We start from the raw sequence: 922,746 nt of genomic DNA, 5'->3' as shown, positions 1-922,746 counted from the left end.
CAGTACCTGTTCCAGAGGACCGGGATAGCTGTCCATCTGTATATCACCCTCGATCCGAATGTCAATTTGATGCAATAGACGACTGAGCGTCGGATGCATCATCACCATCACCTCATCGACAATCTCGTTCAGCATAAACCGTCGCCGCTGTGAGCTGGCTCTGTCAACAGCGACCTGTTTGAAATTCGTTACCAATGCCACAGACCTGGACAGGTTACGTGAGATGATGGCCGCTGACTGCTCCATATCCTCAACAAAGCGATCCAGAGATGAACGCTTCAACCCCTCCTCCATATCCTTGCGAAACGTTCTGACGGCAGCCTCCATGGTTGAAGCCGCCATCATGCCGTTGCCAATGGGGGTGTTCAACTCATGCGCCACCCCCGCCACCAACTCGCCCAGAGCGGCCAGTTTGGCTGACTGTATCAACTCCTCCTGAGCCCGTTCGAGAGTTTCCAGTGCTCCAGAGAGCGCGTTATTGGATTCTGCCAATTCGGCGGTTCTGGCCTCGACTCGCTGCTCCAGGCGCTGATTAAGCTCGCTTAACTCCTGCTCACGCTGGTGAATCTTATCAGCCATCAGATGAAGATCCTGACTCAGACGATTAAGCTCGTCGACAGGGCCGGAGGGCCAGTCCTGCTGATAGTAACCATTGGCAACCAGAGTTGAGCTGTTGATCAAGGCCACCACAGGGCGCTGCAACAATCGAGCCCAGAGCGGCGCAATCAACATCCCGATGATACAGGCACCCAGAAAGCCACCCGCCATCAGATAGACAATTGCGGCAAATGCAGGGTTATGCATACCCGAAGGCACTGCCGCCACTACAATCCAACCCATATCATCCATCGGCAGCACCGAAGGATGTACACGGATATCCTGCCAGGACATGGTCTCGGGCAAGGGCTCACGCCTCAGCGCTGCCGACAGGAGTGCCTGGAACTCATCAGTGGCGACCAGAGACTGATCTCCGGCAAAGTTGCCGACCAGAAAATTTCCCTGATAATCTGCCACAGCAATCGGTACGGGAATGAGATAGATATAGCGGCTGACTCGTGACTGAAGTACCACCTCAGGCTCCTGCAGGAACTGCCGATAGAGTTGCAGATCCTGGGCAATATCCGCTACCACATCACGCAGTAGTTCCGCCGTCTCGGATGCCATCAGATCAGAGTAGGTGAAAGACTCCTGCTCTATCGCCGGGATACGGTAAACCAGCAGAGCACCCCCAACCAGAGTAAAAGTCAGAACTGCTGTCGTGACCAGCGCTGCTGTCACGATACCGCGAAAACTCCAGGCGCGCTTGCGTCGGGCATGAGTCACAGATCAATCCCGTATTATCTGGCCGGTAAGATCCCAGCTATTATTATCAGCCACCTCCTTTAGCCAACTCTGCAGCTGCTCAAGTGGCATGGGTCTGGCTATCAGATACCCTTGCCCCTGATGGCAACCGAGGCGTTTGAGCTCATCAAGTTGCATCAAGTCCTCAATGCCTTCAGCCAATACCTGCAGACGCAACTGACGCCCAAGATTAACTATTGCCTCTGCAATACGGCGCCCTGAAGGGGAGGAAAGTTTGGCAACAAAATTACGATCTATTTTCAAACGATCAGCACTGAGCTGCTCAAGATAGGAGAGAGAGGAGAACCCTGTTCCGAAATCATCAATGGAGATGATGACACCCAGTTTTTTCAGCTCCTGCAGTTTGGATTCAACCGCATCAGAGCCCAGAATACCGGCCGATTCCGTAATCTCAAGATCCAGTATATTGCCATCCAGCTCCGCATCGCGTAGCGCCTCGGAAACAACTTTTTCAAAATCAGCCTGATTGAACTGAACAGCAGAGACATTCACCGCCACACGCAGATCAGGCAGCAGCGCTTTGACTGATTTGAGATCCTGTAATGCCTGACGAAGCACCCAGGCGCCCAGCGTCAGTATCAGCCCTGATCGCTCTGCCAGTGGGATAAACACTTCAGGTGAGATCATATCACCCTGCTGGGTCTGCCAGCGCAACAGCGCCTCAAACCCCAGCACTTGCCCCGTTTCAAGCTCAACCTGCGGCTGATAGACCAGATGTAATCGCTCCTGTTGCAGATCTTTCTTCAACTCTGCCAGAAGCGTTGCACGCGCTCTGAGTTCCTGCCCCATCTCGTTGCTGAAAGCCAGATGCTGACTCTGACCTTCCAGTTTGGCACGTTTCAGGGCGATGATGGCATTACCCAGCAGATCACTGGCACTGACGCTCTGATCAACAACCACCTCACTTGTGCAGACCGTCAGCAGATGCTGGGTGTCATTAACCTCCACGGGCTTCGCAAATAGCTGACGTACACTGATATCAACTCCCGGAACTTTTTCCAGAAGCAGGGCAAACTGGTCAGATCCCAGACGAGCCATGCTTTGCAGCCCAGTCAGGCTGGATAACATCTCAGATACACGCTGCAGTAGCAGATCACCATGACGATGCCCGAAGGTGTCATTCACAACTGAAAACTGGTCGATATCGATCAACATCAACTGCAGAGATTCAGCACAGCGCTCAGGCAGGGTTTCCAGCAACTTCAACAACCCATTGCGATTACATAAACCGGTCAGTGTATCTTGATAAGCGAGGGTCTGAAGCTGCTCGACAAGCCCGATATTCTGCGCACAGAGAGAGATATTATGTGCAAACATCTTGATCAGCTCTTCATCCATCTGCGACAGAGAGATCACAGCATCCACATAAACGACATAGCGCTGCGTCGGCAGGGGCTCAAAATACAAACAGGTGGAATCGTCATGTACGATGTTTGCCGAGGCTTCAAAAGACTCCTGAACCCGCGACCAGACCTTATGATCTTCACTGAAATGAGGCTCCTCCATCCACCGAACATAGCGCCCGGCGCTGGCAATCACCCGAACAGATCCAGGGTTGAGTACTTCATTCAATGCCTGAAAGCAGACCAGCCCGTCCGGTTCAATGCCGATAAACGCGGACAACTGATTAATCACCCCTTCTGAGAAAGCTCTCAACCCTTGCTGTTGCATCAAACTGTTGGTAGCCGTGATGATACGAGACAGGCCGATACGGTTTTTGTCGATTTTCTGCAACTGATCGTAGCTGCGTATCGCTGTCATAAGCGAGCTATAGAGTCTGGATCTCGTCAGCTCGCCCTTGGTCTTGTAATCATTGATGTCATACTGCTCAATGGTTTCTATTTCTGGCGCATAACCCGGCTGACCGGTACGTAGAATAATCCTCAGAGCATCCAGTTTCAGCTCTTCTCGAACCCGATGAACTAACTGGAGACCTGCGCTATCAGACTCCATCACCACATCAAGCAACATGACGGCAATATCGGGGTTGTCGGATAAGGTCTGGAAGGCTTCGTGGGAGGAGTAAGCGTGAAGAAAGATCAGGGAGCGGCCAAGAAACAGCAAGGACTTGAGTGAAAACTCAGTGGAAATATGAACATCTTCGTCGTCATCAACGATCAGTACTTTCCAATGGCTACGAGGCAGTGATACCCAGGATGGCTCCTCCGGCAGTACTGCTTCATCTGCGAATATGACTACATCATCATCTGAGCCGACCACTTATCCCCCTAACCACTCATCAGCGCCGCAAGGATTCAACCCACCCCATCGTCGAGGTGGGTTTTCAGGCATCAGTTAATATGTATATACCATCTGATAATATTTGGCTATCCTATCAGCCAGTTAATCGCAGCCAGTTATTCTCAATCGGTTAACCGACCATCCCGATAGTCTCTCAATGCCTGCTCTATCTCTTCAACAGTGTTCATCACGAATGGCCCATACTGCGACACCGGCTCACCAATAGGCTTTGCAGCCACCAAAAGCAATCTGGCGGGTTCGTCGCCACTGCTGAAGGTCACCTGATCGCCCCGGCTCAATTCAGACGCAGCATTCAGCTTCAAATACTGACCTGCAACCTCTGCTTTACCTTCGAAAAGATAGGCAAAACCGGCAAGATCCTTCTCAAGCGGCAGTGAGATCTGAGTCTTCGGTGGCAAAGCGATATCCACAAACAAAGGATTTGTCGTCACCCCCTTAACCGGTCCAAGCAGATTTTTTCCTGCGAAGGACAGTGCCCCTGCCACCAAACGCAGCTTGACGCCCTCTGGCGAGGTATATTCCACCACTTCTTCCGGCTCGATATTCTGATACGCCGCCGGTTTCATCTTGTCAGCCGCAGGCAGATTGACCCAGAGTTGAAAGCCCCGCATCAGGCCATCTTCCTGTTGTGGGCGCTCCTCGTGAATCACGCCCCGCCCCGCCGTCATCCACTGCACACCACCGGAGCGCAACAGACCTTCACTGCCCAGATGATCCCGATGCAACATCAACCCATCCAGCATGTAGGTCACCGTCTCAAACCCTCTGTGCGGGTGAGGTGGAAAACCTGCAATGTAGTCATCCGGATTGTCTGAAGAGAACATATCCAGCATCAGAAACGGATCGATACGCATATTCTGACGCTGCCCGATACTGCGTTTGAGCTTTACACCAGCGCCATCCTCACTGTCGATCCCTGCTATCACACGGCTGATGACACGATCAACCAAACCTGTAGAACCTGACATATCAAAGCTCCTTACGATTATGTGCCGCCATCAGATCAACACGTGGACCGACCGGGATCACACCACTGGGATTGATTGAAGGATGGCTGCAGTAATAGTGATGCCGAATATGATCAAGATTGACCGTTTCGGCCACGCCCGGATGCTGATAGATATCACGCAGATAGGCTGACAGCACCGGATAATCCGCAATTCTGTTTCGATCACACTTGAAATGGCTGACATAGACCGGATCGAACCGGATCAATGTCGTGAACAGACGGATATCCGCCTCTGTCAGCTCACCACCCACCAGATAGCGCTGGGTAGACAAGCGCCCCTCAAGCCAATCCAGCTCGGAGAACAGATCGGTGACGGCCTCCTCATACGCTTCCTGAGAGGTCGCAAAGCCTGAACGATACACACCATTGTTGACGCGATCATAGACCCGCTGATTCACCTCATCGATCTCTTCACGCAAGGCTTCAGGGTAATAGTTGCCTGCTTTCGCGCCCAGCGTATCAAACGTCGTGTTCAACATTCTGATGATGTCGGAAGATTCGTTGTTAACGATGCAGTTGTGTTTTTTATCCCACAACACAGGCACCGTGACACGACCTGAATAGTCAGCCTTATCACGGGTATACACCTGGTGCATGAAAGACAAACCATGCAAGGTATCACCCGTCGCATCCACAAAATCGGAATCAAATGTCCAGCCGTTTTCCAGCATCAGCGGATGCACGACAGACACACTGATCAGATCCTCAAGCCCTTTGAGTGACCGCAGAATCAGCGTGCGATGAGCCCAGGGACAAGCCAGCGACACATAGAGATGATAACGGTCTGCTTCCGCCTCGAACCTTGCGCCAGTCCCTGGTGCATCGATCCAGTCACGGTACTGGGACTCGCTCCTGACGAAGCGCCCACCCGTTGATTCGGTGTCATACCATTTATCGTACCAATTGCCATCGACCAGCAGTCCCATGACGTATCCTCCGTTGTTCGTTAAAAGCTTCGTGCACCCTCTGAAAAGTGATCTGCTCAGGATGCCAGCTGAGTAACCTGCTCCTGTGCGGCTGTCAGTGCCTGCTCTTTGACACCATCACCCATGTTCAGGCCCTCAGCATAGACCACCTCGACAGATTTGAAGCCGACAAAACCAAGGATCTGTTTCAGGAACGGAATCTGATGATCCATACCCGATTCTTTGTACAGACCTCCACGGGTCGCCAGCAGCACAACAGGTTTATCCTGAAGTAAGCCAACCGGACCTGTTTCAGTGTAGCGGAAGGTCACACCGGATCTGGCCAGCAGGTCCAGCCAGGATTTCATCTGTGAAGGCACACCGAAGTTGTACATCGGCACCCCGATCAATACCTGATCAGCCTGTTTCAGCTCATCAATCAAACTGTCGGAAAGATCAACGACTGCCTGCTGCTGCTCAGTGCGCTGAGCCGGATCGCTCATCAGCGCAGCGACGAGTTCTGCATCAAGGTGCGGTAACTGATCCTTCACCAGATCACGCGTAACTACCTGACCATCCGGGTTACTCTCAAGCCACTGGGCGATGAACTTATCAGCCAACTGGGTGGACTGGCCATGACCGGCAAAGAGACTGCTTTTAACGTGAAGTAATGTTTTCATCTGCTTAATTCCTGACTGATTGAATATGCAGCCATTATGAGATTTAATAATCAGATGTAAAACAGCAAAAATATGCATGATTTAATCGAAAAAACTGATAGATAATCCAAAGTAAGCAATCTGAGACAGGTAGCCAATGAATATTACACTTGAGCAATGGCAGGCACTGGTTGCCGTAGTTGATCATGGCGGGTACGCCCAGGCAGCAGAAGCACTGGGTAAAAGCCAGTCAGCAATCAGCTATGCTGTGCAAAAACTGGAAACGTCGCTCGAAGCGCGTGTATTCAAACTGAAAGGGCGTCGCTCAGTACTGACCGATACCGGACAGGCACTGGTACGCCAGGCCAGGAAACTGCTGGAAGATGCCGACCGGATCGAAAAGCTTGCAAGGCAATATGGAGCAGGTGCTGAAGCGGAGATTCGCATCGCAATGGATGCGATCTTCCCGTCCGACATACTGATGTGTGTACTGGTTGAGTTCGCAGGTCTTCAACCCTTCACACGCATCAACCTACTGGAAAGCACATTGAGCGGAACGGATGAAGCACTACTAAAAGGACAGGCACAACTGGCGTTGGGTGGGCGCGTGCCACCTGGCTTTCTCGGCACACCACTGTTGACGGTGCGCTTCATACCAGTTGCTCACCCAGATCACCCGTTGCACCAGATGAATGCGCCACTGTCGCTGGATGATCTGCGTCAGCATCGGCAATTAGTCGTCAGCGATTCAGGGAGCCGCAATCTTGATGCCGGATGGCTGGGTGCAGAGCAACGCTGGACTCTCTCAAGCCTGAAAACCTCAATAGAATGCGCCTGTCAAGGAATCGGCTTTGCCTGGTACCCCGAGCCCAGAATACGCAGGCAACTGGAACAAGGGTTACTGAAACCGCTGCGCATGCAGATATCAGCAGAGCGCAAGGTGGAACTATATCTGATACTGGCAGATGGAGAGTTTGCAACTCCTGGTGTCCGCAAGCTGGCCGAGCTACTCCAAAAACGAGTCACCGAACACCCGGAGCTCAATGAAAGAACCTGCCCTGAACCACAGATCTGAAAAGCCGGGCTGAGCACCGGTTATACAGCCGTTGAGCCACCTCAATGGCAATCAAAGATAAGGCGGAGTACAGGCACTGATAATCACACAATCTACCTTACCGACATTACGAAATCGATGCGGCTGTCGGCTGTCGAACAGATACGCATCGCCCGCTTTCAGTATCGACTTGCGATCGCCGACTGTCAGCTCGATTGCACCTTCAATTACTATTCCACCCTCTTCCGACTCATGTTTGAGCATGGCCCTGCCGGTATCTGCACCAGGCGCATAGCGCTCATGCAGTAACTGCAGATTATGATGGCGCATATCGCCCACCTGCCGAAAGCTGACAGCACCACTGGCGATCGGCACCAGTTCGCTGGCATTGAAAAACACTCGGCTCTCTTCGGGGGTTTCCAGTGCAAAGAAGTCTGTCAACGACATCGGAATACCATCCAGCACTTTTTTCAATGAAGAGACGGAGGGACTGCTCTGATTGTTTTCTATCAGTGAAATCGCGGCATTAGTTACTCCGGCACGCTTGGCAAGTTCGCGCTGCGACAGGCCAGCATTTTGCCTGACATAGCGCAACCTCACACCCAGATCGAAGTTATCTTTACCGCTACTGAGATCGCTCATGAACTGTTTTCCTGTTCAATGCACCATTTTCAAACTGAACCTTAAATATTGCACACTAATAAGGCATCAAAACCCTCTTGCCATAACCCTGCAAAACGTGCGATAAATAAATTTAACACATGTGAGCGGCAAACTCGCTGTGATAATTGGAATTGGCCCGTTTAATGCTTGTGATTTGAGTGATAGCGGGCATTTCAACTGAATACCCGGGAATAATAACTCTAATACCCACCTTCATCGAATGTGGAATGTTATTTTTCGCCCTTGCTGTCAATTTTAATTAACACATCAGCATTCGCTGCTGCAGGAGGAGAAGAATATGCAACCAGGCGCGGAAATGGAACCTCTGGTTCGTTTCTCAGGAGTACAGAAAACCTACGACGGCGAAAACCTGGTCGTCAAAGATTTGAATCTCACCATCAATAAAGGCGAATTCGTCACGCTGCTGGGCCCTTCCGGATCAGGCAAAACCACTTGTCTGATGATGCTGGCAGGATTCGAAGTCCCTACCAGTGGCGACATACTCCTGGGTCAGCAGCGCCTGAACACAGTTCCTCCGCACAAGCGCAATATTGGCATGGTATTTCAGAACTATGCACTGTTTCCACACATGACGGTCGAGGAAAACCTGCTTTACCCGCTGAAAACAAGAAAAATGCCGAAGCAACTCGCGCGTGAGAAGGTCGACCGCATTCTCAGCATTATCAAGCTGGATGAGTTTGCCAGACGTCGCCCCACACAACTCTCCGGCGGCCAGCAACAACGTGTCGCACTGGCACGAGCACTGGTGTTTGAACCGCAGCTGGTACTGATGGATGAGCCGCTGGGAGCGTTAGATAAACAACTGCGTGAACATATGCAGTTGGAGATCAAGCATCTGCATCAGCAACTGGGGCTGACAGTAGTATTTGTGACCCATGATCAGACAGAGGCGCTGACCATGTCGGACCGCGTGGCTGTTTTCAACGATGGTGTCATTCAGCAGATCGACTCACCTCAAAAGCTTTATGAGTATCCAGCCAACGCATTTGTGGCGCAGTTCATCGGTGAGAACAACACCCTGATGGGTCGAGTGCATGCGACTGATGGTGAGTTCTGCCAGGTTCATTTTGGCGAGGGTCTGGGGACACGGGCCAGCAAGAGCCAGACACTGAATGCCGGCGATCCAACACAACTGTCGATCCGACCCGAGCGTGTTCGCTTGAATGGGTCCAGTCAATCACTGCCCAACCGATTTCGCGCCACTTTGCACGAGTTTGTCTACCTGGGAGACCACTTGCGCCTGCGTTGTGAGCTGGCAGGCAATGAGCAGTTTTTTGTCAAAGTACCTGTCAGTGAACTCTGTCCCTCTCTATCCGTTGGCGATCAGATCGACATCGGCTGGCGAGATGAGGATGTCCGGGCACTGAATGCCGTTTGAAAAACACCTGAACACCCTATGAGCACTACACACAACCAACAATAATGACGCACGCACTATCGGAGATAACCATGAAACAGACCACGCACACAAAACAACCTAAAACAGCCAGAAAAATGCTCAACACAGCACTGCTGACAACAGGCCTTGCACTGTCAGCCAGCGCCAATGCCTTCACTATCATCTCATTCGGCGGCGCATCTGGTGATGCGATGCAGGAGGCATTCTTTACGCCTTTCGCTGATAAAAATGACGTCAGTGTCACTGCAGGCGATTACAACGGCGAATTTGCACGCATCCGTGCCATGGTGGAAACCGGCAATATCAGTTGGGATGTCGTTGAGGTGGAATCGCCAGAGCTTGCTCGAGGCTGCTTTGAAGGTCTGTTCGTTCCAATCGACTGGGATCGACTGGGTATTCAGGATCAGGTCATTCCCGAGGCGGTCACTGAGTGCGGTGTTGGCATCATGGTGTGGTCTACCGTACTGGCGTATGACGCAGATCGCTTGCCTCGTGCACCAGAAAACTGGGTGGATTTCTGGAACGTAGCAGAGTTTCCTGGTATGCGCGGTCTTCGCCGTGGTGCCAAATATACGCTGGAAGCGGCTCTGATGGCTGACGGAGTTCCCGCCGATGAAGTCTATGATGTGTTGGCCACTTCAGAAGGTGTTGACCGCGCCTTCGCCAAACTGGATGAACTGCAGGCCCATATTCAGTGGTGGGAAGCGGGTGCTCAGCCTCCTCAGTGGCTGGTAGCTGGTGATGTTGTGATGTCCAGTGCCTACAACGGCCGTATCGCAGCCGCTCAGGAGGAGGGTCGTAACCTGCAGATCACTTGGAATGGCAGCGTCTATGACCTGGACTACTGGACAATTGTTGAAGGCAGTAAGCATGTCGATACCGCTTACGACTTCATCAAAATGGCCAGCCAGGCAGACACCCAATCCGTTTACTCCAGCAACATCCCCTATGGACCGGTCAACCCTGATGCTATTGCCCTGCTGAGCGACAAGCAGGCCGCTCAGATGCCGACTCATGCCAACAACCTTGAGGGTGCGCTGGCGATGAACACTGAGTTCTGGGTTGATCATGGCGAAGAGCTTGAGCAGCGCTTCAATGCCTGGGCATCTCAGTAATAGAACTTGATCTGAACAGCCGCCGACGCCAGCTTATCGGCAGTTCGGCGGCGCTTAACCCAATATCCAAATCCAAGGCTGGCTTGCCAGTCCCGGAGGAATGATGACAGCAGCGATGGCTACTCTTGAACAGAGTCCTTCCGGAAACAGATCCGGGCTTAAGGCGCAGCTGCGTCGCGCCGAGCGTTTGCGTAAAATAAAGGCGGTCGCGCTGATAGCTCCCCTGGCGATTTTTCTGATTTTTATATTCGTGATACCTATCGGAAGCATGCTGTGGCGCAGTATCGACAATACGGAGTTGCAGCAGGTGATGCCTGTAACCTCCGCACTGATTCAGGAGTGGGATGGTTCAGACCTGCCGAACGAAGCAGTTTTTGCCAGCTTTGCGCATGAGATCCGTGATTCACGTACCGGTGGGGGTCTTGGACGCATCGGCAGACGCCTGAATTATGAAGACCCCACTTTCAGAACACTTCTGACCAACACCATCCGCCATTTGCCAACCGAAGCTGACAGCTGGACATCCGCATTGCAGGAGATAAGTCCGCGCTGGAGTGATACAAGCACCTGGCTTGCCCTGCAGCGAGCTGCACCCGCCACCACAGATCGCTATCTGCTGGCGTCCGTTGACCTGCAGCGAAATGATGCCGGAAAAATCGAAGCGGTGGAGCAGAATCAACGCATCTATCAAAGTGTATTCAAGCGCACCATGATTATTGCCGGAGGCGTGACGCTGATATGTCTGTTTCTTGGTTTCCCACTCGCCTATCTGCTGGCCACTTTGCCAACCGGAACCAGTAACCTGCTGCTGATCTTCGTATTGCTGCCCTTCTGGACCTCATTGCTGGTCAGAACGGCTGCATGGATCGTGATGCTGCAATCAGGTGGCCTGGTCAATACCGGTCTGATCATGAGCGGTATCATCGATACCCCGCTGCAACTGGTGTTTAACCGTGTCGGTGTTTTCTTCGCCATGGTGCATATTCTGCTGCCGTTCATGGTATTGCCGCTTTACAGTGTCATGAAGGGTGTTTCACCCACCTATCAACGCGCAGCTGTCTCACTGGGCGCACACCCTTTTGCAGCCTTCTGGCAAGTGTATGTTCCCCAGACGATATCAGGCATCGCTGCAGGTACGATCCTGGTCTTTATCATGGCGATCGGCTACTACATCACACCGGCACTCGTTGGGGGGCCTTCCGATCAGATGGTCAGCTACTATGTCGCTTATTACACCAACACCACTAATAACTGGGGCATGGCTGCGGCACTGGGCTCTTTACTGCTGCTGGCTACTTTGCTGCTCTATCTGATCTACCACAAGCTGGTCAATCAGAAACAACTGGTCAGGAGCTGAAATCATGGCATTACAACCCTATGCTTCCCCCATAGAGCACATCTGGTTCTGGACCTTTCGCATCTTCTGCGCGCTGGTACTGATCTTCCTGATGCTGCCGGTATTAGTGATCATCCCGCTGTCATTCAGCAGCGGCAGCTTTCTGACCTATCCGTTACCTGGCTTTTCGCTGCAGTGGTATCAGGCGATATTCAGCTCTGGACCATGGATGGATGCCCTGAAAAACAGCATGATCGTAGCGCCACTGGCAACACTTCTGGCCATGATATTCGGTACCATGGCTGCAGTGGGTCTGAACCGCGCCGACTTTCCCGGCAAGGGGGTGCTGCTGGCTCTGTTGATCTCACCCATGGTAGTTCCGCTGGTCATTGTCGCCGTGGGCATGTATTTTTTCTTTGCCAGCGTCGGCCTGCTGAACTCCTATGCCGGTCTGGTGCTCGCACACGCCGTGCTGGGAGTACCTTTTGTGGTGATTACAGTGAACGCCACTCTGCAAGGATTTGACTATAACCAGATGCGGGCAGGTGCCAGCCTCGGAGCTAGCCCTTTGCGTGTTTTCTTTACTGTAGTATTACCGCAGATAATCCCCGGAGTTGCCTCGGGAGGACTGTTTGCCTTTGCCACCTCCTTCGATGAGGTCGTCGTGGCGCTGTTTATCGCCAGCCCGACTGAGCGCACGCTGCCGATGCAGATGTTCTCGGGAATACGCGAAAACATCAGCCCCGCAATCGCGGCGATGGCAACTATAATGATTTTACTATCCGTTCTGCTCCTGCTGGTAATGGAGTTGCTGAGAAGACGCAGCGAGAATCTGCGCGGAGCACAATGAACAAAATCGATGCTCAACTCGATACCCGTACCACGCACTAATGAAGGCAAGAGCAGCGCTAACCTGACAACAACACATGGAGTTAATAATGCCCCTGAACAACCCGACCCTGTTTAAACAACAGGCTTATATAAACGGCCAGTGGGTCGATGCCGCAGACAAACGCGACTACGCCATATTCAATCCGGCAAACGGTGAGAAACTCGGATCTGTACCCACCATGGGCAAGTCAGAAACCGATCTGGCAATTGCCGCTGCAGAAGCCGCACTGCCCGCCTGGAGCGCACTGACTGCCAAAGAGCGCAGCGCAAAACTGCGCCGCTGGTTCGAGTTGATGATGCAGAATCAGGAGGATCTAGGCCGTCTGATGACGCTGGAACAAGGTAAGCCTCTGGCCGAAGCCAAGGGCGAGATCGCCTATGCAGCCTCCTTTATTGAATGGTTTGCCGAAGAAGCCAAGCGTGTTTATGGCGAAACCATTCCCGGGCATCAGGGCGACAAACGCCTGGTTGTGATTCGTCAGCCAATCGGTGTTGCTGCAGCGATCACGCCCTGGAACTTCCCTTCTGCCATGATTACGCGCAAAGCCGCACCGGCACTGGCCGCAGGCTGCACCATGGTGCTCAAACCAGCACCCCAGACCCCCTTCTCTGCACTGGCACTGGCCGAACTGGCAGAGCAGGCGGGCATTCCCGCTGGCGTATTCAATGTTGTGACTTCTGATGTGGAAAGCTCGCTGGCCGTCGGTCAGGCGCTGTGCCAGAGCCCTGTTGTTCGCAAGCTCTCCTTCACTGGTTCAACCGGGGTCGGCATCAAGTTGATGGAACAGTGCGCACCAACACTGAAGAAGCTCTCATTGGAGCTTGGCGGCAATGCCCCCTTCATTGTATTTGACGATGCGGATCTGGATGCTGCAGTCGAGGGTGCAATGATCTCCAAATACCGCAATGCCGGGCAAACCTGTGTTTGTGCCAACCGTATCTATGTTCAGGCAGGCGTCTATGATGCCTTTGCTGAAAAACTGACCGCTGCCGTGACAAAACTCAATGTCGGCAATGGCCTGAATGAAGGCGTCACCACTGGCCCACTGATCGATGAAAAAGCAGCCCAGAAGGTCGAGCAACATCTGGCAGATGCACTCAGCAAAGGTGCAAAAATCCTCACTGGTGGTCAGCGCCATGAGTTGGGTGGCACCTTTTTCACCCCAACTGTGATAAGTGGCGCAACGCCCGAAATGCTGATCTCACGTGAGGAGACCTTTGGCCCACTCGCACCACTGTTCCGTTTCGAAGACGACGCCGATGTGATCCGCCTGTCCAACGATACCGAATTCGGTCTGGCAGCCTATTTTTATACCCGTGATATGGGTCGTGTCTGGCGCGTCGCTGAGGCGCTGGAATACGGCATGGTAGGTATCAACACCGGCCTGATCTCGACCGAAGTGGCACCTTTTGGTGGTGTGAAATCATCGGGTCTTGGGCGTGAAGGATCGAAGCATGGCATCGAAGAATATCTGGAAATGAAATACCTCTGCATCAATATCTGACATGCATGGCATGTCGAATTGCAGAGTTGTACTGAGTTGCAGAGTTGTACTGAATTGCACATATATGATGGCTCACGAATAGCCCGGAGAGAAAAATGAGTAAAACCAATGCTGAACTGATCAACCGTAAAAGCCAGGCAGTCGCCCGCGGCGTCGGGTTGGCACACCCTCACTTTATCGAGTCAGCGCAGAACGCCACCCTGACAGATGTAGAGGGTCGGGAATTTATCGATTTTGCCGGTGGCATCGCCGTATTGAATACCGGACACCTGCACCCCACCGTCAAGGCTGCAGTTGCAGAACAGTTGGAGAAACTGACTCACACCTGCTTTATGGTGCTGGGCTATGAGCCCTATGTAGAGGTGTGTGAACGCATTAATGCCCTGACTCCTGGCAACTACACCAAGAAGAGTGCACTGTTCACCACCGGCGCTGAAGCGGTTGAGAACGCCATCAAGGTGGCACGTGCCCATACTGGCCGCACTGGCGTTATCGCCTTCGGGGCTGGCTATCATGGCCGCACCCTGGCGACTTTGGCACTGACCGGTAAAGTGGCGCCCTACAGCAGCGGCATGGGAATTATGTCCGGGGATGTATTCCGCGCCCTCTACCCTTGTGAGATGCATGGCATTTCAACCGAAGATGCGATCGCCTCCATCGAACGTATTTTCAAGTTTGATGCCGAGCCAAGCGATATCGCAGCGATCATTCTGGAGCCTGTTCAAGGTGAAGGTGGATTCTATGTCGCGCCGAAACCCTTTATGGCTGCCCTACGCGAGTTGTGTGATAAACATGGCATCGTACTGATCGCTGATGAAGTGCAGACAGGCGCAGGCCGTACCGGCACCTTTTTTGCGATGGAGCAGATGGGTGTCAGCGCCGATATCACTACCTTCGCCAAGTCGATTGCCGGTGGCTTCCCGCTGTCCGGTATCGTCGGCAAAGCCGAGATCCTGGATGCGATAGCACCGGGTGGTCTGGGCGGCACCTATGGCGGCAGTCCGATCGCCTGTGCCGCAGCGCTGGGCGTTCTCCAGGCATTCAAGGAGGAGGATCTGCTGACCCGTGCCAATACAGTCGGTGAGACTCTGACCAGCAACCTTAATCAGTTGTCGGTTGATTTCCCGGTGATTGCCGAGGTGCGCGGCCTGGGTGCAATGATCGCAATGGAGCTATTACAGGATGGCAAACCAGCACCCGAACTGACCGCTGCAGTGGTTGCCAAGGCGCGTGATAAGGGTCTGATTCTGCTTTCATGCGGCCTGTACGGCAACGTGATCCGTATTCTGGTGCCGCTGACCGTACCTGATCAGCAGTTGCAGCAGGGTCTGGATATCATCCGCGACTGCTTCAGCGAACTGGCTGGTTGATCCAGTCCCTCAGCTACATGCCGGACTATTAAGTTAGTCCGGCATCTCTTTTCTCTGCCTCTACCCGAACAGACAGACTCTGACAGCACCACCCATCTGAACTAGACTGAACATCCAGACAACTAAAACTATTCATGTTGCCACTGTTACCCACAGCATGACGCGGCCATAGAGCCGACGTAGGGAACAATGAGGTCATTACTGCTACTCGCATTGATTTTTACCCTTGAGCCCAGCCGGGCATCCACCTTTCAGACAGCTGGAGAGCGCTGGCTGACCCAAGAGTTTACTGCATCTACACTGAGCCGCGAGGAGCAGCAGGCCGAGCTGGAGTGGTTTATTGAAGCAGCGCGCCCCTTTCGCGGCATGACAATTCGCGTGGTCTCGGAGCGTATCGACACCCACTGGTATGAGTCGAATGTACTGGCCAAGGCTTTTACCGAGATCACCGGCATCCATGTGATTCATGAAGTCACGGGAGAGGATGATCTGGTGCGCAAGATTCAGGTACAGATGGACACTGGTCTGAATATCTATGATGCCTACGTCAATGATACCGACTTCATCGGCACACACTATCGTCGTGGTCTGACCGTGCCTATTTCGGATTATATAGATCACCAGTGGTCCGATATCACCCTGCCAACCCTGGATCTGGATGATTTCATCGGTCTTGCATTTGGTACTGCACCCGATGACAAGCTGTACCAGTTACCGACACAGCAGTTTGCCAATCTTTACTGGTATCGGCATGACTGGTTCAGCCGACCTGATCTGCAGGCAGATTTTCTTGAGCGTTATAACTACCCACTTGGCGTGCCTCAGAACTGGGCAGCGTATGAGGATATCGCCGACTTTTTCACCAACCATATACAAGCCATTGATGGCAAGCGTGTCTGGGGGCATATGGATTATGCCAGCACCGACCCCTCTCTGGGCTGGCGCATTTCAGATTCCTGGCTCAGTCTGGCCGGGGCCGGTGATAAAGGGTTGCCCAATGGTATACCGGTGGATGACTGGGGGATCCGTGTCGATGGCTGCCATCCTGTCGGTGCCTCTGTGTCCAGAGGTGGTGCTATTGACTCACCTGCCTCCATCCACGCTATTGAGAAATACCTGCAGTGGCTAAACGATTTTGCGCCTCCGGAAGCCCGAGAGTTGACGTTCACCTCATCCGGAGAGTTCGTTGCCGGTGGTAACATCGCTCAACAGATTTTCTGGTACACCGCGTTCCTGCCCGCTGTTACCAATCCGGACTCCAGCGTAGTTGATGAGGATGGTATGCCACTGTGGAGAGTCGCTCCTTCACCACGCGGCCCTTACTGGGAGACAGGTATGAAGTCTGGGTATCAGGATGCCGGTGGATGGACATTCTTGCTCAGCACGCCACAAGACAACCTGGCAGCCGCCTGGCTGTATGCTCAGTTTACGGTCTCAAAAAGTGTCTCTCTGCAAAAACTGCTCACTGGTTTAACACCGATTCGGCGGTCCGACATAGAATCTGACGTGATGACCGAAAACGCAACCAGGCTGGGCGGTCTGGTCGAGTTCTATCGCAGCAATGGTCGCAATATCTGGACCCCTACCGGAAGTAATGTACCTGACTATGCCTACCTCTCCAGTGCTTGGTGGCAGCATGTGTCAAAAGCGGTTATGGGTATCCAAAGCGCTGATCAGGCGATGAAGTCACTGGCACTTGATATGGATCAGAGGTTGCAGGAGATAGGCAACCTGACTGATCGACAATGCAAGCCGATCCTGAATGAAGCGATTGACCCCGAAGTCTGGCTACAGAGGCCAGGCTCACCCAAACCTCAGCTCGATAGCTGGCCGGCAGCAAAGACCCTGCCGCATGAGGAGGCCATTGAACAATGGAAATAATGCCCTTTGCTCTCAGCCTGCTATTGATGTCCAGTGCTCAGGCGCAGCAACCGCCACCCGTTCAGCTAATCACTTTTCAATTACCCCCTTTGGTGGAGGCAAGCGAGGAAGGTAACATACAGGGGATCGCCATAGATCTGGTGCAGCGTCTTTTTGATGTCGCAGATGTACCTTATGAACTCTCCATCCAACCAAGCAGACGCGCATTGGAAAGTACACTTAACACTCCTGGAGTCTGTGCATTTCCGGTTGAGCGATCGCAAGAAAGAGAAGCGCTGTTTGAATGGGTAGGCCCCGTCACTATCAGTCGTCACGGTTTCTACAGCCATCCTGATCACCCAAAACCCTTGCTGACAATGGAAGATGCTCGCGGTTATCAGATCGGCAGTTTCATCGGCAGCGGCGTGGGTGAATATCTTGCCGATCTGGGCTTCAGCGTATATCAGACGCCCGAACCATCTCAAGGATTGCTGATGCTGTCTCATCAACGCATAGACCTGTGGGTATCGGACACGCGCGCAGCTCCCGCTATTGCAGAAAAGATGAATGTTGACCTGAAGCACTCAGAACTGGAATTCTTCACCACCCTTCGCTCCATGGCTTGCCACCCGGATACCGACCCGGAAACGCTTGCTCACTTGAGTCAGACGCTTCTCAAACTTTTCCTCAGTGGTGAGGCTGAATCCTTGTTGCGCTTGAATTTGTGATACAAATCTTGGCAAAACACACTTGACCGAGTATCAAGAAATAGGGATCATTCCGTCCCGCTGGTGACTCGTTCGTGATCCGAGAGAGTCACCAAGCGATTAACCCGAATGCTCGGCCTACCCTGCCGGACATTACTCAAAAATAAATACAAAGGTACAACCTTCATGTCCCAAAGCTATTCTTCAGCCGGGTCTGCTGCGTCTGGCTCCTCATTGTCTTCGCCTGCCCGTGCTCAATGGTCCACCCGCATGGCTTTTATCCTGGCTGCGGCCGGATCCGCCGTTGGTCTGGGTAATATCTGGAAATTCCCTTACATCACCGGAGAGCATGGTGGTGGTGCATTCGTACTGGTTTATCTGGGCTGTATCCTGTTGATCGGTATTCCCGTGATGATGGCCGAGATCGCCCTCGGCCGCCGTGGCCGTCACAATCCTGCACAGGGAATCGCCGCATTGGTCCGCGAGGCCGGCGCTCATCCTTTCTGGAAAATCATCGGCATCATGGCGCTGCTGTCCGGCTTCACGATCCTGATGTTCTATACCGTTGTTGCCGGCTGGGCGTTTGCTTATGCTCCCAAAGCGGCAACAGGTAGTTTTGTCGGTGAGAATGGCGATGCAATCGGTGCCATGTTCGGCGGCATGCTCGCTGACCCTGTTGGACTGACCATCTGGATGACCGTTGTTCTGGGCCTGACCATGGCGATTGTCGTCAGGGGCCTGCAGGGCGGTCTGGAAAAAGCAATTAATCTGCTGATGCCGGGGTTGCTGGTATTGCTGCTGGTTCTGGTAGGCTATGCCATGGGCTCTGGACACTTTGCCGAAGGTGTCAGCTTCCTGTTCAAAGCCGATTTCAGCAAGATGACAGGTACCGCCTTCCTCGTTGCACTTGGCCATGCGTTCTTCACGCTGAGCCTGGCGTCAGGTGCCATCATGACCTACGGCTCTTATCTGCCGGATAATGTCTCCATCGGTAAAACAACACTGTTGATCGCTATAATGGATACGGTTGTCGCGCTTGCGGCTGGCCTTGCCATTTTCCCACTGGTCTTTGCCAACGGCCTGGAACCGGGAGCAGGCCCTGGCCTGATCTTTGTCACCCTGCCGATCGCCTTTGGTCAAATGCCATTCGGCAGCGCCTTCGGTACGCTGTTCTTCCTGCTGCTGGCGATTGCTGCCCTGACCTCCGCCATCTCACTACTTGAGCCAACCATCTCCTGGCTGACCGAGAAGTTCCAGATGACACGCATCAAGGCCTGCATGCTGGCCGGAGGTCTGCTCTGGCTGGGTGGTCTCGGGGTAGTCACATCGCTCAACGTCGGTGCCGAGTGGACGCTGTTCGGTAAGACCTTCTTCGATATGCTGGATTACTTGACCTCAAGCTGGCTGATGCCGCTGGGCGGCCTGCTGATGGCAATCTTCAGTGGCTGGGTATTGAAGAAAACCGTAATGCAGGATGAACTGGGAATGGGCAAGGGCCTGCTGTATCAGCTCTGGTCTTTCACCATGCGCTATGTCACGCCGCTGGCGATTATCATCGTGTTCCTGAACGCACTTGGCATCATCAGTCTTTAACTTCTTCCCCGCCCTGAAAAGGGCGGTTACTTACAGCACTTGCAAGAACACAGAACTGAGACCCTATAGCATCTGCGTGGCAAGTGCGAAGACCAACAGGCTGATCGTCACAGTTAGAAGCATATGTCGTGTCACCAGGCTCAAGCCTATAGCCAGCAGGCCAACCAACAGGTAAGGATTCAGCATTGTCGAGATCAATTCGCCGCCCGGCATGAAGACAATAGGGGTCGCCATGGCCGTGAGCACACAGGGTGCCGAAAAACCCAGAAAGCGTTGCTGCCGCGGGCTTATCTCCAGGCGCAGGTAGCCAGAAAACAAGATATACCGGAAAGCGAAGGTGATCAGTGCCATCAATGCCAGAATCAGCCACATCATGATCTCATGCCTCCTTGTTCTTGCTGAGAAGATATCCGACAGTCATACCGATAAGACTGGCCCACAGCAGTCCTTGCGGCACCTGCAGCATCTGGCACACCACTGACAGCAACGCGCTGACCAACACCGCTGCCAGCCTCGGTCGAGTGTCGATGGCAGGTACCACCATCGCGATAAAAGTAACCGCAATTGCAAAATCAAAGCCCAGATGTTCAATACCAGTGAACAGCGAGCCCAGCACGATTCCAGTAAGCGTGGAGAGATTCCATACCAGATAGAAGACCAGACCAGAGATCAGTGCATAGAGAGGCGAAAAATACCCTGTGCGGTGTTTGTGAGCTGCAGTGACAGCAAACATCTCATCCGTTAGCAAGAAGGCCAGTGATAAGCGCCAACGTAATGGCAAAGCCAGCACGTCTGGGCGAAACACTGCCGAATACAACAGGTGGCGTGAGCTGACCACAGCGGTACTACCAAGGATCGCCACGGGGTTACCACCCCCTCCACTGATCAACCCCAACGCCGCCAGTTGGGCTGCTCCAGCAAACACCACCAGCGACATGAACTGAGCCTGAAGTGAAGTCAGCCCAGACTGTAACGCAAGTGAACCGCACAGTATCCCCCAAGGAACGACAGCCAGCGCCAGCGGTAAGATATCCAATATGGCCGAACGAAGAGTAGAGCCGGAGGAGCGTGTTTCAAAAGTGCCTGATATTTTATCCATTGTGCGCCATTCCCAGTTGATTCTGCTGGCAGTGTGGCAACAAAACGAAGGTCAGGCTTGTAGCATATTGCGCTGTCGGGCGTATTGGCCCGGCGGTACACCCATGGCGCGTTTGAAATGAGTGGTGAGATGGCTTTGGTCATGAAAACCGCAGTCTACTGCAACAGCAGCGGGAGTTTCACCGCCCTGCAGTAACTTGCAAGCGTGCCGCAGGCGAGCCTGCACCTGGTAAGCATGAGGCGGTAGCCCAAAATAACGCTTGAACTGGCGTACCAGATAATAGGGGCTGAGGTTCGCCAGATGCGCCAGGTCTACCAGTGATACATCTGCGGCCGGATAGTCATCCAGATACTCCCTGACCAGGTTAAGCGCCCGACTGGGTATACTGTCCTGGCGGAACTGATGTCGCGAACGTGAATGACGCAGCACCAGCCTTGTCATCACCGAGTACAGGAGGGTCTCATTGAGTAACCGGTCCTGGCCGTTGCTAAGCAAGCCAAATACCAGGCGCATCTGAACCGCCAGTTCCGGATCATGAACCACAGCCTGAGGAAAGTACGGAACACCATCGCGCCCCTGAAACAGGTCAGCACACACCGATTGAAACTGTTCAGGCGTCGGATACATGGCACGATATGCCCAGCCGTAGTCGGTGGCCGACTGACCAGTATGAACATCGTCAGCATTGACCAGAATGATACTGTCCTGATTGGCCAGATGCTGGCCACCAGTGCGATAGAAGCGCTGAGCACCATGCTCGATCACCGCTACGGTATACCCTTCATGGGTGTGTCGGGAAAAATTCTGACGATAATACTGCGCACTGAGCAGCTCCAGACCTCCCAGTACGCTCGCGGTAGAGTAGTCAGCGTTGTCTTTCATGTTGCCTTCTGTTTCGACCACTGTATCGCCCACTGTGTCGCCTTTTTGCATCCAATCTCAGTTGAAGTGTTCATCAACATGGGTGTGCATGTCTTGTAGAAAATTGCTTATTTGCGCAACAGTATCAGACGCACATCCACCGTCATCTTCTCAAACACCTGGTTGCGCACCTGCTCCTGAACCGGTGGTGGTGCCCGCCAGAAATGGGGTGTCATCTGCAATAACTGCCACAGCGCATCGCCCTGCAGATTTTCCAGCTCGTGATGCAGCTTCTGATCGCTCAGCAATGTGAAGTGCTCCAGTGCCAGATTCAGTGCCTTGTCGCCATCGTGCTCCTTGACCTCAGGATAGATCGCCTGCCGCAGCTCCAGCAGATGATCAGGCCCGGCGACCAACAGCAGAAAGCGCCCCTGCGGCTTGAGCACGCGCAACAGCTCCTCGGCCTGATAGTAGGCAAAAACACAGGTCGCGGCATCCACACTGGCATCTTCCAGCGGTATCGCGCGCATGCTGGCAACCGACCAGTGAATCTCACGGCTTTGCCTAGCTGCGGCCAGTATCGCTGGTTTGGAGATATCCAGACCATAGACAGCGCCCCAACCGAGGGTGTGCATCTGCCGGGTGTAATAGCCTTCGCCACAGCCCAGATCCAGCAGTACGTTCTGCTCTCCGGCACTGGGTTGCAACAGCTCACAGAGCGTCGATGCCAGAAGCTGATAATATCCGGCATTTAAAAAGTCAGATCGCGCCTGCACCATCTCCGCTGTATCACCCGGTGCCCGGCTATTGCGTTGCTGCGCCAACAGCAGGTTAAGATAGCCCTGCCGTGCCTGATCAAAACTGTGCCCATTGATACAGCGCCAGGTCTTGTCACCAGCCTCCACGGGAGCCGACAGGAGTTCATGACAAACGGGACAGAGGTAGCGAGCAGTCTGGTGCACAGGAGTATCCGTAAAAGCAGTGATGTCGGGAAAAGTCAGTACTGCATGATAGCAGTAACGCCGGATGAAAGGGATAATCGGGGCAGGAAGGCTGACGTATTCACGGCGTCTCACCCAAGGTTTTCGGGATCTGCCGGCACAGACAAGCAGTTACCAGCCTCATCACTGATCCAGTAGATCCCGAACAGGTTTACACAGACTCAGATCACGCCCTTGTCACGCAGCGCCGCACGGCGCTCCGGGCTGAGCTGCAACAGCTGCTCCAGCACCTGATCTGTGTGTTGCCCCAGTAAAGGTGGCGCTGACTGCGCATTCAATGCCTGACCATCAAACCGAATCGGATTACTGACCAGCTTGACCTCCCCTGCTTCAGGGTGCGGCAGACTAATCTCGACCGAACGATGCTTCACCTGCGGATCTTCAAACACCTGATCCAGTGTATTGATCGGCCCACAAGGGACACCCACCGCTTCAAGCGAAGACAGCCAATCGGCAGTCGTGCGCAAGCGCACCCGTTCCACCAGCAGCGGGATCAGCAACTGGCGATTCCCCACCCGTTTGCCATTGCTGACAAAGCGCGGATCATCAGCCAGTTCCGGGCAGCCTGCCACTTCACAGAAGCGGCGGAACTGTCCATCATTACCCACCGCCAGAATCATATATCCATCAGATGTTGCAAACGCCTGATAGGGTACGATATTGGGGTGCGCATTACCCAGCCGTTGCGGCACCTGCCCTGAGGTCAGATAGTTGAGCGCCTGATTAGCCAACACACCCACCTGAACATCCAGCAGCGCCAGATCGATATGCGTGCCCTCTCCTGTGCGTGCTTTCTGCAGCAGTGCGGCCATGATCGCATTCGCCGCATACATGCCGGTAAAGATATCGGCAAAGGCGACACCAACCTTGACCGGGCCTCCGCCAGGTTCACTGTCCGGCTGTCCGGTCAGGCTCATCAACCCGCCCATCCCCTGAATCATGAAGTCATAACCGGCACGATGCGCATAGGGCCCATCCTGTCCAAACCCGGTGATGGAGCAGTAGATCAGATCCGGCTTGATCGCCTTCAGGCTGTCATAGTCCAGATGGTATTTCTTCAGCCCGCCAACCTTGAAGTTCTCCAGCACCACATCACAGGTTTTCACCAGTTCATGTAGCAGTGCCTGCCCCTCCGGCTGAGCCATATCAATGGTCACCGACTGTTTACCACGGTTGGCACCCAGATAGTAGGCCGCCTCCTGTGACCCAGACAGCCAGGGCGGTCCCCAGCGACGGGTATCATCCCCTTCGCCGGGCCGCTCTATCTTGATCACCTCGGCACCCAGATCAGCCAGTTGCTGGCTGCACCAGGGGCCTGCAAGAATGCGCGACAGATCGAGAATCCGAACGCCTAGCAAGGGTTGTGCGGGCATTATTCAACTCCCCTTCTGGATCAGAAAAATGCCTGGATGCCGGTCTGGGTACGACCCAGAATCAGCGCATGGATATCGTGGGTACCTTCGTAGGTGTTGACCGACTCCAGGTTCACCATATGACGAATCACACCAAACTCATCAGAGATACCGTTACCACCATGCATATCACGCGCGATGCGGGCGATATCCAGCGACTTGCCGCAGTTGTTGCGCTTGATCAGCGATATCATTTCCGGAGCCCAGTTACCGCTATCCATCAGACGACCCACCTGAAGCGCTGCCTGCAGCCCCAGCGTGATCTCGGTCTGCATGTTCGCCAGTTTCAACTGCACCAACTGAGTGGCAGCCAGCGGACGACCGAACTGTTTGCGATCCAGCGTGTATTGTCGTGCAGCGTGCCAGCAGAACTCAGCGGCACCCAGCGCGCCCCAGGCGATACCGAAACGTGCTTTATTCAGGCAGCCAAACGGACCACCCAGCCCGGATGCACCCGGCAGCAGATTTTCTTCAGGCACAAACGCATTATCCAACACGATCTCACCCGTGACGGATGCTCGCAGGGAGAATTTGCCTTCGATCTTGGGTGTGCTGAAACCAGGTGTGCCGCGGTCAACGATAAAGCCCTTGATCTTGCCATCGTGCGCATCGGACTTGGCCCAGACCACAGCCACATCAGCGATCGGGCTATTGGTGATCCACATTTTCTGACCCGTCAGCAGATAACCGCCATCGGTTTTGCGCGCACGCGTGATCATTGAGCCGGGATCAGAACCGTGATCGGGTTCGGTCAGACCAAAACAGCCAACCATTTCACCGCTGGCGAGCTTTGGCAGATACTTGTGCTTCTGCTCCTCTGTGCCATAGGCCTCGATCGGATACATCACCAGCGAGGACTGCACACTCATGGCTGAACGATAGCCGGAATCGACACGTTCCACTTCACGGGCAATCAGGCCGTAAGAAACATGATTGATACCCGAGCCACCATAAACCTCCGCGACAGTCGCGCCCAGCAGACCCATCTCACCCATCTCGCTCATGATCTCACGATCAAAACGCTCTTCACGGGCAGCGGTCAGTACACGTGGCTGAAGTTTTTCCTGGCAGTAGGCACGTGCGGCATCACGGATCTGACGCTCATCTTCGGTCAACTGCTGTTCAATCAAAAGGGGATCGTCCCACTGGAAGGATGTCATGAATTTTTGCCTCCGGTTAAGTGAGTGGTCAGTACGCCAGACTCTAATTATCATATTTATTATAATAAATAGGAAAAATCAAGTTTTATTAGTTCAGATATTAAGTATTATCCATAAACCAACAGAACACGAATCGATCCGCCAGATACACACAAGTGCGATGGCCTGCTCAATCCGAGATCATCTAATAGTAGGTGATGTCTGTCTGTCAGGTACGGGTGGACATCCCTTGAAAGGGGGATATACTCAAATGACACGATAATAAAAGTGCTTTCAATTCAGTATTTAACTGCCACCCAGACTAAGCGAAGCCGAAAACCGTGAAGCAATACCTGGCACCAATAGCCCTCTCTGCCCTGCTGCTTGGCACGGCCACCGCAGCAGCGGATTGTGCAACTCAACATCTGGAGGCAAGGCGCTCCGACCAGAGCATGCTGGCACATGTGCCCCTACCGGATAAGCGCTGGTGCATGTACTGGCATCACTCCGTTGCTGGCTTTCTGGTGCAGGATTGCTATAAAACAGACAAAGGGGAGCTGTTGCTGTACAGCAGCCACCAGCCAGACTTTGCCGCTGGACTCGGTCACTTCCCGGGTCGCGGTGTACAGCGCAGTGATCCCCGTGGTGGATATTTGATAGAAGAGATCAACGAGCCGGTTCCGGACAATAATTACTGGATCAGAATCGGCTCCAACAAAGTAAATCATAGAATCGTGACAGCCGATGCTGATTTTAACCTCAGTGCCGTGGCTGCTGGTGAGCTGGTCAATATCCGACTCGTTACATCTCAGACTCAAGGCACTTGCGCGGAATCAAAGCTGTAGTAATAAGCAATAGCAGCAAGCAGTACCAATCTGATGAATCATCGCCTGTCGCCAGGCACAGGAGTGAATCGCAACGCGTTTGGAGAAACAGCACATGACACATGAACCGATCAAGATCAAAGTGCCTGAAATAAAAATAGATCCTGGCCACTCAGGCCCCAAGTCTGTCCTTTGGATCATTACACTGGTTGCACTTGCTCTATCGCTGTTTCAACTCTATAGCGCCGGTATTCAGCAACTTGGGCTTTTCTATCAGCGCGGCACCCACCTTGCTCTGGTACTGATGCTGGCTTTTCTGATATTCCCACCCATGCATGGGCGCAGGCGAGGGTTATTAACCTGGCCGATCGATATCCTTTTCTTCGCCGCTGCTGCCTACTCAGGTTTCTACCTCGTGTTCTATCTGGATGAGATTATCGGGCGCGCCGGCTTCTGGAACCAAACCGATATTGTCGTTGCCTGCATGACAACCGTGGTGGTACTGGAGGCGAGTCGACGCGCCGTCGGGCTCGGGCTGACAATCATCGGCATCATCGCCATTCTCTATGCGCTGGCAGGGCCACGAGGCACTCTCCCATGGATCGGTGAATGGCTACCAGGAATTCTGAATCACCGTGGTTACACGCTGGAGCGTGTCGCGGCGCAGCTGTATCTGGGACAAGAGGGGATCTTCGGCTTGCCTCTTGGTGTGGCCGCAACCTTCGTATTTATCTTCGTTTTGTTCGGAGCGTTTCTGGAAGTGACCGGTGCCGGTAAATTCTTTATCGATCTGGCCTTTGCCGCCACCGGCAGGCAGCGCGGTGGACCTGCCAAAGCGGCTGTGCTGGCATCGGCCACCATGGGTTCCATCTCCGGCAGTTCAATTGCCAATGTCGTCACTACTGGCGCTTTCACGATTCCCCTGATGAAACGACTTGGCTACAAGCCAGCACAGGCCGGTGGGATCGAGGCGGCGGCCAGCACTGGCGGGCAGATCATGCCACCACTGATGGGGGCTGGTGCCTTCCTGATTGCGGAGTATACCCGCGTTCCCTATATCGAGATTATCAAAGTCAGCGTGTTCCCGGCTATTCTGTACTTCTCCACTGTGTATCTGTTTGTGCATATCATCGCGATCAAACAGGGAATGGAGGGATTGGCCAAGAGTGAACTGCCAGTCATGCGAGAAGTGATGGCTCAGGGCTGGTTTTTCCTGATTCCATTGATCATGCTGGTGTATCTGCTCGTGATTGGGATCTCACCCATGCGTGTCGGCTTCTACGCAGTAATGGGCATTATCATCATCGCTGCTATCAACGGGGCCTATCACGCCATCAAACGCGGCCTTCGTGGCAGTAATATGATGCATGAGCTCTGGCAAACGGCACTGGTGGGCTTTCACAAGCTGCTGCTCGGGCTCGAACTCGGTGCACGCAACGCTATCGCCGTCAGCATCGCCTGTGCTGTGGCGGGGATTGTTGTGGCTGTGGTAGGGCTGACAGGACTTGGTCTGAAATTCTCCTCCATGATGATCGCCTTCTCGGGCGGCAATATCCTGCTCGCCCTGCTGTTGGTTATCATTGCCAGCCTGATACTGGGTCTTGGCCTGCCGGTTACCGCGAGCTATATCGTGCTGATCGTACTGGTGGGCCCGGCACTGACCAATGAGTTCGGCATTCCGTTGCTGATCGCACATCTGCTGGTGTTCTGGTACTCACAGGATTCGAATGTCACACCGCCGGTGGCACTGGCCGCCTTTGCGGCGGCCGCCATCGCAGGAAGCAAGACGATGGAAACCAGTGTGCAGTCCTGGAAGTTTGCCAAGGGACTCTATCTGATTCCGCTGTTCATGGTATTCAACCCCGAGATCATCACAGGCGGCCCATTGCCGGTACTGCTCTGGAACGGAGCAATCATCATCGCAGCATTGCTGGCCTTTGCCTCTTCGCTTGAAGGCTATCTGTTCACCTGGATGAGCTGGTGGATGAGGGTGATACTGATCGGTGCAACCATCGCAATTTTCGTCCCCCATCTGGCAGCAGAGGTAGTCGGAGGAGTTCTGATAGTGCTGATGCTCGCAATCAATTTCATTCAGGGGCGCTCAGCGAACGCAAAACAGGCATAATACCGCCTTGTGAGGCAAACGCCCCTGCCGGGGCAACCCAGTAAGCCGCTGTCAGGTTTTGGGCTGCCCTTTTGTAAACGTATTATCTACAGAGTGTGTGAATGGATAAGGGCTTCAGTGGAATAGACTCCCCGAAACGTATGAAGCGTGCCGACCAGATAGTGGAGTCGGTTAAGCGCTGGGTTGTGCTTAAGGATGTTCAGCCGGGAGATAAGCTCCCTAATGAGAAAGCCTTGATGGAACTGTTCGAGTGTTCCAAAGGCACCGTGCGCGAAGCCTTGAAGTCACTGGAGGTGCAGGGGCTGATCACCGTCAAGACTGGTCCTAATGGTGGTGCGATCCTTGCTCAGGTCCCCTACCCTCTGGCCTCACAGATGCTGCGCAACTATCTGCATTTTCAACACCCGACCGGGCCGGATATTTATAGCATGCGTAAGCTGGTGGAGCCTCAGATCGCCACTATCGCGGTTGATAAACTGACGCCTGAAGATCTGGCTGAACTGGAAAGGCTGACCGAGCTCTGCGCCAGTCCGGCACAGGATATTGAGCAGCGCGTAACGCAACGCATTGCCGAGCTGGATTTTCATAACTTGCTGGCAGACCGCTGCGGCAACCCGATACTCGGGTTTTTCGGTCGTTTTCTGAATGATCTGATCAAGGATCTGGTGATTTACAAGAAGGTGCAACTGCCGGAGCAGCAGGAGTTTTCCAAATCCAACCTGCACTATCACCGCGAATTACTGACGGCCTTCAAGGCCAGAGATCATCAGGCTGTTCACCGCCTGATGGGAGAGCATATGCAGTGCGCTCAGGATTTTAACGTGGAGTTGGAAGCACAACTGGCCAATCGTCTACTGGTAAAGTCCGAGTGATCGCTTCAGTAGATCACTCCAGTAAATAACTACAATAGATCACTCCAGCAAGCCGTTATCCGCATAGGGGAAGTCTGCAGATTCCAGATTTTCCTGATAACTTTCAAGGCGTTCCACAGCCAGATCGGTGCGATAGAATTGCGCAATATGATAAAGCGCGTCCCCCTCGTTCACCAGTGGCAGGTTCATCTGACCGATCACCAAACCACTGCAGGGTGACCAGATCTCGGTTTCTGATTCGCCAAAGGGGTCAGAGACAATACCCAGTAATGTCTGATCGCGCACAACCCTGTCACCAAGGTTGACGAAAGCACGGAAAATGCCGCTCTGCGGGGCACGCATCCACATGCTGGAACGCGCCATCATCGGCTCAAGGCCCGGTGCTCTGCGACTCTTTGGCAGCATCTCCAGCGCACGCATCACCCGTATGATTCCTTCAACGCCACCACGAATGGCAAACTCATCAAAGCGCAGTGCTTCCCCGGCTTCATAGAGCAGAATCGGGATATTTTTCTGCCTGGCTGCGGCGCGCAGTGAGCCATCACGCAGTGCCGAATTCAGGATCACTGGCGTACCGAAGGCTCTTGCCAGAGATAGCGTTTCGGCATCATCCAGATCGGCTCGTATCTGAGGTAGATTACTGCGATTGATCGCTCCGGTATGCAGATCGATACCATGAGTCGCCTGATTGACAATCTCGGTCATGAAGATGCGTGCAATACGCGCGGCAAGCGAGCCTTTCTGCGAACCCGGAAAACACCTGTTCAGGTCGCGCCTGTCCGGCAGATAGCGGCTGTGGTTGATAAAACCATATAGATTCACGATGGGAACAGCGATCAACGTCCCTTTCAGGCGCCTCAGCGCTGGCACCTGCAGCAGGCGACGAATCACCTCAACACCATTGATCTCATCACCATGGATCGCTGCACTGACAAACAGCACAGGCCCATCCTGACGCCCGCAGATCACTTGAACCGGCATGGTGGTGGGAGTGTGGGTGTAGAGCTTACCCAGTTGCAACTCAATCGTTTTACGCTCGCCGGGTTGAATCTCCACCCCGCCGATGGTGATTGGCTGATTCTTTTTTCGCCGCACTGACTATCGCCTGTCTATTGTTTAACCTGTACCTGCCGTTTGGCCAATATCTGATGCTTAACCGGTACCTTTGGTCTGTGTCCGGTTGGGTTTGGCATTGCGCTCTATGAAATCAATGACCATACCAGCTACGTCTTTGCCGGATGCTTTCTCGATACCTTCAAGACCCGGTGAGGAGTTCACCTCCATCACCACAGCACCATGATTGGAACGCAACAGATCAACACCACAGACATTCAGCCCCATCACCTTGGCCGCACGTATCGCGGTGGCCCGCTCTTCCGGTGTAATACGACACAGCGTTGCAGTACCGCCACGATGCAGGTTGGATCTGAATTCGCCCTCTTTGGCCTGGCGCTTCATCGCCGCTACAACCTTGCCGCCGATAACAAAGGCACGAATATCGGCACCTTTTGCTTCCTTGATGAACTCCTGCACCAGAATGTGGTGCTTCAGCCCCATGAATGCCTGAATAACGCTCTCTGCCGCCTGATTGGTTTCGGCCAATACCACACCGATCCCCTGCGTGCCTTCCAGCAGTTTGATGACGGCCGGTGCGCCGCCCACAGTGCTGAGAAGGTCATCAATATCATCCGGTGAGTGGGCAAAACCGGTTACAGGCAAGCCAATACCACGACGCGAAAGAAGCTGCAGACTGCGCAATTTATCGCGCGAGCGGCTGATCGCAACAGATTCATTCAACGGATAAACATTCAGCATCTCAAACTGGCGCAGTACAGCCGTGCCATAAAAAGTAATCGAGGCGCCGATACGAGGAATCACGGCATCAAAGCCATCCAGTATCTCGCCCTTGTAGTGGATCTGCGGATTATGGGAGGTGATGTTCATGTAGCAACGCAAAGCGTCAATGACCCGAACTTCATGCCCTCTGCTCTCTGCTGCCTCAATCAGGCGACGCGTCGAGTAGAGCTTTGCATTTCTGGACAGTATTGCAATTTTCATTTATTTCTCCCATGCCTGCCGGACTGTAGATAGGAGGCACCCGAATCCACAATTAAGCGTTTCTGTTTCAAAGCCTGTCGCCCAAGCAACATACGAAACATCATGGTGTCTCGACAGGTCAAAGATAATTCAATGGCAAACCGCTCATTCCCGATCTGCACATCTGTCTCAATAAAATACCGCTCGGTGATATTCCCACCCGAGTCAGTCACCTTGCGGACATCCTTGACCGGTGCTTCACACCATACTTCCGTATCGGCGTCGTGCTGTATGGGATGCAGACCGAATCGCACCCATTCCACACCGTCACGTGTGAAACTCTCGACAGCAAAGGCATGCAACGCCGAGGTGCGGGCACCCGTGTCGACCTTGCACTTGACGCTATCAATTCCAAGACCGGGAAGACCAACCCACTCTCGCCACCCCACGGTACACTTCTCTATTTGATCAGTCATGTGGCTCTGCCGTTCGTTAAACTCAACATCAGAATAGCACCGCACGACGATACTGAAAGTAGACCGTGCAGAAATATCCATTTAAATCAGACTAGTAAGCACCCGGAACAGGAAGTTCTGCGGGTCGGAAAATCAGATATGAGGAACAGAGTATTGAAAGAGCGCTAGTAGAACAGAAGCGCTGGAATCTGACAAGCATTGAGTAACAGGTGCCACACGATTACTCACCTTCAAGACTGTTCGGGTGGTCCCTGTTGCAGAGATGGGCCAGACAGAAGTCAGGCTCGAATGATGAATTTACTCGTTGCCTAGCAGTATCTTTTTCATCAGACCGGCCAATTGCGCCTTTTCATCGCCATCAAGACGGTTGAGCATCACATCCATATTGGCCAGATGCGCTTCCAGAGCGGCATCCACTGTGACCACGCCCTGCGCGGTCAGCGCTACCTTACAGCTACGGCGATCCTCTTCACTGGCCATCCTCTCTATTAAACCCCGCTGTACCAATGCCTCTAACCGAGTGCTCATGGCGCCAGATGACAGCATTACTGTTTGATAAAGCTCTGTCGGAGTCAGCGGTACCTGGCCACGCCGCAGTGTCGCCAGAATATCGAACTCCACACGGCTCAACCCCAGTGGTTCGAAGACAGCCTCCAACTGCTTCTGCCAGAGCAAACTGACCCGGCCAAGACGCCCTACGATGCCCATCGCAGAGCAGTCCAGGTCCGGCCTGGCATCACTCCACTGCTGCAAAATATGATCTACCGAATCCTTCATTGATAACGCCTCTTAAAATATCATTTTGAAAAGATACTTGAACATAAGGGTAAATTCCATTACTTTACGAATATGACTTTTTGGAAAGATACTTTTATATGAGGGACTAAACCACCCCTCTCAACGAATACACTAACACTCAAAAGGAACTCACATGAATCTGATCGTTATTGCAGGTAGTCAACGTGCACAGTCACAAAGCCTGAATGTTGCCCGTTACATCGACAGAATTGCCGGTGTGGATTTTGAGCAAACACAGATTCTCGACCTGCATGAGCTGAATTTACCCCTGTGGAATGAAGGAGTATGGAATAACACTGAGGAATGGGCTCCCTGGCGCTCAATAGCAGAAAAACTCAGATCTGCTGACGCATTTGTGTTTATCACACCAGAATGGCACGGGATGGCAACACCAGCACTGAAGAACTTTCTGATGCTTGCTACAGACGAAGAGCTGGGCCATAAACCAGCGTTGGTAGTCAGCGTTTCAGCTGGTCCAAATGGGGTTTATCCCATCAGTGAACTGCGTATGACAGGCAGCAAAAACAATCACGTGTGCTTCCTTCCGGATCATCTTATCTTTCGCGATATAGCCACCTTATTTGATGCTGAACTCAAATGCACCGATGAGCGCATGGATGGAAGGACTCAATACACCATGCAACTGCTTGCTGCCTACGCACACGCACTTAAGCCGATACACCGGGATATGGTTACAGCCGGAAAGGCCTATCGTTATGGTATGTAGGTGAATGGTGTATACAGCGCCCTTTACGTATTGGTAGTGGTCAAACAATCTGAATACTGCTCTGACGCAAACCCATTTCGCAAAAAACGGAATCCCCGTTCGCATATCGGTTTAAACCTCCGCTATGCGAACAGTTCTGAAAGCTCCAACTCAAGCACTGATTGGATTATTCAAATGATCAAACCGTCCGTTAGTAAGTGTTGACGCTACCGTAATTAAGCAATATACCACCGCTCCCACCGCCAGGATCCTGAAAAGCGTCAGCATATCAGCATCAAAATACGTGACGGATATCCATCCAATAAAGGCTGCTATGATCATCCGTGCGGTTCCTGCCAGCACTGGCCAGAGCACTCGTTTCATACCGATAGCCGCAAAATAGAGAGCCATGCCTGCACCGATGAATCCATAAAACGGCGCAACGCTCTGCAAGTAACTGGCCCCGACAGTGAGTATTTGCTGTTCTTCACTGAAAATAGTGAGCCAGATCTGTGGAAATGCAGCAACACCAATCCCAAGCAGCGTAGTAAAAGCAAAAGCGATTGCCGCGCCAATCCATGTAATACGCTGTGCACGATGCATTTGGCCCGCTCCGACGTTAACTCCAACCATTGTCATGATCGCCGTACCAAGGCCAAACAGCAGGGGGATTTGTATATATTCCAGCCTCGAAGCAATACCATACCCGGCAACAGCTTCAGGCCCGAACCTACCTACCGCAGCAGTAACAATTGCAACGGTCAAGTTGAGCTGAACTGTACCAATAGAGGCTAACAAGCCAACACCAAGAATGTCCTTGAATAATCGGGATCTGAGCGGGGCTGTTGATAGCCTGATCACACTCTTAACTGATCGCATATGCCTTATCAAGAATAACGTCGCCAAGAGGTAATAGACCACAATCGCCATACCAGCTCCGGCGACACCAAACGATGGTATGGGTCCCCAACCAAAGATAAGGGCGGGTGATAAAGGCAGAAGAATTGCAGCGCCCCCCAACGTTATACGTGCTGGAGTACGGGTGTCGCCCGCTCCGCGCAGGGATGCCGATAACAGAGCAACCATCCATATCAGCGGCGAACTGACGAACACGATGTTCGAATACATAAGGGCGGCAGAAAGTGCTGGCCCGGAAACGCCCATCACTTGATACAGGGCATAACCACCCATAATGATGACTGCGGAAAATGCCAGTCCCGCCACTCCTGCGATAACAACTCCATGCCAGACCAACGCTTGTGCATCTTCCCATCGGCCTGCTCCGGATGCACGCGCTATAGCGGCAGCCAATCCACTGCCAATTCCGCCATTCGCCATCATTTGCATCAGCATAAGTACTGGGAAAACGACCGAGACCCCTGCCAGAACACTGGCTCCGAGTGAACTGACAAAGTAAGTCTCTATCACGCCAACCAAGGTCTGAACCACCAGAACTGCAATAGTCGGCAAGGCCAATCTAAGCATGACAGGAACTATCGGCCCCGCCAATATTTCAGCAGTCGCTTTGGGCAATGGCTGTGCCTGATCTTGCTTTGCAATTGATGAAAGGCCAGTCATCACCTCAGCTCCGAATCGGGTTGCCAGCCACCACCAAGTGCTTTAAAGGCTGCCACTGCAGCTTGAGCAGATGTGGTCTGTGCCTGGACTTGCAAGTCTGAGGCTCTCAACAAATTTTCGTCAGCTTGAAGGACTTCTATCAAACTGACAACGCCTGTCCGGTAGGCCGTAAATGAAACTTCACGCGCACGGCTAAGCGATTTTACTCCCCCAGCGAGTATGTCCGCTTGCTCCTCCCGGTTGATCAGGACTGAAAAGGCATTTTCGACATCTTCGGCTGCTCGTAGCACAGCCAGACGATAGGCTGCCAGCATCTCAGCTTCCTGACCCTTGAGCTGGTCAATTTGTGCATCGATACGACCGAAATCGAATAAACGCCATCTAAGACCCAACACACCGGCAGCCTGGCTGGCACCACTACTGAACAGGTTGCCACTGGACACCGATGACGCACTGCCGATCAACCCACTCAGCGAGAGCTTGGGATAATACTCCCCGATAGCAGCACCAATACGCGCATTAGATGCTGCAAGGCGCCGCTCGGCCATAATCAGGTCAGGTCGTCGCCTGAGTAGATCACCTGGAGCCCCCATCCCAACAATCTTTGAAGCAACTGGAATAGCACGGGGCTCTGTCAGTTCCGCCCGATGTGTACCGGGTGGTGTGCCGAGCATGACGTCCAGCGAGTTCATGGCCGCGTCCAAACCCATTTCCAGGAGTGGTACAGACGTACGAACCTGGGCAAGTGCACCCTCAACCTGCCTCACTTGAAGCTCTGCTGCCAATCCATTGTCATATAGCAGATTGATGGTTGAAAGCAGCTCCTGCTGCGTTTGCACTTGCCGACGAATGACATCAAGCCGGGCCTGCAAGCCACGGATACTGATGTATATTTCAGCGGTCTGCGCCGCCACCGACAGTCGTGTTGCGGCCACTCCAGCCTCGGAAGCCTGAAATTCAGCAAAAGCGGCCTCTCGCCCACGTCGAAGCCCGCCAAAGATATCAAGTTCCCAGATTGTGCCGACATTAGTCTCGTATGAGTTGCCATAACGATCGAAATTGGGCATTGAGCTCAGGACTTGCCCCAGTGGGGTCTCCGCCGACTGGTAAGCTCTGGCAGCCTGGCCACTGATATTGCCGGCAGGCAGCAACGCAGCATTCGCCGCCCCGAGACCTGCACGGGCCTGATCAACGCGAGCAGATGCCTGTGCAAGATCGAGGTTTTTCTCCAATGCCGAGGTTATGAATCGAGTCAGTTGCGGATCGCCGAAACCCTCCCACCAGTTTATGATATCGGCGTTTGCAGCGGCATGCCGTTGCTCAACAGCTTCCTGACCCAGGTAGCTTTCCATTACAGGCATGGTGGGCCTCACATAATCAGGACCTACAGCACAGCCTGCTGAAAGGCTGGCAACAATGAGCATGACAAGTGGGTGTTTAGGCTGCATAGGTTTCTTCTGCCACATATGATAGATTACAATTAAGTGACCATATTACGATATAGTCACTCGTTGTCAATCTTTTATGTGACGCGTAGACTACAATCCATCAGTCGACCAACTACTGGATATCATGAAAACAATGAACAAAGAAACTACTTATCCCGTCTCAAGCCGAGGGCCCATCGACCATGATGTTCGAGATCAGATCCTTCATGCGGCCACCGAGCATTTCAGCCAGTATGGCTACGAGAAGACCACGGTCTCCGATCTTGCAAAAGCCATTGGTTTTTCAAAAGCTTATATCTACAAATTCTTCGCTTCCAAGCAAGCAATTGGTGAGGCGATATGCGCGAACTGCCTGCTCGAAATCGAAACCGAGGTCCGCGCTGCCATAGACGAGGCAGACCGGCCGCCAGAAAAACTGAGACGCCTGTTCAAAGCTATCGTCGAAGCCAGCGTTCGCTTATTTTTCCGCGACCAGAAGCTATATGAGATCGCCGCTTCAGCAGCTTCCGAGCGCTGGCAGGCAGCGTTGGCCTATGAAGAACGTATGCAGCAGATACTGCAGGATGTGTTGCAACAAGGCCGGCTAACCGGCGATTTTGAGCGCAAAACCCCGCTGGATGAAACTGTCATGGCGATCTATCTGGTTATAAGGCCCTACCTCAATCCTCTGCTGCTGCAACATAGTTTTGATCATGCCAGTGATGCTTCCGCTCACCTGTCCAGCTTGGTGCTCCGTAGCCTTTCGCCATAAAATTATTTAGTGACTATTGACTAAATTGGTCACTTGAATGAAAATACTCCCCTGATCTATTCGTCCAGGGGATTTATATATGTTTCGGCGCAGCCTCGTTTCGCTTGCTGTTTTATCTGTGATACCACTGGCTCTGGTTGGCTGCGGTGAACAACCACCGGCCGATCCGCGCACAGAAGTGCCACTGGTGCGTACTGTTGTCGTTGCACAAGCAGCGCCCGGAGCCCGCTCGTTCAGCGGCGTAGTCGCTGCACGAGTGCAGAGCGATCTCGGCTTTCGGGTATCTGGTAAAGTGTTAGAACGGCTGGTCAATACAGGACAGACCGTAAACCGCGGTCAGCCGCTTCTGCGCATTGACCCCATCGATCTGAAACTCGCAGCGCTTGCACAGCAAGAAGCGGTCGCTGCCGCTCGAGCACGCGCGCAACAGGCGGCGGCTGAAGAGGCTCGCTATCGCGAACTTCGTGGAACCGGCGCGATATCTGCATCGGTCTACGATCAGGTTAAGAGTGCGTCCGATACTGCCAAGGCACAACTCAGTGCCGCCGAAGCTCAGGCTAAAGTATCCCTTAACGCGATTGAATATACCGAACTGGTGGCTGATGCCGACGGCGTTGTCATGGAAACACTGGTCGAGCCGGGTCATGTTGTTAATGCCGGGCAAACTGTTGTACGTCTGGCCCATGCAGGATATCGCGAGGCTATCATCCAGTTACCGGAAACCCTGCGCCCTGCACTGGGCTCCACCGGACAAGCCACGCTGTTCGGCAATGGCGGTCAAACTGCTTCGGCCAAACTCCGACAACTTTCTGATGTCGCGGACCCACTTACGCGCACCTTCGAGGCCCGTTATGTAATGGAGGGAGCGCTGTCTGATATACCACTGGGTACCACAGTCAGTATCCAGATTGATGATGGTTACACGTCTATCCCCAATGGTTTGCAGGTGCCAATCAGTGCTCTTTTTGACGCTGGCAAGGGATCTGGCGTATGGACCATCAGTAGTGAGCCGACAAAAGTCTCCTGGCGGCCGGTTGTCGTCCAACGTCTGGGTGACGACAGCGCGCACATCACCGGCCCTCTGGAGCCTGGCGATCTGATAGTTGCGCTCGGTGCGCACTTACTGCGTGAAGGCGATCAGGTCAGAGTGGATAGCCAGACTGTGGCAACTGTGACCAAAGGAGCTCAGCCATGAGTAATGGCCGTTTTAATCTCTCCGCAATCGCTGTACGTGAGCGCTCCATCACTTTATTCCTGATCTGCCTGATCTCACTGGCAGGCCTCATTGCCTTCTCTAAATTGGGGCGTGCAGAAGATCCCGCCTTCACGGTCAAAGTAATGACCATTATCACTGCCTGGCCAGGGGCTACAGCGCAGGAGATGCAGGACCAGGTCGCCGAGAAGCTTGAAAAGCGCATGCAGGAGCTGCGTTGGTATGAACGCACCGAAACCTATACCAGACCTGGTTTGGCTTTCACGACTTTGACTTTGCTCGATAGCACACCGCCTTCCGCAGTACAGGATGAGTTCTATCAGGCCCGTAAAAAGATCAGCGACGAGGCCAGCAGCCTCCCGCCTGGTGTGATTGGACCGATGGTCAACGACGAATACGCCGACGTTACCTTTGCGCTATTTGCGCTCAAAGCCAAAGGTGAGCCGCAGCGCTTACTGGTGCGCGAAGCAGAAACGTTACGCCAGCGGATGCTGCACGTGCCGGGCGTCAAAAAAGTCAACATCGTCGGCGAACAGTCCGAGCGCATCTATATTGAATTCTCACATGAGCGTCTGGCAACGCTGGGCGTCAGCCCGCATGAAGTGTTCGCCGCACTCAATAGCCAGAATGCCCTGACACCGGCCGGCTCTGTGGAGACTAAGGGACCCGAGGTATTTATTCGCCTGGATGGCGCCTTCGACGAATTGCAGAAAATACGCGACACGCCGGTGATGGCGCAGGGCCGCTCCCTGAAGCTGTCAGACATCGCCACGGTCAAACGCGGCTATGAAGACCCCGCAACTTTCCTGGTACGCAATGGTGGCGAGCCGACGCTGCTGTTAGGCATTGTCATGCGCGACGGTTGGAACGGACTTGATCTGGGTAAAGCGCTGAGCAGTGAGGTGGATGCTATTAACAGCGAACTGCCGCTGGGGATGAGCCTGAGCAAGGTCACTGACCAGGCTGTCAATATCAGCTCGGCGGTCGATGAGTTTATGATCAAGTTCTTTGTTGCCTTGCTGGTAGTGATGCTGGTGTGCTTCGTCAGCATGGGCTGGCGCGTTGGCGTTGTGGTTGCCGCCGCTGTGCCACTCACGCTGGCGATGGTTTTTGTAGTGATGCTGGCGTCCGGCAAGAACTTTGACCGCATCACCTTGGGATCCCTGATCCTGGCGCTGGGCTTGCTGGTAGATGACGCCATTATCGCCATTGAAATGATGGTGGTAAAAATGGAAGAAGGTTACGACCGCATCGCCGCTTCCGCCTATGCCTGGAGCCATACCGCAGCACCGATGCTGTCGGGCACGCTGGTTACGGCCGTCGGCTTTATGCCCAACGGCTTCGCCCGCTCCAGCGCCGGTGAATATACCAGTAATATGTTCTGGATAGTGGGTATCGCACTGATGGCATCATGGCTGGTGGCCGTCGTGTTCACACCCTACCTGGGTGTCAAAATGTTGCCTGACATCAAGAAGGTAGAAGGTGGTCATAGTGCGATATATGACACGCCGCACTATAATCGCTTCCGCAAACTGCTGGAGCTTGTCATCTCCGGTAAATGGCTTGTCGCCGCCTCAGTTGTGAGCCTGTTCGTGCTGGCGATACTCGGCATGGCTGTCGTCAAGAAGCAATTTTTCCCGATATCCGATCGACCTGAAGTCCTGATCGAAGTGCAAATGCCCTATGGCACCTCGATCATGCAAACCAGCGCCGCAACAGAGAAGGTAGAAGCTTGGCTGGAACAGCAGGAAGAGGCAAGGATAGTCACGTCGTATATTGGTCAAGGAGCACCACGCTTCTACTTTTCAATGGGGCCAGAGCTACCCGATCCCTCCTTTGCCAAAATCGTGGTGCGCACGGACAACCAAAACGAGCGTGAGGTATTGAAACTCCGGCTGCGACAAGCCATATCCGACGGACTTGCTGCTGAGGCTAGTGTGCGTGTCACTCAACTGGTATTCGGCCCTTATTCGCCGTATCCGGTTGCTTACAGGGTTTCCGGCCCTGATCCTGATATGTTGCGCAGCATCGCGGCTGACGTGGAGCAGGTCATGGCTGCCAGCCCTCTGATGCGCACGGTCAACACCGACTGGGGCACCCGCACCCCCACGCTGCACTTCACTTTGCAGCAAGACCGATTACAGGCCGTGGGACTCACCTCCAGCGCTGTGGCACAGCAACTGCAATTCCTTTTAAGTGGAGTTCCGGTCACTGCGGTACGGGAGGATATTCGTACCGTACAAGTTGTTGCGCGCTCAGCTGGCGACATCCGACTTGATCCAGCCAGGATTAGCGATTTCACGCTGGGCGGTGCCAATGGGCAGCGCATTCCGCTGTCGCAGGTAGGTGAAGTTGATGTACGCATGGAAGAACCAATCATGCGCCGGCGCGACCGGATGCCGACCATCACCGTTCGCGGCGACATCTCCGATGAGTTACAGCCACCGGATGTGTCTGTCGCTATCACTGCGCAGCTTCAGCCCATTATGGACACACTGCCGGAAGGCTATCGCATTGAAGTGGCTGGCTCCATTGAAGAGTCAGGCAAGGCAATGGTAGCGATGCTGCCGATCTTTCCCATCATGCTGGCCAGCATCTTGCTGATTATCATCCTGCAGGTCCGCTCGATCTCCGCGATGGTCATGGTTTTCCTGACGAGTCCTTTAGGGCTGATCGGTGTAGTGCCTACGCTGCTACTGTTCCAGCAACCATTTGGCATCAATGCACTGGTTGGCTTGATTGCACTGTCTGGCATCCTGATGCGGAATACGCTGATTCTGGTCGGGCAGATCCACCACAATGAACAGTCCGGGTTAGCACCGTACCAAGCAGTTGTCGAGGCTACCGTGCAGCGGACCCGCCCTGTGATCTTAACCGCACTGGCCGCTATTCTGGCCTTTATCCCTCTGACCTATTCGGTGTTCTGGGGCACTCTCGCTTACACCCTGATAGGTGGCACCCTCGCAGGGACAGTGTTAACGCTGGTATTCCTGCCGGCCATGTATTCCATCTGGTTCAAAATAAAGCCTGATTATGGCACTGATCCCAACTTAACCCCCGTCAAACTTTGAGAGAAATCCATATGTCAGAATCAAAAGTTGTCTTAATCACCGGCGTCTCTTCAGGTATCGGACGTGTCGCTGCAGAAAAATTTGCCAAACGAGGTTGCACGGTGTTCGGTACCGTCCGTAACCTTGCAACAGCAAGCTCATTACCCGGCGTCAAGCTTATTGAGATGGATGTCCGAGATGAGGCTTCTGTTCAACGAGGTATCCAATCCATCATCACTTCTGCCAAACGCATCGACATACTGGTCAATAATGCAGGTATGACCCTGATCGGTGCGGTGGAAGAAACAAGCACTGCCGAGGCTGTATCGCTGTTCGATACTAATGTCCTCAGTATTCTGCGGACAATACAAGCAGCACTACCGCATATGCGTGCGCAACGCAGTGGCAGAATTGTCAATGTCAGCTCGGTGCTGGGCTTTCTTCCGGCACCTTATATGGGGCTTTATTCCGCTTCCAAACATGCTGTAGAAGGGTTATCGGAAACCCTGGATCATGAGGTCCGCCAGTTCGGCATACGCGTGACTCTGGTAGAGCCGTCTTTTACCAAGACCAATCTGGATCTCAATGCGCCGAAAACGGGTGCAGTGATCGCCGACTATGCCAACGAAAACAGCCTGGTATCAGGCGCATTTCTTAATACTATCAAAACGGCGCCTGAACCTGAGACAGTGGCTAACACGATTGTCAACGCGGCATTGGGTAAGTGGCGTATGCGTCACACGCCAGCTGGACAGGCGTCATTATTGAGTAAGCTGCGTCGCTTTATGCCAGCGGGACCCGTCGATTCAGGCATACGAAAAACCTTTGGACTGAGCTGAACCCTCTTTTTGTTCCAACTTTGTAAACATTTTTGAGGAACAGTGTATGGCGATGAATAGAGAAAATACTGTACGAATCGTAGTGACCGGGACAGGTGTCGTCGGGCCATTAGGCTGTGGCACTGAAACGGTTTGGTCCCGCCTGTTGGCAGGAAAATCGGGCATTCGCACCCTGCCTGTAGAGCTGACAGATGGCACTGGCACCTCTATCGGCGGGCAGGTACCCAGTTTAGAGGAAGATCCGCAAGCTGGCTACGATCCAGAGCGTGTTATTGCCCCCAAAGAGCGTAAGAAAATAGATCGCTTCATTGAGTTTGCGCTTATTGCAGCACAAGAGGCCCTTACTCAGGCGGGCTGGCACCCAAGTGAAGAGGCACAGCAACAGCGAACAGCCACTATTATCGCATCTGGCGTTGGTGGGTTCGGTGCCATCGCAGAGGCTGTGCGCACAACCGATGCGCGAGGACCACGCCGACTCTCACCGTTTACTGCCCCCTCCTTTCTCGCCAATATGGCGGCTGGCCATATTTCCATCACACATGGTTTCAAAGGACCGATCGGAGCGCCAGTGACCGCCTGCGCAGCCGGAGTACAAGCCATTGGCGATGCGGCGCGGCTGATTCGAAGCGGAGAAGCCGACATCGCCGTATGCGGTGGAACTGAGGCTGCCATTCACCGCGTCACGCTCGGAAGTTTTGCAGCTGCGCGAGCTTTGTCCACTGGATTCAACGATCGCCCTGAAGAAGCATCACGTCCATTTGATCGTGATCGGGACGGTTTTGTGATGGCCGAAGGGGCTGGTCTACTGGTCATCGAGTCCCTTGAACATGCGCTGGCTCGCGGTGCACAGCCTCTGGCGGAATTGGTAGGTTACGGCACCAGTGCCGATGCCTATCACCTGACTGCGGGCCCGGAGGATGGCAGCGGCGCCCAACGCGCCATGCAGCAGGCTTTACGGCAAGCCGATATTACTGCTGGTGATGTACAGCACATTAATGCACATGCGACATCAACACCGGTTGGCGATAAGGGGGAGCTGACGGCAATTCGGGCGGTGTTCGGAGCAAACTCGGGGGTTGCGATCACTTCAACCAAATCCAGTACCGGTCATTTACTGGGCGCGGCTGGTGGGATCGAGGCTATTTTCACCCTTCTGGCGTTACGCGATCAGACCATTCCACCGACTCTTAACCTCATCAATCCTGACAAAGCAGCTGATGGCCTCAATCTGGTTGGCCTGTCTGCACGGAAAATGCCAATTAAATACGCCCTGTCAAATGGGTTTGGATTTGGAGGAGTGAACGCCAGTGTACTGTTTCGTCGTTGGGAGCCTCATTGACCCATGGGTTTGGCCATGGATCCTGAAGCCACAACAGATGATAGTGACCGGCGCCCGATCCCATTTCAAGGTGTTGAGAAGGCCTGCCAATCGGCAGGCTAAATGATCAGCGAGTAGCAACCGGCATGGCGGAACCCTGTTCCTCTGCATCGATATCGGTGCTCATTGCCACAGCCTCGCCCTGCTCCACCCACATGCGACGCTCTTCGTCGGTCGCCCGTGGAGAAAACCATCCGAGCTGAGCATAGAGGATCCCGATCACAGGAGACAACCAGCACGCAAACGCCAGTGGAATATAAAGCAGGTTTTCAACCTGACCGTTAGCAATACCCAGCCCCAGTGCGCTGATGACAAAAGCCCCACCAGCATTCCAGGGAATGAGCGGTGATAGCAGCGTACCGCCCTCTTCGATCGCACGGGACAGGTTCAGTGTAGAATAGCCCATGCCACGGTAGATCGGAGCGTACATACGGCCAGGCAAGGCGATGGACAAGTAAGGATCACCCGCTACCAGGTTAGTGGACATGGAAGTAAAGACTGCTACTGTCTGCACACCCCGGAAACTATGCACCTTGGTCATGATCGCTTTGATGATAGCTTCCAGACAGCCGGTTTTCTCCAACGCACCACCAAAACCCAATGCAATCAGCACTAGCGAGATGGTCCACATCATGGACTGGACGCCGCCCCGGTTGAGGAGGCTGTCGATCGCTGCGACACCAGTCTCAATTGAGTAACCGGAATTCGCATAGGTCAACAGCTCATGCACACTGGCACCTTGTGTGATCATGGCAACAACTGCGCCAGCCAGAACACCCGCGAAGAGTGATGGAATCGGAGGCATACGTTTGACAGCCAAGGCAATAACCAGCACAGCGGGTAAGAGTAACCAGGCAGAAATAGTGAAGTTCGCATCCAGTGTTGAGGTGATGGCACTGATTCGCTCGAAGGAGGCGTCACCGCCCTCGATTAATGTAAAGCCAGCCACCAGATAGATCGCCAGAGCAATCAACATCGCCGGAATCGTAGTCGGCATCATGTTCTTGATATGCGAGAACACATCCGTTCCAGTCACTGCTGGTGCCAGATTGGTGGTATCGGACAGGGGCGATACCTTGTCGCCAAAAAAGGCGCCAGATACCACGGCCCCGGCCGTCCAATACATTGGGATATCGAAACCCGCACCAATCCCCATCAGCGCCAGACCCACGGTACCGACCGTGCCCCAGGATGTACCCAACGACAGCGACACTACGGCACACAACACCATGGCGGCGGCCAGAAAAATGCTCGGCGAGAGGATCGTCAACCCATAGTAGATCAAGGTCGGTACCGTACCACTGGCAATCCAGACCCCGATAATCATCCCCACACAGATCAATACCGAAACAGAAGGCAACGATACGTGAATGACATGGAAAATACCTTCTTCGATGTGCTTCCATTTATAACCCAGTGTTATTCCCACCAGGCCAGTAATAGCCAGCCCAATAGCAAGCGGAATGTGTGGTGTAAAATCACCAAAGTAGAAGAGTTGAATGCCCAGCACCACCAAGGTCAGCACCACAGGTGTGAGCGCCAGAGCCAGCCCCGGCTTCTTGCAGTCAATTAACTCAGTCGGATCAGTCATAGCAATATCCTTTTATTTTAGTACGTGTTCGTCATTCGTTGACCGGAAACCGCAAGGCACCCGAGGGCCAGGCTGAGCGATTCCGGCAATATTCTTTCTTAGCCCTCATAACTGAAGTATCAGCCATTATGGCTAGGAAGTGGCTCTGAATAATGCTAATTTAGTCACCAATAGACCTAAAAATTACTAATATGTAGGAATAAAGGCTAGTGAAGATTGACCGAATAGACCGTGAAATTTTGCGCCAGCTTCAGGAGCACGGACGGCTTCCTATTGTTGAGTTGGCCAACAGGGTCAATCTCACTAAAACACCTTGTGCTCAGCGTGTTCGCCGACTGGAAGAATCAGGCGTAATTCGGGGCTATCGTGCCGACCTGGATCCGGATCACCTCAATGCTGGCCATGTTCTGGTGGTTCAGGTGACGATGGATAAAACCAGCGAGGATGCACTTGAACGCTTCAACGAAGCGGTAAGAAAAATTCCTGAAGTACAGAGCTGTTATATGGTGGCAGGGAATTTCGATTATCTGCTTAAGGTAAGAACCCACGATATCCATCAATATCGTGAAGTATTGGGGGCCCAGATTGGGCAGCTACCCCACGTACACCAGACTCACTCCTTTGTGGCGATGGAAATAGTAAAAGACGAAATCACCGTTCCGGTGCCCAACGAAACCCTATGGACCAAGTAAACAGGGGTAACTGACAAGTCATTTGGCGACCTGCGTGTAGCAAAATCGCACATGGACCGGTTGCTTCTCTTAGACGGCGTACACTACTCGCGACTCAAGCGCAGGTATTATCTGCTTTCATGATTTTCCACTGGCTCACCTCGGTTGCTTAAGCACTGGCCTGGTCAAATCACTCAAACGGCACCGTTGCTGCCCATTCTCATCAAAGTTGTTCGGGTCCAACCATTCAGAAAATGCCCGGTGCAATGCTGGCCATTCCGAGTCAATGATCGCGTACCAGGCGGTGTCACGATTACGTCCTTTGTACACGGTAGCTTGACGGAAAATACCTTCGTACGAAAAGCCCAGCCGCTGCGCAGCATCTCGGGAAGGACCATTCAAGGCATCGCACTTCCACTCGTAACGCCGGTACCCGAGTTCAAACACTCGCTTCATCATAAGAAACATCGATTCAGTGGCAACAGGGCTTCTTTTGAGGTGATCCGAGTAATGGATGTGACCGACCTCAATTGACCCACTTGCAGGTGTGATCCTGAGATAACTCGCAACGCCAACCAGCTTATTGTCCGATTTCCGACGTATAGCGAAGAACATCGGATCGGTACTCTGGCAGGATGAAACCATCCAGTCTTTATAGGCCTTCACAGACTCAAACGGGCCGTAAGGAAGATACGTCCAGCTGCGGCCGTCAACGTCCGACAGATTTGCTTCATGTAACGATTCAGCGTGCACCTCCGGATCAAGCGGCTCCAACTGACAATAATGGCCTTCCATCGGTTCGCCAGGTGGCAAATCCGGACGTGTCCACTCTGCGAGCGACTCCCCGATCGGTTGGTTGAGATGGTTAAAAACGTGGTTCATTCTATATCCCTTCATCATTGTCAGCAGCGCGATGCTCAGTACCCTCGATTGACGGCGAAACGGCAACTGTCTCTACCAAGAGATTCGGCTTCAAGACTGCGAATACTTCCGCAAGCTTAAGTGCTGTATTGCTCATTATCATTCTCCTTCGGGTCGTGGGCGCAACGCAGGAGTAACGAGCACCACGACGCTGGTAAACTTGGAACTATCGATGCTATGCACTGCTCATTCAAGGTTCCAACAAAAACCATCAGACTTCATCGAGACTCAGATGCCGTACCCATTAAGTCACTGGGGGGTGGGAAAGCTTTCTTGAATGTGAAAGCTTCTCTGGTGGGGCCCAGCTCTCTCAACATGTTTAGCTTGTTGGATGCCTCTTCAACGGATGGAATGTGTCCAGCGGGCACCCACCAAAGCACCATATGGGCCTCACCGAGTTTGTGAAACCACTCGTTTTTCCGGCGCATGATCTCAACGTGGGCAGACCGATAAACGTAATTATGTAAAGCTTCAACTGAATCCCACAGCGACAGGTTCACGATCTGATCAGAGCCAAAGAAGTCGATCCCGGTGGCATCACCATCCTCGCCCTGGAGCCGCCATAAAAACCCGGGCGACGCTTCAGCCAATGCATTGATCCTGTCCAGGTTTGCCACAAACTCTGAAAGCTGCGGTGAATCCAGTGGAGCCATCAGTTTGGCAATATTGAGTTGGGCGATATGGTACTTATTCACACTTGCCTCCCTGAGAACACTGTTTATACCCATACATAGTACGAGTTAGGTGCTATTTCGTTGGCCTTGTCAGGCATCATTTTGAGCATTCTGATGCGCTTGAATAATATATTCGCGTGCATGCTTGATTTCAATTTCAGCCACTGTCAGAAATTTTATGTGTCGTCTTGTCTTTCCAGAACCCTCGAGAACACCAAATTCGTCATTCAAACCAGCACCATTACTCAACTCAAGAGTAACATGCTGTTTATAGGAAAAAACGCCACAAAATGGTGTTGGATCAGAAAACAGTATTCCACCGTATTTGATCTCCTCGGAAACAGTTCGAGACGTGGACAGAGCCATTTCACGTAGTGACTCAACAATGTCTGCCTGCTCAGAGCTGATCAGTCGGATGTCACTCAGGAAGCTATCGATGCGTGTCTTGGACATGTTTAAAAGCCTGTTAAATGAAAAGCTGTTCGAACTCAGAAATGAGTGTTATATCTCTATATGAGCACACTACGCTTAATCGTCCCAATGCAGATGCAGAGATATATTTAAGCACACTATGCAACTACTCCAAAAAGTAAACCAACAGCTGCGGTTAACGCCATTGCGAGAGATCCCCAGAATGCTACCCTGATGGCACCGATAGCCATAGAAGCACCACCTGCCCGTGCTGCAATGGTGCCAAGCAGTGCAAGAAAAATAAGAGAAAACAATGCAACAAGAATAATCAGTAAATTAAGTGGTGCCATCCATGCAACCAGCAATGGAAGTGATGCGCCAATTGTGAAAGTACTCGCCGACGATAGCGCAGCCTGAGTCGGCCGTGCATTAACACTCTCTGAAATACCAATATCATCTCTGGCATGCGCTCCAAGCGCATCATGCTCCATAAGCTGCTCAGCAACCTGGCGTGCTAACAATGGCTCTACACCTCTTCCCTCATATATCTGAGCAAGCTCATTTTTTTCAAATTCAATATCTTCTTCCAATGATCTTTTTTCAATAGCAAGATCAGTCTTTTCAGTATCGGATTGGGAGCTGACGGATACGTACTCACCAGCAGCCATAGACATAGCTCCTGCGACTACGCCAGCCACTCCTGCCAAAATAATACTTTCATGAGTCGTGCTGGAGTTATTGTCAAATCTGGTGTTCAGCAGCCTGATCAAGCGGCGCTCCTCTGGTCGGATGTTGGCACCTCTTCTCCATCCCTGAACTTTACTCCGGTAATGACTTTGGCAAGATAGTCAAAGCCCCGTAGTTTTCTCCATTTTCCTTCAGCACACATGCCCAGCTTGAACATCATATGCAGCATGCCCGCTCTCGACAGGCAACCTTTTGAGCGCTTGGTCCGGTGGCGTATCGTACCGAACGTTGACTCAATCGGGTTCGTCGTCCTTATGCTTTGCCAGTGCGGGGCCGGGAAGTCGAAGAAGCTCAACAGCTCTTCATGATCCTTTAGCAGACACTCAGCCACCTTAGGGTACTTTGCCTGATACGTTCTGATGAAGGTATCGAACGCCTTTTCAGCATCGGCTCGTGTCTCAGCCTGCCAGATATCATGCAGCGCCTGCTTGGCTTTAGGCTGACTTGACTTCGGCAGTCGATTCAAGACATTGGCCGTTTTGTGCACCCAGCAGCGCTGCTGACGTGTCGATGGGTACACGTCCTCCAGCGCTGCCCAGAACCCCATCGCGCCATCGCCTACGGCCAACTCGGGTGCATTCATCCCGCGTCCCTTGAGACTTTCCAGCACGGCTTTCCAGCTTAGTGTCGACTCGCGTGCACCATCCTCAATGGCCAGGAAGTGCTTCTCGCCACGCTCATTGACGCCCATCACTACCAGCGCGCATAGCTTACTCTCCTCTGATCGCAGACCACTGTAGATGCCATCAGCCCAGATGTAGACCCAGCGGTCCTTATCCAGCGATCGCTTGCGCCACGCCTCATACTCATCGGCCCACTGGCGCTTCAGTCGTGACACCGTGTTGGCAGATAGCCCCTTTGCTTCAGGCCCTACCAGAGCTGACAGCGCCTCCTCCATCTCACCAGTCGATATTCCTTTCAGGTACAACCAAGGCAGGGCAGCCTCCAGACTCCGGGTCTTGCGAACATACGGCGGCACCAGTGCAGACCGAAAGGTCACCGCTTCACCATCCTTGCTGCGAACCTTGGGCACTTTCACTGTAACCGGGCCAATGCCGGTTTGGATCTCGCGCTCAGGCAAGTAGCCATTACGGACGATGGAGGCTCTACCATCATCCAATCGGCGATCCTGGTACGCCTCCATGAAGACAGCTAGCTCTGCCTCAATCGCTTGATGGATCAGATCCCGCGCTCCTTGGCGCAACAGATCAGATAACGGATCTCTTGTCTGATCTCGACGGGCAAACTCAACAAGGGTATTCTTGTTCATGGCGGTGTATCTCTTCTGTTGATTCGTTTTTTGGCGATTACAAATCAACCAGATACGCCGCTTTTTTTCAACTCTTCCGAACACCAGATTCAGTTATAACTCGTCGTGCTGGCTGATGCGACACCAATAATAAGACTTGCCGTAGAAACAATGCCGTCATTTGCCCCGAGTACAGCAGCACGCAACCACCCCACTCGATGTGATCTATGTATTTCTTTATGGCCCATATGATTTCCTTCAATCACTTATCCATAATTAATTAGCTCAAAGATCATATGTCAATGAGCGTACATATCCATATCCGTTGACAGGTGTACCCGCCCCGGCAGTAGTCAGCGGGGCAATAATATCAGCTGGGTTATCACGCATATCCTCCACTGCAGAGTCCACGCGCACCTGGTAACCACTATCGATCAGTGAGTCATCCATATCTACAGTTATTTGCAAAATTTGACCACGAGAAATGCTTGCACCCGTCAGCCCATCATATTCAGATAGACTCCTGTTACTGACGCGATCCCAATCACTCAGATGTTTGTAATGCTTGCTCTTTTTGCCCGCAATCCAAAGTGTTTGCTGATATCCACCGCCTGAGTCCGTAAGGTAGATTGCAAGGTAAGCACCATCGCCAGGGTAATTATTCAATTGCGTGGTGATGGTTACCTCCCTGGCCTGTGCGAGAGCAGGAAGGGCTATTGCCCCTGCAAGTCCTGCAACGATCAGATGTTTATTCATAGTGTCCATCTGGTTAGTTAGTCGTTTAAATTCGTCATGTTTCCTTACCTGAACTCAAAGCGTTCTTGGTGAAAGCGTAATGAAATAGACATGTCTGCAAGGCCATTACGAAGAGTTGTTGCCAGGCCCTGTGGGCCGCAGAACCAGACATCGACCTTGGTGTGATGGATCTGTAATTGATCTGCAGTCAGCCACTGCCCCTGTTGGCTTTGGTGAATCTGCAAGGTTATATCTGGCAACTGCTCAACTAAGGTTTGCAGGCGCGCCGCATTGGGATCATCGGTTGCGAGTTGGGTAGCGTAATGTAAGGTCACGGCTGGGTAGGTCTTGTCTGTATTGATCAGACGACTTTCCAGTGCAGCCAGAAACGGGGTGACACCAATGCCACCAGCCACCCAAATCTGTTGAGCTTTGGTTCTGCCTTTCTCTGGATTAAAACAGCCATAAGGGCCTTCAACGGTAACCTTGCTTCCACTGTAAAGCCGATGTGGCAGGGTGCGGGTATAATCACCTAGTGCCTTTATTTGAAAACTGAGCAGGCCATCCTTCTGATCTGTAGAGGCCAGGGTGAAAGGATGTGCGCCTTCACTCCAGTCGAAAGTCACGAGTGCAAATTGCCCCGCTTTGTGTCCTGGCCAGTTCTTTCCCATCTCACAGACTACTTCAGTGGTTGTGTGGGATGCTTGCCGAACGGCACGAACCAGACCCTTCCAGCGGCGAGTCTTGCCGATCTGTCCAGTCAGTGATTGTAAGGACGCCACACAGCCTCCGAATATAAACACAGCCATCAGCCAGCCGGTGGGCTGTTGCCACCAGCTTAGCGGGGCCAGCAATACGGCATGGGAGGCCAGTGCCAGATAAATGAGAGGCATGATCCGGTGCAGATAGCGCCAAAAGCGGTAGGGGACCCAACGGATCAGGGTTAGGACAACCAGCGCCAGCAATAGATAAAGCCCCGGCTCACCCAGATCCTCGGCCAAGTCTTGTAGACTGTCCAGTAGACCAGAAAAATGGGCTTCCCTCAGGCTACGCTCCTTTCCAAACAGATCCTGGATGTGGTCATCTGCCATTTCAATTAGCCAGTGCGCCGTGGCAAAAACGGCGCCTAGAATACCGGTCCATTTATGTAGATGATACATTTTATCCAGGCCACCCAATGGGAATTCCAACCATTTAGGGCGCATTGCCAGTAGCATAGTGAGAGACATAAAATTGATGGCAAGAAAGCCGCTGAGTGTGAGTAAATGCTCATAGCTGAGCCCCCACTGCCAGACACTTAACTGTAAAGTCAGTAGTGCCAGCAGGCTCAGGGGTAAACGTAGATTTGACATGAGTACACTCCTTTAGGTTTAGAATCCATTCTGCGCTGCCATCCTGACAGCAACCTTAAAGAGTGAATTGTGGTGCTTAAGAATCAGGTATTCGCTTTAACGAGTGATTGCACTTCTATCCAGGTAATCTTCGGCTGAGCCCTGATTATTGAATTTTATCTCCAGCTCACGTATTTCCAGTGATGCGGGTGAATATACTGCCTCGAAGCGGTTCCCAAGCGTGTCAACGCCCTTAACTTCATAGCAGCCATCGTCGATCTTGATACGATCAACTTGCCAGCCGTTGCTCTCTAAATTCTGTTGCAGGTTTTCTTCTGGTTGCCAGCTATCAACAGGATCATCACAATCATCACTGGCAAACGCCGCTCCGGTTGTAAGTGAAGTAGCGATAAGCAGGGGTAGTAATACTTTTTTCATGGTGGCTCTCCAATTTTTGCGTTGTTTGTTAGTGTTGGGTGACTTTACTTCACTTTCCTGACAGTGACCTGAACAGCTAACCTTACCCAGGGTGAAAAAATAATAACGATTCAGGCTCTTGTCAGAAAAGCGGGTTAAGATAGTTTTTTTGGGAAGATATTATGCGAATACTCCTGGTGGAAGATACAGCAGGTCTTGGCGAAGCGATCCGTGATCAATTACAGGATGAGGGCTATGCCGTTGACTGGGTGATGCGTATAGAGGCCGCTACAAGCTGTTTGCGCAGCACAGACTATGATCTGTTACTGCTGGACTTGATGCTCCCTGATGGTTCCGGGCTGAATTTTCTGCAGCAATTAAGAAAAACGAGTAGCGTTCTACCAGTGATTATTATGACCGCCAAAGACCAGATTGCTGACCGTATCAGTGGACTCAATGCCGGTGCCGATGATTATTTGGTTAAACCCTTTAATCTTGATGAAATGATGGCGCGTGTGGCGGCAGTGGCACGGCGCTATAGCGGTAACCCCAACCCGAATATTGTGTTGGCAGACTTGCAGGTCAATTTGGCAGATCGAACCGTTTACCATTCGGGGCAGCCAGTTGAGTTGACCTCGCGTGAATGGGCCATTTTCGAAACCTTTTTGCAGCACCCAGGGCAACTCTTAACCCGCTCACGCCTGGAAGATGCCCTGTATGCCTTTGGTGCTGAAATCGAAAGCAATACCATTGAGGTCTATATCAGCCGTTTGCGTAAAAAGTTAGGTAAAAGTTGCATCGAAACCCTGCGTGGTATGGGCTACAGGATGCCACGTGGATGAAATCGATCAGCCTGCAAAAACAACTCATTTTACGTCTGCTGATTCTGGTGACCTGTGTATGGCTGCTAGGGTTATGTCTGGCTGGTATCCAATTAAATAAAGAGCTGAATAAAACCTTCGATAGTGCCTTGCAGGAAACGGCTGAGCGCATCTTGCCCTTGGCGTTAGTTGAAATTTTTAACCGGGAAGACGCGAAATTGCTGCAGCAGTTACCTGCACTGAGCGCTCATGAAGAACGCCTGACCTATCAAGTGCGCAATGTTGAGGGTCAGGTGTTATTGCAGTCGCATACGGCCCGGCAAAAATCCTTCAGTATCCCTCTGAGAGATGGCTTTGATAGTCAGGAGGGTTATCGGATTTTTACTGTATCAGCCGTCCAGGGGCGCTACTTCATACAAGTGGCTGAGCCACTCGACAAGCGTCGTGAGGCGGTTATGCACACGTTACTGAACCTGGCCATGCCCTTACTGCTGTTACTGCCCCTGTGCTTGCTGATGGCCATCTTTCTGGTGCGCCAAGTGATCAGGCCCGTCAGGCAATATGGTACGCAATTAGCCCAGCGAGGCGCCGGCGATCTGACCCCAGTCACGCCCGGGAATCTGCCGCATGAGCTGGAACCCATGAGGCAGGCGGTTAATCAGCTCATGCGGCGCCTGCAAACCGCCCTGGAGTCTGAGCGTCATTTTACCGCCAATGCGGCACATGAGTTACGTACACCATTGGCTACTCTGATGGCTCAGGCTCAACGCTTAGAAAAAACACTGGGCGATGAAGTTTCGCGGTTAAAAGCGGGTCAGTTAGTCACGACGCTCAATCATCTTGTAAACCTGTCAGATAAACTGTTACAACTCGCTAAAGCTGATAGCAGTGCACTGTTGACTGATAAACCTCAGGATCTAAGTCTGTTATTGTCCCTGATTGCCGATGAGTATCAACGGTCAGGGGTACAAAACCTGCAACTGCAGCTTCCTGAGCAAGCGATCAAAGCGTGTATCGATGCCGATGCCTTCTCCATTTTGGTCAAAAATCTGATTGAAAATGCCATAAAGCATGGGGAAGCGAATAGTAGGATTACAGTGCAGTTGAGCGTGAAGGGTGAACTACGGGTTGTGAATGCCTGTGAACCATTAAATACAGACCAACTGTCGCGCCTGCACGAGCGTTTCTTTCGTGCTTCTGACAGCCTTCCAGGCTCTGGCTTGGGGTTAGCTATTGTAGACGCTCTGGTAAAGGGGATGGGTGGACAAATACAGTTATTGTCGCCAGCGAGTAATTCCGACAGAGGGTTTGAAGCAGTGATTCAGCTACCTATTCAGTTTGTAACTATTCAGCCATTATAGACCCAGCAGGTTTATTTATTATCATCGGCAGCATTCATAAAAGGTAACAGCTCTCCTTTAAAAAGTGATGCCATAGCCTGCGAGCCGCTGACTCCTTGCTTGCGTGCAGTCGATAAATAACTCCGGACACGACAGAAGATATGAGCACCTTCCAGCGACCGGAAGCACCCTGATATTTTCTGCTGCACCTTGAGCATCCGGATATCCCGTTCACCTTGGTTGTTGGTAAAGGGCACATGGGGATCCTCTAAAAATCTAAGCACATCGGCTTCGAAGTTCCTCAGCCTCTCAAGTAGATTTCGTGCCGTTGAGCGCTTAAGGCGACCGCGTTTGCCGTCTCGTTGTACTTCATCGGGTGGCGGACATTCAATATCCGCTTTCTTTAAACAGTCTCTATAAGCTTTACGCCAACCTTCCGCTTGATCGGCAGGTACTGACCCGCCAGCATTGATGACGGCATCATTCATGGTGCACAGTAATGTCTGCATGCGCTGTGCCCAGGCTTGTTTGTCCTGCTCCCAGACGCGTTCAAGTTCACGCAAATGGTGAGCATTACACAGTGCATGCTGGCAATCGGTATAGCGGTAATAGGGTTTCCAGTGATCATGACACAGCGTACCGGTAAAGCGCGGTAAGATGCCGATCTGATCCATGGCTTCACTGCCTCGTTTTGAGTGAGGTGCTAACCACGTGAGTGACTCATTGGATGCACAATGCAGCCAATGACGCTTTCCACCAATATTGATACCGGTTTCATCGGCATGGATCACCTGCGCCTGAGTCAGACGCTGTTTGACCCATGACTCAAACGGCGCGGCTTTATCGAAGGCTTCTTTATTGAAGTTAAATAACGAACCGACACTTAACGGAATACTGAGCTGATCTTCAAAGTACTCACGTACGCGGTCATACGGCAGTAACTGATACAGGGATAAGTAAACCGCATGAGCCTTTAATACAGGGCCATATTGAACTGACGATTTCACACCCTCTGGAAAGGGCGCGGTGACACGATTACCCTGTTCATCTTCAAGGATTTCAGCACGGTACTCTGTGACGAGACGACTGATATCGATATCAAAGACCTGCCGAGTCTCATAGCCAGCGAACGTGTAAGTGCTCCCCTTGGGCAAGGTGCGACGATCGATTTTAACAACGTTGATCTCATCTGGATCATCCACGGGTTGTAATGTTTTCCCGATACGCCCCTGTTGGCCGCCGGGTTTACGATCACTTTTAGCGCGTTCTTTTTTAACGCGATCAGGATCCTGAGACGGGGGTTTGCTGCTATTGCGACTGTTGGTGTTGACGCGTCCTAGCAGGATTGGAATGATTAACAGGAGTATCTCAAACGTTGATCGTAACGATGGAGAAATAGATGCATCATCTTTAAGTTGCTGCCTTGCATTCGCTATGATCGCGTCGACATCAATATCACTGATCTTCATGAGATAGACCTGAATCCTGCTGTTTGATGGCTTATTATCGCACGCTTTTTTCAGATCGGATTTTTCGCTCTGTGATGCGTTCTAAGCGGTTTTAAGCATTCATCCTCGCAGGGAGTGATATCGTCTGATCTGTAACGACTGCGGGGCTAAATGGTGCGCTTGGTAAGTACATATGATGGAAGCCAGGGCGGCGATGAGATCTGGACGTTTTTAGCCAAAAACACTGTCAAGTACTTTTTTAGTTATTTTGGGCTGAATAGATACTTCAGTTTTAAGTTGAATAGCTGTAGCACGTCACTATTACACAGATTCTGATCATTAAAACGGATCATGTCCGGCAATATCAACGCGACCATAAGTGCTTAATTCTCCCTGTCGATTGTTTCAATTTGCTTTTGTTCGTCTTCAGTTAGAGCTTTATAGCCTCTTGGAAATGGTCAGCCATACCCCCACCGAAACCTGAAGGGAAAAAAAGGTGTGCCACCTACTCGAACACCAGCCAGCATAATTAGCCCGAATATTGCAGCATAAACAAGAATGGCGACCCGGTTTTTTGCTATAATTCAGGTACTTAAGCTAAATATAACAACCGGATCGCCCATGACACATTGTACTGTTACCCGGGACCTATTTCCACGTTGCAAAGGCCGTAAAATCGAGATCAATTTTGACGGTGGTGACATCACTGCCGATGCAGGTGTGATCCTGCTCCGACAACTCGACCGGGAGCTGAACCTGACCCGTTCAATTGCCCGTAAAATCACTGATCCGCGTAACCCATCTCTTTGCCGACATCAGGCGCAGACCATGATTCGACAGCGCGTTTACGGACTGGCGATGGGGTATGAAGACCTCAACGATCACACAACGCTGCGGCATGATCTGGCGCTTCAGACCGCTGTCGATAGCGATACTGCATTGGCCAGTCAGTCCACCCTGTGCCGGTTCGAACTCAACGCCAATCGAGCCTGGGCCGTGGCCATGCATGAAGAACTGGTTGAGCAATTCATTCGCTCGTACAGGAAGCCACCAAAACGGCTGATTCTCGACTTTGACGCCACTGACGATACGGTGCATGGAGAGCAGGTAGGCCGCCACTTCAATGGTTATTACAACAGTTACTGCTTCTTACCACTATTCGTGTTCTGCGGGCAGAAACTGTTGGTGAGCTATCTGCGCCCCGCGTCTGTTGACGCAGCCAAGCATGCCTGGGCCATTCTGGCCCTACTGGTCAGGCGGCTTCGCGCCGAGTGGCCGCAGGCGCAGATCATTTTTCGAGGCGACAGCGGTTTCTGTCGGCCACGACTACTGAGCTGGTGTGAACGCCACGGTGTCGATTATGTCGTTGGTATCGGCAAGAACTCCAGATTGGATCAACTGGCATTGGATACCCGTTACCGCGCGGCTATCGCGTGCGAGGCCACACAGGAAAAACAGCGCTGCTTTGCGACGCTCTGGTACTCGGCACGCAGTTGGAAGAAGCGCGTACGAAAAGTGATCGTCAAAGCCGAGTTCACTGCACTGGGCGACAACAACCGTTATATTGTCACCAGTCTGTCAGGCTCTGCCAAGTGGCTATATGACCGGCGTTACTGCCTGCGGGGTGATATGGAGAACCGGATCAAGGAACAGCAATGGCTGTTCTCTGACAGAACCAGCTGCCATGACTGGTGGCCTAATCAGTACCGTTTACTGCTATCCGGCCTGGCTTACGTGCTACTGGAAAGGTTGCGCAGTGGTTATCTGCGTGGCACTCGCTATGCCAGAGCTCAGGTGACTACGCTGCGTACCCGACTACTGAAAATCGGTGCCGTCATCACCCGCAACACCCGCCGGATCCGTATCATGATGAATAGCACTTATCCGGATCAGGAGCTGTTCCAGAAAATCACCGCCAAAATGGCATCAGGATAACGTCAGTTGTGCTGCTCCCGGCACGGAATAAACAATGGGGTAAGGGGAAGTTGTGCTCTGATCATGCTGATTGATCAATAAACAAACAGCGCGCCGGGGTGCGCTCAGCAAATCGGACAGAATTGGGCTGTCTGGCCCTCCACTTAAGAGCCGGATGAAATATTCGGGTTAGAGCGATTTCTGGCCCTCCTACTGTTGATACGCAAGCCTCTAGTGCCCTATCTGCTGCCACACGATCCTGGTATGTACCGCCTTTCCAGTAAGTGTAATCGTGGGCCATACAGCACGATAGCCATAATTCGCTCTGCTGAACTGTTCCATCTGGAAACATGCTACACCCATCAGACTCGAACGGCCGGATTTCGCTTGCCAGTGAACATAATGGTAAAAATACTAATATGAAAAGGAAATTTCTCATGGCTATAGGCAATTATTACCGGATAAACGTGGGTGACTCCTGAAGAGAGTTCAATCGAAAAAACCTGTAATGGTGCCAAGTCTTTTGCTTACAGCCAAACCAACCCTTGATATGGATGGGTTTTTAGTGGCTCCAGCCGAGCTTGAAGGTAACCACTGTGGATTTCAAGCGTATGACCGTCAAGATCTAAAAGATACAGTGACCAATCAAGATCACTGACGGCAATGGGGAGTAACCTCCCCACTGCCAATCGAGAAGTGTAATGGCAAGAGTTACAACAGAGCCAGGTCGAGCTCCAGTGAGGCGCAATAGTTAATCTAGATTGTTGTCAGAGCATTCTCACAACCAAAGGCTTCTTCAGAGGCTGATGCTGATATTGTGACGGGAAAAAAATGTTTGTAAGTTCGGAACACGACGGTGGTCAATATTCTTATCAGTACGTGACAGTCCCCATATTCTTTTTGAGGGATAGGCAGAAAAATTCTCAGCCATATCTTCATGAACCAATACCTGCAGATCGGTACCTATTGCACGATATGCCCGAATAATAACATCGGTACAAACGCCATAGTTCTCGGGTACGTCGCCATTCGGATAGTCAATGGCAAAATATGCTCCATTGTAGGTGATATTGTGCTTTGTTCGATCGATAGCAGCAGCCACAAGATCTTGCTCAAAATTCGCTCCGAAGCAATTTTGGGCTATCAGTACGATTGCAATAGTGATGAATCTAGACATCAATAATCTCTATATTAAGTGTAAACGAAGTCAGGCACTGGCACCTCTTCAACTTCTGCCAGAAGGTAACTGTAGTGACACCCATGGCCCTATCCCCAAGGTTAGCAACCAGGTTGCATTACAGCATAGTTGATGAAGTATTCGGCAGAAAAATTAACATTCAGTGAAGGCATCCAGCGGCCATCATGGGCAAACACGACAGACTCAGTGCGCTAGGGCACAGATCAGCACTATCTTCGAGGTCTACCATAGAACTTCTTTATGATCGAATGATGAGTAATGGAGAAGTATATGAAAAATAATCTTAAAAGACTGCTACTGGCATCCAGCGTTTCCCTTGCGCTCGCAGGTATAAGCGCAACTGCACTTGGCACAGAGGATTCAGATGGCTTGAACAGTGCCCGTCAGCAATCGCAGATCGAAACAACTTACGCTTTGAGTCCCTACCTGCGGGCTCATGACATTGAGATAGAAGTTGTTGATGGTAAGGCAACGCTGACAGGTATAGTCGATGAAGATGTATATAAAGAGCTGGCAGAGCAGATAGCACTGGGTGTGCAAGGCATAGAGTCTGTAGACAACGAAATTGAAGTTCAAGCCGACTATGTGATGGAAGCAAGCACTGACAATGAGCGCAGTTTCGGAGAAGTGGTTGACGATGCCTCAATCACAGCCGCAGTTAAATCAAAACTGCTGTGGAGCAGCTTCGCTGACGGCTTGGATAGTGACATTGAAACTCACAAGGGTGTAGTCACGATTGCGGGCACGACAGACAGCGATGAAACGAAATCCAAGATTGATAAGCTGGCACTCGGAACCCGAGGCGTCCGGTCAGTAGACAATCAGATGACAGTTGATCCAGACGCCAAGACTGCTGCAACCGGTAGTGATGAGGACATCAGTTCAGGACAGGCTATCTCCGATACATGGATCACCACTAAAGTGATGTCTACCTTTCTAATGTCCAGGAACATCCACAGTTCTGATATCAATGTTTCAACCGAAGATGGGATTGTTACCCTGAATGGAACGACACAAAGCAGTACAGAAAATGCGCTGGCTGTTGAGCTTGCTCAGAATATCAAAGGGGTAAAAAGTGTCATTGCTACGGATCTGGGCTCTTTACTTTGAATGAGGCCTGATACAAAAGCGCATGATCAGAGTCAAAAAAACCTGGAGCCGGATTAACCGGCCCCAGGTAAACTTGTTAACAGACTCAGCTGTTCACTGAGCCTGTGTCTGAAGACAATCGCCTGACTAGCGAAGCGTTTCTGAATAGTGCTTGGTACCATAGTAGGAATGGATCTGATGACCCCAGTCCGAGGGTGTAAATAATTCTGTGTAACCGCCGGGGTTATACGTAGTCGCTAATGCGATCCTCGAACTCGATCATAAACCGGTTCAGTGCGGCCTTCCAGTTTCTGATTGGCATCGTCCACTTTTTCGACGCATCCATGATCGCGAGATAGACCACTTTTCGCGCGGAGTCGTCTGTCGGGAATAGCTTCCGCTTCTTGATTGCCTTGCGGATAACACTGTTCAGGGACTCGATGGCGTTGGTCGTGTAGATAGCCTTCCGGATGTCCTGCGGGTAGCGGAACAGCGTGTTCAGATTGGGCCAGTGGTTGCGCCAGGAGCGGCTGATATGAGGGTATTTTTCGTCCCAGCGCTCCGCGAACTCGTCCAACGCCTGCAGCGCCTCTTCTTCCGTGGCCGACTGGTAAATGCGCTTCAGGTCGGCGGTCACTGCCTTGTAGTCTTTCCAGGGCACGTACTTCATTGAATTGCGAACCATGTGAACAATGCAGAGCTGAACCTGGGCCTGCGGGTACGCCGCATTGATGGCGTCAGGGAAGCCCTTGAGTCCATCCACGCAGGCGATGAGAATGTCCTTCACGCCGCGATTCTGGAGCTCTGTGAGGACGCCGAGCCAGAACTTGGCACCCTCGTTCTCCGAGAGCCACATGCCCAGCAGCTCCTTGTGGCCTTCGAGATTCACGCCCAGGGCCAAGTAGATGGCTTTGTTGATTACCTGCTTGTCTTGTCGGATTTTGACAACGATGCAGTCCAGGTAGACGATAGGATATACGGGGTCCAGTGGCCGCGACTGCCATTCGACTACGCGCTCAATGACGGCCTCGGTTACCTTGGAAATCAGGGTGGGTGAGATGTCGGCATCGTACATCTCCTTGAACGTGGCGACGATCTCCCGGGTGGTCATACCCTTCGCGTAAAGGCTGAGGATCTTGTCGTCCATCGAGGTGAAGCGGGTCTGGCCCTTCTTCACTAGCTGCGGCTCGAAGCTACCATCGCGATCACGAGGCGTGTTCAGCTCAAACTGGCCGTCTTCGGTCTTCAGGGTCTTGCTGGTGTGACCGTTGCGGCTGTTCGTATTGTCAGAGGGCTGATGGCGCTCGTAGCCCAGATGCTCATTGAGTTCGGCATTCAGCGCCGCCTCAACGGTGATCTTGGTCAGCATCTGGCTGAACTCGTTCAGATCCTTCTCAGTTTTGAGGCCCTTCGCAGCCTCGCGTGCGAAGGCTTCCAGCTCTTTCCTGTTCATCTTGTCTATCCTTACCCTGTCAGGGTTCTATGATAGACGGTTTACACAGTTTTATTTACAGGCTCCCCAGTCCATATCAGCCATATCTGGCCAGTTATCTTTGTCGAAGCCTGGCGCATTTTTCAGCTTTTCTTTATCTGCATTCAACGTGAAACGATGTTGATCAGCATCCAGCGTCAATGCATTCCAAGGCACCGCGAACAGCTTTTCACCCAAGCCAAAGAAGCCTCCGAATGAAAGTACGACGTACGCCACATGTCCGGTAGAGATATCCAGCATTATATTCTTGATGTCTCCGAGATCATCTCCCTGAAGATTATGAATATTGCTGCCGTCAAGTGAATCAAAGCTAATCAATTGTGGGCTACCGATATTAAGGTGTTTATTTAAAACGCTGCCGGCACCATTAGTTTCATTGATCATGAGTATCTCCTTATATTAATGACTTAACCACAAATCGTCGGCCAAAAATGTGAATGCCTACGACTCCATTAAGTCTATGGGAGCAGCTTTAAGACGTATGTGCGGTGGCCCTCATAATCGAAACTATTTCACAGCAGACTTTATGTCTGATGGTCAGAACACTCACCAACCGAATCCTGCATCACCCTTCTCGCTGTCGCCGCTTCCTGCTCATTCAGGGTTTCAACCACCAGCACGACATGGCCTTGGGAAATGGCATCGCTGACCAAATCGGAAAGCCACCCCTCTTTCTTATCCACACCTTCCGTGGCGCCAGCCGCAGCCCCGATCAAACCACCGATACTCGCCCCCCAACCGAGAAGCATCAACGGAGCGACTACCGGGCTGGCGACGAACAACGTCACACTTGTCGCCGCTAGCGCCACACTGCCTAGCGCGCCGATGCCAGTACCCACAGCGGTACCAACGGCACCATCAACCATGATATTTTTCAGCACGTTGTCGCTCTTTGCTTCCTTTGCAGACGGAGGCGACATAGCGTCGGTATAGATACTCATCCTTTCGCGTGGCAAGCCCTGATCAATCAGTATGGAGAGAGTTCTCTCTGCATCATCGTGGTAGGCAAAAAAACCGGATACATAATGGCGATTTTCATTCATGGTCCTTCTCCTGAGGATAGCCCGTTAGAAACGGATAAATCATTAGTATCCTCATAAGGAGCATGCAGGTCTGTACGACATCGCACACAGCCAATCAGCACTGCCACCATCATTCGTTACAGCAACGTCGGCAGAATTTTTTCCTGAATCGCTGCATCTAGTCGTTGAATAATCGCATCGCTGACTTGCTGGCTACACAAAATATACCGATATTCCCCTTGAGGCATATCGGAAAAGGTCACATATTGAAAATCCTCTTTCGAAAAGTTCGATAAGGCGAGCAATCCATCGGCTTCTTCAGGAGCAATAAAAAAATAATCACTACGTCCAACCTGAACTTTCATCAACATCTGGATGTTTTCTACAATCGCTTTCTCGATGTTGGGCTTATGTTGTGCGATCTTTTCATCAAGAAATTTGCCATATGAATACCCATCCTTCGCCTCCATGAACAGTTTTGGATGCGACAAAAGCTCGTCCACGCTCATCCCACTACGCAGCTCGGAATTATCCGCGCGCGCGATAGCAATCTGCGGTTGGTCCTGGTATATCGGCAGGGTATATTTTGCAAATTTTTCCCGCTCCGGATTTTTGAACCATCCCACCAGACAATCGTACCCTTCGTTCTCTTGCACCACTTGCATTTGACGCTTGGAGGGTGTGAGCTCCCACACAAATGGTATCCCAGCAAGCTCAAATGCCTGCTGGGCAGGAGTCGCTGTCAAACCTGTAGCTTCTCCTTGAGGAGTCGTGACCAGATACGGGACACGTTCGTTATAATGGAGAGTGATTGAGGGAGTTTCAGCCAAGATGGGTGTGGGCAGTAGTGCCCCTATCATGAAAAACAGTGTGACGATCATGCCATTGATAACATGATGTTTCATATAGCGGCTCTCTTTCTCTGTGGCATGCAGATGAAACAATACTTTTGACCCTGGAATGCATATATCAGCTGCATGCCCACAACTCGGATGCATTCTTCTTTAGAGATCAGGTTTCAGTGTAGCATCCGCTCACAATCGTGCCGAACACTTGCCACAACAGTATGTGCCCTCCTATGCTCATTCGTTTGACTATCTTAATATGTCTCTGCTTTGAGAGCGCTTGCCGGGAACTTCCATTCCTGTCCTTCTGTCTCGTCCTGCTGCAGATAGGGTAAAAGCCTGTTGGTTTCTTTCTGAACTACAAAATAGCACTCGCAGCAACGCTCCTCCAGAGCAGCTCGATCCAGTACAGTGATATGACCACGCTGGCACTCGATAATGCCAAGCTTCTGCAGCTGACCAGCGGCTATAGTGACGCCTTCACGCCGCACTCCGAGCATATTGGCGATCATTTCTTGAGTCATTGTCAGTTGGTTGCCCTCAAGTCTGTCCAACAGTAGCAACAACCAGGTGCAAAGCCGGTGGTCCAGATTGCAATGGCGATTGCACACGGCCGTTTGTGCCACTTGCGTAATCAGCGCCTGCGCGTAGCGCAGAATCAGCTCCCATGATTCTGCGTAGCGATTGAATTCAGTCTTCAATTGTTGACTTGGCAGCCGATGGGCATAACCGCCGCTCAGTACAATCGAGCGACTCGTGGTGCTTTCGCCACCCAAGAGTGAGGAAAGCCCTATCAAACCTTCACTGCCAACCATGGAGATTTCGCTGGAAGCACCACTTTGTGTCATGTATGTCTGTGCGATAATGCAATTGATCGGGAAAAAGACGAAGTTTTCCTTTTCGTTGGCGTCAAAAAGTATCTTGCCAGCAGGCAACTCGACCAACTTGAGGTGTGGTAAAAGGCGGTTCTTGACTTCGTCCGGGAAGGCGTCGTTCAAGTGATTCGTGAATGGATAGTGTAAGTGAGAATGTGGATGTGAGTTTGAATGTGAGTGTAAAAAGCTCATGCAAGTTGCCTCCTTGCGATAGTTCGATTGACGGCCCTATGTACATATGGACACCTCGAAAAACCATGCTTCGCGACTCTATAGACTCCTTGCGCGGTGCCACTGAAATGAATTTAAAATATAGGACTCATAAATGGAGCAGGTGCTGATCCTGCAGATGGATCTTCAGGCTACTCACGGCCTCTTGTACCTGAGGCAGTAAAGCGAGCATGAGTAGCCTGATTGAGATCAACGCGCCAGGTGATCTGTATACTCTTCCAGGGTAATGGCGCCATTACCGTCGGCATCGATTTCGTCGAAACGAGTCATCAGCTCTGGATCAGCCTGAACTTCATCAGGTGTAATAGCACCATCGCCGTTGGCATCCAGAGCCGAAAAGGCAGCCTGAGCCTCGGCATTTACTTCACCCTTAGCTCCCATTCCTTCTTCATTTGCAAAAGCAGTCATGGACATCAGTAAAACAGATGCAGCAATCAGTGATTTATTCATATCAAAATACTCCTTGTAGTTGATAAGTACTGAGGCAAGTTAAAAGTGTTAATGCATGTGTCGCCTCGGTAGTGGATAGAGCAGGATACATGCCAGCATATTTGAATTACTTTAAAAACAACCTCTTATATAAATTTGTGGTGTAAGAGACAGAGTAATCAGTGGCGTCGATGTCGCAACTGAGCGACATGATTGTGGTGATATTTAAAAAATCATTAAAAAACAACATATTAAGATGTCTCTTTCTGGCGACAGATAATTGGCGACCAGTAACCCTTACCAATGACCAAAAAGTCATTTGTTTTTCTTTGCCACCCTGTCTAAATTTAAGTTTTCCATTCGACTAGTAGTCAAGGAGCCTATCGAGCCTGGATTGAACCGGCTCCCAAAGGGCGCACTGTTCGACAGAGAATGCGCAGAAAACAAGAACAGATTGAGGGCCAAACCATGTCTGATACCCTGATACTAGGCACCCGCAAGGGCACTGTCATCCTCGACCGAACAGCCTCTGGCTGGCAAGCGCGACCGATACTCCATGCCGGCATTCCCGTCTGCTATGCCACCCGTGACCCTCGCGATGGTACTCTTTGGGCATCTTTGGACCACGGCCACTGGGGGCCGAAATTATCCCGCTCACGCGATGACGGCAAGACCTGGGAAGATCTGAGCACGTTGAAATATCCGGAAGGTGCGCGCCACATATTACAATACTTGCCTACACCTGATTTCGAAGCGGAAGCTCCGACGGGTGAGCCGGACTATGCCAACGCGACGGTATATAAGATATGGTATCTGACCTTCGGTGGCCCGAACCAGCCCGGGCGCGTCTACGCAGGCACCATTCCCGGTGGCCTCTTTATCAGCGATGACGGTGGCGACAGCTGGACGCTCAATCGCCCCTTGTGGAACCATGAAAGCCGAGGTGGCGACCTGTTCGCAGGTGATGCCACCAGCGAGAACCAATGGGGCGGCACACCGGCCAGTATCGATTACGGTGTATTCGAACCCGGCATCCATTCCATTCTGGTCGACCCACGCGACCCGAATCACCTTCATGTGGCCGTGTCTTCCGCAGGCGTGCTTGAATCGACCGATGGCGGCGAAACCTGGTCCGGACGCAACCAGGGCATGCTGATGGATTACCTGCCCAACCCCGCCGCCGACTGGGGCCACGACCCGCACTACATCACCCAATGCCCAGGCCAGCCGGAGCATCTCTGGCAGCAAAACCACTGTGGTGTGTTTTACAGCAACGATGGCGCCAAGCAGTGGAAAAAAGTCAGTGTGCCGGAAGCTGGCGTGCACTTCGGCTTCCCGATCGCTGTCGATGAACAGGATGGCCGTACCGCCTGGGTAGTACCCGCGCGAGCGGATATGGCGCGAATGACCCTGAACGGTGGCCTTTTCGTTGCCCGTACCACCGATGGCGGCGAAAGCTGGCAGGAGTTGCGTCAGGGCCTGCCGCAGGAACATGCGCACGACATCGTGTTCCGTCACGCACTGGATGTTTCCGGCGACCGTCTCTGCTTTGGCAGCACTACCGGTAATGCCTACGTTTCGGAAGATCGCGGTGACACCTGGCAATGCCTCGGTAATAACTTCCCGCCGATCTACTCCGTTCGCTTCGGGTGATGTTATGCCGACGGTTAAAATGACTTCGCACCTCTACCGCTTCTTTCCGCAATTGGAAGATCAGGTCATCACGTTGCCATCAGGTTCGGTAGCCGAAGTCCTGCACGGCATCAATGAGCTGGCACCCGGCTTCACCGACTATATTCTGGATGAGCGCGGCGCCATGCGCCGCCATGTAAAGCTGTGCATCAACGACACCATTGTCATCGATCGCAAAGCGCTCAGCGACCGCGTGCAGGAAGAGGACACCCTGTTCATCTTTCAGGCCCTGAGTGGCGGTTAGTGCAAATAATTTTCTCTTTTTGCAACTCCGTGCGCCAGCGAACAGACCTGCCCAAACCGATACCCTATTCTGGGCTTAGATGAGGCGAAGGAGTTGCCTGAACAGGGAGTTACATTGCGCGCCACACGGAAGACGGCGCCACCAATTTCGTACATGTGAACAGAAGGAGTTACTCATGAACAGTATCGTCTATATCGTAGGTGCAGTAGTTATCGTTTTGGTGGTTCTTTCCTTTCTTGGTTTACGTTAGGATTTCACCCTTACATTTTCGTTTTTATTGGTGTCTGTCCATACGGGCTGCCCCTCTATCCCATTGAGTAGTCGTCAGCATCTAGACAACGAGTAACAACCCACCACAGGAATAATTAATGTTACTATGCTTGCCTCTTGGCCCAACGCTGGCCAATCAACACCAGCTTTAACCGCAGGACACACCCTCCATGATATCCCTTCGCCCCGCCATGCTGGGTCATGCCACTCGCTTGGTCGACTTTGCAAAAAGACACCCGGGCTTGATTGCTATTTTTGGTTTTCTGTCGGGCTTGGCGAGTTTTTTCCTGGTGGAGCGCAAGGAGTCGCTGGCCCAGGTCATTGCCCTTATTATGCTGGCGGGCTGGGCGTGGCTGCTGCTTGAAAACTGGCTGCGAACAGGGATCATGAAGCGCTTTGGGGTTGAGATGCCACCTGCGGTGATGCGTTATGTGACCCAACTGGTGCATCAGGAAAGTCTGTTCTTTACTCTACCCTTTTTCCTTGCAGTGACTACCTGGGACCATGGGCAGGTGGGGTTCACTCTGCTTTTAGTAGGCTGCGCACTGGTATCGTTGGTGGACCCGATATACTACAAATGGTTGGCACCGCGCCGCTCGCTGTTTCTCGCCTATCATGCCTTGACGCTGTTTGCAGTGCTCCTGGTGGTCATTCCGCTGATATTCCATCTGAGCACTGGCCAAAGCCTGTGGTTAGCGCTCGCCCTGGCGCTACTGTTCAGCTTGCCTAGCCTTCGCGGGCTTTTGCCCAACGGCTATTGGTGGCGCATTCCCGTGTTGGTGCTTATGTTGATCACCATGGCGGTAGGAACCTGGATGGCACGAGAGTGGATTCCACCGGCAGCGCTGCGTCTGACGGGGATCACCCTCTCTCAGCATGTGGATCGAGAGAAACGAGAACCCGGCAATAGCATCGAACAGATTACTGCCAGCCGCCTCCATCAGGAGGGTTTGTACGCCTGGACATCAGTTCGCGCCCCACGCGGCCTGCGCGAAAAAATTCACCATGTGTGGTTAATGGATGGCAAAGAAAAAGACCGCATTACGCTGGATATCAGTGGTGGCCGGGATAAGGGGTACCGAGCCTGGACACACAAGAGCAACTTCCCTGCCGATCCGGTAGGCCAGTGGCAGGTACGCGTAATTACCGATTCAGGCCAATTAGTGGGTCTCACTCGATTTACGGTCACCGAATCGTCGCCGCAGCCAGCCTCCCTTACCGAGCCACAGATTACGCCGGAGAAAATCATGGTGCCCGAGCAGACTGAAGAGACGTCGTTAGAAGAGAGCCTATGAACACTACCGCGCGACAGTCGCTTGGTTCAACGTCTGTTATATTCCGTTATCAATTTCATTTTGCAGCTTCTCAAGGTCATCCAGTATACGCATGAACTTAGTGCCGAACTCAGTAACCTTATACTCAACTCTGGGTGGCACTTCGTTATAGGAAAAGCGCTCTAGAATTCCAAATTGAGTATTTTTCCGTAAGCATTCATTGAGCACCTTAGTGGTTAAGCCGTCTACATTGCGTACCATTTCGCCGGGTCTATTGATACCATTTGCCAGGAGTTGGTAGATCGTGAGAGACCACTTACAACCGTATACAGTTTCTATCATTCGAAAGCTTTTATCTGGCGCCGCTTTTCTTTGGATTATTTTTTCTTTATTTTTCATCAACATATACCAAAAAGTACCTACCTTACCAAAATGTACTTACTGTCGAATAAATTTATTCTTAGCTAAATTAGCCCCTAACATTAACACATTCAGGGGATAACTCATGAGTAATTCAACAGTTGCACTAATCATTGGTGGTTCAAGTGGCATGGGGCTAGCCACCGCAAAACAGTTGGCAGCCCAGGGCATCGACACCATCATTCTCGGAAACAATTTGCCCAAGCTGGAAAAAGCGTAAGCGCCCATAAACCAGCACCTGTATTCCATGATCCTGCCACGTCACACTGATTCCATCGCAATAGTATCTAGGAATCAAGTGATGACCACTCACGAACGTCAGCAATATTGGCAGCAACAGATGGCAGACTGGCAGGCATCGAATCTGTCCGGTGCCGCATTCTGCAAACAGCACGCACTCTCGTATCACCAGTTTGTCTACTGGCGCCAAAAGCTGACACATGATGATCATGCACAACCCGACGTGGTGGCAGGGTTTGCCAAAGTCACACCGCTCCAAAGCTCTCACTCCCCGGCGGAGTTGACACTATCACTACCCGGTGGTGTGTCGATTACTGGCCTGCATGCCGGGAATATTAATCTGCTGGGCTCGATTCTGAGGCAGCTGTGATGCGTAGCCGCTACCTGCGTCCGGCACACGATATACCGGAGATCTATCTCTACCGTGCGCCGATCGACTTCCGCAAACAGGCCAACAGTCTGGCATTGTTGATTGAGCAGGAGCTGGGGCGCAGCCCCTTTACCGGCGCGCTCTACGCCTTCACCAATCGCCAGCGTAACAAGATCAAATGCCTGATGTGGGAGGACAACGGCTTCGTGCTCTATTACAAGGCGCTGGCTGAGGAGAAGTTCAAGTGGCCACGCGCCTCGGAGGAACTGATGCCACTGACCGGTGAGCAGATCAACTGGCTGCTGGATGGCTACGACATCACCTTGCTGAAGGGACATAAAACCCTGCAATATGACGCGGTTGGATAGCTTTTTTACGTGCTCCAACCAGCTGTTTTTGCTACAATTTGCACATGAAATTACCATCTGAAAAGCCTGCCACCACACCTGATCTCAGCGGCCTGTCTGCCGCTGAACTGCTATCGGTTGTGGCAGGACTTCAGCAGCAGTTAGCGGCTAAAGATGCTGTTGTCCAACAGCGCGACCAGTATATCCAGATCCTCGAAGAGCTCCTGCGTCTGAAGAACATTCAGAAGTTCGCCGCCAGCAGTGAGAAGTCCGCTCACCAGATCCATCTCTTCGACGAACCTGAACTGGAAGCCGAAATCGACCTTCTGCGCGATCAGCTACCCGAGGACGTGGTAGAAGCCGATGCCCCCAAGCCTGCACGCAAGTGCCGTCAGCGTGGCTTCTCCGATACGCTGCTGCGTGAGCGCATTGAACTGACTCTCTCTGATGAAGAGAAAGCCGGTGCCAGCAAGGTGTTCTTCACCAAGGTGAAGGAAGAACTGCAGTTCATTCCGGCACAACTGAAGGTGCTGGAGTACTGGCAGGAGAAAGCCGTGTTCGAGCAGGAAGGTGACGAGCGCATCATCGCCGCTCAGCGTCCGGTTCATCCACTGGGTAAGTGCATCGCCACCACGTCACTGCTGTCTTACATCATCACTTCCAAGTATGCCGATGGTCTGCCGCTGTACCGGCTGGAACAGATGCTCAGGCGCCTGGGTCATGAGGTCAGCCGTACCAACATGGCGCAGTGGATCATCCGCCTGGATGAGGTGTTCAAACCACTGATCAACCTGATGCGGGAGGTACAGAACAGCAGTGACTACCTGCAGGCTGATGAAACCCGTATCCAGGTCTTGAAGGAGGATGGTAAAACGGCTCAGTCCGACAAGTGGATGTGGGTGACACGGGGTGGTCCACCCGACCACCCCTCAGTGCTGTTCGACTACGATCCATCACGAGCTGGCAGTGTGGCGGTGCGCTTGCTGGATGACTTCACCGGTATCCTGCAGGCGGATGGTTACTCCGGCTATGGGCAGGTGTGTACGGCTAATGGTCTTACCCGCATCGGCTGCTGGGATCATGCGCGTCGCAAGTTCGTTGAAGCCTCCAAAGCGGCACAGGCAAAGGGTAAAAGCAAAAAGGCCGTTGTCTCCAAGGCTGATATGGCATTAAGTCATATCAGCAAGCTCTATGCGATTGAACGTCAGATCAAGGATCTGAGTGTAACCGAGCGTTATCGCATCCGTCAGGAACTGAGCTTGCCGACACTCGCCGTGTTCAAAACCTGGCTGGAGAATAACGTCAATAAAGTGATGAAAGGCTCGCTGACCCGCAAGGCGATGGAGTACACGCTAAACCAGTGGCCCTATCTGATCGGCTACTGTGAACGGGGTGATCTGCACATCAGTAACGTGCTGGCCGAGAATGCGATCCGCCCGTTCGCACTGGGTCGCAAGGCCTGGCTGTTCGCAGACACACCGCAGGGCGCTCGTGCCAGTGCGACCTGCTACTCCCTGATCGAAACGGCCAAGGCCAACGATCTGGAGCCGTCAGCGTATATCCAGTATGTGTTGGAGCGCATCGCACAAGCTGACACACTGGAGAAGCTGGAACAGTTGTTGCCCTGGAATACTGAGCTGGAGCGTACTTCAAAAAAGGTGGCGCAGCTCGACTGAAGGCAAGAGTGTCGATTTAGAGGCGCTTACGAAAAAGCTAAAGCCGAGTTGGGTAGTAATACATTGATTGAAACCATACAAGCGAATCTTTATAACGCGAATGATGTTGAGCGCGTGATAGAAAAAATCACACAACAGCAGCGTCATATTAAATATCTTGTGAATGCAGCTGGATATTTTAATCCAAAACCGTTTCTCGAACATAAAATAGAAGACTACGACACCTATCAGGATTTGAATAAATCTACGTTCTTCATTTCCCAAGCTGTCGCAAAAAACATGATCAAACATGGAGGCGGATCAATTGTCAATATTGGATCAATGTGGGCAAAACAGGCAATTAAAGCCACGCCGTCCTCGGCCTACTCCATGGCCAAGGCTGGATTACATGCTTTGACACAACACATGGCAATGGAATTAGCGGATCATAATATTCGTGTGAATGCTGTTTCACCTGCTGTTGTCAAAACCCCGATTTATGAAGCCTTTATAGATCCAGCTGACGTAGATGAAGCACTGGCTGGCTTCAATGCCTTTCATCCGATAGGCCGAATCGGCGCACCCGAGGATGTAGCAAACACTATCACTTTTCTACTGCAAGATAGTGCCAGCTGGGTCACTGGTGCCATCTGGGATGTCGATGGTGGCGTAATAGCCGGCAGAAACTAAACATGTCAGGAGTGGAAGACGTTTAATCCAGAACACCATCCACTCCTTTGCATTACTCTATACAATGACGGTTACTTCTCTGTGAGACTTGTAAATGACTACGTACATTAATGCTGATTTCGAGCAGCGTATCGTTATTCGACCAGCAAACTATCAATGGGTCGACTCCCCCATGCCCGGCGTAGAACGCATGATGCTCGATAGAATCGGGGATGAAGTCGCTAGAGCAACATCAATTGTCAGATATGCTCCATTCAGCGAGTTTTCACCACACACTCATTCAGGTGGTGAAGAATTTTTGGTACTGGAAGGTGTTTTTTCTGATGAGCATCAGGATTATCTGAAAGGCAGCTATGTGCGTAACCCAATCGGCACGTCACACAAGCCAAAAATTGGTCAAGAGGGAGCAACCATTTTCGTCAAGTTGCACCAATTCAGCAAAGCTGACAAAGAGCAGAAGGTTATTGATACTCACACTCAGCCCTGGTATCAAGGCCTTGTCGACGGACTGACAGTCATGCCATTACACGAATTTGAGGGTGAACACGTCGCATTAGTAAAGTGGGCACCAAATACACAATTCAGCAGCCATCAACATTGGGGAGGCGAGGAGATTTTCGTTATAGAAGGCACCTTTTACGACGAACACGGTACTTACCCAAAAGGCACATGGATGCGTAGTCCCCATCTGAGTCGGCATGAGCCCTTTACAAAAGAAGATGGCGCACTAATTTATGTAAAGACTGGGCATTTGAATAACATCGCGAATAGCCTTTCCTTAAGCTAGGGAGTTAAGCTAGGGAGTCAGAGTGGCTGGTCTCTAGGCTCCAAGGCGGCGCCGCTTTCGTGGCTTCGTCTTGTGCCCATCGATCGCGCCCGATGCTGCCAATCCCAGTAAACGTCGGAAAGTGGGACACTCCATATGACTCGGTGCAGAGCAGACTGCGGCATGCCGGAGACCATCGCGCATCGCGATCAGCTTCCGAATGGAACTATCCAGCTCATCAGCCTTATTCAGCAAGAGTTGCCGGTCTATCTGTGGGCGTCCATCTGCGCCCATCATCTGAGCAATTTCATCCAGCTTAAAACCTGCCGAGCGCCCCAGCGCAATGAGTGCCAACTGTTCCAGCACACTGGCACCAAACTGTCTTCGTATTCCCTGCCTGCCGACAGAATGGATCAATCCTTTTTCTTCATAATAGCGAAGTGTGGACGCTGGAACGCCCGAGCGATTAACCACTTCAGAAATATCCATACTCCCCCTTGACTTAAAGTCGACTTGAAGTTGTACGCTATCGCCATCACCAAATCAAAGCAAGTAGAAGAGGAAATCATGAACAGTCTACTCACCATAATATTGATAGGGATTGGCGCTACAGCCGTGATGGACTTGTGGGGTTTTGTGCGTGTACCACTGTTCGGCACACCTCCTCCGAATTACGGGTTGGTCGGTCGCTGGATAGCGCATATGACACACGGGCAGTTTCGCCACGATTCAATTGCCGCCTCAGCCCCCATACGCGCTGAACAGATAATTGGATGGGCAGTCCACTACCTGACAGGCATCTTGTTTGCAGCTCTTTTGATCGGCATCTGGGGCGCATCATGGATTCAGAACCCAACGATTGGCCCAGCATTTGCTGTGGGCTTGGGCACCATAGTGTTGCCATTTCTGATAATGCAACCGGGTATGGGTGCCGGAATTGCTGCCTCACGAACAAAAAATCCGACCTCTGCTCGGCTGCAGAGCCTTCTTACGCATGCCGCTTTTGGCTTAGGCTTGTATGTATCCGGTTACGCAGTCCACTTTCTTCAATGATGCTTATGTGTTGCTGCTTGACCTTATGCACATTCATCAGGCAGCAACTGTGGATTCCAGGCCACTTCCCATAGATGGCCATCAAGGTCTTGAAAATACCCGGTATACCCACCCCAAAAAGTGTCTTGTGCAGGCTTTACTATCACTGCGCCAGCACTTTCGGCTTGTGCCATCACCTCGTCTTCATAGCTCCGACAGACGCGCCAGTACATTATCGGTAGTAAATCGAATACACAGGGATTAGCGTAAAGAGCAGTACTCTACCGTATGGTTTTCCAAAAATAATAGTGACCACAATCACAGAGGAAAGACATAAACATAGCCATACGCACTATTCAGAACAAGAGAATCACGACCTTTATCATCCATTTTTTTGCAAACTCCAACTTGCCCAATGTTCGCCAAAACTGGTAACCCCCCCTTTCGTAGCGGGACCCGCTCACAAAGCTTCTTCTTTCTTTTCACCACTCAGTGCGCCAACGAACAGATCAGAAGATGCCGATAGCCTATTCTGGTCTTAGATGAGGTGAAGGAGCAGCCTGTACAGGAAGTTACATCGCGCGCCACACGGATGGCGGCGCCACCCTAATTCAAGATCACGCGTGCAATCGTATTGTCGATTGTCATTAACTATCTTGCATTTGAGTTCGGATGAAAGACAATGATGGCAAGAGGTTTCATGATATTTCTCTGCTTGGTAGCGCTTATCAGTCTTACACTGGCAATCGATATGCAGGTGGTCAGTGAACCACCGAGCCTGGGGGATTCGACTGAAGCCACCTATCAGGCCACACCACTCAAAATCGGCGATACGCTTTATCTGTGTACACCGCAGGTGGCATTGGACGCCGACCACAGCACAAGCGCTGGGTATATGATGCTCAGATGCCACAGGACATCCAACGTCAGCACCAGACCTGCCGTGGAGCTTCCTATCTACCACCAACATCCGGTAAAGCATCCTCAACTGAGAAGCTGGATGTAGCTACCGAAACATTGAAAACCTGGATCTGTTTATATCTCGTGTAGCACTTCAACCCAAACCGGAGCAGTTGTACCGTGATGATTGAGGGTGCTGCTTGACCTTATGCACTTTCTTCGGGCAACAGCGCTGGATTCCAGACCACCTCCCATAGATGGCCATCAAGGTCTTGAAAATACCCGGCATACCCACCCCAAAAAGTGTCTTGTGCAGGCTTTACTATCACTGCGCCAGCACTTTCGGCTTGTGCCATCACCTCGTCAACCTCCAGCTGCGACATGACGTTGTGGCCAATGGAAAACTCCGTTGCACTGGGAGCTGCCAACTTTAGCCCCGTATCATGTGCCAGGCTTTTTCTCGGCCAAAGTGCTAATTTCAGCCCAGCACTTAAATCAAAAAATGCCACGGCACCATACTCAAACTCTTCGCCGATAATCCCATCCGTAGGAAGTCCCAGTCCGTCCTGATAGAAGCGAACGGCTCTTTCAAGATCATCGACGCAAAGAGTGATCACAGAAATTCGAGGCTTCATTGTTTTCGACTCCTTCATATTTTAATGTCGCGTACCACGTACTGAGACTATAGTTTGCGAGCGTACAGCCATTGCTCCCAGACAAAACCTATCGCTATGATACACAAAGCACCTTCTTTCTTTTCACCACTCAGTGTGCCATCGAACAGACCAGAAGAAGCCGATAGCCTATTCTGGTCTTAGATGAGGCGAAGGAGCAGCCTGTACAGGTAGTTACATCGCGCGCCACACGGATGGCGGCGCCACCCAATTCAAGACTTGTGAAAAGGAAGAGCTATTAATGAACAGTATCGTCTATCTCGTCGGAGCGGTAGTTATCGTTTTAGTGGCTCTTTCCTTTCTGGGTTTACTTTAAAAATCACCCTTACAGATTCCTTTTATATCGCTGCCTGTCCATGCGACAGTCATCAATTCATCCGGATTTGGTATTCTGAGCGACTATCGCGTAAAGCCATACTTGCGCTCAAATCCACACGTCATTAGTAGCTGTGCGCTCACTTATTTCACCGTCTCCTGTATTCAAGACACCTTTGGGCTCTATCAGCATAACCTCGACTTCTTTTTCGGCATAAGGTTTGTGCTCGACACCCTTCGGTACAACATACATTTCACCCTCAGACAGGTTCACGTAGCCATCTCTAAAGTCAATGCGAAGGGAGCCCTTCAAGACGATGAAGGTTTCATCAGTGTCCTGATGATCATGCCAGACGAACTCCCCTTCCAGTTTCACCAGCTTGAACTGATAGTCGTTCATCTCTGCCACCACTTTAGGTGACCATTGCTCAGAAAACAAACTGAGCTTATCTGCGAAATTTATCGATTTATGCTGCATAGTTAATTTCTCCATTCAGATGCCAAAATGGCAGCCCGAAAATGACGCCCGTGGACGCGAAAACAATTCACAGACCACCATCATCGACCAGTGATACAGTCTGTTCTTTGTAGTATTCCTGAAAAGTACCAGTCACGTTTGAATCAAGGGATGTCATTAGGTGCCCTGCTTAAGTGACTGGTTACGAAGCTTATAAGCCTTGCGAGTAGCCAAAGCAAAAGGAGCCAAAATGAGATGATAAATAACCATCCGAATATTGTTGGAGCACACCACCCCCAGCCACAAGCGCCATTGTGCTGAAGGAGACCAGGAATGCCAACATTATGAAATACGTATACAGATAAAAATGGGATAACTGAAATAATGCCAAGGGGGGTATCAAGATACCCTGGCCAGAAAATAGAAGGCACCCAAAGCAAGAAATAGCCCATTAAGAGGAATAGCATGATTTTGAGTGTTCTTGAATGCAACATCCTTTTACCTAACATACTTGCCGACAACGGCGTAAGAAACGATCACCCGGTGACCTCAAGGAACAAGATTCAGTGCTTTGTCAGGCCGTTGTTAATCTCGGCTCACACCATAAGTGCGAAGCGCAGACTGAATTTGCGACTCTTCTGCTGTATCCAAAGGGTGTATTCAATCGACTATGCTCCCAGCAGAGGCAAGTGCTTAAGACTATGATACTTCAGAGCCAAACCAATACAGTGCCTAAGTGTCAATAACAGTGGCTCTTGCCCTAAGTCGGCGTTTAAAGGAATCACTATAGCTCTATTGCCCTCATACTCAAGTTCGTTGCGATATATCTCTTTGAAAGTGTCCACCAAGCACGTTTGGCAATGGAAAAACACCTTGATAACGCCTGGATCTTTTGGCTTCCAGTCAATTCGTACCGGACTACCTCCCTTGACATGGTAGCTTGCCTCGCCCCACTTGAGTGATTCATCAACCTGACCCAGCTCATTCTCTGCAGCAATCGTCAGAATGAGTTTTTACACAATCTCAAGTTGACGACAAGCAGCTATCGGGTAGCTATTAAACTTAGCCTGTATATCTGGATGCATGGAACCTGCCCCAGTGACAGCGGAAATTGATCCGGTGCACTTATTGTACACGCTTTACAGCAACCACTGAAAAAATGTGCCAATGCTTCATTTTACCCAATGACGTCTTTGCATGTTCGTTACGCTCAGCAAACCTTATAACCTCAAATTTTTCGAACAATGACCTCACTTGTGACTCCGTTAATGGAGCCGTATGACTGCGGTAATTTGATGCCCAGCTGTCCTCCACACCCATAAAATCACCGGCAAATACCCCACCAATTTCAATGCATGATTCTATGCTGACCCAGGTCTTTTGAAACTTAGATGGGTCAGCAAAAAACAGGCTTGAGTTAGCGAGTACAATACCCGCATTTGGATAGTCATAATATTCAAATGAGGAGTGAGATATTTCAACTAGCGTTTTTGAACCAAAACGATCTCGGCAAATAGCTACAGAATCAGGATTAATATCAAAGCCATGAACCTGATAACCTTTTTGCTCCAGGTAGTCAATATCACTGCCTGTACCACAACCACAATCAACTGCAACCTGAGTACTGGACTCGTTTAATCTGACCGCTAACTCGGTGCGTTGAGAATGAGGTTTAGATAAAGCTTTTTCGTAGAACTCACGCCAAATCTCTGCATTTTCTTCCATAGATTGATATTCCCTACAACCAGTAACGCTGGTCAAGCTGAACATAGCGCTTCTCGAAGTGCCTGGGGGAGAGGAATGGGCCGTTTGCTCTCCGGTGATATTGAGACTTGCGTGAAGGTAGATCGAAACGTCATTTCATTCGAGTCATTACGGGCTTCAACTAAGAAGGTGAAGGACGTAGTAGTGAGCTCCTTAGTGGATATCTCTATATTTATGACCTCATCCCAAGACATTGGCGCTAAAAACTCAATTGAAAGCGCTCGTGCAGGGGGAAGAATACCCATAGCGAAAATCTCACTAATAGCCGGCGCACCTAGTCTGTGAGTTAGATAATCGTGTACCGCCTCAATGATGAAGTACGTTATGCGCGGTGTGTAAACAATGCCAGCAGGGTCACAGTCACCGAATAAAATTGTTCGTCTTACTATAAAACTCATGAAGTTAGCCTTTTACGGTGTAATAATATCGCAACTCTACAAAGGCACTATACATTCTTGACCTCGATGAACCACTTGGGCTGCATTGCATTAAAATCCGTTCGAATATTTGATGGCAGATAACTCGCTGAATCCAGGACAAATTCCTGACCACCTATACGCTTGAAAACCACCCAATGCCAGAAATTTTTGCCATCCTCCTGATGATGCTTGATAGACAGTAATGCCAAATCGGGCAGTGCACTCCATGATTCAAACGGAATCTCATCCGCAGACGTCTCGACGCCAGCATGAGACAGCATTTGCCTTACGTACTGGGTATCGGACCAAAGTGATTTATCTTCAGCATGGATGCCCATACCATTTGCTGTGTCCTTCATTTCCAAGTAGGTCCTGCCCAGAATGTTGGCAACAGACGCAATCCCACATCCTGTAGTTTCTTCCTGTATTACGGGCTTCAGCACCGTCTACTCCTTAATGCATAACGAACACCATCACCGGCAGCGAAGCTGAGACGCAGCCAGAACGAAAAAGTCATCGCCATAATTGACATGGTCATAGGCCGTGGCGACTTTTTTTGTAAATCTCGAACCTGGTCAAATGCAGGAGGCGACGCTTTGACTGGCTTGGCTATAAAGCATGTATCTCCCACTGACGTCTGCTTATTTTGTACAAAACATGCTCGCGAAGTGGGTCAGACGATTCCAGGTCCGGATGCTCAGAGTTGCTGGCGAAGGATTTCCACAGCCCAAAACCCCAGCCACGTTCCGCAATGAGTGACTTGATCCTTTCCCCCATGCAATAGCTTTCCTCCTCAGTCAAAAGCTTCGGGAAGAATTCCATAACCTCCTTATCACCACACATCGTTGAAAAAGGTTGGAGGTCTTCGTCATTCCATTGCCGAAGTATTAATCTATCCGTCCTGATCATGATCCAGATACTGCCTTATATCGTTGACCGCAGCCCCACCACTTTTTGGCGTCACTCTGGCTGGCTTTGTGAAACTCTGCACGCCTGAATCCCTTCACAGAAAGTCCGCAGATGTAGCTTAAGCAGTGCATGAAGCTCTGCATTATTCAGTATTCCGGTAGCATCTAAACTACTACCCAGCAGCGGTATGGAAAAGCAAGCGCGCTCAACAATGATGCCAGACATAGTGACAACAACCTCTCGCAGCGCTTCCTGTGCATGCGTTGCACGAGGAGACGTGTTTATCAACATAATTGGCATGCCGACAAACTCTTCCCCACTCACCAGCCAGTCCAACGCATTTTTCAAGACACCACTGATCCCATGGGCGTATTCAGGGCTTGCAATGACAAGCCCGTCAGCAACCCCGAGAGCGTCCTTCAGAATTGCTACTGGTAGAACCCGTTCGTCCTCTAAATCCGGATTGAAGAGCGGCAAATCGCGTATTCCATCGAAGACAGATACATCAACGCCCTCTGGCGCGACTAACGATAAAGCCTCAAGTGCGGCTTTGTTGTAAGACTTTTCCCGTAGACTTCCCGAAAGCGCAAGAATCTTCATTTTTCCCTTATATGTGTTCAAGTGTGGCTTGCTACCTGCGCCCAAAGTGAGCGCATTTGTTGGTTTCGTTATGCATGTCTAAACCAAAAACGACAAACACCAGCCAGTAATTAATAACAAAGGTGGCATACCTATAGCAGCCTGAGCCAGGCTAGACCCAATACTGTTTAGTTAACGATTTTGTGTCAAAATGTCCGCTATGTTTCCAAGAAAGGGGATGAGCATGGCGAGAACGAAAGCAGAGTTGTCGACGGGCGCCAGGTTGGCCGATTACCTGACAGTAGGCTTTCTGGCGATGAACTGTCCGGTAGAGAGGGTTCGGGAAGCTCTGTCGGCACACGGTGTTCACAGCCAGCGCCGGCGCGGCTTGCCGCACGAAGTGCTGGTGTACTTTGTGATGGCGATGGTGCTGTACGGCAACGTCGCTTACGAGGAAGTGCTTCGCCTGGTCATCGAGGGGTTGCGCCAGTTGCTCGGTGATGACTCACTGGCGAAGGCGACGGTCACTAAAGGCGCTATTTCCCAAGCGCGAGGAAAAGTCGGTGTCGCGCCGTTGCGCGATCTGTATTACGAGCAGGTCCAGCCCCATGGGCCAGCGGATATGCCGGGTGTGTGTTACCGGGGGCTGCGGGTCATGGCACTGGACGGTTCCACGCTCGACATGCCCGATGAGAAAGGCAATGCTGCCTACTTTGGTTACCCGGGAGCTTCCCGGGGCAGCAGCGCCTTTCCGAAGCTGCGCTTTGTCGCCATGGCCGAATGTGGCACCCACATGCTGTGTTACGCCAATCCCGGCCCTTACGGCAGTGACGAGCGCAGTTTGGCAGGAGCGGTTATCGATCAAGCGAACCCCTCCATGTTAGTGACGGCGGACAGAAATTTTTATAGCTACGCTTTCTGGCAACGCGGATGCGCCACCGGGGCCAAGCTGCTATTCCGCGTTAAGAGCAGCCTGCTTCTGCCGCGTGAACAGGAACTACCTGATGGTTCTTACCTGACGACCCTGTATCCGGGTGATAAAGCGCGACGGCGCAAGACGGAGGGCGTTCAGGTGCGGGTTATCGAATACGCCCTGGAAGGTATTCCCGATCCGGAACCGTTGTACCGATTGATTACTAACTGGCACGATAGCGAGGAGGCGCCAGCGCTGGCGCTGGCCGCCTTGTACCACCGCCGTTGGACCATCGAGCAGGCCTTTGACGAATTCAAAGTGCATCTCGCAGAGCGTGCGGTCATATTGCGCAGCAAGCGACCGGATTTGGTTGAGCAAGAGTTCTATGCGCTACTGATTGCGCATGCGGCGGTGCGGCGGTTGATGACGCAGGCCGCGACGACCACAGCCCAAGCCGCGGAGGATTTATCGTTTATCCACGCGGTGCGGGTGTTGAGGCGCCGCCTGCCGGCTTCCGGCTCCATTCCCCCCTAAGCAGCGCCAGGCATGGCTCAACAGCTTGCTGAAGGAGATATCTAGCGGGCGAGCAGTGACCAGCCGTGGCCGACGGAACCCGCGCGGAGTAAAGCGGAAGATGGGTAATTTCCCTATCCGCAAACGGGGAGATCCACTGCACCAGCCTTGTGATCCGGTGCCAGCGGTGATATTTAACTAAACAGTATTGAGGCTAGACCGGAACTTAGCGCTGACAACTGAAAAAGCGATTGTTGCCAGCCAAACACCAGTTAAGCCATAGAAGGCTGCTCCGGAGAGCACGCTCAAACGATGCCATTCGAAAGCATCTCCCATGCCAGACTTGTCCATTGCTTGGTCCGCTTGCCATCCGAATCCTAAAAAGGCGATGGCTAGAAGCAATTGCAACACAAGCGAGCCCTTAAAAATCATCGTCATGTGCTCCAGATGGCACGGTTAATCTCGATATCCCTTTGCAACGAGACCGCCGTAGATCAGAAAGGGAATATTCCGATCTCTCAATAACCCCTCAATCCATTGGACTTCTAACCGATACATATATCCTCCTTTTGCGCATAAGGCCGGCCCGCTTATGTTGATTGCCGTAAGGCAAGCCTCACCACCTGCTTTACATAGTCGTATACTGCAGGACAACTGCTTGATCTCGGGCCTGCCACATTCAATACACTTACGTTGAATTCGTGGACAAACTCATTAAGAAGCTCTGCTGCTCGCAGAGGGTCAACCAGTGCGATATCGATGAGTTTGTACGGCTTGCCTTGCCTAATGCAAAAAAGAATAGTTGCTTCCGTTCCTCCACGCACATAAGACTCATAAAAAATGGCGGTACCGTCTGAATCTATGACATTTTTCTTCGTTCGTTGCCGATAGCCACCACCGATTTCAGTCAGAGAGTATACGTCATTGATTGGTCCATCTTCCGCCATTCGTCCAACAGGGCAGCTCCCGCCAATTGGAAAAGCTGACTCAAGAGCAGCATCTAGTGCAGCCCGGTCAGCACCGGTTTGTCCACCACTTATGATCTTTGAAAGCATGACCAGTCCCGATCAACATAACGATCCTGTTGGATTAGACATTTTGAAATAAAAATCTCCAGCATCAACAGCTCATCCTTTATTCTGATAATTATTCACCGCTCGAGTAGATGGCCTTAACCTACTAATGGCAAACATGTAGCGCCCGCAGTTTCGATCAAAATGGGTGCACAGATAAAGTTTCGACAAAGCAGCTGCGCTTGATAAAGCCTTATCTGTGCCTGCCTTCATGATCCCATAATATAAACGATTGATTTGAAGTAGATGACATTGCTTGAATTAAGCACTCATTATTGAAAGTTGGAATCTCTTGGAGCCGTTGTAGTAGCTCACCAGCGCCTGTCGCCTCACTTGGGTAGGTCACAACCTCTTTTTTTGTTGCCAAGTGCCACCAAACATCTTCCACAAAAGGCCCTTGATCGGTTGTTTCCACTGCCACACCAATCAATTCACTCCACGCTATAGATTGAGGTTCTTTATCTGGCCAATGTGCCCAAACCTTATCTTCATCAAACCAAACCTTAACAGCAGCATAAGGGCTGTCAGAAACTGGAGTATCCTGAACTGCGATCGGTCTATCTTTATTGAATAGTGATTTTATCCATTTAATCATTCGTATCGTCCTTTGAAAAATAATGAGCCTATTCCACCGAAATATCAAAATGAAGAACATTTTCCTTGGCACCCAGCTTGGTGTACAAAGCGATGGCTGCTTCGTCTTCTTCTCCGGTATCAGCCTGAACAAAAATCACATAGGCTCGCCGTACAGCTGCTACCTTCTTGAGTTCCTGAATCAACGCGGTCGCGATTCCTTGGAGTCGGTGCTCTTCCAAAACAGCCAAGTCGTAGATATAAATCTCGCTTCGCTCCTGCTCGAATTTCTTCAATTCGTAAGCGGCCAGGCCACCAACAACCATGCCATCCTTCACGGCCACTATTGCGATAAAGTAGTCACTGCCAAGCAGACTACGCATGTAATCAGGACCAGGGCACTTTCTACTGTAGGTTTCAGGTTCATTGAAGGCCACACCGCAAGTGTGCAAGAACCCATCCATCAATTCCAAGTCATCTGCGGCAATCTGCTGCACTCTGTAACCATTTGGCATAAACGTGTTACCTCCTGAACATCAACGTTCAACCCAGGGGCAATAACATGCAGGCTAAATCGGTGCGAAGCAGCAGGTGCCTGCATGTTATTACTAGCTTTTATTTGTACCCGGCTATCTTGCTGCGAGCTGCATCTATCAGCTCATTATCAATATTGTCGTCGAAAGAAAAGGAGTAAATGATCCACTTTTCTTCAGGTCGATAAAATACGAACTCCATCCGAATAGGTTGACGCTCATATAGAGCAAGGTAGGAGACGTAGATTAGCCGATCTTCGATATCGCTGACTCCTAGCTTCGTTTTACCATAGTATTCACCAACTAAATTATTGATATTACTCAATTGAGATTTTACTTTTTCGACATCGTCACTTTTTCGGTCAAGCCATTTATTCGTTGAGTAAATAGAGTCCACAGCCTCAGTGACTTTACCTGACTCATACAGACTAAAGAACTTATCTATTTCGCCCTGATAGGCAATGGCCTGTGAGCAAAATAGAATTAGTGTGAGAGGAAGTGTTTTTATTAAATTCATAGAATACCCTACCTATTTGATGAACATTACGCCGCCTGCGACGGTGAACTGGCACGCCTGGTTGAATTTATTCAGTCCGAGTACAAGCCTGTTCTGGTTCTCTTAGGCCGTGGCCCTACACACGAACTAATTGAACACATTATGTACCTTCCCGTTCTACAATTTCTACATTGAATCCTTCTGAGTCTGCGGGTGGCTCAAAGTGGCCAGTCACCATTCTGAAAACCTCCTCAGTGTCAAACTGTGCTCGTTCAGGTTGTTTCTTTTGACGCCGTTTCAGTTGCTTTAGACAAGTCTCGTCATCTGCAACCACATAGTACAGCTCATGGGGTAGCCCGAGTGGTGAGTATATATCCTTGAACCATGCCCGTTGCCTCCTGGTGTTTCCAGGAAAATCCAGAACAACCGTAGTGCCAGCCGCGAGTATTTTCTCAACGTGTGTTCTGAGCACTGGTTTAAGACGTGACGAGTAACTGATGTAGTCATTGAAATCGTTGATCTCGCCGGGGAAAAGCGCGGCTAGCCATTCATCCTCTGAAACCAGCACCGCTCCACGCTCACGAGCGACTTTAGCAGACAAAGTGCTTTTCCCGGCTCCCATCTTTCCACAGAAGAATATCAGCGTTCCGTAACTACTCATTGATTGCTTCCTATGCATAACGCTCCTGATTCGCGAAGCGCGTTGACTAAAAACTGCTCAGTATGATCAGTGTGGTACCTTGCTAGCTACTCGGTGCATGGTTTAGTTATGCGTTCACACGGATCGCACGGATATCTTCGATATCTACCGGTCGTGAGAGCGCCAACTTATACCGAACCAGATCTTTCTTCAACATGAGTGGCAACTCCAGACCCAACAAACGCACTGTTTTATAGCGAGAAAAATCAATTTTGAGCGGAATCCAGGTCTGACTGATCACATCAAAGATTCGTGGGCTATCAGCACTGCCCACCTCCACTTTGATGCCTTCATACTTGAACTGAACGTAGGTCAAATCCCAGCCTTCCTCTCGATAGTGAGTGGCGGGCTTGGATATAAACTCCTGGCCGGCTTGAACCACTGACGAAAAATGTTCGCCAGGGACAAAAAGATCAATATCGTTCAGATCACGCTCAGAGCCATACCCCTTTGCTGCGAGTCCACCACAGATCAGAAAAGGAATATTTCTATCTTTCAGTAAGCCCACAATCCATTGGACTGCTACTTGATGCATGCGTCCTCCTTTTTACTATCACCCAGTGTAGAGCTGGCATGGCGGCCATCCGGCTGGTTTTCTCACCGCAGGCAGATGCTTCAGTGAGCAATCTCGGTAGTGCAGGCGATAGCCCTGAAAGCTGATCGTATCCTGCTCGGCAAGCTGCCCCTTGAAGCGCTTCCACATCGGCTTGCCCGTGGGGGAACTACAGTTTCTGATGCAACCCGATATTAGAGCTGCTTTTCATATAGGAGCAGCTTCTTACCATCCAGAACGCTCTCGCCAAATTGGTGATACCCGAGCTTTTCATAAATATGCCGGCCCCTACAATTGTGCCAGAAAACGTCCAACCAAATACGCGTCATTTGCAGGAGGTCTCGGCAATAGACCTCCATTGCTTCAATAGCTCTCTGTCCAATCCCCAGACCTTTGTTCGCCACAACAACTCTCCGAAACTCTATGCTCCGAGCGTCTTGATCCATAGCTAATATGAAGTACCCGGCCAATTCCTCATCGGCCACAATCCTGAGATAGATAATTCTCGGATCAGAGTAACTTGAAACATGATCCTCCAGCCTATACGGGATAATGAATTTACTCGTTCCGGCTTCCTGCTCCATCTCCGTAAATAGAGCTAGATCGGCTTCTTCTGCCTTTCTCAATTGCACTTTCATAGGACAAATCCCACTGCTCTAGACATAATGATTCTCCACAAGGTGCATATCTCCATTTTCGCGGTTAGCTAGGCAAAATACGTATAGCCGGAAGCCTATCGCTATCCTCGATCCGTCGAGTATGCCCAACACATACATTAAGATTATAATCACGGATTAAGCCAGACCCACACTACCATTGAACCCCGAGCCTCAGGCCTATTACTGTGAAAGCCCTCCATCAAAGTGAAAAAAGCCAAGCCAAGCCTGTTCGCAAAGGTCTGCACCCGAGGAATCTACACAACCAAGGCTATGACTTTCCAGCGCTCGTAAAAAGTCACCCATCGCTAGCCCCCCATGTGAAACCGAACGCTCATGGCGAACTTTCCATCGATTTCGCAGACCCATTGGCAGTCAAAACGCTCAACGCCGCGTTATTAGACCGATACTACAACATTGTCGATTGGGATATTCCAGAGGGCGCGCTTTGCCCTCCAATCCCGGGCAGAGCCGACTATATCCATTACATGGCTGACTTGCCTGGGCTTGAACAGCGCAGTATAAAGCTGCTCGATATCGGGACTGGAGCAAATGGAATCTACCCGCTACTGGCCTGCCAGATGTACGGCTGGCAGTGTGTCGGTAGTGATATTAACACTCAGTCGCTTGAGAACGTAGCCACGATTATCGCCAACAACCCCACACTCAAAGATCGCTTCACGCTGCGCACGCAGCACGATAAAAACCACATTTTTGAAGGGATCATCCAAGCTGGAGAGTTCTTTGACGTCAGCGTATGCAACCCACCCTTCCATGCCTCGCTCGATGAAGCACTGAAAGGTAACCAGCTTAAACTCAATAACCTTGCGCGTAGTCGCGGTGGAGAAAAAGCAAACACCCCTGCTCTGAATTTTGGCGGGCAAGGGGCTGAGCTATGGTGTAAGGGAGGCGAACAGTTGTTTCTTAAAAAGCTGATAAAAGAAAGCCAGGTGTATTCAACTCAATGCCGCTGGTTTACCAGCCTGGTTTCAAAAGCCGACAATGTTAAGCCTGCTAACCCGGATATTTCATCCGGCTCTTAAGTGGAGGGCCAGGCAGCCCAATTCTGTCCGATTTGCTGAGCGCCCCCCCGGCGCACTGTTTGTTTATTGATCAATCAGCATGATCAGAGCACAACTTCCCCTTACCCCATTGTTTATTCCGTGCCGGGAGCAGCACAACTGACGTTATCCTGATGCCATTTTGGCGGTGATTTTCTGGAACAGTTCCTGATCCGGATAAGTGCTATTCATCATGATACGGATCCGGCGGGTGTTGCGGGTGATGACGGCACCGATTTTCAGTAGTCGGGTACGCAGCGTAGTCACCTGAGCTCTGGCATAGCGAGTGCCACGCAGATAACCACTGCGCAACCTTTCCAGTAGCACGTAGGCCAGGCCGGATAGCAGTAAACGGTACTGATTAGGCCACCAGTCATGGCAACTGGTTCTGTCAGAGAACAGCCATTGCTGCTCCTTGATCCGATTCTCCATATCACCCCGCAGGCAGTAACGCCGGTCATAGAGCCACTTGGCCGAGCCTGACAGACTGGTGACAATATAACGGTTGTTGTCGCCCAGTGTAGTGAACTCGGCCTTGACGATCACTTTTCGCACGCGCTTCTTCCAACTGTGTGCCGAGTACCAGAGCGTCGCAAAGCAGCGCTGTTTTTCCTGTGTGGCCTCGCACGCGATAGCGGCGCGGTAACGGGTATCCAATGCCAGTTGATCCAGTCTGGAGTTCTTGCCGATGCCAACGACATAATCGACCCCGTGGCGTTCACACCAGCTCAGCAGCCGAGGGCGACAGAAACCGCTGTCGCCTCGAAAGATGATCTGCGCCTGCGGCCACTCGGCGCGAAGCCGCCTGACCAGTAGGGCCAGAATGGCCCAGGCATGCTTGGCTGCGTCAACAGACGCGGGGCGCAGATAGCTCACCAACAGTTTCTGCCCGCAGAACACGAACAGGGGTAAGAAGCAGTAACTGTTGTAATAACCATTGAAGTGGCGGCCTACCTGCTCTCCATGCACCGCATCGTCAGTGGCGTCAAAGTCGAGAATCAGCCGTTTGGGTGGCTTCCGGTACGAGCGAATGAATTGCTCAACCAGTTCCTCATGCATGGCCACGGCCCAACTCCGATTGGCGTTGAGCTCGAACCGGCACAGAGTTGACTGACTGGCCAATGTGGCATCGCTATCGACAGCGGTCTGAAGGGCCAGATCATGCCGCAGCGTTGTATGATCGTTGAGGTCTTCATACCCCAGCGCCAGTCCGTAAACGCGCTGTCGAATCATGGTCTGAGCCTGATGCCGGCAAAGGAATGGGTTACGCGGATCAGTGATTTTACGGGCAATCGAGCGGGTCAGGTTCAGTTCCCGGTCGATCTGTCGGAGTAGAATTGCTCCAGCATCGGACGTGATGTCACCACCGTCAAAATTGGTTTCGATTTTACGGCCTTTGCAGCGTGGAAATAGGTCCCGGGTAACAGTACAATGTGTCATGGGCGATCCGGTTGTTATATTTAGCTTAAGTACCTGAATTATAGCAAAAAACCGGGTCGCCCTTCTTGTTTATGCTGCAATATTCGGGCTAAGAAGTTGATTCGTAAGCTCGGTGCAGTTGATATTCGGGAAATAGAGATGAAGCAGGGAAATAAGATTACAAGGGTATTGGCCTGGACCTTCATCTGAACAGTTCCCGAGGTGGGGCATAGTTATGCGGAACCTGCACGATGCTCACGGTAGATGTGGATTGGCATCCAGCGGGCCATATGCCTATCTGCTGATGTCAATATGACCAGCATCTAAAGACGCTAGATCTTTCATGGTAGTCTCGTCAAGAAAAAACCGAACCTTTTCCTTGCGTGATGCCCCCAGTCGATCATAGAAGTGCATGGCTCGTGTATTAAAGGTGGGCGTCTGCCATTGTACTTCCATGCAGTCGAACGAAAGTGCATCCCGCACAACATGCGCAACCAAGTGTTTCCCTATACCATGACTCCTGACCTCCGGGTCGAGGTATAGGCAATCCAGGTGTACATAGAAAGCAGCTTTCCAAGTCGACACCTCCTTGGACCACGTCGCATATCCGATAAGCTTGCTACCCCTTTGAGCGACAACGCAAAACAATGATGGCGTTTCTCCAAAGAGCAACTGTTTCAGACGCGACGATATCCCATCAGGCTCATAGCTTGCCTTTTCATACTCCGCATGTGCGGCGCAGAGACGAACCAAGCCATCCAAGTCATCAGGTCGTGCTGCACGAATCTGTGTATCACCCATATTTTCCACCTACGGATTACACGTCTGCCGAAAACGTCGACGCGAGGTACTGTTCAGTGTCGGGCCCATTCGGATTGTTTAGGATCGCGTCAATCCAAGCTCGGCGCTCGAATGCAAGAATCGCCAGTTCCCATACGCAGGCCACGATGCCGGACGGTGCCAGGCTGACAAAGTCGTGCGGCTCATTTCCTGGCGACAAAAAGACATGATGCCGAAGCATATTCTCCCCGACCCACCAACTAATGAGCAAAAACACGCCTTCTCGGGCTTCGTGGATAATAATCACACCAATGCCATAGCGAGATTCTGCGCAGACTTCCTTGTCGTCGGTTATTGCTGCTTGGACTGCGGGTGTTGGAAGTTGAGCCGCTGCAAAACTCACGGCCCTGGCGACATTTGCCGACAGAGGACGATCTCGGTGAATCGAGATGCCATAGGTCTTCATTCTCCAACCATGAATATCAGCAAGATGCAAAAACCGGATGGGGCGCTTGACGTACGTTCCGATAGTTTCCAAGGTCATGATTCCTCCTTCCTTAACGCGGGTGTCTCAAGAACTTCAGGCTTTCCAGAATGGCTTAGTGACTTCCTGGCGCAGCGTCCTGGTTGTCAAGCCCGTATCCTTTTCAACCTGTAATTGCTATTAGACTGCTCTAAAATGAAAGAATCCATCAGTCATTTATGAAGGCGGCGTTCGTAAACCATGAACATAAAACTAGATAAACTACGCTCTTTCGTACTGGTGGCCGACGAAGGTAACCTGACCCGGGCCGCCAAGCGGCGGCACACTACCCCCTCGGCCGTCAGCGAACACCTGCGACAGCTCGAAGACCAGTTCGGCCTACCTCTGTTCGAACGCTCCAGTCGGGGGATGGAGCTCACACCGGAAGGCCGCAAGCTGCTGCCGCCAGCCCGCCAGGCATTGATGCAAATTGCCGAGCTGGACGAGATTGCCCGCTCACTGCGCTGCGAAACGCCAGCCATTCTGGTGTTGGGCCTGAATGCGCCGCCAGAATACCTGAAGGTCGATCAGTTACTGCGTCGGGCGGCACGGGAACTGCCCGAGGTTCAGTTGGAATTGGTCACCAGCAGCTCCTATCTCATTGCCGACCAAGTGCGAGAAAGCAAATTGGACCTGGGCTTTATGTATGGCGACCCGACCCATGAGACCATACAAGCCATTAGCCTGGCGGACATCGAATTCTGTGTGGTTAGCCCGCCCGACAGTAAGTTGAACCGTCTGCCACCCGACCCGGAAGAGCGCAAAGCCCTACCGTGGATCTGGGCCTCCAGTAACTGCCCCGTTTCGCGCATAATGCCTGACATCGTCGGCTTTGAGCGCGACCAAACCAAGGTGGTTTCCTCTTCAGAAGACGAGCACGTAACCCTGTCGATGATACGGGCCGGATTGGGTTATGGTGTGGTGGAGAAAGAACTGGCACAGCATTGGGCCAACCGGGGCAGTGTGCGCATTCTGGCGGATACACCTATCAAAGCCAACCTCAATCTGGTGGTGCGTCGTGAGCGTTTGGAGCGCAAGCCTATAGCGGCCGTTATCGGAATGATCCGGGGGCTCTGGCAAGAGAGCATCGCCCTTGCGACAGAGGCGGAAGCTATCGATTGATGATATATCCAGCGGTTTCGGTTTCCCACTTGATTCACCATCAACGAGCCTGTCGGAGTGAAGCGTTTCGCCACCTGACCGCCACGCTCTTTACCGAATTGGGCTTTGGCCTTTTTAAACGTGACCGACTCTACAAACTGGAGTAAGTCCACGATCAAGCGACTTTAAGCTTCATTGCTAGCGTAACCAAATTTTGATGGTTGTTTCGAGGCGTTGCTAAAGCAGTTGGTGTGCCCAGCAACCAGCATGCATCACACCAAAAATAGGCTATATAAACGGCCGGGAGCAGACAAGCCCCCGGCCAGATGGATCAGGCGCTGCCCCAGGTGTCCTGGCAGATAGCGCGATACCAACCGACTGCATACTCGGCTTCACGTGCGCGCACACTGGCAGGTGCACCCGTTGGGCTGACGCCGCCGGAGTCAGGCACGCTGATGATCGCTCCATCCTGAACGCGATAAACGCCTGCGACAGAGATGCCGTAATCGGGAGAGATCAGGCTGTAGCAGGTATTGATCCAGTAGGGATCTGGTGATTCGCGGCCTTCGAAGGATGCGGCGATAGCGGCGGCAGCCACTTTTGCCTGGGCACTGGCGCAGAAGCCTGATTTAGGCATCGGGCTGGCAATGGTGGCATCACCGACCACATAGATATCTTTCACCAGTTGCGACTCGAAGGTATCCGGTTTGACTGGCACCCAGCCTGAGGCATCGGTCACGCCTGCGCGATCTGCAATCCAGCCTGCTTTCTGTGGTGGCACCACGTTGAGTACGTCGGGGCGGTGGATCTCACCGAACTCGGTTTCCACTTCGCGGGTTGCGGCATCCACACGTATCACTTTGCCGTCGTTCGAAAGACTGACCCATTCGATCATGTCACCATATACGGCCTGCCACCCTTCCTGGAACAAGCCCTGTTTAGAGAAGCTGTCTTTGGCGTCCAGTATGATCACTTTGGAGCGGGGTTTATGCTGCTTCAGGTAGTGTGCGACCATACTGACCCGTTCATAGGGCCCTGGTGGGCAACGGAAGGGGTTCGCAGGTGCCGTGAGCATGAATACCCCGCCATCATCCATCGATTCGATCTGGCTCTTGAGCAGTTCGGTTTGCGCGCCTGCTTTCCAGGCGTGAGGGACTTCCTCTGCGGCTTCTTCGTCGTAGCCTTCTATCCCATCCCAGCGGATATCGATACCGGGAGACAGAATCAGGCGGTCATAATCCAACACGGTGCCGTCGTTCAGGGTCACGCGATGATGTTCGGAATCCACTTCGCTTGCCATCGCATGTAATACCACCACGCCATAACGATTGCGCAGCTCATCATAGCCGTGGCTGATGGAGTCGAAGGTTCTCAGCCCACCCAGAAACAGGTTGCTGAAGGGGCAGGTATAGAAGCGCAGCGCCGGTTCGACCAGTGTGACATCGATTGCTGGGTTGGCCAGCTTGAGGTATTTGGCTGCGGTTGCTCCACCAAAACCACCACCGACCACAACGACACGACCAATCGACTGTGTGGCGGACAGAACGGAGGGTGCAAATCCACCCAGTACCGGCAACGCTGCAGCAGCACTCAGGGTTTGCAGGGCGCGGCGGCGCGACAGGGATACAGCTTGCTTGCTTGTTTTGATGCTCATCTCACGCTCCTCAATTCGGGTTGATCGCGGCAAAGTGCGCAGCCAGCGCAGACAGCTCTTCATCGGAGAAGCCTTTGGCGATGCGGTTCATCACCGTCGCCTGGGTATTCTCGTCGTGCTTGAAGGAGAGCAGTTGCGCTTCCATCGCGGCCTGGGAGCGCCCAGCCAGCGGCGGCACAGCACCCGCCATCTGGCCATCGGTGCCATGGCAGTTGGCACAGCTGCCGGCCATCACTGCCATCTGAGCGTCGTCGTACGTCTCACTGGCATGAGCTTGCACAGCGAGCACCAGCAGAACCGTAGAAAAAACAAATCGAAGCCTGTTCATGATGCCTACCTGTTATTATCGTTTGATCCTGGGAACACGATGACGGGATTTGCCCCGCCAACGACGTGAAAGGATTGTAAATTCAAACACTAACCAGCGCTTAATACTGATTACTGGTAATAATATAGTTCAATCGAATAAGATTGCCCAATTTTCAACCAGAACCGATATAACCTGAATATTAGTAGGAGGATAAAACAGATCAGGCCTCCCTGCCTGGATCTGTCGGATAGCGGGCCATCAGTGCCGGATCCGGCATGCCGACGAAGTAACCCTGGGCATAATCGATTCCCAGATCACGCACTGCGGCCATCACTTCGGCATCTTCTACAAACTCGGCAATGGTTTTCATACCCAGGTTCTGAGCCAGGGTCACGATACTTTTGACGAATGCCATGTATTTGGCATCCTGCAGCATGTTGCGGATGAACTCCCCTTCGATCTTGATCACATCAATCGGGAACTGTTTGATGTAGTGGAAGGATGAGAAGCCCGAACCGAAGTCATCAATGGCAAAGTTGAACCCTTCCAGTTTCAGATCCAGCACGAAGCGCTCAAGTAGTGCGAGGTTACTGACGGTTTCGCGCTCGGTGATCTCAAACACGATCCGGCGCGGCTCAATGTTGTACTCGATCGCCAGTTGCCGTACACGAGCAATAAACTCGCCGATGATCAGCGATTTTGGCGACAGGTTGATAAACAGCATGCCATCGTAGTTCTGCTCATGCATCTGCGCGAATGCTCTTTCGATCAGCAGATAGTCCATTTTATGGACCACCCCGATCGATTCGGCCACGTCGATAAACTCACCGGCGGGTACTATCTGATCACCAAGCTGAATGCGCATCAGCAGCTCATGAATGATCACTTCGCCATTGTTCAGGTCTATGATCGGCTGGAAGTAAGGGATAATCCGTTTCTCTTCCAGCGCATTGAGCACCATCTGGTTCTTTTCGCCCACCTGCCGGAACACTTCGGCCATCTCGTGTTCGTCCGGCACGGCGATCGAGTTCTTACCGCTGCGCTTGGCCTTGTACATCATGTTATCGGCCACCAGGAACAGGTCGCGCGGGTCCTGGGCATGATGCGGATATACGGCAATACCGATGGAGGTGGTCGCTCGCACCGGGCTGCCATCCGGCGCCGGCAGCATCAGTTTGCCCAGCGAATCAGCAATTCGATTAGCGACGGTATAGGCCTGCTCTTCGCTCGCTTCCGGCAGGATAATGGTGAACTCATCGCCACCGTAGCGCGACAGAAAATCACCTGGGCGGATCGCGTGTTCCAGCACACTGGCGAACGCCTGCAGGAACTGATCCCCGAAGGCATGGCCATAGCGGTCGTTCACCGTCTTGAAGTTGTCCAGATCCAGCATCAGCAGCGCGAAGGTTTCATCATGGCGCGACGCACGGCCGACTTCATAACCGAGCAGTTCACGGAACATGCGCTGATTATGCAGGCTGGTAAGTGGATCGCGAGTGGCGTAGTACTCCAGATCCTTGGTGTATTTATAGATCGCCTTGACCGATCCCACCAAGTTCAGCAGTGTGGTGAGAATACTGTCGATCACGATATGGCGGATCGGGTCGCGAGCCATCTCCGACTGCACACCGATCCCCACCACACCACCAATTTTGGGGGTTTCCAGCAGTAGGGATTTGGTCTGCAACTCAATATCTTCAGAGGTCAGCTGCAGCAGGTTGCCATTGTTATCATGCTCGGTATGGGCAATATGGTGCAGAATATTCAGAATCGGCACGCCTTTGTGGAAGTGCTCGCTGGATGCCATCTGAATCTTCACGATACGCTCGAACTCGGCGCGTGTTTCATCCGATACATCGATATACCAGAACACCTCCAGCTCGTACCCCTCCTCCTCCACCTGGAAGATAGTGACAAGCGTATGCGCCTTGATGATGGTGTTGATATCGATCAGCAGATCCTTGATGAACTCACGCCAATCCCGCACCACTTCCGAGGTGATGATGAACTTGCTCAGCAGGCGGATCTCGAACTCGAGGATATCTTTATCGACAGCAACATCCTTGAGGCGCTCGACCAGTTCGTTGATATGGCCGAAGGATTGGTTGAACTCATCAAAATAGAAATCCACATCGCTGACATCCATCTCCTTCAGATCTTTGACTGAGTTGACCTCTTCAACCCGGGAGCCGAACTGATGGATAGCGCGATTGATGCGGGACACGGCAAACGCCGACAATGCGGTGGCAATCAGAAACACGATGACGCCACAGAGCAGGAACAGCACCACATAGTTGCGGCGCATCTCGGTACTGATCGGCTGCAGGTCCTGACGCAGGTCGATCACACCGAGCACTTCGCCGGGGGTGGCATTGCTGTGGCAGGCCAGACATTCGGTCCGCGTCACCAGCGGAAAAATGCGCCGGACAATATCATCCTGCTGAATCACTCTTTCACCCTGCCCGGCAAAGGCAGCAGCCACCTCCTGATCAGCTTGAGGTTGATCTATGGCACCGTAGATCGCTTCAACCAGTTCACCGCGATAGATCTCTATCTCGAAAGGGGTGTCAACAAACGCCGCTTTGGTGGATGCCATGAAATCTTCCAGTTCATAGCGTGTCCAGCCCTGACGCATCACCTGAAACATCGAGTTGAAGGTCTGATTGGCAATGGTGCTTGAGGTCTGCTCAGCCTGACGGGCGATGATGTTTTCATACAGCAAAGACGCTGCCAGGGTCACGCCCAGGAAAACTGCCAGCGTCACTGCCATGATGGTGGCAAACACAAATCCCCGCAGGGTGCGGAAAAATTCAACAACATTTCGGACCACAGTCATTCCCTAATCACTGCATGGTTTTGGGCCGTTCAAATTATGCTGCCACGGCTAGTTGTGTCAATGGACCCTTAGTCCATATATAGACACAGATCAATCAATCAGGTTTCTCAGCACAAAATGTAATATGCCGCCATGCTGGAAATAGGACAACTCGTTGCCGGTATCAATGCGGCAGAGAGTCTTGATTCTTTCTTGGCTGCCATCAGCGCGCTGTATCAACACCTCCACCTGCTGCTTCGGTTGCAGATTATTGAGCCCCTGAATACTGATCCGTTCATCACCCTTGAGCTGCAAAGTTTTGCGGGACTGACCTGACTCGAACTGCAGGGGCAACACACCCATACCAACCAGATTTGATCTGTGTATGCGCTCGTAGGACTCTGCGATCACGGCCCGAACACCTAGCAGGCGTGTTCCCTTGGCTGCCCAATCGCGTGATGATCCGGTGCCATACTCCTTGCCGGCGATCAGCACCAGCGGCACGGATTCGGCCGCATAAGCCATCGCGGCATCGTAGATATCCATCTGTTCCGCATCAGGATAGTGGCGAGTTACGCCGCCCTCCACTTCCGGCGTCATCTCGTTTCGGATGCGGATATTGGCAAAGGTGCCTCGCATCATCACCTCATGATTGCCACGGCGCGAACCATAGGAGTTGAAATCATGTGGCGCCACGCCCAAAGACTGCAGATATCGCCCAGCCGGGCTATCTGTCTTGATTGAACCCGCGGGTGAGATATGGTCGGTGGTGACTGAATCGCCCAGCAAGGCGAGCACGGCTGCATTCTCGACATCACCTATCGCATCAGGGGTGCGCTGCATCCCTTCGAAGAAAGGCGGTTGGCGGATATAGGTGGAATCCGGCCAGGCGTAGGTTTTCTGCTTTGGCACGTCGATAGACTGCCAGTGCTCATCTCCGGTGAACACTTCCGCATACTCCTTGCGGAACATCTGGGTTTTAACCTCTTCAACCGCTCGGGCTATCTCGGCATTATCTGGCCAGATATCTTTCAGATAGACAGGCTGGCCCTGATTATCAACCCCTAAAGGTTCACTTGTCAGATCGATCCTGACCGTGCCCGCCAATGCATAGGCCACCACCAGAGGCGGTGAAGCCAGCCAGTTGGTTTTCACGAGCGGATGGACACGTCCTTCGAAATTTCGGTTGCCCGACAACACTGAAGCGACCACCAGATCCTTCTGATCTATGACCTTTTCAATCTCCTCGGCCAAGGGGCCTGAGTTGCCGATACAGGTGGTGCAGCCATAGCCGACCAGTTGGAAGCCCAGTTGATCCAGATACTGATTCAGCCCTGCGGCCTCCAGATACTCCGTGACCACTTTGGAACCCGGCGCGAGAGAGCTTTTTACCCAAGGCTTGCGCTGCAGCCCTTTGGCCAGCGCATTTTTCGCCAGCAATCCTGCGGCCATCAGCACACTGGGGTTGGATGTATTGGTACAGGAGGTGATGGCGGCAATCACCACAGCGCCGTGGGGCAACTTCTGCACCCACTCATCCGGCAGGTGTTCCGCCTCATCAGAGTCATGCCCCTCCTCCCTGCCACCACCTTCATCCAACAGGCGCGCATCCTCTTTGTCCGTGACCGGTGCTCCATGGAGATCCATGAAGTCATAAAAGGCGCGCTGCACTTCAGACAACGACACACGATCCTGTGGCCGTTTCGGACCGGCAAGACTGGCCTCAACTGAAGACATATCCAGGCTCAGCGTTTCGGTGAAGATCGGCTCATGGCCAGGTTCTCGCCACATGCCCTGTGCCTTGCAATAGGCTTCTACCCGCTCCACCACCTCATCATCACGACCGGTCAGGCGCATATATTCCAGCGTGACATCATCTACCGGGAAGAAGCCACAGGTCGCGCCATATTCCGGTGCCATATTGGCAATCGTGGCGCGATCTGCCAGTGGCAGGTCAGCCAGGCCATCACCATAGAACTCGACAAACTTACCAACCACACCATGCCTGCGCAGCATCTGTGTCACCGTTAATACCAGATCGGTCGCGGTGATCCCTTCCGGCAGTTTTCCATTCAGCTTGAAACCCACCACTTCCGGAATCAGCATCGATACCGGCTGCCCGAGCATGGCAGCCTCTGCCTCAATTCCGCCGACACCCCAACCGAGCACGGCCAGGCCGTTGATCATGGTGGTGTGTGAGTCTGTACCCACCAGCGTGTCTGGATAGGCGAGCCAGCCATCCTCCTCCTGACGCGCCCAGACAGTCTGCCCCAGATATTCAAGGTTGACCTGATGACAGATACCGGTTCCCGGCGGCACGACACGAAAATTACTGAAGGCCGTCTGCCCCCAGCGCAGGAAGATATAGCGCTCTGCATTGCGCTGCATCTCAATATCTACGTTTTCTCGGAAGGCATCGGCCGTCGCAAAATGATCCACCATAACGGAATGGTCAATCACCAGATCTACGGGAGACAACGGGTTGATCTTATCCGGGTTATCGCCCAGCGCGACCACTGCCTCACGCATCGCCGCCAGATCCACAACCGCCGGCACGCCGGTGAAGTCCTGCATCAGCACCCTCGCAGGGCGAAAGGCGATCTCATGATCGGAACGACCGCTTTTCTGCCAGTCGACCAGCGCCTGAATATCCTGCTGCGTGACGGTCGTGCCATCAATATTGCGCAACAGGTTCTCCAGCAGAACCTTGAGTGAAAAAGGCAGGCGACTGATATCACCATACTCTGCAGCCGCCTTTGCCAGGCTGAAATAGCGATAGGATCTGTTTCCTGCCTGCAGTTGGTCATCCATTGGTGTCTGATGTGACATCTCGATCCTCCTGTCTGGTCTTATGTGAATGGAGCAGTGATTGAAGTAGTAGTTGAAGTGTTTAACGACTTAGTAAAGATAGCAGCCAGACACACAAACTGCCTGAACCTGACTTGAGACAATAAATACACCCTCCAATTCAACTAGAATGTCGCGCATCAATTCTTCCACCACGGAAATCGAAACATTCACTGACAGAATAGATCTGCAGTGATCATCTTTTGTGAAACGCTTTGAAGCGATTTTCAAGAGTTAAAAAGAGGGTCGGCATATGGATTTCAAATATCAGGTACAGAAAAAGGGTTTGCGCTTTCGCGTCGGCAAAATTCTGGAGTCTATGCTCAGCATGGTTGGGCTGCGCTCACTGGATTCGCAGTTCCTTTTTTCCTACATCGCGATGTTTGCCGTCACACTACTGACCGCCTTTACGATCTATGTTTCCACCGGTGCGGATGCCACCAATATCAACGTGGCCGGTGCACAACGCATGTTGAGCCAGAAGCTGGCGAAGGAGACACTGCTGGTCGCCGGTGGCAACCTGGATAAAAGTGTTCAGGAAAACACCATCAGTACCTTTGAGCGGAACCACCGAGCATTGCTGCAAGGGGATGACAGCCGCAATATCACTGCCGTGACTGCCAGCGATGCAAAACGACAGTTGGAGCTTGTCGGGCGTGAATGGGAAACCTATCGCCAGCACATCAACGCTTTTCTGAGTAGCCCTGAAAGCAGCAACGCTCAGGCGTTGGAAAGCAGTGCCGTGCGTGTGCTGGAGGCGATGCATGCCGCTGTGAACATGATGGAGCAGCAGGCCAACCGCGAAACACGCCAACAGCAGATGGTGGCCATGTTTGCCTGCGTCGTGGTGTTGTTGCTGGTGGTGATGGGTCGCGTGTTTGGCCTGACGGTGATGATGCGGCAGGTGAAAAACCTGCGCGATCATCTGCGCATTCTCAGCAGCGGTAATTTCTCGCGCCCGATTGAGGTGGATAACGACAAGAACGAGATAGGCCAGAACTATATTGCTTACAACGGTATTATCCTGCGCATCGGCAAGCTGCTGCACAAGGTGACGCAGACCTCCAGCCGTGTCAGTACAGGTGTCGATCAGGTGGTTACATCCGCTGATGATACGACCCGTGGTGCTTTGGCACAGCAAGCCGCCATTGATCAGGTGGCAACTGCAATCACTGAGATGGCAGCCACCATACAAGAGGTGTCGCAGAACGCCGCTCAAGCAGCAGATGCTGCAGAAGGTGCCAATGAGGCCGCAGGATTCGGGCACAAACAGATCATGACAACGGTGGAGCGCATTAATAACGTTGCTGAACAGGTTGATCAGTCTGGCCATGTGATCAGCGAACTGGCGCAGGATAGCCTGGAGGTGAGCAAGATTCTGGAGGTAATCACCGGGATCGCTGAGCAGACCAACCTGCTGGCCTTGAACGCAGCGATAGAAGCCGCCAGAGCCGGCGATCAGGGACGAGGATTCGCGGTGGTTGCCGATGAAGTCAGAACTCTGGCGCAGCGGACTCAGCAGTCAACCGAGAGTATTCGGGAGATTATTGATCGCCTGCAAACTCAGTCCACCCAGGCAGTTGATGCAATCGGCAAGAGTCAGGCCAGCGCCCGCGAAACTGTTGTTGTCGCCAACGAGGCACGCGAAGCGCTGGATGAGATCGTCGGCGCTGTAAGTGTTATCAGTGATATGAACACTCAGATCGCGACTGCAGCAGAAGAACAGAGCCAGGTGGCTCAGGATATGGACCGCCATGTAAACAGTATCTCGGAACTGGCACGGCAAACTACCCGCTACTCAGAGCAGACCGTCAGCGCCAGCGCAGGTATCAGTCATAATATTCAAAGCCTGATGACCGAGCTGGCACAGTTTGAAACCAATGTTCAGGACACTGATCAGATCGTGGCGGGCGAGTTGCAGGGAAGCCACTGACCCGCCTTTCAAGTGAGGTCCGACGATTGCGATGATCTGAGTGACCTCACTATTATCACAACAACCATCACAACAATCATCACTATCATCACTACCTATGCAGCAGTGATCGACCCGTCATCTCTGCTGGTTGCGGCAACGCCATCAGATCCAGCAGAGTCGGTGCCAGATCGCACAGTGCGCCATCTTCCAGCCCGATACCGTCCACATCTTGACCAACCAGCAACAGCGGTACCGGAAAAGTGGTGTGTGCCGTATTCGGCTGATCATTGATATCATCGCGCATCTGTTCAACATTGCCATGATCCGCCGTGATCAGACAGATAGCATGATTGCGCTGCACCGCATCCACCACCTCACCCACACAGCGATCCACTGCTTCAACCGCTTTGACGGCGGCAGCGAAGTTACCGGTATGGCCGACCATATCACCGTTGGCATAGTTGCAGACAATCAGATCATATTCGCCGCTGTCGATCGCTTCCACCAGATGTTGCGTTACCTCGGGAGCACTCATTTCAGGCTGCAGGTCGTAGGTGGCCACCTGTGGTGATGGCACCAGAATACGTGATTCGCCCTTGAACACCTCTTCCCTGCCGCCATTGAAGAAGAAGGTCACATGCGCGTATTTCTCTGTTTCGGCCAGCCTCAGTTGCTTCCTGCCAAGACCGGATAGGTATTCACCCAGACCCATATGCAGCGTCTCGGGTGGATAAGCACAGCTGGCGTTGATATCCGCCGCATACTGCGTCAGCGTCACCAGACGATCAGCAGAAGGATGCCCCTGATTGTCAAACGCCGTGAAGTCATCCTCAATCAACGCACGCGTCAACTCTCTGGCTCTGTCGGGGCGAAAATTCATGAAGATAACGCTATCTTCGGGCTCAATACAGACCGTCGAGCCAGCATCATCGCTGATACGGGTCGGTGGGCAGAACTCATCATCCACACCCTCGGCATAAGCGGCTTCGATCGCCTCACGCACACTGCCTGACTGATGAGACGACTGACCTTTCACCAGCAGTTGCCAGGCTTTTTCCACCCTATCCCAGCGGTTGTCTCTGTCCATGGCGTAGTAGCGCCCCACTACCGAGACGATCCTGCCACAGCCTATCTCCTGCAGTGTGTTTTCCAACGCCTGCAAGGGTTCCAGCGCGCTGCGTGGCGGTGTATCACGCCCATCCAGAAACGCATGTATCCAGAGTTTTGTAATCCCCTTATCAGCAGCCATGCGACTGGCCGCCTTGAAATGCTCAAGATGACTGTGCACACCACCGGTCGAGAGCAGGCCGATCAGATGCACGGCCCGACCACTATCCCGCGCTTGATCCATGACTCTTTCAAGTTCGGGATTATGGAAAAAACTGCCCTCTTCGATCGCCTTGTTGATGCGAGTGAAATTCTGATACACAGGCCTGCCGGCACCGATATTCATATGCCCGACTTCTGAATTGCCCATCTGCCCTTCTGGCAGACCAACGGCCAGACCGGAAGTCTGGATGCGGCTCCAGGCGTGGGTGCGAGTCAGCCTGTCCCACACGGGGGTATGGGCGGCATGTATGGCGTTGTCATCTGCCGCCTCATTGATGCCCCAACCATCCAGGATCATCAGTACATGAGTGCGCTTGCGTTCTGTCATCTTTTCATTCCTGTCTATGAGTGTTTTACACGGCGACTTTTTCGACCTCTTCAGCCACCCGGCAGATCTGAGCAAATATGGCCGGATCCAGCGACGCGCCACCGATCAGGCCGCCATCGACATCCGGCTGAGAAAAGATAGACCGCGCATTCTGCGCATTGACGCTACCACCATAGAGAATCTGCAACGTGTCGGCCAGTACAGACGCCTGAGCAGCCACCCACTGGCGAATCTTCTCATGCACAGCCTGAGCTTGCTCCGGCGATGCACTCAGTCCGGTACCGATCGCCCAGACAGGCTCATAGGCGATCACTGCCTTACTCAGAACATCCACACCCAGAGTCTCGGTAACAGCCCGCAACTGACCGATGATCACAGAATCTGTTTCGCCCCGCTCTCTTTGCTCCAGTGTTTCACCCACACAGATCACAGGCGTTAAACCTGCATGCTGCGCCAGCTCTACCTTGCGCGTCACATCGACATCAGTCTCGCCAAACAGCGTTCTGCGCTCAGAATGACCGATCAGAACATATCGACAACCTGAATCCACCAGCATATGAGCACTGACCTCACCGGTGTAAGCACCGGATGAAAAGGCACAGAGATTCTGCGCACCGATATGCACATGACTACCGAACAACAAACCCGACAGTTGGGCCAGATAGGGAAAAGGTGGGCAGACGGCAACGCCGACAGAGGACAATGAGGCGGTGAGTGAAATCAGATGAGAGGCGCGCTCAGAGTTGAGGGAACGCTGACCATTCATCTTCCAGTTACCAATAACGAGTTTTTTGCGCATGAGGGGTCTCCTGGCACTTTTTGAGTGCTAGGATGACACATTGAAAAATATCAATCAATAACGAATATAAACGAAAATACAAATGAACTCATACGAACTCATTCAGGTGGCAGATACTTGTAAACCGTATTGCGGCTGACACCGGCTGCCCGGGCGGTTTTCGATACGTTGCCACCAAACTTGATGTAAAGCTGCGGAATCAGTTGAGCAAGCTCGGCACTCGCTTCTGGAATCTGTGAGGCCTGTCTTGTCTCTGACGGGCTCTCCTGCGCGTAAACAGATTCCTCATCACCTGCCCCCTCAAAATCCAGCCCCTCAAACTCTTCAATGAAATCCAGCGGCAGATGCTCCTGTTGCAGCACTTCGTCATCCGACATCGCCAGCGCGACCTTCAGCACACTGACCAGTTGGCGGATATTGCCCGGCCAGTGATGTGCATAGAGCTGCTGCCGGACAGACGCATCCATACCCGGTGACTGATACTCCTGTTGCAACTGTTCGAAAATGTAATCGATCAGTGGGCGCTTGTCCTGACGGTCGCGCAGGGCCGGAAGCTCCACACTCAAGCCAGCGATACGGTAGTAAAGATCCTGCCGGAAGTTACCTCGCTCTATCTCCTGTTTGAGATTGCGGTTGGTTGCTGAGACCAGACGGATATCCACGGCAAAGCTCTCGGTCGAACCCAGTGGCGTGACCACCCTCTCCTGCAACACTCGCAGCAAGCGCGACTGCACATGCATCGGCATCTCGCCTATCTCATCCAGAAAGAGCGTGCCCTTGTGGGCCCTGCGAATCAGGCCGATATAACCCTTGGTATGTGCGCCGGTGAAGGCACCTTTTTCATAACCGAATAGCTCCGACTCCACCAGATCGACCGGAATCGACGCACAGTTAACCGCAATAAAATTCTCACGGCAGCGCTGGCTGTGGTAGTGCAGCGAGCGCACCAGCACCTCTTTACCTGCACCGGTTTCACCGCGAATCAGAATCGGAATATCCTTCTCGATAATTTTGCGAGTCTGCTTCAGCAACTGCTGCATCTGCCTGTCGCCATGCTCCAGTTCAGCAAAGGGGATCACACCTTCAGGCAGTCTGGGCAGACCGGTTTTGGGGCCAGGCTCAGAGTCTGTTGGCGGCACTGATTTAACGACTACTGCGGGAATCTCTATCGGCTGGCTCCTTTCTTTATCTGGGGCTTTGTATTCAGGATGCGAGCGAAAATCCGGCAAACTGACGGTCGGCACCAGAGGCGTCTGCACCCGTACCCAGACCCGGTACCGATCGCGTACCAGCAGCGACAACGGAATACTGGCCGGTTGCAGTTTAAGATCCTGCATTCGACAACCGAACAGGGTTTCAACATTCATCAATGCCAGATCACAGGAGAGCATAATGGATGCGCGCCTGTTGGCCGATACGATAGTGCCGCTCTCATCCAGTACAATCAAACCGGACCAGTGGCTTTCGAGGCTGCGCGTGTTGGTATTGAAGGTCAGAATGTAGTGGTCACGCTGAAAGGCGGCATAGATAAGCTGGTTCTCGACACTCAAGGACATCAGTTTGACCAGACCCAGCGTATGGTCCTGCGGCAAGTAGGCATCGGTGGAGATATCCAGCACACCAATCAGTGATTTGCTGGTGTCATAAATGGGCGAAGCCGAGCCAGCCATAAAGCGGTTGGCGCGCAGAAAGTGTTCATCACGGCTGACTTGCACGGCCTGTCCTGATTGCAGCGCCGTTCCTATCGCATTGGTTCCCACACCCTCTTCACGCCATACATGCCCAGGCAGCAGACCGTGTTCAGTTCTTCCCAGCGAGCGTGATGCACCCCAGGTGTTAAGGACATGCCCACGGTTATCAGCCAGAACAATCAGGCAGGAGGAGTTGGAAAGAATATTTTCATAGTAGGGCAGCACTTCGTTTTCGGTGGTGCTGACCAGATCATTATGCTGCTCGATCAGCGATGAAACATCGCCCTGTCTGATATCGCCAAAATCCGGCATGCTGCCATGCGACAGCCCATAGGACTCACAACGGTACCATGAGGCTTCAATAATCTCTTTGTGGGAAGTGGGAGTTCCCTCGGGGGCATTCTGTTCTGTCATCAATCGATTCTTCTTATGTTTCCCGAAACAATATCCGTACCGGTCAGATATAACTAATAAGGACTATCGGGCCGAACTAGCAGACCGGACTATCGGGCAGGATTCAAGTCTGTTCTTTTCTGAGCAAAAAGTAAACAGCCTACTGTTGAAAATTGTTCAACACTCAACACAAATGAACATAACTGAACACATAAAAGTGTTAACAGTCAGTTTTTCATCCTTACAATGGTAATTATATAATTTATTTAAAATCAACCATATAAATTATTTTTATCATAATTTTCGCATTGTGGCACAGAAATTGGATATTAAAACCCCAACACAGTAAATGTTCGTTTTCGATCATTTGCTCAGATTTCGCATAACAATAAGAAACGGGTGTTAACAATGTCTCTGATTCTGGAAAATGTCAGCAAATCTGTTGATGGCCAGCCCTGGATTACCGACGTCAACATGACGCTGGAACCCGGCTCCTTCAACGTCCTGCTGGGCAGAACACTGGCGGGGAAAACCACCATCATGCGTTTGATGGCAGGTCTTGATAAACCCACCACAGGTCGAATCCTGATGAACGGGGTGGATGTCACAGGTGTAGCAGTACGTCAGCGCAACCTGTCGATGGTTTACCAGCAGTTCATCAACTATCCCAACCTCACCGTCTACGAAAATATCGCATCACCTCTGCGGCTGGCCAAAATGCCAAAGAAGGTGATCGATGAGCGTGTGCACGCGACAGCCGACATGCTGCGCATCACTCCGCTGCTGAAGCGCTTTCCGGCAGAGCTGTCGGGTGGCCAGCAGCAGCGCACAGCGATGGCTCGCGCACTGGTCAAGGATGCCGAGCTGATTCTGTTCGACGAGCCACTGGTCAACCTGGACTACAAGCTCCGTGAAGAGTTGCGCGCTGAACTGCGCGAGCTGTTCCGCCAGCGCAACTGTATCGGTGTCTATGCCACTACCGAGCCGAATGAAGCACTGGCACTGGGTGGTCATACGGCGGTCATTCATGAAGGTCGGCTGCTGCAGCATGGCAGGACGCCCGAGGTTTACCATCGTCCGAACACCATTGAAACAGCCGAGATGTTCTCCGAGCCACCGATGAATATCGTCAAAGCCAAAGTCACCGAAAGTGAAGTCACCTTCGATGAAACCGTGCACTTTCAGCTCAATGCTGATCTGCGCATGTTGGAACCTGGGCAATATAACTTCGGCGTCCGGCCCTCGCATATCGGTCTGGTCCCGCACGCTGATGATGATCTTGAACTGCCTGTTATTGTGGACCTGGCAGAGATCAGTGGGTCCGAAACATTTCTGCATGTGCGCAACGATCATATGAATCTGGTGCTGCACCTGTCAGGTGTTCATGAGTACTCGGTGGATCAGAAAATCACCGTTTACTTCCCGACTCACAAACTCTATGCCTTCGATCTGGCCGGTCAGATCATTCACGCACCTCATCGGCTGACGGGAGTCTGACATGGCCCAGATAACACTCAACGCACTCGCTCACAGCTACGAGCGCAACCCGCAATCCAATGGCGATTATGCGATTCGCCGCATGGATCATGTCTGGGAACAGGGTGGCGCCTATGCCCTGCTCGGCCCCTCCGGTTGCGGTAAATCAACCCTGCTCAACATTATCTCCGGCCTGCTGGAGCCATCCGATGGTGAAGTGCTTTTTGATGGTGTGAAGGTCAACTCACTGCCACCGGAAGAGCGCAATATCGCACAGGTTTTCCAGTTCCCGGTGATTTACGACACCATGACTGTGTTCGATAACCTGGCGTTTCCGCTGCGCAACATGAAAGTTCCGGAGCACAAGATTCAGTCCAAGGTTCATGAAGTGGCCGACATTCTGGAGCTGACACCACTGCTCAAGCGCAAGGCCAAGAACCTGACGGCGGATGAGAAACAGAAAGTGTCCATGGGCCGAGGCCTGGTGCGAGATGATGTTTCGGCGATTCTGTTCGACGAACCGCTGACCGTGATCGATCCGCAGCTGAAATGGAAGCTGCGACGCAAACTGAAACAGATCCATGAGCAGTTCAATCTGACCATGATCTATGTCACACACGATCAGCTTGAGGCAGCCACTTTTGCCGACAAGATCGCCGTGATGTACGAAGGCCAGGTGGTGCAGTTCGGTTCACCGCATGAGCTGTTCGAGAATCCAAGCCACACTTTTGTCGGCTACTTCATCGGCAGCCCCGGCATGAACTTCATTGAAGTCAGCACCACTGCTACCAGCTTTCGTTTTCATGATATCGACTTCCCGGCATCGAAGCAGATGCTGCAACAGATTGATGATATCGGGACCGACAATATCAAGCTCGGCATCCGTCCTGAGTTTGTGCACGTCTGGGACAACAAGAACAGCGAGGCTTTCGAGGTCGATGTGATCGATATCGAAGATCTTGGTACTTATCACATCATGGCCTTTCGCTTCAAAGACACGGTGATGAAAGCGCGCTTGCACGAAGACCAGAAGATCCCGACCTCCAAAGCCTGGATCAGCTTTCCTGAGCAGTGGCTCAAGGTCTATGTCAACGAATTCCTAGTGGAGGTGGAAGGTGATTAAAACAGAAAATAACAAAGCCTGGTTTCTGGTGCTGCCGGTATTCGCACTGGTCGCCTTCTCCGCCATCATCCCGTTGATGACGGTCGTTAACTACTCGGTTCAGGATGTGTTTGACGCGCACACCCGCTACTTTGTCGGCACCGAATGGTTCACCAAGATGCTGAACGATCCGGCGCTGCAAAGTGCACTGCTCAAGCAGTTCGGCTTCTCTTTCACCATTTTGCTGATTGAGGTACCACTGGGAATAGGTATTGCCTTGCTGATGCCCAAGCGCGGCTGGGCAGCTTCGCTGTGTCTGGTACTGGTGTCGCTGCCACTGCTGATTCCACTCAACGTGGTGGGTACCATCTGGCAGATTTTCACCCGTGGTGATATCGGCCTGATGGGTTGGAGCCTTCGCGAGATGGGTGTCTCTTATAATATCTCACGCAGTGCGGCAGACGCCTGGGGCACCATTATTCTGATGGATGTCTGGCATTGGACACCATTGATCGCCCTGCTTTGCTACAGCGGTCTGCGCGCAATACCCGAGGCCTATTATCAGGCGGCACGTATCGATCGCGCATCCCGCTGGGCGGTATTCCGTCACATTCAGCTGCCAAAGCTCACCAACGTGCTGATCATCGGTGTGCTGCTGCGCTTTATGGACTCGTTCATGATCTATGCAGAACCGTTTGTCCTCACCGGGGGCGGCCCCGGCAGCTCCACCACCTTCCTCAGCCAGTGGCTGACGACCATGGCGGTGGGACAATTTGATCTGGGACCGGCTGCTGCGTTCTCACTCATCTACTTCCTGATCATTCTGGCCGTGAGCTGGGTGTTCTACACCGCAATCATGAACTCGCAGAAAGAAAAGTGAGGATGAACCGATGAAATCACGCATAGCCTTAATCGTATACATACTGTTCATCCTGCTGCCGATCTACTGGTTGCTGAACATGTCCTTCAAGACCAACGAGGAAATTCTCGGCACCCTGACTTTCTGGCCGCAGAACTTCACGTTTGATAACTACTACAAGATCCTGACTGATCCTAGCTGGTACAAGGGTTATATCAACTCCATGATCTACGTGTCACTGAACATGGTGATCAGTCTATGTGTTGCTCTACCGGCAGCCTATGCCTTCAGCCGCTACAAGTTCCTGGGCGACAAGCACATGTTCTTCTGGCTGCTGAGCAACAAGATGGCACCACCAGCTGTATTCGTACTGCCCTTCTTCCAGCTCTACTCATCGGTAGGTCTGTTTGATACCCACCTGGGTGTAGCTCTGGCGCACTGTCTGTTCAATGTGCCACTGGCGGTCTGGATTCTGGAAGGCTTCATGAGCAGCGTACCAAAAGAGATCGATGAAACCGCTTATATTGACGGTTACAGCTTTCCACGCTTCTTCACCAAGATCTTCATCCCGCTGATCGGATCAGGTATCGGTGTCACAGCCTTCTTCCTGTTCATGTTCTCCTGGATCGAGCTGCTGCTGGCCCGCACCCTGACGGCGACCAATGCGCAGCCCATACAGGCGATCATGACCCGTACCGTCGGCGCCTCCGGTATCGACTGGGGGGTACTGGCAGCCGCCGGTGTGCTGACTATCGTACCCGGTATCTTCGTGATCTATTTCGTCCGTAACCATGTTGCCAAGGGCTTTGCCCTGGGCCGCACCTGAGGAGGTACAGAAAATGAGCTGGATGGTTTGGACCTTACCCACTGCAGGCTTTTTCTCTGGAATCGCACTGATTCTGGCTGGCATGACGATCTGGCAACGCTTCTCGCCATCGATCGAGCGCAAGGGATTTCTGCCCCTGAGCACCACACGAGGAGATCGCCTGTTTATCGGATTGCTGACAAGCGCCTATATCCACCTGGGGTTTGTCGGATTTACAGAGTTTCACGTTTTGGTAGCTACCGGCATATCAGCGATCTGGATGGTCGTACTGATGCGCTGGGGGTAAACCGAAAGAAACCATGGACCGCACTGATGTGCAGGGATGCAAACATAAAATAGGAAAGAGGTTGACATGAAAAAGAATAAGATGATGCGCCTTTCAGTACTGGCAGCCGGTATTATGCTGGCAACCGTCCAGGTACAAGCCGATCAGTACCGTGATGCAGCTGAACGCTGGCTGGACTCAAACTTTCAGCGCTCCACGCTGTCTCGCGAAGAGCAGCTGGCTGAACTTGAGTGGTTTATCAAAGCGGCTGAGCCTTTCCGTGGTATGGAGATCCGTACTGTCGCAGAAGGTCTGACGACTCACGAATATGAGGCCAATGTACTGGCCAAGGCTTTTGCTGAAATCACAGGCATCCAGGTCACTCACAATATTATCGGTGAAGGTGACGTTGTTGATACCATGCAGACACAGATGCAGTCTGACCGAAACATCTATGATGCCTTCATCAACGATTCGGATGCCATCGGTACCCACCTGCGCTACGGCAAAACCATCGCCATCTCTGATGCAATTCAGAACGAGTGGAGCAACTACACCCTGCCGACTCTGGATCTGGAAGACTTTATCGGCCTCCAGTACACCACCGGCCCTGATGGCAAAATCTATCAGTTACCTGCACAGCAGTTTGCCAACCTCTACTGGTTCCGTGCCGACTGGTTTGATCGCGACGATCTGAAAAGTCAGTTCAGTGAGATCTATGGCTATGATCTGGGCGTGCCGCTCAACTGGTCTGCCTATGAAGATATCGCCGAGTTCTTTAGCGTGCACGTAAAAGAGATTGACGGCACCCGCGTCTATGGCCACATGGACTATGGTCGTCGTGACCCCTCTCTGGGATGGCGCTTCCATGACTCATGGCTCTCCATGGCCGGTATGGGTGACAAGGGTGTGCCTTTCGGTAATCCTGTCGATGACTGGGGTATCCGTGTCAATGAAAGCGGCAACCCAGTCGGTGCCAGCGTGACACGTGGTGGTGCCACCAATGGACCTGCGTCTGAGTACGCACTGCGTAAAATGGTCGAATGGTTGCGTGATTATGCGCCACCTGAAGCTCAGGGTATGACCTTCGGCGAAGCTGGGCCGGTTCCTGCGCAGGGCAATATTGCTCAGCAGATCTTCTGGTACACAGCCTTTACAGCGGATATGACTGGACCAGGTCTGGCCGTGACCGATGAAGAGGGCAATCCAAAATGGCGCATGGCACCATCACCCGTTGGCCCTTACTGGGAAGATGGCATGAAAGTCGGTTATCAGGACGTAGGCTCCTGGACCTTCTTCAGCTCAACGCCAGAAGATCGCCGCACAGCTGCATGGCTCTGGGCACAGTTTACTGTGGCTAAAACCACATCTCTGGAAAAAACCATTGCTGGTCTGACGCCGATCCGTCGTTCAGACATCAATTCCGATGAGATGACAGAACTGGGGCCAAAGCTGGGTGGTCTGGTTGAGTTCTATCGTAGTTCTAATGAGAGCATGTGGACACCAACCGGTACCAACGTACCTGACTACCCACGCCTGGCTCCACTGTGGTGGCAGAACCTGGCTCCAGCTGTCAGCGGTGAAATCACACCACAGCAGGCTCTGGATAACCTGGCCGATGCGATGGATAACACCATGATGCGTCTGGCTCGTGCCAATGTCTTCTCCCAGTATGCGCCTATACTTAACGAGCCACGCGATCCTGAGTACTGGTACAGCCAGCCAGGTGCGCCAAAAGCCCGTCTGGAAAACGAGAAGGAACAGGGCCGTACCATGCCTTACGATGAGATGATGGCCGACTGGATGGCAGCCGGTACACGTTAAGAGAAAGCAGTGTCGGGTATCCTCAGACCCGACACTCACCTGCGTGATCCGTCATGTGCAACTTGCCGGATCACGTGTTTCTCCTGCTTAGACACTCTTTAGCCCTTTGGCAGTGGCCGCCTGCCGTCGGCCACTTTTTTTCTCCTTCCTTTGTAAGGGTAGAAAACTGACCTTTGCCAACGGGTATATAACAACAAGAATCAAGACCCTCGAGGTGCCCCATGACGTTACGCCAACGCATTAGTGTTCGCTTCAATCTGGTGACCGGCGCAGTACTGCTGATCCTGCTCACCATCTTCTCTGCTTACAACTATCGCGAAACGGAAAGCGCCTTGTCGGAGCAGTTCAACCGCCAGATAGATGCCGTTGCACAGAGATTGCAGCAGAGCATCCCACCCGCCATATGGAACTTTACACCCAGCCAGGCGCTGCTGATTGTTGAATCAGAACTGGCAGCTCAGGTGGTTCAGGCGATCTTTGTATTTGATGATGTCGGCGACCTGATCGTCGGCATGAGCCGCGATGACGCGGGCGAGATAACCATTCTTGAGGCCAACACCCTCAGCATGGAACCCGACCTCGCATTCGACCTGACATGGGGCGAAACGGTCGTGGGTAGCGCTCAGATTTACACCGATTCAACCCAGATTCAACAGGCTTTGCAAGACTCTCTGATCCGGGTGATTCTGCAGAACCTGCTGCTGATTGCCGTCGTGATGGGCGCCGTTGTAATCCTGCTCAACCGACTGGTCACTGGGCCCATCCACACCCTGTCAGAAGCTTTGAGCGATATCGCCCAGGGTGATGGCGATCTGACCCGCCGTATCGATATCAGACGCAAGAACGAGATAGGACAGCTGGCTGAAAGTTTCAACACCTTTGTCGCCAAGATCCATGATCTGGTCAAGGAGGTGATCGTCGCTGTTGATGACATGGACGGTGCCATAACCGATACGCAACAGGCTGCAGCACGCACTAATCGGGGCGTTCAGACTCAGCGTGACGAAACGGATCAGGTCGCGGTAGCCATGCAGGAGATGGCCAGTACTGCTGAAAGCGTCTCTCGCAATGCATCAGAAGCCGCCGATGGTGCCAACAGTGCCGACTCAGAAGGACAGCGTGCACGCGCTATCGTACAGACGGCCATCAGTGGCATTGGTAATCTGGCCATTGAGATCGATCAAGGCGCCAATGTTATCAATGCACTCGAAAAAGATGTGATGCAGATTTCTACAGTGCTGGATGTGATCCGTGGTATCGCCGAACAGACCAATCTGCTGGCCCTGAATGCAGCCATAGAAGCGGCCCGTGCCGGTGAGCAGGGTAGAGGTTTTGCGGTTGTGGCAGATGAAGTGCGCACGCTCGCGAGCCGAACACAAAGCAGCACCGAAGAGATACACAGAATGATTGAGCGCCTGGAAGCTGGTACTCAGCAGGCCGTCAGTGCCATGCAGAAGAGCTGCAGCAAGGGTCGTGAGACGGTTGATCAGGCCAATGGTGCAGAGGTAGCACTGGATGCTGTCGCAGAGGCCGTTGCCAATATCAATCGCATGAATATGCAGATATCTACGGCCGCCAATGAGCAAACCATCGTCGCCAGCGATATCAGTCAGCGCCTGACCCGTATCGCGGATATCTCAATCACTGCCGAGCAGGATACCCAGGAGGTGGATAGTTTGACAAGAGGATTACTTGAGCGCGCCCAGCAGTTGCATGGGCTGGTGAGTAATTTCAGGGTTTAAAGCAGTGTTAGTTTAAGAAAATCTCCCTTCGGCGGGCGCCAGGCCCGCCATTTTTCTTTCGACCTATCAGCCAATCTAAGCCTTATCCTGACGCACCCTTGCCACAGCATCCAACCAGCGGCTGTAGTAGGTCTCACGATTAGCCTTCGGTAATGAGGGGGTGTAGTTTTCAGCAATCTTCCAGACACTGCCCAGTTCCTGCAGATCGCGGAAGCGCCCTATCTGCAACCCTGCCAACAGCGCCGCACCCTTCGCAGTTGTTTCAGCCGTATGGCTGGTCACGGTCGGAATACCGGTCAAATCGGCCAGCACCTGCAGGAACCAGCGATTCTTCACCATGCCACCATCCACACGCAGCGATTTGACCTCGATACCATCCTGTACCATCGCCTGCAGCAGATCTTCTGTCTGAAAGGCAACACTGCGGATCGCGGCTGCCACCAGCTGAGCCGCTCCGGTATCACGTGTCATACCGAAAATGGCAGCACGGGCATCCGGGTCCCAGTAAGGGGCTCCCAGGCCGGTAAAGGCCGGAACCATGATTTCGGACTGTTCATGCGTGACTGAGCGTGCCAGTGCTTCAGAATCAGCGGCATCCTTCAAAATACCCACGCCATCACGCAGCCACTGAATGATCGCACCTGCCATAAAGATACTGCCCTCTATCGCATAGGTGGTCTGACCGCCAATGCGGTAGGCAACGGTTGTCAGCAAACGATGCTGGCTGATGATCGCCTGATCGCCCGTATTCACCATCGCAAAGCAGCCCGTGCCGTAGGTGCTCTTCAACATCCCCGGCTCCAGACACGCCTGACCCACCAAAGCACTTTGCTGATCACCGATCATGCTGCACACAGGTATCTCGGCACCCAGCCACTTGGCATCGCAAACGCCATAGTCATCAGCGCTGTCGCGGACATCCGGCATCATCGACAGAGGAATCTCCAGCAACTCCATCAGCTCGCTGTCCCAGCACTGATCGTGAATATTGAACAACAAGGTGCGTGATGCGTTAGAGGCATCGGTAGCATGCACCTTACCACCACTCAGACGCCACAGCAGATAGCTATCGACGGTTCCGAAGCACAGCTCTCCTCTTTCGGCCCGTTCACGCGCATTCTTGACGTTGTTGAGTATCCAGTTGAGTTTGGTACCGGAAAAATAGGGATCCAGCAGCAGTCCGGTTTTGTCCTGAAAGCGCTGCTCCAGACCATCTTCCTTCAACTGATGGCAGAACGCAGATGAGCGCCGATCCTGCCAGACGATAGCGTTATAAACCGGCTCTCCAGTGCGCCTATCCCACACCAGCGTGGTTTCACGCTGATTAGTGATACCGATCGCCTTGACGGAGTTCGCCGCAACATTGGAGCGCGCCAATACAGAGCGGCAGGTTCTGAGTACCGTCTGCCAGATATCGTCGGGGTCATGCTCGACCCAGCCATTTTTCGGGAAGTGTTGTTGAAACTCCTCCTGGGCTGAGGTCACCACTTCCATATCAGTGGTATAGAGGATGGCACGGCTGGAGGTTGTGCCCTGATCAATCGCGAGTATATAGTCAGACATAATAATTTTCTTATTTTTTCGTTTTTATTCACATTAGTGCATTTATAGCCTGCATCCGAACATTTTTCAACCACCAATCGGGTTTGTATCCTTTATTATCGCACTCTTTCAGGCCATGCCTTTGTTTACTAGGACAATTACTGATATTCAGCCGGTTTTACATGCTACTATTGCACACTAAACGATCATCAGCTGACGAAAGTTAAAACTCATGAGCCAGACACTCCGCCAATCAAAAATAATTGATCTGATCAAGCAGAAAGGCTACCTGACGATTGATGAACTGGTCGCCGAACTGGATGTAACGCCTCAGACCATTCGCCGCGATCTGAACCAGATGGCCAAGCGTGGCGAAATCGAGCGCCATCATGGTGGTGCTGGCCCTGCATCCAGCACCGAAAACACCGAGTATCAGACACGCAAGATCCAGTATCACACCGAGAAACACAGGATTGCACAGCAGGTCGCGGCACATATTCCGGATCATTCATCGCTGTTTATCAATATCGGCACCACCAACGAAACCATCGCTCAGGCATTGTTGGAGCGCAAGGGATTGAAGGTCGTTACCAACAATCTGATTGTAGCGTCGATTCTCAGTGCTAAGCCGGACTTCACCGTAATCATCGCCGGGGGAGAAGTACGCAGTCGTGATGGTGGTATCGTGGGTGAAGCCACACGCGATTTTGTGCATCAGTTCAAGCTGGATTACGGCATTATCGGTATCAGTGGTATTGATGATGAAGGCAGCCTGCTCGACTTCGATTATCAGGAGGTCCGTATCGCTCAGGCGATCATCGCCAACTCTCGCTATGTGTATCTCGCGGCGGATCATTCCAAGTTCGGTCGCAGCGCCATGGTCAGGCTCGGCAACCTTGAGCAATGCTCTGCCCTGTTCACTGATCAGAAACCCTCAGACAAGCTGACCGCATTGATGGAGCAGGCACAGGTACAACTATACCTGTGCTGACCCTTTTCTCCTCATTACAGATCCTCATTGCAAGACGGCACTGTTCATGTGCCGTTTTTTTTCGCCATAATCTCTTCGTGGCGACTCAAAAACCTCGATAATCGAAAAATAACGAACATTTATTCTTGCCAAACAGTTTTACCACGCCTATATTTACACAATATCGAACATAAACGCTCAAACCATTGAGTGCATCGAAAGATGTAACAGAGGCAAAGATGAAGGACACAATTTACGATCTGGTCGTTATCGGAGGTGGCATCAATGGCGTCGGTGTGGCTGCCGATGCGGCAGGTCGTGGCCTGTCTGTTGCCCTGTTTGAAGCATCCGATCTGGCCAGTGCCACCTCTTCATGGAGCTCCAAACTGATTCACGGCGGTCTGCGCTACCTCGAACACTACGAATTCAGGCTGGTCAAGGAAGCACTGGCAGAACGTGAAGTACTGCTGCGCATGGCGCCACATCTGGTCACTCCTCTGCGTTTTCGCATGCCACACCACAAGGGTCTGCGCCCCGGCTGGATGATCCGCATCGGTCTTTTCATGTACGACCACCTGAGCAAGCGCGTCAGCCTGCCCGCCTCCAAAGGGATCGCCTTCGCACCCGATGGACCAGTACGCAACGAATACAGCAAAGGATTTGAGTACAGTGATTGCCGTGTGGACGATGCGCGTCTGGTCGTCATGAATGCCAAGCTGGCCGAAAACCTCGGTGCCCGGATCGAGACCCGCCACAGTGTCACCCATGCCCGGCGTGATCAGGATATGTGGGAAGTCACGGTGACGCCCGAAAATGGCCAATCCTTTACCGTCTGGACCCGCAGTATCGTCAACGCCGCTGGCCCCTGGGTGCGCAGCGTGCTGGATCAGATGGATGATATCCGGATCGACAAAACCATACGTCTGGTCAAGGGTAGCCATATCATTGTGCCGCGCATCCATGATGAGCAGGAGGCCTATATCCTGCAGAACAGTGATGGCCGTATCGTGTTCGTTATCCCCTATCTGGATGAGTTTTCGCTGATCGGCACCACCGATGTCGATTACTCGGCTGATCCGCGCAAACCCGAGATAGATGATCAGGAGATCGACTACCTGATCGGTATCACACGTCAGTACTTCAAATCTGATCTGGCTCGCTCCGATATCGTCTGGACCTATTCCGGTGTGCGCCCGCTGATGCAGGGTGAGCGCGAAGAAGGTAAAGAAGCCGCCAAGGTCACACGCGACTACCACTTTGAAGTGGAAGATCGTGCCGGGCGTGCGCCATTGCTGTCGATCTTCGGCGGCAAGCTGACTACCTACCGCAAACTGGCGCAGGCTGCCGTGGGCGCATTGAAACCCTATTTTCCAAACGCCAAAGGTGACTGGACTGCATCGGCCACTTTGCCGGGAGGTGAGAGAATCACATCTCCGGAATCTTATACTCACGAGTTGCAGTCCCGTTACAATTGGCTGGATCCCTTCTCTGCACGCCGTATCGCCTTCACTTATGGGCGTCTGGCAGAGCAATGGCTCGACAAGGCGGGCTCAATGGAAGGATTGGGTGAGCGCTTCGGGCAACTCTTTGCGCTGGAGGTCGAGTATCTTGTCCTGCATGAGTGGGCTAAAAGCGTTGATGACATCATCTGGCGTCGCACCAAAACCGGTATTCGTATGACCGATGAGGAGAAACAGCGTCTGGAGCAGTATCTGAATTCGGTTCTCAATAAACCGCTCTCCGACGATCACAACTCGCCGTTAGCGTCAGTTGCGGGCCTTCGCTGAACGACTGTTCTGCATAGCCTTCTTACATATCAGCCTCATCGCGAAGCCCTGGCCACAGGGTTTTCGTGATGGGTAATTCTTCATTATATTTTCTGCAAATTCCCACTCATTCACAGCGCAAAAGTTTAATTCTGAACTACACTCCTGATACATGGAGATGACGGAGTCGGTCTGTTATTTCATCTCAGGAAGATTTTGCTTGAGTTTTCCGCCTGAAGTCATTTTAATTAGGGTTGTACCTAATAAAATTTTAGTGCCTGATAAAAATTTTGCACAGAAGTAAAAATTTGTTCAGAATGCAGCACTAGTAAATAACAATAAAGATCCACTACCAGTCGCTCCTCGCATCCTTTGCCAATGATCGACTTTACACGGAGTTTTCAGAATGAAAATGACTCGTCTCGCCGCCGCAATTGCTCTCGCCTCATCTGCTCTGATCGCGACCACCGCTTCTGCCGAAACCTTCCGCTGGTCAAGCGCTGGTGACGGTTTGACACTGGATCCTCATGCACAGAACGAGGGCCCTACTCACAACATGAACCACCAGATCTTTGACACGCTGGTTTACCGTGATCAAGAGATGAAACTGGCTGAACGCCTGGCGACTGAGTGGTATGTGACAGATGACCCCACTGTATGGGAGTTCAAACTGCGCCAGGGTGTGAAATATCATAACGGCAACCCTTTCAATGCTGATGACGTGGTGTTCTCCATCATGCGCGCCAAGCATGAAAACGCCGATATGAAAGGCCTGCTGACATCAGTTGTTGAAGCGATCAAGGTTGACGACTACACGGTTCACCTGAGAACTGATGGCCCTAACCCACTGTTGCCAAACAACCTGACCAACCTGTTCATGATGGACAAAGAGTGGGCAGAAGAGCACAACGTGACCGTGCCACAGAATTACTCCACCGGCGAAGAAACCTTTGCCGTACGTAATGCCAACGGTACAGGTCCCTTCCGTGTCGTTCACCGTGAGCCGGATATCCGTACCGAACTGGTTCGTAACGACGAATACTGGGGAATCGGCCAGTATCCGATGGAAATCAGCCGCATCATCTACACCCCGATCGCCTCTACCGCAACACGTGCCGCTGCACTGCTGTCCGGTGAGATCGACTTCCTGCTGGATCCACCTGTGCAGGATCTGGAGCGTCTGAACAATGCACCAGGCCTGACCGTTCGTTCCGGCCCGGAAAACCGTACTATCTTCCTCGGCATGCAGCAGTCCTGGCCTGAGCTGAAAACCTCAGACGTTAAGGGTGCCAACCCCTTTGCTGATGTCCGCGTCCGTGAAGCGATGAATATCGCCATCAACCGTGATGCCATCAACCGTGTCGTCATGCGTGGTCAGTCGGTCTCTGCCGGTATGATCGCACCACCGTTCGTGGATGGTTATGACGCGCAGCTGGACGAAGTACCGGCTGTTGATCTCGATCGCGCCAAAGCACTGCTGGCTGAAGCTGGCTATGCGGACGGTTTCAGCGTGACCCTGCACTGCACCAACGACCGCTACATTAACGATGAAGCGATCTGCCAGGCTGTCACAGGCATGCTGGGACAGATCGGTGTGCGTGTCCGTCTGGATGCTCGTACCCGCAGCATTCACTTTGCAGAACTGCCACGTGGAGAGCTGGACTTCTATCTGCTGGGCTGGGGCGTACCACCACTGGATTCACATTACGTGTTCCATTACCTGTACGAAACCAAGTCTGATGTCGGTGGTGCGTGGAACGCAACCGGCTACTCCAACCCACATATCGATGCATTGATTCAGGGTCTTACCAGTGAAACCGATCTGGAGAAACGCTCAGGTATGATGTCTGAGATCTGGAACGAAGTTCACGAACAGGTCGTGTATCTGCCACTGCATCATCAGATGTTGAACTGGGCGATGAAAGATAACATCGAATTCCCGGTACAGTCTGAAAACACCCCGTACTTCATGCATCTGAAGTACAAAAAGTAAGACAGGATGATCTTCATCCATTCAAGCAGCAGCCGCCCAGTGCGGCTGCTGCTGTATGCATCTCTCTGTAACAGGTTCTTTCACACATGATCGCCTTCATTATTCGACGTCTGCTCCAGTCTGTACTGGTTATGCTTGCCGTTGCGCTGGTCGCTTTCGGGCTGTTCCGATTTATCGGTGACCCGATCAACAACATGGTCGGGCAAGAAGCCACCATGATCGAGCGTGAACAACTGCGCGAGCAGCTGGGTCTTAATGATCCAATTTTCATTCAGTATTTTCGTTTTGTCGGGAATGCCGCACGTGGAGAGTTTGGCATCTCCTACCGCATGGCACGCCCAGTAGCAGATATCATTGCCGAGCGGCTGCCAGCCACACTGGAGCTTGCCATTATTTCAGGCACTGCAGCACTGGTGTTCGGTATAGGCCTGGGGGTTTACACGGCACTCAGGCGAGATGGATGGCTCAGCCACTTCATCATGAGTTCGTCACTGATCGGGGTCTCGTTGCCCACCTTCCTGATCGGTATTTTGTTGATCTATCTGTTTTCCGTATACCTGCAGATACTGCCCGCATTCGGGCGAGGGGAAGTGGTCCAGTTAGGCTGGTGGAGTACCGGGCTTTTGACCAGTTCGGGGCTGAAATCGTTGATCATGCCATCCATCACGCTGGGGCTTTATCAGCTGACTCTGATCATGCGACTGGTCCGCGCCGAAATGCTGGAAGTGCTGCGCACCGATTACATCAAATTTGCCCGTGCCCGTGGTCTGAGTAATCGCGCTATCCACTTCAGCCATGCATTGAAAAACACCCTGCTCCCGGTCATCACCATCGCCGGTCTGCAGATAGGTTCAATTGTTGCGTTTGCCATCATCACCGAGACCGTATTCCAGTGGCCCGGGGTCGGCCTGCTGTTCATCACAGCGATCCAGTTTGTGGATATTCCAATCATGTCCGCTTATCTGGTACTGATCTCATTGATCTTCGTCGTTATCAACCTGGTCGTTGACCTTCTGTATTTCGCCGTTGATCCACGCTTGCGCGCCAAAGGCTCAGGAAAAGGACACTAACAGATCATGTCAAATATGCAGAGTACTACCAATAGTACTACCAAAAGTACTACCAAAGCACCGTCACTGCTGGCACGCATTCTGGACAGTGATATTTTCTACAGCTTCAGCCGATCCCCGATCACGATCATATCGGCAATCGTTGCATTTGTGATGATCACGGCAGCACTCTGTGCACCCTTGATCTCACCCCAAAACCCCTTCGATCCCAGTACGCTGAATCTGATGGAAGGTTTCACCGCGCCGATGACACCGAATGAGTTTACCGGCAACAGCTTTTTGCTGGGTACGGATGCGCAGGGTCGCGATCTTTTCTCTGCCATTCTTTATGGTTCACGCGTATCCCTGATGGTCGGCTTTGCCGCTGTGGGTTTCGCTGCGATTCTCGGCATCACTCTCGGTCTGTTGTCCGGCTATCTCGGCGGCTGGGTCGACAGCGCTGTAATGCGCGTTGCTGACGTACAGCTCTCCTTCCCTGCCATTCTGATCGCACTGCTGATCTTTGGTGTGTTCAAGGGGGTCGTGCCGGTGCAGGTACAGGACAAGATGGCGATCTATGTATTGATCATCGCCATCGGCCTGTCGGACTGGGTGCAATATGCCCGAACGGTTCGCAGCTCCACCATGGCTGAAAAGAACAAAGAGTATGTTCAGGCAGCCAGGCTGATCGGGGTTCCGGCACCGATGATTCTGCTGCGTCATATTCTGCCCAACGTTATGGGCCCGGTTCTGGTTATTGCCACTATCGGCCTGGCGCTGGCGATCATTCTTGAGGCGACCCTGTCGTTCCTGGGTGTGGGCGTACCGCCGACTCAGCCCAGTCTGGGCACCCTGATCCGTGTGGGTCAGGACTTCATGTTCTCAGGGGAATGGTGGATTATCCTCTTCCCGAGTATCGCTCTGCTGCTGTTGGCGCTATCGGTCAACCTGCTGGGCGACTGGCTGCGTGATGCACTGAATCCGAGGTTGCGCTGATGACAAACGATACTCAAGCTCCCATTCTGTCTGTCCGCAATCTGCGCATCGAGTTTCCGACACGCCGTGGCGTACTGGTTGCCATCGATGATGTCTCTTTCGATATCGCCAAGGGTGAAGTACTCGGCGTTGTCGGTGAATCCGGTGCAGGTAAATCTCTGACTGGCGCGGCCATTATCGGCCTGCTGGAACCGCCTGGCCATGTCGCTGGCGGCGAGGTTCTGCTGCATGGAGAACCGATCCATAACCTGCCACCTGCTCAGATGCGCAAGATTCGCGGGCGCAAGATTGCGATGATTTTTCAGGACCCTCTGACCAGCCTTAACCCGCTGTTCACCGTGGGCCAGCAGATCATCGAAACAATCCTGACTCATAAGGATATCAGCGAGAAAGAAGCCCGGCAGCGTGCGATCGACCTGCTGACCGAAGTCGGTATCCCCGGCCCAGAGCAGCGTGTTGATCACTACCCGCATCAGTTCTCTGGCGGTATGCGCCAGCGTGTGGTTATTGCCCTCGCACTGTGCGCCGATCCTGAACTGATCATCGCCGATGAGCCAACCACCGCGCTCGACGTGTCCGTTCAGGCGCAGATCATCGCCCTGCTGAAAAATCTGTGTAAAGAGCATCAGACTGCCGTCATGCTGGTCACCCACGATATGGGTGTCATAGCCGAAGTGGCAGATCGCGTGGCCGTGATGTACGCCGGACGCCTGGCAGAGATCGGGCCGGTCAAGGAGCTGGTCCAGAACCCTCAGCACCCCTATACCAAGGGTCTGATGGGCTCCATCCCAGTCCTTGGCGCAGAAATAGAGCGGCTGGTACAGATCGATGGCTCAATGCCACGCCTGACAGCCATACCCAAGGGTTGCGCCTTTAATCCGCGTTGTACTCAGGTCTTTGATCGCTGCCGCGAGGAGCGCCCAAACCTGATCCCAACCGGTAAAACCCATGCCGCCTGCTGGCTTTACGACAATCAAAACAAGAATCAAGACAATCAAGACAACAATCAAGGCAACGACCAGGATAGCCAGGACAAGAGGGAGCAGACAGCATGACAGCAAGCACAGCAGAAACACTGTTGTCGGTCGAAGACCTCAAGTGTCAGTTCGATGTATCCAAACCCTTTCTCAACCGTGTGTTGGAGCGTGAGCCCAAGCGCTGGCTGAAAGCGGTCGACGGTGTATCCTTCAGCATCAAACCGGGAGAGACCTTTGCACTGGTGGGCGAGTCCGGTTGCGGCAAGTCCACCGTTGCCCGACTGGTTGTCGGTCTCTATGACCCGACAGATGGCCATATCTACTTTGATGGTCAGGATGTTCACAACATCAAGTCCAACGCTGATATTCAGACGCTACGCAAACGTTTCCAGATGATATTCCAGGATCCATTTGCCAGCCTCAATCCGCGCTGGCGGGTGGATCGTATCATCGCTGAGCCGATCAAAGTGTTCGGCCTGATGAGCGATGAGAAAAAGATCAAGGAGCGTGTCGGCGAACTGCTGACACAGGTGGGCCTCTCCCCTGCTGATGGCAGCAAATGGCCACATGAATTTTCCGGCGGTCAGCGCCAGCGCATCTGTATCGCGCGCGCACTGGCCAATAACCCGGAATTTCTGGTGTGCGACGAGCCAACCTCGGCGCTGGACGTATCGGTGCAGGCACAAATCCTGAACCTGATGAAAGATCTGCAGGACACCCTGGGCCTGACCTATCTGTTCATCAGCCACGATCTGGCCGTGGTGCGCCATATGGCCAACCGAGTCGGCGTTATGTATCTGGGTCGTATCGTGGAGATCGCCGACAGCAAAACGCTGTTCGAAGAACCAAAGCACCCCTACACCCGGATGCTGCTCGCCACCATCCCCGACATCACCATGTCGGGCAAGGAGAAGGTGATCATGAAGGGCGAAGTGCCCAACCCGATCACCCCACCGCCCGGCTGCACCTTCCACCCTCGTTGCCCACTGGCAAACGAACGCTGCAAACGTGAAGCACCAGCACTGATCGCCGTATCAGGCGGCCAGTCTGTTTCCTGCCACGCTATTGAGGAAGGGCGTACAGCCTGATCGATAGCCTTCCGTACCGGGCCCTTTCTTAAAGGGGTCCGGTACATTTTTCTTTCAACCACTCGTTAATGGCATATTGGGTCAGATTTTTAGCCCAGCACCGCTAATTCTTAAAGGGGTCCGGTACATTTTTCTAAGCCTTGATTCACTCATTGCCAGAGAAACACCGTAAAGCGATACTGTGTAACGCTCGCAGGGGTACATATGACCGCCAGGGAAAGCGCTGGGCTGATGCGCGTATTGCGGCTGAGGTGGAAATGACGGTGGATCAGTTGCGGTACTATCGGAAGATGGGTATGCAGGTGCTTCAGAACCGACTGGTTCGGAGGAGGGGGCGGCTTGAACAAGTAGCAGGATATTGGTGATTTAATGATCTGGGAAGGGCTGCTAAACTGTTGGAGCCAATAAATTATGATGAGGGACAAGGAAGATGAAAACCATCATGAGGAAAGCGCTGGTTCCGATGGTTGTTGCATCCGGTATGTTAAGCTTGAGTGCATACTCGGAAAATCGACATTCATTGTATTACGATGGCGGTATTGAGGCAGTTTTGGCAGCTAAAGATAATTTTTATATTGAAATTGAAGATCAAGTGACAGGTGGCTGCCTTCCACAGCCATTACGGCTTAAGGATCAATTTGAGTTATCACTTCGACAGAATAATTTCAAGATTGCAAAAGAAGACAGATCATTCAAGACGGATGTCTTTGTGGTTGCTCAAGGATATGCAATTGGTAGCGATCATTGTGTTGTTGATCTTTATGCGGAGCTCAGATTTCCTTTAACGGTACTCGTGGATAATGCGAATCATCCAGACTCATTTACGACTGTTTTTTTTCAATATCCGATTACTAAAGCCCTGTTATTTGGCAGTAAAAGCACCATGCAAAATCGACTTGAGATACAAATGAGAAGTATTGGTGATGAGCTCTATCTGCGTTTATCGAGAGCAAAAGATGACTTCGGCAGCAAGTTCCCAGAAATACTTCAGCGACAGTTGGAAGCAAGCCAGTAGGTCGGATCAGAGGTTACAGTAGTTACGGCGTAAGAAATGGATGGCTATTTCAGGGGGGCGAAGTTTTGATTCCCAGAGGAAAACCATCGCACCCAGTTATATCCCATCAGATGAATTTTCAATCATCTCTTTTATGACCTCGATCATGGGAGGGAATACTGCAGCAAATTTATGGTTAAACCAATCAACCCCATCGTATGATAATTTAAGATTTTCGTCAGAAACCAAATAGCCCTCGACCGATCTAGGATGCATCAAACCATCTCTAGTTTCAAAAGTGTTCATAAGCGCTTGTGCTCCTGTCTCTCCCATTAGGTTAGGTGAAATTTCTAAACCTGCTACTTTCCCGATTCCTGTTAGGGTTTTCTTAACGGTATCCTTTGCGCTCGATTTATTATGGATGGGCAGGATTGTTTCAGCGAAAAGAATTTTCACATCATCAGGCACCCGGTCCAAGAGTGGAGGGTACAAGTAGGGCGTAACTCTCAAAAAGCTCAAATTACCCTCAACCCATGGTGGTATGGTGCGAATCCACAAACGACGTGCCTCTGGCGAGTCCTGGAGCTCCAGTTGCTTTCTGGCATAGCTTAAGTCTGAATCGCACATATCAAGAAACTCATGTGCGCGCTTCATATTTCTTGTGAGATTCTGTGTAAATTCTTCTCTAGTATTGCCAATGTAATCCCCAACAAAATTCTCAACGAAGCGCGGTGTTTTTTTACTCATCATTTATCCCTAAGACTCGTTACTATTTATATTTAGTATATAGCTCTATCTTTTAATTTTAAAAAAATTCAATAGATCAATGAAAGATTAAATTAATATATGGCTATGAAAGAGAGAAAATAAAATCAACTGCATCAAAATAATCTTTATGAGATTTCGTACAGCTTGATTCAATTAAAGATTTGACAAGCTTCAAATTATCACCTTGAGGTGGGTTGCTCATTGTATTTCTTAAGGATGCATCAATCTCAGCATCTGATTTATCAAAGCAATTATGAATTAACCAACCAAAAACTCCTGTAAAGTATCTCAATGACTTGTATCTTTCATCGTGGTGTATGACTGCAAATCCTCTGCAGCTTATTATTTCAATTTCACTAAAGCTGAGAGTTCTTCCAAAGCCTGTTGTTCCACTGGATGTTGTTGTGGATGGGAAGTAATCAACCATCATTTCTTTCTTCTTAATATTGTAAGCATCTGGAAAGAATTCTCTATATATTAATAATGAAACAATTATTTCAATAAAATAATCTTTATTTTCATTGAAGGCCATGAATAGCAAATACCTTGAGATAAGTATTTTTAGTTTTCTTGGGTTTTTAATTTTAGTTTCTGATAACGCATCTGAAAAGATATTTACATCGTTTTCTATTTCATTGAACCAGTTTTGATCTATTTGATCTTTTAATTTGTTTCTTATGTAATTCTTGCTCATGGTGTTATTTTTAGTTGGGACATTGAATGCTATGTTTATGATCTTCTCTAAGTAATCGTCTCCTGTAATTACTTCAGTTCCGTATCTAGCTTTAATTGCTGACGTAAGTGCTGTTTTGTCAATTCCTAAGATAAATACGCAGTTGCAGCCAGCGACGCTTAAAAAGTGCTTTATATTCTCAATTAGTTTTATGATATTTTCTGGCAAGCAGCGATCTAGATCGTCAATAAATATATAAAAAGTAGATTCGCCTTTAGTGATATCATGGATGAGATCTTTGAAGCTGCTTTTTAAACTATCGATATCGGATACCCAGCGCTCATAGCTTTCACCTACTTGCTCCTCATATAACTTGATGTTCGCACCTATATCATTAATGCTGGTGGTATTTAATGTCACAACTTTTGTTATGATATCAGCTCCTGTTAATACCACAGATGCAGCTATTTTTTTTATTTTATCAAATGTTTCATCTTGAGTTTTGAAATCCTTCGATAGCTTTGATAATAAGGGGAGCATAAGAGAGGTATCGTTTTCGTATTCCCAAGCGTTGAACCAAAAAGTATTCTTGCAATCATTGTTTTCTAATGATGCAGATAGCAGCCTCATGAAAGATGTTTTTCCAGACCCCCAATCCCCATAAATACCTACAGTAAAAGGTGTTGATAAATGAGGTAATATTGATGATAGTTTCTTAATTGCGCTCTCGAACTCAAGTAAATCATTTGAAAATGGATTGACTTTATCGACATCTATTGGCGAATCTGCTTTGAAATTGATAATTTTTTCTTTTTTTGACATTATATATATCCCAAGCCTTTATCAAATCATAATATCTATGATATAAGATATGTTGAAATAGAAATGTTCGACTTAAATGGTTAAGCTTTGATCTTTATAATCATTCATTGATTGGGATTTTCGTAGCAATATTTCTGGTTTAGAAGGGCTTATATTAAATTAATTTTCATTAGTCGAAAAATATATAAAAATTATGAGTTATTATCTTCTTTTTTAAGTTGTCTCAAGTCTGAAGATAAACGAAAAGCAATAAGATATGGAAGAGTTACCATCCAGCCAAATACAAATGACTTCCAGTCGCTAAAGCCAAACATAGCATCTGATAGGCTTGCTCCTACCGTAAATATAAATCCGTATAGAGCACTGTCAGCAAGAATGCCAATCATAAATAAGCTTGGAATATGAAGAAGTCGGAATGCCAAATTTTTATCTGTAACTAACTCCCAGTTATCTAAGGCCTTACTAATTCCATAGGAGCATGCTATACCGCATGCAAAAAATAAAATAAGAAGAGAAATTGAAAAGTAATTAAGAGATGCCACCTCTATCTCAATAAGTGGTATCAAATAGGATTCTTTTTTTTCTCCAGTTATTGCAACTAAATATGCAACCGCAGCTACTGTCAGGCCAGCTAATAAAGCCTTTTGCGCAAGAGCGAGAGATGCATGATAATACTTCATCGCTAACTCATTTAGGTCCATACTTACTCCATGCTGCGATAACATATTTAGATACTCCTCGTTGCGCAAAAAAATCGATAGAGCTGCGATGTGGTGCAGTCATCACTTATCTGTCAACTTCGTGCCGACGACTCAGGATGCGAAGATAGTTAGGAGGAGGTGGCAGTTTTCAGCGCTACACACGCTACCGCCCAGCCGGTGCTCCATCACAGCAAGTGCGTACTTCAAGATTGTCCTTTTGAACATAGACCATATCGATGGTGGGTGCAATGGGTGAGCGTTTCATAAGATATGGTAGATTATGTTGGGCTTGTATCTTGATCTTTGAGCAGGGATCATCAATCCAGTTGGTAGGGCTTTGAAGAGATGGGGAAAGAGTATGAGCGGATCGAAGACGAAAGTTACCATACAGGATTGGTTGCTTGATCCAGATAAAGGTCTGTTTCAACACAAATTTTTCTGGATCATGACCTTGAGCCCCGTGCTTGCAGGGCTCATACTTGGTTGGTTTGCTTGGCGTGGGTATAGTGTTGATCTCTCAGCTACAGGTTATGCAGTCTTCTTAGAAATAAGTAAACTGCCGTTGGGTATTATGGCGCTGGGGATACCATTTGGGGCAGTAGTTGCTGGGTTTCATCGAGCAGTACAGACTGCGAAGCAGATTAAGATTGCCGAGAGCAATAATTTATTTAAAAACTATATCGATCATAAAAAATACTTCATCGAAGATTCTATTGATAATCTATATAAAGGTAATCATGCATTAAGGGCTTATGCACTAAGAGCATATGATTTTTTCTTTTTTAATGCAATGGCTGGTGATTTTCGGTTATATTATAGCCCTCTTGTTTGTCGTATCGAGTACAATATTGATACTATGATGTTTGATTTTGAACAGATTGGTATATTTTTTGAGAGTGGATCTGATAGTTATTTTTTTGATAGTCATGATTATAGGGACGTGGTTAAAGGTAGATTTATAGACTTGATTTTTCATCGACTAACATCTTTCGAAATGTTTATTGATGAGGCCGAATCTATTGCTAACAAATTGAAGCTTGATAAAAACTTCAGGAATGAAATGGGTTACAGAGGAGCTATTTGTGGCTTGTTTGATTATTTTTATGATGTTTACAATTTCGCGTCATTGCATGAAATAGGTGGAAGTTCAAGCTATCAATACATGTATATTACCAATAACATATTTTTTGAAGTTGTAGCATATGGCCCGCATGGATTTTTTTTGAAGGAGACAGATTTAAATAAAGGAGAAAAATTATGGAGTACTATTGTTGACATACTGAACAATGACTATTCTGAAATTTTTGAAGCTGTCAGAAGCGAAAGCTCTTTTGTTAATGAGAATAACTTCAAACTTATCATTCACGTGATGCTGATTGCTTCTTTTCCTAGAGAATAAATGATTAATTTTTTTAAAAATTTCAAAATACACCTACTCTTATTACTAGTTCTTGCTATGTTGTTATCAGTGACTGAGCAGACAACCCGCTACTGAGCGGTTTTTTTTGTACCTGCGCTTTACCCACTTTCCAGATCTTCCTTATGACTTATACCAGTGGCTGATACGTCATCATTATCGTATCTGTTGCAATGGTCTATATGCCTTCCGCGATCTGGACAGGAGCGGTGAGCGAAAGTTAGAACTAGTTGGTGCGATACGTCATGCGCGAGCAATCGTGAAAATGAAGAGGGTTGAATGGCGATGATGGCGATAAGCAAGCAGAAAGCAGAAAGCAGAACGTGCAGTGCAGTGCAGTGCAGTGCAGTGCAGTATCAAGAATCCTTGCAAAGCAGATAGCATGCATCCGGTACCGTTGCCCTCAATGACACTGACTACTGTATCCATGGCATCGGTGACTGCTGCAAACTGGTCGAGGCAGGACGTGCAGCCTGATCGATAGATTTCCGTACCGGACCCTTTCAAAAGGGCTCCGGTACATTTTTACTTAACTGCTAGCTTTCCTGACTCTGTAAGGCAGCCTGTTGATCTGCTAACACCTGGTCACGCTCTTCTGTTCTGATAAAGGCTGGGCGTGATGTGATGCGTTCTATGTAGGCGTCAACTGCCGGGTTGCTATCAAACAGCCCAAACATCCGGCACCATTTCAAGCTCATACCCCACAATAAGTCGACGGCATAAGGCTTATCGCCCAGCAAATATGGGCCTTTAGAGATTTGATCGAAGAGCGTTTTCAACATTGTATCGTAGCTGCCATAAGGTAAGCGTTCATTTCAGGACGTCATAGACTTACTTCACATCCCTTAGCTGCCGAAGCAAGCCTGGTGACACCTTGTATTGCTTCATGCCCTCACCCAGCACAATGACGCTTTTACGGTTGATCTTGGTGACGATTCCAGCCACGGGTCCACTATGACCGTCGAACATGACTGTCATCCCAACTCGCAATTGGCTCAACACCTGTAGTGTTTCCTGATTCTGAAGCTCATCTATGCGTTTACAGATGTACTGATTCAGTTCCAGTAATTGATCAATGCTCATGTCTTCAATGCGCATAGACGATGGTCTCCGGCTGTTTATTCAGTCGATCAGGGTGGCATGGGCTGATCAGGGAAGGTAGCGGGGTGTCGGCGAATCGGGTTTTCCAGAGTCGAGGGGTCAAGTCTGCTACTTTATTTGCTGGATGCCGACTGATCCGTTGCAGCACATCCACCAGATAGGTGTAGGGGTTGATGCCATGCAGTTTACAGGTAGTGATCAAGCTCTGAATGATGCCTAAGTGTTCAGCCCCGAGCTCAGTCCAGCAGAACATCCAGTTTTTCTTGCCCATTGGAATGGGCCGCAAGGCCCGTTCCAGATGGTTGGTATCTGGCTGAACATCTGGATCTTCCAGGAATACCTTCAGGCTCGCTTCGCGACTGAGTACATAGTTCAGCGCTTTGGTCAGTGGATCACTGGGCAGTAAGCCACCGCTTTTCAACAGATCCCTGCACCACTGGAAGAAGTCATTGACGACCGGCTTTGAGTGTTCAAGTCGGTACTGGCGTTTCTTCTCGCTCGTCAGCCCTTGGGTTTTGATGGCCTCTTCATGCTGGTATAGCAGCGCTATCTGTTGCAAGGCTTCTGTGGCCTTCTCTGGATGATCCTTTTGGGCTTCGATAAAGTAACGGCGACTATGTACCCAGCACTGAGCGTGAGTCATGCCTTTTTGGGACTCAGCATAGTGAGCATAAGCTGCATAACCATCACTGATCAGGATACCGGTGAACAGCTTGTTCAGAACCTGCTCAATATGCAATCGACCTCGACTGTTCGAATAGGTAAACACCACTTCGTCAGCATCACCATACAGCGGCCAGAACCAACCCGTTTTCATCTTGCCTTTTTGCAGACCTGGACGGCTCTGATGGCCAGCCTTGATCGGTGTTTCATCCATCGCTAACACCCGGCTGCGCAATACATTATCAGTCTGGGCATCGACAATGGGTCTCAGCAAGTCGATGGATCGTTTAACTAAGTTGGTCAGGGTTCCACGGCTCAGGGTAACGCCAGCTTGTTGGATACGCTGATGCTGTCGATACAGCGGCAGATGGAACTGGAACTTGTCCACCAGTAGCCCTGCCAACAGGCTGACATCGGCCAGGCTATTATCCAACACGTTGAAGGGAGCTGGTGTCGTCACCGGCTTCTCAGTCCCTTTGCGCCGGTACACTGGACGCTGCAGTTTAAGCACCACATAGCTGGAGACACGCTGAGCCAATCTGTAGGTCGTTTTGTTGCCGATGACTTCATACTGATTGGCGTCCGGCCCAGTCAGTTCAGGCGGTAACTGTTCGATCACTTCCACCGGTACATCGGCGGTAAAACGCAGGCCCGTGTCGTTCAGGCAGTCGTCGCCCCGTTGTTTCTTACCGGTGCCACGCTGATAGGCCTGAATCGTACGTTGCTCACCCTCGACAGGCGGCTTAGGTAGTCGCACTTCGGCTGATTGGAACAGGCTGTCCTGTTCAGGCAAGTCGTACACCTGCTTCTCGGATTTGGGACCGAACAGTTGCTTCTTAAACCAGTCCAACTGCCGCTGCATGATCTGAAGTTGTTCGCGTAATAACACATTCTCCTCAGCCAGAGCCGAGCAAGAAGGCGTGTTGGAATGGGGAGTAGAAGCTATTGAATTCATGGCCAATATTATACCGCAAGCCCTCCCTCTATGCGCCCCGGAAACGCTTGAACTGACGGTATTTCTGTACCTCAATGCCATCAATCAGCAGCTGTAGATCCGTCAGTGTCAGAGTCCGCTGACCCGAGGCGGTTGGGGATATCCGGAATTGCCCCTGCTCTAAGCGCTTGGCCCATAAACAGTAGCCAGTGGGCGTGAAGTACAGCATTTTCATCTGGGTCTTGCGACGATTAATGAACACAAAGTACTGGCCGTTCAGTGGATCCAGCTTCAACAGGTTCCGGACCAGTGCACTCAGCCCCCGAAAGGATTTGCGCATGTCTGTGGGCTCAGTGCATAGCCAGATTTTGGCCTGACTGTCGAGCCCGATCATCCGTTCTGGCTCAGCCGCAATTCGACGCCATTGCCGAGACTCAAGACGATGTTCCAGTCCGATCCAGATGACGGCGACTTGCTCATCAACGACGACAGATCCAGGAAGCCTGTTTCGTCGGAATTGATAGCGTCATCAACCGGACTCTCCGATAAACGCTTCCGCCAGTTGCAGAAACTGGCATAGCCGATATTCTGCTGTTTACAGAATTGGGTGGCTGACAGACCGCTGTCACGCTGCTGGTCTATAAGGGCTTGCCATTGTTCTGGGGTGCGATGCTTTTTCATAAGCGTAACCTCGTGTTGGAAAATATAAGGTTACTGTAGGGTCAAATTCACCAGGGCGACAGAACGCCTTGGAATGAACGCTTACGCCATAAGGCAGTTGAACGGGATCAATAGGTTCACGTTCGAATGCACGGTCGATCATAGCGGGCTCAAAACTGCTGCCTTGGTACGCCATCCAGCGTAAATAGGCGCCTCGTTTCAGATCGTTCAGGCCTGGGGCCCAACCTTTCTCAAGAAAAAGGTCGGCCAAGTAGATATAGCAGGCGACTTGCTCGGTTATCACGGTGTCGTTGTGGACTATCGTCGGGAACTTACCCAGTGGGTTCAAGGCTAAAAACTCCGGGCTGCGGTTTTCGCCTTTACTTCTGTCCAGAACTTTCAATTCATAAGGAACGCCTAACTCCTCCAACAAGTACATGACACCGGTACCGCGGGTTTGTGGAGAGTGGTAGAGAACGATCTCGTGGTTGCTCATGGTAGAACTCCTTGTAGTGGATTTGTACTTGTGATGATAGGCGCGATACCTGACACCTTCTGTCAGGTATATTCGCTATACTTCAAAAAATTAAAATCGCCCACTACCCGAGAGAGCGACACCATGCGCGCCAGTCGGCTGCTGAAACTTCTGATGACGTTGCAAACCCACGGCAAGGTCACCGCACGAGAACTGGCGGACACCTGCGAGACATCGATTCGCACGGTATATCGAGATATCGATTCACTCAGTGAAATGGGCGTTCCCGTCTATAGCGAGCAAGGCGTTCATGGTGGATACCGGCTACTGCATGGCTACCGTACGCGTTTGAATGGACTCTCGGCGAAAGAAGCGGAAACCCTTTTTATGGCGGGCTTATCTGGCCCGGCAGAAAAAATGGGCCTGCAGTCCACGCTGGCTGGCGCGCAACTGAAACTGATGACGGCGCTGCCAGAAGATATGAGGCACGAAGCAGACCGGTTGCAGAGTCGCTTTCTGTTGGACGCACCGAGTTGGTTTTCCGACGACGAGCCAGCCGACCACCTACCGGAATTGATGACGGCCGTGCTCGAACAGCAGCTTATCAAAATGACCTATCAGAGCTGGAAAGGAGTTCGGCATCGTGAGGCCCAACCATTGGGTGTCGTTTTGAAAGGCGGCCAGTGGTATCTGGTGGCAAAGGTAGAGGCTGATATCAGAACCTACCGTGTGTCACGCATCGAGTCACTTGAACTGAAAGAGGAGCGGTTTGAGCGTCCGGACGATTTCAATCTGACGGAGTTCTGGCTAGCCAGTCTACGCCGAATGGAAACCCTCCAGTTTCCGCTGATGGCAGAAGTCCGGTTAACGGGCCTGGGGGTGAAAATCATGGAATTTGTCTGCACGAGCTACGTGATCGCCAACGCGACCATCGATGCGGCGGATGAAACAGGCTGGCACCCTGCCCGTTTCCCAGTGGGTAATCCCCCTCACGGCTGTGCGGAACTGCTACGCTTTGGGACAGAGCTGGAAGTGGTTGGGCCTGTGGAACTTCGGCTGGCAATGGAAGAACTGGTGTTGCAGTTGGCTCAACGCTATCAGTGAAGCACTTCTATACTGGCAACCGCGTTGATGCTTTCAGCTCCCGCAAGGAGATATTCGATGCAATCGCGGATACGCCGGGCAGTTTTCTGAGCACCTGATCAACAAAGCGGCTGTAATCGTCCAGATCTTTAGCAACAACCTGCAGCAGAAAATCTGCAGCGCCGGTTGTGTTATGGCACGACAACACATTTTCACAACGCTGAATCACCTGCTCGAAGCGCTGTGTCGTCTCTTCATCGTGTTGGTTGCAGGTCAGCTGCACAAAAGCCATCACACCAAAACCCAGTTTTCGACGATCAAGATTCGCCTGATAGTCGGTAATTATGCCCTCCTCTTCCAACCGCTTCAGTCGGCGCCAGCACGGCGTTTCACTCAACGACAACTCAGTCGCCAACTTCGCATTCGTTAATCGGCCATCCTGCTGCATACGTCGAACAATATCAGCATCCACCTTATCCAAAGCCTTCACTGAAAGACTCCTCTCTAAATTACTGTGTATATGAAATAGTATTTCTTATATCCGTCGATTTACAAGAAAAAGAGCAAGGTAATTTCTGGCGTATTCTGTAGTCTGTCAGCTAAAGGTATACGTGTAGGTATAAGTGTAGGTATAGGTCATTTGAGGGGTTAAACATGAAAGCCGTTGTCTATGAGCATTTTTCCGCGCCACCAAAGATTATGAATGTGGAAGACCCCACGCCTGAGAATCATGGTGTCGTGATCAAGGTAGAAGCAACAGGTGTGTGCCGAAGCGATTGGCATGGCTGGATGGGGCATGATCCCGATATTGAACTGCCTCACGTCCCTGGTCATGAATTTGCCGGGATCATTGAGGCGGTCGGCAAAGATGTTCAACGTTTTAAGGTGGGTGATCGAGTGACAGTGCCGTTTGTCAGTGCATGCGGCGCTTGTCCGGAGTGCCATGGCGGCAATCATCAGGTCTGCGGTAATCAGACCCAACCCGGATTTACGCACTGGGGTTCTTTTGCGGAATATGTCGCTATCCACCATGCGGATGTTAATCTGGTGACGCTACCTGAAACCATGGACTTCACCACGGCGGCCAGTCTGGGTTGTCGCTTTGTGACATCGTTCAGGGCTGTGGTTGATCAAGGCAAGGTCAGCGCAGGGCAATGGGTTGCCGTGCACGGCTGCGGCGGTGTCGGGCTTTCTGCCATCATGATTGCCAACAGCATTGGGGCGAATGTTATTGCGGTTGATGTGACAGACGACAAGTTAGCGCTGGCTAAATCCCTGGGTGCTTACGCGACCATTAATGCCACCAGTGTGCCGGATGTTGCACAGGTCATTAAAGAGATTACGTGTGGCGGCGCGCATGTCTCGCTCGATGCGTTAGGCCACCCGACAACCTGCATCAACTCGATCAAAAGTTTGAAAAAGCTGGGCAAACATATTCAGGTGGGTCTGTTATTAGCCGAACAAGCCACACCACCGATCCCAATGAATCTGGTCATCGCCCATGAACTGGAAATCATCGGCAGTCACGGTATGCAGGCGTTCCGTTATGACGCCATGCTCGCCATGATCAAGTCGGGGAAGCTCAGCCCGGATAAACTCCTTGGCCGCACCATCAGTTTGGAAGAGTCCATTACGGCTCTGACCACTATGGACAAGCATAATCCACCTGGCGTTACTGTGGTTACCCGTTTTTAACGCACTGCCAACTGATAGCCCCGTCGGCTCATGTAATGGCCGTTCAATAAATGGAGTCAGGTGTTTCTCAGAGCAGACTCAAGCCCCAGGTGGTCAACAAAGGGGATGAAATCACGATCAAGGAAAAGCAGAGGGTGGCGATTTTCTATGCAGAACGTCGCGATAATGACATCAGCGGTTTTTCTGATCGTGATGCCCTTTTTACGGAGCGCCCGATAATTGTCCGCGCACTTCTCTGCCATATCCTTGCCAAACATTTCATACTGCTCCAGAGCCATCAGGCTTTTTTTGGTCTGAAGATACTCTTTATCGTTGCGAATTCCCTGAAGTATTTCCAGGAATATCAGATCACCGATAGCCACTGATCCCTCAATAATCGAGGAATCCAGCAGGTTTGTCTGTGGGTTATGGACTCCGTTGAAATAGTCGATCCAGACGCTGGTATCCACCAGTATCATCTGCCACCTCGCATCTCATCCAGATCACCTTCCCACTTGATCTTGCCTCGCAGTTTGCGGATCTCCTGCTGTTTGCTCAAGCGAACCAGAAGTTTCAAGCCTTGCTCGACAGCCTCTTTTTTGGTTTCGCAGCCAGAGACTCTGAGGGCTTCGTCCATTAACTGGTCGTCAATAACAATGTTTGTTCTCATACTTCACCTATGTGTATATTCTTGCATCTCTATACACAATCTAGCACTGCAGTGAGAGCATGACAATTAATAACTATGTAGTGAACGTCCTCCAGTAGCTTCAATTAAAACAGATTCATATGCTGCAAAATGACGTTGTCAGCAACAGTGCTAAAAATCCGTAAAGGAGGTGCGGACGTTATTTTGGACTACAACGTATTATCCATTCAGGAAAAGTCATCAGAGGGCTGTCCAATGAGCCTGCAAGTAGCATTTTGTCGGAGCGACTAATACTACACGGCTCTTACTGGACTTAATCAAATCCTCGCCCCTACGGGGTTGCTCCGTCCCCTTCACTTGGCTTCATTAATACTGGGAGAGATAATGGTTGTTGATCATCGCGCTTCTTTCAATTGAATCCACTCATCAAACGCCCCGTAGTTGGCTGCCCATACGACCATAGCTGGAATACTTCCATGGTTACCAATGATTGCCATCAGATAGCAAGACCTCTCACCTCGGAACGAATCGAGATATTCGCTGGTTGTTTTTCGATCAAGTCCAGAGGGGGACGGTGATCTTTCAGGATGGGTATGCCACAAACCAACAGCATGTTTATTTTGCGTATATTCAAACTGCCTATTCTCATATGAGGCATGTATGTCTGGATTCCAGGAATACCTGCTTCTATAGTCTGACGGGTTGGGACCAGTCGCCGCACTTACGATCAGGCCACAGGAATCAGGCTCGGAGCTAAAAATCTCGCCACCGGCTTCCTTCTGCCAAAATCGTCGCTGGGCATAGGCATACATATGCTGCAATGCACGCTCAGTGAACAAAACATAACCAGCATTATCGGGATAAAAAAAGATCCTATTCATAAAATGGTCTGTTCAGGACCACTCCATCATACGGAGAAGCAATCAGTGCCCAATCCTTGAGTTTTAATCCAGGCCAGTGCTTATCTAGATATCGCTGACCTCGCACCCAACTCTTTATCAGTGGAGAGTTAAACTCAGAAGCACTATCGATAATATCCAATGCATTATCGGCAATCAAGGCGACCGCATGTGCTGCAGCAGCAGCTGTGTAGCTTTGGAATCGGCTACTGCAACCAGGCTCACGCCGGATAACTTCTTCGGGCCAATCCACTGCCTCTAGTTCATTCAGTATATCCCTCCTCTTATAGAACCAAAGATAGCCTGCTGGCAGAATACAAGCATGGGCGGCAGCTACATAGGGCTCCATCCAACCAACCAGTAATGGACAAGAATGTGCCTGTCTGGCTTGTTCAACTTGTACACGCACATCTGGCTCGCCCGTAAGATCAAGCACGACATCTATACCTACAAGTGAATTATTCTTGAGCCAATCATCGGCTGTCATATTGTATGGAACAACCACTGTGGCCGGATAACCGCTATTAACTCTCTGAGCTACTGCAACCGCTTTCTTCTGGCCGATTGATTCAGCACCCAGAAGATGTCGTCCAATGTTCGCTGAAGAAATGCTGTCTGCATCAACCACTGAAATACGACCTAGCCCAGCCTTGGCGAGATGGTCAATTATCGAACTGCCTAGTGCCCCAGCTCCAAAGATCAGCACGTGCTTGCTCTGACGACACTCAACCTCTGGATGTTGATCTCGACCTACCGTCCAGCCTGGGTCTAACCGAGTGGTAATGAGTGGTAACGGCGTACGCAAAGTGGGGAACGTTTTCTTCTGTTCACCTAGGTCGATTACAGTCGGAGGCCCACCGGGAAGCAGGTAGGAAAATGCTACGTCGGCGCTTCTTAGAAGAAGTACCCGGTGTATGCTGCGGCCACGTCGACTGCGACATGACTGAAACCACTCGTACTGCGCAGGCGTAAGCCTACCGCTCAATATGCGATCTATATCCTGGGTGGTACGCGGCCAAGTGCTTGGAGTAAGCACATGCGCAATCGGGATGTCGGCCACCAAAACATTGACGCGTTGCTGTACACAAGCGCCCATAGACTGGATTAACCGATTGGTTATCGGTAATTGCTCATCAGCGGCGATAATGATCCGATTAGGAATCAAGAGCAACCCGTTACGAACCCTGGCTATACTAGGACAGGAATCTACAGTCCAGACGCCTCGAACGGGATCGACACTCGAACGGACTCTCCTCACCTCAATATCCCAGTAATTGAGTACTTCGTCCTCGAAGTCAACGTCAATAGTGCCGGTTAGCCACGGTCTCAAGAACTTCTCTTGGTATGCATACAGGGTGATAATAATCCGCTCTTCAGGGGAGTAGCCCAAACCGGGTCCAGGGTCGCCCTCCGTACAAAGAACCCCGTTTTTATCCAAGTGAGGAACACGCAACACTGCATCAGGCGATAGTTGAATTACTGCTTTAGCACGATCAGGAAACCCTTTCGGTAACCGCAGTTCTGCCCACTTGAACCCTCGTGCTGATTGAAAGATGGGTAGTTGTAGCTTGTAGGCAGTTACCCCACCTTCCCGGCTTAGCGCGGTGGGTAGTAAGCCCGGGAAGCGGCTTTGTAGGAAAGATAAGTCTAGGTTCACTCAATTCCCCCCCTAAGATCACGCGAGTCCACGGCCTGCCGGAGGTACTTTGAGTGTTGGGGGTTTCATTGTATGCAAGCCGACATCACCTGATGTAGGAACCGGTATCCCGAACACTTCGTGGACGCGTTTAGATATTGCCTGAGGGTCGGTCAAAGCTAGAATTGTTTTGAGATCAGCGGATAGCACCTTGCACCAAGTTATAAATGATCTGTATCGCTCGCCCCCGTCATGGTTCCACTTCTCAGCGAAGTTTTCACCTTCTACAGTCGGGTTATCAATATGATACTCGTTGCCTATTTTTAACAGAAGGTGTGGCATAAGAGCCGCTAGTTCATCCATCAACTCTACTGGATGTTCAAACGTCCTGTTCAAATCGGCAAGGCCTTCATAGCAAGCAGTTAGCAAGGTAACAATTATAATTGAGATAGGCTTGGTCTCGGGCGAAATAACGCTCCGTCTCACACACATGTCCCGATGACGCTTAAATAGACGGATGGCAACCCGCAAGGTATCGGTTATTTCTACTGTCTGTTCGGGAACCGGTGCAATGTCAGCACGAGCCCGACCAACTGCAAATGACTCCACTGCCACCGTTTGGATGAGAGACCTCTTGGCCGTGTCGTCAACCCACTTGGTCATTCCTGCCGGGTTTGATGTTTTCCAGCTTTTCGTAGGTGTATCCACGACAGCTAGCGCTGTCTTGTCATATTGCTGAGCTGCACGATAACGCGGTGCCATCACGCCCTGGGTCTGTATAGAGACGCTTTCCATTGGCACTGATGGGGTAAATTCAAGGTAGAACGGCTGTTTGGTAAACGGAATATTCCAGCAACGTTTTTTGGCTTCAGCTTCAAGCTCTTGTAGCGCAAATCCGACAGACTGAAAGAATCCCATTGGATCTGCTGCTTCAACATGGGAAATGTCCACTTGACATACTGCATCGATATCGAATTTTTCGTTGCCATTGGGAGACCGAATTAAGGTCTGTGTACTGACTGAGCCCTGTGGTTGGATCAAAATAGAATCACGTGGCCAACTGAGATTGGCCGCTAGATGCTCACCCACTTCCTTGTAAGCATCTGTGGCAGCCGAGATTTCTTCAGGACGCACAGTAATGTGCACATTCGCTGCGTTCAATGCTTGAGCCCAAGGCCTATAGTAGCGAAACCTATCCTGAGAGTCAGTATTGAACCCGTCTCTCAGTGCTGCAAACGATTCTAGACTCTTCGTTAATCGAGCAGGTCGTACTAGCTCAGCCTGTGCCACTAGAGCGGCGCTTTTCGTTTGACTCATGATATCAAGCTCCTTCAAGCCGGTTTATCGGAGAGAGATAGAAAAGGGATGCTGTGTGTCAGCAGCAGATACTTGGTGTCCAGTAATGGACATTGCAGGCGTGAATTTGTAGTCACGTCCAGCTCTGTCATAAACGAGGTACTCGGGGTGGTGGCCTGCTTGAAGCATTTGGCCAAAACGGAACACTGTACTGGCTGGACTAATAGCGATTAGGTGCACTTTTTGAACCCGCATTACGTCTTGGACATGAACGATCGCACGTCGAGTCTCCCGCGTATACTGGTCTAGGTCTTCGGGATGGGTAATACAGTCGAATCCTGTATTTTTGCTTCTTATGCGAATCCATGGCAGGCGGCCTGCTGCCACGTCAGCTTGTAGGTTAGGAGGTATAGCGTCATCATCCACTAGGGCTGTAAGTTCGATAGTTATGAGAACCTCGGATGCTCGGTCCTGTGGTAAAGGGTCAGCACTGAAAGTATCAGGGGGATGAGGTGTAGCTTGCCGATCCCAAGCCCAAGTACTTCTGACTTTGTCGTATTGAAAAATCTGAATGGACTGTGCCTCACCCATGATCCGTCCAGCCAATATTAACGTGGGGATGTGGTGAAGTGGGAAAATAGCCAAGTTTTCAGTAATAGCGCCACTTGACGAATTGAATCCAGAGACTAACTGCCGGATATCCCCCTCATGTTCCCGCAGATATTGGCACCAGAATCCAGATAAATGACGGTCATCACGTTGAGATTTACGACGTATGTAATGAATAACTCCTGGCACCATAGCCCGTTTGACTGCCAGAATGGCATCTATCAACTCAGAATCATGAAAATAAGTCGGTACATTCGCCAGATTGGCATGTAGTGTAACTGCCCTTGTGCGAGGATAAGACAATGAGTTTAGGTAATTGCGCACGATGTCCCGATGAGCTTGGCGCATTTCATTCAGAATAGCCGCTGAGTAGTGTTCGGAGGCGAAGGAATCGATCAAGCGATGGTGTGCATCACACATCAACATGATGTTTTCTGAATTATCTGCTAAACGATGTGAGTCCATTTGTGTCCCACGGGGACCTTCTGGATCCGATGCGATGATATGAGCCATGTAGCCGACTCTGGCAGCCTTAGTCCAAAGAGGGATCTCCGACAAATCCTCACCACAGCCTTCGAACATGCAACGGCCACCCGCGTCAGCCCATACCTTCTGTGCGGTCTTCTCAGAAATCTCCGGCCCTCTGCCGCGAGCTCTGCCGAGAAGCCCATCTCGGGTGGCAACAAGAACATCCACTTCTGGCTTTGTCCGCACCGGCACCCACTTCCAATTGGCGCTGGCTACCTGGGCTTTTTGTAGAGCATCGAGTGGCATTTCGAAGCTGAAGAGTAGGTGTTTAGGAACCAACTTTTTCAGGCTTGCCTTAGAGGCTATTTGTGGATCAGCAGGATGTAGAGAAAGGCTAGGATCGTCGAGATCAACAACCTTGCACAAGTAATCGCTGTGGAGATATGCAACACGGTGCTTTTGAGCAAAACGATTATCTAGCCAACTGGCTAGCTCTTGATCGTCAAGATTATCAACTCGAATGGTGCCAGTGACGTGAGCGCGATTTACTTTGGACATGTTTTCGTTCTCACCAGCATCTGACGTGAATATCAATATTATGTAGGGGCACGAAATCATATTTCAATGACAAAGTGCCGGTTTCTTTACTCTAGAGTTGAAAACCTCCCATCTCGTCCTACCTTCCTCTTGAATGACCCACTTACCACTGTGTAACCACTTCCTTAAATGTCCACTTGGAAATCATCGATATGATTTAAGTGGACAGGCTGTTGAAAATAACCCAACAAGTCAAAATCAATGAACATGATGCTCCCCTCAACCGCTACGCCAACCGCTTCACCGCACTGATCATGCTGCCATTCCAGATCATTTCATAGTGGGTGGTTTGCCGTATGCTCAAAACGGAGCGTGGGGTAAACAGGGCCCAGCAGAGTCGGTTACCAAGCTGCACCTCTGAGGCTGTCTATCCGGCGAGTACCGGTACATTTTTCTGTCAGCATTGCCCTTGAAATCCCGGTGCCTGTATACTGATTTGGTCATGAGACTGGCACTGAACCCGATGTGCCGGAACCATAAAGCCAACACACAACCTCGGTTGTGACCATGTCAGGGAGAATGCATCCATGTCTTTACGCATTAACGACACAGCCCCAAATTTCAAGGCCACCACTACTCAGGGAGAACTCGATTTTCATGAGTGGATTGGTGACAGCTGGGCCATTTTGTTTTCCCACCCGAAAGACTTCACCCCGGTCTGCACCACCGAACTGGGCTACATGGCCTCTCTGCAACCGGAATTCGACAAGCGCAACACCAAGATCATCGGCCTGAGTGTCGACCCGGTGGACAACCACGAAAAGTGGGTGAAGGACATCGAGGAAACCCAGGGCCACCTTCCGAAATACCCGATGATCGGCGATACCGATCTGAACGTCGCCAAACTGTATGACATGCTGCCGGCTTCTGAAGGCGATAGCTCCGAAGGTCGAACCCCTGCGGACAACGCTACCGTGCGCTCGGTCTTCATTATCGGACCGGACAAGAAGATCAAACTGACCATGACCTATCCGATGACCACTGGCCGCAACTTCGATGAAGTGCTGCGCGTGTTGGATTCCATTCAACTGACCAGCACCCATGTAGTGGCCACCCCGGTGAACTGGCGCAATGGTGACGACGTGATCATTCCTCCGTCGGTTTCCGACGAGGAAGCCAGGCAGAAGTACCCCCAGGGCTATCGTACGCTGAAGCCTTATCTGCGTATTGTTGAACAGCCCAAGTAAGCCTCCCATTGCCACCACTTTGGCTATATTAGGTACATCCATGGCGCAAGGACGCGGTTATGGTGCCGCCTTGGCATCGATCCATCGTGGGTATTTAAATCTGCGCCAAGTATTTGAAGCCGCTTTGGCGTTTTTGTTTGGTATGGCCGCTGTGAACGTTTTTCTGAGATCAACGCTTGCTGTAGACCTTCCCCTCAACCACTCACCAATCTATTCACCCCACTGATCATGCTGCCATTCCAGATCATTTCATAGTGGGTGGTTTGCCGTATGCTCAAAACGGAGCGTGGGGTAAACAGGGCCCAGCAGATCGAGCCAGGTTGGCGGACCGAGTGGTATTGCAGCGCGGCAGATTTTTGACGCCTCAGTTCTGCAGCCAGTTGCCGGGCCGCCTGATAGTCATCCGGGTTGTAGATGGGATGCTGGCTGTCCAGCACAGTTGCATCATGCAGCGGGCTGGCATCAAAGCGGCACGAGAGAGTGCGGAACACCAGCCGATCAAACTTCAGGCCTTGCACCCTTTCCCAATAGCGCTGTTGATGGTAGCGCACCTCGGCCAGAGCGGTTTCTATCTGATCTGCTATATACAGCACGCCCGACTGTCCATCACTGAAGCGACTGCCGTCCGGATTGACATGGGTGAAGGGAGCCACTGCGTAGGAGCAGCCGGTAATGCCGAACGGGATCTGGTCGGCTGGCAACAGGTTGAGGTTTCCGACCTCATTTTGTTGCCTTGGATTGGTCAGCGCCTGAAGCTCAAAGAGGAGTTCGAACTCATCCTGATCCGCAACATCATCAAACAATGAGATTGGAGGAAACTTCGAGTTAACCAGACGATATCCCGATCGGATTGCCCGATCGAGTAGCTGTAACCTGGCAGCGTCTGTTACCAAGCGGCACCTCTGAGGCTGTCTATGCGGCGGAAGGTTTCATAAAGCGCAGAAAACTGCCCTGTTCCGATCAACTCAAGAGGAGATTTGCCATTGAAATAGGGATTGTCGTTCGGCATCGCCATAAAGCCGTAAACATTCTCGGGGTTGTCAAACAAGGTGCGCAAGGCAGCGTGGATATTCAGCAGATAGCTGACCCGCTCCAGTTGATCTGGATTCAGGCTCGCCGCTTCGGGCGACTTCAGATAATTGTAATAGCTCGCCTTGGAGATACGCAGAATCGACTGAACCTGCTCAGGTGAAGCTCCCCAGTGATGCAGAATTTTCAGCGCCACTTTCAGGCCTACGCCCGAGGCTTGTTTACCTGTTTCTGTTGCCAGCAATGCTGATGCCATGATTGCTCCTCCGGTCGGCAACTCATAGCCAGACCACAAGGACAATGATAGACAAATATCCATAAATTGTCTATTGAAAGATTCATGATCCAGACGACCAGCGCACGACCGTCTGTTCAGGACATCTCATAGGCTTATCACGCTAATTCGGATAAAGACCCTTCGTTACCCGCCTGGCTCAGTGCGGCATTGCACCCGGCTGCCAAAGCATCCAGCGCTGTGCGGACGATATCACTGCCCGTTGCACAGCCCCAGAAGGTGTCTTTGCCCATGGTCAGCGCCACAAATGCTACAGCATTGGCGTCTTTATCGTGCCCCAGGCTATGTTCTGCGTAGTCGTCCACTTCCAGGTTCAAACCGCAATGGCTGTTAACAGCATTGACCCAGGCAGCCAATGGCCCCTGCCCTTTACCTACCCAGGTTTGTACCTGTCCATTAAAACGTACTTCCACGGCCAGTTGATCTTTACCATCACGCGCTGCATTCAAGCGATAGCTCTCAATAGCCAAGGGTGCCTTGCGGCAATACTGGGCGTTGAACGAGGCTTCTATCCAGTCAGTCCGGATCTCTTTCGATGAGCGCTCAGATTCCTGCTGTACCACCTGACTGAACGCTACCTGTAATGCACGCGGCAGACGGAATCCGGTTTGCTGTTCCAGCAAGTACGCCACACCGCCTTTGCCAGACTGCGAGTTTACGCGAATGACCGCCTCGTAGTTGCGACCTAAATCCGCAGGATCAATCGGCAGATAGGCCACTTCCCACGGGTCATTGGTTTGGCGTGCATCCAGACATTTCTTGATCGCGTCCTGATGGCTGCCCGAGAAGGCCGTGTATACCAACTCGCCGATATAAGGATGACGTGGATGCACGGGTAAGTTGTTGCACTCGGTATAGACTTGCTCAATGCGGTCAACATCAGCCAAATAGAGTTCGGGATCGACTCCGCGCGAATACAGATTCATCGCCATAGTGAAGATATCCATATTACCGGTGCGCTCGCCATTGCCCAGCAAGGTTCCCTCGACGCGGTCCGCGCCTGCCATCACTGCCAGTTCCGACGCCGCAATACCGGTGCCGCGGTCATTATGGGTATGCACGCTCAACACGACGGCATCGCGGCAGGCCAGTGCTCGATGCACGCGCTCAACCTGGTCAGCAAACACGTTAGGTGTGCTCATTTCGACAGTAGCAGGCAGATTGATAATGGCTTTGGCATCAGCAGTGGGTTGCCACACATCCAACACCGCATTGCATACCGATATGGCGTATTCCAACTCGGTACCGGTGAAACTCTCGGGCGAATACTGAAAGCGCCAATGCGTCTCTGGGTATTGCATCGCGTAGTCTTTAACCCAACGAGCGCCCTGTCGTGCCAGGTTACGAATCTCTTTCATATCCTGTTGAAAGACTTGCTCACGCTGCACCCGCGAGGTGGAGTTGTACACATGAACGATGGCCTTTTTTGCCCCTTTCAGCGCTTCGTACGTTCGCGCTATTAACAGCTCACGCGCCTGAACCAACACCTGAATGGTGACGTCGTCAGGAATGCGGTTCTCTTCGATCAGCTTGCGACAGAAATCGAACTCCGTTTGCGACGCCGATGGGAAGCCGATCTCGATCTCTTTGAAACCCATGTCCACCAGCAACTCAAACATCGTGACTTTCTGCGGAACGGTCATGGGGTCAACCAGCGCCTGGTTGCCATCGCGCAGGTCAACGCTGCACCAGATGGGCGCTTGCGTGATCACTTGATCCGGCCAGGTACGGTCGGGTAAAGCCGGTGCATCGTAGGCAACATATTTGCGATGATCAAACGAGGATCGGGCGTTTGCTGATGGGGCGGTGGTGGTTCTTGTGGATGCGCTGGTGAATTTGCTCATGGCTCAGTCTACTCTCTTCAATTTTTGGTCATTCAGGTGTTTGGCGGCAAGAGATGAGGTGACTGAGCACCGCCAAAACACGCGGCTCAGCCCCCGGGGAGCAGTCGTAGTAGGCCGAGTAGTAGAACGTTGAACTGACTGAAGATGAATGACAACATTTTTGGTCTCTGATGTTTCTGTTACTTGAGTGTTTCGATTGCTTGAGTGTTTCTGTTTTGCGAGTGTCAGGCAGCGCCCAACAGACCATCAGAGTAGTCGTAGGAGGGGTAGCAGATGTACGATCGAGTAAGTTGTCTTCATGCCTTAACCTTAACTAGTTCATCGCGGGAAGACAACCCCTAATTTATCACCCCTTATTCTTCCCCCCAGTTCATCAATAGCTACAACGGCAACCGGGTGGATGCTTTCAACTCTCGCAGGGAGATATTCGAGGCGCGTCCATCCTGCTGGATACGTCGAAGGATGCAAGCCATGCGGACATTCAGTGTAGTCTTCAAGGAATCTGTTATAATGCAGTCAGGCAACTGCTAAAAAGGAGGTGCCCCATGGCAACAACATCGTTTGATAAGAGTTTTGTGGTGGCCGATCAGGAATCTATTGACCGGATTCACCGTGACTTGGCGAACCCCCGCATGATCAAGGTCGCCAAACGCGACTACAAGGCTGAGAGCGCGAAGGGAATCAAGCTATTAAAACAACGATTGTCCAACTCGGAGACCTGCTGAAGGGGCTTGGTAAAGACAACTCTACCCAGCTCCTCAGCACCTTCACCTGTCCCCGCAATTTCGATGTCGAAAACTTCCTGACCGACCCCGGCAAAGCGATTCGCTTTGAAGAAACGGGGAATGCTCGTACCTACCTGATTCTGGATGAAACAACTGGCGACCTTCTTGCCTACTTCTCAGTGTCGTTCAAAGAACTCGTCCTTGAAAATACAGGGCTCAGCAAGTCTAAAATACTTAAACTGGATGGTATCAGCAAAAATGCCGAGCGTATCAGGTCATTTCTGATCGGCCAATTGGGTAAAAATGCAAGCGTAGGTGGCAACGCAATCACGCTCGCCGACATACTGAACGAAGCCTATGCCGTATTTGCTGCTGCAAAAGAACTTATTGGTGGTCGAGTCATCATTCTGGAGTGTGAGAATATTCCAGCGCTAATCTCATATTACGAACGCCATGGTTTTTCACTGATTGAAACGATTAATGGCGAGTCCAATCTAATGACGCTGTATATCCATATCGCAGAGTAATCCAGAGCAGTGCCGACCGAAAAGCTGTGATAGCGTGGAAACACACGCTTGAACTTAACCCAATGCCATTCGGGCCAGGTACCTTTACACGACCTTGATGATCCACAGCGCGATGAACTATGCCTTCAGCTCAAATCGCTGTGATATAACAGCGAAATAACCGGCCATTCCCCGGCGACAACACCCTCGAACTGCTCGAATCCTGCTGCAGGTTGTAACATACTGGGCGTGACAAAATAAGACTATGAGCTTCAGACCATCTGAATAAAAGGAACAGCGCCCGTCATGGTAGATTTCTCAAGCCGCTTTTCGGCACAGCGCCCTTACTCCAGTGCCGGTAGCGATGATAACCTCGACGCCCAGCTGGAAAGCGACCGCGGCAGGATCATAAATTCGGCTGCCGTGCGCCGTCTGCAGCAGAAAACTCAGGTGTTTCCGCTGGAGCATAATGCCGCTGTGCGCTCTCGTCTGACCCATTCGCTGGAGGTGCAGCAGACAGGTCGATTTATCACCCGCACCATTTTTGACAAGCTGGGAGATGATGCGGAGAAGTACGGCCTGGCCGGACGGGAGCGTGCCACCGAGAGTCTGGTGGAGATGGCCTGCCTGATGCACGATATCGGCAATCCGCCTTTTGGTCATTTCGGCGAAGCCGCCATCTCGCGCTGGTTCCGTGACCAGTTGGATCAGTTGCCGATATTGAACCCCTCCTCTCTGACAGAGGAGGAGGCATTTTTTACCGTTCAACTGAAGCGTGAACTGCAGAGTTTTGAGGGCAATGCTCAGGCAATACGTCTGATCAGCCAATTGCAGAAGCTCAATCTTACCTATCTGCAATCGGCCTGCATTCTCAAATACACGCGCTGCGCCACCGACCCCCGCCCGGATACCGGCCACCCGCTCAGTTATTTGATGAAAAAGCCGGGTTACTACTTTTCGGAACGCGAGTTTGTGGCACAGATGCAGCAGGCGCTGAAAATGCAGCCGGGGCACCGTTTTGCACTGAGCTATCTGATGGAGGCGGCAGACGATATCTCCTACTGTCTGGCAGATCTTGAAGATGCCGTAGATAAGAAAATTCTGAGCACGCAGCGCTTAAAGCAGTTATTGATTGAACAGTTTGCTGCGCTGCGACCACAGGATGCTGATGAGAAGCACTTTACTGATCCTCGCAAGACCAGCCGCTCCTTTGCCCAGATCATCGAGTATGCGCTACAGCGCTCGGAGCAGGAATCGATCAACAAGGATCATGAGTTTTTTGTCTGGCTCAGAGTTGGACTGATCCACCCACTGGTACAGCACGCCGCGGATGCGTTTATTGAACATCTGGAGAACATCTTCGCGGGTGATCTGAACCGTGCGCTGCTGGAAGATGACTCCCCCTGTCATGCGGTGATCGAGACACTGAAAAAGGTCGCGATCAAGCATGTCTTTTCGGTAGATGAGGTCAAGACCCTGGAGCTGCAGGGATACCGGATTCTGAGCGGATTGCTGGATCACTATCGTCCATTACTGATGCTGTCGCAGGCTCAGTTTGATGAGCTGCTGGCAGGCAGCAGTAAAGAACTGCTGATAGAAAGCCTGCTGTTCCGACGCCTGCCGAACAAACATATCAAGGCTTATCTGCAGATGCGCGATCAGCCTGTTGGCAACGCAACCCTGTGGGAGGGTTACTGCCGCTGCCGTCTGTTGCAGGATATGGTCAGTGGCATGACCGATCAGTACGCGCTGGATGAGTATCGCACCCTGTCGGTGATCGGATAATCCCTGGGCATCACTGGCAACCGCTCCTGCGTTGCCAGCATATTGCCCATCCCTGGACATAAAAAAAAGCCACAGCCCTGTTTGTGGGTTGTGGCTAAAAGGCATGCAGGTTTTCAATCACACAACCAAGGGAAAATGATTAACTCTTCGCCAGCCAGGTAGTGAACTCCTCGGTCAGCTCATCGGCATAATCAGACCACCAGGCATCATCAAACAGAAATGCGTTCTGGAAATTCTCCGGTGCGGTCGGCATGTCGCGCAGAATATTGGCAGGCAGCAGAGCAGCAGAGGATTTGCGGGTAGGACCATAAGCGATGTACTCCGCCTGCTTAGCCAACTGTTCGGTTTCTGCCGCAAACACCTTGAACTCCAGCGCCCGCTCCAGCTTAGGGCTGCCTTTTGGAATCGCCCAGCCGTTCATATAACCGATCTGATGATCCCAGATGATCTCGAAGGGCTGCCCCTCCTGACGCTGAGCTGCCTGAATACGGCCATTGAAGGCAGAGGTCATGATCACCTCACCATCAGCCAACAACTGCGGTGGCTGAGCACCGGCAGACCACCAGATCACGTGATCCTTGATGCTTTCGAGCTTACTGTAAGCACGCTCACGACCCTCTTTGGTCTCCAGCAACGGGTAGACATGTTCCGAGTCCACACCATCGGCCAGCAGTGCCCACTCCAGATTGCCCTGTGGCTGACGCTGCAGTGCACGACGACCCGGATATTTCTCAATATCAAACAGGTCGGTCAGATACTTGGGGGCATTGCCATCAGGGAACTGCGTAGTGTTATAGGCCAACACGTTGGATACAACAATCGAGGAAACCGCACAGTCATGAATCGCGCCCATGATGAAATCATCCTGCGCCGGTGTGCCGTCCGACCCGGGATTCAGCAACGCCGGATCAAACCGCTCCAACAACCCCTCTTCGCAGCCGCGCACAATATCAGGACGATCCAGAGACACCAGATCCCACACTACATTGCCGGTCTCCACCTGCGTTTTGATCTCAGCCAGACCGCCGCTGAAATCCACCATGCGTATCTCAACACCTGTCTTCTCGGAAAAGGGTTTGTAGTAGGCCTCCTGCTGACTGTGCGCAAACGCGCCGCCCCAGGAAACAATGGTCAGGGTTTCACTGGCGTTGGCCAGCCCTGATCCGAAAAGGCCCAGGGCCAGTGTAGAGATGATGCGTTTAGAACCTTTCATGACTGCAACTCCCACGTTCATCGTTTTTGTTGTTTGCCGGGACAGAGCTGTTTGCACCAGTTGCACATCAGCCTGGCACCCGATCAGTACACCTTTAATAAAAACATCTGTTCATTACAGAAAACAGAATAGTATATTTTATACAATATACAAATAACTTTTTGATTAAAATTTTACCTTCTGATTTTTCTGAATCGATTCAATGAGTAAGCGCTTATCTCCAGCGGAGCGGAACGCATGCAGGCAAAGGATTCAATGATTTCCGCAGTGATGGCCGCCTGAGTCAGCCCCAGATGTTGATGGCCAAACGCCAGCATCACCCTGCCCTGCGGGCCGCAGCGGTCAATGATGGGAAGCGAGTCGGGCAAGGAGGGCCGGTGCCCCATCCAGCGCTGCCCAGGCTGCAGATCCACCTGCGGCAAAAGTCCGGCAGCATGTTGCCTGAGCATATCGGCGCGACGCATATCCGGGCCCAGCTTCAGTCCTCCAAACTCGACAGTACCGGCACAGCGCAAGCCTTCGCTCATCGGAGTCATGATGAATTTGCGCTCGGCAGAGCTGACAGGAATAGACAACGCACTGCGCAACTGAGGAAACATCAGATGATAACCACGCTCCGTATCCAACGGGACTCGTGTACCAGTTAGCTGTTCAAGCCACTGCCCGGACCAGGCACCGGTTGCCAGCACAAGCCGAGGAACATGATGCCGCCCTTGCAGGGTGACAAGCTCACAGCCTTGATCCGACACACCAAGCTGTGTCACCTCCGCCTTGAGCACCTGACCACCCGCCTGTACAAACGCCTGCACCATGCACTGAGTCAGCGCCAGCGGATCGGGTGTATGTCCGGTTTCGGGAAATAACACGGCCTGACGAACCTGATGCGACAGCTGAGGTTCCAGATCCCTCGCCTGATCGCCGCTCAAGTGTTCGGTAACGACCTTCTGATCCTGCAATTGTTGCAGTGTGGTGCGGTAAGCCTTGAAAGCCTGCTCTGTCTCGAACACCAGCAATGAGCCCTTCTTGATCAGATGGTGTTCGCCCGATATCTGCCCCAGCAAACGATGCCATGCACCCAACGACGCATGGTTCAACTGACTGATTGCCTGTGTGCCATGAGCCACAGCAGAAGGCCGTGCCTGCCACAGAAACCGCAGCAACCAGGGGGTGATCCGCGGTAGGTAAGCAGGCCTGATCGCTACAGGGCCCAAGGGGTCCAGCAGCATGCGCGGTATCTTCGGGATCAGTTGTAATGAAGCCAGCGGAAACACCTGTTCGGTGGCAAAATGCCCGGCATTACCCAGCGAGCAGCCATGCCCCGGCTCATCCCTATCCAGCAGCAGGACCTTGAAACCCGCCAGTTGTAGCCGCGTTGCACACGCGACACCTATCACACCTGCACCTACCACAGCGATATCGATCGATGGCTCCATTTAAGCTCCAGAATATTGCTGACTAAAATTTCATATTTCGCACCCAGATAAATGTCAGGTGCCGGACACGGACCGGTAGCACTATTCATCATCAAAACGGTAAAATACCGATATTGTATAAAATATACAATGACGATATAGTGATTCGATTCCGATAGTATTCCGATAAAAAGTGAAGGCGGAACATCATGAGAGAAGGCACTTTTTTTTGCATCGATGCCCATACCTGCGGCAACCCTGTACGGCTGGTCGCGGGTGGTTATCCGGCACTGAATGGCAGCACCATGAGCGAGAAGCGGCAGGACTTTCTGAAACAGCATGACTGGATACGCCAGGCACTGATGTTTGAGCCACGCGGGCACTCCATGATGTCTGGATCGATTGTATATCCCCCCTGCTCACCGCAAGCAGATGCCTCGGTACTGTTTATCGAAACCAGTGGCTGTCTGCCGATGTGTGGTCATGGCACTATCGGTACGGTCACGATTGCCATCGAAAACGGCATCATCAAGCCAAAACGTCCCGGGCACTTGATTCTGGATGTACCGGCAGGTCAGATTCGCATCGAGTACACCCAGAACGGACCCAAAGTGGAGAGTGTCAGGATTTTCAATGTCGCCGCCTATCTGGCCCACCGCGACATCACGATTCAGGTACCAGACCTGGGTGAGCTGGTCGTGGATGTTTCCTATGGCGGCAATTACTACGCCATCGTTGATCCACAGAAAAACTTTCAGGGTCTTGAGTCCTTTTCTGCTGATCAGATACTGCACTACAGCCCGATTATCCGTCGCCTGATGAATGAGGCCGTCACTTGCGTACACCCGGATGACCCCACAGTAGCCGGCGTATCTCATGTGCTCTGGACAGGCGAACCGACACAGCCCGAAGCCACTGCCCGCAATGCCGTGTTCTATGGTGATCGTGCTATAGATCGCTCCCCCTGCGGCACAGGCACCAGTGCCCGCATGGCGCAATGGGTGGCACGTGATCGGCTGCAGGTCGGGCAGGAGTTTGTGCACGAGAGCATTATCGGCAGTCTGTTTCACGGCCGTGTGGAGAGCCTGTGTAAAGTCGGCGAGCATGACGCCATTATGCCCAGCATCCAGGGCTGGGCCAGAGTCACCGGCCACAACACCATCTGGGTAGACAGCGAAGATCCTTACGCCTATGGCTTCGAGGTCAAATAAGAGCCAAGTAGGAGCCAAATAAGAACCAAATAAGAGCCAAATAAAAGCCAAGTAAACCAGGCGCTGAAAAGTACAGAATAAGGAGCAAATATGACACACCCACTCAACAACACCGACTGGAATACCGAATGGAACACCCTGTTCCAGGCTGATGCTGGCTTTCAGGCGATCAATCCTGCCAGCGGTGAAAAACTGCCTGGCCACTTTCCTGAACATACTGACGCTGAGATCAGTCAAGCCATTGAAGAGGCGGCGCATCAGTTTATTCAGTTCGCCACCAGTTCATCCAGAACCCGTGCGGAGCTGCTTCGCCAGATTGCACTGGAGCTGGAAAATGACAGATCGCGTATTGTTGCGCGAGCTGCGCTGGAAACAGCCCTCCCTGAAGCCAGATTAAACGGTGAACTGGGGCGCACAACCGGACAGCTGAACTTCTTTGCCACTATTCTGGATCAGGGAAGCTGGCAGCGCAGTGTCATAGATCCGGCCAACCCGAAGCGTGAGCCACTGCCCAAGCCGGATCTACGCCTGCACTATCTGTCGCTTGGACCTGTTGCTGTCTTCGGGGCATCCAATTTCCCTCTCGCCTTTTCGGTGGCTGGTGGTGATACCGCATCAGCTCTTGCGGCGGGATGCCCGGTGATCGTCAAGGCACACCCTGCTCATCCCGGCACATCGGAGCTGGCAGCCGCTGCGATCAGGCGCGCGCTGAAAAACTGCCACCTGCCCGATGGCCTCTTCGCGTTGATTCAGGGCTCAGGCCATCAACAGGGACAGGCACTGGTGAAGCACCCACAGATCAAAGCGGTCGGCTTCACCGGCTCGCTGCGTGGCGGTCGCGCTCTGTATGATCTGGCTGTATCACGCCCTGAACCTATCCCCTTTTTTGGTGAGCTCGGCTCTGTGAATCCAGTATTCCTGCTGCCGGATGTACTGGATTCAGCCCCACAAAGACTGGCAAACGAGTTTATCGCTTCACTGACACTGGGCGCTGGTCAGTTCTGCACCAATCCCGGTTTGGTGCTGGCCGTACAAAGCCCCGCTCTTGAGCTGTTCATCGATCAAGCCTCCAGAACGTTGCATCACCAACCGGCAGGCACACTGCTGACACCAGCCATCAGCGCCGGTTATCGACAGCAGATACAGCAGTTGCAGCAGACACCCGCCATGAAGCTTGAAGCTCAGGCAACCCAGAGCCCAGGAGAGCATCAGGTTCAGCCTGTGCTGTTCAGTATCAAAGCGGAGCAATGGCTGGCGCTGAATACGCGCGAGGAAGAGGTGTTTGGCCCGGCTGCAACACTGGTGATCTGTCGCGATATTAGCCAGATGAAAGCGATAGCCTCACAGTTGCAGGGACAACTGACCTGCACACTGCACTGCTCAGATACCGATCTTGATCTTGCTCACCAGTTGCTGCAGACGTTGCAGTTCAAGGCTGGCCGTATACTGTTCAATGGCTGGCCAACCGGTGTTGAGGTTTCGACCGCCATGATTCACGGTGGCCCTTATCCGGCATCCACCGCCAGCCAAAGCACATCGGTCGGTGGCACAGCGATTGAGCGTTTTCTGCGCCCGATCTGTCTGCAGAATGCACCTCAAGCCCTGCTTCCTGACTCACTGCTGGACCCTTCCTGAATCTAGAACTATCACAAACCTTCATGCAAGCGCGTACCGACAGAGTTGGTTCTGGGTGCGCGCTTCACGCTTTTGATCCATAACTGATATACTGCGCAGATCTACTATCCCTGAGTCATTGCCTCTAATCGATCATGACGATACCGACACAACACGTTTATAAGACCCGCACCCAGATGGTGGTGGATATCCTGCGCGAAAAGATCCTGTCTGGCGATATCAAGGCGGGTGATCCTCTGCGTCAGGATTCACTGGCCAAAGAGTTCAATGTCAGCCGTATTCCGGTGCGTGAAGCGCTGTTACAGCTTGAGGCTCAGGGGCTGGTTCATTTCGAAGCGCACAAGGGGGCAACGGCGACAGAACTTTCGCCCGACAAGATCATAGAACTGTTCGAGCTACGGGCGCTGCTGGAATGCCATGTGCTTGAAAAAGCGATAGATCACATGCAAGACAGCGATTGCGAACATGCCGAAGAGGTGTTGCATGAATTCGAGGAAGCAGTGGAGTCTGGTACTCGAGTCGAGCGCTGGAGTGATCTGAACTACGCCTATCACGAGTCGCTTTATCGCCCTTCCGGGATGCCACAAGCGCTGGAAATGATCAGCAGCCTGAACACCAAATGTGATCGTTACATCCGCATGCAACTGCTCTTTACCACAGGGATAGAGAAAGCCGAGCGTGAGCATGCCGAGTTGCTGAACCTGTGCAAAGCCCGGGATAAGGCTGGTGCCAGTCGCTTGCTGAGAAACCACATTATGGAAGCTGGTACGGCCATACGTGATCTGCTGATCAAGCAGCAGTCTCAGAGCAAAGGGTAAGCGTACTCAAACTGGTACACTCACCCTCATACCCACTGTTAATGTATCAGATCAAGCAATACGAAAACGTATTACCAGCGCCTGTAACTGCTCGGCCAGTTGAGCCAACTCCGTACTGGCTCCCGCCGTCTGCTCTGCACCCGTACTGGTTTGCATCGCAATATCATTGATTTCATTGACATTGCGATTGATCTCCTCCGTCACCGCATTCTGCTCCTCGGCTGCAGAGGCGATCTGTGCATTCATATCATTGATACTCGCAATCCCTTCCAGAATCGATGACAACAACTCACCCGTACTGGACACCCGCTCGGCCCCGGTATTGGCCTGATTCAGACTGCTTTCCATCGCACTCACTGCATCGCTGGATCCTGTCTGCAGGCGCTCAATCATGGCATGAATATCACCAGTGGACTGCTGCGTGCGCTGTGCCAGGGAGCGCACCTCATCAGCAACCACCGCAAAGCCACGCCCATATTCACCAGCACGGGCGGCCTCGATAGCCGCATTCAGCGCCAGCAGATTGGTTTGTTCGGCAATACCACGAATGACATCCAGCACAGTGTTGATCTCCTTACTCTCCTGCCTGAGAGTTTCGATCACAGCCGATGTTGTCTGCACCTGAGACGAGAGGCCCTGAATCAGCTTAATGGTGTCTCCCAACTCCGCTTGCCCCGACTTGGCATCACGATCCACCTGATGTGCCAGTTCGGCCGCTTCGGAGGCGCTGCTGGCGATATCCCGCACGGTCGCACTCATCTCATTGATCGCAGTGGCCACCTGCTCGGTTTCGAGCTGCTGCTGACGTATCCCCTGGCTGGTCTGCAGCGATACAGCGGAGGACTCCTCTGCGGCAGCCGCAAGCTGAGTCGTGGCACTGGCGATATCACCCACCATATGCTGCAACTCTTCTCCCAGCTTATTCAGGGAGGTGGCAATACGACCGAACTCATCACGCCCTTCATAATGGGCGCGCACCGTCAGATCTCCTTCAGAGAGGCGAATGATCGCTGGCTCCACCTCGGACACGGCATGGCGGATATTGCGAATAATCAACTGAGCCAGCACCAGCACCAACATCAATCCAAGCAGGCAAATGGCCAGCAGCCAGACCATACGACTCAAGGATGTATCATACAGATCCTCTGCCATCGCCCGAATATCGTTGGCAATCTGACTTTCAATATCCCTCATCATCCCAATCCGTTGAGTCGATTGATCAAACCAGTGGGAAGATAGCACACCCAACGGCTCACCCAGTGGCACCTCCATCACCAATTGCTGTAATCGTCGGACCTCATCAATAGCAGGGCCCCGCAGTTGCTTATTCAGCACAGCAGCCAGATCGTCACTGGCTCCACGCTGAAAACTCATGCTATAGGCTTCATACTCCCCGCGATTGCGGCTGTACCGCCCCAGCCACTCCTGATCCAGCCTATCACGCGCGAACACTCCCCCCAGTGTCGCGCGCTCAAGCCCCGCGCGCTCCTTCATCTCAATAAAATTGGTAAGTGTGTCCAGAGCACGCGCCACCGACAGATCTTCTACACCATGACCGACGGCGTAAGTGAAGTCGATCATGCGACGAATCATTGCCGTATAACGCTGACCTGACTCAACGCCACTGATGGCCAGTTGATCCACCTGCTGGCGTAACTGATTGAGTTCGTTAAGATGTGATCTCAATTCACGGGTTGAGGCAGTCTGTTCCTGGTTTTGCAGTCTTTCAAATAACTGGGCAAGACGTTGGTCCGTTTCTGCTCGGGCAGCAGATACTCTGTCGCCGAACTGCGTCCCCTGACTGCCCAGAAAGACACCACTGGAACCGCGTTCAACCTGCATATAATGAATTGCCTCGCTGATCGCAGCAGAGGTATCAGCCGAGATGATCAGACTCTTCATGGCCGATACCTGACGCCAGTCATCCACAACTCTGGCACCGCTCAGCAATATAAGTCCAAAGAGTGGCACGATCAGAAGAAGCAGAAGCTTGCGTGTCATAGAAAGATTACGGATGACGCCTGACATAATGATATCTCGCTTATTGTCCTTAACAACAGCGCGGTCGACTGCTCGATCTGCAACCACACCATTCGATTTGATAATAAAAATCATACACACGTATGAAAGCTAACAGACGCAGGAAAAACCGCCTATTAGACAAAAGAATTGTCAGTAAATAACTACAGGATTGTCAGGAAATGACTACAAATTGAGATGAAATTCTGGTTTTTAGCTCAGCCAAAGGCAAAGGTCTGCTATACAGATATCCCTGATAAAGATCGCACCCGCTGGCTGCAAGAATTGACTGCTGCTCGACCGTTTCGACCCCCTCTGCAATCACTTCCAAACCAAGTGCCTGGCCCATCGCAATGATCGCATTCACAATCACCCGATCATCAGGATCTTCAGCCAGATCCCGCACAAACGACTGATCTATCTTGAGCTGATCCAGTGGCAAACGCTTGAGGTATTGCAAAGATGAGTATCCCGTACCAAAGTCATCCAGCGCAAAGCGCACGCCCAGAGCCTTGAGTTGACGCATTTTCTTTACGGTACTTTCAATATTTTCCAGCACGATCGATTCTGTCAGCTCCAGCTTAAGCCTGCTCGGCTCCGCATGAGTCGCGAGGAGGATCTCCTCCAACTGCAGGACAAATTTATCCTGGCGGAACTGGCTACCACTGACATTCACGGCAATCGTGAGCGCGGACTCGAAGGGCTTTTCCTGCCAGGTCTCCAACTGACGACACGCGGTCTCTATAACCCATAAACCCATCGGCAGTATCAATCCTGTTTCTTCAGCCAAGGGAATAAAATCAGCGGGCGACACCAGCCCATGATCCGGATGTCGCCAGCGAATCAGAGCCTCCACACCTATGACAGCGCCCAACGCATTGACTTGCGGCTGGTAAAACAGCTCCAGTTGCTGTTGTTCCATGGCTTTTCTGAGCTCACTTTCAAGTACTGCCCGCGCCTCCACCTGAGCCTGCATCCCCGGATCATAAAAACTGATCGCATTGCGTCCTGCATCTTTGGCTTGATACATAGCGGTCTCGGCATGCATTAATAACCTTTCAACCGATTCATCATCACCGGAGAAAAGTACCACCCCAATACTGGGGGTGGAAAAGTGTGAACTGCCTCCTACTTCATAGGGCAGCGACAACACCTCTTTAATCTGGCCTACCCTCTCATCAACGTCCTGAAGCACCTCATTCACACTGCCTTCAAGCGATTCCAGCACTACGACAAACTCATCACCACCAACCCTGGCAACGGTTTCACCTCTGTATAGTAGTCGCTGCAGTCGTGCAGATACCTCTCGCAGCAGACTATCACCAGTTGCATGACCACGACTGTCGTTGATCACCTTGAAGCGATCCAGATCCAGCCACAGAACCGCACCAAAATCACCATTTCGGGCGCTCACCGAACAGGCGTGATCAAGACGATCCCCCAGCAAACGACGATTGGGCAGGGATGTGAGTGGATCATAATAAGCCAGTTGATGTGCCTGAGCTTCTGCGAGCTTACGCTGTGCAATCGTCTCCCGAAACTGCAGCAGGGCACCGGCAATATCTCTGAACTCCCCCGTTCCCTGCTGTTTCATATGTTCGATTTCAGGCAATGGAACTCTTTCTACCTGCTCATGAGCCAGCATTTTCAGCGCATCTGCAATCAGGCGCATTCGCCTTGAAAGCAGCTGCCCTCCTCCATAGGCCAGTAAAATTACGATAAAAGCACTGGCCAACCCAAAAACCACCAGTTGATTGAAAAATCGTTTCAAGGAACTGAGGGATTCACTATTGCGAAGCAATGCCCTTTCTGTAAGCAATCCGGCAATACGGTTGGCAAAGACGGTGAACTCAGTAAAGTTTCTCTGGGCTATATCAAAATGCTGACGGGCGGTTGTCGGGTCAATAGCAGCAATTTCCGTTGCCATGATCACCATACTGCGATAGCTGGCGTACTGCTCCTCCATTCCTTTGGCCGAGTTATGGTTCACATCCAGAAGCAGCTCTGATGTGGCGAGCAGTTGTACCAGGTTCGTCACGGGCTGCAGTTCATTGACGATCGAGGAATGAATGCGATATAGACTCAACTCATCCAGCTCACCAGAGCGTGCCTGATCCAGAGCCTGGCTGGCGCGGGCATGAATCAAACCCACCTGGCGATTAAAGTCGGCTGCCATACGCAGCGTTTCCAGATCCTGTGCCTGACTGTTTACCTGTACTACATAACGTGACTGCAAACTATGTAGAAACCAGCCACTGAGCAGCAAACCCACCACCAGTACCAGCATGGCCGGCAGCAGTATCAGCAGTGATATCCTATGCCCGATATTCATCCCTTGCCCTTATTCATTCAATCGAAGGACTCACCAGCGCAGGCCAATCCTGCGGTGTGATACTGGCTATATACTCATAAGCCTTTCCAGCCAGAGGACGAAAGATCACGATACTTCCTTCCTGCGGAAAGTATTCAATCAGCTCTGCCATATTCGGCCCATGGGCAACCAATACCCTGTTCTGACCTGCTGCAACCGGCAGTGACAGGAGCCGATCAGTTTCACGCAGAATCGGCGCTTTTTCATCATCGGTAAGAGCAGCGACATACATCAGCAATGGGTTCACTTCAAACTCATCACCAAACAGGATTCTGGAGGTTTCCACCGCACGGCAAAGTGGGCTGCTGAACACCTCGGAGACGGGAATGGTCAGCGCATGCATGGCTGAAGCAATCATCACCAACTCTTCACGCCCCTCATCAGACAGTTGACGCTGAGTATCGCAGTCTTCAAGATCAATCGGTACCTGATCCGGCCTGCTGGTGTCCGTGGCACCATGACGTATGAACAGGACAAAACCACCCTGCAGCAACTGATCAACATTATCTGAAGTCGCGGTCACAGGCGTAAACGTGGTGCCCATCGCCAGCGCGGGCTGATATATCAGCACTAATACAAGCAACCGCAAGACATAACGTGTCATGATTCATCCTTGGAACTGGCAGCGGCTAATTGCCTGCTGGAAAGCCGCTGAGCTCATATTATTAGAGCTTCATATTAGAGTTTAACGATTAGAGTGTACTGCAAAACATTAGCCTTACAAAACATAATAGAATACTGTTGTCGATCCTGGAGGCCAGATCATGTATTTATCCGTAGAGTTAAGCTATTACCCGCTCAAAGAGTCCTATAAGGATCCGATCAGGAATCTGATCAAAAAGCTGGCATCGAGTACTCTGGAGGTTCACTCCAACCGCATGAGCACACAGATATTCGGTGAATATGACGAAGTGATGAAGGTGCTCGGCGATGCTATGAAGTGGTCGTTTGAAACCTATGGCAAAGCGGTGTTTGTTGCAAAGTTCATGGAAGGCGACCGCCGACCGAAATAGCTTTTTAAGGGAGAAGTATGCAGCTTACCGGTGTCAGTGAGTCGGCAGAGGTAGCCAATTCGGCAAATACGCCTATAGAGAGAGGCAGTAGTGTCTTTCAGAAAGAGGGATGCATAGGGATAGTGCCGGTTTTCAGCATTCTGGTTGCCGGGCACCGGCAGGCCAGACTCGACAGGCACTGGCTGGCCGCCGATGACAGAGACCAGCGTGCAATTGCCTTACAGGCTCTTTTGAGTCAACAGGTCAGGCTGATTCGAGACCAGGCGGAAGCCTGCTTTGAGTCAACCGATCAGATCTACGCACATGTGGCACCTGATTACAGGATCATCACCGGACTGGCCAGCGGAGTTGATCAACTGGCAAGAGAGTGTGCGCAATCATCTGATTTATCGTTACATCTGCTGGCTCCTCAGATAGTTAATGAGTCGGACCTGCCGCCTCATACGATCGACCGCGGTGTTGCCATAGGCATGCAACCCTGGCACCACACGGATGAGTTGAGCGACACTGAATTTGAACTGCGCGATCACCTTGCGCTGAGTTTTTCCGATCTATTGCTGGCCGTCTGGGATGATGCCGAAGGCGATCAGATTCAAAGTGGCACCGCCAGAATGGTCAAGGATGCGCTCCTCAGACGCAAACCGGTGATCCTGCTGCGGCTGGAAGCGAGTCGTTCCAAGCCTGTCTTGATGATTGCAGACCCACAACGCCTGACCGATACCTGGATCGCGCAGATGCGTGTCATGGGAGCTGATACCAACACACTTCTGCAAGTGTTCTGCGAAGAGGAGCCCGGTTCCGACCCAGCCAACAACCGACTGCAGGAGTGGATCTCGAACATCCTCCTGCCATTCGAGGCCGGTCTTGATCAGGACAATCGCGAAAGACAGCTGATCAGTCGTATAGAGAAGCAGAAGCCGCTGCTGCAATATGTCGGCCAGTGGCTCTTCTGGTGTCTGTCATTGACCAGACTGTTCAGCCAGCCGAGAAGACGCCCCATATCATTATATGAGTGGATTCAGGGTAGCTGGCTCTGGTTTGGCATGATGTTCAATCCCCCGACCAAAAGTCAGCCGTTCAGAATAGTTGAATGCCTGAGTACAGAAACAAGAACCTTTTCACGCCGTGAAGAGTTTGTCAGCCGAGCCCATGGGTTTTTCTCCAATCTGGCCAGGCTTGATATCAAACAGGCAATCGATTCACTGCGCTACCCTCCCTGCAGCAGAGGGTATCAATCCATAAAACCCGGCACGACAATAAGCGACCAGCACCCGATACAGGAACCAGATCTGGAGGAGGTGTTCAACTGGAGCGACACGATGGCGCGTTTGTTTGCCACTCGCTACCGAGATGACACCTGGATGATCTACTATGCGGCTGCCTTCGCAGTGTTCTGCGCTGTCGCAGGCGCTATCCATCTCTGGCCGGCCAGCGATACGGGCCTGCCCTATATCTGGGTGTTCCTGGAGTTCTTTCTACTGCACTTTATTGTCAGGCGGGTGCTGAAGGCTCGCTACCGGGATTATCACGGACGTTGGATGGGCTTTCGCTTTCTGGCCGAGCAGCTGCGCTATCTGAGGCTGGGGTATCCGCTGCTGGTACTGCCCAGGAGTTTTGTTGATCCTATCTGGGCACCAGCAAAAACCTCTGAACAGAAAGCAGGCATGCAGTTGATCAGTGCTGAAAGCTGGATACTGCAACGCGTGCTGATCGCCGAGGGTTTACCGCGAGACGCCCAGGGTAAAAAGATCTATACACTGACGCAACATAACAGCAGTGTGCTGTCCTATGTGCGAGAGGTGCTGGAGGAGCATCGCCAGTATTTCTATCGCAGCTATCATCACCTGCATCGCAACCATGCCTCTTTGCATCGACTGGCATTTGTCCTGTTCAGCCTGACATTTATCGCTGTCACCATCCATTTTTTCGTGTCACTGCCGGGTATTCTGATCTTTACGGCGTTCTTTCCTGCCTGGGGTGCTGCCATTCACGGCATCCTGACACAGAATGAGGTATCACGCGTATCCTCCATGGCCACTTCTGTCTGGCAACAGCTGACCACCCTCCTCGAAGCACTGGATATTCATGAGCAGAAAATGGAGGCGGATATGCAAACTTCAGCCACCTCAGATTGGGCTGAGACACACACCCTGAGAGAGATGGTGTCTGTTGCATCAGAAGTTCTCTGTGATGAAAACCGTTACTGGCATCAGCTGTTCCAGCCTAAGACACCTGAGTTACCGGGGTGATGTCTACATTTATTCCTGTTAATGTAATCCAATCCGAAAAGCCCGGCGTAAATCCCTGTACCTTTGCAAAGGCCTTGGATATCACTACACATACCAGTTCACAGCCCATTTCAGAGTTGAGTCTTATGCTATAATCCCGCCCAACAGGAATCATCGCAAAGGTCGGATCATGGCAGGTTCACTCAAGGATCAACTACTCAAAGCTGGCATCGCGTCCAAGAAGCAGGCCAAGCAGGTCGAGCTGGAAAAGCGCAAACACTCCAAACAGAAAACAACTGCCCAACCAGCAGAAAGCTCAGCCTCCCTCGAAGCCAAACGGAAGGAAAAGGTTGAAAAGGACCGTCTGCTAAACGAGCAACGCAAGCAGGAGCAGGCACAGCGTGCCGCACAGGCCGAGATCAAACAACTGGTTCAGCAGCATCGTATCACCCTGCCGGGCAATGGCGAGCAGCGCTATAACTTCATCTACGACAATCTGGTCAAATCGATCTGGATCAATGCTGAGTTACAGGCACAGCTGGCCAGAAAGCAGCTGGCGGTTGTTGCTGTGAATAATAAATTCGAGCTGGTACCAACCGAGATCGCTCAGCGCATCATTTTGCGAGACCCCTCTGCCGTGGTGACGGACGAAGAGGAGCGCAAGCAGCAGATCGCCGCCGAAGAGGCGGAGTATGCCGAGTATCAGATTCCGGATGATCTGGACTGGTAGAACTCATACCCTCAAGACTCTCCCCTCAAGACTCTCCCCACAAGGTCATCCCCACAAGGCCATACAGCAGGTTTCCTACCTCTTATGGCCTACCCCGAAAAAGTACATGCAATTTGATCAGTAGGTGCTAACCTTTTCTCAGCGGCCAGATAATAACAGGAGCTGGGTAGGAATCGGAGAATACCCAAAGGTCCGCTGAAGCTCCGCCTGAGGATGCTTGACCGAGCTGATGCCCTTAGCACTGATCATTCTGACTCCATTGCTCTTTGCCATCCTGCCGGCAATCGGGCGACACTTGTCTATTTCACGCCTGGCGGTACTGGCAGCGCTGCCAACTCTGTTCAGCCTTGCCCTGCTGCTGATGCTGGCTCCCCGGATGCTGGCAGGCGATATCCTGATTCATGACTACAGCTGGATCCCTCACCTTGGCTTATCTATCTCGCTGAGACTGGATGGACTTTCCTGGCTGTTTGCGCTGCTGATCACCGGGATTGGCTGTCTCATCATTCTTTACGCACGTTGTTATTTTGAAGGTCATCCATCGGCTGGCCGTTTCTACTGCCTGATACTACTGTTCATGTCTGCCATGTTGGGTATCGTCATGTCAGAAAACCTGCTGTTCATGCTGGTGTTCTGGGAGATGACCAGTCTGGTCTCGTTTCTGTTGATCGGTTTCGGCTGGCATAAGCGCACGGCCCGGCGGGGCGCCCGCATGTCATTGGTCATCACAGGCGGCGGTGGTATCGCACTGTTAGCCGGAGTACTGCTGCTGGGACAGAGCGCCGGTAGTTATCAACTGACTGATATTCTGGCCGCCGGTGATCAGATCAAAGCAGATCCTCGCTATCCGCTGATTCTGGTGTTGATCCTGTTGGGTGCCTTTACCAAATCCGCCCAATTTCCCTTTCATCTGTGGCTACCCCATGCGATGTCGGCCCCCACACCTGTGTCGGCTTACCTGCATTCTGCAACAATGGTCAAGGCCGGTCTGTATCTGCTGGCAAGACTGCACCCGGCGTTGGCCGATACCGATCTGTGGTTCCTGCTGGTTGTGATGAGCGGGATGATGACCCTGATGATCGGCGCCTTTGTCGCGATGTTCATGCATGATATCAAGGGATTACTGGCTTACTCGACCCTATCTCATCTGGGTCTGATCACCCTGTTGATGGGTATTGGCACCAGCACGGCGATGGCAGCAGCATTATTCCACCTGATCAACCATGCCGTGATCAAGGCGCCACTGTTCATGATGGCCGGTGTGGTCGATCAGGCAACGGGCAGTCGTGATATGCGCCAGATCAATGGTCTCTACCGCTATCTGCCAGGATTGATGCTACTCACGGCAATACCGGCTGCCGCCATGGCTGGTTTGCCTTGGCTGAACGGTTATCTGAGCAAGAAGATGCTGTTTGCCGAGAGCCTGCAACTGGTCACAGCGCCCGACTGGGCCGTGATGATTATCCCGGTCTGGGTCACGCTGGCAGGCCTGTTCTCAGTCGCCTACTCCATCCGTATTTTCCATAATGTTTTCTTCAACGGTCACCCGATCGATCTGCCTATCTATCCACCCAAACCACCGGCGCGGCTGGTTCTCCTGCCAATTCTGATACTCAGTACCGGTTGTGTTCTGGCTGGTGCCTTTCCTCAGTATGTCTATGCCCTGCTGATTCAGCCAGCCGTGGAGGCCGCCACCGGTCTGTCTCATCCTACCTATGATTTCGATCAACTCGCCGATCTGCGCCTGCCGCTGCAGATGAGTCTGCTGGCACTGCTGGGCGGATTGATCTTCTACATGGCCAGAACACCCCTGTTTGCGATCCACAACCGCTTACCTGATGTGGACGCCAAGGAGATTTTCGAATGGCTTATGCAGCGCGTGATCCGCTTCTCGCAGAATCGAGTTTATCAGCTGGAAAATGGCTCTCTGCAGCGCTATCTGATGTTCCTGCTGGCCACTGCTCTGACCCTCTGTGCGGTGGCACTGATCGGCTTCAGTGGCTGGCGCGGCGAGCTTGCCATCACCCGCCCCGACGCCATGACACTGATGGGCGCCTGCATTCTGTCGCTGGCTGCTCTCGGAGTTGCCGTGTTTCATCGCCACCGCCTGCCAGCCCTGCTGCTGCTCGGCGTGACCGGCCTGTTTGTCACCCTCGCCTTTGCGCGCTTTTCGGCCCCGGATCTGGCCTTGACGCAACTATCGGTGGAGGTGATGGCGGTTGTGATCATGATGCTGGCCCTCTCATTTTTGCCACAGCAGTCGCCCAAGGAGTCTCAGCCCTATCGTAAGTTCAGGGATATCGTCATCGCCTGCATCGCAGGTCTCGGTGTCAGTCTGTTCAGCTTTGCCGTGATGACACGCCCCTTCAGCAGCATCTCGGACTATTTTCTTGCCAACAGTGTGCCCGGCGGAGGCGGTACCAATGTCGTCAATGTGATACTGGTGGATTTCCGTGGCTTTGACACACTCGGCGAGATCACCGTCCTGGGCATTGCCGCACTGGCCGTTTTCGCCTTCACACGGGAGCTGCATCTGAAGGAGCGCGTGGTGCCGATTGCTGATGAGCATTGGGTGGCTGAACCACATCCGGTGATTCTCAGCCGTGTCGCCCGGTTGGTGCTGCCAATCGCGCTGCTGGTATCAGCCTATATATTCCTGCGCGGCCACAATATGCCGGGCGGAGGTTTCATCGCCGGATTGATCACGGCTGTGGCGCTGACATTGCAGTATATGGCCGGTGGTCTGGTCTGGGCTCAGGAGCGGATGCTGACCCATTTCAGACCGCTGATCGGTGCTGGCATTCTCCTGGCCATCGGCACCGGGCTCGCCAGTCTGATATTCGGATATCCTTTCCTGACCACAACCTTCAACCATTTCGACTGGCCAGTGATAGGTGAGTTCGAGCTGGCCAGCGCCCTGCTGTTTGATCTGGGCGTATACATCACCGTGGTCGGCGCCACCCTGCTGATACTGGCCAATCTCGGCAAGCTGATGACGGTTGCCGGACCCGGCAAGGAGGTGGGCTGATGGAGATCCTGTTTGCACTCACACTGGGCGCACTGACCACCAGTGGTGTCTATCTGCTGCTGCGGGCGAGAACCTTTTCCGTGATACTCGGCCTGACGTTGCTCTCCCATGCCGTCAACCTCTACCTGTTCGGTATGGGCCGCCTGAAAACCGAATCCCCGGCTGTGATTGGACTGGTAAAGGACTATGCCGATCCCTTACCTCAGGCGCTTGTGCTGACGGCAATCGTGATCGGCTTTGCCATGACCAGTTTTGTCGTGGTGCTGGCACTCAAGGCAGCCGTGGAACTGCGCAACGATCATGTCGATGGCGAAGACCCGAATGAGGATCGACCATGACGAATCTCATGGTTATGCCTATTCTTATCCCACTGATGGCAGGCGCTGGTCTGCTGCTGGGGTTCAAGGCTTCGTTAACGATACAGCGCCTGACCAGCCTGGGCAGTTGTGGTCTGCTCGTGCTGCTGGGTGTATGGGCTGTCCTTCAGGCCGGTCGCGGGGAACACCTCCTCTACAACCTGGGCAACTGGATCGCACCCTATGGCATCGTGCTGGTGCTGGATCGACTGAGCGCGATCATGCTGTTGTTAACCGCCTGTCTGAGCCTGATTGCGGCACTCTATGCCTGCCGGGGAGCAGATCAAGAAGGTTCTCACTTTCATGCCCTGTTTCAGTTGCAACTGACCGGTATCAACGGTGCCTTTCTGACAGGTGATCTGTTCAATCTGTTTGTATTTTTCGAGATTCTTCTGATCGCCTCCTATGCGCTTCTGCTCCACGGTGGTGGTCGGGCCCGCAGCCGAGCCGGACTGCACTATGTGATCATCAATCTGGTCGGCTCTGCGCTGTTCCTGCTGGCAGTCGGCACTCTGTATGGTCTGACCGGCACACTCAACATGGCCGATCTGGCAGTGAAAATTGCCCGCATGCCCGTGGCTGATCAGCCCCTGCTGACCAGTGCAGCGCTTTTGCTGCTGGTGGTCTTCGGCGTCAAGGCAGCGTTGCTGCCACTGCTGTTCTGGCTACCCCGCGCCTATTCTGCGGCCAGTGCGCCGGTGGCAGCGCTGTTTGCGATCATGACCAAGGTCGGCATCTATTCGATGCTGAGGGTATTTCATCTGGTCTTCGGCCAGGGAGATCAACCGCTCAACCTGACCCTGTGGGCGTGGCTCTGGCCATTGGCACTGGCGACCTTGCTGCTCGGCGCCATCGGAGTGCTGGGCTCGGCGAGTCTACGCACCCTGACGGCCTATCTTGTGATCGTCTCCGTCGGCACACTGCTTGGCGCCATCTCGCTGCCGGGGCAAGAGATGCTGAGCTCAGCACTCTATTACCTGCTGCACAGCACCTGTCTGACCGCTACCTTTTTCCTGCTGGCCGACCTGATCGGTAAGCAGCGCTACCGTGGTTATGATCGTTTTCTGCAGGTATCACCACTGAATCATCGATGGTTGCTGGGCAGTGTGTTTTTTATCGGTGCCATCAGTATCACCGGCCTGCCACCTTTCAGCGGGTTCATCAGCAAGCTATGGCTGATCCAGTCCGCGATGAAAAATCCATCCGGTGGTCTACTCTGGGGGCTGATGCTACTGGCAGGTTTGCTGACCTTGATTGCGCTGAGCCGAGCCGGTAGTCGCTGGTTCTGGCGCCCCACCACCTCAGTCTCCTCACCACAGCGGCTTGATAAACCCAGTTTTGCACTGATCTGTCTGATGCTCAGCATCAGCCTGTTGCTTTCTCTGCTGGCAGAACCGGTCATCCACTATCTGGAACTGACAGCGCAGCAGATCCTGTCGCCGCAGCGCTATATCGATGCAGTACTGAATCAGGCATGGCTGACCGAACTGGAGGTTCAGAGATGAATCGTTTTACCTTCTGGCTGCCCCGACCAATCTTTACACTCTTTCTGGCAGTACTCTGGCTGTTCCTTGTGAACAGCTTCAGCGTTGCTCAGGTGTTGCTGGGGCTGGGATTAGGCATTCTGATCCCCTTTTCGACCCGTCGTTTCTGGCCGGAACCAGCACTCATGCATCACCCATTGTTATTGCTGCGCTACTTTCTTGTGCTGCTCTGGGACATCATCTGCTCCAACCTTATCGTGGCCCGGCGCATTATCGGGCGGGTCGATCAGTTGTCACCCGGCTTCATCACCTACCCCGTGGAGCTGGTGGATGAGTTTGCCATCACCCTGCTGGCCAGCACCATTTCGCTGACACCCGGCACAGTGACATCACACTACGATACACAGCAAGGGACACTGCTGATCCATGTTTTGCATATCGACGACGAGCGGGCGCTGATTGAGCAGATAAGGACACGCTACGAGAAACCGCTGAAGGAGATCTTCCAATGATTGCACTGGTCATCCCAATTGCGCTGACGCTCTTTTCGCTTGGCATACTGCTGAATCTGTACCGATTATTGATTGGTCCGGACATCACTGATCGCATTCTTGCGCTGGATACGCTGATGATCAACAGCATTGCGGTGATTGTGCTGGCCGATATCCAGATGCAACTGGGTATACTGTTCGAAGCCGCGATGTTGATCGCGTTAATGGGCTTTGTCGGCACCATAGCAATGACCAAGTATCTGCTGCGGGGGGATGTGATCGAATGAATACTCTCCCCTGGCTGCTGGAACTGATCATCGCCCTGTTTATTCTGATCGGCGCCCTTGTCGCACTGCTCGGTTCAATCGGTCTGGCACGGCTACCGGATTTCTACATGCGCCTGCATGGCCCGACCAAGGCCAGCACCCTCGGCGTGGGCTGCACGCTGATCGGTTCATTGCTCTATTTCAGCTTCCTGACCGACGGCATATCGGTGCAGGAAGCGATCATTACGCTGTTTCTGTTTGTCACGGCACCGGCAAGCGCGCATATGATGGCCAAGGCCGCACTGCATCGGCGGGTAAAATGTGTCGATAAGACCCTTAATATTCCCTGGCGGGATCAGTAGTCTGGCACATTCATTCCCTTGCCAATCATGAGAAACGTCTACGACCATTTGCCCGTTGCTTTATATTAGTGCATTGTGATGAAATTGAGCGCTTTGCGTGAAGCACATGATCTCTGCCAACTCAGTTCACGCCACTTTTATCGCACCACTTTTATCGCACCACTTTTATCGCACCACTTTTATCGCACCACTTTTATCGCAACACTTTTTGCTGTTCACTTTCTTGGAGTCACAACTATGTCGGTAATTCTCGACGAAAAGCTTGAGCTGATCTATCAGGATGTCCTGCGCCGCAACGCGGGTGAAACGGAGTTTCATCAGGCGGTACATGAGGTTCTGGAAACACTGGGTCCTGTTCTGGTCAAATACCCCGAGTATGCTGATCGCAAAATCATTCAGCGTATCTGTGAGCCTGAGCGTCAGATTATCTTCCGTGTCCCCTGGCAGGACGATAAGGGCGAGTTTCAGATCAACCGTGCGTTTCGTGTTGAGTTTAACAGTGCACTTGGCCCCTACAAGGGCGGCATGCGTTTTCACCCATCTGTTTATCTGGGCATCATCAAGTTTCTCGGTTTTGAACAGATTTTCAAAAATGCCCTGACCGGCATGCCGATCGGCGGCGGCAAGGGGGGCAGCGATTTTGATCCCAAAGGCAAATCTGATGATGAGATCATGCGCTTCTGCCAGAGCCTGATGACCGAGCTGTTCCGTCATATCGGCGAATACACCGATGTTCCGGCAGGTGATATCGGCGTCGGTGCCCGTGAGATCGGTTATCTGTTTGGCCAATACAAGCGCATCACCAACCGCTATGAATCCGGCGTGTTCACCGGCAAGGGGATCAACTGGGGTGGAAGTTGTGCGCGCACCGAAGCCACTGGCTACGGCACCGTGTTCTTCGTTCAGGAGATGCTCAAGGCACGTAACGATTCTCTGGATGGCAAGACCTGCATCGTATCGGGCTCCGGCAACGTGGCCATCTATGCGATCGACAAGGCCACCCAACTGGGTGCCAAAGTGATCGCCTGCTCCGACTCCAACGGTGTCATCATAGATGAGCAGGGAATCGACCTGAATCTGGTCAAACGGTTGAAGGAGGTTGAGCGCCGCCGCTTGAGCGCTTATGCCGAAGAGCGCAGCCATGCCAAATACCTGCCCGGTGGTAATATCTGGCAGATTCCGTGCGATGTCGCGCTACCCTGCGCCACACAGAATGAATTGAACGGTAAGGACGCCAAATCGCTGGTCGAAAACGGCTGTATCGCAGTGGCAGAAGGCGCCAACATGCCCACTACGCCGGAAGGAATCGCTATCTTCCAGCAGGCGGGCATCGCTTATGGCCCCGGCAAGGCAGCCAATGCTGGCGGAGTTGCCACCAGTGCACTGGAGATGCAGCAGAACGCCAGTCGTGACTACTGGACCTTCGAACATACCGAAGCGCGTCTGCAGGAGATCATGGTGAATATTCACCGTAACTGCTTTGAAACCGCAGAAGAGTTCGGCGCACCCGGTAACTACGTGGTCGGTGCCAATATCGCTGGTTTCCTGAGAGTCGCCCGGGCCATGGACGCGATGGGTCTGATCTGATCCTCGCCCAACCCGTCAGGCGAGGTGCTGCTCATGCACCTCGCCTTTTCATATCACCTTATTCATCACTGCGCTTTTAAATCACTCAGACCAGAAGATCGTTCAGATCTGACGATCAACCACCATCCGCCTGGTAACAGAGCAGACGCTGACTCACCACATCAGCCACCAGCCGTAAGGGTTGAGCGCTCAGATCATAAATCCGTACCACTGCACTTACCGCATCATCGAACTCATCTTCATCCGTGCACAACTCCTGCGCCGAAAGTGATACCACATTGGACGAACTCAACCACTGCGGGTGATAGTGTGTGCTGCTTTCATTCGGGAAGAGTGCTACATAGGCAATCGATGACTCCACCAGATCCTGAAAGAAGTGCGATCCGAACGAGAGATCCGGCACCATGCCCGCTCCCATTTCGGCCACCTCAACCAGCACGGCGATCCGGCTGATATCGGCAAAACGCACCGGCACACCCAGCTCTGGGCTGCTAGTGCCCCAGCGACCAGGCCCTATCAACACAGTTGATCGCTCTTCATCTGCGCGACAGATCTGCCCGATGAGTTTCGCCACTTCGTACTTCTGAGAGATGCTCAAGCCTGCATACTGCCTGGCATCGACCTGCACGACACGATCCAGACGGATATCCATATTACCACCCATGAAGTGGCCCTCTGTCCTGAAGTACAGTGTCTCTTCATCGATCTGCTCGGGCAGCGTGACCTGCTGGCTCGGCCCAAGCACTGCCAACGGGCGGCACTGCACCAGATTGAACGTCGGCTCGCCATCGGGTCCGAGATGAACGGTAAACTCCACATCCACTGGATGTTCATATGCCTGCTCCAGCGTCGTCAGCATATTTCTCAGAAGCGGCACAAACTCGGTTCTGCGTAGCAGGGGATCAAACGTCAGACGCCACACAGGGGCAGGATCAGGCAGTTGGCGTGCGCGCTCTGTTGCTTCTCTGTCCAGCTCACCCAGAGCTGACAGCGGCAGGTGCGGGCACTCCTGACTCAACCGCATCAGGGAGCGTGACTGCAGTTGGTTGTCGGCCACATTGAGCAGATCCACCAGCGATTGAGAAAAGCGATAGGCCTCATCACGGTTACGAAAGGGTCGTTTGTGTGGGTAATCCAGTGCCACCACACAGGCATGATCCCCCTCGATACGGTCCACCGCCCGTGTGCCAAGTCCCATCACCAGCCTTACCATCCCTGCTGCCGGATCCATATCCGCATCCCAGGCAAAGGTGTTACGAGACACGCCAACACCGGCTGCATCCGGGAGATAGTACTGGCCCTGATACCGACCGTTCACTCGCTGCAGCAACAGCGCCATCGGCTCCTCAAGGTCTGCCAGTCCCCGCTGCTGACGATACACCAATGCATCTTCGCTGAAGGAGGAGGCATAGACCTGTCGAATCGCCTGTTCAAGTTGTGTCAGACGTTGTTCAGGACTGCCCTGGTTGACCAGAAACACACTCTCATATTTACCCGCAAACGCATTACCGAATCCATCTTCCAGCAGGCTACTCGACCTGACCAGAATCGGATACTGACCAAAATGATCCAGCATCCGCTCCAGTTCCTGTCTGATCTCCTGTGGGATCTCACCTTCGAGCACCGCCTGACGTAATAGAGGCGCTTGCTCGAAATAACCTGATGCAGTCCTTTGCAGCATTACATTAGCCCAGAGGCGGTTATGCACCAGAAACGCGTAATACACATCCGATCCGAGGTAGTAGGAATCATGTGGTTCCAGACGCTGCTGCCAGCAAGCGCCGTCCTCTCGGAGTAGAATCGCTCGTGCCAGCAGCATCCCTGCTGCTTTTCCGCCAATATAACCACTACCGATCATGCGGCTGCGAATGGCCAGCAGATCCTCCAGCGACAGATACTTTTGTGCCAGTGTCAGCATGCGTGAATCACGGCTGATCAATATCGGCAGGATCTGATCCAGACAGGCTTGCTGCGCAGCGTCATCCTCCAGCATCCGTGGATCTGATACATTCAGAAACAGCTGGTCCCAATGATCAAGCAGCTGTTGGCCCTGCCCATGCCTGAGCTCAATCAGCGCCTGCAACCGCGTTGCATCACTGCTGTCGGTAACCGGTATGAACTGATCCTGTGCCTGGCGATGCGGCAGGAACATGGTCGGTGATTGTCGCTCCCACACTTTGACCGGCTGTATCTGGGACTCATTGCCAGCCCGATGCACATCGATCAGTACCTGCGTGGTGTCACGGATACGAGCCAGCGTGACCTGAGAGTGAGCACGTGGATAGAGTGCAAAGTAAGCCACTGTGTCCAGCTCATAGAGAAAGGGGCAGATCACTCGGAAGAAGTTACCCACCATATGATCCGTGGCCCAGGCATCCTGCAGATCGGTCAGACAGTCACAGACATAGAAGGCTCCTCGTCCATACTCCGCCACGAGTTGCCAGACATGACGCGTGAAGGCTTCGAACCCGCGCAAAGCATCAACACGCACGACACGAACACCCTGCCCTTCCTCAACCAAGGGGGAATGATGCCCGAAACGCAGATAGATAATGGATCGACCCTGAGCCACTGCAGCGGCGACAAACGGCGTGACAAACCGGCGATAATCATCAATGTCTTCGACCCGCCAGACCACATTATCACCGATGCGCAGGCCGCTCAGAATCTGGTCCAGCCCGCTGATTCCGGTGGAAACAACTTGTTCTGATTCGTTGCCTGTCAGCATCTGTGATCGCCTGTCTGAATTAAGATGACAGCCATTACGACAGAATCAGACAGGTCGCGTCAATGCCAGTCCTTCTTTTCCCGCGCCAGTATCTGCGTGGCATCAAGAGAGGCGATCGGTACTCGGACATCGGCAGGAATATCATGACTCAGTTGCAATGACAGATATCGCAGGGCGCAAACACGTAGAAATGAGGTGAAATTACCCAGATCATGCCCGGCATCAATCGACTCGTGATAAAGCTTTGTCAGCATCTGCGGCAGATGCATGCCATCGCGCTGAGCGATCTCTTCCAGCAGCGTCCAGAAGCCGTTTTCCAGCCGGATACTGGTCACCATACCGTCGATACGAAGGGAACGTGAGGAACTGACCCAGAGGGTAGGATCAGCGCCGATAAACAATCTGCACATGGGAAGGCTCCACAAGTGTCTGTATAAGGCTCAATTAGAAGCTTATGTCTGTAGAAGATTATGCTTCCAGAAGCGCCTGCCCCTATAATTTTTTGTATTTAGAGACATCAGTATAGACGACGAATCGGTGCCGAGCAGAAGGGATCTACCCAGCACCGGGCTCTCATCACTTATTGAGCAGAACCATAAACTGAGCCAGCCAGTCTGGATGTGCAGGCCAGGCCGGTGCGGTGACCAGATTGCCATCGGTGACTGCCTTATCCACGGCAATGTTGGCGTAACGTCCACCTGCAAGCTCCACCTCGGGTTGGCAGGCTGGGTAGGCCGAGCAGTGCCGCTCCTTCAGTACACCAGCTGCAGCCAGCAACTGCGCACCATGACAGATCGCTGCCACCGGTTTATCTGCAGTGAAGAAATACTGCACCATTTTCAATACATTCACATTCAGACGCAGGTACTCAGGGGCACGTCCGCCGGGAATCACCAGCGCATCGTAATCTTCCACCCGAATCTCATCAAAGCTGGCATTCAGTGCAAACCGATGCCCGGGTTTCTCGGTATAGGTCTGATCACCTTCAAAATCGTGGATCGCGGTCGCAACTGTATCCCCCGCTTTCTTGTCGGGACAAATGGCATGCACGACATGACCAACCGCCTGAAGTGCCTGAAAAGGCACCATGGTTTCATAATCCTCGGTGAAGTCACCAGTGATCATCAGAATCTTCTTATTCATTGCTGTACTCCTGATGGTAGTTTGAACCCTCTTTGTAGCAATGAAATGAGAACAAGGGGTAGTAGCGGATTACTACATGGCAAAACAGTATGGTAAACCAGACAAACAAAAAAACCCCGCCAGAGCGAACTGGCGGGGTTTTTTTAAAGCGCGCTGACTATATAGCTGTATTAACTACATAGCGGTATTAACTACATAGCTGTATTAACTACTTAGCCTTTAGCAGCGGCTGCTTTCTTTTCTTTCTCTTTGGCGATTACAGTCTCAGCTACGTTAGCCGGGCACGGTGAGTAGTGCGCGAACTCCATAGAGAACTGACCACGGCCTGAAGTCATGGTACGCAGAGTACTGATGTAACCGAACATTTCTGACAGAGGTACGTCAGCTTTAACTCGTACGCCAGTAACACCTGCTTCCTGACCCAGGATCATGCCACGACGACGGTTTATGTCACCGATAACATCACCCACGTGATCTTCAGGAGTGAACACGTCAACTTTCATGATCGGTTCAAGCAGCTGCGGGCCAGCTTTTGGCATTGACTGTCTGAAGGCGCCTTTAGCGGCGATTTCAAACGCGATAGCTGATGAGTCAACGGCGTGGTAAGCACCATCGAACACTTCAATCTCAACGTCCAGTACCGGGAAGCCTGCCAGGGTACCAGTAGACATCATGCCCGCAAAGCTTTTCTCAATCGCTGGGATAAACTCTTTTGGTACGTTACCACCAACGACTGATGATTTGAACGTAAAGCCAGAGTTCTGCTCGCCAGGACGGATGCGGTAATCAATTTTACCGTACTGACCTGAACCACCAGATTGTTTCTTGTGGGTATAGCTGTCTTCGATTGCGCTGGTAATGGTTTCGCGGTAAGCAACCTGTGGCTGACCTACGACCAATTCTACGCCATAGGTACGCTTCAGAATGTCTACTTTGATATCCAGGTGCAATTCACCCATGCCTTTCAGGATGGTTTCACCTGAGTCAACGTCGGTTTCAACCCGGAACGTTGGATCTTCAGCAACCATCTTGCCGATAGCGATACCCATTTTTTCTGTAGAACCCTTGTCTTTAGGTGCAACAGAAATAGAGATTACTGGCTCTGGGAATACCATTGGCTCAAGCGTACAAGGGAACTTGGGATCACACAGGGTGTGGCCAGTCTGGGTGTTGTTCTTCATACCCACCAGCGCAACGATGTCGCCAGCCTGAGCTGTGGTCAGCTCAATACGGTCATTGGCGTACATTTCAACCATTCGACCGATACGCTCGGTTTTACCGGTGAAAGAGTTCAGGATGGTATCACCCTTGTTCAGTACACCTGAGTAAATACGAATGAAGGTCAGTGCGCCGAAACGGTCATCCATGATTTTGAATGCCAGGGCACGGAATGGCTCATCAGCAGAAACAATAGCGTGCTCGCCAATTTCGTTACCTTCTTCGTCAGTCAGTGGCTGAGGAATAACTTCAGTTGGTGATGGCAGATAATCAACAACAGCGTCCAGCAGCAGCTGCATACCTTTGTTTTTAAAGGCAGAACCACAGAAAGTCGGGAAGAAGACCAGATCACGGCAACCTTTACGGATGCAGCGTTTGAGGTCTTCAATAGATGGCTCTTCGCCTTCCATGTAAGCCATCAGCAGATCGTCGTCCTGTTCCAGCGCAGTTTCGACCAACTGGGTACGGTACATTTCAACGTCATCAGCCATATCAGCTGGTACATCAGTAATCGTGTAGTTTTCTGGCTGTCCAGTCTCATCCCAGATGTAAGCTTTCTGGGTTAACAGATCAACCACGCCAGTGAAGGTATCTTCACGGCCGATAGGCAACACCATGATCAGAGGGTTTGCACCCAGCACTTTCTTGACCTGCTCGGTTACGCGGATAAAGTCAGCACCGATACGGTCCAGTTTGTTAACGAAGATCAGACGCGATACTTCAGCATCGTTCGCATAACGCCAGTTGGTTTCTGACTGGGGTTCAACACCACCAGAACCACAGAATACGCCGACACCGCCATCCAATACTTTCAGTGAACGGTAAACTTCAACGGTGAAGTCAACGTGGCCCGGAGTATCGATAACGTTGAAACGGTAGCCTTTCCAGAAACAGCTTACGGCTGCTGACTGGATAGTGATTCCGCGCTCGGCTTCCTGTTCCATAAAGTCAGTAGTCGATTCACCTTCGTGAACTTCACCTAACTTATGAATTTTGCCGGTCAGTTTCAGAATTCGCTCGGTAGTAGTGGTTTTGCCAGCATCTACGTGGGCGAAGATACCAATGTTTCTGTATAAGGATAAATCTGCTGACATAGTCATCTCAATAAGCTAGGGTTTTAAAATAGTGCGAGATTATACAGGATTTTAAATTACTTTGCAGAGAAAAATATTGCTTGTCACTAAATTTTTATCTATCTCCGTGACCCTGACGTTCAAGAGCTTAGTTCCAAGGCTTAGCTCTAGGGCAGTCATGCAGATAACTACTCTTTCAGAACTCAGCAAACCTTGCATCAAGGTGCTTTCAGTGCTGTTGGCCTTTGTGATATCGGCCGCCCACTCCCACACTGCGCAAGCTGACGAATATCATTTTTATACCGAAGGAGAATTGCGGCTCAGATGGATATACCTCTTCGCCCGTGCGACAGACTGAGGAAATCGTGAGCCGTTACCAGTAATCAGTTTTCAGCTGCAGTATCGACCTGAAAACGCATTAGCAGCTCTCCGCTGTCACTGAACAACTCCAACAGATCGTCTTTGATTTCATAGCTCCGTACCAACGCGATCAGATAATTGAAGCTATCTGCCACTTCCATCCCATCAACGCAAGCCATTCGTGTCGAGGCCATCTGCGTAAAACTCAGTTGCCGACCTTGTTCTTGATAGCCACCCATCAGCCTATTACAGCCATCTGAACCAGCGACACGGCCATCGGGCAGAAACGCCAGAACTGGATGGCGCATCATATTTTCCTGTTCAGGAACGGCCTCATCACGCAGCTGCAACAACTTCCACTGAGTATCTTCAAGTGTCATCCACTGCACTCCAGATTCAGTACCTGCGGTGGTGCAGGCAGGCAGCGCTATTAGCAACATCAGCACCAACGCCGTCATTGGCAACCATCGGTTGAACTTCTTGTCCATCATATATCATCTCGCTTATCCTTTAGTTATCCATCCAGTGTAGTTTAACTGTCTGAATCCGCGATGAATAAATCACGAAGTACTGATTTAACAGGTGCTTATACTCCTTCATCACAAAGGTATTGAACCTCAGTACAGGTTGACATGAGTATTGAATAAGGAAACACTGATCCCGTACACCTCAACACCAAGCATGGACGTCCTGTTTGCATAACTTCTTGCTCTCATTCTATACAGTCTCATTCAGACGGTTACTCCAGATGTTGCTGTCGCTCATCGTGCTGTCTGTTGCTGGCAATATCACAGCACAGGAGCAGTCTGAGCCACTGATGCCGCAGCGCACAGCAGCAGTGACTGATGTGGTACTCGGCATCCTCGGCTATACGCGATGGAAAAGTGAGCCCGGTCCGATCGATTTTTGTGTCACCGCACCTACTGAGTATGCCGATACACTTCTTCACGCCAACCTGGAAGTGCTCGGCCAACCTCTGATACCTCAACGTATCGAATGGGATGCCGAAGATATCGCGCTTCGCTGCCAAGTGATCTATATCGGTGTAATGGAAGAAACAGATTACATGAGCTTGTCTCATCGTATCAGTGGATCCCCTATTCTCACTATCAGCGAGCAAGACGAGCGCTGTAGTGTCGGCAGCATGTTCTGTCTGCTGGTAAACAATCTTGAAGTGCGTTTTCTGGTCAATCTTGATTCCATCGCACGTAGCGGAGTACGCGTTCACCCACACGTTCTGAAACTCGGCAACCGAACGGTGGTTCAGGAATGAATACTCACTTTACCGCGAAACCACTTCTGCCATCACTCAGGGCAACGTTGAACAAAGCTCACCTGTCTGTTGCCCTGATAGCCGTGGGTCTTGCCAGTCTTTTATTGACCCTGATTGCTCTGCTGGCGCTACGTGTCTATGCCGAACATAACTTGCAACTGATCGCCCGGTCCGTCAGTTACACGGTTGAAGCAGCAGTCATATTCCATGATGAGGAAGCGGCATACGAAGCCCTGACGCTGATAGTTGCCACAGAGGAGGTTGCTAACGCACACGTAACCGATCGCGAAGGAAAACTGTTGGCACGCTGGGAAAAGCCATCCCAAGGGCTATTTGATCAGGCAGGAAGGTTAATGGCGAACCTGATGCAGCCTCCCGTACAGGTCCCCATCGCTCAAGGCAGACGCATTCTCGGTCAGGTATATGTCACTGGCAGTGGCGGCAGCCTGCTTTCTTTTCTGGTCAGCGGTTTACTTGGCATGATCATCTGCATGACGATCAGTATTATGAGCGCCTATCATCTGTCACGGCGGATGCAGGGCAATATCACGCGCCCTCTTCGGAAACTGGTCAGTGTGGCACATGCCGTGCGTTACGACCGTGATTTTTCGCAACGCGTACCGAGGGCCAGCATTGCCGAGCTGAACGAGTTGGGTGATGATTTCAATGAGCTGCTGGATGAGCTTGAGCAGTGGCAGAAGCACCTGAAAAGAGAGAATGAGCATCTGACCCGCAAAGCTACACACGACAGCCTGACCGGTCTGCCTAATCGCCTCTACTTTGAAGGACGGCTCAAGCAGGCTGTACGTGATGCCATTGAACACGATCAACAACTGGCTGTGTTCTATCTCGACAGCAATGGCTTTAAAAAGATCAATGATACCCTGGGACATGCGGCAGGTGACGCTGTGCTGACCACTGTGGCGGCTCGCGTCAAAGCGCAGCTCCGATCAGAGGATGTTGTTGCCAGGCTTGGCGGCGACGAGTTTGCGGTAGTGATCAACCCGCTGAATGACACTGCAGATGCCTTCATCATTGCCGAAAACATCCTGGCAAGCATGAATGACCCCATCAGAATACCCGATGGACGCATCATCCCGACCTCCCTCAGCCTGGGTGTTGCCATCTACCCAACACATGGCAGAACCGCCAATGCATTACTACACAGCGCCGACAAAGCGATGTACACTGCCAAGCGCAATAAACAGGGAGGCTGGCAACTAGCTGATCCAGTAGCCACAGAAAACAGTTATCAGGAGACTTTAAGTGCTGAACAAAAACATACACAAACGTTTATTTGAAACCACCATTTGTATATTCATGCTGTTATTGCTGGTCGGTTGTCAGACAGTACCATCTGGACTGAATGCCAGACAGGTGGAGGTACTCAAGAAAAATGGCTTCGAGTTGACCGATCAGGGATGGCTACTCAATCTGTCAGGGAAAGTACTCTTCGGCTTTGATGATGTCACAACGGGTCCCGAAGAAAAAGCGATTATCACCAGGATTGCTGACTCACTGTTAGAGGTGGATATCAGCCAGCTCAGACTTGAAGGCCATACCGACTCCATCGGCGCGCAGAGCTATAACGACACACTGTCACTTAATCGTGCCAAAAGAGTTTCGGAGCTGTTTGTCGAGGCTGGTTTCAATCCCGATAATATCAGTGCACAGGGACTGGGCAGTCGTTATCCCGTCGCCAGCAATGATACGTTAAAGGGTCGACAAGAGAACCGGCGCGTCAGCATTATCGTTCAACCCTGATAACGCTGAACAGACGAGACCGGATAAACCTCCGGACTCGTCTTACTGCAAACATCTGAACAATCAACCCAGCACTTTCAACCCAACACCTTCTGCAACCACTTCCCAATCTCTCGGATCTGCGGCAAGGATACTGAGTGCTCCATCGGATAGCTCTGATACTCCACTGCATAACCTCGGTTCTGCAGCGTCTCAAACGCCTTTTTACCCAGCGCTTCAGGTACCACAGGATCAAACGTGCCATGCTGAATCATGACTGGGATCTGACTGTTGGCGGCATTGAACTCCACGAGGTTATCGGTCGCAAAGTAGGTGGATAACGCCAGCAGCCCCGCCAGACCCTTGTCGTAACTCAGCGCCGCATGATAAGCCACCGCACCACCTTGTGAGAAACCTGCCAGTACGATCCGCTCTGGTGCAATACCGCGCTCGATCTCACGCTCGATCAGGCGTACCACAGCTTCGGCAGAGGCGATCAGCTGCACCGAATCCACCTTGCGATCAATATTCATCTCCAGAATGTCATACCAAGCTGGCATCACCATGCCACCATTGATCGTGACAGGCATGCTCGGTGCATGCGGAAAGATAAACCGTGTCGCCATACTCTCGGGTAACTGCAACTCAGGCACTATCGGCTCGAAATCGTGTCCATCCGCACCCAGGCCATGCAGCCAGATTACTGCACTATCAGCAGGTTTTGCCGGTTCAATCTCAACACAGGGTAAAAACATAGAGCTCTCCGGCTAAATTAAATGACCATAATTGATGATGGGGGGCAGTTTAGCATTGAGCTGGTTGTCATTGAACAAGTTACCATTGAACCAGTTACCATTGAACCAGTTACCAGCGAACCAATTACCAGCAAACCAATAACAGCAACCAAGTCATCACGCTTCAGAAGCGTCGGTTTGTGTGCGCAAAGCTTCAAGCCTGGCATACAGATGCTCGGTGAAGAAGCCATGCATCAGGAAGCGCTGGCTCAGATTCCACGGCCCGACCAGATAGTGGGGAAATTTGTTATAGGCCATCTCAGCCAGTGAGTCATCGCCGATCAACTGTCCAATACGGATCGCAATCGATTGATCCAGATTGAAGCCGTTGATCGCATCCCGATATTCCTCACGCGTCAGCAGCAGGCAGAACAGACACATGAACAGCGAATGCGAGGTTTCAAAATCGAACACCTGAGTACGCCGTTTCTTAATCCTGAACGCCTCCATATCGATCGATTTCCAGTTGCTCCAGTTGATCTCATCCGCTTTAAGAGGTTGCCGATTCTGCCAAGGGCCCATCTCTCGGAACAGACGAAACAGCTCCTGATCATGCTCTACGAAGCTATCCACCAACATACCTCTGATCGAGTCAGGGTAAAGCTGAACCGGAGCCGCCTCCCCGGCCCGATCGGCGCGCGTATTATTCGCCAGAAAATTCAGAATATTCGACTCGGTGGCAAAGTGACGCAGAATCAGTTGGTTCGCCTCGACACTGACAAAGTGCTCGCAGAACCAGCAGATCAGCCTCTGCAGCAGTTTATGGGCACTGAACTGCGGCAGAGGCAGGCGCTTGAAGAACCAGACCAGATGCAGCAGGATCGCGAACAGGAACTGCAACAACGGGCGCGCCGACCAGCGCATCGGATTATCCAGATCCTTGAGCCAGAGCTGCACAGCCGCTGGCTCAATCGGCAGGGAGTTATCAAACTCCACCGCACGGATAAAGGCGCTGCGCAACTTAGCCATGATGATCCACCTCCTCCAGTTGCAAGGCATACAGGCGTGCCACCACGCGTGCTGTACGGATGATTGACTGCTGCGCCTCGGCACTCTGACAGACGCGATCGATCAAACCATAGAGTTTATCCAGATGATCGTCGTCATTCTCGCCATGATAGCGCATGAATCGGGTATAGCTGCCATCGCCATCCGTCGCCTGATCGACCCGCTCCGCCCAGTCAGAAGCCATCTTCTGCCCCAGCCCTTCGATGATCCACATCGCACCGATCAGATCCACTGGGTTGGGCTGGCTGGCACGGTACATCAGAAACGCATGCAACGCTTCGGTCCCGGCATTACGCTGCCCCTGTTGTATCTCGGCCAGATCACCACCGGCAGCTACATAATCCTGCTCCAGTATCTCGTAATCACGATGCTCATCATTGGCATGGCCGATCACTTCGGAGCGCACATCGGCAAAGTCTCGGTCAAAGCTCGATGCACAGCGGGTAATCCATCGTGCGCCCTCTATCACCTGCTGACGCAGATTCAGCAGCAAACGCCGATAATCCTCACGTGTGAACAGGCCGCGCTCCAGACGCTGTATCACCGGCACTCTGCCCAGTTGACGTTCAAACTCAAACCAGGTCCGCATCAATCCCTGCAGGCAGGCCTGACCGGTTTCGGTGGTGACTTTCTGCTCCATTCTTATCTCCTCAGCCCTGTTCGCTGACCACTGTCAGTTGCATATACACATTATTGAACCGGCCACTCTCCGGCACCATGCACAGGATCGTCTGTCCCGCCTGCCAGTCCTGAGTGCGCCGGAACTCATCCAGCATGATAAAGATCGAGGCGCAGCCGGTGTTCCCACGCGTATACAGATTGGTGTACCACTTTTCTTCCGGTATTGCGGCTCCTGCCTGCTGCAGCATGTCGAAGATACGACTGCGGAAGTAGTGCGACGAGTAATGACACAGCAGATGATCCACTGCTGGGATATCGATCAGACCCTCATCGATCAAACGCAGGCAGCCATCTACTCCCAGCTTAACGATATTCTCCAGCAGGCGCACATCCTGTCGGATCAGCAGCGCACCAGCGGCCTCTGCCTCGGCATAGGTAGGAAAATCCTGCCAGCTCTGCAGGCGGTTGGCAGAGGTCGGCAATCCAACACTCATGCAGACCGGATAGGCATCAGCATGTGAGAAGCTTCTGATCCAGTCGATACGGAAACACTGTCCCCGTGGCCGAGCCTCCAGCAGCATGGCGCCGGCACCGTCTGACAGCATCCAGCGCAGAAACTCAGCATTGAAATCGACTTCATCGCCGGCTGCCTCATAACGTGTCGCTTTGAACAGGCGCGACGCCAGTTCACTCGCAATCACCAGTGCATTGGGCTGCTCACCTGCCTTAAGACTGGTATAAGCTGCTTTCAATGCCATCATGCCACTGGAGCAGATACCGTGACTGGTATGCAGCTCTATATCCGACAACCCCAGCTCCGCCTGCACCATACTGCCAAACCCCGGCAGCACCAGATCGCCTTGGCTGGTCGCAGCACTGAGCATCTTCACCTGACGCGCACTGAGATAGCTCTGATCCAGGCACTCCTGCCCGGCTCTGGCCGCCATCTCGCTGTTGCTGATAAGAGTGTTGTGATCCTGATCGATCGCATAGTGGCGGGTCTGAATGCCATTGGATTGCAGAATCCGGCGTTTCAGGCGACTGGGTTTACCATTTATCTGCCCCAACACCTCTTCAATCTGGTCATTATCGATCGGCTCACCGGGCAGATAATGGCCGGTACTGGTGATATAGACACTCATGCTGCACGCCCCCGCTGTCTCAGCGCTTGACGCAAGCAGCGCAGGTTCTCCTCCAGATAGGGCAATCCACAGAGTATTGCCATAAAGGTCAGATAAAATGCCAGATACCCTTCACCACCATGTGGATTATCCACCCGTGTCAGGCTCATCTGTCCGGCCCAGTTGAACTGCACCAGATCCAGCACCACCGGCCAGTTAATGATAAAGATCATTGCCAACATGTAAAAAGGCAGAGTGGCCAGATAGCTGTGCGCATGCATCTCCCAGATACTGATGAAACGTCTGGGTGCGGCGTAATGAACATCCCAGTGCGCTACCGCCTCGTGCAACAACCAGGCACCCAGACACACCAGCAGCACCAGCACATTCACTTGGAACAACAGACACATCAGGATCGGAATCCCCACCTGTATCCCCATGACCGAGTGCATCAGCGACTCTTTCAGGCCAGATGTGGACTCAATCTGCGTGGCACGATGACAGCACCAGTCAAAAAAACCCACGACGCCCCACAAAGGCAAAAATACGAACAACAATGCGTTGATCAGTAACTGACTGGTATCCACACTCACTCCTTGTCGGTGGGCGGTAATTTCAGTTTATGCAGGATCTCTCCCAGCAACGTTATCTCATCAGAGGACAAACGTAACTCAAACTGTTCATGGATGACTGCCGAATACACCGGCCACATTTTTTTCAGCAGCTCATTGCCTGCAGAGGTGATACGCACCAGATTCCCGCGACCATCTTCAGCACAGGTGTGACGCTCAACCAGCGCTTCAGACTCAAGCTTATCGATCAGCCTCGAAAGGTTGTACTTCGGCAACAAGACCTGCTCACCAATCTCATACTGGCGCAGCCCCTCATCGCCAGCACGATTCAGCTCCAGCAATACATCATACCAATTCAAGGGAGGCAGCCCAGCAAGCTTGAGCGCGGCATGAACCTGCCCCAATAACTGAGCTTGCAGGCGCAGCAGTCGGGCCCAGGCATTAACGGTTGTTGAGTTCGGTTGTGTATTCATGGGCAATAGTTTAGCGATTTATAGTTGCAATCGCTACCAGTTCAAACTATTGTATCGATGTAGTTGCAATTGCAACCACATAATCAAGCGGAGAAACATCATGTACCAGACACTGACAGGAAAAGAACTCAAATCACGCATGGAAGCCGGTGAAGATATGATCCTGGTTGAAACCCTGCCACCACGTTACTTCGACGCCGAGCACCTGCCAGGTGCCATCAATATTCCGCATGATGAGATGCGCAAGCGTGCACCTGTAGAATTGCCGGATAAACAGGCGATGATTGTGGTGTACTGCGCCAGCACTGAGTGCCAGAACTCAAAAATTGCCGCCCAGATTCTGGATGCAGACGGCTACAGCAATGTCTTTGAATATGTGGATGGGAAGCGGGACTGGCTGGAAGCGGGCTTTCCTCTGGAGGGGCAGAATCAGAACCGGGAAGCGTCTTGACAGGCGTTGGTTGAGTCTTGCTCAGGGGCAGTACTGACTGCCCCTTGATTCCAGACCTATCTGTTGTAAATGCTTACTCCCGTTGATACAGATCAACACCAATGTGCTGCAAATTGACTATGCTGTATCTATGAACAACTGAAGAGCCACAGTCAATGTACTCACGTGCGATCAGTAGCAAACAACCCTTCCACTCGGCCTTACTGGCCGCAGGGGCTGTATTGTTTCTGATTGCTTTCTCCATACTGAATATCTGCACGACTGCCAATGCACAAGCGGCAACATCCAGTATGGAGCATCAGTGGTCTGCCGTAGAGCAGCCCCACAACGAACAACAATGCCATCATGAAAACACCTCTCGGGAGGTGATAGCCCAATCAAGGCCTGCCAAGCCAGATCTGAAACCTGACTTTTTCCTGTTACAGCTGTCTGGCTTATCCGGTTTGGCAAACTATCAGACAACAAGCATCCAGACTGCCACCTATCACCTCTCCCCATCTGCACCAATATTTTTACTGACGCAACGCCTGCGTTTATGAGTGATCGCACGCAGCGATAGCCGTTGATGTAAAAGCAATCCAGATCTTTTTCAGTGCAATAGGTGCAGGCTTTGCCTGCCAGGAGAATAGTCATGAATATTTCAAAAAACAGTCTGTTACAAGGCTTATCCATACTTTTGTTAACCGCTATGTCCAGTCAGGTCATTGCTCAGGGTATGGGTTCGGGCATGGATTCGGGCATGATGGACTCTGACAAGATGGAAAGCGTGCCCAGTGGGCAGTCCGGCATGAAGTCAGGAGCTGATTCACCCATGAGTAAAGGTGGCATGGGCATGATGGGTGGCATGATGAGCGGCGGCATGCAGGGCGGCATGATGTCTGGCATGGGAAGTGGGATGATGGATTCCTGCCCTATGATGGAAGGCGGCATGGGCATGATGGGGGCTGGCATGCATGCTCAACTGACACCCGAGCAACGGTTGGAGGTTCGCAAGCTCAGACATGCCCACCGACCCGTTCAGTTTGAACAGATGGGCCAACTGATGAATCTGCGCGAAGATCTGATGGAGAAAATGTCATCAGATCGTCCGAATCCGGATGAGATAAAGGTACTGCATAGTCAAATTGCCGAGATGCATGGTGAAATGCTGGTCGCACGCATCAAACTGAATAACGCCATTCAGGACCTGCTGACAGATGAGCAGCGTCAGACATTGCTAGAGTCGCCGGCGGTCGACAGTGATGAGACTGACCACGCTGCTCACCACTGATAAGTCACGACACTGGCTCAAGGCCATCGCAGACGGAAACTCAGCGATGGCCAGATATCTAATACCAGATATCAAGCGCCAGATTTCTAAGGGAGACAGATCATGTCAGCAGATGTTCAGAACACACTATTCAAACTGACCGTACCCGGCATGGGCAGCGACCACTGTGCCGGTATTGTCCGCCAGACACTCACTCGCCTTGATGGCGTCGGCGAGATCCATACCAATATCGCCAACCACCGGGTGGAGGTTACTGTTCAGCCGGGTGGGCCAGATGGTGAGCAACTGCGCCTTGCTGTCGAAGGGGCTGGCTATGACGTGGCTGATGTGCGCAATGATGCACTGGATGATCAGGGTCCAGCAGATGCAGAGATCGACGAAGCCTATCTGGACACGGCAAAAAAGCGCCTATGGATCGCCGGCATCCCCACCACGCTGATCATGTTACTGATGATACCGCACATGTTCTGGCAACCGCTGCCGGGCTATCTGCTGATCGTGGTGTTACTGGCGTTCCCGGTGGTGTTTCTGTACGGCGGTGCGGCCACTCATAAAGCCTCGTGGCGATCACTGACCAACCGCACGTTCAATATGGATGTACTGATCTCGCTGGGCAGTTTGCCACCTTACATAATCGGTCTGATTGGGTTTATCTACCCCATGACCTCTTTTGTCGAGATGGCGGCCACCATCATGACCTTCCACCTCCTCGGTCGCTATCTTGAAGCGCGCGCCAAGGGACGTGCATCACAGGCGATCCGCAGTTTGCTGACACTGGGGGCAAAAACAGCCCGTGTTGAACGTGACGGGCAGGAGACCGACATCTCCATCGACGAGTTGCAGGTCGGCGATATCATGGTGTTACGACCCGGAGATAAGGTACCGACCGACGGCGAGGTGGTCAGCGGTGAAAGCCATCTGGACGAATCGATCGCCACTGGCGAATCTGTTCCGGTCTACAAAAGCACCAGCGACACCGTGATCGGTGCCACGATCAACAAGGAAGGTCGCCTGCATGTGCGGGCAACGCGCATCGGCAAGGATACGTTCCTGTCTCAGGTGGTTCGATTGATCGATGAAGCGCAGGGATCACGCGTGCCGATTCAGGAGTTCGCTGACCGCATGACCGGCCGCTTTGTCCCTGTGGTGATCCTGATATCACTGGGTAGCCTACTGGCCTGGTTTCTGGCCGCTGACAGCCTGAGGCCGGTATTGGAATGGGGTGCACTGTTCCTGCCTTGGGTCAATCCAGAAGCCAGCTCAGTGGTATTGGCAATGCTCGCCGCTATTGCCGTACTGGTTATCGCCTGCCCCTGCGCGCTGGGCCTGGCCACACCGACCGCTCTGATGGTGGGCTCGGGGATTGGCGCGGAACGCGGCATCCTGATCCGTTCCGGTGAGGCGATTCAAACCTTCAAGGATGTCAAAGTCATGGTGCTGGACAAGACCGGTACCATCACCCGAGGCGAACCCAAACTGACCGATACCTACGCTGCCCCCGGTATTGAGGTGTCGCAACTGTTACAGATTGCCGCCAGTGTCGAAAATGCCTCAGAACACCCGATAGCCCAAGCGATCGTGGCCGGTGCCCGTGAACAGGGCATAGAACCTGAGCAGGTCACCGACTTCCATTCCACCGGCGCACGAGGCGTTGCCGGAAAGATCGCCGGTGAAGCGGTTCTGATAGGCAACCGCCGCCTTCTGGAAGAGGATGGCGTCAAAGGGCTGGATGCTCTGGATGAGGAGCTGTCCCGACTCGAATCACTGGGCCGGACTGTTGTCACAGTGGCACTGAACGGTCAGGCTCTGGGCCTGCTCGCCGTCGCCGACACCATCAAAGCGGATTCAGTCGCTGCGATTCGTGGCATGCACGCATTAGGCCTGCATGTGGTCATGATTACTGGCGACAATGAACGCGCCGCACGTGCCGTTGCCAACGAAGTGGGCATTGATGAAGTTCAGGCAGGCGTGCTACCGGAAGGCAAGGTGGATGCCATACGCAGGCTGCAGGAGCAATACGGTAATAAAGTCGCCATGGTCGGCGATGGCATCAATGATGCGCCCGCCCTGAAACAAGCCAATGTGGGCATTGCCATCGGCGCCGGGGCAGATGTCGCCATCGAAGCGGCCGATGTCACCCTGGTACGTGGTGAACTGAGTGCCGTGGTCGAAGCGATGCACCTGTCTCGCGCCACCTTCGCCAAAATCGTACAGAACCTGATCTGGGCCAGTGCCTACAACGCCGCCGCTATCCCGTTGGCCGCTCTGGGTCTGTTACACCCGATGATAGGCGTAATAGCCATGACGGCCAGCTCATTGTCGGTAATCGGCAACTCCCTGCTGCTCAAGCGGGTGAAATTGAGTGTGGATAAATGAGCAGACATCAATGTGACAGCACCGCCTGACGGGCGGCACAGGAGAAACCCTATGGCTAACAAACCCGGATATTGGACCAGCCTTCACGGCCTGGCGACACTTATAATGATTGGCGCAGCGCTCTACTTTCTCTTTGTGGAGCATGGCGCCCACCTACTTCCGTATCTCCCCTTTCTGATTATTCTGTTGTGCCCACTGATGCACATTTTCATGCACAAAGGCCACGGTGGACACGGTCGTGAAGAGCATAATCATCAGGATGCGGAAGCGGCCTATCGCCGTGGCCTGCAGGAAGGTCTGGAAGAAGGCCGAAAAGAAGATCGAAAAGACGGAGACAGACAATGAGCCATATTGAACATCGTTTAGGTGTTTCAGAAGTCAACCTGGTGACTCGTCATCTCGGGCTCTTGAGACCGATAGATAGCACAAAACTGAACGCAGCCATTGAAGAAATCGACCAACTATACGGTTTGGATAAAGTCACTTTCGACGAAAAATCTGACAGGCTCGATTTTTCCTATGACGCATCCCGACTCTGCATCGACTGCGTGGAGGAGATTCTGACAAAACACGACATCCAACCCAGACAAGGTTTGTGGACTCATTTCAAGGAAGAGTATTACCGATTCGTCGATCAGAACGTCAAGGACAATGCCCGGCATGAGCCCTGGAGTTGTCACCGTACGACCAGCCATACCCGGAAATAGCGGGCATTTACATGTACGTACGCCTTGCCAAAAACGAGGAGAAAACAGCCGATGCCGAATTTGGGGTACAGTGGCGTCAATATGCGCAGAAGACTCCCAGATTTATTCCCGACTGGCGCAAAACAACAGGCCCAAACGACTAGAAGAATTAGAAACTGAAGTTATTCAATCATGACAGCGCCATATCAGGCGCTGTCAGTCTGCATCACGTATAGTATCATCCTAAGCTTCGTATTTGATGCTTGTCATCATCCCCGCTGCCATGTGATACAGGTGATGGCAATGGAACACCCACTCACCTGGATTTATAGCATCAAAGGCTATCGTGACCTCTCCCCCTGAAGGCACGAGTACCGTGTCACGCATAGCGCCAGAAATCCGTTTGCCATTAATGGCCACGACCTGAAAATGATGACCATGTAAATGCATCGGATGCGCCATACTGGTCTGATCGGTGATGGTAATTTCCACGCGCTCACCCTGTCGAACCCACATTGGCTGATGATCCCCATGTGCTTTCCCGTTCAACAACCATCCATACCCAGCAGCTTCTGTAATAACGACATGGTGTTGTCTATCTACTGGACGTTGCGATAAAGGCGTCGTCGCACGCAGTGCCTGCTCGAGATTGAGCCCTATTGCAGGCACCTTTTGGGGTGCCAGATTAGATACTTTAGTAATTGTTGCCGCCGGTGTGGCTAACAAAATCCCGGTGCGCTCACGCTCGCCTTCACGTAGCGCAAAGATCGGCCAGACCCCCTCTTCACCGGCTGGCAGGTCGACTAGAATATCCAGTCTCTGGCCCATGGCAAATTCAAACTTACTCGCCCTCAGCGGCTCAACAGGCATACCATCAACCGCAATCAACTGACCTTGCAGGCGATCAAGATCTATCCAGAAGGCCGTTGCCGTGGCGCCATTGATCAAGCGTAAGCGAACACGTCCACCCCGCTCAACTCTATAGACTTCAGGATCATCCAACGTCCGATCATTAGCCAGGAAGGCGTCATACTCAACATCATGCAAATGCGCCATAGGCATAGCAGCCTGATTCTGAGCAGCGGCATGTTGCATATTTCCATGACCTGCATGAGGATCTGCAGACGATGCACCATGCCCACCTTCTGACTGTAAAACAGACAGAATTTCCATGGGATCACGGAATGTAAAGTCATGGAACAGAACAACCACTTCTTGAACATCATCTGCGGCCTCAAGCGGATCACGAACAATCAATGGCGCCGCCATCAACATCTGCTCTTGCAAACCGTGATGCGAGTGCATCCAGTTAGTGCCGGGTTTATCGAGGAGAAAGTCATACTCATGATGGCCGCCAGCGGGAATAGGCAGTTGTGTGAGTCCCGGCACCCCATCCTGTTCCCAGGGTGGGGTCAGCCCATGCCAGTGTAACAGCGTAGACTCATCAAGCTGGTTCTCCACGCGTACACGAAAGCGCTTACCTGCATCCAGTATTAAACCCGGTGTACCATCTGGTTGTGTCAAACCGAATACACGAGCAGACTTACCATTGACCTCAATGACGCGCGTGCCCACTCTGATAACCTGCGTATCCTGCTGCATGTCAGTGGCAGCAAAAGCTGAACCTTTTCCTGTAAAAAGTGTTGGTATGGCGGTTAGTGCACCCGCTGCGGCGGTCGTTGCCAGAAACTGGCGACGTGTTATTAAACGCATCTTAAAATCTCCATTCATCAGGCTTGCAGTACTTACTGACTTCAGCATCTGCACCTCCATCACTGATGGATAGAAACCGATACTGCAGACATACCCACATACTAGCCAGGCTACTCAGTCAGCAAGATGATGCGGAGATTACATTTATGTAATCAAGTGGATTCTGCCGGCTACGCGGTTACAAACATAAAAACACAATCGCATTGAGAGCCGGATCATGAAGATTTCAAACGATCAAGGGCATGGACACCATCACCATAACAAGCATGACGATGACCAGCCTTGAGTAGATCAGATCTCTACGATCGGCACAAAACCAGCGTATATCAACCGTTTACCATCAAAAGGCATGGGGTTATTTTCCGGACTCATACGGGCGTCCTCCATGACTTTTTTCATACCAGCATCCCTGATCTCGCGTGATGGCCAGGTGATCCAGGAAAAAACCACCGTTTCATCGGCCTGGCATTTAACTGCCATCGGGAAGGACGTGACTTTCCCTTCAGGGACATCGTCACCCCAGCACTCCACAAAACTCACTGCACCATGCTCTTTGAACACCATGCCCGCCTCTGCAGCGTGCTTACGATACTGTTCTTTGTTCTGAGTTGGCACAGCCGCCACAAAACCATCGACATAAGACATCTTGCTTCTCCCTCTGTCATCACTGTTTGATTACACCAGAACCCAACTGACCAAGTGATGCCTGCATCCTGTACAGCCATTTTGTGTTTGAGTTCATAGTTAAGTCGTGTGGGAAGAAGCAGGATCGACAGGTGGGAATAAATAATTTCCCACCTGTGATTTAAGCGTTGAAGAAGGTGTCTACTCGCAGCTACAGTAACTTGACCCAGTTACCGCCTTGGTCATCGCTGACATAGACCTGATTACCGGTTGTCGCCAGATAGACTCTGTCAGGTAATTGAGGGTGGAAGACAAAGGCAAACACCACATCATTTGCCTCCAGTTGCAGGCCCGTATTGCGGGTTTCCCAGCTCTGTCCACCATCTGCAGAGCGGGCAACGCCATAGGCTTCAGTGTGTGCAAACAACACACCGGGTTGGTGCATACTGCTGCCCACTCCCGCCACAGCACCCGTCTGGCCGGTCACAGCCACCCAACTTTCACCCAGATTTTCAGACATCCATATTCCCTGTGGAGTACCGGCATAGACCGTATCACGTCCTGTGCCATCGGCCGCCAGACAGGGGGCACCCCAGCAAAAACCCTGCGCCGGGAGCCCTTCTGCGACAGCAAAGCTCCAACTGACAGCCGCATCCACGCTGCGATACAAACGCCCGGCAAAACTGCCATAAAGCACTTCAGGATCGGCAGCACTGATCGTCATGGTGTGAAAATCGACTGTTTCACCATCCATCCCAGGGAAAAGTCGGGTGAAGCTGCGCCCACCATCTTCCGATTTAATCACCCCCATATTGCCGCCACGGGCAGGATGGCCACTGGCGTAAATGATATCTGGATCATGCGGATGCTGCGAGAAGCCCATAAAGTCATCCCGGTTATCCCCCAACTGGAACAGCTCACCATCTACCAGCGCAAACAGACCATGATGCGTTGCCAGCAAAATACGGTCATTGACAGCATCCACGCCCAGTCCATGCAGATGAGAAATTGATTTGGCCGGCTGCATGAAATCAGTATTCGATGAAGCCGGCATAAACCGCAGACCAACCAGAATCAGTGGTATGGTTAACAGAAGCAGCAACCCATATCGGCTCCAGTGTGGTAATCGATAAAACATATAAATTCCTCTTGATCTCGGTATTACTGAATACTATACACCTGTCGACAATCAGGCAGCCATGATCTCTACTGATCTGCTTTCAATCCAGCGTCTGCTGCAGCCATCGGCCTCGCTACCAGCAGCGCAGCCAGTACCGTAAACAGCAGTGAGCCAAATCCCCATACCCAGGCATAACCGATCATGTCCCCCCAGGGAGCCAGAGCATAGGCCAGCGCAAGCAGAGCCCAGACAGCAACAATCGGGACGATGAGCCAGAAATCTTCATTCATTGTCATATACTCCTGTCAATGGCCACCGCCACCGGAGGTGGTAGCGGGTAATGCTTGCATTATTTCAAAACCGATGATGGTAAAACCATACATGGCCAACACAATCACCAGCACTGATAAAGGCCCTGTCACGGCGCGTAGCCCTGGGCTCACCACATGGTGGCTCCAGTCCACGGTTAAGCCAGCCTGCTCTGACAGTGGCTGACGGCGCGGCAACAGCGAGACCGCAACACCCACTGCAAATAAGATCAGGGCAAGTGCCATAATGCTACCGCCAATTGCTACTGTAGCCATCAAGATCTGCCACATCTCCGGGGCCTGGCCCTGATAAGCCATATCCATCACTCTGCGTGGTACACCCAGATAGCCCGCTGCGACACCTGCACCACCAAACAGCAACAGACCGATAAACGCCAACCAGGGCAGTAATCGCATCAGTTCCGGACGCCAGGCCGCTCTGCCCCCCAGCCCCGGCAGCATCACCTGCAACGCAGCCAGCAAGGTCAGGCTGACGGTGCCAACCGTGAAGAAGTGAAAGTAGCCTGGTACAAAAAAGGTATCAGACAGCAGAGGTGCTAACTGCTCCTGTATCAGAACGAACGCAAAGGTGATTCCCAACCCCATGCTGAGCACCGCCACGGCAATCGCAGACATCGATGGATTACGCCAGGGTAGCAAACGTATCCAGCCAAACAGTCCTCGCCCGCCCTGACTGCGCGCATACACCTCCAGTGAGGCGACAATAATCAAAAAGGCGGTCAGGGTCGGGACACTGACAAACAGGGACAGTAGCGAACCGACCACACGCACGATTTCAGGAAGGTCCGGCTCAAGAAACATATGATAGAGCGATGTCGGGGGCACGAAAACCAGATACAGTGCAAACACGATTTTGGAAAAACGCTCACCAAACACCGATTTCACACCTGTCAGCGCATGGATCAGGATATACCAGAGAATCACCGTTGCCATCAGTGGCAGGTAATGCATATTGTGGAAAACAATATGCCAGTTGGTACCATGATTAACTGGAAAATCACCCAGACCCAAGGCCCAGAGCGTGCCCGGCAAAAACGTGTAGATAGCGGCAAAACCGCTGACTATCAGAAAACCTGCCCAGGTGAACAGTGCAAAACCGACGGCTGACAGTTGCTCCTGACGCCCGGCGCGACGCGGTTCGATCAGTGTGGCAATGGCTGAAAGAGGCAATACCATCAAGCCCAGCCCCAGCAACAGATAGCCCAGATTGAATACCAGCAAGTCTCGCGGTGCATGTCTGGCCAACTGCGGTGCGCCGTCATAAAGAAGCGGCATTCCTTGCTGAATTCCGACCATACTCAAGCCAAAACCCACCAGAATCGTGACAAAACCAAACCAGGCGAGCGCTTTAAGAACCAGTCCTCTGCCCCGCTCAATGGCTGCGAAGCCCAGCAGCAGAGCAGCCTGCGCGATGAATAACCAGTAAAAGAAGATACTGACACCATGCAGTGTCAGCCAACGATAGCCCGTGGTGTTCAGGATATCGATAAAGCCTCCTCGGGCCAGCGCCGTCATTAGCCCACCCATAATTCCGAGCACCAATATAACCAGAGAGGCAGCGCTCATGAGGGCAAGTAAACGCCGGTCAGACATCGCCAGTGCAGCAAATCGATCGGTATATCGATCTGTATATCGATCTATACAGGTATTATTCATACAACCTCCAGAGTAGCCTGCATCACATCGTGCGCAGCCCCACAAAAGACAGTGCAATACACCAGATATTTACCCGGTTCATTAAACGTGATCGCCATTTCGGTTAAACGACCTGGACGCAGACGCACAATCCGACCACCCTGGCCGAACTGAATTGACGCACCATGGGAGACATCCACTGCCATCATTCTGAATCGATAGGGTTGCCCGACATCCAGACGTAACTTGTTCGGCTGGTAATACCACATGCCAGCGGCCAGATAGACATCCAGCACCTCCTGCTGCGGAGCAGTTGATTCCTGCTCAATGGCATTGTGAGCCATACTGCCATGAGCCATCGTGCTGTGATCCATAGCACCTTGATCCATAGCACCTTGATCCATAGCACCGTGATCGATCACGCCCTCAGCAGCTCCAGGCATCAGCGCCATTTGGCGCGGATGAACCGTGCCGTCCGGCAGACGATAGTGCTCCATGAAGGTTGCGTTCAGGCGATTGAACTCCTCCACACCCGGTCCACTTGCTGCACCATGCCCTTTATGAGCTGCGTGACCTGCCTCCCCTTCTACATGATTCCCATGCTGTCCCATTCCAAGCAGTGCGAGTGGACCAGGTGCTGCGCCATAGGCAGCCCACAAACCATAAAGGCTGACGCCGCCAAACCCCATCGCCGCTATAAATCCACGACGCGTTGTAAAGTGTTTATCTGAAGCCATGCTGTATCCCCTGCGCTCTGTAGAGGCTCTTTATAAGAGCTTTGTGTAAGAGCGCCCTTGTCAGTGCATTTCGTTAACAGTCTCACTACCTGACCGAGTATAGGGGGCAGATACCGACTGAACTTTTACCGCTGCATTACAACTTTGTAATCTTTCACTTAACTGCTTGCGTGTCTTGCGCTGGCCCCTGAGAATACAAGGCATGCGTATACTGATCGTTGAAGACGAACCCAAAACCGGCGACTACCTCCTGCAAGGCATGATCGAAGCGGGCTTTATCACAGATCTTGCCCGAAATGGACCCGATGGCCTGCACATGGCACTGGAGGGGGAGTATGACCTGGTGATACTGGATGTCATGCTGCCCGGCATGAACGGCTGGAAAGTGCTGGAAACAATACGTCGAGCTGGTCACGACATGCCGGTTCTGTTCCTGACTGCACGTGATCAGGTAGAGGATCGCGTGCAGGGGCTGGAGCTGGGTGCTGATGACTACCTGATCAAGCCCTTCGCTTTCTCTGAATTGCTCGCTCGTGTACGGGCATTGTCTCGTCGCAGCAAGGCACCTGTGGTCGAAATATTGAAAGCAGGTGATCTTGAAATGGACCTGTTGCGCCGCCGCGTTCATCGCGCCGGGCAGCGTATTACTCTCACACCAAAAGAGTTTGCTCTGCTTGAACTGCTGCTGCGTCGACAGGAGGAGATTCTGCCACGATCACTGATCGCCTCACTGGTCTGGGATATGAACTTCGATAGTGACACTAATGTCGTTGAGGTCGCCGTGCGACGTCTGCGTGCCAAGGTGGATGACCCTTTTTCTCCCAGACTGATCCGCAATGTCCGTGGCATGGGTTATGTGCTGGAAGACCCTGACGCGAATCAATAGCATGATAAAACCGATATCTCTCACCGTTCGCCTGGTATTACTCTTTACCACCGCCGCTACTCTGGTATTGCTGCTGTCGGGTTGGCTGCTGTCACTGGCCATTGATCGACACTTTATCGAACAGGACACGACCGAGTTAAATAGCCGTCTGGGGTTTATCAAGCAACAACTGGCAACCGCTCAGACCCCGGATGCGTTGGATCACCTGCTGACCCAGCTCAACACCCTGCAGACTCATCATGTGATGGTCTCTGCCATCCGTTCAAGCTCACAGACAGACACACCCGATAGATCCACCGCGCCGGAGCTGACAACCTGGCAGCAAGACGGGCACAGTTTCAGACGACTCAGTGGCATATTTCCTACGGCGCAGATTCCAGCTACATTGCCGGATAGCCACATCGCTCTCACCATCGATCTGAATATCACCCACCATGATGAGTTCCTGAACTATTTCAATCGTTTGGTATGGAGCTTCGTCGTTTTCTTTTTCCTGATCATGACTGTACTGGCATGGTTTGCCGCCCGACAGGGACTCGCGCCACTGCGTAAAGTGACGGCACTGGCAACCAAGGTATCCGCGGTCAGACTGGATGAGCGCCTGCCATTAGAGCAAGTTCCGGCAGAGCTGTTACCCCTGACACAATCGCTCAATGCGATGCTTGAGAGACTGGAAAACTCCTTTCAGCGCCTGTCCAATTTTTCATCCGATATTGCGCATGAGCTGCGCACACCGGTGAATAATCTGATGATACAGACCGAGGTTGCCCTGTCTCGCGCACGCACACCGGAAGAGTACCGCGATCTGCTGGGTTCCAATCTGGAGGAGTATGAGAAACTGGCGCGCATGATTTCAGACATGCTGTTTATTGCCAAGGCGGACAATGGTCTGATCATTCCCTTGCGCGAGACAATCAACCTCTCAACTGAAATCAGGCGCATAATTGAATTCTTCGAACCACTGGCGGCAGAGTCATCAGTAGAGATCAGCGTTGAAGGCACAGCAGAGGTAGCAGGAGATCGAGTCATGCTGACTCGCGCTCTGTCCAATCTCTTATCCAATGCCATACGCCATGCAACACCCGATTCTGACATTAAGCTGATTATAACTACCCATAGAGATAGCGTTCGGGTTGCTGTCGAGAATCAGGGTGAAGAGATACCCGAAGAACACCTTCCCTATCTTTTTGATCGCTTTTATCGTGCCCATCCAGCCCGAGATACTGCAACAGAACATTCAGGGCTGGGGCTGGCCATCACGCGCGCCATCATCACTGCGCATGGCGGCCAGATAAGCGTGACTTCGACAAGCGGTGTTACGCGCTTTTTGATTGAAATGTCGGCTCCTCTTCCATGATCATGGAGATCTGATGCGGTTCCAGCCACTCAACCACCTGATCCCACAAGGGCCTCGCTACTGTGCGCCGGAAAAAACCGAAATGGCCTATTGCTGACATCTCAAACTCCTCAGGCGTCATCAGGCGCACCTGCGTCGGTGCATTCGCATAATATCTGGCCAGCGCATGTACAGCCGGTTCCGGTGCAAACCTGAGATCATCCGAGAAGGCCCAGAGCTCCATCGGCGTTTTCACTTCCGCGAATTTATGTTGGAAAACATTACCCTCCTGATCATGAATAAACTGCGGATGGCGACACCAGCGGCTCCACTCCCGAGCTACTGAGCCGGACAGCCCGTCTCCACCGATCAGAAAGCTGGGTAAGCGACCATAAATTCGCAAAGTCAGCGGCACGAGCAGATACCAGTCCAGCCAACGACGCCAGCGGTTGATTGTCGGCCAGTTTTTCCAGTAGCCATTTTGCGAGGCCACCATCAGGGCACCACTGACCTTATGATGATTATCGGTCAACCCCAGTAACTGCCCACCTATCGAATGCCCGAGATAAAGCAAAGAGGTCTGTGGCCATGCATCACTGACCCAATCAATCAGTGATGCCAGATCCAGACTTCCCCAGTCCAGCATCGTGGGATCATCCCCTGCCCACTCGGTATGATGGCTGGCGGCAATCGTTCTGTAGTCAAACGTCACCACTCTGATCTTCTGACGCGCCAGGAAGGTTGCAAAGTGATCATAGTAGGTCTGTGGAGCAGCAGTTGCCGAGCCGATCAGAAGTGTAATCTTCGCATCCGACTCGGCAGGTTCAAACCAACGCACAGCCAATGGATAACCGTCTCGCGCCATCAATGTTCTGGAACTGATTTTAACCATCACGCCCTCTCCTGTCTGATACTGCAGCACTCAACCAATAACTGTGTCTAACGGTTATCCTGAATGCTCTCTTCATGGCAGATTACGTAATAGCAGAGCCCTGTGACAAACGAGCTATTCAAGATATCAGATGAGTAAAATTCACCTGATACAGTAACCATAGTTTTTAAGGCAACATAGTTTTGAAGGGCTGAAGGTTCTTACAAGGTTTTCATATAGGCTTCGTAGCGGCTTTCGTATTCAGCCAACAGTCCCTTGAGCCAACTTACCAGTTGCTGAACCTCTGGGTATCCGGCAACAGAGGGCCGAACCACCGCATAGATGGTCCCGAACAGAATACGACGGTCAGGAAAAGGAGCGACCAGCGTCCCACGCTCAAGCCAGTCCACGACCAGTGGCAAATAGCCCATACAGACACCGTCGCCCTGCCTGACCGCATTCAATGCGCTGCGATTGGCATTAAATTGCGTTGAGGATTCCGACTCCGGTGCCTGCCATCCCTGCTGAGCAAACCATTGTGACCAACACAGATCATCACCGATAGAGCGGTAGCTGGGTTGTTCAAGAAGCGTTTCAGGAGACAGGCGGATCTGCTCAGCCAGCGCTGGCCGACAGACAGGTGTGGCATACAGATCCATCAGCCTCATATCCGAGGCGACTACCGGATCGCGCTTGAAGCGAATGGCCACATCCACTTGAGCCGCCTCCATATCCAGCACTCGCGCTTCACCTATCACCTTGATGCCGATGCCCGGAATCAAGTTCTGCAACTGATGCAGACGCGGTGCAATCACATCCGAATCCAATGAGGGGATACTGCTGATCCGTAATGACTTGAGCCGGGCAGGACGCAGATCCCGGGTCGCGACTGACAGGATCTGCAGTGCCCGAGATACCTCTTGCAGATAACTCTCCCCTTTCGCAGTCAGCTCCAGTCCACGATTCAGCCGAACAAAGAGCCGGACATCCAGATGCTCCTCAAGCTCCTTGACCTGATGGCTGATCGCGGAAGGTGTGACATGCAACTCCTCACTCGCTTTTTTGAAGCTGAGTAACCGCCCGGCCGCTTCGAAGGAGCGCAGCAGATTGAGTGAAGGCAGATGTCGGTACATGCAGCTGGTAATCCTTATTCGAGTCGGAACCCGATTTTAACCACCACCTGAAAATGTGCCACTTTTCCATCCACGATATGACCACGATTTTCAATCACCTCATACCAATCCATATGTTTGACGCTTTCCGCAGCCTTGGCAATGGCGCAACGGATCGCATCATCCGTACCGACTGTCGAAGAACCGGCCACTTCGATAAGTTTATAAACATGTGCAGACATAATGATCTCCTTTTTAGTCTTGTGATGACTGACAGTATCAGAAAATTATCTGGGATAAGCCAGTTTCAGCCAAGACTCCTGGCAATCGAGGGAGATCGGGCAGTCAGTCAACCACGCTCGTTGATCTGCCAATCATTGTCTGTGATGGCTACTCCACCCTTGGCTGTAACCTGCACAGTGTCACTGAGGCCGACACCCCATACCCCAGGCAGGCGCAGGCACAGAGGGAGGTGGAATACCATGTTTTCCTCGAAGCGGTGTTTGAGGCCACGGGCAATATAGCCAGTGCCTTCCACCCAGCTGGGTGGAAATTGTGCGCCCACCGAGTAGCCGAACACGCCTGAGAAAAACACGCGATCCGCATACGGCGCCAGCGCTGCTTCGGCAGCCTGTGCCGCATCATCAAAGGTGTTACCCGGATGCATCGTTTCTTTCAGGGCTGCATAGATGGTGCGACACGCTTCTGCGATTTCATGCATTTCCGCCGTGGCTCTGCCCGCTACTGCGGTACGCATCATCGGTGCCGTATAGCGGTGATAGGCTGAGCCAAATTCAAGAAAGACCGGGTCTCCAGCCTCAATATGAGTGCGTTTATGATTAACGTGGATCACGCTGATGCGCTGACCACTGGTGACAATCGGCTGCAGGCTCATGAACTCGCTGCCAGCGGCAAGCATGGCCCGGGCGCCCTCTGCAGCCACAGCGTTGTCGGTGACACCGGGTTCAATGATGGCCTCGGCAGCTCGTAGCCCGATCGAAGTGATACGTGCACTCTCGCGCAGGTAGCTCAGCTCAGCTTCGCTCTTGACCAGACGCTGACTATCCAGCAATACACCACCATCATCATGAAAACGTGCTTTACCCAGACGATTTAACAGAGGTTGAATGATGGCGTTCCGCAAACCGGCAGAACACACATCCAGGCCTATATACTGGTAGGGTGACAGCAAGGCCAACAGTGGTTCGATGACTTCGTTGAGATCTTCCCAGCGGTAGCCGATTATTTCGTCTACCCTTGCTGTAACAACGGCCGGGCCGGTCTCTATCGACGGTACCTGCAGAACTATCCGCTCAGCGGTAACCACCAGCGCGGTATGCACAGACACCTCAAAAGTGTGATAGCCAGTCAGGTAAAAAATATCGGCAGGGTCGGTCAGCAGCAGGGCATCGCGTCCATTTTCTATCATCAGAGATCGGGTACGTACCAATCGGTGATATAACTCATCGGTGGGAAAAGGCAGTTCACTGCCCTCTAAATGATGGGCCAAGGCGTGACGGTAAGCGTGGTAATCCATGACTGTCTCCAGAGTAAGTAACGGTGTGCATAACAGTGTAGGTCTAAAGTTATCTGACTGTTCGAAATAGCCAGGACGAGCGCAATCCTGATTTTTTCTCATCCCGGATATTCGGGAATCACCTATCGAATAAAAAATCTTCAGGTGTCGTTCAATTTAGACTGGCGCAGTTATTCGGTTTATGGCAACTTACCACCAACTGCTCCCAAGCAGTTCCCCTTTAAGACTCACTCTGCCACGGAACGGCGGGATCACCGTTATTGCCTCCTGTTCCCAGCAGCTTGAATGGAATAAAACCCTTTAGTGGTTCAAGGAGCGATATATGAGTGAAAGCATTACCCGCCGCGTTGCACGCCTGGTCAGTGGCAGTCTGAATGCCCTGGTCGACGGCGTTGAAAACAGTATCCCTGCCAGCACCATGGAACAGGCGATCCGCGAAATAGACTCTGCGATCGATGATACCCGCACAGAGCTGGGCCAGCAGATTGCACAGAAGCATCTGGCCAGCAAAAAGCTGATGCAGGAAAACAGCCGCCATGACACCCTCGCACAACAGATTGAAATAGCCGTCTCGAGTGGTCGCGACGACCTGGCCGAAGCAGGTATCGCCGAACAGATCGATATCGAAGCCCGCATTCCGATTCTGGAAAACAGCCTGGCTGATTGTACTGCGCGCGAAAAGGAGCTGGAGAGTTTCATTCAAGCTCTGCAGGCCAAAAAACGCGATATGAAAGCCGAACTGTCTGCCTTTGAACAGGCACAGAAAGCACAGGTCGCCAGTGGCAGCCCGGGCGCTGAACTACATGACAAGAGCACCGAGCGCCGGGTTGAAAAAGCGTCTGATACGTTCGATCGCATTTTGGAAAAGGCGACCAGTGTTCCTGGCGCAGGCCAGAGCGGGCGCTCGTCCAGCCAGTTGGCTGAGCTGGAAGAACTGAGTCGACATAACCGCATTGCTGAGCGGCTGGCCGCGCTGAAAACAGGCAAGTCATAATGTCGCAGCTACTGGCTGCAGAGAACAGCCTGTTTACCGGCGCCCTGCTGCTGATGCTGATGATTGCCGTACTGGAAGTCGCTGCACTCTTGCTGGGGCAGGGCCTGTCATCTGCCCTGGAAGCTCTGATTCCAGATAGCTGGCTGGGCGGAGCGGAAGGACTCGATGGCAGCGAAGCAACCGGACCTCTGAGCAAGCTGCTGGGCTGGTTGCGTCTGGGACGAGTGCCTCTCATGATGCTCCTGATCGTGTTTCTGCTCTGCTTCGGACTGCTCGGCTTGTTCATCCAGGCTCGCTGGCTTGACCTGTCCGGCAGCCTGCTACCAGCCTGGATTGCTGCGCCTTTAGTGCTTGTCCTCTGCCTGCCTCTGGTGCGCGGGATCAGCGGCCTGATTGAGCGCATCTTGCCGCGAGATGAAACAACAGCCATCAGTGCCGACAGTCTGGTCGGTCGTATCGCGACTATCACCCTCGGCACCGCACGTGCCGGCATGCCAGCCCAGGCACGAGTACGAGACCAGCATGGCTATAGCCATTATGTTCAGATAGAACCGGATGACCCCTCCACAGAACTACCACAAGGCACTGAAGTGCTGATCCTGTCACGCCAGGAATGGCTGTACAGGGGAATAACTAATCCCAACCAACACCTTACTGATTAGCTGATTGTTATATTCATGGAGAAAACAAGGAAATGTTAGACTTTACCGATCTTCTTACCGGTACTGGTACCGTACTGGTTGCACTGATAGCACTGGGTTTGATTCTGGCTCGGTTGTATAAGCGCGCCACCAAAGAGGTCTCTTTCGTTCGCACCGGATTCCAGGGTGAAAAAGTGATCATGAACGGTGGTGCGATCGTGCTGCCGATACTACATGAGATCATCCCGGTCAATATGAACACCCTGAGACTAGAGGTACGCCGGGCCAACGAACAGGCACTGATCACCCGTGATCGCATGCGTGCCGATGTCACTGCCGAGTTCTATGTGCGTGTTAAACCCACTTCTGACTCCATCGCCAATGCCGCCCAGACCCTCGGCCTCAAGACTACCAATCCCAACGAGCTGAAAGAGCTGGTCGAAGGTAAATTTGTTGATGCCTTGCGTTCGGTCGCGGCCGAAATGGCAATGGAGGAGCTGCACGAGAAGCGTGTTGATTTCGTGCAGAAGGTACAGCTTGTTGTATCGGAGGATCTGCTGAAAAATGGTCTGGAGCTGGAATCTGTCTCCCTAACCGGACTGGATCAGACCGCTTTCGAGCACTTCAATCCACAAAACGCTTTTGATGCGGAAGGTTTGACCAAACTGACCCAGGCAATTGAGTCGCGCCGCAAGATTCGCAACGATATCGAGCAGGAAACAGATCTGGCCATTCGCAGCAAGAACCTGGAAGCGGAGCGTGCACGACTGGAAATCTCGCGTGAAGAGGAGTACGCCAAGCTACAGCAGGAGCGCGAGATCTCTGTACGCCGAGCTGCTCAGTCAGCTGAGATAGCCCGTGAACAAGCTGAAAAGAAGCGAGAGGCAGAAGAAGCCCAGATTGCTTCACAGCGTGAAATTGACTTGAAAAGGATCGCTTCCGAACGCGATATCGAGAACGAAAATATCGTCAAGGAACGCGCTGTACGCGAGATGGATATCGCCAAGCAGCGTGCAGTGGAAGAGGCCGAGATTGGTCGTCAGAAAGCTGTCGAGCTGGCCTCTCAGGAAAAGTCCATTGCCATCGCCGAAAAATCACGTGCCGAATCGGAAGCCAAGGCCGAAGCAGATAAAGCACGCGCACTGGCTGTCAGAGAGGAAGAAGGTGTTATGACGGTGCGCGAAACCGAGCGCGCTGAACGAGCCAAAGCGGTCGAGCTGGTCAATGCGCGCCAGCAAGCCGAAAAGGAAGCGATTCAGATTCTTGTGTCAGCCGAAGCCGAGAAGAAGGCAGCCGAGGATCAGTCCGATGCGATACTTGTGGCCGCCCAGGCACGCGCCGAAGAACATCGCCTGACAGCCAAAGGCCAATCCGAGGCCGAACTGTTGATGGCTGAAGCCAAAGCCCGCAGCTATGAGGTTGAAGCTGAGGGGCAGCGCGCCATCAACGAAGCCGCCAACCTGTTGGCACCGGATCAGATCGCCATGCAGGTACGCCTGGAACTGATCAAACAACTGCCCGATATCATTGCCCAGAGCGTCAAACCGATGGAACAGATCAGTGATATCAAGATCCTGCATGTCAACGGTATGGGCCAGAGTGCTACCCCATACGGCGAAAAACCGGAATCCGGTTCTCTCGCTGATCAGGTCGTGAACAGTGCCCTGCGCTACCGTGCCCAGGCGCCTCTGATGGACTCCCTGCTGGCAGAAATCGGCCTGAAACCCGGAGACATCAACGGTATGGTTTCTGCGGCTGAAACACCGCAGTAAGGTCCGACCAGTGCGGGAAATCCAGATACAGAAGAACTTTCCAGTTTGATCTTTTTTTGCCAGGAGTTGCAACCTTTCGTTTTGCAACTCCTGGCATCCTCATTCAAGATCAGCTACATCAGCGTAATCAGCCTACAAATCCTCAATCAAGCCACCAATGCACTTATCAAACAAAGCGCTCATAGCTCTGTAATCACAGCTGACGGAATCAATATTTGCCTGAATCCATTCAGTGTGACCAACTTGCCACCAGTCAATTTCATACCCTGCATTCACAATGATATGCTCGAACAGAACTCGTTGTGCCCGCCCATTCCCCTCGCGAAATGGATGAATCATATTCAGGTCACCAAAATATGAAGCTACACTCAGGACAAGCTCAGACCTTTTCAGCCCCTCAAGCCAGTGATCGCGCGCAAGTGATAAGAATAGTTTTTCTGCTTCAGGAGCTATTCTGTGGAGTGTGCAGAAACGGGTGCTCTGCTTCGAGATATCAACAGTCCGAATTTCACCAGCCCATTCATAGAGGTCACAGAATAAGTACCGGTGAATTGTTTTCAGATAGTCAAAGTCGTACGGTGGAGGTTGAAAATCAATTTTATCTGCCGCAATGCTGCTGAGAGTTTGCTCGGCTTGATTGAGCTGGTCTTCATCAAGGATACCAAGTCGGTTTCGAAGAACGACCGTACCAGGATAGCAATAACTGTCCTGGCCCACTCCATACTTATCCAGCATCAACGCCGCCGTTGCATATAGGATGCCAACACCGCCTCTCTGGAAGGTAGCTCATTGAACACATCAGTCGGCTTCGTATCAAAGCCTTCCAGCCGGAGACTGGCAAAATAGTTTGAACGACGTTTTTTTGCACAATAGGCTTTCTTTGCCTGCAGTTCTGTCTCTTTCATGATGACACTCTCTGCAATTGAAACTATTACACTCATTATAACTGATGGGTCCTTAGACCGCATCCGGAAGACTTAAACTTACTCAATTTCACAACGCCGTATCCAGCATCAGCATCATCACGAAGCCCAGTATAAGCCCATTGGTCGCGAAAAACTCATGCCCCTTGCGGTGTGATTCTGGGATAATCTCATGACTGATCACGAACAGCATCGCACCGGCTGCACCAGCCAGCCCCCAGGGCAACAGGCCACTGTTGGCATCCAGCAGAGTTGCGCCAACAATAGCCATGGCAGGCTCAGCCAGCCCTGACAATACGCCGACTGTGATCGCAAAAGCCCGTGAATAACCGGCAGCAATCAGTGCCATCGCAACAACGAATCCCTCAGGCATATCCTGAATGGCGATACCCGCTGCCAGTGCATGCCCCTCCCCTGCAGCATAAGATGCACCGATAGCCAAACCTTCCGGGAAGTTATGCAGCACGATTGCCAGTACAAACAACCAACTCCGACGCAGCCTTGTATTGGTGGCACCGTCATTGCCCTTGATAAAGTGCTCATGCGGCACCAGCTTCTCTATCACCAGCATCAGCATCGCCCCGAGCAGTATCGCCAGTGCGACCTGTCCTGAAGCAATCCAGGCAATGTCACTTTGCTCTGCCATGATATCTACAGATGGCAGAATCAACGAGAAGATACAGGCTGCCAACATCACTCCGGCGCCAAACCCCATCAGGCTATCCAGAATGCGGTCCGATATTTTGTGCGCCAGGATCGCTGGCAAGGTTCCCAATGCCGTGGCAACTGCAGCTACCATACCTGCATAGAAGGCGTAACGTACCAACTCACGCTCCTGCAGCAGAACTATCAACTGGTAAACCAGTAACGTAGCACCGGCTATCAGAACCAACAGGCCCAGCATTTTTCTGGGCTGAAATAACACCCTGAATCCACTCGTTGCTGCGATCATGATTATCTGACTCCCGACATTACCCGTTAAGCGTACTTTTCTGAATTGAGTGCCTCAACATAAAGCTCTGCTACTTTCTGCCAGTTGACGACATTGAAAAAGGCGGCAATATATTCAGGGCGCTTGTTCTGGTATTTGAGATAGTAGGCATGCTCCCAGACATCCAGACCCAGAATCGGAACCTGTCCATCCATCAGCGGGCTGTCCTGATTGGCACTGCTCGTCACACTCAATGAGTGATCAGCATTCAACACCAGCCAGGCCCAACCACTGCCAAAGCGCTTGATGGCCGCTTCAATGAACAACTCTTTGAACGCGTCATAGTCCCCGAAAGCAGTCACGATCGCAGACAACAGCTCACCCTTCGGAAGTCCACCTCCCTGAGGTGACATCACCTCCCAGAACAGGCTGTGATTAGCATGGCCACCACCATGATTTCTGACGGCTGCTCTGATGCTTTCCGGTAGATCATGACACTGCCTGAGCAGATCCGGCAGTTTGACATCTGCATAGGACGTTCCATCAACTGCAGCATTCAGTCCATTCACATAGGCCTGATGATGACGAGTGTGATGTATTTCCATGGTCATGGCATCGATATGGGGCTCCAGATCGGCATAGGCATAAGGCAAGGCAGGTAATGTGTAAGTCATGACTCAATACTCCGTATATTTAATACAAATCATTATTGTTTGCATTATGATAAAAAACAACTAGTATTGATCAATGAGTTCACTAAATTTTAACTATGACCTTGGTAGCCTCATGACAAGCCTGACCTTCTGGAAGCATCTGACTAAACAAGCCAATAGCGCGTTTGAACGTGAACACTACCCGCTGGCGGAAACCCTTTATCGGCAATCAATAGCATTGATGAAAATAGCACTGGCAGAAAAGCCGGAGAAAAGGAAAACGGAGGATCCTGAGATGATGCAAATTATCTGCCTATCGGTCAGTATTCAGAACCTGGCGGATCTTTATGCCCGACAAGGTCGCTGGCAGCGCTGTTTCACAACACTTGAGAGTTATCTAAGTCTTTATGAACGAGCAGCAGCAGATACTCTAAGCCCCCCACATGTGTCGCTGACGTTCATGCAGGAAGGCTGTCGGCTCCGACGAGAACTGCTCCGCCACAGAGCCAGCTGCAAATGCCCACACAGTATCGACACCCACACCAGTGCAGCGATCAGCCCCATGCCGGAACTTGTGCATTGATACGTACAGTGCCCCTTACAGCTTGGCACTGGCAAGGCAACTCAGAACATCAGCATGGAAGGCATGCAAACCACCGAAGCAGCCATGGCTGACCAGATAACTCGGTGAGGAAAATAAGACATCAGCAGTGCCAGCACGAATACAGCAAGTGACAGTACCCCGAACCAGGCAACCAACCCGATACCCACCCCCCAGAGGTGGATAGAGCGCCAAAGGGAAAGCAACAGTAACGACCATCCCAATACTCGAATAGCATGCGTAATACGAGGCGGCCATCCATTGGCAGACGGCAATAGCTGTCGGCGATGACGATCCATCACCAGCGACAACAGCGCAAAGCCGACATATGCCAGCAGTGCAGGACTCAGGTCTGCCAGCAACATCATGTTGATACCTCCACTGATTGGTTCTGAGTGCTGGATCGCTCAGTCCGAACCACTCCTTTCGCAATATCGACTCCAACCAAGCGGGATCTAAGGTACCAACCTGTCAGCGCAAACCCTGCACCGATGCTCAGCATCGTAAGGTCAAACCCTGCAAATACCCAGTCTCCTGTCAGCAGACTCTGCCCAAGGTGACGCTCGGTCGTCAGTGCATTCAGAAGCGGCAGCAATGCAAACGCCAAAGCGGCCATAGCGCATTGCTCCACCCATGCTCGCGCAGTCGGTCTCAGCGCTGCATGTATCAACATCACTGCCCAGGCCAGAAACATCACATGAACTTCCCACTCGGCACGAGCGGCAAACTCAGATGGCAGCACACGATTAGCCCAGAAATAAGCTGCAATGCCGATTGGCAGCCCGGTAATCGTACCGATATTCAGTCGCTCCACCAGACGCAAACCAAAGTGAGCTCGCCCTCCCTGCTTCTCTGCCCGTTGGCGGCGCTTCACTGCCCAGAGAATCAGACCGGATGCCACCATCACCGTGCCCAGCAATCCTGAGAAGAAATAGAGCCAACGCAGCACAGGACCGGAAAACAGCCCTTCATGCAGGCCATACATCACATCTCTCGACGCTTTTGCACTTGATCCTACTGCTGGAACAGTTGATATCAGTTGCCCGGATACGCCATCAAAAATCAGCTGTGCTGAGCTACGCAGCGGGCCCGCAGCAATATTACTGCCAAGAATGACCCGTGCTTCCGCATCACCGGGATGATGAATATCAATAAACCTGACCTGTCCTTCTCCCCAATATTGCTCAGCCTGCTCGATCAAACCCTTCAGCGGAACCAATGGCGCAGCTATCCCTGCCGCCGCCTCAACCTGACGAGAGGGGAACGCCTCCTTCAAAAACTGCTGACGCGCCTCAGCATCGGTTCCATAATAAGCGGCAGCCACCAACGGCATGTAGATGAACATCATCAGCACCAGACCCGAGTAGGTGATCATCAACTGAAACGGCAGCGAAATCACACTGACAACATTGTGTGCATCCAGCCATGAGCGCTGTCCCTTTCCCGGGCGGAAGGTGAAAAAATCTACAAAGATTTTCTTGTGCACAATGGTCCCGGTGATCAACCCGAGTAACATCAGAAACGTGCCGACTCCCACTAGCCAGTAGGCTGTCTGGGTTGGCAGATAGTGAAGACGCCAGTGCATCTGGTACAGCAACTGTCCTCCTCCAGTATCACGCGACACTAATGGTTCCGCCGAGACGGCATCAACCTGCTCACGCCTTCTGGCCTGATTTGATTCATCTTGCCCTCCCTGCCAGGAAATCCCTGGATAGGGGTTGTTTCGATCCAACGGAATATTGATCTGCCAACGAGTGGCATCTGGCGCAACCTTTTCAAGTCGCTCCAGAGCAGTAGCGATAAAAGCGGTGGCGTCCACCGGCTGCACAACCGGCAACTCCGGTTTCATCCAGCGATCAATTTCAGTATCAAAATACCCTGCCGTACCCGTCACAAACATGAAAAAGAGTAACCAGCCGAACAGTAGCCCTGTCCAGGTGTGCAACCAGGCCATGGATTGACGAAAGAAGGTTTTCACAGAGAAACCTCCCTTGTCAGCCATCCTGCCAGAAAGCCCAACACGAGGGTCGGTAACAGAATACCGACCCAGGCCCGAAACGCAGTGCGGGTTGAAAAAACCCAGATCACGGCACAGGCATAGATAACAAAGCTAAGCTGCGTCCCCCAAAGCACGCCATCAGACCGACTGCTGGGAAGAAAGTGTGCCAGAACGATAGAGGCTACCAATGCCAGGGCATATCCTCCCAGTGCTGCAGCCGCCACGCGTGACAACACTGATAGCCTGAACACCCACTCAGACTTTTTAGTCTGAGTGGGTGATGCTGATAAAAGTGTTTTTGCTTTGATGTACAGATTCACATCCCGTCCCTGTCAATTATCACTCTAGAAATCATATTTCAGTGTCAGCATCGCATTACGCGGAGCACCATAGGCAAACTGATTAGAGAAACCTATCTGGCTGTAGTAGGTTTTATCAAATACGTTGTTGATATTGAGTTGTAAGCTCATAGCCGGATTTATCTGATATTTTGCCATCAGGTTTACCAATGAATAAGAAGCCTGCTTCAGCTTCTCACGCTGACCCAACGGGTTATTGGCAAAGGTATAGTTGGAGCCTTCCCAGTTGATACCTCCGCCCAAGGTCAGATCATCCATGCGATAAGTCGTGAACAGGGTAGCCGTCTGACGCGGGAAGCGTGTGTTTACGGCAGCGCCTCTGGCATCTTCAGCCTTGAACTGTGACCAACCCACCATCATGTTCCAGTTTTCCGTCAGTGCACCGGACAGCTCAATTTCAAAGCCATTGCTGGTGGTTCCCTGCGCTCCAAAGTAAGCCTGATTGATGGTACCCGGAATAAGGTTGTCTCCATCCGGCTGCGCCAGATTATCCTGCTCGATCCGGTAGAGCGCCAGGCTCGCATTAATGCGTCCATTCAGATAGTCCGCCTTGATGCCTGCCTCATAGTTACTGCCCTCAAGCGGATCAAGATGGTTTCCGTTGCGATCCTGATAGTCCTGAGGATTAAAGATATCGGTGTAGCTGACATAGGTTGAATAAGTATCGTTGATATCATAGGTCAAACCGGCATAAGGGCTGACTACCTGCTTATGCTCATAGCCATACAAATCGCCGTTCCACTTCATACCATTAGTGGTCCAGTTGCTGACACGAGCTCCCAGAATCAACTTCAGTGGATCATCTAGCGTCAATCGTGTCACTGCATAAACACCAGTCTGTTTTGTACTCTGCGTGGTGTAGCGTGACTGTGCACCCCACTCTGGCTCGGCATATGAACCATCCCAGGTAAAGAAGTTACCGGGCGCAACCGGGTCAGGGCGCTGACGATTATCTGATTTGAAATCCTGCTCGCTGTGCAAAACACCCAATGTCAGATCATGCGATTGCCCTGCTGCATCAAACGGCATCGACATATAAAGATCAAGATTCTCCTGCTCCCGTTTGACTTCATACCACGCAGGACTGGCCCTCAACCCCTCGCCTGTCTGCTTGTCGGGTGCACCGGAAAGAAAAAGCAGCGCCAGATCGGCATCGTTAATACTTTTGCTGTAGGCTCCGTACACTCTAAGACCGGAGTCAAACAGATGTTCTATATTGGCAAAGTAGTTCGTTTGAGCCGTTGCCCAGCGAGACCAGTCAGCCGCAGTAGTTTTTGATCGATCCCAATCTGTCCGAGTGCCATCGCTGAACCAGATGGGTAAGCCACCCCAGGTTGATCCGCTCGGATTATTGTCCTGATAACTCGCACCCACATTCAACAGAGTGTCAGCCGTCAAATCCACCGCCAATGTGCCATACAGCACGCTTTTCTCATTCTTCAACAAGTCAGTATATGAGTGCTGATTCAGATAACTGCCAACAACACGGCCTCTGACCGTACCACTCTCATTCAAGGGCGATGACAGATCCAGCGCCCCCTGATATCGATCCCAACTGCCACCGCTGAGCGTCACCTGCCCCGTAAACACGTCACTATCAGCACGTTTTCGGATCAGATTGATCGCCGCTGATGGGTTCCCGGCACCCGCAATTAATCCAGTCGCCCCCCGCACCACCTCAACTCGGTCATACAGCAATGTATCGGTTTGTGACTCACCGGCAGACCACCCTGTTGCCCAGGTGGTTGGCACACCGTCTATCTGAAGGTTATCGATGGCAAAACCACGTGCAGAGAAACCACTGCGCGAGCTGTCAAAACTCTTTGCATTCACCCCATTGGTGGCATTAACCACCTCTGTAATTGATTCAAGCCCCATATCATCGATCACCTGGCGCGTGACGACCGTGACAGACTGAGGCGTTTCACGAACTGACAGCCCCAGGCGTGTAGCAGTATTCATTGGGCCAGGCACATTGTAGCTACCGGTTCCTTCAGACGGGCTATTCAACTGTGCCGCATATCCTTGTGCCGTCACACTCAAAGGATCCAGCGTCATTTTGCCCGATTCAGGCAACTGAGTGATCAGAATAACCGTGCCATCAATCTGCCCGGTCAGGCCTGTTCCGCTGAGCAATGCATTCAGTGCCTGCTGCGCGGTCAGTTGCCCACTCACTGCAGTTACCCGTTTACCTGCAACCAACGATGAATCGACCGACACCGTCAGGCCAGCCTGACGAGCCAGGCTGTTCAGACCACCTGCCAGCGTACCAGCAGCCAGATTAAACTGATGCTGCTGACTACTCTGCACAGATGGCATAGCGCTCTGCTGGCCCATGGCAGGCAAAGCGCCAAACAGTGCAAGACTGACACAAACCGGCAACAGCCTGCGGTGAATGGATAGACTCAGAGGTTTTGCATTCAGCATAGTGGTGATGGTCCCGTTAATATTTGAGATTGCTTTACCACTGTGCCGAATGAGTCGAACAAAACCCGTAAAGGTTATTTAAAAATTAATCAGTGAAAACTTGAGCCACTGTCTGCATCGATGCATCCTGACTCATCAGAGAATAGTGGTACGACCAACCCAGACAAGTACTGCCAACAGCATGATGAGGCTGGAAATGAGCGCCCAGGCGATCTGGTTATTACGTCGTTTGTGAATAAGATCAACCAGCGGGTGGTTGGCATGCAGCGGGCTGGAGTGGTCAGAGAATAAGCGCGAAACGTCAGGTGTTTTCATTCGGACAAACCCATTGCGACTTGAAGCCGGTTGATTGAAAAAACCCGCGACGCCGCCTGATGGCTTTGCCGCGGAATATGGTTCAGTTCGTGATGATGAAGGGAATCACGATTTCGATTTGCCAATCGAACTACACCTTAATGCAAACTATTAGCATTTGCAAACTCAAAAACCCTTTTGTCACAATTATTCCGCATGAAACCTGACACGCATCCATATACCTGCCCGACGCTCAACCGACACTGGTAAGGATTTCTCAATTGCGCGCAGGGCTCCATCGGTGTCATCCAGCCTGAATAAGCCTGTCACCCGCAACTCAGCAGCAGAGTCGTCATAACTTAGCCACCCCCGATAATGCTGACCCAACAGATCCAACAGATCCCCCAGACGTGCATTATCCGCCTCGGCAAAACCATCCATCCATGCACCTGTCGTCAGGGCTGGTTCGGGTAAGGGTAACGCTTGCCCGTCATGTACGTTCCAATGCTCACCGGCATTAACATGAAACCCAGACGCCGAACCAGGATTCAGCATGACCGCTCCACTGATCACAGAAAGCCGAGTACCGTCTGAACCATGGCCCACAACAAAACGTGTCCCTATCGGGATAAACTCGCCCTCAGGTGTGTGTACTCGCGGCTTTGAATGATCCGGCGCCGCACTGGAATCCACTTGTATTTCGCCTTGATGCAACAACAAAACGGCTCCCGATTCACGCTGCTCGATATCCAATGATGTGCTCCCATTCAAGTGCACCAGCCCGCCACCAGGCAGCTCCAGATACCTGAACTCACCAGCCGTGGTGATGTACTGCGCTTGCCAGGGCAACTGCACCGGCGCAATATGCAACAGCCCAATCAAGACTAAAACCGACACCACGCCGCTGAGCGACAGCTTGCAGCGCCGTTTGACCTCCACCTTCTTTAAGACCTGATGTCCATCAGGGCCCAATGCCCTGGCCGAAACAAACTCCTGCTCTATCACCTGAATCCTTCTCCAGGCGACATAATGCATGGGGGACTCATCAAGCCAGGCATCAAACGCTTTATGGACAGACTGCCCAGCCACGCCAGATCCCAATACCACCGCCCAGTGAAACGCCTGATCCAACACTCCGTCCGGCAGATCCTGATTCATACCACCTCCCAGTTGCAAGACCGTACTCACCCCATCAACACCTGATAGCAATGACGCAACGCCTGAGCCATATCCTTCTCGACTGTGCTGAGAGAGACCCCAAGCGCCCGCGCAATAATTGGATAAGGCTTGCCATCCAGTCGGGAGAGCAGAAATACCTCTTTCACTCTTGGCTTTAAACCGCTGAGAAGCGCATCAATTCTGGCCAGAGCATCAATAATAAGTACCTGTTCCTCCGGCGAAGGCACATCATCTTCAGATAAGGCCGACAGAGATTCCAGCCAGGCGCTCTCCAGCGCCTGTCGGCGGCGGTGATCAATCAACAAACCATGTGCAAGTGTTGCCAGATAGGCGCGGGGCTCATTCATCGCGGGCAGATACTGCCGTCCCAACAATCGAACGAAGACATCCTGCGCCAGATCCGCCGCTGTTTCAGAGCAGCCGACTCGGCGACGCAGAACATTGCGCAGCCAGACATTGTGATCCGTATAGAGGGTATGAATGGTGTTATCAGCAATCAGCGGGATCATGTTGGGGCTCAGGCTTGAATGAGAAAGCGTAGCCACAAACATTAATATATATGATAACGATTCGCAATATTGATTGAGAGTTGACGCAATTTTCTTCTAGCGTTGAACTCCCATCCAGCGATCAATAAATGCTGCCACCCCACCTGTATACAAATCCCCCGACCGCACAAAGCCACGATTATGATCACCCCGAATCTGCAGAAACTGCTTTGGCTCAGCTGCAGCATCGAAAAGTGCTTGCCCATGATGAAACGGCACGATCTCATCCTCTGAGCTGTGAACCACCAAAACCGGTACGCGGATACGCGACAGTTTTTCACGGGTGTCATACTGAAAGCGGGAGAGCAGCCGAACGGGCAGAAAGGGATAGATCTCGGCGCCCAGATCGGGCACCGATGTAAACCCGGATTCCAGAATCAACGCGCCCACTGGTTTCTCCGCCGCCACCTGCGCAGCGACCGCTGCACCCAACGAGCGGCCGAATACCACTATCGATTCAGGGTCTACGAGGCGTTCATCCACCAACCATTGATATGCCGCCTCTGCATCTGTGTACAGTCCTTGCTCACTCGGATTACCACTGCTATTGCCGTAGCCGCGATAGTCCACAATCAGAACATTGAGACCCATACGATGAAACTGGCTGATAGAGGTCAGCCGATGCGAGATATTACCGGCATTGCCATGCATGAAGAGCAGATCCCCGCGTGCGGCGGGGGCTGGTATGTACCAGGCGTGGAGCGTCTCATTGTCCGCTGTGATCAGTGTGAGATCTTCATATCCCAGACCTGCATCGGCAGGCGTTGTCACCAGATGTTTGCTGGGCACATGCACCATGCATCCCTGCATAGACCAGACCAGCACGACCAGCAACAGATAGCCGGTTGTGAGGGTAAACAGGATGCTTTTTATGGAACGAAAGGCTGCCATCGGTACGCACTCACTCCTGGCGTAAGCAAAGCTGGACCAATGCATCGCGCATACTCTGACGGGTATTCAGAAAAAGCATGCCAAGGATTGTTTCAGCCGACGGATCGAAACGATAGATGATTCGAACCTGAAGTGTTGTATCGACATAATCATGGTAGTCAGTGAGGCCAAGATCTGCTGCCTCTTCACAAACCGGTGCACTGACAGGATGATCTCTGACTCGTGCTTCGAACTGGTCAAGAACCTCTAGCAGCTGGCGTTCTGCTGCAGCCGCACCAACATATTTTGCCAGCCAGGAAAGGTGTTGATGAAGTTGATTTTCAAATGTATGGGTGTACTCAATCCTTTGAATAGCCACGTCCTCACATATCCCCTGCCAGTTTTTTCAAACCCTTCCGCAAGGCGTCAGATGAGTTCACACGGCCATTTTTAACATCCTTCTCAGCCAGTGCCAGCATTCGAAGTAACGCCATCTGCTCCTGCTGCATCTCATACTGAACAGGATCTTGAACCACGTACAGTGGCTCGCCATTCTGCGTCACCAGAACAGGACCAGTCACATCTAACGAAGCCAGCTCTTTCTTGAAAGCCGATATCGTTGTCATTTTCATTCCTGGTGCTCTATGCATACCCTTAACCTCCAGTCACTGACTCCAGTATACATACCTATCACGAAAGGCCAAAATTAAGGCCATATTCGGACCGAACTCCATTCAAAGCCTTCAGACAACCTGATAGGCAGACTGATAAAGTACCTTATGTCGATTCAGCAGATTCTGCGGGTCCATCGCCTGTTTCAGCGTGCGCATCAGCGTGATCTCCTCCGGTGTGCGGCACAAGTGCAGATAATCACGCTTCTCCAGCCCGATACCATGCTCGGCCGAAATCGATCCGCCCAGCTCCGTCAAAGGCTCATATACCAGTCGCTCAACCTCGTGTCGACTCTCCTCATCTGAGCTTCCGATACTCAGCATCAGGTGCAGATTGCCATCACCCAAGTGCCCGAATACCGTGACTCGTCCGGTGTCGGGCCAACGCTCCATTAATTGCGCTTCCAGCGTTTCGACATACTGCTGCATTGCCGGGATCGGCAGGCTGATATCAAATGCCAGAATCGGTTTCAGCTCCTGAATCAAACCTTCGATATCTTCACGGATCGCCCAGATCCCTTCACGCTGTTTATCGGACTGCGCCAGCACCGCATCACAGATCAAACCATCCTCAAATGCCTGCTCCAGCGCACGATTGAACAGCTCTCGGTCGGTTTCATCATTCACACCCAGAGATTCAATAATGGCATAGAAAGGATAATCCGGCGCAATGGGTGGTGTGTGCCGACCACTCTGGCGCCCCATCAGGTCATAGTGGTTGTGCCACATCACTTCGAATGCGCTCAGGCTACCCGCCAGTTGCTGCCCCATCTGCTGCAACAGACGCGTCAGCGAATCGAAGCCAGGCACTGCCACCAGCGCCGTCTGCTCACACGGCAGTTGTGGCTGCAGGCGCAACACGGCTCGGGTCACAATACCCAAAGTACCTTCACTGCCGATGAACAACTGCTTGAGGTCATACCCGGCATTGTTCTTGAGCATCTGATTCATCGAACTGATGATAGTGCCATTTGCCAGTACCGCCTCCAGCCCCAACACCTGCTGACGCATCATGCCAAAGCGGATCACTCTCACCCCGCCGGCATTGGTTGCGATATTACCGCCGATGGTGCAGGAACCACGTGCCCCGAGATCCAGAGGAAAATGTAATCCCACCTCCTCTGCACTCTCCTGAACTGCCTGCAAAGGCACCCCGGCCTGCACTATCATCAAACCACCGACCGGATCGAGGCTCTCAATCTGATTCATTCGCTCCAGCGAAATCACCAGTTCGTCCGTCGATGCCAGTGCACCCTGCACGACACCCGTCACCCCACCATGCGTCACCACCGGCTGACCAGCGGCATGGCACAGCTTCATCACAGCCGACAACTCCTGCGTACTCGCGGGCCGGATAATCGCCGCCGCTTCGCAACGAGCATCACCAAACCAGTCCGCCGAACGCTGGCTGACATCTGAGCCGGTCAGCAGACCATTGGGGCCTACCACTTCTTGGATGTTTTGCAGGAGCGTGTCCATCATGTCCTCATCTGGTTAATTGCGCCAATGGGGACTATGTACCAGATTCCATTAGACAATCAAGAAGTACGAACGCTTTGTGGAACCAGGAGGCGTCTGTAATGAAACCAGATAGCCAAGGCACACGTGCTATATTGTCCTTTGCACATGATGCACACACTGGCATCACCATCAATAATGGATATGAACAGGGAGTTGTTACCATGCACAGGACCGAGAGCGAGCAACCACCAACACTTAACGAAGACCCACTGCACAAGCGCCACCAACCCACCGGATTGTCTGATCGCGTCGCATTTGGATTGACCAAATTTCTGCGTTTTTTTGCTGACAGCTTTTTTGCCAAGCGCTATGGACATCGTGCCGTTGTACTGGAAACCGTAGCAGGCGTTCCCGGCATGGTAGGCGGTATGGTGCGGCATATGCGTTCATTACGACGTTTGGAAGATGATCGCGAGTGGATTCACACGCTGTTGTCCGAAGCTGAAAACGAGCGTATGCATTTGATGGTCTTTATTAAGATTGCTCAGCCCAGCTGGCTGGAACGCATGGTGATTCTGCTGGCACAGAGTATATTTTTCACCAGTTTTTTCATCCTCTATATCATCTCGGGACGCACGGCACATCGGTTGGTGGGCTATTTTGAAGAGGAAGCAGTGTATAGCTACACCGAATATCTGGCCGAAGTAGACAACGGCAATATTCCCAACATTGAGGCACCTCAAATTGCCATCGACTACTGGCAGCTTCCAGCCGATGCGAAACTTCGTGAGGTGATCATTGCGGTAAGAAACGATGAGGCCGGGCATCGCGATGTCAATCACGGCTTTGCAGACAGTTTTGACAGGCCTGACAAGTAAATGGCTGATAGCTAGTAAAGGCTGATAACAATCAGCCACCTGCCTGAAAAATCTCGGCTTTTCGAATTACACCGCAAGAAGCAGAGTGTTCATCCGCTTACCAAGGCCTAGAGTAGGTGTATTCCAACTCAATTCGAGAATACACATGAACGCCATCAATCATTCAATGGGCCCTGTCGAGTGGATACTGCTGATTACCCTGTCGATCCTCTGGGGAGGGTCATTCTTCTTTGTGGGGGTCGCAGTTGATGCTCTGGGGCCGCTGACCATCGTGGCGCTTCGTGTCGGGCTGGCAGCGATAGCGCTCAATCTGGTGGTTGTGCTGATGGGGTTGAGAATGCCTGCAGAAAAGCCGATGTGGAAAGCATTCTTTGGCATGGGTTTACTCAATAATATGATCCCTTTCACGCTGATCGTCTGGGGACAGGCTTATATAGCCAGCGGGCTGGCATCGATCCTCAATGCTTCAACCATCTTTTTCACCGTGATCGCAGCGCACTACCTGACCCAGGATGAACGGCTGACCGGCGGGCGTTTTGCTGGGGTAGTACTGGGGATTGCAGGGGTTGTGTTCATGATCGGAACCGAGGCTTTGTCGGGGCTGGGTACGCAGTTGCTGGCGCAGCTTGCTGTACTCGGTGGAGCACTATCCTATGCCTTTGCCGGCATTTATGGTCGGCGTTTTCGCACACTGAACAGCCCCCCCCTGGTTACGGCTACCGGTCAGGTCACTGCATCGGCACTGGTGCTGATACCCCTGGCACTCCTGCTGGAGCATCCATGGCTGTTGCCCATGCCGAGCGCCACGGTGTGGGCTGCAATTCTGGGGCTGGCCTTGCTTTCTACAGCCCTTGCCTACATTCTCTACTTCCGCGTGCTGTCGACTGCTGGTGCGACCAATATACTGTTGGTGGCCTTTCTTATCCCGGTCAGTGCGATACTGCTCGGCACGGTTTTTCTTGGCGAACAACTTGAACTGAAGCACTTCACCGGCATGGCGTTCATCGCTATTGGCCTGGCAGCAATAGATGGCAGGCCGCTCAAGGCTGTTCGCCTCTGGCTGTCTGGCAGCCCACCCTGCGCCCCGGCCATGCCGGAGCAGGTGACTGATCGTGACATCTGAAACAGGAGGCTGACCAATGGTAACCGTATCCAGATTCGCTACCGAAGAGAGTCGATGGCAGGCACTCTTGGCACGTGATCAACATGCAAAGGGAGTGTTTGTCTATGCGGTCAGAACAACCGGTATCTATTGTCACCCCGGCTGTGCCTCACGCCTGCCAAAACGAGAGAACACTCTGTTCTTTGATACGGTCACAGAGGCTGTGCAGGCAGGCTATCGCCCCTGTAAACGTTGCAAACCTGATACCGTTTCATCACAGACACGCGTGCAGGAACTGATCACTCAGGCCTGTCGCCAGATCGATGAGTCTGAAACACCCCCAACTCTTGCCAGCCTGGCAGCACAGGCAGGCTTAAGCCAGTGGCACTTCCAGCGAGTATTCAAGACAGCAGTTGGTATGACACCCAAGCAATACGCAAAAGCCCGACAGGTCGAGCGTTTTCGTAACAGCCTGAAGGAGAGTGAATCTGTGACAAATGCTATCTATGAAGCGGGCTTCGGCTCCAGCAGTCGCGCCTACGAAAATACCCGCGAGCGCCTGGCCATGTCACCTTCACAATATCGTAAAGGGAGCTCTGGAGTGACGATCCATTACGCAATCACCCCCTGCTTTCTAGGATTGATCACGGTAGCCGCAACCGATAAAGGGATCTGCGCCATCGAGTTTGGAGATGATCCGGCCACCCTTCTCACTCAATTGCAGGATCGTTTTCCAAAAGCGCTATTGAGTGAGGCAGACAAGACGTTTTCTGAGCGGGTGCAGCAAGTGATCGCCTTTATCGAGACGCCGTCAAAAGGGATCGAACTGCCTCTTGATATCCAGGGTACAGCCTTTCAGGAGAAGGTCTGGCAGACACTGCGCGAAGTGCCGCCCGGCAGTACTGTCAGCTATACGGACATCGCGCAGCGCATCGGCTCCCCCAAGGCCGTCCGTGCGGTTGCACAGGCTTGCGCAGCCAACAAGCTGGCCGTCATAGTGCCCTGCCATCGAGTGGTGCGCAGCGATGGCGCCTTCAGTGGGTATCGTTGGGGAATTGAGCGTAAACGAGAGTTGCTGAAGCGGGAGAAGGATTCTTCCAAGTCGTAAGGGACTGCATATTCTGATCGCCGAAAGCGATATATGACGGTACTGAATTGTTTGAGACAAGCCCCGAGAAGTGGAGCTTGTCTCAGTGGGTCAGTCAAGTGACTGAACACTATTGCGGTAAGTAGTAGGGCCTGCGCAGAATAGACTCCTGATGGAAGTCGAACATCGCCACATAGTACTCCGTCCATCCCCCCATTCTGACCCGCACCAGATCATATGGCTCCGGTTGCTGCATTGCCTGACGGAAGGTGTCTGGATCAGCACAGGTGATGGTGATCATGTTTGAACCCAGCTCACCCTGTGCAAAGCGCTTGATCAGCTCTGTCAGATCCGCTTCAGGGAAGTTCTCTGGAATATTGAGATCAACAGGAGCCGCATTGGCAATGCCGTGGTTGATCGGTGGTATATTCCAGCGTTTGAGCGACTCGAAAGGATCGGTCTGCTGTGTATTCAGCGGCAGGTCATCCGGCCAGGGTGCGGCACAGAAATCATCGGCAATCGGCTGCCCTTCCAGACGTCCATCGGCCGAAGCGCCCATTGTTGCCCCCAGGCCGACATTGTCCTCAAAGGTACCGACACCCGGCGTCACGGTGAAGGCAAAGGGACGCTCAGATGTGCCATAGGTGGTTTTGATTCGCTCATACCCCTCACGAATCACATCCGGCGGGTTATTGAAAACCTCATGAATGGTCGCCACGGCCTGTGCGACAATCCGTTCGGCAAAGAGATTCAGCTCCTCATCCTTACTGATGCCGAACTTGGGTACTGCCAGCGCATACTGTCGCAGATCACGGAAGTGTTCGGCATCCTGCTGACGGCGTGCCTCACCTTCCAGCGTAGTATAAAAGGGCGGCTTCATATCCTCACCCCAATTACACTGCAGGCAACGTCGCAACTCAGCCAGAGAGCAGCGAGCACTCCCCTCGTCAAACACCAGTTGCCTGACCACATACAACGCGTTAATGGCGTTGGCAATACCGCACATCATCGGTGCAATGATATGGTAACGGGCACCACCATTGCTGAGATCGCGTCCGCTCTCCAGAGAGTCATCCAGCATCGCCGAGAACAAGGGGCTGGGGCAATAACCCGCCAGGCTGCCATAACTGTTCATCAACGTATTGAAGAAACCACTGATCGCCCAGCGCCAGTGAGTGAAGAAGATCTCCTCGAACTGCTCGTAACTGTGGATCTGCTCTGGAGGTGGTGAGTTCCACGAGGATTTCATGCCGTTCAGATGAATGGGGCCGGCCCCCGCAATAGTGGCGCCCTGATTCATTGCAACACCTACCAAGGGCAGTATCGGCACATAGGAGAAAGCCCACTCGGTTTTTCCGGGGATGATCGGCTCGTAACAGCCATCACAGGTATAGTCGCGCGCATCGGCCATGCTCAGTGGACCGCAGGCTTTCAGTGCCGGCACCAGCTTGTCATCATTCAGCAGAATCGGATGTGCACCGCCACTGAGCAGCGCTTTGGCTGCCTCGGCAAACAGCTCGTCACTCATCTTGTGATGAACCCGCAATGACAGGCAGGGAGCATTCAGGGGCAAACGTCGGGCAGAGCGCAGGCACATCAGCGTGATCGCATTGGAGGCATCCTCCGGTTCATCATGATCATTCGCTTTATAACCACCCACAGTGAGCTGCTGCACCCATTGGTTGATCGCGGCCCCCTGAGGGAAATTGCCTGCCGAATAGAACACAGCACCGGTGCCATAGTTCAGATAGTCGTTGAGGTGCTGATAGTTGTAGAGCACCGTTTCATCCATCTTCAACCAGAAAGCATCAAGCACCTCCTGCGCCGCTTCCTGGGTTATCCGGCCTGCGCTCAGATCCTGCTCATACAGTCCGATCAGCAGCTGATCAAGACGCCCGATCGACATGGGCTCGCCCGTTTGATGATAGGCACAGTTGCAGATGAAGATCAGTTGTAAACCTTCAAGGAAGGATTGTGGCGGCTGCTCGGCCAGTTTTTCCATCCGCTGTGCCACCGCCTTGCAGTTTTCTCGCTGACCCGGGCTCAGTGAACTCGTCTGACTGGCCTCGCGGGCAGCCATCCGGGCATAGGCACGGATAAAGTCAGATAACCCCTGCAAGGACCAGATCACCGCCTGATAGAAGTCCGCAGCATCCCCGCTCGCCTGTTGCAGTTGTTGTTCAAAACGCGCCTGCAGCCCTTTGATACCGAGCGCAAGAATTTTTTCGTAACCCGGTGCATTATGACCTGTCGCAGAATATTCGTTGAGCATGGAGAAGAATCCGGTCAGGCGTTCATCCTCCTTAATATATTCCATCACCTGAGAGCCGATACCCAGCGAGAGCTGCGGCATGTTGCCGATAATCAGTTCGTCCGGATCCATAAACAGCAGATTGGCGCGGCTGGCATACGCTTCGCTGACCAGCACTCTGGACAGGCTCAATTGCGTCGCTTTGCCCTTGCGCAACATCACGGATGCATCAAGAATCCAACGCTCGCTGTCGTCGATATGCTCATTCAAATGACCAAGAGGCGGTGTTTCACGAGGTTTGTACCAGGTGTCGTGCCAGCGCGAGAACTGGTGATCCAGCAGCGTCAGGATGCGCTCGCTGATCGGACAGTCCGCCACCAGTCGGGAATCGCGCACTTTGTGCAGGTAATCGCGGCTGTTGTAGAACATCAGCCCATTGTCACTACGGCAATCAAAATAGGCATTCAGCGTCACCTCCTGATTGCCCGGTCCATCTGCCAGACCACACTGATGTCGAGACGGGATATACCAGTAGTTGCCTTGCTCACTGCGCGTGACACTGAACAGGCTGTCCTGAACAAACCCTTCCTGCGCACCCACAATGCCCTGAATCACGCGGTCAAACACCTCGGTTGATTGCGCATACCCAGCAAAGAAAACACCGATTTCGTGCGATTTGTTATCCTCATGGTTGCCATATGGCAGAGCCTGACGGATAAGACGTTGATTCATGTGCTCGCCATTGAGTTGTCGCACGCGTTTGATGTGGCTGGTTTCATGATTCATCGGCACCAGTCGATTGGTTCTATCGCGGCCAATCATATTCTCCTTTTCCAGCTCGCTCATGGCATCCAGTTTGCTCCAGTCATGCACAAACTTCTGTGCGATCACAAAGCTGCCACCTTGATTGTCGGGATCGTAATCACCGATCAGTATCCGGCTGGTGATATCCTCATCAGAAGGTGGGTTGACCAGACCATCGGTAAAGCGCCCGCCAATCACCTTGCCGTCATAGCGCTTCTGCGCCGGAACAATCAGTGGGTCAGCGGTACACAAGGGTTCAAGAGCGGCTTGAATGATCGCCAGTGCCGCCTGAGCATTATCCTCGGTGTCTGATTTGATGTGGAACCACAGATCACCTTCCGTTGCGGCAAACACCTGCGGATTCTCACGCAATATATCGCGGTTACCCATGCCAACAGGCACAGTCCAGCCATGCTCCCTGCTCCAGTCCCGCCAGAGTGCAAAGCCAACACCGAGCAACACCGCTGTGCGGTGGTCGGTGCCAAGGCAAAACTCATCCAACTGCCGAGCAAGCGACTGCCAACGCTGAAAGCTGTCTATTGATCTGTCCTGAAGGGTGAAGATTGAGTAGATCGCTTGATCTGGAAAGTAACCGAGGGATTTCTGAGCGTGTGCTATCGTTGTTATAGTGGTCATATCAGCATCCTTGATTATCCTCGTGTGCAGCAGTATCGCCACACAACAATTGACCCTCCTCTCAGGCAACACTGATGGTTGTCTGAAGGCATCCCTCTCATCCGAGAGTTCACAAATAGTTAAGTCCACAAAAACTGAGTGTGCAAGGTGAGTTGTCATCTCCTCTATCAGTCAGCGGGACTGATATCGCTCATCACGCAGCGTATCCCTTCAGCTATGGTTTCCATAAACGCACGGATTCTTGCTACACGTCGCAGGTCCGGGTGTGTCAGTAGCCACAACTCCGTGGCCAACTCCGGCACCGGCTCAGTCAGGCGCACCAGTTGTTCGTCGGCATCTCCCAGATAGCATGGCAATAAAGCAACACCTACTCCCTGACGAGCCGCTATCTGCATACCCAGAATAGTGTCGACTCTGAAATGGCAGTGATCACTGCGCCCGTCCGAGGCCATCCAGGCTTCCAGAGCAGAATCTCCCAGATGAATATCCGGGCCTATCCATTGTGTGTCCGTCAGTTCCGTTACGTTGAATGGCCGAGGGTGATCTTGCCAGCGTGTTGCCTGTCCATAAACCGCTTGAGTGATCTCGGCAACACGTCGACCGATCAGCGTTTCCGGAGGATGTCGTGTCGGTCGAATAGCGATATCGGCCTCGCGCCGAGCCAGACTGTAAAGCTGATTGGATATGACCACTTCGAGCTCGATATGGGGATATTCCTCACGGAATCGGGCAAAGAGCGGAGATAACAGTCCGCTGAAAAGCGTATCAGTTGTGGTCACGCGGATCGTGCCGGATAGTTTCAGATCCTGACCGAGCAGGCGCAGCTCTGCTGCCATCACATCGGCTTGAATTTTCTCAGCAACACCGGCCAGATCCTCCCCTGCCAGAGACTGGGTATAACCACTTCGGGTACGGGTAAAGAGGCTGACACCCAGCCGTTGCTCCATATCAGTCAATCGACGGAACACAGTGGCATGACTCATTCGCAAGTATCGGCCTGCACCCGACAACGAGCCAGTTTTAGCGATGGCCAGCACAATCTGCAGATCATCCCAGCGGATAGACTGTTCATTCATGCAAACAAAACTCTCATTTTTTTGGAATGTATGTTTCTAAATGAACAGATTAGTCTGTTGCCATAAAGATGCAAAGTGGAGTTGAGAAATGAATGTGCTGTTGGTTTTATGTCACCCGGAGCGATCCTCATTTAATGGAGGCTTGGCAGACATTGCTATTGAAACCCTGCGCGCTGCCGGTCACTCGGTTGAACTGGATGACCTGTATGCTGAAGAGTTCGACCCGGTTGAACGACCCTCTCATTACTCAAAACGGGTAGATGAGCACTCTTTTGCCCCCTTGACTGAGCAACGGGCGCATTATGACCAGCGTGCACTTCCGGCGGATGTCCGTCGTGAGATAGCCCGGCTGGAATGGGCAGATCTGGTTATCTTCCAGTTTCCACTCTGGTGGCATGCCCAACCTGCCATGCTGAAAGGATGGTTTGACAGGGTAATGGTGTACGGCGGGATCTATTCTGGCAGCAAGCGCTATGATCGTGGCTACTTCCGTGGCAAACGAGCCATCTGCTCAGTCACTACCGGTTCACCTGAAGCGGCCTTCATGCCGTTCGGTCGTGCGGGAAATATGGTCGAGTGGTTGTGGCCCATTCACTCATCTCTCTATTACATCGGCTATGATGTACTGGCGCCCCAGGTAAACTATGGTATTCAGGGAGGAGGCATCCGCTATCAGGATGAAAACGCGTTCCGTAACTATCTGGAGTCCAGCAAGGACCACTGGGCATCACGTATTCCGGGACTGGGTTTGGAGCCGACCATTCCATTCACCGGCTGGAACGACTGGGACGAAACGGGCGTACTGAAGCCATCCCACCCCATGAGATGGCGGATCTGAGCCATAATTGACTTTGAACGACAGAAAAAGGGTCTGGTTCATTTTTTCGAGTCAGCAACGGTACTGGTTGATGAGCGACTACATTGAGTTTCTGCAAGAGGTGTTTGACCAGTTCGGACCGATCACGGCGCGCAAGATGTTTGGCGGCTATGGTATCTATCATCAGGGGTTGATGTTTGCGCTGGTGGCAGATGACACCTTGTTTCTGAAAGCGGATGCTGAAACCATTCCCCTGTTTGAGGTGGAAGGTTCAGGGCCATTTGAGTATGAAAAGAACGGAAAGGTCACGAAGATGTCTTACTATCTGGCGCCCGAAGAGATAATGGATGATCGTGAATTCGCGGCGATCTGGGGGCAGCGCGCATTCCAGGCGGCGTTGCGAGCAAAAGCAGGCAGCAAACCAGTTCGGCGAAAAAAGAAGCTCTGATGTGAGAGCACTATTATGAATAGCACACAGATGGAGAGCAGCATGTTAAACAACGCCAGACAGCCAGTCCTTTTTCTCTCTCATGGCGGCGGGCCTCTGCCACTGCTCAACGATCCCGGCCATGCCGGCCTGATTGATGCCTATGCGCAGATCAGAAACAAACTCAAGGCGCTTGAAGAAAAGCCATCCGCACTGTTGTTTATCAGTGCTCACTGGGAGGCCGATGAATTCACGATTACAGCAGCGTCACAGACATCTCTTTACTATGACTACTACGGCTTTCCTGATGCGGCCTATCAGGTGACCTACCCGGTTCCTGGCGCTGTTGCACTTGCCAGCCGAATCAGAGACAAGCTGAACGACCAAGAAGTGCCAGCTCATCTTGATGAAACACGCGGTCTGGATCATGGTGTATTTGTACCTGGCATCATGCTCTTTCCTGAAGCGGAGATTCCCTGCCTCCAGTTATCTTTGTTGAAAACACTGGACCCCGCCGCTCACCTGAAACTGGGACAACTTCTGCAAGAGCTCCGTCAGGAAAATGTGATGATCATCGGGTCCGGATTTTCATTTCATAACATGCGTGCTTTTTTTCAACCCGGCACTCAGGCAGAGGTTGATCTGAATCTCGCGTTTGAGGGCTGGCTGTCTGAAACACTGCTGGACTGCAATGATGCCGAGCGTGAGCAACGACTTCTCAACTGGGAGACTGCACCCGGTGCCCGCTTCTGCCATCCACGCGAGGAGCATCTACTGCCGATCCATGTCTGTGCTGGCGCCTCTGGCAGCAAAGCAAGCCAGCAGTGGCGATTTACCACACTGGGTAGAGAGGGTAGTTGTTATTGGTGGGATTGATATCTGATAATTCAATATAATTGGATGATACGGTATGCAGATTTACATAAATAACAAGCTATTCAATAGGGATAAAGCCACCAATGAATTATTGCAACTGGAATGCCCACACCACAAAGAGCAAACATTCCTCTAGTTAAAAATCTATCAATCGGTTTTATATAGGGCACAACAACCGCTGTACAGATCAAACCAAATCGATGTTTGGTAACTCCGGCATCCCGCTCAGTCTTTATCATTTTTTCGATCTTCCTACGCGAAACTAAAAAAATACTCATATATCCTGCAATATTTAACCAGTGTAGCGGAGGGGGTTCTATACCATCACGCTTCATATCTCTAGTGATGCGTAAAACGGAGTAAAAAAATGATGCTAGTTGGAAGATAAAGCCCAGCATCAGTAGGAAACTAAATACTGGTATAAGAAGGTCCTCAGGTAAGTATGTGCGCGCAAAATCAGGAAAATTCACAAAATAATCACTCATATATAATTTAATTAGTGCATATATTAAATGCCTGAAAATATTTCCGAATAAGCAATTTTGTCATATATCCATTCACCCGAATTTTCACCAACTTTTCCTCCTTTCGTGGCTCCGATATAGCCTGCTGCCGCTACAACAACCACAATACAGCCAATGATTGCCCAGCTTATAGGACCTCCAACTGCCGCTAAGGCCATCATTTTTCCCGCACCACCAAAAGCTGTAAGTGCTGCAATAGTTGAACCACTACCCACTATGGCACCTACTATAAATCCTCCTACTTGCTTTACACTTTCACGATGCCAGTTTCCATCAGCATTACTCACGCTTCTTATCTTTCCAGCTCTGATAGAAGCATCAGCAGCCAAAGACAAAGGAGTGGCTGCTTTCGACATAAACTGCGAGAATTTTTTCAGCAGGTTAGCCTGGAACAAGTCGGATACAAAAATGCGTGAGTCAGGTTTAAGGCGACCACGACTGCGACTGGCCAGAGTGATGCCTCGATTGGCATTATTGATTGCTCCGCCACGGTTCTTAGTGCGCATGACAACTGGTGATAGTTGTGTCATTGCCGTTCTGTGTTCGCTGATCAATACATCGTAGGCTTGAATCGCATTACGTCGTGCGATGGCATCCCTGGCGCCAGCGCCCGGCATACCGGCCGCGGCAGGCTTTTGAACAGCGATGAGAGCGTTTTCATAGTTCACCAAGGCTTTGTGGAACTTAGAAAGATTTTGATATTTAGCCTGGAAGGCAGGGCCTGATGCACCTATCAGGCTGAGTACTCCGTTGAGTTCCTCTTCAGTCAGGTACTTTTCCCAGAACTCAGCTTCTCGGTGTAATGCTTCACCTTCAGCTGACACGGCTTGCATAAGCCAACCACGTTCATGAATGGCCTGTTGATTAAGCGTACGAATAATCGACGGTGCATAAGGCTCAGCTATATCCAGTGTAAAAGCTTGGCCTTCATAGACGCGGCCATTTGCCCCTATGCTATTCACTCGGGAAAACTCTGTGAGCAGCTCTTCGTCAGCTTCTATCAGATCAGAAATGTGGCAGGAATGGGAATTGAAATAGACGGTTGGCATGTCAATATCCTTATTAAAAATCATCCTTTAGGGCAATCCAGCCCCTGTTTGCGCAAAGACTACTGCCTTTTATTGATAGGATCAAGGGCGTTAGATCAGCCCTCAAGGTTCAGCATAAATCCATCCATGGATCTTCTATAGACACTACATGCTTTCGAGTGAGGGCATACCCTACTTCATTGAATTAAGCCGCTTGGCAATGGCATCAATCTCTTCACTCATGCGGCTCAAGTGATTCGAATCATCAGCATTACTGCTGGTCAACGCCTGCAGGCGTGCAACAAACTGGCTCAGGTCATGCGAAACCTTTTGCTGTTCGCGGGCAGCCACTGATATCTGTGTTGCCTGATCCGTGATCTGCGAAAAGGCATCAACTACCTGTTGCAGATGTTCTGCTGTTGTTTCTGTTGAGCTGACTGCACGCTCTGTCTCATTCTGCCCTAACTCCATGGCTGCAACAGAGTCTTTCGACCCGACCTGCAAACGACCCAGCACCTGCTCAATCTCAACCGCTGAGCTTTCACTCTTGGCAGCCAGGTTACGCACCTCGTCAGCAACAACTGCAAAGCCTCGGCCACTGTCACCAGCACGAGCTGCTTCGATGGCCGCATTCAATGCGAGTAGGTTGGTCTGCTCCGCTATGGCACGGATCACACTCAGCATGCCATTTGCCTGACGGCTGTCTTCATCCAGTTTGATAATATTTTTCTGCGCATGGGTGATCGCTTCAGCCAGGGTCCGCATGGTGGCGATGACCTGAGTCATCTCTTTTCCACTGGTGAGCACATCCTGATGAATACGTTCAACCGTAGTCCTGGTTTCATTGGCATACATGGCCACATCTTGAGATGTTGCACCAAGTTCCTCTGTAGCTGCTGCAAGCGTGTGGTTTTCGTCACTCAGGCTATTGGCTTTTTTCAGGAACTCATTACTGAAGCTGTTGAGTCGATCCGCATCTCTGACAAGATTGTTCGATTCATCATGAATCTTTTCAAGCAGTGTTTTAAGCTTCCCACCATATGCATTCACAGCCTGTCGCAACTCGCCCATCTCGTTCATGGTGCCGGTTTCAAGCGCCTGAGCAGTACCCCCGTCAACAAGTTCCTGAATCTGGGACGTGGTTTGCTGGATTTTAGCCAGCAGATTACGAAAGAAGAGCGCAGCAATGATGCCGACCACCAGCAATAGCGCACCTATTGCCAGCATCAAAAATAGCCCCATGCTCTGAGCAACTTCTGTCATCTTGCCTTTGGGTACAATCAGGCCTATTGTCCAACCCGTTTGAGGATGCTTGATCAGATCAACATAAGCCGCTTCACCAAGTATGGCATCATCTTTGAGTTCGAGTAGTTGGGTATCCTGCAGATTGCCGGCGGCATTCAGTGCCTCACTGAGCCATGTTGTCTGGCGTGCCAGTTCATCGGCTGTCATCAGGGAATCATCTGACTTCACTATCTGTGCCGCCGATTGTGGAAAGCTGATCATCTGCCCTGTTGAGTCGATCGCAAACACATAACCACCATTCTCACGACCATGTCGCTCCAATACCTCAGTGATGCCATCGAGCATCATATCTACTGTGGCAACTCCCGCAAACCGGCCGCTTTCACGGATGGGGATAGTACAGGTCACCATTGGAATCTTGGTGAAAGGATCAATATAAGCTTCTGACCAACTGCAGCGATCTACGGATGCATTACGACCGACTTGATACCAGCCTTCATTGTGATAACCAGAACCACTTGGGTCATTATAGTCATCTAGATACTCGATACCGCTGCTTGAGCGTCCCCAGAAGAAACTTCGGCGCTCTACCCCTTGGGTAAAAGCATTCGGCTCCGGCCAGATACCGCCCCCTGCAATAGCAGAGTCTCCATGATTATCGATAATTGAGGGAAAAATCTGCTTGAACAGCTCTTCCTCTTTCGGGAGCTGTGTCGTGGCAAGCGCAAGGGTACTGGTAAGAAGCTCGATCTGATCCAGATTGGCGCTCAACAGGTCGGAGAGCCCCGCCTGATTGACCGTGATCTGCTGTTGCCGCTCGATGATAAGATCAGGTTTGACCTTCATCTCCACAACCGCAAGGATAACGAGTAGAGCCAATACCAGTATGATGGCCAACCCTAGCGTGATTTGCTGACGGATCATTAAGACGGGCTTCATAAAACGTTATCCTGTATCTACGAGATGGTTTATAAGCTCATAAAACTTTTAACACACCCTATCTGGCATTCACAGTTAAATGCCCATATAACTTCGAATCAGCACTTGGCTTGCAGGTAGCTGCGAAAAAATGCCATAAACGCTCGAACCTTGCTCGGCACATGGCGCCCCGGTGGATAGACCGCATGTACCCCACCCTCCGGTAGCGACCAGTCTTTGAGAATGCGCACCAGCCGCCCAGTGCGCATATCTTCTTCAGCGGTGATATCGGCCATCACCGAAATCCCGGCTCCGGCTTCAAGCAATGCACGCAGACTGGCAGTGGAGTTTGATTTGAAGCGCGCCTGCATCTGCACTTTGCACAGTTCATCCCCTCTTTTGAATGTCCAGGTCAGTGGCGATGTGAGGGGGGTGAATATCACCCAGGCATGTTCGGCAAGCTCTGCAGGATGCTCCGGTGTGCCGTGCATTTTGAGGTACTCGGGTGATGCCATCAGAAACTGCTCAAAGCTCGCCAGCTTTGCTGAACGCAGTGTGGAGTCCTTCAGCCAGCCCAGCCTGAACGCGAGATCAATCCCCTCCTGCACCATATCACTGACACGATCACCACTGCGCAGCTCTATTCTCAATTCCGGATGACGCTTGCCGAACTCGACCAGCGCTTGGCCGAGCACCTGAGCCGCATAATCCTCCGGTGCCGTTAGGCGCAACTCCCCTTGAAGCTGATGATCGTCTGCTTCGACAGCTGACAAGGCGCCCTGAATACCATCCAACAGCGGCTGACACTCGCGATAAAATACTTCTCCCGCCTCTGTCAGATGCACCTTGCGCGTTGTGCGATGAAACAACGCGACACCCAGATGAGTTTCGAGCTTACGAATCTGCAGGCTGACCCGGGTTTTGGTGCAGCCCAGACGATCCGCGGCAGCTGTAAAACCTCCCGCCTCTACCAGAGCCAGAAAGACCGGCAGTGTGTTGAGATCAAGCCCTTCCTTAACCGCCATGGCACGCCCCCATTGTTATCATTTAAATAACAGTAAATTATCAATAGGTGTATTTTTAAAATCAATAGAGTGGATGACAATAGCGCCATCGCAAACACACATGAGGAAAGAAATATGAATATTGCACTGATCGGCGCCAGCGGTTTTATCGGCTCATCCCTGCTGGAAGAAGCACTGACACGTGGTCATCAGGTGAAAGCTCTGGTCACACGTCCAGAGCGGGTAGCCAGCCGCGATAATCTGACAGTTGAAAAATCTGACGTGATGAATACCGCAGCGCTGGCTGAACAGTTGAAAGGGGTCGACGTTGTACTGAGCGCCTTCAGTGGCCATGCCCAGGAGGATGTGTATGACTACTACCTGAAAGGTTTTGAATCTACCTTGTCTGCAACGCAATCCGCTGGCGTACCGCGTCTGTTGATTGTCGGCGGCGCAGGTTCTCTGGAGATTGCTCCTGGACAATTGCTGATCGATACAGCCGAGTTTCCGGCCATGTATAAGCCAACGGCCGAGGGCGCCAGAACTGCACTGAAGCAACTTCGTGCTCAGACAGCTCAGACCTGGACCATGCTGTCACCCGCTGCCGAGATTTTTCCGGGCGAGCGCACCGCACAGTTCCGCCTCAGCACCGACACACTGTTGACCGATGCCGAAGGTAACAGCCGCATCTCCGTACAGGATTATGCCATCGCCATGCTGGATGAACTGGAGAATCCTCAGCACGCCAACAGCCGCTTCGCTGTAGCTTACTGAGGCAAACAGCAGAGTAGCCACTCGGCACAGGTCGGTTCACATGCGCGACGTTCTCACCAGTAACGCATCGCGCCTGCGAACAGCTGTGCCAGGTGCTGCTCTTCCACTGCCTTGGGTGCATTCTTAATCAAGCGCTGCTGTGCCCAGGCACCGGCAGCGAGGGTGTCGATATCACCTTCGTGATAACCGACACCACCCACTCCATTGGGAATCTCACAGAACTGCATCAGCTCGATCAACCGGCTCGCAACACGCTCACCGGCATCGTCCAACACTGCACCCTGAATATCCGCTCCCAGCCATCCGGCTGCATGCAGATGGCGTTCAGGACAGGCATCAGCAGTAAAGCGGAACACGGCCGGCGCATTGACGATCACCGACATTCCATGCGGTACCATCGGTTCATCCTGAGGATAACCTGGTGCTCGGAAGTCACGCACGCCACCCGCCACTGCGTAAGACATGCCATGTGGAAGATGCACGCCTGCATTACCAAAGGCAATTCCAGCCAGCGTCGCAGCCCACATCATGCCATCACGCGCTTCATGATCACTGGCATCCATGACTGCACGCTTCAGATACTGCCCCGTCAATTGCAGCGCCTTTTCACAACCGAAATCGCTCCAGGGGTTGGCGCCCTGGCTCATCGGCCGCAGGGTCGGGCGGTCGGCTCTTGCACGCTGCGTGTGCGGGAGCGCCGTATAACTTTCCAACGCATGCGACAACACATCAAAACCTGATGCCGCAACAACTGCCCGGGGCAGTGTATAGGTGGTCGTCGGATCGATCAGTGCAAGGGTTGGGCGAAGATAGCGTGATGCAATACCGGTTTTAACGCCCTTCTCCACCCAGTCAAAAACCGAGATACCGGTACACTCTGCTCCGGTTCCACTGGTGGTAGGACAAGCGATATGCGGCTTGAGCGGACCAGGCACAGGCCTGCCTTCACCGAGCGGTGCATTAACATAAGCAGCCAGTTCAGCCGGATAGGTCGCATAGAGGTTGGCTGCCTTGGCGGTATCGATAACAGAACCGCCACCAATCGAGAGATAACCGTCAAACTGCCCTTCACGGGCAAACTGAGCTGCCTTCAGGAAGGAGGCATCAGAAGGCTCCACTGCCACTTCATCATAGATCACCACATCCAGCCCTGCCGCCAACAGCGAACGATGCACGATAGAGACATGTTCGAGCTTAGCCAGACGCTGATCTGTGAACAAAGCAATACGCTTGAGGCCAAGCTGGCGAGCATGGTCACCGGCTTCTGCAAGTGCTCCGGGGCCAAAGGTTATTGCAGAGATATCAACCGAGAAGACAGCATCGCCGCCCTCAGTATGAGCATAATGATGACAACAAGCCATGTAACAACTCCTGGTGGACTGAACAGGCAGCCCTTACCAAGCCCAGCAACGTGGCCAAATGCAGGTCCACGCTGTACGAATTGATCTAGTGCCTACCCAGAAACTGGTTAATGAGTCGTACCAGTATAGTATGGAAATACTCTTCCACATCCTCGATTTCACGTTCAAAAAATGCCAGATAACGTGATGCCTGCTCGTGGGTCAGGACCTTCCCCCGAACGGAATACTGCATCTCGTCCTGCGATTTATCGTGACGGGGTACCAGTTGCCAGTTCACCAGACCTGATTCGTAGAAGGCAATTTCCTTCTGAGCATAGACACAAAAACCCTCGACGTGATCAATTCCATCAGGCCCAAGACAACCCGGTTCTACTCGGCATACAACGGTCAGTTTTTTATCTTCCGGCAAGGGTAACTTGGTGCTCATCTGTTTATTCTCATGCCTTGCTCTGAAAGATCGGAGCGGTATCAGGGATGCCTATCTGGAATACATTAGCCCCTCCTGTCTTTAAAAAAATCCACAAGAACGGGGCCGCTTGCAAATTCTACTCACTGCCTCGCCTTGAGGCCAACAAAAACAGCAGTTGATAATATAATAAGCGCTTAAAAAAGCTTGGATTTAGCCCTGCATTGAGTAGACTGGATCGATCAAATCTTACATCAGGAACACCTCATGTTGACCCTGTTACCTCGCGCCAGATTTTTACGCGGAGCGGTGGCGCTCCTCTACTTCAGCAACTGGTTAAACTCATGAACAACAACCAGCCAATCACGAGCCTACCTGCTCAGCAGATTGCTATCAGCACTGAGCTGCGACTCGGTATCCTGCTGGTGTTCGGCGCAGCCTTTGTCTGGAGTTTTGGCGGTACCTTCGGGCGCCTGCTGAGTGTTGCGGATAGCTGGACAGTGGTGTTCTGGCGCTCCGTCTGGGCAGGCCTGTTTCTGATCACCTTCATGCTGCTGCGCAATGGCCTGCGTGAAACGTTGGTCATGTTCCGTTCTATGGGATGGCCTGGGATCGGGGTCGGTCTTTGCTTTGCAACAGCATCCACCTCCTTTGTAGTGGCACTGAACCATACCACCGTCGCCAATATTCTGTTGATTCAGGCAGGCGTGCCGTTGATTGCGGCATTGATCGCCTGGATACTTTTTCGAGAACGGGTCAGTGGCCCAACCTGGCTGGCAATCGCCGTGGTGATTCTGGGTGTCGGGGTGATGGTGTCTGAGTCTTTTACCGGCAAGGTATCGCCCATCGGGGACTCACTCGCGTTGGTGATCGCCTTCTGCTTTGCCATAGCCACAGTGATCACACGCCGTTATTCGCATGTACGCATGGCGCCAGCCGTGTGTCTCGGCACAGTGATAGCGGCAGTATTGGCAGCGCTGATGACCTCGGGCTTTGCCACCAGCACGCTGGATATGGGTATTCTGTTTGCGTTCGGGGCGCTTAATCTTGGGCTCGGACTGGCGCTGTTCGTGACCGGCGCCCGTCTGGTACCCTCTCCTGTTGCGGCATTGATCGGCACTGCCGAACCGATGCTCGGGCCACTCTGGGTGTGGTTGTTCCTGAATGAGATCCCCGGCATCTCAACGCTGATCGGGGGTGGTATCATACTCACTGCTCTGCTGGCTCACCTGACCTGGCAGATGTTGCATCATCGCCGTGTCATGGTGGGGCCAACGCCCAACTGACACAGCTCTGATCGGTAGCTACTGATCCGCAACTACTGATCTGCAAAGCACTGAATCTGATCGAGGAAAGGTACCAATGGAAATGAAACAGCAAGACGATATCACCGTACCGCTGATTGTGTATGTGCTCTATCTCACTGGGCTGTTTGTCGGTGTGACGGTCATTATTGGGCTGGTGGTGGCCTATATGCAGCAGAAGACAGCCCCCGAGTGGATGAAAAGCCACTACCGATATCTGATCCGTACCTTCTGGGCGGGGCTGGTACTGTCTATCATCGGCTTTGCCACCATGTGGCTACTGGTAGGCTATCTGATTCTGATGATCACCATGTTCTGGTTTATTTTCCGTTGCGTGATGGGGCTGATTCGCCTGCAGAAGCGCGAAGCGGTCAAGCACCCTGATTCCTGGCTGTATGGCTGATGGGTTTATCGTAAAACCTGCCGTTTTATTGATACAAGAGGGCCGTGATGGACAGTCAGATCGAAAATGGATTTATGGTGATTCAGGGCAATCGTCTTGAAGCACTGCGCGAACTGGCTGTGCAGTGGCTGCGTCGCTATCCGCTGAAGCCGCTGGAGAATGAAACGATACTGGTGCAGAGCAATGGTATTGCTCAGTGGCTGAAGCTCGCTCTGGCTGAAGATGAAGATGCCGCCAATGGCGGTGGTTGCGGTATTGCCGCCGCTCTGAATATCAGCCTGCCCGCGCGTTATATCTGGCAGGCCTACCGCGCCGTGCTGGGCGATCTGCCCGACTCCTCCCCTTATGATAAACATCTGCTGACCTGGCGCCTGTTGCGCATGCTGCCGGAGCTGCTGGATGATCCGGTGTTTGCCCCCCTGCAACGATTTCTGCGTGATGATCAGGATCTGCGCAAGCAGTTTCAGCTGGCACAGCGTCTGGCAGATCTGTTCGATCAGTATCAGGTTTACCGTGCCGATTGGCTCGATGCCTGGGCGGCTGGAGATGACTCGATGTTTACCGAGGGTGGCATGGCCTCAAGCGAGCAGGTGTGGCAGGCTGCACTCTGGCGCCGGATCATCGCTCAGATGCCAGAGGATCAGAACAACACCAGCCGTGCTCAGGTGCATCAACGTTTTCTGAGTGCCGCCAAAGCGCTGACTCCCGAGACTCGCCCTGCCACTTTGCCACGGCGGGTTGTGGTGTTCGGTATATCCTCTTTACCGCAGCAGGCGGTTGAAGTGCTCAGCGCTGTCGCCAACTGCTCGCAGGTGTTGCTCTGTGTGCATAACCCCTGCCAGCACTACTGGGGCGACATCGTCGAGGATCGGCACCTGTTCAAACAAGCGTTTGCACGCCACGCCAGCAAGTGGAGTGGTGAGCTGACCGATGATGACCTGCACCTGCATGCACACCCCCTGCTCGCTTCCTGGGGTAAACAGGGGCGCGACTATATCCGCCTGCTGGATGAACATGATCAACGCCATCAGTATGAGCCCCTGTTCCAGGGCAATCAGCTCAGTATCGACCTGTTTGAAGAACCAAGCGCCACAAGCCTGCTGGCCCAGATGCAGAGCGACATACTGAATCTGCGCAACCCTGCCGAGATCAAATCACTGGGCAGAACACCCGATCCACAGCAGGATCGCAGCCTGAGTTTTCATATCGCGCACAGTGCTCAACGCGAAGTGGAGATATTGCAGGACCATCTGCTCGCTGCTTTTGCCGCACAGCCGGATCTCCGCCCGCGCGATGTGCTGGTGATGGTGCCCGATATCAACCTCTATGCACCGCATATCCGCGCCGTGTTTGCCCAGATCGATCAGGCTGATCCGCGTTTTATCCCCTACACCCTGTCGGATCAGGGGCAGCGCCAGCAGGCACCTTTGCTGATCGCGCTGGAGATGCTGTTGAATCTGCCACGCTCACGTTTCAGCGTCAGTGAGTTGCTGGATCTGCTCGAAGTGCCGGCCGTGCGTGAAACCTTCAGTATCCGTGAAGAGGATAAACCCCTGCTGCACCGCTGGGTGGAGGGCGCAAATATCCGCTGGGGACTGCATGCCCGCCAGCGCGAACAGTTTGATCTGCCGCCCGGCAGTGAACAGAACACCTGGCAGTTCGGCCTGAAACGGATGCTGCTGGGCTATGCCGTCGGTCAGGGGGATGCCTGGCAGGCGATCGAGCCCTATGCCGAGATCGGCGGGCTGGATGCGGCGCTGGCGGGCTCGCTCGTGCGTCTGCTCAATGCGCTGGAGGAGTACTGGCAGTGCCTGCAGGAGCAGATGACGCCGCAAGACTGGGTCGCCTGCCTGCGCCAGCTCTGCCAGCGTTTTTTCAGCGCCACCGACAGCCGCGATGAACTGCTGCTGACCCGGATAGAGCTGAGCCTGCAAAACTGGTTGGAGGAGTGCGAAGCCGCTGAGTTTGATCAGCCACTGCCACTGGGTATCGTACGTGAGGTGCTGTTGGGCCAGATCGATCAGAGCGACCTGAGCCAGCGCTTCATGGCCGGCGCCGTTAACTTCGCCACCTTGATGCCGATGCGGGCGATCCCCTTCCAACATATCTGCCTGCTCGGCATGAACGAGAGCGACTATCCGCGCCAGGTACCTGCCGTGGATTTTGATCTGATGCGACATGACTACCGGCCCGGTGACCGTTCCCGACGCGAAGATGACCGTTATCTGTTCATGGAGGCGCTGTTGTCGTCCCGTGATCAGCTCTATATCAGTTGGGTCGGACGCAGCATCCGCGACAACACAGAGCGTCCCCCCTCGGTGCTGGTGGGCCAGCTGCGTGATTATCTGAGTGATCTTCACGGCAAGCCGCTGCTTGAGGGGCTGACAAGCGAATACCCCTTGCAGCCGTTCAGTCGCCGCTACTTCACCGCAGGTTCCGGTTTCACCACCTATGCGCGTGAATGGCAGGCGGTGCATGAAGCACAGGACACAGATCTGGCAACACCTCTGCCCCAATATCAACCTGAACAGCATCTGACCCTGGCACAACTGGGCGCCCTGCTGCGCGATCCCGCCACGCAGTTTTTCAAAGAACGTCTGGGGGTTCAGTTTACACAAAGCGATGTCACCGGCGAGGATCAGGAACCCTTCAATGTAGATGGTCTGTCACGCTGGCAGCATCAGGACCAATTGCTCGGTCAGATCCGTCAGGCACTCGATCTGCAACAGCAACTGGAGCCTCAGGCAGCACTGGAGGCATTGGTGCAGCGCCAGCAAGCCAGAGGTGCACTACCCTTGCCACCTTTTGGCCCCTGTGTGGCTGAACAACTGATCGCTCCGCTCGCGGCACCGCTGCTGCAGTACCAATTGTTGTTGTCGCTCTGGCACAAACTCCCACCGGAGGAGATTACCCTCAGCCATAAAAGTCTGACGCTGCAGGACTGGCTGAGTGATATCCGCCGTAATGAGGCCGGTGAGCGACTGCGTCTGATTCTGCAAACCAGCAATATCCATGAGGGCAAAACCTGGAAATGGCACAATCTGGTGCGTCAATGGCCACTGCATCTGGCGGCTCAGTTGAACGGCCTGACCAGCACCCGCATTCTGGGCCCACAAACCGATCTGCTGCTGCCCCCTCTACCGCAGGAAGAGGCGAAACATCTGCTGACAGAACTGATGGCACACTGGCTGATCAATTTGAATGAGCCACTGCCGATCGCCTGCAAAACCGCCTGCATCTGGCTGACCGACAACAAAGATCGCGAAAAAGCTGCGCGCGATGCCTATGAGGGCGGCTTTCAGCGTTTTGGCGAGGTCAGCAACAGCCAGGCTCTGGCCAGACTCTGGCCCGATTTTGATGCCCTGTTCAACAGCGGCGACTTTGATGAGCTGAGCCGGGCACTTTACGAACCGATGATCCAGCAATGTGGCAAGCAGACCGTAGCGGAGGATGAGGCATGAGCGGTATTGATCTGCATATCCCTACCTTTCCGCTACGTGGCAGCAGTCTGATCGAGGCCAGCGCCGGCACCGGCAAGACCTTCACCATCGCCCTGCTCTATACGCGACTGATCCTGCAACATGGCACAGAGCAGGCGTTCAGCCGTGCGTTGAGTCCTGCTGATATTCTGGTGGTAACCTTTACCGACGCCGCCACACAGGAGTTGAAGGACCGTATCCGCCAGCGCCTGGTCGAGGCCGCTGCGTGTTTCATGCAGGATCCGGCGAGTGCCGTTCATCATCCTGAAGATCCGCTGCACCAGATACGTGCCGATTACGCGCCCGAGCAGTGGCTGACCTGTGCCCGCCTGCTGCAACTGGCTGCACAATCGATGGATGAGTCGGCGATCTCGACCATCCACAGCTGGTGTTACCGCATGCTGCGCGAACATGCCTTCGACAGCGGCAGCCTCTTCACACAAAATCTGATCACCGATCAGGCAGAGCTGCTGGCGGAGTTGATACGCGATTATTGGCGCATCCACTTCTATTCTCTAGGAACCGCTGCTGCGAGCCTGATTCTGAGCGAATTCGCCTCGCCGGAGATGCTGCTGAAGGCGATCCAGCCCCTGCTGCGCCGGATCGAAAGTCAGCTAACCTATGCAGGCCAACCGCTGGCAGCCGACACGGATATTCGTCTCATACTTGAAAGCTTCACGGCCAAAGCAATAGAGCGAGCGCGACTTGAGCAACAGGCAAGAGATCTCTGGCATGCTGACCTGAAGACCCTTAACGCCCTGTTACAAGCGTTGCGCCCGAGCCTGAATGGCAGTCGTTTCCGACGCAAGAAAGAGGATGCCGACTTCGACCAGATGCTGGAAGATCTGGCGAGCTGGTCACAGGGCGCTCCGGCACCGAATGAGCTGAAGTATCTGGCCGAGGGTGAGATCCCACTGAGTGGCGGCAAGAAAGCCCCACCACAACCCCAGCATCCCGCACTGGCAGCGATCGGTGAGCTGCTGAATATTGATGCTGATGATGAATCGAGCACCGCCCCGACACTGCGCGCCCATCTGCTGAGCCACGCCAGCCGCTGGATGCAACTGCGCCTCAAAGCTGCACTGCTGGAGCGAGCTGAGCTCGGTTTTGATGACCTGCTGCAGCAGCTCGATAAGGCACTTGGCAGTGATCAGGGCGAGCATCTGGCCGCCACGCTGCGACGCCAGTACCCGGTGGCGATGATTGATGAGTTTCAGGACACCGACCCACTGCAGTATCGCATCTTCAACCGCATCTATGAGGTTGAGCAGAATCAGCAAGACACTGCACTGATCATGATCGGCGATCCCAAGCAGGCGATCTACTCCTTCCGTGGCGCGGATATTCACACCTACCTTAAAGCACGCGAGGCCACCGAGGGGCGGCACTTCAATCTTAAAACCAACTACCGCTCCACTCAGGCAGTAGTCAAAGCGGTGAACACCCTGTTCCAACAGGCGGAAAGCTTCGCCGAAGGCGCATTTCACTTCAAGGTCGAGGATGATAACCCCGTGCCTTTTGTCGAGGTGGATGCCAAGGGGCGCGACGAGCAGCTGATACTGGATGATCAGCCTGCCAATGCCCTGACCTGGTGGATGCTGACAGATGATGACCCGCTTATATCCGTCTCGGACTACCGCAATAGAATGGCACAAAGCTGCGCCAGTCAGTTGGTACAGTGGCTGAATCAGGCAGGCAACCACAAAAGCGGATTCAGACAAGATGATCAACTGACCCCACTGCAACCGGCAGATATCGCGATACTGGTGCGAGGCCGGAGCGAAGCCGACGCGATCCGCAAGGCACTCAGTGCACGTGCGCTGGCCAGCGTTTATCTATCGGATAGGGAATCGGTTTTCAGCACACAGGAAGCACGCGATATGCTGGTCTGGCTGCGCGCCTGTGCCGAGCCCGGCGATGATCGCAAGCTGCGGGCCGCCCTCGCCACCCCATCACTGGAACTCCCGTTGACGCGACTCGATCAGTTGAATCGTGATGAGCTGATCTGGGAGAGTGAAACGGAGCATTTCCGCACCTTCAGCCGCCTCTGGTACAGCCAGGGCGTGCTGCCGATGTTACGCCGCCTGATGCAGGTGTATGAACTGCCACAACGACTGCTGAGCAAACCGGAAGGGGAACGCAGCCTGACCAACCTGCTGCATCTGGCCGAATGGCTGCAACAATCCAGCGTACAGCAAGAGGGGGAACAAGGGCTGATCCGTCATCTGGCCGAACAACTGGAAGAGACCAGCGAGGAGCAGATACTGCGTCTGGAGAGTGATGCCGATCTGATCAAGGTGGTCACGATTCATAAATCCAAAGGGTTGGAATACCCGCTGGTGATGCTGCCCTTTATCAGCAGTTGGCGCGAGGTGGATGGCAAGACCACCGAAGTGGCAATTCAGGAACCGAACGTTCAGAGGCTGGAGATAGCCGGAAGTAAGCTAGCCGCCGATGCCTGGCGGAGTGCCGACCGGGAGCGTCAGGCTGAGGATATGCGCCTGCTTTATGTCGCCCTGACCCGCGCACGCCATGCGCTCTGGTTAGGCATTGCGCCATTGAAAGTTGGCAACAGCAAGAGCTGTGATCTGCACAAGAGCGCCATCGGCTACCTGCTGCAGGGGCGTGAAAAGATCGAGCCGGACAGCTTGAACAACCGACTGAATGAACTATGCCAACTAAGTGAGCATATTCAGTTGACCTGTGCACCGGATATTAGGGACCAAACCTTTACGCCACCTGCACTGCAAGCCCTGCAACCGGCACAGACCGCGACGCGCAGCCCGCGTGAGTTCTGGTGGATCGCCAGCTACTCTGCCCTTCAGTACTCATCTCTCCAACACTCTGCCCTTCAATACTCTGCTCATCAGACAGGTGCACAGCATGAAGCCGTTGATCCGGCTGATGGCACAATACCGGATGAACCGGAAAACGCCATCCAGGCCACACAGGACGAGGAGCATGAGGTCAGCAAGGCAGATCGTGTGCTGAACCAGCCAGACACAGGCGAACAGCAACTGCACCGTTTCCATCGCGGCCCCAATCCTGGTACCTTCCTGCACGGCCTGCTGGAGTGGGCGGTGGCCGAAGGGCTCGAGCAGGCTGCGAATGATGACAGCGCGCGGCGCGACATGCTCGCCAGGCGTTGTCAGATCCGCGGCTGGGATGGCTGGATCGACCCGCTGGATAGCTGGCTGAAGCGTTTTCTGAACACCGAGTTCCGGCTGGAATCCGCCGATAATCCGGTCGTCTTCCGCCTGACCGATCTGACTCAGTGCCAGGCCGAAATGGAGTTCATGTTCGCTAGCCACCAAGTCTCGACTCATGCACTGGATAACCTCTGCCGACAACACCTGCTGCCCAGCCAAGCGCGCCCAGCCCTGCTGCCCAATACCATCAACGGCATGCTGAAAGGCTTTATCGATCTGGTGTTTGAGCATCAGGGGCGCTACTACGTCGCCGACTGGAAATCCAACCACCTTGGCCCGGATGATCAGGCCTACATACGCGAAGCGATCCACAACGCCGTGCTGGAAAAACGCTACGATGTGCAATACGCCCTCTACCTGCTGGCCCTGCACCGCCTGCTGAAAACACGCCTGACCGATTACAACTACGAACGCGATATGGGCGGCGCCCTCTACTTCTTCCTGCGCGGCAGCGATGCCCCGAGCCAGGGCCTGCTGTTCGACAAGCCACCGGCTGAGTTCATCAACGCAATCGATCAACTCTTTCGCATTAGCTGAACTGGAAAAACTGCCCGACAATCAGTATTGACGTCGGGCAAGGGGGATCATTTATCAGCTGTCAGCGTCATGTAGCTGGTGATCAGATTCCGATAATCAGGAATATGGTTGGAGAAGAGTGCTCCCAACCCCTCGACATCATTACGCCAGTCGCGATGCAGCTCACAGGCGGCACCGAACCAGGTCATCAGTTGAGCACCGGCAGCAGACATGCGATCCCAGGCTGCATCACGAGTCAGCTCGTTGAAGGTACCGGAGGCATCAGTGATGACAAACACCTCGTAACCCTCTTCCAGTGCCGACAGCACCGGGAAGGCCACGCAGACCTCTGTCACGACACCTGCCACAATCAACTGCTTCTTGCCGGTCGCCTTCACAGCCTTGACGAAATCATCGTTATCCCAGGCATTGATCTGACCGGGACGAGCAATATAAGGAGCATCCGGGAAAGTTTCCTTCAACTCAGGTACCAACGGGCCATTCGGGCCATTTTCGAAACTGGTGGTCAGGATGGTGGGTAAGCCAAAGTACTTGGTCAGATCCGCCAGAGCCAGAACGTTATTCTTGAAACGATCTGGATCCATGTCACGCACCAGAGACAAAAGACCTGCCTGGTGATCAACCAGGAGTACCGCAGCATTGTCTTTATCAAGACGGGTATAAGATGTGCTCATGAGATTTTCCTCCAAATGGGTGCGGCATTCGGCGCCACACCGACTCCATCTGCAGCCTGCTTCGGTCATGAACCAGGGACTACAGATGCATGGGTACAGAATACATTTCGATACAATCAGCCTGTAGACTGCTAAATTGATACTGAGCGTTCCCTTATTAGAACAGTGGAGATGGCTGATGCTGAATCTTAACGATCTTTTCTACTACGCCCAGGTGGTGGAGCATGGTGGATTTGCTCCAGCCGGAAGAGCACTGGGCATACCCAAGTCCAAGTTGAGTCGCCGGATCTCAGCACTGGAGGAGCGTCTGGATGTCCGCCTGATTCACCGCACCACTCGCCAGTTCACGGTCACCGAGGTCGGGCGCACCTATTACGAACATTGCAGAGCCATGCTGATTGAGGCTGAAGCGGCACAGGAGTCGATCGATACACTGCGAGCAGCACCACGGGGCATCATCAAGCTGACATGCCCTGTCGGACTGCTTCATTTCCATGTCGGTGCCATGCTGGCTGATTTCATGGCACAGTGCCCTCATGTCACCGTGCATCTGGAAGCCACCAACCGCCGCGTGGATGTGATTAATGAAGGGGTGGATATCGCCATTCGCGTTCGCCCACTACCACTGGAAGACAGTGATCTGGTGATGCGTGTGCTGTCTGATCGAGGCCAGTGTCTGGTAGCGAGCCCATCACTGGTAGAGCACCTGGGCATGCCTGACTGCCCCGAAGACCTGAGCCAGTGGCCCAGCCTCAGCCGCAGTACACCGCATGAAGCACACGAATGGATTTTGCAACACGTCGATGGCCAGTCCGTGGTTGTAAGACACCAGCCCCGCTACGTAACAACCGATATGGTAGCGCTGATGAAAGCGGCATTAACCGGCGTCGGCATCGTACAGCTGCCGATCCTGATGGTTACTGAGGAACTGAACAAAGGCACCCTGATCAGGCTGCTGCCGGACTGGCCACCACGCCGGGAGATGATTCATCTGGTCTTCCCATCAAGACGAGGCCTCCTGCCCTCGGTCAGGGCACTGATCGACTTCCTGGTCGTACGCTATACTGAGTTTGACGAGGATTAAGCCAGTCGCGGCACAACAGTGATTCGGAAAAAACCGACCAAAAGGAGATTGTGAACAGTGATAAAACGATGGCTTAAGCCCGGTGATATCTTGCTGATCGCAGTGGTTGTGGTGCCGGTTCTGCTGATTATGCCCAGCCTGATGCAGGAGGCCTGGAACCAGCCTTCAGGTTTTTTCCGTGGTCTGGCTCGCCTGGCCGGTGTGATTGGCCTGTCGCTGATGTTGCTGGCAGCGATGATGAGTATTCGATTGCCATATCTGGATCGACTTTTCGGTGGGCTGCCACGCTTATGGTCGCAGCACCGTTGGGTTGGCTTTCTGAGCTTCATGCTGGTGATGTTGCACGCCTGGGGGCTGAGTTTTTCGGTCATCACCCGAGGAATGGAACCCGCCATGACTGTGCTCTTCCCACCACTGAGTTACTGGCCAGTCTGGATGGGCTGGCTCGCTTTGGCGCTAATGGTGGCCTTCCTGGGCCCCACCTTTCGATTTGCCGGCCGCCTTAACTATCAGCAATGGAAGCGACTGCATCTCCTATCAGCACCGGCAACCGTCGCAGCGCTGGCACACACCCTACCGCTGGCAACCTACCCCCTGGTATGGTGGTTTCTGGGTGCTCTTGCCATCGGCGCCATTATCTGGCGTAAGGTGTTGTCACCCTCTCTGGGTCAGTTTGAATACGAAGTGGTGGAGGTGAATACGCTGGTGCGCGGAGTGGTCGAGATCAGTCTGAAACCCAGAGGCAAACCCATACAGTATGAAGCGGGGCAATTCGTCTATCTCACCCCTTTTGACGACAGCCTCAGTAATGGAGTCGGTGAAGAGCACCCCTATACTATTTCTTCCGCGCCCACTGATGAGTATCTGAAAGTCGGCATCAAGGATCTGGGAGATGCCAGCCGCGCCATTCAAACTATCAGAAAGGGCAGCAGGGTTCAGATAGAGGGACCTTATGGCGATTTCTACGAACGGCATTACCCGCAGAAGCAACAGCTCTGGCTTGGTGGAGGAATTGGTATAACACCTTTTGTCAGTGGTGCGCGGGATATGGCCGGCCAGGAAAAGCCGGCTGCACAGGTACACCTTTTTTACCTGGCCAATGATCCTTCCAGGGCCTATTTTACAGATGAACTGAAAGAGATAGCAGTTAAACAGCCAACCTTCGATCTGACCCTGCACCTGTTCCGGGAACAGAGAGCAATGACAGCGGCATTTCTGCAGGAGCACTGCCCAGACTATCGTGAGCGTGAGATCTATATGTGTGGCCCGGCACCCATGATCAACCATTTGAGAACACTCCTCATGCATGAGGGTGTCCCTGCCTCGGCTATTCACTTTGAGGTCTTTGATTTCCTATGAACAAATTAGCCTATACAACACTCATCGCATTTATCAGCAGTATTCTCACCCTGGTCGGCGCTTACTGGCTGGTACCCAGCCATGCTCAGTCTGATTCTCAAGGTCGGATAATCAGCCTGGAGGAGCTGGCACAACACAATCATGCCGCGAGTTGCTGGAAAGTGATCGATGGTCGTGTTTATGACATCACCGACTATATCGACGAGCACCCCACTCCGGAATCCGTGCTGACCGACTGGTGTGGCATGGAGTCGACCGAAGCCTGGTACGATAAGGGTAATGGCCGCCCCCACAGCCCGGGTGCTCTAGTCCTTCTGGCACAATTCGACATAGGTGTGCTGGCGGGTCATGAAGCAGCAGCCCCTGCTGTAACAGACATAGAACCACAAGCTGACAACCTGGTGCCCGAAACATCTGCACCCGCCGATGAGGTGTCAACTCAGGTAACCCGGCTATCCATCCCTGCCATGCAACTTGCCGATGGCAGCTATTACGCTGAATCCGAGCCCAGCAGTCGCGGGCTCAATGCCATTCTCGAAATGACAGTAAAAAATGGACAGATTATCGGCATCTATTTTGATGAGATTCGTCGCAATGAGTCCAGCAGTGTCGAGTATCGTAAGTCTGCAGACCTGGAGTATGCCGACCGCTGGCGCCAGGTCAGCGGTGTCAGCCAATTGTCCGCCTTTCCGGCACTGGAGGCTCAATTGATGCAGTCAGGTAGCCTGGCTGAGGTCGATGCAATCACCGGAGCAACCAGTGCTTATAATGCCTTTTCGGCACTTGCTTCTGAGCTGATGGGAGAGCAGCAAGCCGTGGCAATTGCTCGGGTTGATAATCAAGGTTATCGGGATGGTAGCTACTATGCCGAGTCAGAGCCGGACAGCAGAGGCTGGCGTGCTCTGGTGGAGATTACTATCGTCAATGGACGTATTGCCTCGGTATACTACGACGAGATTCAGCGTGACGACGAGGGAGTGTTTCAGGCGCGTAAATCCGATGATCTTAACTATGCCGACAGATGGCGCCGCGTCAGCCAAATTAGTCACCTGTCTGCATTTGAAGGCTATGAGAACCAACTGATGCTGACCGGCTCCATTGATAATGTGGATGCACTGACAGGTGCGACCTCGGCTTTCGAATCTTTCAGGCGCTTGGTACATAAGGCCCTCGCTGAGGCACACTAGGTACCTCAAACTTTACACAGTAAAGGTCTTGTGGCTTGCAACGGCCCAAGTAAAGTTTCTTGTATTTATTGAAAACTGCTACAATTTCCGTTATTTACACCTGCATCAACAGGCTGTTTAATCATGCCTGAGATCAGCTATTCTATGATCTGCATTTGTTAAACCCTTGACCATGAATACACGTATATGTCCGCTCACCACTCTCTGCTCAAGGATATGATATATGGCTGAACAACCACTGTTCGATATCGAAGAGATTGTCAGGGAGAGCTTTGACGAAGAGGGGCAGGAGCAGCTGACCGAAAAGCTCAGCCAGCGCGAGCCCGAAGAGGTCGCACTGGCGCTGGAAGCGATGCCGGTTGAGCAGCGTGTCGCCACCTGGCAAACCCTGCCACCTGAAAATCAGATCGAAGCCCTGACCTTCATGCGCGTGGATGCGCGTGAAAACATATTCAAGCAGATAGACGACGACCAGCTATTCCAGCTGGTTGAGAATATCGACGTTGATGACCTGCTGGAACTGCTGGACGAGCTGCCTCCCGCCGTTTATCACTATGCCGCCTCACGCCTGGATGAAAGTCAGCGTCGCTGGCTGGATACGGCACTGACCTATGATGACGAACAGTGTGGTCGCTATGCCGATCATGACCTGCTGATCATCAATCGAAATGCCAAGGTGCGTGATGCAATCCGCCTGTTCCGCAAACTGACGGATGAAGCTGAATATCAGGACAGCCTGTTTGTCGTTGACCGCACCGGCCGTTATGTCGGCTTGATTCAGGCCAGCCAGTTACTGGGTGTGGGTAGTCACACCGCCATAGACTCTTTTATAGACAGTGACGCTCCGGTAGTCGAAGGCAACATGGATCTGGATGATGGGTCTGATATGGTCTATCGCTCCGGCTATACCGCGCTGGCCGTAGTAGATACCGATGGCAAGCTGCTGGGCCGAATGTCGATCGGTGAAGCGATGGAGAATATGCGCCGCAGCATGGAGAGCCAGTTCATGCACACCGCCGGTCTTGATGAGGACGAGGATCTGTTCGCTCCCGTCGTTGACAGCGCCAAACGACGTGCGGTCTGGCTGGGTATCAACCTGCTGACCGCCTTTCTCGCAGCCTGGACCATCGGGCTGTTTGAGGCCACACTGGAGCAAGTGGTGGCTCTCGCCGTACTGATGCCTATTGTCGCCAGTATGGGCGGTATTGCTGGCAGTCAGACACTCACGCTGATGATCCGGGGCTTGGCGCTGGATCAGATTGGCCCGAAAACCTACTTCACGCTGCTGTACAAAGAACTGGGCGTTGCAGCCATCAATGGTCTGATCTGGGCTGTTGTGATAGCGATCATCACCTACCTCTGGTTCGGTGACATGATTATCGGAATCGTGATCGGTGTTGCGATCATTGTTAACATCCTGATTGCCGCCGTTTCTGGCGTATTTATTCCGATAGTGCTCGATAAACTGAAAATCGACCCGGCGCTGTCCGGCCCGGTTATCCTGACAACTGTCACCGATGTGATCGGTTTCTTCGCTTTCCTCGGCCTCGGTACAGTGATGCTGTTGCACTGATCTTTTAACTGGAGTGACAGCATGACCCCGCAGATAGCCTCAACGATCAATCTCAGCGTACTGCAGCAGGACAGCGAAGCACTGCTGGCGGTGCTGGAGCGTTGGGCTGAGGCGGGCTGGTTGCGTTGGCTGGATGTTGAACTGGCCCGTTTTCTGAGCAAGGAAGCGGTTGATGCGCCTCCGCTACTGTTACTGGCAGCGGCGTTGACCAGCCATCAGAATGGCCGTGGGCATGTATGCCTGGACCTGCAACACTGTCTGGATGAGCCTGAGAGGGCACTGTCTCTGCCTCCAGAAGGGGATCAGAGTGAACTGGCCGTGCTGCCGGGACAGCTACTGAGCAGTATTCAACTCGACCAGTGGCTGCAGGCACTCAGCCACCCACTGTTGATCACGCACACTGACACGAGCGACGGCACAACCGAGAGCAATACATCACTCAATACACCTCTCAATACACCACTGGTACTGTCAGGCTCTGCAGAGCGCCCACTGCTCTACCTTCGGCGCTTCTGGCGTTATGAACAGCAGATCAGCCAAGTGATTCTGAGCCGTCTGGAGCAGCCCTTCGACCTGCCAGAGAATCTGCTGAAGCAGAGCCTTAACCTGCTTTTTGAGAGCAAGGATACCGATCCCAACTGGCAGATGATCGCCTGTGCACTGGCAGCCCGCAGTGCCTTTGCCGTGATCACCGGTGGCCCCGGCACGGGCAAGACCACCACCGTCGTCAAACTGCTCGCCCTGCTGCAGCATCTGGCACTGTCACAACAGGGTGGTGCACTGCGCATCCGTCTGGCAGCACCGACCGGTAAAGCAGCCGCACGCCTGAACGAGTCGATTGCCGGGCAGGTGCAGGGACTGAACCTGTCACAACTGCCTGATGCCGAGCGGATCAGAGATGAGATTCCCACGGAGGTTACGACCCTGCACCGTCTGCTGGGTCCGATACCCGGCAGTCGTTTCTTCCGTCATCATGCAGGTAACCCACTGCCGGTGGATCTGGTGGTGGTGGATGAAGCATCGATGGTAGATGTTGAGATGATGGCCAACCTGCTGTCGGCACTCGCTCCGGGTGCCCGTCTGATTCTGCTCGGTGACAAGGATCAGCTGGCATCCGTCGAAGCCGGTGCCGTGCTGGGCAGTCTGTGTCAGCGTGCTGATGCCGCCCACTACTCACCAGTAACCGCTCAGTGGCTGCAAGGCATCTGCCAACAGAGCATCCCAACAGAATATATTGATCCGCAGGGCACCCCGCGTGATCAGGTGATCACCATGTTGCGTCACAGCTATCGTTTCGGCAGCCAGTCCGGAATCGGGACGCTGGCCCGACGGGTCAACACTGCCGCTAACACCACTGAACTGCAGACCGTTTTCAACGGTCAGTTTGCTGATCTGCAGCACCTGCGCCTGAACAGTGCAACGGATCAACGCTTCGAGCAACTGATCACAGACCCTCAGGAGGGCTACGGCACCTACCTGACCTGTCTGCAGCAACAGCGCCCTGCCGATACGGATCCAACGGAGAGTTGGGATAACTGGGCCAGAGCCGTACTCAAAGCTCATGGACAATTCCAGTTGCTCGCCGCCCTGCGAATGGGGCCCTGGGGTGTGGAGCAGTTGAATGAACGAATTGCGAGCGCTCTGCAGTCTCGCGGGCTGATCGATCCTACAGGGATCTGGTACACCGGCCGTCCGGTAATGATCACCCGCAATGACTACAGCCTGGGGTTGATGAACGGCGATATCGGCATGACTCTGGAGTATCCGCGCCAGCATGAGGATGGTCGTATCAGCCGGGTATTGCGCGTTGCCTTTCCTGCCGGTGATGGCACGGATCGCATCCGCTGGATTCTGCCGGGGCGCCTTCAGGCTGCTGAAACGGTTTTTGCCATGACCGTGCACAAATCACAGGGCTCGGAGTTCCGCCACACAGCTCTGCTGCTGCCGGATCACGATAGCCCAATTCTGACCCGCGAACTGATTTACACCGGCATCACCCGAGCCAGAGAGAAGTTCACCCTGATCGACAGCCACTCTCGCGTACTGGCAAACGCTGTAGCAAGCAGCGTTTATCGTGTGAGTGGCCTGTTTTAACTCTGCCGAAAGCTCTAGCTCTTCCGAAAGTTCTAGCTCTGCCGAAAACGCTCAGCAAAACGCCGACTCACCGCCAGGCTTTTTCGGCTCCCTTTCAGCTTGACGTTCAACTGCCCTGTCAGTGTGCGGCTGATCTTTTCAATCATCCGCACCTGCACGATGCTGCTGCGATGAATGCGCCAGAAACGCTCAGGATCCAGCTGATTTTCCAGCTGTTTGAGAGGAGTACGGATCAAGTATTCGCCGCCTTCGGTGATTAGCGTGGTGTACTTGTCTTCAGCCCGAAAGGCTAAAACCTCATCCACACTGATCATCAGTATCTCTTCACCCTGCTGGACATTGAACCAGTTCAGCCAGCGTGGTGCCACCTCCCTGGATGACTGCTGCAACAATTCACGTAATTGGCCAAGATCCGCAAGTCCCGGCTCAGACTGACGCTGTTTGATGCGCTCTATTGTCTGTTGCAGACGCTGGTCATCCACCGGCTTGAGTAAGTAATCGATCGCTTCTCGCTCAAATGCCTGCACGGCAAACTCATCATAGGCCGTCAGAAAAACCAGTGCGCAGTCGCGAGTCAGCCCCGACTGCTGCATGTTCAACGCCACTTCAAGGCCGGTCATCACTGGCATATTGATATCGAGAAACACCACCGACGGCCTGATCGCCTGAATCTTGGTCCAGGCTTCGGCCCCGTCACTGGCCAGATGGATCTGATCCAGCTCAGGCCAGAGGCTTTCCAGACGCTGGTGCAGATTGAAGCGTAGCACCGGCTCATCATCGGCCAGCAGACAGGTCAGCTGCATCTCGCCTCCTTCTCCGTTCGCAACGGCAGTGTCAGCACCACCCGCGTCCCGCCCTCATCCGGCTGAACGATTCTCAGCTTCGCACGATCATCATATAGCAGTGCCAGACGCTCACGCAGATTGTTCAGCGCCACGCCCTGCCCCTCTGTTGTGCTGACCTGCTGCATACCTATGCCATTATCCTCTATTCGTATCTCACATCCCTGCAAGGTTGACTCAGCCAAGATGGTCAACGTCCCGCCCTGCGATAAAGGCTCCAGCCCATGCCGGATCGCATTCTCCACCAATGGCTGCAACACCAGTGGAGGAAGCTCGAACGATCGCAGCTCATCATCCAGATTGATCTGCCACTGCAACCGTTCTCCCATGCGGATCTGTTGGATTTCAAGATAGGCACTGACCAGCGCAAGTTCCTCATTCAGAGTGCTCCAGTCGGACCGAACCTGATGCAGATTGCGTCGCAAGAGCGTCGTCAGAGCCTGTATCATCGACTTGGCCTGCTCAGGTTGCTGATCAATCAAACCCTGAATATTGGCCAGCGTATTGAATAGAAAATGGGGCTCCATCTGACTTTGCAGCACTCTGAGCTCTGCCAGCGCAGAAGCATGTTGCTGCTGCGTCTCGCGTGCCTTGTGCGCTTCGATATCCGCCTGCAGAGCACGTGACAGTGCATAGGTGTAGAAAAAATAGCACACACTAAGCGTAAAGATGCCACCTATCACCAGTTGAGTGAGTACACGCTGCGGCTGCTCCATCAGTAATCGTGGTGCCAACTCCCCCGTCACCACCCAGAAGTGATTACTGACACCCAGTAACAGGCCCAGAAACAGCGCCAACCCCGCCGTCAGCCAAGTCGGGAGTGAGCGAATCCAGTAAAGTGCGGTGTTCAGCAGTAACACCGACGTGACCCCATAACCCAGCGACACGCTGGCACTGCGCAACAGGTCCAGATCGGTCAGCAACCAGACCAGTATCGTGATCACACCACAGGCCAGCAACGTGACCAGTAGATAGCGGCTCAGTAACCTGATGAAGGTACTGAGCCCGGTTTCCGATTGAGAAAATGAAAATACCGACATGATGATAGATCCGTTTCACGGCACGAGAAGAAAAGCCTACCACATCACATGCCCCTGACATGCACACCAGACAGCAAACGTTGCTTCCACCAGATGATAAGTGGCGTGATCAATACGGTCGGTGCCAGCCAGAGGATAAATGCGGGCTCCAGGCTGACATTCACAACCAACACTGCCGTAATCGTCGCGATGGTCCCCCCGAGCATCATCCCGGCATGGTTGGCGATTCGCTCACCACCTCTGAACCCACCTTCACGCAGTGTTTTCAAACCCGACAGACTGAACCAGAGACTCAACCCGGCAAATACCAGCAAAGTAACCCCCTGCCCCATCCCATTGAATAGTTGTAAAGCGCCGAGCCCAAGCATCATCAATGCCGACAAGAGCATGGCACCCTGCAGCAACCAGTCGACCACCCCGGGATCACCTCTCCGGTTGCGCGCCATTCTCCAGCCAGTCAATGCCAAATAGACGCTGAAGATCGCAATAAGAAGGAGAAACAGATTGGGCTTGAGCATCGTCATCACCACCGCGGTCACGAACACCAGCAGCATACCGGCAACAAACACCAGTCCACTGATTCGATGCCAGTGATGGGATAAATTGGCAGTTTTCAGCCCTGCTGCGATGATTGCAGCAATCAGTGCCGCCGATCCGGCCAGAATATGGATCGACAATAGGATGGAATAGAACATTCTCACACCTCCGCTGTTAACAGGGTTGTTAATCATGCGGGCAGTGTAGAGAAGGGCTAGCCCCTCTCTCAACGCGATCTGACCAGTGACTATTACATGCGATAAGTGGTCGTCAGCGGGCGCGACTGATGAGGAGCAGCCCCTGTCACACTACTCCACCTCGGCAAACAGCTGTGCAGATGTGGCGAAAATCTGAGTCATCGCAGCGCCTATCTCACGAAAGGCTGAGTGGTCAGCAGCATACTGCTCCATCTCTACTCTGACCCGGTCCAGCGCAAGCGCTACCTGATGGAAAGCTCCGACCACCTCTTTTTCTGACAGACCACAGGCCGTACGGCCAAAGGTTTTCAGATAGCGAGGATCCCACCAGGTTTTTTTACCTGCCAGCGTCAAAGCCGGCACATCCTTATTCAGATAGGGAAGAGTCGATACTATGTCATAGGCGGGTGCTAATCTGCGCTGAGCAAAAGGAGAGGAGTACAGAATGCCGAAGTTTTTCAGGTGCGCATCGCCATTCCCCACCGCACGTGACACCAGCAAAGAGAGGAATAGTGAAGTCAGGTCCTGCATGCGATGATCCGGTGATACAAATGCGGATATACTTCTGGCCAGTCGTTCATAACTGCCACTGTACTTGTCCAGTGGCGGCAGCCCCTGCAAGACACAGGCATCCTCAAAGCCGAGCCAGTTGCCCTCGCCATCGCGATCAAAACGCTTCATCACAAACAGGCGGGCATCCGCTGAAAGATCAAAGTCCGGAACCGCCAACCCCACACTGCGGGCAACCCGCATGCAGAAGTACTCATTGGCCGCCAGTTGTGGATAGTCATCACCCCAGGACTTGACGATGAACCCTTCTGTTTTCAGCGTCCCTCGCTCCTCCACCCTTGCGGGTACCAACACTTTTGGCTGCACGCCTGAAATACCTGACCTGAGCGCATACTTGCTGACCAACTCTTCGAACAGCGCACTGTTGCCTGACTCCAGCAGCCCGCTCATCGACTCACCAGCGGACGCGGCAGATTCATCAACCATCTGGTCAGGAGACGTAACGATCACTCTACCAACCTGATAACGCCCCAATGCAGTCAGCATCACCAGATCACCCGCCCCCTGAAGCTTGGAAATCGTCTTGCGCAAGATATCCGCCAGATATCCCTCCGGAAGGTTCTGAGCAAAAATTGGATGGATACCGGGATAGGTGACTGCCTCCGAATCGACCGGCATCGTCACAGATACTGCCTGAGAGGGCTTCAGTTTATCTCGATAGGTAAATACTGCAGGATCAGGCATACCGGGCACAAAAAGCTCCCCGACTGGTAACTGATCCACCTGCACGTTCGCTCGCTTAAGAGACATATCACTTACTCCTTGTTCATATCACGCAGCAGCTCAGGTAGTGTCGGTAGAGGTGATGCTGGCCGCACAACCAATTCCAGCTCCAGTACGGCCAACAGCCTGACAACCTTACCATATCCCAACTCCGGCAGGCGTTGGTTTTCCAGTTTCGACAAGGTACTCCTGTCGACACCTGCCATATCAGCCAACGCCTGCATGGAGTAGCCTTTGCGCCGACGCGTCTGACGGACGCAGACTCCAAGATCAAACAAATCCATGTGAATATACTCTACGTTTACTAGATAATTTTATAAAATGTGGCGTATATTCACAAAATAGCAGGCTTGAGAAGATTGAACAAGGAGGTGATCAGCCCCTGCCATCTGAGATGATCATGCACTATGCTGTAACCATCTGTATCTTCTGAGGAAATCATCATGATCCTTGCGGTTCTGTTACTGCTGATCTGTCAATTGATCGGCGAGGTGATCGCGCGTGCGCTGGGTTTACCCCTGCCAGGTCCGGTGCTGGGGTTGGCACTGCTGCTGATCCTGTTTATGGTGCACAAACCGATATTTGCTCGCGTCCAACCCACCGCGCAGGGGTTATTGCAGCACCTGTCATTGCTGTTTGTACCCGCAGGTGTAGGGATTGTCGGCCATGTGGACAGGCTGGGAACAGAGGGGTTCGGCATTCTGATGGCACTGATTCTGAGCACACTGCTGGCGATTGCCATCGGAGCGCTGGTATTTGCCGGTGTTTCAAAGCTCTGCGGTGAGAGTGAAGAAAAAAGTGAAAAAAATCTGGAAAATGGAGTGAATAATGAGTGATTTTCTGGAAATCTGGAGTTATCTGGCGGAAAACCAGTTACTTTGGCTCAGTGGCACGCTGGCCGCTTATGTTCTGGCTGACAAACTCTTCCGCGCAGCAGGACGCACTCCCTACCTGAACCCGGTACTGATCAGTGTGCTGATACTGGCCTGCCTGCTCTGGCTGACCGATACCAGCTTTCCGGTCTATTTTGAGGGTGCGCAGTTCATCCACTTCATGCTCGGCCCGGCCACCGTTGCGCTCGCTGTGCCGCTGTTTATCAACTTTGCGCGGGTACGTAAAAGCCTGCTGCCCATACTGGCGGCGCTGTTTGCCGGATCTCTGACGGCCATCATCAGCGCCGTCGGCATCGCCTGGGCACTCGGGATCAGTGGTGAAAGCCTGCTGTCGCTGGCACCCAAATCCGCTACCGCGCCGGTTGCCATGGGGATCTCCGACAGCATCGGTGGGTCGCCCACGCTCACTGCCGTACTGGTGTTGCTGACCGGTGTAATCGGCGCAGTAGCCGCAACACCACTGTTGAATCTATTACGTATCAAGGACTGGCGAGCCCGCGGCTTTGCTACAGGCGTGGCGGCACATGGCATCGGTACCGCTCGCGCCTTTCAGGTGAACGACACGGCCGGAGCATTTGCTGCGGTCGGTATGGGGTTGAATGCGTTACTGACAGCCTTGCTGGTGCCATTACTGATCGCTTTGATGCTGTGACAGCGTACTGATAAAGATAAACGACATTTCTGACAACCTGCTGTCCAATTGGTCAGTCAGATAGCGCACTGAGCTGCTGATCCGAATAACTTGATGGTTGGATTAAGATACTGGATAGTAGATAGATAGAAGAATACTGATATAGATCGGCAACCCGGAACCGGCGATAATGCCGGGCACTGGATGGATCACTCCGGATTGAGCAATTGATGGATAAGGACACACAGACACCCCCCGCTATCCATCAGGATGATGCGGGAACCCTGCTGGCAGGCGATTGGGATACACGCTATCTGAAAGAGCTGGTACGCCTGATAAATGATGTGCGGCTGGACAAGTCACACACGATCAGTGCCAGTCTCGGCCAGATGGATACCAACGGCGCACTGCAGCTTCTCAAGCTGATCGGCCCATCCCCGGACGCCTGGCCCAAGGGGCTGACACCAGATCAGACACGCCTGTTGGAACTGGTTGCCGCGCGCAGTGGAGACACTCCGGAACCTGAGCCCTCACTCAACTGGCTGGCTGACCTCGGAAAGCGAACAATTGAGTCTGCTGGCCATGGTCTGGAACTGCTGAATTTTTTTGGTCGTTTGAGCGCTCTTGTGCTCAGGCTGTTCCGCCACCCTGGCGAGCTCAAGATCAAAATGGTGCTGGATGTTTTACAGAAAGATGGCCTGCATGCGGTGCCGATCATCGCTCTGCTGGCATTTCTACTCGGTGCTGTTATCGCCTATCAGGGTGGCCTGCAGTTGGCTACTTACGGCGCCAATATCTTTATTGTTGAACTGGTATCCCTGACACTGTTGCGCGAGCTGTCTCCGCTGATCTGCGCCATTATCGTGGCTGGTCGCTCCGGCTCTGCCTATGCCGCGCAACTGGCGACCATGCAGATGAATCAGGAGATACTGGCGCTGAAAAGTCTGGGCCAGGACCCCTACGCCTGGCTGATTCTGCCCAAACTTATCGGGCTGATGCTGGTGATGCCACTGCTGACAATTCTGTCGATGGCGGCCGGTATCGGTGGCGGCATGCTAGTGGCATCTCTGCAGTTGGAGCTGAGCCCAATCGAGTTTATTCAGCGCTTCGGCTCCAGTGTCGACGTGATTCATTTCTGGGTCGGCCTGATCAAGGCTCCGGTGTTTGCGATTCTGATCGTCAATGTCGGCTGCATGCAGGGGTTGCTGGCCAACGGTGGCGCCGAAGAGGTCGGTCGTCGTACAACCCGCAGCGTGGTGCAGAGTATTTTTCTGGTGATCATCGCGGACGCCATATTCTCCATTCTGTTTGCACAACTGGGCTGGTGAGACGATGACACAGACAACACTGGTTGACATCAAAGGGCTTGCAACCCGCTTCGGCAGCCACGAGGTCCACAAGAATCTGGATCTGACCATTATACGCGGTGAGCGGCTTGCTCTGGTTGGTGGCAGTGGCTGTGGCAAATCGGTGCTGCTGAGCGAGATTGCACTGTTGCAGGAGGCCGATGAGGGTGAAATCAAGCTTTTCGGTTTCCCCGTCACCGAGCTGACGACCGACCAGATGGCAGGCCTGAGGAAAAAGATCGGCATGATGTTTCAGCAGGGCGCTCTCTTCTCCAGCCTCACGGTGCTGGAAAACATCATGCTGTCGATTCGCGAACATCAATCTTTGCCCGACAGTCTGCTGGAAGAGCTGGCGATGCTCAAGCTGCGTCTGACCGGTCTGCCCGATCTGGCCGCATGGAAATATCCGCAAGAGCTCAGCGGTGGTATGCTGAAGCGAGCTGCCGTGGCCCGTGCACTCGCCCTTGACCCTGTCCTGCTGTTACTGGATGAGCCCACAGCAGGCCTTGACCCCGCCGGAGCCAGTGCCTTTGACGAGATGCTGCTGGAGCTGCATGCCACGCTGGACCTGACGCTGATTCTGGTTACGCACGATCTCGACTCGCTGTGGCGTGTGACTGATCAGGTGGCGTTTCTGGGTGAGAAGCGCGTACTGGCCAAACTGCCGATGGATGACTTGTCGACACATGAACATCCCGACATTCAACACTACTTTGCCAACACCCGTGCACGACGTGCGGCGATCAAAATGGAGCCCGAAGCATGAATCCACGCATCAACTACACGCTAGTCGGTGCTTTTGTTGTACTGCTGCTACTGATGGGGCTGGGCATGATCGCCTGGATGACCCAGGATAAGCGCCAGCAGGAACGCCAGCTTTACCTCACCTACTTTACTGAATCGGTGGCGGGGCTGAATGAGCGTGCCAGCGTGCGCTATCTGGGCGTACCAGTCGGGATCGTTGAGCGTATATCACTGGATACCGACGTGGAGGGGCGTGTACGCCTGGATCTTCGCATTGATCCAGAAACGCCCATCCGCGAAAACTCAGTGGCTTCTCTGCAGAACCAAGGCATTACCGGCTTGCTGTTTGTCGAGATCAATGGTGGCGACGGCCAAAGCCCCTATCTGGAAACATCTGATGAGGATCCAGCCGTCATTGGTAGTAAAGCTTCACGCCTATTACAGATCACCGATGCACTGAGTGATTCGCTCGAACGATTCAACGATCTGGCCGAAAATCTGAATGAACTGACCCGTCAGATCAGCCAGTTGACCGACGCCGAGATGAAGCAGCAGTTGAGCGATATGCTGGCTGCCGTAGAGTCACTGGCATCAACAGCCGATCAACAGGTTGCCCAACTGGATCTGAAGCCCTATGAAGAGATGGCGCAGGCCCTGACTGACTTCACACGCCAGCTACAGACCCAGAGCGAAGACTGGCCACTGGCGATCGAACAGATGGGGCAGAACCTGGCCGACAGCCTGTCGCAAAGCATGGACAAGGCGACCCGCCAGATAGAACTGTTCTCGCGCGATGGTCAGGCCACCACCCGACAGTTGCCCGCAATGTTGGAAGAGCTCGAAACACTGTTAGAACAGTTCAAACGCGAAAGTAACAGTCTGATAACCGGCCCGGCCACACTGCCGCCCGGCCCTGGAGAAAACCCATGAGACAAGGACGCACCCTGCTCCTGATCTGCCTTAGCCTGCTGCTGATCAGCGGTTGTACCCTGCTGCCTGAAGCGGGTCCTGCTCCCTTGCAGCTTCAGCTTGAACCGCTGGGCAAATCACAGGAAAGCCGTGCCAAACACTATGGTGCAGACACCCCGACCCTGGTAGTCGAGCGCCCACAATCCACACCGGCCCTGAACAGCCGCAACATCTGGTATCAACCCGCTCCCAACCAGTTGATGCCCTTTCGCGACCATATCTGGAGCGAGCCCCTGCCTCAGCAATTGCAGCGCATCAGCGTTGACTATCTGGCTGATCAACTCTCGCAGATCAGCGTCCATCAGGATAGGCCAGGCATTGATGCCACCTACCGCCTGAGTATCACCCTGCACACCTGGCACCTTGATCAACTAGCCGGCACACTGGCCATCGCACTGCACGCCGACCTACTGACCGCCGAAGGCAAACCACTTGCACACTGGCAATGGGAACAGACAGAAACACTGAGTGAGATCAGCGCTACCGGTATGGCGGCAAGCAGCCAGCGCTGGATGGAGCGCTGGTTGGAAAGCTTGTCGGAAAGGTTGGCACAGGTGGTGGCAGGGAACTGAACTTGTTGATTCAATTGACTATCAACCACTGGCTAAAGCAGTGTTTATTGTGTCCTGCGCAGTACGTAATCGCTCAACGATAACATCGAATGAAGCAGGTTTGACGAAGAACATACCACTATCAACAGCAAACTGATGATCCTCAGCAATTGACTCCAAACGCTCATCTTTTGGTATCAGCATCAGTCTGCCGTCATGAATAGCCATGTAATCAACGCCCTTCTCCGAGTAGCGGAGTCTTTTCATCTCTATGACATCACTCATGGCCTGCTTTTGCCCCAAAGGGTCTGTAAACTCCTCTGCCCGGAGCAAGCAGTCAACATCATACCAATGACGTGCAAGACGATTAAAAGATGAAGGCGCTCTATCTTGAGTTGAATACTGGTGCAATGCTGTCAGTTTTTCCCACAAGATATAACCAGGGTCATATGCAGCCACAGTTCCAGTTGGTAACACAAGTGCTCCAGCAATCTCAGGCACTTCAGACAGGTATGTCTGAACGGCGTGAGGTTCCGTTGGCCGCCCCCGGTTACGGCCGCCAAACTCCAACAGAATATGGTCAAGCTGATAGGTGTTCTGGTTCGCTGTTACGCGAGGGAAGTGAATATCAACCTTTTCTCCATTGGAGTCCGGCTCCAATTCAGCCTGCAGATCCTTGATCCCATATCCTGCAAAACGAGCATTCAGCCTATCAACAAGTCCAGCGCTCCACGCAGTCAATAACTTAGCCTGCGCTTTTCGGAAACGATCGCATTGACTTCTAGTTGCTGTGGTTTTATGCCAAGCAGCATTTTCGTCATCTTCCAGTGCCAGATCTGCCCAATGGATTGACAGATCTATATCTTCAGAAAAGCGCTCAATAGTACGCCAGCACTTGCTCAAGGCTGTCCCACCCTTGAAAGCAATATCCCAGTCCCCCAAGAGCTGCTCGTCATAGAGCAGTCTCAGGATCTCTGTGACCCAGATATCTTTTTCAAGAAAGCTCGCATTAAGGCCAGAAGGGTGCAGCTGGGCGCCCAACTCGATCAACTCACTCAATTCGCCATGCTTACCGGTATCCGCATAGAGTTCAAAAATATTCATTCAGATGGCCATCCTTGTTTCCAGCTCTGATAGTTTCTCCTGCCATGCCTTTGGCAAAGAAGATGCTTTAAGTCGCTCAACGACTGCCTGACTTTCCTGCTTCGTCAGCCCCAAACGCCTGAAGGCTTTGAGTAATGCCTGTAATCCACCTCCTGATGGAGGTGTAACGCTCAACCCCCGAAACAACTCACCCTCAGGCCGGCCACTCCAGCGTAGCTTCTGCCTGGCTATATGCCTCACTTCAACTACTTCATTACCAACCGCAAAAGTACGACTTGGCCCATCGCTCCAGAAAATTGTTTTCACCGGCGCCTGGGTTTGCAAACCAAGTCGATATGCTGCTTCCTGGCCTTGCGACACCAGAATATAGCGGTGTTCTCTGGCCCATAGACGAGCGACGCTCACTGCACTCGTCTTGACTTTAATGGCCGGGAGGCTAGGCAAAGGTTTTGGTCGAACATAGATCCCTTTGGCCACACGTTCGATTACACCCTCTTCGCTCAGCCTGCTAAGAGCCTTCTGCACGGCGGTTTGACTACCTAACTCATAGAATCGGCTGATCGAGAAAGGCACCCCCCGTTTCATCCGTTGTATGCGTTGAGACACTTTAGATGAGACTGACACGATATAAAATTTCCTGACAATTCTACCTTTATGTGTTTTAATTATACGCCAGTATTTACAAGGCGCATAGCTCGATTAATGTCAGGATTAAGATAGAACAACAGGTGATTGAAGCTCTGCAGGTGTATGCTTTACCCCCTCACTCCACCCGCTCAATCCCCTGCTCATTCTGGCGGATCAGCCCCTGTTTCAGCAGATTGCCGAGGGCCATTTTGAACGCTTTCTTGCTGACGGCAAACAACTCCTTGATCTCTTCAGGTGAGCTTTTATCGTTCAGTTGGCACTGACCGCCTTTGATCTCAAGATACTGCAGTATCTGTTGCGCCAGCGGGTCAACGCGAGAATAGCCAGGCTTTTCCAGCATCACATCGATTTTGCCATCTTCGCGCACCTGTTTGATAAAGCCGTGCACAGTCTGACCACTGCGTATCTCGCGGAACAGATCCTGATTGTGCAGCATGCCCAGGTAACGGTGATCCACAATCGCCAGATAACCCAGATCAGTGCGGCGCCAGAACAACAGCTCTGCTGTCTGACCCGGTGTGTAGTCGCAGGGAGTTTTATCAAGAAACTTTTCCAGCTTGGCGGAAGCTGCAATACGGCCGGAGTTGTCGATATAGAGATAAACGATACAGCGCTGGCCAGGTTCTACCGGTTTTGCCTGCTGGGCAAAGGGCAGGAACAGCTGTTTGGGTAGCCCCCAATCGAGAAACGCACCAACCTGATTGGTATCAGCCACCACCAGCGAGGCAAACTCACCCACCTGCGCTCTGGGTCTTTTCATTGTGGCAACCGGCATATCATCGCTGTCGAGGTAGACAAACACCCGAAGCTGATCACCGATCTGACACTCTTCAGGCACTTCTTTCTGCGGCAGCAGGATACCGCCCTTGTCGCCACCATCCAGATAGACACCAAACTCGACCATCCGCATGACCGGCAGCGTGTTTATTCGGCCCAGTTCGATCACTGCTCTTCTCCTTCAAACCACAATATGAATTTTGACAGGTGAGTAGAGTAACAGAAATTCGCTCGATCAGTTATGGCGATCAACTGTGAAATAAGGCCCCCCCTCTATATAATGGCCCGCTCCAGTTCAAGGCCCGATTCACCACATGATCAATCCATCTGCAGCCCCCCATGGCATCTCCTTTCTCAACGTCTCTCTGAGTCGTGACGGACAGCCTGTGCTGAAGGATCTGTCACTGGATCTGTACGAACAACGCATCGGGCTGATCGGGCACAATGGTTCCGGTAAAAGCTCACTGGTGCGGCTGATCAACGGTCTGTTGCAGGCGGATGCCGGTGATATCACCGCTTGTGGCCAGAGCCCTGTCGTGGGGCCGGAACAGATGTCGGCGCATGTCGGATTTATCTTTCAGAACCCGGATCATCAGATCATCTTCCCAACGGTGGAAGAGGAACTGACCTTCGGCCTGCTCAACCAGGGACAAACACAGAAGCAGGCTCGACAGTCCGCACATGCGCTATTGGCAGAACATAACCGCAGCGATTGGGCGGATCGACCGGTACACAGTCTGTCGGATGGGCAAAAGCAACTGGTGTGTATTCTGTCGGTGTTACTGATGCAGCCGCATGTACTGATTCTGGATGAACCCTTTTCTGCACTGGATCTGCCGACGCGCTATCAACTGCTCGCTCTGCTCGAAGCCTTGCCCCAGCAGATACTGATGATCAGCCACGAACTGGAAACACTGCAACGCTTTGATCGTATCATCTGGTTGCACAGGGGGCGGGTATATCGGGATGGACCACCGGATCTGGTGCTGCCCGAATATCAGCAGCAGGCACGCGACGGAGCCGGTCTGTGATCAGCCTCTATCTGGGACAGCAAAGCTGGCTGCACCGCCAGCCTGCCGGTTTCAAGCTACTTATTCTGGCTGCAATCAGCATTGCCCTCTATCCTGTGATCAATCTCTGGTTGCTGGCGACGATGCTGCTCGGGACCCTGCTGCTGTACTGGTCGCTGGGCAGACAAGCCCTGCGGCAACTCAAACTGCTGCGGCCACTACTGCCGCTGTTCGCACTGATGTTTCTGCTGCAGTGGTGGAGCGTTGGCTGGCAAGAGGGGCTGGGCCTGATCCTGCGCATGAGCACACTGATTCTGCTGGCCAACCTGATCACCATGACCACACGCATGGAAGCGATGATGGATGCCGTGATGCCTCTGTTTGCGCCACTGCGCTGGTTGGGTGTGGATACCCGCCGGATCGCCTTTGCCGTGACACTGCTGATCCGGTTCATCCCGGTGTTGATGGCGGTGCTCGACAGTTTGCTGGAGGCCTGGCGCGCCCGAGGCGGTGGCAAACAGGTCTGGCGACTGGCGATTCCGATGACAATCCAGGCGATCCGTCTGTCGGATACTGTATCCGAAGCGCTGGCGGCCCGTGGTGGCATCAGCCGAAAAGCTCCATAAAAAAAATGCTCCTTGAAAACAATTGACTCCACTGACACCAAAAAGAAAAAGAGATAACTCAACATGAAAGATAAAACGCTGGTCCAGATCGCTCTCTACGCGGCACTGATCGCTGCACTGGGCTTTATTCCCCCTGTTCCCTTCGTGACCGGCATCCCGATCACGGCCCAGACGCTGGGTGTGATGCTGGCCGGTATCATGCTCGGCCCCTGGCGTGGCGCGCTATCGATGGCGCTGTTTATCTTTGTGGTCGCGCTCGGTGCACCGCTGCTGGCGGGTGGCCGGGGTGGGTTGGGCGTATTTGTCGGCCCGACCGCCGGCTTTGCCATCGGCTTCCCCTTTGCCGCTTTTGCCACTGGCTATATGGCGTTGTGGCTGCGTCGTTTGCCGGTATTCCCGGCAACGCTTCTGGCGGCGGTGTTTGGCGGCATCGTGATTCTGTATATTTTTGGCATCACCGGATTCAAACTGGTCACCGGGCGCGGCTGGCAAGACTCGATTACCATCATGGCGGTATTTATTCCGGGTGATCTGGTCAAGGCGGTGATTACGGCGGTGGTGGCTCAGGCAGTGATGCGAGGTTTGCCGGGCGCTGTTGCAACCCGTCACTGAGCCTCTTCATCCCAGAACCAGCGACAGACAACAGCCTTATCATCCCTGGCCCTCATCCTCGCCCATTAACACTCATCCGCAGGAATACGGTCGGCCCCAATGCGGTGCTGACCTGTTATCCCTCTGCGGCCACCTCTTCAATCCCGATCGGCCGCTATATAGTTGACAAGGTGAAAGCGCAACTGGATGCTTGAGGGCTGAACTTAAGGACTGGTCGTATGGCAACCACCCTCAATCGCCCACACAATTTCAGCAGCGCATCGCTGGACAATCCACTCTACTATCTCAGCAACATGAAGAGTGTGCTGTGCTGGGTGCTGGAGCGTCATGCCGATCTACTGCTCTCTGATGAACTGGGCAGACTGACAGGCTTTTTGAGCCTGCCACAGCCCAGTCAGGCGTTGCTGGTGCGGATGGTGATGCGCAAGGGAGAACTGTTCCGCAGCAACAAGCTGATCTATGCCGAGATAGGGGATATTACAAACACCCTGCCCGCGCTGATTGATGCCGGGTTGATCGACCCAGATCCTGAAGTGGACCTGGCCCAACTGTTCAAACTGCTGACTCGCGCCGAGTTGATGAGCTGTTTTCAGGACCAGCTAGCCTCCCTCGGCCTTGCCCGCTCAACCACCAAACCCCAATTGCTGGAGGCGCTGACCTCCCTGCCGGAGCTGGCCGAGAAGAGAAGCACCCTGCATTACTGGTGGCCAGAGGCTCAGGATCGGTTGATCCGACTCATGCAGATGCCACTGTTTGATCGCGTCAGATTGATGTTTTTCGGTAATCTGCGCCAGGACTGGTCGGAGTTCGTGTTGACCGAATTGGGACATCAGACCTACGAGCCTATCCCCTTCAGCCCTGACTCACGGGCATTCAGCCAGCGGGATGAGGTGAACAGCTATCTGAAGATGCACCATTGCCGGGAGCAACTGGATGAAGGTATTGCACCAGAGAGACTGATAGCATCCGTACCACCCGAACCGCTGGACAACCCTTGGCTGGAAGCACGTCGGGCACGGTTGCTATTCACGCTGGCACAGACGGCCGAACGACAGGGGCTGACCGAGCTGGCGCTGGACACCTATAGAATCAGCCGCCATCGTGAAGCGCGTGTACGACGACTGCGCGTACTGGAGCGTCAGGGCCAGATCGAGCAAGCCTGGCCGATCCTCTGCGAAGCACTTGTGCAGCCGGTCAATGAAGCGGAAGCCCTGAGCCTGCAACGTCTCTACACCCGTATCCGCAAGCGATTGCAGACGGTATTATCTGATCCACAACATCCTTTGAATGACCCTGACTACCCCCCTGTGTGTCAACCTAAGCCTGAGCCGTCTGTTTCAGGCAGGCAGTCGATCCCGACACATACATTGTTGTTGCCTCCACACCCTTCAGTTGAGCTGGCAGTGGCCGAGCATCTGTCCGAACCCGATGCACCGGCCTGCTATGTCGAGAACACCCTGTTCAACGCCCTCTTCGCCCTGCTCTGCTGGGAAGCACTGTACGCCCCGTTGCCGGGTGCCTTCTTTCATCCGTTTCATGCGGCCCCGACGGATCTCTACCGAGAGGATTTTGTCGCGCGGCGCCAGACACTGTTCAATCAGTGCCTGAGCCAACTTGAAGATGGCAGCTACGCGGAGCAGATCCTGCATAACTGGCAAGCCAAACAGGGGATCACTACCCCGTTCATTTACTGGCCGCTACTGCCACGGGAGACACTCGAGCTGGCACTGACCTGTATCCCGGCGGCTGATCTGAGGCAGATTTTTGAACGTTTTCTACGCGATCTGCGTGAGCATCGTGCCGGTCTGCCAGATCTGATCCAGTTCTGGCCCGAACAAAAGCGCTACCGTCTGATTGAGGTGAAGGGACCTGGCGATCGGTTGCAGGATCATCAGACCCGTTGGCTGCATTACCTGCTGCAGCGGAAGGTAGATCTCTGCGTATGCCATGTCCGTTGGGATGGCGCTGAATGAGAGGGTACTTTCTCATAATGAGATACCTGACAGGGCTACCTACCCCTGTGTTTGAGGTCTTGCTCCAGTTGCTCAATTTCCTTCAGGTCAGCCGCATCGGCTGCCACGGCCTCCGCAATACGCCGCTGCTGGTCGAAAACCTCATAACGTTCATGAGCGACCTTTTCCATGCTCTCTCGGCTGACCGAGCCAGCGCCCTCAAGAATGAGCTGGTCATTGAAGGCCAGCATCTTGTCGACGTTGTTGCGCCAGAAGTCCAGGGTCAGCTCCTTCTGTTGCTTCACCCGCAGCTCTGCCTGCTCCAGGAAGATCACCACCAGACGGTTGAGGGTGTCGATCTCATCCGCGGTCAGATAGTTTTTGGCAACGATTACGTCTTGCTTGCGTACCCGTGAGCCGCTCCAGTTGGTCAATGCCATATTAGGCTGACTGGGATCTGACCTCTTCAGGATCAACTCTGCGGCAGTGTGGCCAGTGGTAGCGTAGAGCAGCTTATTCTGTACCTCAGCAAAGAACTGAGCGGTCTCTCGCTCTCGGGCCTGGTAGTCGGAACTGAGGGTGAACAGATCGCGGACCTTCTGGTAGAAACGTTTTTCCGAAGCTCGTATGTCCCGGATGCGCTCCAGCAGCTCATCGAAGTAGTCCCAGCCACCGGGGTTTTTCAGGCGCTCGTCATCCATCACGAAGCCCTTGAGAAGAAACTCCTTTAGATGGGTACTGGCCCACTGACGGAACTGGATCCCCCTGGGTGAACGGACACGGTAGCCGATGGCCAGGACCAGGTCGAGGTTGTAGAGCTTGGTCCGGTAGTTCTTGCCATCTGCGGCAGTTGTCAAGGATTCCTTGACAACTGAATCCTGAAGTAACTCCCCGTCTTCAAATATGTTTTTGGCATGCAAGGAGACATTCTGCTTTGTGCTCTGAAACAGCTCGGCAATCTCTAGCTGGCTCAGCCAGATGCTGTCGGCTTCCACTCGAAGGTGAAGCTTAGTCCGGCCGTCATCTGTGGTATAGAGGATCAATTCGCTCATGCATTTGCCTTCCTTGCCTTGTTTTGCTTAGTCGTTATTCTGGTATACAGCTCGAACAGCTTTTTCAGCCGCTCAGTATCGTTCTTGAAGCGCCGCCCGATGAATTTTGCTTATCCGGAAGCGATTGAGCAAGCCCTGTTGCAGCTGGCAAAGCCCGTCCTGCAACCATACATTAGCTCAGGGGTCATTGAAGGTGCAGGTTTTCCTGCTCTGTTTTTCCTGCTCGATAGAGACTAATCAGTTAACAATCCATAAATCTTTAACTCGAACATATCCTTGTATTTCAGGATCACGATAGAGTCGGACCAAATACCAGTCCGCGTTGTAAGTGGAAATTTTCTCCACTATTGGTTCTGGGTCAGAAGCTTGCATGCGCGGCGCCATCACCACCTCAGACTTTTCGCTGGGTTGTGCATGTATTGAGGCCGCTGAGTCTAGTCTAAAGGTTTGCTGCCAAGGTACCCCAAGAAAAACCGCATCGGAGAGGTCATAAATCTCTGAATAAAAAGCATCGCCCTCTGGCCAAGGCTGAATGTCATCAACCTGGCCATACAAGAAAGTAGAGGCGGCGTCATGAAAGCTCACCACATCGATCAGTTTTACTCTGACAGGTATAGCCGCATAACCTTCACGATCTTGCATAAGCCCATCGCCCAGAGTTCCAAAGGGTTTGAGTAAGGCTTCAATTTTGGCTCTATCTCCCTCCTCCACGCCTCCATCAAGAAACAACGGCTCATCTTCAGGAAGTGAGTCGTAAATAAAGAATCGAACGGCTCGCCGGCTATCCTCCGCCAAAGTAATCAAGTCTTCGAGCATCGCGGCCGTGTTGGTATCTTGCGATCCTTGGGGATAAAAACGCAGATACAAAATCTTTTCTGGCTGAGCATCGATCAATCTGGTTTCCCAAGGGTCGTAGTACTGAATATCCCAATAGGCAAGTAGATGACCGTTCAGGGTAAATGGCTGCTCTACTAAATTGGTTGGCGACCGATCTAAACTCTCGACCCAGGCACGGTAAGTCAATTGCCCCAAATGCCTTGGCGCATTCCAACCCAAGTGCATGTTCAATACACTTGCCGTGGCCCAATCATCCATTGAGCGAAGACTACGCTCTTCCTCGCCTTGTTTTAGTCCTGCTTCTTGCGATAATCGATCAGTGCAGGCAGTCAGCATCAACAAAAGCCCTGCAAATAAAATTCGCTGAACGATGGAAATAACACCGGAACCTTTATAATATTTCATAATCATTGATACTCCGATCTCAGGATCAGACGCACATTTTCAATTCCGACGCGATTTAAATATTTTTTAAGCGCGATCAGAGCATTTCTACTATTGATTACCCTATCTTCCCCGTATGAATAACCGATTAGTAAACATCCATCCGAATTCCTGGGTTCGTTACCAACATGTATATAAATCCCTCTGCGCTCTGGAACTTGTGAATTATATAAATGAGGCAAAGGCAGATCTCTTCTCAGTCTTGTATTACCTGTTACGACTGCCCATTTCAGATTGAAATTTCCTTCTACAATTCGCTTTCGCTGTCCTTCTTCAATAGTATCAGGACCTTCAAGCTCCAAAAAATAACCATGATGTATTTCCCCTTCAAGGTGTAAAGCATCGGGGATGAAGAATTCGCTGATAGTAGATTGTTCGGTTTCCCATTTGCGGGTAACCAAAATCAAGTGATCCTTTGGCATATAGCGTCCTTGTAGCCTAATCCATGTTTGCAGTGGGCATGATGATATTCACGAAGGAAGGAAAAATCAAATTTCCCTCACTAGCCGATATGCGATACCAGACAGAGCTACTCGCCCTTGTGTTTGAGGTCATGTTCCAGTTGTTCGATTGTCTTCTAGTCAGCGGCGTCGGCGGCCTTGGCCTCCGCCCGAAGGTGGAGTTGAGTCCGAGCGTCATCTGTGGCTAGTGGATCAATGGTTTAAGCTTGCTCATCTTGATCAATCTGATCAACATAAATCTCAGCTTCAAATTCAGCGAGTTCCAGTATATCTTCAAGCCAAAAGCTGGAACTGGTAACAAAAAATTCACGAGACAAACTATCCTTCGACAACTCTTCCATTAGCCATATAATACCTTCCGCTTCAGGGAATTCTTCACCGGCAATTTGATCAGAGTACAAACGATTTAGAGTGACATTTTCACCCATTCCCTTTGCCAATAGTCGAACCATCGATGCTTTAGCGGCATGATCAAAAAGAGTTAAATCTTCACTATCTTTTGCTATCACCTTCAGTGTTAATTGTACGCCAGTAGGTTGCGGAAAAATGCCATTGTAAGCTGATCTCAATAGGCTGTATGCGTTAAAAAGACGATGATGACAAAGCAAATCTGAAAACTGCTCCCACATTTTATCCTCTGGTAAATCATGAGCTAACTGCTCAATTTTACCTTCAGTGAGCTCTTCATCGGAAAACAGATAACTGAGGACGACCTTCGCAGCCTCAGAAGGTTCAAGCTCATTTAAGGACATGTAGCACATATCTTTTATGTCTTTTTCATTCAAATCTTCTAAACCTTCGTCCAAACCTATTTCACCCAGCAGAGCTTTGTAATCAGCTGTAGTCCAAGTATTAGGGATTTCATTAATAGTTTTGCAATCAACGATTTGAACAATAAAATTTTTAGTCATTTTGTCTCCATACTCAGCTTAATATCATGCACAGCGATCGGAACGAGATACTGAAATGAACTAACCGACTCCTTTATCAGCAGAACAGAGTTTAGCTTCAAAATATTCACAAACTGAGAGGTATCATTTTCAGAGTAACATGTTTTTTTAAGCAATACTTACTGCAAAATATAATAGGCATTTATACAGGCAGGTAGTTTTCCTGCCGAAAAGGGTATAGGTTGACGTCTACTTCGCAGTCGGTAAGGAGCCTTATATGTATGCATTTACCAACCCAGTGGGTTCCGGGACTCTCTGGTTTCACAATCTTACAACCGCTGAAGGTACTCCCGTCGCTTATGATCCTCAGGCACGAGCGTTCATTCCTGTACCACCCTTCTGCGCCAACCGCGAGATCATTGGTTGCAACTGGATTGCACCCGAGGAAGGTGCCTTTTGCCGCTCCTGCGCCATGACTCGACTTGCTCCCGACCCAGGGCTTCCCAACGCGATATCGAATTGGGCAGACACCGAAGCCGCAAAACGCTGGGCGCTCGATAACTTAGGTCGCTGGCATTGGTTCAGACCTGAAGACTCAGGAACACGCCCGATTTTTCATATGCTGGCTGATGGGCTTACACCTGCCGGAATGGGCCATGGCGATGGTGTTATCACGATTAGTGTTTCCGAAGCAGATCCTGTAGTTCGAGTCACTCGCAGAGAGGCACTAGATGAACCCTATCGGACTATGATAGGCCACATGCGTCATGAAATTGCTCATATGTTATGGTGGCGATTGAGCTTACGAGAAGACTTTTTGAATGCGTTTCGAGAAATATTTGGCGACGAACGAACCGACTATACGGCCGCACTGCAAAAGCACTATCATCAAGGTCCTCCCAAAGACTGGGAACTGTTTTATTTGACCAGCTATGCATCGGCTCATCCTCATGAAGACTGGGCTGAAACGGCTGCGCATCTTTTACACTTAACGGACATTGCCGATAGCTTTGTTTCCACAGGATTAAAATCTCCTGAGCTTCCTATACATAACTGGGATCCATATTCTGAGCCTGATTGTGGTTTACTAGTTCACGTAGCGGTAACACTGGCAATTCGTATCAATCATATTAACCGATCAATGGGTTTATCAGATATATATCCATTCGTTTTATCTGAAGTTGCTCATCGAAAACTAGCCTTTGTGCACAATTGGTTACGTCGCGGGACATTCGGTTATTGATGAGTAAAATAGTGCATAAATTTGATTTATCAAACTTTTGAACTATGCTTAATGGTTCTATTGGCTAAATTTAATATAAAATATTTTAGCCAATGTAATACGCGTAAAAGAAAATCGACTGGAGAACGCTTAATGTCAAATATGAGTAAAGCTGAATTACCTCAAGAAATACTGACTTGGCGTGACCCCACTCTTGATTCAGTGAAAGGAACTGAAACCACGAAGGATCCAGAAAAAGGCTACATTGCTTTGCTTGGCTGGAGTGTTAATGCGATTAAAGCAGCACAAAAATTTGATCGCCGATATATCGTCGTTGCACCCGAATGGGCAGCCGATTTCTGTGCAGCTAATAACATTCCGTTCATTCCATGGAATTTTATTAAGTTGAATGATAGATCTATGGAGATTGCTGAAAGACTCAAAGCGGAAGGTGTCGATATTGCGATACCGCTATTTGAAGAAACCGTTGAGTGGTCTGGCGCAATTAACTCAGTGCTTCTTGACAATCCTCGCATGTATGGTCAATCAATTTTATTCCGTGATAAAGCCTTGATGAAGCGTCGTGCTCAGCTTGGTGGCATTCGTGTTGGCATCTTTGAAGAAGCGCATGAAAAAGAGGATATTGTTCGCTTTATGAAGCGTGTTAATCAAACCCTTCTTAAGCTCGATGGCGACCCAGATGACCCTATTCATGTCAAAGCTTTCGATAAAGCTGGCTGCCTTGGTCATCGGATGATTCGTAAAATAGAAGAAATTGACAGCATTCCGCTAGAAGAATATCCACTGTTGATGGAAAGTCATCTTGACGGCTGGGAATTTGCTGTTGAAGCCTGGATCCACAATGGCAAAATAAAATTCCTTAATATTTCGGAATACGTCACGCTAGGTTACTCAGTATTCGTACCAGCCACGGAGGAACTTGAAAGCTGGCGCAATGCGATTACCAAGCAAATTGAACTGTTGATTAAAACATTCGATATTCAATTTGGTTTGATTCACCCAGAGTACTTTGTGACTGCCGACGGTGAAATGTACTTTGGCGAAGTGGCTTATCGCCCACCTGGTTTTAAAGCATTTGAGTTGATCGAAAGAGCTTACGGTTTTAATGCGTACCAAGCTTCAATGCTGGTTTTTGATCCCAAAAGCACTCCAGAAGAAGTTGATAACTTCTTCCCACGGGAGGTGGTCGATGCAAAGGGTTATGCCGGCTGCTTTGGTGTGTACCCAAGACGTCGCGTTGTTAGCAAACTGGAAATTCCTCCAGAAACCACTGAGCATCCCTATTTCGAATCTCACGAGTTAGTAGCACCAGCAGAAGAAACTGTACCTGATCGCTCAGCCTTTGGTACTCATTGGGGCTTGGTGTTCTTCTTTGGTGAAGACCCCATCAAAATGCGAGATCTATTAAAAGCTCAAGAAGAATTAGACTTCTACGTTTAAGATTTTTTCTAGCAATCCCCTTTTAATAGCGCTTAATTCAGGGCTTTGAGAATTTTCAAAGCCCACTCTTTACTTGGTCGCGATATGATGCAGATGAAATGAAGCGTTTACTCAAGCATCAAAAGGATCTTGATTTTATGTATAATAACGCACCGCCAGTTATTAAAGGATGAGCATGTGAGTCATGGTATTGAAAAACTTGAGGCTTTATTGCAAAAGCTAGACGCTGATACTGAACGTCTGATGCAAGCACCTGAATGTGCTAAGTATGACAAACTACCAGCGATGTTAGATCTTGTCAGAAGAGTCCTGTTACAACCCAATGGCTGCGCAGTACTGGAGGATAGAGCCGAAAAGATAGAAGCAGCAGGTATCTTTGCTGGTTCAGACTGGCAAACGCCTCAAATTTTAGTACCTTCCTTAACAACTCATTCACTACAAAGTGCTGATGCCAATTTGCTTACGATAGAAGCACTGAGTGAAATTCGTCTTTTAGCGGTGGCGATGGGCAGGTATAAGCATGCCTTGATATCAGCTGAGCAGGCTCATCATTTCCTGACACAGGTCATGGCCATTAATTTGGTATTACTCTTTACGCCACCGAGCGAAGCCGAACGAGAAACACAAGGAAGTCTCGCGCAGATCCCAAGATTATTGTTTGAGTACCTGGCCAACCGCATCGGCTATGAACATGTCATTGACCAATTAATTGATGAAATCTGGCGTATCTTACAACAGCGTCCAATTCAAGTTGATGCGATCAAGCACATGATTACCCAGATTGCGATCTGCCAACATAACCCAGACATAGATTTAGGTTCGAGCGGTCAAGGCGCTGCTCGACTAGTCAGCAGTCTGTATGGCACAACTCAAGCCTGTCGGGAAGATCCAGGTGTAGCTGTCTACCAAGACAGACTGTTGAGTATGGACAATCAAGCTCTGCAATCAGAAGCCACTGGGTTTGCCAGAGCGATGCATGACACCGGTCTGGTATCTCCCTATCATGCTATCCTGTTGCGTCACTTACTAACGGTTGATGACTACTTGTTGATTGAGGCACTGGGATTGTCCTCAACTGGTCGTGACTGCTTCATGTGCTTCCGCCAGTTGATACAGGCCTTAATTCGCCAAGTCATTATGCCTGCAACCGCTCAAGGCATTTACGGCCTTGCTTTAATGCTGGAACGGGGAATCCTATATCAATCCCCTGTTCCACCTGCACTTTGGCGGCAATTGGGACTTACACTCTGTGATGAGGCCCAAAATCGCTTAAATTTAGCCTTCGGCGCTCAAGTGTCCGCTAATGCACGCTTGCTAGAGGGTGTGCTTTGTATTCTTGGCCAGCCCTTAGGCGTTGGCCAAGGAAACAACCCCACCTGCCAGTCTGCACGCGCCTTGTCTATGTGGGCATATAATGATCCTGATTATTTATTGCAAATGCTGGTTTGGGCGGCCAGGGATAACGAAGTGATAATGCATTTTGAAGGCCAATCGATCTCTTCACGAGAATGCCAGACAGGTGTTGCACATGATTTACCCATCGATCTGGATCCGGTTTCGCTATTACTGGTGCCTCATTTAGACCGCATCTATGCCGAAATGGGACGTCGTTGTATTGGTCGAGAAGGCGATCCACACCGCTGGGTTAACCCTGAGTTCCATGGCTGGTGGTCTGGTCGCGGCTTCAGCATCAATCTAGACATCACAACGGGACTATTTCATGATCTAGACCAATTTATCCGATCTTTCTATGCCTGTTACCATCCCTACTTCAATGGCAACCAACCGTTGATTCATCCGCAGCCTGTCGGTATCGCGATTACAAACTCAGCTGCGCGTTTCATTGGCTGGCATGCTATCACCCTTTTACGAATCGGACTCGACCCTGAAGATGTCATGCGGGTATATTTTTATAATCCTAATAATGACAGTGGCCAGAACTGGGGGGATGGAGTTGTCGTCAGCACATCAGGTAAAGGGGAGCGCTTTGGAGAATCATCCTTGCCCTTTGCACAATTCACTTCGCGTTTATATATCTTTCATTATGATCCACTCGAGGGTGGAGTGTTGGCGAAAGTGCCTCAAGATGAGTTGGACGAAGTGCAGGGATATATTCAACGCAGTTGGGGAATCAATAGATACGCGCCTTGAGATAAGGCGCGTTTCTTTAATCCTGAAGATTCACCACCACTCGTCCCTGTACCTGACCTTTCAGTATCTGAGCAGCCTTTTCCGGCACGCCCTCCAATACCACCTCTTCGATCATCCCCTCCAACACCTGGGCTGGCAGATCACGACCCAACCTTTGCCAGGCCACCTGACGTTGAGCCAGCGGGCACATCACCGAATCCACGCCCTGCAGCCGAACATTACGCAGGATAAAAGGCATCACCGAGGTCGGCAATTGATAGCCACCGGCCAGGCCACACGCAGCGATCGTGGCGCCATAATGTGCCTCCGCCAGTACCCGCGCCAGTATCGGGCCACCCACGGTATCCACTGCACCTGCCCAACGTTGCTTCTCCAGCGGCCGGCTTGGCTGCTGCATTTCATCACGGGAGATGATCTCGCTGGCACCCAACTCACGCAGATAAGCATGTGTCGACTCGCGCCCGGTTACTGCCGTCACCTGATAGCCAGCCCGTGCTAACAGAGCCACCGCAACGCTGCCTACACCACCGGCAGCTCCGGTTACAACCACCGGCCCCTGATCAGGAGTGACACCGCCAGCCTCGAGCGCCATCACACAAAGCATCGCTGTAAAACCCGCCGTGCCGATCGCCATCGCCTGTCGTGCAGTCATCCCGTCGGGCAGCGGCACCAGCCATTCGGGCTTCACACGTTGCAGTTGTGCATAGCCACCCCAGAAGCGCTCCCCCACTCCCCAGCCGGTCAGCACCACGGCATCGCCGGGCTTGAACGCATCACTGCGCGATTCCACCACACGGCCGGCCAGATCGATCCCCGGCACCAGCGGCCAGCTCAACACAACCTTGCCGGTACCTGTCACTGCCAGGCCATCCTTGTAGTTGAGGCTGGAGTAATCCACAGCGACCAGCACCTCCTCATCCGGCAGATCACTCTGGGTCAGCTGTTTGATGTTGGCCAGTGTTTTGCCCTCGGCATTCTGCTCCAGCAGTAGAGCCTTGAAAGTATCGTTACTCATGCTTACCTCTTATTCTGAATCGCATAAAAGAGCGAAGGGTGGTCGCTGACATTCCAGTAGTGAGAAATTGCCGACTACAACCCTGTGTTGTAGGATCGAATCGGACGAGCCGCTCATAACATTTTTTGATGTATCCAATTGTTGCTCAACAGCTCATCAATATGAACTGTTTCATCCATAAAAACAAAAAACACCATATCTCACATATGTGCGAAAACAGGAACAGAGTATGAACGTCCCTCACTCCCGCGACCTTCCCTTGAAAGATCTCAAGGTGCTCGAACTCGGCCAACTGATCGCCGGTCCCTTTTCCACCAAGCTGCTGGGCGAGTTCGGTGCCGATGTGATCAAGATCGAGCCGCCCGGAACGGGTGACCCTTTGCGCAAATGGCGCATTCTGGAGGAAGGAACCTCGCTCTGGTGGCATGTCCAATCGCGCAACAAGCGCTCCGTATCACTGGATCTTCGCACCCCCGAAGGTCAGGAACTGGTGCGCAAACTGGCCAGCGAGGCGGATATTCTGGTTGAGAACTTCCGCCCCGGTACTCTGGAGGAGTGGGGACTGGGCTGGGATGTTCTTTCCGAAGCCAACCCTGGGCTGATCATGGCGCGCATCTCCGGCTACGGCCAGACCGGCCCCTATCGGGACAAACCCGGCTTCGGCGTGATTGGTGAGGCAATGGGCGGGCTGCGTTACCTGACCGGCTACCCGGACCAGCCATCGGTCAGAGTCGGTGTCAGCATCGGGGACTCCCTGTCGGCTCTCTATGCCGTCATCGGCATTCTGCTGGCTTTGCAGGAGCGCCAGCGCAGCGGACTGGGTCAGGTGATCGATGTTGCTCTGTATGAGTCAGTCTTTGCAATGATGGAAAGTCTGCTGCCCGAATATGATGCCCAACAGGTGATTCGTGAGCCAGGAGGCAGCGCCTTGCCGGGTATCACTCCGTCCAATGCCTATCGTTGTCAGGATGGCGATTATGTTCTGATCGCCGGTAATGGCGACAGCATCTTCAAACGCCTGATGCAGGTGATCGGTCGCTCGGATCTGGCCGAGGATGAACGCTTCGCACATAACGACGGGCGCACCCAACATGCTCAACTGATTGATGATGCCATCGAGTCCTGGACGCTGGAGCGTCCGCGGCAGGAGATTCTGGATACTTTAGATGGTGTCAGAGTGCCGGTCGGGTTTCCTTACACCGCTGCCGATATCGCGAAGGATGTGCACTTCTTAGCGCGTGAGATGATCCAGACTATCACCCGACCCAATGGCAAGCCGCTCAAGGTACCCGGCGTGCTGCCCAAACTCAGCGCCACCCCGGGCAGGATAGGCAATGCAGGCCCGGCACTCGGACAGCATACCGATGAGGTTCTGGATGAGCTTGGCATTGATCAGGCAACACGCGATAAGTTGCGCAAGGCTGGAATTATCTAAGCGATACACTCCATGACAGGAAGATCACCAGATATTGGAATTACAACAAAAATGTTAGCGCTAACATTTTTTTCATCAAACCGTTGACATCTTATCTCTATGGAACTACTTTTAGCCTAACGAATTAGCTGACAGATACTTTTATGTATAAATGTTAGCGCTATCAATAAAAATAAGAGAACCACAATGACTGACACCTCTCATCAGAAGCCCCCCGCGTCTCTGATACGTCGCGCCGCCGAAGCGATGCTGGCACTGAGCATGTTCGGCATGGTCTGCGCTGTTTTCCTTAATGTTGTCCTGCGCTATCTATTCAACTCTGGCCTGTCCGGTTATGAAGAGATCGCCCGCCTGCTGTTTGTCTGGCTGGTCTGTGTTGGTTCGATTCTGGCCAGTGCCGACAAAGAGCATCTGGTGTTTGATCTGCTGGTCACCCGCCTGCCCCGCAAGGCACAGATCATCTGTCTGTGGACAGGGCGTGTGTTGGTCCTGGCCGTTCTCTGTCTGCTGATCAGCGGTGCCTGGGATCAGGTGATGGTCGGCATCAACAGCCGCAGCCCGGTGCTGGGCTATCCGCTCGGGCTGGCCGCCGGTGCCATCCTGCTGATGGCCGCCTGCATGCTGCTGCTTCTGCTGCGTGAAAGCTGGCAGACCCTGCGTGGCGCAGAGCTGACCACCACATCATCTGCAACCGATTCTGCACGGCATTGAGGAACTGATCATGGCTATCGCAATTTTTCTGGTCGTACTCTTCAGCGCCATGAGCATCGGCATCCCCATCGCTTTCGCGTTGATGATGACGGCTGTTGCGCTGATGTATCACCTCGACTTTTTCAATGCACAACTGCTGGCACAGAATGTTCAGGCAGGTTTTGACAACTTCCCGCTGCTGGCAGTGCCCTTTTTCGTACTGGCCGGTGAGTTGATGACCGCTGGTGGGCTGTCACAGCGTATCGTCGATCTGGCACGTGCTTTCTTCGGCCATGTCAAAGGCGGGCTGGGTTATGTCGCGATAGGCGCATCAGTGCTGCTGGCATCAATGAGTGGTTCGGCGATTGCCGATTCTGCCGCTCTGGCAACGCTTTTGCTGCCGATGATGCGGCGCCAGAACTATCCTGCAGGCAGCAGCGCCGGCCTGATCGCGTCCGGCGGTATCATCGGCCCGATCATTCCACCCTCCATGCCCTTTATTATCTATGGTGTCACGACCAATACGTCGATCAGTCAGCTGTTTCTGGCCGGTATCGTACCCGGAATCCTGATGGCTGCTGCAATAGCAGTGGCCTGGGGCTGGATCGTGCGCGACAAGAATCTGCCGGTGGCAGAGAAACAGAGCTGGCATGACCGTCGGCTGGTGCTGCGCCGCAGTATCTGGGCCCTGCTGCTGCCGATCATCATTATCGGCGGACTGCGCGGCGGCATCTTCACACCGACGGAAGCCGCCGTGGTTGCAGCCGTTTATGCCCTGATCATCACCACGCTGGTGTACCGCGAGCTGAATCTGGCTGGTGTCTATCAGGTGCTGGTACGCGCCTCCAAGACCACCTCTGTGGTGATGTTTCTGGCCGGGGCGGCGATGGCCTCCTCCTACATGATCACGCTGGCGGATCTTCCCAATCAGTTGATTGAGCTGTTCGGCCCGATCCTGGATAAGCCCATGCTGTTCATGCTGGCTGTCGTGCTCTTCCTGCTGGTGATCGGCATGGTGATGGATCTGACGCCATCCATCCTGATTCTGGCTCCGGTTCTGGCACCGATGGCTGCCGCAGCCGGTGTCGATCCGGTCTATTTCGGGCTGATGTTCATCATGGCTGGCTGTGTCGGATTGATCACACCGCCGGTGGGCACCGTGCTGAATGTGGTGTCCGGCGTTGGCAAGATGCCTATGGAATCGGTGGTGCGCGGCGTGCTGCCGTTCATCACCGCTTATATCGTGCTGCTGGGACTGCTGATCCTGTTCCCGCAGATCGTTATCTGGCCACTGCAGTGGCTGTCATGATCCACAAACCGAAAACTGACAACACATCTGAATAAAATGAGGAATCAATAATGAAAATAAAAACTCTGTTCATCGCCTGCCTGGCTGGCCTCTGTGTAGCAACCACTGTCAGCGCGGATATCCAGTCGCGTCAGATACGTTTCGGCTATGGTCTGAATGAAAACTCCAACCAGGGCCGCGCCACCAAACTGTTTGCTGAAGAGGTGGGACGTCTGTCGGATGGCAAGCTGCGCATCCGCCCCTTCGGTGGTGCCACACTGGGCTCCGATGTGCAGATGCAGCAGGCGCTGCTCGGTGGCGCGCAGGAGATGATGGTCGGATCCACCGCAACGCTGGTCGGTATCGTGCCCGAGATGGCGATCTGGGATACCCCTTTTCTGTTCAACAGTGCCGAAGAGGCAGACGTGATTCTGGATGGCCCTGTCGGACAACAGGTCATGGATAAACTGGAAGAGAAAGGGTTGATCGGTCTGGTCTACTGGGAAAACGGTTTTCGCAACCTGACCAACAGCCGCCGTCCGGTGGAGACGCTGGAAGATCTGGATGGCATACGTCTGCGTGTGATGCAGAACAATGTCTTCCTCGACAGCTTTAAAACACTGGGGGCCAACGCTGTCCCAATGGCCTTTTCAGAACTCTTCACTGCGCTGGAAACCCGCACCGTCGATGGTCAGGAAAATCCTTACAACACCATTCTCTCCAGTAAGTTCTATGAGGTTCAGGAGTATCTGACCGTTACCAACCATGTCTACAGCCCCTGGATTGTACTGGTGAGCCAGCGATTCTGGGATCGTCTGTCTCAGGTAGAGCGCGACATTCTGCTCGAAGCGGCCATCACGGCACGTGACTTTGAGCGTCAGGACACCCGTGAAGAAGCAGCCCGCGCACTGAGCGAACTTCAGGAAAAAGGCATGAAGGTGAATGAGTTGGGCAGTGATGAGGTCGAGCGTATGCGTGCCCAGTTGACTGACGTCAATCAGAGTATCGCCGAAGCTGTTGGCATGGATCTGTGGAACAGCCTGCAGCAGGCACTGGCAGAAGCCAGAGCAGGCAATAGCATGAGCAGCAACTGATATCTGACTGAGCAAACAGTACACAGTCAGAGCACCGGTTAACTCTGTAGCTCTATTAACTCTGTAAGCCATGTCACCATGGATTGGCCCTGAAGCACTGCCGCTTCAGGGTCCTTTTTCCGAGCTGAACTGAAGATGATAAAAACGAATATCGTTGTAATGGGCGTGTGCGGTTCGGGCAAAAGCACCCTTGCCGAGCATCTGGCAACCCGTCTTGGTGGCGTGTTTCTGGAAGGTGATCGATATCACTCGCCGGAGAATGTGCGCAAGATGACCGCTGGCACGCCTCTGAATGATCAGGATCGAATCCCCTGGCTGCAAACGCTTGCCGAACAGATCCAGCGACATACACAAGCGGATCAACAGTGTATTCTGGCCTGTTCAAGCCTGAAACGTATCTATCGGGACCAGTTGCGCCAACAGGCTGGTGATCTACTGTTCATCTATCTACAAGGTGATGAGGCCACCCTCAGAAACCGAATGCAGTCCCGTCAGGGGCACTATATGAACATTGCACTGCTGCAGACTCAGCTCAATGACCTTGAAGAACCAGGTCCTGAAGAGCACTGCCTGACCTTGTCGATCAATCAATCAATTGATGAGATGCTTACCGGTATTCTGCAATGGCTGCAGAATCAACACACTACACTCACACCCGGGATGTCGGTAGAATCATTCACCGAGCGCTCTGGCGCTGATCAGCATAAAGGCAAGCCATGACGGCTGGCTAAACAGGACTATCGCGGATGAGGGCAGCGCGGATGAAGACAGCGGGGAAAATTGGCCATCGTGGTAAGGGCCGCGCCAGACTTGAAGATGTCGCCCAGCGCGTAGGCGTCAGCGCCATCACGGTTTCACGCGCACTTAACGACCCCGACAAAGTCTCCCCCGCCCTGCGCGAACGCATCCGTGCTGCGATTCTTGAAACCGGCTATGTCCCCAATCGTGCCGCCCGCTCACTGGCCAGCAATGCCACTCAGACACTGGCGGTGATCATCCCGTCAGTCTCCAACGCCGTATTCAGCAATGTGATCAAGGGGATCTATGATGTCTGTACTCCCCGCAACTACGACATGCTGATCGGCAACACCTACTACTCGCTGCAGCAGGAAGAGAGTCTGATCGAGAAGTTTCTGACGCATATGCCCGATGGTTTTATCATCACCGGGCTTGAGATGACGGAGGAAACGGAGCAGCGCCTGAGAATGAGCGGCCTGCCGATCGTACAGATGATGGAAACCGATACCCGACCGCCGCTGGATATGTGCGTCGGCATCTCGCACTTTGATGCCGGTGCCGCCATGGCAGACTATCTGATTGATCAGGGGTATCAGCAGATCAGCGTTATCGCCTCACAGTTGGATGAGCGTACCCAGCATCGTATTCAAGGCTTCAGTCATCGATTGCGCGAGCGCCGCCCCGACGCACCGGAACAGATCATCGCCAACCCGAAACCCTCCTCTGTTCAGCTAGGTGGACAGCTACTGGCTGAACTGCTGGTGCGTTACCCGGATACCGACGCCGTTTTCTGCTGTAACGATGACCTTGCCTATGGCGCCATCTATGAGTGCCAGCGCCGCCATCTGCGCATGCCACAGCAAATCGCCATCAGCGGTTTCAACGATCTGGAGCAGTCGGCCTGTATCAACCCCTCGCTCACTTCCATATCCATTCCACTTTATGAGATGGGCAAGACGGCCGCCGAGATGATGTTGAAGCGACTTAAAGGGGAGCAACCGGAACCGGCAATTGTGGATCTGGGGTTCAAACTGATGCGAAGAGAGAGTGCCTAACTGGCAACCGCTCCTGTGTTGCCAGCATACCGTCCATCTCTGGACATAAAAAAACCGGGTTGAGTCGCCTCAACCCGGAAAAGGGAGCTTATGAGTCCAAGTCCGAGTGCGGCGGCACTTTATTCATAAGCTTTGGGTAGCTTGAAGGTAAACACCATGCCACCCTGATTGAAGTGACTCACACGCTGAGCCACCTCGCCCCCCCACAGAGGAACTGCTCCACCCCAGCCGGATACGATGGAGACATACTGCTCATCATCCATCTCCCAGGTGATGGGCGTACCGACAATGCCGGAGCCGGTATTGAATCGATACAGCATCTCACCACTGAGGGCATCAAACGCCATCAGATAACCTTCCGGGTTGCCGGTAAAGACCAGGTTAGACTTGGTTGTCATGACACCACCCCACAGTGGCGCGTAGTTGTTATAGCGCCACACCTCTTCACCGGTGCGGGGATCAACGGCGCGCAGCACGCCGATATAGTCTTCATTGATCGGACGGATGGTGAAGCCAGCCCCAAGATAAGCCGCCCCTTTACGATAGGAGACATCTTCGTTCCAGATATCCATCTCCCACTCATTGGAGGGGATATAGAATAAGCCGGTTTCCTGACTGTAGGCCATTGGCATCCAGTTTTTACCCCCCAGGAATGCTGGTGCAGTGGTCACAGTCTTACCCTGGCTTTCACCGGTTTCAGCAGGATTACCGGGGCGGTTTTCCGGAACATAGACAGGGCGACCATTTTCATCCAGCCCACTTGCCCAGGTGATCTTGTCAACAAACGGGAAGCCGCGGATAAACTTGCCATCCTCACGATTCAGCACATAGAAGAAGCCGTTTCGATCCGCTGTAGCAACAGCCTTGATCAACTGACCATTATCTTCATACTCGAAGGGGATCACCTCGTTCACACCATCATAATCCCAGCCATCATTTGGTGTGGTCTGGAAGGACCAGACGATCTCACCGGTATCCGGATTGAGTGCCAACCGAGAGGAGGAGTAGAGGTTATCACCCGGGCGCATATGTGAGTTCCAGGGAGCAGGGTTACCAGCACCAAAGAACAGCAGATTGGTATCCGGATCATAGGTACCGCCCAGCCAGGTGGCCGCACCGCCTGTTTTCCACAGATCGCCTGGCCAGGTCTGACCTGCCTCACCTCCGCTGATACCCATCTCAACCTTCTCGCCATCCTTCCAGATATAGCCCATATGGCCTTCAAGGGTAGGACGGGTCCAGACCAGATTGCCGGTCATGGCATCATATGCCTCAACCTTGCCGATTACCCCGAACTCGCCGCCGGCCACACCGGTGATCACCTTGCCATTCACTACCAGAGGCGCTGCCGTGATTGAATAGCCCTCCTGATAATCGGCAACGGTTTTACGCCAGACAACACGTCCGGTATCCTTATCCAGTGCCACCAACCGCGCATCCAGCGTGCCGAAGATCACCAGGTTGTCATAAACGGCCACACCACGATTGATCACATCACAACAGGGCATGATGCCATCCGGCAGGCGAGCATTGTATTCCCAGAGTTCATCACCGGTACGGGCGTCAACTGCAAAAACGCGCGAATAAGAGGCCGAGACATACATCACACCATCCACTACAACTGGCTGTGATTCCTGACCACGCTGTTTTTCGCCACCAAAGGACAGGGTCCAGACAGGTCTCAGATCCTCAATATTATCTGCATTGAGACGAGTCAGTGGGCTGAATCGCTGTTTTTGCATTCCCATGCCATCCGTGACAACACGATCGGTGGTCATATGATCATTGAGCAGGTCTTCATCCGTGACAGCCTGCGCCTGCAGACTGAACGTCATCGCTGTCACCAGCGCGGTCAGTGCAAAATATTTAACATGGCATCGTTTCATTTTAATCACCTTTAACGAACGCTATTATTATTTTTCCGGATAGACGCAGAAGTTGTCCCATTCTTGATCAGTGACCCGTCAGGAAACATTCATCACTTGTGCCGGATTTCTAGTGCATTGGTAGTAAGACTGCTCAGCACAGCCTCTTCATAATCGCGATAGAGATGGGACACACTGCGCGCCAACTCTTCGCGAACCAGATCCATGCCGATAAAGCGCTCCGGCACAGGCAGGTTCATCACCTCGGTACTGGTCAGTCCCAAGGCAGCGGATTCCATAAGCGTCTGATGCAGCCAGCTCAGATAGTCGGCCGTCTGATCCAGCGCGCGGGCATCATCCGCGACGTCGCCATGCCCCGGTACCAACAGACTGAACTGCATGGCCATGAGCTGCCTGATATCTTCAAGCCAGACCTCAAGATCAGGGGTGTCGGGTGTGGTAGGGGCGCGACCGTAAAACGCCAGATCGAACGCAAAAAGAACGCCGGTGGTCTCATCCAGAATCACCAGATCAGCGGCATCACCGCTGTGACCTGAAAAAGCCATCAACCTCAAACGATGACCGCCGATCTCCATCATGCCGGGTGTCAGGATCTGATCCGGCACTCTTACCTCAGTGCCGCGCATCCAGTCACCGACCATGCGATACAGATTCTCAGCATAGCCATCCCCACGCGCTGCAATCAGCTGCTGCGTGGCAGGCAAAGCCAGGATCGGCAGCTCATCAAATGCCTGATTACCAAAAAAATGATCCGGATGGTGATGACTGTTGAATACCTTGATGACTGGCTGATCCGTGACCTTTGCAATCACCTCTCGCAGCGCTTCGCCATAGCGTTTCGACGACCCTGTATCCAGCACCAGCACCCCGGCATCAGTCGTGATAAAAGCCACATTCACGATATCGCCACCATTACTGCGGCTGAAATCCTCGGTAGTGCCGGTGATCAGCCAGGTGTTCGGCGCAATCTGTCGAGGCTCAAACTGATACTCCAACGCCGGTACAAACGTGGAATAGAGCGCCAGCAAGAGCAGCAGAAAGAACGTGAGTGAATTTCGCATCATGCCTCCTCAGAACACCTGTCTGAACTCATTGCCATCGTTATCACGCAGCCAGAGGGTATAGGCTCCGCCACTGAGGTGGCTGTCGAAGGTGATCAGAGGGTTTTCAGAAACAGCCGGTGACAGCGACATGCGGATCAGCACCTCGTTCTCATCTCCTCGCAATTCAAGCTGTTCCAGGTAAAAACTGGGGATATTCGCGACCAGACCGGAGTCCATGGGATGCATCACTCTGAAGCGATAACGCTCTATAGACGCTTGTGTTGGCTCTTGTGTTGGCTCTTGTGTATGCAGCGATGGCCGTTCGAAACGCCCCGCACTGATATCGCCAAGTCGGCTCAACCAGTCATCCTCCATACGGGTCATGCTGGGTAGTGTGCACCCGCCCCCGGCTGCATCAACAAAACCGGTTCCCACCCGCCACTCCCCGGATGCAAGCTGGACCGCCGCACGGACCGGAGTGCTCTGCTGTACTTTGAACGGCAAGGCCACCAGCGGCACAATGCCGGGCTCCGGGTGATAGGTGAAAATATGCTGGATCGGATTGTAGTCGGCCCAGGCGATGATCTGCACCACCTCCTGCCCCAGCGCACTGGCGTCCACCAGCAACGGGACCTGCATGGAATCTTCAGCAAAGATTGGCAACTCAACTCTGATGCGATCATCAAACTGATAGGCGGCATCACCCAGAAACAGCTTGCGGGTGTAATCCCACATCACACTGTTTGTGCTGTCGTCTGCACTGCTGATGGTCGACAGACTCATCAGCATCAGAAATGCCAGACACAGACATAGACGACGGCGGATACTGAAGTGAATCGCCATGGCACACCTCATCAGATTGATTACGTCAGAAATCATGGAAGGCTGGCTTCTGATAGGTCAGCCCATAGCGGCTGTAAATCTCAGCCAGCTCACCACTGAGCACCATCGGCTCCAGAATGCCTTCAACCAGATACCCCAACTGTCGATCCGCTTCTCGCACAGCGATACCGATATCCCAGTGAAGTTTGCCCATGGCCGGGAAGGTGGTCTCAGCCAATTGATAACGATCATCTCCGTGCTGTTGCAACAGCCATTCCATCTCAGCGCGCATCCCCAGCATCGCTGCCACTTCACCCGTGGTCATCGCCTCAAATGTCTGACCAGGCGTTCGGAAATGTTTAACCTGATGGCGCAGGTTGCCGTTAAAGGCCGAGGTCAGCATGAACGCAGGCACTGTCTCCATCTCCACCCCCACCGGGTGATACTGAAAGACTGCCAGCGTGCGTACCTGCTCAAGACGCTCACGATCATGCGCCAGCTTCCAGGTCTCCTGCTGGTAAGGTGCCATCATCACGATCAGGTCGTTCTGGTAGGCATAGACACCATCTCCGATATAGCCACGGGCGTAGTTGAAATCCCGGTCGTAGGGTACCCGTAGCATCAGGTCTGCCACCTTCTTGCCAGACAAACGCTCATGCTTGTGCTCATGATCCAAGACATGCCCACGCCACAGATAATTGCGCAGATCATCACCGAGATCCTCATCCGGTATCATCCAGAAGAGCTCAAGCTCCAGATCCATCTGATCCGCAATATGCTGCGCGATATCGACATCCACACCGGATGCTTCACCCGACTCATTGATGAACGAATAAGGAGGAAAATCCTGATACACCGCCACGCGCAGATACCCTGATGCCATCAGATCATCAAAAGGGCGAGCAGATATCTGAGCTGACAGCAGCAGGCACAGCCCCGACAGCAGTGCCATATAGCGAATGAGCTGGCGTTTAATAACCATGGCTCACAGTCTCCAGCCAGGTACGAATCGCCCAGACCGCTTCCTGATCCATATAATCGGCCATACGCGGCATATACACCCGGCCATCACGCACCGCACCTTCGCGTACGCGATAGATGAACCAGTCGTCCCCCTCTATGCCACTTTCCAACTCACGCAGATCCGGCGCGATACCACCCGAAATCGCTTCCAGGCCGTGACAACGTGCACAGTTCTGGTTATAGGCAGAAGCACCCACTTTGACCGCAGCCTCATGCTCGGGATGTTCGGGTTTATACGGGTTCTCTTCCAGCCAGTCATCACCCAGCGGCGTCAGACCCTTGGTTTCGACCGCCTGTGGTGTGACATCGCCATGCGCCAACACAAGCCCTGACACAAGCGCCGCAACAGCAGTTGCCGCCATTAATCCGGAGTTTTTAATCAGTAGACTCATCACTATCACCCATTTTTAGATTTATTAACTCAATAGAGTCGAGACACACATGCATCGCATGTTCATATTAAAATAATGGTCAAATAACATCCGGACTGTAATTAACCATTTGATCGATTATTCCTGTACTTAAGTACTAGAGTTATGGCATTAATTATTCAGCACATAACTCTGTCTAAAAAATCATGAGCAGATCACTCAACGATAAACATACCGGTCATACCGCGCTCTTCATGGCCTTTTACATAAAAAGGAAATTCTCCGCTGCGTATCGGTACAAAAAAGATCTCAGCCTCACCCGCTTCCTCAAACTCCAACTCGCTCAGACCCAATCCCTTGATCTCCACACCACCGGCCTCAACCTTGCGGATATAGATGCTACTGAAGAACCCAGGCGCCTGCAGGGCGTACTCTTTAAGGCCTGATGCCTGCACTTTCAGACGATAAGACTTACCGGTTTCGAGGCGGTATTCGGTTGGCTCCATGAAGTAATCGAGCAACTCCGTTTCAGTCAGCTTACCCAAAGTCAGCTCGGGCAGACGATCCGGACGCTGAGTCAGATCACCTGCAGACTGGGCAGGAGCAGACAACATGATAGACAGAGTTAAAACCGACAGAGATAACGCTGCCTTTCCTGAACAGGATGAGGGAAATGACATGAGATAATCCTCTTTATATTATTTTTAAATAATCACCCCTTCAGATTAATAGAATCGATTTATGCAGATAATGGGACTTAAGAACTAAATAATTACTACTTTATTAACATTCAATATGGATCCATCACTGGATAGCATGGAGGTGGAAGATAAGATCACCTCAAAAGATCAGATGAAAGATAGGTCAGGTGAAATAATGAACACAATAATAAAATATCTGCATAAGACCACACTGTTAACCTGCTTGCTGGCTGCTACCTGCATATCCCCACAGCTAGTGGCTGACGAACTGGAGGTGCGCATTGCCTATCTCGGCTTTCTGCCTGACACAGGCCCACTGCTGTCCAACAGTTTTCCCGAGCCGGAGGACAGGGGATTGCGCGGTGCTGAAGTCGCCATTAAGGATAACAATGCAACCGGACGCTTTCTGAAGCACCGCTACCAGCTTGACGCACTGCAAAGCGATGACGCCACTGAGATTCTTGAAACGGCAACACGCCTGCATGAGGAGGGCGTCCGCTTCTTTGTCGCTAACCTGCCAACAGATCAGTTGCGCAGTCTGCAGGCGGCTCTGAGCCCCGAGACCCTGATTTTCAACTCAGGCAGCAAAGACGATGCATTGCGCGTGGATCAGTGCATTCCCGGCATGCTGCATACCCTGCCCTCCCGCGCCATGCTGACCGACGCCTTGGCACAGTGGCTGGTCAGTCGCCGCTGGAACAAGTGGTTACTGGTAACAGGTCAGCAGCCTGAGGATCAGGCCTATGCCGCGGCCGTTAAACGGGCTGCCGATCGTTTCGGGGGCAGAATCGTTGATGAAAAAGCCTGGAGCTTTGATACCGATCTACGCCGTACCGCACAACAGGAGTTACCGATGTTCACCCGTGCGGGTGATTATGACGTGGTCATCGTGGCAGATGAACAAGGCCACTTCGGCGAATATCTGCTGTATAACACCTGGCTTCCCCGCCCGATTGCCGGCACTCAGGGGATGATGCCGGTCGCCTGGCACAAAGCCGTAGAGGCCTGGGGCGCCGCGCAGTTGCATAGCCGCTTTGAAGCACATGCCGATCGCTGGATGAACGAGTTGGATTACGCCAGTTGGGCCGGTGTGCGCAGCGTTGGTGAAGCAATCACCAATCTGCGCAGCACTGACCCGGTCGAGGTTCGTGCCTTTATTCTGTCCGATAAATTTCAACTGGCTGGCTTCAAGGGTCGTCGACTTGAATTCCGGGGCTGGAGCGGCCAGTTGAAACAGCCCATCCCGCTGGTACATCCGAGAGCACTGGTTTCTCAATCCCCTCAGGAGGGATTCCTGCACCCGATCACCGATCTGGACACTCTGGGCTATGACGCGCCAGAGAGCCAATGCGCGGTCAATTAAATGCTAACCCAAGCCACAAACCGACAATAAAAAACGGGAGAAGAACATGTTCAAAAAGAAACTACTGCCTGGAATCGTATCCAGTGCATTGCTGTTCAGCAGCTCACTTTTCGCCGGTACTGCGTTCATATCCAATGAGCGCGACAATACCATTTCGGTCATCGATACGAATAAATGGGAAGTAACCAACACCTTCGAAGTTGGCATGCGCCCTCGCGGCATTCTGATGAGCAGCGATTACAGCAAGCTGTATGTGTGCGCCAGTGACTCAGACCGCGTTGAGGTTTACGATGCCAAGACATTCGCACTCATCAAGGATCTGCCCTCAGGAGACGATCCGGAACAGTTTGCGCTGCATCCGAATGATCGCTTGCTGTTTATCGCTAATGAGGATGACGATATTGTCTCGGTGATCGATGTTGAATCCAACCAGGTACTGGCACAGGTCGAGGTCGGGATTGAGCCGGAAGGAATGGGTGTCAGCCCGGATGGTCGCTGGGCGGTCAACACCAGCGAAACAACCAATATGCTGCACTGGATCGATACCGAGACCCTTGAGTTGGTGGATAACACGCTGATTGATCAGCGCCCTCGGCATGTTGAGTTCTCCCACGATTCCAAGTTCCTCTGGGCCTCCGCAGAGATAGGTGGCACCGTCACCCTCTATGATGTGGAAACACGCTCAGAAGTGCACAAAATAAACTTCGAAATCAAGGGAGTGCACCCCGATCGCATTCAGCCGGTCGGCATCCAACTGACACAGGATGGTCGCTATGCCTTTGTCGCGCTGGGCCCGGCCAACCACGTAGCCGTCGTCAATGCACAAACCTACGAGGTGATTGATTATCTGCTGGTAGGCCGACGCGTCTGGGGGGTAGGATTAACACCAGATGATAAGTTCGTCATCTCCACTAACGGCGTCAGTGGGGATGTGTCCATCATTGATGTGGAAAAGCTTGAGGTGATCAAAACACTGCAGGTGGGTCGCTACCCCTGGGGTGTAGTTGCAGCACCCTGACAGGACGACACCATGAGCATCGCGATCAAAGGGTTGAGCTTCAGTTATGGTAAGCGTCAGGCATTGAAGGATCTTGACTTCAGCCTGCCGGATGGCAGCTTCACGGCGCTGCTGGGCCCCAATGGTGCCGGAAAGACCACTCTGCTGTCTTTGCTGACACGCCTGTTGGGATTGCAGCAAGGAGAGGTCAGGATCAATCAGGTGGATCTGAAACGCCAACCTCGCCTGCTGATGCAGCAACTGGGCGTGGTCTTTCAGCAGAGTACGCTGGATCTTGATCTGACGGTGCTGCAAAACCTGCAGTACCATGCCGCCCTGCATGGTATCCCCCCGAAGGAAGCCAGGCAGCGTGCCGAAGCCGAGATGGCGCGCTGGCAACTGAGTGAGCGTTTGCATGATCGTGTCAGGCAGCTCAATGGTGGCCACCGCCGACGGGTTGAGATAGCACGAGCGCTGTTGCACCGCCCTTCGGTTCTGTTGCTGGATGAAGCAACAAGCGGGCTGGACACGCGTGCGCGCATCGATCTGAACCGACATGTCCGTCATCTGTGTCATGAGCAGCAACTGACAGTCCTCTGGACCACTCATCTGATTGAGGAGATATCTGCAAATGATCAGGTGCTGATTCTGCATCAGGGATCTCTGCTGGCCAACGCTTCGGCTGAAAAAATCTGCCAGCAGACCGGCACGTCTGAACTGAACAGTGCATTTGAAAAGATCACCGGTTTGCAGCAGGAGACAACATGAATACTCGCGCCTGGTTTATCTCCTTCAATGGTATTCTGCGCCGTGAGTTTCAGCGCTTTATTCAACAGCGCTCACGTTTTCTCAGTGCTCTGGTGCGCCCGCTGCTGTGGCTGGTGGTCTTTGCGGCCGGATTTCGTGCGGCACTGGGACTGTCGATCATCCCGCCCTATCAGACCTACATCACCTATGAGACCTACATCCTTCCTGGCCTGATGTGCATGATTCTGCTGTTCAATGGCATGCAGAGTGCGTTGTCGATGGTGTATGACCGGGAGATGGGCAGTATGCGGGTGCTGCTGATGAGCCCGCTGCCACGCAGTTGGCTGCTGCTGTGCAAGTTGATTTCAATCGCCCTGATCTCGCTGCTGCAGGTTTATGCATTTCTGGCGATCGCCCTGATGATGAATATTCGCCTGCCTTACACCGGCTTGCTCACAGTGATGCCAACACTGCTGCTGACCTCCATACTGCTGGGTGCAATCGGCCTGTTTCTCTCCTCCCGGATACGCTATCTGGAAAACTTTGCCGGCGTGATGAATTTTGTCATTTTCCCGATGTTTTTCATCTCCTCGGCCCTCTATCCGCTGTGGCGGATGCGTGAAAGCAGCGAGTGGCTGTACTGGGTATGTCTGTTCAACCCCTTCACCCATGCCGTAGAACTGGTGCGCCATGCACTCTACCTGCAACTGAACGTACAGGCGCTGATCATCACCCTGCTGACCACCCTTTTCTTCTGTGTGCTTGCCGTGCTCGGCTTTCGCCCAGAGAAGGTCGTCGCGTCATCCCCCGTAAAGCCCCCACCCGACTGACCCGGTGGATATACGACTTTGGTGCTTGTTTTTTTCGTCGATGGTCCTATTTCACCAGCGACAGATCTCGCGTGTAATAGCGGAACAGGCAATAAGAGGAGTCGTGGACCATGTCACATCATCCAGACACCTGTTTGCTCACGTTTGCATATCAGACTATGTATCAAGCTATGTATCAAGCTATGTATGGCGTGAGATGCTGGGGAGCTGGAGCAATGACGCTCCTGTTGCTGATAGCAGCCCCGTGCCTGGCCGACGACAATCTGCCGCGTTTTTCTGCCGAGGGCTACCGCATCAGTCTCTATCGCAGCCCGACACCTGAAGCGGCTGAGGGTGGTGCACGCATCAGCACCGAGCAACTTCATCTGCTGTTGCAGACCCAGCCCAGTACCCTGCTGATTGATGTACAGCCGACCACCTGGCGTGATGGCACTTTCATCTACACGGCGCCCCGCCAGACGCTTCCGGGCAGTCTCTGGCTACCGAATGTCGGCTGGGGATTCACGGAAGATCACTGGATAGAATACTTTGCCGGACACCTGTATCAGTCGACCCAGGCCAACCGTGAACACCCTGTAGTGATCTACTGCACGGCTGATTGTTGGATGTCCTGGAATGCGGTCAAACGGGCCGCTGAATGGGGTTACACGCAACTCTACTGGTACAGAGAAGGAAGCGATGGATGGCTTGAAGCAGGATTACCCCTGCAGGCGGTTCACCCCGAACCTTTATCTGCAGATGTCTTATTAACCGCAACCGGAGAGATACCCTGACGCGCCTGCCTGCAATAATGAAGCACCGTCCGTCGTGGTGATCTTGATTCCCTGATAATAATGATAAGAGGGATAAATGATGTACAAAATACTGATAGCCGATGATCATCCTCTGTTTCGTGATGCCATCACCCATGTGATCCGCAGCCATTTTGTTGGCTCCGATATCATCGAAACGGAGAATCTTGAATCCACCCTCGAACTGGCCCGTTCGGATGAAGAGCTGGATCTGATCCTGCTGGATCTGAACATGCCCGGTATGCAGGGATTGAATGGCCTGATCTCATTACGCAATGAAGCGCCCACCACGCCGGTTGTCATCGTATCTGCGGAAGATGAGAAGCAGGTGGTGCTTCAGGCGATCACCTGTGGTGCGATCGGATTTATTTCCAAATCCTCTCCCCGTGCTCAGATGACCGAAGCACTGCAGCAGATACTCAACGGGAATATCTATCTGCCACCCGATATTATCCGCCAGCCGGACAGCGAGCCAGGACGACGTCGGCGTAACATGCATGAGATGCCCGCTGAGCAGTTGTTATCTCTGACCCGTCGCCAGTTACTGGTGCTGGAAAGAATGGTGAAGGGTGATTCCAACAAACTGATCGCCTACAACCTGAACATTGCTGAGACCACGGTCAAGGCTCATGTTTCTGCCATTCTATCGAAGCTGGGGGTACACAACCGGGTGCAGGCCATACTCACGGCCAGCGATATTGATTTCACGCACTATCTTCGTCGTTAAGGTGCATCGTTGAGCTGTGTCGTTGAGTTATGTCGCTAAAGTGCGCAATGGTCAGGCAGCGGCGCTGTTCAGCAGATGACTGATCAGCGCCCGCAGCTTGCCCGGTTTGACCGGTTTGTTCAGCGCGGGAATATCAGCATCGCGAAAGGCCTGACGGGTATCCAGTGTTCTGTCAGCCGTGATGATCAATGCCTGCCCCTGCCACCCTTCGTGTCGCAGGGTTTGTAACACCTCCAATCCATTCCAACCCTCATCCAGATGGTAATCGATCAGGATCAGCTCAGGTTCTGTCTGCTCAATACAGTCGCGCGCCGTGGCCAGGTCAGACGCGATATCCACCTCGCACCCCCAGCCATTGAGCAGGGAACGCATACTGGTCTGGATACTGGGTTCATTATCGATCACCAGTAATCTCACCCCTTGCAGGCTATCGGTCTGCTGCGGATAGACTATTCTGTCCACGGCATAGGTGACTCGCTCATCCGGATGCGCCAGCGGCACCCGAATGCTGAAGCAGGAACCTCGACCGGGACGGGAATTCAGGCGCAAGGGATGATCGAGCATTTTCGCCATCCGCTCCACAATCGCCAGCCCCAGTCCGACGCCACCACGATTACGGCTGCGCGACTGCAACTGGTGAAACTCCCGAAACACCTCCTGCTGTTGATCTTCAGGGATGCCGCAGCCGGTATCGTACACCTGTATATCGAGTGACTGGCCGCGCCGACGAAAGCCCAGCAACACCCCTCCCTCATCGGTATAGCGCAGCGCATTGCTGAGCAGATTGCGCAGAATGCGACTGAGCAGGCGCAGATCACTGCGAATGACATGACGGCCAACGTTACCCGCAATCCGAAAACTCAGCCCTCGCTCGTTCGCAACAGAGCTGAATTCCGCCTGCATACTGGTGATCAGTCGAGACAAGGGAAACACCTGAATATCGGCTTTGACCGCCTGCTGATCCAGCTTGGATATATCCAGTAGATCCGCAAGCAGTTGCTCGGCGCCATCCAGCGACAGATGCAGCCCCTCTACCAAATGCCGTTCAAGATCCGGTAAGGGCCGCTCACGCAGAGCCGACACCAGCAAACGTGCAGCATTGAGTGGCTGCAGCAGATCATGGCTGGCAGCCGCCAGATAACGATCCTTGCTGCGATTAGCCTCCTCAGCCTGCTCCTTTGCTTCGCTCATCGCGATTTCGGCAGCGGTGCGCGTGGCCACCTCCTGTGACAGCAGCGCATTCAGCTCCGTCAGTTCACGGGTACGCTCCATCACTCGCTGCTCCAGTTGTTCGTTCAACTCCAGCAATTCGCGATAGTAACTTTTGCGAGCCGATTGATCACCCAGACCAATCAGCTCCTCAAAACGTGAGCCCGAATCGGGCAGATCAAAGTGCTTCTTCATAGAGACTGGCCAGATCACGGTGATTGGATTTACGAGGGTTAGTCAGGATACAGGGATCCTTGATAGCATTATCGGTCAGATACGGAATATCGGTCATGTGCACCCCCTGAGTGCCAAGTGTCTGCTGCAGGCCTACCTGACGTTTAAGACAACACACATGACTCAGCAAGCGCTTTTTGATCTGCACCCGGCTCAGCCCGCGTGTATCAATACCCAGTGTCTGGGCCACAACACCAAAGCGATCCTCCGCACTGGTGTAGTTGTAGTCGATCACATGCTCCAGCAACATCGCGTTGCACAGGCCGTGCGGCAGGTCCAGATATCCGCCCAGGCTGTGTGACATCGCATGCACCGCACCCAGAATCGCATTTGAGAACGCCAGTCCTGCCTTCATCGACCCCAGCATCACCTGCTCTCTCAGATAATCATCATCCGGCTGCTCAACCAGCAGAACCAGATGGTTATTGATCAGGCGGATCGCATCCAGCGCGTGCATATCCGTCATCGGCCCACTGCCGGTCGATACAAAGGCTTCAATCGCGTGTACCAACGCATCAACACCGGTACAGGCGGTCAGAAATGAGCCCATAGTACGCGTCGTATCGGGATCAATCAGAGCGACATCCGGTACCACCGACTTACTCACAATCGAGAACTTGACCCGTTTTTCCTGATCGGAAATGATCGCAAACTGCGACACATCTGCCGAGGTACCTGCCGTCGTGGGGATAAATATCAGAGGGGGAATCGCCACCTGAATCTTATCTATCCCTTCAAATTCCAGAATGCTGCGCCCATGCGCAACAACAATACCGATCCCCTTGGCACAATCCATCGGGCTGCCGCCGCCAATGGCGATAATCACATTACAGTTCTGCTCGCGATAAAGCTCGGCACCGGCCATCACCTCTTCAACGCGAGGGTTGGAAGACACGGCGGTATAGCTGACAAAGTCCAGATCCGCCTCATGCAACAGTGCCTGTACTTCGTCCAGCCAGCCTGCCGCCACCACGCCGGGATCAGACACCAGCAAAACCCGCCGGGCACCGAAAGTGATCGCATAGTTGGCAACCATCTTGCGCGCACCACTGCCGAAAATAATCTCCGGAGCAACAAACTTGCGTAGACGAGACACGTCATGACTCATATGGGGGCTCGCTATTTTTTCTTATTAGAATCCCGATTATCAGCTGTGTCTGACATAGCCGCCAGTCAACTTCAGTCGACTGCAGCCTGTACTTTGGTATCGTTTTTATCTGACGACTGACCTTCTGATCTGCCCTTGGCAACCTCCAGACTACCCAGGTAGAACGCCATCTCCTGCTCCAGCACCTGCTGCTGATTACGCGCCAGTCTGAAGCCATGCCCCTCGTCATCAAACAGACAGGCTTCGACTCTCACACCTGCCTGCTGCAACCGTTCCTGCAAGCGCAGCGTCTGCTCAGGGGGCACGACACGGTCTTTCCCGCCCTGAAAGAAGATCACGGGAGTTTTCCAACCATCGGCCAGATAATAGGGTGAGCGTTGCCGAAACAGTTCCTGATTATCAAGCCCCTGATTATCAGGGTCGCCGATCAGCCAATTGAGATAGCGGGACTCGAACTTATGCGTCGTCTGCGCCAGGCGCTGCAGATCACTGATGCCATAGAGGCTCGCTCCGGCACACCAGCGCTGGCTGCTCAACAACGCCATCAGTACCGTATAGCCACCGGCACTCTGCCCACGGATAAACAGCGCCTTGGCATCCGCCAATCCCTGACTCACCAGCCAGTCGGCCACACGCTCGGCATCCTCAACATCCGCAATTCCCCAGTTGCTCTCCAGCATCATCCGGTAGCGCCGACCATAACCGCAACTGCCACGATAGTTCAGATCAGCCACGGCAAACCCACGCTGAGTCCAGTACTGGATACGCGGATTGAGCACCGGCACCGTGGATGAGGTGGGACCGCCGTGAATTAACATGATCAAGGGAGGAGCATTATCTGAGGTCAATCGGCTAGTTTGTGGTGGATAGTAGAAGAACGGCAACTCATCACCATTATCCAGCGGACAGCTGCGCGCCTGCGGCAGAGATAGATAACAGTTTGGCTCAGCCCCACCACACAGGTAGCGCCACTGGTTATTGCTCAGATCCAGCATGATGATGCCTGATGAACGTTCAGGGCACTCCGCCACCATATAAGCATGATCGCCTGCCAACGCCAGACTGTGCAAACGAGTGAAGGGCAAGGGCACTGTTAGCCAGCGCTTGTGATCTGCCTGATAACGCCGCAGCGTCGAGTAACCCTCGGCCTGAGCAATCGCCAGCAGCTCTCCCTGATGGCTCCAGCCATAGCTGCACAGTCCAAGCTGCCACGGCGCCTGGGTAAACTCAGCCTGTACCGTATCTGCCAGGGGCTCTGGCGCTGAGTCCCTGGAGAGCTTGAACAGATTCCACCAGTTATCAACATCCCCGACGGCGAGCAGCTCAGCATCGGGAGAGAAGCGTGGTTGCAGCCAGGCCACCTGATCATCGGTCGGACTCCTTCCTGTCGATCTCCCTTCTATTGATGAGCTTTCTGTCGATGCCCTTCCCATCGACCCCATCACGGCCGCCTCAAGCTCAGGATGATCAAGATCACACAGCCGTATACGGGTATTCAGCCAGGGCTGTGCCGGATGATGCCACTCCACCCATGCCAACCAGCGTCCGTCGGGACTCAGGGCAGGTGCTGCATAGAAATCTGCGCCCCTTGCCACAGCAGACACCTTGCCGCTTTCAAGGCAGATGGCAACCAGAAGATTGCATACCTCCTCGCCCTGTGCAGATTCACCTTCTTGATGAATCTCTGCCACTGCCAGCAACCGGTGGCGGATAGGGTCATAGGTCAGATCGGCAAAGCGCATGTTTGCTTGTGAGGTCAGTCGATAACTGCTTGGCGCAGCCAGCGGCTGAATCCGGTTATCTGATGAAGAGCTCAATCTGGTCAGCCAGATCTGCTGATCCCGATCATTAACCCAGGCAACCCTTTCAACATTGGAAACCACGTCAGATCTGCTGCCTCCGTCCAGGAGAGAAGTCGTCATACCGGCGATCGACCAGGCGCCACCACCATACTCGTGGACTCTGCTGCGTACACTCATCCCTTCGGGGGTCAGGCATGTCATGGACTCACGTAGGACATCCAGACAATGGAGACGATTACAGCCAGAGCCTGGGTCATAGGCTATCCAGAAAACGAGCCCCGCATGTGCCTGTACGGATCCATACTCGACTGTCGAGGCTACGGCTTCTGCGGCTGTCAGGGATGTTGTCTTCATACAACTCTCAACCCTTGCAAATCAGTCTGGAGTTGCGCTCATTACGGAATATCATCTCTGGCTGATTTATCACGGTTTCCGCATGGGCGCGTGCCTGGAGGATGACATCATGATGGGGCGACTTGCTGCAGACCGGATCGGCACCATGCATATCGCCCGTCAACAGATACGCCTGGCAGCGACAGCCGCCAAGATCATCCTCCTTCTCATCGCAACTGCGACAGGGCTCGCTCATCCAGTCGTTACCACGGAAGTAGTTAAAGCCGGAGGAGTGGTGCCAGATATCCCGAAGCGCATGCTCTTTGACATTAGGGAAAGTCAAAGGCAGCATGCGTGCACTGTGACAGGGTAAGGCGGTGCCGTCGGGAGTCACTGTCAGAAACAGTTCACCCCAGCCATTCATGCACTTCTTCGGTCGCTCTTCATAGTAATCGGGCGTTACAAAAATCAGCTTGATCCGCTTACCTTCGGCCTCCAGGCGCTGACGATACTCATTGGTGATCCTTTCCGCCCTGATCAGTTGCTCACGACTTGGCAAGAGTGCCGCCCGGTTTTCCAATGCCCAGCCATAATACTGACAGGTTGCCAGTTCAACATAGTCGGCCTCCAACTCGACACACAGCTCGATAATGCGGTCTATGTTATCGATATTATGACGATGCGTAACAAAATTGAGCACCATCGGATATCCCTGAGCCTTGACCTCACGCGCCATCTTCAGCTTCTGCTGAAACGCTTTGGCCGAACCGGCCAGCATATTATTCACCTGCTCGTCCGACGCCTGAAAACTGACCTGAATATGGTCCAGCCCAGCGCGACGAAAGCCTGCAATTCTGTCAGCAGTCAGTCCAATGCCAGAGGTAATCAGATTGGTATAAAAGCCCAGGTCACGCGCACCCTTGATCAACACCTCCAGATCCTGGCGTACCAGCGGCTCGCCACCGGAAAATCCCAGCTGTGCCGCCCCTAACTCACGCGCCTGAGCAAACAGATCCAGCCACTGCTCGGTACTCAACTCCTCGCCGGCAGCCGAGAAATCCAGCGGATTGCTGCAATAGGGGCACTGCAACGGACATTTATAGGTCAGTTCGGCCAGTAGCCACAGTGGTTGTCGCTGACGCAGGGAGGCTGATTCAGTCATAGATCACCCAATTATTTGCATGAGCCTCTTGCATAAAGGCGGCGACATCATCGATCAGCCCTTCTGCCTGAGGGTAGTCATTCTGCAGCGCCTGTACGATACCGGCCAGGGAGCGCTTGCCATCAACATGATTGAGTATTGCCGCGGCAGTGGCGTTCAGCTTGACCATCCCTTCCGGGTAGAGCAGTACCCAGGCATCCTGCGCAGCCTCCCACTGAAGACGAAACATGGGGTTCAATCTGATGGCTCTTGCATCAATTGCTCTGGCATCTACTGTTTGTGAGGCGCTCACCGGAACAATCCTCTGTGATACACCGCTTCCTGTGTCACGGTGTGGTATGGCGGGCGCTGCAGCTCATAGGCCAGACTCATCGCATCCAGCATGGTCCAGAGAACATCCAGCTTGAACTGCAGTATATCCAGCATACGCTGTTGTTCTGCCAGTGTCCGGTAATGATCCAGCGTGATTTGCAAACCATGCACCACATCCCGACGTGCTTCGCTCAATCGATTACGGAAGTAGAGATACCCCTTCGGATCAATCCAGGGATAATGTTCCGGCCAGCGATCCAACCTGGACTGATGGATCTCGGGTGCAAACAGCTCCGTCAAAGATGAGCTGGCCGCCTCCTCCCAGGTGGCACGGCGGGCGAAGTTGACATAGGCATCCACCGCAAAGCGCACACCCGGAAGGACATGCTCCTGCGAAATGATCTCTTCACGCGTCAAACCGACCGCCTCACCCAACTGTAGCCAGGCTTCAATACCGCCCTCTGAATCTTCAAAGCCATCATGATCCAGAATGCGCTGTACCCAGTGCCGACGGACTTCACGATCAGGACAGTTCGCCATAATGGCAGCATCCTTCAGCGGAATATTGATCTGGTAGTAATACCGATTGGCCACCCAACCACGTACCTGCTCGGGCGTCGCACGCCCTTCATACATCGCTTTATGGTACGGATGGTGGATATGGTAAAGCGCCCCTTTGGCACGCAACGCCTGCTCGAAGTCTTCCGGGGTCATCGGGGTACCGGGTTGTGTGTTCATGCTGAATACTCCTCAGAGAACCAGGCTCATGCCGTCATGCGACACCTCAATACCGTGGCGGGTCAGTTCAGCGCGCTCGGCAGAGTCCTCACGTAATATCGGGTTGGTGTTATTGATGTGAATCAGAATCTTGCGCGCTTTCGGGAAACCATCCAGCAGTGCCATCATGCCGTTCGGGCCTGACTGCGGCAGATGCCCCATATGCACACCCAGCTTATCGCCCACGCCACTGATGAGTAACTCGTCCTCACGCCACAGGGTGCCATCCACCAGCAGACAGTCTGCGCTGGACATCACTTCAACCAAGGCCTTGTCCTGCTGCCCCAGACCCGGCGCATAAAACAGCGAACGCCCGCTCGGAGTATCCCGTATCAGGATGCCAATGTTATCTCCGGCATGTGGGTCATGACGATGAGGTGAATAAGGTGGAGCACTTGACTGCAACGCGACAGCAAAAAACTCCAGAGTCGGCGCGGCCGGAATAGTGAAACGGTTGACCGGAGCGTCAGTCGGAATCGCGTGATGCTCCAACCCACCATTCCAGTGACTGAGCATGTTGAAAACCGGAAAACCACTCGTAAGATCGTCATGCACCTGTGTCGTACACCAGACCTGATGCGGGCAACCTTCACGCAGCATCAGCAACCCGGTGGTATGATCTATCTGGCTGTCCATCAACACGATCGCCGCGATGCCGGTATCGCGCTTGCCACGCGAGGGCTGCAAAGGGGGGAAGCTTTCAAGTTGTGCCCGGATATCCGGCGAGGCATTAAACAGTATCCACTGTTTACCATCACCACTGACAGCAATCGAGGATTGTGTTCGAGGGTGGGCATTAATCAGCCCTTTACGTACACCGGAGCAGTTGTCACAGTTACAATTCCATTGCGGAAAACCACCACCGGCAGCTGAGCCCAGTATCTGTATCTGCATTGTTTATTCTTCTCGTCAGCAGTCATCGGGATGCCAGAGGATGCCGACTGACAGCCGGCATCCGTCAGCGCTTAGCGGTTTGCGAAGTACATGGTGACTTCAAAACCGATACGCAGGTCCGTATAGGAAGGTTTTATCCACATGGGAGACTCCTTTTTTGTTGGCGATGCCAAGATTAGCACCCCTTTGATAGTAGGAGTCGGTTGCACTCAGCGACATGGTACTTTGGAAGTAAATCCGTGGGTATTTTGTGGTGATAAGATAAGAGTACCTCGAAAAACCGTCAGGAAGCGCTAAAACTCTCCACCGCCGCAGCCAGCTCTTCTTCAACCCAGACTGGAAGACGATCAGCAGGCATAGGACGGGCAATACCATAACCCTGAGCCAACTCACAGCCTAGCGTGAGCAGTTGCTGACCATGTGCAGGCGTCTCCACTCCTTCAGCAATAGCTTTCAATCCAAAGGCCCAGGCCAGCCCCATCACACCCTGAATAATAGACAGATCATCCTGATCTTCCAGCATACCACGCACAAAGCTCTGATCGATCTTCAGGCAATCGATCGGCAGGCGCTTGAGGTAGGAGAGCGATGAGTACCCTGTACCGAAATCGTCCAGAGAGAAGGTCACACCAAGGGCATGACACTCTTCCATCACTTGGGTCACCAACTGAATATCCTCCAGTGCACTGGTTTCCAGTATTTCCAGATCCAGATCGGACGCGCTCAGCTCAGGATAGCGTTGCAAAGCGCTGGCCAGTTGGCTGGTAAAATCACGCTGTTGTATATGCCGCGCACTGATATTGATACTGACCGGGCAGTTGAAGCCCTGGCTGCGCCAGGTATGCATCTGAGACAGCGCCTGATTCAATACCCATTTACCCAGATCGATACCGATCTGCTGATCTTCTGTCACCGGCATGAAAGCAGCTGGCGACAGCAAGCCCTTCTCTGGATGTTGCCAACGGATCAGCGCTTCGGCACCGATAAACTCACCACTGCGCATGTTGATCTTAGGCTGGTAGTAAAGCACGAACTCACCTCGGCTCAGCGCTCTGTTGATCTCCCATATCAGAGACTGTTTCTCTCGTATCTCCTCTTCAAGCCGGACATCAAACAACTGATAGCGGTTCTTGCCCGCCTGCTTGGCCTGATACATCGCCTGATCGGCATGACGAACCAGTTGATCAGCCTCGACCGGATCCAATGGGTAAAAGGTGACTCCTATACTCGCCGACACATTGAGGTATTGACCATTGATCACATAGGTATCCGCAGCGGTTGCCAACAAGCGTTGTAAAATGGGCTCACACTCCTGAATCTGTGATAACCCACCAATAACAGCGACAAACTCGTCACCACCGATACGGGCCAGCGTGTCCTGCTCACGCAGCGCACCCTCCATCTGTACCGACACCTGCCGCAGCAGCTCGTCTCCCAACTCATGCCCGAAACTGTCGTTGACCTGCTTGAATCCATCCAGATCCAGGTATGCCACTGCCACGAGCTCCTCACTACGTTTTGAATGGCTCATCATCTGCCTGAGGCGATCAGACAGAAGTATACGGTTGGGCAGACCAGTCAAGGGATCGAAGTGGGCCAGCTTCTCGAGCTGTTTCTCGCGCTCTGCAACGATCGACATAGCCTGTTTAAGCTCGGTCAGATCAACATCGACACAGTACATCTCATGATCACCTGCCAGAGTACGGTTCATGACATGGCTGGAAAACACATTAACCCTCGATCCATCCTTGCGCAGCAGGTGCTCTTCTCCCGCCGGGATAGGCTGTCCGTCCTGCACCCACTTCCGATGCGCGTCAACAACCAGCTCACGCGCCTCATGTGGAATGATCAGTTCCTCAAGGCAACGCCCTTGTGCTTCTTCTGCACTATATCCATACAGGAGCTCGCTGGCCTTGTTCCACATGAACACACGTCGCTGGCTGTCATAGCCCTGCACTGCAACCGAAGGGATCTGCTCAAACAGGTATCGAAAGCGCGACTCACGCTCCTGCAGCATCTCCTGAGCACGCTTTCTTTCAAGCGTGTGGGTAATGATTTCACCCGTAATTCTAAGCAGAGAGATATCATCTCCGCTCCAATTGCGCTTTTCCCAGACAGAATCGATACCGATAAATCCGACCAGACGCGCATCCGAGAGCATCGGCACCGCCAGCATGGATTGAATGCTCTGGGAACTGAGCAGTTCTTTATCTGCCGCCCACTCGGCCGGCAACTGATCTACGTCTTCTATAAACACGGTCTTATGCTGACGGATCAGCCCGGCAATCCTGAAGTCATCCGTAAAGGGGATATTCTGCAGATTCGCTTTCTGGGACGCGATTCGATCAGCACACCACTCATGTGTATTATCGGCAAATGGAGGGACATCGCGGATCTGGAACAGATAAGTGCGATCGGTATGAGTAAATTCTGCGATCTGGGCAAGTACGTGCGTAATCCCATCATCCAGATCATGAGGCGAACAAAGTACCAGCGAGGAGGAGATGCGACTGATCAGCTTCTCCATTGCGATGCGCTGATTCAGGAGTTTTATGGCTGTGTTTTGATCCATAAACCAGATAGCCAGCTACTGAATTGATCGTCATGACAGCGTTATTCGCGTCGGCTTCCTTTCCACCATGCAGGGCGAAAGTGTCAGTTCAGTATAGACTAATACGCCAGCATAATGTCGAGATGCCTTTCTATTCACAACTCAGCATTTATCTGCAAGTCAGACAGACGCCTGGCGCACTTTCAACCTGGCTGTGGGGTTGGGCAGATCCGTAATCGTTCCACTGGCAAGCTCTGCCGCCAGACCGACCGTTTCATGCAGCGTAGGGTGGGCATGAATTGTCATCGCCAGATCTTCAACACTAGCCTTGAACTCAATCGCAAGACTCAGCTCACCCAACAGTTCACCCGCATTAATCCCGACGATACCTGCTCCAAGCAAGGTACCTGTCTCGGCATGATAGATCAGTTTGGTTTTACCTTCGGTTCGTGCCTCACCGATTGCCCTGCCGCTGGCACTCCAGGGAAAGACCGAGGTTGCATAGGGGATATCCTGAGCTTTAGCCTGCTTTTCGGTCAACCCTGTCCAGGCAATTTCAGGATTGGTATAAGCGATCGAGGGTATCACCAATGGCTGGAATGACGCCTTATGCCCGGCAATCACCTCAGCCGCGACATGCCCTTCATGAGTGGCCTTATGAGCCAGCATCGGATCACCGTTAATATCACCGACTGCAAAAATATGCGGTACATTGGTACGCAACTGACGATCTACTGGAATGAATCCTCGTTCATCCACAACCACACCCGCTGCCACAGCTTCAATCTCGTGCCCTCTGGGAGTTCGGCCCACTGCGACTAAAATCGCATCAAAGGACTCAACACTCTCCTCTCCACTCTCCTCACCACTATTCGGACAAAGAGTAACCTGAAGATTATCCGACCCTGCCAGCACCTGGGTCACACGGGTTTCAAGTCGAATATCAAACAAGTGCTGATTGTGACGCTGGTACACCCTGACCAGATCCTTATCAGCCGCCGGAATCAACTGATCAGCAAACTCCACTACAGTAACCTGGCTGCCCAAGGCCTGATAGACGGTTGCCATCTCCATGCCGATGATGCCGCCACCGATTACCAGCAAACGCTCTGGAATCGATTTGAGCTCCAGTGCGGCGGTAGAGTCCCATATTCGTGGGTCATTCTGCGGAATAAACGGCAACTGCACAGGGCGCGAACCCGCTGCAATGATTGCATGACTGAACCGTACGTGGGTTTTTACCCCATCACGCGTCACTTCCAACTCATGATCGCTGGTAAAGCGCCCCACGCCCTGCATTGTGCGCACTGCACGCTGCCGCGCCATGCTGCCGACACCTTTGACCAGCTTTGATACCGCTGCATCCTTAAAAGCTCTGACAGCATCTATATCAACTTCCGGTTCACCAACGCTGATGCCGATGGCTGCTAACTCCCCAACTTCCGTAATCGACCGGGCAATATGCAACAAAGCTTTCGATGGGATACAACCGACATTCAGACAGACACCACCTAACGAGCCATACCGCTCGACCATCAAGACATCCAACCCCAGATCAGCGGCTCTGAACGCCGCAGAATAACCACCGGGACCCGATCCAAGAACCAGAACCTCTGTATCGACAATGGCTGACATAATTACTCCTGCAATGGCCGTTTAACTATCTACTGATAGGTAAGTATGCCATCAACACTTCCGTTACAACAAGACTCTTCCCTATAATCAAACTCTAAGTTCTCAAAACCCTCAAACCCTCAAACCCTCAAACCCTCAAACCTCCATAGACGAAATGCGCAACCATGACGAACACAGCAGACAAGATCCTGGACATTGCAGAAGCCCTGATCCGAAACCGTGGCTATCAAGGGTTTGCCTTTCGCGAGATCGCTGCAGAAATAGGCATCAAGAGTGCCAGTGTGCACTACCACTTCCCAACCAAGGTCGATCTGGTCACAGCAGTGATGTGCCGCTATTTCCAGCGTTTCAAAGCCGCACTCGATGCTATTGACGGGCAATGCAATACCTCTGATGCCCGCCTGAAAAGCTATATAGACATGTATCGTCGAGAGATGACTCAGCACAAAACCATTCCACTGTGCATGATGCTTGGCTCGGATCTACAGGTACTCCCCGAAGCCGTTATTAACTCATTAAGAGCCTTCTATGAACTGAATATCTCGTGGCTGAGTAAAATTGCGTTGTCGTCATCACCCAACCTGAGCCAAGAGGATGCCAAACGCAGAGCTTCGCTGCAGTTTTCAGCTCTCAATGGTGCTCTGATGGGAGCACGTGCACTGGATACATCGGTCTATTTTGAAGATGTCGTCAGCACCATGCTCCAGACGATAAAATAGAGGTAATGTCATTTATATCTGGAAAACTTCAGTCTATCCTTTATGATCAAGGTAATTGTTCGGCTTGTGATTCCAGATGATGGAAGGCAAGCTCAACCCGGTTTTCAGGACAGTTGTAAACTATTTGAAAGAAGGATGTACTGATGAGTCGTTTAAGCCTGCTTCTGCTGCCTGCGGTTTTCGCTTCGCTGATCCTTCCCGCTGTTGCTGACGAGGCAGAGATCTCGGCGCCTTTCATTCCACATAGCCATGTCCCTGATAGCCAAGCCACTGATAGCCAGATGCTGGATCAGCGTGTGACGAAAAGCCTCGCTTTCACACCACCCTCAGCACGCATCACGCTGGAACTGACTCCCTCACAACACACAGATGACATTGAGACAAACCGCACATTCAAAGCTGAAGAGATGTATGGTGAGTCCGATAGAGGCATGGCACTGAAAGTCGGTGATGGATTTGAGTTAGCACAACAACCCGACTACCTGCTTGGTGATCTGAACTGGCAAGCCGATGGTGATAGCTTCCGTGCAACCATGGATATCAGTCTTTCAGAACACTCCATGGCTTTTCGTCTGGGGTTTGATCCCTTGGGTATTCCAGACAATCTGACCTTCTATCTGCACAGTCCAAGCCACCCACAGTTTCACTATGGCCCTTTCACGGCAGACAGCGTGCAAGAGCAGATGGCACAGTTTGAAGAAGGTGCCGCCTTCTGGTCGCCGGTTATTGAGGGCGGCATTGCCCGAGTGGAGCTCTCTACCGACTCTCCACTATCTCTCACTTCAGCAGACCTTGGCATACGCAGTGTATCCGTCCTGCATGACTCGATTTTCTCCAAGGGTTTAAAGCGGCAGGAGGATGCTGGAAGCTCTGGCAGCTGTAACGTCAATATTGCTTGCGACTCAAGCAGCTTGCCGATTGCTGACACCACTGCCAAGTATCTGTTCACCACGACTCGTGGTGTCACCGGTTTGTGCACCGGTGCACTGCTCAACGACACACTGAACAGCCAGGAGCCTTGGTTCATCACCGCTGATCACTGTGTAAATAGCCACTACGAAATAGGCAACATGCAGCTCTACTGGTTTTTCCGCAGTAGAACCTGCGGCAGCTCCCTGCCCGGCACTGAAGTACAAACTACTATCGGTGGTGGTACTCGCCTGTATAACAGCTACCTGCAGGACACCACCCTGATGCGCCTGAACCAAATGCCACCGACCACGGCTCGTGCTGGGTGGAATACTGCTCCGGTAAGCACCGGCACACCGGTTCGGGGCATACATCACCCACTTGGCGACTATCAAAAAATCAGCAAGGGGCACGTTATCACGGCCTCGGACTGGCCTCTGGAATTCCGAAGTGATACTCACTGGCAGGTTCTGTGGAGTAGTGGAGCCGTTGAACCTGGTTCCAGTGGTTCCGGCCTGTTCAACAATAACAACGAACTGGTAGGTGTTTTGACCGGAGCCGTCCCCTACTGCGAAAACGTTGAATTTCCAGCTTTCTACGGCCGCTTCGACAAAATGTACCCGGAACTCAAACGCTGGCTGGACCCCTCACCGCTTCAGGCTGACGCAACGATCAGGGTCAGTGGCAAGGTCACCACTCAGCTGCTGGTCCCTACACCTGTCTGTGGCCTGATGCTGATCAACGGACAGCATATGTTCACCTGTAATGGTGCAGGCGAGTACGAACTGAATGTACCCACTGATCAGAATCAGGAGATCCATCTCCTGTTTTTTGCCGATGGATTTACCCCTGTCAGTAAAACCATCAAAGCAACGACCAATCTGATCAAGCAGAACTTTACGCTGGAGTCTGAATCGCGTCCAGCGCCTGTCGTTATAGTCGAGGATCTGACCCTGACTGATGACAATCGCGTGGTCCTTTCAGGTAGTCTCAGAGGGGCTGAAAATGCTCCGCTGTGTGGTCTGGTACTGGCCAATGGTGAACACAGTTTCACCTGCGATGGCCAAGGACGTTTTGAGCTGACAGCCCCTCTCGCATCAGATGGTACTGTCTCTCTATTCGGTTTTGTCGACGGGATGTCGCCCTTTCAGACAACACTGAATCCCCTTTGAACAACCAGATTGAGCAGCTACCTGTGGGATGGCTGCTCAATCTGGCCGAGGACATAAACTTCACATGCCACTGATCCGGGCACTGAGCTATGCAGGCCTGATTCCGTTTGTCGGTATTGCCATCGCCACACATACAACCAATTTTATGGCTTACAGCGAAAGCCACAGGCTGTTCACACTATACAGCTGCCTGATACTTGGCTTTATGTCTGGTGTGCTCTGGCCCGTGCTGTTTAATGCAAAGAAGCCCTCCTGGATGGCGATTCTGGCTATCAGCTTTCCTGTTATCAGCTTCCTCAGCCTGGCGTTGCTGGAACATCTAGCCTTATTGATTCAAGCAGGCCTCTTTCTCGCCCTGAGGCTTTTCGAGTGGGCCTGTGGAATAGATAAACGCTATCCCAGGGGCTATCCTGCTCTGCGTTGGAAGCTGACTGCAGTCGTGTGTCTGACCCATATTGTTATGCTGATCTGACCGGTTTTTCTTACTACCACACCCTACTCGCCTGTCTCCCACCATTTTTACCTTAAATAAATCATCATATTAGTGTCATGGGGCCGTAATACCCGCTGCCTACACTCTCGTTCGAAACTTAAATTCGCCTCTAAAACAAAAGCGAAATCAAATTCAGGTTCGTTCGAAGGTGTCAGATGGTGTTATCTGAGCGTCAAACCAAAATTCTTGCCTGGCTTAAGCAGGCTGGGGGACATCTTTCCAGCCAAGAGCTGACAGACTCCTTCAATGTGTCGGTGCAAACGATTCGCAAGGATCTGAATGAGCTGAGCGATCAGGGGCTGGTACAAAGGGTGCATGGTGGTATCAGGCTCCCCTTCCACAATCGCAACTTGTCGTTTCAGAGTCGTCAGGTGATCAATCTGAATGCCAAGCGTGCCATCGGACAGAAAGTTGCAGATCTGCTACCTGAAGGTGCGACCATTTTCCTTGGAATCGGAACCACACCACAACAGGTCGCGCTGGCATTAGTGGACCACCCGGGGTTGCAGGTGATCACCAACAACCTGAATGCCGCAATGACACTGTGCCATAACCCCAATATTGAAACCTTGCTGACAGGCGGTCGAATCCGACCATCTGACCAGGATCTGATGGGTGAGGATGCGACCCACTTCTTGCGCCGCTTTCAGGTCAACTTCGGTATTTTCGGTATTGGGGGTATGAGTCCTCAGGGGGATCTGATGGATTTCTCTCCAGAGGAGTCTCACCTCTCCCGCGCCATTATCGAAAACAGTGATCAGCGCATCCTCGTAGCTGATAACAGCAAATATCTGCGTAAAGCACCCGTACGAACCGGCACCCTGGCGGATGTTGACCTGTTTGTCACTGACCAGATTACAACTCCGATTGCCACACTGTGCGAAGCAGCCAATGTTGAGTTACGTTATTGAGGAGTCACCGATGAGTCAGTTGGAAGTACACCAGCTTCGCAAGCAATGGGATGAAACCATTGCAGTGAAGGATATCAGTTTTGAAATAGCGCAGGGTGAGTTTGTTGCTCTGCTGGGCCCATCAGGATGCGGCAAATCGACCACGCTTAAAATGATTGCCGGTCTGGAGACTCCCTCATCCGGAACGATAATGCTGAATGGCCGTGACATCACCCACCTGCCACCCGGCAAACGCGGGCTTGCAATGGTGTTTCAATCCTACGCGCTTTTTCCACACCTCAGCGTGGCTGAGAATATCGTGTTTGGCCTCAAGGCACGTGGCATGGGTGCGCTTGAGCGAGATCAACGCTTAAAGCAGGTCACGACACTGGTCAACCTCAGGGATCAACTGGATAAGAAACCCTCCCAACTTTCCGGCGGACAGTGTCAGCGCGTTGCCTTGGCACGTGCCATCGTTGCTGAAGCGCCGCTTTGTCTGATGGATGAACCCCTGTCCAACCTGGATGCAAAGCTACGCAATGAGATGCGTGCAGAGTTGCGAGCCCTGCAACAGCGCCTGGAAATGACCGTGCTTTATGTTACGCATGATCAAGTGGAAGCTATGAGCATGGCGGATCGAATCATTCTGCTCAATCAGGGCGAAGTTGCACAGTGTGGTAACCCAAACCAACTGTATCAAACGCCGGAAACGACTTTCGCTGCCCGCTTCATCGGTAATCCACCGATGAACCTGCTGAATCAGACGGATCAGATTATCGGTGTCCGACCAGAACATATTCAACTGACTGACCAGGGCATCGCTGCTGACGTGATCCGCTGTGATTACCATGGTGCTGACACCATTATTGATGCGGCATTACCAGCAAGCGCAATGCAGACCATCAAACTGCGACTTCCCGGTCATCAGATTCTCCCCTCACAACAGCGCCTTCATCTGCAATGGGCTGTCGAGCATCAACACAGCTTCAGTCCAGCAGATGGTCGGCGGCTTCCGGGTACTACTCAAGCTGCACTATCAGAGCTCAAGCACAACAAAAGCAACATCGAAAAAACGTCGAATCAAACACTCTAATGCATAAGGAGTTACAACATGTTAAGCAGCACTAAACGTATGCTGGCCACGGGGCTGACCTCGCTGGCCATCGCGACTGCCGCTCAGGCTCAGACTGAGTTGACCATGTACTACCCCGTTTCAGTGGGCGGTCCCTTGACCGATGTGGTTGATGGCATGATCAGCAATTTTGAACAGCAACACCCGGATATCAAGGTCAATGCCATCTATGCAGGCAACTACAATGATACTCGCGTAAAGGCTCTTGCAGCGCTGAACAGTGGACAGCCGGCTCAGCTGTCTGTTCTCTTCTCTATTGATGTTCATGAGTTGATGGGAATCGATGCCATAGTGCCCTTTGATGATGTGGTCGAATCAGATGAGGAGCGCGAGTGGCTGAACAGTTTCTATCCGGCATTGATGGAAAATGGTGTCGTGGATGAGCAGGTCTGGGGCATCCCCTTCCAGCGCTCCACCATTGTGATGTATTACAACAAAGACGCGTTCCGTGATGCTGGTCTGGATCCTGAACAGCCACCACAAAGCTGGGATCAACTCGCTGAAATGGGGCAGAAACTGGTGAAAACAAGCTCCAATGGCGAGGTTGAGCGCTGGGGTGCGATGATCCCCTCTACCGGCTATCCCTACTGGATGTTCGGCGCTATAGCGATGCAGAACGATCAAGTACTGATGAACAGCGAAGGTAATGAAACCTATTTCAACAATCCCGGCGTAATTGAAGCACTGACTTACTGGCAGGATCTCAGTGGTAAATATGCTGTAATGCCACAAGGAATGATCGACTGGGGCACGCTGCGCCAGAACTTTCTGGAGCAGAAAACTGCCATTATGTGGCACTCAACCGGCAATCTGACTGCGGTAAAAGACAGCGCCGACTTTGATTTCGGCGTAGCCATGCTTCCAGCCAACAAGCGTTTCGGCTCACCTACTGGCGGTGGCAACTTCTACCTGTTCAAGGACGCCACAGATGAAGAGCGGCGAGCTGCACTGAAACTGGTACGCTTCATGACTGCGCCCGATCAGGCAGCGCATTGGAGTATCGCCACCGGCTACATGGGCGTCAGCCAGGCATCTTATGAAACCGAAGCGCTGCAAGAGTATGTGAAGACATTCCCACCTGCAGCAGTCGCACGTGATCAGTTGGCCTATGCCACTGCTGAGCTGTCAACACATGAGTCAGGGCGCATCCGCAAGCTTCTGGATGACGCTATCCAGTCTGTCCTGACAGGCCAGCAAAGCGCGCAAGACGCGCTGGATGCTGCTCAGAGTCAGGCTCAGCGCATACTGGCTCGCTATTGATCTCACGATTGTTCTCACTATAGATATCACGATTGTCTAAACTGGGTGGCCCTCTGAGGAGCCACCCGCTCTGCACCGTCTGAACAAGGTTGTAAAATGATCCGTCTCAATCAACTGTATGCTTGGCTGATGCTGCTTCCTGCACTACTGATGCTGCTGGCATTCACCCATATACCGGCTCTGACGACCCTGTGGCACTCATTGTTTTTTCCCGCGCGTGGCAAACATTCTTCCGAGTTTGCCGGGCTGGAAAACTACCGGATGCTGCTGGACGACGCCGTATTCTGGAAAACGTTATCCAACAATCTCTGGTACGCCATCGGTACCGTACCGACATCCATCGCTCTGGCGCTAGCCATGGCTCTCTGGGTGAACAGCAAGATCAAAGGCCGTGCTGCATTACGCTTGGCCTATTTTACGCCCACCATGCTACCGATGATTGCCGTCGCCAATATCTGGTTATTTTTCTATACCCCTGAGATCGGGCTGTTCAACAAGATGCTCGGTGGCATCGGGCTTTCAGGCATCAATTGGCTGGGTGATCCGAACTGGGCACTGTTTAGTCTGATGTTGATGACTATCTGGAAAGAAGCCGGTTTCTTCATGATATTTTATCTGGCTGCACTGCAAAGTCTTAACAAGGATATTTACGCAGCTGCCGCCATTGAAAACGCCAGTCCCTGGCATATCTTCCGGCGGATCACACTGCCACTGTTGATGCCAACCACGCTCTTTGTACTGGTCAATGCTGTGCTGAATGCCTTCAAGCTGGTGGATCATCTGTTCATCCTGACCAAAGGCGGGCCCAACAACGCCACCAACCTGATGCTCTACTACATCTATGAAAACGCTTTCGGTTTCTTCGACAGTAACTACGCTGCTGCATTGACCCTGGTACTGCTTCTGCTGCTGACCCTGTTGGCATTAGTGCAGTTTTTATTGATCGAACGACGTGTTCACTACCGTTGAGACACTTTATATGCAAAGGCTGACTCGAATCCTGTCATTCACCGCTGCCTGGACTCTCGGAATCCTGTGGATCTTTCCCCTGCTCTACGCTTTCTGGGCCGCGTTCCATCCGGCTGAATATGCCACCCGGTTTGATCTGCTTGCGCCTTTGACACTTGAACACTTTGTCACGGCCTGGCAGCAGGCTCCATTTATGCGCTACATGCTCAATACACTGATCATCACCGGGCTGATTCTGACCTTTCAGCTGATCCTCTGCACTCTGGCCGGTTATACGCTGGCCAGAATGCCATTCAAAGGGCGTAGTCTGGTGTTTGCACTGGTGCTGCTGCAGCTGATGATCGTGCCGGAAATACTAATCGTTGAGAACTACCGCACTCTGGCACGACTTGATCTGATCGATACCTGGATCGGGGTTGGCTTACCCTACATGGCCAGTGCTTTTGGTATTTTTCTGTTGCGTCAGATCTTTCGAACCGTGCCACAAGAACTTGAGGACGCAGCAAGGCTAGAAGGCTGCAGTTGGCTCGGTGTACTCTGGAAGGTTTATGTGCCACTGGCCAAACCCACCTATCTAGCCTATGGACTGGTCTCTGTCAGCCATCACTGGAACAACTTCCTCTGGCCTCTGGTAGTAACGAATACCACTAACAGTCGCCCTTTGACGGTAGGCATGGCAATTTTCGGCGCACCTGAATCCGGGGTAGACTGGCCGGTTATCTGCGCCGGAACCCTGATTGCTGTCGGCCCCTTGCTGATCGTGTTTCTGATCTTCCAGAGACGCTTCTTGCAATCATTCATGCATGCAGGACTCAAGTAATTATGAACTCACAATTACGCCTGTTAACCTGGAATATTCAGAGTGGTCGGGGCTGTGATGGCAAAATCTCACTGGATCGAACCATCGCCCATATTCAAGCTGGCGAACAACCAGATGTAATCTGCCTGCAAGAAGTAGCACGATACTTCAATGAGTATGTCTGCCCGACACAGCCCGACCAACTGGCTCTAATCTGTGCTGCCTTCAGTGATTACACCCCAATCTGGGGCCCTGCGCTCAGTTGGCCCGGAGCCGCACCCGATCAAAGATGTGAGTTCGGCAATCTCACACTGGTAAGACTGCCACTGCTGGATCAACGGATACACGTATTGCCGATACAAGGTGAGCTCACTTCGGCAAAGGACCTGCAGACACCACGCTCTGCAATCGAAACTGTCGTTGAATGGCATGGACCAATCCGTATTCTTAACACCCATCTGGCTTACCATGATGCGAATGAGCGTTTTGCCCAGTTGAACTACCTGCAGCACTACTGCCAAGCAAAGGAACAGCAGGCTACTCACACTGCACCCGTCGGACAGGGTATCTACAGTCAGCCGTTTGCAACCCGCGCCACACTCCTGTGTGGTGACCTGAATCTCGACAGTCGTAGCGAGCAATATCACTGGCTGGAGCATCATGGATGGCAGGACGCCTTTCGTCAATGCCACCCAAATCAGCCACATACCGCCACCTGCGGCATTCATGATCATGTTCAATGGCCTCAGGGTCCTCACTGTCGTGACTACATCTGGCTGCGTCAACTTGGTGCCACTCACCTGACGGTGGATACCCATACCGACCTGTCAGACCATCAACCTCTGCTTGTTACGCTGGAGCCATCCATCCATGAACCGGTTTGAAGCCGCACACTCTTTCACCAGTATGCCATCAGACTTGCCTGAACGACTGGAACAAAAAGTTCGATATCTATTTACCGATGTGGACGACACCCTGACCTGGCAAGGAAAACTGCCAAGCCAGACCTTGCAGGCACTTGAACAGCTGCAGGAGGCTAGTATTCAGGTGATACCGGTGACAGGGGCCTGCGCAGGCTGGTGCGACTGTATGGTGCGTACCTGGCCTGTAGCTGCTGTGATAGGTGAAAATGGCGCTTTCTGGATGCAAAAAAACGCACAGGGACACGTAGATACACACTACATGTTGGAAGAGTCGATACGCCGACAGCAGTATCAGAATCTGCTCGCGATTCAGCAGCAACTGCTAGAGCGGTATCCTTTTGCCCGAGCAACCGCTGACCAAGCCTATCGTGAAACCGATATCGCTCTGGATATACACCAGCAGCACCACAATACACCTGAAGAAGTTGAAATACTGCGAGGCGATCTGGTCGAAGCAGGGCTAAATGCACGCGTCAGTTCCATCCACATCAATGCCTGGCGAGGGGGTTATGACAAAGCCTCAACCACCTTCGCCTGGCTACGCACTCAGGGCATAGAGCACGAGCAATATTTGCAACAGAGCGCCTTTATCGGCGACTCCGCCAATGATGCCGCCATGTTTGACCAACTGACATTAACATTTGGTGTCGCGAACATCCGACACTGCCTGAATAAGCTATCCACACCGCCGCGTTATATCACACAGCACGAAGGTGGATTTGGCTTTGTCGAGGTTGCCTCTTTGCTGTTAAGTAGGAGCGGGTAGATAACAGATTAAAAGCGGTCAGCTCTGTAAGGCGTCATATCCACATCGGGCGCCTCACCATCGATCATCTGGCCGAGCAACTTACCGGTGATCGGTCCCATGGTGAAGCCTTGGTGGCCATGCCCGAATCCTAACCACAAGCCTGGTTGCCCTGGTGCAGGCCCTATTACCGGTTTCATATCCGGTGTGCAGGGACGGCCACCTTTCCAGGGCTCGGCATCAAGCCGCTCCCCCAGTGGAAACAGCTGACGAGCCACAGCTTCAGCAGCAGCCAGTTGCTGATAACGGGGTGAAGACTCCTGCCCGGATAACTCTGCACCAGTCGTCAGACGGATTCCTGCACGCATCGGTGCCAGCAGATAACCCACCTCTGCGTCCATGACCCAGTGATTCAGCTTCGCTGCGTCACTGGTGCTGTAATGCATGTGATAACCGCGTTTGACAAACAGTGGCACGGAGAGCCTCTGTGTCGCCAGCCAGTGAGCAGACCAGGGCCCCATCGCCAGTACAACCAGCTCAGCCGACAGAGACTCACTATCAGTGTTCACCTGCCACTGCTGTCCCTGACGTGATAACCCCTTTAGTGTGGCTTGCACAAAACGTCCACCGCGCGCGACAAAGCCCTCAGCGTAGGTAGCTACCAGCGCGCCCGGATCAACCACAGTCCAAGGCTGCGTCCAGTGGATAGCCCCGGCAAGCCCGTGTGTGAAGTTTGGCTCGGCTGCAGCCAGCTCGGTGCTATTGAGCACACGGTACTCCACCCCATAGTGATCGCGATCGCCCTCTGCCCGTCGGCACTCGGCATCCATCGCCTTGGCCGTTCTGAATATCTCGAAATAGCCCTCCTTACGAATCAGATCCTCCGCCTGAGCCTGCTGGATCATCGATGCATGCTCATCCAGCGAACGGGCGATCAGTGCCGCATATTCAGGTACAATCCGCGCATAACGCGACGGCGATGAGTTCATCCAGTAACGAAAAAGCGGCCCGGCTGCTTGAAGCATACCACCTGGCCGGTATCGGATATCCACCTGACGATTAGGCAACACCCTCAATAACGTGGCAAGATCACGCGGAAAAGGATAGGGACGAACCGCTTCACGCTGGATGATCCCGGCATTACCGAAAGAGGTCTCACGCCCAGGCATCTGACGATCCACCAGCGTGACACTATAGCCTCTCTCCTGCAGATGCCATGCCGCTGATACGCCAACCATACCGGCACCTAGAACAATCACTTCACGCGACATTTACTTTACTCCGTTTATCAAAAAAACCGCCGCAAGGGACATTGCTACAACACTTGGCCATTGCATTTTATTGATGATGAATCCGTTGCCAGTAGGATAGCAGTCGAACTGTCAGAAAGTCAGGGCGCATGGTCAAGCGGTGAAGAAGTTCTGGTGAAAAATCGGAGAAACAGATGGACCATTCCGTCAGGTGTTGCTGACCAACTATGCCATGTGGATACATGGATGGGTCCGGACTTCCTCAAAATTAAGGATGAGGTGCCGAAGAGATACGATCAGATCCCAGCCAGGCACTGGGGCCTATACATTCAGTGGTATCAATTGAGCAAAGAGGATCGTGAAAAATACAGAGTTGGATAAATCAGGCGAAAATACAGAGTCACTATTTTAAGCTATTGAAAGATATGATAAAAATTGGTCGGGACGGCAGGATTTGAACCTGCGACCCCTTGCACCCCATGCAAGTGCGCTACCAGGCTGCGCTACGCCCCGACTGTCTCCGAGAAGATTGCTTTCTCAAGAGAGCCGAAATATTACATTAACTGATTGAGTCTGTGAAGCTTTCTGTGATGTTTTTTGAAAATACTCTGCCTGATCAACTTCATGACTCAGAACAGACATGGCAAGAGGAGTGATTTCATTCAGCCAAGCCAATGAAGACAAAGCTCTGAAACACAAAACCCCGGCTAGCCGGGGTTTGTCATATTATTTTGCTGCCTTGAGCACTTTGAGAAGATCTTCTAGCTCATTGATGGTCTGACGAATCAACTGACGGTAGCGAGCTGAATCATCACCGGCATTATCACCACTGAGCCATTGTCTTGCTCCTGTGATGGTAAAGCCCTGTTCATAGAGCAAGCCTCTGATCTGCCTGATCAGCAACAGATCATTGCGCTGATAATAGCGACGGTTGTTGCGCTTCACAGGCTTGATCTGATCAAACTCCTGCTCCCAGTACCGCAATACATGCGGCTTCAGGTCACAGAGTTTGGACGCTTCACCGATCGTGAAGTAGCGTTTACCGGGGATCGGCTCCAGATCAGGACTCTTCACTCCGGTTTCCGACATAGCTATCGACTCGCTCCTTCAATTTCTGCCCTGGCCTGAACGTAACCACCCGTCGTGCAGAGATCGGCACCTCTTCGCCGGTTTTGGGATTCCGACCCGGACGCTGACGCTTGTCACGCAGGTCAAAATTCCCAAACCCCGAGAGTTTGACTTGCTCGTTTGACGCCAGACAGTGGCGAATCTCATCAAAGAAAGATTCCACCATTTCTTTTGCTTCACGCTTATTCAGACCAAGTTCTTCAAACAAACGCTCGGCCATTTCCGCTTTAGTCAAAGAGCTCATGACAATCACCCTGTCTTTATTCTCTTAACGATGCACCACAATGAGTCGTCAGTGCCGAAACAACCTCACTGACAGCGTTGTTTATTTCTTCATCATTAAGAGTGCGTGAAGGATGCTGCCAGGTCAAGCCCAAAGCAAGACTTTTTCTACCCTGTTCAATACCTTGGCCCTGATATAAGTCAAATAACGTGACCTGGGTCAGGTATTCCCCTGCCGATTCCAGCACCACTTCACGAATCGCATCGAAGCTGATTTTCTGATCAACCAGCAACGACAGATCACGACGTGACTCAGGAAAACGTGACAAAGGTGCGAAACGGGGCAGCTTACCACCTGCCACAGCTGCCAATGACAATTCAAACAGATACACTGGCCCGTTGAGCTCCAGCTTGCTCAACAACTGCGGATGGATCGCACCGAGATAACCAATAACCTGACCATCGCGTTCGATACGCGCCGTCTGACCCGGATGGAGTGCAGGATGCTGACCCGCCACAAAGGTGAAGGACTCAGCACTGCCACCCAGTTTCAGCAGGCTCTCAACATCGCCTTTGGCATCAAAGAAGTCGATCTTGTCCTTGCTACCCGTCCAACCTTCAGGATCACGCAGCCCGGTCACAACACCGGCAATCACATCTTCCTGCAACAGACCATCTGCCAACTGAAGGAAACGCTGCCCACTTTCGAACATGCGCACACGTGACTGCTGACGATTCTGGTTGTAGGCAACTGCCTTGACCAGACCCGGCCAGAGCGTTGTGCGCATCACGGCCATTTCAGCAGAGATAGGGTTAGCCAGAGCCAGGGGTTTATGCACAGGATCAAACAGCTCAGACAAACCCGGCTCAATAAAGCTGTAAGTGATCGCTTCCTGATAGCCACGGCTGATCAAATGGCGACGCAGTGTCTTGATATTGACCCGTGCTTCCTCTATCGGAGGCAACGGTAACTGTGCAATCGGTGTACGTACCGGCAGGTTGTCATAACCGTAGACGCGTGCGATCTCTTCGATCAGATCCACCTCAAGGGTGATATCGAAACGATAGCTGGGCACCTTCACGGTCCACTCGCGCTCACCAGTCAGCGCCAGCTGCATGCCCAAGCGCGTCAGGATGCCCTCAATCTCTGAGGTTGGCAGCTCAATCGCCAGCAGTGACGTGATACGATCATGACGCAGGCGCACCTGTGGCACTGCGGGTAGATCCGCTTCGCTGACGGCCTCGATCACAGGGCCCGGCTCACCACCAACGATATCCAGCAGCAGTGCCGTGGCACGCTCAATCGCCCTGCGCTGCTGCTGCCAGTCGACACCACGCTCAAAGCGATGGGAGGAGTCGGTATGCAAACCATAATGACGTGCCCTGCCGACAATCGACAACTGCTGGAAGAAGGCACTCTCCAGGAAAATATCCACCGTGGAGTCAGTCACGCTGGTCGGTTCTCCACCCATGATACCGGCCATTGCCACCGCACCGTTGCCATCCGCAATCACCAGCGTTTCGGCAGTCAGTTTAACTTCCTGACCGTCGAGCAGCCGCAGTGATTCACCTTCCCCAGCCAAGCGTACTCGAATCCCACCTTCAAGCTTGCCCAGATCAAAGGCATGCATCGGCTGACCCAGCTCCAGCAGGACGTAGTTGGTAACATCTACAACCGGATCGATACTGCGAACACCTGAACGACGCAGCTTTTCCTGCATCCACAGAGGTGTGCTGACGCCCTGACGGATATTGCGGATCACGCGACCAATATAGCGCGGGCAAGCTTGTGGTGCCTGAAGTTCGATCGAAAAGCGATCATCAATCATCGGTGCCACGGCGGGTACTTCAACATCCTTGACCGGAACGCGGTTCAGCACACCCACTTCGCGTGCCATACCGGTGATGCTCAGGCAGTCGCCACGGTTCGGTGTCAGATCTACGTCGATCAGATGATCATTCAGATCCAGGTACTCACGCAGATCCTTACCGACAGGTGCAGTGTCCGGCAGCTCCATGATACCGCCATGATCATCCGACAGGCCCAGCTCATCCTCGGCACAGAGCATGCCGAAAGACTCAACCTGACGCAGCTTGGCGCGTTTGATTCTGAAATCACCCGGCAGCTCTGCCCCGACTCGCGCATAAGCAGTTTTCAGACCGGCACGGGCATTCGGAGCCCCACATACCACCTGATGTTCGGCTTCACCATCACTGACGGTACACACCTGCAGTTTATCGGCATTGGGGTGAGGTTCCGCCGTGAGAATTTCGGCGACCACAACACCACTGAATTTTCCGGCGACCGCTTCAACATCGTCTACTTCGAGTCCGGCCAGACTGAGCTGATCGGCCAGCGCCTGGGTGCCTATTTCAGGCTGAACCAGTTCACGTAACCACTGTTCACTGAATTTCATGCTGTTGTCCTAAAAACTTGATTGATCGGCAAATGGCTGATGTTGGTCGGCTTAACGAAACTGCCCGAGAAAACGCAGATCGTTTTCAAAGAACAGACGCAGATCGTTAACGCCATAGCGGAGCATCGCCAGACGCTCAACGCCCATGCCAAAAGCAAAGCCGGTGTACTCTTCGGGATCGATACCCGAGTATTCAAATACTTTCGGATGCACCATGCCGCACCCCAGGACTTCCAGCCAGCGGCCATCACCACGATCGATATCGACTTCGATCGATGGCTCCGTGAAGGGGAAGTAAGAGGGACGAAAACGCACCTTCACATCCTCTTCAAAAAACTCACGCAAAAACTCTTCCAGCGTGCCTTTAAGATCGGCAAAACTGATATTCTTGTCGACCAGCAGCCCTTCTACCTGATGAAACATGGGCGAGTGAGTCTGGTCATAGTCGCAGCGATAAACACGGCCCGGACAGATGATCCGGATCGGAGGCTGCTTGGTTTCCATCGTGCGCACCTGAACCGGTGAGGTATGGGTACGCAGCAGTGTGTGGGCATCAAAATAAAAGGTGTCGTGCATCGCACGTGCCGGATGATGGGCCGGAATATTCAGCGCTTCGAAGTTGTGGTAATCATCCTCCACCTCGGGCCCTTCAGCGATGCTGAAGCCGATGCTGGAGAAGAACTCCTCAATACGCTCCAGGGTGCGCGTGACGGGGTGCAGTCCACCCAGTTGCTGCCCACGACCCGGTAAAGTGACATCTACCTGCTCTGATGCAAGCTTGCTCGACAGTGCGTCTGCCTCAAGTTGTTCACGGCGGGCATTAAGCTCCAGCTGCAGCGCATCTTTCGCTTCATTGATTCTGGCACCGGCAGCGGGCCGCTCTTCGGCCGAGAGTTGTCCGAGCCCTTTGAGCAGCTGTGTCAGCTCCCCCTTCTTGCCCAGGTACTGAACGCGTACATCATCCAGTGCTTTTACACTGTCTGTATTTGCAACCGCCTGCTTGCCCTGTCTCAGGAGGTTTTCAAGATTTTCCATCTCCGGCTCCAAACAAAAAAATAGGGGAAGAGCTTGCACCCTTCCCCTATCTGATTCAATCAATTACCTACCAATAGGCGGGTGTGACTCAAGCAAGTGCAGCTTTGGCTTTTTCTACCACTGCTGCAAACGTAGCCTGCTGATGAACAGCCAGGTCAGCCAGTACTTTACGGTCGATTTCAATGTTGGCTTTTTTCAGGCCAGCAATGAAACGGCTGTAAGACAAGCCATTGATACGGGCTGCAGCGTTGATACGTGCAATCCAGAGCGCGCGGAACTGACGTTTACGTTGGCGACGGTCGCGATACGCATACTGACCAGCTTTGATAACCGCTTGCTTGGCTACACGGAATACACGACTGCGTGCACCATAATAACCTTTGGCCTGTTTCAGAATCTTCTTATGGCGACGACGCGCCACAACACCACGTTTTACGCGAGGCATAGCATTACCTTCCTAAATTAATCTCAATTCTTGAACAACATGTCTTACAGAGTTGGCAGCATACGCTTGACCAGTTTCACATCAGAATCGTGAACCTGCATCATTGGGCGCAGTTGACGCTTACGCTTAGTAGACTTCTTGGTCAGAATGTGACTCTTAAAGGACTGCTTGTGCTTGATGCCATTGGCAGTTTTCTTGAAACGCTTTGCCGCACCGCGGACACTTTTAATCTTAGGCATAACTTTCTCCACGCATTCGTTTAGTTGTAAGCCACACGAAGCATAAAAAGACCCTTGTGCCAGAAACCAAAGTTTCAGGCGCGAGAGTCTTTCATGTCTGCATGACTATTTCTTTTTCGGGGCGATCACCATGATCATCTGACGACCTTCCATCTTCGGATGCTGTTCTACAGTGCCAAAATCAACGAGATCTGCTTCGATCCGTTTGAGCAACTGCATACCCAGCTCCTGATGTGCCATCTCGCGACCACGGAACCTCAAGGTTATTTTGGCCTTGTCCCCGCTTTCCAGGAAACGTATCAGGTTGCGCAGTTTCACCTGATAATCCCCATCTTCCGTCCCGGGACGGAATTTCACTTCCTTGACCTGCATCTGAGTCTGTTTTTTCTTAGCCTCATTTGCTTTCTTCTTCAGTTCATACTGATGCTTACCATAATCCATCACTTTACAAACGATGGGATCGGCATCAGAGATCTGAACCAGATCAAGTTCGGCCGCCTGAGCTATCTCAAGCGCCTCTTCAATCGTTACTACACCAACCTGTGCACCATCGGCGCCAATCAATCGGCATTCGGTTGCACGGATATTCTCGTTGATTGGCGGTAGTGCTGCACGACCACCGCGTTTAGTTTCACGCCTGATAGTTGTATCTCCTGAGAGTTTTTATTCGCTGCGTCCTTTGCGTTCGACATCTGCCTTGAGTCTGGCTATCAGTTCGTCAACCTTAAGGACACCGAGATCTTCGCCTGTGCGAGTGCGCACAGCAACAGATCCAGATTCTACTTCTTTGTCACCCACTACCAGCAGGTAGGGGACTTTCTGTAAAGTGTGCTCGCGGATTTTAAAGCCGATCTTCTCGTTTCTCAAGTCCAGATGAGCACGGAAACCGACTTCTTCCAGTTTTTCTGCCACTTTTTCACAGAAACCGGCCTGCTTATCGGTAATATTCAGAACAGCAACCTGTACAGGTGCCAACCAGGTCGGCAATGCGCCGGCATAGTTTTCAATCAGAATACCGATGAAGCGCTCGAAGGAGCCCAGAATGGCACGATGCAGCATGACGGGAACTTCACGATCACCTGCTTCATTGACAAACTGCGCACCCAGACGACCGGGCATCGAAAAATCGACCTGTATAGTACCACACTGCCACACACGACCGAGACAATCTTTTAAAGAAAATTCGATCTTGGGCCCGTAAAAAGCACCTTCACCCGGCAACAGCTCCCATTCCAGCTTTGCTGCATCCAGCGCTTCGCTCAGCGCTGCCTCAGCTTTATCCCAGCTTTCATCCGAGCCGACACGCTTTTCTGGACGCGTGGAGAGTTTGTACAGTATTTCGGTAAAACCGAAATCGGCATACACTTCATGCAGGAAGTTGATAAACGACGCGACCTCAGCCTGAATATCTTTTTCTGAACAGAAGATATGCGCATCATCCTGCACAAAGCCACGCACACGCATCAGACCATGCAACGCACCGGATGGCTCATTGCGATGACAGGAACCGAATTCAGCCAGACGCAACGGCAGATCGCGATAAGAGCGCAAACCCTGATTGAACACCTGCACATGGCAAGGGCAGTTCATCGGTTTGATCGCATAATCGCGGTGTTCGGAGTGAGTGGTAAACATCTCCTCATGGAACTTGTCCCAATGACCGGACTTCTCCCACAGAGCACGCTCAACCACCTGCGGTGTCTTGATCTCCTGATAGTCATGGCGGCGCAGTTTGGTACGCATGTACTGCTCGATCTGCTGATACAGAATCCAACCGTTGGGATGCCAGAACACCATGCCCGGTGCTTCTTCCTGCATATGGAACAGGTGCAGTGTCTTGCCCAGCTTACGGTGATCGCGCTTCTCGGCCTCTTCCAGACGGAACAGGTACTCTTTGAGATCTTTTTTATCGCCCCAGGCAGTGCCATAGATACGCTGCAGCATCTCGTTTTTGGAGTCGCCACGCCAGTATGCACCCGCCACCTTCATCAGTTTGAAGGCTTTGATATGGCCGGTTGCCGGCACATGTGGGCCACGGCACAGATCGATGAAATCCCCCTGACGGTAGAAGGACAGATCCTCATTACCGGGAATATCATTGATGATCTCAACCTTGTAATTCTCACCCATATCCTCGAACAGCGCGATCGCTTCATCGCGGCTCATCACAGATCGGGACACTGCCAGATTCTGCTTTGACAGCTCATTCATCTTCGCTTCGATCTTACTCAGATCTTCGGGCGTGAATGGGCGTTCGTAGGCAAAATCATAAAAAAAGCCATTTTCGATAACAGGACCGATCGTCACCTGCGCGCCGGGGAAAAGCTCCTGAACGGCCATCGCCATCAAGTGTGCGCAGGAGTGACGGATAACATCCACCCCCTCTTCATCCCGAGCGGTGATGATGGACAGCTGCACATCCTCGGTGATGGTGTAACTGGTGTCCACCAGCGTGCCATTGACCTTACCGGCCAGAGCGGCTTTAGCCAACCCGGTGCCAATATCAGCAGCAACATCATGAACAGTCACGGAATTTTCGAAGCTGCGAGAGCTTCCGTCGGGCAGAGTAATAACGGGCATATCGAGTCCTTATCTTAGTGGTGGCCCCTACGTCAGGCCACATAAGCAAATAAATGCTGGAAATAAAAAAGCCGTACAAACCAGGTACGGCATGAGCGGAATAATACCCAATCAACGCTGCAAATACCAGCCGAAGCCAGCCATTACCGACTACAAAACATTCATGAATAGACTCATTTTCAGCAGATTATTATCGCTGATCAGCTCTACCTCAATTTTGTTCAATACCGCGATTCATCGCTGCTGCACACTTGGGCCACATCCAACAAACAATGAGAATCCACATGTCCCTTTCGTTGATTTTACCCATGTCGGCCTTTGCCCTTGCCGCATCCATCTCCCCCGGCCCTGTTAATCTGGTGTGCCTGAGCAGCGGCACGCGATACCCGCTCTCGCAAGGGCTGATCTTTGTGACTGGTGCGACCCTGGGGTTTATCGCCCTGTTCATAACCATCGGCCTGGGGCTTTACTCAGTGCTGACTGTCGTGCCGGGATTCAATGAGATTCTGCGTTGGGGCGGGGTCATATTTCTGCTCTATCTGAGTGTTCAGCTGTTCCGTGATGACGGCCGCCTGCCAGAGGGAGAAACCCGCAATCCACCGGGCTTTATGACCGGCGCCATCATGCAGTGGCTCAACCCCAAGGCCTGGCTCGCCTCTGCCTCAGGCATCGGAGCTTACACCAGCGCTGACAATCTGGAGCAGATCATCATCTTTGCTGCGCTGTATCTACCAATCTGCTGGTTGTCGCTGAGCTGCTGGGTATACGCTGGTGCTTTCCTGCGTCGGTTTATTCACCAACCGATCGTGCTGGTTTCCATTAACAGAGTCCTGGCGGTGTTACTTGCTGCCAGTTGTGTGTATCTGCTGATTGATTAAAGAATGTCGGTACTGATTCGGTGTGGCGGCCAGCAGTCGTTTGAAGGTGCGCTGGAAGTGGGGCTGATCGGCAAAACCGGCATCCAGCGCCGCTTCGGCGATCGGTTTGCCGCCTTTCAGCTCCTGCTGCCCCAACTGAATGCGACAGTTGATCAAATACGCATGTGGCGTGATGCCGAAATACTGTTTGAAAGCGCGGATCAGATGACCGGGGCTGTACCCGGATCGCTCACAAAGCGCGTCCAAGGATAACTCCTCGGTGGCATGATTTTTCAGATAGGCTGCCAGTGCCTGCAGTTTATCCGCAGTTTTTGGAAGCGGCTCCGCCGGCTGATCTGCCAACTCACACATCAAGGCAGTCAGATATTCAACTACAACCGACTGCTTATCCAACAACTCCCGCTCCGGATCCATCAGGCACGCTGCCATCCGACAATAACCTTCGTACCACTTAGGATCAAAGATGGTTGCCGTCGCAATATCCTGCCAGCATCGCGCATCCAGCAAGCCCACCTCATAGCGCAAATCAGTCAACCATGTGGTATCGACATACAGCATCAGATAGGCCCAGCGCTTGTTATCGATAGGGTTGCAGGCATGAATCCAGTGAGGGTTCATCATCACCAGCGTCCCGGTACAGATCTTGAACTGATCATTACGGTAGAGAAAGGTGCTGACCCCCTCTGTGATGGCACCCAAAGACCACTGAGTATGGCTGTGCGGTGCATAACGAACCTTACGCCCGTCCTCAACCAGCCGCAGCTCCACATGGGGCATGCGATCATCGCGCCAGAACATTGGTTTACCGAGGTTACTCATGATCCGCTGCCGTTAGTCAGTTGCTTTTATAAATACTTGAACGATGCCCGACTTTGATGACGCTCACTACAAGTTCAGCATCTCTGATCTCATAGACAACTCGATACAAACCTTGCCGGACTCTATACTTATCATCGCCCGTTAACTTGATGCAACCATCTGCTCTTGGATCATCAGCTAAGGCCTCAATCCTTGAAAGAATCTTTTTCACATCATGGTTCGGTATGCTTCGAAGATCCTTGGCAACCGACTTTTTGAAAATGATCTTATATTTTGCCATGAGCCTTCAAATCATTGATCAAGGCTTCATAGCTCATTTCGGGTTCACCTCTTCGCTCAGCGATAGCTTCGAGATCTTGCTGATCTTCGGAAATCAGTAACCTGACCGCTTCATCAATGATTTCAGATACTGAAACATGCGAAGATGCCGCCTTCATCTTTAAAGCCTGATGAATAGCTGGTTCGAAATAAACCGTCGATCTTTTGGACAAGGTTGCCATGTCACTACTCCACTACCAAATACATACCATCATTATAGCGTTATAACGCCTTAACGCTATAACATTGTATCTGAAGGGTAGCGCTCAATCTCAAAACCCCTTGGTGTAGTGGCTTACCAACAAACGACCACCAAAGCTCTGATTTAACTCTTCGAACAATGATTTCAACAACCATGAACTATGAATCTTGGCCTAAAATTTGAAAAGCAACAAATGCGGCTGCTGATCTGGCGTCATGACTAAATAAAGGATGACTGCGAGGATCGTCGATAAAATGAGTCACCCCTTTGGCCAGAAGTACTCGCGTCTCTCGATACGGCATATTGTTGGTCCAATTTACAACAGCAGTTAACCATGCATCCTCAGCTGAAATTGGCGAAATTTTCATCAAATTTGATGCGTATGCTGCAACTTGGCCATTATCACCAGTATCTATATTGGTTATATCAAACCAAATCCCAGCCACATGAGCGAACTTTGCCCTTTCCTTAAACCATCCAAACATTTTGAGCACCTCGCTCACATTGATTGATTCTTCCTTCACGGTTAGACCTGCTTAGCAGATACTAGAAACTCAACGCTTAGCCCACCAGAAATTGGCTTGCCCGGTGAATAGTTTTCCGGTTCAGCTATCATATGCTGAGCCCACACTATTTCTGGATCAAGTGAGATTCACCCACATAGTCGTTTTAAGTATTCATGCTACTACTCAGCGTAGCTCAAACTCCTTTTTCGTGAGACACCGTTAACTAATGAATAACGCTCCATCATAGCAAAAGGGGAACACCCTTTTACCAAATTAAAGTTAGCCAACCCGACCCCGCAGCGCAACTGATTCACAACTTTAACTGGTAGCGCCATGTGGTTCCCTTCCAACACCACATGGGTTATGCCCTGCCAGCAGATGCGCTAAACTGTGCGTTATCTAATCACAACAATAACATGCCACATCATGCCTCAACTCAAGATCAGCACTCGCCTTATTCTGTTCATCTCCCTTCTGGTTCTGCTGCAGACGCTGGTCACCGGCGGTTTTGCCACGCGCTATCTGAATGATTCGCTGCAGGAGCAGATGGGGATTCGGGCCCTGCATCTGGCGACAACGATTGCACAGATCCCGATGGTGCGTGAGGCAGTGGCCAATCGTGACAGCGCCCCACTGAATCAATTTGTGGCTGAGCTGATGCAGATCAGCGATGTCGCTTTTGTGTCGATCGGGGATCATCAGGGGATACGTCTGGCGCACCCTGTGCCTGATCGAATCGGTAAGCCGATGCAGGGAGATGATAACGAAATGGCGCTGGTGTATGGCCAGCGCTATGTGTCTGAAGCCGTGGGTAGTCTGGGACCGTCAATCCGGGGCAAGACACCTGTATTCGGGGATGAGGGTGAGATCATCGGTGTGGTGTCGGTCGGCTATCTGACTGACAGTGTCCGCGATACGGTGGCCAGTTATCGCAATGTGCTGCTGAGTGTATCCACGCTGATCCTGTTGATCTCAATCCTCGCAGCCATCTGGATCGCCCGGCGCTTCAAAGCTGCGATCTATGGTCTGGAGCCACATCAGATTGCACGCCTGTTTGAGGAGCGCAATGCCACACTGGAATCGGTCCGTGAGGGGATCATCGCCGTGAATGCCGATGGAGTGATCACCATCATGAACCGGGCTGCTCTTGTCATCCTTGGCTTACCACCCGACCAGTCTCAGATTGGCCGCCAGGTGCGTGATGTGTTGCCCGAGAGCCGCCTGGTGGAGTTGCTGGTATCGGGTGAACCGGAGTATGACCGTCCGATTATCCGCAACGGGGAGGAACTGGTCGCCAACCGTATTCCGATCCGCAATGGCGATCAAATCATCGGAGCGGTATCCAGTTTCAGGCGCAAGAATGAGATCGACCTGATCAGCCAACAACTGACGCAGGTGCGCCAATATGCTGAAACACTGCGCAGTCAGACGCATGAGTATATGAACAAACTGCACACTATTTCTGGCCTGATCCAGATAGGCGCCAGTGATAAAGCACTGGAGATGATCGGCCAGGAGACACAGGAGCAACAGAGCCTGATTCAGTTCCTGACCCGCAGCGTTGCCGAGCCGGTATTGCTCGGTTGCATTCTGGGCAAGTATAACCGCGCTCAGGAGCTTGGGTTGCACCTCGAGATCGATCCCGAGAGTCATATGGAAGCCCTGCCGGGACATATCGTGCCGGAGCAACTGGTGACAATCATAGGCAATCTGCTCGATAACGCCTTTGATGCCAATCTGGAGAGCGGCCACAAGCAGGTTTCGCTGTCGATGACAGATCTCGGGCAGGATCTGGTGTTCGAGGTGGAGGACCAGGGCCCCGGCATTGCGGTCAGTGATCGCAGCCGGATCTTTGAGCGAGGCTACAGCAGCAAGGCTGAGCACAACCGCGGCATCGGACTGCAACTGGTCAGCGACACTGTCACTCGTCTCCGGGGGGAGATCACCGTCAGTGCTGGTGATGACTGCGGCACCCGTTTTACTGTTTATCTACCGAGGGAGTTAGGTTAAAGATGACACAGATACGTATCGTGATTGCGGAGGACGACCCGCAGATTGCCGAGATCCAGCACCGTTTCGTTAGCCGAATTCCCTTCTGCGAGGTGGTTGGTATCGCGCACTCCACACAGGATGCCGAGGAGATGGTCGAAGTGCTCAAGCCTCAGCTTCTGCTGCTGGATATCCAGTTCCCGCTCGGCAACGGTCTGGAACTGCTGCGTGCGCTGCGCAGCCAGCAAAGCGCGGTGGATGTCATCCTGATCACCGCAGCCAAAGAGGTGGATACGCTGACCGAAGCGCTGCGTTATGGCGTGTTCGATTACATTCTTAAGCCATTGGTGTTTGATCGTCTGGAAAAAACTCTGGAGGCCTACCGCCAGCATCTGGACAAGTTGCAACGCTTGCAATCACTGGATCAGCGTACGGTAGACGGGTTGATGCCCCGCAGCCATGGCGGTGGCAGTGATTCAACCCCTACCCTGCCGAAAGGGATCGATGGGCTGACGCTGGATAAGACCCGACACGTATTTCAGGCAGAACCGGGTAGTTCATTGAGTGCAGAACAGGCAGGTGAACAGGTCGGTACCAGCCGCACGACGGCACGGCGCTATCTGGAGTATCTGGTTACGATCGGTGAGCTGGAGGCGGATGTGGCCTATGGATCGGTAGGACGCCCGGAACGGCGCTATCGCCTGAAAAAAAGTTAGCTGGCAACTGCTCCTGCGTTGCCAGCATACAGCCCATCCCTGGGCATAAAAAAAAGCCTGCAGCAAGGCGCCACAGGCTATCAAAAAAGATAAAGATGATCTTGAGCTGAAAGCCGATTATGCGGTGGCAGTCCGTGCTTTCAGATAGAGCTTTTTCAGGCTCGGCGCGGTCAGCGACAACAAGGCAATAACCAACAACCACAGGGAGATGGGTTTATCGGTAAAGATAGACCAGTCACCACCCGAGATCTGCAGCGCACGGCGCATGGATTCTTCCATCAATGCGCCCAGTATCAGACCCAGAATCATCGGTGCAGCCGGGAAGCCATACAGACGCATCGCCAGACCGATCAGACCGAATACCAGCAACATCACCAGATCAAAGATGTTGAAGTTCATGCCATAGACACCCACCATACAGAAGATCAGGATCATCGACAGCAGCAACGGCCGTGGGGCATCCAGAATCTTCGCGATCAGCGGAATAAACGGCAGGTTCAGCGCCAGCAGGAAGATGTTGCCGATATACATACTGGCGATCACTCCCCAGAACACATCCGGGCGCGTCTCCATCATCATCGGGCCAGGCGTGACGCCCATCACCAGCAGTGCACCCAGCAGTACCGCCGTGGTGCCGGAGCCAGGTACACCCAGGGTCAGCAGCGGTACGAAGGAGCCGCCGCAGGCAGCATTATTGGCAGCCTCAGGGGCAGCAACACCCTTGATATTACCTTTACCAAAGGTGTCACCATCTTTGGCGAGACGCTTTTCCATACTGTAGCCGAGGAAGGAGCCGATTGTTGCGCCAGCCCCTGGCAACACACCGATAAAGAAACCCAGCACTGAGCTACGCCCGATCGGCCCGGCAATCTCTTTCACTTCTGATCTGCTGAGCTTGAGTGAGCCGATCGCCTTGCGCTTCTTGCCTTTATTGTCATCGCCACGCAACAGCATCACGAACACTTCGGCCAGTGCGAACACACCCAGCGCCACCACCAGGAAGTCGATACCATCCAGCATATTGAGTGAGTTGAAAGTGTAACGCTCGGTACCTGTCTGCAGGTCGATACCGACAATCGATACCATCATGCCAAACACCGCCGCAATCAGCCCCTTGGCCAATGATTTATCAGACAGGCTGACCACGGCGGTCAAGCCGAGAATCATCAGGGCAAAATACTCCGGCGGGCCAAAGCTGACCGCCACCATCGACAGCAGCGGCGCAATCAGCATCAAGCCGATAACCGAGATCGTGCCACCGACAAAGGACGCATAGGCCGCAATCGCCAGCGCTTTACCCGCCTTCCCTTGGCGCGCCATAGGATAGCCATCAAACGAGGTGGCGACCGTACCGGCAACGCCCGGAGCATTGAGCAGTATGGACGATGTCGAGCCGCCAAAGATAGCACCATAGTATACACCCGCCATCAGGATCAGGCCGGAGGCCGGGTCCATGCTGAAGGTGATCGGAATCATCAGTGCCAGGGCAGAGATCGGCCCCAGACCCGGCAGCATGCCGATGATGGTGCCGGCAAACACGCCGATGAATACGTAGAAGAGATTTGTCGGATCCAGCGCAATGCTGAAGCCATACATGAGACTGCTGAATGATTCAAACACAACTGACTCTCCGCATTAAATCAGAACGGCAGGATACCGGGAGGAAGATGTACACCCACGGCCCGCGTCATTACAAAATAGAGCGAGAGTACGATACCCAGAGTCGTGGCCAGATTAACCAGCCAGGCTCGGTAACCGTAATAGGTCGCCAGTAGAAACATCAACAAAGACGATGCAAGAACAAAACCCAGAGGCTCGATTAAAAAGGCATACGCCAGAACCCCTACGGATGTCACCACGACTTGCATATATGGACTGGTAAAACTGAAACCAATATGACTGGTTTCTTCCACCTCAACACCCTTTTCTCCGGTTTTTTCCAGAAAAAGAAAGACTGACAGAATCAGAATGGCGGCACCAAGCGCTTTGGGGAACGCATCTGAATCAACCGGGCGCGGAATTGGGAAAGTCGGAATCTGGAAGGCCATCCATAAATAGACTATTGAGAAGAGTCCAAGAATGATTGCCAGCACTTGATTATGATTTATACGAGTCATAGTACCACCAGATGAGTAAGCTTAATGAAAACCAGGACCGACAGACAGACGAATGACCTGCCGACCCTGACTCCATAACCTCTGACTCTATAACTTTAGTTAGCGAGCAGACCGAGGTCTTTCAGTACCGTACTGAACAGCGTGTACTGCTCATCCAGGAACTTGCCAAACTCTTCGCTGTTCTGATAAGCGTCGTACCAGCCCAGGCGATCACGTGACTGTTTCCAGTTATCAGTTTCCTGCATGCGGGCAAGGAGATCCTGATAATAGGTCACTGCTTCAGCCGACATGTCTTTAGGGCCCATCACACCACGCCAGATATCGAAGGTGTAATCAACGCCTTGCTCAACAAACGTTGGTACATCAGCAACAGGACCTGGAATACGCTCAGAAGAAGAAACAGCCAGCGCACGCAACATACCGTCTTCCAGTTGAGCAGAGGACTCACCTGCACCTGAAATACCGGCAGCGATATGTCCACCACGCAGGTTGGTCATCACCTCACCACCGCCAGAGAAGGCGATGTAGTTAACACTTGAGGCATCAAGACCGGCTGCACCGGCTGCACCGGCAATTGCGATGTGATCCATGGAGCCAGCAGCAGAACCACCACCGATACTCATGGATGGATCCTTTTTCATGGCATCAAACAGATCATTGATATTCTGATAAGGTGAATCAGCTCGCACCAGTACGATAGAGTAATCGGTGATCAGTCGTGCAATGGGCGTGAAATCATTGTGATCAAAGCGTGAACGGCCAGACAGCGGTACCAGGATGATTGGTGGACTGGTGGCAAACAATTTGTGATCATTCTTCTCATCACGGCCGATCTGGGCCCAGGCAACCGATCCGCCACCACCGGGAATATTAATAGCAGCAAAATTGACCGGCGCCAGCTCTTCAGCACGGATAGAGTTGGAAACGGTACGCACAAGCGTATCCCAACCACCACCTGGATTAGCAGGAGCAATAAATTCAACTGGCTTAGAAGGTTCCCAATCCGCGAGGACGGCTGAGGAGAAGCCGACAGCGGCAATGGAAAGAGTGAGAGCTGCCGCAGCGGAACGCAGCGACCAGGTTTTTCTTGGCAACATTGAGGTGTTCTCCGTTTATTCACTTTATTATAGGAACACCTGTACTATAGTCAGCTGCTTGGGTACATGAGAAGTTTAAGCGCATAATGGGTTAAAAAGAGTATTTAATTCATTAAGTTCATATTGTTCACGGACAGGTTTCAGTGCGTTCAAGTAGCTGACGGGTATAGAGAATATGCGTTCTTGCGGCGTCTCTTGCCACCTCTGGCTGACGTTGCTGGATCGCTTTATGAATCCGTGCATGCTGTTGCGCTATCCCTTCCGGATAGCGTCCATAGCGTCTGAGTGTCTGCGATAGCACTCCGTAAATGGCGTTGAAATAACGGTTATAGAACAACTGACTGAAGGAAATAATCAGTAGATGATGACTCGCCTCGGCAATCATCATATGAAACATCAGATCCGCTTTAGCTTTGGCCAGCGTCGATTCGCCCGCATTACGCTCCTGCATCCGGGCATACTCACTCGACAGCGCCCGTAACTGCTCATCCGTTGCACGGGTAGCTGCATAAAAGGCAGCTTCTGCCTCCAGAGTGGCACGTGCCTCAAGTACCTGCAGTTGGAGTTCCCTATTCCCGCCAGAAGTCTCCAACGGCAGATTCAGGTAGGGCTCCATCAGATTAACACAGCGACTGCGCCCGCCATGCTGTGTCTGGATCAACCCTTCGAGCTCCAGCATCAGGACTGCTTCACGCACTGTGGCGCGCGATACTTGCCATTGCTCGGCCAGCGCTCTCTGAGACGGGATCGCCTGGCCGGGAATATAGACCCCCTCGGCAATCGCCTCCCTCAGATCGGCCGCTACCCTTTCAACACTGGATTCTGCATTATCCAATCCGTTATTACCCACACTTGCCCTCCCTTGGTCAGACCAGTTATCAGTGTAGCATTTATTTTAGCCTTACCCTTGCCTATGCTGATACCACTTCAACCTGACCAATGAATCACTCCGGGAAACCAGACAGTGAATGAAACCATAATAAATCAAACGACAGCAAAAGCGCCTGTCGTCGGCCTGTTCGTGACCTGCCTGGCCGATCTGTACAGACCTGAAATCGCCTTTGCTACTGTAAAACTGCTGGAACTTGCCGGCTGTAAAGTCGAGGTTCCCGAGCGGCAGACCTGCTGTGGCCAGCCCGCATTCAACAGCGGTGACCGCCAGACAACTGCCGATATAGCGCACCAGACCATCGAAGCCTTCGACGGCTTTGAATATGTCGTGGCACCTTCAGGCTCCTGTATCGGCATGCTGCACCACTACCCCGAACTCTTTGAGCGCAACGATCCCTGGTTTGAACGGGCCATGTCGCTCAAATCCCGCGCTTTCGAAATCACCCAGTTTCTGGTGGATGTGGTCGATTTCACGGCTATTGAAAGCACTTTCAGCGGACATGTGACCTATCATGATTCCTGCGCGGGGCTGCGCGAGCTCGGAGTCAAACAGCAACCGCGCAAACTGCTGCAACAGTTGCCGGGGGTCAAACTGACCGAACTGGTAGACTCAGAAGTCTGTTGTGGTTTTGGTGGCACCTTCTGCGTCAAGTACCCTGATATTTCCAACCGCATGGTGTCTGACAAATCCACCAATGTCGCCAATACGGGGGCTGACACCCTGCTCGGCGGAGATCTGGGCTGCCTGCTGAATATGGCAGGCAAACTCAAGCGCGAAGGCGTCAGAGTCGATGTGCGCCATGTGGTCGAACTGCTGGCCGATATGACCTCACAGCCGCCGCTTGCCTCATCATCCTATGATCTGGCCACCAAGGTATAAGGAGCAGCAAGATGCAGATCCGTACCCCGGAATTCAAGGAAAGCGCCCGTATAGCCCTGCATGATGTCGGGCTGCAGAAGGCGCTCGGTAACGTCAAGAACGGTTTTCCCGGCAAGCGCGCAGCCGCCATGGCACGCCTGCCTGAGTTTGATGCCCTGCGTGATCAGGCCAGAGACGTCAAGAACCATGTGATTGCCCATCTCGACCTGTATCTGGAGCAGTTTGAAGCCAAGGTGCTGGAAAACGGCGGCCATGTTCACTGGTGTCGCACCTCGGAAGATGCCCGTCAGACAATTCTGAAAATCTGTCGCGAGCAGAATGCCAGAACCGTGACCAAGGGCAAATCGATGGTCACGGAGGAGATCAACCTGAATGAGTTTCTGGAACAGAACGGTATCCAGCCGATCGAGACCGATCTCGGCGAATACATCATTCAGCTGCGCGGCGAGCATCCGAGCCATATCATCGCCCCTGCCATCCACCTCAACCTGGAAGATGTCGCCGATACCTTCCACACCCATCATCACACACCACGTTCCGTAGATCCCAAGGTGTTGATGCAGGAGGCGCGTGAGCGTCTGCGTGAGAAGTTTGCCGCAGCAGATGTCGGTATCACCGGCGCCAACTTTCTGGTGGCAGAGACCGGCTCCTCGATCATCGTGACCAACGAAGGCAACGGCGACCTGACCCAGATTCTGCCCAACACCCATATCGTCGTGACTTCGATCGAGAAGGTGGTACCTACCCTTGAGGATATGACGCTGTTCCTGCGCCTGCTGGCCCGCTCCGCGACCGGTCAGGAGTGCTCGGTTTACAACACCCTCTCAACCGGTGGTCGCCGCCCCGGTGATCAGGATGGGCCGGAGCATTTCCATGTTGTGCTGGTCGATAACGGTCGCAGTGATATGGTCGGCAATGAGTTCCAGGATATGTTGCGCTGCATCCGCTGCGCGGCCTGTATGAACCACTGCCCTGTCTATGGAGCTGTCGGTGGGCACAGCTACGGCTGGGTCTATCCTGGCCCAATGGGATCGGTACTCACACCACAGATGATCGGGATCGAGAAAGGCGCACTGCTGCCGAACGCCTCCACCTTCTGCGGCAAGTGCGAGTCGGTCTGCCCGGTGCATATTCCACTGCCCAAACTGATGCGCCACTGGCGTGAGAAGGAGTTTGAAAAGCACCTGACGCCCAGAACCGCCCGCTGGGGACTCGGTGGCTGGGCCTTTATGGCCAGACGCCCGGCGCTGTACCGAAAGTTCAGCGCACTATCTAATGCTGCCCTGCGCCTGATGGCTGGCAAGAAGGGTTATATTCGCAAGATACCCATGGTTGGTGCCTGGACCGATTGGCGCGATATGCCGGCACCCAGCGGCAAAACCTTCATGCAGCAGTGGCAAGAGAAGCAACGGAGCGGACACTAATGAGCAAAGCAGAGATACTGGGCAATATCCGTCGCGGACTGGGTGGCAAGATCACAGACGAAGCACGCGCCACCGTGAAGAACCGCATTCAGGCGCACGCCCCTAACCTGATTCCAGCCCGTGGTCAGTTGCCAGCGGCAGAGCGCCAAGAACTGTTCATCAATATGGCGCGCGAGTCTGCCGCCGAGTTGATTGAACTGAACGATCTGGCAGACCTGCCTGCCGCGCTGGATCAGCATATGCAATCACTTGGCATCACAGAACTGATCATGGCACAGGATAAGTGCCTGACCTCGCTGGACTGGTCGCCGCTGCAGAACAAGCAGACCACGCAACGCGTATCCCAAGTCGGTGATCTTGCCAGCCTGACCACGGCGTTTCTCGGCATCGCCGAAACCGGCACCCTGATGCTCTACTCCCGTGCCGAAAGCCCGACAACGCTGAACTTTCTGCCGGATACGCACTATGCTGTCCTGCGCCGTGAAGATATTGTCGGTGTGTATGAAGACGCCTGGAACCGGCTACGCGAGGAAACCGGCGGTCAGATGCCGCGCACGGTCAACCTGATCACCGGCCCATCGCGCAGTGCCGATATCGAGCAGACCCTGCAGATGGGGGCACATGGCCCCCGGCAGTTGGTGATTTATCTGATCTGATCTGTTCTGAACTGCTCTTAACTGAACTGCTCTGAACTGCTCTTAACTGAACAATAGCGAGGTTAATTGACCTCGTAGTGCGGCATGGTCCAGGACTCATCCTGAGCACTGACATACCATGCCTGCATCTCGGGCAGTTCAAACATCGCCTGCGCCCAGCGATCAAACGCAGGCGATACCTTCAAGCCATAACCGCGCACCCGCCACATCACCGGTGCATACATTGCATCGACGATACTGAAGTGCCCGCACAGGAAGGGTCCTTCAGGCTTTTTCGCCCGCTCAAAATGTGCCCAGATCTGAGCTAACCGATCCAGATTCGCCCGTACCTCCACGCTGGCTGCTATCTGCTTTTGTACTCGGCAGTTCATCGGAAAACTGCTGCGCAAGGCCATGAATCCACTGTGCATCTCTGCTGCTGCGCTACGTGCCAGTGAGCGAAGCGCCTTATCCTCTGGCCAGAGTTTGCGATCAGGGAAGGTTTCGGCCAGATACTCCATGATCGCCAGACTGTCCCAGATCACCAGTTGCTCAGCCTCCCCCTCATTCACCACCAGCACCGGCACCTGCGCAGGGATCTGATAGCGCTCGCTGAGTTGCTTCAGCGCATCACTGTGAGCAAACGGCAAAAGCGTTTCATCAAACGGAATACCGGCAACTTTCATGGCGATCCAAGGGCGTAAAGACCAGGATGAATAGTTCTTATAAGCGATGTAAAGCTGCATGATGTGCTCCTTCTGCCATCTGTTGGGTTAGTTCATGAAGCATAAAACAGATGACAAAAACAAAAAAAGCGAATATTTTTAACCAAACCATTCGGAGAAATTGCACAATGACACCTCGCCAGATCCGCAGTCTGTTGAAAGTGATGGAGGTTGGCAGTGTGCAACGGGCAGCTCGAGAGCTGTATCTTGCGCCCTCCAGCATCTCGGCGCAGATACGTGAGTTGTCTGCGGAGCTGGGTGTCACACTACTGGAGCCTGCCGGTCGCGGTATCATTCCCAGTGCCGCAGCTCAGCAGTTGCAGCCCAGCTTTCGCTCATTTCTGGCACTGTCGGAAGAGATCAGCCAACAGGCAAGCTCCATTGCCCACGAACCTGGTGGCACGCTGAAGCTATTTGCACCCAGCTCCATGTGCATCTATCGCCTGCCGGCGCTGATCAATGCTCTTCAGGCTTCAGCCCCCCAAGTAGAGGTGATGCTGGAGCATGAGCCCTTTGATCATCTCGAAGCTTTTCGTTGCGGCGAACTGGATGCGGCTATTCTGGTGAGCCAGGTGGAGAGCGATGAGTGGATTAACAATCGACTGCATGCGGAGGATGTAATTTTTGTCTGCCACCCCAGCCGTTATCAGGCGGACGCCATCACATTGGAGCAGCTAAACCAGCAGCCATTGATCACGACGGAAGCAGGCTGCAGTTATCGTGTCGCCGCCGAAGTACATTTCCGCTCTCAGGGACTGACACTGAAACCCCGCCAATCATTCTCCAATGTCGAGGTGATCCGCCGCTGTCTGTTGGCCAACATGGGTATCGGCCTGCTGCCACGCTGCGCCGTTGAGGATGATCTGGCCAAAGGGACTCTGAAACATCAGGCAGTGGCTGGTACGCCCTACCCCTTCTTCTCGACACTGGTCTATCCACGCGGACGCTCCTGCCCACCCAAGCTACAGGCACTGATTGAGGTGTGTCGGACTGGTTGCACCACCTGATCATATGGGCTAAGTTCAACCTGAACCCGTGATTTCACTGGCAATTGCTTGTATGTGCGGGATATTCAGAACGCCTTGGATGAGACGCCGTGTATACATCCGTGTAGGCTTGAATGCCGCGTCCCTGCGGCATACACTCACCCAAGGCCTCCAGAATATGCGCGAAGTCGCGGATTGAGGAATCATTCGCCCTTATCAAATAAGGCGACTGCCTAACCAACAGAACCCGAGAGGCAGACTGTGAATCTGTTGCTTAATCACTTGAAAAATGAATATGGTTTTTGACAGCAGGTCAAAACTGATAATTAAATTCGCTGACACCCACACATAAGGAAGGAGCCCTATGTCTAAACATTTAAGCCTGCAAGACCAAACCTCGCAATTTTTACTCTATACCGCGCCCAACGGAGCAATAAAAGTGGAGGTACTGCTCAGCGATGAGACTATCTGGCTGACACAGGAGCGTATGGCTGAACTGTTTGGTGTGCAACGCCCGGCGATTACAAAGCATCTAAAAAAAGTATTTGAAAGTAAAGAGTTAAAAGAAGAAGTGGTATGTTCCATTTTGGAACATACCACTGAGCACGGCGCAATTGCCGGAAAAACCCAAACCAGCAAGATCAAGTATTACAACCTGGATGCGGTGATCTCTGTCGGCTACCGGGTAAACTCGGCGCAGGCAACTCAATTCCGTATCTGGGCAACCCAACTGATTAAAGAGTACATCATCAAGGGCTTTACCATGGATGATGAGCGTCTGAAAAATGGGCGCTATTTTGGCAAGGACTATTTTCGCGAATTACTGGAGCGGGTGCGATCCATTCGCGCCAGTGAGCGACGCATCTATCAGCAGATTACCGATATTTTTGCCGAGTGCAGCATCAATTACGATCCGAAATCGGAAACCACCCGTTTGTTTTACGCTCATGTGCAAGATAAATTTCATTTTGCGATTACCGGCCATACCGCAGCTGAGATCATTTCACTGAAGGCGGATGCCAGCAAACCGATGATGGGAATGAGCACCTATAAAAATGCGCCGGATGGTCGAGTGCTTAAGTCTGACTCAATTGTGGCAAAGAATTATTTGAGCGAGGCCGAAATCAAAAAACTTGAACGGGCCGTATCGACTTTTTTTGACTATATCGAGGGGATTATTGAGCGGCGCAACACTTTTACAATGGAAAGCTTTGCTGAAAGCGTCAACCGATTCCTTGCCTTCAATGAGTACCGGATTCTGGAAGGCTACGGCACCATCAGTAGAAAGCAGGCCGAGCAGAAAGCCTTTGCAGAGTATGAAAAATTCAACAAGCAGCAACACATCGAATCAGACTTTGACCGTGAAGTGAAAAAGCTGCTACAGAAAAGGGACACAGAGGAATGATTGACTACAAGCCCATTACCGAAGCCAATCACCTGAATCCGTGACTTCGCGGCATATTCCGAAGACTGAGCCTGTAAATAATTCGGTGTCTCACTCAAAACCTTCGGGATATGCCTGAACATACAAACAGCTGCCAGTGACATCACTGATCCAGATCTATTTGAATCTCGGCGACCATGAAATCCACCGCTTTGCCCGAGAGCAACACACGATCCCCTTTGATTTCACAGCCGATGCTGCCACCGCGGTTGGACAACTGGCGAGCTTGTAGCTCTCTGCGCCCAAGGCGCATCTGCCAGTACGGAGCAAGTTCGCAATGTGCAGAGCCCGTGACAGGATCTTCGTTCACCTGAAATTTGGGAAAAAAGCAGCGGCTGACAAAATCCACATCTTTTCCTGGAGCAGTAACCACCACACCACGCAATCCAAGGGTCTGGAGCTTTGCAAAATCCGGTGTCAGCGCTTGAATCTCTTCCTCGGTGTCATAAACCGCTATGTAGTCAAAGGCGGCCAGCACCTCTTCAGGTGCTTTACCCAACCCTTCCAGAAGGGCTTCGGGCGATTCAGTCATTACCGGCTGGGCAGCTGGAAAATCCATACGCAAGCCCTGATCACCACGCGTCACGGTAAGTGGGCCACTGCGCGTCAGAAACCTCACCTCGGGCTTGGTGTAAGCCAAGTGGGTATAGAGCACATGAGCACTAGCAAGTGTCGCATGCCCGCACAGGTCTACCTCCTCCACTGGCGTAAACCAGCGCAGCTCAAAGGCATCCCCTGCCGGAACAAAGTATGCGGTCTCGGAGAGGTTATTCTCTGCCGCAATGGCTTGTAGCAGCGTGTCATCAAGCCAGGTTTCAAGGGGACAAATCGCAGCAGGGTTACCCTCAAATTGCCTCTCGGCAAAAGCATCGATCTGGAACATTCTCAACTTCATTACTACCTTCCTGGTTATGTTTTTATTGGACATGGATCCGTGATTTCACTAACAACTGATTGTATTTGCAGGCATATTCCGAAGGACTTGGGTGAGGCGCCGTATATACATCCATGTAGACAGACAGTACTTGAATGCCGCGTCCCAGCGGCATACACTCACCCAAGGCCTCCGGGATATACTTTGAAGTCACAGATTCAGGTTGGAATCTCAATACCGCATTCAGCCGCTATTTAGCCTGGCATTACAGTAATGCCCTTAAGTTAAGATTTTCTCAAGTAATATCATATAATTACACAATCGCCAACAGGTGGCGGCACGCAAAAAGCTTAAACCCTCCGCCTATCAGGAGTTGAACCAACTCGCCTGCAACACCTTCTACGACCACGCCACCTTCCAGCGCTGGCACGGCAGGCGGCTGTTTGCCGTCGACGGCTCCACCGTCGAGTTGCCCAATACCGATCTGCTCAGGGAGACTTAGGCGCAGTCAATAGTCAGGCCATGCATCCCGGTGCCCGGCTCTCCGCCTTGTATGATCCGCTCAACCGCTTCATCCACGACCTGCAAATCGCCCCGTGCTCTACAGGGGAGCGCGAACTGGCGGCGGCGCACCTGCAGGCCGCCAGCCCTGGCGACCTGATTCTCTATGATCGTGGCTATCCCGCCGACGACTTCGCTGACCTGTACCTTTTGCGCTGGTTTACCGAAGAAACCTATGCCACCTGCAAGTCCCGACTCGAAACCGAAAACCTGACCGGCTATTCACCCCGCACGAAGGATATCCGCGAACCATGAACGCGCTTTCCGAAGCGCTACAAGCGGACCTGATCGCCCGGCCAGACGGCCCGGCCCAGATCAGCTCATTTTTTATGCGTCGATTGTGACGTATTAGTGCGGCACGGCAGAGTTGGGCACACTAGCAGGCATCATGCTGGCCTACTAAAGCAGGCCGGTTTCCGCAATAGCGGCAGCTTCGCGGTATCGGCCCCATAGTGTAGCTAGGACACCTTGAACTGCCCCACCAACCTTTTCAGGTTTTCCGACAGTTGCGCCAATTCTTCCGCCGCTACGGACACCTGCTGTGCCCCGGTGCTGATTTCCGCACCCGCACCATGGATTTGGATGACAGAGGCGCTGACCTGCTCGGTAACCGCGCTCTGCTGCTCCGCCGTGCTGGCAATCTGAACATTCATAGCGGAAATCGTGTCGGTCGCACCTGTGATTTCCAGCAGGACAGATTCAGCCTGCTGGGCATGCTTAACGGTTACTCCCGCCTTGCTGTACCCCTCGTTCATGGCATCGACACACATCCGGGCTTCGCTTTTCAGGGTGCCGACCATTTCCTGAATAGTGATGATCGATTGCTGTGTTTTAGATGCCAGGCTTCGTACCTCGTCAGCAACAACGGCAAAGCCACGTCCGGCCGTACCGGCACGAGCCGCTTCTATCGCCGCGTTCAGTGCCAACAGGTTGGTCTGCTCTGCAATCGCAGTTATCACCGCAAGTATTCTGTCGACATTATTAGTTTCGGCGTCGAGACGTGTGATAGAGGCTTGGGCATGTTCGATCTGACTAGCCAGCTCCTGAATGGATATATTGACCTGACTGACGATCTCTCTCCCATTTTTGGCTTGTTGATCGGCGCTTGCCGTCGAGGTGGCGGCTTCCGATGCATGCTCTGATACAAGCTTTACTGTGGATAACATCTGGTTCAACGCCACCGACGCCTGGTCAAGCTGCTCCGTTTGACTCTCGATGCTACGAGCGGTCTGAGTAGTAACAGCTGCCACCTCATTGGTGGCACCGGACAGTTGTTCGGTTGCCGCCGCTATGTGGGACACCATATCCAGCAAGCGCTCGCTCATCGCGTGCATGGCATTCAGCAGCTGTCCGGTTTCATCAGCGGAGTTCGCTTCGAGTTTGACTGTCAGGTCACCAGAGGCGAGGCGCTGACTAGCCTCTACGGCTCGCGCCAGCGGTCTGGTGATACCACGGGTGATCAACACGCCGAGCAATGCGCCGATCATGATGGAGAAGGCGCTAAGCCAGAACATTCCCTTTAGTGCGATTTCCTCGTCGTGATCGACTTTTTCTATGGTGTGCTCGGTCATTTTTTCAACGCTGACCAGTATCTCTTCCATGTGAATTTCGATCGACCGTTGCTGCTGTTCAAGCATCACAACGTCGGATTCCGATACCTCGGCACCCTGTTCGAGCCGGTCCATCATGCGCTCAACGACGCCCTCCAAACTGTGGATATCTTGTTCCACGGAGAGCATGGCCCGCTCTATCGCTTCGATTTCGCCTTTCAACTTCTGACCGAGCGCTCGGCCCTTGGCTGCCATAAGAATATCCTCGGCATCTTGGATTTCATCATCAATAATACGGGTAAGCTCGGTGACTCTACGATGCAACTCAGGGACAGTTTGTTCTGAGCTGGTGACACCGGCAACCCGCATGGCTCTCTCAATCAGAACGGCTTTCTCAAGCTGCTTCTCCGTTATATGCGCGACCAATTCTATCAGCGGCAAGTTATCAGTCTGAATAATCTTGAGTTCCTGCCCTATGACGTTCATTTTATAAATGCCAAAAGCAGCCGTAAGCATCAGCAGGAAGATCAGGGAGGTGATTAAAACGGTAATTTTTTTGCTGATCGAAAGATCTTTGAAGAGTTTCATGTTCCTGAGCCCATAGTCCTTAGGCGCCAACCAATAAGTCCATACTCCCCTCAGTGGCGCCTGTTAATAAATAGTGGCGCCTGTTAATAAATAGTGGCGCCTGTTAATAAATAGTGGCGCCTGTTAATAAATAGTGGCGCCTGTTAATAAATAGTGGCGCCTGTTAATAAATAGTGGCGCCTGTTAATAAATAGTGGCGCCTGTTAATAAATAGTGGCGCCTGTTAAATAGTGGCGCCTGTTAAATAGTGGCGCCTGTTAAATAGTGGCGCCTGTTAAATAGTGGCGCCTGTTAAATAGTGGCGCCTGTTAAATAGTGGCGCCTGTTAAATAGTGGCGCCTGTTAAATAGTGGCGCCTGTTAAATAGTGGCGCCTGTTAAATAGTGGCGCCTGTTAAATAGTGGCGCCTGTTAAATAGTGGCGCCTGTTAAATAGTGGCGCCTGTTAAATAGTGGCGCCTGTTAAATAGTGGCGCCTGTTAAATAGTGGCGCCTGTTAAATAGTGGCGCCTGTTAAATAGTGGCAAATTATACCATTTATAAATCTGTAAAAAAACTGTACTTTAGTGCTATTTATTGTCAATTACCTTATTCAATGACTTAACACTAACCTCCTGCATAACCGGTAGAGGCTCACTGTCAGCTCAAAAACTTCGGTGCAGCTCAACGTTTCTCAAAATAAGGTGTGTCATCTGGTCAAATGAGTATGGAAGAAGTGTTGATATATTTATATCGGCAAATGATGACACCTCCCGTCAGCATTTATTTATATTGGGTTGTCATCACAGTATACCCACCACCGATATTGGTCTGCGCACCGGCAAACCAGATCTATTTCAGATCAATCTCCGGCTTTTTGCCCCATAGGGCAGGTTCGCAATCCTCTCGATTCTCATCAATCGATACAGCATGGCGCGCATGTCGGATAATGCTGCTGGGTTCAATATCATGAAAGAGATAGCGCGTGGTGCCCAGTGTTCCTAAGAAAGGGACTGGTATACCGAGAGCCTCGACTGAGTCCCAGACACCGATAAGCTCAATATCTGTATGATCGGCGACTGAAAAACTCCTGCGGAATTCGGTTGATTTTTGTTTGTATGGAACCGAGTCTGCCGAGCGCTGGCGATATAGGTCATAAGCTGCTGGAATCCGGCGTGAATGCTCTCTTCTGAGTATCCCACAATTACGGATCAACCTACCAGTGAGCGCACTGTGTAGGTCCCCCGACTGAAACTGAAGAAGCTGGTCACCGTCATCATAGTCGTGCACGATAAAACGATAAAAATCCATAATGTTCTTATCTATACCTGCTCCGGTCGCGCCACCTTTGACATTGTCACCCTCGGTACCAACATCCCAATCATAAATGATAACCTGCTTGTTGCCCTGTTGATCTACTGGTGCAATAGCGCGAGCCATACGCATTACATATGTTGGATAATCATCTTGGAATACTGTTTTCTAACTGAAGCTTCGGAGTTAGCACCCAGATAAGTGTGGGGTGCCGGGGGTGACTATCCGGGGGAGTCCGCAACAGGGATGTTGCGGTCCAGGCCCCATGGACGGGTTTACGCCGACCCCGGATAGGCACACCCGACACGGGCCAGTGGCACGGTCCTTCATCAATACGGCCAGTGCGAACTCCGAAACTAGAGTTCTAAAAAGCGATCAAGGAATACGCAAAGTCAGCGTATCTCCGCTTTGCACCAGCTCCAGATGCTGCATGAAGCTCATCCCGAGCAGTACGATTTCGCTCGGCATATGAGGGTTAATGTGGGCACGCACACCCTGCTGCTCGATACCGCCGAGACTGACCGACTGCAGTTGAGTCTGGTATACCGTGATCACACCATTGGCGGTATTCACCTTGCCAGGAGCTCCCCGTTGCAACCCTATCCTCTGCGCTACTGTTTCGGGGATACTCACGGTTGTGGCACCGGTATCCAGCAGAAAGACCACCGGTTCGCCATTGATCAGGCCAGGCGCTGTGTAGTGGCCTGAACGGCTGCGCTTGAGCACCACTTCTGAAGCCAGACCAGGATTACCGATCAACAATTGCTGGTTGGGATTATCACGCTTATTGGTGTACTGATTGAAGAACATCGACAGCACAACCAGCAGTGCTATCCAGGAAAGATAGGTCATCAGGCGCGCGGTGGTGCGTCGTGTACTGTCTGGATCTTGCATCGTCATTTCCCTGCTCAGTTATTGACTCAACCCTGATCAAAAAGATCTCTCTGCGGGGCCACCGTTTCCGTGAAAGTCTCCCCCAGAAAAGGCAGTATCGTATCAGCCACCGGCATCAGTTGCCGATCCAGATAGTGTTGATAATCGATCGGCGACTGTCTCAGTTCCTGCGGTTCCGGGCCGTTCACGGTGATCAGATAGCTGACACTGTCACCCTGTCGCAGCGCCTCAGGCAAACCCTCGGCACGACATCTTTCATTCAGCATCCGTGCAGCACGGACATGCGGCGGTACATTGCGCTGATAGTCCTGCAAAGGCCTGCGCAGACGCCGATGGTATATCAGCTCGTGATCTCGCTTGCCATCCAGCAGCTCTGCAACCGTGCTACGCACCAGCGGCTGCCATGGCTCACCGGCAAAAATACGCCCATAAAGCTGATGCTGGAAGTCTCGCGCCAAGCGGGTCCAGTCACTGCGCACCTGCTCCAGCCCCTTGAACACCAGCTCGGTCTTACCCTCGCCCAGCCGCTTGACTCCGGCGTAGCGTTTTTTGCTGCCCTGTTCTGAATGGCGCATGCGCGGCATCAGAAAATGTTCATAGTGGGTCTCAAACTGCAGTTCCAGCGCGGTATCCAGCCCGAATCGCTGTTGAATCTGCTGCCGCCACCAGTCATTCAGTCGAGTAACCAACTGCTCACCGTAGGCTGCCGTGTCCTGATCCGACCAGTTGTCACCCAGCCAGACAAACACCGAATCAGTATCGCCGTAGATCACACGGTGCCCCAGCTGCGTCTCGATATATTCGGCAGTCTGGGTGAGTATCTGGTGCCCGCGCAGGGTGATGGACGCGGACAGGCGCTGATCGTAAAAGCGACACTGATTGGAGCCCAACACCCCGTAGCAGGCATTCATGAGAATTTTGATCGCCTGAGACAGGGCAGAGTTCCCCTGCTGTTTGGCTTTATCCCGTGCCTGCCACAAATGTTCGATGATGCCAGGCAGAATATTGTACCGTTTCGAGAAGATCGCACCATGAAAACCCGGCACCAGATCGGTCTCGGCCACGTCGGGTTTCAGCCCTTCTGCCAGCCCCATTGGGTCGATTTGAAAAGTGCGGATGATGCTCGGATACAGGCTCTTGAAATCCAGCACCAACACATGCTGATAAAGACCGGGACGGGACTCCATCACAAAGCCACCCGGCACTTTAAGTCCTGTCTGACCGGAGGCATACTCAGGTGCCACATAGCCTCTGCGATGCAAAGTGGGCAGGTAAAGATTATCGAACGCCTGCGCCGAACCGCCGACCTTGTCCAGCGACAATCCTGTTAACCGGCTGCGCTCAATCAAGTAGGGGATCAGCCCGGTCTTGTCGAAAATTTCAGTGACCAGACGGCAGTCCTCGATATTGTAGTGCGCCAGCGCCGGCTTATCTTCGGCATAGAGGCGCTGAATCTCGGCACCGCGATCATCCACATGATCAATCGCCTTGCCCTTACCCAGCAGGGTTCGCGAAACAAACTCCAGGCTGTAACGCTCAAACTGCCATGTCGCCCCTTTCAGGGTATCGATCCCATCCAGCACCACCCGCCCGCCGATACGGGCATACCATTTGCCAAGTCCCGACTGTTCCACCCGAATCGGCTGCTGGTCACGGCCGATCAGCAGAGACACGCCACACACCTTTGCTCTGGCCTGCAGCACACGCAGGTCGAAACCGATCACACTCCAGCCGATCAGGATATCAGGATCGATCTCGCGCACCCGATGTACAAAGCACTGCAATAATAGTCGCTCATTCGGCAAGTAGCGGATCAGATCCGTATCCTCCCCCCTACCCAGCATCAGCACCTGTTCGACGCCCTCTGACTCCAGAGCGATGGAGAGAATACGATCCGCCTTCATGGTGGTTTCGATATCCAGCGACAGGAGTCGAAAGCGGGGTTGATAGTCGGCAGCCCTAAGACTATATCGGCCCTGCTGCTGATAAACAGTGGCACCGGAAAAGATGAATCGCTCCATCAGATAGCGATCAACCGGACGGATATCCTCCTCCATCAGAGTCAGATGCACCGCCTGCAAACACTCGATAGATTGATGCAACAGAGAGAGGGTTGGGGTGTACACTGCCGCGACGGGCCTTTGCTGAAAATCGCACAGGTCCAGATCGCGCCATTCCCAGGCAGAGAGTTCCTTTAACGCCTGCTCAACCGCCTCACGCTGCTCCTGCAGCACGAAAAAAACTGCCCGCTCGCCGTGAATCACCACTCGTTCAGCACCCGACGGTGTCTGCAACCAGTAGATCAGTTCCAACCCCTGCGCAGTATCGCGCTGCTGACGAGAGAGTGGAAATCCGGTCAGCATCTGTGCCTCAATTGCTGATTCAAGCACGGGTTCAGGTACGGGGGCAGACACCGCTTCAGACTCTGTATCAGGCTCTGTTTCACGCGCAGAAAGGCTGTACGATCTCCATCCCAGGGAACTGCTCCAGCAGGGCCTCCCTGGCTGAGACTTCAAACAGCAGTTTCAGGTTGGGGCCTGCATCCATCGTGAAGTAGACAGGCAGCCCCTCTTGTCGGAGCTGCCACACCTGGCGCATCGCGGTGATGGAGTCCGGCTGCCAATAGAGCAGTGGCGGCCAGGAGGCGATCATGGTGGCGTGCATGGACAGCGCATTCTGTTCGGCGCACTCACCCAGCAGAGCAAAATCCTGTGTTTCTATCGCCTGCTGCAGACGGGACAGATCGGTCGCGGCCTGCAACGGCCAGCTCTGATACAGGTGTGCGGTTTCGAGCGTGCGCTGCATGCCGGCGCGCGAATCCACCGCTTTGGTAGACGCATCCACCTTGATCAAGCCGATACAAAGATCCGGCCACTGCTGATCCAGAGGGATACCATGACTGTCCATGCCATCTTCACGCTGGCCCATACGCCACTCCACAAAACCATCGAAAACGGAGCGACAGGCACTGCCACTTCCCAAGCGCGCTACCACTGACAGCTGTTGTCGATTCAACTGCAGCTCCAGGCACTCATTCAATGCCAGCGCCAGTGCGGCAAAACCGGAAGCAGAGGACGCCAGCCCTGCCGCGGTGGGAATATTGTTGTGCGTCTCCACCTTAAGGGAGAAGCTACTGTGCTGACGAAACAGATCGATAAACGCAGACACGCGGCTGGCAAACATGGTTTCAGGGCGTTGCCGCTCGCCATTGAGCCATACTTCATCGGCCAGTCCATCTATCGGGCTCAGGCGTGTACGACTACCCAGTGATTTGAGCGACACAGACAGGGAGGCATTCACCGGCAGATTCAGCTCACGATCCCGCTTACCCCAGTATTTGCACAGTGCAATATTACTCGGCGCGAACTGCTCCTCCACTGCCCGGGGTTGCACCGGATGCGGTACCAGCAGATTGATCACATCAAGCTTGTTCATAACTGACCTCAGTTCCTGTCGGTGAGATACCCACGGGTATCGCCTGATAAGGGATATCGACACTTGCTCTGCCCAGGGTGATGACACAGTCGCCAAGACCCGAGCCTGAAATCTTTGCGCCCAATACCTGCTTATCCGCACGCAGACGATAGATCATATCCGACAGGGTCGCATCATTCACGCCCAGCGCATCGAGCAAGCCCTGATAGATATTCATCAGATGTCCCAACTGGGGCCAGGCCTCGCAGCGGATCGCCTGTTCAGCGGCTTCGGCGGTCTGGTTCATCAACGTATAGAGCGCCTGATAGAGGGCAGGCTGCTGCTCCGAACGCGTCTCTACATAGGCCAGCACATCAGGAGTTTTCATCTTGTAGCCGGCATACCAGAGTGCGATGGGCGGCACACCGGGCAGTGCGGTGATCTGTCGCGGTTCGGTACGATAGGCGATCAGACCACCCTGAAGGCTCGCTGCCAGATCGGTTCCCGAGCCTCTTCCCTGCTGCACCTGATGCACCACGGCCAGCGCAGCATCGAAGCGCTCCTCCAGTGAGAGGCGCTGCTGCGAAAACTCAGACAGCGCGACGGTCAGCGCAGCGGTCACCGCTGCAGAGGAGCCCAGCCCGACCTGATGGGAGAATTCCGATACGATCGTCAGCTCAAAGCCACTCGGCAGATCGGTCGCCCAGTGGCGAACAACCGCCAGCACAAAACTCAGGCGCTGCTCCTCTGATGAGGTCGATGACTCTACCGGCGACATAAGCCTGGATAGAGAGCCACTGTAACTGCCCAGCGCAGTATCGATCACTACCTGATCATCCGTGCGTGGCGTCAGTTGCAGATGAATGTATTTGTTCACCGCGCAGGCGATCGCCAGATGGCCGTGCAGCACCGCATGCTCGCCCATCAGCATCACACTGCCGGGCGCCGAGACTCTAATCACCGATGTAACTGACACCCTGTGTTTCCTCTTCCAGTTTACCCCAGCGCCAGTGCTGTGGCATCGCCAGCTCACCCGGGTCACCCTGTGGCAACCAGGCCAGCAGCAAACCGCCAGCTTCTCCGCGTACACTGCCTGCACCACTGATCTTACCCGCTCCGCCACGCGCTTCAAGCTGTTCAACAAAGGCACTGACGACAGACGGCACCACACCGATATTCTGTAACAGACGATGATTTTCCTGCACCAGAGCGGCTCTTTGTGGATCGGTATCGGCCTGAATCAGCGCCTCAGTTATCACTGAAAACTGATCCCAGAGTGGCTGATCATCAGCAAAACGCGTGCGCACCGCTTCAACACAAATACCTGTACTGACATCGGGACTGCCGGTATTGATCCAGAACCAGCCATCACCCAAACCCGCCCCAGCGACCGGCGTGATCACAGACTCTTTCAGCCTGACCCGCCCACCACAGCACACCGCCGCGGCATCGATCAGGCTGCCACGACCATGCTGCAGCCGTTCGCAGTGGCGCACCGCGTGGGCCAGTTCGATCCGCTGCTCATGGGTCATATCCCGGTGTTGGCCAAAGAGTACCAGCGCAGCGGCCACCAGCGCGGCAGAAGAGCCCATACCAGCACCTAAAGGCAGGGTTGAATCGATGATCATTTCAGAGCGGATCAGCAATTCTGAATCAAGGACTGAATCAAGGACTGGGTCAGCAGTGGAGAGTCTGCTCGCCTGTGCAATCGCATAGAAAAGCAGTTGCTCCGGACTCGACATGATCGATTCAACGGCGCGATTGCCTTCAAGAAATTGCTGATGATGCTGATCAAGACGCGCTGCCAGTGCCTGCAGGGACGCAGCATCATGACTGACAAGTCGCCCTTTCGGGCTGCGCCAGCTGATACCGACCACTGCGCCGGGAAGCAGATCGATACGGATATGCTGTCGGACGGCTACCGCCAGCGCGGGTGCCCCGTAAACAACCGAGTGTTCACCACTGAGGATGATCTTCCCGGGGGCAACCGCAGCAGGCATCAGCAGGGCACGTATTCACGCTTGTGATGGGATATCGCCGCCAGACGGAAGCGACCGGTGGTTGAATGAGGCAACACCAGACTCTCGCCACCTTGCGGATCGGGATAGTGATAGAGCTTCAGATACTCATCGTAGTTTACTTCCTGGCGTGCACTCAGCATGCTGGCATGCGCCGCCGTGTGCAGCTGATCCTGATAGCCATCGACCACTGTGCCGGAGAAAAACTCCGCCACACAACCTGAGCCATAACTGAAAAAACCGATACGCTTGCCCGACAGACTCTCCTTGGTATTATCCAACAAAGAACACAGCCCGATATACATGGATGCGGTATAGCTGTTACCGATCATCTGATTGTAATGCAGGGTGTCGGCGATCTGTTGCTCAATCTCGGCAGCATCCAGGGTGCAACGGCACAGCTTGGCCAGATGCTGATGGGCTTTCTGGGCCATACGACTGAACGGGAGGTGATAGCAGAAATAGTTGAAATCGCGAAACGAGCTGCGACTCTCTTCACAGAAATATTCCCAAGCCTTTTTCAGCGCCTTGAGATAGATTTTGGTGGAGTATTTGCCATCAACCAGCGCATTGGAGCGATAGTTCGGGCGCCAGAAATCCATCACATCTTCGGTGTAACTGCCCACTTCGGGATCAATCACCACAATGCGTGGATCGGCGCTGATCAACATCGCCACGGCACCACAGCCCTGAGTCGCTTCGCCCGGCGTGTTGAGATCATAACGCGCAATATCGGACGCGATCACCAGCACTTTACTGTCAGGTTTGCGCGCCACCAGCGCACAGGCCATCTGTACGGCAGCTGTCGCACTGTAACAGGCCTGCTTGAGCTCCACGACTCGGCAACGAGAACCCAGCCCAAGCAAACGGTGCACATAAACGCCCGCCGCCTTGGACTGATCAATACCGGTTTCCGTCGCAAAAAGCAGCGTGGTCACGGCATCGGGGCCAATACGTTCTACAATAGGCAACGCCGCATTGGCTGCCATCGTCACGATATCTTCATCTGGCGCGGCCATGGCCATTTTTTCCTGGCCAATACCGGTATAGTACTTCTCAGGATCCGTTTGCTGCATTTCAGCCAACGTCCTCAGGTCCAGAAAATAGTTGGACGTATAAAAGCTGATTTCGTCAATACCAACAGACATATCCGGATTCTTTCCTCAACGCTCTTCGACGATAAGCGCTTTGTTCCTGTACAGGGTTGCCAGATCTGGGGTACCGAGTAGAAACATCGCTGTAATAAATTCACGGTGTAGTCTTTCTATCACAGCCACAACCGCATCTGCTGATTCCATGGCAGGTTGCAGCAACGGTGCTGCGACCCCGCAAAGCGTGGCGCCGAGTATAACAGATTTCGCCATATCAATCCCATCTCTGATACCACCACTGGCGATCAGAGTTGCACGATCCAGAAATGGCTCTGCCAGCTTCAATGCCAACGGAGTCGGCAAGCCCCAGTCCTGAAAACGGATACCCAGACCTGTGCTTTGATCGGAGCCTTGATCGGAGCCTTGATCGAAGATCTGATCAGCACTCTTATCAGTGCGTCGATGATGCTCGATACGGCTCCAAGAGGTCCCGCCGGAACCGGCGATATCAAAGTAGCGGATCCCTTGATCCAACCCCAGTTGAATATCTGCCGGAGACAAGCCCGCTCCTACTTCTTTCAATATAATCGGTTTATCCAGTGCCAGCCTCAGCTGCCCTATCGCATCAGCAATACCAGCAAAATTGGTATCCCCTTCCGGCTGTATCGCCTCCTGCAAGGGGTTAAGATGCAGAAACAGAGCATCGGCACCCAAAACATCCATCACGTCGCGACAACGTTGTGCATCAAAACCATAGTTAAGCTGAACAGCTCCGACATTGGCAATCAACACAGTAGTCGGCGCCACTCCACGCAGATCAAAACTTGCCCGCGCAGCCGGTTGCGTGAACATGACACGCTGCGAACCGACCCCCATCGCCACCTGGCAACGCTCGGCTGCCGTCGCCAGATTCAGATTAATGGTTCTGACCAGATCATGATCCCCACCGGTCATGGAGGAGATCAGCAGTGGAAAACGCAACTTCTTGCCAAGAAACTCGACGGAGGGGTCGATACGGCTCAGATCCAGTTCCGGCAACGCACGATGCGTCAGATGTATGCGATCGAAATAAGCTTTGGAGCGATCAGTGGCCGGATCATCTCGAATCACCTGAATGTGCTCGATCTTGCGATCATTGGTCTGATCGGTCATGAACGCTCCAGTTTAAGGTGAGCTTCCATCAGCTCACCCGGATTGGTCTGAGCCGCCAGTAATGACAGCTCTCCACACAGCACAGTTGCGGCACATATAGCAGCCAGACGCCGCGCATTGGCTCCTGGTTCCCGCTCTTCACGACAACCGAGCAGGCGCAGATTCTCTTCCACGAATTCTATACCCTTGCCGTTGCCTACACTGCCTACAATCAGGTTTGGCAGCGTGCAGGAAAAATAAAGATCTTCACCTCTGAGCTCGGCATGCACCATACCCTGCGATCCCTCTATGATATTGGCGGCATCCTGCCCTGTCGCAAGATAAAAACCCAACAGCATATTGGCAAAGTGCGCATTAGCGCTGCGCAAGCCACCGGCAATCATCGTACCAATCAGGTTTTTCTTGATATTCAGATCCACCACCTTTTCCGGCGTGGTCTTGAGTCTACGCTCACACAGGCTGCGCGGGATCACTATTTCACTGACGACATATTTACCACGCCCCAGTATTCCGTTCACGGCACTGGCTTTCTTGTCAGTACAGTAGTTAGCGGAGATGGAGCTGTATCTGAGATTGGGATACTGCTGCAAGATCCAGGGAATCAGCCTGTCGGCAGCATTGGTCACCATATTGTGGCCTGAAGCATCGCCGGTGGTAAACTCAAGACGCAGATAGAGCAGATTACCGACGATCTGGCTGTGCATATCAATCAGGCGCGCAAAACGACTGCTCTGACTGACCACCGCATCCAGCTCTGCCTGTCGCAGCTTAATTGAAGTCACTGCCTGATGGGCTGCCATGGCATCGTCTGCTTCCAGCAGAATCGAGCGGGTCATACGCTCGTCGATCACACTGGTATTGATCCCTTCCGTCAGCACCGATACTCGCGCACCTCTGCCGACCGAATGCCACAAAGGCGTTTCATAGGTGGCCAAGGGAACACTGATGCTTTCATTCAGCGTCTGCCCCGTGATTTTCAAAGGCCCGACCCAGCGCATGGGTACAGGTGCCTGAAGTATTTTATGCGACTTCATAAGGTTTTGAGTTACCACCCCTTCGATGCACGCCTGTGCACGGGGTACAGCGTCATCCTGACATAAACAAAAAAAGGGCTACAAGCCCTGCAACCCTCAGGTGAAAATTTTATCTACCCCTACCGCGTTATGCAATCTCTGCCGGTCGCAACTGTAACGCAAAACGCTCAGCGAGAGTCTGATATCGCTGCAACTGCCGCGCGCTCAGCGCTCCGAAGTTAATCCCCGTCACAACACGGGCACAGTTGGCCAACACATCAGTATCGGTATCCGAGTTGGATTTCAACAACTCAAGCCCAGCATGCAGCAGGTTCAGCGCTACTGCAATATTATCCGGCGCCAAACTGTAGGCATACTTGAACTGCTTGAACGCCTCAGCCAGATCACGACTGCGAAACCCCATCAGCCCGCGCATATTGGCGCGCCCCCACTCCATGGTGGTCAACTGGCGCGCGACATCCTGCTTATGCTGCTTACAGACGATATCCTGCGTCGTTTTCTCCAATCCATCCACCAGCAGATCCATACACTCCGCCTGCATGGACAGATCCAAGCGCTCGAAAAGCCGTACTGCCTCAGAGGCGACCAGATCCGAGCTTTTGTGCTCGCCTTTGCTACGATATATTTCAGACGCCAACAAACGGGTCTTGAAACGAATCGCCAGATTATCCACAAAGTCATGTCGCGCCAACTCCAGCATCCTGACCGCATCCGCCACCAGAGTCGAATTATCGACTTTGGACTCCTCCACCTGCTTCATCAGCACACGCACATAGCCCATATAGTACTCTGCACACTGGAATGGAGAGTAGCGTGCATACTCAATTGCTGCACGATATCCATCCGCCGCCATGCGCCACTCTGATGAGAAGGCCGCCATACTCGCCAACTCCGACTGCAGCAAGGGCACAGTTGGCTGCAGCATCACTGCCTTACGCAGAAGAGTCAGAGCCTGGTTACGCTCGCCCATCAGCCAATGCAGACGAGCCATCCAGGTAAACGCCTCAACACACACCTGCTGCTGATCGATCACCCCCTGCATCTCGTCGCGACAGCGTTGATAATTACCTGTATGAAAACTGCAGATACCTATCGCCACCCTGACCCAAGGCTTATCATGAACACGTACCATCTCCTCAAACAGACTCAGTGCCGCTGCATAATCCTTTTTCTCCAGCAGAATCATTCCCTTCAAGCGTTGTAACTGCCCCTGCAACCCCGGAAACTGCTTTGCTATTCTGTCACAGCACTCATAGCTTTCCTGCAGTTTACCGGTATCCAGAAGCTGCTCGGCGGGTTTTAGATAAGACTTTGCACGCAGCAGTTTTTCGATCCGTGTGCGGATCCTCACGGAATCATAGGGTTTGGAGATATAGCCATCGGGGGAGTTTTCGGGCGAACCGAAGAGCAGCTCAGAGCGCTCAGGATCAATGACAAGAACGAAACAGGTAGAGAACTGGCGCCGTTCGGCAGCATGAAGCTCCTGCAGCACCTGCAGGCCATTTTTTTCGCGCGAACCCAGATCGTAAGCGATGAAACAGAGATCAATAACGGTAGAGGTCAGAACACTGACAGCCATATTGACAGACGATGCAACCTGAATATCCACAAAGCCGTAACCACTCAGCATCACCCTGAGTTCTTCCAACTGCTCCAGATTCTTCTCGACTATCAGTACCGACTGCTCGGCAAAGGTATTGGTCATAACTCCAACCTGAACGTGACTGCAACGCCCCCTGATCTCAGGTTGTTCAAAAGTAGCATGAAAATCAGAGCACTAGCCAGTTTATACCGGCATCGGACTGAAATAACAAACCCCGCATAGAGCGGGGCTTGTTTCAGAACAGGCAGCGCCTGATCAATCATCCAGCAGATTACGCCCTTTGCTGGCCGCAATACGCATGCGCAGTGCATTCAGCTTGATGAAACCCTCGGCATCCTTCTGATTGTAGGAGCCTGCATCATCTTCAAAGGTAGCAATGCTTTCATCAAACAGACTGTCATCGGAACGACGACCCACTGCAGACACTCCACCTTTATAAAGCTTAACGCGCACTTCGCCATTCACATGACGCTGGCTGAAGTCGATCATCTGCTGCATCATCTTGCGCTCTTCAGACCACCAGAAGCCGTTATAAATCATTTCAGCATAACGTGGCATCAGAGAGTCTTTGAGATGCGCTACTTCGCGATCCAGAGTCAGGGACTCAATCGCACGATGCGCCTTCATCATGATGGTGCCGCCCGGCGTTTCATAGCAGCCGCGTGACTTCATGCCGACAAAACGGTTTTCGACGATATCCAGACGGCCAACACCATTGGCACCACCAATGCGGTTCAATGTTTCCAGCACGGTAGCCGGGCTCATCTGCTCGCCATCGATCGCAACGATATCACCCTTGCTGTAAGTCAGTACCAGATAGGTCGGCTCATCAGGCGCTGCTTCAGGGCTGACGCTCCAGCGCCACATCTCTTCTTCAGCTTCTGCCCAGGGATCTTCCAGAATGCCGCCTTCGTAAGAGATATGCAGCAGGTTGGCATCCATGGAGTAAGGTGATTTCTTTTTCTTGCCAGCGAAATCAACCGGAATATTGCGCTCTTCGCAATATTGCATCAGTTTTTCACGCGAGGTCAGATCCCATTCACGCCAGGGCGCAATCACCTTGACACCAGGCTTGAGTGCATAAGCACCCAGCTCGAAACGAACCTGATCATTCCCCTTGCCGGTAGCACCATGAGAGATGGCATCTGCGCCGGTCTCGTTGGCGATCTCGATCAGACGCTTGGCGATCAGAGGGCGCGCAATTGATGTACCCAGCAGATACTCGCCTTCATAGATGGTGTTGGCACGGAACATCGGGAACACATAATCGCGCACGAACTCTTCGCGCAGATCCTCGATGTAGATCTCCTTGACACCCAGCGCCTGAGCTTTGGTACGCGCAGGCTCAACCTCTTCACCCTGACCTATGTCAGCCGTAAAGGTTACCACTTCGCAATTATAGGTATCCTGCAACCAACGCACGATTACAGAAGTATCCAGGCCGCCGGAATACGCCAACACGACCTTTTTAATTTCGGACATAGAATGCTCCAGATCACTGAAACCGGCTAACCTGTCCGGGAGCCGGTCGTCTGAGTTACTAAACTCTGATTGTTTAATACTGATTGTTTAATACTGATTGCTAATACTGATTGCTAATACTGATTTACGACAAACAAGTCGGGAATTTTAACAGAAAGCACGCAAACACGCTTCTATTCACGCTCAAGGCGTATGGTAACACGTCGATTTCTGGTCCTGTTGTCCGGCGTATTATTTGCCACGACCGGATAACGCTCACCATGATAACGGGTAATGATCATAGATTCATCAATACCCTGCTGCAACAGGTAATTGGTGACCTCTTCTGCACGTCGTTTGGACAGATCGCGGTTCAGCAGGCGCCTGCCGACATTATCACTATGACCATCCACATAGATGGTAGTGACCGTATCATCATGCTGAACATACTGCACAATCAGATCCAGACGATCTCTGGTGGCATCTGACAACATGATCTGAGCAGATGGAAACAGCACGGCGGTCCGGGCAATCTGTCGATAGTTGACCGGCAACAGCTGAGCCACACAGTCCATATAGTCACTGTAGGCCGATTTGAAGTTGACTGATGAGATACCCACACTGACCGGCTGGGCCGACTGATACCAGTTCTGACCACTGAAAGTTGGGCTCATCCCCCGGTAAAGCGCCGACATCATCTGTGTTGCACCAGCACCATTGATCCGAACACGGCCCGACTGCACAGACATCTCGCCAAGCATTTCCGGTGCAATTCCAGGCTGCCAGGCAGGCGCCTCGGCGATCAGTCTCACGGTACCTTCAATCTGTTGCTGCTGGGTGGGTACCAGATTGAAATTCAGCGTTTCACCCGCTTCGTGCTCAAATATGGCATAACCGAATGCGGGAATCTGATGCATCATCCGGCACTCGAAGTGAGACACTTCTATCTCCCAGCGGGTATCATCAATGGGCGCACGGAAAGTGGCAGCACCCGCCGCCTGAAAAGACAGAAGAGTCGCACCAGCCATTAACCGGAAGAACCACAGTTTCGTCATAGTATGCGCACTTATACTCACAGCCTTGGCAATCACAGCCCTGGAAACTCTTGAGCCATCCATTGAACTATCCACGAACTATCGGCCGAACCGCCAAATCCTTTAGATCCGGTTTTGAATGCCGCCCGGCAACTGTTACAATATTGGCCACTCTTTCACCTGCTTTTTAAGGATTACGTTTGACTCCCACAGACGGATTTAGCCTGATGGCCGACCGCTTTCGCGGTTATCTCCCTGTCGTTGTTGATGTCGAAACCGCCGGTTTCAACGCCACTACCGATGCTCTGCTTGAAATTGCCGCCGTCACCCTGACCATGGATGAGACAGGCTATCTTCTGGTCGACCAGAGCTACAGCGCCAATATCAAACCATTTCCCGGTGCTAACCTGGAACCATCAGCACTCGCATTCACCGGCATCAATCCTGATGACCCTGCGCGCAATGCGATCGACGAAGCCACCGCACTGGAGTCCATTTTCAAGCCGATCCGCAAAGCAATCAAGTCCAACGGCTGCAAGCGCGCCGTACTGGTCGGCCATAACGCCTCATTCGATCATGGCTTTGTCAATCGGGCAACCGAGCGCTGCCAGATCAAACGCAACCCCTTTCATCCCTTCTCCACCTTTGACACCGCCACGCTGGCTGGTCTGGCATTCGGACAGACCGTTTTGGCCAAGGCCTGCGACGTCGCTGGTATCGAATTCGACAACAAACTGGCCCATTCAGCACTCTATGATACACTGAAAACAGCTGAACTCTTCTGCCTGATTGTTAATCGCTGGAAAGACCTGGGCGGGTGGGATCTGGTCTTGCAAACGCGAGACTGATCAAGACAACGGCGAGCAGCTGCGGCTTGTGCACTTCGGGGCTATAAACCAACTGCCTCCTCATTCGGGTATCAGTATCAGAGCCCCTGAAGTCTTGCGAGACTCAAGGTCCATGTGGGCCTGCGCTGCTTCTTTGAGTGAGTAGCGACTGATATTATCGGTCCTGATTATGCCTTTCTCAATCTTGTCAAATACCGCAGCAGCACCGGCTTCCAGCTCCTTTCGTACGGCAGTGTAGTGAGCAATGGATGGCCGTGTAAGGAAAATGGAGCCTTTGGCGCCCAGCAAAGATACATCAAGCGCGGGGGCGGGTCCCGATGCTGCACCGAAACTCACCAATGTCCCCCTTACTTTCACGCAGTCAAGAGAGCCCATAAAAGTATCCTGCCCCACAGAGTCATAGACAACGTCTGCACCTTTGCCACCCGTGATTTCACGAACCCGTTCGACAAAGCTTTCTTGACTGTAGTTGATGACATGATGGCAGCCATTTTCCTTCGCTATTCTGGCTTTATCTTCAGTACTGACAGTACCGATTACATTGGCACCGATATGGCTCAACCACTGGCAAGCAATTTGACCCACACCTCCAGCAACAGCATGAAACAACACAGTATCTCCGGCCTTTACCGAATAGCACCGAGTGATCAGATATTCTGCCGTCAAACCCTTAAAAATCAGCGCTGCCGCAATATCACTTCGAACTGCATCAGGAATTTTCACAACGCGTGCGGCGGGAAGTAACCGTGAAGTCGAGTAAGCACCAGGAGGGCCTCCCACATAAGCGACGCGATCACCTACCGAGAGACCTGACACATCAGCACCGACAGCCTCAATTATACCCGCCCCCTCTATACCCAGCCCACTGGGTAGTGACAGCGGCGCAGCGAATGTACCTGTTCTGTGATAAATATCGATGTAGTTTACCCCGATCGCTTCGTGGCGTAGCAGAACCTGTCCGTTACCCGGTTCTGGCAGCTCAACCTCTTTCCACTGAAGAACATCCGGGCCCCCGAACCTCTCAAACATGTATGCGCACGACTTGACTGACATAATAAATTCCCAGATATTGGCTGTTAGACATCAATTCACTCTATCGAGTGACAATCGAACTGAAAACAGACAAATTTCAAAAACAGGATTTCAAATCTGGAAAGATATGAAATGGGATGATCTTAGATATTTCTTATCCGTCGCACGAACCGGAAGCCTGACCGAATCGGCGAAAGTTCTACGTGTGAGCCCTTCGACAGTTTCCAGACGAGTCAGCGAGCTCGAACAAGATATTGGATCCGAGCTATTCATACACTCCAAAGAAGGATATGAACTGAATGAGTCCGGCCTGAGCCTGTTGCCTTTAGCAGAACAGGCAGAAGCACACTTAATGCGACTGGAGAGAAATGCAACACTCAAGAAAGATGAAATATCCGGTGTCGTGCGTATAGCATTGCCGGAGCTGTTAGGTCAGTACCTGATAATACCTCGCCTGAAGCACCTTGCTCAAAAGTACCCAAATATACAGCTGGAGATATTAGCCGATGTCCGATCATCCAGGCTAACACGAGGGGATGCTGATCTGTTGGTACGCCTCAGCCGTCCGTCACATGGTGATTATACCGTTCAAAAGTTAGGCCACATATCTCAGGGGCTTTACGCTGCAACGGATTATATAAAGGAAATGGGTATGCCCACTCAGACAGCTGGCCTGGCAGGTCATCGGATCATTTCCTGGGATACCGAGCTGTCCTATTTACCCTTGGCTCAATTCATGGAAGATCGCCCGAAAAATCCTAAACCCTATATACGCGCAGGCAACTTCAACACTCAACTGCAAGCAGTAAAATCTGGAATCGGCATATCAGCTTTACCAAAATTCATTGCAGAGTCTTCGGGACTGAGACGAGTGTTTGAAGAGGAAGACTTTTTAGACTCAGAGATATGGCTCATTAAAAATGCCACATCACGAAAATTACCCCATGTGAATATTGTTGCCGAATGGATAAGTGACGTTATGCATGAAAACGCCCATCTTTTGCACTGCACGCAAAAGTAAACAAAGAAAGTGGTTTGGTGACCTTATTCCTGAATATGGCCACCTGTAGCTTTACTTAAGCAGCTTCTGCTGCTTTCGTAAACCGCGTACCCCTTCAAGGATCAACACCAGCACAGCCAACCAGATGGCGATATAGGTCGGCCATTCGGCAGGCGTTATAGCTTCGCCTAACAAAAAAGCCACCAACAACAGCAACACAGGCTCGACATATATCAACAACCCAAACAGGCTCAGATTTAAATGCGGGGCCGACAGCGCCTGAAAAGCCAGCGCCAGTGCACTGATCAAACCCAACCCCAACACCAGCCACAGCAGATGCAGGCTGCTGTCCAGCTCAGAGACCACCTGACCGCCCTGGATGATAAAAAACAGACTCACCGGCAGGCTCAGCGCCATATCGACCCACAGGCCACCAATATTGTTCGTGTCTGTTTTACGCCGTAGCCAGAAGTATCCCGGGTAACCCAGACACACGACCAGCGTCGGCCAGGTCAGAGTTTGAGAGAGCGCCAGCTGATTCAGAATACCCAACACCGCAAAAAAGCAGGCCAGTTGCTGAAAGCGTGACATGCGATCATTGAAGGCGATGCGCCCGATGATCACCATGGTGATGGGCAGAATAAAATAACCGAGCGAGACCGCCAAGCCATAGCCATTAACCGGTGCCCACATGAATAGCCACAACTGCACACCCAACAAAAATGAGGATACCAACCGGGTGGCCCAGAAATAACGCTCGCGATACAGGCGTTGATAAATACTGACTACCTGCGGCCAGTAGCCTCTGAGCAGAATAAACAGCGTCAGACAGGGGAAGGTCAGAAATATACGCCAGCCATAGATCTCCTCACCTCCCAGCGCCGTGAGCAGGGCGGTATAGGCAAACATCAACGCGAAGAACACTGACGCAATCACATTCAATGCGACGCCAAGCGCAGTATTAGGAGCTGTGTACATAATAGGTTACTGGTGAAATTATCCGGAAGCCGTATTTTATTACGTCAGCCTTGATAAAGATGCCACATTTCCATCAGAGGCATGAGAATTTTTCTCACATATTTATCCTGACTGGGATGCTATGTAGCGCGTGGTTGATAAAAGTATAAGTTCCGGACAAAAAAAACCGCTGTCTTGCAGCGGTTTTTTTTGTTCAGTCGACAGGCTGTTACAGCTTGTCAGCAGACTCAGACAGGTACTTGGCAACACCTACAGGTGATGCGTCCATGCCCTGGTCGCCTTTATTCCAGCCAGCTGGGCAGACTTCGCCGTGCTCTTCATGGAACTGCAGCGCATCAACCAGACGCACCAGCTCGTCAATGTTACGACCCAGTGGCAGGTCGTTGACGATCTGTGCACGCACAACGCCTTTGTCGTCGATCAGGAAGGCGCCACGGAAAGCAACACCGGCTTCTGCTTCAACATCATATGCTTTGCAGATTTCATGTTTGACGTCGGCAACCAGTGTGTATTTGACTGGACCGATACCACCCTGGTTAACAGGGGTGTTACGCCATGCGTTGTGAGTGAACTGCGAATCGATAGAGACCCCGATCACTTCCACACCACGCTCTTTGAATGCATCCATACGGTGATCCAGTGCGATCAGCTCGGACGGGCAAACAAAGGTGAAATCCAGTGGGTAGAAAAACACCAGAGAATAACGACCTTCAGTTTCCTGTTTCAGATTGAAGGTATCAACAATGGAACCATCGCCCAGAACCGCCGCAGCAGTAAAATCTGGTGCTTGCTTACCAACAAGTACTCCCATTTTCATTTCTCCATAATTAATGATTTTCAGGGTTTAGAAAGTTTTGCCAAAAAACTTCAGCAAAATAAGAACACCCAGCCCTGCATGCATATGCCTGGCTGGGTGTTGAAGTATCAGATCACTCTGCTGGCTTATCAGCTGTTGCCTGAACGGCAGCCTTGATCAGAGTTTCCAGCTCACCGCTTTCGCTCATTTCGCTGATGATGTCGCATCCGCCTACCAACTCACCGTTTACCCAGAGTTGCGGGAAGGTGGGCCAATTGGCATATTTTGGCAGCTCGGCACGAATGTCCGGATGCTCCAGAATATTCACAAACGCAAAACGCTCGCCACAAGCCATGATCGCTTCAGTCGCACGAGCAGAAAAACCACACTGCGGGAAGCGAGGCGTACCTTTCATGTAAAGCAGTATCGGGTTCTCGCCAATCTGCTCCTTGATAGTATCAACAACACTCATTTAAGCACCTTTCATCAGTCATGTTAGCCTCGGCTCCCGGCCGGGGAACCTATGAAGTATACCATATCCGACAGTTTTGCTCAGGTAACTGTTTTGCTCAGATTGCTGTTAAACATAGTTAGCATTATTAATCTGGCAACTGCCCTGTGACAGGCTCACCTCAGAACATCTCGAATAGATCCTTAGACATACTATGGCGCCAGAAATTTACATTTCAACCATGTCCGGTTTAATCTTATGGTTATAATTGATTAAAAACAGTCCAGACAATAGAATGTTCCTCTGTCTGGCAGCCTTGGCTGCCTTTTTGCGTTTGCAGGGAGAGTAAAAACATGGCCATGCAGCCACTGATGAATACTTATAACCGGCTCTCGGTCGCATTCGATCACGGTAAGGGTGTCTGGATCCACGATACGGATGGACACAAATATCTGGATGCGCTGAGCGGTATTGCTGTCACTGGGCTTGGTCACGCTCACCCTGCCGTCACGCAAGCGATCTGCGACCAGGCTGGTAAGCTGATTCACTGCTCCAACATCTATACTATCCCTCTGCAGCAGCAACTGGCCGAAAAGCTGACTAACGTGTCTGGCATGGACAATGTCTTTTTCTGCAACTCCGGTGCCGAAGCCAATGAAGCGGCGATCAAACTGGCACGCAAGCATGGCCACACCAAAGGGATCGACAAACCGGCCATCATTGTCATGGAGAACTCTTTCCACGGCCGCACTCTGGCTACCTTGAGCGCTACAGGCAACAGATCTATTCAGGCTGGCTTTGAGCCTCTGGTCAGTGGCTTTGTTCGGGCACCCTTCAATGATCTGGACGCCATTGAACAGATAGCACGTCATAACAACGACGTAGCTGCGATTCTGGTTGAGCCGATCCAGGGCGAAGGTGGCATTCATATGTCAGCTCCCGGTTATCTGGAAGCACTGCGCAAGATCTGTGATGACAAAGGCTGGCTGCTGATGCTGGATGAGGTCCAGACAGGTAATGGTCGTACCGGGCAGTATTTTGCTTACCAGCATACATCGATCATGCCGGACGTTGTCACCACAGCAAAAGGCCTCGGCAACGGCATGCCCATTGGTGCCTGCCTTGCTAAAGGCGCTGCGGCCAGTCTGTTCGGCCCCGGCAATCATGGCTCCACCTACGGCGGCAACCCGCTTGCATGTGCTGCGGCCCTGGCTGTGATCGATACAATTGAAAAGGATTCGCTGCTGACCCATGCAGCTTCTCTCGGGCAGTATATTCTGGATGGCTTCCACATTGAGCTGGCCAACACACCTTATGTCCGTGAAATTCGCGGTAAAGGGCTGATGATCGGCATAGAACTGACCGAAGCCGGCACCGAACTTGCCGTACTGGCTAAGGTGAAAGGCATATTGCTTAACATCACAGGTGGTGGCAAGGTTATCCGTCTTCTGCCACCACTGATCATGACGCAGGCAGAAGCCGATCTGATGATCCACACGATTTCGCAGCTGATCCGCGTTTATGCCGGTGATGAGCGCGACAGTTGATCAAGAACAACTGAAGCAGAGCAGTATTTCAAAAACCTGACTGTTGGAGCCGACAGCCAAGCTGTCGGCAGAGTTTATGACTATAAGACATTTTCTGACCCTGAAGGATCTGACATCCGATGAGCTGAGCACCCTGATCGCTCGCGCCATTGAACTCAAGCAGATGCGCAATCGTGGCGAACTTTATGAGCCGCTGAAAAACCGTGTCATGGCGATGATATTTGAGAAAGCGTCCACCCGAACCCGTGTATCCTTTGAGGCCGGTATGGCTCAGTTCGGTGGCCATGCCATGTTCCTCTCTTCGCGTGACACTCAGCTAGGGCGCGGTGAACCGGTCGAAGATACGGCACGCGTGATCTCCAGCATGGTCGACATTGTCATGATTCGAACCTTCAGCCATGAGTCTGTCGAGACCTTTGCCAACAACTCCCGCGTACCGGTGATCAACGCGCTGACCGACAGTTTCCACCCCTGTCAATTGCTGGCGGATATGCAGACCTGGCACGAGAAGCGCGGCAGCATTCAGGGCAAGACCGTTGTCTGGATCGGCGATGGCAATAATATGTGCAACTCTTACATCAATGCCGCAGAACAGTTCGATTTCAAACTGCGCGTGGCCTGTCCGAAAGGTTTTGAGCCGGATGCCGACATTGTTGCGGCCAGCGACGGTAGAGTCACCGTACTCGAAAACCCACAGGAAGCAGTCACCGGCAGTGATCTGGTGGTTACGGATGTCTGGGCATCAATGGGGCAGGAGGAGGAGCAGCGGGAACGCCTGCGCGCGTTTACCGGCTACCAGGTGACACCCGAACTGATGGATCTGGCTAATAGCGATGCACTGTTCATGCACTGCCTGCCGGCACATCGTGGCGAAGAGGTCAGCGCCTCCATGATGGATGATCCCCGCTGCGTGGCTTTTGATGAAGCGGAAAACCGCCTGCATGCACAAAAAGCTCTGATCGAGTTTCTGCTGGTTCCGTAACTTAAGCCCGTGACTTAAGCTCCGTAATTTAAGCCCCGTGACTTCGCAGCAGATTCCGGAGGTCTTGGGTGAGTGTATGCCGCAGGGACGCGGCATTCAAGCCTGCAGGGACGCATTCACGGCGTCTCACCCAAGGCCTTCGGGATAGGCCTGCACATACAGGCAGTTGCCAGTGAGATCACGGATCCAGATAACAGTCCTCACTCTGCCAGCGCCAAAGCGACCGCCGTATCCAGCATGCGATTGGAAAACCCCCACTCATTGTCATACCAGCTGCACACCTTAACCAGCCTGCCCATCACCCGGGTCAACGTGGAATCATAGATACTGGAAGCGCAGGTATGGTTGAAATCGATACTGACCAAAGGCAGCGTCGAATACTCCAACACCCCTTTCAATACCCCTTCACTGGCCTCTCTCAATAAGCTGTTAACCTCCTCGACCGATGTATCCCGACTGGCGACAAAGGAAAGATCCACCATCGAAACATTAATGGTAGGCACCCTGATCGCATAACCATCGAGCTTGCCATCCAGCTCGGGTAACACCAGACCTACCGCAGCGGCAGCACCTGTCTTGGTCGGAATCATGCTCATGGTTGCACTGCGCGCACGCCGGATATCTTTGTGATATACGTCGGTCAGATTCTGATCATTGGTATAGGCATGCACCGTGGTCATCAGGCCGCTCTCCACCCCTATGCCGTCATGCAGAGGTTTGATCAGCGGGGCAAGGCAGTTGGTGGTGCAGCTTGCATTGGAGATGATGCGGTCACTGGCTTTCAGGATATGATGATTAATACCGTAAACAACCGTTGCATCCATCCCCTTGCCGCCCGGCGCCGACAGAATCACCTTGCCGGCACCCGCCTCCAGATGCTTGGCTGCACCCTCTCGACTGTTGAATCGTCCGGTGCACTCCAGCACGATATCCACCCCCAACTCTTTCCAGGGCAGCCTGGCAGGATCAGATTCCGCCAGCACCCGGATCGGATCACCATTGACCAGCAGGCCTGTATCAGTTGTCGTGACACTCGCCGGGAAGCGCCCATGCACAGTATCGTACTGAGTCAGCAGGGCATTGATCTCAATATCCCCGAGATCATTTACCGCCACTATATCGATATCGTGATGTTTGTTGCCTTCGTAGTGAGCCCTCAGAATATTACGCCCTATTCGACCATACCCATTGATTGCGACTCTGATAGCCATGATGCTTTCCTTCTTGTTACTACAGCAGGCAGAAACCATTCTGCCATTTATGAAGCTCTTGATACTTCAGTATAGACAAGATAACTGAGCTAAATGTTCGTCCAGATCAAGTTCCTGATCTCGAGCATACTGAATGAGTTTCAGGCAGACGTGCTTTAAATCAAAATTTACACATACTCGCGTTATCCCAATCCCCTCGCTATACTTGGTAAACATTGTCACCGGAACCCCGATATTCATCTTTGGCACAACCAGTGGCGCAACCTGTCTCGTGACAAGTCTCATCGCCTGTCTCATACAAGCAGCGCAACGCATTCACCGGAGTGAGCATGGTAGAACTACGTCATCTGAAAACCCTGACGGCTCTGCGTGATGCCGGAAGCCTGGTCGAAGCTGCAGAGCGGATTCACCTGACTCAATCAGCACTGTCTCATCAGATCAAAGATCTGGAAGAGCGTCTGAACTGCTCCCTCTTCATTCGTAAAACCAAACCCATCTCTTTCACCAGCGCCGGGCAGCGATTACTGGCACTGGCAGATGATGTATTACCAATGATCAGAAGTGCTGAGCGTGATATTGCCAGACTTGCCGGCGGCGAAACCGGTCGGCTGAATATCTGTATTGAATGCCACAGCTGTTTCGACTGGTTGATGCCGACCATTGATCACTTTCGTCAGAACTGGCCGGAGGTTGAGCTGGATCTGTCGACCGGATTCAGCTTCCAACCACTACCGGCACTGATCAGAGGCGACCTGGATCTGGTGATCACATCCGATCCGGAGCCAAGATCCGGTATCAATTATGTACCGCTGTTCAGCTATGAATCGGTATTGGCGCTGAGCAGACATCACCGCCTTGCCCCTCGCAAAACCATACTGCCTGAAGATCTACAGCAGGAAATTCTGATCACTTATCCGATAGATCAATCGCGTCTTGACGTTTTCACACGTTTTCTGGATCCGGCCGGTGTTGAACCGATGCAAGTACGCACAGCCGAACTGACGGTTATGATCATGCAATTGGTGGCCAGTGGTCGCGGTGTTGCTGCACTTCCAAGCTGGGCTTTGCACGAGTACCTGGAGCGCGACTATATTGCAGCTCGTCAGTTGGGCGAACGCGGTCTTTGGTGCACACTTTATGCAGCGATGCGTGAGGAGCATACGAATGCTGAGTTCATGGCCGACTTTATCAATACGGCCAAAGAGATCACCTTCCGTAACCTGACAGGCATCAAATCTGCATGAGCTGAGGCCAATCAGGGAAATCCTGCCTTGTTTCTTTGCCATAAAGCCTTAAACTATCTGCCTTTGACTATTTTTTTCACACTTTTTAAACAACGCAGACGAGTCTAATGGAACACTGGAGTTCAAGCAGCTGGAGAAGTAAACCTATCGTCCAGCAACCGGCTTATCCCCAACTGGATGAGCTGATTCAGGTTGAGCAAACCCTGAGCCAACTACCCCCTCTGGTCTTTGCCGGTGAGATACGCTCACTGACGCAGGATCTTGCTTCGGTTGCCGCCGGAAAATCCTTTCTGCTACAAGGTGGTGATTGCGCCGAGAGCTTTGCCGAATTTAATGCCAACAAAATTCGCAATACCTTTCAGGTGCTGCTCCAGATGGCCGTTGTACTGACCTTTGCCGGCAGTTGCCCGGTGGTCAAGATCGGTCGCATTGCCGGTCAGTTCGCCAAGCCACGCACAACCGATACCGAGATCATCAATGGTGTCGAGCTGCCAAGCTACCGTGGCGATATCATCAACGACATAGGCTTCACTGCCGAATCGCGCACACCCGACCCTAAACGTCTGCTGGCGGCTTACCATCAGTCAGCCTCCACTCTGAACCTGTTACGCGCCTTTGCCACCGGTGGCCTGGCAGATCTGCACAAGGTGCATCAGTGGAACCTCGGCTTTGTGCGTAAGAGCCCACAGGGCGAGAAGTACCAGCATCTGGCTCAGCAGATCGATCAGGCACTCGCGTTTATGGAGTCCTGTGGTATCAATTCAGCCAGCGCACCCCAACTGCGTGAAACGGTTCTGTATACCTCGCATGAAGCCCTGCTATTGCATTACGAACAGGCCCTGACCCGTCAGGACAGCCTGACCGGCGACTGGTATGACTGCTCGGCACATATGCTGTGGATCGGTGATCGTACGCGGCAGCCGGATCATGCCCATGTCGAATTTCTGCGCGGCGTGCACAACCCGATCGGTATCAAAATCGGTCCCAGCACCAAAATTGATGACCTGCGACGCCTGCTGAACATTCTGAATCCAGACAACAAACCCGGTCGCATCACATTGATCGCGCGCATGGGTGCCGAGAAGATCACTGAGTTGTTGCCACCGATCGTGCGTGCTGTAAAAGCAGAAGGGCACTCAGTGGTGTGGAGCTCTGATCCGATGCATGGCAACATCATCAAAGCCTCCAGTGGTTATAAAACGCGTAGTGTCGATGCCATCCTGAATGAGATGAAAGGGTTCTTCGAAGTACACCGTGCCGAGGGAACTCATGCTGGGGGTGTACATTTCGAGATGACTGGTGAAGATGTAACCGAGTGTATCGGTGGTGCGTTCCAGATCACTGAAGATCGATTGGGTGATCGCTATCATACGCATTGTGATCCGCGTCTGAATGCTGACCAGTCGCTGGAACTGGCATTCCTGATCGCAGACACTCTGAAGAAAGCCAGAGGTTGAGCGAAGAGGCTCTGTGCCTGCGCCAGAAACGCTATGCACCATGAAGCCCTGATCCATCATGAATTGGATCAGGGCTTAGCTTCACCACTGATTAAGCTGATTGGCTTAAATTGATTGGCTTAAATTGATAAATAAAGGCCAGCATGACAGATTCCTCCCCCTCACTGACCCGTTTATTGCAGCACGCTGATAACCGCCTCCGCCTGTTTGATATGGGCAGAAGAGTCAGTAAACTCAGCGTGGATACCTTTGCTCGCATTGAGCAGAACGAGATCCCTTACCCTACCCCTTTTCTGCACCATGCCTGGATCGGTTTTCTGATCTGGAGTCCGGCACAAAAGGAACAGTGCCTGATCTGGTTCCTGAAGTTTCCATTGGATGAGCAAGGCTATCTGATTCAGGCAGCGCGTGATGATATGGTCAATCGCCTGTTGCAAAACGCGCTGAGCAATCAGGGTGAGCAACCTGTCGGCGATGCGCTGAAGGACAACCCCTTCGCCTTCACGCCGGATCAGGAGAAAATGGCCACGTTTCATGCTTTGGCCACCCGAACCACTGGCTCTGCGGCTTCGCAATACTATGAAGAGGTACAGCAGTATATCAGCGGCCAACGGCCCGATGACTACTGGCAGAATCTGGGTTTTCAGGGGATCGCAGATTTCACGGCAAGATTGGACAAGAGCGATAACGAAGCCAGCCTGTGCCGTGCGATAACTCGCTTACCCGAACCGCCGCTGCAGATCATTGCACGTTTGCTGGAACATGCGCAGCCGAGCCATGAGCTGGGTCGTGCACTGGCACACAGGCTGAACGTCCTGTTGAGTCAGGAGCAGCCCATACCTGAACTGGTTGCAGCGTTGATTCGTGGGCTATCCAACTGTCGCAGCCAGACTCTAACGCGTGAGGAAGTACAGAAAGTGCTGCAACACCCCTGCGCCAAAGAGCCTGAGGTGATCGCCGCAATAAGTTCACGTTGTACTGAGTGTCTACAGTATCCGGATATTCTGATGCTGTTTCTGGAACAACTGGCCAGTGGTAAAGCAGGTCAGACAGGATTCAGCAGGATCATCACAGATCTGATGTTCAGCCCTGTAATGCGGGCGCTGATCATGCAGGCGTTTCGCCATCCAGAGCGTAGTGAAGCACTGAGCCAGGCCATCGGGGAGATGTTTGGCTCAACGTTCTCAACGCCTGGTTCAGGCGTCGCTCACTGATGCCTCACCCGGCAAGGTGATACCCAGACCAAGGCTATCAGCTTTGGCCTGGCTCTGCTGGCGCAGCCGTTCGCGAATGCGAGTACCGCGGGGTTTGCTCATGTAATAAAGCAGACTGCAGGCCAGCTCATCTTCAAGGTCGTGATCCTTTGCAAACTGCTGAATAAAGAGCGCTGTGGTGCTGTCTTCTTTGTTTTCGAGTGCAACAGGAGCCGGTGGACGCAGATCCTCACCATGGCGCACCCGTCTGCACATGATCTCATAATGGTAGGTGAACAGTGGCAGCGTCTGTGATTCCTCTTCAGAGCGCAGCTGAAACCAACCTGTCTCGCGCCCGGCACAGTATACAGCCGGATGGCTCCAACGATGTTGTGCAGGGTGGTCAGCATGAAGGCAGGCCTCCTGATAAGCACGCCGCAGCCCCGGCAGCCCGAAGTCGCCATTCAGATCGCGAATAATCGCCAGAAACTCAGAAATGGTCGGCATCCAGGCAAGGGTTTCCTTGCAGCGATTCACCGCCAACACCAGTTCCGATTCACTGAAGCCAGCAAGGCTCAATGCCCATTCGCGCTTGGCAATGCGTATCTCGCTCTCGGTTTCAAAACAGCTTTTGAACTTATGCCCGTAGATCGCCATGAAGCGGGCAAATATCATATTCACATGCGCTTTGGTTTCAACTGAGATATTACCCTGTCGCGACTGCTGCTCAGCCGACTCACCAGTCGGTGTCCTTGAGGTCCATGATGGCTGCAGTAACCCGTTTTCGCTTGTCGCGAGTATCTCGCTGGGTGTTTTCATTGTTGATACCTGTTGAATTGCGTTCCTGCTCATAGCGCTGCTCTCTGGCATCACGTGTCTGTTTCTTCACCCATTCACGTTTAACCCATGCCAGGTATTTCTGATCCCAGTTGCTTTCACGACGATCTTTATCCAGCCAGTAGAGAACAAACTCATCCAGACAGTCCGCGGCAAAGGCTGCCGAGATCGCATGCCGTGGCAAGAGCTCATGAAAAGCTTCAGACGGCTGCCAGCCCAGATGCATCGATTGCAAACGCTGGTTGCGCTCTTCGTGCTGTTCGAAAATGTCCTGCAACTCATCTTTCTGACGCCGCCAGCCAAGACTGCCACCAAAGGTCGGTGCAGGCCCCTTTTGTCGCGCCAGGTTCGCCTGAGGCTGGGGCTGCTGTCGTGGTGGGGGGCGTTCAAACACCGGCAGCGTCTGCAAACCGGGATCGGCGACTGTTGTTGAAGCAGGTGCTGTTGAAGAAGACGTTGTTGAAGAAGACGTTGTTGAAGCAGCCCCGGCATCAGGACGTTCATTCATCCTATCCTGTCGGCTCGTCTGCATTGCCGGAGGCACCGAAACCGGACGAGATGGCTGAAAATCAGAGTCGGTCGGGGTTTGAACTGATTCAACCACGGGTTTCAACCGTATGGTCACAGTACCGGCCTGACCTGTTTGTATCTCCAACACACCCTGTCTGGCAAGGCTGTTCGCTGCAGCCATCTGACGCTGAGCATCCCAGAAATCGGCCAAAGATCGCCACTGCGGCTGAGACAGGGTCATGCTGGTTACAGAAAACTTATCCTGAATGCCGCCAATACTGGCCTGCTCTGTCAACTGGAACAACAACAGAGCTTCGTCACTTCCCAGCTTTCTCGCCAGCGAAGGATAGAAAAGCAGAGGCTTCTCCGGTAACAGGTTATTCATGGCAAGCCACTTCCAACATTACTGGGTATACGGGGGTGAAAAAAACCTCAACCATCTTTGGCAAAATCCTCGACTGCACGCAGCACGTCAGATCGACTGATCAAACCGACAAGTTTATCTCCCCTCACCACAGGTACACAGCGTCGGCCTCGATCGATCAGCATCTTGGAGACTGCGATGATGTCGGCATCATCCGGAACTGTATCGACATTCACCGTCATGTAATCACGGACATGACCGCCACTCCCCATCTCCTGCTCATGGTAGGTCTGTGACAGAATCGCACGCAGGCAGTCAACTTCCGACAACATTCCAACCAGATTGCCATTTGCGTCCACAACGGGTGAGCCGGAGAGCTTATACTCTCTGAGGCTTCTGATCGCACTGAAAAGATCAGTGTCGGGTTTGAAGGTAACCAATCTGGTAGCCATGTAATCCTGTGCTTTTACAGATCTGAGCATAATGTGCTCTCCTTCCGGCTGGTTTCTTTACAGTAAGTCTCTGGTTATCAGATCTCATCACCGCTGTATGTAAATATAGACCAAGCGTCGCCTCAGACCAGCAAAGATCATGCAAAAACAACGGTCTTGTTGCCATGCACCAACACTCGGTCCTCCAGGTGCCAGCGCAGCCCTCTGGCCAGTGCTGTTTTCTCAATATCGCGCCCGAGGCGAACCATCTCTTCAGGATGGTCACGATGACTGACCCGCGTCACATCCTGATCGATGATCGGTCCTGCATCAAGTTCTTCAGTGACATAATGACAGGTCGCACCGATCAATTTAACCCCACGTTCGTGCGCCTGATGATAGGGCTTGCCACCGGCAAATGAAGGCAAAAAACTGTGATGAATATTGATGATGCGGTGCGGATAGTGCTTACACAGATTCTGCGGCAGTATCTGCATGTAGCGCGCCAGTACCACAACATCGGCTTGATGCTCGGCGATCAATCGCTCCACCTGGTCAAAATGCGGCTGCTTGTCGGCAGGATCAACTGGCACATGAAAGAAGGGCACCCCATGCCACTCCACCATACTGCGCAATTTGTCATGATTGGATATGACACAGGGAATCTCACAGAACAGCTCGTCGCTATGGTATCGATACAGCAGATCTGCCAGGCAGTGAGCCTCACGGCTTGCCATCAGCACCACCCGTTTGGGCTTGCTGGAGTCGGAAATATTCCACTCCATACTGAAGGAACGAGCGATCGGATCAAACGCCTCCTTCAACGCCTCAAATGAAAACGGAATAGATGATGCACTGATCTCCACTCGCATGAAAAAGTGGTTAGTAGTTGGGTCCGAGTGCTGATTGGCATCGGCAATCGAGCCGCCATGACTGGAGATGAAGTTACTCACCATTGAGACAATACCCACCCGATCAGGGCAGGAGAGGACTAGCCGATATCTGCGTTCCATGGTTTCAATCTGATCCAGAGGCTGACAAAGACCGGAATTCTACCAGCATGTGAGTCAGGTCTACAGCTCCGATTCAGTCAAACCGGCATAGCGCTTTTCGGTTTCCGCCGCACAGATGAAGTCGCCCTGCTGCAGACCGCCTATCTTGTGCGTATACCAGATCACCTCAAGCCGCCCCCAGGCGGTCAGCAGATCGGGATGGTGGCCGACTGATTCGGCAAAGGTACCGATACGATTGGTGAAATCCAGTGCCCGGACAAAGTTTTTGAAGCGATAGACTCTATGCAGTTTCAACACCTCACCCTCCTGCTGCAACGCCCATTCAGGCAACTGTTGCAACTCGCGTTCGGCCTCCTCAATACTCAGGCGTGGCGCATCATCACGGCACAGATTACAGGCTTGCTTATTCATACTCACCTCAATAAAAAGGGTTCTCCGAGTTTTCCAAGTAAAGATCGATCAGATGAATTTTTCCTAACTCAATTTTTTAACTCAGCTTTCCATAATTCAACTTTCCATAACATTACTTACCATGACTCAAATCAATCATAGCAGTTGGCAAAAATTTCACCCGTCAACTACCCTACTTTCAAGTCAATAATAAAAATGTGTGTTTAAGCACATATAACATTGCCCAGGTGGATTTATGGAAGAACCCGATACCCTCCAACAGGAAGACAGAAAACGCCATGAGCTGCGACTTTTCCTCTTTCTGATAGTGTTTCTTTTCCCTCTGCTGACCTTTGCAGCCGTCGGTGGTTACGGTTTTCTGGTCTGGATGTCTCAACTGATCATGGGCCCTCCGGGACCACCGGTCTAAACACGGTACATACTCATGACTGTTTCCATCAGCAGACGCCAGCTTCTGAGGGGTGGACGCATGGCTCGTCCGGTCAGACGCCCTCCCTGGACCTCGAATGATCTTACCGATCAATGTACACGCTGTGACAAGTGCATCGCCGCCTGCCCTGAAAATGTTCTGTATCGGGGAGATGGCGGGTTTCCCGAGATAAGCTTCACCGATCGCGGCTGCACGTTATGCAGTGAGTGCGCCAGCGCTTGCCCTGAACCTATCTTCGATCTCAAGCGGATTGCGTTCAACTGGCAGGCCAGCATCAGTGACGGCTGTCTGGCCAATCAGAATGTGCACTGTCAGATCTGCCAGGATCAGTGTGAGGTTCGAGCGATCCGATTCACACCTCGTCTGCGCTCAGCGCCCTTGCCACTGATTGATACTGATGCTTGCACCGGATGTGGCAATTGTCTGCCGAACTGCCCATCGGGTGCCATTTCTCTGGAGGTTGAGAATGAGCACTGACACCCTTACAGAACTACACATTACAGAACTACACATTGCCAGCTTCGTGGCCCACGTCAGGCCCGAGTCATTGAAGGATTTTCTGAGCTGGACTCACGCACAGCCCGAACTTGAGGTACCTGCTCAGAACGAGCAGGGCAAGGTGATACTCGTTACCGAATGCACCAGCCAGCAAACCGTGCTGGCGACTATCGACAACATTGAGCAGCGGCCAGGGGTACTTGGCTGCACGCTGGTCTATCACGAGGTGATGGATCAGCAGGATGCGGACAAGATGGAGACCTCCCTATGAAAATGACTCGTCGACAATTTGCCAAGGCTAATGCTGGTCTGGCAGCAGCTGCCGCAGCCGGTCTTTCCATGCCAGCCAGCGCCAGCAACCTGATCACCAACATCGAGCTCACCTCTCTGAACTGGAACAAGGCCCCCTGCCGCTTTTGCGGGGTGGGCTGCAGCGTCATGGTTGCGACTCGGGACAATCAGATAGTCGCCACGCATGGGGATGTTAAATCAGAGGTCAACCGTGGCCTGAACTGCGTCAAGGGCTATTTTCTGTCCAAGATACTCTATGGCAGGGATCGTCTGACCAAGCCCCTGCTGCGCAAGCGCAATGGCATGTACGACAAGCAGGGTGATTTTGAAGAGGTCAGTTGGGATGAAGCGCTGGATATCATGGCCGAAAAATTCATCTCGGCGATCCAGACTCACGGCCCCGAAAGCGTCGCCATGTTCGGTTCCGGTCAGTGGACCATCTGGGAAGGCTATGCAGCCAACAAGCTTTTCAAGGCGGGCTTTCGCAGCAACAATATCGATCCCAATGCGCGCCATTGCATGGCATCGGCGGTCATGGGGTTCATGCGCACGTTCGGTTCGGATGAGCCGATGGGTGTCTATGATGATATCGAACATGCCGACGCCTTCGTGCTCTGGGGTTCGAATATGGCCGAAATGCATCCGATCCTCTGGACGCGCGTGACGGACCGTCGCCTCTCCTATCCGAACACCGAAGTCGCGGTGCTCTCGACCTATGAACACCGCTCTTTCGATCTTGCCGATATCGGCATGGTGATGAAGCCCAACGCTGATATCGTGATTCTCAACTATATCGCCAACCACATCATTCAATCGGGCAATGTGAACCAGGCGTTCGTCGAGCGGCATACCAACTTCTTCAGGGGTACGGATGATATCGGCTATGGCTTGCGTCCCGAGCATCCACTGCAGCAGGCCGCGCAGAATGCCGACAAAGCCAATAGTTGGACCGACATGACGTTTGATGAGTTTGCCGAGTTTGTCAGTGCCTACACACTGGAACGCGCCTCGTCTGAGTCCGGTGTGTCACAAACCAGTTTGCAACGACTTGCAGAGATCTATGCCGATCCTGATAAAAAAGTGATGTCCTTCTGGACTATGGGGGTCAATCAGCACACCCGTGGAGTATGGGTTAACAACCTGATCTATAACCTGCACCTGCTAACCGGCAAAATCTCCACGCCCGGCAACAGCCCCTTCTCGCTGACCGGTCAGCCATCGGCCTGTGGTACTGCCCGCGAGGTTGGCACCTTCGCTCACCGTCTGCCGGCCGACATGGTGGTGATGAATCCGGAACACCGTGCTAAAGCTGAAGCTATCTGGCGCGTGCCACCTGGCACCATTCAGGAAAAACCCGGTTTTCATGCGGTTCTGCAAAGCCGCAAACTGAAGGACGGCGATATCAAGGTCTACTGGACACAGGTCACCAACAATGTTCAGGCTGGCCCCAATGTGATGGAGGAGATACTGCCGGGATGGCGCAACCCTGAAGCCTTCGTCATCGTCTCGGATATCTATCCGACCGTGTCGGCCCAGGCAGCCGATCTGATTCTGCCGGCTGCAGGCTGGGTGGAAAAAGAGGGTGCCTACGGTAATGCCGAGCGCAGAACCCAGTTCTGGCATCAATTGGTCAATGCCCCCGGTGACGCCCGCTCCGACCTCTGGCAGACAGTGGCACTGTCGCAGCGGATTCGCACGGATGATGTCTGGTCTGAAGAGTTTCTCAACAGCGCCCCCGAGTTCAGAGGCAAAACCCTGTTCGAAGTGCTGTTCCAGAACGGCAATGTGGATCGTTATCCACTGGAGGATATGCGTGAGGGCTATCCGAATCAGGAGTCTACCGATTTTGGCTTCTACATACAGAAAGGGATGTTTCAGGAGTATCGTGAATTCGGCAAAGGTAAAGGCAAGGATCTGGCCGACTTCGATGTTTACCACAGCAACCGAGGACTGCGCTGGCCAGTGGTGGATGGTAAGGAAACACTCTGGCGCTATAAAGAGGGACTTGATCCTTATGTTGAAGCGGGCACCGACTTTCAGTTCTACGGTATTCCCGACAAGCGTGCCCGCATCTTTGCGGTGCCAGACGAGCCCCCTGCCGAATCACCGGATTCAGAATATCCCTTCTGGCTCTGCACCGGACGCGTGCTGGAGCACTGGCATACTGGCAGCATGACGCGCCGGGTCAGTGAGCTGCATAAGGCCGTACCTGAGGCTCTGGTATACATGCATCCTGACGATGCCGCTGCCAATGGCTGGCGACGGGGCAGTGAGATCAAGATCATCAGCCGTCGTGGCGAGATACAGGCAAGGATTGAAACACGCGGTCGCGTTCGCACCCCACAGGGTTTGATCTATGTGCCGTTCTTTGATGCCACCAAGCTGATCAACAAGGTCGTGCTGGATGCAACCGACCCCATCTCATTGCAGACGGATTTCAAGAAATGTGCGGTTCGCCTGGAACTGGTCAGTCTGGCATAAAGGAGTTCTGACGATGAAACTATCACTACTGCTGACACTGCTGTTTTTCAGCCTGAGCCTGCACGCAGAGGCACCGGATCTCAACGCCAGTGCTCCTGATGGCCTGCGCAAGGGCGGCACACTGGGCCAGACGCTGAGTGCCCCACCCATTTCCGGAGACCCCAGAGACACTGGCAGAGAGGTGCGCAACTATCCCGAACAGCCACCTGTGATTCCGCACAGTATCCGTGACTATCAGATCGACAAGCGCTTCAACCGCTGCCTTGACTGCCACAGCACCAGTGCTGCCCCGGCAGCCGGTGCGCCGATGGTGAGCATCACTCACTTCATGGATCGTGACTATCAGGTGCGTGCTGCTGTCACGCCTAATCGGTACTTCTGCACCCAGTGCCATGTACCACAAACCGACGCACAACCACTGGTGGAATCTCGCTTTCTGAACATGGATAAAGTACTGCAGCAAGAGGCTGCCAGGAGGCAGCAACAGGGAGGTACACAGTGAAAAGATGGCTGATCTATTACTGGACACTGCTGCGTCGACCCAGCGTTCACTTCAGTCTCGGTTTTCTGACGTTGAGTGGATTTCTGGCCGGGATCATCTTCTGGGGTGGTTTCAATACCGCCATGGAGGTGACCAACACCGAAAAGTTCTGCATCGCTTGTCATGAGATGCGTGACAATGTATTTGAGGAGCTGAAAACAACCATCCATTACTCCAACCGCTCCGGTGTTCGCGCCACCTGTTCCGACTGCCATGTCCCTCACAACTGGACGCATAAAGTCGGGCGCAAGATGGAAGCCTCCAAGGAGGTCTGGGGCTGGATCTTCGGCACCATCAACACGCCGGAAAAGTTTGAAGCAAAACGCAGGGAGTTGGCAGAGCGTGAATGGCATCGCCTGAAAGCCAATGATTCGCTGGAATGTCGCAACTGTCATGAGTTCAACTCAATGGACTTTACACGCCAGAACCCAAGAGCCAGCCGCGAGCACTCCACGGCGCTGGCCAGTGGTGAAAGCACCTGTATCGACTGTCATAAAGGGATCGCACACCAGTTGCCTGACATGTCGGGGGTTGTTTTCCGGCAATAAGCAGTCATTGCAGAGTCTTTGAATAGTCATTGAAGAGCCACTTGCGTCGGATCAACATCCTGTTACACGCTTTACGGCTACACTGTAGCTGTAAAGCGCTCTTTTTCCGACTTCGCCAGCTCTCTGCCAAAGAAGCTCTGCCAAGGATTACCGCTGCATGATCTATTCACCCGAAAAGCTTGCTCCTCTGCGTGCCACGCGCCTCGGTATTGATACCCATCACGAACCCACTCTGTATCTTCGGGCCGACAGTCCGGTGTGCCGTTCGGAAGGCTTTGATTCGCTGCCCCGTGTCAAAGCCACCAGCGCAGACCGACGGCTTATCATCGCCTCTCTGAACATGATCACCAGCGAACTGCTGGATGACGATCAGGTCGGTTTTTCCGAAAGTGCCTGGCAAATGCTGCAGGTTGAGGAAAATGACTCCATCTGGCTGTCACACCCACGCCCGGTTCACTCCCTGTCGCATGTTCGTGCCAAGGTCTATGGGCATAGGCTGGATCAGGAGCAGTTGCAGGCGATCATCGATGATATCGTCGGCGGCTATTATGCTGATGTGCAACTGGCGGCTTTCATCACCGCCTGTGGCGATGACAAGCTGGATGATGAGGAGATCACCTCACTGACCCGCGCCATGGTCAACGCTGGCAGCCGTATCGACTGGAAACTGCCGCTGGTGCTGGACAAACACTGTGTCGGGGGCTTGCCGGGCAACCGCACAACACCGATCGTGATCCCGATTCTGACCGCCTGCGGCATCACCATCCCCAAAACATCATCTCGTGCCATCACCTCACCCGCCGGTACCGCCGACACTATGGAGACGTTGACCAACGTCAGCCTCTCTCTGGATGAGATGCGAGAAGTGGTCAGCAAGGTTGGAGGCTGCCTGGCCTGGGGTGGATCAGTCAAACTCAGCCCGGCTGATGATCTGCTGATACAGGTGGAGCGCGCGCTGGATATCGACAGTGAAGGCCAGTTGATCGCATCGGTGCTGTCGAAAAAAATCGCAGCCGGTGCCACTCATGTACTGATCGACATTCCAGTCGGCCCGACCGCCAAGGTCAGAACCCAGGAAGCCGCGAATAATCTGGCCCGCAGCTTCAAGGCTGTCGCTGAAAACCTGGGACTGGTGATCAGTGTACTCTACACCGACGGCACTGAGCCGGTCGGCCGCGGCATAGGTCCGGCGCTGGAGGCTCATGATATTCTGGCAGTTCTGCAGAACCTGCCCGGCGCCCCGGTCGATCTGAAAGAGCGCGCCACATTAATCGCCGGCGCGATGCTGGAGATGGTGCAACCACTGGAGCCTGGCGAAGGGCAGAAAATCGCGCTGTCGCAGCTGGAGTCCGGTGCTGCCTGGAACAAGTTCATGGCGATCTGCGCAGCTCAGGGCGGTATGAAGATCCCCCCGATTGCTCCCTACCGATTCGCTTTGATTACAGAGCAGCCCTGCACGGTCACAGGTATCGATAACCGCCAACTGGCCAAGGTCGCCAAGCTGGCAGGTGCCCCGGCTGACCCTGCGGCAGGGGTTGAGCTGCATGTAAAAGTCGGTGATCGGGTCGAGGCCAATACCGCCCTGATGACCATACATGCCGAGAGTGTCGGCGAGCTCAACTACGCGGTTGACTATCTGAACGACCACCCACGGGTTATCATCTTCACCGATGAAGACAATGGATTTCAGGACGACCCATCATGACACGACTACTGTTCAACCTTGATTCCGATCCCGCACTGGGTGCCCTGCTCTGCCAGCAACTGGGTGCCAAAGCCGGTGAGCTGGAGCAGCGACGTTTTCCGGATGGGGAGAGCTATCTGCGTGTTCACGATGACTGTGCCGACAAGGATATCGTGGTGTTCTGCAACCTTTTCCATCCGGATGACAAGCTGCTCAGGCTGCTGTTTCTGGCGGATACCCTGCGTGAACTGGGTGCACGGCGCCTCTGTCTGATCACCCCCTACCTGGCCTATATGCGACAGGACAAACGCTTTCATGCCGGAGAGTGCGTCAGCTCCCGTCCCTTCGCCGCACTGCTGTCACGGGCGTTCGACTGCCTGGTAACCATGGACCCGCATCTGCATCGTTATCATGATCTGTCTGAGCTTTACTCACTCTCTGCCAGAGCGATCACGGCAGCGCCACTGATCGCCAACTGGATCAAAAACCGTATCCCTCAGCCCCTGCTGATCGGACCGGACAGTGAGAGTGAACAGTGGGTCAGTGAAGTGGCAAGGCTGGCGGATGCCCCTTTTCAGATTCTGGAAAAAGAGCGGCGTGGTGATTACGATGTCACGGTTTCCAGCCCTGAGCTGGAGCCCTACCTGAAGCACACACCTGTTCTGGTCGACGATATCATCTCCAGCGGCAAAACCATGCTGAACACCCTGCAACATCTTCGACTGGCTGGCATGCCCAGAGCAACCGTGATCGGCGTGCACGGCATCTTTGCCGGTGATGCCTATCAGAATCTGAGCGCTCAGGCGGATGTCATCACTACCGACTGCATACCGCATGTCAGTAACGCCATCGATACCGCCACCGCGCTGGCCGAAGCGACGCTGGATCTGCTGGCGCTGCCATGAGTCAATCTGCATGAGCCTACCTATATGAGCCTACCTACATGAACCAATCTGCATGAGTCGATCTGCATGAGTCATGTTCAGGCGCCCGACGCCGAGCTGTGTTACTTCCCCGGTTTTATTCCAGCCGATGAAGCCAACCACTTGCAGCAACATCTGATCGAGCAGCTTACCTGGCGACAGGACAGCATCCATCTGTTTGGACAACAGCGACTGATCCCCAGATTGCAGTGCTTTCAAGGTGATGCTGGCCTGACCTACCGCTACTCACGCCTGACATTGAATGCAGAACCCTGGAATCCGGATGTCGCAACTCTGCGTAAACGTCTGCTGGATCTTGGCCATGATTTCAACTGCGTATTGATCAATCTCTATCGTGATGGTAATGACAGTATGGGATGGCACAGCGATGATGAACCAGAACTGGGAACCAACCCGGTGATCGCCTCTCTAAGCCTCGGCCAGACACGTCAATTCAAGATGAGACACAAACAGACAGGCGAGAAGCTGGATATCGCACTGGAACATGGGTCCTTGCTGCTGATGAGCGGCCCCACCCAGCACCACTGGCAGCATGCTATCATGCGCAGCAAGCGCCCCATGTCGGAACGCATCAATCTGACTTTTCGCAGCATCCCAGCTTTGTCCCAGGAAGCTTGCTTCTATAAAAATCAGCCCTGATAAACACGGGCAAGCCATTCACCCAGATTCGGAGACCTGTTATACAGATGAACGACGTTATCAAACTCCTCAATGCACACCGCTCCATTCGAAAATTTACCGATGAAGCAATCGATCAGGCAACAGTGGAAGCGCTGGTTCAGGCGGGTCAATGTGCTGCTACATCAAGCTTTATTCAGGCCTGCACCGTGATTCAGGTCAGTCAGGGTGAGGTACGCGACCGGCTGGCAGTCTGCGCAGGCAATCAGGCGTATGTGGCCAGCGCACCTGTTTTTCTGGTGTTCTGTGCCGATATGAAGCGCCTGAAACTGGCCTGTGATATGCATGATGCCGAAATGCTCAGCGGCTACACCGAACAGTTCATTACCACCTCACTCGACTGTGCGCTGTTTGCCCAGAACGTTGTGATCGCTGCAGAATCGCTGGAGCTCGGTTGCACCTATATCGGCGGCATACGCAATCAGATAGCAGAAGTGGCAGATCTGTTGGAACTGCCGGAGCTGGTTTATCCGGTGTTTGGATTGTGTATCGGATACCCGGCACAGGACCCGGAAGCCAAGCCTCGCCTGCCACTGTCAGTGATCCTGAAACATGAACGTTACAACGATTCGGAGGATCAAAGCAGGATTACCGAGTATGACCAGCATGTCCGGGAATACTACGCCACCCGTACCGGCGGTCAGAAATCGATGACCTGGAGCGAACAGATGTCCGGCATGCTGGTGAAGGAATCGCGTCCACACATGCTGCCTTTTCTGCAGTCACGCGGGTTTATCAAGCACTGAATGACAGAGAGCCGAACTCAGATCCGAACTCTGATCCGAACTCAGATCAGAGTTTTCCAGCTCTGCAGCCAGGTGATCGCCTCACCTTCCGGGTCGGCCGTCTCGCAGGCATCTATAAACAGGGCTTCGCCCAGCCTTTCAGCCTGCAACTCCTGCAGCAACTCATCAAACTGTTTACCGGCATCGGCAAAGGTCTCATAGGAGCTATCACCCAGCGCAATCAAGCCATAGCGCCGGCCCGGCATCAACGGGAAACGATCCTTCAATTCGCTGAACAGCGGTACCAGATTATCCGGGATATCCCCCTGCCCCGTAGTAGAGGTACAGACCAACAGCACCGAATCAGGCTTTGCCATCACCTCGTCAACAGTCGGCAATGTCAGCACCTCGACCTGATGACCATCACCGCGCAACATCTCGGCGCACTCCTCAGCAACCGATGAACTGTTGCCATATACCGAACCCACGAGAATTGTCACCTCAGCCGCCACTGTTTTTCCCCTTAATCTGAATAGATGGCATTTTCAAAGCTGATGATGATAAATGAAATGACGTCCGGATAACACGGACAGCCTGAGCGGGCATCTATCGAGATGCTGAATTTACTCACCACGCCCTGCAACCGGGGCGATTATCTTCTATGCTTAACAGGTAAGCTTATAGCTCTGCCAAGCATCCTTAACCGAGAGTTGAATTATGTCCGACGATTATTTCAGTACGCTACTGCGAAACCTGGAAGACAATGCCAAACATCGATCAGGAAGAGAGCCCTTTCCCACGCAAATAGACCATGAGGATCTGATCCGCCTGAAAGCCTTGGCTGAGGTGTATGATATTGATATTCATGATCTGTGTGCAGCGCTTTTTCATACCATGCTGCAGGAGCTTGAAGCGCGCATGCCCTATCGTCCAGGTACCGAAATTATCCGCATGGAGGATGGTGATCCTGTCTATGAAGACGTCGGACCCATGCCACGGTACCTGTCTATCATTCGACGCCTGGAGGCGGAAGGAGCAGGCGGCGACACAAAACATTGAGTTGCACGCACCAGCTCAACCGAGTCCAAACGATGCTTGATTTACAACAGCAGACACATGACAATTGTTACTTTATAACACAAGCAAGGCTATACAGTGTCTGACGCATCCGCATCATATAGACCGATGCCTGAAAAGGTACCCACCAATATCATCACCGGTTTTCTGGGAACAGGCAAAACCACAGCGATCAATCACCTGCTGCAAACCAAACCGGAGAATGAGCGCTGGGCGATACTGGTCAATGAGTTCGGGCAGGTAGGTCTGGATGAAGCACTGATTCCCGATCAGGACGGCTTGTTCATCAAGGAGTTGGCAGGTGGCTGTGTCTGCTGCGCACTAGGGCCTGCGCTGACTATCAATCTGGCAATGCTATTGCGCCGCGCCAAACCACACCGCCTGCTGATCGAACCGACAGGATTAGGTCATCCCAGTGGGATAGTGGACACCCTGAAAGGGATCTCCTTCTGCGACGTGATAGATCTGCGCAGTATCATCTGTCTGCTGGATCCCGGTGTGCTGGAGCATCCGCAGATCATGGCTCATGAGACTTTTTCGGATCAGCTGTCTTTAGCGGATGTGATCGTGCTGAACAAGTGTGATCTGCGCCCAGCCGAACTTGTTCAGGAAGCCGAAAGACGTTCACGTGCTCTCTTCCCGCCCAAGCAGACGGTTGTCCGTACTGAATACGGCGTGTTTCCGGCTGCGTTGCTGGATCTGGTCTGTAATGAGCAACTGGAGCAGGTGTTTCCCGGCCAGCAGCCTGCGCAACAGCAAAAACAGGCGCACCAAAAAGATGAGCACAAGCTACACGCTCACTCTCATTCGCACAACCATTCTCAATCACACGATCACAGCGATGCTCATGGCCAAACCGCTCAGATACAACCCCAGCCAGGGCAACCGGTTAATCTGACCGGGCATAACGATGGTTATTACAGCAGTGGTTGGGTATTTCATGTTAATGATCAATTTGACCTGAAGCGCGTGACGCAGTGGCTGGAACAGGTCCCCGGGGCAGTCAGGATCAAGGCAGCCCTGCAAGGCAGCGAGCGCTGGATCAGTTACAACCGTGTTGGCAGCGACAGCTCAACACAATCACTGGCTTGGCGTCGTGATTCACGCATCGAGATCATCTCCACCACTGAGCCTCAGCTTGATGAGCAGCGCAGCGCTCTGCTGGCATGTCTTAACTCTGTTTTCTGAACCGGCTTCCTGAACCTGTTCCTGCACTTATTGAGCACCAGCCCCTGCACTGTAATACAGGGGCTGACCACATTAGAGTGAATTACATGCATCATAATCTGAATTAATATCAATTTTATTCACTTTGAATTCACTTCATACTACTCCTGTGTTTTACGTATCCATTATTATCACCAGGAGGACAGGATGACCTGTTTACATACGCTCGGATTTCCGCGCATCGGACCAAAACGTGAGCTAAAACTGGCTCTGGAAGGTTACTGGAAGGGCACACTCTGTGCTGAACAACTTCAGGCGCAGGCTAAAAACTTGCGCGAACAGAACTGGAAGATCCAGCATGAGACCGGGCTTGATCTGGTAACCGTGAATGACTTTTCACTCTACGATCAGGTGCTGGATCACTCTCTACTGTTTGGTATTGTGCCATCACGCTTCCATCACCAGAGTGCCAACAACGAACTGGACAACTACTTCCGCATGGCCCGCGGTCGGGCACCCAGTGGAGGCGATACTCGTGCCTGCGAGATGACCAAGTGGTTCGATACTAACTATCACTATCTGGTGCCCGAACTGTCGAGCAGCCAGCAGTTCACCCTCAACCCTGCCAAACTGCTGACAGAGATCGCTGAAGCACGTGCCCTGGGTTATCAGCCCAAGCCAGTATTGATAGGTCCACTGACACTGCTGTGGTTGTCAAAGTGCGAACAGGATGGTTTCGATAAACTCTCGCTACTGCCAGCTTTGTTGCAGCAATACAAAGCCCTGCTCAGCCAGTTGGCGGATGTCGGCATTGAGTGGGTACAGATAGATGAACCGGCACTGGTACTGGAGCTGACCTCCGACTGGCAGGACGCCTATCGTCTTGCTTATGCCGAGCTCAACCGAATCCCTCCCCGGATACTACTGACCACCTATTTTGGCACCTTGCAGGACAATCTGGACCTTGCACTGTCGTTGCCGGTCGCCGGGTTACATCTGGATGCGGTGCGCGGTGGCGACGAATTTCTGAAAGCGGCTGCAACGCTCAGATCGGATCAGGTTCTCTCAATCGGCGTGGTCGATGGGCGCAATATCTGGATCAGCGACCTGAACCCGATTCTGGAAAAACTCAAGCCGCTGGCTGTGAAGCTGGGCAACAGGCTCTGGATAGCGCCCTCCTGCTCTCTGTTACACAGCCCGGTTGATCTGGCATCAGAAACAAAACTGGATACCGAACTGAAACAGTGGCTGGCCTTTGCCGTTCAGCGTCTTGATGAGATCAAGACTCTGCGTCTGGGCCTGCAGGGCAAGGGGCAGGATCGGCTGCTGCAAAATGCTGAAGCGATCACTGCACGCCGTCAGTCAGAGCGCGTCAATAACCCAGCAGTACAGCTGCGTGTTGCCTGCCTGAATCAGGACGACAGTGAGCGCGAATCCGTTTACCCATTGCGAGCGGCTCAGCAACAAAAGCGCCTGCAACTGCCTGCTCTGCCCACCACAACTATTGGCTCCTTCCCACAGACACAAGGGATCCGCAGTGTTCGTGCCAGTTTCAAAAGCGGCAAGCTGGATGAAACAAAGTACACGGCAGCCATCAAGGATGAGATAAAGCTGTGTATAAGGCGTCAGGAAGAACTGGGACTGGATATGCTGGTGCACGGTGAAGCCGAGCGTAACGACATGGTGGAATACTTCGGTGAACAACTGCAGGGGTATGGCACTACTGAATTCGGCTGGGTGCAGTCCTATGGATCACGTTGTGTGAAACCGCCTTTCATCTATGGTGATGTACAGCGCTCAGCGCCCATGACAGTGGCATGGACGCGCTATGCACAATCACTTACCGGAAAACCGGTCAAAGGGATGCTGACAGGCCCCGTCACGATGCTGCAATGGGCTTTCGTGCGCGACGATCAACCGCGCGAAACGACTTGTTTGCAGATTGCGTTGGCCTTGCGTGATGAAGTGTGTGATCTGGAAAGATCTGGCATTGCGGCAATCCAGATAGACGAACCGGCATTTCGTGAAGGATTGCCCCTGCGCAGCAGAGACTGGTCGACCTATCTGGAATATGCTGCAAGAGCTTTCCGTATCAGCGCCAGTGGCGTGCGTGACGAAACACAGATCCACACCCATATGTGCTATTCGGAGTTCAACGATATCATCGGCTCTATAGCTGCCATGGATGCGGATGTAATCACTATCGAAACCAGCCGCTCCAATATGGAGCTGCTGTCAGCCTTTATCGATTTTGAATACCCGAACGAAATTGGGCCTGGCGTATATGATATTCACAGCCCGAATATTCCTGCCGTCGAGGAGATGGTGAACCTGATCGAGAAGGCTGCGCGCTATATTCCAGTTGAGCGCCTCTGGGTAAACCCAGATTGCGGACTGAAAACCAGAACCTGGGATGAAGTGATACCCTGCCTGGACAACATGATGCAGGCGGTCAGAATTTTGCGTGGGAAGCTAAGCTGAGGTAGTTCTAAGTAGTTCTAAGTAGTTATAGACAGCTCTTAGATAGCGCAGATATGCGCTGAACAAAGCCAGAAAAGAAAAAAGACAGTGGATGCCAGGCATTCACTGTCTTTTCAGGAAAATTTCTTCAGACTACAGTGACGTTTTCAGCCTGAGGACCTTTCTGACCCTGAACGACTTCAAATGTTACTTGCTGATTTTCCTGCAGTGAGCGGCGGCCATTTCCGTTGATTGCGCGGAAGTGTACGAATACATCCGGACCGTTTTCCTGCTGAATGAAACCAAATCCTTTTTCATCGTTAAACCATTTAACGGTGCCGGTAACGAGCTGTGACATGTTTTGCCTCTTACTTTTACGTCTTTGCCATCGAGTGGCATTTTTCTAAAAGACCGGAAAATCCGATCCCAAATTGAGTTTGATCCTTTTCACTTCACGCCCCAGCAGTATTCACTGACCGAATTACGCTTTGCTTTGGATCAAGGTAAGTCCTGAGGCGCATGGCAACCATCAGATAACCTACCGTTCCGGCACTCAGGAGTGTTAACCACTCATGAATGCTGAACCCTGTTTTGATTATGCAGCCAAAAACTCTCGGCCTGACATCTTGCAGACAGGCTGGTGGGCTACATGATCTGAATCAGCTTCGTTACATTCAAGGCTAAGAAAAAATTGCTTCAGTTCCATGAACACAACATGACTGTATAAAGATGGCACATCAGGCATGAGTGACAGGAAATTCGAGTGAGTGGAGTTCAAACGAAGTACGCGACATATCGGCAGCAGGTGCCGGTATGGAACTGAAAGGTTGAACAGGCTTGCTGTTTCAATTTTACAAGTGGGGAGATACCCACAACATTTTTCTAGCATCAAAATCTGTATAACTCTGTTCCAGTCGTTGAACTGGTTTACCCGGCTAAAAACCGATGGCAAGCCACCGAATCAAACATCAGATATTGGCCGGTATTTATCCGATGAATTTCATAATACACCTGTTTTTTCTAAATACAATCCTTGCACTCTTTTTTTGTTGAATCAGCAGCCTGCAAGGTTTTAAACCAGAAAAGCACCCAAATGTGCCACTTCAACCCGGCTCCTGCAGTGCTGCCCGGATGCCCCAAACAGGACACCCGACAACACCTGCTCAATCATCAACCGTCGTTGTTGATACGGCTGACCAATTCCTGCAATACCCGCTCTGCCTGGTCGTTTTCAACCTGACAGGTACCTGCCGCATGATGGCCTCCACCACCGTAACCCAACATCAGCTCACCGACATTGGTGTTTGAACTGCGGTCAAAAATCGACTTACCGGTGGCAAAAACGGTGTTCTGTTTCTGCAGCCCCCAGAGTACATGAATGGAGATATTACACTGTGGATACATCGCATAAATGACAAAGCGGTTACCCGCCCAGATACTCTCTTCGTTACGCAGATCCAGCACCACCAGATTACCGTGTACGGTTGCACAGCGACTGATCTGCTCCTTGAACTTCTTCTCCTGTTCGAAATATAGATCCACACGTTCACGCACATCCGGCAGTGCCAGAATCTCCTCAATCGTGTGATTTTTGCAGTAATCGATCAGATCCATCATCAGGTTGTAGTTGGAAATACGGAATTCACGAAAACGTCCGAGACCGGTACGGGCATCCATCAGGAAGTTCAACAGTGGCCAACCGGTCGGATTCAGTACCTCCTCAGGCGAGAACTGAGCTGAATCCCCTTTATCCACGGCATCCATCATCTCATCCCAAGCCACCGGGAAAGCACCGTGTCCACCATAGTGCTTCCATACAACGCGTGCTGCCGAAGGCGCATCCGGGTCTATGATGTGGTTATCGCGCTTCTCATTGCGCAGTGTTTCGGACAGATGGTGGTCGAAAGCCAGATAAACACCCTCTACAAATGGCAGGTTGGTGGAGATATCGTTACCTGTGATAGCAACACTGCCATCCTGCATATCCTTCGGGTGAACAAATTTGATGTCATCAATCAGATCCAGATGCTTAAGCAGCACCGCACAAACCAGGCCATCAAAATCACTGCGCGTTACCAGTCGATACTTTTGCGCTGCCATAACCGATTTTCATCCTCTGTTTGTCAGTTGAACTCGTCAATCTTGAACATACCCGCAAACCGGCAAAATAAAAAGTCTGCATCTATGACTTTTAGCACTAACAGTGGAAAATTTCATAAGGGTATGATCAGGATCATGCTGCAGCGTCCTCCATAACCCTGCATTGTGCTATTTTAGAACACTTGTCATGTTGCTATGTTACCAGTCGATAAAGCCTTTTCATTACAAACAGGATGTTATCCATGCAACACCCCGTGCTACTGCGTTTGCGTCGCGCCAGTTCCGTACTGATAGCGCTGACTCTGTTTGTGCTGCTCGCTATCTGGCTCAGCAGCGGTACGATTCAACAGGCCAGCTCTGTCGCGCCGGAAAAGCCCGACACGATACCAGTATCTCTGTTGCGAGTGGAAACCGAGCTATTCACTGCTCAACCCTATCAACCTGTACTGGTAGCTCAGGGTCAGATACAACCCTTTCGCAGTAGCCAGATCACTTCGCAGATCAACGGCACCCTTCGCACATTAGCCGTCGAACAGGGCTCAGTAGCCAGCGCCGGGACACTTCTGATACAGCTGGCTGAAGAGAACCGTCCCGATGAAGTTGCCAAAAGTGAAGCCAATCTCAAACTGAGAGAGTCGGAGCTGGCATCCGGGCAACGCCTGCGACGTGATAACCTTCTGTCAGAAACTGAATTGTTGCGCTTGGGTGCAGCGGCGAAAACCGCCAGTGCTGAGCTGGCAGCTGCCAGGCTAGAGCTGGCACACACTCGCATCGAAGCACCTTTCAGCGGCATTGTTGATGAACTGCCAGTCGAGATCGGTGATCATATCCAGGCAGGACAGATGCTGATGCGCATGGTAGATATCGACAAGCTAAAGCTGACCGCGCAGATCCCGCAACAACAGGTGGCCGACCTGACACCGGGTCTTGATGTCACCGTGACCTTGCTAAATGGCCAACAATTAAGTGGCAAACTGACCTTCATCGCCAGCCTGGCTGACAGCAACACCCGCAGTTTCCGCATAGAAGCCAGCATTGACAACCCCGACCGTCTTCGCGTCGCTGGTGCCAGCGCCACCGTCAGTATCTCCCTTCCCAGACAGCAGGCACATCGAATCTCGCCAGCTTTACTGGCCCTCAATAATGAGGGTCTGCCGGGTCTTTATGCGGTCGATGATGAGCAAAGGGTCCGCTTTATGCCGCTGCGCCTGCTCAGTATCGACAATGAAGGCGCCTGGGCCGGTGGCTTACCAGAGGAGCTTGAGGTGATCACCCTCGGAGCTGGTTTTGCCAGCGAAGGTGAGCAGGTTGAAGCGATCCGACGCTCCGAGGAGTCCAGTTGATATGGCAAGCCTGATCGGCGCATTCCTCAACCGTGGCCGCGCCACCCTGATGACCTTTCTGTTTCTGCTCGCCGGCGGTCTGATGGCCTATCAGATCATTCCTAAAGAGGCGAATCCAGACGTCACTATACCGATGATCTATGTCTCGATGAATCTTGATGGCATCAGCCCGGAAGATGCCGAAAGACTGCTGGTTCGGCCGATGGAACAGGAGTTACGTGCACTGGAGGGGATCAAAAAAATGACCTCCACCGCCGGTGAAAGTCACTCCTCTGTAATGCTGGAATTCGACGCCGGGTTTAACCCTCGCCAGGCATTGCAGGATGTGCGTGAAAAGGTGGATACGGCGCGCAGCAAACTGCCAGCCGAAGCGGATGAGCCGGTGGTGCACGAGATCAATGTGGCACTCTTCCCGGTGCTATCCATCGCCATCTCCGGGCCACTGCAGGAGCAGGAGCTGATCTATATCGCCAGACGTATGAAAGATGAGATTGAGGGCATTCCCGAAGTACTGGAGGTGGATATCGGCGGCGACCGGGAGGATATGCTGGAAATTATCGTCAACCCTCAGGTGCTGGACAGTTACAACATAGACTACAACCAGCTCTTCACTCTGGTCAGTCGCAACAACCGTCTGGTGGCTGCCGGCTCCCTGGACACCGGTGCTGGCCGCATGGCGATGAAAGTACCCGGAGTTATTGAAAACCTCGAAGATATCATGTCCATGCCGATCAAGGTTGATGGCGATACCGTCGTCACCTTCGGGGATGTCGCCGTGATGCGGCGCACCTTCAAGGATCCTACAGGCTTTGCCCGTATCAACGGGCAGCCGGGAGTGGTGCTGGAGATCAGTAAACGTGCAGGTGCCAACATCATCGCCACCATCGATCAGGTCAAGCAGGTGATTGAGCAGGCCCGCCCCTTGCTGCCGGAAGGGGTCGCATTCGATACCATCCTGGACCAGTCTGTAGAGGTCGAGAACATTCTTGAGGACCTGCTGAACAATGTCCTGACCGCCGTGGTCATGGTGCTGATTCTGATCATTGCCACGATGGGTCCGCGCTCTGCACTGATGGTCGGCATCACCATCCCCGGCGCCTTTCTGACCGGTATTCTGATGATCTGGGCGATCGGTTTCACCCTGAATATCATCGTTTTGTTCTCACTGATACTGGTGGCTGGCATGCTGGTGGATGGCGCCATCGTTGTCAGCGAGCTGGCGGATCGTAACCTGCGCGATGGGCAGTCACCGCATCAGGCCTGGCTAGGTGCAGCCAGTCGCATGAGCTGGCCGGTCATCGCCTCCACGGCAACCACCCTGTCGGTATTTGTTCCACTGCTGTTCTGGCCGGGCGTAGTCGGCGAGTTCATGAAGTATCTGCCGGCAACCGTCATCCTCTGCCTGCTCGCGTCTCTGGCCATGGCACTTATATTTTTACCGGCCATGGGCCGCATCACCAGTCGCTCCCTCCCGGCGCGAGAAGCTTATGCGCCCAACCTGCTGATGCGCGCTTACAGAAAGTTGCTCGATGCGATGCTGCATCGCCCGCTGCTGAGTTTTTTCGGCATGATGCTGTTGATCGGACTGATCTATACCGGTTACGCGCGCTTTAATCATGGCGTCGAATTTTTTCCAAGTCTTGAGCCGGAAACACTACAACTACAGGTACGTGCCAGAGGTGATCTCTCAGTTCATGAAAAGGATCAGATCATGCAAAGAGTTGAGCAACGCCTGCTCACCCTGCCCGAAGTGGATGCCCTCTATACTCGTACCTTTGCCGCGGCCTCCGGCCAGATGGGTACCGATGTGATCGGCATCCTGCAGTTCCAGCTGATCGACTGGCACCAGCGGCGAAAAGCCAGTCTGATCATGGATGACATGCGAGAGCTGACCGCCGACATCCATGGTGTGATGCTGGAGTTTCGCGAACAGGAGCAAGGACCCGGTGGCGGTAAACCAGTGGACCTTCAGGTCAGTGCTGATACGCCAGCTTTAATCATTGAAGGGGTCGAGATACTGCGCACCGAGATGCAGCGACTCGGTGGGTTTGTCGATATAGAGGACGACCGGACGCTACCGGGTATTGAATGGCGCTTCCGAGTCAATCGCGAAGCCGCCGCGCGTCTGGGTGCCGATGTACTGAGCGTCGGCAATGCCGTGCAACTGATCACCAATGGTCTGATGCTGGCTACCTATAGACCCGAAGATGCCGCAGATGAAGTGGATATTCGCGTCCGCCTGCCCGGCAACTGGAGATCGGTGGATCAGCTATCCCGACTGACGCTCAACACCTCCAGAGGCCAGGTGCCGCTCAGCCATTTTGTGGAACTGGAGCCAGCACCGAAGATCGGTACGCTGCATCGTATCAATGGTGAACGTGCGATCTCGGTCAAGGCCGATATCGCTGACGGCTATCGACTGGATGAATGGTTGCAGGCTCTTACAGCCAGCTACGAACTGCTGCCAGCGGGGGTCAGAGTCGGGATCGCAGGGGAAGATGCGGATCAGCGAGAAGCTGCACAGTTCCTGATCAGTGCGTTCATTGTCGCCGTGTTTCTGATGATGCTGTTCCTGGTGATCCAGTTCAACAGCCTTTATCAGACAATGCTCGTACTCTCTGCCGTCGTGTTTTCGACCGCAGGCGTGCTGCTGGGACTGCTGTTGAATGGCCAGTCCTTCGGCATTGTCATGGTGGGTATGGGGATCATTGCGCTGGCCGGAATAGTGGTGAATAACAACATCATTCTGATAGACACCTATAATCTGATGAGAAGCGAGGGCATGGACGCCCGCGAAGCGGCGTTGGAGACCGGCTGCCTGCGTCTGCGCCCTGTGCTGCTGACCGCCGTTACCACGATCCTCGGCCTGATACCGATGGTGTTGAGTGTTAACGTCAATCTGCTGGAACCCAGTCTTGGCCTGGGAGCCCCCTCTACACAGTGGTGGACACAGCTTTCAAGTGCCATTGCCGGTGGATTGAGCTTTGCCACGCTGCTGACACTACTGCTCACCCCCTGCATGCTGGTGCTCGGTGCCAGACTTTTCAAGCGTTGAGTCGAAAAGTCTGGCTGTTCAGACCGACCTTACCTCAGAGCAGGAAGCCTCAGAGCAAGAAGCAATAGACTACGGCTCAATATGATTAATATTGTATAATTTACGTCAATATGTACATATTTTAAGTTTTATAGTGATTTTAATTGGTAAATTTAGTAAATTAAAACCAATAACTCACAATCGCTACCAATGGCCCGACCATCACCCTATCCGGCCTGATCGATAATACTTACACCTGATCGATAATAAATAGAAAGGATCCAGTTATGAGTCACATCTATGAAACCGACGCCTGGCTTCACCTGCAACAGCTGGCTGAAAGGGCACGCAGCACCCATCTGCGCGAACTGTTTGCTGCCGATCCGGATCGCTTTAACAAGATGTCGTTCAGTGTGCAGAACATTCTGCTGGATTACTCGAAAAACCTGATTGATGACGAAACCAAAAATGCATTGCTCGGGCTCGCGCGCGAAGCCAATGTCGATGACTGGCGCCAGCGCATGTTTCAGGGCGATCGGATCAATATCACCGAACGCCGCTCCGTGCTGCACACAGCCCTGCGCAACCGCACTAATACCCCTGTCTATGTTGATGGCAAGAATGTGATGCCCGCCGTAAACAACGAACTGGCGCGCATGAAAAATTTCGTTAACAAGGTACGCAAAGGCCAGTGGCGCGGTTATTCGGGCAAACGCATCACCGATGTTGTTAACCTGGGGATCGGCGGATCGGACCTTGGCCCTCGCATGGTCACACAGGCGCTGAAACCCTATGCCGATGACCGTATCCGCGTGCACTTTGTTTCCAACGTAGATGGTGTCGAGATCGCCAACACGCTGCGCCCACTGAACCCTGAGCGTGTACTCTTCGTGGTGGCCTCGAAAACTTTCACTACCAGCGAGACCATGACCAACGCCAACACCGCGCGCAACTGGCTGATGTCATCGGCCTTTGATGAGCGTGCTGTTGGTAAGCACTTTGTTGCCGTATCCAGCAATCACGAAGCGATCAAGGCGTTCGGCATTGAGCCGGAAAACAGCTTCCAGATGTGGGACTGGGTCGGCGGACGCTTTTCGCTCTGGTCGGCCATTGGTCTGCCAATCGCCCTTTATCTGGGCTTCCGCCAGTTCGAGGAGTTGCTGACAGGCGCTCACGAGATGGACATCCACTTCCGTGACGAACCACTGGAAAAAAATGCACCCGTCATCCTGGCACTGGCCAGCATCTGGAACAGCACGTTCCTCGGTTATCAGTCGCAGGCGATTCTGCCCTACAACTGGCCGCTGGCACGCTTCTCAGCCTATCTGCAGCAGGCGGAGATGGAAAGTAACGGCAAGTCGATCGATCATAATGGTGAACCGGTTCCACACAGGACCGGTGCCATCATCTGGGGTCAATTGGGGATCGACGGCCAGCACGCCTTTTACCAATATCTGCATCAGAGCAACACCATCGTACCGGCTGATTTTATCGGTACCGTCGAAAGCAGCACGCCGGTACCCGGCCATCATGACAATCTGATGGCCAACTTCTTTGCCCAGACAGAAGCTCTGATGAACGGCATCAGTGCAGAAGAGGTGCGCGAAGATCTGCAGAGTAAAGGGCTGCCGGAAGAGGAGATTCAGCGCCTCGTTCCGCATAAGGTTCACTACGGTAACAGACCCACCAACACCCTGCTGCTGCAGCGCCTTGACCCTCGCACGCTGGGTGCTCTGATTGCGCTTTATGAGCATAAGATATTTGTGCAGGGTGTGATCTGGAACATCTGCTCTTTCGATCAGTGGGGTGTTGAGCTGGGCAAGACACTGGCCAAACGGATACTGCCGGAACTGACCGGAGACAAGGAGTTGCTGGCGCATGATGCATCCACCGGCAATCTGATCCGCCATTTCAAACAGCAACGCAAGCTACTGGCGGAAACCTCGAAAATGATCAATAAAAGCTGATATCGACAGGCTTTTAACTGAGCTGTTTTTAACTGAACAGGTGACAAAATGAAGCGCAAAACCATCTCCATGCCAACCAGCAAACGCATCGCTCTGATCGCACACGACAATATGAAGAAGGAGCTGCTGGACTGGGCCAGAACCAATCTGGATCAACTCAACCAGCACAAGCTGTTTGCCACAGGCACTACCGGTCACCTGCTGGAGAAGGGTCTGGGCATTGATATCAACAAGCTGATCAGCGGCCCACTCGGTGGTGATCAGCAGATTGGCTCAATGCTGACGACCATGGAGATGGATATGGTCATCTTCTTCTGGGATCCCTTCGAAGCGATGCCACACGATCCGGATGTCAAAGCACTGCTGCGTATCGCAGCCGTCTGGAATGTGCCGGTGGCGTGCAATCGCAGCTCGGCCGACTTCCTGATCAGCTCACCACTGATGTCGCAAGCCCATCAGTATCAGGTACCAGATTACGAGGCATACCTGAAAGAGCGGCTGCCCGATCTCTGAATAGAAGGAAAAGGGAAAAAGGGGCCAGGGAAAAAGGGGTCAGGTACATTTATCCGAGGTACGTTTATCCTTGGTCTCTTAACGCAGTGCGGCGGCAGCGCCAAGCAGCCCCGGATGCTTGGCCGTACACAGCCAGACCGGCACCTCTCGCAGATACCCCTCAAAACGCCCTTTGGCTTCGAACCCTTCACGAAAAGCACTTTGCTGCAGAAAATCCGCCATCCTCGGCAGAATACCACCGCACAGATAGACCCCACCGCGAGCACCCAGTGTCAGCACCGCATCTCCAGCCTGCTCACCGAGGATACGACAGAAGCGTTGCAGCGTTTCGGCCGCGAGGTCATTACCCGCCAGACCCGCAGCCGTGATATCGGCAGGTGTGAGGCTCTCATCGAAAGGTTGTTGATGATACTGCGCCAGCGCTCGGTACAGATTAACCAACCCCTGGCCACAGAGAATACGTTCAACCGAAACACGCCCAAACTGCTGTTTGAGTCTGCGCCAGACCTCAACCTCAACCTCATCTGTCGGGGCGAAGCTGACATGCCCACCCTCCGTTGCGAGCGCAATCCATCTATTATCCTGGCCGCCTGACGGTACCAGTGCCGACACACCCAACCCGGTTCCCGGACCAATCACCAGTCTGGGAGCACCCTCCAGCCCTTGCCCTGCCCCGACATCCTGCAACTCATCCGGTCGAACCTCCAGCATGCCCAGCGCCATCGCCGTGAAATCATTCAGCAGCTCAAGCTGCTCAAGCCCCAGGCGTGAGCGAAGCATATCGCGGGTGAAGACCCAGTGATTATTGGTCATGCGAATGGTTTCAACCTGAACCGGGCAGGCAAAAGCCAGACTTGCACGGGTAATTCCCGAAACCCCAGTCTGCCTGAAATATTCCAGGCAAGCCGCATCCAGATTTTCATAATCGGCACAAGCAAGTGTCTGCACCTGCTCAAGATCGCGACTGCCTTCAGCGACCAACGCAAACCGTGCGTTAGTGCCTCCGACATCCGCCACCAGTGAATAACGACTCATGCATCCACCTCAGGATGAAAGAAAACCGTTGCCCCCTGCTCCGCACAGTTAACACTGTGGCGCATCGGTGCAAACAGCTCACGCCCCATACCCGATTGGTGCTTCACCACCCCGACCGGCAGCACCACCTCACGTTGCGCCAGTGTCTGCTCATCAACCTTGAGATCCAGCACCCCCTTGGTGGCATCCACACGAATCACATCACCATTGCGTACACGTGCCAGCGGGCCACCTTCGCAAGCCTCAGGCCACACATGTATCGCCGCAGGTACCTTACCGGAGGCACCCGACATGCGCCCGTCGGTCACCAGTGCGACATGAAAACCGCGATCCTGAAGCGTACCCAGATAGGGCGTCAGCTTATGCAGCTCAGGCATACCGATCGCTTTAGGCCCTTGAAAGCGCACCACGGCAACAAAATCCTTCTCCAACTCACCGCGTTTGAAGGCATCAGCCATATCATCCTGATCCTCGAAGACGATGGCGGGCGCCTCAACCACCTGATGCTCAGGCGCAACGGCAGATACCTTGATCACACCGCGCCCGAGATTTCCATGCAGTACTTTCAGCCCGCCATCCTCACTGAAGGGAGCTGCTGCCGTTGCCAGCACCGTGGAGTCCAGCGACTCATCAGGCCCATCACGCCACACCAGCTTACCCTCTTCCAGGAAAGGTTCACGCGTGTAGCGTGACAGCCCCTGACCCACCACCGTCATCACATCTTCATGCAACAACCCGGCTCCAAGTAACTCACGAATCAGGAAAGCCGTACCACCAGCCGCCTGAAAGTGATTGATGTCTGCTGATCCATTCGGATAGATCCGCGCCAATAAAGGCACAACAGCGGAGAGATCAGAGAAATCATCCCAGTTGATGATGATGCCGGCTGCTCTGGCGATCGCAACAAAATGCAGGGTATGGTTGGTGGAACCACCGCTGGCCAGCAACGCTACCAGACCATTGACGATGGTGCGCTCGTCGATCACTTCATAGAGTGGTGTAAAACGACCATTCGAGGGTGTCAGGCGGATCGCCTGCTGTGCAGCTTCGCGCGTCAGCGCATCACGCAGCGGCGTGCCCGGATTGATGAAAGACGCACCTGGCAGGTGCAACCCCATCGTCTCTACCACCATCTGATTGGTATTCGCCGTGCCATAGAAGGTGCAGGTACCAGCACTGTGATAGGAACTGGATTCGCACTCCAGCAGCGCATCACGACCCACCTTGCCTTCGGCGTAGAGCTGACGGATATGCGCTTTTTCCTTGTTGGACAAACCGGATGTCATGGGGCCAGCCGGTACAAAAATCGTCGGCAGATGACCGAAACGCAACGCGGCCATCAACAGCCCCGGTACGATCTTGTCGCAGATACCGAGATAAAGTGCCGCATCAAACATATTGTGCGACATCGCCACAGCAGCCGACATCGCGATCACATCCCGACTGAACAGACTCAGCTCCATGCCAGGGCGCCCCTGAGTGACACCGTCACACATCGCCGGCACACCACCGGCAACCTGTGCCACGGATCCCATCTCCCGAGCCGCTTCGCGGATCAGTTGCGGATAGGTTTCATAAGGCTGGTGTGCCGACAACATATCGTTATAAGCAGTAACGATACCGATGTTGACGGCATTCATCATTTTCAGCGCATTCTTATCATCGGCCTGACACGCCGCAAAACCGTGCGCCAGATTCCCGCAGGACAGCGCGCCACGATGCACACCTTGTTCCTGCGCGTCCTGCATGCTCCTCAGATAGTTGGCACGCGTGGATTTACTGCGCTCGATAATTCGCTCGGTGACGGCCTGGACGTTGCTGTGCATAGTATCTCCCGCTCGGATGAAACCGAATTTATTGTAATAGGGCCATTTTAACTCTTTATTTTGGTAATTTTACATATCTTTTTGCATTTAAGCTGTGTATTTAAGAAAAAATACAGTAATATTTACCAATAAAAATAGAACAAACTGACCACAGAGGTTTCAGAATTATGACTATCCGGGTTGCCATTAATGGCTTCGGCCGTATCGGCCGCAATGTGCTGCGTGCACTCTACGAAAACAACTACCGTGATCGCATTCAGGTTGTCGCCATCAATGATCTGGGCGATGCCAACATCAACGCCCACCTATTCAAGTATGACACGGTTCACGGACAATTCAGCGGCGATGTCAGCCATGATAATGACTCCATGATCGTCAACGGCGACAAAATCAGCATCAGCGCTCTGCGCAACCCAGCCGAACTGCCCTGGAAAGAACTGAACATCGATGTTGTCTACGAGTGCACAGGCCTGTTCACCAGCCGCAGTAAAGCCGCGGCACACCTCGAATCCGGCGCACGGAAGGTGATCATCTCAGCCCCCGGCACAGATGTCGACGCCACCGTCGTCTTTGGTGTCAATGACCAGGTACTGCGCCAGTCTCACCAGATTATCTCCAACGCCTCCTGCACCACCAACTGCCTCGCTCCCGTGGCTCAGGTTCTGCAACGCGAGATCGGTATCGAAAGCGGCCTGATGACCACAATTCATGCCTACACCAATGACCAGAATCTGTCTGACGTCTATCACAGCGACCTGTATCGCGCCCGCTCAGCCACTCAGTCGATGATTCCGACCAAAACCGGCGCAGCATCTGCTGTTGGCCTGGTGCTGCCAGAACTGGCAGGCAAGTTTGATGGCATGGCCGTGCGCGTTCCGACCATCAATGTATCACTGGTCGATCTGAACTTTATCGCCGAGCGCAAAACCAGCGTGGAAGAGGTTAACCGCCTACTGGAAACCGCAAGTAAAACGTCACAAGTACTGGGTTATAATGATCTTCCACTGGTATCAGTGGATTTTAACCACAACCCCCTGTCATCGATTTTTGATGCATCACAAACCAAGGTATCCGGCCGCCTGGTGAAAATCATGGCCTGGTACGATAATGAGTGGGGCTTCTCGAATCGCATGCTCGACAACACACTCGCCCTGATGCAGGCACCCGCCTGAGGAGCAGAACATGTTAAGACGTACCAAGATAGTCGCCACACTCGGCCCGGCCACCAGCTCTCCCGAAGCGATTGAGCGCCTGATTCTCGCCGGTGCTGACGTGATGCGACTGAACTTCTCTCATGGAGAAGCCAGTGATCATGCTGATCGCGCCCGTCTGGTTCGGGAACTGTCTGCCAAGCATGGCCGCCATGTCGCCCTTCTCGGCGACCTGCAGGGTCCAAAGATCCGCATCGCCCGCTTTGCAGACAAGAAAGTAACACTGAAGAAGGGTCAGATTTTCACCCTGGACTCTGGGCTGGATAAGGATGCCGGCACAGTGGAACGGGTCGGTATCGACTACGAAGCACTGGTCAACGACTCCCGCCCCGGCGATATTCTGCTGCTGGACGATGGCCGCCTGGAGCTGGAGGTCCAGTCTGTCGAAGGCGACCAGGTGATCACCCGTGTTGTGATCGGCGGTGAGCTGTCAAACAATAAAGGGATCAACCGCAAGGGTGGTGGCCTGTCGGCAAAAGCACTGACCGACAAGGATAAGGAAGATATCAAACTCGCGGCCGAGATCGGTGTGGATTATGTCGCCGTCTCCTTCCCACGTGATGCCTCTGACATGCATGAAGCGCGCGCACTGCTTGAAGCAACCGGCTCCACTGCAGGCCTGGTAGCCAAGATCGAACGCGCCGAAACCGTGGCCGATGACGAGATCCTGGATGATGTCATCCGCGCCTCGGAAGTGGTCATGGTGGCACGCGGTGATCTGGCGGTTGAGATCGGCGATGCGACACTGGTCGGTGTGCAGAAGCATATCATTGCGCGCGCCCGCGCCCTGAACAAGATCGTGATCACTGCGACCCAGATGATGGAGTCGATGATCAACAGCCCGATGCCGACCCGCGCCGAAGTATCGGACGTGGCCAATGCGGTGATGGACTACACTGATGCGGTGATGCTGTCAGCCGAAACTGCCGCCGGGGATTACCCGACCGAAGCGGTGGAAGCGATGGCGCGCATCATCATCGGTGCCGAGCTACATCCGATCACGCACAAGTCGAAGCACCGCATCTATGAAGAGTTTCAGCAGATCGATGAAGCGATTGCACTGTCGGCGATGTATGCCGCCAACCACCTGCAGGGCGTGAAAGCGATCATCTGCATGTCGGAAACCGGCCTGACGCCACGCCTGATGTCACGCATCCGCTCACCACTGCCGATCTATGCGATGTCTCGTCGTGCCGACACTCAGTTTCGCGTGGCGCTGTATCGCGGCGTGCAGACGATCCCCTTCTATGCGGACCAACTGCCACCGGAAGAGATCAATCAGCGTGCTGTGGATGAACTGATTCAGCGCGAGGCCGTGAAAGATGGCGACCGTGTGATCATCACCAAGGGTGACTACCTGAATGCACAGGGCGGCACCAACACGATGAAGATCATCACTGTCGGCCAGAAGGTCTCCTGACCTGACGGATCATCTGGCGTCACTCGTTGGCAAAACGAGTTGACGCCAGGCTATCTTTGATCCGTTTCAGATAGCGCTGAAAATCCACCCCTCTACGCAGCGTCACACCTGTGGCCAGCACGTCCAGCATGGTCAGCTGAATCAGGCGCGATGTCATTGGCATATAAATATCCGTATCTTCCTGACTCGGCACCGACAACAGCAGCGTACACTCCTTCGCCAGTGGCGAATGCTCAGTGGTAATACCGATTACAGTCGCACCGCTTTCACGCCCGATACCGGCTATCTCAACCAACTCCCGGGTACGACCGGTATAAGAGATGATCACGATCACATCACCGGTATGAGCTCCCGCCGCTACCATTCGCTGCATCAGCGCATCTTCATAGGCCATCACTGGAATATTCAGGCGAAAGAACTTGTGCTGCGCATCCAGCGCAACCGGGCCCGATGCCCCCATACCAAAGAAAAAGATCTGCTTGGCCTGGCTCAGGTAGTCCACGGCACGTGTAATCACCGGTGGCCGCAGAGTTTTGCGCGCACTGTCTATGGCCGCAATGGTTGAGGAGAAAATCTTGTCGGTATACTCTTCGGTGGAGTCATCAAACTCGACATTACGCGTCACATAAGGCATGCCACCGGCAAGACTCTGCGCCAGGCGCAGTTTGAAGTCGGGATACCCGCGCTCATCAAAACCACGGCAGAAACGATTGACTGTCGGTTCACTGACACCGGCTTCCTGCGCCAGCGCAGTGATTGTCAGACGTATGGCAGAATTAGGGTCCCGCATGATGACGGTTGCCACCTTGCGCTCAGACTTATTCAGAGTCTCCAATCGCTGGCGAATCTCTTCCAGCAGATTTCCGCGGTTATCATTCATACGCTTATCCAGGTAAATTATCTACATCAATAGGTTATTCAGGACTATAGCGTGAAAAAATAGGCATAACCACCCATACTGACCAGATAAATCCAGACCAGAGACCGTTTCACACCCTATTATTTAGGTAAATTTAGCAAATAAATAAGGTTGACTAACCAATTTTGACATTCTATTATCCATAATGTATGTCAAATAACTACAAAAAGGCTATTATGCATGCCTAAGCTACAGACACCCTGTGACATGATCTTTTTTGGCGCTCTCGGCGACCTGACACAGCGCAAGCTATTGCCCGCCCTCTATCAACTGGAGCGTGCTGAGCTACTCGGTGATGGCACCCGCATCATCTGTCTGGCACGCAATACAGACCACGCCAGTGCCATGATTCAAACCCGGGAAAACCTCCTCAAGTACATCCAGAAGAGCGATCTCACGGAGGCAGTACTGGAGCGCTTCACTCATCGTATTCAGTTCATGAGCCTGACGTTCGATCAGCCGGCGGCCTATCTGGCGCTAACGGACCTGTTAAACAGCAAGCCCGAGCATGAGCGAGTCTTCTACTATGCCACTCCAGCCTCCATCTATGGGCAGATCAGTGCCAATCTCCACGATGCTGGCTGTCTGAATGAAGCCTGCCGTGTCGTGCTCGAAAAACCGATCGGCAATAGCCTCGCCTCCTCACATCAGGTCAATGCAGATGTCGGACGCTACTTCGGCGAATCTCAGATCTACCGTATCGATCATTATCTGGGAAAGGAAACCGTACAAAACCTGATTGCGCTGCGTTTTGCCAACAATCTGTTTGGCACCCAGTGGAATCAGAATCATATCTCGCATGTCGAGATCACGGTGGCCGAAAAGGTCGGAATTGAAGGTCGCTGGGGTTATTTCGATCAGGCCGGGCAGATGCGTGACATGGTGCAGAACCACCTGTTGCAACTGCTGTGTCTGGTGGCCATGGATCCTCCTGCCGATCTATCTGCCGACAGTATCCGTGATGAGAAGGTCAAGGTACTCAAGGCGCTGAAACCGATCACACCTGAGCTGATGAGCAGTCATGTTGTGCGTGGACAGTACACCAGCGGCAGCATCGACGGCAATGCGGTGCCAGGGTATCTGGATGAGCCAGATGCCAATACCGCCAGTTCAACCGAAACTTTTGTCGCCATTCGTGCCGAAGTCGGTAACTGGCGCTGGGCTGGCGTTCCTTTTTATCTGCGCACCGGTAAACGTTTACCGGAGAAGCTGTCACAGATCACCATCCATTTCCGTCAGCAGCCGCACTACATTTTCGATACGGAGCAGCGTCAGCTTGCCAATAACAAGCTGATCATCAAACTGCAGCCGGACGAAGGGATCGCCCTGCAGATACTGACCAAGGATCAGGGACTGGACAAGGGGATGCAGCTGCGCAAGGCACCGCTTCAGCTCAGCTTCTCTCAGGCCTTCGGCATAGAGCGCGTACCTGATGCCTATGAACGACTGCTGCTGGAGGTGATGCAGGGCAATCAATATCTGTTTGTCAGACGCGATGAGATCGAACACGCCTGGAAATGGTGCGACCAACTGCTGAATCAGTGGCAGGAGATGAATGAAGCTCCCCTTCCTTATGACGCCGGTACCTGGGGTCCGGAAGCAATTGATCGTCTGTTGGCAACCGATGGGAGAGTCTGGCATGAGCATCAATGATATGACCGCTCATAATGAGCTGCCGCTGCCCGAGGGTGTCACGCTACGCTGTTTTAACAGCCGCGAAGAGCAGACAGCCGCCTTGGCCGAAGAGGTCATGACCCTTCTCCAGTCGGGTATCAAAACTCAGGGACGGGCCGCCGTTGTCTTTTCCGGAGGACGCACCCCTATCCCTTTGTTTCAGCAATTAAGAACAGAAGATCTGAACTGGGCTGCGACCCAGATCACCCTGGCCGATGATCGCTGCCTGCCACTGGCAAACCCAGACAGCAATGCCGGACTGATCACACAGCAGTTACTACAAGAAAAGGCAGCGGCAGCTGAGTTCATTCCGCTGTGGCTGGATCGTTATGACGCACTCTCTCATGATGCGATTCTGACCGATTGCCAGGCCCGTCTCGACGCCCTGCCCGAGCTGTTTGATCTGGTGATTCTGGGAATGGGTAACGATGGTCATACGGCCTCACTATTCCCCTGTTCCGCTGAGCTGGATGAGGCATTGGTGACTCAACAGGATTGCGCGCTGCTGCAGCCGACAACCGCTCCCTGGCAACGCCTGACACTGACACCTCATCGTTTGCTGCGCAGTCGCCAGCATATCCTGCACCTGTGCGGTGAGGATAAGCTCAACACCCTGACACAGGCGCTGCAGCCGGGCGCTAACCGCGACATGCCTATCCGGATATTTCTTTCTCTGCCTCTTACCATCTATTGGAGCCCTTGATCTGCGGGCAGACAGGGACTTACAAGCCACTTATTACAGGATCTGATATGAGCCTACAGACATTTTCTCCACAGACCAGCCAGCAGATAGATGAGCTGTGCGCCCTGAGCCCGGTGATTCCGGTACTGACGTTCAACACACTTGAAGAAGCCCTGCCCATCGCCGAAGCACTGGTTGAGGGCGGCCTGACGGTACTTGAAGTCACTCTGCGTACACCTGTGGCTCTGGAGGCGATCCAACTACTGTCGGATAAGCTCCCCGAGGCACATGTCGGCGCAGGCACGGTGCTGAATCCGGAGCAGTACAAAACCGCCTGTGAAGCTGGGTCCAGCTTTATTGTGACACCCGGCTCCACCGATGAACTCCTGCAGTACGGCGTTCAGAGCAGCATTCCATTGCTACCCGGCGTTCAGACCCTGTCAGAGCTGATGACCGCCTATGCATATGGCTACCGTCGCTTCAAATTTTTCCCTGCCGAAGTGGCTGGTGGCACGGCTGCGCTCAAGGCTTTTGCCGGTCCATTGACGGATATCCGCTTCTGCCCCACGGGTGGTATCCGCCTGGAAACCGCTGCTGATTATCTGATTCTGAGCAATGTCATGTGCGTCGGGGGCTCCTGGCTGACACCGGCTGATCGCGTGGCCGACAAAGACTGGGCAGCCATTCGTCAACTGGCTCGCGATACCGTGTTCAAACTGCGTTCACACCAACTGGCCTGATAGCCAGATCACATTCAAATAACAGGAGAAAATCCGATGATCCGCGAAATCAGAGCACGTGAAGTGCTCGACTCACGAGGCAACCCGACCGTAGAAGCCGACGTAATTCTGGAGTCTGGCGCTATTGGGACAGCCTGCGCGCCATCAGGTGCGTCTACAGGCTCTCGTGAAGCCCTTGAGTTACGCGATGGTGACTCATCACGCTACTTGGGCAAAGGTGTTCTGAAAGCCGTTGCTGCCGTGAATGGACCGATTCGCACCGCTCTGATTGGCATGGATGCAAAGGATCAGTTTTCTCTGGATAACCGGATGCTGGATCTGGATGGTACCGAGAATAAAACCAACCTGGGTGCAAATGCGATCCTGGCAGTATCACTGGCAGCCGCAAAAGCCGCCGCTGCCGAAAAAGGGATTCCCCTTTATGCCCACATTGCTGATCTGAATGGCACTCCCGGTCAGTACTCCATGCCGCTACCGATGATGAATATCATCAATGGCGGTGAGCATGCCGATAACAATGTCGATATTCAGGAGTTCATGGTTCAGCCGGTCGGCTTCACCTCATTCCGCGAAGGGCTTCGTTGTGGCACCGAAATCTTCCATGCGCTTAAAGCGGTGCTGAAGGCACGTGGTCTGAGTACGGCAGTGGGCGACGAAGGTGGTTTTGCACCGAACCTGGGCTCCAATGAAGAAGCGCTGGTCGTGATAGAGCAGGCGGTTGCCAATGCCGGTTATCAGCTCGGCAAGGATGTCACGCTGGCACTGGATTGCGCGGCATCCGAGTTCTACCGCGATGGTCAATACGATCTGTCCGGTGAGGGCAAGCAGTTCTCCTCTAACGGCTTCAGTGATTATCTGGCAGAGCTGTGTGAGCGTTACCCGATTCTGTCGGTGGAAGATGGCCTGGACGAGTCCGATTGGGATGGCTGGGCCTATCTGACCCAGAAATTGGGTCAGAAGGTACAACTGGTCGGTGATGACCTGTTCGTCACCAACAGCAAAATTCTGAAGGAAGGGATCAGCAGAGGCATCGGCAACTCCATTCTGATCAAGTTCAATCAGATCGGAACACTCAGCGAAACTCTGGATGCGATCAAGATGGCACGCGAAGCTGGCTACACTGCTGTTATCTCACACCGCTCGGGTGAAACCGAAGACACCACCATCGCTGATCTTGCCGTAGGCACCTGTGCTGGCCAGATCAAAACCGGCTCACTGTGCCGCTCGGATCGTGTCGCCAAGTATAACCGCCTGCTGCGTATTGAAGAGGCGCTGGGAGATCAGGCCATCTATCGTGGTCGTCATGAAATCAAGGGCCAGTAAACCAGGCTCAGTCACTTAAGCTCAGAAAATCCCCCTTTTTGCGGGTTGTCGGCAACTCTCCCAGCCTTCAGCCCGCCCTTTCTCCCCCTATTACATCACTTATTCAATGTTTTGTTCTATCTTGTTGCTATTTTGCTACACTTAACTGACTACACTTAACTGATCATAACAATAACTAACCATGCAAGGATCTCTGTCCCATGGCAGCTGAGCTGGCACCAGACACTGACCTGATCACGTTTGCAGATGAATCAGACCTGCAACATGAAACACAAAGCTCCTTATCATCAACCGATACAGATGCTTGGCAGGTTCTGTTGGTCGATGACGAACCCGATGTGCATGAGGTGACCCAGATCGTCCTGAAGGACATAAGATTGCTGGGACATCCACTTGCATTTACCAGCGCCTTTTCGGCTGCCGAAGCTTTCAAACTTTTGCAGGAACGAAGCTTTGCCTGCATTCTGCTGGATGTGGTGATGGAGACAGAAGACGCAGGACTGCGCCTGGTCGGCCGGATTCGCGATGAACTCGAGGATAAAGCCACCCGCATCATTCTGCGAACCGGTCAGCCAGGTCAGGCACCGGAGATGCAAGTAATTGATCAGTATGATATCAACGATTACGCATCAAAAGCTGATCTGACACGCAATCGATTGATCACCAGTATCACTTCTGCACTTCGTACCTACCGCCAGATACACGCCCTGGAAGAGAGCCAGTTCGCGTTACAGGACGCACAGCTGCACCTCGAAGCCCGTGTCGAAGAGCGCACTGCGGCACTGCTCAAAAACCAGGAGACACTGAAACGCGCCCTGCTGCAGCTCAAAAAGACTCAATCACGGATGCTCTACAGTGAAAAAATGGCCTCTATCGGCCAGCTTGCGGCCGGCGTTGCCCACGAGATCAACAACCCTATCGGCTTTATCTCCAGCAATTTGTCCACATTGGGCAAATATATGCAGGAGATCAACAGCATGCTGGAGGCAGGACAGCTACTGGTAAATCAGTTGTTGGAGCAGCAGATCACACCCGCATTGCGCCAGGACACCGAGCAGCTACAGCAGCAGATGATAGACAACGAACTTGACTATATGCTCAGTGATATCAAGGATCTGCTTCACGAGAGCCATGAAGGTGTCGACCGAGTCAAAAACATTGTATCCACGCTGGAAAGTTTCACCAGCCATGATCAGCAGATCATGGAGAAGCATGACATCAATGCACTGCTGCGATCCGCAATTGAGGTGGTGTTGCCTCAGTTTAAAGACAGCAAACTGCTGACTACTTCACTGAGTCCATTACCTCAGATTAACTGTATGAAAAGTGAACTGCTGCAATCCTTCATTAATCTGCTGATCAATGCAGCCATGGCAACACGGGACAATGAGGGTAAGGTCAGGATAAGCACACGTGATCTTGGTAACGGCTGGATACGAATCAACTTCTTTGATACTGGCTGTGGTATTGATAAGGATTATCTGCAAAAGATTTTCGACCCCTTTTTCACGACACGTGATGTCGGACAGGGCACCGGGCTGGGGCTGAGTATCGTGTATAACACAGTGGTGGCTCATCACGGTAAGATCAAAGCCACCAGTCGGGTCTCTAAGGGGACGCTGTTCAGGATTCAGTTACCTGTTTGAGCGGTTAAGAAAGCCTATTTGCCTTGAGGAAATCCTGCACCTGTTTATCCGCATTGTCACGAGTAACCGCATAGCGCTCCTGAACCAGTCCGGATAGTTTTTCCAATTGACCTTCAGACTGAAGTATCTCGTCATCAGTCAACTTTCCCCAGGCAATTTTTGCAGCGCCTACTTGCTGCTTCCATTTGCCCTTCATCTCATCTTTCCCTGGAAGACTCATGATGGGCGCTTCTGCTGCTGAGGAGAAGCCTGTGGTTTTACAGGATTAGTAGGTGATGGATCTGGCTGTTTAGCAGGCGTGGTTTTAGCCTGTTTACCATCTTTCTGGTTACCATCTGCAAGTTTGGTTTCCTGACCGGCCTGTGCTGGCTGTTTCTGTTGCTGCTGTTTCTGATTTTCTGGCGTTTTCATGTTCAAACCCCTTTGCTCGTTCGGTGAGAGGCGAAGTTGCTTCAAACCGTGATTTACTATGACCCCACAACGAACACCCTCTCTGTGCGTTGGCACACTTACCGATAAAAGATTTATCAAGAGTAATGTTCGATAGCGCACAGTGCCGACTTTTGAAAAGGCGCATTGTTATTTCACGGGCAGTCACACAGAAGCAACTTGCATGAAATCACGACCGCCAGGAGAGCTCACATGTCTTTAGGTACTATTTTAATTGTCTTACTGATCTTGATTCTGATTGGTGTCATACCTGGATGGAATCACAGCAGAAGCTGGGGATATGGGCCCAGTGGTCTGGTCGGAGCGATAGTCGTTGTATTGGTGATATTACTGCTGATGGGGCGGATATAGTTTTTTAACAACCAACAAGAGATACAGAATATGAAAAGTTTTAAAGTCGTTTCAGCATTTATTTTAATGCTGCTGATAGTTTCATTGGCCGCTTGCGGTTCAACCTACAATCAGTCAAGTACCGGTGAGTATATTGATGATTCGGTCATCACAACAAAAGTAAAAGCAGAGATTTTGAACGATCCGGAGCTCAAGATTATGGAGATCAACGTTGAAACCTTCAAAGGCACTGTTCAGCTAAGCGGTTTTGTCGGCACACAGGCGCACATTAGCCGCGCCACCCAGATCGCTCGCTCAGTAGATGGAGTTGTCGCGGTCAAGAATGATATACGACTCAAGTGAAATGACGATCCCCGCTTTATGCGGGGATCATCCGCATACACGGACATGACAGGCCTCAATAGCTGCCTGTCTGATTGTGTTTGAGCTGAATCATTTCATGGTTGGCATGGAGAACTCCGCACCTGCCCTGATTCCTGTTGGCCAGCGTGCAGTGACTGTTTTCATCCTCGTATAAAAGCGAACGCCATCCGGTCCATGCATATGTAGCGGCCCGAACAGTGAGCGCTTCCAGCCACCAAAACTGTGGAACGCCATAGGCACTGGAATCGGCACATTCACTCCAACCATCCCCACCTGCACCTGCTCCGTAAACTGACGCGCCGTGTCACCATCCCGCGTGAAGATAGCGGTGCCATTGCCATACTCATGCTGATTGACCAGTGCCAGTGCGTCTGCATACTGCTTGACTCTGACCACACACAGTACCGGACCAAAGATCTCCTCACGATAGATACGCATATCTGGCTGCACCTGATCGAACAGCGTCGGACCAACAAAGTACCCCTGCTCATTGTCCTTGCAGATAAAACCACGGCCATCCGCAACAAGCTCGGCACCCTCTGCCACACCTGTCTCGATATAACCCAATACTTTATCTGCATGCTCACGGCTCACCAGAGGCCCCATGTGCGGCTCCGGTGATTGTCCGGTGCCGGGGCCTACCTGCATCCTATCGATCTCCGCCTTCAGATTATCCACCAGTTTATCTGCCACCTCATCGCCGACACAGACTGCGACGGATATCGCCATGCAACGTTCACCGGCAGAACCATAGGCCGCCCCCAGCAGCGAGCTGACCACCTGCCCGGGATCTGCATCCGGCATGATCACCATATGGTTTTTAGCGCCGCCCAGTGCCTGTACGCGCTTTCCATGTCTGGACGCTGTTTCGTAGATATACTCTGCAACCGGTGTGGAGCCGACAAAACCTATGCCCTGCACTCTGTCATCGCTGAGCAGCACATCCACGGCTTCCTTATCGCCATTCACTACGTTGAACACCCCCTTGGGCAGACCTGCCTCGGTAAGCAGCTCTGCCAGCATCACAGGTACCGTCGGATCTTTCTCCGAGGGCTTCATGACAAAGGTATTCCCGCAAGCCAGCGCGACCGGGAACATCCACATCGGTACCATGGCCGGAAAGTTGAACGGCGAAATACCGGCACAGACTCCCAGCGGCTGCATCAACGAATAGCTATCCACATCGGTGCCGACATTCAGTGAATGCTCACCTTTAAGAAGGTGAGGAATCCCGCAGGCAAACTCCACCACCTCAAGGCCGCGCGTCAGTTCACCCAAGGCATCAGAAAACACCTTGCCATGCTCCAGGCTGATCTGAGTGGCCAGCTTTTCGGCATCCCGCTCGATCAACTCTTTGAAACGAAACATGATGCGAGCACGTTTCAAGGGCGTCAGTTTGCTCCAGCCCGGCAAAGCAGCCTGAGCTGAGTCAATGGCAGCACGTGTTTCATCAGCGCTGGCCAGCGCCACACGACCCGTCTCCTCACCGGTTGCCGGGTTATGAATGGGCGCGTCGCGCTGGCCGGTGCCAATCACCCTTGCGCCATCGATATAGTGTCCAAGCCTTGTCATGTCATCACCTTATTTAAAGCATTATTGTCGCTGTCTCGTTGTGCTCAGATCGTGCGCTCATGCCGTTGTGTTCAGGGCAGTATCTCCAGCCCTGCTTCAGCACAGGCTGCGGTCAATCCGGCATGCCCCATTTTCGCGTAGGTCAGCGGATGGGCCACAGCAGGATCCTGCTCTGCCTCGACCACCAACCAGCCTTTATAGGCACTGCTTTTCAAACCCCTGAACAGCGTTACATAGTCGATGCAGCCATCACCCGGCACAGTGAAAGTGCCATTGAGCACGGCATTGAGAAAACTGAGGTCGCGGTTTTTCACATCCGCCAGCACATCTGGCCGAATATCCTTACAATGCACGTGACAGATACGCTCAGCATACTCACGCTGCAACTGCAGCGGGTCACCTCCGGCAAACATCATATGGCCCGTATCCAGCAGTAAGCTAACGGCACTGTTTGTGTTATCCATCAGACGCCGCACATCGTCGGCACTCTCCACTACAGTTCCCATATGGTGGTGATAGGCAATTCTCACCCCCTGCTGCAGGCAGTACTCAGCCACCAGATTCAGGCGTTCGGTCAGTATCTGCCACTGTGCATCCGTCATGACGGGGCGGCGGGACACAGGCGTGGACTGATCACCATGCACACAACCAGTCACTTCACAGAACACCATCACCTTCGATCCCAGGCTTTTCAGCAGGTGCAGATGATCCGACAGGGCAGCGATCTCTTCCTCAGCACTGCGGGTCAAAAGCTGGCTGCTGTACCATCCGGAGACCAGATCAAGGTCATGATCACGCAGAACAGGGCCCAGTGCTTCAGGGGTACGGGGGAATTTATTACCCAGTTCAAAACCCGAGTAGCCTGCCAGCCTGCCTTCACTGAGACAGGTTTCGAGGGGCGTTTCCGCGCCCAATGCAGGCATATCATCGTTAGTCCAGGTCAGCGGGTTGATACCGAGGCGTACACTCATGATTAAATTCTCTAGCGTTATTTTTATGTAAGTTCAGGGTTTCAATAGGGCTGCTTATGCTTATTGAGGCGATAGCTCTGCAGAGCGGTAGTGACTGCCTCCCGCGATGACACCTCAGGAACAGCAACATCCCACCACATGCCGCCTGTCGTCGTGACGTAGGGGTCTGTATCAAGGGAGATCAGATAGGAACTCCTGGACGCACGGGCACGCTGCAGAGCTGCTTCAAGCTCGGCAATGCCATTGACCTTTTCTGCCTCTGCCCCCATCGCCCGGGCATGGGCGGCAAAATCGATCTTCGGTGCCCCTTCGGGTACGCTGAAGCAGTCTTCCAGCAGATTGTTGAAGGGGACACCACCCGTTGCCTGCTGCAGGCGATTGATGCAGCCAAAACCACGGTTATCCAGCACCACCACGATGAGCTTATGACCCATCATGACACTGGTGGCCAGCTCGGCGTTGAGCATCATGTAGGAGCCATCACCCACAACAACCATCACCTCACGATCAGGACACGCCATTTTGACGCCCAACCCTCCGGCAATCTCGTACCCCATGCAGGAGAAGCCATACTCGACGTGATAACTATCGGGATCTTCAGTGCGCCAGAGCTTGTGCAGCTCACCCGGCAAGCCTCCCGCAGCACAGACCACAACATCTCTGGCATGGCTCTGACGCTTGACCGCACCCAGCACCTGCGCATCGGTCGGTAATCCGGTGGGCGATTCAACACCTGACTCAGCGGTTACCTGATCGTAATAATCATGCCAGGCAGAGGCCTCCTGTCGCGCTCTGACAGGCCACTCCTTATGGCTGCGCCAGTTGCCCAATCCACGATTCAGTGCGTCAAGACCCGCCATCGCATCGCTCTGCAACGGGATAGCCTGATGCTTCATGGCATCAAAGCGTCCGACATTAAGCTGCACCAGTTTTGCTGAGGCAGGCTGCACCAGAGTCCGTGATGCCGTAGTGAAGTCCTGTAATCGCGTACCCACTGCCAGTATCAGATCGGCATCGGCCGCCATGGCGTTGGCTGCGGCAGTCCCTGTCACACCGATGGCCCCCAGTGACAGAGGATGGTCCCAGTTCATGGCCCCTTTGCCCGCCTGAGTTTCAGCCACAGGGATACCGAACTTCTCGGCAAAGGCTTTGAGCTGCTCAGTCGCCTGAGAATAGTGCACGCCACCGCCGGCAATCAGCAGAGGGCGGAGTGAGTCTTTCAGCAGGTTCAGCACCCGCATCAGCTCCTGAGGCTCTGGCTGTGGGCGACGGATGCGATGCACCACCTCAGCAAAGAACCATTGTGGATAATCATAGGCTTCTGCCTGAACATCCTGACACAACGCCAGCGTTGCCGGGCCGCAGTCTGCCGGATCCAAGAGAGTCTGGATGGCGGCTGGCAAACTGGTGATGATCTGCTCGGGCCTGGTGATCCTGTCAAAGTAACGACTCACTGGCCGGAAGCAATCATTGACACTGATGGTCGGCTCGCCGAAGTGCTCCACCTGCTGCAGCACCGGATCAGGCGTGCGGCCCGCAAAGACATCACCGGGCAGAAACAGCACCGGTAAGCGGTTGGCGTGTGCCAGCGCCGCAGCGGTCACCATATTGGTCGCACCCGGACCTATGGAACTGGTACAGGCCATCATGCGCTGACGACGGTGAGCCTTGGCAAAGGCGATGGCTGCATGTGCCATCCCCTGTTCGTTATGGGCTCTGTAGGTGGGGAGCTGCTCCCGATATTGATGCAGCGCTTCACCCAGGCCAGCAACATTGCCATGTCCGAAGATACCGAATACCCCTTCAAACAGCGGATATATCGCCTCTCCCGTATCGATCTTCTGCGCCGCCAGAAACCGCACCAGCGCCTGTGCCATGGTCAATCTTATGGTCGCCATGTCAAACCTCCACCGTCAGTGAGTCATTGGCGTTACGCGCCTGCCAGCACTGAATTAATTCAAGATAATTATCACTGACCTGCCGTATCAGCATCTCGTCATCTATCTCATTGGCCAGCCATGCACGACTGGGCACGCCAAAAAGTGTTCTGCCAACCGTAAAGCCCCTGCAGATATCGAACCCGGCACTGTGGTTAAACTCCCGTTTCAGGTCGGCAAGCGGGGCATCCAGACCGAGCAGTACCACTCCATGACAGCTGGGATCACGCTCAGCTATCAGCGCTGTGAGATGTTGCCAGGTGGTTCGTGACGGTGCGGGCAGCTTCCACCAGTCGGGAAACACCCCCAGGTTATAGAAGCGCTGCAGTGCTCGCGGCAGAGTCATATCATCCTGTGACATATCCTGCGGGGGAATCAGTTCAAGCAACAGTTCATGGCCTGAAGCCATGCAGGCCTGATAAAGCTCACTGACCTGCCGCTCCTGTTGCAGTCGAAGTGCTACCGGCTGATCCGGGTGATAAAACACCAGACATTTGACGATATGATCGATGGGCCAGTGGCGCAGTCGGGAGCCGATTGACCTCCCCCCCTCCAATTCCAGCGGTACGGAAGATGGCAACTCGACAGGACGACCAATCCACCAGCCTCTGCCCGTCACCTCGTTCAGGGCATCCTGACCATAGGTGTCATCGATAAGAACACCGACCTGTTGTGCGACACCACCACGCACAGCCCCCTGCTCGGCAGCCTGAATCAACAGCATTTTCAGATGTTTGATCCGCTGCGGATCTGCACCGGTTTCACGCGCCATATCAAACAGTTGCTTGCGATGATCAAAGGCCAGACCATAGATATCCTTCCAGTTTGAACGGCGTCGACCAGCCACACGGTGCATGCGATTCAGGTGGCCGTCCTGATCCGGTCGGGCAATGCTTGCAGCCCGGCTCAGATAATCATCCAACTCCTTGGCATCCGGGATGGCGGGGGCACAGGCATGGCGCGAGACAACCAGCGCACCGCAGGCGTTAGCATAGGCACAACAGCGCTCAGGTGATTCATCGCTGATCCAGCCCCGCAGGAAGCCAGACATAAAGGCATCCCCCGCTCCCAGCACATTCAGCACATCGACCTGAACACCCCTGTGTACTTCAAAATCACTGATGCTGTCCGGTATATCACCCTCCAGTACAGTGCAGCCCTGTGGGCCCAGCTTGAGCACAATCGTTGCATCGGTGAGCTGTCGAATCCGGCGCAGTGCCGTCAGCGTATCTTCACTGCCACCAGCGATATGCACCTCCTCTTCCGTTCCGACGATCAGATCAAGATCCGGCAAGATACTTTGCAGATGCTCGGTCACCGTCGCGGACGACACAAATCTGTTTTCGCCCTCACCCGGCCCGGTAAGCCCCCAGAGAACTGGCCGGTAATCGATATCCAGAATAATCCGCGTACCGGACTGTCTGGCATAATCCATGGCGGTACGGCTGGATTTATAGGTGCCCGGTGTGGAGAAGTGAGTACCGGTGATCAGAAGCGCCTTGCTTGAAGCAATGAACTCAGGTGTGAAATCCTCCGGGCTCAGGGCCATATCGGCACAGTCGTTGCGATAGAAAATCAGCGGAAAGGTATCCTTGTCCTTGATTCCGAGAATCACCAGCCCTGTCAGTCGTTCGGGGTCCGTCACGACATGGCTTACATCCACGCCTGCCCGGCTGAGTTCTTCCCTTACAAACCGGCCCATATGTTCATCGCCGACGCGGGTCAGCATGGCTGACTTCAGGCCCAGACGAGCCGTTCCATAAGCGATGTTTGCGGACGAGCCCCCCAGATACTTGGCAAAGCTGCTCACATCCTCAAGACGGCTGCCAACCTGTTCAGAATAAAGATCCACCGCTGCACGCCCCAGACAGATAACGTCGAGCGGGCGCTGCGCAGATTGAGAAGTTGATCTTTGTGTCATAAATTCATAACTCCTGTGAAAGACGGGATCACAGACTGATCCACTGCCCTTGCGCGTGCGACTGCTCCCAGGCATCGATCACACGATTAACAGCGTAGGCTGCACGAAAATCCGGCCACATCGGCTTGTCGGCCAGCAACCCCTCCACTAGATCGCGCACCTCTATGATCTTCTGGTCGTTGTAACCTATGCCGTGCCCTGCCCCTGCGCAGAAGTGCACATAATCGGGATGTTCAGGCCCCATCAGGATGGTACGAAAACCCTGACGGTTCTGCGGGTCGGATGAGGTGAACAAGCGCAGCTCACTCAGACGTTCCTGATCAAACACCAGAGAGCCCTTGCTGCCGGTGACCTCGAAGGTCAGACCCATCTTGCGTCCCCAGGCGATACGGCTGGTTTCCAGAGTACCTATCGCACCTGAAGCAAATCGAATCATCGCATGCGCCTGATCCTCGTTCTCGACAGCCAGCATCTGCTGCTGACTACCCGACACGGGACGCTGCTCGATCACGGTTTGCAGATCCCCATTGACCTGAGCTATCTCACCGACCAGATACTGCGCCATATTGATGATGTGAGACCCCATATCACCCAGCACACCACTGCCGGACAGCTCCCTGGTCAAGCGCCAGCTATGCGGCGCGCCGGGATCAGCCAGGTAATCCTCATTATGCGTACCGCGAAAATGAAGCACTTCACCGATTTCACCTGCCGCAATAATCTCCTTCGCCAGTTGAGCAGCTGGATTCCTGATGTAATTGAATCCCACCAGCGTTTTCACGCCAGCCCTTTCCGCCGCCTCGGCCATTTCCAGTGCATCCTGAGCATTCAGTGCCAATGGCTTTTCGCAATAAACACTTTTACCGGCAGCAATGGCTGCCAAAGCCATCTCCTTATGCAGGAAGTTGGGCGAGCAGATATCTACAACATCCACTTCAGGATCTGTCACCAGCGAGCGCCAGTCGCCGGTGGCACGCCGAAAGCCCAGTTCAACCGCCTTGGCAGAGGCCAGCTCATCAGATACTTCAGCCAGCAACTCGCACTGAACAGCACCACTGAGCGGAAAAACCGTAGGCGCCGCCTTGAAGGCGATGGCATGCGCCTTACCCATATAGCCAGTCCCGATCAAACCTATACGAACCTGTTTCATATCATGCTTCCTGATCGTTTCAATGCGGGGCTCATGCACTCGCTGCCTGTGTGCTGTCAATACGCGTAAATTCCGCCAGTTCAGCCTCCAGTTTTTCCATCTCCTCACCACCGGCCATCATCTCGAGCACCTGTTCACGCGTGACTTCGGATTTCAGGAAGGTGCCCAGACTCTGCCCACGATTGAGCAGGGTGAACCTGTCTGCAACAGGATAGGCATGATGAACATTGTGCGTGATGAGGATCACAGCCAGACCTCGAGCACGCGCCTGAGCGACCACTTTGAGTACATTGGCGCACTGCTTGACCCCCAGCGCCGCCGTCGGCTCATCCAGAATCAGCACCTTGGCCCCGAAATGAATGGCACGGGCGATGGCCAGACACTGGCGTTCACCACCCGACATGGTGCCGATTGCCTGCTCTGGGTCACGCACATGGATCCCCATATCCGCCAATCCCTGCTGGGCAATACTGTTGGCCCTTTGTGTATCAAACTGCTTGAAAGGCCCCCAGCCTTTGGTGATTTCGCGCCCCATAAAGAAGTTACGCGTCACACTCATCAAAGGTACCAGAGCCAGATCCTGATACACCGTGGCAATACCGTAATCCAGTGCATCTCTGGGTGATTTGAATCTGACAGGGTTGCCTTCATACAGATATTCACCCTCGCTTGGCTTGTGCACGCCAGCCAGCGTTTTGATCAAGGTAGACTTGCCGGCTCCGTTATCTCCCAGCAGGCAGTGCACTTCGCCGAGCTTCACCTGCATATTGATATCTTTCAGCGCAATCACACTACCGAAGTAACGGCTGACATTTTTCAGTTCAATGATGAATTCACTCATCGTCTCTCTCCCGGTCAATTGGCTCAGCGAGCCTCGGTGACGCGCTTGCGAATCACATTATTGAACATCACGGCTGCCAGCAGCATCGCGCCCAGGAACACTCGGAACCAATCAGAATCGATCCCTGAAAAATAGATACCCATCTGCACCACACCAAATATCAGGGCACCGAAACAGGCCCCTATGACTGATCCGTATCCCCCGGTCAGCAGGGCACCACCGATCACCACCGCAATGATCGCTTCAAACTCTTTCAGCAAGCCGCGATCAGCCGCCGCCGAGCCGAATTCGAACACCTGGCAGGCTGCCAGTACCGTGGCGCAGAAGGCTGTGAACATGAACAGAGAGATTTTGACACGATCCGTTGGCACACCGACGTTCTTGGCTGCCTTGGCATCACCACCCGTGGCAAAAATCCAGTTGCCATATTTGGTTCTGAGCAGGATCCAGCTGCACACCAGCGCCAGCAGCAACCACCAGACAATCACCATCGGAATACCTTCAACGATTGGCGCTCCGTCACGATAGGTGGCGATCCAGCCCTGAGTCGCCAGCCATTCAAAGAACCAGCCACCAATCTTTCCACCAAAGGCTGCAGCCAGCAGATCCCCCTCGGCAGCTTCACGCACACCACCCACTATCGTGCGATTGGTGAACATGATGGAGAGCGCAATCGTCAGACCACGCAAAATAAATAGAAATGCCAGACTGACAATAAAGGACGGCAACCCGGTACGCACGACGATGTAGCCGATCAGAAATCCGATCGATAGCGCCAGGGTGAAGGCGAAAATAATGGAACTCCAGACCGGCCAGCCCCAGTAGATGGAGGGTATGGCGATCATCATGCCGGCAAAACCGATCATCGACCCGATCGAGAGGTCAAACTCTCCGCTGATCATCAACAGGCAGGCGGCGATGGCGATGATCCCCAGTTGCGCGGAAACCGTGCTCCAGTTCATGATGCCATCGGGGCTGAACATACCGGAATCACCGGCGACAATGATAAAAAAGGCAAACACGAGGATGGCGCCGGAGATGGAGCCGAGCTCAGGTCTGCTGAGCAGTTTATTCAGGACAGAGACTTTACGCAGTCGCTCGTCAGGAGACGTATCCAGATCTTTACCAGACCGGATATCGGGGCTAGTTGTAACCGACATGTCAAGGACACCTCATTGTTTGTTGTTATGTAAGGCTGCTTCAACTGTGAATGTCTGCGCTGATCTTTTCTGATTGCTCATCTGCCCACCGGGATCACCCGGTGCATGAGTTTTGATCAGCGTTCCATTGAGACCAATAATAGAATAAATTTTCTATTTGTCAAACGACATGGAAATAATTTTTTATTTTTTGATTTCCCGCTTGACAAAAACCTGCTGCAGGGTCATCTTTTCAATCGAATGGAATTAATTTTCCATTTTTACTCGTTAGAGAATAATAATTTCATATTAACCGGGTGACGAAAGACACTGCAGCAGGTATGAACCTACAGCAGCGCTCCTTTCAACAACGCACCCAGCGAGGAGATACGAATGAAACCCCTAATAAGAAAACTCTGCACACTGATCTCAACCAGTCTGCTGGTTCTGGCCACCGTCGCGGCCCCGATCAGTGTGATGGCTCAGGAAAGATTTGTACTGATCAGCCATGCGCCCGATTCAGACTCCTGGTGGAACACCATCCGCAATGCTGTAAGTGAAGCTGGTGATGCCGTCAATGCTAAGGTCGAGTACCGCAACCCCACCACGGGCGATCTTGCCGATATGGCGCGCATCGTCGAGCAGGCCACCGCCTCAAATCCTGACGGCATCATCGTCAGCATTGCCGACTTTGACGTTCTCTCTGGCCCGATCCAAAATGCTGTGCGCCGCGGGATTCCGGTCATCACCATCAATTCAGGTACCCACCAGCAGAGCGAAGAGCTGGGGGCACTGCTGCACATCGGTCAGCCGGAATACGATGCAGGCTATGGTGCAGGGCTACAGGCACGCATGGCCGGAGTCTCTGACTTTGTGTGCGTCAACCACTACATCACCAACCCCGCATCAGTCGAGCGCTGTCAGGGGTATGCCGATGGGCTGGGTATCCCACTGGATGGTCGGATGATCGATACCGGTGACGACCCGACCGAAGTACAGCGCCGTGTTGAAGCTTATCTGCGTCAGAATGCAGATGTGAACGGTATCCTGGCATTGGGTCCCAACTCGGCTCACCCCACCATCAGAGCGCTGGAATCGACTCGTCGTACAGATGATCTGCACTTCGCAACTTTTGACCTGAGCAGCGAGATCAGTGACGCAATCAAGTCAGGCACCATTGCCTTCGCCATTGATCAACAGCCCTACCTGCAGGGCTATATGCCAGTGATCATGCTGTCGCTCTATAGCCGCTACGGCATCATACCCAGCAACCACATGAACTCAGGCCCGGGGTTCATTACCGCAGACAACATTGCACTGGTTGAAAAACTGGCGGGTGAAGTTCGCTGATTCAGCAACGGCAGGGGTTCAACATCTGTATGAACCCCTGCACACCTGAATATTCCAGGTTGTGTTTGCTGGTACGGTCAGTCCACGCTACCATTCTGAAAAGTCATTCTGGAAAATTTATTCCATTTAGACTTTGAGTGACATCAATTCTGGAACAGGACTCGCTATGAACCATCCCATGACAACGCCGGCAACACTGAGCGATCTGCAGACAGCGATCACCGAGCGCTACGACAGCCTCAGCAAGCGTTTGCGCCAGGTGGCTCAGTATCTGATAGACCATCCCAACGAGATCGCTTTTGGTACAGTGACCGTGATCGCGCAGGATGCACAGGTACACCCCTCCACTCTGGTCCGCTTTGCCAATGCATTTGGCTACAGCGGGTTCAGCGAGATGCAGAGCCTGTTCCAGCAAAAGCTGCTGCAGGAGAGCCCCAGCTATACCGAACGTATTCGCATCGCGCGTGAACGGCTCGGTGATCCCGGCACCCAATCACCCGTTCAACTGCTGGGTGAGTTCGTGCATGCCGACTCGCTGGCACTCCAGGCGCTGGAGGAGATCACACCGGCAGAAGAGCTGGAGCGGGCGATTGACCTTCTGGCGCGTGCCGAAGCCACCCATATCATCGGCATGCGTCGCTCCTTCGTGCCTGCGGCCTATTTTGCCTACGCGCTGCGCCATATCGATCGGCGTGCCCATCTGCTGGATAACGTTGGCGGGATGATTCGCGAACAGGCCAGTTCCATCGGTCAGCAGGACGTATTGATTGCCATCAGTTTTCGGCCCTATGCATCGGAAACCGATGAAACAGTCCGTATCGCCTCCGAAAAAGGGGTGCCGATTCTAGTCATCAGTGATAGCAAACTGAGCCCACTTGCCCGATATGCGACCGTCTCCTTCACACTGCCCGAATCCGAAGTACATGGTTTCAGATCTCTGACACCCGCTTTATGCCTGGCTCAATCCTTGTCGATCGGCCTCGCATACCGATTGGATAATAAAAAAACCATGGCCGATAACCCGGCCTGACCCTGTAAACCGGAGAATAATAATGCTGAATTTCTGTCTGTTTGGTGCTGGCCGTATCGGCGCCATTCATGCGGCCAACGTCGCTGCCCATGCTCATGCCAACCTTCGTTATGTTGTTGATCTTTTTGCAGAGTCTGCTCAGACACTGGCAGATAAATATGACGCACAGGTAACAACAGTGACTCAGGCTCTGGCAGACCCTGAGATACATGCCGTGATCATTGCCAGCCCGACCGATACACATGCGGATCTGATCGAAAAAGCCGCTGCCGCCGGCAAAGCGATCTTCTGTGAAAAACCGATAGATCTGAGTGCCGACAGAACTCGTGCCTGCCTTGAATATGTAGAAAAGGCAGGTGTGCTCTGCCTGGTCGGATTCAACCGCCGTTATGATCCGAACTTCAGCGCAGTCAAGGCACAGATAGATTCAGAAGCGATTGGCAAACTGGAGATGGTCACCATCACCAGTCGTGATCCTTCACCACCACCGGCGCAGTATGTCAGATCTTCAGGCGGCCTGTTCCGCGACATGATGATCCACGATCTGGATATGGCACGCTGGCTGCTTGGCGAAGAGCCAGTAGAAGTATTTGCCACCGCCAGTTGTCTGATCGATCCCGAAATCGGTGCCAATGGCGATGTGGATAGCGCACTGGTCACCCTGAAAACCGCCAGCGGTAAACTGTGCCAGATCAGCAACAGTCGACGGGCAGCTTATGGCTATGATCAGCGCGTTGAGGTGCTGGGTTCCAAAGGGATGGCTCAGGCGGAAAATCAGCGCGAAAGCACCCTTGTGGTAACCAATGCCTCCGGCGCCATTGCAGCAAAACCTCAGCATTTTTTCCTGGAGCGCTACGCTGCCGCCTATCAGAGGGAGCTGGAGAATTTCATACAGTCCGTTCAGGGTAAGGAGCAGCCGCTGGCCAATCAACATGATGGCCTGATGGCGCTGGTTCTGGCTGATGCAGCCTATGAATCAGCCAGCAGCGGTCGGGTGATCACGCTTTAAATCAGGAGGATGAACATGTCACATCTGTTATCCAGGCCCCAGGCACCGGATGAACTGGGCTGCATCCAGCGCATCACCCCTGCCTCTGCCAACTGGCAATATGTGGGCTTTGAGGTCTATGTGCTGCAAGCCGGGCAAAGCATCACACTGCCAACAGACCAGACAGAAGTCTGTCTGGTGCTGATGACGGGCAAAGCTGATGTCGCGACCTCACAGGAGAGCTGGCAGGGGATAGGCGAGCGCATGTCGATCTTTGAACAGCAGCCGCCTTTTGCCGTCTACGCCCCACCGCATGAGCAACTCACGGTGACCGCCCTGACCGATCTGGAGCTGGCGGTGTCTCGCGCCCCCGCCGAAGGGAAGTACCCCGCCCGACTGATCAAACCTGAGCAGTTGGCCTATATCGTAAGGGGCGAAGGCAGTAACGAGCGTTGGGTCTGTAATATTCTGTTCAACGAGATCCCGGCAGAGCGACTGCTGGTGGTTGAGGTTTTCACACCCAATGGAAACTGGTCCAGCTATCCGCCGCATAAACACGACACAGACGACAAGCCAGTTGAGACACATCTGGAGGAGACCTACTATCATCGGCTGAACCCGCAGCAGGGCTTTGCCTTTCAGCGTGTCTACACCGACGATCGCAGTCTCGATGAAACCATCACGGTCGAAGACCGGGGGGTGGTCATGGTACCCAGAGGCTATCATCCGGTCGGCGCACCTCACGGCTATGATCTCTATTATCTGAATACGATGGCTGGCCCGGAACGGACATGGATATTCAAGAATGATCCAGCACATGAGTGGATGATCAAGCCCTGAAAACTGTCAGTTGTCCGGCCCTGGCTCTTGCTATGGATCAACCGCCGGACAACTCTCTCTGACGACAAGCTGTGTCGGCAGTACCACATCCCGATCCGCCTCCTGCCCCAGAAAAATTCTGGCAGCCAGCTGCCCTTTCTGCTCACTCTGCTGATGCACAGTGGTCAGAGACGGGTGCAGATTATTGCCTTCGGGGATACCGTCAAAGCCCACGATGTGCAGCTCTTCCGGCACTTTTATCTTCAGTTGTAACGCCACCTGCAGCGCCGCCAGTGCCACACGATCACTCATGCACAGCAGCAAACTTGGTCGATTGGGACCCATGAGTATTTCACTGGCCACCTGATAGGCAATACGATGGGAGTTTTCGGGAATATTCCAGATCGGCACCTGCTCGGGATCGAGTCCTGCCTGGCTCAATGCATCCAGATAACCATCCAGTCGGCGCACAGTTATGGAATGGCGCGAATTCAGCAGTTGCCGATGACTCACCAGTGCCACCTGATGATCCGATATCAGGCGTAGCCCCAGTATCGCCACCTGTCGATGGCCATGCTTCAAGGCATGCTCAGCAGAGGCTCTGGCTCCGGAGTAGTTCTCGATATTGACCGAGGTGAACTGATCCATATCGAAGTCGACCGTCACGGTGCGCTTCTGCTGCTGCATCAGGCGTTCAAACTGACGCCCGCTACGCATGATGCCATAGATGATGAAGCCATCCACCATCGATTCCATCTGGCGGCTCTTGTAACTGCTGTCCTCATCCTTAACCTGCAGCAACAGCATATTGCAATGCTGTTTATCCAGCACCTCACCGACACCGGCCAGAAACTGGCTGGCAACGGGATCGCTCATACTGTACGCAAGACTGTCGGTCAGCATGACGCCAATGATACCGCTGCGACCGGTACGCAGGCTGCGCGCTGCCGCATTCGGGCCATCATAGCCCAGCTTGCGGCAGTCCTCGAGTATGCGTTTGCGCAACCGCTCAGACAGTTGATCCGGGCGGTTGAAGGCATTGGATATGGTCGCCGTCGAGACATTCAGTTTCAATGCGATATCCTTGATGGTCAGCCGACGCGGTTCCTCCACGACCTGACTCTCATCACCCATGCACGACCTCTCTGCTCTGCTCGGTCAGACGGGTACGCGGCAAAGCCAGGCCAGCGTCATCGAACAGGTAGGTCAGCTCAGGACTGATCTCCAGCGTCACCAGGTCACCGACTTTGATCGAGGTATAGGCAGGAGCCCTGGCCACCAGCAACTCTTCAGCGCAGGGATGCTGCAGATAAACAAAGGACTCATTGCCCAGATACTCGACATTGATCACTTCCAACCCATCATCTTTAGCCGTTGCCGGACGCAGAGCCAGATGTTCGGGTCGGACACCCAGAGTGACCTGAGCATTTTTCTGCAGCCTGCTGCTGTCAATGGCCGCAACCACCTCCCCTGCTCCTGCAATACTGATTCGTGACTGCGAAACCCCAGGTGTCAGCAAAGTACCATGGATAAAGTTCATCTTTGGGGAACCGATAAAGCCTGCCACAAAAACCGAAGCCGGATTCTCATACAACTCATAAGGGGTGCCTACCTGCTCCACACGACCGGCATTCAGCACCACGATCTTGTCGGCCAGGGTCATCGCTTCCACCTGATCATGGGTCACATACACCATGGTGGATTTAAGGCGCTGATGCAGTTTGGCGATCTCGGTGCGCATCTGCACACGCAGTGAAGCATCCAGGTTTGACAGCGGCTCATCAAACAGCATGATCCTTGGCTCTCGTGCCATGGCACGACCTATCGCCACACGCTGGCGCTGACCACCTGACATCTCCTTGGGCTTACGCTCAAGCAGTGCCTCAAGTTGCAACACCTCGGCGGTTTTCGACACCCGCTCATGCACGGTCTGCGGCTTCTCTTTTGCCAGTTTGAGGCCAAAGGCGATGTTTTCATACACCGTCATGTGCGGATAGAGGGCGTAGGACTGAAACACCATCCCGACTCCACGCTCCTTGGGCGACAGGTGGTTGACCAGATCACCACCGATATGCAGATCACCGGAAGAGATCTCTTCCAGACCGGCAATCAGGCGCAACAGCGTTGATTTGCCGCAGCCGGAGGGGCCGACAAAGACAACAAACTCGCCATTTTCAATCGTCAGATCTATATCACGCAAGATGTGAACAGGGCCGTAGGCTTTATTTATTTTTGTCAGTGTGACGCTTGCCATCGTGCTCTCCAGCCGGGTGCAGGCACCCGGAGTTTCCATTAAATTTCCGCAAACAGTGCCTGATAAGGCGGCAGCACTATCTGCTCATTTACAACTGTGCCGCTGAAGCCATGCCCCTGCAGCAGTGTTACAGGGCCAGTATAGGGCTGCGTCAATTCCGACGATGTCAGATTGATCGCCACCAGCAGCGCCTGCTCAGGTGTTCTGCGAATCCAGCACAGCATCTCACCTGTGTTCTGCAGTAACTCCAGATCTCCTTTAAGCAATGCAGGCTGCTCACGGCGCCAGCAGATAAACCGGCGCATCGCCTGCAGCATCGAGTCTTCACTTGCCTCCTGTTGTGCCACCGACAGAGCTAGATGGCGCTCGTCCACAGGCAGCCAGGGCTCAACTTCGGAGAAACCACCCTGAGGTGCCTGCTGCCACACCATCGGTGTACGACAGCCATCACGTCCTTTGAACTCAGGCCAGAAAGGGATGCCATAGGGGTCCTGAATACGCTCAAAAGGTACTTCCGCCTCGGGCAATCCTAGCTCTTCCCCCTGATAAAGACAGACACTGCCACGCAACGCCATCTGCATCGCCAGAATCACTTTTGCATAGTCAGCACCTTCTTCGGCACCCTTTTCAGCCCCCCAGCGCGTGGCACTACGCACCACATCATGGTTCGACAACGCCCAGCAGGGCCAGGCATCACCGGCGATACTACGGAAACGTTCGATCACTTCACGAATATACTCCGGTGAGCGTGGTGTGTTGAGCAGGTCGAAGGTATACGCCATATGCAACTTGTCGTTGCCGGAGGTATATTCCGCCATCCGCTCCAGCGGATTATCGTCGCCTATCTCACCAACACTGGTCGCACCGGGATACTCATCCAGCAGGCGACGGATATCCTGCAGGAACAGCAGGTTTTCCGGCTGGCTCAGATCATGCACATGGCGCTGCCAGGTGTAAGGATTGGTTGCCGGCGCACCGAGTGTTTTCGCCCCCCCCTGAGGAACCGGCGGGTTGTCGGTCAGAGCGGCGTTGTGAAAGTAGAAGTTCACAGTATCCAATCGGAAACCATTCACACCGAGATCCAGCCAGAAACGCATGTTATCCAACTGCGCCTGACGCACATCCGGATTATGGAAATTCAGATCCGGCTGACTGGTCAGGAAGTTGTGCAGGTAATACTGCTGACGACGGCTATCAAAGGTCCAGGCACTACCACCGAAGATAGACAACCAATTGTTTGGCGGAGTGCCGTCGGGCTTGGGATCAGCCCAGACATACCAGTCAGCTTTGGCATTATCGCGATTCTGGCGACTTTCACGGAACCAGGGATGCACATCAGCCGTATGGCTCAGTACCTGATCAATAGTGACGCGAAGGCCAAGCTCATGCGCCTTGGCTACCAGCGCACGAAAATCATCCAACGTCCCGAACAGCGGATCAACACCGCGATAATCAGAAACATCGTAACCGAAATCTTTCATCGGGGAGGTGAAAAAAGGCGACAGCCAGATACCATCCACGCCCAGTGACGCCACATAATCCAGTTTCGCGGTGATGCCCGGCAGATCACCGATACCATCACCATTGCTGTCCATGAAGCTGCGAGGATAGATCTGATAGATCACACCACCTTTCCACCAATCATTGTTTTGCATAGCAGCAGCTTTTTCTATCACAGCAGACATGGGGGGCATACTCCTCGAATTACCCTTTGACCGCTCCGGCCGTCAGACCGGAGACAATACGACGTTGAAAAATCAGAACCAGAACCACCAGCGGTACAGTCACAATTACCGATGCCGCCATGATGATGCCCCAGGGCAGCTCATAGGCTGAACCACCACTGATCAGCGCAATAGCCACCGGTACCGTGCGCTGGTCATCGGTCAGTGTGAAAGTGAGGGCAAACAGAAACTCGTTCCACGCGGCGATGAATGCCAGCAGACCGGTCGTGACCATGGCAGGCCATAGCAGTGGCATAAACACCTTGAACAGTGTCACCACCGGTGAGGCACCATCGACTATCGCGGCCTCTTCCAGCTCTTTCGGCAACTGGCGCATGAAGGTGGTCAGCACCCAGACCGTAAAGGGCAGCGTAAAGATGGTATAAGAGAACACCAGCCCCAGTGGATTGTTGTACAGGTTCAGCGCGCGAATCACTTCAAACAGCCCGGACAATACAGCCACCTGAGGGAACATTGACACCGCCAGCACGATCAGCAACACCGTGCCGCGGCCGCGAAACTCAACGCGTCCCAACGCATAGGCGGCAGTGAGGCCGAACAGCAGTGAGATCGCCACCGTCAGGGTCGACACCAGCAGCGAGTTCCACAGACTTTTCACAAAGGAGGACTGCGACAACACCGTCTGATAGTTGCTGAAATTCAGGCTGGTGATCAGATAATCAATATTGAAGAGCTGTGCGCTGCTCTTGAAAGAGGTCAATATCGCATAATAGAAAGGGAAGACCGAAAACATCATGATCGACAGGATCAGCAGCCAGAAGGCTGTACGCAGCAGCAGATGTTTGATCAACTTTCGGGTTGCAGGGCGCATTTGCATCGTTTGAATAGTCATCAGTAGCCTCCCATCCGCTTACGTCCGAGATAGAGATAGGCGATAGTGCACAGCGCAATCACCAGGAACAGCAGCGTTGAGGCGGCAGAACCATACCCGACATCCTGAAACTCAACCAGTTGCTGACGTGCATAGACAGACATCGACATGGTATCGCTGCTGTTGGAGGTCAGCACGAAGATCAGGTCAAACACGCGCAGTGCATCCAGCACCCTGAAGATCACTGCGACCATCAATGCCGGTGCAATCAAAGGCATGGTCACTTTAAAGAAAACCCTGACCGGATGAATACCGTCCACTCGAGCCGCTTCGTAGCAGTCGGATGGCAGCATCTGCAAAGCAGCCAGCGTCAGCAGTGTCATGAACGGCGTGGTTTTCCAGACATCCACCATGATCACGGCCCACATCGACAGGCTGGGATCAGCCGTCCAGGCGAGCGGTTCACTGATAAACCCGAGTGTCATGAAGATATCATTCAGGATCCCGAACTGGTCATGCAACATCCAGCCCCACATGCGGGCCGATACAATGGTGGGAATCGCCCAGGGGATCAGGATCGCGGCACGTACAAGTGCACGCCCCCGGAATTTGGCATTCAGTGTCAACGCGACAATGATGCCCAGGAATGTTTCCGCAGAAACCGATATCACGGTAAAAAAGAGTGTATTCCAGACGGCACGCCACCACAGTGGATCGGCCAACACGCCATACCACACGCCATCGTCATACAGCAGATAGTTTTCGATGCCGATAAAGCTGTAATCAGTCAGACTTCCCAGGTTGGCATCAGTAAAGCTGAACCAGATGGTGCGCAGCAAGGGCCACCCGGCGACAGCCGCCAGCACTACCAACATCGGTAGCAAGAAAAACCAGGCCGTGCGTGTGCGCTGCCTTACCAATCGTAGTCTGGTCTTACGCGGTCGAAGAGCAGGCTCTGCTGCCAAGGATGGGTTGAGGGTGTTGGACATAATGATGACTCCCGCCAGTTCAGATCAAATCGGCCACTGGCGGCTACCACCGCCAGTGACAGAGGTGCGACTTACCAGCCGCGCCGACTCATGCGTTTTAACTGGCTTTCCAGATCTTCAACCGCTTCTTCGGCAGATTGACCACCTGACAGCACACTGTGCACTGCATTGAAGGTGGCATTGCTGACACGGCCATAGTTGTTACCCGTGGAGGATGACGGACGCGGAACACCATTAAGGAAGGTTTCATACAGCTCACCGAAGAAAGGCACTTCCGCCAAAACTTCTTCATCTTCATAAAGAGCGGCTATCGTCGGGTTATATGAGCCCTGGATGGCACGGCGTTTCTGCTCTTCATAGCTGGTCAGGAAGTTAACCAGGTCGGCTGCAACTTCAGGGTTCTTTGAATAGCGCGAAACCGCCAATTGCCAGCCACCCAGTGTTCCGGCATTTCGTCCATCTTCGCCACCTTTTGGCAGGGCAACCACACCGACCTGACCGCGAATCGGGCTATCTTCACTCTGTGCCAGAGTCCAGGCATAAGGCCAGTTGCGCATGAATACAGCGTTACCGGACTGGAAGACACCGCGTGCTTCCTCTTCTGCGTAATTCAGTACTCCGGGAGGTGAGATGTTATTGACCCAGCTTTTGGCCATTTCCAGTGCTGCGATCGCCTGAGGATTGTTGATGGTGATGTTGCCATCCTGATCAACAATGGTGCCGCCGTTATAGCTGTAGATCCACTCCAGCGCATCGCAGGTCAGTCCTTCATAGGCACGCCCCTGCCACACATAACCCCACATCTGGTTATTACCGGCACTACGCTCCTCAGCCTGAATATGTTCTGCCACATCAGTCAGTTGCTCCCAGGTTTGCGGTACTGGTTGCTGATACTTCTCCAGCAGATCTTTGCGATAGTAGAGAACGCCGGCATCTGTAAACCAGGGCATCGCCACCAGCTTGTCATCCACCGTATTGTTGATTACCAGAGACTCAAAGTGATCATTCTCTGCGCCATTGGTATAGGGCTTTAGATCCAGCAGATGCTGCGCCAACATACCCGGCCAGACGACATCTATCTGCAGAACATCGATATCCTGAGTACCTGCCGAGAGAAGCTGCTGATAAAGCGAGAGACGCTCCGTAGAGGAGTTAGGCGTTGATACCAGTTCGACATGATTGCCGGTCTTGGCACGCCAGGCGGCGACGCCCTCTTCACACAGTTGTAGTTCGGCACCGACAGCGCCACAGGAGATGGTAATGGAGGTTGCATGTACGGCGCCTGCCAGCAGCCATACAGAACCGGCAAGAAATGCCGATTTGTACAGATTTGAGGTTTTCATTCAATTGTACCTTTTATTTTTTTTATGGCTTGTACTGATTCAGGATAGCAGCTTAATCGTTTAAGTTGTTAAGTGAATGCTATCAGAGCCAGCACCCAGTTCAATGTTCATAATATCTTAATTAAAACTTAATTATTTGTGCGGTGCAGAAAAAGGAGGGTATAACACCCTCCCGTTCCGTTCTGATAGGGTTGAAGGGGGACCTTATCAGAACGCGTAGTTGAAGCGCATGCGAAGTGCGTTGACAGTTTTGTCTGTCGCCACATTGCTCGCACGTGAGGTCGAACCCGCAAAGGTGACACTGGCACGATCAATATCGAACAGAGGGACCGTGTAAGCGGCATATGCAGTCGTTACATCAGGATCTGACGCGCCAGAGAGGCTGGTCTTGGAATGGATCAAGCCTGCACCAAAAGGACCGTAAGTCACGTTCGCGCCATAGCTGTTAACCTTGACCTCATCAGATGCGCTGCTGTCACGCAGATGCGAAACACTCAGGTTGATCACTGCATCACCGGCATTGAAACCTGCTGTAACACCTACGCCATCCTTATCAACGGTGGCACCACCCGACTCATCAAATCTCTGATGCTCATAGCCAGCGCTCAGACTGAACGCATCAGCACGGAATGTCACAGAAGGACGAATACCGCTAAAGGCACGTGTTTTATCACCCTGTCCATAGGCCGATGCCAACTCGAAGCTCAGGTTGTCTGATGCATTGAGATGGAACGCAAACTGACCACCATCACTGACACGTCCACGCACCAGGTTGGCTTCATAGACAGACGCCTGACCGCCGCCAGCATGGGCAATCAGGGTATCTTTACCCAGCGGGAAAAGGTTCAGAGCCTCGAAACGACCCGCCTGCAGATCCCAGGCATTGCTGCCAAACATGATCCACATATCATCCGTGCCGGTATCGCCGCCTTTTTTCAGCAGACCTGTCCCTTTGGCCTTGACGAAATGATCACCCATGCGATGTTCGCCATGAACATTCACTTCCACTCGACCACCCTGGTTATATTGAGTGCTGCTGGAAGAGGTCTTTACGGCATCGGTATCCAACTCGATGTTGGCATCGATACCAAACGAAGAGTCAGCCAGTACAGGCGCTGCCAGTACCGCGCTCAAAACCACCAGTCCTATCTGCCCGGAGAGGCGGTGCTTTGCAAAAGGTTTACGGTTCATAGGTTGTGCCACCATTGTTGTATTTATATGTGGATTTACTTAAATTATCTGCGTACAGCCTAATATATCTTCATTAATGCTGTAAATTTAATAATATTTAATTGAATACTACATGAGCAAGGCGTCAACCTTCTTAAATCACACTTAATTTTTTATGCACATGCACATAAAGACAAAACGAAGGGTAGCCGGTATCAGGCAGATCTCTGATTTATAAGAATAAAGTGTTCGAAATCTGATAAAGGCAGGGGGCGACTGAAAAGATAACCCTGGAAGTGACTGCACCCATGTTCCAGAAGGAACTGATACTGAGGCTCAGTTTCGACCCCCTCGGCGATAATTTCTAACCCAAGTCGTTGCGCCATGGCAATGATTGCCTGAACAATCACCGCATCGTTATGGTCATCGGTCAGGTCGCGAACAAATGATTGATCGATTTTGAGCTGATCCAGTGGCAGCCGTTTGAGATAAGACAGCGAGGAGTAACCGGTACCAAAATCATCAATCGAGAGCGACACCCCAAGCGCTTTAAGTCGTGACAGACGCTCAATTGTACCCTCGATATCATCCAGCATCATGCTCTCGGTGATTTCCAGCTTGAGCCGTGTCGGATCCGCACCGCTGGCATGCAGAACCTGTGAGATCTCATCCACAAAGCCGACGTGGCGGAACTGGCGGGCACTGATATTCACGGCCAGGGTGATCTCAGACATCCCCTTCTGCTGCTCCCAGTTTTTGAGTCGCTCGCACGCACTTTTCAGCACCCAATGACCGATCGGCAGTATCAGCCCGGTATCTTCCGCCAGCGGAATAAACTGAGCCGGCGATACCATTCCTCTGTCATGATGGCACCAGCGTAACAACGCCTCTGCACCGATCACCTGCCCCAGTTGATTGACCTGCGGCTGGAAATGCAGCTCAAACTGCTGGTGCTCCAGAGCGAAGCGCAGATCGGTTTCAAGCGCGGCACGCTCTTCCACTACTGCCTGCATGGATGGGTCGAAGAAACGGATCATGTTACGACCACTGGCCTTCGCACGATACATCGCCATATCAGCACGCTTGAGCAGCTCCTCCATGCCTACTCCAGTCCCGCGGAACAGCGTCACGCCCAGACTCGGCGTACTGTGAAACATCTGCTGCCCCAGCAGATAAGGCTCATTAAGGACGGTCAGCACCTTTTCGGCAACATGCTCTGCCTCTGCTACAGCACGCGCCTCATCCCTGCTCAGCCCCTCGAGCAGTATAATGAACTCATCGCCACCCAGGCGCGCCACCGTATCAATATCGCGGATAGTCAGGTTCAGCCGCTGAGCCACCGACACCAGCAACCGATCCCCAACATCATGACCTTGCGTATCATTCAGAGTCTTGAAATTATCCAGATCGATAAACAGCAGACATCCATGCTGCCCCTGGCGGGCGCTGTTATGCATCGCATGCTGCAAGCGATCAAGCAGCAATCGTCTATTAGGCAGATGAGTCAGGGTATCGAAGAATGCCAGATTGCGAATCTGCTCTTCGGACTCGCGCCGCTCGGTGATATTACGGCTGACCCCCAGCAGGCCGATGATCTCACCACCCCCTCCCCTCATCGGAGCCTTCAGTGTATCGAACAATACCCGCTCGCCATTCGGGTAGGTCATCCAGTGCTCATTACGTTGTGGTTCCGAGTGCTCCAACACCAGTTTGTCATGGCTGCTGAAAAGATCAGCCGTATCAGAATCAAACAGCGCCTCAGCCCTCTTGCCAACCACCTCCTCCTTTGAGCGCCCTACAAAGCGAGCAAACTCCGAATTACACCCCAGATACTCGCCCTCTACACTCTTGAAGGAGACCATGTCGGGAATCGAATTGAGTAGACTGTTCAAGATCGCGGCTTCATGCCGCAGACTCGCCTGAACCTGATGCTGGGCCAGTGCCGCTGAGAGCGTACTTCCCATTACATACATCAGGCTGATCTCCTTATCTGTCCAGTGTCGAAATCCGCACACCGAATCAAACCCGAAAAAACCAGTCACCTTGTCTCCCGACAAAACCGGAACAGCCAACAGACTTTTGACCCCCTGACTGCGCAGCAACAACTGTTCGACCCTTGCCTCTGCCGGCATCTCCTCTACGTCGGCTATGAACAGGCACTCGCCACTTTTTATTTTGTTGAGCCACCAAGGCATCGTTGCAGTGGACAACTTCTGCAACTGATCGATCTGGGGCTGAATATCTGATGAGCACCATTCATGCGTATTGGAAGCATAGGCTTCATCAGGCGTAAGCTGAAAGAGATAGGCCCGATCCACCTTAAAGAACTCACCGGATTGCCTGAGCATGTTGTGAATTGTTCTATCCAGGTCACCCGGCTGACCGATCACAAATTCGCGGGAGATGTCCGCCAGCATCTCCTCAAAATTGAGCTGATTCTGTAACTGTAGCTCGGCCTCCTTGCGCTCGGTGATATCCACAAGAATGCCACGCAGCCCGACCATCTCATCGCCCTGATACACCAGATTGACGATATCCCGAACCCAGACAATACGACCATCCCGAGTGAGCATGCGGTACTCGAACTCATGATCCAGCCCCTGTGCAGTAGCGGTGAGGCAGTGGCGCACGGCGCGGTCAACATCCTCTGGATGGACCTGGGATTCCCAGAAATGTTTGTCGTACCATTTTTCTACCGGATAGCCCAGCAGGCGTTCGGCATGAGACGAGACATAGGTGAAGTTCAGCTCGGGATCAGCTTCCCAGGCGACCACACTGACATTCTCAAGGATTTCACGATAGCGGGCTTCATTGGACATCAGCCGCTTGACCAGTGCATTGAAAGAGTACACCAGACTGCCAATCTCGCTGGCTCGATGATGACTGCCGACCGACAGCTCCCGCACCTCCGTCGAGAGCATATCCTGCGCCTCCGTTGCCAACCGACGCAGAGGCCGGGTCACTCGCACCCTCAGCAGGATCAGTATCACCAACAGGGTGACAGCGACAGCCAGCAGAGGGTGGGTCAGACTGTTCATGACTGCCCTGCAAGGAAGGGCTCGGCAACACGACCGGTCGATTGTTCAGGAAATGGTTCAGACACTGGTAAGACTGCTTCTCATCAAAAAATTAAGGGCTGAGTGTCGCCCATTATGATCGTTTAATCAACAATCTGCATATTGTTATAACCGAACTACGACTTTTGTCGCTCCTCACCAGACGGCTGCACCTGAGGAACCTGCTCCCTGTTACTGTCGGCAAGCTGCTGTTCAATGCGCTGAAGCTGATCACTCATCATCTGCATATGCTCACGCATCCAGTGGATCTCGGCAGCTTCACCCTCGCCACTGTCGAGCTGCATTTGAGCGCTCTCCTTCTGCATCACATCCAGTACAATACCAATCATCATATTAAGGAAGATAAAGGCGTTCAGGAAGATAAACGTCAGGAAGAAGATCCAGCTGTATGGGTAGTGCTCCATGGTGGGATAGAGCACGGCAGTCGCCCAGCTCTCGAAGGTGGCCACCTGAAACAGCGTCAGCATCGCCAACGCAATATTACCCCAGAGTTTTTCGTCCACATCATGGAACAGAAAACTGCCGACCGCTGCATAGATATAGAAGATGATAAACATCAGCAACGCGACATACCCCATGCGCGGGATCGACTTGACCAGCGCAGTCAGCAACATGCGAAGCTCCGGTATCATCGATACCAGACGCAACACGCGGAACACCCGAAGCAATCGTGCAATCAGCACCATCTCCGAATCATCCACCGGCATCAGACTCGCGGCCACGATCAGGGTATCAAACAGATTCCAGCCATTCCGGAAAAAGTCACGGAAGCGTTTTTCCGCGGCCATTCTCACCAATAGTTCGAACAGGAAGAAAAGCGTAACGGAAATATCCAACCAGCCCATCACCTGATCAAAGCGACTGCTCTCTTCATAGGTTTTGGCACCGACCAGCAGTGCTGAGAAGATGATGACGAAAATAATAAAGGTTTCGAACAGCTTGTTGGCGCGCAGCTGCTCCAGCCGATCGCGCAGACGGTGCCAGTGAACTCTCATTTAACCCAGAACTCCGGAAATTAACTATCGCCTGAACAGCGACAACAGGGTACAAAAACTACGATGCATAAAAGATGCGCCCTATTATCGCTAAAGCGGACCGGATACGAAAGGTAAACGACTACGCCTTGTTGCCCGTTTCATTTATCTGCTTTATCAAAGAGCCGATCAGTTCCACCGGGAGAGGAAAGACGATGGTTGAATTCTTCTCACCGGCAATATCGATCAGCGTTTGCAGATAGCGCAGCGTCATAGCATTGCTGTTCTGCGACAGGACCGTAGCCGCATCAGTCAGGCGCTGAGATGCCTGATACTCACCCTCGGCATGAATCACCTTGGCACGACGCTGACGTTCGGCTTCAGCCTGGCGCGCGATAGCCCGGATCATGCTCTCATCCAGATCGATATGCTTGATCTCGACAGTAGACACCTTCACCCCCCAGGCATCACTCTGCTCATCCAGAATCTTCTGAATATCCAGATTCAGCTTATCCCGCTCCGACAGCATCTCATCCAGCTCATGCTTACCCAACACTGAGCGCAGCGTGGTCTGTGCCAACTGGCTGACGGCATCAAAATAGTGTTCAACATTGATGATGGCACGCTGCGGATCCATCACCCGGAAATAGACCACCGCATTCACCTTGACGGAGACATTATCGCGGCTGATCACATCCTGTGTCGGCACATCCATGACGACGGTACGCAGATCCACCCGCTCCATGGTCTGAATGAAGGGGATAATGAAGATCAGACCCGGCCCCTTGACGGATTGAAACCGTCCCAGAATAAATACCACCGCTCGTTCGTACTCTCTCAGGATTCTGATCGCATAGATGATCAGCATCAACAACAGCAGAACCAGAACCGTAACAATCGTGTAAGTGATCATTATCTACCCTCCTCTGTATTTTCAGGAGCAGCCGTCAACTTCACCTTAAGACGCAACCCCTCCTGAGCAACAATCTGCACCCACTGGCCCGGCTGCAACGGTTCATCCGATGTTGCCGCCCAGAGCTCGCCACCCACTTTCACTTCAATTTTCTCATCACTGATATCGGTCACGCGCGCTACCCGCCCAACCATCGCCTGCTCGATAGCCACTTTGGCGATACGCAGACTCTTGGTGATCGCCAGCACCACCGCCAGCATCAGCAAAGCGCTGACGGCACCAATCGTGGCAATCAACTCAATCGGCACCGTCAGACCCGGTACATCCGTATCGAACAGCATCACCGATCCGAACACCAGCGCCACGACCCCACCGATCCCGAGAATACCGAAGCTCGGCACCATCGCTTCAGCCACAATGAGCAGCGACCCCACCACAATCAACGCCAGCCCGGCATAATTCACCGGTAGCAGTTGCAAGGCATAGAGCGCCAACAGCAGACTGATCACACCGACCACCCCCGGCAGCATCGCCCCTGGATTATAGCCCTCCAGAATCAGACCATAGATCCCCATCAAGAGCAGAATATAGGCGAACTGGGGGTTGGTGATAAAGGCCAGAATCTCGTTGCGCCAGTCAGGATCATAGGCCACCACCGGCAGATCACTCAGCGCCAGAACCAGCCGACCTCTCTCCATCTGCACCTCGCGTCCATCCGCCTGCTGCAGCAGATCGGCCAGATCAATCGCCACCAGATCCACCACCCGCTGTTCCAGCGCCTCGGACGCGGTCAGACTCACCGCCTCCCGAACAGCCGCCTCGGCCCAATCGGCATTGCGATCATGACGATCCGCCAGACCACGAATAAAGGCAACAGCATCATTAATGATCTTGCGCTCCATGGCGGTAGCAGGCTGCTGTGTTGTGGAGCGATCCTCACGATCACCCGAAGTGTCAGGGTCTGATGGTGCGCCAGGAGGTGTCTGCCCGGGCGGCTGTCCAGGAGCCTGACCACCGCCCATCTGAATCGGTGTTGCCGCGCCCAGCGTGGTCGCAGGTGCCATCGCGGCTATATGGCTGGCATAGAGAATATAGGTACCGGCACTGGCTGCACGCCCACCCGAAGGATAAACATAAGTGATGACAGGCAGGGGAGAGGCCAGAATAGCCTTGATGATATCGCGCGTGGCAGCATCCAGCCCGCCCGGGGTATCCATCTGAATCACCACCGCCCTGGCCCCCTGCTCCTCGGCTTCCTGCATCGCCCGCAGCAGATAATCCGTAACGGCAGGCCCGATCGCTCCCTGCACGATCAAGCGCGCAACATGCGGCTGTCCCGACTCGTGATTGACGCTAAGGTTGGGATCAGTAAGATTGGGGGCAGTGTCGGCTGACATCTGACCTACCGCCCCCAACCACCCGAGCAGCAAAGCTGTGAAGATCAGTATCCAGTGTTTCATGACCAAGCCTGCGACACGTCTCACCTGCCATTATTGGCTATTCTCTGCAAGGATCTGCATGAATTAAGCCTAGCAGAGATTCATCCCTTTGCGCGCCAGAGGCCATGCATGAATACTGTGCGGGACACCTCTGTTCAGGCCACGCGTAAACGCATCGCCGCCTGCTCCAGCTCTCTGGCCAACTGCTCCTGCTGGTTGGCGGTCATGAAGAGCTGCTCCATCGCCTGATCCGCCATATTCGCCCCCATCACCACTTCACTGAGCCGGGTGCGCGCCTCAAGTGCTCGATCACTCTCGCCTCTGGAGCGGGCGGCAACGGCCTCGGTCAGCTCGCGTATTGCAGCCACCGAATCACGTATCGCCTGCAGAGACTGCTCTGCCTGCGCTGACTCCTCAACACAGGTCAGCACCGACCGGCTCTCCTCATCCAGCCCCTTTTCAACCTTGTCCACCGTTTGGCGCAGAGAGCTGATCAACCCCTGAATCTCATCTGTTGCGGTCTGGGTATTCGCCGCCAGAACCCTTACCTGATCAGCCACCACGGCAAAGCCCCGCCCATGCTGACCGGCTCTGGCCGCCTCAATTGCGGCATTCAGCGCCAGCAGGTTGGTCTGCTCTGCAATGCTTTTGATGGTATCCAGCACCTTGCCGATGTTGCCAGCCGCGCCACGCAACTCATCCATGCTTTCACCCGAAGAAGCCACCAACGCCGACAACCCCTGCATCAGACCTGCCACATGAGTCACTCGCTGTTGACCAGCGCTCGCATTCGTATCGGCCATGGCTACCATCTGCGCAGCCTCGGTCAGGGTCTGTGCCATATCAGTCAGCGAACTCACCACCTGCTCGGTTGAGGCATCCACCGCACTGAGCTCCTGACGCTGCTGATTAACCGCCACCCGACAGTCCTCACTGGTGCGCACATTATCACTCGCTGCACGGGTTGTCTGAGCCGTCGCCTCGCCGACCTGCTGCAGCAGGTCGCGCAACACCGCAAACAGCTGGTTCAGTGCGCGCGCAATCGCCCCCATTTCATCCCTGCGGGACTCATCAAAACTCAGTGTCAGATCCTGGTCCTGCCCTGCCCGCATGATCTGCGCCGCCAGACGCTCCAGCGGAAGGCCAAGAACACGGGCAAACAACCATGAGCCCAGCGCCGCTGCCAGAGTCAGCAGAATCGCTGCTACCGCCACACTCATCCAGATATTGCGCTGCAAACTGGTCAATGCACCATAGGCCTCATCCGGTGACTGCTGCGTGATCATCGCATACGGTTTTTCTCCAATACTCAGTGGCAACCAATTGGTCAGCATCGGGCGTTGCAGATAATCCTGCTCAATCCCGACTCCTCTCTCACCAGCCAGTGCCGCCTGAACGGGCGCTGTATTGATTTTAAGCCACCCCGTCAATGAACGGCTGTTCGCCACATACTCGGGCGCACTATGACCATAAGTGGCTTCTATCTGATCCAGGGTTGTGCTCGGCGAGGACAACATCGGGCGCAAGGCTGTGATCAATACCCCCTGCTGATCCACCAGAAATGCCTCCCCCGTTTCACCCAACCCCATGCTCTGCCATTGTTTATCTGCCGTCATGATCCGAGTCAGATGCTCTGCCGGCAACTCTATGATCAGATAACCCACCACCTTCTCGGGGCTGTGTGCATGATGCGTCACTGGCACGCCGACATAAGCCACTAACTGGTTGAAACTAAATGCCGTATGTGCAAAATCAGACACAGCAAACCCACTCAGCGCGCTCCCTTCCTGACTCTGCCCTTCAAGCTCTTCGACCAACCGGGCCAATGCAGAATCAGCAAAGGGCCCCTGCTTGAGCGAGGTGCCCAACACAGGTGACTTGGACACGGAATAGATCACGTCATGGCTGGCAGCATCCACCAGCATCAGATCATTAAAGCCAAAGCGCTCCACCAGATCGCGATAGCTGGCCTGATAACGCCGGTGCTGCTGACCATAGATCGTAGCATCGCTGCGATCATCCATCAGTGCCATCTGTTCAGGCTCAAAGGGGTTGTCGTGCATATAGAACTGCTGAATCAACAGCCCTTCCAGTGACATCTGCTCAACCCACTCATTCACCGGTGCCTGCAAGCCATGACTGCGACGGGTATACAGAGGCTGATAGACTTTCTGATACCACTGCAGCATCGTACTGCGCAGCGTCTGCAGATCAGGCGAAGTCACTTCATAACGATATGAGACGAAAGGCCGGACAAACCCATACACCGCCTCCTGGGTCATGCGCCCGTTGGCCAGCGACTGCAGCAGATCGCGATAGCCAGCAAACTGATACTCGACACTGTTACTCAGCCCAGTCGCAACCGCCTGGAACTGCTGCTCTATCGATGTTTCCACCGCTGATGAGCTGTCACGGACAGCAAACCAACCAGTAGCACCCGAAGACACAAGAACCGCCAGCCCGGTGAGCACTGTTGCGCCCAGCATGATACGCGTGGATATTTTCATGATAAGGCCACCACCGATGAGAAAGGATTTCAGTGGCGGCAGCTTATAAAGGAATTGTTACAGCCTGAAGAAAGCACCGACCAATGGGCTTAACATATTATCCATAGGGTTTATCGATCATAACCTTAAAGGCAGACGATAAAAATCCAGATCCAGCCAGCGCTCAAACTTGTACGCGGCCTGCTCAATCGTGCCAGCATGAGTAAAACCCAGTGAGCGATGCAGTGCGATGCTGGCATGATTCTCATGATCAATCGCCGCCACCATCAAGTGATAGCCCTGAGAGCGAGCCCGGTCGATCAACTCCATCAACAAACGCCGACCCAAGCCCTTTCCCTGAAAACGCGGATCGATATAAACGGAGTGCTCAACCGTACTGCGAAACGCCGCCTGAGGGCGAAAACTCCCATAACTGCCAAACCCCATCAGCTCACCGGCCTCGGACTCAATACCGATCACCGGCAATCCTGCTGAGGCTTTCGCTTCAAACCACTGCGCCACCTGATCAATCGAGCGAGTGTCATACTCATAGAGTGCCGTAGTGTGTTCGATGGCGTGATTGAAAATACGGCAGACTGCATCAAGGTGGTGTTCGGGGTTGCAGTTGATGATCTTGCCAGAATTGAGATCTGTGATAATTGTTATCTCCTGAACCTCAGTTGCAGATATCAGAGGTTGAACCGCACCAAATAGGCGGCTCAGGTTTATCACGCTATAGCCTGAATACCGCTCTTTTTGACAATAGTCAGCAACCGCAGTGCTGGACCGCCCGGTCTTCGGATGCCTCTCTCCCAATCCGAAATAAGATTTCTGCTGACATTAAGGTATCGAGCAAAAACCGGTTGAGAAAGATGTTCCCGCTCTCGCAGAGCCCGAATATCTTCCGGCGTCAGTGTTTCAACAGGTGACAGACATGCGCCATCAAATTCACGCATGGTCTGTTTATCGACCACCCCGATATCATGCAGAGCTTCCATCGTCTCATGAATGGACGCAAGAACATCGCTCCGATATTTTTTAACCATCCTCAGTTACCTCAGACAGTTGACCGATCATAATCAACTCACTTAGCTGCGCATCTGTCAGACCAAGCACATGAGTTGCTGCTTTTTTAAACTGAAGCTCTTCATCGCTATTAATGTTGCAGCGGTCATTTTTGGCGAATCCATAAACAAAGAAAGCCCGCTCAGCTGTGCGATAAAAGATGATAGTACGAAAGCCACCTGACTTTCCTTGCCCTTGTCGCGATACACGTTGCTTGAGCACGCCACCACCAAGATTAGCGTCGATTTGCCCGTTCTCGGCACGCTGAACAGCTTCAAGTAGGGCTTGGTCAGTGATTCTATGCTTTCGTGAGAAGCGCTCAAACCATGCATTTTTGAAAACCTTCACTTAATCGCCCCATCCTTAAGCCGACCAAAACATCACACAAAGTATGATAGAAGATAACTAAAATTACAATCCTCTAATACCCTTTATGGACACAACTAATTTCAAATCATCGCGGACTCATGAATGGAATCTAGACGACCAATTACCCCAACACCTCAATCAAAGTAGCTGGCAGAACCGCTTTGCGTTTGCGCAGGGCTGGCAGCAGTTTATCTTCCATCACCTGCTCGAGGCTCAGATCAGACTGCCCGAGTACCGTCAGGTAATCGCTCAGATAGGGTATCATGATCTGTGGGACCTGATCCGGGCGCGCAAACTCAGGATGATCCTGATACTGGATACTGCTGCAGACATGCTCAGGCAGATGCCAGCTTTTGAGCAGCTCCGCGCCCAGCATTGCAGGCTCCAGCAACGACAGGAGAGCTGCCAGTTTCGGATTCTGTTCACGCATCAGCTCACGCACGATACTGCCCAGATCATGCAGCAGCCCCAGCGCAGAGGCTTCTGCAGGCTTTCCGACAGCGCACAACTGCGCCAGCGTAAAGGCGATATAAGACACCTCCAGACTCCGCTGATAGATCGCCTGAAACAGCGGTGACTCCGGCATACTTTTACTCATGCTCTCAAGCATCACAATCTGATAAACACTGTCGAAACCCAGCAAACCGATCGCATGATTAAGATCCGATACCTTCTGATGGAAGTTATAGGCTGGAGAGTTGATCGCCTTGAGCAGCATACTGGTCAAGGCAGGGTCATGACGCACCAGCTCGACAATCTCGGGCCGGGTGGTCTTTTCATCCAGCACCTTGTTCAGCAACTCAAGCGTAGAGACCGGCAAGCGCGGCACCTTCCCTATCACCTTCTGCACCAGCTCTGATCGGCTCAGATCTTCATCCTGTCGAGTGCGTGCTGCATACAGCAGATCAGCCAACCCCTGATTCTGCAGCCGTAAACCAGATTGCTGGCTTGCCATCCACTCCAACAACGCCTGTTGCGAGGCTTCAAACTGTTGCCTTAAAGATAACTGAAACGACTCACTGAAGCGCCCGATATCCTGAGGTAACTTCAGCTCGACACTGCCCTGCAGCACACGATAAAAATGGGTCTGCTGCGAACCGGCAGCAAACAACTCGGCGCCTACCGGAAGCGGCCGCTGTTCGCTGATGGTGAAGAGTGTCGAGAGATCAACCTGTGCCATTCCCGGAAACAATGCCGCAAGACTCGCTGCATCACCTGGGGGCTTAACTGAGGTCTTTACTGAGGTCTTAACTAAGGGCTTTACTAAGGGCTTTACTGACTTCTTGTCTGAGTCATCCGAAGATTATTTACGCATCCATTTAGAGAGCATCCTGGATCCTTATATAAGCCAAAGGAGGGCAAAGTTTGATGACATGATTCTAATGCAACCCCCTCTTGAAAACCATTAAGCCAACCCTATATATGCAGTGAGCAGCAAGCTCAGTCGGGTCTCTGAGAGAGCGACTCAAAGCTGCAGCTCACAACTAATATTGCTTCTTTGGAGAATATAACCATGAATATCGATCTTACCCCCCTTTACCGTAGCAGCGTTGGCTTTGACCGTCTGGCCAGCCTGTTGGATACCGCCCTGCGCTCCGAACAGGCGTCTGGTGGCTATCCCCCATACAATATTGAGATCACTGGCGAAAACCGCTACGAGATCACCCTTGCCGTGGCCGGATTCGAAGAGTCTGAGCTGGAGCTGAATGTCGAAAAAGGCGTGCTGACCGTGCGCGGTCGCAAGGCTGAAAGCCAGGAAGAGCGCCGTTTCCTGCATCAGGGCATCGCGACACGCACCTTCGAGCGCAAATTCAACCTGGCCGACCATGTTGAAGTCTCAGGTGCCGAGCTGAAAAACGGCCTGCTGACCATCAGCCTGCTGCGCGAGATCCCTGAGGCGATGAAACCGCGCCGTATTGCCATCAACGGCAAGAGCTCTGCTCTGGAACACAACCAGTAAGCGCTGGCTGACCGGCTTCGTCCACGAAGACTGAAGAGCTATCGATTGAGGAGGACCATTCTCTTCGTGCTGACTCAACCATTCGAGTGATTATTCTTTGAATTTAGGAAAAAGTCCTATATTCATTCTCACTCGCAACAACCAAAATAGCGTCAGAGGTTGGCAAGGACGCCGATAAGTCTGTTGGAGTACAGCACCTCAAAAGTCCACCCAGGGATGGGATGGCGGTCGACAGGAGGTCGATGACGGGGCCCATTAAGCACGGATGCATAAGGGCCCCTTTTTTTTATTTTATGTTCCTGCATTTCCTCAACTATCCCCCATGCAAGCCCAATAAAGTACACAAACTGATATTCTGTCTACTCACCCCATACTCTGCAAGGATGCAATATGGCTGAACATGACCAAAGCTACAAAAGCTTCTTCTCCGATCCCGCAATGATCAGAGACCTCCTGACTGGCTTCATCCATGAAGATTGGGTCGCTGAACTGGATCTATCCACTCTCGAAACCATTAAAAGCTCATTCATCACCGACGATCTGCGTAAGCGGGAAGATGATATCATCTGGCGCGTGCGCTGGAGCGAAAAATGGGTCTATATCTACCTGCTGATTGAATTCCAGAGCAGCGTTGATAAGTTCATGGCGGTGCGTATCATGAACTATGTCTCGCTGCTGTATCAGGACCTGATCAAACAAAAGCAGCTGGCACCAGACCAGAAACTTCCGCCGGTCTTTCCAGTCGTATTGTATAATGGCGAAGCCCGCTGGAGCGCCGCCCAGGATTTGAAAGAGCTGGTATATGACCTGCGTGGAGGGCTGAGCAGATACTGCCCCAGCATGTACTATACTGTGCTGGACGAGGGTAAACTGATTGCAGAACAGCATCACCCTCCAGCCTTTAAGAACCTGGTGAATGCCCTGTTTCAGATGGAGTTCAGCACCAGCCCAAGAACTCTGGCCGACTCACTGAAACATGCTACCGAGTGGCTGGAGCAGGAACCAAAACTTAAGCGCGTATTTTTAATATGGCTCAAGCGGGTGCTATTACCCAACAAGTTTCCCGGCGTAGAGTTGGATGAGATCAATGATTTACATGAGGTACAAAGCATGTTGGCTGAACGTGTGAAAAACTGGACACAAGAGTGGAAAGAACAGGGATTAGCCGAAGGACGTCAGGAGGGACGTGAGAAAGGGCTTCAGGAAGGGCGCCAGGAAGGGCGCCAGGAAGGGCGTCAGGAAGGGCGTCAGGAAGGACTTCAAGAAGGACGAAAAAAAGTCGCCTTGAACCTGATTCACCAGACATCAATGGATGACGCCAGCATCGCTGCTGTTGCTGAGCTGACTATAGAAGAAGTACAGGCTCTCCGTATCAATTAGCAGGAGTCATTACGGGACCTGCCTGAACAACTGGTTCGGTCCCGCTTTACCGTGAAGCCGATCAAAACGATCAAGCAACAAAGCCATACAACTGCAACACCAGCAGATCCACCAGTAACATCACCAGCACGAACCCCAGATTCCAGCGCGGAAACTTAAAAGCACTGATACCGTATCGGCCCTGCATCGTCAGATGGGTGCCAGAGAGCGGCGACACCCCTACACCCAATGCCCAGCCCATCAAAAACACCATCGCCAGCATATTCGGATCACTCACCCAGGGTGCCACCAGCCCACCTGCCGTGGCGATACTGATCACCGGATGCACCCCGATGGCAGACACAAACACCATCACCACCAGCAACCCCCAGGCGTGCCAAGGCCCGAACCCATTCAACGATAACTGAAACTCCGCCGCCTGCACCATTGCCCCCAGCCCTGCTGCCAACACCCCGGCCGACAGAAACAGCAGCGTTTCGCCCGACATGGTTGGCAGCGTATGCTCGATATGCTGTTTCAGCCGCTTTCTGGCAGCCTTGCCGTGTCGTTTCCGCAAGAGCACCAATGAAAAAATCAGCGACAGCCCCGACACCAGCGTCAGTACCGGCAGATCCTCCCAGATAAAATGCAACACCATCACCGACACTGCAAGCAACACCGGCAGCAACAACGCATCCAGGTGCATCGGATAACCTTCCAGCTCCTTTGCCTCCGGCTGAGACAACAAACGAACACCCGCGATGAACAGCGCTATCAGCGCAACCGGCAGCCCCACCAGAATCAACACCCAAAGGCTCGCCCCGGGCGCATTGATCAGCGCCACCCCCATCGCTGCAAAAAAGGGTGACCAGTGCGCAGCCAGCATGAATCCACGCGTCAGCACCAGCGCTTGCAGTGGTTGCAATGGCTTATTGCGCGCCATTCTGTCGGCCATGATCACCAGTGACGAAAAATTGATCACCGCACCGAACAGATGCACCCCCAACAGCGTGCGCCAGAGCGCTTTGCGCCCTTTCGGCAGCTTCTCATCCACCACCAGATCAGCCGAAGCCACCAAGCGCAAAAAACTCACCGCCAACAACAGAGCCAGCAACGCCTGATTAGCCTCCAGCGCCCTCACCCACCACTGCCAGTCACCGCCCGCGAGCGCGCCCCAAATCAGACCCGCCCCACCCACGCCGAGCAGCACAGCCACCTGCAGCGCCTGAATGCCCGACAACCGATGAAACAACATCAGCGCAGCAACCCACGCCAGCACCCCAGCCAGCGGTGCCAGAAAAGACAGTCCAAGGCTGGACAGCAGTGCCAGAATCACAACCGCCATCAAAAGCCGACCCGACCAGACAGGCCAGCGACCAAGCAACAGAAAAGGACGACGCCAGGCCGATTCGGGCCGAGAAGATTCGTGAGTATTCAAGCGAGTGTAGTCAAATGTGTAGTCAAAATAGATCTGATCGTTGGAGAACAGAGAAGCGCTACACTCTACACCGCCAGCATGGTAGTTTAAAAGTCTGTGCAACTGACTTATGCTTAAAGCGATTTATACTTAAATACAACTGAGCTCCGCCGGCGTTGAGGATTGTCATCATGTAACCTCCGGGCGGTAGCGTGCTTTTTTACCAGGATTCACATAGTTCATGCGATTGAACCCCATGCGATTGAGCGACCACGAAAAAGAAGCCATTGTGCGACACACCCATCAGGTATTCGGTCAGAATGCACAGGTCTACCTCTTCGGCAGCCGCACTGACGACCAGAAAAGAGGTGGCGATATCGACCTGTTTATTGAAACAATCGACAGCCCGGATAACTTTTCTAAAAAGATCAAACTGCTGGCCCTGCTGATGGAGTCCCTCGGTGAGCAGAAGATTGATATCGTCATGGCACAAGACCCTACCCGGCTTATCGAGCAGGAAGCCAGAAACACAGGCGTGCAACTATGAACGACAGCCTGACAGTGGTCAAAGTACAGAAGGCACTACAAGAGTGTGAAACCCACCTCAAGCGGATGCGATATGCCAGCAACAAGCTTTCAACCATCATGCCGCTTAATGAGCCCCGTTATAAAGCACTCAGCGATGAAGAGGTCGAAGCGCTGGATCAGTATATCTTCCGCTTTACCAAACTACAGGATGCGATCGGAGAGCGCCTGTTCAGATTGATACTGGATCTGCTGGAGGAGCCAGCAAAGAACCAACCCTTTCTGGACAAACTCAACCGACTGGAACAACTGGGTGCACTGAACAGCAAAGCACAATGGCTTGAGCTGAGAGCCTTGCGTAACCAACTGACACACAAGTACGAAGATGATGCACGCAGTATGAGCGAAGCGATCAACCAGGTGTTTGACAGCTTCTCGTTGATCACAGAAATATTTCAACAATCACAAACGTTCATCACACCCTATCTGAACCAATCATAGTCACCATCAAGGAAAATAAGAGGACAAGGATGCCTGACCCAGCAAACGCGTACCCGAACATCATTCACCATGGAGGTGCCAGCGGCGTCACCGGCAGTTGCCACCAGCTCAACTGCGATAGCGAACACTCACTGCTGATCGATTGCGGACTGTTTCAGGGGCGAGATGCCGCCGACGACACCTTCGAACAGCTCAAGGTTCAGTTCGACCTGAGCAAGATCAAAGCCCTGCTGATCACCCATGTGCATATCGACCATGTCGGTCGCCTGCCCTACCTGATCGCAGCAGGCTACAACGGCCCCATCTACTGCTCAAAGCCATCGGCCCTGCTCCTGCCGCTGGTACTGGAAGATGCCTTACGGGTCGGCTTCACACGGGATGCAAAACTGATCGAACAGTTCAAGGCCAGGATCGCCCAGCTACTCGTACCGCTGGACTACAAAACCTGGCACACCGTCATCGACACACCGGCCCTGCGCACCCGAATAAAGCTGCAACGCGCCGGCCATATACTCGGCTCCTGCTACTTCGAGATATCCGTGACAAACAAACCTGATCACAACACTCGCATCCACAACACGCGCATCGTCTTCTCGGGTGACCTGGGCGCACCCGGCAGCGCACTGCTGCCAGCACCGCAATCGCCGCATCATGCCGATATCGTCGTGCTGGAATCCACCTATGGCAATCGCAGACACCAGAGCCGACACGACCGTATCAACCGGCTCAAAGCAGCGATAGAAAAAGCCCTGCAGAACGATGGCACCGTAATTATCCCGGCCTTCAGCATCGGGCGCACACAAGAACTGCTGTATGAACTGGAAGAACTGATCCACCGACACAGCCCTGGTGGCGACGGGAAAACCAAGCCCCTGTGGAAAAACCTGCAAGTGATTGTCGACTCGCCACTGGCAGCTGAATTCACCAAAGTGTACCGACAACTGAAACCCTACTGGGACGATGAAGCACAGCGCCGCCTGAAGGCCGGACGCCACCCACTGAACTTCGCCAACCTCTACACCATCGGCAACCACGACGAACACCAACGGACCGTCGACTATCTGGCCAAAACCGGACAACCCGCCGTGGTGATCGCCGCCAGTGGCATGGCAGCCGGTGGCCGAGTGATGAACTACCTGAAGGCAATGATAGAAGACTCAAGGCATCAGGTACTGTTTGTGGGCTATCAGGCTCCCGGCACACCGGGCCACCAGATACAGAACGCAACGCCAGGTAAAGATGAAGTGACGCTGGAGGGCCAGCGCTATCGTATTAATGCAGGCGTTGATAGTATCAGCGGATACAGCGCACATGCGGATCAGAAGGATCTGGTTAACTTTATCAGGCGGATGAAAAAGTGGCCGCGGGAGGTGCGCTTGATTCATGGGGATCAAGCGGCACGGTTGGCACTTAAAGATAAAATTGAACAGGCAGCACAAGCTGCTAAGCAGGAGATTCGCGTAGAGCTGGCTGAAGCCAGACACTAAACCGCTACCCGTAAAACACGACCCGTAAACCAAGCAACAAGGAGGTTGCATGGCAAGCCAACATCACGATACAGGCTACAAGGAGCTGTTCAGTCACCCTGAATTCGTTCAGCAACTGATCGAAGGCTTCGCGCCACCGGAAATCGCCCGGATCATGGACTTTTCCACACTGAGGAATCACAGCGGCAACTATATTACCCCGCTGTTTGAAGAAAAGTTCGAGGATGTGGTCTGGTCAGCCGAGGTCAACTGGCAAGGGAGCAGACAGCAGATTTTCCTGTATATCCTGCTGGAATTTCAGTCTCGGATTGATTACACCATGCCCATCCGACTGATGCACTACGTCGCCTGCTTCTATGATCATCTGCTGAAGACCAGGGAAACAACCCCCAGACAGGGCCTCCCGCCGATACTGCCGATTGTGCTGTACAATGGCACCAAGCGCTGGCGAGCCCGGCAGGATATCTACGAAATGGTGAAACCGGAACCCCCGGCCTTTCTGCGAGTCTATCAGCCACATCTGCGCTATTACCTGATAGACGAAGGGCGTTATACTGATGAAGAGTTAACCAGTCGACACACCCCCCTAAGCGGTATCTTTGGGGTTGAAAATGCCGGTGAAAGCTGGGGAGCTTTGCAACAAGCAGTCGACAGGATCGTTGCGATCATCAGGGCAGACCCGAATAAAGAGCGCATTGACAAGATCATTACCCGCTGGCTGAAGCGCCACCTGCAGTATCTGGGTGCCGGTGTAAACTTGGATCCACTGAATAGCTTGATGGAGGATAGAGAGATGTTGGCAGAAAACCTGGAAAAGCTGGTGAAGAAAGAGCGGATAGAGGGGCGTATAGAGGGACGGCAAGAGGGTGAGCAAATAGGTATTCAAAAAGGTATTCAGAAAGGCCGAATGGAAACCATGTGTGAGACGGCACGCAACCTGATCGCTCGTACCGAAATGGATGATGCCATGATAGCCGATATTTCGGGATTATCTGTTGATGAGGTTACTAAGCTTCGTGCTGAAGCCAGACACTGAACTTCGCCAACCTGTCATTTGACTGGCCGGACATGAAGAGTGTGGGGGTAGCAATCTCTTTCCGACAGGAAGGAGAAACCATCCCGGATCATGCCCAGATTCGCTACTACATTAGCTCAGAAGTTTTAACAGCGGAGCGTTTTGCGCAGGCGGTACGCCAGCACTGGCAGATAGAGAATAAATTGCACTGGTGTCTGGATGTTGGATTTAAAGAGGATGCCTGTCGGATACGTCGAGAAGATGCGGCAGAGAACTTGGCAGCCGTCAGGCATATTGCGATGAACTTCTTGAAGAGTGAGAAAACCTTCAAAGCGGGCATTCAGCGCAAACGAAAGAAGGTAGCAATGAGCTGGGAGTACCTGTCGCAAGTCTTAGAGACATGCGGGGTTTCATGATATTTCCGTGGAGGCGATGCTGGTGCATGGTGATAACATTGCGAGAAAAACCTGAGGGATATATTATTATCTACGGCAACTAAAAATACAAAAAACTACTGCAAGCCCACCTGAAAAATGAAAATAATATTCATAGTACTCATTTCAGAAATAACTAAAAAAATTCAACACAATAAATTATGAACAACAATAAAATAGATCTCGAAGAGGAAAACAGAAAACCTTTAGTTTCGATAGGAATGCCTGTTTATAACGAGTCACGATTCATACAAAGCTCACTGGACTCAATCCTTAGTCAAAGCTACAAAAACATTGAGATAATTATTTCAGACAACTTCTCAACTGACAGCACTTTTCAAATATGCTCTGATTATTCAAAAAACAATAAAAAAATAAAGCTTCACAGATTTGACAAAAACAACGGAGCTGCCGCAAACTTCGAATATGTACTTAAAAACTCAACAGGAAAATATTTCATGTGGGCCTCAGGGCATGATTTATGGAAAAATAATCTAATTGAGAAATATGTTGAACAACTAGAATTAAATCAAACAGCATCGCTGGCAATTGCATCAAACAATTGGATTTCAGAGACAGGACATAGGCTAAAAATAAAAACAAGCCATTATGACACAAGAGGGCTAGACCCTGTAGCCAGATACTTCACTGTATTCTGGGGGAGTATGAATCCAATTTTAGGTATAATCAGAAGAGAAAATATTAGTTCAAAAAGTATAACAAAAATCGTTGGCAGTGACTTGGTCTTCCTTACAAGCCTTGCACTGAATGGTGATTTCATTCATGTAAAAAATACAGAATGGAATAGAAGAGAGTTTAGAAGAGAAAAAAATTATGAAGAAAAACTAAAACGCTACAAAAGTGAAAGCTTTGGGCTTGCAACATCTCTAACCAGCAAAGCCTTTCCACTTGCGCAACTTCCATACGCCCTAATATCAAACACGCTAAGGTCAAACACACCAATAAAAATAAAAATATCCATATTATTTCTCCTGATATTTACAATGCCCATAAAATACTTCTGCGGTAAATATTTATCTAAGACACCAAACCATGATGCCGAATAAAAGAAGCCACCATGGCACCACCAATATTAAAAAAACACTAAACCTCATTAAACAAACATTTACTGTAACTGCACTTGCAGCAATCTTATATATAGCATTAAATAATCGTGATGAACTAATAACAATCTTTCTATCAGCAGAAATTATTTCACTATGCACGAGCATATTTCTATGGATATTGTTGCATATATTATCACCACTATTCACTGTATTTTCATTTAAGTTATTCGGCAACAACATTAACTACAAAAAAGCATTTATTATTCACAATAAAAGACTACCAGCAAAATACATTCCAGGAGGAATATGGCATACTGTTGCAAGAGTAAATGACTATCACAACGAAGGAGTATCTGCATCCAGTATAGGGAAGTACATTGCATTTGAAAACATAGCAGCCATTGTTATAGCACTAACTATAGGCTGTATATTGATAAGCCAAAATACTCAAGACAGCTCAATTCATTCAGCAACCACCTTATTATCAGTCATTGGAATTACTACAATTTTAACCCCTATATTGCTCAAGTTATTAAGTCATAAGTTGATGATGAATATTTCATTGAAAAAATATTATATATCAATACTTATTACAGCCGCATATTGGTCTATCGCTGCAGCGTCATTTATTTATTTCATAAAATCATTTACAAATTTGAATATTGAAACAAATTACTCAATGATCGGCGGAACCTACCTACTGTCTTGGGGAATAGGTTATATAGCCATTTTTGCGCCTCAAGGGATAGGAATTTCCGAATTGATTTCTGCATCACTTTTAAAAAATAGCATGCAAGCCGCCGGTCTAATCCCGACTATTGCTGCCTTTAGAGCAATAATTCTAATTGGTGACATTATCGCTTGGTCATCAACATTTTTTATCAAAAAACAGAATTAAAAATAAATAACCGTTAAATATATTCTTTTAAATCACTAAAGCAGTGAGGAAAAAAAATGAAAGCCGTAATTCTTGCTGGAGGGTTGGGAACACGCATCAGTGAAGAGTCACACCTCCGCCCAAAACCAATGATTGAGATCGGTGGAAAACCCATACTCTGGCATATAATGAAAATATACTCCGCCCATGGTGTTAATGATTTCATTATATGCCTAGGCTATAAGGGATATATAATAAAAGAATATTTTTCTAATTATTTTTTGCATATGTCAGACGTAACATTCGATATGAAAAACAATCGAATGGATGTCCATCACAACAGTGCTGAACCTTGGAAGGTTACACTTTTAGATACAGGCCAACACTCTTTAACAGGTGGCAGATTACTACGGGTTCGAGATTATCTTAATAATGATGAGGCATTCTGTTTTACCTATGGAGATGGCATTAGTGATGTCAACATTAAAGCATTGATTGAGTTTCATAAATCACATGGTAAGCTTGCCACAGTCACAGCCGTTACTCCTCCCGGCCGTTATGGTGCACTGAAAAGAAAAGATAACCAAGTAACTGGTTTTTCAGAAAAACCTCGCGGAGATGGAGCAACTATAAATGGAGGGTTTTTCGTGCTTTCCCCTAAAGTAATCGACTTGATAAATTCTGATCAGACAAGTTGGGAGGGAGAGCCGCTGACCCAGCTTGCCTCATCAGGTCAATTAATGGCTTATGAACATAGAGGCTTCTGGCAGCCTATGGACACCCTCAGAGAAAAAAACCTGTTAGAGGAGTTGTGGCAAAGTGGCAGTCCACCTTGGAGAGTATGGAAATGAAATGCCTTGTGAATAAATATTTCTGGCATGGCAAACGTGTACTTATAACTGGTCATACAGGTTTCAAAGGAAGCTGGTTGGCTATCTGGTTAAAAAAAAACGGTGCTGACGTTTATGGTTTCAGCTTACCTCCGAGCTCTGAGCAGTCACTCTATAATCTTGCGGGAATAGATTCACTATGCAATAGTCATATTAATGATATTCGGGATCCAGGCTCTATACTAAGCTGCATCAAAAATTTTCAACCAGAAATTATTTTTCACTTAGCTGCTCAAGCTTTTGTGCTTGCTAGCTATAAAAACCCCATAGATACTTTTTCTACTAACACCATGGGTACCGTCAACTTACTAGATGCAGTAAGATCTTGTAGTTCTACACGAGTAGTGATTTGTGTAACAACTGACAAAGTATATAAAAATAACGAATGGCCCTGGCCTTATAGAGAAACAGATAAACTTGGTGGTATAGATCCATACAGCGCGAGCAAAGCAGCAAGTGAGTTAGTTATTAAGTCATACAGAGAGTCTTATTTTAATGAAAGCAGTACAAAAGTTGCAATTGCCAGTGCCAGGGCAGGCAATGTCATAGGGGGCGGAGACTGGTCAGAAAATAGACTTATTCCTGATGCTATTCGAGCTTGGGAAAGTGGCCAGCAACTAGAAGTGCGCTCCCCTAATTCAATTCGGCCTTGGCAACACGTACTTGACTGTATGCATTCATACACATTAATGGCAGAAAAACTCTACTATAATAATAAGTTAGCTGGCGCGTATAACTTCGGCCCACCTGCTGCAGAAGCCGCTTCTGTCCGGGAAGTTGTCACAATGGCTATGGATATGTTTGGTAATGATGCCAATACGAAATTTCACCAGATCACTTCAGGCCTTCATGAAGCCTCAGAACTTAAGCTTGATACAAGCCTTGCATCTAGTCAGTTTGGAATTAAGAATCACTGGTCACTCAAAGAAACGATCGCAAAAACAATTTATTGGTATCAAGCAGCACGATCTGGAAATGATGCACTTGAGCTTTGTAATAACGATATAAATGCCTATGAGAAATATAATGAGTAACTTTGAATTTATATCAACATCACTGGCAGGTGTAGTTAAAGTCAAGTACTCAAGGAAGGTTGATTGTAGAGGGTTTCTTAGTAGATTATTTTGTATTGAAGAACTGTCTTCAGCAGGCTGGTACTCACCAGTTGCCCAAGTAAATTTCACGAAAACTCAATCAATAGGTACTATTCGTGGTATGCATTTTCAATATCCACCTTTTGCCGAGATGAAGTTGATTACCTGTATTCATGGAGCTGTTTGGGATGTGGCACTTGATCTTCGTCCCTCCTCTCCAACATTTCTTCAATGGCATGCAGAAACTTTATCAGATGAGAATCTGACGGCATTATTAATTCCTGAGGGAGTGGCCCATGGCTTTCAAGCAACAGAAAGTGAAACTGAACTTGTCTATTTTCATTCTGCTCCTTATCATCCAAATGCAGAGGCTGGTATAAATCCGCTTGATCCAAGGCTTGCTATTAATTGGCCACTTGATGTCAACAACCTTTCAGAACGTGATAAGGGCCTTCCCTACATCAATAGTGATTTTAAAGGGGTGCTCTTGAAATGAAGTGCAGGCATTGCGGTACAACTATACATACTACCTTTCTTGACTTGGGATCCACCCCTCCTTCTAACGCATATATAAATGCAAATGATTTGAGTAAACCTGAAATTACTTTTCCGTTACGGGTGCTGGTCTGTGAAGAGTGCTGGCTAGTTCAAACAGAGGACTTTGCCCGCGCAGATGACTTGTTTACTTCTGATTATGCCTACTATTCCAGTACCTCCAGTAGTTGGCTAGAACATGCAAGTAATTACTGCACAATGATCTGTGACCATCTAAGGTTAGATAAATCAAGCATGGTGATTGAAATTGCCTCAAATGACGGTTATCTGCTGAGAAATTTTGTTTCTTCTGGTATCCCATGTTTAGGCATTGAACCTACACAGGGTACAGCCGAGATGGCGAGGAAGATAGGAATTCCAGTTTTGTCCAAGTTTTTCAGCCAGCATCTGGCTGAAGAGCTTGTAGCCAAAGGACAACAGGCAGATCTAGTCATTGGGAATAATGTCTATGCCCATGTGCCGGATATTAATGATTTTACAAAAGGTATAAAAACACTGCTTAAGTTTGGTGGAACAGCTACCATGGAATTTCCACATTTGATGGAGTTGCTGAAATTCAACCAGTTCGATACAATTTATCATGAACATTTTTCCTATCTTTCACTGCTTGCTGTACAGCGAATCATAAAAAATGCAAATTTACGTATCCATGATATTGAACAACTTCCAACCCATGGGGGCAGCCTCAGGATATATATTAGCCATGCAGCTGATCCGCGGCGTATTTCTAAAAATGTAATCGATATTGAACGCCAAGAACAAGAGCAAGGGCTGGACAAACTGGAAACCTATTTACAGTTTCAAAACCGAGCTGACAAAGTCAAAAATGACTTACTTAACTTTCTCATTGAGCAGAATGAACAAGGCAAAAAAGTGGTAGCATATGGGGCTGCTGCCAAAGGCAATACTCTGCTCAACTATGCCAAGATCAAGTCTGATCTTCTTCCTTTTGTCTGTGATGCTGCACTAGCAAAACAAGGTAAGTACTTACCTGGAAGCAAAATTCCGATATATCATCCTGATATACTAAGAGCAGAAAAGCCTGACATTGTATTGATTCTTCCTTGGAATATAGCTTCTGAAGTCATGCAATATACTAATTATATCCGAGAGTGGAATGGACAATATGCCATCGCTATTCCTTCTATGGAGATTCTATGAATCATCGTATTTATTATACTAAACCATCTATTACTGCTCTCGAAGTAGGCTATGCTACTGATGCTGCACAAAATGGTTGGGGTGATCATTGCTACGAATACATACATCGTTTTGAAGAGGCATTTAGCACCCATTTATCTGTGAATTATGCTATAGCAACTTCAAGCTGTACTGGAGCACTCCATATGGGTATGGCTGCACTCGGTATTGGCCATGATGATGAAGTCATTTTGGCGGACTCAAACTGGATTGCCACAGCCGCTCCTATAGTGCACTTGGGAGCAAAACCGATCTTTGTTGATATTCTTCCAGACACTTGGTGTATAGATCCAGAAAAAGTAGAAAAAGCTATCACACCCAAAACGAAAGCCATTATTGCAGTTCATTTATATGGAAACCTATGTGATATGAATAGGCTTCTTGCAATCGGTAATAAGTACGGCATCCCGGTTATTGAAGATGCTGCTGAAGCTATAGGATCGCTATATCATGGTCAGAGAGCAGGCTCCATGGGCATATTTGGAGTCTTTTCGTTTCATGGTTCCAAGACTCTGACCACTGGAGAAGGTGGTATGTTTGTCACAAACGACCATGAACTCTATGAACGTACTCTTACATTCAGCAACCATGGCAGAGCAAGTAGTCAGACTAAGCAGTTTTGGGCGGACCTAGTGGGTTTTAAGTATAAAATTTCCAATATACAAGCGGCTATAGGATGTGCTCAAATGGAGCGAATTGACGATCTAATAGCTGGCAAAAAAAGGGTGTTCAAAATTTACCATAAGGGACTCATGGATCTACCTGGTATTTCCATGAATCCTGAGCCGCCGGGTACAGAAAACGGGTTCTGGATGCCTACAATTGTTTTTGATACAGACATAGGGGTAACACGAGAATTACTGCAATCAAAACTTCAGGCGGAGGGGGCTGATGCACGTGTATTTTTCCACCCTCTGTCCAGCTTACCAATGTTTACCCCGGTGCACGAAAACAAAATCGCGTATGGAATTCCGACACGAGCTATCAATCTACCTACATATCACGATATTTGCTCAAGCGAATTGAAACGAGTAATAGCCGCAGTGCGTTCGATAATAAGCCCAAATGCAGGTATATGCTGAGATAATAATCATGACCTGTGTAGTAATCTCTCAACCAATGTATTTTCCTTGGCCCGGAATATTAGAACAATACAGACTATGTGACACATTTATCTATTACGACGACGTACAGTTCTCTCGAGGATTTTTTAATAGAGTACAGATCAAGACAGCTGGTGGAAGAAGATGGTTGACCGTTCCGTTACTCGATTGGCACCGTGGACAACTAATCCAAGAAGTATATATCGACAATAGTCAGGACTGGAAGCGAAAGCAACGTGATCAGTTACGTCAAGCCTACGCTGGAGCCCCCTTCAAGGCCGATATGTTAGATCTGGTTGATGCTGTATTTTCGCGCAACTATCATACAATCGGGGAGCTTGCTCAAGAGTCGACCGAGGCTCTAGTCCGCTACTTCCCTCCCATCAGTAAAGATACTTTTATGTTAAGGTCTTCTGAACTCAGTGTTACAGGGGCTAGTACAGAAAGACTGATTAATCTATGCAGGTCGCTTGGGGCAAACCAATACCTGACAGGGCATGGAGCCCGTAATTACCTTGAACACGAGCGCTTCGAGCAGCAAGGTATAAATGTATCATATATCGATTACGGTGTAGATGAGTATACTCAGCTACATGGTCCTTTCACACCCTATGTTAGTTCTCTCGACTTAATAGCTAATTGTGGACAAGCAGGTATTGAGCAAATCAATGGCAACTTACAACCCTGGCGTAATTTTATCAAGCAGGCTGATCAATCACAGGTGAATCATGAAGAATGATCTAAATGATGTATCCTCAGAATATCGTCCAAATGCGGTAACTGAAATTGAAAACCGTCTTATCCTGAATTGGTACCCTCACCGCATCATCCAACGATTCGGGCATTCAACCTCCCTACTTGAGCTAGGTCTCGGCCATGGATATACCGCCCACATCTTTATAGAGGCCAGTGATCGATATGTAGTAGTAGATGCTGCATCTATTGTTATTGACCAATTCAGGCAGGGCTCACCGGATTTTCGTGGAGAAATTGTAGAGTCTTATTTTGAAGAATATACACCCAACTCACCATTCGATGTAATCGTAATGGGCTTTATTCTGGAACATGTCGATGATCCCCACATGATTCTTACACGATATCGTGACTTCCTAACTCCAGGTGGAAAATTATATGTTACCGTACCAAATGCGAAATCTATGAATCGGCGTTTGGGACTAGAACTTGGTGTAATAGACGATATCTATAGCTTAAATACAAACGATCTTGCGCTTGGCCACCAGCGCCAGTATTGTCGTGAAACCCTTACGGAGACTGTTACACGTGCTGGTTATCGAATAACATACGAGGAAGGCATTTATCTCAAACCACTTCCACTCTCAGTGTTAAAAACTCTCGATGATTTTGACGAGAACCTTCAGGCAATGCTTAATGTTGGTATTGAGTTTCCAGATCTATGTGTTGGCCTGTTGATGGAGCTCGAATCAAAGTGAAACGCGTGGTAGTACTTGGCGCTAGCTCAATGCTTGGTCGTGAGGTAGTGCGACAACTTAAATCATACGAAATTGAAGTTATTCAAGCTGGCCGTAGTGCTGACATGGATATCATAGTAAGTCATGGATCCGGTAAGTCACCCATTTTTTCCATACAATGCAACGCTGACGTATTAATCCACTGCACAGCGGCATTTGGCAACGATGACTTAGAAGGAATTCGTCTCAATATTGCGGTAAATATTGGCAGTGCGGTCGATGTCATAGAGATCGCGACAAAGATGAGTATAAACCGTATCGTCTATGCTGGTTCACTTTCGTCGGACCCTAGTTGTGAGCCAGACAAAGCAATGAGTTCCTACGGTATGAGTAAACTTAACTGTGAGAATATTCTTAACTGGTCTACCATCAGACGTGGGGGTAGCTTTTGTAGCTTGCGATTAACTCAGCTCTTGGACACTGATGGCGACTGCTGTCGACATCAACCATGGTTCGGTCGAATTGTCGCTTACGCATCACAAGGTCTTACTCTTCGGATTCCAGCCTCAAATGGAACTAGAAATTTTCTTCATATTTCTGATGCCGCACGTATATTGATTGCAGCAGCTAATAGCGACTTTTCAGGCTACATACCGATTATACATCCAATTAATATTGACTTACACACACTCGCTATAGAAGCGTTCACTATATTTGGCCAAGGCGGGGAAGTAGTTGTAGATCCCAAAAAGACACCATTTAGAATGATTACTTTCCCACATGATACATCTATGCGCGATATATTAGGGATTAAGCCACAGCTCAGCACTGTAGAAGTCTTACATATGATTCGGGATGCAGGTACAGCATGCCGCTTTGGCCCACTGGATGTGCAATGAAACATTCAGAATACTGCTTAAGCATTGTAGTAACAGGGGTTGGAGCTATCATCGGACAAGGCATAATCCGTAGTCTCCGCCACTCAACCTACAATGTTCGGATCATCGGAGTCGACCGCAACCCTCGCACAGCCGGAACCTATTTATGTGACGAATTTGAGGTAAAACCCAGTGTTGACGAGACTGATAGCCTCTATTTAGATTTTTGGAAAAAACTCATAAGCAAGTATGATATTGCATTAATTCTACCAGGCCTTGAGCAGGATATGTATTTTCTTAATACTCAGCGCTCATGGTTTGATGGACTGGGTACAGCTGTTGCATTGAATTCTGCAACTTTGATCGATCAAACATCAGATAAATGGATATTTGGAGAAATTCTTACATCAATTGGATACACAACAATCCCCTCAGTATGCACTAATAATTGGCAAGAGATGAACAACGCACTCGGACCGCCACCATTTTTACTTAAGCCACGCCACGGGAATGGTTCTCGTGGCATCATAAAGATCGAAGATCCAGACGACATAGTTTACTGGAATAAAAAAATGGTAGTACCGTGGATGCTTCAACGCATCGTTGGGAATGATGAACAGGAATTTACTGTTGGAGTTTTCGGGTTAGGAAATGGGCAGTACTTGGGACCAATCATTTTTCGCCGCCGTTTGTCTGCTATGGGTAATACTATAGAAGCGGAAGTTTCGCGAAATACTTTGATTAGTACCGCAGTGTTACAGCTGTGCACACACTTCAAGCCAATAGGGCCAACCAATCTACAGTTTCGAATCGAAGGGGATATAGCTTACCTCCTTGAAATCAACCCGCGCTTTTCAAGTAGTAATTCACTACGAAGTGCTTTTGGTTTCAATGAAGCAGAAATGGCCATCGATTACTACGTACATGGCCGAGAGCCAACTACTCCTAATATAATAGATGGTGTAGCATGGCGTTACATAGAGGATTGGATAATACATGCTGGCCATACTTTCTGATATTCATGCAAATCTACCCGCATTAGAGGCCGTGCTCGCTGACGCGCATAAACGTGGATGTAAACGGTTCATATCTCTTGGAGATGTGGTCGGTTATGGCGCGCAGCCAGGCGAATGTATCGATCTATTAAAATCACTTGGTGCAATTAACATCTTAGGCAACCATGATAGTTATATAGTTTTCAAAAATGACTGCCCCCGATCAAAAAAAGTATCTCAAATTATTACCTATCAACGCGCCTTACTCACTCCACAACAGATTGAGTGGTTAAGTCAATCGCCCCGTTTCCTATGTGAAGGTAACCTCATGTTCGTGCATGGAGGTCCAGATGATCCATGTGATCAGTACCTATACACAGTTTCACGCAGCACGGTGCCTGAAGATATTCGCTGGCTGTTCTCAGGCCATACACATGTGCAGATTATGGCTGATTTCACAGATCGTAGTTACTGTAATCCGGGCTCGGTTGGCCAACCCCGTGATGGTGACTGCCGCGCAGCATATGCTATTCTGGACGGCGAATCTGTTCAGCTTCATCGAGTCGTGTATGATATCGACCGCGCAGCCTCGGCAATGATCGCAGCTGGTTTCGAACCATTTTATTACGAAAACCTCTATGTAGGTGCTCAGATAGGTGGACGCATAGATCAAATTGATATCATCAAAGACTGAGAAATAAATGGACCAAATTGAGCTTTTTCAACAGCAAGTTCAGCAAAATATAGAGCGTCTGGCAAACGACACTTCATTACATAAACTTTCACTTGAATGGATTCTAAAGGCTGGAACTGTAGGTGCTTATGCATATAACTTCCAATGGCTTGGTCGTCCGATAATTCAGTGTCCACAAGATATGGTCGCAATGCAGGAACTTATCTGGCAGATTAAGCCAGACTTGATCATTGAGACTGGAATAGCGCATGGTGGCTCGCTCATTATGAATGCCTCACTACTTGCGTTACTTGATATTTGCGATGCAATTGAGGCGGATACTACACTAAATCCTGCTAAATCAGAGCGCAAAGTATTAGGAATTGACATCGATATTCGCGCGCACAACCGTACGGCAATCGAGGCCCATCCAATGTCATCGCGAATTCAAATGATTGAAGGCTCGAGCATTGCACCCGAAGTAGTTGAACAAGTCCACACGATTGCTAAAGATTATAAGTGTATACTGGTATGCCTTGACAGCAACCATACTCACGACCATGTACTAGCAGAACTAAAAATGTATGCACCACTTGTTTCACAAGGAAGCTACTGTATTGTTTTTGATACGCTTATTGAAGACATGCCTGACAGCACATTTCCTGACCGCCCTTGGGGATCAGCAAATAACCCTAAAACAGCAGTAAGAGAATATCTAAAAAACAATCAGGAATTCGAAATTGATAAAAATGTTCAAAATAAATTATTAATAACAGTTGCGCCAGATGGATATTTGAGGCGCAAGTAAAAACAAATTGTATATTTTAATCATCAGCACTATCACTATCTTTATAAATAAGCTGCGTAATTTGCTCCGAAACCAAACCAATCAAAAAAATAGTAACTGCTGCAGTTAACATAAATATTGTTACTATTGAAAGTCTAGCATCTGTCGAAAATGTATAAAAATAGTAAGATAGCCCTAAAACTGCATGCAATAAGGATATAGGGAAAAATATTTTTAAAGGTGAATACAGCGTACCAATCTTAAAAATAATTAGCAAAAACCGTATGCCATCTTTCAGTAGCTTGATATGGCTTTTTCCAACACGCTTAGCAGCAATAATTGGAACATAAGAAACTGAGTAACCCGCTCGAAAAAAAGCCATTGTGCATGTTGTAGGGTACGAGAACCCATTTGGTAACAAGTACAAAAATTCTCGGAATTTTTTTGCACGTACAGCTCTATAGCCTGACGTCAGGTCCTCGATTCTATGACCTGTTATGTAGCTTGAAAAGCTGTTATAAAATTTGTTTGCGATTCCTCTACCCACACTAGCTTGAGAGGAGCTGTTTCTCGCCCCAACAGCCATGTCATACCCCTCATAAACCTTTTCCAGTAACCTTGGTATATCATTAGGGTCATGCTGACCATCGGCATCCATAAAAACAATGACATCTCCTTTGGCAGCTCTTGCACCAGACTTTATTGCCGCTCCGTTCCCTTTAGAATACTTGTGAGCTATTACAGTAGCACCAGCCTCAGCAGCATTCTTAAATGTGCTATCATTCGATCCATCATCAACAACAATAACTTCTATATCATTCAGTACCTTTTTAATCCCGCTAACGACTATACCAATGCTACTCTCTTCATTTTTAGCGGGTATAACAACCGAAATTTTATAATTTTTATTCACCATTTTCATATAGACCATTGATTTGATTAAACTGAATATCCCAAGCAATACGCTTAGCAGGATTAAATGGTCTACTGTTTTCCATCAAGCTTATCATTTCAGCTACCTTTGTATCATTTCCACTTTTGTAATAATAGTTCATTATCTCAGAATAAATAGGAAACTTTTTACTAATTTCGAAAGCTTTCATGATATGTTTTTCTGCAGCAAACAAATCGCCATTTAATTTAGAGAATCTATACAACATGTGATGCACTGAAGAGGCATAACCAGACACCTTCATTAGCTCTTCATTTTTCATCAATGCCGACATTAATTTTTCGACATCATCTAAACCAATGGCGGAGCACTCTCCTGCACTATAGCTATCAAGTAAATTCATAGGTAGCTTCAACAATGCACTGCTAGGCAAAGCGCTTGGTATTTTATCAACAACTTCTTCCAGTCGAACCTTAATTCTCCCTCTATCTTCACCTTCGTTTACATAGCAAGACAAAGATAGAGACTCCATTCTGGTGATTATACAGCTTTCACATCTGAATGATGCCTCATCAAAGATACCTATTAGACTTCCAACAGATGCACCATTTTCTTGCAGCACTATCGCATAATTATTTGCTGCCCGTGCAGAGGCAGGGTTTAGATCAAACCAAATTTGCGCTGATGTTTCGTGATCACTCCACAAAATCGCTAGCTGATTTGATGAAAAAGCTATTATGAGAATATAAACTGGCAGAAATACTAGTGAAAGTTTACTCAGATTATTAATCAAAAAAACAAACCACACAAAGAGAATGACAATCCCTAATGAAGCAATATAATTCCTATGTTCAAAATACAGTTCAAGCATTAAGAACGTAGATTCTGATGAATGGGCCAAAAAATAAAAAACAATTGAAAACATAATTATAGGTACTTTTTTTCTTACAACATAAGCACCACAGAACAAAGCAAGCCAAGAGAATAACGACACTATAAACTTAAAATCATTGTATAAAACAACATCATAACCATCATGAAATGGATGGTAATAAAAAACATCTGGAATGAATGTATAAAACACATACTCAAATAGAATTACAGACTGAGTTGTCAATCTATCAAGAGGTGAATATCCCCTAATCCCTGCTACTTCAAACCAATTACCGCCAAGATAAGCCATATACACATATATAAACAATACCAAGACCCACAATACAGATCTTCGCATAAAGCGTACTGAATAGCGTACACCCTTATCTGTTGCATGATAACTACACTTACTATCTTTAAACCAAAAATAATCTATCAACAGCGCTAGAGGAATTAAAAGCGCACCACTTTCTTTAGATAAAGTAGCGAGTAATGAAAAAACCATTAATGCACTTAAAGAAACAAAAATCCCTTTCTTACTTGATTCAAATCTAGTCAATAAATATATATATACAATCAAGCCTAAAAAAACAAAAAAACCACTTAAAACAGCCATCCTTTGAATAGGGATAAATATTGCTGGAAAGTTAATTGGTGACAATCCCCAGATAACTGAAACTGCAATAGAGAAATAGTACTTCCTCTTTCCATAAAAACCCAATCTGCTACCAATAAGATTTGAAAAAATAAAAACAAGAATCACATTAAGCATGTGAATTAACAAATTCAAATGCAATATTTCACCTATATTTTCAACCCAACCTCCTGCATGAATTATAAACGAGGCCAGAGATAAAGGCCGACCAATCGGGCCAGCTTCACCAGAAAAAATAAATACTAAAGCAGTTCTAAAATCATGAACGGAGTTTAATGGCGATAGGTTATGATAGTCGTCATAATAGCCTCTCCCATAAACACCGGGATAAAGCAAACCATACATAACCGCCAGACATAAAAGCAAAAGCAGTAGTTTAAGTAATAGATGATTGTACCTACTGCTTAATAAAGCCATTTCATACCTCATAAAAAAAACAACCCGCATTTGCGGGTTGTTTTATAGGGCCGAATTTTATTAGCGGCATGAGCCTGGAACAAAGTTAGCTGGAGATCCTGTACAAGCCCACGTAACACTTCCAAGGGTCGATACCCATGTAGGTGTTAAAGTAATTACAGTACTACCTGCTGCAGCGGTACCTGTTACTTGAACCACACCAGTCGCACTGTTTAACGTAGCAGCCGATACAAAACCACCTGTTCCTGGTGCTACGCACCCTCCAGCATCAACAGCCCCACCAAGCTGAGACTGTTCAGTAACGCAGGTACGGGCCGCTGAGGCTGATAAAACAAGCTCAGAAACGCGTGCTCGGGTTGTATAATCCTGATAAGCCGGCAGCGCGATCGCAGCCAGAATACCGATGATCGCCACGACGATCATCAACTCAATGAGTGTAAAACCTTGTTGTCTTTTCATGTTATTTCTCCAGCGAGTTTAACAATCCGTTTTGTGGCCATACATCGTTGTCCACCTAACTTGATTTGATACTAGGTTATGCTTCAGTTGCTGTCCATATCCTTTTAAACCCGAAGCTGATCTGGCTCAAGCCAGTAGCGCTGTAATGCTTGGAACTTCTATCCTACACGTATCAAGCAATATTTGAGCCAACCATTACAAAACTGACCGAAATAAAATTAACCCATTGTAATAAATATATTTATTTAAATGATAATTAATTTTACCAAGCGATAGACTTACTAAAAGTAACATTATTCCGCACCGCGATATGACAATTTTTGTCACATTCATGACCTGGTGCGTCACCCTTACTTACTCCATCTCCAACTTTTTCAGCCGGTAGCGCAACGCACGAAATGAGATGCCCAGCCGTTTGGCTGCTGCTGTTTTGTTGTGGCCACTGCTTTGCAAGGCATCATTAATCAGCTTGCGCTCGATGCTCTCCATATAAGCCTCAAGGCCGACCTGCTCCACCAGCGCCTCATCCGGGATCAACTCATCCAGATCAAAAGGGCTGCTGATCAGTTGTGCTGCTGGTGTGATGGGTGGCTGTTCATGATGGTTATTCTTATCAAGCAACAGGTCGTCTGCCTCTATCACTGCGCCTTCGCAGAGTGTCAAGGCTCGCTCCAGGATGTTCTCGAGCTGTCGGACATTACCCGGGAAGCTGTATTGGTGTAGCTCACTTCTGGCACCCGCACTCAGCTCCGGTACTTGTATCTCCATTTTTTGTGCAAGGTAATGAATAAAGTGATCCGCCAGCAGCGGTATATCTTCTGGGCGCTCTCTTAACGACGGCACATGCAGCTCTATCACATTGATCCGATAATACAGATCCTCACGAAAGCGCTTTTCCGCTACCTGTTGCGACAGATCCTTATGCGTAGCGCTCAATATGCGCACATCGACATGCACCTCCGTCTGCGATCCAACTGGTCGCACCACCTTTTCCTGTATCGCGCGCAGGAGTTTAACCTGCATGCCCAGCGGCAGGTCGGCGACCTCATCCAGAAACAAAGTGCCGCCGTCTGCACTCTGGAATAACCCATCCTTATCCGCATAGGCACCGGTAAAGCTGCCTTTTTTGTATCCGAAAAGTTCGCTTTCCATCAGTTCAGCGGGAATCGCTCCGCAGTTCACGGCCACAAATGGCTGCTCTGCGCGTGGCCCTTGTGCATGTATCAGGCGCGCTACCAGTTCTTTACCTGTGCCTGACTCGCCGCTGATATAGACAGGTGCCTGGCTGCGCGCCAGTTTGCGGATGGTATGACGTATCGATTCGATCGGTGCAGAGCGGCCAAGCAGTTGCAAGCAATCATTACTGGCTGGAACTTCGTCTGACTCTGCCTGCTCACCCAGCAGCAGTGCTGAGCGAACCAGGTTTCTCAGCGTGGGCAGTTCAACAGGCTTGTTGAGAAAATCAAACGCTCCCGCTTTGAGTGCATCAATAGCGGATTGCATATTGCCATGCGCGGTAATCATCGCGACCGGTAGATTAGGCCGCGTGCGTTGGATATGGCGGATAAGATCAATGCCGTTGCCATCCGGCAGACGCATATCCACCAGACACAACTGAAAGGTGTCACGACTCAGCGCGTCTCTGGCCTGCTGCAAGTCGCCAGCTTCGGTGCAGGTGATATCCATACGGGACAAGGTGATACCCAGCAGTTCGCGGATATCAGGCTCATCATCCACAATCAGTACACGTCTGGTTGCTTTGTTATCACTCATTCCTGCTTCCTGTCGATCTGCTGTGCCGGGAATAGTAGCCGAAAATGTCCGCCGCCGTCCTCTTTACCGATATAGCGCAACTGTGCCAGGTTGAACTCCGCCAGTTCCCGACACAGATACAGCCCCAACCCGACTCCCCGGCCATCGGTAGTAAAAAATGGCTCAAACAACTGATCAATATGCTGCTTAGCCACTCCCGGCCCAGTATCGATCACATCAATAAAACCGTGTTTGCCACCAAACCAGGCACAGCTCAGCACCACTTCAGACTGACCAGCAGCAGGCTTACTGTAACGCAGAGCGTTATCACACAGGTTACTGATAATCTGATTCAAATGGATCGGATCAAACCACACCTGCATATTCTCCGGCACCGGCTCCAACAGGATGCGACCTCGCGCTTCGGAGCGCGTATAGTAGTAATCACGCAGAAAATGATTCAGCCAGGCATCCAGCGTAATCAGTTCAGGCTGAGTTTTATCACGCTTGCCCAGTTGCAGGATGCTCTCAACAATACTGTTAACCCTTTTCGACTGCTCGCTGATGATCTGTGTCAGGCGCTTATCTGCTGCATCCAGTGCTGGTGATTCTGCCAACAACGCACCTGCATGGCTGATCGCCCCCAAGGGATTGCGAATTTCATGGGCTATACTGCCCGTTAAGCGCCCCAGTGCAGCCAGCTTTAGCTGCTGTGCTTCGCGACTGGTGGCATCTGCCTCTTCCAGGAAAATCAACGTGGGGCTCTCCTGTCCTTTATCCATAGCAACCAGATTTATCAATAACTTCTGCCGCCCGGTATTGATCAGAAAGCGCTGTCGCCCTTCCCTTTGCATCTGCTTCCAGCGTTGAAGCTCTTGCGTCAGTTCGCCTGAGTAATCATCAAGTTCTGCAAGTTTCGGCAGCCTCGGTTCGCCGAAAAGACGCCAGGCGGCATTGTTGATAAAGCGCACCTGCCCATCGGGATCCACCACCATCACCCCCACTTCCATCTGCTCTATGATGTAGTCGGTCAGTTGCGCCATATCGGCCAGATCTATGCCACGCTGCCGAGCCAAAGCTTCACTGGCCGTGGCTCGACTGGCCAGCACTTGCGCCATGATGGCCGTGGCAAACAGCGCAAGACCGAGCATGCCGGCCAGTGGATAGTTGACATGATGATCCAGCCCAACCAACACGCTATAGAGTTGCTCTGCCAATACTGCCAGGGTCGCGACCGCGGCGAAAAAACCTGATTGCCGCCCTGTTACCATGGTGCTGACAATCGCGATACTGACTACCAGCAGCATTCCGACACCACTGTCGACTCCGCCGCTGGCATGCATCAATACGACTATAATCAGTATATCTGCCCCGATATGAGCACTGGCCTGCAGTAGATAGCGTGGCCAGCGCAGCCACAATGGCACTATCGCGGCAAAACCAAAAATGAGGTACGCAAGACTTGCCTGGCGGAAGAGTTGTTCAGAGGTGCTGGCCAGTGGCTCCTGATGAAACCCGAAGTGGATCAGAAACACAAACAGCGCCGCCAGAAACACACGATAAGTATTAAAAATACGCAAAGGTCGCCAGGTTCTGGAGAAATCATCCATACTTGAGGGATCAGGTGTCTTCTGTCGAATGGTCATATCAGTACCTGATGATGCCGGGTTGTGATTGAGAGGAGACAAGACTTACGCTGTTTTTCCGTCAAACAACCTTTTAAAAAGCATGTCATTATATTACTGTTCAAGGAATCCTGAGACCTAACTGTGACTTAAGCCGACTCCAGAGTGATCATAATGACTTTTGCTGTGTTGAGGCGCAACCTGTAAAGGGCTGGCCAGTTCATTGATAACTGGAGAGATCTGTGTTTTGATTGCAATACTCTGTATCTTAAAAAGAGAATCGTGGGAGTGCAGGTGACACAAGGCGTTCAACCCTTAAGTGGACTGGCCAAGAGACTGGTGCAGGATGGGGCCCTTTCAGCCGAAGTCGCAGCTGATGCCGTGGCCAAATCCCGTCAGGAAAAAGAGCCGTTTGTCAGCTATATCATCAAACAGCGCCTGATCAGTGCTCACCGTGCCGCATCTGCCGCTTCGGAAGAGTTTGGCCTGCCTCTGCTTGATCTTGATACCATCCCCGGCGACACACTCCCCAAAGGCCTGGTGGCCGAATCTCTGATTAACAAACATCAGATGCTACCTCTGATGAAGCGTGACAACCGCCTTTATGTCGCGGTGGCCGATCCGACCAATATGCAGGGTGTGGATGAGATCAAGTTCCACACTGGCGTAACTACCGAAGTGGTCATCGTTGAGCAGGATAAGCTGGCACACAAGCTTGAGAAATACCTGGATGAGCAGAGCGATGCGCTGGGCGAGCTGGACGATGCCGACCTTGATAATATTGATATCGATGACGGCTCGACAAAGCGCGAAGAGGAGCAGACCGCCGAGGATGCCGCCAGTGATGCGCCCATCGTCAGGTTTATCAACAAAGTATTGATGGATGCGATCAAGACCGGCGCTTCAGATATTCACTTTGAACCTTACGAGAAAACCTATCGGGTGCGCTGTCGTATCGACGGGATTCTGCAGGTGGTGCACAAACCCCCGTTGAATCTCGCCTCACGCCTGGGAGCACGACTCAAAGTGATGTCACAGATGGATATCTCTGAGCGGCGCATGCCTCAGGATGGACGCATCAAACTCAAGATCTCGAAGAACCGCTCCATCGATTTCCGTGTCAACAGCCTGCCCACCCTTTGGGGTGAGAAGATCGTGCTGCGTATTCTGGACCCCGGCAGCGCAAAAATCGGCGTGGAGGCACTGGGCTTTGAACCGGATCAGCGGGAAATCTATCTCAAGACGCTGGATCAGCCTCAGGGGATGATTCTGGTGACGGGCCCGACCGGTTCAGGTAAAACCGTAACTCTCTACACTGGCCTGAATATTCTGAACAACTCGGAGCGTAATATTTCCACCGCCGAGGACCCCGTCGAAATCAATATGGATGGGATCAACCAGGTACATGTGAATAACAAGGTAGGCCTGACCTTTGCTGAGGCGCTGCGTGCGTTTTTGCGTCAGGACCCCGATGTAGTGATGGTGGGTGAGATCCGAGATCTTGAAACCGCCGAAATCGCGATCAAAGCGGCTCAGACCGGTCATATGGTACTGTCGACACTGCATACCAACAGTGCCCCGGAAACACTGACTCGTCTACGTAATATGGGTGTACCGGCATTTAACGTTGCAACCTCGGTCAGTTTGATCATTGCTCAGCGCCTTGGCCGACGTTTGTGTGAGTCCTGCAAGAGGCCATCTTCTGTTCCTGAGGCTACACTGTTGGAAGAGGGCTTTACCGCCGATCAGATCCCCAACCTTCATCTGTTCGAAGCCAATCATGAGGGCTGCCAGAAATGCAACAAGGGATATAAGGGTCGTGTCGGTATCTATGAGATGCTGGCGATGTCTCCCGAGATCGCCGAATGCATCATGGAGAACGGAACATCATTGGATATTCTGCGTGTTGCACGCCAGCAAGGCTTTAAAACCCTGCGCCAATCTGCCCTGATCAAGGTGGCCAGCGGCGTGACCAGCCTTGAAGAGATGAACCGCGTAATCAAAACCTGACGGCGGAAGTGAAGCACCATGGCTACAGCAGTTAAAGAGAAGAAAAAGGTCACTTACGCCTGGGAAGGCAAAGACAAAAGCGGCAACAAGAGCAAGGGCAAGATCGACGCCGAAAATATTGCCATGGCCAAGGCCCACCTGCGCAAGCAGGGGATCAATCCAAAAAGGGTAGCCAAAGAGCGCAGCATCAGTTTTTTAAGCAGTAAGAATAAGCCGATCAAGCCACTGGATATCGCATTCTTTACCCGCCAGATGGCCACCATGATGAAATCGGGTGTACCGCTGCTGCAAGGGCTGGAGATCGTAGCCAATGGCTGCGAGAAAACCAAGCTTAAAGAGCTTATTTACGAAGTGCGTAACGATGTCAACGGTGGTACTGATCTGTCCACCGCGCTGAAAAGACACCCCAAGTATTTTGATGATCTCTTCTGCTCGCTGGTAGAGGCCGGTGAACAATCCGGTGCGCTGGAAACCATGCTCGATCGCATCGCCGAATATAAGGAAAAGATCGAATCACTGAAAGCCAAGATCAAAAAGGCAATGACCTACCCTGCTGCAGTTGTGGTGGTGGGTATTGCGGTGTCAGCAATCTTGCTGGTCAAAGTGGTCCCTCAGTTTCAGGATATTTTCCAGAGTTTTGGTGCTGACCTACCTGCATTTACGCTTTTCGTGATTGGCTTATCGGAATTCGCACAGTCCTATTGGTTTTTTGCTCTGATCGGAATGGTAGCCTTTGGCTTTGGCTTTTCGAAGATGATGGAGAAGTCGCAGAAATTTTCAGATGGCGTCGACCGATTTGTTCTTAAAATTCCAGTCCTTGGGGAGATTCTTCAAAAGGCTGCCATTGCCCGCTTTGCCCGAACCCTATCCACAACCTTTGCCGCCGGCGTGCCGTTGGTGACAGCGCTGGATTCGGCTGCCGGGGCTGCAGGAAACGTGGTATATCGCACCTCCATCATCCAGATACGTAACGGCGTATCCACCGGTCAGTCGCTACAGAATGCGGTAAACATGACCGGCGTTTATCCGGTGATGGTCACCCAGATGATCGCCATTGGTGAGGAAGCGGGTTCGCTGGATGCGATGCTGGACAAGATCGCCAGCTTTTATGAAGAGGAGGTTGATAACGCCGTCGATAACCTCTCCAGCCTGCTGGAACCTTTGATCATGGTGGTGCTGGGTGTTCTGGTTGGTGGTCTGGTTATTGCCATGTACCTGCCGATATTCCAGCTGGGTAACGTAGTGTAAGGACTGAGAATGGTGGATACGGAATTTGATACTCGCATTTGAACTTTTCCCTGCCGGCAGTGGTTGGGCCGCTTTGACAGGGCTGCTGTTTTCGCTGCTGGTGGGTAGTTTTCTGAACGTGGTCATTCTGCGCCTACCGGTGATGATGGAGCGTGAGTGGAAGGCTGCCATGGTGGCAGAGGATCAAGATTCAGCTCGCACTACTACGGAAGGAGAGCCACCCTTTAATCTGGCCACCCCTCGTTCACGCTGCGGTCATTGTGGTCATCTGATCACCTGGTATGAAAATATACCGGTATTCAGCTATCTGTTTCTGCGTGGTCGCTGCAGTTCTTGCCAGACATCCATCTCGATTCGCTACCCTCTGATTGAACTGCTCAGCGGCCTGGCCGGTGCATTCATTGCCTGGCGTTACGGCATCACACCACTCGGCGTAGCACTGCTGCTGATGACCTGGACACTGATTGCACTCACATTTATCGATATTGATCATCACCTCCTCCCAGACAGCCTGACACTGCCGCTGCTGTGGCTGGGGCTGATACTGAACAGCTTTGAACTGATCACGAGCCTGTCTGATGCGGTGTGGGGTGCTGCGCTGGGGTATCTGGTGCTCTGGAGTGTTTACTGGCTGTTCAAGCTGCTGACCGGCAAAGAGGGGATGGGCTACGGCGACTTCAAGCTGCTGGCTGCCTTCGGTGCCTGGGGTGGCGTGTCGGTGCTGCCGATGGTGATTCTTTTCTCATCGGTGGCCGGTGTGATTCTGGCTGGCTTGATGATTGCGGTAAAGCGGCATGAAGCGCAGAACCCGCTGCCCTTCGGCCCTTACCTGGCAATAGCCGGTTGGGTCGCCCTGCTCTGGGGCCAGGATATTCTGAACTGGTATCTGTACTGATACTTATCCAGGCAGCTATTCCGGCAAAACGGCCCCAGTACGCAGCACACTGATATTGACCCGGCTGCCGATATCGAAGCAGTGGTGGCTGGGGGTGATAACGCAGTATTGCGCGCCATCCTGCTCCAGTATGTAGAAGTAATCGTGCCCTCGGAATTCGCGCCCTACCACTTTCGCGCCTTTACCATCCATGGATTGCGTCAGGAACAGATCTTCTGGCCTCAATGACAGCCTGATTTCGCCGGCCACTTCATCAGCCACCACCAGATCACCCAGCGGTGTTTTGACCTTACCATCTTCGGCCAGCCCGCAGATGAGGTTGGTGTGGCCAAGAAAACGTGCCACAAAGGCATTGCTCGGATACTGATAAACCATTTGTGGCGTATCAAGCTGTACCAGTTTACCGGCGCTCATCACTCCTACCTTGTCAGCAAAGGTCAGTGCTTCGGCCTGATCATGCGTGACCAGTATCACGGTGGTACCAGCCTGTTTGAACAGGTGTCGCATCTCGTTGCGGGTACTCTCGCGCAACGATGCATCAAGATTTGAGAAAGGCTCATCCAGCAGTACCAGATCCGGTTCTGCTGCAAGCGTTCTTGCCAGCGCGACACGCTGTTGCTGGCCACCGGAAAGCTCATGCGGGTAACGGGTTGTCAGCGTTGACAGCCCCATCAACGCCAACCACTCAACAGCCTTGGCAGGACGCTTCGCCTTGGACAGATGGCGCATCGCAAAACTGACATTCTGCTCCACGGTCATATGCGGGAACAGGGCATAATCCTGAAACACGATACCGATCTTGCGCTGCTGTGGCGACAGATCTGTGACATCACGCCCATGCAGATGGATGCGACCGGCATTGGGCTGCTCAAAGCCCGCGATCATTCTCAACGTCGTGGTTTTACCGCAACCACTTGGCCCCAGCAGCGCCAGGATCTCACCGGCATGCAGTGAAAAAGAGAGATCATCCACTGCTGCTGGATCTTCGCTGTGAAAGTGTTTGGTCAGATGTTCGACACGTATCTGCTCAGCCCAACTGGCCGACAGCGGATCGACAACCTCCACGCCACTTCTCACCATCTGATTACTGTTCATCGGTTTGCCTCGCGATTAAGCACCATTCCCACCGACAGCCCCGAAAAGATGACAATGGCGGCTGCAAAGGGAGCGGCTTCTGCCATCATGCCCTCTACCGTGCGGGAAAAAACGGTTACTGCCAGAGTATTGTAACCGGTCGGCGCCAGTAACAGTGTAATCGGCAGCTCTTTCATACAGAACATGAATGCCAGCGCCACGCCCGACAGTATCCCTCTGCGCATGCGCGGAAACACGACATGGTAGAAGGTTTCGGACTGGGAGTATCCCAGAGCGTAGGAGGCCTCTTCCAGATTAGGGCGCGTCTGCATCAATGCGCTGCGAATTGGCCCCATCGCCAGCGCCAGCGTGGCCACTGTCAGGCTGATGATCAGCAAACCCAGCGTCTGGTAGAAAAAGTAGGCGGCATGCAGGGCAAAGAACACCATTGCCAGCGCCAGAGTCAGTGGTGGCAGCGCATAGCCGATATACACGGAGCGCTCTACTGCTGCCGACAGGCGTGATGGATAGCGCACACTGAGATAACACACAGGCAGCGCACACAGAGCGGCCAGAACGGCAGCCGGCATCGCAGCAAAAACGGAACGGGCGAAAGTCCAGGGCACCTGCAGGAACACACTCAAATCGGGCGGAGCCAGAAACAGCCAGTAAGAGAGCATCGCAATCGGCAGGCCAATGGAGCTGCCGAATACAAACAGCAGATAGATCACAGCAAATGGCTTCATCCGCCCCAGCGCTTTAGGCTTGATCGGCCGAATCGACCCACTGCCGACGCTGGCCAGGCGCTTTCGCCTGAGTACCAGCATCTCCATGAAAACAAAGCAGGCAGCCAATGACAGCAGCATGATCGATAACCAGGCGGCATAAATACGATCAAACGCACCTGAGTACTGGTTATAGATCGCATAGCTGAAGGCTTCGTAGCGCATCAGTGCCACCGCACCGAAATCACCGAGCACATAAAGTCCAACCACCAGATACCCAGCCAGTATGGCAGGGGCCAGATGTGGCAGGATGATTTTCCTCAGCACTTCAAAAGGGGAATAACCCAGGCTCTGCGCACTCTCTTCAAGACTGCTGTCGAGACCCAGCAGAGCGGCACGCAAATTCAGAAAAATATAGGGAAAGGTATACAGCGCCAGCGCCCAGACGGCCCCCCAGTACCCCTGGATATTGGGAATATGGATATCAAACAACCGCGCCAGCACACCATAATGCCCCCCGATACCCAGAAGTGCATAGGCCATCACATAGCCGGGTACTGCCAGCGGTACAACCGCCAGAATAGTCAACAGGCGGCGATAGGGCATATCTGTGCGGGTGACCAGCCAAGCCAGTGGAAATGCCAGGAAAGTTGCGACCAGCAGGACACCAAAGGTCAGAGCCAGCGTATTGATTAGAAGATCGAGATTGCGTGGCCTGAGCACCAGGTCGACAAGCTGGGACATATCAGCCTGGCCGGCTCGCACAAAGAGATAGACCAGTGGCACCAGCATGCCGATACCTACCAGCATGGCGGGTATCATGATAAACAACGGCGGACGCTTTACCTGTGGCCGCTGAATACGAACTGCAACACTGCTACTCATGGCGACTCACTGACAAGCTCACTTACCTTTTATCAACAAGCGATGGCATCAAACCCTGATGTATCAAAAGCAGATGTATCACCACAAAATAAAAACACGTAAGGCCAATGTGGAGTTTCCTCCAGCATTGGCCTGCTGAATTCCATCTGCCTGTATTGAAAAGGCAGACGGGCTGTCGATCGGTGGCTGTTACAGCAGCTCGGCGTCGCGCAGCAGTTTAAGCGTACCTTCGAGATCTGCCAGCTGATCCAGATCAATTTCAGGTGCGATTTCAAGCAGATCATCCAGATCACCCAGCACTGGATTCTGAATGATTCCGCTTACGACAGGATATTCATTAACCACTGAGGTGAAGTACTGCTGGGCAGCAGGGCTGAGCATGAACTTCACGAACTCCTGGGCAGCTTCCTGATTTTTGCTGCTTTTGAGAACAGCGATACCTGCTACGTTGATCAGGTTACCTATGTCGCCAGCGTCAAAATAGGTCTGTTTGACCGGGAACTCGCTGTCTGCGGCGACAAAGCGCGGCAAATAATAATTATTTACCAATGCGAAGTCTACATCGCCATCGGCTATACCCGCAACAGAGGTAGTGTTATTGCGAAAGTATACCGGATCATTGGCTTTCATATCTTTCAGCCACTGCAGGGTCACATCATCACCATGCTGAACGCGCATACCGGTCACAAATGCCTGGAAGCCACCGTTCGTTGGTGGAATTGCAACACGACCCTTGTAACGCTCATGTGTCAGATCAAAGATGGATGAAGGCATCTCATCTTCGCTGACACGGTCGGTTGAGTAGGCAATAACACGTGAACGACCACTCAGCGCTACCCAGTTACCCTTCTGGCTGGTATAGACTGCAGGCAGACCTTCATACATTTCAGCAGGAAGCGACGCCAGAAGGTCTGAATTGCTCAGAGCACCCATTGCACCGGCATCCTGACCCCAGTACAGATCAGCAGGCGAACGCTCACCCTCTTCCTGAACCAGAACAGCCAACTGGGCTGTATCACCATAGCGCACATCAACCTTGATACCTGACTGCTTCTCAAACTGATCGATGATCGGCTGAACCATCGCCTCACCACGACCTGAGTAGAGTGTCAGACTGGATGCCGCAGCGAATGGCGCTGCAACAAGCGTACCGGCAATTGCCAGACCAGCGAGGATCTTCTTATGCATCATTCAATTCCTTGTACCAACATGTGAATGTGTCGCTGAGTAATCCCAGCGCCAATAACTTAAGAAGAATTATTCGCATATGGAGCGCTACTGTCAATACAAACAAGTATGATTCTTATTAATTTTTTAAACACCACCTTTCTTTGATCTACATCATTGACGCCGAATCAAACAATCACTGCAAAGGAAACAGCCTTGCCAGCACAACCGGAATGGCCGTCTCAACCCTGAGGATACGGCTACCCAGCAATATCGGCTGAAAGCCCGCCTCAGCCAGCTTCTCAACTTCATAGGTGATAAAGCCACCCTCCGGGCCGACAGCAAGGGTGGTAGGCGAAAGCTCAGCCATCGGACACGGCTGAGCATGATAAGGATGCGCCACCAGCGCACGTGTATTTTGCGCAATGGCCGGCAGCTCATCTTCCACAAAGGGTTTGAATCGCTTGCGCAGATGTACCTCCGGCATGATGGTATCGCCCGCCTGCTCAAGCCCCAGCAGCAACTGCTCCCGAATCGCTTCAGGTTGCAGCAGCGGAGTCGACCAGTAGCTTTTATCCACTCGATAAGAGTTGATCAGCCAGATCTGCTTGACCCCCATGGCAGCTACTGTCTGGAGTGTACGCTTCATCATTTTGGGGCGTGGCAAGGCCAGAACCAGGGTCACCGGTAGACTCTCGGGTGCTGCCTGCAGCGCATCAGGATTCATCTGCAGCAGCACCTGAGCATCATCAATCTGCAGCACCTGTGCAACGCCGACACCACCGCCGAGAACACCCATTTTCAGCGTATCTCCGGGGCTTGCCTTGTGCACTACCCTGATATGTTCAAAGCGCCTGTCAGTAAGAGAGACGCACCCCTCTTCGCCCAGCTCCTCCGGGCCAACGAGTATCAGATTCATCAGTCGAGGTCAGATACGGCAGCTGCCGCCCCCCTTCTTGGCTATGTACTGCTGGTGATACTCTTCTGCTTTCCAGAAGGTAGCAGCAGGTACAATTTCAGTCACAACGGGGGAAGGCAGCACGCCACTGTCATCCAGCGCTTTACGGCTTTGCTCTGCCACATCTTTCTGCATCTCGTCATGAAAGAAGATCGCAGACCGATACTGAGTACCGACATCCGGCCCCTGACGATTGCGTGTCGTCGGGTTATGACACTGCCAGAATACATTCAGCAACTGCTCGTAATCCACCTGCTCGGGATCATATTCGACCTGTACCACTTCAGCATGCAGTGTATTACCCGCACAAACCTCCTGATAGGTCGGCTGATCCTTATTGCCACCCATATAACCGACTGCGGTGGACAGCACCCCCTCCACTTCTGCAAAGGTGGCCTCCACCCCCCAGAAACACCCAGCCGCAAAAGTTGCAATAGCCATTTCCATCTCCAATATCTGTGGGCACCTCGTAAAACCGTTACAAGCGGTTCGATAACAAGGCGCACTGTTATCTATCTCTGATCAGCGCTGATCATGACCTGTAGAGCCAGCAGGCTCAAGCATTTCATACCAGCATCATGCGGTCTCTTTATATGGTCTCTTTGATCAACGTGATCTCCTGCTCTCATCTGCCATCGTGAAGTATGCAGTCAATTAGGCTATGATTCGTTTAATAAATTTAATTGTGCGCCCGACCGGTTCAGCGAGGTGCATTGAGACGAGGGCAGATGGCAACTTACGCAATCGGCGACATTCAGGGCTGTTACGATGAGTTAATGGGCCTGCTTGATCAGGTGGGTTTCAGCGACACTGACTCTCTATGGCTTGCCGGCGATCTGGTCAATCGCGGCCCTCAGTCGTTACGTGTGCTGCGTTTTATCAAGAGCCTTGGCAATCGCGCAACGACTGTGCTCGGTAATCATGATCTGCATCTGCTTGCACTGCATTATGGTGCGACCCTCGACAAGCGCAACAACACACTCCAGCCGATTCTGCAAGCGGATGATCGCGAAGAACTGATGGACTGGCTACGCTTCAGACCCATGCTGATCGATAACGCTGAACTCGGTTATGTAATGACTCATGCCGGCATTCCACATATCTGGTCGCTGCGCAAAGCCAGAAAGCGCGCCGAGGAGGTGGAAATCATTCTGCAAAGCCATCTTGCAGGCGAATTTTTCAAGCATATGTATGGCAACAAGCCGGATCAGTGGAACAGAAAGATTGAAGGCTGGTCCCGCCTGAGACTGATCACCAACTACTTCACCCGCATGCGCTTCATCACACAGGATGGTCGGCTTGAGTTTTCGGGCAATGGTGGTTTGGGCAGCGCACCCAAAGGTTTTCTCCCCTGGTATCTGGCACAACGGGAAGAGCCACTTGAGCGCACTCAACTTTTTGGACACTGGGCAGCTCTTGGCGAAATTCAGCACGATGGTGTCATAGCTCTGGATACAGGCTGTGTCTGGGGGAATAAACTGACCACCTTCAGGCTTGAAGATGGTGCCCTGTTCAGTCAGAGTTGCGACGCCTATTCACGCAAACCCAGAACATCAACACAAGCCAGCTGAGGAACATGATGCCAGCCTATCGCTGTATATCAACACAAGAAGCAGCCGAACTGATCACCCAGGGTGCCCGGATTGCAGATATCCGTGATCAGCAAAGCTATCAATTCGGCCATATCACGGATGCTCATCACCTGAGCAATGATAATCTGGATCAGTTTTTGACACAGAGCCCACGTGAGATTCCCATGATTGTCTGCTGCTATCACGGCAACAGTAGCAAACCCGCTGCCGGATACCTCGCCTCCCAGGGCTTTGCCGATGTGTACAGCCTCGATGGCGGCTATGAAGCCTGGCGTCAGGATTTTCCGGAGCTGTGCAGCGTCTGATGCAGATCTATCTGGTTGGTGGTGCCGTCAGAGATGAATTACTCGGACTGGCAATCAAGGATCGTGACTGGGTTGTTGTCGGCGCCAGTGCTGATGATCTTCTCGCACAGGGTTTTCGTCCCGTTGGTCGTGATTTTCCCGTTTTTATCAAACCCGATACAGGCGAAGAGTACGCGCTTGCCAGAACCGAGCGCAAATCGGGCCATGGCTATGCTGGCTTCCAGTTTCATGCCTCTCCAGAGGTCACGCTTGAAGAGGACCTGGCACGGCGGGATCTGACCATTAACGCCATGGCGCAATCCGAACAGGGCGAGCTGGTTGATCCTTATGGTGGTGAGAAAGATATCGCCGCACGCAAACTGCGCCATGTATCCGATGCTTTTTCCGAAGACCCTCTGCGCGTGCTTCGCGTGGCACGCTTTGCCGCACGCTTTGCGCCACTTGGGTTTGATGTAGCTGATGACACTCTGGATCTGATGCGTCAGATCAGCCACAGCGGTGAGCTGGAACACCTCACGACAGAGCGCGTCTGGCAGGAGTTTGAGCGAGCGTTGGCGACGGATCATCCTCTGGTATTTCTTGCTGTGCTGAAACAGGTCGATGCGCTTGACAGGCTACTGCCTGAGTTTGCCAGCCTGGATCTGGAGCTGACTGCTCCTGTGATTGACAGGTTAAAGGCGGTCGACTCATCACCTGAGAGCTGCTTTGCCCTTCTGTGCGAGCTGACCCTGACCGCGAAGACTCTAACCAAGAACACTCTGACCACGAAAACTCTGACCGCGCAAACAGAGCAACCATCACAGCAGATCACCCAGATAGCCGAACGCCTCAAGGCGCCCAATCGCTTTCGTGATCTGGCAGTACAGTTCTGCAGCTGGCATGAAACACTTTACCAACTTGAGCAGGTAGATGCCGCTCAACGGCTGGAGATGATCCACGCCCTGAGGCTGCTGAAGAAACAAAACAATCTGACTGCCCTGCTTCATCTGACCCAGGCACGACATCCTGACTTTGATCTGCAACTATCCGCCAGGTTGCAGGATCTACTCCTGACACTTGAGCGTATATCGACACAGGATCTGATGCGTGCCGGTTTTACTGGCAAGGCTCTTGGTCAGGCTATTGAAGCCGAACAACTCAAGTGTTGCAGCCATTTTTAACTGGAGCGGGATGTGCTGGATAACCGATCATCTTTAACAGAATCACCATTTACTGATTCACCTGTCGCTCTGATCACCGGCGCAGCCCAGAGGATAGGCGCCTGCATCGCCAGAACGCTGCACCAACAGGGATACAGTCTGCTGATTCACTATCGCCACTCAGCCGCTGAAGCCAACGCTCTGGCCGAAGAGCTGAACAGACTACGCCCGGACAGCTGCAGATGCCTGCAGGCAAACCTGACCGATATGACTGAGGTGGAACGCTTAGCTGAACAGGTAATTGAGCTTGGCCGCCTTGATCTGCTGATCAATAATGCATCTGCTTTCTATCCAACACCTGTAGACCAGGTCACGCAGCAGGCGTGGGATGATCTGATCAACTCCAACCTTCGCGCAGCATTTTTCATCAGCACACGTCTCAGCAACCTGATCGCAGAGCAGGAAGGCGCGATCATCAACCTGATCGACATCCACGCCCAGCGCGGACTCAAAGGCTACCCGATATACTCTATCGCCAAAGCAGGCTTGCAGATGATGACTCAAAGCCTGGCCAAAGAGCTGGCTCCTGCTGTACGGGTGAATGGCGTATCCCCCGGCCCGATCCTCTGGCCCGAAGCCAAAGCCGCACTGACTCCGGAGCAACAACACGAGGTGGTAAGCAAGACTCTGCTGCAGCGCTGCGGCAGCCCTCAGGATATCGCCGATGCCGTACTCTTCCTGAGCAACGCACACTACATAACCGGCCAGATCCTCTGTGTCGATGGCGGTAAGTCACTCTTTTCATAAAGGGTAAAAAAGCAAAAAGGATCAGCTCTTTAGCATATAATGAGCCATAGATGGTTAATGTATAACAGTTAAGGAGAACCAAGATGAATGCAATCAAGGCCGCTGGATTAATTCTGATAGTACTGGGAGTGGCCGGACTGGCTTATGGCAGCTTCAGTTTCACCAAGGAAACGCATGAAGCCAATATTGGCCCGATCTCCCTGTCTGTAGAGGAAAAAGAAACGATCAATGTGCCAGTCTGGGCAGGCATCGGGTCGATTGCAGTCGGCACCTTCATGCTGTTGGTCGGCGGCAGAAGACGCTGATTCTAGCTTTTTGAGATTGTTTTTCCCTGCCAGATGAAGTCGACCGTCCAGAGCTTCTGGTTACGGTCGTAATCCTGCCACAGGCTGGCGTAGGTTCTACCACACTCCGGATGCACCACTTCAGGTGCGATCTCGGCGAGCGGCAGGAGGACAAAAGCGTTTTTCAACACCTCATCCCGCGGCAACTGAATTTTGCCGAATCGGCCAACACAATCATCATATGTCAATATATCGATATCCAGCGTACGGGCACTGAATCGTGGACCCGTGCGTTCACGACCGTTACGGTCTTCAATCGCTTTAAGCACCAGAGATAACGCTTCGATAGAGAGATCTGTATCAACACCCGCAACCAGGTTATAGAAGGCGTCGCCGTCGAAACCGACCGCTTCGCTCTCATAAACGGATGACAGCTCAAGTGCACCAAACTGCTCACTCAGAGCATCCAGTGCGATACTGATGTAATGTTCGCGATCAACATTGCTGCCCAGGCTCAGATACACTCTCGCCATCAGATACGCTCTCCCCTTTCGATAATCACGCCAACATCCTTAGCCCCACGTACCGCACCTGGCTTACTCAGACGCAGGCGTAACCAGGGTACGGAAAACTCATCCAGCACCAGTTGGGCTATCTCTTCCGCCATGGTTTCGACCAGCAGGAACTCGCTTTCGCTGATAAAGGAGATCAGGCGTTTGGAAACACTTTTATAGTTCAGTGTGTTCTCGATATCTTCCGTTGCCGCCGCTGCACGAATATCGGTTCCCATCTCCAGATCAAGACTGACCGTCTGGCGTACCTGACGCTCCCAGTCATAGATCCCGATTATCGTTTCCACCTGCAGCTCGCGTATGTAAACTAGATCCATCATCTATCCTGTGGTTATGCTTATGCCAATCAATAGCCTGCTGGAACCGGCGCTGATCAGCGTTGCTTATCTGCTCGGTTCAATACCGACCGCTTTATTGGTGTGCCACTCTATGGGTATCGCTGACCCTCGTCAACAAGGCTCAGGCAACCCAGGAACCAGCAATGTACTGCGCATCGGCAACCGTGTCGCCGCAGGCCTGACCCTCGCAGGCGATCTCGGCAAAGGCGTTCTGGCCATCTGGCTGGCCCAACTGGCAAACCTGACACCTGGAGTGACTGGCCTCTGCGCACTGGCCGTAGTGCTGGGCCACCTGTTCCCGATGCTGGGCGCTTTTCGTGGTGGCAAAGGTGTCGCCACCACGCTTGGCTGCACTCTGATGCTGAGCTGGCCCGTATTTCTCATACAGGTTTTCACCTGGCTGCTCATCATCGCACTGACTCGTACCGCATCCATCGCATCATTGTGCATGGCACTGATTACATTGCCCGGCATCTACCTGCTGGCTCCGGAGCTACTCAGCCCGATGGCATTGATCGCCCTGTTGCTGATTGCTCGCCACAGCCCCAACATCCGCAATCTGATCAGCGGTAAAGAGCGCCGATTCTGAAGCACCCTACTTTATATCACCTACTGTCATCAGATACTTGCCAGCGTATCCATGGGCCAGCGTGGCTTGGCCTGAATCGTCAGATCACTACTCTGCCCTGCCAGTAAACGCTGGCACCCGGCATACGCAATCATCGCACCATTATCGGTACAGAAGCGCGGGCGGGCATAGAAAAGCCCGGCGCGCTCCTTCTGCACGACATCAGCAAGCTTCTCTCTGAGTCGCTGATTGGCACTGACGCCACCGGCAATCACCAGTTGTTTCAATCCGGTCTGCTGCAGTGCACGCCTACATTTTATCGCCAGCGTATCCACAACCGCCTCCTCAAACGCCGCTGCGATGTCCGCACGCGTCTGATCATCAATTCTACCCTGCTCATCGCGATGCGCGTTCGATGTGTTCAGTGTAAAGGTCTTCAGGCCGGAGAAGCTGAAATCCAGCCCAGGCCGATCCGTCATGGGGCGCGGAAAAGTAAAGCGCTGGCGATCACCCTGAACGGCCAGTTTTGCGATCAGTGGCCCACCGGGATAATCAAGACCCAGCATCTTGGCGGCCTTATCAAAAGCCTCACCGGCAGCATCATCCAACGATTCACCCAGCAGATGGTACTGCCCGATATCTGTCACCTTGACCAACTGCGTATGCCCACCGGATACCAGCAGTGCCACGAAAGGAAAGGCCGGGGGATTATCCTCCAGCATCGGAGCCAACAGATGCCCCTCCATATGATGCACACCGATCGCCGGAATATTCAGACCCAGAGCCAACGCACGAGCGGTGGATGCACCCACCATCAGCGCACCGATCAGCCCGGGGCCTGCCGTGTAGGCAATGGCATCAACATCAGGCATCGTCAGGTCAGCCTTGTGCAGCACCTCACGAATCAGCGGCAGCAGTTTACGAATATGGTCCCGCGAAGCCAGTTCCGGCACGACACCACCGTACTCCGCATGCATCTCCACCTGACTGTACAGTGCATCCGACAACAGCCCTTTCTCACTGTCATACAGCGCTACACCTGTTTCGTCACAAGAGGTTTCTATCCCCAATACTCGCATCTTCACCACTCTTAATGATCATTTCCTGCCCCTGTTTCTTTTACAGCGGCGGCAGAGCAGACTATTATCCTTTATGAATGTAGAGATTTCGAGCTTTCTTTCTTTACTTCAGGCCCAGTGGCCAGTAAAATTTCGTGCCTTGATCGGACAACCCCTTTTCAGGAGACGTCAGATCATACAAAACCCCATTAATTGCAAGGTAGGATTTAGATGCCAGCTGTAAAAGTAAAAGACAACGAGCCGTTTGACGTTGCCCTGCGTCGCTTCAAGCGTTCATGCGAAAAAGCCGGTGTTCTGGCTGAAGTACGTCGTCGTGAGTGCTACGAAAAACCCACTACAGTTCGCAAGCGTAAAGCAGCGGCTGCGGTTAAGCGTCACGCTAAAAAACTGTCACGTGAACAGTCTCGTCGCGTACGTCTTTACTGAGATCCATTCATTTCGAATGTGATCAACTGCAAACTTTGTTTGAGTAGAATACGTAATCGTTGATACAGCGACCATTCAGGCGCTCGATCACTCATACGGGAAGCTATCATGTCTGATCTGAAAGCACAGATTACAGAACAGATGAAAGATGCCATGAGGGCAAAGGACAAGGTCCGCCTCGGCACTATTCGCATGATGCTGTCAGAACTGAACCGTATCGAGATAGACGAGAGAATAACACTGGATGATGCACGCGTTATCGTCACGCTGGACAAGATGTTAAAACAGCGTCGCGAGTCGATTGCCCAGTATCAGGCGGCTGAGCGCCCTGAACTGGCAGACAAGGAGCAGCAGGAGTCGGAGGTGATTAAAACTTTCCTGCCGCAGCCTCTCAGTGATAGTGAGATAAAAGAGATAGTCGATCAAGCCATCGCCGACACGGGCGCAAGCTCGATGCAGGCAATGGGACAGGTAATGGCCCTGGTCAGACCTCAGATTCAGGGGCGCGCCGATATGGGAGCCGTTTCCGCTCAGATCAAAGAGCGGTTGCAGTAAAGCGCTTCAGCCCTTACCCTGCTCTCGCTGCAACGATACAGCGGAGACATCATGGCCGGACGCATACCACAGCACTTCATCGACGACCTACTCGCACGCGTCAATATTCTTGATGTGGTGGAGAGTCGTGTCAAAATCAAGCGTAGCGGCAAAAACTACGCAGGTCTGTGTCCATTTCATCAAGAGAAGTCACCCTCCTTCACCGTTGCACCAGACAAACAGCTTTACTACTGCTTCGGCTGCGGTGCCGGCGGTAACGCCATCGGTTTTATCATGGAGTATGAGCGCCTTTCATTTCCCGAAGCGATCGAAGAGCTGGCCAAGCTCGCCGGTGTTGAAGTCCCGCGCGAAGAGAGCCACAACAGCGATAATCAGCAAGAAGAGCGCCTGAAGCAACAGTATCAGCTACTGGAGCGTGCCAACCTTTTTTTCCAGCAGCAACTTCGCACTCACAGTGACCGACAGCGCGCCGTCGCGTATTTAAAAGGGCGCGGACTGTCAGGCCAGATTGCCAGCCGCTTTCAGATAGGCTTTGCACCTCCTGGCTGGGATAACCTGGTAAAGGATTCCAGCGACCTGAGCGAAGCCGCACAGAAGCTGGAACAGGTCGGACTGGTGATCCACAACGAAGAGCGCGAGCGCTACTACGACCGCTTTCGTGATCGCATCATGTTCCCTATCCGGGATATGCGTGGCCGCGTCATCGCATTCGGTGGGCGCGTGCTCACGGATGAAAAACCCAAATACCTCAACTCACCCGAAACCGACACCTTCCACAAAGGCCGCGAGCTCTATGGTCTTTACGAGGCGCGCCAGCATACCCGCAGCCTGACCCGTCTGCTGATAGTGGAGGGCTACATGGACGTTGTGGGACTTGCGCAGCACGGCATCACCTGGTCTGTCGCCACACTGGGCACCGCGACCTCCGGCCAGCATCTGTCGCGCCTGTTCAAACTCGTACCGGAGCTGGTTTTCTGCTTCGACGGTGATCAAGCTGGGCGCACAGCTGCAGCACGCGCACTGGAAGTCGCACTGCCAATCATCAAGGATGGCATGGAGGTTCGCTTCCTGTTTCTACCGGAAGGTGAAGATCCGGATACATTAATCAGACAGGAGGGCCAGGCAGGCTTCGAGGCACGCGTGAATGAAGCCCTGCCCTTGAGCGAGTTTTTCTTCCGCCTGTATGCTGAAGATGCGGATCTGAGCAGCATGGATGGGCGCGCACGCTTTGCCACTCACGCCCTGCCGAAGATCCAGTCAATGCAGCCCAGCCTGCTGCGCGAGATGATGATAGAACGCATCTGCGAGATCACCGGCCTGTCGCATGACCAGCTCAATAGTGTCATTAACCTGCACCAGAGCACACAGAACACATCACCACCGCAACCTTCGGAGCCCTCTTCACCGCCTCCGGCACCACCGGTTCGATACCAGCAGATAAAGCCAACCACCAACAGTGACGGCAATCGGCGCAGCCTCGTCAACAGTGCAATCTCCATCCTGCTGCACTACCCGCAACTGGCCATCCAGGCAGCCGACCCGAACATGCTGGAAAAGCTCGACGAGCCCAATGCAGCCCTGCTGGCAGCACTGATCCGTTACTTCAATTCGGCACCCAATCTTTCACTGGGCACCCTGCTGGTAGACTGGCAGCAGTCCGCCGAGCTCAGTTCATCACTGGTGACGCTGAACGAGATCTCCCACCTGGATCCGGTGGTTGGGGATATCAACCCTGCGCAGTTGCTCAACGATGCTTTTCAACGCCTGTTGCAACGCGCGGATGAAGGTAAACTCGATCTGCTCTTGAAAAAGTCACGCCAGTCCCCATTAACTCAGGACGAGAAGCAGCAATTGCAACATCTGCTGATGGCCAGGCACCAGAAATAGACCGAACACTGAAATATTTTTTAACCTGATTTGGCAAACCCAATATGTTGGACTATCTTTAAGTAGCCGATAGGCAAGCCCTTGACTTCACTGAGTTAGCAGCGACTCAAACGGCTACCATCCAACAAAAATTATCAGGTTTAATGCAATTTATGAGTGCTTCGTACCTATTCCCATCTGTTCAGTTCGGCTTACAGACGCTATAATGTTGCGCTTCATTTTTCTGCTTTCCAGTCATCTCACAGCATTCACCGCAGGGGCTCTATGTCAGATACTTCCCAACAGCAGTCTCGCCTGAAGGAACTTATTGCCCGAGGCAAAGAGCAGGGTTACCTCACTTACGCCGAGGTCAATGACCACCTGCCCGAAGATATTGCCGATCCGGATCAGGTCGAAGATATCATTCGCATGATCAACGACATGGGTATCAGTGTTTCCGAGGAAGCACCGGATGCCGAAACCCTCCTGATGACCGAGGGCGACAATGTCGATGAAGCGGATGATGAAGCCGTTGCTGCATTGGCTGCCGTTGAGTCCGACGCCGGACGCACCACCGATCCCGTCCGCATGTATATGCGTGAAATGGGCACAGTCGAGCTGCTGACCCGCGAAGGCGAGATCGAAATTGCCAAACGGATCGAAGAAGGCATCCGTGAAGTGATGATGGCACTGTCTACCTTCCCCGGCAGTGTTGATGTGGTACTGGATGCATACAACTCCACGCTGTTGGAAGAGGGCCGCCTGAGCGATATCTTCAGCGGCTATATCGACCCGGACTCCTACGTCCCTGTCGAAGAGGTCGATGTCATAGAGATCGACGATGAAGATGACGACGCCGACAGCGATGATGATGACGAAGAAGATGGCGACAGCACTGATGACGCCGATGACGAGCGTGACCGCGGCCCGGATCCCGAAGAAGCCAAGCAGCGTTTCGGACTGCTGCAGCAGTCTCTGGACGAATTCCTGGCAGCCCGCGAAACATATGGCGAAGGCAGCCCGCAGTTAAAAGCAGCGATCGAAACCCTGGCCGTCTCTTTTGCGCCAATCAAGCTGTCACCACGCTTCTATGAAGTACTGGTCACTCGCGTACGCGACTATATCGACCGCATCCGTGCTCAGGAGCGCAACATCATGCGCATCTGCACACAGCGTTCAGGCATGCCACGTAAGGACTTCATCAAAGGCTTTCCCGGCAATGAAACCAACCCTGAGTGGTTTGAATCTGTCGCCGCCGGTAATGCGTCTTATGCCAAGAGCGTTGCCGCTAATCTGATGGACCTGAAACGCGCACAGCGTAAACTGATTCAGATCGAAAATGATGTCGGCATCAAGCTGCAGGACATCAAAGAAGTCAACCGCCGCATGTCGATCGGCGAAGCGCGTGCTCGTCGCGCCAAGAAAGAGATGGTCGAGGCTAACCTGCGTCTTGTTATCTCTATCGCCAAAAAATACACCAACCGCGGCCTGCAGTTCCTCGATCTGATTCAGGAAGGCAATATCGGTCTGATGAAAGCCGTGGACAAGTTTGAATATCGTCGCGGTTACAAGTTCTCGACCTATGCCACCTGGTGGATACGTCAGGCGATCACGCGTTCTATCGCTGACCAGGCCCGTACCATCCGTATTCCGGTACACATGATCGAGACGATCAACAAGCTGAACCGTATTTCACGTCAGATGTTGCAGGAGATGGGTCGCGAACCCACCCCTGAAGAGCTGGCTGAGCGTATGGACATGCCTGAAGACAAGATCCGCAAGGTACTGAAGATCGCAAAAGAACCGATCTCCATGGAAACACCGATCGGTGACGACGAAGATTCAAGCCTGGGCGACTTTATCGAAGACGTAGTGATGACCTCTCCGGTCGACACCGCTACCGGTGAAGGCCTGCGTGAAGCCACTCGCAGTGTTTTGTCTGGTCTGACGGCACGTGAAGCCAAGGTACTGCGCATGCGCTTCGGTATCGATATGAATACCGACCACACTCTGGAAGAGGTCGGCAAGCAGTTTGACGTGACGCGTGAGCGTATTCGTCAGATCGAAGCCAAGGCTCTGCGTAAACTGCGTCACCCAAGCCGCTCAGATCATCTGCGCAGCTTCCTGGATGAATAAATTCGAGTAGTTTCAGACTATTGCGCCAATGACTACAGATCTGTATCATTGGCGCTCGCTTTTCGGGCCTATAGCTCAGTTGGTTAGAGCAACGGACTCATAATCCGTTGGTCGCTGGTTCGAGTCCAGCTGGGCCCACCAAAATTCTCAATAAGAAAGCCTGCTTTTCAGCAGGCTTTCTTATTTCAGACCTCCACCATTACTCTCCCATAACAAACATATCATCAATCAAACACATTCAAGATGAACATGTTTGATTTCCGGCGTGACGGTGTGGGGACAAGTATACATTAAGGCATCAAACTAAAAGCTGCACCAGCAGGGGTTGGAACCGAATGACCAATCGTTGCAAGTCGGCCGAAGTAAAAGGAACCCTGTATAATGGTTTACAGCAGACCATGGAAGTCCTTCCCCGAGCAATTGGAGCTGCTCAAATCTCGGGATATGGTGGTCACAGACGCAGCCGCCGCGCTGGACTACTTGCAGCGCGTGGGCTACTACCGCCTCAGCGCTTACTGGTATCCGTTTCGTAAGTTCGAGGAAGTGGAAGACAGCAAAACCGGAAAGCTCACGACAAGGGCTATGGATGCGTTCCACCCTAATACCCAGTTCGTCGATGCGGTGCATCTTTACTTGTTCGACAAGAAACTGCGCTTGTTCTTGGCCGATGCACTTGAGCGTATCGAAATTTCCCTGCGGGTTGACCTGTCGCACTTACTGGGTAAACGCAGCCCCTTTGCCCACATAGAGAACACAAAGGCTCACTTTCACCCAAGCTTTGCTGGTCGACCCTTCTACAAGGGCAGTCAGCAATCCTGTTTCGATGCTTGGCTGAATAAATACCGGGGGTTAGTAAGTCGTTCCAAGGAAGATTTCGTCCGGCATTATCACGCCAATCACGGCAACGAGCTGCCAATTTGGGTAGCGGTGGAGACATTGGATTTTGGCGCCATTTCACAGATGTTTAGCATGCTAAATGTGAATGACCAGTTGGCTATTGCCAATCGTTACGGGGTGAACGACTGGAAGGTGTTCAAAAGCTGGCTGTTCAGCCTAAGTTACCTTCGCAACTTGGTAGCCCACCATAGTCGCCTCTGGAACCGGAATATTACTTCAAAACCAATGCTACCAAAACAAGGAGAGATATCCTGGTGCGATTCGTTCATCAACAATGAAGACACCCGCTACAAGCCGTTTCTGCTGCTGGTCATTACACGCATGCTGGTGAAGTCGATATGCCCGAATACCCAATGGCACAACCGACTAGCTGAACACCTGGAACAGTTTCCGGAGCAGAATTCATCGAGAAAGCTGGACTTGCGTGGAATGGGAATTACTGAAGACTGGAAGGACTGGTGGTAACCAGAAAATAAAAACCCCAGCGTAAGTTGCAAGCAACCAAGAGGCCGGGGTCGTGTTAACAAGAAGGTTAAGGATTGGGACTGCTGTTGTCAAGCATAGCGCGAGCTAAATGCAGCTACCGCACTCAGGCTGTACGTTTACCCAAAGCCATTGCATTCCCCGAACACATCAAACGCGTCGAAGTCATCGCTGTCGGGCAAGCAAGAATCATCACACCAGTAGGAGCATCCTGGTACAGTTGGTTTGAAGGACCAGATATTACTGCTGACTTTATGTCGGATCGAGAACAGCCCTCGGAGCAGGAGCAATAGAAGACTGGATGGCAGCAGAACGATCGGCTCAGAGCCTGTAAATAAAACTGTGTAAACCGTCTATCATAGAACCCTGACAGGGTAAGGATAGACAAGATGAACAGGAAAGAGCTGGAAGCCTTCGCACGCGAGGCTGCGAAGGGCCTCAAAACTGAGAAGGATCTGAACGAGTTCAGCCAGATGCTGACCAAGATCACCGTTGAGGCGGCGCTGAATGCCGAACTCAATGAGCATCTGGGCTACGAGCGCCATCAGCCCTCTGACAATACGAACAGCCGCAACGGTCACACCAGCAAGACCCTGAAGACCGAAGACGGCCAGTTTGAGCTGAACACGCCTCGTGATCGCGATGGTAGCTTCGAGCCGCAGCTAGTGAAGAAGGGCCAGACCCGCTTCACCTCGATGGACGACAAGATCCTCAGCCTTTACGCGAAGGGTATGACCACCCGGGAGATCGTCGCCACGTTCAAGGAGATGTACGATGCCGACATCTCACCCACCCTGATTTCCAAGGTAACCGAGGCCGTCATTGAGCGCGTAGTCGAATGGCAGTCGCGGCCACTGGACCCCGTATATCCTATCGTCTACCTGGACTGCATCGTTGTCAAAATCCGACAAGACAAGCAGGTAATCAACAAAGCCATCTACTTGGCCCTGGGCGTGAATCTCGAAGGCCACAAGGAGCTGCTGGGCATGTGGCTCTCGGAGAACGAGGGTGCCAAGTTCTGGCTCGGCGTCCTCACAGAGCTCCAGAATCGCGGCGTGAAGGACATTCTCATCGCCTGCGTGGATGGACTCAAGGGCTTCCCTGACGCCATCAATGCGGCGTACCCGCAGGCCCAGGTTCAGCTCTGCATTGTTCACATGGTTCGCAATTCAATGAAGTACGTGCCCTGGAAAGACTACAAGGCAGTGACCGCCGACCTGAAGCGCATTTACCAGTCGGCCACGGAAGAAGAGGCGCTGCAGGCGTTGGACGAGTTCGCGGAGCGCTGGGACGAAAAATACCCTCATATCAGCCGCTCCTGGCGCAACCACTGGCCCAATCTGAACACGCTGTTCCGCTACCCGCAGGACATCCGGAAGGCTATCTACACGACCAACGCCATCGAGTCCCTGAACAGTGTTATCCGCAAGGCAATCAAGAAGCGGAAGCTATTCCCGACAGACGACTCCGCGCGAAAAGTGGTCTATCTCGCGATCATGGATGCGTCGAAAAAGTGGACGATGCCAATCAGAAACTGGAAGGCCGCACTGAACCGGTTTATGATCGAGTTCGAGGATCGCATTAGCGACTACGTATAACCCCGGCGGTTACACAGAATTATTTACACCCTCTCGGCTCACCACACAACCCCAGCCTTGAAATGAGCTCACAGCAGTGTAATGATCGAGTTGATCACCCGACACCGAGAGTCTCTATGAATATTACAAATCTGATCGATGTTACCCTGCCAGCGGATGATTGGATCAGCCTCTTTGGAGCCACCCATGCGCATCGCAACTCTCGGCCCTGCCGGCAGTAATCACGAACTGGTACTGACACGCTATATTCAACGCAAGCAGTTGATAAACGCCGAGATACTGCTTATGAGCCACTTTGAAGACGCGTTTCAGGATCTGATCAGCGGTCGCATCGATTACCTGCTGCAGTGCACTGCCCACCCTTCTCACGGTGAATGCGTCGGACGCTTCATGCATCGCGCCTTTCCGATAGACTGCTTTATTGATGAGAGCAAACCTCTGGCCCTGCTGGCACGCGCTGACACCCCAAACCCGAAACGTCTCGGGCTGCAGCCTGCCACACGCTATTACACAGATCTGAATGAGTTCTCTACCCTGATTGAGCTGCCCTCCATCGTCACCGTGGCTGAGCAACTGCTGAGCGGAAAGATCGAAGCGGGCATCTGTGCCGAAGAGGTCCTGCAGCAGCACCCGGATCAGTTGAGGCTAGTCAAACCACTGGGTGCTGCATTGGATGTATGGGTTTTGTTTGGACAACAGCCATTAAAAGGCAAAGATCACAACAGCACCGACCACAACCAGCAGTAATCGCAACCAGGCTGCACGACGCGCTATAACTCCGAATGAAACAGCTGTCAGACCGATAGCGATCTTGACCCCGTCATAGATGGCAGCACCCGGATCAAAGGCCAGCCGGATCACATCCGGATTGGCGACCATCGCCAGCGGGATGATATAGAGACCGATCCCCAGCGCCATCGCTTTGATCGCAACCTTGAGCCAGTTTTCATCCACCATCCCTGCCGCAATGAAAACACACCCACAAACCGGCGGAGTGATCGTCGACAGCAGCGCAAACCAGAACACAAACAGGTGCGCCAACAGCGGCTCAAGCCCCAGCGCCGTCAAGGCTGGACCCGCAACCGATACGCAGATCACATAGGCCGCTGTCGTGGGCACTTCCATCCCCAGCACCAGACAGGCCAGTGCCGTCAGTAGCAGCGCTGGCCAGAGCATCTGGTTCGAGAGTGACAGGATGCCCGATGTGATCTTGACACCCAGCCCGGTCAGCGAGAGCACGCCGATCACCAGCGACGCACAGATGATAATGGCACCGATGATCGCCACCTGCCGACCCGAGGTCACCGCTGCTTCGGCCATTTTCCTGCCGAATCCTCTGATCGAAAACTTGAGCTTCACATCCAAAAAGAGCAACAGCATACCGGCAAAGATCGCGACACTGGCTGCATATTGCGGTGTATAGCCGCCAAGGAAAATACGCTCCAACAGCAGAGCAAAAGGCACGGCAAAGAACAGCGAGGTGATCCACACCTCCTTGCTGCTTGGCCGATCATCCTCAGCCAGAGGACGCAGTTCATGGCGCGTGGCATAAGCATTGATCCCGACCCAGACAGTCACGAAGTAGAGTATCGCCGGCAGCAATGCCGCTGCCATGATCTGGGTATAGGGGGTGCCGGTCAGCTCAACCATGACAAATGCACCCGCTCCCATCAGCGGAGGCATGATCTGCCCACCCGATGAGGCCACTGCTTCGACAGCACCCGCCAGCGAACGTGGATAGCCCAGCCTGACCATGCTGGGGATAGTGATGGCCCCGGTGGACGCCACATTGGCAGACGCGGAACCGGAGATCGACCCCATCAGCGCAGAAGAGATCACCGATACCTTGGCAGCACCGCCACTGAGACGCCCGGCAACCACGTTGGCCATATTCATGAAGCCTCGCCCGGCCTCACCGGCATTCAATACGGCACCAAAAATCACAAAGATGGCGACCACGCCAACACTGACACCAGTCAGAGATCCCCACAACCCACCTTCGGCAATGGTCAGGGTGCCGACGAAACTCTGCATCGGCAGTCCCTGATGACCGAACTGGCCGGGGATATGCGCACCGAAGATGGCATACATCAGCGCTACAACCGCGACCATCGGCAGCGGCCAACCTATGGCACGTCGTGCAGCTTCCAGCACCAGAACAATCAGAAAAACACCGATGACCATCTGCAAGGGAGTATCGATAAAACCATACTGATTGGACAAGGCTCGTTCATTGAACACGATATAGGCACAAGCCGCTATACCAAGCAGCGTCAGTACCCAACCACTGTAAAGCTGCAAGCGGGTGCGGGCAGCAAAGATCAATATCCAGGGCAGCGCCAGCGCCAGATGTATCGGGCGGCTGATCAACGCAGGCGTCAGGCCATAAAAGATCAACCCCAGATGAAAAATCATCGTCGCTGCCCCGAGCACAACCCAGGCAGGGTGTATATTCAGTTCAGTTTTTGGGGGTGTTGAGATAGAAAGATCTGTTGCGGATGAAGTCGACATATCCTGCGTTCCCGGTCAGGCAAAAGCCTGCCACAGCCAGATTCGGCCGTGGCAGATTCAGTGGATCAGCGCAGGCTATCCGGCACTGCGATTCCTGCTTCATCATAGTAACGCAACGCACCTGGGTGAATACCACCGGCAATGTTGGCGACCATATCTGGCGTGATACTTCCCCACCAGGGCGTTTCTGCAGCCATCGCATCACGACGCTCCCAGAAGGTTTTAGTCAGCGTGTAAGCGGTATCATCATCCATAGCGGTCGTGGTATAGGCAATAACCGGCAATGAAGTGGTCTGAACATCCTGATCAACACCGGTATAGGTGCCTGCGGGGATGGTCTGGCGTGCCGCACCGGTCTGAGCTATCTGCTCGTCGGTCAGGCTGACCAGACTGATCTTTTTGCTGGCAGCGGTTTCAATGACGTTTGGTGTGGGATAGGAGCTGGCTGTGACAAAGGCATCTATCTGGCCATTTTTCAGTGCATCCGGGCCACTGCCTATCTGCGCATCGGCAACTCGTACTTTATCTGTCAGATCGAAGAGCTCCAGATAACGCTCCGCTTCACGAGCTCCGAAGGTTCCACGTCCGATCAGAATATGCTTGCCTTCCAGCTCGGCGAGACTCATCACCCCATCGCCATCAGCGACCACAAAGTGCATGGTGATGGCAGGAATGGGGAAGAGTCCGCGGATATCTTTAAAGCGCTCACTCTGGCGTTCGGCAAATGGGCCCGTTCCTTCTACAGCACTGTTGATCAACCCTGGTGGAGTGGTAAACACGTAGTTCCCCTGACGCGCCATCACTTCCATCACGTTCTGAACTGAGCCCTGGCTCTCTTCCAGTGTCAGGATGACATCGCCACCGGTGCCGATACGAATCGCTTCAGAGAGCTCAACACCCATCTGATAATAGGCTGTGCCGGCAGAAGCGGATTTATAGGTGACACGGGTTTCGGCATGGGCTGTAACGGCTGTCGCACTGATGGCGATAACCGCTGCAGTGAGCAGATGACGTGCTGAAGGGAAAAGTCTGAATCCGGACATGTGTAACTCCTGTATTTTCCAAAGAAGGAAAATCTGTTCATTCATTATTTTTATGAAACACTACTTGGATAATGCATGATTCTGATAGAGCAATGTTCTGATAGAGCAATGTTTTGATAGAGCAATGATATGTGTGACAGTAACCTGTCATAATCAATTAAGAAACCTGAATATATAGGGGAGTTACGCAAATGCCAAGTAGAGTTGCCGTTGTCATCGGAGCCGGTGGTGGTATCGGCAGCGCCGTCTCGGCTGAATTGATCAAGGCGGGAGATAAGGTTTATCTCCTCGATCTGGAAAGCAATCGTGACCGACTGATGACGGAGATTGATCAAAGTGGCGTCAATCATCAGGCGGTATTCATATCCTGTGACCTGAGTAATCCCGAGAGTATTAAATCGGCATTTCAAGCCGTGTCAAAGACAAGTGGCGGACTGGATTGCTGTATTAATGCTGCAGGAATCATTCGACGCGGTGCGTTTGTGGAGCTCTGCGAGAAAAGCTTGTTTGAGATGGTCAACATCAATATCACAGGCAGCTTTATCGCACTACAGGCAGCTGCTGAGCTGATGATAGCCTCCGGTGGAGGCCGTATCGTTAACCTGACATCCGTGCATGGCCTGAGAACAACCGATCAGCGCGCTGCTTATGCGATGTGCAAAGGCGCAATCCTCTCCCTGACCAGAGCACTGGCGGTTGAGCTGGCACCACATGGCATTCTGGTCAATGCGGTAGCTCCCGGCCCGGTGTCAACCGGCATGCAGGAGGGTACATCGGCTTCACGATCTCGCTGGCAAAGCGGCACTCCCCTGGGACGTGTTGCTGATCGTCACGAAGTTGCCCGCGCCGTGCTGTTTCTGGCCTCTGCCGAGAACAGCTTCATCAATGGTGACACACTCATTATTGATGGTGGGGCCAGCGTCTCGATGGGATCCATTACTGAACAGTAATAATGTGCTAAGGTCAGCACTGATTCAGCACTAAAATTGCCACACTACATAAGGCAGCCAAGGAACTTCATGGTGTATAGGCGTAGTTATGCAACCGCAGATCAGTAATCGACTCTCCCTTATACTTTTTCTGCTGGCCATTTGCCTGTGCTTGCCGGTATCGGCGCAACCGCGTGATGCCGAATCTCAGTACAGAATGGGGCAGCAGCAGCGACTGCAGGCTCGCAAGCCCTCGGAAGTGGCACTCGCAGAGTCCTATCTGCTCCAGGCAGCCAAACAGGGCCACCTCGCCGCCCAGACCGAGCTGGGGACTCTCTACTATCTGGATTTCCCCGATTCACCACGACTGGACTCTGCACATTACTGGTGGCAAACGGCTGCCCGCAGCGGAGACTCCAGAGCACAGAATCTGCTGGGACTTTTCTACCTCAATGGTCAGGAAGGAGGTCAGCCGGATCTCGTGAGAGCCTACGCCTGGACCAGCCTTGCTGTCGATGCAGGACTTCCTGAAGCTCTGGATACCCTCAAATCGCTGGAGGAGCAACTCGGTGACAATGAGATCCTGGTTGCCCGACAGTTTCGGGAATCGCTGCCAGTGATGCGTCAGGCTGCGGCAGCTCGCTCTCTACCTCGAACTGTATCGATACCCTCACCTGCTGAACCAGTCTCATCGGCCTCGCCGATCGAAGGGGTCAGCGATAGTGTTCCTACAGGGTATTTCGTGCAGAGTGGTGCACTGGCAGATGCCAATGCTGCCCAGCGAGAGTTGCAGCGTATTCATGCCAGAATAGATAAAAATACCCATAATGGCTTCGTTAAACCGCTGAAAAATGCCAATGGGCGCTGGTTATATCGTCTGTTGACCGGTCCTTTTGCCGAGCGCCGCGAGGCTGCCAATCTCTGTGCTGAATTGAAAGATCTGGGTGAAGATTGTTTTGTGGTATCTGAATTTCCAGATACGGATACCTGACCGCCAGCCAAGACAGCTTAACGACGAGGCAGAGCCGATCCTTCTGAAATCGATCGTGATCAGGCAGGCAGCAGGGACGCTGCCACCAGCAACATCAGGCACCCGATCACTGAGTCAAACCAGCGCCAGCGAGTCGGTGAGCTGAGAAAACGGCTCAGCCGCCCCGCCATGCTGGTCAGCGATACAAACCAGAAGCAGGATGCCATCGCCGCACCCAGCACAAACAACGCTGGAGTCGCCTGTTGCGCGCCAACACTGCCGATCAGTATGACCGTATCCAGATAGACGTGCGGATTAAGCAGCGAGATCATCATCGCCTGCAGCGCAATACTGCCGGCGCTGGAAACCGGACCACCCGCACCCGCCTGTAACCCGCTTGAGCCCTGCCAGGCCCGTCGAAAAGCGCCGATAGCCAGCCAGCACAACAACCCTATCCCCAGCCAGGTCAGGACCGGCACCAGCAGCGGCACATATCCCTGCACGACACTCAGGCCATACACACCCAGAATGATCAATGAGGTATCTATCGTGATACACACCGCCGCGATCACTTTAGGGTGCTCTCCACGAATACTCTTACTCAATACCCAGGCATTCTGCGCCCCGATCGCAATGATCAGGCCCAGTGCGACAACAAATCCGGTTAGCAGCGATCCCATAACACCCTCTTGCTCATCATCCAACTTAGTGACAGAGCTTAGGCAACCCTCTATTATTAATCAAACGAATAATTCTACTGGTACATTAGCAATATTTATGATTGATTATCGCCTGTTGAGTGCCCTCGCTGCCGTGATCGAACAGCGCGGGTTTGAAAAAGCCGCACAGAAACTGCATCTGACACAGTCGGCAATCAGTCAGCGCATTCGTCAGTTGGAGAATCAGATGGGACAACCTGTACTGCAACGCTCGACTCCACCAAGACCCACCGATCTCGGTATCCGCCTGAACAATCATTATCAACAGGTAAGACAGCTTGAGGCCGGACTTGGGCTGGGCAATGATGCGATACCCCGGGATCTGGTCGTCCGCCTCACTGTGAACGCCGACTCACTTGCCACCTGGCTCGCACAGGCACTGGCTGCATCTCATCTGCGCGATGAGGTGACCTTTGATCTGGTAGTGGAGGATCAGGATGTCGGTCTGAGCCGGATGCGCCGGGGTGAGGTGATGGCTTGCCTGTGCGCAGAAGGCAGCCCAGTGAATGGTGGCAAGTCAATTTTTCTGGGAAATTTCCGCTATCGGGCCTTGGCCAGCCCGGATTTCATTGCACGTTACAGACTACATGAGGATCTGCTGCAGGGGCTGCAGCATGCGCCCTGCTTGATTTTCAACAGTGATGACCAGTTACAGCACCGTTTTCTGCAGCAGGTCGGTATTGGCACACCTACCCGGGTGCACTTCTGCCCATCATCAGAGGGGTTCATACAGATGGCACAGGCTGGATTGGGCTACGGCATGATGCCGGAACTGCAGGCTGAATCGCTGATTAAAGAGGGTTTACTGGGCGATATCCAACCAGATTACTATCTGGACGTGCCGCTTTACTGGCACTACTGGCAGACAGAAAGCCCGGTGATGCGTCACTTGCGAGAGGGAGTCATTGACACTGCCAGGCGCTTTCTGCGCAACTGAAACGGACGATAATCATCCACAACGTCCTCGCCATCAAGTGTGCAATAAGCATCTTACCTAATGCAATCAGTGAGTTAAGCAAAAATCGGCTATAATTGTAGACTCTATTCAATACCGCTATACTTCGATGGCTCGATTTAGAGCTGCCAGCATAACAATAAAATAATCGCGTAGACTGTTCCAAAGTCGGCCCCATTTAATTTCTGGAACAGCAGGTCGCAGCGCCCCGGGAGGCGATCCCAGGCCCTTTTGTTCAAAGAAAGCTTCTGCTAGATCTCATCCAGAGTTCTACTGGAGTTTAACCCAAGTTCAACCAGTTTTTTGAACGGAGCATACAACCCCTATGAGTTTGTTCTGGATACCCCTGCTGCCTGCATTGGGTGTGTTGGTACCGCTCTTCACCGAGCGATTCGGACGCACCCGCTGTGCCTGGGCGACAGCCGTAGCTCCGGCTCTGGCTTTGATTCTGGTTCTGCTGATGTCACCCAGCGTGTTCCGCGGTGAAACACTGATAGCAACCGCCAACTGGATACCCGCGTTAGGCATGAGCCTCTCCTTCCGTCTGGATGGACTGGCACTGCTCTTCTCGCTACTGATTCTCGGCATCGGTCTGCTGATCATCCTCTATGCCCGTTATTACCTGTCCTCCAAAGACTCGATGAGCCGCTTCTACTCCTACCTCATCCTGTTCATGACAGCCATGCTGGGGATAGTACTGTCCAACAACCTGATCCAACTGTGGATGTTCTGGGAGCTGACCAGTATCAGTTCGTTCTTGCTGATCAGCTTCTGGTCCGACAACTCGGATGCACGCAAGGGTGCCCGTATGGCACTCACCGTTACAGGTGCCGGCGGCCTTGCCTTACTGGGTGGTCTGATCCTGATCGGGAAGATTGTCGGCAGCTACGACCTTGAAGTAGTGCTGAACAGTGGCGACCTTATCAAACAACACGCAGCCTACCCGATCGCGCTGGGTCTTGTGTTACTGGGTGCTTTCACCAAATCTGCTCAGTTCCCTTTTCATTTCTGGCTACCACACGCGATGGCCGCACCGACCCCCGTCAGTGCCTACCTGCACTCTGCTACCATGGTTAAAGCGGGTATTTTCCTGATGGCTCGTTTTTACCCTGCGCTGGCCGGTACCGACATCTGGTTTGTCACCGTCAGTCTGACCGGCCTTGCCACTCTGCTGATCGGTGCTTATGTCGCTCTGTTCAAACACGATATCAAAGGTCTGTTGGCCTATTCCACCGTCAGCCATCTTGGGTTGATTACGCTGCTGCTGGGGTTAGGTACACCACTGTCGGCAGTCGCTGCGATCTTTCATATCATCAACCATGCCATCTTCAAGGCATCGCTGTTTATGGCGGCAGGCATCATTGACCATGAGACCGGCACACGGGATATGCGTATCCTATGCGGGCTATGGAAATATATGCCACACACCGCTACTCTGGCGATGGTGGCGGCCGCATCGATGGCTGGCGTGCCATTGATGAACGGATTCCTGTCCAAGGAGATGTTCTTTACCGAAACGCTGCATCAGCACACGCTCGGTTCACTTTCCTGGATGATTCCGGTTCTGGCGACGCTGGCTGCGGTCTTCTCTGTGGCGTATTCGCTGCGCTTCATTCACGATGTGTTCTTCAATGGCGAGCCCGAAGATCTGCCCAAAACACCGCACGAACCCCCCCGCTTCATGAAAGTTCCGGTCGAGATCCTTGTGGCACTATGTCTGCTGGTAGGGATTTTCCCAGGATTTATCGTGGGCGGACTACTGCATACCGCCTCGTCCGCCGTGCTGCTTGGAGATGTTCCAGAGTACAGCCTGTCGATCTGGCATGGTTTCAATCTGCCGCTGTTGATGAGCTTCGTGGCACTGGCGCTCGGTATTATCGTTTATCACAACCGCCGTAAAATGTTCAAATTCCAGAGCCAGTTCCCTGAACCGGATGCAAAGCTGGTGTTTGAGCAGACTATCGTTAAACTGGTTGATGGCTGTCGTCGCTTCGTTGACCTGTGTGACAATGGTTCACTGCAGCGCTACATGTTCCTGCTGCTGTTGATGGTAGTGATCTTTGCCGGAAAGCCGTTACTGGATCTTTATGAGGTTGAAGGGTTACGCCCACAATTGCCGGTTGATCTATTTACACTGACCATGGCCGCTATCATGGTTATGGCGGCGATCTCTACCGTGATCTGGCATCGCAAACGCATGCTGTCACTGATTACGCTGTCGGTCGTCGGGCTGGTCGTGTCCGTGGCTTTTGCCTATTTCTCGGCACCTGACCTGGCACTTACTCAGCTTTCAGTTGAGGTGGTAACCGTCATTCTGCTGATGCTGGCGCTGTTCTTCCTGCCACAGAAGACCCCCAAGGAATCGAGCCCCCGCAGAGTAGTGCGAGATCTCAGTATCGCGGCGCTGATCGGCGGCATTATCGGTACCATCAATTACGCCATGCTGACCCGTCCGCTATCCAGTATTTCGGACTACTTCCTCAATAACAGTGTTTCCGGTGGTGGTGGCACCAATGTCGTCAACGTGATTCTGGTGGACTTCCGCGGATTTGATACCCTGGGTGAAGCCTTGGTGCTGGGTATTGCCGCACTGGGTATATTCAAGCTTATCAACCGTATGCGCCTGTATATGCCGTCTGGTGATGAACAGGGACGCTCCTGGACACGAGACAGCCATCCAATGATTCTCGGCTCAGTATCTCAGGCTTTGCTGCCACTGGCACTGCTGGTGTCAGTCTATATTTTCCTGCGCGGCCATAGCATGCCGGGTGGCGGGTTCATTGCCGGCCTGATCACTGCCGTGGCAATTATCCTGCAATACATTGCTCACGGGGTGGATTGGGTCAAGCCTCGCCTGCGCATCAACTATGAGTGGGCAGTCGCAGTCGGTGTACTGATCGCCGCTCTGACAGGCATGGGCAGCTGGCTATTTGGCAAACCCTTCCTGACCAGTTGGTTCGACTACTTCTCGTTACCTTTTGTCGGCAAATTCGAACTGGCCAGTGCCATCGCTTTTGACCTGGGTGTCTATATCACGGTTGTATCAGCCACACTGCTGATTCTTGCCAATCTTGGCAAGCTGACCACTTCTCACCGAGCGACCATTAAGGAGAGTGATTGATGGAAGCGCTGTTTGCCTTCTGCGTGGGTATTCTGACAACCTGCGGCGTGTTCATGGTATTACGCGGTCGTACTTTTCCAGTCGTAGTCGGGCTCACCTTGCTCGGCTATGCCGTAAACCTGTTCCTCTTTTCCAGCGGTCGCCTGAGCATTAATGCAGCAGCTGTTATCAGCGGCAGTGAGCGTTATACAGATCCTCTGCCTCAGGCACTGGTACTGACCGCAATAGTCATAGGTTTTGCGATGACCGCTTATGTGGTGATTCTGGCACTGAGAGGCCGTGCCGATCTGGGTAATGATCATGTCGACGGTCGACTCCCGGAATCCCCGAATCGCAATGAGCGGGAGAGATCCTGATGCAGCATCTGGCAATTCTTCCCATTCTGATCCCTATGATTGGTGGCCTGCTGCTGATTCTGCCACCCTTGCAGAACGCCCTGTCCCGCCAGCGTGTGGCATCCATCAGCATCTGCATACTGTTGCTGATTGCGGCTACCCTGCTGCTTCACAGCAGCTATACCGAAGGTACGCGCCTCTATATTCTGGGTAACTGGGTTCCGCCGTTCGGCATTGTCCTGGTGGCAGACCCGCTGGCTACTCTGCTGGTGCTGCTGACCAGTCTGCTGGGTCTGGCAGCGTTGCTCTATGGCTGTGCCGGAGATGATCAGAAAGGGATGCACTTCCATACCCTGATGCTGCTGCAAATTGCGGGCGTCAATGGTGCTTTCCTGACCGGCGACCTGTTCAACCTGTTCGTATTCTTCGAAATACTCCTGATCGCCTCCTATGCACTGTTGATTCATGGTGGCGGCAAGCAAAAAACCCAGGCCAGTCTTCATTATGTGATTCTGAACCTTGTTGGCTCAAGCATTTTCCTTTTTGCGCTGGGTATCATGTATGGCATTCTCGGTACGCTGAATATTGCCGATATGGCCGTACAGGTTCGCGGACTTGATCCTGCCGAGCAAGCGATTGTGAAAGTTGCAGGATTGTTGCTGCTGATCGTATTTGGTTTGAAATCAGCAATGCTGCCACTGCACTTCTGGCTGCCACGCACTTACTCATCAGCCAGCGCGCCGATTGCAGCACTGTTTGCGATCATGACAAAAGTCGGCATTTACAGTATTTTTCGCGTCCATACGGTTATTTTCGGCGATGAAGCAGGTGTTTTAGCCAATATCGCTCAGTTCTGGCTCTGGCCTCTGGCCCTCCTGACGCTGCTGATCGGCGCTGCCGGTGTTCTGGCCAGCCCGAATCTGAGACTGCTGACCGCCAATCTGGTGATCATCTCGGTCGGTACCCTGCTGGTGGCTGCAGCGCTTGGGCGTGTCGATGCCACTGCTGCAGCACTCTACTATCTGCTGCACACGACGCTGGTATCCGCTGCGATGTTCCTGATTGCTGATCTGATCTCCCAGCAGCGAGGCAAAGCCGGTGATCGTTTTGTTCCGGCTCGCAGCATGGTTCAGCGACACCTTCTGGGTGGGCTTTACTTTGTTGCCGCATTGGCTCTGGTGGGAATGCCACCACTCTCCGGTTTTGTCGGCAAGGCGCTGATGATGCAAGCCGCACAGACAGCCACTGAGATGGCCTGGATCTGGCCTCTGATACTCTTCAGCGGCCTTGCCTCTCTGATCGCTTTGTCACGTGCCGGCACGACGCTTTTCTGGCAGGTAACAGGCACGGCACGCGATGGCGAAAGCGCCAAGCGAATTCAGTTGATTGCGGTCTTTATTCTACTGTTGTCATCGCCACTGCTCGTAGTGTTTGGTGGGCCGATAACCGAACTGACACAGGCCGCTGCGACACAACTGCATGACACAACCTATTCAGTCGATGCCTTACTGCCGCTATATCTACCGGGAGGCGAACAATGAAAGCCAAACCCACCTATCGCTGGCTGCCGATGCCCTATCACAGCATACTGCTGTTTGTTACCTGGCTGCTGCTGAATAACACAATTGATAATGACCACCTGGTACTGGGGGCTTTTCTCGCCATCGTGATTCCATTGCTGACGGCAGGTTTGAGCAAACCCCAGCCCGCCATGCACAAGCCCTGGCTGACCATCCGGCACTGTTTCCTGGTATTGGGCGACATCATTACGGCCAACATTGAAGTCGCAATACAGGTGATGGGCCCCCTGGGAAATATCAATCCAGCCATGGTCTGCGTGCCACTGGACCTGAATGCAGAGCTACCGATCACTCTGCTTGCCAGCACCGTATCACTGACACCAGGCACAGTCAGCGCCGAGGTGTCGAATTGTCGCGGTTATCTTTATGTGCATGTGCTGAACCTGAAAGATGAACAGGAACTGATCAACACCATCAAGCAGCGCTATGAAGCCCCGCTGAAGGAGATTTTCGAATGCTAGCCATGACCATCAACCTGGTCAGTGCCATTGTCTGTATTGCCCTGGTCCTGAATCTATGGCGACTCTTTGTCGGGCCCGATCTTCCAGACAGACTGCTGGCCCTGGATACCATGTATATCAACTGTATTGCGCTGATCATACTACTCGGCATGTGGTTGGGTTCGCCCCTCTACTTTGAAGCAGCCCTGCTGATTGCCATGCTCGGATTTATCAGTACCGCAGCCCTGTGCAAGTATTTGCTCAGTGGCGATATCATCGAATAAGGACACAGTGACCATGAATTTTTTCATAGAATTGATCATCTGTATCTTTCTGCTGATCGGGGGGGCGTTCGTGCTGGTAGGATCCATCGGGCTGATGCGCCTACCGGATTTTTATACCCGCCTGCACGCACCAACCAAGGCTACCACTCTGGGAATGGGTGGGTTACTGATAGCATCCATGATCATGTTCACGATAGAGGGTAGTGGACTGAGTGTACATGAGTTGCTGATCACACTGTTCCTGTTCATCACCGCACCTGTCAGCGCACACATGATAGCCAAGACTGCTTTGCATCAGAAAACCCGCATGATGAAACGTACACAGAATCAGGAGCTGTCTGAAACAGCCAGACTTCAGGAGCCACCGGCTGATAAAGTGGTAGCGACGGAAGTATCACCACCAGGATGAGATACCGGCAACACCCTGGGCACCAGAGGCCCAGGCTTGCTCAAGACAGGACTCATCCATCCCGCCCAGCGCATAGACCGGCAATGTGACATTCTCAACCCAGCCACTGAACACAGACCACCCCAGAGCGGGCTGATCGGGATGTGACAAGGTCGGCATGACAGGCGACAGTGTCACAAAGTCCAGCCCCTTCTGCTGTGCCATCTCCAGCTCCTGAGGGGAATGGCAGGATGCACTGAGCATACGCCCGTTAAAAGCATCACGGCCGGCAAGGCGTCCAAGACGCTCAGCAGTCAGATGCACCGCACCAGCCTGCAGTTCGTTTGCCACTTCGATTGAGCTGTTCAACACCAGCCGGGCATTGTGATCATCACAGATCTGATTCAACTCATGCCACAGAGGTTTGAGCTGATTGATGTCAAGATCATGGGCACGCAGCATCACCAGCCTGACGCCTTGCAGCAGCGCCGCTTCCACACGTGCAGGATACTCATCAAGCGTACAGTCACCGGTAATCAGCATGCGCTCGGGTAAGCGCAAGGCAGTGATGATCGGTTTGTTGGCCGCAGGAAAGGCATACTCATCCAACTCGGCTTCATCCACCCAGCAGACCGGCTGCCCCTCTTTGCCATGCGCCTCACCGCTGAAGCCATCCACTCGCCAGACATCCAGCTTGACGCTTTTATCAGGGTAGCGGTGCAGTATCTGAATCAGAGGCCGGGCCTGATTCACATCAATACCCAGCTCCTCATGCAGCTCCCGCTGCAAAGCATCGAGTGGTGTTTCACCGACCTCCACCTTGCCACCCGGAAACTCCCAGAGGCCGCCCTGATGTTTGCTCTCAGGACGACGGGCTATCAGAATCTGACCTGCGGCATCGACAATTACCGCCGCCACAACATGAATCACGTCATTCATACTCAGCTGCGGTACTCGGCATTGATTTTGACATAGTCGTGCGACAGATCTGTTGTCCAGATGCTTTCTGCCGCATCTCCACGGTGCAGCACGACACGGATCAGAATGTTTTCACGATTCATCACCGCCTGGCCCGCCTCTTCGGTATAGCTGGCGGCACGTGCGCCGTTATCGACTATGCAGACATCATCCAGCCAGATTTGCACTTCATCCACATCCAGATCCTGCACACCGGCTCGGCCGACACACGCCAGTATGCGTCCCCAGTTGGGGTCGCTGGCAAACAAAGCGGTCTTGACCAGTGGCGAGTGCGCGATGGTATAACCAACCTTCAGCGCTTCATCAGTGTTGCCAGCACGCTCGACGCGTACTTCAACAAATTTGGTTGCGCCCTCACCATCCTTGACGATCGCTTGGGCCAGATCCAGCATCACTTGATTCAGGGCTGCCTTGAATTTATCTGCCAGCAGAGGATCAAGATCATTAACCTCAATACCGCTGGCACCAGTGGCCACCAGCATGCAGGCATCATTGGTCGAGGTGTCGCCATCAACCGTGATGCGGTTGAAGGACTTCTCAGTAGCATCTCTGAGCAGCAATTGCAGATGGTTGGTATCGACTCTGGCATCGGTCGCCACAAAGCCCAGCATCGTCGCCATGTTCGGCATGATCATGCCTGAGCCCTTGGCTATGCCGGTCAGGGTAATCGTCTGGCCATGATGCTCGATCTGGACGCTGGAGCCCTTGGCACGGGTATCGGTTGTCATGATGCCGACAGCTGCATCCGCCCAGCCAGATTCAGACAACTGCTCACATGCTGCGTCCAGACCTGCCAGAATTTTGCTCACTGGCAGAGGCTCACCAATCACGCCGGTGGAAAAAGGCAGTACCGCTTCATGATCTGTCAGTTTGAGATCAGCCAGTGCCTGACAGCAGGCCAAAGCATCTCGCATCCCTGCCTCACCCGTTCCTGCGTTGGCATTACCGGTGTTGATCAGCAGATAACGGCTGGCAATACCACTGCCCAGATGCTGTTTTGCAACATGTACAGGTGCCGCGCAGAACTGGTTGAGTGTAAACACACCCGCAACACTCGCGCCAACGGGGATCTCCATCACCACCAGATCCTTACGCCCCGGTTTTTTGATGCCTGCTGATGCGGTCCCGAGTCGAAACCCTTTAATCGGATGTAAGGTTGATATTGTTTCCGGACCCACCGCCATTTTCACAGCCCTCATCAAATTTGTTCATCTGCGCCTGGCTGGTTTGCCCGGCAGTTTTGCCTGTTTATACAGCAAGAAAGCAGCGATTGCTGCTTTCCCGGTTTCATTTTTACTGATACGTTTTTTACTACGGCGCTTTTTACTACCGCTTTAATCGATCAGAGTTTGCCGTGGCACTGTTTGAATTTCTTGCCGGATCCACACGGACAGGGATCATTGCGGCCCACTTTGGGCATATCGCGCACGTAAGGATCCTGTTTATCATCCTGCTCTTGATCCGAACCATCCTCTGAGTCCGCCTCACCCTTCATGCCACTGGCCTGGGAGTGCTCGAAATTCATCTGCTGGCGCTCAGCTTGTTCGCGACGTTGACGCTCAATCGCATCAACATCTTCCTGCTCGCGCACTTTGACATGGCTGATGATACGTACAACATCACGCTTGATATTGTCGAGCAGATTCTGGAAGAGTTCAAATGCTTCCCGCTTGTACTCCTGCTTCGGATTCTTCTGCGCATAGCCACGCAGATGAATACCCTGACGCAACAGCTCCATAGTCTGCAGATGTTCTTTCCAGGCAGTGTCCAGCACCTGAAGCATCACCTGCTTCTCGAACATGCGCATGGTTGGCGCGCCCACCAGATTTTCCTTCTCGGTATAAATCCTGGCAATTTCATCACGAATTTTGTCGCGCAGTGGCTCTTCATGCAGCTGGTGATCTTCATCCAGCCACTGTTGGACAGGAAGCTGTACTGAGAAATCTGTTTCCAGTGCTTTCTCCAGGCCTTCAACATCCCAGGTTTCAGCCAGGCTCTGCGGCGTAATAAAATCACTGATCAGGTTATCAACCACTTCGTCACGTATGCTGGTGATCGTCTCGGATATATCATCACTTGCCATGATGTCATTACGCTGAGCATAGATCACCGAACGCTGATCATTGGCAACATCATCATATTCAAGCAGATTCTTACGGATATCGAAGTTGCGGCCCTCAACCTTGCGCTGCGCTTTCTCAATCGCGTTGCTGACCATCTTGTGTTCAATCGCTTCACCCTTCTCCATACCCAGCGCCTGCATGAACTGGCGCACACGATCTGAGGCAAAGATGCGCATCAGATCATCTTCCATTGACAGGAAGAAGCGTGAGGAACCGGGGTCGCCCTGACGGCCGGCACGACCACGCAGCTGATTGTCGATACGACGTGATTCGTGACGTTCTGTACCCAGAATATGCAAACCACCTGCTTCGATAACTATGTCATGGCGCTTTTTCCAGTCAGCCTTGACCGCTTCTATCTGTTCAGGTGTCGGATTATCCAGCGCCTGAAGTTCGGCCTCCAGGTTTCCGCCCAGTTTGATATCGGTACCACGGCCTGCCATGTTGGTGGCGATAGTCGTTGCACCAGGGCGACCGGCATCAGCAATGATGGTTGCTTCACGGCCATGATTCTTGGCGTTCAGTACGTTGTGCTTGATCTTCTCCTTGGTCAGCATGCTGGAGAGCAGCTCCGAGGATTCAACCGATGCTGTACCGACCAGAACAGGTCTGTTCAGACGCTGTGATTCACGGATCTCTTTAACGATCGACAGATATTTTTCTTCCATCGTGAGGAAAATGACATCGTTATGATCAGCACGCTGAATCGGCTTGTTGGTTGGAATAACCACGACATCCAGACCATAGATCTGATGCAGTTCGAAGGCTTCGGTGTCCGCAGTACCCGTCATACCCGACAGCTTTTCGTACAAGCGAAAGTAGTTCTGGAAGGTGGTCGAGGCGAGTGTCTGGCTCTCCTGCTGTATTTTGACACCCTCTTTGGCTTCAACGGCTTGATGCAGCCCTTCAGACCAGCGACGACCCGGCATGATACGGCCGGTATGCTCATCGACGATGACTATCTGATTATCCTGAACGATATAGTCCTTGTCGCGATTGAACAGATAGTGAGCGCGAAGACCTGCCAGTACGTGATGCAGCAGATTGAGGTTATGAGGCGCATAAAGGCTCTCACCCTCTTTCAGCAAGCCTTCATTGATCAACAGATCTTCCACCAGCTGATGGCCGGACTCGGTCAGCTCAATAGTACGGTTCTTTTCATCAACCGCGAAATGCTCCTCAATGATCTGAGTCTCATCCTTGATGTCTATCTCGCCGTGATACTGCTGCAGTGTCGGGATAAGCAGGTTGATCTGCCGATACAGTGCTGAGCTGTCTTCAGATGGACCAGAGATGATCAGAGGTGTTCTGGCCTCATCAATCAAGATGGAGTCGACCTCATCGACAACAGCAAAGTTGAAGCCCCGCTGCACTTTATCCTGCAGACTGAACGCCATGTTGTCGCGCAGATAGTCAAAACCGAACTCGTTGTTGGTGCCATAGGTGATATCGGCTGCATAGGACTCACGTTTGGATGCGGAGTCCTGACCCGATACGATCACACCCACACTGAGGCCCAGTCCTTCATACAGTGGACGCATCCACTCGGCATCACGACTGGCCAGATAGTCGTTGACGGTCACGACGTGTACGCCCTTACCTGTCAGGGCATTCAGATATACTGCCAGGGTCGCCACCAGGGTTTTACCTTCCCCGGTTTTCATCTCTGCAACCTTGCCTTCATGCAAAGTGATACCACCGATCATCTGCACATCGAAGTGGCGCATCTGCATGACCCGTTTGGACACTTCGCGCACTGTGGCAAAGGCTTCAGGCAGCAATTTATCGAGAGTTTCTCCGGACGCAAAGCGCTCGCGATACTTCTGTGTCAGCGCTTTCAGCTCATCATCACTGAGTTTTTCAAGCTCAGGCTCAAACGCGTTGACCTCCTTGACAAGACGCATCATCCGTTTGAGTTCGCGATCGTTCTTGCTTCCGAAAACCTTTTTTAGCAGTGATGTCAGCATAATCAGACTTTTAACCGTTCCAGAAATTATCAGGGGCCGTGCCGGGCAGACCAGCGCAACATTTTACACATATTGGGGCAGTTAGTTGATATTTAAACTGTAAAACCTTAGACGTATATCAACTTTGTTTTCAACACTTCGGGCAGGGATCCGAAAACATGAACCGGATCACTGTTGTCAGACACTGTAATTCAGGCGATTTTCAGATATTTCGGTAACGAAAAAGCCGGGAAAACCCGGCCTTTGCGCTACCCATGTACAAACACCCTCACAGGGTGTGTTACAGCACCTCTAGTGGGCGCTGGTAAGCAATGGGAACAGACTTTTCCACTTCGTCATAGGTTACACTCTCCCAGGCCCCTTCAGTCGCCAACAGCTTTCTCAGCAGCAGGTTATTCAGGTGATGGCCGGACTTGTAACCATAGAACTCGCCAATCAGACTTTTACCCAACAGATACAGATCGCCTACTGCATCCAGAATTTTGTGTTTAACAAACTCATTGTCATAGCGCAGGCCGTCTTCGTTCAGGATGCGAAAATCATCAACCACTATCGCATTGTCAAAACTGCCACCCAAGGCCAGATTCTGGGAGCGCAGGAATTCGATATCACGCATAAAACCGAAGGTACGAGCCCGGCTGACTTCTTTCACGAAAGAGCTGGTCGAAAAGTCCAGCGAAGCTTCCAGGTTGCGATCAGAAAACGCTGGATGGTCGAACTCGATACGAAATCCCACCTTGAACCCATCAAATGGACGGAAGCAGGCTGTTTTACCATCGACCTCGACCGATACCTCTTTTTTGATGCGGATAAACTGCTTCGGCGCATCCTGCTCGGCAATACCAGCAGACTGAATCAGGAAAACAAAGGGCGCAGCACTGCCATCCATGATCGGGACTTCTTCGGCACTGAGCTCGACAATCGCATTGTCGATACCCAGACCAGCCATCGCAGACATCAGATGTTCAACTGTTGCTACCCTGACACCATTTTCGGTCAGATTGGTAGACAGCGTTGTATCCGTCACACTCAGCGCATCCGCTCTGACTTCGGCAACCGGATCCAGGTCCGTACGACGAAACACGATGCCGTGATCAGCCGGTGCCGGCTTCAGAGTCAGATAAACTTTATGCCCTGTGTGAAGACCGATACCAGTCGCCTTGATACTGTTTTTTAATGTACGCTGCCTGATCATCGAGTCCTGCCAGTCCAATCTACCTGATTTTCAATCGCGAATAATAACAGAAGAGTCCCTTCTGTCCAATCACGAACTTGACCTCTCGGTCGGATCAATCCGCCTGCTTACGCAGAAAAGTCGGAATATCCAGCGCACCGTAGTCATTACCCGCTGCAGCTCTGCGTGCTTCAGCAGACTGGCGCTCCTTGGGATCCGGACGATCCAGCAGCGCTTCCTGCTTCTGGCGTCGCAGAATCGCCGGCAGCTCTATCTGATCAAAGCTTGCTGGAGTTTCCGCCGCCTTGGGCTCAACTTTGGGATTATTGCTGACCATTCGCACTTCCGGCTCTTTCTGACGATCAAGTCCGGTAGCTACAACAGTCACTTTCAGCTCATCTCCCAGTTGCGGATCGATGACGGTGCCCACAACAATCGTGGCATCATCAGCCGCACACTCTTCGATGATACTACCCACCTCGTTGAACTCACCGAGGCTCAGATCTTCACCGGCAGCAATATTCACCAGAATACCGCGTGCGCCCTTGAGATCGATATCCTCCAGTAACGGACTGCGAATCGCCGCCTCTGCAGCTTCCTGAGCGCGATTGTCACCTCTGGCGATACCCGTGCCCATCATCGCCATCCCCATTTCGGACATGACGGTACGCACATCGGCAAAGTCGACGTTGATCATACCCGGACGGGTAATCAGATCGGCAATTCCCTGTACTGCACCTTTGAGGACATCATTTGCCGCATTGAATGCATTGATCAGACTGCAGTTTTTGCCCAGTACCTGCATCAGTTTTTCATTCGGGATGATGATCAGAGAGTCGACATGCTCACGCAGTTCGCGGATCCCCTTTTCAGCAATTTCCATACGCTTGCGACCTTCAAAACGGAAAGGTCGGGTCACGATGGCCACTGTCAGGATACCCATCTCTTTGGCGATTTCAGCCACGACTGGGGCTGCCCCGGTTCCGGTTCCACCACCCATACCAGCCGTGATGAACACCATATCGGCACCACGCATTGTCTCGGCAATGCGATCACGATCTTCCACCGCTGCCTGACGACCGATATCAGGGTTGGCACCTGCCCCCAGCCCTTTGGTCATATTTCCGCCGATGTGCAACACGATGCGTGTCGACATTCTGTCGAGCGCCTGAGCATCAGTGTTTGCACAGATGAAATCCACCCCACCCAGGTCGAAGTTCACCATATGCTCTACGGCGTTACCGCCGCCACCGCCAACACCGACCACTTTTATCACAGCGTTCTGCGGTACATTATCTAGTAATTCAAACATCTCACCCCTCCCCAGCATCGCCTGTGACTACTATCCGGCAGCGCTGAATTTTGTAACTGGTTATTAAAAATTGCCCTTGAACCATGCCTTCACCCGTGCCAGCAGATCACCTATCTGCAGTCGCGGTGACGACCCTTCCTGTTTATTCCTGTCCTGCCCGCTTTGTATCTGGATCCTTGTATCCTGCACCTTCTTATCTGGCGTTTTTCTGTCTGTTACTTTTCGTTCTGAAACCCTTGCCTGAGCAACTGGCTTGAAACCTCTTTTTGCGTGATGGAGCAGGCCGATACCCGTCGCATAGATCGGATTCTGCAATAGTGACTCCATCCCTCTGACACCCTGCGGTACGGCCAGGCGAACCGGCATATGGAAAATTTCCTCCGCCAGCTCCACTGCGCCCTCCATTTTCGAGGTGCCACCTGTCAACACGATGCCCGCGGCCACCATATCTTCATACCCCGAACGCCGAAGCTCCGCCTGAATCAGTGCAAAAAGCTCCTCGTACCGTGGCTCAACCACTTCAGCTAATGCCTGACGGGACAGATCACGCGCAGGTCTATCACCGACACTCGGCACCTTGATCATCTCATTCGCATTGGCCAGCTGAGTCAAAGCGCAGGCGTACTTGACCTTGATTTTTTCGGCATGCTGCGTTGGCGTGCGCAAAGCCATCGCGATATCGTTGGTCACCTGATCACCGGCAATCGGGATAACGGCTGTATGGCGGATCGATCCAGCGGTAAACACGGCGATATCGGTAGTGCCGCCACCGATATCCACCAGACACACGCCCAGGTCACGCTCATCCTCGGTCAAAACCGAGTAGCTGGATGCCAACTGCTCCAGCACGATCGCATCCACCTCAAGCCCACAACGGCGAATGCATTTTTCAATATTCTGTATCGCATTGCTTGCACCAGTGACCAGATGCACTTTGGCCTCTAAACGGACACCGGACATACCCAGAGGTTCCTTGATTCCCTCTTGATTATCAATTAGATACTCCTGCGGAAGAATATGGATGATGCGCTGATCAGCCGGTATCGCAACCGCTCTCGCAGCATCGATCACCCGCTCCAGATCCTGATCCGACACTTCACGATCTTTCACGGCCACAATTCCATGTGAATTCATGCTGCTGATATGGCTGCCGGCAATTCCCACCGTCACTGAATGTATCTTGCTGCCGGACATCAGCTCCGCTTCTTCAACAGCACGTTGAATCGACGTTACTGTTGACTCGATGTTCACAACCACACCACGTTTCATACCTCGTGAGGGGTGCGAACCAACACCGACTATCTCGATGCTGCCATCGGCACATATTTCACCGACAAGACAAAGCACCTTGGTGGTGCCGATATCCAGCGCCACAATCATATTACTGTCCGCCGCTGCCTGTTTAACCTGCATTGTCGGGCTTCTCCTCGGCGCGCCATTGAACGGCAACGCCATTGGTGTATCGAATGTCAATCTGTTCAATCTGCTCAACCTGTCGGTGAAGCTCTGCTTCGTAAATTTTGATGAAGCGTCTGAGCCTTGGCATCATCTGCTCACGCCCGGCCACCACACGTATGCCATTATCCAACTCCAGGTTCCATGCTCCCCTGCCTTCAAGTGTCAGGCCCGTCAGTTGCACACCTGTTCCGGCAAATACCCGACTCAGATCATGGTACTGCTGCATCACCCTGCGCGTTTCATGTGACGGTCCATTCAGTCTGGGCAACTGATCATACTCAGGCTTCAATTCTGGCCAGAAAATATCCCCTTGATGGTTCAGCAGGCCTTTATCCCCCCAGCGCGCCACAGGTACCTCTTCAATCACGACCACTTCCAGTGCTGGTGGCCATTGCCGTTTCAGAATCGCATTGTGTACCCAGGGATCTGCCAGAGTTTGCTCACGCAGTTGTTGCAGATCCAGTGATAACAACGGCTGTGCCAGACTTTGACCGAGCCTCTGTGCCAGCAGCGTTCTATCCAGATGCTCCACCCTCCCGCTGACTTTTATCTGTGCCACCGGCTGATCCAACCAGCCAATAAAGTCACGCGTCATGGTGCTGCTGATACCGATAAACACCATCAGCAGCGTTAACAATGTCAGCGGACGCCAGATGCGATCTATCTCACCCTGACCGGATGAAAATTCAGGCTGCGTCTGGGCAACACGACTGGCTCCCTTTATCACTTCCGGCGCACCGGCCTGCGCCGGCTGTTTCAGCCAGGGCAGGTGAAGATTCATGCTGTTACGCCCTCCTGCCGAGGCAGAGATGTCCGCAGAATCTCCACCACCAGCTGTTCAAAACTCATGCCCGCCTGGCCGGCCGCCATCGGCACCAGGCTGTGATCAGTCATGCCCGGCAACGTATTCACCTCCAGCAACTGAAACTGTCCACTGCGGGTCATCATCACATCCACACGCCCCCAGCCACTGCAGCCGACCATACGAAAGGCATTCAAAGCCAACTGACCCAGCGCCTCAACCTGCTCATCGCTGAGTTCGGTATCAAACAGGTAGCGCGTGTCTTCCGCTTCATATTTCGCATTGAAGTCATAGAAGCCATGTGGTGTTTCCAGCCTGATTGCAGGCAATGAACGATCATGCAGTATCGCCACGGTAAACTCAGGTCCATCAACCCACTGCTCGGCAATCACGCAATGGTCATAGCGTGCCGCTTCCGCATAGGCAGCCGACAACTCATCCAGAGACGCCACTCGACTCATACCGATGCTGGAGCCTTCATGAACTGGCTTCACCATTAATGGATAACCAAGCTGCTCTCCTACATGAGCCAGATCGGTCTGCTGATCCAGCAGCGCAAACCCGGGGGTCGGCAAACCTGCCCCTATCCAGAGCTGTTTGCAGCGCAGTTTATCCATCCCCAGTGCCGAAGCACTGACATTGCTGCCGGTGTAGGGCTTTTGCATCATCTCGAGCAACCCTTGCAGCGTGCCATCCTCACCACCGCGACCATGCAGTATCAAAAAAGCACGATCAAAAGGTTCCGACTGAAGCTGCTTCACGGGGTCCTGACCTTCGGCAAACAGATCAATGGCAAAGGCATCCACGCCCGCGCTCAGCAACCCTTTCAACACCTGAGCGCCACTGCGGAGCGACACACTGCGCTCTGCCGAGTTACCACCCATGATGACGGCCACACGACCAAATTCGGCAGATTCATTCGCAGATAATTTATAGGTGCTCATGCTGGCCCCTTGTCACTGTTTGCTAATAGATTTTCCTGACGCAACCGATGAGCCAGAGCAGTGATATCTCCTGCCCCCTGTGTCAGCAGCAGATCACCGGGGCGCAGCACACTGCGCAGAACCTCGACAACTGCAGTCGCATCTTCAACAAATACCGGTTCCACACCTCGCTGACGGATACTGCGGCAAAGGCTGCGCGTATCAGCACCGGGGATGGGGGTCTCTCCTGCTGGATAAACCTCCATCAGCAGCAGCAGATCAACATCAGTCAATACCTGGACAAAATCGTCATACAGATCACGGGTTCGGCTGTAACGATGTGGCTGATAGATCATCACCAGACGCCGATCAGGCCAGCCATCACGTACGGCCTGAATCACGGCTTTAACTTCCCGCGGGTGATGTCCGTAGTCATCCACCAGCGTCACCTCTCCCCCGTCGACCGGTAGCTCACCCAGCACCTGGAAGCGACGGCCGACACCGCCGAATTTTTCCAGTGAGCGGCAGATAGCGTCGTCATCGATACCTTCATCCGTGGCCACAGCAATGGTGGCGAGCGCATTCAGAACATTGTGCCGCCCCGGCATGTTCAAGGTCACATCAAGATCACGATAACCGCTTGGGCGAATCACTCTGAAACGCGTCAGCATTGCTTTCTGACTGATATCGACCGCTCTGAAATCCGCCTCTTCACTAAATCCGTAGGTCAGCACAGGACGACTCACCTGCGGCAACAATTCTGCAACAACCGGATCATCTATACAGAGAACAGCCAGACCATAAAAAGGCAGGTTATGTAGAAAACTGATGAAGGTCTGCTTCAGTTTGTTGAAGTCACCCTCATAGGTATCCATATGGTCGGCATCGATATTCGTGACAATCGCCACCATTGGCTGCAGATGGAGGAAGGAGGCATCACTTTCATCGGCTTCTGCAACCAGGTAGCGGCTATCACCCAACTGAGCATTAGTGCCTGCACTGTTCAGACGTCCACCGATGACGAAAGTCGGATCAAGCCCGGCTTCTGCCATCATCGAAGCCAGCAGGCTGGTGGTCGTTGTTTTGCCGTGCGTTCCGGCTACAGCTATACCATGGCGATAGCGCATCAGTTCAGCCAGCATTTCTGCTCTGCGCACCACAGGTGTACGCTGTTCGCGTGCAGCCATCAGTTCAGGGTTGCTCTCAGAAACAGCTGTTGAGATCACCACGACATCTGCAGCTGCGACATTACCGGCGTCATGCCCGATATACAGGGTTGCACCCAGCGCCTTCAGACGCTCCGTTGTCGCTGACGGACGAATATCAGAGCCGCTGATCATATACCCCTGATTCAGCAACACCTCTGCTATGCCACACATGCCGACACCACCGATCCCGACAAAATGGATCTGGCGGATACGACGCATCTCGGGCACTTCATAAACCTTGGCGCTGCGATTAATTGGCTTCATGACATCGCCTCCATACAAGCACTGGCCAGCCTGGAGCTGGCGTCCGGGCGGCCGAGACTGCGTGCTTTAATAGCCATCTGCAGCAGCAATTCCCGCTGACTCAGATCTTCAAGTTGTTGTGCCAGTTTCTGGGCAGTGAGTTCGGATTGTTGAATCATGCGCGCCGCTCCCGTGTCCACCAGAAAGGCTGCATTGGTCGTTTGATGGTCATCGACCGCATGAGGGAAAGGCACAAACAGTGCCGCCACACCTGCAATCGCTATCTCGCTGACCGTCAGAGCACCCGAGCGGCAGATCACCAGATCCGCCCAACCCCATGCTTCATCCATACGCTCAATAAACGGCACCACTTCAGCATCCACACCGGCCGCCTTATAGGCGTTCAACGTATGCTCCAGATGGTTATGACCAGTTTGATGCCAGACCTTAGGACGCTTCTCTTCCGGCATCAATGCCAGCGCCTGCGGTAACAGTTGGTTCAATGCCTGAGCACCCAAACTACCGCCGACGACCAGCAGACGAACAGGGCCCTGTCGATCTTTCATGCGCTGCTCTGGAGCTTTCAAACGCAGAATCGGTCCACGCACTGGATTGCCGATGCAGTCTGCTTCAGAAAGGTTCGCAAACGCGCCGGGAAAAGCCTGCAGCACCCGTGTTGCAAATCGTGACAGTGCGCGGTTGGTCATACCGGCAACGGCATTCTGCTCATGAATCAGCACAGGAATACCCTGCATCCAGGCAGCCAGCCCGCCTGGACCAGAAGCAAAACCACCCATTCCCAACACGGCATCCGGGTTGAGCTTCTTCAGTACGCGTCGAGCCTGCATCAGCGCCTTACACAAACGAAACGGTGCCAACAGCAAACTGATTCGCCCCTTACCGCGCAGACCTGTCACTTCGATTCGGTTCAAGGTGATTCCGGCAGCCGGGATCACTCTGGCTTCTATCCCCTTGGCGGTTCCCAGCCATTCGACATAAACACCCTGCTTTTTCAACTCGTCTGCAGTGGCAAGCGCCGGAAATACATGTCCGCCAGTTCCACCCGCCATTACCAGCAGTGTCTTGGGTTTATCCATGGCGAGCTCTCCGAGGCACTGTATTCCTGCCTTTTTCCTGTTTACTGTATTGCAACTTTTTCAACTCATAGTCGATTCTTAATACCAGGGTGATCATCGCTGCCGAAACCAGCAGACTACTGCCGCCATAACTGAACAGCGGCAAGGTAAGACCTTTAGTCGGCAATGCACCGACGTTAACGCCGATATTGATCAGTGCCTGTCCTGCAAAAATAAAGCCGAATCCGTAGCAGGTGTAAGCCATGAAAAACTGATGAAGTTTTTCGGCACGCCGCCCGATCAAAAACAGGCGACTGACCAGCAATATATACAGCACCACAATCACCAACGCCCCGATCAGACCGAACTCTTCCGACAGGACTGAATAGATGAAGTCTGTATGCGCCTCAGGCAGGTAGAACAGTTTCTGAACGCTGTTTCCAAGCCCCGTACCAAACCACTCTCCACGACCGAAGGCTATCTGCGCCTGAGATAACTGATACCCTGTACCGAAAGGATCTGCCCAGGGGTCCTGAAATGATGTCAGTCGCTGCATGCGGTAGGGCTGGAAGATAGCCATCACATAGGCCAGAAATGCAGCGCCCACCACAACAACCAGAAACTGACCAAAGCGCATGCCGCCCAGAAAGATCATTCCCATCACGGTACCCATCAGAATTACCGTGGCACCGAAATCAGGTTCCAGAATCAGGAGCGCAACGTAGAAGGCCAACGGGATGATTGGCTTAACCACTCCCCACCAACCACTTCGCACTTCGGACAGACGCCGCACCAGATAACCGCTCATGAACAGCACCATACACATCTTGGCGACTTCGGAGGCCTGCAGATTAAAGAACCCAAGCCCTATCCAGCGCTTACTACCGTTCACTTCACGGCCAATACCCGGTATCAGCACCAGTACCAGCAGCACAAACCCCAACACCAGCAAGGTGGCTCCATGCCGATGCCAGACCCAGACAGGTATTATCGAAACAAACGCCACAACCACTAGTGATAAGCCGATATAGATGCTCTGACGCAAGATAAAGAAGGTCGGAGAACCAAAATCTCTGGCCGCCACATCCATGGATGCTGACGCGATCATCACAAAACTGGTCAGCACCAGCGCTATGGCGCACAGCGCAAGCATCGCATCGAAAGGCATTCTTCCCGGCGCAAGATCCAGTGCCGCCGGCCAATGCAGTTTCGGTAGCGCTGCTCTATTCAACATAACGCCACCACTTGCTGTATGAACTGATCACCACGATCACTGTAGCCATTAAACATATCAAAACTCGCGCAAGCCGGTGACAGCAGCACGATATCACCCGGCTTAGCCGCTGCCGCTGCCGCTTCAACGGCTTGTTGTAAAGTTGTCGCTCTGATTTTAGGTACACTATTGATCTGCTGATCCAACAGGGGAGCATCCTCTCCGATCAATACCAGTGCCCGGCCGTACTGCCCCAGAACCGGACTCAGATCGGTAAAGCTTTGCTCTTTGCCAACACCGCCAGCAATCAGCACCAGTCTGGCGTCCCCTTCAAGACTCTCACCCAGCCCTTTGATTGCGGCCAGAGTGGCCCCGACATTGGTGCCCTTGGAGTCGTTGACGTAGGTCACACCCTGTTTTTCTGCCACCCATTGGCAGCGATGCGGCAGGCCGGCAAACGCTTTTATCGCCTGCAACATTGCAGGCATGGGGATAGATACGGCATCTCCCAGTGCAAGTGCGGCCAGAACATTTGCCAGATTGTGCTGCCCCGGAATTTTCACTTCAGAAGCCGGCATCAGAGGTTCCAGTCCTTTGTGCAGCCAGAGCTCTCCGTCGGTCATGACTAGCCCAAACTGCATCAGATCCGGACGCGACAATCCGAAACTGCTCAACTTGACCCCCTGTGACAGCAAAGGAGCCGTCAGCGGATCATCACGATTGGTCACCGCGTGTGAACAACCGCGATAGATGCGATGTTTCGCCTGGTAATACTCTGTGAGCCCGGTATAGCGGTCCAGATGGTCGGGACTGACATTCAAAACAGTTGCGGCAGCAGCACGCAGCTCATTCAGTGTTTCTAGCTGAAAGCTCGACAGTTCCAGTACATACAGGTCGGCTTCACCCTCAGCCAGTAGATCCGGGGCCAGAAGATCGAGTGCAGGTGTGCCGATATTGCCACCCACTCCGACTTTCAGCCCGGCAGCACTGGCCATCTCACCCACCAGCGTTGTCACAGTACTCTTGGCATTCGAGCCTGTGATCGCCACGATAGGGGCTTTCGCCTCACGACAGAAAAGATCGATATCGCCTGTCAGCCGAACGCCAGCCGCGACCGCTTCCTGTATTGCAATCTCCGACTTGGCAACCCCCGGGCTGAGAATCAGCTCATCGGCCTGCCTCAGCAGAGCCGCATTCAATTCACCACAACGCAGCTCAACATCAGGAAACTCACTTCGAAACTGCGCAGCAAGCGGTGGTTCAGTACGCGTATCCACAACGGCAAACGGCCAGCCCTTGCCAGCCAGATAGCGTGCACAGGAGAGCCCGGTCTGTCCCAGACCGATAATGATGCGGAATGTATCTGTCGCAATCAGGCTCACTCGCTACTCCTGCTATCGTATTTTCAAGGTTGCCAGGCCGATCAGAACCAGTACCACCGTTATGATCCAGAAACGGACAATAACGCGTGGCTCTGGCCAGCCCTTCAGTTCAAAATGATGATGAATCGGTGCCATACGGAAGATTCGCCGCCCGGTCAGCTTGTATGAAGCTACCTGCAGGATCACTGACACTGTTTCCAGCACAAAGATCCCCCCCATGATCACCAACACCAGTTCCTGGCGCACAATCACGGCGATCACGCCCAGCACCGCACCCAGCGATAAGGCACCAACATCTCCCATAAACACTTGTGCCGGATAGGTGTTGAACCAGAGAAACCCAAGCCCCGCCCCTACTATCGCACCGCAGAAGATGATCAACTCACCCGCCCCCGCCACATAGGGTATATTCAGATAATTGGCAAACTGAACATGGCCGCTGAGATAGGCAAACACCGCCAGAGCGCCAGCCACCATTACGGTCGGCATAATGGCCAACCCATCCAGACCATCGGTCAGATTGACGGCATTGGAGCTGCCGACAATGACGAAATAGGTGAATACGATGAAGAAAATCCCCATCTCGATAATGATATCTTTGAAGAAGGGCACGATCAGTTGTGTTTCGACCGGGCTCTGGGCAGTGGCATAAAGCGCAATGGCGGCCCCGAAGCCGCCCACTGATTGCCAGAGATACTTCCAACGCGCCGGAAGACCACGTGGGTTCTTTTCCACCACCTTGCGCCAGTCATCCACCCAGCCGACTGCACCGAACACTATCAGCACACCCAGCGTGATCCAGACATAGCGGTTACTCAGATCGCTCCACAACAGCACACTGATCGCTATAGCCAGCAGAATCAGGCCGCCCCCCATGGTCGGTGTCCCTGATTTGCTCAGATGCGATTGCGGACCATCATTACGCACTGCCTGACCTATCTGTTTACTACGTAACATATTGATCAGATAGGGGCCGAACATCAATGAGATGGCCAGGGCTGTCAATACGCCGAGAATGCCGCGCAGGGTGATATATCGCACGACAGCAAAACCGCTGTAAAATTGGGACAGAAAATCTGCCAGCAGTAATAACATATCTCAGTTTTCCCCGTCTTTTAGCGCGTTCACCACGCGTTCCATACCGGCACTTCGCGACCCTTTCACCAACAGCGTGACCGAATCGTTCAGCTCAGTTTTCAAGCGTTTAACTATCTCTTCACAGGATTCAAGATGCTCTGCTGCTGCGCCACCAGCGTTTGCTGCGCGCTGCAGATCCCGGGTCAGCTTGCCGGTTGTCAGAACCAGATCAAGACCCGCCGCCGCCGCATATTCACCCGTTGCTGCATGCAGTTGCTCGGCATCAGGCCCCAGCTCAGCCATATCACCCGCAATCAGAATCCGCTTACCGGGACGTGACGCCAGCAGATCGATCGCTGCGCGCATCGCATCCGGGTTGGCGTTATAACTGTCATCAATCAACAAGGCACCGGAGGCCAGGCGTATTGGCTTCATCCGTCCGTTAACCGCCGCACAGGCTTCCAATCCCTCTTTAATCTGCTCAAACGGCAACCCTGCAGCCACCCAGGCGGCACTCGCAGCGGTGGCATTGGCCACATTGTGCCGCCCCAGCAGACTCAGTGTGATATTTAGCCGCTGTTGCTGCCAGCAGAGATCAAAACTGAAATTACCGGAGGCTTCCTGATGCAGGTTTTCGGCACTCATGTCTGCTGCTGGGTTGTTCACCCCAAAAGTCACAGCACGTCTGTTCAGGCCCTGTAGTTTCTTCAGCCAGACGGCTGCATGCGGGTCATCCAGATTGACGATACCTGCGCCATCAGCAGGCAGTGCATCAAAGATCTCGCCTTTTGCTCTGACTATCGCTTCAAGGCTGCCGAACCCTTCTATATGCGCACCCAGAGCATTATTCAGTATCGCGACAGCAGGTCTGGTCATGACCACTGTAGCCGCTATTTCGCCGACCTCACTGGCACCCAGCTCCACCACGGCGCTGTCATGCTGATCGGTCAGCGACAGCAGCGTCAGCGGTGCACCAATCAGGTTATTCAGATTACCCCGTGTTGCCAGTACCCGCCCACGTACAGCCAGCATGCTGGCCAGCATCTCCTTGACCGTTGTTTTGCCGCTGCTGCCGGTCACTGCGAAAACCTGCCCACTGAAGCGGCTGCGATTCAGTGCGCCCGCCTGACCCAGTGCTTTCAGCGTGTCCTCGACGATCAGTTGAGGTAATGCATCATCGATCTGATGATCAGTCACGGCTGCCACGGCCCCCTTATCACGCACCTCAGCGATAAAGGCATGGCCATCAAAACTGGGACCACGCAGCGCTACAAACAGATCACCCGACTGAATCTGGCGACTATCGGTACAAACGCGCAAACATTCGACATCCGGGCCGATATGGCTGGCATTCAGCGCCTGAGCCAGAGTTGAAAGAGTCCAGTCACCGATCATGACGAGAACCTCTTCTGTAAGGCTGCCAACGCATATTTCTGATCACTGAAGGGGTGACGCTGCCCGTGAATCTCCTGATAATCCTCATGCCCCTTACCCGCAATCAATACAATATCTTCACTGCCCGCCTGCATCACAGCCATCTCGATCGCTTTGGCACGATCCACTTCAATACTGAAGGATGCTTTTGCAGGGATGCCTGCCGCTATCTGAGTCAGAATCTGCGCCGGATCCTCTGTACGCGGGTTATCACTGGTCACTACAACCTGGTCTGCCAGCTCTGACGCAATACGTCCCATCTCAGGGCGCTTACCCGTATCACGATCACCGCCGCAACCAAATACACACCAGAGACGCCCCTTCCCGCTCCTGTGAACAGTCAGTGCTTTAAGTGCCTGATAGAGTGCATCTGGCGTATGGGCATAATCAATCAGCACAACAGGCTCATCGGATTGATAACTGATACGCTCCATACGCCCCGATACCGCGTTGACACCAGCTAACGCGAGAGAGATTTCATCCGTTCGATAACCCAACAGTCCGAGCGTGCCTGCCACCAGTAACAGATTACTGATGTTGTAACGACCGATTAATGCAGTTTCAAATCTAACCTCCCCCCAGGGTGTTCTGAAGCTCAGTTGCATACCCGTTGAAGCCAGCACCATTTCTGTGACGCTCAGATCAGCGGATGGGTGCTCGATAGCATAGGTCAACAACTGATCAGCTACGGCCGCAGCACTTTTTGACAGCATGGCACCAAAAGGGTCTTCCAGATTCACGACCTGCAGAGGCACCTGTTTATCCAGGAAGAGCTTCGCTTTGGCCGCACCATACGCCTGCATGTCCTGATGATAATCAAGATGATCGCGGCTGAGATTGGTAAAAGCTGCAGCAGTGAAACGTATGCCTGCCACTCGCTCCTGGTCCAATGCATGACTCGACACTTCCATTACGACACATTCAGCCCCCTGGCATCGCAATTCAGCCAGCAATTGATGGGCTTTGATTGCATCCGGTGTTGTATGCGTGGATGGCTGCAGCTTATTCGGGAAACCATTGCCTATCGTACCGATAACGGCACAATGCTTGCCGAGGCGATTCAACGCCTGAGCCAGAAAATGACTGCAGGAGGTTTTACCATTGGTGCCAGTGATACCGATAACGTCCATCACCGGCTCAGCATCCGTTTCATAAAAACGTCTGGCTGCATCACCAATAATCACATCCAGTTCCGATACCGGAATCACTGGAATGCTGCTCGACTGACCACTCCACTCCAACCTGTCAGCAACGGCTGCCACGGCTCCTTTTTCAGCAGCTTCACGGATAAAGTCTGTGCCTTGATGATGTGCTCCGGAGCGGGCAAAAAAAAGATCCCCCGGAACCACTTCACGACTATCCTGAGTCAGGCCGCTGACAGCAATAGTGCCATGCTTTCCGGTCACACCCGGGATCAGGTCAGCCAGCAGGATGTTTTTTCTGATACTCATCGTCTGGCCACCTCTTTTCTATCGGTTGGCCAGTTGTCAGGGGCGACATTGAGCAGTCTCAGCGCACCGGCGGCGACACGTGAGAAGATCGGGGCGGCAATTTCACCACCGTAATACTCTTTCCCTTTCGGGTTATCGACCATGATGGCGATAGCGATACGCGGATCCGACACCGGTGCCACACCCGCAAAAACAGCGATATATTTGTCTCTTATGTAACCGGAAGGGCCTATTTTATGCACGGTTCCTGTTTTGCCTGCGACACGATAGCCTTGCACAGCTGCACGACGTGCCGTGCCTGTAGGCCCTATGACCGTTTCCATCATCCCCAGCACCGTATCACCCAGACCTTCAGGCATGATGCGGGTACCGGCAACCTGCTCGGTCTTGAGCAGCGAAGTCGGTCGTACAATGCCATCCGTAGCCAGTGGCACGTATGCCTGAGCCAGTTGCAAGGGAGTCACGGACAGACCATATCCATAAGACATGGTGGCTCTTTCAACCGTCTGGCGTTCTGTCACAAATGGTAAGTGACCGCTGCGCTCACCGGGAAAACCCGACATCGTGATCTGCCCCATGCCCATATTGCTGAGCAAGGTTCGCAGCCTGTCGGGCTCCATATCCAACGCCAGCTTAACCGAACCGACGTTGCTTGATTTGGTCACGATTCCAGTGATGTCCAACTTGCCATAGTTACGATGATCGCGCACGGTGGCACTGCGCACACGCATATAGCCCGGCGTGGTATCTATCACTGAATCGACCTGGTATTTACCCGTCATCAGTGCAGCAGCTACCGTAATCGGCTTGATAGTTGAGCCCGGCTCAAACAGGTCGGTGACCGCACGATTACGCATCGCATCACTGGTACGACGGGTACGATCATTAGGGTTGTAGGAAGGCTGATTGACCATCGCCAGCACCTCACCCGTATTAACATCCAGAATCACCACGGACCCTGAGTCAGCACCATGAGACTCAACAGCTGACTTCAGCTCACGATAAGCCATATACTGCAGGCGCAGATCGATACTGAGCTGCAGATCACGTCCTGGTTCCGGATCCTGAATGGAGCGAATATGCCGTATGGTTCTACCCACACGGTCACGCATAACCAGTTTACGTCCGTTCTCGCCCTGCAGCGCGTCATCATAAGCCAGCTCGAGTCCTTCCTGACCTTCGCCGTCAACATTGGTGAAGCCCACCAGATGAGCAGTTACCTCACCAGCCGGATAATAACGTTTGTATTCACGATCAACATGCACACCAGGTATGTTCAGCGCCTGAACCTGCTCAGCCAGCTCTGGCGTAACCTGCCGACGCAGATAGAGAAAGCGTCGATCAATATTCTCGGCCAACCGGCTGTTAAGCTCATCACGTTTGATATCCAGAATCTGGGACAGACGATTGAGGTGGGGGTGTTGAAAATCGGTCATCTTGGGATCAACCCAGATACTGGCAACCGGAGCGCTGACAGCCAGAGGTTCGCCATGACGATCCGTGATCAGGCCACGATGAGCAGGAATCAGCATCGTGCGCAGACTGCGCGCATCACCCTGACTTTGCAGAAAAGCCTGGTCCACTACATAGAGTGATACCAGTTTTACCGTGACAGCCGATATGATCAGGGCAAGCAGGGCAAAAACAAGCCAGAGCCGCCAACCACGCGCCACCTGTGCCTGTAAATTTTCAGTTTTGCCGCTCATCTCTGATTATCTCAATCTGTTGGTGTTCCGGTATCAGCATCCCCAGGTCTTGTCGGGCCTTATTCTCTATTCGGTTATGACCGGCCCAGACACTTTGCTCAAGCAACAACTGCCCCCACTCGATCTGCATCTCGTCCCATTGGTGAACCAGCGTCTGATGATCGTTGAACAATCGGCGATAGTCATAAGCCGACTGCACCACCATTAGCGCAGTCACAACCAGTAAAACAGTCAGAACCATCAGCAACATTGCCGGGCGGAACAGGTCTGCGCCGGACAGCAACGCAAGTTCCTGCGAGTTGTTGATCGACTGCTCAGATCCTGCCATGCGCTCAGTCTGAGCCTGCTTCCCACGCCCTGTAGAAAGACGTTCGATCAAGCGCATTTCACCGCCACCCGCATCACAGCGCTCCTGGCTCTGGGATTTGCATTCACTTCCGCCTGACTCGGCTTGATCGCCTTGCTACCGGATTTCAATCTGATCTTCAGCATCTCATCGGTGTAAGGCATTCCGTCAGGAAGGTGCTCGTTCCCCTTGACGTGCTTGCGGATGAAACGTTTGACAATACGGTCCTCCAGCGAATGAAAGCTGATAACGACCAACTTGCCACCAACGGCCAGAACGTCCAGAGCCTGATCAAGACAGCGCTCCAGGTCATCCAGCTCATGATTGATAAAGATACGGATACCCTGGAAGGCACGGGTCGCCGGATTTTTTCCCTTTTCCCAACGCGGATTGGCATCGGTAATGATCTGTGCCAGACGGCCGGTCGTTGTGATTGGGCTTAGCTGGCGTGCTTCAACTATCGCTTTGGCCATACGGCGAGAAAAACGCTCCTCGCCATAGGTGTACATTACATCCGCTATCTCTTTCTCAGACGCACGGTTAATCCAGTCGGCCGCATTTTCGCCAACTGTGGTATCCATCCGCATATCCAGCGGACCATCCTGCGCAAAGCTGAACCCCCTGTCGGGATCGTCCAACTGCGGTGAACTGACACCAAGGTCCAGCAACACGCCATCGACCCTTCCTTCTCTGTCGTGTTGCTGGACAAACTCCTGCAGACGCGCAAATGAGCCATGCTCGATTGCAAAACGCTGTTCCCCTTCAAAAACAGTGTGCGCATGGCTCAGTGCCTGCAGGTCTTTATCGATAGCGAGCAACCTCCCATCGGATTCCAGCTCTTCCAGAATCCGACGGGCATGCCCTCCCCTTCCAAAGGTGCCATCCACATAAAAGCCCGATCGATTAACGATCAGTTGCGCCACTGCTTCTTCGAGCAGCACTGTGGTATGGCTATACTGGTTGCTCATCCGCTATCAACCGCAAAAAACAATTAAAGTGAGAGTGATAACATCTCATCGGGAATAGTGTCCTGCGACCCTACTTCCTTCAGATAGTCATCCCTGGTCTGATTCCAGAGCTCTTCGCTCCAGATCTCAAACTTCCTGCCCTGCCCCAACAGCACAACCCGCTTATCCAGGTCTGCGTATTCACGCAGTGTCGAGGGCAGCAATAATCGGCCACTGCCATCCAACTCAATATCGGATGCGTGACCGATCAATAACCGCTTGAGACGCACCGCAGCAGCATTAAAACTGGGCAGCGCATCAATCTTCGCCTGAATCTCTTCCCAGTCAGGCAATGGGTACAACAGCAGGCAACGCGACTGAGCATCAATAGTGGCGACCATCTGGCCAGCACAATAGGCCGCTATCGACTCGCGATAGCGTGACGGCATGGCCATCCTGCCTTTTGCATCCAGATTGATCGGATTCACTCCGCGGAACATTGTATCCCACCTTGCCTCAGAATTTTACCACTTTGACCCACTTTTACCCACTATCACACACTATAGAAATTAACCAAGGGCAATGCAAGGCAGGAAGCACCGTTATCAAAGATATAAAGAAGGGATGACCAAAGCGAATATGACTCAGATTCACGGACAACAGAAAGCCATCACCAAAGAGGCGATAAGAATCAGGACGTTAAAAAGGACCAATCGAAAGGCTATTCAAGATACTGCGATTAACATGAAGAAATAGATACACACCAGAATAATGGTCTGCAAACTGCCTGGAGCCTGTTTATGATCTGCCACTCTGGCAATAATCATAAACAGGCACTGCAGAATCAGTGGGAGCCTGCCTGTAAGCCGGGTTTTGTCGTGGACAATCATTCATCTAGGACGCATGTCACCATACGTCTCAAGCAACCTACCCGGACCCGACGTGGGCCACGCCTTAAGGGTCCCTATTTGGTCTTGCTCCGAGTGGGGTTTACCATCGCCGTGGAATGTTGCCACCCACGCGGTGCGCTCTTACCGCACCCTTTCACCCTTACCGTGACTCCGAAGAGCCCTTAGGCGGTCTACTCTCTGCTGCACTTTCCGTCGGCTCACGCCGCCCAGACGTTATCTGGCACTCTGCCCTATGGAGCCCGGACTTTCCTCCCCCCTGCAAATGCAAAGCGGCGATTGTCTGGCTGACTCCCGGGGCGAAGGATACCAGCAACCATGCTCAGCGCAAAGCGCTCTGTGCAACCAACCAGTCATAAATCTGTTTTTTCTTTAAACCCGTGATACCGGCAGCCAATCCTGCTGCCTGCTTCGGCGGTAGCTCAGCAGCCAGCAGGCGAACAATTCGTTCAGCCTCAGCATCCAGCTCCTGATGCTCAACCTCGGAACGTATCGCACCATGCAGCAGCACGACAAACTCACCTCTTTGCTGATTAGCATCAGCAGTGACCCAATCACACAACTGGGCAAGCGTACCACCCTTGATGGTCTCAAACGTTTTGGTCAGTTCACGTGCCACCACAGCCTGACGATCATCTCCATAGACCTCACGCATCATCGCAAGACTATCGACGATGCGATGCGTGGATTCATAGAATATCAACGTCGCCGTTTCAGCAAGATGCAACTCCAGCTGTTTGCGCCTCATACCCGGCCTGGACGACAGAAAACCACAGAAGAGAAAGCGATCAGATGGCAACCCAGACACACTCAATGCCGCCACAAACGCACAACAGCCGGGCACAGGTGACACCTGGAATCCTGCATCCCTGACTCGCTTGACCAGAACATAACCCGGGTCAGAAATCAGCGGCGTACCCGCATCCGAAACCAGCGCGATACTCTTACCTTCGCTCAAATACTGAACTATCTGAGTACTTCTTGCGTCCTCATTATGATCATGGACTGAAATCATCGGGACTTTAATGTTAAAGTGCGCCAGCATACGACCGGTATGCCGAGTATCCTCAGCTGCGATATAATCAACGCGGCTCAGGATACTGAGTGCACGGGGCGACAGGTCATCAAGGTTGCCAATCGGTGTGGCTATGACATATAAAACTGAATCCGACATCACATTACCATCCGCTTGCGGGTGTCAGAGTATATGATGAATAGAGTACGCTTGTCTTTTGCTTTAATACTGATCACCATTTTTATGGCGGGGTGCACCCCTTCGCCAAAAGTACCATCTCGCACAGCCATCCCGACGCAGGACAGTGTTGTTGCGCTGTTGCGTGCCGCTGAGGAGTCTCCGCCCATACGCGCGGCCGAGCTTCGCGTCGAGGCTGCCAGGCGCCTGGTAGACTTCGGCCGCCATGAGGACGCCGTGGCGGCACTTGATCAGGTTGATACCCGCAGCCTGCCGCCTTCACTGGCCTTTGAGGTGTCACGCCTGCGCGCCTCCTCGTCACTGGAGCGCCAGGACGGAAGTCGTGCACTGGAATATCTGGACTGGGCTCAACTCCCCCCGAGCATGGATCCCGCGCAAGCGGCTGAGCTGGCGGAACTGCGCGCTGATGCCTATGAACAACAGAGCGACCCTTTATCTGCATTGCGCGAGTTGATCATCAGCAGCCAACTGGAGGTCGATCAGTCCACACGAACCCATCTGCATGAACGCATCTGGCGCGAGTTGACCCAGCTCAACCCCTCACTACTGGAGAGCGCCATACGTGATCAGCGTAACGGCTATCATGAGCAGGGATGGTTCGAACTGGCACAGGCCATGGCCAGTCGACGTGATCATACCGGCCAGATGGAAGCCCTGGAGCAGTGGCAGGTATTGTGGCAGGGGCATCCGGCCGCACTTGAACCACCCCAGTCACTGACAGGCATGCAGCCCTCACCCTCGCTAGCCCTGCAATCAACACCCGCACAGCATGGTGGGCGCATAGGCCTGCTGCTACCCTTCTCTGGCCAACTGAGCAAAGCTGCAACCAATATAAGCGAAGGCTTTATCACTGCCATGCAGGTTCAGGGAGCAGGCTTTCCACAGCCTCATCTGCTGATGCTGGATTCATCACAGATCACCACACCAGAACAACTCTTTGCGGTTGCTCAGCAGCAACAACTGAATCTGATCATCGGCCCGTTGGATCGCAATTTCGTCAACGCCATTGCACAGCAACCCTTCCACCCTGTACCGGTACTCGCACTGAATCAAGCCGACCCCGGCCCCAGCATGCCTTACCAGCTCGACCTGTCATCCGAACAGGAAGCGATTGAGGTGGCAGAACGCGCATTTCGCGATGGTCATCGCAGTGTTCTCGTCATCACACCGAATGCCACCTGGGGGAACAGGCTTGAGCGAGCCTTCATGCGTCACTTTGAATCGCTCGGGGGAAGAGTATCCGACACTCTGCGCGCCGACACCAGCTCCGACCTTTCGGGGCAGATAAGCACGCTACTGGGCACGGATCCAGGCCAACAACGCTCAATCGCCTTGCGCATACGCCAGGGAGAAAGGATAGATCCAACGCAGCGCCGTCGGCAGGATGTGGATGCGATTCTACTGGCTGCCAACCCGCAGGATGCCAGACAGATTCAACCCATGCTGGCCTACCACTACGCTGGCGACCTGCCGATCTATGCGACCTCACATCTGTATGATGGCCAACCGGACAGCACCAGAGATACCGATCTGAACAATATTCAGTTCACCGATATCCCCTGGCGGATCAGGGAACCCAGCCCCACACATCAGGCTATGCGTTCAACGCGCTCCGGGCTTTACGACGACCTCGGCAAGCTTTACGCACTGGGCGCTGACGCTTACAGTGTATTCCCTTACCTGCAGCAACTGGCAACCACACCCGGTAGCTACATTGAAGGGGAAACCGGTCGCCTGAGCCTGGATCAGCAAAATCGCATTGTACGCACCCTTCCCTGGGCCAGATTTAATAACGGACTACCACAACCACTTGATTACTGAGAGAGAGAGATTCATGGATAGAATCGCTATTGGCACGGATGCCGAAGAACGCGCAGCCCTCTGGCTGCAAGAACAAGGACTGGTACTGCTGCAGAGAAATGCACGCTGCCGTCTTGGTGAGATAGATCTGATCATGCGAGACAAGCAGACGCTTGTTTTTATAGAGGTTCGGCAAAGGCGCAATCAGCATTTTGGCGGCGCCGCTGCTTCTGTGGACTGGCGCAAGCAACTGAAGATCATACGGACCGCCCGCTACCTGATAGCTGGCAACCCCCGTTGGTCAACACTGACTTGTCGCTTCGACGTAATCGCTTTTGAAGGAGATCAGGAGCCGGTATGGTATAAGGATGCCTTCCGTGCCTGACCTGTGGAAACCGAGTTGATGGAATTACAAGACAGAATCATAAATCAATTTCACAACGCAATGGAGGTGAATGCTCAGACCATTGAGCAGAATACAGCCCTTATTGCAGCAGCAGGTGAACTCTTGTTGCACTGCCTGGTCAGTGAACACAAGGTACTCTGTGCCGGCAATGGTGCCTCAGCAGCGCTGAGCCAGCATTTCAGTGCCTTACTGATCAACCGCTACAGACATGAACGCCCGGGACTGCCTGCACTGTCACTCAGCGCTGACAGTGCCACATTAAGCGGCATTGCAGAAGACAGTGGGTTTGCCGACATCTATTCCAAGCAGATCAGAGCGTTTGGACAGCCTGGCGACATACTGCTGGCCATATCGCCGGATGGCCGCGCTGCCAGCCTGGTTCAGGCCATTCAGGCAGCGCATGATCGCGGTATGCTGGTGATTGCGCTGACCGGCGCGGATGGCGGCAACATGACTGCGCTGATGCAGCCGGATGAGATAGAAATATGCGTACCGTCAAACGACGAAATTGCGGTGCACGATGCTCATCAACTGATATTGCACTGCCTGTGCGACCTGATCGATTATCAATTATTTGGAGCCTGAGTCATGAAACAAACCCTGCCCGCACTGTTGTTACTGTGCGCCTTCATCACCGGCTGCTCAACACTGGTCAGCAGCACCAGAGAAACGCCGATTGAGGAAAACGAAGGCAGACGCACCATCGGTAACTTCATTGAAGACAACTCAATTGAATTCAAGGTCAAGGTGAATATCAACAAGGGCTCTCAGGAGCTGGCTGACTCGAACATTAATGTTTACAGCTTCAACCGCCAGATTCTGCTGACCGGCCAGGTAGCCAATGATCGCGTAAAAGCGGAAGCTGCCGAAGTGGCAGGCCAGGTTCGCGAAGTGCGCAAGATACACAACGAGCTGGAAATTGCAGGCCCGACATCAATGATGATCAGAGCCAACGATACCTACCTGTCTGGACGAGTAAAAGCACAGCTTCTGGCCGACCGCAATACCGAAGGTATGCGCATCAAGGTGGTCACTGAGAACAGTGCGGTTTATCTGATGGGATTGGTGACACAGGCAGAAGCGGATATTGCCGTCGACGTTGTCCGCTCAATTGTCGGCGTGCGCAAGATTGTTAAGGTATTTGAATATATATAATAAGAATAGCTTTCCCGGACTTGCCTGAGTGGCAAACCGGGAAGGCCGAATCAGAATCATTATTTGACGATTTTTAAAGATGGCGGCTTAGACTTTCCACCTCCTTTACCACCCTTACCACCCTTCGCAGGAGCGACCCCACTGGGCCCTTTCGACTTGGGTGGCTCAGGCGCCGCTGGCTCAGGGGGCGTATCCACTTCTGTCAGTGACGTCAGCAGATCTGCGCCCGGTTCCATGCCAAACACCATTCCCATGCCATTCTCACGCGCATAGATCGCTACAACAGCAGCCATCGGCACAAAGACATTCATTGGCACGCCACCAAAACGCGCATTGAACGAAATGGCATCATGGCCAAGCAAAAGCTCCCTGACTGCACCATAACCGATATTCAGAACAATCTGATCATTCTGAATAAACTGCACTGGTACAAGAACGCCCTGCATCCGAGTATCGACAGCAATATGCGGTGTCAGATCATTGTCAGTGATCCACTGATGCAGTGCCTGCAAAAGATATGAACGGCTTGGTGTCATTACCCTACCCTGATATTCCAATATCTGCGTTAATCACGCATTTCTCGCTCAGCTTCCGACAGGCTTGCCTGGAAAGATTCACGCTCAAAAAGACGCTTCATATAAGTCAGCAAAGGCTTGCACTGAGCCTCAGGCAGCTCAATACCCATCACCTGAATACGCCACAACAGTGGAGCAATACAGCAATCCACCAACGTGAATTCATCGCTCATGAAAAATGGTTTGTCTGCAAAGATCGGCGCTATGGACACAAGACTGTCACGCAACTCTTTGCGTGCACGCTCCAGCGTTTCATCATCAGCCTGCCCCGCCAACAGGGTATCAGCATGTACGCACCAGTCTCGCTGGATACGATACATGTAAAGACGGCTATCAGCTCTGGCTACCGGGTACACCGGCAACAGAGGAGGATGAGGGAAACGCTCATCCAGATACTCCATCATCACACCCGGCTCATAGAGCACCAGGTCACGATCCAGCAACGTCGGCAACGTGTTATAAGGATTGAGCCCGACCAGATCTTCGGGCATATCTTCCACTTTACAGTCCACAACATCAACAGCAACGCCTTTCTCCGCCAGTACAATGCGGACACGATGGCTGTATTGATCATCACCATCTGAAAAAAACGTCATGGAAGAACGCTTAGCCACAACACCCATCGAATTACCTCATAATGCATCAGGTACAAAAACAAAAAAGCTACGCGACCCTTTCGGATCGCGTAGTCACATTTACTGACCCAAGTACGGTATCAGTGAATATCTTTCCAGTACTCACGCTTCAACGCATAAGCAAACACGAAGAAGATAGCCAGGAAGATTAACACATAAAGACCGATACGTTCAGAATCCATTCTGCTCGGCTCACCAACATAGGTCATGAAATTCACCAGATCGTAAATCGCCTGATCAAACTCCTGCTCCGACAGACTTCCAGTATTCGGCTGCACAGTCAGACATTGCCCCATACGCTTGCCGGTCAGAGGCTCAACAGTACCCTTGTTGCCATGTGCCAACTCCTCCATAGTACAAGTATTGATCACAACACCCTGAAGATCTTCCAGCACGTTCGGCATGCCGACATCCTTGAAGAGTGCATTATTCACACCCCAGGGCTTGGCGTCATCGCGATAGAAGCTGCGCAGATAAGTATACAGCCATGACGACCCACGAAGACGTGCTTCGTTAGTCAGATCAGGTGGTGGCGCACCAAACCAGCCTGCAGCATCAGACTTGTCCATGGAGATGGTCATCAGATCATTAATTGCATGATCACCCAGTATCAGATACTCCTCAACCAGATCCTCAGGCAGGCCCAGATCCTGCGCGGTACGGGCAAAACGCTGGTATTCCATTGAGTGACATCCCATACAACGGTTGACGTACAAAGCCATACCGCGCTGCATGGATTCCTGATCTTTCAGATCAGCCTTAAAGCTATCCAGCGGATAATTGCTGGCTGCTGCCGAAGCCAAGGCTGGCACAAGTGCCAGCAAAAGTACTAGCAGATATTTTTTCATTAGCCTGTCACCCTTTCCGGAACCGGTTTAGTCTTTTCCATCCTGGTATAGAAAGGCATCAGGATGAAGTAGGCAAAGTACAGCACGGTACAGATCTGAGCCACAGCAGTACGCAAACCAGTCGACGGCAACGCCCCAAGAATACTGAGGATCACGAAACTGATGGCAAAGATAACCAGGAATATACGGCTGATATTACCTTTGTAACGCATAGACTTCACCGGACTGCGGTCAAGCCATGGCAGCACAAACAGAATGGCAATCGCAGCCCCCATCACCACAACGCCCCAGAATTTGGCATCCAGACCGAAGAGCGGGAAGGTCACCGCACGCAGCATCGCGTAGAAGGCGGTGAAGTACCAGACAGGCGCAATATGATCAGGCGTTTTCAGCGGGTTGGCAGGTTCAAAGTTCGGCGCCTCAATGAAGTAACCACCCCCTTCAGGGAAGAAGAAGAGCACAATTGAGAAGACAAACAGGAATACCGCAACACCAGCAATATCCTTGACGGTGTAGTAAGGGTGGAAAGGGATACCATCGAGAGGAACGCCGTTGGCATCTTTCTTTTCTTTGATTTCGATACCGTCTGGATTGTTTGAGCCCACCTCATGCAGCGCAATAATGTGCAGCACAACAAGAGCAACAATCACCAGCGGCAGCGCAATGACATGCAGCGCAAAGAAGCGGTTCAACGTGATTCCAGATATCAGATAATCACCTCGAATCCACTGCTGCAGATCCGCTCCAATGACGGGAATGGCACCAAACAGGGACACGATAACCTGAGCACCCCAATAAGACATCTGACCCCATGGCAACAGGTAGCCCATGAAAGCTTCTGCCATCAGCAGCAAGTAGATGGTCATACCGAAGATCCACACCAGCTCACGTGGCTTCTTGTAGGAGCCATAGAGCATTCCGCGGAACATGTGCAGGTATATAACAACAAAGAATGCAGACGCACCCGTTGAATGCATATATCGCAACAACCAACCATATTCCACATCACGCATGATGTACTCAATGGAAGCAAAAGCACCTTCTGACGAAGGATTGTAGCTCATAGTCAGCCAGATACCGGTCAGAATCTGGTTCACCAGTACCAACAGCGCCAGCGAACCAAAGAAGTACCAGAAGTTGAAGTTCTTTGGTGCATAGTATTTGGAAAGATGATCTTCCCACATCTGAGTGGCAGGAAAGCGATCATCGATCCAGCGCATCAGACCACTTTCTGCTTTACTACGATTTGGACTTCCCATTACGCTGTCTCCTGATCTATACCGATGACCAGTGTGTTGTCATCTTCATACGAATGGGGTGGAATCACCAGATTGGTGGGAGCTGGCTGACCCCTGAATACACGACCTGACAGGTCGAAACGTGAACCGTGACAGGGGCAGAAGAAGCCACCCAACCAGTCCCCACCCAGATCGGCTGGTGCGACCTCGGGACGATAAGTAGGCGAACAACCCAGATGAGTACAGATACCCACGACAACCATGATTTCAGATCTGAGCGCACGAGCTGCCGTTTTGGGAATATAGTCAGGCTGCTCTGATTTGTCGGATTCCGGATCGGCAACACGATCATTCAACTGATCCAGGTTGGCCAGTGCCTCTTCTGTGCGTCTGACGATCCAAACCGGACGCCCACGCCACTCAACGATCATCTGCTGACCGGGCTCAAGCTTGCTGATGTCAGCCCTGGAAGGGGCACCCGCAGCTCTGGCCTTGGCACTAGGGTGCCAAGAGGCCACAAACGGGACAGCAACCCCCACAGCGCCGACCGCACCCAGTGCAGACGTGGCACCTAAGAGGAGCCGACGCCGGCCCTTATTCACGCCGTCATTGCTCATTCACTTCATCTCCACTCATTCGACAGTTTTTTTTCTGTTACTGGAACAGAAGTCCGCCGCCAGTATTTAAACCCACAAAAAATTCGGATTCTTCAAATGGCGCAAATAGTAATGAAAATACCCATTTTATACAAGGCATAAAGGCCCAGACCTTAGCCACAGGAAATATGACAAATTCTCCCAACGCCAGACGCAGTCAGCGATACAAGGCATATACGATAAGATTGTCACATATTTTATATGGCAAAAAAAACCCGAAGCCTGTGAGGGCTTCGGGTTTTTTTGCAAACGTCTGATACAGGCGACAAGAGCCGCCAAATAATTAACGCTTGGAGAACTGTGGACGCTTACGCGCTTTACGCAGACCGACTTTCTTACGCTCGACCATACGGGAGTCACGTGTCACGAAACCAGCCTGACGCAACACGCCGCGCAGGTTTTCGTCATATTCCATCAGCGCACGGGTGATGCCGTGACGGATAGCACCGGCCTGACCGAAGCTGCCACCACCTGCAACAGTGATCAGCATATCCATCTTGCCGTTCATTTCAGTCAGTTCCAGCGGCTGCATGATGATCATGCGCGCGGTTTCACGACCGAAGTACTCTTCCATGGTACGCTGGTTGATAGTGATTTTGCCTGTACCTGGACGCAGGAAGACGCGAGCAGTAGAGGTTTTGCGACGGCCTGTGCCGTAATACTGAGTGATTGACATTTTTCGCCTTCCCCTTAGATGTTCAGTTCTTTAGGTTGCTGAGCCTGATGCGGATGCTGATTGCCCGCATAAACTTTCAGCTTGGAGTACATGGCACGACCAAGCGGGCCCTTCGGCAGCATACCTTTCACAGCCAGCTCAATAGTGCGCTCTGGAAAAGTCTGAATCATCTTGTTGAAGTTGGCTTCTTTAAGACCACCAGGGAAGCCGGAATGACGGTAGTACATCTTGTCATTACGCTTGTTACCAGTCACATGTACTTTCTCGGCATTGACGATGACGATGTAGTCGCCGGTATCAACATGTGGAGTAAATTCTGGCTTGTGCTTGCCACGCAGACGGCGTGCAACTTCAGTCGCCAGACGACCAAGAGTTTTACCCTCGGCATTGATCACGTACCAGTCGCGTTTCACATCGGCTGGCTTGGTGCTAACAGTTGTGCTCATTTGAAATCACCTTAACTCGTTAGGCCTCTTCACGCGCAGAGCGACGATCACAGCCTACCTTATAGTTATTTGTTGTCTGCCTTCTGCAGCCAACGTTTACACCCCTCAAATCAGGGAGCGCAGATTATACTCATCTCTTTTACAAAAAACGAGTACAAAATCGAATAAATTATGCTCTATGCTCACGCGCCAGATATTCGTGCGACTGCATTTCCAGCAATCGACTCTTGGTGCGCTCGATTTCGAACGACAAACGCCCTTCAGTATAGATCTCATGGATCGGAACTGCTGCAGAAATAATCAGTTTCACTCCACTGTCGTAGAATTCATCCACCAGGTTAATGAAGCGACGCGCAGCATCATCATTACTGCGACCGAGCTGCGGCACATTACTGAGCAGCACTTCATGATACAGCCTGGAGAGCTCAATATAGTCATTCTGTGAGCGCGGACCTTCACACAGCTCACTGAAATCAAACCAGATCACATCTTCACATTCACGACGGCACAGTATCTGGCGACCATTCACCTCTACAGCCTTGCGCTCAACCACAGCACTAAGATCAGGCGCCAGACTTTCGAAGCTGTTATTCAAACTGATATCCGCCTTTTCATCCAGCGGATAGTGGTAAAGCTCAGCCTGCTGCAGCACTCTCAAGCGATAATCGATGCCACCATCGACATTAACCACCTCGGTATGACGATTCAGCAGCGCGATGGCAGGCAGAAAGCGCGCACGCTGCAAGCCGTCCTTGTACAGCCCATCAGGTACAATATTGGAAGTCGCAACCAACACTACACCGTTATTAAACAGTTGCTCCATCAAGCCACCCAGAATCATGGCGTCGGTGATATCGGACACGAAGAACTCATCAAAACAGATGATGCGCGCTTCTTTGGCGTACTTATGCCCTATCTCCACCAGAGGATTTTTAGTCCCTTCGAGCTGTTTCAGCTCCTGATGTACACGCTGCATGAAGCGGTGAAAATGGGTGCGGATTTTGCGGTCAAACGGTAAACTTTCGAAAAAGGTATCCATCAGATAGGTCTTGCCGCGACCGACACCGCCCCAGAAATACAACCCCTTGATTGGTTCGGTCTGGACTTTTCTGAACTTGCCGCTGATCCGCTGTATCAGACTGGGAACAGGCGAGTTATCCGTTGCAACAAGCTCATCATAAAGACGCTGCAAGTGCTTGACCGCCTCTTCCTGAGTCGGGTCATAGGAGAAATCATCCCTTTCCAGATCCTTTCTATATCGCTCTAACGGAGTCATAGCCTGCCGAAGCCCTCTGCCTGTTCGAAATCAAGCGCGCACTTTACTGCGCATTTCTTTCAGACGCAATGCGACAAATATCCAGCAGAGTCCTGCCATCAAACGCCGCACACACTTACATCCAACAGAATATCAGGCATCCGCTTCGCAAATTTCGAAGTCATGGGTGATCACCACACCACCCCGCTCCAGCATCAAAGATGCAGAACAGTACTGTTCTGCAGACAACTGAACTGCACGACTGACCTGAGTTTCCTTCAGATTACGCCCGGTCACAACAAAATGGATATGAATAGAGGTAAAGACAGCCGGCACGGTATCGGCACGCTCCGAACTGATCTCTGCCACACAATCAACGACATCCTGGCGTGATTTCTTCAGGATAGAGATCACATCATAGCTGGTGCAACCACCCAAGCCCAACAGCATCAACTCCATCGGACGAGGCCCTGCTTTCTGCTCACCATCGATCATGACATCAAAACCGGTACCGCTGGTGCCGACAAATCGCAGATCACCATCCCATTTGATAGTCGCTTTCATAAGGACTCTCTTCGCATTAATAATAAGGTTTAACGTACTTACAAATGACCAGACATTTCATCCGTTCAGAGTAAAAACATCAGTGTTTAAACATCAGAGCGTAAACATCAGAGTGAAAAAAGTTCTCTGAGCTTTTCACCCGGATCATCAGCACGCATGAAAGCTTCACCAACCAGAAACCCGTGTACATCACGTGCTCGCATCGCGCTGACATCATCAGAGGTGACGATGCCACTTTCGGTCACTACCACACGATCAGCCGGTATCAACGACAGCAGATCATAGGTATTACTGAGGCTGACATCAAAGCTGTGCAGGTCACGGTTATTGATCCCGATCAGACGCGTTCCGAGCGGCAGGATGCGCATCAACTCCTCTTTGGTATGCACCTCGATCAGCACATCCATACCCAGCTCATGAGTCAGCGCCGTCAGTGATGATAGTTGCTCATCATTCAGAGCCGCCACAATCAGAAGAATACAGTCGGCACCCAGTGCACGCGCTTCGAGTATCTGATAAGGATCAACAATGAAATCCTTGCGGATCACCGGTAGATGGCAGGCAGCACGCGCCTGTTGCAGATAGGCATCACTGCCCTGAAAGAAGTCGACATCAGTCAGCACCGACAGACAACTGGCACCACCTAGCTCATAGCTGCGGGCGATTGCGGCCGGATCGAAATTTTCGCGAATCACACCCTTGGAAGGGCTGGCTTTTTTGGCCTCGGCAATAATACCGGGGCGTCCCTGCTCAATACTTCGAACCATAGCATTGACGAACCCCCTGGGGTCGGTATCACCTCCCTTCTGGGCCTCTATCTGCTGTTTCAGCGCCTGAGCGGAAACTCGTGCAGAACGCTCTGCTACTTCCTGCAGCTTTCGCGCAATGATTTTCTTCAGAATTGTCGGTGTGTCGCTCATTTTCCGGCCTGTAAAAATTGCTGACTGAATTGTGCCAATTGTTTCATTTTCGCTGCTGCGGCGCCTGACTCAATCACTTCAACAGCCTTGGCAACACCCGCTTTGTGGCTATCAGCCACACCTGACAACCAGATTGCAGCACCGGCATTCAGGGCGATGATTGAAGCTGCCTTTCTTGCGGCACGCTCATCGCCACCATCCAACGCCTTGCGAATCAAAGCCAGAGACTCCTCCACACTATCGACCTCAAGCCCGATCAGACTCTGACTCTCAATACCCAGGTCTTCAGGTGTCACGGTGTATTCGGTGATAAAACCATCTTTCAACTCTGCCACATGGGTGTGCGTAGCCAGACTGATCTCATCCAGGCCGTCATCCGCATGCACAACCATCACATGCTCGGCACCGAGCTGATGCATCACTTCAGCCATCGGACGACACAACTGCTCAGTGAACACACCAATCACCAGATTTTTCACACCCGCAGGGTTCGTCATCGGGCCGAGAATATTGAAGATGGTACGCATACCCAACTGCTTGCGCGGGCCTATGGCATGCTTCATCGCACCATGATGACTCGGAGCGAACATGAAACCTACGCCGACCTCTTCAATACAACTCGCCACCTGATCAGAATCCACACCGAGATAGACGCCAGCTGACTCCAGCAGATCTGCACTGCCACTGCTGGAGGACACGGCACGATTACCATGCTTGGCCACGTTGGCACCGGCAGCTGCCGCTACAAAGGCACTGGCAGTGGAAACATTGAACAGATTCGCTCCATCCCCACCCGTGCCGACAATATCAACCAGGTGTGACGCATTCACTTTAACTGGTGTCGCCAGCTCACGCATCACCTGTGCAGCGCCGGTAATCTCATCTATGGACTCGCTTTTCATGCGTAGCCCAACGAGGAAGCCAGCTATCTGAGCCTCAGTGCACTGCCCTGTCATGACCTGTCGCATCACATCAACCATCTCGGATCGGCTGAGATCTATATGCTGCACCACGCGGTTCAGCGCTTGCTGTATGTTCATCTGATTTTACTCCAGTCAGTCTGATCTTAAGCCGCAGCCAGTGTGCGCCTGAGAAAATTATCCAGTAGTTCATGCCCCTGTCGCGTCAGAATCGACTCAGGGTGAAACTGTACGCCTTCGATCGCAAGCGTTTTATGGCGAATACCCATGATCTCGTCCATCTTGCCCTCGGGTGTCTGAGTCCAGCAGGTCACTTCAAGACACTCGGGAAGGGTTGTCGCGTCGATAATCAGCGAATGATAACGCGTCACCTCAAGCGGATTTTCAAGACCGGCAAACACCCCCTGCCCATGATGCCACACCAGAGATGTTTTGCCATGCATCACCTGCCTGGCCCGTATCACCTTTCCACCGAATGCCTGCCCGATAGCCTGATGCCCCAGACAAACACCCAGAATGGGAATCTTACCCGAAAAGTGTGCGATGGCGGGAATCGAGATACCCGCCTGATCAGGTGTGCAGGGACCGGGAGATATTACCAGATGATCGGGAGAGAGGGTTTCTATGGCTTCGAGCGATAACTCATCATTACGATACACAAAAACCTCTCTACCCAGCTCCTTGAAATACTGCACAAGGTTATAGGTAAAGCTATCGTAATTATCGATCATGAGTAATTTTGACATTACACCCTCATATACAGCTGCTGGACAAAGTCGCTTTGTATACAGGGCATAAATAAATCAGCGTATTACGTGTATGAGCCCGCCCAGCATAGTTCCAAATCCAGGCGGCATTCTAACATAGGCAAAGGGCTTGCCGTCTACTTATCCGACGGGCTATGGAAGTAAGGCAACAGGCGATCGGTCTCTCTTCTCACGACCTCATAGCACTCACAGCACAGCTTTTCGAGCCTGGGACGATCCAACACAGTGATATTGCCTCGCTTATAATGGATAACACCCAGCTTTTGTAACTGGCCAGCAGCCTCTGTTACACCCTCACGCCGCACACCCAGCATGCTGGCGATCAACTCCTGGGTCATTGATAGATGGTTATCGGGAAGCCGGTCCAGAGACATAAGAATCCATCTGCACAGTTGCTGATCAATGGAATGATGGCGATTACAGACTGCCGTCTGAGCCATCTGGGTAATCAGTGACTGAGTGTAACGTAGCATCAGATTATGCAGCTCGCCATGACGATTGAATTCATCCTTCAGCAGCTGGCTACGCAACACAAAAGCGGTTCCTGCACTCTGTACAACTGCTCGGCTGGGCGTACTGAACCCACCCAGAAAAAGTGAGACGCCCACGATACCTTCATTTCCCACAACAGAGATCTCTGCTGATGCACCACTCTCCATCACATAAAGCAACGAGACGATACAGTCTGTGGGAAAATACACATGCTTCAAGGTATCCCCGGACTCATACAGCACCTCACCAAGAGGGAGAGAAGCCTGCTCCATATGAGGAATCAAACGTTGCTGTACGTCTTCAGGCAACGCCGCTAAAAGACGATTGTGGATGGGCAATACTGTAGCAGTCATGTGGTGATGCCTTTATTCAGCCGCTGAGTACGTGGCCACGTTTGGAGGTGCTGGTAATTTGCATGTAGCAGCACAGAGATATCCAGTATAGCCCATCAAAACATACCCTATTGTGCGCTAGCGCACATACTCGCCATATGCCACCCCTTATCGCTATAACTCGCTGAAAATAATACCTGCTTGGTTCGATACCGTACCGACAGCGAGGTTTTAACTATCTAAGATACGACGACAACTCAGTATCATCGCCAGTGATGATTCCGGCTGACCTACACGGCCATGGATAACTGAGATAACTGAGATAAAAACGAGGCATATCATCATGATCCATGCTCACAAGACTTTTTTACCCCTGTACTTTTTACCCCTGAAAGTCAGCAAATCAGTCCCCAGGCTGGCGATAATCCTGACTGGCACACTACTACTCTCTGCATGTGCGTCATCACCTGAGGCACCCACTCAGTCGTTACAAGCCGCTCAACAGGCTATTACAACAGCCGAGCAGGCCGGTGTAGCAGACTATTCATCCATTGACCTGAGCAAAGCACGAGCCAAACTGGCTGCCGCACACACGGCTGTTGAGCATGATGAGATGGTCCGGGCCGAGCAGCTCGCTGACGAAGCCTTTATCAGCGCTAAACTGGCTTCGGCAAGAGCCAAAGAACTCAAAGCCGAAGAGGTCAATACACAGATGAAAGCCAGCACCGAAACGCTGAAACTCGAAATGCGCCGTAATACAGGACAACAGCAATGACCAATAAGCGATTCAATCTGAAATTGCTGACTACCAGCATAGTTGCATCAATCATGCTCACAGCATGTGCAACCACACAAGCACCGGACGGATCAACTGCAGTACGCGGTAAGCTGGACAGACTGCAAACCAACCAAGAGTTGGCAAGCCGGGCACCTGCAGCAATCCAGGAAGCGGAAACAGCTGTCCGTCTGGCTGAAACACCGGAAAGAAATAAGGAACTGATCAAACACCGACTGGTGATGGCTGACCAAAAAATTGATATTGCAGCAGCCCTGGCTCAAGCCAGACTGTATGAGGATCAACGTGCGGAGCTGATAAAAGACAGCGAAAATGCACGACTGGACTCTCGCACCAGAGAAGCTGACAGAGCCAATCTTGATGCGTCACTGGCTCGCGAGGATGCAGGCAAAGCACGCCGGGAAGCCACGGAACTGCAACGCCAGCTGGATGAGCTGAAAGCTCAGGAAACGGAACGGGGTATAGTGATAACACTGGGTGATGTACTGTTTGCTACAGGTAGATCAGAACTCACTGGAACCTCTAACGTTCACCTTGCCAAACTCGCCACCTTCCTGAATCAGTACCCGGACCGCACAGTGGTCATAGAGGGACACACGGATAATGTTGGCAGCGAAGGCTCGAACTTCAGCCTGTCACAGAACCGGGCACTGTCTGTGCAAGCCTTTCTCCTGCAGCACGGTGTAGCAAGCAATCGGCTGCGCACGGTACCCATGGGTCAGGGATCACCTGTCGCGAGCAACGACTCGGCAACGGGTCGTCAACAGAACCGTCGTGTCGAAGTGATCATTGAGAATAATACGCTGACCACCCGATAAGCCAGGGCTTCAGCATACATAGACTGGGTGCTGAGCCCAGTCAATATCTAAGTAAACTCAGGCACAGGAACAGCCCCTTGCCTGATTTTTTTCAAGAGGCGAGCCCAACCTCTCGCCCCCTGGCACTTAATGCACACAGTAGCGTCCAGAATCATTCAATCTTTTTCAGCAGCTCTTCCATGATGTCATCCATTGAGATGAAACCCACCAGATCATTATCATTGAGCACCAGCAGACGTTTCAACCGGTGTTGACTCATGATCGCCGCGACATGCTTGACCGCCAGGCTCTGCCCAACCGAGAGGGTCGGCTTGGCACAGATGTCATAAACATTGAGCAGATCGATATCGCCATCTTCCGCGATCACTGTTTTCAGGATATTGGTATAGGTGACCAGGCCATAGGCGTCATGTGGGTTCGCTCGCTCAACCACCAGAGACTTGAGCCCGTGCCGCTTCATCATACTCAAGGCTTCGCGCAGCTTGGCGAACGGGGAGATGGTAACCACGTCTGTTACCATAAGGTCTTTCACTAACATGGATCACTCCTGTTCCTGTTATCCGGCTGATGTTTACAGCGTTTCTTTCATATGTTGTTCAAATTTGGCCACCTGCGACAGGTCTATCCCGCCCAGATGCTCCAACGGCAGGGTGAACACCAGCCCTTTGGAGTCCGTCTCATCCGGCATCACTATCGCCTGTATCGCCTTGAGCACCTGCAACGACAGGCTTTTCTCCAGCACCATGACCAGCACGCTCTGACTGCCATCATAGCTCAGACCAAAAAAGGTTTTTTTCGTATCATTACCGATGCCACGCCCCGACAGTATCGTGACACCCCCAGAGCCAAGTTCACGGGCAGCATCGATCGCGTGTTGCTCGAGATCCTCGGGAACTATGGCGACAAGAACTGAAAATTTCATGCGTTCACCTTACTTAAACTGGCTGTGTACCACTGCATGACAATGGCATAAATCATCACGGTTACGATCGGGAAAATTGAAGCGAAGGCGATCAGGCCAAAGCCATCGATCAATACATTACGACCTTCAATATGGGTGGCGAGGCCAATACCCAACGCTGTCACCAGCGGAACTGTCACCTCTGAGGTGGTAACCCCGCCCAGGTCATAGGCCAGCGCAATGATATAGCGCGGCGCCAGAGCCGTCAGGATGATAACCAGAGTATAGCCACCGATGATGTAATAGTGCATGGAACCACCGCTGATGATGCGATGCACGCCAATCGTGATCCCAACTGCCACCCCAATCGCAACCAACACTCTGATGACCGTGCCATTGATTTTACCGGCCGCTGCCTGCTCGGCCTGCTGACCCACCGCAATCAGTGCCGGTTCTGCCATGGTTGTGGCAAAGCCGATCATGAATGCAAACAGGTAGATAAACCCGAAGCGCTCCATCGATATCAGTTGCTCAGCCATACTGCTGCCGATCGGAAACAGCCCCATTTTCAAACCCACGACAAAGGCATACAGCCCCAGAATCACCAGAATAAATCCGAATATGATCTTGGGTGGGTTGCTCAGCGGGCGCTTCAGGATCAGGTACTGGAAGAACAGAATGGTCAGAATAATCGGAATAACATCACGCAGCATGGTCGCCAGATCCAGCAGCATCCCGACCAGTACATGACGCTCAACCTCGACACCACCGGAGTATAGCGTCAGCTCGGCATCAGGCGCCGCACCGGAAAAGACAATAATGCCGTAAAGCTGAACTGTGATCATCGGAACCATGACTGCCAGCGCCACCAGACCGAAACCATCGGTGAGCGGATTACGACCTCGGATAGAGGCCGCCAGACCGATACCAAGTGCAGCGATCAATGGCACCGTCACGATATTGGTCGTGACGCCACCGGAGTCATAGGCCAGACCGACAATCTCCTCCGGTGCGAAAAAAGTCACCAGCACCACCAGCATGTAGCCAATGATCATGAACCAATGCAGAGGAAAACCGAAAATGGTCCGAAACACACCCAAAGCAATAACAAAGCCCACAGAAATGGCAACCAGCAAGCGCAGAGTCAGGGCGTCAACCCGCCCCTGACTGATCTCTTCCGCCTGCTGAGCCACAGCTATCAGTGCGGGCTCAGCAACAACGGCAGAAAAGCCTATGGCGAAACCGAAGCTGAGCAGAATGGGAACAGAGCCGCGTTTGGCAAACTGGTTGGACAGGCTCTTGCCGACAGGGAAGATACTCAGCTCAAGACCCTGTAGAAAAAGAGCAACACCCACAGCAACAATCAGCAGCCCCAGAGACATGCTCAAGGTGTTTTCAGGCATCTGCTGCAGTATTACCAACTGAAAGAACACCACCACAACAATAATGGGCAACAGATTCTTGAGTGCATGCAGAAAGGCATGGCTGAAGGCCTTGAGGTATATCACTGTTATCCTTGCCCTGTGCGCTGTCCTATTCGATGTACTCAAAGTTACCGATCATCAGGCAACCACTTTAAAACCGGTCAGAACTGAACTGAAGCCCATGTTTAGCCTCTATTAATCATGGAATGCTATCATAGTGAACAATTAAGCTGCCAGACAGATACCTAGACACAGATCAGGGAAACCGATGAAAAAATTATTCTTGTCTCAACATCAGGCCCAACCGCTGCGTAGACTGCTTTTCATTATGATTGGCTGCCTGCTCCTGACTGCCTGCACCACCTCCCCGACCGGCCGTAGTCAGTTAACCCTGTTCAATGAGGGCGAGTTGGCTCAGATGGGCAGCGCCAGCTTTGACCAGATCAAGGAGGAGGAAAAAATCAACACCAACCGGGCTGTGAATCAATACGTTCAATGCGTTTCAGATGCATTGCTGGCTGTCAGCGGCACACCCGAAGGCTGGGAAGTCGTTGTTTTTGACGCTGAAGGCATCAACGCCTTTGCGCTTCCGGGGAAAAAGATCGGTGTCCACACTGGACTGTTGAAAGTTGCCGAAACGCCAAGCCAGCTTGCTGGAGTCATCGGACATGAAATAGGTCATGTTCAGGCGCGTCATGGTAATGAGCGTGTGTCCACTGCATTTGCCACACAGGCCGGACTCGCTCTGATTGGCGCAGTCGTCGCCAGTGGCGAGGAGCCAAGCCCCGCTCTGATGGCTGCACTGGGTCTTGGTGCTCAGGTCGGCGTCATGCTGCCCTTCTCGCGCCAGCACGAGCTGGAAGCGGATCTACTCGGTCTTGATCTGATGGCCAAAGCCGGATTCGATCCTCAGGAGAGTGTGGCCCTGTGGCAGAATATGAGTAAAAGTGGTGGTGCACAGAGTGTTGAGTTCCTGTCAACTCACCCCGGCCACGCAACGCGCATCAGAACACTGCAACAGGCAATGCCAGGTGCCATGGAAACCTATAACCAAGCTCGGGCAGCGGGCAAAAACCCGAATTGTCGTGCACCTGCCTGAATATGAATCAGTTGATCTGAGGAATAAAGCGGGGGAGAGATCCCCCGCTGGCAGGTATCAGACTCTGAAGATAGACACATCTTCAGCCTGAAGACCTTTATCGCTTTCGCGGACAAAGAAGCGGACACGCTGACCTTCGTTCAGTGAACGATGACCACGACCGCGTATGTTACGGAAGTGAACAAACACATCATCCCCGTTTTCACGGGTAATAAAGCCAAACCCTTTAGAGACATTGAACCACTTCACCGTACCGGTTTCGCGGTCATCATCTTCACCGTCATACTCCTCCACACCCGAATCGTCATCGGCAGCAGCATACTGACGGCCAGGGGCCGGCGCAGATGCACCACCAAGGGAGACCAGCACGGATGCAGCCAGCACAATCGCAAACACGACAGCACTCAGTACCCACGGCTCAAGGCTGATGCTATTTACAACAAACACAATCAATACAGACGCAATAACACTGAAAATGACACTTTTAACGAACTGATTACCACTCATCTATCTCTTCTCTTTCACTTTTATAAACTTAATTTTTATATACTATGAGGCCGTCACTTCACATGCAGAAACAACGGCTATGCAGGTATATCTTAATTGACACATTTTTTCAATGCGTTACCGGATGATGGCTGTTTTATCTCGATAGACACAATCCTTGCATATCAGCTCAGGCTTGCAGCATCAGCGCTGGCTTGACTATGCTTTCAGGCATGCATAACTGGACAACAGATCATGACAACCGAAAATACAATTGAAGCGCTGGAAACGCGTATCGCCTTCCAGGAAGACGCCATCGATAAAATCAGCGACGTCGTGGCACGGCAAGAGCGCGAGCTGGAGAAGCTCTGGCTGATGGTTCAGCACCTGAGCCAGCAACTCAAACAGCTGGACAGCGGTGAGTTAGACAACGATAGTGGACATCAGCCCCCACCACATTATTGAGCAGGCGACACACAAGGACAGCTATGGGCCCCCACGCACTGATTCTGCGCTTACTGACCCGTATACACTTCAGCGGTAACCTGGTGCAGGACAATACACAGGATACTGTCTATGTTATGGAGCGCCCCTACAGAAGCCACCGTACACTGCTGCGTATCGGACTTAGAAAGCAGCAACTGGACTGCGACCCCGACCAGATCATCACCCTGGACAGCACAAAACAGGAGCATATTCACCGGCAGGTCGAAACCCTGGTAGCCCACCAGCGCAACCATCCGGACAAGGTCATAGCCTTGCAACCGGTGATGCTGTTTCATGGCCACCTGCCGAGCCAGGAGAAAGGTTTCTTCAAGACACTGTTTGCAGAGTCATGGGATGGCAGCAGTCGCACCAATCGCGCATTGCAAATCCTGTTCAATGGCCGTGAAACCCTGCTCCGTGCCGACCCGCCGCTTCTGTTGACCGACCTTCTCAAGCCGGACCTGAGTGATCAGGAGATCGCCCGGCGAGCCATCTGGGTACTGCGCAACCACTTTCACCGTGCTCGCATGGCTATTATCGGACCGGATCTGTCTCATCGGCGCACATTGATCTCGCAGATCATCGAATCAGCCGATGTCCAGCAGGCACTGGAGGAGGAATCGAAAAGAAGCCAACGTTCAGCTCTCGTGCTGGAGCGTGAGGTGCGCCACAATCTGGAGGAGATTGCCGCCGATTTCAGTCCGATCACCGCCCGCCTTCTGAACCGCATGATCACCTTTATGCTCAACCGGCTATATCAGAAGGTACATCTGAGCGGGTTGGATCAGGTGCAGCAACTGGCCCTCACACATACGCTGGTATACCTGCCGTGCCACCGCAGCCATATGGACTACATTCTGATCTCCTGGGCACTCTACCGACATGGTCTGATGGTGCCGCATGTGGTCTCCGGCGATAATCTCAACATCCCGGTGGTCGGCCCCCTGCTCAAGCGCGGTGGTGCGATTTTCATGCGCCGACAGTTCAAGGGCGATAAGCTCTATCAAACGCTGTTTCGACGCTACATGACACTGATGCAGCACCGCGGACACAGCCTGGAGTACTTCATTGAAGCGGGCCGCAGCCGCAGTGGGCGCCTGCTCACACCCAAGACCGGTCTACTTGGCATGACCACAGAAGCCTGGCATCAGGATCCATCACGCCCTGTCGCGCTGATTCCTATCTGGATCGGCTATGACCGGATCGCAGAAAGCAGAACCTACCAGCGCGAACTGTCTGGAGCAGGCAAGAGTAAAGAGAGCCTGCTTGATACGCTGAGCGCTGCACGCATACTGCTGGAGAAGCATGGTGAAGTTACACTCAGTTTTGGCGAGCCGATAAAGTTGGAGCAGACCGGAGATCAGTTGCAAAAAGAAAGCATCCGGCAGTTGGGACAAAAGGTGCTGGAGAATATCAATGCGGTCGCCAAACCCACCCAGATGAGCTTGCTGGCGTCGATCCTGCTGAGCAGTCCTGATCTGACGCTCTCGCGCCAAGTACTGGAGAAACGCTGTGAGCAATTGATACAGCTACTGCCTCCGGAACTCGCCGATACCGCCACACTGAGCGAGCCGGTAGCACAGTGGATCCATGCCGCGCGCAAACGCCAGCAGATCACGGTTGAAGGTGATCAGGTCAGGTGTACGCCGGAGCAGGCTGCTGAACTGACGTTCTTTCGCAACAATCTGCTGCACCTGTTGATGCTGCCTGGACTGATGCTGTTGCTGTCGCGCCGCTTGCCGCAACCGGGCACCAGCACCATCACTCGTCTGATCAAGGGCATTCACCCCTTCCTCAGCGCAGAGCTGACAATGGGCAATAACGACAGAATACTGAGTCAGCAGATTACGCAGACACGTCAGATACTGATCGAACAAGGCTTGCTGCAGCGAGAGGAGCAACTGCTCGTCGAACAGAACCGGCCACTGGCACAGCATCTGATCCGACTGGTTGAACCTCTACTGTTGCGCCAGTACATGCTGGTCTGTGTGTTGGAACAACAACCTCGGATCAGCACCGATACGCTGATAGATGTCACTCGCGATCTGGCAACCAGAGTGCACCGTAAATATGGCTATGATGCGCCTGAGTATGCCGAGCGCAGATTGATGGAGGGGCTGGTTGAGCAGTTACTGAGCAGCCGGTTACTGGAGGGTGAGCGAGATTGCCTGTGGCCAGCACGCAGTCTGACACCGATTATGAGGCTGGGTGAGAAGATCTTGCCGCAATCTCTGACACGACTGATTCAGCAAAGTCTGAACGCCCCCTGATTCTGCCTAAGCAAACTGGGTGTCTGTCAGTTTCCCGCATCCATTTTGCGCAGCGCATAGATATCATAGCGGCAGGACTTGCCCGGCATCTGATGTGACGGTGCGCGCCCCTTGATCACAGGCGCCTTTCTTGGGCGTTTGACTACGACACGACAGCGCGCCGTTTCCAGTGCTGCCGCCAGCAGCTCAGTGGCGTCATCATCCGCACCGATGATATCGCGAAACAGCAGCATCTCCTTTTTCACCTGTGCAGACTTATCTGTATGCGGAAACATCGGATCAACATAAACGACATCCGGTCGCTGTTCATCGGCACAATCTGCCAGCCACTGCCTGCCATCGGCATGATGCAGATCGATGCGTGACAGAATTGGCAACAGCTCCTCGGCAGAACAAGCGCGCGCCAGTGCGTCACGCAGCAATGCATGGACCACGCTTGATCGCTCCACCAGACTCACCCGGCAACCAAGTGTTGCCAGTACAAAGCCATCCCGCCCGAGCCCTGCCGTGACATCTGCAATACTGGGCAAGATGCCGGATTTAAGACCGCAGGCTTTGGCTATCAACTGACCCTTGCCACCACCGAACATGCGCCGATGCGCGACTGCTCCGGATACGAAATCAGCCATCACCGGACCAGGCCGTTTACGCCCTGTCTGTTGCAGCACAAGCCCCTGCTGCGACAGGATCAGCAGTGTGCCCCATTCCTTGTCATCATCCGGATCTGCCTCACTCAGCAACACCAGCTCCAGCTCCGTAGCCAGCGTTTGTGCCTGAGGCATGAGCGCCTCATCAGCACACCACAATGCGACTTTCTTAGAGTCCATCGATTCAAATGCAGCGGATGCGGATTCAGCAGATTCCAGGGAAGAGTCGTTATTCATGGTTCAACCCGGCATGGAGAAGAATATAAGCAGCAACAATGTACCCAGCAGCAGGCGATAAATCACAAAAGGCATCATGCCTATCTGAGCAATCCACTTAAGGAACAGATGAATGCAGGCCCATGCACTGATTCCCGCAACCACAGCACCCACCAGCAACATCTCCCAGGGAAGTATTGTGCCACCCGTCGCCACCTTGGCAGCCATCATGATACAGGCACCCAGAGTGACCGGGATCGAGAGCAAAAACGAGAAGCGTGCCGCCGACTGGCGATCAAAACCCAGCATCAGCGCTGCAGTGATTGTAGCCCCGGACCGTGAAGTGCCAGGAATCAATGATACCGCCTGCGCCAAGCCGATCCAGATCGCATCTTTCAGATTCAGCGACTCCAGCGTGCGCTCTTCACGACGATAAATATCAGCAACGCCCATCAATGCGCCGAATACAAGAGTGGTGGCGGCGATTACCAGAATGGAGCGACCATAGGTTTCTATCAGCCCGATAAACAATGCACCAGCGATTACCGCCGGTAACGTACCGAGTATCACTAACCAGCTCAGCATCGCCTCAGCACTGCGCTCGCCCTGAAATGAGCGACACCAGGCACCAAACATTGATCTCAGATCGGAGCGGAAATAGATCACTACAGCGCACAAAGTACCCAGATGCACCCCGACATCGAACGATAGCCCCTGATCCTCCCAGTCCAGTAACTGTGCAGGTAGAATCAGATGCGCCGAGCTGGATATGGGCAGAAACTCAGACAGTCCCTGAATCAGGGCCAGTACAACCGCCTGCACCCACTCACTTATACTCACTGCTGGTCCTTTTTCTTCCAGGCCACTTCATCGCGCAGATAAACCGGTGTGGCATCGTCGGCCTGAATCAACTGCCCGTTGGCAAAAGCACGCTCAGCCAGTTTCAGCATTGCGCCCGCCCGCGGATAGAGATCCAGATCGGGATTGTTCACCTGATCCCTGATGTCTGGCGTCATCTGATCCAGATAGCGCCAGCCACTGCCGATCGCCACCCAACTTGTCATATCCGCTGGCAATATCAGTGCCTGAGGGCTGGACACCTGCTCTGGCAGGCGCTCGGTGACTGCATAATCATCATCGACCTGCAGGGCACTCCAGTAAATTTCATTCATGCGCGCATCCAGGGCGGCAACGAACACTTTCTCTGTAGTGCGAATATCTGTAGAGCGACTGTCTGCAACACGGCTGGCGGCATCCACCGCCATCGCCTGCAGTGTAGAAACCGGAATAAGCGGAATATCAACCGCCAGCGCCAACCCCTGCGCTGCGCCGGTCGCGATACGGATGCCGGCAAAGGAACCCGGACCACGACCAAAAGCGATCGCATCCAACTGGCCAAAGCTCAGGCCTGCGTCAGACATAATCGCCTCAACCATCGGCAACAGAAGATGGGTGTGCCGACGAGGCGCTATACGAAAATCCTCTTGCACCTCACCATCCACCAGCAGGGCAACCGAGCAGGCATCAGTGGAGGTATCTAGCGCTAGAATACGGGTCATGACTCATTTCCGAGATTGAACAGGCAGCGCGCATTCTATCCGCTGATTTCGTTGAATGCACACCTGTGGTCTAAAAATATCCTAAAGCAGCTTCTCTCCCCAGCGGGGCAGCAGTGTCTGCTCAAAGCCCAGCTGTGACAAAATCCGGGCAACGATGAAGTCGATCATATCCTCGATACTCTGCGGGCGATGGTAGAAACCCGGGCTGGCGGGGATAATGACAACACCCATGCGCGTGAGTTTCAGCATATGTTCAAGATGCAGCTCTGAATAGGGTGCCTCGCGTGGCACCATGATCAGCTGCCGACGCTCTTTCAATGCCACATCCGCTGCACGTTCGATCAAATTATTACTGGCACCCGTTGCCACTGCCGACAGGGTACCGGTGCTGCAGGGGCAGATCACCATGGACGAAGGCGCGCCGGAGCCTGAGGCTACCGGCGCCATCCACTGCTCACGACCAAAGACTCGGATCTGATCCGGCCTGGCCGCAAAGTGCTGGGTCAGGAACTCGGTCTGTTTCTCTGGCGTACCCGGCAGCGCCAGATCTGTTTCCGTGGCGATAACTACCTGAGCGGCTTTAGACACCATCAGCAACACCTGGCAATTCAGTTGCAGCAGACACTCCATCAGGCGCAAACCATATTGCGCACCGGATGCGCCGGTCAGTGCCAGAGTGATCCGGCGATCAAATGGCTCGCTCATGATGTCACCCCCTGCTCTGCCTGCTGCCACTGACTCATCGCCTGCAGCAACTGCTGGTGAAGTCCACCGAAACTGCCATTGGACATGATCACGATATGCGATCCCGGAGTGGCATCCTGTCTCAGCTGTTCAATGATCTGCGTTGTCGAAGCATAAACACCTGCCGGTACCGGGCTATCCGACAACAAGCTGTCAAGCGACCAATCCATCCCCTGCGGCTGATACCAGAACACCTGATCCGCATCCTTCGTCACCTGCATCAGCTTATCCCGATGCGCGCCAAGGCGCATGGTGTTGGAGCGTGGCTCTATCACTGCCAGCAAACGCTCACTGCCTATCTGCGCACGAATACCCGCCAGCGTGGTCGCAATTGCCGTCGGATGATGGGCGAAGTCGTCATACACGCGCACCCCAGCCACTTCGCCAATCAGCTCCATGCGTCGTTTAACACCGGCAAAGCGACTCAATGCCTGTATCGCCACCTGCGGCTGCACCCCGACATGCCGTGCTGCCACCAGCGCATTCAGGGCATTGCTGACATTGTGCCGCCCGGTCAGTCCCCAGTTCACCTGACCCTGAACTTCGCCCTTGTGCAATACATCGAACCGGCTGCCATCGGCACTGAACAGCTTGACAGACCACTCGGCCTCGCTCTCTACGCCAGTTGTGACCTGCTCACTCCAGCAACCCAACTCGATCACCTGCTTCAGCGCGACATCAGACGCAGGATAGATCACCTGACCGGAGGCGGGAACGATCCTCATAAGATGGTGAAACTGGCGCTGAATCGCAGCCAGATCAGGGAAGATATCCGCATGATCATACTCAAGATTATTCATGATCACGGTTCTGGGTGCATAGTGAACAAACTTGGAGCGTTTATCGAAAAAAGCGGTGTCGTACTCATCCGCCTCAATCACGAAAAAGGGGGTGTCACCAATCCGGGCAGAAGCATCAAACCCTTGTGGCACTCCTCCGATCAGAAACCCGGGGGCCATCCCCGCATCGTCCAGAATGCTCGCCAGCATCGTCGCCGTGGTCGTTTTGCCATGTGTGCCAGACACCGCCAGCACCCAGCGATCCTTCAACAGATGATCATGCAGCCACTGCGGACCCGACATGTAGGGCAAGCCATGATCCAGCATATATTCGACACAGGGATTACCACGAGACATCGCATTACCGACAATCACGCAATCGGGGGCCGGTTTCAGTTGGGCCGGATCATACCCCTCGATCAGACTGATCCCCTGTTGCTCCAGTTGAGTGCTCATCGGCGGGTAGACATTGCTGTCTGATCCCGTGACCCGATGCCCCAGCTGCCTTGCCAGAATCGCCAGCGACCCCATAAAGGTCCCGCAAATGCCCAGAATATGAATATGCACTACACTTTCCCCGATCAATTTACCTCAGGCCGGTTACTAAACCTTAACCGGACCGTTTAATCGCAGAATAATATCAGCTTTGCCCTTTCCAGGCGGTTTTTTACACCACTTTTCATGCAATTTTGCTCCCGGTCACGTAAAATACCGCCTGATTGGACCTCAACCGCCAAGACAGTAATACATAGCCCAAGATATCAACCAACTCCCCGGGAAAACGCAGACCCATGCAACTGCTGAACAGCTTTCTGAAACATCACCAGACCGACCCTGAACTAGTTGAACTGATCGATACGCTGATGATCGCGTGCAAGGAGATCGCCCTGCAACTGCGCGAAGGCGAGCTTTCCGGCGTGCTCGGCGTCACCGACAACACCAATATTCAGGGCGAGACACAGAAAAAGCTGGACGTCATTGCCAATGAGGTGCTGAAAAAAGTACTGCTGCTGAATCCACTGGTTCGCGGTATCGCTTCAGAGGAAGAGGATGACCCCGTCTTCAGTGATCATATGGACGGCCGCTTCCTGGTTACCTTTGATCCTCTGGATGGCTCATCCAACATCGATATCAACGTGTCGGTAGGTACCATCTTCTCGATCCTCGAAGTTCCGCGTGATGCCGGGGAGAATAGCGTCGAGCTGTTCCTGCAGAATGGTTGCAACCAGGTCGCGGCCGGTTATGTGCTGTATGGCCCCTCTGCTGTACTGGCGCTGACCACTGGCGATGGCGTGAACATGTTCACCCTGGCCCACACCGGCGATTTCCTGCTGACCCATGAAGACGTGACCATCCCTGTGAGCACAGGCGAATTTGCAATCAATATGTCCAACTATCGCTTCTGGGAAGCGCCGATGCGTCAGTATATCGATGACCTGATTGCCGGCAGCGATGGCCCGCGTGAGAAAAACTACAATATGCGCTGGATCGCCTCGATGGTTGCTGAAGTGCACCGCATTCTGACTCGCGGCGGCCTGTTCACCTACCCCTGGGATGCCCGCGAACCTGCAAAGCCTGGCAAACTGCGTCTGATGTATGAAGGCAACCCGATGAGCATGCTGATCGAGCAGGCCGGTGGCCTGTCGAGCACCTGCTACAGCCGCATCATGGAGGTGGAGCCGGATAATATTCACCAGCGCGTCTCCATCGCACTGGGATCTCGCGAAGAGGTTGAGGCGCTGATCAAGTATCACGAGAAGAAGTGATTCAGCGTTAAGTCTTATTCTGGTCAGGCAGGACAGGCCTTATAATCCTGCCAGACATGATTCTTATATACCGACTTTTAACTTGAACAGGAACTCAAACATGAGCTTTGCAAAAGTACCTTCCGGCAAAGAACTGCCAAACGACATCTACGTTGTGATCGAAATCCCAGCCGAAAGCTCACCGGTGAAATACGAGATCGACAAAGACAGCGATGCCGTTTTCGTTGACCGTTTCATGGCAGCCCCCATGTTCTATCCTGCCAACTACGGCTACATCAACCACACGCTGGCTGATGATGGCGACGCTCTGGATGTACTGGTCATCACCCCTTACCCTGTTGTCGTCGGCTCCGTCATCCGCTGCCGTCCGGTCGGCATTCTGAACATGACCGATGAAGCTGGCGAAGATGCCAAACTGGTTGCTGTTCCTCATCAGAAGCTGAGCCAGGCGTATAACGACATTCATGATATTGATGATCTGCCACAGCTGACCAAGGATCGCATTGCCCACTTCTTCGAAAACTACAAGAAGCTGGAAAAAGGCAAATGGGTCAAGGTTGAGGGCTGGTCTGATGCTCAGGCTGCGCGTGATGCGATCATGCAGTCTGTTGCTGCTTACGAGGCTGCAGCCAAAGGCTGATTGGCCTGCTGTACGGCGGCCAGGGTGTTTTCACGCACTTGGCCGCGTTCTTTTTCATGAAGCTGCTTTTTTCATGAAGCTGTTTATCATGAAAGCCTGTTACCATGAGCCCCTGCTTTATGAGCATCTCCTCATCAAGCCCTCTGACCTTCCACTGCAGATCTGATAAACTGGCCCCTCTTAGGTGTTATTTGAGGTTTGCGCATGAAGTTTTCCGGTACCCGTCGTTACGTTGCCACCGATGATCTGAGCATGGCCGTGAATGCCGCCATTACGCTGCAGCGCCCGCTGCTGGTGAAGGGCGAGCCAGGCACCGGCAAGACCCTGCTGGCCGAAGAGATCGCCGACGCGCTGAACAAGCCACTGCTGCGCTGGCATATCAAATCCACCACCAAAGCCCAGCAAGGGCTGTATGAATATGATGCCGTTTCGCGCCTGCGCGACTCGCAGCTCGGTGATGAGCGTGTTCACGATATCAACAACTATATCCGCAAGGGTGTGTTGTGGCAGGCGTTTGAAGCGGAGCAACAGCCCGTCCTGCTGATCGACGAAATAGACAAAGCCGATATCGAGTTCCCCAACGACCTGCTGCACGAGCTCGACAAGATGGAGTTTGCCGTTTACGAAACCGGCGAAGTGGTATCCGCCAGAAATCGTCCGATCATTATCATCACCAGCAACAACGAGAAGGAGCTGCCGGACCCCTTCCTGCGTCGCTGTTTCTTCCACTACATCAGTTTCCCGGATCGCGACACGCTGAAGCAGATCATTCAGGTTCACTTCCCGGATATCGAAAGCAAACTGGTCCGCGAGGCGCTCGAGGTCTTTTTCCGCCTGCGCGAGATCAATCAGTTGAAGAAAAAGCCTTCCACCTCTGAACTGATCGACTGGCTCAAACTGATTCTGGCCGATCAGATTCCTGCAGATGTGCTGGCCAGCACCGATGCCGCATCAGCCATGCCACCGCTCTACGGTGCCCTGCTGAAAAATGAACAGGATGTGCATATGCTGCAGCGCCTGGCCTTTCTGGCACGTCGCGAGGCGCGCTGATGCTGGTTGATTTCTTCACCACCCTGCGCCGTGGCCAGTTACCGGTGTCGCTGCGCGAATTACTGGATCTGATCAATGCGCTGCAGGCCGGCGTTGCCGATATGGATATGGACGATTTCTATCTGCTCGCCCGTACCTGTCTGGTTAAAGATGAGAAGTACTATGACCGTTTCGATCGCACGTTTGCAGCCTACTTCAACAATCTGCAGTTACAGGGCGACATCACCGAAGCACTGATCCCCCAGCACTGGCTGGACAGCGATTTCATCAAACAGCTGAGTCAGGAGGAGCGGGATCAGATTGAGGCGCTTGGTGGTCTCGACAAGCTGCTGGAAACCCTGCGTGAACGGCTGGAAGAGCAGAAGGAGCGCCACTCAGGTGGCAGCAAGTGGATCGGGACCGGCGGTACATCACCCTTTGGCCACAGCGGATTCAACCCTGAAGGGATCCGCATCGGTGGTCAGAGCAAGCATAAGCGTGCCGTGAAGGTGTGGGAGAAGCGCGAGTTCCGCAACCTCGACGACAGCCTGCAGCTGGGTACCCGCAACATCAAGGTGGCCCTGCGCAAGCTGCGCAAATTCGCCCGCACCGGAGCAGCCGACCAGTTGGACCTGGACGACACCATCCGCTCCACAGCCCATAACGCCGGCCTGCTGGATCTGAAGATGGTCCCGGAGCGGCACAATGCCGCCAAGGTGATTCTGATGTTTGATGTCGGTGGCTCGATGGACCCCTTCATCCGCACCTGCGAAGAGCTGTTCTCAGCTGCACGCAGTGAGTTCAAGCACCTGGAGTACTTCTACTTTCATAACTGCGTGTATGAAAAAGTCTGGCGCGACAATCATCGACGCTTCAGTGAAGGGATTCCCACTCTGGATCTGCTGCACACCTATGGCCGTGATTATCGCGTGATCTTTGTCGGCGATGCGGCGATGTCACCCTATGAGCTGAGTATGGCTGGTGGCAGTGTCGAGCATATGAATGATGAACCGGGCCAGATCTGGCTGCAGCGCATTCTGGATACCTGGGAGAAAACCGTGTGGCTAAACCCTGCACAACCCCACTACTGGCAGTATACACAGAGCACCCAGATGATTCGTCAACAGTTGAACGGGCATATGTACCCCCTGACGGTGGAAGGGATAGAGGCAGCAACCCGCCACCTGTCACGCTGAAACGGACAGGTAGCAAGTCGCTGACAGAAAAACGCTTCAGCGACCGCTACGCAGCATATCGATATGCAGAATCCCATCCTCATCATAGGGTTCGGATACCGGGCGATAACCAAAGCTGGCATAGAACTCACTCAGATGATGCTGTGCCGAGATCCGATTATCCGCACCGGGATAGATCTCATCCAGTTGCTGCAACGCCTGCTGCATCAACTGTCGACCCAGTCCCAGCCCACGCCCCGCTTGTGCGGTGATCACACGTCCGATGGAAGGCTCGATATGCTTGATGCCGGGCTGTACCACGCGCAGGTAGGCCAATAACTGTCCATCCTCACGCCGCCAGCCGCACAGGTGCCAGGATGACTGATCCAGATGATCGATATCACCATAGACGCAGTTCTGCTCAATAATGAACACATCCTGCCTGAGCTTCAGAATCGCATACAGCTGATCACGACTCAGCGCCTCATAGCTTAACCATTGCCAATCGATCAACAGCCTATCTCCTGAACACACACGCTCACACCAACACCCACCTCAGATCGCATCAGTTAATGCATCATAGCTGCAGCATCAATTTCAGTCCTGACCGTGGCGCACCAGATCATCAACCACTTCCTGCTCCACATGCAGATCATCTGCATCCTGACTGGGCATCGGCAGAATCAGGTTCAGAATGATGGCCACGATACCGCACAGGCTCACACCCTGCAGGCTCAGTGCGCCATCACCAATCGCCATGCCGCCGATACCGAACACCAGTACTGTTGCCACGATGACCAGGTTACGCTGCTGTGCCATATCGACCTTCGCCTTGATCATCGTATTCATGCCGACCGCAGCAATCGAGCCGAACAGCAGAATCAGAATACCACCCATGACCGGTGCCGGAATCGTCTGCAACATAATGCCGAACTTCGCTACAAAGGCCAGGAAGATGGCAAAACCCGCCGCCCAGACCATCACCACAGGATTGAACGAGCGCGTCAACATCACCGCGCCGGTCACTTCTGAATAGGTCGTATTTGGTGGGCCGCCGAACATCGCTGCTACAGATGTCGCAATACCATCACCGAACAGAGTGCGATGCAGACCCGGTTTTTTCACATAGTCCTTGCCGGTGACATTACTGATCGCCAGCACATCGCCGACATGTTCAATCGCCGGTGCAATCGCCACCGGAATCATGAAGAGAATCGCCTGCCAGTGAAACTCAGGCATAACGAAGGCCGGGACAGCCAGCAAAGGTGCATCATGCACTATCTGAAAATCGACCATCCCCATGAAAAATGCCACGACATAACCGGCCAGCGCCCCACACATGATCGGCAACAAACGGAACAGTCCACGCGCAAACACCGCCACCAGCAGCGTAGTGACCAGCGCGACCATTGAGACGATCATTGCATCCTGATAGGGGAACAACTCAATCGCACCATCTCCGGTTTTTCCCATCGCCATCTGCACGGCAATCGGCGCCAGCCCAAGTCCAATCACCATGATCACCGGACCGGTAACCACCGGTGGCAGAATCCGATGGATAAAACCGGGACCACGCAATTTCACCGCAATACCCAATAGCATGTATACAACGCCAGCGCAGAGCAGCGCACCCATCGTAGCCGGCACACCCCAGCTTTGCACCGAGAAAATGATCGGCGCAATAAACACGAAAGAGGATGCCAGAAAGATCGGCATCGTCAGCCCGGTGACAAAATGGAACAGCAGCGTACCGACACCGGCCGTAAAGAGCGCCACACTCGGATCAAGCCCGGTCAACAGTGGCATCAGTACCAGTGCGCCAAAGGCAACAAACAGCATTTGCGAGCCTGCCAGCGCGGTGCGCCAGTTCATCGGCCCGGAAGAGATAGTCCGACCACTCATGGAGTTATCCTTTTATTGTAGTTATTAAATACAGCATTTATGGCTTTTATTTGGTCCCGAAGATTTTGTCGCCGGCATCACCCAGTCCCGGGATGATGTAACCCTGCTCATTCAGATGGGAATCTATCGATGCGGTAAAGATATCCACATCAGGATGTGCAGCCTGAACCTTGGCAATCCCCTCCGGAGCCGCCACCAGCACCAGCGCACGAATACTGCTGCAGCCCGCTTTCTTCAGCATATCGATCGCCGCAATCATCGAGCCACCGGTTGCCAACATCGGATCAACAATCAGCGCCATACGTGAATCGATATCACTGGCCAGTTTCTCGAAATAGGGTACCGGCTCGAGCGTTTCTTCATCACGATACACCCCGATTACCGAAATTTTAGCGCTCGGTACCAGCTCCAACACCCCATCCAGCATACCCAGCCCGGCACGCAGAATCGGCACCACCGTGATCTTCTTGCCCTTGATCTGCTGCGCTTTGATCGGGCCGCACCAGCCCTCCACCTCATAGTCTTCAAGTTCGAAATCCTTGGTCGCCTCGTAGGTCAGCAGGCATCCCACTTCCGCAGCGAGCTGTCGAAAACCGCGGGTACTCTTGTGGACAGAACGCATCAAACCCAGCTTGTGTTGAACCAGTGGGTGGCGGATCTCATGAACACTCATCAAAAACTCTCCGGTGACTTTCAGGGCCTTTTTTACATAACCTGATACTATAGTCGTGAAACGAAAATTTCTGAAGAAAACTGAGCTAAAAAAGCGTTCGGCGGTAAAAGCATTCCTACTCGCCTGTCGTTTTTTCCTGACTATTTTGGATAGCAAGCTAATGTTAGTATTTTCTGTACTGACACGACTTATCAAATATTTGAACAATTGATACTCAAGTTGACCCAACCCACCTCCAACACCGACAACCATGCCATATAGAAAGATAGACGAGACACCCATGCACGTCCTGATTGTCGAGGACAACCCGGATATCATCGCGAATCTCTACGCCTATCTGGAACCGCTCGGTTATTCTCTGGATGTGGCGAGAAACGGCATTGCGGGCATCACCTTCGCAACCGGTTCTGCGCATGATGCCATTATTCTCGACCTGTCACTGCCGGGCATGGATGGCGTGGAGGTATGCCGGAAGCTGCGCGAGGAGTATCGACTGGCGACGCCGATACTGATGCTGACGGCGCGCGACACCGAATACGATAAGTTAACCGGCTTCGATGTCGGAGCCGATGACTACCTGGTCAAGCCCTACTCTCTTCCGGAACTGGATGCACGCCTGAAAGCTTTGATCCGACGCTCGCGCAACGAGCATGTAAACAGGGTATTGACCTTCGGCGACCTCCGCCTCGACGCAGCAACCAACCAGATCACGCGCGCTGAAAAGACACTTAACCTGACCCCGACAGGCTATAAAATTCTGATCTCCCTGATGCGTGTTGCGCCGGGATTGATGACAAGAGATGCTCTCGAGCGCGAAGTATGGGGCGATAACCCACCTGACAGCGATGCGCTGCGTACCCATATCCACACACTGCGCCAGGCACTCGACAAACCCTTTCCCCATACCATGCTGCTGACCCTGCCCGGCACTGGTTATCGATTAATCGCACCCGATGAAGCCTAGACTATCGCTCAGAACACGTATCATACTCACCGATATTCTGCTGGCAGTAATCGTGGCCGGCGCCTTCAGTCTGGTTTCCTATATATCGGTAAAAGTTATAGAAGCGCAGATCATCGACACAAGGCTCGACCAGATCGCAACCAGGCTCATCGAATCCCATCAACAGGGACATCTGCCGAAAGCACCACCGGAAGTGCGTTTCCTGGTCGGCGCCGGCATTCCACCCGAACTGCGTCAATTACCCTCGGGCTTTCACGACCTGGTGCTGGGTAACCAGCAAGTGCATGTGTTGCTGCGCAATCACGGCAGCCACCATTACGCTGTAGTGCAGGAAGTTGATGACATCGTGCATACGGAAAGTATTATCCTGCTGTCCCTGGCCGTTGGCTTTGCCGTCAGTGTCCTGCTCGCTGCTGTTTTCGGTGCATTGAGTGCCCGGCGCGTGATAGCACCGGTGACGGCACTGGCCGAGGCGGTCAATCGCAATACTGAGCCAACCAGACTGCCTTCGCTTCGTGCACAGGATGAAATCGGTCTCCTGTCACGCGCCTTCGCTAAACGTACCGACGAGCTGGATCATTTTCTGCAGCGTGAACGCATGTTCACTGGCGATGTCAGTCATGAGTTGCGCACACCACTGACCATCATATTGGGCGCAGCAGAAGTGTTAACAGCACAACTATCAGAGCATCCGGCACAGCACGCTACAGCAGAGCGTATCCGACGCGTTGCGTCTGAAGCCTCGCAACAGCTCAGCGCACTACTCCTGCTCGCGCGCGTTCCCGAAACACTGGACGCACCACTTACCACCCTCAATCCACTCATCGAATCTGAAATAGAGCGCTGCCAGCCCCTGCTGGATGGAAAACCTGTTCAGTGCACCTTTGAATTCACCGGGCAGATATCAGCTCATATACGCCCCGAACTGGCTGGCATCCTGATCGGCAATTTGCTGCGTAATGCCTGCCGACATACCGACGAAGGCAGGGTTCTCATTCAACTCTCCGCTGGTCGGCTGGTGATCGAAGACACCGGCATAGGCTTGCCGCCAAATGTACGGGAACGGCTTTTCGAGCGTTTCGTTCATGGCAGCAATCAACCGGAACATGAAGGGATGGGCCTGGGTCTGTCGATCGTCAAACGTGTAGTCGATCATCTAGGCTGGGAGATGCACCTGGAGACTCCCAACGCTGGAGGGACCCGTTTTGTGCTGTCATTTCCCGCAACGCCCACTGCTTCGCCTTCTTGATGTGCTCTTAACGCGCTCTTAACGCAAGGCGTCCTATTCTGTAGCTTCTGAAGACAAGATGCTTCCTACGACAAAAGATTAGAGGTAAAAAATGAAGAAGACCTTGATTGCAATGAGTGTGGCGTTGTTCACAAGCGGTGCTTTTGCGAGCGGGAGTGCTGACTGGAGCTATTCGGGCGACACAGGACCAGACAACTGGGTCAAGCTGAGCCCAGAGTACAGTGAATGTGCCGGGAGTAACCAGTCACCGATCAATATCACCGGTCTAGTCAAAGCCGAGCTGGAACCGGTTGTTTTCAATTATGACGCGGGCAGTGCGGACATTCTCAACAACGGCCATACTGTTCAGATCAACACGCTTCCCGGCAGCTCCATTATCGTCGACGACATAGCGTTCGAACTGAAGCAGTTCCACTTTCACGTGCCTAGCGAGAACCAGTTACATAGTAAATCCTTTCCCATGGAAGGGCACCTGGTACATGCCGACAAGCATGGAAATCTGGCCGTTGTCGCAGTGCTGGTGACAGAAGGGCAAGCCAACGAAGCGCTTGCAAAAGCCTGGGCGCAGATGCCGAAAAAAGGTGAAACACTGGCTCTGACCTCGGACATTTCACCTCTCGATATCCTGCCTTCTGATCGCGCTTACTACCGTTTCAACGGCTCACTGACCACCCCACCCTGCTCTGAGGGCGTACGCTGGATAGTGATGAAACAAACCATTTCAGCATCCAAAGAGCAAATTGAGGAGTTTCTGCATGTGGTTCATCATCACAACAACCGCCCGGTTCAGGCGATAAACGCACGTAAAATTCTGGAATAAGCTGTGCTCTGGTTAACTCAGCCGCTTGCCACAATGGTGCTGATTGCGACGACGTAGACGACCAGGATCAGAGCGCTTTCGAATCCGATACGGCCGATGCCGTAGGTCTCACGTCGTACCAAACCCAACAGCAGGATGGCAGTCATCAGGATACTGACCAAGCCCCATGTCATCTGAACAGGGGCCATGTCATGGTAGATGGGGCCCTGGAGATAACCCACGTCGGCGGCGGCCACAACGAGCATGTTAAAGCAGTTGGTACCGAAAATATTGCTTACTGCCAGAGTCAATGCGCCATAACGTATCGCCGCGATAGTGGTGACCAACTCCGGTGTGGAAGTGGCTAATGCGGTAAGCAACCCGCCGACCAATGTATCGGAAAGCCCCGTCTGATCAGCAATCCCCTTGGCGGCTTCCATCAATACCCAACCAGCTAAGCAGGTCACTGCAGCCAGTGCAGTGAAACCTGACCATGCAGCAGCCAAACTGCCGTGATGTTGTTTTGAGGGTTGATCAGGTACTGTCTGGCGTGTCATGCGTGGAAACCACATGGGCTTTGACTGGGTGCGATGAACCAGGTGCATCCCGAACAGATAGGCGACAACGATCACCGGCGTGATCGGGTGCACACTCCAAGAGGCTATCGACGGGGTGGTGATAGCCAGCAGCGGCAGAGTCAATAACACTATCAGCAACCCCGCCAACATCAGATTAACAGATGAAGCGGCTGCATGTTCCAGATTGGCTTTGCGATAGACCATGTCCGCGATGCCAAGAAACGCAAGATTCGCCGCCATGCTCCCCATGACATTACTCATGGCCAGATCGGGCCGGGCATCTATTGCGGCACTCAGCGTTGCGGCGAAATCCGGAAGAGAGGTCACACCTGCCAGCAACAGGACCCCAAACAGAGCCTCACCCATTCCAGTGCGATCAGCCAGCTCATCAGCCAGCCTTGCCAGGCGACTACCTGCGGTGATAATAGCCAGAGCAGCGACGCCAAAGGCGATGACGCTGGGAATCAAGGATTGAAACACTCGGAGCCTCCCTTGCTATAAGTCGGAGCTCAATGCAGTCGGATCAGGGATCTGACCAGCAACCGCTTGCATCGCTTAAAGCCCCTGTAGATTGATCTCAACGCTATCACCTAACCAGTAGGCATACTCCGTATGATCAGCCAGGTCATCGCCTGTCAACGCATGAACCAGAACACTTAAATTGCCTCTATGCTCATCCAACCAGGGAATGAATTTATCGAAGGATTTGTGGCTGAAGATGATTTGGCAACTCCATTTGGTATGTGGCCCAACCAATTTCTGGTGCACACGACCGACCGTCAATCCAAATTTATCTCCCGCTTCACGACACAAGGCCGAAGCAAATTCCAATGTATCCTGATCAAAATAGACATGCGCGTGGTAGCCTTTGTGTCTATTCACTGGCCTTTTTGGTTGGGTCATTTCAGTACTCATTAGTAGTTGGATCAAAGCCCGCTGATGTATGCTGATAAAAATCGAGCTCCCTGAGTGTCATTGTGCCTCAATCTAACGTTAGTCCAAAAGCCATAAAAAACAGCACCATTTGCCCTTTGTCGCAAAGATCGTTATCGTTTGCTCCTTTTTTAGCCAATGTCCATCTTGTGGGCCGGATCTGAGAGATTGTTGATGAGCCAGACTGAATATGACGAGATGCGACGCGTCTTTGAAGAAGCCGATCTGCTGCACAGCCAGGCTGAGGTCGAGGCAGCGCTGGACCGTATGGCCAGTGAAATCACTGATTCACTGGGTGCCAGCAATCCAGTAGTGTTTGCCGTGATGAATGGTGGACTGGTGATTGGTGGTCAGTTGATCACCCGATTACACTTTCCGCTGCAGGTCAGTTATCTGCACGCGACGCGCTATCGTAATACCACTTCCGGTTTTAATCTGGAATGGAAGGTGCCGCCGATGATCGACTTCAAGGATCGGCCGGTGTTGATTCTGGATGATATTCTGGATGAAGGACATACGCTGGCCGAGATCGCAGAGTACTGCCAACGTGAAGGCGCTGCCAGTGTGCAGACTGCGGTACTGGTCAATAAACGGCATGATCGCAAGGCTCGCCCGAATCAGCAGGCTGATTTCACCGGTATACAAATCGAAGACCGTTATGTATTCGGCTATGGAATGGACTACAAGGGCTACTGGCGCAATGCACCCGGCATCTACGCAGTCAAAGGGCTCTGAGTGACAGAGCCCTTCCTTTTATAGACACAAATTGACCGACTCTTTGACGAGACCGATCCGCCCCTACCCCTGCAACTCTTGATACAGCGCCACAAACTCTTGAGTCAATTTGTGGTTCGGCGCCAGCCAGATAAGGGGGACAGCCGCCGAATGTGACTCTTTCATCTTCACTGATGAGGAGATACGTGTTTTAAGCACCGGCAAATCCTCAGCCTCCAGCTCATTGACGATCCGTAGCGGCAGCGATGCGCGTGGCTGGAACTGATTCACCACAATCCCTTCCACCTCAAGCCGGTTATTATGATCCGCCCGCGTCTCGTGAACATTGTTCAGCAGGCTGTAAAGTGCCTGGCGGGCAAAATCGTCACAATCGAACGGAATCAGGCAGCGGTCAGCGCCAGCCAGCGCTGATAAAGAGAAGAAATTGAACGCAGGCGGTGTATCGATATAGATAGCATCGAACTGCTGCCAGAGTTCCGTCAGCGCATCGCGCAGCTTGTAGATTTTGTGTTTGCTTTCAAGCTTGGACTGCAGATCGCCAAGATCCGGATTGGACGGTATCAGAAACAGGTTTTCGAAGGGGGTCGCATGCACGAAGCTGTCAGCTGCGGCCGGCTTTAGCTGAAACGTCAGCGCCTGCTCAAAAAAGCCACGCACATCACTGTCGGGCGTGTTGGACTCATCTCCGAGCAGATAGTGTGTCGAGTTGCACTGAGGATCAAGATCCACCACCAGAGTTCGCTGTCCCTGCTGGGCGCTGATTGCAGCAAGATTAACGGCGATGCTCGATTTCCCGACACCCCCTTTCTGATTGAACACCACGCGGATCATAACAGGTCTCCATTGTCCGGCATGACTGACTGAACGTCGCTCTATGCGGCAGAGTCACGCGGCAAAGTCATGCGGCGTTATGCTGCATTGCACTATAGTTGGCACTATGGCGAATTTACGTGCGCCGGTCAACGCTTTGGCAAGGCTGTCTGCAATAAGTGACAAACTCAGGGCTCTACGGTAAAAATGCGTTAACTTCGCCAATCTGGCAGCTAAACGCACAAAATGTCTCTCACCAAATAGACAGTTAGTCTAATTTCAGGCAAACTTGCTACACTTTCAAACATGGCTCTGAAACCACTGACAATGGCTAAAATTCTGCTTCTGAATGGTCCCAATCTCAATCTACTCGGCACGCGCGAGCCTGCCGTCTATGGGACAACCACCCTTCAGGATATCGAACAGGACCTGATACAACAGGCCCTTCAGGCGGGTCATGAGCTGGTATGTTTTCAGAGTAACGCGGAACATGAACTGATACAGCGCATTCATCAGTGCAGCGCAGACAACATCAGTTTCGTTATTATCAACCCCGCCGCCTTCACCCATACCAGCGTCGCGATCCGGGATGCCCTTGCAGGTGTTGCAGTGCCATTTATTGAAGTACATCTCTCCAACGTTCATGCGCGTGAGCCTTTTCGTCACCATTCCTACCTGTCTGATATCGCCATCGGCGTGATCTGCGGGCTGGGAGCACAGGGTTACGATCTGGCACTGCAAGCGGCCATTCGTCGCCTGCCATCCGACATGAGCGCTGATTAACACCTTTCAAGAACATTAGACACAGAGAAGCTGACAGCATGGATATTCGCAAAGTAAAGAAACTGATCGAACTACTTGAAGAGTCCAACATCAACGAGATAGAGATCAAGGAAGGCGAGGAGTCAGTTCGAATCAGCCGTGGTGCGCAGACTGTAGCGCCCGTCTACCACGCTCAGACCTACGCAACGCCTCAGCATCAGCCTGTTGCGGCTCCAGTTGCAGCACCAGTTCCCGTTGCGGCCGAACCAGCCGAAGCTGCGCCCAGCGGCCATGTGGTTCGCTCACCGATGGTCGGCACTTTCTACAGCTCACCATCACCAAGCTCACCGGCATTCACTGCAGTGGGCAAGTCAGTCAAGACAGGGGATGTGATCTGCATCATTGAAGCGATGAAGATGATGAATCAGATCGAAGCAGACAAGTCCGGTGTGGTTGAAGCCATTCTGGCCGAAGATGGACAGCCGGTGGAGTTTGATCAGCCACTTTTCACCATCGTCTGATTCCCACTCACTGAAGAAAGCAAGGATCTTTTCAACATGCTGGATAAAGTTCTGATTGCGAATCGTGGTGAGATTGCACTGCGTATTCTGAGGGCATGTAAAGAGCTGGGCATCAAGACCGTTGCCGTGCACTCTGTAGCCGACCGTGACCTGATGCATGTTCGTCTCTCGGACGAAGCGGTCTGTATCGGACCGGCCCCCTCTGCCAAAAGCTACCTTAACATTCCTGCTCTGATCAGCGCAGCAGAAGTCACCGACTCGGTGGGTATCCACCCCGGTTATGGCTTCCTCGCAGAGAGTGCCACTTTTGCAGAACAGGTCGAGCGCTCTGGCTTTACTTTTATCGGCCCGAGTGCGGATGTTATCCGCCTGATGGGCGACAAGGTATCAGCCATTGCTGCAATGAAGAAAGCAGGTGTACCAACCGTCCCCGGATCAGACGGCCCACTGCCGGAAGATACCGCTGAGCTCTACGCCATTGCCAACCGCATCGGCTACCCGGTGATCATCAAGGCAGCGGCTGGTGGTGGCGGGCGCGGTATGCGTGTGGTGCACTCGGAAGCACATCTGCTGAACGCCATTCAGGTGACTCGCTCCGAAGCAGGTGCGGCATTCGGTGACGATACGCTTTATATGGAGAAATTCCTCGAGCGCCCACGTCATGTCGAGATTCAGGTACTGGCCGACGGCCAGGGCAATGCGATCCACCTCTATGACCGCGATTGCTCAATGCAGCGTCGGCACCAGAAGGTAGTCGAGGAAGCCCCAGCCCCGATGATCGATGAAGCAGCACGCCAGAAGGTTTTCAAGTCCTGTGTCGATGCCTGCATCCATATCGGCTACCGTGGTGCCGGTACTTTCGAATTCCTTTATGAAGATGGCAACTTCTACTTTATCGAGATGAACACCCGCGTCCAGGTTGAACATCCGGTCACTGAAGCGATCACCGGCGTGGATATCGTCAAGGAGCAGTTGCGCATCGCCTCCGGTATGCCTCTGTCTTACAAGCAGGAAGATATCAAGGTCCGCGGGCACGCGTTCGAATGCCGTATCAACGCCGAAGACCCGAAAACCTTCATGCCCTGCCCCGGTAAAGTAACGCATTTCCATGCACCGGGCGGCAACGGCGTACGTGTCGATTCACATCTGTATGACGGTTACACCGTACCGCCTCACTATGATTCATTGATCGCCAAGCTGATCACTCATGGTGAAGATAGAGACACCGCTCTGGCACGCATGAAAAATGCACTGGAAGAGGTGTTGATTGATGGTATTCGCACCAACATCCCACTGCATGCCGAGATCGTTCGCGATGCCAACTTCAGAAATGGTGGCGTCAACATCCACTATCTGGAGAAAAAACTCGGACTCTGAGCATGCCTTATGGCTTCAGAGCTGACTGTCGTGACCGGAGCGTCTACATGTGTGGCGCCCCGGCTGCGACAGCCCGAAATAAGATCCAGTCAGAGAAAGTCCGATTTTCGGACTTTTTTTGTTTTCAGATCAGAGACTTTGGGCAATACTTGTATTGATCCCGTGAAAGGAGGCTGGAATGCCCTGGTTACAAATCAAAGTGATGACCGACCCCGAGCAGGCTGAGCGCTATGAAGATATGCTGCTGGCTGCCGGCTGTGCTGTTGTGACTTTTCAGGATGGCGAAGATGAGCCGATCTTCGAGCCCGATCTTGGTACGACTCCGCTATGGAGCCAGACAGTGGTGACAGGCTTATTTGCGGCCGAGCATAATCTGACCGAGACTCTGGATCTGCTGAAAGAAGCTCAGGCATTAGCGTTTGCAGGTGAGGAGCAAAAGCCTGTATTCAAGGCTGAGATTCTGGAAGACAAGGACTGGGAGCGTGAATGGATGGACAGCTACCATCCGATGCAGTTTGGTAAACGGCTCTGGGTCTGCCCGAGCTGGCGTGAAGCGCCCGATCCTGAAGCGGTAAACCTGATGCTGGACCCTGGCCTCGCCTTCGGTACAGGCACCCATCCAACCACGGCGCTCTGCCTGGAGTGGCTCGACGGTCAACCGCTGGATGACTGCCTGGTAGTCGACTATGGTTGCGGTTCCGGCATTCTTGGGATCGCCTCGTTACTGCTGGGCGCACAGAAGGTGATGGCGGTCGATATCGACCCTCAGGCCCTGCTTGCCACACGTGACAACCTGCTGCGCAACCAATTGGAGGATGACCGCCTGAACACCTATCTGCCGGGAGAGATCCCCGCCATCGAAGCGGATGTACTGGTCGCCAACATTCTGGCTGGACCGCTGGTACAACTGGCGCCGACACTGAGCAGGCTGGTCCGACCCGGTGGACGTCTGCTGCTGTCGGGTCTGCTGCCACCTCAGGCAAACGAGATCACACTGGCTTACCACAGTTGCTTCGAGATGGCTCCGCCGGTCGAGCGCGACGGCTGGATTCGTCTGACTGGAATCAGGCGCTGATAAGATGCAGAACTCAGTCATCACCCAATGTCCCAACTGCGAAGAGCGTTTCAAGGTTACCCCCGGGCAACTGAAACTGGCTCATGGCAAGGTACGTTGTGGTGAATGTCTGACAATCTTTGATGCTCTGGCCTGCGCCGAAGACAAGCCGGATACGGCACCCAGCTATCCGGAAGTCGACCGGCGCAAACCCCAGCAACCCCAGCAGCCGCTGGATCTTCAACCGGCTGTACCACCTCCAATATCGATACCAGTTGCTGAACCTGTTTCTACACCCGCACCGATACCTATGCCGGTTCCGGAACCGGTACCAAAACCAGCACCAGTGGTAGCTCCTGAGCCAGTGGCAATTCCTGAACCAGTACGGGTGCCCGTTCCTGAGCCTGCACCAGCTATTGAACCAGCTCCGGTAACTGCCCCCTTGCAAACGCCAGTACCCGAAACGACAGCGACATTCAGCAGCGGCCTTACGGCCGAGCGAGATGAGCCACCTGTCAGAAGCAAAGCTAAAACAGCGGCCAGATATCAGACACCTCTGATGGATCTGAAACCTGAAGCGGTCGTTATGCATATCTCGGAGGATGAATCAGACAACCCCTACAATGTCACCGGATGGCTGCTTGGCACGCTGGTCGCCATTGCACTGTTGCTGTTTCAGGTGTTCTGGTTTGAGAGACAAACCCTGTCCGCCTATCCTGAGCTGCGCCCTGTTTACTACCTTCTGTGTGATCATATCGACTGCACTCTTCGCGGCCCCAAAGCAGTCAACCAAATTGCAACACGGCAACTGATCATCCGCCCCAACCCCTATTTCACCGGTGCTCTGAGCGTATCCGTGGTGCTGGAAAATCAGTCCACCTTCAACCAGCACTTCCCGCTCCTGCGCCTGATGTTCAATGACACTCAGGGACGCCATGTCGCCGGGCGTGATTTCAAACCTGAAGAGTACCTCAATACCCAGCGTATCGATCCGCGTTTCATGACTCCCGGCCAGCCCTTTGAGCTGACGCTGGAGCTGCTTGCACCCGCCACAGGCACCCTCGGATATCAGCTGGATCTGCTCCCATACCATTAAGTTTTAGCCTTGGCAATAGATCATTTTTTCATCAAATACGTCTTGGAGCCCCGGGTTTTAAAGGGTATCATTGGCCCCCTTCCGTAAGTAAACCCAGTTCCGTCGCTCAGGCAACGGTAACTTTTTGACTCTTTTTAAGGTGTAGTATGTTTCGGGTCGGTCCCCACAACATTGAAAGCCAGGTTATTCTGGCGCCGATGGCAGGTGTTACCGACAGGCCCTTCAGGCAGTTGTGCCGCAAGATGGGCGCCGGACTTGCTGTATCCGAAATGGTCACCTCCGATACCAATCTCTGGAACACCCGCAAATCCAGTCTTCGGCTGGACCATATGGGCGAGACGGGTATCAGATCCGTACAGATCGCAGGTGCAGACCCCGATATGATGGCTCATGCCGCGCAGATGAATGTTGAACGCGGCGCGCAGATCATCGACATCAATATGGGCTGCCCGGCCAAAAAGGTATGCAACAAGGCGGCAGGGTCTGCCCTGCTGCGCGATACCGAACTGGTTACGCAGATTCTGGAAGCGGTGGTTCAGGCGGTGGATGTCCCTGTAACGCTGAAGATTCGCACCGGCTGGTCTCCTGATCAGCGCAATGGCGTCAAGATCGCGCAGATTGCTCAATCGGTGGGAATTCAGGCACTGGCTGTGCATGGACGTACGCGCGCCGATAAGTATCAAGGTGCAGCAGAGTATGAAACCCTGGCCAGAATCAGAGATGCCATCACTATTCCACTGTTTGCAAACGGTGATATCGACTCCCCACAGAAGGCACGTCAGGTGCTGGACTACTGTGGGGCCGACGCGGTCATGATCGGTCGGGCCGCACAGGGCCGTCCCTGGATGATTCGTGAGATAGATCATTACCTGCGCACGGGAGAGATATTACCCTCTCCGAAAATGAGTGAGATACAACAGATACTGAACGATCACATGCAGGAGCTGCACACCTTTTACGGTGAGTTCATGGGCGTACGCATTTCACGCAAACATATCGGTTGGTACCTACAGCAGCATCGGAATGGGTCAGACCTACGGAAGCATTTCAATACTTTGGAAACAGCAGATGAGCAGATTGCAGCACTTGCCGACATCTTCACTTCGACGCAGCCTGCAGCTGCCTGAGAGTCAGGATCAGCTAATGAACACCATGGACACCAAAAACGTGAAGCAAATTAACACCGCTCAGCCAGCGAAACTGCCGCAGAAAACCCTGCGCGATTATGTTCAGCACTCCATGACCAGCTACTTCAAGCAGTTGGATGGACAGCCGGTCACAGATGTCTATCAGATGGTTCTGGCCGAAATTGAAGCCCCCCTGTTTGAAAGCGTCATGGCGTACACCAAGGACAATCAGACCAAGGCATCCGAGATGCTCGGTCTTAACCGCGGTACCCTGCGCAAGAAACTGAAACAGTACGGACTGCTGTAAGCCAATAAACTCTGAACGCCGGAAACCGTAAACTATGTCTGAGCAGAAAGTAACCCCGATTCGCCGTGCGCTGATCAGCGTATCCGACAAAACCGGTATCGTCGAATTTGCCCGATCTCTGACCGAGCTGGGTGTCGAGATACTCTCGACCGGTGGCACCTTCAAGCTGCTGTGTGATAACAAAATCCCAGCCATTGAAGTATCTGACCACACCGGATTTCCGGAAATGATGGATGGTCGGGTCAAGACCCTGCATCCGAAGATCCATGGCGGCATTCTCGGCCGTCGCGGACAGGATGATGCCATCATGACCGAGCATGGCATTGCGCCGATCGACATGGTGGTTGTGAATCTTTATCCCTTCGCACAGACCATCGCCCGCGCTGACTGCGACCTGCCGATGGCGATCGAGAACATCGATATCGGTGGTCCGACCATGGTTCGCTCTGCCGCGAAGAACCACAAGGATGTTGCCATCGTCGTCAATGCCTCCGACTACGACCGCGTCCTGAAAGAGCTGACCGAACAGCAGGGCCTGGGCTATGCCACGCGCTTTGACCTGGCCGTGCGTGCGTTTGAGCACACCGCAGCCTACGACGGCATGATCGCCAACTATCTTGGTGCGGTTGTCGAAGGTGATGAAGAGGTCGCAGCGGATTTTCCACGCACCTTCAACACCCAGTTCATCAAGGTGCAGGAGATGCGTTACGGGGAAAACCCGCATCAGCGTGCTGCCTTCTACCGTGAAGAAAATCCGGCAGAACCTTCTGTGTCCACCGCTCGCCAGGTCCAGGGCAAAGCCTTGTCATACAACAATGTGGCCGACACTGATGCCGCACTGGAGTGCGTAAAGCCTTTCCGCGATCCAGCCTGCGTTATCGTCAAGCATGCCAACCCCTGTGGTGTGGCGATCGGCGGCGATATTCTGGAAGCCTACAATCGTGCTTTCCAGACTGATCCGACCTCTGCCTTCGGCGGTATCATCGCCTTCAACCGCACACTCGACGGCAAAACCGCTCAGGCGATTGTCGATCGTCAGTTTGTTGAAGTGATCATCGCACCCGAAGTGACTCAGGAAGCCTCCGACATCATCGCCAGCAAGCCCAATGTGCGCCTGCTCGAATGCGGCATGTGGGATGAGCAGCGTGCTCATGCTTTCGATTACAAACGTGTCAATGGCGGCCTGCTGATTCAGGATCGTGATCTGGGCATGATCGACGCTTCGCAGCTGCGTATCGTCTCTCAGCGCCAGCCAACGGAAGATGAGATCCGTGACCTGCTGTTCTGCTGGGAAGTGGCCAAGTTCGTCAAGTCCAATGCGATCGTCTATGCCCGTGATGGCCAGACCATCGGTATCGGTGCCGGCCAGATGAGCCGCGTCTATTCCGCTCGTATTGCTGCGATCAAAGCCGCTGACGAAGGTCTGGAAGTGAAGGGTTCCGTGATGGCATCTGATGCCTTCTTCCCCTTCCGTGACGGTATCGATTCAGCTGCCGAAACTGGCATTAAAGCGGTGATTCAGCCAGGTGGTTCAATGCGCGATCAGGAAGTGATCGATGCGGCCAATGAGCATGGCATGGCCATGGTCTTCACCGGTATGCGCCATTTCCGCCACTGACAGACAGGAACTGCTGATGAACATTCTGATTATAGGGTCCGGTGGACGTGAGCATGCGCTGGCCTGGTCCTGTGCACGTGATACAGCCGTTGAGAAGGTTTTTGTTGCCCCCGGCAATGCGGCTACTGCCCTTGAAGACAAGCTGCAGAACATCGCCATCGACAGTATGGATATTGACGGCTTGATCGATTTTGCCAGGCGCGAAGCGATTGATCTGACCATCGTCGGCCCCGAAGCCCCCTTGGTGGCGGGTGTAGTGAATCGTTTTCAGGACGCTGGGCTGCGCATTTTCGGACCTACCGAAGGCGCCGCACAGTTGGAAGGCTCCAAGGCTTTCACCAAGGACTTCCTGGCGCGCCACCAGATCCCGACGGCTGAATATCAGAACTTCACAGATCTCGAAGCCGCGCTTGGTTATGTACGTGAGAAAGGCGCCCCGATCGTGATCAAGGCCGATGGTCTGGCTGCGGGCAAGGGCGTGATCGTCGCCATGACCCTGCAGGAAGCAGAAGCGGCCGTTCGCGATATGCTGGCAGGGAACGCCTTTGGCGATGCCGGGCACCGTGTGGTGATTGAGGAGTTTCTTGAAGGTGAGGAAGCCTCCTACATCGTCATGGTCGATGGCGAGCATGTGCTGCCGATGGCCACCAGCCAGGATCACAAGCGTGTCGGCAAGGGCGATACCGGCCCCAACACCGGCGGTATGGGTGCCTACTCACCCGCACCGGTCGTGACACCCGAGATCGAGCAGCGTGTGCTGGACGAAGTGATCATGCCGACTGTGCGTGGCATGGCTGCTGAAGGCAACAGCTACACCGGCTTTCTGTATGCAGGGCTGATGATCACCAGTGACGGCACACCGAAAGTGATTGAGTACAACTGCCGTTTCGGTGATCCCGAGACTCAGCCAATCATGATGCGCCTGCGCTCCAGCCTGGTCGAGATGTGCAATGCCGCACTCGACAAGCGTCTGGACCAGATCAGCGCCGACTGGGATCCACGTCGCGCACTGGGTGTTGTGATGGCTGCTGGTGGTTATCCCGACAGCTATGCCAAGGGTGACACGATCAGCTTCCCGGACAGCTACCCTGCCGACACAAAAGTGTTCCAGGCCGGTACCCAGCTCAAGGATGGTCAGGTAGTTACCGCAGGCGGTCGTGTACTGTGCGTGACGGCGCTGGGTGACACGGTCACCGAAGCTCAGCGCAAGGCCTATGAAGTCGTTAATCAGATCAGTTGGAAGGATGCATTCTTCCGCGATGATATCGGCTATCGTGCGATTGCCAGAGAGCAAGACTGAACTGGCGACCAGAGCCCCGCACTGATCCAGACAGATCGGTGCGGGATTTTCAAAAACACCTCCCAATCACACATTTTGTGCAACGCAGCACCAGCCCCCTGTCATAATTTCCATACGCCTGATCCCAGTGCTCCCTGCCTTGTGTTGCATGTGCAAAACAGTCTTTTACCCCCTCGAATAGATCTCTGCTTTACCTGAACTTTCACTCCTTTTGTGCTATCACAAAAGAGGAGCTGATATTCACAAGATCATCACTCCATACACTCTCTATATAAAAATAGATACTCGTTTTCCAACAGCAAAAATCATGCGGAGGATCCCGACATGTTGCAACAGATGGAAAACGCAGGGCTCAGCGATCTGCACATCGGGCTGGATCCTGCCAGTGGCATGCGCGCCATCATTGCCATTCATTCCACCACACTTGGCCCCGCCATTGGCGGCTGCCGCTTCATCCATTACGATCAGGAAGAGGATGCCATTACCGACGCCCTGCGCCTGGCCAGAGGGATGACTTATAAAGCTGCTCTGGCCGGATTGCCCCACGGGGGTGGTAAGGCCGTGTTGATAAAGCCACAGGATGCGTTCAATCGATCCGAACTGATGTCTGCATTCGGACGCTTCATCCATACCCTCAAGGGACGCTATATCACTGCCATGGACAGTGGCACAGAAGTGTCCGACATGGACATCATTGCCAGCGAAACCCCCTATGCCAGCTGTACCAGCGCCAGCGGCGATCCCTCTCCCCACACTGCACTGGGCGTTTTTGAAGGCATCCAGGCAGCCGTGCGCTTCACTCTCGGCAAAGATGATCTCAGAGGTATCCATGTTGCCCTGCAAGGGCTGGGGCATGTCGGGTTCGAACTGGCTGCCAGACTGCATGCTGCGGGCGCCCGGCTTACCGTCACTGATATTGATCACGGCAAGGTGGACAGCTGCGTGCGCTCATTCAGCGCCGATGCGGTCAGTGCCGAGGCGATCTATGGCGTCAGTTGTGACCTCTTCTGCCCCTGTGGCCTGGGCGCGGTGCTGAATCCCGAAACCATCTCTCGATTAAAGTGCAAAATGGTGGCCGGGAGCGCCAATAACCAGCTCAGCCAAGACAGTGACGGTGATCTCCTGCATGGTCGCGACATACTCTATGCACCTGACTATGTGATCAATGCCGGCGGGCTGATCCATGTCGCCATGAACCATTCACAGGCTGACAAAATTGCCATTCGCAACAAGGTACTGACCATCGGGCAGACTCTCAACGAGCTGTTTACGCGCGCCGCTGCGGCACAGTTGCCGGTACACCGTATTGCCAACCAACAGGCTGAAGCAATATTGAAAAAGGGTAATACACGGCCATCTTTCAGCTGTGATACAGCCTGACACGGAGGAGCGATCATGAGTGAACTTGTCTATCGAGGAGAGATTCAGCTGACCCGCTATCTGGCTGATGACGGTACACCTTCAGGCCCCCTGCCCGACTGGGCACAGGGACCCGATCCACTGACCGGTTATTACCGCCAGATGGTACTGGCGCGACAGTTCGATACCAAGGCAATTGCCCTGCAACGCACCGGACAGCTGGGTACCTACGCCTCACTGCTGGGTGCCGAGGCGATTGATGTCGTCACCGCCTGCCTGATGCAGCCCAGCGATGTGCTGGTGCCCTACTACCGCAACCATATCATGCAGGTGATACGTGGCGCCGAGATGCACGAAGTGCTGCTCTACTGGGGCGGTGATGAACGCGGTAATGCCTGCCCCGGCATGAATCAGGATCTGCCTAACTGTGTCCCTATCGCCACGCAATGCCTGCATGCCTGTGGGGTTGCCAGTGCTATCAAAATACGGGATGAGAAGCGTGCCGTTCTCACCATGATCGGTGATGGTGGCACCTCTAAAGGCGACTTTATGGAAGCGATCAATGTCGCCGGTGCCTGGCAGCTACCGGTCGTGTTTCTGGTCAACAACAACCAGTGGGCGATATCGGTTCCGCGATCCAGACAGACCTGTGCCCAGACACTGGCCCAGAAAGCACTGGGTGCCGGTATTCGCGGTGAACAGGTGGATGGTAATGATGCCATCGCACTGCACGAAGTGATTTCACGCGCGCTCGAACAGGCACGTCAGGGTAAGGGACCAACACTGATTGAGGCACTGAGCTATCGTCTGTCGGACCATACCACTGCCGATGATGCCACGCGCTATCGCGAGCAGAGCGAGCTCAAGGCTGCCTGGGAAAAAGAACCGGTACAGCGCCTGCGCAACTATCTGCATCAATGCGGTCACTGGGATGAGAGCCGCGAACAGGCCTTGCTTGAGGAGACCAAAGCAACAGTGCAGTCGGCGGTTGAACAGTACCTGGCCACTCCCTCCCAACCGGTGGATGATCTGTTCGATTACCTCTATGAGGAGTGCCCGCCGGGACTGGCAGAGCAACGCGAGCAGGCACGAGCGAAAATGACCGGAGGTGAGCATCATGAGTAATGCCATCACGATGATAGAAGCCGTCAACCTGGCCCTGGCAAGAGCTATGACCGATGACCCGGATGTGATCCTGCTGGGTGAAGATATCGCCACCAACGGTGGTGTATTTCGAGCGACTGTGGGCCTGCTGGAGCAGTTCGGCGAACGCCGCGTCATCGATACACCACTGGCCGAAACCATGATTGGCGGTCTGGCGGTAGGGATGTCCACTCAGGGCTTGCGACCGGTAGCCGAGATCCAGTTCATGGGCTTTATCCTTCCAGCACTGGATCATCTGATTGCCCATGCCGCGCGCATGCGCAACCGCACACGTGGTCGCCTGCACTGCCCACTGGTGCTGCGCGCACCCTTCGGCGGCGGCATACGTGCACCGGAGCATCACTCTGAAAGCACAGAAACCTTAATGGCTCATATTCCGGGGTTGCGTGTAGTGATTCCCTCCTCTCCCGCGCGCGCCTATGGCCTGCTGCTGGCAGCGATTCGATGTAATGACCCGGTGGTGTTCCTTGAACCCAAGCGCATCTATCGTGCCAGCAAAACACTGGTTGAAGACAATGGTCAGGCCCTGCCTCTGGACACCTGTTTTACCCTGCGTGAAGGGGGTGATATCACCCTGATCTGTTGGGGGGCTGTGGTGCAGGAAACGCTTGAAGCCGCCACCCGACTAGCCGACAAGGGGATAAGCTGTGAGGTGATTGATGTCGCAACCCTGAACCCGATCGATCACGATACGCTGCTGGCTTCTGTCAGTCGTACCGGGCGCTGCGTCATCATTCATGAAGCCCCGCGCCATGGTGGCATGGGGGCCGAGATCGCTGCGACCCTGGCGGAAAAGGCACTGTTATCGCTGCAGGCTCCGATCCGACGCGTGACCGGTTACGACGCCGTCATGCCCTACTATCGCAATGAGCAGATCTACCTCCCCAGCGTCGAGGACATTATCAGTGCTGTTGAACAAACCATGGAGTTCGTCTGATGAAATATTTCAAGCTGCCCGATCTGGGCGAAGGCCTGCCAGAGGCAGAGATCATCGAGTGGCATGTCAAGGAAGGCGACGAAGTCAAAACCGATCAGATACTGGTTGTCGTTGAAACTGCCAAGGCGATCATTGAAGTACCCTCGCCCTGCGATGGCACGATTTCGCACCTTTTTGGTGCAGAGGGCGACACCATCCATACCGGTGAACCTCTGGTTGAGTTTGTCGACAGTGGTGACAGTGACAGCGGCACGGTGGTCGGCGAACTGAAGCGCTCCAACACCCCTGATTCACAGGAGGAGAACTTCATCATAGGTTCGGCACATGGTTCACAGCCAACCCGCGGCAATGGCCAGATCCGAGCAACTCCTGCAGTAAGAGCACTGGCTCAGCGGCTGGGAGTTTCTCTGAACACTCTGCGCGGAACCGGTAGCGGCAACAGTATCACGCCGGAAGATGTCGAACGGGCAGCAGAACGGGACAAAACCCTCGGAGCCCCGGAACTCCTGCGTGGTGTGCGTAAACAGATGGCCCGAACCATGGCCCAGGCACACGCCGAAGTGGTTGCGGTGACACTGTGCGAAGATGCCGATATTGACCACTGGCCGCAGGGCACCGATATCAATATGCGACTGGTACAGGCGATTGCTGCCGCCTGCAAGGAGGAGCCAGCCCTGAATGCCTGGTTCGATGGCCAACAACTGGCCAGACGTATGAATGAAAAAATCGATCTGGGTGTAGCTGTGGACACAGAGGCCGGTCTGTTTGTACCGGTGCTGCGTAATATAGGTGAACGCACCCCGGAGGATCTGCGTGAGGGGTTGGATCGACTGCGCGCTGATGTGCGTGCCCGATCCATTCCACCTCAGGAGATGCAGGGCGCAACCATTACGCTGAGTAACTTCGGCACCATCTGTGGGCGCTATGCCAGCCCGATCGTGGTACCACCTCAGGTGGCCATTATCGGTGCCGGGGTGATCCGCCAGCAGGCGATGGTGGTACAGGAAGAGATCGTACCGCGCCGGATCATGCCTTTGTCGCTGACCTTCGATCACCGGGCTGCCACCGGAGGAGAAGCGGCACGATTCATGCAAGCTCTGATAAGAACTTTAGAGGAGCATAATTAGCAAAAATTAATGCAAATTCAGCAGCCAAGTGTCAGGAATTGTCTAAACTGAAGTTGTAATGGAGAAGAACGTATCAACCATTTCGGCGTCTAATCAACTGGACGCAAAGTAACTCGAAACGCGCCAATGGACTACACTGAAAGCAAGGGGACGTTCATCCATGACTTTCAACCTAACTACCTGAGTTTTTTACCATTCACTGGCCGCGCATGAAGTACAGGAAGGTGAGCAATGAGTATATTTGAGCATTACAAAGCACGTTATACCGCAATTCAGCAGGAGGAGATGTCTCTTCATGAGTACCTGAATATGTGTAAGAACGAGCCTATTGCTTATGCCAATGCAGCAGAAAGGATGCTGTCCGCCATAGGTGAGCCCGAGGTGGTTGATACCGCGCGGGACCCAAGACTCAGCCGCATATTCTCGAACAAGGTGATCAAGCGGTATCCTGCTTTCTCCGAGTTCTACGGTATGGAAGATGCCATCGAAAACATGGTGTCCTACTATCGTCATGCGGCACAGGGACTGGAGGAGAAAAAACAGATCCTCTATCTGCTGGGCCCAGTTGGCGGCGGTAAGTCATCACTCGCTGAGCGCCTCAAACACCTGATGGAGCGCATCCCTTTCTATGCCATAAAGGACTCACCTGTTTTCGAATCCCCGCTTGGGCTGTTCAATCCTGAAGAGGATGCAGACATTCTGGAGCAGGAATACGGTATTCCGCGCCGCTACCTGCGCGGCATCATGTCACCCTGGGCGGCCAAGCGAATGCACGAATTCGGCGGTGATATCAGCCAGTTCCGGGTCGTGAAGCTCTATCCTTCAATTCTGAATCAGGTCGCCATAGCCAAAACCGAGCCGGGTGATGAGAACAACCAGGATATCTCCAGCCTGGTCGGTAAGGTGGATATCCGCAAACTCGAAGAGTACCCGCAGCATGATCCGGATGCCTACAGCTTCTCCGGTGCCCTGTGCCGTGCAAACCAGGGGATGATGGAGTTCGTGGAGATGTTCAAGGCACCGATCAAGGTGCTGCATCCGCTGCTGACGGCGACTCAGGAGGGCAACTACAACAGCACCGAAGGGATGGGCGCAATCCCCTTTGACGGTATCATTCTGGCGCACTCGAACGAGTCCGAATGGCAGACCTTCAAGAACAACAAAACCAACGAAGCCTTTATCGACCGTGTCTATATCGTCAAGGTACCTTATTGCACACGCGTCACCGAAGAGATTCATATCTACGAAAAACTGCTGGAGAACAGCTCGCTCAAGGCGGCGCCCTGCGCTCCGGATACTCTGAGCATGCTGGCTCAGTTCACCGTGTTGTCACGTCTGAAACTGCCGGAAAACTCCAGTGTTTACTCAAAGATGCGTATCTACGATGGCGAGAACCTGAAGGATACCGATCCCAAGGCCAAGTCGCAGCAGGAGTACAAGGATTCTGCAGGCGTAAACGAAGGCATGGACGGTCTTTCAACCCGCTTTGCCTTCAAGATACTGTCCAAGGTATTCAACTTCGACGCTGTTGAGGTCGCCGCCAACCCGGTGCATCTGCTGTATGTGCTGGAGCGAGAGATCACCCAGCAGCAGTTCCCGCAGGAGACTCAGGAGCGTTATCTGGGCTTCCTGAAAGAGTTCATCGCTCCCAAGTATATCGAGTACCTTGGCAAGGAGATCCAGACCGCCTATCTCGAATCCTATTCAGAGTATGGCCAGAATATCTTCGATCGCTATGTGACTTATGCCGACTTCTGGATTCAGGATCAGGAGTATCGCGATCCCGAAACCGGCGACATACTCGATCGTCAGTCGATCAACGAAGAGCTGGAGAAAATCGAAAAACCGGCGGGTATCAGCAATCCGAAAGATTTCCGCCACGAGATTGTCAACTTCGTACTGCGTGCCCGGGCCAACAATAACGGCAAGAACCCGCCCTGGAACAGTTATGAGAAGATGAGATCTGTGATCGAGAAAAAAATGTTCGCCAATACCGAAGATCTGCTGCCGGTTATCTCCTTCAATGCGAAGGCCTCTTCAGAAGATCAGAAGAAACATGGCGAGTTCGTCAAACGCATGATCGAACGTGGCTACACAGAAAAACAGGTCAGATTACTCTCAGAGTGGTATATCCGGGTCCGCAAGTCTCAGTAGCTATCCTGTCAACCAACCTTAATCCAGGGTGAGTCCCTGCCGGGCTCACCAGCAAGTGGAGCAGGCGTGAATGAGCTACATAATTGACAGACGACTGAACGCAAAAAAGAAAAGCACCGTGAATCGGCAGCGCTTTCTGCGCCGGTACAAGGAGCATATCAAGCGCGCCGTTGAGGACGCGATTCATGACCGTTCCATCATCGATATGGAGCGGGGCAGCGAGGTGTCCATCCCCAGCCGGGATATATCAGAACCGGTGTTTCACCACGGCAACGGCGGTGTTCGCCAGCGCGTATTTCCGGGCAATAAAGAGTTTGTCGAAGGTGACGAGATTCGTCGCCCATCCGGTGGTGGAGGCGGCGGAAGTGGTCAGGGCAAGGCCAGTAATCAGGGCGAAGGGGAAGATGAGTTTACCTTCAACATCAGTCAGGAAGAGTTTCTGGACTTCATGTTTGAAGATCTCGAGCTACCCTATCTGGTGCGCAAAAAACTGAAGGACGCCACCCAGTTTGAAACTCGCCGTGCTGGATTCAGCAGCCACGGCTCTCCGGAAAAACTGCATATCGTCCGTTCACTCAGGGCGGCCCATGCGCGCCGCATCGCACTCGCGGGCAAAGGTGAGAGCCGCAAAGAGATCCGCGCACTGCGTAAAGAGCTCTGGGTGCTCGAAGCCAAACCTATCTCGGATGAAACCCGGCTGAAAATGGCAGAGCTGCGAGAACAGATTCAGAAACTGGAGAAAAGTGCCAAACGCCTCCCGTTCATTGACGACTTTGACCTGCGCTACAACAACCTGGTCAAGGTGCCGGTACCCTCCAGCAAGGCGGTGATGTTCTGTCTGATGGACGTGTCAGGTTCCATGACCCAGAGCGTCAAGGATATGGCCAAGCGCTTCTTCATACTGCTGTATCTGTTTCTGCAGCGAAACTATAAACAGATAGAGGTGGTGTTCGTGCGCCACCACACCCATGCCAAGGAGGTGGATGAACAGGAGTTTTTCTACTCCCGCGAAACCGGCGGCACTATTGTGTCCAGCGCCCTCAACCTGAGCGCCGACATCATTGATGCCCGCTACTCGCCAGCCGAATGGAATATCTATGTGGCACAGGCCTCAGATGGTGATAACTGGGACGGCGACTCGGCCAACTGCCGCCAACTGCTGAGCAAACGCATCCTGCCGAAAACGCAATACTACGCCTATGTCGAGATTACCAGCGGCCCACAGCAGAACCTCTGGTATGAGTATGAACAGGTCAGGGCTGAGTACCCCGATCAGTTTGCCATGCAACAGATAAGGGAAGCGTCTGATATCTATCCGGTGTTCCGCAAGTTGTTTGAGAAGCGCACGGAGAATGTGGCATGAAGAAAAAGAAGCAGCCTATTTCGACCGGCTCTGAGTGGACCTTTGAGCTGATCGAAACCTACGACCGTGAAATTGCCCGTGTCGCCCGTGACTTCGGGCTGGATACCTATCCGAACCAGATTGAGGTGATCACCTCCGAACAGATGATGGATGCCTATGCGTCTATCGGCATGCCCTTAAACTACAACCACTGGTCCTTCGGCAAACAGTTTGTCGATACCGAACAGAACTATCGCCGCGGCCGTATGGGGCTCGCCTATGAGATAGTGATCAACTCAGATCCCTGCATCGCCTATCTGATGGAGGAGAACACCATGACCATGCAGGCGCTGGTGATTGCGCATGCCTGCTATGGCCATAACTCTTTCTTCAAGGGCAACTACCTGTTCAGGACCTGGACGGATGCATCGGCTATCATTGATTACCTGCTGTTTGCCCGCAACTATATCCGCCAGTGCGAGGAGCGCTACGGCGTTGACGAAGTGGAGGAGATTCTCGATTCCTGCCATGCGCTGATGAACTATGGCGTGAATCGCTATAAGCGTCCGCAGCCTCTGACCGCTGCCGAGGAAAAGGAGCGTCAGCGCCAGCGTGAAGAGTATATCCAGCGCCATCTGAACCAGCTCTGGCAGACCATTCCTCGCCGTGAAGAGAGTGGAGATATTGAAGCGCAGCGCTTTCCCAGCGAACCGGAGGAGAACATCCTCTATTTCATCGAAAAAAATGCCCCGCTGCTGGAGTCCTGGCAGCGTGAAGTGATCCGCATCGTGCGCAAGCTTGCACAGTATTTTTATCCACAGAAACAGACTCAGGTAATGAACGAAGGCTGGGCCTGCTTCTGGCACTACACCCTGCTGCATCAGCTTTATGATGAAGGGTTGGTGACCGATGGCTTCATGATGGAGTTTCTGCATTCGCACAGCAGCGTCGTGTATCAACCTCCCTTTGACAGCCCCTGGTTCAGTGGCATCAACCCCTACACACTAGGCTACAACATGATGCAGGACATTCGCCGCATCTGTGAAAAGCCCACTGATGAGGATCGCGAATGGTTCCCCGATATCGCTGGCAGTGACTGGAAGGTAACGCTCGATCAGGCGATGCGAAACTTCAAGGACGAGAGCTTTATTCAACAGTTTCTGTCACCCAGGCTGATTCGTGAGCTGAAACTCTTCACCCTGGTCGATAATGCTGAGCATCCCAACCTGAAAGTGTCATCAATCCATAATGAGATGGGCTACAAACGCATTCGGGAGGATATGGCTGCCAACTACAACCTGGGCAATCGCGAACCCAACATTCAGGTCTATAACGTTAACGTGCGTGGGGATCGCTCACTCACGTTGCGCCATTTCATGCACAACAGCCAACCTCTGGGGGAGTCCACCGAAGAGGTGCTGAAACATCTCCACCGCCTCTGGGGCTTCGATATTCATCTGGAATCAGTACAACCTGACGGCACAGTCGCCAAACGCTATGAGTGCCCTAAATCAAATGCACTTGAGGTGATCTGAACAGTCTGACTATACTGGACTGAACTCGCAGGATGGCTGCACTTACTCAGCACGTTTACTCAGCACGTTTGCTCAGCAAGAGCACCAGCCTGCATTTTCATAGGCCGTATTGTTTTTTACCCTCAGATGGAGAGCTCAGATGGATTGCCTGTTCTGTAAGATCGTTAATCAAGAGATACCTGCCAATATCCTGTATCAGGATGACAAGGTACTCGCCTTCATGGATATCAACCCTCAGGCCCCCTTCCATGCCTTGGTTATCCCGCGCCTGCACATATCCACACTGAACGATATGACGGATGAGCACAGTGAACTCGTCGGCCATATGATCAAAACTGCCGCACATCTGGCAAAAGAGCAGGGATTTGCCGAAGACGGTTACCGCACAGTATTCAACTGCAACCCGCATGGCGGTCAGACGGTTTACCATATCCATCTGCACCTGCTTGGTGGTAAACCGATGGGCTGGCCTCCGTATCAGGAAACGCTGAAAGTACCTGTCTGACTTTCCGGATCGATAGGACTTGCTGCACTGCAGCATATCAAGGTAGTCTAATACAGATAGCCAATACAGTTACTGTGTGATTAATCAGTCTGGAGACGACCCTGATATGGATAAGTTTGCCCCTTCCCTGCCTGAGCAGCCACCTGCGCATGATCAACTGGAGTTTTTTATCGAACAGGCCAGAAAAGCAGGCCCGGTCAGAACCGCCGTGGTCCATCCCGTTGATAAAAACAGCTTGCTGGGCGCGATAGAGGCCGCAGAGTTGGGACTGATTGAGCCCCTGCTGGTGGGCCCTGAGCATAAAATCAGGGCAGCTGCCGATATTGAAGGGGTCGATCTCTCTCCCTATCAGATCATCTCCACCGAGCATAGCCATATGGCTGCCGAACGCGCCTGTGAACTGGTCCGTGCAGCCGAAGTGGAGGCGATGATGAAAGGCAGCCTCGGCACATCAGAGCTGCTGGCAGCGATTATTCACAAAACCAAGGGCATCAGAACCGAGCGCCGCCTGAGTCATGTCTGGGTATTTGATATTCCCAATTATCACAAGCCTCTGGTGATCACCGATGCAGCCATCAACGTTGCGCCGGATCTGCTTACCAAACGCGATATTCTTCAGAACGCGATCAACTTCTGCCATGCGTTGGGCAACCCGATGCCCAAGGTGGCAATACTCGCCGCAGTCGAGAAAGTTAAGCCCGGCATGCAGAGCACTATCGATGCAGCCTGCCTGTGCAAAATGGCTGATCGAGGCCAACTCACAGGCGCCATCATTGATGGCCCACTGGCATTTGATAATGCCATCTCGTTGCAGGCGGCACTGGACAAGCATATCGACTCACCCGTATCCGGTGAGGCAGATATTCTGCTGGCACCTGATCTTGAGTCAGCCAACATGATCGCCAAGCAGCTGATCTATCTGGCCGGGGCCAAGTCTGCCGGTCTTGCCGTCGGTGCCAAAGTACCGATCATCCTCACCAGCCGCGCCGAAGGCACCCTCGGACGACTGGCGTCCTGCGCTATGGCATCACATATGGTTCATCATCCTGAGCAGATCTCATGAAGAGTATCCTGACCGTCAATGGCGGCTCCTCCAGCCTGAAGTGTGGTCTCTACCGCATCGGCGAAGATGATCAACTGAGCGTGAGTTGCATCATCAAACTCGGCAACCTGCTGGGTCATCCGGTGCAGGTACAGATCCAGAACGACAAGCATGAGCGGCAGAAGTTAACGCTCGACCTCAGCGAGACGGGAGCCGAACAGCGCCATCAGGCAGCGCTCGGCTGGGTGCTTAAGTGGATTGAGCAGAACCTGCCGGAGCATCAACTGATCGCCACCGGTCATCGCATCGTACATGGCGGGGATCGCTTCAGCGCCCCGACCCATATCGACGACGATGTGATGAGCCAGTTACTGCAGTTCATTCCATTGGCTCCACTGCATCAGCCTTACAACCTGAAACTGATTGATGCCTGCCGTGATCTGGCCCCAGAGCTTCCCGTGGTAGGCTGTTTCGACACCATGTTTCACAGTAAGCAACCTGAGCTGGAGCGCCTTTATGCGATTCCACGGCAGATGACCGAAGCCGGTATTCATAAATATGGTTTTCATGGCCTCTCTTATGAATATATCCAGCGCCAACTGGTCAAGGCAGGCAGTGGCGATCTCAATACCATTGTGTGTCATCTGGGTGCCGGTGCCAGCATGTGTGCGATCCGTGATGGTCACTCCATCGCTTCCAGCATGGGCTTCACAGCCGTTGAAGGACTGCCGATGGGCAGCCGCAGCGGTAATATCGATCCAGGTGTTCTGCTTTATCTGATGCGTGAATATGGGATGGATGCCGATGCGCTGGAATCTTTCTTGTATAAAGAGTGTGGCTGGCAGGGTGTTTCGGGTGGAATCAGCTCGGAGATGCTCGCCCTGCATGCGGCGAAGCACCCACATGCTGAAGAAGCGATCGATCTTTTCTGCTACCGCGTCGCCCTGGAATCCGGCCGACTGGCTGCAGCCCTCGGGGGTGTTCAGCAGGTGGTGTTCACTGGTGGTGTCGGTGAAAACGATGCTGACGTTCGTGCACGTATCATTGCACGCTACGGCTGGCTGGGCGCGAAACTGGACGAACAGGCCAACCAGCAGAATCAGCCGACTATCAGCACACCCGACTCAGCCCTGCTGCTGCGCGTGATGCCAACCGATGAAGAGCGCATGATTGCACAGCAGACGGTTGAGCAACTGAAAAAAATACCCACATGAAGTGGGTATTTTTTATGCTTCAACATTACTAACTGATCGTTATTTGCGCAGTGCGCGCAGCATCCAGGCAGTTTTCTCATGTACGCGCATCCGGTCGGAAACCAGCGCTGAGGTAGACTCATCATCAGCCCCCTGCGCAACCTTCAGTACTGCCCGACAGGTTTTCACAACCTGCTCATGGCCTTTAGTCAGGTAATCCACCATATTTTCTGCCGATGGAACACCTTCCACCTCTTCGATTGAGGTCAGCGCGGCCAGTGATTTATAAGTACCTGGCGCGGCAACATCCAGTGTGCGGATACGTTCTGCAACCTCATCCACTGCAAGTGCCAACTCGGTGTAGTGCTCCTCGAACATCAGGTGCAGCTCACGAAATGAGGGGCCTGTGACGTTCCAGTGGAAATTGTGTGTCTGCAGATACAGCGTGTAAGAATCTGCCAGGAGCTTTTTCAAACCTTCAGCAATTTCCTGACGGTCACTTTCACGAATACCGATATCAATAGTGGTCATACATCCTCCACGAATCCATTTGAGTTGTTCATCAATCACTTGCCTCTATCTTAATCAGTACTTCTTAATATAGCTATTGACTTGCATCAATGCTAACTATAGACAAAAACTATTGAAGATAGACTTATGATTGAAAATGAATTCAACCCGCAAGATCTTATACTGACTGTCGATTACAACCATAGTTTCATCTATCTGAAAAACTCAGGCTTTACTGCTCAGTATCAGTGAGATACCAAATCCGACAAAAACTCCACCGGTTACACGATGAAAAGTCCGCAGCACATTCTCTTTCATCAGGTGTTTTCTCACCCCCTGAGCGGCAAGCGCATAGAAACACAAGGCTGAAAATGAGCAAAGTGCAAAGGTCAGTGCAAGAAGAATGAATTGCGGCAAAACTGCCTGATCAAGATTGATGAACTGAGGAAAAAGTGCCGTATAGAAGGCGACAGCCTTGGGGTTGCTGACACCCACGGTATAAGCTTCCAGCCATAGCTTTGCATTGCTTTTAGTCAGCGCGTGTGGAGCTGCTTTATCCCCGCTCCCCATCTGCGCACGCGAATTCCAGGCTTTAACACCCAGGTAGATCAGATAGAGGCCACCTATTATCTTGATCGTCATGAACAGTGTTTCTGAGGCCAGGATCACGGCCCCCAGGCCGATTGCGGAAAGAGTAGCCAGAGTCATCATGGCTGAAAGGTTACCCATAATGGCTACCAGCGCTTTGGGCACACCGTAGCTGGTCGAGTTTTTGATTGCCAGTACCACTGCTGGGCCTGGTGAGAAGGTAGTTGCCAGACAGATTCCCAAAAATATGATGTAGTCCATACTGTATCCTTAATCCTATGAGTCTTTAATCCTGTATGTCTTTATTTCAGTCGATGCTTCATCAATAGAAACTTTTTCGAGAAAGCCCCGACCACCTCCTGTGGCCGGGGCCTTTTCTAAGCCAAGGGCTCTCCACCCGGTTTACACGGGCTGATAACCTTTTCAGCCTTCACAGCCTTGTTCTTTCCGGATACCGGTGCAGCAGTGATTGTCATGGCTGGCGAGTCTGTTACCGGATTGATCGGTTTCAGGTCTCCACGCTCCCAGTGCAGTCCAATATCTTTGAGCATACGCTGGTCGTAGTGCTTCAAGGAAGCATGCAGTTTCCGCTTGGCATAATAGGCCTGAACACCGCGCAGAAGTTGGTTGATAGTACGTTTAATAGCCATTGTACGAGTCTCCTTGTTAAGGGAGGCCGGAACCTGGCGCAGACGTTGCTATCGAAAAGAGGATAACTGAGCCGCGACAGGTGTCGCGGCCAATGTTCAGTTCAACTCAGAATCATGGCACACGACAACGACAATGCTCGCATTGCGTTAATCGAAACGCATCGCGGCATGTTTTGTGTTGTGACGTGATTCAGCCAGTTCATGAGGAACTCATCAGTTTAAAGTGTTGAAAATCGTTGATCGCCGCACTTTATGATGCGACGTCCTTGTTTTTAACCAATATTCTGGATAGCGTCAACCTTTATTTTCATATCCTTATAACTCATATCAATAAGAGACACTCAGTGTTCCAGAAACGCCGCCAAGCGAACATCCGCACCCAGGACTGCTATCACCCCTCGCTCTGGATGGCGTACCGGGACGCTGACGGTAAAGCAGTACTCATCAGTAGCCACTGAACGATAGACAGGACTGACATAGGGACAACTCTTGTCCAGTGCTTCGCGGAACCATTTTCGATCCGACCAGTTGCGCCCTTTTCCAGTGCCTTCGTAGTTAACAACCACCCACTCCGGATGAATGTTCGTACTGATCTGCCGCCCCTGCGGATCAACCAGATATAACAACTCAAACCGCTTGCCACTACGCGCCAATGCTGAACGGAGTGTCATCTCAATGCGTTGCTCATCCTGCAGATTGGTCAGACCTGCATCAGCCGCCAGCGCTTCAACGTCGAAACGAGCCGCGCCATGCAGATCCAGCTGATACACACCTAGCGCTTCCAGCAGCAGATCACCGTGCTGACGGACACTCTTGCTGCCAGACCCCAGCAGGGAAGCAGACTCAAGCAGATGACGTGCAGCATCGGCAATGCCCTGCACATCCTGGGTTGCGCTGCTGATCGCACTGCCGATCTGTGTGGTACCGGCTGCTACCTGTCGACTGCAGTCTTCAAGTTTGGTCATATCCTCGCGGGTCTGTTTCAGCAGCCCCCTGACCTCTTCTATCCCAGTCCAACCAGTCTCCACTCGCTCACTGACCGCTTCTCCTCCCCGTGACAGCTCCGTCACCTCGTCACGTATCAAACCAATACGACTATCCACCTCTTCCGTCGCATTCATTGTCCGGTAAGCGAGCGCTCGCACCTCATCAGCCACCACAGAAAATCCACGCCCCGCCTCTCCAGCACGCGCTGCCTCGATGGCTGCATTCAGGGCCAGCAGATTGGTCTGCCGTGAGATATCAGCAATCATTTCTACCAGCCGCTGCATCTCCTCAGCCTGTTTATCCACCTTCTGGATACGTGTCTGCAAGTCTGCCATTTCAGCGCGCATGGTGGTCATCACCTCACCAACCGACTGCCCCTTGGCATCACATTGCGCCACCTGCCGACTCGCCCCTGAAGCCAGTTGATGCATAGTCTCGGCGGCTGGCCCAAGCTCGCGAACGACAGTCACACTGATCTGCTCACTGGCACTGGCAAGCTGAGTCGACGCTTCGCTAAGTCGCGCACCCTCATGCTCTGCTGTCTGCGCCGAACCGGCGAGTAGCGGTGCCTGACCGGCAATGGCGATAGCATGACGCAACCCTTCGGTGAAGGAATCATGCAGGCGTGCAGAGAGTTGATCAAAGGCTTTCGCAGCCGGGTAGTTAACACCACTGCGCAGACTGAGGTCGGCCGTATCGGCAGTTGACTGAAGATGCTGCATAAACTGATGGCGGGCGCGCGAGGTGGAAGTGATATGTAGCTTCATGTGTCGGATCCCTGCAAAGTAAGATATCAGACATCATGCAATCTAAGGGCCAGATGAGTGATGACGCTCAAATGACAGACTGGCGCAGTTTTGCAAATCGCAAATATATTCTGTTAGCCGTAAGTTGCACCAAATAGAGGCATACTAAATTAAACATGACTCATATTCGGTGCAACTCATATTCGGTGCAAGATCCTCAGCCTCAAGAATCTTGACTTACATGCCGCTCCAGGCGTGTTTGGTCAGGGCTTTTTCGATCAGTTGCTCGGTGTGCAGATGGGCTGGTCGATTTTTCAGGCCATCCCAGTATTCGACAAACTCCGGGCGCTTATCCATGGTGCCAAACTCCATACCCCAGCCAATGTGAGAGCCGACATAGATATCAGCGGCACTGAAGCGATCTCCTGCTATAAATTGACGCCCGCGCACTGCAGTTGCGAGTGTGTCCAGTACGGTCTCGATCCGCCCACACCCCAGTTGCATCTCCTGTTCCGGGTTCAGTTCCACCTTACACAGGCTGAGGCCGCCAGCTGCTTCAAGAGGGCCGGCAGCAAAAAACAACCAGCGATAATAGGCTCCACGGTCATGCAGTTCAGGGGCAAGGCCTGCCGCTGGGAAGGTGTCGGCCAGATAGGCGCAGATGGCTGCTGCTTCGGTCACGATCACGTCACCATGACGAATAGCCGGCACCTTACCCATCGGGTTGATCGCCAGAAATTCAGGAGCTTTCATCGATTGACCATACTCAAGGTATTCCAGACGATAAGGTACGCCAAGCTCCTCCAGCATCCACAGAACGATTCCGCCACGTGAGTAGGGGTGGGTGTAAAGAATGATTTCCTGTTCCATGCGTTTCTCCATGTTGTTGTTTGCGACGGAGAGATCATAATCCCTGATGCTGACAGATTGTGGCAGTAGCGTTTTCTCAGCTGGTGGAGCCAGTATCGCCTTGCCTTCGCTAGTCGACTGCTTTGATGGTTGCCCTGATGTATGCCATGATAAGAGATCCGCAGATGAGCGAACATCAGGCCCCAAAGACGCCAGCCACTCCTTGCGCAGATCATGGCGTCGACGCGGATAATGCTCGCCCAGCAAAGTAGCCGATTCAATTCGATCCAGCCGGAACTGACGATAGTCCTGCCGCAGCTCACACCAGGCCGCAAGCATGCGCATCGACTCAAAATATCCCAGCGCAAACGGCCAGATAGTGCGTGCAGAATGGCTGCCGGAGCGATCCCGGTAACGGATGCTGATCTTGCACTCCTCCCTGATCGCCCTGCGCAACTGTGTCAGCTCCACAGACAGCGGCCGTACAAACCCGCTCCCGACAATCAGCGATGAGTCCTCCAGTTTGTATGACAGCTCCGGCGGCAACACTGCCCCAACCTTGGCCAGCACATCGGTCGCAGCAGATGCCAGTTCATGATCGGCGCGCCGCTCCACCCACTTCAGCCCCAGTGCCAGCGCCTCCACCTCCTCGGCAGAGAACATCAAGGGTGGCAACATGAAGCCGGGGCTGAGCACGTAACCCAGCCCCGGCTCGCCATCGATATGTGCACCGATCGCCTTGAGATCGGCAATATCACGATACAACGTGCGCAGCGAGACTCCCAACTCCTGTGCCAAGGTCTTTCCGCTCACCGGCTTACGATGACGGCGCAGTACCTGCATCAAATCAAATAGACGGGTGGTTCTAGACATCAAAAGCGTGTCCCGGATGAATTAAACCGGCATAGCTTACACCAGTGAGACAGGCCATTTCACGGTGCCAGGTTGCAAGATCCTCCTTGCGGAACTGATTCAGTGCATCATGCCCACAGGCACGCGCCATAACCTGCATCAGGCTCACAGAAGCCTCGAAGAAGTTCTTCAACTGATTAGCGGACTGCTCAACATTCAGCCTCTGTCGAAGATCCGCTTTCTGAGTGGCGATCCCTGCCGGGCAATTATTGGTATTGCATATTCTGGCCGCCACACAACCAATCGATTGCATCGCACTGTTGGCCAGTGCTATACCGTCCGCGCCCAGAGCCATCGCTTTGACGAAGTCGATCGGTACTCTCAGCCCACCCGTAATGATCAGCGTCACTCGGCCACTGGCACCCTGCTGATCCAGATAATGACGCGCCCGTGCCAAGGCCGGTATGGTCGGCACACTGATGTGATTGCGGAACATCTCCGGCGCCGCACCGGTACCGCCGCCACGCCCATCCAGAATGATGTAGTCTGCACTCGCATCCAGGGCAAACTGAATATCGCGCTCAATATGATTGGCGCTGAGTTTGAAACCCACCGGGATCCCACCACTTATCTCCCTGACATGCTCAGCAAAACGTCTGAAATCCTCCACCGAGTGAAGGTCTTTGAAGGCCGGTGGTGAAACGGCTGGCGTACCCTCCGGCAACCCCCTCACTTGCGAGATCTTGCCGACATTTTTACTCGCCGGGAGGTGACCTCCTGTTCCTGTTTTCGCGCCCTGCCCACCTTTGAAATGAAAACACTGAACCTTCTCGAGCAACGCTTCGGCATAGCCAAACTTCGCGCTCGCAAGCTCATAAAAATAGCGTGAATTTGCCGCCTGCTCCTCCGCGAGCATCCCCCCTTCCCCTGAGCAGATACCAGTGCCAGCCAGCTCGGCCCCGCGCGCCAGTGCTACCTTCGCCTCCTCAGACAACGCACCAAAACTCATGTCTGATACCAACAGCGGAATTTTCAGCGTCAGCGGTTTTCTGGCTTCGGGGCCAATCACCAGCTCAGTCGCCACCTCAGTATCCTCCATCAGTGGCTGAGTGGCCATCTGCGCCACCATCAACTGCAGATCATCCCAGTGCGGTAACTGGTGGCGTGGCACGCCCATTGCCACCATAGGGCCATGGTGGCCTATCTTGGTAAGCCCTTCACGAGCCAGTTGATGGATAAACTCAACTGTAGGCTCCTCCGCGGTTTGCTTCGCAACCGGCGCAGCGTCTTTACTGGCAGTGGGACCCGGTCCCTCCTTGCCAACCTGCTCGGTACTGAACTGCTTATGTGTACCATCACAATAGGGCGCATTGGCCGTATGCTTGCAGCGGCACAACCAGGCGTCGCCTCCCTCGGCTACAAAAGGTTTCGGTTTGAGGTCCGTGCTGGCATGAGAGCCATCACAAAAGGGCTGCTTTCCGGAACGCCCACAGACACAGAAGTAATACTCCTCTCCCTTGTTCAGCGACACTTTTATTGGCTTGTTATCGGCTATGACTGGCTTGCTCATCCCTACCCCTCCTGGCAAATTAAGGTAACGAAGCCTGAGTACTCAGGCCTTTATAATCCATTTAACATAGCACTGATCTGGCAGAGTCACATCCGGCTGATCGGTTGAAACATCCGACGGTATTGACTGGGTGACAGGCCAGTACGGCGCTTGAACAAGCGGCGGAAAAAGGAAGCATCTTCATACCCGGCCTCACTGCTGATCTCATCCACCGGCAGCGATGTGGTTTCCAGTAACTGTTTCGCCTGTTCGATGCGGATATTCTGTAAGCGCTCTATCAGCGTTGTACCGGTGGCGGCCTTGAAACGTCGTTTCAGCGTGCGCTCCGGTATTGCAGCCTGCTGTACAGCCTTTTCCAGCGCATCCGCTTCACGGAAATGATCACTCAGCCAGGCCTCACAGCTTTTAACAACGGCATCCGCATGCGGGCTGCGCCTGACCAGAGTTGCAAAGGGTAATTGCCCTTCGTCATGCCATTTGAGCAGATAGACTTTGGCGATACGCAGCGCCTCGCCGGGGCTGGCATGGCGTGCAATGATATGCAGCGCCAGATCATGCCAGGAGGTGGTACCTCCGGCTGTCACGATACGGCCGGCCGGATCGGCAAATGCCAGATTGGTTTCGGGGCGAAATCTCACCTTGGGGTAACACTGCCGGAACAGATTCTCGTAGCCCCAGTGGGAAGTTGCCTCACAGCCATCCAGCAAGCCGGTTTCTGCCAGCATCAGGGCACCGGAACAGGCGGAGTAAAGCGTAGCACCCGCTCGATAACGCCGACGCACCCACTCGATCAGGGCAGTATAGCGACCACTGATCTGTTCATCCGGCCCCAGCCAGATCTCGGGCAGGATAATGATCTCGGCAGATGGATCATCCTCAACTGACAGATCAGGCATCACCGGAATAGCATGGCCGCAGCGAAACGGCTCACGCGATGGCGAAACAATCAGCGGCTCAAACAGGCGTGACGCTGGCTCGGTTCCTACCAGCGTTTGCCAGATATTACCGGCAGCAGCGAGCACGTCGATCATCCCATACAGGGCTGATCCGGCGGTTTCCGGCACAGCCACTATCAATACCTGAAGTGCGGGTTTGGTTTGCTTTGTCATCTTCTGTCTGCTCAGGTGAAAATAGTGGCGCAAATGAACCGATTCTGACAAAAATCCATCTTAGCGAAGATCTTCTTAACGCCTATTCTAGCACTACGTCGCCACACTGCACTGTCGCAACGCGACGCAATCCATTGCTATCCAAGAGGAGATTTTACATGAACACAATGAACACCCAGACACCCACCATCCGTAACGGCGTGAACGTCACCGCGCTGTTTGACACCATCGAGGCCGTCAAGGGCAACCAGGCAATCGCCCAGTTCAAATTCCGTGCTGGCAACCGCTGGATAGGAGGCGATCACAACCATACCACCGTAAAGGGCTTCTATGGTGCCTGTGAAGAGATGCAGCATGCACAGACCTTCGAAATGGACAATGGAGAACCGGCTGTGCTGCTTGGTGCCGATGAGTACCCAAATCCGGTTGAGTTTGTGCTGCATGCCCTGATCGGCTGCCTGACCACTACGATGGTGTATCACGCGGCGGCACGTGGCATCACCATCGACGGGATCGAGTCGGAGCTGGAAGGCGATCTGGATCTGCGCGGTTTCCTTGGTCTGTCGGATGAGGTGCGCAAGGGGTTCCATAATGTACGCGTTACCATGCGCGTGAAGTCCACCGCTTCGGCGGCTGCCCTGCGCGAACTGGCCAAATACTCACCCGTGTACGATATCGTGTCCAACTCACTGCCGGTTGAGGTCAGGGTTGAAACCTGCTGATATTGCTCGCTGAGATCCAGATCGGATCTCGGAATGAAGTGTTGGGGTCGCAAGACCCCGACCCTAGTTCCGATTATGCCACCAGCCGTGCCACGCTCCGGTACGACGAGGACCTGATGAATTCGCTGCTCCCAGGTCAGTTCGATTTTCTGGATCTCTGCACTGCTTATCGCTCTACGTGATGCTTCCACGATAGCTCCGAAGCGCCCGTCCGGCCAGATTTCGTCAGGATGCCGACCGATGACTTCGTCAACACTGCTCAATTCAAGCGCACGTAACAAGTTGTTATTGAGGTACAGAATGCGCTGTTCAAGATCATAGCGGATGATCGAATCCGGTGAACTTTCTGCCAGACTACGATATTCCAGTTCGCGCTGTGTAAGGATCCTTTCCATGTGCTTACGTTCGGTGATGTCCCGGCCGACCACAAACATCTCTCGCATGTAGCCATCCCGATCTCGCTCAGACAAGAAGCGCACATGCATATTTCGCAACCCGATAGTACGGCATTCTAACAGCAGTTCAGCTTCTCCCTCATTGACCCACCGCTGCCGCCCATCAGCATCTGATGGAAAAACCCGGGGTCAGGCATCATAGGCCGTTCGAGCACCGTTCTGCCCAGAATCTCACCAAAATCGTGCCCCGTCAGCCGTACCCATGCCGGGTTGGCGTAACGGCGGCGCCCTTCCAAATCGTAACGGACAATAACATCAGGCGAGTTTTCAACCAGCGCACGGAACATGTCATCGGTGTTATCATTCATCGTCTAACCCGTGCATCCCGGCGATAGCTGGATCAAGGAAACCCCCACCGCCTGCCACATGACTGCTCAAAACTCGCACACTTCCGCTCGCTCAAAATCAGGAATACAGTCATGGCACGTAGATCATCAACTTCATCCAAGCTGGTTGATAACTTGAGGTGGCAAGATGCTCCGCTATGGTGTTCAAACTCACCCACCAACCATTGCAAGGCCTGTACGATACCCATATCAAGTGCGGTAGGCCGAAGGCTGGAGGTTACTGTACGCACAGTGCGGATGGCTTGATTTGTAAGTTCGAGCAAACCTGTCACTTTTGCTTCAAAAGCCTGATGTTCACGACCAAACGCCATCCTGAACGTCGATATTCCAAGCTTGAGCGCAGTCAACACCTGGCCCAACTCATCATGCAACTCGCGAGCAATGTGACGCCGCTCATCATTGCGATCGGACTCGCGCTGCTCCAACTCGATATTCATCCGGAGAATATCCTCTTCCGCCCGGATCCACTCGCTGATATCGCGCGACAACACAAGAAAACGGGATTTATCCGGCGCACCCCCGGCCGTTTGGATACTGAGAGTTCAAACCAGCCAGACCCTGAGGGAAGATCGATCATTACCCTGTTCCGAAGGATATAGCATCCGCACTTTCCTCAGCCTCTGCCATTGCGTTCATCACAATCATTGCCGCTTCGGGTGCCAAGGCTTCGTCGATATGCATGGGCATGCTGATGAAATCAAGCTGACAATATTCGTTTCGAACCCACTCATGTAAGCATAAGACTACCCGCTTGTCATACAAAAACGCATTAAAATCAATAAGTACTTATATACAGATAGCACACGGATCGTAGACCATAGCAGTATGAAGTAGGCTGCGATCATGGTAGTTGCCTCGTACACCTAACGCGTGGATGTAAGCAGGAACATGTAAGCTGAGATGAATAACAAGCAGATTTTGAAAACAGCGGGTAGTACAAAGGCCCTGGCACCAATCAACATCTGGATTATTATTGCAACTCTGTCTATCGCAGTCATGGGCGCTCTATCTGTTCTCATGGTTGGTGGTTCAGGTCCGGTACAATTGGCATTCGCTGCTGCATTACTGGGAGCAGGTGGGATAATGGCTTTATGGGCCAGGCGTCAATGCACGAAAATCTGCGACAGATATAGAGCCGAACTACACCAACTGTTTGATCAGGAACGCGAACTGGCACAAGTAAGTCGCGAAAACGCCCTGGATCAGTTATGTGTTAGCGTACTGCCTGTCTGGTCAGGACAAATAGAGATCGCTCGAGCCCACACGGAAGGCTCCGTTACAGAGCTAGCCAACCGTTTTTCTGAGCTCGCACAGCGAATTGAAGAGACCACTGCGGCATCACAAACCTCCGATAGAGCAGGGCTGGTTAGTCTACTCCACGACAGTCAGATGGAACTGAATACCGTCACCGCATCACTGCGTGCAGCACTGGACGAAAAGGAAAAGCTGCTGCATGAAATCAGTGAGTTGGCCAACAGCACTGATGAGTTGAAGAAGATGGCTGACAGCGTTGCCGCTATCGCTGGACAAACCAACCTGCTGGCACTGAATGCCGCTATTGAGGCTGCACGTGCTGGTGAAGCGGGTCGCGGATTTGCCGTTGTGGCGGATGAGGTTCGAGCGTTATCAATATTATCGGGAAATACAGGCAAACGCATCGGCAATACCGTTGCCGCTGTCAATAACGCTATTGCCAGCACCCTCGAAATGTCCAGCCAATTTGCGGAACGTGATGGCGTCATGTTGACTGAGTCTGAAGGCTTGATCAGCGGTATTCTGGAGCGTTTCCAGACAGTCACTGACGATCTGGCTGATTCGACCGAGACGTTGCGCCATGAGAGCCAAGCCGTCGGCTCACAGATTGGCGAGGTGCTTGTTTCCTTGCAATTCCAGGACCGCGTCAGCCAGATCATGACCCATGTCAACCAGGACATGAACAAGCTCCAACTCGAACTCACCGGACGCAAAGACACGATAAATGCAGACCTCCAGTCTGAATCTTTCGATGTCGAGAAATGGTTGACCGATTTCGCCAGCACCTACACCACACCGGAACAGCATGCCCTGCATGGTGACGAGCAACAAAGTTTTTCCGACGACACAGAAATCACCTTCTTTTAAGAGCAGGAACAACTCATGGCAAAAACCATATTAATCGTCGATGACTCCGCCTCGATCAGACAGGTCGTATCTATTACCCTCAAAGGCGCAGGTTACGATGTCGTCGAAGCCTGCGATGGTAAAGATGGGCTGTCTAAACTGGATGGCCGCAAGGTGCATCTTGTCATCAGCGACGTGAACATGCCGAACATGGACGGCATCACCTTCGTGAAACAGCTGAAGACCTTGCCCTCATACAAGTTCACACCAGTCATCATGCTCACCACCGAAGCTGGCGATGCCAAAAAAGCTGAAGGCCAGGCCGCAGGCGCCAAAGCATGGGTGGTTAAACCCTTCCAACCTGCCCAGATGCTGACGGCTGTCTCCAAGCTGATACTGCCCTGAGGGAGATACGATGGAGCTCCAGAGTCAATTCGACGAGAAGGAAACCTGTCACGCGTTTTTGAGTGGTGAACTCAACATCTATCATGCCGCTGACATGAAGCCAAAACTGCTCGCAGCGCTCGAACGCTGCACCGAGATGGAACTGCATCTTGCCGACGTCAGCGAGATCGACACGGCCGGGTTGCAACTGCTGGTGTTGATCGAGCAGGAGGCGGCGCGCACAGGCAAGCCCCTGCGTCTGAATGACCATAGCCCAGCAGTGGTGGATATTATCCAGCTGTTCGATCTTGCTGGCTATTTCGGTGATCCGGTGCTGATCCAATCCAAGACATCTTGACCCAAGGAATCCGCATGAATTTGGACGAAGTGCTGAAGACCTTCATCGCCGAAAGCCGTGAACTGCTGCAACAGATGGAAGATGCGTTACTGCATCTGGAGCAGAGTGACGACGATCCGGAGATCATCAATGCGATCTTCCGCGCTGCGCACACTATTAAAGGTTCCGCAGGCTTGTTCGGGCTGGATCACGTGGTTGCCTTCACCCATGTTGCTGAGAGTGTGCTCGACCAGGTACGTGACGGCAAGCTCTCCATCAGCGGCGACCTGTCGGCGCTGATGCTGGAGGTCTGTGATCATATTGGCGTATTGATCGAACAGATAGCCGACGGCGAAGTCATGGATGATGCCACCGCGCAAACCGGTGCAGGCCTGGTCGAGCAACTGCAACGCTATCTTGATACTGATACAAATGCCGATACCGATACCAACGACAGTACTGATAACAGGCATATATCGCTACACACAGGTAGCAATGTAGAGACCGATGCCTTTGTCCGTCATGCCGACAACGCGGCCGAGACCGACAACTGGCATATCTCTCTGCGATTCGGCCCGGACGTATTGCGCAACGGCATGGATCCGGCCTCATTCATTCGCTATCTCGGCACCCTCGGTCGTATCGTGCGTATCGTGACCCTGCTCGACCGCATGCCAGAGGCAATCGCGATGGACCCCGAGACCAACTACCTTGGATTCGAGATCGCCTTCAACAGCGAGGCCGACAAGGCCGCGATCGAAGGCGTATTTGAGTTCGTACGGGACGATTGCCAGATTTGCATCCTGCCACCACACGGCAAGATCACCCAATACCAGGCCCTTATCGGAGACCTGCCTGAGGAGGAGATGCGGCTGGGCGAGATCCTGATCCGCTGCGGCACGCTCACTCAGGTTGAGCTGGATCGCGTGCTCGCCGTGCAGGCAAGCGGTGATGGACAGACCACGCGGCCGATCGGCGAGGTACTGGTCGATGAACATCTGGTACGCCCGGCGGTGGTTGAAGCCGCACTGAAAAAGCAAAAACAGGTGAAGGAAAACCGTGGTGGTGATGCAGGTCTGATCCGTGTCGATGCCGCCAAGCTCGATCAACTTATCAATCTGATCGGCGAACTTATCATTGCCGGCGCCGGCGCCGATTTGATCGCGCAGCAGGCCGGTATCGCCGAACTGTCTGAGGCCACCGCTACCATGACGCGCCTGGTCGAGGAGGTTCGCGACTCAGCACTCACACTACGCATGGTACAGATAGGCGGCACTTTCAACCGTTTCCAACGCGTGGTGCACGACGTATCGAAGGAGATCGGCAAGGATATCCGTCTGGAGATCAGTGGCGGTGAGACCGAACTGGACAAAACCGTGGTGGAAAAGATCGGCGACCCGCTGACCCATCTGGTACGCAACGCCATGGACCACGGTATCGAATCGGCCGAGATCAGGCTGGCAAAAGGCAAATCACCACAGGGTAAGGTACACCTTAACGCCTACCATGACGCTGGCAGCATCGTCATGGAGGTATCCGACGATGGCGCGGGCCTCAATCGCGACAAGATCTTTGCCAAGGCGGTTGATAAAGGCCTGATTGCCGCCGATGCCGTGCTCTCCGACAAGGAGATCTACAACCTGATTTTCGAGGCCGGTTTTTCCACCGCCGATCAGGTCAGCAACCTGTCTGGCCGCGGTGTTGGCATGGATGTGGTACGTCGAAATATTCAGGCCCTGCGTGGCTCCGTCGATCTGGACAGCGAACTCGGCAAGGGATCTACAGTACGCATCCGCCTCCCCCTGACACTGGCCATCATCGACGGCTTTCTGATCGGTCTCGGCGATGCTTCCTACGTCGTGCCATTGAATATGGTTGTTGAATGTATCGAACTCGATCACGGCCTGCAGGATAAAACCTCTGGTCATTACATCAACTTGCGTGGTGAGGTGTTGCCCTACGTCCGGCTGCGCGATCAGTTCGGGATCGAAGGCGAACCCAGTCGGCGCGAGAACATCGTTGTCGTCAACCATGCGGGCCAAAAGGCTGGTTTGGTGGTCGACCGTCTGATGGGCGAATTTCAGACCGTCATCAAACCGCTCGGCAAGGTGTTCTCCACCGTGCGCGGCGTCGGTGGATTCACAATTCTGGGGAGTGGTGAAGTGGCGCTGATTCTTGATGTACCTTCTCTCATTACCTTAGCAAGCGAATTCGAATCGGGCAGAGCGTTCCCCTCACCCATAAATTGATTAACCAGGAGTAATATTATGTTTAAGAACATGAAGGTAGGTGTTCGTCTAATGGGTGGCTTTATGGTCGTGTTGATTCTGATGGTGATGGTGTCTGCCATTGGAGTAACCCGAATGGGCAATCTCAATGAGAATCTCCGGTTAATTGTGGATGACCTATTCCCCAAAACCGTCTGGGCTGAACATATTCTAGCTGGCGTAGACGTGGTGGCGCAGAGCAGCCGCAACATGTTGCTTTTGGATAACCCAGCTGACATTAATGAGCAACGCGAACGTATTATGCAAGCCCGTAAGGACATCGCAGGGTATATCGAACACCTGCAATCCACCATCACGTCTGACACAGGCATTCGTAAAATGAATGCGCTGAATGATGCACGCCAAGCATACATTGCAGGAGTGGATAGCATCCTCAGTGCCATAGATACAGATGATCGAAGCGGTGCCATTGCCTTCCTATATGGCGAGTTCAGGGAAGCCGAAGATCACTACATGGCAACGATCGAAGATATTATAGAATATCAGATAAGCCTGATGGAGCAAGGTGGCGCTGAAGCCGCCGTGACCTACGAGACTGCACGCACATTATTGATTGGCATGACCATTGTTGCCTTTGTTCTCGCGTTACTGATTGCACTGTGGATTGCCCGCAGCATCACCCGCCCAATTGGTGAAGCGGTGAAGGTTGCTCAGAGTCTGGCCGATGGCGACATGATGGTGAACATTAATGTGGACTCAAAAGACGAGACCGGTCAATTGCTGGCCGCGATGCAGACAATGGTGGGTAAGCTGTCTCAGATCATCGGCGATGTGCGCGGCTCGGCAGACTCCCTGTCGTCGGCGTCGGAAGAAGTGAGCGCGACAGCCCAGAGCATGTCCCAGGCATCCTCCGAACAGGCGGCCTCGGTGGAAGAAACCTCTGCCTCGGTGGAGCAGATGGGTGCCTCAATCAACCAGAACACTGAAAACGCCAAGGTCACCGAAGGCATTGCCTCAAAAGCAGCACTTGAAGCCAACCAGGGTGGAGAAGCGGTTAAACAAACGGTATCAGCGATGAAGACTATCGCTGATAAGATCGGCATCATCGACGACATCGCCTATCAAACCAACCTGCTGGCCCTGAACGCGGCCATCGAAGCAGCCCGTGCAGGTGAGCATGGTAAAGGTTTTGCGGTAGTGGCGGCCGAAGTACGCAAGCTGGCCGAACGCAGCCAGGTGGCGGCGCAGGAGATCGGCGAAGTGGCGAAAAGCTCAGTAGGTCTGGCGGAAGAAGCAGGCAAACTGCTGGAAGAGATCGTGCCCGGCATCAATCGCACCTCTGACCTGGTGCAGGAAATCGCTGCAGCCTCACAGGAGCAGTCAACGGGCGCAAACCAGATCAACACCGCGATGGAGCAGTTGAATCAGATCACGCAGCAGAATGCGAGTTCGTCGGAAGAACTGGCAGCTACAGCAGAAGAGATGAGCGGTCAAGCCGAACAATTACAGCAGTTGATGGCGTTTTTCAAAGTCAACGGGGTAGACGGAGGCAGCACCTCAAAAGCTCCTGCATCTACGCTTAAACCGGAGAAATCTCCCAAAGGGTATATGGCTGTTAAGCCTGCACCCAAGCTTGCTGCCAGGTCTGAAGACGAATTTGTCAGCTTCTAGGAGTCGCACATGACTACAGTGACTACAACAGTGACTACAGTGGCTCCAGCCGCCAAAGCGGATGCGCAGGCTGAGTCCAGAGAAGTTCAGCAGTACCTGACCTTCATGCTGACCGGAGAAACCTATGCCATTGGCATTCTCAGGATTAAAGAGATTATTGAGTACGGCCAGTTGACCGAAGTACCTAATATGCCGTCGTTCATCCGAGGTGTCATTAATTTGCGTGGCGCGGTCGTGCCGGTAGTGGACCTTACGGCACGTTTCAATAAAGGCTCCACTGCACTGACCCGGCGTACCTGCATCGTCATCATCGAGGTGATCAACGCCGAGGAGCAGCAGGTCATTGGCGTTATGGTGGATGCTGTAAACGAGGTACTGGAGATAGCCCCCGGAGAGATCGAACCTGCGCCGAGCTTCGGCGCCAGGATACGTGCTGATTTCATCGCCGGTATGGGCAAGGTGGATGGCCGTTTTATAATCCTGCTTGATGTCGACAAGGTACTCTCTGTCGACGAGCTGGCACAGTTGCCGCAGCCATGATGACTCGGCACTCTGTTACATGGACAAGAGCATGAGCCATGCCGAACTGAGCGACCGGGAGTTCAGTCAGTTCCAGCAACTGATCTACCGCATTGCCGGGATCAGCCTGTCCGGCGCCAAGAAACCCCTGGTAACCAGCAGACTGACGAATCGGGTACGGCAGCACGGACATTCAAGCTTTGGTGCCTATTTCGAAACCCTGATGCAAGACAAGGAGGAGTTGCAGATTGCGGTCGACTTGCTGACCACCAACGAGACCTATTTTTTTCGTGAACCCAAGCACATGGATTTTCTGGCAGAGAAGCTGTTGCCGGTACACCCTCGTGGCCGTCCTTTCCGGATCTGGAGTGCGGCCAGCTCGTCGGGGGAGGAAGCCTACTCTCTGGCAATGGTTCTGGCTGACAAACTTGGAGAAGAGAGTTGGGAGATCCTTGGTTCGGACATCAGTACGCGCGTGCTTGAAAAAGCACGCGGAGGACACTATTCGTTGGATCGCACCAATGGCATTCCACAAGCCTATTTGAAGCGCTACTGCCTGAAAGGTATCGGCACGCAAACGGGGACTTTCAAAATCAGCCGCGCGCTGCGAGACAGGGTCAGCTTTCATCAGGTGAATCTGATCGAGCCCTTGCCACGACTGGGTGAGTTCGATGCTATATTCCTGCGTAACGTGATGATCTATTTCGATATGGAAACCAAGCGCCAGGTGGTGAGCCGCCTGCTGCCACTGTTACGGCCCGGCGGTCATTTTTTCATCAGCCATTCGGAGAGTCTGAACGGCGTCTGCGATACCCTCAAGCTCGTTTCACCTTCGATCTACAGGAAGCCATGATGGTCGAACCCGAACGTTACATAGAGATATTCCTGCAACCTGGAGAACTTTATTTTGGCGGTCGGGATACACGTATCCGAACCCTTCTCGGATCTTGTGTGTCGCTCGTGATCTGGCATCCACAGCTGCATGTGGGTGGCATGTGTCATTTCATGTTGCCTGGCAGGGCTCGCTCACCGCAAACGCTGCTGGATGGACGCTATGCCGACGAGGCGATGGAGCTGTTGCTGGTGGACATCCGCAAGATTGGCGCCCCGCCGAGCGAGTATCGATTGAAAATGTTCGGCGGTGGCAATATGTTTCCCGGGATCACACGCGCGGATGCCAGTCATATCGGATCCAAAAATGTACAAACTGCACGGGAACTGAGTGAGCGTTACGGCTTTACCTGCGTATCCGAGCACGTTGAGGGCTCCGGCCACCGCTATCTCATTTTCGATGTCTGGAGCGGTATCGTGTCGTTACGACACAGCGCGCTGAGAGTCAGTGTAGAGCCAGCGGCTATGCTTGCACCAATGGATTTCACGGGCTCTGCAGAAGCGGATGCGCTCTCGGCGCGTTTTCCGGTTGCGATGACCTCTAGTCGTTTAAAATAATGTGCCAGGAGCTGACCTTTTTGTCTCCAATTAAAGTTCTTATTGTTGATGATTCCGCCGTCGTGCGTCAGGTACTTTCCGCTACACTGACGGAAGATGTCGGTATAGAGGTGATTGGCACCGCATCTGACCCCATTTTTGCCATGGACAAAATGGCAAAAGCCTGGCCGGATGTGATCGTGCTTGACGTTGAAATGCCACGCATGGATGGCATCACATTTCTGCGCAAAATCATGGCTGAGCGCCCAACGCCTGTGGTGATCTGTTCAACCCTGACCGAAAAGGGTGCTGAAACCACCATGCAAGCGATGTCGGCTGGTGCCGTTGGCATTGTCACCAAACCCAAGATGGGGTTGAAGCAGTATTTGCAGGATGCATCCTGCGATCTCGTCGGCGCTGTGAAAGCTGCGGCGCGTGCCAATCCGCGGCGACTGGCACCCACTGCAGAATTGCCGAAAGTTCAGCCCAAGCTGTCTGCAGATACTGTCATCTCAGCAGGGACTACAGCCATGGCGCAGACCACCGATCGCGTCGTTGCCATAGGTACGTCGACAGGAGGCACACAGGCTTTGGAGGTTGTTTTGAGAGCGTTGCCGCGTGTCTGCCCCGGCATTATTGTGGTGCAACACATGCCGGAAAAATTTACCGAGGCTTTTGCCCGGCGCCTGGACGGCTTATGTCAGATGGAGGTGCGTGAGGCAACCAATGGTGACCGGGTCAGGCCGGGGCTGGTGCTGATCGCACCCGGTGGGCGACACATGCTGCTTAAACGCAGCGGCGCGCAATATCACGTTGATATCATTGATGGCCCACCGGTTAGCCGTCATAGACCATCAGTCGACGTTTTATTCCGTTCGGTTGCAAAGTTTGCTGGCCGCAACGCCCTCGGGATCATCATGACAGGAATGGGTGATGACGGCGCCCGTGGCCTCAAAGAGATGCACGATGCCGGTGCCCATACATTGGCACAGGACGAAGAGACGTGCGTCGTTTACGGTATGCCCAAAGAAGCCGTTAAGCTCGGCGCAGTGAATCAATCGCTGCCGCTCGACAAGATCTCATCTGCGATCATGCATATCCCTGGTGCAGGCCAGCGTCGGCGGGAATTATGAAGGGGCAGTCATGATAAATGTCGGCATTAGAATACCAGTGCATGGTGAATTGGATGGTCCTTGGGATACTTTTCCTTCAACCAGTCATGAAGCGCACGTGAAAAGTCATGACCGATGCCTCTGAGCTCTACATACTCTGGGCTATCTAAGCGACTTTCTTTGCTCACATTTTCTAACGCACTACGAATATCAGGGAGTGTCAGCTTCTCAATAAATGACTCATACGTAGTAAAAATATCTTCGGTGGCAAACTGCCCATCCCCCAGCTTCGCTATTCTACGTAACGCAGTAAGGTCGAATAACTCTATAGCACGCGCTACTTTTCCCTCCCAATCAAGACCGGAAAGCTCTGCAGCCACAATAATGCCGCTGAAATAGAGCAGCTTTCTGGAGAAACGAAGCTTGATATTCCTGAGGCCCCATGGTTTTTGATTTTCTGTCGTTTTAAACTCGAAGTCAGTTGCAATCGTCCGGTAATATCGGATGATGTCATTCAGCAAAAACCTTGGAATCTGCTCGTCTGGAGAGCTGCGTTTTATGTACCGCTCCAATAACTGGCGGCGGTAGTCATAGAAGCGGCCATTACCATAAAGCCATGTTCCCTCCAAAAGGAATAGCAAACGGCGTGTCATAGTCTCATTTGTATCTTGTTGACCACCGATGTTTTTCAGCATATCGCTAAAACAGGCTATAGCTTCCTGACCAAAGGTACCCGTATCCCCCGTTTCATTCGTGATTTCTTCTTTAATAGTTTTGTCGATGGCTTCAATTTCAGCAGCAATCACATCTCCTGGAAGATCTCGATCGAAAATAATAAACCAGTCAAGATCGGATTCCTCTGTCGCCTCAGCACGGCCATAAGAGCCTGTAGTAACAACTGTTATGTTATTCCTGTGCTCGCTGTGAGTAAGAGCTTCATTAATCTTTTCTCTGAGGCAGTCAAGCTTGCTTCCTGTAAACCGCGAAGCCTGACCAATGTTGTGATAATTATCCATAATCATCTGTATGACCTCCCTGCTGTCAGAGTGAAATAATCAGTTGTTCTCGTTTATTATTGTTGGCTGAAGCTCTAAGCTTTGTCCAGGCACGCTGTTTGACGCACTGATATCGTCGCATGCTCAAATAGTTTGGTTGTATTTCATAATGTCGGCTGCAATATTCCAACGTCATATTGCTGAGAATTTCTGGCACATCATGAGCTGAGTGTATAGTGGACAAATTTTTAAATAGCTGGCTGTGTCTGCGAAGCCAGCGCCTTTCGTTCTCGAACAGCTCACCCTCAACCAGTTGCTGGCCAGTATTTTCAAAATACATCTGACTGTACTGGTCTGCGACTAAGCCAACGTCTCTATTAATCAGTTGATTGTAGACATAGCCTTTCATTTTCCAGAAATTATCTAACATTCTGAAGCGCCCCTCCTCTTTTGATACAAAAGAAGCCAGGGCAACATCAAGCGGATTCAGAGATGTGGGTGTATCCTTCAAGTAGCGATAACTACGAATAATACCCTCAATCGTATCAATATTAATCGGGCTGCTGAACAGGTCGCCACCCTCTGCATCCGAAGCATCTCCAGCAATAAGGTTACTGACGAAACTCACATCCAGTTTATTTGACAAGATTTTATGCAGCCCAGCGCTACTTTTATGCCTGCCAGACATCACCATTACACCCATCTCATGATGCCCATATCCGAACTGTTTTTTTAGATATGGTTCTACGCTGTGTGACAGTGGAGGGTGACCAATGTCATGGAGCAGACCCGCTATGACCAAGTGGCGTTTCAAGTCATCACTGTAGCCACGCTCCTCAGCTACAAAGCTTGCAAGTGCTGCAACATGTAAGGAATGATCAGCTCGGGAACGCGGTGATTTTTTAAGGCGGCAAATCGGTGCAATATGATCCAATGCTCCCAAAAAAGAGATGCTCCTGAGCCGCAAAAAGGGCTCTGAATGGATGACTTTATCCACAACCAGGTCTTTGCTCAGCGACATCACCCAATCAGTCAGCGTGTGGGGAGTATCAGAGTCTGCAAAAATGGAAAAATTAGAGTGCTTCTCTGTGCTACACACTGGAGACACGTGAGAGGTTCCTATGATTGTATTGTTGATGTCACTCATGCAATTAGTATAGCGCTTTACCAAATATACGGCGCTAATGACTAAACTCTTGTTAATACAGCACCTATCCAGTACTAAGCCAGACAGAGTTGACTTACCGGCCAGTCAGATAATGTATCGAGTCAGGCCGCTGTGTTGGTAAAGTTTCATATCACAGCGTTGGCCAAACAACGCTTCATAGCCTATCAAAAGGCTAGCTTAACTGCTCGTTAAACTTAATATATGTGTCACATATGCGCAAAGAAATTTTCAGTAAAAGAACTCCTTCCATCTCCAGCAGCATCAGGAATGGAAGGAGAAAAGGGAGGGTCATGGATGTAACAGGGAACCGATCAGCCCGCCTGGTTAAGCACCGCCTGCAGCAGAACGTTGCAGCCGGCTTCCAGATGCGCTGGATCGGCGTTTTCTATCTCGTTGTGGCTGATGCCGTTTTCGCAGGGGACAAACACCATCGCCGTCGGGGCAACGCGTGAGATGTAGCAAGCGTCGTGTCCGGCGCCGCTGACAATGTCACGGTGACTGAGTCCCGCAGCGATAGCCGCATCGCGCACGGAATTAACGCAGGACTCGTTGAAATGCACCGGGGGTGAGTACCAGATCTGCTCGAATGCCATCTCCAGCCCGACATCATTGGCAACGCTTTCGCAGATCTCACGCAGTTCGTGGTCCATTGCCGACAGGACCTTGTCATCCGGGTGGCGGAAGTCGATAGTGAAGAACACCTGACCAGGGATGACGTTGCGTGAGTTGGGGTGCACATTGAGCAGACCAACGGTGGCGCAGGCCAGCGGTGCATGGCGCAGGCCTATCTCGTTCACAGCACTGATGATGCGCGCAGCACCGACCAGCGCATCCTTACGGCGTGCCATCGGGGTTGGGCCGGCATGCGCTTCCTGACCGGTCAGGGTCACTTCATACCAGCGCTGGCCCTGCGCATCAGTGACAACGCCGATGGTGATCCCTTCATCTTCCAGAATCGGGCCCTGCTCGATATGTGCCTCGAAGAACGCCTTGAACGGACGCCCGCCCACGTCATCCTCGCCGGCATAACCGATACGCGCCAGCTCTTCGCCCATGGTCTTGCCATCCAGATCGGCACGGCTCAGGCCATACTCCAGATCAAACACACCCGCGAACACGCCGGAAGCGACCATGGCTGGTGGGAAGCGCGATCCCTCTTCATTGGTCCAGACGGAAGCCTCAATCGGCGCATCGGTCTCCACCTTGTGGTCATTAAGGGTACGGATCACCTCCAAGCCGGACAGCACACCGTAGATCCCATCAAACTTGCCGCCCGTCGGCTGTGTATCCAGATGGCTGCCCATCACCACCGGCGGCAGGCTGTCGTCACGACCTGCGCGGCGGGCAAAGATGTTACCCATCTTATCGACACGGATACTGCAGCCGGCCTCCTTGCACCAGCTGACAAACAGATCGCGCCCCTGCTTATCCAGATCGGTCAGTGCCAGACGGCAAACACCCCCTTTCGGGGTGGCTCCGATCTGTCCCATCTCCATGATGGAATCCCACAGGCGTTCGCCATTAACAGTTATTTTGCTCATGTCTCTCTCCTGCTATCGATTTCAGCGTGAAAAATGCGGGATGATCTTGTTGCCATAGTCGGCAATGATCCGCTCTTCGTCGCCATTATCCAGATAGATGTTGAACTGAGTGGTACCGGCTTTTTCCAGCTCCAGCAGTTTGGCGATATGAGCATCGATACCGCCGAGGACGCAGAAGCTTTCAACAATCTCGTCGGTGATAAAGTCCAGATAGGGGTTATCGCTCTGACCATGCTTGGAATAGTCATAACCTTTACGCTGTTCGATATAGGCGGTCAGACTCTCCGGCACCAGGCCGCTGTGGGCACCGTATTTCTCAACGATATCGGCCACATGGTTGCCGACCATCGCCGGGAACCATTTGGTTGCTTCCAGACATTTATCCATATCACCGGTAAAGGCAGGTGCCGCAGCGATCACCTGGAAGTTAGACATATCACGTCCTGCTTCCTTACCTGCATCAATCGCCTGATCGGCAAACCATTTCACCAGCGCAGGCTCTGCGATCTGCAGAATCACGCCATCGCCCACTTCACCGGCCGTTTTCAGTGCCATCGGGCCATAGGCACCGATATGCACCGGCAGCTCGTAGCCGTTTGCCCAGGGGAATTTGACCGCTTCCGGGCTTTCGCCATACTGCACCTCTTCACCGCGCACCATTGCCTTCACCTTCTGAGTGAACTCGGCGACACGCGCCAAGGTGGCGGGTTTTTTGCCCATCACGCGCATGGCACTGTCGCCACGACCGAGGCCTACCACAAAGCGCCCTTCACTCTGCAACGCGAGGCTGGCAAACAGGCTGGCGGCAACGGACCAGTCCCGCGAATTGGGGTTGGTGACACAGGGGCCGAACTTCATCTTCTTTGTGTGCTCCATGCACATGGCGATGGCGGGATAGCACTCACGCCAGAGCACGTGCGAGTCGTAGAACCAGCAGTGGGTGAAGCCGGCTTCTTCAGCCTGACGAACCAGATTACGGGCGCGAGACGGGCTGACAAAGCCCTTGAAGGTAATTCCAAATTCCATTGTGCTTACTCCTGAACAGTTGTTTTTATTGATTCGGTGGTGCAATCCGTATGCCTGCATGGGTAAACGGGACTTTTTTGGAGATATTGATCCGGATCAGAATCGGGGTAATCGCCTCGATGCAGCGCGCACTCTGTGCAGGGCCTGCGTTGTAGGCTTTCACATCCAGTTTCTCGATCAGTGTGATCACCTCTTCACGTGCCGCCAGATCATTGCCGCAGACCAGGATGTCGCAGTTGATCGAATGATCGAGCTGACTCAAGGTGGTGGCCGAGACGTTATGCAGCGCTCCGATCACCGGGATCTCATCACCCAGTAGCGCCTGAGCGGCTTCGGTGGCAGAGCCTTCGGGCGGCATATCCACCAGTTTCGGGTCGCCCTGCTTCAGTGGCACCACGATATCCACCAGAATCTTGCCGCTGAGCTGGCTGCGGATCGCTTCCAGCGTGGCGTTGTGGGCAGCGTAGGGCACGGCGAGAATCACCATTCGCTCGGCGGCAGCCACTGCCCCCTCATTATCGGTGCCAGTGATAATGCCGGTTGCGCCGGGGATCTGCTGGTTCAGTTCGGTGGCGATCTCTGCTGCGCGCTCAGCATCGCGTGAGCCGAGCACCACATCCACGCCAGCCGCTGCAAAGCGCAGGGCCAACCCCTTGCCCTGAGGGCCGGTACCGCCAAGAATTGCGATTGTCATCTGAATAAATCCTCCAGTTGGGGTCTGATCAGGTCGAGGGCAGAACTGTTGTCCGGCGTCCACTCAACCCCTTTAAAAATCAATGCGGGCACCTTGCCCTCCTTGCTCATCAGCAAACCGGATGCGGCAGCCAGCTCATCGGCCAGTGCCGGCACGGTCACTTTCAGCTCGCGACCATAGGCATCGGATTCACCGGCCAGATCAATTTTGCTCGGCACCCTGGCCAGCCCGATCGCAACATTCACCAACCCCATGCGCCAGGGTCTGCCGAAGGTGTCGGTAATCACGACGCCAAGCCGTTTGCCACTGGCCTGCTCCAGACCCTCGCAAAGACGACGGGCACTGGCATCAGGATCGATCGGCAGCAGAATCACATGCCCCGGCATATCGACATTGGATTCATCCACCGCGGCATTAGCGCAGATAAAGCCCAGCCGATGCTCGGCGATCAGCGTGCCCTCCTCTTGCCCAGGCCGTTTCACGGCACGCACCACACGGCGCGATTCGGACAGGATCACCTCGATCTTGCGCGGGTCCTTGCTCAGCGTGTCGCTCAGTTGCAGTGCCTGCTCCGACGGAGTGACATCAGCCAGATTGACGATCCGCCCTTCCGCCTTGGACACCACCTTATGTGCGATCACCAGAATGTCGCCGTCTCCCAGCGTGATGCGGCCACGATCCAGTGCGGCCAGCAGGGTTTCCACCAGATCATCACCGGGATGAATATCGGGGATGCCCGGGAGGGTCTGTAATGTGATCTGTCCGTTCATCCGTTAAGCCTCGCTGGTGAAGTGATGGCAGGTGCCGGGATCGCTGTCAGGCAGCCTTGCCAGTGGCGCAGATCATCCGGTGTGTCGATATCACGCGTCAGTTGAGCCAGTGTCAGCAATCGCGCCGGGATGGCTCGCTGGTGCGCCTCGGCCAGATGTGCCCGACTGGATTGTTTGCCGAAACGAAAAGGGATCACTCCCGGTGGAGAAGTCAGCAGCGCATTGGTGCCGCCATCATGGGCAGGACAGACAACCACTGATGGCATCTCACCCGCGGCGTTCAGCAGATGACGAATCTCGGCAACATTCAGCTCTGCAATATCAGCCGGCAGCAGCAATTGAGACTCGAAGCCCTGGTCACGACACCAGTGCGCAGCCAGAGTAACGGCATGGTTGAGTCCTGCCTCCTTGTCACCAGCCAGCAGCAAGGTTCGTTCAGCGTCAGTCAAAACAGGTTCCAGTAGCACATGTGCGCCATGGCTCACCGCGATATCGGCTATCTGTTGCGATGCACTGACCACCAGCACTGGCGTCTCGCTGAAATGACGGGCAAAAAAGGTCAGGGTCTGCCGGTACAGCGCAAGCGCAACCGCTTCACGCTGGGCCCCACTCAGCACCCCTGACAAACGTCGCTTGGCAGACGCAGGTGCCTTCATCGGAATCACGATGCAGGTGCTCATGACACACCCTCTTGCCGTGACTCGGTTAAGCGCTGACCACAATGGCTCTGGCAGTGGCTGAGATAAAACTGCACCAGTGTTTCTGCCACGCGGATCTTGCTCTGACGCGACTGCATCAGCGTATCGGTTGCCAGCACATCCAGTCCTCGTGCCTGCAGATGGCTGATCGCATCACGATCCAACTGATCGATCAACATGCCATCGATCAGTCCTTGATAGCAGTCGGCAACCCCGAGCACATCCGCACTGAACCCGGATGCCTGCATCATCTTGTCGGCAGGACCCTTGACGGTTTCGCCCTGGATCAGTGGCGAGACAGCGATACGATAAGCGCTGGTATCCAGCACCGCCTGTCGGATACCGGGCACCGCCAGAATGGCGCCGATACTGGCGATCGGATTGCTCGGTGCCAGCACCAGCAGATCGGCTTCGGCAATCGCCCTGAGCGCTTCCGGTGTCGGTGTAGCGTTGTCGGCGCCGATCACAGTGAAGCTTTTAACGGCTGGCTCGCAGCGCTCACGCACAAAGTAATCCTGAAAATCGAGCCAGCCCTTGTCGGTACTGACCCAGCTCTGAATCACATCATCGGTCGGCAGCAGTATCTCGGCCTTCACACCCAGTTGGCGGGCGATATTGGCAGCGATCTCGCTGGGCCGTACACCCAAGGCGCGCTGCTCAGTGCGATAGATATGCGTGGCAAAATCCTGATCACCGAGCAACATCCAGGTCTCACGCCCCAGCCGATTCAGCGCTTTTAGCGTATGGTCCGTATCACCGGCCAGGCCCCAGCCCTTATCACGATCGATCATATCTGCCAGGGTGTAGATCAGGGTGTCGATATCGGGTGACACCCACAGGCCATGAAAGGTCTGATCATCCGCGACATTACCGATGATCTTGAGCGGGTTGCTATTCTGACTTTCATTGCTGTTACAAAAATGACTGTTGCAATAATGGCTATTGCAGTAATGGCTATGCATCAGCCCTTCCGCCATCTTCGCGCCGCCGACACCACCCGCCAGTAACGTGATGCGCAGCGGCTGTTTCGGGAGGTCCGATATCTGACCCGATATCTGGCCCGATATCTGTGTCTGAGCATTCATGCCGCACCTCCTGCGCTGGTCGCAATCAGCTGATAGCCGCACTGAGTCGACTGAGCGACTGATACCTCAGCCAGGTCGAAGTTTTCCAGCGTCTGATACAGCGTGCCGCGACGGTAAGGCGTCAGACCCGCCTGACGGATCATGCGCACCATATCGTCAGGCACTATCTCCTGACCATGCTTGCCACCGGAGGAGCGGGAAATGCTCTCGTTCATCAATGTGCCACCCAGATCGTTGGCGCCAGCGCGCAGCATCTGGCGGGCATAATCCGGCCCCAGCTTGACCCAGGAAGCCTGAATATTGTCGATCCAGCCGTTCAGCATCAGACGCGAAACCGCATGCATACGGATATTCTCTTCCGCCGTCGGGCCGGGGCGTACCAGCATCTGATTGCTCTTCTGTTCGGTGAAGAGCGGCGACTCGTAATGCACAAAGCCCAGCGGCACAAACTCAGTAAAGCCGCCGGTACGCTTCTGAATATCGCGCAGCAGGGCAATATGCGCCGCCCAATGACGTGGCTCATCAATATGGCCATACATGATCGTCGAAGTGGTCGGCAGCCCGAGTTGATGGGCCGTGGTGATGATCTCAACCCACTGTTCAGTGGTCAGCTTGTCTTTGGTGAGCTGCTGGCGGATCTCGACATCCAGAATCTCGGCTGCAGTGCCCGGCATGGAGCCCAGGCCGTGATCAATCAGGTCCTGAATAAATTCAGCCGTGGTCACTTTGTTCTTGTGTGCACCGAACCAGATTTCAAAGGGCGAGAAGGCATGGATATGCATATCCGGCACCTGCTGCTTGATCGCCTTGAGGATATTACGATAGTGGCTGCCATCGATATTGGGATGCAGACCGCCCTGAATGCAGACTTCGCTGGCGCCGCGATCCCAGGCTTCCTGCGCCCGTTTGGCCACCTCCTCCATCGACAACAGCTCAGCATCGGCATCGCCCTTGCGCTTGGCAAAGCCGCAGAATTTGCAGCCCATGTAGCAGACGTTGGTGAAGTTGATATTGCGCGTGATAACAAAGCTACCGCGATCTCCGACCGCCTGCTGACGAACCAGATCGGCCGTGGCGACCAGTGCATCCAGCTCAGCACCTTGAGTATTAAACAGCACCACCGCCTCGGCTTCGGATATCTCTTCCCCCTCCAGCGCCCGTGCCAGTATATGGCTCACTTGAGGGTTGATCTGCGCCAACCGGGCATGAATACCACTGCCAAGGCGTGCCTGCATATCCACACTGCGGGGGCCTCTGGCAATAACGTGTTGCTGTTCGAAAATACCCATGATGCTCTCCTTGAAAACTGTATGCGTGTGCCTTGGCTCGATAGCCACTAGATACCTACTGGCAGTACTGCACCGATGCCAGACCATCGACCCGGGCGATCTGCTCCACCCGCTCAGCCACACGGGGCAGGAAGTAACGCTCCGGTAGATTCTGATACTGGGGATAGACTGCCAGCCGCTCCTGCAGACGGTGCCCACAGGCGGCAGTGGCTGTTGCAAGTTGAGCGATCTGGGGCCAGGCTTTTTCAGGATTGATATGATCCAGCGTCAAGGGGGAGATACCGCCCCAGTCATTGATCCCGGAGTTGAGATAGGCACTGTAGCGCTGCTGAAGATTCGGTGGTGCCTGCAGGCTGATAGAGGGATCGAGCAGCAGCCGCGCCACCGCCAGGGTACGCAGCATATCGTCGAGATCCGGCTCGGGTGAGTTGGCCATCGCAGTGCCGGGCTTGGCACAGAAGTTCTGTACGATCACCTCCTGGATATGGCCATAACGCTGATGGATCTCGTTGATGGCGATCAGGCTGTCGACTCGCTCGGTCCAGTTCTCACCGATACCGATCAGGATGCCCGTGGTGAAAGGTACATTTTGGCGCCCGGCACGCTCCAGCGTACGCAATCGCTGCACCGGCACCTTATCTGGGCAGGCATAGTGCGCTTCACCCTTGACCAGCAGACGACGGCTGACGTTCTCCAGCATCATCCCCATGCTGGCACTGACCGGTTTTAATTTGCGGATATCTTCGGATGACAGCGTACCGGCATTAACATGTGGCAGCAGGCTGCTTTCATTGATCACCCGCTCACACATGTCGTGCAGATAATCGACCATCGAGGTGTAGCCTAACTGCGCTAATGCCTCACGCGCCTGTGGATAACGCAGCTCTGGCTTCTCACCCAGGCTGAACAGCACCTCCTTGCAACCCATACGCTCACCTTCATGCACCACGGCCATCACCTGATCGGGTGTCATGATGCGTGCTTGAGGATGGTCGGGGTGTTTAACGAAGGTGCAGTAACCGCAGGTATCGCGGCACATGTTGGTCAGAGGTACGAAAACTTTACGCGAGTAGGTGATGCGATCACCCCAGTGCAGATCGCGCAGGGCGCAGGCTTGGTCGCGCAGTTGCTGCAGCGCATCTGCACTGACGCCTTCAAGGCTGATAGCCTGGTCTCTGGATAACATGGCAATCTCTCCCGCGTATTATTGGACACATCTAAAAACCTACTGCACGGTTTTTCGAAGTGCCCTGTTGTTTATTTTCGAGGGGCGGATGTTTCTGTTCAGCGGCACTCTGGCCAAACTGATTTATTATTTTTTACCATTTGGTAAATACATACTATCCATATTTTTACCAATCGGTCAAACATTTTTTCACACATAAAAAAAGCCGGTATCAAACCGGCTTCTGTGTAACGTATCTGTGCGTTCGCTTCAGGTCATGCCTGTGCCTTTCAACACCAGCTCAATCAAAAACTCACTGGCCTTGTCATAGTCCTGCTGCTGCAGGGCAGGCTTACCGAGTACCATCTCAATCTGGGTCGAGAAATCGGCATAGGTCTGGGTGGAAGCCCATATCATGAAAAACAGATGATAAGGATCGATATCGTTGATCTTGCCTTCGGCTATCCACTGCCGGATCAGCACCACATCGGCCTCAAGCTGAGGCAGCAGGCGATCACGCAGATACTCCTTGAGGCGATCCGCACCATTGATAATCTCGTTGGCAAAGACTTTAGAGCCGTTGGGATGCTCCTGTGACAGCTCGATCTTGCCACGGATATAGTTGGTCATCATGGTTCTGGGCTCATCCCCTGCCTGCTCCAGCAGAGTCATCTTGTCCAGCCAGAGATCCACGATATTCTGCAACACGCGCTGATACAGCACTTCCTTGGAGGGGAAGTAATACAACATGTTCTGCTTGGAGATGCCTGCTCGCTCAGCGATGGCGTCAATGGCAGCGCCCTGAAATCCGAACTGCGCAAACACATCCTCAGCGGCAGACAGAATCTGCTGCTCAATCACAGCGCGTGAACGGCGTTTGGGCTTGGTGGCTGCCGGTTTGGCAGTATCTGAGGCAGGCTTGAGCTCGGGCTCGATTTTGGTGCGTTGCGTCATCGGACTGGAGTTACCGCGAAAAGTGATTGAACAATGCGCGCTAATATACCACAAGAGGTGGTTCAAATGGATTATGCAGCATTTAGTGGCCTGATCTAGCGTGCCGCACAGGCAAGCACATAGATAATCAACTCGTCATCCACAAATTCGTACGCTAATCGATATCCAGCGGAACGAAGCTTAATTTTGTACACCGAATCGTAACCGCTTAACTTATCCGCAGGCACTCTGGGATTTTCCAGTCGCTCTGCCAGCTTATTCTTGAATTGACTCCTGATAGAAGCGCCAAGCTTTTCCCATTCCTTCAGAGCTGCAGGAAGAAACCGCAGCTTATAGGTCATCCAACGATAACAGACGAAGTAGGATCACTGGCTCAGGACTTGATATTGGGCGGCAACTCTCTTTATGGCTAAACACTCATAGCCGCCCGGTACGGCGTAGATAACCTTGATAATCTCGACCCATTTCTTCAATCACCTCGCGCTCGTAGGTTCTGCGACGTTCAGCGCGGGCTTCGGTAAACAGAGCAATGACTCTCTCGGCCTCCGGGCAAGCGGTAAAGCCGGTATCGATGTGGGTGTCAACGTCCGTTCCACCATCGCCGGTGTACCAACGGACGACGAAGCCCCCAAAAACCACGTCTCCAACACCGTCCTTGCGCAAGCGGGCCAGCGATGGCTCTCCAACAGTGCCAAGCTCGACCAGTTCCAGTTGCACATCGCCTGATTTCTCACGGGCCGTCACTGCTCGATGATCGGTAAGCACATAACTGCGGTTGCGGGCCTGACGGATTGACAACAATGGATAGATGACCATCAACAGCATTTGCCATGCCATCCAGAGCATCACGGGCAGAAAAAGCAACAACCAGAAGATATCAGACGAGCCGATCTTGCCTCGCCGCAGGTCCACGACAAATCCCCCGACCACAATCAACAAGAAAAAGGCGAGCAGACAAAGCGCAGCTGTGGCCAAAATGGTAAAGAACACTGCCCGAACCCACCGGCTTTCGGCTGCTGCGGGCATCATGTCGCCCCAAGCCGCGCCCTGCACCGGCTTGCCAGCCCACAGCACACGCTCTTCCGGATGAAGGATTTTCTGCAACGCTTGCTGTACAGAGCCCGACAGCACCTTGAGGTTAGCTTGATTCGAGTTCACGGAATCTGGACACACCGATTAAACTCCTTTCCTTGCCGATGATGTTACCCACGAAAAGTAGCCAAGTTTCTAGGCACACTTTTCATAATATTCATTTTCATACTCTGCAGGCCTTTTGTAACCAATGGTTGAATGACGACGCACCCGGTTGTAGAACATCTCGATGTACTCAAACACCACTGAATAGGCATTCTGTTTATCGGTGACATCTTCGGCGTAGATGGATTCAACCTTCAACCTGGCAAAGAAAGATTCCATCGCTGCATTCTCCCAGCAATTGCCTTTATGGCTCATACTAGGACGGATACCTCGGGTGTGCAATAAGTGTTGATATTCACCGGAACGGTACTGCACACCCCGATCAGAATGCAGTATCAAACCAGGCCTGACATTCCTTGAGGCAACTGCCATATTGAACGCGCTGATGATCAACTCATTGGTCATGCTCTTGTCCAGAGCCCAGCCGATGATCTTGCGGGTAACTTGGTTACATAACGCCGCGCTGTGCCTGTCTTTGTTAGCGACCAGCTTCCGTAAGTTTAATGACGCTGCCATCGCCCCAGCCGTCATGGACAGCCAAAGCCGTGGGCAATGGGTAAGTCCATCCACCAGCCTTCCACCAGCACTCTGCAAACCACGACTTAATGGTGTCTCCTGTCAACGTAAGACCGGGGAACTCCTCATCACAGTCCTCGAGCGATATGAAATATCTTTCATCAAAGTCAGCCAGTACAGAGAGAGGCAACTGAAGTTCAAGTGAGCGGCCTGCGAACAGTGACTCGTCTTTGTGATCGACCTTATTGTTTTCTCCAAGGTAGTAAATCCATATCGAAGGTGCCCCACCGTATTCGTCTAGAAACACCTCGGCGTGAGCAGTTTGCACGTCGTCATTGACTGTACGGTCAAATAATGAGCTCAGTATTTCGATAACCGTTGCAGAGACTCGATCCAGCTCTCGACGATAACGAGATACGAACTGCGACTCTGTGAGACCAAAAGGGACCATACATCCTCGCTAAACGCTAGGCTTTTCGGCAATTTTGAAGCCGCGAAGCGGTAGAAAAATTGCCCGGCAACAGCGGCTGATTATGCATTATTCGTAGTGACTCCAGAGCCTGAGAACTTTCACCACCCGCTCGTCTTCGAGCACTTGGTAAACCAGACGATGCTGGATATTGATGCGGCGTGAACAGGCTCCCGACAGATCACCAATGAGCTTCTCAAACGGAGGCGGCTTGCGGTATGGATCTTCCGCTATCAGCGCTAAAAGTTCCTGAGCTTTTGGCTTGAGGCCGCCGGAGGCCAACTTCTTTGCATCTTTCTGGGCTTGCTTGGCGTAAACCAACTTCCATGTCACCAGTCCAACTCCTCATCGCATTCATCCACGGGGGTGTCCATCCCCTCACGAATAGACTCCCGCATACCTGGCACGGATAGCAGGTAAAGTGTTTCCTGAATTGCAGACCAGTCTTCCTCGGAAATCAGGACGGCTTTGTTCCGCTTACCCATGATGACAATGGGTTGGTGGGACTCGGCGGTCTCATCAATCAACCGATAAAGGTTGCTGCGCGCCTCGGTTACTGTGATTCCGGTCATGACATACCTCTTGCATGTTCAACTCTTAAGCAATTGTACGCTTTCAGGTACGTACGTCAATCCGGACGCTTTACATAACACAAAGCTTTGCGGCCATTTTGGAGCCGCGCAGCGCTAGAAAAATTGTCCGTCAACAACACTGGTTAAATTACTACCGTTCACCTTCCAGCGCATGCCATACGCGTAAAATGATGATGGCACTCACATGTACCGAATAGCGGACGACATACTTGCCGAAAACCATGTCGCGGATGGAGTCAGGTACCGGCGCCAATTCAACTGGTGTTCCCATTCCAGGGAAGTCTGGTAGTAATTCGATTTTACTAACCAATTCTGCGGCGACCCTGCCTGCCGCAGGGGGATTGTGAACTGCGATAAACGCCCTGAGGCGCTTCAAATATTCAATGGCTTCGTCAGTGTAAACCAGTTTCACTTACCTGACCTCGGCGCACCTTGCTCGTTTTCGGTTCCCCAGCTATTGAGCCAGTCATGGACCTCGCTAGCATCGACAACTTTTCCCTGGGCAGCCGACTCTATTGCCTTTAGCGTTTGCTGCCAACGCTCCTGCTCACGGAGCTGCTTTTCAATGTATTCTGATAGAACCTGATTGATCACCCAGCCTTTACTCCGATGGAGCCTGCCGGCAATTGCTTCCAGATGCTGTTCAACGTCTGCTTGAAGACGAACGGTAGTGACGCTCATAGCGATACCTCCAATGCAATTAACTACATTGTATTGCAGCATAGTCTGTGAGATTTTCATATGAGGAGAACGAGGGGTCACACTTGGACAGTAGCCCAGGCCTGACCCCAATCTCAGATCTTCCAGTCCAATGGCGCGCGAGGGTCGGGTTGGTAGGCGCAATAGATGCCGGTGCGTATCGTCCTCCTCAGGTGCTCGCCAAGACTCGAATGATGCCGCGCTATCCGATTGAGGGCATAGCGCAGCGAGCGGGTGGCGCTGGTGCGCGCGCTCCAGGCCGCCACCGACGGTCCGGGCCCGACCATTCAAACCGACGCCGCGGCAGAGCTCGTCGACGAGAAATTGACGATCGGCGCGCGCGAGGTGCGCACGGTGAAAATCGTTGTTCGCCTCGGCCTCCGCGATATCCTCTTCCGTCTCGGTGAGGCGCTGCCTGTAAGCCTCGCGGGCCTTCGAGTCGAACACCTCCAGTCCGCATTGCGCATCAACCCTGGGCGCACCAGGTGATGAGTCGACGGGGAGCGCGCCACGCTCCACCTCCACCAGGTCGAGAACGTGAAAGTCCCGGCCGGGTTCCGCCAGTAGGCGCTCCAGGTAGCGCATACCCTTGAGATCTTTCAGGTAGACGGTGGTGGCACCGAAAGTGACCGTTCGCATATCCCCTTCGCGGCAGAAAACGCAACGCTCGGGTTCCACATCGTGCCGTGCGGGCGTCGCCGGGAGATGTTTGCGCGCCATTTCCGCCCAGGGTGCGGCGTTGAGGTCCTCGAGCGCTCGGCACGCGGCGTCGAGCTCCCGTTCGGCCGTTTTGTCGTCACCCGCGGCGCGGTGTGCTGCTGCGAGCTCGACGCGCAGATCCGCCGCCTCATACGGCATTCGCAACGAGATCCATTCGATGATGGCCTCGCTCAGAAGCCGGATCGCTTCGTCGTCCCGACCGTCATGCAGCGCCAGGCGTCCCTTGGCGGCGAGCACCGAGTTCTGCAATGTGCGGCTCTGGTACATCCGGGCGATTTCCGTAAGGTCGGCCGCGGCAGTACGCGCCGTATCGGCATCTCCGGCCGCCAGAGCGATGACTACCTGGGCCTCGCGCAGGGGGGCCCGCTGCAGCCCCCCCGAGGGCGGACGCTCCTTTGACGGGACATCAATCGGGTGGTCGAGCGCGCTTTGGATCATTGAATAGGCTTCATCGACGCGTCCCTGGGCCAACCGCAGCAACGCAAGACCCGGTTGAGGGAGCCAGGCATTCTGGTGCGCGGCAAGAAACGCCTCTTCAGCGCCCGCGAAATCGCCCTTGCGCAGCCGCGCGTTGCCGAGCTCGGTCAGCGGCCAGCCGAACTCCCGCCGCATCCACGGGCGCAGCTCTTCGCATGCCTGCAATGCCTCCTGCTCGGCTGCGTCACAAGGCCCCCGCAGGCGCATAATCTCTGCCCTGTGCACCCGGCAGCGGCCGTGGAGGCCTCCGAACGCAGCCCCTTGGCGCCATCGCTCCATGGCTTCGGTCCATTGCTCGGCACGGTCGTGCTGACCGATCCACTGCATCGCGCAGATGAGCTCGCACCACATCTGCCCCGACGTGAGGGGGTCGAGGTTGCCCGCACTCAGCTCCACGGCAACGTCGTCCAGCGCGCTGAGCCCTTCATCAAGATAGCCGTCGTGGATTCGGACCCTGGCCTGCGCCACTTGTCCGATTATCGAGGGAGGGGCCAGCCCATGGATTCGTCCTCCGTCCATGGCCCGTTGGGCCCATTGTCCAGTCCCCGGCATGTCGCCACACATCAGGCGCTCGTAGGTCCGCACTGCAGCCAGCCAAGCCCAGACCGGGCTGTCGGGTGCGTCTTTCACCAGACGTTCCGCCCGCGACAGCCAGGCGCGCACGGTGGCCATCAGGCCCGTGTCCATCATCAGATACATGCTCACCATGACCGCGGCGAAGGCCGCGTCGTGGGGGCGGGCGTCTTCCAGGTGCAGACGGTAGAGCTCCCCGTACGCGGACAGAGTTTCTTCCAGATCTCCGGCCCCATAAGCCGCCTGAGCCCGCATCTCAAGCAGCGCGGCAGAGGGTGGCGCGGCTAGCTCGGCGAGCAGTGTCTGAGCCCGGGCGTACTCTCCAGCGTCGAGCGCGGCACGAATCGGTGAAAGATCCTCTTGCGTCATCGCTCGTTCCTCTTGTTGCGGTTGTAACAAAGATTGTCACGCCTTGTAGGTAGGTGCAAGGAGCACCCATCCGAAAATTCATTAGATCAGGAGTATTGGACATGAATGAAACACTTTTTGACCGACTCGGTGGCCACGCAGGTATCGACAGGCTCTGCGATCGCATCGTCGATCTCCACCTCCAGAACGAAGTCGCCGGCCCACGATACCAAGCCCTCGACAACAAGGCACTGGACCACGCCCGCGAAAAGGTAAAGGAGTTCCTTGCGGCTGGCACCGGCGGCCCCGTGGAATACACCGGTCGGTCGATGCTCGAGACACACACCGGGATGAACGTCAGTGCGGCCGAATATGTGGCCGTGGTCGACGATATCCTGCAAGCAATGAACGAAATGGAATATCCGCGCTCGGTCTGCGACGAAATTCTGGGCATTGCCTATTCGCTCAAGGAAGAAATCATTCACAAATAGGTCGAGCTGCGGGCCGTTTGACCCGCCAGGAGCGCTTCCATTACATCCAACAGGAGAAGTAACCATGTTGAATCTCGAGATCCGTCGACTTGCCGACAACACCCCGACGCCGGTGAGCATCGCGTCCCTTGCCATGGAGGTCAGGGGCAAGCTCCAGTTTCCGCGCGAGGACGCACAGGCCTCAGGCAAGGCAGGAAGGAACGGGGCCGACAGCACCGGACCGGCCCTCATCGTCCGATGCACCGACCGGCAGGACGTCATGCGCTGCCTGGATTTTGCTTCGCGGCATGATTTACTGGTCGCGATGCGTAACGGACGCAACGAGCACGCTGCGTGGGACGATTGTGATCAGGGGATCGCGGTCGATCTGAGCGCGCTGTGCAAACCGCAGCGGTGACAGCCGGCGCGAAGCATTAAGGGGCAGGCCTGGACATGTTGCACATGCTTCAACGCTAGGCTTGACCCCACTCGAGCTCTAGCATCACGAGAGTCAGCAGTGCTGGAGCAACAGATGAAGAAGCAGGTGCCGGCCGATTATTTCCTGCTCACCTTCACCAAGCTGGCCCAATTCAGGGCGTTGGCCTTCGGGCATCAGGGCACTGTCTACGACTTGCTGCTGCGTTGTGCCTGGGATAGGTTTCCTCCTTTATAACCCTGATATCTGCTACCCGAAAAAGCAGCAATTCTTGTCCTCACGGACGATAGCAAAAAACTCCTCAATGGTGCGTGACTCAGGTGCCGGCGTGTAGAGATGCCACTTGAGATCGCTGCGCATCCAGTAGATTTTCCAGTGTTTTGCTTCCTCGACGTAGGTCGCCTTTGCCACCATTGACTCAATCGTTGTTGACGGTTCGCGGAAGTGTGGGCGAATTTCGACAACAGACACACTCTGGCCAGAGAAGCGCACGTCAATATCCAACTGTGGCCGGATATGCACTGGCGGGCGTATAGCTTCCAGAAACTCCGCTGCGGCCCGCTCAATCTTTTTTACTTCAAATTCACTGAAGGACATGTGTGCTCTCTGTTTGGAGGATCGGCATTTGTCATGGTAGAGCGGCCTGTTGTTAATGGCCAACTAAACTGACCCACCTCCAAAGTGGTCAAACTGCGTTGTTGACACAGTCGACTGAAGCGATGTTTTCGTATGGGATATACCCAATAAGCGCCGCAGTTAAGCCGGAATCTTTTGGATCTTTCTGGTCCCTGAGTCGCCAACCTTTTTCATCATGGACAATTCCAATCCAATTGAGCTGAACCATAATCCCTTTATAGTACGTTCCTACCGGTCCACTTTGAACTAAGCAGATATGCCTTTCTCGCCTTCCTGGATATTCGGGTATTGGTCGAGGCGATTTACGTCTCGCACCACAACATCAGACCGGAGCCCATCTCTACGTCGATCGGCAATCTTTTCTTCAAAAACAGGCTTCCACTTTTCGCGCACAGCCAATCGATCCGCTGGCGAAAGGTTGCCCTTTCGACCTTCAAACCATCTCAGAAGATCTTTTAGTAGCCGATATAGCCCAAACGTGGTCATCACCACCGGCTTCCAAGCACAGCGGCCTGGACTGCCACGTGAAACAATAAAACTCAGAAAGCTATTTTCATAAAGAGCGGTTTGCTCACCCAAACAGGGTCGATCTCGTCCAACAAACGGTTCAGATCGTGAAACGCTTCACTCTCACGATATAACTTTATACGTTATATTTTTCCTTTTTTCTTCAGGCCTTCACATTGTTTTTTTGCAAGTCCACCGTAACACCAATAAAGAGCCAAAAAGTGAAGTAACGACACAAAAAATAAGATACCAAATATAACAATAGCATTTAATTCTAGCATGAGATTAGATAGCTCGAACAACCCCTCAAAACCATCAAATACTAACACAAAAATAACTACTAAAATTATTGAAACAACCCAGGATAACAACAAAGAAAGCCACACTAATTTTGACTTTTCCACCTTATTTGGAATTCTTTTATTTTCTTCAATAAATTTACCTGAAGAGTACATCGCAGCGCCTATTAAAGCCCCAATAGATGCTCCTGAACCACCATCTAGATCCAGAAAATAAAATATTGCCGCTAGCGCAACTAGCCCAATTATATAAGCAATACTAAATTTTAAAATATATTGATTTATCTCAACATTTTGTTCCATGAAAAACTCTCCGTAATCGGGATAGCGGGACATTTTACAATGCCTCTCCTCCAACACCACCGGGCATACGGGTCACGTACTACGGCGGTTCATGTCATCATTGTCCTTCATGCCGCCAATGATGGCAGCCCCAAGTTGGCAAAATATCTGTTAGGCAGTGCTCTGTAAAGCGCTAAGCTTTTGCTTAAGCACCAATAGATCAGGTTCAGACGATCACACACCAGTAGGACATGCGTGAACAGCGGTGCAATCACCTCATCCATCCGGGAGATGAAATCCGCAATAGTGCTGTGATGCGGCTGACTATCATCTGACAAGGCCATGAACAATACATTCTCACGGCAAGCCTGAGCGATTTTACGGCTGTTGGTGATCCCTCTGGAATAAGCAAATAGCACAACCTTCAGCAGAATCGCCGTGTCATAGGCGGGAGCACCGTTGTAGTCGTTGCGATAGCGGGATTCAAACACGCTGAGATCCAGATCATTATTCAGCGTATATTCGAACGTGCCAGATTGGATCTGATCCGCAAACCGCAGGGGGATCATCTTGGTTTGGTTGTAATCGTAGTGTTTATACCGTGCCATCCCTTGCCACCTGTGAGGTAACGTTCAGTTGCCTGATTTTAGCCCTTGTCTGTCGCGTCAGCCAAGGGCTGTGGGACTTATCCGACAGTCTCTACTTTTGCAACATGCGCGCCCATGAAATGAAGCCGAAGGCGCAATGTTGTCATGGGCGTCGCCGTGCCTCCACTGGTTATGTGCTCTAGTGCTGTCTGTAATACCCGAGCGAAAAAGCGTAAGCGTTCATTTCAGGACGTCATAGACTTACTTCACATCCCTTAGCTGCCGAAGCAAGCCTGGTGACACCTTGTATTGCTTCATGCCCTCACCCAGCACAATGACGCTTTTACGGTTGATCTTGGTGACGATTCCAGCCACGGGTCCACTATGACCGTCGAACATGACTGTCATCCCAACTCGCAATTGGCTCAACACCTGTAGTGTTTCCTGATTCTGAAGCTCATCTATGCGTTTACAGATGTACTGATTCAGTTCCAGTAATTGATCAATGCTCATGTCTTCAATGCGCATAGACGATGGTCTCCGGCTGTTTATTCAGTCGATCAGGGTGGCATGGGCTGATCAGGGAAGGTAGCGGGGTGTCGGCGAATCGGGTTTTCCAGAGTCGAGGGGTCAAGTCTGCTACTTTATTTGCTGGATGCCGACTGATCCGTTGCAGCACATCCACCAGATAGGTGTAGGGGTTGATGCCATGCAGTTTACAGGTAGTGATCAAGCTCTGAATGATGCCTAAGTGTTCAGCCCCGAGCTCAGTCCAGCAGAACATCCAGTTTTTCTTGCCCATTGGAATGGGCCGCAAGGCCCGTTCCAGATGGTTGGTATCTGGCTGAACATCTGGATCTTCCAGGAATACCTTCAGGCTCGCTTCGCGACTGAGTACATAGTTCAGCGCTTTGGTCAGTGGATCACTGGGCAGTAAGCCACCGCTTTTCAACAGATCCCTGCACCACTGGAAGAAGTCATTGACGACCGGCTTTGAGTGTTCAAGTCGGTACTGGCGTTTCTTCTCGCTCGTCAGCCCTTGGGTTTTGATGGCCTCTTCATGCTGGTATAGCAGCGCTATCTGTTGCAAGGCTTCTGTGGCCTTCTCTGGATGATCCTTTTGGGCTTCGATAAAGTAACGGCGACTATGTACCCAGCACTGAGCGTGAGTCATGCCTTTTTGGGACTCAGCATAGTGAGCATAAGCTGCATAACCATCACTGATCAGGATACCGGTGAACAGCTTGTTCAGAACCTGCTCAATATGCAATCGACCTCGACTGTTCGAATAGGTAAACACCACTTCGTCAGCATCACCATACAGCGGCCAGAACCAACCCGTTTTCATCTTGCCTTTTTGCAGACCTGGACGGCTCTGATGGCCAGCCTTGATCGGTGTTTCATCCATCGCTAACACCCGGCTGCGCAATACATTATCAGTCTGGGCATCGACAATGGGTCTCAGCAAGTCGATGGATCGTTTAACTAAGTTGGTCAGGGTTCCACGGCTCAGGGTAACGCCAGCTTGTTGGATACGCTGATGCTGTCGATACAGCGGCAGATGGAACTGGAACTTGTCCACCAGTAGCCCTGCCAACAGGCTGACATCGGCCAGGCTATTATCCAACACGTTGAAGGGAGCTGGTGTCGTCACCGGCTTCTCAGTCCCTTTGCGCCGGTACACTGGACGCTGCAGTTTAAGCACCACATAGCTGGAGACACGCTGAGCCAATCTGTAGGTCGTTTTGTTGCCGATGACTTCATACTGATTGGCGTCCGGCCCAGTCAGTTCAGGCGGTAACTGTTCGATCACTTCCACCGGTACATCGGCGGTAAAACGCAGGCCCGTGTCGTTCAGGCAGTCGTCGCCCCGTTGTTTCTTACCGGTGCCACGCTGATAGGCCTGAATCGTACGTTGCTCACCCTCGACAGGCGGCTTAGGTAGTCGCACTTCGGCTGATTGGAACAGGCTGTCCTGTTCAGGCAAGTCGTACACCTGCTTCTCGGATTTGGGACCGAACAGTTGCTTCTTAAACCAGTCCAACTGCCGCTGCATGATCTGAAGTTGTTCGCGTAATAACACATTCTCCTCAGCCAGAGCCGAGCAAGAAGGCGTGTTGGAATGGGGAGTAGAAGCTATTGAATTCATGGCCAATATTATACCGCAAGCCCTCCCTCTATGCGCCCCGGAAACGCTTGAACTGACGGTATTTCTGTACCTCAATGCCATCAATCAGCAGCTGTAGATCCGTCAGTGTCAGAGTCCGCTGACCCGAGGCGGTTGGGGATATCCGGAATTGCCCCTGCTCTAAGCGCTTGGCCCATAAACAGTAGCCAGTGGGCGTGAAGTACAGCATTTTCATCTGGGTCTTGCGACGATTAATGAACACAAAGTACTGGCCGTTCAGTGGATCCAGCTTCAACAGGTTCCGGACCAGTGCACTCAGCCCCCGAAAGGATTTGCGCATGTCTGTGGGCTCAGTGCATAGCCAGATTTTGGCCTGACTGTCGAGCCCGATCATCCGTTCTGGCTCAGCCGCAATTCGACGCCATTGCCGAGACTCAAGACGATGTTCCAGTCCGATCCAGATGACGGCGACTTGCTCATCAACGACGACAGATCCAGGAAGCCTGTTTCGTCGGAATTGATAGCGTCATCAACCGGACTCTCCGATAAACGCTTCCGCCAGTTGCAGAAACTGGCATAGCCGATATTCTGCTGTTTACAGAATTGGGTGGCTGACAGACCGCTGTCACGCTGCTGGTCTATAAGGGCTTGCCATTGTTCTGGGGTGCGATGCTTTTTCATAAGCGTAACCTCGTGTTGGAAAATATAAGGTTACTGTAGGGTCAAATTCACCAGGGCGACAGAACGCCTTGGAATGAACGCTTACGAAAAAGCTGCATCTTGAAGCTTTGAGTCAAAACTGGTTGTACCAGCAGTCTCGAGTGCTTGTTCCAAAAAATTCAGAGCTTCATCAAGTGCGGGAATATAGTTCGTTTCTTGAAGAATATGATTTTTATGTTGATCAGCACGATCACGTTCGTGCTGAATTTTTTGGATAATTTTTTCAACAGCAGAGCTAAGCTCAGCGTCGGACAATTCGTCATCTTCGGAGAGCTGATATAACCGCTGTTCATACAAGGTTAGAAATTTTCTAATCCTTACTTCTGTAAACTCGTCGCCCATTTTTTTCTCATAACGTCTTGCTCGCCGGAAAATTGCGAGTGCAGCAACTTGTATGGTTAATTCGTTCCATTTCTGGGTAAAGTGATGCCCACCCCCAGTGGCCGTTGAGGGTCTTCATGCGGGACCACAGTCACTTGTTAAATTTTTATAGATTTTATTCATCAGCTCCTTCTGGGTATTCTGATAAATATAGCTCCATACCTATAGATAGCATTATGTTCATTGAGATTAGTGAAACAACTCCGCCACCGCCAAATGCATCTTCTCTTGGGCTAAATGCAATGTCAGCGGCATAAAACCCTTTTGGTAATGTAGAATTTTCATTGAGCCATTTTTCAAATGCCTCTAATTGATCTGGAAGCCTCCATGATGCATCGCAGAGCCAATCAAGTGCTTTTCCTTTTTTATCTTCTGCGGATGCATATTCCGTTATTTTAATTGGCATGATGTACCCTAAATTTAACGCTCATTAATAGGCCGATAAAGCGTAGCTTTTGAGGTCCCAGCCCGCTCGCGGGCGAACTTGAATTTATTCTTAGGAATTCAGTGTTTAGAACCAGACGACTTATCGGAGTCTTTTAATGAGCGAACTTCAACATAATCATTTTCTCTCTCCTGAACTGGCCAAGCTGCTAAAGAAGAATAAAAACCTTCGTCTTTGGCGCGATGGTAAGTCGCTGTTTGAACTTCATCCAACTCTCCAAGCCGCTCAGGAGTCAGTAAAAAAACCGCTGTCTGCTGAGTGACGACCCAAGACCTGTTTAGGAGAAATTCAATGGTTTTTATTGCAGCATTTTGTAATGAGTCGGTTTTCACAAATGCGTCAACATATGCGCCGCCAACTTCGCCGTATTCCTCAGAGCCTTTAGTTGGCTCTGCTAATAGTTGTACTAGGTACATATCCATATTGATTTCCTAACTCTTGCAGCAGGAGCGCGATGTCAGGAGCGTCCCTTGCCTGTACTTGTTAAGCATTTTTTGGTTTGTAAGCAACGATATTCACTGTACCTTTACCTTTATACTTCTTCATTTCAAAATCACTTCTGAGGCTCTGAATGATCTCAGGCAACTTTGTTGCTCCATAGGTTCTAGGGTCAAAATCAGGCGTTGATCGTTTAACAAACGAACCCGCCGCTGCGACATTTGCCCAGCCTTCATCATCTTGGTATTGCTCCCACGCCTTCTTAAGCAGAGGCACCAACTCTGAAACATTCGCTTTTTCTAACGTGGCGATTTCGTGAACTACAGGCTCTGACTCAGGAGCTGGCGATGGTTCAGCGCCTAGGTTTTCTGTAAAAATGAAATCGTCACAAGCATTTCTAAATGAAATTGGCGTCTTCTTTTCTCCAACACCAAAAACAAATATTTCCGACTCTCTAAGCCGAGAGGCCAGCTTTGTAAAGTCGCTATCACTCGAAACCAGCGCGAAAGCATCGAATTTACCAGAATAGAGCAAATCCATTGCGTCTATAATCATTGATGCATCTGTAGAATTCTTACCTGTTGTGTAGGCAAATTGCTGAATTGGCTGAATAGCCAATTCATTTAACGATTGCTTCCAATTTTTGAGATATTCACTAGACCAGTCTCCGTACGCTCTTTTTATTACAACATGCCCATGCGCTGATATCTCGTCCAATATTGCTTTCACTTTCGTGTATTGAGCGTTGTCTGCGTCAATTAGTACAGCTACTTTCTTGTGATCATCCAAATCTTTCATTCAAACTCCAATCTTGATGCTGAGTATGCTGTCATGGTAGAGCGGCCAGTTACCTGAACCGCCCCCACACAGATCCGGACGTGCGGAACTACCGCATCCGGCTCTTCAGTTATATCGTTGCTCGTGTAACGCACAAGCCCTCAATACCAGTCGACCACTAAGTGCCTTTTGGTGACACGCAGCGGACCAATTTGGTAATACCGTAACATATCCTTGAAGCGGAGCCAGTTGAAGCTGCGACGCTGGCTGCGACGGTTCAGCCATTTGTACAACGTTTCGAGTACGAAGTCATACACACGGCTAACGCTGCGGCTGTTATCCGGCAATCCGAAGTAGTTTCTAAAACCTGTGAGTTTGCGCCTAAGCTCTGGCATAAAGCGGTTGAGTCGCTTGTGGCGGTTCTGCTTTATCCAGTCGTAAAACGCTTGTAGCAGGCTCTTGTGCTTCTTCGGTGCCGTAACCCGCCTCAGACGTGGCTCGTCGTTCCTGTCCCGATCCCAGTAGAACTCAAAGCCGAGGAACTGGAACGCTCGGCGACGGGAAGGATGGAACCGGCTGAACCGCTTCAGGTGGGTCTTCTCAGGTGCAGCCTGAAGGTTGAACTTCTCCAACCGTTTGGGTAGCTCTTGATAGAACCGGCTGGCGTCGTCCCGGTATTGGAACGCGACGACAAAGTCGTCGGCGTACCGGATCAACATGGCGCGGCCTTGTAGTTTAGGCTTGATCCGCTTTTCAAACCAAAGGTCCAGCGCATAGTGCAAATAGATATTGGCCAATACGGGACTGATCACACCGCCCTGCGGAGTACCGCTGGTCGGTTTAATCACCCGTTGACCGGGTTCTTGCACCTTCGCCTTTAACCACTGGCCGATCAATGACAACAGCGCTTTATCGTCGATTCGCTGGGCCAGCATTTCCATGAGCCAATCATGGCTCATGTTGTCAAAGAAGCCTTTGATATCGGCTTCGACGATGTAGCCATACCCTTTGAACTGAAGATTGAGCATCAGGCTGTGAACCGCCTGGTGGGCGCTCTTGTTGGGTCTGTAGCCGTAACTGCACCGCTGGAAGTCCGCTTCCCAGATACTTTGCAGTATTTGGCTGACTCCTTGCTGGACAAGTTTGTCATCCAACGTGGGCAAGCCTAAGGGACGCTGACCACCATTGCTTTTCGGGATAGTCACTCGTTTGATATCGGCAGCTCGGTATTGCTTGTGTTTGAGTTGACCGCTCAAGCGATTGATATGGCTCATCAAGTTCGGTTGGTAATCGTTGAATGTTACTCCATCAATTCCCGGTGCCGACTGCTTGTTGAGCTGGCCCCAGCTTTGTACCAGTAAATCAGCATCCAATAATCCATAAAGATTCTGAAACCGGTGCTTGGGGTGGGTTTGTGCCTTAAATGCTAGGGTGTGCAATGCGGTTGTCATAGTGAATCCAGCCCTACTTTGTCCGGCCTATGTGTCTGTTGCACACCGTGATATAACTGCCAGCCCCTTCGCCATGTACAGAGCTTTCCTCTGCTCGGACTACTATGAGCTGGTCCGACTTCCAAAGAACCATCGTTGGCCTCGTGGTTTACTCGGCGTCCCTACCCGCGTCCTGCGGGAGCGCTTTGGATCTCACAAGTTCCTGGAACCTCTCTTTACACATGCCACGGTTTGAGAACTCCGCTGACTCGCAGCAACCTTGCCAGTGCGGTTGCTTTGCATGGACTTCGACGGCGTTACAAGCCTCGTCAGTCAGGACAAGCTTATTTTCGGAGCGATACCAACACTTCAGGATCACGTAATCCCTATGGCCTATGTAATTCTCTGTCTACGCTTCACGCTGGTTGTTCGGCTGCTTGTGGGAGGACTGTCCCTCGCACCGGAAAGTGTTCGCGATCCACAGCCTCCGCGCAGCGCGCAAGACTCGATACGGGTGGTTGGCTAGACCTTACCCGACAGGGACTTCCACCCTGCAAGATTGCTCCAAGCTTCGCTTGTCGCACTAACGCCCGGCTTTGAGGCGGACCTGTAGCCGCGCAGCGGCGGAAAGGCCGCCCCAGCCCCGAAGGGGCGACAACATCCGTTTGTTATGGCTGAATTTTTCCATGACGATCAATTTATTATTTTTCCAGCAAGGCTTTAGCTTGTATAAGTCTCTCAGCCAATTTTTCTTTCCCGACACCAGCAGCGGCGAGTTGGCTGTGGTAACGCTCAAGAATCTCTACTTCGCTTTTATAGTCTTTTTGCTTTCGATAGAGAATAGCCAGCTGCTCGTAGTACCAAGGTGCGACTCCACAATCAACTATAGCTGACTCAGCTTCAGTGGCATTTACACATTTCAGCAATAGCTCTATAGCCTGATCTCTCCGATCTTCGCGCTTTAACTGCTTGATGGTTTCCACATGATTGACATAGTGTTTTCCATTTACTGATGCTGCCTCTACCACTTTAGAATTCTGCTTCTCAAGCTCTTCAAACTTCTTGCGGGAGTATTCCTCCATCTTTTGATCTTCAGACTTTCCAAAAAGCCTAGTAAAAAACTTCACATTTTAACACCTATGGCCATAACGAACCTGTCGGATTAGACATTTTGAAATCAAAATCCCCAGCATCGACGGCCCATCCTTTATTCTGGTGATTATTCCCCGTTCGAACCGATGAACTTAATCATCCATTCAAACAGCCTGTATTCAGTACGTGATGCGCTTGACGCAGCTTCATCAGCCAGCTGCCACTCAGTGACGCTGCTGACCCTGTGTCGCGATCTTCTCAATGTTATGCACCAGACAATACATCAACCACTGGGCATTGACTTTGGTTCTGCCTCTTAAGGTAAACCAATTCAGCCCCTTGTTGCACGCCAGATTGCCAAATACCGGTTCCACAGTACCCAATCGCTGGCTGTAGATATGCCGTCCCATCGGGCTGTCGATCTTCTGCTTCATCTTCTCGATAAAGCCCGAGGTCTTTTTACCAGCACCCAGTGTAAAGCTGACCTGGCGACCATCAGGCTGGTTCTCTCGCCGTAGGCACTGATGCTTCAGGGAACAATCTCGACAGTGCTGACGATAGCCCTTGAACAATACATTCTCACGACAAGCCTGAGCGACTTTACGGCTGCTAGTGATCCCTCTGGAATAAGCGAATAGCACAACCTTCAGCAGAATCGCCGGGTCATAGGCGGGAGCATCGTTGTAGTCGTTGCGATAGCGGGACTCAAACACGCTGAGATCCAGATCATTCTCCACGACATGATTCAGCGTCTATTCAAACGTGCCAGGTTGGATCTGATCCGCAAACCGCAGCGGGATCATCTTGGTTTGGTTGTAATCATAGTGTTTATACCGTGCCATCCCTTGCCACCTGTGAGGTAAAGCTCTGTTGCCTGATTTTAGCCTTTGTATGCCGAGTCAGCCAAGGGCTGTGGGACTAATCCGACAGTCTCAACGCGTTGATCAGCGGCGCACTTTAGTACGTCCAGTGGAGGGCCATACCAGAACGAACTGCATCTATTTGTTAAAACTGAACTGGGCTAGTATGCCCACTTGCCCAATGCGCACCGTAAAACTCAAAAATCCAGAGCGAATGTCTCGGATCATTTTCATAGATGACGTATTTATATACAACTTGGTTTTCTCCGATCGTATGCTCTTTGAGGATGGGTAGCATTGGTATAATCTCGTCCGGCACACCATGTAACCACTGTACTTGCAGGATGCAGTTAGAAGGAATTGGATGACCTGAGTGATGGTAGTATAGCCCTCTTATAGTTCTCTCTATCACCCGATCATGAGCATAAGAATCCCATAAAACACCCATCCTTGATTCCAGATCTCCACTCTTATTAACTATCGCAACACGGCTAGACTCACTTTTTATTTTGTCTAAAAGACGTTGATTTCTTTGCAAAGTTCTAACTGTTTTTTCACTAAATAGTTTTCTGGCTATGTCATTGTTTTCGGCCGCGTGTAGGCTTAAATAGACCTTGAAAAGATCATCAAAGTCAGACGCTGAGTTGTTGCATTCAAAACAAGCAGGTACTGTTATTAAATGAGGTCGAGGTTTTGGAAAAATCGCCTTGGGAGGTACATGGTCCTTAGTGGAAGCTGTCCTTACTCCACATATTGCGCAAATTTCGCCCTGAACAGGGCGAGTAGGAGTTGTCACCACAGAAGCTAGTTTGCCTTGACGTCGTCTATTTTGCACTTTGGCCATTCGCTTCTTACTGCGCCGAGATTCCTTGATTAACTGTCGTTGACTGGCTCTCACATGGCCTCCATGTATTGCTTTAACGCCAAGTTTATCTGCACATACTGCGGAGAGCGTTTTTGTGTAAAAATGGAGCATAGCGACAGACACAAAAACGAGTGTAGCAGTATGTGTCAGCGTGCAGTTTTTTGTTATGTTTTATGCTCGATGGCATTTTTACTGTTTGATCCTGGCTCACCAACAAACCTATAAACGCGCTTGGTAACCCTCCTAGCTTCACCCGAAATATTAACACCTAGACCTTTTTCACTACCGGTGACACCAGCCTCACCGACCTTTTCGTCCGCATAGTATTCTTCGATTACCACCTCTGACGCGTTTTCTATTCTTTGGGCAATTGCAATCTCCTGAGCCACTCTTGCTTGCGCGTGCGCCATTTGCAATTCCAGAGCTTGCTTATTTGCTTCGTCACTTATTCTGTCTATGTTCTTAGATTCAGAAACTACCAAAGTTCCGGTAACTGCCGCTGCCAGTACCTTTGCTATTTGCATTATAGAGCTATCGATTAACGACATTTCTCATCCTTACCAGTGGTTCGCCAACATAACGTCGTGCTCTGTCGCGAATTTGTAGCGTAGCGGAAAATTCGTCCGACAGCAGCACCTTGTATGGTTAATTCGTTCCATTTCTGGGTAAAGTGAGGCCCACCCTCAATGGCCGTTGAGGGTCTTCATGCAGCAGCTCGATTTAGCGCAGGCTCCTCTTTCGAGAGGCCGGTAACAAGTGGGTAGCGCTGCTTGACTCCTTAGCGATAACTCAAACAGTCATCGGGGCCTCGAGCCCGCATAGCAAGGCAGAGTCAGCTTATTATGAATCACACTGAAAACCAAATCGAAGTCCATGTCGGCGTGGATGTCAGCAAGTTAAAACTTGATATTGCCTTTCATCCGCTGAACCTTCACTTTTCCATTCCCAATGATGATCACAGTATTCAAATAATCATCCAGGTACAAAAGCAACACCCAGTAAAACGGATCGTCACCGAAGCCACTGGCCGCTATGAACACGCTTTTGTTTTTGCCTGTGACAAAGCTAATCTGCCCATCATTGTCGTTAACCCCATCAGCATCCTGCGCTATGCCCAGGCTATCGGCGTATTCGCCAAAACTGATAAGCTGGACGCCGCTGTCATTGCTCGTTTTGCTGCAACGATACAACCGGATATCAAGCCTATTCCTGATAAACAATCCCGCCTGATCAAAGACTTACTGGCAAGACGGTCACAACTGATGGAAATGCAGACAATGGAGAAAAACCGTCTACAGATCATGCCTAAAGAAGTGCACTCATCCCTCAATCGGGTACTACGTGTATTGTTGAAAGAGATCGATCAACTCACACAAAAAATTGACCAACTGGTTGCACAGGTTAAACACTGGCGGGTTAAATCTGAAATCCTCACCAGTGTACCAGGGGTCGGTAAAATCCTGGCATATACGTTACTCAGTGAGCTACCCGAACTTGGCAAGCTCAATCGAAAAGAGATCGCCGCTTTGGTTGGTGTAGCCCCCATGAACCACGAAAGCGGTAACTATCAAGGCAAGCGGCGCATACGGGGTGGCCGCCCACGCATTCGCACAGTGATGTTCATGGCAATGATGTCTGCCATTCAATGCAACCCGGTATTCAAACGTTACTACACCCATCTAAAGGCATCTGGAAAGCTGCCAAAAGTCGCCTTGATTGCCTGTATGCGAAAGCTCATCGTCATACTGAATACCATGGTTAAGAATGAAGAACGATGGAGCTCAAAAATTGTATAAATATATTGACTGGTGGTCACAGTCACTTATTACACGTTTTAAGGTTTCTTCGGAGGATTGCCAGGTTGATCACCCTGCGAGGTCGTGGGTTGATATCCCGCACCGGGCTTACCTTGGTCTGGCATATCCATAGGGCGAGGCTGCTGGGCGGGCTTGTACCCGTGAGTTGGCTGATAACCGTCATTATTGAATGTCTTTTTTCTAGACATGGTATGTTCTCCTACTCTGAGTATTGAAACAGCTCTAGTGTTGCTATCTGATCCGCAAGTATTATCGTACCAGCTGTGCTGACTCTTGGCCTATCAAAACCGCCATCTTCGTTAATTACCCACGTTTCCTCTAAATAAATTTGCTCTGGTGCGGGGCTGCTAGACGAAAAGGAGTTCCGGCCATACTTACCGGCTACTTTTCTACCATCCTTTAGCGTCACGACAACCCAATACCACTGCCTTTGGGAAAAAACGTAGTCCCAAGGCTTGCCGGTGGGGTGAGGGAGGTTTCGTTGTATCAATTCTAAACCACGCGCCCAACGCCATAGGACAACCCAAATCACGGGAAAAACGAACAAAACCAGGAGGTAAAAGAGCTTGTAGGCAGTAGGGTGACTCAGGCGTATTGAGCTGGCTTCAATCTCAAGAATTGGCCAGATCAACAGAGCATAATTGATACAGCTATATGCAATAGCGTCAATTAACTGCTTTGACGACCCCCTAGTGACCGAAGGAACGATAAGTTCGTAAACCTTTATCGAAATAAAGCCAGGAATGACAAAGGCTATGAACAACAAAAGCTTATCGAGATCCCATATACTCAAATCACTCTCCAATTACGTGTAAACGATAGGCTTTGCGGCAATGTTGGAACCGCGAAGCGGTGGAATAATCGCCCGGCAACAGCGGCTGGTTATGCATTATTCGTAGTGACTCCAAAGCCTGAGAACTTTCACCACCCGATCGTCTTCGAGCACTTGGTAAACCAGGCGATGCTGAATATTGATACGCCGTGAACAGGCTCCCGACAGATCACCAATGAGCTTCTCAAACGGAGGCGGCTTGCGGTAAGGGTTTTCTGCAATCAGCGCCAACAACTCCTGAGCTTTTGGCTTGAGGCCGCCGGTGGCCAACTTCTTTGCATCTTTCTGAGCTTGCTTGACGTAAACCAACTTCCATGTCACCAGTCCAACTCCTCATCGCATTCATCCACGGGGGTGTCCATCCCCTCACGAATAGACTCCCGCATACCTGGCACAGATAGCAGGTAAAGTGTTTCCTGAATTGCAGACCAGTCTTCCTCGGAAATCAGGACGGCTTTGTTCCGCTTACCCATGATGACAATGGGTTGGTGGGACTCGGCGGTCTCATCAATCAACCGATAAAGGTTGCTGCGCGCCTCGGTTACTGTGATTCCGGTCATGACATACCTCTTGCATGCTCAACTCTTAAGCAATTGTACGTCTTCAGGTACGTACGTCAAGCCGGACGTTTCCTACCAACCGCGCTCACCCAAGCGGAAGGAGCGCAGCGACTGGAGCGTCGGGTGCAGCGCATGGTTAGCCTTTGGCATCAGGAAGCACCACTGGAACGGTGAATTTAATGCGTGAATGAGTAGATGCTTCACCATGTGAGGCACCTTGTGACCCCAAACCAACTGCGCCCAAATAAACCCCGATGCCTCCTTTTGTATCCTTACTACTCGCTTCTGCCAATGCGATATCAAATTCAACTGTGGTGACAGGACGATCATTATCATCTGTCATGACTTTGTTGTCCTTCACACAACCATAAAGCCTCATAGATCCAGCTTTTCCACCATGGGCTTGCGTCAATTCACTTGCTTGGGCAACCCCAGCAACTATTTCAGTTATTGCGGTTTTTATAAATTCTTGAAGTTCCATACGTTCCTTCCTTATAAAGGCTAACGAGCCTGTCGGATTAGACATTTACAGTCAAAATCCCCAGCATCAACAGCCCGTCCTATATTCTGATGTTTTCTATCCGTTCGAACGGATGAACTCATACACCCATTCAAACAACCCTTATTCAGTATCATGTTGCAACCACTGACCATCAGTCAGTACCTGCTGCACCTCAGTGGCGCCGCTGTCCCTGTCTCGCGACCTTCTCGATATTATGCACCATACTGTACATTAACCACTGCGCATTGACCTTGTCTTTACCCCTCAGGGTAAACCGATTCAGTCCCTTGTTGCTTTCCAGATTGTCAAACACCGGCCTGTCCGCCCGTCAAATCCGCGATAGCCTACGCGTCAACCGTTACTGCTGACCGTAGCTGCAAGCGGGGCTGTTGTTGACAGGGCTTCATTGATCGCCTCAATGTGGCGACACTTCGGGTAGGTACTGCATGCCAAAAACTGCTTGCCGGCATTGGCACCACTCCTAGCCACACGCACAACCATCGACGATGAGCACTTGGCGCAGCTCTTTTCATCCTTTTCGATCTGCTTCTCAGGCGCTGCAACCGGTAGTTCTGCTTCTGGTTCAGCCGCAGTTGCTGTAGCAGTCAGGTGCGGCGCCAGCAATGCCTGTATCTCGCTGATGACATAGCCCGCCTTGGCCGGTACGCGAATAAATGGGATATCGGCAGCGCTGCACACCCCGGTCAGAAACTCGTCCCGCTGTTGCCGCTTGCTGGCTTTGTGTGAACTGTCATCCAGCTCCAGCACACAGATCACAGAGAGGTCATGACTGTCGCACAGAACAAAATCGAAATGCTTGGCAGAGATCTTGTTAAACGCTCTCTGCCAGATACTCCTCGCCAGCCCCTTCCGCGGCGTTGCAATATCCGCCACCCTGACCTTGCCGAAGATCGTTGCATTCGTGCCGACAGCCTGGCTGAGTACGCCATAAAACGAGCGTTCAGCCGGCGTAAAGAGTGGTCCTGCTTTCTGATAGGGATAGGCTTCGGGGCCAGACACCCGCCCCTTCAGGGATTTGGCAAAGACAAGCGCAATGACGATAATCGCTACCGCTGCAATGAGTAACCCTTCCATCTGTTTCCTCCTTTATAACCCTGATATCTGCTACCCGAAAAAGCAGCAATTCTTGTCCTCACGGACGATAGCAAAAAACTCCTCAGACATCCGAGACGACTCACACCTGGATCAGAAAAAAGTACTGGGCCTCACAAGACGACTATTTGGCAGGTAAATAACGACTAAATAGCGTGGCGAAATCTATGTCTTCGAGCTCCCGCCCAATGAAATAGCCTTTATCCCGAGCGAGATTAAGCGCTGCACCACCCGGTGCGGCAACTGGAAGAACGAAAGCAGCAGGATTGAACCGCCTGAAAATGTCGTATTCGACTTCGACTCCATCCATCCCCCCAATGAATACTGCTCCGATCAGATCTTCACTAGAGAGCATCTGTTCGCGCATCAGTTGCAAGCTACCTTGGATATCCTCGGGAACGGGGTCGGTATAAATGACGTTGTCAAACCGTTGGTTCTCTTCCGGATAACGACCTTCGAAAATGCGGCTTTGATACAGGATCACAGAGCTTGCGTAATCAACCCCGAGATCTTCGCAGATGCTCCAAATCATTGGGGTAATTGCAGGATGGCCGCCCCATACAATCTTGTGCCGGCGAACGGTAGCGATAGCTAGTTCACGAACGGCACACTGGATTAGAAACGGATCAGCGGTCTCGTAGTACGTCCCTCGCCCGATCACGGGGATGCTTGCCGAGAGGAAAATCGTCCCCATTTCTATGCCCTCCAGTCTGCAAATTGCCAGCCCGCCTCGTAAGCCTTAACCCAGCGCGTCGCTTGGATGTATTGGCCCAGCCAATCCAAGTGACTCAGCCATTGGGGGTGTAGGCCTACATGGTCATAGAGTATAGCCACAGATTCGTCAGGGGAGTTCATTGAAGCTTCGTGCATTGTTGTCGAGGTCGGCACACCCACCGTTGGGTAGACCATAACCATCTGATCATCGGGAAGACGTACTCGAATCCCGCGCCCGACACTCATGCCAATCACCTCGCCACCTATGGCCTCAATACCTATTCGCAGATTGCTAACTAGGTTAACGGTTCTCACCGCATGACTTTTGCTACGGACTTCCTCAAGCTGAAGACAGATACGATCAATCGCGTGATCACTAATCCGCCCAGATGTGACATCTAGCTCGCTCGCATCAAGCTCAGCGAGGCTTGCAGTTGCCAAGCGCTCGGAGCGCTGGGCTTCAGGCCACCCTACTCGAAGAACGCTGATGCCCTTGGCAAGCGCCCTTCCGAACTCGGCTGCCGTCCATCGACTGTTGAAATAGTCAGGCGTGTCGAGCATCAACAACACGTCAGAATCACAAAGCCGATGCCACAGCATGGTCTGAAAATCTTCTGCCGGTGCGATGCTATGGGTATCCAGGAAAACGTCGAAATGCCTGACAGAGAGCGCGTCGAACATCTGCAGAGCCGCCTGCCTAGCCTCGTCCCGTCGATAACTGACAAATACCCGACGTTGCTTCGGAAGCAAACCTGCACATTCCAATAGAGCAGTGGCTACCCGTTTCGCCCCACCATTTGCGTACGACAAACAATTCAATGGCCGAAGGATTTCCGGGACTTCCGTTGCAACTCGACCTAGGTCAGGCACTACTGGGACAACAGGAACACCGCCCCGCAGCAAGTCTGGTAGACTGGGGTGATCTGCGTCTACACCGCCAAAAAATACAACGGCAGCCGATCGTTGCTGATGAGGAGTGAACTCAACAGGAACTACCTCCCAGCCAATCTCTTGGCCCAACCTCAAGCCAAACCTAGAAACCGCCTCTGCTACAGCCTTTTCAAGCTCAGAAATTTGCTCAGCCGAGGGTGCACCCAGGACAGCAAGATGATAGATGAATGACATGACATCCTCGTTATCAGTTTCGCTTAAACGCTAGTAACCAAACTGGGGCCGCGAGACTATCTCCCAAGCGCCCGTGCATTCTCAAAACCGCTCCCACGGATCAACATGTTGGCCGTCAAAGAATCTGGAGCGCACTTCAGCAAAGTGCGCTTTGCCAGCCTCATTGCCACGTTGTACCATTTCCTGGATAGCCTCGGCGTCATCCATTTTGATTTCGACAGGGGTTTGCTGATTAACGCGCACATGACGTGTCGGGCCTAGGAAACTTTCTGCTAGTGCCAAAGTACCATGCTCTTGGGCGGCGAAAAAGAGATCGACGCTATGAGGTGCCCAACCTGCCTTGCCCTTTCCTAGCTGCTCAATGAAGTCGCTTTCGCTACTGAGAGTGCCAATGCTCAGTACATCAATCCTGTCTAAAGGGATTTTCAAGTATCGAACCGCTTCCGCCAACGCCGGGAGGATGGGGTTATTGGCCCAGACACCTCCATCCAGAAACGTCTCCAGCGCGATAGGCCCATCGAAGGTAGCTTCATCAAAATAGGTAGGTGCAGCGGAGGAAGCCAGTGCAGCATCGACGGCTGAAATATCTCGGTAAGCGGTTCGATCTGGGCTATGCGGGGTGACGATCGCCTCTGCCTGACCTTGCTTGGCCCTCACAGTGGGAATCACCAGGCGGCAGCGGGAATCTGCTTCCAACGTTTTGTCCCCGTAAACCGCTGTCAGCAGGCCCCGAAGTGTGGCTGAGTCATGCTTGGATTTGAGCCAGTGCCGCAGTTTCCGATCCTTCGGAAAAATCTGGGGCCCCTTTTTCTCGTAAAACTCAAGGATTTCACGTGGCTTCAAGCCCATGGCGAGCCCAATAGCCAAGATAGCTCCCGTGGATGTGCCGGCCACTAGGTCGAAGTGAGAAATGAGGTCGTTCCCACCACCGGCCTTCAGCATGTCGTCCCACTTGGCCAAGACTGCCGCGGTGAAGGTACCTCTGAGCCCTCCTCCGTCAAGCGCCAAGATGCGGAAGTTTCGGCCGCGCGAGACGTTACGGCGAGTAAGCGGTAGGTTCTTCAGTTGGTCGACGATCAGCCCTACGACTTGGTCAACCGATGTACTGTTGGCAATGGTCGCATTCGCCTCTTGAGCTAGCCCGTTTCGCAGACGAGATAACAACGAAGGATCTTCTTTGAGATAGCCTGCGATAGCCCCGCCAAAGCCAGCGACGATAAAGCCTGGCTTTCCGAGTTCAAGCATCGTATCCAGCTCATTGGGAACGCCTGCTTTTGCTTTATTAACGTCCCACCATGCACCACCGACGCAGATGACGGCGTCGGAACGATCAGCCATCCAATCACGCATTGGGGTCAGGCCTTCTGCAGCCGGGCCATCGCTGTTATCTGTAGGCACGATCTCTACAGAAGCGAATGTTCTTTGTTCTTCAATTTCAGCAGTGTACTGGTCGGTTGAGTAGCTCTTCGCCCGCACTAGGGTAAGCGCGCCCTTGCTCCCACCTGCCTGGATGAAATCCTCTGCAGCTTTCCGCAGTGGTTCAGTAAACGAAGGATGGCTCCCATGGACAATAGAGCCCCCTTCACTGAAGACTTTCGCTGCGAATTTCTTTACGAAATCAGCGATGTCTGCTTGCAATTCTTTGTTCGACCCGGACAGGTGAACCCTGACGCCGGCCAGACGCTGCGTGACTGCCATGTGTAATACCTGAGTGATCTGAAATGTCGAGTTCTGTCGGCTAGTACGTCTAGGGGTGTGTTGTTAACGACCGGCCAAGGCAGCTGCGGTTTCGATCCAGCCTGCGATGTTTTCCCGACCTTTTTGAGCCGCGAAGTCGTATCTCATGCAGTGCTTGGATAGCTTAATAACCGTGTTGCTGGTAGGGGCGTCAAACCAAAGATCAGAGGCAGGGATTGCTAAGGTGTAGTCCGAGTACTTCACCCATTTATCGTCCTTGAGCTCCGCGAAATAAATCTTGCCGTTGGCGAGATAGACACCCACTTCAGCCAGTGGATCTGTGCCTTTCACTCCAAGCTCCTTCGCGTTATTTTCTACGCCATGGATATCGACCGTGAGTAGCCCATTGCCCTTCAATACGCTGCGCACGATCTCGTAACGTACCCATCGCCTAGAAGCTGTGTACTGGCCAGAAAGCACACACGTCACTGAAGTATTCTTGAGGCCATTACGAAGGAAGGTCTTGAGCGCTTCATCACTTTCCTTCTTAGAAGCTTCAAATACACTGCTGTCATAGAACCCTTCCGCCACCTGATCCTTGCTGACGACCCAGCAATTTCTGACATTCCAGACTCGCCATACGTCTTCCTGATAATGGAAGGAAAAAAAAGTTTTTCGCGCCATACTTTGCTCCAATTCGTTTCACTGAAAATACCACTCACTCCGCAGCGACTACAGTTTACTGTGAAATGTGCCGTAAGTGCCCGTCAATTATTTGTTGTTTTTTAATTTAATTCAATGTATTGATGAGCAAGCTCAATTTGCCTTATTTTGAATGGCGTGATCAATCCAGTTTGAGATATTGTTTGCAATGTCTTGGTAAGCATTGGAAGAACTAGGATCATAACAAGGTACGACGCTTGACATTGCACTGCCACCATTGAATTTGATGAGATCAAACGGATTTTTTCCCTTCCTGCTAGTTCCGTTTCTAGGGCACTTTAGGTTATGAATATGAATACCTAACAGAGCTTTTCCGTCATTCCATGCCTTGATGATTTCATGTTCTACCCATGGTCTTGAAGCAGTTTCGCTACCAATCAAAACAATAATACATCGTTTGTATTTCATATTTTGATCGATCCAGTCCTCTACTGCTTTGTTACCAGTTCGCTTTAGTTTTTCCCATTCATTTGGAGTGGTAGGTGGATTACCCTCAATACTACCAATATTACGTATTTGTTGGACTCTCATTACGTCGTTATCAAAATGAAAGCTATAAAAAACAGGAATTTTAGCCATTTTTAGTTTCCTTTATAGATTTTCTACCCAAGTTCCATAATTCGTACCTGCATCAAACACAGCATAACCAGTCTTGCCCGTCTGTTTATTGTTTCCTTCATCTATCTTCTTATACAGCTGAAGATATTCGTTTCCATACCAAGTTCCGTAATCATCTTCTGTTGGAATAATTAATATCTTTTCGTATCCTTTTGCTGAATCTGCAAAACCAATTTCCCAAGGACACCAGCGTGATTGATTGGAATTGTCCGTTGCTAAAAAAAAGAACCAGTCTGTAGAGTATATTTTTGCCTTAATTATGTTTGCAGTTTCCTTGTTGGGAGTGCTCGGCATTTCGCTATCTTCCCAGTCAATGTACAAGTCCCATCCATTTTCTTTCATTAGAACTTGAAGACCTTTAGCTAGCTCATGGTCTTTATGACTGTGGCATAAAAAGGCCGTTTGCTTATTTTTAGCTAAAGCTTCATTAAGCGATTTAGCTACAACAACTCTTCCCGAGCGATTAGATGCTGATCGTAAGTCCCTTGTTTTAATGGCCATTCCTACTCCTTTAATTCATAGTACTCGGGCACCTAGACATAATGATTCCCCACGAGGTGCACGGAAATATCATGAAACCCCGCATGTCTCTAAGACTTGCGACAGATACTCCCAACTCATTGCTGCCTTCTTTCGTTTGCGCTGAATACCTGCCTTGAAGGTTTTCTCACTCGTCAAGAAGTTCATCGCAATGTGTCTGATCGCTGCCAGATTCTTGGCCGCATCTTCTCGACGTATCCGACAGGCATCCTCTTTAAATCCAACATCCAGACACCAGTGCAATTTACTCTCAATGTGCCAATGCTGGCGTACCGCCTGCGCAAAACGCTCCGCTGTTAAAACTTCTGAGCTGATGTAGTAGTGAATCTGGGCATGATCCGGGATGGTTTCACCTTCCTGTCGGAAAGAGATGGCCACGCCCACACTCTTCATGCCGGGCCAGTCAAATGACAGGTTGACGAAGTCATCAAACAGTTCGCTCACCACATACAGGCGGGTTTCTTTTCGGCCATGGCTGGTCTCGGCGGTGCTGTAATAATCACCATCATAATCAACTAGGCGATGCATCGGAAAAAGGTCTTTGAACGCCTTTTCCAGGCGAGGCTGGTTACCTTTAACCGCTAACAGATAGTCCGCCTCTTTATCCACAATCGCCTTGGCGATAGCCCTTTGACACCCCATGACGTCCAGGGTTACGAGGCATCCACGGATTTCCAACAGCTTTAACAATTCCGGTATCGCCGTAATCTCATTCGACTTCTCAGCTGTTTTCAGCTGCCCCATCACCATACCATTTTCGACACAGAAGGCACTGATCATATGAATGGCTCCGCGCCGCCGACTCTTGTCGTAAGAACTCCGCAGGGTCTTGCCATCAATCGCTATGATGCTGCCCTCTGTCAGGGTGTGACAGCTCTGCATCCATTGTGAAAAGCAGCTTTGCATCTGGCTGGGATTGAGGCGACCTATCACGCGTGCAATCGTATTGTGGCTCGGGATACCGTTATCAAAATCACCATAACACTTCAGCCATTCAAGGTGTGTATCGCCAAAATCAGCGATCTCTTCCCAGCCCTCTGCGCCCGCGATGACGCACAGACTGTCAGCAACAGCACATCTGAAAGCTTATGTTCCACTTTCCAGTCCTGGCGATAGTCATTAAGAATTGAAAAATGGCTGAGTAAGTCTTGTGGATTCATAGGGATACCTGATGTGTCGTTGTATCCGCATCAGAGCATATTTTGTCGATTGACACCAATTACCTTGTATTTGAGTTCGGATGAAAGCCAGTGATAGCAAGGGGTTGCATGATATTTCCCTGCTTTACCAATTGACTCCGTGGGGCTCATATGGGTTATACGTAAAGCTATACAGCTACACGCCCAGAGTCTGAGAAATGATTTTTACCGCAACCGCCTTAACTATTTCCAGAGTTGCGCTACCGCCAACACTCTTAAGATGTTGTTGAGTCTTGGCCCAAATGCCAGGATCTCGAACTGCACCCAGATAATCGTGGCCCGCCCACTCTATCCTATTGATGACAAATGCTCGTGGCCCTTTAATGCTGACAGCTTTTGATATAGTAGCATCCAGAAGTCCAGCTCGATCAAGTAGTTGGACATGTTCGGAAACCTCTTCAAGTCTGTCTGAATATAACTCTTCGAAGTCCTTCAGACCGACTCGCTGCTCTGGCTTTGCTTCCTCTGCAACGAGAAGAATATCTCTAATAAGATCAAGGTCCCTTTTCAATTTGCCCCCTCCGACAACGTATAATCGGGATAGGGAGGCACCTCACAATGCCCCTCCTCCCACACCACCGGGCATACGGGTCACGTACCACGGCGGTTCATTTCCTCATTGTCCCTCATGCCGCCAATGATGGCAGCCCCAAGTTGGCAAAATATCTGTTCGACAACGCCCTGTAAAGCGCGGGGCTTTTGCTTAAGCGCCAGGGTCCGTGAGCAGATTTAGCCGTATTCCACGCCGTCCAGCGATCTACCCCTAAATGACGTAGTTTGCGGTACCCACTACGACCCCATTGCTTCCAGATATAGCAACGCAATTTCCGCCTGATCCCCCGAGTTCAACAGTTCAGCGTATAAGTAACTGATTTATATAGATCGCGATCAAAAACGTTCCACTACAAACTCAGATAATCAGTGCTAACCGTCGGTTTTTCGATGTTCAGTGCTTTGAGTATATCCAACTGCTCACTCGTCATGGATGAGAGACCTGTGACAGGGCTGCCATTCAGGCTTGCCTGGTGATACTGGATACGACGCAACTGCGCCAGGGCTCTCATCGGTGAGTGCGCTGAGTCTGCTGCCTTGAGGCGCATCCGCATCACTCTATGCAGGACCAGCGCAATGAAGCAGATCATCGCATGTGCCCGGATACGTTCCGGTAACCGGTGGTACACCGGCCCGATCTCAATGTCTGATTTCAACGCCTTGAAGCCACGCTCGATATCCGCCAGCGACTTGTAGTGTCTGACCACTTCGTCAGGCGCCAGATCCTGCACGTTGGTGACCAGCAGCAGTTTGCCATCCATCAGGCGCGCTTGCTGCAAGGCAGAAGCATCCACATCATAGCTGAACAGTGGACTCTTCAGATTGACTTTAACGATCTTTGCCAAGCCAGACTCGCTGACTTCTTTATACAGACGGGCCGTGGCCCCACCGCCTGAGAGCTTGCGGCCACGCGCTTTCTCGCCCTCATCCTGTCGATCCAGCTTGGCGGCAAGCCGTTCCGCTTCCTGCTCAAGCGCTTCGATTCGCGCATCACGGGTGGCAATTTCATCCGCCGCCCGTCGGGGATCATGAGCAATGATCAGGCGTTGTTTCTGCCATTTGGATTCTGTGATCACTTCTGCGGTGGCGTCGGCGAACACGCTGCTCTGCAGCGGTTCCAGTATCGGTTCAAAGTCGCCGTATCGCCGCCCCGGCACGGCCAGAATGAACTCCAGTGGCTGGCCGCTGGGCAGGGTGATCTGTTGCAGCTCTTCCAGGTTATCGATCGACAGTAAGCCACGGTCAGCCACCACGATAATACGTTTAACCGGAAAGCGCTCAATGATGGTCTGCACCGTGGGCTGCAGGGTTTTGACCTCGGCGGTGTTACCTTCGAACACTTCGTGGTACAGCGGCAAGCCATCCGCAGTCTGGACCATACCCAGCATGACCTGACGCCGGATGCCGCCCTCTTTGGAGCGTCCATATTGACGCAACTCGTTCGCCTGTTGTGTCAGACCTTCTGCTCGAATCGTGGTCATGTCGTAAAATACAACAGACAACTCCTGATCAATCAAGGGCCGCAGCAGCTCTGTTACTTTGTCATTTACCGCAGCCTGATGCTCATTGAGCGCATCCATGGCGCGCAGCAGGTGTTGATGATCGATCTTGTCCATACCGCTGACACCCGGTATGCACACGGTCTCCAGCCAGCGCAGGACGCCCAGTTTGGAGTCGGGTGAGGTCAGCCGGTTCATGACCATGATGCGGATCAGCGACTCAATCTGGATGCTGTGCCGGGTACCCCGAAAGACCTTGCGTAACTGATCAAAGCCCAGGGCATTCCAGAGCTGAGTCAACGCCCAGACGTCGCCGAGCGCACGGGATGACTCGAACGCAACGTCGGGCTTATCGGGTAGTGAGCGACCCGTGATACGGCAGAGTCCTTCGACAACGGACTCCAGCTCGTCGCCGAGCTTGTCCAGCCGCCCCAGTGTGGCAATCGTACGTTGCTTCGGGCGGCCGTTCTCGTCTCGATAGGCTTCCACGAGCTGAACGTATTTGCGGGGACCGGATGTAGTGACTTTGACAAACATGCCATGACTATATCAATTTTAAAGCACTATTAAAAGGAAATAGTTATCCACAGACATGCCATTACATGGCATTTGAAAATATCAACACCTAAACCCGCATGATTACTGGTGTCGGTACAGGAAAACAGGGGTTATTCAGTGGATAACTGTCGAACTCGGGTGATCCATTTGTCTATGTCACGCAGCGGGCTCAGTACCTCAGCGATGCCAAAGTACGCTTTCCAACCAAGCAGGTATTTCTTCAAGTCTGCGATAACATGCAACAGGTTATGGCCTCTCGTTCGGCGGCTTAACGCCCTGACACGTTCTTTAAGTTTAACAATGGCTTTATCAGCCACTTTAATACGGTGATCGCGTCGTGGGCTAACCGTAAACCCCAGAAAGCTCCGTTTCCAAGGACGGTCTACTGCGCTCTTATCGTTATTAACCCTGAGCCGGAGGCGTCGTTCGATAAATCGCTGCACACTCGTTTTAATGCGCTCAGCTGATCGCTGGCTTCCAGCAAATATCTGACAGTCGTCAGCGTATCGGCTGAAGCAATGCCCTCTTTGTTCCAGCTCCCAGTCAAGCTCGTCCAATACAATATTAGCCAGTACTGGCGATAACGGGCCACCCTGTGGGACGCCCTCCTTACTCGCCGTTAATTGCTGGTCTTTCTGCACGGGACTTTTCAGGTATTTCCTGATCAGCTTCAGCAGTGTTTGATCTTGTATTTTCATTCCCAGACGGTACATCAACCGGTCATGGTTGACGGTATCAAAGAATGCTTCTAGATCCAGATCCACGACCCAGTGTTTACCTTGCACTATTACTGTTTGTGCATGCCGGATGGCTTGGTGTGCACTGCGCCGTGGTCTGAAGCCATAACTGTTGGGGTGGAAGGTCGGTTCCCAGAGCTGGCTAATAACTTGCGCAATGGCTTGTTGGATAAGGCGATCAATGACCGTCGGTATACCCAACTTGCGAAGCTTCCCGTCAGCCTTAGGGATTTCAACCCGCCTAACCGCTTGTGGCGAGTATTTACCACTGGTCAGGCGCTCCCTGAGTTCAGGCCAGTGGGTATGGAGGTAGGTCGACAGTTGATCCGTCGTCATACCATCAATGCCCGCCGCACCCTTGTTGCGTTTCACTTGTTGTAAAGCTCGTACCAGATTGTTCCTATCAAGTACTTGCTCCATCAATGAGCTTTCAATGATTGGTAATTGAACAGGATTTTCAGCAGCACGGATTTCACCCATCACAGAGTGTGATGCTCGTTTATCGAGTGGGTCAGGTGCATTATCCGTTCTCATTCAATCAGTCCATACCAGAAATGTTCGGGCCTTCAATGAGCAAGAGTCTCATTTACTATGCCCTCTGCTGACTTCTGCATTGCGATCACGCCGAATTGCTTTGACGTCAGTTGGTCCATCAACACAGTGCAGATCTCCCAGGGTAAGGCACTTAACTTTCCTCGCGTAGACGCCGAATTTATAAAACCTAGGCCCGTTGCAGATGGAGGGCTTAACAGTCACGTGCCCGCTGGCCCCGCCTAGATCACACCTCATATCCGGTTCTTGTTCATCGCCCCGCGATTTTGCCTTGGGCTTCCTCCAGCCATGACCTCACGATCACAACCTTGCCCTTTGGCTAACCTTCGGCTCTGCGAATACCTGGTACGAGGACTTCCACCTCGCTAGTTAAGTGCCATGCCTGGCACACACGTTTGAATTCAGCGGCCTGCGCGGCTTTTCGCGCAGGTCCGGTGGAATGATGGGTTGGGCAACGGAAGGCTAAAGCTACTGAATCCAATCATCGACGGTACGCCTCTTGACCTTCTTGCTTGGCATCAGTATTGGCTCACCCCAATCAAATAGAGAAACCGATACTCTCTGCTTCTTGCCTTGGAAAACAGTTCGGATCATTCCACCAATGTTCTCAAGAAAAGGAGGCTCAAGATCGGCATATAGAGGGTAGCCTTCTGGAAATTTTCTCCGCTCGTTCCAATACATTGCGCGAGAAAATACGAACATAAAGATCAGCATTGCTCCCATGCCGAAAGGCAGCATCAGATATGTAGGAATGCTATCTGGGTTGGTTCGAAGAATAGAAAGGCCATAGTCCTTCAAAATGAACCAACCACCAATTAGGAAGCCTGGAAGCGTATTCGCAATGAGTATTAGCAAGAAGAGGGCCGAGAGCCGCTCTCCAATGGAGGCCCTTACTTCCTCTGCCGTGTGATCGATTGGGATTTCTTGACCAACTATCCTTCCGGTTATTTGTACTTCCGCCATTGGGTTACCGGTCACGAAGAGAGGGAGCACCAAGTACTCTTTGGGATTTATACAATCGAAAGTAATTGAAAGGGTGTTCGGGGTGGTGATGGTGGCCGAACAGACCGTTTGGTCCTCTACAGGTATCGTTCGTGCGCCAACAAGGCTAGCGTCAGCACCAACCTTAACTTCAAGTGGAGCTGACGGGATTAGATCAGCATGAGTAATGGGTTGATTGCCTCTGTTCCAAATCAAGAGACCGATTGCATAAATACCTTTGTGGCGAGTGCCGCTTTCGTCGCACACATGGAATGGAATGTCGTCAGGCAATTCAGAAACAATCCCGCGCATAACAAGACGGGCTTCAAGGCGCTTGTAAGGATGGCTTGAGCCTATCCCAAAGATCGATAGCACAACCCTGAAGAGTGCGGTAATCGGAGAAAGTATTTCACCAAATGTCATCGATGCGCCTCCTTGGCAGTTGCCCAACAGTTCGTTAATGAGGTCTACGACCTCAGAATAAATATTTAGAAGGTATACTTTATTCGACACCCAATAATTCGCAACCAAAACATAACCATATGTTTTAAATGAATAAATTATAATTACAGAGCTCACCCAATCAAACAATCAGGTAACTCAAATATCAGGCTACCCACCCAACTGAGTGTCAGGTACCGGGAGTGACTATCAGGGGGAGTCCGCAACAGGGATGTTGCGGTCTAGGCCCAATACTGTTTAGTTAAATATCACCACTGGCACCGGATCACAAGGCTGGTGCAGTGGATCTCCCCGTTTGCGGATAGGGAAATTACCCATCTTCCGCTTTACTCCGCGCGGGTTCCGTCGGCCACGGCTGGTCACTGCTCGCCCGCTAGATATCTCCTTCAGCAAGCTGTTGAGCCATGCCTGGCGCTGCTTAGGGGGGAATGGAGCCGGAAGCCGGCAGGCGGCGCCTCAACACCCGCACCGCGTGGATAAACGATAAATCCTCCGCGGCTTGGGCTGTGGTCGTCGCGGCCTGCGTCATCAACCGCCTCACCGCCGCATGCGCAATCAGTAGCGCATAGAACTCTTGCTCAACCAAATCCGGTCGCTTGCTGCGCAATATGACCGCACGCTCTGCGAGATGCACTTTGAATTCGTCAAAGGCCTGCTCGATGGTCCAACGGCGGTGGTACAAGGCGGCCAGCGCCAGCGCTGGCGCCTCCTCGCTATCGTGCCAGTTAGTAATCAATCGGTACAACGGTTCCTGATCGGGAATACCTTCCAGGGCGTATTCGATAACCCGCACCTGAACGCCCTCCGTCTTGCGCCGTCGCGCTTTATCACCCGGATACAGGGTCGTCAGGTAAGAACCATCAGGTAGTTCCTGTTCACGCGGCAGAAGCAGGCTGCTCTTAACGCGGAATAGCAGCTTGGCCCCGGTGGCGCATCCGCGTTGCCAGAAAGCGTAGCTATAAAAATTTCTGTCCGCCGTCACTAACATGGAGGGGTTCGCTTGATCGATAACCGCTCCTGCCAAACTGCGCTCGTCACTGCCGTAAGGGCCGGGATTGGCGTAACACAGCATGTGGGTGCCACATTCGGCCATGGCGACAAAGCGCAGCTTCGGAAAGGCGCTGCTGCCCCGGGAAGCTCCCGGGTAACCAAAGTAGGCAGCATTGCCTTTCTCATCGGGCATGTCGAGCGTGGAACCGTCCAGTGCCATGACCCGCAGCCCCCGGTAACACACACCCGGCATATCCGCTGGCCCATGGGGCTGGACCTGCTCGTAATACAGATCGCGCAACGGCGCGACACCGACTTTTCCTCGCGCTTGGGAAATAGCGCCTTTAGTGACCGTCGCCTTCGCCAGTGAGTCATCACCGAGCAACTGGCGCAACCCCTCGATGACCAGGCGAAGCACTTCCTCGTAAGCGACGTTGCCGTACAGCACCATCGCCATCACAAAGTACACCAGCACTTCGTGCGGCAAGCCGCGCCGGCGCTGGCTGTGAACACCGTGTGCCGACAGAGCTTCCCGAACCCTCTCTACCGGACAGTTCATCGCCAGAAAGCCTACTGTCAGGTAATCGGCCAACCTGGCGCCCGTCGACAACTCTGCTTTCGTTCTCGCCATGCTCATCCCCTTTCTTGGAAACATAGCGGACATTTTGACACAAAATCGTTAACTAAACAGTATTGGGTCTAGGCCCCATGGACGGGTTTACGTCGACCCCGGATAGGCGCACCCGGTGCCTGGCACGGGTCGGTGGCACTTCGACTTTTCAACCGAAAAACACGCTACCGCCCCGACGGTGCTCCATCACACTTGACTACGTCCTGTTTGTTATCTGAATCTAATACATACTTTTTGTATGTGCAATCCTACTATCTGCTTTATTCAGACCCATCGGTACCCATCGCACCAGCAAAATCAAGCTGCCGCCAGGCTTCATACACCACGATGGCACAGGCATTAGAAAGGTTGAGGCTACGACTGTCGGCACACATCGGCAGGCGCAAACCACTGTGCTGCTCACGCACGGCTGGGGGTAATCCGCGGGTTTCCGGGCCGAACAGCAGCATATCGCCGGGGGTAAAGCGGGCATCAGTATAGCGGGTGGTGGCATGCGTGGTCAGCGCCCAGACCTGCCCGGGCGCCACACTGGCGATGCATTGGTCCAGATCGTCATGCACCTTGACCCTGGCCCACTCGTGATAATCAAGTCCGGCACGCCGTAGGCGCTTGTCATCCAGCTCGAAGCCGAGCGGGCGAATCAGGTGCAGATGAAAGCCGGTGTTGGCACACAAACGGATGATGTTACCGGTATTGGGCGGTATCTCCGGCTCAAACAACACGACATGCAGCATGCTACAGGGCTCCCAGGCAGATTCGGTGATTCAGGCAACAGTTGTAGCCTGAAGGGGGCCCATTATAACGATCTGTGCGCAGCCGTGTTAATCATCATCCTCATCGGCCATCACTTCATCAAGGTTCAATTCCTTGATCTTGCGGGTCAGGGTATTGCGTCCCCAGCCCAGCAACTGCGCCGCATCGCGTCGTCGGCCTGCCGTATGTTTCAGCGCAACCTCAATCATCGCCCGCTCAAACTGCGGCACCGCCTCATCCAGAATCGAGACACGCCCGCGTGACAGCTGCTGATCGGCCCAATGACGCAACAGTTGCTCCCAACTGCCACTGACCACACTGCCACTCTCCTGCTGCTCCAGCAGCTCCGGTGGCAGATCAGACACCAGCACTTCGCGCCCTGATGCCATCACCGTCAGCCAGCGACAGGTATTCTCCAACTGCCGCACATTCCCCTGCCACGGCAGTTCACAGAGGAAGGCTTCCGTCTCGGACTTGAGCATCTTCGGCTCGACATTAAGCTCTTCGGCAGAGCGCGCCAGAAAGTAGCGCGCCAGCCGTGGGATATCTTCACGCCGCTGCGACAGCTTTGGAATATGGATACGGATGACGTTAAGCCGATGAAAAAGGTCTTCACGAAAGCGCCCTTCCCGCACCAGTTGTTCCAGGTTCTGATGGGTGGCAGCGATGATTCGCACATCCACCTTGACCGGTGTATGCCCACCGACCCGATAGAACTCGCCATCTGCCAGTACACGCAGCAGGCGGGTCTGGGTTTCGGCTGGCATATCACCGATCTCATCCAGAAACAGCGTGCCACCGTCGGACTGTTCGAAGCGACCCCGCCTTGCAGCGGCAGCACCGGTAAAGGCACCCTTCTCATGCCCGAACAGCTCAGACTCAATCAGATCACGTGGAATGGCGGCCATGTTCAACGGGATGAAGGGTTTGCTGGCACGTGGGCTGTGCCGATGCAGCGCATGTGCCACCAACTCCTTTCCCGTACCGGAATCACCATTGATCAGCACGGTAATATTGGACTGCGACAGCCGACCGATCGCCCGGAACACCTCCTGCATGGCAGGGGCTTCACCGATGATCTCGGCGGTGTCGGGATTTTCCTGATCCGGGGTTTTCTGGCGCCGCTCATAGGCATGTTCCAGTGCTCTGCGCACCAGTGCCACGGCATCATCGACATCAAAGGGCTTGGGCAGGTACTCAAAGGCGCCACCGCGATAGGAGGCCACGGCGCTGTCGAGATCCGAATGGGCGGTCATGATGATGATCGGCATATCCGGATAGAGTCCCTGAATATGCTCCAGCAGTTGCAGGCCATCGGTACCCGGCATTCTGATATCACTGACGATGGCGTCCGGCTGTTCCCGCTCCAGACGTTTAATCAGCTCGTCTGCACTTTCAAACGCTGAGGCCTGAATACCGGCAGAACTGAGGGCCTTGTCCAGCACCCATCGGATCGATCGGTCATCATCCACAATCCAGACATTACCCGGCGTTTTCATACTTTTGCTCCAGTGGAATTAGTAATTGGAAACGGGTTTGCCCAGGCTCTGATGAGCATTCGATCAGCCCTTTATGCTGATTGATGATCGCCTGTGCTATCGACAGGCCAAGCCCTGATCCATCGGCACGCCCCGTGACCATTGGATAAAAAATTGAGTTCACCAGATCGGGTGGTATACCGGGTCCGTTGTCGATAATCTCGACTGAACAGACCAGGCGGTGTTTCTCGCTGCCCAGCGTGATCTGTCGCAGCGCACGGGTTCTGATCATGATCTGCGGATCCGGTGTTGCGGCTCCCTGCAGCGCCTCCATGGCGTTGCGCACGATATTCAGAATCGCCTGGATCAACTGCTCTTTATCACCCCTGAACTCAGGAATACTGGGATCATAATCGCGCAGGAACACCAACGTGCTGCCCGATTCGGCACTGACCAGGCTGCAAACCCGCTCCAGCAACGCATGGATATTGACGTCCTCAATGCGCGGCAGCTTGTGCGGACCCAGCAGACGATCCACCAGATTGCGCAGGCGATCCGCTTCGTCGATGATAACGCGGGTGTAATCGTGCAGCTCCTCGTTATCCAGCTCCCGCTCCAGCAGTTGCGCCGCACCCCGAATTCCGCCCAGCGGATTCTTGATCTCATGCGCCAGTCCGCGAACCAGTGAACGCGCCGTGGCATGTCGGGTCAGCAGTTCCTCTTCGCGTTCGATGCGCATCAGACGATCTCTGGCCTGAATCTCCAACAGCAATCCCTTGTGGGACATGGGGTTAACGCTGTAATCCACGATCAGCTCCTGCCCTGCCTGAGTGATCAGTCTGGCTTCACGCTTGCTGTAGGGATGCCCGGTACGGAAAGACTCACGCAACACCTCCAGATCCTCCTTGCAGGGTGACAACCACTCTTCAAAGGGCCGGTTCAACAGGCGCCGCGAAGAGGCCTCCAGCAACATCTCGGCAGCCGGGTTCATGTACTGAATACACAACTGCTGATCCAGCAACAGTACGGCTGTGGTCAGGTTTTCCAGTATCTGGCGACTTACATCGTGACGAAACATTCACCCACTCTCCGATCTCTTGTTACTGATCTTGCAAAATAGAGGCCACAACTCACTATCGGGCTCAACTAGCCTGAAACTGACCTGAAACCAGCCTGAAACTGGCATGACAGGGCTATGGCGTTAGTGCTGGCGTAGTGTTGGGGTAGCTCTGCAGTATGCTGACGTAGTCTCTGGCAGGCACCTATGCAGCATCACACCAAAAAAGGACATTCACTATGCACCATTATAGTGCATAACTCACAATTAGCGTGCATCCAACAAAAATATGATTTTTAATCAATCAGATAACCCGCCCTCTCCTCTGCACTCTTGCAGGGCTACTACTTGCAGGGCTACTCTCTGCAAAGCCCAGAGGAGAGGGTCATTACCCCCAAGACAAAAAAACCTCCCGGAGGAGGTTTTTTGATATCGCCTGCAGGCCTCTTAAACTGAGTAGTACAGGTCGAATTCGACTGGGTGAGTGGTCATGTTGACACGCTCAACATCAGCACGTTTCAGCTTGATGTAAGCATCCAGCATATCCTTGGAGAACACGCCGCCCTTGGTCAGGAACTCGTGATCTGCTTCCAGACAATCCAGTGCTTCAGTCAGGCTTGATGCAACAGTCGGGATCAGCTTGGCTTCTTCAGCTGGCAGATCGTAAAGATCCTTGTCAGCTGGGTCGCCAGGGTGAATCTTGTTCTGGATACCGTCGATACCCGCCATCAGCAGTCCGGCAAAGCACAGGTAAGGGTTGGCAGCTGGATCAGGGAAACGCGCTTCCACACGACGTGCTTTAGGCGTAGTGGTGTAAGGAATACGCAGAGACGCTGAACGGTTACGGGCAGAGTAAGCCAGCATGACTGGTGCTTCAAAGCCTGGTACCAGACGCTTGTAAGAGTTGGTAGAAGGGTTGCAAAGGGCGTTCAGCGCCTTGGCATGTTTTACGATACCACCGATATAGTACAGAGCTGTTTCGCTCAGACCACCGTAGCCGTCACCGGCAAAGATGTTGACGCCATCTTTGTTCATGGACAGGTGAACATGCATACCTGAACCATTGTCGCCTACCAGCGGCTTAGGCATGAAGGTAGCTGTTTTGCCATAAGCATGAGCAACGTTGTGTACGGCATATTTCAGAATCTGTACTTCGTCAGCTTTCTTCACCAACGTGTTGCCACGCACACCGATTTCGCACTGACCAGCAGTCGCTACTTCGTGGTGGTGAACTTCGATGGTCAGACCCATCGCTTCCATCGCGTCGCACATCGCCGCACGCAGATCATGCAGAGAGTCGATTGGTGGAACTGGGAAGTAACCACCTTTTACACGTGGACGGTGACCGGTGTTGCCACCTTCAATTTTGTGGCTGGATGCCCAGGAAGCTTCTTCGGAGGAGATGGTGTAACCACAGCCACCGATATCCGCATGCCAGTTAACTTCGTCAAATACGAAGAACTCTGGCTCAGGGCCAAGCATCGCTGTATCAGCGATACCAGTAGATTTCAGGTACTGCTCAGCACGCAGAGCAACAGAGCGTGGGTCACGGTCATAACCCTGACCGGTAGCTGGCTCAACGATGTTGCAGCGAACGATAACAGTAGGCGCTTCGCAGAAAGGATCCAGGATTGTTGCACTGTCGTCAGGCATCAGGATCATGTCGGATTCGTTGATACCCTTCCAACCGGCGATTGAAGAGCCATCAAACATTTTTCCTTCTTCAAAGAAGGAATCACCCATATCAGATACCGGAATAGTGACGTGCTGCTCTTTACCTTTAAAATCGGTAAAACGCATGTCGACCCACTTTGCACCGCTTTCTTTAATCAGATTCAGAGTATGCTCTGACATACGACTCTCTCCACTTGAATGAATTGTTGTCCGGAAGTCCGATCTGGCACTTCAAACCGGTTGCAACGACTTGCCTTCCTCTTGTCTTTTTACTAAGCAAACACCGTGCCAGCACCAAATAAGTGCTGACCACCTTGATTTCAGGGACCCATTACGGGGCCAAGCCATTTCATGGTGCACCATAATGTTTCATCACAGCTTTTGAGCGCACCAAATCAGTGCGATATAGAAAATTTGCTCTCCATAACTCCCAATTGCTGATCACCAGCTTATACCAAACCACATTTTCCTGCCCTATCCTGGAGCGACAAGAATATAATTGACAAGCAAGTGCTTTAGTGATCGATTGTTGACCGCGTGTCCCGTATAATGTTGGCCTTCGAAACAGGACCCCAGGTAGAGCGCGTGATCCAGAACCTAAGAAATATCGCCATCATCGCCCACGTCGATCATGGCAAAACTACACTCGTCGATAAACTTCTACAACAGTCAGGTACTCTGCATCGTCGCGATGAAGGGCAAGAGCGTGTCATGGACTCCAATGACCAGGAGCGCGAGCGTGGTATCACGATTCTGGCCAAAAACACCTCTATTCTCTGGCATGACTACCGTATCAATATCGTAGACACTCCGGGGCATGCTGACTTCGGTGGCGAAGTTGAACGTGTTCTCTCCATGGTGGACTCTGTTCTGCTGCTGGTCGATGCGGTTGATGGCCCAATGCCACAGACTCGCTTCGTGACCCAGAAAGCTTTCGCCAGAGGCCTGCACCCGATTGTGGTCATCAACAAGGTTGACCGCCCCGGTGCTCGCCCTGATTGGGTCGTTGATCAGGTCTTTGATCTTTTCGACAACCTCGGCGCCACTGATGAACAGCTCGATTTCCCCATCATCTACGCCTCTGCCCTGAATGGCATTGCAGGCCTGGATGTTGAGAACATGAGCGAAGACATGACACCGCTGCTTGAAGCGATTATCGAACACGTTGATGCGCCTCATGTTGATCCCGACGGCCCGCTGCAGATGCAGATCTCTGCACTGGACTACAACAGCTATGTCGGCGTTATCGGTATCGGTCGTATCACACGTGGCCGTCTGACGCCCAACACTCAGGTGAAGATCGTTGACAGCCATGCAGGTCTGCGTTCAGGCCGCGTGTTGCAGGTCATGGGCTACCATGGTCTGGAGCGTATTGAAGTCACTGATGCCCAGGCAGGCGATATCGTTTGTGTCACCGGTCTGGATAAGCTGAACATATCCGATACGCTGTGCGATCCGAATACGGTTGAAGCACTGCCGGCACTGGCAGTAGACGAACCGACCGTTTCCATGACATTCCAGGTCAATGACTCACCTTTTGCAGGTAAAGAAGGCAAGTTCATTACCAGCCGTAATATCAAGGATCGTCTCGAGCGCGAACTGGTGCACAACGTTGCACTGCGCGTTCAGCAGGGTGACAGCCCTGAGAAATTCAAGGTATCCGGTCGTGGCGAACTGCATCTGTCGGTTCTGATCGAGTCCATGCGCCGCGAAGGTTATGAGATCGGCGTATCACGTCCAGAAGTTATTCAGAAAGAAGTGGATGGCGTCATTCACGAGCCTTATGAACTGGTCATGCTGGATGTTGAAGAGCATCATCAGGGATCCGTCATTGAGGATCTGGGCAAGCGTAAAGGCGACATGACCAATATGGAAGTGGATGGTAAGGGTCGTGTACGCATTACCTTCATGATCCCTTCACGTGGCCTGATCGGCTTCCGCAGCCAGTTCCTGACCATGACATCCGGTACCGGCATCATGACCTCGATCTTTGACCACTATGGTCCGGTCAAGGCGGGTGAACTGGGCAATCGTCAGAATGGCGTGCTGGTTTCCATGGTCAACGGTAAAGTGCTGGGTTATGCCCTGTTCACTCTGCAGGAGCGCGGACGTCTGTTCGTCGACCCTAACATCGAAGTCTACGAAGGCATGGTTATCGGTATCCACAGCCGTAACAACGACCTGGTGGTTAACCCCACCAAGGGCAAACAGCTGACCAACGTACGTGCCTCCGGTACCGATGAGAACATCGTCCTGACACCGCCTATCCGCTTCTCGCTGGAACAGGCACTGGACTTTATTGAAGATGACGAGCTGGTCGAAGTGACACCTAACAGCATCCGCATCCGCAAGAAGTTCCTGAAAGAGAATGAGCGCAAGCGTAACAAGAAGTAATCGCTGAGCTACCCTGCAAAGGCGCTGTCGGATACTCTCCGGCAGCGCCTTTGTCATTTCTGGGCTCCCCCCCCATTCACCCCCCCTATTTATGCCTTTCAGCGGTGATATACTGTTGGCTGATTCCCTCATCAAAGGAAAGCCGATGCGCACCCTTTATCCAGAGATTCAGTGCAATAAAAGTTATCAACTGGCTGTCGGCTCTGGCCATAACCTCTATATAGAGGAGTCCGGCAATCCCAATGGCATTCCGGTACTGTTTGTCCATGGCGGGCCGGGAGGCGGAACCTCACCTAATCATCGCCGCTTCTTCAACCCGGATCGCTACCGCATCATTCTGTTTGATCAGCGTGGCTGCGGCCAATCCACACCCCATGCCAGCCTGATCGATAACACCACCGCACATCTGATTGAGGATATGGAAAAAATCCGTGACCTGCTCTCGGTGGAACAATGGTTTCTGTTTGGTGGCTCCTGGGGCTCAACACTGAGCCTGCTCTACGCCCAGGCGCACCCTGAGCGCGTGCTGGGCATGATTCTGCGTGGGATTTTTCTGTGCCGTGATGAGGATATCAACTGGTTTTATCAATCCGGAGCCAGTGCGATTTTTCCCGATTACTGGCAGGATTATCTGCACCCCATTCCACCCGAGGAGCATGACGATCTGCTCAACGCCTTCCACCGCAGGCTGACATCCAACAATGAGATAGCCCGCATGTCAGCAGCAAAAGCCTGGTCGGTCTGGGAGGGGCGCTGCTCGACTCTCAACCCCAATCAGGATGTGGCCGAGCATTTTGCCAACCCGCACTTCGCCCTGGCCATGGCGCGCATCGAGGCACACTACTTTGTCAACAAGGCCTTTATCGAGACGAATCAGATCCTGCACGACACAGCGCGGATCCATGACATTCCTACAGTCATCGTACATGGCCGTTATGATATGGTCTGCCCGATAAAACAAGCGTATGAACTCTATCAATTACTACCTCAGGCCGAGCTGCATATCGTCCGCGATGCTGGCCACTCTGCATTTGAACCCGGTATTATCGACAACCTGATACACACTACCGATAAATTTGCAGAATGGAGCGCATGACAGCGATATGAAGGGATTGATTCAGCGCGTGAGCAGTGCCGCCGTGGATGTCGACGGCCAGCGCATCGGCGAGATAGATCAGGGGATTCTGCTGCTGCTCGGTGTGGAGCGGATCGATAATGAAGCCAGTGCCGATAAACTGCTGCAGAAAGTGCTCAACTATCGCATTTTCTCGGATGCAGAGGGCAAGATGAACCTGAATCTGCAGCAGGTCGGTGGGGGCCTGCTGGTCGTCTCTCAGTTCACCCTGGTTGCCGATACCCGCAAAGGCCTGCGCCCCGGCTTCTCCTCCGGCGCCACACCTGCCGAAGGTGAGCGTCTGTACAACTATTTCCTTGAACAGGCTCGCGCCATTCATCCGGTGGTTGCCTGCGGCAGCTTCGGTGCCAACATGCAGGTCAGCCTGACTAATGATGGGCCGGTGACTTTTATGCTGGAGGGGTGAAGTGCTGCATGGGTGAAGTGTTGGATGAGACAGGAAACGACAGAGCCCAGTAGCCTCCCCTTGATCCCTATAACAAAAGCCAGTACTCTTTTGCGCAAACAAGGGCCGGACCGCCCTGAAGGATGATTTTTTAATAAGGACATTAACATGCCTACCGTCTATTTCAATTCCCACGCATGCCACATTTCTGACCTGATAGAAGCTGACGACGAACTACTCACAGAGTTTTCCCGAGTGAATAGCATAGGGGCAAACGGTCGTGTCTATGAAGGCCAGGCTTTTACACTGGATATAGCAGAACCCTATGCACCGTCGATTGTCCGTACGCTTAATCAACAGGCTATTCATGAGCGTGGCTGGTTAATGCGGGCAGCGGCAGCTGAAGGTGAAGAGCTGCACCGTGAAGCCGAGTTCTGGGAAAAGTACCTGACTGAAGAGGAGCTCAACGGAGTAGTCAGCCTGATAGGTGCTTCAGGACCGGCCTTCAAGGCCAAATACCAAAACCTTTCGAATTTTCACAAAGCCTTGGTGAACTACGAAAATGCCCTCATCGCTGTGCAAAAACCTGCCGCAGCTGGTATGCCGGGCGCAGGCGCCAGGGATGCCGTTGCAAGGCGCAATGCAATCCAAGCCTACGATGTGCTGATGAGCGAACACAGAAGCGCAATGACCCAGCTCTCCCCAGTGATCATGCGCACTAAAAACCGTGGCGGAGCAATCAATAATGCCAATCGAGGCATCACTCTGGCCAGTCGCAACCGTGGTCGCCTTAAGTCCGACTCACGCATTTTTGTATCCGACCTGTTTCAGGCAAATCGGCTGAAAAGCTTCTCTCAGTTCATGTCGAAAGCCGCCACTCCATTATCTTTGGCTGCTGACGCTTCTATCAGAGCTGGCAAGGTAAAAAGCGTGAGTAATGCTGATGGAAACTGGCATCGTGAAAGTGCAAAGCAGATTGTTGGGTTTGGTTTAGGGGCTGTGGGGGGAGTTGCGGCTTCTTGGGGTGCAATAAGTGCTGTTGGAGGCCAATCTGCACTACTGGCATTGGCAGGAGCAGGTCCAATAGGTTGGGCTCTTCTTGGCTGTATTGTGGTTGTTATCGCGGGGGCGGCTTACCTTGGATCACAGGCCGGAGGATCAGCCGGTGAAAAATTTGGTGTTAAGCTGTATGACGGCCTTGTTAGGTTTTGAATCATGACGCTATTTAATACAACTCCCAAGGTTTCTATTCATGGTTGACTATTTTGTACGATTATCTGACTCTTTGCGAAGCAATTTTTCTGAAGATTTCATCATATTGGCAGCCGGAATTCCAGGAGTGATCGCCTTTTTCACAATGCTTGTTTCAATTTTTTACTCTATTTTTAGAATTAATCGAGAGATGAAACGTGACGGAATAGAGCCACCAACTTTACATTACTTAAATATTATATTTTATTTCGATGCGTTAGCCTCATCACGTAGATCCATAGCAAAAAAGATAAAATCTGAGCAAAACTCAGGCAATAAAGAGCACTCAGTTTTCTTGTGTATAACACTTATTCAGCCCTACATAAAACCAATTGATCGTTTCTTCGCCAGGTGCACTGGACTTTGTGCAGCCATTCTTCTTATATTCTCCATAATCGATATGTGGCTATATCCAAGCTGATGCATTTTCCAGTCATTGAATTTAATACCAGAAAAAAACCAATCACTTACCTGGTTCGGTGATTTCACTGCATATCCCGTGAAAATGTACCAGGTACAGTTTCACACCTGCCGAAGGTGAGCGTCTGTACAACTATTTCCTTGAACAGACCCGTGCCATTCATCCTGTGGTTGCCTGCGGCAGCTTCGGCGCCAATATGCAGGTCAGCCTGATTAATGATGGGCCGGTTACTTTTATGTTGGAGGGGTGAAGTGCTGCATGGGTGAAGTGTTGGATGAGACAGGAAACGACAGAGCCCAGTAGCCTCCCCTTGATCCCTATAACAAAAGCCAGTACTCTTTTGCGCAAACAAGGGCCGGACCGCCCTGAAGGATGATTTTTTAATAAGGACATTAACATGCCAACCGTCTATTTCAATTCCCATGCATGCCACATTTCTGACCTGATAGAAGCTGACGACGAACTACTCACAGAGTTTTCCCGAGTAAATAGCATAGGGGCAAACGGTCGTGTCTATGAAGGCCAGGCTTTTACACTGGATATAGCTGAACCCTATGCACCGTCGATTATTCGTACGCTTAATCAACAGGCTATTCATGAGCGTGGCTGGTTAATGCGGGCAGCGGCAGCTGAAGGTGAAGAGCTGCACCGTGAAGCCGAGTTCTGGGAAAAATACCTGACTGAAGAGGAACTCAACGGAGTACTTAGCCTGATAGGCTCATCAGGCCCGGCCTTCAAGGCCAAGTACCAAAACCTGTCAAATTTTCACAAAGCCTTGGTGAACTACGAAAATGCCCTCATCGCTGTGCAAAAACCTGCCGCAGCTGGTATGCCGGGCGCAGGCGCCAGGGATGCCGCTGCAAGGCGCAATGCAATCCAAGCCTACGATGTACTGCTCAGCGAACACAGAAGCGCCATGACCCAGCTCTCCCCAGTGATCATGCGCACTAAAAACCGTGGCGGAGCAATCAATAATGCCAATCGAGGCATCACTCTGGCCAGTCGCAGCCGTGGTCGCCTTAAGTCCGACTCACGCATTTTTGTATCCGACCTGTTTCAGGCAAATCGGCTGAAAAGCTTCTCTCAGTTCATGTCGAAAGCAGCTACCCCTTTGTCCTTGGCCGCTGACGCTTCTATCAGAGCTGGCAAGGTAAAAAGTGTGAGTAATGCGGATGGGAACTGGCATCGTGAAAGTATGAAGCAGATTATTGGGTTTGGTGGAGGGGCTGCGGCGGGAAGTGCGGCTACCTGGAGTGCTATAAGCGCTGTTGGAGGCCCATCTGCACTACTGGCATTGGCAGGAGCAGGTCCTATAGGTTGGGCAATCCTCGGCTGTATTGTGGTTGTTATTGCGGGGGCAGCTTATATTGGAGCACAGTTGGGAGGATCAGCAGGTGAAATGTTTGGTGCTAAGCTGTATGACGACCTTCTTAGGATTTGAATCATGAATTTATTTAATAGAATTTTCAGGACTACTATTCATGGTTGAATATTTTTTACGACTATCTGATTTTTTGCGAAGCTATTTGTCTGAAGACTTGATATTCGTGGGCATGACCCCGTTATTGATCTCTTTTTTTACAGCACCTGTTTCAATTTTTTACTCTATTTTTCGAATTAATCGAGAGATGAAACGTGACGGAATAGAGCCGCCAACTTTACATTATTTAAATATTATCTTTTATTTCGATGCGTTAGCCTCATCACGTAAATCCATTGCAAAAAAGATAAAATCTGAGCAGGATTCAGGCAATAAAAAACACTCAGTTTTCTTGTGTGTAACACTTATTCAGCCCTACATAAAACCAATTGATCGTTTTTTCGCCAGATGCACTGGATTTTGTGCAGTCACTTTTCTTATATTAAGTATAATCCATATGTGGCTATATCCGAGTTGATGCATTTTTCCAGTCATTAAATTTAATACCAGACAAAAACCAATCACTTACCTGGTTCGGTGATTTCACTGCATATCCCGGAGGTCTTGAGTGAGTGCATGCCGCATGGATGCGGCATTCAAGCCTACACGGATGTATACACGGCGTCTCACTCAAGGCATTCGGGATATCTCTGCAAATACTGACAATTGCGAGCCCAATCACAATCCAGGTGGTTGCCATAAAAAAATGCCCCGCATTCAAGAGCGCGAATGCAGGGCCAACGGCAGATATCAAGGGAAATTCAGTCTGGTAGTACTTAACTGGTAGTACTTAAAGAGTGCGTAAAGAGCTCCGTATAGAGTGCGTCAGTTATCGATCAAAATCGCGCGAAAATCATTTACATTGGTCATCGTCGGACCGGTGATTACAGCATCATCCAGCGCTTCAAAAAAACCATGCCCATCGTTGTTTGCGAGTGAGTCCACCGGGCGGATGCCCTTCTCACGCGCACGCGCCAGCGTATCGGGGTAGATGATGGCACCGGCTATCTCCTCCTGACCATCAACACCATCGGTGTCGCCGGCCAGCGCAGCGATACCCTCATCGCCCTGCAGTGCAATCGCCAGTGACAAGAGAAATTCAACATTGCGACCACCCCGACCCTGCCCACGCACTGTCACGGTGGTTTCACCACCCGACAGTAATACGCAAGGCGGCTTGATCGGCTGGCCGTTTTTCCGTACCTGGCGGGCGATCCCCGCCATCACCTTCGCCACCTCTTTTGCTTCACCCTCGATACTGTCACCGAGAATCAGCGGCGTATAACCGGCTGCCTGGGCAACTTCGGCAGCTGCCTCAAGTGAACGCTGAGGAGTCGCGACGAAGTGGGTTTCAATCCGCGCCATACGAGGATCAGATGGCTTGACCGACTCATAGGCGCCTGACTCCAACCCCTGACGGATATGGGCCGGAATATCGATCTCGTAACGACGCAGGATCTCCAGTGCATCGGCACAGGTAGAGGCATCTGCAATAGTCGGTCCCGAGGCCACATCCACTGGATTATCGCCCGGCACATCAGAGATCAGCAGGTTGTAAACCTTGGCTGGATAGCAGGCTGCGGCCAGACGACCACCCTTGATGGCTGACAGATGCCTGCGCACCGTGTTCATCTCACTGATGGTGGCACCGGAACTGAGCAGCGCACGATTGATCGCCTGTTTATCCTCCAGCGTGATCCCCTCGGCAGGTAGCGAGAGCAGTGCAGAACCACCACCAGAGATCAGCACGATCACCTGATCCTGCTCCGTCAGCCCTTCAACTGCCGCCAGGATGCGCTTGGCGGCCTCTTCACTGGCCTGATCCGGTACCGGATGAGCCGCTTCGATGATCTCGATCCGCTCGCAGGGTACGCCATAGCCATAGCGGGTTACGACCAGACCACTGATCTCACCCTGCCAGCTCTGTTCCAGCGCTCTGGCCATGGCCGCGGAGGCTTTACCTGCTCCGATCACCAGAGTTCTGCCTGCAACCGGTGCTGGCAGAAACGGTGCCAAACAGCGCTCGGGCTGAGCCACGCGCAGAGCCGCATCAAACATATCGCGTAAAACTTTCTGTGCCTGCTGTTTCATCCTGACCTCTGTGCTCTATGACAATTCTCTACCCGGTCGCTCAACCGGCATTTAATGCAATTCGCTCACCGATCGTAAAGATCTTCATGGTATTGGTGCCGCCCTGAGCATTCAGGTAGTCGCCCTTGGTGATGATGACGCGATCGCCCTCCTGCAAAGCATCGCGCTTGATCAGCTCATCCACGGCGCGCTGATTGATCTCTTCCGGTGGCAACTGATCCGCATAGAAGGGGATCGTCTGCACACCACGATAGAGGGCAACACGATGCTGAGTATCCACCCGGCGTGACATCTCATAGATCGGTAGTGGTGAGCGGATGCGTGACATCAGGCGTGGTGTCAGACCGGTTTCCGACATGCAGATGATCGCCTTCACGCCCTGCAGGTGGTTGGCGGCATACATCGCCGACAGTGCGATCGCCTCATCAATCTGCTGAAACTCTTCATAGATGCGGTGCCTCGATTTATGCGTGATCGGGTGCAGTTCGGCACCGATGATGATGCGCGCCATCGCTTCCACTGCTTCGGTCGGGTAATCCCCGGCGGCAGTTTCGGCCGACAGCATCACTGCATCAGTGTAGTCCATCACCGCATTGGCCACGTCCGATACTTCGGCGCGAGTCGGCATCGGGCTGTTGATCATCGACTCCATCATCTGCGTCGCGGTGATCACGATCTTGTTCAGAGCACGGGCGCGCGCAATGATATGCTTCTGCACCCCGACCAGTGTCGCATCGCCGATCTCAACCGCCAGATCACCGCGTGCCACCATGACCACTTCCGAGGCGCGGATCACATCATCGAGGATCTCGTCATCGGCCACGGTTTCGGCGCGTTCGATCTTGGCCACCAGGCCTGCGGTGGAGCCTGTTGCTTCGAGCAGTGCGCGCGCTTCATGCATGTCAGAGGCATCACGTGGGAAGGAGACGGCAACATAATCCACGCCGATCTCGGCCGCGAGTTTGATATCTTCCTTATCCTTGTCGGTCAGTGCTTTTGCCGACAGGCCACCACCCTTGCGGTTGATCCCTTTATTGTTTGACAGCTCGCCGCCGATCACAACGCGGGTGATCACCCGGTCGCCTTCGACGGACTGTACTTCCAGCTCCAGACGGCCATCGTCCAGCAGCAGGATATCGCCGGGGCGAGAATCGTTGACCAGTGCTTCGTAATCGATACCGACCCGTTCCACTGTACCGGCATCCTTATCCAGCCCGGAATCCAGGGTGAAAATCTGACCCTTTTTCAGCGTAACTTTCTTGTCCGCAAAGCGGGCGATGCGGATCTTCGGACCCTGCAGATCGCCGAGCAGAGCGACATAGCGGCCATGACGGGCGGATACTTCACGCACCAGTCTGGCACGTTGGCGGTGTTCATCGGCCTCTCCGTGGGAAAAGTTCAGGCGCATCACATCGGCACCCGCCAGCACCAGTTTTTCAATGCTGTCCAAGGTGCTGCTGGAAGGCCCCAGCGTGGCGACGATTTTAGTGCGGCGTAACATGATTTCAGGCTCCACAGAGAGACGAAAAATGGTGAGTGAGGCATCAACCGCCTCACAGTATCTGAGGCCCGACCTGACCGGGCCTCCTGAGCTCCTCAAACAAGGAGTTCGTGTACAGCTTAACCAAACACTTCAGAGTGCTGATCAGTTGGCGTCGGGTGCCACGGCATGGTTTGCCATCAGCTCCAGCGCTTTGACCATACCGGAGTGATCCCAGTTGGCGCCGCCCTGTGCTTCACAAGCATTGAACAGGGACTGTGCCGTAGCGGTGTTGGGCAGTGACACGCCCAGTTGACGTGCAGCATTCAGTGCCAGGTTCAGGTCCTTCTGGTGCAGCGAGATACGGAAGCCCGGGTTGAAGTTGCGCTTCACCATACGCTCGCCATGCACTTCAAGAATGCGTGAGGAGGCAAAGCCACCCATCAGCGCCTCACGTACACGGGCAGGATCAGCACCCGCCTTGGATGCAAACACCAGTGCTTCACCGACCGCTTCGATCGTCAGTGCCACGATGATCTGGTTAGCCACCTTGCAGGTCTGACCGTCGCCATTACCACCAACCAGGGTGATGTTCTTGCCCATCAGTTCGAAGATCGGCTTCACCTTCTCGAAGATTTCCGGTCTGCCACCTACCATGATAGACAGGGTTGCCGCCTTCGCGCCAACATCACCGCCTGATACCGGGGCATCCAGGTATTCACAGTCCAGCTTGTTGATGCGGCTGGCAAACTCTTTGGTGGCGACCGGACTGATGGAGCTCATATCCACCACGATCTTGCCTGAGGAGAGCCCTTCGGCTACGCCCTTGTCACCGAACAGCGCAGCTTCCACATCCGGGGTGTCTGGTACCATCAGAATGATGATGTCGGATTTCTGTGCCACCTCAGCCGCACTGCTGCAGGCAGTCGCACCCGCTTCGACCAGTGACTCAGGCACGCTGCCCAACGTATAGGCAGCCAGTTGATGTCCACCGTTGATCAGGTGATGTGCCATAGGGGTACCCATGATACCCAGTCCGATAAATCCAATTGCAGCCATGTTCAGTTCCTCACACATTAATTCTTTTCTTCAAAACGACAGTTGTCTTGAAGTTGATGCTGTTTTGAAATCAAGAGCAGCGTGCTCAGCTATTGAGCGCTTTGATCCAGCCAAGCCCCGCCTCAGTGACACCGGCAGGCTTGTACTCGCAGCCGATCCAGCCGTCGTACTGCTTCTGTCTCAGCGCTTCGAACAGGAAGCGGTAGTTGATTTCACCTGTGCCCGGTTCATTCCGGCCAGGATTATCCGCCAGCTGCAGATGCGCGATACGATCCCAGTATTTCTGCATCGTATTGATCAGCTCACCCTCCATGCGCTGAGCATGGTAGATGTCGTACTGAATGAACAGGTTGCTGCTGCCCACCTGATCAATGATGTCGGATGCCTGAGCCGTGCGGTTCAGATAGAAGCCTGGAATATCAAAGGTGTTGATCGGTTCGATCAGCAGACGGATATTCTCGGCAGCAAGCGCCGCAGCCGCGAAACGCAAGTTCTCGACAAAGGTCTCCTGCAGTGTCTCAGCTCTGACATTCTGCGGGGCGATACCCGCCAGGCAGTTCACCTGTGGGCAGCCCAGGGTTTTGGCATACTCTATCGCCTTGCCAACGCCGTCACGAAACTCAGACACACGATCCGGATGGCAGGCGATGCCTCGCTCGCCACCCGCCCAGTTTCCTGCCGGCAGATTATGCAACACCTGCTGCAGGTCGTTTTCAGCCAGCAGGTCAGCCAGTTGCTGAGACGACCAGTCGTAGGGGAAGAGATACTCCACCCCCTTGAATCCCGCTTTGGCAGCTGCCGCGAAGCGATCGGTAAACTCCACTTCGTTAAACAGCATGGTCAGATTTGCGGCAAATTTAAGCATCATCTCTCTCCTGTTCTGTTATGCCGTTTGCCGAGCAGCCAGTGCGCTCGGTGCATCGTCGATACTCAGCGCCAGAGGTTCAAACTCGTTGATCCCTTCCAGCTCGGTACCCATGGCTATATTGGTAACGCGTTCCAGTATAACTTCTATCACAACCGGTACCCGGTGCGTCTTCATCAGCTCTTGCGCTTTGGCAATCGCCGGTGCCATCTCTTCTGGGCGGAATACACGGATCGCCTTGCAACCCAGCCCCTCTACAACCGTGACATGATCGACACCATAGTGATGCACCGCTGAGGTGTCATCCGGATGAACATTGATATTGTCAAAGGCCAGCTGAACACAGTAATCCATATCAAAGCCGCGCTGACTTTGGCGAATCAATCCCAGATAGGAGTTGTTCACCAGGATGTGCAGGTAAGGCAGTTTGAACTGCGCCCCTACCGCCAACTCCTCGATCAGGAACTGGAAGTCGTAGTCACCGGAGATCGCAACGATGTTACGATCAGGATCAGCAGCACGAACACCCAGTGCAGCCGGTACGGTCCAGCCCAGTGGGCCCGCCTGACCGCAGTTGATCCAGTTGCGCGGCTCGAACACATGCAGGAACTGCGCGGCAGCAATCTGTGACAGACCTATCGCACTGACATAGCAGGTATCGCGATCCATGGCATTGTTCAGGCACTGATAAACGCGCTGCGGCTTCATCGGTACCTCTTCGAAGTTGGTCTTGCGCAGCATCGTGCGCTTGCGCTCCTGACAGGCCGCAACCCACTCGCTGCGATCCTTCATGCGCCCTTCGGCTTTCCACTGCTCGGCCACTTCAACCAGCAGTTTCAAGGCGGCACCGGCATCCGACACGATCCCCAGATCCGGGTTGAACACGCGCCCTATCTGAGTCGGCTCGATATCGACATGCACGAAGGTACGACCTTCAGTGTAGGTTTCAACCGTACCGGTATGGCGGTTGGCCCAGCGGTTACCGATACCGAACACGAAGTCCGATTCGAGCACCGTAGCGTTGCCATAACGATGACTGGTCTGAAGCCCTGCCATGCCCGCCATCAGCGGATGATCATCCGGAATCGTACCCCAGCCCATCAGAGTCGGGATAACCGGAACACCTATGATCTCGGCAAAACGCACCAGCAGATCCGAGGCATCGGCATTGATGACACCGCCACCGGATACCAGAATCGGGCGCTCGGATTCATTCATCATGCTCAGCGCTTTCTCGACCTGAGCCAGAGTGGCTGCAGGCTTGTAGGGCACCAGTGGCTCGTAGGTGTCGATATCAAATTCGATCTCGGCCATCTGAACATCGATCGGCAGATCGATCAGTACCGGACCGGGACGGCCGGAGCGCATCAGGTGGAAGGCATGCTGAAAGGCACGCGGCACCAGCGCCGGTTCACGAACAGTTACCGCCCATTTGGTGACCGGCTTGGCGATCGACTCAATATCAACCGCCTGAAAGTCTTCTTTATACAGACGTGCACGCGGCGCCTGTCCGGTGATGCACAGAATCGGAATGGAATCAGCCGATGCTGCATAAAGGCCGGTGATCATATCCGTTCCGGCAGGACCGGAGGTACCGATGCAGATACCGATATTACCGGCCTTGGCACGGGTATAGCCCTCTGCCATGTGGGAAGCACCCTCGACGTGACGGCCGAGTATGTGCTGGATGGAGCCATCTTTTCTCAATGCTGAGTAAAGTGGGTTGATAGCGGCACCGGGAACGCCGAACGCCGTCGTAACTCCCTCTTTTCTCATTACTGCAACCGCAGCATCAACAGCACGCATACGAGCCATGGTATCACCTCTTGTTCATTCAATCGGGTCATTCAACCGGATCATTCATTCAAGTCATTCAATCTTTTTACTGATTGAATCCAGCATATAGATCGAATATTCTGCGGTGAATAGCAGTTTTTTTACTTCTGTCGATACTTTTTGTATCTAATAGCTGGTTATATCAAACAAGCTGGAGTATTGAATGGATCGTCACACTGAAATCCGAAGTTTTGCGCTGGTGGCCGAGCATGGCAGCTTTGCCGCTGCAGCATTGATCGAAGGTGTCACGCCGGTGATCATGGGTCGACGCCTCGATGCGCTCGAGAAGCGCTTAGGTGTCAAGCTGATGCATCGCTCCACCCGCGGCCTTAAGCTGACTGATCTCGGCGAGCAGTTTCTGGAGGGAGCCACGGCTCTGCTCAAGGAGTTCGACAAGATCGAATCCAGCATCACCGCGGATCGCAATACCGTTCGCGGCCATCTGGTGGTATCGGCTCCTGCCGCCTTTGGGCGCAAGCATGTGGCACCTCATGGCCCCGCGTTTCAGAAGCGCTTTCCCGAGCTGAAGATCTCCTTCAACCTGACCGACAGCGTCGTGGATCTGGTGCGCGATGGCTACGATATGGCGCTGCGTATCGGCACTGTCACCGACCCCAATTATGTGGCGGTCAATCTCTACCCCAATCGCCGTGTGCTGTGTGCTACCCCCGACTATCTGGAGCGCAACGGAATACCACAAAGTCTGGAGGAACTGGCTCAACACAACTGCCTGGCCTTCAACCTGATGGGTGGCCAGCAGCGTGGCTGGACCTTTCTGCGAGATGGCAAGCCGATTGCGATCAGGGTCTCCGGGAACCTGGATTGCAACGATGGTGAACTGTTGTTCGATTGGGTCAAGCAGGGATTGGGGATCGGTTGGCGTTCCACCTGGGAGATACAGGCGGAGCTGAAACGCCGCGAACTGGTGACACTGCTGGATGAGTATGCGATCCCGGCCTATGACATTCAGGCGATCTATCCACAGCAGCGCTTTCTGCCCGCCAAGGTGCGTTTTTTCATTGATTATCTGAAAGAGGTCTACAACCAGCCGGGCTACTGGGAAGGTAATAGCTGAGTGGGCCAGAATTAAAATAAGAGTCAGCCCTGACTACCAACCATTAAGCCTCATCGAGGCGCGCACCAGGCGCTGCTCTTCTGCCTCAATCTCCTGCAGGTTGTCTCGGATACTCGAAATATGATCCAGCGCTGCGCGCCTGGCCTGCTCCGGCAGACGGTCCACCACAGCACGATACAGGCGCGCGTGCTGTCGATCGATCTGGCGCTTCTGCACTGGCCGATGATAGAGGTTATTCACCGAAGCAAACACCGAGCTGATCAGCAGGTCGGTCAGCGACTGCAGGGTCTGTACCAGCACCGGATTATGTGACGCCTGAGAGATTGCCAGATGGAAGGCGTGATCCAGATGAGCATGCTCCTTCGGTTCTACGCCTTCACGTCCGTTGGCGGCAACCATCTCCTCGTAGCGCCGCGTGATCATGATGAAATCCGCCTCGGTCCCACGCATCGCAGCCAGTCGCGCCGACTCCCCTTCCAGCAGCGCCCGTACCTCCAACAGATCATAGAGCGTGCGTGGATGATCGCTGAACAGATGCATCAAAGGTGTAGCCGGCGCTTCACCCATCATCCTGGCAACAAACGAGCCCTTGCCCTGACGCGTTTCAATGATGCCTCGTCCACGCAGTACATTCAGCCCTTCGCGCAGAGCCGAGCGAGAAAATCCCAACTTCTCCGATAGGCCTCTCTCGGAAGGCAGTTGCTGCCCCACCTTCAACACGCCATCCAGTATCAGATGCTCGATACGCTCTGCCACCACGTCAGCGATGTGTCTTTTTTCCATCACACAAACCTCAACTGGTAGGACCAGATTAAAATTCAAACGTCAGAAGTAGAATATAAGTAATAAATATATGTTATTAATTAAAAATATCAGAGCAATATCATTCAACATTAAAAAAAACTGGTAGGACCAGTTAATATTTAGATTGACTGATACAAGAATAACACCAAACTGGAGCCGTTTTCAGTACCCAAATTTCAGTCAAACCGGCTGAATTTGATTCAGGCGGAGCCTCGGATGAACATTCTCCATGATGAACGCATAGATGGCGTGTTGCCGGATGTAAACAAGTCAGCTCTACTGAATGCTCTGCGCACCGATATGCCAGAGCTTCAGATATTGCATCGGCGCGAAGATCTCAAACCCTATGAATGCGATGGGCTGTCGGCTTATCGCACCACGCCGCTACTGGTAGTATTGCCGGACAGTATCGAGCAGGTACAGCGGATCATGCGCACCTGCCATCAGCGTCAGGTTCCTGTTGTCGCCAGAGGCGCCGGCACTGGATTATCGGGAGGCGCCCTGCCGCTGGAGAAAGGGGTATTGCTGGTGATGGCCAGATTCAACCGGATTCTGGAGATAGATCCGCAGGCGCGTTGTGCACGCGTGCAACCGGGAGTGCGCAATCTGGCGATCTCGGAAGCAGCCTCCGTTCATCAGCTTTACTATGCACCCGATCCCTCCTCTCAGATCGCCTGCTCCATCGGCGGCAATGTCGCGGAAAATGCCGGTGGCGTACACTGCCTGAAATATGGTCTGACGGTACATAATCTTCTGCAGGTCGAGATAGTCACGGTCGAGGGTGAGCGGATGACGCTCGGTAGCCATGCGTTGGATGCGGCAGGCTATGATCTGATGGCGCTGTTTACAGGATCGGAGGGGATGCTGGGCATCGTGGTAGAGGTCACCGTCAAACTTCTACCCAAGCCCCCGATGGCACGCGTACTGATGGCCAGTTTTGATGATATCGGCAAAGCAGGCAGAGCGGTCGGTGATATCATCTCGGCCGGTATCATCCCCGGTGGACTGGAGATGATGGACAACTTGGCCATTCGAGCCGCCGAAGACTTCATCCATGCCGGTTATCCGGTTGAGGCCGCTGCCATACTGCTGTGCGAGCTGGATGGGGTTGAGTCCGATGTTGATGAAGACACCGCTACCGTCCGGCGTGTTCTGGAAGCATCGGGCGCAACCGAAATCCGTATCGCGAAGGATGAAGCCGAGCGCCAGCGCTTCTGGGCGGGACGGAAAAATGCCTTCCCGGCGGTCGGACGCATGTCGCCCGACTACTACTGCATGGATGGCACCATCCCCCGGCGCGAGCTGCCCAATGTACTCCAGGGCATCGCGGATCTATCGGATACCTATGGCCTGAAGGTCGCCAACGTTTTCCATGCCGGTGACGGCAATATGCACCCGCTGATCCTGTTTGATGCCAATCAGAAGGGTGAGCTGGAGCGCGCAGAAGAGCTGGGTGGTAAAATTCTGGAACTGTGTGTACGAGTAGGAGGCTCCATCACCGGCGAGCACGGAGTCGGGCGTGAAAAGATCAATCAGATGTGTACCCAGTTCAATGATGATGAGCTGGAACTGTTCCATGCCGTGAAAGCCGCCTTTGATCCACAGTGCCTGCTAAATCCCGGCAAGAATATCCCGACCCTGCACCGCTGTGCCGAGTTTGGTGCCATGCATATTCACCATGGAGAGCTGCCCTTTCCCGAACTGGAGCGCTTCTGATGAGTCAGGTAGATCAACCTTCAAATCGCCCCGGTGAACGAGCCGCCTCGGAAACCGAAGCCGCTCTGCTGGAGCAGGTCTGTGCAGCGATTCACAGCCGTACCCCGTTGGCCATTCAGGGTGGCGGCAGTAAATCATTTCTCGGTCACAGCGTACCCGGCGAGCAGCTGGATATCAGTCCGCATCGAGGGATCGTCACTTACGACCCTACGGAGCTGGTGATCACAGTCAGAGCCGGAACACGTCTGAGCACTCTGGAGGCGGAGCTGGATGCACAAGGGCAGATGCTCGCATTCGAGCCGCCGCATTTCAGCGATCGGGCAACAGTAGGTGGCATGCTGGCCAGTGGCCTCTCGGGTCCACGTCGGCCCTGGACAGGATCGGCGCGCGACTTAGTACTCGGCACACGCGTGATCACCGGTCAGGGCAAGCTGCTGCGCTTTGGCGGTGAGGTGATGAAGAATGTCGCCGGGTATGATCTGTCCCGTCTGCTGGTAGGTAGCTATGGCACGCTGGGCATCATCACCGAGGCCTCGATGAAAGTCCTGCCGAAACCCCGTGCCAGCGCGCATCTCAGCCTGGAGATGGATCCGGGGGCCGCTCTTCAGAAACTGTCCGAATGGGGTCAGAAACCGCTTCCGATCACCGCGGCCTGTCATGATGGCAACGCCTTGCACTTGCGCCTTGAAGGCGGCACGGGATCAGTCAAGGATGCCGCTGAGTTACTCGGTGGCAATGAACTGGATCCAGTCTTCTGGACACAACTGAGAGAACTGACCCTGCCATTCTTCAGTGATCCCCGCCCACTCTGGCGCCTTTCGCTACCCAATAACTCAACACTGTTGAACACAGAAGGTGATGAGCTGATCGACTGGGGGGGTGCACAGCGCTGGCTGAAAACGGATATGTCTGAGCAGGCCGTTCAGCAACTGGCACTGTCACTGGGTGGTCACGCCACCTGCTATACCCCCGGCCACAGTGAGTATCCTTTCCAGCCGCTGCCACCGCTGTTGATGAAACACCATCAGCAACTCAAACATAAGCTGGATCCAGCAGCAATTTTCAACCTTGGTCGGCTCTATGCCCTTCTCTGAATCAGGAACTGAGTGATGCAAACGAATCTGTCTGATGAAGCCAGAAAACTGCCACGCGCTGCAGAAGCGGAAGCGATACTGCGCAGCTGTGTTCATTGTGGTTTCTGCACCGCCACCTGCCCGACCTATCAACTGCTGGGCGATGAGCTGGACAGTCCCAGAGGGCGAATATACCTGATCAAGCAGATGCTCGAAGGTGAGGAGGTCACACGCGCTACCCAGACCCATCTGGACCGCTGCCTGACCTGTCGCAACTGCGAAACCACCTGCCCCTCAGGGGTGGAGTATCACAGCTTGCTGGATATCGGCCGTGCCATGATTGAAGAGAAGGTCGAGCGACCCACTGGTGAAAAGCTGACACGCTTTTTCCTGAAGCAGGTGATTCCCAATCCAATAATATTTGACTCCGCAGTCAAGTTTGGGCGATTATTGACCCCAGTGCTGCCGAAATCACTCAGCAGCAAACTGCCGGCACGGATAACGCCTCCCGGCACGCGACCGGAGACGCAGCACACGCGCCGGATGCTGATTCTGGAGGGCTGTGTGCAGCCGACCCTGTCACCCATTACCAATGCCGCCACCGCACGCGTGCTGGATCAGCTGGGAATTCAGGTACAGGTGGCACGTGAAGCTGGCTGTTGTGGTGCCATGGAGTACCACCTGAATGCCCAGGATGCCGGACTGCAACGTGCCCGGCGCAACATAGATGCCTGGTGGCCAGCGATAGAGGCGGGTGCCGAAGCGATTATACAGACCGCCAGTGGCTGCGGTGCTTTTGTCAAAGAGTATGGACATCTCCTGAAGGAGGATCCGGCGTATGCCGAGAAGGCCAGGCGAGTCAGTGAACTGGCACTGGATCTGGTTGAAATACTGCGTGCCGAAAAGTTGGAAAGCCTGCAGATTAACAGCAGCAAACGCCTGGCTTTTCACTGCCCCTGCACCCTGCAGCATGCTCAGAAACTGGGTGGCGCAGTGGAGGCAGTACTGATCCGACTGGGCTTCAGCCTGACTCAGGTACCGAATGCGCACCTGTGTTGTGGATCAGCCGGGACCTACTCGATCACGCAACCGGTGCTGTCAAAGCAGCTACGTGACAACAAGCTGGATGCACTGGAAAGCGGTAATCCAGAGCTGATCGTGACTGCCAACATCGGCTGCCAGACCCATCTGGATGGCGCGGGCAGAACCCCGGTCAAGCACTGGATCGAACTGGTGGATGAAGCCCTGACCGAAAAACCGATTCACAATTGAACTGACGGAGCAACAAGATGAACAGCAAACCCGTACTGACACTCGATGAAGCACAGAAGATGCTGGCAGCCGCCAGAGCAGAAGCGGAGGCCAACAACTGGGCCGTCGCCATTGCCATCGTCGATGACGGCGGCCATCCGCTTGCCATGCTGCGACTGGACAACTGTGCACCAGTGTCTTCTTACATCGCTATTGAAAAAGCCCGCACCTCGGCGCTGGGACGCCGTGAAACAAAGATCTATGAAGAGATGATCAATGCCGGGCGCACAGCCTTCCTGTCAGCACCGGTGATCAGCGCCACACTGGAAGGTGGTGTGCCGTTGGTGGTGGATGGCCAGGTGGTTGCCGCTGTCGGCGTATCGGGCGTTAAATCAGATCAGGATGCTCAGGTAGCTCGTGCTGCCATCAGTGCTGTCATCAGTGCCATCTGATACAGCCTGATTTTCAGGCTGCCTGCTCAAGGTACCAGGTCATGACCACTTCGGTCTGGCCTGTGTGCTGATCCGTCTGCTCGCGTATCGGCTGAAAGCCGCAGCGCTCATAAAAATCAACACTGCGCCAGTTGCACTTGTACACAGCCAGATCGAGCTTTTCGCGCTCATCCTTGGCCATTTCGATCAGTTGAAAGCCTATTCCCCGACCCTGATATTCCGGCCGTATGAACAGAGCTGCCAGCGTATCGTCCTGTAATGAGAGAAAGCCCTGGATGATCCCATGCTCTTCATATACGTAGATCTCTGACAGGGGCAGATAGATATCTCGCATATCTTCGATTCTGGATGCCCAGAAATCACCATCGACAAAGTCATGTGCCTGCACGGAGGCATCCAGCCATACCTGCAGCACCTGATCCATATCCGCTAAGTTGAAAGGTCTTATCATCATTATTATCAAACCTGTCGGAATGTATTTCAGTTGGATTACAAGCTGTGACGCTATTACTTTTCAGCGCAGAAATAAAGAACAGAATGCGTCATCTGCCCCATTCGAGAGCATCACTGCCCAGTTTTGGAAGACAGCGGAAAGTAGTTAAGCCAAGCCTCATATATAAGTGTTAGATATATCGAAGAAAATATCATAAAGGGAAGGCGTGGGTGCAAAACCAACTGATTATAATATTTTGTTACTGATTATTACATTTTTATGACTTTATAAAACACCATGCGATACCGGAAACTCCTCAGCCACCGGCCTGTATCCTGTTTGCTGACAAAAACTGTATGGGTAAAAATTTCACCTCCTGCTGTATTATGATGAAGGCAGTTAATCCAAGGAGGCATCGTGAGCAGCAGCCATACAGAAAGTCAGGCGTATTATGATCAGAACCCGGCGGCACGCTGGATAGCACTGCTCAGTATCTGTATCGCCACCTTCATCGCGCCACTTTCAATGTCTGCCGTCAACCTGGCTTTACCCGCCATTGCCACCGACCTTCAGGCCGACGCCGTATTGGTGAGCTGGGTACCCACGATCAATCTCTGGGGCAGTATTCTGCTGATGCTACCGGCTGGCAGGCTGGCAGACATGGTGGGCCGCAAACGTGTATTCAATGTCGGCATCGCCTTCTTTGCATTCAGCTCTCTGATGGTCTTACTGGTTGGATCTATTGAGTGGCTACTGGTCGTCAGGGTCATGCAAGGTATTGCAGGCGCTTTGATCTTCGGCACCGCCATGGCCATTGTCAGCTCAATATTCAACTCCAGCAATCGAGGCACGGCACTGGGGTTCACTGCCACTTCCGTCTATCTCGGCCTCACAGCAGGCCCTATGATTGGCGGCTGGCTGACAGAAGTACTGGGCTGGCGCAGTGTGTTCTGGGTACCTGTTCCCTTCATCCTGCTGGCGATCCTTCTCGTGAATGTTTACCTCAAAGGCGACTGGAAAAGCGAGCAACGGGAGCGCTTTGACTGGGCTGGTACCGTACTGTTTTCGATCTGGACCACCGCCTTCTTCTTTGGGCTATCCGGCCTGCCAGGCCCTGGATATGTCGTACTTTTTCTGGCAGGACTCCTGTTTCTGGCCCTGTTCCTGCGCCAGCAGAGCGTTGCACCCGCACCACTGATCCGGCTCAAGGCCTTGGCCGACAACCGGGTATTCAACCGTTCCATACTGGCCAGCCTGTTCATGTATGGCGCGCACTACCCTGTTCTGTTTCTGCTCAGCCTGTATCTGCAATACATTGAAGGGATGTCGCCGACCAGCTCCGGGCAACTGATTCTGATTCAGGCGCTGGCGATGGCGATACTCGCTCCACTGGCCGGAAAACTGTCGGATCGTTACCAGCCAAGATTGATCGCAACCACAGGCTGCCTGCTGTTCTGCAGTGGCTTTGCGGTACTTTTCTGGATAAGTCTGGAGAGCAGTCTGACTTTGGTGGTTGTCGGCCTGTTGCTTCTGGGCATAGGCTTTGGTCTCTTCTCGACCCCCAACAACAACGCTGCCATGAGCTCGGTGAATCAGGATCGTCTCAGTGCTGCGTCCGCCATGCTCAACCTCGCCAGGACGCTGGGTAACCTCTGCAGCATGGCGATAGTGGTACTGCTGTTCAATCAGGTGCTTGGCAATACTCAACTAGCGCCTGATCAATATCCGGCCCTGCTGCTGGTGATTCGGATTGCACTGGGATTAGCTTGCCTGTATACCCTGGCGGCTGCCTGGTTCTCCTACTCTCGTGGAAATGTGACGCGCCCAGAGTAATCAGTGCACAGGATAAAAGCGGGGGAATCAAAACAGCAGAAATGTCAGGCACCGGAAGAAACCGGTGCCTGACAACGCATCAGAGTACCAGGCGACGGATATCGCTCAGCAAACCATTCAGATCGGTCAGGAAGCGACCGGCATCACTGCCATTAATCGCTCTGTGATCATAGGACAGACACAGAGGCAGCATGGTGCGCGGCACAAACTCCTTACCGTTCCAGCGCGGTTTGATATCCGCTTTGGAAACACCCAGAATCGCCACTTCCGGCGCATTCACGATGGGGGTAAAGCCAGTGCCACCAATCCCACCCAGGCTGGAGATGGTAAAGCATGCACCCTGCATCTCGTTTGGCTTGAGCTTACGATCCTTGGCCTTGCCTGCCAGCTCATTCGCTTCAAGCGACAGCTGATAGATACTCTTCTTGTCGGCATCCTTGATCACAGGAACCATCAAACCATTCGGCGTATCCACCGCCAGACCGATATTGATGTATTTCTTGTAAACAACATGCTCACCATCAGCGTGCAGTGATGCATTGAACTTCTGGTGACGACTCAGCGCAATGGCCGCTGCCTTGATCATGAATGGCAGCGGGGTCAGCTTGACGCCAGCTTTGAGTGCTTCATCCTTCATCTCCTTGCGGAAAACTTCCAGCTCGGTGATGTCGGCCTCATCAAACTGCGTGACATGAGGAATATTCAGCCAGCAGCGTGACATGTTATCGCGGGTCAGGCGGTCGATCTTGGTCAGTTTGACCAGCTCTATCTCACCAAACTGGCTGAAATCGACTGCCGGAATGGCCGGAATACCGGATCCCGTAACAGCTGTGGCTGCAGTCCCCTGACTGACACGCTTCAGCGTTTCTTTAACGTAGCCCTGGACATCTTCTTTCAGCACACGACCCTTGGGTCCTGAACCTTTGACATTGGCCAGTTCCACACCAAACTCACGTGCCAGCGCACGCACCGCGGGACCTGCATGCACGCTGCGGTTCTTTTTCTCCAGCGAGCCCAGATCAACTGACTTGCCAGCCGCCGGAGCCGCCGCTTTTGGAGCAGAAGCAGGTGCAGGAGCCGCAGCGGATGCCGCTGGAGCCTGAGCCGGGGCTGCTGCCGGTGCACTGCCAGCCACTTCCAGTTCAATCAGCAGGTCACCTTCGTTGACCTTATCACCCTCTTTAATGCTCATCGACTTGATGACACCCGCTTTAGGAGCAGGTACTTCCATCGAGGCCTTGTCTGTTTCCAGCGTGATGATACCGTCGCCTTCTGCAACCGTATCACCCACTTTCACCAGCACCTCAATGACATCAACATCGGAAGCGCCACTGAGATCAGGGATCAATACTTTTTCGACACCACCTGCAGCAGCCGCTGCTGGAGCCGCCGCCGGAGCACTTGGCTCAGGACTTGATGCAGAACTTGATGCAGCACTTGATGAAGAATCAGCAGCGGCAGCACCCGAAGAGCCAACCTCCAGCTCAAGCAACAGGTCGCCCTCATTGACCTTATCCCCTTCCTTGATGCTCATCGACTTGATGACACCCGCCTTAGGAGCTGGCACTTCCATCGAGGCCTTGTCTGTTTCCAGCGCGATGATGCTGTCACCTTCGGCGACAGTGTCACCCACTTTCACCAGCACTTCGATAACATCAACATCTGTTGCGCCACTCAGATCAGGGATCAGAATTTTCTCAACAGACACTGATGCTGCTGCAGCTGGCGCAGCAGCGGGGGCGGCGGCAGGTGCCGCTGCAGGTGCCGCTTTGGGCGCTTCAGCTTCAGGAGCAGCAGCCTCACCGGCCGCCTCCAGCTCAACAATGGCATCACCCTCGGCGCAGGTACCACCTTCCTTAACCAGAATCTTCTTCACCACACCAGACGCGGTGGATGGCACCTCCATCGAGGCCTTGTCTGTTTCCAGAACGATCAGCGAATCGCCTTCAGCGATCGTATCGCCCTCTTTAACGCAAACTTCAATGATATCAACCCCGTCGTGGCCGCCAATATCCGGTACTGTAATAGTAATTGTGCTCACAATAATGTCCTCTCGCTTAACCAGTCAGATGTTCAGCGGCCGACTTACACGGTCCATGGGGCCGGTTTGTCAGGGTTGATATTGAACGTCTTCATGGCCTTGGCGACAACAGATGCCTCCAGCTTGCCCTCTTCCTGCAGAGATTTGAGTGCCGCCAGCACAACGTAGTGGCGATTCACCTCAAAGAACTCACGCAGTTTAGCGCGCGTGTCGGAGCGTCCATAACCATCGGTACCCAGCACTTTGTAGCGGCGTGGGATATACTCCCTCAACTGATCGGCATACATGCGCATGTAATCAGTTGATGCGATAACTGGACCGTCATGACCTCTGAGGCACTGCTCCAGGTAAGACTCACGTGGCTGATCTTCAGGATGCAGCATGTTCCAGCGATATACCGCCTGGGCATCACGACGCAGCTCATTGATCGACGTGGTGCTCCAGACATCAGATTCGATGCCGTAGTCTTCACGCAGTATCGTCGCTGCCTCACGCACTTCACGCAGGATTGAACCGCAACCCATCAACTGTACGCGCAGGTCTGCTTTCTTGCCCTCTTCGAGCAGATACATCCCCTTGACGATACCCTCTTCAACACCAACCGGCATTTCAGGGTGCTGATAGTTTTCATTCAGCGTGGTGACATAGTAGAACTTGTTCTCCTGCTCCTGGAACATCCGGCGCAGACCATCCTGAATGATCACGGTCAGCTCATAGCCGTAGGTCGGATCATAGCTGACACAGTTGGGAATCATCTGTGCCATCAGGTGGCTGTGACCATCCTGATGCTGCAGACCTTCACCGTTCAGCGTTGTGCGCCCTGAGGTCGCACCGATCAGGAAACCGCGCGCCTGGCTGTCGCCGGCCGCCCAGGTCAGATCCATCACGCGCTGGAAGCCAAACATGGAGTAGAAGATGTAGAACGGAACCATCGGACAGTTGTTATTGCTGTACGACGTGGCACAAGCCAGCCATGCACTGAATGCACCCGCTTCGTTAATACCTTCCTCAAGAATCTGACCGGTCTTGGACTCCTTGTAGAACATGATCTGATCACGATCCTGAGGCGTGTAGCGCTGCCCCTCAGAGGTGTAGATGCTCAACTGACGGAACATGCCTTCCATACCGAAAGTACGCGCCTCATCAGGTACGATAGGCACAATCCGCTCACCGATATTCTTATCCTTGACCAGCGTGCTGAGCACTCGGTTCATCGCCATCTGGGTGGAGATTTCACGCTCACCTGTCGATTTCAACTGGCTGGCGAAGACCTCCAGCGCTGGGGTCTCCAGCTTGGTAAACTCTTTGCGACGAGCAGGATAGAAGCCACCCAGCGCCTTGCGACGCTCGAACATGTACTTCATTTCCGGAGAGTCAGGTGCAGGACGGTAATAAGGCAGCTCTTTCAGCTGATCATCATTGACCGGAATGTTGAAGTTATCACGGAAGATCTTGAGATCGTCCAGTGCCACTTTCTTCAGAGAGTGGGTATCGTTCTTCGCTTCGCCTGACTTGCCTGTGCCGTAGCCCTTGACGGTCTGCGCCAGGATCACGGTCGGCTGGCCCTTATGGTTCATTGCCGCATGATAAGCCGCATAGACCTTGTAGGGATCGTGGCCGCCACGGTTCAGGTTCATGATCTCCTGATCCGACATATCCTTGACCATCTCCAGCAGCTCAGGATATTTGCCAAAGAAGTGCTCGCGGGTGTAGGCGCCGCCATTGGCCTTGCAGTTCTGCAGCTCGCCATCGCACACTTCATCCATGCGCTTTTGCAGCAGACCTTTTTCATCTTTTTCGAACAGCGGATCCCAGTGGCGACCCCACAGGCATTTGATCACGTTCCAGCCGGCGCCACGGAAAATAGACTCCAGCTCCTGCACGATCTTGCCATTACCGCGAACCGGTCCATCCAGACGCTGCAGGTTACAGTTGATAACAAAGACCAGGTTTTCCAGCTGCTCACGCCCAGCCAGAGAGATCGCACCCAGTGACTCCGGCTCATCACACTCGCCGTCGCCCAGGAATGCCCAGACTTTGCGCTCGCCACGCTGAATCAGGCTACGAGCGGACAGGTAGCGCATGATGTGCGCCTGATAGATCGCCTGGATCGGACCCAGCCCCATGGAAACAGTCGGGAACTGCCAGAAATCCGGCATCAGCCAGGGGTGAGGATAAGACGACAGACCATTACCATCGACTTCACGACGGAAGTTATCCAGCTGCTCTTCAGTCAGACGGCCTTCGAGATAAGCACGCGCATAGATACCGGGAGAGATATGTCCCTGGAAGAACACCATGTCAGATTCACGACCGCCATCCGGGCCGTGGAAGAAATAGTTAAAGCCAATATCATAAAGAGTTGCAGCAGAGGAGAAGCTGGAGATGTGACCGCCAAGACCTTCATCATTGTCGTTGGCCCGCATCACCATTGCCATGGCATTCCAACGGATAAAGGAGCGGATTCGACGCTCCATGAACAGATCCCCGGGCATTTTCGCTTCATCGCGGGGGGGGATGGTATTACGGTATGGAGTTGTTATTGTGCCGGTGGAACCGACACCTATATCAGACGCCTTACGGCCAAGCTCTTTCAGAATAAATCGAGCACGATCATCGCCTTCATTCTTGGCAACGGACTCCAGTGCGTCAAGCCATTCCTGCGTTTCAATCGGATCCACATCTTCAATCATATCTTGCACCTTGAATTCTCCAGACACTTTATGGATGAGTCCTCATAGACTAGACGCATGAAAAGTTTTTTTCATGCTGCACTGCACAGTCAGGGCCCCTTATAATTGTGTAAATATACTACACAAAGATGCGCTTTTTGTCTATCCACACCCTATAAAATCGTAAAAACCCGTAAACAGACCTCTTTTATTGTAGTTTTTATACAAAAATACATTTCACTGATGCAGATGTGCTCTGCGCAATGCGCGTTCAAGCCGCGTATTTTCCTTGCCCTGCTCCAGCAACGCCTCTTCGACATAAACCAGATGATCATGTGCGGCCTGGCGCGCCCGCTCGGGATCACCCATCTCTATCGCTTCCAGTAGTACCCCATGCTGATGATGGATACTGGAGCGCCAGTTAGCTTTTGGATAAATATTCTTGAGATTGTCCCCGATATGCTGCTTCATCAGATTGAACAGTGCCCGCATCATGTGTAACAGAACCATATTATGTGTTGCTGCCGCAATGGCCAGGTGAAACTCGACATCTGCCTGCACTTCCTTATCGAAGGCTTTCTGTTCGTGATAGCGCTGCAGATCCTCATAGCGCTCGCGCAGAATTTTCTTGTCCGCTGCCGTACTGCGGACTGCGGCATAGTAAGCCGACACCCCCTCCAGGGCATGTCGGAACTCAAGCAGATCATACTGAGCTTCCGGATGATTGCGAAAAAGCTCCAGCAGCGGATCAGAAAACGACCCTCCGAGATTTTCCGATACGTAAGTGCCACCACCCTGACGGCTGATCAGCAACCCTTTCGCTGCAAGCTTCTGCACCGCCTCACGCAATGAGGGGCGAGACACCTCAAACTGCACAGCCAACTCTCTTTCAGGCGGAAGCTTCTGTCCCGGCTGCAGAGTTCCTTCCAGAATCATCTCTTCCATCTTCAGCATGATGACATCTGATATCTTCGACTGCTTTACACTGGGATATGCCATTCACTCCGTCCACTTTCATCAGTTTGACCGCTGGCGATCAATTTACAAACAACATCGATACAACATAGGTACAACAGCAGTATTGTACTGCGACAACTAACAGATCGTGCCGATTCAGTCTAAGCTCAATCTTGAATTGGTTTAACCACTTTTTCAATGTAAGCAATTACCCTAGGTAGCATATAGATAGCACATAGGTACCACATAGCTACCACACAGAACCGAATTTTAATTGACAGCATCAATCAAGATTCAATAAAGTGTACTTTATATTTGGATAAATGGTATTACCAATTAATAAAAATAGCCGGTACCTCTGTCATGCAAGCACTCTTTTCGAATTTTCTGAAGCAACTGCAACCCTTCATACCTGAAGAGCGGATCATCACCGATCCACTGCGAACGCTTGCCTATGGCACAGATGCCAGCTTCTACCGCCTGATTCCACAGATCGTCATCCGTGCCAACAGTGAGAGCGAGATCATTCGGATTATTCAGCTCGCGCAACAGGAAAAAGTAGCGATTACTTTCAGAGCAGCAGGCACCAGCCTGTCGGGGCAGGCGATCACGGACTCGGTTCTGATTCAACTCGGCGATGGCTGGGATAGTTACCGTATCAGCCCAGATGCCGGGAGAATTACCTTGCAACCAGGCGTAGTCGGTGCCCAGGCCAACAGATTCCTCGCACCTTATAAGCGTAAAATCGGACCAGACCCAGCCTCCATCAACACCGCAAAAATCGGCGGCATCGCTGCCAACAATGCCAGCGGTATGTGCTGCGGTACCGCGCAGAACAGCTATCGCACCTTGCTCAACATGCGTCTGGTGCTGGCAGATGGCACACTGGTGGATACATCAGATCCAGAATCCATACGAGCCTTTCGCAACAGCCATCAAGGCTTACTGGATGCTCTGCGTGCACTGAGCGCGCAGGTGAACGCCAATCCGACACTGAAGCAGCGCATAGAGCATAAATACCGCTTGAAAAACACCACCGGCTACGCACTGAATTCACTGGTGGATTATGAGGACCCGATCGATATTCTGCAGCACCTGATGATCGGATCGGAGGGCACCCTGGGCTTTATCTCCGAGATCACCTACCAAACGGTGGAGGAGCATGAGCACAAAGCCTCTGCGCTGATTTTCTTCAACACCGTTCGCGCCGCCTGCGAAGCGGTTGCACTACTGAAGCACGCACCTGTCGCTGCAGTAGAGATGATTGACCGCGCCGGACTCAGATCCGTCGAACGAAAACCCGGCATGCCCGAGCTGATCCGTGAGTTGCCGGATGATGCTGCCGCCCTGCTGGTTGAAACCCGCGCCAGCGACTCGACAACGCTTAATCATCAGATACAACAGATCATCGAGACGCTGCGTGACACTCATACCTGCCAGCCGATCGAGTTCACGACAGATGCTGCACAGAGTGCGCTTTACTGGTCTGTGCGCAAAGGGCTGTTCCCCGCTGTGGGCGCCGTACGTCTCACCGGCACCACCGTTATCATTGAAGATGTTGCCTTTCCGGTCGAGCGACTGGCCGATGCCGTAGCGGACCTGCATCAACTTTTTCAACGCTGGCACTATGATGAAGCGATTATCTTTGGACATGCGCTGGAGGGCAATCTGCACTTTGTGTTCACGCAATCCTTCGATACCGATGACGAGATTAAACGCTATGAAGGGCTGATGGATGACGTCGCGGATCTGGTCGTGAACCGATACGATGGCTCACTCAAAGCTGAGCATGGTACCGGCCGCAATATGGCCCCCTATGTTGAACTGGAATGGGGACAGGATGCTTATCTGCTCATGTGGGAGCTTAAAGCACTGCTGGATCCTTCAGACATCCTGAATCCGGGTGTGATCCTGAATCGCGATCCTCATATACACCTGCAGAACCTCAAGCCCTTGCCACCGGCCAACCCGCTTATAGACAAGTGCATAGAGTGCGGCTTCTGCGAACCTGTCTGCCCATCCAGAGCCCTGACATTGACGCCACGCCAACGCATCGTTATCTGGCGTGAGATAGCACGGCTGGAGCAATCGGGAGAGGATCCGACTCGACTGCAGAAACTGCGACAGGACTATCGTTTCCAGGGGGATGCCACTTGTGCCGCCTGCGGGCTCTGCTCAACCGCCTGCCCGGTTGGTATCAATACCGGGGATCTGACACGCGAAATTCGTCGCGATGAAAACCTGAAACATGCCGGTAAGGCCGAGTGGGTCGCACGACATTTCAGCGCCACCACACAAGCCAGCAGAATAGCTTTCGGTCTTGCCAATACAACACACAAGCTGATCGGCACATCTGCCATGACACGAGTGACCGGTTTTGCACGCAGACTCAGCGGCAACCGACTGCAACAATGGACACCCGCGCTTCCCGCGCCAGCTCGGCGTATAAAGCCAACCAGAGCAGGTTTCACTTCAGCGCCGAAAGTCGTCTATCTACCCAGTTGCGCCAGTCGTACGATGGGACCGGCTGCCGGTGACACGGACCAGACCTCTCTGGCAGACAAAACCGAAGCCCTGCTGCGCAAGGCCGGATTTGACGTGATCTACCCTGATAACCTGTCCAGCTTATGCTGTGGCATGCCCTTTCAATCCAAGGGATTCTTTGATGCCGCTTCACTCAAAGCTGAAGAGCTGAATAAGGCACTGCTGCAGGCGACGCAAGGAGGTGACATACCCGTCTACAGCGATACCAGCCCCTGCAGCCTGCGCATGAAAGAGGGGATCGATGAACGTATTCAGCTGTATGACAGTGTCGAGTTCATTGCCCGTTTTGTACTCGATAAACTCGATATCACCCCCTTACAGAAGCCTGTTGCACTGCATATCACCTGCAGCACAACTCGCATGGGCCTGGCTGACTCACTGACCAGAATAGCATCAGCCTGCTGCAATGAGCTGGTCATACCTCCCGATATCACCTGCTGCGGATTTGCCGGTGATAAGGGCTTTTCAGTCCCCGAACTCAACACATCTGCATTGCGCAACCTGAAGAGCAGAGTTGAGCACTGCACCCAGGGGGTGTCGACCAGCAGAACCTGTGAAATCGGACTCAGCCACCACAGTGGCATCAGCTACCAATCTGTTGTATACCTTTTAGACAGTTGCTCCAAAGCCAGGCCCGTATCGCTGGCCACCAATACTACTCACCCGCTTGATTAACAAGGAGTTATCTTAATGTCACTACCTGAATTGAAAACGCTGTTGTACACCACAACACTGGGTGACAACACTCGCCCCGTCTTTCGCCATGCAGTGCAGCTCGCTCTGAAAATGCACGCCAGAATCATCATGCTGCATGTCATGGAGCCGATCAATGCTACCTCCCATGCTCTGATTCACAACTTCCTTCCTGAGGATGTCATTGAGAGACTGCATACTGAAGGCGTATCACAGATGCATGAGTTAATGCAGGATCGTGTGAAGAAGTTCTGTGACGAGGAGCTGGATGCCCTGACTGAAGAAGTCAAACTGGACATTGCAACCATGGTCGAAGAGGGCAATCCAACAGATGCCATTTTGCGTGTCTCGAAGCGGATGAATGTCGATATTATCGTGATGGGAGCAGAGAACAGCTTCGGCCATCACAGCCATACAACGCAGGAGGTGATTCGCGAAGCCAAGCTGCCCGTCTTTGTGATTCCAACCTGAGACTTACATTTCCTTTTACTTATGAAAGTCTTATAGTGGCCTATTCAGCATGGAGCAGGCATCACACCGATACCTGCTCTGTCAGTCATGACAGGACAAAGAAATGGATGGTGCCACTTACAGCCTGATCGAGCGCATTTTTCTGACTATCTTCCCGCTGCTGGCAATAGTCAGTGTCGGCTATTTCTATGCTCGAAAGCGTCAGACAGACATGTCGGTTGCCAACAAGATCAATATGGATATTTTCACCCCGGCCCTGATCTTTTCGGTCATGTCGGCAGAATCCTTTGATCTTCCCAGCTATTCAACCCTTGCGATAGGTGCATTGATTGTCGTGATAGGCTCAGGGCTACTGATATGGCCCTTCTGTCGACTCCTGAAGGTGCACCCCAAGACCTTCCTGCCACCCATGATGTTCAGCAACAGTGGTAATCTTGGTATCCCATTGATCGTGCTGGCTTTTGGTGAGTCTGCGTTGCCTGCCGCAGTGGTGCTGTTTCTGGTGGAGAACGTGCTGCACTTTACGCTTGGGCTCTATATGCTGGATAACCGCACCAACATTCTGCGCATGCTCAGAATCCCAATGATCATGGCAACTGTCGCAGGCCTTATATGGAGCAGTCTCGGTCTTGCACTTTACCCGGCTCTGAGAACCTTTGTTGATATGCTGGGACAGATAGCCATTCCGTTGATGCTGTTTGCGCTTGGCGTACGCATGACCAGTATCGATTTTTCCAACTGGCGCGTCGGGGTAGCAGGTGCGCTTCTGGCACCTGTGAGCGGCATACTGATCGCGCTTGCACTGCAGCCTTTCCTGCAACTGGAACCGGTACAGTTTGCCTATCTGATTCTCTTTGGCGCCTTACCACCGGCGGTGCTCAACTACATGGTTTCCGAACGCTACAACCAGGAGCCCCATCTGGTGGCATCCATAGTGCTGATCGGAAATGTTGGCAGCCTGATCATTATCCCGGTAGTACTGTTCTTTATCATCTGACGCCACCTGAGTGGTATTTCTGAGGGAGTGTACTTCAGAGCATTTCATATCAGAGCATCTGAAAAAAGAGCCAGCCACCAGGGGAACAACCCATGGCCGGCTCTTTTAACATTTACTTCTTAGCCACCTACTCTTCAGTCATTTACTCCTCGGCCGCTGCAACCTCATCACCGATAATGATGACTTCCCGGTTACGGTCAACTGTTGCCTGACCGATACCTCGCACCTGAGACAACTCCTCAACGCTGACGAATGGCCCCTGGGAGTCCCGATACTCAACTATCGCCTGAGCTTTCGCTGGGCCTATACCGGTCAGCGCAGCTGCGATCTCATCTGCCGAAGCGGTATTGATATTGATGCCTGAAGCGGCTGCGAATGAACAGAAAAAAAGCAGAAAAAGCAGTGCGAATGCACGCAATGATGTGCGGTTCATAAAACCTCCTTGTTGATGATAATCTGCCAGCTCCTGCCGACAGATTCAACACTATTACACTTTCAGGCGTTTTTCCAGACCCAAAGCCATGTTTTTTATACTCACGGTATACTAACGGATTCCAGCACTACTGCCGTTGAGCCACTGCCTGATTCACTTCATCCAGAATGGCCCGTGCAGCGGCGGCGGGATCATTCGCCTGCGTCACTGGCCTGCCCACCACCAGATAATCACTACCAGCCAGTATGGCATCCGAAGGGGTCATGATTCTGCGCTGATCACCTGAGGCCGCATCCAGAGGACGGATACCCGGGGTTACCAGACTGAAATCAGCATCCACCACCTCTCGCAGCATAGAGGACTCCTGAGCAGAACAGACAACGCCATGCAGGCCTGATGACTGAGTCAACAGCGCCAGCCGCTTAACGTGTTCCAGCGGCGATGCCGTAATACCCAGCTCGGCAAGATCATCTGCTTCCATACTGGTCAGTACCGTCACGGCGATCAACAGCGTATTACAACCCGGTGTCTGTTCCAGAACTTCGCGTGCAGCGCACATCATGCGCCGCCCGCCGCCGGCATGTACGTTCACCATCCATACGCCCAGCTCAGCCGCTGCCTTGACAGCCATTGCTGTCGTATTGGGGATATCGTGAAATTTGAGATCCAGAAACACATCGAAACCGAGCGTCTGTAAGGACTCGACGATCGAAGGTCCACAACGGGTAAACAACTCTTTACCCACCTTGACCCTGCAATCCTCCGGCTCAAGCCTGGCGGCCATTGCCAGCGCACTTTTCGCATCAGGATAATCCAGCGCCACTATGATTGGCTTGTGATCTTGTTTCATTTTTACTCCAGTAATCCTGATCTATTCGCCTTCCAGCCCCTGTATTGGTCTGGTGCTATCCCACTCTCGACAGGAGGGACAGTGCCAGTGCAGCGTTCGACCTTCGAAGCCACACTGCAGACACTGATACACAGGTTTGCTGCGCTCCAGCTGTCCGGTCAAACCACGCAGGGTCGTCAGACTTTCTTTGACGCTGTGCCCACCCTGCTGAATATGAAGGTCTATCAAACGGTTAAACCCTCGTATCGAGGGCCTCTTTTTCAACTCTTCCATTATAAACATGGCCGCTGCATTAATCCCCTCATGCGCATCAACCCGTTCTGCCATGGCAAGAATAACCGTTGTTGAGGGGGCTTTGTGCAGGCAGAGATTGAGATACTGCTCAAACTCATGCATCGCACCCAGCTCACGATAACAGCGCTCAAGCAGAGGAATCGTTTCAGACACCAGCAGCAGATTCTGATCCGGCACCCGTTTGAGCACCTTGATCGCCGAACGCCAGGCACCTGATCGCATATGTACGTGGGCCTGCAACAGCGTTGCTCGAACGCAGTTTTTATCCCGTTGCAGTGCATTTTGCAGATACAATGATGCTTGCTCGTCGTTCTGCTGGACATGAAAGCTCTCGGCAAGCTCACAGTAATAGTGGGCAAGTTTATGCTGAACCGAGTGCATCTGGCTATGCTCCAGCCTGCTGGCCGTCTCAAGCGCCTTTTGCCACTCCCCCTCCTTCTCATACAGACGCATCAGCAGCATCAGTGCTTTCGTTCTGATCTCTTGCTCTGGCTTGTTCTGCACTATTTCCAGAAGTATCTGTTCAGCACGGTCCAGCAACCCAATAGCATCGTAATCCCGAGCCAGCGCCATCTGAATACGCTGCAAATCAATGGAGGAGAGATTCGGTCTGTTGAGCAGATCCTGATGGATCTGAATCGCCCTTTCAAAATCGCCCTTGCGCCTGAAAAGTTTGGCAAGTGCCAAGTGAGCAGGGATCGTATCGGAATTGACCTCCAACACTCTGATAAAGCTCTCAATCGCTTCATCAGGCTGATCATTGATCAGAAAATCAAGACCACTATAGTACTCTCTATTGTAGTGCTCTCTATTAGAGTGCTCTCTATTATGATCTCGATTCAGTGCAGGCAGTATCTTGCGAAAGCGCAAGCGATGTTGAAAGCGACTGATTCCCCAACCGGCAGCAACAGCAAGCGTCAAAGCGATGAAAAGAAGGATATCCCCCATTTCATGCCAGATCTTTCGAGCTCGACAGTCGTGTTTTTTCCAGTTCGCGCTGTGAGGCACTGATCCGCTTATTGAGCGCGTAGAGTCGAGTCTTCAATGCCATAATGACAAATGAACTGAAAACCAGCCCCAGTAAAGCTCCCAGCGCAAAGGCACCGATCAGCCACAGCGAGAGACTCGCTTCGGGCAGAGTGACAAGCACCAGATCAATACTGACTCTGGTTGTGTTGTGAATCGTGAACATCACACCGAGCAGCACTACCGCCAGTGCGATCAATAGCATGAGTAGTCGTTTGATAAAACGCACGCCTTAACTCCCTTGACACTGTCTGACCTATTATTTGTCAGACTGAAATTTAAGTCTTGAGGCTTTGATTTACCTGATCACGCATCTCTTTTCCAGGTTTGAAATGCGGTACATACTTGGCACCCAGCGGAACTGACTCCCCGGTTTTCGGATTGCGTCCAATGCGTGGTGCTCGATAGTGCAGTGAAAAACTTCCAAATCCTCTGATCTCGATTCTATCTCCATTTGCCAGTGCTTCAGTCATGTGATCCAGCATGGCCTTGACTGCCAGCTCAACATCTTTCACAGACAGTTGCGGATGAAGATCGATCAGTCGGTCTATCAACTCTGATTTGGTCATACCCTTCTCTCCACTTTTAAACGAGACTGTCAATTGACTGCCAGTCTCGTCTCCAGGGTAACGAGCCCGAGGGGGCCAGTTTACTTATTCTTTTCCATCTGAGCCTTGATCAGATCACCGATGGTGGTCGGTCCTGCCACCTCAGGCGCCTGTTCCTTGATTGCTTTGATGGCCTGTTTTTCCTCTTTATCAGCCAACTGCTTCACAGACAGGTTGATGGTGCGATTGCGTCGATCAATACTGACAATAACCGCCTCCACTTCACTGCCGATAGCTGGTTCAGCGCCATCCTTGTCAAATTCGGACAACTTCAGCAGCCCCTCAACGCCTTCGGCCAACTCAACAGTTGCCTGACGATCAGCGACCTGCATTACCTTGCCGGTAACAACACTGCCTTTTGTATTAACATCAGCAAACTCGGCAAAGGGATCTGAATTGATCTGTTTGATACCCAGAGCGATACGCTCGCGCTCAGAGTCCACCGACAGAACAACCGCCTCGATCTCCTGCCCCTTGGCGAAGCGCTTGACGACCTCTTCACCCGGCTCTTCCCAGGACAGATCAGAAAGGTGTACCAGGCCATCAATATTCCCTTCAAGGCCAATGAAGATACCGAAGTCCGTGATCGACTTGATCACCCCGGCTACCTTGTCACCCTTGTTGAAACGGCTGGCAAAGCCCTGCCAGGGGTTTTCACTGCACTGCTTGATACCCAGTGAAATACGACGACGCTGCTGATCGATATCAAGGATCATGACCTCGACTTCATCACCAACCTGCACGACTTTGGAAGGGTGAATATTGCGATTGGTCCAATCCATTTCGGACACATGCACCAACCCTTCAACGCCATCACCTATCTCGGCAAAGCAGCCGTAATCGGTCAGATTGGTAACGCGAGCCTTGACCTTGTCGCCGACAGCCTTTTCACGCACCAGCTGGTTCCAGGGATCTTCATGCAGTTGTTTAAGACCCAGCGATACACGCTTGCGTTCGGGATCGTACTTGAGCACTTTGACATCAATTTCCTGACCGATACTGAGCAGCTCGCTCGGGTGCTTGACACGCTTCCACGCCATATCGGTGATATGCAGCAGACCATCTATACCGCCCAGTTCGATAAAGGCGCCGTAATCTGTCAGGTTCTTGACCACACCCTTGATTACCAGCCCTTCCTCCATGGTGGACAGCAGCTTCTCACGCTCTTCGCTGTAGGCCTCTTCCAGCACCGCACGACGAGATACAACAATGTTATTGCTGCGCACATCAAGCTTGACCAGTTTGAACTCCAGTTCCTGGCCTTCAAGATGTGAGGTGTCACGCAGTGGACGCACATCCACAAGCGAACCCGGCAGGAAGGCATTGATGCCGTTAACATCGACGGTCAGACCACCGCGTACCTTACCGGTGATATACCCAGTGATGGTTTCCTGATCGGCAAAGGCTTTCTCAAGCACTTCCCAGGATTCTGCGCGTTTGGCTTTTTCTCTGGAGAGCTTAGTCGTTCCGAAACCGTCCTCCAGCGCCTCAAGCGACACCCTGACTTCATCGCCAACGGCCAGATTCAGCTCGCCATTCTCGTTGACAAACTCACTGACAGGGATGATTCCCTCTGACTTGAGGCCTGCATGGATCACGACAAAGTCATTTTCAATTGCAACAACCGTACCCGTCACAATTGAACCAGGGGCCATCTCCAGCTCTTTCAGGCTTTCTTCAAAAAGCTGCGCAAAACTTTCACTCATCACCGTGCATCCTCAAAGTAAAGCTGCTTCAGTGCAGCCCTTTATGTCTTGCTTCATCCAACACTGCTTTGAACACTGCCTCGATCGCCATCGACGTCGAATCCAGCACCACCGCATCAGACGCCGGTTTCAGGGGCGCCACCGCGCGATTCATATCGCGTGAGTCACGCGTTTTGATATCGTTCAATATATCATCAAGGCTAGCACCGAGACCCTTGCTAATCAACTGCTTATATCGGCGACTTGCACGTTCTTCGGCACTGGCATCCAGATATATCTTCAAGGGTGCATCTGGAAAGACCACCGTACCCATATCACGACCATCTGCAATCAACCCCGGAGGCTGCGCAAAGTCTCGCTGCCGCGCCAGTAAAGCCGTGCGAACCGGACCAAGAGAAGCAACAACGGAGGCATCGGAACTTACTGATTCTGTTCGGATTGCATTGGTGACCTCCTCACCTTCGAGGATGATACGCGCCTCATCACCACCACTCCCGGCAACAAACTGTACATCCAGATGCGCGGCCAGAACCTGCAGGGTTTCGACATCATCCAGCGCCACGCCATGGTGCCTAGCCGCCACCGCCGTTAATCTGTATAAAGCACCACTATCCAGCAGATGAAAACCAAAATGGCTGGCCAGCATGCGTGACAAAGTACCCTTACCCGACCCACTGGGGCCATCAACCGCTATAACAAAACACTTATCACTGGTGGACATCAGTCCGCCTCCTTATGAATCTGGATACCTATCCGTTGCGCCTGCTCCACAAAATCCGGAAAAAACGACAGGACAGACGCACAATTTATTATTCTGATCTCCTCAGTGGCAGACAAACCCGCAAGAACGCACGCGAGGGCTATTCTCGGATCTGAAACACCTCTTATATCTCCCCCTCGGAAACATCCGGGTGAGACAAGCAACTCACGTTGTGTATAGGTAACAGCTATCCCCTGATCAATCATCAACGCTACCATAGGATGAAGTCGCTCGTGTAGTCGCTCTGCACACTCATCCGGTAATTCAAACCGGGTCTGGCCTTCTGCACGCATCGCCGCCACCATCAGCAGAGGCAGGTCATCCAACATCCCATAGAGCAGTTCTTCACTGATCGTGACACCTTTAAGCTCAGCACTTCTGACACTAATATCCGCTACCGCCTCGCCTCTGGACTCAGTGGTATTGTGGTAGCTAAGCGAAGCTCCCATCTGATCCAAGGCATTCAGCGCCGCCATGCGTGTCGGATTAACGCCCATATAGGGAAGCCGCAATTCGGATCCCGGAATTATTGTAGCTGCAATAATGAAAAACAGCGCACTGGACGGATCGCCCGGTACACGCAGCTGTGTTGCCTGCAACGTTTCTCCACCGTCAAGGCTGACCCGGTGCGCCTGTCTATTTACAGTATAGCCAAAACCTTGCAGCATTCTTTCCGTATGATCACGCGTAACATGCTGAGCTGAAACCTCTGTTTTACCTGTCGCATAGAGGCCAGCCAGCAGCAGACTGGATTTGACCTGAGCACTGGGTTGAGGCATCTCATAACGCATGCCGATCAACTTTTCTGATGGTTCTATTTTCAGCGGCGGCAAGCTCGCGACAGCCTGAATATTGGCACCCATCTGACGTAACGGCTCGATAACAGATGCCATGGAGTTCTGGCTCAGCGATTCATCGCCAAACAACTCAGTGGCAAAGGTCTGCGCCGACAGCAGACCAGCAAGCAAGCGCATGGAGGTAGCTGAATTACCCAGATAGAGAGGTCCTGGTGGTGGTTGCAACCCGTGCAGACCGACGCCATAAATACGCACCTGCCCCTGATGAGGTCCTTCGATCACCACGCCCATATCACGGAAGGCCTGCAGGGTCGCCAGACTGTCTTCACCCTCGCGAAAACCTTCTATATCAGTGATACCCTCTGCCAGCGCGCCGAGCATGATCGCACGGTGTGAAATGGAGAGATCACCCGGCAACGTAATTTCACCCCTGAGCTTAGCAGCACCCTGCACACGTAGATCTATCGCCTGCTGCGACAGCACCTGTGCATATGCTGAGCCACTGAGAATACGCGTGAAATGCTCGCGTGCCACTTTGGCGCGCGTGAAGATCCCGAGCAGACTCTGACTGTCGCCGGCCACTATCGCTTGCCTGAGCCGTGTCAGTCCATCCGTGAACTGATCCATCTGCTTCAGCAGTGCGTCGCGATTGGCCAGACAGACGTCATGCCACATCATCGGATCACTGGCTGCTATTCGCGTGAAGTCACGAAAACCACCGGCCGCATAGCGGAAAATATCAGTATTCTCCTCTTCATGCGCCAGCGTATCGACCAGAGAAAAAGCCAGCATATGTGGCAGATGGCTGGTCGCAGCCAGCACCTGATCATGACGATCAACATCCATCTGCAACACTTCAGCACCAATCGACTGCCAGAGGCGGGCGATCTGCAACGTTGCATGGGAGTCAGTTTCAGGCAGAGGGGTCAGAATCACTTTATGACGTTCGAACAGATCGGCATCCGAGGCTCTGACGCCGCTCTTTTCAGCACCCGCAATCGGGTGCCCGGGTACAAAGGTGGGGGGTATGACAGAAAAGATGGTTCGCGCAGCGGCAACCAGATTAGCCTTAGTGCTGCCGACATCCGTCAACAGAGTATGTGGCTTCAAGTGGGGTTCAACGGCAGCCAGCACAGCCTCCATCACCTTGACCGGCACCGCCAGCATCACCAGATCAGCTTCGCCGACCGCCTGAGCCAGATCATCGGCAGAACGGTCGATCACCCCCAGCTTGACACCCAGTGCCGCCTCATCCGGATTGCGATCATATCCGACCACTTCGCGCACAATTCCACGCGAACGCAGTGCTCTGGCAAAAGAACCGCCTATCAGGCCAAGACCGATAACCAGCACCCTGTCTATTGCGTACTTCACAGCCTTACCTTTGTCAGCGACATCAAGGAATCCAACTTAGAGCACTGCCTTGGGATAAGAGCCCAGCTGTTTGAGCTCAACGGTGCCCTTCTCAAGCTCGTCCAGCAGTAGCTGCACCTCGGGATCATCGCGATGCCCTTCGAAGTCGATATAGAAAAGCGTATCCCAGCCAGCCTTGCTGCCGGAACGGGTTTCCAATCGCGTCAGACTGATATCGCGGCGTCTGAAAGGCTCCAGAAGATCATACAAGGCACCGGGTTTATCATGTGCAAGCAGCAAGATCGACGTTTTATCCTGCCCACTGGGAGAAACATCCTGATTACCAATGATCAGATAGCGCGTTACGCTGTCGACCTGATCTTCAATATTGCGCTCAGCCACGACAAGATCAAACAGCTCGGCCGCAATATCACTGCCGATGGCTGCAGCAGCATCCCCGGCAGCAATCACCATATCAGCAGCTTCCGCATTGGAAACCACAGGGATACGTTCGGCATCCGGATAGCGGGCATCGAGCCAGTGATGGCATTGGGAGAAGGCAAACTGGTGGGCGTAGATACGTTTGATCTTACTGACATCGGCGTTATGGCCGGTCAGCAAGTGGTAGTGAGTTTGTAGTTCGACCTCACCACAGATACTGACATCGAAACGACTGAACAGGTCCAGTGTGCGACTGACGGCGCCCTCGTTCGCGCTTTCAATCGGCACCACACCATAGTGGGCAGTGCCTGATTCAACATCGCGGAATACCTGATCGAGGGTATCAAGTGGCGCGCCCTTGACGGCATGCCCGAAGTGTTTCAAAACCGCCTGCTGAGTGAAGGTACCGACCGGCCCGAGAAACACCACATGCAGGGGCTGCTCCAGCGCCAGACAGACCGACATGATTTCACGAAACAAACGGGCCATCTCCTGATCGGGAAGCGGCCCCTCATTGCGTGCCATCACGGAACGCAGCACCTGTGCTTCTCGCTCCGGGCGATAGAAAACAGCTTGCTGCGAGCCCTGAAACTGCTGCTTCACTTCGGCAACCTGCTGAGCGCAACGTGCACGCTGGTTGATCAACTGCTGAACCTGCAGGTCGATACTGTCAATCTGATCCCTCAGTACACGAAGGGCATCTTCCTGTACTGAAGTTTTCTGCTCATCGCTACTCATGGATCGACTCCGATCTCAGCCATGCCTGCGTTCAAAATCAGCCATAAAGCTGATCAATACATCTACCGCCTGTTCAGGAACCGCATTATAGAGGCTGGCGCGCATGCCACCTACCGAGCGATGACCCTGAAGGTTCATCAGATTTGCCTCTTCCGCTTCGCGCAGAAACACCTGATCGAGACGACTGTCTGCCAGAGTGAAGGGCACGTTCATGATCGAGCGATTGGCTTTGGCCACCGGATTGGCATAGATGCCACTGCCATCAATCGCGGCATACAGCTTGGCAGCCTTGCGATGATTGACCTGACCGATCGCCTCCACCCCCCCCTGGTTCTTGAGCCACTGAAACACCAACCCTGCCAGATACCAGCCAAAGGTCGGCGGGGTATTGTTCATGGAACCGGCATCTGCATGCAGTTTGTAGTCATACATGGAGGGGGTACCCGGCAGCGTATTGCCGAGCAGGTCGTCACGCACAATCACCACCGTCAGCCCTGCGGGCCCGATATTTTTCTGTGCGCCGGCATAGATCAGACCGAAGCGATCCACCTTTATCGGCTTGGCCAGTATGTCGGATGACATATCTGCCACCAGCGGGCGACCTGCCGCATCGGGAATATAATCAAACTCAACACCACCGATCGTCTCGTTTGTGGTGTAGTGAAGATAGGCCGAATCATCACTCAGACGCAGCTCATTCTGAGCAGGCGCTGAGGTAAAGTTGTTGCTTTCGGTGCTGGCCACTACATTTACGTCGCAGTAATGCTTTGCTTCGGCAATCGCCTTCTTCGACCAGATGCCGGTATTGATGTAATCCGCACGACCATTACCGCGCAACAGATTCATCGGCACCATAGCAAACTGACTGCTCGCACCACCCTGGAGGAACAGCACCTGATACTGCTCCGGAATCTGCATCAATTCACGCAAATCCCGTTCAGCCTGCTCCGCCACCGCAACGAACTCGTCGCTGCGATGGCTCATCTCCATGATCGACAGACCCGTTCCCTGCCAATCCAGCAACTCCTGCTGCGCCTGCTGCAACACCTCTTCCGGCAGTGCAGCTGGACCTGCACTGAAGTTATACTTCCGCGTCATCTGCCACACCCTCTGACTCGCCGTCAATCACATCGATCACATCGATCTCTTCAGGCTCTTCAATGCGAGCCAGACCTACCAACTGCTCATCTTCAGACAGACGAATCAACATCACGCCCTGAGTGTTACGGCCCAGTACAGAGATCTCATCCGTACGGGTACGCACCAGTGTGCCACGGTTGCTGATCAGCATCACACCGTCGCCTTCGAACACCTGTACCGCACCAGCCAATGCACCATTACGCTCAGTACACTGCATCGCGATAACACCCTGACCACCACGACCACGCAGCGGGAAGTCTTCCACTGCCGTCTGCTTGCCATAGCCCTTCATGGAGGCGGTCAATATTTTGCCGCCTTCGCGTGGAATGATCAGTGAGATCACCCGCACATCACCACTGATGCGCACACCACGAACACCACGAGCGGTACGACCCATCTGGCGCACATCACCTTCGTGGAAGCGGATCGCCTTGCCGGCGCTGGTCATCAGCATCACATCATCATCACCGCTGGTGATGGCAGCACCGATCAGACGGTCGCCATCCACAACATCCAGTGCAATCAAACCACTGCTGCGAGGGCGAGAGAAGCTGGTCAGTGGTGTTTTCTTGACTGTACCAAAACCGGTCGCCATGAAGACGAAACGATCTTCGGTGAACTCTTTGACCGGCAGAATAGCCGTGATGCGCTCATTCTCAACAAACGGCAGGATGTTCACGATAGGACGACCACGTGATGCACGACTGGCCGGTGGAATCTCATATACTTTGAGCCAGTAAACCTTACCCAGGCTGGAGAAGCAGAGAATCGTATCGTGCGTATTGGCAATCAGCAGATGCTCAATGAAATCCTCATCCTTGATCGCCGTGGCAGACTTGCCTTTACCGCCACGACGCTGCGCCTGATAGGCATCCAGCGGCTGAGTCTTGGCATAGCCACCGTGGGAGATGGTTACCACCATATCCTCTTCGGTGATCAGATCAGCCACTGTCAGATCCTGTTGCGACGCCATGATTTCAGTACGACGCTCATCCTGATACTCATTAACCAGTGTCGCCAGCTCTTCACGGATCACTTCCATCAGACGCTCGCGTGAGCCGAGGATGTACAGCAGCTCAGTAATCTTGTCGACCAGCACCTGGTACTCGGCAATCAGTTTCTCATGTTCCAGACCGGTCAGACGATGCAGACGCAGATCCAGAATCGCCTGCGCCTGAACAGGTGACAGATAATAGTAGCCTTCACGCATGCCAAACTGCGGTTCCAGATCTTCTGGACGACAGGCATCTTCACCGGCTTTTTCCAGCATGGTCAGCACACTGCCGGGCGCCCAGCGCTCTGCAATCAAACGTTCTTTGGCATCATTCGGCGTGGGCGATTCCTTGATCATTTTGATCACAGGATCGATATTAGCCAAGGCAACCGCCAGACCTTCGAGAACATGCGCCCGCTCACGCGCCTTGCGCAGTTCGAAAACGGTACGACGCGTGACAACTTCACGACGGTGGCGAATAAAGCATTCGAGCATCGACTTCAGATCGAGCGTACGTGGCTGGCCATCGACCAGCGCCACCATGTTGATCCCGAACACACTCTGCAGCTGCGTCTGGGTGAAGAGGTTGTTGATGATCACCTCGGGCACTTCGCCGCGACGCAACTCAATCACGATGCGCATGCCGTCCTTATCGGACTCGTCACGCAGCTCGCTGATCCCTTCGACCTTCTTCTCTTTTACCAGATCGGCGATCTTTTCGATCAGACGCGCCTTGTTCAACTGATAGGGTATCTCCGTGACCACCAGCATCGGACGACCGTTGCGCGGGTTATCTTCGATATGGTGTTTTGCACGGACATAGATACGGCCACGACCGGTACGATAGGCCAGCAGAATCCCTGCACGTCCATTGATGATGGCACCCGTCGGGAAGTCCGGACCGGGAATAAACTCCATCAGATCATCGACAGTGAGCTCAGGGTTGTCGATCAACGCGACACAGCCACGCACCACTTCACCAAGGTTATGCGGAGGTATGTTGGTCGCCATACCGACTGCGATACCAGCAGAGCCATTCACCAGAAGATTGGGGACGCGTGTCGGCATGACGGCGGGAATTCTTTCCGTGCCATCGTAGTTATCAACAAAGTCGACCGTTTCCTTATCCAGATCCGCCAGCAACTCATGCGCAATCTTGGACATGCGAATCTCGGTATAACGCATGGCAGCCGCAGAATCGCCGTCAACCGAACCGAAGTTACCCTGACCATCCACCAGCATGTAACGCATCGAAAAGTTCTGCGCCATCCTGACAATCGTGTCGTAAACGGCACTGTCGCCATGCGGATGGTACTTACCTATTACGTCACCGACCACACGGGCGGACTTCTTATAAGGCTTATTCCAGTCATTGCTCAGCTCATTCATCGCAAAGAGCACGCGACGATGAACCGGCTTCAGGCCATCTCTGACATCAGGGAGGGCACGACCCACGATCACGCTCATTGCGTAGTCAAGGTATGACTGTTTGAGTTCATCCTCTATATTGATCGGGAGGACTTCTTTGGCTAGATCACCCATTCGTTCAGCTTTCCTTGATTCGGTCTGCTCACACACCGCACCGGCGGCAATTCAATAGCCGGCAATTGTACCATAAAGCAGCCAAATGGTGCCTCCTGATAGTCACATTTCAGTGACTTATCCTGATCCTCATCAAGCGTCGCGCTGTCCCCTCCGGATTGCGGGTGTTAGAATTGCCGGAAGCCGCCAGGATTTTGAGAACCGAAGATGACAGAGCCTCATACACAGAATATTGATCCATCCGAAATCGCCAAGTTTGAAGAGCTCGCCAGCCGCTGGTGGGATCGCAACAGCGAGTTCAAACCGCTGCACGATATCAACCCACTCAGAGTCGGATTCATAGACCGCATTGCACCTCTTGCAGGCAAACGCGTACTGGATGTCGGCTGCGGTGGCGGCATTCTCTCGGAATCCATGGCCGCCAGAGGCGCCAGCGTCATGGGAATCGACATGGGTGAAGCTCCCCTCAAAGTCGCCAGACTGCACGGGCTTGAAAGCGGCATCCAGGTCGATTATCAACGCATGACCGTTGAAGAGCTGGCCAGCACACATGCCGGCACCTTTGATACCGTCACCTGTATGGAGATGATCGAGCACGTTCCTGATCCATCATCCATCATCAAAGCCTGCTCGCAACTGGTGAAACCCGGTGGACACCTGTTTCTATCGACACTGAACCGCAACCCGAAGAGTTATCTTTTTGCGATCCTCGGAGCAGAGCGCATTCTGAAACTGGTCCCTCAGGGCACACATGACTTCAACAAATTCATCAAACCCGCGGAGCTGGCGGAATGGGTACGCAGCAGCGGCCTGAGCATCACCGAGATGACAGGACTGGTGTACAACCCACTTACCCGCACCTATCGCCTTGATCCCAAAGATGTTGATGTGAACTATATGCTGGCAACACGCAAACAGGGCCACTCATGATGGCGCTGCAGTCAGCCCTGTTCGATCTTGATGGCACACTACTGGACACCGCTCCCGACTTCCACCAGGTGATCACTCAGCTGCTGGCAGAGGAGGGCCGCCCGGCGATCAGTTATGAGGCAGTCCGCGCCGAAGTTTCTAATGGCGCACGCGCACTGGTCAGTCGCGCATTTGATCTATCACCGGAAGCTCCCGGATTCAACGAACTGCACCAGCGCATGCTGGCCCTCTACGCCAGCCAGCTGACACAGCACAGCCGACTGTTTGACGGCATGAACAACCTTCTTGAGTGGCTGGAGAGCAACCATATACCCTGGGGCATCGTCACCAACAAGCCATCACTCTACACCCTCCCCATACTGGAAGGTCTGCAGCTGCAATCTCGTTGCGGATCAGTCATCTGCCCGGATCATGTCAACAAAACCAAGCCCGATCCCGAAGGCCTGCTGATGGCATGCCGGGAGTTGAACGCAGAGCCCGGTCACAGTGTCTACATAGGCGACCACCGGAGAGATATCGAAGCCGGAAAGGCCGCAGGCATGATCACCATTGCCGCCGCCTATGGCTATATAGACCCGCGCGACCCTGTCACTGACTGGAACAGCCACCATACGGCCGTTGACGCGCACGAGATTCTTTCCCTGCTACAATCAATGAATGAACACTCATCGCCTGCCTGAGGCAGCTGCGATAACGGATGAAAAAGGACCCTGACCGATCATGTTTGCATACAGCGCACCCACCGATCTGCTGAAAGATCGCATTATTCTGGTCACTGGCGCAGGTGATGGCATAGGCAGAGAAGCAGCCCGGCAGTTTGCTGCCCATGGCGCTACCGTCATCCTGCTGGGCAGGACCACTGAAAAACTGGAATCTCTATATGACGAACTGGAAGCTGCCGGCTATCCACAACCAGCCATCGTACCGCTGAATCTGGAAAGTGCTGGCGAGCACGATTTCATTGAACTGTGCAACACACTGTATCAGGAGTTCGGAAAACTGGATGGCATTCTGCACAACGCCAGCCTGCTTGGTGTTCGCACACCTATCGAAAACTACGACCCAACCATCTGGCTGCAGGTGATGCAGGTTAATGTCAACTCCGCCTTCATGATGACCCAGACTTTGATGCCGTTGTTGCGAGCCTCAGATGACGCATCAGTGGTCTTCACCAGCTCCAGCGTAGGACGCAAAGGTAAAGCCTACTGGGGCGCTTATGCCGTCTCAAAATTTGCGACAGAAGGAATGATGCAGGTACTGGCCGACGAGTTGGAAAACTCCGGCAACATTCGCGTCAACTGCATCAATCCCGGCGCCACTCGAACCAATATGCGCGCCAACGCCTACCCGGCTGAGAATCCGGAAAGCAACCCCACCCCTGCCGAAATAATGCCCCTGTATCTTTATCTGATGGGGCCCGACAGCAAAGGCCAGAACGGCAGCACACTGGACGCACAAGGCAACGGACAACCACTGTGACAGCAACTGAAAAGAAAAGCCCGGCATCATAGCCGGGCTTTTCAATTCAGCGCGCGTGACGCTTACCGACAGAGCGCACCTTGCCCGTTTTACGCTTCTGCTTGACCTCCTGACGTACGACCCGCTCTTTATCAGCCGACTGACGCACACGCTGCTTTTTATGCAAACGCTCATCTGCTGCACGCTGAATCGGCGTTCTGACCACGCGACTGGTATCCTGCTCGAGACCCATCTGCAGCGCCAGCACATTACACGCCTTGCGATCCATTTCCTTCCAGGTTCCAACCTTGATATCGCTGGGCATAAACACTGGCCCGAAGCGAACCCGCTTGAGACGGCTGACCTTGAGCCCCTGAGACTCCCACAGACGCCTGACTTCGCGATTACGCCCTTCCATCACGACGCAGTGGTACCACTTGTTAGCACCTTCACCATCAAAAAACTGCACATCGGTAAAGTTTGCCATACCATCATCGAGCAGCACGCCTTTCTTCAGGCGCTCCAGCATCTCTTCATCCACTTCACCCAGCACACGTACCGCATACTCGCGATCAATCCTGGCAGAAGGGTGCATCATCTTATTGGCCAGCTCACCATCCGTGGTAAAAATCAGCAATCCTGTGGTGTTGATATCCAGGCGTCCGACCGCAATCCAGCGACCCTGCTTAAGCGGCGGCAAGGCATCAAAGACCGTCGGCCTGCCTTCAGGATCATGGCGCGTACACACTTCACCCAAAGGCTTGTTATACAACAGGACACGGCGCGGCTCTTCGCCGGCAAATACCAGCTCCACCAATTTGCCATTCAGCGACACCTTATCCAGAGGCGTCACACGATCACCGAGGGTTGCCACTACCCCATTCATGCTGACTTTTTTTTCTTCAATCCAACGCTCCATCTCACGACGTGAGCCAAAACCGGAGCGCGCCAATACTTTTTGCAGTTTTTCACTGTCCATGACGCAACCTTCAATAAGACGTAAAAAGCCCCACAGGAAACCTGGAGGGCCGGTATGACAATATTAACAGAAGCTTACAAGATCAGGCCGATGGCAACTGCTCTTTGGAAATACCTTTGGATTCCATATACTCTTTAAACACAGTTGGCGTACGCCCTCTGCCTGACCATTCATGACGCTCACCCTGAGCATCAACGATAGAATACTTTGCCTTGACGCTTTTACGCTGCAGAGAATCACCCACCTCAGCCAGATCGCCAAGCTCGAGACCCGCTGACTGCATTGCTTTGCGTATTTCTTCAATCTTGGCTTTTTTCTCTTGTTCGACAGCCTCTCTGGCAGCAGCTTCATCCAGTTTTTCCTGGAGAATATCAGACAGGTCACCGATAACCTTTTCGATATCGCCAACTGATATTTCCTGCACCTGCTTTCTCAAAGAGTTTTTGCGCGTAAGTACTTTAATAAAGTCTGACATGATAATTAATTCCGGATTAGCTGTTTACTGAGAGATAAATATAAAACCAATTATCTAGATATATCCAAATATTGCAAGTGATGCACAAAAAAATACCACCCCAATACATTCAAATACATTCAACCAGCCACTAAAGCTTAAATGAAATGGGCAACATCTCCCGCTCCCTCTCTCATAAGCTCAGGAACGTCACCGGTCAGATTAATAACAGTTGTGGCTTCCATACCACAAAAACCACCATCAATAATCAGATCCACCTGATGCTGCAGTGTATCTCGCATGTCGTAAGGGTCGGTCAATGGAAGATCATCACCCGGCAGAATAAGAGAAGTACTCATAATCGGCTCACCCAGTACATCCAGAAGATCAAGAACGATCTGATTATCCGGAACACGCATGCCGATGGTGCGCCTTTTAGGATGCAGCAGGCGTCGGGGCACTTCCGTCGTGGCGTTGAGAATAAAGGTATAAGCGCCAGGAGTATGAGCCTTAAGCAACCGATAAACCTGATTATCGACCTTGGCATAAGTGGAGATAACAGAAAGATCACGACAGACTAGTGTGAAGTTATGCTTATCATCCAATTGCCTGATCTGCTTTATCCTATCAAGTGCCTTCTTATTCTCCAGGCAGCAGCCCAAGGCATAAGCACAATCTGTAGGGTAAATTATAACGCCACCCTGGCGCAAAATTTCAACCGCCTGAAGAATAAGCCTCTTCTGAGGGTTATCCTGATGTATCTGAAAAAACTGGCTCACGACTTTACCTCAAGCGATCTGAATAACACTTCATGGACGACATGGGATCACAGTATAACATTCAACGCATGTAACAGATGCCCTTCACCTATCGGCAACGGAGGAAAACGCCCCAAAGCAGACCAGCGATTATTATTGGAATGGAAGTCACTCCCCCCGGAAACAAGCAACCCTCTTTGTGATGCGATACGCTGCAACTCACGCGTATGATCAGGAATAACACCGGGATAACTAATTTCCAGACCATCCCCTCCCATAGACTTAAAATCATCACAGAGCTGGCGGATTTTGGTAAACGTCAGGTTGTATTTTGTAGGGTGAGCTATAGCCGACAACCCCCCAGCTGCCTTAACAACACTCACGGCTTCTTCAATATTCGGCCAGTCCACCTTTACATCACCCGCTTTATTTCTACCGAGGAAGCGCTCAAAAGCCTCTTGCGCAGTTTCAACGATACCCGCATTAATAAGGGCAGCCGCAAAATGAGGCCGCCCTATCTGCCCACCCGCTGCAATCGCGAGTGCCTCCTGGAGTAAATTCGGCAAGCGCTTTTGCTCCAGCTTTCTGGCTATACGCTCTGCCCTCTCCAGTCGCAATGCATCAAGGCGCGCGAGATAAGGCTTGAAACATGAAGAGTCGGCATCAAAACCCAACCCCAACACATGAATGCAGTGCCGCTGCCACGTGCAGGTCAACTCAACTCCATTAATCAAACTCAACGCTTTATCAGACACCGCAGCACGAGCAGCCTCAAGCCCTCCGAGCGTATCATGATCGGTCAACGCCAGATAAAGCACACCACGGGCGTCAGCCTCATCAATCAATTCAAAGGGGGATAACAGACCATCAGAAGCCGTGCTGTGGCAATGCAAATCATATACTGGCTGCTTTATTTCCGAAATGCCCACCACTACCTCTTGACTGAAAATTGAAATCGACTTCAGGGGTTGATCACTGACATTATAATCGCTGATGATAGATTCAACGCATTAATTAATAAAAATTGAACTTATCTGCCCGGAGAACGTCATGTATTATGCCATTATTGCAGAAGATGCAGCGAATAGCCTGGATGCAAGGATGAAATCCAGACCGGCACACCTGGAACGCCTGCAAGCACTGAAAGAACAAGGCCGCCTCCTGCTGGCAGGGCCACATCCGGCCGTCGACCAAGACGACCCGGGACCTGCCGGCTTTACCGGAAGCCTGGTGGTTGCAGAGTTTGAGTCGCTTCTGGCTGCCAGAAACTGGGCAGATCAGGACCCTTATCTTCTTGCAGGGGTATACGAGAAGGTGACTGTTAAGCCGTTTAAAAAGGTATTACCTTGAATTCGCTGTAATCTGATATACTCTTTGAGTATTATATAACTGTATCAGTTGAGCCCGGCAACCGCTATGGTTAAACTTAGGTGGTTTAACTTAGGTTAAGGTTAAGGCTGTTCTAATAGGCTGAAATTGATAACTGACTGACCAACATCCAACCTGGCACAAGGAAATGATGATGAAGAAAATTGCAATTGCTGCTGGACTGGCACTGGCACTGGGCGTAACCAGTGTACAGGCTCAGGTTCCCGGCTATGCCGCTAACTCTACCAACACTGTATGGCGCACTACGCTGAACGACTGCTGGAAAACCTCTTCCTGGACACAGGACAAGGTTGTAGAAGGCTGCCCAGGCTACGTTGCCCAGGCTGAACCAGCTCCTGCTCCAACCCCAACTCCTGCTGCGCCTGCACAGACAATGATGGAAGTTGAAAACAAATTCGCTTTGTACTTCGACTTCGACAGCACTCGTGTTGGTGATATCTCTACCATCGTCAGCCACATTGGTTCCATGGCCAGCGTTGAAAGCATCAACCTGGTAGGTCATGCAGACCGTATCGGTCAGGTAGCCTACAACGATCGTCTGTCTCAGCGTCGTGCTGATGCCGTCGCTGCCGCTCTGACCAGTGCAGGCGTTGATGGATCTAAAGTATCTACCAGCTCCATGGGTAGCCGTTCACCTGTTGCTAACTGCACAGGCCGCGGTGCTGAGCTGATCTCTTGCCTGCGCCCAGACCGTCGTGTTGACGTCGAAATCAAAGGCACAAAGAGCAACTGATCCAAAGCTAACGCTTTGACAGTACTCAAAACAGGAGCCTATGGCTCCTGTTTTTCGTTATACCCCTCGTAACAGCCCTCTCGCGACATCTACGATTGAAAAAAGTTCTATATTTCGTTATAAAGTGCCCTCAGGAATTCTACAAACCACCAAAAGGACAAGGTCGCCATGGATGCAACCTCCAGCGGTACAGTTGTTACCAACCAACCCTCTCCATCCCAGCCAAGCACTCGTCAGGCACAAGTCAGTTTCACTGGCCGCTCAGGTGAATACTTCGGCATCTGGATAGTAAATATATTATTAAGCATTCTGACGCTCGGCATATATAGTGCCTGGGCAACAGTACGCACAAACCAATACTTCTATGGCCATACACGGATTGAAAATCACGCTTTCCGTTATCTGGCCACTCCTATGCAGATACTGCGAGGGCGCCTGCTGGCTGCCGCTATTTTCGTCTGCTACTTTGCCATCTCCCACTTTTTCCCGCTTGCAGGAGTCATATTACTTTTTGTCCTGTTCATCGCCTCACCCTGGCTCCTGATTATGTCGCTGCGCTTCAATCTCAGAATGACCAGCTATCGCCAGATAAGATTTGCATTTCATGGACGCTTCATTGAAGCCTTTCTGATTTTTGCCGTACTGCCAATCGCTTCAGCCCTGACTCTGTTTCTTGCACTACCCTGGGTGTTCAAGAAAATGGACCAATATATCTATAGCAATATCAGCTATGGCGGCAAACCACTTCAGTTCAGAGCAGGTGCCGGTAAATACTATGTCGCCTCATTTGCCAGCGTTGGTGCCGTATTACTTCTGGGGTTCATTTTTGGTATCGGCGTCTTTGCATCACTTTTCCTACTGGATAATGGCAAAGATCTGGCACCCCTTATCCCCTTCATCGTCATTCCGTTCTATTTATTGACATTCAGCCTTTCCGGAGCCATCTATGGCGGCATAGTACGCAATCATATTTACAACAACAGCGAACTGGATGGGGTCAGCAGTTTCCACTCCAACGTCAAAATAATGCCTTACGCATGGCTGCTCATGAGCAATTTTCTCCTGCTGATCATCAGCCTGGGACTTGCTTACCCCTGGACATGCATCCGTAAAAGCAGATTTCTGGCCAAAGCTACCGCACTGAATATTCAGCCGGAGGCTGACACCCTAATTGATACGGTAGAACAAAAAAGCTCAGCAACCGGCGAAGAAGCAGCAGGATTCTTTGATGCCGACATCTCGCTTGCGTGATCAGATGCTTCGTATTGAGGGCAGCTTTCAGAATGCCAGAGCCGCGAAGGCCTACCATGCCTTCGCCGTTCTGGAGGATGGCAGGATTGAAGTGTTCGATGCTGATACCGACCAGCGTCTGCATGAAGCCGCATCCGATCAATATCTCAGCGGCAGCATCATTCCAGGTCTGGCTGTAGATCTGAATTTTTCAGATGGCGCTGTGTTCACACCTCTCGACACAGGATTCCGCTGGCCACATCAGAATCGCAGACAACGACTGGCTGCGAAACTGGAAACCAACCGGTTCAGTATTCTACTGGCAATTGTGCTATCACCGATTCTACTATGGTGGCTGCTGGCTCATGGTATCCCATCGCTGGCAAGCGCAAGCGTCGTACTGGTCCCTGATGATGTCAGCAAGCAGATGGGGCAACAGACTTTTGTTGCTTTACGTGAAACGGCCCTTGCTCCCTCGCAGTTGCCGCCTGACACCCAGCAAACAATCAGGGATAACTGGAATAGTGCCCTGAGCCAGTTAACACTGACTCATCAACACTACTCACTGCATTTTTTCCATTCAGATCTGTTCGGCGCAAACGCTTTTGCTCTGCCAGATGGAACAGTCATTATCACCGATGATCTGGTCAATCTACTCAGCAACCAGCCGGATGCGATACTGGCGATATTGCTACATGAGATCGGCCATGTGGAACATCAGCACAGCCTACGCCTGGTTGCCCAGTCACTTGGCTCAGCAATGGTATTCGGCTTGGTGTTCGGTGACCTGGAAACCGTATCGGAACTGTTGCTCGGTGCGGGAAGCAACCTGCTGCATAATGCATTTTCGCGGGATATGGAGCGTGAAGCCGACGACTTCGCCATCACTCATCTACAGACACTGGGCAAACCTGCCAGCAGCTTTGCCGATGCCATGAGTGCACTGATAGAGAACACTGATCTCAACGAAGAAGACGCATCTCCCCTGCTGAAATATCTCAGCACGCACCCTGAAACTTCTGAAAGAATTGGGCGTGCATTAACGCAGGAAAAATGAACGAAGGAAGTGAAGGAGAAGGGTGAGGCAATATCCGCCTCACCCTTTTTACATCAAGATACAACAGAGGTGGATCAGCCGATCCAGACTCTGGCATTACGAAACATCCTCATCCACGGAGCATCTTCCTGCCACTCATCAGCGCGCCAGGAGTTCTGCACCGCACGGAATACCCGTTCTGGATGCGGCATCATGATTGTCACTCGACCGCCCGCAGCCGTAAGACCCGAAATACCCTCAGGTGAACCATTCGGGTTGGCCGGGTACTGCTCGGTGACACGTCCGTAATTATCAACATAGCGCAGGGCCACTTTGCCGGAGCGTTCCAGCGACTGCAGCTGCTCTATACTCTTGAACTCGGCGCGCCCTTCACCATGCGCAATCGCAATCGGCATGCGTGAACCACTCATACCCTGCAGGAATATAGACTCACTCTCCTGCACTTCAACCATCGCAACACGCCCTTCAAACTGCTCGGAACTGTTACGCACGAAGTGTGGCCAGAGCTCAGCTCCCGGTATCAGATCATGCAGATTTGACAACATCTGACAACCGTTGCAAACACCCAGCGCAAACGCATCTTCGCGCTGGAAATAGGCCGCGAACTGATCACGCGCACGCTCATTGAAGAGTATCGACTTGGCCCACCCCTCGCCTGCACCCAACACATCACCATAGGAGAAGCCCCCACAGGCAACCAGACCACGGAACTGATCCAGCGTGACACGGCCCGACAGAATATCACTCATATGCACGTCGATCGCAGCAAACCCCGCACGATCAAATGCAGCCCCCATTTCTACCTGACCATTGACGCCCTGCTCACGCAGAATAGCAATACGCGGAGCTTCTCCACGATTGATGAAAGGCGCAGCCACATCATCATTCAGATCGAAACTCAGATGCGCATGCAGGCCTGGATCTTCACGATCAAGCAGTTGATCAAACTCCTGCTTTGCACCCACAGGATTATCACGCATAGCCTGAATTCTGTAGGAGGTCTCGGCCCAGCAACGCTGAAGCTCGACACGGCTACGGCTGTAGATCTCATCATCGTCGAGGAAAAGGTTGATATGATCATCCGGATTGGTGCTTCCGATAACCGCGACACAATCACTCAATCCGGCAGCATTAAGCTCAGTGAGTACCTGCTCGGCATGTTCACTACGGATCTGAATAACGGCACCTGGCTCCTCTGCAAACAAAGCGGCCAACAGATCTTGTTCATTTTCTACCAACAGATCCAGATTGATATCCACACCACAATGACCGGCAAAGGCCATCTCGGCCAGCGTGGCCATAAGACCACCATCGGAGCGATCGTGGTAGGCCAGCAGAAACCCCTGCTCGTTCAACTCTTGAATGGCCGCAAAGAAAGCAATCAGCAACTGCGGATCATCCAGATCCGGTACATCCTGCCCAACCTGGCCATACACCTGCGCCAGTGCAGATAGACCCAGACGATTACGACCCTTGCTCAGATCCAGCAAGAGCAGATCAGTCTGTCCCTGATCGGTGCGCAGCTGTGGCGTCAGCGTCTTGCGTGCATCCAGTACCGGCGCAAAGCCGGAGATAATGAGCGACATCGGAGCGGTAACACTCTTGCTCTCATCACCTTCACGCCACACGGTACGCATCGACATGGAGTCCTTGCCTACCGGAATCGTGATACCCAACTCAGGGCACAACTCCATACCAACCGCACGAACCGTATCAAACAGCTTTTCATCTTCACCGGGATGACCTGCCGCACACATCCAGTTGGCCGAGAGTTTGATATCGGAGATGTCGCCGATTCTGGCTGCAGCAAGGTTAGTGATCGTTTCCGCAATGGAGATACGACCGGACGCCGGCGCATCAATCAGCGCCAGCGGCGTACGTTCACCCATCGCCATCGCTTCACCGGCATAGGTATCATAGGACGCAGTTGTGACAGCGCAGTCCGCCACAGGCACCTGCCAGGGGCCGACCATCTGATCACGTGCCACCTGACCGGTAATGGTACGATCACCAATCGTGATCAGGAAGGACTTGGAGCCGACTGCAGGCAGTCGCAACACGCGCTCGATGGCATCATCCAGCTGCAAACCTGCAGTATCAAAAGCGGGCAACTCATAGGTAGCACGCGTAACACTGCGATGCATCCGTGGCGGCTTACCGAACAACACACTCATCGGCAGATCAACCGGCTTGTTCTCAAAGTGCTGGTCATTCAGCAGCAGATGCTGATCGCCAATGGCTTCACCCACGACGGCAAAGGGGCAACGCTCGCGTTCGCAGATGGCACGGAACCGATCCAGATCTTCCGGATTGACCGCCAGCACATAACGCTCCTGAGCTTCATTACACCAGATTTCCAAAGGTGACAGACCCGGCTCATCATTATTGATGTTGCGCACTTCGAATGCACCGCCACAGCCACCATCCTTGACCAGTTCAGGGAAAGCATTAGACAAGCCACCCGCACCGACATCATGAATGAACGCAATGGGGTTATGATCACCCAACTGCCAGCAGCGATCGATCACCTCCTGACAACGGCGTTCCAGTTCAGGGTTTTCACGCTGTACTGACGCAAAATCAAGATCTTCCGCCGAACTGCCGGAAGCCATGGAGGATGCTGCACCTCCACCGAGACCAATCAGCATCGCAGGGCCACCCAGGCAGATCAGCTTGGCACCCGGGGTTATCTCACCCTTTTCAACATGACTGTCACGGATATTACCCAGACCACCAGCAATCATGATCGGCTTGTGATAACCACGCACCTCCTCACCTGCAGCGCCATTTACCTGCTGCTCAAAGGTACGGAAATAACCATTCAGATTGGGGCGACCAAATTCGTTATTGAAGGCCGCAGCACCAATCGGACCCTCAATCATGATATCCAGGGCCGATACGATACGATCCGGCTTACCATAATCCGACTCCCATGGCTGCTGGAATCCCGGCAGATTGAGATCGGAAACAGTAAATCCGCACAGTCCCGCCTTAGGTTTGGAGCCTCGACCGGTTGCACCCTCATCACGAATTTCGCCGCCTGAACCGGTCGCCGCACCCGGTCGTGGCGCAATGGCCGTCGGGTGGTTATGGGTCTCGACCTTCATCAGAATCTGAATAGCCTCATGATGATAAGCATACTGGCAGCTTTCAGGATCGGGAAAAAATCGCCCTGCGTTACTTCCCGCAATTACAGCAGCATTATCTTTATAAGCCGAGAGCACATTCTCGCCGCCGACCTCATTGGTATTCTTGATCATGCCGAACAGAGACTTTTCCTGCTGCTCGCCATCGATATCCCAGGTGGCATTGAATATTTTGTGACGGCAATGTTCAGAGTTGGCCTGTGCGAACATCATCAACTCGACGTCACTGGGGTTCCGCTCCAGCTCGATAAAACTCTGCACCAGATAATCTATCTCATCGTCAGCCAGCGCCAGACCCAGGTTGTTATTGGCCTCAACCAGTGCCTCACGACCTCCTGCCAACAGATCAACATGCGCCAGTTCACGCGGTGTTTCATGGCGGAAGAGCTGCCCAGCCTGATCAATAGAACTGAACACCGCTTCAACCATGCGATCATGCAGCACGACTTCTATGGATTGACGCTGTTGCTGAGTCAGTGCACTATCAACATCAATGTAGTAGGCCAGCCCTCGCTCCAGACGCAGAATACTGGTCAGCCCACAGTTATGCGCAATATCACTGGCCTTACTGGACCAGGGGGAGATGGTACCGGGACGCGGAGTGACCAAAAACAGGTCTCCGCCTGGCTCTTCAGCCTGAGCCGAGGGTCCATAACGCAGTATATGTTCCAGCACTTTGATTTCATCCTGAGTCAGATCAGCCTCAAGATCGGCAAAGTGAACATATTCCGCATAGACACCAGTAACCTGGCTCGCCAACGCTTGCAGTGAGGTTAGCAGTTTATCATGACGGAAAGCCGAGAGAGCGGGTGCTCCACGCATAACGAGCATGTTGATTTCGAGCCTCTTGAAAGGGCCTGCAAGCAGGCATTAACAGCGGGAAACTAAGTGCATAGTTTACCCGAACCGGGACCCGAGATACCAGAAAAGCAGTCACTATGTTCAGCAGCCGACAATATCCTCATATCAGAGCCCTGATCTACCTGATCAGTCTCATCCTGATCACCTTTGTTCTGGTGCTGATCGGCCTCAACACCAGTTCGCAGATTGAGACGATCAGAAAGCAGGGTGTGTTGCGTGTCGGCACACTCAACAACCCGATGGCTTACTATCTTTATCGAGCGGAACCAGCCGGATTCGAATATGAACTGAGCAAAGCGTTTGCTGATTTTCTGGGCGTAGAGCTGGAACTGATTGTAGCCAGCGATCTGCAGGAACTGTTTGACCTGCAGCTGAATCGCAGTGTGCATCTGATTGCTGCCAATCTATTGGTGACGGAGCAGCGCCGCCGCAAACTTGAGCATGGGCCAGTGTACCGCTATAGCGCACCGACCGTTGTGTATCGTGTCCGCCAGGGCATTCCTGCTCCCGAGGCTGTTGAGGACTTGTATGGCAGCAACCTGGCAGTGCTCGCCGGCTCAAGCCATGCCGACCTGCTACGCAGTCTCAGTGACGAATATCCCGATCTTGTCTGGGAGGAAAAAACCGAAAATGACACGATTGATCTGATGCGCAAGATTCATGAGATGGAGCTGGACTACACCATCATGGACACCTTCCTGTTCGATGCCCAGAGCTCATTTTTTCCGGGCCTGAGGCGAACATTACTACTGGATGACCCTCAGCCAGTCAGCTGGCTAATGGCACGGAATCCAGATAATACACTGAAGACTCAACTGCAGCATTTTTTCGATATCCGTCAGACAAAAGACCTCATAGCAGATCTTGAGTTACGCTACTTTTCTCAGCAGAATCGCCTCAACTTTTTTGATACAGCGTCATTCAGACAACATCTGCAGGAACGTTTTTTAAGCCTGCAGGAACACTTTCTGCAAGCAGCAGAGGAGACTGGCTTTGAATGGCCGCTGCTAGCTGCACTCGCCTATCAGGAATCTCACTGGGATCCAGACGCCGTCTCACCCACAGGGGTACGGGGCATCATGATGCTGACTAATGCCGCCGCCAGTGAAGTTGACGTCACGGACAGAACCGACCCTGCACAGAGCATATTTGGCGGCGCGCGCTACCTGTCTAACGTGAAAAAGAAGATACCCGAACGCATTTCAGAGCCTGACCACACCTGGTTCACACTGGCCGCCTATAACATCGGCTATGGTCATCTTGAAGATGCCCGACGACTGACTCAGAACCAGGGTCTGAATCCAGACAGCTGGGAGGATGTCAGATCTGTCCTTCCACTGCTGACTCAGGAGCGCTATTACAGCCAGCTGCGTTATGGCTATGCCAGAGGGCACGAGCCCGTCACTTATGTTGACAACATTCAGAAATATATTGAAATACTGGAGTGGGAGATACAGACCAGCCTGGCCAAAGCGCTGGAAGAGACAATGAATGGAGAGGGGCCAGAAAACGAAGGAAGTAATACCAGCGAAACTGGAGATAGACTACTCAGAAGCATCTCACCCAGCCTCTGATCAAGGGCTACTTCTGGCGCCGTGAACGGAAAAAGGCCCGGATCTGCTCACTGCACTGATCAGCCAGCACACCCCCTTGATACTCGATCTGGTGATTCAGATGCGGCAGTTCAAGGGCCCGCAACTGACTCACCACTGCACCGGCTTTTGGCTCGGTTGCACCGAAAATCAGACGACGAATCCGCGCATGTACCATCGCACCGACACACATCATGCACGGTTCGATGGTGACATACAGATCAGCATCCACCAAGCGGTAATTGCCGATCCGGCGCGCAGCATCCCGCAACGCAACCACTTCGGCATGGGCCGTTGGGTCATCACCACTGATCGGCTGATTCCAGCCCTCACCAATGATCTCGCCGGCCAGCACGACAACCGCCCCCACCGGCACTTCCAACCGCTGTGCTGCCAACGCTGCGCGTTCAAGTGCGGCAGCCATCCAGTACTCATCGCTACCCGGTAGTGGCTGATCCATCAGGTCGTATCACTCCCTCTCAATTGACTTTAAGAGGCGAAAATACCACACCCTGTCACACTACGACAATCGCCAGAGACATCAGACCATCTGCCTGCTGAGCTGAGGATGACCTACCTTTCGCGCAGTTTCTGCAGCGCCTGCCACGCCATCCAGCCTCGACCGAGCCATACCCCGGAACGGCGTGAACTGAAGGTCGCGACAAGTACAACCGCTCCCGCTATCCACTGAGGATGACTTCTGAGATAACACAGTGCCTTCACCCCCTGATCAGCCAACCTCAAGGGAGGCCTTAACTCCTCAATACTGCCAGACAGCGCCATACGCTGCTGCGCAGCCTCTGATATCAGGCGCTCTCGACGCTGCGCCAGACACTGCCGCCTGGTGTTCATTGGCGGGGCTCAAACTGCTGTCTGTCTGCCTGCAACTCCGACAGACTCAACGCAAACGGCCTCTCTTTGGTTCTCACTTTGTGTAGAGCGAACAACCATAACGCCAGAGCACCTACCAGAAAAAAACCAGCCAACGAGCCCAGCACCAGCAAACGGTGAGTATCCCAGAATGCAACGACCAGGAATAACGTCACCAGAATCACACCGACTCCGGCGCAAAACAGGACAGCTAACGCAAGCACCATCAATGAAATTATGTGATAGAGCTCCTCTTCCAGGTCGCAGGACAGCATCTCAAGCCGCGTATGGACCATACCAAGCAGCGTCCCTGCAAGCGTTTTCAATGACGCAAACAATCCTTTCTCCTTTGGCTGGCTCATCATTCTAACGACGACTGGATAGCAGACCAATCAGCAGACCCACACCGGCAGCTATACCGATCGCCTGCCAAGGATTATCGTGGATATACTCATCAGTCGCCTTGGCAGTATCTTTGGTTTTATCCAACAGCGCCACACCATCATCAGCCAACCTTGCTTTGGCGACCTTAAGGGACTCTTCCGCCGCCGCACGCACTTCATCCATCTCTTCACCGCCGTGACTGACTGTAGCTTTCACCAACGCCTCAGCATCAGCAACTACTCGTCTGAAATCAGCAAACAGCTGCTCTTTGGTAACTTCTTCTTTAACTTTACCCATATATTTCTCCATGTCAGAGCTTTTAATGATTTGATCCCTCCGTCAGCTCTCCTCAACGGATCCTTCTAGATAAACGAGTATAGCCGACAGCCGAACAGACTCCAGTGCGCTATCGCACACAGTCTCACGATAAAAAGCCTATGTGTGTTAGCGCCCAGACGTCGGTTACTACCCCGCCCATACTGAGCTGTATCAAGGCTAGAGCAAACATCCCGGGTTCGTATCCACTATCGGGACTCTACAACCAGATAAACATGGATGAATTTACAGACACCCCGAAACCAGGACAGTTCAAATGCCATTATCTCAGCCCGTCCCTGCGACCAACCGGCTGATCGCAGCTTTACCGCACAAAAACCGCCTGCGCTTTCTGGCAGGCTGTACACCCATTCAACTGGCGTTCGCTGAAATACTGGCCGAACCCGGCGAGCGCATGCGCCACGTCTACTTCCCCACGGATAGCTTCATCTCTCTGGTCACATCACTTGATAATCGAGGTGGCATAGAAGTTGGGCTCGTGGGAGACGAGGGTATGCTCGGAACTTCTCTGGTGCTCGGCATGGACGTTTCACCACTGAGAGCCGTTGTGCGGGGTAAAGGATTAGCGCTACGCATGAGTACTGCAGCTTTTCGGCGTGAGCTCAAAGCCAGCCCGCCATTGCAACGACAACTGAAGCGTTATCTCTATGTAATGATGACTCAGCTCGCACAAACCGCACTCTGCGCGCATTTTCACAGAGTGGAAGCACGTCTTGCGCGCTGCCTTCTGATGACGCAGGACCGAGCACATTCAAACACCTTCCATGCCACTCACGAATTCCTGGCCCAGATGCTTGGCGTGCGCCGTGTTGGGATCACCAAAGCAGCGACATCGCTACAGAAACGAAAACTGATCTGCTATAACCGCGGCACTATCACAATTCTCGACCGCAAAGGGTTGGAAGCCGCATCATGCGGTTGCTACGCGATAGACAATGCGAGCTACCAAGAGAGCATGGAGTAGTTCAAACCTACTGTCATACAAGGATACGGGCTGTCATCTCCTGATCAAAGAATGCATATGTTTTACGCCCCTTGCCTTTCGCATGATACATCGCTGTATCTGAATTTTTTATAAGCGTTTCTGCATTCATGCCGTCACCCGGAAAAATGCTGATACCGATGCTCACACTGATACTCAGATCATGCCGTTCAAGATGGTGCGGTAGCGCAATTGCCTCAAGCATTTTTTGTACAGACAGCGCTACAACCTGCGGGTGATCGATGTCGATCAGCAACGCCACGAACTCATCTCCACCATGACGACTGATCGTGTCCGACTGGCGCACACAGCCCAACAGGCGCTTACCCACCGACTGCAACAATTGATCACCGACGCTATGCCCCAGTGAATCGTTAATGTGCTTAAAGCCATCCAGATCCATAAACAGCACCGCAAACAGATTACCGGAACGTTGTGACGCAGAAATGGCTTGTGCGAGCCTGTCATACAACAGGATTCGGTTGGGCAAGCCAGTGAGCGTATCATGATGCGCCAGGTGATCCAGTTTGATCTTCGCAATCTGTATCTGTTCCGCCAATTTTTGTGCTTCGATGGACGCGACGACCAGGTTCGCATTGGCTTGCTGCAGTCGGATCATCTGATCAGCCATTGTCGACTGCAGTGCCTCTGTACTGCGTATCTCGTTCTCTCGCGCGGCAGCACGCACTTCGCGCTCCAACACCACGCCCTCTCGTTGACCGGCTACGTTTTCTCGCTGATTCGCGGCTTGCTCTCGCGCCTCAGCTATCTGTCTGCGGCCAACTAAAGTCTCATTATCAGCACATGCGGTACGGTCCCGACGCCGTCTGCCTATGCTTCGGACCCGCACAGAGTAATCTCTGGCGTCGTCCGTTTTCTTTTCCACACCAGAACCGGAAGCATCATCCTTGCCATCGCTGCTCATGTATATCCTCCGCTCAGGTTGCTCCAGCTAGGGATTAGTCCTGGGGTACCCGGTCATCAAACCGCTATAGTCGGACAGGCATTCACCAATCACAATGCCATCGTTGTTGATATCGAATAGTCGAATATCCTTACTGTGGTCGCTGCCACGCACCTTGACCACCGAGAAGATACGCTTGAACTGCCCCCCGATTTCGACATAGCGCTGCACCAGAATCGCATCAGCAAGAAATGCACTGCCAAACGGGCTGAAACGCAGATCGGTGTAGCGATCTTCCAGCTCCGAGGTCATCAGAATACTCACCCCTTTACTGGTCAGTTCAGCTACCATTCGATATAGGGAGCCGCGAAAATCTTCGCTGAACTCTGGGGCCAATGCCAGTTCGAAACCCGACAACGAATCAATCACAACGCGCTTGGCCTGCATACGATCAATCATCTCAATCATGTCATGCAGGATTTCATCAATCGACAAATCCAGCGAGCGCGTATTGATTACACCCACCTGCCCGGTATTAACCAACGCATGTAACCGGGTGTTCAGCAATTGGCTCGGACTTTTTTCGAACGCCGCGATCACACCAGCTTCTCCACGACGCGCTCCTTCGGCCAGGAATGACGTCGCCAGTATGGTTTTCCCGGAACCCGAGGGACCGACTGCAAGCAGCGAATAACCGGCCGGCAAGCCACCACCCAGCATTTCATCCAGGCCTGCGACCCCCATGGAGATTCGCTCAGGACTACCAGCGGCGAGTTGTCCAACCACGTCTGCCGGTTCGATGATCGCCCGGGGAAAAACCTGGAGGCCCGCATCACTGATGCGGAAGGTATGCAAGCCGGGTGCCTGAGCCTGGCCACGCATCTTGACCACCTGCATTTTGCGCACCATGGAGTTGCGACGCATGTTTTGTGACAGCCAAAGAATGCCGTCCGCCACGGTAAAGACTGGACTCGATTCGGATTCTGGGCCCAGATATTCGCCGATCATGAAGGTAGTGGCCTGCCAACTGGTCATCTGCATGCCGAGCTGTTGCACAAAGCGCTGCAGATCAGGCACATTCTGCTCTTCGGAGCGGACTGACTGCACGAGGGATCGAAATGAATCGACAAATACCAGACTGGGTTCAAACTCCTTCACCTCGGCAGCAATGCGCGCCAGGACACGGTCGAAATTACCCTCCAGAAGCTCAGTCGCCAGGTTGACGAAGCGAATCGACTGGTTCATTTTACTGTGATCGAAAAATGAAAATTGCTGCTGGTACCGAAGCATCTTCAGGGTTGGCTCCCCGAGCACGGTAAAGAACAGCGCCCGGTAATCCGGCGCGGCCAGCGAGAACATCATCTGATGGGCAAGCGTTGTTTTTCCGCTTCCCGGCGTGCCAGCAATCAGATTGAACGAGAACTCCGGCAGGCCGCCACCCAACAGATCGTCGAGACCCGGAACACCCGTTGGCAGGCGACGTATCGTGACCTTGTTACTCATTGTCGAGCTCCTTGCTGGACGTGACTGAAGCAAGATCGCCCCAGGCCGCACGTAATATATTGGACGTCAATTGTTCACCAATCAGCGAAGCCAGGATGTCGGTAAATATGGTCAGCAGCAGACGGTGAGCTGCGCAGGCATCAGCCGGTGTTTGACTCGCAAGAAGCGCCCCCAACTCTACAAAGCGGTGGTTATTCTGGAGAGGCTGAAGTGTCGCAGAGCTGGGGGTGAGCCAGGGAAAAGTGTTTTTTGTCAGGTGAAAAGTTCGCTCGTACAGCGATTTGAAACCATCCTCACCAACGACCGATACAATCTCGTTGGCCAGTTTTTCCCAATGAATCATTGCGACATCCGCAACGTTTTCAGGCTGCTGCGTCAGGATGCTGGCTATGATTTGCTGACGCAGCAGAGAAGGGTCTTCCATCAGAGTGCGCTCAGCAGACAACAGCCAGGAGGAGCAGAATATGAGAGGTACAAACGTGCGTCTGGCGTAATGACGCCAGGATGAGAAAGCAGATATGCCATATTCATCGTTCCTCCTTGAAACCGCTGTGCGTTTATTAATCAGACGAATCCACCGATACCATTCATGGTACGGCGGAATTCATGTTCATGATAGTCTTAAGGTGCCTTTATTTTTGCCTGCCATTTCGATACAAACACCCGATCGGCAACTTACAACTTAAAGCAGCATTAGAATTTTACAGACACCCCGAAACCAGTACAGTTCAAATATTATTCTTTCAGCCAGACCCTGCGACCAATCGGCTGATTGTAGATTTACCGAATACGAACCGCCTGCGCTTTCAGAGCTGACTGTACACTCATTCAACTGACGTTCGCTGAAACATTTCCCCTACCCGATGCAGCTCTTGCTGTACGGAACTTAAAGCAGTATTTAAACTCCGTTTACTCTTCAGCAGCAGCCCTGCTTGCCCACTGAGATAAAAACGCCTCGATTTTTTCTTCGATGTGACTCTCGACAGTTTGTAATCGTAGAAGGGGAAGCCCGCTTTTTCTCAGGATGCTATTTTTCAATGCATCCCGCTCAGCCTGACGCGCATCACCATGGGATCCGCCATCTACCTCGATCACGGCCAGCGGCGTTTTTCCCACTTTGAAATACAACACAAAATCGCAACTGGCTCGGTTTCTCATAAAATCGAGTTCTCGCAACGTCAATGCCTCGTTGGCCGAAGAAGCCAACTGGTTCAGAACAATCTGTGAATGGAACGTAATCGCCCGATATGCTTCTAGGGACAATGTATCACGCAGTATCTGTGCCGCAATCTGCTCAGATTTGTATCGCGAATCAGTTGGCCTCAATTTTGCGTTGAGCCTTTCTAGGGATTGATCATATTCTGTGTAGAGCAGATCGAAGGCTGACACGACAGGAGCGCGATGTACCTGTTTTTCATCCGCGTAGTATTCTATGTAGCGGACCAACGCAGCGACATGCCCGTTGTTCGCGGCAAAGACATCGTCACCAGTCACAAGGGTGAACGTATTCTTGGCCCTTGATACCGCAACATTAACCAAGTGAGGGTCATCCACAAACCTCAAATCTCTCTGGCTTCTTTGTTTTTTATCCAACACAGTGGAAAAGACAATCTCATCACACTCCCTGCCCTGAAACTTGTGCACTGTATTTGTGACAAAATCAGTTGGTAAACATGCCTGAGAAAGCCGGACCTGCGCATTGTAAGGAGTGATGAACCCCCTACTGTTTTCTTCATCCCAGTCACTTTCTCCATCCCATTTGAGCGTTTCAAGCAGTGAATCCAACTCCCTCCGATTCGAGTTCTTCCTCGTGTGGTTTCCTTTGGCGGTAACCAGTAACTTCAACGATTCTTCACCTGCATCTTTTGTCATTGGAATCAGTTGATTGTCGTAAAACTGCTGATTGCAGAACTGGATGATTCTGGGATGGCAGCGGTAATGTTCTTTCAATAGCGTCATGGGTATCGAACTGCTAAAGACACCAATGCAGGAATCAAGCAAGCTGTATTTTTCACAATCGTAGAAATCAGCAGGCGGGGCTATGGCCAATTTTATCGGAATATGAGGGAGTTGCTTTCTGTCGCCGACGATAACCAAGTTTTTGGCACAGCCCAACGACAGTATTCCAGGAATAATGTCTTGCTGCGAGGCTTCGTCAATGATGACATAGTCGAAAATCGCACCTTTGCCAATCGAATTGATAATGGAATGCGTGCTGCTGCCAATAATCGGAAAATGCTTTACAAACACACCGAATTTCTTGCGGTAACTATCCGAACCGAACTTTTCCTGAGGAGGGAGATGCTTATGAAGGTGATGTTTTAGATATAGCATCGACCCGGCGACCAGATCATCCAGCAATGCCTTGAAGTTGCCGTGTTCTAAGACTTCCCGATAAGCGGCTAACTCTGATTCCTTATCCCGTAGCGCTTTCTCGTAATAGTGAAGCTGCAAGGCATAGATCACTGACTTGCGCTTCTCCCAATCATTGAACGGCGCCATACGCAGGATCTTGAAATTTAGCAGCAGCTTGATCCTGTCCTTGAGTCTGATGCGATTCTCGGCAAGATGAGCCAAATAAGCCATCAAGTCCGAGGATTGTCTTGGAGACAGGCTGTATTTATCCAAAGGGACAGGCTCCACCTCTATATTTTCGCGGTGCCATTGCAGCAGATAACGATGTTCTATGGCCAATTCGTCAATCTCGGCCTGTAGCCGCGCCACCTCATTCTGAGCATGCAGATACACCTTCAATTTCTGGAGAACAGCTTGAATTTGCTCCATGGAAGGCGCAGACGAGGGGATTCCTGATGGTACGGCAAGTACATTACCGAAGAAGGTCTTTCTATTATCTGCACTGCCCAGTTTCGCAACCAGATAACCCAGGTCAGCCTTACCTAACTTTTCGTAGACGTTTTCCACTGCAGAGTTGTTATTGGACAGGATAGCGACTGTTTTGCCACGCAACACAATATTGGAGATGATGTTCAATATCGTCTGAGTTTTACCTGTGCCTGGGGGGCCTTCAATTAGGCTGATTTGCGAGGTGAAGGCTTGCTCAACTGCCTTGAGCTGACTTTCATTGACACCAAAAGGGTATATAAAACCTACTGTCGGCTTACGTGTATGGTTCTGTCCAGTACAGTATGCATACAGTGCGGTGCCTTCGTGAGGAAGCACCGCCTCCAGTTGACGCAGCACATTTTCGGCTATTGGCTTGTCTTTCAGTGGTGCCTGATCTACCCGCGCATTTGCCACGCGCACAAAATAGCTGAATACCGCCTCGTCCTTGATCGTTGTCTCTGGGCTGAACGCAATACTATTCGCGCTCATTACATAGATTTTTTGATTGCCACAATACTGAACAGCCGCATACTTACCGCCATATATTGTCACTCTATCGGTGGCACTGAAGCTTACCCCCCCATCTATAGAGAGGAGCTGCCGCTGCACCACTTCGGTTGGTTCAATTTTGCAATCGCTGAGTGGGCGGTGGTAAAACTTGCCGGAAGGAAAGCGGCAAGTCAGCATCAACTCGCCCCTTTGGTCTCCCCACCATATTTCCCAACCACTGATTTGTCTGGTTTTATCTTCACCGCTCACCCAGATGGAAACCATACACCTCCTGTGTTTGCGTGTGGCAGTTGCGTACTCTGATTTATCTAAACACCGATTCTGGTGAATGTGAACACCCAGATCTTTCCGTGTTGGCTCAGTCTCTTTTTAACTTAGATGTTCATTTTCAGTCAACTCCGCTGATGCGGACTCAGCTATCCGACTTCGTATCTCTAACCGTAAGGTCGATCATGATTACTTCAATTGCAACAACGCCGGGGAAATTGTTAGCGACAGAGTCCCAGTAAGACCTGAGTGCATCTTCAAGCCCCGCCAGGCCAACCCGCAGATCACCGATCTGCCAGTGAGATTGAGTAGACTGACCCTGCCAAATCAAAAGCATCACACCGCAACCCGCAGTCTCTTCACGCAAATAGTCGCCAACGAGTTGATTTCTCAACCGCTCACAGAGCTTCGGGCCCGACCAGCCTTTATCAAGCAACTTAAGCTCAATAGGAACCGGAGAAGGCACACGTGCATTTTGAGTCCAGATATCTGGTCTCTGCCTGTTCGGCAACTCGTTTTCTTGGACACAGGTGTAGCGCCCGGAGGACCTAGCATTCAACCAACCAGCCACCAGGTTCCGCATTTCGGTTTCACTTTCGGCTCTTTGCCAGGTTTTGTACGGGCTGTCATTACCGAGTTCGATCCAAGCCTTCAAATCAATCAACCGATCAACGGTAAGATCGAAGAGTTGCCGATGTGTCGTCGGTGTTCTAGCTTGATGCTGGTCATAATCCCGCACCTGTTGCGCCGACCATGGTTCTAAATCGGCATCTTCTTCGGCTCGCTTGTAGGCAAGCTTCTGCATCCAGGGCCGATAGCTGGCATCCGGATGATCCTTCGCAAGCTCAGCAAGCGCGATGAAAGTCTCTTTCCCGGGGATTTCGGACAGCTGTCTGAAAAGAGCATCACGTCCATCTTGCGCATCGTCACGTAACTCTGGCGAATACAAACCTTTACCCGCACGTTCAATATCGTCCTGTGCTCGAATATACCGATGCATGAGGATGTAAAGGGCCTTGAGATGTTTGACATTGCGAAAGCTGCCCCGACCAAGGGCAGTGCTGGAGGATAGCTGCGAACCCATCAATCTCGTTATAAATAGCTGAGCTTCCTTCGATACCTCTTTCTCTGATAGGCTCGACAACCAATGCTCTACAGCTGGGATCGCCTCCTCTGCTTCAAGATCAACCCAGAGTGCATACCAAACTGCCAACTGCTCGCTAACTACATTACTTTCAATTTTTAACCTAGCCAGTTTTGCGACTGTTTCACTATCGCCACAGCCGCTCAGCAAAATATGGATACAGTAACGGAGTGTATCTTGATTCAGAATCTCGTTTTGCTCCAGCCAAACGGTAATTGATGGGGCTAGGTACTGATGCAGCCAAGACGAATAGTAGACCAAATCATGCAGAATGTAGTGCATAGGCCGATCTGCTTCGGTATACGCAAGCTCCCAGTGCAACTCCGTGAGAATAGCGTCCATGGTCAGATTTGGGTGGGCATGATGGAGTTTCTCAAGCCAGAATGGAAAACCATTAAGCTCCCGAACAAAGAATCGAAGCGCATGAGTAACCTCTGCTTCGGTCAGGTTTGACGGAAAGTGATCAACTTCAGCCGCCTCAATTTCAAGGCCGGCCATCGCAAAAAACAGCGAATAAGGGATTGAACTGGTGTCGTGCCCCTCGGATAGAAGTCCAGGAATAAAGTTTCGCCAATGAGACATCGCAGCATCCCGGTAGGCTCGCGCGACATCCTCGCCAAATTCGGGAATCAACGCTTTCCAGTTAGCTCCACCTACACGACTTGTTAGAAGATCAGCACCTTCAATCTCAACTAACAACCTATATTGGTCTTGGCTGAACTCGTCCGGTCTCAACCCTGACGGATAACGAACAATCTCCGGGGCTGCCTTCAGGTATTCGATCCACTCCGCACGACTCCTGTCACGAGTTTCCTGCTTCTTCCTTTGCTTCTCCTCTCGTTGAGCCTCCCTTTCTTCCCATTTCAGGGTGCTTTGAGGCTTCATCGGTTTCAAGAGAGTGTTGAGACGCTCCTCCATATAGGAGTTCGCCTCGACTGCCAGCTTAAGCTGGCTCGACCAGTCGCCAGGCTTATCAGCCAACATGAAAAGACGGTGGGCAAGCGACAGAGCAACCAACTTGTCGTCCAGAAAATCACAAGTCGCAATAAACCCCAGTACATCGTGAAACCGATTGGCCCCGAACTTCCAGTAATGCCCAATCAATTGCACAGACCAGTCATCAATCAAACGCTCAGACTTCTTTTCTTCGAGCCTGTTCCTAGCTTCGTCAACGCTTCGCCAAAACAGCGCATCATTTAGTTTGCTCCAGGCGGGTACGATTTCATAGAGGCGACTTTTATATTCGTCGAAGTCGTCACCCCGCCAGAACCGCGCTACTGGTACTTTCAGCATGACCGAAAGCGCTTCCGATGAAAGCGCTGTTTCGGATCGCGCGGAAACCAACCGTTCGACAGCATGGGTGGCAGGACCTAGCAACCACGAGAACTCCTTCGAGACATGGCATTCTTGACGTTCGATATAGGGCTCTCGCTCAAGATAATCATTCAAGCCTCTTACTAATGCCGCCAAAGGCCCCAACACACCTACAGAACTATATATCGGCAAACGACCGATGAAACCATGGAGGGCCTGACCCAACCCCGTGGCTTTGTATCGTTCATACGCTTCTAACTTGGCAACTGAAGCGAGCAGAAAGTCGACCGAGACCATATCTGCCTCAGCATTCTTCAAAACCTCAGCGAAAACCTGGCGTGGCAGCACTTCTGTCGACGCAATCAGTTGCTCCCACAGGTGGCATCTTTGATCCCGGGTACCACCGGTCATCACGGCACGTGTCGCCGCGATACGAGCATAGATGCCCCGCGCTGGGTCGGTGGCGATCCAAGACAAGGCAGGCACACACTCCGTCATTTCACCTTGCCAAACCAATCTGCCCAAGAAAAAAATCGCGTCGTCATTGCCTCGATGGTCAGCAATAAGACGAAGTACGTCACTACTCAGGTCTGGCTGGGCAATTCGGGCTATCGCGCCATTGTCGCGCGCCGAATGGTCATCCTGATTCTCGGCGATCCGCCTGACAATGTCGTTAAGGAGTGCTTGCCGTTCAACAAAGGGTAGTTGCGCGGCGTCCCCTCCTTCGACCGCAACTTCAGGCGCAATTCCCAGCGCTTTATGACGAATCTCATCGTCAAACAGGATCAGCCAAGGCAATATCGGTCGCAGGCGAGGCGTGATGACAGAGTGGCCATATTGTTCACGAAAGAACAAAGCCTCTGTTGCGTACCGAAAGGAGCCGTTTTTTAATTGATCGCTGATCCATTCCGCGGCGAGCAGCTCTCGTATTTCCCGGTGTCGGAATCGCACAATGCCATAAAGCACATCATTGAAGATTCCGCGCTCAAGCAATGTCTGGACCTCTATCGGCTCCCAATCACTCAGAATAGCTTCCGCATCAATACCTTTGTCGGGGTTGGTTGAATCTGGAACACGAATACCAGGCTCACCTGTCAGAATGACTGCGGCAGCAAGTACACGTGCGCCACGCCTCGCTTTCTCACGGTTGAGCGGTTGGCGTCGTGCACGATCCGGATCAATTTCTTTTAATCGAAGATCGATATTGTGTTGTAGCAACTCGAGCCGCCCATCGAGCGTTTGGTCGGCGCTCCACTTGGCAAGGATGCCTTCGAGATCAAACGGCCTCGCTGCCATCGACATCAAGTTCGCGCGTAGGAGTTCGAGAATTAATTTATCTACCTGTGGTGCTCCACGATGACCAGCGAAACTACGAATTCCGCTTTCATCAAGTGGATCAAGCAGGTATACACGAAGAGCACTCTCCAATTCAACCGGCTCATCAGCGTTGACGTCTTCGAAGACGACATCTCTGTCGCCCGTTTCCTCTGATTTCGGTTTTATAAAAGGCAGGTAGCGCTCCACCAGTTCTCGATCCGAACGAGCTCGCCATGCATAAGGACGGCTGGAGATGAAAATGCGCGCTCGTTGGTCAGCCGATTTGATCCGTGCAGAAAAGCGCTTAATTGCCTTCTCGAAAGCTCGTGAATTCTCCAGCCGGGCCTCGTCGACGGAATCAAGGAAGAACCAAGCCTCCTCCTGAGAGCTCAACCAATTTTCAAAAACATTCACGCTACCAACTTCAAATGCGGCCTCAAAGCCATCTTCAATATCTTCTATCCGGATGAAGAACGCTGCCAGGCCTAGCGTCTCTATATGCTTTGCGCGAGCTTCCATCTCGAAGGTTTTTCCCGCCCCTGCTTCGGCCAAGATAACGCAGCGAAACTCCTTCTCAAGTTCGGGCCAACCAGTGCGCTTCAATTCACTAAAAAATGAACGAAAATCTTGCTCGTCAGAGTCAGCGTTGGATTCGCGCACCAGAGAGAAGCGGCGCTCAAGTGGAACCGCGCCGTAACTCATATCGAGGCACCGCCGACTTGCCGCATGGCCTCCACCACTCGAGCCGTTTGCTGACTATCTATCTTCGCCCCATGCAATCCTGCGTCCTTGGCTCTTAAATTTTCAACGCCGAAATATTCAGTTAAGGTATCCAGCGACGGTCCTCTGTGGCTGTGTGGGAGTTTCATCTCCTCCCCCCAGGGAATAGTGGCTGTCTGACTGCAAAAAACACCTTTCATTGGTGGCATGGGCAAGTCGTATCGATCGGCGTGATCCAGGAGGATCGGCCAGTCAAAACTGGCGTTGTGGATGACAATCAGTTGTTCTTTTAGGTATTCCGCGATCTGGTCCCACTGGGCTTCGAAAGATTCGAATTCAGCGGCCTGTTCGTTGGTAATACCGTGTATCGACTGCGCTTCTTCTGAAATGTGTTTTTGTGGCCGTGTTTTAAATTCGACTGATTCGGCTATCTCTCGACTTCTCACCACAGTGATGCCAAGTGTCACTATATCCGGCAGGCCGATTTCGTCAGGGAGTCCTGTGGTTTCGGTATCGAGGACGATGTAATCGTCCGGCAATTGGGTGAATATCCACAGTAGCTCTTTATACATTGCCATCACCTCCTGCCACTACCATCAAGTGATTCAACATCAACAATCGCTCCTTGGTCATAGTGGTAGCACAGATAACGCCAATGGATCGCATTGGAGATAGCTGGGGCACGCATCACTCCGAAGCATTCCCCTTGCGCTCTCACGCTCTGGTAGTGAATACCGAAACTTTTGGCATCACGTAACGCGTAACCGAGCTGCTGCGCTTCATTGTAGTCATCAGAATGGTAAATGGCATGCCCGACCAAGTCCCTTACATCGTGAAGGATTGTCGGCCCCAGCTGTGCACGGATAACGCGCATCTCCTGAGTGGTCTTGTCGATTCGGGATTCCCGCAGAAAACGCGCCCGGTGGAAAGAGGATTCGGCGATGGCGACTACCTCATCGGCAGCGCAGTAATAGATGCCGAAATCCCGGTTAAAGCGACTGCCGAGGCCATCGACTGGCGGGTGAGTAAAAGCAGCCATGATCCAGGAGGCGCCATCTCCATAGACTCGGTCTTCAGGGGGTACCAAACGAATGTCACCCACTTCATCGCGCAGCCTGGGGTTGGTCAGGGACTCGACGGCATAGAGCACATCCCAATCCTGTGGGTTGGAGACACGCTCAAACAGGTGAATCTGCGGGTAGCGCGACAGTATGACCCGATAGACCGTTTCAGTGACTTCGCTCTTGGGCAGCATCTCTATCTCAATCACCAGCCACCCCGCTGGGCATCAAGAAAATCCCTGACCACAGCCAGGTCGACCACCTGCCCTGCCAGCAACCGATCCAGAGGAGCCGTGCCATTGAACAGCGGATTGTCATTCGGTGTGAGCAGCCACTGGTCAGCCAATAGCTGATCGGGCAACAGGATCTGCAGGGATTTATAGATCCCCAAAATGTAGCTGGCCCGCTCCAACAAGTCTCGTGTCAGCTTGGCCTTCTCAGGTTGGCTCTTCCAGTTGTAAAGGGTCTTCTCGTTACTGAGTCCCAATAGCATCATCTGTTGGATACCAGTGAGGCGCCATTGGCTGAAGATATTGAAAATCGCCGGCAGCAATGAACTGGTGACACTGGAGCCACGCTGCAGCAGTTGTTCGGCTTGAGCGATCATGATGACCTCCTGAGTAGCATTAATACTGTATCTTTACAGTGCTTAAATACAGTCTATTAGGCTGTAACATTACAGTCAACTGACTTGGAGATACTTATTTTGCAGGTGTCCGCATAGCTCGCCACGCGAAAGTGAATGTTGCCTGTCGCTACTCGTGAATGAGTACTTTAGAAGAATTAGGGAAACCAGCCTCTCCTCTCGAGCACTTTCACCTTGCCCAATAAAAAACCGCCTTTCGGCGGTTTTTTATCAAACGTTATAGAGCTGAAGCTCACTCCCACTAATGATCTATTACAGAGTAAATCACATACAAATCAAAGTTTTATAAAAATTCTTTATGCAAATACCATGTGAAATACCATGCTCGGAATATTCACGCCAGCACCACCTTAAGTAGCACGTCATCTCCCTATCGACTGAGGCTCTTTGCCGGAAAGAGCGACTACCCAAAAGCGGTTCAAAAGATATTCACGTCATGGTAGTGATACCTTGTCTCGGCGTAATGGTCCGCATCCGGCTGAATCGGGGGCGGCAGCGCCTGGTCACTCCCATTTGCCAGTGCAGTCCCATGCTGCACAAGGCGTAGACGGGATTTGAGCCTGTTTCTCTCAGTCACCAATTCCGTGACGGAGTTAAACCATTCTTGTTCCACCGTCTCGATGGCTTCATGTAGCTTGCTTTCCTCTACTGAACGCTCGTCGCTTTGCATTGATGCGTAATACATGGCCACGGGAAAGTCTAAGGCGCAGGCGGCAGGGGCAGGGGCAAACATTGCTCTATCACCTTCATGCTTGCCGTAGCCCCAGCCAGACCAGACTTGATGAGCGGTGGCCCATATCAAAGCCTTCCCCCCCGCGTCGGGCGACTTTGCCAGAGGGCTAAGGATATTTGCAACTGGCGCTGCTGCTCGGTGTGAGTAATTGAGCGAAAGCGCCTTGAAGAATGCTGTCCAATGCGCTTGGGACAGTTGTTGAAGTACCGCCCCTAAGGCGGCATCCAGGGATGGGTTGTGACCAGGAACCTTGAACAACGCTTGCATCCACGCAGCCCAGTCTGCGGCCGATGTCTGTGCAACTTGAAGTAGCAAAGCCTGCAGCGCGCTCTGGGTGCTTTGGCTGGGGCCGGCCGAGCGGTCTTGCCACGAATCTGCAACGCTAACGAATTTGAAAACTAGGTTATTGACCTTGGATGCAAGGACTATGGCTTGCGTGCCGAGCACGCTGCAAATCATGAGCGAAAAAAGAACGTCATTTCGCCTCTCAATAATGGCGGTAAGCTCAGCAGGTTCGGCGTTGTACATGATTACTACTGCCGCCCAAAAATCTGGCGACGGGAAGATGTTCATGTGCGGGACCATGTACCACAACCGCTCAAGGTTGCCACCGCTGGCCAAGGATTCGATTTGCTGACGGAGTTCTGGAAATCGCCGCTCATTGAACCCAGGGCCTACGTCGGTACGCTCTATGAAGTGCCGTAACCCCGCAATCAGGTGGCTTGACGCGACTTGAGCGGCAACACTGGAGAGCCCTGCCAGGTTTGCATCTAGTGCCGTTATGGCACCAAGCAGCGCGCGAAGCTGGTTGAGCGAACTTGCTTCGCTGGCATCCCAGTTACGCAATGCACTCAGCAACCACCGTATTGCTGCCTCCCATGCTGCAGATGCAGCAGCATCAGGAGGTGTCCCCATTGCAAACATGTAGGGTAGGAATGGGAACTCGTCGCCAGTGCTGTGACCGATAGGTTCGGCGTCAACGGCTGGCGACTGAGAGCCCGTGCTGAGTTGAGCGAGTAATTGGCTCAGGGCAAACGGAGCCGTAGAGGCACCCGGGGTCAGGGCAGCTTGGAAGCGGGCCTGGGCAAGGCTCATTGCAGCCGGGTTCATGGCGTGCTCCATACGAGATAGTCGCTACCGCTCAGTTCGTCCCAAAGGTCCAGAAACGCTTGCCGAATCAGCTCGCCATCGGCGACCTTTTGAAGGATGTGGTGCTTCTGGCCAAAACTGTTGACCGATGTTCCAAGGGACCACGCTGTTGCCGGCCCGATGTCAGAGGGGAAAATCAAAAAACGGTCATGAAACGGCCAGCCAGCGCTGCCTTCGCGTATGCGGAACTCTAACTGCAGGTCTTTGCAGTTGCCCTTCAAGTTCGTGAAGGTCTCAAGTTGTTTATCTTGCCAAGATTGTTTGGGAGGCGGTGCAGACTGTGGCTTCAACCCTACCCTGCCTGCAAGGGGGTGACTGCGAAGCCATATCTCAACCCTTTGGCAAAAAGCGACGGCTTCGGATAACTTTTCCTTATCCTTTGCCACCGGAGGTTCCGCGCCAGCCGTGAGTGCGCGCAAGTCAGCACCTTTGTGTGGGCAGTGGAAGAGCGTAGCAAGAACGTCTTTGGCATCAAGATATGGGTCCCACAACCACGCACCAGTCCTGCCATGCATTCGAAGTAGTGCGCGAATGTCCTTGAATGCATCGTCCGTGCCGGCGCCCGAGTTCCCTCCGTACTGAATGAATTCCTTCCGATCCCGGATGCTCTTTAGGCTATCTCTGAAGACTCTGTTTTCCCGCCATGGCTCACGCGGATTGGCTGTTGGGGTTCCGATAATGTTTGGAGACCGTTCTTCAATGAGCGGGACGGATACCAACTCCAGTCCTCCATTTGGCGATGGAAGATAGAAGTCCCGGGGGCTGATGCTTTCCCCTACAGCATGGACGTTCATGCTGATGCTCGTAATGAACGAAGTTCGCGCGGATGCGCCAAGCACTAATTGATTCTGGTCATCCCATAGAACGTATCGAGCTCCGCCTCCGGGTGAGTGAAGCGGGAAATTCGCTAGTGAACCAGTGACATCTTCGGAGCCGTATCCCTCCACGGTTGTGTCTTCATACTTCTCGCATGACACTCTTAGCTGTCGCGCGGGCGTGGCGTTGTGCCAGATGGGCTGTAAAAGAAAATCCCCGCTTGGGGAGCTTGAAACCTTTGTCGTCACGACGGTCACGGGCAGTTGGATGAGAACATTTCCAAGCCGGTCAGACAGACCATCAATGCCCATCTTTACGAAGGGCCTTAGGTCCGCTGCCAGTTGCTTGAGAAGCTTTGGCTCATCCAAGAGAAATTTCACATCTGTTTTCAGGCCATCGAAAAGCTCAAGGACATGGGAGCCTTCCCAGAAGTTATTCTTGAGAACACCGTTCCATGGGTGTGGAAGCGCTGTGTCAGCAGGCACAAATTGTGGTGGAATCGGCGTAAGCGAGCCGACTTTCAATGCTGAAGCGCCAGGCTTCCACTCACCAGTGGTGCTGAAATTCTGAAGCGCCTGTAGAACTTGTTGCGTAGACACCCGATAGCGCGCGATGCCGAACTTCCATGGTGTTTCACGCAACTCAATGCGCTTCTTGCCATTGAGTATGTCTGGCTTGGTAGGAGGGCCTACTGGCGGGTCACTTGGCTCCGCAACCAGGAGGCTCATGAAGTTCGTTATCTGCCCCGGTCTATCTTCGTGGAGGCCAAATATCTCCGTTACTTCGAAGCTATTGTAGTTGCCGATGGCACCAGGAACTAGCAGCTTTTGCAGGTGGTTGATGTGTTCTGTAATACCCCAAGGCATTGCGCTCCCCTTGTTTATGCAACCGCTTTTTTGCTATGGGCGCCTAATTCCTCATCAGATGCTATTCAGGTAGGAATGAGAATTCTGGCACTGACATTCACTATGACCTGACATGGTATCGGTACCGCATTCGCTTGAACGTTCACTTCATGCCATAAAAAATACCATATTCGGTTCATCGGGCTAAAAATTGCTTGTTCTGCCGGCGCTCGCGCTCCTGGTCGGCGATCTCGCCCGGCTGCAATGCCAACTCGGCATCGCTCATACCCTCCAACACGTCACACAGACGCACCGCGCAGGCAATGGGCGGCGGCTCGAACTCGTAGCCCGTCGAAATCAGCTCCGCCTCGATTTCCTGAGTGATGAATAACGGCTCGGCCTGGTTATCCAAGGACAGCTTCGTCATGCTCTTTGCTCCTGACGTTAATCCTGGCTGGCAGCCAGTGCTTCGGCTTCCGTAATGGCGTCCTCCACGAACGTACCCTGCTTCGCGGTCCCAGTTTGGCTGACCCTCGACCCAGATCCCTTTCACCTGGGGTCGGGCTGCACCCGGCCAGCTCGTCAGTATTGATGACCTGGCGCTGCCGCTCATGGCTATCCCCGTGGTCGTCGAGGGCCATCTGTAGGGCCAGCTTCAAAAACATGCCCTAGATGGACTCCTTGCATGATAATACAAAATTTTGTATGATTCAATCAGCATTCCTAGCTCATGCTGGGCGAAAGCTCATTCCCGAAGGAGAACCTTGCATGGAAGTCCACATTAAGAAGATTGAAGGTATCTGGGATCGAGGGTTTGCCCTTCATAAGCACACCCTTTCGAGCGTTTATCTAGGTGACGATGAATGGGGTCATGCCCGCTACGACACCACTCGCTCGGAACCAGGAGAGGCTCTTTATCAGCTCAAGTATCGAAACGATTGGAATCAGGTCGAACCGCTCGCAGCGCAGGTACAAACTACCCTGCTGCCCTTGTTCGATGAAATCGGTTTGATTATCCCTATGCCGGCTTCGACCGTTCGCGCCAGGCAACCGGTAAATGAACTGGCAAACGCGCTCGGCCGACTAACGAGAATACCTGTTTTTGACAGAATGATTGTGAAAGCACCTGCTCCGCCGGGTAGCACGCCACTCAAGAACTTACACACTAGAGTAGAGAAAGATGCGGCACTGGCAGGTCGGATCAGTATTAACGAATGCATTGAGGGTGAAGGACGTTGGAACGCATTACTACTCGATGATCTGTTTGATACAGGCGCAACGATGGACGCGGTATGCCGAGCACTTCGTGGCTACCGGAAGATCAATCACATCTATGCTGCCACAATTACTTGGAAATAGGCCATGACAACTGTATTCATTGCTGGATCAATATCCATCAGCCGTCTGCATCAAAAGGTGCAGGAAAGGATTAACAAAATTGTCTCATCGGACTTCAACGTTGTTGTGGGTGATGCCGATGGTGCAGATACGTCCATTCAGGAGTATTTACGCTCCTATCATGCAAACAAAGTCACGGTCTATTGCACAGGCGAAGCACCACGCAACAATGTTGGTAACTGGCCAGTGCATCACGTTCAGTCTAAAGCTCGAGCTGGCACGCGCTCCTTCTTCACTGCGAAAGACCTAGAAATGGCTAGGAACAGCGATTTCGGACTAATGATCTGGGACTGCAAAAGCACTGGCACACTCAGCAATGTTATCGAGCTTCTGAAAGAAAAGAAGAAATCTGTTGTTTTCGTCAACAAAAACAAGGAATTCGTGACTATAAGTGATAAGTCCAGTCTCGATCATCTATTGCACTTTATGTCAGATCACGCCCGCCTCAAGGCCGAGGAAAAAATCGGCCTCACCGCGAAAATTTCCGCCCTGAGCCAGGAGAGTCTTTTTCTCGATGCTCCGCTCGATGAAGCGGCCACAGCAACATCCACGGAACTACTACCAGACTTATCCGCCGATCCGGCCGCAACGGACACGACCGAAATTCAAAGTGTGAAACTACGCACTGTGCTCATGTCGGCGCTAACGGAGTACATCATGCAGGCCCATTTAAGCCAGTCACAGGCAGCTAAAGTATTCGGCGTCACGCAACCGCGTATATCAGACCTCACGCGAGGCAAGGTTGATGTTTTCGGCCTAGATACGTTGGTAAATATGGCTTCAATGGCGGGCCTGCATGTCGAGATGCAGGTGGAGAGAAATACCTCCATAAATATCAGTAGCGGGGCTTCGCGTTAATTTAATTAACACTACCTGAACTTTGAAAACTTGACGAAAATACGTTAGCTCTGACACTCGATTTGGTTCTCTCGACCACAACTCAGGATGTGTTCAAGAAACCACCGTTTGATGAACACTTTTTAGCGGCTAAAATCACGATGGGACTTTGAGCTTCCTAATAAAGCAGTTCATAATTAGCTGCTTGATAGCATAATTACCTCTATCTGAAGACGGCAAAAACCTGAAACCTAGGTTGGTCTGACTTCACTAAACTCATCAAAGGATTGTTGGTCATGATCACCAAAATTCGTATTCGTGGGTACCGAATATACAAGGACTTCACGTTCTGCCCCAACCCGAAGAAGAACATCCTGATAGGTGATAACGACGCCGGCAAATCCACCTTGATGGAGGCTGTGTCACTGGCGCTTAACGGGAGAATCGGTGGCCGGAGCGTGATGGAAGAGCTGAACCCGCACTGGTTCAACGCCGAGTTGGTGGATCAATTCCTCGCCGCTCGGAATGCGGGCGAAAAGCCAGCCTTCCCCGAAATTCTAATTGAACTATACCTGCGTGATGATGCTGAGCTCCAGGTGCTGTGTGGAGCGGTTAACACCGATGTACCCACTAATGCCTGTCCAGGTGTATTCCTACGGATTTTCCCGAATGAGGAATACCAAGATATGTTAGACGAATGGTTGAAGGCACCAAGCGATCTATTATTAACCCGGTGGCATTTTAGATCGACTATGCAGCATAGGCTATATGCTCAGAGTTAAAGTACTTTTTCACCCGTTCGGGACGTCGCTGCAGTGTCCGCATGCAGGAGCGAGTTCGGTTCTTCAGCTCGTCCACTGTCCGAGGAGCCGGACCACTATGTACCATGCCTTTCAGATCGCAGTTCAGATACTCATCCGGGTTCAGCTCTGGCGAATACGCCGGCAGAAAGAAGACTTCCAGATAGCGCTTAACCGCCTTACGTTCGAGCCAGCGTTTCACCACTTTGGCATGATGTACCCGCAGGTTGTCCAGGATCAGGAAGACCTTACCGGGTGTCGACTCAATCAAGGCCCGCAGGAATTTCTTCAACACCTTGGCTGTCATCGTCGACTCATACAACATGAAGCGCACAGTGCCCTGATTGGTGATCGCCGAAATCATATTCAGCGACACCCGCTTGGCAGGCAGTGGCTGGACCGGAGTTTGACCCACCGGTGCATAGCTCCGACCGTGCTGGGTGTTGTTCTTGATACCCGTCTCATCACCCCAGAAAATCTGGGCATTCTCCGCTTCTGCACGCGCTTTGATCTGGGGATACTCCTCCTTCAGCCAGGCATCGACACGGGAGGGGTTCTGCTCCCATGCTTTCTTCAGCGGCTTCTGTGGTGTGAAGCCCCAGCGTTTGAGGTAATCCCCCATTGTACGGACAGGTATGTCGATGCCCCAGAGCTGCTTGATCAACTGAGCAATAGCGCGACGAGTCCACAGGGCGAAACCAAGCTTGTACTGATCTGGCATCTGGTCGCGAACAGCTTCTATGACCTGCTGCTCCTGTTGTTCACTCAATCGACGTGGTTTGTTTTTAGGGCCTCGTTTTTGAACCGCAATAGCGGCGGCACCGCCTGTCTCGTAGCGCTTGTACCAGCGCCCGACAGTATCGGGGTGAACGTCGAGAAGTTGACCGATTTCACGGAAGGTTTTGCCTCTCTTGCGGAGTCGAATCGACTTCTGCCTAAGAAGTTCCTGTTGCTCTGGGCTGAGCTTGCGTGCGTCAATATTCATGCAGGCATTATACATAAATCAGATGTAAATTACCACCGGGTTAATACCCGTGGAGTACTACACGGGCGAGTGGCGCTCGTTTGCAGACCGTGAGTTGGTGAAACGCCCGAGAGTCCTGTCTGTTGCCACAATTGATTCCCGTACAGTCAAGTCCTCAACCGGCGTGGACTACCATTTGCGGCAGATCCTGAGCGATCACTTAGAGACCCCTGAGAAGGCGGCAATATCGCTGGACTACCGAAAGATCAAAGCATCGATGACTGAGGGGGCGCTTGGACCGGTCAACGCTCGCATCGAGAAGCTGGGGGCTGCGCTGCAAGCGGAACCCATGGCTCTAGCTATGGATCAGACCTCCAGAACATCCTGGGAAAGCGCCATTACTCCTCACGTAGATCGTGTACCGTTTGCGATGGCGGGGCTTGGCCAGCAAGCTGCGATCAAGATATCACTTGCTATGAAACGACATGCGGCCAAGGTGAAGATCGTGATGATCGAGGAACCCGAGAATCACCTTTCCCATACCAGCCTGAGGATTTTACTGGACCGTATTGAGTCACTTGCTTCGGATGAGCAGCAACTCTTTATCTCGACTCATAGTACCTATGTGCTGAACCGACTTGGTTTAGATGCCTTACATCTGCTGAGCCGCAACCAAGTGTCAAAAATTACGGACCTGTCTCCCGAAACTGTCCGTTACTTCCAGCGACTGCCTGGATACGACACCTTGCGCTTGGTTCTGGCCAAGAAGGTGGTGCTGGTTGAGGGACCTTCTGATGAAATCATCTTCGAGCGAGTGTTTCGGGATCGATTCGGACAGATGCCAATGGAAGCTGGGATTGATGTCGTCAGCATGCGCGGGCTTGCTCTCGCACGCTGCTTGCAGCTATGCCAGGCGATAGATAAGCCGGTAGCGGTGATGCGAGACAATGATGGAGTCGAGCCCGCGGAGCTGAGGGAGGCTGTTAAGCAGTGGCTGGACGGCAAAAAGAGAGAGCTTTTCATCGGCGCTGTGGCTGATGGACATACCCTTGAACCTCAGTTGGTCAAAGCGAACGGAGAGGTGCATCTAAGGGAGATACTAGGAATCTCCGCGAGGGCTGATTTGGATACTTGGATGACTCGTGAAAAGACCGAAGGAGCGATACGTATCGCCGAATCAGATAAGGCTTTGACGCCGCCAGAGTATATGAACGCAGCTGCAGAGTTCATCAAGAATGCCTAACTTTCTTACTTTAGCGGTAGCAGGTGGTCGTAAGACTCAAGGTCTAGTGAATCACTGCCAAGTATTGCCCTCAGAACGTAAGGTTGCCCTACTGACGTTCACCCAAACGAACCAGCAGGAGGTGAAGGCTCGGTTAGCTGCTCAGGCTGGCCATGCCACTGGGGTGGAGGTCATGGGATGGTACACGTTTCTGCTCAGGCATTTTGCACAGCCATTCCTGCGCTTCAAATTTTCTGGTGAGCGAGTCGGGGGTTTCGATTTTGAAGGTCGTCCAAGCAGGTTTGCACGAGGCAAAAGCAGGTTCATGACTGCCGATAACAGAGTTTATAGCTGCGAGCTAGGCAGGCTGGCTTTTGAACTTATGGAGGCCACACCTGCGCTGCTGCACCGCTTGGAATGCATCTACGACGAAATCCTAATCGACGAGGTTCAGGATCTTGCTAGCTACGATTGGGAGATCTTACAGGTGCTACTGCATTCCAACATTGAGGTGCGGTTGGTTGGTGACGTGCGCCAAGCCGTCCTCTCCACGAATCCTCGTGGCCGCAAAAACAAGCAGTTTGGCTACGCAGCCTCGTTGGAATGGTTCATGGAACGCGAGGCAGAAGGCTGCCTAAACATCACCTATGCGACGATTACTTATAGGTGCAGAAAAGAGATTGCGACCTTTTCAGATAGCATTTTTGATGCGAGATGGGCCTTTCCTGGGACCACCTCAGAGAACAACGATGAGACGGGGCACGACGGTGTTTATCTGGTGCGCTCCGAGCATGTCTATGAGTACATGACCCAGTACAGCCCCCAATGCTTAAGGCACAGCATTAGCTCGGCAAAACATCTGGATCTTCCATTCCAGAATTTCAAAGGAGTGAAGGGCGCCACCTTTGATCGTGTGCTGATTGCTCCTACCAAAAACATAGAGAACTTCATCAAGAACGGAACGCCTTTGGAGTCGACAGCTGCGGCAGCGTTTTACGTTGCAGTCACTCGCGCTAAGCAAAGCCTTGCAATCGTGCTCGACCTGCCAGGGAAGTCTCACCTGCGATATTGGGCTCCCTGATTCCAGCCAGACCAACTACAGTGCCGCAATGGTCACTTCCGCAATGTGCGCTAAGCGGAATTTCTGGCGTTATTAGCAGTACCTGCAGAAAGAAACAGCTACACACTCGATCTATCGAGTCTGATTAGAATATACAGGTTACTTATGCGTTCAGATAACAAGATTATTGGCATCTGCGGCAGTCCATTCATCAATCATGTCCGCCCAGTCTTGTAACATTGAAGCACGCTGCTCGCGGTACTCAGCTTTGTTGTAAACCGCCCTTACACCCTTCTGTTCGTGTGCTAGGCATTTCTCGATCCAATCGGTGTTATAGCCAGCCTCATGCAGCAGGGTACTGGCCGTACGGCGCAAGTCGTGGGGCCCGAACTTGGCAAGAGGCTGCCCTTCTTTCTGAGCAAGCTTATAGGTCAAGTCCATCACCCTGTTCAGGGTGGCGCTGCTCATGGGTAAGTCAGAATCGTAACGGGATGGCAGCACATAATCCGACCCACCCGAGAAAGTTTTCAGGGCTATCAGGATATCCAGGGTCTGCCTAGATAGGAACACTAGGTGGGGGTTCCGCCGCTTCATCCGCTCCTTCGGGATAGTCCAAAGCGCCTCACTGAAATTGATCTCACTCCAAGTGGCATTGGTCAGCTCGCTTTTGCGCACCATCGTCAACAACAGCAACTTGACCGCTGCCCGGATTGATGGAGATGTGCCAATACGTCCCATGTACTGATACATGAGTCTGATTTCCTCGGGTGTTAAGGTACGATCCCGCGGCTCAAACTTGGCAATGCTCGCTGGCCTCACCAGGTCTGCCGGGTTCTCGACCTTTTGACCCCGTTCAGTCGCCCAGCGATACACCTGGAGTACGATTTCACGCGCATGAACAGCCGTCGCAGGTGCACCACGCTCCACAATGGCATCGGTAAGCATTCTCAAGTCTTCGTGTGTAATTTCAGCCAGCTTTTGGTTGCCAAATTTGGTTTGCAGCTCTCGTGCATAGACTGAGCGGCGCATGTCTCGGGTCGAATCCGCCATCTGATAACCACGTAGCCATTTTTCAGCCCAAGCACCAAAGGTTTCGGCATCCTTGACCCGCGCCTTATCACGAGCCTTTTCCCTAGCGGGCGACTTGCCTACCGCCGCCATCTTCTTAGCTTCGTGCAGTCGCTCACGAGCTTCGGCCAGCGTGATACCCCCAACGCCATAACGACCAAAAGTGATCGTTTCCTGTCGTCCATTGATGGCGTAATTGTAGCGGAACGAGATCGAGCCAGCTGGCGTAACGGCCACATAGAGGCCATCCCTGTCATTCACTTTGTAGAGTTTATCCCTAGGCTTTAGATTGCGCAGCTTGGTATCGGTCAGCATGAGTATTGTCCTTCGTCCGTTTTGATACCATGCTATAAACACCCCACAAAAAAGCCCTTAAATTCTTTAAAAACAGCTAATTATGGAAATTTGATACCATGAGTTCACAAGACAGCACTGCATGGTATCAGCTATCACTCATGGTAAATCAAGTTGATAATACCACTTTTAATACCATACTCAAGCAGTGCTTCACGCTGCTAAATATTGCCAGAACATGCCAGAGATAGAAACAAAAAAGCCCATTAAAACATGGGCTTGAGTGTCATTTAATGCCAGTCAGTACCAGCTAGCGCCTAACGTGTGATCATTCCCACTCAATAGTAGCAGGCGGCTTACTTGAAACGTCATAGGTAACGCGTGACACTCTGGCGATCTCGTTGATGATGCGACCGGATACCTGTTCCAGAAGCTCATAAGGCAGATGTGCCCAGCGAGCGGTCATGAAGTCGATTGTTTCCACGGCACGCAGCGCGATCACATATTCGTAACGGCGCCCATCACCGACAACACCGACTGTTTTGACCGGCAGGAACACGGCAAATGCCTGACTGGTTTTGTGATACCAATCCGCCTTGTGCAGCTCTTCGATGAAGATCGCATCCGCTTCGCGCAGAATATCGGCAAACTCTTTTTTAACTTCGCCGAGAATTCGCACACCCAGACCCGGACCCGGAAAGGGATGACGGTAGACCATGTCGTAAGGCAGACCCAGTTCCAGGCCGATCTTGCGCACTTCATCCTTGAACAGTTCACGCAGCGGCTCGACCAGGTCAAACGCCATATCTTCCGGCAAACCACCGACATTGTGATGCGACTTGATCACATGCGCCTTGCCTGTTTTGGAAGCGGCAGATTCGATCACGTCAGGATAGATAGTACCCTGAGCCAGGAAGCGACACTCGGTCAGACGCTGCGCTTCTTCCTCAAACACTTCAATAAAGGTATTGCCGATCGCCTTACGCTTGGCTTCAGGATCTGCCTCACCCTTGAGGCGATCAAGGAAGCGCTGCTCGGCATCAACACGGATCACATTGACACCCATGTTCTTGGCGAACATGTCCATCACCTGCTGGCCTTCATTTTTGCGCAGCAAACCGTTATCAACAAACACACAGGTCAACTTGTCACCGATCGCCTGATGCAGCAGAGCCGCCACAACAGATGAATCCACACCACCGGACAGACCCAGCAGAACTTTTTCATCACCTATCTGCTCACGCACCTTGGCAATCAGGTCGTCTATGATGTTCTGGGCAGTCCAGAGCCCATCTGTTTCACAGATCTCACGTACGAAGCGCTCCAGAATTCTCAAGCCCTGTTTGGTATGAGTCACTTCCGGGTGGAATTGCACGCCATAGAAGTTTCTTTTCGGGTCACACATGGCCGCAATCGGTGCAGACTCGGTTGAGGCGATGACATGGAAACCTTCAGGCAACTCTGTCACCTTATCACCATGGCTCATCCAGACATCCAGTGACAATGCACCATTGTTGGCGATATGGTCTTCGATCCCTTCCAGCAACCGGCTCGGGCTATCCGCCAGACGGACGCGAGCATAACCAAACTCACGCTTATCAGAACCGGATACGGCACCACCAAGCTGCTCTGCCATGGTCTGCATGCCGTAGCAGATCCCCAGAAGCGGCACACCGAGTTCAAAAACCACTTGCAGTGCACGTGGCGAATCCAGCTCTGTCACAGACTCGGGACCACCCGCAAGAATAATGCCCTGCGGAGCAAATTCACGCAGCGCAGCCTCATCCATATCCCAGGGATGAATCTCACTGTAAACCCCGATCTCGCGCACTCGTCGGGCGATCAACTGGGTATACTGTGACCCGAAATCCAGAATAAGAATGCGTTGCGCGTGAATATCTATGCTCATACTCAGTGACTCCACCGATCAGTTGTCTTCCTGACGCTACAAACAAAAAGTGGGGCAGCAACCGCCCCACTCAGAAATAGAAAATATTAACTATCAGCTGACCCGATAATTCGGCGCCTCTTTGGTAATACTGACGTCATGTACATGGCTTTCAGTAATACCTGCATTGGTGATCCGGACAAAACGTGGCTTGGTACGCATCTCATCAATGGTGGCGCAGCCGGTGTAACCCATCGACGCACGCACACCACCCATCAACTGATGTACAACCCCGACCATCGGCCCCTTACATGGCACACGACCTTCGATACCTTCCGGCACCAGCTTTTCGACTCCCGCCTTGGCATCCTGGAAGTAACGATCAGAAGAGCCACTCGATCCGGACATCGCACCCAGCGAGCCCATGCCACGATAGGATTTGAACGCACGCCCCTGATACAGCTCAACTTCTCCCGGCGCCTCGTCGGTACCAGCCAGCATTGAACCCACCATGACAGCCGCCGCACCGGCTGCAATCGCCTTGGCAATATCACCGGAGAAGCGGATACCGCCATCGGCAATCAAAGGCACATCATACTCTCGCAGTGCCTGGGCCACGTTCGCAACTGCTGAGATCTGCGGTACGCCGATACCTGCAACGATACGCGTGGTGCAGATGGAGCCTGGGCCGATCCCGACCTTGACACCGTCTGCACCTGCTTCTGCCAGCGCAATCGCCGCTTCCGCTGTAGCAATGTTGCCACCGATCACCTGCACCTGAGGGTAGGTCTGCTTGACCCAGGCCACGCGATCAATCACACCCTTGGAGTGACCGTGCGCAGTATCCACAACAATCAGATCGACACCTGCACGCACCAGCGCATCTACACGTTCAGGAGTTTCAGGACCGGTTCCGACTGCAGCGCCGACGATCAGGCGCCCTCTGTCATCCTTGGCAGCATGTGGGAAAGCCTGTGCTTTGTTCATATCCTTGACAGTCATCATGCCGCTGAGGCGGAACTTGTCATCAACAATCAGGATTTTTTCAATACGATGCTTGCGCAGCAGACCCTGAATCAACGCCAGATCATCGCCTTCATTGGCGGTAACCAGACGATCTTTAGGTGTCATGATGCTGGAAACACGTGCATTCATGTCACTTTCGAAACGCACGTCACGACTGGTAACAATACCCACCAGTTCGTCATTCTGCAGCACGGGAAAACCGGAGAAGCCATAAGCTCGAGCCATTTCCAGCACTTCTCTGACGGTGGTATCGGGCGAGCAGGTTACCGGCTCAGTCACGACTCCCGCTTCAAACTTCTTGACCCTGCGGACCTCTGCAGCCTGCAGTTCCGGTGTCATATTCTTGTGAATAATGCCGATACCGCCTTCCTGAGCCATGGCTATCGCTAACCGCGCCTCAGTGACCGTATCCATTGCTGCCGATACCAGCGGGATATTCAGTTCAATCCCTTTGGTCAGGCGGGTCTTCAGCGTCACCTCTTTCGGCAGCACCTCTGAATACCCGGGAACCAGCAATACATCATCAAAGGTGAGTGCTTCTTCAACGATTCGCAACATGCTCAACCAGCCTGTATATCTAGGTAAAATTAAACCGGATATTGTACTCCATTGCTCGCATGCACTCAATCGGCTGACACTATCTCTCTATCAATGACCTGTCATGAGAGAAGGATCAACTCAGAGCGGAAGCTGGCCTTCCATTTAGCACTTCAAATCAACAAGTTATTTATATAATATGCGCCGAAGCCCTACACCCTGAAAACTTTTCATTTTCAATTTTATGAGCTACTTTGAATCTAGCGTGATGTATTGAAGACTGAAACGCACTTTCAGGCGTATAGGCTAAATCGTTAAATTGTCTTTCAGCTTCAATAAATTAACGATATTGATAACAACACCAATAAAAGTATTCAGGGGTAAAAACATGAAGAAGCTTAGCTTTTCAGCCGCAGCAGCCACCGCAACCCTGCTGTGTGCATCTGCCTTCACTTCCGTGGCTGCAGCTGAACAGAAGTTCATCACCATAGGCACCGGTGGTCAGACAGGCGTTTATTATGTAGTCGGTCAGTCTGTCTGCCGCATGGTCAATCGCAACAGCGATGATCACGGTGTTCGCTGTAATGCACCCTCTACCGGTGGCTCTGTTGCCAACGTGAATGGTATGAAAAGTGGCGAGTTGGATATGGGCGTCGTGCAGTCTGACGTTCACTTTCGCGCTTACAATGGTCAGGCAAACTTCGAAGCAGATGGTGCCTGGGAAGATATGCGTTCAGTCTTCACCATGCATGGTGAGCCTCTGACGGTAATTGCCCGCCAGGACTCCGGCATTGAAAACTTCGCCGACCTTAAAGGCAAACGCGTCAATATCGGCAACCCGGGTTCTGGCCAGCGTAGTACCATGGATCTTGTCATGGAACGCATGGGTTGGAGCGTAGATGACTTTGCACTGGCATCTCAGTTGGATGCTGCCGAACAGTCAGCAGCACTGGCTGATAACAACATCGATGCCATGGTTTACGTGGTCGGTCACCCTAATGGTTCAATTCAGGAAGCTACCACTACCGTTGAAGCACGAATTGTACCTGTGACAGGTGCCGAAATAGACGGTCTGGTCTCCGAGTTCCCTTATTATACGCGCTCGGTGATACCTGGTGGTCTGTATCGTGGCAACGACAATGATGTCGAAACCTTTGGTGTAGCAGCCACTTTCGTCAGCCATGCCAGTGTTGATGAAGATACCGTTTATCAGACAGTGAAAGCGGTGTTTGAAAACTTCGATCGCTTCAAGCGCCTGCACCCTGCATTTGAGAACCTGACCGAAGAAGCGATGATCTCCGACGGTCTGACTGCACCTTTGCATGACGGCGCTGCACGTTACTACAAAGAGCGCGGCTGGATTCAGTAATATATAGGCCAGAGCGCCTATCGCTATTGAAAACGAAATGCGCGTTGTATGACGCGCATTTTTTTTCCAGAACCTTTTTCACCATGTGCGCACTCGACACCAGTTCCAATAACAAAATGTCCAATAATAAAGAGTGTCCAAGAATAAAGTGTCCGACGCGCTCATACATTTGAATAAGAATTTTGACAATCCGGGCAGTCATCAAACACCGGCCCAGTAGATGAACGACAATGACAGGGTATATCAATGTCTAAAGATAACCACAAAGCAGGTACACAGGCCGTCGATCTGGATGAGCTTGTTGCAGCATCTGATACCGGGTCACGCGCGCCACAGGGATTTCCGGGCAAACTGCTGGTCAGCATCGCAGCGCTCTGGTCGCTGTTTCAGCTCTGGATAGCGTCTCCCCTACCCTACATCGCTGGTTTTGGCGTTTTCAACGCTACTGAAGCCCGCTCGATCCATCTGACATTTGCGCTGGTGCTGGCCTTTATGGCCTACCCGGCTTTCAAGCGTTCCCCCCGAAACCGCATTCCACTTGCAGACTGGGGCATCGCTGCCATCGCAGCTTTCTGTGCTGGCTATATTTACATCATGTATAACGAACTTGCCCAGCGACCCGGCGCCCCCATCCAGCAGGATGTAATTGTAGGCGCCATCGGCGTTGTACTGCTACTGGAAGCTACACGCCGCGCACTGGGCCCCCCACTGGTCGTTGTCGCATCACTTTTCTTGCTTTACAGCCTGTTTGGCCCTTATATGCCAGGTATTCTTGCGCATCGCGGCGTCAGTCTAAACGGCCTGATCAATCACCAATGGCTGACGGCTCAAGGGGTATTTGGTATCGCCCTTGGAGTATCGACCAGCTTCGTATTCCTGTTTGTACTTTTCGGAGCCTTGTTGGATAAAGCAGGGGCCGGTAACTATTTCATCAAGGTGGCCTTTTCGATGCTGGGCCATCTGCGTGGTGGACCAGCCAAAGCAGCTGTCGTCGCATCTGGCCTGACTGGCCTGATATCCGGCTCGTCAATTGCCAATACTGTCACCACCGGTACCTTTACTATTCCGATGATGAAACGCGTCGGATTCAGCTCTGAAAAAGCCGGTGCAGTCGAAGTATCTTCCTCCGTCAACGGTCAGATCATGCCACCGGTAATGGGCGCAGCTGCATTCCTGATGGTCGAATATGTTGGCATCTCCTATGTTGAAGTGATTAAGCATGCCTTCCTGCCAGCGATTATCTCCTACATAGCCCTGATCTATATTGTTCATCTGGAAGCACTCAAGGCCAACATGAAAGGGCTGCCTTCCAGCAACCCCGTCCGCCCCTTGTTGAATAAGATAATCGGGTTCATGACCGGCCTGATTCTGCTGATGGCACTCTCTTTTGCCGTCTACTACGGACTGGGCTGGCTCAAGCCCATACTGGGTGATGCGACGCCCTGGATAGTCTCGGTGGCACTGGCCATCGTTTATGTTCTACTGCTCAAGATAGGTGCCAACTATCCTGAGCTGGAGCTGGACGACCCTGAATCAGCCGTGATTAAACTGCCGGAAACCCGGCCAACCGTCATGGTGGGGCTGCACTACATTCTGCCCGTCGTTGTACTGGTGTGGTGCCTGATGGTTGAGCGCCTATCACCGGGACTGTCTGCCTTCTGGGCAACCGTATTCATGATTTTCATCATGCTCACCCAACGTCCGATCATTGCTCTTTTCAGACATCGCAGTGATATCTCACGCGATATCCGCGAAGGGATTGATGATCTCTGGTCAGGCCTGATCGCAGGTGCACGCAACATGATCGGCATAGGGATCGCAACAGCTACCGCTGGCATCGTCGTGGGGGCTGTTTCTCAGACTGGCGTTGGCCTGGTACTGGCCGATGTGGTTGAAGTACTGGCAATGGGTAACCTGATGCTGATCCTGATGCTGACAGCAGTTCTCAGCCTGATTCTTGGCATGGGCCTGCCGACAACTGCGAACTATATTGTCGTTTCCACACTGATGGTTCCGGTTGTGGTCATGCTCGGTCAACAAAACGGTTTGCTGGTGCCACTGATCGCTGTACATCTGTTTGTTTTCTACTTCGGCATCATGGCTGATGTGACGCCCCCGGTTGGTCTGGCATCTTTTGCAGCTGCAGCGGTATCCGGAGGCGACCCCTTACGAACGGGATTCCAGGCCTTCTACTACAGCATGAGAACAGCGGCGCTGCCTTTCCTGTTTATTTTCAACACTGATCTGTTGCTGATTGATGTCAACTTCATTCAGGGGATAGTGATATTCATCATCTCTACTGTAGCGATGTTGATATTTGCCGCTGCCACTCAGGGTTATATGCTGACCCGAAACCGCTGGTACGAAACCGTGTTCCTGCTGCTTATAGCGTTCACCCTGTTCAGACCCGGTTTCTGGATGGATAAGATTCATGACCCTTATACACAGATTCCACCGACTGAATTTGCCGAAGCCCTGATGCAGGTTGATGCCGGTAGCTATCTTCGTGTTCAGATCGCGGGAGAAGATGCCTTCGGCGATCCACTGCAAACCTATTTGCTGGTTCCGGTACCACACGGTGACACTGCCGATGAGCGAATGGATAACCTGGGACTGGAACTGTTCAATGACAATGGTAAAGCGATTGTCGATGGCACGCAGTTTGGCAGTCTGGCGGCTGATATCGGTTTTGATTTTGATCAGGAGATCCTTGAGGTCAGTGCACCTACCGATCGCTGGGCCAAGGAGTGGATATGGATACCGGGGCTCTTGCTCTTCGGTTTTATTTTCATGATGCAAAAGCGCCGCCGTGAGGTTGCCGAACAGGCAACCCAGGCAACGGCCTGAGGAGTCATCCATGTACAAAAAAATACTGCTACCCGTTGTACTGAGTGAAAAGAGCTCCTGGGAAAAGGCCTTACCTGTGGCAATCAGCCTGTGCCACACCTATGGCGCCTCTCTGCACCTGCTCACGGTGCTGCCGGAGTTTAATATGCCGATGGTGGGTTCTTTTTTCCCGGCCAATTTTTCCGAAAAGGCACATCTGACCTTGAAGGAGGAACTCAAGCAGTGGGCTAAAGAGAACATCCCTGAGGATATCAAAGTGCAGAGGGTAGTGGCCGACGGTTCTCCGTGGGAAACCATTATCGAGATATCAAAAAAAGTGGATGCTGATCTGATCGTCATGGCCGCCCATAACAAGCGCAACTTTGCCGATTACGTGCTGGGTCCTAATTCGGCACATGTCGTCAGGCACTCAAAAAAATCTGTCATGGTTGTGCGTTAGCGGCTTGACCAGCTACATAACTGATCTGCTACCTGACGACACGAGGGCATCGATGCTGATCGGCGCCCTCTCCCCATTCCCCTGGCGCAGCATTCCGGTTTAATATGTGTCCATGCTTAATACACCAGTCAAAAATGCCATCACAGTCAGCGAGCTGAACCGCGAAGTCAAATCACTGCTGGAAAACGCCATTGCCATACGTTGCGTGGAGGGCGAAATCAGCAATCTGGCCAGGCCCTCATCCGGGCACTGGTACTTCACCCTCAAGGATAACCGGGCACAGGTCAGATGCGCGATGTTTCGTAATCGCACCCAGTACCTGAAGTTCATCCCGAAAGAAGGTGATCTGGTTCGCGTTGTGGCCAGAGTCAGCCTGTATGAAGGGCGTGGTGATTACCAACTGATCTGTGATCAATTGGCACAAGGCGGCACCGGGCAGCTGCAACAGGCCTTTGAGGCATTGAAGGCACGCCTTGATCATGAAGGGCTATTCTCCAGCGAACACAAAAAAACACTGCCAAGACACCCTCGCCAGCTCGGGGTGATCACATCTCCGACCGGAGCGGCCATCCACGATATTCTACAGGTGCTTGATCGCCGTTACGCTGCGCTCCCTGTCATTGTCTATCCGACCGCTGTACAGGGAAAGGAAGCAGCCGCGCAAATCGCCCGAGCAATAGAGCTGGCCAATCAGCACAATGCTTGCGATGTTTTGATAGTCGGTCGTGGCGGAGGATCGCTGGAAGACCTGTGGCCGTTCAACGAAGAGATCGTTGCGCGGGCCATCTTCAACTCTGAGATTCCGATAGTATCGGCTGTTGGTCATGAGGTGGATATCACCATCAGCGATCTGGTAGCCGACCTGAGAGCCCCTACCCCTTCTGCTGCAGCCGAGCTTTTGAGCCCGAACCAGGCGGAGTTGCGACAACGCCTGCGCCAGGCATCACTGCGCCTGCACCAGCAGCAGCTCGGTCTGATCCGACAGCAGCGAAATAAACTGCTGGCACTGCGCCAACGCCTGCGCCATCCGGGTGATCGTCTGCGTGATCAGGCGCAGCGTTTGGATAGCCTGGAAACACGCCTGACTCGCGCTCTGCAACGCCGATTGAAGCAGGCAGGCCAGCAACTGGAGGTGTTGCAGAAGCGCCAGCAGCGTCTGGCACCAGGACCTCGGGTCATGCTTTTGCAGTCACAACTGGAGCAGCTTCACAAACGTCTTCACAAGCAGATAGATAATCAGCTGTCACGCAAACGGCAACTGCTGCAACATCAGATCATAATGCTGAATTCGATCAGTCCGCTGGCAACGCTTGAACGTGGCTATGCCATTGCACAGGGTGCAACCGGGCAGGTGATTCTTGATGCCGCAGAGGTAAAAGCCGGCGACAGGATGACGGTCCGCGTTCATCATGGCTGGATCGATAGTGAGGTCAAATCCACACATGACTAAACATACATGCAGCATTTTTTAACTACCTGTATTTAACTACCTGTATTTAACTACCTGTAACTAACCACCTGTAAATGTTCGGGAAATAAACATCATGCAGCTTCATTATCAGCGCAGCGGTCAGGGCGAACCTCTGGTCATTCTGCACGGACTCTTCGGCACGCTTGAGAACTGGGGTGGCCAGATCAAAGCCTTTGCCGAGCACTATGACGTCATCGCCGTTGATCTGAGAAACCATGGCCGCTCACCCCATACCGATCAGATCAGCTATGAACTGATGGCCGCTGATATCATTGATCTGCTCGATCAGCTTGAGTTGCCCAATGCACATATTCTCGGACACTCGATGGGCGGCAAGGTGGCTATGCAACTGGCACTGAACACGCCGGATCGGGTAAATCAATTGATCATAGTTGATATCGCACCTGTGGCTTATCAGCATGACCATGATGATGTATTCAAGGGGTTGTTCAATGTGCAACTCGACAGTATCACATCCCGCAAGGAGGCGGAGTCACAACTGGCCGAGCATGTTCAGGACCCGTCGGTCAGAGCATTCCTGTTGAAAAACCTGTATCGCAATGACGATAAGCGTTTTGCCTGGCGGATGAATCTGGAATTATTGCACAGGGATTACGATAAGGTGATTGCTGCGCCGCAAGGATCACCCTTTAACCGGCCAGCGCTCTTCATCAAGGGATCAGAGTCTCATTACTTGCTGAAAGCCTACCAACCGGCAATCATGGCACTCTTTCCAGCCGCCCGATTGAAGATGATTGAGGGGGCCGGACACTGGCCTCATGCCGAAAAGCCAGCGCTGTTTACCCGGCTGGTGCTGAACCACCTGCAGAGTACCGAATGATAGGCGTCAGGCCTGGCGATCAAGGAGCGCCCCGGGAGGATAGAGTTTGTTGGCGACACCGGTTTCCACCAGTCGATTATTGAGTGAGCGTAACGCTTCTCTGATCTCGGCCAGCGTGGCAGCAAACTCCTGCATTTCTTCAGCACTGGCCTCTCTGCGTTGACGCATGCTTTCGGCATTCTCGGCACGACCGGTGTTGATCTCTTCGAAACCACCCAACACAGCAGCACGTCGCTCTCGCAACTCTTCATAGCTGGAAGCCGGATCCAGGCGACTCTCGTCACTGCCTTCTTCCTGCTCCTGATCACGCAACTCCTGGGCTTCTACTGCCTCCTGCTCTGCCTCTTGGGCTTCGCGGCGCTGAATCTCAGCTCTGGCCTCCGCGGCCATGGTTCTGGCACTTGCAGCCACCCGCAGATCCTGAGGTGATGGATCAGCCGGAGCTAAAGCCGCTCGCAGCACGATCTCGGCTTTTTCCAGCGTTGCCTCGGGATCATCCGGAACCGGTGATGTATCGATACTGACCTCTCCACCAACTGCATATAGCTGCCCATCAGGCCCCCGCTCAAACTCATATCGAACCACTCCTGCATAGGAGCCGGCAGCCGCTTTGTGCGCCGCCTCATGCTGACGCACCTCTCGATCTATCTGCGTCAGCTCTTCGGCGACACGACGCTCCTCTCGCTCCTGTTCATTATTTTGAGCATTCGGTTCAGACGATTCACGGCCCGGATTGACACGCTGCAAAGGGGTCAGTCGCTCTGCAGCCGAGGGGGTTGTGAGAGATGCAGCAGGAGATAAGAGGGTAGCAGCAGAATTACTGCTTGCCTCAAGCACAGATTGGGGCGAGGAACCAACCTTAGTGGCAGTTGGCCTCTGATAGTCAGATGGCAGATATGACGAGAAGCCACTGATGTTCATACAACAGCACACCCGTTTTGGAATACTGTCGGGCGTCAACTTTACCCGACAGGTCAATCATCCAGGAACCCTGTCAGACTCGGGTATCAATCAAATTGCCGAGTACCTCTTCGGCATTGTTGACCACCTGAGTTGAAGCACCCGCGGTTGTCGGATCAACAGCTGCTTCTCTGACAGCCGTTGCAGCGTCAAGACCGGATCGGGTCTCGCTCTCTTCCGGCCGACCTGTGCCCTGAAGATCACCGGCCGCTCTCTGAGTACTATCCAGGCCACGGTTGACGTTCAACAGCCCACTCGACTGTGCTGCCACACCATTAATATTCATACTTCACCTGCCGTCGCTTTGTCCGTCATATGTTCGGTATACGTTCGATACAGCTCAATACCAAACCACGCTCGTAACACTATAGCATATCCGACAAAATTGAGCATATTTTGTTCAACTGCGATCTACCTCAATGACACGTGAAAGATCGAGATAATCGGCAACCCTGTCGCATGCAGGCTGATCCAACCAGGGGATGGTACCCAGCAATGGCGCGCGCAGTCGATCCTTGAGCGACTGCAGATTTTCCTCAAAACAGACCATATTCGGATCAACCTGATTGGCCACCCATCCCGCCAGTTGCAACCCGTCACGCGCGATCGCCTCAGCCGTTAACAGCGCATGGTTGATGCAGCCAAGTTTCATACCCACCACCAGAACAACCGGGATCTCCATCAACTGGGGCACACGCGCCAGTGTTTCACGTGCATTCAGAGGCACACGCCAACCTCCCGCTCCTTCGATCACCACCAGATCGGCACGCTGCATCAAAGCCCCACGACAATAGGCCACAATACGTTCAGCACTCAGGCGCTGCTCTCCGGCAGCAATATGCGGAGCCACTGCTGCCTGCAGGGCGATCGGGTTCACCTGATCGTAACTGAGCCGAACACTCGCGGCCTGCTGCAACTGCAGGGCATCGTCATTGCGCAACCCATCTGGTGTTTCTTCGCACCCGGCAGCAAGCGGTTTCAACCCTATCGTCTGAAGCCCCAGGCGATTGGCAGCAGTCAACAACGCTGCACTGACCACCGTTTTGCCAACCTCGGTATCTGTGCCCGCCACAAACCAGATATGCTTCAACTCATGACTCCTTAATCAGCTCGATATAGTGGATCTCGTAGGTTGCCGGCAGGCTGCCTGCTGCAGCCCTGAAGGACTCGTATCTCTTTTGTAACCTGTCGAGCACTGCGCGCCCACCCAGCCCTTTGCGCTGTCTGGGGTTGGTATTATGCGCACCCAGCGCTTTAAGCTCCTGCATCAGTGACAAGAGCGAATCAAACTCAAGCATCCGTGTCTGCACCTCGGCGCGACCTACTGTAAAAGCGCTGGCATGAGCAAGCAACTGCTCCCGTGCAATGAACTCATTAACATGTGGGTCCTGATCTATACCGGCCCAGGCATAACGCAACTCATGCAGTGTTGCAGGCCCAAGCGTGCTCAGTAACACTCTGCCACCCGGCCGAAGGACTCGCCAGAGCTCACGGAACAACTCCTGAGGTTGCTGACACCATTGTATCGCAAGACTACTCCAGATCAGATCCACTACCTGATCTGCGAACGGCAGCTGCTCGGCATCGCCACAGACCGGCAATACGCCTGGCAGATCTCGCTGCTCACGCGCATGGCGCAACATCCCTTCCGCCAGATCCAGGCTCAACAGCTGTGAATCAGGATAGTGACTGCACAGGGTTGGCTGAGAATAGCCGGTGCCACTGCCCAGATCCAGCACGCGCTCCACGGATGCCACAGGAAGCCAGGACGCAAGTCGATCTGCAACATCACGCTGCAACCCTGCGACACTGTCATAGCTGGCAGCAGCACGACTGAAGGAGCTCGCCACCTGACGCTTGTCTCTCAAAGAGTCTCGCAAAGGGGCCTGCTGCTGTAAACAGCCAGGTAACTGATCGTCATGCAGCCCTGCATTCTGCTGCAGCGCTGATCTTAAAATGATATCTGCCGAGCCCATGTCGTCACCTGTTCTGAAAATACCTCGGGTCGAGTCAGGAAAGGGGCATGCGCGGCGCCCTCCTGAATCAGTACCTGCACATCCGGGCGTAACCTGACCAGTTGATCTGCCAGAGACACCGGTACCAGCAGATCATTCTGTCCCAGCATGTACAGGCACGGTACCTGCAGTGTTTTTAATGCCTGTCGCATATCCAACCTCAACAGACCTAACAGACACTGCAGGGTTTGCGGATCTGCCTCAGACAGCGCTGCCATCAACTGCATCACTTCCCGGCGCTGATTCTCCGAGCCCTGTACCTGAAGCAGCACAAAGCGTTTCAGCGTCTTGCGCGCATCAGATACAAGCGCTTCCTCAAACTGTGCAAAAAGCGCCTTATCCATCGCATCCGGCCAATCTTCACGTTGGATAAAGCATGGATTACTGGCCACACCAACCAACCCAGCCACACGCTCCGGTGCCGCCTCGGCCACAGCCAGTGCCAGTTGACCACCAAGCGACCAACCCAACCAGATCGCTTTATCCGGCGCCACTGCCAGCAGGTTGCTGACGAGTTGACTGGTCAGTTGATCGGGAGAACCTTTTACCAGAGAAGAGCTTTGTACCGGAGAAGATCCTTGTACCGGAGAAAGCTGCTGCGGCAGATTGATCAGCGTGAGTCGAAACGACCGGCTCAAACAAGCCAGCACCGGCTCCCACACATCGGCAGAACTGCCCCAGCCATGCAACAGCACCAGCTCGGGCCCTGTTTCGCCACGGACGTCAACCTGCAGCATGATCAGGAGTCTCCTGTTCAGAGCCATTGAGATCAGAGCAGTGATAACCAGAGCCAAGCTGCTGCATATGGCTGAGATCTGCCAGAGCATCCAGCAACCTGTCCACCTGTGCTTCTGAATGCGCGGCACTCAGCGTAACGCGCAGCCGGGCACTTCCGGCAGGTACTGTCGGCGGCCTGATGGCACTGATATAGATCCCCCGTGCCTCCAGCGCCCGGCTGATGGCAACCGCCTTGCCCGCATCGCCGATCAACAGCGGTTGTATCGGGCTCTGGGATGCCATCAAGCGATAACCCAGCCGACTGCAGCCTTGTCGAAAACGGCTGATCAGTGTGTTCAGATGCTCACGTCGCCAGCTCTCCTGCTGCAGCAGGCGCAGACTGGTCCGTGTTGCCTCCGCTACCGCCGGTGGCATACTGGTGGTATAGATATAGCTGCGCGCATACTGGATCAGTGTTTCGATCAACAGATTGGAGCCCGCTACAAACGCACCAGCAGTACCAAAGGCCTTACCCAGCGTGCCGACAAGTACCTGCAATTGATCCTGCCCCAGACCAAAATGCTCCGCGCAGCCACCTCCTGTTTGCCCCAGACAGCCGAAGCCATGGGCATCATCCACCATCAACCAGGCATTCTGCTCACGCGCTACCCCGGCCAGTGCAGGCAGGTCCGCCACATCGCCATCCATACTGAACACACCATCGGTCACGATCAGGCGATTATCCGCATCCACTCGTGCCATGCGCTGCTGCAGGCTGGCGATATCATTATGTTGATAGCGCATGAAACGGGCACCGGAAAGTAAACCGCCATCCAGCAGAGAGGCATGATTCAGGCGATCCTGAAGCACTACATCGTTACGGCCCAGCAGAGCCGTAATCACACCGAGATTAGCCATATAACCGGTCGAAAAGAGCAGGACTCTGTCACGCCCGGTGAACTCAGCCAGTTCCTCCTCCAGTGCATGATGCGCAGCTGTATGGCCATTAACCAGATGTGATGCACCACCACCGACACCATAGTGCGAAGCAGCCTTCTGCAGAGCGCTGATCAACTCAGGATGCGCCGCCAGCCCCAGATAGTCATTGGAGCAAAATGCCAGACAATTCCGACCATCGATCACCACCTCCGGCCGCTGAGCGCTTTGCAATATCCGGCGCTGACGGTACAGGTCTGCACTGACACGCTCATCCAGACGTGTCTGCAGTGCCTCAAACGCCATCAGCAGCTCGCATCATAAAAGCGCTGCTGATCCTGCTGCTCTGAAATGGCATGCAGTATCGCCTGCTCGCGGGAGCTGTCCGACAGATCTTCGCGCACTTCGGGATGAATCCCCAGCTTGGCGAACAGAGCACGATCGGCATCCGCCTGAGGGTTTTCGGTGGTGAGCAGTTTTTCACCGTAGAAAATGGAGTTGGCACCCGCCAGAAAACACAGCGCCTGCATCTGCTCGTTCATCTCGGTACGCCCTGCCGACAGACGCACATGTGAGGCTGGCATCAGAATGCGGGCCACTGCGATAGTGCGCACAAACTCAAAGGCTTCCAGCTCATCAACATCGGCCAGTGGTGTCCCCTCGACTCTGACCAGCATATTGATCGGTACCGATTCGGGATGGTCCGGCAGATTGGCCAGCATCATCAGCAGGCCGATACGGTCACGCTGACTCTCGCCCATCCCGAGAATGCCACCGCAGCAGACTTTCATTCCGGCATCGCGTACATGCTGCAGGGTATCCAGACGCTCCTGATAGCTGCGAGTCGTGATGATGCTGTCATAGAATTCGGGTGAGGTATCCAGGTTATGGTTGTAGTAATCCAGCCCGGCATCCGCCAGATCCTGTGCCTGCTCGGGCTGCAGGGTCCCCAGCGTCATGCAGGCCTCCAACCCCAGGGCCTTGACCCCTTTGATCATCTCGATGACATAGGGCATATCCTTGGCGCGCGGCTGCTTCCAGGCAGCGCCCATGCAGAAGCGGCTGGCGCCCTTGGCTTTTGCGGCTTCGGCCTCTTCCAACACCTCCCTGACCTTCATCAGGCGCTCCACCTCAAGACCGGTGTTGTAATGCGAGCTCTGCGGGCAGTATTTACAGTCCTCAGGGCAGGCACCGGTCTTGATCGACAGCAGTGTGCTGACCTGCACAGCATTGGGATCAAAATAGGTCCTGTGTACCGACTGAGCTCTGAACATCAGGTCATTGAATGGCAGCTGAAAAAGCGCCAGAACCTGTTCGACTGTCCAGTCATGGCGGATGGCTGAAGCGGCTTGCATAGTCAGACTTTCCTCTGCAGGATATGGGTGGTGGCCAGTGAACGGCCAAGGTGACACATATTAACCGGACAGATGGAGCTGTCAACCCATGTTTATCAAGCAGGTTTACAATAGACTATTTATTAACCAGAAATGCCACCTATGCACCTCTCCTTACTCGCTACCCAACGGCCTCTGCGAAGCCTGCCACGCTGACCTGCCCTGGCTCCTCAATGCCTGCCAACGTTGCGGCTTGCCACTGCCTCTCTCGAATGAGCAACCCTGCCAGCACTGCAACGACTATCCCTCGGCCATCGACCGAACTCTGGTGCCCTTCCACTATCAATTCCCACTCAATCGCCTGATCCCCGACATCAAGTATCACAAAAAAGTGGCAACACTGGGCTGGCTGAGCCATGTGATGGCCGAGTATCTGGAAAGTGTCTGCACGGACAAACCTGATCTGCTGGTCCCCGTCCCGATGCACCGACTGAGCGAGATCAACCGAGGGTTCAATCAATCCACGCTGCTGGCTTATCAGCTCTCACGTCATCTGCAGATCCCCTGTGATCATCGCATGCTGAGCAAGATCCGCCACACTCAGCGACAGATGACATTAAGTGCCGAACAAAGACGCCATAATCTGGAGCAGGCGTTCGCCATCCACCGCGACCCACCTGAACATGTCGCACTGATCGATGATGTCATGACCACCGGCAGCACAGCGGATCAACTGGCCCAGTTGCTCAAGGCAAGAGGTGCCTTAAAGGTTGATCTATGGGTGATCGCAAGAACACCTTCTCCAGATAGTGGCGGTTGAAGGCAGGTAGTTGTAGGCAAGTAGTTGTAGGCAAGTAGTTGAAGGCATATAGCTATCCTCCTATAGTGAGTACAGTCAACTGATGGATGAATAGATGACACTGGAGCTGCTGAGCCAACTCTTTGGCGGTATAGGCCTGTTTCTGCTGGGCATGCAACTGATGACCAATGGCCTGAAACAGGCAGCGGGTCAGAGCCTGCGCCAAGCGCTCGAATTTGCCACCCGCTCACGCCTGCGCGGTCTTTTTTCCGGCACGCTGATCACCGCACTGGTGCAATCCTCCAGTGCGGTGACGGTCGCTACCATCGGATTCGTCAATGCCGGTCTGCTGACTCTGGGCCAATCCATTGCCGTGATCTATGGCTGCAATGTCGGCACCACCATGATCGGCTGGCTCGTCGCCCTGATCGGCTTCCAGTTCAAGATCAGTGCCTTTGCACTGCCCATGATCGGCGCTGGTATGGTGTTGCAGCTAATCGCCGGACAAAAACGTACCGGGCATCTGGGGCTGGCTCTGGTTGGTTTCGGTATCTTCTTCATCGGGCTGGATTTCATGCGTCATGGCTTTGATGGCATGAGTGAGCATATCCCGCTGACACAGTTCGGAACCGGACCTGTGGCACTCACGCTGTTCGTGCTGGCCGGTTTTGTCATGACCTTTCTGATGCAGGCTTCTGCCGCAGTGATGGCCATTGCGTTGTCGCTGGTGCATACCGGCTCTATCCCACTGTCGGCAGCGGCGGCCATTGTTATCGGATCCAACATTGGCACAACCACTACGGCCATTCTCGCGGCGATCGGAGCAACAGCGAATGCCCGGCGTATTTCAGCGGCACATGTCATATTCAATCTGTTGACCGGCGCAACGGGACTGATACTGCTGATGCTGCTGGCAGGTTTCCTGGACTCACTGGATCCACTGCAGTTCAATCTGGTGATTCTGCTGGCTCTGTTCCATACCCTGTTCAATCTGATGGGTGTCGCCATGATGTGGCCTCTGACCAGCGCGCTGGAGCGGTTCCTGCTGCGACGCTTTCGCAGTCAGGATGAAGATCAGGCACGCCCACGTTATCTCGATAACAACATCGTACATACCCCTTCGCTGGCGGTAGAGGCGATCTGTCTGGAGCTCGCCAGAGTGAGCCAACTGTGCACTCGTGTTGCACATGAAGCACTCAACGCCGGGCCGGATGCACCGCAAAGCGTCGCCAGGCAGGTCACAACCATTCAGTCGCTGATCAGTCAGATCGGCGACTTTAATCAGGAGCTCAGCCGGCAGAATCTGAATGCTGAAATTAATGAGCTGCTGCCCATGTCGATGCGCGTCGCACGCTACTATGGTGAAGCGGCACGACTCTCTTCTCGCATGCCTGATTATTATTCAGCGTTCAGCCAGATAGAAAATACCATCATTCGCCAGGCCGTCTATGAGTTTCAGAAAAAGGTATCGGAGCTGATTGATCTGTGCGAGATCCGTCAGGACAGTCTGATACAGGGTAATGAAGCCCACCACCTGATCGAGCAACTGGAAAAAGAGTATCAGAATCTCAAGGCACAGCTGCTGGAGGCATCCGTTTCAGGTAAGCTACCGGTTGCTGAGAGTATCGCGCTGATGGATGGTCTGAGCCATATACACAGGCTTGCAGAACAGCTAGAGAAAGGTGCTCGCCACTGGAGCTATGCGCTGCCGATACAGCACCGTGCGCCTTTACAGGCGCCTGTAATGACGCCTCCTTCAGTCTGATCTGAACCAATGAGACAAGCATGACACCCTATTCACTCAACCCCATCGGTATCGTCCGCAGCCCCTATCAGGAAAAGTTCGGCATTCCACGACAGCCGGGGCTGGCCTCATCCGTCCCTGCTCGTATTGAACTGCTGCCCCCCTATGATGTACCGGATGCCTTCAGAGGGTTGGATGAGTGCAGTCATATCTGGGTGATCTTCATCTTCAGCGCCACGGCATCACAGGGCTGGAAACCGATGGTCAGACCGCCCAGGCTCGGCGGCAACAAGCGGCTGGGGGTGTTTGCGACCCGCTCCACCTTTCGCCCCAACCCGATCGGGCTCTCGGTGGTCAGGCTCGAAGGGATCCAACAGGACAGCAAGGGACTGTGGTTGGAAGTGTCGGGTGCCGACCTGATGGATGGCACCCCGGTGCTGGATATCAAACCTTATCTACCTTATGCCGACAGCGTCAGCGATTCCACCTTTACGCTGGCACCTGAAGCAGAATTACTGGACCTGCCGGTCGAATTCAGTGACGAAGCCCGGCAGCAGTGCGCCTATTTCAGCCAAACCCTGGGCCAGTCACTGCAGCAGCAGATCAGCGAAGTCCTGCGCTGCGATCCCAGACCCGCCTACAAGCGCACGGAAGAGGCACGTATTTATGGCCTCACTCTCTATCACCTGAATATCCGCTGGCAGATAGATCAGCAGTCTATTCAGGTGCTCAGCATCAGTGAAGAAGAGAACCCTTAAGGCATCCTGACAACAGGCTTGATCGTAATACCGAATTCAGAATCCGCGATCGCGTCATTGATCTGTTCTAATGGATAGAATTTGATCATCTTATCGAACGGAAAACGTCCCTCCTGATAAAGGCGGATCAGTTCCGGGATAAAGGTGTCCGGGTCGGAGTCGCCCTCAACAATTCCAATCAGGCGGCGCCCTCCGCTCATAAAGTGCACCTCATTGAGGATAATCTCACTGCCGAGGGCTGATGCACCCAGAATACCGCAGACCCCACGCGGGGCCAGGCTCAGTACAGCGCCTTTGATTACCTGAGTCAGCCCGGTTGTATCCAGTGCAAAATCAACACCATATCCGGTGATCTCCATGATGGCAGCCGTCACATCTCCCTTGCCTGGATTGAAACAGTGTGTGGCACCCACAGATTGTGCAAACGCCAGCCGCTCATCGTTCATATCAACCGCAATAATAGTGGTTGCACCCACGGCATGTGCCGCCATCACCGCCGACAAACCGACAGATCCGGTACCAAACACCGCAATCGACTTGCCCGCTTTAACCTGCAACGCATTGATCACCGCCCCGGCACCGGTCTGTACGCCACAGGCCAGCGGCCCGAGCAGGTCCAGTGCTACCGCGTCAGTCACTTTGACGATATTACGCTCATGGCACAGCGCGTGAGTGGCAAACGAGGACTGACCGAAGAAATTACTCTGAATCACTTCACCCTCTTTTGACAGGGCCGTTGAACCATCGTCCCGGGTGGCAAAGAAGTTACGCGGAAAGAATTCATGACAGTAACTGGGGGCATGGTCTTCACAGCTGGGGCAACCACCACAGGAGTTATAGGTCATCACCACATGATCGCCAGGAGCAACTTTGGTCACCCCCGACCCAACCCGCTCAACAACGCCTGCACCCTCATGTCCCAGCACCACCGGCATCGGTGTTGGCAGCATCCCATCTCGCACGACTATATCGGTATGACACACGCCGGTCGCAACCACCCGCACCAGAATCTCATCCGCGCGCGGTTCTTCAAGTTCGAGACTCTCCAGAGTCAGTGGCCCGTGGACAGTTCGGGCAACAGCCGCTTGAATTTTCATATTTCGCTCCTGTTGTTATTATCGTGGCTCTTCTCATAGCTATTACCATGCTTTACGAAACGGCAGCAAAAGCCTGCCGCCAGGCCGCAGCAACCTGATCAACCGCCAGACCGGCTGCGGAAACCGCTCCGGACATACTGATAAACCCATGGACCAGACCTGCATATTCGATCAGCGTCGCGTCATTTCCGGCAGCCAACAGAGCATCCGCATAAGCAAGACCCTCATCCCGCAGCGGATCATATCCGGCCACCAGGATCAGCGCCGGAGGCAAACCGGAAAGATCCTCCGCCTCAAGGGGTGCCAGGCGGAAATCCACCGGTTCGGCAGCGCCACTCAGATAATGCTCCATGAAATAGCCCATACTCCGCGTCGTCAGGGTATAGCCCTCACCATATTGCTGATATGAGTTGAACCGTGTTTCGACTGCAGAGGTGGTCGGGTAGATCAGCGTCTGATGTTGAATGTTCGGACCGCCGTTATCCCTCGCCAGCAAACAGATGACGGCCGCCAGACAGGCTCCGGCACTATCACCGGCGATGGCGACAGAACCAGACATTACGCCCAGTTCTTTGAGATGCTCGTTGAGCCAGCACAGGGCGGCATAGCAATCATCAACCGCTGCAGGAAAAGGTGATTCCGGCGCCAGTCGATAATCCACCTGCACCACCAGACAGTTTGACAGCGCGCTCAGATGACTAGCCACACCGTCATAATCCCGTGCACAGCCAACCACGAAACCTCCACCGTGCAGATAGAGCACTGCTCCGCGCGGATCGGTTAATCCATGCGGTCGGTAACAACGCAGATTCAGCTCACCCGCAGGCCCCTGAATACTCAGATCACTGATATCCACTGCATCATTAACCGCAACATCCATGGACGTCAGTATCTGGCTATACACCTGACGGGCGACTACCGGAGGCAGATCAGCAAAATCCGGTGCACCGGCTGCAGCCGCCTGTTCAAGCATCCCTTTTATCTGCAGATCAAGCATGACTGTGCTCCTTTGTTAAAGACTGGTTTTTCTTGTCATCATCTTGAGGCTTATTGCTTTTCTCCAGAACCGCCGCACTGCTGTTATCAGGCTGTGCCTGAACAGTCGGACCCAGCAGAAAATGGGCCAGCGCTGGCAACAGGATCAACGCACCCAGCATGTTGAACAGGAACATGAAGGCCAACAGAATCCCCATGTCCGCCTGAAAGCGGATTGGCGAAAATACCCAGGTCGCCACACCTACCGCCAGCGTTGCACCTGTCAGCATAACGATCCGGCCGGTCTGTCGCAGTGCCAGTTGATAAGCCTGAGCCACTGTCATGCCATGGCGCAATCCCGCCAACAGCACCGATAACACATACAACGCATAATCGACGCCGATACCAACACCCAGTGCGATAACTGGCAGGATAGCGACCTTCACACCGATCCCCAGGTGCACCATCAACGCCTGACACATGATTGATGTCAGCATCAACGGCAGCACCGCCGCCACTACGCCACGCCAGGTGCGGAAGGTGATCCAGCACAGAATAATCACTGCAGCATAAACCATGTACATCATCTGATTCATCGCTTTTTCAACAACGATATTGGTTGCCGCTTCGATACCGGAGTTGCCTGCGGCAAGCATAAACTGGGCTTCTTCATCGTTGTGCTGCAAAGCGAAGGCCTCAGCCACCTCAACAACACTGTTGAGCGTGTCGGCCTTATGGTCCTTCAGATAGACATAGACCGACAGCAAACTACAATCAGAGTTAAACAGCTCCCGCGGTGCCCTTGCCTGCACTGCACCCAACGCGGCATTGTTCGGAATCAGCTCCAGCCATTTAAAGTTACCCTCGTTGTAACCAACCATCGCATAACGGGAGAGTCGAGCCATGGAATTGGTCGATTCAACACCAGGCAAGCGCTCTAGCTGAGTGGTTAACTCTCGGACTTTCGATAGCACCGAGTAATGGGTGCAGCTATCCACTTCGGTTTTGACCATCACTACAAAGATATCGGAGCTGGCCGCATAGTTATCCGCCATGAATGCGGTATCCAGATTGTAACGGGAGTCGGCCCGCAGCTCAGGTGCACCTGGATCCAGGTCGCCTATCTGCAAACGGCTACTCATCGTGCTGCCAAATACTACCAGACAGGCGGCAACCCCCAGCGCAGTCAAGGCCCACTTGCGCTGCGTAAACAGTGCAAAAAACTGCCATAGACGGCCCGGCAAAACATCTGCTTCAAGCCCACCCGCATCATGACGTACAGAGCGCGCGGCGGCCTTAGGCGTCACACCGATATAGGAGAGCAAGACTGGCAACATCACCAGATTACTGATAATCAGAACTGCCACCCCGAGGCTGGCGGCAATGGCCAGCTCACGGATAACACCGATATCGATCACCAACAGTACGGCAAAGCCAAACGCATCGGTCACCAGTGCGGCCATACCAGTACGAAACAGACGCCGGAAAGTATGGCGTGCCGCCACATAAGAGGGCATACCACTGCCGATATCCCGCATGATGCCATTCATCTTCTGAGCACCGTGGCTGATACCGATGGCAAAGACCAGAAAGGGGACCAAGATCGAATAGGGGTTCAGATCAAAGCCCAGCAGTGACAACATTCCCAACTGCCAGAGCACGCCGATCAGCGAACAGCCCATCACCAGTAACGAGCTGCGCAGACAATGGGTATAGGCAAACAGTACCGCCGTGGCAATCGCCACCGCCAGCACAAAGAACCCCAGAACCTGCTGCATCCCTTCGATCAGATCACCGACAATTTTGGCGAAACCGGTGATATGGATCTCAATATTGTCCCCTTGATACTTCACCCGCAGCTGCTCCAACTGACGGGAAAGATCACCGTAATCCAGTGCTTCACCGGTGCGCGGGTCTCTGTCCAGCAGCGGCACATAAACGATGCTGGAGCGAAAATCAGCAGACACCAACTGACCTATCTCGCCGGAGCGCTGAACATTCAGCCTGACCTGTTCCAGACTCGCTTCGGAGCCATCATAATCACCGGGAATAACCGTATCGCCATCCATGCCCTCCTCTGTCACGGCAATCCAGCGCGTGCTGGGTGTCCACAGGGACTTCATATAGGGCCGGTCAACCCCCGGCATCAAGTACAGCTCATCATTGATCTTCTGCAGTGTTTGCAGATACTGCTGATCGTAAATGCTGCCCTCTTTAACGGCCACGGCGACTCGCAGAGAGTTACCCAACCCGGCAAGACTGGAGCGATTATCAAGAAAATTAGTGATATACGGGTGCCCGGTGGGGATCATCTTTTCAAAGCTGGCATTCAATCCCAGCTGAGTCGCCTGCCAGCCAAGGGCAATACTGATGATTAAACACAGCGCCAGCACCAGCCGACGTTGATTAAATACCATCCGTTCAAGAAGCGATCCTGAATGAAGATCGAAATCATCCGGCAGCTCATCTGTCCTGGCGGTTGTTACATTATTCGCACTATTCACAAGGCTACTCCTTCACGCTGCCGTACGCGCTGTCCAGAGCGATACGCCCGGGCAGCTCAAATCGGTGAACACCGGCAAGACTGGCAACAATGGCGGCTCCGTCAGCCGACTGCACAACGCCCGCTAACGGCAGCGCGGGTAGATCCGGCACAGATGCAAAGTCAGAACTGGAAACTGAGTTAGAATAAGAGCCATGTTGATTAATCAACAGTGAGCCACTCTGACTGGCTACCAGCAGACGGCCATCTTCCAGAACTGATGCCGCGCTGAGGGCGACTTCCTCCCGGGTCTCAAGCTGGCTCCAGCTTTCCCCGCCATCAGTAGAGCGGAACAGATGCCCACGCAGACCATACACAATAAAGGCACCATCAAAATCAGCGATCACACCAAAAAAACTACCTTCATAAGGTGAATCCAGCTCTTCAAACTGCTCGCCACCATCTGTTGAGCGCAGCAGCATTCCCTGCTCACCGGCAATCATCAGCACACCATCCGCTTCAGCCATACCATAAAGGTGCAGGCCCATCGGGTTCTCAAGGCGGTTCAGCCAGGGCTGCCAGCTATTGCCCCCATCGCGGGTCCGGTAGATGAGGTTATAGGCACCAAAAACAAAGCCGTTGCGGGCATCACTGAAGTAGAGATTCAGGAAGGGTTTATCCGGTCCATCCTCAATTAATCGCTGTGCTTCACTCAGCTCCCGCTCAGCGCCTCTGCGCGCCTGAACATCCGCCAACAGAAGCTCTGCGGCCTGAATGCCATCCAGCTGTTTCTGCCAGGTTTCTCCGCCATCCACCGTGGCCAGCACCACACCATAGTGACCAACAATCCAGCCATGCCGGGCATCAACAAACTGCACTTCTGTCAGTGCTGCGGACACAGGTGATGCCACCTGGCTCCAGTGCTGACCGTTATCGTCTGATAACAGAATGATGCCCTCCTCTCCCACTGCCACCAGCCGCGGGCCAGCACGCCCGACCGACAATATCGTTTTATGTGGTGACTGAGCAGAGATCTGCGCGGGTTTATCAAGTGCCGTAAAACCGGTTTCGGCGGCCACAGATGCCCAGCTTTGCCCGGCTATCAGCAGCAGAAGACAACCGACCAGCCTTAACTTTGGATTAGAAAATATGACCATCAAGATATCTCCTGATGATCGCCCTGACATGCTGTCATTTTCACAGTCATATCAAGGCGATCACCGAAAGCGGATTTTTAACGAGAGCCTGTTAACGAGAGCCCTGGTTGGCCAGCTCTACCGGACTCCATGTATTTTCAGAGACAGGCTCGCGTACCCGGTAGTGAGGGGTACCACCGTTCATCGCAGCGTTAAAATAGTAAGCACTGGTTTGCAGGTCATAACCGCCCCACATCACATTGGTTACCAAGGCTGGCAGATCAGGTACCAGATAGGTCAGGGAGTAGTTCATGCGCCACAGGTCGCCTTTCGCATCCCAGCCATCGAACAGGACAATTTTCCAGCTGTCTTCATCGATATAGTAGGTGCGCTTGGGAACGGTGTGACGCATGCCAGCCTTGAGCTCAGCATCAACAACCCAGACCCGATGTAATTCCCAGCGGACAATATCCGGATTGAGGAAATTCTCGCCCATCAGCTCATCAATACTCACCTGAGCAGCACGGTTGTTGTTATACGGAATAAAGAGCTCTTTTTTGCCCATCAGCTTGTAGTTATGGCGATCAATAGGCCCGAACATCATGAATGCCTCATCGAACAGGCCGACACCTGAAGTCACGAAATCAGGAGTATCATAGGCAACCGATGGCGCCTTGCGCACCCGGCGCTGACCCACCAGGTATTGCCAGATAGCACGGCCTTTATCCGCAACAGACGGGTCATGTACCAGTATCGCCTCACCTGCCTTAGATGCAGGGCCAGTGACAATGAATCGACCTAGCTGGCTGACGCCGCTATAGCTGGCGATATCACCCTCTTTGTAGTAGTAGGGAAACTGCATCAACTCATCGCCTTCACTGGCCAGTGCACGACGTCCATCGGCGGTGACGATGTAGGTTTTCAATGCAAACTCCACCGACTCTCCGGACCAGCTCAGACGATGATTCCACATCGCCTCGGCACCGGTTGCAGGTATCGGGAAGGGGATGCCACCATAAGCACCACTGACAGATGTTTCATCTGCCGCCAGCACAGCACTGGTGGCATTTTTAAATGTATTGTCATATACCCACTGCGGTGCGGCTGCAGAGCGCTGAGTGGGATAGACGTTCATGCGAAAATCGGGATTTTTCATAAACAGGGCTTTGAGCCCATCATTTAACTGATCACTGTACTGATCCATATTAGCTGCAGTAATGGTGAACAGCGGCTTGTCACTGGCGAAGGGATCCGGACGTGGCTCACCATTTTTGTAACCCTCAGCAACGCTGGTATAGCCGCCCTGCCACTCGGGTATAGTGCCATCTGCGTTTCCTGCCCGTTCTGCGCCAAATGGAGTGAGTGTGGTATTAAGCTGCTCAGCGGTCTGCGCATCGACTGCAGCCAGCGACAACTGCGAGGCCAGAGCCAGCGTGATGCTTGTAACTAGTACTTTTAGTGTTCTTTTCATTATTTTTATCTCCACTGAATTCGGTTAGAAACTGCGCTGGACATAGAACGAAAGAAAGTCGCGATCACCCCGGGTCTGCTTGAAGGAGAGAGCTGGAGCCGCTGAGTTCTGGGGCGTCACGAAACTGAATTCATCACCCAGAAAGCGAAGATAGCTGGCACCAAACTTCCAGGTATTGCGATAGGTTCCATGCACGCCCAGACTGAAATCACCACCGTTAGATGCACCGCCATTCATATTGGCAACAGCACCGGAACGGCCTCCGAAGTTGTAACCGAGACCGACCGGCAGCTCGAGATCAAGACCTGGCAACACCTGGAAGTACGCTGGTGAAAAGATCATCCGCATCGCCCAGGCATCACGCGTGGTATTAGGATCCAGCGCATTCGGGTTCTTATCGATGGAAACAACCCGGTTCCACGCCAGCTCACCCAACAGTGCACCACCATCCCATAAAGCGTTTGGCTGCAACACGAATATGCCAGAGAGGTTGGCATGAGCGGTGTTACCCACGGCATAGAGGATGTTGTCATCATTATCAGCCGTCTGGCCGATGGAGATCTGCGGATCGCTGTTCAGTGGAGCATTGAAGCGCATCGACGCCTCAGCAGCCAGATTCAATTGACCGATAGAGGTCGTGGCGCTGGCACCCACAGTGTCAATATCCTGAGCATAAACGGTACGGATACTCTGCCCTACCGGATCGAAGTAGAAACCAGAAGGGGTCTTGGCGTGATAACGGGCATAGTAGAGACCATACTCAAAATCACTCTCTTCCGGAGCGATACGCAGCTGCAGACCAAACTGTCCGGAATCATCCGGTTCCACATCGGAGGTATGCTTCCAGAGCACACCGGGCCCCGCGAGCAGCGACTCAGTGCCGGGGCCTGCCCAGTCGATATTTGACAGATAGCTACCCACACCCGGCAGACGGGTTTCCTCCCAGGAGAACTGGTAGTAGCCGCCCAGAGAGAGTTCAGGATTGATCTGCAAAGTACCTGAGAGCTGATTAACCGGCCGCAGCACCTCTTTAAACTGTGTGTTAGGTACGGAAAGCAGCTTGATCAGATCGATGGGGCCCTGTGCATCTGCAATACCATTGGCACCGAAGAACAGGGTCTCACCAAACACCAGCGAGTGACGCCCCAGACGCAGATTGCTGCGCATATCGCCCAGATCAAAATTTCCGTAAACAAAGGCATCCATCAGCTCGGCTTTACGCCCGTGGAGGTCCCGGGTTTCATCGGTAAACTTATTGAATGCAACGCTGGTGGAGTTATTGGTGAAGGGTGAATCGTTATCATTGCTGCGGTTATAAACCGAGTCATACCAGGCAGCCGCGCTGACACGAGCACCATAATCCTTATAGCGGACGTCTACTTCCGTCAGCCAGTCGAGTCGATTGGAGATCAGGCCTTTATCAAAGTTACGGTTACCATCATCGTAGTTAACATCATTAACCAGAATATCGGAGCGCTCCTTAAGCCTGAACGCATTGCTGTATTTCAGCGTGTTATCCCAACGCAGGCGGATATCGGGGTTACCGGTATCGATCTGGTAGGCGAGTGCATTGGGTATGCACATCACGCCAGCCAGTGAGACGGCCACAGCCAGTGGCTTCAGCCTTGGAGATTTCAAGCACATGGATTGTAAGCGGAATTTGTTATTCATATTGTTATTCCTTTGCTTTGAATTAAACCTTGCAACACGGTGGCGTGAAGGGGGGGCGCCAGCCATGTTGCTAGATTTAAAGGGGTTAAACTGAATGACTGATCTCAAAATGGATACGCATGCGGAGCATCCTTGACGGTGACCCACTGCCACTGGCAGAACTCATCCCAGTCCGCAGGCCCGCCGATGCTGCCTCCATTACCGGAAGCGCCACGCCCGCCAAAGGGGTTGATGCATTCATCGTTGACGGTCTGATCATTGACATGCACCATGCCGGCACTCAGACGATCAGCGATTGCGGTTGCCCGACTCACTGAGCGACAGATAACGGCCGCAGCCAGTCCATACTCAGTGTCATTGGCGATGCTGATCGCCTCCTCGTCATCACGGAAAGTGATGATGCTGGCCACCGGTCCGAAGAACTCCTCGTTGTAGGCGCGCATCCCGGGCTTAACACCCGACAAGACTGTCGGCCGGTAGTAGGGGCCCTCAGGCTCTCCTCCGGCTTCCAGCACGGCTCCAGCGGCAACACTGTCTTTAACGATGGCGTCGACACGCTCCAACTGACTGCGATTGATGATCGGCCCAAGCGCTACATTGCCATCCACGGGATTACCGAAAGGCAGGTGAGTGGCTTTAGCTACCAGGCGCTCAATCAGTTGTTGTGCAATCGACTCATGCACAATGATCTTTCCTGATGCCATACAGATCTGCCCCTGATGGAACCAGGCTCCCCAGGCGGCATTGCTGGCCGCTATATCAAGATCAACATCCTCGGTAATGATCAGGGGGCTTTTGCCACCCAGCTCAAGCATCACTTTTTTCAGATGGCGTCCGGCCAGCTCACCGACGCGACGCCCGATTGCAGTCGACCCGGTAAAAGCAATCATGCGCACATGAGGATCGGTACACAGCGACTCACCGGCATCAGCCCCGCCAGGAATCACATGCAACAGGCCTTTTGGCAGCCCTGCTTGTTCAAATGCGCGGGCGATAATGAAACCGCCACTCACGGGAGTACGCGGATCTGGCTTAAGCACCACGGCATTACCGACAGCCAGCGCAGGCGCAACCGCACGCAGAGAAAGAATCAGAGGGAAGTTGAACGGCGAGATCACCCCGATAACACCCAGAGGCTGGCGCTTGGCAAAGGAAAGCGTGCCAGATGCCGAAGGCAGCACCAGACCCTGATTCGGATCAAGCAGCATCGATCCCGCCCGGCGCAGAATCACTATAGCCTCGCGCACCTCATGCTCGCCCTTGGCAAAGAGACCACCGGTTTCGCGGGCGATCCAGGTTCTTGCCGATTCAAAATCTTTTTGCAGGATTTCAGCAGCACGATAAAAAATCTCTGCCCGCTCACGACAGGGCATTTTCACCCATTCAGCCTGAGCTTCAGCCGCACTGCGCGCAGCAATAGAGATGTCGGCAGCGTCCCCCATACCGGTTCGGGTAAGTTCTACTCCTGTTGCCGGCTCAATCACTGCGGCACTGCCACCGTTAGCTGCTTTCCAGCTACCATCGAAAATCAGCCCCTCCCAGTGGGAGGAACTCAACAAACCTGAGTCACCATCTACATTCGACACAATAGAACCTCCAGCGTGTTGCCCGTCCAAATACAGATCAGGACGGATTTTTTTATTCTTATCTCGATAGAGCAATCGCTGTGCCAGATTTTTTCGAGGCTCTTTTTATTGCAACGCAACATCCACATAGCGCATGCAAATACAGGCTGTTATAGAGCGGAAGTTTTAATTTCTAATTGCAGTGCACAACAATTGTTTAATTCAATAACAATTGATAAGTTTGTTAAATACTGCAGAAACACTTAATATTTTTGTTAAAAATAACGATAAGATGAGTACAACCCGATGCCTTCCACTCCCGCTTCAGGTCAACCGAATCTGCCAAAAACGCCCGCTGCTGAACTACCAGCGGGCGACAGTGACAACCTCACCGAAGGCTCAGGCCTGGATTTTGGTCAACTGTCTGAGCATCTGCACTTCTCACCTAAAGACGGACGTATCTGGCTGGACGGCCAACGGATGGTGTTGATGCATAACTCAACGCTGGGCAGCCTGCGGCGCGAGCTGATCGAACGCCTGGGTATTGAGCGGGCAAGGGGACTACTGACCCGGGCGGGTTACAGTTCCGGAGTGCGGGATGCACAACTGGTGCGGGAGCGCTGGCCCGATGCCGATCCCGAAGCGATCTTCTTTGCCGGCACTCAGTTGCACTCACTGGAGGGAGTGGTGCAGGTTGAAACCATACACTTTGCGTTCGATCCGAAAAAAGGCACCTACGATGGCGAGTTTCTGTGGCATCACTCCAGCGAAGATGATGAACATATCTCCGCCTACGGCATAGGAACCGAACCCGCATGCTGGATGCAACTGGGGTATGCCATGGGCTACGTGACCACACTGCTGGGGCGTCTGACGGTATTCCGGGAGGTAGAGTGCCGCTCGATGGGACACTCCACCTGCCGCGTGATCGGTAAGACCGTAGAGAAGTGGGGCGATGTCGATGAAGATCTGCGTTATCTGAATGCTGAAGATTTTGTCAGTCAGAGCAATACAGGATCAGGATCGCTACCTGCCGCCGCGCCGTTGCCGGTTGCAAACACTCAATTGCCGGCTCTGGGTGAACGTCAGTTAATAGGCATATCCTCCGCCTTTATTGCCTCCTGCCACATGTTGCGACGGGTTGCCAGCACCCGTGCAACCGTACTGTTTACCGGCGAATCCGGTGTGGGCAAAGAGCTGTTTGCCCGTATGCTGCATGAAATTGGCACCCGCAAAGAGGAGCCATTCATAGCCATCAACTGCGCCGCCATTCCCGAAACGCTGATCGAGTCAGAGCTGTTTGGTGTCGACAAAGGCGCCTTTACCGGTGCCACAATATCACGCCCCGGCCGCTTCGAACGCGCCCATGGCGGCACCCTGTTCCTCGACGAGATCGCCACACTCAGTCCAAGTTCCCAGGGTAAACTACTGCGAGTATTACAGGAGGGGGTGTTAGAGCGTGTCGGCGGTACCAGCCTCATCAGTGTCGATGTACGGGTGGTCGCCGCAACCAATGTCGAGTTGCGCGAAGCGGTCGCCAGAGGGGAGTTTCGCGAAGACCTGTTTTTCCGGCTTAATGTATTTCCGATTCTGCTGCCCCCCCTGCGAGAGAGGCGTGACGATATACCACTGCTGTTGTCCCACTTTCTTGAGTACTACAACCAGCGACACGAGCGCAACATCCGGGGCTTTACCCTGAAAGCGATGCGCTCCCTGCTCAACTACCGCTTCCCCGGCAATATCCGGGAGCTGCAGAATCTTGTCGAGCGGGGTGTCATCGCCGCCGAAGATGGATCACTTATCGACCTATCTCACCTGTTCCGGGATGAAGAAACCACCCGAGCACTGCTGTACACCATCAGCTCAGAAGGAGAGCTGAGTCAGGACAGCGAAGAATCGGCCCTGGAACAGTTTCGACGCTTCGCCCCAGCCAACGCAGTCGGCCCCTCCCTCGACAAGCTGGAAGCGCTGCTGGTCAGCGAGGCGGTCCGCCAGTCTGACGGCAACCTGTCAGCCGCCGCCAGACTGCTGGGATTAACCCGCTCGCGACTTGCCTACCGGATGAAGAAGATTAATGAGGGTAATCAGGATGAGGGGTAGATAATCTGACAAATGCTCATGTTCCCAGCCCTCGTCTTAATCCATTTCATCCGCGCAACGTGAAAAGAGTTTTGCCAGCTCGCTCAACTCCAAAGCGTTGACTTCCAAAGTGGAAATGCCCCTGACGAAGCACCACCTTCCCGCGTCGTCCACTACATCCAAAACGATGTATTGCTTTGTAGGTGCACACAACCAGGTGATAGATACAGATCTTTTTTACAGGTTGTTTTTCTTGCCCCAGCAGCGCTGAGTCGACAAAGCAACACAGAGAATACCAAAAAATAACTGAATAAAGGCAAGGATATACCTTTCATCACCCAATTGTAGAAGTCGGACTTTGCCTGTATGGATGATGACACCAGCCCCAACAAGCAAGGCGACTCCTAAAATTAGAACAGGAATATTGATTCTTTTATAACAAGGGATTTTCATTACTTTCTAAACACCTCTGAAGGTGAATAAATCCATTCTATGATAAAGCCCCCTCCGGGCACGCTTTTCGCTGGCACACCTGGGCTAAGACTTACTGTATAATCAGTCGCAGCACCAAGCTGCGGATCATGTTGTGAAGGGTTCGCAGCGGATCTGCTCGTTTACAGCTTTAAGGGTGCAGTGGTTAAACTGACAATCAGCTCATCAGCATCTTGAAGAGTAGAATCATTTCCGTAGAAATAAGCCCCCCCATCTTGGAGCGCAAGACGCCGCCCCTCCAATGAGGCTTCCGATGCTAGATGAATATGCCATGTGAAGAGCAGTGCGAAGTAAATTAGCAGCACCAAAGTTGACAGTCGCTCTGCTCCCTCAAGTAAAAACGTGCGCTGTTCCGCCACATCCCAAGATTGTTCACCGTTAAAAATAAGCTTTTCAAAAACAGCGATTTCATCTTCTGTGGGTGATGTCGAGTTATCAACTTGCAATAAAGTCCAGTTGCCAGAGATCACCCATTGCGCAAGCCGATGTGCAGCAACATACAATTCGAGTGCCTCTGCTGGGGGTGAGTACGACCGGTGTAATACACCTCCAAGCTGAAGACTGCATAGCAGCTCATTCCAATCACCAATTCTGATACCGGATGGATCTAGAAGCTGGCTGGCTAACTGTTGATTAATCACTCGCATACTCTTTCCCTGTCATGCATCAAGAGCTACAAAATCACCATCCGGAATTACAAAAGGCTGTACTCCTGCCTAATCAAAACAGCACCTTCCACCCGGCAGCAAGCAGAAAAACTAACAAAACGGCAAGCAACACCTTTCCCACAAACCCCAGTAGCTGTAGCATCGACGTCAAAACGAAAGCCACACCGCCTTTCGCATCAAGCTGACATAGTTCATTTGGCCATCGCCTGAAAAATCTGACCAAGTACAACAATAAAAACACTGCCGCAACAAACTGAATTGCATACAGTAGCACGAAGCCCGCGAAGTCACTCCTTACGCAAATTTGCGCATAATTTACCAAGCACCCATCCCAGATAGACAGTACCAGCACTACCGCCAAATACACCAACATAACAAACAAAAACAGAAACTGCACAGCAACAACGAACCCTTTAGTTTTGTGTTTCCGGCTCATTTCTTAGGCGACCTATCGCAAATAACCATAAGCTGTAGTCACGGCTGAGCCACCTACCACTGTCGCGGTCGTATTGGCTGAGAACCGTAGTGATTACACGCATGACTGACTCTCTTGTCTCGCGTTTGCCTTAGAGTTGAAACCCGGCTGGCTATCGGACAGGACTCTGCCGAATTCATCATAGTCGATGCGCTGCGCGATCGCACCTGTCTGGGTGTTGACCAGCAGGCGTACGCTACTCAGATGATCGGTGAGCTGGCCACTGGGTAGTGCCACCTGCATCAGTTTGCCCAGTTCGTCGTAGTCGTAACTGGTGAGCAGGCCGGACTGCTGCTCATGCCGTGTATTGTGTGAAATCTGTAAGCACAGTATAAATCCATCTAGAGCGCCTTCGGTTACTTTTACAATGAGTCAACGCGCTTCTAACCACTTGGAATTTGAAACTGTGCATTACACTCGATCTATGGCGCAAAAAATGACGCTCCGAGTGAAGCCTTGAGAATTGACATCCCTGTTATCCTTATTACTTTCTGATATAGGGGCCTTTTTTATTGATCATATTACGAGCTATCAACAGCCAAACGCTACTTTAGAAAACCAGAATAAATAAAAATATAGAATCTTGTCGAGAGAGGCCGAAAGTCAGTACACCTGGTCATGGTTGCCGACATCCACAAGGATGATGTCGTTATCCTGAATAATCATTTCCAGCACGATGCGATAGCTCATATTGATTGAAACTGAAGACAGGCCGCTTAGACGGCCCTGGAGACCGTGAAGCCTCAATGATGGGTGATGCGGATTAACCTCTAACAACTCCAAGGTTTTTTGGTATTGGTTGTGCACTTCTGGGTGTTTTTTCAGGAACTTCTTGGCTTTCCTGACATAACTCTCAGGATAAATGAGTCTATACGTCATCAGAAACCCGCTTCATGTGCTCCGCGACAGTTTCTGCGGTGTAACGACCCGCCTCAACATCGGCTTTGGCCTCCTGCAAGGCGACAATCAGCTCGTACTCACGTAGTTTTGCGTACTTTTCCACTCCCATCACCACGTAACGGTCCTGCCCCCTCACAGAGATAATGACCTCTTCATCAGCCTTTAAACGAGCCTCTACAACTGATACCCCTTTGGTTTTCAGTTCGTTAGCTGTCACTGTGTTCATTTTTCATCTCCAACACTTAAAGCACTCTTGCCAGTACTATTTACAGCACCATTAAGAATACCATCAAACACTCTATTATGACATTCGCAGACAGATGGCTTTCTCCTGAAGAGTGCTGATTATTTGCTATACTATCGCCCCGAACAGTCACCGGTGAAACAAACAGCGTCACCCTTTGCTCTGGAAATCTGCCATGCCCTTGATCAGCGCCGAACAATCCGCCTTTGATAAGCAACATATCTGGCACCCCTACTCCTCCATGATCAACCCGCCCCCTGTATACCCGGTGGTGTCAGCATCCGGGGTCAGAATCACGCTGGCGGATGGGCGGGAGTTGATTGATGGTATGGCTTCCTGGTGGTCAGTGATTCATGGTTACAGCCACCCGCGACTGAACCGGGCAGCACATGAGCAGATCGATCGCATGTCTCATGTCATGTTCGGCGGCCTGACACACGAGCCTGCCATTGAGTTGGCAAGGCAACTGGTCGATATGACGCCTGAAGGACTGGACAGAGTCTTCTTTGCCGACTCCGGCTCCGTGTCGGTCGAGGTGGCCATGAAGATGGCGATCCAATACTGGCAATCGCGCCAGCGGCCCGGCAAATATCGTATGATCAGTCTGCGTAACGGCTATCATGGTGACACCTTCGGCGCCATGTCGGTCTGCGATCCGGTCACCGGCATGCATGAGCTGTTCAGCGGTGTATTGCAGCAGCAATACTTTGCGCCACGCCCGGAAACCCTCTTCGCGGCAGAATGGAATCCTGATGATATCGCGCCTCTGGCCCAACTTATGGAGGCGCACAGCGATGAGATCGCGGCCCTGATCCTGGAGCCCGTGGTACAGGGCGCTGGTGGCATGCACTTTTACTCGCCCGAGTATCTGAAGCAGGCACGCGAGCTGTGTAACCGCCATGAGATACTGCTTATCGCCGATGAGATTGCCACCGGCTTCGGCCGCAGCGGCGAACTCTTCGCCTGTAACCATGCCGGGATCAGTCCGGATATCCTCTGTCTGGGCAAGGCACTGACAGGTGGCTATATGACACTTGCCGCTACACTGGCCAGTGACGAGATCGCTCAGACCATCTCCCGCGGTGGCGCCGGGTGCTTTATGCACGGCCCCACCTTCATGGCCAACCCACTGGCCTGTGCCGTTGCCTGCGAGAGTCTGACACTGCTGCAGGAGCAGGACTGGGCCGGAAATGTAAGGCGTATAGAATCAGGCCTGAAGCGAGGACTTACTCCCGCTGCTGCCCTGCCTAATGTTGCGGAGGTGCGCTGCCTGGGTGCGATCGGGGTGATTGAACTGCATCAGAGTGTAACCCTGTCTGAGGTGCAACCGTTGTTTGTTGAGCAGGGTATCTGGGTACGCCCCTTTGGCAAGCTAGTGTATGTGATGCCGCCCTATATCATGAGCGATGAGGATCTTGGCACTCTGTGCCAGGGCATGCTGAATGTTGTACAGCAGATAGGTTAAGCTGGGTGACGACTAGCCATCTGATAAACATTTAACGAACACATTTAACGACCATATTTAACGAACACTTTTAACGAACAGTGAGACACGAACAACCATGCCACGCATCAAGATCGATATGCCCGATAACTACCTGTTCAGCACCGAGATACCGGTACGGATCAGCGACATCAATTATGGCGGACACCTGAGCAACGATGCCGTGCTTTCGATCATCCACGAAGCCCGCATCCGCTTCCTCAACCAGTACCACTATTCTGAGATGGATGTGGAGGGGCTGGGCATCATCATGACGGACTCGGCGATCGTCTATAAAGCGGAGGGGTTCCATGGCGACCAGATTCAGATAGATGTCACGGTCGGCGATTTCAATAAATACGGCTGTGATTTTTTCTATCTGCTGAGCAATAAAAAAACGGCTGTCGAAATCGCTCACGCCAAGACCGGCATTGTGTTTTTCGACTATCAGGAGCGTAAGGTTGTACACATCCCTGATCAGTTCAGGGATGCGATGATGAAGGTGACTAAATAACGCTTAACCGGCTATAAGGACTATCATAAGTACTAATATAAGTACTACCATAAGCACTACCGACCACTACTCGTCATCATAGTCATAGTGCCCATGTGCGAGGTTTTCGAAGCGGGTATATTTACCGATGAACGCCAGGCGTGACGTACCGATGGGTCCGTTACGCTGCTTCCCGATAATGATCTCGGCCACTCCCTTGAACTCACTGTCCTCGTTGTACACCTCATCACGATAGATAAACATGATGACGTCGGCATCCTGCTCGATCGCGCCTGATTCACGCAAATCCGAGTTCACCGGGCGCTTGTTGGGGCGGTTCTCAAGACTACGGTTAAGCTGCGACAGGGCAATCACGGGGCAGCCCATCTCTTTTGCCAGTGCTTTCAGGGAGCGTGATATCTCGGATATCTCAGCGGTTCGCCCTTCGCTCTTACCGGTTTTCAGTTGCATCAACTGCAGATAGTCGACCATGATCATGGCCAGGTCGCCATGCTCACGCACAATACGCCTGGCTCTGGCACGCATCTCGTTCGGGCTGATACCGGCCGTATCATCGATATAGAGCGGCTTGCCTTTGAGGGCATTCACGGCATTGGTCAGCTTCGGCCAGTCTTCCTCTTCCAGCTGGCCACTACGCATCTTGGTCAAACCTATCTTACCCAGCGAGGCCAGCATACGGGTCAGCAGCTGATCAGCCGGCATCTCGAGACTGAACACCAGCACCGGCCGTTCGGTCGCCATCAGCGCATTCTCGACCAGGTTCATCGCGAAGGTGGTTTTACCCATCGAGGGTCGGGCAGCGACAATGATCAGATCCGAAGGCTGCAGGCCACCCGTGCGCTCATCCAGATCATCAAAGCCGGTGGTGACGCCGGTCAGGGCATCGGAGTTATTGAACAGGAAGTCGATGCGCTCGACCGCGCGTTTGAGCAGTTCAGTGACCGCCTCGGGTCCACCCTGATTGGGCCGCCCTTCTGCGATCTGGAAAATTTTCTGCTCGGCTTCGTTGAGTATCTCATCTGATGCCCGCCCTTCGGGGCGAAAGGCACTGCTTGCGATCTCATTGGCGACATCGATCATCTGCCGCAGCAGCGCACGGTCACGCACGATCTCGGAGTAAGCACGGATATTGGATACGCTGGGGGTATTACGCGCGAGGGAAACCAGATATTCCAGACCGCCAGCGCGTTCCAGATCACCGGTACGATCCAGCTCTTCAGACAGGGTCACGACATCGAGTGGTCGCGACTCATCCACCAGCTTCTGCATCACACGGAAGATCATGCGATGCTCAGGACGGTAGAACTGTGCCTCGAAAACAATCTCGGACACCGTATCCCAGGCATTATTATCCAGCATCAGGCCGCCCAGTACGGACTGCTCCGCCTCCAGTGAAAAAGGAGGTGCCTTTATCTCTGCCAGTTCATCCTGGTCGCGCTCTGAAAACTCCATGAATACTGCCTGATGTCTCGTTAAGTCAGCGCAGTATTCTAACACTGTCTGTGAAGATATCTTACTGGAGGAGCACTTCAGACAAAAAAAAACACCGCCTGCAGAACAGACGGTGTTTCCAGTCAGACCGACAACTTGTCAGGCTAATGGTCGAGGCTGATTACTCAGCAGCAACGATCAGCTTGATTGAAGTGGTGACTTCAGCGTGCAGCTGCAGGCTGACAGTGTACTCGCCAACGTGACGGATAGTACCTTCTGGCAGACGAACTTCGCTCTTGTTGACTTCGATACCGGACTGAGTGATCGCATCAGCGATATCACGAGTACCGATAGAGCCAAACAGCTTGCCTTCGTCACCAGCTTTGGTGACAACAGACAGTTCCATCTCTTTCAGCTGATCAGCACGTGCCTGAGCAGCAGCCAGACGATCGTTGGAAGCTTTTTCCAGCTCCGCACGACGCTCTTCAAACTTAACAACGTTTTCTGCAGTGGCAGATACTGCTTTACCCTGCGGCAGCAGATAGTTACGGCTGAAGCCCGCTTTGACTGACACTTTGTCACCCAGTTTGCCAAGCTTGCCGATATTTTCGAGCAGAATAACTTCCATCTCGTAAACCTCTTGTTTCTGCAATCTAATGTGCAGTTTTAATTCCTGGCTGGTATGCGTGAACGCAGATCGATCAATGAATCGATCGCCACGCTGATCACCAACAACGTAAGTACATAAGGACCGAACAGCGCCAGCGACAGGTAAAACCCTGTCAACCAGCCTTTAGCCAGTTCTCTTATGGCAACTATGCCATGTACCAGTGCCATGCCTGCCACAATCAGGGGCAACATCAGCAACGGCATCCAGCGCACCATCTCTGCTCCGATATTGGGAAGCAGAACAACAGCTGTCACCAGCACCAGTGTAAAGACAGGTTTCAGACGTATATTCCGAAACTCCTGCCCAAACCCGCCGGGGTTGAACAGGCAAGCCTGCCACCAGCGTGCCAGTGCAAGTGATGCGAGCATCACCGCTGCATGGAATGCAGTTACTGCTCCAATGATCAGCACCTTCAGATCGTAGGATGCCAGCGCCTGCAATTGCGGCACCGCACCCGACTCCTGCTGACTGACCAGTTCGAGCACCTGATCCAGCATGGATCCCAACCCCAGTTCCAGGCCGAAACTTGCCACGATCCCGATCGGAATCAAACCGACCAACACCCTGATCCAGGACATGCTGCGTCGTAACAGGACAGCCAGTAGATAGCTACCCAATATCACGATCACCGCTGTTGGATCCCCCACCAGTGCCCAGGCACCAGCAGGCAGCAAAGCCCATAACAGTAGTTGAGACCCGTCTGTCACACCGCGACGCAGTGTGACAAGACAAACCGCAGCTGCACTTATCCAGTACAGAAACGGCAGCATGGCAGCTATGACAGCCACCAAAACCGCCTGGCTGCGACCCTTCATGATAAATTCAGCGAGGGTACGCACGACGGTAGATCCTTATTTATTCATGACCATCTGTATAAGGCAGCAGCGCAAGATAACGAGCGCGCTTGATAGCTGTTGCCAGCTGACGCTGATAACGAGCTTTAGTACCTGTAATACGGCTTGGTACAATTTTACCGGTTTCGGTAACGTAAGCTTTCAGGATTTCGAGATCTTTGTAATCGATCTGATCAACACCTTCAGCGGTGAAACGGCAAAACTTGCGACGACGGAAAAAACGAGCCATGTGAACTCTCCTCAGACTTCAGAATTAATCTTCAACAGTTTCAGATTCAGAATCCTGCTCGTCTTCGGCAGATTCAGATTCATCTTCTCTCTGCTGACGCTCAGGGCGGTCTTCACGACGTGGCTTACGCTCTTCGCGAGATTCTGCAGCTTTGATAGGAGAGGCTTCAGTGATCGCTTCTTTACAACGAAGAACCATGCTACGCAGCACTGCATCGTTGTAACGGAAAAGATTTTCCAGCTCATCCAGGACTTCCTGGGTGCACTCAACGTTCATCAGAACGTAATGTGCTTTGTGAGCATTGTTGATCGGATAAGCCAGCTGACGACGACCCCAGTCTTCAAGACGGTGGATCTTGCCTTCGGCACCTTCGATCAAGGTGGTGTAACGTTCGAGCATGGCCGGAACCTGCTCGCTCTGGTTCGGATGAACCAGAAATACGATTTCATAATGACGCATTGGAGCTCCTTACGGGTTTGCAGCCCCTGATCCGGACGGTAAAAACAACATCTGATCAGAAGCAAGGAGTTGATGGATGTAAAACGACGCGACATTATAGACGATTTACCTGCAGCGCACAAACTGATTTGACATCTCTGTAATCAGGCTTTTTCGACCAACCTTAGCTGGCATTAGCTGGCAGGATTGTCTGGAGTGGGCTATTCAACAGACAGAGTTATCACCTTGGATCGGAATTCGCTACAATTGGCCTTTAAGGGCGTCATTCGCAACCAACAAGCCCACCCCAACGACACGTGACCAGGAATCTGAGTACCGACATGAGCATCACAATCAAAACCCCGGAAGAGATCAGCAAAATGAGAACCGCCGGCCGCCTGGCAGCCGAGGTTCTGGAGATGATTGAGCCACATGTTCAGCCCGGCGTCACGACCGACGAACTCAATCAGATCTGCCATGACTACATTATTAATGAGCAGCAGGCAATTCCTGCGCCGCTCAATTACCATGGTTTTCCGAAATCGATCTGCACGTCCGTCAATCAGGTGGTCTGCCACGGCATCCCCAACGACAAGAAACTGAAAAACGGCGATATCATCAATATCGACATAACCGTCATCAAGGACGGTTACCATGGCGATACCAGCAAGATGTTCTACATCGGTGATGTTGCACCTCACGCCACCCGACTCTGCGAAATCACCCAGGAGTGCATGTACAAGGGTATCGAACTGGTTCGGCCCGGCGCGCATCTGGGTGATATCGGCGAAGTGATTCAACGCCATGCCGAGGCAAACCATTACACGGTGGTGCGTGAATACTGCGGACACGGCATAGGTGCCGAGTTCCATGAAGACCCTCAGGTGTTGCATTATGGCAGAGCCGGTACAGGGGAAGTGCTGCGCGAAGGGATGATCTTCACGATCGAACCGATGATCAATGCCGGCAAGCGCCACGTAAAACTGTCCAAGCGTGATGGCTGGACAGTCGAGACAGCCGACCGCCGGCTCTCGGCACAATGGGAGCACACGATTCTGGTGACAGCAGATGGCTATGAGGTACTGACTCGCCGCAAGGAAGAGCACTTCTGATACCACACGCTGATCCCACCCACATACAGGGCCAAAATCTGACAGGGCAATATCTGATCATGGGTAGTACGCACACTTTACTGACGGCCGTTCCTGAATACCTGGACCCTGTTCAACTCAGACAGCGCCTGAGTGACTGTCGCAAGCCTCTTGCCGTATTCAAGGAGGCGCTGACCAGCGCCAATGAACTGATGGATGAGGACTTTCGCCAGGGTGCCGACATTCGAAAACTGATCTATGGCCGCGCCTGGGTGATCGATCAGATATTGAATGCGGCCTGGCAACTGTTCGACTGGCCGGATCTGGACAAGCTTGCTCTGGTGGCAGTGGGTGGCTATGGGCGCGGCGAACTGCATCCGCAATCAGACATCGACATTCTCCTGCTGACCGATGATACGTTGGAAGCAGAGACCTTCGCCGACTCCATCAGTCGTTTTTTTGCTCTTCTGTGGGATATGAAGCTGGATATAGGCTCCAGTGTGCGATCAGTCGAAGAGTGTTACAGCGAAGCGCGTAATGATGTCACCATCGCCACCACGCTGATCGAATCCCGCACGCTGATCGGCAACCCGGAACTGCAGACTCAGATGTATGCCCGCGTCATCTCGGATGAAGCCTGGACTGACAAGGAGTTTTTCAAGGCAAAGCTGCACGAACAGACCGAACGCCACGAAAAAACCAACAACACCGAATACAACCTTGAGCCCAACCTGAAGAACTGCCCCGGCGGCCTGCGTGATATTCAAACCGTCGGCTGGGTGGCCAAACGCCACTTCGGTGCCACCTATATCCGCGATCTGGTGGACCATGGTTTCCTGACCGAATATGAGCTGGATATCGTCAACAAGGGTGAGCTGTACCTCTGGACCGTCCGCTACGCATTGCACATGACCTGCAAGCGCCGCGAGGATCGTCTGCTGTTTGACCATCAGCGTGTTCTGGCAGCCTATTTCGGCTATCAGGATCAGGATGGCGCACTGGCCGTCGAGCAGTTCATGAGCAAGTACTACCGCATCGCGATGGCGATGTCGGAGTTCAATGACATGCTGCTGCAATACTTCGACGAGGTGATTCTCAGAGCCGACGAGGAGCAGCGCACCGAACCGCTCAACAGCCGTTTCAGAATCCATAACGACTATCTGCAAGTCACCCATGACAAGGTGTTTGAGCACCATCCTTTTGCGCTGATGGAGCTGTTCGTGCTGCTTGCGCAGAATCTCAGAATCAAGGGCGTGCGCGCCTCGACCATTCGGCTGATCCGTGAGCACCGCCATCTGATTGATGATGAGTTCCGTCATGATATCCGCAACACCTCCCTGTTCATGGAACTGCTGCGCTCGGAAGATGGCGTCTCGACTCAGCTCAAGCGGATGAACCGCTATGGCATTCTGGGCCGTTACCTGCCGGAGTTCGGTCGCATTGTCGGTCAGATGCAGCATGACCTGTTCCACATTTACACGGTGGATGCACATACGCTCAAAGTGATTCAGAAGATGCGCCAGTTCCGGCATGATGAATATCGCGAGCTGCTACCGATCGCACACCGTATCATCAGCCAGCTGCCCAAAATTGAGCTGCTTTACATCGCCGGGCTGTATCACGATATCGCCAAGGGCCGCGGTGGAGATCATTCCGAGCTGGGGGCCGAGGATGTTTTCGCCTTCTGTCGCCGTCATCATATCGGCAAATGGGATACCCACCTGGTTGCCTGGCTGGTACGCAACCACCTCAAGATGTCGATGACCGCTCAGCGCCGCGACATCTCGGATCCGGAGGTGATTCACAAGTTTGCCATGGAGGTGCGCGACATCATCCATCTGAACTACCTCTATGTGCTGACCGTGGCCGATATCAACGCCACCAACCATACCCTGTGGAACAGCTGGCGCGCTTCACTGCTGCGCCAGCTCTATACTGAAACCAAACGTGCATTGCGTCGCGGCCTGGAAAACCCGGTCAACAAAGAGGACCGCATTGAGCAGTTACAACATGAAGCACTGAGCATTCTGATTCGGCTCGGTATTGATGAGCAGGATGTTCGCGTTTTCTGGAATCTGCTGGGAGATGAATACTTCCTGCGCGAGGATGGCCGCAATATCGCCTGGCATACACAGGCGATATTGGAGCATGGCGAACGACCGTTACCGCTGGTACTGGTGCAGAAGACCTCCTATCGGCTCTACGAAGGTGCCACCGAGATTTTCATCTATGCAGAGGATCTGCCCAATCTTTTCCCTGCCACTGTGGCGGCGCTGGATCAGTTGCATCTGAGCGTACAGGATGCGCGCATTATCGTAGCCGACAATGGCCGCACGCTTAACACCTATACGGTACTGACGGAAGATAACCAGCCACTGTCCGAGAACCCCGACTATCTGGCCAGCATTCAGCGCCATCTGACCGATGAACTGGATGACCCAGACGACTTCCCCGAGATCATTCAGCGCCGCGTTCCGCGCCAGCTCAAACTGTTCGCCATGCCCACCACTGTCAACATCAGCAATGATCCGAGTAGTCATCAGACGGTTCTGGAAGTGATAACGCCAGATCGCCCGGGACTGCTGGCGCGTCTTGGCCGGATCTTTGTACAGTTCGGATTATCGGTGCGAAAAGCCAAGATCTCGAATATCGGCGAGCGAGTGGAAGACTTTTTCTTCATCACCGACGAAAATGATCAGCCGATCAGCGATCCTGATGTGTGTAAAAATCTACAGGAAGCGATCTGCAAGAAGCTGGATGAGCATATTCAGGCTACACAGTAGCCTGATGCGTTAACACTATCAGTTTTCAAAACAGCCCCGCAAAAGGCCTCACTCAGTTCTGATGCACTCAGTTCTGATGTACCCAAGCGCGTTGCACCTGGTTCAGATCCACTTCCAGCACTGTGGCATAGGTATCATCCTGCACCGGGTAGCTCTTGACCACTCTGGCACCGCGCACTATACCGGCAACGGATGTTTTGAACTGATCATTCTGCAACACCATATCCTGCACCGACGTGGAACCGAACAGATACTGCCCGTTGATAATCGCTGCCAGTTCCTGATAGGCCTGCAGCTTGGATGCGCGCATCGCCATAATGATCTTCTGCTGTTCGGTCTGCCCCGGCTGAAGGCTGATGGGGGCATAACCTGTAGCACTGACCCAATTCGGTTCTGAAGGCACCTCAACACGCGGAGATACCGTGACACCAGGAATAGAATCCACAAAGGATGCAGCAGACTGAGAAACCGTACCGCAGCCAGAGATCAGCACAGGGAACAACAATAACAAACACACCAACACACGCTTACTCATGCTTACTCAATTCCCACAGGGCCACGCCTGTTTTCAATGATCATGCCACGCTCACGCGCTTGGAGGGGCTTATACCCGGGCCAGGTCTCTTCGAACCGCTGATATGGAATATGACTCTGCGCGGCAGCAATCACCTGCCGGGTTGTGGTATCCAGCACACGAGCATTGACCACTACCCCATCAGAGTATTCGGCATAGGTGCCGGTCAGGATGAAATAGATACGATTTCGATTGCGCAGCATGGACAGATTGGCGTCGCTGAGATCAGGCTTGCTGGTTGTTGTCAGACTGACGGCACGGTAATCGACGAGATTATAACCAAGATACTCCATCTGAAAAATAAAGCTTTCGGCAAGCCGCTCCCCGACCGATCCCGCTTCCCCTCTGCTCTCCAGCCGACTGAAAGGCAGGATCGCCAAGGGCAAACGTTTCACCCTGTTCTCATCCAACCCGGATGCCAGTTGCGCAGCCATCTGCTGAATAGCCTCACTGACCGGATCAGTACCAGAACCGGAATGCTCAACCAGCGCCAGATCTGCCGACCGAGCAGATGCAAGCGAAGGATCCGGCAGAGCACTCCCACGACTGGCCACTGAAGAATCCACACTTTGAATATGCACAGGCATAGGATCATCGCTGGTGACAATACGGCAGCCACTGAGCAATAACACTGACAGAATCAACAACAGCAGTAATGAACGATAACTCATCTGAGCCCTTTTCAAAGGATTGCTTTCAATAGAGAATCTACCATAAATAAACTCGCTGCACAGGCATTATCATTTGCGCCCGCTGCATAAAATGCTTACTTTGATATCAGCTGACACTGATAACCGGAGCCTTATGATCCATTCGCTGATTCGATTCGCTTTTATCCTGCTGTTACTGATCCCCGCTGCTCAGGCCTCAGACGTGATCGTCGAAGCAGAAGGCCGAGCCATGATACTCAACTCGGATCTGACAAGTGCACGCCGCGCGGCCATCAGCGATGCCTCACAAGCCGCCTCACTGCAGGCCGCAGCTCGCATCGCCACCACCCAGCAGATACGCGATGGTATTCTGGAAATCGACAACATGAGCATCTCGACACTGGGTACACTGAGCGATGTCGAAGTGGTCGATGAATGGGTACAGGGACAGTATCTGTTTGTGCGGATTCTCGCGCGGGTCGCGGTCGAAACCACCTGCCCGAATGGCAGTGCATCATCCGGTTATCGCAAAAGTGTCGTGATCACCTCTTTCCCACTGCTGTCGCCTGCCCAGGCCAGCACGGGGGGTCTGCATCGTCTGGGACAGGACCTGACCGACCACCTGTCAAACCGCTTCGCCCAGCATAAAAACCTGGAGGTACATAACGCCAGCCAACTGAACATGCACCCGAACCCAGCCACCGCACCGACCCACATGCTCGATGATGGCACGCTGACCAGCCTGCTGCGCCATACCGAGCAGATGAATGTTCAATACATCGTCTCCGGTGTGATACGTGATATCGCCCCCCACAATCCACAAGGCCCGCGTGAGAGCAACGTGCTGGTGGATCTCTACAACCAGCTGGATACTGCCAGCGCACGCCACATGCGCAATTTCGTTATGGATCTGTTCATTCATGACGCCTTCAGTGGTGCACTGATCCATCAGCAGCAATATGCGACAGCTGGCCGCTGGCTGCTGCGTGAACAACGTGCTGACTTCAACTCTGCAGACTTTCAACAGCAGGAATATGGCCAGAAAGTCCGCTCACTTCTTAATCAGGTAGGCAGTGATATTGAAACCACGCTGCGCTGCACCCCCTTCACGGCTCGCATTACCCGTACCGACAACGATCGTGTCTGGATCAATGCCGGACAACTCAGCGGCCTGTCAGCTGGAGATCGTCTCAGCGTCTACCGCCGTTACACCCATTATGATGCCATGCACAACCCTTACAGCGAACTGCTGAACACCCGAGTCACCCTGACGCTCGATAACGTGCAACCCACCTTTGCCAGTGGCGTGATCAACAGCACAGACAGCAGCGCCAACATCCAGCAGGACGATATCGTCAAGAGCCACTGATCAATATCATTTGACACCTGCCTGCAGCCCCCTTAGTCTGCCCGCTTAATTTTATCAATGTTACATCAATTCGTCATAACACCTGTCGACACCCTATGGAGCCTCACATGCAAGCAGAGCTGTTCAGCCAGCTGGAAACAAAAATCGAGTCATTGATTGAAGAGGTCGAGCTGCTTCGACTGGAGATCAGTGAACTGCGCGACATACGTAAAGTACTGGAGAGCAACAAGGCTCAGACAGACGACCGCCTGAAAAACCTGCTCAGCAAGTTTGATCGACTGGAAGACAGTGCAGATCTCTGATCTCTACCGCCCCTTCCCTCCTGCCATCTTTTCCAACTAAGCGCCGAACCAGACAAAGTTCGGCGTCAGCCAGCCTGATCAGGCCGCGCAAATACTGGCCAGCACTTGGCTGAATCGATAAAATGGTTCACAATCCGTTAACTTTTCAGCATGACCAGTCCAAGGAGTCATCTCTTGTCACAACTTCCTGTCATTGTCGGCTTTGGAGGCATCAGCCCCGCCGGCAGAGCATCCTTTCATCACGGCTATCGCCGTCTTATTCTGGATCAGCTCGACAGCCGCAGCAGACAGGAGACTCTGACAGGGCTTGCCACACTGATGGCACGCGCCACGTCTGATAATGGTGAATACATCACCCGCAGCGGTGAACGGCTGAGTGCCGCCCAACTGGCTGAGCAACTGGCACCGGAACTCCTGTCCAACACTTTGATTCGTCGCATTCATCCCGACTGGTTCGATGTCAACAATGTGATGATGAACCGCCACGCCGTGCTGCAGGGTGCAGACTCGGACCTGGTGTTCAGAATCCGTAACCGCCATCTGCCAAACCATATTCCCGGAAACTGGCAAGTCACCGAAAATGGCCTCGGCCATTCTGAGGTGCGTATCAGTGGCAGCTGCGAAATGCTGCTGCCCGACAGTCGTATAGCACCGGTACAAAGTGCCGGCATGCTGCCCACTGGCTTCGATCCCGGCACACTTTATCAATCACGCAATCACCCTCGCGGCTTGCAGATGAGCGTATATGCCGCTTCAGATGCTCTGCGTTCGGTCGGCATTGATTATGAGCAGATTGCCGATCGTTTGACCCCTGATCAGATAGCCGTCTTTGCCAGCAACTCGATTGGCCAGTTGGACGATGCCGGTTTTGGTGGCCTGACCAAGTTCGCGGCGCTGGGTAAACGCACCACTTCCAAGCAGATGCCATTGGGCTATGCTCAGATGCCAGCAGACTTCATCAATGCCTACCTGCTGGGCAATGTTGGCCTGACCGGTGGCGCTCTGGGTGCCTGCGCCACTTTCCTTTACAATCTGCGTAATGGCGTCGAGGAGATCCGCAGCGGGCGCTGTAAGTTCGTGCTTGTCGGCGGCAGCGATGCACCGGTAACCCCCGAGATCATCGAAGGTTTCCGTGCCATGGGCGCACTGGCAGAGGATAAGGACCTGCTGGCACTGGATCAGCTGGAGCAGTTGGCTGAGGATGACTATCGCCGCGCCTGCCGTCCTTTCGGCAATAACTGTGGCTTTACCATCGGTGAGTCCAGTCAGTATCTGGTGCTGATGGCGGATGATCTTGCGATTGAACTGGGTGCGGATATTCATGCCTCCGTCGCTGACGTTTTTGTGCATGCCGATGGCCATAAGAAGTCGATCTCGGCCCCCGGTATCGGTAACTACATGACGCTCGGCAAGGCCGCATCACTGATCCGTTCCATGCTGGGCGAAGAATCACTGCAGCAACGCAGTTTCATCCAGGCGCACGGTACCAGCACTCCACAGAACCGAGTCACCGAATCCCATGTCCTGAACGAAACAGCCAAGGCTTTCGGTATCAGTAACTGGCACGTGTCTGCCGTCAAAGCTTATCTGGGCCATTCACAGGGCTGTGCCGGTGGTGATCAGATCGCTGCGTCTCTGGGTGTGTGGCGCTATGGGTACATACCCGGACTGACCACAACGCCTGAGATAGCCGATGATGTGTATCAATCCAATCTGCATTTCCCACTGCAACATGCTGAAGTCGGCGCAACCGGGATGGACAGCGTTCTGATCAATGCCAAAGGGTTTGGCGGCAACAACGCCAGTGCGGCCATTATCTCACCTCAGATGACTGAGGCGTTGCTTGAGCGCAGACATGGCCGTGAGAAAATGCAGGCCTGGCAGAGACGCCGTGAAGAGACACGTGCTCAGGCGATGCAGTATGATGAAGACGCGATAAAAGGCCTGGCGCGCCCAATCTATCTCTACGATCATCAGGTGCTCAATGGCGAAGATCTGCAGATAGATGACCGCGAAATACGCCTGCCCGGCTATGCCAAGGCGATCCCGATCAATATCGACAATCCTTACGACGATCTGACATGACATGTCGCTGGCACCAAGGTGCTCGACAAACCCAGGGAGACAAGATGAAAAGGCTTATCACGTTATTTGTGTCAGCGATTGTTCTGGCTGGCTGTGGCTCGATCAGCGTGCCGAAGTCCAATATGGAGCGTGGCAGTTTCTACAGCATCGATTTACAGAAATTAGTGGTGTGTCATCATCTAGAAACGGACTGCCTGTCTCTGTCATCACTGGCATCTTATCATCACCCTCTGGATGGCATTGCTGCCGAATATGGGCAACCTGAGATTTCTGGTCCGAACATTCCGCTGAGCATTGCACGCCTGATGGTCAATCCACCTGATCAGCGCTACACGGCGGAGCAACGCGGAGAAACAGGGCGCTTCTACCGCGTGCCGATCAACGCCAGCACCAACAAGATCTGGGCAGGCTTGCGCGCTGCGGACGACAATCTGGCGGTGCGTTAACACAGCCTGTTAAAGTCGCAGCAGTGACCTGGCCGTCTGGCTGGTCACGCAACTTATGAGACCCACTTCACATTGCCGCAACTCCGCCAGGAGCGCGGCTACTCTTGCCACCTGCGCTGGAAAATTAGGCTGATCCCGATAACCGTCCAGCGGCATATCAGGCGCATCGGTTTCCAGCACCAACCACTCCAGCGGCAGTTCACTGGCCAGTCGGCGTAGTTTCGTTGCCCTCGCATAGGTCATGGCACCACCAAAACCCAACCGAAATCCCAGCTCGACATATTGTCGGGCCTGCTGCTGACTGCCTGAAAAAGCATGCACAATCCCCCCGCGTTTAAGCGGTATCCGACGCAGCTGCTTCAGCACCTCATCATGCGCCTTGCGCACATGCAACAACACGGGCAGCTCATGGCGCTGCGCCAGCAGTAACTGCAGCCTGAACAGTTCAATCTGGCGCTCTGGTTGTGCATCCTGAATAAAAAAATCCAGCCCTATTTCACCCACGGCGATCACGCCCGGCGTAGTTTCCAGATGCTGCTCAAGCTGCTCAAGATCACTCTCCTGATGCTGCGCCATAAAGCAGGGATGCAGTCCGAGAGCGGGTTTGATGAAGTCAGGATAGTGCCGACTCAACGCCAGCACTCGCTCAAAGTATTGCGCACTGACGCCGGGGACAATAATCGTATCAAGACCCGCATCACGGGCAGCCGTTATTGCCTGCTCTCGCCAGGAGTCAAACTCGGGGAAATCAAGGTGGCAGTGGGTATCAATCAGCGTCATGTGATCAGTATGGCACAGGCCAGGAAGCCTGTGCCATGAAAGAGACGGGGGAAAGTTTCAGTGCTCGCGAGTGGCGCGGAAACGCACATCCGGCCAGCGCTCCTCAGTAAGAGAGAGGTTGACACGCGTCGGTGCCAGGTAGGTCAGCAGGTCTGATCCATCCAGCGCCAGATTTTCGTGCGCCTTGCGCCGTAGCTCCTCCAGCATCTTGTTATCGCTGCACTCGACCCACCGCGCTGTCTGCACGCTGATCGGCTCATAAATACACTCGACCTTGTACTCATCCTTGAGGCGATACACCACCACCTCGAACTGCAGCTGACCCACTGCACCCAGAATAAGGTCATTGTTTTTCAGTGGCATGAACAGCTGCACAGCACCCTCTTCCGAGAGCTGCTTCAACCCTTTCTGAAGCTGCTTCATCTTCAGCGGATCTTTCGGCCGCACTCGGCGGAACATCTCGGGAGCAAAGTGTGGAATACCGGTGAACTTGAGATTTTCACCAGAAGTAAAGGTATCGCCTATCTGAATCGTGCCATGGTTATGCAGACCGATAATATCGCCGGACCAGGCCTCCTCAACGTTTTCACGCTCACCTGCGATAAACGTCACGGCATCAGCAATACGCACCTCTTTCCCGGTACGCACATGGCGCATCTTCATCCCACGCGTATAGCTGCCGGAGCAGATACGCATGAAAGCGATGCGGTCACGATGCTTGGGATCCATATTGGCCTGTATCTTGAACACAAAGCCGGTGAACGCCGTTTCATCCGCCTCGACAGCACGCGCTTCTGTCGGTCTTGCCGGTGGGGACGGTGCCCATTCAACAAAGTTATCCAGCATTTCACGCACGCCGAAGTTACCCAGAGCCGTGCCGAAAAATACCGGTGTCATGCGCCCGTCGATATAAGCTTGCTGATCCCAGATGTGCGTGGCACCACGAACCAGCTCTATCTCATCCACAAAACTATCATATTCATCATCCAGCAAAGCTCGCGCTTCATCACTGTCGAGCCCCTGAATCCGCCGATCATCCTCCAGCATATGCCCGCGCCCCTTGGTGTAGAGGTGCAGCGTATCGGTATAGAGGTTATACACACCCTTGAAAAAGCCGCCCATACCGATCGGCCAGTTGATCGGCGCAGCTTCAATCTTCAATACTTCCTCTATTTCGTCCAGCAGTTCGATAGGATCACGGATATCGCGGTCCATCTTGTTGACGAAGGAGAAGATCGGCGTGTCGCGCAGTCGGCAGACATCCATCAGTTTGATGGTGCGTTCCTCGACACCCTTGGCACCATCGACCACCATCAGCGCAGAGTCCACAGCCGTCAGGGTACGATAGGTATCCTCAGAGAAATCCTCATGCCCCGGCGTATCCAGCAGGTTCACCGTGCGGCCATGATAGGGGAACTGCATCACTGATGAGGTGATGGAGATACCACGTTCCTGCTCCATGGTCATCCAGTCCGATGTCGCATGGCGGTCACTACCACGCCCCTTGACGGTACCGGCCACCTGAATCAACTGCCCCAGAAGCAACAGTTTCTCGGTGATAGTGGTTTTACCGGCGTCCGGGTGCGAGATGATCGCGAAGGTGCGGCGTTTGCTGACTTCGGAGTGCGTTGCGCTGTTACTCATTAACTGAAATCGTCCGGTGCTGTACAGATTGTGATACGTGACGCTGAAGCGCGCGAATGGCTTCAAACGGGTAATCTGAATGGTTATTCAAAGATGGCTGCTATTTTCGCCGATATGAAGACGATACACAATCAATGCTGATCACGCTTTATGTATTCACACACTCGACGCCGAATTATCCGTTATAGATCTACTTGACCTCTATTCGGGCAATCTGCCAGGAGGAACGATTGTAATAAACTTCACTATTCAAATCCGAATCGTCATCAAATGGGTAAATAATGAATAGCGGCCCCTTGTCACGCACCCTCAGATAATCACCATCTGCTTTCATCGCCAGAATAACCGGGTGGCTGTAAAAATCCTCTACGGGCACTTCAACCACGTAGTCATTGATCGCTATCACTTTCAATATAGTACCGCTGGCACCTACTGCTTCAAGCAATGCGCTCCCCAGTGGGCCTGTAAATTCCCTCACGCCCTCAGTCCACGGGGTGGATGTTTGTGTAGTATGTTGTGTCAGCCGCTCCAGCATTTCGCGATCAAATACGGCCTTTCCCTCCTCATTGGTGTGTGCAATATCCCCTTCAATGGTCAAAATGACACGCCCTTGAGGGCGCTCCAGCCCTGCTGCCGATACCGACGCAGTGATGAACAGACCCAGTGCTAAAGCGGCCATACGAGTGCTGACATTACTAATCATGGGTAATCTCCATTGCATTTAGGCATGGGCAATCAGACATGTACAATTATAGTCCCTGCAGTCGTTTTCATTAGTGAAACAATTCACCTGACTCTCTTAATCCAGTCGATACTGATCATGACATGCCTTGCAGTGGCGCATCGCCTGGCGGAACTGATCGCGAACCTGTCGTTGTGAACCCTCAGCAGCCACGTCCACCAGTTCGGCGGTATCCGATTTGAAACGCGCCATGATCTGATCGAAGCGCTCACGCTCATCCCACAACCTATCCGCAGCGCGGCTAGTGCTTTCATTCTGTGTGGTATCGATAAACCCCTCATGTGCCAGTGGAATCAAGGTATGCAGCGCCTGAGAACGTTGCAGAAATTCAGCATTGGTGAACTCCCGCTCTCCCCGGATCATCTGAGCCATGGCACCGAATTGAAATCGCATCACCTGAAAGGCGGCCTGACGATACTCAACTGCATCTTCGGGTTTGATCAACTCTCGCGCCTGAAGAGACAGGCTGAACAGACAAAAAAGGGGGACAAACAGAAATAAACGATTCACTACCATCTCCAGTAAAGTACAGAAACAGGCCGTAGTGACCTGAGTTCAAACCAACTATTGTTCATCGATATAGGCGCGAGCGTCAAAGGTACGTATCCAGTCCGGATGAAACACCATCATACTCGTCATGATAATACCGTTGAGCAGCCCCTCGGGTAACATGATCAGCGGTAACAGAATCACATATTCCTGATAGATACGGCTCCAACTATGCACACCATCCAGCCATAGAATCAGCGCATAGCTCAAACCGGATATGGCAACAGCAAAACCTGCACCGAAAAAAGCACAGACAAACATATAGATGAAAAAATTCCTGGGTAACTTCTGCTCAGCAATGCGCAGAACCGCATAGCTGATCAACGCCGGTAGCACCACCATACACAGAGCATTGAGAGAAAACACCTCCCAGCTCTCGCGGCCAGTGAGAGTCAGGCCAATAAGCGCCAGAAGACCGGCAAAAATCGCCAGATCCCAGCCGAACATCAATGTCAGTGCCGTCATACCCAGAAAGTGGATCGACAGCCCCGGTGAGATGCCGGCTCGAAAGCTCCACATCAACACCAGAATAATGGCCGAGCCAAATAGCAGGTGCTGAATGCCGCGTTCACGCAGCAGCACTGCCCAAGGCAGATGCAGCAGGGTCGGTATCAGCACCAGTATTAACAGCAGATGTGCGCTCCAGAGCCAGACCGGACTCAAGAGAGCAGTAGTGATCCCCATGCCAACCTCTCAGATCAACCCCAAGAACAACCTTAACAACAACTCTAACAACAGCTCGAACAACAGCTCGAACAACAGCTCTCAGTCAAATATTGCCTGGCCGAGCCAGGGAGCATATGTAGATCAGCGCATCCTCAACTCCTGCGCTATCAACATAGTATGCCTTACGTACCGCTTCCTGAACAAAACCACTGCGCTCATAGAGATGAATCGCACTGGTATTGGAGCGTCGCACCTCCAGCATCACGCGCTGACACCCCCACTCATGCAGAAAAGAGAGTGTTGACTGCAACAACTGTCGACCATGCCCCTTCCCCTGAGCATCTGGATCAACGGCGATACGCAACAACTCAGCCTCATCCAGCACAATGCTGAACAGTGCATACGCAAGAACGGGGGTATCAGCCCTTTCCCGCAGCAGCCAGCCACGCCCTTGCCCTGCCAGCAAAGAGCGCCATAGGTTTTCAGAAAAGGGATCATCAAAGGCGGCGGCATCCAGCGCCATCGCAGCGGAAAGATCTTCAAGCGTGAGCTCACACACCTGCAGAGCTGCAGGACGTATATCAATGCTCACTGGAAGTGACAACAAGGCGCAGTGGCTGCAGATCTCGCCACAGATCTGCCTTGTACTCAGGCAGCTGCAACAGTTCACTGAGACTATGGCTGGCCACAACCTTGACACCTGGTTTGAGCGTGAATGAAAGGCCACGCAACTGCTCCAATGCCTCTTCACGCGCCAGCACCCAGCGCGCGGATGGCTCACCCAGCAGCACGACACGTGTGATCTCGGGCGTGAGCTGATAGCCTAACAGACGTTCAACCGAACGCCGCGCTTCATCGGGTCCCTGATTCAGGGTTTTGCTGGCCAGCATCGGCCAGGAGAGAAACTGCGGTAAACCCTGCTGCTCACTGACACCCATCGCCTGCAGGATACGCTGTACAAGTCGCTGATGCAGAGGGCTGAAACCCTGTCGCGCATGAGGCGGCAAAGCATCTACCAACAGCATATCGCCAGCCTTGATGAATGCCAGACGAAAGCGTGGTGGCGGCTCCACTCTGAGACTGGCGTGCGGTGTTGTTGCAGCACTTTCATCAACTGAAGCGGTGGAGGGCTGATCCTGACTGAGTGGTAGCGCCGACTTGACCGCCTCGGCCTGTTGCGCGGAAGGCTTGGAAGCAGGTATTGCAGAGGCTGTTGTTACAGATGCTGAAGTTACAGATGCTGTCGCGGCGTTTATCTGTGTATCAGATCCCTTACCTACTCCAGACCCCTTACCTACTCCAGCCCCTTTACTTACTCCAGTACCACCGGCAAGATCAGCAAGCTGTCGCAAGGCGTTTTGTCCGGCGGCATGATCAACTTCAACAGCGTGATCGGCATCAAACGCAGAATCATCCACGTCAATGACTGCCTGCCCAGTGCGAAAGGCAAACACCCAGTCAGCAGAGGGCGCAGCACCCGGCAGATCAACACGGGGTAGCCAACTGGCGATCCCCATGGCATCCAGATACTGGTGCCTTTGTTGCTCCAGCGCGTTACGCATCCTCACCTCGTTTTATGCCGAGCACACAAACATCAATTGAACCTGAATCCGTGACTTAAGAGTGTACCCCGGAGGGCTTGGGTGAGTGTATGCCGCAGGGATGCGGCATTCAAGCCTACAGGGAATGTATTCACGGCGTCTCACCCAAGGCGTCCGGGGTGATACCACGGACCCTGATTGGATAAAAGCGCATCAAACCTGCGGATGCGCTTTTTCGATATTCGCATCCAGCATGTTCAGCGCATGAATATAGGCTTTTGCCGATGCGATAATGATATCGGTATCTGCGCCCAGTCCATTGACGATACGGCCGCCTTTTTCCAGACGTACCGTCACTTCACCTTGCGAATCGGTACCGCTGGTGATCGCGTTGACGGAGTAGAGCTGCAGACTGCTGCCAGACTCAGCCACTGACTCGATCGCTTTCAGCGCCGCATCAACCGGGCCACTACCAGTGCCTTCGACCTGATGCTCAACTCCATCGACCATCACCACCAGATTAGCCACGGGGGTTTCACCTGTCTGCGAAGTCACCTTGAGGCTACTCAGGCGAAAGCGTTCTGCACCGGTACCGACACGTGCTTCACTCACCAGCGCGATCAGATCCTCGTCAAAGATCTCACTTTTCTTGTCGGCCAGATCCTTGAAGCGGGCAAAAGCATCATTCAGTTCGGTATCAGAGTTGAAGCTGGTGCCCAGTTCTTCCAGACGCGCACGGAACGCATTACGGCCAGACAACTTGCCCAGTACCATGCGGTTGGTATTCCAGCCGACATCCTGCGCTGTCATGATCTCGTAGGTTTCGCGGTTCTTGAGCATGCCATCCTGATGGATGCCAGACTCATGTGCAAAAGCGTTCGCGCCGACAATCGCCTTGTTCGGCTGTACGACAAATCCGGTGATGCTGGAAACAAGACGCGAGGCCGGTACGATCTGAGTGGTTTCGATACCGGTTTCGAGCCCCAGCACATCCTTGCGGGTGCGCAGCGCCATTACGATCTCTTCAAGCGAGGCGTTACCGGCACGCTCGCCCAGACCATTGATGGTACATTCCACCTGACGTGCACCGGCAGACAATGCCGACAGCGAGTTGGCAACAGCCAGGCCGAGGTCGTTATGGCAATGCACCGAGAAGATCGCCTTATCGGCATTCGGAATGCGGTTCAGCAACTGAGTGATGGTATGGCCGAACTCCTGTGGCACGGCGTAACCGACGGTGTCGGGAATATTGATGGTGCGCGCACCGGCATCGATCACCTTCTCGATAATGCGGCACATGAAGTCCAGCTCTGAACGGCTGGCATCTTCAAGTGAAAACTCAACATCATCAATCAGATTGCGCGCGCGTTTAACCGCTCTGACCGCATTCTCAACCACCTGATCCGGTTCCATCTGCAGCTTGTACTTCATGTGGATCGGTGAGGTGGCGATAAAGGTATGAATACGTCCGGAGTTGGCATTGATCAGCGCTTCACCGGCACGATCAATATCGGCATCAAGCGCTCGGGACAGTGAGCAAACCGTGCTCTCTTTAATTGTATCGGCAATCGCCTTGACGGCAGCGAAATCGCCTGGACTTGCAATCGCAAAGCCTGCCTCGATGACATCAACACGCATTTTCTCCAACTGACGTGCGATACGCAGCTTTTCATCGCGTGTCATGGATGCGCCGGGGCTTTGCTCACCATCACGCAAAGTGGTATCAAAAATAATGACTCGGTTGTTGCTCATGGGAAACACTCCAGCTCTGTCGGTGCTGCACCGGCCGTTCACAGGTTCAGCATCAGAATATTGTTTCTATTTTACTGTATTTTTGACGCAGGGATGAGTGAAAAGATAATAGTCTGCCCTAAGGCAGTAGCAGCAGAGCCAGTGGCAGAGACAGCAGGAGATGAGACATGGACATTTCGCGTGCAGATGCGACTGCATCGGCAAGGGTCTGGGCTGTGTTCATGGTTCGCTCTGAAGGTCGCATGGCATTTGTTCAACGTTTATAATTGAGCTGAAATCAACTATACCGCCGGTGCCGTCATTTGCAACCCCGGGCAGGCACTATTTTAAAGTTTCCCAAAGCTGCCCCACTGCCGTTACTATTTCAGAAACAGGCAGCAGCGACAGGAGTTTTAAGGATGACCGAAAAAGAGTTCGACCGTCTGATCGACAGGCGCAATACCGCCAGCGAAAAGTGGGAGCGTTACAAGGATAGTGAAGTGCTGCCGATGTGGGTGGCTGATACGGACTTCATGGCACCGCCGGCGGTGCTGGAAGCGCTGCATAAACGCATTGATCACGGTATTTTCGGTTATACCAACACGCCCCAGGAGCTGAATGAACTGGTTATCTCACGGATGCAGAGCATGTATGACTGGCAGATCAAAGCTGACAGCCTTGTCTGGCTGCCCAGCCTGGTCTGCGGGCTGCATCTGGCCTGTCGTGCCGTGGGCGATACAGGCACTGCTGTACTGACCCCTGCGCCCATCTACCCCCCGTTCATGTCCTCCCCGAGACTGTCGCAGCGCGAATTGATCACAGTACCGATGAAACTTGAACAACAGCGCTACACTATCGATCTTGAGGCGCTGGAGGAACTGATTACGCCCAGCAGCAAACTGCTGTTGTTCTGCAACCCACACAATCCCGGTGGCACGGTATACCGACGCGAAGAGCTTCAGGCACTGGCCGATCTGATCATCCGTCACGACCTGATCATCTGCTCTGACGAAGTACATTGCGAACTGCTGCTGGAACCGGGTATCCAGCACATACCGCTGGCCAGTCTTAGCGATGAGATAGCACAGCGCACCATCACCCTGATGGCACCGAGCAAGACCTTCAACATTGCCGGCCTCGGCTGTGCCTATGCGGTGATCGATAACCCCGACATTCGTCAGCGTTTTCAACAGGTGCGCAAGGGTATAGTGCCGGACGTCAATCTGCTGGGTTACACCGCAGCGATCGCGGCCTTTCGTGACGGTGATGAATGGAATCGTGCGCAACTGAACTATCTGCGCGGCAATCGTGACTATCTGGTGAATGAGATCAATGCGATACCCGGCCTGTCACTGAATCCTATCGAGGCAACCTATCTGGCATGGATCGATGTCAGTGCCACAAAACTGGAAAACCCGCAGCACTTCTTTGAGCAGGCGGGTGTTGGCATGTCGCCGGGGAGGGATTTTGGTGATCCGCGCTTCATGCGCCTGAACTTCGGCTGCCCACGCAGAATACTGGAGCAGGCAGTCGAACGGATACGCCGCAGCCTGCTGAATCACCTGCCAGTCTGATCAGGCGCGATCAAAAGCAAAGGGGATCACCTGTGCAATATCGCTGGCGCCAAGCGCCAGCATCACCAGTCGATCCACCCCCAGAGCAACGCCGGCACACTCCGGCAACCCTTTCTGCAACGCTGCCACCAGTCGCTGTTCGGTAGGCCTGAGTGGCAACTGCAGACGCTCACGCTGCTGCTGATCAGCCGCCAGACGCCGGGCCTGTTCAGCGGCATCAGTCAGTTCATAATAGCCGTTGGCCAGCTCCAGCCCATCGACAAACAGCTCGAAACGGGTCGCCACCTCAATACCGGTTTCATCCCGTTCAACTCGCGCCAGCGCAGCCTGAGAAGCAGGAAATCCATAAACGCAGACCCCCTCTTCCAGCGCAGGCTCTATCAGGTGCGACATCAGCAGGTTGCGCCAGGTATCAGGATCATCATCTTCAAAGGGGGCATCGATATGCGCGCGGCACAAACGACTCAGCTGAGCACTGCTCGCTACATGTGGATCTATATCCAGATGGTTCAGAAACAGATCGCGGTAACTGATGCGCCGAATCGTCAGATCAGGCAGCACCGACAACACCAGCGCCTCCACTTCATCCATCAACTGCCAGTGATCAAAACCGATGCGATACCACTCAAGCATGGTAAATTCAGGATTATGCCGACGACTCACCTCACCGTTTCGAAACACCTTACCCAACTGATAGATAGAACCGGCACCCGCCACCAGCAGACGTTTCATCGCATATTCGGGCGAGGTCTGCAGATATAGTGGCTGCATCTGATCAGAGCCGATCAGATTAAAATTCGCTTCGATGGAATCTATGAAGGGATCACTGACAGCGCAGTGAGACAGGATCTGGGTATCCACTTCCATCACCTGGCGGGCTGCGAAAAAATCCCGGATACCGGACAGAATCGCAGCACGACGGCGCAGGTGTTCGATGGAAGCGGTAGGTTCCCAGTGTTGATCAGGCGCGGCTGACATACTCACCGGTACGAGTGTCGATCTTCAGCTTCTGACCACGCTCAATAAACAGTGGCACACGCACCACAGCACCCGTGCTCAGGGTTGCAGGCTTGGAGCCGCCCTGCGCAGTATCGCCTTTCAGACCTGGATCTGTCTCGACTACTTCCAGCTCAACGAAGTTGGGCGGTGTCACGGAGATGGGGTTGTTATTCCACAATGTGATGATGCACTTGTCACCCTCTTTCATCCACTTGGCAGAATCACCGATCGCTGCTTTATCTGCAGCAAACTGCTCAAAGGAGTTCGGATCCATGAAGTGCCACATCTCACCATCGCTGTAGAGATACTCCATATCCTGATCCATGACGTCTGCGCCCTCAATCGATTCATTCGATTTGAAGGTACGCTCCCAGACTCGACCGGAGATCAGGTTGCGCAGTCTGACACGGGTGAACGCCTGGCCTTTGCCGGGTTTAACGAACTCTACATCCACCATGGAGCAGGGATCGCCATCCAGCATCACTTTGAGGCCGTTTTTAAACTGGTTGCTTGAATAGGTTGCCATTGTGTTTCCCGTTGCCTGTCTGTAGTCAGTCTGATTGTCGTATCTGTCGCTCCCGACAGAGGGCCGGGAAATGATTGGCGTGTATTCTACTGCAAACCCTCAGATACGCCAATCACCGACTGATCTTGCCCTCATTCAGCACAAGGGCAAAGCCACTCGCGCAAGATAGATAGCGGTCTTCTCTTCATGAGAAGAGTAGTAGCTGACCCAGAGCTGCTGATCATGGAACACCATACCGGCATAACTGGTGTCGCCCCCAGAAGGCAGCGTCAAAAACTCGCTTAGACTGCCCGCCTCCCTGTCCAGCCAGCACAGCGCTGTGCGGGCACCTTCGTCATAGAGTCTTACCGCCGCCACATAGCGGCCATCCGGCAAGCGCAGTAGATCCGGCCCGCCGATCCTGACACCCAGATCCTGCCATTGCCAACCAGTGTAGGGAGGCTGAGCCACCCCCAGTAGCCCATTTACCGGCACGCCATCATGACGTAACAGACACAACGCAGTATCACCCTCAAATACTATGACACTTTCGTTGGGATAGCCTTCGTCATAGAGTGTATCCACCAGCGTATCAAACGTTCGGCCATCATCACTTTGATACAGGCGCACTGAGCGCTTGACACCTTTCCCTGTGCGATAAGCCACTCCATAGGCTCGATCACGGTGCCAGGTGACACGCCAGAGCCAGTATCCGAGATCACCTACCGAATGCTTATCGCTCCAGTTGACGCCATCATCCGAGAACCAGGTCAGGGACTGATGCGAAAAGCGTGTCGTATCATGTGGTTTCTCAGCCGCACAAAGCATCAACTGCCCCTGAGGAGTGATGCTGAGTTTGGGATCTCGCAGATCCGAATCATCAGAGGTCAACAGGCCGACCGAGTGCCACTCCCGACCTGTATCGGATGCCAGCACACGAATGGCACCATCCGGCGAAATATGATTTTCACCTTCTCTGAACACGCAATACCAGCGCTCTTTGTATCGAATCAGATCTGTAAAAGCGTTATGTGGCGCGTGATCCCATATCTTTTCCACCTCAAACTGCATCAGACACTCCCTTTCCAATAAGCCAAGGCTCAAGCTGAGCTGACGATAAAGAGTTACTGAAATAATAACCTTGCGCTCTTTCACACCCCAGGCGTTTCAACAAATCACACTGCACGGAGGTTTCAACACCTTCTGCAATTACACACAACCCAAGATTCCGCCCCAAATCAATCAGGGAATGCAAAACACCCTCTGCTTTAGCACCTTCAGCCTTACTACCGCCACTGAGATTACTGAGATAGACTGGCGCCAGCTTGAGGGTATCCACAGGCCACTGATGCAGTCGGGATAATGACGTCAATTGCGCGCCGAAGTCATCTACGGCTATCCGAATCTCGGGAATTTTCTGCCTGATCAGGTTCAGGTGTTCGATCGCCAGCTCCATATTTTGCGATATTGAAGACTCTGCTATATCCAGCTCCACACAGGAGAGATCATCGAAAAGAGTCAGTAATCTATGAATCAGATGATCCAGTTGTTGCCGTGAATAAAGCTCGCGGACAGACAGGTTCAGAGACAGCCTCAGCTCAGGGTGCTGCGATTGCCAGTGCGACTGCTGCTCTGTGACAGATTGCATCACCCAATGATCAATTCGGCCTATCATATCACTGCGTTCCGCCAGAGTCAGAAAACTGCCTGGCTGCAACATACCTCTCTCTGGATGATTCCATCGCACCAGCGCCTCAATGCCACAGACCTTCATACTGGCCAGATCCATACAAGGCAGATAGTGCAACACCAACTCCTTACGATTGATTGCCTCACCCAACTCAAATCTGAGACTCATCACCTCCTGAGCATGATCATCCATACTGGAATCAAAGTAGGCGAAGCGATTTTTTCCACCTGTCTTTGCCGAATACATCGCAATATCAGCATAGCGGAGCAGGCTTTCAGGGCTTTCGCCATCATCCGGATAGAGACTGATCCCGATACTCATATGTGTGACCATTTTGTGGCCATCGATCTCGACAGGAGCGCTCACTTCCTGCAGCACTCTTTCTGCAATGTCGGATGCATCGTCCGATTCATCCACCTCAACGAGAAATACGAATTCATCTCCACCCATACGGGCAACCGTATCGTTCTCGCGCACCATGGTCTCCAGTCGATGCGCGACCTGGCACAACAGATTATCACCAGCCGCATGGCCGAGTGTGTCATTGACCAGTTTGAAATCATCCAGATCCAGCAGCAAGACCGCCAGGCCACTCTGCCTGCGTGCCGCCCGGGCAACCGCCTGTGCCAATCTGTCTTCCATCAATTTACGATTAGGCAGGCCCGTCAAAGCATCGTGATAGGCAAGTCGCTGCATTTTCAGATCCAACTTGTTTGCTGCAAAGGCATTAGCGAACACCTGCCCCAGTAAACGCAATGAAACCTGAATATCCTCAGACCAGACCTGCTTGCAGCCAACAGCATCAAGACCAAAAAAGCCGGCAATATGCTCTGCCTGAAACAAGGGCACCAGAATCAGCGACTGGATCTTTTCACGCCTGAACTCCTGCTGCTCATTTGTCGCTTCAGGTGGCAATGCAGCCACATCAGGAATATGAACCACCTGATTATCAAACAGCTTCTTCTTGATCCAGGGAAAGTGGGACAGCGGAATATTCTGAAGATGCGCCTGCTCTGACTGAATACCATCTGCATACCATTCGTGCGTCAGACTTTGAGTCTGTCGGATATGATCAATCGCAAAGAGGTAAGCCCTGTCGACCTTGAAAAAAATGCCGATATCAGCCAATGCAGCATGAATCGACTGCTCAAAACTTTCCGGTTTCACATTCAGTAAATGGGTCGAAACCTGAGTGATATGACGCTCAAATTCAAGACGTCTCTTGAGATCATCTTGCTTTTCCTCTTGCTCGCTCATTCACTGCCCTCACCAATGTTCGAACCGACAAAAACAACACCACCCGCGCGAAGTGACAGCGGAGCATCTCGAAGACTTGCTGTTTTTCGATCACAATCTTGCCTATTCCATACTAGCAACAATAATTTTATTTACACAATTTCGCGCAACGAGCAATAACAGGTGGCTGTTCGGCGACCCGGGATTGACTCTGGTCATTGTGACGATCAGAATGCCTGCAATCCAACTGCTCTTCAGAAGTCACACCCAGATGTCGTCACCGCTCCCTTTGCTTGAACCCTGGCAGCAGATACTTCGCCAGGCTGTGTCAGATCCCGCAGAACTGATCCGCTTACTCGAACTGCCCGACACACTGTTATCTGACAGCACTCAAGCCAACCTGGCCTTTTCGCTCAAGGTGCCGAGCCCATATCTGGCGCGAATTCGCAAAGGCGACCCGGATGATCCGCTGCTGAAACAGATTCTGCCTATCGGGCAGGAGATGGTACCGCAACCGGGTTTCTTGACTGACCCTCTGGCGGAGATGAGCAGCAATCCCGAGCAGGGATTAGTGCACAAATACCGCGACCGTGTATTGCTGATCCTCAGCGGTGCCTGCGCCATCAATTGCCGCTACTGTTTTCGCCGCCATTTCCCCTATGAAGAGAATCAGATCGGCACTGAGCAGTGGCAGAAACTGCTGGATTATATTCGTCGACACCCGGAAGTGACCGAAGTGATCCTCTCGGGCGGCGATCCACTGGCAACGCCTGACCGAAGAATCATTCAGATGTTGCGTGATCTGGAGCAGATCCCGCAACTGAAACGCCTGCGCATCCATAGCCGCATGCCGGTAGTGATTCCTCAGCGTATCACACCAGAGCTGACGCAAGCGCTGGGTATGAGCCGCCTCAAATGCGTGATGGTGCTGCATATCAACCACGCAAACGAAATAGATCAATCTGTAGCCGAAGCCGTGAAATACCTGCGTGACAGCGGTATAACCATACTTAATCAGGCTGTTCTGTTACGGGGGATTAATGCTACTATCAGTGATCAGAAATCACTCAGTGAAGCGCTGTTCGATTGTGGTGTATTGCCCTACTACCTGTTCCTGTTGGACAGGGTAGAAGGAAGTGCACATTTTGATCTGCCCGATGAGGAAGCACAGCGCCTGATCGGTGAGCTACAGACACAGTTGCCAGGCTATCTGGTACCACGCCTGGCGCGAGAAATTCCAGGCCGGAAAGCAAAAACAATTCTGGCCCCCATACAGGTTCAAGTTAATGAGTAACTATTTACACAGTCGGAGTGGCGTGTGATGAGAGCGATTACATGCAATGTAATGAAAAAGACACTGATACGCGGATGCGTAGTGATGACCGCCACACTACTGCTCAGCGCTTGCAGTTTCTTGAAGAAAGAGGAACCTGAAGTTGTTGTAGTTCCACCACCGCCACCGCCAGTTGTACCCGAAATCAAGCCAGCCCTGCTGATCAGTCAGATGTATCCAGAACAGCCTACAGGTCGTGGCGATGCAGGTGCTTTCATAGACTTTGTCAATGCGACAGATGGTATCCTCGAGTATGTGATGTTCAAAACAACGGCCTATGACTCACAGGGCCGCGTTGTTCACTCGAAGAAATCCGGTGATCCCAACACCTGGCTACGTATAGCCGGCCCTTTCACTCCAGGCCAGAGCAGCGGTAGTCGTCACTGGGAGCAACTGTGGCAAAACCTCGATCTGACCTGCTTCGAAATCGAAGGGGCCGAGGTGATCTACATCAATGGTCTGGTTGAGTTTTATCATGCCGACCAGATCGCCGTTCTGCCCAGCAGCGAAACACAGAACAACTGCATCTGATCAGAAGTCAGGCCCGGCTTCTGTGAGCCGGGCCTCCTCAGATCACTTTTCGCGCTTGGGTGGCATCACCGGAAACTGCGTCACACTGCCCTTCACATCCATGATCTTGGCCACCCCCTCCTGCTGTACCTCATCGATACGAATAACCGCCTGAACCGGCACGAAAGAACGCTTTACTTCGGCAAACTGCTGCTTCAGCTTCTCCTCACCCGGATCAACCAGCAACTCAGTGCGCGAACCAAAGACAAACCCTTCCAGCTCAATGAATCCCCACACTTCACTTTGATAGACATGGCGGACATAAAGCTCATATACCTTGTCCTGATTGACAAAGGTTACCCGGTAAATACGATCATCTGCAGCCATTTGAGTGTTTCATCTCCATGTAGAAAGCCTTTACGCCAATATGGGGGCTAATCTGCCTTTTACAATCCCTTAAGTGCTACCAGTATACTGAGCAGCACAAAACATCCCTGATCAATTAGCATCCAATTAATAGCCAATTGATAGCCTGAGTAGCCCAGCTCCGGTATAATTTGTCCCCTTGTAAAAAACTACCCAATGCAACACAGGTGATTCATGGCGAAAAAGCTGTTTATCAAGACACATGGTTGTCAGATGAACGAGTATGATTCCTCTCGTATGGCCGATCTTCTGAACGAGAGCCACGAGCTGGAACTGACCGACAACCCTGATGAAGCGGACGTTCTGCTGCTGAATACCTGTTCGATTCGTGAAAAGGCTCAGGACAAGGTGTTCCATCAGCTCGGCCGCTGGCGCAAGCTGAAAGAGAAGCGTCCTGATCTGGTGATCGGCGTCGGCGGCTGTGTTGCCAGCCAGGAAGGTTCGGCGATCCGCGACCGTGCGCCCTATGTTGATATGATTTTCGGACCGCAGACACTGCATCGCCTGCCCGAGATGATCAATGAATCACGCAAGGGTGTGGTTGGCATCGTCGATGTCAGTTTCCCCGAGATCGAAAAATTTGATCACCTGCCAGCACCACGGGTAGAGGGCGCCGAAGCCTTTGTCTCGATCATGGAAGGCTGCAGCAAATACTGCACTTTCTGTGTCGTGCCTTATACTCGTGGCGAAGAGGTCAGCCGCCCACTGCAGGACGTACTCAATGAGTGTCGTGAACTGGCAGAGCAAGGCGTGCGTGAGGTCAACCTGTTGGGCCAGAACGTGAATGCCTATCGCGGCGATACCAGCGATGGTGACAGCGCCGATCTGGCTGAGCTGATCCGTTATGTAGCCAGAATAGACGGTATTGATCGCATCCGCTTCACCACCTCACATCCCGTTGAGTTCAGCGAAAGTCTGATCAATGTCTATGATGAAGTGCCAGAGCTGGTCAGCCATCTTCACCTCCCTGTTCAGAGTGGTTCCGACCGTATTCTGATGGCGATGAAACGCGGCCATACGGTCCTCGAATACAAATCCAAACTGCGCCGCATCCGCAAACTGCGCCCGGAGATCAGCTTCTCTTCCGACTTCATTATCGGCTTCCCCGGTGAAACGGAAGCGGATTTTGAGGCCACCATGAACCTGATCCATGAGATAGGTTTTGACTCTTCTTTCAGTTTTGTTTACAGCCGCCGCCCCGGCACTCCGGCTGCGGATCTGCCCGACAATGTTGCGGATGAGCTGAAAAAACAGCGCCTGAAGATTCTGCAGGACCGTATCACCCAGCAGGCGATGCAGATCAGCCGTCGCATGGTCGACAGCGTGCAGCGCATTCTGGTCAATGGTTATTCGAAGAAAGATCCGGGACAACTCTCCGGACGCACCGAGAACAACCGAGTTGTCAACTTCCGCTGCGATAATCCGGACCTGATCGGCCACTTTGCCGATGTACGTATTGTCCAGGCCTATGCAAATTCACTGGTCGGCGAGCTAGTCAGCTCAGAGCTGGACCAGCTTCACTAACAGATTCAGGACCGCATTTTGTCAAACGACGAGTCAAAGAAAGAATCAACCAACCTGATACTGGAGCCGGATCATCCGGCCAGTCTGGCCAATCTATGCGGCCAGTTGGATGAACACCTGCGCCTGATCGAACAGCGTCTGGATATCGAGATCCGTAACCGCGGCAACCAGTTCCAACTGCTGGGCGAACACACAGCACTGATTGTAGCCCAGGGAATTATCGAGCGTCTGTACACTGAGGCCTGCAATGGCAAGCAACTGACACCGGATGACATCCATCTCAGTCTTCAACACACCGGCATAACACCTCGCCTGCCGGAATCAGCCGATTTTGCCGACTGCAGAATCCGTATCCGCAAGATGCAGATCATGCCGCGTGGAGGCAATCAGCAAGGCTATGTCCGCTCGATCCGCCGTCATGATATCAATTTCGGTATCGGCCCAGCCGGTACCGGCAAGACCTATCTCGCGGTCGCCTGTGCAGTCGAAGCACTGGAGCGTGAAGAGGTGAGCCGTATTCTGCTGGTACGCCCAGCGGTTGAAGCCGGTGAAAAACTGGGCTTCCTTCCCGGCGATCTGGCGCAGAAGGTCGATCCTTATCTGCGCCCACTGTATGACGCCCTGTTCGAGATGATCGGCTTTGAGAAGGTTGCCAAGCTGATCGAGAAAAACGTCATCGAAGTCGCGCCACTGGCCTATATGCGTGGCCGAACACTGAATGGCAGTTTTGTCATCCTCGATGAAAGCCAGAACACCACCAGCGAACAGATGAAGATGTTCCTGACTCGTATCGGCTTTGGTTCCACGGCCGTCATCACCGGCGACATCACCCAGATCGACCTGCCCAAAGGGACACGCTCGGGGCTGATCCATGCAATGGAAGTATTGGATGGAGTGGAAGGGATAGGCTTTACTCACTTCACCGCGCAGGATGTCGTGCGTCACCCTTTGGTACAGCACATTGTTCTGGCCTATGAACGCTATGAGCAACGCGAAGCCAGAAAACAGAAGCTCAAGCATCAGGGAGAGCTGGCTAAATGAATCTGTTCGTTGATCTGCAGATCGCCACTGAAGCCAAGTCACTTCCCGATACCGAGCAGTTCAATACCTGGGTCAAGGCAGCACTTGAAGGCCAGCGTGAACGTGCAGAAGTCTGCATTCGCCTGGTGAATGAAGAGGAGAGCCGGGAGCTGAACAGCACCTGGCGCGGCAAGGACAGCGCCACCAATGTTCTGTCTTTTCCCTTTGATGCGCCACCGGGTATTGCCGTCGACCTGATCGGTGATCTCGTGATCTGTGCCGATGTCGTCGCCCGGGAGGCTCAGGAGCAATCCAAGCCTCTGCACCATCATTGGGCACACATGGTGATTCATGGGGTCTTGCATCTTATCGGTTTCGATCATATAAATGACGATGAAGCCGAGGAGATGGAAGCACTGGAGTGCGCCATACTGTCCCGACTGAATATCCCAGATCCCTACCAATCCGCTTAGAGGATACTATGAGCGAAGACCGATCGGGAGCCACCCCAAAAGGCTGGCTCGGAAAACTGGCCCAGGCGTTCTCGGACGAACCCCCGACCAAAGAAGATCTGATCAACGGTTTATATGAAGCGGCCGAAGCCGGTGTACTGGACAATGACGCCATGTCGATCATTGAAGGAGCGCTGCAGGTTTCGGACATGAAGGTACGGGACGCCATGGTCCCCCGCTCACAAATGACCCTGGTGCAGATTAATCAGACTGCGAGTGAATTTCTGCCGATTCTGATCGAAACGGCGCATTCTCGTTTTCCTGTGGCAGGCGAGAACCCTGATGAAGTCGTCGGCATTCTGCTGGCTAAAGATCTGCTGCCCTATATGCTTCAGGGCAACCTGGATGAGTTTCAGATCAGTCAATGCCTGCGTAGCGCCGTATTCATACCCGAGAGCAAACGCCTGAACGTGCTGTTGCGAGAGTTCCGTGGTACACGTAACCATATGGCGATCGTTGTGGATGAGTATGGTGGCGTATCAGGCCTGATCACTATTGAAGATGTGCTGGAGCAGATTGTCGGCGAGATAGAGGATGAGCATGACGAGGATGATGATGAGGGCAACATCAAGTCGCTTGAGGATGATGGATTCATCGTCAAGGCTCTGACGCCGATTGATGACTTCAATGAGTTTTTCCATACAAACTTTTCTGACGACGAGTTCGATACCATCGGCGGCATTGTCACCCAGCGCTTCGGGCGTCTGCCGGAAAAAAATGAAAAGGTGACGCTACACGGCATAACCTTTACCGTCCTGTCTGCAGACGACCGCCGTATTCGCCTGCTGCAGGTTTCACCGATAGTCGAGTAAAGCCGCCATGACACCGACAGCTGGACGTCAGGGCACCCACGCGCACAGCAAGAAAGCCAGAGTAAGGCACGTGCAACATGGCTGGTGGTATATCAGCCTGCTGTCATTGCTGGCCGGTGCCGTTACAGCGCTCGCCTTTGCGCCCCTGAATATGATTCCACTGGCTCTACTGGGACCTGCGCTGCTGTATCTGGCGCAGCATGGGCAGTCTACCCGTGCAACAGCCTGGTCGGGCTGGGTGTTCGGTATCGGCTTTTTCGGGGTCGGTGTTTCATGGGTATTCGTCAGCATTCATGACTATGGCGCGGCATCGGTGCCACTGGCAGGGTTGATGACCGCCGCTTTCGTCATGGGACTGGCGCTGCTCTTTGCCTTACAGGGCTGGCTATTCGGCCGCCTCTGCCGCAGTGCATCCTGGCTGGGTTTTGTCGGCCTGTGGCTACTGTTCGAGTGGATCAGAAGCTGGCTTTTCACTGGATTTCCCTGGCTGTATCTCGGTTACATCTGGCTCGACACGCCTTTCAGCCACCTGGCGGCCTGGGGCGGAGTATGGGCACTGACCCTCTTCACATTATTCCTTTCGACCGGTCTCGCAGAAGCGATTCGAAGCCGCAATTGGCCGTCCCTGCTGCCTGTTTTTCTACTGCCCGCACTGGTTTACTATCTTCCATCTGAACAGACTCAGCCGCGGAACCAGGCTCCACTGAAAGTAGCACTGGTGCAGCCCGACATTCCGCAAATGATCAAATGGGAAGGAGCACAGCTGGAAAATCTGCTACAGAAGCAGATGCAGCTCACACGCCAGCACCCGGATGCCCAACTGATACTCTGGCCGGAAACCGCCATCCCGGCTTTTTACTATGAAGCAGCACCGTTTATCGATGACTTCCTTGAAGAGCTGGAACAACAGAATATTGCTCTGATCAGTGGCTTCCCGTTTATTGCCGAGAACCCACGTGACCGGTCTCGTAATATCTATCACAACAGCCTGGGCGTGTTCAGCCATGGCTCTGGAATTTATCACAAGCAGCGACTGGTCCCCTTCGGCGAGTACGTTCCTCTGGAAAAACAGTTAAGGGGCTTAATCGAGTTCTTTGACCTGCCGATGTCAAGCTTCAGTCTGCCGGAAAATAACGAGCTGCGACTTTATGCCGCCGGCCACCATCTGGCCAGTGCCATCTGTTATGAAATTGCCTACCCTGAGCTGGTGCGCAAGGCCGCGATCAATTCGGACCTGCTGCTGACCGTATCCAACGATGCCTGGTTCGGCAACTCATTTGCCCCGGATCAGCATCTACAAATAGCTCGCATGCGTGCCATCGAGAACGGCCGCTGGCTGATTCGAGGCACGAATAACGGCATCACGGCCATTATTCGTGATGATGGCAGCATCGCTGATCAGGCACCAAGACAACAGGCGACTGTCATCACCGGCGATGTGCCAGCCATGCAGGGAACAACTGCGTATCAGCAGCTCGGGGTCTGGCCCTCTCTGCTGATATCACTACTCTTACTCGGGGTTGGCGTCCTCCGTACCCGCATCTGACAGGCGTTCGAAAATATAAGCACCACATTGAATGCAGGGCTGAATTTTTTTAGTCCGCATCAATTGCTTTTCATGCCCGCAATTGAGACAGCGCAGCGTACCCGGCACAGTAATTTCACCGGCAAGGAACTGACCATCGGCATGCTCCAGCTGCTCGCGCAGCAGCTCATGTTCCACCCGGGTTCTGTCTGCCAGATCAACCAGACGATCAAGAATGGTCTGCTCCAGCACATTCAGATCAAAACGCAGAAAGCCGGCAATACCACCGCCTGTCTCATGTACGAAATAACCCAGATGCTTGAGGTCGCGATTAACATAGGCAGTAAGGAGATCAACCTCATCCCGCGTCATCTCCTCAGCCGCCAACTCGAGCTCAACCGCCTCCTCGATCTTATCCTGCAATGCCTCCCAGGTACTGAGGCTGGCCTCATCCAGCGTCTGCCGCAGCCGATCAAGAATCCTGTCATAGGCTTCCGGTGCACGATCTGAATGTTCTACCGGCGGTTTCTTCGATTCACTCATATTGACTCCTTTTTCACCTGACTGGTGAGCTCATGACCCTGTTTGCCTGAGGCCATATATTGTATGCTATGCCGCATTACGCAATCTTTCCAATTAAACTGAGCAAGGCGCCTGCCATCAGAGCTGATTTATTCACCTGAGTGCAGACAAAGCGCTTGTTGTTAACGGGATTTGACCAGACACAATGAACGAACAGTACCAGCCCCAGTCGATCGAGCCTCAGGCCCAGCAGTTCTGGGAACGCAGTGACAGCTTCAAGGCGAGCACGGACACCTCCAGAGAGAAGTTTTACTGCCTGTCCATGTTCCCCTACCCCAGTGGCCGACTACACATGGGACATGTCCGAAACTATACCATTGGAGATGTCGTTTCACGCTATCAGCGCATGAAGGGCAAGAATGTTCTGCAACCCATGGGCTGGGATGCGTTTGGTCTGCCGGCAGAAAATGCGGCAATCAATAACAATGTCGCGCCAGCCAAGTGGACCTATGAGAACATCGACTACATGCGCAATCAGCTCAAGCGCATGGGCTTCGGATATGACTGGTCACGTGAGCTGGCTACCTGCCACCCTGAGTATTATCGCTGGGAGCAGTGGTTCTTTACCAAGCTGATGAAAAAAGGCCTGGTCTACAAGCGCGAAGCGGAAGTGAACTGGGACCCGATCGATCAGACAGTTCTGGCCAACGAGCAGGTGATCGACGGCCGCGGCTGGCGCTCAGGTGCCCTGGTAGAGCGCAAGAAAATTCCACAGTGGTTCCTGAAGATCACCGACTATGCTGACCAACTGCTCGACGATCTCGACAAGCTGGAGCACTGGCCGGAACAGGTCAAAACCATGCAGCGCAACTGGATCGGTCGCTCGCACGGTGTTGAAGTCACCTTCCAGGTACCAGGTGATGGCAGTCTGGAGGTCTTCACCACCCGCCCGGATACGCTGTTGGGCGTGACCTTCCTGGCCGTTGCTGCACAGCACCCACTGGCACTGCAGGCCGCTGAAAATAATGCAGAACTCGCGGTCTTTATTGACGAATGCAAGAACATCAAGGTCGCCGAAGCCGATCTCGCTGTGATGGAAAAGCGCGGCATGCCACTGGGCATTGAAGCCATTCATCCGCTGACTGGCGAATTGGTCCCGGTATGGACCGCCAACTTTGTCCTGATGGAGTATGGCTCCGGTGCTGTCATGGCCGTTCCCGGCCACGACCAGCGCGACTGGGAGTTCGCCACTAAGTATGACCTGCCGATCAAGCAGGTGATTGCACCGCTGGACAACAAAACTCCGATCGATCTGACCAAAGAAGCCTTCACAGACAAGGGTGTGCTGGTTAACTCCGGCAACTTCGATGATCTCGAGTTCGATCTGGCGTTCAAGGCGATCACCAAGGAGCTGGAAAAGAAAGGCTGCGGCAAAGTCACCATCCACTACCGCTTGCGGGACTGGGGTGTATCGCGCCAGCGTTACTGGGGTGCTCCAATCCCCGTGATCAACTGCCCAAGCTGTGGCGCAGTTCCAGTACCTGAAGATCAGCTACCGGTTGTGCTGCCAACCGACGTCGAGTTTGACGGTGTCGGCTCTCCCATCAAGAAGATGGATTCTTTCATTCAGACCACCTGCCCGACTTGCGGCGGTCCGGCTGAGCGTGAAACGGACACCTTCGACACCTTCATGGAGTCCAGTTGGTACTTTGCCCGCTTCGCCAGCCGTGAAACGTCTGATGCTATGCTGGATCCAACCCACTCAGGTTACTGGCTGCCGGTGGATCAATATATCGGCGGTATTGAGCATGCGATTCTGCATCTGCTCTATGCACGTTTTTTCCACAAACTGATGCGCGATGAAGGCCTGGTCGATTCAGACGAGCCCTTCACCCGACTGCTTTGTCAGGGCATGGTGCTGGCTGATACCTACTATCGTGATGACGCCAACGGCGGCAAAACCTGGATATCACCACAAGACGTGGTAACCGAAACCGACGACAAGGGTCGCATCATCAGCGCGCACCACAAGGTCGACGGCGAGCCGGTGTTGTCTTCCGGCATGTCCAAGATGTCCAAGTCCAAGAACAATGGTATCGATCCTCAGGTGATGATTGATCGTTACGGCGCCGATACTGTGCGCCTTTTCATGATGTTCGCGGCACCGCCAGAGCAGTCACTGGAATGGTCAGATTCAGCAGTAGAGGGAGCGCACCGCTTCCTGCGTCGCCTGTGGAAACAGGTATTTGATCATCAAGTGCTTGGCCTGCCTACCGCGGTGATCAAACCGGATCAGCTCAATGAAGAGCAGCGCGAGCTGCGCCGCAAGGTGCACGAAACCATTCAGAAGGTCAGCGATGACGTTGAGCGTCGCCAGACCTTCAACACCGCCATTGCCGCCGTGATGGAGCTGACCAATGCTACCGGGCGCTTCGTTGATATCAGCGAACAGGGCCGTGCCGTGATGCAGGAAGCGCTCGAAGCCTCAACCCTGTTGCTGGCACCGATTGTTCCGCATATCAGCCATGAACTCTGGCAGAGCCTGGGTCATGGCGACGCGATCCTCAACACCGCCTGGCCGAGCGTCGACAGCAGCGCGCTGATTCGCTCCAATGTCGAGATCGTGGTTCAGGTCAACGGCAAGGTTCGAGGCCGTATCGATGTCGCGGCAGATGCCGATGAGGATGTGATACTTCACTCCGCACTGGCGCTTGAAAATGTGCAAAAACATATGGAAGGCAAAGCGATTCGCAAAAAGATCGTGGTGCCAAACAAACTGCTCAATCTGGTTGTAGGTTAACGGAGAACACGGATGCCAAGACATCATTCATTCTGGTCAGCGGCACTGCTGCTGGGGCTCTGCCTGCTGCTGGTCGGCTGCGGGTTCAAACCCAGAGGTTTCTACGCTGTACCGGATGCTCTGCAGGAAGCAACACTGGTGACCATGAGTGATCGTCCGAGCGAGATACGACCGATGCTTCAGCGCGCACTGCAGGTTAACGGTATTGACCTTATGGAGAACGCACCGATCATTCTCGAGATTCATGAAGAGCGTCACAGCCGTCGCTCAGTGACCCTCAGGGGCCGGGCCACAGGTTCACAGGTTGCTGAGTACGAACTGCGCAGCGAAGTGTTCTTCAGTGTCAGGCAACGAGAGGGTGATGTGTTATTGATTGCGCCGCGCAGCATCTTCACCGAGCGGGTCTATGCCTATGACGGAGATAACATCACCGCCAGCGAAGCTCAGGAGGTTGTACTCAGACAGCAGATCTATCAGGATCTGGCACAACAGATCGTGCGTCAGTACGTCAGCCTGAAGCCCTGAGCCCGACATGAAGACCAACCCGGATCAACTGGCCAGAGTATTGCAAAAGCATACTCTGGCCCCGATCTATCTGGTAACCGGCGATGAGCCGCTGATGTCGGGTGAAAGCTGCGATCTACTGCGTGCGTTTTTCCGTGAACAGGGCTTTACCGAGCGCGAGGTGCATCATGTTGATGCCTCCTTCAGCTGGGATCTGGTTTTACAGAACACCAATGCACTGTCGCTGTTTGCCGAGCGCAAGGTGATTGAAGTACGCATGGGGCAGCACAAGCTGAACAAGGCCGATAGCCAGCACCTGCAGATGTATCTGAAAAATCCCGCGCCCGACACTGCGTTTCTGCTAGTCGCGGACAAACTCGATGGCACCAGCAAGAAGTCTGCCTGGTACAAGGAGATTGAGTCTCTGGGGCTGGTAGTTGAGATCTGGCCTCCCGAACCGGAGCAACTCCCATCCTGGTTGGCCGGACGTGCTACCAGGCTCGGCATTACACTCTCCCAAGACGCTACAGCCTTGCTGGCAGACCGAATTGAAGGCAATCTGCTGGCAGCCCAACAGGAGCTGGACAAACTTCAACTACTCTACCCCAATCAGAGCATCGGTGTGGATGAGATCTCCGCGGCCGTCTCCGACAGCTCACGATACGATGTATTCACCCTGATTGATGCAGCTTTAGGACAGCAACCGGAACGCTGCCTGAAGATTCTCCATGTGCTGCGACATGAAGGAACAGAAGCTGCCGTAACCCTCTGGGCCATCACCCGTGAACTGCGCTCCCTGCTTGCCGTCAGCAACGGCCTGGCTTCCGGCATACCTTACGATACGCTGTGCCAGCGCGAGCGCATCTGGGGAAAACGCAAAAAGCACTTGCAACAGGCCTGCCGTCGCCTGCCATCTCACTTGCTCGAACAGCAACTGAAACAGTGCATGCTTGCCGACCGCGCCATCAAAGGACAGCGCATCGATGATCCCTGGTTATTGATGGAACAGATCATCATTACACTGGCAGGTATCTCACTGTCTCTTGCCATATCAGAATAAGCCTCCTGCGTAGTCCAATTGTTACAACCCTCCGTTCCAGCCTACAACCCTCTTTCCACCTGAAAAAATAAATTCTTTTATATCAATAGATTGATCTTTTATTTTTACCTTTTGGAAAAAAATGCTTGCACATTTTTTCGTCACGCATAGTATTTACCAAAAGGTAAAAAACAATAACAAATACCAGACAGTCTGAACAAACCTCTGCCAGAATCCAACGCCTGGTTTGTCAGCCTGCCTTGCAAGGGCCCCGCACAGATGAAGTTGTAACAACACAACATGAACACTGGCCAGCGAATTGCATGGGATCCTCTCGTTTTGTGAGTACCTGCCGACGTTTGGCCGGTTTCATCAATAATAACGATAGAGGATGTGCTATGACTGGAAATACAACTGGCACTTCATCAGCCGTCAAGGTTGGTGAATTTTATGAGCTGAATACTGGCGAAGATGTCAGTGGCAGCGCTCATTACAACGAAGATATTGCTCCCACTCAGGTCAAGGACCGCACCTGGTCCGTCTGGAATATCGCAGCCCTGTGGATAGGCATGTCAATCTGCGTACCCACTTACACGCTTGGTGGCGTCCTGACTGCCTACTTCGGCCTTTCGGTCACTGAAGCCCTGATCACCATCCTGCTGGCCAATATCGTCGTCCTCGTTCCTTTGGTATTGAACGCCTATCCAGGCACCAAATATGGCATCCCGTTTCCGGTGCTGTTGCGTTCATCCTTTGGCGTACTCGGCTCCAATGTTCCCTGTCTGATTAGAGCACTTGTTGCCTGCGGCTGGTTCGGGATTCAAACCATGTTCGGTGGGATCGCGATTCATATACTCTTCTCAACGCTGATCCCAGGCTGGGCCGCCATGGGTAGCAGCGGTGAAGTGATCGGCTTCTTCCTGTTCATGGCAATCAACCTTTACATCGTGATCAAGGGATCAGAGTCGATCAAAATCATGGAGACCCTCTCTGCACCACTGCTTCTGGCAGTGAGTATCGGTCTGATGATGTGGGCAACACCCCAGATCTCGATCACCGAGTTACTGCTGACTCCCGCCAACCGTCCTGCTGAAGCATCTTTCTGGGGCTATTTCTTCGGTGGTCTGACTGCAATGGTCGGTTTCTGGGCAACACTGTCGCTCAATATCCCTGACTTCAGTCGCTTTGCGAAATCTCAGAAAGATCAGATCATGGGACAGATCATCGGTCTGCCGCTGACCATGTTCTTCTTTGCCTCGCTGGGTGTAGTGCTGACTGCCGCATCTTTCAATCTGGTGGGAGAAACCATCTCTGATCCTGTCAACCTGATCGGACGTATCGACAGTCCCTTCTGGGTGGTGATCGCGATGATCATGATCATCATCGCCACCTTGTCGACCAATACTGCGGCCAACATTGTATCCCCCACCAACGACTTCCAGAACATTGCACCGAAAAAGATCAATCACACCCGTGGCGCGCTGCTGACCGGTGCGATCGGTGTACTGCTGATGAGCTGGGAGCTGCTGAAAAAACTGGGCGTCATACATTCCGACGTCAGTGTTGAGGCGATGTACAGCGGTTGGCTGCTCGGCTACTCAAGTCTGCTGGGGCCAGTCGCCGGGATCATGATCGTGGATTATTTCCTGATCAAACGCCAGTTCCTTAATCTGCCTGAACTCTACAAAACTCATGGCATTTACAGCGGTTTCAACTCGGCGGGGCTGATCGCCTTTGCTGTTCCGGTTGCGCTGACTCTGGTGGCCATCACCACCGGCGCATTAAGCTGGTTCTACGATTATGGCTGGTTCACCGGCTCCCTGCTGGGTGGTCTGGTCTATTACATCGCCGCCAGCAAACAGACTGTAATGGTCGGCGACAGCGTGGTTCAGAGTAACTGATCCGCTTAAAGGAGTGGCGTTACAACAAGCAAAGCGAGTGGCGCCACTCACAGAACAAGATTTCTGCTACACAATTATAAGGAGTGACCTATGTCCATCGTGATTCGTGGCGGTACCGTCGTGACCGCAGACAGGACCTTCGCTGCCGATGTTTATTGCAAGGATGGCTTGATTGCAGCGATAGGCGAAAACCTCGACGTACCGGCCGGAGCAGAAGTGGTCGATGCCACAGGTCAGTACATCATGCCCGGTGGTATCGATCCTCATACCCATATGCAACTTCCCTTTATGGGCACGGTTGCCAGTGACGACTTCTTCACTGGCACTGCTGCGGGGCTGGCCGGTGGTAACACCAGTATTATCGACTTCGTTATCCCTTCTCCACAGCAGCCACTGATGGACGCCTATCATCAGTGGCGCGACTGGGCTGGCAAGTCAGCAGCCGACTATGGCTTCCATGTTGCCATCACCTGGTGGGACGAGTCGGTCAAGGAGGATATGGGCACGCTGGTGCGCGAACATGGCGTGAACAGCTTCAAGCACTTCATGGCCTATAAGAACGCAATCATGGCTGATGATGAAACACTGGTGAAAAGTTTCCGTCGCTGCATGGAGCTGGGTGCGATCCCCACTGTGCATGCCGAGAACGGTGAGCTGGTATTCCAGTTGCAGCAGGAGATACTGGCGCAGGGTATCACAGGCCCCGAAGGCCACCCCCTGAGTCGCCCACCTGCCGTGGAGGGTGAAGCAGCAAACCGTGCAATTCGCATCGCGCAGGTGATGAATGTCCCTATCTATATAGTTCACGTGTCCTGCAAGGAGTCTCTGGAGGCGATCACCCGCGCACGTAACGAAGGCCAGCGCGTATTCGGTGAGTGTCTTGCCGGCCATCTGGTGATTGACGACAGTGTGTACCGCCATCCCGATTTCGAATTTGCCGCCGCCCATGTCATGAGCCCGCCCTTTCGTTCCAGCGAACACCAGGCTGCCTTGTGGCAAGGTCTTCAGGGTGGCAATCTGCAGACCACCGCGACCGACCATTGCTGTTTCTGTGCCGATCAGAAAGTCGCTGGCAAGGACGACTTCAGCAAGATCCCCAACGGTACTGCCGGTGTGGAAGATCGTATGGCCGTTCTCTGGGATGCCGGTGTCAACACTGGCAAACTGACAATGAATGAGTTTGTTGCCGTCACCTCAACCAATGCGGCACAGATCTTCAACCTCTATCCACGTAAAGGCGCTGTGAGCGTCGGCGCCGATGCCGATCTGGTCGTCTGGGATCCGGAAGGAAGCCGCACGATTTCGGCCAAAACCCATCATCAGAATATCGATTTCAATATCTTTGAGGGGCGCACAGTCAAAGGCATCCCTTCGCATACGATCAGTCAGGGCAAGCTTGTGTGGAAGGATGGTGATCTGCGTGCCGAGAAAGGGGCCGGCCGTTATGTTGAACGCCCGGCATTCAGTGCCATGTTTGATGCACTGGCCAGACAGGGCCATCACAAAACTCCGACGGCCGTAAAACGTAATCAATAGGTCGATACTTTATGGCCGGCTCCGATATGGAGCTGGCCATTTACCATCAGTCATCCACACTGCAAGCCAGTATCCGGGAAAGATGGCTATACGGCAGCCCGGTCTCTTCGTGCCAACGATTGAAAGCTTCCTGAGCCTGCTTCAGCCCTTTCTGACTGGAGGGTGCAGCATCCATCAAGCGCTCACGCTTCAGTACCGCGGCGACGTCCCTGGAAAGCACAAACCCATCCCACCCCATGCTGCGCAGAAAATACTGCGGGGTAGCACCGCCCAATCTTGAGCCATGCTTCTGAAGCCACTTAAGCAATCCGGCCTGATCACTCGAAGGCCATTGTGCAAGAAAATGTCCAAAACCTTCATGCTGCTGCGAAGCTTCAACAATCATCCGTGCATTTTCGGGAACGGTCCGGATCTTCTGCATATTACGCACAATACGTTCATCCCGTGACAGCGCCTCCAGCACTTCGGGCGATACCTGCTGCCAGTAGAGAGGAACGAAACCCTGAAAGGCTGCTTCAAAACCTGGCCACTTATTGTCAATCACCCGCCAGACAAAGCCCGCTTTGAATATATACTGAGTCAGTACTGACAGATACCGATCATCCGGGATTTCACGCAACGTCTGCAGTTTTGCAACCTGAGGCAACAATGCCCGCAAAGCAGCAGCTCCGCCTTTACGCGCCAGCGCACGTTCATGAATGTCATCAAAAACCGACATGACAAGTTCCTTGGCTAATTAATATCAGATCCGACCATCATTCTGAGACAGATCTGTCTGCTCAGCGGTCTGTAAAGCCACCTGCGCAGGTTCCCGTACAAGCTTTCTTGCAGCCAGCGACGCCAGTAATATCAATACATACGCCAGCAGTTCAAGCCCCTCCTCAAAGAACTCATGATGAGGCAATGCATTTGCATCTTCAAAATAAGCGCCAGTAAACAGAGTAACAGCTGAGAGCAGGAACAGCAGCGCAACCGGGGAGCGAAGATATGCCATTGACTCCTGCCAGTAATGGGCAAAATTCCGTATAGCAACCACCAGTATCAGAATAGTTGCCAACAACAGGATAAGATTTCGCCCCATCCCGGAGCCAATCAGCACCAGAAAGGCATGCACGTCCAGGCGTTCAACATCAACTTCGCGCAAAAAGAAGCCATAACAAAGCAACGCACAAGCCAACAGTATCAGCTTGTCGTTTCGTTCATTCATCAGAGCCGTCAAGAAGAAAATTAAACACGAAACGACCAGCAAAACTGCCTGCAGATTTTCCAGCAGCCCGTTTTCATAATAAACCATGCTCTGTTCCTTAACAAAAACCAGATAGACACACACAATAGTCAAAGCCAACCAGGCACCCAGTACAGTAGCACCTACAACAGCCAATGAACGTCTAAACATGCTCTTTCTCTTGAATGATAATGACTGCAGTAGCTTTTCAGCGACCACTGTAACCAGCTTGCCATTTTAAAATGATATACTGCCACACCACTTTTTATCTGAGCAAACGATAATATCATGAGAACTGTTATTCGCTATTTCTTCCGCTTTGTTCGCCTGATTCTGACCCCGATCATGTTGATCAGCGAAAAACTGACCACACCGACTGCCATCACCCGCAGTGCTGATGAGCAGGCTCGGGTTGACCTGGCCACCAGTCGCCTTGCGCTATATCAATTTCGCGCCTGCCCTTTCTGCATCAAAGTGAGAAAGGAGATAGCCCGTCTTGGATTGTCGATCGAAACTCGGGATGCACGGCTCAATGCACAACACCGGGATGCCCTGCAAACAGATGGTGGCCGCGTAAAAGTTCCCTGCTTGCGAATTCAGCACGAGAATGGCAGTGAGGAATGGTTATATGAATCCGACGCGATCAAGAGCTGGTTGCAGCAGCATTTCGACACGGTATAACCGAAAAGGCTGCATATCTGTACAGACCAGAGAACCATGTCTACTGTCTATTGTCTATTGTAAGGTTCAGGGCGCATACTCACTCAGCACGCAAAATCCAATATCAAGGAGCAGATCATGACCGTTGCATTGACCCCCCTTATTTCTCTGATAGCAGGCATACTGATACTACTAGTTCCCAGATTGCTCAACTACATCGTCGCTATCTATCTGATTGTGATAGGCGTTGTTGGACTGTTCGGGATGGGCACTTTCAATTTCAGTTGAAGTCACCCAGTTGCTCACTTGAGCAGTGACCCCAGTATGCCGCGAAAGATCTTACGACCGAGATTACTACCGGCAGCCGTACCAAGACTACGCACCAGGCTTTTGACAAAAGCATCCGTCGTGCTCTGCCGACTGCCAGTTGCACGACCACTGTTCGAACTCGCACGCTTTTCCAGTTCAGCCCTGTCTTTCTCTGCCTGTCTGGCAGCCGTTCGCTCAGCTAGAACTTCATGCGCCGAGTATGGATCAACGGCATCCCGATAACGTCGCTGATTGTAGTCTTGTGCCAGAATGGCTGCTCGCTCCTGGGGTGAGGCTGGCCCCATTCTTGAATGAGGCGGCCGGATCAGGACTCTCTCTACCGGAGCAGGAATACCCTTGTCCTGTAGCGTCGATACTAACGCCTCCCCCACTCCCATTTCAGTGATGGCCGTGACGGTATCCAGGTCTGGATTTACTCGAAAAGACTGTGCTGCCACTCTGACGGCTTTCTGCTCTCTCGGTGTATAGGCACGCAACGCATGCTGAATACGATTTCCCAACTGTGCCAGAACCGTATCAGGTATATCACTCGGACTCTGACTGATAAAGTAAACACCCACGCCTTTGGAGCGGATCAGACGCACCACCTGCTCGATTTTTTCAAGCAACGCCTTGGGTGCATCACGGAACAACAGGTGCGCCTCGTCAAAAAAGAACACCAACACCGGCTGCTCTGGGTCACCCAGCTCCGGCAGTTGTTCGAACAGTTCTGATAATAGCCAGAGCAGGAAGGTGGAGTACACGCGTGGGCTGCGTATCAAGGTATCAGCAGCCAGGATATTAATCATGCCTCGCCCATCACGACTGGTTTGCATGAAATCACTCAACTGTAGTGCTGGCTCACCGAAAAAGTTCCGCCCGCCTTCACGCTCGAGCATCAATAAGCGCCTGAGTATTGCATTAACGGACGCTTTGGATACACCGTAGCCAGGGCCCAACTCCTTACCATGCTCCCCCAGATATTCCAGCGTGCTGCGAAGATCCGGCAGATCGACCAACAGCATCCCTTCGTTGTCAGCAAATTCAAAAACCAGAGTAAGTACACTTTCCTGAGTTTCATTCAAGTCCAGCAGTCGGGACAACAATTGCGGGCCCATGTCTGAAATACTGGTTCTTACCGGCGTGCCCTGTATCCCAAACAGATCCCAGAAAGCGACCGGATAGCCGCCTTGCTGATAATGCTCAATACCGATTGTCTGCAGCCGTTCATCAATTTTGGGGTGCGGAGTGCCGGGCTGACTGATCCCCGAGACATCTCCCTTCACATCGGCCATGAATACCGGGACACCGAGGTCGGAGAAACTCTCAGCCAGACATTGCAGTGTAACTGTTTTGCCTGTGCCCGTTGCTCCGGCAATCAAGCCATGGCGGTTGGCATAGCGGGGATTTAGTCCACACTGAGTAGTTGAGTTACCACCAATGAGAAGTGAATCATGCATAATGCTGGCCCTGCCCTTGAGTTAACCCTGAGTTTCTACCTATTCATTTCTGAAGAGTCATAGCATGAGCAACTCACTTCCCGCAAGCACCAACATCAACATCAGACCCAGGTAACCCACCAGAAGCGCTCTGAATCTATCTCGCCATCGCTATTCCACTATATAAGCTGGAGAGCGATGACCGACCAAAATTCCGTTATGGTGGTTTGGCCAAAGCAACCTACCGGTAGTAATCCCAGCGATCTGATGCGAACGTTCTGTCAGAGTATTGGCAACTTGCTCAACAACCGCCTGCACCAGCATACCGATTAAACCGCCACCAGAGCTGCGCTGTTCAGTTGACGAAGCTGTCGCCTCCCCTGACCACAGAGAAGTGCCTGTTTTCAGGTCAATAAGCTCTGCCCTGGCAGTTACGCGCGTATCACTGGAAACGACAATGTATGAAGTTCCGTATTGTAAAACATCAATATAGAGCACGGCATCAGCACCAAATATTTCATGGAGCCGCTGCAACGATACCTCTCTTATTTCTTCTGGATTCACTAGACCGTTTTGCTTAAACGTCTCTAACACCACTCCTACAGGAAGAACATAGTATCCAGATTCAGCCAGTGGATAACTGACATATGACAGCACACTTTGACTTGCTTTCACGTCGGGTGACACATTCACTGGGGGTAACACCAGAATAGACTTAGGCTGATGCTGTTTGAATGCAGTGTAGTCATAAGGCTCAGTTGTTGCGCACCCTGTCAGAAACAGCGCTGACAACAGCAGAATGGCACCGATTGTCTTACTCATTATTACCATCCCTGACTAACTCGCTGATTAGGAGATCCATGAAGGTTGTAGCTTCCGGAAACAGATTTTTTTCGATTTCAAAGTGTTCAACCGCCAACACATCTTGACCGCTGTGTGAGTAGAGCATGCCAAGGTGCGCATGCATACCCGGAGGAACATACCTGTCTTCAGCATTCGCTTTTATAATATTTTCATTCAATTGATCAATCTGCTGGCCTGGGTCTTCAGTATCCATATTGTAAATAACTGTCTGATATTCACCCCAACTGTAGAGCGTTTGCGGTCTATTACCCGCACAACCAACAAGAAACAGCAGCAATAGAAGAGCAGCAAACCGCCCGCAAGATTTAGTGATTTGAGTCATATCGGCTTACTCCACTGGTGACCAAAAGCCTTGATCAATACCCGTTACAAGACCGATAACGGCCTCACGGATAGCGAGGTCCAGTACCTTTCCATTCAAGGTAGAGTCATAGCTGGCTGTTCCACCAGTGCCTATGATTTCGCGACTGGATAAGGAGTACTCTCCAGCCCCCTGAGACGAGTAGACAACCTCTGAGGTAATGACATTAATCACGTTCAAACTCACTTTGGCATAAGCAATCTGCTCTTTACCCCGTCCTAGAATACCAAACAACTGCTGATCACCAACTGATCGGCGACCAAACTCAGTTACATCTCCAGTAACAACAAAGTTAGCGCCTTTTAACGTCTGCTCCTGTCCTGACAAGCCTGACTCAAATGAAAGTTCTGACAAATTTGCACGATCCAGTACATTAAAGCGATTACTCTGGTGCAGATGAGTCATCAGAATCGTTTTGGCCTGACTGCTCAGTTGATCAACACCTTCTGAAAAGATACCACGGCGAAAACTGGATCGATTATCAAACTTCCCTACTGAAAGGGCAGATTTGGGACCATGGTACTGGCTTGCTTGGTTCACGGTTTTGGGAACGTCAATCACTCGATGTGACTCAGTCGCGCAGCCACTGATCAGAAAAACGCTGAGAAAGGTAATACAGACGGTAGATAGTGCCTTCACGGATTATTTCCCTATATTAAAGACAGTTGGTGGAGAGCTTAATACTCCTGAATGAAGGGGATTCTATATGACACAAAGGGATATATTAAGAAAAAAGTTGAACTTTAAGTAATAAACGAAACACATAGATCAATATTTAATCATACAGATGTTTAAATGCATCAGTATAAGGGGACGTAATGGCACCTCACTGATAACAGCAAGGTGAGCCATTTTCGTCACCCCCTCAGCCATATGCTCGTTTAGAAAGACTTTTCTGCATCATGATCAGTTTGAAGAGCTCGCCACTGGCCAGCAGCTTGGTATTGGGTCCCAACGACTCAAACCCATTGCGCAGGTAAAACGACTCTCCTGTCAGGGTAGATGCCAGCGTCAGGTGGTAAACACCGATTGCACGACATGCATCTTCACAGTGACGAAGCAGGGTTGAGGCAACACCCATACCGGAAAAGGCTGGAGAGACGAAAAACGCTCGAAGCTCTGCTTCTTTGGGCGAACTGGCATTCTGCTGCGTCCAGCCACCACACCCGATAATCAGATCATCAAGCTGGGCGACGGCCAGAGTACCAGCCATCACTAATTGATCGATACCCTGAATCAACTCCAGACCGTTGTTAATCTGATTCAGGGAATAGTGCTCGCGTTGCAGGGAGCGTGTAGATTCTGTAATCAGCGTACGTATCTGATTCAGGTCTTGAGGTTGGGCGTAGCGAATAGTGCAGTCCATGCGTGTCATCCTTGATTAATTATCCATATCCATACAATTCTTGATAGGAAAGTCTTGATTGGAAAGTCTTGGTTGAACATTCCTCACAACAAACTCTGATAATACTGCAGCTTGAAGGATCTACCAAGATCCATGAGCAATTTCTTATTGAGAAGAATTCATGTGCTACCTCTGACTGTTAACGATTGTTTTGCACTCAAGCCATAATAGTTGTGGTTAATATGTGTGTCTCTCCCGGTGCAAGCAGGCGCCGATCAGGACCCGCATTGGCAGCTTCCACACAGATCATGCGGCGGTAGCCATCTGCAGGAAACTGACTCAGAACAGATGACTTTTTCGGCCCTGGATTCCACACAACAAGAGATGAGGAGCCTTCACGATCAATCGTCCGGTCAGGCATACCCGCACAAGTCAGAGTAACCGGGCCATTATAGCCGTGATAGATACGATCCAGTTCACCCCGAATGCTCAGTCTTTCATTACTTTCTTGCCGCTCTTCATTTGTCAGCTTGTCGAAAAACTTCACACCAGATAGTCCTACCAGCTCAACCTGATCAATATCCCTCACTGGAAGATAGGTGTGCAGCGCTTGGCTCAGCGGCTGTACTGCTGTGCCGACATTGCGACTTTTCAAAGACACCTTCAGCATCTGGCCCAGTTCAAATGCTACCTGCACGACCCAGGATTCATCCGGCAGGGCTGTCGCGATCAACTCCTCTGACAACCCCATGATTACCCTGACATGATCCGGAAATGACTCAACACTGAGCAGTTCCCAACGCGCCGTTCTGGCAATACCATGTGCCAGAGCATCGGGACGGTCATTACCAAACCAGGGCCAGCAGATGGGTATTCCACCACGCAGAGCAGTATCAGGAAGCTCATCATCAGCCTCACTGAACCAGAGCAGGTCTGCCTGACCAGCCGGACGACAGCTGACCAGGTGAGCTCCCGTCAGCGAGATGCGAGCATTCACCAGCGGATGGCGGATGCATAAGTACTCGCGCCCTCGTGAATTACATTCAAGTACGGCGAAATCTGGAAGAGATACTGTGGTTACAATCATTAAATCCTCATCAGGTAAATATTTGCAGTTTCAAGTAATACGTCATATGACCCCTTCCAACTGCTCACGCATACGGGCATTTTCCGACAGTAAGTCATGTGCACGGAACGCCTGCCGCAGTACCCCGCATAATTGCTCAGGCTCCCATGGCTTGGTCATAAAACGGAATACAGCCCCTTCATTGATGGCTTGCAGCACCGCCTCCAGTTGCGAATATCCGCTGAGTACAATAGAAACGGTTTCGGGATGCATCAGCCTGACCCGACGCAGGAAGTCGAGTCCGTCCAGCCCCTTACAATCCTGCAGATGGTGTTCGGCCACCACCACTTGCACCGGATATTGAGCCAGTAAAGTCAATCCATCGCGAATGCTGTTGGCTGTCAATATCCGGTAGCCCTCATGATGCAACTCACGCTTAAGAGCTTTCAACAGGTTGGTTTCATCATCCACTATCAACAAAGTCCGCTGTCCGGCATCAGCGGACCGGCCCCCATCAGAACTCAACACGCTGGCCAGATTTTGAAGGAAGCCTTCACATTCCCTGGCGGGCATTGGCTTCGCATAATGAAAACCCTGGATCACATGACAACCCATGCGCGACAACATATTCTGCTGAGCCTGCGTTTCCACACCCTCCGCCACCACTGTCATTGCCAATGTCTGCCCCATACGGATAATCGCCCGGACCAGCGCAGCATCCTCAACATTACTGACAAGACCATCGATGAACATTTTGTCGATCTTCAATTCCTGGAAGGGAAAACGTTTGATGTAGGTCAACGAGCTGAAGCCAGTACCGAAATCGTCGATCGACAGTTCCACTCCCATATCCCTCAGGAGTTTCATGCTACGTCCGGCATCTTCAGGGCGGCGCATCAACACGCTTTCCGTTATCTCAAGTTTGAGATAACGCGGCTCCAGCTCTGTTGCTACCAGTGCATGACGTACCAACTCAACGATGCTGCCATCTTCTACCCTACCTGCCGAGATATTGACCGAAACCGGTACCCGCGGTAGTTCATGCTTCTGCCATACCTTGAGCTGCCGGCAGGCTTCGTGCAGTACCCAGGCGTCAATTTTGGCAATCAACCCACAGGACTCTGCCAGCGGAATAAAACTCAGTGGTGGCCGCGTCTCACCTTGATGCTGCCAGCGCACCAGTGCCTCATAACCGATCAAGCGTCCACTGAGAAGATCCAGTTGCGGCTGGAAATGGAGCCGTAGTTCATCATGTTCAATTCCATAGCGAAGTTCCTGCTCGGTCCGCACCCGCCCCTCCAGCCAGAGATCCATATCGTGAGTAAAGCCGCTCAATCGATTACGTCCGGCGGCTTTGGCCTGATACATTGCTGTATCGGCTCGTTTCAGAAGTTGGGTCGCCTCCACACCATCTTCAGGATAGAAGCAGTATCCGATACTCGCGGTGAGTACACGTTCCTCCCCCAGCAATGAATAGGGTGCGGCCAGGAGCTCCAGCAAGCTGCGCAAGGGACCAGCCACCGCATCCGTTCCCTGCCGGTCTGCCAGAATGACAACAAACTCATCACCTCCCAGACGTGCCACAGTGTCTGTATCCTGAACCTCTTGCAGCAGGCGATCGGCCACTTTCAGCAGCAACTGATCACCGATCGGATGCCCAAGGCTGTCGTTGATCAGTTTGAAGTTATCCAGATCGATCAGCGCAAGCGTAAATCCCTGCCCACGCTTTGATGAAAGAGCGATTGCTTGATGTATACGGTCCAGCAACAAGCTGCGGTTGGGCAGCCCGGTCAGGGCATCAAAGTTGGCCTGATGCTCGACCTGCGCCTGCAACCCCTGCAGCAAGCGTGCCCGCCCCCAGGCCAGTGCCAACTGCTGCCCCAGTGTATCCAGAGATATCAGCGCTTCCTCCGGCCAAGGCTGCCCCTGCTCATGCAGCACATTCAGTATCCCCAACTGGTCGCTGCCAAGTCGGATCGGAACGCTGGCGTGATGTCCTGGTCCATATTCCTGTGTCAGTGCCGGACAGGCTACTATCTCCTGCGCCTGCTCGGTTTCTCCTTGCCACAACTGCATGCAATCGCAGTCTCCAGCACAGTGTTCTGAAAGCTGATCAGCCCCGGGGACCATACCAGAACGGCCCACCACTTCCAGCCTGCCGCCTTCGGGAGCCTCATGCAATAACCAGGCGCCCGTAACTTCGGGCAGCTCCAACACCTGTTCCATCGCCTTACGAATCACCTGCGCCTCAGTTTCGGTTTCTCCCAGCTGTACAGTAAAGTCGAGCAACCCATGCAACAACGCATGACTACGCTGCAACGCCTCATGCTTGTGCTTGAGTTTCTGATTCAGGCGGATACCCTCCTCATAGGTAGATATCAGCAGGCCAAGAATCTGTCGCTGAGCTGCATTGATAGTATGATGTTTGCCATTCAACTCAAGTTGCAGCTCCATATTGAAGCCTTCCTGATCCCGTAAGGCTGCGTTGGCCAGCAGATAGCGCAGCCGCGACAGCAGATAGCGCTCTTCATAGGGCTTGGTGATAAAGTTATCAGCGCCACTGCTGAGCCCTTTCAGTACATCGGCCGAGTCGGTCAGGTTAGTCACCAGCAACACTGGAATATGTCGGGTCGCTTCATTCGACTTGATCCGATGGCACAGGGTATAGCCATCCATCCGCGGCATCACCACATCACTGATCACCAGATCAGGTGGCTGTTCCTGTAGCATCTGCAACGCTTCCACACCATCTCTGGCCAATCGGACCTCACACCCTTGCCCCAGCAGCAGCTCCTCCAGCTTCACCGCCTGAGTCAGACTGTCTTCAGCTACCAGAATGTTCGTCTGTAACAACGTATTTATAGCGTCCATCGTCATCACCTGATTCAGCCTGCCTATCGTGGCTGTCCTTTTAAACCGTCATCTAACTGGCTGACCGCTACGTTCTGTCGGGCCCCCAGTTCATTCAATACCCAGGCGATCTCACGGGGCGACAGGGCATGTTTTGCCGCGCCACATTTTAATGCCTCACCAGGCATTCCATGCACAACCGAACTGGCCTGATCCTGTGCCAGAGTCAGCGCACCTTGCTGCCTCAGCTGCAGCATTTGCGCCACACCATCCTTACCCATGCCGGATAGCAGGATAGCTATGCAGCTCCCGGCGGCCACCTCTGCTGCCGATGCAAACAGATGCCCCACTGCGGGCCGCTGTCCTTGCCAGGGTTCGCTGCTGTCCAACTGGATGCGGAAGCCGCCAGACGCTCGGTCTGTCTGAACACCCAGATGGCAATCGTCCGGTGCAAGATACAGCCGCCCCGAGCACACCAGCTCGTTCTGCACTGCAATAGTCACGGGGATCGGACAGAACTCGCTCAGCCAGTCGCAAAAACTGGGCAGGAAGCCGCGGGTGATATGTTGCACCAGCAAAAGCGGCCAGGGTGGATCCGGTCGTAACTCTTTGAGCATCTCATGCAGGGCGGCTGGTCCACCTGTCGAGGAACCAATCACAACGAGCCGCTTTTCCCGGCCATTCACTACCTCCATCCGGGAGGCTGCAGGATCGCGATAGATACGCCGAACCACCTTGACCTGCGCCATGTTACTGACAACACGTAACAACTCTGCCGCATCCTGCTCAAATTCTGCATGCTGCAGGCCGCGCGGCTTCTGCACAACTGCGACGGCACCCGCCTCCAATCCCTGCATTGCCACCACCGCATCCCTGGGGTCCAGACTGGCGGTTACCAGCACGATCGGCACAGGTGACTCACTCATCAGCCGACGGGTAGTCTGGTAGCCATTCAGGCGCGGCATGTTAATATCCATCAAGACAAGATCCGGCCGCAACCGCGTCACCAGCGGTATCGCTTCTTCACCATCTACAGCCTCTCCCACTATCTGTATGCCACCACTATCCAGGATATAGTGCAGCAATTGACGCATCACCGGTGAGTCCTCAACCATGACCACTCTGACCATCGTTTTTCCTCCTGTCAGGTACGGAACTGCCCTACTCGCTCTCTCAAACTGTTGCCCAGCGCATGCAGATCCCGCGCCGCCTGCTCAGCCTGCCGCGCTCCTGCCACATTGTTCTGGCTGGCGTTGTTGATGTCCTGCATCGCCATCGCGACCTGATCCATCCCCACCAACTGCTGTTGACTGGATGCCGCGATCTGCATCGCCGCATTCGTTGACTGATCAAAGCGTTCCGTCAGAGCCAGCAGTGCCTCACCTGAACGTCGCGCCTGATCATAGCCGTTTTCCACAGCACGACTGTTCTGCTCCGTCATCAGCACGGCCTTGCTCATCGCTTTCTGGATCTCGTTAAGAATACTGCGCACCTGCACCGTCGCCTGCTTCGACTGCTCCGCCAGAGACCTGACCTCCTGTGCCACCACCGAAAACCCCTTGCCATGCTCATCTGCCTTCACCGCCTCGATCGAGGCATTGACCCCCAGCAGGTTGGACTGCTCGGCCAGATCACCCACGGTATTGACGATCTCGCCCACCGCCTGACTCTGCTCGCTCAGATTGCCGATGCTGTCAGACAGCGTCTGCATCTGCTGGCGTATATCACTCATCCCCGACATCACGGTATCCACCGCCGCCCGACCTTCGCGAGTGATCCGACTGGTCTGCTCGGCACTATCGGTAACCTGTCGCGCTTTCTGGCTCGCCAGTGTCGCCGTCTGCTTCACCTCCTCCACCGTGGTGGTGATCTCCTGCACCGCACTGGCAGTCTGTTGCGCCGAAGAGACAACCTGACCGGTGGTACTGAGAATCTCCTGACTGGCCGTTGCCAGTACCGCTATGCTGTCGTTCAGCCCACTGAGTAACTGGCGCAGGTTCCCGGCCATCACACTGAATGCGCTCCCCAGTTGATCCTGTTCCGAGCGTGGCTGGATCTGTACACTCAGATCACCCTCGGCAACCTGCTGTGCACGATCGGCCAACCCAGTGAGATACTGCGCCATATTGGCAAAGGCGTGCCCCAACTGATCACGCTCCGAGCGTGGCTGAATCTGATCGCGAAGATCACCCTCAGCAATCCGCTGAGCCTTGAGTGACAAATCACTCAGGTAACTCCCCATCTCATCAAATGCCTGACTCAACAAACCCACCTCGTCCTGTCGCAGTGACATGCTGGAACGGCTGATCCGCTCACCTTCGGCAATCATCCCGGCTGATTTCGCCAGTTCGACCAGGGACGCTGCCAGGGTTCTGTTCAGACTCCAGGTTGCTACACCCATCAGCAACAAAATCAGCAAGATGCCTGCCAACATGACCCGTCCCTGCAGGTTCAACTGCTCACCACTGCGCTCCAACTGCTGAACAACTTTCTGCTCCACTACAGCACTGATCTCCTCCGCCAGACTACGAATTCGCTCTATCCGTTCTTGCTGAACCCCCAGCAATAACGCCTGTGCCGACTGGCTATCACCCTGGCGCAAAAAGGGTAGTAGCTGACTCTGCGTAGTCTGATTGAACTGCTCATGCAATTGCTGCAATTCCCTCACGCTCCCCTGTAGCTGTGGATAAATCACCAACGCTTGCTGCAGGGCGCTCATTTTCTCGACCTCCTGCCCGATAGTGGACTGCAGCACCATCTCATCGGCACTGTTTAACCGGCCACGCAAACTGTGCCCCAGTATGCGGGACCGACGCTCATTGAGGTCGATCCGTAAGGATTCCAGTAACAGCATCGGTTGCATTGCTTCGCTATAGAGCTCCTGTTGTGTCTGTTGCAGCTGTTTCTGTTGCTGTAGAGACTGTAATAAAAGCAACAGCATGATCACCGCCAGAGTACCGAACAGCAGCAACAACTTATTCCGTGTCTTCAAGTTCAGATAATAGTTCATGGCTTGTGTATTCCTCTTTTTTTGCGGCTACGCCGTCAAAGACGAAAGCGCGACACACTCTCCTTAAGGCTGCTACCCAGCGCATGCAGATCCCGCGCAGCCTGCTCAGCTTGTCGCGCCCCCGCCACATTGTTCTGGCTGGCGTTGTTGATGTCCTGCATCGCCATCGCGACCTGATCCATCCCCACCAACTGCTGTTGGCTGGATGCCGCGATCTGCATCGCCGCATCTGTTGACTGATCAAAGCGTTCCGTCAGAGCCAGCAGTGCCTCACCTGAACGTCGCGCCTGATCATAGCCATTTTCCACAGCGCGACTGTTCTGCTCTGTCATCAGCACAGCCTTGCTCATCGCTTTCTGGATCTCGTTAAGGATGCTGCGCACCTGTACCGTTGCCTGCTTTGACTGCTCTGCCAGAGACCTGATCTCCTGTGCCACCACCGAAAACCCCTTGCCATGCTCATCTGCCTTCACCGCCTCGATCGAGGCATTGACCCCCAGCAGGTTGGACTGCTCGGCCAGATCACCCACGGTATTGACGATCTCGCTCACTGCCTGACTCTGCTCGCTCAGATTGCCGATGCTGTCAGACAGCGTCTGCATCTGCTGGCGTATCTCACTCATCCCCGACATTACGGTATCCACCGCCGCCCGGCCTTCACGAGTGATCCGACTGGTATGTTCGGCACTGTCGGTAACCTGTCGCGCTTTCTGGCTCGCCAGTGTCGCTGTCTGCTTCACCTCCTCTACTGTGGTGGTGATCTCCTGCACGGCACTGGCAGTCTGTTGCGCCGAAGAGACAACCTGGCCGGTGGTACTGAGAATCTCCTGACTGGCCGTCGCCAGTACCGCTATGCTGTCGTTCAGACCACTGAGTAACTGGCGTAGGTTCGTGGCCATCACATTGAACGCACTGCCCAGCTGATCCTGTTCCGAGCGTGGCTGGATCTGTACACTCAGATCGCCTTGAGCAACCTGCTGTGCACGATCCGCCAGATCATTCAAATATTTGCCCATTTCATCAAATGCCTGGCTCAACAACCCCACTTCATCCCGTCGCAGCGAAAGGTCTGAACGACTGAGTCGTTCACCCTCTGCAATACGACCAGCAGATCCCGCCAGTTCAAGCAAAGGGGCCGCCAGTGTTCGATTCAGGTTCCAGATAGCAAACCCTATCAACAGCATAACCAGCAACATCCCTGCCAAGGTCAGCTGTCTTTGCTGTCGCAGCATCATCTCACTCGCCGCTATCTGCTGCTCCACCCGCTGCTCTACCGCCACACCGATCTCTTCAGACAGCTCCCTGAAGCGTGAGATTCGATCCTGCTGAATTCCCAGCAGCATTGCCTGTGCCGACCGTGAATCGCCCAGACGCAACAAGGGTAAAATCTGACTCTGACCTGTCTGGTTGAACTGCTCATGCAACTGCCTCAACTCTCGCAGGCTCGCCTGCAACTGCGGATAGATCGCCAGTGACTGCAACAGGTCATCCAGCCGTTCAACTTCCTCATTCATACCTGCCTGTAACTTCACCTCATCAGCACTGTTCAGATCACCGCGCAGGCTGATTGCCAGCGTCTGCGCACGGCGCTCGTTAAGATCAATACGCAAAGCTTCCAGTGACAGCAACGGTCGCATTGCATCGTTGTAAAGCGCCTGCTCTCCCTGTTGTATCTGTTGCAGTTGCTGCAGCGATTGAAACAGCATCAACAGTATGACCAGCGCCAGAACGCCGAACATCAACAGCAACTTATGGCGTGTTTTCAGATTCAGATAAAGCTTCATCAGCGGAGCTCCCTTGTATCAATAACCGCTTTAACAGGTCCAACAGGTGATCCTGGTCAAAACCGCTTTTCTGGATGTAGGCACTGGCGCCGACCTCAAGCCCCCGCTCTCGGTCTTCGGGGCTTTGCAGCGCTGTCACCAGTACTACCGGAAGGTCAGTCAGCACTGCGTCAGCACGGATACGCGCAGTCAGATCGAAACCATCCAGCCTCGGCATCTCGATATCTGACACGACTCCATCAAACCGTCCCTGCTGCAACACTTGCCAGGCCTCCTCCCCATCCACTGCCACCTGCACCTCATAACCGGAACTTTCCAGAATGCTCTTGAGCAGGCTACGGGCGGTGATGGAGTCCTCAACCACCAGCAACCGATGACGCTGTGCCGGTTTCTGCTGCTGCCATCTCAAGGTTGTTGTTTCGGTACGACACGCGCTCTGGTAGATATCCAGCATGTCCAGCACCGGCACCAACTGGCCATCACCAAGGCTGGCAGCCCCAGTGACATTGGGCACTCTTTTCAGCTGTGGTCCCAGGCTTTTCAGCGTGATCTCCTGATCGTTGAGTATCTCATCCACTTGCAGGGCATAGGGGCCGTCTGCCGCTTCCAGCAACACCAATTGCACCTCCTGCTCCATCGGGGCCGCATCCTGCAACTGTAAAAGCTCAGACAAACGCCATAAAGGTAACGCTTGCCCCTCCAGTACCAATGAAACACGATTCTCGATACTGCCAAGACTGCTCAGAGGAACACGAAGCACTCTCTGAACTGTCTGACTGGGAATTGCAAACAGGCGCTGCGCGACTCGCACCAGCAAAGCACGATAGGTCGCCAGACTGACCGGCAAAGTCAGAACAAAACGACACCCCTGCTCCGGTTCGCTGAAGACTTCGACCTTGCCATTCAGACGCAAAACCTTCTCCTCGACGATCGCCAGCCCTAATCCACGCCCCGAGAGCTCGGTCAGCATCGCGCTGGTACTCAAGCCGGAGCGGAATATCAGTCGCTGACTATCTGTCTCATCCAGAGTCTCTGCCTGCTCAGCATTGATAACTCCCTGTGCCAGGGCTTTCGCTCTGAGTCTGTCCGTTTGTAGCCCGGCACCATCATCAGCAACCGTCAACGTAATGCGATCGCTGCGCGTCTGTGAAAACTGAATCTGCAGGCTACCTTGCTCGGGCTTACCCTGTTTCAAGCGCTGTTGTGGCGTTTCGATACCATGATCAATGGCGTTACGAAGCAGATGCTGCAGGGGGCTGCGCACTTCATCGAGGATCCGCTTGTCGACCTGGTAATCAGTGCCGCTGACAGTCAGGTTCACCTGTTTACCCGCTGCTGCTGCCAGATCCCGCACCATCGCAGGAACCCCTTCAACAAGGGTCGCACAAGGCAACAACAGAATCCGTTGAAGATCTTGTCTCAGCTCTACCGCCAGCCCTTCGGTACGGTGTGCTAACTGGTCTGCTTGGCGGGCTTGAGCCAGCAGGCGATATTCCCACTGATCGAAAAACTCAACGATACGGGTACCGAGCACGGACAATGTTTCGTGTAAATGCTCAAGTCTGGACGCATCGACCATATCAGACCCGGTTCTTATCTCCTGTAGACTACGTAGTGCTGCACTCAGCTGCGGCCGTTGGCGAATACGCCAATTGGCAAACTCCCGCGCCGAATGTTGCAGCACTCGGGCATGTTCGGCACTTTCCAGCCTGGTTTCGAGTAGTGTTTCGGCATACAGCCAGAGTTGATCCAGGGCTTCAGCACTCACCCTCAGCCGACCTGGCGCGGCCTGACCTACTGGACGGATCATATCTGCCGATAATGGTTCCACCTGGCAGGATTCTGGTGACTCTCGTGATTCTAATGACTCAGCAGGTGCCTGCTGAGCTGATACCTCCTGCTGGCTTTCTGCTGCCTGAGAAGCTGTTGTCTGTGAAGCTGCTGCCTGAGAGGCCGGCATCTGATGTCTGGCAGCCTGCTCAAGCGCTCGGCACAACTCTGCCAGCGCCTGATCAGGAGGTATCGCGGGAGCGGCCTCGGACTTGCTGTCAAGACGCTTTTGCAACCAGCGCAAAGCTTGCAGTGAGAGCTGTATCTGCTCGGTATCCGGCTCCGCCTCTCCTTTTCTGAACTGTGCAAAAAGACTCTCCAGTGCCTGACACAACTGCTCCACATCAGCAAGGCTGACAGCGCGCGCAGCTCCCTTGAGACTGTGCACCTCACGATACAGCACCTCCAGCAATTCAGCCGTTATTGATCCCTGTGCCAGTTGTGCCAGCCCATCATCCAGGAGGTGCAGACGCTCTTCGGCCTCCTGTTGGAAGGCCTTCAGTAGTCGTTGCTGCAACTGTTGTCGAGAATCAGCCATATCGTCCGTATGCGCCCTGCATACCCTCTCCCTGTTTTTCCATGTTCATTCGGTTTTATCTATGTTTCTGTACAAATGCCTCTACTCATATACCTCTACACACTTATCTCTACACATAGGATTCAACTACCAGATGCGGATCACCCAGTAGTTTTCGTCCATCCAGAACGGCCCAGTGCTCCTGGGTCACGCCCAGCAGATACTCTTTCCGTATCCCTTTGAGGTGAGAAGGCCCCGCCTGAAGTGCTTGCTCAGGAATAGTGCAAAAGCCAACTGTGCGATCCGTCAGCAGTGCAAACTCCATAGTGCCATTGCTCAACACCGCAATGCGGTTGAGATCGGTCAGCCCTCTGCGCGGCATCTCAAACAGACAACGCAGATCCAGTACCGACACGATCCTGCCACGTACACTGACGACCCCTGGCAGATGATCCGGAGTACCTGGAATAGAGGTCAGTTGGCGCAACGGCAATACTTCGATAACAAACTGCGCTTCAACGGCATAGATCTCCTGCGCCAACTCGAAATGGAAGAGCGCCAACTGCAAAGAGTTATCCGGTTCAACATCCGGACGAGCCAGCAGACGTGCCCGCTCCACCAGACACTGTTGCATCTGATCCTCATCTGGCTCGGTCTGACTATCCATATACTGAGTCATACACTGCACCTGCTTTTGAGGGTCGATCTGGATACCAGCAGCCACTCTCGGCACTGGGCAACACTGGCATCTCCAGCTTCAGGTAAAATCTGATCATCTGGCAGATCTGCCAGCAACCTCAGGCAGTTGTCATAGTGACGCCGTGCCAGCTCAGGCTTTTGCAACCCAACTGCGATATGGCCACTCAGGTAATGCGCCAATACAAAATGCGGATCCAGATAAAGCACTTTGTGCAAGAGTTGACTGGCTGGCTGCAGCCGCCCCCCTTCCCACTCCAACAGCGCCTGTAACCAGTAGCTGCGGGGGTCCAGCTTGTTCAGCACCTGCGCCTGCTGTAACTGCTCTGTTGCGCCTTCCAGATCGCCGCAATCAGCCAGATCTCTAGCCTGTTGAAGTACCACCTCCAGCGTTTGACCCACTTGCTGCTGCATTTGCTCAGAGCCTCTGATTCTGGTCTTTGAGAAAGTACGCAGGTCCGCTGGAGCGCTCTGGAAAAGCAGAGAGCGATCTATCGGTTCTCCTTCTGATGGCAGATCAGCAGCTACTGCGACCTTATTCAGTATTCTCGGCGACTCTTCTGCCGGTCGCGGCAACACCGCAATCGCGCCAGGCCTGCTCTCCGATCGCCAACCGGCTTCCTGACAAAGACCCGCCTCAACCGGTGCCAGCAACAAAATACCGGACTCGCACAGGCAACTCTGTAAGCGCTTCAGCACCTGTTTTATCTGCCCGGGCTCGAAATACATCAGGACATTACGGCACAATATGAGGTCAAACTCGGACATACCCTTTGTCGGATCCGGATAAACAGGCTCCACCAGATTAAGCTCACGAAACACCACGCTATCGCGCAGGGAGCTGTCGATTTGCCAGCCGTGATGATCACTGCCGGTGAAAAAACGCTCACGTATGGATGAGTCCAGTTGCCGTAATGACCAGCTGCGATAATGTCCCAGCTGTGCCTGCTCCAGAAACAAAGGATTAATATCGGTTCCGAGAATATCAATCCGCCATCCCTGCACATCCGGTAACAGTTGCCGCACCAGCATCGCCAGGCTGTATGCCTCCTCTCCGCTGCAGCAGCCGGCACTCCAGATACGCAACCACCGGCAGTTGCTATCTCGCCGCCGCGCCAGCAATGGCTGCAGAAAATGATCGCTCAGATAATGGAATAGCGACGGGTCACGGAAAAAGTAGGTTTCTCCCACCGTCAGATGCTGCGCCAGCTTTTTTCGGACATCGTCCGGCCAGACACGCTGTTCCAGTAATGGCAAGAGCCCTGCCAGACTGGCCAAACCAAGATCTTGAGCCACCCGACGGAGTTGACGTGCCATTTCCGGCCAGCGCAAAGGCGGAAAGTGCAGCCCCAGTCGTTCGGCAAGCAGGTGCTCAAAGCAGAGCAACAGCTCTCGGTCGGAATCAACTAGAGGTGATATGATGTGCGATTGCATCATCCAGCATCTCCTTCTCATCCAGACTGAGTAGTAAGTTAAGATCCTGAATCAACAATAAACCGTCAGGCAAGCGTACGAACGCCTTCAACAGAGAGGGGCAACAAGGCAGGGAAGAAGCCGGCAGCCGATCACTGTCGTCATAGACCTCAACCCCATCCACCGCATCAACCCAGAGTAACCAGTCACAATCAGAAACGGTGACCCGCAGCATACGATGCTGCGGTACCAGTCGTTGTTCGGGTAGTTTCAGACGATGACGCAGGTTGGCAACCGGCAGGATTTTACCGCCCAGGTTAACGACACCCGCAATCTGCTCCGGCATATCGGGCAGTGGACAGAATGCCACTGCGTGAAAAACCCTTTGCACATCCTCAAGATCCAGCGCATAGCGCTGCTCTGCCAGATGAAAAGCCAGCACATGCATGCCCAGCCCCTCGCCCTCTATGGCTATCTGGTTGATCGGCTATCACATGAAGAAAGCTCTACTTCGCTTTACTTCGCTCCTGATAAACAGAATAGCTGCTCGCAGACAACCCGCAAGCACGAGAGTAGATTTATCAGGATTGATTGCTCACCTTTTCCTGACTCTCCAAACCTTGCAAAAATCAAGTGACCAGAAAGTGACTGCACCAAATGGATGATTCCGCCCCCTCACTATCTGTATACTATACTGCTGTTATCAGCGAACACTGCCTCAGAGCCAATTCAAAAGGCAGTGCTCATGGCCACCAGGCAGTATTCGATATGAAAATTTCCACCCCGTCAGCCAGTGCCCCTTCAGGCCAACTGACAGATACCGGCACCATATGCACCGTTACGGAAGATGAATATGAGCTCCTCACCGCCGTGTGGGAGGAGTCAGTGCGGGCCACTCACCACTTTCTCAGCGAAGAAGATATCAGCTCATTGCGACCTCGTGTTCTCAATGACTATCTTGCCTCGGTAGTGCTGCGCAGTTACCAGGATACAAACGGCCATATTCTGGGATTTATCGGCGTATCCGGCAATCGGATCGAGATGCTGTTCATATCACCGGAGAGTCGCGGCAAGGGGATTGGGCGTCGTCTGCTGCAACACGCCATTTCCGATATGGGTGCCACCATTCTGGATGTGAACGAGCAGAATCCCCAGGCTCTGGAGTTTTATCTGAAGATGGGATTTCGCATCATAGGTCGTTCGCCACTGGATATGATGGGTAATCCTTTTCCGTTGCTGCACCTTGAACTGACTGCGCCGAGTATTCAGAAGTGCAGTGTGCGAATCAACGATCGCGACATGGAGTTTTTTATTCAGGGCGACGGAGCTCCTGTACTGTTGGTGCATGGTGCGCTGGCTGACCATCGCATGTGGGAGAAACACAGTGCATTTCTGGCTGATGGATATACGGCGATTTCCTGTACTCAACGCTATTTCGGCAAGCGAACAGCGGTTGTGGATGAAAACCACCCGTTCGGTATCACAACACACCTGCAGGATCTGCGCAGTCTGATTGAGGTGGCGGACCGTGGCCCGGTGCATCTGGTTGCCTGGTCCTATGGTGCTGATGTGGCACTCGCGCTGGCTGTCCAGGCACCACATCTGGTGCGCAGCCTCTTCCTCTATGAGCCGGGCTGCCCTGTCTACCTGAATGAGGAGCAGATGCAGCGCTTCATGAGCGATGCAGAAAAAATGTTTGGGCCGATCTTCCCGCTTGTGCAGCTGCACCACCTTGAGAAAGCCGCTCGCCTGTTGCTGGATGCTTCCGGCGGGCACGATGGCTACTTTGAGGAGCAGGAGGAGTCGCTGCGTGTACAGCAATTGGAGAATGCTCACAGCCTCGCTCTGCAGATGGCTCAATCCGAACCACCAGCTATCACTCTGGAACAACTGAACCAGTTACGCATGCCAGTGGCACTGATGTGTGGTGAACACACACGTCCACTGTTCAAGGCAGTGTTTGATGCGGCGAGCGATGCGATTCATGGTGTGCATGCAAGCATACTTCCCGGTGTCGGACATATGTTGCCAATGGAAGATCCAGCCACATTCACTCACCTGGTTAGAGAATTTATTGACGGATTAGAGCAGACGGTCTGATCCCAGACTTTTTTGCTGACCACCTCTCGACAAACAGGTCGTGGACGCCTATCTTAACGTCAGGCTGCATAAGCAGTCGGCGTCGCTCGGACGGTTCCGGGCGCTTACGTTAAGAGATCATCATGAGTCACGAATTCAAGCGTCGTTTTGAGCGCATTGAGCGCTTGCCCCCCTATGTTTTCAATATCACTGCTGAGCTGAAGATGGCCGCGCGACGTCGCGGTGAGGATATTATCGATCTCAGCATGGGTAATCCCGATGGTGCCACACCACCGCATATCGTCGAGAAGCTCTGCACGGTTGCCCAACGCCCTGATACACATGGCTACTCCACTTCACGTGGCATTCCCCGCCTGCGTCGGGCGATCAGCCACTGGTATAAGGAGCGTTATGATGTGTCGATTGATCCCGAATCAGAAGCGATCGTCACCATTGGCTCCAAAGAGGGCCTGGCGCATCTGATGCTGGCGACGCTGGATCGCGGTGATGGCGTGCTGGTACCAAACCCCAGCTATCCGATCCATATCTATGGTGCCGTGATTGCCGGTGCGCAGGTACGCTCAGTGCCATTGATTCCGGGCATGGACTTTTTTGCTGAGCTGGAGCGCGCGATCAAGGAAAGCATCCCGAAGCCGAAGATGATGATTCTGGGCTTCCCCTCCAACCCGACCGCGCAGTGTGTCGAACTGGATTTTTTCGAGCGCGTAATTGCACTGGCAAAAGAGCACGACATTCTGGTGGTGCATGATCTGGCCTATGCCGATATCGTCTATGATGGCTGGAAAGCACCATCAATCATGCAAGTTCCGGGCGCGAAGGATGTTGCGGTGGAGTTCTTCACCTTGTCCAAGAGTTACAACATGGCGGGCTGGCGTATCGGCTTCATGGTCGGCAATCCCGAGCTGGTGAATGCACTGGCAAGGATCAAGAGTTATCACGACTATGGCACATTTACACCACTTCAGGTCGCTGCGATTGCAGCACTGGAGGGGGATCAGCAGTGCGTAAGCGAGATTGTCAGCAACTATCAGAAACGTCGCGATGTACTGGTGAAAGGGATGCATGAGCTGGGCTGGATGGTCGAAAACCCCAAGGCATCCATGTATGTCTGGGCTAAGATCCCCGAACAGTATGCTCACCTGGGTTCACTGGAGTTTGCCAAGAAGCTGCTGGCGGATGCGAAAGTGTCCGTATCACCGGGTATCGGCTTTGGCGATTACGGCGATGATCATGTGCGCTTTGCACTGATCGAAAATCAGGACCGTATCCGTCAGGCGCTGCGTGGCATCAAGGCGATGTTCCGTGCCGATGGCCTGCTACCGGCGAAAGCAACGGTGCGCTGATCAATCATTGGCACGGCTATTACCTGAATCCGTGATTTCAGGAGCATCCCGGACACCTTGGGTGAGACGCCGTGAATGCATCCCTGCAGGCTTGGATGCCGCGTCCCTGCGGCATACACTCACCCAAGGCCTCCGGGATGCATCTTCAAGTCCAGCCTTTACAAAACTTGCCGAATCATCACTGCGGCGATGAGCGCCCGAAGCTGCTCTGCAGATCCAGCAAGCCTTCTGCCAGTTGTGCCTGACGACGCTCCTGACGCGGAGTAATCCCGAAGTGGTTGCGGTAGCTGGTGCTGAAGTAGGAGGCGCTGGAAAAGCCACACATCAACCCCACCTGCAATATCGGATGGCTGGTGTTGCGTAACTGCTGACGCGCTTTTTCCAGCCTCAACTCCAGATAGTACTGAGACGGCATCGCCTGCAGATGTTGCTTGAACAAGCGTTCAAGATGACGCCGCGACACCCCGATCAGACTCGCCAGATCATCAATACTCAACGGCTCTTCAATATTCGCCTCCATCAGCATCACCGCCTCGGTCAGATTCGGTTGCTGAGTACCCAGCCGCACCTTGAGTGGCACCCGCTGCGGGTCATCACTCGCACGAATCCGTTCACAGACAAACTGCTCGGAAATAGCGGAAGCGAGGTCAATACCATGCTCACGCCCTATCAGGAACAGCAACATATCCATCGCCGCCGTGCCACCACTGCAGGTCAATCGATCGCGATCTATCTCAAACAATGTGCCGGTCGCATCAATCAGAGGAAACTCCTGCCTGAAATCAGGCAGATCCAACCAGTGGGTCGTGGCTCGATAGCCGTCAAGGAGCCCGGCGCAAGCCAGAAGATAAGCCCCGGTGCCGATTCCTCCAAGCAGGCGGGTACTGCGCTGCAGGCGTTTCAGCCGTGCGATCAGATCTGAGAATTCCACTCGCTGCGCACTGGCCGGGCCACACAGTATCAGGGCATCAAGCTGGCCTGCATCCTCGTAACCACATTCGGTTTTGATCTCGACCCCACAGCTGCTCTGCACGGCACCGGACTCGGCACCGATCAACACGACTTCGTAAAGGGTTTGAGCGACCAGACGATTAGCCATATGCAGAGCTTCAACGGCACTGGAAAAGCCAATCAGCGAGAAATCAGGTACCAGCAGAAAGCCATACCTTTGTGTCTGAAGTGACTTTACCGGTAATTGATGTTGATCACTCAACGCCTGATCTGCCTTATGGTTAGAGTTATGCAACTGATGTTCTTTATCATAGACCTCCGGCACACATAATCGAAGTAGATTCGTGCCACCACAGTTCATGGATGCTATGCTGTTTAAAATCGACGTCGCATTGTCAAAATTCGTCATCTGTCGCGTCTGAACTTTATCACTAATAATAATTCTACCGTTTCTTCTGCATAAACAATAAACCGGATCTTCACATGGACAGAAAGTCTGCTACCGAGATACAGCCCGCAACGCCCCTCCATCAACTGATCAGAGAATGCCACCCCGAGGCCATCGCCCAACAGCTTGAACTGCTGCAGCACGCATTTTTTCAAAGCAACGAGGTCGATGACGATCAGCCAGTGAACGCAACCGATCAATATTGCGCCCTCATGTCAGTCTGGGAGTGTGCGCAGAAGCGCCAACCGGGAGAAACGCTGATTCGCGTGTTCAATCCGGATCCCGCCAAGTGCGGCTGGCATACCGAGCACACCCTGGTCGAGATCATCATGGAGGATATGCCCTTCATCATCGCCAGCGTACTCGCCGATCTGGCTCGACAGAATATTCGCGTTCACCGCCAGGCTTATCCGGTATTTGTGATTGAACGTGACAAAAAAGGTGTCTTAAAGGCTGCACACTCATCCAGCTCTGCCGCAAAAGGGAAGCCCGAAGCCCTGCTGAGACTGGAGATAGATCGCCAGATCAGCCTGGAGCAACTCGACACCGTCGCAGAGAGCCTGCGCAATGTATTGAGCGATGTACGCGCCGCCGTAGAGGACTGGAAGCCGATGCTGGCACGCCTGGAAGAAGCTGCCAACTGGTGTACAACACATGCAGCCGGTTATCAGACGCCGGACCTGGAAGAAACCGTGCGCTTCCTGCGCTGGCTGGGACAGGAAAATTTCCTGCTGATCGGCTCACGCTTTTATGATGTGTCGCTCAAGTCAGACAATACTTATGATCTTAGCTATGTCGATGGCAGTGGCCTGGGCTGTTTCCGCGACCCGATCTCAGACAATCAACGCGAAATCCGCCTCGATGAGTATATGAGCCGCCTGATCGAGCAGCCAGACATGCTGGTGCTGACCAAGTCCACCACTCGCTCGACCGTACAGCAGTATGCTCACCTCGATTATGTCGGCGTTAAAAAGATCAATGAACAGGGCCAGATCATCGGTGAGTGGCGCTTCTTCGGCCTTTACTCCAGTAAGGCACATGACGCCCCGCTGTCAACCATACCGCTGATCAGTCAGCGTGTGCAGCGTGTTCTTACAGATTCCGGTCTGCCATCGGATAACCATGGCTACAAGGTACTGCGTCACCTGCTGAATACCTATCCGCGTGATGAGATACTCCAAGCCAGCTACGAGCAGTTCCGCGATGCCATTTTTGGCATGCAGCGCAGCTTCGAGCGTCGCCAATTAGGGCTGTTTTTACGCCCGGATACCTATGGCCGCTTCATCGATGTGTTGATGCTTGTGCCGCGAGATCGCTACAACACCAATCTGCGCCTTCGGGTTCTGGAAATTCTCAAAGCGGAGTTCGATGCCTACAGCGTGGAGTTCGGAGTACGCCTTAGCGAGCAACCCCTGGCACTGATCGAGTTCACCATTCATTGTCGCAAGGCGCATCTGATCAACCCCGATGTGAAGAAGCTGAAGCAGCAGATCAATGATGCGATGCTCTCCTGGCAGGACAAGCTGCACCATGCGATGCTGCAGGAACTGGATGAAGCAGAAGCCAACCGTCTTCTGACCGTGTTTGGCAATGCATTGCCAACCGCCTATGAGGAAGAGATCGGCGCCAGTGAAGCTGTACGTGATATCTGCACACTGGATCGGATGAGTACACCACTGACCACGCAGTTGTATCCACGCGTCAGTGATAACGACACAATCCGGTTCAAGGTGCTCGGCCAGGGACAGAGTATCGCACTGTCTGATGTTTTGCCGATTCTGGAACATCTGGGTGTACGTGTCCTCAGCGCCTCGCCCTATGATGTCGAATCGGATGACGGCCGCGCCTTCTGGATCATCGATTTCAGTCTCGACAGTGCCGATAATCCTGACCTCAGCTCTGCTCAGATGCGCCAGCAGTTCCAGGAAAGTTTTATCCGCACCTATGTCGGCGAACTGGAAAACGACCGCTTCCATCAGTTAATCCTGAAAGCGGGCATCAGCTATCGCGAAGTGGAGCTGATGCGAGCACTGTGCAAGTATCTGTTGCAGCTCAGCCTGCCATTCAGTCAGCACTATATTGAGCAGGCGCTGTCGCGCAACCCGCAGCTTTGTCGGCTGCTTATCTCTCTGTTTGTCGCACGATTCGATCCCGCGCTGAAGGGCAATAGGGATAAACTGCAGGCCAGCATCACTACCGAGATCAACAATGCGCTCGAAGCGGTCGACAATCTGGATGAAGACCGTATCCTGCGTCATTATCTGGAACTGATTCAGGCGATGCTGCGCACCAGCTACTATCAGGTAAACGCTGATCAGCCGCGCGACCGTCTCTCGTTCAAATTCAATACCCGCTCCATCATGGCCGCACCTGAACCACGCCCTGCGTTCGAGATCTTTGTTTATTCACCACGAGTGGAGGGTGTACACCTTCGCGCGGGGCCGGTTGCACGAGGCGGGCTGCGTTGGTCTGATCGTCGCGAAGATTTCCGTACTGAGGTGCTGGGACTGGTGAAAGCCCAGATGGTCAAGAATGCCGTGATCGTTCCGGTCGGCGCCAAGGGCGGATTCGTTCCCAAGAAACTACCCGAGAATGGTGATCGCAACGCCGTGCAGGAAGAGGTTATCCGTTGCTACAAAACTTTCATTCGCGGACTGCTGGATCTGACCGACAACCTGAAGGACAACCAACCGGTTGCACCGAAAGATGTGGTCTGCCACGACACGCCTGATCCTTACCTGGTCGTGGCAGCCGACAAGGGCACGGCCACTTTCTCAGACATCGCCAACGGCATCTCTCGTGAGTATGACTTCTGGCTGGATGATGCCTTCGCTTCCGGTGGCAGCAATGGCTACGATCACAAGCAGATGGGGATTACGGCACGTGGCGCCTGGGAATCGGTCAAGCGCCTGTTCCGCGAACAGAACCGCAACAGCCAGCGTGAAGACTTCACCGTAATCGGCATCGGCGATATGGCTGGCGATGTGTTCGGCAATGGCATGCTGCTGTCACCGCATATCCGCCTGTTGGCTGCCTTCAACCATATGCATATCTTTATCGACCCCAACCCTGATGCTGCCAGCAGTTTCGAGGAGCGTCAGCGTCTGTTCAAACTGCCACGCTCCAGTTGGGAAGACTATGACGCGACCCTGATTTCAAAAGGGGGCGGCATCTATCGTCGCAGTGCCAAGTTCATTGAACTGAGTGCTCAGGCGCGTAAAGCACTCGGTATCAGCGACAAACGGCTTGCGCCGACCGACCTGATCCATAAGCTGTTGCAGGCTCCGGTCGATCTGCTGTGGAACGGCGGTATCGGTACTTATGCCAAGGCCAGCACCGAATCCCACGCAGATGTTGGTGATCGTGCTAATGACAGCCTGCGAGTGGATGGGGGTGATCTGCAGGTCAAGGTGGTCGGCGAAGGGGGCAATCTGGGGCTGACGCAAAAAGCGCGTATCGAATTTGCCCGCAAGGGTGGCCTGATCAACACCGATGCCATCGATAATGCCGGTGGCGTGGACTCATCAGACCACGAGGTGAACCTGAAAATACTGCTGAGCCAGGAAGTATCGAGCGGCCGGCTCAGTGAAGCCGATCGCAACAAACTGTTGGCGAGCATGACGGATGAGATTGCCACACTGGTATTGAAGCATAATTTTCAGCAGAGCCAGATTCTCAGCCTGTGTGCCTGGCAGGCACCTCAGCGCCTGAACGATCATCGTCGTCTGATCCATATGCTTGAACGTGCAGGCCGCTTGAATCGCAAGCTGGAACACCTGCCCAATGAAGAGTATCTGGATGAACTGGCACGCAGCAACTCTGGCCTGAGCCGTCCTGAGATTGCGGTACTGGTGGCCTACAGCAAACTCTGGCTGTCTGATCAGTTGATCGCCGAAGGCGTAGGCGAGGATCAGGATCTGGCCAGCCTGTTGCCAGATTATTTCCCGGCAGTTATCCGCAGCCGCTACCCGCAGCAGATACAACAGCACCCACTGCGTGCCGAGCTGATGGCGACTCATCTGACCAACCTGGTCTGCAACCGTATGGGATCAACTTTTGTCAGCTACCTGCAGTCGGAAACCAACTGCTCCGCTCTGAATGCTGTACGGGCGTTTTTCGCGCTGAGTCAGATTTTCAATCTGAACAGCACCTGGCAGGAACTGGAAGCCCTGGAAGAGACCGTTGATGATCAACTGTTCCGTACTCAACTGACACGGATTCAGGACCTGGTGGAGCGCTCAGCCCTGTGGCTGGTGCGCCGCACTCCGGGCAATCTCAGCATTGCTCAGTTGGTCGAGCGCTATCATCAATTGCAGTCAGAACTGCCGAGTGCCCTGCCGGAATTGATGCATGAAAGCGGACGTGAGGTGATAGAAGTAGCAGTGGCAGAGCTGCAGGCCGGTGGAGTTCCCGAGTCACTGGCAATGCGACTGGCGAGCCTGCCGCACCTGTATGCAGGACTGGATATTGTCGAATTGGCGCAGGAGCAGAATCAGAGCAGCGAAGATACCGCACGCCTCTATTTTGCGCTGGAGCAGGAGCTGCATCTGCAACCCCTTCGCCAGTATATCGCCAAGCTGCCAGAAGAGGATCTCTGGCAACGCAAGGCCCGGGCGGCTCTCGCCTTTGAGGTCGACCGTGGCCAGCTGCAGGCCTGCACCAGCATTCTGCAGGATACAGATGCCAATCTGCCACTGACTGAGCGTCTGTCTTTTTGGCAGACACAGTACGACAAGGAGTTGCGCATTCTGCAGCAGACGTTCACCGAGGTGCGCAGCAACGATCGACCGGATCTGGCGATGCTGTCAATCGTGGTACGCAAACTCGGCAGCATCCATCAACTTCATCTGGCCTGACCTCCCCTCGCATAAACCTACCGCTCAAGACGACACTGATTCCATTGGAATAACTCCTTGGAATCAGGGTCGTGGCAGGCTCATCTGGACACTTGGCAAACCCGCCACAAGTAGCCCATGTCTGATAGTTAAAAATCCACGTCGCATCAGTAACACTTTTGCTCTGTCGGCAAACGCCACAATGGTCAATAATGTCGCAGACCTGCTCACAGATAGATCCTCAGCCGAAGAAGCAGAGTATAAATATAACGGAGAGAGCACCTATGCTGATTATTAGACCGGTTGATTTTCCGGATCTGCCAGCACTGGAACAGTTATCCGCCAAGTCTGGCGGAGGGATTACGACCCTCCCCGCCAACAAAGAACATCTGGCGCGATTGATTGGTACAACCCAGAACTCCCTGAACAAAAAGGTGACTCTTCCACATGATGAGTCCTATCACTTCGTGCTGGAAGATACGACAACCGGCCACCTCATCGGCATCAGCGGTATTGAGTCCTGCATCGGACTGGATACGCCCTTCTACAGTTACCGCATCGACGAGGTGATACACGCCTCCAGCGAACTGCAGATTCACAACCGGATTCCCTCTCTGAACCTGTGTCAGGACTATAACGGCACCAGCCGTCTGTGCACCCGTTTTCTGGAGCCGGGACAGAACACCCCCTTTAACAGCCACCTGCTCTCCCGCGCCCGCATGCTGTTCATGGCTGAGCACATGAAGCGCTTTTCTCGTCGCACGGTCGCCGAGCTGCAGGGGTTGATTGATGAGCATGGCAAATCCCCCTTCTGGGAAGCGGTCGGGCGTCACTTCTTCAGAATGGATCTGGCCAAGGCCGATTATCTCAGTGGCATCAACCGCAAAACCTTTATTGCCGAACTGATGCCGCACTACCCTGTTTACGTCCCACTGCTGAACGAAGAGGCGCAGGAGGCGCTCGGTCAGCCACGCCCGGACATCGAGCATGTCATGGATCTGCTGGAGGACGAAGGTTTTGAGTATCGCGGCTATGTCGATATTTTTGACGCAGGCCCGACACTGGAGGTGCGCACGGATAACATCCGAACCATCTGGCAAAGTCGCAACATCACGGTTGAGATTGGCGAGGCCGAAGGGGATGACTGGCTGATGGTCAGCAACAATCGACTACAGGATTATCGTTGCCTGATCATGCGTGGCAATGCTGACAGCCCTGTCATATCAGTGGAAGTGGCAGACAGATTGCAAGTCATCAGTGGCGATACCGTGCGCCTGGTCCAGTTGGATGCTGACGATCTGGGTATGTAGTAGAAGCTGTAACAATTTATACGCAAACAACACATAAGTAGCCGGTGGCCGCCAGCAGTCTATTTCGGCCATCATAATAACAAGAGATACGAACATGCAAAATCCTGCTAAAGCGCTTGAAGCCAACTTTGATGGCTTGGTTGGACCTACTCACAACTACAGTGGTTTGTCCTCGGGCAATCTGGCGTCCAGTAAGAACCAGGCCAAGCCATCCAGTCCCAGACAGGCGGCAAAGCAGGGTCTGGTAAAGATGAAGGCACTGCATGATGCAGGGCTGATTCAGGGCGTGCTCGCACCTCAGGAGCGCCCTGATATTCACACCCTTCGCCGCCTTGGCTTCAGCGGCAGTGATTCAGCAGTGCTGTTTCAGGCGCGCGAGTACTCACCGCGCCTGCTGGCTGCCTGCTGTTCGGCCTCCAGCATGTGGACGGCCAATGCCGCTACCGTATCGCCCAGTGCCGATACCATGGATGGCCGGGTGCATTTCACCCCCGCTAACCTGACCAATAAATTCCACCGCTCCATTGAGCATGAAACCACCGGCCGCATTCTGGCATCCACCTTCAACAGCGCCCGTCACTTTGTGCATCACTCAGCACTTCCGGGTGCAGAGCAGTTCGGTGATGAAGGGGCAGCCAACCACACCCGCTTCTGTCACGAATATGGCGATCCTGGCGTTGAGTTATTTGTCTTTGGGCGCTACGCCTTTGATGAAAGCCGCCCTAAACCGGTGCGCTACCCTGCCCGCCAGACATTCGAAGCGTCCCAGGCGATCGCGCGAAAACACAAACTATCACCGAACAAGGTCATCTACGCGCAACAGAACCCTGACCTGATCGACCAGGGCGTCTTCCACAACGACGTCATTGGTGTTGGTAACCGCAACCTGTTGTTCTGCCACGAACAGGCATACCTGAATCAGGAGCAGGTCAAGCAGGATCTGGCACGCGCCATGCATGGTGACTTCAGAGTTATTGAAGTGCCAACCGAGAAAGTCTCCGTGACGGATGCGGTGAAATCCTATATGTTCAACAGTCAACTGCTGACTATGCCTGATGGCCGTAACCTGTTGGTTATACCGGAAGAAAGTCGTCAGACAGCATCTGTCTGGAACTATCTCAACGAACTGCTGGAAAGCAAACAGGGGATCGATGAGCTGAAGATTTTTGATCTCAGACAGAGTATGTTCAACGGTGGTGGTCCTGCTTGTTTACGTTTGCGTGTGGTGCTGACCGAAGAAGAACGAAAAGCAACGAACCCACATACGCTGATGAATGATCAACTTTTTAGTAAACTGAACGACTGGATAGATCGCCACTACCGCGACTATCTCGAAGAAAAGGACCTGGCTGATCCACAATTGCTGCTCGAATCCCGCACAGCATTGGATGAGCTGACCCAGATTCTGAATCTGGGAGCGGTCTACCCGTTCCAGCGTTAAACCTTTAGCTGGCAGAATCCGATTCTGCCAGCTAAACAATAAGAACTGCGCTGGGTCAATATTCAGGACTACAGCGACAAGAGTAGGACAGTTATGCAAACACAAGATGCAACCGCCTATCCTGATACCAAGCCCGTTGTTATCTCGATGACCGGTATCCATAAGCGTTACGGCAATCTGGAAGTGATCAAAGGCGTTGATCTTGTCGCCCGCAAAGGGGACGTGATCTGCTTGATCGGCTCCTCAGGTTCCGGGAAAAGTACGCTGCTTCGCTGTGCCAACCTGCTTGAGATTCCGCAGCAAGGTGATATCGAGTTTGAAGGGGAGCATGTACTCTGGAAAGGCAACGACAGTCATCGTCAGCCAGGAGATCCGAAGCAGGTCATTCGCTTTCGTACCAAACTGTCGATGGTTTTCCAGCAATTCAACCTCTGGTCGCACATGAGCATTCTGCAAAATGTGATTGAAGCGCCGGTCACGGTATTGGGACAGGAAAGAGGTGCGGCTGAGAAGCTCGGACAAGCACTGCTGGATAAGGTCGGTATCGGTGACAAGAGCCACGCCTACCCATCACAGCTTTCAGGTGGACAACAACAACGTGCAGCCATTGCACGCGCACTGGCGATGGAGCCCACCGCCATGTTGTTCGACGAACCCACCAGTGCGTTGGACCCGGAGCTGGAACAGGAAGTTATTCGTGTTATCAAAGCATTGGCAGCAGAGGGCCGCACCATGATCATCGTCACCCATGACATGAATCTGGCGCGCGATGTTGCTGACCATGTGATATTTCTGCACCAGGGATTAATCGAAGAGCAGGGGCCACCTGCCGAAGTGTTAAGCAACCCTAAAAGTGAACGACTGAGGGGTTTTCTGAGTGCCTCTTCAGCGGACTGAAACTGTGAAACACGTGTTATCAACCAGGAGAACAACAATGAAAAAACTGATTATCGGATTAGCGCTGGCAGTATGTGCCAGTGGCACGGCTATGGCGCAGGATCGCACCGTTCGTATCGGCACAGAAGGTGCTTACCCTCCGTACAACTTCATCAATGACAATGGTGAAGTCGATGGTTTCGAGCGTGAGCTGGGAGACCGTCTTTGTGAAATGACAGGCTTCAGCTGCACCTGGGTCACCAACGACTGGGATACCATCATCCCCAACCTGGTATCCGGCAACTACGATGCCATCATGGCTGGCATGAGCATCACTGATGCCCGCAAGGAGATGATCTCCTTCACTCAGCGTTACAAGCCAGGTGACCCAAGCTCTTTTGTTGCCCTGGCGGGTGCCGATGAGTCCGTCATGACAGGCGTGGTTGCAGCACAGTCCAACACTATTCAGTCCAGCTACCTGGCTGATACTACAGCGACACTGGTCGAGTTCCCCACACCGGAAGACACCATCGCAGCCATGCGTAATGGCGAAGTCGACGCAGTACTGGCCAACAGCGCTTTCCTGACCGACTTCGTCAATGAAAGTGGCGGCGAGTTGGTATTTGTCGGTGAGCCTCTGGATATTGCTGACGGCGTTGGCATGGGTCTGAGAAAGAGTGACGACGATCTGCGTGAAGCGTTTGATGCAGCTATCAAAGAGCTGGAAGATAACGGCGAACTGCAGGTAATGCTGGATAAGTGGTTTAAATAATCACAGCCTGACGCTCTGACTACCCGGGAGGCCTGCCAGGCCTCCCACTTCGCATAGGGTGACTGTTTTGTTTGAGTTCTGTTCTGATCCCTCACTTCTGGAAGGGACCCAGTGGTTCATGTGTTACCTGACCACTGCCAAGCATTCGATGTTTTATTGGAGCTTCGGCATTGTGCTTGCGTTGCTGGCGCTGACAGCTCCCGCTGCTCTGCTGCTCGGTTTCCTCGGCGCCATGGCGAAACGCTCACATCATGTGGTGTTGCGCTGGATCGGTTCCATCTACACCAGCATGGTTCGGGGTATTCCCGATATTATTTTCTTCATGTTCGTGCCTATTGCCCTGGGGCAGGGTATCGAATATGTGCGCCACAAGATCAAGTGTCCTGATGTCACTGAGCCTATCCGCCAGGGCAATGATTTTGTGGTGTGCGCGGCTGCCAAGTTCCCGTTGGGAAGCGCCGATCAATGGGTACACCAAACCTATGGTTTCGCACTGGCCACAGTCGCCTTCGCCTTTGTGTTCGGTGCCTTTGTCGCCAACACAATCGATGGAGCGATGCGGGCGGTTCCGGCCAGCCAGCTCGAAACCGGCCATGCCTACGGCATGACACGCCGCCAGGTTTTCTGGCGCATTCTAGTTCCCCAGATGTGGAGCTATGCACTGCCCGGCCTGTCCAATCTCTGGCAGATCCTGATCAAGGCCACACCTCTGCTGTTCCTGCTCGGCGTACAGGATGTCGTCTATTGGGCACGTGAGCTCGGTGGCAGCAAAACCGGCCGCTACGAGTACCCGCATGGTGACTGGCGCTTGTGGTACTTCATAGCTTTGCTGGTGTTCTACCTGCTGATGACCTGGGGCAGTGAAAAAGTGTTCCGTCGTCTGAGCACCCGTTTTTCGCGTGGACAAGCCACTCAAGCTGGCCAACAACATCTGGAGGCTAAAGCATGAGCTGCCTGCAAACACTTTCTGAATATGGTCTGCGTTCGCTGGGTCATGGACCGCGATTGCTGCCACGCGGTGATATCACGCTATGTGACCAGATTGTTCTGATCGGCAGCGGAATGGTCTGGAACGTTTACTTTGCCGCACTGGCGCTGGCATTGGGTTTTTTCCTGGCCACAGCGCTGGCGCTGGCGAAGAACAGCAAAAACAGATTGCTACGCTCACCCGCTACAGGCTTTATCTTTGTGTTTCGCGGCTCCCCGCTGTTCATCCAATTCTTCCTCGCCTATGAAGCCTTTGTGCTGCTCCCGCGTGCAGGGATTGAGATAGACCTGCTGTTCGTGCAGATCACCGCGGAAACTCGCTGGCTGACCCGTGCGGCCGCGGGGGCCTTGATCGTACTGTTCCTGAACACATCTGCTTACTCGGCCGAGATTTTCTATGGTGCTCTGCGTTCAGTACCAAGGGGTGATCTGGAAGCGGCGGATGCCTATGGAATGAGTGGTTTCTCCCGCTTCAGAAAGATCGTCTGGCCAACTATGATGAGACTGGCCTGGCCCTCTTATACCAATGAAGCGATATTTCTGTTCCATGCCACCACGCTGGTGTTCTTCTCCGGCTTCCCGGCCTGGCAGCAGAAAGGAGATGCTCTGTACTATGCGCGCTATTTCGCAGATCAGACCTTCAACCCCTTCATCCCCTATCCGATTGCCGGGGCCTACTTCATTCTGTTCACGCTGATCCTGATCCTGATCTTCGGCAAGATCAATGACCACCTCAATCGCCACCTGGCGCGCGAGCAGCGGATCAAGATGAAACTGAGCACGCGCTTCTATCGCCGCACCCCCATGCCAGCACTACGCTGAGCTGTCGACAATTACGGGCCTGCTCGTCTGATGACGACAGGCCCGCTCCTATCGCTTCCCGCCTGACCAGCAACATTAGAAATAAGCACTATACTGGGTGCAGGAACCTCTGTCGCAAACGCCTGCATGGGAAGTTAGCTATTGCGCCTGCTCTGCTGCACTGGAATGCTGTTACTCTTGCTTTTATCCGGCCATGCTGGAGCTATGGCGCTGTCTGAGGGGTTCACCGGCTCTACCGACTACATCACCGAACCACTGCTGACAGCCATCGAAGGTACTGAGCGCCTCTCACCAGAACAAGCACTACAGGAGCTGAGCTTCGACTCTCGCCACTTCAGACAGGCCAGCGACCTCTCCACCGAAGCCTACTGGCACAAGATCACGTTTCCTTCCCCCCCAGCAACAACTGAGCTGATTCTACGACTGAGCAATATCATGATCGATGAGCTGGATCTGTACCTGATTCAGGATGGTCAGGTGGTACGTCACTGGATACGCGGAGACACTCAGCAATGGAACCCGGAGGAGAGCTACGCCAGCATATGGTTTCCGATAGACCTGCATCCGGGTAGCGAAAGCCTTCTACTGATTCGAAAAGCCAGCGAGGGTCCCTTACTGCTTCCCCTGCGATTAATGACCGCCCAGCAATTCAATCAGCTGACTGAGCGCAGCTTCAAGCTATGGGCAGCCGCTGCCGGTGCCCTGCTGATACTGTTGATTCATAACACGGTGATTTTTCTGCTCTTTCGCTACCCAGCCTATGGCTACTACATTCTGTTTCATCTGACCGTGTTTCTCAGTCTGGGCGTGACTCAGGGATTCGGACCCTGGTTGTGGCCCATGGCATTTAACCAATTCCTGGGCTCGATCATACTGACCCTATATACCCTCTCGGCCTGGACTATCTTTCATTTCAGCTTGCAGTTTCTGCAGGTACGAACCCGTTTACCGCGCTGGTGGCGCTATCGTCGTCTGGCTGACCTGGTATTTGCCTTCTCCGTACTCATCAGCCTGATCGTTCCCGAAAACTATTACGCAACCCCATTTTCGGTTTTGCAGGGCGTAGTATCAGTTTGCAGCATCTACTGGGGTATCGCCATCCTGCGCCGGGGTTTTAGCCCTGCCGCCTTGTACCTGCTTGCCTGGTCATTTTTTATCGTCGGTGCCGCCATCGGAGGTATGACATTTCGAAACCAGCTGCCTTTCAACAGTTTTACCGAACATGCATTGCTGATCAGTACGGTGATCGAACTTCTGGGCTTTTCGTTCAGCCTTTCACTGCGGGCAAGGCATCTGGAAACAGCAAAAAATCAGCAATTGATGACCAATCCAGAATCCGGTCTGCCAAATCGAAACTACTTTCTGAATCATCTGCGCAATCACCACCATCAAGAGTTGCCTGATCTATCGGTGCACCTGGTCCTGATCCATCTGTCTGGCATCACAGAGCTCAGTGAAGCGGTCGGTCCCGGCAGCGCTGGCAAAGCCACAGCCACACTGGCAAAGCGAGTCAATCAGGCCCTTGAGAACGAGCACTGTGTCATCAGGCATCGTTTACCTAATCTCAGCCAGGCCTGCGTTATCGATATGGATCAGGATAATCTGATTTTTCTCTGCCATCAGACCAACCGCCCTGAAGAGATCATTGAGCACCTGGAGCCGGTACTGAATCGATCTATCCGCCTGCACCAGATTGAGTTCCAGCAGCTCTATTCCATCGGTGTGGCGTCTGGATGCCTGAACGAACTGGATATGACTACTCTCTATCAACATGCTCAACTGGCCGCCCGCGCAAACTGGCGCTCAAACCATCTCTGGAGCCGGTATCAGGCAGATCAGCAATTGCATCAGCATACGCAACTGATGCTGGTAGCGGAGATGAGTAAAGCAATCCGCAGCCATGGCTTTCACTTTCTGATTCAACCCAAGGTAGAGCTGGCCAGTGGTCGTATCAGAAGCGGAGAGGTATTACTGCGCTGGAAACATCCGACACTTGGGATGGTTTCACCCGCCGAGTTTATCCCGCTGGCTGAGAATGTCGGACTTATCTTCAAGTTGACCCAACTGGTACTGAATATGGTGCTGAACTGGATAAGGCTCCACGCAGACGAATTGCACGATACGACGCTTGCCATCAACATTTCAGCCCGTGATCTACTGCAGCAGAACTTTGCTTCCGGATTGATAGAGTTATGCAGAACCTATGATATTTCCCCTCGCCGCATTGTGCTGGAAATTACTGAAACCACTGCCATCAGTGACAAGAATCTGGCTGCAGAAAATGCCGACGTGCTTCGCTCCGCAGGCTTCAGTCTGTCCATTGACGATTTTGGGGCTGGTTACAGCTCCATGCAGAATATCAATCGTCTGGCACCTGAGGAGATCAAGATTGATCGACTCTTTGTGTCCAACCTTACAGAGAATGAAACCCACCAGACACTGTGCCGTTGCCTGATCTATCTGAGTAAAGATCTGGGCACACGCTCTACCGCCGAAGGGATAGAAACCAACGAGCAGCTTGAGCTGCTCAGATCCTGGGGATGCCACTCAGGGCAGGGGTTCTACCTCTACCGGCCCATGCCCGCAGAGGAGTATCTGGCACTGCTTCAAGACTCGAGTGGCACTGGCTGATAGCTTTTATTTCCGTTACACTCGGAATCAAGATGCAACAAGCTGCTCTGCGTGATCGTCAGATAAAATTTTCTTTAAGATAATCCTAAAGAAAGCTGGAGCCTGACCGATAACATTAGCATGAACAGTTTACGAGGGATGTCAGGATGGCTATAGATCTCAACGGCCTGTCCTCAAATCAGACGACAGCAGCCCGCGGCAAGAGTGCCGAGCAGCAGCGCAACTCACCGGTAGCCGAGAAGAGTGAAAACAGCACTCTGAATCAGCCTGCCAGTGATACCGTGAAGCTCAGCGATGCTGCTCAGGCGCTTCAGGAAGCCGGGAAACGTCTGGATACAGCACCTGATGTTGATGCAGAGCGTATTGCCAGCATCAAAGCCGCTATTGCTGATGGTAGCTACCAGGTCGACAGCGGGCGCATAGCAAACAAGATGTTGCAGTTTGATAAACTTTTCAACTGATGAGTCTATATGTCAGATAAGTTGACGCAAGATTTCTTTGCCTTGGTTCGCCAGGGCATTTTGCTTTTTGAGCAACTGAAGTCGCAGCTGGAGGCAGAGCGTGCAGCTATTGAGGCACGCAGCCTTGATCAACTGACAGAAGCCACTGGACAGAAACAGACACTGCTGCAGCAGATCGAGCTGAATATCAAAGATCGTAACGATACCCTGATACAGCTGGGCTTTACCCCCTCAGAAGAGGGTGTCGAAAAACTACTCAGCCAGCTTCCAGAAAAACCCGCTCAACTGCTCACCGCTGAGTGGAACAAACTCACTGAATCACTACATGAAGTTCGCGAAAGCAACCTGCGTAATGAGCAGATAGTGAACCGCAGCAAACGCAACCTGGATCAGCTTATCGCACTGCTTCAAGGGCAGAGCGGCAAAGGTGTGCTGTATGACAATCGTGGTGAAAAAGGCAACTACTCACCACAGAGTCGTATCGGCAAGGCCTGAAACAGTGGCCAAAGCAATCATTTACCGGTAGAATCGCCGCCGTCTCCCTATAGTTCAACCGGATAGAACGGGCCCCTCCTAAGGGCCAGATCGGGGTTCGAGTCCCTGTGGGGAGGCCATTTCATCACTATTGAGCTGATTTTCAGCCTTCCTTTCCTCTCCATGTGATGTCAAAATCCGTACAGAATTCAACCCAATAGCGGAACCCCTCAGTCGTGAAAACCAGCATTGGACAGATTCGTCGCAAGGATCTGACAAAAGCCGCCTATTACGTCATGCTCGAGCATGGTCTGGCAGGCACTACAGTGGCCCGAGTCGGCGAAAAAGCCGGCATGTCACACGGTATCGTCAACTATCACTTCAAGAACAAGGTCGAGTTGTTGAATGCCGTGGTTCGCTACGCCAATCGCCTGATCGGTGATCGTGTCGTAAGTCTGATGCGGGAAGCACGTACACCGCGGGAAAAGCTGTCAGCCGTGCTGCGCGGTAATTTTGATGAAGAGATCTTCAAGCCTGAGAACGCCCGTGCCTGGCTGGCACTCTACGCCCAATCTCCGAAAAGCCCGGGATTCGTACAGTTGCAAAACCTGATCTACAGCCGGCTTCAGAGTAACCTTGTGTGCTATCTCAAAAAGCTGATGCCACAATCACGTGCACTGGAGGTCAGCCGTGGCCTGAGCCTGATGATGGATGGTCTTTGGTTGCAGCAAGCGATGGACGACTGCGAAGTCCCCTGCCCGCTGGCACTGAGCATGACTGAATCCTATCTGGATTGCATGATTGAAAAGTACAGGGCCGATCATTGATCAGCCCTGTACGCAGCACTTATATAAGTACGAACCTCTGTAAAACTTCAGCCTTTCACATCAATCCAGACAGGGTTGGAGATTGCTGCTTTACCACTTTTGTCTTTCACTATCAGGTTATACCAGGTGCTCTCTGAAGGTTGCAGACTGAACTCAACCATCTGCCGTCCTTCTGCTCCTTCTAATGCCCTGACCTCCACTGGCGATCCAATCTCTGAACCACTGGTGTAGAGCTCCACACTTTCAAGCCCATTCACGGCAAACAACTCGACAGCCAGGCTCAGCGCCTCGCCACCTGCCACCTCATAAGTCTGCCCGAACTCCAGATCCTGCGTGAACATCATCGGCCCCATGGACACATAGGAACGACCAGCCGCCACAGCCTCGACAAACCCCTCGACAGACAGATCATCATCCACCTTAGCCAGCGTTCTGATAATGCCCGAGTACAGCGTCGGAGATGTCACTTCGTGGGTATCCGTGCCGCCGGTCAGGTAATAAACCTTGCCCTCACCCTTCAGGCTCTCATCCCAGAAGCGCATCGCCTGTGTCAGCGTGCGTGTATCAATATTGTCCGGCTTGCTCAGATCGATGGTTGGCTGCAACTCGATCAGGTCGAAATCTGGGCTGTATCCACCCGGCACAATATCACGGTTATTTAAGTAGCCATAATCCGAGAAAGGATGATTCACGATCACCAGAGCGCCCAACTCATGAGCGGCCTTGATGATATCTGCTACATCCATGCTGGAGTCGATGATGTCGTGATTGATCGGCATATTGATCAGGTTGAAGTGTCCCCAGCCAGGAGTAACTTCCAGCCCCGGAATAAAGGGATAACCCCGCTGAACCGACAGATCATGTACCTCAGTGTGATTGCTGACCGCATCATGATCACTGATATAGGTCAGATCAAGACGACTGGCCAATTGAGACCTGACCACATCGACCGGTGCAGTGTTGGCATCACCGATATCCGTATGATGATGAAAGTCGACCGCATACCAACCTTCCTGATTCGGCAGTACATCTGACTTCACCGATATGGCCACTTCGCTGACCTCATTAGAGCGTACCGTGGTTTCCCCTCTCACCGGCATAGAATTGAAGTGCGCACCTGACAGGATATTGAAGGCAAACTCACCGGTAGCCAGCTGGATACGCGCCAGCCCCACCTCATCAAGCTCTGTGAAATAGGTGCGCCGACCCAGATACTTCACTGCAGGCACCTCGCCCTCAACCTCAATACGAGCATCAACCGGCTGACCAGTATCCTCATCAGCTATGTTCAGTAGAACGGTGCCTCCTTGAATAATTGCATACTCATCCTTGAAGGTCAGGCTTTTCTGTTCACCTGACGTCACGGTGACAGACTGTTTCTGAGAGGGTGTAAAGCCAGCATCCAGCGCATAGATCTGATATTCGCCTTCCGGTGCCTGAAAGCTGAAAGAGCCGTCCGCATCTCCTACATGCCAGAACAGAGGCTGCATATTGACATGCAACTGATCCGCACCAACATTCTGCGCCCCGACAAACTCGCCCTTGTAGCGTCCCTCACGCTCAACCACAATCACAGGATTGGCGTGGACTTCGCCCTGATTGTTATACACCACACCACTGATGAGGCTGGATTCCAGCCCCTTCTTCTCAATCATACGCGCCATGAAGGGGCTGGTATGGCCATTATCGGCAATTTGGAGTTCACCGGTGAAGGTCATGCTTTCACCCGGTGCAAGATTGTAATGCTTGTGCAGGTCCTTGTAGCCGGTGGTGCCACGATAGATATCCGGATCATCCATCTGCACGGTGATCGCATAATCCTCTGTGTAGCTCACGGTGAAGTCGCCCAGCGGCTCATCCGCACCGGCACCGATATGGATATTGCGGGCACGGATATCCGGTGTGTCATAACCAAACGGGCCGAACATGAAGGCCGAAAGCGCACTGAGAGAGTAGCCGCTGCGCATATCTTCATAGCTGTCGGGTCCCGGGTTGGACACCACTGTCTGCAACTGCAGCACGTTACTGTCTTTTGTCAGCGTATAAGTGGTGACAACATCCAGTGCATTTCCCTTGCCATCGCCCAGCCAGGTACTGGTGGCACGCACAACGCCCTCATCGGTATCCGCCTTGATTACCTCGACATCTGCCACCAGCGATCCACCACTGGCGGTCCAGGAATTGACCAGAAACTCGACATCATTGACGATATTTACACCAAACTGATCACGCCCCTGCATCACAGCCAGGTTGGAGATGGAGCCATTAGTCATCCCCCAGAAATTAGGGCTACCGACAGCAAAGGTGATAGCGATCTTATCGTTATAGAGTGTGATGTCCTCAGGGTGAATCAGCACATCTCCTTCGATCGGAGAGGGGCCGGTAACAACTTTGACATCCGCCAGCGCAGAGCCCGCAAACCACATTGCCAGACTCAGCGAGCTGACGGCAAATCCTTTGATAATTCGATTATATTGCATGTTCTTAACCTCAGTTCCGTTGACCTGTTGTAAAAAAATGCTGGTGGCCAGACAGCCGCCACCAGCGAAGAGCCCAAAAGCTATACGATTGAAGGTTGAGAGGGGCCGGCAAGCCCCCATGTGCAGGGCCTGCAGGAAGCGGCGCGGAGTGATTCCGCACCTTTATAGGATCATGCTCAGATCAGGTTAAAAATACTTGCTGATCGAGAACACCAGAGTGTCGTCAAAGTTAGGCGTATCCTTCACGCTGCTGTTGACATAGTGCAAACCAAAATCGAGACCGGCCAGATGCTTGCTGGCACCAACACTCCAGTCACGAAAGGAGCTATCGTTATCCGGCTTGGAGTAGCCGAAGCTGGCATCCAGAGAAAGCCCATCCATCACCTCATAAGAGGCAGCCACATTGTAGTAATGCACCTTGAAATCAAAATCGCGTTTGTAGGCAAAGCTGAGAAACTCCCAGGAGAGCACCCCGACAAACTCGGTGGAATCAGTATCCTTACTGTCATGCGATCCCGGGAATGTATAACGGGCCAGGCTGACATCGTACCCAAGGGCGCCCGCTTCGCCGGCATAACCGACATAGACATCGATCTCGACACCATCTACCCCTTCCACCAGCGAACGTTCGGAAACGCTGGACGCCCAGGTACCGACATAAAGCCCGCTGTCATGGGCATAATCCAGCCCACCCTGAATCGCAGGTCGGCCATTGGACAGGCTGTAACCGCGTGAAACGTAATCCGAAACCAGACTTATATTGGCCGAAAACGGGCCATCCTCTGCAACAGCCGATGCAGCGCCAAACATGGGTACCGCAGCAATGAACGCTAGTGGAATCATTTTGCTACGCATGGTGTTCTCCTGTGGTGTTAGAAGTATCGTTTATTGTTGTTTTGAAGCCGACACCAGCGGTCGCCGTGCCGGCATTTTTCCACCAGGCTGTCGCGCGAGGCAACAGCCTCCAAGCACCTGTTCAGCCGCTACTGCGCACTTTCTGTACCACGGCATGCACATCTTCGCGCTTGATGAAGAGCATGGAGTAGATACCGAGATAGAGCGCAATGACTACCAGGCCAACCCACTGAATTTCGAAAGGCGTGAACTGATAGAGCAGGATAATGCCGTACATCAGCACCCAGTTACCCAGGATGTAGACCGGCTTACCGAGGCGATCAACCGTCATGCCAAGGTTATCGGTATACAGACGGATCAGCGAGTCCAGTGAGTTGATCACAAAGATAATACCCACCACGACCATCGCCATTCTCAGATAACCGATCACCTCCTGATCAAACGCGAAGTGGAAGTAGAGCACCGCAAACCAGATCGCCAGAGGAATAGATGGGAACACCAGCAGTGCAACCAGCAACTGCCACGCCTTCAGACCACCGACAAAGCGCGCCACAAACTGACCGATCATGATGCTCCAGGCAAACCACCAGAAGAGATAAAACTCATGATACTCGGTGATAGGGGTGACAAAGCGATGGATATTGCTGAAATATCCGCCAACATTACTCAGGCTGCTGGCCAGACCACCAACACCCATGCCGGAGCTGAACCAGATCGCCGCAATCAGCGCGAAGAAAAGCCAGGTCGAGCTGACGCTGAGAATCTTGACGTATTTGATATCGGTACTGGACATCACCGCTGCCATGACGACCGCCGCCACCAACAGATAGCGAACCGGATCACTGATCCCTTCGATATAATCAGGCAGATAGCTGAGGAACAGGAAGCCAGTGAAGGCACAGGTGGCGATGATGACGAAGTTATTGATGATCTTGACCACAGGGATCTCGAACAACTGCAGCTTCGGCTCGACCACACAGAAGTAGAAGGTGGTCAGGAAGTAGAGCCCCCAGACCAGAAATCCCCAGAAGCCAAACTCAATGGCCAGTGGGTTGGTGAAGCTGTAAGCGCCATCTTCGGCGTAAACCGGAAACTCGGTCAGTGGGAACATGATCAGCCCCACATCGAGGCCAGAGGTGAAAAGTATCGCGATAAACGTGAACATTGATACCGGCATCGGGCCAGTACATTTCACAGAGCCCCATCGCAAAACGATGAGTATGGCCGTCGCAAGGACCGCAATGAATGCGATCGACAAAATCATTTGCATGATTTTCTCCTGTTATAGTTATGAGTGTTGGGTTCTGATTCTTCGGTTTTGCGTGTCCGGTCTGATGGCTTGTTATCCTGTCAGACCGGGTGTTGCTGTTTTCTCCTGCAATCAAACAACATGTTACTGAGTGGTAGTACTTAAACTAAGTGCTCAAGCTATCCAGCTTCACTCCAGTCAATTGACTGGCGTTTGGGGGGATTCTTACGCTGCCGGATTTCCCACTCGTTATCCAGCCAATAGCTGGCTGTCGAGGCTGGCAGCGGCTCATGACCCAGGATCATGTCAGCGGCTTTTTCCGCGACCATAATCGTCGGCGCATTCAAATTGCCATTAGTAATGGTCGGGAAGATTGAAGAGTCCACCACGCGCAGTCGCTCAAGACCACGCACGAAACAGAACTCATCCAACACCGCCATCGGATCATCTTCCGCACCGATCTTGCAGGTGCAGGAGGGATGATAGGCGCTCTCGACATTAGCACGCACCCAGGCGTCAATCTCGGCATCGCTCTGCACCTGAGCACCCGGCTGTATCTCATCGCCACGATAGGCATCCATCGCTGGCTGGTTGGTCAGCTCACGGGTCAGACGGATACAGTCACGCCAGTCGATGATGTCCTGTTCATGCTGCAGATAGTTGAACAGGATGCTCGGTTTATCCGCCGGATTGGCCGTGCGTATCCGAACATGCCCACGGCTGTGCGGTTTGTTCGGACCGACATGCATCTGGAAGCCATGACCGGAGAAAGCGGCCTGACCATCGTAACGCATCGCGGCTGGCAGAAAGTGGTACTGAATATTTGGCCATTTGAGACCGGCGCGTGAGCGGATAAAACCACAGGACTCAAAGTGATTGGTCGCGCCCAGACCTGTCTTGAACAGCAGCCACTGTGCACCGATCATACCTTTACTGATCAGATCCAGTTTGCTGTTCAGGCTGATCGGCTTCAGGCATTTGTACTGGAAATACACCTCCAGATGATCCTGCAGATTTTCGCCGACACCGGGCAGCTCGTGCATCAGCGGTACACCCGCCTGCTCCAGCACTGCTCGTGGCCCGACACCGGATAGCTGCAACAGCACCGGCGAACCGATGGAGCCAGCCGACAGAATCACCTCGCGGCTGGCCAACGCCTTATGCATTTGACCAGCCACTTCATACTCTAATCCCACCGCCTTTTTACCGGCAAACAGCACGCGATGTGCCAGTGCATGACTGACCACCGACAGATTCGGGCGTTTGAGTACCGGCTTAAGATAGGCATTGGCAGTAGACCATCGCACCCCATCCTTCACCGTCATCTGCATCGGGGCAAAGCCCTCCTGCTGATAGCCATTGTAATCAAAACTCTTTGGATACCCGGCATCTACGCCAGCATCGATAAACGCCTGATAAAGAGGGTTCAGCGCCATATCATTACCGGCACAAGTACTCAAAGGACCCTCTGCACCCCGATACTCATCACTACCACCTTTCCAGGTTTCAGCGCGCTTGAAATAGGGCAGGCAGTTCTGATAGCCCCAGCCTTTGGCGCCCTGAGCTTCCCACTCCTCAAAATCGCAGGCGTGACCCCGTACATAAACCATGCCATTGATCGAAGAACTGCCGCCGAGCACCTTGCCACGTGGGCAGTGCAGATGTCGCCCACCCAGCCCAGGTTCAGGCTCACTCTCGAACTCCCAGTTGTACTTGGGATTGTTCATCGGATAGGAGAGCGCCGTCGGCATCTGAATGAAGATGCTGCGATCACTGCCGCCAGCCTCAATCAGCAGTACACGATGCTGACCCGACTCGGTGAGGCGGTTAGCCAGCACACAGCCGGCAGACCCTGCTCCCACGATGATGTAATCAAATGCCTTATTCTCACTCATACTCGGATCTCACCTGATATACCTGAATGTCGTGGATCATCGATCATCATGCGTAAGGACAATCCACATCACCCAACTCGACATACACACTCTTGAGACGGGTATAGTGATTGATCGCTTCCGGCCCGTTCTCGTGGCCGATGCCAGACTGCTTGAAGCCACCGATCGGCAGTTCGATTGGCGTCAGGTTGTAGTTGTTGATCCAGCAGGTGCCGGCTTCCAGCTCGGCAATCACACGATGCGCTCGGCTGAGATCACGGGTAAACACGCCGGCAGCCAGTGCATACTCGGTATCGTTGGCACGACGAACCACCTCCTCTTCATCGCTGAAGCTCAGCACTGACATCACCGGTCCGAAGATCTCTTCACGGCAGATAGTCATCTCGTCATGGCAGTTTATGAACACTGTAGGCGCCACAAAGGCACCCTCAGGCATCCCTGCCACCTGTGCCTGCTCACCGCCACACACCAGTTGTGCTCCCTCCTCTACACCCTTGCGGATATAGGACAGTACCGATTCCATATGACTCTGCGAAATCAATGAACCCACCTGAGTATTCGGATCCATAGGATCACCAATCACCAGTTTTGCTGTACGCTCCAGCAGGCGCTCGACAAAGGCATCTTTAATCGACTCATGCACAAACACACGGGTACCGTTGGTGCAGATCTCACCCTGGGTATAGAAGTTGGCCATCATCGCTGCCGATACGGCGTTCTCCAGATGCGCATCTTCAAACACGATCAGCGGGGACTTGCCACCGAGTTCCATGCTGACATGCTTGAGCGTAGTGGCGGCATCGGCCATCACCTTCTTGCCGGTCGCGGTGGAGCCGGTCAGAGAGATCTTTTCGATCCCCTCATGTAACGACATGCCACGACCGATTTCAGAACCACCAGTGATGACGTTATATACGCCATCCGGCAAGCCTGCTTCAGTAAAGATCTCAGCCAGTTTGAAGGCGGTCAGCGGTGTCAGAGATGCAGGCTTGTAGATCAGGCTGTTACCACAGGCCAGTGCCATGGCGGCCTTCCAGCAGGCGATCTGGATAGGATAGTTCCAGGCACCGATACCGGCACACACACCCAGCGGTTCGCGACGGGTGTAGCCAAACGCATTGTTCAGATCCACATGAGACCCGCGGATTGTTGGTGCCAGACCGGCAAAATACTCGATGCAATCTGCACCTGATGCGATATCCACCACCGACGCTTCCTGGATCGGCTTGCCGGTATCCAGCACTTCAAGCTCGGCCAGCTCATCGTTACGCTCACGCAACAGTGCCACGGCTCGCATCAGTATGCGGCTGCGTTCGGTTCCGGTCATGCGCGACCAGACTTTAAAGCCTTCCCGAGCCGCCTCAACGGCACGATCCAGATCTTCAAGAGACGCCAGTTGTACCTGGCACAGCAGTTCGCCGGTAGCAGGGTTGTGAGTGGCAAACGTCTTCCCGGATGTTGCGTTAACATACTGTCCGCCAATAAAGAGTTGCTGCTCAGAAAAACGTGTCATTACCTGCTACCTCTACCATGTGATATTCGATCAGAAAACATACCGATTCGGCTCCGCTAGTCTGCGACGCGCCGACCTGTCTATTTTTTAATCTATAAAAAGTAAGCTGTATTGTCAAATAAATAACTTGATAGCCATCAAGGAAAATCGATCATACATCTGCCAGATCAAGCGGAGTAGCGCCATTAACGACACTATCCAGCCTACTAACGTCAGATCATGAAAAATTCAGGGGGGGAGCGTTGGGAAGAGAGCTCAGCGCGATATCAGTCACGCTGCATAAAGGATTCGGCAAAGGTGTCGGCATCCACCGCCGGGCTTGTCAGGTATCCCTGATAAATGTCGCAACCGAGCTCGCGCAATACTGCCAGTTGCTCATCTGTTTCTACGCCCTCCGCAATAGTACGCAGTCCCAATGTATGACTGATAGCCACTATTGTGGCAGCAATTTCACGATCGCCGCCATGCTCAGTGATATCATCCACAAAACTTTTATCTATCTTCAGAAAATCCAGCGAAAAGCGCTTCAGATATGCCAGAGAGGAGTAGCCTGTGCCAAAATCATCAATCGCCAGGCTTACACCCAGCTCACGCAATTTAGATAACACCTGCTCCGCCTCATCTTCGCGACTCATCAGTGCACTCTCTGTCAGCTCAAGCTCCAGATAAGCTGCTGGGTAACCGGATTCGGCCAGCATCGACTCAACCAGCAGGGTAACATCCGTGTGGCGCATCTGATAGGCAGAGAGGTTCACAGCCAATCGCAGAGGGGTATATCCCTCCTCCAGCCAGTGGCTTCCCTGCTGACAAACCTGCTGCAACACCCACTGACCGATCTGATTGATCATGCCGGACTGTTCAGCAACCGGAATAAACAGGGCAGGCGAGATAAAGCCCTTCTCAGGATCGATCCAACGAAGAAGGGCCTCTGCTCCAACAATTTTACCGGATAAAATATCCACCTGTGGTTGGTAAAACACACTCAAGTGTCCAAGCTCAATTGCCACACGCAGACGCGCCTCAATATCCAGTCGATCCCTGGTGGCCTGTGTCAGTTCAGTTTTATAGAATCGATACTGATTACGACCCGACTCCTTGGCATAGTAAAGAGCGGTATCAGCCTGTCGCAACAGCTCTTCAGGATCCAGCTCAGCACCCTCTCCCAGACTGATACCAATCGATCCTCCAATACGGATCTCTATACCTCCCGACAGACGAAAAGGAGCCTGAAGGGCCGAAATCAATTTCTGCGCAAAAGCAGCGACAGAAATCTTATCCGGATACTCCTGTAGCGCCGGCAGGATCACAAATTCATCACCACTGAGTCGGCAAAGATCATCCGTCGGCTGCAGCATATTCTTGAGCCTGAGTGCCAGCTTGCACAGCAACTCATCCCCGACGACATGCCCGAAACTGTCATTCACATCGTTAAATCGATCCAGATCCAACACCATGCACGCCAGCTTTTCAGACTCACGTTTTTGCTCTACCCGTAACGTAATGGCTTCCAACATCGATAACCTGTTGGGCAAACCCGTGAGATTGTCGTGATGGGCAATATAATCGAGCCGCTGCTGGTGCAATTTACGAGCGGTAATCTCGGTTACCACACCTTCAACCTGCCCCGCCAGGCCTTCTGTATCAGTCAACAATCGAGACGTATCTTCAACCCAGATCCATTTACCATCAGCCTTGCGCACCCGATACTCCTGCGTGTAGCTATCGGCACCTGCACGACGGAATCTCTGCCCCTCCTCAAACAGCCTGGCACGATCAGAAGGATCAATCAGATCGCCATAACAAAGACCACCGGAGATAAACTGTTCAGGCTCATATCCCCAGCGCGTGATATTGTCCGATACATAGATGACTGGCCAGTTCTCATCCAACCGCCAGCGGAAAAGCATGACTGGACTTGCCTTAACAACCTGTACAGCGGTTTCCAACGCCCGCGACTGCGCAACATGGCCCAGTGCATAGCCAACATCATCAGCCATCTCGTTCAGTGTACAGACGATATCAGGGGTGAAAAATTCATGATCACGGGCATAAACACAGAAAACTCCCACCAGTGTGTCGCGCTGATGAACCGGAAAGCAGGCCATGCTTTTCAGTGAATGCCCAAACAACACCCTGCTGCTGGCAGTGCCATCGGAAAAAGGATGCTCAGTCACCACCGGTGATCTGCGTGCAACCGCTCTGGAGACCGGCTCGACCTCTGCCTGTTGGCTGGCAAGCAGTTGCCACTCCGCATCACTTTTCTGTAGATCATTAGCAAATGCCTGAATCGAGGAGCGAATAGCGCCGGATTCAACCCATCCAAACCAGGCAAAACCCAAGCCACTTTGCTCAACAGCAATTCTGCACACACCCTGCAATAACTCATCTGCGCTCTGGCAGCGCACAATCATCTGATTGGTTTCAGACAGGGTATTATAGAGATCGCGCTGACGAACCAGTTGCGCTTCATAGCGCTTCTGCTCGGAGATATCCTGAACAGTTTCAATGGCATAAATCACCTTGCCATCCTCATTGCAGATCGTCCTGAGGTTGAGCATCACCGGCACATAAGTACCATCAGCCCGGACAAAGCGCTTCTCGATGGTATAACTATCCTGATGACCATCGATCAGTTGCTGAAACTGCTGCTGCGATAGTGGCAGATCATCCTTGTGCGTGATATCGAACCAACTGAGCGTTTTCAGTTCTTCGGGGCTGTAGCCAAGGATGTCGCAAAATTTCTCATTGAAGCGAATCCAACTACCACTGGCTGGTTCAGTAATGGACATACCGACAAACGGTAACTCGAAGAACTTGAGCAGCAACCTGTCCTTCTCTGCGGCTTGTTGTGCCAGCGCCAGTTGCTGGACACGGCGGGTTTTCTGCCAGACCAGCGCCAGAGAAACAGCGATAGAAGCGACTGCTGCAATTGCCAGCAAAGACACCCAGGCCAGCAGCGTATAAACAGGCGCCATAACACTTCGCTTGTCGATGGTTACCAGCAGATACCAGGATGCTGTTGACTGGGAAGCTGTTGACAGACTTTTTGCTGTATGAGTAGAGGATAGCGGCGCCATGGCCAGCAAAAGCGAAACCGCGTCTGGCCCCTTCACTTCGCCACTGTACACACCGAGGTCAGGTTCGGGAATAAATGGCTTCCCGCCCGCCAACTGATAATCAAGTGCTGCCTGAAAACCCTCATTTCGGCTGCTATCAGAGGTCAGAAGCCTCAATCCTTGTTCGTTTTTCTCAACCAACCTCAGTTCAGCCGTATAGCGGGAAACATTCCAGTCAGTCAATAATGGATAGAGTAGCTGTTCAAAATCCTTGCTGAGCAGCACATACCCTTTTATACGCTCACTTTCATCCAGAACAGGCACTAACCAATCGATATAAAGTCGCCCCTCATCGGCATAAATATCACTGCGCCACACCTGCACAGGCGACTGCACCTCTCCATGTAATCCATAGTCAGTATATGAGGGCGATAAACTTGAGGAGTACTCTTCACCGACACCGATCATGCGTTCAAACTGCTCATTCAGCAATAACACACGATCGAACCCTGCATATTGATGCAGCAACTCAAACCTGTGCAGCGCCGTATGATGCTCAGATAACGCCTCATCTACTCCATCCAACCAATGAATCAGGGCCTGATCGTGATGCAAACGGAGTGCCTCACTTTCACGCTCCTGGAGCCAGGCATCCACGAGTAGCGCACGGCTCTGAGCAATCATCACTGCATCATGCCGGGCTTCTTTGGTGACCATCGGCACATAAACCTGAGCAACAGCAGCCACCAGCAGAGGAACGAGCAGTGCAAGACCAGAAAAAGCCAGCACAATTTCCCGCCGCCCCTCTGTTGCAGATGTGGCCGATAAAGAATCAAGGGATGGCTGCTGCCAGACCTTAAGCGTCAGGTAAAGCAGTGCCGTCGTCGTGGCAACAAACAACACCCCCTTGAAGGTGCCCATCGAAACCAGCAGATCCGTATCCTTAACCAACGTTGCAACCAGTGCATCAGAGGTCAGGATCCAAAGCAGGCCAAATAAACAGTACACCAAGGCAACCTTTTCGGCCTTGTAATCATTGCGCTGTCCATTATTGTTGATCATGAATCATCTATTCCTGATTTTTCACACAATTGAAAACGGCCATCCGACAACACAGCTACAACTACAGCTACAACTGCATCAGCACACACTTCAGTACGGCAAAAGGGTCAACGCAACAAGGCACCCAGTGTTCCTGACGGCATATCACTGACCGGCAGTCTGGTCAGCTTACGCAATTGAGATTGCCTGACTTTTGCTGCAGGTGCCAGAGGAACTCTATCGGCCAGAAGCAAAAAACGACCTACCATCTTCAGTCGTTCCTCCCGTTTGTTTTCACTATCACGCGCAGCCTCAAGATAGAGCTGAGCAAGGTTGATCATCGCCACGCCGTTAGCCGGGTTGTATTCCATTGCCAGGTTGAAATAGCGCAGCGCCTGATTCAGTTTGCCAGCCATATAGTGCCTCACGCCGAGCAGATTGACCTTGTCGCTCATCACTTCGTCGCGCACCACTTTTGTTGTGGATTTTTTCTTTGCCTCTGACTCTTTGACAGGTTCCAGAATAGGCACATCATCACCCGACAGCAACACCACTTCGCGTTTCAGATCCAGAGGCTGACTTAATTGGTGGTTGCATTGACTGGCCTGTTTTAAAAACCGCTCGGCTTCATTGATTTCACCACTTTCCTGGCACGCCTGTGCACGCAATAACGCACTTCTGACTTTGAACTCCTGATCCTTCGGGAAAGAGAACTCGGCATGGTTCAGCAACTCATCCAGCTCGTTATGCAACAGAATTCTGGCTTTCTTATCCGCATCCTTCATCTCCAGACGTCGGATATTAGCCAGTTTCAGATAGGGTTCAGGTGAGCGATAACAACTGCTGCGCCCCAGCGTGATTGAGCGTCGATAGGCACCCTCAGCCAGCTTCAGAGCCTTGACCTGGGTTGCGACCCGGCCCAGCTCCATTTGCCGAGGGATTCCCAGAGGGGATTTTGAAGCCGCCTCCTGCAGCACCTCACGCGCCATCGCAAGATCACCGTTGAGCTCATGCACCTTGGCCAGCAGATCCAGCGCCGGCACAAACAACGGGTAGCTTTCCACCAGCCCCATCAACACTTCACGACCATCAGCCAGTCTGTCCAGCTTCAGCAACGCCTTGGCCAGTACCAGACCGGTATCTTTATCAGAGGTTTGCCAGAAACGTTTTTCCAGGGCTTCGTACGCCTCTTCAGGACGCCCCAGTTGCAGCAGAAGCTCCGATTTCAGACGCTGTGCGAAATCATAACAAGGGTCCGAGGGTGGTATATCATCACAATGAAGCACGGCACGCTCCAGATCTCCCGCCTCAAGCGCCTGATCGGCTGGCCTGAGTGCCTGCTTCTTAGCCACAAGTGCATCAATACGGTGTTTGAGATCTTCGATGGAAAAGGGTTTGGTAATCAGCGAATCCGGGTTGCTGTCAATCGCGTGCAACACCACCTGCTGCGAAGAGTCACTGGTCATGAAGATCCAGCCAGATGTAGGCCGTATGTAGCCTCGATAGCGGGCCTCCTCAAGCAGTTGTATCCCGGTGACTTTATCACTGCTGTTATGACCCAACAGAATGATATCAAAGTGCTCTTCCTGAACAATATCCAGCACCCGTTCATTAACGGTCATCGCCTGAATGTTCTGGATACCCAGCTCACGCAGCATATGCACGATGGTGGCCCGCATATTGCCGCTGCTTTCTATCAATAGAACACGTTTGTCTGCATAGGAGATTCTGCGCGGCGCCACTTATCTCAAATCCCTGTACTGAGTTTGCCCGGTTTGTCTCCAGTATAACGACACAGAAGTCGATAACGCCAGTGATACTGCGGGGCTGGGCCGCACATGGCACACACCGGACACAATGCTAATTCAGAAATTCCAATGAGCGCCGGTCATCCAACCTCATACGCCACTGATGATGAGGTCGCTCCTCCTTGACCAGCCACCCCCGGGCACGCAACAGTTTACCTTTCAACTTCTCAAGATTCAGGTCTGCAAACACACCCATATTGTCCCGTCTGATCTGCAATGCCACACCGCCTTCAAGATTGATCCATATATTGTCGCGGCTCTCACCGACACGCACAACCTCACCCTTTACAATAGCGGCCCCTCGCGTCGACTCTGGCACCATGACACTATCGATGCCAGGATGGTACTCAGTCTGCGACCAGATGCCACGCCTTGCAAGCCTGGCTCCCTGCTCATGCAGCATCAGGCAATCTGCATAATCCAGATTCGGTGACACAAACACCTGCATCACCAACCCCTGCTCCAGCAGCAAACGCTGTACATTACTGCCGTCAGGCAAAAACAACCAGGCCAGACGCCGACCGTATTGATCATGTGTATCAGAGCCATAATGCAGCAGAACACGGTTATCATGCTCGGCCAGCAACTCCCTCAGGAAGTCGCGCCCTTCAACTGAAAATGGCTCATCCGGCTGATCGTCGCGCGCTAATTCAGGTGCATCGATACCCAATACCCTGACCCGCTCACCATTATCCAGCCGAACAGTATCAGCATCGTACACATAGCTGACTCGAACCGAGGCATCCTCGCGCAGTATCGAACAGATTTCGGCATAGGCCTGTGTTGAACAGACCAGCAATAACCACAAGACTACCTTTACCATATTCAATGGCCAACACACTCTGATACTCATCCGTTCTGAATTCCTCTTCTCAGATCCATCTGTATCCACGCTGCTTCACAGGATATTTTAGAACATTATCCACAACTGGAACGACTAGTGTTTATAAAAAGCGCCATCTTCTGCTAGAATTCCGCGTTTGCAATGACAATAGTGTGATAATAGAGGACAGGATTTCCATGGCTCAGATGCACATCGTGACTCCAGATGAATTTTCAAACAAATCCTGGAAGCGCGTCGACAACTTCGCGTTTGCCTCGCAGCGTAATCTGATACCGGTCGTCGGCAGTGAAGTTGCCAAACTTGCCAGTTCTCTCCCACTGGGGTTCATCAAGGTCGCGGACCGCTTCATGATGGTCGCCATGACATCCATGCAACCCGGCATCAACTACTTCATCATGCCAGACGGCAACTGGCTCGGAGACTATGTACCTGTCGATCTTCGCTGCCATCCTTTCAAACTGCTGAAACCCGACAACCATCCCAAAAAAGTGCTCTGCATCGACCAGGACTGTGGTCTGATCGCCGAGGCAGGAGAAGGAGAGTCCTTCTTTGATGAACAGGGAAAACCATCACCTGTCATGCAGAGTGTGATCGAGTTTCTCAGCCAGGTAGAGCAAAATCGTGAAGCGACTCAGATCGCCGTCAATGTGCTGGCAGAAGCGAACCTGTTGAAGCCTTGGGAATTAACGCTGAATCAGGGCGAGGAAGTTCATCCTGTCAACGGTATCTACTGTGTGGACGAGCAGGCACTGAACAACGCGACTGATGATGTCTGGTTGAAGCTGCGTAAAGCCAGCGCCACACCACTGGCGTATGCACAACTGATCTCCATGAACCAGCTTCCCAAGCTGCAGCAGGCCATAAACCTTCACACCCACTGGACGCAGCAGAAAACCAACTGATGAAACCCGGCAAAACAGGCATCACACGTATCGTTGCCGCAGCGCGTTACTCATGGAAGGGTCTACGCTCAACCTGGCAGACAGAAGCAGCCTTTCGTCAGGAAGTCGTAGCCTGCCTGCTGCTTGCACCCTGGATATTCTTTTTCGAATTAACCGGGGTTGAGCGCGCACTACTGCTATCCAGCCTGATATTGGTTTTGATTGTAGAACTGCTGAATTCGTCGATTGAAGCGGTGGTTGATCGTATCGGTACTGAGCATAGTGAACTCAGCGGCAAAGCGAAGGATGCTGGCTCTGCGGCGGTACTACTTACAATCCTACTGGCAACAGCTATCTGGATACTCATTCTGATCTAACAGTCTATTTCTGATGAGTGTCTGCTTTACCATTTCCGGATCAACATATTACCGGATCAACACCTGGACACCGACTGCGCCATGAAAATCAGCAAATATAAAAACAGCCTGCTCAGGGCGTGGGATTTCTGCCTGATCATCTCATTTTCAGCACTGCTTGTACTGGCGTTTCTGACACGAGACCTTTATGTAGATGCCATTTTCGGTGACGTTGTCGGATGTGACGGCTGCTTCACCATGACCCTGCTGGCTCATGACATCATTTATCTCAGCGGACTGCTTTTAATATTCCTGAGCTCATTTTTACTTCGCACCAAATACCTATACCTCCCTGTTCGACTGCTGGCACTGACTGGCGTACTTTTCTACATGTTCGATATAGCGATCATGCAGCAGTTTTTTACCCGCCTGATGATCGGTGACATCCGACAATATGGTGATCAGCTCAGCCTGATCTGGCGGCACGTGCAAAGCACCACCTTGTTGCGCGAAAATTCTCAGCTGCTGGCACTGGCATCTGCATGGGTACTGCTGACGGCTCTGACACCCCCGAGAAGAGCACATCAGTGCCGCTCTTTCATGGCTCTGATGATTCTGCCTGCAGTTGGTGTGCTCAGTGGTTTTACCCTGCAGCCCACTTCTTATGTTCACGACTGGGCATTGCGTAATGTTGTGATGGCCAACACGACACCTGGCGTGGCAGAGCCCTACTCGGAAAAAATGTTTGATCAGCTTGCTAACCTCGATATCGCCGAGGAGGAGTGCAGACAAGGTAGAGACCAGCAACAGAATATCGTACTGCTGATTCTTGAGTCCTGGTCGCCCTACCAGAGCCAGTACTGGAGCGGCATCAATAACTGGACACCGAAACTGGATCAGCTCGCCCTGGAGAACCTCGCCTATAAGCGCTATTTTGCCGGCGGATTTACCACCAATGAAGGCCTTATCTCACTGCTGGCTGGGATAGAGTTCATTTCGCCCATCAAGCGTTTTTTCAGCGTCATGCCGTTTGAGACCGCCTGGGGCAAACCGGACACCCTACCCAATCTGCTCAATCAGGAGGGGTACCATACTGCATTTCTGACATCCGGAAACCTTGCCTTTTCGCACAAAGACAAGTGGCTTGAGAGCATAGGGTTTGACTTCCTTGAAGGGCATGACTACGCAGGCTATGAGGGCCACCCTCGCCTGCACTTCGACGCTGTCCCGGATGACGTGCTCTATGAACGCTCCATGAATTATATCAGCGACCTGATGCTGGAACCGAATCCTTTCTTTGTAACAGTCGAAAACGTCTCATCCCACCATCCATTTGTGCACCCCTATACTGGAGAGCGAAGCGAGGAAGCAGTTTTTCGCTTTATGGATGACACCGCATATGAGTTCTATCTGCAACTCAGAGACTCAGGTTTTTTTGAGAACGGGCTACTGGTGATTGTCAGCGATCACCGCGCAATGATCCCCATCTCTTCGGCCGAGAATCGTATTATTGGCAAGGAGACTGCCGCCCTGATTCCCGCGCTGGTCATTTCTGATCAGCACACTGCCCATGAGATTACCCAGCCATACCACCAGAAAGACCTACTGCCGACACTGGTGCGACACGTTTCTGAGACCTATTGCAGCTCAGAGCCAATTCGCGATCTTTTGAGCCCGGAAGATACTGAAGAAAGCTGCCTTTTTCATGCCAGAGGTGATGACCGGGATCACATTAATGCCATCTGCCCGGATGGCATCGGCACCCTGGCACTATCCGGTGATGATTCCAGATTCATTCGCCACACCGGCTTTTCGCAGGCAAAGCGCAATGAACTCAAGCGCCAGATCAACCACCAGCGCGTAATCGGCCATCAACGTGAAGCGGCTTATCGAGCAAGCATCAACGCTCAGTAAGGAAGCCTTTGCTGGTTGATCAACGCAGAAAAGGTTAAACTGCAGCACGTGTATTTTCCTGCTTAAGACATGGACCCCTTGCCATGAAAATAGTTGTTACCGGCGGCGCCGGTTTTATCGGTTCTGCTGTTATTCGTCATCTGCTGCTGAATACGCAGGACAGCGTTATCAATCTCGACAAGCTGACCTATGCCGGCAATCCCGAATCACTGGCAGATCTGGCCGACAATCACCGCTACCATTTTATTCAGGCGGATATCTGCAATCGGCAGGCACTTGATCAGATACTGACCCAACATCAGCCGGATGCCATCATGCACCTGGCCGCCGAAAGCCATGTTGATCGCTCCATTGATGGCCCAGCCGCCTTTATCGAAACCAACATTGTCGGCACCTATACCCTACTTGAGGCCGCTCGCCAGTACTGGAAAGGACTGGACACAGCTGGCCAGGCGAGTTTCCGCTTTCACCACATCTCCACTGATGAGGTCTATGGTGATCTGGAAGGTACGAAAGACCTCTTTACCGAGAACACGCCCTACTCACCCAGCTCGCCCTACTCCGCCAGTAAAGCCAGCTCCGATCATCTGGTCAGAGCCTGGCAGAGAACCTACGGCTTGCCTATCCTGGTCACCAACTGCTCCAACAACTACGGCCCACGCCACTTCCCCGAGAAGCTGATCCCGCACATGATCATCAATGCCCTGCATGGCAAGCCGCTGCCCGTGTATGGTAATGGACAGCAGATCAGAGACTGGCTCTATGTTGATGACCATGCCCGCGCACTGCATCAGGTACTGATCAAAGGTGCGCCAGGAGAAACTTACAATATCGGCGGTCATAATGAGATGCAGAACCTGCAGGTGGTCGAAATCATCTGCGACCTGTTGGATGAGCTGGCCCCTGAGCGCCGACCGGAAGCACTCGGCAGCTATCGCGAGTTGATCAGTTTTGTCACCGACCGCCCCGGGCATGATGTCCGCTATGCGATTGATGCATCTAAAATTGAGCAGGAACTGGGCTGGCGGCCACAGGAAACCTTTGAAACAGGCATCGAAAAGACCGTTCGTTGGTATCTGGATAACCCGACCTGGTGGCAACGTGTGCTGGATGGCAGCTATCAACTGGAAAGACTGGGAGCATAACCGATGAAAGGCATTATTCTGGCCGGTGGCAGTGGCACACGGCTTTATCCGATCACTCGCGGTATCTCCAAGCAGTTGGTTCCGGTCTATGACAAACCGATGATCTATTATCCCCTGTCGGTACTGATGCTGGCGGGTATCCGCGAAATACTGCTGATCACCACACCCGAGGATCAGGACAGCTTCAAGCGCCTGCTGGGCGATGGCTCTGAGCTCGGCATTCAACTGAGCTACGTGGTACAACCCTCACCGGACGGGCTGGCACAGGCCTTTATACTGGGTGCCGACTTTATCGGTACGGACGATGCCTGTCTTATTCTCGGTGACAACATCTACTACGGCCATGATCTCAAACCGATGCTGGATAACGCGGTCAAGAATGCGCGCAGCGAGAACAAGGCAACCGTATTCGGCTACCATGTCAACGATCCGGAACGCTATGGTGTCGCAGAGTTTGATGAACAGGGTAATGCCATCAGCATTGAAGAGAAGCCTGCAGAGCCAAAATCCAACTATGCCGTTACCGGGCTCTATTTCTATCCCAACGATGTGATCCAGAAAGCACTGCAGGTGGTGCCATCACATCGTGGCGAGCTTGAGATCACCAGCGTCAACCAGATGTATCTGGCTGAAGATCGCCTCAAAGTCGAACTGATGGGACGCGGCTTTGCCTGGCTGGATACTGGCACCCATGAAAGCCTGCTTGAAGCCGCGGCATTCATCGAAATCATCGAAAAGAGACAGGGGCTGAAAATCGCCTGCCTGGAAGAGATCGCCTATGAGATGGGCTACATCAGCAAACAGCAATTGATCGATCTTGCACAGCCTCTGGCTAAGAATCAGTATGGCCAGTATCTGCTGCGTCGTGCAAAAGAGGGGCGTCACACGTGAAATTCACCCCTCAAGCCATCCCCGAAGTGATTCTGATAGAGCCCAGAATACATGGCGATCATCGTGGCTACTTTGCCGAGACTTTTCGTCAGGATCTGTTTGAGGAGGCTACAGGCTATGCAGTCAACTTCATTCAGGATAATGAGTCAAAATCCATCCGGGGGGTTTTACGCGGGCTGCATTTTCAGACTCCACCACACGCCCAGAGCAAACTGGTTCGCGTGACACAAGGCTGTGTACTGGACGTAGCCGTGGATATCCGCGCAGGCAGCCCGACCTTCGGGCAGCATGTTGCTGTCGAGTTGAGTGAAGAAAATAAACACCAGCTATTCGTACCCAGAGGCTTTGCACATGGCTTTGTCGTATTGAGCGAAACAGCAACCTTCTGCTACAAAGTGGACGCTTACTACTCTCCTGAGTGCGATAGAGGCTTGGCATTCGATGATGCTACACTGGATATAAACTGGTTGCTGCCAGAGCATGAACTCAGACTATCGGACAAAGATCGCCAGCAACCGACACTGAATCAGTTGGAGACAGCCTTCAGCTATAACAAAAACTATTACCATGACTGAGCTAACATGACTGAGAGCTATCATGACTAATCCAAGACTACTGATTACCGGCGCCAAAGGTCAGCTCGGACGGTCTCTGCAGGCAATGACTCAGGATGCCAGCCCTTTCGAGGTATGCCTGATAGACCGCGAAGAGGTTGATCTCTGCGACCCGGCTGCCATCGATGCCTTCTTCAAGGCACATCAGTTTGATATCGTCATCAACTGCGCGGCCTACACCGCCGTGGACAAGGCTGAGTCCGAACCGGATCTGGCAGATCAACTGAATCACCTGGCCGTTGCGCGCATCGCTGCACATGTCAAAAGTCAGCATGCGGTATTGATTCATATCTCAACCGACTATGTGTTCGATGGCGTTCAGCACCGCCCTTATCTGGAAAGCGATGCGGCAAACCCTCAATCTGTTTATGGGCACACTAAACTACTCGGTGAGCAGGCGATCCAGGAGATAGGTACAAGAGGTGTCATCATCCGTACCAGCTGGCTCTATTCAGAATATGGGCAGAATTTTCTCAGCACCATGCTCAGACTGGGTGCTGAACGTGACAATCTGAATGTGATCTTTGATCAAGTCGGCACGCCCACTCAGGCGCGTGATCTTGCCAGCGCCATCCTGAGCATCTGCAGCAGCCCCATCCTTCACAGTCAGACGGGCGAAGTGTTTCACTACAGCAATGAGGGCGTCGCCAGCTGGTATGATTTCGCTTCAGCCATCTTTGAGATAGAACAGCTGCAATGTGCTGTCAGCCCCATCGAGAGCAAAGACTATCCCACAGCGGCCGCACGACCACATTACAGCCTGCTCAATAAACAGAAGATCAAACAGACCTTCAACCTGACCATACCGCATTGGAGAGATTCACTTAGGCAAACCCTTAAACCAGAGTAAATGTAAAGATGAGTAAAGGGATTTTACAGGCGCAACAGGGATCGGATAATTCCCACTTTTTCCCGCTGATTGACCTGCTTCGCGCCTTCGCTGCGATACTTGTCATCGTATACCATGTGATCGTAATCAGTGAATGGACAGACTTCCCAGTCGAAGGTTGGTGGTTTCTCCTGTTCAGGGCTGGCTGGATTGGCGTCGATCTGTTTTTCGTCATCAGCGGCTTTGTCATCACGCTCACCGCCCTTAAAGAGCATGAGCGCAGCGGAACCCTTTTCATCGCAAATTACATTCAGCGTCGCTGGATGAGAATCGCACCTCTTTACTTCTGTACACTGCTGATCTATTTGATCCTGGTTGATCCATCAGCACTTTTACAGGGTTATAAAGCCGCTCTGGCACACCTATTCACACACCTGTTCTTTATTCACAACCTACTTCCTGAAACCCATGGGTCAATTAATGGACCGAACTGGTCGGTGGCGCTAGAGATGCAGTTCTATCTTATGATTGCCTTTATCACTCCCTGGCTGGCAAGAACACACCCTATCAAACTTTTGCTGCTTTTTATCGGGACAGCCATCACCTACCGACTTGTGACCACACTTGTTTTCACTCCAGGCATCTCAAGCACACATGTGCAGTATGTCTACAGCAGCCAGCTTCCCGGCTCGCTGGATGCGTTTGGTCTGGGGATAGCATTCGCCCTACTCATGACTGGATACCGATACAGCACACTGGCCAAACGCCTGCAGCCCGGGTGGATCAATACCGCCCTTTGGAGTACGAGCGCAACAGTATGCATTTACCTGACATGGACATCTTACTGGAATACTTCCAACTACTGGGATGACCACATGATGATAGGTCTGTGGAGGACTGCACTGGCATTCAGTTTTGCCTCGGTACTCGCCATCTGCCTTACCTTACCCCTGTCCAGAAGACTACTATCGCCTTTTCGGCCGTTTCTATATCTTGGAAAAATCAGCTATGGGCTCTATCTATGGCACATGCCGGTGTTGCTTACGTTGCTCCGATTTGACTGGTCCGACAAGAACAGACTCTTGGCCATGACACTTATTTGCACCGTGCTTCTATCTGCTGCAAGCTGGCACTTCTTCGAGAAACGGTTTCTGAAAGACAAGAGAACCAAGTGCAACCAGCGACCGACCCCTCTGGCTGCGCAGTAGTCTTTAGGATAGACTCAGCCATAGTGCATCCCTCTATGATTGAGGCCTGATAGTAATCAGTCAACAGGATACACCCTGCTCATTCGCCATATATCAACATAACTCCAGCGAGGTTGAGGTGATATCGAGAATCCTGTCTTATTTCAATCGACCCGGGCAATCGGGAGAGTCAGAAAAATCATGCGCTGCGGTAGACGTGGAGCCGTCACCCCCTGCTGTGGCACAACCCGCAGATTGGTTGAGCAGGGGTGTTACTGAATGCAACGACGATATATTCACGTACAACCCGCTGGAACTGCCCCTGCCAAATCAACTTCTTCGCGCAGCAGTCAGCGGTCCTGAACTTGATCGATTCATGTATATCGGCTCGGCATGGTCAGCCGCATGCGCGCGATACCAACCGGCAATGAGCGAGCCAACTGTTCTGGATATTGGTTGCGGCGTAGGCAAGATGGCACGCTTCCTGGCGATCAATCCTGCGCTTCGCTATATCGGTTTCGACATCTATTTGCCAGCGATAAAATGGTGCCAGCGAGAGTTTGCCAGAGTTTACGGAGACAGATTCCGGTTCGAGCATTTTGATGGGCACTCGTCAATGTACAACCCAGGCGGCACTGTGAAGGTTCAGGACTATCGATTTCCGGTTGGTGATGATTCAATTGATCTGGCGATTGGAGCATCGATCTTCACGCACCTTTACGAAGAGGATATGCGCCACTATTTTGTGGAAACGGTTCGCGTATTGCGGGCTGGCGGTGTGGCGGTATTTTCCATTCATACCCTGGATGAAGTGGGAGCATTTTTCCCGGACTCACAGGGTGTAGGAGAGCGGAATATTTTCGGTAATGAGCAGGTCATGCTGATCGATAAGGCCTACTTCATAAGTATCGGAAAAGAGCACGGTTTACGACTTCTCGACGCCCCTGGGCGCCTGTGTGGGCAAGAGCTGATCGTTTTTCAAAAGAGCAACCCAAAGGTGTAAGCTGACTATACGCGACCAGAACGCCTTGTAACAAAACAGCGCAGCAGACACAGCATTGAGAAAGCCAGGCGATCACGCCAACGCCGCCGGCAAAGGTGTGGTCTGAGTGCCAGATAGAAGAAACCCGCAGGTCTGAGCGATATCCACTGCCGGACGAAAGGCTCCTTTTCCACGTCAGTGAGTCTGGCGATCAGCGCCGCCTGAGCAAACCATTCACCTTTGAGCACCTTGTTAAGACGGCTCCGATAGGCAGCCAGGCCACGATTCATGCCCAGCTCATTACTGTCGTGCTGGCGGTAACGCAGGCCCGGTTCTGGATCTATAAACCACTTCAGCCCCTGTGCTCTAAACCAGGCATAGATAAACCAGTCATGCGACACCACCTCACCGAGCGTCCGCTCATGCTCACTGCAGTAGTGCTGCAACCGGCTCACAGGCTCTGAGCGCATCACAAACGTACAACCAGGCCCAGGGGCTTCAAACAGGTGATCCCAGGATACCTGCGGTTGGGCCTTGCGGACCAGACGCTGCCGACCGTCTGGCCAGAACGCCAGTACATTGCTCGAATAGGCATCAACTTCAGGATGCTGCTCAAGATAAGCAGCGGCCCGAAGCAGCTTATCCGGTAACCAGATATCATCCTGATCAGCCAGACTGATCAAATCATAAGCAGGAACATCCGCATCACGCAGCAGGCGGAAAAAATTGGCGGCGGCGCAGCCGAAGCGCTGCTGGGTCGGCAACAGATGAACATTATCCCGCTGCGCGGCCAGAGCCTCAAACCATGCCTGAGTGCCATCAGTAGAGGGATCAATACTGACCAGCAATGTCACTTCAACACCCTGCTGCGCCAGTATGGAATCCACCTGCTCAGGCAACCACTGCATCCCCTGATAGGCTGCCAGACACACCAGCACTCTTAGACGATCATTGTTGGAATTACCCCTGCCGATGGTGGCTGCCATCATCGCTGCAACACCATTAAATGCCCTATCAACACCCAGCGCCAGCGTAGTTGAGTGAGCCATCCAGCAGTGGATTTTCCCGCTGTATGGCTGGCACTCGACAAATGACGACGATAGAAAAGCAGTGGAACCGGCAAAAAACAAACACGGCCAACACGCTCGGCTACCAAACCGATCCACCAGTCATGCATCGGAACATTGGACGGAATCGGGAGGCTGGCTTCCAGGATGTGGCGATTGAATGCCATACAACAACCCTGATAACTGTTGCGCATAAGGTTTTTCAGCAAACCTGGGCCTGAGCCACGCAGCTGAAAAAAAGAAGGGTACATGGGGGTCAGCTGTTCGTTAACAACTTTGCAATCGGTCACCACCAGATCGTACTCGCACAGCTGCTCCAGACATAAAGCAAGCCGGGTGTCATACCAGATATCATCCTGATCCGCGAGAAAGATGAACTCACCTCGTGCCTGCATCAAAGCATGATTGAAATTAGCCGCAGGACCGGGAACAGTGCAGTTGAATATACGGATGCGGCCATCCTGAAAACCATAGACGATATCGAGCGTTGCATCTGTGGAGCCATTATCGGAGATAATCAGCTCATCCTTATCACCCAGTTGCTCCAGAATTGAGCTGACCTGGGAGGCGATATAAGCCTCACCATTGAAGGAAGCCAGGCAAACACTGGCTCTGACGTTACTGGCACTGGCACCATCTTTCGCAGGCATGATCACCCTCCTGGAACCTGTTGACGATCATGCATCACTTGGCACACCCTGACCCATTCACTCCAGCCGTCCTGAATCCTGTATCTGCTCATACCCACTTGCGATACCTGACCAGCTCGACAATAACCAGCCAGCCGCACTATCACCGTAGCAGTTGGCTAAGCTTACGAATGACTTTCGAAACCAGCCGCCTGATGACACGAGGTAATCGTGGAGAGCGACCCAGCTTACCCGCGGTATACTCAAGAAATTCCACCAGCACCCTGCGATAAGGTGTCTGATGGTCTATATACAACGCTTTTGCCTCTTGAGCCGAGCGCGGAGAACCTATGAGCGATCCACGACAATCCAGCCATGTGGCCAGAGGCAGATCCCTGGCGCTTGGCAGCAATTGATTATAGCTCTGAATCATATCATGACTGCTGCGAACAGGTGCCCGTTGCAAATAAGCGGTCACCTCTGACAATTCGGCACGATGCTCGTTGATTGACTGCAGTTGTGCAAGAACACTCCGGCTGTCGGGATCTGCCAACCAGCCATTACGGCCCGGCTCAATACGATCAGCAAATGCACCCAAGCGGGTTGCCAGCACAGGTACAGCCGCCGCCCAGAGTTCACTCAATGTATAGCTGAAGGTTTCCGGCACATTCGACAACAACAGACCAATATCAGGATTGATGCTAACCAGATGCTCACCCAGAGAGTCCCGATCATACCAGGGGATCACCGTGACATTCGTACGCTTGTCATAGCGACGACCATCGTCACCAGCCCCCAGCAGCCAGAGGTCGGCAAATACATCCAGCTCGTCCAATATGCCATCAAGTATGCCCGCCCCTTTGTGCTGAGCAAGACTACCCAGAATCACCACTCGCAGGCGTGCTGTCCTACGTTCTGATAAAAGTTCTGATGGGTGCTTTGATGAAAGCCCTGATAAAAGTTCCGATGAATGCTCTGCTGCTCGCTCTCGTGCCAGCGACAGATGCTCGACAAGCTTATCGGTTAAGCCATGTTCAATGATATGGCACGCTTTATCCTGAAGTGCGGGCTCAAGCTGCTTCAGTCGCGCAGGTACAGATGCCGAAGGTGCCACCAGTACCACCTCAGGTGCCAGCAGCGCCTGACTGAACTGCTGACGCAAAGCCAGCCAATGCTCATCCGCTTCTGTAGGGAAAAACCGATGATGCGTGTTTTCCTGGCGACACTTCTTCAGCGCCTTCGCATCACAGCTAACACACGGCGAGTCAAAGGTAGCCACCAGCGCCGGGCAGAAGGGATAAAAATCATGGCAGACAAACAAGGTCGGCAACGTGGTGCGCAACGCATCCAGTGAGTGGCCGATCAGAGATGACACCATCACGGCACTGATGCGATAACGCTCAACAATATGCTCAAGCACACGACTGTACTGATGGTGCTTCGCCACGGTGGACACAATCGGCAACGCCAGTGGCCAGGTCTTGATCGGCACATCCATTCTGGCCGACGGATAAAGCGCCACGGCATGCCCGAACGCATCCCACTGGCCGATAGAGCGAAGCACCAGGTGGTTATGCGTGTCATCGGCGGCAATATAGTCCTCCACCCAGCGACCCAGCCCACCACCCCAGCTATGGCTGATATGCAGCATGACGGGCTTGCAGTCGATCAACTGTGCTGGCAGCTCCTGACGCTCAACCAACTCGGTCAAGGCATGGCGCATACCGGTCAGTGGATGAGCATCACCCAGCGACTGTTGCTCCACCTCATTGGCAAAAGCCTTGCTGTCGGGGCGGATACCCACACGGCTGTCATCCACCACCAGTTGATCGGTGCAGATCACACCGGCCCCCTGCTGCCTGAGTTTCGCCATCAGCTCAGCGTCGTTAGACAGACCCGCTGAGAGGCAATCAGAAATACCGGGTTGAATCAAAGTCGCAGCGCCAGAGATTGCCGGCACATCAAATGCCCCCCCTTCACTGTAGCAGGCGCGCCACTGATCCAGCGCATCGACTGACATTAAAAGCGGCTGGTTCTGTTTAGCGTTCAACAGCTTAGCGCTCAACAACTTAGCGTTCAACAGCGCGAAGAAAGGCTCAGTCACATTCAGTGGCGAGATAACCGTCAATGCCGGAGACTGATCAGCCACCGCCATCAGGCGAGCATCCCAGTATTGCGGTAGATGACACCCTGCGCGCAGGATCAGAACAGGCGCATCCTGAGGCAGCAGGCGCAGCAACGTCAACCAGTAGTTATCCAGCGAAGGTGCAACAGGCAGTTCAAAATGAACCGGATAATCGCCAGCAGCGGCATGCAATGCAGGGGTATCGGTGCAAAGCAACTGCAATCCGCTATCATCCAATGACTGCTGCCGGATCTGCGCCAACGTATCCGTCAGCGACAACTCCTCACCCGCGAAGGCTACCAGCACAATATGCCAGCGGGTAGTTTCCTCTGCCTGTACCTTAACCTGGCTGTCGGGATCGGCCAGTATCATTTGATCAAACGCACACCAAAGTTAAGCAGCCCTGCCATCAATCTCAGCATCTGACGTTTCGGCCAGCTATTGGCTTTACCGGAATAGGCCGTTTGATGAAAGAAGCTGCTCATATCCTGCACCACATCCCTGAAGCTCGCATTGGCATCCACCGACAACACCCGGAAGTCCTGCGTCTGGCTGGCATTGTTGGCAAACCATTCCTTATAGCCGCCTTTAGCGGTGGCAAAAGGATCAGGGAATGCCTTCTGTAGATCGAGACGCTCACGATACAACAGGCGATGTGCCTTGCTGATGACAGAGCCATCATCAAAGTGCGCAAATTTGGACGGCAACTTACCCAGAGCAGACTGGCCATGGCGCTCACATTCGGCGATATACCAGTTACGCAGCTCATACAGGGCTGGACTGTTCTCGCCATACTTGTTCAGCATGATCTCCTGAGCGCCGCTGTCAAAACCGGAGAAATGGTAAAAGCCCAGCGGCTCGTCGTTGATCAACACACCATCGGCCATCGTGCCAGTTGCCTTACGGTTGGTCAGATTCCAGGTCGCAACATTGAACGCGGGCGAACGCAGAACCTTGATATCTTCAAAGAAACAGGGGGCAAGGTTAACCCACTTCTGATCAGTGAACAGGCCCCGCGGGTGATCATCATGACAGAACTGCAGCAAGCGATCGGCCCACCAGCGCGAGAAACGGCGGCCTTCAGGACTGTTACGAACACCCACGAACCCGAGATTGAACACTCCATACTTGAGGCTCGCCATCTCATTATCCATGATAGCGGCAACACTGCTTTCAGGCTCAGTCTGATGAGGTGTCAGAAGCGTGCTGTGCTGATCCAGCAAGCTGCTCAACTCATCCAGACGCGAGAAAACCGCCATATCCGGATCAAAATAGAACACCTTATCAGCGCCATACTTATCGAAAATTGTTTCCAGCGCCAACCCTTTTACCGCAGTGCACAGCTCAACAACCGTATGCGAGAACACCCAGGGGCGGAAATTTTCTATGGGCAGATCATCCGCCAGAATCACGTTATCAAAGGGTTCCTGCGTCAGGTCAAAGCCGCTGGGCAGGTCATCAGACAACACCAGATGAAAGGTGACTGACGGATCAACACGCTTGATCGATTCTGCCAGAACACGCGCCTTGGGCAGGTAGTTTGCCGTGATACTGGTGTAGGTATGTACGTTAGAAGTCATAATTTTCCTGAAAACTTGCTGATCCATAACTTGATATCAAACAGACGTCCGACACGCACAAACCATCGCTGATTCAGCTCGGTCAACGTCTGCTCATAATCCCTGACGATCTTCTGTGCATCCGCCAGTGCCTTGTCAGTCTCGGCAAATGCATCTCTTGATTCACTCAATAGCTGCTGCGTATGAGACAGCGCATCACAGGTTTGCTGAAGATCCTGATTGAGCTGCGCCTTGGCTCTTGTAAAACCCGCAAGCAGCCACTCTCTGTGCTGATACTGATCGTTCACGACACCTATCGCCTGCTCAGGCAAAGACAGTCGCAGCAGATCCACCTTGTCGCGCAGCGTGCGTAAAGGATCCTGATCTACAAACATCGAAACCTGCTGACCATACTCCGGATAGCGCGCTTGCATAATCTGTTCTGCCTGCACAATCCGCTCATCACGATCCTGACCAAAACTGACGGCCCCCTCATGATAAACAAACAGATCACCACACAGACGATTCTGCCAGCCAGCCCGGCTGGCTCTCATGCAGAAGTCCGTCTCCTCGCCATAGCCACGCCCAAAAGCCTCTTCATCGAAGTAGCCCAGCTCATCCAGCGCATCACGACGGATATAAAGACAGAAGCCAACACCTGTCGGCAACTCAGGATAGTGTCCGGCATTAGCCTGCGCAAACAACTGATCCAGGTCTGTCAGTGGCATCCCCTGCGGCAACCCGGAAGACTGGCAAAACAGCGGATAGGAACAGATGGTGGCATTATTCGAAAAAGGCGTCACGGTCGCAATACGCGGATGTGAGGCAGCTGCAGCCTGCAAACGTTGAAGCCAATCTCCGCTTACCTGAGTGTCACTGTTCAGTAGCACAACGTCATGTTCAGGGTTCTGCTGCATCGCACGATTGACCGACACGACAAACCCCTGATTCTGCTCATTGCGTAACAGCGTTATCTTACCCTGACTGGCAAGGAGATCACACCAGGCAGAGAGTTCCGGCTCAGGTGAGGCATCATCCACCACCAGCAGATTCACGTCAGCACCCAATCCGGATGCGAACACAGACTCAATACAGCGCTGAGTCACCTCTAGATTGCGGTAAACAGGAATAATCACATCCAACGGGCGCTGTTTTGTCTGCTCACTCACTGCGATCGCTTCCTCAGTTTCAGTACCACATTATCCGACCAGGCCCAGGTTTTATTAACAGACCACAAGCGTTCGGTTCTATTGGCCACTTCACTCAACTGCTGTTGTTGTTGCTGGGCATGATTCAGCAATACCTGCTGAGTATCCCGCATCTGCTGCTCCAGCGCACGATAGCGCCGGCCCGACACAAGACCCAGGCGGCGCATCAGTTTATCCCAGACGCCATAGGTGGCATCCGTATCGATCACTGGAAGCGTCATTGGCTCAATCTGACTCAATGGCTCGGGGGACACCTCAAAAGGTACGACCTCATGGGGTTGCTCATCATAGCTGCTCCATTCACACTCCAGGCCTTCGGCACGCGCCACCGTCATGACCAGCTCGGGGTGGTAAAAGCGAACATGCTCCGGATCTCGCCAGAAACCCAGCAACTGTGAACGGATCGACTCAGGATCAGGAAACACCAATACCAGCACACCGTTATCCTGCAGGCGCGCGGCCAGCAGCGTGATCAGTTTTCTGACGACTTCAAAAGGCAGATGTTCAACAAAATGCGCACAATAGATGCCATCAAACTGATGTGTCTGATGCTCCAGAAAATGGATCGCATCTTCGGTGATGATATCCAATCCCATGCCTCTACCATATTCGGCAATCGCAGGATCTCGCTCAACACCTATCGCACCAATTTGCTGACGACGCAACAGATCCAGGAATATTCCTGCCCCACAACCAAGATCGAGCACTGCTTCACAGCCCTGAAAATGGCGAGTATCTGCCATCTGCATCTGTACCAGAAGTGGATGATCACGCTGACAGAACTCATACAGTGCATAATCAAAGCTATTGTGATGTGCTTGGGAAGAGATATGTTCAGCCAACTTTGCTGGCAGAACAGCTGGATCCACATGCTCAGACAAACCCGACAAGCTGGATTGCCAGAACCCGGTTTGCTTCACAAGGCTGCTCACCAGTACTGCCCGCGACAGCGCATCTCTTACCCAGCAACTTGTAGCCCGATCCAGCTCAGCAAAAAGAGAATCAGCAGACTGATCCAGAACCAACGCGGCAGGCACACCCATCAAACTGGCAATTCGCGACAGATCCAGCGTACAACCATGCAGCCCCACTATAACGATGGCATCTGGGCGGTAGCGCAGCAGTAAACCAGAAAAAAGACGGTTCAGGGCCTGCTGTTGATAGCCTCCCTCGAGCGCATGACAATGCTCCAGCACACAAGCCTGATGCACTCCATGGCCTACCTCGTCGGCTGCCCACCAGGCAGACAGACCATCAGGGGACGGCCCCTGCACGAACTGATACTTCAGATGAACACAATCGTAGCCTTCAAACCCCGGCAACAGGCACTCGTTCGGCGATACAACCAGCAAGCGACCCTGTCGATCCTGCTCAATATTCATATCCGCTGCCTCACTGCTCATACCGCATCCTTGTAAAGCCAGTAAAAAAAGGGGGATCAAAGCACATCTGCAAATCCTTTACGTACTCGTTGAAAAAACCAGTATCCGAGCGCAAACACACCTAAGGAAACTGCTGTTGCCAACAACATACTCATATAGTCAGGAGCCTGTTTGAGTACCGCAACACTGCGAAAAGCCTCGATATAAAAGGTCAGAGGATTCAGGTCCATCAGTATTCTGAAACTCTCTGGCACCGCACTGGCGGGATAAAAAACCGGACTCAGAAACAGCAGCGCTGTGGACAAAAAACCGGCGATATAACTGACATCACGAATATACACACCCAGCGCACTCAAAAACCAGGAGAGCCCCAACAAAAATACGACCAGAAGACCTGTAATTACTGGGAAATAAAGCAAGTAAACACTCACCCCAACACCTGATACAAGAACAAAGCCAAGCAGCACCACAAAGGAGATCAGAAAATGGAACAATGCAGTCGCCACTGCAACCCAGATCAAGGCATCGAGCGGGAAAACCACTTTTTTCACATAGTTGGCGTTATCCACAATCAAACGTGGTGATCGGGTCAGCACTTCAGAAAACATGAAAAAAGCGATGATGCCACAGAAAAGTAAAGCTGCAAAATTACCATCAACGCCTTCAGACTGCGGCCAGCGTGCCTGAAAAATCACACCGAATACAAACATGTAAACCAGCAACAGCAGCAACGGGGTAAGAAGCGTCCACACCAGGCCCAACCATGAGCCTTTGTAACGCCCCAGCACCTCACGCTTCGCCATACCTGATATTAACTCTCTGAACTGCCAGGCTCGCCGTAAGGCGGCAAAGGGAGCATTTCTGCGTGTGCTATGCTGCTCTACAATCACGAAAGCTCCTCCTTCGCCATACTCGGGTTCACTACCTCATTCACAATGTTGAGCGGAGTGATATCACAAGCCGAAACCGGCACCCCCATCAAACCATGCACGATATGACTTGGACTGACCGAAAAGACCAACGCATCATGCCGCCAGCAATGCTGCACATGATTCTGCTGTGTACCCGATGCAACCCCTACCGACACGACATACTCGCCCTCTGCCAGAAAAGGCATGGTCAGACTGAAAGTCGCACGATAAATCTGCCCTGGCTGAACATCAACCGGGGCATCCTCATGAAACAGACAGTTGTTCTCGCCGAAAATAACCTGCCCCAGGCGGTTTTTAACCAGAAACCCGACAATGATACTCGACAGCGAAGCACTTGACTCAAAACAGACTTCGAACTTAACCGGCGAGCCACCAACCAGCCAGGAGAGTGGTCGATTCTGCTGATCACGAAAACAGACATCCTTCAACTCCACCTGCCCTGTTCCAAACGCACTGCCATCCGGATCAAAGCGAAACACCTGCAACTCATTACGCAGGTTGGAGTTCAACAAAAGATCAGCGCGCGCGTCATGCCAGAGCTCAGACATTCCCGAGACAGACAGGTCGGCTGACAAAACAAGCGCATCATCATCGAAAGAAGTGGGTGAGGCAGGCACAGACAAGGCTTCTGCTGCACGATCACCCGCACTCATGCTCACATCCTGTTGTTCAGAATAGAGATGTTCAAGATAGCGCTCGGTAACAGACTTGGCGTTACCCAGGACCATCTGCCGGCCTTTATCCAACCACAAGGCTCGCTCACACAAGCGCGTTACGGCGCCGGCATCATGGCTGACAAATAGAATGGCACCACCCTGCTTACGAAAGGATTCAAGATAGCGCATGCACTTTTGTGCAAACAGCGCATCACCCACCGCGAGGGCTTCATCAATAATCAGAATATCTGCATCGACATGTGCAATAACAGAAAATGCCAGGCGCACAAACATTCCGCTGGAATAGTGCTGTACCGGCTGATCGATAAAGTCACCAATACCAGAGAACTTTATGATGGAATCAAGACGACTTTCGATCTCATCTTGCGTCAGGCCATAGATAGACGCATTAAGCCGCGCATTCTCACGGCCTGTGAACTCGGGGTTAAAGCCTGCGCCAAGCTCGAGCAGCGCAGCGATTCGGCCATTGACCTGGATAGTACCAGCTGTAGGCTCCAGTGTACCGCTGATCATCTGCAGCAGTGTTGACTTACCTGAGCCATTACGGCCGATGACGCCAAGGGTTTCACCACGCTTGAGTTCAAAACCAGCCGAATCCAGTGCCGTAAACTTACGCCCTTTTGAACCCCGGGCTGGAAGAAAATAGCTCAACAGTCGCTGATGCGGTTGGTCATATAATTCATAAATTTTGCTGAGACCTGCTACCGACAGCAGAACGGGCTGCACTGACATAGCACATTTAATTCCGTAGATGATTAAATAAAAAACGCCCGTTCAACATTTGAACGGGCGCTCCAGTTTACCTCAGAAAGCTTTGGCAGAATACCTGATCACTCCTCTGTAACGAATTCACTACGGTATTCGGCTTCAACCTGCTCAAGCAGCTCAGTGTTCACATCGATGTCGGCAGCTGAACGCACCTCGATGATGCGGTCCTGACGGAGCTTGTTTGCAATCTGTACCCGCAACTCCTTCTCTATTTGCGCGCGCACATCTTCAAAGCGCTGCTGCTTTGCTGGATGGTACTCATGCAGTTTTATGACGTGAAAGCCAAAGTCTGTCTCGACAACATCACTGATTTGACCGGGCTCGCGCAGAGCAAATACAGCCACCTCAAATGGGGCCACCATGCGCCCTTTGTCAAAACGACCCAGGTTGCCTTTGTTCTGCTCTGCAGAGGGGTCTTCAGAAAACTCCACCGCTAGCGCTTCAAACTCTTCTCCCGCGACCGCACGTTCACGCAGTGATTCTGCCAATGCTTTGGCCTCCTCTGCAGTGCGCCCTTCTGTTTTGATCAATATATGAGATGCGGTGACACTCTCAGGTGACAGGAACTTGTCTCCATCCGCGACATAGACTTCACGAGCCGTTATTTCCCAGTCAACATCCTGCAAGCCAGCCTCAATATAACGCTCCAGATAAGCGGACATCAGCAGTCGGTCGCGATGAAAATCAACCTGCCACTGCAACTGGACTTCGTCCAGCACATCAAGCTCGCTACCTTCCTGTGCCAGTTGTCTGATCACATAGATGTTTTCAACCATCTCTCTGACCACGCCACGGCGTGCAAGCAACTCGGCTTTTCTGTCTGCAGGCACCCGCTCTTCGATATAACTGGCAATGTCCGCCTCTGTCACAACCACACCATTGCGTTCCAGAACAACCCCGTCATTTGCCGACAGAGAGAATGAACTCATCAATACGATCGTCAACGGAATAATTTTTTTCAACATATACAGCATTACCCTATATTTTAAAACAAAAAAAACGCCGACAGAATATCGGCGTTTTTATCATGATGCAACTAATCAGCTTTCGCCGTTATGGAATACATTTCGGTTAACGCCACAGGTGCCCGAGCAGTTGGTGTTCTTGATATTCAGATACTTGGTACCACCGCTTGGTGCCAGATTACACTGCCAGCTGGACGCGCTGAGTTTCCAGTACACGGTAGGCTGCACCCCATTTGCTCGGCATAGAATGCTCGAGGCACTGTAACTGCTTGCACCGGGGCAATCTGAGACCCACACCTCGCGATTAATACCACCATTACCCGTCGTCGGCACATAGGCAAACTGGCCTGAAAAAGCTGCATTCGACGAAGTCGAGGTGATAGGCTGCGATACGATATTGGTGTTGCCACTGATATTATGCGTCACACGGCCACCGGCATTCGCCAGATCCAGCGTAGCTAATAGCGTCACATTACTCGGCAAGGAACCACACTCGCTTGGTCCTGGTTCTGGTCCTGGTTCTGGTCCTGGTCCTGGTCCTGGTTCTGGTTCTGGTTCTGGCAGAGCACCACCATCAGCCGGATCCATCAAACGCAAAGTCGCATCAGTTGTGCCGATTGTTAACACATCACCAGAATAGCTCCATGAGGATACCCCGACAGCAGCTTCACCATTAACACTGATGGTGGCCGCCGTCAGCGCCGCTGGCAACACAGCCGCACCAATTAACGTAGCCAACAATAGTTTTTTCATATTTCACAACCCTCTTCGTGCCAGGCACGTTTTTTTTCTGGACCACTCAGACTGCACCGCAACGGAGCATCATCTCTATTACAGTTGTCACTATAAACAAGCGATTTCGATAAGACAATAGTTTATTTATTGTTACTTATCTATTGGCCGTTTATTTAATAACCACGATCACACACAAAAATTCCCACAAACAAACTTCCACAAAAAAAGGCGCATCAAATGATGCGCCTTTTTCATACTGAACCTTAAATAATTAAGGAGTAACAGTAATCAGACGAGTTGCTTTGTGGTTGATCAGGCCAGCATAGTTAGACAGAACACCGCCTGGCAGTGTGCCGTTAACATATTTCTGAACTGCAAAACCAACAACTGGCAGACCAGCGTAGGTATCACCACCGACACCATCAGCATCAACCAAGGTGCGGCCAACTTCAGCAAAGCCAATGTTCAACCAACCATTGTCGAAATCAACATCCAGGTTACGCAGTACACGATCAGAACCGTTCAGTACATTGCTGCCATTGAAGGTCAGAACGTTAGCTTCGTAGCACAGAGACAGTGGAGCTGCGCCTGGAGGTGCTGGAGAGAAGTCCAGATCAGCTGCAACGACACCCTGTTCTTCACGGTCAGTGTAGCTGATAGCGATGGTTTCACAAGCCAGTGAATCAGCAGGAACCCACTCAGACAGGAACGGATCAACCGGCGCTGCCGCATCGTTTACATAGTAACGCTTGGTTGGGAAGGTGATGACCCAATCAGTACCGGCATTGATGCTTGGCTCAAGAACGTAGTCGTTCATGATGTTGTCATGCATCAGCACGGCGCTGACAGCGTTAACACCAGCAGAAGGTGCTGTACCAACCCATGGGGAAGTCACAACCGCACCAGCGTTGAAAACAGTAGAGACAGGATCAGCATTTTCCAGACCTGGGTTCAGGTCGCCTGGCTCACTGTGCAGTACAGCAGCGGAGAAGTCATCCAGCGCGATCGCATCATAAGAAGCGTTAGTGCCTTCATTGACGTTGATCAGAACGCCATAGCCATACAGGCCGCCTGCGTTAGGGTTTACACCGTCAGTTGGGTCAAGCAACCACTGACCACCCGCCTGCCATGCAGCACGGATAGTTCCACAGTTTGCAGGAGTGCCCGCATTGGTGTGAGTTGCAGCAGCAGCCAGAGCAGCATCAACAACAACACCCTGCTCGATCACTTCTACGTAACCTTCACGAGTACGCTCCAGGCCATTCACGCTGTCAGCAGCAAATTCGAAGGAACGGAAAGCAACGCCGCCTGCTGGAATTGCAGGAGCTGTACAGGAAGTATCAGTAGTGATCAGGATGGCGCCATCGCCATTCGGGTTATCAGTGATAACAGCAGACCAGTGATCTTCTGGAGACAGGTACAGGTTAAAGTCGAGAACCTCTTGGCTGTTCATTGCCTCGAGGAAACGGACTTTGACTGCTTTAACTTCATCAGTAGTGTTGACAATGTTGACATAGGTGTCGTTACCACCTTCAACACTGAAGAAAGGATACAGCAGAACCTCACCCAGACCATCCGAGTTTACGTTGACTGCCTGCGCGGTGCTCATGCCACCGGCCAATCCCGCCAGCACTGCCAAAGGTAAAAGTTTTTTCTTCATTATGTTGCTCCTAGGTTTACAACAATCTAGATTTTTACGAAAGCGGCTGCATTAAGCATCCATTTTTACAAATTTACTGAAATAAACACCCATAATCAATTGATTAAAAATGCCCAGACAGCAAAGTCCCCTCAGGTTTTGATAACCTAACACACAGAACAGGTACACTCAACCAGTTTAAACACAGAATTTACTGTATTTTACCGCCGCAATTGTCACTGTTCGTTGCTCTTTGTCACATTTAGCGGCGGTGGAATATCCACCACTCGCCCTCAAACTTGATCCAACGCTCTTTAAGCGGCTTGGTATTCTCCACACCATTCAACAGAGGGTAAGTGATCAGCACCCGCACAGTGCAGGACTCATCAGAATCGCACGTAACGCTATCAACTGCCGCCGCCGTCCAGGCCCCACTGCCACCGACTACAGCGCTGTAATGCATCGGATTACTTACACGCTGCCGGTACCCTGGCGATGTATAAGACCACGCAGCAGGGAGATCACCTGCGATCAATGCATCCAACCTTGCCTGCGCACGTTCGGTGATGACCGCCTCATCACTTCTTTCATTGTCGGCATTACCGAATGGCTGCGAAGCGCAGGCTGATAAAACCAGAGCGACAAAGGCAATTCCAAGTACATTAAACACTTTCGCCCCAGCCTTGATTCTCATCGCAGGCTTCGCAGAGCCTTTCACATTTGCCGAGTATGTTTTGAGTGATTGCATAAAATTTTGTAAATTATAGACCATATTGTGTTTAGATTTCATTACATTCAGCAACCTGTAGACGACAAAATTTCACTTTTTTTTCAGTTTTGCTCATTTTCACTCAGGTACGAGCTCTGATTGCTTGTCAATCACCGAACTCGACTCAATCGGGAGCTTGTCCATATTGCGCATCCGTGAGCGGATTTCTCGACTGACATCCCGAAGATCCTGTTCATTCACCAGCACACGAGGCGTAATGATTACCAGCAACTCGGTTTTTTCCCTCAGATTGGCGGTGGACCCGAACAGGTTCCCCACTACCGGAAGTTCATGCAACACCGGCACCCCCACACGCCCATTCACTGAGTTATCCCGAATCAAGCCACCCAGCACAACAGTTTCCCCTGAGCGTATCGCCACACGGCTTTCTATATTTCGTTCCTTGAACCCTACTTGACCAGTAATCGGGTCCTGAGTTCCCACCTCGGTGAAGGATTGTTTGATATCCATGCTGACCATCCCTCCGGCATTAACGGATGGAGTCACAGCCAGGTTAATCCCGGTATCACGATACTGAATGGTACTGCTGACTGTGCCGCCATCAGTGATGCTCTCCCCCGTTCTGACCGGTTGCTGATCACCCACCTGTATTGTGGCCGTATGATTATCCAGCACCAGCACTGACGGGCTCGAAATCACATTAACCAAGGATTCTTCGGCCAGCGCATTCAATACCGCCCGGATATCACCCACAGAATTGGTCACTGTAAAAGAGAACCCTTGACCGGGCCCGATTGCCCCGTCTGACGTATTCAGCAAAGCACTGCCACCACGCCCACCACCAAAACCATTCTGCAGATGCCACTGCAATCCATACTCAAGCTTATCGCGCAGAGAGACTTCAATGATATTGGCCTCGATCAATACCTGTGTAGGTGCAATATCGAGCTTTTTCATGGCTGACTCGATTTTCTGATAATCGGCCTTCCTGGCATAAATCAGCAGCGCGTTACTCTGCTCATCTGCCACCACTTTCATACCTTCACCCAACTGAAAGTTGGCCTTACCCTCAGCAGCCGTATTTGTCTGCCTGCTGGTTCCACTGGTAGATGTGTCCCCATCAGCACTTGCCGTATCCCCTAAAGAGGTTGAGGTCATGGCTGGTGACACGCCGGAGTCACGCTGTGCAGTGCTCGCACCGGACCCCGCGCCAAAAAGGTCGCTCAGCAGGCCAGCCAGATGCACGGCAGAGCCATTCTGGACAGGATAAACAAACAACTGGCTCTCGAAATTGTGATCCGGCGCCTGATCCAAGCGTTCAATCCATACACGCACCTGATCCAGATAGTGCGCACGAGGCGACACCACCAGGATACTGTTCAGACGTTCGATCGGGATAACACGTACCACGCTGGACAACGTGGCTGCAGCAATGACAGATGTGGTATCACTTTGCTGATTGGATGCAGCCGGTGCACTTCCGAGCAATACCTGAATCGCTTTATCCACTTCCGTAACTGATGCATATTGCAATGGAAAAACACCGACAGACATACCCTTCAACAGATCAATATCGAACGTGGCCACGATATCCATCCAGCCATCAATCTGATTTCGGGTACCCGCCAGGACAAGTAGATTGCGCGTAGTGTCAATACGTACAAATGATGACTCACTGGCTACAGGTGCAAGGATATCCGCCATCTCTTTTGCACCGATATACTGCAACGGAACCACAACATTACTGTACCCGACCGCATTTCCACCAGAATCAGACACAGAAGGCAGCAGCCCCGTCAAAGAAGAGGCCGCACCGACAAAATAGCGATCATTACGGTCCCGTATCATCACGGCACCACTACCCTGCAGTAAAGATTCCAGAATCGGAAGCAACTGATCACGCGGAACAGGCGAGCGGGTTCGCAGTGTGATATCCCCCTCCAGAGGATGCTCAATCACGTAATCCAACTCCAGAATATCGCCCAGTACCGCATGCACCACCTCGGTGATAGGTGCCTGTTCGAAATTCAGAGTTACCGCATCACCAATCAAAGACACCGGATCGCGGGCTGCAGGTGGGCTTGCCATACGATCATTGCCACGATATACAACAGCATCGGCCCTGGATGTATCTGCATTTTCTGCAGCAACGGGCTCATTCCCTGCTGTATATGGGCCTTGATTTTCAAAGTCGAACGGAAAGGTAGGTCCGCCATCATTTGTCTGCCTGCCGGTTACTGACCCGGAAAGTGGACCAGTGACGCAGCCGGACAGGACCAGGGCACACAAGCCAAGGAGTGATAGTTTTTTTGTCAACGCCATCATTCGGCATGCCTTCCTTTTCTCATTATCGTCTCACCCCTCGTTTACATCATCAGATGATGGTTGCTCATCCGATTCAAGAGGGCGTCTTTCAGCCGGTATCGACTGTGGTCGTACTGAAGCAGTCGGATAGGCATGCTCAAGCGTGATCGTGCGGGTAACCCCCGGACCATCCTGCTCCTCACCTTTTCCGAACACAGCACCCATTGAACTCATGTATCTCAGTGTCCACTCTCCTAGCGTCTCCCCCATCAGCAACCGCTCTCTGGAACCATCGACATCCAGTATCACGCCAGCTGCCCCTGGTGCCATATACGCCCCCAGAAGCCGGGTTTTATCCAGAATATCGTTACCTTTGGAGGGTTCTTCAGTGACAGCCACAGACGCTTCGGGCTCTATGTATGGCCGCCGCCCTGCCCAGAACAGCGGCCGATCAAGTACCACTTCATCAGACACACCCCCCGCCTGCGGCATCGTCACGACAACGGCACTCAGCGACTCCGGCGCAGGCAGCCAGGGTTCCGGGTCAGACATCAGTTTGACCTTCAGCCAACCCCATGCAAACAAGGCAACAAACACTGTTGTCAGCACTACTGCGATCATTGAAATACTGCGCGCAACATTCATGGCAGCAACCTCACTGAGGTTAAACCCATTTGCACCATGAGTGACTGAACCCCACTTCCACTTCTGACACGCGCCGGTTGAATCACGATAGAGTCGACAAAAACAAGAGGCCTGACTGAGGGCAGATCCAACAGTAACGATTCCAATGCACCCAGTTCCCCTGTGAGGGTAAGGTTAAGAGAGATAAACTCCAGATTTCCCTCGGAGCGAGCCGGTAGAATCTGGCTTCCCGTGACCTCCATACCCACTGACTGCGTCAGATTACGCACAACCTGCTGCATGACCGTACCCGTAGCGGTTGCATCCTGTGATGCAGGATAGGCCAACTCGGCAAGCTGAGCATCGATTTCAAGATTTGCCTCCAGCAGTTCGGCATGGCTCTGCGTGATGCCGATTAGCCGGGCAATACGCGGTTCCAGAGAGTCGATCTGGCTACTATAGTCATGATAAGCCTGCCATAAAGCACTCAATATCAGCATGAGTGTCAACAAGACAGCCGCACCCGTTATCGCCAGGACTGTCCAACCACGCTTTGTTCTGATTCCCAGCATCTACAACGCTTCCTCGGCACTCAGCATGATGTCCAGTACAAAACGCTCTTCACCGGAGCGTTCCCTCCTGATGGCTGATGGGGACCTGACCTCAACAAACTCAGGGCGCTGCGAAAGCGTCTGCATCAGACCGGCAGCATTTGCGGCACGCCCATCTATTCGGAGCCTGTTCTCGCGCAGCTCCATACTCGCCAGCCAGACATCATCACCCAACAACGCTGTCAATGTTTGTAACTGCTTGTAAGGATCATGCTGAGTCGACAACAGATGATTGATCATACTCGCTCGCTCATTACTCGCCGCCAGTGTTGCTCTGAGCTGCACGGCTTCCTGAGCATCCGTTTGCACCCGCTGCTGCAGGCGCTCCAGCTTCTGCAGTTGCTGATGTTTGGCCAGAACCGGTACGGCAGGTATGAGCGCCAGCATGAGCACACTGTAAACAACGCCCAACAACAATCGATTCAGCTTTTTTTCATAGCGCTGATTGCGGGCAGACTCACCAAACCCACCTATCACGACCGGATGACTGTCTGTCAACGCCCAGATTTCTGTCGCTTCATCAGGCTGCATATTTGTCTGACGCAGATAGTTCGTCACAGCACTGCGGGACACGATCACCAGACTGACGCTGATCCGCCCGTCATCACGACTGATGATCGTCCAGCCAGTACAGGTATCTTCTGGAGGGAAAGGGCTATTAGCCCGAACCTCAAACCCCAGTGCGGAGTCGATATCAACCTCTACCGACTCGGGCAAAGACAACTGTTTAACCAGCAACAATTCCACCGGTAAAACATAGGCATTACAAGGTGCGCTCTTAAGTCGACTGACACGGCCCGCCTGGTACACGCGTGAAACGCCAGAAACAGGATCGCGCAACGTGACGGCATCATCAAGCCATCTGCGCAGCACTGAATCCTGTCCCCAGGCTATGTCACGCCAACCGGCGCGCCACATATTTGCCAGTCCACGCAAATCAATGCCGAACAGCTTCCATTGATTATCAACTGATGCCATCGTTAATCTCTTGCATCTGTAAACACCTCTTTACCGACTGCCGTAACAGGCTCGGTTCGCAGAAAACGCCAGGGCAAACCATCCAGACCCGCCATATTGAAATCCCCCCACCGCCTGCGCTGATAGACACGACCGTCAGGGAAGCTGACCCAGGCATCGAGCCGATAGATCGGCACTGTTGCCGGCATCAGAAAATCTGCCGGCAAGCCAGCAATACCAGCCTCATCAAAGGGGGCCTGCTGCCGAGCGTTCACGATTGCATTCACCAACTCGACATCGCCCTGTGCCAGCACTTTCAGCACACTCTCGGGAGCGGACAACGGATCGATTGCCGCCTGCCCAAAACCCGTCGCATGTACTGAGCTGGCTATACTATCATAGAGCGCCCTGTTAATACCGAGCACCTGAAGCAGATCTTCAACCACTTCAAAGCGTCCATTTCTGGGGCCATAACCATACCCGGCCGCTTCATAATCACTGGCATCTGCGCCATACAGCCGTTTCAGCTCACTGTCTTCTCGCCAATCCTGAACTCTATGTGCAAAACTGACCGCCTCAGATTCTTCAAGCCCGGCGCCATACTGAAACAGAGCCACCAACAGCTCTTCAGACGACAGATTCAAATCCACAAGGCCAGATACCGGTATGGCGCGCATTCTAATCTCATGCTCACCAATTGTATATTCCTGCTCCACTATCCCTCGCCCGGTATAAAGCCCATTTTGCTGCAGCGACAGCAGTTCTTTCATCATTAGATTAGCTGCACCATCGCCAGCGGCAGCGGCCTGTGCTTTCTGCACCTGAAGGCTGGTCAACCGGGCATCCATTTTCGCAACCGCCATCACTCCAGCCACCATAATGGACATGGCCGCAATAAACCACAGCAACATCGCCAGAGCGACACCGGCCTGCTTCCTGGAGCGCATCACAGGCGCACCTCAGGCGGGCCCAGCACAAGCGTCAAATCCGACCAACGCCTACCCTCCTGCTCGATGCCAAGCCGAACATGTGTCGGTGCGTACTGCGACCAGTCCCACTCTTGCAACCAGTCGGTATTGAGTGCAAATCGATACTCAAGTTCGAAGGCAGTGACATCTTCCAACAGTATCGCTGGCTCGACCATAGCCCAGTCGGGCTCGCTCTGCGGCCCCTGATAGGGTTGAAACTGCAATAGCAAGGCCTGCTGGTCGGACAGGGACAGCCTCATCACATGCAAACCACCCGGCCCCTGATAGCCACTCATGGGGGCCACCCACAGCAGCTCCTGCGGCATGCCTCTGAAATAGGCACCATACCCCTCCCCCGGCCGGACGCGCACGACGGGTATTGCCTGACTGATCAATGAACGCAGCAAGCTGGACACTATTCTGGATTCATCAACCTGCTGACTGATCTGTACAATTCTTGTCTGACTGTCTGCGAGTGTTCTCATGGCCGTGATAGTCGCCAGCATGAGCAGCGAGAGCAGCGTCAGCGCAATGACTACCTCAATCAGAGTAAAACCCCGGTGACTATATCGGTAACTATCCCGGTAATTATCCCGGCGACTATAACGAGTCTTGACCGGCCTCATGGCTGTTCACCTGAGATGATCGAGCTTAGTGTCACTCGTCTTGGTGTAATTGATCCACCCCATTCGACTGCCACCTGTATCGACTGCAACAATGCTGGATGATTGGATTCGTCCATAGGTAACTGCTGAGTGATCACTTCCCAGTGGTAGCTGTCCACTGAGCCATTGACTACGCCAGTTTCATCCAGCTTCACGCCTGTACGGTCCGCCAGCAATGATTCTGCCAGGGCTACCGCTCGAGCATATTCCTGATCAACCCTTACAATCCGGGTCGCGCCACCTGCTGCCTGGTAAAGAGCTCCCAATGAAAATGCCAGTATCACCAATGCAACCAGCATCTCCAGCAGAGAAAAGCCTTTCTGAGGACATAGTTGCGAGTTCATACGCTGCATCACGGCGACAAAGGCTCTTGCGTGGTCCGACCAAGCAACCAATCCACTCGCAAGCGAACGCCTTTATCAGAATCACGATGCTTCAACATGATACTGCCCCCACTCGATCCGCCATCAGGATAAAAACGAATGACGCCCTGATCATCACGATTACTGACTTCTCGCGCACTCACCATCTCGACAGTCAGTGCCGACGGCAGCATATTATTCAACTGATGATCCAGGCCGTAATGACCACTCTCCGGCTCAACCACAAGATCGACCACACGCCCTGCACTGATAGCCTGGTAACGCGCAGTTGCCAGGAGTGTCTGCACGTCCCTCACTGCACCGCGGTACTGCATCGACTCATACATCTTCAATGCAGATGGCGCCGATACAGCCGCAAGAAGGCCTGCTATCGCCAGAGCAACCATTAATTCCAACAGCGTAAAGCCAGCCGCTACGTACGACGCACGAGTCATGAGATCAGACAGATAGAGACATCATCAATTCCAGTTTCCGACAACCGCATTTTCACCCTCACCTCCCGGCTGCCCATCCGCACCATTGGTAAACAGATCAAACTCTCCTCGCTCGCCCGGAAAGCGGTAGTTATAGTCACGATTCCAGGGATCTTTTGGGATTTCATTACGACGCAGATAAGGTCCATTCCAGCCTGTTGCATTACCGGGGTTTTTGACCAGTGCAGGCAGCCCTTCCTGTGCAGTGGGAAAACGGCCGACATCCAGCTTGTACATCTCCAGCGCCTGCTCCAGATCCCGGATCTGTACCAGCGCAGTATTACTCTTTGCACCACCGAGCTGATTCAAGACTCGCGGCCCTACCAGCCCAGCCAACAAGGCCAGAATAGCCAATACCACCAGCAGTTCAATCAGAGTAAAACCTTTACTGCGTTTCTTATTCATTGCACGCACCACGCTGAACCTCAATGTTATTTCCAGATATTAATAGGCCTGACCAAGTAAAACCTGATTACATAGCCAGTTCGTTAATTGACAGAATACCCATCAGAATCGAAATAATGATCAGAGCAATGATAGCGCCCAGACTCAAAATCATGATCGGCTCAAGCAAGGTCAATGTTCGTTTGATACCGGACTCGACTTCATCATCATATACACGCGCCAATTCCAGCATCATCTCATCCAGACGCCCGGACTCTTCACCGACACGCACGATCTGAATCATCATGGGCGTAAACACGCCTGCCTCTGCGAGCGCTACGGACATTCGCCCACCTTGCTTGACCGCCGGCGTTAATCCATCAAATGCCGCCCTGACCTGAATATTTCCGACGGTTCCTGTCGCAATTGACAGCGCTTTGAGTAGTGACACACCGTTATGCAAGAGAGTTCCAAGTGTTCGGGAAAACTGTGCTGTTTCGTATTTGAAAAGCACCTGCCCCAGCACAGGAAGGCGCAGCAATTTCTGATCCAACCGGGCCCTGCCAGCCGGCGTTGCCAACCAGCGCTTGAGTAAAATGATCGTCGGAACCATGATCAGCAGAACAATCCAGCCATATGCCTGTACAAAATCGCCTGCTGCGATAACACCACGGGTCAGCAAGGGAAGTGCATCACCCATATCGGAAAACAGCGCTTCAAACTGGGGTACAACAAAGCCCAGCATCAATGCCACTGACAGCACGGCAACCACCAATAGAATGGCAGGATAGATCATCGCTGATACGACATTGCTGCGCACAGCCTTGCTTCGTTCCAGATGCGCAGCCAGGCTGGACAACACTTCAGACAAGCGTCCACTGGCCTCACCCGAGCGCACCATATTGACGTAAAATGAACCGAAGAGATCTGCATGATTGCTCAACGCATGACTCAGCCCTTTGCCGCCTTTAACAGTCTTGAGCAAGTCTTCAAGCAGACTCTTGACACCCGCCTTTCCGCTCATATCGATCAGCACTTTGAGGGCTCGATCTATGGGCAGGCCGGCACGCAAGAGGACCGACAGCTCGCTGGTCAGGCTGAGTACATCATCCCGGTTGGCTCGTGCGCTGCGTTTGAATCCACTGGAAACTGTGCCTACAGGTGTATTTGAGTCAACCGGTTGGATACTGACAGGGATCAAACCCTGATTGCGCAGATCACGCGAGGCCAGATCCGGTGTTCTGGCCGTGATGACTCCCTGCGCCATCTTGCCATCACTTCTGGCTGCCTTGTATGAGAAATCTGGCATCTGACCTCTGTCATTCATTCGGGTTGACTGCTGGCGGCCCACACGTCAGACCGGGCCATATTGTAGCGTAAAACCGGTTGTTTTGTAGTCAGAGGATGTCACACCGGATCACTGTCTTCGATCTGATCCTGAGTGACACGCAACACCTCTTCAAGTGAAGTCATACCCTGAACAACTTTTCTCAGGCCATCCTCATAGAGCGTCAGCATACCGTTACGCCTGGCCAGATTATGCAGCCCAACCGAGTCGGCTCCTGACAGAATCGCCTTATTCATCGCACCATCCATCATGAACAACTCATGGATGGAGGTTCGCCCTGAATAGCCGGTATGTTTGCACTCTGCACACCCTTTACCGCGATAAATGGTATTTTGACCTGGAGACAAAAATCTCTGCAAGCCATGTTCTGCGATAGCCTGAGGTGTCAGTTCAATCTCTTCACGACAGTGACGACACAGCGTTCTGACCAGGCGCTGTGCCAATACACCATTAACAGAAGAGGTGATCAGGTAGCGCTCGACCCCCATGTCTTCGAGCCGGGTAATCGCCCCAGCAGCAGTATTGGTGTGCAAGGTCGACAGCACCAGATGCCCGGTCAGTGCAGACTGCACGGCGATCTGGGCGGTCTCGGTGTCACGCATCTCACCGATCATGATAATGTCTGGGTCTTGACGCAAAATGGAACGCAGCGCCCTGGCAAACGTAAGATCAATCTGAGGCTGAACCTGTATCTGATTGACACCACCAAGCTGATATTCGACAGGGTCTTCAACCGTCACGATTTTCAATGCCTGCGCATCCAGAGTGGCCAGTGAAGCATAAAGCGTAGTGGTTTTACCCGATCCCGTAGGCCCGGTAACCAGCAGAACCCCATGAGGTTTGCTCAGCAGTGTCGTGTAGCGCTTCAGAGTATCCTCAGAAAAGCCCATGCTCTTAAGGCTCAGGCGTATACTCTGCCTGTCCAGCACACGCATGACGATACTTTCACCATGCACGGTTGGTATGGTCGACACCCTCAAATCCAGCTCATGTCCTTTGACTCGGATCATGATGCGACCATCCTGAGGCAAACGACGCTCTGCAATATTGAGATGAGCCAGAAGCTTAATACGCGATGCGATGGCGGGTGCCTGAGAAGCCTGAGGTGGGTCGGGTACCACTTGAATGACGCCATCTACACGATAGCGCAGATGTAAACCATCTTCGAAGGGTTCAATATGGATATCAGATGCCCCAAGATCCAGTGCACGGTGAATGATCTGATTCACCACCCTGATGACAGGCGCTTCGCTCGCCAGATCTTTCAGATGCTCGATGAAATCCTCATCACCGGCCACCTGATCGGGGATCTCACCGTCGTTCAGGGCCTCATTAGCGTCACTGTTGAACTTTTGCAGAGCATTGAGGATATCAGTTTCCAGGCCCAGCTCAATCGTGACCTTCTTGCCACTGGCCATCGCCAGTGCACGGCCGAGATAATGATCCTGCGGAACCGTTGCCGCGAATTTCAGGACATCCTGTTGCAGCTCAATCGGCACAACATTGTTATTGATCAAAAACTCATATGACAATCCGGATACCTGAACCGGATCATCAGGATAATCCACCGCCAGCAGCAAACGGATGTCGAGCTGCTCTGACAGAACCTGCGCGACATCAAGCTCAGACACCATACCAAGGCGAATCAGTATCTGCCCGAACAATCCTCCCATCTCATCCTGGGCCATCAGTGCACGCTCTACATCACGTGCGCTCATTTTACCACGGCTGACCAGCAGTTCTCCGAGTTTCATATGTATCTCATATCCAGCATTGAATAGTGTGATCAGCGCTTGATCAGAAAACCACCGGGGGCAAAAGTGAAACCAAATTTAGCTTCACGCTCTGCATCATCCCTGTAGTCATCGGGATAACGCTCCTGATAGGCTCGAATCGCTTCAAAAGGCCCCTCACCCCAGCCCGGCAATACGGGATTGCCGTTGATATTGCCATCTTCCACCACCAGATAATCACCCGAGCGCACTACCGTTCGCAACAGCTCCATCTCTGCCAGCACATGATCTTTACGATGATCGCTGTCGAGTATGAAAAATACAGGGCCGGGAAACTGCTCACGCATGCTGCGGATACGCAAGGCAACGGCAGGATCGGTTGATGAACTGGTCTGCAGATAGATAGCCGGATCGGCATAAACACGTCCATCGACATCTTCATGTCCGATATCCACACTCAGCACTTTGAGATCCGGGTTGATTGCACGCCCAGTCACACTGAAGAACAGAGCCGAACCGCCAAAGCGAGTACCAAACTCAACAATCAGCGAGGGCTTCAGCTCATGAAGTATCTCTTGATAGTTCCACATATCCGCAACAGATTTGTAGCAGGGCACTCCAAGATATTTAACACCCAACCACACTTCAGTGTTGTAGTACCACCCATGGTATTTTTCAGTTGCATCGTTACTGTCAGACATATCCATCCAGAAATCGTTCTGCTTCATTCAAAAAGTGCGTATTCGAAATGAAATACCTATTGCCATATATCGACATGAACAGGTATTCGTCAAAAGACGATAAATTTAACATGCCCGTCATCTGAGGGTACAGCAATTCAGTTACTCACTAACCAGTCGTAACCTGGGATTGCGAGCCTTCAACTTGCCCCCCAGAGCCATTAAGACAGAGATATCCATGGTGGTTGCATTTTCCGGAACCTCAAAACTTACTGACAGCGGCGTCCAGTCATAAACGCCCTCAGTTGCACCTAATGCAGCATTCGGCGTTTTGAGTATCATACTGCCCATCATTCGGTAACGAGGGTCTTCATGCACGCCATGCAGCACAACACCAAGCCCGGTAGGTTCAAACTCTTCGCCAAACTCAAGGTTGAACTCACCTGCCAGCTCGGCCGAGAACTCCAGTGTTTTACCGGCAAAGGGACGCGCATCAATGCGCTGGGATATCTGCCCCCAGGGTTCGAAATCATAGCGTTCAATTGTCACCACACCATCTTCAACACCGAAGTTATAAGAGGGATGACTTGAGTGTTGTGATGCGCGCCAAGGCCTGTCCAACACACCGGTTGCATGAGTTTCAAAAATATCAGAAGAAAGCAGGTTGGTTTCATCTCTTGCCGAGTCTGCACTGACTGTCTGCCATGCCAGCATACCAATCATTAATACCGAGCTTAGAAGTACACCTTTATTCACCGAGTTATCCTCCTGATTCTCATTCAACACCCACGACACTCAGCCGAAACCGGATCAGCCGAGCATGATAACCATTGAGCTTCCCACAAGCAAAAAAAGGGTGGCAGAAGCTACCCTCTGCCACCCAACCGGTTATGACCGCTGTTAAGGTGATGTGTTCAAGTGAAGTGTCAGGCGAATCAATTCAACCTTTCAAACACCGTCGTGATCCCCTGCCCCATACCGACACACATGGTCGCCAGACCCAGGGTGCCATCCTGCTGCTCCAGTACGTTCAGCAGCGTGGTGGAGATACGGGTACCCGAGCAGCCCAGCGGATGGCCAAGCGCTATCGCGCCACCGTTAAGGTTGACTCTCTCGTCCATCTGGTCCAGCAACTTGAGGTTTTTCAGCACCGCCAGACCCTGTGCAGCGAAAGCCTCGTTCAGCTCGACATAGTCGATATCGGTGATGCTGAGACCGGCACGCTTGAGCGCTTTCTGCGATGCA

867 protein-coding genes, 3 tRNA genes, 1 other RNA gene and 5 pseudogenes (2 of these 876 running past the window's edge) are annotated in these 922,746 nt (G+C 52.8%); 370 read left to right on the top strand and 506 right to left on the bottom strand.

Annotation, left to right across the window (positions count from 1 at the left end; all coding sequences use genetic code 11):
* The 5 genes from ACK3CJ_RS07310 to ACK3CJ_RS07290 form a co-directional block, all read right to left on the bottom strand.
* Window positions 1-1,323 carry the 5' portion of a sensor histidine kinase gene (locus ACK3CJ_RS07310; RefSeq protein WP_409525785.1) on the bottom strand. Its footprint begins 327 nt before the window's first position, so the window shows 1,323 of its 1,650 coding nt (coding positions 1-1,323); it begins with the start codon at window positions 1,321-1,323; its stop codon lies beyond the left edge, outside the window.
* A 3-nt stretch (window positions 1,324-1,326) separates the two neighbouring features.
* Complete coding sequence (locus ACK3CJ_RS07305; protein ID WP_409525784.1) at window positions 1,327-3,582, bottom strand: GGDEF/EAL domain-containing response regulator; 2,256 nt, start codon at window positions 3,580-3,582, stop codon at window positions 1,327-1,329.
* A 143-nt stretch (window positions 3,583-3,725) separates the two neighbouring features.
* Entirely contained in the window at window positions 3,726-4,592 is an 867-nt protein-coding gene (locus tag ACK3CJ_RS07300; protein ID WP_409525783.1) for a pirin family protein, read from the bottom strand.
* A gap of 1 nt (window position 4,593) precedes the next feature.
* Complete coding sequence (locus tag ACK3CJ_RS07295) at window positions 4,594-5,559, bottom strand: glutathione S-transferase family protein (protein WP_409525782.1); 966 nt, start codon at window positions 5,557-5,559, stop codon at window positions 4,594-4,596.
* 56 nt (window positions 5,560-5,615) lie between these two features.
* Window positions 5,616-6,218, bottom strand: coding sequence for an FMN-dependent NADH-azoreductase (locus ACK3CJ_RS07290; protein WP_409525781.1), 603 nt, complete (start codon window positions 6,216-6,218; stop codon window positions 5,616-5,618).
* Between the two features lie 136 nt (window positions 6,219-6,354).
* Between ACK3CJ_RS07290 and ACK3CJ_RS07285 the strand changes: the two genes are divergently transcribed.
* Window positions 6,355-7,272: a LysR family transcriptional regulator gene (locus tag ACK3CJ_RS07285; protein WP_409525780.1), complete on the top strand. Its 918-nt coding sequence runs from the start codon at window positions 6,355-6,357 to the stop codon at window positions 7,270-7,272.
* Between the two features lie 51 nt (window positions 7,273-7,323).
* Here ACK3CJ_RS07285 and ACK3CJ_RS07280 read toward each other — a convergent pair whose 3' ends face one another.
* Window positions 7,324-7,893, bottom strand: a complete 570-nt coding sequence (locus tag ACK3CJ_RS07280; RefSeq protein ID WP_409525779.1) for a cupin domain-containing protein — start codon at window positions 7,891-7,893, stop codon at window positions 7,324-7,326.
* Window positions 7,894-8,212: 319 nt separating this feature from the next.
* Here ACK3CJ_RS07280 and ACK3CJ_RS07275 point away from each other — a divergent pair, with 319 nt between their 5' ends.
* From ACK3CJ_RS07275 to ACK3CJ_RS07235, 9 genes are all read left to right on the top strand, one after another.
* A complete protein-coding gene (locus tag ACK3CJ_RS07275) occupies window positions 8,213-9,313 on the top strand; it encodes an ABC transporter ATP-binding protein (protein ID WP_409525778.1) in 1,101 nt (366 codons plus the stop codon).
* A 71-nt stretch (window positions 9,314-9,384) separates the two neighbouring features.
* On the top strand, window positions 9,385-10,449 hold the full coding sequence (locus tag ACK3CJ_RS07270; RefSeq protein ID WP_409525777.1) for an ABC transporter substrate-binding protein: 1,065 nt from the start codon (window positions 9,385-9,387) through the stop codon (window positions 10,447-10,449).
* Between the two features lie 115 nt (window positions 10,450-10,564).
* Entirely contained in the window at window positions 10,565-11,806 is a 1,242-nt protein-coding gene (locus ACK3CJ_RS07265; protein ID WP_409525776.1) for an ABC transporter permease, read from the top strand.
* Between the two features lie 4 nt (window positions 11,807-11,810).
* Window positions 11,811-12,635 (top strand): ABC transporter permease, encoded by an 825-nt coding sequence (locus ACK3CJ_RS07260; RefSeq protein ID WP_409525775.1) that lies wholly within the window; start codon window positions 11,811-11,813, stop codon window positions 12,633-12,635.
* An 88-nt stretch (window positions 12,636-12,723) separates the two neighbouring features.
* Window positions 12,724-14,181, top strand: a complete 1,458-nt coding sequence (gene gabD, locus ACK3CJ_RS07255; RefSeq protein WP_409525774.1) for an NADP-dependent succinate-semialdehyde dehydrogenase — start codon at window positions 12,724-12,726, stop codon at window positions 14,179-14,181.
* A 95-nt stretch (window positions 14,182-14,276) separates the two neighbouring features.
* Window positions 14,277-15,551: a 4-aminobutyrate--2-oxoglutarate transaminase gene (gabT, locus tag ACK3CJ_RS07250; RefSeq protein WP_409525773.1), complete on the top strand. Its 1,275-nt coding sequence runs from the start codon at window positions 14,277-14,279 to the stop codon at window positions 15,549-15,551.
* 189 nt (window positions 15,552-15,740) lie between these two features.
* The gene (locus tag ACK3CJ_RS07245) at window positions 15,741-17,432 is read left to right on the top strand and encodes an ABC transporter substrate-binding protein (RefSeq protein WP_409525772.1); all 1,692 of its coding nucleotides are present in this window, start codon (window positions 15,741-15,743) and stop codon (window positions 17,430-17,432) included.
* Complete coding sequence (locus ACK3CJ_RS07240) at window positions 17,423-18,139, top strand: substrate-binding periplasmic protein (protein ID WP_409525771.1); 717 nt, start codon at window positions 17,423-17,425, stop codon at window positions 18,137-18,139. The genes ACK3CJ_RS07245 and ACK3CJ_RS07240 overlap by 10 nt, the downstream gene beginning before the upstream one ends.
* A 165-nt stretch (window positions 18,140-18,304) precedes the next feature.
* The gene (locus ACK3CJ_RS07235) at window positions 18,305-19,711 is read left to right on the top strand and encodes a sodium-dependent transporter (protein WP_409525770.1); all 1,407 of its coding nucleotides are present in this window, start codon (window positions 18,305-18,307) and stop codon (window positions 19,709-19,711) included.
* Between the two features lie 63 nt (window positions 19,712-19,774).
* On the opposite strand, the gene ACK3CJ_RS07230 is transcribed toward ACK3CJ_RS07235, so the two are convergent.
* The 6 genes from ACK3CJ_RS07230 to ACK3CJ_RS07195 all read right to left on the bottom strand — a co-directional run bounded on the left by ACK3CJ_RS07230 (window position 19,775) and on the right by ACK3CJ_RS07195 (window position 25,244).
* Window positions 19,775-20,086, bottom strand: coding sequence for an AzlD domain-containing protein (locus ACK3CJ_RS07230; RefSeq protein ID WP_409525769.1), 312 nt, complete (start codon window positions 20,084-20,086; stop codon window positions 19,775-19,777).
* Window positions 20,087-20,090: 4 nt separating this feature from the next.
* Window positions 20,091-20,810: an AzlC family ABC transporter permease gene (locus ACK3CJ_RS07225; RefSeq protein WP_409525768.1), complete on the bottom strand. Its 720-nt coding sequence runs from the start codon at window positions 20,808-20,810 to the stop codon at window positions 20,091-20,093.
* Window positions 20,811-20,861: 51 nt separating this feature from the next.
* Entirely contained in the window at window positions 20,862-21,743 is an 882-nt protein-coding gene (locus ACK3CJ_RS07220) for an AraC family transcriptional regulator (protein ID WP_409525767.1), read from the bottom strand.
* A gap of 56 nt (window positions 21,744-21,799) precedes the next feature.
* Window positions 21,800-22,747: a methyltransferase domain-containing protein gene (locus tag ACK3CJ_RS22190; protein WP_425183345.1), complete on the bottom strand. Its 948-nt coding sequence runs from the start codon at window positions 22,745-22,747 to the stop codon at window positions 21,800-21,802.
* Between the two features lie 86 nt (window positions 22,748-22,833).
* Window positions 22,834-24,045: a CaiB/BaiF CoA transferase family protein gene (locus tag ACK3CJ_RS07200; RefSeq protein WP_409525766.1), complete on the bottom strand. Its 1,212-nt coding sequence runs from the start codon at window positions 24,043-24,045 to the stop codon at window positions 22,834-22,836.
* A gap of 20 nt (window positions 24,046-24,065) precedes the next feature.
* Window positions 24,066-25,244 (bottom strand): acyl-CoA dehydrogenase, encoded by a 1,179-nt coding sequence (locus ACK3CJ_RS07195; RefSeq protein ID WP_409525765.1) that lies wholly within the window; start codon window positions 25,242-25,244, stop codon window positions 24,066-24,068.
* A 320-nt stretch (window positions 25,245-25,564) separates the two neighbouring features.
* Between ACK3CJ_RS07195 and ACK3CJ_RS07190 the strand changes: the two genes are divergently transcribed.
* The 3 genes from ACK3CJ_RS07190 (at window position 25,565) to ACK3CJ_RS07180 (ending at window position 29,044) form a co-directional block, all read left to right on the top strand.
* Entirely contained in the window at window positions 25,565-26,068 is a 504-nt protein-coding gene (locus ACK3CJ_RS07190) for a DUF1850 domain-containing protein (protein ID WP_409525764.1), read from the top strand.
* A 94-nt stretch (window positions 26,069-26,162) separates the two neighbouring features.
* Window positions 26,163-28,172: a TRAP transporter permease gene (locus ACK3CJ_RS07185; RefSeq protein ID WP_409525763.1), complete on the top strand. Its 2,010-nt coding sequence runs from the start codon at window positions 26,163-26,165 to the stop codon at window positions 28,170-28,172.
* A 101-nt stretch (window positions 28,173-28,273) separates the two neighbouring features.
* Window positions 28,274-29,044 (top strand): FadR/GntR family transcriptional regulator, encoded by a 771-nt coding sequence (locus ACK3CJ_RS07180; protein ID WP_409525762.1) that lies wholly within the window; start codon window positions 28,274-28,276, stop codon window positions 29,042-29,044.
* Window positions 29,045-29,083: 39 nt separating this feature from the next.
* On the opposite strand, the gene ACK3CJ_RS07175 is transcribed toward ACK3CJ_RS07180, so the two are convergent.
* The 4 genes from ACK3CJ_RS07175 to ACK3CJ_RS07160 form a co-directional block, all read right to left on the bottom strand.
* On the bottom strand, window positions 29,084-30,139 hold the full coding sequence (locus tag ACK3CJ_RS07175; RefSeq protein ID WP_409525761.1) for a succinylglutamate desuccinylase/aspartoacylase family protein: 1,056 nt from the start codon (window positions 30,137-30,139) through the stop codon (window positions 29,084-29,086).
* A 57-nt stretch (window positions 30,140-30,196) separates the two neighbouring features.
* A complete protein-coding gene (gene rimK / locus ACK3CJ_RS07170) occupies window positions 30,197-31,102 on the bottom strand; it encodes a 30S ribosomal protein S6--L-glutamate ligase (protein WP_151704374.1) in 906 nt (301 codons plus the stop codon).
* Entirely contained in the window at window positions 31,099-31,557 is a 459-nt protein-coding gene (locus ACK3CJ_RS07165; RefSeq protein WP_409525760.1) for an ATP-dependent zinc protease, read from the bottom strand. Before ACK3CJ_RS07165 ends, rimK begins: the two co-directional genes overlap by 4 nt.
* Before the next feature lie 297 nt (window positions 31,558-31,854).
* A complete protein-coding gene (locus tag ACK3CJ_RS07160) occupies window positions 31,855-32,334 on the bottom strand; it encodes a MarR family winged helix-turn-helix transcriptional regulator (RefSeq protein WP_409525759.1) in 480 nt (159 codons plus the stop codon).
* Between the two features lie 154 nt (window positions 32,335-32,488).
* Here ACK3CJ_RS07160 and ACK3CJ_RS07155 point away from each other — a divergent pair, with 154 nt between their 5' ends.
* Window positions 32,489-33,082, top strand: coding sequence for an NADPH-dependent FMN reductase (locus tag ACK3CJ_RS07155; protein WP_409525758.1), 594 nt, complete (start codon window positions 32,489-32,491; stop codon window positions 33,080-33,082).
* Window positions 33,083-33,232: 150 nt separating this feature from the next.
* Here the strand turns inward: ACK3CJ_RS07155 and ACK3CJ_RS07150 are convergent, their stop codons facing one another.
* Window positions 33,233-34,639: an MATE family efflux transporter gene (locus ACK3CJ_RS07150; RefSeq protein ID WP_409525757.1), complete on the bottom strand. Its 1,407-nt coding sequence runs from the start codon at window positions 34,637-34,639 to the stop codon at window positions 33,233-33,235.
* Window positions 34,639-36,087, bottom strand: a complete 1,449-nt coding sequence (locus tag ACK3CJ_RS07145; protein ID WP_409525756.1) for an efflux transporter outer membrane subunit — start codon at window positions 36,085-36,087, stop codon at window positions 34,639-34,641. The genes ACK3CJ_RS07150 and ACK3CJ_RS07145 overlap by 1 nt, the downstream gene beginning before the upstream one ends.
* A 133-nt stretch (window positions 36,088-36,220) precedes the next feature.
* On the opposite strand from ACK3CJ_RS07145, the gene ACK3CJ_RS07140 reads away from it, so the two are divergent.
* The 5 genes from ACK3CJ_RS07140 to fabF all read left to right on the top strand — a co-directional run bounded on the left by ACK3CJ_RS07140 (window position 36,221) and on the right by fabF (window position 43,279).
* A complete protein-coding gene (locus ACK3CJ_RS07140; RefSeq protein WP_409525755.1) occupies window positions 36,221-36,838 on the top strand; it encodes a TetR/AcrR family transcriptional regulator in 618 nt (205 codons plus the stop codon).
* A 79-nt stretch (window positions 36,839-36,917) separates the two neighbouring features.
* Window positions 36,918-38,033 carry an efflux RND transporter periplasmic adaptor subunit gene (locus ACK3CJ_RS07135; RefSeq protein ID WP_409525754.1) on the top strand — a complete coding sequence of 372 codons (1,116 nt, stop codon included), beginning with the start codon at window positions 36,918-36,920 and terminating at the stop codon, window positions 38,031-38,033.
* A complete protein-coding gene (locus ACK3CJ_RS07130) occupies window positions 38,030-41,122 on the top strand; it encodes an efflux RND transporter permease subunit (RefSeq protein WP_409525753.1) in 3,093 nt (1,030 codons plus the stop codon). Before ACK3CJ_RS07135 ends, ACK3CJ_RS07130 begins: the two co-directional genes overlap by 4 nt.
* An 11-nt stretch (window positions 41,123-41,133) precedes the next feature.
* A complete protein-coding gene (locus ACK3CJ_RS07125; RefSeq protein ID WP_409525752.1) occupies window positions 41,134-41,940 on the top strand; it encodes an oxidoreductase in 807 nt (268 codons plus the stop codon).
* 46 nt (window positions 41,941-41,986) lie between these two features.
* Window positions 41,987-43,279 carry a beta-ketoacyl-ACP synthase II gene (fabF, locus tag ACK3CJ_RS07120; protein WP_409525751.1) on the top strand — a complete coding sequence of 431 codons (1,293 nt, stop codon included), beginning with the start codon at window positions 41,987-41,989 and terminating at the stop codon, window positions 43,277-43,279.
* Between the two features lie 106 nt (window positions 43,280-43,385).
* Here the strand turns inward: fabF and nhaC are convergent, their stop codons facing one another.
* Window positions 43,386-44,909: a Na+/H+ antiporter NhaC gene (gene nhaC / locus ACK3CJ_RS07115; RefSeq protein WP_409525750.1), complete on the bottom strand. Its 1,524-nt coding sequence runs from the start codon at window positions 44,907-44,909 to the stop codon at window positions 43,386-43,388.
* Window positions 44,910-45,118: 209 nt separating this feature from the next.
* Here nhaC and ACK3CJ_RS07110 point away from each other — a divergent pair, with 209 nt between their 5' ends.
* Window positions 45,119-45,601, top strand: a complete 483-nt coding sequence (locus tag ACK3CJ_RS07110; protein WP_409525749.1) for an Lrp/AsnC family transcriptional regulator — start codon at window positions 45,119-45,121, stop codon at window positions 45,599-45,601.
* 135 nt (window positions 45,602-45,736) lie between these two features.
* On the opposite strand, the gene ACK3CJ_RS07105 is transcribed toward ACK3CJ_RS07110, so the two are convergent.
* The 9 genes and pseudogenes from ACK3CJ_RS07105 to ACK3CJ_RS07065 form a co-directional block, all read right to left on the bottom strand.
* A complete protein-coding gene (locus tag ACK3CJ_RS07105; protein WP_409525748.1) occupies window positions 45,737-46,462 on the bottom strand; it encodes a GNAT family N-acetyltransferase in 726 nt (241 codons plus the stop codon).
* 257 nt (window positions 46,463-46,719) lie between these two features.
* Window positions 46,720-47,196, bottom strand: a complete 477-nt coding sequence (locus ACK3CJ_RS07100) for a DUF3291 domain-containing protein (protein ID WP_409525747.1) — start codon at window positions 47,194-47,196, stop codon at window positions 46,720-46,722.
* 69 nt (window positions 47,197-47,265) lie between these two features.
* Entirely contained in the window at window positions 47,266-47,628 is a 363-nt protein-coding gene (locus ACK3CJ_RS07095; protein ID WP_409525746.1) for a DUF1801 domain-containing protein, read from the bottom strand.
* Window positions 47,629-47,744: 116 nt separating this feature from the next.
* Window positions 47,745-48,356 carry a VIT1/CCC1 transporter family protein gene (locus ACK3CJ_RS07090; protein ID WP_409525745.1) on the bottom strand — a complete coding sequence of 204 codons (612 nt, stop codon included), beginning with the start codon at window positions 48,354-48,356 and terminating at the stop codon, window positions 47,745-47,747.
* Window positions 48,353-49,603, bottom strand: a complete 1,251-nt coding sequence (locus ACK3CJ_RS07085) for an IS256 family transposase (RefSeq protein ID WP_409522858.1) — start codon at window positions 49,601-49,603, stop codon at window positions 48,353-48,355. The genes ACK3CJ_RS07090 and ACK3CJ_RS07085 overlap by 4 nt, the downstream gene beginning before the upstream one ends.
* Before the next feature lie 101 nt (window positions 49,604-49,704).
* Window positions 49,705-49,830: pseudogene (locus tag ACK3CJ_RS07080) on the bottom strand (VIT1/CCC1 transporter family protein); the annotation flags it as partial.
* A 37-nt stretch (window positions 49,831-49,867) separates the two neighbouring features.
* Window positions 49,868-50,338 carry a DUF2271 domain-containing protein gene (locus tag ACK3CJ_RS07075; protein WP_409525744.1) on the bottom strand — a complete coding sequence of 157 codons (471 nt, stop codon included), beginning with the start codon at window positions 50,336-50,338 and terminating at the stop codon, window positions 49,868-49,870.
* A 44-nt stretch (window positions 50,339-50,382) separates the two neighbouring features.
* The gene (locus ACK3CJ_RS07070; RefSeq protein WP_409525743.1) at window positions 50,383-51,669 is read right to left on the bottom strand and encodes a ferredoxin reductase family protein; all 1,287 of its coding nucleotides are present in this window, start codon (window positions 51,667-51,669) and stop codon (window positions 50,383-50,385) included.
* A 96-nt stretch (window positions 51,670-51,765) separates the two neighbouring features.
* Entirely contained in the window at window positions 51,766-52,086 is a 321-nt protein-coding gene (locus tag ACK3CJ_RS07065) for a PepSY domain-containing protein (protein ID WP_409525742.1), read from the bottom strand.
* A 161-nt stretch (window positions 52,087-52,247) separates the two neighbouring features.
* Between ACK3CJ_RS07065 and ACK3CJ_RS07060 the strand changes: the two genes are divergently transcribed.
* Window positions 52,248-52,907 (top strand): response regulator, encoded by a 660-nt coding sequence (locus tag ACK3CJ_RS07060; protein ID WP_409525741.1) that lies wholly within the window; start codon window positions 52,248-52,250, stop codon window positions 52,905-52,907.
* Window positions 52,904-54,247, top strand: a complete 1,344-nt coding sequence (locus tag ACK3CJ_RS07055; RefSeq protein WP_409525740.1) for an ATP-binding protein — start codon at window positions 52,904-52,906, stop codon at window positions 54,245-54,247. The genes ACK3CJ_RS07060 and ACK3CJ_RS07055 overlap by 4 nt, the downstream gene beginning before the upstream one ends.
* Before the next feature lie 11 nt (window positions 54,248-54,258).
* Here ACK3CJ_RS07055 and tnpC (ACK3CJ_RS07050) read toward each other — a convergent pair whose 3' ends face one another.
* Complete coding sequence (tnpC, locus tag ACK3CJ_RS07050) at window positions 54,259-55,695, bottom strand: IS66 family transposase (protein ID WP_409524409.1); 1,437 nt, start codon at window positions 55,693-55,695, stop codon at window positions 54,259-54,261.
* A gap of 600 nt (window positions 55,696-56,295) precedes the next feature.
* Here tnpC (ACK3CJ_RS07050) and ACK3CJ_RS07045 point away from each other — a divergent pair.
* The gene (locus ACK3CJ_RS07045) at window positions 56,296-57,609 is read left to right on the top strand and encodes an IS1380 family transposase (protein ID WP_409525739.1); all 1,314 of its coding nucleotides are present in this window, start codon (window positions 56,296-56,298) and stop codon (window positions 57,607-57,609) included.
* Between the two features lie 775 nt (window positions 57,610-58,384).
* On the opposite strand, the gene ACK3CJ_RS07040 is transcribed toward ACK3CJ_RS07045, so the two are convergent.
* Complete coding sequence (locus ACK3CJ_RS07040; protein ID WP_409525738.1) at window positions 58,385-58,765, bottom strand: DUF1287 domain-containing protein; 381 nt, start codon at window positions 58,763-58,765, stop codon at window positions 58,385-58,387.
* A 291-nt stretch (window positions 58,766-59,056) separates the two neighbouring features.
* Between ACK3CJ_RS07040 and ACK3CJ_RS07035 the strand changes: the two genes are divergently transcribed.
* Complete coding sequence (locus ACK3CJ_RS07035; RefSeq protein WP_409525737.1) at window positions 59,057-59,896, top strand: BON domain-containing protein; 840 nt, start codon at window positions 59,057-59,059, stop codon at window positions 59,894-59,896.
* A gap of 223 nt (window positions 59,897-60,119) precedes the next feature.
* Here the strand turns inward: ACK3CJ_RS07035 and ACK3CJ_RS07030 are convergent, their stop codons facing one another.
* The 6 genes from ACK3CJ_RS07030 to ACK3CJ_RS07005 form a co-directional block, all read right to left on the bottom strand.
* Complete coding sequence (locus tag ACK3CJ_RS07030; RefSeq protein ID WP_409522710.1) at window positions 60,120-61,328, bottom strand: IS256 family transposase; 1,209 nt, start codon at window positions 61,326-61,328, stop codon at window positions 60,120-60,122.
* 51 nt (window positions 61,329-61,379) lie between these two features.
* Window positions 61,380-61,751, bottom strand: a complete 372-nt coding sequence (locus tag ACK3CJ_RS07025; protein WP_409525736.1) for a PRC-barrel domain-containing protein — start codon at window positions 61,749-61,751, stop codon at window positions 61,380-61,382.
* 140 nt (window positions 61,752-61,891) lie between these two features.
* A complete protein-coding gene (locus ACK3CJ_RS07020) occupies window positions 61,892-62,410 on the bottom strand; it encodes a hypothetical protein (RefSeq protein WP_409525735.1) in 519 nt (172 codons plus the stop codon).
* 116 nt (window positions 62,411-62,526) lie between these two features.
* Entirely contained in the window at window positions 62,527-63,294 is a 768-nt protein-coding gene (locus tag ACK3CJ_RS07015; RefSeq protein WP_409525734.1) for a substrate-binding periplasmic protein, read from the bottom strand.
* Between the two features lie 194 nt (window positions 63,295-63,488).
* On the bottom strand, window positions 63,489-64,232 hold the full coding sequence (locus tag ACK3CJ_RS07010) for a Crp/Fnr family transcriptional regulator (protein ID WP_409525733.1): 744 nt from the start codon (window positions 64,230-64,232) through the stop codon (window positions 63,489-63,491).
* A gap of 297 nt (window positions 64,233-64,529) precedes the next feature.
* Complete coding sequence (locus ACK3CJ_RS07005) at window positions 64,530-64,790, bottom strand: EF-hand domain-containing protein (protein WP_409525732.1); 261 nt, start codon at window positions 64,788-64,790, stop codon at window positions 64,530-64,532.
* A gap of 447 nt (window positions 64,791-65,237) precedes the next feature.
* Between ACK3CJ_RS07005 and ACK3CJ_RS07000 the strand changes: the two genes are divergently transcribed.
* The 3 genes from ACK3CJ_RS07000 (at window position 65,238) to ACK3CJ_RS06990 (ending at window position 68,270) form a co-directional block, all read left to right on the top strand.
* Window positions 65,238-66,422, top strand: a complete 1,185-nt coding sequence (locus ACK3CJ_RS07000) for a WD40/YVTN/BNR-like repeat-containing protein (RefSeq protein ID WP_409525731.1) — start codon at window positions 65,238-65,240, stop codon at window positions 66,420-66,422.
* A gap of 4 nt (window positions 66,423-66,426) precedes the next feature.
* On the top strand, window positions 66,427-66,705 hold the full coding sequence (locus tag ACK3CJ_RS06995; protein WP_409525730.1) for a hypothetical protein: 279 nt from the start codon (window positions 66,427-66,429) through the stop codon (window positions 66,703-66,705).
* A 440-nt stretch (window positions 66,706-67,145) separates the two neighbouring features.
* On the top strand, window positions 67,146-68,270 hold the full coding sequence (locus tag ACK3CJ_RS06990) for a DUF5924 family protein (protein ID WP_409525729.1): 1,125 nt from the start codon (window positions 67,146-67,148) through the stop codon (window positions 68,268-68,270).
* A gap of 36 nt (window positions 68,271-68,306) precedes the next feature.
* Here ACK3CJ_RS06990 and ACK3CJ_RS06985 read toward each other — a convergent pair whose 3' ends face one another.
* Complete coding sequence (locus ACK3CJ_RS06985) at window positions 68,307-68,648, bottom strand: winged helix-turn-helix transcriptional regulator (RefSeq protein ID WP_409525728.1); 342 nt, start codon at window positions 68,646-68,648, stop codon at window positions 68,307-68,309.
* Window positions 68,649-68,754: 106 nt separating this feature from the next.
* Here ACK3CJ_RS06985 and ACK3CJ_RS06980 point away from each other — a divergent pair, with 106 nt between their 5' ends.
* The 6 genes and pseudogenes from ACK3CJ_RS06980 to ACK3CJ_RS06955 all read left to right on the top strand — a co-directional run bounded on the left by ACK3CJ_RS06980 (window position 68,755) and on the right by ACK3CJ_RS06955 (window position 72,758).
* Window positions 68,755-68,889, top strand: a complete 135-nt coding sequence (locus ACK3CJ_RS06980; RefSeq protein WP_409525727.1) for an SDR family NAD(P)-dependent oxidoreductase — start codon at window positions 68,755-68,757, stop codon at window positions 68,887-68,889.
* Between the two features lie 81 nt (window positions 68,890-68,970).
* On the top strand, window positions 68,971-69,279 hold the full coding sequence (tnpA, locus tag ACK3CJ_RS06975) for an IS66 family insertion sequence element accessory protein TnpA (protein ID WP_409525726.1): 309 nt from the start codon (window positions 68,971-68,973) through the stop codon (window positions 69,277-69,279).
* A complete protein-coding gene (tnpB, locus tag ACK3CJ_RS06970) occupies window positions 69,279-69,647 on the top strand; it encodes an IS66 family insertion sequence element accessory protein TnpB (protein ID WP_409525725.1) in 369 nt (122 codons plus the stop codon). Before tnpA (ACK3CJ_RS06975) ends, tnpB (ACK3CJ_RS06970) begins: the two co-directional genes overlap by 1 nt.
* A gap of 44 nt (window positions 69,648-69,691) precedes the next feature.
* Window positions 69,692-71,302: an IS66 family transposase gene (tnpC, locus tag ACK3CJ_RS06965; protein ID WP_409525724.1), complete on the top strand. Its 1,611-nt coding sequence runs from the start codon at window positions 69,692-69,694 to the stop codon at window positions 71,300-71,302.
* Window positions 71,303-71,332: 30 nt separating this feature from the next.
* Window positions 71,333-71,971, top strand: a pseudogene (locus ACK3CJ_RS06960) (SDR family NAD(P)-dependent oxidoreductase); the annotation flags it as partial.
* A 94-nt stretch (window positions 71,972-72,065) separates the two neighbouring features.
* The gene (locus tag ACK3CJ_RS06955) at window positions 72,066-72,758 is read left to right on the top strand and encodes a cupin domain-containing protein (protein WP_409525723.1); all 693 of its coding nucleotides are present in this window, start codon (window positions 72,066-72,068) and stop codon (window positions 72,756-72,758) included.
* 33 nt (window positions 72,759-72,791) lie between these two features.
* Here the strand turns inward: ACK3CJ_RS06955 and ACK3CJ_RS06950 are convergent, their stop codons facing one another.
* Window positions 72,792-73,226, bottom strand: a complete 435-nt coding sequence (locus tag ACK3CJ_RS06950) for a helix-turn-helix domain-containing protein (protein WP_409525722.1) — start codon at window positions 73,224-73,226, stop codon at window positions 72,792-72,794.
* A 78-nt stretch (window positions 73,227-73,304) separates the two neighbouring features.
* On the opposite strand from ACK3CJ_RS06950, the gene ACK3CJ_RS06945 reads away from it, so the two are divergent.
* Window positions 73,305-73,790, top strand: a complete 486-nt coding sequence (locus tag ACK3CJ_RS06945) for a DUF2938 domain-containing protein (protein ID WP_409525721.1) — start codon at window positions 73,305-73,307, stop codon at window positions 73,788-73,790.
* 23 nt (window positions 73,791-73,813) lie between these two features.
* Here ACK3CJ_RS06945 and ACK3CJ_RS06940 read toward each other — a convergent pair whose 3' ends face one another.
* Window positions 73,814-73,963, bottom strand: coding sequence for a VOC family protein (locus tag ACK3CJ_RS06940; RefSeq protein ID WP_409525720.1), 150 nt, complete (start codon window positions 73,961-73,963; stop codon window positions 73,814-73,816).
* 506 nt (window positions 73,964-74,469) lie between these two features.
* Here ACK3CJ_RS06940 and ACK3CJ_RS06935 point away from each other — a divergent pair.
* Window positions 74,470-74,775, top strand: a complete 306-nt coding sequence (locus ACK3CJ_RS06935) for a hypothetical protein (protein WP_409525719.1) — start codon at window positions 74,470-74,472, stop codon at window positions 74,773-74,775.
* A gap of 100 nt (window positions 74,776-74,875) precedes the next feature.
* Here the strand turns inward: ACK3CJ_RS06935 and ACK3CJ_RS06930 are convergent, their stop codons facing one another.
* From ACK3CJ_RS06930 to ACK3CJ_RS06900, 7 genes are all read right to left on the bottom strand, one after another.
* Complete coding sequence (locus ACK3CJ_RS06930; protein WP_409525718.1) at window positions 74,876-75,304, bottom strand: VOC family protein; 429 nt, start codon at window positions 75,302-75,304, stop codon at window positions 74,876-74,878.
* Between the two features lie 463 nt (window positions 75,305-75,767).
* Window positions 75,768-76,136 carry a cupin domain-containing protein gene (locus ACK3CJ_RS06925; protein ID WP_409525717.1) on the bottom strand — a complete coding sequence of 123 codons (369 nt, stop codon included), beginning with the start codon at window positions 76,134-76,136 and terminating at the stop codon, window positions 75,768-75,770.
* A gap of 1,104 nt (window positions 76,137-77,240) precedes the next feature.
* Window positions 77,241-77,840, bottom strand: coding sequence for a class I SAM-dependent methyltransferase (locus ACK3CJ_RS06920; RefSeq protein ID WP_409525716.1), 600 nt, complete (start codon window positions 77,838-77,840; stop codon window positions 77,241-77,243).
* 32 nt (window positions 77,841-77,872) lie between these two features.
* A complete protein-coding gene (locus ACK3CJ_RS06915; protein ID WP_409525715.1) occupies window positions 77,873-78,277 on the bottom strand; it encodes an acyl-CoA thioesterase in 405 nt (134 codons plus the stop codon).
* 47 nt (window positions 78,278-78,324) lie between these two features.
* A complete protein-coding gene (locus ACK3CJ_RS06910; protein ID WP_409525714.1) occupies window positions 78,325-78,741 on the bottom strand; it encodes a hypothetical protein in 417 nt (138 codons plus the stop codon).
* 166 nt (window positions 78,742-78,907) lie between these two features.
* Window positions 78,908-79,141, bottom strand: coding sequence for a hypothetical protein (locus ACK3CJ_RS06905; RefSeq protein WP_409526559.1), 234 nt, complete (start codon window positions 79,139-79,141; stop codon window positions 78,908-78,910).
* 117 nt (window positions 79,142-79,258) lie between these two features.
* Window positions 79,259-79,828, bottom strand: a complete 570-nt coding sequence (locus tag ACK3CJ_RS06900) for an NADPH-dependent FMN reductase (RefSeq protein ID WP_409525713.1) — start codon at window positions 79,826-79,828, stop codon at window positions 79,259-79,261.
* Between the two features lie 202 nt (window positions 79,829-80,030).
* Here ACK3CJ_RS06900 and ACK3CJ_RS06895 point away from each other — a divergent pair, with 202 nt between their 5' ends.
* On the top strand, window positions 80,031-81,233 hold the full coding sequence (locus tag ACK3CJ_RS06895; RefSeq protein WP_409525712.1) for an IS4 family transposase: 1,203 nt from the start codon (window positions 80,031-80,033) through the stop codon (window positions 81,231-81,233).
* Between the two features lie 177 nt (window positions 81,234-81,410).
* Here ACK3CJ_RS06895 and ACK3CJ_RS06890 read toward each other — a convergent pair whose 3' ends face one another.
* From ACK3CJ_RS06890 to ACK3CJ_RS06850, 9 genes are all read right to left on the bottom strand, one after another.
* Window positions 81,411-81,644, bottom strand: coding sequence for a hypothetical protein (locus ACK3CJ_RS06890; RefSeq protein ID WP_409525711.1), 234 nt, complete (start codon window positions 81,642-81,644; stop codon window positions 81,411-81,413).
* Between the two features lie 158 nt (window positions 81,645-81,802).
* Window positions 81,803-82,267 (bottom strand): YpsA SLOG family protein, encoded by a 465-nt coding sequence (locus ACK3CJ_RS06885; protein WP_409525710.1) that lies wholly within the window; start codon window positions 82,265-82,267, stop codon window positions 81,803-81,805.
* Between the two features lie 211 nt (window positions 82,268-82,478).
* Window positions 82,479-82,880 carry a hypothetical protein gene (locus tag ACK3CJ_RS06880; protein WP_409525709.1) on the bottom strand — a complete coding sequence of 134 codons (402 nt, stop codon included), beginning with the start codon at window positions 82,878-82,880 and terminating at the stop codon, window positions 82,479-82,481.
* Between the two features lie 28 nt (window positions 82,881-82,908).
* Window positions 82,909-83,373: an AAC(3)-I family aminoglycoside N-acetyltransferase gene (locus ACK3CJ_RS06875; RefSeq protein WP_409525708.1), complete on the bottom strand. Its 465-nt coding sequence runs from the start codon at window positions 83,371-83,373 to the stop codon at window positions 82,909-82,911.
* Window positions 83,374-83,473: 100 nt separating this feature from the next.
* Window positions 83,474-83,908, bottom strand: coding sequence for a hypothetical protein (locus ACK3CJ_RS06870; protein WP_409525707.1), 435 nt, complete (start codon window positions 83,906-83,908; stop codon window positions 83,474-83,476).
* A 139-nt stretch (window positions 83,909-84,047) separates the two neighbouring features.
* Window positions 84,048-84,548 (bottom strand): AAA family ATPase, encoded by a 501-nt coding sequence (locus ACK3CJ_RS06865; RefSeq protein WP_409525706.1) that lies wholly within the window; start codon window positions 84,546-84,548, stop codon window positions 84,048-84,050.
* A gap of 106 nt (window positions 84,549-84,654) precedes the next feature.
* Complete coding sequence (locus tag ACK3CJ_RS06860) at window positions 84,655-85,122, bottom strand: hypothetical protein (protein ID WP_409525705.1); 468 nt, start codon at window positions 85,120-85,122, stop codon at window positions 84,655-84,657.
* Window positions 85,123-85,140: 18 nt separating this feature from the next.
* The gene (locus tag ACK3CJ_RS06855) at window positions 85,141-85,290 is read right to left on the bottom strand and encodes a hypothetical protein (protein WP_409525704.1); all 150 of its coding nucleotides are present in this window, start codon (window positions 85,288-85,290) and stop codon (window positions 85,141-85,143) included.
* Window positions 85,291-85,334: 44 nt separating this feature from the next.
* Window positions 85,335-85,778, bottom strand: coding sequence for a GNAT family N-acetyltransferase (locus ACK3CJ_RS06850; RefSeq protein ID WP_409525703.1), 444 nt, complete (start codon window positions 85,776-85,778; stop codon window positions 85,335-85,337).
* Window positions 85,779-85,984: 206 nt separating this feature from the next.
* On the opposite strand from ACK3CJ_RS06850, the gene rlmF reads away from it, so the two are divergent.
* Window positions 85,985-86,839 (top strand): 23S rRNA (adenine(1618)-N(6))-methyltransferase RlmF, encoded by an 855-nt coding sequence (gene rlmF, locus ACK3CJ_RS06845; protein ID WP_409525702.1) that lies wholly within the window; start codon window positions 85,985-85,987, stop codon window positions 86,837-86,839.
* Window positions 86,840-86,983: 144 nt separating this feature from the next.
* Here the strand turns inward: rlmF and ACK3CJ_RS06840 are convergent, their stop codons facing one another.
* A complete protein-coding gene (locus tag ACK3CJ_RS06840; RefSeq protein ID WP_409523236.1) occupies window positions 86,984-88,297 on the bottom strand; it encodes an IS1380 family transposase in 1,314 nt (437 codons plus the stop codon).
* Between the two features lie 96 nt (window positions 88,298-88,393).
* Between ACK3CJ_RS06840 and ACK3CJ_RS06835 the strand changes: the two genes are divergently transcribed.
* A complete protein-coding gene (locus tag ACK3CJ_RS06835; protein ID WP_409525701.1) occupies window positions 88,394-88,486 on the top strand; it encodes an RlmF-related methyltransferase in 93 nt (30 codons plus the stop codon).
* A gap of 84 nt (window positions 88,487-88,570) precedes the next feature.
* Here ACK3CJ_RS06835 and ACK3CJ_RS06830 read toward each other — a convergent pair whose 3' ends face one another.
* A complete protein-coding gene (locus ACK3CJ_RS06830; RefSeq protein WP_409525700.1) occupies window positions 88,571-89,077 on the bottom strand; it encodes a GNAT family N-acetyltransferase in 507 nt (168 codons plus the stop codon).
* Between the two features lie 16 nt (window positions 89,078-89,093).
* Window positions 89,094-89,600 (bottom strand): hypothetical protein, encoded by a 507-nt coding sequence (locus tag ACK3CJ_RS06825; RefSeq protein ID WP_409525699.1) that lies wholly within the window; start codon window positions 89,598-89,600, stop codon window positions 89,094-89,096.
* A gap of 180 nt (window positions 89,601-89,780) precedes the next feature.
* Here ACK3CJ_RS06825 and ACK3CJ_RS06820 point away from each other — a divergent pair, with 180 nt between their 5' ends.
* Window positions 89,781-90,701, top strand: a complete 921-nt coding sequence (locus tag ACK3CJ_RS06820; protein WP_409525698.1) for a LysR family transcriptional regulator — start codon at window positions 89,781-89,783, stop codon at window positions 90,699-90,701.
* Window positions 90,702-91,011: 310 nt separating this feature from the next.
* Here the strand turns inward: ACK3CJ_RS06820 and ACK3CJ_RS06815 are convergent, their stop codons facing one another.
* From ACK3CJ_RS06815 to acnA, 4 genes are all read right to left on the bottom strand, one after another.
* Complete coding sequence (locus tag ACK3CJ_RS06815; RefSeq protein ID WP_409525697.1) at window positions 91,012-92,334, bottom strand: FCSD flavin-binding domain-containing protein; 1,323 nt, start codon at window positions 92,332-92,334, stop codon at window positions 91,012-91,014.
* 10 nt (window positions 92,335-92,344) lie between these two features.
* Complete coding sequence (locus tag ACK3CJ_RS06810) at window positions 92,345-92,662, bottom strand: c-type cytochrome (RefSeq protein ID WP_409525696.1); 318 nt, start codon at window positions 92,660-92,662, stop codon at window positions 92,345-92,347.
* Between the two features lie 202 nt (window positions 92,663-92,864).
* A complete protein-coding gene (locus ACK3CJ_RS06805; protein WP_409525695.1) occupies window positions 92,865-95,480 on the bottom strand; it encodes a putative bifunctional diguanylate cyclase/phosphodiesterase in 2,616 nt (871 codons plus the stop codon).
* A 90-nt stretch (window positions 95,481-95,570) separates the two neighbouring features.
* Window positions 95,571-98,288 carry an aconitate hydratase AcnA gene (gene acnA, locus ACK3CJ_RS06800; RefSeq protein ID WP_409525694.1) on the bottom strand — a complete coding sequence of 906 codons (2,718 nt, stop codon included), beginning with the start codon at window positions 98,286-98,288 and terminating at the stop codon, window positions 95,571-95,573.
* Between the two features lie 271 nt (window positions 98,289-98,559).
* Here acnA and ACK3CJ_RS06795 point away from each other — a divergent pair, with 271 nt between their 5' ends.
* Window positions 98,560-100,239, top strand: coding sequence for a methyl-accepting chemotaxis protein (locus ACK3CJ_RS06795; protein ID WP_409525693.1), 1,680 nt, complete (start codon window positions 98,560-98,562; stop codon window positions 100,237-100,239).
* 91 nt (window positions 100,240-100,330) lie between these two features.
* Here the strand turns inward: ACK3CJ_RS06795 and gpmI are convergent, their stop codons facing one another.
* The 3 genes from gpmI to ACK3CJ_RS06780 form a co-directional block, all read right to left on the bottom strand.
* Complete coding sequence (gene gpmI, locus ACK3CJ_RS06790; RefSeq protein ID WP_409525692.1) at window positions 100,331-101,878, bottom strand: 2,3-bisphosphoglycerate-independent phosphoglycerate mutase; 1,548 nt, start codon at window positions 101,876-101,878, stop codon at window positions 100,331-100,333.
* Window positions 101,879-101,903: 25 nt separating this feature from the next.
* Window positions 101,904-102,677 carry a triose-phosphate isomerase gene (tpiA, locus tag ACK3CJ_RS06785; RefSeq protein WP_409525691.1) on the bottom strand — a complete coding sequence of 258 codons (774 nt, stop codon included), beginning with the start codon at window positions 102,675-102,677 and terminating at the stop codon, window positions 101,904-101,906.
* A 98-nt stretch (window positions 102,678-102,775) separates the two neighbouring features.
* Window positions 102,776-104,782: a sigma-54-dependent Fis family transcriptional regulator gene (locus ACK3CJ_RS06780; RefSeq protein WP_409525690.1), complete on the bottom strand. Its 2,007-nt coding sequence runs from the start codon at window positions 104,780-104,782 to the stop codon at window positions 102,776-102,778.
* A gap of 387 nt (window positions 104,783-105,169) precedes the next feature.
* Here ACK3CJ_RS06780 and ACK3CJ_RS06775 point away from each other — a divergent pair, with 387 nt between their 5' ends.
* The 7 genes from ACK3CJ_RS06775 to ACK3CJ_RS06745 all read left to right on the top strand — a co-directional run bounded on the left by ACK3CJ_RS06775 (window position 105,170) and on the right by ACK3CJ_RS06745 (window position 112,855).
* Window positions 105,170-106,258 (top strand): ABC transporter ATP-binding protein, encoded by a 1,089-nt coding sequence (locus ACK3CJ_RS06775; RefSeq protein ID WP_409525689.1) that lies wholly within the window; start codon window positions 105,170-105,172, stop codon window positions 106,256-106,258.
* A gap of 1 nt (window position 106,259) precedes the next feature.
* Window positions 106,260-107,360 carry an ABC transporter ATP-binding protein gene (locus ACK3CJ_RS06770; protein WP_409525688.1) on the top strand — a complete coding sequence of 367 codons (1,101 nt, stop codon included), beginning with the start codon at window positions 106,260-106,262 and terminating at the stop codon, window positions 107,358-107,360.
* Window positions 107,353-108,219 carry a carbohydrate ABC transporter permease gene (locus ACK3CJ_RS06765; RefSeq protein ID WP_409525687.1) on the top strand — a complete coding sequence of 289 codons (867 nt, stop codon included), beginning with the start codon at window positions 107,353-107,355 and terminating at the stop codon, window positions 108,217-108,219. Before ACK3CJ_RS06770 ends, ACK3CJ_RS06765 begins: the two co-directional genes overlap by 8 nt.
* 10 nt (window positions 108,220-108,229) lie before the next feature.
* Window positions 108,230-109,024 (top strand): carbohydrate ABC transporter permease, encoded by a 795-nt coding sequence (locus tag ACK3CJ_RS06760; RefSeq protein WP_409525686.1) that lies wholly within the window; start codon window positions 108,230-108,232, stop codon window positions 109,022-109,024.
* Between the two features lie 13 nt (window positions 109,025-109,037).
* Complete coding sequence (locus tag ACK3CJ_RS06755) at window positions 109,038-109,310, top strand: DUF2160 domain-containing protein (protein ID WP_409525685.1); 273 nt, start codon at window positions 109,038-109,040, stop codon at window positions 109,308-109,310.
* 66 nt (window positions 109,311-109,376) lie between these two features.
* Window positions 109,377-111,113 (top strand): ABC transporter substrate-binding protein, encoded by a 1,737-nt coding sequence (locus ACK3CJ_RS06750; protein ID WP_409525684.1) that lies wholly within the window; start codon window positions 109,377-109,379, stop codon window positions 111,111-111,113.
* Between the two features lie 221 nt (window positions 111,114-111,334).
* Complete coding sequence (locus ACK3CJ_RS06745) at window positions 111,335-112,855, top strand: methyl-accepting chemotaxis protein (RefSeq protein ID WP_409525683.1); 1,521 nt, start codon at window positions 111,335-111,337, stop codon at window positions 112,853-112,855.
* Between the two features lie 75 nt (window positions 112,856-112,930).
* Here ACK3CJ_RS06745 and glpK read toward each other — a convergent pair whose 3' ends face one another.
* A complete protein-coding gene (gene glpK, locus ACK3CJ_RS06740) occupies window positions 112,931-114,418 on the bottom strand; it encodes a glycerol kinase GlpK (RefSeq protein ID WP_409525682.1) in 1,488 nt (495 codons plus the stop codon).
* 211 nt (window positions 114,419-114,629) lie between these two features.
* Between glpK and ACK3CJ_RS06735 the strand changes: the two genes are divergently transcribed.
* From ACK3CJ_RS06735 to ACK3CJ_RS06700, 8 genes are all read left to right on the top strand, one after another.
* Window positions 114,630-115,388: a DeoR/GlpR family transcriptional regulator gene (locus ACK3CJ_RS06735; protein WP_409525681.1), complete on the top strand. Its 759-nt coding sequence runs from the start codon at window positions 114,630-114,632 to the stop codon at window positions 115,386-115,388.
* A gap of 218 nt (window positions 115,389-115,606) precedes the next feature.
* Entirely contained in the window at window positions 115,607-117,154 is a 1,548-nt protein-coding gene (glpD, locus tag ACK3CJ_RS06730; RefSeq protein WP_409525679.1) for a glycerol-3-phosphate dehydrogenase, read from the top strand.
* A 385-nt stretch (window positions 117,155-117,539) separates the two neighbouring features.
* Window positions 117,540-119,126, top strand: coding sequence for an ABC transporter substrate-binding protein (locus tag ACK3CJ_RS06725; RefSeq protein WP_409525678.1), 1,587 nt, complete (start codon window positions 117,540-117,542; stop codon window positions 119,124-119,126).
* Between the two features lie 86 nt (window positions 119,127-119,212).
* Window positions 119,213-120,196: an ABC transporter permease gene (locus ACK3CJ_RS06720; protein WP_409525677.1), complete on the top strand. Its 984-nt coding sequence runs from the start codon at window positions 119,213-119,215 to the stop codon at window positions 120,194-120,196.
* A gap of 6 nt (window positions 120,197-120,202) precedes the next feature.
* The gene (locus ACK3CJ_RS06715; protein ID WP_409525676.1) at window positions 120,203-121,171 is read left to right on the top strand and encodes an ABC transporter permease; all 969 of its coding nucleotides are present in this window, start codon (window positions 120,203-120,205) and stop codon (window positions 121,169-121,171) included.
* Window positions 121,171-122,226, top strand: a complete 1,056-nt coding sequence (locus tag ACK3CJ_RS06710; protein ID WP_409525675.1) for an ABC transporter ATP-binding protein — start codon at window positions 121,171-121,173, stop codon at window positions 122,224-122,226. Before ACK3CJ_RS06715 ends, ACK3CJ_RS06710 begins: the two co-directional genes overlap by 1 nt.
* Window positions 122,223-123,236, top strand: coding sequence for an ABC transporter ATP-binding protein (locus tag ACK3CJ_RS06705; RefSeq protein ID WP_409525674.1), 1,014 nt, complete (start codon window positions 122,223-122,225; stop codon window positions 123,234-123,236). Before ACK3CJ_RS06710 ends, ACK3CJ_RS06705 begins: the two co-directional genes overlap by 4 nt.
* 430 nt (window positions 123,237-123,666) lie before the next feature.
* Window positions 123,667-124,251, top strand: a complete 585-nt coding sequence (locus tag ACK3CJ_RS06700; protein WP_409525673.1) for a hypothetical protein — start codon at window positions 123,667-123,669, stop codon at window positions 124,249-124,251.
* Window positions 124,252-124,347: 96 nt separating this feature from the next.
* On the opposite strand, the gene ACK3CJ_RS06695 is transcribed toward ACK3CJ_RS06700, so the two are convergent.
* The 3 genes from ACK3CJ_RS06695 to ACK3CJ_RS06685 form a co-directional block, all read right to left on the bottom strand.
* Window positions 124,348-124,977, bottom strand: coding sequence for a hypothetical protein (locus ACK3CJ_RS06695; RefSeq protein ID WP_409525672.1), 630 nt, complete (start codon window positions 124,975-124,977; stop codon window positions 124,348-124,350).
* Window positions 124,978-125,080: 103 nt separating this feature from the next.
* The gene (locus ACK3CJ_RS06690; protein WP_409525671.1) at window positions 125,081-126,493 is read right to left on the bottom strand and encodes a KAP family P-loop NTPase fold protein; all 1,413 of its coding nucleotides are present in this window, start codon (window positions 126,491-126,493) and stop codon (window positions 125,081-125,083) included.
* 191 nt (window positions 126,494-126,684) lie between these two features.
* Entirely contained in the window at window positions 126,685-127,194 is a 510-nt protein-coding gene (locus ACK3CJ_RS06685; protein ID WP_409525670.1) for a hypothetical protein, read from the bottom strand.
* A 358-nt stretch (window positions 127,195-127,552) separates the two neighbouring features.
* Between ACK3CJ_RS06685 and ACK3CJ_RS06680 the strand changes: the two genes are divergently transcribed.
* Window positions 127,553-128,593 (top strand): hypothetical protein, encoded by a 1,041-nt coding sequence (locus ACK3CJ_RS06680; protein WP_409525669.1) that lies wholly within the window; start codon window positions 127,553-127,555, stop codon window positions 128,591-128,593.
* Between the two features lie 554 nt (window positions 128,594-129,147).
* Here ACK3CJ_RS06680 and ACK3CJ_RS06675 read toward each other — a convergent pair.
* From ACK3CJ_RS06675 to ACK3CJ_RS06650, 6 genes are read right to left on the bottom strand one after another with little or no spacing between them, the layout of a single operon-like run.
* The gene (locus ACK3CJ_RS06675; RefSeq protein ID WP_409525668.1) at window positions 129,148-129,393 is read right to left on the bottom strand and encodes a hypothetical protein; all 246 of its coding nucleotides are present in this window, start codon (window positions 129,391-129,393) and stop codon (window positions 129,148-129,150) included.
* A 49-nt stretch (window positions 129,394-129,442) separates the two neighbouring features.
* Complete coding sequence (locus ACK3CJ_RS06670; protein ID WP_409522933.1) at window positions 129,443-129,709, bottom strand: hypothetical protein; 267 nt, start codon at window positions 129,707-129,709, stop codon at window positions 129,443-129,445.
* On the bottom strand, window positions 129,699-131,330 hold the full coding sequence (tnpC, locus tag ACK3CJ_RS06665; RefSeq protein WP_409522934.1) for an IS66 family transposase: 1,632 nt from the start codon (window positions 131,328-131,330) through the stop codon (window positions 129,699-129,701). Before tnpC (ACK3CJ_RS06665) ends, ACK3CJ_RS06670 begins: the two co-directional genes overlap by 11 nt.
* 28 nt (window positions 131,331-131,358) lie before the next feature.
* Entirely contained in the window at window positions 131,359-131,649 is a 291-nt protein-coding gene (tnpB, locus tag ACK3CJ_RS06660; protein WP_409522935.1) for an IS66 family insertion sequence element accessory protein TnpB, read from the bottom strand.
* Between the two features lie 50 nt (window positions 131,650-131,699).
* Entirely contained in the window at window positions 131,700-131,990 is a 291-nt protein-coding gene (tnpA, locus tag ACK3CJ_RS06655) for an IS66 family insertion sequence element accessory protein TnpA (protein ID WP_409522936.1), read from the bottom strand.
* The gene (locus ACK3CJ_RS06650; protein WP_409525667.1) at window positions 131,935-132,465 is read right to left on the bottom strand and encodes a glutathione S-transferase family protein; all 531 of its coding nucleotides are present in this window, start codon (window positions 132,463-132,465) and stop codon (window positions 131,935-131,937) included. Before ACK3CJ_RS06650 ends, tnpA (ACK3CJ_RS06655) begins: the two co-directional genes overlap by 56 nt.
* A gap of 123 nt (window positions 132,466-132,588) precedes the next feature.
* Between ACK3CJ_RS06650 and ACK3CJ_RS06645 the strand changes: the two genes are divergently transcribed.
* Window positions 132,589-133,548, top strand: coding sequence for a helix-turn-helix transcriptional regulator (locus tag ACK3CJ_RS06645; protein WP_409525666.1), 960 nt, complete (start codon window positions 132,589-132,591; stop codon window positions 133,546-133,548).
* A 7-nt stretch (window positions 133,549-133,555) separates the two neighbouring features.
* Here ACK3CJ_RS06645 and ACK3CJ_RS06640 read toward each other — a convergent pair whose 3' ends face one another.
* On the bottom strand, window positions 133,556-134,017 hold the full coding sequence (locus ACK3CJ_RS06640; protein ID WP_409525665.1) for an Lrp/AsnC family transcriptional regulator: 462 nt from the start codon (window positions 134,015-134,017) through the stop codon (window positions 133,556-133,558).
* A 164-nt stretch (window positions 134,018-134,181) separates the two neighbouring features.
* Between ACK3CJ_RS06640 and ACK3CJ_RS06635 the strand changes: the two genes are divergently transcribed.
* Complete coding sequence (locus ACK3CJ_RS06635) at window positions 134,182-135,222, top strand: zinc-dependent alcohol dehydrogenase family protein (protein ID WP_409525664.1); 1,041 nt, start codon at window positions 134,182-134,184, stop codon at window positions 135,220-135,222.
* A gap of 56 nt (window positions 135,223-135,278) precedes the next feature.
* On the opposite strand, the gene vapC is transcribed toward ACK3CJ_RS06635, so the two are convergent.
* The 6 genes from vapC to ACK3CJ_RS06605 form a co-directional block, all read right to left on the bottom strand.
* Entirely contained in the window at window positions 135,279-135,680 is a 402-nt protein-coding gene (vapC, locus tag ACK3CJ_RS06630) for a type II toxin-antitoxin system VapC family toxin (RefSeq protein WP_409525663.1), read from the bottom strand.
* Window positions 135,677-135,871, bottom strand: a complete 195-nt coding sequence (locus ACK3CJ_RS06625; RefSeq protein WP_409525662.1) for a type II toxin-antitoxin system VapB family antitoxin — start codon at window positions 135,869-135,871, stop codon at window positions 135,677-135,679. Before ACK3CJ_RS06625 ends, vapC begins: the two co-directional genes overlap by 4 nt.
* A gap of 374 nt (window positions 135,872-136,245) precedes the next feature.
* A complete protein-coding gene (locus ACK3CJ_RS06620) occupies window positions 136,246-136,731 on the bottom strand; it encodes a Mov34/MPN/PAD-1 family protein (protein WP_409525661.1) in 486 nt (161 codons plus the stop codon).
* Window positions 136,724-137,455 carry a ThiF family adenylyltransferase gene (locus tag ACK3CJ_RS06615; RefSeq protein WP_409525660.1) on the bottom strand — a complete coding sequence of 244 codons (732 nt, stop codon included), beginning with the start codon at window positions 137,453-137,455 and terminating at the stop codon, window positions 136,724-136,726. Before ACK3CJ_RS06615 ends, ACK3CJ_RS06620 begins: the two co-directional genes overlap by 8 nt.
* Window positions 137,456-138,424: 969 nt before the next feature.
* Window positions 138,425-139,702 (bottom strand): nucleotidyltransferase domain-containing protein, encoded by a 1,278-nt coding sequence (locus tag ACK3CJ_RS06610; RefSeq protein ID WP_409525659.1) that lies wholly within the window; start codon window positions 139,700-139,702, stop codon window positions 138,425-138,427.
* A gap of 24 nt (window positions 139,703-139,726) precedes the next feature.
* Entirely contained in the window at window positions 139,727-141,316 is a 1,590-nt protein-coding gene (locus ACK3CJ_RS06605) for an SAVED domain-containing protein (RefSeq protein WP_409525657.1), read from the bottom strand.
* 566 nt (window positions 141,317-141,882) lie between these two features.
* On the opposite strand from ACK3CJ_RS06605, the gene ACK3CJ_RS06600 reads away from it, so the two are divergent.
* Window positions 141,883-142,542 (top strand): peroxiredoxin, encoded by a 660-nt coding sequence (locus tag ACK3CJ_RS06600; protein ID WP_409525656.1) that lies wholly within the window; start codon window positions 141,883-141,885, stop codon window positions 142,540-142,542.
* Window positions 142,543-142,736: 194 nt separating this feature from the next.
* Here ACK3CJ_RS06600 and ACK3CJ_RS06595 read toward each other — a convergent pair whose 3' ends face one another.
* From ACK3CJ_RS06595 to leuA, 3 genes are all read right to left on the bottom strand, one after another.
* Entirely contained in the window at window positions 142,737-143,435 is a 699-nt protein-coding gene (locus ACK3CJ_RS06595; RefSeq protein WP_409525655.1) for an RES family NAD+ phosphorylase, read from the bottom strand.
* Window positions 143,429-143,827: an antitoxin Xre-like helix-turn-helix domain-containing protein gene (locus tag ACK3CJ_RS06590; RefSeq protein ID WP_409525654.1), complete on the bottom strand. Its 399-nt coding sequence runs from the start codon at window positions 143,825-143,827 to the stop codon at window positions 143,429-143,431. Before ACK3CJ_RS06590 ends, ACK3CJ_RS06595 begins: the two co-directional genes overlap by 7 nt.
* Before the next feature lie 137 nt (window positions 143,828-143,964).
* Window positions 143,965-145,710, bottom strand: coding sequence for a 2-isopropylmalate synthase (gene leuA / locus ACK3CJ_RS06585; protein WP_409525653.1), 1,746 nt, complete (start codon window positions 145,708-145,710; stop codon window positions 143,965-143,967).
* A gap of 545 nt (window positions 145,711-146,255) precedes the next feature.
* Here leuA and ACK3CJ_RS06580 point away from each other — a divergent pair.
* The 3 genes from ACK3CJ_RS06580 (at window position 146,256) to dgt (ending at window position 148,726) form a co-directional block, all read left to right on the top strand.
* Complete coding sequence (locus ACK3CJ_RS06580) at window positions 146,256-146,435, top strand: hypothetical protein (RefSeq protein WP_409525652.1); 180 nt, start codon at window positions 146,256-146,258, stop codon at window positions 146,433-146,435.
* Between the two features lie 179 nt (window positions 146,436-146,614).
* Window positions 146,615-146,962 carry a hypothetical protein gene (locus tag ACK3CJ_RS06575; RefSeq protein ID WP_409525651.1) on the top strand — a complete coding sequence of 116 codons (348 nt, stop codon included), beginning with the start codon at window positions 146,615-146,617 and terminating at the stop codon, window positions 146,960-146,962.
* A gap of 285 nt (window positions 146,963-147,247) precedes the next feature.
* A complete protein-coding gene (gene dgt, locus ACK3CJ_RS06570; protein ID WP_409525650.1) occupies window positions 147,248-148,726 on the top strand; it encodes a dGTPase in 1,479 nt (492 codons plus the stop codon).
* A 139-nt stretch (window positions 148,727-148,865) separates the two neighbouring features.
* On the opposite strand, the gene ACK3CJ_RS06565 is transcribed toward dgt, so the two are convergent.
* Both ACK3CJ_RS06565 and ACK3CJ_RS06560 read right to left on the bottom strand, forming a co-directional pair.
* Window positions 148,866-149,939, bottom strand: a complete 1,074-nt coding sequence (locus ACK3CJ_RS06565; RefSeq protein ID WP_409525649.1) for a polyamine ABC transporter substrate-binding protein — start codon at window positions 149,937-149,939, stop codon at window positions 148,866-148,868.
* A 173-nt stretch (window positions 149,940-150,112) separates the two neighbouring features.
* Window positions 150,113-151,372: an NAD(P)/FAD-dependent oxidoreductase gene (locus tag ACK3CJ_RS06560; protein WP_409525648.1), complete on the bottom strand. Its 1,260-nt coding sequence runs from the start codon at window positions 151,370-151,372 to the stop codon at window positions 150,113-150,115.
* A 188-nt stretch (window positions 151,373-151,560) separates the two neighbouring features.
* On the opposite strand from ACK3CJ_RS06560, the gene ACK3CJ_RS06555 reads away from it, so the two are divergent.
* From ACK3CJ_RS06555 to ACK3CJ_RS06545, 3 genes are all read left to right on the top strand, one after another.
* A complete protein-coding gene (locus tag ACK3CJ_RS06555) occupies window positions 151,561-152,562 on the top strand; it encodes a 4-hydroxyproline epimerase (protein ID WP_409525647.1) in 1,002 nt (333 codons plus the stop codon).
* A 90-nt stretch (window positions 152,563-152,652) separates the two neighbouring features.
* Window positions 152,653-154,197 (top strand): aldehyde dehydrogenase (NADP(+)), encoded by a 1,545-nt coding sequence (locus ACK3CJ_RS06550; RefSeq protein ID WP_409525646.1) that lies wholly within the window; start codon window positions 152,653-152,655, stop codon window positions 154,195-154,197.
* A gap of 134 nt (window positions 154,198-154,331) precedes the next feature.
* Entirely contained in the window at window positions 154,332-155,015 is a 684-nt protein-coding gene (locus tag ACK3CJ_RS06545) for a GntR family transcriptional regulator (protein WP_409525645.1), read from the top strand.
* A gap of 51 nt (window positions 155,016-155,066) precedes the next feature.
* Here the strand turns inward: ACK3CJ_RS06545 and ACK3CJ_RS06540 are convergent, their stop codons facing one another.
* From ACK3CJ_RS06540 to ACK3CJ_RS06530, 3 genes are all read right to left on the bottom strand, one after another.
* On the bottom strand, window positions 155,067-157,043 hold the full coding sequence (locus ACK3CJ_RS06540) for a methyl-accepting chemotaxis protein (RefSeq protein ID WP_409525644.1): 1,977 nt from the start codon (window positions 157,041-157,043) through the stop codon (window positions 155,067-155,069).
* A 166-nt stretch (window positions 157,044-157,209) separates the two neighbouring features.
* A complete protein-coding gene (locus ACK3CJ_RS06535; RefSeq protein WP_409525643.1) occupies window positions 157,210-159,366 on the bottom strand; it encodes a putative bifunctional diguanylate cyclase/phosphodiesterase in 2,157 nt (718 codons plus the stop codon).
* A gap of 13 nt (window positions 159,367-159,379) precedes the next feature.
* Window positions 159,380-160,009, bottom strand: a complete 630-nt coding sequence (locus tag ACK3CJ_RS06530; protein ID WP_409525642.1) for a histidine phosphatase family protein — start codon at window positions 160,007-160,009, stop codon at window positions 159,380-159,382.
* A gap of 160 nt (window positions 160,010-160,169) precedes the next feature.
* On the opposite strand from ACK3CJ_RS06530, the gene ACK3CJ_RS06525 reads away from it, so the two are divergent.
* From ACK3CJ_RS06525 to gdhA, 10 genes are all read left to right on the top strand, one after another.
* The gene (locus ACK3CJ_RS06525; RefSeq protein ID WP_409525641.1) at window positions 160,170-160,418 is read left to right on the top strand and encodes a thiamine-binding protein; all 249 of its coding nucleotides are present in this window, start codon (window positions 160,170-160,172) and stop codon (window positions 160,416-160,418) included.
* A 17-nt stretch (window positions 160,419-160,435) separates the two neighbouring features.
* Entirely contained in the window at window positions 160,436-162,667 is a 2,232-nt protein-coding gene (locus ACK3CJ_RS06520; RefSeq protein ID WP_409525640.1) for a hypothetical protein, read from the top strand.
* A 169-nt stretch (window positions 162,668-162,836) separates the two neighbouring features.
* Window positions 162,837-163,376 carry a DUF2058 family protein gene (locus ACK3CJ_RS06515; RefSeq protein ID WP_409525639.1) on the top strand — a complete coding sequence of 180 codons (540 nt, stop codon included), beginning with the start codon at window positions 162,837-162,839 and terminating at the stop codon, window positions 163,374-163,376.
* Between the two features lie 229 nt (window positions 163,377-163,605).
* The gene (locus tag ACK3CJ_RS06510; RefSeq protein WP_409525638.1) at window positions 163,606-166,404 is read left to right on the top strand and encodes a monovalent cation/H+ antiporter subunit A; all 2,799 of its coding nucleotides are present in this window, start codon (window positions 163,606-163,608) and stop codon (window positions 166,402-166,404) included.
* Window positions 166,404-166,742: a Na+/H+ antiporter subunit C gene (locus ACK3CJ_RS06505; RefSeq protein ID WP_409525637.1), complete on the top strand. Its 339-nt coding sequence runs from the start codon at window positions 166,404-166,406 to the stop codon at window positions 166,740-166,742. Before ACK3CJ_RS06510 ends, ACK3CJ_RS06505 begins: the two co-directional genes overlap by 1 nt.
* Window positions 166,739-168,265, top strand: coding sequence for a monovalent cation/H+ antiporter subunit D (locus tag ACK3CJ_RS06500; protein ID WP_409525636.1), 1,527 nt, complete (start codon window positions 166,739-166,741; stop codon window positions 168,263-168,265). The genes ACK3CJ_RS06505 and ACK3CJ_RS06500 overlap by 4 nt, the downstream gene beginning before the upstream one ends.
* Window positions 168,262-168,756 carry a Na+/H+ antiporter subunit E gene (locus tag ACK3CJ_RS06495; RefSeq protein WP_409525635.1) on the top strand — a complete coding sequence of 165 codons (495 nt, stop codon included), beginning with the start codon at window positions 168,262-168,264 and terminating at the stop codon, window positions 168,754-168,756. Before ACK3CJ_RS06500 ends, ACK3CJ_RS06495 begins: the two co-directional genes overlap by 4 nt.
* On the top strand, window positions 168,753-169,022 hold the full coding sequence (locus ACK3CJ_RS06490; protein WP_409525634.1) for a K+/H+ antiporter subunit F: 270 nt from the start codon (window positions 168,753-168,755) through the stop codon (window positions 169,020-169,022). The genes ACK3CJ_RS06495 and ACK3CJ_RS06490 overlap by 4 nt, the downstream gene beginning before the upstream one ends.
* Window positions 169,019-169,363 (top strand): Na+/H+ antiporter subunit G, encoded by a 345-nt coding sequence (locus ACK3CJ_RS06485; RefSeq protein WP_409525633.1) that lies wholly within the window; start codon window positions 169,019-169,021, stop codon window positions 169,361-169,363. Before ACK3CJ_RS06490 ends, ACK3CJ_RS06485 begins: the two co-directional genes overlap by 4 nt.
* A 237-nt stretch (window positions 169,364-169,600) precedes the next feature.
* Entirely contained in the window at window positions 169,601-170,950 is a 1,350-nt protein-coding gene (gene gdhA / locus ACK3CJ_RS06480) for an NADP-specific glutamate dehydrogenase (protein WP_409526558.1), read from the top strand.
* A 115-nt stretch (window positions 170,951-171,065) separates the two neighbouring features.
* Here gdhA and ACK3CJ_RS06475 read toward each other — a convergent pair whose 3' ends face one another.
* The 5 genes from ACK3CJ_RS06475 to ACK3CJ_RS06455 all read right to left on the bottom strand — a co-directional run bounded on the left by ACK3CJ_RS06475 (window position 171,066) and on the right by ACK3CJ_RS06455 (window position 177,963).
* Window positions 171,066-173,678, bottom strand: coding sequence for a PEP/pyruvate-binding domain-containing protein (locus tag ACK3CJ_RS06475; protein ID WP_409525632.1), 2,613 nt, complete (start codon window positions 173,676-173,678; stop codon window positions 171,066-171,068).
* 59 nt (window positions 173,679-173,737) lie between these two features.
* Window positions 173,738-174,088, bottom strand: coding sequence for a ribbon-helix-helix domain-containing protein (locus ACK3CJ_RS06470; RefSeq protein ID WP_409525631.1), 351 nt, complete (start codon window positions 174,086-174,088; stop codon window positions 173,738-173,740).
* Window positions 174,089-174,254: 166 nt separating this feature from the next.
* Complete coding sequence (locus ACK3CJ_RS06465) at window positions 174,255-174,821, bottom strand: DJ-1/PfpI family protein (protein ID WP_409525630.1); 567 nt, start codon at window positions 174,819-174,821, stop codon at window positions 174,255-174,257.
* A gap of 212 nt (window positions 174,822-175,033) precedes the next feature.
* The gene (gene fusA / locus ACK3CJ_RS06460; protein ID WP_409525629.1) at window positions 175,034-177,133 is read right to left on the bottom strand and encodes an elongation factor G; all 2,100 of its coding nucleotides are present in this window, start codon (window positions 177,131-177,133) and stop codon (window positions 175,034-175,036) included.
* Between the two features lie 362 nt (window positions 177,134-177,495).
* A complete protein-coding gene (locus tag ACK3CJ_RS06455; RefSeq protein ID WP_409525628.1) occupies window positions 177,496-177,963 on the bottom strand; it encodes an META domain-containing protein in 468 nt (155 codons plus the stop codon).
* 257 nt (window positions 177,964-178,220) lie between these two features.
* Here ACK3CJ_RS06455 and ACK3CJ_RS06450 point away from each other — a divergent pair, with 257 nt between their 5' ends.
* From ACK3CJ_RS06450 to ACK3CJ_RS06440, 3 genes are read left to right on the top strand one after another with little or no spacing between them, the layout of a single operon-like run.
* Entirely contained in the window at window positions 178,221-178,745 is a 525-nt protein-coding gene (locus ACK3CJ_RS06450; RefSeq protein ID WP_409525627.1) for a YfiR family protein, read from the top strand.
* On the top strand, window positions 178,742-180,046 hold the full coding sequence (locus ACK3CJ_RS06445) for a diguanylate cyclase domain-containing protein (RefSeq protein WP_409525626.1): 1,305 nt from the start codon (window positions 178,742-178,744) through the stop codon (window positions 180,044-180,046). Before ACK3CJ_RS06450 ends, ACK3CJ_RS06445 begins: the two co-directional genes overlap by 4 nt.
* Window positions 180,012-180,509: an OmpA family protein gene (locus tag ACK3CJ_RS06440; RefSeq protein WP_409525625.1), complete on the top strand. Its 498-nt coding sequence runs from the start codon at window positions 180,012-180,014 to the stop codon at window positions 180,507-180,509. Before ACK3CJ_RS06445 ends, ACK3CJ_RS06440 begins: the two co-directional genes overlap by 35 nt.
* 77 nt (window positions 180,510-180,586) lie before the next feature.
* On the opposite strand, the gene ACK3CJ_RS06435 is transcribed toward ACK3CJ_RS06440, so the two are convergent.
* From ACK3CJ_RS06435 to ACK3CJ_RS06410, 6 genes are all read right to left on the bottom strand, one after another.
* A complete protein-coding gene (locus ACK3CJ_RS06435; RefSeq protein ID WP_409525624.1) occupies window positions 180,587-181,243 on the bottom strand; it encodes an alpha/beta hydrolase in 657 nt (218 codons plus the stop codon).
* A gap of 156 nt (window positions 181,244-181,399) precedes the next feature.
* Entirely contained in the window at window positions 181,400-182,251 is an 852-nt protein-coding gene (locus ACK3CJ_RS06430) for a DUF6999 family protein (protein ID WP_409525623.1), read from the bottom strand.
* Complete coding sequence (locus tag ACK3CJ_RS06425; protein WP_409525622.1) at window positions 182,244-182,930, bottom strand: iron-containing redox enzyme family protein; 687 nt, start codon at window positions 182,928-182,930, stop codon at window positions 182,244-182,246. Before ACK3CJ_RS06425 ends, ACK3CJ_RS06430 begins: the two co-directional genes overlap by 8 nt.
* A gap of 10 nt (window positions 182,931-182,940) precedes the next feature.
* On the bottom strand, window positions 182,941-184,053 hold the full coding sequence (locus ACK3CJ_RS06420) for a beta-ketoacyl-ACP synthase III (RefSeq protein ID WP_409525621.1): 1,113 nt from the start codon (window positions 184,051-184,053) through the stop codon (window positions 182,941-182,943).
* Window positions 184,050-184,619 (bottom strand): diguanylate cyclase, encoded by a 570-nt coding sequence (locus ACK3CJ_RS06415; RefSeq protein ID WP_409525620.1) that lies wholly within the window; start codon window positions 184,617-184,619, stop codon window positions 184,050-184,052. Before ACK3CJ_RS06415 ends, ACK3CJ_RS06420 begins: the two co-directional genes overlap by 4 nt.
* Window positions 184,620-184,621: 2 nt before the next feature.
* Window positions 184,622-185,077 carry a MarR family winged helix-turn-helix transcriptional regulator gene (locus ACK3CJ_RS06410; protein ID WP_409525619.1) on the bottom strand — a complete coding sequence of 152 codons (456 nt, stop codon included), beginning with the start codon at window positions 185,075-185,077 and terminating at the stop codon, window positions 184,622-184,624.
* Between the two features lie 100 nt (window positions 185,078-185,177).
* Here ACK3CJ_RS06410 and ACK3CJ_RS06405 point away from each other — a divergent pair, with 100 nt between their 5' ends.
* From ACK3CJ_RS06405 to ACK3CJ_RS06380, 6 genes are all read left to right on the top strand, one after another.
* On the top strand, window positions 185,178-185,528 hold the full coding sequence (locus ACK3CJ_RS06405; RefSeq protein WP_409525618.1) for a rhodanese-like domain-containing protein: 351 nt from the start codon (window positions 185,178-185,180) through the stop codon (window positions 185,526-185,528).
* 155 nt (window positions 185,529-185,683) lie between these two features.
* Complete coding sequence (locus ACK3CJ_RS06400; RefSeq protein WP_409525617.1) at window positions 185,684-186,067, top strand: hypothetical protein; 384 nt, start codon at window positions 185,684-185,686, stop codon at window positions 186,065-186,067.
* Window positions 186,068-186,159: 92 nt separating this feature from the next.
* Window positions 186,160-186,798 carry a Spy/CpxP family protein refolding chaperone gene (locus tag ACK3CJ_RS06395; protein ID WP_409525616.1) on the top strand — a complete coding sequence of 213 codons (639 nt, stop codon included), beginning with the start codon at window positions 186,160-186,162 and terminating at the stop codon, window positions 186,796-186,798.
* 102 nt (window positions 186,799-186,900) lie between these two features.
* Window positions 186,901-189,174, top strand: coding sequence for a heavy metal translocating P-type ATPase (locus ACK3CJ_RS06390; protein WP_409525614.1), 2,274 nt, complete (start codon window positions 186,901-186,903; stop codon window positions 189,172-189,174).
* 51 nt (window positions 189,175-189,225) lie between these two features.
* The gene (locus ACK3CJ_RS06385; RefSeq protein WP_409525613.1) at window positions 189,226-189,519 is read left to right on the top strand and encodes a DUF2933 domain-containing protein; all 294 of its coding nucleotides are present in this window, start codon (window positions 189,226-189,228) and stop codon (window positions 189,517-189,519) included.
* The gene (locus tag ACK3CJ_RS06380; protein ID WP_409525612.1) at window positions 189,516-189,881 is read left to right on the top strand and encodes a cation transporter; all 366 of its coding nucleotides are present in this window, start codon (window positions 189,516-189,518) and stop codon (window positions 189,879-189,881) included. The genes ACK3CJ_RS06385 and ACK3CJ_RS06380 overlap by 4 nt, the downstream gene beginning before the upstream one ends.
* Before the next feature lie 222 nt (window positions 189,882-190,103).
* On the opposite strand, the gene ACK3CJ_RS06375 is transcribed toward ACK3CJ_RS06380, so the two are convergent.
* The 6 genes from ACK3CJ_RS06375 to ACK3CJ_RS06350 all read right to left on the bottom strand — a co-directional run bounded on the left by ACK3CJ_RS06375 (window position 190,104) and on the right by ACK3CJ_RS06350 (window position 196,018).
* Complete coding sequence (locus ACK3CJ_RS06375) at window positions 190,104-191,573, bottom strand: multicopper oxidase family protein (RefSeq protein ID WP_409525611.1); 1,470 nt, start codon at window positions 191,571-191,573, stop codon at window positions 190,104-190,106.
* Between the two features lie 291 nt (window positions 191,574-191,864).
* The gene (locus tag ACK3CJ_RS06370) at window positions 191,865-192,218 is read right to left on the bottom strand and encodes a DUF1428 domain-containing protein (protein WP_409525610.1); all 354 of its coding nucleotides are present in this window, start codon (window positions 192,216-192,218) and stop codon (window positions 191,865-191,867) included.
* Between the two features lie 190 nt (window positions 192,219-192,408).
* Entirely contained in the window at window positions 192,409-193,335 is a 927-nt protein-coding gene (locus ACK3CJ_RS06365) for a WD40/YVTN/BNR-like repeat-containing protein (protein WP_409525609.1), read from the bottom strand.
* Between the two features lie 68 nt (window positions 193,336-193,403).
* Window positions 193,404-193,607: a hypothetical protein gene (locus tag ACK3CJ_RS06360; protein WP_409525608.1), complete on the bottom strand. Its 204-nt coding sequence runs from the start codon at window positions 193,605-193,607 to the stop codon at window positions 193,404-193,406.
* Window positions 193,608-193,622: 15 nt separating this feature from the next.
* Window positions 193,623-195,302 carry a cbb3-type cytochrome c oxidase subunit I gene (locus ACK3CJ_RS06355; RefSeq protein WP_409525607.1) on the bottom strand — a complete coding sequence of 560 codons (1,680 nt, stop codon included), beginning with the start codon at window positions 195,300-195,302 and terminating at the stop codon, window positions 193,623-193,625.
* A complete protein-coding gene (locus ACK3CJ_RS06350; RefSeq protein WP_409525606.1) occupies window positions 195,299-196,018 on the bottom strand; it encodes a hypothetical protein in 720 nt (239 codons plus the stop codon). The genes ACK3CJ_RS06355 and ACK3CJ_RS06350 overlap by 4 nt, the downstream gene beginning before the upstream one ends.
* Window positions 196,019-196,220: 202 nt before the next feature.
* On the opposite strand from ACK3CJ_RS06350, the gene ACK3CJ_RS06345 reads away from it, so the two are divergent.
* Both ACK3CJ_RS06345 and ACK3CJ_RS06340 read left to right on the top strand, forming a co-directional pair.
* Complete coding sequence (locus ACK3CJ_RS06345) at window positions 196,221-196,904, top strand: heavy metal response regulator transcription factor (protein WP_409525605.1); 684 nt, start codon at window positions 196,221-196,223, stop codon at window positions 196,902-196,904.
* A 1-nt stretch (window position 196,905) separates the two neighbouring features.
* Window positions 196,906-198,261, top strand: a complete 1,356-nt coding sequence (locus tag ACK3CJ_RS06340) for a heavy metal sensor histidine kinase (protein WP_409525604.1) — start codon at window positions 196,906-196,908, stop codon at window positions 198,259-198,261.
* Here the strand turns inward: ACK3CJ_RS06340 and ACK3CJ_RS06335 are convergent.
* The 4 genes from ACK3CJ_RS06335 to ACK3CJ_RS06320 all read right to left on the bottom strand — a co-directional run bounded on the left by ACK3CJ_RS06335 (window position 198,221) and on the right by ACK3CJ_RS06320 (window position 201,760).
* On the bottom strand, window positions 198,221-199,132 hold the full coding sequence (locus ACK3CJ_RS06335) for a serine aminopeptidase domain-containing protein (protein ID WP_409525603.1): 912 nt from the start codon (window positions 199,130-199,132) through the stop codon (window positions 198,221-198,223). The two genes, ACK3CJ_RS06340 and ACK3CJ_RS06335, sit on opposite strands and share 41 nt — an antisense overlap.
* 200 nt (window positions 199,133-199,332) lie before the next feature.
* A complete protein-coding gene (locus ACK3CJ_RS06330) occupies window positions 199,333-200,244 on the bottom strand; it encodes a LysR family transcriptional regulator (RefSeq protein WP_409525602.1) in 912 nt (303 codons plus the stop codon).
* Window positions 200,245-200,258: 14 nt separating this feature from the next.
* Window positions 200,259-200,465, bottom strand: coding sequence for a dodecin (locus ACK3CJ_RS06325; RefSeq protein WP_409525601.1), 207 nt, complete (start codon window positions 200,463-200,465; stop codon window positions 200,259-200,261).
* A gap of 107 nt (window positions 200,466-200,572) precedes the next feature.
* Window positions 200,573-201,760 (bottom strand): M24 family metallopeptidase, encoded by a 1,188-nt coding sequence (locus ACK3CJ_RS06320; protein WP_409525600.1) that lies wholly within the window; start codon window positions 201,758-201,760, stop codon window positions 200,573-200,575.
* 322 nt (window positions 201,761-202,082) lie between these two features.
* Here ACK3CJ_RS06320 and ACK3CJ_RS06315 point away from each other — a divergent pair, with 322 nt between their 5' ends.
* The 3 genes from ACK3CJ_RS06315 to ACK3CJ_RS06305 are packed head-to-tail and all read left to right on the top strand — an operon-like array spanning window position 202,083 to window position 205,167.
* Window positions 202,083-202,754 (top strand): PspA/IM30 family protein, encoded by a 672-nt coding sequence (locus ACK3CJ_RS06315; protein ID WP_409525599.1) that lies wholly within the window; start codon window positions 202,083-202,085, stop codon window positions 202,752-202,754.
* Entirely contained in the window at window positions 202,754-203,416 is a 663-nt protein-coding gene (locus ACK3CJ_RS06310) for a YqiJ family protein (protein WP_409525598.1), read from the top strand. The genes ACK3CJ_RS06315 and ACK3CJ_RS06310 overlap by 1 nt, the downstream gene beginning before the upstream one ends.
* A 32-nt stretch (window positions 203,417-203,448) precedes the next feature.
* Entirely contained in the window at window positions 203,449-205,167 is a 1,719-nt protein-coding gene (locus ACK3CJ_RS06305; RefSeq protein WP_409525597.1) for a flotillin family protein, read from the top strand.
* 132 nt (window positions 205,168-205,299) lie between these two features.
* Here ACK3CJ_RS06305 and ACK3CJ_RS06300 read toward each other — a convergent pair whose 3' ends face one another.
* From ACK3CJ_RS06300 to ACK3CJ_RS06285, 4 genes are all read right to left on the bottom strand, one after another.
* Window positions 205,300-205,902, bottom strand: a complete 603-nt coding sequence (locus ACK3CJ_RS06300) for a putative adenosine monophosphate-protein transferase Fic (RefSeq protein ID WP_409525596.1) — start codon at window positions 205,900-205,902, stop codon at window positions 205,300-205,302.
* Complete coding sequence (locus ACK3CJ_RS06295) at window positions 205,902-206,072, bottom strand: YhfG family protein (protein WP_409525595.1); 171 nt, start codon at window positions 206,070-206,072, stop codon at window positions 205,902-205,904. Before ACK3CJ_RS06295 ends, ACK3CJ_RS06300 begins: the two co-directional genes overlap by 1 nt.
* Before the next feature lie 88 nt (window positions 206,073-206,160).
* Window positions 206,161-207,042 carry a ZIP family metal transporter gene (locus ACK3CJ_RS06290; RefSeq protein WP_409525594.1) on the bottom strand — a complete coding sequence of 294 codons (882 nt, stop codon included), beginning with the start codon at window positions 207,040-207,042 and terminating at the stop codon, window positions 206,161-206,163.
* 26 nt (window positions 207,043-207,068) lie between these two features.
* On the bottom strand, window positions 207,069-207,695 hold the full coding sequence (locus ACK3CJ_RS06285; RefSeq protein WP_409525592.1) for a superoxide dismutase: 627 nt from the start codon (window positions 207,693-207,695) through the stop codon (window positions 207,069-207,071).
* Between the two features lie 112 nt (window positions 207,696-207,807).
* On the opposite strand from ACK3CJ_RS06285, the gene ACK3CJ_RS06280 reads away from it, so the two are divergent.
* Window positions 207,808-208,257 (top strand): hypothetical protein, encoded by a 450-nt coding sequence (locus ACK3CJ_RS06280; RefSeq protein ID WP_409525591.1) that lies wholly within the window; start codon window positions 207,808-207,810, stop codon window positions 208,255-208,257.
* A gap of 41 nt (window positions 208,258-208,298) precedes the next feature.
* Here ACK3CJ_RS06280 and ACK3CJ_RS06275 read toward each other — a convergent pair whose 3' ends face one another.
* The 11 genes from ACK3CJ_RS06275 to ACK3CJ_RS06225 form a co-directional block, all read right to left on the bottom strand.
* Complete coding sequence (locus ACK3CJ_RS06275) at window positions 208,299-208,643, bottom strand: DUF3325 domain-containing protein (RefSeq protein ID WP_409525590.1); 345 nt, start codon at window positions 208,641-208,643, stop codon at window positions 208,299-208,301.
* Window positions 208,640-210,253, bottom strand: coding sequence for a PepSY-associated TM helix domain-containing protein (locus ACK3CJ_RS06270; protein WP_409525588.1), 1,614 nt, complete (start codon window positions 210,251-210,253; stop codon window positions 208,640-208,642). Before ACK3CJ_RS06270 ends, ACK3CJ_RS06275 begins: the two co-directional genes overlap by 4 nt.
* Window positions 210,250-210,594, bottom strand: a complete 345-nt coding sequence (locus ACK3CJ_RS06265) for a DUF3649 domain-containing protein (protein ID WP_409525587.1) — start codon at window positions 210,592-210,594, stop codon at window positions 210,250-210,252. Before ACK3CJ_RS06265 ends, ACK3CJ_RS06270 begins: the two co-directional genes overlap by 4 nt.
* Before the next feature lie 24 nt (window positions 210,595-210,618).
* Window positions 210,619-213,060: a TonB-dependent siderophore receptor gene (locus ACK3CJ_RS06260; RefSeq protein ID WP_409525586.1), complete on the bottom strand. Its 2,442-nt coding sequence runs from the start codon at window positions 213,058-213,060 to the stop codon at window positions 210,619-210,621.
* Between the two features lie 135 nt (window positions 213,061-213,195).
* Entirely contained in the window at window positions 213,196-213,375 is a 180-nt protein-coding gene (locus tag ACK3CJ_RS06255) for a hypothetical protein (RefSeq protein WP_409525585.1), read from the bottom strand.
* A gap of 186 nt (window positions 213,376-213,561) precedes the next feature.
* Window positions 213,562-214,542 carry a FecR family protein gene (locus tag ACK3CJ_RS06250; RefSeq protein ID WP_409525584.1) on the bottom strand — a complete coding sequence of 327 codons (981 nt, stop codon included), beginning with the start codon at window positions 214,540-214,542 and terminating at the stop codon, window positions 213,562-213,564.
* Window positions 214,539-215,042, bottom strand: coding sequence for a sigma-70 family RNA polymerase sigma factor (locus ACK3CJ_RS06245; RefSeq protein WP_409525583.1), 504 nt, complete (start codon window positions 215,040-215,042; stop codon window positions 214,539-214,541). The genes ACK3CJ_RS06250 and ACK3CJ_RS06245 overlap by 4 nt, the downstream gene beginning before the upstream one ends.
* A gap of 96 nt (window positions 215,043-215,138) precedes the next feature.
* Entirely contained in the window at window positions 215,139-215,972 is an 834-nt protein-coding gene (locus ACK3CJ_RS06240; protein ID WP_409525582.1) for an alpha/beta hydrolase, read from the bottom strand.
* Between the two features lie 10 nt (window positions 215,973-215,982).
* Complete coding sequence (locus ACK3CJ_RS06235) at window positions 215,983-216,330, bottom strand: hypothetical protein (RefSeq protein WP_409525581.1); 348 nt, start codon at window positions 216,328-216,330, stop codon at window positions 215,983-215,985.
* Window positions 216,331-216,334: 4 nt separating this feature from the next.
* Entirely contained in the window at window positions 216,335-216,577 is a 243-nt protein-coding gene (locus ACK3CJ_RS06230) for a type II toxin-antitoxin system Phd/YefM family antitoxin (RefSeq protein ID WP_409525580.1), read from the bottom strand.
* 117 nt (window positions 216,578-216,694) lie between these two features.
* Window positions 216,695-218,101, bottom strand: a complete 1,407-nt coding sequence (locus ACK3CJ_RS06225; RefSeq protein WP_409526557.1) for an FAD-binding oxidoreductase — start codon at window positions 218,099-218,101, stop codon at window positions 216,695-216,697.
* A 101-nt stretch (window positions 218,102-218,202) separates the two neighbouring features.
* Between ACK3CJ_RS06225 and ACK3CJ_RS06220 the strand changes: the two genes are divergently transcribed.
* The 3 genes from ACK3CJ_RS06220 to ada all read left to right on the top strand — a co-directional run bounded on the left by ACK3CJ_RS06220 (window position 218,203) and on the right by ada (window position 221,171).
* A complete protein-coding gene (locus ACK3CJ_RS06220; RefSeq protein WP_409525579.1) occupies window positions 218,203-218,961 on the top strand; it encodes an alternative oxidase in 759 nt (252 codons plus the stop codon).
* A 145-nt stretch (window positions 218,962-219,106) separates the two neighbouring features.
* Window positions 219,107-220,084: a DMT family transporter gene (locus ACK3CJ_RS06215; RefSeq protein ID WP_409525578.1), complete on the top strand. Its 978-nt coding sequence runs from the start codon at window positions 219,107-219,109 to the stop codon at window positions 220,082-220,084.
* A 16-nt stretch (window positions 220,085-220,100) separates the two neighbouring features.
* Window positions 220,101-221,171 carry a bifunctional DNA-binding transcriptional regulator/O6-methylguanine-DNA methyltransferase Ada gene (gene ada, locus ACK3CJ_RS06210; RefSeq protein ID WP_409525577.1) on the top strand — a complete coding sequence of 357 codons (1,071 nt, stop codon included), beginning with the start codon at window positions 220,101-220,103 and terminating at the stop codon, window positions 221,169-221,171.
* Window positions 221,172-221,280: 109 nt separating this feature from the next.
* On the opposite strand, the gene ACK3CJ_RS06205 is transcribed toward ada, so the two are convergent.
* Entirely contained in the window at window positions 221,281-224,841 is a 3,561-nt protein-coding gene (locus ACK3CJ_RS06205) for a Dyp-type peroxidase (protein WP_409525576.1), read from the bottom strand.
* Window positions 224,842-225,008: 167 nt separating this feature from the next.
* Window positions 225,009-225,917, bottom strand: coding sequence for a LysR family transcriptional regulator (locus ACK3CJ_RS06200; RefSeq protein ID WP_409525575.1), 909 nt, complete (start codon window positions 225,915-225,917; stop codon window positions 225,009-225,011).
* An 88-nt stretch (window positions 225,918-226,005) separates the two neighbouring features.
* Here ACK3CJ_RS06200 and ACK3CJ_RS06195 point away from each other — a divergent pair, with 88 nt between their 5' ends.
* The 3 genes from ACK3CJ_RS06195 to ACK3CJ_RS06185 all read left to right on the top strand — a co-directional run bounded on the left by ACK3CJ_RS06195 (window position 226,006) and on the right by ACK3CJ_RS06185 (window position 228,037).
* Entirely contained in the window at window positions 226,006-226,755 is a 750-nt protein-coding gene (locus ACK3CJ_RS06195; RefSeq protein WP_409525574.1) for an NAD(P)H-dependent oxidoreductase, read from the top strand.
* A gap of 70 nt (window positions 226,756-226,825) precedes the next feature.
* Window positions 226,826-227,182: a TfoX/Sxy family protein gene (locus tag ACK3CJ_RS06190; RefSeq protein WP_409525573.1), complete on the top strand. Its 357-nt coding sequence runs from the start codon at window positions 226,826-226,828 to the stop codon at window positions 227,180-227,182.
* 15 nt (window positions 227,183-227,197) lie between these two features.
* Window positions 227,198-228,037, top strand: a complete 840-nt coding sequence (locus ACK3CJ_RS06185) for a DODA-type extradiol aromatic ring-opening family dioxygenase (RefSeq protein ID WP_409525572.1) — start codon at window positions 227,198-227,200, stop codon at window positions 228,035-228,037.
* 62 nt (window positions 228,038-228,099) lie between these two features.
* On the opposite strand, the gene ACK3CJ_RS06180 is transcribed toward ACK3CJ_RS06185, so the two are convergent.
* The 4 genes from ACK3CJ_RS06180 to ACK3CJ_RS06165 all read right to left on the bottom strand — a co-directional run bounded on the left by ACK3CJ_RS06180 (window position 228,100) and on the right by ACK3CJ_RS06165 (window position 232,777).
* The gene (locus ACK3CJ_RS06180; RefSeq protein WP_409525571.1) at window positions 228,100-228,522 is read right to left on the bottom strand and encodes a hypothetical protein; all 423 of its coding nucleotides are present in this window, start codon (window positions 228,520-228,522) and stop codon (window positions 228,100-228,102) included.
* Between the two features lie 23 nt (window positions 228,523-228,545).
* Window positions 228,546-229,634 (bottom strand): hypothetical protein, encoded by a 1,089-nt coding sequence (locus ACK3CJ_RS06175; RefSeq protein ID WP_409525570.1) that lies wholly within the window; start codon window positions 229,632-229,634, stop codon window positions 228,546-228,548.
* Window positions 229,635-229,781: 147 nt separating this feature from the next.
* Window positions 229,782-231,773: a methyl-accepting chemotaxis protein gene (locus tag ACK3CJ_RS06170; protein WP_409525569.1), complete on the bottom strand. Its 1,992-nt coding sequence runs from the start codon at window positions 231,771-231,773 to the stop codon at window positions 229,782-229,784.
* Between the two features lie 98 nt (window positions 231,774-231,871).
* Entirely contained in the window at window positions 231,872-232,777 is a 906-nt protein-coding gene (locus ACK3CJ_RS06165; protein WP_409525568.1) for a LysR family transcriptional regulator, read from the bottom strand.
* A gap of 114 nt (window positions 232,778-232,891) precedes the next feature.
* Between ACK3CJ_RS06165 and ACK3CJ_RS06160 the strand changes: the two genes are divergently transcribed.
* On the top strand, window positions 232,892-233,530 hold the full coding sequence (locus tag ACK3CJ_RS06160) for an NAD(P)-dependent oxidoreductase (protein WP_409525567.1): 639 nt from the start codon (window positions 232,892-232,894) through the stop codon (window positions 233,528-233,530).
* Window positions 233,531-233,583: 53 nt separating this feature from the next.
* Here the strand turns inward: ACK3CJ_RS06160 and ACK3CJ_RS06155 are convergent, their stop codons facing one another.
* Together ACK3CJ_RS06155 and ACK3CJ_RS06150 are read right to left on the bottom strand one after the other, a co-directional pair.
* A complete protein-coding gene (locus ACK3CJ_RS06155) occupies window positions 233,584-234,891 on the bottom strand; it encodes a hydroxyacid-oxoacid transhydrogenase (protein ID WP_409525566.1) in 1,308 nt (435 codons plus the stop codon).
* Window positions 234,892-234,976: 85 nt separating this feature from the next.
* Window positions 234,977-235,318, bottom strand: a complete 342-nt coding sequence (locus ACK3CJ_RS06150; protein ID WP_409525565.1) for a hypothetical protein — start codon at window positions 235,316-235,318, stop codon at window positions 234,977-234,979.
* Window positions 235,319-235,641: 323 nt separating this feature from the next.
* On the opposite strand from ACK3CJ_RS06150, the gene ACK3CJ_RS06145 reads away from it, so the two are divergent.
* The 4 genes from ACK3CJ_RS06145 to recB all read left to right on the top strand — a co-directional run bounded on the left by ACK3CJ_RS06145 (window position 235,642) and on the right by recB (window position 244,229).
* On the top strand, window positions 235,642-236,583 hold the full coding sequence (locus tag ACK3CJ_RS06145) for a DMT family transporter (RefSeq protein WP_409525564.1): 942 nt from the start codon (window positions 235,642-235,644) through the stop codon (window positions 236,581-236,583).
* Between the two features lie 82 nt (window positions 236,584-236,665).
* Entirely contained in the window at window positions 236,666-237,004 is a 339-nt protein-coding gene (locus ACK3CJ_RS06140) for a DUF4870 family protein (RefSeq protein WP_409525563.1), read from the top strand.
* Window positions 237,005-237,051: 47 nt separating this feature from the next.
* Entirely contained in the window at window positions 237,052-240,465 is a 3,414-nt protein-coding gene (recC, locus tag ACK3CJ_RS06135; RefSeq protein WP_409525562.1) for an exodeoxyribonuclease V subunit gamma, read from the top strand.
* Entirely contained in the window at window positions 240,462-244,229 is a 3,768-nt protein-coding gene (gene recB, locus ACK3CJ_RS06130; RefSeq protein WP_409525561.1) for an exodeoxyribonuclease V subunit beta, read from the top strand. Before recC ends, recB begins: the two co-directional genes overlap by 4 nt.
* Before the next feature lie 47 nt (window positions 244,230-244,276).
* Here recB and ycaC read toward each other — a convergent pair whose 3' ends face one another.
* Window positions 244,277-244,903, bottom strand: a complete 627-nt coding sequence (gene ycaC, locus ACK3CJ_RS06125) for an isochorismate family cysteine hydrolase YcaC (protein ID WP_409525560.1) — start codon at window positions 244,901-244,903, stop codon at window positions 244,277-244,279.
* A 178-nt stretch (window positions 244,904-245,081) separates the two neighbouring features.
* Between ycaC and ACK3CJ_RS06120 the strand changes: the two genes are divergently transcribed.
* The 5 genes from ACK3CJ_RS06120 (at window position 245,082) to recD (ending at window position 252,200) form a co-directional block, all read left to right on the top strand.
* Window positions 245,082-245,987 carry a LysR family transcriptional regulator gene (locus ACK3CJ_RS06120; RefSeq protein ID WP_409525559.1) on the top strand — a complete coding sequence of 302 codons (906 nt, stop codon included), beginning with the start codon at window positions 245,082-245,084 and terminating at the stop codon, window positions 245,985-245,987.
* 57 nt (window positions 245,988-246,044) lie between these two features.
* A complete protein-coding gene (locus ACK3CJ_RS06115; protein WP_409525558.1) occupies window positions 246,045-247,346 on the top strand; it encodes a ferredoxin reductase family protein in 1,302 nt (433 codons plus the stop codon).
* A complete protein-coding gene (locus ACK3CJ_RS06110) occupies window positions 247,343-248,533 on the top strand; it encodes a cytochrome b5 domain-containing protein (RefSeq protein ID WP_409525557.1) in 1,191 nt (396 codons plus the stop codon). The genes ACK3CJ_RS06115 and ACK3CJ_RS06110 overlap by 4 nt, the downstream gene beginning before the upstream one ends.
* Window positions 248,534-248,756: 223 nt before the next feature.
* Window positions 248,757-250,106 carry a magnesium transporter gene (gene mgtE / locus ACK3CJ_RS06105; protein ID WP_409525555.1) on the top strand — a complete coding sequence of 450 codons (1,350 nt, stop codon included), beginning with the start codon at window positions 248,757-248,759 and terminating at the stop codon, window positions 250,104-250,106.
* A 21-nt stretch (window positions 250,107-250,127) separates the two neighbouring features.
* The gene (gene recD / locus ACK3CJ_RS06100) at window positions 250,128-252,200 is read left to right on the top strand and encodes an exodeoxyribonuclease V subunit alpha (RefSeq protein WP_409525554.1); all 2,073 of its coding nucleotides are present in this window, start codon (window positions 250,128-250,130) and stop codon (window positions 252,198-252,200) included.
* A 32-nt stretch (window positions 252,201-252,232) separates the two neighbouring features.
* Here recD and ACK3CJ_RS06095 read toward each other — a convergent pair whose 3' ends face one another.
* The 5 genes from ACK3CJ_RS06095 to ACK3CJ_RS06075 form a co-directional block, all read right to left on the bottom strand.
* Window positions 252,233-253,003: a LytR/AlgR family response regulator transcription factor gene (locus tag ACK3CJ_RS06095; protein ID WP_409525553.1), complete on the bottom strand. Its 771-nt coding sequence runs from the start codon at window positions 253,001-253,003 to the stop codon at window positions 252,233-252,235.
* Complete coding sequence (locus tag ACK3CJ_RS06090) at window positions 252,994-254,082, bottom strand: sensor histidine kinase (RefSeq protein ID WP_409525552.1); 1,089 nt, start codon at window positions 254,080-254,082, stop codon at window positions 252,994-252,996. The genes ACK3CJ_RS06095 and ACK3CJ_RS06090 overlap by 10 nt, the downstream gene beginning before the upstream one ends.
* Window positions 254,083-254,126: 44 nt before the next feature.
* Window positions 254,127-254,813 (bottom strand): DUF6040 family protein, encoded by a 687-nt coding sequence (locus ACK3CJ_RS06085; protein WP_409525551.1) that lies wholly within the window; start codon window positions 254,811-254,813, stop codon window positions 254,127-254,129.
* 114 nt (window positions 254,814-254,927) lie between these two features.
* Window positions 254,928-256,136 (bottom strand): type II toxin-antitoxin system HipA family toxin, encoded by a 1,209-nt coding sequence (locus tag ACK3CJ_RS06080; RefSeq protein WP_409525550.1) that lies wholly within the window; start codon window positions 256,134-256,136, stop codon window positions 254,928-254,930.
* 5 nt (window positions 256,137-256,141) lie between these two features.
* Complete coding sequence (locus ACK3CJ_RS06075) at window positions 256,142-256,393, bottom strand: helix-turn-helix domain-containing protein (RefSeq protein WP_409525549.1); 252 nt, start codon at window positions 256,391-256,393, stop codon at window positions 256,142-256,144.
* 159 nt (window positions 256,394-256,552) lie between these two features.
* Here ACK3CJ_RS06075 and ACK3CJ_RS06070 point away from each other — a divergent pair, with 159 nt between their 5' ends.
* From ACK3CJ_RS06070 to ACK3CJ_RS06045, 6 genes are all read left to right on the top strand, one after another.
* A complete protein-coding gene (locus tag ACK3CJ_RS06070) occupies window positions 256,553-256,945 on the top strand; it encodes a CidA/LrgA family protein (protein ID WP_409525548.1) in 393 nt (130 codons plus the stop codon).
* The gene (locus ACK3CJ_RS06065) at window positions 256,938-257,654 is read left to right on the top strand and encodes an LrgB family protein (RefSeq protein ID WP_409525547.1); all 717 of its coding nucleotides are present in this window, start codon (window positions 256,938-256,940) and stop codon (window positions 257,652-257,654) included. The genes ACK3CJ_RS06070 and ACK3CJ_RS06065 overlap by 8 nt, the downstream gene beginning before the upstream one ends.
* Before the next feature lie 209 nt (window positions 257,655-257,863).
* Window positions 257,864-258,961 (top strand): MlaE family ABC transporter permease, encoded by a 1,098-nt coding sequence (locus ACK3CJ_RS06060; protein ID WP_409525546.1) that lies wholly within the window; start codon window positions 257,864-257,866, stop codon window positions 258,959-258,961.
* A 4-nt stretch (window positions 258,962-258,965) separates the two neighbouring features.
* Entirely contained in the window at window positions 258,966-259,745 is a 780-nt protein-coding gene (locus ACK3CJ_RS06055) for an ABC transporter ATP-binding protein (RefSeq protein ID WP_409525545.1), read from the top strand.
* The gene (locus ACK3CJ_RS06050; protein ID WP_409525544.1) at window positions 259,742-260,653 is read left to right on the top strand and encodes an MlaD family protein; all 912 of its coding nucleotides are present in this window, start codon (window positions 259,742-259,744) and stop codon (window positions 260,651-260,653) included. The genes ACK3CJ_RS06055 and ACK3CJ_RS06050 overlap by 4 nt, the downstream gene beginning before the upstream one ends.
* Window positions 260,650-261,264: an ABC-type transport auxiliary lipoprotein family protein gene (locus ACK3CJ_RS06045; RefSeq protein WP_409525543.1), complete on the top strand. Its 615-nt coding sequence runs from the start codon at window positions 260,650-260,652 to the stop codon at window positions 261,262-261,264. The genes ACK3CJ_RS06050 and ACK3CJ_RS06045 overlap by 4 nt, the downstream gene beginning before the upstream one ends.
* Before the next feature lie 21 nt (window positions 261,265-261,285).
* On the opposite strand, the gene ACK3CJ_RS06040 is transcribed toward ACK3CJ_RS06045, so the two are convergent.
* The 3 genes from ACK3CJ_RS06040 to ACK3CJ_RS06030 all read right to left on the bottom strand — a co-directional run bounded on the left by ACK3CJ_RS06040 (window position 261,286) and on the right by ACK3CJ_RS06030 (window position 263,941).
* Entirely contained in the window at window positions 261,286-262,347 is a 1,062-nt protein-coding gene (locus ACK3CJ_RS06040) for a nucleotidyl transferase AbiEii/AbiGii toxin family protein (protein WP_409525542.1), read from the bottom strand.
* Window positions 262,348-262,971, bottom strand: coding sequence for a DUF6088 family protein (locus ACK3CJ_RS06035; RefSeq protein ID WP_409525541.1), 624 nt, complete (start codon window positions 262,969-262,971; stop codon window positions 262,348-262,350). It abuts the gene before it with no gap.
* A gap of 139 nt (window positions 262,972-263,110) precedes the next feature.
* Window positions 263,111-263,941, bottom strand: a complete 831-nt coding sequence (locus ACK3CJ_RS06030; protein ID WP_409525540.1) for a CvfB family protein — start codon at window positions 263,939-263,941, stop codon at window positions 263,111-263,113.
* A gap of 145 nt (window positions 263,942-264,086) precedes the next feature.
* Here ACK3CJ_RS06030 and ACK3CJ_RS06025 point away from each other — a divergent pair, with 145 nt between their 5' ends.
* From ACK3CJ_RS06025 to ACK3CJ_RS06010, 4 genes are all read left to right on the top strand, one after another.
* Entirely contained in the window at window positions 264,087-264,803 is a 717-nt protein-coding gene (locus tag ACK3CJ_RS06025) for an energy-coupling factor ABC transporter ATP-binding protein (RefSeq protein WP_409525539.1), read from the top strand.
* Window positions 264,800-265,408 (top strand): energy-coupling factor transporter transmembrane component T family protein, encoded by a 609-nt coding sequence (locus ACK3CJ_RS06020; protein WP_409525538.1) that lies wholly within the window; start codon window positions 264,800-264,802, stop codon window positions 265,406-265,408. Before ACK3CJ_RS06025 ends, ACK3CJ_RS06020 begins: the two co-directional genes overlap by 4 nt.
* 63 nt (window positions 265,409-265,471) lie before the next feature.
* Complete coding sequence (locus tag ACK3CJ_RS06015) at window positions 265,472-266,020, top strand: biotin transporter BioY (RefSeq protein ID WP_409525537.1); 549 nt, start codon at window positions 265,472-265,474, stop codon at window positions 266,018-266,020.
* A gap of 218 nt (window positions 266,021-266,238) precedes the next feature.
* Window positions 266,239-267,993: a VRR-NUC domain-containing protein gene (locus ACK3CJ_RS06010; protein ID WP_409525535.1), complete on the top strand. Its 1,755-nt coding sequence runs from the start codon at window positions 266,239-266,241 to the stop codon at window positions 267,991-267,993.
* Between the two features lie 35 nt (window positions 267,994-268,028).
* On the opposite strand, the gene ACK3CJ_RS06005 is transcribed toward ACK3CJ_RS06010, so the two are convergent.
* From ACK3CJ_RS06005 to ACK3CJ_RS05990, 4 genes are all read right to left on the bottom strand, one after another.
* Complete coding sequence (locus ACK3CJ_RS06005) at window positions 268,029-269,024, bottom strand: virulence RhuM family protein (protein WP_409525534.1); 996 nt, start codon at window positions 269,022-269,024, stop codon at window positions 268,029-268,031.
* A gap of 237 nt (window positions 269,025-269,261) precedes the next feature.
* Complete coding sequence (locus ACK3CJ_RS06000) at window positions 269,262-270,272, bottom strand: SH3 domain-containing protein (RefSeq protein WP_409525533.1); 1,011 nt, start codon at window positions 270,270-270,272, stop codon at window positions 269,262-269,264.
* A complete protein-coding gene (locus ACK3CJ_RS05995) occupies window positions 270,269-270,727 on the bottom strand; it encodes a DUF5675 family protein (protein ID WP_409525532.1) in 459 nt (152 codons plus the stop codon). Before ACK3CJ_RS05995 ends, ACK3CJ_RS06000 begins: the two co-directional genes overlap by 4 nt.
* Before the next feature lie 239 nt (window positions 270,728-270,966).
* Window positions 270,967-271,677 carry a hypothetical protein gene (locus tag ACK3CJ_RS05990; RefSeq protein ID WP_409525530.1) on the bottom strand — a complete coding sequence of 237 codons (711 nt, stop codon included), beginning with the start codon at window positions 271,675-271,677 and terminating at the stop codon, window positions 270,967-270,969.
* Window positions 271,678-271,933: 256 nt separating this feature from the next.
* Between ACK3CJ_RS05990 and ACK3CJ_RS05985 the strand changes: the two genes are divergently transcribed.
* The 3 genes from ACK3CJ_RS05985 (at window position 271,934) to ACK3CJ_RS05975 (ending at window position 276,490) form a co-directional block, all read left to right on the top strand.
* Complete coding sequence (locus ACK3CJ_RS05985; RefSeq protein WP_409525529.1) at window positions 271,934-272,899, top strand: zinc-binding metallopeptidase family protein; 966 nt, start codon at window positions 271,934-271,936, stop codon at window positions 272,897-272,899.
* Between the two features lie 132 nt (window positions 272,900-273,031).
* Window positions 273,032-274,339 carry an ATP-grasp domain-containing protein gene (locus ACK3CJ_RS05980; RefSeq protein ID WP_409525527.1) on the top strand — a complete coding sequence of 436 codons (1,308 nt, stop codon included), beginning with the start codon at window positions 273,032-273,034 and terminating at the stop codon, window positions 274,337-274,339.
* A 177-nt stretch (window positions 274,340-274,516) separates the two neighbouring features.
* On the top strand, window positions 274,517-276,490 hold the full coding sequence (locus ACK3CJ_RS05975; RefSeq protein WP_409525526.1) for a hypothetical protein: 1,974 nt from the start codon (window positions 274,517-274,519) through the stop codon (window positions 276,488-276,490).
* A gap of 16 nt (window positions 276,491-276,506) precedes the next feature.
* On the opposite strand, the gene ACK3CJ_RS05970 is transcribed toward ACK3CJ_RS05975, so the two are convergent.
* The gene (locus tag ACK3CJ_RS05970; RefSeq protein ID WP_409525525.1) at window positions 276,507-277,505 is read right to left on the bottom strand and encodes an MDR family oxidoreductase; all 999 of its coding nucleotides are present in this window, start codon (window positions 277,503-277,505) and stop codon (window positions 276,507-276,509) included.
* Window positions 277,506-277,734: 229 nt separating this feature from the next.
* Here ACK3CJ_RS05970 and ACK3CJ_RS05965 point away from each other — a divergent pair, with 229 nt between their 5' ends.
* The 6 genes from ACK3CJ_RS05965 (at window position 277,735) to ACK3CJ_RS05940 (ending at window position 283,805) form a co-directional block, all read left to right on the top strand.
* Window positions 277,735-278,940 carry a CaiB/BaiF CoA transferase family protein gene (locus ACK3CJ_RS05965; RefSeq protein WP_409525524.1) on the top strand — a complete coding sequence of 402 codons (1,206 nt, stop codon included), beginning with the start codon at window positions 277,735-277,737 and terminating at the stop codon, window positions 278,938-278,940.
* A 186-nt stretch (window positions 278,941-279,126) separates the two neighbouring features.
* Window positions 279,127-279,651, top strand: a complete 525-nt coding sequence (locus ACK3CJ_RS05960; protein WP_409525523.1) for a TRAP transporter small permease — start codon at window positions 279,127-279,129, stop codon at window positions 279,649-279,651.
* Window positions 279,652-279,661: 10 nt separating this feature from the next.
* The gene (locus ACK3CJ_RS05955; RefSeq protein WP_409525521.1) at window positions 279,662-280,939 is read left to right on the top strand and encodes a TRAP transporter large permease; all 1,278 of its coding nucleotides are present in this window, start codon (window positions 279,662-279,664) and stop codon (window positions 280,937-280,939) included.
* 50 nt (window positions 280,940-280,989) lie between these two features.
* Entirely contained in the window at window positions 280,990-282,012 is a 1,023-nt protein-coding gene (locus ACK3CJ_RS05950; protein ID WP_409525520.1) for a TRAP transporter substrate-binding protein, read from the top strand.
* 135 nt (window positions 282,013-282,147) lie between these two features.
* Window positions 282,148-282,732 (top strand): gluconokinase, encoded by a 585-nt coding sequence (locus ACK3CJ_RS05945; RefSeq protein ID WP_409525519.1) that lies wholly within the window; start codon window positions 282,148-282,150, stop codon window positions 282,730-282,732.
* Window positions 282,733-282,773: 41 nt separating this feature from the next.
* A complete protein-coding gene (locus ACK3CJ_RS05940; RefSeq protein WP_409525518.1) occupies window positions 282,774-283,805 on the top strand; it encodes a LacI family DNA-binding transcriptional regulator in 1,032 nt (343 codons plus the stop codon).
* Window positions 283,806-283,924: 119 nt separating this feature from the next.
* Here the strand turns inward: ACK3CJ_RS05940 and ACK3CJ_RS05935 are convergent, their stop codons facing one another.
* From ACK3CJ_RS05935 to ACK3CJ_RS05910, 6 genes are all read right to left on the bottom strand, one after another.
* Window positions 283,925-285,691, bottom strand: coding sequence for a PQQ-dependent methanol/ethanol family dehydrogenase (locus tag ACK3CJ_RS05935; RefSeq protein WP_409525517.1), 1,767 nt, complete (start codon window positions 285,689-285,691; stop codon window positions 283,925-283,927).
* A 92-nt stretch (window positions 285,692-285,783) separates the two neighbouring features.
* Window positions 285,784-286,752 (bottom strand): quinoprotein relay system zinc metallohydrolase 1, encoded by a 969-nt coding sequence (locus ACK3CJ_RS05930; RefSeq protein WP_409525515.1) that lies wholly within the window; start codon window positions 286,750-286,752, stop codon window positions 285,784-285,786.
* A gap of 9 nt (window positions 286,753-286,761) precedes the next feature.
* Window positions 286,762-287,613 (bottom strand): quinoprotein dehydrogenase-associated SoxYZ-like carrier, encoded by an 852-nt coding sequence (locus tag ACK3CJ_RS05925; protein WP_409525514.1) that lies wholly within the window; start codon window positions 287,611-287,613, stop codon window positions 286,762-286,764.
* The gene (locus tag ACK3CJ_RS05920) at window positions 287,603-288,538 is read right to left on the bottom strand and encodes a substrate-binding periplasmic protein (RefSeq protein ID WP_409525513.1); all 936 of its coding nucleotides are present in this window, start codon (window positions 288,536-288,538) and stop codon (window positions 287,603-287,605) included. The genes ACK3CJ_RS05925 and ACK3CJ_RS05920 overlap by 11 nt, the downstream gene beginning before the upstream one ends.
* Complete coding sequence (gene pedF, locus ACK3CJ_RS05915) at window positions 288,528-288,971, bottom strand: cytochrome c-550 PedF (protein WP_409525512.1); 444 nt, start codon at window positions 288,969-288,971, stop codon at window positions 288,528-288,530. The genes ACK3CJ_RS05920 and pedF overlap by 11 nt, the downstream gene beginning before the upstream one ends.
* Before the next feature lie 194 nt (window positions 288,972-289,165).
* Complete coding sequence (locus ACK3CJ_RS05910) at window positions 289,166-289,630, bottom strand: copper-binding protein (protein ID WP_409525511.1); 465 nt, start codon at window positions 289,628-289,630, stop codon at window positions 289,166-289,168.
* 196 nt (window positions 289,631-289,826) lie between these two features.
* On the opposite strand from ACK3CJ_RS05910, the gene ACK3CJ_RS05905 reads away from it, so the two are divergent.
* The 6 genes from ACK3CJ_RS05905 (at window position 289,827) to ACK3CJ_RS05880 (ending at window position 295,106) form a co-directional block, all read left to right on the top strand.
* Complete coding sequence (locus ACK3CJ_RS05905) at window positions 289,827-291,014, top strand: ABC transporter substrate-binding protein (protein ID WP_409525510.1); 1,188 nt, start codon at window positions 289,827-289,829, stop codon at window positions 291,012-291,014.
* A gap of 46 nt (window positions 291,015-291,060) precedes the next feature.
* Entirely contained in the window at window positions 291,061-292,032 is a 972-nt protein-coding gene (locus ACK3CJ_RS05900; protein ID WP_409525509.1) for a YVTN family beta-propeller repeat protein, read from the top strand.
* A gap of 12 nt (window positions 292,033-292,044) precedes the next feature.
* Entirely contained in the window at window positions 292,045-292,779 is a 735-nt protein-coding gene (locus ACK3CJ_RS05895) for an ABC transporter ATP-binding protein (RefSeq protein ID WP_409525508.1), read from the top strand.
* Window positions 292,776-293,588: an ABC transporter permease gene (locus ACK3CJ_RS05890; RefSeq protein WP_409525507.1), complete on the top strand. Its 813-nt coding sequence runs from the start codon at window positions 292,776-292,778 to the stop codon at window positions 293,586-293,588. Before ACK3CJ_RS05895 ends, ACK3CJ_RS05890 begins: the two co-directional genes overlap by 4 nt.
* 215 nt (window positions 293,589-293,803) lie before the next feature.
* A complete protein-coding gene (locus tag ACK3CJ_RS05885) occupies window positions 293,804-294,361 on the top strand; it encodes a rhodanese-like domain-containing protein (RefSeq protein ID WP_409525505.1) in 558 nt (185 codons plus the stop codon).
* 79 nt (window positions 294,362-294,440) lie between these two features.
* On the top strand, window positions 294,441-295,106 hold the full coding sequence (locus ACK3CJ_RS05880) for a response regulator (protein WP_409526556.1): 666 nt from the start codon (window positions 294,441-294,443) through the stop codon (window positions 295,104-295,106).
* Window positions 295,107-295,157: 51 nt separating this feature from the next.
* Here the strand turns inward: ACK3CJ_RS05880 and ACK3CJ_RS05875 are convergent, their stop codons facing one another.
* The 10 genes from ACK3CJ_RS05875 to lpdA all read right to left on the bottom strand — a co-directional run bounded on the left by ACK3CJ_RS05875 (window position 295,158) and on the right by lpdA (window position 307,123).
* A complete protein-coding gene (locus tag ACK3CJ_RS05875; RefSeq protein WP_409525504.1) occupies window positions 295,158-296,510 on the bottom strand; it encodes an ATP-binding response regulator in 1,353 nt (450 codons plus the stop codon).
* Entirely contained in the window at window positions 296,494-297,645 is a 1,152-nt protein-coding gene (gene ercA, locus ACK3CJ_RS05870; RefSeq protein WP_409525502.1) for an alcohol dehydrogenase-like regulatory protein ErcA, read from the bottom strand. Before ercA ends, ACK3CJ_RS05875 begins: the two co-directional genes overlap by 17 nt.
* Window positions 297,646-297,728: 83 nt before the next feature.
* The gene (locus ACK3CJ_RS05865; protein ID WP_409525501.1) at window positions 297,729-299,813 is read right to left on the bottom strand and encodes an alpha/beta hydrolase family protein; all 2,085 of its coding nucleotides are present in this window, start codon (window positions 299,811-299,813) and stop codon (window positions 297,729-297,731) included.
* A gap of 7 nt (window positions 299,814-299,820) precedes the next feature.
* Window positions 299,821-300,954, bottom strand: coding sequence for a pyrroloquinoline quinone biosynthesis protein PqqE (gene pqqE, locus ACK3CJ_RS05860; protein WP_409525500.1), 1,134 nt, complete (start codon window positions 300,952-300,954; stop codon window positions 299,821-299,823).
* A complete protein-coding gene (gene pqqD, locus ACK3CJ_RS05855) occupies window positions 300,947-301,246 on the bottom strand; it encodes a pyrroloquinoline quinone biosynthesis peptide chaperone PqqD (protein WP_409525499.1) in 300 nt (99 codons plus the stop codon). The genes pqqE and pqqD overlap by 8 nt, the downstream gene beginning before the upstream one ends.
* Complete coding sequence (gene pqqC / locus ACK3CJ_RS05850; RefSeq protein ID WP_409525498.1) at window positions 301,243-302,004, bottom strand: pyrroloquinoline-quinone synthase PqqC; 762 nt, start codon at window positions 302,002-302,004, stop codon at window positions 301,243-301,245. Before pqqC ends, pqqD begins: the two co-directional genes overlap by 4 nt.
* A gap of 12 nt (window positions 302,005-302,016) precedes the next feature.
* Window positions 302,017-302,937 carry a pyrroloquinoline quinone biosynthesis protein PqqB gene (gene pqqB, locus ACK3CJ_RS05845; RefSeq protein WP_409525497.1) on the bottom strand — a complete coding sequence of 307 codons (921 nt, stop codon included), beginning with the start codon at window positions 302,935-302,937 and terminating at the stop codon, window positions 302,017-302,019.
* A gap of 71 nt (window positions 302,938-303,008) precedes the next feature.
* Window positions 303,009-303,080, bottom strand: coding sequence for a pyrroloquinoline quinone precursor peptide PqqA (pqqA, locus tag ACK3CJ_RS05840; protein ID WP_409526555.1), 72 nt, complete (start codon window positions 303,078-303,080; stop codon window positions 303,009-303,011).
* Between the two features lie 140 nt (window positions 303,081-303,220).
* A complete protein-coding gene (locus ACK3CJ_RS05835; RefSeq protein WP_409525496.1) occupies window positions 303,221-305,509 on the bottom strand; it encodes a putative bifunctional diguanylate cyclase/phosphodiesterase in 2,289 nt (762 codons plus the stop codon).
* A 159-nt stretch (window positions 305,510-305,668) separates the two neighbouring features.
* Window positions 305,669-307,123 carry a dihydrolipoyl dehydrogenase gene (gene lpdA / locus ACK3CJ_RS05830; RefSeq protein WP_409525495.1) on the bottom strand — a complete coding sequence of 485 codons (1,455 nt, stop codon included), beginning with the start codon at window positions 307,121-307,123 and terminating at the stop codon, window positions 305,669-305,671.
* A gap of 164 nt (window positions 307,124-307,287) precedes the next feature.
* On the opposite strand from lpdA, the gene ACK3CJ_RS05825 reads away from it, so the two are divergent.
* From ACK3CJ_RS05825 to ACK3CJ_RS05780, 10 genes are all read left to right on the top strand, one after another.
* Entirely contained in the window at window positions 307,288-307,842 is a 555-nt protein-coding gene (locus tag ACK3CJ_RS05825; protein WP_409525494.1) for a TetR/AcrR family transcriptional regulator, read from the top strand.
* Between the two features lie 143 nt (window positions 307,843-307,985).
* Window positions 307,986-309,923: a trypsin-like serine peptidase gene (locus ACK3CJ_RS05820; RefSeq protein ID WP_409525493.1), complete on the top strand. Its 1,938-nt coding sequence runs from the start codon at window positions 307,986-307,988 to the stop codon at window positions 309,921-309,923.
* A 64-nt stretch (window positions 309,924-309,987) separates the two neighbouring features.
* Window positions 309,988-310,395 (top strand): DUF3429 domain-containing protein, encoded by a 408-nt coding sequence (locus tag ACK3CJ_RS05815; protein WP_409525492.1) that lies wholly within the window; start codon window positions 309,988-309,990, stop codon window positions 310,393-310,395.
* A 176-nt stretch (window positions 310,396-310,571) separates the two neighbouring features.
* The gene (locus tag ACK3CJ_RS05810) at window positions 310,572-311,327 is read left to right on the top strand and encodes a DeoR/GlpR family DNA-binding transcription regulator (protein WP_409525491.1); all 756 of its coding nucleotides are present in this window, start codon (window positions 310,572-310,574) and stop codon (window positions 311,325-311,327) included.
* Window positions 311,328-311,337: 10 nt separating this feature from the next.
* Window positions 311,338-312,399, top strand: coding sequence for an ABC transporter ATP-binding protein (locus ACK3CJ_RS05805; protein ID WP_409525490.1), 1,062 nt, complete (start codon window positions 311,338-311,340; stop codon window positions 312,397-312,399).
* 18 nt (window positions 312,400-312,417) lie between these two features.
* Window positions 312,418-313,698, top strand: a complete 1,281-nt coding sequence (locus tag ACK3CJ_RS05800) for an ABC transporter substrate-binding protein (protein ID WP_409525489.1) — start codon at window positions 312,418-312,420, stop codon at window positions 313,696-313,698.
* Between the two features lie 96 nt (window positions 313,699-313,794).
* The gene (locus tag ACK3CJ_RS05795; RefSeq protein WP_409525487.1) at window positions 313,795-314,667 is read left to right on the top strand and encodes a carbohydrate ABC transporter permease; all 873 of its coding nucleotides are present in this window, start codon (window positions 313,795-313,797) and stop codon (window positions 314,665-314,667) included.
* A gap of 10 nt (window positions 314,668-314,677) precedes the next feature.
* Window positions 314,678-315,487: a carbohydrate ABC transporter permease gene (locus ACK3CJ_RS05790; RefSeq protein ID WP_409525486.1), complete on the top strand. Its 810-nt coding sequence runs from the start codon at window positions 314,678-314,680 to the stop codon at window positions 315,485-315,487.
* 2 nt (window positions 315,488-315,489) lie between these two features.
* Window positions 315,490-316,350, top strand: a complete 861-nt coding sequence (locus tag ACK3CJ_RS05785) for an endonuclease/exonuclease/phosphatase family protein (protein WP_409525485.1) — start codon at window positions 315,490-315,492, stop codon at window positions 316,348-316,350.
* Entirely contained in the window at window positions 316,337-317,155 is an 819-nt protein-coding gene (locus tag ACK3CJ_RS05780) for an HAD-IIB family hydrolase (RefSeq protein WP_409525484.1), read from the top strand. Before ACK3CJ_RS05785 ends, ACK3CJ_RS05780 begins: the two co-directional genes overlap by 14 nt.
* Before the next feature lie 8 nt (window positions 317,156-317,163).
* On the opposite strand, the gene ACK3CJ_RS05775 is transcribed toward ACK3CJ_RS05780, so the two are convergent.
* The 10 genes from ACK3CJ_RS05775 to thrS form a co-directional block, all read right to left on the bottom strand.
* Window positions 317,164-318,405 (bottom strand): NAD(P)/FAD-dependent oxidoreductase, encoded by a 1,242-nt coding sequence (locus ACK3CJ_RS05775; protein ID WP_409525483.1) that lies wholly within the window; start codon window positions 318,403-318,405, stop codon window positions 317,164-317,166.
* A 415-nt stretch (window positions 318,406-318,820) separates the two neighbouring features.
* Window positions 318,821-318,897: transfer RNA gene (locus tag ACK3CJ_RS05770), tRNA-Pro, on the bottom strand.
* 213 nt (window positions 318,898-319,110) lie between these two features.
* Window positions 319,111-319,473: a MerR family transcriptional regulator gene (locus ACK3CJ_RS05765; protein WP_409525482.1), complete on the bottom strand. Its 363-nt coding sequence runs from the start codon at window positions 319,471-319,473 to the stop codon at window positions 319,111-319,113.
* Entirely contained in the window at window positions 319,445-319,756 is a 312-nt protein-coding gene (gene ihfA, locus ACK3CJ_RS05760) for an integration host factor subunit alpha (RefSeq protein ID WP_151704187.1), read from the bottom strand. The genes ACK3CJ_RS05765 and ihfA overlap by 29 nt, the downstream gene beginning before the upstream one ends.
* 16 nt (window positions 319,757-319,772) lie before the next feature.
* Complete coding sequence (pheT, locus tag ACK3CJ_RS05755; RefSeq protein WP_409525480.1) at window positions 319,773-322,151, bottom strand: phenylalanine--tRNA ligase subunit beta; 2,379 nt, start codon at window positions 322,149-322,151, stop codon at window positions 319,773-319,775.
* A 51-nt stretch (window positions 322,152-322,202) separates the two neighbouring features.
* Window positions 322,203-323,186, bottom strand: a complete 984-nt coding sequence (gene pheS, locus ACK3CJ_RS05750; RefSeq protein ID WP_409525478.1) for a phenylalanine--tRNA ligase subunit alpha — start codon at window positions 323,184-323,186, stop codon at window positions 322,203-322,205.
* A gap of 88 nt (window positions 323,187-323,274) precedes the next feature.
* Window positions 323,275-323,631 carry a 50S ribosomal protein L20 gene (rplT, locus tag ACK3CJ_RS05745; RefSeq protein ID WP_151704184.1) on the bottom strand — a complete coding sequence of 119 codons (357 nt, stop codon included), beginning with the start codon at window positions 323,629-323,631 and terminating at the stop codon, window positions 323,275-323,277.
* A gap of 44 nt (window positions 323,632-323,675) precedes the next feature.
* Window positions 323,676-323,870, bottom strand: a complete 195-nt coding sequence (rpmI, locus tag ACK3CJ_RS05740; RefSeq protein ID WP_409525477.1) for a 50S ribosomal protein L35 — start codon at window positions 323,868-323,870, stop codon at window positions 323,676-323,678.
* 105 nt (window positions 323,871-323,975) lie between these two features.
* Window positions 323,976-324,512: a translation initiation factor IF-3 gene (gene infC, locus ACK3CJ_RS05735; protein ID WP_409526554.1), complete on the bottom strand. Its 537-nt coding sequence runs from the start codon at window positions 324,510-324,512 to the stop codon at window positions 323,976-323,978.
* Window positions 324,513-324,533: 21 nt separating this feature from the next.
* Window positions 324,534-326,450, bottom strand: a complete 1,917-nt coding sequence (gene thrS / locus ACK3CJ_RS05730; RefSeq protein ID WP_409525476.1) for a threonine--tRNA ligase — start codon at window positions 326,448-326,450, stop codon at window positions 324,534-324,536.
* 284 nt (window positions 326,451-326,734) lie between these two features.
* Here thrS and ACK3CJ_RS05725 point away from each other — a divergent pair, with 284 nt between their 5' ends.
* Window positions 326,735-327,328 (top strand): LysE family translocator, encoded by a 594-nt coding sequence (locus ACK3CJ_RS05725; RefSeq protein ID WP_409525475.1) that lies wholly within the window; start codon window positions 326,735-326,737, stop codon window positions 327,326-327,328.
* Here ACK3CJ_RS05725 and ACK3CJ_RS05720 read toward each other — a convergent pair.
* The 4 genes from ACK3CJ_RS05720 to ACK3CJ_RS05705 all read right to left on the bottom strand — a co-directional run bounded on the left by ACK3CJ_RS05720 (window position 327,290) and on the right by ACK3CJ_RS05705 (window position 329,191).
* Window positions 327,290-328,147 carry a helix-turn-helix domain-containing protein gene (locus ACK3CJ_RS05720; RefSeq protein WP_409525474.1) on the bottom strand — a complete coding sequence of 286 codons (858 nt, stop codon included), beginning with the start codon at window positions 328,145-328,147 and terminating at the stop codon, window positions 327,290-327,292. The genes ACK3CJ_RS05725 and ACK3CJ_RS05720 overlap by 39 nt on opposite strands.
* Window positions 328,148-328,163: 16 nt before the next feature.
* Window positions 328,164-328,427 (bottom strand): type II toxin-antitoxin system RelE family toxin, encoded by a 264-nt coding sequence (locus ACK3CJ_RS05715; protein ID WP_409525473.1) that lies wholly within the window; start codon window positions 328,425-328,427, stop codon window positions 328,164-328,166.
* Window positions 328,414-328,647, bottom strand: coding sequence for a hypothetical protein (locus ACK3CJ_RS05710; RefSeq protein WP_409525472.1), 234 nt, complete (start codon window positions 328,645-328,647; stop codon window positions 328,414-328,416). Before ACK3CJ_RS05710 ends, ACK3CJ_RS05715 begins: the two co-directional genes overlap by 14 nt.
* Before the next feature lie 178 nt (window positions 328,648-328,825).
* On the bottom strand, window positions 328,826-329,191 hold the full coding sequence (locus tag ACK3CJ_RS05705; RefSeq protein WP_409525471.1) for a hypothetical protein: 366 nt from the start codon (window positions 329,189-329,191) through the stop codon (window positions 328,826-328,828).
* Window positions 329,192-329,599: 408 nt separating this feature from the next.
* Between ACK3CJ_RS05705 and ACK3CJ_RS05700 the strand changes: the two genes are divergently transcribed.
* On the top strand, window positions 329,600-331,183 hold the full coding sequence (locus ACK3CJ_RS05700; protein WP_409525470.1) for an ATP-binding protein: 1,584 nt from the start codon (window positions 329,600-329,602) through the stop codon (window positions 331,181-331,183).
* 2 nt (window positions 331,184-331,185) lie between these two features.
* The gene (locus ACK3CJ_RS05695) at window positions 331,186-331,878 is read left to right on the top strand and encodes a response regulator (protein WP_409525469.1); all 693 of its coding nucleotides are present in this window, start codon (window positions 331,186-331,188) and stop codon (window positions 331,876-331,878) included.
* Between the two features lie 117 nt (window positions 331,879-331,995).
* Here ACK3CJ_RS05695 and ACK3CJ_RS05690 read toward each other — a convergent pair whose 3' ends face one another.
* The 4 genes from ACK3CJ_RS05690 to ACK3CJ_RS05675 all read right to left on the bottom strand — a co-directional run bounded on the left by ACK3CJ_RS05690 (window position 331,996) and on the right by ACK3CJ_RS05675 (window position 335,942).
* A complete protein-coding gene (locus ACK3CJ_RS05690; RefSeq protein WP_409526553.1) occupies window positions 331,996-333,474 on the bottom strand; it encodes a tripartite tricarboxylate transporter permease in 1,479 nt (492 codons plus the stop codon).
* Between the two features lie 44 nt (window positions 333,475-333,518).
* Window positions 333,519-333,995: a tripartite tricarboxylate transporter TctB family protein gene (locus ACK3CJ_RS05685; protein WP_409525467.1), complete on the bottom strand. Its 477-nt coding sequence runs from the start codon at window positions 333,993-333,995 to the stop codon at window positions 333,519-333,521.
* A 95-nt stretch (window positions 333,996-334,090) separates the two neighbouring features.
* Complete coding sequence (locus tag ACK3CJ_RS05680; protein WP_409525466.1) at window positions 334,091-335,092, bottom strand: Bug family tripartite tricarboxylate transporter substrate binding protein; 1,002 nt, start codon at window positions 335,090-335,092, stop codon at window positions 334,091-334,093.
* A gap of 127 nt (window positions 335,093-335,219) precedes the next feature.
* The gene (locus tag ACK3CJ_RS05675; protein ID WP_409525465.1) at window positions 335,220-335,942 is read right to left on the bottom strand and encodes a FadR/GntR family transcriptional regulator; all 723 of its coding nucleotides are present in this window, start codon (window positions 335,940-335,942) and stop codon (window positions 335,220-335,222) included.
* Between the two features lie 114 nt (window positions 335,943-336,056).
* On the opposite strand from ACK3CJ_RS05675, the gene ACK3CJ_RS05670 reads away from it, so the two are divergent.
* Genes ACK3CJ_RS05670 through ACK3CJ_RS05660 form a run of 3 tightly spaced genes read left to right on the top strand, consistent with a single transcriptional unit; the run spans window position 336,057 to window position 338,943 of the window.
* Window positions 336,057-336,863, top strand: coding sequence for a (Fe-S)-binding protein (locus tag ACK3CJ_RS05670; RefSeq protein WP_409525464.1), 807 nt, complete (start codon window positions 336,057-336,059; stop codon window positions 336,861-336,863).
* A gap of 11 nt (window positions 336,864-336,874) precedes the next feature.
* Entirely contained in the window at window positions 336,875-338,287 is a 1,413-nt protein-coding gene (locus tag ACK3CJ_RS05665; RefSeq protein ID WP_409525463.1) for a LutB/LldF family L-lactate oxidation iron-sulfur protein, read from the top strand.
* The gene (locus ACK3CJ_RS05660) at window positions 338,287-338,943 is read left to right on the top strand and encodes a LutC/YkgG family protein (protein WP_409525462.1); all 657 of its coding nucleotides are present in this window, start codon (window positions 338,287-338,289) and stop codon (window positions 338,941-338,943) included. Before ACK3CJ_RS05665 ends, ACK3CJ_RS05660 begins: the two co-directional genes overlap by 1 nt.
* A 62-nt stretch (window positions 338,944-339,005) precedes the next feature.
* On the opposite strand, the gene ACK3CJ_RS05655 is transcribed toward ACK3CJ_RS05660, so the two are convergent.
* A complete protein-coding gene (locus ACK3CJ_RS05655) occupies window positions 339,006-339,668 on the bottom strand; it encodes a glutathione S-transferase (RefSeq protein ID WP_409525461.1) in 663 nt (220 codons plus the stop codon).
* 107 nt (window positions 339,669-339,775) lie between these two features.
* Between ACK3CJ_RS05655 and ACK3CJ_RS05650 the strand changes: the two genes are divergently transcribed.
* Window positions 339,776-340,654: a LysR family transcriptional regulator gene (locus tag ACK3CJ_RS05650; protein ID WP_409525460.1), complete on the top strand. Its 879-nt coding sequence runs from the start codon at window positions 339,776-339,778 to the stop codon at window positions 340,652-340,654.
* A gap of 343 nt (window positions 340,655-340,997) precedes the next feature.
* Window positions 340,998-342,038 carry a virulence RhuM family protein gene (locus ACK3CJ_RS05645; RefSeq protein ID WP_409525459.1) on the top strand — a complete coding sequence of 347 codons (1,041 nt, stop codon included), beginning with the start codon at window positions 340,998-341,000 and terminating at the stop codon, window positions 342,036-342,038.
* Window positions 342,039-342,180: 142 nt separating this feature from the next.
* Here the strand turns inward: ACK3CJ_RS05645 and ACK3CJ_RS05640 are convergent, their stop codons facing one another.
* The gene (locus ACK3CJ_RS05640) at window positions 342,181-342,972 is read right to left on the bottom strand and encodes a PhzF family phenazine biosynthesis protein (protein ID WP_409525458.1); all 792 of its coding nucleotides are present in this window, start codon (window positions 342,970-342,972) and stop codon (window positions 342,181-342,183) included.
* A gap of 310 nt (window positions 342,973-343,282) precedes the next feature.
* Between ACK3CJ_RS05640 and ACK3CJ_RS05635 the strand changes: the two genes are divergently transcribed.
* Both ACK3CJ_RS05635 and ACK3CJ_RS05630 read left to right on the top strand, forming a co-directional pair.
* A complete protein-coding gene (locus ACK3CJ_RS05635; RefSeq protein ID WP_409525456.1) occupies window positions 343,283-343,453 on the top strand; it encodes a hypothetical protein in 171 nt (56 codons plus the stop codon).
* A gap of 20 nt (window positions 343,454-343,473) precedes the next feature.
* Complete coding sequence (locus ACK3CJ_RS05630) at window positions 343,474-343,767, top strand: hypothetical protein (protein WP_409525455.1); 294 nt, start codon at window positions 343,474-343,476, stop codon at window positions 343,765-343,767.
* A 203-nt stretch (window positions 343,768-343,970) separates the two neighbouring features.
* Here ACK3CJ_RS05630 and ACK3CJ_RS05625 read toward each other — a convergent pair whose 3' ends face one another.
* The 13 genes from ACK3CJ_RS05625 to ACK3CJ_RS05565 all read right to left on the bottom strand — a co-directional run bounded on the left by ACK3CJ_RS05625 (window position 343,971) and on the right by ACK3CJ_RS05565 (window position 360,664).
* The gene (locus ACK3CJ_RS05625; RefSeq protein WP_409525454.1) at window positions 343,971-345,650 is read right to left on the bottom strand and encodes a methyl-accepting chemotaxis protein; all 1,680 of its coding nucleotides are present in this window, start codon (window positions 345,648-345,650) and stop codon (window positions 343,971-343,973) included.
* A gap of 830 nt (window positions 345,651-346,480) precedes the next feature.
* Window positions 346,481-347,068, bottom strand: coding sequence for a phospholipase effector Tle1 domain-containing protein (locus tag ACK3CJ_RS05620; RefSeq protein ID WP_409525453.1), 588 nt, complete (start codon window positions 347,066-347,068; stop codon window positions 346,481-346,483).
* A gap of 249 nt (window positions 347,069-347,317) precedes the next feature.
* Window positions 347,318-347,836 (bottom strand): retropepsin-like aspartic protease family protein, encoded by a 519-nt coding sequence (locus tag ACK3CJ_RS05615; RefSeq protein ID WP_409525452.1) that lies wholly within the window; start codon window positions 347,834-347,836, stop codon window positions 347,318-347,320.
* Window positions 347,837-347,862: 26 nt separating this feature from the next.
* Entirely contained in the window at window positions 347,863-350,250 is a 2,388-nt protein-coding gene (locus ACK3CJ_RS05610) for a DNA polymerase II (RefSeq protein WP_409525451.1), read from the bottom strand.
* A gap of 28 nt (window positions 350,251-350,278) precedes the next feature.
* The gene (mvaD, locus tag ACK3CJ_RS05605; RefSeq protein ID WP_409525450.1) at window positions 350,279-351,271 is read right to left on the bottom strand and encodes a diphosphomevalonate decarboxylase; all 993 of its coding nucleotides are present in this window, start codon (window positions 351,269-351,271) and stop codon (window positions 350,279-350,281) included.
* Window positions 351,258-352,226, bottom strand: coding sequence for a mevalonate kinase (mvk, locus tag ACK3CJ_RS05600; RefSeq protein WP_409525448.1), 969 nt, complete (start codon window positions 352,224-352,226; stop codon window positions 351,258-351,260). Before mvk ends, mvaD begins: the two co-directional genes overlap by 14 nt.
* Complete coding sequence (locus ACK3CJ_RS05595) at window positions 352,204-353,250, bottom strand: mevalonate kinase family protein (protein WP_409525447.1); 1,047 nt, start codon at window positions 353,248-353,250, stop codon at window positions 352,204-352,206. Before ACK3CJ_RS05595 ends, mvk begins: the two co-directional genes overlap by 23 nt.
* On the bottom strand, window positions 353,250-354,416 hold the full coding sequence (locus ACK3CJ_RS05590; protein ID WP_409525446.1) for a hydroxymethylglutaryl-CoA synthase: 1,167 nt from the start codon (window positions 354,414-354,416) through the stop codon (window positions 353,250-353,252). Before ACK3CJ_RS05590 ends, ACK3CJ_RS05595 begins: the two co-directional genes overlap by 1 nt.
* A 15-nt stretch (window positions 354,417-354,431) precedes the next feature.
* Window positions 354,432-355,511, bottom strand: coding sequence for a type 2 isopentenyl-diphosphate Delta-isomerase (fni, locus tag ACK3CJ_RS05585; RefSeq protein ID WP_409525445.1), 1,080 nt, complete (start codon window positions 355,509-355,511; stop codon window positions 354,432-354,434).
* Window positions 355,508-356,545, bottom strand: coding sequence for a hydroxymethylglutaryl-CoA reductase (locus ACK3CJ_RS05580; protein ID WP_409525444.1), 1,038 nt, complete (start codon window positions 356,543-356,545; stop codon window positions 355,508-355,510). Before ACK3CJ_RS05580 ends, fni begins: the two co-directional genes overlap by 4 nt.
* Window positions 356,546-356,672: 127 nt before the next feature.
* A complete protein-coding gene (locus ACK3CJ_RS05575; protein WP_409525443.1) occupies window positions 356,673-358,250 on the bottom strand; it encodes a hypothetical protein in 1,578 nt (525 codons plus the stop codon).
* A 153-nt stretch (window positions 358,251-358,403) separates the two neighbouring features.
* Window positions 358,404-359,630, bottom strand: a complete 1,227-nt coding sequence (locus ACK3CJ_RS05570; RefSeq protein WP_409525442.1) for an argininosuccinate synthase — start codon at window positions 359,628-359,630, stop codon at window positions 358,404-358,406.
* 173 nt (window positions 359,631-359,803) lie between these two features.
* Window positions 359,804-360,664, bottom strand: a complete 861-nt coding sequence (locus tag ACK3CJ_RS05565; RefSeq protein WP_409525440.1) for a flagellar protein MotY — start codon at window positions 360,662-360,664, stop codon at window positions 359,804-359,806.
* A gap of 206 nt (window positions 360,665-360,870) precedes the next feature.
* Here ACK3CJ_RS05565 and rnt point away from each other — a divergent pair, with 206 nt between their 5' ends.
* A complete protein-coding gene (gene rnt, locus ACK3CJ_RS05560) occupies window positions 360,871-361,491 on the top strand; it encodes a ribonuclease T (RefSeq protein WP_409526552.1) in 621 nt (206 codons plus the stop codon).
* Between the two features lie 60 nt (window positions 361,492-361,551).
* Here rnt and ACK3CJ_RS05555 read toward each other — a convergent pair whose 3' ends face one another.
* Window positions 361,552-362,520: a quinone oxidoreductase family protein gene (locus tag ACK3CJ_RS05555; RefSeq protein WP_409525439.1), complete on the bottom strand. Its 969-nt coding sequence runs from the start codon at window positions 362,518-362,520 to the stop codon at window positions 361,552-361,554.
* Between the two features lie 130 nt (window positions 362,521-362,650).
* On the opposite strand from ACK3CJ_RS05555, the gene ACK3CJ_RS05550 reads away from it, so the two are divergent.
* Window positions 362,651-363,544: a LysR family transcriptional regulator gene (locus tag ACK3CJ_RS05550; RefSeq protein ID WP_409525438.1), complete on the top strand. Its 894-nt coding sequence runs from the start codon at window positions 362,651-362,653 to the stop codon at window positions 363,542-363,544.
* Window positions 363,545-363,595: 51 nt separating this feature from the next.
* Here ACK3CJ_RS05550 and rarD read toward each other — a convergent pair whose 3' ends face one another.
* The 3 genes from rarD to grxD form a co-directional block, all read right to left on the bottom strand.
* Window positions 363,596-364,501 (bottom strand): EamA family transporter RarD, encoded by a 906-nt coding sequence (gene rarD / locus ACK3CJ_RS05545; RefSeq protein WP_409525437.1) that lies wholly within the window; start codon window positions 364,499-364,501, stop codon window positions 363,596-363,598.
* A gap of 208 nt (window positions 364,502-364,709) precedes the next feature.
* Complete coding sequence (locus tag ACK3CJ_RS05540) at window positions 364,710-365,312, bottom strand: peroxiredoxin (RefSeq protein ID WP_409525436.1); 603 nt, start codon at window positions 365,310-365,312, stop codon at window positions 364,710-364,712.
* Window positions 365,313-365,430: 118 nt separating this feature from the next.
* Window positions 365,431-365,769 carry a Grx4 family monothiol glutaredoxin gene (gene grxD / locus ACK3CJ_RS05535; protein ID WP_409525435.1) on the bottom strand — a complete coding sequence of 113 codons (339 nt, stop codon included), beginning with the start codon at window positions 365,767-365,769 and terminating at the stop codon, window positions 365,431-365,433.
* 332 nt (window positions 365,770-366,101) lie between these two features.
* Here grxD and ACK3CJ_RS05530 point away from each other — a divergent pair, with 332 nt between their 5' ends.
* Both ACK3CJ_RS05530 and argF read left to right on the top strand, forming a co-directional pair.
* A complete protein-coding gene (locus ACK3CJ_RS05530; protein WP_409525434.1) occupies window positions 366,102-367,295 on the top strand; it encodes an aspartate aminotransferase family protein in 1,194 nt (397 codons plus the stop codon).
* Window positions 367,296-367,371: 76 nt separating this feature from the next.
* Window positions 367,372-368,277: an ornithine carbamoyltransferase gene (gene argF / locus ACK3CJ_RS05525; RefSeq protein ID WP_409525433.1), complete on the top strand. Its 906-nt coding sequence runs from the start codon at window positions 367,372-367,374 to the stop codon at window positions 368,275-368,277.
* A gap of 200 nt (window positions 368,278-368,477) precedes the next feature.
* Here argF and gap (ACK3CJ_RS05520) read toward each other — a convergent pair whose 3' ends face one another.
* Window positions 368,478-369,488 (bottom strand): type I glyceraldehyde-3-phosphate dehydrogenase, encoded by a 1,011-nt coding sequence (gene gap / locus ACK3CJ_RS05520; protein ID WP_409525432.1) that lies wholly within the window; start codon window positions 369,486-369,488, stop codon window positions 368,478-368,480.
* A gap of 329 nt (window positions 369,489-369,817) precedes the next feature.
* Here gap (ACK3CJ_RS05520) and ACK3CJ_RS05515 point away from each other — a divergent pair, with 329 nt between their 5' ends.
* From ACK3CJ_RS05515 to ACK3CJ_RS05505, 3 genes are all read left to right on the top strand, one after another.
* Window positions 369,818-370,732 (top strand): LysR family transcriptional regulator, encoded by a 915-nt coding sequence (locus ACK3CJ_RS05515; protein WP_409525431.1) that lies wholly within the window; start codon window positions 369,818-369,820, stop codon window positions 370,730-370,732.
* Between the two features lie 107 nt (window positions 370,733-370,839).
* Window positions 370,840-372,189, top strand: a complete 1,350-nt coding sequence (locus tag ACK3CJ_RS05510) for a class II 3-deoxy-7-phosphoheptulonate synthase (protein WP_409525430.1) — start codon at window positions 370,840-370,842, stop codon at window positions 372,187-372,189.
* Between the two features lie 143 nt (window positions 372,190-372,332).
* Window positions 372,333-373,403: a DUF3549 family protein gene (locus ACK3CJ_RS05505; protein WP_409525429.1), complete on the top strand. Its 1,071-nt coding sequence runs from the start codon at window positions 372,333-372,335 to the stop codon at window positions 373,401-373,403.
* Here ACK3CJ_RS05505 and ACK3CJ_RS05500 read toward each other — a convergent pair.
* From ACK3CJ_RS05500 to ACK3CJ_RS05480, 5 genes are all read right to left on the bottom strand, one after another.
* The gene (locus ACK3CJ_RS05500) at window positions 373,386-374,201 is read right to left on the bottom strand and encodes a replication protein P (protein ID WP_409525427.1); all 816 of its coding nucleotides are present in this window, start codon (window positions 374,199-374,201) and stop codon (window positions 373,386-373,388) included. The two genes, ACK3CJ_RS05505 and ACK3CJ_RS05500, sit on opposite strands and share 18 nt — an antisense overlap.
* Window positions 374,119-375,114, bottom strand: a complete 996-nt coding sequence (locus ACK3CJ_RS05495; RefSeq protein ID WP_409525426.1) for a DnaT-like ssDNA-binding domain-containing protein — start codon at window positions 375,112-375,114, stop codon at window positions 374,119-374,121. The genes ACK3CJ_RS05500 and ACK3CJ_RS05495 overlap by 83 nt, the downstream gene beginning before the upstream one ends.
* 47 nt (window positions 375,115-375,161) lie before the next feature.
* A complete protein-coding gene (locus ACK3CJ_RS05490) occupies window positions 375,162-375,575 on the bottom strand; it encodes a CBS domain-containing protein (RefSeq protein ID WP_409525425.1) in 414 nt (137 codons plus the stop codon).
* A gap of 107 nt (window positions 375,576-375,682) precedes the next feature.
* A complete protein-coding gene (gene purU / locus ACK3CJ_RS05485) occupies window positions 375,683-376,537 on the bottom strand; it encodes a formyltetrahydrofolate deformylase (protein ID WP_409525424.1) in 855 nt (284 codons plus the stop codon).
* A 60-nt stretch (window positions 376,538-376,597) separates the two neighbouring features.
* Entirely contained in the window at window positions 376,598-376,948 is a 351-nt protein-coding gene (locus tag ACK3CJ_RS05480; RefSeq protein WP_409525423.1) for a 4a-hydroxytetrahydrobiopterin dehydratase, read from the bottom strand.
* 235 nt (window positions 376,949-377,183) lie between these two features.
* On the opposite strand from ACK3CJ_RS05480, the gene napE reads away from it, so the two are divergent.
* The 10 genes from napE (at window position 377,184) to nfsA (ending at window position 385,789) form a co-directional block, all read left to right on the top strand.
* Window positions 377,184-377,357, top strand: coding sequence for a periplasmic nitrate reductase, NapE protein (gene napE / locus ACK3CJ_RS05475; RefSeq protein ID WP_409525422.1), 174 nt, complete (start codon window positions 377,184-377,186; stop codon window positions 377,355-377,357).
* A gap of 15 nt (window positions 377,358-377,372) precedes the next feature.
* The gene (gene napF, locus ACK3CJ_RS05470; RefSeq protein ID WP_409525421.1) at window positions 377,373-377,855 is read left to right on the top strand and encodes a ferredoxin-type protein NapF; all 483 of its coding nucleotides are present in this window, start codon (window positions 377,373-377,375) and stop codon (window positions 377,853-377,855) included.
* The gene (locus ACK3CJ_RS05465) at window positions 377,845-378,147 is read left to right on the top strand and encodes a chaperone NapD (protein WP_409525420.1); all 303 of its coding nucleotides are present in this window, start codon (window positions 377,845-377,847) and stop codon (window positions 378,145-378,147) included. Before napF ends, ACK3CJ_RS05465 begins: the two co-directional genes overlap by 11 nt.
* Window positions 378,144-380,648: a nitrate reductase catalytic subunit NapA gene (gene napA / locus ACK3CJ_RS05460; RefSeq protein WP_409525419.1), complete on the top strand. Its 2,505-nt coding sequence runs from the start codon at window positions 378,144-378,146 to the stop codon at window positions 380,646-380,648. The genes ACK3CJ_RS05465 and napA overlap by 4 nt, the downstream gene beginning before the upstream one ends.
* A 13-nt stretch (window positions 380,649-380,661) precedes the next feature.
* On the top strand, window positions 380,662-381,150 hold the full coding sequence (locus tag ACK3CJ_RS05455; RefSeq protein ID WP_409525418.1) for a nitrate reductase cytochrome c-type subunit: 489 nt from the start codon (window positions 380,662-380,664) through the stop codon (window positions 381,148-381,150).
* Complete coding sequence (locus ACK3CJ_RS05450; RefSeq protein WP_409525417.1) at window positions 381,147-381,737, top strand: NapC/NirT family cytochrome c; 591 nt, start codon at window positions 381,147-381,149, stop codon at window positions 381,735-381,737. The genes ACK3CJ_RS05455 and ACK3CJ_RS05450 overlap by 4 nt, the downstream gene beginning before the upstream one ends.
* Before the next feature lie 157 nt (window positions 381,738-381,894).
* Complete coding sequence (locus ACK3CJ_RS05445; protein WP_409525416.1) at window positions 381,895-383,442, top strand: thymidine phosphorylase family protein; 1,548 nt, start codon at window positions 381,895-381,897, stop codon at window positions 383,440-383,442.
* Window positions 383,439-384,326, top strand: coding sequence for a ribose-phosphate pyrophosphokinase (locus ACK3CJ_RS05440; RefSeq protein WP_409525415.1), 888 nt, complete (start codon window positions 383,439-383,441; stop codon window positions 384,324-384,326). The genes ACK3CJ_RS05445 and ACK3CJ_RS05440 overlap by 4 nt, the downstream gene beginning before the upstream one ends.
* Before the next feature lie 66 nt (window positions 384,327-384,392).
* Window positions 384,393-385,004, top strand: coding sequence for an alpha-ketoglutarate-dependent dioxygenase AlkB family protein (locus ACK3CJ_RS05435; RefSeq protein WP_409525414.1), 612 nt, complete (start codon window positions 384,393-384,395; stop codon window positions 385,002-385,004).
* A gap of 47 nt (window positions 385,005-385,051) precedes the next feature.
* Window positions 385,052-385,789, top strand: coding sequence for an oxygen-insensitive NADPH nitroreductase (gene nfsA / locus ACK3CJ_RS05430; RefSeq protein ID WP_409525413.1), 738 nt, complete (start codon window positions 385,052-385,054; stop codon window positions 385,787-385,789).
* A 41-nt stretch (window positions 385,790-385,830) separates the two neighbouring features.
* Here nfsA and ACK3CJ_RS05425 read toward each other — a convergent pair whose 3' ends face one another.
* The gene (locus tag ACK3CJ_RS05425; protein ID WP_409525412.1) at window positions 385,831-386,268 is read right to left on the bottom strand and encodes a flavodoxin; all 438 of its coding nucleotides are present in this window, start codon (window positions 386,266-386,268) and stop codon (window positions 385,831-385,833) included.
* A gap of 217 nt (window positions 386,269-386,485) precedes the next feature.
* Here ACK3CJ_RS05425 and ACK3CJ_RS05420 point away from each other — a divergent pair, with 217 nt between their 5' ends.
* From ACK3CJ_RS05420 to metE, 3 genes are all read left to right on the top strand, one after another.
* The gene (locus tag ACK3CJ_RS05420) at window positions 386,486-386,827 is read left to right on the top strand and encodes a hypothetical protein (protein WP_409525411.1); all 342 of its coding nucleotides are present in this window, start codon (window positions 386,486-386,488) and stop codon (window positions 386,825-386,827) included.
* Window positions 386,828-386,953: 126 nt separating this feature from the next.
* A complete protein-coding gene (locus tag ACK3CJ_RS05415; RefSeq protein ID WP_409525410.1) occupies window positions 386,954-388,033 on the top strand; it encodes a CobW family GTP-binding protein in 1,080 nt (359 codons plus the stop codon).
* Between the two features lie 186 nt (window positions 388,034-388,219).
* Window positions 388,220-390,493 (top strand): 5-methyltetrahydropteroyltriglutamate--homocysteine S-methyltransferase, encoded by a 2,274-nt coding sequence (gene metE, locus ACK3CJ_RS05410; protein WP_409525409.1) that lies wholly within the window; start codon window positions 388,220-388,222, stop codon window positions 390,491-390,493.
* 127 nt (window positions 390,494-390,620) lie between these two features.
* Here metE and ACK3CJ_RS05405 read toward each other — a convergent pair whose 3' ends face one another.
* Both ACK3CJ_RS05405 and ACK3CJ_RS05400 read right to left on the bottom strand, forming a co-directional pair.
* A complete protein-coding gene (locus ACK3CJ_RS05405) occupies window positions 390,621-390,830 on the bottom strand; it encodes a cold-shock protein (RefSeq protein ID WP_151703746.1) in 210 nt (69 codons plus the stop codon).
* An 812-nt stretch (window positions 390,831-391,642) separates the two neighbouring features.
* A complete protein-coding gene (locus tag ACK3CJ_RS05400) occupies window positions 391,643-392,572 on the bottom strand; it encodes an exopolyphosphatase (protein WP_409525408.1) in 930 nt (309 codons plus the stop codon).
* A gap of 242 nt (window positions 392,573-392,814) precedes the next feature.
* On the opposite strand from ACK3CJ_RS05400, the gene ACK3CJ_RS05395 reads away from it, so the two are divergent.
* From ACK3CJ_RS05395 to ACK3CJ_RS05380, 4 genes are all read left to right on the top strand, one after another.
* Window positions 392,815-393,915: an efflux RND transporter periplasmic adaptor subunit gene (locus ACK3CJ_RS05395; RefSeq protein WP_409525407.1), complete on the top strand. Its 1,101-nt coding sequence runs from the start codon at window positions 392,815-392,817 to the stop codon at window positions 393,913-393,915.
* 1 nt (window position 393,916) lies between these two features.
* The gene (locus tag ACK3CJ_RS05390) at window positions 393,917-396,970 is read left to right on the top strand and encodes an efflux RND transporter permease subunit (RefSeq protein WP_409525406.1); all 3,054 of its coding nucleotides are present in this window, start codon (window positions 393,917-393,919) and stop codon (window positions 396,968-396,970) included.
* A 266-nt stretch (window positions 396,971-397,236) separates the two neighbouring features.
* On the top strand, window positions 397,237-398,916 hold the full coding sequence (gene pgi, locus ACK3CJ_RS05385; RefSeq protein WP_409525405.1) for a glucose-6-phosphate isomerase: 1,680 nt from the start codon (window positions 397,237-397,239) through the stop codon (window positions 398,914-398,916).
* A 48-nt stretch (window positions 398,917-398,964) separates the two neighbouring features.
* Window positions 398,965-399,429, top strand: coding sequence for a methylglyoxal synthase (locus ACK3CJ_RS05380; RefSeq protein ID WP_409525404.1), 465 nt, complete (start codon window positions 398,965-398,967; stop codon window positions 399,427-399,429).
* A 78-nt stretch (window positions 399,430-399,507) separates the two neighbouring features.
* Here ACK3CJ_RS05380 and glk read toward each other — a convergent pair whose 3' ends face one another.
* Window positions 399,508-400,464 (bottom strand): glucokinase, encoded by a 957-nt coding sequence (gene glk, locus ACK3CJ_RS05375; protein ID WP_409525402.1) that lies wholly within the window; start codon window positions 400,462-400,464, stop codon window positions 399,508-399,510.
* Complete coding sequence (gene edd / locus ACK3CJ_RS05370; protein WP_409525401.1) at window positions 400,461-402,290, bottom strand: phosphogluconate dehydratase; 1,830 nt, start codon at window positions 402,288-402,290, stop codon at window positions 400,461-400,463. The genes glk and edd overlap by 4 nt, the downstream gene beginning before the upstream one ends.
* A gap of 167 nt (window positions 402,291-402,457) precedes the next feature.
* Here edd and gap (ACK3CJ_RS05365) point away from each other — a divergent pair, with 167 nt between their 5' ends.
* Window positions 402,458-403,462, top strand: a complete 1,005-nt coding sequence (gap, locus tag ACK3CJ_RS05365; RefSeq protein WP_409525400.1) for a type I glyceraldehyde-3-phosphate dehydrogenase — start codon at window positions 402,458-402,460, stop codon at window positions 403,460-403,462.
* A 10-nt stretch (window positions 403,463-403,472) separates the two neighbouring features.
* A complete protein-coding gene (gene pyk / locus ACK3CJ_RS05360) occupies window positions 403,473-404,921 on the top strand; it encodes a pyruvate kinase (RefSeq protein WP_409525399.1) in 1,449 nt (482 codons plus the stop codon).
* A gap of 19 nt (window positions 404,922-404,940) precedes the next feature.
* On the opposite strand, the gene ACK3CJ_RS05355 is transcribed toward pyk (ACK3CJ_RS05360), so the two are convergent.
* Window positions 404,941-405,801, bottom strand: coding sequence for a MurR/RpiR family transcriptional regulator (locus ACK3CJ_RS05355; RefSeq protein WP_409525398.1), 861 nt, complete (start codon window positions 405,799-405,801; stop codon window positions 404,941-404,943).
* Window positions 405,802-406,020: 219 nt separating this feature from the next.
* Between ACK3CJ_RS05355 and zwf the strand changes: the two genes are divergently transcribed.
* The 5 genes from zwf to ACK3CJ_RS05330 all read left to right on the top strand — a co-directional run bounded on the left by zwf (window position 406,021) and on the right by ACK3CJ_RS05330 (window position 411,905).
* Window positions 406,021-407,493 (top strand): glucose-6-phosphate dehydrogenase, encoded by a 1,473-nt coding sequence (gene zwf, locus ACK3CJ_RS05350; RefSeq protein ID WP_409525397.1) that lies wholly within the window; start codon window positions 406,021-406,023, stop codon window positions 407,491-407,493.
* Entirely contained in the window at window positions 407,480-408,217 is a 738-nt protein-coding gene (gene pgl / locus ACK3CJ_RS05345) for a 6-phosphogluconolactonase (RefSeq protein ID WP_409525396.1), read from the top strand. Before zwf ends, pgl begins: the two co-directional genes overlap by 14 nt.
* A 47-nt stretch (window positions 408,218-408,264) precedes the next feature.
* Window positions 408,265-408,936, top strand: a complete 672-nt coding sequence (locus ACK3CJ_RS05340; RefSeq protein WP_409525395.1) for a bifunctional 4-hydroxy-2-oxoglutarate aldolase/2-dehydro-3-deoxy-phosphogluconate aldolase — start codon at window positions 408,265-408,267, stop codon at window positions 408,934-408,936.
* 36 nt (window positions 408,937-408,972) lie between these two features.
* Window positions 408,973-410,259, top strand: coding sequence for a phosphopyruvate hydratase (gene eno / locus ACK3CJ_RS05335; RefSeq protein WP_409525394.1), 1,287 nt, complete (start codon window positions 408,973-408,975; stop codon window positions 410,257-410,259).
* Between the two features lie 200 nt (window positions 410,260-410,459).
* On the top strand, window positions 410,460-411,905 hold the full coding sequence (locus ACK3CJ_RS05330) for a hybrid sensor histidine kinase/response regulator (protein WP_409525393.1): 1,446 nt from the start codon (window positions 410,460-410,462) through the stop codon (window positions 411,903-411,905).
* 4 nt (window positions 411,906-411,909) lie between these two features.
* On the opposite strand, the gene ACK3CJ_RS05325 is transcribed toward ACK3CJ_RS05330, so the two are convergent.
* Both ACK3CJ_RS05325 and ACK3CJ_RS05320 read right to left on the bottom strand, forming a co-directional pair.
* Window positions 411,910-412,101, bottom strand: coding sequence for a CsbD family protein (locus ACK3CJ_RS05325; protein WP_409525392.1), 192 nt, complete (start codon window positions 412,099-412,101; stop codon window positions 411,910-411,912).
* Window positions 412,102-412,121: 20 nt separating this feature from the next.
* Window positions 412,122-412,316 carry a hypothetical protein gene (locus tag ACK3CJ_RS05320; RefSeq protein WP_409525391.1) on the bottom strand — a complete coding sequence of 65 codons (195 nt, stop codon included), beginning with the start codon at window positions 412,314-412,316 and terminating at the stop codon, window positions 412,122-412,124.
* 231 nt (window positions 412,317-412,547) lie between these two features.
* Between ACK3CJ_RS05320 and ACK3CJ_RS05315 the strand changes: the two genes are divergently transcribed.
* Both ACK3CJ_RS05315 and ACK3CJ_RS05310 read left to right on the top strand, forming a co-directional pair.
* On the top strand, window positions 412,548-412,706 hold the full coding sequence (locus tag ACK3CJ_RS05315; RefSeq protein ID WP_409525390.1) for a DUF3309 family protein: 159 nt from the start codon (window positions 412,548-412,550) through the stop codon (window positions 412,704-412,706).
* A 30-nt stretch (window positions 412,707-412,736) separates the two neighbouring features.
* Window positions 412,737-413,048: a BON domain-containing protein gene (locus ACK3CJ_RS05310; protein WP_409525389.1), complete on the top strand. Its 312-nt coding sequence runs from the start codon at window positions 412,737-412,739 to the stop codon at window positions 413,046-413,048.
* Window positions 413,049-413,138: 90 nt separating this feature from the next.
* On the opposite strand, the gene ACK3CJ_RS05305 is transcribed toward ACK3CJ_RS05310, so the two are convergent.
* The 7 genes from ACK3CJ_RS05305 to ACK3CJ_RS05275 all read right to left on the bottom strand — a co-directional run bounded on the left by ACK3CJ_RS05305 (window position 413,139) and on the right by ACK3CJ_RS05275 (window position 422,621).
* Window positions 413,139-414,641, bottom strand: a complete 1,503-nt coding sequence (locus tag ACK3CJ_RS05305; protein ID WP_409525388.1) for a CoA-acylating methylmalonate-semialdehyde dehydrogenase — start codon at window positions 414,639-414,641, stop codon at window positions 413,139-413,141.
* Between the two features lie 71 nt (window positions 414,642-414,712).
* On the bottom strand, window positions 414,713-415,612 hold the full coding sequence (iolE, locus tag ACK3CJ_RS05300) for a myo-inosose-2 dehydratase (RefSeq protein WP_409525387.1): 900 nt from the start codon (window positions 415,610-415,612) through the stop codon (window positions 414,713-414,715).
* Between the two features lie 41 nt (window positions 415,613-415,653).
* A complete protein-coding gene (gene iolD, locus ACK3CJ_RS05295; protein WP_409525386.1) occupies window positions 415,654-417,510 on the bottom strand; it encodes a 3D-(3,5/4)-trihydroxycyclohexane-1,2-dione acylhydrolase (decyclizing) in 1,857 nt (618 codons plus the stop codon).
* 1 nt (window position 417,511) lies between these two features.
* The gene (locus ACK3CJ_RS05290) at window positions 417,512-419,470 is read right to left on the bottom strand and encodes a bifunctional 5-dehydro-2-deoxygluconokinase/5-dehydro-2-deoxyphosphogluconate aldolase (protein WP_409525385.1); all 1,959 of its coding nucleotides are present in this window, start codon (window positions 419,468-419,470) and stop codon (window positions 417,512-417,514) included.
* 28 nt (window positions 419,471-419,498) lie between these two features.
* On the bottom strand, window positions 419,499-420,620 hold the full coding sequence (locus tag ACK3CJ_RS05285) for a Gfo/Idh/MocA family protein (RefSeq protein ID WP_409525384.1): 1,122 nt from the start codon (window positions 420,618-420,620) through the stop codon (window positions 419,499-419,501).
* A 31-nt stretch (window positions 420,621-420,651) separates the two neighbouring features.
* Window positions 420,652-421,461, bottom strand: a complete 810-nt coding sequence (locus ACK3CJ_RS05280; protein ID WP_409525383.1) for an ATP-binding cassette domain-containing protein — start codon at window positions 421,459-421,461, stop codon at window positions 420,652-420,654.
* Between the two features lie 23 nt (window positions 421,462-421,484).
* Window positions 421,485-422,621: an ABC transporter permease gene (locus tag ACK3CJ_RS05275; RefSeq protein ID WP_409525382.1), complete on the bottom strand. Its 1,137-nt coding sequence runs from the start codon at window positions 422,619-422,621 to the stop codon at window positions 421,485-421,487.
* Window positions 422,622-422,993: 372 nt separating this feature from the next.
* Between ACK3CJ_RS05275 and ACK3CJ_RS05270 the strand changes: the two genes are divergently transcribed.
* The 4 genes from ACK3CJ_RS05270 (at window position 422,994) to iolB (ending at window position 426,808) form a co-directional block, all read left to right on the top strand.
* Window positions 422,994-423,950: a sugar ABC transporter substrate-binding protein gene (locus ACK3CJ_RS05270; protein WP_409525381.1), complete on the top strand. Its 957-nt coding sequence runs from the start codon at window positions 422,994-422,996 to the stop codon at window positions 423,948-423,950.
* Between the two features lie 166 nt (window positions 423,951-424,116).
* Window positions 424,117-424,980, top strand: coding sequence for a MurR/RpiR family transcriptional regulator (locus ACK3CJ_RS05265; protein ID WP_409525380.1), 864 nt, complete (start codon window positions 424,117-424,119; stop codon window positions 424,978-424,980).
* A gap of 22 nt (window positions 424,981-425,002) precedes the next feature.
* Window positions 425,003-425,989 (top strand): inositol 2-dehydrogenase, encoded by a 987-nt coding sequence (iolG, locus tag ACK3CJ_RS05260; RefSeq protein WP_409525379.1) that lies wholly within the window; start codon window positions 425,003-425,005, stop codon window positions 425,987-425,989.
* Between the two features lie 15 nt (window positions 425,990-426,004).
* Window positions 426,005-426,808, top strand: coding sequence for a 5-deoxy-glucuronate isomerase (iolB, locus tag ACK3CJ_RS05255; RefSeq protein WP_409525378.1), 804 nt, complete (start codon window positions 426,005-426,007; stop codon window positions 426,806-426,808).
* 30 nt (window positions 426,809-426,838) lie between these two features.
* On the opposite strand, the gene ACK3CJ_RS05250 is transcribed toward iolB, so the two are convergent.
* The 16 genes from ACK3CJ_RS05250 to ACK3CJ_RS05175 form a co-directional block, all read right to left on the bottom strand.
* Window positions 426,839-427,921 carry a LacI family DNA-binding transcriptional regulator gene (locus ACK3CJ_RS05250; protein ID WP_409525377.1) on the bottom strand — a complete coding sequence of 361 codons (1,083 nt, stop codon included), beginning with the start codon at window positions 427,919-427,921 and terminating at the stop codon, window positions 426,839-426,841.
* Window positions 427,914-429,041 (bottom strand): ABC transporter ATP-binding protein, encoded by a 1,128-nt coding sequence (locus ACK3CJ_RS05245; protein WP_409525376.1) that lies wholly within the window; start codon window positions 429,039-429,041, stop codon window positions 427,914-427,916. Before ACK3CJ_RS05245 ends, ACK3CJ_RS05250 begins: the two co-directional genes overlap by 8 nt.
* 38 nt (window positions 429,042-429,079) lie before the next feature.
* A complete protein-coding gene (locus ACK3CJ_RS05240) occupies window positions 429,080-430,696 on the bottom strand; it encodes an alpha-amylase family glycosyl hydrolase (protein WP_409526551.1) in 1,617 nt (538 codons plus the stop codon).
* Between the two features lie 49 nt (window positions 430,697-430,745).
* Window positions 430,746-431,597, bottom strand: a complete 852-nt coding sequence (locus ACK3CJ_RS05235; protein ID WP_409526550.1) for a carbohydrate ABC transporter permease — start codon at window positions 431,595-431,597, stop codon at window positions 430,746-430,748.
* Window positions 431,598-431,617: 20 nt separating this feature from the next.
* Window positions 431,618-432,586: a carbohydrate ABC transporter permease gene (locus ACK3CJ_RS05230; RefSeq protein ID WP_409525375.1), complete on the bottom strand. Its 969-nt coding sequence runs from the start codon at window positions 432,584-432,586 to the stop codon at window positions 431,618-431,620.
* Between the two features lie 71 nt (window positions 432,587-432,657).
* A complete protein-coding gene (locus ACK3CJ_RS05225) occupies window positions 432,658-433,929 on the bottom strand; it encodes an ABC transporter substrate-binding protein (RefSeq protein WP_409525374.1) in 1,272 nt (423 codons plus the stop codon).
* Window positions 433,930-434,136: 207 nt separating this feature from the next.
* Window positions 434,137-435,120 carry a carbohydrate porin gene (locus ACK3CJ_RS05220; RefSeq protein WP_409525373.1) on the bottom strand — a complete coding sequence of 328 codons (984 nt, stop codon included), beginning with the start codon at window positions 435,118-435,120 and terminating at the stop codon, window positions 434,137-434,139.
* Between the two features lie 194 nt (window positions 435,121-435,314).
* A complete protein-coding gene (locus ACK3CJ_RS05215) occupies window positions 435,315-438,137 on the bottom strand; it encodes an EAL domain-containing protein (protein ID WP_409525372.1) in 2,823 nt (940 codons plus the stop codon).
* Window positions 438,138-438,292: 155 nt separating this feature from the next.
* Window positions 438,293-439,171 carry an ion transporter gene (locus tag ACK3CJ_RS05210; RefSeq protein ID WP_409525371.1) on the bottom strand — a complete coding sequence of 293 codons (879 nt, stop codon included), beginning with the start codon at window positions 439,169-439,171 and terminating at the stop codon, window positions 438,293-438,295.
* Window positions 439,172-439,292: 121 nt separating this feature from the next.
* Window positions 439,293-440,063: a slipin family protein gene (locus ACK3CJ_RS05205; RefSeq protein WP_409525370.1), complete on the bottom strand. Its 771-nt coding sequence runs from the start codon at window positions 440,061-440,063 to the stop codon at window positions 439,293-439,295.
* The gene (locus ACK3CJ_RS05200) at window positions 440,063-441,523 is read right to left on the bottom strand and encodes an NfeD family protein (RefSeq protein ID WP_409525369.1); all 1,461 of its coding nucleotides are present in this window, start codon (window positions 441,521-441,523) and stop codon (window positions 440,063-440,065) included. Before ACK3CJ_RS05200 ends, ACK3CJ_RS05205 begins: the two co-directional genes overlap by 1 nt.
* 134 nt (window positions 441,524-441,657) lie before the next feature.
* The gene (locus tag ACK3CJ_RS05195) at window positions 441,658-444,009 is read right to left on the bottom strand and encodes a methyl-accepting chemotaxis protein (protein ID WP_409525368.1); all 2,352 of its coding nucleotides are present in this window, start codon (window positions 444,007-444,009) and stop codon (window positions 441,658-441,660) included.
* 117 nt (window positions 444,010-444,126) lie between these two features.
* On the bottom strand, window positions 444,127-444,720 hold the full coding sequence (locus ACK3CJ_RS05190) for a GNAT family N-acetyltransferase (protein WP_409525367.1): 594 nt from the start codon (window positions 444,718-444,720) through the stop codon (window positions 444,127-444,129).
* On the bottom strand, window positions 444,717-445,034 hold the full coding sequence (locus ACK3CJ_RS05185; protein ID WP_409525366.1) for a helix-turn-helix domain-containing protein: 318 nt from the start codon (window positions 445,032-445,034) through the stop codon (window positions 444,717-444,719). Before ACK3CJ_RS05185 ends, ACK3CJ_RS05190 begins: the two co-directional genes overlap by 4 nt.
* Window positions 445,027-445,401, bottom strand: a complete 375-nt coding sequence (locus ACK3CJ_RS05180; RefSeq protein WP_409525364.1) for a type II toxin-antitoxin system RelE/ParE family toxin — start codon at window positions 445,399-445,401, stop codon at window positions 445,027-445,029. Before ACK3CJ_RS05180 ends, ACK3CJ_RS05185 begins: the two co-directional genes overlap by 8 nt.
* A 142-nt stretch (window positions 445,402-445,543) precedes the next feature.
* Complete coding sequence (locus ACK3CJ_RS05175) at window positions 445,544-446,602, bottom strand: HDOD domain-containing protein (RefSeq protein ID WP_409525363.1); 1,059 nt, start codon at window positions 446,600-446,602, stop codon at window positions 445,544-445,546.
* Window positions 446,603-446,929: 327 nt separating this feature from the next.
* Here ACK3CJ_RS05175 and ACK3CJ_RS05170 point away from each other — a divergent pair, with 327 nt between their 5' ends.
* On the top strand, window positions 446,930-447,382 hold the full coding sequence (locus tag ACK3CJ_RS05170; protein WP_409526549.1) for an Hsp20 family protein: 453 nt from the start codon (window positions 446,930-446,932) through the stop codon (window positions 447,380-447,382).
* 390 nt (window positions 447,383-447,772) lie between these two features.
* Window positions 447,773-448,762: an Rpn family recombination-promoting nuclease/putative transposase gene (locus ACK3CJ_RS05165; protein WP_409525362.1), complete on the top strand. Its 990-nt coding sequence runs from the start codon at window positions 447,773-447,775 to the stop codon at window positions 448,760-448,762.
* Between the two features lie 70 nt (window positions 448,763-448,832).
* Here ACK3CJ_RS05165 and ACK3CJ_RS05160 read toward each other — a convergent pair whose 3' ends face one another.
* Complete coding sequence (locus tag ACK3CJ_RS05160) at window positions 448,833-450,281, bottom strand: hypothetical protein (RefSeq protein ID WP_409525361.1); 1,449 nt, start codon at window positions 450,279-450,281, stop codon at window positions 448,833-448,835.
* Between the two features lie 118 nt (window positions 450,282-450,399).
* On the opposite strand from ACK3CJ_RS05160, the gene ACK3CJ_RS05155 reads away from it, so the two are divergent.
* The 18 genes from ACK3CJ_RS05155 to ACK3CJ_RS05070 all read left to right on the top strand — a co-directional run bounded on the left by ACK3CJ_RS05155 (window position 450,400) and on the right by ACK3CJ_RS05070 (window position 465,690).
* Complete coding sequence (locus ACK3CJ_RS05155) at window positions 450,400-450,705, top strand: nucleotidyltransferase domain-containing protein (protein WP_409525360.1); 306 nt, start codon at window positions 450,400-450,402, stop codon at window positions 450,703-450,705.
* Window positions 450,702-451,184, top strand: coding sequence for a hypothetical protein (locus tag ACK3CJ_RS05150; RefSeq protein ID WP_409525359.1), 483 nt, complete (start codon window positions 450,702-450,704; stop codon window positions 451,182-451,184). Before ACK3CJ_RS05155 ends, ACK3CJ_RS05150 begins: the two co-directional genes overlap by 4 nt.
* Window positions 451,185-451,213: 29 nt before the next feature.
* Entirely contained in the window at window positions 451,214-452,671 is a 1,458-nt protein-coding gene (locus ACK3CJ_RS05145; RefSeq protein WP_409525358.1) for an MBL fold metallo-hydrolase RNA specificity domain-containing protein, read from the top strand.
* A 49-nt stretch (window positions 452,672-452,720) separates the two neighbouring features.
* Window positions 452,721-453,707: an Rpn family recombination-promoting nuclease/putative transposase gene (locus ACK3CJ_RS05140; RefSeq protein WP_409525357.1), complete on the top strand. Its 987-nt coding sequence runs from the start codon at window positions 452,721-452,723 to the stop codon at window positions 453,705-453,707.
* Window positions 453,708-453,748: 41 nt separating this feature from the next.
* Window positions 453,749-454,102 (top strand): ISAs1 family transposase, encoded by a 354-nt coding sequence (locus ACK3CJ_RS05135; RefSeq protein ID WP_409525356.1) that lies wholly within the window; start codon window positions 453,749-453,751, stop codon window positions 454,100-454,102.
* Window positions 454,103-454,281: 179 nt separating this feature from the next.
* Window positions 454,282-455,187: a glycosyltransferase family 2 protein gene (locus ACK3CJ_RS05130; protein WP_409525355.1), complete on the top strand. Its 906-nt coding sequence runs from the start codon at window positions 454,282-454,284 to the stop codon at window positions 455,185-455,187.
* The gene (locus ACK3CJ_RS05125; RefSeq protein WP_409525354.1) at window positions 455,174-456,085 is read left to right on the top strand and encodes a hypothetical protein; all 912 of its coding nucleotides are present in this window, start codon (window positions 455,174-455,176) and stop codon (window positions 456,083-456,085) included. Before ACK3CJ_RS05130 ends, ACK3CJ_RS05125 begins: the two co-directional genes overlap by 14 nt.
* A 56-nt stretch (window positions 456,086-456,141) precedes the next feature.
* On the top strand, window positions 456,142-456,915 hold the full coding sequence (gene rfbF / locus ACK3CJ_RS05120; protein ID WP_409525353.1) for a glucose-1-phosphate cytidylyltransferase: 774 nt from the start codon (window positions 456,142-456,144) through the stop codon (window positions 456,913-456,915).
* A gap of 8 nt (window positions 456,916-456,923) precedes the next feature.
* The gene (gene rfbG, locus ACK3CJ_RS05115; RefSeq protein ID WP_409525352.1) at window positions 456,924-457,988 is read left to right on the top strand and encodes a CDP-glucose 4,6-dehydratase; all 1,065 of its coding nucleotides are present in this window, start codon (window positions 456,924-456,926) and stop codon (window positions 457,986-457,988) included.
* The gene (locus tag ACK3CJ_RS05110) at window positions 457,981-458,544 is read left to right on the top strand and encodes a dTDP-4-dehydrorhamnose 3,5-epimerase family protein (RefSeq protein WP_409525351.1); all 564 of its coding nucleotides are present in this window, start codon (window positions 457,981-457,983) and stop codon (window positions 458,542-458,544) included. The genes rfbG and ACK3CJ_RS05110 overlap by 8 nt, the downstream gene beginning before the upstream one ends.
* Complete coding sequence (locus ACK3CJ_RS05105; RefSeq protein ID WP_409525350.1) at window positions 458,541-459,764, top strand: methyltransferase domain-containing protein; 1,224 nt, start codon at window positions 458,541-458,543, stop codon at window positions 459,762-459,764. The genes ACK3CJ_RS05110 and ACK3CJ_RS05105 overlap by 4 nt, the downstream gene beginning before the upstream one ends.
* Window positions 459,761-460,885 (top strand): DegT/DnrJ/EryC1/StrS family aminotransferase, encoded by a 1,125-nt coding sequence (locus ACK3CJ_RS05100; protein ID WP_409525348.1) that lies wholly within the window; start codon window positions 459,761-459,763, stop codon window positions 460,883-460,885. The genes ACK3CJ_RS05105 and ACK3CJ_RS05100 overlap by 4 nt, the downstream gene beginning before the upstream one ends.
* 10 nt (window positions 460,886-460,895) lie before the next feature.
* A complete protein-coding gene (locus tag ACK3CJ_RS05095; protein ID WP_409525347.1) occupies window positions 460,896-461,645 on the top strand; it encodes a WbqC family protein in 750 nt (249 codons plus the stop codon).
* Window positions 461,635-462,357 (top strand): class I SAM-dependent methyltransferase, encoded by a 723-nt coding sequence (locus tag ACK3CJ_RS05090; protein WP_409525346.1) that lies wholly within the window; start codon window positions 461,635-461,637, stop codon window positions 462,355-462,357. The genes ACK3CJ_RS05095 and ACK3CJ_RS05090 overlap by 11 nt, the downstream gene beginning before the upstream one ends.
* The gene (locus tag ACK3CJ_RS05085; RefSeq protein WP_409525345.1) at window positions 462,354-463,235 is read left to right on the top strand and encodes an NAD-dependent epimerase/dehydratase family protein; all 882 of its coding nucleotides are present in this window, start codon (window positions 462,354-462,356) and stop codon (window positions 463,233-463,235) included. The genes ACK3CJ_RS05090 and ACK3CJ_RS05085 overlap by 4 nt, the downstream gene beginning before the upstream one ends.
* Complete coding sequence (locus ACK3CJ_RS05080; RefSeq protein ID WP_409525344.1) at window positions 463,232-464,230, top strand: ATP-grasp domain-containing protein; 999 nt, start codon at window positions 463,232-463,234, stop codon at window positions 464,228-464,230. The genes ACK3CJ_RS05085 and ACK3CJ_RS05080 overlap by 4 nt, the downstream gene beginning before the upstream one ends.
* Window positions 464,211-464,903 (top strand): metallophosphoesterase family protein, encoded by a 693-nt coding sequence (locus ACK3CJ_RS05075; protein ID WP_409525343.1) that lies wholly within the window; start codon window positions 464,211-464,213, stop codon window positions 464,901-464,903. Before ACK3CJ_RS05080 ends, ACK3CJ_RS05075 begins: the two co-directional genes overlap by 20 nt.
* 7 nt (window positions 464,904-464,910) lie before the next feature.
* The gene (locus ACK3CJ_RS05070; protein ID WP_409525342.1) at window positions 464,911-465,690 is read left to right on the top strand and encodes a cephalosporin hydroxylase family protein; all 780 of its coding nucleotides are present in this window, start codon (window positions 464,911-464,913) and stop codon (window positions 465,688-465,690) included.
* A gap of 16 nt (window positions 465,691-465,706) precedes the next feature.
* Here ACK3CJ_RS05070 and ACK3CJ_RS05065 read toward each other — a convergent pair whose 3' ends face one another.
* The 5 genes from ACK3CJ_RS05065 to ACK3CJ_RS05045 form a co-directional block, all read right to left on the bottom strand.
* Window positions 465,707-466,591: a glycosyltransferase family 2 protein gene (locus tag ACK3CJ_RS05065; protein WP_409525340.1), complete on the bottom strand. Its 885-nt coding sequence runs from the start codon at window positions 466,589-466,591 to the stop codon at window positions 465,707-465,709.
* Window positions 466,575-468,506 carry a hypothetical protein gene (locus ACK3CJ_RS05060; RefSeq protein WP_409525339.1) on the bottom strand — a complete coding sequence of 644 codons (1,932 nt, stop codon included), beginning with the start codon at window positions 468,504-468,506 and terminating at the stop codon, window positions 466,575-466,577. Before ACK3CJ_RS05060 ends, ACK3CJ_RS05065 begins: the two co-directional genes overlap by 17 nt.
* A 60-nt stretch (window positions 468,507-468,566) precedes the next feature.
* Complete coding sequence (locus ACK3CJ_RS05055; protein ID WP_409525338.1) at window positions 468,567-468,965, bottom strand: pilin; 399 nt, start codon at window positions 468,963-468,965, stop codon at window positions 468,567-468,569.
* A 354-nt stretch (window positions 468,966-469,319) separates the two neighbouring features.
* Window positions 469,320-470,738 (bottom strand): sigma-54-dependent transcriptional regulator, encoded by a 1,419-nt coding sequence (locus tag ACK3CJ_RS05050; RefSeq protein WP_409525337.1) that lies wholly within the window; start codon window positions 470,736-470,738, stop codon window positions 469,320-469,322.
* On the bottom strand, window positions 470,735-472,363 hold the full coding sequence (locus ACK3CJ_RS05045) for a sensor histidine kinase (RefSeq protein ID WP_409525336.1): 1,629 nt from the start codon (window positions 472,361-472,363) through the stop codon (window positions 470,735-470,737). The genes ACK3CJ_RS05050 and ACK3CJ_RS05045 overlap by 4 nt, the downstream gene beginning before the upstream one ends.
* A gap of 273 nt (window positions 472,364-472,636) precedes the next feature.
* Here ACK3CJ_RS05045 and pilB point away from each other — a divergent pair, with 273 nt between their 5' ends.
* Genes pilB through ACK3CJ_RS05030 form a run of 3 tightly spaced genes read left to right on the top strand, consistent with a single transcriptional unit; the run spans window position 472,637 to window position 476,495 of the window.
* A complete protein-coding gene (gene pilB / locus ACK3CJ_RS05040) occupies window positions 472,637-474,352 on the top strand; it encodes a type IV-A pilus assembly ATPase PilB (protein ID WP_409525335.1) in 1,716 nt (571 codons plus the stop codon).
* Between the two features lie 18 nt (window positions 474,353-474,370).
* A complete protein-coding gene (locus ACK3CJ_RS05035; RefSeq protein WP_409525334.1) occupies window positions 474,371-475,600 on the top strand; it encodes a type II secretion system F family protein in 1,230 nt (409 codons plus the stop codon).
* A 25-nt stretch (window positions 475,601-475,625) separates the two neighbouring features.
* Window positions 475,626-476,495, top strand: coding sequence for a prepilin peptidase (locus ACK3CJ_RS05030; protein WP_409525333.1), 870 nt, complete (start codon window positions 475,626-475,628; stop codon window positions 476,493-476,495).
* Window positions 476,496-476,510: 15 nt separating this feature from the next.
* Here ACK3CJ_RS05030 and ACK3CJ_RS05025 read toward each other — a convergent pair whose 3' ends face one another.
* The 5 genes from ACK3CJ_RS05025 to msrA all read right to left on the bottom strand — a co-directional run bounded on the left by ACK3CJ_RS05025 (window position 476,511) and on the right by msrA (window position 481,745).
* Window positions 476,511-477,590: an ABC transporter ATP-binding protein gene (locus tag ACK3CJ_RS05025; protein WP_409525332.1), complete on the bottom strand. Its 1,080-nt coding sequence runs from the start codon at window positions 477,588-477,590 to the stop codon at window positions 476,511-476,513.
* Window positions 477,587-479,179 carry an ABC transporter permease gene (locus ACK3CJ_RS05020; protein ID WP_409525331.1) on the bottom strand — a complete coding sequence of 531 codons (1,593 nt, stop codon included), beginning with the start codon at window positions 479,177-479,179 and terminating at the stop codon, window positions 477,587-477,589. The genes ACK3CJ_RS05025 and ACK3CJ_RS05020 overlap by 4 nt, the downstream gene beginning before the upstream one ends.
* Before the next feature lie 189 nt (window positions 479,180-479,368).
* The gene (locus tag ACK3CJ_RS05015) at window positions 479,369-480,367 is read right to left on the bottom strand and encodes an iron ABC transporter substrate-binding protein (RefSeq protein ID WP_409525329.1); all 999 of its coding nucleotides are present in this window, start codon (window positions 480,365-480,367) and stop codon (window positions 479,369-479,371) included.
* Window positions 480,368-480,542: 175 nt separating this feature from the next.
* Window positions 480,543-481,265, bottom strand: a complete 723-nt coding sequence (locus ACK3CJ_RS05010) for a 16S rRNA (uracil(1498)-N(3))-methyltransferase (protein WP_409525328.1) — start codon at window positions 481,263-481,265, stop codon at window positions 480,543-480,545.
* Window positions 481,266-481,274: 9 nt separating this feature from the next.
* Window positions 481,275-481,745, bottom strand: a complete 471-nt coding sequence (gene msrA, locus ACK3CJ_RS05005) for a peptide-methionine (S)-S-oxide reductase MsrA (protein ID WP_409525327.1) — start codon at window positions 481,743-481,745, stop codon at window positions 481,275-481,277.
* Window positions 481,746-482,032: 287 nt separating this feature from the next.
* On the opposite strand from msrA, the gene ACK3CJ_RS05000 reads away from it, so the two are divergent.
* The 5 genes from ACK3CJ_RS05000 to ACK3CJ_RS04980 all read left to right on the top strand — a co-directional run bounded on the left by ACK3CJ_RS05000 (window position 482,033) and on the right by ACK3CJ_RS04980 (window position 485,452).
* On the top strand, window positions 482,033-482,875 hold the full coding sequence (locus tag ACK3CJ_RS05000; RefSeq protein WP_409525326.1) for a symmetrical bis(5'-nucleosyl)-tetraphosphatase: 843 nt from the start codon (window positions 482,033-482,035) through the stop codon (window positions 482,873-482,875).
* 5 nt (window positions 482,876-482,880) lie between these two features.
* Window positions 482,881-483,201, top strand: a complete 321-nt coding sequence (gene glpE, locus ACK3CJ_RS04995; RefSeq protein ID WP_409525325.1) for a thiosulfate sulfurtransferase GlpE — start codon at window positions 482,881-482,883, stop codon at window positions 483,199-483,201.
* Window positions 483,189-484,361: a hypothetical protein gene (locus ACK3CJ_RS04990; RefSeq protein ID WP_409525324.1), complete on the top strand. Its 1,173-nt coding sequence runs from the start codon at window positions 483,189-483,191 to the stop codon at window positions 484,359-484,361. Before glpE ends, ACK3CJ_RS04990 begins: the two co-directional genes overlap by 13 nt.
* A 12-nt stretch (window positions 484,362-484,373) precedes the next feature.
* A complete protein-coding gene (locus ACK3CJ_RS04985; RefSeq protein WP_409525323.1) occupies window positions 484,374-485,147 on the top strand; it encodes a pteridine reductase in 774 nt (257 codons plus the stop codon).
* A gap of 83 nt (window positions 485,148-485,230) precedes the next feature.
* Window positions 485,231-485,452, top strand: coding sequence for a hypothetical protein (locus ACK3CJ_RS04980; protein ID WP_409525322.1), 222 nt, complete (start codon window positions 485,231-485,233; stop codon window positions 485,450-485,452).
* 2 nt (window positions 485,453-485,454) lie between these two features.
* Here the strand turns inward: ACK3CJ_RS04980 and folK are convergent, their stop codons facing one another.
* Both folK and folB read right to left on the bottom strand, forming a co-directional pair.
* Window positions 485,455-485,964, bottom strand: a complete 510-nt coding sequence (gene folK / locus ACK3CJ_RS04975; RefSeq protein ID WP_409525321.1) for a 2-amino-4-hydroxy-6-hydroxymethyldihydropteridine diphosphokinase — start codon at window positions 485,962-485,964, stop codon at window positions 485,455-485,457.
* Window positions 485,964-486,320 carry a dihydroneopterin aldolase gene (folB, locus tag ACK3CJ_RS04970; RefSeq protein ID WP_409525320.1) on the bottom strand — a complete coding sequence of 119 codons (357 nt, stop codon included), beginning with the start codon at window positions 486,318-486,320 and terminating at the stop codon, window positions 485,964-485,966. The genes folK and folB overlap by 1 nt, the downstream gene beginning before the upstream one ends.
* A 22-nt stretch (window positions 486,321-486,342) precedes the next feature.
* Here folB and plsY point away from each other — a divergent pair, with 22 nt between their 5' ends.
* Window positions 486,343-486,930 carry a glycerol-3-phosphate 1-O-acyltransferase PlsY gene (gene plsY / locus ACK3CJ_RS04965; protein ID WP_409525318.1) on the top strand — a complete coding sequence of 196 codons (588 nt, stop codon included), beginning with the start codon at window positions 486,343-486,345 and terminating at the stop codon, window positions 486,928-486,930.
* A gap of 29 nt (window positions 486,931-486,959) precedes the next feature.
* On the opposite strand, the gene tsaD is transcribed toward plsY, so the two are convergent.
* The gene (tsaD, locus tag ACK3CJ_RS04960) at window positions 486,960-487,988 is read right to left on the bottom strand and encodes a tRNA (adenosine(37)-N6)-threonylcarbamoyltransferase complex transferase subunit TsaD (RefSeq protein WP_409526548.1); all 1,029 of its coding nucleotides are present in this window, start codon (window positions 487,986-487,988) and stop codon (window positions 486,960-486,962) included.
* Window positions 487,989-488,198: 210 nt separating this feature from the next.
* On the opposite strand from tsaD, the gene rpsU reads away from it, so the two are divergent.
* The 9 genes from rpsU (at window position 488,199) to ACK3CJ_RS04915 (ending at window position 496,696) form a co-directional block, all read left to right on the top strand.
* Window positions 488,199-488,414: a 30S ribosomal protein S21 gene (gene rpsU / locus ACK3CJ_RS04955; RefSeq protein WP_151703808.1), complete on the top strand. Its 216-nt coding sequence runs from the start codon at window positions 488,199-488,201 to the stop codon at window positions 488,412-488,414.
* 108 nt (window positions 488,415-488,522) lie between these two features.
* On the top strand, window positions 488,523-488,969 hold the full coding sequence (locus tag ACK3CJ_RS04950) for a GatB/YqeY domain-containing protein (protein WP_151703809.1): 447 nt from the start codon (window positions 488,523-488,525) through the stop codon (window positions 488,967-488,969).
* A 51-nt stretch (window positions 488,970-489,020) separates the two neighbouring features.
* Window positions 489,021-490,856, top strand: a complete 1,836-nt coding sequence (dnaG, locus tag ACK3CJ_RS04945; protein WP_409525317.1) for a DNA primase — start codon at window positions 489,021-489,023, stop codon at window positions 490,854-490,856.
* 264 nt (window positions 490,857-491,120) lie between these two features.
* On the top strand, window positions 491,121-492,971 hold the full coding sequence (gene rpoD, locus ACK3CJ_RS04940; protein ID WP_409525316.1) for an RNA polymerase sigma factor RpoD: 1,851 nt from the start codon (window positions 491,121-491,123) through the stop codon (window positions 492,969-492,971).
* A gap of 64 nt (window positions 492,972-493,035) precedes the next feature.
* Window positions 493,036-493,112, top strand: a tRNA-Ile gene (locus ACK3CJ_RS04935).
* A 240-nt stretch (window positions 493,113-493,352) separates the two neighbouring features.
* Window positions 493,353-494,333, top strand: a complete 981-nt coding sequence (locus ACK3CJ_RS04930; protein ID WP_409525315.1) for an Abi family protein — start codon at window positions 493,353-493,355, stop codon at window positions 494,331-494,333.
* Window positions 494,334-494,428: 95 nt separating this feature from the next.
* Window positions 494,429-494,644: a type II toxin-antitoxin system VapB family antitoxin gene (gene vapB / locus ACK3CJ_RS04925; RefSeq protein WP_409526547.1), complete on the top strand. Its 216-nt coding sequence runs from the start codon at window positions 494,429-494,431 to the stop codon at window positions 494,642-494,644.
* A gap of 96 nt (window positions 494,645-494,740) precedes the next feature.
* Window positions 494,741-495,949, top strand: a complete 1,209-nt coding sequence (locus tag ACK3CJ_RS04920; RefSeq protein ID WP_409522710.1) for an IS256 family transposase — start codon at window positions 494,741-494,743, stop codon at window positions 495,947-495,949.
* A 186-nt stretch (window positions 495,950-496,135) separates the two neighbouring features.
* The gene (locus ACK3CJ_RS04915) at window positions 496,136-496,696 is read left to right on the top strand and encodes a hypothetical protein (protein WP_409525314.1); all 561 of its coding nucleotides are present in this window, start codon (window positions 496,136-496,138) and stop codon (window positions 496,694-496,696) included.
* Here the strand turns inward: ACK3CJ_RS04915 and ACK3CJ_RS04910 are convergent.
* Window positions 496,652-498,460: a TRAP transporter permease gene (locus tag ACK3CJ_RS04910; protein ID WP_409525313.1), complete on the bottom strand. Its 1,809-nt coding sequence runs from the start codon at window positions 498,458-498,460 to the stop codon at window positions 496,652-496,654. The genes ACK3CJ_RS04915 and ACK3CJ_RS04910 overlap by 45 nt on opposite strands.
* Window positions 498,461-498,525: 65 nt before the next feature.
* Window positions 498,526-499,503: a TAXI family TRAP transporter solute-binding subunit gene (locus ACK3CJ_RS04905; protein ID WP_409525312.1), complete on the bottom strand. Its 978-nt coding sequence runs from the start codon at window positions 499,501-499,503 to the stop codon at window positions 498,526-498,528.
* A gap of 191 nt (window positions 499,504-499,694) precedes the next feature.
* On the opposite strand from ACK3CJ_RS04905, the gene ACK3CJ_RS04900 reads away from it, so the two are divergent.
* Window positions 499,695-500,453, top strand: a complete 759-nt coding sequence (locus ACK3CJ_RS04900; RefSeq protein ID WP_409525310.1) for an SDR family NAD(P)-dependent oxidoreductase — start codon at window positions 499,695-499,697, stop codon at window positions 500,451-500,453.
* A gap of 88 nt (window positions 500,454-500,541) precedes the next feature.
* Window positions 500,542-501,423, top strand: a complete 882-nt coding sequence (locus ACK3CJ_RS04895) for an SPOR domain-containing protein (RefSeq protein ID WP_409525309.1) — start codon at window positions 500,542-500,544, stop codon at window positions 501,421-501,423.
* Between the two features lie 59 nt (window positions 501,424-501,482).
* Here ACK3CJ_RS04895 and ACK3CJ_RS04890 read toward each other — a convergent pair whose 3' ends face one another.
* A complete protein-coding gene (locus tag ACK3CJ_RS04890; RefSeq protein WP_409525308.1) occupies window positions 501,483-502,082 on the bottom strand; it encodes a LysE/ArgO family amino acid transporter in 600 nt (199 codons plus the stop codon).
* Between the two features lie 97 nt (window positions 502,083-502,179).
* On the opposite strand from ACK3CJ_RS04890, the gene ACK3CJ_RS04885 reads away from it, so the two are divergent.
* The 7 genes from ACK3CJ_RS04885 (at window position 502,180) to ACK3CJ_RS04855 (ending at window position 509,245) form a co-directional block, all read left to right on the top strand.
* Window positions 502,180-503,058: a LysR family transcriptional regulator ArgP gene (locus ACK3CJ_RS04885; protein WP_409525307.1), complete on the top strand. Its 879-nt coding sequence runs from the start codon at window positions 502,180-502,182 to the stop codon at window positions 503,056-503,058.
* Between the two features lie 343 nt (window positions 503,059-503,401).
* Window positions 503,402-506,197, top strand: coding sequence for a monovalent cation/H+ antiporter subunit A (locus ACK3CJ_RS04880; RefSeq protein ID WP_409525306.1), 2,796 nt, complete (start codon window positions 503,402-503,404; stop codon window positions 506,195-506,197).
* Entirely contained in the window at window positions 506,197-506,553 is a 357-nt protein-coding gene (locus ACK3CJ_RS04875; RefSeq protein ID WP_409525305.1) for a Na+/H+ antiporter subunit C, read from the top strand. The genes ACK3CJ_RS04880 and ACK3CJ_RS04875 overlap by 1 nt, the downstream gene beginning before the upstream one ends.
* Entirely contained in the window at window positions 506,553-508,073 is a 1,521-nt protein-coding gene (locus tag ACK3CJ_RS04870) for a monovalent cation/H+ antiporter subunit D (protein WP_409525304.1), read from the top strand. The genes ACK3CJ_RS04875 and ACK3CJ_RS04870 overlap by 1 nt, the downstream gene beginning before the upstream one ends.
* Window positions 508,070-508,573: a Na+/H+ antiporter subunit E gene (locus ACK3CJ_RS04865; protein WP_409525303.1), complete on the top strand. Its 504-nt coding sequence runs from the start codon at window positions 508,070-508,072 to the stop codon at window positions 508,571-508,573. Before ACK3CJ_RS04870 ends, ACK3CJ_RS04865 begins: the two co-directional genes overlap by 4 nt.
* Window positions 508,567-508,836: a K+/H+ antiporter subunit F gene (locus tag ACK3CJ_RS04860; protein WP_409525302.1), complete on the top strand. Its 270-nt coding sequence runs from the start codon at window positions 508,567-508,569 to the stop codon at window positions 508,834-508,836. The genes ACK3CJ_RS04865 and ACK3CJ_RS04860 overlap by 7 nt, the downstream gene beginning before the upstream one ends.
* Before the next feature lie 13 nt (window positions 508,837-508,849).
* The gene (locus ACK3CJ_RS04855; RefSeq protein ID WP_409525301.1) at window positions 508,850-509,245 is read left to right on the top strand and encodes a Na+/H+ antiporter subunit G; all 396 of its coding nucleotides are present in this window, start codon (window positions 508,850-508,852) and stop codon (window positions 509,243-509,245) included.
* On the opposite strand, the gene ACK3CJ_RS04850 is transcribed toward ACK3CJ_RS04855, so the two are convergent.
* The 21 genes from ACK3CJ_RS04850 to rsmI all read right to left on the bottom strand — a co-directional run bounded on the left by ACK3CJ_RS04850 (window position 509,231) and on the right by rsmI (window position 534,126).
* A complete protein-coding gene (locus tag ACK3CJ_RS04850; protein ID WP_409525300.1) occupies window positions 509,231-510,163 on the bottom strand; it encodes a Nudix family hydrolase in 933 nt (310 codons plus the stop codon). The genes ACK3CJ_RS04855 and ACK3CJ_RS04850 overlap by 15 nt on opposite strands.
* A 2-nt stretch (window positions 510,164-510,165) precedes the next feature.
* Entirely contained in the window at window positions 510,166-511,386 is a 1,221-nt protein-coding gene (gene argJ / locus ACK3CJ_RS04845; protein ID WP_409526546.1) for a bifunctional glutamate N-acetyltransferase/amino-acid acetyltransferase ArgJ, read from the bottom strand.
* Window positions 511,387-511,544: 158 nt separating this feature from the next.
* Window positions 511,545-514,292 carry a preprotein translocase subunit SecA gene (gene secA, locus ACK3CJ_RS04840; RefSeq protein WP_409525299.1) on the bottom strand — a complete coding sequence of 916 codons (2,748 nt, stop codon included), beginning with the start codon at window positions 514,290-514,292 and terminating at the stop codon, window positions 511,545-511,547.
* A gap of 280 nt (window positions 514,293-514,572) precedes the next feature.
* Window positions 514,573-515,487 (bottom strand): UDP-3-O-acyl-N-acetylglucosamine deacetylase, encoded by a 915-nt coding sequence (gene lpxC, locus ACK3CJ_RS04835; RefSeq protein ID WP_409525298.1) that lies wholly within the window; start codon window positions 515,485-515,487, stop codon window positions 514,573-514,575.
* 94 nt (window positions 515,488-515,581) lie between these two features.
* The gene (ftsZ, locus tag ACK3CJ_RS04830) at window positions 515,582-516,778 is read right to left on the bottom strand and encodes a cell division protein FtsZ (protein ID WP_409525297.1); all 1,197 of its coding nucleotides are present in this window, start codon (window positions 516,776-516,778) and stop codon (window positions 515,582-515,584) included.
* A gap of 63 nt (window positions 516,779-516,841) precedes the next feature.
* Complete coding sequence (ftsA, locus tag ACK3CJ_RS04825; RefSeq protein ID WP_409525296.1) at window positions 516,842-518,191, bottom strand: cell division protein FtsA; 1,350 nt, start codon at window positions 518,189-518,191, stop codon at window positions 516,842-516,844.
* Window positions 518,181-519,017 carry a cell division protein FtsQ/DivIB gene (locus tag ACK3CJ_RS04820; protein ID WP_409525295.1) on the bottom strand — a complete coding sequence of 279 codons (837 nt, stop codon included), beginning with the start codon at window positions 519,015-519,017 and terminating at the stop codon, window positions 518,181-518,183. The genes ftsA and ACK3CJ_RS04820 overlap by 11 nt, the downstream gene beginning before the upstream one ends.
* Window positions 519,014-519,982 carry a D-alanine--D-alanine ligase gene (locus ACK3CJ_RS04815; protein ID WP_409525293.1) on the bottom strand — a complete coding sequence of 323 codons (969 nt, stop codon included), beginning with the start codon at window positions 519,980-519,982 and terminating at the stop codon, window positions 519,014-519,016. The genes ACK3CJ_RS04820 and ACK3CJ_RS04815 overlap by 4 nt, the downstream gene beginning before the upstream one ends.
* Window positions 519,979-521,433: a UDP-N-acetylmuramate--L-alanine ligase gene (murC, locus tag ACK3CJ_RS04810; RefSeq protein ID WP_409525292.1), complete on the bottom strand. Its 1,455-nt coding sequence runs from the start codon at window positions 521,431-521,433 to the stop codon at window positions 519,979-519,981. Before murC ends, ACK3CJ_RS04815 begins: the two co-directional genes overlap by 4 nt.
* Entirely contained in the window at window positions 521,430-522,509 is a 1,080-nt protein-coding gene (gene murG, locus ACK3CJ_RS04805) for an undecaprenyldiphospho-muramoylpentapeptide beta-N-acetylglucosaminyltransferase (protein WP_409525291.1), read from the bottom strand. Before murG ends, murC begins: the two co-directional genes overlap by 4 nt.
* Window positions 522,502-523,722, bottom strand: a complete 1,221-nt coding sequence (gene ftsW, locus ACK3CJ_RS04800) for a putative lipid II flippase FtsW (RefSeq protein ID WP_409525290.1) — start codon at window positions 523,720-523,722, stop codon at window positions 522,502-522,504. The genes murG and ftsW overlap by 8 nt, the downstream gene beginning before the upstream one ends.
* The gene (gene murD, locus ACK3CJ_RS04795; RefSeq protein ID WP_409525289.1) at window positions 523,716-525,083 is read right to left on the bottom strand and encodes a UDP-N-acetylmuramoyl-L-alanine--D-glutamate ligase; all 1,368 of its coding nucleotides are present in this window, start codon (window positions 525,081-525,083) and stop codon (window positions 523,716-523,718) included. The genes ftsW and murD overlap by 7 nt, the downstream gene beginning before the upstream one ends.
* 12 nt (window positions 525,084-525,095) lie before the next feature.
* Window positions 525,096-526,178, bottom strand: a complete 1,083-nt coding sequence (mraY, locus tag ACK3CJ_RS04790) for a phospho-N-acetylmuramoyl-pentapeptide-transferase (RefSeq protein WP_409525288.1) — start codon at window positions 526,176-526,178, stop codon at window positions 525,096-525,098.
* A gap of 3 nt (window positions 526,179-526,181) precedes the next feature.
* Window positions 526,182-527,555: a UDP-N-acetylmuramoyl-tripeptide--D-alanyl-D-alanine ligase gene (locus ACK3CJ_RS04785; protein WP_409525287.1), complete on the bottom strand. Its 1,374-nt coding sequence runs from the start codon at window positions 527,553-527,555 to the stop codon at window positions 526,182-526,184.
* On the bottom strand, window positions 527,552-529,045 hold the full coding sequence (locus ACK3CJ_RS04780) for a UDP-N-acetylmuramoyl-L-alanyl-D-glutamate--2,6-diaminopimelate ligase (RefSeq protein ID WP_409525286.1): 1,494 nt from the start codon (window positions 529,043-529,045) through the stop codon (window positions 527,552-527,554). Before ACK3CJ_RS04780 ends, ACK3CJ_RS04785 begins: the two co-directional genes overlap by 4 nt.
* Window positions 529,042-530,751 carry a peptidoglycan D,D-transpeptidase FtsI family protein gene (locus ACK3CJ_RS04775; protein ID WP_409525285.1) on the bottom strand — a complete coding sequence of 570 codons (1,710 nt, stop codon included), beginning with the start codon at window positions 530,749-530,751 and terminating at the stop codon, window positions 529,042-529,044. The genes ACK3CJ_RS04780 and ACK3CJ_RS04775 overlap by 4 nt, the downstream gene beginning before the upstream one ends.
* The gene (ftsL, locus tag ACK3CJ_RS04770) at window positions 530,735-531,136 is read right to left on the bottom strand and encodes a cell division protein FtsL (protein ID WP_409525284.1); all 402 of its coding nucleotides are present in this window, start codon (window positions 531,134-531,136) and stop codon (window positions 530,735-530,737) included. The genes ACK3CJ_RS04775 and ftsL overlap by 17 nt, the downstream gene beginning before the upstream one ends.
* Entirely contained in the window at window positions 531,127-532,065 is a 939-nt protein-coding gene (gene rsmH, locus ACK3CJ_RS04765) for a 16S rRNA (cytosine(1402)-N(4))-methyltransferase RsmH (protein ID WP_409525283.1), read from the bottom strand. The genes ftsL and rsmH overlap by 10 nt, the downstream gene beginning before the upstream one ends.
* Window positions 532,066-532,088: 23 nt before the next feature.
* A complete protein-coding gene (mraZ, locus tag ACK3CJ_RS04760) occupies window positions 532,089-532,544 on the bottom strand; it encodes a division/cell wall cluster transcriptional repressor MraZ (RefSeq protein ID WP_409525282.1) in 456 nt (151 codons plus the stop codon).
* A 346-nt stretch (window positions 532,545-532,890) separates the two neighbouring features.
* Window positions 532,891-533,247: RNase P RNA component class A (gene rnpB / locus ACK3CJ_RS04755), an RNA gene on the bottom strand.
* Window positions 533,248-533,274: 27 nt separating this feature from the next.
* Window positions 533,275-534,126 (bottom strand): 16S rRNA (cytidine(1402)-2'-O)-methyltransferase, encoded by an 852-nt coding sequence (rsmI, locus tag ACK3CJ_RS04750; protein ID WP_409525281.1) that lies wholly within the window; start codon window positions 534,124-534,126, stop codon window positions 533,275-533,277.
* A gap of 33 nt (window positions 534,127-534,159) precedes the next feature.
* On the opposite strand from rsmI, the gene ACK3CJ_RS04745 reads away from it, so the two are divergent.
* Genes ACK3CJ_RS04745 through ACK3CJ_RS04730 form a run of 4 tightly spaced genes read left to right on the top strand, consistent with a single transcriptional unit; the run spans window position 534,160 to window position 537,526 of the window.
* Window positions 534,160-535,986 carry a penicillin-binding protein activator gene (locus tag ACK3CJ_RS04745; protein WP_409525280.1) on the top strand — a complete coding sequence of 609 codons (1,827 nt, stop codon included), beginning with the start codon at window positions 534,160-534,162 and terminating at the stop codon, window positions 535,984-535,986.
* 13 nt (window positions 535,987-535,999) lie between these two features.
* Window positions 536,000-536,350, top strand: coding sequence for a YraN family protein (locus ACK3CJ_RS04740; protein ID WP_409525279.1), 351 nt, complete (start codon window positions 536,000-536,002; stop codon window positions 536,348-536,350).
* An 18-nt stretch (window positions 536,351-536,368) separates the two neighbouring features.
* A complete protein-coding gene (locus ACK3CJ_RS04735; protein ID WP_409525278.1) occupies window positions 536,369-536,956 on the top strand; it encodes an SIS domain-containing protein in 588 nt (195 codons plus the stop codon).
* 3 nt (window positions 536,957-536,959) lie between these two features.
* Window positions 536,960-537,526, top strand: a complete 567-nt coding sequence (locus ACK3CJ_RS04730) for a BON domain-containing protein (RefSeq protein WP_409525277.1) — start codon at window positions 536,960-536,962, stop codon at window positions 537,524-537,526.
* 59 nt (window positions 537,527-537,585) lie between these two features.
* On the opposite strand, the gene ACK3CJ_RS04725 is transcribed toward ACK3CJ_RS04730, so the two are convergent.
* The 13 genes from ACK3CJ_RS04725 to ACK3CJ_RS04665 all read right to left on the bottom strand — a co-directional run bounded on the left by ACK3CJ_RS04725 (window position 537,586) and on the right by ACK3CJ_RS04665 (window position 547,871).
* Window positions 537,586-538,062 carry a ClpXP protease specificity-enhancing factor gene (locus ACK3CJ_RS04725; RefSeq protein WP_409525276.1) on the bottom strand — a complete coding sequence of 159 codons (477 nt, stop codon included), beginning with the start codon at window positions 538,060-538,062 and terminating at the stop codon, window positions 537,586-537,588.
* 29 nt (window positions 538,063-538,091) lie between these two features.
* Window positions 538,092-538,724 (bottom strand): glutathione S-transferase N-terminal domain-containing protein, encoded by a 633-nt coding sequence (locus ACK3CJ_RS04720; RefSeq protein ID WP_409525275.1) that lies wholly within the window; start codon window positions 538,722-538,724, stop codon window positions 538,092-538,094.
* Window positions 538,725-538,816: 92 nt separating this feature from the next.
* Window positions 538,817-539,584: a cytochrome c1 gene (locus tag ACK3CJ_RS04715; protein ID WP_409525274.1), complete on the bottom strand. Its 768-nt coding sequence runs from the start codon at window positions 539,582-539,584 to the stop codon at window positions 538,817-538,819.
* On the bottom strand, window positions 539,584-540,843 hold the full coding sequence (locus ACK3CJ_RS04710; RefSeq protein WP_409525272.1) for a cytochrome b: 1,260 nt from the start codon (window positions 540,841-540,843) through the stop codon (window positions 539,584-539,586). Before ACK3CJ_RS04710 ends, ACK3CJ_RS04715 begins: the two co-directional genes overlap by 1 nt.
* Entirely contained in the window at window positions 540,843-541,439 is a 597-nt protein-coding gene (petA, locus tag ACK3CJ_RS04705; RefSeq protein ID WP_409525271.1) for a ubiquinol-cytochrome c reductase iron-sulfur subunit, read from the bottom strand. Before petA ends, ACK3CJ_RS04710 begins: the two co-directional genes overlap by 1 nt.
* 322 nt (window positions 541,440-541,761) lie before the next feature.
* Window positions 541,762-542,154, bottom strand: coding sequence for a 30S ribosomal protein S9 (gene rpsI / locus ACK3CJ_RS04700; protein ID WP_151703873.1), 393 nt, complete (start codon window positions 542,152-542,154; stop codon window positions 541,762-541,764).
* Window positions 542,155-542,168: 14 nt separating this feature from the next.
* Window positions 542,169-542,600 carry a 50S ribosomal protein L13 gene (rplM, locus tag ACK3CJ_RS04695; RefSeq protein ID WP_151703874.1) on the bottom strand — a complete coding sequence of 144 codons (432 nt, stop codon included), beginning with the start codon at window positions 542,598-542,600 and terminating at the stop codon, window positions 542,169-542,171.
* A 169-nt stretch (window positions 542,601-542,769) separates the two neighbouring features.
* The gene (zapE, locus tag ACK3CJ_RS04690) at window positions 542,770-543,876 is read right to left on the bottom strand and encodes a cell division protein ZapE (protein WP_409525269.1); all 1,107 of its coding nucleotides are present in this window, start codon (window positions 543,874-543,876) and stop codon (window positions 542,770-542,772) included.
* A 132-nt stretch (window positions 543,877-544,008) separates the two neighbouring features.
* Entirely contained in the window at window positions 544,009-544,419 is a 411-nt protein-coding gene (locus tag ACK3CJ_RS04685; RefSeq protein ID WP_409525268.1) for an OsmC family protein, read from the bottom strand.
* Between the two features lie 107 nt (window positions 544,420-544,526).
* The gene (gene trpC, locus ACK3CJ_RS04680) at window positions 544,527-545,339 is read right to left on the bottom strand and encodes an indole-3-glycerol phosphate synthase TrpC (protein ID WP_409525267.1); all 813 of its coding nucleotides are present in this window, start codon (window positions 545,337-545,339) and stop codon (window positions 544,527-544,529) included.
* Window positions 545,336-546,379, bottom strand: a complete 1,044-nt coding sequence (gene trpD / locus ACK3CJ_RS04675) for an anthranilate phosphoribosyltransferase (protein ID WP_409525266.1) — start codon at window positions 546,377-546,379, stop codon at window positions 545,336-545,338. The genes trpC and trpD overlap by 4 nt, the downstream gene beginning before the upstream one ends.
* 26 nt (window positions 546,380-546,405) lie before the next feature.
* Complete coding sequence (locus tag ACK3CJ_RS04670; protein ID WP_409525265.1) at window positions 546,406-547,005, bottom strand: aminodeoxychorismate synthase component II; 600 nt, start codon at window positions 547,003-547,005, stop codon at window positions 546,406-546,408.
* A 137-nt stretch (window positions 547,006-547,142) separates the two neighbouring features.
* The gene (locus tag ACK3CJ_RS04665; RefSeq protein WP_409525263.1) at window positions 547,143-547,871 is read right to left on the bottom strand and encodes a Crp/Fnr family transcriptional regulator; all 729 of its coding nucleotides are present in this window, start codon (window positions 547,869-547,871) and stop codon (window positions 547,143-547,145) included.
* Window positions 547,872-548,193: 322 nt separating this feature from the next.
* Between ACK3CJ_RS04665 and ACK3CJ_RS04660 the strand changes: the two genes are divergently transcribed.
* Window positions 548,194-548,625 carry a DUF4398 domain-containing protein gene (locus ACK3CJ_RS04660; protein ID WP_409525262.1) on the top strand — a complete coding sequence of 144 codons (432 nt, stop codon included), beginning with the start codon at window positions 548,194-548,196 and terminating at the stop codon, window positions 548,623-548,625.
* A complete protein-coding gene (locus tag ACK3CJ_RS04655) occupies window positions 548,622-549,464 on the top strand; it encodes an OmpA family protein (RefSeq protein ID WP_409525261.1) in 843 nt (280 codons plus the stop codon). Before ACK3CJ_RS04660 ends, ACK3CJ_RS04655 begins: the two co-directional genes overlap by 4 nt.
* A gap of 151 nt (window positions 549,465-549,615) precedes the next feature.
* Here ACK3CJ_RS04655 and ACK3CJ_RS04650 read toward each other — a convergent pair whose 3' ends face one another.
* The 3 genes from ACK3CJ_RS04650 to ACK3CJ_RS04640 are packed head-to-tail and all read right to left on the bottom strand — an operon-like array spanning window position 549,616 to window position 551,873.
* Window positions 549,616-550,002 (bottom strand): CBS domain-containing protein, encoded by a 387-nt coding sequence (locus ACK3CJ_RS04650; RefSeq protein ID WP_409525260.1) that lies wholly within the window; start codon window positions 550,000-550,002, stop codon window positions 549,616-549,618.
* 33 nt (window positions 550,003-550,035) lie between these two features.
* Window positions 550,036-550,386, bottom strand: a complete 351-nt coding sequence (locus ACK3CJ_RS04645) for a P-II family nitrogen regulator (RefSeq protein ID WP_409525259.1) — start codon at window positions 550,384-550,386, stop codon at window positions 550,036-550,038.
* Window positions 550,383-551,873, bottom strand: coding sequence for a DUF1538 domain-containing protein (locus ACK3CJ_RS04640; RefSeq protein WP_409525258.1), 1,491 nt, complete (start codon window positions 551,871-551,873; stop codon window positions 550,383-550,385). Before ACK3CJ_RS04640 ends, ACK3CJ_RS04645 begins: the two co-directional genes overlap by 4 nt.
* A gap of 184 nt (window positions 551,874-552,057) precedes the next feature.
* On the opposite strand from ACK3CJ_RS04640, the gene ACK3CJ_RS04635 reads away from it, so the two are divergent.
* Window positions 552,058-552,888 carry a M48 family metallopeptidase gene (locus tag ACK3CJ_RS04635; RefSeq protein WP_409525257.1) on the top strand — a complete coding sequence of 277 codons (831 nt, stop codon included), beginning with the start codon at window positions 552,058-552,060 and terminating at the stop codon, window positions 552,886-552,888.
* A 57-nt stretch (window positions 552,889-552,945) separates the two neighbouring features.
* On the opposite strand, the gene ACK3CJ_RS04630 is transcribed toward ACK3CJ_RS04635, so the two are convergent.
* Window positions 552,946-553,395: a cold-shock protein gene (locus ACK3CJ_RS04630; RefSeq protein ID WP_409525255.1), complete on the bottom strand. Its 450-nt coding sequence runs from the start codon at window positions 553,393-553,395 to the stop codon at window positions 552,946-552,948.
* Between the two features lie 234 nt (window positions 553,396-553,629).
* Between ACK3CJ_RS04630 and ACK3CJ_RS04625 the strand changes: the two genes are divergently transcribed.
* Both ACK3CJ_RS04625 and ACK3CJ_RS04620 read left to right on the top strand, forming a co-directional pair.
* Entirely contained in the window at window positions 553,630-553,839 is a 210-nt protein-coding gene (locus tag ACK3CJ_RS04625; RefSeq protein WP_409525254.1) for a SlyX family protein, read from the top strand.
* A 23-nt stretch (window positions 553,840-553,862) separates the two neighbouring features.
* Window positions 553,863-556,130, top strand: coding sequence for a 1-acyl-sn-glycerol-3-phosphate acyltransferase (locus tag ACK3CJ_RS04620; protein WP_409525253.1), 2,268 nt, complete (start codon window positions 553,863-553,865; stop codon window positions 556,128-556,130).
* A 26-nt stretch (window positions 556,131-556,156) separates the two neighbouring features.
* On the opposite strand, the gene ACK3CJ_RS04615 is transcribed toward ACK3CJ_RS04620, so the two are convergent.
* From ACK3CJ_RS04615 to mpl, 5 genes are all read right to left on the bottom strand, one after another.
* Entirely contained in the window at window positions 556,157-556,957 is an 801-nt protein-coding gene (locus ACK3CJ_RS04615) for a class I SAM-dependent methyltransferase (RefSeq protein WP_409526545.1), read from the bottom strand.
* A gap of 60 nt (window positions 556,958-557,017) precedes the next feature.
* A complete protein-coding gene (locus ACK3CJ_RS04610; RefSeq protein ID WP_409525252.1) occupies window positions 557,018-557,833 on the bottom strand; it encodes an undecaprenyl-diphosphate phosphatase in 816 nt (271 codons plus the stop codon).
* The gene (tsaB, locus tag ACK3CJ_RS04605) at window positions 557,830-558,552 is read right to left on the bottom strand and encodes a tRNA (adenosine(37)-N6)-threonylcarbamoyltransferase complex dimerization subunit type 1 TsaB (protein ID WP_409525250.1); all 723 of its coding nucleotides are present in this window, start codon (window positions 558,550-558,552) and stop codon (window positions 557,830-557,832) included. The genes ACK3CJ_RS04610 and tsaB overlap by 4 nt, the downstream gene beginning before the upstream one ends.
* A gap of 81 nt (window positions 558,553-558,633) precedes the next feature.
* Entirely contained in the window at window positions 558,634-559,257 is a 624-nt protein-coding gene (locus ACK3CJ_RS04600) for a flavin prenyltransferase UbiX (protein WP_409525249.1), read from the bottom strand.
* A complete protein-coding gene (gene mpl / locus ACK3CJ_RS04595) occupies window positions 559,254-560,642 on the bottom strand; it encodes a UDP-N-acetylmuramate:L-alanyl-gamma-D-glutamyl-meso-diaminopimelate ligase (RefSeq protein WP_409525248.1) in 1,389 nt (462 codons plus the stop codon). Before mpl ends, ACK3CJ_RS04600 begins: the two co-directional genes overlap by 4 nt.
* Before the next feature lie 224 nt (window positions 560,643-560,866).
* Between mpl and ACK3CJ_RS04590 the strand changes: the two genes are divergently transcribed.
* The 4 genes from ACK3CJ_RS04590 (at window position 560,867) to ACK3CJ_RS04575 (ending at window position 564,706) form a co-directional block, all read left to right on the top strand.
* Complete coding sequence (locus ACK3CJ_RS04590; protein ID WP_409525247.1) at window positions 560,867-561,841, top strand: class 1 fructose-bisphosphatase; 975 nt, start codon at window positions 560,867-560,869, stop codon at window positions 561,839-561,841.
* Window positions 561,842-561,941: 100 nt separating this feature from the next.
* Window positions 561,942-562,481, top strand: coding sequence for an inorganic diphosphatase (ppa, locus tag ACK3CJ_RS04585; RefSeq protein ID WP_409525246.1), 540 nt, complete (start codon window positions 561,942-561,944; stop codon window positions 562,479-562,481).
* 204 nt (window positions 562,482-562,685) lie between these two features.
* Window positions 562,686-563,531 (top strand): AAA family ATPase, encoded by an 846-nt coding sequence (locus ACK3CJ_RS04580; protein ID WP_409525245.1) that lies wholly within the window; start codon window positions 562,686-562,688, stop codon window positions 563,529-563,531.
* Complete coding sequence (locus ACK3CJ_RS04575) at window positions 563,531-564,706, top strand: vWA domain-containing protein (protein ID WP_409525244.1); 1,176 nt, start codon at window positions 563,531-563,533, stop codon at window positions 564,704-564,706. The genes ACK3CJ_RS04580 and ACK3CJ_RS04575 overlap by 1 nt, the downstream gene beginning before the upstream one ends.
* 36 nt (window positions 564,707-564,742) lie before the next feature.
* Here the strand turns inward: ACK3CJ_RS04575 and ACK3CJ_RS04570 are convergent, their stop codons facing one another.
* The 3 genes from ACK3CJ_RS04570 to upp all read right to left on the bottom strand — a co-directional run bounded on the left by ACK3CJ_RS04570 (window position 564,743) and on the right by upp (window position 567,260).
* A complete protein-coding gene (locus ACK3CJ_RS04570) occupies window positions 564,743-565,198 on the bottom strand; it encodes a GNAT family N-acetyltransferase (RefSeq protein ID WP_409525243.1) in 456 nt (151 codons plus the stop codon).
* An 84-nt stretch (window positions 565,199-565,282) separates the two neighbouring features.
* Entirely contained in the window at window positions 565,283-566,587 is a 1,305-nt protein-coding gene (locus ACK3CJ_RS04565; protein ID WP_409525242.1) for a uracil-xanthine permease family protein, read from the bottom strand.
* Between the two features lie 46 nt (window positions 566,588-566,633).
* Window positions 566,634-567,260: a uracil phosphoribosyltransferase gene (gene upp / locus ACK3CJ_RS04560; protein ID WP_151703900.1), complete on the bottom strand. Its 627-nt coding sequence runs from the start codon at window positions 567,258-567,260 to the stop codon at window positions 566,634-566,636.
* Window positions 567,261-567,540: 280 nt separating this feature from the next.
* On the opposite strand from upp, the gene ACK3CJ_RS04555 reads away from it, so the two are divergent.
* The 3 genes from ACK3CJ_RS04555 to ACK3CJ_RS04545 all read left to right on the top strand — a co-directional run bounded on the left by ACK3CJ_RS04555 (window position 567,541) and on the right by ACK3CJ_RS04545 (window position 570,293).
* Window positions 567,541-568,224: a response regulator transcription factor gene (locus ACK3CJ_RS04555; RefSeq protein ID WP_409525241.1), complete on the top strand. Its 684-nt coding sequence runs from the start codon at window positions 567,541-567,543 to the stop codon at window positions 568,222-568,224.
* On the top strand, window positions 568,214-569,473 hold the full coding sequence (locus tag ACK3CJ_RS04550; RefSeq protein ID WP_409525240.1) for an ATP-binding protein: 1,260 nt from the start codon (window positions 568,214-568,216) through the stop codon (window positions 569,471-569,473). The genes ACK3CJ_RS04555 and ACK3CJ_RS04550 overlap by 11 nt, the downstream gene beginning before the upstream one ends.
* 91 nt (window positions 569,474-569,564) lie before the next feature.
* A complete protein-coding gene (locus tag ACK3CJ_RS04545; protein ID WP_409525239.1) occupies window positions 569,565-570,293 on the top strand; it encodes a carbonic anhydrase in 729 nt (242 codons plus the stop codon).
* Window positions 570,294-570,310: 17 nt separating this feature from the next.
* Here ACK3CJ_RS04545 and ACK3CJ_RS04540 read toward each other — a convergent pair whose 3' ends face one another.
* Together ACK3CJ_RS04540 and ACK3CJ_RS04535 are read right to left on the bottom strand one after the other, a co-directional pair.
* Complete coding sequence (locus tag ACK3CJ_RS04540; RefSeq protein WP_409525238.1) at window positions 570,311-571,330, bottom strand: sodium:calcium antiporter; 1,020 nt, start codon at window positions 571,328-571,330, stop codon at window positions 570,311-570,313.
* Window positions 571,331-571,405: 75 nt separating this feature from the next.
* Window positions 571,406-571,753: a DOPA 4,5-dioxygenase family protein gene (locus tag ACK3CJ_RS04535; protein ID WP_409525237.1), complete on the bottom strand. Its 348-nt coding sequence runs from the start codon at window positions 571,751-571,753 to the stop codon at window positions 571,406-571,408.
* Between the two features lie 204 nt (window positions 571,754-571,957).
* On the opposite strand from ACK3CJ_RS04535, the gene ACK3CJ_RS04530 reads away from it, so the two are divergent.
* A complete protein-coding gene (locus ACK3CJ_RS04530) occupies window positions 571,958-572,518 on the top strand; it encodes a hypoxanthine-guanine phosphoribosyltransferase (protein ID WP_409525236.1) in 561 nt (186 codons plus the stop codon).
* 63 nt (window positions 572,519-572,581) lie between these two features.
* Here ACK3CJ_RS04530 and ACK3CJ_RS04525 read toward each other — a convergent pair whose 3' ends face one another.
* Window positions 572,582-573,349, bottom strand: coding sequence for a ParA family protein (locus ACK3CJ_RS04525; RefSeq protein ID WP_409525235.1), 768 nt, complete (start codon window positions 573,347-573,349; stop codon window positions 572,582-572,584).
* A 306-nt stretch (window positions 573,350-573,655) separates the two neighbouring features.
* Here ACK3CJ_RS04525 and aroQ point away from each other — a divergent pair, with 306 nt between their 5' ends.
* The 19 genes from aroQ (at window position 573,656) to ACK3CJ_RS04430 (ending at window position 594,869) form a co-directional block, all read left to right on the top strand.
* The gene (aroQ, locus tag ACK3CJ_RS04520) at window positions 573,656-574,111 is read left to right on the top strand and encodes a type II 3-dehydroquinate dehydratase (protein WP_409525234.1); all 456 of its coding nucleotides are present in this window, start codon (window positions 573,656-573,658) and stop codon (window positions 574,109-574,111) included.
* Window positions 574,112-574,149: 38 nt separating this feature from the next.
* Window positions 574,150-574,611, top strand: a complete 462-nt coding sequence (accB, locus tag ACK3CJ_RS04515) for an acetyl-CoA carboxylase biotin carboxyl carrier protein (protein WP_409525233.1) — start codon at window positions 574,150-574,152, stop codon at window positions 574,609-574,611.
* 36 nt (window positions 574,612-574,647) lie between these two features.
* The gene (accC, locus tag ACK3CJ_RS04510; protein ID WP_409525232.1) at window positions 574,648-575,988 is read left to right on the top strand and encodes an acetyl-CoA carboxylase biotin carboxylase subunit; all 1,341 of its coding nucleotides are present in this window, start codon (window positions 574,648-574,650) and stop codon (window positions 575,986-575,988) included.
* Window positions 575,989-576,166: 178 nt separating this feature from the next.
* On the top strand, window positions 576,167-577,063 hold the full coding sequence (gene prmA / locus ACK3CJ_RS04505; RefSeq protein WP_409525230.1) for a 50S ribosomal protein L11 methyltransferase: 897 nt from the start codon (window positions 576,167-576,169) through the stop codon (window positions 577,061-577,063).
* Window positions 577,064-577,067: 4 nt separating this feature from the next.
* A complete protein-coding gene (locus ACK3CJ_RS04500; protein ID WP_409525229.1) occupies window positions 577,068-578,138 on the top strand; it encodes a DUF3426 domain-containing protein in 1,071 nt (356 codons plus the stop codon).
* Between the two features lie 146 nt (window positions 578,139-578,284).
* Entirely contained in the window at window positions 578,285-579,265 is a 981-nt protein-coding gene (gene dusB / locus ACK3CJ_RS04495; protein WP_409525227.1) for a tRNA dihydrouridine synthase DusB, read from the top strand.
* A gap of 25 nt (window positions 579,266-579,290) precedes the next feature.
* The gene (gene fis / locus ACK3CJ_RS04490; RefSeq protein WP_409526544.1) at window positions 579,291-579,572 is read left to right on the top strand and encodes a DNA-binding transcriptional regulator Fis; all 282 of its coding nucleotides are present in this window, start codon (window positions 579,291-579,293) and stop codon (window positions 579,570-579,572) included.
* Window positions 579,573-579,606: 34 nt separating this feature from the next.
* Window positions 579,607-581,190 (top strand): bifunctional phosphoribosylaminoimidazolecarboxamide formyltransferase/IMP cyclohydrolase, encoded by a 1,584-nt coding sequence (gene purH / locus ACK3CJ_RS04485; protein ID WP_409525226.1) that lies wholly within the window; start codon window positions 579,607-579,609, stop codon window positions 581,188-581,190.
* A 16-nt stretch (window positions 581,191-581,206) separates the two neighbouring features.
* Window positions 581,207-582,490, top strand: coding sequence for a phosphoribosylamine--glycine ligase (gene purD / locus ACK3CJ_RS04480; RefSeq protein WP_409525225.1), 1,284 nt, complete (start codon window positions 581,207-581,209; stop codon window positions 582,488-582,490).
* A 324-nt stretch (window positions 582,491-582,814) separates the two neighbouring features.
* Window positions 582,815-583,870: a Leu/Phe/Val dehydrogenase gene (locus ACK3CJ_RS04475; protein WP_409525224.1), complete on the top strand. Its 1,056-nt coding sequence runs from the start codon at window positions 582,815-582,817 to the stop codon at window positions 583,868-583,870.
* Window positions 583,871-583,885: 15 nt separating this feature from the next.
* A complete protein-coding gene (gene pdhA / locus ACK3CJ_RS04470) occupies window positions 583,886-584,974 on the top strand; it encodes a pyruvate dehydrogenase (acetyl-transferring) E1 component subunit alpha (protein ID WP_409525223.1) in 1,089 nt (362 codons plus the stop codon).
* Entirely contained in the window at window positions 584,967-585,950 is a 984-nt protein-coding gene (locus tag ACK3CJ_RS04465) for an alpha-ketoacid dehydrogenase subunit beta (protein ID WP_409525222.1), read from the top strand. The genes pdhA and ACK3CJ_RS04465 overlap by 8 nt, the downstream gene beginning before the upstream one ends.
* Window positions 585,950-587,077, top strand: coding sequence for a dihydrolipoamide acetyltransferase family protein (locus ACK3CJ_RS04460; RefSeq protein WP_409525221.1), 1,128 nt, complete (start codon window positions 585,950-585,952; stop codon window positions 587,075-587,077). The genes ACK3CJ_RS04465 and ACK3CJ_RS04460 overlap by 1 nt, the downstream gene beginning before the upstream one ends.
* Window positions 587,078-587,308: 231 nt before the next feature.
* A complete protein-coding gene (locus ACK3CJ_RS04455; protein ID WP_409525220.1) occupies window positions 587,309-589,231 on the top strand; it encodes a PrkA family serine protein kinase in 1,923 nt (640 codons plus the stop codon).
* A gap of 70 nt (window positions 589,232-589,301) precedes the next feature.
* Window positions 589,302-590,594: a YeaH/YhbH family protein gene (locus ACK3CJ_RS04450; RefSeq protein WP_409525219.1), complete on the top strand. Its 1,293-nt coding sequence runs from the start codon at window positions 589,302-589,304 to the stop codon at window positions 590,592-590,594.
* On the top strand, window positions 590,591-592,108 hold the full coding sequence (locus ACK3CJ_RS04445) for a SpoVR family protein (RefSeq protein WP_409525218.1): 1,518 nt from the start codon (window positions 590,591-590,593) through the stop codon (window positions 592,106-592,108). The genes ACK3CJ_RS04450 and ACK3CJ_RS04445 overlap by 4 nt, the downstream gene beginning before the upstream one ends.
* Before the next feature lie 139 nt (window positions 592,109-592,247).
* A complete protein-coding gene (locus tag ACK3CJ_RS04440) occupies window positions 592,248-592,613 on the top strand; it encodes a histidine triad nucleotide-binding protein (RefSeq protein WP_409525217.1) in 366 nt (121 codons plus the stop codon).
* Window positions 592,614-592,719: 106 nt separating this feature from the next.
* Window positions 592,720-593,676, top strand: coding sequence for a bifunctional enoyl-CoA hydratase/phosphate acetyltransferase (locus ACK3CJ_RS04435; RefSeq protein WP_409525216.1), 957 nt, complete (start codon window positions 592,720-592,722; stop codon window positions 593,674-593,676).
* A complete protein-coding gene (locus tag ACK3CJ_RS04430; RefSeq protein WP_409525215.1) occupies window positions 593,673-594,869 on the top strand; it encodes an acetate/propionate family kinase in 1,197 nt (398 codons plus the stop codon). The genes ACK3CJ_RS04435 and ACK3CJ_RS04430 overlap by 4 nt, the downstream gene beginning before the upstream one ends.
* A gap of 39 nt (window positions 594,870-594,908) precedes the next feature.
* On the opposite strand, the gene ACK3CJ_RS04425 is transcribed toward ACK3CJ_RS04430, so the two are convergent.
* The 7 genes from ACK3CJ_RS04425 to ACK3CJ_RS04395 all read right to left on the bottom strand — a co-directional run bounded on the left by ACK3CJ_RS04425 (window position 594,909) and on the right by ACK3CJ_RS04395 (window position 602,709).
* Complete coding sequence (locus tag ACK3CJ_RS04425) at window positions 594,909-595,379, bottom strand: Dps family protein (RefSeq protein ID WP_409525214.1); 471 nt, start codon at window positions 595,377-595,379, stop codon at window positions 594,909-594,911.
* Window positions 595,380-595,583: 204 nt separating this feature from the next.
* Window positions 595,584-596,207: a LysE family translocator gene (locus ACK3CJ_RS04420; RefSeq protein ID WP_409525213.1), complete on the bottom strand. Its 624-nt coding sequence runs from the start codon at window positions 596,205-596,207 to the stop codon at window positions 595,584-595,586.
* A gap of 116 nt (window positions 596,208-596,323) precedes the next feature.
* Window positions 596,324-596,596, bottom strand: coding sequence for a hypothetical protein (locus ACK3CJ_RS04415; RefSeq protein WP_409525212.1), 273 nt, complete (start codon window positions 596,594-596,596; stop codon window positions 596,324-596,326).
* A 341-nt stretch (window positions 596,597-596,937) separates the two neighbouring features.
* Window positions 596,938-598,350, bottom strand: a complete 1,413-nt coding sequence (locus ACK3CJ_RS04410) for a methyl-accepting chemotaxis protein (protein ID WP_409525211.1) — start codon at window positions 598,348-598,350, stop codon at window positions 596,938-596,940.
* A gap of 216 nt (window positions 598,351-598,566) precedes the next feature.
* Window positions 598,567-600,051, bottom strand: coding sequence for an HTH domain-containing protein (locus tag ACK3CJ_RS04405; protein ID WP_409525210.1), 1,485 nt, complete (start codon window positions 600,049-600,051; stop codon window positions 598,567-598,569).
* On the bottom strand, window positions 600,044-601,600 hold the full coding sequence (locus tag ACK3CJ_RS04400) for a glutamate synthase-related protein (protein ID WP_409525209.1): 1,557 nt from the start codon (window positions 601,598-601,600) through the stop codon (window positions 600,044-600,046). Before ACK3CJ_RS04400 ends, ACK3CJ_RS04405 begins: the two co-directional genes overlap by 8 nt.
* Before the next feature lie 86 nt (window positions 601,601-601,686).
* Complete coding sequence (locus tag ACK3CJ_RS04395) at window positions 601,687-602,709, bottom strand: GlxA family transcriptional regulator (RefSeq protein ID WP_409525208.1); 1,023 nt, start codon at window positions 602,707-602,709, stop codon at window positions 601,687-601,689.
* 158 nt (window positions 602,710-602,867) lie between these two features.
* Between ACK3CJ_RS04395 and ACK3CJ_RS04390 the strand changes: the two genes are divergently transcribed.
* Complete coding sequence (locus tag ACK3CJ_RS04390) at window positions 602,868-603,431, top strand: OsmC family protein (RefSeq protein ID WP_409525207.1); 564 nt, start codon at window positions 602,868-602,870, stop codon at window positions 603,429-603,431.
* A 125-nt stretch (window positions 603,432-603,556) separates the two neighbouring features.
* Here the strand turns inward: ACK3CJ_RS04390 and ACK3CJ_RS04385 are convergent.
* From ACK3CJ_RS04385 to ACK3CJ_RS04375, 3 genes and pseudogenes are all read right to left on the bottom strand, one after another.
* A pseudogene (locus ACK3CJ_RS04385) lies at window positions 603,557-603,826 on the bottom strand (PAS domain-containing protein); the annotation flags it as partial.
* Window positions 603,827-603,942: 116 nt separating this feature from the next.
* Window positions 603,943-604,194: a PAS domain S-box protein gene (locus tag ACK3CJ_RS04380; RefSeq protein WP_409525206.1), complete on the bottom strand. Its 252-nt coding sequence runs from the start codon at window positions 604,192-604,194 to the stop codon at window positions 603,943-603,945.
* A gap of 32 nt (window positions 604,195-604,226) precedes the next feature.
* Window positions 604,227-604,670: a sensor histidine kinase gene (locus tag ACK3CJ_RS04375; RefSeq protein ID WP_409525204.1), complete on the bottom strand. Its 444-nt coding sequence runs from the start codon at window positions 604,668-604,670 to the stop codon at window positions 604,227-604,229.
* 463 nt (window positions 604,671-605,133) lie between these two features.
* Here ACK3CJ_RS04375 and ACK3CJ_RS04370 point away from each other — a divergent pair, with 463 nt between their 5' ends.
* The 9 genes from ACK3CJ_RS04370 to ACK3CJ_RS04330 are packed head-to-tail and all read left to right on the top strand — an operon-like array spanning window position 605,134 to window position 614,033.
* A complete protein-coding gene (locus tag ACK3CJ_RS04370) occupies window positions 605,134-606,354 on the top strand; it encodes a methyl-accepting chemotaxis protein (protein ID WP_409525203.1) in 1,221 nt (406 codons plus the stop codon).
* 15 nt (window positions 606,355-606,369) lie between these two features.
* Window positions 606,370-606,738 carry a response regulator gene (locus ACK3CJ_RS04365; RefSeq protein WP_409525202.1) on the top strand — a complete coding sequence of 123 codons (369 nt, stop codon included), beginning with the start codon at window positions 606,370-606,372 and terminating at the stop codon, window positions 606,736-606,738.
* A 10-nt stretch (window positions 606,739-606,748) separates the two neighbouring features.
* A complete protein-coding gene (locus tag ACK3CJ_RS04360; protein WP_409525201.1) occupies window positions 606,749-607,075 on the top strand; it encodes an STAS domain-containing protein in 327 nt (108 codons plus the stop codon).
* 14 nt (window positions 607,076-607,089) lie between these two features.
* On the top strand, window positions 607,090-609,303 hold the full coding sequence (locus tag ACK3CJ_RS04355) for a chemotaxis protein CheA (RefSeq protein ID WP_409525200.1): 2,214 nt from the start codon (window positions 607,090-607,092) through the stop codon (window positions 609,301-609,303).
* Window positions 609,304-609,321: 18 nt separating this feature from the next.
* Complete coding sequence (locus ACK3CJ_RS04350; protein ID WP_409525199.1) at window positions 609,322-610,953, top strand: methyl-accepting chemotaxis protein; 1,632 nt, start codon at window positions 609,322-609,324, stop codon at window positions 610,951-610,953.
* Between the two features lie 9 nt (window positions 610,954-610,962).
* A complete protein-coding gene (locus ACK3CJ_RS04345) occupies window positions 610,963-611,493 on the top strand; it encodes a chemotaxis protein CheW (RefSeq protein WP_409525198.1) in 531 nt (176 codons plus the stop codon).
* A 31-nt stretch (window positions 611,494-611,524) separates the two neighbouring features.
* A complete protein-coding gene (locus tag ACK3CJ_RS04340) occupies window positions 611,525-612,325 on the top strand; it encodes a CheR family methyltransferase (protein WP_409525197.1) in 801 nt (266 codons plus the stop codon).
* Complete coding sequence (locus tag ACK3CJ_RS04335; protein ID WP_409525196.1) at window positions 612,325-612,921, top strand: chemotaxis protein CheD; 597 nt, start codon at window positions 612,325-612,327, stop codon at window positions 612,919-612,921. Before ACK3CJ_RS04340 ends, ACK3CJ_RS04335 begins: the two co-directional genes overlap by 1 nt.
* Before the next feature lie 20 nt (window positions 612,922-612,941).
* The gene (locus ACK3CJ_RS04330) at window positions 612,942-614,033 is read left to right on the top strand and encodes a protein-glutamate methylesterase/protein-glutamine glutaminase (RefSeq protein ID WP_409525195.1); all 1,092 of its coding nucleotides are present in this window, start codon (window positions 612,942-612,944) and stop codon (window positions 614,031-614,033) included.
* Window positions 614,034-614,059: 26 nt separating this feature from the next.
* Here ACK3CJ_RS04330 and ACK3CJ_RS04325 read toward each other — a convergent pair whose 3' ends face one another.
* The 18 genes from ACK3CJ_RS04325 to ACK3CJ_RS04240 form a co-directional block, all read right to left on the bottom strand.
* Window positions 614,060-615,034 carry a nucleotidyltransferase domain-containing protein gene (locus ACK3CJ_RS04325; protein ID WP_409525194.1) on the bottom strand — a complete coding sequence of 325 codons (975 nt, stop codon included), beginning with the start codon at window positions 615,032-615,034 and terminating at the stop codon, window positions 614,060-614,062.
* Window positions 615,035-615,053: 19 nt separating this feature from the next.
* Entirely contained in the window at window positions 615,054-616,028 is a 975-nt protein-coding gene (locus ACK3CJ_RS04320; RefSeq protein WP_409525193.1) for an HD domain-containing protein, read from the bottom strand.
* A 458-nt stretch (window positions 616,029-616,486) separates the two neighbouring features.
* Window positions 616,487-617,716, bottom strand: a complete 1,230-nt coding sequence (locus ACK3CJ_RS04315) for a Zn-dependent hydrolase (RefSeq protein WP_409525192.1) — start codon at window positions 617,714-617,716, stop codon at window positions 616,487-616,489.
* 21 nt (window positions 617,717-617,737) lie between these two features.
* Window positions 617,738-618,742: a TIGR03842 family LLM class F420-dependent oxidoreductase gene (locus ACK3CJ_RS04310; RefSeq protein WP_409525191.1), complete on the bottom strand. Its 1,005-nt coding sequence runs from the start codon at window positions 618,740-618,742 to the stop codon at window positions 617,738-617,740.
* 25 nt (window positions 618,743-618,767) lie between these two features.
* Window positions 618,768-619,436: an NADPH-dependent F420 reductase gene (npdG, locus tag ACK3CJ_RS04305; RefSeq protein ID WP_409525190.1), complete on the bottom strand. Its 669-nt coding sequence runs from the start codon at window positions 619,434-619,436 to the stop codon at window positions 618,768-618,770.
* On the bottom strand, window positions 619,433-620,206 hold the full coding sequence (cofE, locus tag ACK3CJ_RS04300) for a coenzyme F420-0:L-glutamate ligase (RefSeq protein ID WP_409525189.1): 774 nt from the start codon (window positions 620,204-620,206) through the stop codon (window positions 619,433-619,435). The genes npdG and cofE overlap by 4 nt, the downstream gene beginning before the upstream one ends.
* Complete coding sequence (gene cofC / locus ACK3CJ_RS04295) at window positions 620,203-620,886, bottom strand: 2-phospho-L-lactate guanylyltransferase (protein ID WP_409525188.1); 684 nt, start codon at window positions 620,884-620,886, stop codon at window positions 620,203-620,205. Before cofC ends, cofE begins: the two co-directional genes overlap by 4 nt.
* Entirely contained in the window at window positions 620,883-621,989 is a 1,107-nt protein-coding gene (gene cofD / locus ACK3CJ_RS04290; protein ID WP_409525187.1) for a 2-phospho-L-lactate transferase, read from the bottom strand. The genes cofC and cofD overlap by 4 nt, the downstream gene beginning before the upstream one ends.
* The gene (cofH, locus tag ACK3CJ_RS04285; protein WP_409525186.1) at window positions 621,986-623,278 is read right to left on the bottom strand and encodes a 5-amino-6-(D-ribitylamino)uracil--L-tyrosine 4-hydroxyphenyl transferase CofH; all 1,293 of its coding nucleotides are present in this window, start codon (window positions 623,276-623,278) and stop codon (window positions 621,986-621,988) included. The genes cofD and cofH overlap by 4 nt, the downstream gene beginning before the upstream one ends.
* A 55-nt stretch (window positions 623,279-623,333) precedes the next feature.
* Window positions 623,334-624,464, bottom strand: coding sequence for a 7,8-didemethyl-8-hydroxy-5-deazariboflavin synthase CofG (gene cofG / locus ACK3CJ_RS04280; RefSeq protein WP_409525185.1), 1,131 nt, complete (start codon window positions 624,462-624,464; stop codon window positions 623,334-623,336).
* A 249-nt stretch (window positions 624,465-624,713) separates the two neighbouring features.
* Window positions 624,714-625,397 carry a TetR/AcrR family transcriptional regulator gene (locus ACK3CJ_RS04275; RefSeq protein ID WP_409525184.1) on the bottom strand — a complete coding sequence of 228 codons (684 nt, stop codon included), beginning with the start codon at window positions 625,395-625,397 and terminating at the stop codon, window positions 624,714-624,716.
* Between the two features lie 95 nt (window positions 625,398-625,492).
* Entirely contained in the window at window positions 625,493-625,738 is a 246-nt protein-coding gene (locus tag ACK3CJ_RS04270) for a type II toxin-antitoxin system RelE family toxin (protein ID WP_409525183.1), read from the bottom strand.
* Window positions 625,739-625,814: 76 nt separating this feature from the next.
* Complete coding sequence (locus ACK3CJ_RS04265; protein ID WP_409525182.1) at window positions 625,815-626,555, bottom strand: hypothetical protein; 741 nt, start codon at window positions 626,553-626,555, stop codon at window positions 625,815-625,817.
* Window positions 626,556-626,624: 69 nt separating this feature from the next.
* Window positions 626,625-627,164: a transposase gene (locus tag ACK3CJ_RS04260; protein ID WP_409525181.1), complete on the bottom strand. Its 540-nt coding sequence runs from the start codon at window positions 627,162-627,164 to the stop codon at window positions 626,625-626,627.
* A gap of 484 nt (window positions 627,165-627,648) precedes the next feature.
* Window positions 627,649-627,912 carry a Txe/YoeB family addiction module toxin gene (locus tag ACK3CJ_RS04255; RefSeq protein ID WP_409525180.1) on the bottom strand — a complete coding sequence of 88 codons (264 nt, stop codon included), beginning with the start codon at window positions 627,910-627,912 and terminating at the stop codon, window positions 627,649-627,651.
* Entirely contained in the window at window positions 627,909-628,151 is a 243-nt protein-coding gene (locus ACK3CJ_RS04250; RefSeq protein WP_151703943.1) for a type II toxin-antitoxin system Phd/YefM family antitoxin, read from the bottom strand. The genes ACK3CJ_RS04255 and ACK3CJ_RS04250 overlap by 4 nt, the downstream gene beginning before the upstream one ends.
* A gap of 151 nt (window positions 628,152-628,302) precedes the next feature.
* Window positions 628,303-628,584, bottom strand: a complete 282-nt coding sequence (locus ACK3CJ_RS04245) for a type II toxin-antitoxin system RelE/ParE family toxin (RefSeq protein WP_409525179.1) — start codon at window positions 628,582-628,584, stop codon at window positions 628,303-628,305.
* Entirely contained in the window at window positions 628,581-631,010 is a 2,430-nt protein-coding gene (locus ACK3CJ_RS04240) for a hypothetical protein (protein WP_409525178.1), read from the bottom strand. The genes ACK3CJ_RS04245 and ACK3CJ_RS04240 overlap by 4 nt, the downstream gene beginning before the upstream one ends.
* Window positions 631,011-631,111: 101 nt before the next feature.
* On the opposite strand from ACK3CJ_RS04240, the gene ACK3CJ_RS04235 reads away from it, so the two are divergent.
* From ACK3CJ_RS04235 to ACK3CJ_RS04225, 3 genes are all read left to right on the top strand, one after another.
* Window positions 631,112-631,480, top strand: coding sequence for a truncated hemoglobin (locus ACK3CJ_RS04235; protein WP_409525176.1), 369 nt, complete (start codon window positions 631,112-631,114; stop codon window positions 631,478-631,480).
* Between the two features lie 64 nt (window positions 631,481-631,544).
* On the top strand, window positions 631,545-631,877 hold the full coding sequence (locus ACK3CJ_RS04230) for a hypothetical protein (RefSeq protein ID WP_409525175.1): 333 nt from the start codon (window positions 631,545-631,547) through the stop codon (window positions 631,875-631,877).
* A 114-nt stretch (window positions 631,878-631,991) separates the two neighbouring features.
* Window positions 631,992-632,132 carry a hypothetical protein gene (locus tag ACK3CJ_RS04225; protein ID WP_409525174.1) on the top strand — a complete coding sequence of 47 codons (141 nt, stop codon included), beginning with the start codon at window positions 631,992-631,994 and terminating at the stop codon, window positions 632,130-632,132.
* A 12-nt stretch (window positions 632,133-632,144) separates the two neighbouring features.
* On the opposite strand, the gene ACK3CJ_RS04220 is transcribed toward ACK3CJ_RS04225, so the two are convergent.
* The 17 genes from ACK3CJ_RS04220 to ACK3CJ_RS04140 form a co-directional block, all read right to left on the bottom strand.
* Window positions 632,145-632,492 (bottom strand): DUF3024 domain-containing protein, encoded by a 348-nt coding sequence (locus tag ACK3CJ_RS04220; RefSeq protein WP_409525173.1) that lies wholly within the window; start codon window positions 632,490-632,492, stop codon window positions 632,145-632,147.
* A 285-nt stretch (window positions 632,493-632,777) separates the two neighbouring features.
* Window positions 632,778-633,110, bottom strand: coding sequence for a hypothetical protein (locus tag ACK3CJ_RS04215; protein ID WP_409525172.1), 333 nt, complete (start codon window positions 633,108-633,110; stop codon window positions 632,778-632,780).
* A gap of 71 nt (window positions 633,111-633,181) precedes the next feature.
* On the bottom strand, window positions 633,182-633,673 hold the full coding sequence (locus ACK3CJ_RS04210) for an ABZJ_00895 family protein (RefSeq protein WP_409525171.1): 492 nt from the start codon (window positions 633,671-633,673) through the stop codon (window positions 633,182-633,184).
* A 74-nt stretch (window positions 633,674-633,747) separates the two neighbouring features.
* Complete coding sequence (locus ACK3CJ_RS04205) at window positions 633,748-634,227, bottom strand: transposase (protein WP_409525170.1); 480 nt, start codon at window positions 634,225-634,227, stop codon at window positions 633,748-633,750.
* Window positions 634,228-634,467: 240 nt separating this feature from the next.
* A complete protein-coding gene (locus ACK3CJ_RS04200; protein WP_409522933.1) occupies window positions 634,468-634,734 on the bottom strand; it encodes a hypothetical protein in 267 nt (88 codons plus the stop codon).
* Window positions 634,724-636,355, bottom strand: coding sequence for an IS66 family transposase (tnpC, locus tag ACK3CJ_RS04195; RefSeq protein WP_409522934.1), 1,632 nt, complete (start codon window positions 636,353-636,355; stop codon window positions 634,724-634,726). The genes ACK3CJ_RS04200 and tnpC (ACK3CJ_RS04195) overlap by 11 nt, the downstream gene beginning before the upstream one ends.
* 28 nt (window positions 636,356-636,383) lie before the next feature.
* Window positions 636,384-636,728 carry an IS66 family insertion sequence element accessory protein TnpB gene (tnpB, locus tag ACK3CJ_RS04190; RefSeq protein ID WP_409525169.1) on the bottom strand — a complete coding sequence of 115 codons (345 nt, stop codon included), beginning with the start codon at window positions 636,726-636,728 and terminating at the stop codon, window positions 636,384-636,386.
* Window positions 636,725-637,015, bottom strand: coding sequence for an IS66 family insertion sequence element accessory protein TnpA (tnpA, locus tag ACK3CJ_RS04185; RefSeq protein ID WP_409522936.1), 291 nt, complete (start codon window positions 637,013-637,015; stop codon window positions 636,725-636,727). Before tnpA (ACK3CJ_RS04185) ends, tnpB (ACK3CJ_RS04190) begins: the two co-directional genes overlap by 4 nt.
* Window positions 637,016-637,096: 81 nt before the next feature.
* Window positions 637,097-637,396, bottom strand: coding sequence for a hypothetical protein (locus tag ACK3CJ_RS04180; RefSeq protein ID WP_409525168.1), 300 nt, complete (start codon window positions 637,394-637,396; stop codon window positions 637,097-637,099).
* A gap of 154 nt (window positions 637,397-637,550) precedes the next feature.
* Entirely contained in the window at window positions 637,551-637,841 is a 291-nt protein-coding gene (locus ACK3CJ_RS04175; protein WP_409525167.1) for a hypothetical protein, read from the bottom strand.
* 98 nt (window positions 637,842-637,939) lie between these two features.
* The gene (locus tag ACK3CJ_RS04170; RefSeq protein WP_409525166.1) at window positions 637,940-638,302 is read right to left on the bottom strand and encodes a hypothetical protein; all 363 of its coding nucleotides are present in this window, start codon (window positions 638,300-638,302) and stop codon (window positions 637,940-637,942) included.
* A 61-nt stretch (window positions 638,303-638,363) separates the two neighbouring features.
* Window positions 638,364-639,116 carry an NYN domain-containing protein gene (locus ACK3CJ_RS04165; RefSeq protein WP_409525165.1) on the bottom strand — a complete coding sequence of 251 codons (753 nt, stop codon included), beginning with the start codon at window positions 639,114-639,116 and terminating at the stop codon, window positions 638,364-638,366.
* 140 nt (window positions 639,117-639,256) lie between these two features.
* Entirely contained in the window at window positions 639,257-640,546 is a 1,290-nt protein-coding gene (gene ltrA / locus ACK3CJ_RS04160; protein ID WP_409525163.1) for a group II intron reverse transcriptase/maturase, read from the bottom strand.
* 680 nt (window positions 640,547-641,226) lie between these two features.
* Window positions 641,227-641,652 carry a hypothetical protein gene (locus tag ACK3CJ_RS04155; RefSeq protein WP_409525162.1) on the bottom strand — a complete coding sequence of 142 codons (426 nt, stop codon included), beginning with the start codon at window positions 641,650-641,652 and terminating at the stop codon, window positions 641,227-641,229.
* Between the two features lie 189 nt (window positions 641,653-641,841).
* Window positions 641,842-642,354 (bottom strand): transposase, encoded by a 513-nt coding sequence (locus ACK3CJ_RS04150; protein WP_409525161.1) that lies wholly within the window; start codon window positions 642,352-642,354, stop codon window positions 641,842-641,844.
* 268 nt (window positions 642,355-642,622) lie between these two features.
* Complete coding sequence (locus ACK3CJ_RS04145; protein WP_409525160.1) at window positions 642,623-643,321, bottom strand: hypothetical protein; 699 nt, start codon at window positions 643,319-643,321, stop codon at window positions 642,623-642,625.
* A gap of 185 nt (window positions 643,322-643,506) precedes the next feature.
* Window positions 643,507-643,890 carry a hypothetical protein gene (locus ACK3CJ_RS04140; RefSeq protein ID WP_409525159.1) on the bottom strand — a complete coding sequence of 128 codons (384 nt, stop codon included), beginning with the start codon at window positions 643,888-643,890 and terminating at the stop codon, window positions 643,507-643,509.
* Between the two features lie 294 nt (window positions 643,891-644,184).
* Here ACK3CJ_RS04140 and ACK3CJ_RS04135 point away from each other — a divergent pair, with 294 nt between their 5' ends.
* Window positions 644,185-645,138: an IS110 family transposase gene (locus ACK3CJ_RS04135; protein ID WP_409525158.1), complete on the top strand. Its 954-nt coding sequence runs from the start codon at window positions 644,185-644,187 to the stop codon at window positions 645,136-645,138.
* Between the two features lie 220 nt (window positions 645,139-645,358).
* Here the strand turns inward: ACK3CJ_RS04135 and ACK3CJ_RS04130 are convergent, their stop codons facing one another.
* From ACK3CJ_RS04130 to ACK3CJ_RS04095, 8 genes are all read right to left on the bottom strand, one after another.
* Window positions 645,359-645,952, bottom strand: coding sequence for a DUF6338 family protein (locus ACK3CJ_RS04130; RefSeq protein WP_409525157.1), 594 nt, complete (start codon window positions 645,950-645,952; stop codon window positions 645,359-645,361).
* Between the two features lie 96 nt (window positions 645,953-646,048).
* Window positions 646,049-646,312: a Txe/YoeB family addiction module toxin gene (locus ACK3CJ_RS04125; protein WP_409525156.1), complete on the bottom strand. Its 264-nt coding sequence runs from the start codon at window positions 646,310-646,312 to the stop codon at window positions 646,049-646,051.
* Entirely contained in the window at window positions 646,309-646,551 is a 243-nt protein-coding gene (locus ACK3CJ_RS04120) for a type II toxin-antitoxin system Phd/YefM family antitoxin (RefSeq protein WP_151703943.1), read from the bottom strand. Before ACK3CJ_RS04120 ends, ACK3CJ_RS04125 begins: the two co-directional genes overlap by 4 nt.
* 136 nt (window positions 646,552-646,687) lie before the next feature.
* A complete protein-coding gene (locus tag ACK3CJ_RS04115; RefSeq protein WP_409525155.1) occupies window positions 646,688-647,032 on the bottom strand; it encodes a hypothetical protein in 345 nt (114 codons plus the stop codon).
* 193 nt (window positions 647,033-647,225) lie between these two features.
* Window positions 647,226-647,366 (bottom strand): transposase, encoded by a 141-nt coding sequence (locus ACK3CJ_RS04110; RefSeq protein ID WP_409525154.1) that lies wholly within the window; start codon window positions 647,364-647,366, stop codon window positions 647,226-647,228.
* Between the two features lie 38 nt (window positions 647,367-647,404).
* Window positions 647,405-648,148, bottom strand: a complete 744-nt coding sequence (locus ACK3CJ_RS04105; RefSeq protein WP_409525153.1) for a DUF2726 domain-containing protein — start codon at window positions 648,146-648,148, stop codon at window positions 647,405-647,407.
* Between the two features lie 142 nt (window positions 648,149-648,290).
* The gene (locus ACK3CJ_RS04100; RefSeq protein WP_409525152.1) at window positions 648,291-648,860 is read right to left on the bottom strand and encodes a hypothetical protein; all 570 of its coding nucleotides are present in this window, start codon (window positions 648,858-648,860) and stop codon (window positions 648,291-648,293) included.
* A 2-nt stretch (window positions 648,861-648,862) separates the two neighbouring features.
* Window positions 648,863-649,561 carry a toll/interleukin-1 receptor domain-containing protein gene (locus tag ACK3CJ_RS04095; RefSeq protein ID WP_409525151.1) on the bottom strand — a complete coding sequence of 233 codons (699 nt, stop codon included), beginning with the start codon at window positions 649,559-649,561 and terminating at the stop codon, window positions 648,863-648,865.
* A 164-nt stretch (window positions 649,562-649,725) separates the two neighbouring features.
* Between ACK3CJ_RS04095 and ACK3CJ_RS04090 the strand changes: the two genes are divergently transcribed.
* Window positions 649,726-649,860 (top strand): hypothetical protein, encoded by a 135-nt coding sequence (locus tag ACK3CJ_RS04090; RefSeq protein ID WP_409525150.1) that lies wholly within the window; start codon window positions 649,726-649,728, stop codon window positions 649,858-649,860.
* Window positions 649,861-650,086: 226 nt separating this feature from the next.
* Here the strand turns inward: ACK3CJ_RS04090 and ACK3CJ_RS04085 are convergent, their stop codons facing one another.
* From ACK3CJ_RS04085 to glnA, 14 genes and pseudogenes are all read right to left on the bottom strand, one after another.
* Window positions 650,087-651,703, bottom strand: coding sequence for a CBASS cGAMP-activated phospholipase (locus tag ACK3CJ_RS04085; RefSeq protein WP_409525149.1), 1,617 nt, complete (start codon window positions 651,701-651,703; stop codon window positions 650,087-650,089).
* A gap of 63 nt (window positions 651,704-651,766) precedes the next feature.
* The gene (locus tag ACK3CJ_RS04080; protein ID WP_409525148.1) at window positions 651,767-652,366 is read right to left on the bottom strand and encodes a TIR domain-containing protein; all 600 of its coding nucleotides are present in this window, start codon (window positions 652,364-652,366) and stop codon (window positions 651,767-651,769) included.
* A gap of 132 nt (window positions 652,367-652,498) precedes the next feature.
* Window positions 652,499-652,984, bottom strand: a complete 486-nt coding sequence (locus ACK3CJ_RS04075) for a TIR domain-containing protein (RefSeq protein ID WP_409525147.1) — start codon at window positions 652,982-652,984, stop codon at window positions 652,499-652,501.
* Window positions 652,985-652,996: 12 nt separating this feature from the next.
* Entirely contained in the window at window positions 652,997-653,524 is a 528-nt protein-coding gene (locus ACK3CJ_RS04070) for a toll/interleukin-1 receptor domain-containing protein (RefSeq protein ID WP_409525146.1), read from the bottom strand.
* Window positions 653,525-653,593: 69 nt separating this feature from the next.
* Window positions 653,594-654,723, bottom strand: a pseudogene (locus ACK3CJ_RS04065) (ISAs1 family transposase).
* 175 nt (window positions 654,724-654,898) lie between these two features.
* A complete protein-coding gene (locus tag ACK3CJ_RS04060; protein WP_409525144.1) occupies window positions 654,899-655,273 on the bottom strand; it encodes a DUF2513 domain-containing protein in 375 nt (124 codons plus the stop codon).
* Window positions 655,274-655,664: 391 nt separating this feature from the next.
* Complete coding sequence (locus ACK3CJ_RS04055; protein WP_409522523.1) at window positions 655,665-657,350, bottom strand: IS1634 family transposase; 1,686 nt, start codon at window positions 657,348-657,350, stop codon at window positions 655,665-655,667.
* A gap of 131 nt (window positions 657,351-657,481) precedes the next feature.
* Window positions 657,482-658,642, bottom strand: a complete 1,161-nt coding sequence (gene ltrA, locus ACK3CJ_RS04050) for a group II intron reverse transcriptase/maturase (protein ID WP_409525143.1) — start codon at window positions 658,640-658,642, stop codon at window positions 657,482-657,484.
* A 486-nt stretch (window positions 658,643-659,128) separates the two neighbouring features.
* Window positions 659,129-660,064, bottom strand: coding sequence for a hypothetical protein (locus ACK3CJ_RS04045; RefSeq protein ID WP_409525142.1), 936 nt, complete (start codon window positions 660,062-660,064; stop codon window positions 659,129-659,131).
* 457 nt (window positions 660,065-660,521) lie between these two features.
* Window positions 660,522-661,724, bottom strand: coding sequence for an IS4 family transposase (locus ACK3CJ_RS04040; protein WP_409525141.1), 1,203 nt, complete (start codon window positions 661,722-661,724; stop codon window positions 660,522-660,524).
* Window positions 661,725-661,984: 260 nt separating this feature from the next.
* Window positions 661,985-662,458: a tRNA (uridine(34)/cytosine(34)/5-carboxymethylaminomethyluridine(34)-2'-O)-methyltransferase TrmL gene (trmL, locus tag ACK3CJ_RS04035; protein WP_409525140.1), complete on the bottom strand. Its 474-nt coding sequence runs from the start codon at window positions 662,456-662,458 to the stop codon at window positions 661,985-661,987.
* An 87-nt stretch (window positions 662,459-662,545) separates the two neighbouring features.
* On the bottom strand, window positions 662,546-663,976 hold the full coding sequence (gene glnG, locus ACK3CJ_RS04030) for a nitrogen regulation protein NR(I) (protein ID WP_409525138.1): 1,431 nt from the start codon (window positions 663,974-663,976) through the stop codon (window positions 662,546-662,548).
* Window positions 663,960-665,033 (bottom strand): nitrogen regulation protein NR(II), encoded by a 1,074-nt coding sequence (glnL, locus tag ACK3CJ_RS04025; protein WP_409525137.1) that lies wholly within the window; start codon window positions 665,031-665,033, stop codon window positions 663,960-663,962. The genes glnG and glnL overlap by 17 nt, the downstream gene beginning before the upstream one ends.
* Window positions 665,034-665,459: 426 nt before the next feature.
* Window positions 665,460-666,866: a glutamate--ammonia ligase gene (gene glnA / locus ACK3CJ_RS04020; protein ID WP_409525136.1), complete on the bottom strand. Its 1,407-nt coding sequence runs from the start codon at window positions 666,864-666,866 to the stop codon at window positions 665,460-665,462.
* Between the two features lie 405 nt (window positions 666,867-667,271).
* Between glnA and typA the strand changes: the two genes are divergently transcribed.
* From typA to ACK3CJ_RS03990, 6 genes and pseudogenes are all read left to right on the top strand, one after another.
* Window positions 667,272-669,080 (top strand): translational GTPase TypA, encoded by a 1,809-nt coding sequence (gene typA, locus ACK3CJ_RS04015; RefSeq protein ID WP_409525135.1) that lies wholly within the window; start codon window positions 667,272-667,274, stop codon window positions 669,078-669,080.
* Window positions 669,081-669,225: 145 nt separating this feature from the next.
* Entirely contained in the window at window positions 669,226-670,176 is a 951-nt protein-coding gene (pip, locus tag ACK3CJ_RS04010; protein ID WP_409525134.1) for a prolyl aminopeptidase, read from the top strand.
* Window positions 670,177-670,183: 7 nt separating this feature from the next.
* Window positions 670,184-670,621, top strand: a complete 438-nt coding sequence (dtd, locus tag ACK3CJ_RS04005) for a D-aminoacyl-tRNA deacylase (RefSeq protein ID WP_409525133.1) — start codon at window positions 670,184-670,186, stop codon at window positions 670,619-670,621.
* A 147-nt stretch (window positions 670,622-670,768) separates the two neighbouring features.
* On the top strand, window positions 670,769-671,812 hold the full coding sequence (locus ACK3CJ_RS04000; protein ID WP_409525132.1) for a hypothetical protein: 1,044 nt from the start codon (window positions 670,769-670,771) through the stop codon (window positions 671,810-671,812).
* A gap of 566 nt (window positions 671,813-672,378) precedes the next feature.
* Window positions 672,379-672,522 (top strand): annotated as a pseudogene (locus ACK3CJ_RS03995) (D-aminoacyl-tRNA deacylase); the annotation flags it as partial.
* Window positions 672,523-672,669: 147 nt separating this feature from the next.
* Window positions 672,670-673,713, top strand: coding sequence for a hypothetical protein (locus tag ACK3CJ_RS03990; protein WP_409525131.1), 1,044 nt, complete (start codon window positions 672,670-672,672; stop codon window positions 673,711-673,713).
* Window positions 673,714-674,517: 804 nt separating this feature from the next.
* Here ACK3CJ_RS03990 and ACK3CJ_RS03985 read toward each other — a convergent pair.
* From ACK3CJ_RS03985 to gcl, 5 genes are all read right to left on the bottom strand, one after another.
* Window positions 674,518-675,783 carry a glycerate kinase type-2 family protein gene (locus ACK3CJ_RS03985; RefSeq protein ID WP_409525130.1) on the bottom strand — a complete coding sequence of 422 codons (1,266 nt, stop codon included), beginning with the start codon at window positions 675,781-675,783 and terminating at the stop codon, window positions 674,518-674,520.
* A 40-nt stretch (window positions 675,784-675,823) separates the two neighbouring features.
* Entirely contained in the window at window positions 675,824-677,284 is a 1,461-nt protein-coding gene (gene pyk, locus ACK3CJ_RS03980) for a pyruvate kinase (protein WP_409525129.1), read from the bottom strand.
* 144 nt (window positions 677,285-677,428) lie between these two features.
* On the bottom strand, window positions 677,429-678,322 hold the full coding sequence (glxR, locus tag ACK3CJ_RS03975) for a 2-hydroxy-3-oxopropionate reductase (protein WP_409525127.1): 894 nt from the start codon (window positions 678,320-678,322) through the stop codon (window positions 677,429-677,431).
* Between the two features lie 85 nt (window positions 678,323-678,407).
* Window positions 678,408-679,187, bottom strand: coding sequence for a hydroxypyruvate isomerase (hyi, locus tag ACK3CJ_RS03970; RefSeq protein ID WP_409526543.1), 780 nt, complete (start codon window positions 679,185-679,187; stop codon window positions 678,408-678,410).
* 18 nt (window positions 679,188-679,205) lie between these two features.
* Window positions 679,206-681,002, bottom strand: a complete 1,797-nt coding sequence (gene gcl / locus ACK3CJ_RS03965; protein WP_409525126.1) for a glyoxylate carboligase — start codon at window positions 681,000-681,002, stop codon at window positions 679,206-679,208.
* A 184-nt stretch (window positions 681,003-681,186) separates the two neighbouring features.
* On the opposite strand from gcl, the gene ACK3CJ_RS03960 reads away from it, so the two are divergent.
* A complete protein-coding gene (locus ACK3CJ_RS03960) occupies window positions 681,187-682,098 on the top strand; it encodes a LysR family transcriptional regulator (RefSeq protein WP_409525125.1) in 912 nt (303 codons plus the stop codon).
* Window positions 682,099-682,131: 33 nt separating this feature from the next.
* Here the strand turns inward: ACK3CJ_RS03960 and glcC are convergent, their stop codons facing one another.
* Window positions 682,132-682,881 carry a transcriptional regulator GlcC gene (glcC, locus tag ACK3CJ_RS03955; protein WP_409525124.1) on the bottom strand — a complete coding sequence of 250 codons (750 nt, stop codon included), beginning with the start codon at window positions 682,879-682,881 and terminating at the stop codon, window positions 682,132-682,134.
* A gap of 237 nt (window positions 682,882-683,118) precedes the next feature.
* Between glcC and glcD the strand changes: the two genes are divergently transcribed.
* From glcD to ACK3CJ_RS03935, 4 genes are read left to right on the top strand one after another with little or no spacing between them, the layout of a single operon-like run.
* Window positions 683,119-684,618: a glycolate oxidase subunit GlcD gene (glcD, locus tag ACK3CJ_RS03950; protein ID WP_409525123.1), complete on the top strand. Its 1,500-nt coding sequence runs from the start codon at window positions 683,119-683,121 to the stop codon at window positions 684,616-684,618.
* A complete protein-coding gene (glcE, locus tag ACK3CJ_RS03945) occupies window positions 684,618-685,712 on the top strand; it encodes a glycolate oxidase subunit GlcE (protein ID WP_409525122.1) in 1,095 nt (364 codons plus the stop codon). The genes glcD and glcE overlap by 1 nt, the downstream gene beginning before the upstream one ends.
* A gap of 15 nt (window positions 685,713-685,727) precedes the next feature.
* Window positions 685,728-686,963 carry a glycolate oxidase subunit GlcF gene (glcF, locus tag ACK3CJ_RS03940; RefSeq protein ID WP_409525121.1) on the top strand — a complete coding sequence of 412 codons (1,236 nt, stop codon included), beginning with the start codon at window positions 685,728-685,730 and terminating at the stop codon, window positions 686,961-686,963.
* 17 nt (window positions 686,964-686,980) lie between these two features.
* Complete coding sequence (locus ACK3CJ_RS03935; protein WP_409525120.1) at window positions 686,981-687,394, top strand: heme-binding protein; 414 nt, start codon at window positions 686,981-686,983, stop codon at window positions 687,392-687,394.
* Between the two features lie 13 nt (window positions 687,395-687,407).
* On the opposite strand, the gene ACK3CJ_RS03930 is transcribed toward ACK3CJ_RS03935, so the two are convergent.
* On the bottom strand, window positions 687,408-687,848 hold the full coding sequence (locus ACK3CJ_RS03930; protein ID WP_409525119.1) for a GNAT family N-acetyltransferase: 441 nt from the start codon (window positions 687,846-687,848) through the stop codon (window positions 687,408-687,410).
* A gap of 396 nt (window positions 687,849-688,244) precedes the next feature.
* Between ACK3CJ_RS03930 and ACK3CJ_RS03925 the strand changes: the two genes are divergently transcribed.
* The gene (locus ACK3CJ_RS03925; protein ID WP_409525118.1) at window positions 688,245-689,660 is read left to right on the top strand and encodes an MFS transporter; all 1,416 of its coding nucleotides are present in this window, start codon (window positions 688,245-688,247) and stop codon (window positions 689,658-689,660) included.
* A 79-nt stretch (window positions 689,661-689,739) separates the two neighbouring features.
* On the opposite strand, the gene aceF is transcribed toward ACK3CJ_RS03925, so the two are convergent.
* The 3 genes from aceF to pdhR all read right to left on the bottom strand — a co-directional run bounded on the left by aceF (window position 689,740) and on the right by pdhR (window position 695,372).
* Complete coding sequence (gene aceF / locus ACK3CJ_RS03920) at window positions 689,740-691,701, bottom strand: dihydrolipoyllysine-residue acetyltransferase (RefSeq protein ID WP_409525117.1); 1,962 nt, start codon at window positions 691,699-691,701, stop codon at window positions 689,740-689,742.
* A gap of 44 nt (window positions 691,702-691,745) precedes the next feature.
* The gene (gene aceE / locus ACK3CJ_RS03915; protein WP_409526542.1) at window positions 691,746-694,394 is read right to left on the bottom strand and encodes a pyruvate dehydrogenase (acetyl-transferring), homodimeric type; all 2,649 of its coding nucleotides are present in this window, start codon (window positions 694,392-694,394) and stop codon (window positions 691,746-691,748) included.
* Between the two features lie 216 nt (window positions 694,395-694,610).
* Window positions 694,611-695,372 carry a pyruvate dehydrogenase complex transcriptional repressor PdhR gene (pdhR, locus tag ACK3CJ_RS03910; protein ID WP_409525116.1) on the bottom strand — a complete coding sequence of 254 codons (762 nt, stop codon included), beginning with the start codon at window positions 695,370-695,372 and terminating at the stop codon, window positions 694,611-694,613.
* A gap of 321 nt (window positions 695,373-695,693) precedes the next feature.
* On the opposite strand from pdhR, the gene ACK3CJ_RS03905 reads away from it, so the two are divergent.
* From ACK3CJ_RS03905 to ACK3CJ_RS03895, 3 genes are all read left to right on the top strand, one after another.
* Entirely contained in the window at window positions 695,694-698,549 is a 2,856-nt protein-coding gene (locus tag ACK3CJ_RS03905; RefSeq protein ID WP_409525115.1) for an FAD-binding and (Fe-S)-binding domain-containing protein, read from the top strand.
* 15 nt (window positions 698,550-698,564) lie between these two features.
* Window positions 698,565-699,038 carry a universal stress protein gene (locus ACK3CJ_RS03900; protein ID WP_409525114.1) on the top strand — a complete coding sequence of 158 codons (474 nt, stop codon included), beginning with the start codon at window positions 698,565-698,567 and terminating at the stop codon, window positions 699,036-699,038.
* Between the two features lie 103 nt (window positions 699,039-699,141).
* A complete protein-coding gene (locus ACK3CJ_RS03895) occupies window positions 699,142-700,035 on the top strand; it encodes an AEC family transporter (protein ID WP_409525113.1) in 894 nt (297 codons plus the stop codon).
* Between the two features lie 142 nt (window positions 700,036-700,177).
* Here the strand turns inward: ACK3CJ_RS03895 and ACK3CJ_RS03890 are convergent, their stop codons facing one another.
* The 11 genes from ACK3CJ_RS03890 to gyrA form a co-directional block, all read right to left on the bottom strand.
* On the bottom strand, window positions 700,178-700,468 hold the full coding sequence (locus ACK3CJ_RS03890; RefSeq protein ID WP_409525112.1) for a ComEA family DNA-binding protein: 291 nt from the start codon (window positions 700,466-700,468) through the stop codon (window positions 700,178-700,180).
* A 127-nt stretch (window positions 700,469-700,595) separates the two neighbouring features.
* A complete protein-coding gene (gene pyrF, locus ACK3CJ_RS03885) occupies window positions 700,596-701,318 on the bottom strand; it encodes an orotidine-5'-phosphate decarboxylase (RefSeq protein ID WP_409525111.1) in 723 nt (240 codons plus the stop codon).
* Between the two features lie 21 nt (window positions 701,319-701,339).
* Window positions 701,340-702,560: a lipopolysaccharide assembly protein LapB gene (lapB, locus tag ACK3CJ_RS03880; RefSeq protein WP_409525110.1), complete on the bottom strand. Its 1,221-nt coding sequence runs from the start codon at window positions 702,558-702,560 to the stop codon at window positions 701,340-701,342.
* A 1-nt stretch (window position 702,561) separates the two neighbouring features.
* Entirely contained in the window at window positions 702,562-702,867 is a 306-nt protein-coding gene (locus ACK3CJ_RS03875) for a LapA family protein (RefSeq protein ID WP_409525109.1), read from the bottom strand.
* A gap of 49 nt (window positions 702,868-702,916) precedes the next feature.
* A complete protein-coding gene (gene ihfB, locus ACK3CJ_RS03870; protein WP_151703985.1) occupies window positions 702,917-703,207 on the bottom strand; it encodes an integration host factor subunit beta in 291 nt (96 codons plus the stop codon).
* An 80-nt stretch (window positions 703,208-703,287) separates the two neighbouring features.
* Window positions 703,288-704,952, bottom strand: a complete 1,665-nt coding sequence (gene rpsA, locus ACK3CJ_RS03865) for a 30S ribosomal protein S1 (RefSeq protein WP_409525108.1) — start codon at window positions 704,950-704,952, stop codon at window positions 703,288-703,290.
* A 28-nt stretch (window positions 704,953-704,980) separates the two neighbouring features.
* Window positions 704,981-705,673, bottom strand: a complete 693-nt coding sequence (gene cmk, locus ACK3CJ_RS03860) for a (d)CMP kinase (protein ID WP_409525107.1) — start codon at window positions 705,671-705,673, stop codon at window positions 704,981-704,983.
* Window positions 705,673-707,883 (bottom strand): bifunctional prephenate dehydrogenase/3-phosphoshikimate 1-carboxyvinyltransferase, encoded by a 2,211-nt coding sequence (locus ACK3CJ_RS03855; RefSeq protein WP_409525105.1) that lies wholly within the window; start codon window positions 707,881-707,883, stop codon window positions 705,673-705,675. Before ACK3CJ_RS03855 ends, cmk begins: the two co-directional genes overlap by 1 nt.
* 36 nt (window positions 707,884-707,919) lie before the next feature.
* The gene (gene pheA / locus ACK3CJ_RS03850) at window positions 707,920-709,041 is read right to left on the bottom strand and encodes a prephenate dehydratase (RefSeq protein ID WP_409525104.1); all 1,122 of its coding nucleotides are present in this window, start codon (window positions 709,039-709,041) and stop codon (window positions 707,920-707,922) included.
* 15 nt (window positions 709,042-709,056) lie between these two features.
* Window positions 709,057-710,139 (bottom strand): 3-phosphoserine/phosphohydroxythreonine transaminase, encoded by a 1,083-nt coding sequence (serC, locus tag ACK3CJ_RS03845; RefSeq protein ID WP_409525103.1) that lies wholly within the window; start codon window positions 710,137-710,139, stop codon window positions 709,057-709,059.
* Window positions 710,123-712,717 carry a DNA gyrase subunit A gene (gene gyrA, locus ACK3CJ_RS03840; protein WP_409525102.1) on the bottom strand — a complete coding sequence of 865 codons (2,595 nt, stop codon included), beginning with the start codon at window positions 712,715-712,717 and terminating at the stop codon, window positions 710,123-710,125. The genes serC and gyrA overlap by 17 nt, the downstream gene beginning before the upstream one ends.
* A 207-nt stretch (window positions 712,718-712,924) precedes the next feature.
* Here gyrA and ubiG point away from each other — a divergent pair, with 207 nt between their 5' ends.
* Genes ubiG through ACK3CJ_RS03825 form a run of 3 tightly spaced genes read left to right on the top strand, consistent with a single transcriptional unit; the run spans window position 712,925 to window position 715,126 of the window.
* Window positions 712,925-713,647, top strand: coding sequence for a bifunctional 2-polyprenyl-6-hydroxyphenol methylase/3-demethylubiquinol 3-O-methyltransferase UbiG (ubiG, locus tag ACK3CJ_RS03835; RefSeq protein ID WP_409525101.1), 723 nt, complete (start codon window positions 712,925-712,927; stop codon window positions 713,645-713,647).
* The gene (locus ACK3CJ_RS03830) at window positions 713,644-714,327 is read left to right on the top strand and encodes an HAD-IA family hydrolase (protein WP_409525100.1); all 684 of its coding nucleotides are present in this window, start codon (window positions 713,644-713,646) and stop codon (window positions 714,325-714,327) included. Before ubiG ends, ACK3CJ_RS03830 begins: the two co-directional genes overlap by 4 nt.
* A 40-nt stretch (window positions 714,328-714,367) precedes the next feature.
* Entirely contained in the window at window positions 714,368-715,126 is a 759-nt protein-coding gene (locus ACK3CJ_RS03825; RefSeq protein WP_409525099.1) for a YciK family oxidoreductase, read from the top strand.
* 46 nt (window positions 715,127-715,172) lie between these two features.
* On the opposite strand, the gene rluB is transcribed toward ACK3CJ_RS03825, so the two are convergent.
* The 4 genes from rluB to ACK3CJ_RS03805 all read right to left on the bottom strand — a co-directional run bounded on the left by rluB (window position 715,173) and on the right by ACK3CJ_RS03805 (window position 718,225).
* Window positions 715,173-716,084 (bottom strand): 23S rRNA pseudouridine(2605) synthase RluB, encoded by a 912-nt coding sequence (rluB, locus tag ACK3CJ_RS03820; RefSeq protein WP_409525098.1) that lies wholly within the window; start codon window positions 716,082-716,084, stop codon window positions 715,173-715,175.
* An 82-nt stretch (window positions 716,085-716,166) separates the two neighbouring features.
* The gene (locus ACK3CJ_RS03815; protein WP_409525097.1) at window positions 716,167-716,559 is read right to left on the bottom strand and encodes an H-NS family nucleoid-associated regulatory protein; all 393 of its coding nucleotides are present in this window, start codon (window positions 716,557-716,559) and stop codon (window positions 716,167-716,169) included.
* Between the two features lie 137 nt (window positions 716,560-716,696).
* Window positions 716,697-717,317, bottom strand: a complete 621-nt coding sequence (locus ACK3CJ_RS03810) for an L-threonylcarbamoyladenylate synthase (RefSeq protein ID WP_409525096.1) — start codon at window positions 717,315-717,317, stop codon at window positions 716,697-716,699.
* A 47-nt stretch (window positions 717,318-717,364) separates the two neighbouring features.
* On the bottom strand, window positions 717,365-718,225 hold the full coding sequence (locus tag ACK3CJ_RS03805) for a PHP domain-containing protein (protein WP_409525095.1): 861 nt from the start codon (window positions 718,223-718,225) through the stop codon (window positions 717,365-717,367).
* Between the two features lie 121 nt (window positions 718,226-718,346).
* Between ACK3CJ_RS03805 and ACK3CJ_RS03800 the strand changes: the two genes are divergently transcribed.
* The 4 genes from ACK3CJ_RS03800 (at window position 718,347) to ACK3CJ_RS03785 (ending at window position 721,705) form a co-directional block, all read left to right on the top strand.
* The gene (locus ACK3CJ_RS03800; RefSeq protein WP_409525094.1) at window positions 718,347-718,646 is read left to right on the top strand and encodes a YciI family protein; all 300 of its coding nucleotides are present in this window, start codon (window positions 718,347-718,349) and stop codon (window positions 718,644-718,646) included.
* Between the two features lie 172 nt (window positions 718,647-718,818).
* A complete protein-coding gene (locus tag ACK3CJ_RS03795; protein ID WP_409525093.1) occupies window positions 718,819-719,418 on the top strand; it encodes an OmpA family protein in 600 nt (199 codons plus the stop codon).
* Window positions 719,419-719,586: 168 nt separating this feature from the next.
* Complete coding sequence (locus ACK3CJ_RS03790) at window positions 719,587-720,669, top strand: YjgN family protein (RefSeq protein WP_409525092.1); 1,083 nt, start codon at window positions 719,587-719,589, stop codon at window positions 720,667-720,669.
* Window positions 720,647-721,705: a M48 family metallopeptidase gene (locus ACK3CJ_RS03785; protein ID WP_409525091.1), complete on the top strand. Its 1,059-nt coding sequence runs from the start codon at window positions 720,647-720,649 to the stop codon at window positions 721,703-721,705. Before ACK3CJ_RS03790 ends, ACK3CJ_RS03785 begins: the two co-directional genes overlap by 23 nt.
* 74 nt (window positions 721,706-721,779) lie before the next feature.
* On the opposite strand, the gene purL is transcribed toward ACK3CJ_RS03785, so the two are convergent.
* Window positions 721,780-725,682, bottom strand: a complete 3,903-nt coding sequence (purL, locus tag ACK3CJ_RS03780; protein WP_409525090.1) for a phosphoribosylformylglycinamidine synthase — start codon at window positions 725,680-725,682, stop codon at window positions 721,780-721,782.
* Window positions 725,683-725,789: 107 nt separating this feature from the next.
* On the opposite strand from purL, the gene mltF reads away from it, so the two are divergent.
* On the top strand, window positions 725,790-727,286 hold the full coding sequence (gene mltF / locus ACK3CJ_RS03775) for a membrane-bound lytic murein transglycosylase MltF (protein ID WP_409525089.1): 1,497 nt from the start codon (window positions 725,790-725,792) through the stop codon (window positions 727,284-727,286).
* A gap of 7 nt (window positions 727,287-727,293) precedes the next feature.
* On the opposite strand, the gene tadA is transcribed toward mltF, so the two are convergent.
* From tadA to ACK3CJ_RS03755, 4 genes are all read right to left on the bottom strand, one after another.
* Window positions 727,294-727,764, bottom strand: a complete 471-nt coding sequence (gene tadA / locus ACK3CJ_RS03770) for a tRNA adenosine(34) deaminase TadA (RefSeq protein WP_409525088.1) — start codon at window positions 727,762-727,764, stop codon at window positions 727,294-727,296.
* A gap of 113 nt (window positions 727,765-727,877) precedes the next feature.
* Entirely contained in the window at window positions 727,878-728,156 is a 279-nt protein-coding gene (locus ACK3CJ_RS03765; protein ID WP_409525087.1) for a YqjK family protein, read from the bottom strand.
* Window positions 728,153-728,512, bottom strand: a complete 360-nt coding sequence (locus tag ACK3CJ_RS03760) for a phage holin family protein (protein ID WP_409525086.1) — start codon at window positions 728,510-728,512, stop codon at window positions 728,153-728,155. Before ACK3CJ_RS03760 ends, ACK3CJ_RS03765 begins: the two co-directional genes overlap by 4 nt.
* 28 nt (window positions 728,513-728,540) lie before the next feature.
* The gene (locus tag ACK3CJ_RS03755; RefSeq protein ID WP_409525084.1) at window positions 728,541-728,855 is read right to left on the bottom strand and encodes a DUF883 family protein; all 315 of its coding nucleotides are present in this window, start codon (window positions 728,853-728,855) and stop codon (window positions 728,541-728,543) included.
* 295 nt (window positions 728,856-729,150) lie between these two features.
* Between ACK3CJ_RS03755 and ACK3CJ_RS03750 the strand changes: the two genes are divergently transcribed.
* On the top strand, window positions 729,151-729,858 hold the full coding sequence (locus ACK3CJ_RS03750) for a Crp/Fnr family transcriptional regulator (RefSeq protein ID WP_409525083.1): 708 nt from the start codon (window positions 729,151-729,153) through the stop codon (window positions 729,856-729,858).
* 13 nt (window positions 729,859-729,871) lie between these two features.
* Here the strand turns inward: ACK3CJ_RS03750 and ACK3CJ_RS03745 are convergent, their stop codons facing one another.
* The 11 genes from ACK3CJ_RS03745 to ACK3CJ_RS03695 all read right to left on the bottom strand — a co-directional run bounded on the left by ACK3CJ_RS03745 (window position 729,872) and on the right by ACK3CJ_RS03695 (window position 746,076).
* The gene (locus tag ACK3CJ_RS03745; protein WP_409525082.1) at window positions 729,872-730,801 is read right to left on the bottom strand and encodes a diguanylate cyclase domain-containing protein; all 930 of its coding nucleotides are present in this window, start codon (window positions 730,799-730,801) and stop codon (window positions 729,872-729,874) included.
* A 27-nt stretch (window positions 730,802-730,828) separates the two neighbouring features.
* Window positions 730,829-732,283: an RAD55 family ATPase gene (locus ACK3CJ_RS03740; protein WP_409525081.1), complete on the bottom strand. Its 1,455-nt coding sequence runs from the start codon at window positions 732,281-732,283 to the stop codon at window positions 730,829-730,831.
* Window positions 732,276-732,707: a hypothetical protein gene (locus ACK3CJ_RS03735; RefSeq protein ID WP_409525080.1), complete on the bottom strand. Its 432-nt coding sequence runs from the start codon at window positions 732,705-732,707 to the stop codon at window positions 732,276-732,278. Before ACK3CJ_RS03735 ends, ACK3CJ_RS03740 begins: the two co-directional genes overlap by 8 nt.
* Window positions 732,708-733,192: 485 nt before the next feature.
* Window positions 733,193-735,901, bottom strand: coding sequence for an AAA domain-containing protein (locus ACK3CJ_RS03730; RefSeq protein ID WP_409525079.1), 2,709 nt, complete (start codon window positions 735,899-735,901; stop codon window positions 733,193-733,195).
* A 148-nt stretch (window positions 735,902-736,049) separates the two neighbouring features.
* Entirely contained in the window at window positions 736,050-740,381 is a 4,332-nt protein-coding gene (locus tag ACK3CJ_RS03725; RefSeq protein ID WP_409525078.1) for an NACHT domain-containing protein, read from the bottom strand.
* Entirely contained in the window at window positions 740,378-740,971 is a 594-nt protein-coding gene (locus ACK3CJ_RS03720) for an exonuclease domain-containing protein (RefSeq protein WP_409525077.1), read from the bottom strand. Before ACK3CJ_RS03720 ends, ACK3CJ_RS03725 begins: the two co-directional genes overlap by 4 nt.
* A gap of 5 nt (window positions 740,972-740,976) precedes the next feature.
* Window positions 740,977-741,669 carry an RES family NAD+ phosphorylase gene (locus ACK3CJ_RS03715; protein ID WP_409525076.1) on the bottom strand — a complete coding sequence of 231 codons (693 nt, stop codon included), beginning with the start codon at window positions 741,667-741,669 and terminating at the stop codon, window positions 740,977-740,979.
* On the bottom strand, window positions 741,666-742,067 hold the full coding sequence (locus ACK3CJ_RS03710; RefSeq protein ID WP_409525075.1) for an MbcA/ParS/Xre antitoxin family protein: 402 nt from the start codon (window positions 742,065-742,067) through the stop codon (window positions 741,666-741,668). Before ACK3CJ_RS03710 ends, ACK3CJ_RS03715 begins: the two co-directional genes overlap by 4 nt.
* Before the next feature lie 457 nt (window positions 742,068-742,524).
* A complete protein-coding gene (locus ACK3CJ_RS03705; protein ID WP_409525074.1) occupies window positions 742,525-743,949 on the bottom strand; it encodes a hypothetical protein in 1,425 nt (474 codons plus the stop codon).
* Window positions 743,946-745,670 carry a VPA1262 family N-terminal domain-containing protein gene (locus ACK3CJ_RS03700; RefSeq protein ID WP_409525073.1) on the bottom strand — a complete coding sequence of 575 codons (1,725 nt, stop codon included), beginning with the start codon at window positions 745,668-745,670 and terminating at the stop codon, window positions 743,946-743,948. Before ACK3CJ_RS03700 ends, ACK3CJ_RS03705 begins: the two co-directional genes overlap by 4 nt.
* Window positions 745,671-745,845: 175 nt before the next feature.
* Window positions 745,846-746,076, bottom strand: a complete 231-nt coding sequence (locus tag ACK3CJ_RS03695) for a hypothetical protein (protein ID WP_409525072.1) — start codon at window positions 746,074-746,076, stop codon at window positions 745,846-745,848.
* Window positions 746,077-746,417: 341 nt separating this feature from the next.
* On the opposite strand from ACK3CJ_RS03695, the gene ACK3CJ_RS03690 reads away from it, so the two are divergent.
* The 3 genes from ACK3CJ_RS03690 to ACK3CJ_RS03680 all read left to right on the top strand — a co-directional run bounded on the left by ACK3CJ_RS03690 (window position 746,418) and on the right by ACK3CJ_RS03680 (window position 748,666).
* Window positions 746,418-747,008: a ComF family protein gene (locus ACK3CJ_RS03690; protein WP_409525071.1), complete on the top strand. Its 591-nt coding sequence runs from the start codon at window positions 746,418-746,420 to the stop codon at window positions 747,006-747,008.
* 3 nt (window positions 747,009-747,011) lie between these two features.
* A complete protein-coding gene (locus ACK3CJ_RS03685; RefSeq protein ID WP_409525070.1) occupies window positions 747,012-747,905 on the top strand; it encodes a helix-turn-helix domain-containing protein in 894 nt (297 codons plus the stop codon).
* A 275-nt stretch (window positions 747,906-748,180) separates the two neighbouring features.
* On the top strand, window positions 748,181-748,666 hold the full coding sequence (locus ACK3CJ_RS03680; RefSeq protein WP_409525069.1) for an AAA family ATPase: 486 nt from the start codon (window positions 748,181-748,183) through the stop codon (window positions 748,664-748,666).
* Here ACK3CJ_RS03680 and ACK3CJ_RS03675 read toward each other — a convergent pair.
* Window positions 748,635-749,669 carry an IS630 family transposase gene (locus tag ACK3CJ_RS03675; protein WP_409523339.1) on the bottom strand — a complete coding sequence of 345 codons (1,035 nt, stop codon included), beginning with the start codon at window positions 749,667-749,669 and terminating at the stop codon, window positions 748,635-748,637. The genes ACK3CJ_RS03680 and ACK3CJ_RS03675 overlap by 32 nt on opposite strands.
* A 49-nt stretch (window positions 749,670-749,718) precedes the next feature.
* Between ACK3CJ_RS03675 and ACK3CJ_RS03670 the strand changes: the two genes are divergently transcribed.
* Together ACK3CJ_RS03670 and ACK3CJ_RS03665 are read left to right on the top strand one after the other, a co-directional pair.
* On the top strand, window positions 749,719-750,891 hold the full coding sequence (locus ACK3CJ_RS03670) for an ATP-dependent nuclease (protein WP_409525068.1): 1,173 nt from the start codon (window positions 749,719-749,721) through the stop codon (window positions 750,889-750,891).
* The gene (locus tag ACK3CJ_RS03665; protein ID WP_409525067.1) at window positions 750,884-751,951 is read left to right on the top strand and encodes a UvrD-helicase domain-containing protein; all 1,068 of its coding nucleotides are present in this window, start codon (window positions 750,884-750,886) and stop codon (window positions 751,949-751,951) included. Before ACK3CJ_RS03670 ends, ACK3CJ_RS03665 begins: the two co-directional genes overlap by 8 nt.
* A 150-nt stretch (window positions 751,952-752,101) precedes the next feature.
* On the opposite strand, the gene ACK3CJ_RS03660 is transcribed toward ACK3CJ_RS03665, so the two are convergent.
* From ACK3CJ_RS03660 to guaB, 3 genes are all read right to left on the bottom strand, one after another.
* Window positions 752,102-753,313, bottom strand: a complete 1,212-nt coding sequence (locus ACK3CJ_RS03660; protein WP_409525066.1) for a tyrosine-type recombinase/integrase — start codon at window positions 753,311-753,313, stop codon at window positions 752,102-752,104.
* Window positions 753,314-753,620: 307 nt separating this feature from the next.
* Entirely contained in the window at window positions 753,621-755,201 is a 1,581-nt protein-coding gene (guaA, locus tag ACK3CJ_RS03655; protein WP_409525064.1) for a glutamine-hydrolyzing GMP synthase, read from the bottom strand.
* A gap of 93 nt (window positions 755,202-755,294) precedes the next feature.
* A complete protein-coding gene (guaB, locus tag ACK3CJ_RS03650; protein ID WP_409525062.1) occupies window positions 755,295-756,764 on the bottom strand; it encodes an IMP dehydrogenase in 1,470 nt (489 codons plus the stop codon).
* Window positions 756,765-757,131: 367 nt separating this feature from the next.
* Here guaB and ACK3CJ_RS03645 point away from each other — a divergent pair, with 367 nt between their 5' ends.
* The 5 genes from ACK3CJ_RS03645 (at window position 757,132) to ACK3CJ_RS03625 (ending at window position 763,710) form a co-directional block, all read left to right on the top strand.
* On the top strand, window positions 757,132-758,112 hold the full coding sequence (locus ACK3CJ_RS03645; RefSeq protein WP_409525060.1) for a TAXI family TRAP transporter solute-binding subunit: 981 nt from the start codon (window positions 757,132-757,134) through the stop codon (window positions 758,110-758,112).
* Between the two features lie 246 nt (window positions 758,113-758,358).
* A complete protein-coding gene (locus ACK3CJ_RS03640) occupies window positions 758,359-760,959 on the top strand; it encodes a TRAP transporter permease (protein ID WP_409525059.1) in 2,601 nt (866 codons plus the stop codon).
* 10 nt (window positions 760,960-760,969) lie between these two features.
* Window positions 760,970-761,398, top strand: coding sequence for a universal stress protein (locus ACK3CJ_RS03635; protein WP_409525058.1), 429 nt, complete (start codon window positions 760,970-760,972; stop codon window positions 761,396-761,398).
* Between the two features lie 112 nt (window positions 761,399-761,510).
* Window positions 761,511-762,848: an exodeoxyribonuclease VII large subunit gene (gene xseA, locus ACK3CJ_RS03630; protein ID WP_409525057.1), complete on the top strand. Its 1,338-nt coding sequence runs from the start codon at window positions 761,511-761,513 to the stop codon at window positions 762,846-762,848.
* 94 nt (window positions 762,849-762,942) lie between these two features.
* Window positions 762,943-763,710, top strand: coding sequence for an alpha/beta fold hydrolase (locus tag ACK3CJ_RS03625; protein WP_409525056.1), 768 nt, complete (start codon window positions 762,943-762,945; stop codon window positions 763,708-763,710).
* A 6-nt stretch (window positions 763,711-763,716) separates the two neighbouring features.
* Here ACK3CJ_RS03625 and ACK3CJ_RS03620 read toward each other — a convergent pair whose 3' ends face one another.
* The 7 genes from ACK3CJ_RS03620 to bioB all read right to left on the bottom strand — a co-directional run bounded on the left by ACK3CJ_RS03620 (window position 763,717) and on the right by bioB (window position 769,693).
* Window positions 763,717-764,631 carry a putative metalloprotease CJM1_0395 family protein gene (locus ACK3CJ_RS03620; RefSeq protein ID WP_409525055.1) on the bottom strand — a complete coding sequence of 305 codons (915 nt, stop codon included), beginning with the start codon at window positions 764,629-764,631 and terminating at the stop codon, window positions 763,717-763,719.
* A 73-nt stretch (window positions 764,632-764,704) separates the two neighbouring features.
* A complete protein-coding gene (locus ACK3CJ_RS03615) occupies window positions 764,705-764,956 on the bottom strand; it encodes a hypothetical protein (protein WP_409525054.1) in 252 nt (83 codons plus the stop codon).
* A gap of 114 nt (window positions 764,957-765,070) precedes the next feature.
* The gene (bioD, locus tag ACK3CJ_RS03610; protein WP_409525052.1) at window positions 765,071-765,760 is read right to left on the bottom strand and encodes a dethiobiotin synthase; all 690 of its coding nucleotides are present in this window, start codon (window positions 765,758-765,760) and stop codon (window positions 765,071-765,073) included.
* 1 nt (window position 765,761) lies between these two features.
* Window positions 765,762-766,646, bottom strand: a complete 885-nt coding sequence (gene bioC, locus ACK3CJ_RS03605) for a malonyl-ACP O-methyltransferase BioC (protein WP_409525051.1) — start codon at window positions 766,644-766,646, stop codon at window positions 765,762-765,764.
* Entirely contained in the window at window positions 766,622-767,422 is an 801-nt protein-coding gene (locus ACK3CJ_RS03600) for an alpha/beta fold hydrolase (RefSeq protein ID WP_409525050.1), read from the bottom strand. Before ACK3CJ_RS03600 ends, bioC begins: the two co-directional genes overlap by 25 nt.
* A complete protein-coding gene (gene bioF, locus ACK3CJ_RS03595) occupies window positions 767,409-768,644 on the bottom strand; it encodes an 8-amino-7-oxononanoate synthase (RefSeq protein WP_409525049.1) in 1,236 nt (411 codons plus the stop codon). Before bioF ends, ACK3CJ_RS03600 begins: the two co-directional genes overlap by 14 nt.
* On the bottom strand, window positions 768,644-769,693 hold the full coding sequence (gene bioB, locus ACK3CJ_RS03590) for a biotin synthase BioB (protein ID WP_409525048.1): 1,050 nt from the start codon (window positions 769,691-769,693) through the stop codon (window positions 768,644-768,646). Before bioB ends, bioF begins: the two co-directional genes overlap by 1 nt.
* Window positions 769,694-769,781: 88 nt before the next feature.
* Here bioB and ACK3CJ_RS03585 point away from each other — a divergent pair, with 88 nt between their 5' ends.
* The 3 genes from ACK3CJ_RS03585 (at window position 769,782) to tsaA (ending at window position 772,973) form a co-directional block, all read left to right on the top strand.
* Window positions 769,782-770,492, top strand: coding sequence for a ComF family protein (locus ACK3CJ_RS03585; protein WP_409525047.1), 711 nt, complete (start codon window positions 769,782-769,784; stop codon window positions 770,490-770,492).
* A gap of 94 nt (window positions 770,493-770,586) precedes the next feature.
* Entirely contained in the window at window positions 770,587-772,236 is a 1,650-nt protein-coding gene (locus tag ACK3CJ_RS03580; protein ID WP_409525046.1) for a Na/Pi cotransporter family protein, read from the top strand.
* Between the two features lie 20 nt (window positions 772,237-772,256).
* Entirely contained in the window at window positions 772,257-772,973 is a 717-nt protein-coding gene (tsaA, locus tag ACK3CJ_RS03575; RefSeq protein WP_409525044.1) for a tRNA (N6-threonylcarbamoyladenosine(37)-N6)-methyltransferase TrmO, read from the top strand.
* Here the strand turns inward: tsaA and ACK3CJ_RS03570 are convergent.
* The 7 genes from ACK3CJ_RS03570 to ACK3CJ_RS03540 form a co-directional block, all read right to left on the bottom strand.
* Window positions 772,970-774,070 carry an NAD(P)-dependent alcohol dehydrogenase gene (locus ACK3CJ_RS03570; protein WP_409525043.1) on the bottom strand — a complete coding sequence of 367 codons (1,101 nt, stop codon included), beginning with the start codon at window positions 774,068-774,070 and terminating at the stop codon, window positions 772,970-772,972. The genes tsaA and ACK3CJ_RS03570 overlap by 4 nt on opposite strands.
* Before the next feature lie 52 nt (window positions 774,071-774,122).
* Window positions 774,123-775,067 (bottom strand): alpha/beta hydrolase, encoded by a 945-nt coding sequence (locus ACK3CJ_RS03565; RefSeq protein WP_409525042.1) that lies wholly within the window; start codon window positions 775,065-775,067, stop codon window positions 774,123-774,125.
* A complete protein-coding gene (locus ACK3CJ_RS03560) occupies window positions 775,060-777,549 on the bottom strand; it encodes an efflux RND transporter permease subunit (protein ID WP_409525041.1) in 2,490 nt (829 codons plus the stop codon). Before ACK3CJ_RS03560 ends, ACK3CJ_RS03565 begins: the two co-directional genes overlap by 8 nt.
* Before the next feature lie 4 nt (window positions 777,550-777,553).
* A complete protein-coding gene (locus tag ACK3CJ_RS03555; protein ID WP_409525040.1) occupies window positions 777,554-778,684 on the bottom strand; it encodes a WD40/YVTN/BNR-like repeat-containing protein in 1,131 nt (376 codons plus the stop codon).
* 91 nt (window positions 778,685-778,775) lie between these two features.
* Window positions 778,776-780,134, bottom strand: a complete 1,359-nt coding sequence (locus tag ACK3CJ_RS03550) for a DUF1329 domain-containing protein (RefSeq protein WP_409525039.1) — start codon at window positions 780,132-780,134, stop codon at window positions 778,776-778,778.
* A 24-nt stretch (window positions 780,135-780,158) separates the two neighbouring features.
* A complete protein-coding gene (locus tag ACK3CJ_RS03545) occupies window positions 780,159-781,805 on the bottom strand; it encodes a DUF1302 domain-containing protein (protein ID WP_409525038.1) in 1,647 nt (548 codons plus the stop codon).
* Between the two features lie 104 nt (window positions 781,806-781,909).
* Window positions 781,910-783,391, bottom strand: coding sequence for a benzaldehyde dehydrogenase (locus ACK3CJ_RS03540; protein ID WP_409525037.1), 1,482 nt, complete (start codon window positions 783,389-783,391; stop codon window positions 781,910-781,912).
* Between the two features lie 285 nt (window positions 783,392-783,676).
* On the opposite strand from ACK3CJ_RS03540, the gene ACK3CJ_RS03535 reads away from it, so the two are divergent.
* Window positions 783,677-785,470, top strand: a complete 1,794-nt coding sequence (locus tag ACK3CJ_RS03535) for a sigma 54-interacting transcriptional regulator (RefSeq protein WP_409525036.1) — start codon at window positions 783,677-783,679, stop codon at window positions 785,468-785,470.
* 593 nt (window positions 785,471-786,063) lie between these two features.
* On the opposite strand, the gene ACK3CJ_RS03530 is transcribed toward ACK3CJ_RS03535, so the two are convergent.
* The 4 genes from ACK3CJ_RS03530 to ACK3CJ_RS03515 form a co-directional block, all read right to left on the bottom strand.
* Window positions 786,064-786,588, bottom strand: coding sequence for a hypothetical protein (locus ACK3CJ_RS03530; RefSeq protein ID WP_409525035.1), 525 nt, complete (start codon window positions 786,586-786,588; stop codon window positions 786,064-786,066).
* A gap of 550 nt (window positions 786,589-787,138) precedes the next feature.
* A complete protein-coding gene (locus ACK3CJ_RS03525) occupies window positions 787,139-787,327 on the bottom strand; it encodes a hypothetical protein (RefSeq protein WP_409525034.1) in 189 nt (62 codons plus the stop codon).
* A 360-nt stretch (window positions 787,328-787,687) separates the two neighbouring features.
* Complete coding sequence (locus ACK3CJ_RS03520) at window positions 787,688-787,963, bottom strand: type II toxin-antitoxin system YafQ family toxin (RefSeq protein WP_409525033.1); 276 nt, start codon at window positions 787,961-787,963, stop codon at window positions 787,688-787,690.
* Window positions 787,953-788,210 carry a type II toxin-antitoxin system Phd/YefM family antitoxin gene (locus ACK3CJ_RS03515; protein ID WP_409525032.1) on the bottom strand — a complete coding sequence of 86 codons (258 nt, stop codon included), beginning with the start codon at window positions 788,208-788,210 and terminating at the stop codon, window positions 787,953-787,955. Before ACK3CJ_RS03515 ends, ACK3CJ_RS03520 begins: the two co-directional genes overlap by 11 nt.
* A 193-nt stretch (window positions 788,211-788,403) precedes the next feature.
* Here ACK3CJ_RS03515 and bioA point away from each other — a divergent pair, with 193 nt between their 5' ends.
* Window positions 788,404-789,693: an adenosylmethionine--8-amino-7-oxononanoate transaminase gene (gene bioA, locus ACK3CJ_RS03510; protein ID WP_409525031.1), complete on the top strand. Its 1,290-nt coding sequence runs from the start codon at window positions 788,404-788,406 to the stop codon at window positions 789,691-789,693.
* A gap of 97 nt (window positions 789,694-789,790) precedes the next feature.
* Window positions 789,791-790,225, top strand: coding sequence for an acyl-CoA thioesterase (locus ACK3CJ_RS03505; protein WP_151704025.1), 435 nt, complete (start codon window positions 789,791-789,793; stop codon window positions 790,223-790,225).
* A 66-nt stretch (window positions 790,226-790,291) separates the two neighbouring features.
* On the opposite strand, the gene dnaB is transcribed toward ACK3CJ_RS03505, so the two are convergent.
* The 5 genes from dnaB to rpsF form a co-directional block, all read right to left on the bottom strand.
* Entirely contained in the window at window positions 790,292-791,677 is a 1,386-nt protein-coding gene (dnaB, locus tag ACK3CJ_RS03500; protein ID WP_409525030.1) for a replicative DNA helicase, read from the bottom strand.
* Window positions 791,678-791,837: 160 nt separating this feature from the next.
* Complete coding sequence (rplI, locus tag ACK3CJ_RS03495; RefSeq protein ID WP_151704027.1) at window positions 791,838-792,284, bottom strand: 50S ribosomal protein L9; 447 nt, start codon at window positions 792,282-792,284, stop codon at window positions 791,838-791,840.
* A gap of 38 nt (window positions 792,285-792,322) precedes the next feature.
* Complete coding sequence (locus ACK3CJ_RS03490) at window positions 792,323-793,165, bottom strand: hypothetical protein (RefSeq protein WP_409525029.1); 843 nt, start codon at window positions 793,163-793,165, stop codon at window positions 792,323-792,325.
* Window positions 793,166-793,181: 16 nt separating this feature from the next.
* Entirely contained in the window at window positions 793,182-793,409 is a 228-nt protein-coding gene (rpsR, locus tag ACK3CJ_RS03485; protein WP_151704029.1) for a 30S ribosomal protein S18, read from the bottom strand.
* Between the two features lie 24 nt (window positions 793,410-793,433).
* Window positions 793,434-793,868 (bottom strand): 30S ribosomal protein S6, encoded by a 435-nt coding sequence (rpsF, locus tag ACK3CJ_RS03480; RefSeq protein ID WP_409525028.1) that lies wholly within the window; start codon window positions 793,866-793,868, stop codon window positions 793,434-793,436.
* A 320-nt stretch (window positions 793,869-794,188) separates the two neighbouring features.
* Between rpsF and map the strand changes: the two genes are divergently transcribed.
* Both map and ACK3CJ_RS03470 read left to right on the top strand, forming a co-directional pair.
* Complete coding sequence (gene map, locus ACK3CJ_RS03475) at window positions 794,189-794,959, top strand: type I methionyl aminopeptidase (RefSeq protein ID WP_409525027.1); 771 nt, start codon at window positions 794,189-794,191, stop codon at window positions 794,957-794,959.
* 59 nt (window positions 794,960-795,018) lie between these two features.
* Window positions 795,019-797,721, top strand: coding sequence for a [protein-PII] uridylyltransferase (locus tag ACK3CJ_RS03470; RefSeq protein WP_409525026.1), 2,703 nt, complete (start codon window positions 795,019-795,021; stop codon window positions 797,719-797,721).
* Window positions 797,722-797,788: 67 nt separating this feature from the next.
* Here ACK3CJ_RS03470 and ACK3CJ_RS03465 read toward each other — a convergent pair whose 3' ends face one another.
* Both ACK3CJ_RS03465 and ACK3CJ_RS03460 read right to left on the bottom strand, forming a co-directional pair.
* A complete protein-coding gene (locus ACK3CJ_RS03465; protein WP_409525025.1) occupies window positions 797,789-798,256 on the bottom strand; it encodes an LPP20 family lipoprotein in 468 nt (155 codons plus the stop codon).
* Between the two features lie 2 nt (window positions 798,257-798,258).
* The gene (locus tag ACK3CJ_RS03460; RefSeq protein ID WP_409525024.1) at window positions 798,259-798,966 is read right to left on the bottom strand and encodes a FlgO family outer membrane protein; all 708 of its coding nucleotides are present in this window, start codon (window positions 798,964-798,966) and stop codon (window positions 798,259-798,261) included.
* Window positions 798,967-799,099: 133 nt separating this feature from the next.
* Between ACK3CJ_RS03460 and ACK3CJ_RS03455 the strand changes: the two genes are divergently transcribed.
* From ACK3CJ_RS03455 to ACK3CJ_RS03440, 4 genes are all read left to right on the top strand, one after another.
* Window positions 799,100-800,314 (top strand): flagellar assembly protein T N-terminal domain-containing protein, encoded by a 1,215-nt coding sequence (locus tag ACK3CJ_RS03455; RefSeq protein WP_409525023.1) that lies wholly within the window; start codon window positions 799,100-799,102, stop codon window positions 800,312-800,314.
* 107 nt (window positions 800,315-800,421) lie between these two features.
* Window positions 800,422-800,616, top strand: coding sequence for a cell division protein ZapB (zapB, locus tag ACK3CJ_RS03450; protein ID WP_409525022.1), 195 nt, complete (start codon window positions 800,422-800,424; stop codon window positions 800,614-800,616).
* A 174-nt stretch (window positions 800,617-800,790) separates the two neighbouring features.
* Window positions 800,791-802,701: a beta-ketoacyl synthase gene (locus ACK3CJ_RS03445; protein WP_409525021.1), complete on the top strand. Its 1,911-nt coding sequence runs from the start codon at window positions 800,791-800,793 to the stop codon at window positions 802,699-802,701.
* A gap of 44 nt (window positions 802,702-802,745) precedes the next feature.
* Window positions 802,746-803,147 (top strand): hypothetical protein, encoded by a 402-nt coding sequence (locus ACK3CJ_RS03440; RefSeq protein WP_409525020.1) that lies wholly within the window; start codon window positions 802,746-802,748, stop codon window positions 803,145-803,147.
* 9 nt (window positions 803,148-803,156) lie between these two features.
* Here the strand turns inward: ACK3CJ_RS03440 and ACK3CJ_RS03435 are convergent, their stop codons facing one another.
* The 8 genes from ACK3CJ_RS03435 to ACK3CJ_RS03400 all read right to left on the bottom strand — a co-directional run bounded on the left by ACK3CJ_RS03435 (window position 803,157) and on the right by ACK3CJ_RS03400 (window position 810,821).
* Window positions 803,157-803,927 carry a TatD family hydrolase gene (locus tag ACK3CJ_RS03435; RefSeq protein ID WP_409525018.1) on the bottom strand — a complete coding sequence of 257 codons (771 nt, stop codon included), beginning with the start codon at window positions 803,925-803,927 and terminating at the stop codon, window positions 803,157-803,159.
* A gap of 57 nt (window positions 803,928-803,984) precedes the next feature.
* Window positions 803,985-805,571 carry a peptide chain release factor 3 gene (locus tag ACK3CJ_RS03430; RefSeq protein ID WP_409525017.1) on the bottom strand — a complete coding sequence of 529 codons (1,587 nt, stop codon included), beginning with the start codon at window positions 805,569-805,571 and terminating at the stop codon, window positions 803,985-803,987.
* 190 nt (window positions 805,572-805,761) lie between these two features.
* Window positions 805,762-806,274, bottom strand: a complete 513-nt coding sequence (locus ACK3CJ_RS03425) for a hypothetical protein (protein ID WP_409525016.1) — start codon at window positions 806,272-806,274, stop codon at window positions 805,762-805,764.
* A 96-nt stretch (window positions 806,275-806,370) separates the two neighbouring features.
* On the bottom strand, window positions 806,371-806,823 hold the full coding sequence (locus ACK3CJ_RS03420; protein ID WP_409525015.1) for a c-type cytochrome: 453 nt from the start codon (window positions 806,821-806,823) through the stop codon (window positions 806,371-806,373).
* Between the two features lie 54 nt (window positions 806,824-806,877).
* Window positions 806,878-807,546 (bottom strand): energy-coupling factor ABC transporter permease, encoded by a 669-nt coding sequence (locus ACK3CJ_RS03415; protein WP_409525014.1) that lies wholly within the window; start codon window positions 807,544-807,546, stop codon window positions 806,878-806,880.
* Window positions 807,547-807,631: 85 nt separating this feature from the next.
* Entirely contained in the window at window positions 807,632-808,120 is a 489-nt protein-coding gene (rimI, locus tag ACK3CJ_RS03410; protein ID WP_409525013.1) for a ribosomal protein S18-alanine N-acetyltransferase, read from the bottom strand.
* On the bottom strand, window positions 808,110-809,090 hold the full coding sequence (locus ACK3CJ_RS03405) for a hypothetical protein (RefSeq protein WP_409525012.1): 981 nt from the start codon (window positions 809,088-809,090) through the stop codon (window positions 808,110-808,112). The genes rimI and ACK3CJ_RS03405 overlap by 11 nt, the downstream gene beginning before the upstream one ends.
* A gap of 192 nt (window positions 809,091-809,282) precedes the next feature.
* Window positions 809,283-810,821, bottom strand: coding sequence for a 2-isopropylmalate synthase (locus ACK3CJ_RS03400; protein WP_409525011.1), 1,539 nt, complete (start codon window positions 810,819-810,821; stop codon window positions 809,283-809,285).
* A gap of 398 nt (window positions 810,822-811,219) precedes the next feature.
* On the opposite strand from ACK3CJ_RS03400, the gene ACK3CJ_RS03395 reads away from it, so the two are divergent.
* Window positions 811,220-812,374 (top strand): MalY/PatB family protein, encoded by a 1,155-nt coding sequence (locus ACK3CJ_RS03395; protein WP_409525010.1) that lies wholly within the window; start codon window positions 811,220-811,222, stop codon window positions 812,372-812,374.
* Here ACK3CJ_RS03395 and epmA read toward each other — a convergent pair whose 3' ends face one another.
* From epmA to ACK3CJ_RS03375, 4 genes are all read right to left on the bottom strand, one after another.
* The gene (gene epmA / locus ACK3CJ_RS03390; RefSeq protein WP_409525009.1) at window positions 812,375-813,352 is read right to left on the bottom strand and encodes an EF-P lysine aminoacylase EpmA; all 978 of its coding nucleotides are present in this window, start codon (window positions 813,350-813,352) and stop codon (window positions 812,375-812,377) included.
* Window positions 813,336-813,899: an elongation factor P gene (efp, locus tag ACK3CJ_RS03385; RefSeq protein WP_151704077.1), complete on the bottom strand. Its 564-nt coding sequence runs from the start codon at window positions 813,897-813,899 to the stop codon at window positions 813,336-813,338. Before efp ends, epmA begins: the two co-directional genes overlap by 17 nt.
* Before the next feature lie 135 nt (window positions 813,900-814,034).
* On the bottom strand, window positions 814,035-814,949 hold the full coding sequence (locus ACK3CJ_RS03380; RefSeq protein ID WP_409525008.1) for a hypothetical protein: 915 nt from the start codon (window positions 814,947-814,949) through the stop codon (window positions 814,035-814,037).
* Window positions 814,939-816,825 (bottom strand): bifunctional diguanylate cyclase/phosphodiesterase, encoded by a 1,887-nt coding sequence (locus ACK3CJ_RS03375; protein WP_409525007.1) that lies wholly within the window; start codon window positions 816,823-816,825, stop codon window positions 814,939-814,941. Before ACK3CJ_RS03375 ends, ACK3CJ_RS03380 begins: the two co-directional genes overlap by 11 nt.
* Window positions 816,826-817,075: 250 nt before the next feature.
* On the opposite strand from ACK3CJ_RS03375, the gene epmB reads away from it, so the two are divergent.
* Entirely contained in the window at window positions 817,076-818,098 is a 1,023-nt protein-coding gene (gene epmB / locus ACK3CJ_RS03370) for an EF-P beta-lysylation protein EpmB (RefSeq protein ID WP_409525006.1), read from the top strand.
* A gap of 51 nt (window positions 818,099-818,149) precedes the next feature.
* Window positions 818,150-818,668 (top strand): hypothetical protein, encoded by a 519-nt coding sequence (locus ACK3CJ_RS03365; protein ID WP_409525004.1) that lies wholly within the window; start codon window positions 818,150-818,152, stop codon window positions 818,666-818,668.
* Between the two features lie 42 nt (window positions 818,669-818,710).
* Here ACK3CJ_RS03365 and ACK3CJ_RS03360 read toward each other — a convergent pair whose 3' ends face one another.
* Window positions 818,711-819,034: a DUF1820 family protein gene (locus tag ACK3CJ_RS03360; RefSeq protein WP_409525003.1), complete on the bottom strand. Its 324-nt coding sequence runs from the start codon at window positions 819,032-819,034 to the stop codon at window positions 818,711-818,713.
* A gap of 213 nt (window positions 819,035-819,247) precedes the next feature.
* Here ACK3CJ_RS03360 and miaB point away from each other — a divergent pair, with 213 nt between their 5' ends.
* Genes miaB through lnt form a run of 5 tightly spaced genes read left to right on the top strand, consistent with a single transcriptional unit; the run spans window position 819,248 to window position 824,487 of the window.
* Window positions 819,248-820,597: a tRNA (N6-isopentenyl adenosine(37)-C2)-methylthiotransferase MiaB gene (miaB, locus tag ACK3CJ_RS03355; RefSeq protein WP_409525002.1), complete on the top strand. Its 1,350-nt coding sequence runs from the start codon at window positions 819,248-819,250 to the stop codon at window positions 820,595-820,597.
* An 18-nt stretch (window positions 820,598-820,615) separates the two neighbouring features.
* Window positions 820,616-821,638, top strand: coding sequence for a PhoH family protein (locus ACK3CJ_RS03350; protein WP_409525001.1), 1,023 nt, complete (start codon window positions 820,616-820,618; stop codon window positions 821,636-821,638).
* The gene (gene ybeY / locus ACK3CJ_RS03345) at window positions 821,635-822,090 is read left to right on the top strand and encodes an rRNA maturation RNase YbeY (RefSeq protein WP_409525000.1); all 456 of its coding nucleotides are present in this window, start codon (window positions 821,635-821,637) and stop codon (window positions 822,088-822,090) included. The genes ACK3CJ_RS03350 and ybeY overlap by 4 nt, the downstream gene beginning before the upstream one ends.
* Before the next feature lie 8 nt (window positions 822,091-822,098).
* Window positions 822,099-822,941 carry an HlyC/CorC family transporter gene (locus ACK3CJ_RS03340; RefSeq protein ID WP_409524999.1) on the top strand — a complete coding sequence of 281 codons (843 nt, stop codon included), beginning with the start codon at window positions 822,099-822,101 and terminating at the stop codon, window positions 822,939-822,941.
* Between the two features lie 7 nt (window positions 822,942-822,948).
* Window positions 822,949-824,487, top strand: coding sequence for an apolipoprotein N-acyltransferase (lnt, locus tag ACK3CJ_RS03335; protein WP_409524998.1), 1,539 nt, complete (start codon window positions 822,949-822,951; stop codon window positions 824,485-824,487).
* Here lnt and ACK3CJ_RS03330 read toward each other — a convergent pair.
* The gene (locus ACK3CJ_RS03330) at window positions 824,452-825,009 is read right to left on the bottom strand and encodes a zinc ribbon-containing protein (protein ID WP_409524997.1); all 558 of its coding nucleotides are present in this window, start codon (window positions 825,007-825,009) and stop codon (window positions 824,452-824,454) included. The genes lnt and ACK3CJ_RS03330 overlap by 36 nt on opposite strands.
* Before the next feature lie 184 nt (window positions 825,010-825,193).
* Here ACK3CJ_RS03330 and leuS point away from each other — a divergent pair, with 184 nt between their 5' ends.
* The 5 genes from leuS to hydA all read left to right on the top strand — a co-directional run bounded on the left by leuS (window position 825,194) and on the right by hydA (window position 832,768).
* On the top strand, window positions 825,194-827,788 hold the full coding sequence (gene leuS / locus ACK3CJ_RS03325) for a leucine--tRNA ligase (RefSeq protein WP_409524996.1): 2,595 nt from the start codon (window positions 825,194-825,196) through the stop codon (window positions 827,786-827,788).
* A 12-nt stretch (window positions 827,789-827,800) separates the two neighbouring features.
* On the top strand, window positions 827,801-828,313 hold the full coding sequence (gene lptE, locus ACK3CJ_RS03320; RefSeq protein WP_409524995.1) for an LPS assembly lipoprotein LptE: 513 nt from the start codon (window positions 827,801-827,803) through the stop codon (window positions 828,311-828,313).
* A 7-nt stretch (window positions 828,314-828,320) separates the two neighbouring features.
* Window positions 828,321-829,352, top strand: coding sequence for a DNA polymerase III subunit delta (holA, locus tag ACK3CJ_RS03315; RefSeq protein WP_409524994.1), 1,032 nt, complete (start codon window positions 828,321-828,323; stop codon window positions 829,350-829,352).
* A gap of 377 nt (window positions 829,353-829,729) precedes the next feature.
* Window positions 829,730-831,232 carry an NCS1 family nucleobase:cation symporter-1 gene (locus tag ACK3CJ_RS03310; protein WP_409524993.1) on the top strand — a complete coding sequence of 501 codons (1,503 nt, stop codon included), beginning with the start codon at window positions 829,730-829,732 and terminating at the stop codon, window positions 831,230-831,232.
* A gap of 90 nt (window positions 831,233-831,322) precedes the next feature.
* Window positions 831,323-832,768, top strand: a complete 1,446-nt coding sequence (gene hydA / locus ACK3CJ_RS03305) for a dihydropyrimidinase (RefSeq protein WP_409524992.1) — start codon at window positions 831,323-831,325, stop codon at window positions 832,766-832,768.
* A 46-nt stretch (window positions 832,769-832,814) separates the two neighbouring features.
* On the opposite strand, the gene ACK3CJ_RS03300 is transcribed toward hydA, so the two are convergent.
* Both ACK3CJ_RS03300 and ACK3CJ_RS03295 read right to left on the bottom strand, forming a co-directional pair.
* Window positions 832,815-833,486, bottom strand: a complete 672-nt coding sequence (locus tag ACK3CJ_RS03300) for a DNA-3-methyladenine glycosylase I (protein WP_409524991.1) — start codon at window positions 833,484-833,486, stop codon at window positions 832,815-832,817.
* A gap of 24 nt (window positions 833,487-833,510) precedes the next feature.
* Window positions 833,511-834,164, bottom strand: coding sequence for a hypothetical protein (locus ACK3CJ_RS03295; RefSeq protein ID WP_409524990.1), 654 nt, complete (start codon window positions 834,162-834,164; stop codon window positions 833,511-833,513).
* A gap of 117 nt (window positions 834,165-834,281) precedes the next feature.
* On the opposite strand from ACK3CJ_RS03295, the gene ACK3CJ_RS03290 reads away from it, so the two are divergent.
* Together ACK3CJ_RS03290 and ACK3CJ_RS03285 are read left to right on the top strand one after the other, a co-directional pair.
* Window positions 834,282-834,674, top strand: a complete 393-nt coding sequence (locus tag ACK3CJ_RS03290) for a glutaredoxin family protein (RefSeq protein ID WP_409524989.1) — start codon at window positions 834,282-834,284, stop codon at window positions 834,672-834,674.
* Between the two features lie 117 nt (window positions 834,675-834,791).
* Entirely contained in the window at window positions 834,792-834,941 is a 150-nt protein-coding gene (locus ACK3CJ_RS03285) for a DUF3096 domain-containing protein (protein ID WP_409524988.1), read from the top strand.
* Window positions 834,942-834,955: 14 nt separating this feature from the next.
* Here ACK3CJ_RS03285 and ACK3CJ_RS03280 read toward each other — a convergent pair whose 3' ends face one another.
* From ACK3CJ_RS03280 to ACK3CJ_RS03215, 14 genes are all read right to left on the bottom strand, one after another.
* The gene (locus ACK3CJ_RS03280; protein WP_409524987.1) at window positions 834,956-836,422 is read right to left on the bottom strand and encodes a helicase HerA-like domain-containing protein; all 1,467 of its coding nucleotides are present in this window, start codon (window positions 836,420-836,422) and stop codon (window positions 834,956-834,958) included.
* A 150-nt stretch (window positions 836,423-836,572) separates the two neighbouring features.
* Window positions 836,573-837,223, bottom strand: a complete 651-nt coding sequence (locus tag ACK3CJ_RS03275; protein ID WP_409524985.1) for a DUF799 domain-containing protein — start codon at window positions 837,221-837,223, stop codon at window positions 836,573-836,575.
* Window positions 837,216-837,587 carry a DUF4810 domain-containing protein gene (locus ACK3CJ_RS03270; RefSeq protein ID WP_409524984.1) on the bottom strand — a complete coding sequence of 124 codons (372 nt, stop codon included), beginning with the start codon at window positions 837,585-837,587 and terminating at the stop codon, window positions 837,216-837,218. The genes ACK3CJ_RS03275 and ACK3CJ_RS03270 overlap by 8 nt, the downstream gene beginning before the upstream one ends.
* A gap of 6 nt (window positions 837,588-837,593) precedes the next feature.
* Window positions 837,594-838,265 carry a CsgG/HfaB family protein gene (locus ACK3CJ_RS03265; RefSeq protein ID WP_409524983.1) on the bottom strand — a complete coding sequence of 224 codons (672 nt, stop codon included), beginning with the start codon at window positions 838,263-838,265 and terminating at the stop codon, window positions 837,594-837,596.
* Window positions 838,266-838,491: 226 nt separating this feature from the next.
* Window positions 838,492-838,992, bottom strand: a complete 501-nt coding sequence (locus ACK3CJ_RS03260) for a GNAT family N-acetyltransferase (protein WP_409524982.1) — start codon at window positions 838,990-838,992, stop codon at window positions 838,492-838,494.
* 196 nt (window positions 838,993-839,188) lie between these two features.
* On the bottom strand, window positions 839,189-840,058 hold the full coding sequence (locus ACK3CJ_RS03255; RefSeq protein WP_409524981.1) for a D-hexose-6-phosphate mutarotase: 870 nt from the start codon (window positions 840,056-840,058) through the stop codon (window positions 839,189-839,191).
* A gap of 42 nt (window positions 840,059-840,100) precedes the next feature.
* A complete protein-coding gene (locus ACK3CJ_RS03250) occupies window positions 840,101-842,908 on the bottom strand; it encodes an EAL domain-containing protein (protein WP_409524980.1) in 2,808 nt (935 codons plus the stop codon).
* A 23-nt stretch (window positions 842,909-842,931) separates the two neighbouring features.
* A complete protein-coding gene (locus ACK3CJ_RS03245; RefSeq protein ID WP_409524979.1) occupies window positions 842,932-844,017 on the bottom strand; it encodes a chemotaxis protein CheB in 1,086 nt (361 codons plus the stop codon).
* 14 nt (window positions 844,018-844,031) lie between these two features.
* The gene (locus tag ACK3CJ_RS03240; protein ID WP_409524978.1) at window positions 844,032-845,897 is read right to left on the bottom strand and encodes a HAMP domain-containing methyl-accepting chemotaxis protein; all 1,866 of its coding nucleotides are present in this window, start codon (window positions 845,895-845,897) and stop codon (window positions 844,032-844,034) included.
* 35 nt (window positions 845,898-845,932) lie between these two features.
* Entirely contained in the window at window positions 845,933-847,681 is a 1,749-nt protein-coding gene (locus tag ACK3CJ_RS03235) for a methyl-accepting chemotaxis protein (RefSeq protein ID WP_409524977.1), read from the bottom strand.
* Window positions 847,647-850,049: a hybrid sensor histidine kinase/response regulator gene (locus tag ACK3CJ_RS03230; RefSeq protein WP_409524975.1), complete on the bottom strand. Its 2,403-nt coding sequence runs from the start codon at window positions 850,047-850,049 to the stop codon at window positions 847,647-847,649. Before ACK3CJ_RS03230 ends, ACK3CJ_RS03235 begins: the two co-directional genes overlap by 35 nt.
* Window positions 850,050-850,158: 109 nt before the next feature.
* Window positions 850,159-850,707 carry a chemotaxis protein CheW gene (locus ACK3CJ_RS03225; RefSeq protein WP_409524974.1) on the bottom strand — a complete coding sequence of 183 codons (549 nt, stop codon included), beginning with the start codon at window positions 850,705-850,707 and terminating at the stop codon, window positions 850,159-850,161.
* On the bottom strand, window positions 850,704-852,161 hold the full coding sequence (locus tag ACK3CJ_RS03220; RefSeq protein ID WP_409524972.1) for a CheR family methyltransferase: 1,458 nt from the start codon (window positions 852,159-852,161) through the stop codon (window positions 850,704-850,706). The genes ACK3CJ_RS03225 and ACK3CJ_RS03220 overlap by 4 nt, the downstream gene beginning before the upstream one ends.
* The gene (locus tag ACK3CJ_RS03215; RefSeq protein ID WP_409524971.1) at window positions 852,127-852,585 is read right to left on the bottom strand and encodes a chemotaxis protein CheW; all 459 of its coding nucleotides are present in this window, start codon (window positions 852,583-852,585) and stop codon (window positions 852,127-852,129) included. The genes ACK3CJ_RS03220 and ACK3CJ_RS03215 overlap by 35 nt, the downstream gene beginning before the upstream one ends.
* Window positions 852,586-852,905: 320 nt before the next feature.
* On the opposite strand from ACK3CJ_RS03215, the gene ACK3CJ_RS03210 reads away from it, so the two are divergent.
* Together ACK3CJ_RS03210 and alaC are read left to right on the top strand one after the other, a co-directional pair.
* Window positions 852,906-854,237, top strand: a complete 1,332-nt coding sequence (locus tag ACK3CJ_RS03210; RefSeq protein ID WP_409524970.1) for an alpha/beta fold hydrolase — start codon at window positions 852,906-852,908, stop codon at window positions 854,235-854,237.
* Between the two features lie 122 nt (window positions 854,238-854,359).
* Window positions 854,360-855,580 (top strand): alanine transaminase, encoded by a 1,221-nt coding sequence (gene alaC / locus ACK3CJ_RS03205; RefSeq protein WP_409524968.1) that lies wholly within the window; start codon window positions 854,360-854,362, stop codon window positions 855,578-855,580.
* A gap of 178 nt (window positions 855,581-855,758) precedes the next feature.
* Here the strand turns inward: alaC and ACK3CJ_RS03200 are convergent, their stop codons facing one another.
* The gene (locus ACK3CJ_RS03200) at window positions 855,759-856,826 is read right to left on the bottom strand and encodes a GlxA family transcriptional regulator (RefSeq protein WP_409524967.1); all 1,068 of its coding nucleotides are present in this window, start codon (window positions 856,824-856,826) and stop codon (window positions 855,759-855,761) included.
* 188 nt (window positions 856,827-857,014) lie between these two features.
* Between ACK3CJ_RS03200 and ACK3CJ_RS03195 the strand changes: the two genes are divergently transcribed.
* From ACK3CJ_RS03195 to betI, 12 genes are all read left to right on the top strand, one after another.
* Window positions 857,015-861,835 carry an NAD-glutamate dehydrogenase gene (locus ACK3CJ_RS03195; protein WP_409524966.1) on the top strand — a complete coding sequence of 1,607 codons (4,821 nt, stop codon included), beginning with the start codon at window positions 857,015-857,017 and terminating at the stop codon, window positions 861,833-861,835.
* A gap of 263 nt (window positions 861,836-862,098) precedes the next feature.
* Entirely contained in the window at window positions 862,099-863,124 is a 1,026-nt protein-coding gene (locus ACK3CJ_RS03190; RefSeq protein WP_409524965.1) for an arginine N-succinyltransferase, read from the top strand.
* 94 nt (window positions 863,125-863,218) lie between these two features.
* Window positions 863,219-864,565 carry an N-succinylarginine dihydrolase gene (astB, locus tag ACK3CJ_RS03185; protein WP_409524964.1) on the top strand — a complete coding sequence of 449 codons (1,347 nt, stop codon included), beginning with the start codon at window positions 863,219-863,221 and terminating at the stop codon, window positions 864,563-864,565.
* Window positions 864,566-864,658: 93 nt separating this feature from the next.
* The gene (locus ACK3CJ_RS03180) at window positions 864,659-865,462 is read left to right on the top strand and encodes an ABC transporter ATP-binding protein (protein ID WP_409524963.1); all 804 of its coding nucleotides are present in this window, start codon (window positions 864,659-864,661) and stop codon (window positions 865,460-865,462) included.
* Window positions 865,463-865,499: 37 nt separating this feature from the next.
* Window positions 865,500-866,213 (top strand): transporter substrate-binding domain-containing protein, encoded by a 714-nt coding sequence (locus ACK3CJ_RS03175; RefSeq protein WP_409524961.1) that lies wholly within the window; start codon window positions 865,500-865,502, stop codon window positions 866,211-866,213.
* A gap of 67 nt (window positions 866,214-866,280) precedes the next feature.
* Complete coding sequence (locus tag ACK3CJ_RS03170) at window positions 866,281-867,162, top strand: ABC transporter permease (RefSeq protein WP_409524960.1); 882 nt, start codon at window positions 866,281-866,283, stop codon at window positions 867,160-867,162.
* Window positions 867,159-868,022, top strand: coding sequence for an ABC transporter permease (locus tag ACK3CJ_RS03165; RefSeq protein WP_409524959.1), 864 nt, complete (start codon window positions 867,159-867,161; stop codon window positions 868,020-868,022). Before ACK3CJ_RS03170 ends, ACK3CJ_RS03165 begins: the two co-directional genes overlap by 4 nt.
* Before the next feature lie 165 nt (window positions 868,023-868,187).
* Window positions 868,188-870,653, top strand: a complete 2,466-nt coding sequence (locus ACK3CJ_RS03160) for an EAL domain-containing protein (protein WP_409524958.1) — start codon at window positions 868,188-868,190, stop codon at window positions 870,651-870,653.
* Between the two features lie 146 nt (window positions 870,654-870,799).
* Window positions 870,800-871,114 (top strand): flagellar biosynthesis anti-sigma factor FlgM, encoded by a 315-nt coding sequence (gene flgM / locus ACK3CJ_RS03155; RefSeq protein WP_409524957.1) that lies wholly within the window; start codon window positions 870,800-870,802, stop codon window positions 871,112-871,114.
* Window positions 871,115-871,123: 9 nt separating this feature from the next.
* Window positions 871,124-871,609: a flagella synthesis protein FlgN gene (locus ACK3CJ_RS03150; protein ID WP_409524955.1), complete on the top strand. Its 486-nt coding sequence runs from the start codon at window positions 871,124-871,126 to the stop codon at window positions 871,607-871,609.
* A gap of 43 nt (window positions 871,610-871,652) precedes the next feature.
* Window positions 871,653-871,728, top strand: a tRNA-Arg gene (locus ACK3CJ_RS03145).
* Between the two features lie 96 nt (window positions 871,729-871,824).
* Entirely contained in the window at window positions 871,825-872,415 is a 591-nt protein-coding gene (gene betI / locus ACK3CJ_RS03140) for a transcriptional regulator BetI (protein ID WP_409524954.1), read from the top strand.
* Between the two features lie 47 nt (window positions 872,416-872,462).
* Here betI and ACK3CJ_RS03135 read toward each other — a convergent pair whose 3' ends face one another.
* The 8 genes from ACK3CJ_RS03135 to ACK3CJ_RS03100 form a co-directional block, all read right to left on the bottom strand.
* Window positions 872,463-874,895, bottom strand: coding sequence for a CehA/McbA family metallohydrolase (locus ACK3CJ_RS03135; RefSeq protein ID WP_409524952.1), 2,433 nt, complete (start codon window positions 874,893-874,895; stop codon window positions 872,463-872,465).
* 186 nt (window positions 874,896-875,081) lie between these two features.
* The gene (locus ACK3CJ_RS03130; protein WP_409524951.1) at window positions 875,082-875,750 is read right to left on the bottom strand and encodes a TorF family putative porin; all 669 of its coding nucleotides are present in this window, start codon (window positions 875,748-875,750) and stop codon (window positions 875,082-875,084) included.
* 121 nt (window positions 875,751-875,871) lie between these two features.
* The gene (locus tag ACK3CJ_RS03125; RefSeq protein ID WP_409524949.1) at window positions 875,872-877,020 is read right to left on the bottom strand and encodes a BCCT family transporter; all 1,149 of its coding nucleotides are present in this window, start codon (window positions 877,018-877,020) and stop codon (window positions 875,872-875,874) included.
* A gap of 158 nt (window positions 877,021-877,178) precedes the next feature.
* The gene (betA, locus tag ACK3CJ_RS03120) at window positions 877,179-878,894 is read right to left on the bottom strand and encodes a choline dehydrogenase (RefSeq protein WP_409524948.1); all 1,716 of its coding nucleotides are present in this window, start codon (window positions 878,892-878,894) and stop codon (window positions 877,179-877,181) included.
* A 46-nt stretch (window positions 878,895-878,940) separates the two neighbouring features.
* Window positions 878,941-880,407 carry a betaine-aldehyde dehydrogenase gene (gene betB / locus ACK3CJ_RS03115; protein ID WP_409524947.1) on the bottom strand — a complete coding sequence of 489 codons (1,467 nt, stop codon included), beginning with the start codon at window positions 880,405-880,407 and terminating at the stop codon, window positions 878,941-878,943.
* Between the two features lie 266 nt (window positions 880,408-880,673).
* The gene (locus ACK3CJ_RS03110; RefSeq protein WP_409524946.1) at window positions 880,674-884,525 is read right to left on the bottom strand and encodes a sensor domain-containing protein; all 3,852 of its coding nucleotides are present in this window, start codon (window positions 884,523-884,525) and stop codon (window positions 880,674-880,676) included.
* 107 nt (window positions 884,526-884,632) lie between these two features.
* On the bottom strand, window positions 884,633-886,246 hold the full coding sequence (locus ACK3CJ_RS03105) for a response regulator (protein ID WP_409524944.1): 1,614 nt from the start codon (window positions 886,244-886,246) through the stop codon (window positions 884,633-884,635).
* Between the two features lie 118 nt (window positions 886,247-886,364).
* Window positions 886,365-887,165 (bottom strand): thermonuclease family protein, encoded by an 801-nt coding sequence (locus ACK3CJ_RS03100; RefSeq protein WP_409524943.1) that lies wholly within the window; start codon window positions 887,163-887,165, stop codon window positions 886,365-886,367.
* A gap of 167 nt (window positions 887,166-887,332) precedes the next feature.
* On the opposite strand from ACK3CJ_RS03100, the gene ACK3CJ_RS03095 reads away from it, so the two are divergent.
* The 9 genes from ACK3CJ_RS03095 to ACK3CJ_RS03055 all read left to right on the top strand — a co-directional run bounded on the left by ACK3CJ_RS03095 (window position 887,333) and on the right by ACK3CJ_RS03055 (window position 895,976).
* Window positions 887,333-888,058 carry a SapC family protein gene (locus tag ACK3CJ_RS03095; protein ID WP_409524942.1) on the top strand — a complete coding sequence of 242 codons (726 nt, stop codon included), beginning with the start codon at window positions 887,333-887,335 and terminating at the stop codon, window positions 888,056-888,058.
* On the top strand, window positions 888,058-888,414 hold the full coding sequence (locus ACK3CJ_RS03090; protein WP_409524941.1) for a diacylglycerol kinase: 357 nt from the start codon (window positions 888,058-888,060) through the stop codon (window positions 888,412-888,414). The genes ACK3CJ_RS03095 and ACK3CJ_RS03090 overlap by 1 nt, the downstream gene beginning before the upstream one ends.
* Before the next feature lie 81 nt (window positions 888,415-888,495).
* Window positions 888,496-890,307, top strand: a complete 1,812-nt coding sequence (locus tag ACK3CJ_RS03085) for an LTA synthase family protein (protein WP_409524940.1) — start codon at window positions 888,496-888,498, stop codon at window positions 890,305-890,307.
* An 83-nt stretch (window positions 890,308-890,390) separates the two neighbouring features.
* The gene (rfbB, locus tag ACK3CJ_RS03080) at window positions 890,391-891,452 is read left to right on the top strand and encodes a dTDP-glucose 4,6-dehydratase (RefSeq protein WP_409524939.1); all 1,062 of its coding nucleotides are present in this window, start codon (window positions 890,391-890,393) and stop codon (window positions 891,450-891,452) included.
* Window positions 891,453-891,455: 3 nt separating this feature from the next.
* Window positions 891,456-892,343, top strand: a complete 888-nt coding sequence (rfbA, locus tag ACK3CJ_RS03075) for a glucose-1-phosphate thymidylyltransferase RfbA (RefSeq protein ID WP_409524938.1) — start codon at window positions 891,456-891,458, stop codon at window positions 892,341-892,343.
* Window positions 892,340-892,918: a dTDP-4-dehydrorhamnose 3,5-epimerase gene (gene rfbC, locus ACK3CJ_RS03070; RefSeq protein WP_409524937.1), complete on the top strand. Its 579-nt coding sequence runs from the start codon at window positions 892,340-892,342 to the stop codon at window positions 892,916-892,918. The genes rfbA and rfbC overlap by 4 nt, the downstream gene beginning before the upstream one ends.
* Before the next feature lie 22 nt (window positions 892,919-892,940).
* Window positions 892,941-893,807, top strand: coding sequence for a dTDP-4-dehydrorhamnose reductase (gene rfbD / locus ACK3CJ_RS03065; protein ID WP_409524936.1), 867 nt, complete (start codon window positions 892,941-892,943; stop codon window positions 893,805-893,807).
* 8 nt (window positions 893,808-893,815) lie between these two features.
* The gene (locus ACK3CJ_RS03060) at window positions 893,816-894,994 is read left to right on the top strand and encodes an acyltransferase family protein (protein ID WP_409524935.1); all 1,179 of its coding nucleotides are present in this window, start codon (window positions 893,816-893,818) and stop codon (window positions 894,992-894,994) included.
* A 406-nt stretch (window positions 894,995-895,400) separates the two neighbouring features.
* A complete protein-coding gene (locus ACK3CJ_RS03055) occupies window positions 895,401-895,976 on the top strand; it encodes a class I SAM-dependent methyltransferase (RefSeq protein WP_409524934.1) in 576 nt (191 codons plus the stop codon).
* A gap of 5 nt (window positions 895,977-895,981) precedes the next feature.
* Here ACK3CJ_RS03055 and ACK3CJ_RS03050 read toward each other — a convergent pair whose 3' ends face one another.
* The 26 genes from ACK3CJ_RS03050 to fadA form a co-directional block, all read right to left on the bottom strand.
* A complete protein-coding gene (locus tag ACK3CJ_RS03050) occupies window positions 895,982-897,004 on the bottom strand; it encodes a glycosyltransferase (protein WP_409524933.1) in 1,023 nt (340 codons plus the stop codon).
* Window positions 896,941-897,672 carry a glycosyltransferase family 2 protein gene (locus ACK3CJ_RS03045; RefSeq protein WP_409524932.1) on the bottom strand — a complete coding sequence of 244 codons (732 nt, stop codon included), beginning with the start codon at window positions 897,670-897,672 and terminating at the stop codon, window positions 896,941-896,943. The genes ACK3CJ_RS03050 and ACK3CJ_RS03045 overlap by 64 nt, the downstream gene beginning before the upstream one ends.
* A gap of 142 nt (window positions 897,673-897,814) precedes the next feature.
* The gene (locus ACK3CJ_RS03040; RefSeq protein ID WP_409524931.1) at window positions 897,815-900,148 is read right to left on the bottom strand and encodes a glycosyltransferase; all 2,334 of its coding nucleotides are present in this window, start codon (window positions 900,146-900,148) and stop codon (window positions 897,815-897,817) included.
* Window positions 900,145-901,356 (bottom strand): hypothetical protein, encoded by a 1,212-nt coding sequence (locus ACK3CJ_RS03035; RefSeq protein WP_409524930.1) that lies wholly within the window; start codon window positions 901,354-901,356, stop codon window positions 900,145-900,147. Before ACK3CJ_RS03035 ends, ACK3CJ_RS03040 begins: the two co-directional genes overlap by 4 nt.
* Entirely contained in the window at window positions 901,353-902,504 is a 1,152-nt protein-coding gene (locus ACK3CJ_RS03030; RefSeq protein WP_409524929.1) for a glycosyltransferase family 2 protein, read from the bottom strand. Before ACK3CJ_RS03030 ends, ACK3CJ_RS03035 begins: the two co-directional genes overlap by 4 nt.
* Window positions 902,501-903,946, bottom strand: coding sequence for a class I SAM-dependent methyltransferase (locus ACK3CJ_RS03025; protein ID WP_409524928.1), 1,446 nt, complete (start codon window positions 903,944-903,946; stop codon window positions 902,501-902,503). The genes ACK3CJ_RS03030 and ACK3CJ_RS03025 overlap by 4 nt, the downstream gene beginning before the upstream one ends.
* A 35-nt stretch (window positions 903,947-903,981) precedes the next feature.
* Window positions 903,982-904,815, bottom strand: coding sequence for an ABC transporter permease (locus tag ACK3CJ_RS03020; RefSeq protein ID WP_409524927.1), 834 nt, complete (start codon window positions 904,813-904,815; stop codon window positions 903,982-903,984).
* On the bottom strand, window positions 904,812-906,266 hold the full coding sequence (locus tag ACK3CJ_RS03015; RefSeq protein ID WP_409524926.1) for an ABC transporter ATP-binding protein: 1,455 nt from the start codon (window positions 906,264-906,266) through the stop codon (window positions 904,812-904,814). The genes ACK3CJ_RS03020 and ACK3CJ_RS03015 overlap by 4 nt, the downstream gene beginning before the upstream one ends.
* A 98-nt stretch (window positions 906,267-906,364) precedes the next feature.
* The gene (locus ACK3CJ_RS03010) at window positions 906,365-907,267 is read right to left on the bottom strand and encodes a peptidylprolyl isomerase (protein ID WP_409524925.1); all 903 of its coding nucleotides are present in this window, start codon (window positions 907,265-907,267) and stop codon (window positions 906,365-906,367) included.
* Window positions 907,268-907,342: 75 nt separating this feature from the next.
* Complete coding sequence (locus tag ACK3CJ_RS03005; protein ID WP_409524924.1) at window positions 907,343-908,020, bottom strand: hypothetical protein; 678 nt, start codon at window positions 908,018-908,020, stop codon at window positions 907,343-907,345.
* A 253-nt stretch (window positions 908,021-908,273) separates the two neighbouring features.
* Window positions 908,274-909,662, bottom strand: a complete 1,389-nt coding sequence (locus tag ACK3CJ_RS03000; protein WP_409524923.1) for a hypothetical protein — start codon at window positions 909,660-909,662, stop codon at window positions 908,274-908,276.
* 241 nt (window positions 909,663-909,903) lie between these two features.
* A complete protein-coding gene (locus tag ACK3CJ_RS02995) occupies window positions 909,904-910,431 on the bottom strand; it encodes a hypothetical protein (RefSeq protein ID WP_409524922.1) in 528 nt (175 codons plus the stop codon).
* A 57-nt stretch (window positions 910,432-910,488) separates the two neighbouring features.
* Window positions 910,489-912,459, bottom strand: a complete 1,971-nt coding sequence (gene gspD / locus ACK3CJ_RS02990; RefSeq protein WP_409524921.1) for a type II secretion system secretin GspD — start codon at window positions 912,457-912,459, stop codon at window positions 910,489-910,491.
* 267 nt (window positions 912,460-912,726) lie between these two features.
* Complete coding sequence (locus ACK3CJ_RS02985; protein WP_409524920.1) at window positions 912,727-913,320, bottom strand: hypothetical protein; 594 nt, start codon at window positions 913,318-913,320, stop codon at window positions 912,727-912,729.
* Window positions 913,317-913,871 carry a type II secretion system protein GspM gene (gene gspM, locus ACK3CJ_RS02980; RefSeq protein WP_409524919.1) on the bottom strand — a complete coding sequence of 185 codons (555 nt, stop codon included), beginning with the start codon at window positions 913,869-913,871 and terminating at the stop codon, window positions 913,317-913,319. Before gspM ends, ACK3CJ_RS02985 begins: the two co-directional genes overlap by 4 nt.
* Window positions 913,872-914,888 carry a PilN domain-containing protein gene (locus ACK3CJ_RS02975; RefSeq protein WP_409524918.1) on the bottom strand — a complete coding sequence of 339 codons (1,017 nt, stop codon included), beginning with the start codon at window positions 914,886-914,888 and terminating at the stop codon, window positions 913,872-913,874.
* A 2-nt stretch (window positions 914,889-914,890) separates the two neighbouring features.
* Window positions 914,891-915,814 (bottom strand): general secretion pathway protein GspK, encoded by a 924-nt coding sequence (locus ACK3CJ_RS02970; protein WP_409524917.1) that lies wholly within the window; start codon window positions 915,812-915,814, stop codon window positions 914,891-914,893.
* Entirely contained in the window at window positions 915,814-916,461 is a 648-nt protein-coding gene (locus ACK3CJ_RS02965; RefSeq protein ID WP_409524916.1) for a prepilin-type N-terminal cleavage/methylation domain-containing protein, read from the bottom strand. The genes ACK3CJ_RS02970 and ACK3CJ_RS02965 overlap by 1 nt, the downstream gene beginning before the upstream one ends.
* Window positions 916,458-916,853 (bottom strand): type IV pilus modification PilV family protein, encoded by a 396-nt coding sequence (locus ACK3CJ_RS02960; RefSeq protein WP_409524915.1) that lies wholly within the window; start codon window positions 916,851-916,853, stop codon window positions 916,458-916,460. The genes ACK3CJ_RS02965 and ACK3CJ_RS02960 overlap by 4 nt, the downstream gene beginning before the upstream one ends.
* The gene (locus ACK3CJ_RS02955; protein ID WP_409524914.1) at window positions 916,853-917,317 is read right to left on the bottom strand and encodes a GspH/FimT family pseudopilin; all 465 of its coding nucleotides are present in this window, start codon (window positions 917,315-917,317) and stop codon (window positions 916,853-916,855) included. The genes ACK3CJ_RS02960 and ACK3CJ_RS02955 overlap by 1 nt, the downstream gene beginning before the upstream one ends.
* A gap of 24 nt (window positions 917,318-917,341) precedes the next feature.
* Window positions 917,342-917,761, bottom strand: coding sequence for a type II secretion system major pseudopilin GspG (gene gspG / locus ACK3CJ_RS02950; protein WP_409524913.1), 420 nt, complete (start codon window positions 917,759-917,761; stop codon window positions 917,342-917,344).
* 67 nt (window positions 917,762-917,828) lie between these two features.
* Entirely contained in the window at window positions 917,829-919,049 is a 1,221-nt protein-coding gene (locus ACK3CJ_RS02945; protein WP_409524912.1) for a type II secretion system F family protein, read from the bottom strand.
* A 98-nt stretch (window positions 919,050-919,147) separates the two neighbouring features.
* Complete coding sequence (gspE, locus tag ACK3CJ_RS02940; RefSeq protein ID WP_409524911.1) at window positions 919,148-920,842, bottom strand: type II secretion system ATPase GspE; 1,695 nt, start codon at window positions 920,840-920,842, stop codon at window positions 919,148-919,150.
* 32 nt (window positions 920,843-920,874) lie between these two features.
* Complete coding sequence (locus tag ACK3CJ_RS02935) at window positions 920,875-921,549, bottom strand: CmcI family methyltransferase (RefSeq protein ID WP_409524910.1); 675 nt, start codon at window positions 921,547-921,549, stop codon at window positions 920,875-920,877.
* A gap of 114 nt (window positions 921,550-921,663) precedes the next feature.
* Window positions 921,664-922,257, bottom strand: a complete 594-nt coding sequence (locus ACK3CJ_RS02930) for a hypothetical protein (RefSeq protein WP_409524909.1) — start codon at window positions 922,255-922,257, stop codon at window positions 921,664-921,666.
* A gap of 179 nt (window positions 922,258-922,436) precedes the next feature.
* Window positions 922,437-922,746, bottom strand: partial view of an acetyl-CoA C-acyltransferase FadA gene (gene fadA, locus ACK3CJ_RS02925; RefSeq protein ID WP_409524908.1) — the end only. Its footprint extends 869 nt past the window's final position; 310 of the gene's 1,179 nt are visible here — the last part of the coding sequence; its start codon lies off the right edge, out of view; the stop codon is at window positions 922,437-922,439.

This window comes from Nitrincola salilacus (assembly GCF_046271865.1).
In the GTDB taxonomy this organism is placed as follows: domain Bacteria; phylum Pseudomonadota; class Gammaproteobacteria; order Pseudomonadales; family Balneatricaceae; genus Nitrincola; species Nitrincola salilacus.
This window is presented reverse-complemented; position numbering and strand designations above follow the sequence as displayed.

Bases quoted from the DNA above. Each gene is read 5' to 3' on its own strand.
- ACK3CJ_RS06065 (WP_409525547.1), top strand. From the start codon at position 256,938: ATGAGTGATTTTCTGGAAATCTGGAGTTATCTGGCGGAAAACCAGTTA.
- ihfA (WP_151704187.1), bottom strand. From the start codon at position 319,756: ATGAGCTCTTTGACTAAAGCGGAAATGGCCGAGCGTTTGTTTGAAGAA.
- ACK3CJ_RS07000 (WP_409525731.1), top strand. From the start codon at position 65,238: ATGTCTGATACCCTGATACTAGGCACCCGCAAGGGCACTGTCATCCTC.
- mraY (WP_409525288.1), bottom strand. From the start codon at position 526,178: ATGTTATTACTGCTGGCAGATTTTCTGTCCCAATTTTACAGCGGTTTT.
- alaC (WP_409524968.1), top strand. From the start codon at position 854,360: ATGAGTCACGAATTCAAGCGTCGTTTTGAGCGCATTGAGCGCTTGCCC.
- ACK3CJ_RS06470 (WP_409525631.1), bottom strand. From the start codon at position 174,088: ATGTGCAGATTGTTTATCGGCGCTGATCCTACCCTCTGGGTCAGTTCC.
- ACK3CJ_RS06940 (WP_409525720.1), bottom strand. From the start codon at position 73,963: ATGGCACAAGCCGAAAGTGCTGGCGCAGTGATAGTAAAGCCTGCACAA.
- ACK3CJ_RS03690 (WP_409525071.1), top strand. From the start codon at position 746,418: ATGGAAGTCCACATTAAGAAGATTGAAGGTATCTGGGATCGAGGGTTT.
- glxR (WP_409525127.1), bottom strand. From the start codon at position 678,322: ATGGCTGCAATTGGATTTATCGGACTGGGTATCATGGGTACCCCTATG.
- ACK3CJ_RS05305 (WP_409525388.1), bottom strand. From the start codon at position 414,641: ATGACAAGGCTTGGACACTATATCGATGGCGCAAGGGTGATTGGCACC.
- ACK3CJ_RS04070 (WP_409525146.1), bottom strand. From the start codon at position 653,524: ATGGCCATTAAAACAAGGGACTTACGATCAGCATCTAATCGCTCGGGA.
- pheA (WP_409525104.1), bottom strand. From the start codon at position 709,041: ATGAGTAGCGATGAGCAGAAAACTTCAGTACAGGAAGATGCCCTTCGT.
- miaB (WP_409525002.1), top strand. From the start codon at position 819,248: ATGGCGAAAAAGCTGTTTATCAAGACACATGGTTGTCAGATGAACGAG.
- ACK3CJ_RS07230 (WP_409525769.1), bottom strand. From the start codon at position 20,086: ATGATGTGGCTGATTCTGGCATTGATGGCACTGATCACCTTCGCTTTC.
- ACK3CJ_RS04240 (WP_409525178.1), bottom strand. From the start codon at position 631,010: ATGACGCAAGAGGATCTTTCACCGATTCGTGCCGCGCTCGACGCTGGA.
- vapC (WP_409525663.1), bottom strand. From the start codon at position 135,680: ATGATACTGGTGGATACCAGCGTCTGGATCGACTATTTCAACGGAGTC.
- ACK3CJ_RS06705 (WP_409525674.1), top strand. From the start codon at position 122,223: ATGACAGCAAGCACAGCAGAAACACTGTTGTCGGTCGAAGACCTCAAG.
- ACK3CJ_RS06530 (WP_409525642.1), bottom strand. From the start codon at position 160,009: ATGACACGTTATGTCTTGCGGTTGCTTGTATTAGTGCTGATATATCAG.
- ACK3CJ_RS03620 (WP_409525055.1), bottom strand. From the start codon at position 764,631: ATGAACATCAGTGGCTTCTCGTCATATCTGCCATCTGACTATCAGAGG.
- ACK3CJ_RS02935 (WP_409524910.1), bottom strand. From the start codon at position 921,549: ATGAAGCAGAACGATTTCTGGATGGATATGTCTGACAGTAACGATGCA.
- ACK3CJ_RS05900 (WP_409525509.1), top strand. From the start codon at position 291,061: ATGTTCAAAAAGAAACTACTGCCTGGAATCGTATCCAGTGCATTGCTG.
- ACK3CJ_RS03050 (WP_409524933.1), bottom strand. From the start codon at position 897,004: ATGGCTCACTCAACTACGCTGGCGCTGGGTGTTGATAGGGCATTTAAT.
- tnpB (WP_409525725.1), top strand. From the start codon at position 69,279: ATGCGTAGCCGCTACCTGCGTCCGGCACACGATATACCGGAGATCTAT.
- ACK3CJ_RS06165 (WP_409525568.1), bottom strand. From the start codon at position 232,777: ATGGCGGTTAAGGAAGGGCTTGATCTCAACACACTGCCGGTCTTTCTG.
- ACK3CJ_RS07145 (WP_409525756.1), bottom strand. From the start codon at position 36,087: ATGCAGCCTAAACACCCACTTGTCATGCTCATTGTTGCCAGCCTTTCA.
- ACK3CJ_RS04270 (WP_409525183.1), bottom strand. From the start codon at position 625,738: ATGACCTATAAGCTGCGGTTTCTTCCTGCAGCTCTGAAGGAATGGGAA.
- ACK3CJ_RS03160 (WP_409524958.1), top strand. From the start codon at position 868,188: ATGCTGTTACTCTTGCTTTTATCCGGCCATGCTGGAGCTATGGCGCTG.
- leuA (WP_409525653.1), bottom strand. From the start codon at position 145,710: ATGAGCAAATTCACCAGCGCATCCACAAGAACCACCACCGCCCCATCA.
- ACK3CJ_RS03180 (WP_409524963.1), top strand. From the start codon at position 864,659: ATGCAAACACAAGATGCAACCGCCTATCCTGATACCAAGCCCGTTGTT.
- ACK3CJ_RS05095 (WP_409525347.1), top strand. From the start codon at position 460,896: ATGACCTGTGTAGTAATCTCTCAACCAATGTATTTTCCTTGGCCCGGA.
- rpoD (WP_409525316.1), top strand. From the start codon at position 491,121: ATGTCAGATACTTCCCAACAGCAGTCTCGCCTGAAGGAACTTATTGCC.
- ACK3CJ_RS06050 (WP_409525544.1), top strand. From the start codon at position 259,742: ATGAATCCACGCATCAACTACACGCTAGTCGGTGCTTTTGTTGTACTG.
- ACK3CJ_RS07200 (WP_409525766.1), bottom strand. From the start codon at position 24,045: ATGCCCGCACAACCCTTGCTAGGCGTTCGGATTCTCGATCTGTCGCGC.
- ACK3CJ_RS04175 (WP_409525167.1), bottom strand. From the start codon at position 637,841: ATGCCAATTAAAATAACGGAATATGCATCCGCAGAAGATAAAAAAGGA.
- ACK3CJ_RS06355 (WP_409525607.1), bottom strand. From the start codon at position 195,302: ATGAATAATACCTGTATAGATCGATATACAGATCGATATACCGATCGA.
- ACK3CJ_RS04855 (WP_409525301.1), top strand. From the start codon at position 508,850: ATGAATTTTTTCATAGAATTGATCATCTGTATCTTTCTGCTGATCGGG.
- ACK3CJ_RS04535 (WP_409525237.1), bottom strand. From the start codon at position 571,753: ATGACCCAACCAAAAAGGCCAGTGAATAGACACAAAGGCTACCACGCG.
- ACK3CJ_RS04390 (WP_409525207.1), top strand. From the start codon at position 602,868: ATGAACACAATGAACACCCAGACACCCACCATCCGTAACGGCGTGAAC.
- ACK3CJ_RS05440 (WP_409525415.1), top strand. From the start codon at position 383,439: ATGACACGACTACTGTTCAACCTTGATTCCGATCCCGCACTGGGTGCC.
- ACK3CJ_RS03465 (WP_409525025.1), bottom strand. From the start codon at position 798,256: ATGAGTAAGCGTGTGTTGGTGTGTTTGTTATTGTTGTTCCCTGTGCTG.
- npdG (WP_409525190.1), bottom strand. From the start codon at position 619,436: ATGACAATCGCAATTCTTGGCGGTACCGGCCCTCAGGGCAAGGGGTTG.
- gcl (WP_409525126.1), bottom strand. From the start codon at position 681,002: ATGGCTCGTATGCGTGCTGTTGATGCTGCGGTTGCAGTAATGAGAAAA.
- ACK3CJ_RS06285 (WP_409525592.1), bottom strand. From the start codon at position 207,695: ATGACTTACACATTACCTGCCTTGCCTTATGCCTATGCCGATCTGGAG.
- ACK3CJ_RS06260 (WP_409525586.1), bottom strand. From the start codon at position 213,060: ATGCTGAATGCAAAACCTCTGAGTCTATCCATTCACCGCAGGCTGTTG.
- petA (WP_409525271.1), bottom strand. From the start codon at position 541,439: ATGAGCAATGACGGCGTGAATAAGGGCCGGCGTCGGCTCCTCTTAGGT.
- ACK3CJ_RS04320 (WP_409525193.1), bottom strand. From the start codon at position 616,028: ATGTCGCTGAGCAAAGACCTGGTTGTGGATAAAGTCATCCATTCAGAG.
- ACK3CJ_RS05465 (WP_409525420.1), top strand. From the start codon at position 377,845: ATGAGCACTGACACCCTTACAGAACTACACATTACAGAACTACACATT.
- ACK3CJ_RS06875 (WP_409525708.1), bottom strand. From the start codon at position 83,373: ATGCCAAATGGTTACAGAGTGCAGCAGATTGCCGCAGATGACTTGGAA.
- ACK3CJ_RS03735 (WP_409525080.1), bottom strand. From the start codon at position 732,707: ATGGAAGACCCTTCTCTGCTGCGTCAGCAAATCATAGCCAGCATCCTG.
- ACK3CJ_RS03165 (WP_409524959.1), top strand. From the start codon at position 867,159: ATGAGCTGCCTGCAAACACTTTCTGAATATGGTCTGCGTTCGCTGGGT.
- ACK3CJ_RS07290 (WP_409525781.1), bottom strand. From the start codon at position 6,218: ATGAAAACATTACTTCACGTTAAAAGCAGTCTCTTTGCCGGTCATGGC.
- ACK3CJ_RS06375 (WP_409525611.1), bottom strand. From the start codon at position 191,573: ATGCGTTTAATAACACGTCGCCAGTTTCTGGCAACGACCGCCGCAGCG.
- ACK3CJ_RS06305 (WP_409525597.1), top strand. From the start codon at position 203,449: ATGTTAGACTTTACCGATCTTCTTACCGGTACTGGTACCGTACTGGTT.
- ACK3CJ_RS05175 (WP_409525363.1), bottom strand. From the start codon at position 446,602: ATGGCACAGGTTGATCTCTCGACACTCTTCACCATCAGCGAACAGCGG.
- ACK3CJ_RS07195 (WP_409525765.1), bottom strand. From the start codon at position 25,244: ATGACATCCTTCCAGTGGGACGATCCCCTTTTGATTGAACAGCAGTTG.
- ACK3CJ_RS03150 (WP_409524955.1), top strand. From the start codon at position 871,124: ATGTCAGATAAGTTGACGCAAGATTTCTTTGCCTTGGTTCGCCAGGGC.
- cofC (WP_409525188.1), bottom strand. From the start codon at position 620,886: ATGAGCACCTGCATCGTGATTCCGATGAAGGCACCTGCGTCTGCCAAG.
- ACK3CJ_RS03415 (WP_409525014.1), bottom strand. From the start codon at position 807,546: ATGGGGATCACTACTGCTCTCTTGAGTCCGGTCTGGCTCTGGAGCGCA.
- ACK3CJ_RS04550 (WP_409525240.1), top strand. From the start codon at position 568,214: ATGAAGCCTAGACTATCGCTCAGAACACGTATCATACTCACCGATATT.
- tnpA (WP_409522936.1), bottom strand. From the start codon at position 131,990: ATGAAAAAGCATCGCACCCCAGAACAATGGCAAGCCCTTATAGACCAG.
- ACK3CJ_RS05800 (WP_409525489.1), top strand. From the start codon at position 312,418: ATGTTAAGCAGCACTAAACGTATGCTGGCCACGGGGCTGACCTCGCTG.
- ACK3CJ_RS05140 (WP_409525357.1), top strand. From the start codon at position 452,721: ATGGCAAGCCAACATCACGATACAGGCTACAAGGAGCTGTTCAGTCAC.
- gyrA (WP_409525102.1), bottom strand. From the start codon at position 712,717: ATGGGTGATCTAGCCAAAGAAGTCCTCCCGATCAATATAGAGGATGAA.
- ltrA (WP_409525163.1), bottom strand. From the start codon at position 640,546: ATGACAACCGCATTGCACACCCTAGCATTTAAGGCACAAACCCACCCC.
- ACK3CJ_RS05815 (WP_409525492.1), top strand. From the start codon at position 309,988: ATGCCACTGATCCGGGCACTGAGCTATGCAGGCCTGATTCCGTTTGTC.
- rplM (WP_151703874.1), bottom strand. From the start codon at position 542,600: ATGAGCACAACTGTTAGCACCAAGCCAGCCGATGTGAAACGCGACTGG.
- ACK3CJ_RS05185 (WP_409525366.1), bottom strand. From the start codon at position 445,034: ATGGTTAAAAAATATCGGAGCGATGTTCTTGCGTCCATTCATGAGACG.
- ACK3CJ_RS03275 (WP_409524985.1), bottom strand. From the start codon at position 837,223: ATGAGTAAGACAATCGGTGCCATTCTGCTGTTGTCAGCGCTGTTTCTG.
- rluB (WP_409525098.1), bottom strand. From the start codon at position 716,084: ATGGACAGTGAAAAACTGCAAAAAGTATTGGCGCGCTCCGGTTTTGGC.
- ACK3CJ_RS06550 (WP_409525646.1), top strand. From the start codon at position 152,653: ATGACACACCCACTCAACAACACCGACTGGAATACCGAATGGAACACC.
- ACK3CJ_RS06825 (WP_409525699.1), bottom strand. From the start codon at position 89,600: ATGACCTTGGAAACTATCGGAACGTACGTCAAGCGCCCCATCCGGTTT.
- ACK3CJ_RS06010 (WP_409525535.1), top strand. From the start codon at position 266,239: ATGGCAACCACCCTCAATCGCCCACACAATTTCAGCAGCGCATCGCTG.
- nhaC (WP_409525750.1), bottom strand. From the start codon at position 44,909: ATGACTGATCCGACTGAGTTAATTGACTGCAAGAAGCCGGGGCTGGCT.
- ACK3CJ_RS04730 (WP_409525277.1), top strand. From the start codon at position 536,960: ATGAAACAAACCCTGCCCGCACTGTTGTTACTGTGCGCCTTCATCACC.
- betA (WP_409524948.1), bottom strand. From the start codon at position 878,894: ATGAGTGAGAATAAGGCATTTGATTACATCATCGTGGGAGCAGGGTCT.
- ACK3CJ_RS07165 (WP_409525760.1), bottom strand. From the start codon at position 31,557: ATGACTGATCAAATAGAGAAGTGTACCGTGGGGTGGCGAGAGTGGGTT.
- ACK3CJ_RS05765 (WP_409525482.1), bottom strand. From the start codon at position 319,473: ATGTCGGAAACCGGAGTGAAGAGTCCTGATCTGGAGCCGATCCCCGGT.
- ACK3CJ_RS06945 (WP_409525721.1), top strand. From the start codon at position 73,305: ATGAACAGTCTACTCACCATAATATTGATAGGGATTGGCGCTACAGCC.
- ACK3CJ_RS07075 (WP_409525744.1), bottom strand. From the start codon at position 50,338: ATGAATAAACATCTGATCGTTGCAGGACTTGCAGGGGCAATAGCCCTT.
- ACK3CJ_RS03260 (WP_409524982.1), bottom strand. From the start codon at position 838,992: ATGGACTGCACTATTCGCTACGCCCAACCTCAAGACCTGAATCAGATA.
- ACK3CJ_RS05625 (WP_409525454.1), bottom strand. From the start codon at position 345,650: ATGAAACTCTTCAAAGATCTTTCGATCAGCAAAAAAATTACCGTTTTA.
- ACK3CJ_RS03790 (WP_409525092.1), top strand. From the start codon at position 719,587: ATGGATGCAACCTCCAGCGGTACAGTTGTTACCAACCAACCCTCTCCA.
- ACK3CJ_RS05025 (WP_409525332.1), bottom strand. From the start codon at position 477,590: ATGAACAGTAATCAGATGGTGAGAAGTGGCGTGGAGGTTGTCGATCCG.
- ACK3CJ_RS06805 (WP_409525695.1), bottom strand. From the start codon at position 95,480: ATGACTGTGGTCCGAAATGTTGTTGAATTTTTCCGCACCCTGCGGGGA.
- ACK3CJ_RS06320 (WP_409525600.1), bottom strand. From the start codon at position 201,760: ATGGATTACCACGCTTACCGTCACGCCTTGGCCCATCATTTAGAGGGC.
- ACK3CJ_RS03190 (WP_409524965.1), top strand. From the start codon at position 862,099: ATGCTGATTATTAGACCGGTTGATTTTCCGGATCTGCCAGCACTGGAA.
- tnpC (WP_409522934.1), bottom strand. From the start codon at position 636,355: ATGAATTCAATAGCTTCTACTCCCCATTCCAACACGCCTTCTTGCTCG.
- nfsA (WP_409525413.1), top strand. From the start codon at position 385,052: ATGAACGACGTTATCAAACTCCTCAATGCACACCGCTCCATTCGAAAA.
- ACK3CJ_RS05940 (WP_409525518.1), top strand. From the start codon at position 282,774: ATGAAGACAGCGGGGAAAATTGGCCATCGTGGTAAGGGCCGCGCCAGA.
- ACK3CJ_RS05970 (WP_409525525.1), bottom strand. From the start codon at position 277,505: ATGAGTAACGATACTTTCAAGGCTCTACTGCTGGAGCAGAATGCCGAG.
- ACK3CJ_RS05695 (WP_409525469.1), top strand. From the start codon at position 331,186: ATGACACAGATACGTATCGTGATTGCGGAGGACGACCCGCAGATTGCC.
- pqqB (WP_409525497.1), bottom strand. From the start codon at position 302,937: ATGCAGATACAGATACTGGGCTCAGCTGCCGGTGGTGGTTTTCCGCAA.
- rpsU (WP_151703808.1), top strand. From the start codon at position 488,199: ATGCCAGCTGTAAAAGTAAAAGACAACGAGCCGTTTGACGTTGCCCTG.
- ACK3CJ_RS07060 (WP_409525741.1), top strand. From the start codon at position 52,248: ATGCGAATACTCCTGGTGGAAGATACAGCAGGTCTTGGCGAAGCGATC.
- glk (WP_409525402.1), bottom strand. From the start codon at position 400,464: ATGAGTCGTTATTCACTGGTGGCGGATGTCGGAGGCACTAACGCACGG.
- aroQ (WP_409525234.1), top strand. From the start codon at position 573,656: ATGGCTAAAATTCTGCTTCTGAATGGTCCCAATCTCAATCTACTCGGC.
- ACK3CJ_RS03250 (WP_409524980.1), bottom strand. From the start codon at position 842,908: ATGGACGCTATAAATACGTTGTTACAGACGAACATTCTGGTAGCTGAA.
- ACK3CJ_RS06060 (WP_409525546.1), top strand. From the start codon at position 257,864: ATGGATAAGGACACACAGACACCCCCCGCTATCCATCAGGATGATGCG.
- ACK3CJ_RS05435 (WP_409525414.1), top strand. From the start codon at position 384,393: ATGAGTCATGTTCAGGCGCCCGACGCCGAGCTGTGTTACTTCCCCGGT.
- ACK3CJ_RS03680 (WP_409525069.1), top strand. From the start codon at position 748,181: ATGATCACCAAAATTCGTATTCGTGGGTACCGAATATACAAGGACTTC.
- ACK3CJ_RS04335 (WP_409525196.1), top strand. From the start codon at position 612,325: ATGGTCGAACCCGAACGTTACATAGAGATATTCCTGCAACCTGGAGAA.
- ACK3CJ_RS04910 (WP_409525313.1), bottom strand. From the start codon at position 498,460: ATGTCGACTTCATCCGCAACAGATCTTTCTATCTCAACACCCCCAAAA.
- ACK3CJ_RS06985 (WP_409525728.1), bottom strand. From the start codon at position 68,648: ATGAAAAATAAAGAAAAAATAATCCAAAGAAAAGCGGCGCCAGATAAA.
- gspD (WP_409524921.1), bottom strand. From the start codon at position 912,459: ATGGCAAGCCCACCTGCAGCCCGCGATCCGGTGTCTTTGATTGGTGAT.
- rpmI (WP_409525477.1), bottom strand. From the start codon at position 323,870: ATGCCTAAGATTAAAAGTGTCCGCGGTGCGGCAAAGCGTTTCAAGAAA.
- ACK3CJ_RS03705 (WP_409525074.1), bottom strand. From the start codon at position 743,949: ATGAACCCGGCTGCAATGAGCCTTGCCCAGGCCCGCTTCCAAGCTGCC.
- ACK3CJ_RS04740 (WP_409525279.1), top strand. From the start codon at position 536,000: ATGGATAGAATCGCTATTGGCACGGATGCCGAAGAACGCGCAGCCCTC.
- upp (WP_151703900.1), bottom strand. From the start codon at position 567,260: ATGAGTGTTCATGAGATCCGCCACCCACTGGTTCAACACAAGCTGGGT.
- ACK3CJ_RS04780 (WP_409525286.1), bottom strand. From the start codon at position 529,045: ATGAGTATCAGAAAAAACATCCTGCTGGCTGACCTGATCCCGGGTGTG.
- glcE (WP_409525122.1), top strand. From the start codon at position 684,618: ATGAGTCAGGTAGATCAACCTTCAAATCGCCCCGGTGAACGAGCCGCC.
- ACK3CJ_RS05660 (WP_409525462.1), top strand. From the start codon at position 338,287: ATGAGCAAAGCAGAGATACTGGGCAATATCCGTCGCGGACTGGGTGGC.
- ACK3CJ_RS03375 (WP_409525007.1), bottom strand. From the start codon at position 816,825: ATGAGCGAGCAAGAGGAAAAGCAAGATGATCTCAAGAGACGTCTTGAA.
- ACK3CJ_RS06535 (WP_409525643.1), bottom strand. From the start codon at position 159,366: ATGAATATCGGGCATAGGATATCACTGCTGATACTGCTGCCGGCCATG.
- bioF (WP_409525049.1), bottom strand. From the start codon at position 768,644: ATGGCGTTTGAGGCACTGCAGACACGTCTGGATGAGCGTGTCAGTGCA.
- ACK3CJ_RS04325 (WP_409525194.1), bottom strand. From the start codon at position 615,034: ATGATTATGGATAATTATCACAACATTGGTCAGGCTTCGCGGTTTACA.
- ACK3CJ_RS06075 (WP_409525549.1), bottom strand. From the start codon at position 256,393: ATGGATTTGTTTGATCTTGGAGTCTGCGTCCGTCAGACGCGTCGGCGC.
- ACK3CJ_RS06200 (WP_409525575.1), bottom strand. From the start codon at position 225,917: ATGAATGAACAGTCTATCCGCTGGGATGATCTGCAGATTGTGCTGGCC.
- ACK3CJ_RS06175 (WP_409525570.1), bottom strand. From the start codon at position 229,634: ATGATTTTTAATAAGGATATTGACATGCCAACCGTCTATTTCAATTCC.
- ACK3CJ_RS07240 (WP_409525771.1), top strand. From the start codon at position 17,423: ATGGAAATAATGCCCTTTGCTCTCAGCCTGCTATTGATGTCCAGTGCT.
- ACK3CJ_RS05015 (WP_409525329.1), bottom strand. From the start codon at position 480,367: ATGCATAAGAAGATCCTCGCTGGTCTGGCAATTGCCGGTACGCTTGTT.
- ACK3CJ_RS06025 (WP_409525539.1), top strand. From the start codon at position 264,087: ATGATCAATCCATCTGCAGCCCCCCATGGCATCTCCTTTCTCAACGTC.
- mraZ (WP_409525282.1), bottom strand. From the start codon at position 532,544: ATGTTCCGCGGAGTGAATCCGATCAATCTGGATGCAAAAGGCAGGATG.
- ACK3CJ_RS03685 (WP_409525070.1), top strand. From the start codon at position 747,012: ATGACAACTGTATTCATTGCTGGATCAATATCCATCAGCCGTCTGCAT.
- ACK3CJ_RS07065 (WP_409525742.1), bottom strand. From the start codon at position 52,086: ATGAAAAAAGTATTACTACCCCTGCTTATCGCTACTTCACTTACAACC.
- ACK3CJ_RS04775 (WP_409525285.1), bottom strand. From the start codon at position 530,751: ATGAGCGGCAAAACTGAAAATTTACAGGCACAGGTGGCGCGTGGTTGG.
- ACK3CJ_RS04575 (WP_409525244.1), top strand. From the start codon at position 563,531: ATGCTGGTTGATTTCTTCACCACCCTGCGCCGTGGCCAGTTACCGGTG.
- ACK3CJ_RS07280 (WP_409525779.1), bottom strand. From the start codon at position 7,893: ATGAGCGATCTCAGTAGCGGTAAAGATAACTTCGATCTGGGTGTGAGG.
- ACK3CJ_RS05510 (WP_409525430.1), top strand. From the start codon at position 370,840: ATGGAACACTGGAGTTCAAGCAGCTGGAGAAGTAAACCTATCGTCCAG.
- zapE (WP_409525269.1), bottom strand. From the start codon at position 543,876: ATGACTCCGTTAGAGCGATATAGAAAGGATCTGGAAAGGGATGATTTC.
- gap (WP_409525400.1), top strand. From the start codon at position 402,458: ATGACTATCCGGGTTGCCATTAATGGCTTCGGCCGTATCGGCCGCAAT.
- ACK3CJ_RS03340 (WP_409524999.1), top strand. From the start codon at position 822,099: ATGAGCGAAGACCGATCGGGAGCCACCCCAAAAGGCTGGCTCGGAAAA.
- rplI (WP_151704027.1), bottom strand. From the start codon at position 792,284: ATGGAAGTTATTCTGCTCGAAAATATCGGCAAGCTTGGCAAACTGGGT.
- ACK3CJ_RS03585 (WP_409525047.1), top strand. From the start codon at position 769,782: ATGTTTATCAAGCAGGTTTACAATAGACTATTTATTAACCAGAAATGC.
- ACK3CJ_RS06810 (WP_409525696.1), bottom strand. From the start codon at position 92,662: ATGAACAGGCTTCGATTTGTTTTTTCTACGGTTCTGCTGGTGCTCGCT.
- pheS (WP_409525478.1), bottom strand. From the start codon at position 323,186: ATGGAAAATCTTGAAAACCTCCTGAGACAGGGCAAGCAGGCGGTTGCA.
- rsmI (WP_409525281.1), bottom strand. From the start codon at position 534,126: ATGTCGGATTCAGTTTTATATGTCATAGCCACACCGATTGGCAACCTT.
- ACK3CJ_RS06870 (WP_409525707.1), bottom strand. From the start codon at position 83,908: ATGAATTTAATAAAAACACTTCCTCTCACACTAATTCTATTTTGCTCA.
- ACK3CJ_RS05020 (WP_409525331.1), bottom strand. From the start codon at position 479,179: ATGAGTAGCAGTGTTGCAGTTCGTATTCAGCGGCCACAGGTAAAGCGT.
- ACK3CJ_RS05980 (WP_409525527.1), top strand. From the start codon at position 273,032: ATGTCAAATATGAGTAAAGCTGAATTACCTCAAGAAATACTGACTTGG.
- ACK3CJ_RS05890 (WP_409525507.1), top strand. From the start codon at position 292,776: ATGAATACTCGCGCCTGGTTTATCTCCTTCAATGGTATTCTGCGCCGT.
- ACK3CJ_RS05590 (WP_409525446.1), bottom strand. From the start codon at position 354,416: ATGTCTGTTGGTATTGACGAAATCAGCTTTTATACGTCCAACTATTTT.
- ACK3CJ_RS06885 (WP_409525710.1), bottom strand. From the start codon at position 82,267: ATGCTTTCAAAGATCATAAGTGGTGGACAAACCGGTGCTGACCGGGCT.
- ACK3CJ_RS03430 (WP_409525017.1), bottom strand. From the start codon at position 805,571: ATGAGTAACAGCGCAACGCACTCCGAAGTCAGCAAACGCCGCACCTTC.
- ACK3CJ_RS05775 (WP_409525483.1), bottom strand. From the start codon at position 318,405: ATGTCGCGTGAAGTGATTGTTCTAGGTGCCGGTATGGTTGGCGTATCA.
- ACK3CJ_RS05865 (WP_409525501.1), bottom strand. From the start codon at position 299,813: ATGAAGACAACATCCCTGACAGCCGCAGAAGCCGTAGCCTCGACAGTC.
- pgi (WP_409525405.1), top strand. From the start codon at position 397,237: ATGAGTCACATCTATGAAACCGACGCCTGGCTTCACCTGCAACAGCTG.
- ACK3CJ_RS06295 (WP_409525595.1), bottom strand. From the start codon at position 206,072: ATGAAAGAGACAGAACTGCAGGCAAAGAAAGCCTATTGTGCAAAAAAA.
- ACK3CJ_RS05445 (WP_409525416.1), top strand. From the start codon at position 381,895: ATGATCTATTCACCCGAAAAGCTTGCTCCTCTGCGTGCCACGCGCCTC.
- rpsR (WP_151704029.1), bottom strand. From the start codon at position 793,409: ATGGCTCGTTTTTTCCGTCGTCGCAAGTTTTGCCGTTTCACCGCTGAA.
- ACK3CJ_RS05070 (WP_409525342.1), top strand. From the start codon at position 464,911: ATGGACCAAATTGAGCTTTTTCAACAGCAAGTTCAGCAAAATATAGAG.
- ACK3CJ_RS04710 (WP_409525272.1), bottom strand. From the start codon at position 540,843: ATGGGAAGTCCAAATCGTAGTAAAGCAGAAAGTGGTCTGATGCGCTGG.
- ACK3CJ_RS05390 (WP_409525406.1), top strand. From the start codon at position 393,917: ATGGCAAGCCTGATCGGCGCATTCCTCAACCGTGGCCGCGCCACCCTG.
- ACK3CJ_RS04475 (WP_409525224.1), top strand. From the start codon at position 582,815: ATGTTGCAACAGATGGAAAACGCAGGGCTCAGCGATCTGCACATCGGG.
- ACK3CJ_RS05710 (WP_409525472.1), bottom strand. From the start codon at position 328,647: ATGGCAACCTTGTCCAAAAGATCGACGGTTTATTTCGAACCAGCTATT.
- ACK3CJ_RS05320 (WP_409525391.1), bottom strand. From the start codon at position 412,316: ATGAAAACGCCAGAAAATCAGAAACAGCAGCAACAGAAACAGCCAGCA.
- ACK3CJ_RS07095 (WP_409525746.1), bottom strand. From the start codon at position 47,628: ATGTCCAAGACACGCATCGATAGCTTCCTGAGTGACATCCGACTGATC.
- ACK3CJ_RS06580 (WP_409525652.1), top strand. From the start codon at position 146,256: ATGGCAACAACATCGTTTGATAAGAGTTTTGTGGTGGCCGATCAGGAA.
- ACK3CJ_RS07040 (WP_409525738.1), bottom strand. From the start codon at position 58,765: ATGTCTAGATTCATCACTATTGCAATCGTACTGATAGCCCAAAATTGC.
- ACK3CJ_RS05340 (WP_409525395.1), top strand. From the start codon at position 408,265: ATGAGCCTACAGACATTTTCTCCACAGACCAGCCAGCAGATAGATGAG.
- ACK3CJ_RS03300 (WP_409524991.1), bottom strand. From the start codon at position 833,486: ATGTCGGTTTTTGATGACATTCATGAACGTGCGCTGGCGCGTAAAGGC.
- pheT (WP_409525480.1), bottom strand. From the start codon at position 322,151: ATGAAATTCAGTGAACAGTGGTTACGTGAACTGGTTCAGCCTGAAATA.
- ACK3CJ_RS05570 (WP_409525442.1), bottom strand. From the start codon at position 359,630: ATGTCCGAAATTAAAAAGGTCGTGTTGGCGTATTCCGGCGGCCTGGAT.
- thrS (WP_409525476.1), bottom strand. From the start codon at position 326,450: ATGCCCGTTATTACTCTGCCCGACGGAAGCTCTCGCAGCTTCGAAAAT.
- ACK3CJ_RS04870 (WP_409525304.1), top strand. From the start codon at position 506,553: ATGCAGCATCTGGCAATTCTTCCCATTCTGATCCCTATGATTGGTGGC.
- ACK3CJ_RS06465 (WP_409525630.1), bottom strand. From the start codon at position 174,821: ATGAATAAGAAGATTCTGATGATCACTGGTGACTTCACCGAGGATTAT.
- ACK3CJ_RS03025 (WP_409524928.1), bottom strand. From the start codon at position 903,946: ATGAGCAGTGAGGCAGCGGATATGAATATTGAGCAGGATCGACAGGGT.
- ACK3CJ_RS05105 (WP_409525350.1), top strand. From the start codon at position 458,541: ATGAAGTGCAGGCATTGCGGTACAACTATACATACTACCTTTCTTGAC.
- ACK3CJ_RS03245 (WP_409524979.1), bottom strand. From the start codon at position 844,017: ATGGTCAGAGTGGTCATGGTTGAGGACTCACCGGTGATGCGTCAATTG.
- ACK3CJ_RS05580 (WP_409525444.1), bottom strand. From the start codon at position 356,545: ATGAAGTCGCATAAAATACTTCAGGCACCTGTACCCATGCGCTGGGTC.
- dusB (WP_409525227.1), top strand. From the start codon at position 578,285: ATGTTTCGGGTCGGTCCCCACAACATTGAAAGCCAGGTTATTCTGGCG.
- ACK3CJ_RS06445 (WP_409525626.1), top strand. From the start codon at position 178,742: ATGAATACTCACTTTACCGCGAAACCACTTCTGCCATCACTCAGGGCA.
- glnA (WP_409525136.1), bottom strand. From the start codon at position 666,866: ATGTCAGAGCATACTCTGAATCTGATTAAAGAAAGCGGTGCAAAGTGG.
- ACK3CJ_RS05630 (WP_409525455.1), top strand. From the start codon at position 343,474: ATGCATCCCGGTGCCCGGCTCTCCGCCTTGTATGATCCGCTCAACCGC.
- ACK3CJ_RS03960 (WP_409525125.1), top strand. From the start codon at position 681,187: ATGGATCGTCACACTGAAATCCGAAGTTTTGCGCTGGTGGCCGAGCAT.
- ACK3CJ_RS06015 (WP_409525537.1), top strand. From the start codon at position 265,472: ATGAAAGATAAAACGCTGGTCCAGATCGCTCTCTACGCGGCACTGATC.
- ACK3CJ_RS04465 (WP_409525222.1), top strand. From the start codon at position 584,967: ATGAGTAATGCCATCACGATGATAGAAGCCGTCAACCTGGCCCTGGCA.
- ACK3CJ_RS06435 (WP_409525624.1), bottom strand. From the start codon at position 181,243: ATGTTTTTACCCTGTGTTGAGATTGAACCGGCAAAACCTGCTGATAGT.
- ACK3CJ_RS06725 (WP_409525678.1), top strand. From the start codon at position 117,540: ATGAAAATGACTCGTCTCGCCGCCGCAATTGCTCTCGCCTCATCTGCT.
- ACK3CJ_RS03055 (WP_409524934.1), top strand. From the start codon at position 895,401: ATGAGCGAGCCAACTGTTCTGGATATTGGTTGCGGCGTAGGCAAGATG.
- ACK3CJ_RS07155 (WP_409525758.1), top strand. From the start codon at position 32,489: ATGAATCTGATCGTTATTGCAGGTAGTCAACGTGCACAGTCACAAAGC.
- ACK3CJ_RS02960 (WP_409524915.1), bottom strand. From the start codon at position 916,853: ATGCAGCGTATGAACTCGCAACTATGTCCTCAGAAAGGCTTTTCTCTG.
- ACK3CJ_RS04685 (WP_409525268.1), bottom strand. From the start codon at position 544,419: ATGAAAGCGACTATCAAATGGGATGGTGATCTGCGATTTGTCGGCACC.
- mltF (WP_409525089.1), top strand. From the start codon at position 725,790: ATGTTCAGCAGCCGACAATATCCTCATATCAGAGCCCTGATCTACCTG.
- fusA (WP_409525629.1), bottom strand. From the start codon at position 177,133: ATGTCAGCAGATTTATCCTTATACAGAAACATTGGTATCTTCGCCCAC.
- ACK3CJ_RS06070 (WP_409525548.1), top strand. From the start codon at position 256,553: ATGATCCTTGCGGTTCTGTTACTGCTGATCTGTCAATTGATCGGCGAG.
- ACK3CJ_RS05065 (WP_409525340.1), bottom strand. From the start codon at position 466,591: ATGAAAATGGTGAATAAAAATTATAAAATTTCGGTTGTTATACCCGCT.
- grxD (WP_409525435.1), bottom strand. From the start codon at position 365,769: ATGAGTGTTGTTGATACTATCAAGGAGCAGATTGGCGAGAACCCGATA.
- ACK3CJ_RS03280 (WP_409524987.1), bottom strand. From the start codon at position 836,422: ATGCATGATTCACTTCTCATTGGTGGTAACTCAACTACTCAGTGTGGA.
- ACK3CJ_RS07130 (WP_409525753.1), top strand. From the start codon at position 38,030: ATGAGTAATGGCCGTTTTAATCTCTCCGCAATCGCTGTACGTGAGCGC.
- ACK3CJ_RS06205 (WP_409525576.1), bottom strand. From the start codon at position 224,841: ATGACCACTATAACAACGATAGCACACGCTCAGAAATCCCTCGGTTAC.
- ACK3CJ_RS04820 (WP_409525295.1), bottom strand. From the start codon at position 519,017: ATGAATCTTCACCTGCCCTGGCTGAAACAGCCGGCGCAGGCCGGTGCG.
- rpsF (WP_409525028.1), bottom strand. From the start codon at position 793,868: ATGCGTCATTATGAAATCGTATTTCTGGTTCATCCGAACCAGAGCGAG.
- ACK3CJ_RS04100 (WP_409525152.1), bottom strand. From the start codon at position 648,860: ATGGGGACGATTTTCCTCTCGGCAAGCATCCCCGTGATCGGGCGAGGG.
- ACK3CJ_RS06995 (WP_409525730.1), top strand. From the start codon at position 66,427: ATGCCGACGGTTAAAATGACTTCGCACCTCTACCGCTTCTTTCCGCAA.
- ACK3CJ_RS03405 (WP_409525012.1), bottom strand. From the start codon at position 809,090: ATGCGTAACGCGCTGGAGCAACAAAGGCACCAGTATCTGGATGCCATG.
- ACK3CJ_RS06345 (WP_409525605.1), top strand. From the start codon at position 196,221: ATGCGTATACTGATCGTTGAAGACGAACCCAAAACCGGCGACTACCTC.
- efp (WP_151704077.1), bottom strand. From the start codon at position 813,899: ATGGCAACCTATTCAAGCAACCAGTTTAAAAACGGCCTCAAAGTGATG.
- ACK3CJ_RS06095 (WP_409525553.1), bottom strand. From the start codon at position 253,003: ATGCAGCTGACCTGTCTGCTGGCCGATGATGAGCCGGTGCTACGCTTC.
- ACK3CJ_RS03360 (WP_409525003.1), bottom strand. From the start codon at position 819,034: ATGGCTGCAGATGATCGTATTTACCGGGTAACCTTTGTCAATCAGGAC.
- ACK3CJ_RS03460 (WP_409525024.1), bottom strand. From the start codon at position 798,966: ATGAGTTATCGTTCATTACTGCTGTTGTTGATTCTGTCAGTGTTATTG.
- ACK3CJ_RS04080 (WP_409525148.1), bottom strand. From the start codon at position 652,366: ATGGCGCGAAAAACTTTTTTTTCCTTCCATTATCAGGAAGACGTATGG.
- ACK3CJ_RS06720 (WP_409525677.1), top strand. From the start codon at position 119,213: ATGATCGCCTTCATTATTCGACGTCTGCTCCAGTCTGTACTGGTTATG.
- ACK3CJ_RS05075 (WP_409525343.1), top strand. From the start codon at position 464,211: ATGCTGGCCATACTTTCTGATATTCATGCAAATCTACCCGCATTAGAG.
- ACK3CJ_RS05055 (WP_409525338.1), bottom strand. From the start codon at position 468,965: ATGAAAAGACAACAAGGTTTTACACTCATTGAGTTGATGATCGTCGTG.
- ACK3CJ_RS06485 (WP_409525633.1), top strand. From the start codon at position 169,019: ATGAATACTCTCCCCTGGCTGCTGGAACTGATCATCGCCCTGTTTATT.
- ACK3CJ_RS04635 (WP_409525257.1), top strand. From the start codon at position 552,058: ATGAAAAAATTATTCTTGTCTCAACATCAGGCCCAACCGCTGCGTAGA.
- ACK3CJ_RS03195 (WP_409524966.1), top strand. From the start codon at position 857,015: ATGGACAGAAAGTCTGCTACCGAGATACAGCCCGCAACGCCCCTCCAT.
- ACK3CJ_RS05825 (WP_409525494.1), top strand. From the start codon at position 307,288: ATGACGAACACAGCAGACAAGATCCTGGACATTGCAGAAGCCCTGATC.
- ACK3CJ_RS05080 (WP_409525344.1), top strand. From the start codon at position 463,232: ATGAAACATTCAGAATACTGCTTAAGCATTGTAGTAACAGGGGTTGGA.
- ACK3CJ_RS06520 (WP_409525640.1), top strand. From the start codon at position 160,436: ATGCAGCTTACCGGTGTCAGTGAGTCGGCAGAGGTAGCCAATTCGGCA.
- ACK3CJ_RS06315 (WP_409525599.1), top strand. From the start codon at position 202,083: ATGAGTGAAAGCATTACCCGCCGCGTTGCACGCCTGGTCAGTGGCAGT.
- ACK3CJ_RS06365 (WP_409525609.1), bottom strand. From the start codon at position 193,335: ATGTTTTATCGATTACCACACTGGAGCCGATATGGGTTGCTGCTTCTG.
- ACK3CJ_RS06780 (WP_409525690.1), bottom strand. From the start codon at position 104,782: ATGACAGAACAGAATGCCCCCGAGGGAACTCCCACTTCCCACAAAGAG.
- ACK3CJ_RS03695 (WP_409525072.1), bottom strand. From the start codon at position 746,076: ATGACGAAGCTGTCCTTGGATAACCAGGCCGAGCCGTTATTCATCACT.
- ACK3CJ_RS03520 (WP_409525033.1), bottom strand. From the start codon at position 787,963: ATGACGTATAGACTCATTTATCCTGAGAGTTATGTCAGGAAAGCCAAG.
- ACK3CJ_RS04865 (WP_409525303.1), top strand. From the start codon at position 508,070: ATGAAAGCCAAACCCACCTATCGCTGGCTGCCGATGCCCTATCACAGC.
- ACK3CJ_RS05565 (WP_409525440.1), bottom strand. From the start codon at position 360,664: ATGACGAAACTGTGGTTCTTCCGGTTAATGGCTGGTGCGACTCTTCTG.
- ACK3CJ_RS04905 (WP_409525312.1), bottom strand. From the start codon at position 499,503: ATGTCCGGATTCAGACTTTTCCCTTCAGCACGTCATCTGCTCACTGCA.
- secA (WP_409525299.1), bottom strand. From the start codon at position 514,292: ATGCTGACATCACTGCTAAAAAAGGTTTTCGGAAGCAAGAACGATCGC.
- ACK3CJ_RS05455 (WP_409525418.1), top strand. From the start codon at position 380,662: ATGAAACTATCACTACTGCTGACACTGCTGTTTTTCAGCCTGAGCCTG.
- astB (WP_409524964.1), top strand. From the start codon at position 863,219: ATGCAAAATCCTGCTAAAGCGCTTGAAGCCAACTTTGATGGCTTGGTT.
- ACK3CJ_RS03750 (WP_409525083.1), top strand. From the start codon at position 729,151: ATGCCATTATCTCAGCCCGTCCCTGCGACCAACCGGCTGATCGCAGCT.
- ACK3CJ_RS06685 (WP_409525670.1), bottom strand. From the start codon at position 127,194: ATGGACCTAAATGAGTTAGCGATGAAGTATTATCATGCATCTCTCGCT.
- ACK3CJ_RS07265 (WP_409525776.1), top strand. From the start codon at position 10,565: ATGGCTACTCTTGAACAGAGTCCTTCCGGAAACAGATCCGGGCTTAAG.
- mgtE (WP_409525555.1), top strand. From the start codon at position 248,757: ATGGCTGAACAACCACTGTTCGATATCGAAGAGATTGTCAGGGAGAGC.
- ACK3CJ_RS05035 (WP_409525334.1), top strand. From the start codon at position 474,371: ATGGCTACAGCAGTTAAAGAGAAGAAAAAGGTCACTTACGCCTGGGAA.
- ACK3CJ_RS04735 (WP_409525278.1), top strand. From the start codon at position 536,369: ATGGAATTACAAGACAGAATCATAAATCAATTTCACAACGCAATGGAG.
- ACK3CJ_RS06370 (WP_409525610.1), bottom strand. From the start codon at position 192,218: ATGTCTTATGTCGATGGTTTTGTGGCGGCTGTGCCAACTCAGAACAAA.
- ACK3CJ_RS06840 (WP_409523236.1), bottom strand. From the start codon at position 88,297: ATGACACATTGTACTGTTACCCGGGACCTATTTCCACGCTGCAAAGGC.
- ACK3CJ_RS05925 (WP_409525514.1), bottom strand. From the start codon at position 287,613: ATGATTTCTGACGTAATCAATCTGATGAGGTGTGCCATGGCGATTCAC.
- ACK3CJ_RS04380 (WP_409525206.1), bottom strand. From the start codon at position 604,194: ATGAATGATAACACCGATGACATGTTCCGTGCGCTGGTTGAAAACTCG.
- pdhA (WP_409525223.1), top strand. From the start codon at position 583,886: ATGAGTGAACTTGTCTATCGAGGAGAGATTCAGCTGACCCGCTATCTG.
- pyk (WP_409525129.1), bottom strand. From the start codon at position 677,284: ATGTTACGCCGCACTAAAATCGTCGCCACGCTGGGGCCTTCCAGCAGC.
- ACK3CJ_RS06400 (WP_409525617.1), top strand. From the start codon at position 185,684: ATGTACTCACGTGCGATCAGTAGCAAACAACCCTTCCACTCGGCCTTA.
- ACK3CJ_RS04455 (WP_409525220.1), top strand. From the start codon at position 587,309: ATGAGTATATTTGAGCATTACAAAGCACGTTATACCGCAATTCAGCAG.
- rpsA (WP_409525108.1), bottom strand. From the start codon at position 704,952: ATGAGTGAAAGTTTTGCGCAGCTTTTTGAAGAAAGCCTGAAAGAGCTG.
- ACK3CJ_RS04395 (WP_409525208.1), bottom strand. From the start codon at position 602,709: ATGACAAAGCAAACCAAACCCGCACTTCAGGTATTGATAGTGGCTGTG.
- ACK3CJ_RS06340 (WP_409525604.1), top strand. From the start codon at position 196,906: ATGATAAAACCGATATCTCTCACCGTTCGCCTGGTATTACTCTTTACC.
- murC (WP_409525292.1), bottom strand. From the start codon at position 521,433: ATGAAGCCAATTAATCGCAGCGCCAAGGTTTATGAAGTGCCCGAGATG.
- ACK3CJ_RS05400 (WP_409525408.1), bottom strand. From the start codon at position 392,572: ATGGCAGCGCAAAAGTATCGACTGGTAACGCGCAGTGATTTTGATGGC.
- ACK3CJ_RS04670 (WP_409525265.1), bottom strand. From the start codon at position 547,005: ATGTCAAAATTACTCATGATCGATAATTACGATAGCTTTACCTATAAC.
- ACK3CJ_RS05540 (WP_409525436.1), bottom strand. From the start codon at position 365,312: ATGGGAGTACTTGTTGGTAAGCAAGCACCAGATTTTACTGCTGCGGCG.
- ftsW (WP_409525290.1), bottom strand. From the start codon at position 523,722: ATGTTGAATAGAGCAGCGCTACCGAAACTGCATTGGCCGGCGGCACTG.
- ACK3CJ_RS03365 (WP_409525004.1), top strand. From the start codon at position 818,150: ATGAAAAAGACACTGATACGCGGATGCGTAGTGATGACCGCCACACTA.
- ACK3CJ_RS03095 (WP_409524942.1), top strand. From the start codon at position 887,333: ATGGCTCAGATGCACATCGTGACTCCAGATGAATTTTCAAACAAATCC.
- ACK3CJ_RS02945 (WP_409524912.1), bottom strand. From the start codon at position 919,049: ATGCCAGATTTCTCATACAAGGCAGCCAGAAGTGATGGCAAGATGGCG.
- ACK3CJ_RS03035 (WP_409524930.1), bottom strand. From the start codon at position 901,356: ATGACTTCTAACGTACATACCTACACCAGTATCACGGCAAACTACCTG.
- ACK3CJ_RS05780 (WP_409525484.1), top strand. From the start codon at position 316,337: ATGAACCGGTTTGAAGCCGCACACTCTTTCACCAGTATGCCATCAGAC.
- ACK3CJ_RS05575 (WP_409525443.1), bottom strand. From the start codon at position 358,250: ATGACCAATACCTTTGCCGAGCAGTCGGTACTGATAGTCGAGAAGAAT.
- ACK3CJ_RS05110 (WP_409525351.1), top strand. From the start codon at position 457,981: ATGAGTAACTTTGAATTTATATCAACATCACTGGCAGGTGTAGTTAAA.
- ACK3CJ_RS03220 (WP_409524972.1), bottom strand. From the start codon at position 852,161: ATGATGCAATCGCACATCATATCACCTCTAGTTGATTCCGACCGAGAG.
- napF (WP_409525421.1), top strand. From the start codon at position 377,373: ATGACTGTTTCCATCAGCAGACGCCAGCTTCTGAGGGGTGGACGCATG.
- pqqE (WP_409525500.1), bottom strand. From the start codon at position 300,954: ATGACTGAATCAGCCTCCCTGCGTCAGCGACAACCACTGTGGCTACTG.
- ACK3CJ_RS05155 (WP_409525360.1), top strand. From the start codon at position 450,400: ATGCGATTGAACCCCATGCGATTGAGCGACCACGAAAAAGAAGCCATT.
- ACK3CJ_RS05355 (WP_409525398.1), bottom strand. From the start codon at position 405,801: ATGAATGATAACCGCGGAAATCTGCTGGAAGAGATTCGCCAGCGATTG.
- ACK3CJ_RS06045 (WP_409525543.1), top strand. From the start codon at position 260,650: ATGAGACAAGGACGCACCCTGCTCCTGATCTGCCTTAGCCTGCTGCTG.
- ACK3CJ_RS06275 (WP_409525590.1), bottom strand. From the start codon at position 208,643: ATGATGTTGCTGGCAGACCTGAGTCCTGCACTGCTGGCATATGTCGGC.
- gabT (WP_409525773.1), top strand. From the start codon at position 14,277: ATGAGTAAAACCAATGCTGAACTGATCAACCGTAAAAGCCAGGCAGTC.
- ACK3CJ_RS06325 (WP_409525601.1), bottom strand. From the start codon at position 200,465: ATGTCTGCACATGTTTATAAACTTATCGAAGTGGCCGGTTCTTCGACA.
- ACK3CJ_RS06955 (WP_409525723.1), top strand. From the start codon at position 72,066: ATGACTACGTACATTAATGCTGATTTCGAGCAGCGTATCGTTATTCGA.
- ACK3CJ_RS03525 (WP_409525034.1), bottom strand. From the start codon at position 787,327: ATGCAGGTGGCACTACCCAGTGGCCAGCTCACCGATCATCTGAGTAGC.
- ACK3CJ_RS06185 (WP_409525572.1), top strand. From the start codon at position 227,198: ATGAATAGCACACAGATGGAGAGCAGCATGTTAAACAACGCCAGACAG.
- prmA (WP_409525230.1), top strand. From the start codon at position 576,167: ATGCCCTGGTTACAAATCAAAGTGATGACCGACCCCGAGCAGGCTGAG.
- ACK3CJ_RS06545 (WP_409525645.1), top strand. From the start codon at position 154,332: ATGACGATACCGACACAACACGTTTATAAGACCCGCACCCAGATGGTG.
- ACK3CJ_RS07005 (WP_409525732.1), bottom strand. From the start codon at position 64,790: ATGAATAAATCACTGATTGCTGCATCTGTTTTACTGATGTCCATGACT.
- ACK3CJ_RS04655 (WP_409525261.1), top strand. From the start codon at position 548,622: ATGACCAATAAGCGATTCAATCTGAAATTGCTGACTACCAGCATAGTT.
- ACK3CJ_RS04310 (WP_409525191.1), bottom strand. From the start codon at position 618,742: ATGGAATTTGGAATTACCTTCAAGGGCTTTGTCAGCCCGTCTCGCGCC.
- ACK3CJ_RS05145 (WP_409525358.1), top strand. From the start codon at position 451,214: ATGCCTGACCCAGCAAACGCGTACCCGAACATCATTCACCATGGAGGT.
- ACK3CJ_RS06450 (WP_409525627.1), top strand. From the start codon at position 178,221: ATGTTGCTGTCGCTCATCGTGCTGTCTGTTGCTGGCAATATCACAGCA.
- ACK3CJ_RS06925 (WP_409525717.1), bottom strand. From the start codon at position 76,136: ATGCAGCATAAATCGATAAATTTCGCAGATAAGCTCAGTTTGTTTTCT.
- ACK3CJ_RS03270 (WP_409524984.1), bottom strand. From the start codon at position 837,587: ATGACTCAAATCACTAAATCTTGCGGGCGGTTTGCTGCTCTTCTATTG.
- argF (WP_409525433.1), top strand. From the start codon at position 367,372: ATGACTATAAGACATTTTCTGACCCTGAAGGATCTGACATCCGATGAG.
- ACK3CJ_RS04000 (WP_409525132.1), top strand. From the start codon at position 670,769: ATGCCTACCGTCTATTTCAATTCCCACGCATGCCACATTTCTGACCTG.
- ACK3CJ_RS03745 (WP_409525082.1), bottom strand. From the start codon at position 730,801: ATGAGCAGCGATGGCAAGGATGATGCTTCCGGTTCTGGTGTGGAAAAG.
- ACK3CJ_RS04105 (WP_409525153.1), bottom strand. From the start codon at position 648,148: ATGGAAGGGTTACTCATTGCAGCGGTAGCGATTATCGTCATTGCGCTT.
- argJ (WP_409526546.1), bottom strand. From the start codon at position 511,386: ATGGCGGTGGGTCCGGAAACAATATCAACCTTACATCCGATTAAAGGG.
- ACK3CJ_RS03815 (WP_409525097.1), bottom strand. From the start codon at position 716,559: ATGTCAGACTTTATTAAAGTACTTACGCGCAAAAACTCTTTGAGAAAG.
- ACK3CJ_RS06335 (WP_409525603.1), bottom strand. From the start codon at position 199,132: ATGGTTAAAATCAGTTCCAGAACATTGATGGCGCGAGACGGTTATCCA.
- ACK3CJ_RS06240 (WP_409525582.1), bottom strand. From the start codon at position 215,972: ATGGCAGCCTTTCGTTCCATAAAAAGCATCCTGTTTACCCTCACAACC.
- pqqC (WP_409525498.1), bottom strand. From the start codon at position 302,004: ATGAACACACAACCCGGTACCCCGATGACCCCGGAAGACTTCGAGCAG.
- ACK3CJ_RS06080 (WP_409525550.1), bottom strand. From the start codon at position 256,136: ATGTCTCTTAAGCGAGCGAACGTGCAGGTGGATCAGTTACCAGTCGGG.
- ACK3CJ_RS03660 (WP_409525066.1), bottom strand. From the start codon at position 753,313: ATGCTGACCGATACCAAGCTGCGCAATCTAAAGCCTAGGGATAAACTC.
- ACK3CJ_RS06490 (WP_409525634.1), top strand. From the start codon at position 168,753: ATGATTGCACTGGTCATCCCAATTGCGCTGACGCTCTTTTCGCTTGGC.
- ACK3CJ_RS05665 (WP_409525463.1), top strand. From the start codon at position 336,875: ATGCAGATCCGTACCCCGGAATTCAAGGAAAGCGCCCGTATAGCCCTG.
- dgt (WP_409525650.1), top strand. From the start codon at position 147,248: ATGGTAGATTTCTCAAGCCGCTTTTCGGCACAGCGCCCTTACTCCAGT.
- ACK3CJ_RS03895 (WP_409525113.1), top strand. From the start codon at position 699,142: ATGGATGGTGCCACTTACAGCCTGATCGAGCGCATTTTTCTGACTATC.
- pip (WP_409525134.1), top strand. From the start codon at position 669,226: ATGCGCACCCTTTATCCAGAGATTCAGTGCAATAAAAGTTATCAACTG.
- ACK3CJ_RS05990 (WP_409525530.1), bottom strand. From the start codon at position 271,677: ATGACTAAAAATTTTATTGTTCAAATCGTTGATTGCAAAACTATTAAT.
- dtd (WP_409525133.1), top strand. From the start codon at position 670,184: ATGAAGGGATTGATTCAGCGCGTGAGCAGTGCCGCCGTGGATGTCGAC.
- bioA (WP_409525031.1), top strand. From the start codon at position 788,404: ATGCCCTTGATCAGCGCCGAACAATCCGCCTTTGATAAGCAACATATC.
- ACK3CJ_RS05280 (WP_409525383.1), bottom strand. From the start codon at position 421,461: ATGAGTGAATTCATCATTGAACTGAAAAATGTCAGCCGTTACTTCGGT.
- ACK3CJ_RS05000 (WP_409525326.1), top strand. From the start codon at position 482,033: ATGGCAACTTACGCAATCGGCGACATTCAGGGCTGTTACGATGAGTTA.
- holA (WP_409524994.1), top strand. From the start codon at position 828,321: ATGAAGACCAACCCGGATCAACTGGCCAGAGTATTGCAAAAGCATACT.
- ACK3CJ_RS05010 (WP_409525328.1), bottom strand. From the start codon at position 481,265: ATGAATCTGATACTCGTTGGCCCGGAGGAGCTGGGCGAAGAGGGGTGC.
- purU (WP_409525424.1), bottom strand. From the start codon at position 376,537: ATGGAACGCAGATATCGGCTAGTCCTCTCCTGCCCTGATCGGGTGGGT.
- ACK3CJ_RS05480 (WP_409525423.1), bottom strand. From the start codon at position 376,948: ATGAATAAGCAAGCCTGTAATCTGTGCCGTGATGATGCGCCACGCCTG.
- dnaG (WP_409525317.1), top strand. From the start codon at position 489,021: ATGGCCGGACGCATACCACAGCACTTCATCGACGACCTACTCGCACGC.
- ACK3CJ_RS03125 (WP_409524949.1), bottom strand. From the start codon at position 877,020: ATGCAAATGATTTTGTCGATCGCATTCATTGCGGTCCTTGCGACGGCC.
- ACK3CJ_RS06215 (WP_409525578.1), top strand. From the start codon at position 219,107: ATGAACGCCATCAATCATTCAATGGGCCCTGTCGAGTGGATACTGCTG.
- ACK3CJ_RS03100 (WP_409524943.1), bottom strand. From the start codon at position 887,165: ATGAGTATCAGAGTGTGTTGGCCATTGAATATGGTAAAGGTAGTCTTG.
- ACK3CJ_RS06225 (WP_409526557.1), bottom strand. From the start codon at position 218,101: ATGGACACGCTCCTGCAAAACATCCAAGAAGTGGTAGGCCCCAATGGT.
- ACK3CJ_RS05290 (WP_409525385.1), bottom strand. From the start codon at position 419,470: ATGACACAAAGATCAACTTCTCAATCTGCGCAGCGCCCGCTCGACGTT.
- ACK3CJ_RS04525 (WP_409525235.1), bottom strand. From the start codon at position 573,349: ATGATCCGCGTGGTGTTCAATCAGAAAGGGGGTGTCGGGAAATCGAGC.
- ACK3CJ_RS05905 (WP_409525510.1), top strand. From the start codon at position 289,827: ATGAACACAATAATAAAATATCTGCATAAGACCACACTGTTAACCTGC.
- ACK3CJ_RS05130 (WP_409525355.1), top strand. From the start codon at position 454,282: ATGAACAACAATAAAATAGATCTCGAAGAGGAAAACAGAAAACCTTTA.
- tadA (WP_409525088.1), bottom strand. From the start codon at position 727,764: ATGGATCAGCCACTACCGGGTAGCGATGAGTACTGGATGGCTGCCGCA.
- ACK3CJ_RS05810 (WP_409525491.1), top strand. From the start codon at position 310,572: ATGGTGTTATCTGAGCGTCAAACCAAAATTCTTGCCTGGCTTAAGCAG.
- ACK3CJ_RS03330 (WP_409524997.1), bottom strand. From the start codon at position 825,009: ATGAGTGAATCGAAGAAACCGCCGGTAGAACATTCAGATCGTGCACCG.
- ftsA (WP_409525296.1), bottom strand. From the start codon at position 518,191: ATGCAGGTTAAACAGGCAGCGGCGGACAGTAATATGATTGTGGCGCTG.
- ACK3CJ_RS03085 (WP_409524940.1), top strand. From the start codon at position 888,496: ATGAAAATCAGCAAATATAAAAACAGCCTGCTCAGGGCGTGGGATTTC.
- ACK3CJ_RS05200 (WP_409525369.1), bottom strand. From the start codon at position 441,523: ATGAAACACTGGATACTGATCTTCACAGCTTTGCTGCTCGGGTGGTTG.
- ACK3CJ_RS05640 (WP_409525458.1), bottom strand. From the start codon at position 342,972: ATGAAGTTGAGAATGTTCCAGATCGATGCTTTTGCCGAGAGGCAATTT.
- ACK3CJ_RS06170 (WP_409525569.1), bottom strand. From the start codon at position 231,773: ATGAAGCCCGTCTTAATGATCCGTCAGCAAATCACGCTAGGGTTGGCC.
- ACK3CJ_RS06055 (WP_409525545.1), top strand. From the start codon at position 258,966: ATGACACAGACAACACTGGTTGACATCAAAGGGCTTGCAACCCGCTTC.
- ACK3CJ_RS06560 (WP_409525648.1), bottom strand. From the start codon at position 151,372: ATGGAGCCATCGATCGATATCGCTGTGGTAGGTGCAGGTGTGATAGGT.
- ACK3CJ_RS04930 (WP_409525315.1), top strand. From the start codon at position 493,353: ATGGTTTACAGCAGACCATGGAAGTCCTTCCCCGAGCAATTGGAGCTG.
- iolB (WP_409525378.1), top strand. From the start codon at position 426,005: ATGTCACATCTGTTATCCAGGCCCCAGGCACCGGATGAACTGGGCTGC.
- ACK3CJ_RS04875 (WP_409525305.1), top strand. From the start codon at position 506,197: ATGGAAGCGCTGTTTGCCTTCTGCGTGGGTATTCTGACAACCTGCGGC.
- ACK3CJ_RS04950 (WP_151703809.1), top strand. From the start codon at position 488,523: ATGTCTGATCTGAAAGCACAGATTACAGAACAGATGAAAGATGCCATG.
- ACK3CJ_RS05505 (WP_409525429.1), top strand. From the start codon at position 372,333: ATGACAGATTCCTCCCCCTCACTGACCCGTTTATTGCAGCACGCTGAT.
- ACK3CJ_RS06795 (WP_409525693.1), top strand. From the start codon at position 98,560: ATGGATTTCAAATATCAGGTACAGAAAAAGGGTTTGCGCTTTCGCGTC.
- ACK3CJ_RS06690 (WP_409525671.1), bottom strand. From the start codon at position 126,493: ATGTCAAAAAAAGAAAAAATTATCAATTTCAAAGCAGATTCGCCAATA.
- ACK3CJ_RS05235 (WP_409526550.1), bottom strand. From the start codon at position 431,597: ATGCGCCCTGCAACCCGAAAGTTGATCAAACATCTGCTGCTGCGTACA.
- ACK3CJ_RS04530 (WP_409525236.1), top strand. From the start codon at position 571,958: ATGAGCCAGACTGAATATGACGAGATGCGACGCGTCTTTGAAGAAGCC.
- ACK3CJ_RS06430 (WP_409525623.1), bottom strand. From the start codon at position 182,251: ATGGCTAAGTTGCGCAGCGCCTTTATCCGTGCGGTGGAGTTTGATAAC.
- ACK3CJ_RS07270 (WP_409525777.1), top strand. From the start codon at position 9,385: ATGAAACAGACCACGCACACAAAACAACCTAAAACAGCCAGAAAAATG.
- ACK3CJ_RS06620 (WP_409525661.1), bottom strand. From the start codon at position 136,731: ATGAATAGGATCTTTTTTTATCCCGATAATGCTGGTTATGTTTTGTTC.
- ACK3CJ_RS05100 (WP_409525348.1), top strand. From the start codon at position 459,761: ATGAATCATCGTATTTATTATACTAAACCATCTATTACTGCTCTCGAA.
- ACK3CJ_RS06635 (WP_409525664.1), top strand. From the start codon at position 134,182: ATGAAAGCCGTTGTCTATGAGCATTTTTCCGCGCCACCAAAGATTATG.
- ACK3CJ_RS04360 (WP_409525201.1), top strand. From the start codon at position 606,749: ATGGAGCTCCAGAGTCAATTCGACGAGAAGGAAACCTGTCACGCGTTT.
- ACK3CJ_RS04140 (WP_409525159.1), bottom strand. From the start codon at position 643,890: ATGTCGTTAATCGATAGCTCTATAATGCAAATAGCAAAGGTACTGGCA.
- ACK3CJ_RS03625 (WP_409525056.1), top strand. From the start codon at position 762,943: ATGCAGCTTCATTATCAGCGCAGCGGTCAGGGCGAACCTCTGGTCATT.
- ACK3CJ_RS06085 (WP_409525551.1), bottom strand. From the start codon at position 254,813: ATGATTAACAACCCTGTTAACAGCGGAGGTGTGAGAATGTTCTATTCC.
- cofD (WP_409525187.1), bottom strand. From the start codon at position 621,989: ATGAATGCTCAGACACAGATATCGGGCCAGATATCGGGTCAGATATCG.
- ACK3CJ_RS04135 (WP_409525158.1), top strand. From the start codon at position 644,185: ATGAATCACACTGAAAACCAAATCGAAGTCCATGTCGGCGTGGATGTC.
- recB (WP_409525561.1), top strand. From the start codon at position 240,462: ATGAGCGGTATTGATCTGCATATCCCTACCTTTCCGCTACGTGGCAGC.
- plsY (WP_409525318.1), top strand. From the start codon at position 486,343: ATGCCAATCAATAGCCTGCTGGAACCGGCGCTGATCAGCGTTGCTTAT.
- ACK3CJ_RS03935 (WP_409525120.1), top strand. From the start codon at position 686,981: ATGAACAGCAAACCCGTACTGACACTCGATGAAGCACAGAAGATGCTG.
- ACK3CJ_RS04460 (WP_409525221.1), top strand. From the start codon at position 585,950: ATGAAATATTTCAAGCTGCCCGATCTGGGCGAAGGCCTGCCAGAGGCA.
- ACK3CJ_RS04660 (WP_409525262.1), top strand. From the start codon at position 548,194: ATGATCCATGCTCACAAGACTTTTTTACCCCTGTACTTTTTACCCCTG.
- ACK3CJ_RS07295 (WP_409525782.1), bottom strand. From the start codon at position 5,559: ATGGGACTGCTGGTCGATGGCAATTGGTACGATAAATGGTATGACACC.
- ACK3CJ_RS05785 (WP_409525485.1), top strand. From the start codon at position 315,490: ATGAACTCACAATTACGCCTGTTAACCTGGAATATTCAGAGTGGTCGG.
- ACK3CJ_RS04370 (WP_409525203.1), top strand. From the start codon at position 605,134: ATGAATAACAAGCAGATTTTGAAAACAGCGGGTAGTACAAAGGCCCTG.
- ACK3CJ_RS06600 (WP_409525656.1), top strand. From the start codon at position 141,883: ATGTCTTTACGCATTAACGACACAGCCCCAAATTTCAAGGCCACCACT.
- map (WP_409525027.1), top strand. From the start codon at position 794,189: ATGAGCATCACAATCAAAACCCCGGAAGAGATCAGCAAAATGAGAACC.
- ACK3CJ_RS05250 (WP_409525377.1), bottom strand. From the start codon at position 427,921: ATGGGTGATGAGAGTCAGGTCGTGGAGGAACCGCGTCGGCTGACCATC.
- ACK3CJ_RS06290 (WP_409525594.1), bottom strand. From the start codon at position 207,042: ATGATCGCAGCAACGAGTGGATTCAGGGTGTTATTTCAGCCCAGAAAA.
- ACK3CJ_RS05230 (WP_409525375.1), bottom strand. From the start codon at position 432,586: ATGTCCAACACCCTCAACCCATCCTTGGCAGCAGAGCCTGCTCTTCGA.
- ACK3CJ_RS03225 (WP_409524974.1), bottom strand. From the start codon at position 850,707: ATGACTCAGTATATGGATAGTCAGACCGAGCCAGATGAGGATCAGATG.
- ACK3CJ_RS06350 (WP_409525606.1), bottom strand. From the start codon at position 196,018: ATGGCTTCAGATAAACACTTTACAACGCGTCGTGGATTTATAGCGGCG.
- ACK3CJ_RS03060 (WP_409524935.1), top strand. From the start codon at position 893,816: ATGAGTAAAGGGATTTTACAGGCGCAACAGGGATCGGATAATTCCCAC.
- glcD (WP_409525123.1), top strand. From the start codon at position 683,119: ATGAACATTCTCCATGATGAACGCATAGATGGCGTGTTGCCGGATGTA.
- ACK3CJ_RS07285 (WP_409525780.1), top strand. From the start codon at position 6,355: ATGAATATTACACTTGAGCAATGGCAGGCACTGGTTGCCGTAGTTGAT.
- tpiA (WP_409525691.1), bottom strand. From the start codon at position 102,677: ATGCGCAAAAAACTCGTTATTGGTAACTGGAAGATGAATGGTCAGCGT.
- mvaD (WP_409525450.1), bottom strand. From the start codon at position 351,271: ATGAACAAGCTTGATGTGATCAATCTGCTGGTACCGCATCCGGTGCAA.
- ACK3CJ_RS04405 (WP_409525210.1), bottom strand. From the start codon at position 600,051: ATGTCTAGAACCACCCGTCTATTTGATTTGATGCAGGTACTGCGCCGT.
- ACK3CJ_RS04315 (WP_409525192.1), bottom strand. From the start codon at position 617,716: ATGAGCAAAATAACTGTTAATGGCGAACGCCTGTGGGATTCCATCATG.
- ACK3CJ_RS03090 (WP_409524941.1), top strand. From the start codon at position 888,058: ATGAAACCCGGCAAAACAGGCATCACACGTATCGTTGCCGCAGCGCGT.
- ACK3CJ_RS03725 (WP_409525078.1), bottom strand. From the start codon at position 740,381: ATGAGTTACGGCGCGGTTCCACTTGAGCGCCGCTTCTCTCTGGTGCGC.
- ACK3CJ_RS05395 (WP_409525407.1), top strand. From the start codon at position 392,815: ATGCAACACCCCGTGCTACTGCGTTTGCGTCGCGCCAGTTCCGTACTG.
- ACK3CJ_RS05420 (WP_409525411.1), top strand. From the start codon at position 386,486: ATGTCCGACGATTATTTCAGTACGCTACTGCGAAACCTGGAAGACAAT.
- ACK3CJ_RS04230 (WP_409525175.1), top strand. From the start codon at position 631,545: ATGTTGAATCTCGAGATCCGTCGACTTGCCGACAACACCCCGACGCCG.
- ACK3CJ_RS03825 (WP_409525099.1), top strand. From the start codon at position 714,368: ATGTTTGCATACAGCGCACCCACCGATCTGCTGAAAGATCGCATTATT.
- gabD (WP_409525774.1), top strand. From the start codon at position 12,724: ATGCCCCTGAACAACCCGACCCTGTTTAAACAACAGGCTTATATAAAC.
- ACK3CJ_RS06300 (WP_409525596.1), bottom strand. From the start codon at position 205,902: ATGCTGGATAAGTATGGAGTGGGCCAGGACAGTTATTGCTATCCTGGT.
- ACK3CJ_RS05415 (WP_409525410.1), top strand. From the start codon at position 386,954: ATGCCTGAAAAGGTACCCACCAATATCATCACCGGTTTTCTGGGAACA.
- ACK3CJ_RS03505 (WP_151704025.1), top strand. From the start codon at position 789,791: ATGCCACGCATCAAGATCGATATGCCCGATAACTACCTGTTCAGCACC.
- ACK3CJ_RS03285 (WP_409524988.1), top strand. From the start codon at position 834,792: ATGACCGTTGCATTGACCCCCCTTATTTCTCTGATAGCAGGCATACTG.
- bioC (WP_409525051.1), bottom strand. From the start codon at position 766,646: ATGGGCTCGGCAGATATCATTTTAAGATCAGCGCTGCAGCAGAATGCA.
- ACK3CJ_RS03130 (WP_409524951.1), bottom strand. From the start codon at position 875,750: ATGCGTAGCAAAATGATTCCACTAGCGTTCATTGCTGCGGTACCCATG.
- ACK3CJ_RS03455 (WP_409525023.1), top strand. From the start codon at position 799,100: ATGATCCATTCGCTGATTCGATTCGCTTTTATCCTGCTGTTACTGATC.
- msrA (WP_409525327.1), bottom strand. From the start codon at position 481,745: ATGGCTATTGCAACTTTTGCGGCTGGGTGTTTCTGGGGGGTGGAGGCC.
- ACK3CJ_RS07055 (WP_409525740.1), top strand. From the start codon at position 52,904: ATGAAATCGATCAGCCTGCAAAAACAACTCATTTTACGTCTGCTGATT.
- ACK3CJ_RS03210 (WP_409524970.1), top strand. From the start codon at position 852,906: ATGAAAATTTCCACCCCGTCAGCCAGTGCCCCTTCAGGCCAACTGACA.
- ACK3CJ_RS04055 (WP_409522523.1), bottom strand. From the start codon at position 657,350: ATGTTTGTCAAAGTCACTACATCCGGTCCCCGCAAATACGTTCAGCTC.
- guaA (WP_409525064.1), bottom strand. From the start codon at position 755,201: ATGAGCATAGATATTCACGCGCAACGCATTCTTATTCTGGATTTCGGG.
- epmA (WP_409525009.1), bottom strand. From the start codon at position 813,352: ATGTCAGCCGCGCCTGATCAACACTGGGAACCTACCGCTTCCATCGAA.
- ACK3CJ_RS06675 (WP_409525668.1), bottom strand. From the start codon at position 129,393: ATGTTGAAAACGCTCTTCGATCAAATCTCTAAAGGCCCATATTTGCTG.
- hyi (WP_409526543.1), bottom strand. From the start codon at position 679,187: ATGCTTAAATTTGCCGCAAATCTGACCATGCTGTTTAACGAAGTGGAG.
- tnpA (WP_409525726.1), top strand. From the start codon at position 68,971: ATGACCACTCACGAACGTCAGCAATATTGGCAGCAACAGATGGCAGAC.
- ACK3CJ_RS07225 (WP_409525768.1), bottom strand. From the start codon at position 20,810: ATGGATAAAATATCAGGCACTTTTGAAACACGCTCCTCCGGCTCTACT.
- ACK3CJ_RS03440 (WP_409525020.1), top strand. From the start codon at position 802,746: ATGAAAAGGCTTATCACGTTATTTGTGTCAGCGATTGTTCTGGCTGGC.
- ACK3CJ_RS06090 (WP_409525552.1), bottom strand. From the start codon at position 254,082: ATGTCGGTATTTTCATTTTCTCAATCGGAAACCGGGCTCAGTACCTTC.
- ACK3CJ_RS06195 (WP_409525574.1), top strand. From the start codon at position 226,006: ATGAATGTGCTGTTGGTTTTATGTCACCCGGAGCGATCCTCATTTAAT.
- ACK3CJ_RS03765 (WP_409525087.1), bottom strand. From the start codon at position 728,156: ATGAACACCAGGCGGCAGTGTCTGGCGCAGCGTCGAGAGCGCCTGATA.
- ACK3CJ_RS03600 (WP_409525050.1), bottom strand. From the start codon at position 767,422: ATGCTGCAGGTTGACGTCCGTGGCGAAACAGGGCCCGAGCTGGTGCTG.
- cmk (WP_409525107.1), bottom strand. From the start codon at position 705,673: ATGTCCACCAGTGATAAGTGTTTTGTTATAGCGGTTGATGGCCCCAGT.
- ACK3CJ_RS04545 (WP_409525239.1), top strand. From the start codon at position 569,565: ATGAAGAAGACCTTGATTGCAATGAGTGTGGCGTTGTTCACAAGCGGT.
- napE (WP_409525422.1), top strand. From the start codon at position 377,184: ATGGAAGAACCCGATACCCTCCAACAGGAAGACAGAAAACGCCATGAG.
- ACK3CJ_RS03800 (WP_409525094.1), top strand. From the start codon at position 718,347: ATGTATTATGCCATTATTGCAGAAGATGCAGCGAATAGCCTGGATGCA.
- purL (WP_409525090.1), bottom strand. From the start codon at position 725,682: ATGCTCGTTATGCGTGGAGCACCCGCTCTCTCGGCTTTCCGTCATGAT.
- rfbD (WP_409524936.1), top strand. From the start codon at position 892,941: ATGACTAATCCAAGACTACTGATTACCGGCGCCAAAGGTCAGCTCGGA.
- ACK3CJ_RS03435 (WP_409525018.1), bottom strand. From the start codon at position 803,927: ATGACGCTGATTGATACCCACTGCCACCTTGATTTCCCCGAGTTTGAC.
- ACK3CJ_RS05985 (WP_409525529.1), top strand. From the start codon at position 271,934: ATGTATGCATTTACCAACCCAGTGGGTTCCGGGACTCTCTGGTTTCAC.
- ACK3CJ_RS05550 (WP_409525438.1), top strand. From the start codon at position 362,651: ATGAAATGGGATGATCTTAGATATTTCTTATCCGTCGCACGAACCGGA.
- lpxC (WP_409525298.1), bottom strand. From the start codon at position 515,487: ATGATCAGGCAGCGTACATTAAAAAACAGTATCAAGGCGACTGGTATC.
- ACK3CJ_RS03665 (WP_409525067.1), top strand. From the start codon at position 750,884: ATGCCTAACTTTCTTACTTTAGCGGTAGCAGGTGGTCGTAAGACTCAA.
- ACK3CJ_RS06040 (WP_409525542.1), bottom strand. From the start codon at position 262,347: ATGAATATTTTTGAACTCTATGCGGATACCGGTAAGCATGGCGAATTG.
- ACK3CJ_RS05240 (WP_409526551.1), bottom strand. From the start codon at position 430,696: ATGCAAAACAATGATTGGTGGAAAGGTGGTGTGATCTATCAGATCTAT.
- accC (WP_409525232.1), top strand. From the start codon at position 574,648: ATGCTGGATAAAGTTCTGATTGCGAATCGTGGTGAGATTGCACTGCGT.
- ACK3CJ_RS06155 (WP_409525566.1), bottom strand. From the start codon at position 234,891: ATGGCTTGTTGTCATCATTATGCTCATACTGAGGGCGGCGATGCTGTC.
- ACK3CJ_RS03930 (WP_409525119.1), bottom strand. From the start codon at position 687,848: ATGATGATAAGACCTTTCAACTTAGCGGATATGGATCAGGTGCTGCAG.
- ACK3CJ_RS05715 (WP_409525473.1), bottom strand. From the start codon at position 328,427: ATGGCAAAATATAAGATCATTTTCAAAAAGTCGGTTGCCAAGGATCTT.
- ubiG (WP_409525101.1), top strand. From the start codon at position 712,925: ATGACAGAGCCTCATACACAGAATATTGATCCATCCGAAATCGCCAAG.
- ACK3CJ_RS03040 (WP_409524931.1), bottom strand. From the start codon at position 900,148: ATGATACTGGCCGATCCCGACAGCCAGGTTAAGGTACAGGCAGAGGAA.
- ACK3CJ_RS04620 (WP_409525253.1), top strand. From the start codon at position 553,863: ATGGGCCCCCACGCACTGATTCTGCGCTTACTGACCCGTATACACTTC.
- gap (WP_409525432.1), bottom strand. From the start codon at position 369,488: ATGGCTATCAGAGTCGCAATCAATGGGTATGGTCGAATAGGGCGTAAT.
- ACK3CJ_RS04665 (WP_409525263.1), bottom strand. From the start codon at position 547,871: ATGACTGCTACAGTATTGCCCATCCACAATCGTCTTTTAGCGGCGTTG.
- ACK3CJ_RS06475 (WP_409525632.1), bottom strand. From the start codon at position 173,678: ATGCTGACAGGCAACGAATCAGAACAAGTTGTTTCCACCGGAATCAGC.
- ACK3CJ_RS04045 (WP_409525142.1), bottom strand. From the start codon at position 660,064: ATGACATTTGGTGAAATACTTTCTCCGATTACCGCACTCTTCAGGGTT.
- ACK3CJ_RS06695 (WP_409525672.1), bottom strand. From the start codon at position 124,977: ATGAGTAAAAAAACACCGCGCTTCGTTGAGAATTTTGTTGGGGATTAC.
- ACK3CJ_RS06110 (WP_409525557.1), top strand. From the start codon at position 247,343: ATGAACAAATTAGCCTATACAACACTCATCGCATTTATCAGCAGTATT.
- ACK3CJ_RS06190 (WP_409525573.1), top strand. From the start codon at position 226,826: ATGAGCGACTACATTGAGTTTCTGCAAGAGGTGTTTGACCAGTTCGGA.
- ACK3CJ_RS04785 (WP_409525287.1), bottom strand. From the start codon at position 527,555: ATGATCGGTGACTGGACTCTTTCAACTCTGGCTCAGGCGCTGAATGCC.
- iolE (WP_409525387.1), bottom strand. From the start codon at position 415,612: ATGAGTGTACGCCTCGGTATCAACCCGCTGACCTGGACTAACGATGAT.
- ACK3CJ_RS06750 (WP_409525684.1), top strand. From the start codon at position 109,377: ATGAAAAAGAATAAGATGATGCGCCTTTCAGTACTGGCAGCCGGTATT.
- rpsI (WP_151703873.1), bottom strand. From the start codon at position 542,154: ATGTCAATCACTCAGTATTACGGCACAGGCCGTCGCAAAACCTCTACT.
- gdhA (WP_409526558.1), top strand. From the start codon at position 169,601: ATGTCGGTAATTCTCGACGAAAAGCTTGAGCTGATCTATCAGGATGTC.
- ACK3CJ_RS06510 (WP_409525638.1), top strand. From the start codon at position 163,606: ATGCCCTTAGCACTGATCATTCTGACTCCATTGCTCTTTGCCATCCTG.
- ACK3CJ_RS06735 (WP_409525681.1), top strand. From the start codon at position 114,630: ATGAGCCAGACACTCCGCCAATCAAAAATAATTGATCTGATCAAGCAG.
- ACK3CJ_RS04435 (WP_409525216.1), top strand. From the start codon at position 592,720: ATGGATAAGTTTGCCCCTTCCCTGCCTGAGCAGCCACCTGCGCATGAT.
- xseA (WP_409525057.1), top strand. From the start codon at position 761,511: ATGCTTAATACACCAGTCAAAAATGCCATCACAGTCAGCGAGCTGAAC.
- ACK3CJ_RS05060 (WP_409525339.1), bottom strand. From the start codon at position 468,506: ATGGCTTTATTAAGCAGTAGGTACAATCATCTATTACTTAAACTACTG.
- ACK3CJ_RS03890 (WP_409525112.1), bottom strand. From the start codon at position 700,468: ATGAACCGCACATCATTGCGTGCATTCGCACTGCTTTTTCTGCTTTTT.
- pgl (WP_409525396.1), top strand. From the start codon at position 407,480: ATGAGCATCAATGATATGACCGCTCATAATGAGCTGCCGCTGCCCGAG.
- ACK3CJ_RS06420 (WP_409525621.1), bottom strand. From the start codon at position 184,053: ATGAGTGTCTATATCACCAGTACCGGCCATTATCTGCCCGGTGAGCCG.
- ACK3CJ_RS06280 (WP_409525591.1), top strand. From the start codon at position 207,808: ATGACAAGCCTGACCTTCTGGAAGCATCTGACTAAACAAGCCAATAGC.
- glnG (WP_409525138.1), bottom strand. From the start codon at position 663,976: ATGAAAACGCCGGGTAATGTCTGGATTGTGGATGATGACCGATCGATC.
- tnpA (WP_409522936.1), bottom strand. From the start codon at position 637,015: ATGAAAAAGCATCGCACCCCAGAACAATGGCAAGCCCTTATAGACCAG.
- ACK3CJ_RS04410 (WP_409525211.1), bottom strand. From the start codon at position 598,350: ATGAAGCTACATATCACTTCCACCTCGCGCGCCCGCCATCAGTTTATG.
- ACK3CJ_RS03425 (WP_409525016.1), bottom strand. From the start codon at position 806,274: ATGATTAGTAATGTCAGCACTCGTATGGCCGCTTTAGCACTGGGTCTG.
- ACK3CJ_RS05530 (WP_409525434.1), top strand. From the start codon at position 366,102: ATGGCCATGCAGCCACTGATGAATACTTATAACCGGCTCTCGGTCGCA.
- ACK3CJ_RS07085 (WP_409522858.1), bottom strand. From the start codon at position 49,603: ATGAACAAGAATACCCTTGTTGAGTTTGCCCGTCGAGATCAGACAAGA.
- ACK3CJ_RS05645 (WP_409525459.1), top strand. From the start codon at position 340,998: ATGTCTAAACATTTAAGCCTGCAAGACCAAACCTCGCAATTTTTACTC.
- ACK3CJ_RS05945 (WP_409525519.1), top strand. From the start codon at position 282,148: ATGATAAAAACGAATATCGTTGTAATGGGCGTGTGCGGTTCGGGCAAA.
- ACK3CJ_RS03295 (WP_409524990.1), bottom strand. From the start codon at position 834,164: ATGTTTAGACGTTCATTGGCTGTTGTAGGTGCTACTGTACTGGGTGCC.
- ACK3CJ_RS06670 (WP_409522933.1), bottom strand. From the start codon at position 129,709: ATGCGCATTGAAGACATGAGCATTGATCAATTACTGGAACTGAATCAG.
- ACK3CJ_RS06145 (WP_409525564.1), top strand. From the start codon at position 235,642: ATGAACAACAACCAGCCAATCACGAGCCTACCTGCTCAGCAGATTGCT.
- ACK3CJ_RS05930 (WP_409525515.1), bottom strand. From the start codon at position 286,752: ATGCGAAATTCACTCACGTTCTTTCTGCTGCTCTTGCTGGCGCTCTAT.
- ACK3CJ_RS05690 (WP_409526553.1), bottom strand. From the start codon at position 333,474: ATGTATGGCTTCAGCATTGCGCTGGATCCGACAAATCTCTTCTACGTA.
- ACK3CJ_RS06700 (WP_409525673.1), top strand. From the start codon at position 123,667: ATGAAAACCATCATGAGGAAAGCGCTGGTTCCGATGGTTGTTGCATCC.
- ACK3CJ_RS05045 (WP_409525336.1), bottom strand. From the start codon at position 472,363: ATGACCATTCGACAGAAGACACCTGATCCCTCAAGTATGGATGATTTC.
- ACK3CJ_RS04580 (WP_409525245.1), top strand. From the start codon at position 562,686: ATGAAGTTTTCCGGTACCCGTCGTTACGTTGCCACCGATGATCTGAGC.
- ACK3CJ_RS06605 (WP_409525657.1), bottom strand. From the start codon at position 141,316: ATGTCCAAAGTAAATCGCGCTCACGTCACTGGCACCATTCGAGTTGAT.
- ACK3CJ_RS04565 (WP_409525242.1), bottom strand. From the start codon at position 566,587: ATGAGTGGTCGGACTATCTCTTCCGGGCCGATGAACTGGCGCACCGCG.
- fni (WP_409525445.1), bottom strand. From the start codon at position 355,511: ATGACCGATCAGACCAATGATCGCAAGATCGAGCACATTCAGGTGATT.
- recC (WP_409525562.1), top strand. From the start codon at position 237,052: ATGGACAGTCAGATCGAAAATGGATTTATGGTGATTCAGGGCAATCGT.
- ACK3CJ_RS06150 (WP_409525565.1), bottom strand. From the start codon at position 235,318: ATGAGCACCAAGTTACCCTTGCCGGAAGATAAAAAACTGACCGTTGTA.
- ACK3CJ_RS05380 (WP_409525404.1), top strand. From the start codon at position 398,965: ATGAAGCGCAAAACCATCTCCATGCCAACCAGCAAACGCATCGCTCTG.
- ACK3CJ_RS05880 (WP_409526556.1), top strand. From the start codon at position 294,441: ATGTACAAAATACTGATAGCCGATGATCATCCTCTGTTTCGTGATGCC.
- rfbF (WP_409525353.1), top strand. From the start codon at position 456,142: ATGAAAGCCGTAATTCTTGCTGGAGGGTTGGGAACACGCATCAGTGAA.
- ACK3CJ_RS05935 (WP_409525517.1), bottom strand. From the start codon at position 285,691: ATGAAACGATGCCATGTTAAATATTTTGCACTGACCGCGCTGGTGACA.
- ACK3CJ_RS04120 (WP_151703943.1), bottom strand. From the start codon at position 646,551: ATGACCGGAATCACAGTAACCGAGGCGCGCAGCAACCTTTATCGGTTG.
- ACK3CJ_RS06880 (WP_409525709.1), bottom strand. From the start codon at position 82,880: ATGATTAAATGGATAAAATCACTATTCAATAAAGATAGACCGATCGCA.
- ihfB (WP_151703985.1), bottom strand. From the start codon at position 703,207: ATGACCAAATCAGAGTTGATAGACCGACTGATCGATCTTCATCCGCAA.
- folK (WP_409525321.1), bottom strand. From the start codon at position 485,964: ATGGCGAGAGTGTATCTGAGCCTGGGCAGCAATGTTGATCGCGAACAT.
- ACK3CJ_RS04900 (WP_409525310.1), top strand. From the start codon at position 499,695: ATGCCAAGTAGAGTTGCCGTTGTCATCGGAGCCGGTGGTGGTATCGGC.
- ACK3CJ_RS03905 (WP_409525115.1), top strand. From the start codon at position 695,694: ATGCAAGCACTCTTTTCGAATTTTCTGAAGCAACTGCAACCCTTCATA.
- ACK3CJ_RS07025 (WP_409525736.1), bottom strand. From the start codon at position 61,751: ATGATCAATGAAACTAATGGTGCCGGCAGCGTTTTAAATAAACACCTT.
- ACK3CJ_RS07020 (WP_409525735.1), bottom strand. From the start codon at position 62,410: ATGAATGAAAATCGCCATTATGTATCCGGTTTTTTTGCCTACCACGAT.
- ACK3CJ_RS06760 (WP_409525686.1), top strand. From the start codon at position 108,230: ATGAAATCACGCATAGCCTTAATCGTATACATACTGTTCATCCTGCTG.
- ACK3CJ_RS04715 (WP_409525274.1), bottom strand. From the start codon at position 539,584: ATGAAAAAATATCTGCTAGTACTTTTGCTGGCACTTGTGCCAGCCTTG.
- ACK3CJ_RS06255 (WP_409525585.1), bottom strand. From the start codon at position 213,375: ATGAAAACACCTGACGTTTCGCGCTTATTCTCTGACCACTCCAGCCCG.
- ACK3CJ_RS03230 (WP_409524975.1), bottom strand. From the start codon at position 850,049: ATGGCTGATTCTCGACAACAGTTGCAGCAACGACTACTGAAGGCCTTC.
- pyk (WP_409525399.1), top strand. From the start codon at position 403,473: ATGTTAAGACGTACCAAGATAGTCGCCACACTCGGCCCGGCCACCAGC.
- ACK3CJ_RS05215 (WP_409525372.1), bottom strand. From the start codon at position 438,137: ATGAACAGTCTGACCCACCCTCTGCTGGCTGTCGCTGTCACCCTGTTG.
- ACK3CJ_RS03985 (WP_409525130.1), bottom strand. From the start codon at position 675,783: ATGAAACAGCAGGCACAGAAAGTTTTACGCGATATGTTTGATGCGGCT.
- ACK3CJ_RS04600 (WP_409525249.1), bottom strand. From the start codon at position 559,257: ATGAGCGAGCCATTTGATCGCCGGATCACTCTGGCACTGACCGGCGCA.
- ACK3CJ_RS03755 (WP_409525084.1), bottom strand. From the start codon at position 728,855: ATGGGTAAAGTTAAAGAAGAAGTTACCAAAGAGCAGCTGTTTGCTGAT.
- cofE (WP_409525189.1), bottom strand. From the start codon at position 620,206: ATGAACGGACAGATCACATTACAGACCCTCCCGGGCATCCCCGATATT.
- ftsZ (WP_409525297.1), bottom strand. From the start codon at position 516,778: ATGTTTGAATTACTAGATAATGTACCGCAGAACGCTGTGATAAAAGTG.
- ACK3CJ_RS03615 (WP_409525054.1), bottom strand. From the start codon at position 764,956: ATGAATATTAATGGTGTGGCAGCACAGTCGAGTGGGCTGTTGAACGTC.
- ACK3CJ_RS03710 (WP_409525075.1), bottom strand. From the start codon at position 742,067: ATGATCGCTCAAGCCGAACAACTGCTGCAGCGTGGCTCCAGTGTCACC.
- ACK3CJ_RS06505 (WP_409525637.1), top strand. From the start codon at position 166,404: ATGGAGATCCTGTTTGCACTCACACTGGGCGCACTGACCACCAGTGGT.
- ACK3CJ_RS04625 (WP_409525254.1), top strand. From the start codon at position 553,630: ATGACAACCGAAAATACAATTGAAGCGCTGGAAACGCGTATCGCCTTC.
- betB (WP_409524947.1), bottom strand. From the start codon at position 880,407: ATGACACGTTTTTCTGAGCAGCAACTCTTTATTGGCGGACAGTATGTT.
- ybeY (WP_409525000.1), top strand. From the start codon at position 821,635: ATGAATCTGTTCGTTGATCTGCAGATCGCCACTGAAGCCAAGTCACTT.
- ACK3CJ_RS05960 (WP_409525523.1), top strand. From the start codon at position 279,127: ATGACTGACACCTCTCATCAGAAGCCCCCCGCGTCTCTGATACGTCGC.
- ACK3CJ_RS05795 (WP_409525487.1), top strand. From the start codon at position 313,795: ATGATCCGTCTCAATCAACTGTATGCTTGGCTGATGCTGCTTCCTGCA.
- gspE (WP_409524911.1), bottom strand. From the start codon at position 920,842: ATGAAACTCGGAGAACTGCTGGTCAGCCGTGGTAAAATGAGCGCACGT.
- rsmH (WP_409525283.1), bottom strand. From the start codon at position 532,065: ATGAGCAACCAGTATAGCCATACCACAGTGCTGCTCGAAGAAGCAGTG.
- ACK3CJ_RS05165 (WP_409525362.1), top strand. From the start codon at position 447,773: ATGGCTGAACATGACCAAAGCTACAAAAGCTTCTTCTCCGATCCCGCA.
- ACK3CJ_RS07140 (WP_409525755.1), top strand. From the start codon at position 36,221: ATGAACAAAGAAACTACTTATCCCGTCTCAAGCCGAGGGCCCATCGAC.
- ACK3CJ_RS03530 (WP_409525035.1), bottom strand. From the start codon at position 786,588: ATGCGAGTGATTAATCAACAGTTAGCCAGCCAGCTTCTAGATCCATCC.
- ACK3CJ_RS07045 (WP_409525739.1), top strand. From the start codon at position 56,296: ATGACACATTGTACTGTTACCCGGGACCTATTTCCACGTTGCAAAGGC.
- ACK3CJ_RS05310 (WP_409525389.1), top strand. From the start codon at position 412,737: ATGAAAAGTTTTAAAGTCGTTTCAGCATTTATTTTAATGCTGCTGATA.
- ACK3CJ_RS05615 (WP_409525452.1), bottom strand. From the start codon at position 347,836: ATGCAAGATCCAGACAGTACACGACGCACCACCGCGCGCCTGATGACC.
- ACK3CJ_RS07150 (WP_409525757.1), bottom strand. From the start codon at position 34,639: ATGACTGGCCTTTCATCAATTGCAAAGCAAGATCAGGCACAGCCATTG.
- cofG (WP_409525185.1), bottom strand. From the start codon at position 624,464: ATGTTATCCAGAGACCAGGCTATCAGCCTTGAAGGCGTCAGTGCAGAT.
- ACK3CJ_RS03255 (WP_409524981.1), bottom strand. From the start codon at position 840,058: ATGATTGTAACCACAGTATCTCTTCCAGATTTCGCCGTACTTGAATGT.
- ACK3CJ_RS06625 (WP_409525662.1), bottom strand. From the start codon at position 135,871: ATGAGAACAAACATTGTTATTGACGACCAGTTAATGGACGAAGCCCTC.
- purD (WP_409525225.1), top strand. From the start codon at position 581,207: ATGAACATTCTGATTATAGGGTCCGGTGGACGTGAGCATGCGCTGGCC.
- tsaB (WP_409525250.1), bottom strand. From the start codon at position 558,552: ATGACCCGTATTCTAGCGCTAGATACCTCCACTGATGCCTGCTCGGTT.
- ACK3CJ_RS04650 (WP_409525260.1), bottom strand. From the start codon at position 550,002: ATGTTAGTGAAAGACCTTATGGTAACAGACGTGGTTACCATCTCCCCG.
- serC (WP_409525103.1), bottom strand. From the start codon at position 710,139: ATGACGCGGAAGTATAACTTCAGTGCAGGTCCAGCTGCACTGCCGGAA.
- ACK3CJ_RS04210 (WP_409525171.1), bottom strand. From the start codon at position 633,673: ATGTCCCGCTATCCCGATTACGGAGAGTTTTTCATGGAACAAAATGTT.
- glnL (WP_409525137.1), bottom strand. From the start codon at position 665,033: ATGTTTCGTCACGATGTAAGTCGCCAGATACTGGAAAACCTGACCACA.
- ACK3CJ_RS07105 (WP_409525748.1), bottom strand. From the start codon at position 46,462: ATGAACCACGTTTTTAACCATCTCAACCAACCGATCGGGGAGTCGCTC.
- ACK3CJ_RS03470 (WP_409525026.1), top strand. From the start codon at position 795,019: ATGGGTAGTACGCACACTTTACTGACGGCCGTTCCTGAATACCTGGAC.
- ACK3CJ_RS02985 (WP_409524920.1), bottom strand. From the start codon at position 913,320: ATGAATGTTGCGCGCAGTATTTCAATGATCGCAGTAGTGCTGACAACA.
- ACK3CJ_RS04445 (WP_409525218.1), top strand. From the start codon at position 590,591: ATGAAGAAAAAGAAGCAGCCTATTTCGACCGGCTCTGAGTGGACCTTT.
- ACK3CJ_RS06950 (WP_409525722.1), bottom strand. From the start codon at position 73,226: ATGGATATTTCTGAAGTGGTTAATCGCTCGGGCGTTCCAGCGTCCACA.
- ACK3CJ_RS04430 (WP_409525215.1), top strand. From the start codon at position 593,673: ATGAAGAGTATCCTGACCGTCAATGGCGGCTCCTCCAGCCTGAAGTGT.
- glpK (WP_409525682.1), bottom strand. From the start codon at position 114,418: ATGTCTGACTATATACTCGCGATTGATCAGGGCACAACCTCCAGCCGT.
- ACK3CJ_RS04450 (WP_409525219.1), top strand. From the start codon at position 589,302: ATGAGCTACATAATTGACAGACGACTGAACGCAAAAAAGAAAAGCACC.
- ACK3CJ_RS03400 (WP_409525011.1), bottom strand. From the start codon at position 810,821: ATGAGCAACAACCGAGTCATTATTTTTGATACCACTTTGCGTGATGGT.
- tnpC (WP_409524409.1), bottom strand. From the start codon at position 55,695: ATGAAGATCAGTGATATTGATGTCGACGCGATCATAGCGAATGCAAGG.
- ACK3CJ_RS07070 (WP_409525743.1), bottom strand. From the start codon at position 51,669: ATGTCAAATCTACGTTTACCCCTGAGCCTGCTGGCACTACTGACTTTA.
- ACK3CJ_RS06220 (WP_409525579.1), top strand. From the start codon at position 218,203: ATGAAACCAGATAGCCAAGGCACACGTGCTATATTGTCCTTTGCACAT.
- epmB (WP_409525006.1), top strand. From the start codon at position 817,076: ATGTCGTCACCGCTCCCTTTGCTTGAACCCTGGCAGCAGATACTTCGC.
- tnpB (WP_409525169.1), bottom strand. From the start codon at position 636,728: ATGATCGGGCTCGACAGTCAGGCCAAAATCTGGCTATGCACTGAGCCC.
- ACK3CJ_RS06650 (WP_409525667.1), bottom strand. From the start codon at position 132,465: ATGAGCAACCACGAGATCGTTCTCTACCACTCTCCACAAACCCGCGGT.
- leuS (WP_409524996.1), top strand. From the start codon at position 825,194: ATGAACGAACAGTACCAGCCCCAGTCGATCGAGCCTCAGGCCCAGCAG.
- ftsL (WP_409525284.1), bottom strand. From the start codon at position 531,136: ATGCGCTTGATCGAACGTCTTTCTACAGGGCGTGGGAAGCAGGCTCAG.
- fis (WP_409526544.1), top strand. From the start codon at position 579,291: ATGGACACCAAAAACGTGAAGCAAATTAACACCGCTCAGCCAGCGAAA.
- ACK3CJ_RS07180 (WP_409525762.1), top strand. From the start codon at position 28,274: ATGGATAAGGGCTTCAGTGGAATAGACTCCCCGAAACGTATGAAGCGT.
- ACK3CJ_RS04040 (WP_409525141.1), bottom strand. From the start codon at position 661,724: ATGGCGAGAACGAAAGCAGAGTTGTCGACGGGCGCCAGGTTGGCCGAT.
- ACK3CJ_RS05315 (WP_409525390.1), top strand. From the start codon at position 412,548: ATGTCTTTAGGTACTATTTTAATTGTCTTACTGATCTTGATTCTGATT.
- lpdA (WP_409525495.1), bottom strand. From the start codon at position 307,123: ATGTCAGCCATTGTCGATACAGAGGTTCTGGTTCTTGGATCGGGTCCC.
- ACK3CJ_RS04345 (WP_409525198.1), top strand. From the start codon at position 610,963: ATGACTACAGTGACTACAACAGTGACTACAGTGGCTCCAGCCGCCAAA.
- ACK3CJ_RS02995 (WP_409524922.1), bottom strand. From the start codon at position 910,431: ATGAAATCTAAACACAATATGGTCTATAATTTACAAAATTTTATGCAA.
- ACK3CJ_RS03570 (WP_409525043.1), bottom strand. From the start codon at position 774,070: ATGAAAATTCAAGCGGCTGTTGCCCGAACTGTCCACGGGCCACTGACT.
- ACK3CJ_RS06770 (WP_409525688.1), top strand. From the start codon at position 106,260: ATGGCCCAGATAACACTCAACGCACTCGCTCACAGCTACGAGCGCAAC.
- tsaA (WP_409525044.1), top strand. From the start codon at position 772,257: ATGACACCCTATTCACTCAACCCCATCGGTATCGTCCGCAGCCCCTAT.
- ACK3CJ_RS05685 (WP_409525467.1), bottom strand. From the start codon at position 333,995: ATGACTCGTATAAATCATAATCAAGTGCTGGCAATCATTCTTGGACTC.
- fabF (WP_409525751.1), top strand. From the start codon at position 41,987: ATGGCGATGAATAGAGAAAATACTGTACGAATCGTAGTGACCGGGACA.
- ACK3CJ_RS04180 (WP_409525168.1), bottom strand. From the start codon at position 637,396: ATGGGCGACGAGTTTACAGAAGTAAGGATTAGAAAATTTCTAACCTTG.
- ACK3CJ_RS05265 (WP_409525380.1), top strand. From the start codon at position 424,117: ATGAACCATCCCATGACAACGCCGGCAACACTGAGCGATCTGCAGACA.
- ACK3CJ_RS04915 (WP_409525314.1), top strand. From the start codon at position 496,136: ATGCGCATCGCAACTCTCGGCCCTGCCGGCAGTAATCACGAACTGGTA.
- ACK3CJ_RS04085 (WP_409525149.1), bottom strand. From the start codon at position 651,703: ATGGCAGTCACGCAGCGTCTGGCCGGCGTCAGGGTTCACCTGTCCGGG.
- ACK3CJ_RS05050 (WP_409525337.1), bottom strand. From the start codon at position 470,738: ATGAGTGATAACAAAGCAACCAGACGTGTACTGATTGTGGATGATGAG.
- ACK3CJ_RS05680 (WP_409525466.1), bottom strand. From the start codon at position 335,092: ATGTTGCCAAGAAAAACCTGGTCGCTGCGTTCCGCTGCGGCAGCTCTC.
- ACK3CJ_RS05555 (WP_409525439.1), bottom strand. From the start codon at position 362,520: ATGTTTGAGAGGTTCGGGGGCCCGGATGTTCTTCAGTGGAAAGAGGTT.
- ACK3CJ_RS05920 (WP_409525513.1), bottom strand. From the start codon at position 288,538: ATGGTTATTAAACGCCAGCTCATTCGCTATATGGCACTGCTGTCGGGG.
- ACK3CJ_RS03700 (WP_409525073.1), bottom strand. From the start codon at position 745,670: ATGCCTTGGGGTATTACAGAACACATCAACCACCTGCAAAAGCTGCTA.
- ACK3CJ_RS05210 (WP_409525371.1), bottom strand. From the start codon at position 439,171: ATGAGAGTTCACTGGCACCGTCTGCGCGATCGGCTGGAGCAGCTGCGC.
- ACK3CJ_RS04075 (WP_409525147.1), bottom strand. From the start codon at position 652,984: ATGGCTAAAATTCCTGTTTTTTATAGCTTTCATTTTGATAACGACGTA.
- ACK3CJ_RS06855 (WP_409525704.1), bottom strand. From the start codon at position 85,290: ATGTGGAAGCGCTTCAAGGGGCAGCTTGCCGAGCAGGATACGATCAGC.
- ACK3CJ_RS03640 (WP_409525059.1), top strand. From the start codon at position 758,359: ATGTCTAAAGATAACCACAAAGCAGGTACACAGGCCGTCGATCTGGAT.
- ACK3CJ_RS04885 (WP_409525307.1), top strand. From the start codon at position 502,180: ATGATTGATTATCGCCTGTTGAGTGCCCTCGCTGCCGTGATCGAACAG.
- ACK3CJ_RS04745 (WP_409525280.1), top strand. From the start codon at position 534,160: ATGATGAATAGAGTACGCTTGTCTTTTGCTTTAATACTGATCACCATT.
- ACK3CJ_RS06330 (WP_409525602.1), bottom strand. From the start codon at position 200,244: ATGTACCGACATCTGCCTTCACTCAATCTGCTGCGCTCCTTCGAAGCG.
- rfbB (WP_409524939.1), top strand. From the start codon at position 890,391: ATGAAAATAGTTGTTACCGGCGGCGCCGGTTTTATCGGTTCTGCTGTT.
- ACK3CJ_RS03290 (WP_409524989.1), top strand. From the start codon at position 834,282: ATGAGAACTGTTATTCGCTATTTCTTCCGCTTTGTTCGCCTGATTCTG.
- ACK3CJ_RS06850 (WP_409525703.1), bottom strand. From the start codon at position 85,778: ATGAAAGTGCAATTGAGAAAGGCAGAAGAAGCCGATCTAGCTCTATTT.
- ACK3CJ_RS06815 (WP_409525697.1), bottom strand. From the start codon at position 92,334: ATGAGCATCAAAACAAGCAAGCAAGCTGTATCCCTGTCGCGCCGCCGC.
- ACK3CJ_RS04145 (WP_409525160.1), bottom strand. From the start codon at position 643,321: ATGGCCAAAGTGCAAAATAGACGACGTCAAGGCAAACTAGCTTCTGTG.
- iolD (WP_409525386.1), bottom strand. From the start codon at position 417,510: ATGGCGACCATAAGATTGACCATGGCACAGGCGCTGGTGCGGTTTCTG.
- pedF (WP_409525512.1), bottom strand. From the start codon at position 288,971: ATGAGTCTACTGATTAAAAACTCCGGATTAATGGCGGCAACTGCTGTT.
- ACK3CJ_RS05885 (WP_409525505.1), top strand. From the start codon at position 293,804: ATGACGCTCCTGTTGCTGATAGCAGCCCCGTGCCTGGCCGACGACAAT.
- iolG (WP_409525379.1), top strand. From the start codon at position 425,003: ATGCTGAATTTCTGTCTGTTTGGTGCTGGCCGTATCGGCGCCATTCAT.
- folB (WP_409525320.1), bottom strand. From the start codon at position 486,320: ATGGATCTAGTTTACATACGCGAGCTGCAGGTGGAAACGATAATCGGG.
- ACK3CJ_RS05245 (WP_409525376.1), bottom strand. From the start codon at position 429,041: ATGGCAAGCGTCACACTGACAAAAATAAATAAAGCCTACGGCCCTGTT.
- glpD (WP_409525679.1), top strand. From the start codon at position 115,607: ATGAAGGACACAATTTACGATCTGGTCGTTATCGGAGGTGGCATCAAT.
- ACK3CJ_RS03545 (WP_409525038.1), bottom strand. From the start codon at position 781,805: ATGAATAACAAATTCCGCTTACAATCCATGTGCTTGAAATCTCCAAGG.
- ACK3CJ_RS06425 (WP_409525622.1), bottom strand. From the start codon at position 182,930: ATGGAGCAGAAAGTCACCACCGAAACCGGTCAGGCCTGCCTGCAGGGA.
- ACK3CJ_RS03565 (WP_409525042.1), bottom strand. From the start codon at position 775,067: ATGCTTGATCTGCAGATAAAAGGGATGCTTGAACAGGCGGCTGCAGCC.
- ACK3CJ_RS05725 (WP_409525475.1), top strand. From the start codon at position 326,735: ATGTCCCTTTCGTTGATTTTACCCATGTCGGCCTTTGCCCTTGCCGCA.
- ACK3CJ_RS05405 (WP_151703746.1), bottom strand. From the start codon at position 390,830: ATGTCACAGCTCGTTACCGGCACCGTTAAATGGTTTAACGATGAAAAA.
- tsaD (WP_409526548.1), bottom strand. From the start codon at position 487,988: ATGCGAGTATTGGGGATAGAAACCTCTTGTGACGAAACAGGTGTAGCG.
- ACK3CJ_RS07160 (WP_409525759.1), bottom strand. From the start codon at position 32,334: ATGAAGGATTCGGTAGATCATATTTTGCAGCAGTGGAGTGATGCCAGG.
- ACK3CJ_RS06180 (WP_409525571.1), bottom strand. From the start codon at position 228,522: ATGAGTGATTATTTTGTGAATTTTCCTGATTTTGCGCGCACATACTTA.
- ACK3CJ_RS07015 (WP_409525734.1), bottom strand. From the start codon at position 63,294: ATGAAACATCATGTTATCAATGGCATGATCGTCACACTGTTTTTCATG.
- ACK3CJ_RS03135 (WP_409524952.1), bottom strand. From the start codon at position 874,895: ATGCAATATAATCGAATTATCAAAGGATTTGCCGTCAGCTCGCTGAGT.
- ACK3CJ_RS04850 (WP_409525300.1), bottom strand. From the start codon at position 510,163: ATGAATGACGTGATTCATGTTGTGGCGGCGGTAATTGTCGATGCCGCA.
- ACK3CJ_RS04165 (WP_409525165.1), bottom strand. From the start codon at position 639,116: ATGAAAGATTTGGATGATCACAAGAAAGTAGCTGTACTAATTGACGCA.
- ACK3CJ_RS05330 (WP_409525393.1), top strand. From the start codon at position 410,460: ATGGCAGCTGAGCTGGCACCAGACACTGACCTGATCACGTTTGCAGAT.
- ACK3CJ_RS03015 (WP_409524926.1), bottom strand. From the start codon at position 906,266: ATGTCAGTGCAGCCCGTTCTGCTGTCGGTAGCAGGTCTCAGCAAAATT.
- ACK3CJ_RS07030 (WP_409522710.1), bottom strand. From the start codon at position 61,328: ATGAACAGGAAAGAGCTGGAAGCCTTCGCACGCGAGGCTGCGAAGGGC.
- accB (WP_409525233.1), top strand. From the start codon at position 574,150: ATGGATATTCGCAAAGTAAAGAAACTGATCGAACTACTTGAAGAGTCC.
- ACK3CJ_RS04235 (WP_409525176.1), top strand. From the start codon at position 631,112: ATGAATGAAACACTTTTTGACCGACTCGGTGGCCACGCAGGTATCGAC.
- lptE (WP_409524995.1), top strand. From the start codon at position 827,801: ATGCCAAGACATCATTCATTCTGGTCAGCGGCACTGCTGCTGGGGCTC.
- ACK3CJ_RS04115 (WP_409525155.1), bottom strand. From the start codon at position 647,032: ATGGAACTTCAAGAATTTATAAAAACCGCAATAACTGAAATAGTTGCT.
- gspM (WP_409524919.1), bottom strand. From the start codon at position 913,871: ATGCTGGGAATCAGAACAAAGCGTGGTTGGACAGTCCTGGCGATAACG.
- ACK3CJ_RS04980 (WP_409525322.1), top strand. From the start codon at position 485,231: ATGAATGCAATCAAGGCCGCTGGATTAATTCTGATAGTACTGGGAGTG.
- ACK3CJ_RS03635 (WP_409525058.1), top strand. From the start codon at position 760,970: ATGTACAAAAAAATACTGCTACCCGTTGTACTGAGTGAAAAGAGCTCC.
- ACK3CJ_RS06715 (WP_409525676.1), top strand. From the start codon at position 120,203: ATGTCAAATATGCAGAGTACTACCAATAGTACTACCAAAAGTACTACC.
- pyrF (WP_409525111.1), bottom strand. From the start codon at position 701,318: ATGAAACAAGATCACAAGCCAATCATAGTGGCGCTGGATTATCCTGAT.
- ACK3CJ_RS05595 (WP_409525447.1), bottom strand. From the start codon at position 353,250: ATGCCTGCTGCGGTTGCCCCCGGGAAGATCATCCTCAGTGGTGAACAC.
- dnaB (WP_409525030.1), bottom strand. From the start codon at position 791,677: ATGGAGTTTTCAGAGCGCGACCAGGATGAACTGGCAGAGATAAAGGCA.
- ACK3CJ_RS03740 (WP_409525081.1), bottom strand. From the start codon at position 732,283: ATGAGTAACAAGGTCACGATACGTCGCCTGCCAACGGGTGTTCCGGGT.
- ACK3CJ_RS05150 (WP_409525359.1), top strand. From the start codon at position 450,702: ATGAACGACAGCCTGACAGTGGTCAAAGTACAGAAGGCACTACAAGAG.
- ACK3CJ_RS04220 (WP_409525173.1), bottom strand. From the start codon at position 632,492: ATGTCCTTCAGTGAATTTGAAGTAAAAAAGATTGAGCGGGCCGCAGCG.
- zapB (WP_409525022.1), top strand. From the start codon at position 800,422: ATGCAAGCAGAGCTGTTCAGCCAGCTGGAAACAAAAATCGAGTCATTG.
- ACK3CJ_RS05620 (WP_409525453.1), bottom strand. From the start codon at position 347,068: ATGGCTCGCGCTATTGCACCAGTAGATCAACAGGGCAACAAGCAGGTT.
- ada (WP_409525577.1), top strand. From the start codon at position 220,101: ATGGTAACCGTATCCAGATTCGCTACCGAAGAGAGTCGATGGCAGGCA.
- ACK3CJ_RS06920 (WP_409525716.1), bottom strand. From the start codon at position 77,840: ATGGAAGAAAATGCAGAGATTTGGCGTGAGTTCTACGAAAAAGCTTTA.
- ACK3CJ_RS07300 (WP_409525783.1), bottom strand. From the start codon at position 4,592: ATGTCAGGTTCTACAGGTTTGGTTGATCGTGTCATCAGCCGTGTGATA.
- ACK3CJ_RS06005 (WP_409525534.1), bottom strand. From the start codon at position 269,024: ATGAGCGAATTGATCCTCTATACCACAGATGACGGCCGGACTAAGCTT.
- ACK3CJ_RS05910 (WP_409525511.1), bottom strand. From the start codon at position 289,630: ATGTCATTTCCCTCATCCTGTTCAGGAAAGGCAGCGTTATCTCTGTCG.
- gspG (WP_409524913.1), bottom strand. From the start codon at position 917,761: ATGAATAAGAAACGCAGTAAAGGTTTTACTCTGATTGAACTGCTGGTG.
- ACK3CJ_RS06895 (WP_409525712.1), top strand. From the start codon at position 80,031: ATGGCGAGAACGAAAGCAGAGTTGTCGACGGGCGCCAGGTTGGCCGAT.
- ACK3CJ_RS06495 (WP_409525635.1), top strand. From the start codon at position 168,262: ATGAATCGTTTTACCTTCTGGCTGCCCCGACCAATCTTTACACTCTTT.
- ACK3CJ_RS05285 (WP_409525384.1), bottom strand. From the start codon at position 420,620: ATGAAACAGGTTCGTATAGGTTTGATCGGGACTGGCTATATGGGTAAG.
- ACK3CJ_RS05500 (WP_409525427.1), bottom strand. From the start codon at position 374,201: ATGAAAACACCCAGCGAGATACTCGCGACAAGCGAAAACGGGTTACTG.
- ACK3CJ_RS04420 (WP_409525213.1), bottom strand. From the start codon at position 596,207: ATGGACTACATCATATTTTTGGGAATCTGTCTGGCAACTACCTTCTCA.
- ACK3CJ_RS06310 (WP_409525598.1), top strand. From the start codon at position 202,754: ATGTCGCAGCTACTGGCTGCAGAGAACAGCCTGTTTACCGGCGCCCTG.
- ACK3CJ_RS06555 (WP_409525647.1), top strand. From the start codon at position 151,561: ATGAGAGAAGGCACTTTTTTTTGCATCGATGCCCATACCTGCGGCAAC.
- ACK3CJ_RS05125 (WP_409525354.1), top strand. From the start codon at position 455,174: ATGATGCCGAATAAAAGAAGCCACCATGGCACCACCAATATTAAAAAA.
- ACK3CJ_RS03380 (WP_409525008.1), bottom strand. From the start codon at position 814,949: ATGCAGTTTGAGGTGGAAAAGATATGGGATCACGCGCCACATAACGCT.
- ACK3CJ_RS03580 (WP_409525046.1), top strand. From the start codon at position 770,587: ATGACACTGGAGCTGCTGAGCCAACTCTTTGGCGGTATAGGCCTGTTT.
- napA (WP_409525419.1), top strand. From the start codon at position 378,144: ATGAAAATGACTCGTCGACAATTTGCCAAGGCTAATGCTGGTCTGGCA.
- ACK3CJ_RS04170 (WP_409525166.1), bottom strand. From the start codon at position 638,302: ATGGATATGTACCTAGTACAACTATTAGCAGAGCCAACTAAAGGCTCT.
- ACK3CJ_RS05895 (WP_409525508.1), top strand. From the start codon at position 292,045: ATGAGCATCGCGATCAAAGGGTTGAGCTTCAGTTATGGTAAGCGTCAG.
- ACK3CJ_RS04250 (WP_151703943.1), bottom strand. From the start codon at position 628,151: ATGACCGGAATCACAGTAACCGAGGCGCGCAGCAACCTTTATCGGTTG.
- ACK3CJ_RS05195 (WP_409525368.1), bottom strand. From the start codon at position 444,009: ATGAAAATATCCACGCGTATCATGCTGGGCGCAACAGTGCTCACCGGG.
- ACK3CJ_RS04340 (WP_409525197.1), top strand. From the start codon at position 611,525: ATGAGCCATGCCGAACTGAGCGACCGGGAGTTCAGTCAGTTCCAGCAA.
- ACK3CJ_RS06230 (WP_409525580.1), bottom strand. From the start codon at position 216,577: ATGACAACGATATCGGCTTTCAAGAAAGAGCTGGCTTCGTTAGATGTG.
- ACK3CJ_RS04400 (WP_409525209.1), bottom strand. From the start codon at position 601,600: ATGAGCAAGCCAGTCATAGCCGATAACAAGCCAATAAAAGTGTCGCTG.
- ACK3CJ_RS04440 (WP_409525217.1), top strand. From the start codon at position 592,248: ATGGATTGCCTGTTCTGTAAGATCGTTAATCAAGAGATACCTGCCAAT.
- ACK3CJ_RS07035 (WP_409525737.1), top strand. From the start codon at position 59,057: ATGAAAAATAATCTTAAAAGACTGCTACTGGCATCCAGCGTTTCCCTT.
- ACK3CJ_RS06500 (WP_409525636.1), top strand. From the start codon at position 166,739: ATGACGAATCTCATGGTTATGCCTATTCTTATCCCACTGATGGCAGGC.
- ACK3CJ_RS02970 (WP_409524917.1), bottom strand. From the start codon at position 915,814: ATGCGCTCCAGGAAGCAGGCCGGTGTCGCTCTGGCGATGTTGCTGTGG.
- ACK3CJ_RS04590 (WP_409525247.1), top strand. From the start codon at position 560,867: ATGCAACTGCTGAACAGCTTTCTGAAACATCACCAGACCGACCCTGAA.
- ACK3CJ_RS02975 (WP_409524918.1), bottom strand. From the start codon at position 914,888: ATGGCATCAGTTGATAATCAATGGAAGCTGTTCGGCATTGATTTGCGT.
- ppa (WP_409525246.1), top strand. From the start codon at position 561,942: ATGAGCTTTGCAAAAGTACCTTCCGGCAAAGAACTGCCAAACGACATC.
- ACK3CJ_RS02965 (WP_409524916.1), bottom strand. From the start codon at position 916,461: ATGAGGCCGGTCAAGACTCGTTATAGTCGCCGGGATAATTACCGGGAT.
- ACK3CJ_RS06860 (WP_409525705.1), bottom strand. From the start codon at position 85,122: ATGCATCAAGTAGCAGTCCAATGGATTGTGGGCTTACTGAAAGATAGA.
- ACK3CJ_RS03990 (WP_409525131.1), top strand. From the start codon at position 672,670: ATGCCAACCGTCTATTTCAATTCCCATGCATGCCACATTTCTGACCTG.
- ACK3CJ_RS04205 (WP_409525170.1), bottom strand. From the start codon at position 634,227: ATGGCACGGTATAAACACTACGATTACAACCAAACCAAGATGATCCCC.
- ACK3CJ_RS04725 (WP_409525276.1), bottom strand. From the start codon at position 538,062: ATGACACCAAGCCGTTCATATCTTTTGCAGGCACTGCATCAGTGGATC.
- tnpC (WP_409525724.1), top strand. From the start codon at position 69,692: ATGAAATTACCATCTGAAAAGCCTGCCACCACACCTGATCTCAGCGGC.
- ACK3CJ_RS05790 (WP_409525486.1), top strand. From the start codon at position 314,678: ATGCAAAGGCTGACTCGAATCCTGTCATTCACCGCTGCCTGGACTCTC.
- ACK3CJ_RS07135 (WP_409525754.1), top strand. From the start codon at position 36,918: ATGTTTCGGCGCAGCCTCGTTTCGCTTGCTGTTTTATCTGTGATACCA.
- ACK3CJ_RS07275 (WP_409525778.1), top strand. From the start codon at position 8,213: ATGCAACCAGGCGCGGAAATGGAACCTCTGGTTCGTTTCTCAGGAGTA.
- ACK3CJ_RS06390 (WP_409525614.1), top strand. From the start codon at position 186,901: ATGTCAGCAGATGTTCAGAACACACTATTCAAACTGACCGTACCCGGC.
- ACK3CJ_RS04630 (WP_409525255.1), bottom strand. From the start codon at position 553,395: ATGAGTGGTAATCAGTTCGTTAAAAGTGTCATTTTCAGTGTTATTGCG.
- ACK3CJ_RS06820 (WP_409525698.1), top strand. From the start codon at position 89,781: ATGAACATAAAACTAGATAAACTACGCTCTTTCGTACTGGTGGCCGAC.
- ACK3CJ_RS07260 (WP_409525775.1), top strand. From the start codon at position 11,811: ATGGCATTACAACCCTATGCTTCCCCCATAGAGCACATCTGGTTCTGG.
- ACK3CJ_RS06245 (WP_409525583.1), bottom strand. From the start codon at position 215,042: ATGATCCCGCTGATTGCTGATAACACCATTCATACCCTCTATACGGAT.
- metE (WP_409525409.1), top strand. From the start codon at position 388,220: ATGACCTGTTTACATACGCTCGGATTTCCGCGCATCGGACCAAAACGT.
- ACK3CJ_RS05965 (WP_409525524.1), top strand. From the start codon at position 277,735: ATGAACGTCCCTCACTCCCGCGACCTTCCCTTGAAAGATCTCAAGGTG.
- ACK3CJ_RS04895 (WP_409525309.1), top strand. From the start codon at position 500,542: ATGCAACCGCAGATCAGTAATCGACTCTCCCTTATACTTTTTCTGCTG.
- ACK3CJ_RS05270 (WP_409525381.1), top strand. From the start codon at position 422,994: ATGAAACCCCTAATAAGAAAACTCTGCACACTGATCTCAACCAGTCTG.
- ACK3CJ_RS03235 (WP_409524977.1), bottom strand. From the start codon at position 847,681: ATGAAGCTTTATCTGAATCTGAAAACACGCCATAAGTTGCTGTTGATG.
- ACK3CJ_RS04095 (WP_409525151.1), bottom strand. From the start codon at position 649,561: ATGTTCGACGCGCTCTCTGTCAGGCATTTCGACGTTTTCCTGGATACC.
- ACK3CJ_RS05955 (WP_409525521.1), top strand. From the start codon at position 279,662: ATGGCTATCGCAATTTTTCTGGTCGTACTCTTCAGCGCCATGAGCATC.
- ACK3CJ_RS04615 (WP_409526545.1), bottom strand. From the start codon at position 556,957: ATGGACTCTAAGAAAGTCGCATTGTGGTGTGCTGATGAGGCGCTCATG.
- trpC (WP_409525267.1), bottom strand. From the start codon at position 545,339: ATGAGCGACACACCGACAATTCTGAAGAAAATCATTGCGCGAAAGCTG.
- ACK3CJ_RS06405 (WP_409525618.1), top strand. From the start codon at position 185,178: ATGTACCAGACACTGACAGGAAAAGAACTCAAATCACGCATGGAAGCC.
- ACK3CJ_RS05325 (WP_409525392.1), bottom strand. From the start codon at position 412,101: ATGAAGGGCAAATGGAAGCAGCAAGTAGGCGCTGCAAAAATTGCCTGG.
- ACK3CJ_RS06710 (WP_409525675.1), top strand. From the start codon at position 121,171: ATGACAAACGATACTCAAGCTCCCATTCTGTCTGTCCGCAATCTGCGC.
- trpD (WP_409525266.1), bottom strand. From the start codon at position 546,379: ATGAACATACAGCAAGCGCTGAACCGCGTGGTGCAGCATATAGATCTC.
- tnpB (WP_409522935.1), bottom strand. From the start codon at position 131,649: ATGCGCAAATCCTTTCGGGGGCTGAGTGCACTGGTCCGGAACCTGTTG.
- ACK3CJ_RS04720 (WP_409525275.1), bottom strand. From the start codon at position 538,724: ATGGGTGTTGTGGCTAAGCGTTCTTCCATGACGTTTTTTTCAGATGGT.
- tnpC (WP_409522934.1), bottom strand. From the start codon at position 131,330: ATGAATTCAATAGCTTCTACTCCCCATTCCAACACGCCTTCTTGCTCG.
- ACK3CJ_RS03720 (WP_409525077.1), bottom strand. From the start codon at position 740,971: ATGTATAAAGAGCTACTGTGGATATTCACCCAATTGCCGGACGATTAC.
- ACK3CJ_RS06935 (WP_409525719.1), top strand. From the start codon at position 74,470: ATGATATTTCTCTGCTTGGTAGCGCTTATCAGTCTTACACTGGCAATC.
- ACK3CJ_RS05950 (WP_409525520.1), top strand. From the start codon at position 280,990: ATGAAAATAAAAACTCTGTTCATCGCCTGCCTGGCTGGCCTCTGTGTA.
- gpmI (WP_409525692.1), bottom strand. From the start codon at position 101,878: ATGACAGAACGCAAGCGCACTCATGTACTGATGATCCTGGATGGTTGG.
- ACK3CJ_RS05225 (WP_409525374.1), bottom strand. From the start codon at position 433,929: ATGAAAACCTCAAATCTGTACAAATCGGCATTTCTTGCCGGTTCTGTA.
- ACK3CJ_RS05835 (WP_409525496.1), bottom strand. From the start codon at position 305,509: ATGGATCAAAACACAGCCATAAAACTCCTGAATCAGCGCATCGCAATG.
- rarD (WP_409525437.1), bottom strand. From the start codon at position 364,501: ATGTACACAGCTCCTAATACTGCGCTTGGCGTCGCATTGAATGTGATT.
- ACK3CJ_RS03795 (WP_409525093.1), top strand. From the start codon at position 718,819: ATGAAGAAAATTGCAATTGCTGCTGGACTGGCACTGGCACTGGGCGTA.
- rnt (WP_409526552.1), top strand. From the start codon at position 360,871: ATGGCCGACCGCTTTCGCGGTTATCTCCCTGTCGTTGTTGATGTCGAA.
- trmL (WP_409525140.1), bottom strand. From the start codon at position 662,458: ATGCTGCATGTCGTGTTGTTTGAGCCGGAGATACCGCCCAATACCGGT.
- ACK3CJ_RS05720 (WP_409525474.1), bottom strand. From the start codon at position 328,147: ATGAGTAACCTCGGTAAACCAATGTTCTGGCGCGATGATCGCATGCCC.
- ACK3CJ_RS06865 (WP_409525706.1), bottom strand. From the start codon at position 84,548: ATGAGTAGTTACGGAACGCTGATATTCTTCTGTGGAAAGATGGGAGCC.
- ACK3CJ_RS05495 (WP_409525426.1), bottom strand. From the start codon at position 375,114: ATGAATAACCTGTTACCGGAGAAGCCTCTGCTTTTCTATCCTTCGCTG.
- ACK3CJ_RS04275 (WP_409525184.1), bottom strand. From the start codon at position 625,397: ATGACGCAACGCACCAAAATCGAGCCCGAGCTCAAGCCTGCCTCAGAT.
- edd (WP_409525401.1), bottom strand. From the start codon at position 402,290: ATGCACAGCAACGTCCAGGCCGTCACCGAGCGAATTATCGAGCGCAGT.
- ACK3CJ_RS06905 (WP_409526559.1), bottom strand. From the start codon at position 79,141: ATGTGTGGTGATAAGGAGGTTATGGAATTCTTCCCGAAGCTTTTGACT.
- ACK3CJ_RS06890 (WP_409525711.1), bottom strand. From the start codon at position 81,644: ATGATTTTTAAGGGCTCGCTTGTGTTGCAATTGCTTCTAGCCATCGCC.
- ACK3CJ_RS03645 (WP_409525060.1), top strand. From the start codon at position 757,132: ATGAAGAAGCTTAGCTTTTCAGCCGCAGCAGCCACCGCAACCCTGCTG.
- rfbA (WP_409524938.1), top strand. From the start codon at position 891,456: ATGAAAGGCATTATTCTGGCCGGTGGCAGTGGCACACGGCTTTATCCG.
- ACK3CJ_RS03175 (WP_409524961.1), top strand. From the start codon at position 865,500: ATGAAAAAACTGATTATCGGATTAGCGCTGGCAGTATGTGCCAGTGGC.
- ACK3CJ_RS05205 (WP_409525370.1), bottom strand. From the start codon at position 440,063: ATGATCACTTACACGATTGTTACGGTTCTGGTTCTGCTGTTGTTGATG.
- ltrA (WP_409525143.1), bottom strand. From the start codon at position 658,642: ATGAGAACGGATAATGCACCTGACCCACTCGATAAACGAGCATCACAC.
- flgM (WP_409524957.1), top strand. From the start codon at position 870,800: ATGGCTATAGATCTCAACGGCCTGTCCTCAAATCAGACGACAGCAGCC.
- ACK3CJ_RS04375 (WP_409525204.1), bottom strand. From the start codon at position 604,670: ATGAATATCGAGTTGGAGCAGCGCGAGTCCGATCGCAATGATGAGCGG.
- ACK3CJ_RS04355 (WP_409525200.1), top strand. From the start codon at position 607,090: ATGAATTTGGACGAAGTGCTGAAGACCTTCATCGCCGAAAGCCGTGAA.
- ACK3CJ_RS07235 (WP_409525770.1), top strand. From the start codon at position 18,305: ATGTCCCAAAGCTATTCTTCAGCCGGGTCTGCTGCGTCTGGCTCCTCA.
- ACK3CJ_RS02955 (WP_409524914.1), bottom strand. From the start codon at position 917,317: ATGACTCGTGCGTCGTACGTAGCGGCTGGCTTTACGCTGTTGGAATTA.
- ACK3CJ_RS07245 (WP_409525772.1), top strand. From the start codon at position 15,741: ATGAGGTCATTACTGCTACTCGCATTGATTTTTACCCTTGAGCCCAGC.
- ACK3CJ_RS06610 (WP_409525659.1), bottom strand. From the start codon at position 139,702: ATGAGTCAAACGAAAAGCGCCGCTCTAGTGGCACAGGCTGAGCTAGTA.
- ACK3CJ_RS06395 (WP_409525616.1), top strand. From the start codon at position 186,160: ATGAATATTTCAAAAAACAGTCTGTTACAAGGCTTATCCATACTTTTG.
- bioB (WP_409525048.1), bottom strand. From the start codon at position 769,693: ATGCAAGCCGCTTCAGCCATCCGCCATGACTGGACAGTCGAACAGGTT.
- ACK3CJ_RS07220 (WP_409525767.1), bottom strand. From the start codon at position 21,743: ATGCAAAAAGGCGACACAGTGGGCGATACAGTGGTCGAAACAGAAGGC.
- ACK3CJ_RS04200 (WP_409522933.1), bottom strand. From the start codon at position 634,734: ATGCGCATTGAAGACATGAGCATTGATCAATTACTGGAACTGAATCAG.
- ACK3CJ_RS04890 (WP_409525308.1), bottom strand. From the start codon at position 502,082: ATGGGATCGCTGCTAACCGGATTTGTTGTCGCACTGGGCCTGATCATT.
- ACK3CJ_RS06915 (WP_409525715.1), bottom strand. From the start codon at position 78,277: ATGAGTTTTATAGTAAGACGAACAATTTTATTCGGTGACTGTGACCCT.
- ACK3CJ_RS05820 (WP_409525493.1), top strand. From the start codon at position 307,986: ATGAGTCGTTTAAGCCTGCTTCTGCTGCCTGCGGTTTTCGCTTCGCTG.
- recD (WP_409525554.1), top strand. From the start codon at position 250,128: ATGACCCCGCAGATAGCCTCAACGATCAATCTCAGCGTACTGCAGCAG.
- ACK3CJ_RS05090 (WP_409525346.1), top strand. From the start codon at position 461,635: ATGAAGAATGATCTAAATGATGTATCCTCAGAATATCGTCCAAATGCG.
- ACK3CJ_RS06360 (WP_409525608.1), bottom strand. From the start codon at position 193,607: ATGAATGAAGATTTCTGGCTCATCGTCCCGATTGTTGCTGTCTGGGCT.
- ACK3CJ_RS05275 (WP_409525382.1), bottom strand. From the start codon at position 422,621: ATGTCGGTTACAACTAGCCCCGATATCCGGTCTGGTAAAGATCTGGAT.
- ACK3CJ_RS04555 (WP_409525241.1), top strand. From the start codon at position 567,541: ATGCACGTCCTGATTGTCGAGGACAACCCGGATATCATCGCGAATCTC.
- ACK3CJ_RS06680 (WP_409525669.1), top strand. From the start codon at position 127,553: ATGAGCGGATCGAAGACGAAAGTTACCATACAGGATTGGTTGCTTGAT.
- ACK3CJ_RS05650 (WP_409525460.1), top strand. From the start codon at position 339,776: ATGACACCTCGCCAGATCCGCAGTCTGTTGAAAGTGATGGAGGTTGGC.
- ACK3CJ_RS06540 (WP_409525644.1), bottom strand. From the start codon at position 157,043: ATGTCAGGCGTCATCCGTAATCTTTCTATGACACGCAAGCTTCTGCTT.
- ACK3CJ_RS06515 (WP_409525639.1), top strand. From the start codon at position 162,837: ATGGCAGGTTCACTCAAGGATCAACTACTCAAAGCTGGCATCGCGTCC.
- ACK3CJ_RS04645 (WP_409525259.1), bottom strand. From the start codon at position 550,386: ATGAAATTTTCAGTTCTTGTCGCCATAGTTCCCGAGGATCTCGAGCAA.
- ycaC (WP_409525560.1), bottom strand. From the start codon at position 244,903: ATGAGCACATCTTATACCCGTCTTGATAAAGACAATGCTGCGGTACTC.
- ACK3CJ_RS04425 (WP_409525214.1), bottom strand. From the start codon at position 595,379: ATGACCACTATTGATATCGGTATTCGTGAAAGTGACCGTCAGGAAATT.
- ACK3CJ_RS04365 (WP_409525202.1), top strand. From the start codon at position 606,370: ATGGCAAAAACCATATTAATCGTCGATGACTCCGCCTCGATCAGACAG.
- ACK3CJ_RS05805 (WP_409525490.1), top strand. From the start codon at position 311,338: ATGAGTCAGTTGGAAGTACACCAGCTTCGCAAGCAATGGGATGAAACC.
- eno (WP_409525394.1), top strand. From the start codon at position 408,973: ATGATCCGCGAAATCAGAGCACGTGAAGTGCTCGACTCACGAGGCAAC.
- ACK3CJ_RS06930 (WP_409525718.1), bottom strand. From the start codon at position 75,304: ATGAAGCCTCGAATTTCTGTGATCACTCTTTGCGTCGATGATCTTGAA.
- ACK3CJ_RS04500 (WP_409525229.1), top strand. From the start codon at position 577,068: ATGCAGAACTCAGTCATCACCCAATGTCCCAACTGCGAAGAGCGTTTC.
- cofH (WP_409525186.1), bottom strand. From the start codon at position 623,278: ATGGGTATTTTCGAACAGCAACACGTTATTGCCAGAGGCCCCCGCAGT.
- glcC (WP_409525124.1), bottom strand. From the start codon at position 682,881: ATGGAAAAAAGACACATCGCTGACGTGGTGGCAGAGCGTATCGAGCAT.
- ACK3CJ_RS04880 (WP_409525306.1), top strand. From the start codon at position 503,402: ATGAGTTTGTTCTGGATACCCCTGCTGCCTGCATTGGGTGTGTTGGTA.
- ACK3CJ_RS05995 (WP_409525532.1), bottom strand. From the start codon at position 270,727: ATGCCAAAGGATCACTTGATTTTGGTTACCCGCAAATGGGAAACCGAA.
- ACK3CJ_RS03005 (WP_409524924.1), bottom strand. From the start codon at position 908,020: ATGAAAAAACTATTGTTGGCTACGTTAATTGGTGCGGCTGTGTTGCCA.
- ACK3CJ_RS03310 (WP_409524993.1), top strand. From the start codon at position 829,730: ATGACTGGAAATACAACTGGCACTTCATCAGCCGTCAAGGTTGGTGAA.
- ACK3CJ_RS06380 (WP_409525612.1), top strand. From the start codon at position 189,516: ATGAGCCATATTGAACATCGTTTAGGTGTTTCAGAAGTCAACCTGGTG.
- ACK3CJ_RS06775 (WP_409525689.1), top strand. From the start codon at position 105,170: ATGTCTCTGATTCTGGAAAATGTCAGCAAATCTGTTGATGGCCAGCCC.
- ACK3CJ_RS06980 (WP_409525727.1), top strand. From the start codon at position 68,755: ATGAGTAATTCAACAGTTGCACTAATCATTGGTGGTTCAAGTGGCATG.
- ACK3CJ_RS04350 (WP_409525199.1), top strand. From the start codon at position 609,322: ATGTTTAAGAACATGAAGGTAGGTGTTCGTCTAATGGGTGGCTTTATG.
- ACK3CJ_RS05875 (WP_409525504.1), bottom strand. From the start codon at position 296,510: ATGAAGAAGCACTTTGATCTGCCCGATTCGGGCTCACGTTTTGAGGAG.
- ACK3CJ_RS06565 (WP_409525649.1), bottom strand. From the start codon at position 149,939: ATGAAAGGTTCTAAACGCATCATCTCTACACTGGCCCTGGGCCTTTTC.
- aceE (WP_409526542.1), bottom strand. From the start codon at position 694,394: ATGATTGAAGATGTGGATCCGATTGAAACGCAGGAATGGCTTGACGCA.
- ACK3CJ_RS03000 (WP_409524923.1), bottom strand. From the start codon at position 909,662: ATGAAGAAAAAACTTTTACCTTTGGCAGTGCTGGCGGGATTGGCCGGT.
- rimK (WP_151704374.1), bottom strand. From the start codon at position 31,102: ATGAAAATTGCAATACTGTCCAGAAATGCAAAGCTCTACTCGACGCGT.
- ACK3CJ_RS06830 (WP_409525700.1), bottom strand. From the start codon at position 89,077: ATGGGTGATACACAGATTCGTGCAGCACGACCTGATGACTTGGATGGC.
- lnt (WP_409524998.1), top strand. From the start codon at position 822,949: ATGACACCGACAGCTGGACGTCAGGGCACCCACGCGCACAGCAAGAAA.
- ACK3CJ_RS06410 (WP_409525619.1), bottom strand. From the start codon at position 185,077: ATGAATACACAACCGAACTCAACAACCGTTAATGCCTGGGCCCGACTG.
- ACK3CJ_RS03785 (WP_409525091.1), top strand. From the start codon at position 720,647: ATGCCGACATCTCGCTTGCGTGATCAGATGCTTCGTATTGAGGGCAGC.
- ACK3CJ_RS06525 (WP_409525641.1), top strand. From the start codon at position 160,170: ATGTATTTATCCGTAGAGTTAAGCTATTACCCGCTCAAAGAGTCCTAT.
- ACK3CJ_RS07125 (WP_409525752.1), top strand. From the start codon at position 41,134: ATGTCAGAATCAAAAGTTGTCTTAATCACCGGCGTCTCTTCAGGTATC.
- purH (WP_409525226.1), top strand. From the start codon at position 579,607: ATGTCTGAGCAGAAAGTAACCCCGATTCGCCGTGCGCTGATCAGCGTA.
- ACK3CJ_RS05515 (WP_409525431.1), top strand. From the start codon at position 369,818: ATGGTAGAACTACGTCATCTGAAAACCCTGACGGCTCTGCGTGATGCC.
- ACK3CJ_RS03240 (WP_409524978.1), bottom strand. From the start codon at position 845,897: ATGAACTATTATCTGAACTTGAAGACACGGAATAAGTTGTTGCTGCTG.
- ACK3CJ_RS06590 (WP_409525654.1), bottom strand. From the start codon at position 143,827: ATGGCATCAGCATTGCTGGCAACAGAAACAGGTAAACAAGCCTCGGGC.
- ACK3CJ_RS05220 (WP_409525373.1), bottom strand. From the start codon at position 435,120: ATGAACCGTAAACCTTTTGCAAAGCACCGCCTCTCCGGGCAGATAGGA.
- ACK3CJ_RS06000 (WP_409525533.1), bottom strand. From the start codon at position 270,272: ATGATTATGAAATATTATAAAGGTTCCGGTGTTATTTCCATCGTTCAG.
- ACK3CJ_RS03395 (WP_409525010.1), top strand. From the start codon at position 811,220: ATGACCGAAAAAGAGTTCGACCGTCTGATCGACAGGCGCAATACCGCC.
- ACK3CJ_RS03010 (WP_409524925.1), bottom strand. From the start codon at position 907,267: ATGTTGAAAAAAATTATTCCGTTGACGATCGTATTGATGAGTTCATTC.
- ACK3CJ_RS04415 (WP_409525212.1), bottom strand. From the start codon at position 596,596: ATGGCTATTAAACGTACTATCAACCAACTTCTGCGCGGTGTTCAGGCC.
- ACK3CJ_RS06455 (WP_409525628.1), bottom strand. From the start codon at position 177,963: ATGATGGACAAGAAGTTCAACCGATGGTTGCCAATGACGGCGTTGGTG.
- ACK3CJ_RS06160 (WP_409525567.1), top strand. From the start codon at position 232,892: ATGAATATTGCACTGATCGGCGCCAGCGGTTTTATCGGCTCATCCCTG.
- murG (WP_409525291.1), bottom strand. From the start codon at position 522,509: ATGGATAAACCCAAGACACTGCTGGTAATGGCGGGTGGAACTGGCGGA.
- zwf (WP_409525397.1), top strand. From the start codon at position 406,021: ATGCCTAAGCTACAGACACCCTGTGACATGATCTTTTTTGGCGCTCTC.
- ACK3CJ_RS06140 (WP_409525563.1), top strand. From the start codon at position 236,666: ATGAAACAGCAAGACGATATCACCGTACCGCTGATTGTGTATGTGCTC.
- ACK3CJ_RS06755 (WP_409525685.1), top strand. From the start codon at position 109,038: ATGAGCTGGATGGTTTGGACCTTACCCACTGCAGGCTTTTTCTCTGGA.
- ACK3CJ_RS07185 (WP_409525763.1), top strand. From the start codon at position 26,163: ATGACACATGAACCGATCAAGATCAAAGTGCCTGAAATAAAAATAGAT.
- ACK3CJ_RS03555 (WP_409525040.1), bottom strand. From the start codon at position 778,684: ATGGTCATATTTTCTAATCCAAAGTTAAGGCTGGTCGGTTGTCTTCTG.
- ACK3CJ_RS03215 (WP_409524971.1), bottom strand. From the start codon at position 852,585: ATGCATGTGCTGGCTTTTCATCTGGCAGAGCAGCGCTATGCGCTGGAT.
- ACK3CJ_RS05490 (WP_409525425.1), bottom strand. From the start codon at position 375,575: ATGCTCAGATCTGTAAAAGCACAGGATTACATGGCTACCAGATTGGTT.
- ACK3CJ_RS06645 (WP_409525666.1), top strand. From the start codon at position 132,589: ATGCGCGCCAGTCGGCTGCTGAAACTTCTGATGACGTTGCAAACCCAC.
- glpE (WP_409525325.1), top strand. From the start codon at position 482,881: ATGATGCCAGCCTATCGCTGTATATCAACACAAGAAGCAGCCGAACTG.
- ACK3CJ_RS04860 (WP_409525302.1), top strand. From the start codon at position 508,567: ATGCTAGCCATGACCATCAACCTGGTCAGTGCCATTGTCTGTATTGCC.
- ACK3CJ_RS05655 (WP_409525461.1), bottom strand. From the start codon at position 339,668: ATGCAGCTTTACATCGCTTATAAGAACTATTCATCCTGGTCTTTACGC.
- acnA (WP_409525694.1), bottom strand. From the start codon at position 98,288: ATGTCACATCAGACACCAATGGATGACCAACTGCAGGCAGGAAACAGA.
- ACK3CJ_RS04920 (WP_409522710.1), top strand. From the start codon at position 494,741: ATGAACAGGAAAGAGCTGGAAGCCTTCGCACGCGAGGCTGCGAAGGGC.
- ACK3CJ_RS03900 (WP_409525114.1), top strand. From the start codon at position 698,565: ATGTCACTACCTGAATTGAAAACGCTGTTGTACACCACAACACTGGGT.
- ACK3CJ_RS06990 (WP_409525729.1), top strand. From the start codon at position 67,146: ATGATATCCCTTCGCCCCGCCATGCTGGGTCATGCCACTCGCTTGGTC.
- ACK3CJ_RS03535 (WP_409525036.1), top strand. From the start codon at position 783,677: ATGCCTTCCACTCCCGCTTCAGGTCAACCGAATCTGCCAAAAACGCCC.
- hydA (WP_409524992.1), top strand. From the start codon at position 831,323: ATGTCCATCGTGATTCGTGGCGGTACCGTCGTGACCGCAGACAGGACC.
- ACK3CJ_RS04815 (WP_409525293.1), bottom strand. From the start codon at position 519,982: ATGAGCACCTATAAATTATCTGCGAATGAATCTGCCGAATTTGGTCGT.
- ACK3CJ_RS03675 (WP_409523339.1), bottom strand. From the start codon at position 749,669: ATGAATATTGACGCACGCAAGCTCAGCCCAGAGCAACAGGAACTTCTT.
- ACK3CJ_RS06120 (WP_409525559.1), top strand. From the start codon at position 245,082: ATGCTGAATCTTAACGATCTTTTCTACTACGCCCAGGTGGTGGAGCAT.
- ACK3CJ_RS03830 (WP_409525100.1), top strand. From the start codon at position 713,644: ATGATGGCGCTGCAGTCAGCCCTGTTCGATCTTGATGGCACACTACTG.
- ACK3CJ_RS03045 (WP_409524932.1), bottom strand. From the start codon at position 897,672: ATGCCTGCGAAAGATGGTGCCAGTGCCAGTAACGTCAGAGCCAGTGTT.
- ACK3CJ_RS03515 (WP_409525032.1), bottom strand. From the start codon at position 788,210: ATGAACACAGTGACAGCTAACGAACTGAAAACCAAAGGGGTATCAGTT.
- ACK3CJ_RS06385 (WP_409525613.1), top strand. From the start codon at position 189,226: ATGGCTAACAAACCCGGATATTGGACCAGCCTTCACGGCCTGGCGACA.
- ACK3CJ_RS05700 (WP_409525470.1), top strand. From the start codon at position 329,600: ATGCCTCAACTCAAGATCAGCACTCGCCTTATTCTGTTCATCTCCCTT.
- ACK3CJ_RS03550 (WP_409525039.1), bottom strand. From the start codon at position 780,134: ATGAAAAGAACACTAAAAGTACTAGTTACAAGCATCACGCTGGCTCTG.
- lapB (WP_409525110.1), bottom strand. From the start codon at position 702,560: ATGGGGGATATCCTTCTTTTCATCGCTTTGACGCTTGCTGTTGCTGCC.
- guaB (WP_409525062.1), bottom strand. From the start codon at position 756,764: ATGTTGCGAATCGTTGAAGAAGCACTCACCTTTGATGATGTATTGCTG.
- pdhR (WP_409525116.1), bottom strand. From the start codon at position 695,372: ATGGCATATCCCAGTGTAAAGCAGTCGAAGATATCAGATGTCATCATG.
- rplT (WP_151704184.1), bottom strand. From the start codon at position 323,631: ATGCCTCGCGTAAAACGTGGTGTTGTGGCGCGTCGTCGCCATAAGAAG.
- ACK3CJ_RS06745 (WP_409525683.1), top strand. From the start codon at position 111,335: ATGACGTTACGCCAACGCATTAGTGTTCGCTTCAATCTGGTGACCGGC.
- ACK3CJ_RS03110 (WP_409524946.1), bottom strand. From the start codon at position 884,525: ATGATCAACAATAATGGACAGCGCAATGATTACAAGGCCGAAAAGGTT.
- ACK3CJ_RS04225 (WP_409525174.1), top strand. From the start codon at position 631,992: ATGAAGAAGCAGGTGCCGGCCGATTATTTCCTGCTCACCTTCACCAAG.
- ACK3CJ_RS03730 (WP_409525079.1), bottom strand. From the start codon at position 735,901: ATGGTTTCCATCTGGGTGAGCGGTGAAGATAAAACCAGACAAATCAGT.
- glcF (WP_409525121.1), top strand. From the start codon at position 685,728: ATGCAAACGAATCTGTCTGATGAAGCCAGAAAACTGCCACGCGCTGCA.